This is a genomic window from Amycolatopsis sp. TNS106, assembly GCF_019330265.1.
GTDB classification, from domain to species: domain Bacteria; phylum Actinomycetota; class Actinomycetes; order Mycobacteriales; family Pseudonocardiaceae; genus Amycolatopsis; species Amycolatopsis lurida.
In genome coordinates this window covers 7,408,598-8,316,761 of record NZ_CP024972.1, presented here as the reverse complement: position 1 = coordinate 8,316,761, position 908,164 = coordinate 7,408,598, and the positions used below count along the sequence as shown (strand labels likewise).

863 protein-coding genes, 10 tRNA genes, 5 pseudogenes and 1 riboswitch (2 of these 879 cut by a window edge) are annotated in these 908,164 nt (G+C 68.8%); of the genes and pseudogenes, 389 read left to right on the top strand and 489 right to left on the bottom strand.

The window, feature by feature from the left end; genetic code table 11:
- Positions 1–7,922 carry the 3' portion of a toxin glutamine deamidase domain-containing protein gene (locus CVV72_RS38600; protein ID WP_219149447.1) on the top strand. It extends 1,927 nt beyond the left edge of the window, so 7,922 of the gene's 9,849 nt are visible here — the last part of the coding sequence; the start codon falls outside the window, past its left edge; it ends in the stop codon at positions 7,920–7,922.
- A complete protein-coding gene (locus CVV72_RS38595; protein ID WP_219149445.1) occupies positions 7,922–9,997 on the top strand; it encodes a YrhB domain-containing protein in 2,076 nt (691 codons plus the stop codon). The genes CVV72_RS38600 and CVV72_RS38595 overlap by 1 nt, the downstream gene beginning before the upstream one ends.
- Positions 9,998–10,347: 350 nt before the next feature.
- Here CVV72_RS38595 and CVV72_RS38590 read toward each other — a convergent pair whose 3' ends face one another.
- From CVV72_RS38590 to CVV72_RS38570, 5 genes are all read right to left on the bottom strand, one after another.
- A complete protein-coding gene (locus tag CVV72_RS38590) occupies positions 10,348–11,310 on the bottom strand; it encodes a DUF6177 family protein (RefSeq protein ID WP_219149443.1) in 963 nt (320 codons plus the stop codon).
- Positions 11,295–11,666 (bottom strand): hypothetical protein, encoded by a 372-nt coding sequence (locus tag CVV72_RS38585; protein ID WP_255632397.1) that lies wholly within the window; start codon positions 11,664–11,666, stop codon positions 11,295–11,297. The genes CVV72_RS38590 and CVV72_RS38585 overlap by 16 nt, the downstream gene beginning before the upstream one ends.
- Before the next feature lie 48 nt (positions 11,667–11,714).
- On the bottom strand, positions 11,715–12,377 hold the full coding sequence (locus CVV72_RS38580; protein WP_219149441.1) for a response regulator transcription factor: 663 nt from the start codon (positions 12,375–12,377) through the stop codon (positions 11,715–11,717).
- A 66-nt stretch (positions 12,378–12,443) separates the two neighbouring features.
- Positions 12,444–14,102, bottom strand: a complete 1,659-nt coding sequence (locus CVV72_RS38575; protein WP_219149440.1) for a right-handed parallel beta-helix repeat-containing protein — start codon at positions 14,100–14,102, stop codon at positions 12,444–12,446.
- Positions 14,102–14,755 (bottom strand): helix-turn-helix transcriptional regulator, encoded by a 654-nt coding sequence (locus CVV72_RS38570; RefSeq protein ID WP_219149438.1) that lies wholly within the window; start codon positions 14,753–14,755, stop codon positions 14,102–14,104. The genes CVV72_RS38575 and CVV72_RS38570 overlap by 1 nt, the downstream gene beginning before the upstream one ends.
- 180 nt (positions 14,756–14,935) lie before the next feature.
- Between CVV72_RS38570 and CVV72_RS38565 the strand changes: the two genes are divergently transcribed.
- Together CVV72_RS38565 and CVV72_RS38560 are read left to right on the top strand one after the other, a co-directional pair.
- Complete coding sequence (locus CVV72_RS38565; RefSeq protein ID WP_219149437.1) at positions 14,936–15,601, top strand: response regulator transcription factor; 666 nt, start codon at positions 14,936–14,938, stop codon at positions 15,599–15,601.
- Entirely contained in the window at positions 15,598–16,851 is a 1,254-nt protein-coding gene (locus CVV72_RS38560) for a sensor histidine kinase KdpD (RefSeq protein ID WP_219149435.1), read from the top strand. Before CVV72_RS38565 ends, CVV72_RS38560 begins: the two co-directional genes overlap by 4 nt.
- A gap of 375 nt (positions 16,852–17,226) precedes the next feature.
- Here CVV72_RS38560 and eccB read toward each other — a convergent pair whose 3' ends face one another.
- Together eccB and eccD are read right to left on the bottom strand one after the other, a co-directional pair.
- Positions 17,227–18,660, bottom strand: a complete 1,434-nt coding sequence (gene eccB / locus CVV72_RS38555; protein WP_219149433.1) for a type VII secretion protein EccB — start codon at positions 18,658–18,660, stop codon at positions 17,227–17,229.
- Positions 18,661–18,664: 4 nt separating this feature from the next.
- The gene (gene eccD, locus CVV72_RS38550) at positions 18,665–20,041 is read right to left on the bottom strand and encodes a type VII secretion integral membrane protein EccD (protein WP_219149431.1); all 1,377 of its coding nucleotides are present in this window, start codon (positions 20,039–20,041) and stop codon (positions 18,665–18,667) included.
- A gap of 102 nt (positions 20,042–20,143) precedes the next feature.
- On the opposite strand from eccD, the gene CVV72_RS38545 reads away from it, so the two are divergent.
- Complete coding sequence (locus tag CVV72_RS38545) at positions 20,144–21,544, top strand: protein kinase (protein WP_219149429.1); 1,401 nt, start codon at positions 20,144–20,146, stop codon at positions 21,542–21,544.
- Between the two features lie 214 nt (positions 21,545–21,758).
- Here the strand turns inward: CVV72_RS38545 and CVV72_RS38540 are convergent, their stop codons facing one another.
- The 4 genes from CVV72_RS38540 to CVV72_RS38525 are packed head-to-tail and all read right to left on the bottom strand — an operon-like array spanning position 21,759 to position 28,121.
- Positions 21,759–23,930 (bottom strand): transglutaminaseTgpA domain-containing protein, encoded by a 2,172-nt coding sequence (locus CVV72_RS38540; protein WP_219149427.1) that lies wholly within the window; start codon positions 23,928–23,930, stop codon positions 21,759–21,761.
- Entirely contained in the window at positions 23,927–25,054 is a 1,128-nt protein-coding gene (locus CVV72_RS38535) for a DUF58 domain-containing protein (RefSeq protein WP_219149425.1), read from the bottom strand. The genes CVV72_RS38540 and CVV72_RS38535 overlap by 4 nt, the downstream gene beginning before the upstream one ends.
- A 2-nt stretch (positions 25,055–25,056) precedes the next feature.
- A complete protein-coding gene (locus tag CVV72_RS38530; RefSeq protein WP_219149422.1) occupies positions 25,057–26,010 on the bottom strand; it encodes a MoxR family ATPase in 954 nt (317 codons plus the stop codon).
- Positions 26,007–28,121: a fibronectin type III domain-containing protein gene (locus tag CVV72_RS38525; protein ID WP_219149420.1), complete on the bottom strand. Its 2,115-nt coding sequence runs from the start codon at positions 28,119–28,121 to the stop codon at positions 26,007–26,009. Before CVV72_RS38525 ends, CVV72_RS38530 begins: the two co-directional genes overlap by 4 nt.
- Before the next feature lie 128 nt (positions 28,122–28,249).
- On the opposite strand from CVV72_RS38525, the gene CVV72_RS38520 reads away from it, so the two are divergent.
- The 3 genes from CVV72_RS38520 to CVV72_RS41825 all read left to right on the top strand — a co-directional run bounded on the left by CVV72_RS38520 (position 28,250) and on the right by CVV72_RS41825 (position 30,593).
- Positions 28,250–29,566 (top strand): type VII secretion protein EccE, encoded by a 1,317-nt coding sequence (locus CVV72_RS38520; RefSeq protein ID WP_219149418.1) that lies wholly within the window; start codon positions 28,250–28,252, stop codon positions 29,564–29,566.
- A 69-nt stretch (positions 29,567–29,635) separates the two neighbouring features.
- Positions 29,636–30,385, top strand: a complete 750-nt coding sequence (locus CVV72_RS38515; protein ID WP_219149416.1) for a nucleotidyltransferase domain-containing protein — start codon at positions 29,636–29,638, stop codon at positions 30,383–30,385.
- Between the two features lie 82 nt (positions 30,386–30,467).
- On the top strand, positions 30,468–30,593 hold the full coding sequence (locus CVV72_RS41825) for a hypothetical protein (RefSeq protein ID WP_005159680.1): 126 nt from the start codon (positions 30,468–30,470) through the stop codon (positions 30,591–30,593).
- Positions 30,594–30,782: 189 nt separating this feature from the next.
- On the opposite strand, the gene CVV72_RS38510 is transcribed toward CVV72_RS41825, so the two are convergent.
- Together CVV72_RS38510 and CVV72_RS38505 are read right to left on the bottom strand one after the other, a co-directional pair.
- Positions 30,783–30,971, bottom strand: coding sequence for a hypothetical protein (locus CVV72_RS38510; RefSeq protein WP_219149414.1), 189 nt, complete (start codon positions 30,969–30,971; stop codon positions 30,783–30,785).
- Positions 30,972–31,037: 66 nt separating this feature from the next.
- The gene (locus CVV72_RS38505; protein WP_219149412.1) at positions 31,038–31,652 is read right to left on the bottom strand and encodes an HSP18 transcriptional regulator; all 615 of its coding nucleotides are present in this window, start codon (positions 31,650–31,652) and stop codon (positions 31,038–31,040) included.
- A gap of 121 nt (positions 31,653–31,773) precedes the next feature.
- On the opposite strand from CVV72_RS38505, the gene CVV72_RS38500 reads away from it, so the two are divergent.
- The 3 genes from CVV72_RS38500 to CVV72_RS38490 all read left to right on the top strand — a co-directional run bounded on the left by CVV72_RS38500 (position 31,774) and on the right by CVV72_RS38490 (position 33,463).
- Positions 31,774–32,214, top strand: coding sequence for an Hsp20/alpha crystallin family protein (locus tag CVV72_RS38500; RefSeq protein ID WP_219149410.1), 441 nt, complete (start codon positions 31,774–31,776; stop codon positions 32,212–32,214).
- A gap of 77 nt (positions 32,215–32,291) precedes the next feature.
- The gene (locus tag CVV72_RS38495; protein WP_034323291.1) at positions 32,292–32,672 is read left to right on the top strand and encodes a DUF6292 family protein; all 381 of its coding nucleotides are present in this window, start codon (positions 32,292–32,294) and stop codon (positions 32,670–32,672) included.
- Between the two features lie 53 nt (positions 32,673–32,725).
- Positions 32,726–33,463 carry a decarboxylase gene (locus CVV72_RS38490; RefSeq protein WP_219149408.1) on the top strand — a complete coding sequence of 246 codons (738 nt, stop codon included), beginning with the start codon at positions 32,726–32,728 and terminating at the stop codon, positions 33,461–33,463.
- Here the strand turns inward: CVV72_RS38490 and CVV72_RS38485 are convergent.
- Positions 33,453–34,277: a SigB/SigF/SigG family RNA polymerase sigma factor gene (locus CVV72_RS38485; RefSeq protein ID WP_370641983.1), complete on the bottom strand. Its 825-nt coding sequence runs from the start codon at positions 34,275–34,277 to the stop codon at positions 33,453–33,455. The genes CVV72_RS38490 and CVV72_RS38485 overlap by 11 nt on opposite strands.
- Positions 34,278–34,468: 191 nt before the next feature.
- Here CVV72_RS38485 and CVV72_RS38480 point away from each other — a divergent pair, with 191 nt between their 5' ends.
- Together CVV72_RS38480 and CVV72_RS38475 are read left to right on the top strand one after the other, a co-directional pair.
- Positions 34,469–34,801, top strand: a complete 333-nt coding sequence (locus tag CVV72_RS38480) for a plasmid stabilization protein (RefSeq protein WP_219149406.1) — start codon at positions 34,469–34,471, stop codon at positions 34,799–34,801.
- Positions 34,802–34,811: 10 nt separating this feature from the next.
- Complete coding sequence (locus CVV72_RS38475) at positions 34,812–35,891, top strand: aminotransferase class I/II-fold pyridoxal phosphate-dependent enzyme (RefSeq protein WP_255632395.1); 1,080 nt, start codon at positions 34,812–34,814, stop codon at positions 35,889–35,891.
- 160 nt (positions 35,892–36,051) lie between these two features.
- On the opposite strand, the gene CVV72_RS38470 is transcribed toward CVV72_RS38475, so the two are convergent.
- Positions 36,052–36,396 (bottom strand): STAS domain-containing protein, encoded by a 345-nt coding sequence (locus tag CVV72_RS38470; RefSeq protein ID WP_219149404.1) that lies wholly within the window; start codon positions 36,394–36,396, stop codon positions 36,052–36,054.
- A gap of 57 nt (positions 36,397–36,453) precedes the next feature.
- Positions 36,454–37,005: a hemerythrin domain-containing protein gene (locus tag CVV72_RS38465; protein ID WP_219149402.1), complete on the bottom strand. Its 552-nt coding sequence runs from the start codon at positions 37,003–37,005 to the stop codon at positions 36,454–36,456.
- An 89-nt stretch (positions 37,006–37,094) separates the two neighbouring features.
- Between CVV72_RS38465 and CVV72_RS38460 the strand changes: the two genes are divergently transcribed.
- Positions 37,095–37,472, top strand: coding sequence for a VOC family protein (locus CVV72_RS38460; protein WP_219149400.1), 378 nt, complete (start codon positions 37,095–37,097; stop codon positions 37,470–37,472).
- An 84-nt stretch (positions 37,473–37,556) separates the two neighbouring features.
- Positions 37,557–38,339 carry a GAF and ANTAR domain-containing protein gene (locus CVV72_RS38455; RefSeq protein ID WP_219149398.1) on the top strand — a complete coding sequence of 261 codons (783 nt, stop codon included), beginning with the start codon at positions 37,557–37,559 and terminating at the stop codon, positions 38,337–38,339.
- A gap of 63 nt (positions 38,340–38,402) precedes the next feature.
- Here the strand turns inward: CVV72_RS38455 and katG are convergent, their stop codons facing one another.
- Together katG and CVV72_RS38445 are read right to left on the bottom strand one after the other, a co-directional pair.
- Positions 38,403–40,637 carry a catalase/peroxidase HPI gene (gene katG, locus CVV72_RS38450; protein WP_219149396.1) on the bottom strand — a complete coding sequence of 745 codons (2,235 nt, stop codon included), beginning with the start codon at positions 40,635–40,637 and terminating at the stop codon, positions 38,403–38,405.
- 24 nt (positions 40,638–40,661) lie between these two features.
- The gene (locus tag CVV72_RS38445) at positions 40,662–41,087 is read right to left on the bottom strand and encodes a Fur family transcriptional regulator (protein WP_219149395.1); all 426 of its coding nucleotides are present in this window, start codon (positions 41,085–41,087) and stop codon (positions 40,662–40,664) included.
- 127 nt (positions 41,088–41,214) lie between these two features.
- Between CVV72_RS38445 and CVV72_RS38440 the strand changes: the two genes are divergently transcribed.
- Positions 41,215–42,177: a hypothetical protein gene (locus CVV72_RS38440; RefSeq protein ID WP_219149393.1), complete on the top strand. Its 963-nt coding sequence runs from the start codon at positions 41,215–41,217 to the stop codon at positions 42,175–42,177.
- On the opposite strand, the gene CVV72_RS38435 is transcribed toward CVV72_RS38440, so the two are convergent.
- From CVV72_RS38435 to CVV72_RS38420, 4 genes are read right to left on the bottom strand one after another with little or no spacing between them, the layout of a single operon-like run.
- Positions 42,153–43,535, bottom strand: coding sequence for an MATE family efflux transporter (locus CVV72_RS38435; RefSeq protein WP_219149391.1), 1,383 nt, complete (start codon positions 43,533–43,535; stop codon positions 42,153–42,155). The genes CVV72_RS38440 and CVV72_RS38435 overlap by 25 nt on opposite strands.
- Positions 43,532–44,590 (bottom strand): PLP-dependent cysteine synthase family protein, encoded by a 1,059-nt coding sequence (locus CVV72_RS38430; RefSeq protein ID WP_219149388.1) that lies wholly within the window; start codon positions 44,588–44,590, stop codon positions 43,532–43,534. The genes CVV72_RS38435 and CVV72_RS38430 overlap by 4 nt, the downstream gene beginning before the upstream one ends.
- Positions 44,587–45,933, bottom strand: a complete 1,347-nt coding sequence (locus CVV72_RS38425; protein ID WP_219149386.1) for a Y4yA family PLP-dependent enzyme — start codon at positions 45,931–45,933, stop codon at positions 44,587–44,589. Before CVV72_RS38425 ends, CVV72_RS38430 begins: the two co-directional genes overlap by 4 nt.
- Positions 45,924–46,907: an ornithine cyclodeaminase gene (locus CVV72_RS38420; protein ID WP_219149384.1), complete on the bottom strand. Its 984-nt coding sequence runs from the start codon at positions 46,905–46,907 to the stop codon at positions 45,924–45,926. The genes CVV72_RS38425 and CVV72_RS38420 overlap by 10 nt, the downstream gene beginning before the upstream one ends.
- 101 nt (positions 46,908–47,008) lie before the next feature.
- On the opposite strand from CVV72_RS38420, the gene CVV72_RS38415 reads away from it, so the two are divergent.
- Complete coding sequence (locus CVV72_RS38415) at positions 47,009–48,301, top strand: amidase family protein (protein ID WP_255632394.1); 1,293 nt, start codon at positions 47,009–47,011, stop codon at positions 48,299–48,301.
- Between the two features lie 38 nt (positions 48,302–48,339).
- Here the strand turns inward: CVV72_RS38415 and CVV72_RS38410 are convergent, their stop codons facing one another.
- Positions 48,340–49,206 (bottom strand): LysR family transcriptional regulator, encoded by an 867-nt coding sequence (locus CVV72_RS38410; protein WP_219149381.1) that lies wholly within the window; start codon positions 49,204–49,206, stop codon positions 48,340–48,342.
- A 93-nt stretch (positions 49,207–49,299) separates the two neighbouring features.
- Here CVV72_RS38410 and CVV72_RS38405 point away from each other — a divergent pair, with 93 nt between their 5' ends.
- Positions 49,300–49,833, top strand: a complete 534-nt coding sequence (locus tag CVV72_RS38405; protein WP_219149374.1) for a cysteine dioxygenase family protein — start codon at positions 49,300–49,302, stop codon at positions 49,831–49,833.
- An 84-nt stretch (positions 49,834–49,917) separates the two neighbouring features.
- Here the strand turns inward: CVV72_RS38405 and CVV72_RS38400 are convergent, their stop codons facing one another.
- On the bottom strand, positions 49,918–50,343 hold the full coding sequence (locus CVV72_RS38400; RefSeq protein WP_219149359.1) for a GNAT family N-acetyltransferase: 426 nt from the start codon (positions 50,341–50,343) through the stop codon (positions 49,918–49,920).
- Between the two features lie 102 nt (positions 50,344–50,445).
- Here CVV72_RS38400 and CVV72_RS38395 point away from each other — a divergent pair, with 102 nt between their 5' ends.
- On the top strand, positions 50,446–51,129 hold the full coding sequence (locus CVV72_RS38395; RefSeq protein ID WP_219149357.1) for a TetR/AcrR family transcriptional regulator: 684 nt from the start codon (positions 50,446–50,448) through the stop codon (positions 51,127–51,129).
- Here CVV72_RS38395 and CVV72_RS38390 read toward each other — a convergent pair.
- The gene (locus CVV72_RS38390) at positions 51,075–52,031 is read right to left on the bottom strand and encodes an alpha/beta hydrolase (RefSeq protein ID WP_219149355.1); all 957 of its coding nucleotides are present in this window, start codon (positions 52,029–52,031) and stop codon (positions 51,075–51,077) included. The genes CVV72_RS38395 and CVV72_RS38390 overlap by 55 nt on opposite strands.
- 154 nt (positions 52,032–52,185) lie before the next feature.
- On the opposite strand from CVV72_RS38390, the gene CVV72_RS38385 reads away from it, so the two are divergent.
- Positions 52,186–53,349: a DUF418 domain-containing protein gene (locus CVV72_RS38385; protein WP_219149353.1), complete on the top strand. Its 1,164-nt coding sequence runs from the start codon at positions 52,186–52,188 to the stop codon at positions 53,347–53,349.
- Positions 53,350–53,517: 168 nt separating this feature from the next.
- Here CVV72_RS38385 and CVV72_RS38380 read toward each other — a convergent pair whose 3' ends face one another.
- A complete protein-coding gene (locus CVV72_RS38380; RefSeq protein WP_219149351.1) occupies positions 53,518–53,964 on the bottom strand; it encodes a DUF1772 domain-containing protein in 447 nt (148 codons plus the stop codon).
- Positions 53,965–54,367: 403 nt separating this feature from the next.
- Here CVV72_RS38380 and CVV72_RS38375 point away from each other — a divergent pair, with 403 nt between their 5' ends.
- Complete coding sequence (locus tag CVV72_RS38375; RefSeq protein ID WP_219149349.1) at positions 54,368–55,756, top strand: AAA family ATPase; 1,389 nt, start codon at positions 54,368–54,370, stop codon at positions 55,754–55,756.
- Positions 55,757–55,794: 38 nt separating this feature from the next.
- On the opposite strand, the gene CVV72_RS38370 is transcribed toward CVV72_RS38375, so the two are convergent.
- Positions 55,795–56,640, bottom strand: coding sequence for a GNAT family N-acetyltransferase (locus tag CVV72_RS38370; RefSeq protein ID WP_219149347.1), 846 nt, complete (start codon positions 56,638–56,640; stop codon positions 55,795–55,797).
- A gap of 103 nt (positions 56,641–56,743) precedes the next feature.
- Here CVV72_RS38370 and CVV72_RS38365 point away from each other — a divergent pair, with 103 nt between their 5' ends.
- From CVV72_RS38365 to CVV72_RS38350, 4 genes are all read left to right on the top strand, one after another.
- Entirely contained in the window at positions 56,744–58,081 is a 1,338-nt protein-coding gene (locus CVV72_RS38365; RefSeq protein ID WP_219149345.1) for an FAD-dependent oxidoreductase, read from the top strand.
- A 129-nt stretch (positions 58,082–58,210) separates the two neighbouring features.
- Positions 58,211–59,293 (top strand): NAD(P)/FAD-dependent oxidoreductase, encoded by a 1,083-nt coding sequence (locus CVV72_RS38360; protein WP_219149343.1) that lies wholly within the window; start codon positions 58,211–58,213, stop codon positions 59,291–59,293.
- Between the two features lie 42 nt (positions 59,294–59,335).
- Positions 59,336–59,515: a hypothetical protein gene (locus CVV72_RS38355; RefSeq protein ID WP_219149341.1), complete on the top strand. Its 180-nt coding sequence runs from the start codon at positions 59,336–59,338 to the stop codon at positions 59,513–59,515.
- A 57-nt stretch (positions 59,516–59,572) separates the two neighbouring features.
- On the top strand, positions 59,573–60,124 hold the full coding sequence (locus tag CVV72_RS38350) for a TetR family transcriptional regulator (RefSeq protein ID WP_219149339.1): 552 nt from the start codon (positions 59,573–59,575) through the stop codon (positions 60,122–60,124).
- Between the two features lie 26 nt (positions 60,125–60,150).
- Here the strand turns inward: CVV72_RS38350 and CVV72_RS38345 are convergent, their stop codons facing one another.
- The 3 genes from CVV72_RS38345 to CVV72_RS38335 all read right to left on the bottom strand — a co-directional run bounded on the left by CVV72_RS38345 (position 60,151) and on the right by CVV72_RS38335 (position 63,134).
- On the bottom strand, positions 60,151–60,426 hold the full coding sequence (locus CVV72_RS38345) for a hypothetical protein (protein ID WP_219149337.1): 276 nt from the start codon (positions 60,424–60,426) through the stop codon (positions 60,151–60,153).
- A 201-nt stretch (positions 60,427–60,627) separates the two neighbouring features.
- A complete protein-coding gene (locus CVV72_RS38340; RefSeq protein ID WP_219149335.1) occupies positions 60,628–62,088 on the bottom strand; it encodes an FAD-dependent monooxygenase in 1,461 nt (486 codons plus the stop codon).
- A 275-nt stretch (positions 62,089–62,363) separates the two neighbouring features.
- The gene (locus tag CVV72_RS38335; RefSeq protein WP_219149333.1) at positions 62,364–63,134 is read right to left on the bottom strand and encodes a TetR family transcriptional regulator; all 771 of its coding nucleotides are present in this window, start codon (positions 63,132–63,134) and stop codon (positions 62,364–62,366) included.
- Between the two features lie 69 nt (positions 63,135–63,203).
- On the opposite strand from CVV72_RS38335, the gene CVV72_RS38330 reads away from it, so the two are divergent.
- Positions 63,204–64,103, top strand: a complete 900-nt coding sequence (locus CVV72_RS38330) for an alpha/beta hydrolase (RefSeq protein ID WP_219149331.1) — start codon at positions 63,204–63,206, stop codon at positions 64,101–64,103.
- 56 nt (positions 64,104–64,159) lie between these two features.
- Positions 64,160–65,158: an alpha/beta fold hydrolase gene (locus CVV72_RS38325; RefSeq protein WP_219149329.1), complete on the top strand. Its 999-nt coding sequence runs from the start codon at positions 64,160–64,162 to the stop codon at positions 65,156–65,158.
- Positions 65,159–66,227: 1,069 nt separating this feature from the next.
- Here CVV72_RS38325 and CVV72_RS38320 read toward each other — a convergent pair.
- The 3 genes from CVV72_RS38320 to CVV72_RS38310 all read right to left on the bottom strand — a co-directional run bounded on the left by CVV72_RS38320 (position 66,228) and on the right by CVV72_RS38310 (position 67,289).
- A tRNA-Glu gene (locus CVV72_RS38320) sits at positions 66,228–66,300 on the bottom strand.
- A gap of 131 nt (positions 66,301–66,431) precedes the next feature.
- Positions 66,432–66,503, bottom strand: a tRNA-Gln gene (locus tag CVV72_RS38315).
- 51 nt (positions 66,504–66,554) lie between these two features.
- The gene (locus CVV72_RS38310; RefSeq protein WP_219149326.1) at positions 66,555–67,289 is read right to left on the bottom strand and encodes an HAD family hydrolase; all 735 of its coding nucleotides are present in this window, start codon (positions 67,287–67,289) and stop codon (positions 66,555–66,557) included.
- 541 nt (positions 67,290–67,830) lie between these two features.
- Between CVV72_RS38310 and CVV72_RS38305 the strand changes: the two genes are divergently transcribed.
- On the top strand, positions 67,831–69,069 hold the full coding sequence (locus CVV72_RS38305) for an FAD-dependent oxidoreductase (protein WP_219149324.1): 1,239 nt from the start codon (positions 67,831–67,833) through the stop codon (positions 69,067–69,069).
- A gap of 67 nt (positions 69,070–69,136) precedes the next feature.
- Here CVV72_RS38305 and CVV72_RS38300 read toward each other — a convergent pair whose 3' ends face one another.
- From CVV72_RS38300 to CVV72_RS38275, 6 genes are all read right to left on the bottom strand, one after another.
- Positions 69,137–69,907, bottom strand: coding sequence for a fumarylacetoacetate hydrolase family protein (locus CVV72_RS38300; protein WP_034315680.1), 771 nt, complete (start codon positions 69,905–69,907; stop codon positions 69,137–69,139).
- A gap of 19 nt (positions 69,908–69,926) precedes the next feature.
- Entirely contained in the window at positions 69,927–71,552 is a 1,626-nt protein-coding gene (cimA, locus tag CVV72_RS38295; RefSeq protein WP_219149322.1) for a citramalate synthase, read from the bottom strand.
- A gap of 360 nt (positions 71,553–71,912) precedes the next feature.
- Positions 71,913–72,956: a 3-isopropylmalate dehydrogenase gene (locus CVV72_RS38290; RefSeq protein WP_007031599.1), complete on the bottom strand. Its 1,044-nt coding sequence runs from the start codon at positions 72,954–72,956 to the stop codon at positions 71,913–71,915.
- Between the two features lie 235 nt (positions 72,957–73,191).
- Complete coding sequence (locus tag CVV72_RS38285; RefSeq protein ID WP_219149320.1) at positions 73,192–76,596, bottom strand: S8 family serine peptidase; 3,405 nt, start codon at positions 76,594–76,596, stop codon at positions 73,192–73,194.
- Positions 76,597–76,899: 303 nt separating this feature from the next.
- A complete protein-coding gene (gene serA / locus CVV72_RS38280; RefSeq protein ID WP_219149318.1) occupies positions 76,900–78,498 on the bottom strand; it encodes a phosphoglycerate dehydrogenase in 1,599 nt (532 codons plus the stop codon).
- 140 nt (positions 78,499–78,638) lie between these two features.
- Positions 78,639–79,205, bottom strand: a complete 567-nt coding sequence (locus CVV72_RS38275) for a TetR/AcrR family transcriptional regulator (RefSeq protein WP_219149316.1) — start codon at positions 79,203–79,205, stop codon at positions 78,639–78,641.
- A gap of 95 nt (positions 79,206–79,300) precedes the next feature.
- Here CVV72_RS38275 and CVV72_RS38270 point away from each other — a divergent pair, with 95 nt between their 5' ends.
- The 5 genes from CVV72_RS38270 (at position 79,301) to CVV72_RS38250 (ending at position 83,784) form a co-directional block, all read left to right on the top strand.
- Positions 79,301–80,209, top strand: coding sequence for a TIGR03620 family F420-dependent LLM class oxidoreductase (locus tag CVV72_RS38270; RefSeq protein WP_219149314.1), 909 nt, complete (start codon positions 79,301–79,303; stop codon positions 80,207–80,209).
- Positions 80,206–81,042 carry a TIGR03620 family F420-dependent LLM class oxidoreductase gene (locus CVV72_RS38265; RefSeq protein WP_219149312.1) on the top strand — a complete coding sequence of 279 codons (837 nt, stop codon included), beginning with the start codon at positions 80,206–80,208 and terminating at the stop codon, positions 81,040–81,042. Before CVV72_RS38270 ends, CVV72_RS38265 begins: the two co-directional genes overlap by 4 nt.
- Positions 81,026–81,982, top strand: coding sequence for an ankyrin repeat domain-containing protein (locus CVV72_RS38260; RefSeq protein ID WP_219149310.1), 957 nt, complete (start codon positions 81,026–81,028; stop codon positions 81,980–81,982). Before CVV72_RS38265 ends, CVV72_RS38260 begins: the two co-directional genes overlap by 17 nt.
- Before the next feature lie 268 nt (positions 81,983–82,250).
- Positions 82,251–83,192 (top strand): NADP-dependent oxidoreductase, encoded by a 942-nt coding sequence (locus CVV72_RS38255; RefSeq protein WP_219149308.1) that lies wholly within the window; start codon positions 82,251–82,253, stop codon positions 83,190–83,192.
- 259 nt (positions 83,193–83,451) lie between these two features.
- Complete coding sequence (locus tag CVV72_RS38250) at positions 83,452–83,784, top strand: hypothetical protein (protein WP_219149306.1); 333 nt, start codon at positions 83,452–83,454, stop codon at positions 83,782–83,784.
- 78 nt (positions 83,785–83,862) lie between these two features.
- On the opposite strand, the gene CVV72_RS38245 is transcribed toward CVV72_RS38250, so the two are convergent.
- Positions 83,863–84,843: a DUF5937 family protein gene (locus CVV72_RS38245; RefSeq protein ID WP_219149304.1), complete on the bottom strand. Its 981-nt coding sequence runs from the start codon at positions 84,841–84,843 to the stop codon at positions 83,863–83,865.
- Positions 84,844–84,990: 147 nt separating this feature from the next.
- Between CVV72_RS38245 and CVV72_RS38240 the strand changes: the two genes are divergently transcribed.
- Together CVV72_RS38240 and CVV72_RS38235 are read left to right on the top strand one after the other, a co-directional pair.
- Positions 84,991–85,428, top strand: coding sequence for a hypothetical protein (locus tag CVV72_RS38240; RefSeq protein ID WP_219149302.1), 438 nt, complete (start codon positions 84,991–84,993; stop codon positions 85,426–85,428).
- Positions 85,429–85,471: 43 nt separating this feature from the next.
- Positions 85,472–86,482, top strand: coding sequence for a hypothetical protein (locus CVV72_RS38235; RefSeq protein ID WP_219149300.1), 1,011 nt, complete (start codon positions 85,472–85,474; stop codon positions 86,480–86,482).
- A gap of 7 nt (positions 86,483–86,489) precedes the next feature.
- On the opposite strand, the gene CVV72_RS38230 is transcribed toward CVV72_RS38235, so the two are convergent.
- From CVV72_RS38230 to CVV72_RS38215, 4 genes are all read right to left on the bottom strand, one after another.
- Complete coding sequence (locus tag CVV72_RS38230; RefSeq protein ID WP_219149298.1) at positions 86,490–86,753, bottom strand: DUF397 domain-containing protein; 264 nt, start codon at positions 86,751–86,753, stop codon at positions 86,490–86,492.
- Between the two features lie 75 nt (positions 86,754–86,828).
- Entirely contained in the window at positions 86,829–87,842 is a 1,014-nt protein-coding gene (gene ilvC / locus CVV72_RS38225; RefSeq protein WP_016336537.1) for a ketol-acid reductoisomerase, read from the bottom strand.
- Between the two features lie 34 nt (positions 87,843–87,876).
- Positions 87,877–88,383: an acetolactate synthase small subunit gene (gene ilvN / locus CVV72_RS38220; protein ID WP_034315713.1), complete on the bottom strand. Its 507-nt coding sequence runs from the start codon at positions 88,381–88,383 to the stop codon at positions 87,877–87,879.
- Complete coding sequence (locus CVV72_RS38215) at positions 88,380–90,254, bottom strand: acetolactate synthase large subunit (RefSeq protein ID WP_125673470.1); 1,875 nt, start codon at positions 90,252–90,254, stop codon at positions 88,380–88,382. Before CVV72_RS38215 ends, ilvN begins: the two co-directional genes overlap by 4 nt.
- Before the next feature lie 321 nt (positions 90,255–90,575).
- Here CVV72_RS38215 and CVV72_RS38210 point away from each other — a divergent pair, with 321 nt between their 5' ends.
- A complete protein-coding gene (locus CVV72_RS38210; RefSeq protein WP_219149296.1) occupies positions 90,576–91,034 on the top strand; it encodes a PH domain-containing protein in 459 nt (152 codons plus the stop codon).
- 63 nt (positions 91,035–91,097) lie between these two features.
- Complete coding sequence (ilvD, locus tag CVV72_RS38205) at positions 91,098–92,942, top strand: dihydroxy-acid dehydratase (protein ID WP_219149294.1); 1,845 nt, start codon at positions 91,098–91,100, stop codon at positions 92,940–92,942.
- A gap of 63 nt (positions 92,943–93,005) precedes the next feature.
- On the opposite strand, the gene CVV72_RS38200 is transcribed toward ilvD, so the two are convergent.
- From CVV72_RS38200 to CVV72_RS38190, 3 genes are all read right to left on the bottom strand, one after another.
- On the bottom strand, positions 93,006–93,548 hold the full coding sequence (locus tag CVV72_RS38200) for a DoxX family protein (protein ID WP_219154393.1): 543 nt from the start codon (positions 93,546–93,548) through the stop codon (positions 93,006–93,008).
- A 77-nt stretch (positions 93,549–93,625) separates the two neighbouring features.
- Positions 93,626–94,450, bottom strand: coding sequence for a DUF72 domain-containing protein (locus tag CVV72_RS38195; RefSeq protein WP_219154391.1), 825 nt, complete (start codon positions 94,448–94,450; stop codon positions 93,626–93,628).
- Positions 94,451–94,482: 32 nt separating this feature from the next.
- On the bottom strand, positions 94,483–95,388 hold the full coding sequence (locus tag CVV72_RS38190; RefSeq protein WP_219149292.1) for a 2-hydroxyacid dehydrogenase: 906 nt from the start codon (positions 95,386–95,388) through the stop codon (positions 94,483–94,485).
- A 62-nt stretch (positions 95,389–95,450) separates the two neighbouring features.
- On the opposite strand from CVV72_RS38190, the gene CVV72_RS38185 reads away from it, so the two are divergent.
- A complete protein-coding gene (locus CVV72_RS38185; RefSeq protein ID WP_219149290.1) occupies positions 95,451–96,674 on the top strand; it encodes a sorbosone dehydrogenase family protein in 1,224 nt (407 codons plus the stop codon).
- A 6-nt stretch (positions 96,675–96,680) separates the two neighbouring features.
- Here the strand turns inward: CVV72_RS38185 and CVV72_RS38180 are convergent, their stop codons facing one another.
- From CVV72_RS38180 to gatC, 5 genes are all read right to left on the bottom strand, one after another.
- Positions 96,681–97,376, bottom strand: a complete 696-nt coding sequence (locus CVV72_RS38180; RefSeq protein ID WP_219149287.1) for a cupin — start codon at positions 97,374–97,376, stop codon at positions 96,681–96,683.
- A gap of 73 nt (positions 97,377–97,449) precedes the next feature.
- Positions 97,450–97,959 (bottom strand): hypothetical protein, encoded by a 510-nt coding sequence (locus tag CVV72_RS38175; RefSeq protein ID WP_219149285.1) that lies wholly within the window; start codon positions 97,957–97,959, stop codon positions 97,450–97,452.
- Complete coding sequence (gene gatB, locus CVV72_RS38170) at positions 97,952–99,457, bottom strand: Asp-tRNA(Asn)/Glu-tRNA(Gln) amidotransferase subunit GatB (protein WP_219149283.1); 1,506 nt, start codon at positions 99,455–99,457, stop codon at positions 97,952–97,954. Before gatB ends, CVV72_RS38175 begins: the two co-directional genes overlap by 8 nt.
- Entirely contained in the window at positions 99,454–101,028 is a 1,575-nt protein-coding gene (gene gatA, locus CVV72_RS38165) for an Asp-tRNA(Asn)/Glu-tRNA(Gln) amidotransferase subunit GatA (protein WP_255632393.1), read from the bottom strand. Before gatA ends, gatB begins: the two co-directional genes overlap by 4 nt.
- Before the next feature lie 11 nt (positions 101,029–101,039).
- Entirely contained in the window at positions 101,040–101,339 is a 300-nt protein-coding gene (gene gatC / locus CVV72_RS38160; RefSeq protein ID WP_005162012.1) for an Asp-tRNA(Asn)/Glu-tRNA(Gln) amidotransferase subunit GatC, read from the bottom strand.
- 244 nt (positions 101,340–101,583) lie between these two features.
- Between gatC and CVV72_RS38155 the strand changes: the two genes are divergently transcribed.
- Positions 101,584–102,237, top strand: coding sequence for an ACT domain-containing protein (locus tag CVV72_RS38155; RefSeq protein ID WP_219149281.1), 654 nt, complete (start codon positions 101,584–101,586; stop codon positions 102,235–102,237).
- 75 nt (positions 102,238–102,312) lie between these two features.
- Here the strand turns inward: CVV72_RS38155 and CVV72_RS38150 are convergent, their stop codons facing one another.
- Genes CVV72_RS38150 through CVV72_RS38135 form a run of 4 tightly spaced genes read right to left on the bottom strand, consistent with a single transcriptional unit; the run spans position 102,313 to position 106,710 of the window.
- Entirely contained in the window at positions 102,313–102,810 is a 498-nt protein-coding gene (locus CVV72_RS38150; RefSeq protein WP_219149279.1) for a GNAT family N-acetyltransferase, read from the bottom strand.
- The gene (gene ligA / locus CVV72_RS38145) at positions 102,803–104,935 is read right to left on the bottom strand and encodes an NAD-dependent DNA ligase LigA (RefSeq protein ID WP_219149277.1); all 2,133 of its coding nucleotides are present in this window, start codon (positions 104,933–104,935) and stop codon (positions 102,803–102,805) included. The genes CVV72_RS38150 and ligA overlap by 8 nt, the downstream gene beginning before the upstream one ends.
- Before the next feature lie 10 nt (positions 104,936–104,945).
- Positions 104,946–105,650, bottom strand: a complete 705-nt coding sequence (locus tag CVV72_RS38140) for a hypothetical protein (protein ID WP_219149276.1) — start codon at positions 105,648–105,650, stop codon at positions 104,946–104,948.
- Positions 105,651–105,672: 22 nt separating this feature from the next.
- Complete coding sequence (locus CVV72_RS38135) at positions 105,673–106,710, bottom strand: methionine synthase (protein WP_219149274.1); 1,038 nt, start codon at positions 106,708–106,710, stop codon at positions 105,673–105,675.
- A 120-nt stretch (positions 106,711–106,830) separates the two neighbouring features.
- On the opposite strand from CVV72_RS38135, the gene CVV72_RS38130 reads away from it, so the two are divergent.
- The 3 genes from CVV72_RS38130 to CVV72_RS38120 all read left to right on the top strand — a co-directional run bounded on the left by CVV72_RS38130 (position 106,831) and on the right by CVV72_RS38120 (position 109,213).
- The gene (locus tag CVV72_RS38130; protein WP_219149273.1) at positions 106,831–107,637 is read left to right on the top strand and encodes a phospholipid scramblase-related protein; all 807 of its coding nucleotides are present in this window, start codon (positions 106,831–106,833) and stop codon (positions 107,635–107,637) included.
- 98 nt (positions 107,638–107,735) lie between these two features.
- Positions 107,736–108,773, top strand: coding sequence for an MBL fold metallo-hydrolase (locus CVV72_RS38125; RefSeq protein WP_219149272.1), 1,038 nt, complete (start codon positions 107,736–107,738; stop codon positions 108,771–108,773).
- The gene (locus CVV72_RS38120) at positions 108,770–109,213 is read left to right on the top strand and encodes a GNAT family N-acetyltransferase (RefSeq protein WP_219149270.1); all 444 of its coding nucleotides are present in this window, start codon (positions 108,770–108,772) and stop codon (positions 109,211–109,213) included. Before CVV72_RS38125 ends, CVV72_RS38120 begins: the two co-directional genes overlap by 4 nt.
- A 169-nt stretch (positions 109,214–109,382) precedes the next feature.
- Here the strand turns inward: CVV72_RS38120 and mnmA are convergent, their stop codons facing one another.
- Genes mnmA through CVV72_RS38100 form a run of 4 tightly spaced genes read right to left on the bottom strand, consistent with a single transcriptional unit; the run spans position 109,383 to position 114,399 of the window.
- Positions 109,383–110,474 (bottom strand): tRNA 2-thiouridine(34) synthase MnmA, encoded by a 1,092-nt coding sequence (mnmA, locus tag CVV72_RS38115; protein ID WP_219149268.1) that lies wholly within the window; start codon positions 110,472–110,474, stop codon positions 109,383–109,385.
- A gap of 5 nt (positions 110,475–110,479) precedes the next feature.
- Positions 110,480–111,676 (bottom strand): cysteine desulfurase family protein, encoded by a 1,197-nt coding sequence (locus tag CVV72_RS38110; protein ID WP_219149266.1) that lies wholly within the window; start codon positions 111,674–111,676, stop codon positions 110,480–110,482.
- A gap of 50 nt (positions 111,677–111,726) precedes the next feature.
- The gene (locus tag CVV72_RS38105; protein WP_219149264.1) at positions 111,727–113,106 is read right to left on the bottom strand and encodes an MFS transporter; all 1,380 of its coding nucleotides are present in this window, start codon (positions 113,104–113,106) and stop codon (positions 111,727–111,729) included.
- Positions 113,107–113,145: 39 nt separating this feature from the next.
- Positions 113,146–114,399 carry a LuxR C-terminal-related transcriptional regulator gene (locus tag CVV72_RS38100; protein WP_219149263.1) on the bottom strand — a complete coding sequence of 418 codons (1,254 nt, stop codon included), beginning with the start codon at positions 114,397–114,399 and terminating at the stop codon, positions 113,146–113,148.
- Between the two features lie 134 nt (positions 114,400–114,533).
- Here CVV72_RS38100 and CVV72_RS38095 point away from each other — a divergent pair, with 134 nt between their 5' ends.
- Positions 114,534–115,424 carry an NADP-dependent oxidoreductase gene (locus CVV72_RS38095; RefSeq protein WP_219149261.1) on the top strand — a complete coding sequence of 297 codons (891 nt, stop codon included), beginning with the start codon at positions 114,534–114,536 and terminating at the stop codon, positions 115,422–115,424.
- Positions 115,425–115,543: 119 nt separating this feature from the next.
- On the opposite strand, the gene CVV72_RS38090 is transcribed toward CVV72_RS38095, so the two are convergent.
- From CVV72_RS38090 to CVV72_RS38075, 4 genes are all read right to left on the bottom strand, one after another.
- Positions 115,544–116,461, bottom strand: coding sequence for a 1-acyl-sn-glycerol-3-phosphate acyltransferase (locus tag CVV72_RS38090; RefSeq protein WP_219149259.1), 918 nt, complete (start codon positions 116,459–116,461; stop codon positions 115,544–115,546).
- Positions 116,458–117,240, bottom strand: a complete 783-nt coding sequence (locus CVV72_RS38085) for a GNAT family N-acetyltransferase (RefSeq protein WP_219149257.1) — start codon at positions 117,238–117,240, stop codon at positions 116,458–116,460. Before CVV72_RS38085 ends, CVV72_RS38090 begins: the two co-directional genes overlap by 4 nt.
- A 176-nt stretch (positions 117,241–117,416) precedes the next feature.
- Positions 117,417–118,376, bottom strand: coding sequence for an electron transfer flavoprotein subunit alpha/FixB family protein (locus CVV72_RS38080; RefSeq protein WP_016336565.1), 960 nt, complete (start codon positions 118,374–118,376; stop codon positions 117,417–117,419).
- A 26-nt stretch (positions 118,377–118,402) separates the two neighbouring features.
- Positions 118,403–119,188: an electron transfer flavoprotein subunit beta/FixA family protein gene (locus CVV72_RS38075; protein WP_016336566.1), complete on the bottom strand. Its 786-nt coding sequence runs from the start codon at positions 119,186–119,188 to the stop codon at positions 118,403–118,405.
- A 243-nt stretch (positions 119,189–119,431) separates the two neighbouring features.
- Here CVV72_RS38075 and CVV72_RS38070 point away from each other — a divergent pair, with 243 nt between their 5' ends.
- Positions 119,432–120,283: a DegV family protein gene (locus tag CVV72_RS38070; protein ID WP_219149255.1), complete on the top strand. Its 852-nt coding sequence runs from the start codon at positions 119,432–119,434 to the stop codon at positions 120,281–120,283.
- On the opposite strand, the gene CVV72_RS38065 is transcribed toward CVV72_RS38070, so the two are convergent.
- On the bottom strand, positions 120,264–120,686 hold the full coding sequence (locus CVV72_RS38065; protein ID WP_219149253.1) for a hypothetical protein: 423 nt from the start codon (positions 120,684–120,686) through the stop codon (positions 120,264–120,266). The genes CVV72_RS38070 and CVV72_RS38065 overlap by 20 nt on opposite strands.
- 128 nt (positions 120,687–120,814) lie before the next feature.
- Between CVV72_RS38065 and CVV72_RS38060 the strand changes: the two genes are divergently transcribed.
- From CVV72_RS38060 to CVV72_RS38040, 5 genes are all read left to right on the top strand, one after another.
- On the top strand, positions 120,815–121,588 hold the full coding sequence (locus CVV72_RS38060) for a class I SAM-dependent methyltransferase (RefSeq protein WP_219149251.1): 774 nt from the start codon (positions 120,815–120,817) through the stop codon (positions 121,586–121,588).
- Positions 121,585–123,096: a glycoside hydrolase family 57 protein gene (locus CVV72_RS38055; RefSeq protein ID WP_219149250.1), complete on the top strand. Its 1,512-nt coding sequence runs from the start codon at positions 121,585–121,587 to the stop codon at positions 123,094–123,096. Before CVV72_RS38060 ends, CVV72_RS38055 begins: the two co-directional genes overlap by 4 nt.
- Positions 123,097–123,110: 14 nt before the next feature.
- Positions 123,111–123,596 carry a glutathione peroxidase gene (locus CVV72_RS38050; RefSeq protein ID WP_219149248.1) on the top strand — a complete coding sequence of 162 codons (486 nt, stop codon included), beginning with the start codon at positions 123,111–123,113 and terminating at the stop codon, positions 123,594–123,596.
- A gap of 281 nt (positions 123,597–123,877) precedes the next feature.
- Positions 123,878–124,939: a S1 family peptidase gene (locus tag CVV72_RS38045; RefSeq protein WP_219149246.1), complete on the top strand. Its 1,062-nt coding sequence runs from the start codon at positions 123,878–123,880 to the stop codon at positions 124,937–124,939.
- Positions 124,939–125,166 carry a hypothetical protein gene (locus CVV72_RS38040; protein WP_219149245.1) on the top strand — a complete coding sequence of 76 codons (228 nt, stop codon included), beginning with the start codon at positions 124,939–124,941 and terminating at the stop codon, positions 125,164–125,166. Before CVV72_RS38045 ends, CVV72_RS38040 begins: the two co-directional genes overlap by 1 nt.
- On the opposite strand, the gene CVV72_RS38035 is transcribed toward CVV72_RS38040, so the two are convergent.
- Positions 125,154–126,920 (bottom strand): glycoside hydrolase family 2 protein, encoded by a 1,767-nt coding sequence (locus CVV72_RS38035; RefSeq protein WP_219149243.1) that lies wholly within the window; start codon positions 126,918–126,920, stop codon positions 125,154–125,156. The two genes, CVV72_RS38040 and CVV72_RS38035, sit on opposite strands and share 13 nt — an antisense overlap.
- Positions 126,921–127,028: 108 nt before the next feature.
- On the opposite strand from CVV72_RS38035, the gene CVV72_RS38030 reads away from it, so the two are divergent.
- The gene (locus CVV72_RS38030; RefSeq protein ID WP_219149241.1) at positions 127,029–128,282 is read left to right on the top strand and encodes a glycosyltransferase family 4 protein; all 1,254 of its coding nucleotides are present in this window, start codon (positions 127,029–127,031) and stop codon (positions 128,280–128,282) included.
- Between the two features lie 189 nt (positions 128,283–128,471).
- On the opposite strand, the gene CVV72_RS41820 is transcribed toward CVV72_RS38030, so the two are convergent.
- The 3 genes from CVV72_RS41820 to aceA form a co-directional block, all read right to left on the bottom strand.
- Positions 128,472–128,603 (bottom strand): hypothetical protein, encoded by a 132-nt coding sequence (locus CVV72_RS41820; RefSeq protein ID WP_255431986.1) that lies wholly within the window; start codon positions 128,601–128,603, stop codon positions 128,472–128,474.
- A gap of 452 nt (positions 128,604–129,055) precedes the next feature.
- On the bottom strand, positions 129,056–130,660 hold the full coding sequence (gene aceB, locus CVV72_RS38025) for a malate synthase A (RefSeq protein ID WP_219149239.1): 1,605 nt from the start codon (positions 130,658–130,660) through the stop codon (positions 129,056–129,058).
- 100 nt (positions 130,661–130,760) lie between these two features.
- Positions 130,761–132,047 carry an isocitrate lyase gene (gene aceA, locus CVV72_RS38020; protein ID WP_016336576.1) on the bottom strand — a complete coding sequence of 429 codons (1,287 nt, stop codon included), beginning with the start codon at positions 132,045–132,047 and terminating at the stop codon, positions 130,761–130,763.
- 228 nt (positions 132,048–132,275) lie between these two features.
- Here aceA and CVV72_RS38015 point away from each other — a divergent pair, with 228 nt between their 5' ends.
- Both CVV72_RS38015 and CVV72_RS38010 read left to right on the top strand, forming a co-directional pair.
- Positions 132,276–133,703 carry a short-chain fatty acyl-CoA regulator family protein gene (locus CVV72_RS38015; RefSeq protein WP_034315786.1) on the top strand — a complete coding sequence of 476 codons (1,428 nt, stop codon included), beginning with the start codon at positions 132,276–132,278 and terminating at the stop codon, positions 133,701–133,703.
- A 78-nt stretch (positions 133,704–133,781) separates the two neighbouring features.
- On the top strand, positions 133,782–134,606 hold the full coding sequence (locus tag CVV72_RS38010; protein WP_219149237.1) for an NAD(P)H-binding protein: 825 nt from the start codon (positions 133,782–133,784) through the stop codon (positions 134,604–134,606).
- Here the strand turns inward: CVV72_RS38010 and CVV72_RS38005 are convergent.
- A complete protein-coding gene (locus CVV72_RS38005; protein ID WP_219149235.1) occupies positions 134,603–135,799 on the bottom strand; it encodes a serpin family protein in 1,197 nt (398 codons plus the stop codon). The genes CVV72_RS38010 and CVV72_RS38005 overlap by 4 nt on opposite strands.
- A gap of 102 nt (positions 135,800–135,901) precedes the next feature.
- Between CVV72_RS38005 and ilvA the strand changes: the two genes are divergently transcribed.
- Positions 135,902–137,158, top strand: coding sequence for a threonine ammonia-lyase IlvA (gene ilvA, locus CVV72_RS38000; RefSeq protein WP_219149233.1), 1,257 nt, complete (start codon positions 135,902–135,904; stop codon positions 137,156–137,158).
- 55 nt (positions 137,159–137,213) lie between these two features.
- Complete coding sequence (locus CVV72_RS37995) at positions 137,214–137,780, top strand: NADAR family protein (RefSeq protein WP_198935777.1); 567 nt, start codon at positions 137,214–137,216, stop codon at positions 137,778–137,780.
- 102 nt (positions 137,781–137,882) lie between these two features.
- Here CVV72_RS37995 and CVV72_RS37990 read toward each other — a convergent pair whose 3' ends face one another.
- Positions 137,883–138,641 carry an acyltransferase gene (locus CVV72_RS37990; protein ID WP_007031648.1) on the bottom strand — a complete coding sequence of 253 codons (759 nt, stop codon included), beginning with the start codon at positions 138,639–138,641 and terminating at the stop codon, positions 137,883–137,885.
- 53 nt (positions 138,642–138,694) lie between these two features.
- Here CVV72_RS37990 and CVV72_RS37985 point away from each other — a divergent pair, with 53 nt between their 5' ends.
- Genes CVV72_RS37985 through CVV72_RS37975 form a run of 3 tightly spaced genes read left to right on the top strand, consistent with a single transcriptional unit; the run spans position 138,695 to position 141,331 of the window.
- Positions 138,695–139,654 carry a nucleoside hydrolase gene (locus tag CVV72_RS37985; protein WP_219149231.1) on the top strand — a complete coding sequence of 320 codons (960 nt, stop codon included), beginning with the start codon at positions 138,695–138,697 and terminating at the stop codon, positions 139,652–139,654.
- Positions 139,654–140,781 (top strand): NlpC/P60 family protein, encoded by a 1,128-nt coding sequence (locus tag CVV72_RS37980; protein ID WP_219149229.1) that lies wholly within the window; start codon positions 139,654–139,656, stop codon positions 140,779–140,781. The genes CVV72_RS37985 and CVV72_RS37980 overlap by 1 nt, the downstream gene beginning before the upstream one ends.
- A 19-nt stretch (positions 140,782–140,800) precedes the next feature.
- Positions 140,801–141,331: a hypothetical protein gene (locus CVV72_RS37975; protein ID WP_219149228.1), complete on the top strand. Its 531-nt coding sequence runs from the start codon at positions 140,801–140,803 to the stop codon at positions 141,329–141,331.
- Here CVV72_RS37975 and CVV72_RS37970 read toward each other — a convergent pair.
- The 4 genes from CVV72_RS37970 to CVV72_RS37955 all read right to left on the bottom strand — a co-directional run bounded on the left by CVV72_RS37970 (position 141,307) and on the right by CVV72_RS37955 (position 145,762).
- Positions 141,307–142,161, bottom strand: a complete 855-nt coding sequence (locus CVV72_RS37970) for an NAD(P)H-binding protein (RefSeq protein WP_219149226.1) — start codon at positions 142,159–142,161, stop codon at positions 141,307–141,309. The genes CVV72_RS37975 and CVV72_RS37970 overlap by 25 nt on opposite strands.
- Before the next feature lie 30 nt (positions 142,162–142,191).
- On the bottom strand, positions 142,192–143,358 hold the full coding sequence (locus CVV72_RS37965; protein ID WP_219149224.1) for an NAD(P)/FAD-dependent oxidoreductase: 1,167 nt from the start codon (positions 143,356–143,358) through the stop codon (positions 142,192–142,194).
- Between the two features lie 82 nt (positions 143,359–143,440).
- Positions 143,441–144,385: an RNA polymerase sigma-70 factor gene (locus CVV72_RS37960; protein ID WP_219149222.1), complete on the bottom strand. Its 945-nt coding sequence runs from the start codon at positions 144,383–144,385 to the stop codon at positions 143,441–143,443.
- Between the two features lie 27 nt (positions 144,386–144,412).
- Positions 144,413–145,762, bottom strand: a complete 1,350-nt coding sequence (locus CVV72_RS37955; RefSeq protein ID WP_219149220.1) for a carotenoid oxygenase family protein — start codon at positions 145,760–145,762, stop codon at positions 144,413–144,415.
- Positions 145,763–145,851: 89 nt separating this feature from the next.
- Between CVV72_RS37955 and CVV72_RS37950 the strand changes: the two genes are divergently transcribed.
- Complete coding sequence (locus CVV72_RS37950; RefSeq protein ID WP_219149218.1) at positions 145,852–146,376, top strand: TetR/AcrR family transcriptional regulator; 525 nt, start codon at positions 145,852–145,854, stop codon at positions 146,374–146,376.
- Between the two features lies 1 nt (position 146,377).
- On the opposite strand, the pseudogene CVV72_RS37945 reads toward CVV72_RS37950, so the two are convergent.
- The 3 genes and pseudogenes from CVV72_RS37945 to CVV72_RS37935 all read right to left on the bottom strand — a co-directional run.
- A pseudogene (locus CVV72_RS37945) lies at positions 146,378–146,668 on the bottom strand (FAD-dependent oxidoreductase); the annotation flags it as partial.
- 36 nt (positions 146,669–146,704) lie between these two features.
- Positions 146,705–147,970, bottom strand: coding sequence for a carboxylesterase family protein (locus CVV72_RS37940; RefSeq protein ID WP_219149216.1), 1,266 nt, complete (start codon positions 147,968–147,970; stop codon positions 146,705–146,707).
- A gap of 9 nt (positions 147,971–147,979) precedes the next feature.
- Entirely contained in the window at positions 147,980–148,885 is a 906-nt protein-coding gene (locus CVV72_RS37935; protein ID WP_219149214.1) for an MBL fold metallo-hydrolase, read from the bottom strand.
- 102 nt (positions 148,886–148,987) lie between these two features.
- On the opposite strand from CVV72_RS37935, the pseudogene CVV72_RS37930 reads away from it, so the two are divergent.
- Positions 148,988–149,758: pseudogene (locus CVV72_RS37930) on the top strand (helix-turn-helix domain-containing protein); the annotation flags it as partial.
- Between the two features lie 72 nt (positions 149,759–149,830).
- On the opposite strand, the gene CVV72_RS41815 reads toward CVV72_RS37930, so the two are convergent.
- Positions 149,831–150,202 carry a VOC family protein gene (locus CVV72_RS41815; protein ID WP_255632392.1) on the bottom strand — a complete coding sequence of 124 codons (372 nt, stop codon included), beginning with the start codon at positions 150,200–150,202 and terminating at the stop codon, positions 149,831–149,833.
- 53 nt (positions 150,203–150,255) lie between these two features.
- Between CVV72_RS41815 and CVV72_RS37925 the strand changes: the two genes are divergently transcribed.
- On the top strand, positions 150,256–150,705 hold the full coding sequence (locus tag CVV72_RS37925; protein ID WP_219149210.1) for a MarR family winged helix-turn-helix transcriptional regulator: 450 nt from the start codon (positions 150,256–150,258) through the stop codon (positions 150,703–150,705).
- Between the two features lies 1 nt (position 150,706).
- Here the strand turns inward: CVV72_RS37925 and CVV72_RS37920 are convergent, their stop codons facing one another.
- Positions 150,707–151,141 carry a hypothetical protein gene (locus CVV72_RS37920; protein ID WP_219149208.1) on the bottom strand — a complete coding sequence of 145 codons (435 nt, stop codon included), beginning with the start codon at positions 151,139–151,141 and terminating at the stop codon, positions 150,707–150,709.
- Between the two features lie 128 nt (positions 151,142–151,269).
- Here CVV72_RS37920 and CVV72_RS37915 point away from each other — a divergent pair, with 128 nt between their 5' ends.
- Genes CVV72_RS37915 through CVV72_RS37905 form a run of 3 tightly spaced genes read left to right on the top strand, consistent with a single transcriptional unit; the run spans position 151,270 to position 152,734 of the window.
- Positions 151,270–151,689 (top strand): nuclear transport factor 2 family protein, encoded by a 420-nt coding sequence (locus CVV72_RS37915; RefSeq protein WP_255632391.1) that lies wholly within the window; start codon positions 151,270–151,272, stop codon positions 151,687–151,689.
- 10 nt (positions 151,690–151,699) lie between these two features.
- Complete coding sequence (gene lexA, locus CVV72_RS37910) at positions 151,700–152,356, top strand: transcriptional repressor LexA (protein ID WP_219149206.1); 657 nt, start codon at positions 151,700–151,702, stop codon at positions 152,354–152,356.
- Positions 152,357–152,392: 36 nt separating this feature from the next.
- Positions 152,393–152,734 (top strand): VOC family protein, encoded by a 342-nt coding sequence (locus tag CVV72_RS37905; protein ID WP_219149204.1) that lies wholly within the window; start codon positions 152,393–152,395, stop codon positions 152,732–152,734.
- Positions 152,735–152,736: 2 nt separating this feature from the next.
- On the opposite strand, the gene CVV72_RS37900 is transcribed toward CVV72_RS37905, so the two are convergent.
- Complete coding sequence (locus CVV72_RS37900) at positions 152,737–153,045, bottom strand: DoxX family protein (protein ID WP_255632390.1); 309 nt, start codon at positions 153,043–153,045, stop codon at positions 152,737–152,739.
- 22 nt (positions 153,046–153,067) lie between these two features.
- Between CVV72_RS37900 and CVV72_RS37895 the strand changes: the two genes are divergently transcribed.
- From CVV72_RS37895 to CVV72_RS37880, 4 genes are read left to right on the top strand one after another with little or no spacing between them, the layout of a single operon-like run.
- A complete protein-coding gene (locus CVV72_RS37895) occupies positions 153,068–153,676 on the top strand; it encodes a TetR/AcrR family transcriptional regulator (protein ID WP_219149201.1) in 609 nt (202 codons plus the stop codon).
- Position 153,677: 1 nt separating this feature from the next.
- On the top strand, positions 153,678–154,334 hold the full coding sequence (locus CVV72_RS37890; protein WP_219149199.1) for an enoyl-CoA hydratase-related protein: 657 nt from the start codon (positions 153,678–153,680) through the stop codon (positions 154,332–154,334).
- A gap of 5 nt (positions 154,335–154,339) precedes the next feature.
- Positions 154,340–155,287: a sigma-70 family RNA polymerase sigma factor gene (locus CVV72_RS37885; protein ID WP_219149197.1), complete on the top strand. Its 948-nt coding sequence runs from the start codon at positions 154,340–154,342 to the stop codon at positions 155,285–155,287.
- A 2-nt stretch (positions 155,288–155,289) separates the two neighbouring features.
- Positions 155,290–156,084, top strand: coding sequence for an alpha/beta hydrolase (locus tag CVV72_RS37880; RefSeq protein ID WP_219149195.1), 795 nt, complete (start codon positions 155,290–155,292; stop codon positions 156,082–156,084).
- A gap of 5 nt (positions 156,085–156,089) precedes the next feature.
- On the opposite strand, the gene CVV72_RS37875 is transcribed toward CVV72_RS37880, so the two are convergent.
- On the bottom strand, positions 156,090–157,076 hold the full coding sequence (locus CVV72_RS37875; protein WP_219149193.1) for an acyl-CoA desaturase: 987 nt from the start codon (positions 157,074–157,076) through the stop codon (positions 156,090–156,092).
- A 460-nt stretch (positions 157,077–157,536) separates the two neighbouring features.
- On the bottom strand, positions 157,537–158,388 hold the full coding sequence (locus tag CVV72_RS37870; RefSeq protein ID WP_219149191.1) for a nitroreductase/quinone reductase family protein: 852 nt from the start codon (positions 158,386–158,388) through the stop codon (positions 157,537–157,539).
- A 425-nt stretch (positions 158,389–158,813) separates the two neighbouring features.
- Here CVV72_RS37870 and CVV72_RS37865 point away from each other — a divergent pair, with 425 nt between their 5' ends.
- A complete protein-coding gene (locus CVV72_RS37865) occupies positions 158,814–160,070 on the top strand; it encodes an HNH endonuclease signature motif containing protein (RefSeq protein ID WP_219149189.1) in 1,257 nt (418 codons plus the stop codon).
- A 363-nt stretch (positions 160,071–160,433) separates the two neighbouring features.
- Here the strand turns inward: CVV72_RS37865 and CVV72_RS37860 are convergent, their stop codons facing one another.
- Positions 160,434–160,904, bottom strand: coding sequence for a GNAT family N-acetyltransferase (locus tag CVV72_RS37860; RefSeq protein ID WP_219149186.1), 471 nt, complete (start codon positions 160,902–160,904; stop codon positions 160,434–160,436).
- A 433-nt stretch (positions 160,905–161,337) separates the two neighbouring features.
- Here CVV72_RS37860 and CVV72_RS37855 point away from each other — a divergent pair, with 433 nt between their 5' ends.
- Positions 161,338–161,883 carry a GNAT family N-acetyltransferase gene (locus tag CVV72_RS37855; RefSeq protein WP_219149184.1) on the top strand — a complete coding sequence of 182 codons (546 nt, stop codon included), beginning with the start codon at positions 161,338–161,340 and terminating at the stop codon, positions 161,881–161,883.
- Here the strand turns inward: CVV72_RS37855 and CVV72_RS37850 are convergent.
- Together CVV72_RS37850 and CVV72_RS37845 are read right to left on the bottom strand one after the other, a co-directional pair.
- Positions 161,854–162,279: a thioesterase family protein gene (locus CVV72_RS37850; RefSeq protein WP_219149182.1), complete on the bottom strand. Its 426-nt coding sequence runs from the start codon at positions 162,277–162,279 to the stop codon at positions 161,854–161,856. The two genes, CVV72_RS37855 and CVV72_RS37850, sit on opposite strands and share 30 nt — an antisense overlap.
- 28 nt (positions 162,280–162,307) lie before the next feature.
- Complete coding sequence (locus CVV72_RS37845; RefSeq protein WP_219149180.1) at positions 162,308–163,084, bottom strand: helix-turn-helix domain-containing protein; 777 nt, start codon at positions 163,082–163,084, stop codon at positions 162,308–162,310.
- 67 nt (positions 163,085–163,151) lie between these two features.
- Here CVV72_RS37845 and CVV72_RS37840 point away from each other — a divergent pair, with 67 nt between their 5' ends.
- Positions 163,152–163,871: a hypothetical protein gene (locus tag CVV72_RS37840; RefSeq protein WP_219149178.1), complete on the top strand. Its 720-nt coding sequence runs from the start codon at positions 163,152–163,154 to the stop codon at positions 163,869–163,871.
- A 3-nt stretch (positions 163,872–163,874) separates the two neighbouring features.
- On the opposite strand, the gene CVV72_RS37835 is transcribed toward CVV72_RS37840, so the two are convergent.
- Genes CVV72_RS37835 through CVV72_RS37810 form a run of 6 tightly spaced genes read right to left on the bottom strand, consistent with a single transcriptional unit; the run spans position 163,875 to position 168,850 of the window.
- The gene (locus tag CVV72_RS37835) at positions 163,875–164,249 is read right to left on the bottom strand and encodes a DUF427 domain-containing protein (RefSeq protein ID WP_219149176.1); all 375 of its coding nucleotides are present in this window, start codon (positions 164,247–164,249) and stop codon (positions 163,875–163,877) included.
- A gap of 38 nt (positions 164,250–164,287) precedes the next feature.
- The gene (locus tag CVV72_RS37830; RefSeq protein WP_219149174.1) at positions 164,288–165,052 is read right to left on the bottom strand and encodes an HAD family acid phosphatase; all 765 of its coding nucleotides are present in this window, start codon (positions 165,050–165,052) and stop codon (positions 164,288–164,290) included.
- Positions 165,053–165,063: 11 nt separating this feature from the next.
- A complete protein-coding gene (locus tag CVV72_RS37825) occupies positions 165,064–166,233 on the bottom strand; it encodes a class I SAM-dependent methyltransferase (RefSeq protein ID WP_219149172.1) in 1,170 nt (389 codons plus the stop codon).
- Position 166,234: 1 nt separating this feature from the next.
- On the bottom strand, positions 166,235–167,197 hold the full coding sequence (locus tag CVV72_RS37820; RefSeq protein WP_219149170.1) for a class I SAM-dependent methyltransferase: 963 nt from the start codon (positions 167,195–167,197) through the stop codon (positions 166,235–166,237).
- Positions 167,198–167,202: 5 nt separating this feature from the next.
- A complete protein-coding gene (locus CVV72_RS37815) occupies positions 167,203–167,982 on the bottom strand; it encodes an enoyl-CoA hydratase/isomerase family protein (RefSeq protein ID WP_005167845.1) in 780 nt (259 codons plus the stop codon).
- Positions 167,983–168,037: 55 nt separating this feature from the next.
- Positions 168,038–168,850: an ABC transporter ATP-binding protein gene (locus tag CVV72_RS37810; protein ID WP_219149168.1), complete on the bottom strand. Its 813-nt coding sequence runs from the start codon at positions 168,848–168,850 to the stop codon at positions 168,038–168,040.
- Positions 168,851–169,170: 320 nt separating this feature from the next.
- Between CVV72_RS37810 and CVV72_RS37805 the strand changes: the two genes are divergently transcribed.
- Both CVV72_RS37805 and CVV72_RS37800 read left to right on the top strand, forming a co-directional pair.
- Entirely contained in the window at positions 169,171–169,719 is a 549-nt protein-coding gene (locus CVV72_RS37805) for a cysteine dioxygenase family protein (RefSeq protein ID WP_219149166.1), read from the top strand.
- Entirely contained in the window at positions 169,716–170,111 is a 396-nt protein-coding gene (locus CVV72_RS37800) for a rhodanese-like domain-containing protein (protein ID WP_219149164.1), read from the top strand. The genes CVV72_RS37805 and CVV72_RS37800 overlap by 4 nt, the downstream gene beginning before the upstream one ends.
- On the opposite strand, the gene CVV72_RS37795 is transcribed toward CVV72_RS37800, so the two are convergent.
- The 4 genes from CVV72_RS37795 to CVV72_RS37780 all read right to left on the bottom strand — a co-directional run bounded on the left by CVV72_RS37795 (position 170,108) and on the right by CVV72_RS37780 (position 172,918).
- Positions 170,108–170,941: a hypothetical protein gene (locus CVV72_RS37795; RefSeq protein WP_219149162.1), complete on the bottom strand. Its 834-nt coding sequence runs from the start codon at positions 170,939–170,941 to the stop codon at positions 170,108–170,110. The genes CVV72_RS37800 and CVV72_RS37795 overlap by 4 nt on opposite strands.
- Before the next feature lie 74 nt (positions 170,942–171,015).
- Complete coding sequence (locus CVV72_RS37790) at positions 171,016–171,657, bottom strand: hypothetical protein (protein WP_219149160.1); 642 nt, start codon at positions 171,655–171,657, stop codon at positions 171,016–171,018.
- A 16-nt stretch (positions 171,658–171,673) separates the two neighbouring features.
- The gene (locus CVV72_RS37785; protein ID WP_219149158.1) at positions 171,674–172,039 is read right to left on the bottom strand and encodes a hypothetical protein; all 366 of its coding nucleotides are present in this window, start codon (positions 172,037–172,039) and stop codon (positions 171,674–171,676) included.
- Positions 172,040–172,060: 21 nt separating this feature from the next.
- Positions 172,061–172,918 carry a hypothetical protein gene (locus CVV72_RS37780; RefSeq protein ID WP_219154386.1) on the bottom strand — a complete coding sequence of 286 codons (858 nt, stop codon included), beginning with the start codon at positions 172,916–172,918 and terminating at the stop codon, positions 172,061–172,063.
- 319 nt (positions 172,919–173,237) lie between these two features.
- Between CVV72_RS37780 and CVV72_RS37775 the strand changes: the two genes are divergently transcribed.
- Positions 173,238–173,432: a hypothetical protein gene (locus tag CVV72_RS37775; protein WP_034315502.1), complete on the top strand. Its 195-nt coding sequence runs from the start codon at positions 173,238–173,240 to the stop codon at positions 173,430–173,432.
- A 1-nt stretch (position 173,433) separates the two neighbouring features.
- On the opposite strand, the gene glgP is transcribed toward CVV72_RS37775, so the two are convergent.
- A complete protein-coding gene (gene glgP, locus CVV72_RS37770; protein ID WP_219149156.1) occupies positions 173,434–175,974 on the bottom strand; it encodes an alpha-glucan family phosphorylase in 2,541 nt (846 codons plus the stop codon).
- Positions 175,975–176,118: 144 nt separating this feature from the next.
- Here glgP and CVV72_RS37765 point away from each other — a divergent pair, with 144 nt between their 5' ends.
- On the top strand, positions 176,119–177,582 hold the full coding sequence (locus CVV72_RS37765) for a neutral zinc metallopeptidase (protein ID WP_219149154.1): 1,464 nt from the start codon (positions 176,119–176,121) through the stop codon (positions 177,580–177,582).
- 367 nt (positions 177,583–177,949) lie between these two features.
- Here the strand turns inward: CVV72_RS37765 and CVV72_RS37760 are convergent, their stop codons facing one another.
- Entirely contained in the window at positions 177,950–178,921 is a 972-nt protein-coding gene (locus CVV72_RS37760; protein ID WP_219149152.1) for a tetratricopeptide repeat protein, read from the bottom strand.
- A 98-nt stretch (positions 178,922–179,019) separates the two neighbouring features.
- Between CVV72_RS37760 and CVV72_RS37755 the strand changes: the two genes are divergently transcribed.
- Positions 179,020–179,436: a hypothetical protein gene (locus CVV72_RS37755; RefSeq protein ID WP_219149150.1), complete on the top strand. Its 417-nt coding sequence runs from the start codon at positions 179,020–179,022 to the stop codon at positions 179,434–179,436.
- Position 179,437: 1 nt separating this feature from the next.
- Here the strand turns inward: CVV72_RS37755 and CVV72_RS37750 are convergent, their stop codons facing one another.
- Complete coding sequence (locus CVV72_RS37750) at positions 179,438–179,737, bottom strand: thiamine-binding protein (RefSeq protein ID WP_219149148.1); 300 nt, start codon at positions 179,735–179,737, stop codon at positions 179,438–179,440.
- A gap of 87 nt (positions 179,738–179,824) precedes the next feature.
- On the opposite strand from CVV72_RS37750, the gene CVV72_RS37745 reads away from it, so the two are divergent.
- Positions 179,825–180,325 carry a MarR family winged helix-turn-helix transcriptional regulator gene (locus CVV72_RS37745; RefSeq protein WP_034315493.1) on the top strand — a complete coding sequence of 167 codons (501 nt, stop codon included), beginning with the start codon at positions 179,825–179,827 and terminating at the stop codon, positions 180,323–180,325.
- Positions 180,326–180,389: 64 nt separating this feature from the next.
- Here the strand turns inward: CVV72_RS37745 and CVV72_RS37740 are convergent, their stop codons facing one another.
- From CVV72_RS37740 to CVV72_RS37725, 4 genes are all read right to left on the bottom strand, one after another.
- Positions 180,390–180,755 carry a DUF3817 domain-containing protein gene (locus CVV72_RS37740; protein ID WP_219149145.1) on the bottom strand — a complete coding sequence of 122 codons (366 nt, stop codon included), beginning with the start codon at positions 180,753–180,755 and terminating at the stop codon, positions 180,390–180,392.
- Between the two features lie 203 nt (positions 180,756–180,958).
- A complete protein-coding gene (locus CVV72_RS37735; protein WP_219149143.1) occupies positions 180,959–183,346 on the bottom strand; it encodes a GH92 family glycosyl hydrolase in 2,388 nt (795 codons plus the stop codon).
- 105 nt (positions 183,347–183,451) lie between these two features.
- Positions 183,452–184,738, bottom strand: a complete 1,287-nt coding sequence (locus CVV72_RS37730; protein ID WP_219149141.1) for an FAD-dependent oxidoreductase — start codon at positions 184,736–184,738, stop codon at positions 183,452–183,454.
- An 82-nt stretch (positions 184,739–184,820) separates the two neighbouring features.
- On the bottom strand, positions 184,821–185,426 hold the full coding sequence (locus CVV72_RS37725; RefSeq protein WP_219149139.1) for a TetR/AcrR family transcriptional regulator: 606 nt from the start codon (positions 185,424–185,426) through the stop codon (positions 184,821–184,823).
- Between the two features lie 194 nt (positions 185,427–185,620).
- Here CVV72_RS37725 and CVV72_RS37720 point away from each other — a divergent pair, with 194 nt between their 5' ends.
- Genes CVV72_RS37720 through CVV72_RS37700 form a run of 5 tightly spaced genes read left to right on the top strand, consistent with a single transcriptional unit; the run spans position 185,621 to position 190,496 of the window.
- The gene (locus tag CVV72_RS37720) at positions 185,621–186,607 is read left to right on the top strand and encodes a LacI family DNA-binding transcriptional regulator (protein WP_219149138.1); all 987 of its coding nucleotides are present in this window, start codon (positions 185,621–185,623) and stop codon (positions 186,605–186,607) included.
- Positions 186,604–187,659, top strand: coding sequence for a class I mannose-6-phosphate isomerase (locus tag CVV72_RS37715; RefSeq protein WP_219149136.1), 1,056 nt, complete (start codon positions 186,604–186,606; stop codon positions 187,657–187,659). Before CVV72_RS37720 ends, CVV72_RS37715 begins: the two co-directional genes overlap by 4 nt.
- Positions 187,656–188,420: an ATP-binding cassette domain-containing protein gene (locus CVV72_RS37710; RefSeq protein ID WP_219149134.1), complete on the top strand. Its 765-nt coding sequence runs from the start codon at positions 187,656–187,658 to the stop codon at positions 188,418–188,420. Before CVV72_RS37715 ends, CVV72_RS37710 begins: the two co-directional genes overlap by 4 nt.
- Positions 188,417–189,478: an ABC transporter permease gene (locus tag CVV72_RS37705; RefSeq protein ID WP_219149132.1), complete on the top strand. Its 1,062-nt coding sequence runs from the start codon at positions 188,417–188,419 to the stop codon at positions 189,476–189,478. Before CVV72_RS37710 ends, CVV72_RS37705 begins: the two co-directional genes overlap by 4 nt.
- Before the next feature lie 28 nt (positions 189,479–189,506).
- Positions 189,507–190,496: an ABC transporter substrate-binding protein gene (locus CVV72_RS37700; protein WP_219149130.1), complete on the top strand. Its 990-nt coding sequence runs from the start codon at positions 189,507–189,509 to the stop codon at positions 190,494–190,496.
- Positions 190,497–190,522: 26 nt separating this feature from the next.
- On the opposite strand, the gene CVV72_RS37695 is transcribed toward CVV72_RS37700, so the two are convergent.
- The gene (locus CVV72_RS37695) at positions 190,523–191,005 is read right to left on the bottom strand and encodes a hypothetical protein (protein ID WP_255632388.1); all 483 of its coding nucleotides are present in this window, start codon (positions 191,003–191,005) and stop codon (positions 190,523–190,525) included.
- A 71-nt stretch (positions 191,006–191,076) separates the two neighbouring features.
- Here CVV72_RS37695 and CVV72_RS37690 point away from each other — a divergent pair, with 71 nt between their 5' ends.
- From CVV72_RS37690 to CVV72_RS37665, 6 genes are all read left to right on the top strand, one after another.
- On the top strand, positions 191,077–192,123 hold the full coding sequence (locus CVV72_RS37690) for a sensor histidine kinase (RefSeq protein ID WP_219149128.1): 1,047 nt from the start codon (positions 191,077–191,079) through the stop codon (positions 192,121–192,123).
- Entirely contained in the window at positions 192,120–192,881 is a 762-nt protein-coding gene (locus tag CVV72_RS37685; protein WP_219149126.1) for a LytTR family DNA-binding domain-containing protein, read from the top strand. Before CVV72_RS37690 ends, CVV72_RS37685 begins: the two co-directional genes overlap by 4 nt.
- Complete coding sequence (locus CVV72_RS37680) at positions 192,878–193,225, top strand: hypothetical protein (protein ID WP_219149124.1); 348 nt, start codon at positions 192,878–192,880, stop codon at positions 193,223–193,225. The genes CVV72_RS37685 and CVV72_RS37680 overlap by 4 nt, the downstream gene beginning before the upstream one ends.
- Complete coding sequence (locus CVV72_RS37675) at positions 193,225–194,958, top strand: cation acetate symporter (RefSeq protein WP_219149122.1); 1,734 nt, start codon at positions 193,225–193,227, stop codon at positions 194,956–194,958. Before CVV72_RS37680 ends, CVV72_RS37675 begins: the two co-directional genes overlap by 1 nt.
- Positions 194,959–195,025: 67 nt before the next feature.
- The gene (locus tag CVV72_RS37670; protein WP_219149120.1) at positions 195,026–195,367 is read left to right on the top strand and encodes a DUF485 domain-containing protein; all 342 of its coding nucleotides are present in this window, start codon (positions 195,026–195,028) and stop codon (positions 195,365–195,367) included.
- Entirely contained in the window at positions 195,364–196,992 is a 1,629-nt protein-coding gene (locus CVV72_RS37665) for a cation acetate symporter (RefSeq protein WP_219149117.1), read from the top strand. The genes CVV72_RS37670 and CVV72_RS37665 overlap by 4 nt, the downstream gene beginning before the upstream one ends.
- A 62-nt stretch (positions 196,993–197,054) precedes the next feature.
- Here the strand turns inward: CVV72_RS37665 and CVV72_RS37660 are convergent, their stop codons facing one another.
- On the bottom strand, positions 197,055–197,798 hold the full coding sequence (locus CVV72_RS37660) for an isocitrate lyase/phosphoenolpyruvate mutase family protein (RefSeq protein WP_219149115.1): 744 nt from the start codon (positions 197,796–197,798) through the stop codon (positions 197,055–197,057).
- Entirely contained in the window at positions 197,795–198,259 is a 465-nt protein-coding gene (locus CVV72_RS37655) for a carboxymuconolactone decarboxylase family protein (RefSeq protein WP_016336647.1), read from the bottom strand. Before CVV72_RS37655 ends, CVV72_RS37660 begins: the two co-directional genes overlap by 4 nt.
- A gap of 46 nt (positions 198,260–198,305) precedes the next feature.
- Between CVV72_RS37655 and CVV72_RS37650 the strand changes: the two genes are divergently transcribed.
- Positions 198,306–199,685, top strand: a complete 1,380-nt coding sequence (locus CVV72_RS37650; RefSeq protein WP_219149113.1) for a PLP-dependent aminotransferase family protein — start codon at positions 198,306–198,308, stop codon at positions 199,683–199,685.
- A gap of 65 nt (positions 199,686–199,750) precedes the next feature.
- On the opposite strand, the gene CVV72_RS37645 is transcribed toward CVV72_RS37650, so the two are convergent.
- Positions 199,751–200,431 (bottom strand): peptidylprolyl isomerase, encoded by a 681-nt coding sequence (locus tag CVV72_RS37645; protein ID WP_125674298.1) that lies wholly within the window; start codon positions 200,429–200,431, stop codon positions 199,751–199,753.
- 146 nt (positions 200,432–200,577) lie between these two features.
- Between CVV72_RS37645 and CVV72_RS37640 the strand changes: the two genes are divergently transcribed.
- Positions 200,578–201,165, top strand: coding sequence for a hypothetical protein (locus CVV72_RS37640; RefSeq protein WP_034315451.1), 588 nt, complete (start codon positions 200,578–200,580; stop codon positions 201,163–201,165).
- Positions 201,166–201,169: 4 nt separating this feature from the next.
- Here the strand turns inward: CVV72_RS37640 and meaB are convergent, their stop codons facing one another.
- Both meaB and CVV72_RS37630 read right to left on the bottom strand, forming a co-directional pair.
- Complete coding sequence (gene meaB, locus CVV72_RS37635; protein ID WP_219149111.1) at positions 201,170–202,138, bottom strand: methylmalonyl Co-A mutase-associated GTPase MeaB; 969 nt, start codon at positions 202,136–202,138, stop codon at positions 201,170–201,172.
- Positions 202,139–202,143: 5 nt separating this feature from the next.
- Positions 202,144–203,325, bottom strand: a complete 1,182-nt coding sequence (locus CVV72_RS37630) for an acetyl-CoA C-acetyltransferase (protein ID WP_219149109.1) — start codon at positions 203,323–203,325, stop codon at positions 202,144–202,146.
- Between the two features lie 131 nt (positions 203,326–203,456).
- On the opposite strand from CVV72_RS37630, the gene mce reads away from it, so the two are divergent.
- Positions 203,457–203,906 (top strand): methylmalonyl-CoA epimerase, encoded by a 450-nt coding sequence (gene mce, locus CVV72_RS37625; RefSeq protein ID WP_034315441.1) that lies wholly within the window; start codon positions 203,457–203,459, stop codon positions 203,904–203,906.
- On the opposite strand, the gene CVV72_RS37620 is transcribed toward mce, so the two are convergent.
- Entirely contained in the window at positions 203,900–204,463 is a 564-nt protein-coding gene (locus tag CVV72_RS37620) for a TetR/AcrR family transcriptional regulator (RefSeq protein ID WP_126732824.1), read from the bottom strand. The genes mce and CVV72_RS37620 overlap by 7 nt on opposite strands.
- 16 nt (positions 204,464–204,479) lie before the next feature.
- Entirely contained in the window at positions 204,480–204,848 is a 369-nt protein-coding gene (locus tag CVV72_RS37615) for an SPW repeat protein (RefSeq protein ID WP_219149107.1), read from the bottom strand.
- A gap of 203 nt (positions 204,849–205,051) precedes the next feature.
- Between CVV72_RS37615 and ccrA the strand changes: the two genes are divergently transcribed.
- The 4 genes from ccrA (at position 205,052) to CVV72_RS37595 (ending at position 209,318) form a co-directional block, all read left to right on the top strand.
- Positions 205,052–206,392, top strand: coding sequence for a crotonyl-CoA carboxylase/reductase (ccrA, locus tag CVV72_RS37610; protein WP_219149105.1), 1,341 nt, complete (start codon positions 205,052–205,054; stop codon positions 206,390–206,392).
- 77 nt (positions 206,393–206,469) lie between these two features.
- Positions 206,470–207,606: a chromosome segregation protein gene (locus CVV72_RS37605; protein WP_241783754.1), complete on the top strand. Its 1,137-nt coding sequence runs from the start codon at positions 206,470–206,472 to the stop codon at positions 207,604–207,606.
- 105 nt (positions 207,607–207,711) lie between these two features.
- The gene (locus CVV72_RS37600) at positions 207,712–208,161 is read left to right on the top strand and encodes a universal stress protein (protein ID WP_034315427.1); all 450 of its coding nucleotides are present in this window, start codon (positions 207,712–207,714) and stop codon (positions 208,159–208,161) included.
- A complete protein-coding gene (locus CVV72_RS37595; protein WP_219149102.1) occupies positions 208,161–209,318 on the top strand; it encodes an adenylate/guanylate cyclase domain-containing protein in 1,158 nt (385 codons plus the stop codon). The genes CVV72_RS37600 and CVV72_RS37595 overlap by 1 nt, the downstream gene beginning before the upstream one ends.
- 142 nt (positions 209,319–209,460) lie before the next feature.
- On the opposite strand, the gene CVV72_RS37590 is transcribed toward CVV72_RS37595, so the two are convergent.
- The 3 genes from CVV72_RS37590 to CVV72_RS37580 are packed head-to-tail and all read right to left on the bottom strand — an operon-like array spanning position 209,461 to position 212,436.
- Positions 209,461–210,693 (bottom strand): aldehyde dehydrogenase family protein, encoded by a 1,233-nt coding sequence (locus CVV72_RS37590; RefSeq protein ID WP_219149100.1) that lies wholly within the window; start codon positions 210,691–210,693, stop codon positions 209,461–209,463.
- Positions 210,694–210,745: 52 nt separating this feature from the next.
- Positions 210,746–211,459, bottom strand: coding sequence for a M50 family metallopeptidase (locus CVV72_RS37585; RefSeq protein ID WP_126732820.1), 714 nt, complete (start codon positions 211,457–211,459; stop codon positions 210,746–210,748).
- Between the two features lie 35 nt (positions 211,460–211,494).
- Positions 211,495–212,436 (bottom strand): DNA-3-methyladenine glycosylase 2 family protein, encoded by a 942-nt coding sequence (locus CVV72_RS37580; protein ID WP_219149098.1) that lies wholly within the window; start codon positions 212,434–212,436, stop codon positions 211,495–211,497.
- 141 nt (positions 212,437–212,577) lie between these two features.
- Here CVV72_RS37580 and CVV72_RS37575 point away from each other — a divergent pair, with 141 nt between their 5' ends.
- The 3 genes from CVV72_RS37575 to CVV72_RS37565 all read left to right on the top strand — a co-directional run bounded on the left by CVV72_RS37575 (position 212,578) and on the right by CVV72_RS37565 (position 215,680).
- Positions 212,578–213,348, top strand: coding sequence for a class I SAM-dependent methyltransferase (locus CVV72_RS37575; protein WP_219149096.1), 771 nt, complete (start codon positions 212,578–212,580; stop codon positions 213,346–213,348).
- On the top strand, positions 213,345–214,673 hold the full coding sequence (locus CVV72_RS37570; protein ID WP_219149094.1) for a M20 family metallopeptidase: 1,329 nt from the start codon (positions 213,345–213,347) through the stop codon (positions 214,671–214,673). The genes CVV72_RS37575 and CVV72_RS37570 overlap by 4 nt, the downstream gene beginning before the upstream one ends.
- 65 nt (positions 214,674–214,738) lie before the next feature.
- Positions 214,739–215,680 carry a S1C family serine protease gene (locus tag CVV72_RS37565; protein ID WP_219149092.1) on the top strand — a complete coding sequence of 314 codons (942 nt, stop codon included), beginning with the start codon at positions 214,739–214,741 and terminating at the stop codon, positions 215,678–215,680.
- An 85-nt stretch (positions 215,681–215,765) separates the two neighbouring features.
- On the opposite strand, the gene CVV72_RS37560 is transcribed toward CVV72_RS37565, so the two are convergent.
- Positions 215,766–216,143: a DUF3224 domain-containing protein gene (locus CVV72_RS37560; protein WP_219149090.1), complete on the bottom strand. Its 378-nt coding sequence runs from the start codon at positions 216,141–216,143 to the stop codon at positions 215,766–215,768.
- A 46-nt stretch (positions 216,144–216,189) separates the two neighbouring features.
- Entirely contained in the window at positions 216,190–217,716 is a 1,527-nt protein-coding gene (locus CVV72_RS37555; protein WP_219149088.1) for a helicase HerA-like domain-containing protein, read from the bottom strand.
- A 112-nt stretch (positions 217,717–217,828) separates the two neighbouring features.
- On the opposite strand from CVV72_RS37555, the gene orn reads away from it, so the two are divergent.
- The 3 genes from orn (at position 217,829) to CVV72_RS37540 (ending at position 219,100) form a co-directional block, all read left to right on the top strand.
- On the top strand, positions 217,829–218,437 hold the full coding sequence (gene orn / locus CVV72_RS37550) for an oligoribonuclease (protein ID WP_219149086.1): 609 nt from the start codon (positions 217,829–217,831) through the stop codon (positions 218,435–218,437).
- Positions 218,438–218,514: 77 nt separating this feature from the next.
- A tRNA-His gene (locus tag CVV72_RS37545) sits at positions 218,515–218,590 on the top strand.
- 114 nt (positions 218,591–218,704) lie between these two features.
- A complete protein-coding gene (locus CVV72_RS37540) occupies positions 218,705–219,100 on the top strand; it encodes a hypothetical protein (RefSeq protein WP_219149084.1) in 396 nt (131 codons plus the stop codon).
- 51 nt (positions 219,101–219,151) lie between these two features.
- On the opposite strand, the gene CVV72_RS37535 is transcribed toward CVV72_RS37540, so the two are convergent.
- A complete protein-coding gene (locus tag CVV72_RS37535) occupies positions 219,152–220,372 on the bottom strand; it encodes an Ig-like domain-containing protein (RefSeq protein WP_219149082.1) in 1,221 nt (406 codons plus the stop codon).
- A gap of 194 nt (positions 220,373–220,566) precedes the next feature.
- On the opposite strand from CVV72_RS37535, the gene CVV72_RS37530 reads away from it, so the two are divergent.
- Positions 220,567–220,639: transfer RNA gene (locus CVV72_RS37530), tRNA-Lys, on the top strand.
- A gap of 1,513 nt (positions 220,640–222,152) precedes the next feature.
- Here the strand turns inward: CVV72_RS37530 and CVV72_RS37525 are convergent.
- From CVV72_RS37525 to CVV72_RS37505, 5 genes are all read right to left on the bottom strand, one after another.
- The gene (locus tag CVV72_RS37525; RefSeq protein WP_255632386.1) at positions 222,153–224,189 is read right to left on the bottom strand and encodes an FG-GAP-like repeat-containing protein; all 2,037 of its coding nucleotides are present in this window, start codon (positions 224,187–224,189) and stop codon (positions 222,153–222,155) included.
- Positions 224,170–224,643, bottom strand: a complete 474-nt coding sequence (locus tag CVV72_RS37520; protein WP_219149080.1) for a hypothetical protein — start codon at positions 224,641–224,643, stop codon at positions 224,170–224,172. The genes CVV72_RS37525 and CVV72_RS37520 overlap by 20 nt, the downstream gene beginning before the upstream one ends.
- A 29-nt stretch (positions 224,644–224,672) precedes the next feature.
- Positions 224,673–228,239 carry a chemotaxis protein gene (locus CVV72_RS37515; RefSeq protein WP_219149078.1) on the bottom strand — a complete coding sequence of 1,189 codons (3,567 nt, stop codon included), beginning with the start codon at positions 228,237–228,239 and terminating at the stop codon, positions 224,673–224,675.
- Between the two features lie 203 nt (positions 228,240–228,442).
- On the bottom strand, positions 228,443–228,922 hold the full coding sequence (locus CVV72_RS37510; RefSeq protein WP_219149075.1) for a hypothetical protein: 480 nt from the start codon (positions 228,920–228,922) through the stop codon (positions 228,443–228,445).
- Positions 228,923–229,499: 577 nt separating this feature from the next.
- The gene (locus tag CVV72_RS37505; protein ID WP_219149073.1) at positions 229,500–230,375 is read right to left on the bottom strand and encodes an MBL fold metallo-hydrolase; all 876 of its coding nucleotides are present in this window, start codon (positions 230,373–230,375) and stop codon (positions 229,500–229,502) included.
- Between the two features lie 90 nt (positions 230,376–230,465).
- On the opposite strand from CVV72_RS37505, the gene CVV72_RS37500 reads away from it, so the two are divergent.
- From CVV72_RS37500 to CVV72_RS37490, 3 genes are read left to right on the top strand one after another with little or no spacing between them, the layout of a single operon-like run.
- Positions 230,466–230,654 carry a hypothetical protein gene (locus CVV72_RS37500; protein ID WP_219149071.1) on the top strand — a complete coding sequence of 63 codons (189 nt, stop codon included), beginning with the start codon at positions 230,466–230,468 and terminating at the stop codon, positions 230,652–230,654.
- The gene (locus tag CVV72_RS37495; RefSeq protein ID WP_219149069.1) at positions 230,641–231,999 is read left to right on the top strand and encodes an amidase; all 1,359 of its coding nucleotides are present in this window, start codon (positions 230,641–230,643) and stop codon (positions 231,997–231,999) included. The genes CVV72_RS37500 and CVV72_RS37495 overlap by 14 nt, the downstream gene beginning before the upstream one ends.
- A gap of 10 nt (positions 232,000–232,009) precedes the next feature.
- Complete coding sequence (locus CVV72_RS37490; protein ID WP_034315374.1) at positions 232,010–232,573, top strand: TetR/AcrR family transcriptional regulator; 564 nt, start codon at positions 232,010–232,012, stop codon at positions 232,571–232,573.
- 10 nt (positions 232,574–232,583) lie between these two features.
- Here CVV72_RS37490 and CVV72_RS37485 read toward each other — a convergent pair whose 3' ends face one another.
- The 6 genes from CVV72_RS37485 to CVV72_RS37460 form a co-directional block, all read right to left on the bottom strand.
- On the bottom strand, positions 232,584–232,829 hold the full coding sequence (locus tag CVV72_RS37485; protein ID WP_219149067.1) for a hypothetical protein: 246 nt from the start codon (positions 232,827–232,829) through the stop codon (positions 232,584–232,586).
- 16 nt (positions 232,830–232,845) lie between these two features.
- On the bottom strand, positions 232,846–233,736 hold the full coding sequence (locus CVV72_RS37480; RefSeq protein WP_219149065.1) for a diiron oxygenase: 891 nt from the start codon (positions 233,734–233,736) through the stop codon (positions 232,846–232,848).
- Entirely contained in the window at positions 233,733–234,614 is an 882-nt protein-coding gene (locus CVV72_RS37475) for a crotonase/enoyl-CoA hydratase family protein (protein WP_219149064.1), read from the bottom strand. The genes CVV72_RS37480 and CVV72_RS37475 overlap by 4 nt, the downstream gene beginning before the upstream one ends.
- Positions 234,604–235,203 (bottom strand): TetR/AcrR family transcriptional regulator, encoded by a 600-nt coding sequence (locus CVV72_RS37470; RefSeq protein WP_219149062.1) that lies wholly within the window; start codon positions 235,201–235,203, stop codon positions 234,604–234,606. Before CVV72_RS37470 ends, CVV72_RS37475 begins: the two co-directional genes overlap by 11 nt.
- A 28-nt stretch (positions 235,204–235,231) precedes the next feature.
- Positions 235,232–236,137, bottom strand: a complete 906-nt coding sequence (locus CVV72_RS37465; protein ID WP_219149060.1) for an NAD(P)/FAD-dependent oxidoreductase — start codon at positions 236,135–236,137, stop codon at positions 235,232–235,234.
- 106 nt (positions 236,138–236,243) lie between these two features.
- Complete coding sequence (locus CVV72_RS37460; protein WP_219149058.1) at positions 236,244–239,819, bottom strand: CARDB domain-containing protein; 3,576 nt, start codon at positions 239,817–239,819, stop codon at positions 236,244–236,246.
- 260 nt (positions 239,820–240,079) lie between these two features.
- Here CVV72_RS37460 and CVV72_RS37455 point away from each other — a divergent pair, with 260 nt between their 5' ends.
- Together CVV72_RS37455 and CVV72_RS37450 are read left to right on the top strand one after the other, a co-directional pair.
- Positions 240,080–241,963, top strand: a complete 1,884-nt coding sequence (locus CVV72_RS37455) for a translation factor GTPase family protein (protein ID WP_219149056.1) — start codon at positions 240,080–240,082, stop codon at positions 241,961–241,963.
- Positions 241,964–242,022: 59 nt separating this feature from the next.
- Positions 242,023–242,766, top strand: a complete 744-nt coding sequence (locus CVV72_RS37450) for a GAF and ANTAR domain-containing protein (RefSeq protein ID WP_219149054.1) — start codon at positions 242,023–242,025, stop codon at positions 242,764–242,766.
- Here the strand turns inward: CVV72_RS37450 and CVV72_RS37445 are convergent.
- Both CVV72_RS37445 and CVV72_RS37440 read right to left on the bottom strand, forming a co-directional pair.
- Positions 242,763–243,902 carry a Gfo/Idh/MocA family protein gene (locus CVV72_RS37445; protein WP_219149052.1) on the bottom strand — a complete coding sequence of 380 codons (1,140 nt, stop codon included), beginning with the start codon at positions 243,900–243,902 and terminating at the stop codon, positions 242,763–242,765. The genes CVV72_RS37450 and CVV72_RS37445 overlap by 4 nt on opposite strands.
- A gap of 87 nt (positions 243,903–243,989) precedes the next feature.
- Entirely contained in the window at positions 243,990–244,361 is a 372-nt protein-coding gene (locus CVV72_RS37440; RefSeq protein WP_219149051.1) for a MerR family transcriptional regulator, read from the bottom strand.
- 64 nt (positions 244,362–244,425) lie between these two features.
- Between CVV72_RS37440 and CVV72_RS37435 the strand changes: the two genes are divergently transcribed.
- Positions 244,426–245,652: an MFS transporter gene (locus CVV72_RS37435; RefSeq protein ID WP_219149049.1), complete on the top strand. Its 1,227-nt coding sequence runs from the start codon at positions 244,426–244,428 to the stop codon at positions 245,650–245,652.
- Here CVV72_RS37435 and CVV72_RS37430 read toward each other — a convergent pair.
- Positions 245,573–246,469, bottom strand: a complete 897-nt coding sequence (locus CVV72_RS37430; RefSeq protein ID WP_219149048.1) for a LysR family transcriptional regulator — start codon at positions 246,467–246,469, stop codon at positions 245,573–245,575. The two genes, CVV72_RS37435 and CVV72_RS37430, sit on opposite strands and share 80 nt — an antisense overlap.
- An 87-nt stretch (positions 246,470–246,556) precedes the next feature.
- Between CVV72_RS37430 and CVV72_RS37425 the strand changes: the two genes are divergently transcribed.
- Complete coding sequence (locus CVV72_RS37425) at positions 246,557–247,894, top strand: aspartate aminotransferase family protein (protein ID WP_219149046.1); 1,338 nt, start codon at positions 246,557–246,559, stop codon at positions 247,892–247,894.
- 46 nt (positions 247,895–247,940) lie between these two features.
- On the opposite strand, the gene CVV72_RS37420 is transcribed toward CVV72_RS37425, so the two are convergent.
- Entirely contained in the window at positions 247,941–248,744 is an 804-nt protein-coding gene (locus CVV72_RS37420; RefSeq protein ID WP_219149044.1) for an alpha/beta fold hydrolase, read from the bottom strand.
- 14 nt (positions 248,745–248,758) lie between these two features.
- Complete coding sequence (locus tag CVV72_RS37415) at positions 248,759–249,613, bottom strand: bile acid:sodium symporter family protein (protein WP_255632385.1); 855 nt, start codon at positions 249,611–249,613, stop codon at positions 248,759–248,761.
- 182 nt (positions 249,614–249,795) lie between these two features.
- Here CVV72_RS37415 and CVV72_RS37410 point away from each other — a divergent pair, with 182 nt between their 5' ends.
- Positions 249,796–250,341 (top strand): DM13 domain-containing protein, encoded by a 546-nt coding sequence (locus tag CVV72_RS37410; protein WP_219149040.1) that lies wholly within the window; start codon positions 249,796–249,798, stop codon positions 250,339–250,341.
- On the opposite strand, the gene CVV72_RS37405 is transcribed toward CVV72_RS37410, so the two are convergent.
- Positions 250,338–250,967 carry a TetR/AcrR family transcriptional regulator gene (locus tag CVV72_RS37405; RefSeq protein ID WP_219149038.1) on the bottom strand — a complete coding sequence of 210 codons (630 nt, stop codon included), beginning with the start codon at positions 250,965–250,967 and terminating at the stop codon, positions 250,338–250,340. The genes CVV72_RS37410 and CVV72_RS37405 overlap by 4 nt on opposite strands.
- A gap of 60 nt (positions 250,968–251,027) precedes the next feature.
- Between CVV72_RS37405 and CVV72_RS37400 the strand changes: the two genes are divergently transcribed.
- The 3 genes from CVV72_RS37400 (at position 251,028) to CVV72_RS37390 (ending at position 254,734) form a co-directional block, all read left to right on the top strand.
- Positions 251,028–251,459 carry an RpiB/LacA/LacB family sugar-phosphate isomerase gene (locus CVV72_RS37400; RefSeq protein WP_219149036.1) on the top strand — a complete coding sequence of 144 codons (432 nt, stop codon included), beginning with the start codon at positions 251,028–251,030 and terminating at the stop codon, positions 251,457–251,459.
- 261 nt (positions 251,460–251,720) lie between these two features.
- On the top strand, positions 251,721–253,358 hold the full coding sequence (locus CVV72_RS37395) for a glycosyl hydrolase family 18 protein (protein WP_034315332.1): 1,638 nt from the start codon (positions 251,721–251,723) through the stop codon (positions 253,356–253,358).
- An 11-nt stretch (positions 253,359–253,369) separates the two neighbouring features.
- On the top strand, positions 253,370–254,734 hold the full coding sequence (locus CVV72_RS37390) for a cellulose binding domain-containing protein (protein WP_219149034.1): 1,365 nt from the start codon (positions 253,370–253,372) through the stop codon (positions 254,732–254,734).
- Between the two features lie 286 nt (positions 254,735–255,020).
- Here CVV72_RS37390 and CVV72_RS37385 read toward each other — a convergent pair whose 3' ends face one another.
- Positions 255,021–256,790 (bottom strand): chitinase, encoded by a 1,770-nt coding sequence (locus CVV72_RS37385; protein ID WP_219149032.1) that lies wholly within the window; start codon positions 256,788–256,790, stop codon positions 255,021–255,023.
- 243 nt (positions 256,791–257,033) lie between these two features.
- Here CVV72_RS37385 and CVV72_RS37380 point away from each other — a divergent pair, with 243 nt between their 5' ends.
- Complete coding sequence (locus tag CVV72_RS37380; protein WP_219149030.1) at positions 257,034–257,666, top strand: sigma-70 family RNA polymerase sigma factor; 633 nt, start codon at positions 257,034–257,036, stop codon at positions 257,664–257,666.
- Here CVV72_RS37380 and CVV72_RS37375 read toward each other — a convergent pair.
- The 5 genes from CVV72_RS37375 to CVV72_RS37355 form a co-directional block, all read right to left on the bottom strand.
- Entirely contained in the window at positions 257,663–258,310 is a 648-nt protein-coding gene (locus CVV72_RS37375) for a response regulator transcription factor (RefSeq protein WP_034315322.1), read from the bottom strand. The two genes, CVV72_RS37380 and CVV72_RS37375, sit on opposite strands and share 4 nt — an antisense overlap.
- Positions 258,307–259,854, bottom strand: a complete 1,548-nt coding sequence (locus tag CVV72_RS37370; RefSeq protein WP_219149028.1) for a GAF domain-containing sensor histidine kinase — start codon at positions 259,852–259,854, stop codon at positions 258,307–258,309. Before CVV72_RS37370 ends, CVV72_RS37375 begins: the two co-directional genes overlap by 4 nt.
- Before the next feature lie 30 nt (positions 259,855–259,884).
- Entirely contained in the window at positions 259,885–260,358 is a 474-nt protein-coding gene (locus CVV72_RS37365) for a pyridoxamine 5'-phosphate oxidase family protein (RefSeq protein WP_255632384.1), read from the bottom strand.
- Positions 260,359–260,464: 106 nt separating this feature from the next.
- Positions 260,465–260,896, bottom strand: coding sequence for a nitroreductase family deazaflavin-dependent oxidoreductase (locus CVV72_RS37360; protein WP_219149026.1), 432 nt, complete (start codon positions 260,894–260,896; stop codon positions 260,465–260,467).
- A 10-nt stretch (positions 260,897–260,906) separates the two neighbouring features.
- A complete protein-coding gene (locus tag CVV72_RS37355) occupies positions 260,907–261,689 on the bottom strand; it encodes a TetR/AcrR family transcriptional regulator (RefSeq protein ID WP_219149024.1) in 783 nt (260 codons plus the stop codon).
- Between the two features lie 78 nt (positions 261,690–261,767).
- On the opposite strand from CVV72_RS37355, the gene CVV72_RS37350 reads away from it, so the two are divergent.
- From CVV72_RS37350 to CVV72_RS37330, 5 genes are all read left to right on the top strand, one after another.
- Positions 261,768–264,029 carry an excinuclease ABC subunit UvrA gene (locus tag CVV72_RS37350; RefSeq protein WP_219149022.1) on the top strand — a complete coding sequence of 754 codons (2,262 nt, stop codon included), beginning with the start codon at positions 261,768–261,770 and terminating at the stop codon, positions 264,027–264,029.
- Between the two features lie 259 nt (positions 264,030–264,288).
- Positions 264,289–265,422, top strand: coding sequence for a metallophosphoesterase (locus CVV72_RS37345; protein ID WP_219149020.1), 1,134 nt, complete (start codon positions 264,289–264,291; stop codon positions 265,420–265,422).
- 124 nt (positions 265,423–265,546) lie between these two features.
- Positions 265,547–266,191 (top strand): DUF998 domain-containing protein, encoded by a 645-nt coding sequence (locus CVV72_RS37340; RefSeq protein ID WP_219149018.1) that lies wholly within the window; start codon positions 265,547–265,549, stop codon positions 266,189–266,191.
- Between the two features lie 23 nt (positions 266,192–266,214).
- Complete coding sequence (locus CVV72_RS37335; protein WP_219149016.1) at positions 266,215–267,012, top strand: alpha/beta fold hydrolase; 798 nt, start codon at positions 266,215–266,217, stop codon at positions 267,010–267,012.
- A 13-nt stretch (positions 267,013–267,025) separates the two neighbouring features.
- Positions 267,026–267,571, top strand: coding sequence for an O-acetyl-ADP-ribose deacetylase (locus CVV72_RS37330; RefSeq protein ID WP_219149014.1), 546 nt, complete (start codon positions 267,026–267,028; stop codon positions 267,569–267,571).
- Between the two features lie 27 nt (positions 267,572–267,598).
- Here CVV72_RS37330 and CVV72_RS37325 read toward each other — a convergent pair whose 3' ends face one another.
- Genes CVV72_RS37325 through CVV72_RS37315 form a run of 3 tightly spaced genes read right to left on the bottom strand, consistent with a single transcriptional unit; the run spans position 267,599 to position 271,470 of the window.
- Positions 267,599–268,582 carry a hypothetical protein gene (locus CVV72_RS37325; protein WP_219149011.1) on the bottom strand — a complete coding sequence of 328 codons (984 nt, stop codon included), beginning with the start codon at positions 268,580–268,582 and terminating at the stop codon, positions 267,599–267,601.
- A complete protein-coding gene (locus CVV72_RS37320; protein ID WP_126732749.1) occupies positions 268,579–269,823 on the bottom strand; it encodes an MFS transporter in 1,245 nt (414 codons plus the stop codon). The genes CVV72_RS37325 and CVV72_RS37320 overlap by 4 nt, the downstream gene beginning before the upstream one ends.
- Positions 269,824–269,883: 60 nt before the next feature.
- Positions 269,884–271,470 (bottom strand): discoidin domain-containing protein, encoded by a 1,587-nt coding sequence (locus tag CVV72_RS37315; protein WP_255632383.1) that lies wholly within the window; start codon positions 271,468–271,470, stop codon positions 269,884–269,886.
- Between the two features lie 148 nt (positions 271,471–271,618).
- On the opposite strand from CVV72_RS37315, the gene CVV72_RS37310 reads away from it, so the two are divergent.
- Complete coding sequence (locus tag CVV72_RS37310; protein WP_219149009.1) at positions 271,619–272,263, top strand: HAD-IA family hydrolase; 645 nt, start codon at positions 271,619–271,621, stop codon at positions 272,261–272,263.
- Here CVV72_RS37310 and CVV72_RS37305 read toward each other — a convergent pair.
- A complete protein-coding gene (locus CVV72_RS37305; RefSeq protein WP_219149007.1) occupies positions 272,253–272,720 on the bottom strand; it encodes an NUDIX domain-containing protein in 468 nt (155 codons plus the stop codon). The genes CVV72_RS37310 and CVV72_RS37305 overlap by 11 nt on opposite strands.
- Before the next feature lie 141 nt (positions 272,721–272,861).
- Between CVV72_RS37305 and CVV72_RS37300 the strand changes: the two genes are divergently transcribed.
- Positions 272,862–273,299 (top strand): DoxX family protein, encoded by a 438-nt coding sequence (locus CVV72_RS37300; RefSeq protein ID WP_219149005.1) that lies wholly within the window; start codon positions 272,862–272,864, stop codon positions 273,297–273,299.
- 198 nt (positions 273,300–273,497) lie between these two features.
- Complete coding sequence (locus CVV72_RS37295; protein WP_219149003.1) at positions 273,498–273,926, top strand: DoxX family protein; 429 nt, start codon at positions 273,498–273,500, stop codon at positions 273,924–273,926.
- Positions 273,927–274,065: 139 nt separating this feature from the next.
- On the opposite strand, the gene CVV72_RS37290 is transcribed toward CVV72_RS37295, so the two are convergent.
- From CVV72_RS37290 to CVV72_RS37260, 7 genes are all read right to left on the bottom strand, one after another.
- Positions 274,066–274,671: an ATP/GTP-binding protein gene (locus CVV72_RS37290; RefSeq protein ID WP_026466899.1), complete on the bottom strand. Its 606-nt coding sequence runs from the start codon at positions 274,669–274,671 to the stop codon at positions 274,066–274,068.
- Positions 274,652–275,023 (bottom strand): DUF742 domain-containing protein, encoded by a 372-nt coding sequence (locus CVV72_RS37285; protein WP_034315285.1) that lies wholly within the window; start codon positions 275,021–275,023, stop codon positions 274,652–274,654. The genes CVV72_RS37290 and CVV72_RS37285 overlap by 20 nt, the downstream gene beginning before the upstream one ends.
- Positions 275,020–275,430, bottom strand: coding sequence for a roadblock/LC7 domain-containing protein (locus tag CVV72_RS37280; protein WP_016336740.1), 411 nt, complete (start codon positions 275,428–275,430; stop codon positions 275,020–275,022). The genes CVV72_RS37285 and CVV72_RS37280 overlap by 4 nt, the downstream gene beginning before the upstream one ends.
- Positions 275,431–277,935 carry a nitrate- and nitrite sensing domain-containing protein gene (locus CVV72_RS37275; RefSeq protein WP_219149002.1) on the bottom strand — a complete coding sequence of 835 codons (2,505 nt, stop codon included), beginning with the start codon at positions 277,933–277,935 and terminating at the stop codon, positions 275,431–275,433.
- Between the two features lie 372 nt (positions 277,936–278,307).
- Positions 278,308–278,658 (bottom strand): hypothetical protein, encoded by a 351-nt coding sequence (locus CVV72_RS37270; RefSeq protein ID WP_219149000.1) that lies wholly within the window; start codon positions 278,656–278,658, stop codon positions 278,308–278,310.
- A gap of 253 nt (positions 278,659–278,911) precedes the next feature.
- Positions 278,912–280,090, bottom strand: coding sequence for a kynureninase (locus CVV72_RS37265; protein ID WP_219148998.1), 1,179 nt, complete (start codon positions 280,088–280,090; stop codon positions 278,912–278,914).
- Entirely contained in the window at positions 280,074–280,721 is a 648-nt protein-coding gene (locus tag CVV72_RS37260) for a transcriptional regulator (protein WP_219148996.1), read from the bottom strand. Before CVV72_RS37260 ends, CVV72_RS37265 begins: the two co-directional genes overlap by 17 nt.
- A 149-nt stretch (positions 280,722–280,870) precedes the next feature.
- On the opposite strand from CVV72_RS37260, the gene CVV72_RS37255 reads away from it, so the two are divergent.
- Together CVV72_RS37255 and CVV72_RS37250 are read left to right on the top strand one after the other, a co-directional pair.
- Complete coding sequence (locus CVV72_RS37255) at positions 280,871–282,736, top strand: long-chain fatty acid--CoA ligase (RefSeq protein ID WP_219148994.1); 1,866 nt, start codon at positions 280,871–280,873, stop codon at positions 282,734–282,736.
- Between the two features lie 164 nt (positions 282,737–282,900).
- Positions 282,901–283,557: a maleylpyruvate isomerase N-terminal domain-containing protein gene (locus tag CVV72_RS37250; RefSeq protein ID WP_219148992.1), complete on the top strand. Its 657-nt coding sequence runs from the start codon at positions 282,901–282,903 to the stop codon at positions 283,555–283,557.
- A gap of 146 nt (positions 283,558–283,703) precedes the next feature.
- Here CVV72_RS37250 and CVV72_RS37245 read toward each other — a convergent pair whose 3' ends face one another.
- Positions 283,704–284,597 carry an SDR family NAD(P)-dependent oxidoreductase gene (locus CVV72_RS37245; protein WP_219148989.1) on the bottom strand — a complete coding sequence of 298 codons (894 nt, stop codon included), beginning with the start codon at positions 284,595–284,597 and terminating at the stop codon, positions 283,704–283,706.
- A 372-nt stretch (positions 284,598–284,969) separates the two neighbouring features.
- Here CVV72_RS37245 and CVV72_RS37240 point away from each other — a divergent pair, with 372 nt between their 5' ends.
- The 5 genes from CVV72_RS37240 (at position 284,970) to CVV72_RS37220 (ending at position 292,842) form a co-directional block, all read left to right on the top strand.
- Positions 284,970–286,184 carry an MFS transporter gene (locus tag CVV72_RS37240; RefSeq protein WP_219148987.1) on the top strand — a complete coding sequence of 405 codons (1,215 nt, stop codon included), beginning with the start codon at positions 284,970–284,972 and terminating at the stop codon, positions 286,182–286,184.
- Positions 286,185–286,612: 428 nt separating this feature from the next.
- Positions 286,613–288,067 carry a GGDEF domain-containing protein gene (locus tag CVV72_RS37235; RefSeq protein ID WP_219148985.1) on the top strand — a complete coding sequence of 485 codons (1,455 nt, stop codon included), beginning with the start codon at positions 286,613–286,615 and terminating at the stop codon, positions 288,065–288,067.
- Between the two features lie 87 nt (positions 288,068–288,154).
- A complete protein-coding gene (locus CVV72_RS37230; RefSeq protein WP_219148983.1) occupies positions 288,155–290,332 on the top strand; it encodes a phospholipase A2 in 2,178 nt (725 codons plus the stop codon).
- A gap of 378 nt (positions 290,333–290,710) precedes the next feature.
- Positions 290,711–292,117 (top strand): LCP family protein, encoded by a 1,407-nt coding sequence (locus CVV72_RS37225; protein WP_219154376.1) that lies wholly within the window; start codon positions 290,711–290,713, stop codon positions 292,115–292,117.
- Positions 292,118–292,371: 254 nt separating this feature from the next.
- Positions 292,372–292,842, top strand: a complete 471-nt coding sequence (locus CVV72_RS37220) for a helix-turn-helix domain-containing protein (RefSeq protein WP_219148981.1) — start codon at positions 292,372–292,374, stop codon at positions 292,840–292,842.
- 71 nt (positions 292,843–292,913) lie between these two features.
- On the opposite strand, the pseudogene CVV72_RS37215 reads toward CVV72_RS37220, so the two are convergent.
- Positions 292,914–294,373 (bottom strand): annotated as a pseudogene (locus CVV72_RS37215) (flavin-containing monooxygenase).
- Positions 294,374–294,495: 122 nt separating this feature from the next.
- On the opposite strand from CVV72_RS37215, the gene CVV72_RS37210 reads away from it, so the two are divergent.
- Complete coding sequence (locus tag CVV72_RS37210) at positions 294,496–295,053, top strand: TetR/AcrR family transcriptional regulator (RefSeq protein WP_219154374.1); 558 nt, start codon at positions 294,496–294,498, stop codon at positions 295,051–295,053.
- Between the two features lie 246 nt (positions 295,054–295,299).
- Complete coding sequence (locus CVV72_RS37205; protein WP_219148979.1) at positions 295,300–295,710, top strand: hypothetical protein; 411 nt, start codon at positions 295,300–295,302, stop codon at positions 295,708–295,710.
- Positions 295,711–295,713: 3 nt separating this feature from the next.
- Here the strand turns inward: CVV72_RS37205 and CVV72_RS37200 are convergent, their stop codons facing one another.
- Positions 295,714–295,935 (bottom strand): DUF3618 domain-containing protein, encoded by a 222-nt coding sequence (locus CVV72_RS37200; RefSeq protein WP_219148977.1) that lies wholly within the window; start codon positions 295,933–295,935, stop codon positions 295,714–295,716.
- A 124-nt stretch (positions 295,936–296,059) separates the two neighbouring features.
- Here CVV72_RS37200 and CVV72_RS37195 point away from each other — a divergent pair.
- A tRNA-Leu gene (locus tag CVV72_RS37195) sits at positions 296,060–296,133 on the top strand.
- Positions 296,134–296,266: 133 nt separating this feature from the next.
- Here the strand turns inward: CVV72_RS37195 and CVV72_RS41810 are convergent.
- From CVV72_RS41810 to CVV72_RS37155, 8 genes are all read right to left on the bottom strand, one after another.
- Positions 296,267–296,389, bottom strand: coding sequence for a DUF397 domain-containing protein (locus CVV72_RS41810; RefSeq protein ID WP_255632818.1), 123 nt, complete (start codon positions 296,387–296,389; stop codon positions 296,267–296,269).
- A 376-nt stretch (positions 296,390–296,765) separates the two neighbouring features.
- Entirely contained in the window at positions 296,766–297,038 is a 273-nt protein-coding gene (locus tag CVV72_RS37185; protein ID WP_219148973.1) for a hypothetical protein, read from the bottom strand.
- Positions 297,031–297,231: a hypothetical protein gene (locus CVV72_RS37180; protein WP_219148971.1), complete on the bottom strand. Its 201-nt coding sequence runs from the start codon at positions 297,229–297,231 to the stop codon at positions 297,031–297,033. Before CVV72_RS37180 ends, CVV72_RS37185 begins: the two co-directional genes overlap by 8 nt.
- 667 nt (positions 297,232–297,898) lie before the next feature.
- A complete protein-coding gene (locus CVV72_RS37175) occupies positions 297,899–298,498 on the bottom strand; it encodes a dihydrofolate reductase family protein (RefSeq protein WP_219148968.1) in 600 nt (199 codons plus the stop codon).
- Between the two features lie 5 nt (positions 298,499–298,503).
- Positions 298,504–299,304 carry a metalloregulator ArsR/SmtB family transcription factor gene (locus tag CVV72_RS37170; protein ID WP_219148966.1) on the bottom strand — a complete coding sequence of 267 codons (801 nt, stop codon included), beginning with the start codon at positions 299,302–299,304 and terminating at the stop codon, positions 298,504–298,506.
- Between the two features lie 33 nt (positions 299,305–299,337).
- Positions 299,338–300,345 (bottom strand): methyltransferase, encoded by a 1,008-nt coding sequence (locus CVV72_RS37165; RefSeq protein ID WP_219148964.1) that lies wholly within the window; start codon positions 300,343–300,345, stop codon positions 299,338–299,340.
- A gap of 32 nt (positions 300,346–300,377) precedes the next feature.
- Positions 300,378–300,965 carry a short chain dehydrogenase gene (locus CVV72_RS37160; RefSeq protein WP_219148962.1) on the bottom strand — a complete coding sequence of 196 codons (588 nt, stop codon included), beginning with the start codon at positions 300,963–300,965 and terminating at the stop codon, positions 300,378–300,380.
- 14 nt (positions 300,966–300,979) lie between these two features.
- Complete coding sequence (locus CVV72_RS37155; RefSeq protein WP_219148960.1) at positions 300,980–301,753, bottom strand: aminotransferase class IV family protein; 774 nt, start codon at positions 301,751–301,753, stop codon at positions 300,980–300,982.
- Positions 301,754–301,807: 54 nt separating this feature from the next.
- Here CVV72_RS37155 and CVV72_RS37150 point away from each other — a divergent pair, with 54 nt between their 5' ends.
- Entirely contained in the window at positions 301,808–302,317 is a 510-nt protein-coding gene (locus CVV72_RS37150; RefSeq protein WP_219148958.1) for a DinB family protein, read from the top strand.
- Here CVV72_RS37150 and dnaE read toward each other — a convergent pair.
- Complete coding sequence (gene dnaE, locus CVV72_RS37145; RefSeq protein WP_370641982.1) at positions 302,289–305,768, bottom strand: DNA polymerase III subunit alpha; 3,480 nt, start codon at positions 305,766–305,768, stop codon at positions 302,289–302,291. The two genes, CVV72_RS37150 and dnaE, sit on opposite strands and share 29 nt — an antisense overlap.
- Before the next feature lie 163 nt (positions 305,769–305,931).
- Here dnaE and CVV72_RS37140 point away from each other — a divergent pair, with 163 nt between their 5' ends.
- A complete protein-coding gene (locus CVV72_RS37140) occupies positions 305,932–306,873 on the top strand; it encodes a LysR family transcriptional regulator (protein WP_219148955.1) in 942 nt (313 codons plus the stop codon).
- Positions 306,874–306,880: 7 nt separating this feature from the next.
- A complete protein-coding gene (locus CVV72_RS37135) occupies positions 306,881–307,042 on the top strand; it encodes a hypothetical protein (RefSeq protein ID WP_219148953.1) in 162 nt (53 codons plus the stop codon).
- A gap of 449 nt (positions 307,043–307,491) precedes the next feature.
- Here CVV72_RS37135 and CVV72_RS37130 read toward each other — a convergent pair whose 3' ends face one another.
- Positions 307,492–308,379, bottom strand: coding sequence for a glycoside hydrolase family 25 protein (locus CVV72_RS37130; RefSeq protein ID WP_255632382.1), 888 nt, complete (start codon positions 308,377–308,379; stop codon positions 307,492–307,494).
- A gap of 201 nt (positions 308,380–308,580) precedes the next feature.
- Between CVV72_RS37130 and CVV72_RS37125 the strand changes: the two genes are divergently transcribed.
- The 3 genes from CVV72_RS37125 (at position 308,581) to bcp (ending at position 310,015) form a co-directional block, all read left to right on the top strand.
- Positions 308,581–308,763 (top strand): hypothetical protein, encoded by a 183-nt coding sequence (locus tag CVV72_RS37125; protein ID WP_034308775.1) that lies wholly within the window; start codon positions 308,581–308,583, stop codon positions 308,761–308,763.
- Between the two features lie 202 nt (positions 308,764–308,965).
- A complete protein-coding gene (locus CVV72_RS37120; protein WP_219148950.1) occupies positions 308,966–309,511 on the top strand; it encodes a hypothetical protein in 546 nt (181 codons plus the stop codon).
- 27 nt (positions 309,512–309,538) lie between these two features.
- Positions 309,539–310,015 carry a thioredoxin-dependent thiol peroxidase gene (gene bcp, locus CVV72_RS37115; RefSeq protein WP_219148948.1) on the top strand — a complete coding sequence of 159 codons (477 nt, stop codon included), beginning with the start codon at positions 309,539–309,541 and terminating at the stop codon, positions 310,013–310,015.
- Between the two features lie 52 nt (positions 310,016–310,067).
- Here the strand turns inward: bcp and rdgB are convergent, their stop codons facing one another.
- The 5 genes from rdgB to CVV72_RS37090 are packed head-to-tail and all read right to left on the bottom strand — an operon-like array spanning position 310,068 to position 313,727.
- Positions 310,068–310,673 (bottom strand): RdgB/HAM1 family non-canonical purine NTP pyrophosphatase, encoded by a 606-nt coding sequence (gene rdgB, locus CVV72_RS37110; protein ID WP_219148946.1) that lies wholly within the window; start codon positions 310,671–310,673, stop codon positions 310,068–310,070.
- Entirely contained in the window at positions 310,670–311,446 is a 777-nt protein-coding gene (gene rph, locus CVV72_RS37105) for a ribonuclease PH (RefSeq protein WP_125673747.1), read from the bottom strand. Before rph ends, rdgB begins: the two co-directional genes overlap by 4 nt.
- A 23-nt stretch (positions 311,447–311,469) precedes the next feature.
- The gene (locus CVV72_RS37100) at positions 311,470–312,237 is read right to left on the bottom strand and encodes an MBL fold metallo-hydrolase (RefSeq protein WP_219148944.1); all 768 of its coding nucleotides are present in this window, start codon (positions 312,235–312,237) and stop codon (positions 311,470–311,472) included.
- Positions 312,238–312,267: 30 nt separating this feature from the next.
- Entirely contained in the window at positions 312,268–313,074 is an 807-nt protein-coding gene (gene murI / locus CVV72_RS37095) for a glutamate racemase (RefSeq protein ID WP_007028257.1), read from the bottom strand.
- Positions 313,071–313,727 (bottom strand): rhomboid family intramembrane serine protease, encoded by a 657-nt coding sequence (locus CVV72_RS37090; RefSeq protein ID WP_219154372.1) that lies wholly within the window; start codon positions 313,725–313,727, stop codon positions 313,071–313,073. Before CVV72_RS37090 ends, murI begins: the two co-directional genes overlap by 4 nt.
- Before the next feature lie 91 nt (positions 313,728–313,818).
- Here CVV72_RS37090 and CVV72_RS37085 point away from each other — a divergent pair, with 91 nt between their 5' ends.
- The gene (locus CVV72_RS37085) at positions 313,819–314,691 is read left to right on the top strand and encodes an arylamine N-acetyltransferase (protein WP_219148941.1); all 873 of its coding nucleotides are present in this window, start codon (positions 313,819–313,821) and stop codon (positions 314,689–314,691) included.
- On the opposite strand, the gene CVV72_RS37080 is transcribed toward CVV72_RS37085, so the two are convergent.
- The 7 genes from CVV72_RS37080 to clpS all read right to left on the bottom strand — a co-directional run bounded on the left by CVV72_RS37080 (position 314,652) and on the right by clpS (position 319,344).
- Entirely contained in the window at positions 314,652–315,365 is a 714-nt protein-coding gene (locus CVV72_RS37080; protein ID WP_219148939.1) for an aspartate/glutamate racemase family protein, read from the bottom strand. The two genes, CVV72_RS37085 and CVV72_RS37080, sit on opposite strands and share 40 nt — an antisense overlap.
- Before the next feature lie 300 nt (positions 315,366–315,665).
- Entirely contained in the window at positions 315,666–316,616 is a 951-nt protein-coding gene (locus CVV72_RS37075) for a PLP-dependent cysteine synthase family protein (RefSeq protein ID WP_219148937.1), read from the bottom strand.
- Positions 316,617–316,619: 3 nt separating this feature from the next.
- Positions 316,620–316,892 carry a MoaD/ThiS family protein gene (locus tag CVV72_RS37070; RefSeq protein WP_005165659.1) on the bottom strand — a complete coding sequence of 91 codons (273 nt, stop codon included), beginning with the start codon at positions 316,890–316,892 and terminating at the stop codon, positions 316,620–316,622.
- Positions 316,893–316,963: 71 nt separating this feature from the next.
- Positions 316,964–317,380 (bottom strand): Mov34/MPN/PAD-1 family protein, encoded by a 417-nt coding sequence (locus CVV72_RS37065; RefSeq protein ID WP_016336788.1) that lies wholly within the window; start codon positions 317,378–317,380, stop codon positions 316,964–316,966.
- 121 nt (positions 317,381–317,501) lie between these two features.
- Positions 317,502–318,494, bottom strand: coding sequence for a P1 family peptidase (locus CVV72_RS37060; protein WP_219148935.1), 993 nt, complete (start codon positions 318,492–318,494; stop codon positions 317,502–317,504).
- Complete coding sequence (locus CVV72_RS37055; RefSeq protein WP_034308812.1) at positions 318,491–319,048, bottom strand: DUF2017 domain-containing protein; 558 nt, start codon at positions 319,046–319,048, stop codon at positions 318,491–318,493. Before CVV72_RS37055 ends, CVV72_RS37060 begins: the two co-directional genes overlap by 4 nt.
- A complete protein-coding gene (gene clpS, locus CVV72_RS37050; RefSeq protein ID WP_005165655.1) occupies positions 319,045–319,344 on the bottom strand; it encodes an ATP-dependent Clp protease adapter ClpS in 300 nt (99 codons plus the stop codon). The genes CVV72_RS37055 and clpS overlap by 4 nt, the downstream gene beginning before the upstream one ends.
- A 74-nt stretch (positions 319,345–319,418) precedes the next feature.
- On the opposite strand from clpS, the gene CVV72_RS37045 reads away from it, so the two are divergent.
- From CVV72_RS37045 to CVV72_RS37035, 3 genes are read left to right on the top strand one after another with little or no spacing between them, the layout of a single operon-like run.
- Positions 319,419–320,723, top strand: coding sequence for a nicotinate phosphoribosyltransferase (locus CVV72_RS37045; protein ID WP_219148933.1), 1,305 nt, complete (start codon positions 319,419–319,421; stop codon positions 320,721–320,723).
- Positions 320,724–320,743: 20 nt separating this feature from the next.
- The gene (locus CVV72_RS37040) at positions 320,744–321,319 is read left to right on the top strand and encodes a nicotinamidase (protein WP_219148931.1); all 576 of its coding nucleotides are present in this window, start codon (positions 320,744–320,746) and stop codon (positions 321,317–321,319) included.
- On the top strand, positions 321,316–321,966 hold the full coding sequence (locus tag CVV72_RS37035; protein WP_219148929.1) for a bifunctional 4-hydroxy-2-oxoglutarate aldolase/2-dehydro-3-deoxy-phosphogluconate aldolase: 651 nt from the start codon (positions 321,316–321,318) through the stop codon (positions 321,964–321,966). Before CVV72_RS37040 ends, CVV72_RS37035 begins: the two co-directional genes overlap by 4 nt.
- Before the next feature lie 75 nt (positions 321,967–322,041).
- On the opposite strand, the gene CVV72_RS37030 is transcribed toward CVV72_RS37035, so the two are convergent.
- The gene (locus CVV72_RS37030) at positions 322,042–322,707 is read right to left on the bottom strand and encodes a hypothetical protein (RefSeq protein ID WP_219148927.1); all 666 of its coding nucleotides are present in this window, start codon (positions 322,705–322,707) and stop codon (positions 322,042–322,044) included.
- 153 nt (positions 322,708–322,860) lie between these two features.
- On the opposite strand from CVV72_RS37030, the gene CVV72_RS37025 reads away from it, so the two are divergent.
- From CVV72_RS37025 to CVV72_RS37015, 3 genes are all read left to right on the top strand, one after another.
- Positions 322,861–323,451: a biotin transporter BioY gene (locus CVV72_RS37025; protein WP_219148925.1), complete on the top strand. Its 591-nt coding sequence runs from the start codon at positions 322,861–322,863 to the stop codon at positions 323,449–323,451.
- Between the two features lie 125 nt (positions 323,452–323,576).
- Positions 323,577–325,643, top strand: coding sequence for an ATP-dependent DNA helicase (locus CVV72_RS37020; protein ID WP_219148923.1), 2,067 nt, complete (start codon positions 323,577–323,579; stop codon positions 325,641–325,643).
- A gap of 57 nt (positions 325,644–325,700) precedes the next feature.
- Positions 325,701–326,054 (top strand): hypothetical protein, encoded by a 354-nt coding sequence (locus CVV72_RS37015; RefSeq protein WP_007028272.1) that lies wholly within the window; start codon positions 325,701–325,703, stop codon positions 326,052–326,054.
- A 74-nt stretch (positions 326,055–326,128) separates the two neighbouring features.
- Here the strand turns inward: CVV72_RS37015 and CVV72_RS37010 are convergent, their stop codons facing one another.
- The 5 genes from CVV72_RS37010 to ctaD all read right to left on the bottom strand — a co-directional run bounded on the left by CVV72_RS37010 (position 326,129) and on the right by ctaD (position 332,229).
- The gene (locus CVV72_RS37010; protein ID WP_219148921.1) at positions 326,129–326,533 is read right to left on the bottom strand and encodes an OsmC family protein; all 405 of its coding nucleotides are present in this window, start codon (positions 326,531–326,533) and stop codon (positions 326,129–326,131) included.
- 79 nt (positions 326,534–326,612) lie between these two features.
- The gene (locus tag CVV72_RS37005) at positions 326,613–328,361 is read right to left on the bottom strand and encodes a serine/threonine-protein kinase (RefSeq protein ID WP_219148920.1); all 1,749 of its coding nucleotides are present in this window, start codon (positions 328,359–328,361) and stop codon (positions 326,613–326,615) included.
- A gap of 17 nt (positions 328,362–328,378) precedes the next feature.
- Positions 328,379–329,137 carry a peptidyl-tRNA hydrolase gene (locus tag CVV72_RS37000; RefSeq protein WP_219148918.1) on the bottom strand — a complete coding sequence of 253 codons (759 nt, stop codon included), beginning with the start codon at positions 329,135–329,137 and terminating at the stop codon, positions 328,379–328,381.
- Positions 329,134–330,363 carry a phosphoserine phosphatase SerB gene (gene serB / locus CVV72_RS36995; protein ID WP_219148915.1) on the bottom strand — a complete coding sequence of 410 codons (1,230 nt, stop codon included), beginning with the start codon at positions 330,361–330,363 and terminating at the stop codon, positions 329,134–329,136. Before serB ends, CVV72_RS37000 begins: the two co-directional genes overlap by 4 nt.
- Positions 330,364–330,450: 87 nt before the next feature.
- Entirely contained in the window at positions 330,451–332,229 is a 1,779-nt protein-coding gene (gene ctaD, locus CVV72_RS36990; protein WP_034308844.1) for a cytochrome c oxidase subunit I, read from the bottom strand.
- A 135-nt stretch (positions 332,230–332,364) separates the two neighbouring features.
- Here ctaD and CVV72_RS36985 point away from each other — a divergent pair, with 135 nt between their 5' ends.
- Positions 332,365–333,198 (top strand): aminoglycoside phosphotransferase family protein, encoded by an 834-nt coding sequence (locus CVV72_RS36985; RefSeq protein ID WP_219148913.1) that lies wholly within the window; start codon positions 332,365–332,367, stop codon positions 333,196–333,198.
- On the opposite strand, the gene CVV72_RS36980 is transcribed toward CVV72_RS36985, so the two are convergent.
- Both CVV72_RS36980 and CVV72_RS36975 read right to left on the bottom strand, forming a co-directional pair.
- Positions 333,195–334,403, bottom strand: a complete 1,209-nt coding sequence (locus CVV72_RS36980) for a glycosyltransferase (RefSeq protein ID WP_219148911.1) — start codon at positions 334,401–334,403, stop codon at positions 333,195–333,197. The two genes, CVV72_RS36985 and CVV72_RS36980, sit on opposite strands and share 4 nt — an antisense overlap.
- A gap of 108 nt (positions 334,404–334,511) precedes the next feature.
- Positions 334,512–335,249: an alpha/beta fold hydrolase gene (locus CVV72_RS36975; protein ID WP_219148909.1), complete on the bottom strand. Its 738-nt coding sequence runs from the start codon at positions 335,247–335,249 to the stop codon at positions 334,512–334,514.
- A 40-nt stretch (positions 335,250–335,289) separates the two neighbouring features.
- Here CVV72_RS36975 and CVV72_RS36970 point away from each other — a divergent pair, with 40 nt between their 5' ends.
- On the top strand, positions 335,290–335,790 hold the full coding sequence (locus CVV72_RS36970) for a GNAT family N-acetyltransferase (protein WP_370641852.1): 501 nt from the start codon (positions 335,290–335,292) through the stop codon (positions 335,788–335,790).
- A gap of 1 nt (position 335,791) precedes the next feature.
- Here CVV72_RS36970 and CVV72_RS36965 read toward each other — a convergent pair whose 3' ends face one another.
- Together CVV72_RS36965 and CVV72_RS36960 are read right to left on the bottom strand one after the other, a co-directional pair.
- Complete coding sequence (locus CVV72_RS36965) at positions 335,792–336,079, bottom strand: hypothetical protein (RefSeq protein ID WP_125785093.1); 288 nt, start codon at positions 336,077–336,079, stop codon at positions 335,792–335,794.
- Between the two features lie 452 nt (positions 336,080–336,531).
- Entirely contained in the window at positions 336,532–337,284 is a 753-nt protein-coding gene (locus CVV72_RS36960; RefSeq protein WP_219148905.1) for a helix-turn-helix domain-containing protein, read from the bottom strand.
- 51 nt (positions 337,285–337,335) lie between these two features.
- On the opposite strand from CVV72_RS36960, the gene CVV72_RS36955 reads away from it, so the two are divergent.
- A complete protein-coding gene (locus tag CVV72_RS36955) occupies positions 337,336–337,899 on the top strand; it encodes a class I SAM-dependent methyltransferase (protein ID WP_219154370.1) in 564 nt (187 codons plus the stop codon).
- A 6-nt stretch (positions 337,900–337,905) separates the two neighbouring features.
- Here the strand turns inward: CVV72_RS36955 and CVV72_RS36950 are convergent, their stop codons facing one another.
- Positions 337,906–339,030, bottom strand: coding sequence for an alkaline phosphatase family protein (locus CVV72_RS36950; RefSeq protein WP_219148903.1), 1,125 nt, complete (start codon positions 339,028–339,030; stop codon positions 337,906–337,908).
- 51 nt (positions 339,031–339,081) lie between these two features.
- On the opposite strand from CVV72_RS36950, the gene CVV72_RS36945 reads away from it, so the two are divergent.
- Together CVV72_RS36945 and CVV72_RS36940 are read left to right on the top strand one after the other, a co-directional pair.
- Positions 339,082–339,294 (top strand): FmdB family zinc ribbon protein, encoded by a 213-nt coding sequence (locus CVV72_RS36945; RefSeq protein ID WP_219148902.1) that lies wholly within the window; start codon positions 339,082–339,084, stop codon positions 339,292–339,294.
- Positions 339,295–339,392: 98 nt separating this feature from the next.
- The gene (locus CVV72_RS36940; RefSeq protein WP_219148900.1) at positions 339,393–340,313 is read left to right on the top strand and encodes a hypothetical protein; all 921 of its coding nucleotides are present in this window, start codon (positions 339,393–339,395) and stop codon (positions 340,311–340,313) included.
- Positions 340,314–340,347: 34 nt separating this feature from the next.
- On the opposite strand, the gene CVV72_RS36935 is transcribed toward CVV72_RS36940, so the two are convergent.
- Both CVV72_RS36935 and CVV72_RS36930 read right to left on the bottom strand, forming a co-directional pair.
- Entirely contained in the window at positions 340,348–340,731 is a 384-nt protein-coding gene (locus tag CVV72_RS36935; protein WP_126732685.1) for a DUF6401 family natural product biosynthesis protein, read from the bottom strand.
- A 60-nt stretch (positions 340,732–340,791) separates the two neighbouring features.
- Complete coding sequence (locus CVV72_RS36930) at positions 340,792–341,910, bottom strand: PLP-dependent aspartate aminotransferase family protein (protein ID WP_219148898.1); 1,119 nt, start codon at positions 341,908–341,910, stop codon at positions 340,792–340,794.
- 59 nt (positions 341,911–341,969) lie between these two features.
- On the opposite strand from CVV72_RS36930, the gene CVV72_RS36925 reads away from it, so the two are divergent.
- Complete coding sequence (locus CVV72_RS36925; RefSeq protein ID WP_219148896.1) at positions 341,970–342,443, top strand: Lrp/AsnC family transcriptional regulator; 474 nt, start codon at positions 341,970–341,972, stop codon at positions 342,441–342,443.
- Here CVV72_RS36925 and CVV72_RS36920 read toward each other — a convergent pair.
- The 9 genes from CVV72_RS36920 to CVV72_RS36880 all read right to left on the bottom strand — a co-directional run bounded on the left by CVV72_RS36920 (position 342,440) and on the right by CVV72_RS36880 (position 351,228).
- On the bottom strand, positions 342,440–343,291 hold the full coding sequence (locus CVV72_RS36920) for a hypothetical protein (protein ID WP_255632381.1): 852 nt from the start codon (positions 343,289–343,291) through the stop codon (positions 342,440–342,442). The genes CVV72_RS36925 and CVV72_RS36920 overlap by 4 nt on opposite strands.
- Before the next feature lie 10 nt (positions 343,292–343,301).
- Positions 343,302–343,667, bottom strand: a complete 366-nt coding sequence (locus CVV72_RS36915; RefSeq protein ID WP_219148895.1) for a hypothetical protein — start codon at positions 343,665–343,667, stop codon at positions 343,302–343,304.
- 10 nt (positions 343,668–343,677) lie between these two features.
- On the bottom strand, positions 343,678–345,462 hold the full coding sequence (locus tag CVV72_RS36910; RefSeq protein WP_219148893.1) for a 3-hydroxyacyl-CoA dehydrogenase family protein: 1,785 nt from the start codon (positions 345,460–345,462) through the stop codon (positions 343,678–343,680).
- 389 nt (positions 345,463–345,851) lie between these two features.
- Positions 345,852–346,526, bottom strand: coding sequence for a dihydroxyacetone kinase phosphoryl donor subunit DhaM (gene dhaM, locus CVV72_RS36905; RefSeq protein ID WP_219148891.1), 675 nt, complete (start codon positions 346,524–346,526; stop codon positions 345,852–345,854).
- Complete coding sequence (gene dhaL, locus CVV72_RS36900) at positions 346,523–347,146, bottom strand: dihydroxyacetone kinase subunit DhaL (protein WP_219148890.1); 624 nt, start codon at positions 347,144–347,146, stop codon at positions 346,523–346,525. The genes dhaM and dhaL overlap by 4 nt, the downstream gene beginning before the upstream one ends.
- Positions 347,146–348,147, bottom strand: coding sequence for a dihydroxyacetone kinase subunit DhaK (gene dhaK, locus CVV72_RS36895; RefSeq protein ID WP_192743204.1), 1,002 nt, complete (start codon positions 348,145–348,147; stop codon positions 347,146–347,148). Before dhaK ends, dhaL begins: the two co-directional genes overlap by 1 nt.
- 69 nt (positions 348,148–348,216) lie before the next feature.
- Complete coding sequence (locus CVV72_RS36890) at positions 348,217–349,218, bottom strand: DUF3558 domain-containing protein (protein ID WP_255632380.1); 1,002 nt, start codon at positions 349,216–349,218, stop codon at positions 348,217–348,219.
- Positions 349,219–349,265: 47 nt separating this feature from the next.
- Complete coding sequence (locus CVV72_RS36885; protein WP_034308885.1) at positions 349,266–349,520, bottom strand: hypothetical protein; 255 nt, start codon at positions 349,518–349,520, stop codon at positions 349,266–349,268.
- A 10-nt stretch (positions 349,521–349,530) separates the two neighbouring features.
- Entirely contained in the window at positions 349,531–351,228 is a 1,698-nt protein-coding gene (locus tag CVV72_RS36880) for a sodium:solute symporter family protein (RefSeq protein ID WP_126732870.1), read from the bottom strand.
- Positions 351,229–351,434: 206 nt separating this feature from the next.
- On the opposite strand from CVV72_RS36880, the gene CVV72_RS36875 reads away from it, so the two are divergent.
- The gene (locus CVV72_RS36875; protein ID WP_219148886.1) at positions 351,435–352,127 is read left to right on the top strand and encodes a hypothetical protein; all 693 of its coding nucleotides are present in this window, start codon (positions 351,435–351,437) and stop codon (positions 352,125–352,127) included.
- Positions 352,128–352,189: 62 nt separating this feature from the next.
- Here CVV72_RS36875 and CVV72_RS36870 read toward each other — a convergent pair whose 3' ends face one another.
- The 3 genes from CVV72_RS36870 to nucS all read right to left on the bottom strand — a co-directional run bounded on the left by CVV72_RS36870 (position 352,190) and on the right by nucS (position 354,951).
- Entirely contained in the window at positions 352,190–352,966 is a 777-nt protein-coding gene (locus CVV72_RS36870) for a hypothetical protein (protein ID WP_219148884.1), read from the bottom strand.
- Positions 352,967–353,010: 44 nt separating this feature from the next.
- Positions 353,011–353,973, bottom strand: coding sequence for a patatin-like phospholipase family protein (locus CVV72_RS36865; RefSeq protein WP_219148882.1), 963 nt, complete (start codon positions 353,971–353,973; stop codon positions 353,011–353,013).
- 318 nt (positions 353,974–354,291) lie between these two features.
- Positions 354,292–354,951 carry an endonuclease NucS gene (nucS, locus tag CVV72_RS36860; RefSeq protein WP_044852472.1) on the bottom strand — a complete coding sequence of 220 codons (660 nt, stop codon included), beginning with the start codon at positions 354,949–354,951 and terminating at the stop codon, positions 354,292–354,294.
- Positions 354,952–354,988: 37 nt separating this feature from the next.
- On the opposite strand from nucS, the gene CVV72_RS36855 reads away from it, so the two are divergent.
- A complete protein-coding gene (locus CVV72_RS36855) occupies positions 354,989–355,531 on the top strand; it encodes an NUDIX hydrolase (protein WP_219148880.1) in 543 nt (180 codons plus the stop codon).
- Positions 355,532–355,533: 2 nt separating this feature from the next.
- Here the strand turns inward: CVV72_RS36855 and CVV72_RS36850 are convergent, their stop codons facing one another.
- Both CVV72_RS36850 and CVV72_RS36845 read right to left on the bottom strand, forming a co-directional pair.
- Positions 355,534–356,307 carry an enoyl-CoA hydratase-related protein gene (locus tag CVV72_RS36850; protein ID WP_219148878.1) on the bottom strand — a complete coding sequence of 258 codons (774 nt, stop codon included), beginning with the start codon at positions 356,305–356,307 and terminating at the stop codon, positions 355,534–355,536.
- Positions 356,280–357,266, bottom strand: a complete 987-nt coding sequence (locus CVV72_RS36845) for a GlxA family transcriptional regulator (RefSeq protein WP_219148876.1) — start codon at positions 357,264–357,266, stop codon at positions 356,280–356,282. Before CVV72_RS36845 ends, CVV72_RS36850 begins: the two co-directional genes overlap by 28 nt.
- A 70-nt stretch (positions 357,267–357,336) precedes the next feature.
- On the opposite strand from CVV72_RS36845, the gene CVV72_RS36840 reads away from it, so the two are divergent.
- Positions 357,337–357,897 (top strand): cysteine hydrolase family protein, encoded by a 561-nt coding sequence (locus CVV72_RS36840; RefSeq protein ID WP_219148874.1) that lies wholly within the window; start codon positions 357,337–357,339, stop codon positions 357,895–357,897.
- A 196-nt stretch (positions 357,898–358,093) separates the two neighbouring features.
- Here the strand turns inward: CVV72_RS36840 and ehuA are convergent, their stop codons facing one another.
- The 7 genes from ehuA to CVV72_RS36805 all read right to left on the bottom strand — a co-directional run bounded on the left by ehuA (position 358,094) and on the right by CVV72_RS36805 (position 364,711).
- A complete protein-coding gene (gene ehuA / locus CVV72_RS36835) occupies positions 358,094–358,858 on the bottom strand; it encodes an ectoine/hydroxyectoine ABC transporter ATP-binding protein EhuA (protein ID WP_219154367.1) in 765 nt (254 codons plus the stop codon).
- Positions 358,859–358,865: 7 nt separating this feature from the next.
- Positions 358,866–359,522: an ectoine/hydroxyectoine ABC transporter permease subunit EhuD gene (gene ehuD / locus CVV72_RS36830; RefSeq protein ID WP_219148872.1), complete on the bottom strand. Its 657-nt coding sequence runs from the start codon at positions 359,520–359,522 to the stop codon at positions 358,866–358,868.
- A complete protein-coding gene (gene ehuC, locus CVV72_RS36825) occupies positions 359,522–360,217 on the bottom strand; it encodes an ectoine/hydroxyectoine ABC transporter permease subunit EhuC (RefSeq protein WP_219148870.1) in 696 nt (231 codons plus the stop codon). The genes ehuD and ehuC overlap by 1 nt, the downstream gene beginning before the upstream one ends.
- A 13-nt stretch (positions 360,218–360,230) precedes the next feature.
- Positions 360,231–361,124 carry an ectoine/hydroxyectoine ABC transporter substrate-binding protein EhuB gene (gene ehuB / locus CVV72_RS36820; protein ID WP_219148868.1) on the bottom strand — a complete coding sequence of 298 codons (894 nt, stop codon included), beginning with the start codon at positions 361,122–361,124 and terminating at the stop codon, positions 360,231–360,233.
- A 118-nt stretch (positions 361,125–361,242) separates the two neighbouring features.
- Positions 361,243–363,222 (bottom strand): protein meaA, encoded by a 1,980-nt coding sequence (locus CVV72_RS36815; protein ID WP_255632816.1) that lies wholly within the window; start codon positions 363,220–363,222, stop codon positions 361,243–361,245.
- Between the two features lie 187 nt (positions 363,223–363,409).
- Positions 363,410–364,036: a hypothetical protein gene (locus CVV72_RS36810; RefSeq protein WP_219148865.1), complete on the bottom strand. Its 627-nt coding sequence runs from the start codon at positions 364,034–364,036 to the stop codon at positions 363,410–363,412.
- A 120-nt stretch (positions 364,037–364,156) separates the two neighbouring features.
- Entirely contained in the window at positions 364,157–364,711 is a 555-nt protein-coding gene (locus CVV72_RS36805; RefSeq protein ID WP_219148863.1) for a hypothetical protein, read from the bottom strand.
- A gap of 154 nt (positions 364,712–364,865) precedes the next feature.
- On the opposite strand from CVV72_RS36805, the gene CVV72_RS36800 reads away from it, so the two are divergent.
- The 4 genes from CVV72_RS36800 (at position 364,866) to CVV72_RS36785 (ending at position 367,792) form a co-directional block, all read left to right on the top strand.
- Positions 364,866–365,492 carry a LysE family translocator gene (locus tag CVV72_RS36800; protein WP_219148862.1) on the top strand — a complete coding sequence of 209 codons (627 nt, stop codon included), beginning with the start codon at positions 364,866–364,868 and terminating at the stop codon, positions 365,490–365,492.
- Positions 365,489–366,109 (top strand): LysE family translocator, encoded by a 621-nt coding sequence (locus CVV72_RS36795; RefSeq protein ID WP_219148859.1) that lies wholly within the window; start codon positions 365,489–365,491, stop codon positions 366,107–366,109. Before CVV72_RS36800 ends, CVV72_RS36795 begins: the two co-directional genes overlap by 4 nt.
- Before the next feature lie 61 nt (positions 366,110–366,170).
- Positions 366,171–366,842 carry an LPXTG cell wall anchor domain-containing protein gene (locus CVV72_RS36790; protein WP_255632379.1) on the top strand — a complete coding sequence of 224 codons (672 nt, stop codon included), beginning with the start codon at positions 366,171–366,173 and terminating at the stop codon, positions 366,840–366,842.
- Between the two features lie 77 nt (positions 366,843–366,919).
- Complete coding sequence (locus CVV72_RS36785) at positions 366,920–367,792, top strand: trypsin-like serine protease (protein ID WP_219148857.1); 873 nt, start codon at positions 366,920–366,922, stop codon at positions 367,790–367,792.
- A gap of 63 nt (positions 367,793–367,855) precedes the next feature.
- Here CVV72_RS36785 and murA read toward each other — a convergent pair whose 3' ends face one another.
- Entirely contained in the window at positions 367,856–369,130 is a 1,275-nt protein-coding gene (gene murA, locus CVV72_RS36780) for a UDP-N-acetylglucosamine 1-carboxyvinyltransferase (RefSeq protein WP_192743220.1), read from the bottom strand.
- A 61-nt stretch (positions 369,131–369,191) separates the two neighbouring features.
- On the opposite strand from murA, the gene CVV72_RS36775 reads away from it, so the two are divergent.
- Complete coding sequence (locus CVV72_RS36775; RefSeq protein ID WP_219148855.1) at positions 369,192–369,764, top strand: cob(I)yrinic acid a,c-diamide adenosyltransferase; 573 nt, start codon at positions 369,192–369,194, stop codon at positions 369,762–369,764.
- Between the two features lie 75 nt (positions 369,765–369,839).
- Here the strand turns inward: CVV72_RS36775 and CVV72_RS36770 are convergent, their stop codons facing one another.
- The 18 genes from CVV72_RS36770 to CVV72_RS36685 form a co-directional block, all read right to left on the bottom strand.
- Positions 369,840–369,992: a hypothetical protein gene (locus CVV72_RS36770; RefSeq protein WP_233611475.1), complete on the bottom strand. Its 153-nt coding sequence runs from the start codon at positions 369,990–369,992 to the stop codon at positions 369,840–369,842.
- 82 nt (positions 369,993–370,074) lie between these two features.
- Positions 370,075–371,310, bottom strand: coding sequence for a 3-phosphoshikimate 1-carboxyvinyltransferase (gene aroA / locus CVV72_RS36765; RefSeq protein WP_219148853.1), 1,236 nt, complete (start codon positions 371,308–371,310; stop codon positions 370,075–370,077).
- Positions 371,311–371,406: 96 nt separating this feature from the next.
- On the bottom strand, positions 371,407–371,841 hold the full coding sequence (locus CVV72_RS36760; protein WP_034308936.1) for a DUF2550 domain-containing protein: 435 nt from the start codon (positions 371,839–371,841) through the stop codon (positions 371,407–371,409).
- Between the two features lie 25 nt (positions 371,842–371,866).
- Positions 371,867–372,232: a F0F1 ATP synthase subunit epsilon gene (locus CVV72_RS36755; RefSeq protein ID WP_034309272.1), complete on the bottom strand. Its 366-nt coding sequence runs from the start codon at positions 372,230–372,232 to the stop codon at positions 371,867–371,869.
- Between the two features lie 114 nt (positions 372,233–372,346).
- The gene (atpD, locus tag CVV72_RS36750) at positions 372,347–373,771 is read right to left on the bottom strand and encodes a F0F1 ATP synthase subunit beta (protein ID WP_007028325.1); all 1,425 of its coding nucleotides are present in this window, start codon (positions 373,769–373,771) and stop codon (positions 372,347–372,349) included.
- Positions 373,771–374,709 carry a F0F1 ATP synthase subunit gamma gene (locus CVV72_RS36745; protein WP_007028326.1) on the bottom strand — a complete coding sequence of 313 codons (939 nt, stop codon included), beginning with the start codon at positions 374,707–374,709 and terminating at the stop codon, positions 373,771–373,773. The genes atpD and CVV72_RS36745 overlap by 1 nt, the downstream gene beginning before the upstream one ends.
- Positions 374,710–374,720: 11 nt before the next feature.
- Complete coding sequence (gene atpA / locus CVV72_RS36740; RefSeq protein WP_219148852.1) at positions 374,721–376,358, bottom strand: F0F1 ATP synthase subunit alpha; 1,638 nt, start codon at positions 376,356–376,358, stop codon at positions 374,721–374,723.
- A gap of 53 nt (positions 376,359–376,411) precedes the next feature.
- Positions 376,412–377,233, bottom strand: coding sequence for a F0F1 ATP synthase subunit delta (locus CVV72_RS36735; protein ID WP_219148850.1), 822 nt, complete (start codon positions 377,231–377,233; stop codon positions 376,412–376,414).
- 6 nt (positions 377,234–377,239) lie between these two features.
- Entirely contained in the window at positions 377,240–377,806 is a 567-nt protein-coding gene (locus CVV72_RS36730) for a F0F1 ATP synthase subunit B (protein WP_219148848.1), read from the bottom strand.
- Positions 377,807–377,839: 33 nt separating this feature from the next.
- Entirely contained in the window at positions 377,840–378,094 is a 255-nt protein-coding gene (locus tag CVV72_RS36725) for an ATP F0F1 synthase subunit C (RefSeq protein ID WP_219148845.1), read from the bottom strand.
- A 59-nt stretch (positions 378,095–378,153) separates the two neighbouring features.
- On the bottom strand, positions 378,154–378,948 hold the full coding sequence (gene atpB / locus CVV72_RS36720; RefSeq protein WP_034308955.1) for a F0F1 ATP synthase subunit A: 795 nt from the start codon (positions 378,946–378,948) through the stop codon (positions 378,154–378,156).
- 379 nt (positions 378,949–379,327) lie between these two features.
- Positions 379,328–379,783 carry a hypothetical protein gene (locus tag CVV72_RS36715; protein ID WP_219148843.1) on the bottom strand — a complete coding sequence of 152 codons (456 nt, stop codon included), beginning with the start codon at positions 379,781–379,783 and terminating at the stop codon, positions 379,328–379,330.
- A 56-nt stretch (positions 379,784–379,839) separates the two neighbouring features.
- Positions 379,840–380,991, bottom strand: coding sequence for a glycosyltransferase family 4 protein (locus CVV72_RS36710; protein ID WP_219148842.1), 1,152 nt, complete (start codon positions 380,989–380,991; stop codon positions 379,840–379,842).
- A gap of 73 nt (positions 380,992–381,064) precedes the next feature.
- Positions 381,065–381,715, bottom strand: coding sequence for an L-threonylcarbamoyladenylate synthase (locus tag CVV72_RS36705; RefSeq protein WP_034308962.1), 651 nt, complete (start codon positions 381,713–381,715; stop codon positions 381,065–381,067).
- A gap of 214 nt (positions 381,716–381,929) precedes the next feature.
- Positions 381,930–383,915: a M6 family metalloprotease domain-containing protein gene (locus CVV72_RS36700; protein WP_219148840.1), complete on the bottom strand. Its 1,986-nt coding sequence runs from the start codon at positions 383,913–383,915 to the stop codon at positions 381,930–381,932.
- A 190-nt stretch (positions 383,916–384,105) separates the two neighbouring features.
- Positions 384,106–384,972, bottom strand: coding sequence for a peptide chain release factor N(5)-glutamine methyltransferase (gene prmC / locus CVV72_RS36695; RefSeq protein WP_034308966.1), 867 nt, complete (start codon positions 384,970–384,972; stop codon positions 384,106–384,108).
- Between the two features lie 84 nt (positions 384,973–385,056).
- Positions 385,057–385,605: an HD family hydrolase gene (locus CVV72_RS36690; protein ID WP_125673809.1), complete on the bottom strand. Its 549-nt coding sequence runs from the start codon at positions 385,603–385,605 to the stop codon at positions 385,057–385,059.
- Positions 385,606–385,612: 7 nt separating this feature from the next.
- Positions 385,613–385,960 carry a MerR family transcriptional regulator gene (locus CVV72_RS36685; RefSeq protein ID WP_219148838.1) on the bottom strand — a complete coding sequence of 116 codons (348 nt, stop codon included), beginning with the start codon at positions 385,958–385,960 and terminating at the stop codon, positions 385,613–385,615.
- A 59-nt stretch (positions 385,961–386,019) separates the two neighbouring features.
- Between CVV72_RS36685 and CVV72_RS36680 the strand changes: the two genes are divergently transcribed.
- The 3 genes from CVV72_RS36680 to CVV72_RS36670 all read left to right on the top strand — a co-directional run bounded on the left by CVV72_RS36680 (position 386,020) and on the right by CVV72_RS36670 (position 389,195).
- Complete coding sequence (locus CVV72_RS36680; protein WP_219148836.1) at positions 386,020–386,808, top strand: alpha/beta fold hydrolase; 789 nt, start codon at positions 386,020–386,022, stop codon at positions 386,806–386,808.
- A gap of 59 nt (positions 386,809–386,867) precedes the next feature.
- Entirely contained in the window at positions 386,868–388,301 is a 1,434-nt protein-coding gene (locus tag CVV72_RS36675; RefSeq protein ID WP_219148834.1) for a hypothetical protein, read from the top strand.
- A gap of 156 nt (positions 388,302–388,457) precedes the next feature.
- Positions 388,458–389,195, top strand: a complete 738-nt coding sequence (locus tag CVV72_RS36670; protein WP_219148832.1) for a hypothetical protein — start codon at positions 388,458–388,460, stop codon at positions 389,193–389,195.
- A 6-nt stretch (positions 389,196–389,201) separates the two neighbouring features.
- On the opposite strand, the gene prfA is transcribed toward CVV72_RS36670, so the two are convergent.
- Both prfA and rpmE read right to left on the bottom strand, forming a co-directional pair.
- Entirely contained in the window at positions 389,202–390,272 is a 1,071-nt protein-coding gene (gene prfA / locus CVV72_RS36665; protein ID WP_219148830.1) for a peptide chain release factor 1, read from the bottom strand.
- A gap of 82 nt (positions 390,273–390,354) precedes the next feature.
- Positions 390,355–390,582 carry a 50S ribosomal protein L31 gene (gene rpmE / locus CVV72_RS36660; RefSeq protein ID WP_007028345.1) on the bottom strand — a complete coding sequence of 76 codons (228 nt, stop codon included), beginning with the start codon at positions 390,580–390,582 and terminating at the stop codon, positions 390,355–390,357.
- Positions 390,583–390,804: 222 nt separating this feature from the next.
- Between rpmE and CVV72_RS36655 the strand changes: the two genes are divergently transcribed.
- Positions 390,805–391,350 carry a CHAP domain-containing protein gene (locus CVV72_RS36655; RefSeq protein WP_219148828.1) on the top strand — a complete coding sequence of 182 codons (546 nt, stop codon included), beginning with the start codon at positions 390,805–390,807 and terminating at the stop codon, positions 391,348–391,350.
- Positions 391,351–391,413: 63 nt separating this feature from the next.
- Here CVV72_RS36655 and CVV72_RS36650 read toward each other — a convergent pair whose 3' ends face one another.
- The 7 genes from CVV72_RS36650 to argS all read right to left on the bottom strand — a co-directional run bounded on the left by CVV72_RS36650 (position 391,414) and on the right by argS (position 400,771).
- Positions 391,414–391,947 carry an AAA family ATPase gene (locus CVV72_RS36650; RefSeq protein WP_219148826.1) on the bottom strand — a complete coding sequence of 178 codons (534 nt, stop codon included), beginning with the start codon at positions 391,945–391,947 and terminating at the stop codon, positions 391,414–391,416.
- 88 nt (positions 391,948–392,035) lie between these two features.
- Entirely contained in the window at positions 392,036–394,006 is a 1,971-nt protein-coding gene (rho, locus tag CVV72_RS36645; protein ID WP_219148824.1) for a transcription termination factor Rho, read from the bottom strand.
- A 419-nt stretch (positions 394,007–394,425) separates the two neighbouring features.
- Positions 394,426–395,307 carry a homoserine kinase gene (gene thrB, locus CVV72_RS36640; RefSeq protein ID WP_219148822.1) on the bottom strand — a complete coding sequence of 294 codons (882 nt, stop codon included), beginning with the start codon at positions 395,305–395,307 and terminating at the stop codon, positions 394,426–394,428.
- Entirely contained in the window at positions 395,304–396,365 is a 1,062-nt protein-coding gene (gene thrC / locus CVV72_RS36635; protein WP_219148820.1) for a threonine synthase, read from the bottom strand. Before thrC ends, thrB begins: the two co-directional genes overlap by 4 nt.
- A complete protein-coding gene (locus CVV72_RS36630; RefSeq protein WP_219148818.1) occupies positions 396,362–397,672 on the bottom strand; it encodes a homoserine dehydrogenase in 1,311 nt (436 codons plus the stop codon). Before CVV72_RS36630 ends, thrC begins: the two co-directional genes overlap by 4 nt.
- A gap of 3 nt (positions 397,673–397,675) precedes the next feature.
- Positions 397,676–399,109 (bottom strand): diaminopimelate decarboxylase, encoded by a 1,434-nt coding sequence (gene lysA / locus CVV72_RS36625; protein ID WP_034308987.1) that lies wholly within the window; start codon positions 399,107–399,109, stop codon positions 397,676–397,678.
- A gap of 6 nt (positions 399,110–399,115) precedes the next feature.
- Positions 399,116–400,771, bottom strand: a complete 1,656-nt coding sequence (gene argS / locus CVV72_RS36620; RefSeq protein WP_219148816.1) for an arginine--tRNA ligase — start codon at positions 400,769–400,771, stop codon at positions 399,116–399,118.
- A 203-nt stretch (positions 400,772–400,974) separates the two neighbouring features.
- On the opposite strand from argS, the gene CVV72_RS36615 reads away from it, so the two are divergent.
- Positions 400,975–401,766, top strand: coding sequence for a DUF3105 domain-containing protein (locus CVV72_RS36615; protein WP_219154365.1), 792 nt, complete (start codon positions 400,975–400,977; stop codon positions 401,764–401,766).
- A gap of 8 nt (positions 401,767–401,774) precedes the next feature.
- Positions 401,775–402,473: a DUF305 domain-containing protein gene (locus CVV72_RS36610; protein WP_219148814.1), complete on the top strand. Its 699-nt coding sequence runs from the start codon at positions 401,775–401,777 to the stop codon at positions 402,471–402,473.
- A gap of 258 nt (positions 402,474–402,731) precedes the next feature.
- Here the strand turns inward: CVV72_RS36610 and CVV72_RS36605 are convergent, their stop codons facing one another.
- Positions 402,732–403,649, bottom strand: a complete 918-nt coding sequence (locus tag CVV72_RS36605) for a cation diffusion facilitator family transporter (RefSeq protein ID WP_219148813.1) — start codon at positions 403,647–403,649, stop codon at positions 402,732–402,734.
- A 151-nt stretch (positions 403,650–403,800) separates the two neighbouring features.
- Positions 403,801–404,925: an epoxide hydrolase family protein gene (locus CVV72_RS36600; RefSeq protein ID WP_219148811.1), complete on the bottom strand. Its 1,125-nt coding sequence runs from the start codon at positions 404,923–404,925 to the stop codon at positions 403,801–403,803.
- Between the two features lie 197 nt (positions 404,926–405,122).
- On the opposite strand from CVV72_RS36600, the gene CVV72_RS36595 reads away from it, so the two are divergent.
- A tRNA-Arg gene (locus CVV72_RS36595) sits at positions 405,123–405,195 on the top strand.
- Positions 405,196–405,658: 463 nt separating this feature from the next.
- Here the strand turns inward: CVV72_RS36595 and CVV72_RS36590 are convergent.
- From CVV72_RS36590 to CVV72_RS36580, 3 genes are read right to left on the bottom strand one after another with little or no spacing between them, the layout of a single operon-like run.
- Entirely contained in the window at positions 405,659–406,954 is a 1,296-nt protein-coding gene (locus CVV72_RS36590; protein WP_219148809.1) for an FAD-binding oxidoreductase, read from the bottom strand.
- On the bottom strand, positions 406,944–407,798 hold the full coding sequence (locus tag CVV72_RS36585) for an alpha/beta hydrolase (RefSeq protein WP_219148808.1): 855 nt from the start codon (positions 407,796–407,798) through the stop codon (positions 406,944–406,946). Before CVV72_RS36585 ends, CVV72_RS36590 begins: the two co-directional genes overlap by 11 nt.
- Positions 407,795–409,021, bottom strand: coding sequence for an amidohydrolase family protein (locus tag CVV72_RS36580; protein ID WP_219148806.1), 1,227 nt, complete (start codon positions 409,019–409,021; stop codon positions 407,795–407,797). The genes CVV72_RS36585 and CVV72_RS36580 overlap by 4 nt, the downstream gene beginning before the upstream one ends.
- A gap of 93 nt (positions 409,022–409,114) precedes the next feature.
- Between CVV72_RS36580 and CVV72_RS36575 the strand changes: the two genes are divergently transcribed.
- From CVV72_RS36575 to CVV72_RS36505, 15 genes are all read left to right on the top strand, one after another.
- Complete coding sequence (locus tag CVV72_RS36575; RefSeq protein ID WP_219148804.1) at positions 409,115–409,711, top strand: TetR/AcrR family transcriptional regulator; 597 nt, start codon at positions 409,115–409,117, stop codon at positions 409,709–409,711.
- A 549-nt stretch (positions 409,712–410,260) separates the two neighbouring features.
- Entirely contained in the window at positions 410,261–411,247 is a 987-nt protein-coding gene (locus tag CVV72_RS36570; protein WP_255632378.1) for a ParB/RepB/Spo0J family partition protein, read from the top strand.
- A 332-nt stretch (positions 411,248–411,579) separates the two neighbouring features.
- Positions 411,580–411,843, top strand: a complete 264-nt coding sequence (locus CVV72_RS36565; protein WP_034309004.1) for an acyl carrier protein — start codon at positions 411,580–411,582, stop codon at positions 411,841–411,843.
- Between the two features lie 37 nt (positions 411,844–411,880).
- Positions 411,881–413,029, top strand: a complete 1,149-nt coding sequence (locus CVV72_RS36560; protein ID WP_219148800.1) for an LLM class flavin-dependent oxidoreductase — start codon at positions 411,881–411,883, stop codon at positions 413,027–413,029.
- Complete coding sequence (locus tag CVV72_RS36555; protein ID WP_219148798.1) at positions 413,026–414,237, top strand: cytochrome P450; 1,212 nt, start codon at positions 413,026–413,028, stop codon at positions 414,235–414,237. Before CVV72_RS36560 ends, CVV72_RS36555 begins: the two co-directional genes overlap by 4 nt.
- Positions 414,230–416,176: an amino acid adenylation domain-containing protein gene (locus CVV72_RS36550; protein ID WP_219148796.1), complete on the top strand. Its 1,947-nt coding sequence runs from the start codon at positions 414,230–414,232 to the stop codon at positions 416,174–416,176. The genes CVV72_RS36555 and CVV72_RS36550 overlap by 8 nt, the downstream gene beginning before the upstream one ends.
- An 11-nt stretch (positions 416,177–416,187) precedes the next feature.
- Positions 416,188–420,942 (top strand): non-ribosomal peptide synthetase, encoded by a 4,755-nt coding sequence (locus CVV72_RS36545; protein ID WP_219148794.1) that lies wholly within the window; start codon positions 416,188–416,190, stop codon positions 420,940–420,942.
- Complete coding sequence (locus CVV72_RS36540) at positions 420,939–421,913, top strand: thiamine pyrophosphate-dependent dehydrogenase E1 component subunit alpha (RefSeq protein ID WP_219148793.1); 975 nt, start codon at positions 420,939–420,941, stop codon at positions 421,911–421,913. The genes CVV72_RS36545 and CVV72_RS36540 overlap by 4 nt, the downstream gene beginning before the upstream one ends.
- Positions 421,910–422,893 (top strand): alpha-ketoacid dehydrogenase subunit beta, encoded by a 984-nt coding sequence (locus CVV72_RS36535; protein WP_219148790.1) that lies wholly within the window; start codon positions 421,910–421,912, stop codon positions 422,891–422,893. The genes CVV72_RS36540 and CVV72_RS36535 overlap by 4 nt, the downstream gene beginning before the upstream one ends.
- 9 nt (positions 422,894–422,902) lie before the next feature.
- Positions 422,903–423,481, top strand: coding sequence for a TIGR03086 family metal-binding protein (locus CVV72_RS36530; protein ID WP_219148788.1), 579 nt, complete (start codon positions 422,903–422,905; stop codon positions 423,479–423,481).
- A 243-nt stretch (positions 423,482–423,724) separates the two neighbouring features.
- Positions 423,725–424,360 (top strand): SRPBCC family protein, encoded by a 636-nt coding sequence (locus CVV72_RS36525; protein WP_219148786.1) that lies wholly within the window; start codon positions 423,725–423,727, stop codon positions 424,358–424,360.
- Positions 424,361–424,635: 275 nt separating this feature from the next.
- Complete coding sequence (locus tag CVV72_RS36520; RefSeq protein WP_219148784.1) at positions 424,636–425,211, top strand: YbaB/EbfC family nucleoid-associated protein; 576 nt, start codon at positions 424,636–424,638, stop codon at positions 425,209–425,211.
- Entirely contained in the window at positions 425,208–425,540 is a 333-nt protein-coding gene (locus tag CVV72_RS36515; protein ID WP_370641851.1) for a hypothetical protein, read from the top strand. The genes CVV72_RS36520 and CVV72_RS36515 overlap by 4 nt, the downstream gene beginning before the upstream one ends.
- Complete coding sequence (locus CVV72_RS36510; RefSeq protein WP_219148782.1) at positions 425,537–426,796, top strand: hypothetical protein; 1,260 nt, start codon at positions 425,537–425,539, stop codon at positions 426,794–426,796. Before CVV72_RS36515 ends, CVV72_RS36510 begins: the two co-directional genes overlap by 4 nt.
- A 60-nt stretch (positions 426,797–426,856) precedes the next feature.
- Positions 426,857–427,234, top strand: a complete 378-nt coding sequence (locus CVV72_RS36505; protein WP_034309296.1) for a RidA family protein — start codon at positions 426,857–426,859, stop codon at positions 427,232–427,234.
- Here CVV72_RS36505 and CVV72_RS36500 read toward each other — a convergent pair whose 3' ends face one another.
- The gene (locus tag CVV72_RS36500) at positions 427,235–427,939 is read right to left on the bottom strand and encodes an SDR family oxidoreductase (RefSeq protein ID WP_219148780.1); all 705 of its coding nucleotides are present in this window, start codon (positions 427,937–427,939) and stop codon (positions 427,235–427,237) included. It lies immediately after the preceding gene.
- Positions 427,940–428,020: 81 nt separating this feature from the next.
- Here CVV72_RS36500 and CVV72_RS36495 point away from each other — a divergent pair, with 81 nt between their 5' ends.
- Entirely contained in the window at positions 428,021–428,638 is a 618-nt protein-coding gene (locus CVV72_RS36495) for a TetR/AcrR family transcriptional regulator (RefSeq protein ID WP_219148777.1), read from the top strand.
- Between the two features lie 48 nt (positions 428,639–428,686).
- Positions 428,687–429,262, top strand: coding sequence for a hypothetical protein (locus CVV72_RS36490; protein WP_219148775.1), 576 nt, complete (start codon positions 428,687–428,689; stop codon positions 429,260–429,262).
- Positions 429,263–429,361: 99 nt separating this feature from the next.
- On the opposite strand, the gene CVV72_RS36485 is transcribed toward CVV72_RS36490, so the two are convergent.
- The 8 genes from CVV72_RS36485 to CVV72_RS36450 all read right to left on the bottom strand — a co-directional run bounded on the left by CVV72_RS36485 (position 429,362) and on the right by CVV72_RS36450 (position 437,390).
- Positions 429,362–430,267: an SDR family NAD(P)-dependent oxidoreductase gene (locus tag CVV72_RS36485; protein WP_219148773.1), complete on the bottom strand. Its 906-nt coding sequence runs from the start codon at positions 430,265–430,267 to the stop codon at positions 429,362–429,364.
- Between the two features lie 66 nt (positions 430,268–430,333).
- Entirely contained in the window at positions 430,334–431,524 is a 1,191-nt protein-coding gene (locus CVV72_RS36480) for an ATP-grasp domain-containing protein (RefSeq protein ID WP_219148771.1), read from the bottom strand.
- Positions 431,521–432,576 carry a cysteine synthase family protein gene (locus CVV72_RS36475; protein ID WP_219148769.1) on the bottom strand — a complete coding sequence of 352 codons (1,056 nt, stop codon included), beginning with the start codon at positions 432,574–432,576 and terminating at the stop codon, positions 431,521–431,523. Before CVV72_RS36475 ends, CVV72_RS36480 begins: the two co-directional genes overlap by 4 nt.
- Positions 432,573–433,556: an ABC transporter substrate-binding protein gene (locus CVV72_RS36470; RefSeq protein WP_219148767.1), complete on the bottom strand. Its 984-nt coding sequence runs from the start codon at positions 433,554–433,556 to the stop codon at positions 432,573–432,575. Before CVV72_RS36470 ends, CVV72_RS36475 begins: the two co-directional genes overlap by 4 nt.
- Entirely contained in the window at positions 433,553–434,341 is a 789-nt protein-coding gene (locus CVV72_RS36465) for an ABC transporter ATP-binding protein (protein ID WP_219148765.1), read from the bottom strand. The genes CVV72_RS36470 and CVV72_RS36465 overlap by 4 nt, the downstream gene beginning before the upstream one ends.
- On the bottom strand, positions 434,341–435,435 hold the full coding sequence (locus CVV72_RS36460) for an iron ABC transporter permease (RefSeq protein ID WP_219148763.1): 1,095 nt from the start codon (positions 435,433–435,435) through the stop codon (positions 434,341–434,343). The genes CVV72_RS36465 and CVV72_RS36460 overlap by 1 nt, the downstream gene beginning before the upstream one ends.
- Entirely contained in the window at positions 435,416–436,156 is a 741-nt protein-coding gene (locus CVV72_RS36455) for a bifunctional 2-polyprenyl-6-hydroxyphenol methylase/3-demethylubiquinol 3-O-methyltransferase UbiG (RefSeq protein ID WP_219148761.1), read from the bottom strand. The genes CVV72_RS36460 and CVV72_RS36455 overlap by 20 nt, the downstream gene beginning before the upstream one ends.
- Before the next feature lie 352 nt (positions 436,157–436,508).
- Positions 436,509–437,390: an RICIN domain-containing protein gene (locus CVV72_RS36450; protein WP_255632377.1), complete on the bottom strand. Its 882-nt coding sequence runs from the start codon at positions 437,388–437,390 to the stop codon at positions 436,509–436,511.
- Between the two features lie 679 nt (positions 437,391–438,069).
- Between CVV72_RS36450 and CVV72_RS36445 the strand changes: the two genes are divergently transcribed.
- The 8 genes from CVV72_RS36445 to CVV72_RS36410 all read left to right on the top strand — a co-directional run bounded on the left by CVV72_RS36445 (position 438,070) and on the right by CVV72_RS36410 (position 447,625).
- Positions 438,070–439,512, top strand: coding sequence for an FAD-dependent oxidoreductase (locus CVV72_RS36445; RefSeq protein ID WP_219148757.1), 1,443 nt, complete (start codon positions 438,070–438,072; stop codon positions 439,510–439,512).
- The gene (locus CVV72_RS36440; RefSeq protein ID WP_219148755.1) at positions 439,490–440,590 is read left to right on the top strand and encodes a Gfo/Idh/MocA family oxidoreductase; all 1,101 of its coding nucleotides are present in this window, start codon (positions 439,490–439,492) and stop codon (positions 440,588–440,590) included. Before CVV72_RS36445 ends, CVV72_RS36440 begins: the two co-directional genes overlap by 23 nt.
- Positions 440,587–441,777 (top strand): hypothetical protein, encoded by a 1,191-nt coding sequence (locus tag CVV72_RS36435; protein WP_219148753.1) that lies wholly within the window; start codon positions 440,587–440,589, stop codon positions 441,775–441,777. Before CVV72_RS36440 ends, CVV72_RS36435 begins: the two co-directional genes overlap by 4 nt.
- A gap of 110 nt (positions 441,778–441,887) precedes the next feature.
- Positions 441,888–443,234, top strand: coding sequence for a UDP-glucose/GDP-mannose dehydrogenase family protein (locus CVV72_RS36430; RefSeq protein WP_255632376.1), 1,347 nt, complete (start codon positions 441,888–441,890; stop codon positions 443,232–443,234).
- A 64-nt stretch (positions 443,235–443,298) separates the two neighbouring features.
- Entirely contained in the window at positions 443,299–444,888 is a 1,590-nt protein-coding gene (locus CVV72_RS36425; RefSeq protein ID WP_219148749.1) for a DHA2 family efflux MFS transporter permease subunit, read from the top strand.
- Positions 444,889–444,909: 21 nt separating this feature from the next.
- The gene (locus tag CVV72_RS36420) at positions 444,910–445,902 is read left to right on the top strand and encodes an isopenicillin N synthase family oxygenase (protein ID WP_219148747.1); all 993 of its coding nucleotides are present in this window, start codon (positions 444,910–444,912) and stop codon (positions 445,900–445,902) included.
- 106 nt (positions 445,903–446,008) lie between these two features.
- Positions 446,009–446,404, top strand: coding sequence for a YciI family protein (locus CVV72_RS36415; protein WP_255632815.1), 396 nt, complete (start codon positions 446,009–446,011; stop codon positions 446,402–446,404).
- The gene (locus CVV72_RS36410) at positions 446,405–447,625 is read left to right on the top strand and encodes an RNA polymerase sigma factor (protein ID WP_219148743.1); all 1,221 of its coding nucleotides are present in this window, start codon (positions 446,405–446,407) and stop codon (positions 447,623–447,625) included.
- 59 nt (positions 447,626–447,684) lie between these two features.
- On the opposite strand, the gene CVV72_RS36405 is transcribed toward CVV72_RS36410, so the two are convergent.
- Together CVV72_RS36405 and CVV72_RS36400 are read right to left on the bottom strand one after the other, a co-directional pair.
- A complete protein-coding gene (locus CVV72_RS36405) occupies positions 447,685–448,542 on the bottom strand; it encodes a DUF11 domain-containing protein (RefSeq protein WP_219148741.1) in 858 nt (285 codons plus the stop codon).
- A gap of 138 nt (positions 448,543–448,680) precedes the next feature.
- Positions 448,681–449,346 carry a hemerythrin domain-containing protein gene (locus CVV72_RS36400; protein ID WP_219154363.1) on the bottom strand — a complete coding sequence of 222 codons (666 nt, stop codon included), beginning with the start codon at positions 449,344–449,346 and terminating at the stop codon, positions 448,681–448,683.
- Between the two features lie 95 nt (positions 449,347–449,441).
- On the opposite strand from CVV72_RS36400, the gene CVV72_RS36395 reads away from it, so the two are divergent.
- On the top strand, positions 449,442–449,891 hold the full coding sequence (locus CVV72_RS36395) for a MarR family winged helix-turn-helix transcriptional regulator (RefSeq protein ID WP_219148739.1): 450 nt from the start codon (positions 449,442–449,444) through the stop codon (positions 449,889–449,891).
- Positions 449,892–449,899: 8 nt separating this feature from the next.
- Entirely contained in the window at positions 449,900–450,226 is a 327-nt protein-coding gene (locus tag CVV72_RS36390) for a YciI family protein (RefSeq protein ID WP_219148737.1), read from the top strand.
- Here the strand turns inward: CVV72_RS36390 and CVV72_RS36385 are convergent.
- Positions 450,223–451,047: a class I SAM-dependent methyltransferase gene (locus tag CVV72_RS36385; protein WP_255632375.1), complete on the bottom strand. Its 825-nt coding sequence runs from the start codon at positions 451,045–451,047 to the stop codon at positions 450,223–450,225. The two genes, CVV72_RS36390 and CVV72_RS36385, sit on opposite strands and share 4 nt — an antisense overlap.
- Positions 451,048–451,191: 144 nt before the next feature.
- Here CVV72_RS36385 and CVV72_RS36380 point away from each other — a divergent pair, with 144 nt between their 5' ends.
- Positions 451,192–451,845, top strand: a complete 654-nt coding sequence (locus tag CVV72_RS36380) for an NAD(P)-dependent oxidoreductase (RefSeq protein WP_219148735.1) — start codon at positions 451,192–451,194, stop codon at positions 451,843–451,845.
- Between the two features lie 105 nt (positions 451,846–451,950).
- On the opposite strand, the gene CVV72_RS36375 is transcribed toward CVV72_RS36380, so the two are convergent.
- Positions 451,951–452,871 (bottom strand): proteasome assembly chaperone family protein, encoded by a 921-nt coding sequence (locus tag CVV72_RS36375; RefSeq protein WP_219148733.1) that lies wholly within the window; start codon positions 452,869–452,871, stop codon positions 451,951–451,953.
- Between the two features lie 148 nt (positions 452,872–453,019).
- Between CVV72_RS36375 and CVV72_RS36370 the strand changes: the two genes are divergently transcribed.
- Both CVV72_RS36370 and CVV72_RS36365 read left to right on the top strand, forming a co-directional pair.
- Entirely contained in the window at positions 453,020–453,517 is a 498-nt protein-coding gene (locus CVV72_RS36370) for a PH domain-containing protein (RefSeq protein ID WP_219148731.1), read from the top strand.
- Entirely contained in the window at positions 453,514–455,037 is a 1,524-nt protein-coding gene (locus CVV72_RS36365) for a PH domain-containing protein (RefSeq protein WP_219148730.1), read from the top strand. The genes CVV72_RS36370 and CVV72_RS36365 overlap by 4 nt, the downstream gene beginning before the upstream one ends.
- Here the strand turns inward: CVV72_RS36365 and CVV72_RS36360 are convergent.
- On the bottom strand, positions 455,028–455,936 hold the full coding sequence (locus tag CVV72_RS36360; RefSeq protein ID WP_219148728.1) for an SDR family oxidoreductase: 909 nt from the start codon (positions 455,934–455,936) through the stop codon (positions 455,028–455,030). The two genes, CVV72_RS36365 and CVV72_RS36360, sit on opposite strands and share 10 nt — an antisense overlap.
- Before the next feature lie 111 nt (positions 455,937–456,047).
- Between CVV72_RS36360 and CVV72_RS36355 the strand changes: the two genes are divergently transcribed.
- The 4 genes from CVV72_RS36355 (at position 456,048) to CVV72_RS36340 (ending at position 458,138) form a co-directional block, all read left to right on the top strand.
- Positions 456,048–456,824: an IclR family transcriptional regulator gene (locus CVV72_RS36355; protein ID WP_219148726.1), complete on the top strand. Its 777-nt coding sequence runs from the start codon at positions 456,048–456,050 to the stop codon at positions 456,822–456,824.
- A 112-nt stretch (positions 456,825–456,936) separates the two neighbouring features.
- Complete coding sequence (locus CVV72_RS36350; RefSeq protein ID WP_219148724.1) at positions 456,937–457,431, top strand: GNAT family N-acetyltransferase; 495 nt, start codon at positions 456,937–456,939, stop codon at positions 457,429–457,431.
- A gap of 111 nt (positions 457,432–457,542) precedes the next feature.
- On the top strand, positions 457,543–457,737 hold the full coding sequence (locus CVV72_RS36345; protein ID WP_020631236.1) for a hypothetical protein: 195 nt from the start codon (positions 457,543–457,545) through the stop codon (positions 457,735–457,737).
- Positions 457,716–458,138 (top strand): VOC family protein, encoded by a 423-nt coding sequence (locus CVV72_RS36340; RefSeq protein WP_219148722.1) that lies wholly within the window; start codon positions 457,716–457,718, stop codon positions 458,136–458,138. Before CVV72_RS36345 ends, CVV72_RS36340 begins: the two co-directional genes overlap by 22 nt.
- Before the next feature lie 154 nt (positions 458,139–458,292).
- Here CVV72_RS36340 and CVV72_RS36335 read toward each other — a convergent pair whose 3' ends face one another.
- Together CVV72_RS36335 and CVV72_RS36330 are read right to left on the bottom strand one after the other, a co-directional pair.
- Positions 458,293–458,781: a pyridoxamine 5'-phosphate oxidase family protein gene (locus CVV72_RS36335; protein WP_219148720.1), complete on the bottom strand. Its 489-nt coding sequence runs from the start codon at positions 458,779–458,781 to the stop codon at positions 458,293–458,295.
- Positions 458,778–459,653, bottom strand: a complete 876-nt coding sequence (locus tag CVV72_RS36330; RefSeq protein ID WP_219148718.1) for an NAD(P)-dependent oxidoreductase — start codon at positions 459,651–459,653, stop codon at positions 458,778–458,780. The genes CVV72_RS36335 and CVV72_RS36330 overlap by 4 nt, the downstream gene beginning before the upstream one ends.
- A gap of 83 nt (positions 459,654–459,736) precedes the next feature.
- Here CVV72_RS36330 and CVV72_RS36325 point away from each other — a divergent pair, with 83 nt between their 5' ends.
- Positions 459,737–460,741 carry a GlxA family transcriptional regulator gene (locus CVV72_RS36325; RefSeq protein ID WP_219148716.1) on the top strand — a complete coding sequence of 335 codons (1,005 nt, stop codon included), beginning with the start codon at positions 459,737–459,739 and terminating at the stop codon, positions 460,739–460,741.
- Positions 460,742–460,747: 6 nt separating this feature from the next.
- Here CVV72_RS36325 and CVV72_RS36320 read toward each other — a convergent pair whose 3' ends face one another.
- From CVV72_RS36320 to CVV72_RS36280, 9 genes are all read right to left on the bottom strand, one after another.
- On the bottom strand, positions 460,748–462,019 hold the full coding sequence (locus CVV72_RS36320) for an aspartate aminotransferase family protein (protein WP_219148714.1): 1,272 nt from the start codon (positions 462,017–462,019) through the stop codon (positions 460,748–460,750).
- A 272-nt stretch (positions 462,020–462,291) separates the two neighbouring features.
- A complete protein-coding gene (locus CVV72_RS36315) occupies positions 462,292–462,987 on the bottom strand; it encodes a GntR family transcriptional regulator (protein ID WP_219148711.1) in 696 nt (231 codons plus the stop codon).
- Positions 462,988–462,991: 4 nt separating this feature from the next.
- On the bottom strand, positions 462,992–463,777 hold the full coding sequence (locus CVV72_RS36310; RefSeq protein WP_219148709.1) for an SDR family NAD(P)-dependent oxidoreductase: 786 nt from the start codon (positions 463,775–463,777) through the stop codon (positions 462,992–462,994).
- A 2-nt stretch (positions 463,778–463,779) separates the two neighbouring features.
- A complete protein-coding gene (locus CVV72_RS36305) occupies positions 463,780–465,489 on the bottom strand; it encodes a hydantoinase B/oxoprolinase family protein (protein ID WP_219148707.1) in 1,710 nt (569 codons plus the stop codon).
- Positions 465,486–467,546, bottom strand: a complete 2,061-nt coding sequence (locus CVV72_RS36300; protein ID WP_219148705.1) for a hydantoinase/oxoprolinase family protein — start codon at positions 467,544–467,546, stop codon at positions 465,486–465,488. Before CVV72_RS36300 ends, CVV72_RS36305 begins: the two co-directional genes overlap by 4 nt.
- Positions 467,543–469,174, bottom strand: coding sequence for a thiamine pyrophosphate-binding protein (locus CVV72_RS36295; protein WP_219148703.1), 1,632 nt, complete (start codon positions 469,172–469,174; stop codon positions 467,543–467,545). The genes CVV72_RS36300 and CVV72_RS36295 overlap by 4 nt, the downstream gene beginning before the upstream one ends.
- A gap of 109 nt (positions 469,175–469,283) precedes the next feature.
- Positions 469,284–469,907, bottom strand: coding sequence for a pyridoxamine 5'-phosphate oxidase family protein (locus tag CVV72_RS36290; protein WP_219148702.1), 624 nt, complete (start codon positions 469,905–469,907; stop codon positions 469,284–469,286).
- On the bottom strand, positions 469,900–471,057 hold the full coding sequence (locus CVV72_RS36285; protein WP_219148701.1) for an FAD-binding oxidoreductase: 1,158 nt from the start codon (positions 471,055–471,057) through the stop codon (positions 469,900–469,902). The genes CVV72_RS36290 and CVV72_RS36285 overlap by 8 nt, the downstream gene beginning before the upstream one ends.
- Positions 471,041–472,054, bottom strand: coding sequence for a glutathione S-transferase family protein (locus tag CVV72_RS36280; RefSeq protein WP_219148700.1), 1,014 nt, complete (start codon positions 472,052–472,054; stop codon positions 471,041–471,043). The genes CVV72_RS36285 and CVV72_RS36280 overlap by 17 nt, the downstream gene beginning before the upstream one ends.
- 95 nt (positions 472,055–472,149) lie before the next feature.
- On the opposite strand from CVV72_RS36280, the gene CVV72_RS36275 reads away from it, so the two are divergent.
- Positions 472,150–473,556 carry a wax ester/triacylglycerol synthase family O-acyltransferase gene (locus tag CVV72_RS36275; RefSeq protein WP_219148699.1) on the top strand — a complete coding sequence of 469 codons (1,407 nt, stop codon included), beginning with the start codon at positions 472,150–472,152 and terminating at the stop codon, positions 473,554–473,556.
- Positions 473,557–473,567: 11 nt separating this feature from the next.
- Here the strand turns inward: CVV72_RS36275 and CVV72_RS36270 are convergent, their stop codons facing one another.
- Complete coding sequence (locus CVV72_RS36270) at positions 473,568–474,551, bottom strand: sorbosone dehydrogenase family protein (RefSeq protein ID WP_219148698.1); 984 nt, start codon at positions 474,549–474,551, stop codon at positions 473,568–473,570.
- A gap of 294 nt (positions 474,552–474,845) precedes the next feature.
- Here CVV72_RS36270 and pqqA point away from each other — a divergent pair, with 294 nt between their 5' ends.
- From pqqA to pqqB, 5 genes are all read left to right on the top strand, one after another.
- A complete protein-coding gene (gene pqqA, locus CVV72_RS36265) occupies positions 474,846–474,953 on the top strand; it encodes a pyrroloquinoline quinone precursor peptide PqqA (protein ID WP_126735666.1) in 108 nt (35 codons plus the stop codon).
- Positions 474,954–475,036: 83 nt separating this feature from the next.
- A complete protein-coding gene (pqqC, locus tag CVV72_RS36260) occupies positions 475,037–475,720 on the top strand; it encodes a pyrroloquinoline-quinone synthase PqqC (RefSeq protein ID WP_219148697.1) in 684 nt (227 codons plus the stop codon).
- Entirely contained in the window at positions 475,720–475,992 is a 273-nt protein-coding gene (gene pqqD, locus CVV72_RS36255) for a pyrroloquinoline quinone biosynthesis peptide chaperone PqqD (protein WP_219148696.1), read from the top strand. Before pqqC ends, pqqD begins: the two co-directional genes overlap by 1 nt.
- Positions 475,983–477,065, top strand: coding sequence for a pyrroloquinoline quinone biosynthesis protein PqqE (gene pqqE, locus CVV72_RS36250; RefSeq protein ID WP_219148695.1), 1,083 nt, complete (start codon positions 475,983–475,985; stop codon positions 477,063–477,065). Before pqqD ends, pqqE begins: the two co-directional genes overlap by 10 nt.
- Positions 477,062–477,919 carry a pyrroloquinoline quinone biosynthesis protein PqqB gene (gene pqqB, locus CVV72_RS36245; RefSeq protein ID WP_219148694.1) on the top strand — a complete coding sequence of 286 codons (858 nt, stop codon included), beginning with the start codon at positions 477,062–477,064 and terminating at the stop codon, positions 477,917–477,919. The genes pqqE and pqqB overlap by 4 nt, the downstream gene beginning before the upstream one ends.
- On the opposite strand, the gene CVV72_RS36240 is transcribed toward pqqB, so the two are convergent.
- The gene (locus CVV72_RS36240; protein WP_255632374.1) at positions 477,916–478,854 is read right to left on the bottom strand and encodes an aldo/keto reductase; all 939 of its coding nucleotides are present in this window, start codon (positions 478,852–478,854) and stop codon (positions 477,916–477,918) included. The genes pqqB and CVV72_RS36240 overlap by 4 nt on opposite strands.
- A 143-nt stretch (positions 478,855–478,997) precedes the next feature.
- Here CVV72_RS36240 and CVV72_RS36235 point away from each other — a divergent pair, with 143 nt between their 5' ends.
- Together CVV72_RS36235 and CVV72_RS36230 are read left to right on the top strand one after the other, a co-directional pair.
- Positions 478,998–479,516 carry a transcriptional regulator gene (locus CVV72_RS36235; protein ID WP_219148692.1) on the top strand — a complete coding sequence of 173 codons (519 nt, stop codon included), beginning with the start codon at positions 478,998–479,000 and terminating at the stop codon, positions 479,514–479,516.
- Positions 479,513–480,733 carry an MFS transporter gene (locus CVV72_RS36230; protein WP_219148691.1) on the top strand — a complete coding sequence of 407 codons (1,221 nt, stop codon included), beginning with the start codon at positions 479,513–479,515 and terminating at the stop codon, positions 480,731–480,733. Before CVV72_RS36235 ends, CVV72_RS36230 begins: the two co-directional genes overlap by 4 nt.
- A 51-nt stretch (positions 480,734–480,784) precedes the next feature.
- Here the strand turns inward: CVV72_RS36230 and CVV72_RS36225 are convergent, their stop codons facing one another.
- Both CVV72_RS36225 and CVV72_RS36220 read right to left on the bottom strand, forming a co-directional pair.
- Positions 480,785–482,161: an amidase gene (locus CVV72_RS36225; RefSeq protein WP_219148690.1), complete on the bottom strand. Its 1,377-nt coding sequence runs from the start codon at positions 482,159–482,161 to the stop codon at positions 480,785–480,787.
- A gap of 8 nt (positions 482,162–482,169) precedes the next feature.
- Positions 482,170–483,159 carry a D-2-hydroxyacid dehydrogenase gene (locus CVV72_RS36220; RefSeq protein WP_219148689.1) on the bottom strand — a complete coding sequence of 330 codons (990 nt, stop codon included), beginning with the start codon at positions 483,157–483,159 and terminating at the stop codon, positions 482,170–482,172.
- Positions 483,160–483,257: 98 nt separating this feature from the next.
- Here CVV72_RS36220 and CVV72_RS36215 point away from each other — a divergent pair, with 98 nt between their 5' ends.
- The 3 genes from CVV72_RS36215 to CVV72_RS36205 are packed head-to-tail and all read left to right on the top strand — an operon-like array spanning position 483,258 to position 485,509.
- Positions 483,258–483,998: a maleate isomerase gene (locus tag CVV72_RS36215; protein WP_016336992.1), complete on the top strand. Its 741-nt coding sequence runs from the start codon at positions 483,258–483,260 to the stop codon at positions 483,996–483,998.
- Between the two features lie 44 nt (positions 483,999–484,042).
- Positions 484,043–484,813 (top strand): maleate cis-trans isomerase, encoded by a 771-nt coding sequence (locus CVV72_RS36210; protein ID WP_219148688.1) that lies wholly within the window; start codon positions 484,043–484,045, stop codon positions 484,811–484,813.
- A 3-nt stretch (positions 484,814–484,816) separates the two neighbouring features.
- Entirely contained in the window at positions 484,817–485,509 is a 693-nt protein-coding gene (locus CVV72_RS36205; protein WP_125673879.1) for a GntR family transcriptional regulator, read from the top strand.
- A 4-nt stretch (positions 485,510–485,513) separates the two neighbouring features.
- Here the strand turns inward: CVV72_RS36205 and CVV72_RS36200 are convergent, their stop codons facing one another.
- The 3 genes from CVV72_RS36200 to CVV72_RS36190 form a co-directional block, all read right to left on the bottom strand.
- Positions 485,514–485,990: a DUF4262 domain-containing protein gene (locus CVV72_RS36200; protein WP_219148686.1), complete on the bottom strand. Its 477-nt coding sequence runs from the start codon at positions 485,988–485,990 to the stop codon at positions 485,514–485,516.
- Between the two features lie 494 nt (positions 485,991–486,484).
- Positions 486,485–487,558 (bottom strand): tartrate dehydrogenase, encoded by a 1,074-nt coding sequence (locus tag CVV72_RS36195; protein ID WP_219148684.1) that lies wholly within the window; start codon positions 487,556–487,558, stop codon positions 486,485–486,487.
- Positions 487,555–489,018: an NAD-dependent succinate-semialdehyde dehydrogenase gene (locus CVV72_RS36190; protein ID WP_219148682.1), complete on the bottom strand. Its 1,464-nt coding sequence runs from the start codon at positions 489,016–489,018 to the stop codon at positions 487,555–487,557. The genes CVV72_RS36195 and CVV72_RS36190 overlap by 4 nt, the downstream gene beginning before the upstream one ends.
- Positions 489,019–489,106: 88 nt before the next feature.
- On the opposite strand from CVV72_RS36190, the gene CVV72_RS36185 reads away from it, so the two are divergent.
- Both CVV72_RS36185 and CVV72_RS36180 read left to right on the top strand, forming a co-directional pair.
- Entirely contained in the window at positions 489,107–490,357 is a 1,251-nt protein-coding gene (locus CVV72_RS36185; RefSeq protein ID WP_219148681.1) for an aspartate aminotransferase family protein, read from the top strand.
- Positions 490,357–490,854, top strand: coding sequence for a DUF3830 family protein (locus tag CVV72_RS36180; protein WP_038508763.1), 498 nt, complete (start codon positions 490,357–490,359; stop codon positions 490,852–490,854). The genes CVV72_RS36185 and CVV72_RS36180 overlap by 1 nt, the downstream gene beginning before the upstream one ends.
- 61 nt (positions 490,855–490,915) lie before the next feature.
- Here the strand turns inward: CVV72_RS36180 and CVV72_RS36175 are convergent, their stop codons facing one another.
- On the bottom strand, positions 490,916–491,902 hold the full coding sequence (locus CVV72_RS36175; RefSeq protein WP_219148680.1) for a hypothetical protein: 987 nt from the start codon (positions 491,900–491,902) through the stop codon (positions 490,916–490,918).
- A 173-nt stretch (positions 491,903–492,075) separates the two neighbouring features.
- On the opposite strand from CVV72_RS36175, the gene CVV72_RS36170 reads away from it, so the two are divergent.
- A complete protein-coding gene (locus tag CVV72_RS36170; protein ID WP_219154361.1) occupies positions 492,076–495,039 on the top strand; it encodes a BTAD domain-containing putative transcriptional regulator in 2,964 nt (987 codons plus the stop codon).
- Here CVV72_RS36170 and CVV72_RS36165 read toward each other — a convergent pair.
- A complete protein-coding gene (locus CVV72_RS36165) occupies positions 495,023–495,817 on the bottom strand; it encodes a Calx-beta domain-containing protein (RefSeq protein WP_219148679.1) in 795 nt (264 codons plus the stop codon). The genes CVV72_RS36170 and CVV72_RS36165 overlap by 17 nt on opposite strands.
- Positions 495,818–496,006: 189 nt before the next feature.
- Here CVV72_RS36165 and CVV72_RS36160 point away from each other — a divergent pair, with 189 nt between their 5' ends.
- Together CVV72_RS36160 and CVV72_RS36155 are read left to right on the top strand one after the other, a co-directional pair.
- Positions 496,007–497,389 carry an FAD-binding oxidoreductase gene (locus CVV72_RS36160; RefSeq protein WP_219148677.1) on the top strand — a complete coding sequence of 461 codons (1,383 nt, stop codon included), beginning with the start codon at positions 496,007–496,009 and terminating at the stop codon, positions 497,387–497,389.
- A 12-nt stretch (positions 497,390–497,401) separates the two neighbouring features.
- Positions 497,402–498,955 (top strand): acetolactate synthase large subunit, encoded by a 1,554-nt coding sequence (locus CVV72_RS36155; RefSeq protein ID WP_219148675.1) that lies wholly within the window; start codon positions 497,402–497,404, stop codon positions 498,953–498,955.
- A 44-nt stretch (positions 498,956–498,999) separates the two neighbouring features.
- Here CVV72_RS36155 and CVV72_RS36150 read toward each other — a convergent pair whose 3' ends face one another.
- From CVV72_RS36150 to CVV72_RS36130, 5 genes are all read right to left on the bottom strand, one after another.
- Complete coding sequence (locus CVV72_RS36150; protein WP_219148673.1) at positions 499,000–500,427, bottom strand: MFS transporter; 1,428 nt, start codon at positions 500,425–500,427, stop codon at positions 499,000–499,002.
- Positions 500,428–500,484: 57 nt separating this feature from the next.
- Positions 500,485–500,964 (bottom strand): DUF3761 domain-containing protein, encoded by a 480-nt coding sequence (locus CVV72_RS36145; protein ID WP_255632372.1) that lies wholly within the window; start codon positions 500,962–500,964, stop codon positions 500,485–500,487.
- A gap of 234 nt (positions 500,965–501,198) precedes the next feature.
- On the bottom strand, positions 501,199–501,951 hold the full coding sequence (locus CVV72_RS36140) for an SDR family NAD(P)-dependent oxidoreductase (protein ID WP_219148671.1): 753 nt from the start codon (positions 501,949–501,951) through the stop codon (positions 501,199–501,201).
- Positions 501,952–501,960: 9 nt separating this feature from the next.
- Positions 501,961–502,854, bottom strand: coding sequence for an SRPBCC family protein (locus CVV72_RS36135; RefSeq protein ID WP_219148668.1), 894 nt, complete (start codon positions 502,852–502,854; stop codon positions 501,961–501,963).
- Positions 502,841–503,398, bottom strand: coding sequence for a transcriptional regulator (locus CVV72_RS36130; protein ID WP_219148665.1), 558 nt, complete (start codon positions 503,396–503,398; stop codon positions 502,841–502,843). Before CVV72_RS36130 ends, CVV72_RS36135 begins: the two co-directional genes overlap by 14 nt.
- A 132-nt stretch (positions 503,399–503,530) precedes the next feature.
- Between CVV72_RS36130 and CVV72_RS36125 the strand changes: the two are divergent.
- Positions 503,531–504,033, top strand: a pseudogene (locus tag CVV72_RS36125) (MMPL family transporter); the annotation flags it as partial.
- Between the two features lie 68 nt (positions 504,034–504,101).
- On the opposite strand, the gene CVV72_RS36120 reads toward CVV72_RS36125, so the two are convergent.
- Both CVV72_RS36120 and CVV72_RS36115 read right to left on the bottom strand, forming a co-directional pair.
- Positions 504,102–506,273: a 3-hydroxyacyl-CoA dehydrogenase NAD-binding domain-containing protein gene (locus tag CVV72_RS36120; protein WP_219148662.1), complete on the bottom strand. Its 2,172-nt coding sequence runs from the start codon at positions 506,271–506,273 to the stop codon at positions 504,102–504,104.
- Between the two features lie 10 nt (positions 506,274–506,283).
- A complete protein-coding gene (locus CVV72_RS36115) occupies positions 506,284–507,495 on the bottom strand; it encodes an acetyl-CoA C-acetyltransferase (protein WP_219148660.1) in 1,212 nt (403 codons plus the stop codon).
- Positions 507,496–507,641: 146 nt separating this feature from the next.
- Between CVV72_RS36115 and CVV72_RS36110 the strand changes: the two genes are divergently transcribed.
- The 5 genes from CVV72_RS36110 (at position 507,642) to CVV72_RS36090 (ending at position 514,123) form a co-directional block, all read left to right on the top strand.
- Positions 507,642–508,826, top strand: coding sequence for a TetR/AcrR family transcriptional regulator (locus CVV72_RS36110; protein WP_219148658.1), 1,185 nt, complete (start codon positions 507,642–507,644; stop codon positions 508,824–508,826).
- Between the two features lie 52 nt (positions 508,827–508,878).
- On the top strand, positions 508,879–510,102 hold the full coding sequence (locus CVV72_RS36105) for a low temperature requirement protein A (RefSeq protein WP_219148656.1): 1,224 nt from the start codon (positions 508,879–508,881) through the stop codon (positions 510,100–510,102).
- Positions 510,103–510,212: 110 nt separating this feature from the next.
- Positions 510,213–511,517 carry an acyl-CoA dehydrogenase family protein gene (locus CVV72_RS36100; protein WP_219154359.1) on the top strand — a complete coding sequence of 435 codons (1,305 nt, stop codon included), beginning with the start codon at positions 510,213–510,215 and terminating at the stop codon, positions 511,515–511,517.
- Positions 511,518–511,535: 18 nt separating this feature from the next.
- Entirely contained in the window at positions 511,536–512,744 is a 1,209-nt protein-coding gene (locus tag CVV72_RS36095) for an acyl-CoA dehydrogenase family protein (RefSeq protein ID WP_125673900.1), read from the top strand.
- Between the two features lie 371 nt (positions 512,745–513,115).
- Positions 513,116–514,123 (top strand): MASE1 domain-containing protein, encoded by a 1,008-nt coding sequence (locus CVV72_RS36090; RefSeq protein ID WP_219148655.1) that lies wholly within the window; start codon positions 513,116–513,118, stop codon positions 514,121–514,123.
- On the opposite strand, the gene CVV72_RS36085 is transcribed toward CVV72_RS36090, so the two are convergent.
- From CVV72_RS36085 to CVV72_RS36050, 8 genes are all read right to left on the bottom strand, one after another.
- The gene (locus CVV72_RS36085; RefSeq protein WP_219148653.1) at positions 514,087–515,142 is read right to left on the bottom strand and encodes an alpha/beta fold hydrolase; all 1,056 of its coding nucleotides are present in this window, start codon (positions 515,140–515,142) and stop codon (positions 514,087–514,089) included. The genes CVV72_RS36090 and CVV72_RS36085 overlap by 37 nt on opposite strands.
- 117 nt (positions 515,143–515,259) lie before the next feature.
- Positions 515,260–516,123, bottom strand: coding sequence for an SDR family oxidoreductase (locus tag CVV72_RS36080; RefSeq protein ID WP_219148650.1), 864 nt, complete (start codon positions 516,121–516,123; stop codon positions 515,260–515,262).
- 86 nt (positions 516,124–516,209) lie between these two features.
- On the bottom strand, positions 516,210–516,716 hold the full coding sequence (locus CVV72_RS36075) for a GNAT family N-acetyltransferase (RefSeq protein WP_219148649.1): 507 nt from the start codon (positions 516,714–516,716) through the stop codon (positions 516,210–516,212).
- Entirely contained in the window at positions 516,713–516,943 is a 231-nt protein-coding gene (locus tag CVV72_RS36070) for a M24 family metallopeptidase (RefSeq protein ID WP_370641850.1), read from the bottom strand. Before CVV72_RS36070 ends, CVV72_RS36075 begins: the two co-directional genes overlap by 4 nt.
- A 74-nt stretch (positions 516,944–517,017) precedes the next feature.
- On the bottom strand, positions 517,018–518,172 hold the full coding sequence (locus CVV72_RS36065; protein WP_125673906.1) for an acyl-CoA dehydrogenase family protein: 1,155 nt from the start codon (positions 518,170–518,172) through the stop codon (positions 517,018–517,020).
- Positions 518,169–520,163 carry a biotin carboxylase N-terminal domain-containing protein gene (locus tag CVV72_RS36060; RefSeq protein ID WP_219148647.1) on the bottom strand — a complete coding sequence of 665 codons (1,995 nt, stop codon included), beginning with the start codon at positions 520,161–520,163 and terminating at the stop codon, positions 518,169–518,171. The genes CVV72_RS36065 and CVV72_RS36060 overlap by 4 nt, the downstream gene beginning before the upstream one ends.
- Positions 520,164–520,338: 175 nt before the next feature.
- Positions 520,339–521,952, bottom strand: a complete 1,614-nt coding sequence (locus CVV72_RS36055) for a carboxyl transferase domain-containing protein (protein WP_125799457.1) — start codon at positions 521,950–521,952, stop codon at positions 520,339–520,341.
- A 148-nt stretch (positions 521,953–522,100) separates the two neighbouring features.
- Positions 522,101–522,910 (bottom strand): SGNH/GDSL hydrolase family protein, encoded by an 810-nt coding sequence (locus CVV72_RS36050; RefSeq protein ID WP_219148646.1) that lies wholly within the window; start codon positions 522,908–522,910, stop codon positions 522,101–522,103.
- 151 nt (positions 522,911–523,061) lie between these two features.
- Here CVV72_RS36050 and CVV72_RS36045 point away from each other — a divergent pair, with 151 nt between their 5' ends.
- Together CVV72_RS36045 and CVV72_RS36040 are read left to right on the top strand one after the other, a co-directional pair.
- Positions 523,062–523,652, top strand: a complete 591-nt coding sequence (locus CVV72_RS36045; protein ID WP_034309221.1) for a TetR/AcrR family transcriptional regulator — start codon at positions 523,062–523,064, stop codon at positions 523,650–523,652.
- A 57-nt stretch (positions 523,653–523,709) separates the two neighbouring features.
- Positions 523,710–524,207, top strand: a complete 498-nt coding sequence (locus tag CVV72_RS36040; RefSeq protein WP_034309225.1) for a hypothetical protein — start codon at positions 523,710–523,712, stop codon at positions 524,205–524,207.
- 241 nt (positions 524,208–524,448) lie between these two features.
- Here the strand turns inward: CVV72_RS36040 and CVV72_RS36035 are convergent, their stop codons facing one another.
- From CVV72_RS36035 to CVV72_RS36025, 3 genes are all read right to left on the bottom strand, one after another.
- Positions 524,449–525,543 carry a homoserine O-acetyltransferase gene (locus tag CVV72_RS36035; protein WP_219148644.1) on the bottom strand — a complete coding sequence of 365 codons (1,095 nt, stop codon included), beginning with the start codon at positions 525,541–525,543 and terminating at the stop codon, positions 524,449–524,451.
- Complete coding sequence (locus CVV72_RS36030; RefSeq protein ID WP_219148642.1) at positions 525,540–526,841, bottom strand: bifunctional o-acetylhomoserine/o-acetylserine sulfhydrylase; 1,302 nt, start codon at positions 526,839–526,841, stop codon at positions 525,540–525,542. Before CVV72_RS36030 ends, CVV72_RS36035 begins: the two co-directional genes overlap by 4 nt.
- A gap of 78 nt (positions 526,842–526,919) precedes the next feature.
- Positions 526,920–527,318, bottom strand: a complete 399-nt coding sequence (locus tag CVV72_RS36025; protein ID WP_219148639.1) for a VOC family protein — start codon at positions 527,316–527,318, stop codon at positions 526,920–526,922.
- Positions 527,319–527,374: 56 nt separating this feature from the next.
- On the opposite strand from CVV72_RS36025, the gene CVV72_RS36020 reads away from it, so the two are divergent.
- From CVV72_RS36020 to CVV72_RS36010, 3 genes are read left to right on the top strand one after another with little or no spacing between them, the layout of a single operon-like run.
- Positions 527,375–527,725 (top strand): PadR family transcriptional regulator, encoded by a 351-nt coding sequence (locus tag CVV72_RS36020; RefSeq protein WP_219148637.1) that lies wholly within the window; start codon positions 527,375–527,377, stop codon positions 527,723–527,725.
- Positions 527,722–528,159 (top strand): VOC family protein, encoded by a 438-nt coding sequence (locus CVV72_RS36015; protein WP_219148635.1) that lies wholly within the window; start codon positions 527,722–527,724, stop codon positions 528,157–528,159. Before CVV72_RS36020 ends, CVV72_RS36015 begins: the two co-directional genes overlap by 4 nt.
- A 36-nt stretch (positions 528,160–528,195) precedes the next feature.
- Positions 528,196–529,749 (top strand): helix-turn-helix domain-containing protein, encoded by a 1,554-nt coding sequence (locus CVV72_RS36010; protein ID WP_219148633.1) that lies wholly within the window; start codon positions 528,196–528,198, stop codon positions 529,747–529,749.
- 121 nt (positions 529,750–529,870) lie between these two features.
- On the opposite strand, the gene CVV72_RS36005 is transcribed toward CVV72_RS36010, so the two are convergent.
- The 3 genes from CVV72_RS36005 to CVV72_RS35995 all read right to left on the bottom strand — a co-directional run bounded on the left by CVV72_RS36005 (position 529,871) and on the right by CVV72_RS35995 (position 531,551).
- Complete coding sequence (locus CVV72_RS36005) at positions 529,871–530,098, bottom strand: hypothetical protein (RefSeq protein ID WP_034309241.1); 228 nt, start codon at positions 530,096–530,098, stop codon at positions 529,871–529,873.
- Between the two features lie 92 nt (positions 530,099–530,190).
- Positions 530,191–530,610, bottom strand: a complete 420-nt coding sequence (locus CVV72_RS36000; RefSeq protein WP_219148631.1) for a pyridoxamine 5'-phosphate oxidase family protein — start codon at positions 530,608–530,610, stop codon at positions 530,191–530,193.
- A complete protein-coding gene (locus tag CVV72_RS35995) occupies positions 530,610–531,551 on the bottom strand; it encodes a zinc-binding dehydrogenase (protein ID WP_219148629.1) in 942 nt (313 codons plus the stop codon). The genes CVV72_RS36000 and CVV72_RS35995 overlap by 1 nt, the downstream gene beginning before the upstream one ends.
- Positions 531,552–531,717: 166 nt before the next feature.
- Here CVV72_RS35995 and ald point away from each other — a divergent pair, with 166 nt between their 5' ends.
- The 4 genes from ald to CVV72_RS35975 all read left to right on the top strand — a co-directional run bounded on the left by ald (position 531,718) and on the right by CVV72_RS35975 (position 539,321).
- Positions 531,718–532,833 (top strand): alanine dehydrogenase, encoded by a 1,116-nt coding sequence (ald, locus tag CVV72_RS35990; protein WP_219148626.1) that lies wholly within the window; start codon positions 531,718–531,720, stop codon positions 532,831–532,833.
- Between the two features lie 593 nt (positions 532,834–533,426).
- Positions 533,427–534,590 carry an ABC transporter ATP-binding protein gene (locus CVV72_RS35985; RefSeq protein WP_034309248.1) on the top strand — a complete coding sequence of 388 codons (1,164 nt, stop codon included), beginning with the start codon at positions 533,427–533,429 and terminating at the stop codon, positions 534,588–534,590.
- A complete protein-coding gene (locus CVV72_RS35980) occupies positions 534,590–535,474 on the top strand; it encodes an ABC transporter permease subunit (RefSeq protein WP_219148624.1) in 885 nt (294 codons plus the stop codon). The genes CVV72_RS35985 and CVV72_RS35980 overlap by 1 nt, the downstream gene beginning before the upstream one ends.
- A gap of 124 nt (positions 535,475–535,598) precedes the next feature.
- Entirely contained in the window at positions 535,599–539,321 is a 3,723-nt protein-coding gene (locus tag CVV72_RS35975) for an ABC transporter ATP-binding protein (protein WP_219148622.1), read from the top strand.
- Positions 539,322–539,564: 243 nt separating this feature from the next.
- Here the strand turns inward: CVV72_RS35975 and CVV72_RS35970 are convergent, their stop codons facing one another.
- A complete protein-coding gene (locus CVV72_RS35970) occupies positions 539,565–539,876 on the bottom strand; it encodes a hypothetical protein (RefSeq protein ID WP_219148621.1) in 312 nt (103 codons plus the stop codon).
- Between the two features lie 74 nt (positions 539,877–539,950).
- On the opposite strand from CVV72_RS35970, the gene CVV72_RS35965 reads away from it, so the two are divergent.
- Positions 539,951–540,520, top strand: a complete 570-nt coding sequence (locus tag CVV72_RS35965) for a DUF4291 domain-containing protein (RefSeq protein WP_219148619.1) — start codon at positions 539,951–539,953, stop codon at positions 540,518–540,520.
- Here CVV72_RS35965 and CVV72_RS35960 read toward each other — a convergent pair.
- Positions 540,517–540,783 carry a hypothetical protein gene (locus CVV72_RS35960; protein WP_219148617.1) on the bottom strand — a complete coding sequence of 89 codons (267 nt, stop codon included), beginning with the start codon at positions 540,781–540,783 and terminating at the stop codon, positions 540,517–540,519. The genes CVV72_RS35965 and CVV72_RS35960 overlap by 4 nt on opposite strands.
- A 361-nt stretch (positions 540,784–541,144) precedes the next feature.
- Here CVV72_RS35960 and CVV72_RS35955 point away from each other — a divergent pair, with 361 nt between their 5' ends.
- Both CVV72_RS35955 and CVV72_RS35950 read left to right on the top strand, forming a co-directional pair.
- The gene (locus tag CVV72_RS35955; RefSeq protein WP_219148615.1) at positions 541,145–544,867 is read left to right on the top strand and encodes a multifunctional oxoglutarate decarboxylase/oxoglutarate dehydrogenase thiamine pyrophosphate-binding subunit/dihydrolipoyllysine-residue succinyltransferase subunit; all 3,723 of its coding nucleotides are present in this window, start codon (positions 541,145–541,147) and stop codon (positions 544,865–544,867) included.
- 125 nt (positions 544,868–544,992) lie between these two features.
- Positions 544,993–545,781 carry an SMP-30/gluconolactonase/LRE family protein gene (locus CVV72_RS35950; protein ID WP_219148613.1) on the top strand — a complete coding sequence of 263 codons (789 nt, stop codon included), beginning with the start codon at positions 544,993–544,995 and terminating at the stop codon, positions 545,779–545,781.
- Here CVV72_RS35950 and CVV72_RS35945 read toward each other — a convergent pair.
- Both CVV72_RS35945 and CVV72_RS35940 read right to left on the bottom strand, forming a co-directional pair.
- On the bottom strand, positions 545,778–546,503 hold the full coding sequence (locus CVV72_RS35945; RefSeq protein ID WP_219148611.1) for a hypothetical protein: 726 nt from the start codon (positions 546,501–546,503) through the stop codon (positions 545,778–545,780). The genes CVV72_RS35950 and CVV72_RS35945 overlap by 4 nt on opposite strands.
- Positions 546,504–546,635: 132 nt before the next feature.
- Positions 546,636–548,201, bottom strand: a complete 1,566-nt coding sequence (locus CVV72_RS35940) for a S8 family peptidase (protein WP_219148609.1) — start codon at positions 548,199–548,201, stop codon at positions 546,636–546,638.
- 393 nt (positions 548,202–548,594) lie between these two features.
- Between CVV72_RS35940 and CVV72_RS35935 the strand changes: the two genes are divergently transcribed.
- Positions 548,595–549,110: a GNAT family N-acetyltransferase gene (locus tag CVV72_RS35935; RefSeq protein WP_219148607.1), complete on the top strand. Its 516-nt coding sequence runs from the start codon at positions 548,595–548,597 to the stop codon at positions 549,108–549,110.
- A 77-nt stretch (positions 549,111–549,187) separates the two neighbouring features.
- Here the strand turns inward: CVV72_RS35935 and CVV72_RS35930 are convergent, their stop codons facing one another.
- The 4 genes from CVV72_RS35930 to CVV72_RS35915 are packed head-to-tail and all read right to left on the bottom strand — an operon-like array spanning position 549,188 to position 552,541.
- Positions 549,188–550,075, bottom strand: coding sequence for an ABC transporter substrate-binding protein (locus tag CVV72_RS35930; protein WP_219154357.1), 888 nt, complete (start codon positions 550,073–550,075; stop codon positions 549,188–549,190).
- Between the two features lie 8 nt (positions 550,076–550,083).
- Positions 550,084–550,773 (bottom strand): ABC transporter permease, encoded by a 690-nt coding sequence (locus tag CVV72_RS35925; RefSeq protein WP_219148605.1) that lies wholly within the window; start codon positions 550,771–550,773, stop codon positions 550,084–550,086.
- Complete coding sequence (locus tag CVV72_RS35920; RefSeq protein ID WP_219148603.1) at positions 550,770–551,453, bottom strand: ABC transporter permease; 684 nt, start codon at positions 551,451–551,453, stop codon at positions 550,770–550,772. The genes CVV72_RS35925 and CVV72_RS35920 overlap by 4 nt, the downstream gene beginning before the upstream one ends.
- Positions 551,453–552,541 (bottom strand): ABC transporter ATP-binding protein, encoded by a 1,089-nt coding sequence (locus CVV72_RS35915; protein ID WP_219148601.1) that lies wholly within the window; start codon positions 552,539–552,541, stop codon positions 551,453–551,455. The genes CVV72_RS35920 and CVV72_RS35915 overlap by 1 nt, the downstream gene beginning before the upstream one ends.
- A gap of 91 nt (positions 552,542–552,632) precedes the next feature.
- Here CVV72_RS35915 and CVV72_RS35910 point away from each other — a divergent pair, with 91 nt between their 5' ends.
- On the top strand, positions 552,633–554,036 hold the full coding sequence (locus CVV72_RS35910; RefSeq protein WP_219148599.1) for a bis-aminopropyl spermidine synthase family protein: 1,404 nt from the start codon (positions 552,633–552,635) through the stop codon (positions 554,034–554,036).
- Between the two features lie 46 nt (positions 554,037–554,082).
- A complete protein-coding gene (locus CVV72_RS35905) occupies positions 554,083–554,817 on the top strand; it encodes a DUF4190 domain-containing protein (RefSeq protein WP_219148597.1) in 735 nt (244 codons plus the stop codon).
- A 97-nt stretch (positions 554,818–554,914) separates the two neighbouring features.
- Here the strand turns inward: CVV72_RS35905 and CVV72_RS35900 are convergent, their stop codons facing one another.
- Positions 554,915–556,090: an NADP-dependent malic enzyme gene (locus CVV72_RS35900; protein ID WP_219148595.1), complete on the bottom strand. Its 1,176-nt coding sequence runs from the start codon at positions 556,088–556,090 to the stop codon at positions 554,915–554,917.
- A gap of 377 nt (positions 556,091–556,467) precedes the next feature.
- On the opposite strand from CVV72_RS35900, the gene CVV72_RS35895 reads away from it, so the two are divergent.
- The gene (locus CVV72_RS35895; protein ID WP_219148592.1) at positions 556,468–557,073 is read left to right on the top strand and encodes a dTDP-4-dehydrorhamnose 3,5-epimerase family protein; all 606 of its coding nucleotides are present in this window, start codon (positions 556,468–556,470) and stop codon (positions 557,071–557,073) included.
- Position 557,074: 1 nt separating this feature from the next.
- Here CVV72_RS35895 and CVV72_RS35890 read toward each other — a convergent pair whose 3' ends face one another.
- A complete protein-coding gene (locus tag CVV72_RS35890; protein WP_219148589.1) occupies positions 557,075–558,682 on the bottom strand; it encodes a GMC oxidoreductase in 1,608 nt (535 codons plus the stop codon).
- A 168-nt stretch (positions 558,683–558,850) separates the two neighbouring features.
- Here CVV72_RS35890 and CVV72_RS35885 point away from each other — a divergent pair, with 168 nt between their 5' ends.
- Positions 558,851–559,528 carry a hypothetical protein gene (locus CVV72_RS35885; protein ID WP_219148587.1) on the top strand — a complete coding sequence of 226 codons (678 nt, stop codon included), beginning with the start codon at positions 558,851–558,853 and terminating at the stop codon, positions 559,526–559,528.
- A 312-nt stretch (positions 559,529–559,840) separates the two neighbouring features.
- Here the strand turns inward: CVV72_RS35885 and CVV72_RS35880 are convergent, their stop codons facing one another.
- The gene (locus CVV72_RS35880) at positions 559,841–560,311 is read right to left on the bottom strand and encodes a hotdog fold domain-containing protein (protein WP_219148585.1); all 471 of its coding nucleotides are present in this window, start codon (positions 560,309–560,311) and stop codon (positions 559,841–559,843) included.
- A 62-nt stretch (positions 560,312–560,373) separates the two neighbouring features.
- On the opposite strand from CVV72_RS35880, the gene CVV72_RS35875 reads away from it, so the two are divergent.
- On the top strand, positions 560,374–560,967 hold the full coding sequence (locus CVV72_RS35875; protein WP_219148583.1) for an acid phosphatase: 594 nt from the start codon (positions 560,374–560,376) through the stop codon (positions 560,965–560,967).
- 2 nt (positions 560,968–560,969) lie between these two features.
- Positions 560,970–561,452 carry a GNAT family N-acetyltransferase gene (locus CVV72_RS35870; RefSeq protein ID WP_034305165.1) on the top strand — a complete coding sequence of 161 codons (483 nt, stop codon included), beginning with the start codon at positions 560,970–560,972 and terminating at the stop codon, positions 561,450–561,452.
- An 84-nt stretch (positions 561,453–561,536) separates the two neighbouring features.
- Here the strand turns inward: CVV72_RS35870 and CVV72_RS35865 are convergent, their stop codons facing one another.
- The gene (locus CVV72_RS35865) at positions 561,537–562,040 is read right to left on the bottom strand and encodes a hypothetical protein (RefSeq protein ID WP_091598666.1); all 504 of its coding nucleotides are present in this window, start codon (positions 562,038–562,040) and stop codon (positions 561,537–561,539) included.
- Positions 562,041–562,322: 282 nt separating this feature from the next.
- Between CVV72_RS35865 and CVV72_RS35860 the strand changes: the two genes are divergently transcribed.
- Both CVV72_RS35860 and CVV72_RS35855 read left to right on the top strand, forming a co-directional pair.
- Positions 562,323–563,249 carry a diacylglycerol kinase family protein gene (locus tag CVV72_RS35860; protein WP_219148578.1) on the top strand — a complete coding sequence of 309 codons (927 nt, stop codon included), beginning with the start codon at positions 562,323–562,325 and terminating at the stop codon, positions 563,247–563,249.
- Between the two features lie 273 nt (positions 563,250–563,522).
- The gene (locus CVV72_RS35855; protein ID WP_007028999.1) at positions 563,523–563,777 is read left to right on the top strand and encodes a WhiB family transcriptional regulator; all 255 of its coding nucleotides are present in this window, start codon (positions 563,523–563,525) and stop codon (positions 563,775–563,777) included.
- A gap of 319 nt (positions 563,778–564,096) precedes the next feature.
- Here CVV72_RS35855 and CVV72_RS35850 read toward each other — a convergent pair whose 3' ends face one another.
- Positions 564,097–565,620: a sensor histidine kinase gene (locus tag CVV72_RS35850; RefSeq protein ID WP_034305170.1), complete on the bottom strand. Its 1,524-nt coding sequence runs from the start codon at positions 565,618–565,620 to the stop codon at positions 564,097–564,099.
- Positions 565,621–565,726: 106 nt separating this feature from the next.
- On the opposite strand from CVV72_RS35850, the gene CVV72_RS42045 reads away from it, so the two are divergent.
- A complete protein-coding gene (locus CVV72_RS42045) occupies positions 565,727–565,801 on the top strand; it encodes a 50S ribosomal protein bL37 (RefSeq protein WP_369299112.1) in 75 nt (24 codons plus the stop codon).
- A 69-nt stretch (positions 565,802–565,870) separates the two neighbouring features.
- Here the strand turns inward: CVV72_RS42045 and rsrA are convergent, their stop codons facing one another.
- Together rsrA and CVV72_RS35840 are read right to left on the bottom strand one after the other, a co-directional pair.
- Positions 565,871–566,194 (bottom strand): mycothiol system anti-sigma-R factor, encoded by a 324-nt coding sequence (rsrA, locus tag CVV72_RS35845; RefSeq protein ID WP_007028997.1) that lies wholly within the window; start codon positions 566,192–566,194, stop codon positions 565,871–565,873.
- The gene (locus tag CVV72_RS35840; RefSeq protein ID WP_126735738.1) at positions 566,191–566,829 is read right to left on the bottom strand and encodes a sigma-70 family RNA polymerase sigma factor; all 639 of its coding nucleotides are present in this window, start codon (positions 566,827–566,829) and stop codon (positions 566,191–566,193) included. The genes rsrA and CVV72_RS35840 overlap by 4 nt, the downstream gene beginning before the upstream one ends.
- 190 nt (positions 566,830–567,019) lie before the next feature.
- On the opposite strand from CVV72_RS35840, the gene ybaK reads away from it, so the two are divergent.
- Both ybaK and CVV72_RS35830 read left to right on the top strand, forming a co-directional pair.
- Positions 567,020–567,496, top strand: coding sequence for a Cys-tRNA(Pro) deacylase (gene ybaK, locus CVV72_RS35835; protein WP_034305175.1), 477 nt, complete (start codon positions 567,020–567,022; stop codon positions 567,494–567,496).
- A gap of 140 nt (positions 567,497–567,636) precedes the next feature.
- Positions 567,637–568,200, top strand: a complete 564-nt coding sequence (locus CVV72_RS35830; RefSeq protein ID WP_219148576.1) for a hypothetical protein — start codon at positions 567,637–567,639, stop codon at positions 568,198–568,200.
- Here the strand turns inward: CVV72_RS35830 and CVV72_RS35825 are convergent.
- Both CVV72_RS35825 and CVV72_RS35820 read right to left on the bottom strand, forming a co-directional pair.
- Positions 568,150–568,758 (bottom strand): alpha/beta family hydrolase, encoded by a 609-nt coding sequence (locus CVV72_RS35825; RefSeq protein ID WP_219148574.1) that lies wholly within the window; start codon positions 568,756–568,758, stop codon positions 568,150–568,152. The two genes, CVV72_RS35830 and CVV72_RS35825, sit on opposite strands and share 51 nt — an antisense overlap.
- Positions 568,755–569,513 (bottom strand): SOS response-associated peptidase, encoded by a 759-nt coding sequence (locus tag CVV72_RS35820; protein WP_219154355.1) that lies wholly within the window; start codon positions 569,511–569,513, stop codon positions 568,755–568,757. Before CVV72_RS35820 ends, CVV72_RS35825 begins: the two co-directional genes overlap by 4 nt.
- A 101-nt stretch (positions 569,514–569,614) precedes the next feature.
- Between CVV72_RS35820 and rsgA the strand changes: the two genes are divergently transcribed.
- The 5 genes from rsgA to CVV72_RS35795 all read left to right on the top strand — a co-directional run bounded on the left by rsgA (position 569,615) and on the right by CVV72_RS35795 (position 574,259).
- Positions 569,615–570,625 (top strand): ribosome small subunit-dependent GTPase A, encoded by a 1,011-nt coding sequence (gene rsgA, locus CVV72_RS35815; protein WP_219148573.1) that lies wholly within the window; start codon positions 569,615–569,617, stop codon positions 570,623–570,625.
- 59 nt (positions 570,626–570,684) lie between these two features.
- Complete coding sequence (locus CVV72_RS35810; protein ID WP_219148571.1) at positions 570,685–571,584, top strand: hypothetical protein; 900 nt, start codon at positions 570,685–570,687, stop codon at positions 571,582–571,584.
- Positions 571,585–571,766: 182 nt separating this feature from the next.
- Positions 571,767–572,447, top strand: coding sequence for a hypothetical protein (locus CVV72_RS35805; protein WP_219148569.1), 681 nt, complete (start codon positions 571,767–571,769; stop codon positions 572,445–572,447).
- Positions 572,448–572,518: 71 nt separating this feature from the next.
- Complete coding sequence (locus CVV72_RS35800; RefSeq protein WP_219148567.1) at positions 572,519–573,313, top strand: hypothetical protein; 795 nt, start codon at positions 572,519–572,521, stop codon at positions 573,311–573,313.
- Between the two features lie 61 nt (positions 573,314–573,374).
- Complete coding sequence (locus CVV72_RS35795; protein ID WP_219148564.1) at positions 573,375–574,259, top strand: NAD(P)-dependent oxidoreductase; 885 nt, start codon at positions 573,375–573,377, stop codon at positions 574,257–574,259.
- A gap of 75 nt (positions 574,260–574,334) precedes the next feature.
- Here the strand turns inward: CVV72_RS35795 and CVV72_RS35790 are convergent, their stop codons facing one another.
- Positions 574,335–574,826: a hypothetical protein gene (locus CVV72_RS35790; protein WP_219148562.1), complete on the bottom strand. Its 492-nt coding sequence runs from the start codon at positions 574,824–574,826 to the stop codon at positions 574,335–574,337.
- The gene (locus CVV72_RS35785; protein WP_219148561.1) at positions 574,823–576,229 is read right to left on the bottom strand and encodes a wax ester/triacylglycerol synthase family O-acyltransferase; all 1,407 of its coding nucleotides are present in this window, start codon (positions 576,227–576,229) and stop codon (positions 574,823–574,825) included. The genes CVV72_RS35790 and CVV72_RS35785 overlap by 4 nt, the downstream gene beginning before the upstream one ends.
- A 34-nt stretch (positions 576,230–576,263) precedes the next feature.
- Here CVV72_RS35785 and CVV72_RS35780 point away from each other — a divergent pair, with 34 nt between their 5' ends.
- Positions 576,264–577,043 (top strand): RNA methyltransferase, encoded by a 780-nt coding sequence (locus CVV72_RS35780; protein ID WP_219148558.1) that lies wholly within the window; start codon positions 576,264–576,266, stop codon positions 577,041–577,043.
- On the opposite strand, the gene CVV72_RS35775 is transcribed toward CVV72_RS35780, so the two are convergent.
- Positions 577,018–577,422 (bottom strand): HAD-IA family hydrolase, encoded by a 405-nt coding sequence (locus CVV72_RS35775; RefSeq protein ID WP_219148556.1) that lies wholly within the window; start codon positions 577,420–577,422, stop codon positions 577,018–577,020. The two genes, CVV72_RS35780 and CVV72_RS35775, sit on opposite strands and share 26 nt — an antisense overlap.
- Before the next feature lie 112 nt (positions 577,423–577,534).
- Between CVV72_RS35775 and CVV72_RS35770 the strand changes: the two genes are divergently transcribed.
- Positions 577,535–578,038, top strand: coding sequence for an Rv3235 family protein (locus CVV72_RS35770; RefSeq protein ID WP_219148554.1), 504 nt, complete (start codon positions 577,535–577,537; stop codon positions 578,036–578,038).
- A gap of 123 nt (positions 578,039–578,161) precedes the next feature.
- Here CVV72_RS35770 and secA read toward each other — a convergent pair whose 3' ends face one another.
- From secA to CVV72_RS35730, 8 genes are all read right to left on the bottom strand, one after another.
- Positions 578,162–580,993: a preprotein translocase subunit SecA gene (secA, locus tag CVV72_RS35765; protein ID WP_219148552.1), complete on the bottom strand. Its 2,832-nt coding sequence runs from the start codon at positions 580,991–580,993 to the stop codon at positions 578,162–578,164.
- Between the two features lie 222 nt (positions 580,994–581,215).
- On the bottom strand, positions 581,216–581,905 hold the full coding sequence (gene hpf, locus CVV72_RS35760; RefSeq protein WP_219148550.1) for a ribosome hibernation-promoting factor, HPF/YfiA family: 690 nt from the start codon (positions 581,903–581,905) through the stop codon (positions 581,216–581,218).
- Between the two features lie 552 nt (positions 581,906–582,457).
- Positions 582,458–583,096 (bottom strand): ComF family protein, encoded by a 639-nt coding sequence (locus tag CVV72_RS35755; RefSeq protein WP_219148547.1) that lies wholly within the window; start codon positions 583,094–583,096, stop codon positions 582,458–582,460.
- Between the two features lie 477 nt (positions 583,097–583,573).
- Positions 583,574–585,301 (bottom strand): LpqB family beta-propeller domain-containing protein, encoded by a 1,728-nt coding sequence (locus tag CVV72_RS35750; RefSeq protein WP_219148545.1) that lies wholly within the window; start codon positions 585,299–585,301, stop codon positions 583,574–583,576.
- A complete protein-coding gene (mtrB, locus tag CVV72_RS35745) occupies positions 585,298–587,013 on the bottom strand; it encodes an MtrAB system histidine kinase MtrB (protein WP_255632370.1) in 1,716 nt (571 codons plus the stop codon). Before mtrB ends, CVV72_RS35750 begins: the two co-directional genes overlap by 4 nt.
- A gap of 7 nt (positions 587,014–587,020) precedes the next feature.
- Positions 587,021–587,698, bottom strand: a complete 678-nt coding sequence (gene mtrA / locus CVV72_RS35740) for an MtrAB system response regulator MtrA (protein WP_005150760.1) — start codon at positions 587,696–587,698, stop codon at positions 587,021–587,023.
- A 199-nt stretch (positions 587,699–587,897) separates the two neighbouring features.
- Positions 587,898–589,034 (bottom strand): NAD(P)/FAD-dependent oxidoreductase, encoded by a 1,137-nt coding sequence (locus CVV72_RS35735; protein WP_219148543.1) that lies wholly within the window; start codon positions 589,032–589,034, stop codon positions 587,898–587,900.
- Complete coding sequence (locus CVV72_RS35730; protein ID WP_219148541.1) at positions 589,031–589,348, bottom strand: bifunctional 3-phenylpropionate/cinnamic acid dioxygenase ferredoxin subunit; 318 nt, start codon at positions 589,346–589,348, stop codon at positions 589,031–589,033. The genes CVV72_RS35735 and CVV72_RS35730 overlap by 4 nt, the downstream gene beginning before the upstream one ends.
- Before the next feature lie 153 nt (positions 589,349–589,501).
- On the opposite strand from CVV72_RS35730, the gene CVV72_RS35725 reads away from it, so the two are divergent.
- The 4 genes from CVV72_RS35725 to CVV72_RS35710 all read left to right on the top strand — a co-directional run bounded on the left by CVV72_RS35725 (position 589,502) and on the right by CVV72_RS35710 (position 595,149).
- A complete protein-coding gene (locus CVV72_RS35725) occupies positions 589,502–590,287 on the top strand; it encodes an IclR family transcriptional regulator (RefSeq protein WP_219148539.1) in 786 nt (261 codons plus the stop codon).
- Between the two features lie 172 nt (positions 590,288–590,459).
- Positions 590,460–592,898, top strand: a complete 2,439-nt coding sequence (locus CVV72_RS35720) for an FAD-dependent oxidoreductase (RefSeq protein ID WP_219148537.1) — start codon at positions 590,460–590,462, stop codon at positions 592,896–592,898.
- Entirely contained in the window at positions 592,895–594,040 is a 1,146-nt protein-coding gene (solA, locus tag CVV72_RS35715) for an N-methyl-L-tryptophan oxidase (protein ID WP_219148535.1), read from the top strand. Before CVV72_RS35720 ends, solA begins: the two co-directional genes overlap by 4 nt.
- Positions 594,037–595,149: an aromatic ring-hydroxylating dioxygenase subunit alpha gene (locus CVV72_RS35710; RefSeq protein ID WP_219148534.1), complete on the top strand. Its 1,113-nt coding sequence runs from the start codon at positions 594,037–594,039 to the stop codon at positions 595,147–595,149. Before solA ends, CVV72_RS35710 begins: the two co-directional genes overlap by 4 nt.
- 203 nt (positions 595,150–595,352) lie before the next feature.
- Here CVV72_RS35710 and CVV72_RS35705 read toward each other — a convergent pair whose 3' ends face one another.
- The 3 genes from CVV72_RS35705 to CVV72_RS35695 all read right to left on the bottom strand — a co-directional run bounded on the left by CVV72_RS35705 (position 595,353) and on the right by CVV72_RS35695 (position 597,516).
- Complete coding sequence (locus CVV72_RS35705) at positions 595,353–595,988, bottom strand: dTMP kinase (RefSeq protein WP_219154351.1); 636 nt, start codon at positions 595,986–595,988, stop codon at positions 595,353–595,355.
- A gap of 194 nt (positions 595,989–596,182) precedes the next feature.
- Positions 596,183–596,950 (bottom strand): hypothetical protein, encoded by a 768-nt coding sequence (locus CVV72_RS35700; protein WP_219148532.1) that lies wholly within the window; start codon positions 596,948–596,950, stop codon positions 596,183–596,185.
- Positions 596,947–597,516 (bottom strand): papain-like cysteine protease family protein, encoded by a 570-nt coding sequence (locus CVV72_RS35695; RefSeq protein WP_219154349.1) that lies wholly within the window; start codon positions 597,514–597,516, stop codon positions 596,947–596,949. Before CVV72_RS35695 ends, CVV72_RS35700 begins: the two co-directional genes overlap by 4 nt.
- Positions 597,517–597,871: 355 nt before the next feature.
- On the opposite strand from CVV72_RS35695, the gene CVV72_RS35690 reads away from it, so the two are divergent.
- On the top strand, positions 597,872–598,840 hold the full coding sequence (locus CVV72_RS35690) for a hypothetical protein (protein WP_034305898.1): 969 nt from the start codon (positions 597,872–597,874) through the stop codon (positions 598,838–598,840).
- Positions 598,841–598,964: 124 nt separating this feature from the next.
- On the opposite strand, the gene ahcY is transcribed toward CVV72_RS35690, so the two are convergent.
- Positions 598,965–600,437, bottom strand: coding sequence for an adenosylhomocysteinase (gene ahcY / locus CVV72_RS35685; RefSeq protein WP_219148530.1), 1,473 nt, complete (start codon positions 600,435–600,437; stop codon positions 598,965–598,967).
- Between the two features lie 92 nt (positions 600,438–600,529).
- Between ahcY and CVV72_RS35680 the strand changes: the two genes are divergently transcribed.
- On the top strand, positions 600,530–602,824 hold the full coding sequence (locus CVV72_RS35680) for a hypothetical protein (RefSeq protein WP_255632814.1): 2,295 nt from the start codon (positions 600,530–600,532) through the stop codon (positions 602,822–602,824).
- 68 nt (positions 602,825–602,892) lie between these two features.
- Here CVV72_RS35680 and CVV72_RS35675 read toward each other — a convergent pair whose 3' ends face one another.
- The 3 genes from CVV72_RS35675 to CVV72_RS35665 form a co-directional block, all read right to left on the bottom strand.
- The gene (locus CVV72_RS35675) at positions 602,893–603,597 is read right to left on the bottom strand and encodes an LPXTG cell wall anchor domain-containing protein (protein WP_219148528.1); all 705 of its coding nucleotides are present in this window, start codon (positions 603,595–603,597) and stop codon (positions 602,893–602,895) included.
- 257 nt (positions 603,598–603,854) lie between these two features.
- A complete protein-coding gene (locus CVV72_RS35670) occupies positions 603,855–605,375 on the bottom strand; it encodes an amino acid permease (protein ID WP_219148527.1) in 1,521 nt (506 codons plus the stop codon).
- A 410-nt stretch (positions 605,376–605,785) separates the two neighbouring features.
- A complete protein-coding gene (locus tag CVV72_RS35665) occupies positions 605,786–606,700 on the bottom strand; it encodes a cation diffusion facilitator family transporter (RefSeq protein ID WP_219148526.1) in 915 nt (304 codons plus the stop codon).
- Positions 606,701–606,843: 143 nt separating this feature from the next.
- On the opposite strand from CVV72_RS35665, the gene CVV72_RS35660 reads away from it, so the two are divergent.
- Positions 606,844–609,846, top strand: coding sequence for a BTAD domain-containing putative transcriptional regulator (locus CVV72_RS35660; protein WP_219148525.1), 3,003 nt, complete (start codon positions 606,844–606,846; stop codon positions 609,844–609,846).
- A gap of 57 nt (positions 609,847–609,903) precedes the next feature.
- Here CVV72_RS35660 and CVV72_RS35655 read toward each other — a convergent pair whose 3' ends face one another.
- The 6 genes from CVV72_RS35655 to CVV72_RS35630 all read right to left on the bottom strand — a co-directional run bounded on the left by CVV72_RS35655 (position 609,904) and on the right by CVV72_RS35630 (position 615,029).
- Entirely contained in the window at positions 609,904–610,413 is a 510-nt protein-coding gene (locus CVV72_RS35655) for a hypothetical protein (RefSeq protein ID WP_219148524.1), read from the bottom strand.
- Positions 610,414–610,609: 196 nt separating this feature from the next.
- Entirely contained in the window at positions 610,610–611,833 is a 1,224-nt protein-coding gene (gene manA / locus CVV72_RS35650) for a mannose-6-phosphate isomerase, class I (protein WP_219154345.1), read from the bottom strand.
- Positions 611,834–611,899: 66 nt separating this feature from the next.
- Complete coding sequence (locus tag CVV72_RS35645) at positions 611,900–612,991, bottom strand: hypothetical protein (protein ID WP_219148523.1); 1,092 nt, start codon at positions 612,989–612,991, stop codon at positions 611,900–611,902.
- Positions 612,975–613,196 (bottom strand): Trm112 family protein, encoded by a 222-nt coding sequence (locus CVV72_RS35640; protein WP_034305251.1) that lies wholly within the window; start codon positions 613,194–613,196, stop codon positions 612,975–612,977. The genes CVV72_RS35645 and CVV72_RS35640 overlap by 17 nt, the downstream gene beginning before the upstream one ends.
- Before the next feature lie 51 nt (positions 613,197–613,247).
- Entirely contained in the window at positions 613,248–614,603 is a 1,356-nt protein-coding gene (locus CVV72_RS35635) for a phosphomannomutase/phosphoglucomutase (RefSeq protein ID WP_219148522.1), read from the bottom strand.
- A 72-nt stretch (positions 614,604–614,675) separates the two neighbouring features.
- Complete coding sequence (locus CVV72_RS35630; protein WP_073848429.1) at positions 614,676–615,029, bottom strand: DUF3499 domain-containing protein; 354 nt, start codon at positions 615,027–615,029, stop codon at positions 614,676–614,678.
- Positions 615,030–615,145: 116 nt separating this feature from the next.
- On the opposite strand from CVV72_RS35630, the gene CVV72_RS35625 reads away from it, so the two are divergent.
- A complete protein-coding gene (locus tag CVV72_RS35625) occupies positions 615,146–615,577 on the top strand; it encodes a metallopeptidase family protein (protein WP_007028954.1) in 432 nt (143 codons plus the stop codon).
- A 381-nt stretch (positions 615,578–615,958) separates the two neighbouring features.
- Here CVV72_RS35625 and CVV72_RS35620 read toward each other — a convergent pair whose 3' ends face one another.
- Together CVV72_RS35620 and CVV72_RS35615 are read right to left on the bottom strand one after the other, a co-directional pair.
- Positions 615,959–619,231, bottom strand: coding sequence for a glycosyltransferase family 2 protein (locus CVV72_RS35620; protein ID WP_255632368.1), 3,273 nt, complete (start codon positions 619,229–619,231; stop codon positions 615,959–615,961).
- Between the two features lie 133 nt (positions 619,232–619,364).
- On the bottom strand, positions 619,365–619,748 hold the full coding sequence (locus CVV72_RS35615) for a WhiB family transcriptional regulator (protein ID WP_007028952.1): 384 nt from the start codon (positions 619,746–619,748) through the stop codon (positions 619,365–619,367).
- Positions 619,749–619,919: 171 nt separating this feature from the next.
- Here CVV72_RS35615 and CVV72_RS35610 point away from each other — a divergent pair, with 171 nt between their 5' ends.
- On the top strand, positions 619,920–620,681 hold the full coding sequence (locus tag CVV72_RS35610; protein WP_219154342.1) for a site-2 protease family protein: 762 nt from the start codon (positions 619,920–619,922) through the stop codon (positions 620,679–620,681).
- Here CVV72_RS35610 and CVV72_RS35605 read toward each other — a convergent pair.
- Genes CVV72_RS35605 through mshB form a run of 3 tightly spaced genes read right to left on the bottom strand, consistent with a single transcriptional unit; the run spans position 620,665 to position 622,710 of the window.
- Positions 620,665–621,471 (bottom strand): hypothetical protein, encoded by an 807-nt coding sequence (locus tag CVV72_RS35605; RefSeq protein WP_219148521.1) that lies wholly within the window; start codon positions 621,469–621,471, stop codon positions 620,665–620,667. The two genes, CVV72_RS35610 and CVV72_RS35605, sit on opposite strands and share 17 nt — an antisense overlap.
- Positions 621,464–621,871 (bottom strand): hypothetical protein, encoded by a 408-nt coding sequence (locus tag CVV72_RS35600; RefSeq protein WP_219148519.1) that lies wholly within the window; start codon positions 621,869–621,871, stop codon positions 621,464–621,466. Before CVV72_RS35600 ends, CVV72_RS35605 begins: the two co-directional genes overlap by 8 nt.
- Positions 621,868–622,710: an N-acetyl-1-D-myo-inositol-2-amino-2-deoxy-alpha-D-glucopyranoside deacetylase gene (gene mshB / locus CVV72_RS35595; RefSeq protein ID WP_219148517.1), complete on the bottom strand. Its 843-nt coding sequence runs from the start codon at positions 622,708–622,710 to the stop codon at positions 621,868–621,870. The genes CVV72_RS35600 and mshB overlap by 4 nt, the downstream gene beginning before the upstream one ends.
- Before the next feature lie 197 nt (positions 622,711–622,907).
- Between mshB and CVV72_RS35590 the strand changes: the two genes are divergently transcribed.
- Positions 622,908–624,686, top strand: a complete 1,779-nt coding sequence (locus CVV72_RS35590) for an ABC transporter ATP-binding protein (RefSeq protein ID WP_167373543.1) — start codon at positions 622,908–622,910, stop codon at positions 624,684–624,686.
- Between the two features lie 327 nt (positions 624,687–625,013).
- Here the strand turns inward: CVV72_RS35590 and CVV72_RS35585 are convergent, their stop codons facing one another.
- The 5 genes from CVV72_RS35585 to typA form a co-directional block, all read right to left on the bottom strand.
- The gene (locus CVV72_RS35585; RefSeq protein ID WP_091598657.1) at positions 625,014–625,946 is read right to left on the bottom strand and encodes an ABC transporter permease; all 933 of its coding nucleotides are present in this window, start codon (positions 625,944–625,946) and stop codon (positions 625,014–625,016) included.
- Entirely contained in the window at positions 625,939–626,955 is a 1,017-nt protein-coding gene (locus CVV72_RS35580; RefSeq protein WP_063277670.1) for an ABC transporter permease, read from the bottom strand. The genes CVV72_RS35585 and CVV72_RS35580 overlap by 8 nt, the downstream gene beginning before the upstream one ends.
- A 180-nt stretch (positions 626,956–627,135) precedes the next feature.
- On the bottom strand, positions 627,136–628,941 hold the full coding sequence (locus tag CVV72_RS35575) for an ABC transporter family substrate-binding protein (RefSeq protein WP_219148515.1): 1,806 nt from the start codon (positions 628,939–628,941) through the stop codon (positions 627,136–627,138).
- A gap of 287 nt (positions 628,942–629,228) precedes the next feature.
- Positions 629,229–630,938 (bottom strand): ABC transporter family substrate-binding protein, encoded by a 1,710-nt coding sequence (locus CVV72_RS35570; RefSeq protein WP_219154341.1) that lies wholly within the window; start codon positions 630,936–630,938, stop codon positions 629,229–629,231.
- Positions 630,939–631,856: 918 nt separating this feature from the next.
- Positions 631,857–633,779, bottom strand: coding sequence for a translational GTPase TypA (gene typA, locus CVV72_RS35565; RefSeq protein WP_034305906.1), 1,923 nt, complete (start codon positions 633,777–633,779; stop codon positions 631,857–631,859).
- Between the two features lie 195 nt (positions 633,780–633,974).
- Between typA and CVV72_RS35560 the strand changes: the two genes are divergently transcribed.
- Complete coding sequence (locus tag CVV72_RS35560) at positions 633,975–634,133, top strand: hypothetical protein (protein WP_007028942.1); 159 nt, start codon at positions 633,975–633,977, stop codon at positions 634,131–634,133.
- A 7-nt stretch (positions 634,134–634,140) separates the two neighbouring features.
- Here CVV72_RS35560 and CVV72_RS35555 read toward each other — a convergent pair whose 3' ends face one another.
- Entirely contained in the window at positions 634,141–634,440 is a 300-nt protein-coding gene (locus tag CVV72_RS35555) for a YciI family protein (protein WP_219148513.1), read from the bottom strand.
- A 278-nt stretch (positions 634,441–634,718) separates the two neighbouring features.
- On the opposite strand from CVV72_RS35555, the gene trpS reads away from it, so the two are divergent.
- The gene (gene trpS, locus CVV72_RS35550; protein ID WP_125673991.1) at positions 634,719–635,684 is read left to right on the top strand and encodes a tryptophan--tRNA ligase; all 966 of its coding nucleotides are present in this window, start codon (positions 634,719–634,721) and stop codon (positions 635,682–635,684) included.
- Between the two features lie 49 nt (positions 635,685–635,733).
- On the opposite strand, the gene CVV72_RS35545 is transcribed toward trpS, so the two are convergent.
- The 3 genes from CVV72_RS35545 to CVV72_RS35535 all read right to left on the bottom strand — a co-directional run bounded on the left by CVV72_RS35545 (position 635,734) and on the right by CVV72_RS35535 (position 638,360).
- Positions 635,734–636,123, bottom strand: coding sequence for a (deoxy)nucleoside triphosphate pyrophosphohydrolase (locus CVV72_RS35545; RefSeq protein WP_219148510.1), 390 nt, complete (start codon positions 636,121–636,123; stop codon positions 635,734–635,736).
- Between the two features lie 183 nt (positions 636,124–636,306).
- Positions 636,307–637,635 carry an ATP-binding protein gene (locus CVV72_RS35540; RefSeq protein WP_219148509.1) on the bottom strand — a complete coding sequence of 443 codons (1,329 nt, stop codon included), beginning with the start codon at positions 637,633–637,635 and terminating at the stop codon, positions 636,307–636,309.
- Positions 637,632–638,360 (bottom strand): response regulator transcription factor, encoded by a 729-nt coding sequence (locus tag CVV72_RS35535; RefSeq protein WP_126737467.1) that lies wholly within the window; start codon positions 638,358–638,360, stop codon positions 637,632–637,634. Before CVV72_RS35535 ends, CVV72_RS35540 begins: the two co-directional genes overlap by 4 nt.
- 144 nt (positions 638,361–638,504) lie before the next feature.
- Here CVV72_RS35535 and CVV72_RS35530 point away from each other — a divergent pair, with 144 nt between their 5' ends.
- From CVV72_RS35530 to CVV72_RS35520, 3 genes are read left to right on the top strand one after another with little or no spacing between them, the layout of a single operon-like run.
- On the top strand, positions 638,505–639,590 hold the full coding sequence (locus CVV72_RS35530; protein ID WP_219148507.1) for an outer membrane lipoprotein carrier protein LolA: 1,086 nt from the start codon (positions 638,505–638,507) through the stop codon (positions 639,588–639,590).
- Complete coding sequence (locus CVV72_RS35525) at positions 639,587–640,582, top strand: ABC transporter ATP-binding protein (protein WP_034305294.1); 996 nt, start codon at positions 639,587–639,589, stop codon at positions 640,580–640,582. The genes CVV72_RS35530 and CVV72_RS35525 overlap by 4 nt, the downstream gene beginning before the upstream one ends.
- On the top strand, positions 640,579–641,460 hold the full coding sequence (locus CVV72_RS35520; RefSeq protein WP_219148505.1) for an ABC transporter permease: 882 nt from the start codon (positions 640,579–640,581) through the stop codon (positions 641,458–641,460). Before CVV72_RS35525 ends, CVV72_RS35520 begins: the two co-directional genes overlap by 4 nt.
- A 100-nt stretch (positions 641,461–641,560) precedes the next feature.
- Here the strand turns inward: CVV72_RS35520 and CVV72_RS35515 are convergent, their stop codons facing one another.
- From CVV72_RS35515 to CVV72_RS35505, 3 genes are read right to left on the bottom strand one after another with little or no spacing between them, the layout of a single operon-like run.
- Positions 641,561–642,586, bottom strand: coding sequence for an ABC transporter ATP-binding protein (locus CVV72_RS35515; protein WP_219148503.1), 1,026 nt, complete (start codon positions 642,584–642,586; stop codon positions 641,561–641,563).
- Complete coding sequence (locus CVV72_RS35510; protein WP_370641845.1) at positions 642,586–644,244, bottom strand: ABC transporter permease; 1,659 nt, start codon at positions 644,242–644,244, stop codon at positions 642,586–642,588. The genes CVV72_RS35515 and CVV72_RS35510 overlap by 1 nt, the downstream gene beginning before the upstream one ends.
- Positions 644,220–645,272 (bottom strand): thiamine ABC transporter substrate binding subunit, encoded by a 1,053-nt coding sequence (locus tag CVV72_RS35505; RefSeq protein ID WP_219148502.1) that lies wholly within the window; start codon positions 645,270–645,272, stop codon positions 644,220–644,222. The genes CVV72_RS35510 and CVV72_RS35505 overlap by 25 nt, the downstream gene beginning before the upstream one ends.
- A gap of 75 nt (positions 645,273–645,347) precedes the next feature.
- Between CVV72_RS35505 and CVV72_RS35500 the strand changes: the two genes are divergently transcribed.
- The gene (locus tag CVV72_RS35500; RefSeq protein ID WP_219148500.1) at positions 645,348–645,638 is read left to right on the top strand and encodes a 4a-hydroxytetrahydrobiopterin dehydratase; all 291 of its coding nucleotides are present in this window, start codon (positions 645,348–645,350) and stop codon (positions 645,636–645,638) included.
- A 385-nt stretch (positions 645,639–646,023) separates the two neighbouring features.
- Here the strand turns inward: CVV72_RS35500 and CVV72_RS35495 are convergent, their stop codons facing one another.
- Positions 646,024–646,362 (bottom strand): helix-turn-helix domain-containing protein, encoded by a 339-nt coding sequence (locus CVV72_RS35495; RefSeq protein WP_063277672.1) that lies wholly within the window; start codon positions 646,360–646,362, stop codon positions 646,024–646,026.
- A 107-nt stretch (positions 646,363–646,469) separates the two neighbouring features.
- Here CVV72_RS35495 and CVV72_RS35490 point away from each other — a divergent pair, with 107 nt between their 5' ends.
- The 3 genes from CVV72_RS35490 to CVV72_RS35480 all read left to right on the top strand — a co-directional run bounded on the left by CVV72_RS35490 (position 646,470) and on the right by CVV72_RS35480 (position 648,578).
- Entirely contained in the window at positions 646,470–646,664 is a 195-nt protein-coding gene (locus tag CVV72_RS35490) for a hypothetical protein (RefSeq protein ID WP_219148498.1), read from the top strand.
- A gap of 85 nt (positions 646,665–646,749) precedes the next feature.
- Positions 646,750–647,124 (top strand): hypothetical protein, encoded by a 375-nt coding sequence (locus CVV72_RS35485; RefSeq protein WP_219148496.1) that lies wholly within the window; start codon positions 646,750–646,752, stop codon positions 647,122–647,124.
- A 92-nt stretch (positions 647,125–647,216) separates the two neighbouring features.
- The gene (locus CVV72_RS35480) at positions 647,217–648,578 is read left to right on the top strand and encodes a M20/M25/M40 family metallo-hydrolase (RefSeq protein ID WP_219148494.1); all 1,362 of its coding nucleotides are present in this window, start codon (positions 647,217–647,219) and stop codon (positions 648,576–648,578) included.
- A gap of 48 nt (positions 648,579–648,626) precedes the next feature.
- Here CVV72_RS35480 and CVV72_RS35475 read toward each other — a convergent pair whose 3' ends face one another.
- The 5 genes from CVV72_RS35475 to CVV72_RS35455 are packed head-to-tail and all read right to left on the bottom strand — an operon-like array spanning position 648,627 to position 652,427.
- Positions 648,627–649,688 (bottom strand): ankyrin repeat domain-containing protein, encoded by a 1,062-nt coding sequence (locus tag CVV72_RS35475; RefSeq protein ID WP_219148492.1) that lies wholly within the window; start codon positions 649,686–649,688, stop codon positions 648,627–648,629.
- A gap of 13 nt (positions 649,689–649,701) precedes the next feature.
- Entirely contained in the window at positions 649,702–650,598 is an 897-nt protein-coding gene (locus tag CVV72_RS35470; RefSeq protein WP_219148490.1) for a hypothetical protein, read from the bottom strand.
- The gene (locus CVV72_RS35465; protein WP_255632367.1) at positions 650,595–651,779 is read right to left on the bottom strand and encodes a DUF6357 family protein; all 1,185 of its coding nucleotides are present in this window, start codon (positions 651,777–651,779) and stop codon (positions 650,595–650,597) included. Before CVV72_RS35465 ends, CVV72_RS35470 begins: the two co-directional genes overlap by 4 nt.
- Positions 651,780–651,831: 52 nt before the next feature.
- On the bottom strand, positions 651,832–652,197 hold the full coding sequence (locus CVV72_RS35460; RefSeq protein WP_219148486.1) for a DUF6357 family protein: 366 nt from the start codon (positions 652,195–652,197) through the stop codon (positions 651,832–651,834).
- Positions 652,194–652,427 carry a hypothetical protein gene (locus CVV72_RS35455; protein ID WP_219148484.1) on the bottom strand — a complete coding sequence of 78 codons (234 nt, stop codon included), beginning with the start codon at positions 652,425–652,427 and terminating at the stop codon, positions 652,194–652,196. Before CVV72_RS35455 ends, CVV72_RS35460 begins: the two co-directional genes overlap by 4 nt.
- A gap of 42 nt (positions 652,428–652,469) precedes the next feature.
- Here CVV72_RS35455 and CVV72_RS35450 point away from each other — a divergent pair, with 42 nt between their 5' ends.
- Positions 652,470–652,838: a hypothetical protein gene (locus tag CVV72_RS35450; protein WP_219148482.1), complete on the top strand. Its 369-nt coding sequence runs from the start codon at positions 652,470–652,472 to the stop codon at positions 652,836–652,838.
- On the opposite strand, the gene CVV72_RS35445 is transcribed toward CVV72_RS35450, so the two are convergent.
- From CVV72_RS35445 to ychF, 3 genes are read right to left on the bottom strand one after another with little or no spacing between them, the layout of a single operon-like run.
- Positions 652,839–653,663 carry a nucleotidyl transferase AbiEii/AbiGii toxin family protein gene (locus CVV72_RS35445; protein WP_219148480.1) on the bottom strand — a complete coding sequence of 275 codons (825 nt, stop codon included), beginning with the start codon at positions 653,661–653,663 and terminating at the stop codon, positions 652,839–652,841.
- Entirely contained in the window at positions 653,660–654,202 is a 543-nt protein-coding gene (locus tag CVV72_RS35440) for a hypothetical protein (RefSeq protein WP_219148478.1), read from the bottom strand. Before CVV72_RS35440 ends, CVV72_RS35445 begins: the two co-directional genes overlap by 4 nt.
- Positions 654,203–654,254: 52 nt before the next feature.
- Entirely contained in the window at positions 654,255–655,337 is a 1,083-nt protein-coding gene (ychF, locus tag CVV72_RS35435; protein ID WP_219148475.1) for a redox-regulated ATPase YchF, read from the bottom strand.
- 105 nt (positions 655,338–655,442) lie between these two features.
- Here ychF and CVV72_RS35430 point away from each other — a divergent pair, with 105 nt between their 5' ends.
- Together CVV72_RS35430 and CVV72_RS35425 are read left to right on the top strand one after the other, a co-directional pair.
- Positions 655,443–656,900 carry a DNA-3-methyladenine glycosylase 2 family protein gene (locus tag CVV72_RS35430; RefSeq protein WP_219148473.1) on the top strand — a complete coding sequence of 486 codons (1,458 nt, stop codon included), beginning with the start codon at positions 655,443–655,445 and terminating at the stop codon, positions 656,898–656,900.
- A complete protein-coding gene (locus CVV72_RS35425; RefSeq protein WP_219148471.1) occupies positions 656,900–657,400 on the top strand; it encodes a methylated-DNA--[protein]-cysteine S-methyltransferase in 501 nt (166 codons plus the stop codon). The genes CVV72_RS35430 and CVV72_RS35425 overlap by 1 nt, the downstream gene beginning before the upstream one ends.
- 59 nt (positions 657,401–657,459) lie before the next feature.
- On the opposite strand, the gene CVV72_RS35420 is transcribed toward CVV72_RS35425, so the two are convergent.
- Positions 657,460–660,411, bottom strand: a complete 2,952-nt coding sequence (locus CVV72_RS35420; RefSeq protein ID WP_219148469.1) for an AAA family ATPase — start codon at positions 660,409–660,411, stop codon at positions 657,460–657,462.
- Positions 660,408–661,559 carry an exonuclease SbcCD subunit D gene (locus CVV72_RS35415; protein ID WP_219148467.1) on the bottom strand — a complete coding sequence of 384 codons (1,152 nt, stop codon included), beginning with the start codon at positions 661,557–661,559 and terminating at the stop codon, positions 660,408–660,410. The genes CVV72_RS35420 and CVV72_RS35415 overlap by 4 nt, the downstream gene beginning before the upstream one ends.
- Positions 661,560–661,738: 179 nt before the next feature.
- Between CVV72_RS35415 and rmuC the strand changes: the two genes are divergently transcribed.
- Positions 661,739–662,653, top strand: a complete 915-nt coding sequence (gene rmuC / locus CVV72_RS35410; RefSeq protein WP_219148465.1) for a DNA recombination protein RmuC — start codon at positions 661,739–661,741, stop codon at positions 662,651–662,653.
- A gap of 539 nt (positions 662,654–663,192) precedes the next feature.
- The gene (locus tag CVV72_RS35405; RefSeq protein WP_219148463.1) at positions 663,193–664,083 is read left to right on the top strand and encodes a DUF6542 domain-containing protein; all 891 of its coding nucleotides are present in this window, start codon (positions 663,193–663,195) and stop codon (positions 664,081–664,083) included.
- A 106-nt stretch (positions 664,084–664,189) separates the two neighbouring features.
- Here the strand turns inward: CVV72_RS35405 and CVV72_RS35400 are convergent, their stop codons facing one another.
- A complete protein-coding gene (locus CVV72_RS35400; protein WP_181776608.1) occupies positions 664,190–665,203 on the bottom strand; it encodes a 4-hydroxy-3-methylbut-2-enyl diphosphate reductase in 1,014 nt (337 codons plus the stop codon).
- Between the two features lie 152 nt (positions 665,204–665,355).
- On the opposite strand from CVV72_RS35400, the gene CVV72_RS35395 reads away from it, so the two are divergent.
- The 6 genes from CVV72_RS35395 to CVV72_RS35370 all read left to right on the top strand — a co-directional run bounded on the left by CVV72_RS35395 (position 665,356) and on the right by CVV72_RS35370 (position 669,870).
- Positions 665,356–666,018, top strand: coding sequence for a lipid droplet-associated protein (locus CVV72_RS35395; RefSeq protein ID WP_219148461.1), 663 nt, complete (start codon positions 665,356–665,358; stop codon positions 666,016–666,018).
- On the top strand, positions 666,015–667,280 hold the full coding sequence (gene xseA / locus CVV72_RS35390; protein WP_219148458.1) for an exodeoxyribonuclease VII large subunit: 1,266 nt from the start codon (positions 666,015–666,017) through the stop codon (positions 667,278–667,280). The genes CVV72_RS35395 and xseA overlap by 4 nt, the downstream gene beginning before the upstream one ends.
- A complete protein-coding gene (locus tag CVV72_RS35385; protein ID WP_219148456.1) occupies positions 667,277–667,717 on the top strand; it encodes a hypothetical protein in 441 nt (146 codons plus the stop codon). The genes xseA and CVV72_RS35385 overlap by 4 nt, the downstream gene beginning before the upstream one ends.
- Entirely contained in the window at positions 667,714–667,935 is a 222-nt protein-coding gene (locus CVV72_RS35380) for an exodeoxyribonuclease VII small subunit (RefSeq protein ID WP_125674025.1), read from the top strand. Before CVV72_RS35385 ends, CVV72_RS35380 begins: the two co-directional genes overlap by 4 nt.
- A gap of 84 nt (positions 667,936–668,019) precedes the next feature.
- Positions 668,020–669,090 (top strand): class II fructose-bisphosphatase, encoded by a 1,071-nt coding sequence (gene glpX / locus CVV72_RS35375; protein ID WP_034305363.1) that lies wholly within the window; start codon positions 668,020–668,022, stop codon positions 669,088–669,090.
- Positions 669,091–669,099: 9 nt separating this feature from the next.
- Complete coding sequence (locus tag CVV72_RS35370; RefSeq protein ID WP_219148454.1) at positions 669,100–669,870, top strand: trypsin-like serine protease; 771 nt, start codon at positions 669,100–669,102, stop codon at positions 669,868–669,870.
- A 60-nt stretch (positions 669,871–669,930) separates the two neighbouring features.
- Here the strand turns inward: CVV72_RS35370 and CVV72_RS35365 are convergent, their stop codons facing one another.
- Positions 669,931–670,920, bottom strand: coding sequence for an NAD(P)/FAD-dependent oxidoreductase (locus CVV72_RS35365; RefSeq protein ID WP_219148452.1), 990 nt, complete (start codon positions 670,918–670,920; stop codon positions 669,931–669,933).
- 113 nt (positions 670,921–671,033) lie between these two features.
- Here CVV72_RS35365 and CVV72_RS35360 point away from each other — a divergent pair, with 113 nt between their 5' ends.
- Positions 671,034–672,431 (top strand): class II fumarate hydratase, encoded by a 1,398-nt coding sequence (locus CVV72_RS35360; protein WP_034305372.1) that lies wholly within the window; start codon positions 671,034–671,036, stop codon positions 672,429–672,431.
- Here CVV72_RS35360 and CVV72_RS35355 read toward each other — a convergent pair.
- Entirely contained in the window at positions 672,428–673,009 is a 582-nt protein-coding gene (locus CVV72_RS35355) for a TetR/AcrR family transcriptional regulator (RefSeq protein WP_219148450.1), read from the bottom strand. The genes CVV72_RS35360 and CVV72_RS35355 overlap by 4 nt on opposite strands.
- Here CVV72_RS35355 and CVV72_RS42040 point away from each other — a divergent pair.
- Positions 673,008–673,508: an SRPBCC family protein gene (locus CVV72_RS42040; RefSeq protein WP_370641844.1), complete on the top strand. Its 501-nt coding sequence runs from the start codon at positions 673,008–673,010 to the stop codon at positions 673,506–673,508. The two genes, CVV72_RS35355 and CVV72_RS42040, sit on opposite strands and share 2 nt — an antisense overlap.
- 45 nt (positions 673,509–673,553) lie before the next feature.
- Here the strand turns inward: CVV72_RS42040 and CVV72_RS35350 are convergent.
- Positions 673,554–674,336, bottom strand: a pseudogene (locus CVV72_RS35350) (DMT family transporter); the annotation flags it as partial.
- A gap of 332 nt (positions 674,337–674,668) precedes the next feature.
- Here CVV72_RS35350 and CVV72_RS35345 point away from each other — a divergent pair.
- Positions 674,669–675,511 (top strand): helix-turn-helix transcriptional regulator, encoded by an 843-nt coding sequence (locus CVV72_RS35345; RefSeq protein ID WP_219148448.1) that lies wholly within the window; start codon positions 674,669–674,671, stop codon positions 675,509–675,511.
- 46 nt (positions 675,512–675,557) lie between these two features.
- The gene (locus CVV72_RS35340) at positions 675,558–677,075 is read left to right on the top strand and encodes an ATP-dependent DNA ligase (protein WP_219148446.1); all 1,518 of its coding nucleotides are present in this window, start codon (positions 675,558–675,560) and stop codon (positions 677,073–677,075) included.
- A gap of 56 nt (positions 677,076–677,131) precedes the next feature.
- Here CVV72_RS35340 and CVV72_RS35335 read toward each other — a convergent pair whose 3' ends face one another.
- The 3 genes from CVV72_RS35335 to CVV72_RS35325 form a co-directional block, all read right to left on the bottom strand.
- Positions 677,132–677,509: a hypothetical protein gene (locus CVV72_RS35335; protein WP_219148444.1), complete on the bottom strand. Its 378-nt coding sequence runs from the start codon at positions 677,507–677,509 to the stop codon at positions 677,132–677,134.
- A complete protein-coding gene (locus CVV72_RS35330) occupies positions 677,506–677,847 on the bottom strand; it encodes a hypothetical protein (protein WP_126737522.1) in 342 nt (113 codons plus the stop codon). The genes CVV72_RS35335 and CVV72_RS35330 overlap by 4 nt, the downstream gene beginning before the upstream one ends.
- Before the next feature lie 180 nt (positions 677,848–678,027).
- Entirely contained in the window at positions 678,028–678,843 is an 816-nt protein-coding gene (locus tag CVV72_RS35325) for an NBR1-Ig-like domain-containing protein (RefSeq protein WP_219148441.1), read from the bottom strand.
- Positions 678,844–678,960: 117 nt separating this feature from the next.
- Between CVV72_RS35325 and CVV72_RS35320 the strand changes: the two genes are divergently transcribed.
- Positions 678,961–679,662 carry a Pr6Pr family membrane protein gene (locus CVV72_RS35320; RefSeq protein WP_219148439.1) on the top strand — a complete coding sequence of 234 codons (702 nt, stop codon included), beginning with the start codon at positions 678,961–678,963 and terminating at the stop codon, positions 679,660–679,662.
- Here the strand turns inward: CVV72_RS35320 and CVV72_RS35315 are convergent.
- Complete coding sequence (locus CVV72_RS35315) at positions 679,606–680,835, bottom strand: NADH:flavin oxidoreductase/NADH oxidase family protein (RefSeq protein WP_219148437.1); 1,230 nt, start codon at positions 680,833–680,835, stop codon at positions 679,606–679,608. The genes CVV72_RS35320 and CVV72_RS35315 overlap by 57 nt on opposite strands.
- 74 nt (positions 680,836–680,909) lie before the next feature.
- Positions 680,910–681,284, bottom strand: coding sequence for a DUF4440 domain-containing protein (locus CVV72_RS35310; protein ID WP_255632365.1), 375 nt, complete (start codon positions 681,282–681,284; stop codon positions 680,910–680,912).
- Here CVV72_RS35310 and CVV72_RS35305 point away from each other — a divergent pair.
- Positions 681,276–681,704 carry a helix-turn-helix domain-containing protein gene (locus CVV72_RS35305; RefSeq protein WP_219148433.1) on the top strand — a complete coding sequence of 143 codons (429 nt, stop codon included), beginning with the start codon at positions 681,276–681,278 and terminating at the stop codon, positions 681,702–681,704. The two genes, CVV72_RS35310 and CVV72_RS35305, sit on opposite strands and share 9 nt — an antisense overlap.
- Here CVV72_RS35305 and CVV72_RS35300 read toward each other — a convergent pair.
- Positions 681,666–682,136, bottom strand: coding sequence for a DUF309 domain-containing protein (locus CVV72_RS35300; protein ID WP_219148431.1), 471 nt, complete (start codon positions 682,134–682,136; stop codon positions 681,666–681,668). The genes CVV72_RS35305 and CVV72_RS35300 overlap by 39 nt on opposite strands.
- A gap of 35 nt (positions 682,137–682,171) precedes the next feature.
- Here CVV72_RS35300 and CVV72_RS35295 point away from each other — a divergent pair, with 35 nt between their 5' ends.
- Positions 682,172–683,611 carry a GuaB1 family IMP dehydrogenase-related protein gene (locus CVV72_RS35295; RefSeq protein WP_219148429.1) on the top strand — a complete coding sequence of 480 codons (1,440 nt, stop codon included), beginning with the start codon at positions 682,172–682,174 and terminating at the stop codon, positions 683,609–683,611.
- A gap of 52 nt (positions 683,612–683,663) precedes the next feature.
- Here the strand turns inward: CVV72_RS35295 and CVV72_RS35290 are convergent, their stop codons facing one another.
- On the bottom strand, positions 683,664–684,950 hold the full coding sequence (locus CVV72_RS35290; RefSeq protein WP_219154337.1) for a PhoH family protein: 1,287 nt from the start codon (positions 684,948–684,950) through the stop codon (positions 683,664–683,666).
- 727 nt (positions 684,951–685,677) lie between these two features.
- On the opposite strand from CVV72_RS35290, the gene CVV72_RS35285 reads away from it, so the two are divergent.
- Complete coding sequence (locus CVV72_RS35285; protein ID WP_219148427.1) at positions 685,678–685,926, top strand: hypothetical protein; 249 nt, start codon at positions 685,678–685,680, stop codon at positions 685,924–685,926.
- Between the two features lie 60 nt (positions 685,927–685,986).
- Here CVV72_RS35285 and CVV72_RS35280 read toward each other — a convergent pair whose 3' ends face one another.
- Positions 685,987–686,763 carry an isoprenyl transferase gene (locus CVV72_RS35280; protein ID WP_061986121.1) on the bottom strand — a complete coding sequence of 259 codons (777 nt, stop codon included), beginning with the start codon at positions 686,761–686,763 and terminating at the stop codon, positions 685,987–685,989.
- 131 nt (positions 686,764–686,894) lie between these two features.
- On the opposite strand from CVV72_RS35280, the gene CVV72_RS35275 reads away from it, so the two are divergent.
- Positions 686,895–687,536: a hemolysin III family protein gene (locus CVV72_RS35275; protein ID WP_037342457.1), complete on the top strand. Its 642-nt coding sequence runs from the start codon at positions 686,895–686,897 to the stop codon at positions 687,534–687,536.
- Positions 687,537–687,747: 211 nt separating this feature from the next.
- Positions 687,748–688,197: a TIGR03618 family F420-dependent PPOX class oxidoreductase gene (locus tag CVV72_RS35270; protein ID WP_219148425.1), complete on the top strand. Its 450-nt coding sequence runs from the start codon at positions 687,748–687,750 to the stop codon at positions 688,195–688,197.
- Positions 688,198–688,202: 5 nt separating this feature from the next.
- On the opposite strand, the gene CVV72_RS35265 is transcribed toward CVV72_RS35270, so the two are convergent.
- The 3 genes from CVV72_RS35265 to CVV72_RS35255 form a co-directional block, all read right to left on the bottom strand.
- Positions 688,203–690,089, bottom strand: a complete 1,887-nt coding sequence (locus CVV72_RS35265; RefSeq protein WP_219148423.1) for an acyl-CoA dehydrogenase — start codon at positions 690,087–690,089, stop codon at positions 688,203–688,205.
- Positions 690,090–690,154: 65 nt separating this feature from the next.
- A complete protein-coding gene (locus tag CVV72_RS35260; RefSeq protein WP_219148421.1) occupies positions 690,155–691,510 on the bottom strand; it encodes a glycoside hydrolase family 28 protein in 1,356 nt (451 codons plus the stop codon).
- A 69-nt stretch (positions 691,511–691,579) separates the two neighbouring features.
- A complete protein-coding gene (locus CVV72_RS35255; RefSeq protein WP_219154336.1) occupies positions 691,580–692,140 on the bottom strand; it encodes a hypothetical protein in 561 nt (186 codons plus the stop codon).
- 179 nt (positions 692,141–692,319) lie between these two features.
- On the opposite strand from CVV72_RS35255, the gene CVV72_RS35250 reads away from it, so the two are divergent.
- Positions 692,320–692,862, top strand: a complete 543-nt coding sequence (locus tag CVV72_RS35250; RefSeq protein ID WP_219148418.1) for a hypothetical protein — start codon at positions 692,320–692,322, stop codon at positions 692,860–692,862.
- On the opposite strand, the gene CVV72_RS35245 is transcribed toward CVV72_RS35250, so the two are convergent.
- Positions 692,843–694,861: a thioredoxin domain-containing protein gene (locus tag CVV72_RS35245; RefSeq protein ID WP_219148416.1), complete on the bottom strand. Its 2,019-nt coding sequence runs from the start codon at positions 694,859–694,861 to the stop codon at positions 692,843–692,845. The genes CVV72_RS35250 and CVV72_RS35245 overlap by 20 nt on opposite strands.
- 63 nt (positions 694,862–694,924) lie before the next feature.
- On the opposite strand from CVV72_RS35245, the gene CVV72_RS35240 reads away from it, so the two are divergent.
- Both CVV72_RS35240 and CVV72_RS35235 read left to right on the top strand, forming a co-directional pair.
- Entirely contained in the window at positions 694,925–696,292 is a 1,368-nt protein-coding gene (locus CVV72_RS35240) for a 3' terminal RNA ribose 2'-O-methyltransferase Hen1 (protein ID WP_219148414.1), read from the top strand.
- Positions 696,289–698,781 carry a polynucleotide kinase-phosphatase gene (locus CVV72_RS35235; protein WP_219148412.1) on the top strand — a complete coding sequence of 831 codons (2,493 nt, stop codon included), beginning with the start codon at positions 696,289–696,291 and terminating at the stop codon, positions 698,779–698,781. The genes CVV72_RS35240 and CVV72_RS35235 overlap by 4 nt, the downstream gene beginning before the upstream one ends.
- A 58-nt stretch (positions 698,782–698,839) precedes the next feature.
- Here CVV72_RS35235 and CVV72_RS35230 read toward each other — a convergent pair whose 3' ends face one another.
- On the bottom strand, positions 698,840–699,163 hold the full coding sequence (locus CVV72_RS35230; RefSeq protein ID WP_219148410.1) for a hypothetical protein: 324 nt from the start codon (positions 699,161–699,163) through the stop codon (positions 698,840–698,842).
- On the bottom strand, positions 699,160–700,056 hold the full coding sequence (mca, locus tag CVV72_RS35225) for a mycothiol conjugate amidase Mca (protein WP_219148408.1): 897 nt from the start codon (positions 700,054–700,056) through the stop codon (positions 699,160–699,162). Before mca ends, CVV72_RS35230 begins: the two co-directional genes overlap by 4 nt.
- Before the next feature lie 145 nt (positions 700,057–700,201).
- Between mca and CVV72_RS35220 the strand changes: the two genes are divergently transcribed.
- The 3 genes from CVV72_RS35220 to CVV72_RS35210 all read left to right on the top strand — a co-directional run bounded on the left by CVV72_RS35220 (position 700,202) and on the right by CVV72_RS35210 (position 702,242).
- Positions 700,202–700,657 carry a DUF4307 domain-containing protein gene (locus CVV72_RS35220; RefSeq protein ID WP_219148407.1) on the top strand — a complete coding sequence of 152 codons (456 nt, stop codon included), beginning with the start codon at positions 700,202–700,204 and terminating at the stop codon, positions 700,655–700,657.
- A gap of 199 nt (positions 700,658–700,856) precedes the next feature.
- A complete protein-coding gene (gene greA / locus CVV72_RS35215) occupies positions 700,857–701,357 on the top strand; it encodes a transcription elongation factor GreA (protein WP_016337198.1) in 501 nt (166 codons plus the stop codon).
- Between the two features lie 81 nt (positions 701,358–701,438).
- The gene (locus tag CVV72_RS35210; RefSeq protein WP_219148405.1) at positions 701,439–702,242 is read left to right on the top strand and encodes an MBL fold metallo-hydrolase; all 804 of its coding nucleotides are present in this window, start codon (positions 701,439–701,441) and stop codon (positions 702,240–702,242) included.
- Between the two features lie 117 nt (positions 702,243–702,359).
- Here the strand turns inward: CVV72_RS35210 and CVV72_RS35205 are convergent, their stop codons facing one another.
- The gene (locus CVV72_RS35205) at positions 702,360–702,833 is read right to left on the bottom strand and encodes an Lrp/AsnC family transcriptional regulator (protein ID WP_034305441.1); all 474 of its coding nucleotides are present in this window, start codon (positions 702,831–702,833) and stop codon (positions 702,360–702,362) included.
- Positions 702,834–702,954: 121 nt separating this feature from the next.
- Between CVV72_RS35205 and hppD the strand changes: the two genes are divergently transcribed.
- The 7 genes from hppD (at position 702,955) to CVV72_RS35170 (ending at position 711,351) form a co-directional block, all read left to right on the top strand.
- The gene (gene hppD / locus CVV72_RS35200; RefSeq protein WP_219148403.1) at positions 702,955–704,154 is read left to right on the top strand and encodes a 4-hydroxyphenylpyruvate dioxygenase; all 1,200 of its coding nucleotides are present in this window, start codon (positions 702,955–702,957) and stop codon (positions 704,152–704,154) included.
- 200 nt (positions 704,155–704,354) lie between these two features.
- Positions 704,355–704,912, top strand: a complete 558-nt coding sequence (locus CVV72_RS35195) for a YbaB/EbfC family nucleoid-associated protein (protein WP_219148402.1) — start codon at positions 704,355–704,357, stop codon at positions 704,910–704,912.
- A 32-nt stretch (positions 704,913–704,944) separates the two neighbouring features.
- Positions 704,945–705,259, top strand: a complete 315-nt coding sequence (locus CVV72_RS35190) for a type VII secretion target (protein WP_219148401.1) — start codon at positions 704,945–704,947, stop codon at positions 705,257–705,259.
- Positions 705,259–709,206 (top strand): hypothetical protein, encoded by a 3,948-nt coding sequence (locus CVV72_RS35185; RefSeq protein ID WP_255632364.1) that lies wholly within the window; start codon positions 705,259–705,261, stop codon positions 709,204–709,206. Before CVV72_RS35190 ends, CVV72_RS35185 begins: the two co-directional genes overlap by 1 nt.
- 5 nt (positions 709,207–709,211) lie before the next feature.
- Positions 709,212–710,057 (top strand): immunity 49 family protein, encoded by an 846-nt coding sequence (locus CVV72_RS35180; RefSeq protein ID WP_219148400.1) that lies wholly within the window; start codon positions 709,212–709,214, stop codon positions 710,055–710,057.
- A 28-nt stretch (positions 710,058–710,085) separates the two neighbouring features.
- Positions 710,086–710,964, top strand: coding sequence for a ferredoxin (locus CVV72_RS35175; protein WP_219148399.1), 879 nt, complete (start codon positions 710,086–710,088; stop codon positions 710,962–710,964).
- A 108-nt stretch (positions 710,965–711,072) separates the two neighbouring features.
- On the top strand, positions 711,073–711,351 hold the full coding sequence (locus CVV72_RS35170; RefSeq protein WP_126736407.1) for a hypothetical protein: 279 nt from the start codon (positions 711,073–711,075) through the stop codon (positions 711,349–711,351).
- Positions 711,352–711,665: 314 nt separating this feature from the next.
- Here the strand turns inward: CVV72_RS35170 and CVV72_RS35165 are convergent, their stop codons facing one another.
- The 5 genes from CVV72_RS35165 to CVV72_RS35145 form a co-directional block, all read right to left on the bottom strand.
- Complete coding sequence (locus tag CVV72_RS35165) at positions 711,666–712,823, bottom strand: cystathionine gamma-synthase (RefSeq protein ID WP_219148398.1); 1,158 nt, start codon at positions 712,821–712,823, stop codon at positions 711,666–711,668.
- A gap of 51 nt (positions 712,824–712,874) precedes the next feature.
- A complete protein-coding gene (locus CVV72_RS35160; protein WP_219148397.1) occupies positions 712,875–713,474 on the bottom strand; it encodes a hypothetical protein in 600 nt (199 codons plus the stop codon).
- 43 nt (positions 713,475–713,517) lie between these two features.
- Entirely contained in the window at positions 713,518–714,078 is a 561-nt protein-coding gene (locus CVV72_RS35155; protein ID WP_219148395.1) for a hypothetical protein, read from the bottom strand.
- Positions 714,079–714,230: 152 nt separating this feature from the next.
- The gene (locus tag CVV72_RS35150; RefSeq protein ID WP_219148393.1) at positions 714,231–715,631 is read right to left on the bottom strand and encodes a hypothetical protein; all 1,401 of its coding nucleotides are present in this window, start codon (positions 715,629–715,631) and stop codon (positions 714,231–714,233) included.
- 233 nt (positions 715,632–715,864) lie between these two features.
- Positions 715,865–717,235, bottom strand: a complete 1,371-nt coding sequence (locus CVV72_RS35145) for a cystathionine beta-synthase (protein ID WP_219148392.1) — start codon at positions 717,233–717,235, stop codon at positions 715,865–715,867.
- Positions 717,236–717,413: 178 nt separating this feature from the next.
- Between CVV72_RS35145 and CVV72_RS35140 the strand changes: the two genes are divergently transcribed.
- Positions 717,414–718,634, top strand: coding sequence for an acetyl-CoA C-acetyltransferase (locus tag CVV72_RS35140; RefSeq protein WP_219148390.1), 1,221 nt, complete (start codon positions 717,414–717,416; stop codon positions 718,632–718,634).
- A gap of 98 nt (positions 718,635–718,732) precedes the next feature.
- Here the strand turns inward: CVV72_RS35140 and CVV72_RS35135 are convergent, their stop codons facing one another.
- From CVV72_RS35135 to CVV72_RS35120, 4 genes are all read right to left on the bottom strand, one after another.
- Complete coding sequence (locus CVV72_RS35135; RefSeq protein ID WP_219148389.1) at positions 718,733–720,265, bottom strand: DHA2 family efflux MFS transporter permease subunit; 1,533 nt, start codon at positions 720,263–720,265, stop codon at positions 718,733–718,735.
- Between the two features lie 217 nt (positions 720,266–720,482).
- Positions 720,483–721,751, bottom strand: coding sequence for a YeeE/YedE family protein (locus CVV72_RS35130; protein ID WP_219148388.1), 1,269 nt, complete (start codon positions 721,749–721,751; stop codon positions 720,483–720,485).
- A gap of 138 nt (positions 721,752–721,889) precedes the next feature.
- Complete coding sequence (locus CVV72_RS35125) at positions 721,890–722,423, bottom strand: hypothetical protein (protein WP_219148387.1); 534 nt, start codon at positions 722,421–722,423, stop codon at positions 721,890–721,892.
- A 72-nt stretch (positions 722,424–722,495) separates the two neighbouring features.
- Positions 722,496–723,332 (bottom strand): Bax inhibitor-1/YccA family protein, encoded by an 837-nt coding sequence (locus CVV72_RS35120; protein WP_016337219.1) that lies wholly within the window; start codon positions 723,330–723,332, stop codon positions 722,496–722,498.
- Between the two features lie 314 nt (positions 723,333–723,646).
- On the opposite strand from CVV72_RS35120, the gene CVV72_RS35115 reads away from it, so the two are divergent.
- The 4 genes from CVV72_RS35115 (at position 723,647) to CVV72_RS35100 (ending at position 729,151) form a co-directional block, all read left to right on the top strand.
- Positions 723,647–725,116, top strand: a complete 1,470-nt coding sequence (locus CVV72_RS35115; protein ID WP_219148386.1) for a SpaA isopeptide-forming pilin-related protein — start codon at positions 723,647–723,649, stop codon at positions 725,114–725,116.
- Positions 725,117–725,127: 11 nt separating this feature from the next.
- The gene (locus CVV72_RS35110) at positions 725,128–725,820 is read left to right on the top strand and encodes a class F sortase (protein ID WP_219148385.1); all 693 of its coding nucleotides are present in this window, start codon (positions 725,128–725,130) and stop codon (positions 725,818–725,820) included.
- A gap of 99 nt (positions 725,821–725,919) precedes the next feature.
- Positions 725,920–727,911, top strand: a complete 1,992-nt coding sequence (locus tag CVV72_RS35105; protein ID WP_219148384.1) for an SDR family oxidoreductase — start codon at positions 725,920–725,922, stop codon at positions 727,909–727,911.
- Between the two features lie 118 nt (positions 727,912–728,029).
- A complete protein-coding gene (locus CVV72_RS35100) occupies positions 728,030–729,151 on the top strand; it encodes a cell division protein DivIVA (RefSeq protein WP_219148382.1) in 1,122 nt (373 codons plus the stop codon).
- Between the two features lie 85 nt (positions 729,152–729,236).
- Here the strand turns inward: CVV72_RS35100 and CVV72_RS35095 are convergent, their stop codons facing one another.
- Positions 729,237–730,562: an amidase gene (locus tag CVV72_RS35095; RefSeq protein ID WP_219148381.1), complete on the bottom strand. Its 1,326-nt coding sequence runs from the start codon at positions 730,560–730,562 to the stop codon at positions 729,237–729,239.
- Between the two features lie 28 nt (positions 730,563–730,590).
- Complete coding sequence (locus tag CVV72_RS35090; protein ID WP_219148379.1) at positions 730,591–731,685, bottom strand: alkene reductase; 1,095 nt, start codon at positions 731,683–731,685, stop codon at positions 730,591–730,593.
- 66 nt (positions 731,686–731,751) lie between these two features.
- Between CVV72_RS35090 and CVV72_RS35085 the strand changes: the two genes are divergently transcribed.
- Complete coding sequence (locus tag CVV72_RS35085) at positions 731,752–732,165, top strand: MerR family transcriptional regulator (RefSeq protein ID WP_219148377.1); 414 nt, start codon at positions 731,752–731,754, stop codon at positions 732,163–732,165.
- A 6-nt stretch (positions 732,166–732,171) separates the two neighbouring features.
- On the opposite strand, the gene CVV72_RS35080 is transcribed toward CVV72_RS35085, so the two are convergent.
- The 3 genes from CVV72_RS35080 to CVV72_RS35070 are packed head-to-tail and all read right to left on the bottom strand — an operon-like array spanning position 732,172 to position 733,618.
- Positions 732,172–732,747 carry a TIGR03086 family metal-binding protein gene (locus tag CVV72_RS35080; RefSeq protein WP_219148375.1) on the bottom strand — a complete coding sequence of 192 codons (576 nt, stop codon included), beginning with the start codon at positions 732,745–732,747 and terminating at the stop codon, positions 732,172–732,174.
- On the bottom strand, positions 732,744–733,238 hold the full coding sequence (locus CVV72_RS35075) for an SRPBCC family protein (RefSeq protein ID WP_219148373.1): 495 nt from the start codon (positions 733,236–733,238) through the stop codon (positions 732,744–732,746). Before CVV72_RS35075 ends, CVV72_RS35080 begins: the two co-directional genes overlap by 4 nt.
- 29 nt (positions 733,239–733,267) lie before the next feature.
- Positions 733,268–733,618, bottom strand: coding sequence for a helix-turn-helix transcriptional regulator (locus CVV72_RS35070; protein ID WP_219148371.1), 351 nt, complete (start codon positions 733,616–733,618; stop codon positions 733,268–733,270).
- A gap of 266 nt (positions 733,619–733,884) precedes the next feature.
- Between CVV72_RS35070 and CVV72_RS35065 the strand changes: the two genes are divergently transcribed.
- The 4 genes from CVV72_RS35065 to CVV72_RS35050 all read left to right on the top strand — a co-directional run bounded on the left by CVV72_RS35065 (position 733,885) and on the right by CVV72_RS35050 (position 738,285).
- Positions 733,885–735,120, top strand: a complete 1,236-nt coding sequence (locus tag CVV72_RS35065) for a glycoside hydrolase family 3 N-terminal domain-containing protein (RefSeq protein ID WP_219148369.1) — start codon at positions 733,885–733,887, stop codon at positions 735,118–735,120.
- A 173-nt stretch (positions 735,121–735,293) separates the two neighbouring features.
- The gene (locus CVV72_RS35060; RefSeq protein ID WP_219148367.1) at positions 735,294–736,232 is read left to right on the top strand and encodes a PHB depolymerase family esterase; all 939 of its coding nucleotides are present in this window, start codon (positions 735,294–735,296) and stop codon (positions 736,230–736,232) included.
- Positions 736,233–736,339: 107 nt separating this feature from the next.
- Positions 736,340–737,044: a TetR/AcrR family transcriptional regulator gene (locus tag CVV72_RS35055; protein ID WP_219148365.1), complete on the top strand. Its 705-nt coding sequence runs from the start codon at positions 736,340–736,342 to the stop codon at positions 737,042–737,044.
- 35 nt (positions 737,045–737,079) lie between these two features.
- Positions 737,080–738,285 (top strand): cytochrome P450, encoded by a 1,206-nt coding sequence (locus CVV72_RS35050; protein WP_219148363.1) that lies wholly within the window; start codon positions 737,080–737,082, stop codon positions 738,283–738,285.
- On the opposite strand, the gene CVV72_RS35045 is transcribed toward CVV72_RS35050, so the two are convergent.
- Together CVV72_RS35045 and CVV72_RS35040 are read right to left on the bottom strand one after the other, a co-directional pair.
- A complete protein-coding gene (locus CVV72_RS35045; protein ID WP_219148361.1) occupies positions 738,282–738,923 on the bottom strand; it encodes a histidine phosphatase family protein in 642 nt (213 codons plus the stop codon). The genes CVV72_RS35050 and CVV72_RS35045 overlap by 4 nt on opposite strands.
- Before the next feature lie 97 nt (positions 738,924–739,020).
- The gene (locus tag CVV72_RS35040; protein WP_034305510.1) at positions 739,021–739,818 is read right to left on the bottom strand and encodes a TIGR03084 family metal-binding protein; all 798 of its coding nucleotides are present in this window, start codon (positions 739,816–739,818) and stop codon (positions 739,021–739,023) included.
- A gap of 129 nt (positions 739,819–739,947) precedes the next feature.
- On the opposite strand from CVV72_RS35040, the gene CVV72_RS35035 reads away from it, so the two are divergent.
- Positions 739,948–740,394 (top strand): MerR family DNA-binding protein, encoded by a 447-nt coding sequence (locus CVV72_RS35035; protein WP_219148359.1) that lies wholly within the window; start codon positions 739,948–739,950, stop codon positions 740,392–740,394.
- Between the two features lie 109 nt (positions 740,395–740,503).
- On the opposite strand, the gene CVV72_RS35030 is transcribed toward CVV72_RS35035, so the two are convergent.
- Together CVV72_RS35030 and CVV72_RS35025 are read right to left on the bottom strand one after the other, a co-directional pair.
- Entirely contained in the window at positions 740,504–741,631 is a 1,128-nt protein-coding gene (locus tag CVV72_RS35030) for an acyl-CoA dehydrogenase family protein (RefSeq protein WP_219148358.1), read from the bottom strand.
- Positions 741,632–741,708: 77 nt separating this feature from the next.
- Positions 741,709–742,260, bottom strand: a complete 552-nt coding sequence (locus tag CVV72_RS35025; protein WP_219154335.1) for a DUF4190 domain-containing protein — start codon at positions 742,258–742,260, stop codon at positions 741,709–741,711.
- A gap of 222 nt (positions 742,261–742,482) precedes the next feature.
- Between CVV72_RS35025 and CVV72_RS35020 the strand changes: the two genes are divergently transcribed.
- Positions 742,483–743,682, top strand: coding sequence for a sensor histidine kinase (locus CVV72_RS35020; protein ID WP_219148356.1), 1,200 nt, complete (start codon positions 742,483–742,485; stop codon positions 743,680–743,682).
- 30 nt (positions 743,683–743,712) lie between these two features.
- A complete protein-coding gene (locus CVV72_RS35015) occupies positions 743,713–744,360 on the top strand; it encodes a response regulator transcription factor (protein WP_219154334.1) in 648 nt (215 codons plus the stop codon).
- Between the two features lie 16 nt (positions 744,361–744,376).
- Here CVV72_RS35015 and CVV72_RS35010 read toward each other — a convergent pair whose 3' ends face one another.
- From CVV72_RS35010 to nfi, 8 genes are all read right to left on the bottom strand, one after another.
- A complete protein-coding gene (locus tag CVV72_RS35010; RefSeq protein WP_219148354.1) occupies positions 744,377–745,213 on the bottom strand; it encodes an alpha/beta fold hydrolase in 837 nt (278 codons plus the stop codon).
- 39 nt (positions 745,214–745,252) lie between these two features.
- On the bottom strand, positions 745,253–745,699 hold the full coding sequence (locus CVV72_RS35005; RefSeq protein WP_255632363.1) for a winged helix-turn-helix domain-containing protein: 447 nt from the start codon (positions 745,697–745,699) through the stop codon (positions 745,253–745,255).
- Positions 745,700–745,760: 61 nt separating this feature from the next.
- A complete protein-coding gene (locus CVV72_RS35000; protein WP_219148350.1) occupies positions 745,761–747,008 on the bottom strand; it encodes a sulfite oxidase in 1,248 nt (415 codons plus the stop codon).
- A gap of 60 nt (positions 747,009–747,068) precedes the next feature.
- Positions 747,069–747,145 (bottom strand) — tRNA-Leu (locus CVV72_RS34995).
- Between the two features lie 23 nt (positions 747,146–747,168).
- Complete coding sequence (locus CVV72_RS41805; protein WP_255632362.1) at positions 747,169–747,351, bottom strand: hypothetical protein; 183 nt, start codon at positions 747,349–747,351, stop codon at positions 747,169–747,171.
- 315 nt (positions 747,352–747,666) lie between these two features.
- A complete protein-coding gene (locus CVV72_RS34985; RefSeq protein WP_007028829.1) occupies positions 747,667–748,995 on the bottom strand; it encodes an NAD(P)/FAD-dependent oxidoreductase in 1,329 nt (442 codons plus the stop codon).
- 84 nt (positions 748,996–749,079) lie between these two features.
- A complete protein-coding gene (locus tag CVV72_RS34980; RefSeq protein ID WP_219148348.1) occupies positions 749,080–749,772 on the bottom strand; it encodes a uracil-DNA glycosylase in 693 nt (230 codons plus the stop codon).
- Positions 749,769–750,449, bottom strand: coding sequence for a deoxyribonuclease V (gene nfi / locus CVV72_RS34975; RefSeq protein WP_219148346.1), 681 nt, complete (start codon positions 750,447–750,449; stop codon positions 749,769–749,771). The genes CVV72_RS34980 and nfi overlap by 4 nt, the downstream gene beginning before the upstream one ends.
- Positions 750,450–750,477: 28 nt before the next feature.
- Between nfi and CVV72_RS34970 the strand changes: the two genes are divergently transcribed.
- Positions 750,478–751,974, top strand: a complete 1,497-nt coding sequence (locus tag CVV72_RS34970) for a S10 family peptidase (RefSeq protein WP_219148344.1) — start codon at positions 750,478–750,480, stop codon at positions 751,972–751,974.
- 62 nt (positions 751,975–752,036) lie between these two features.
- On the opposite strand, the gene CVV72_RS34965 is transcribed toward CVV72_RS34970, so the two are convergent.
- The 12 genes from CVV72_RS34965 to CVV72_RS34910 form a co-directional block, all read right to left on the bottom strand.
- Complete coding sequence (locus tag CVV72_RS34965; protein WP_255632361.1) at positions 752,037–753,758, bottom strand: S8 family serine peptidase; 1,722 nt, start codon at positions 753,756–753,758, stop codon at positions 752,037–752,039.
- Positions 753,759–753,834: 76 nt separating this feature from the next.
- On the bottom strand, positions 753,835–754,833 hold the full coding sequence (locus CVV72_RS34960) for an ABC transporter ATP-binding protein (protein WP_219148342.1): 999 nt from the start codon (positions 754,831–754,833) through the stop codon (positions 753,835–753,837).
- Positions 754,826–755,818, bottom strand: coding sequence for an ABC transporter ATP-binding protein (locus tag CVV72_RS34955; RefSeq protein WP_219148340.1), 993 nt, complete (start codon positions 755,816–755,818; stop codon positions 754,826–754,828). Before CVV72_RS34955 ends, CVV72_RS34960 begins: the two co-directional genes overlap by 8 nt.
- A 6-nt stretch (positions 755,819–755,824) precedes the next feature.
- A complete protein-coding gene (locus tag CVV72_RS34950; protein ID WP_192743503.1) occupies positions 755,825–756,778 on the bottom strand; it encodes an ABC transporter permease in 954 nt (317 codons plus the stop codon).
- Positions 756,771–757,697: an ABC transporter permease gene (locus tag CVV72_RS34945; protein ID WP_126736441.1), complete on the bottom strand. Its 927-nt coding sequence runs from the start codon at positions 757,695–757,697 to the stop codon at positions 756,771–756,773. Before CVV72_RS34945 ends, CVV72_RS34950 begins: the two co-directional genes overlap by 8 nt.
- A gap of 87 nt (positions 757,698–757,784) precedes the next feature.
- Positions 757,785–759,404, bottom strand: a complete 1,620-nt coding sequence (locus CVV72_RS34940) for an ABC transporter substrate-binding protein (RefSeq protein WP_219148339.1) — start codon at positions 759,402–759,404, stop codon at positions 757,785–757,787.
- 256 nt (positions 759,405–759,660) lie between these two features.
- Positions 759,661–760,614, bottom strand: coding sequence for a Ppx/GppA phosphatase family protein (locus CVV72_RS34935; protein ID WP_219148338.1), 954 nt, complete (start codon positions 760,612–760,614; stop codon positions 759,661–759,663).
- Positions 760,615–760,636: 22 nt separating this feature from the next.
- Positions 760,637–761,803 (bottom strand): lytic transglycosylase domain-containing protein, encoded by a 1,167-nt coding sequence (locus CVV72_RS34930; protein ID WP_219148336.1) that lies wholly within the window; start codon positions 761,801–761,803, stop codon positions 760,637–760,639.
- Positions 761,804–761,986: 183 nt separating this feature from the next.
- On the bottom strand, positions 761,987–762,502 hold the full coding sequence (locus CVV72_RS34925) for a DUF501 domain-containing protein (protein WP_370641842.1): 516 nt from the start codon (positions 762,500–762,502) through the stop codon (positions 761,987–761,989).
- An 18-nt stretch (positions 762,503–762,520) separates the two neighbouring features.
- A complete protein-coding gene (locus CVV72_RS34920) occupies positions 762,521–762,883 on the bottom strand; it encodes a septum formation initiator family protein (RefSeq protein WP_091598626.1) in 363 nt (120 codons plus the stop codon).
- A gap of 186 nt (positions 762,884–763,069) precedes the next feature.
- Complete coding sequence (eno, locus tag CVV72_RS34915; protein WP_038508280.1) at positions 763,070–764,356, bottom strand: phosphopyruvate hydratase; 1,287 nt, start codon at positions 764,354–764,356, stop codon at positions 763,070–763,072.
- 161 nt (positions 764,357–764,517) lie between these two features.
- A complete protein-coding gene (locus tag CVV72_RS34910; protein WP_219148334.1) occupies positions 764,518–765,006 on the bottom strand; it encodes a glyoxalase/bleomycin resistance/extradiol dioxygenase family protein in 489 nt (162 codons plus the stop codon).
- A gap of 71 nt (positions 765,007–765,077) precedes the next feature.
- Between CVV72_RS34910 and CVV72_RS34905 the strand changes: the two genes are divergently transcribed.
- Positions 765,078–765,491, top strand: coding sequence for a tetratricopeptide repeat protein (locus CVV72_RS34905; protein ID WP_034305947.1), 414 nt, complete (start codon positions 765,078–765,080; stop codon positions 765,489–765,491).
- A 31-nt stretch (positions 765,492–765,522) separates the two neighbouring features.
- On the opposite strand, the gene CVV72_RS34900 is transcribed toward CVV72_RS34905, so the two are convergent.
- Positions 765,523–766,092, bottom strand: a complete 570-nt coding sequence (locus CVV72_RS34900) for a helix-turn-helix domain-containing protein (protein ID WP_219148332.1) — start codon at positions 766,090–766,092, stop codon at positions 765,523–765,525.
- A gap of 55 nt (positions 766,093–766,147) precedes the next feature.
- Here CVV72_RS34900 and CVV72_RS34895 point away from each other — a divergent pair, with 55 nt between their 5' ends.
- Positions 766,148–767,068, top strand: coding sequence for an NAD(P)/FAD-dependent oxidoreductase (locus tag CVV72_RS34895; protein ID WP_219154331.1), 921 nt, complete (start codon positions 766,148–766,150; stop codon positions 767,066–767,068).
- Here the strand turns inward: CVV72_RS34895 and CVV72_RS34890 are convergent.
- Entirely contained in the window at positions 767,041–767,745 is a 705-nt protein-coding gene (locus CVV72_RS34890) for a murein transglycosylase (protein WP_219148330.1), read from the bottom strand. The two genes, CVV72_RS34895 and CVV72_RS34890, sit on opposite strands and share 28 nt — an antisense overlap.
- A 142-nt stretch (positions 767,746–767,887) precedes the next feature.
- Between CVV72_RS34890 and CVV72_RS34885 the strand changes: the two genes are divergently transcribed.
- Complete coding sequence (locus CVV72_RS34885; RefSeq protein ID WP_125674107.1) at positions 767,888–768,298, top strand: PPOX class F420-dependent oxidoreductase; 411 nt, start codon at positions 767,888–767,890, stop codon at positions 768,296–768,298.
- A 64-nt stretch (positions 768,299–768,362) separates the two neighbouring features.
- Here CVV72_RS34885 and CVV72_RS34880 read toward each other — a convergent pair whose 3' ends face one another.
- The 9 genes from CVV72_RS34880 to CVV72_RS34840 all read right to left on the bottom strand — a co-directional run bounded on the left by CVV72_RS34880 (position 768,363) and on the right by CVV72_RS34840 (position 779,179).
- Positions 768,363–768,935, bottom strand: a complete 573-nt coding sequence (locus tag CVV72_RS34880) for a hypothetical protein (RefSeq protein ID WP_255632359.1) — start codon at positions 768,933–768,935, stop codon at positions 768,363–768,365.
- Positions 768,932–770,302, bottom strand: a complete 1,371-nt coding sequence (locus CVV72_RS34875; RefSeq protein ID WP_219148328.1) for a hypothetical protein — start codon at positions 770,300–770,302, stop codon at positions 768,932–768,934. The genes CVV72_RS34880 and CVV72_RS34875 overlap by 4 nt, the downstream gene beginning before the upstream one ends.
- A complete protein-coding gene (locus CVV72_RS34870; protein WP_219154327.1) occupies positions 770,299–771,102 on the bottom strand; it encodes an ABC transporter ATP-binding protein in 804 nt (267 codons plus the stop codon). Before CVV72_RS34870 ends, CVV72_RS34875 begins: the two co-directional genes overlap by 4 nt.
- A gap of 17 nt (positions 771,103–771,119) precedes the next feature.
- Positions 771,120–771,935 carry a zf-HC2 domain-containing protein gene (locus CVV72_RS34865; RefSeq protein WP_219148326.1) on the bottom strand — a complete coding sequence of 272 codons (816 nt, stop codon included), beginning with the start codon at positions 771,933–771,935 and terminating at the stop codon, positions 771,120–771,122.
- Positions 771,932–772,474, bottom strand: coding sequence for an RNA polymerase sigma factor (locus CVV72_RS34860; RefSeq protein ID WP_125674390.1), 543 nt, complete (start codon positions 772,472–772,474; stop codon positions 771,932–771,934). Before CVV72_RS34860 ends, CVV72_RS34865 begins: the two co-directional genes overlap by 4 nt.
- A 152-nt stretch (positions 772,475–772,626) precedes the next feature.
- The gene (locus tag CVV72_RS34855; RefSeq protein ID WP_219148324.1) at positions 772,627–773,550 is read right to left on the bottom strand and encodes a MazG family protein; all 924 of its coding nucleotides are present in this window, start codon (positions 773,548–773,550) and stop codon (positions 772,627–772,629) included.
- The gene (locus tag CVV72_RS34850; protein WP_219148322.1) at positions 773,547–774,551 is read right to left on the bottom strand and encodes a hypothetical protein; all 1,005 of its coding nucleotides are present in this window, start codon (positions 774,549–774,551) and stop codon (positions 773,547–773,549) included. Before CVV72_RS34850 ends, CVV72_RS34855 begins: the two co-directional genes overlap by 4 nt.
- A gap of 102 nt (positions 774,552–774,653) precedes the next feature.
- Positions 774,654–778,208, bottom strand: coding sequence for a transcription-repair coupling factor (mfd, locus tag CVV72_RS34845; RefSeq protein ID WP_219154325.1), 3,555 nt, complete (start codon positions 778,206–778,208; stop codon positions 774,654–774,656).
- 56 nt (positions 778,209–778,264) lie between these two features.
- The gene (locus CVV72_RS34840) at positions 778,265–779,179 is read right to left on the bottom strand and encodes an LLM class flavin-dependent oxidoreductase (RefSeq protein ID WP_219148319.1); all 915 of its coding nucleotides are present in this window, start codon (positions 779,177–779,179) and stop codon (positions 778,265–778,267) included.
- 86 nt (positions 779,180–779,265) lie between these two features.
- Here CVV72_RS34840 and CVV72_RS34835 point away from each other — a divergent pair, with 86 nt between their 5' ends.
- Both CVV72_RS34835 and CVV72_RS34830 read left to right on the top strand, forming a co-directional pair.
- Complete coding sequence (locus CVV72_RS34835) at positions 779,266–780,048, top strand: helix-turn-helix transcriptional regulator (protein WP_219148317.1); 783 nt, start codon at positions 779,266–779,268, stop codon at positions 780,046–780,048.
- 21 nt (positions 780,049–780,069) lie between these two features.
- Positions 780,070–781,254, top strand: a complete 1,185-nt coding sequence (locus CVV72_RS34830; RefSeq protein WP_219148315.1) for a sorbosone dehydrogenase family protein — start codon at positions 780,070–780,072, stop codon at positions 781,252–781,254.
- Here the strand turns inward: CVV72_RS34830 and CVV72_RS34825 are convergent.
- Positions 781,251–781,976 (bottom strand): SDR family NAD(P)-dependent oxidoreductase, encoded by a 726-nt coding sequence (locus tag CVV72_RS34825; protein ID WP_219148313.1) that lies wholly within the window; start codon positions 781,974–781,976, stop codon positions 781,251–781,253. The two genes, CVV72_RS34830 and CVV72_RS34825, sit on opposite strands and share 4 nt — an antisense overlap.
- 32 nt (positions 781,977–782,008) lie before the next feature.
- On the opposite strand from CVV72_RS34825, the gene CVV72_RS34820 reads away from it, so the two are divergent.
- On the top strand, positions 782,009–782,530 hold the full coding sequence (locus CVV72_RS34820; RefSeq protein WP_219148310.1) for an isochorismatase family protein: 522 nt from the start codon (positions 782,009–782,011) through the stop codon (positions 782,528–782,530).
- Between the two features lie 3 nt (positions 782,531–782,533).
- Entirely contained in the window at positions 782,534–782,926 is a 393-nt protein-coding gene (locus CVV72_RS34815) for an NUDIX domain-containing protein (protein WP_219148308.1), read from the top strand.
- A 3-nt stretch (positions 782,927–782,929) separates the two neighbouring features.
- Here the strand turns inward: CVV72_RS34815 and CVV72_RS34810 are convergent, their stop codons facing one another.
- The 3 genes from CVV72_RS34810 to CVV72_RS34800 form a co-directional block, all read right to left on the bottom strand.
- Positions 782,930–783,481 (bottom strand): hypothetical protein, encoded by a 552-nt coding sequence (locus tag CVV72_RS34810; RefSeq protein ID WP_219148306.1) that lies wholly within the window; start codon positions 783,479–783,481, stop codon positions 782,930–782,932.
- 82 nt (positions 783,482–783,563) lie between these two features.
- On the bottom strand, positions 783,564–784,157 hold the full coding sequence (locus CVV72_RS34805) for a TetR/AcrR family transcriptional regulator (RefSeq protein WP_037318732.1): 594 nt from the start codon (positions 784,155–784,157) through the stop codon (positions 783,564–783,566).
- A gap of 98 nt (positions 784,158–784,255) precedes the next feature.
- Complete coding sequence (locus CVV72_RS34800) at positions 784,256–785,206, bottom strand: acyl-CoA desaturase (RefSeq protein ID WP_125674120.1); 951 nt, start codon at positions 785,204–785,206, stop codon at positions 784,256–784,258.
- A 173-nt stretch (positions 785,207–785,379) separates the two neighbouring features.
- Here CVV72_RS34800 and CVV72_RS34795 point away from each other — a divergent pair.
- The 5 genes from CVV72_RS34795 (at position 785,380) to CVV72_RS34775 (ending at position 790,756) form a co-directional block, all read left to right on the top strand.
- A tRNA-Gln gene (locus tag CVV72_RS34795) sits at positions 785,380–785,451 on the top strand.
- Positions 785,452–785,494: 43 nt separating this feature from the next.
- Positions 785,495–787,243, top strand: coding sequence for a diguanylate cyclase (locus CVV72_RS34790; RefSeq protein WP_125674121.1), 1,749 nt, complete (start codon positions 785,495–785,497; stop codon positions 787,241–787,243).
- A gap of 44 nt (positions 787,244–787,287) precedes the next feature.
- A complete protein-coding gene (glmU, locus tag CVV72_RS34785; RefSeq protein WP_219148304.1) occupies positions 787,288–788,775 on the top strand; it encodes a bifunctional UDP-N-acetylglucosamine diphosphorylase/glucosamine-1-phosphate N-acetyltransferase GlmU in 1,488 nt (495 codons plus the stop codon).
- Positions 788,772–789,752 (top strand): ribose-phosphate diphosphokinase, encoded by a 981-nt coding sequence (locus CVV72_RS34780; RefSeq protein ID WP_007028782.1) that lies wholly within the window; start codon positions 788,772–788,774, stop codon positions 789,750–789,752. The genes glmU and CVV72_RS34780 overlap by 4 nt, the downstream gene beginning before the upstream one ends.
- 128 nt (positions 789,753–789,880) lie before the next feature.
- Positions 789,881–790,756 (top strand): TIGR03621 family F420-dependent LLM class oxidoreductase, encoded by an 876-nt coding sequence (locus tag CVV72_RS34775; protein ID WP_219148302.1) that lies wholly within the window; start codon positions 789,881–789,883, stop codon positions 790,754–790,756.
- Here the strand turns inward: CVV72_RS34775 and CVV72_RS34770 are convergent.
- Complete coding sequence (locus tag CVV72_RS34770) at positions 790,750–791,367, bottom strand: NAD(P)-dependent oxidoreductase (protein WP_219148300.1); 618 nt, start codon at positions 791,365–791,367, stop codon at positions 790,750–790,752. The genes CVV72_RS34775 and CVV72_RS34770 overlap by 7 nt on opposite strands.
- A gap of 96 nt (positions 791,368–791,463) precedes the next feature.
- Positions 791,464–792,585, bottom strand: coding sequence for a hypothetical protein (locus tag CVV72_RS34765; RefSeq protein ID WP_219148298.1), 1,122 nt, complete (start codon positions 792,583–792,585; stop codon positions 791,464–791,466).
- A 340-nt stretch (positions 792,586–792,925) separates the two neighbouring features.
- Here CVV72_RS34765 and CVV72_RS34760 point away from each other — a divergent pair, with 340 nt between their 5' ends.
- From CVV72_RS34760 to CVV72_RS34745, 4 genes are all read left to right on the top strand, one after another.
- Positions 792,926–793,537 (top strand): 50S ribosomal protein L25/general stress protein Ctc, encoded by a 612-nt coding sequence (locus CVV72_RS34760; protein WP_219148296.1) that lies wholly within the window; start codon positions 792,926–792,928, stop codon positions 793,535–793,537.
- Positions 793,538–793,547: 10 nt separating this feature from the next.
- Positions 793,548–794,144, top strand: coding sequence for an aminoacyl-tRNA hydrolase (pth, locus tag CVV72_RS34755; RefSeq protein ID WP_219148294.1), 597 nt, complete (start codon positions 793,548–793,550; stop codon positions 794,142–794,144).
- A 158-nt stretch (positions 794,145–794,302) separates the two neighbouring features.
- Entirely contained in the window at positions 794,303–794,662 is a 360-nt protein-coding gene (locus CVV72_RS34750; RefSeq protein WP_219148292.1) for a DivIVA domain-containing protein, read from the top strand.
- On the top strand, positions 794,662–794,991 hold the full coding sequence (locus CVV72_RS34745) for a DivIVA domain-containing protein (protein WP_219148290.1): 330 nt from the start codon (positions 794,662–794,664) through the stop codon (positions 794,989–794,991). Before CVV72_RS34750 ends, CVV72_RS34745 begins: the two co-directional genes overlap by 1 nt.
- Positions 794,992–795,052: 61 nt before the next feature.
- Here the strand turns inward: CVV72_RS34745 and CVV72_RS34740 are convergent, their stop codons facing one another.
- The 5 genes from CVV72_RS34740 to rsmA all read right to left on the bottom strand — a co-directional run bounded on the left by CVV72_RS34740 (position 795,053) and on the right by rsmA (position 802,107).
- Entirely contained in the window at positions 795,053–796,744 is a 1,692-nt protein-coding gene (locus CVV72_RS34740; protein ID WP_219148288.1) for a fatty acyl-AMP ligase, read from the bottom strand.
- 51 nt (positions 796,745–796,795) lie between these two features.
- Positions 796,796–798,568, bottom strand: a complete 1,773-nt coding sequence (locus CVV72_RS34735) for an ABC-F family ATP-binding cassette domain-containing protein (protein ID WP_219148286.1) — start codon at positions 798,566–798,568, stop codon at positions 796,796–796,798.
- Positions 798,569–798,636: 68 nt separating this feature from the next.
- Complete coding sequence (locus CVV72_RS34730; protein ID WP_219148284.1) at positions 798,637–799,602, bottom strand: 4-(cytidine 5'-diphospho)-2-C-methyl-D-erythritol kinase; 966 nt, start codon at positions 799,600–799,602, stop codon at positions 798,637–798,639.
- Positions 799,603–799,723: 121 nt separating this feature from the next.
- Complete coding sequence (locus tag CVV72_RS34725; RefSeq protein WP_034305962.1) at positions 799,724–800,734, bottom strand: methionine ABC transporter ATP-binding protein; 1,011 nt, start codon at positions 800,732–800,734, stop codon at positions 799,724–799,726.
- 212 nt (positions 800,735–800,946) lie between these two features.
- Positions 800,947–801,037, bottom strand: a riboswitch (SAM riboswitch).
- 233 nt (positions 801,038–801,270) lie between these two features.
- Positions 801,271–802,107 (bottom strand): 16S rRNA (adenine(1518)-N(6)/adenine(1519)-N(6))-dimethyltransferase RsmA, encoded by an 837-nt coding sequence (gene rsmA / locus CVV72_RS34720; protein ID WP_219148283.1) that lies wholly within the window; start codon positions 802,105–802,107, stop codon positions 801,271–801,273.
- Between the two features lie 40 nt (positions 802,108–802,147).
- Between rsmA and CVV72_RS34715 the strand changes: the two genes are divergently transcribed.
- Both CVV72_RS34715 and CVV72_RS34710 read left to right on the top strand, forming a co-directional pair.
- Positions 802,148–802,732 (top strand): GNAT family N-acetyltransferase, encoded by a 585-nt coding sequence (locus tag CVV72_RS34715; protein ID WP_219148281.1) that lies wholly within the window; start codon positions 802,148–802,150, stop codon positions 802,730–802,732.
- The gene (locus tag CVV72_RS34710; RefSeq protein ID WP_219148279.1) at positions 802,693–803,883 is read left to right on the top strand and encodes a DUF222 domain-containing protein; all 1,191 of its coding nucleotides are present in this window, start codon (positions 802,693–802,695) and stop codon (positions 803,881–803,883) included. The genes CVV72_RS34715 and CVV72_RS34710 overlap by 40 nt, the downstream gene beginning before the upstream one ends.
- 56 nt (positions 803,884–803,939) lie before the next feature.
- On the opposite strand, the gene CVV72_RS34705 is transcribed toward CVV72_RS34710, so the two are convergent.
- The 3 genes from CVV72_RS34705 to metG form a co-directional block, all read right to left on the bottom strand.
- Entirely contained in the window at positions 803,940–805,319 is a 1,380-nt protein-coding gene (locus CVV72_RS34705; RefSeq protein WP_219154322.1) for a resuscitation-promoting factor, read from the bottom strand.
- Positions 805,320–805,732: 413 nt separating this feature from the next.
- The gene (locus tag CVV72_RS34700) at positions 805,733–806,569 is read right to left on the bottom strand and encodes a TatD family hydrolase (RefSeq protein ID WP_034305634.1); all 837 of its coding nucleotides are present in this window, start codon (positions 806,567–806,569) and stop codon (positions 805,733–805,735) included.
- A 7-nt stretch (positions 806,570–806,576) separates the two neighbouring features.
- On the bottom strand, positions 806,577–808,370 hold the full coding sequence (metG, locus tag CVV72_RS34695; protein WP_219148277.1) for a methionine--tRNA ligase: 1,794 nt from the start codon (positions 808,368–808,370) through the stop codon (positions 806,577–806,579).
- A 62-nt stretch (positions 808,371–808,432) separates the two neighbouring features.
- Between metG and CVV72_RS34690 the strand changes: the two genes are divergently transcribed.
- From CVV72_RS34690 to CVV72_RS34670, 5 genes are all read left to right on the top strand, one after another.
- The gene (locus CVV72_RS34690; protein WP_219148275.1) at positions 808,433–809,029 is read left to right on the top strand and encodes a PadR family transcriptional regulator; all 597 of its coding nucleotides are present in this window, start codon (positions 808,433–808,435) and stop codon (positions 809,027–809,029) included.
- Between the two features lie 88 nt (positions 809,030–809,117).
- Positions 809,118–810,128, top strand: coding sequence for an ATP-binding cassette domain-containing protein (locus CVV72_RS34685; protein ID WP_219148274.1), 1,011 nt, complete (start codon positions 809,118–809,120; stop codon positions 810,126–810,128).
- Complete coding sequence (locus CVV72_RS34680) at positions 810,118–810,882, top strand: ABC transporter permease (protein WP_126736485.1); 765 nt, start codon at positions 810,118–810,120, stop codon at positions 810,880–810,882. The genes CVV72_RS34685 and CVV72_RS34680 overlap by 11 nt, the downstream gene beginning before the upstream one ends.
- Positions 810,883–810,968: 86 nt before the next feature.
- The gene (locus CVV72_RS34675; protein ID WP_219148273.1) at positions 810,969–811,589 is read left to right on the top strand and encodes a glycoside hydrolase family 25 protein; all 621 of its coding nucleotides are present in this window, start codon (positions 810,969–810,971) and stop codon (positions 811,587–811,589) included.
- Positions 811,590–811,698: 109 nt separating this feature from the next.
- On the top strand, positions 811,699–812,976 hold the full coding sequence (locus CVV72_RS34670) for an aminodeoxychorismate synthase component I (protein WP_219148272.1): 1,278 nt from the start codon (positions 811,699–811,701) through the stop codon (positions 812,974–812,976).
- Position 812,977: 1 nt separating this feature from the next.
- Here CVV72_RS34670 and CVV72_RS34665 read toward each other — a convergent pair whose 3' ends face one another.
- Positions 812,978–813,937: a zinc-binding dehydrogenase gene (locus CVV72_RS34665; RefSeq protein WP_219148271.1), complete on the bottom strand. Its 960-nt coding sequence runs from the start codon at positions 813,935–813,937 to the stop codon at positions 812,978–812,980.
- A 179-nt stretch (positions 813,938–814,116) separates the two neighbouring features.
- Between CVV72_RS34665 and CVV72_RS34660 the strand changes: the two genes are divergently transcribed.
- Positions 814,117–814,593, top strand: coding sequence for a QsdR family transcriptional regulator (locus tag CVV72_RS34660; protein WP_255632812.1), 477 nt, complete (start codon positions 814,117–814,119; stop codon positions 814,591–814,593).
- Here the strand turns inward: CVV72_RS34660 and rsmI are convergent.
- Entirely contained in the window at positions 814,590–815,426 is an 837-nt protein-coding gene (gene rsmI, locus CVV72_RS34655; protein ID WP_219148270.1) for a 16S rRNA (cytidine(1402)-2'-O)-methyltransferase, read from the bottom strand. The genes CVV72_RS34660 and rsmI overlap by 4 nt on opposite strands.
- Before the next feature lie 68 nt (positions 815,427–815,494).
- Here rsmI and CVV72_RS34650 point away from each other — a divergent pair, with 68 nt between their 5' ends.
- From CVV72_RS34650 to CVV72_RS41800, 3 genes are all read left to right on the top strand, one after another.
- Positions 815,495–817,066 (top strand): dolichyl-phosphate-mannose--protein mannosyltransferase, encoded by a 1,572-nt coding sequence (locus tag CVV72_RS34650; RefSeq protein WP_219148269.1) that lies wholly within the window; start codon positions 815,495–815,497, stop codon positions 817,064–817,066.
- An 84-nt stretch (positions 817,067–817,150) separates the two neighbouring features.
- Entirely contained in the window at positions 817,151–818,194 is a 1,044-nt protein-coding gene (locus CVV72_RS34645) for a DUF3558 domain-containing protein (protein WP_219148267.1), read from the top strand.
- A 77-nt stretch (positions 818,195–818,271) separates the two neighbouring features.
- Complete coding sequence (locus tag CVV72_RS41800) at positions 818,272–818,841, top strand: hypothetical protein (RefSeq protein ID WP_255632358.1); 570 nt, start codon at positions 818,272–818,274, stop codon at positions 818,839–818,841.
- A gap of 80 nt (positions 818,842–818,921) precedes the next feature.
- On the opposite strand, the gene CVV72_RS34635 is transcribed toward CVV72_RS41800, so the two are convergent.
- The gene (locus CVV72_RS34635; protein ID WP_219148265.1) at positions 818,922–820,703 is read right to left on the bottom strand and encodes a serine/threonine-protein kinase; all 1,782 of its coding nucleotides are present in this window, start codon (positions 820,701–820,703) and stop codon (positions 818,922–818,924) included.
- A 185-nt stretch (positions 820,704–820,888) separates the two neighbouring features.
- Between CVV72_RS34635 and CVV72_RS34630 the strand changes: the two genes are divergently transcribed.
- Positions 820,889–822,760: a propionyl-CoA synthetase gene (locus tag CVV72_RS34630; protein WP_219148263.1), complete on the top strand. Its 1,872-nt coding sequence runs from the start codon at positions 820,889–820,891 to the stop codon at positions 822,758–822,760.
- 109 nt (positions 822,761–822,869) lie between these two features.
- Complete coding sequence (locus tag CVV72_RS34625) at positions 822,870–824,462, top strand: family 20 glycosylhydrolase (protein ID WP_219148261.1); 1,593 nt, start codon at positions 822,870–822,872, stop codon at positions 824,460–824,462.
- A 49-nt stretch (positions 824,463–824,511) separates the two neighbouring features.
- On the opposite strand, the gene CVV72_RS34620 is transcribed toward CVV72_RS34625, so the two are convergent.
- Complete coding sequence (locus tag CVV72_RS34620; protein ID WP_219148259.1) at positions 824,512–825,123, bottom strand: TetR/AcrR family transcriptional regulator; 612 nt, start codon at positions 825,121–825,123, stop codon at positions 824,512–824,514.
- The gene (locus CVV72_RS34615) at positions 825,113–825,808 is read right to left on the bottom strand and encodes an MOSC domain-containing protein (protein WP_219148257.1); all 696 of its coding nucleotides are present in this window, start codon (positions 825,806–825,808) and stop codon (positions 825,113–825,115) included. The genes CVV72_RS34620 and CVV72_RS34615 overlap by 11 nt, the downstream gene beginning before the upstream one ends.
- Positions 825,809–825,848: 40 nt before the next feature.
- Here CVV72_RS34615 and CVV72_RS34610 point away from each other — a divergent pair, with 40 nt between their 5' ends.
- Positions 825,849–826,421, top strand: coding sequence for a TIGR03086 family metal-binding protein (locus CVV72_RS34610; RefSeq protein ID WP_219148256.1), 573 nt, complete (start codon positions 825,849–825,851; stop codon positions 826,419–826,421).
- Here CVV72_RS34610 and CVV72_RS34605 read toward each other — a convergent pair.
- Positions 826,375–826,758 carry a DUF779 domain-containing protein gene (locus CVV72_RS34605; protein ID WP_219148253.1) on the bottom strand — a complete coding sequence of 128 codons (384 nt, stop codon included), beginning with the start codon at positions 826,756–826,758 and terminating at the stop codon, positions 826,375–826,377. The two genes, CVV72_RS34610 and CVV72_RS34605, sit on opposite strands and share 47 nt — an antisense overlap.
- Positions 826,758–828,281, bottom strand: coding sequence for an aldehyde dehydrogenase family protein (locus CVV72_RS34600; protein WP_219148251.1), 1,524 nt, complete (start codon positions 828,279–828,281; stop codon positions 826,758–826,760). Before CVV72_RS34600 ends, CVV72_RS34605 begins: the two co-directional genes overlap by 1 nt.
- Before the next feature lie 105 nt (positions 828,282–828,386).
- Here CVV72_RS34600 and CVV72_RS34595 point away from each other — a divergent pair, with 105 nt between their 5' ends.
- A complete protein-coding gene (locus CVV72_RS34595; RefSeq protein WP_219148249.1) occupies positions 828,387–829,877 on the top strand; it encodes a helix-turn-helix domain-containing protein in 1,491 nt (496 codons plus the stop codon).
- Here the strand turns inward: CVV72_RS34595 and CVV72_RS34590 are convergent.
- Positions 829,840–830,427: a DinB family protein gene (locus tag CVV72_RS34590; protein WP_219148247.1), complete on the bottom strand. Its 588-nt coding sequence runs from the start codon at positions 830,425–830,427 to the stop codon at positions 829,840–829,842. The genes CVV72_RS34595 and CVV72_RS34590 overlap by 38 nt on opposite strands.
- 95 nt (positions 830,428–830,522) lie before the next feature.
- Between CVV72_RS34590 and CVV72_RS34585 the strand changes: the two genes are divergently transcribed.
- Both CVV72_RS34585 and CVV72_RS34580 read left to right on the top strand, forming a co-directional pair.
- A complete protein-coding gene (locus CVV72_RS34585; protein ID WP_219154320.1) occupies positions 830,523–831,323 on the top strand; it encodes an SGNH/GDSL hydrolase family protein in 801 nt (266 codons plus the stop codon).
- A complete protein-coding gene (locus CVV72_RS34580; RefSeq protein WP_219148245.1) occupies positions 831,302–831,859 on the top strand; it encodes a TetR/AcrR family transcriptional regulator in 558 nt (185 codons plus the stop codon). The genes CVV72_RS34585 and CVV72_RS34580 overlap by 22 nt, the downstream gene beginning before the upstream one ends.
- Here the strand turns inward: CVV72_RS34580 and CVV72_RS34575 are convergent.
- Positions 831,847–833,280 carry an NAD(P)/FAD-dependent oxidoreductase gene (locus CVV72_RS34575; protein ID WP_219148243.1) on the bottom strand — a complete coding sequence of 478 codons (1,434 nt, stop codon included), beginning with the start codon at positions 833,278–833,280 and terminating at the stop codon, positions 831,847–831,849. The genes CVV72_RS34580 and CVV72_RS34575 overlap by 13 nt on opposite strands.
- Before the next feature lie 95 nt (positions 833,281–833,375).
- Between CVV72_RS34575 and CVV72_RS34570 the strand changes: the two genes are divergently transcribed.
- The gene (locus tag CVV72_RS34570) at positions 833,376–834,110 is read left to right on the top strand and encodes a DUF2786 domain-containing protein (RefSeq protein WP_219148241.1); all 735 of its coding nucleotides are present in this window, start codon (positions 833,376–833,378) and stop codon (positions 834,108–834,110) included.
- Here the strand turns inward: CVV72_RS34570 and CVV72_RS42035 are convergent.
- Positions 834,107–834,394, bottom strand: coding sequence for a CPCC family cysteine-rich protein (locus CVV72_RS42035; RefSeq protein WP_219148239.1), 288 nt, complete (start codon positions 834,392–834,394; stop codon positions 834,107–834,109). The genes CVV72_RS34570 and CVV72_RS42035 overlap by 4 nt on opposite strands.
- A 50-nt stretch (positions 834,395–834,444) precedes the next feature.
- Here CVV72_RS42035 and CVV72_RS34560 point away from each other — a divergent pair, with 50 nt between their 5' ends.
- Positions 834,445–835,197, top strand: coding sequence for a GNAT family N-acetyltransferase (locus CVV72_RS34560; protein WP_219148237.1), 753 nt, complete (start codon positions 834,445–834,447; stop codon positions 835,195–835,197).
- 41 nt (positions 835,198–835,238) lie between these two features.
- Positions 835,239–835,961, top strand: coding sequence for a bifunctional 2-polyprenyl-6-hydroxyphenol methylase/3-demethylubiquinol 3-O-methyltransferase UbiG (locus tag CVV72_RS34555; RefSeq protein ID WP_219148235.1), 723 nt, complete (start codon positions 835,239–835,241; stop codon positions 835,959–835,961).
- On the opposite strand, the gene CVV72_RS34550 is transcribed toward CVV72_RS34555, so the two are convergent.
- The gene (locus CVV72_RS34550) at positions 835,958–837,331 is read right to left on the bottom strand and encodes a UTP--glucose-1-phosphate uridylyltransferase (RefSeq protein WP_219148233.1); all 1,374 of its coding nucleotides are present in this window, start codon (positions 837,329–837,331) and stop codon (positions 835,958–835,960) included. The genes CVV72_RS34555 and CVV72_RS34550 overlap by 4 nt on opposite strands.
- Before the next feature lie 31 nt (positions 837,332–837,362).
- Complete coding sequence (locus CVV72_RS34545; protein WP_255632811.1) at positions 837,363–837,884, bottom strand: 5-formyltetrahydrofolate cyclo-ligase; 522 nt, start codon at positions 837,882–837,884, stop codon at positions 837,363–837,365.
- Between the two features lie 269 nt (positions 837,885–838,153).
- Between CVV72_RS34545 and glp the strand changes: the two genes are divergently transcribed.
- From glp to CVV72_RS34525, 4 genes are all read left to right on the top strand, one after another.
- Positions 838,154–839,425 (top strand): gephyrin-like molybdotransferase Glp, encoded by a 1,272-nt coding sequence (glp, locus tag CVV72_RS34540; protein ID WP_034305692.1) that lies wholly within the window; start codon positions 838,154–838,156, stop codon positions 839,423–839,425.
- A complete protein-coding gene (locus CVV72_RS34535; RefSeq protein WP_219148231.1) occupies positions 839,425–840,096 on the top strand; it encodes a GNAT family N-acetyltransferase in 672 nt (223 codons plus the stop codon). Before glp ends, CVV72_RS34535 begins: the two co-directional genes overlap by 1 nt.
- A 161-nt stretch (positions 840,097–840,257) precedes the next feature.
- Positions 840,258–841,076, top strand: a complete 819-nt coding sequence (gene glpR, locus CVV72_RS34530; protein WP_219148229.1) for a gephyrin-like molybdotransferase receptor GlpR — start codon at positions 840,258–840,260, stop codon at positions 841,074–841,076.
- Between the two features lie 71 nt (positions 841,077–841,147).
- Positions 841,148–841,220, top strand: a tRNA-Ala gene (locus tag CVV72_RS34525).
- Between the two features lie 65 nt (positions 841,221–841,285).
- Here the strand turns inward: CVV72_RS34525 and CVV72_RS34520 are convergent.
- A complete protein-coding gene (locus CVV72_RS34520; RefSeq protein WP_255632357.1) occupies positions 841,286–841,711 on the bottom strand; it encodes a tyrosine-type recombinase/integrase in 426 nt (141 codons plus the stop codon).
- Positions 841,712–841,987: 276 nt separating this feature from the next.
- On the opposite strand from CVV72_RS34520, the gene CVV72_RS34515 reads away from it, so the two are divergent.
- From CVV72_RS34515 to CVV72_RS34495, 5 genes are all read left to right on the top strand, one after another.
- Entirely contained in the window at positions 841,988–842,461 is a 474-nt protein-coding gene (locus tag CVV72_RS34515; RefSeq protein ID WP_219148227.1) for a hypothetical protein, read from the top strand.
- Positions 842,461–843,102, top strand: coding sequence for a DUF3558 domain-containing protein (locus tag CVV72_RS34510; RefSeq protein ID WP_370641841.1), 642 nt, complete (start codon positions 842,461–842,463; stop codon positions 843,100–843,102). Before CVV72_RS34515 ends, CVV72_RS34510 begins: the two co-directional genes overlap by 1 nt.
- 54 nt (positions 843,103–843,156) lie before the next feature.
- Positions 843,157–844,389 (top strand): hypothetical protein, encoded by a 1,233-nt coding sequence (locus CVV72_RS34505; RefSeq protein ID WP_219148224.1) that lies wholly within the window; start codon positions 843,157–843,159, stop codon positions 844,387–844,389.
- A gap of 89 nt (positions 844,390–844,478) precedes the next feature.
- Entirely contained in the window at positions 844,479–845,210 is a 732-nt protein-coding gene (locus CVV72_RS34500) for an ESX secretion-associated protein EspG (protein ID WP_255632810.1), read from the top strand.
- 232 nt (positions 845,211–845,442) lie between these two features.
- Entirely contained in the window at positions 845,443–846,438 is a 996-nt protein-coding gene (locus tag CVV72_RS34495; RefSeq protein ID WP_219148220.1) for a teichoic acid biosynthesis protein C, read from the top strand.
- 48 nt (positions 846,439–846,486) lie between these two features.
- Here CVV72_RS34495 and CVV72_RS34490 read toward each other — a convergent pair whose 3' ends face one another.
- Both CVV72_RS34490 and CVV72_RS34485 read right to left on the bottom strand, forming a co-directional pair.
- Positions 846,487–846,903: an SgcJ/EcaC family oxidoreductase gene (locus CVV72_RS34490; protein WP_034305703.1), complete on the bottom strand. Its 417-nt coding sequence runs from the start codon at positions 846,901–846,903 to the stop codon at positions 846,487–846,489.
- Between the two features lie 28 nt (positions 846,904–846,931).
- Complete coding sequence (locus CVV72_RS34485) at positions 846,932–848,113, bottom strand: acyl-CoA dehydrogenase family protein (RefSeq protein ID WP_091600006.1); 1,182 nt, start codon at positions 848,111–848,113, stop codon at positions 846,932–846,934.
- Between the two features lie 211 nt (positions 848,114–848,324).
- Between CVV72_RS34485 and aroF the strand changes: the two genes are divergently transcribed.
- Entirely contained in the window at positions 848,325–849,374 is a 1,050-nt protein-coding gene (aroF, locus tag CVV72_RS34480) for a 3-deoxy-7-phosphoheptulonate synthase (RefSeq protein ID WP_219154317.1), read from the top strand.
- A 1-nt stretch (position 849,375) separates the two neighbouring features.
- Here aroF and CVV72_RS34475 read toward each other — a convergent pair whose 3' ends face one another.
- From CVV72_RS34475 to CVV72_RS34460, 4 genes are read right to left on the bottom strand one after another with little or no spacing between them, the layout of a single operon-like run.
- Complete coding sequence (locus CVV72_RS34475) at positions 849,376–850,635, bottom strand: MFS transporter (protein WP_219148217.1); 1,260 nt, start codon at positions 850,633–850,635, stop codon at positions 849,376–849,378.
- On the bottom strand, positions 850,632–850,979 hold the full coding sequence (locus CVV72_RS34470; protein WP_219148216.1) for a VOC family protein: 348 nt from the start codon (positions 850,977–850,979) through the stop codon (positions 850,632–850,634). Before CVV72_RS34470 ends, CVV72_RS34475 begins: the two co-directional genes overlap by 4 nt.
- The gene (locus CVV72_RS34465) at positions 850,976–851,137 is read right to left on the bottom strand and encodes a CopG family transcriptional regulator (RefSeq protein WP_219148215.1); all 162 of its coding nucleotides are present in this window, start codon (positions 851,135–851,137) and stop codon (positions 850,976–850,978) included. Before CVV72_RS34465 ends, CVV72_RS34470 begins: the two co-directional genes overlap by 4 nt.
- 9 nt (positions 851,138–851,146) lie before the next feature.
- Positions 851,147–852,307: an MFS transporter gene (locus CVV72_RS34460; protein ID WP_219148214.1), complete on the bottom strand. Its 1,161-nt coding sequence runs from the start codon at positions 852,305–852,307 to the stop codon at positions 851,147–851,149.
- Between the two features lie 77 nt (positions 852,308–852,384).
- Here CVV72_RS34460 and CVV72_RS34455 point away from each other — a divergent pair, with 77 nt between their 5' ends.
- Positions 852,385–852,942, top strand: coding sequence for a helix-turn-helix domain-containing protein (locus CVV72_RS34455; protein WP_219148213.1), 558 nt, complete (start codon positions 852,385–852,387; stop codon positions 852,940–852,942).
- 2 nt (positions 852,943–852,944) lie between these two features.
- Here the strand turns inward: CVV72_RS34455 and CVV72_RS34450 are convergent, their stop codons facing one another.
- The 6 genes from CVV72_RS34450 to CVV72_RS34425 form a co-directional block, all read right to left on the bottom strand.
- A complete protein-coding gene (locus tag CVV72_RS34450) occupies positions 852,945–853,352 on the bottom strand; it encodes a VOC family protein (protein ID WP_219148212.1) in 408 nt (135 codons plus the stop codon).
- 10 nt (positions 853,353–853,362) lie between these two features.
- Positions 853,363–854,745, bottom strand: coding sequence for an aminotransferase class V-fold PLP-dependent enzyme (locus CVV72_RS34445; protein WP_219148211.1), 1,383 nt, complete (start codon positions 854,743–854,745; stop codon positions 853,363–853,365).
- On the bottom strand, positions 854,742–855,194 hold the full coding sequence (locus CVV72_RS34440; protein ID WP_219148210.1) for a DUF6463 family protein: 453 nt from the start codon (positions 855,192–855,194) through the stop codon (positions 854,742–854,744). The genes CVV72_RS34445 and CVV72_RS34440 overlap by 4 nt, the downstream gene beginning before the upstream one ends.
- Positions 855,195–855,274: 80 nt before the next feature.
- Positions 855,275–855,919, bottom strand: coding sequence for a response regulator transcription factor (locus CVV72_RS34435; RefSeq protein WP_219148208.1), 645 nt, complete (start codon positions 855,917–855,919; stop codon positions 855,275–855,277).
- Complete coding sequence (locus CVV72_RS34430) at positions 855,916–857,148, bottom strand: sensor histidine kinase (RefSeq protein ID WP_219148206.1); 1,233 nt, start codon at positions 857,146–857,148, stop codon at positions 855,916–855,918. The genes CVV72_RS34435 and CVV72_RS34430 overlap by 4 nt, the downstream gene beginning before the upstream one ends.
- Before the next feature lie 125 nt (positions 857,149–857,273).
- Positions 857,274–857,510: an ANTAR domain-containing protein gene (locus CVV72_RS34425; protein ID WP_255632356.1), complete on the bottom strand. Its 237-nt coding sequence runs from the start codon at positions 857,508–857,510 to the stop codon at positions 857,274–857,276.
- A 314-nt stretch (positions 857,511–857,824) separates the two neighbouring features.
- On the opposite strand from CVV72_RS34425, the gene CVV72_RS34420 reads away from it, so the two are divergent.
- The 3 genes from CVV72_RS34420 to mscL all read left to right on the top strand — a co-directional run bounded on the left by CVV72_RS34420 (position 857,825) and on the right by mscL (position 859,392).
- Complete coding sequence (locus tag CVV72_RS34420; protein ID WP_034305740.1) at positions 857,825–858,136, top strand: FmdB family zinc ribbon protein; 312 nt, start codon at positions 857,825–857,827, stop codon at positions 858,134–858,136.
- 116 nt (positions 858,137–858,252) lie between these two features.
- Positions 858,253–858,894 (top strand): SAF domain-containing protein, encoded by a 642-nt coding sequence (locus tag CVV72_RS34415; protein ID WP_219148202.1) that lies wholly within the window; start codon positions 858,253–858,255, stop codon positions 858,892–858,894.
- A 93-nt stretch (positions 858,895–858,987) separates the two neighbouring features.
- Positions 858,988–859,392: a large-conductance mechanosensitive channel protein MscL gene (mscL, locus tag CVV72_RS34410; RefSeq protein ID WP_219148200.1), complete on the top strand. Its 405-nt coding sequence runs from the start codon at positions 858,988–858,990 to the stop codon at positions 859,390–859,392.
- A 6-nt stretch (positions 859,393–859,398) separates the two neighbouring features.
- On the opposite strand, the gene CVV72_RS34405 is transcribed toward mscL, so the two are convergent.
- Complete coding sequence (locus CVV72_RS34405) at positions 859,399–859,572, bottom strand: hypothetical protein (protein WP_199745374.1); 174 nt, start codon at positions 859,570–859,572, stop codon at positions 859,399–859,401.
- A gap of 55 nt (positions 859,573–859,627) precedes the next feature.
- On the opposite strand from CVV72_RS34405, the gene CVV72_RS34400 reads away from it, so the two are divergent.
- Positions 859,628–859,912, top strand: coding sequence for a hypothetical protein (locus tag CVV72_RS34400; protein WP_219148198.1), 285 nt, complete (start codon positions 859,628–859,630; stop codon positions 859,910–859,912).
- Positions 859,913–859,932: 20 nt separating this feature from the next.
- Here CVV72_RS34400 and CVV72_RS34395 read toward each other — a convergent pair whose 3' ends face one another.
- Entirely contained in the window at positions 859,933–860,433 is a 501-nt protein-coding gene (locus CVV72_RS34395) for a molybdenum cofactor biosynthesis protein B (RefSeq protein ID WP_005155592.1), read from the bottom strand.
- 128 nt (positions 860,434–860,561) lie between these two features.
- Between CVV72_RS34395 and CVV72_RS34390 the strand changes: the two genes are divergently transcribed.
- Together CVV72_RS34390 and CVV72_RS34385 are read left to right on the top strand one after the other, a co-directional pair.
- Positions 860,562–861,623 (top strand): NAD-dependent epimerase/dehydratase family protein, encoded by a 1,062-nt coding sequence (locus CVV72_RS34390; RefSeq protein WP_219148196.1) that lies wholly within the window; start codon positions 860,562–860,564, stop codon positions 861,621–861,623.
- A gap of 71 nt (positions 861,624–861,694) precedes the next feature.
- Entirely contained in the window at positions 861,695–862,498 is an 804-nt protein-coding gene (locus tag CVV72_RS34385; RefSeq protein ID WP_219148193.1) for an MBL fold metallo-hydrolase, read from the top strand.
- Position 862,499: 1 nt separating this feature from the next.
- Here the strand turns inward: CVV72_RS34385 and CVV72_RS34380 are convergent, their stop codons facing one another.
- Genes CVV72_RS34380 through CVV72_RS34365 form a run of 4 tightly spaced genes read right to left on the bottom strand, consistent with a single transcriptional unit; the run spans position 862,500 to position 866,828 of the window.
- Positions 862,500–863,666: a serine hydrolase gene (locus tag CVV72_RS34380; RefSeq protein ID WP_219148189.1), complete on the bottom strand. Its 1,167-nt coding sequence runs from the start codon at positions 863,664–863,666 to the stop codon at positions 862,500–862,502.
- Between the two features lie 54 nt (positions 863,667–863,720).
- Entirely contained in the window at positions 863,721–864,770 is a 1,050-nt protein-coding gene (locus CVV72_RS34375) for a sensor histidine kinase KdpD (protein ID WP_219148187.1), read from the bottom strand.
- A complete protein-coding gene (locus tag CVV72_RS34370; protein ID WP_034305757.1) occupies positions 864,767–865,465 on the bottom strand; it encodes a response regulator transcription factor in 699 nt (232 codons plus the stop codon). The genes CVV72_RS34375 and CVV72_RS34370 overlap by 4 nt, the downstream gene beginning before the upstream one ends.
- A gap of 10 nt (positions 865,466–865,475) precedes the next feature.
- Positions 865,476–866,828 carry a hypothetical protein gene (locus tag CVV72_RS34365; protein ID WP_219148185.1) on the bottom strand — a complete coding sequence of 451 codons (1,353 nt, stop codon included), beginning with the start codon at positions 866,826–866,828 and terminating at the stop codon, positions 865,476–865,478.
- 131 nt (positions 866,829–866,959) lie between these two features.
- On the opposite strand from CVV72_RS34365, the gene CVV72_RS34360 reads away from it, so the two are divergent.
- The 5 genes from CVV72_RS34360 to CVV72_RS34340 are packed head-to-tail and all read left to right on the top strand — an operon-like array spanning position 866,960 to position 870,333.
- Positions 866,960–867,616, top strand: a complete 657-nt coding sequence (locus CVV72_RS34360) for a glycosyltransferase family 2 protein (RefSeq protein ID WP_219148183.1) — start codon at positions 866,960–866,962, stop codon at positions 867,614–867,616.
- A complete protein-coding gene (locus CVV72_RS34355) occupies positions 867,613–868,257 on the top strand; it encodes a DUF2064 domain-containing protein (protein WP_219148182.1) in 645 nt (214 codons plus the stop codon). The genes CVV72_RS34360 and CVV72_RS34355 overlap by 4 nt, the downstream gene beginning before the upstream one ends.
- Positions 868,254–868,862: a bifunctional 2-polyprenyl-6-hydroxyphenol methylase/3-demethylubiquinol 3-O-methyltransferase UbiG gene (locus tag CVV72_RS34350; RefSeq protein WP_219148179.1), complete on the top strand. Its 609-nt coding sequence runs from the start codon at positions 868,254–868,256 to the stop codon at positions 868,860–868,862. Before CVV72_RS34355 ends, CVV72_RS34350 begins: the two co-directional genes overlap by 4 nt.
- Entirely contained in the window at positions 868,859–869,926 is a 1,068-nt protein-coding gene (locus tag CVV72_RS34345; RefSeq protein ID WP_219148177.1) for a molybdopterin-dependent oxidoreductase, read from the top strand. Before CVV72_RS34350 ends, CVV72_RS34345 begins: the two co-directional genes overlap by 4 nt.
- On the top strand, positions 869,923–870,333 hold the full coding sequence (locus CVV72_RS34340; RefSeq protein ID WP_219148175.1) for a hypothetical protein: 411 nt from the start codon (positions 869,923–869,925) through the stop codon (positions 870,331–870,333). The genes CVV72_RS34345 and CVV72_RS34340 overlap by 4 nt, the downstream gene beginning before the upstream one ends.
- A gap of 123 nt (positions 870,334–870,456) precedes the next feature.
- Here the strand turns inward: CVV72_RS34340 and CVV72_RS34335 are convergent, their stop codons facing one another.
- Both CVV72_RS34335 and CVV72_RS34330 read right to left on the bottom strand, forming a co-directional pair.
- On the bottom strand, positions 870,457–871,875 hold the full coding sequence (locus CVV72_RS34335; protein WP_219148173.1) for a S1C family serine protease: 1,419 nt from the start codon (positions 871,873–871,875) through the stop codon (positions 870,457–870,459).
- An 85-nt stretch (positions 871,876–871,960) separates the two neighbouring features.
- Positions 871,961–872,761 (bottom strand): DeoR/GlpR family DNA-binding transcription regulator, encoded by an 801-nt coding sequence (locus CVV72_RS34330; protein ID WP_219148171.1) that lies wholly within the window; start codon positions 872,759–872,761, stop codon positions 871,961–871,963.
- Positions 872,762–872,854: 93 nt separating this feature from the next.
- Here CVV72_RS34330 and CVV72_RS34325 point away from each other — a divergent pair, with 93 nt between their 5' ends.
- On the top strand, positions 872,855–873,238 hold the full coding sequence (locus tag CVV72_RS34325; RefSeq protein WP_219148169.1) for a VOC family protein: 384 nt from the start codon (positions 872,855–872,857) through the stop codon (positions 873,236–873,238).
- Here the strand turns inward: CVV72_RS34325 and lspA are convergent.
- The 5 genes from lspA to CVV72_RS34300 form a co-directional block, all read right to left on the bottom strand.
- Positions 873,216–873,734, bottom strand: coding sequence for a signal peptidase II (gene lspA, locus CVV72_RS34320; protein WP_219148167.1), 519 nt, complete (start codon positions 873,732–873,734; stop codon positions 873,216–873,218). The two genes, CVV72_RS34325 and lspA, sit on opposite strands and share 23 nt — an antisense overlap.
- Before the next feature lie 22 nt (positions 873,735–873,756).
- Positions 873,757–875,181, bottom strand: coding sequence for a HAMP domain-containing sensor histidine kinase (locus CVV72_RS34315; RefSeq protein WP_219148165.1), 1,425 nt, complete (start codon positions 875,179–875,181; stop codon positions 873,757–873,759).
- On the bottom strand, positions 875,178–875,870 hold the full coding sequence (locus CVV72_RS34310) for a response regulator transcription factor (RefSeq protein ID WP_037340466.1): 693 nt from the start codon (positions 875,868–875,870) through the stop codon (positions 875,178–875,180). The genes CVV72_RS34315 and CVV72_RS34310 overlap by 4 nt, the downstream gene beginning before the upstream one ends.
- Before the next feature lie 85 nt (positions 875,871–875,955).
- Positions 875,956–876,570 carry a trimeric intracellular cation channel family protein gene (locus CVV72_RS34305; RefSeq protein WP_219148163.1) on the bottom strand — a complete coding sequence of 205 codons (615 nt, stop codon included), beginning with the start codon at positions 876,568–876,570 and terminating at the stop codon, positions 875,956–875,958.
- Complete coding sequence (locus CVV72_RS34300; protein ID WP_005155565.1) at positions 876,570–877,223, bottom strand: response regulator transcription factor; 654 nt, start codon at positions 877,221–877,223, stop codon at positions 876,570–876,572. Before CVV72_RS34300 ends, CVV72_RS34305 begins: the two co-directional genes overlap by 1 nt.
- Before the next feature lie 372 nt (positions 877,224–877,595).
- Between CVV72_RS34300 and CVV72_RS34295 the strand changes: the two genes are divergently transcribed.
- The 7 genes from CVV72_RS34295 (at position 877,596) to CVV72_RS34265 (ending at position 896,444) form a co-directional block, all read left to right on the top strand.
- A tRNA-Arg gene (locus CVV72_RS34295) sits at positions 877,596–877,668 on the top strand.
- Positions 877,669–877,976: 308 nt separating this feature from the next.
- On the top strand, positions 877,977–884,207 hold the full coding sequence (locus CVV72_RS34290; protein WP_219148161.1) for a protein kinase: 6,231 nt from the start codon (positions 877,977–877,979) through the stop codon (positions 884,205–884,207).
- 24 nt (positions 884,208–884,231) lie between these two features.
- Positions 884,232–887,123 carry a DEAD/DEAH box helicase gene (locus tag CVV72_RS34285; RefSeq protein WP_255632355.1) on the top strand — a complete coding sequence of 964 codons (2,892 nt, stop codon included), beginning with the start codon at positions 884,232–884,234 and terminating at the stop codon, positions 887,121–887,123.
- Positions 887,123–891,253 carry a DNA methyltransferase gene (locus tag CVV72_RS34280; protein WP_219148159.1) on the top strand — a complete coding sequence of 1,377 codons (4,131 nt, stop codon included), beginning with the start codon at positions 887,123–887,125 and terminating at the stop codon, positions 891,251–891,253. Before CVV72_RS34285 ends, CVV72_RS34280 begins: the two co-directional genes overlap by 1 nt.
- Positions 891,254–891,414: 161 nt before the next feature.
- A complete protein-coding gene (locus tag CVV72_RS34275) occupies positions 891,415–893,094 on the top strand; it encodes a DUF4357 domain-containing protein (protein WP_255632354.1) in 1,680 nt (559 codons plus the stop codon).
- On the top strand, positions 893,091–894,296 hold the full coding sequence (locus tag CVV72_RS34270; protein ID WP_219148155.1) for an McrC family protein: 1,206 nt from the start codon (positions 893,091–893,093) through the stop codon (positions 894,294–894,296). Before CVV72_RS34275 ends, CVV72_RS34270 begins: the two co-directional genes overlap by 4 nt.
- 3 nt (positions 894,297–894,299) lie before the next feature.
- On the top strand, positions 894,300–896,444 hold the full coding sequence (locus CVV72_RS34265; RefSeq protein ID WP_219148153.1) for a DEAD/DEAH box helicase: 2,145 nt from the start codon (positions 894,300–894,302) through the stop codon (positions 896,442–896,444).
- On the opposite strand, the gene CVV72_RS34260 is transcribed toward CVV72_RS34265, so the two are convergent.
- Positions 896,438–898,111: an N-6 DNA methylase gene (locus tag CVV72_RS34260; protein ID WP_219148151.1), complete on the bottom strand. Its 1,674-nt coding sequence runs from the start codon at positions 898,109–898,111 to the stop codon at positions 896,438–896,440. The genes CVV72_RS34265 and CVV72_RS34260 overlap by 7 nt on opposite strands.
- An 86-nt stretch (positions 898,112–898,197) precedes the next feature.
- Positions 898,198–901,020 carry a DEAD/DEAH box helicase gene (locus CVV72_RS34255; protein WP_219148150.1) on the bottom strand — a complete coding sequence of 941 codons (2,823 nt, stop codon included), beginning with the start codon at positions 901,018–901,020 and terminating at the stop codon, positions 898,198–898,200.
- 1,312 nt (positions 901,021–902,332) lie between these two features.
- Between CVV72_RS34255 and CVV72_RS34250 the strand changes: the two genes are divergently transcribed.
- The 3 genes in view from CVV72_RS34250 to CVV72_RS34240 are tightly spaced (each overlapping or abutting the next) and all read left to right on the top strand, a layout consistent with a single transcriptional unit that may run on beyond the window.
- Positions 902,333–903,877: a TIGR02677 family protein gene (locus CVV72_RS34250; RefSeq protein ID WP_219148149.1), complete on the top strand. Its 1,545-nt coding sequence runs from the start codon at positions 902,333–902,335 to the stop codon at positions 903,875–903,877.
- The gene (locus tag CVV72_RS34245; protein ID WP_219148148.1) at positions 903,874–905,067 is read left to right on the top strand and encodes a TIGR02678 family protein; all 1,194 of its coding nucleotides are present in this window, start codon (positions 903,874–903,876) and stop codon (positions 905,065–905,067) included. Before CVV72_RS34250 ends, CVV72_RS34245 begins: the two co-directional genes overlap by 4 nt.
- Positions 905,064–908,164 carry the 5' portion of a TIGR02680 family protein gene (locus CVV72_RS34240; RefSeq protein ID WP_219148147.1) on the top strand. 937 nt of this gene lie beyond the right edge of the window, so the window shows 3,101 of its 4,038 coding nt (coding positions 1–3,101); it begins with the start codon at positions 905,064–905,066; its stop codon lies off the right edge, out of view. The genes CVV72_RS34245 and CVV72_RS34240 overlap by 4 nt, the downstream gene beginning before the upstream one ends.

Below are 908,164 nucleotides of genomic sequence, written 5' to 3'. Positions count from 1 at the left end.
AAGTACTCCACAACCGCGGCGCGCACCCCGAAAGCGGCCCACCGACCGGCGGCGACAAAAGCCCGGACGGAAACCCGGGCCGCACCAAGGAACCAGGAAGGCACGAGCCACCCCGCGACACGACCACCCGGCCCGACACAGGAGTCCGCTCGAAAGAACTACCCCAGAACCGCGGGGCGCACCCGGAAAGCGAAACCGGCAGGCCGAACGGCAACGACAAGCATCCGGACCGGAACAAGGAACAAGGCAGACACGACACTCCGGGGCCGGACCGGCCCGAATCCACGTCGAATCCGACTCGGCGGATGTCACTCGACGAGTTCGCCAAGGAACGGTTTCCGGACGAGTACCGCAAAGCACACGAGGACGGCGGCGGACCATGGGACGAAGGTTCGCCGGGCACGGGAGCCGGAAACCCTGATCGTCCTTCGCCAGGGCCGCATCCGTCCGGCTCCGGAGGCGCGGTCCATGCCGAGCCCGCGCGGAGTGGCGTCCTGCTCGAAGCACGTCCGCAGGTCGCCGAGCCGGTCGTCGAAAAGGTCACGCGTCCGGACAGCGCTCCGGCCGCCGCCAAGGCCCGGGTCGAAGCTCCGGTCCGCGAAGCCGCGCGGCCCGAGCCGCGGACCGTCGAATCCATCCCGAACAAACCGGTCATCCTGCATCCGGACGGCACCCCGGAGCCCCTGCGCCCGATGACGGTGACTCCGGTGCCACGAGAGGAGATCCTGCCGGGCCACGGCACCGGACCGGGGAAACCGGTGGAGCCCTCGCGGATGAATCCGGGCTGGGCCGAGCCGCCACGGGTCGGCCGGGCGGAACCACCCCACGTCGGCTGGGACGAGCCACCCCGCTTCGGCGATCCCGCATCGCCGCGTGTCGGCTGGGAAGAGCCACCCAAGGTCGGCCGGCCTGCCGCCCCTTCCCCTGGCTCCCCCGCACCGACACCGCCGAAGCCCGGCCCGGCGCTGCCCACCCCTCTGCGGACTCCCGGCATCGAGCCGTCACCGGAACTCCCACCTGGCCCCGAAAAGGAGCCGGTCGCTCCCGCTAAACCCGAGATTCCGGAGCTGCCGAAGGAACCGGAGATCCGGGAACTGCCAACGGACCCCGAAGTCCGGGTGGCCATCGAGGGAACCGAGATCCGCGAGCTGCCGAAGGAACCCGAAATCCGCGCGCTGCCTCGCGATCCGGAGATCGCGGAGCTACCCAAGGACCCAGAGGTTCCGGCGGATCAACTCCGGGCCGCGAGGGACCGGCCCGCCCCCGCGTTCCGGCCCTGGGAGCACTGGTCCGATCCGGCGCGACAGGTTCCGTGGCCGCAGCCGGAGGGCGTCCAGGAGTACATCGACGGCGCCATCGAACGAAGCGCTCAGCGAGCGGAGGCCGCCGCGCTGGAGGAGTGGAACGCCGCCGCCGAATCCGCCGCGCGGGAGCATCCGCGGGAAGCACACCTCGACAATGTGGCGTTCGGGATCGGGACCGACAAGGAGCTGACCCCCGAGGACCGGGCGAAGGTCGCGGCGATGGACGACTACGCCCCCGAACTTCCCGAGCTTCGTGCCAAGCTGGATCAGCTTCAGCAAAGCGACCCGAAGCACCATCGCGATCTGGTCACCCTGCTGTCCGATCCCGAATACTCGCTCGACAAGAAACTCTGGCTCGCGACGACGTTCCTCATGCCCGGTGGTGTCGCCTCGCCGTCGAACCTTCCGGCTCGGGTCGAAGCCGCGGCGCCCGCGGCCCGGGGTCGGCTGGAGCAGGCCTTGGCGCAAGGCACGATCTCGACCGCCGAATTCCAGCGACGGATGGCGGCATGGGCGGACTTCGTCGTACGTGCAGGCGGCCTCCGCGAAACGATCGACGAGGCGAACCGGACCGACGACGTGCGACCGGTGCTCGAAAAACTGCGCGCGTTCAGCGAATCCCTGCGCGAATACGCCAGGGCGCACGCCGATTCGCCCGTCCCCGCGTGGCGCGACGCCATCCGGTTCGACCTGCTGGATCCCCATCGCCTGCGGACCCTCCAGCCCTCGGTCACCGAGGCTGGTCACTTCGACGTCGTGACCCAGGCGATCGTGGCGCACTGGTTCGAATCGATCTTCGGCGCGCCGGGACTGGATTACGCCACCAGGGCCGCCGCTCTCGCGGTGCCGTTGGACAGAGCGGCGCTGAACCAGCGCTACCCGGGTGTGGACATCGACGGGATCTTCGGGGCTCTGCTCGGGATCGACAGCAGGCGCGACGGCGTGTTCATGCCGGATTCCGGCACCGGGTTGATCCGCCCCTTGCTCGGGATGGCCGAATTCCTCACCACCATGATGCACGAGTTCGCGGTGCACGGACTGCAGGATCCGGCTTCCGTCGTCGCCGGGGCAGGAGCCGCGCGGCAGTGGGCCGAAGCCCTCTTCCAGGCGGCTCATGAATTCCAGGGCCGCAGCGGGGAGATCCTCGTGGCCGAGGCGATGCGCGCCGAGGCGGAGAAGTCGATCGTGCCTCCAGAGTTGCGCCGCGACGTTTCGGATCTGCCACGTTTGTCGCCCTTGGCAAGGGATTGGGATCAGCTGAGCCGCGTGATCCAGGTCGAGTTCGGCGGCCTCGCCCCGGCGTACAAAGCGGCGCTGTTCCAGCAGCTGATGGCGATCGGCGTGAGCCACGAACGTGACCTCGCCCGGATCCGCGATGCCGTGGCGGGCGGCCCGAAGATCGGCAACCCCGTCGTCGAAGCCTTCAAGGCCGATCCGCACGGGTTCACGACCAGGTATCCCCGGCCCGAACCACCGGACCCGCCCGAACCACCCCCGCCGCCCTCCCCGGATCCGTCCGGACCGGTGACGCTCGGCGGGTCACGGCGACCGGACCCGGATCTTCCGGCCCGGCTGCCCGAATCGGGTGCCAAGGCCGTCACGCCGACGTCCTCGCCCCTGCCGCCGCCGGGAATCCCTTTCACCGTGTGGCGAGAGCTGAGCGCCGCCGAACGCCTGGCGCTCGCGAGTGTCCACGCTCGCGGACTGAACGCCGCCGGCACCTTGGCCGCGGCCGTCGCCCAGGTGCGGGACAAGAAGAAGCCTCCCGCCGTGCGGAAACTTCCCCAGCTGCTCGGCAAGATGACCACGCAGCAGCGCGCTGATCTCGAAACACGGCTGACCGGTTTCGCGATCGAGGGAACGACCCCGGCGTTCCCCCGGCGCTACCTCGATCGGACCGGGGATCTCAGCGGCCCGGCCACGTTGACCCCCACCGATCACGAGAGTCTGGCGCACGTCGCCGCGCTCGACCGGGCGATCAGCCGTTCCTGGGCGAATCCTTGGCGGCAACGACGGTTGCGGGACGAGCTCAGCGGCCTCCTGGACGAGCTCGGCCTGAATCCGAACCATCCCGATTTCGCGCACCGGGCGGCCGCGCTGGAGAACCATCCGGCCGCACCGGTGGTGTGGCGGCATCTCGGTCCGCTCGACGATCCGTTCGGGATCGCGACCACCGCCGACCACCTCTTCGCCCAGTTCAGCGGCACGGTCGCCCCCGGCCTGGCCTCGAGCGGGGTGCTCGCCGCCATGGGCAGCGTGCCCGCCGCCGTCGCCGCCGGCCTGACCACCTTCCTCGCCGCCGTGGCCGCCGGACTTCTCGCCCGCGGTCACGAGAGCAGGGACGACGCGGCCCTCGCCGCGCTGAGGAAACATCTGGACGCGCAACGACAGTTCGAGGGCGTGTTCCGGCCCACCGACCGGCAACGCCTGCTGCTGCGACGCATGGGGCTGCCGGAAGGACACGGCCCGGATCTGGCGGCGGTCAAATCGCCGGAGGGATCCAGCTCATCCGGCACCCAGAAACTGCGGAACTTCTACTTGCGGTACGGCGTCCCACCCGCCACGGCGGTCAGCGTGAGCATGCTGCCGGTACTGGAGCTGGCGACGTCGACCCGGCTGGGCCTCGCCATCGGCGGCGGGGTGACGGCCATCGTGGCACCGCTTCTGCACTGGAAAAGGGCGCGCACCAAGGTGAACACCGAACTGCGGGCGGGCGAACGCAACGCCAGGAGGCTTCTGCCCGAGGCCTACCACGCCGAAGACAAAGCGGACCGCGACCTGGCACGCGCGGTGAGCGGCCGTCCGGTCCCCGACGCGCCGGACCCCGTCCCCGGACCGGCGTACGCGGACCCGAACCTGCCGATGCGCGCCACCTTGCCCGAAGGCCTCGACGGGCCGGTCCAGACCGTGAAGCAGGCGGTGCCGCCGTCGGAATCGAAGCCGCTCGACCCGGACGCGGCATTCAAGGTCACCTTCTACGAAGCCATGCTCGACTACGGCATCGGCAAGGCGTTGTTCGCGCTCCCGGCGGTCCCGTTGATCAACCGGGTGGACAAGATCGAGATGATCAACAAGGTCGCCAGGACGGCGGTCGACAAACGGGCCAAGTTCGAAGCGGAGCAAGCCAAACAACAGTCGCTGCTCGCCGCACAGCTGGCCGCGCTGGAAGCCGCCCGTACCGCGGCGGACGACGCCGTGGCACAGCGGCCGGGCCTGCTCCGCCGGCTGTTCGGCGGGACCGAATCGGCGGCTCAAGTTCCGGCGCGGCCGGTGGAGACCGTGCCTCCGCCCTCACCGATTCCCGCCGAAAGGCCGGGCTCGGTGACGAAGTCCGACTACAAGCACATCTGGCGCGGCCTCTATGTCCTCGGCGGCCTGGGCTCCGCCGCCACCGCGCTGGCACTCGGTCTCGACCTCTCCTACGCGGTGGCCGCGCTGACCGCGCTGGCCACCGGTGGCTGGGTGGGCCGGGACAAGTGGCGGCATCGGCAGGTCGAACTGGCCGCGAGGAACAAGAAGGCCGACGCCGACGCGGTGAAAGGGTTCGCCGAGTTCGAACGTGATGCCACCGCCCTCGCCGATTTCCTCACCGAACGGCTGTCCGATCCCCTCCTGTCGATCGCGGACGACGCGGCGCGGGCAGGTCGTACCGACGTGCTCGCCCTCCTGTCGGACGTCTGGGGAATGCTGACGCGAAACGTCGAGGTCGCCTCCCGGGCGACGCCTTTCGACGAACTCGGGCCGCTGCGGATCGAAGGTGACCGCTGGCACGACCAGTCGGTGCGGAACCAGGCGAAGGCCGCGCTCGACGAGATCCGCCGGTCGGTCCAAGCGGAAGGGGGCGAACTGGCCGTCCGCTCGGGTGATTGGTCGACGCTGGCGAAGCGACTGGGCCTGCTGGAAAGCGTCCGCGACCTCGCGGGCCGGGCAGTGACGCATCTCGACGCCGTCGGCGAGTACGGCGCCGGACCTGCCCAGACGACGATCGCCGCGCTGAACGACGCCATGCACGAATACCAGCTGAACGGACCGAGGCATCTCGAGCCGCCCGCGACCGTCCAGGCGGCCAGGGAGAGCTTGTCCAAAGTGGACAACGCCGCCGCGCGCTACCTGGACCGGAGTGCCCCGACCTGGCGTCGTCCCCGCACCTCGGACGTGCGGGCGGCGCTCGGCGCCGTGGACGAGGCCATCCGCCGGTACCGGGAGCCGTCCGCCCCCGGCGCACGCGCGACGGGTGACGAAGCCGCGGTGCACAAGGCCATCGACCGCTATGAGGCTCTCCGGGATCCGAAGCGGCATGAACCGTCCTCTCCCGCGATGCGGGCCGCGGTCACCGACCTGCGGAACGCGATCGCGCGTCACCAGGAGGCGACCGCGGCGGGCTGGCGCTGGCCGGATTCGGCCACCGACCAGGTCAGAGACGCACTCACCGGGCTGAAGCACGCGATCACCCGCTACCACCAGCTCAACGCCACCCGGCGGACGGGTGCCCAGGCCGGGAACATCACCTCGGCGCTCAACGAAATCGAGCGGGTCATCGACCGCTACCGGCGCGAAAGCGCACCGAAATGGCGTGAGCCCGCCGGTCAGGACGCGAAACTGGGGCAGGTGCTCGGCGAACTGCACTGGGCTCTCCACCATTACTGGCAGGTCAGCGCTCCCCGCGGACGAGGGTCCACCGGCTACGACAAGGCGTTGAAAGCGGCGGAAAAGGACCTGAAGAAGGCGATCTTCGCCGTCAAGAAGCTGAATGTCCCCGGCATGAAGGGAAAGCCTGCCGAGGCGGCCCCTCTGTCTCCGGGTCATGCGCTGAGCAACGGTCAAGACGTCCGGTACGCGCCGTCGGGGATGTCGGTCGGCCCCGCCGCGGAGACGCAGAAGGCGCATCTCCGGACGATGATGGCGAACCGGCCGGACCCCGACCGGCCGTATGTGGTGACCATGCACGACGACGGCGAGCTCCCCAGCCCCGAGGAGCTCGCGGCGGCGACACTGCGCAGCGAGTACTACACGCCGGGCCGCCCGGTGCGGCTGCATTCCTGCGGTTCGGCGGCGTGGGCACGGCGGTTCGCCGTCGCGCTGGGCGCCCCGGTCGTGGCCCCGGTGTCCGACCTGCACGTGCTGGGCCGCCGTACCGAACTGCCGGACGGCACCGTGCTGCGGTTCGGACAGGAGATCGTCGAGGGCTACGGCGTCGGCGACGGCTGGGCGGAATTCCCGCCGAGCGGGAAACGTCCGGTCATGCTCCACTCCGCCGGGGGCTCTCGCCCGATCACGCTCGACGAACTGAACAGCGCGAACCCCGTGGCGCTGGGACATCCCGACGACTTCGCGAAACTGTTCAGGAGCACATCGCTCAACGAGCTGAGCGCCCTGCACGCCGGGACCGCGCGCCTGCGCCCTGCCGACGTCAAGGCGTACTTGGAGAAGTTCCATCCGGAGCTCGGCAAGGTCAATCCCGGTTTCCACGACGAAGACGCCGTAGCGGCCGGTTACACGACGAACTGCACCCGGGCGGTGGTCTATCACGAGCGCCGCAGGCTCGGTGAAGACGTCACCGCACCGCCCCTCCGGCCGGAGGACGCCGCGCTGGGGAGCCTCGGGTACGTCTCCGACCGGCTCGGCGGCGAATGGGACCACGGTCACGGCACCGCTTACGACAGCGTCATCTCCGCGATGCTGGACCGGCCGGTCGGCGCGCGGGCCGTGATCGCCGTGGATTCGAGGACTTCCACGGGAGCGGAGAACAAACACGTCGCGCAGGTGAGCCGGGACAAGCACGGGATCGTGTTCCTCGACCCGCTGGACGGCGGACTGATGGAATTGCCGCCGCGGCCCACCAGGATCGCTTTGCTGCCCTACACCGATGCTGACGCTCCGCCCGGGAATCTCCACCTGCCGGAACCCGCGAGAAGTCGTGAACTGGGCGAGAAGATCGTCGCGACGTCTCCTCGGGGCGACGCCGTCTACCGTTCGCTGCCGGAATTCTCCGCCGACTTCGGCTACAACGGCCATCCCGCCTACGACCGATACCCGCCTTCGCCGGAATCCGGTCCGCAAGACGGTTCGGCGATGTTCCGCGATACGCCGCTCCACTCGCTGCCCGCGATGGACGCGGACACCGTGGACGGCCGCTGGAAGGAAGCCGTCGCCTTCATCCTCGAACACTTCCCCCAGCTGCCGGAAACCAATCCCGGCTATTACACGGACTGGGCCGATCGGCTCGGCTTCCACACGAACTGCACTCGGTCCGTGGTCTATTACCTGCGAAGGCTGCTCGGTGAGGACGTGACCGCACCGCCGGTTCCGGTGGAGCTCAAGGACGAGATCGCCACGTTGAGCTACGTGTCGGACAACCTCGGCGGGCAATGGACGGAAGTGGACGACGCCAGTTACGACGGGGTCATCTCGGCCATGCTGGCTCGCCCCGTCGGCTCGCTGGCGGCGGTGAACTTCTTTTATCAGAAGGGCAGGAAGACCGGATCGCATGTGGCACTGGTCGCCCACCATCCGAGCGGAGTCGTGTTCCTCGACCCGCTCACGGGCTGGCTGACGCTGCTGGAGGAATTCCCCTTGCAGATTCTGCTGCTCCATTTCCCCCGAGAACGAGGTGCGTAGTGCAGGCGCAGGAAGCGGCCGCGAAGGTCGAGGAATGGCTGCGGACCGGTACGTCCGCCGATCTGACGAGCGGCGAGTACGCGGTCCGGGTCGATCACGCGAACATCCTGCGTGTTCCCGAAGGCTGGTTCGTGCCCTACGACACGGCCCGCGCGCTGGACGGCGACAGGCTGGCTTCGCTGGTACCGAAACCGGCGCTGATCGTGCGTGAGGACGGGGAGTTGCGCCGTCCCGACACCGGCCGGGACGGGACCGGGCCGAGCAGCCCGGTGCCGGTGGTGGGCGAGGACGACTGGCGGGAGATCCTGGAACCCGAGTTCCGCCGGAGCGGTGTGGCCTATCTCGGCGTCGGGTCCAATGCCGTGATGGCGTGGCACAAATACGCTCCAGACGGCTCCGCGACCGGCGAGATCCGGGTCAACCCGGACTATCGGCCCGGCCCGGAACGGCTGGGGTACTCGCCCATGGACACCCCGACGGACCGGCTCCTCGGTCTCCTGGCGGCGGACCGGTACGACCGCCCGCGCTACCTCGCCGGGCTGCTGAGTTCGGAAGTCCTTCTCCCGCTCGACTTCCGGACCGAAAAGCCGCTTCGGCAGGACGAGCCGGACACGCTGCGGGTATTCGGTTCACGGCGCCGGTTGCCGCCCGGTACGGAGAAATGGCTGCGCACGGACGTCCTTTCGTTCGTCCGGGAGTTTCCCGGAGTCGGTTTGTCGATCAATCCCGGTTCGTTCCCGTCGGACACGGTCGGCGCGCGGGAACTGGCGGACACGGTGGCGCGCTGGCCGGAACTTCTCCCTTTCACCCGGGAGGTGGAGGTCTCACCGGAGTACTCGGAGTCCGTGCTGGTCGCGGCCGAGCGGATCAGGGCGGACTCTGGGGCTGCCGAACCGGCGGCCGGGCTGGCGGAAGCGGCGGCCAAGGCCAGGACCGCCGGGTACGAACTGTCGGAGCGGGAATGCGAACGGTTCGTCCTCGGCCGGGCCTGGGAACAGCGCAATGGCGTGTCACCGGCCGGGGTCGACTCCCCGCTGGACGACCTCTCCGGACAGCACTGGCCGGACGACCTCCACGCCAACGGGCTCGCCGCCGGCTACGACGCGGCGGGCCGGATCCGCCCGCACGTGGCGACCGGCGGCAAGTTCTTCCGCCAGGAGGCCGTCGGCGGCGAGTCCGCCTGGCATCGTGTCGCCGGCGCGTTCGCCGGGTTCGCCCTCGGCGAGTCGCTCGGCTCGGCGGCGGACACCGGGGCGCTCAGGATCGGCCCGCTCACGCGGCGGTTGCTGTTCTGCACGGAGGGCATGCTGCGAGCGCTGCCCGGTCCGTATCGTGGCGCGGTGCCGAGCGGGCTGATGACCGTCGGCGTACGAGCGAGGCGACGCCTGGAGGACGCTCAGGACAACGGCTGGCTCTGCCGCGTCCGGGAACTGCGCACGATCCCGCCGGACCTGCCGGGCCCCGCCGACGATGCCGGATTCCTCGTGCCGGGCATCGTGGCCGCGCTGTGCGGCGGCACGGCCCCGCGCGTCGCCCGCCTGCTGGTCTCCGGCGACGGAGCCGACGAAGTGACCGCGGAGGCCGCCGCGGCGGTGGCGACGCTGTTCGCCGGACTGTTCCAGCCCGAACCGGCGCCCCCGCACATCCTCGCGAAGCGACTGATCGACTCCGGCGCGACGACGGGGCCGGTGGCCGAAGCGCTGGCCACCGCGCTGCGCGCACGGGACGACGTCCGCGCCGATGACCATAAGCCGTTCGCCGGCGTTTCCGCCGTGGACGCGCTGGGCAGCTCGATGACCGCGGTGTTCCGGCACTTCTTCGATCCACAGTGGACACTGATGGCCGCGCTCGACCGCTCCGGCGGCAGCGCGATCACCGCCGCGATCGCCGGGGCCGTCGCCGGGTCGCGGGCAGGTATCTCAGGACTGCCGGAAAAGTGGCTCGACCGGCTCGAGGCACGCGACCTGGTCGAGACCGTTGCCGGAGACGCGTTCTGGCACTTCTCCGCGCAACCGCCGTCAGCCGACGAGCGCTACGCCGCGGAGTGGGCGATGCGTTACCCACGAGAGCTGTGACCGGCCCTCTCGGGTGTGTTCGCCTTTGCGCGGTTTCCGGGGGGGCGTGAGTGATAAAGAGGGTCATTGAGGGGTAAGTCGAACGTGCCGTGGCGCGGGGTCGGTGTCGCTCCTGCGTACGCGTTCTCCTGGTAGTGAGGGCCTCCTTTCCTGCTCTGACGGTGACCTCGGCGACCGGCCGTGAAGTACATGAAGGCCCCCTTCCTTGCGTCTAGCGCAAGGAAGGGGGCCTTCATGTACTTCGGCAAGGCGTAACTCGCGTGCTTGAGGACGTAAACTCGCGAGTGCGGTGTCGCGTCATCAAGCGGACATCAGGCTCCCTCAGGCCACTCGCGACCCCCTCATCGCGATCAGGGCGCGTCCGACACACCGAAGTGACGGAGCAGGTCGGCGAGCTGTTCGTACGGCGGCCGCCGACCGCCGTCCATCGTGCACCAGGCGGCGGACCCGAGGAGCGTGACCCGCGCGGCCGGGGCCCGCTCGGCGTGGCCTACCCCGCGAGCCGCGACTATCTCCTGTCCGACAAGGAGTCCGTAGGGCAGGGCGGGCCGGGTCGGGCGGCTCCCGCGAAAACCGCCCCGCCTGCCGGGATGCACCGCGGCCAGCATCAGCCGCGCGCTGCCGGAGACCTGCTCGGCCAACGCCGTGAGATCCTCCGGCCGCAGCTTCCCGGACTCGGGCCCGCTGAGCCTGGTCTCCTCGATCGTCCCTTCGTCCGTGGGCGACACGCGCAGCTGCCCGGTCACTTCACCGCCGACCACGACCAGCGGGGTGCGTCCGGGCGCGCGGTTCCGGCAGTACGCGGTGATCTCGTCGGCCGACCACGGCAAGGTGGCGGGTTCGGCGTCCCCCCAGCCGTCGGGCGCGCCACCGGTGAACGCCCGCAGGACGGCTTCGGCGGCGGAACCGAGCCGGTGCGGCTCGGCGGCCGGGTGCACGGTGGTGATCCGCACCTCGACGTCGCCGGAGGCGATCTCCGGCTCCACCGGGGCGGCGGCCCGTCCGCCCGGATCGCGGGCGAAACGCGTTCCGGTCCAGGTCATCGGAACGCCGCGAATCCCGTCGCGGTAACGGTCGGCGTCCTCTTGCACGACCCACTCGGCCGCGGCGTCCCGCAGCAACAACTCCATCGGGTAGGTGAGCCTGCTGTCCTCGGGCGTGAGCAGCTGGAGAACCCGCTTGCTCCGCGAGGCCGAACGCGCCGCGTCGATCAACCACGAGGAAGCGGGCACGACACCGCGGGACTGTTCGACGACCAGTGCCTCCGAGGTCGCCCAATCCGCGGCGGGATGCCCGGTCACCTGCTCGACCACGCCAACCCTCCGGTCCCGCCCACCAGCGCCTCGGTGAACGCCCTGGCGACGGCTTCCGCCTCCGGGTCCGCTTCGGGAGCACGGCTCTCCACCCACCACACCGGATGCGGGAGCTCGATCCCGACGTCGATGCCGAGCAACCGCCGCACCTCGCCCGGGACGCGCACGAGCCGGGCGTCCTCGATGCTCAGCAGCAGCCGCCCGCCGGGGTGACAGAGCTGGACCACCGGCCCACCCTCCACTGTGGACACGGTCAGCCCGCCGCTCAGCGGCAGGACCGACTCGACGGCGGTCACCGGATCCGGCCGGTCCGCGCACAGGCCGATGATGTCGAAGGTCACCTGCCGATCAGACACCGGACGAGCGTGCCGTGCGCGCCGCTGGCCGGAACCTGCCGGATCCGATCAGTGCGGCGCCATCCGGTACCCTGACCCCCGGACGGTATGGATCAACGGCGGATCCTTGAGCTTCCGCCGCAGCCGGGCGATCACGACGTCCAGCACGTTCGACGCCGGGTCCGCCATCTCGTCCCACGCGTACCGGATGAGTTCCCGTCGCGAGACCGGCCGCCCGGCCGCGGCCATCAGCCGCTCCATGACGAGATACTCCTTGCGGGTCACGGTGAGCAGCACGCCCGCACGGGAGATCTGGTGCCTGCCGGTGTCGAGTTCGACGTCGGCGCACCGCAGGATCACCGCCTGCCCGGACATGTCGCGGCGGCACAGGCTGCGCACCCGCGCGATCAGTTCCGGCATGGCGAACGGCTTCACGAGGTAGTCGCCTCCGCCGACCCGCAGGCCGTCGATGCGGTCGGCCACGCTGTCGCGCGCGGTGAGGAACAACACGGGCAACTGCCACCCGGCACCTCGCCTGCCGCGCACGTAGGCCAGCGCGTCACCCGATGGCAGCATCCGGTCGAACACCGCGCAGTCGTAGGCGTTCACCGTCAGCGCCTCGTCCGCGCCCGGCAGGTCGGGGGCGGTGTCCACCGCGAACCCGTCGCCGCGCAGGGCGAATTCCAGCGCCACCCGCAAGTTCTCGTCGTCCTCGGTCACCAGCACCCGCACACCGGCACCTTACTGGCTGTCGGTGAACCCGTGTCCGCGATCGACCTTCAGTACGGCGTCCGGGCGTCAGCGTGTGGTCGCGACCTCCACGTCGGCCACGTGCAACGCGCGCAGTTCCTCGACGGTCGGCATCCGGCCCAGCAGCCGTAACCGCTGCGCCTGCGCCTTGCGCGCCCCTTCGAACAGCTTGCGCGCGTCCCGCGCGTTGCCGAAGTTGACGTCGCCGGAAACGAGCCGGAAATACTCGGTCAGCACCGGGGCGGCGTCGGGATCGAGTGCGTAGTCTCCCGCCGACACCATGCGCCCGAAGATGGAGAGCAGTTCGCCGGGGCTGTAGTTCTCGAACTCGATGGTCTTGCCGAAGCGGGACGCGAGACCGGGGTTGGCGGCGAGGAAGTCGACCATCTCGCCGGTGTACCCGGCCACGATCACCGCCACCTCGTCGCGGTGCTCCTCCATCAGCGGCACCAGGGTGTCGATCGCCTCTTGGCCGAAGTCGCCACCGGAACCGGCGAGCCGCGACAGCGTGTACGCCTCGTCGATGAAGAGGACGCCACCCTTGGCCTTTTCGAACACGGTGGCGGTCTTCTCCGCGGTGTGCCCGATGTACTGCCCGACCAGATCCCGGCGCGAGACCTCGCAGAACTGTCCCCGCGGCAGGATTCCCAGCGCCTTCAGCAGTTTGCCGTAGATCCTGGCGACCGTGGTCTTCCCGGTGCCCGGCGCGCCGGCGAAGATCAGGTGATGCGCGGCCGCGCCGATCGGCAGCCCCGCCCGGCGGCGCCATTCGTTGACCTGCAGTTCGTCCACGAGCGCGCGCACCTCCTCCTTCACCCCCGGCAGGCCGATCATGGCGTCGAGTTCGCCGAGCATGTCGTCGAGTTCGAAGTCGCCGGAAGTACCGCGCCCCGCCGAATCCGCCGCCGCGGTGACGGTCGCGGTCGCGCTCTCCGCGATCGCGATCCCCGGTTCGGCGGTGTTCTCGACCCGGCAGGCGGTGACGGAACCCCCGCAGCCGGGGCCGAACGCGATCCCCGACCCGCCCACCTCGTTGACCGTGCACCGCTTCAGCACGGGAGCGCTGTGGTGCGCCACGGCGATGCCTTCGTGGCCGGCGTTCGAGATCGCGCAGCCCTCGATGACGGGCCGGGCGTACTGGTAGACGTAGAACCCGCGCAACCCGCAGCCGGTCACGGTGCAGTTGCGGACGACTGGATCGGCGCCGGACCCGATGGTGATCCCGTCACCGGCCACGTCTTCGACGGTCGTGTCCTCGATCCTTCCCGGCGCGCCGTCGACGGTGATCCCTTGCTCCGCGGACGAAATCACGCAGCCGGTCACGGCGAAGGCCACCGTCCCGCGGAGCATGACCGCGGGCCCGCGCCCGCCGGAGACGGTGCAGCGGTCCATGACCAGCTCGGTGTCGTCGGCCACGACCGCGGACGACGTGTCGGCCAGCAGTTCGATCCCCCGCAGGACGAGCGCTCCGCCGGTCGCGCGGAAGACCGGACGGTCGGCGCCACGGCCGTCGATGACCACGCTGGCCCCCTTCGCCGCGGCCAAGGTCACCCGGCGACCGGTCACTTCGACGGTCTCCGCGTATTCACCGCCGTCAATGGTGATGACAGCGCCGTCGGACGCCTCGAGCAGCGCGTCGCCGATGGTCGGGAAGGCACCGGGCCGTCGCGCGACGAGCATGGCGCGGCCGGGGGTCGAGGTGGTCATCAACCCGCCTTCGCCATCAGCCAGCCGCGGTCGACCGCCTTGGCCCCCGCCTGGAAGCGGCTGCGGGCGCCGAGCCGGTTCATGATGTCGGCGACCATCCGCCGCACCGTGCGCACCGAGATGCCGAGCCGCGCGGCGGCGGATTCGTCGGTCGTGCCGGAGAACAGCAGCGTCAGCAGCTCCTGCTCGCGGCCGGTCAGTATCGAAGCGTTTTCCGGCTCCGGGAGGTCCAGCGGGACGAGCGGCGCGGCGGCCTGCCAGATCCGCTCGAACAACCCGACCGTCGCGGTGACCACGCCGGGCAGCCGGAACACCGCGGAACCGGCCTGCCTGCCCTCCGCGGGAAGGACGACCGAGGTCCGGTCGATCACCAGCGCGTCCATCGGGACCTCGGCGTCGGTCCGCACCTCGGCCCCGGCCCGCGACAGCCGGTTGAGCGCGCCGGACATCCGCGCGGAGTCGGGGAAGAGCACCTTGTGGCGTACACCGGGACGCACGTTCGCGAGCGCGATCCGCTGGAACGCGGTGTCCGTTCCCGTGCTCATCACGAGCACCTCGCCGGTCGCTTCCGCGAGCAGCTCGCCGAGCCCCGCCCGGTCGCCGCCCTGGCCCGTTCCCGTGACCAGGCTGAGCTGGCCGGTCTGCACGGTCATCGCAGGTACCTCCCTCTTCCCCCGGCGCGGTGCCGCCGACGACGTCCTGTTCATGCCAGTTGCTCCCCGTCCGGGCCGCCGTGGACACCCGACGCGTTAGCGTTCAGGGGCAACACGGCCGGCACGGTGGGCCGGGGCAACTGCACGCGTCTACTTTCGCTGTCCGAACATGAGGTTTTGATGACACGGGTGATGGTCGTCGAAGACGACGAAAATCTGCGGCTCGCGCTGGTGACGCAGCTACGCTCGGCCGGTTTCGCCGTCGACGAAGCCGGCGACATCGCGACCACGGACCGGCTGCTGCGCGGAACGCATCACGACTGCGTGGTGTTCGACCGGATGCTGCCGGACGGCGACGCCATCGAATACGTCCACATGCGACGGCAGCTGGGCTGGCGGGCGCCGGTACTGTTCCTGACCGCCCGCGACGCGCTCGCCGACCGGGTGGCAGGTTTCGAGCACGGCGGCGACGACTACCTCGTTAAACCGTTCGTGATGGCCGAGCTGACCGAGCGGGTGACCAATCTGTGTCATCGCTCCGCGTTCGACCGGCCCTCGGTGCTGCAGCACGAAGACCTGGTGATGGACTGCGCGCGGCGTGAGGTGCGCCGGGCCGGGGTGCTGCTCACCTTGACCAACAAGGAGTACGCGGTGCTCGAATACCTGCTGACCAGGGCGGGCCTGCCGGTGCAGCGGGCGGATCTGATCGAGCACTGCTGGGACGCGCAGGCCGATCCGATGTCCAATGTGGTCGACGTGGTGGTGAAGCGGTTGCGCCGCAAGCTGAAGGAACCCGAACTGATCCACGCCGTCCGCGGCCTCGGCTACCGGCTGGGCGCCCGGTGAACACCCATTCCTCGGCCGATCGGCTGCGAAGGCTGCGCTGGACGCTGACGGCGTTGTTCACCGCGATGAACACCCTCGGGCTGGTGCTCTTCGCGTGGCTGCTCATCAACGAAGACGGTGACCAGGGCGAGGAACGGATCGACGCCGCGCTGACCCAGGTCACGTCGTCAGTCAGCAGGCTGGTCGAATTCGACGGCACCGTCGGCTTCGGTCTGGTCAACACCGACGTGCTGAACGACCGCTGCCCGCAGTTCGCGGTCCTGCCCGGCGGTGCGCCCGCGTTCGAGCCGCATCTTTCGCGGGCGACCTGCGTCCCGATGAGCATGCAGCTGTTGACCGCGCTCGCCACCGAAACGGTGAAGACCGGCAAGCTGTTGCAGGGCCACCAAAAGGCGACCAACGGCGACATGGTCAAGGTCCGCGCCGAACCCCTGCGCGACGGCGACGGCAAGACCTTCGCGGCCGTCGTCGCGGTGCAGTCCACGGAGACCGAAGACGCCGCGCACACCCAGTTCACGCTGCTGGTGATCGGCGGCACCGTGCTGCTGGTCGCGATACTGGGGTTCGCGGGCCACCTGCTGTCCGGCCGGTCGATCCGGCCCGCGGCCGCTGCCTTGCAACAGCAGGAGGTCCTGCTCGCCGAAACCGCGCACGACCTCCGCACCCCGGTCGCCGCCCTGCGCGCGCTCGCCGAAACCGCGATGGCCAATCCCGCGCAGTCGGCGGAACTCCTGCCGCGCACCGTCCGGCTCGCCGCGAGAATGGGCGGCATCATCGACGACCTGCTCGTCCGCGCCCGGCTCGCCGCGGGGGTGGAACAGCTGAGCATCCAGCCGATCTGGCTCGACCAGCTGGTGGTGGGCATCGTCGAGGACACGGCGACCGACGGCGCCGAAGTCACCGTCACCGCCGCGCCCACGAAGGTCGACGCCGATCCCGCGCTGCTGCAACGGGCCATCGGCAACCTTCTCGACAACGCCGTGCGCTACGGCCGCCAACCGGGAGCGAAGGCTTTCGTGCACCTGACCGTCGCCGGCGGCACCGTGACCGTCGCGGACCACGGCCCGGGTATCGACACCGCGCTGGCGGGCGAGGCGTTCGACCGGTTCGCCAGCACCGGCGGATCTTCCGGGCTCGGGCTCTCGATCGTGCGCTGGGTCGCGCAGGCGCACGGCGGCACACTCGCGGTGTACAACGCCGACGAGGGCGGCGCGATCTTCGAACTGCGGTTCCCGGTCAGTACTTCCTGACCGCACCGCGGTACGCGAGTTCCGTCTCCAATCACGCGAGTTCGCCTTCTCTTGAGGGGCCGGCCGCAGGAGCGGGACCCTGGCACCATCTCGACCGTCCATTCGGGACACCATCCGCGGTGAAGGCGCCCGATTTGGTCAGTCAGCGCAGTTTCGCGTGGGGGTCGTGAGTGGCAATGAGGGTTAGAACCCTCATTGCCACTCACGACCCCCCCACAGAAAACCGCACATCCTCGTCATTCAACCAGACTTGGCCGCCAAAAGTGCCCCTTGTGGACACTCAGGGCACGGCCGTCTCCCGTCGGCCAGCCCAGACTCGGTCACGCCACAATCGACTTACCCTCGCTGACACGCGAGTTCGCCCGTCTCGGCGCCTCAGCCGCCCAGCGTTTGCCTCCTGGCGGCGGCGGGATCGAGGCTCGGGCCTTCGGGCAGCCGCGCGACCAGGCCGGCGGGAAGCCGCACCGGACGCGCCGACGGGTAGCCGAGCATCTTCAGCACATCGGGTGAAGCCAGCGGATAGCGGCGCCCCATGTCGGTCACGACGGTCAGCGTCCCGGCGGGGGCCTGCGCCGAAGGCATCGCTTCGACGACGATCGCGCTGCCGGGCGGCACGTGGACGCGGTCCGCGAGCGGTGTCCCGGACGCGGTCCGGCGGGCGGTGGTCGACATCGGATCCGCGGCGGGCAGCGTGGGATCGACGGTCAGCGAAGGGGCCGTGGAACCGTCGCCGAAGGTGGCGCACACGGTGGTGTCCTGGTCGCGCAGGCGCGCGATGGCCGGTCGGGTGGCGGGTGCCGAGCCCGCTTCGGCCTGGACCGGTTCCAGTTGCCGGGACATGGTCGCCAGCGAAGGCGGCAGCGGCACGGTTTTCGGCTCCGTGCCGGGATAGGCGGCCATCATCTGGGCGCTCGCGCGCTGCACGTCGTACTGCAGTTCGGTGATGGGCCGCAGGGCGTCCCGTTCGGCGAGGTAGTGCTGCTGTCCGCCGCCGGAGGTCTGCACCATCAGCAGCATCCCGTTCCGGATGTCGGTCCGGCCCGGCACCGCGGTGGACACCTCGCCCGCCGCCGCCACCGGGAGCGGGCCGATCGGCGTGCCTTCCGGGAGTACGTCGAGCCACGCCCTGCCGACCCGTGCCCACGGCTCGGCGGTGAGCGCGAGGCCGGTGCCGACGGCGCCGTAGTCGTTGATCCGGTGCCGGTGCCCGCGCCATACGACGAACCGGTCGCCGGTCGACGTCGATTCCACCAGCAGCGCCTGGTCCCCCAGCGCCGCGCCGCCCGAAGGCGAAGCGCCCGCCAGCAGCACCGACTCCTCGATCCGGCTGCCCGCCAGGTCGCTCGCGGGCGCGGAGCACAGCGACCACGATCCGGTGAGCAGCTTTCCGGGGCCGGGCAAGCCGTCCGGTGCGTCGGCGATGCCGATGCGGGGCCCTCGCGGGACTCCGGCGAGCGAGTCGCGCGAAACCCGTTCCGTGGTGCCGTGTTCGCCGAGCAACAGCAGCGCGGACGCGTAGTTCGCGACGGGATGCAGCCGTTCGCCGAGGTAGACGTAGCGGGTCCCGCTCTCCTTCTCCACGATGACGGCGGCGTTCTTGCGCCAGGCGTTGTTGCCGCCGGGCACGATCATCCCGTAGACCCCGACGCAGGCCAGCGCGACGATCGCCAGCGCGACACCGGCGAAGGCGGCGCCGGACGGACGGCGGAACGGCGGCTGCTCCGGGTCGGTCTCCCTGGTCACGAGCGCGGAAATGGCGCGCTGCACCAGGAATTGATACGCCTGCAGTTGATCTCGTTTGGACGCCATGGGTTCAGCCCCCCAGTCCGCGCACGTAGCCGTACAGGCCGAGCACCGAACACGCCACCGGGACGACGGCGATCGTCACCAGGATCTCGAAGTACTCGGCGATCCTGCCGAGGTACGGGTTGGCGGGGCGGGTGCTCAGCACGACGCCGGAGGCGATCACGCCCGCGGCCACCGCCAAGGACAGCGGTCCGGCGAGGACGAGCAGCAGCGAGCGATCCGCCATGAGCGGCCCCGCCAGCAGGCATCCGGCACCGAAGATCCCGGTCACCAGTAGCGGCACCCGCTGCCGCAGGATCGGATACAACCGTGCCCGCACCAGAAACCCGGCCGCGAGCAGGGCGACGAGGACGACCGCGGCCTCGCTGTCGCTGCGGATCAGCTGCGACTGGCAGTACATGACGACGATGGCCGCGCCGCCCAGCATCCCGGTGAGCAACGCGTCCGCTCTGGCCACGGCGGCGTGCACGAGTTCGAGTGGTGGCTGGGGATCGTCTCGGACGAGGTCCGCGGTCGACCGCGGCAGCACCGGCATCGGCACCCGGCCGAGCCGCAGCGCCAGCGGAGCGAACGTGGTCGACAGCATGAGCACGCCGCCGCCGATCACCGCCGCCGACCGATAGCCTGCGAGATCGTCGAAGGTGGCCAGCCAGCCGCCGAGTACGCCGAGCAGCCCGACGGTGGCCGCCCCGGTGAACAGTTCCGGCGCGGCGACCACCCCGAGATGGCCGACGACGGCCGCGAGCAGCAGCGTCGCGCTTCCCAGCAGCAGATGACCGGCGGACAGCGCGCCGATCGGGTCGTCGCCCGCCAGCAGCAGGCCGCCGCCGGCGAAGGCGAACGGCAGTGCGACGGCGGCGACGACCGCCCCGGCCCCGGCGTCACGCAGTGCCCGCGCGAGCAGGACCCCCGCGGTCAGGAGCAGCGCGGAAACGGCGAGGGCCCACGCCGCCGGCGTCGTCCACGGCGGTCCCGCGCGCACCACCGCGACCAACCCGAACAGGGCGGCCGCGGCACCGGCGGCCAGCCCCGCCCGGCGCGTGTGCCGCGGCCCCCAGGCCCGGCCGCCGGATCCGGTGGCGATCGCGTCCACGAGGTCGTCGTACTCGAGCTCCGGCCATTCGGCGCGGCGCGGCGTCAGATGGAGGATCTCCCCGTCCCGGACCCGATGCGCGCCCAGCGTCCGGTCCGGATCGAAGGCGGATCCGTCGGCGCGGCGCAACTGCCAGCCGCCGACGGCGACCCCGTCGTCGGCCATCCCCTCGCCCGCCCGCGCGAGCAGGCCGGGGAGGATTTCGGCGACGGACGCGTGTTCCGGCAGCGCCATGTCGATGCGCCGGTGCGGAGTGGTGATGGTGACCCTGACCAGGCCGGCAGTCTGCATGGGAAAAGGGTCGGCCAGCGGCCCGCCCGCCGGGCACCCGCGGCAGGAACCTGCCGCCGGGAAAGTGCTCCGGATCCGGTCTTCTTGCGCGACAATGGGGTCATGAGCATCGAGACAGGAGTCGGCGGACCGAGGCTGCTCGCCCAGGGCCCCATCGCCACCGTCTACGCGGGCCGGGATCCCGCCACGGGCAACGACTTCGCGATCAAGATGTTCCCCGCCGCCTTCGACCGCGAGACCTCCGCGTGGCTGGACCGCGAGCGGAAGGCGCTGGCCGCCGTGCGCGCGACACGTTCGGTGCTGCAGATCGACGACGTCCTGACCGACGCGGGCGGCCGATCCGGTGTCCGCCGCGAACTGTGCCCTGGTTCCCTCGCCGGTCTGCTGGATTCCGGTGCCAGGCTGGGTGTTCCCGACGTGCTCACCCTCGGTGCCTCGATCGCGTCGGCGCTCGCCGCGGCACACGGCGCGGACGTCGTGCACGGTGGGGTGAGCCCGCACAACGTGCTGTACCGCGCCTCCGGCGAGTTCGTGCTCGCCGACTTCGGGGTCGCTCTGCGGCGGCGTTTCCCGCGCGACCCGATGTACGCGGTGGAGTACACCGCGCCGGAAACCCTGCGCGACGACACGCTTTCCCCCGCGTCCGACCTTTATGGACTCGGCGCGGTGCTCTACGCCGCGTTGACCGGCACACCGCCCTTTCCCCGGCACACCGGGCAACAGCCCGGCGAACGGATCCTCCAGGTCTTGCGGGAGCCCGTCGCGCCGATCCAGGATCCGGGCGTCCCGAGGGAGCTTTCCGCCACGGTCTTCCGGTTGCTGGCCAAGGAACCGGCCGACCGGCCGCAGGACGTCGCGTCGCTGGCTCGGTTGTTCACGAAGCTGCGGCAGCCCGGCGGCGAAGTCGTCACCGCGGAACCCGTCGACGGACCGGGCGAAGACGACGCCGAGGTCGAGTTCGACGACTTCGCCGTGGTCCAGCAGCCCGCCGCCCCGTCGCCGGTCCAGGTGGTGCAGGCGCCGCCCTCGGGCGGCCGGACCCTGATCCGCGAGTTCAGCGGCCCGCTCAAAACCGAGCGACGGCTTCCCTGGAAGCCCGTCGTGCTGGCGGGCGCCGGAGTGCTCGCCGCCGGGCTGGCCGTGGTGCCGCTGATCCTCGGCCCGGCGGAGGTCGGCGGGCAGGCCGTCCCGGTCGCGGCCGCGATCCCGCCGCCCGCACCGGTTTCCGCTCCGGCGCCGGACGTCAAACTGGCGCTCGCCCCGCCGCGCGACCAGAGCGATCACGTGCGGCTGACCTGGACCGCGGAAGGCGAACTGGACTTCGTCGTGATCATGGCGGGCGAGCGGCTCGAGACGAAACAGCTCGTCGCCCACCGCCAACGCAGCCTCGATGTCCCGGTCGACCCGGTGCGCCGGTACTGCTTCCAGCTCAGGGCGACCGACGGCCGCCACATCTACACCACCGAACCGGTCGCGATCCGCGGCGCCCGCTGCAACCCGTGAGGCGCGGGTCGACTCCCGGCCGCGTCGCGAAAGCCACTTTCGGGACGTCTGATGTCCCGAAAGTGGCTTTCGTGACATCTCTCGCGGGGCCGTGCGGGGCTCCGATCAGCACCATGAGCCATTCCGTGCCGGGGGTCGTGAGTGGTAAAGGGCGTTAGAACGACCATTACCACTCACGACCACCAGGCCCGGGTAACCACGAGGCCGCCGCCTTTCAGTCCTCTTTACGCCCCTTGACCGGCACCAGGGTTCGCGGCTCGAGTGCCGCCAGCACCCGAGCCGCGAACGGTCTGGCGGCCAGGCCCCGGCGCACCTCGCCGACTTCCTGCCACGCCTTCCGGACCGCCCCGTCGCCGACCGGGACGCCGGACCACAGCGTCACGTCCAGCACCTTGGCCAGCCTGGCGACGGGCTCGCGGATCCCCTCCCCGGCAAGCAATCCGGCGGATTCGGCGAGATCACGCGGCGTCATCCCGATCCGGAACGGCACGCCGTGCGCGCGCAGCCGGTCGCGGATCTCGTCCCAGGCGCCGAGCACCCCTTCCTCGCCGGTCCGACGACGGCGCCGTCGTGCGCGGACCGCCTTCGCCACCGGAACCCCCACGAGCCAGAGGAGTCCGAAAAGGACGATCGCGCCGGCGAGAGCGGGCCACCACCAGCTCACCCCCGCTTCCGCGCTCTGGTCTTCGGCGGAGTCCTGCTGCGTTCCCGGCGGGAGCTGAGGCGGCCGCAGTTGCTGTTCGGCGGGCAGCTGGGCCCTCGCCTTGGCGACCGCCTTGCCGGGGCCCGCCTGGCTCCGGCTCGATCCGGTCGCCGCGGCGGTGGGGTCGAGCGCGACCCAGCCCGCCCCGGTGACCGCGACTTCGGGCCAGGCCAGGACATCGCGGTTCCGGACGACGTGCATGTCGCCGTCCTTCTCCGCCGAACCACGGAACCCGACGACGAGCCGCGCCGGGATACCACTCATCCGCGCCAAGACCACGTACGCGGCGGCGAACTGCTCGCTCGTCCCTCGCTTGCTCTCCAGCAGGAAATGCCGAAGCTGCGGCCAGCCGTGCCCGGTCGGCAGTTCCTCCGTGCCCGTCGCGACCTGATAGTTCGTGCTGAGGAACCGTTCCAGCTGCAATGCGGACTGGAACGTCGGGCGCAGACCACGCACGGCGTCCTTCGCCAGCTGTTCGACGTCGGGCGGCACCGCGCCGAGTCCGCCGAGCCCGCCCGGTGCGCGCGCGTCGACTTCACCGGAAGCGAGATCGACCTCGGGTGAGGACCAGCTGAGCCGGTAGTCCCGTACCGAAGCGGCCGACGGCGATTCCAGCATCAGCGTGCCCGCGGCCTGGTCCACCAGCGGGGTCAGGCCGTCCACCGCGGTCAGATCCCGGTGGCTCGGCAGCCAGGGTCCCGAAAGCCCGCGCACCTTGAGTTCGGCGCTGCCGCCCGAACCACCGGGAGCGCCGTCCAGACCCACCCCGAGCCGATGGAGCCGGGAATCGGACAGCCAGTTCGCGCCGTCGAAACCGTTGAGCACGATCAGGCGCCACTGGTCGACCGGGGTGTCGCCGCGGTAGCGGAACACCTCCTCACCGGGCCGGATGAGCCGCTGGGCGATCTCGTCCAGCGGATTGCCGACCCTGCTTCGCGGGGGCGGCGCGGCCTGAGTGTCCTTGAGCGTCAGCGGATCGCGGCCGATGGGATCGAGCGCGGCGAACGCGACCGACCCGGCGACCAGGGCGACCACAGTGGACAGTGCGGGCCAGATCGCCGAACCCGTCACCCGCCAGGACCGCGGCACGCCGGGTGCCCGGCCCACGGACCGGACACGCCGCCCCGACCACAGCAGGAGCCCGGCGGGCAGCGCGAACCCGAGCGCCGCCGCCACCGCGACGAGTCCCGTCAAGGCCTGATACGCCTGCGCCAACCCGGCGACGGCCAGGCCGGGCACGAGCGCCACCAGCGGCATCTTCAAGCGCAGCAGCAGTTCCAGCCCGAGCACGACGGCGAGCAGGACCGACAGCGGGACGAACAGCAGCTGTTCGGGAACCGGCAGCGCGGGCCAGGTGGACTGCAACGTGAGCTGCCAGCCTTCCGTGAAGCCCCGCGCCAGCCCGCGCATCGAAGCGCCGGTCGGCAGCGCGGCGAGCGTGGTCGACGTCAACACCGTCTCGACCAGCCCGAGCAGACCGAGCACCGCGACGAGCAGCGGCCGGTAAGGAGTCAGCTTGGGGAACTTCGCGGTCAGTTCGACGCAGCCGTACGCCAGCAGGACGACCACGAGCACCGGCACGAGCAGTTCCGCCCAGCCGAACACGGGCGCGAACAGCAACCCGGCGACCCCCGTCGCGCCGAGCAGCCCGGCGACCGCGATTCGATCGAAGCGGGCGCTCATGCCTTACCCACCAAGGAGTTCCATTGCGCCGCGGCACCGGCGGCGTCGACCGCGACGATCACGCCGCCGGAGCCCGCCGACGGCCGGAGGTCACCGAGCCGGACCACGGTGTCGGGCCGCCAGCGGGCCGTGTGGCCCAGATCGGCGTCCGGACCGGTGATCACCACGAGCACCCCGCCGGGGCGTTCGGCGGCGGCGAGGACCGAGGGCAGCAAGGGCGCGCCGTCCGTCGCGTCCTGTGTGACGAGCGCGAGTTCGTCCAGCAGTGTCCTCGCCGCGCGCACGCCGCTGTCGGTCGGCGTGTCCGCGCCGGCCGAAGTGATCAGGCGGCAGTGCTGCCCCGCCGACGCCGACGCGTAGAACAGCGAAGCCGCCACCTCGACGGCCTCTTCGAAAACGGCGGGCGTCATCGACGCGGGCCGCGTGTCGAGCACGGTGGTGAACCGGGGCTGGGCGGGATCGGCGTACTCGCGGACCATGAGCCGCCCGGTCCTGGCCGTCGCCTTCCAGTGCAGATGCCGGACCTCGTCGCCGACGACGTACTCCCGTACCGCGCGCAGATCCGCCGAACCGCGCAGTGGCGGGTCGGTGATCGGGCCTTCGTGGTGGTGCCTCGGGTGCCCGGCCTGCGCCGCGCGTACCGCGTGCCGCCGCGGGTGCACCCACAACCACGCGGAGTCCCCGACGGTCCGATCGCCGCGAGCGAGGTCGAAGAGGTCGGGCCGGTGCACCACGAGCGGGCCGACGCGCAGTTTCCCGCGCGTCGTCGTCGGGAGCTCGTAGTGGTACGTCGCTTCGGCGCCGGGTGCGAGCGGGCGGACCCGCAGTCGGTGCGTTTCGTTCCCGATCCCGTCCCCCGCGGCGAAACCGCCGTGCCGCCGCGAACCGGTGTTGCGCACGACGAGCGAGGCCAGCGCGGGCTTCCCCCGTTCGACCCGGTCCGGCTGGACGGTCCGGCCGATCTCCACCCGCGGCCGGAACTTCGTGGTGACCAACGCGATCAGCACCGCGCCTGCCGCGATCCCCGCGAAGGCACGGAAAAACGTGTACCCGGCCAGTTCGCCGAGCACGTAGGACCCGGCGGCGAAGGCCAGCACGATGACGCCGCGGCGGGTGAGCCGCACGTCTACCTCCCCATCGCGGCCATGGGAGCGGCCGTCGCGCCCAGGAGTTCGTCGACGATGTCGGCGGTCCGCCGCTGGTTGAGTTCCGCCTCGGGGGTCAGCACGAGCCGGTGGTCGAGCACCGGATGCGCGACGTCCTTGACGTCGTCGGGGGTGACGAAGTCGCGGCCGAAGGTGGCCGCGAGCCCTTGCGCCGCCCGGATCAGCGCGATGCTGCCCCGCGGGCTCGCGCCGTAGCGGACGTCCGGATGCGACCGGCTCGACGCGGCCAGCCGGACCGCGTAGTTGACGATTTCCGGTGCCAGATGGGACTTCCGGACCTCGTCGATGACCGACTGGACGTCGGCGATGCTCAGCACCGGCTTGAGTTCGTCCGGCGTGACCCCGGCGCAGTCGCCCATCACCACGCGCATCTCGGATTCCAGATCCGGGTAGCCGACCGCAATACGCATGAGGAACCGGTCCAGCTGCGCCTCGGGCAGCCGGTAGGTGCCCTCCAGCTCGATCGGGTTCTGCGTGGCCACCACGAGGAACGGCCTCGGCACCGCCTGGCCGACCGAATCGACGGTGACCCGGCGTTCGGCCATCACCTCCAGCAGCGCGGCCTGCGTCTTCGGCGTACCCCGGTTGATCTCGTCCGCCAGCACCACGTTGGCGAAGATGCCGCCGGGGTGGAACTGGAAGCGTTCGGCGTTCTGGTGGTAGACCATCACGCCGGTGATGTCGCCGGGCAGCAGGTCGGGGGTGAACTGGATCCGGCTCCACCGGCCGCCGATGCTGGCGGCGACACAGCGCGCGATCGTCGTCTTCCCGACGCCGGGCACGTCCTCCATCAGCAGGTGCCCTTCGGCGAACAGCGCCGCCACGGTGAGCCGGACGACCTCCGGTTTGCCGCGCACCACCGATTGCACGTTCTCGGCGATCTGCTCGTAGGCGACCCTGGGTGTGAGCGTCACAGAAGTTCCTTTTCCTTTCGTCGGCGCAGGCCGACCAGTGCCATCGGGCCGAGCCAGAACAGCGCGCCACCGTTCACCGTGGGCACACCTCGCCAGCTGTCCGTGGCGGTACCCGCGGAGGTCTTGATGGTGGCGTCGATCGTGATCGCCCCCAGCCATGCGACCTCGGAGATGATCAGTGTCGTCGCCCCGGAACAAGGCACCGGCTTCGTCTTGGTGAAGAATTCCGCCGTGCAGGTCGCGGAAACGCCCTTCCCGTTGGCGTTCACGGAAACGAACAGCGTGTTGTCCTTGCCCCGGACCTGGGTGATCGTGATGGTCGGCGGCCCCGAGGCCACCGGCACGGTGACCTTCCTGCTGCCGGTGGCGCCGTTGACCGCCGCTCCCGAACCGAACTTCGTCACCGCGCGGACCGTGACGGTCGCGGTGCCGGTGACCCCGGTGAAGTCCGCGGACGTGCCCGAAACCGTGCGCTGGCCCTTGCCCGTCACGCTGACCAGGTAGTGCACCAGCATGCCGCCGCGCAGGTCGGGCTGGGTCCAGCTCACCGACACGTTGCCCGCCGCGGTGGCGTTCGCGGTGACGACCGGTGCCCCGGCGGGCCGGTTCGCGGGTCCCGGGACGACCGCCTTGGCGCTGGCGCCGGGGCCGATCCCCGCGGAGTTCTCCGCGACCACGGTGAGCACATACGGCGTTCCGTTGCGCAGCCCGGAAATCGTCGTCCCCCGTGCCGATCCCCCGACTCGCGTGGACCCGCCGGTCCAGGTCACCCGGTAGCCGGTGATCCGCGCGCCGTTCTCCGCGGCCGGGCTCCACGAGACCTTGATCGAGCCGTCCCCGGACGACGCGCTCACCTTCCTCGGCGCGCCGGGCGGAGTCGCCTTCGCCACCGGCGGAGGCGGCTTCTGGGTGTTCGGCGGAGCCTGTTGCCGTTGCGGCGGCTGCGGGGCCTGGTCGCCGGACGGTTCCGGTTCGGCCGACGGCGCGCCCGCCGTCTGGCTGTTGGCCGCCTTGTCGACGTCGACGTCGACCACCGTGCCGTCGTCGCCGTTGACGACCAGGACGTGCGAACCGTCGGAGCTGTCGACGTAGATCCGGTTGTCCTCGCCCTTGGCCAGCCTCGGCACCCTGCCCTGGCCCGGCACCTTGGTGGTGGACTTGAGCTTGCCGGCGGCGTCGTAGGTCAGCACCTCGCCGCGGGTCTCGTCGACCATGGCGACGACGTTCGACGAGGAGAGCGGGCCGTTGAACCGGCTGCCCTTGGAGAGCTCGACCGAAATCGGCTTCGCGGACGGGCGATCCTGGTCGAGGCCGCTGACGTCGATGAGGTGGAGCTGGTTGCGCTCCGGGTCGGCGATGGCCAGCCGGTCGCCGACGGCACTGTTGGCGACCTGTGCCGACGGCGAGAGCTTGATGCCGAGCGGAAGGCCGTCGCCGAGCCCATCCGGGCCGACGCGGTGGAGGCTGTCGCCGGTGGTGTCGAGCACGACCGGCCGGTCGCCCACGAGTGTGAGCCCGCCGCCGTGTCCTGGCGGGAGATGCGCGGGACAGGTCATGACGGCGGCGCCCTTGGGCAGTTCGCAGACCGAGCCGTTGTCGACGCGGTGCGTCCACACCGTTCCCTCGGCCGTGGCGACCGGCCGGGACAGTGGCCCCCCTGCGGGCACCGTCGCGGCCGGGTCCCCGAGGCGCACGATCTGGCCCGCGTTGCGGTAGACCAGGTACGGACCGCCCGCGATCTCCAGCACGAACGGGGTTTCCGGCGCGGGCGGCGGCACCGACTCCGCCACGCTCAAGGTCGCCTTGTCGAACTCCGTGATGCGGTTCCGCTCGACCACGTAACCGGAATCGTCCCCCTGCGCGACCTGGCTGCCGTTCGCCCCCGGCACGTCCGCGCGCGCGTCGACGCGGTTCGTCGAACCGTCGACGTGGAACGCGGACTGGGCGGCGTCGTTGTAGACCCAGTGGCCGACCTGGACGAACTCCAGCCGGTCCGGGGTCGCCGCCTGCCCGGTCACGGCGAGCCCGACCAGCGCCAGGCAGCCCGCGACCACCAGCGCCACGGCCATTCTCGTCCTGGCCATCGCGCTGAACCGCTTCTCGGTGTTCACGCGATCAAGCTAGAGAGCGACCATGAAATTTCGATGAAACAGCCTGTCTCGCCCGTGCGGGCGCCGTGTCATCGAAACCTCATGTTGGCCGGGCAGCCTGAGGCGACACGGTTTGAGGAGGCAGGACGATGACCGATCCCGGCGCGGCCAGGACGGGCGGGCGGTACCACGCGCCGCCCCCGCCGCTTCCCCGAGCCGCACCGGCCGCACCGCGGGCAGCGGCCGTATCCGATCCGCTCGCCTATGCCGCGCCCGCCGCGCGGGCCGCCGCACGCGAGGCCGCGCTGGCGGCGCTCACCGCCGCTCGTCAGGCGGAGCAGCGACCGCGAGGGTTCGCGGCGGTACCCGTCCCCGCTCCGGTGCCCGGTACGCCGCGGCCGAATCCACCGGCGCCCGTTCCGGTGCGGCGATCGGGGCGGTTCGGCGGGATCGGGGTGCCGCAGATCGTCTGCTGGCAACTCGTCCTCGTCGCGCTCGTCCTGGTGGCGGGGCGGCCGTGGCCGCTGGCGGCCGTGGTGGTCACCGCCGCCGTCGTGGTCCTCGCGCTGACCACCGTGCGGATCCGCGGACGCTGGCTCTACGCCTGGCTCGGTTCGGCGTCCGGCTATCTGACGCGGGACCGCGACCGGGATCTCCGGAACACCGGTGAGGCGGGCCGGGCGCTGCTGCGCCTGCTGTCGCCGGAAGCGACGGGAACGGCGGGCGAGATCGGCGACGAGACGGTGTTCATGGTCAGCCGCGCCGACGGGATCACCGCTGTGCTGCAACCGAAATCGGCCGCACGCGAGCAGCCGATGCCGTCGCCGCTGATGTTGCTTCCGCCTGCCCGCGAACAGACGTCGGACGTCGCCGCGCAGGTCATCCACCACGTCGGAGCCGACCGTTCACGGCCGCCGCGGGGCTGGGTCGCGTTGCAGGCGCTGCGCACCGTCGACGTGCACCGCGACACCGACGTGCGGCAGGCGCTCGGGAACACGGTCCGGCGGGTGCGACGGCAACTCCGTCGCGACGGACTGCCGGTGCGGGCGCTCGCCGAAAACGAGGTCCTCGGCGTACTCGCCTCGCTGGCGCACGTCACGGCCGGCCGGGCGCGCATCCGCGAGGACTGGCGGTTCTGGCACAGCGGGCCGATCTGCCAGGCGACCTTCCGCCTCGACGGCTGGGACACGCTTTCCCCGGTGCTCACGGCGGATCTCTCCCGACGGCTGCTCGCCGCCGCTCCCGGTTCCGCGGTGACACTCGCCGTGACCGCGCGCCGGAGCACCGCTGAGACCGAACCGCGCGTCAGCGCCTCGATCCGGATCGCCGCCGCCGGACCGCGGGCGGTGGAACACGCGGTGCGGGACCTGGAACTCGCCGCCCGCCGAGGTGGGCTCACCCTGGACCGGCTCGACGGCAGGCACGCCAAGGGAGTGGCCGCCACGCTGCCGCTCGGGGTCAGTTGAGCACGGTGATCACGCCGGTGTGCAAACCCGTCGCGTCCGCGCGGGCACGACCCTAAACTCGGCCGCGCGATGAACGACGACACTTTCCTCGCCCACGTGGCGGACACTCTGGCCGCACTCCCCGCCGTGCACGCCGTCACCCTCGGCGGATCACGCGCGCAGGACACCCACGGCCCCGGCAGCGACTGGGATTTCGCCGTCTACTACCGCGGCGCCTTCGACCCGGCGGACCTGCGCGCCGTCGGCTGGGACGGCGAGGTCTCGGAACTCGGTGCGTGGGGCGGCGGCGTGTTCAACGGCGGCGCCTGGCTCACGATCGACGGCAGACAGGTCGACGTCCACTACCGCGACCTCGGCTCCGTCGAACACCATCTCGCCGAAGCCCGCGAAGGCCGGTTCCACTGGGAGCCGTTGATGTTCCATCTCGCGGGCGTCCCGAGTTACCTGCCCGTCGCCGAACTCGCGGTCAACCGCGTACTGCGCGGCGAGCTGCCGCGGCCGGACTTTCCGGAAGCGCTGCGGGAAACGGCCCCGGCGATGTGGCGAGGCCGCGCCGGGCTGACTTTGCGTTACACCCGTGGAGCCTTCGTCCCGCGCGGGCAGGCCACGGAGGTCGCGGGCGCGCTGGCGACCGCCGCGATGGAGACGGCACACGCGGTCCTCGCGGCCCGCGGCGAGTGGGTCACCAACGAGAAACGGCTGCTGCGGCGCGCGGGATTGCGTGAAATCGACACGGTGCTCACGGGTTTGCGCGCGGACCCGGACGCCCTCGCCAAGGCGGTGGACGACGCGGAGGCGCTGCTTGGGACCGCCGACTGAACCCTGTGGCGCGCGTCACGGAATGACCGGCGATCTTCAGCGCTACAGAGAGATAAGACCCGTTCCGTACCAAGGGAGTGACATGTCCGCCACCGCCACGCCGGAAGAAACCACCCTGGCCGTCCCCGCTCTCGACGACTTCGACTTCCCGCTCACCGATGGTGCCGCCTGCCGCATCGACGACCCGGACTGCGAAGCCTGCCAGTAGGGCTTGCCGGTCGCGTAAGTCCGTGAAGGCCTCCTTGCCTACCTTCAGGGTAGGGAAGGAGGCCTTCACGACGTTCCTGGGCCGAGCCGGGCGGCGGAGCATGTCGCGAAAGCCACTTTCGGGACGTCTGATGTCCCGAAAGTGGCTTTCGCGACATGCCACCCGCGGCGACACCGCCCCACCGCGCCTTCAGTTCACGCGCCCGTCCACGGCCGCCACGATGAGTTCGGCGCACCGCTTGACCGGCAGGCCTCGTTCTCGCGCCATCGCCTCGAGGGCCGCATGGGCGGCCTGCCCGCGCAGGCCTTCCGCCGCAAGTACTTTCAGCGCCAGCTCGACGACGTCGGCGGCTGGCAGGGAATCGGGTCGGACCAGCATCGAAGACCTCCGGCTCGCTCGAGGGACGGCAGCGGGTACCCGTCCCGCGCCGTGTTCACACCCGCCTCATCGAGAAGAGTGGCGATCCCGCCGATCGTCGACGGCGTCCCGCCGGACCTGCTCGGTGTGCATGCCGATCTCGCCGAGCCGTTCGGCGAAACCGGTGTGCTCGCGAGGCAGGTGGGCACGCAGGTCGGCCAGCGGCGCCAGGAGGCCGGTGACGTCGTCCTCGCCGAGCACCGCGCTCAGCCTGTCGGCGCTTTCCCTGGCCTTGGCGTTCAACCCGTCCAGCGCGCCCGCCTGACCAGCCAGCTGCCGCAGGATCGCCGAGTTGCGCCGCGCCCACTCGGCCACCGCGCGATCACCCGCCCGCCGGTCTCGTTCCGCGTCGACCCGCGCCTCCCCGGTGCTCTCCCCGCCCGAGGACGGCCGCAGCCGCAGGAACCGCCGCTCCGCCGCCTGACGGCTCGCGACCCCCAGCGCGGGGGCGAGCGCCGTCCAGCTGGTGCCGCCCGCGCGAGCGGCCGCGATCAGCTCCGGCTCCCAGGCGGCCAGTTGCTCGCGGACCGCCTTCAACGCGACCAAGGCCGCCAGGACCCGCTCCGGTTCCGAGACACCGGATCGGGCCTCCGCCACGACGTCACGAACGCTGCGCACGGTCTGGGAGGGGTCTTCGTCCATGATTGTCATCCAATCGACTTGTCATCCAATCGACGACTCGGCGGTTGTCATCGTTCCGATGACATGGTAGAACAGTAGTGCGTGTTGACACCAGTGACAACGACCCAGGAGGTGGAACCCGATGTTGATGCGCACCGACCCGTTCCGCGAACTGGACAGGCTGACCCAGCAGATGTTCGGCGCCGCGAATCCGGGCACCTGGTCCAAGCCGGCCACCATGCCGATGGACGCCTACCGCGAGGGCGACGAGTTCGTCGTCTGCTTCGACCTTCCCGGCGTCTCCGCCGACGCGATCGAGCTGGACGTCGAACGCAACGTCCTGACCGTCAAGGCCGAGCGGCGGCCGTTCGCCGGGAAAGACGTCCAGATGCAGGTTTCCGAACGTCCGCTCGGCGTCTTCTCCCGCCAGCTGTTCCTCGGCGAGGCCCTCGACACCGACAACATCGCGGCCGGCTACGAAGCGGGCGTGCTGACCCTCCGCATCCCGATCGCCGAGAAGGCGAAGCCGCGGCGCATCGAGATCACGGGTTCCACGTCCGACCGCAAGGAGATCCAGGCCTGAGTGTCCCGTCCGGTGCGGGCCTCGGCGCCCGCACCGGACGAGGCCGGGGAAAGAAGGGAAGTCCTCGTTTGCTCACCATGCCTGTCCGCCACCCGCACACCCGCGACGCCGTGTGGGGGTATCTCGCCGAAGTCACCGAGGTCCTCGGCGTCGGCCTCGAATCCTGCACCGTCGACCACGACAGCCCGGTTTCGGCGTACGTCGCGCTCGACGAGCGGCTCCCCACCCATCCCGAGCGCGACGTCGCCCTGCTGTGGGACGAGATCCACGGCTGGGCCGTGGCGATCGAGACCCACTCCGGCGAAGATCTCATCGTCCTCCGCTACCTGGGCGGGAAGACCGCCACCCCGCGCCCCGCGCAGGTCGCGCGTTTCCTCCGGGCCGTCCGCGAGGACGACCACAGTGTCGGCCAGCTCACCCCGCCGGATTTCGGCGGCCTGTCCGCCGCGCACGCGTGACCGCCGCTCGCGTCGGGTACCTCCGAAGGGCTTCGACCCGGAAGGAGTGAGCCGTGCCCAAGATCGGCCTGCTGTACCCGACGCGGGACTGCGGTGAGGACGATTTCCTCGCCCTGGCGGGAAAATTGGATCCTGACCTCACCGTGGACTTCGCCTATGTCCCGTGGGGCGAAACCATCGGCCGGGTCGAAGACCTCGACGCGGCCGGAAAACACGAAGCCGTCCGTGAGCTCGGCGAGCCGGGCAGGCTCGTGGCCGCCGCGCGGTTCGGCACGGTACCGGACGTCGTCAGCTGGGCCTGTTCCAGTTGCAGCTTCACACGCGGCCTCGACGGCGCGCTCGAACAGTCCCGCGTGCTCGGCGAACACCTCGGTGTTCCCGCGCGCAGCACATCGCTCGCATACCTCACCGCGCTCGCCCACTTGGGCGCCAGGCGCGTGGCGCTCGCCTCGGTCTATCACCGCGACACGACCGCGACTTTCGCCGGCTTCCTCGCGGAAGCGGGGGTTTCCACCGTTCACTCGGTCTCCGCCGACGCGCCCTCGGACCGGGCGCTCGCGGCCTGGGACGGCCGTCGCATCACCGAACTCGCCGCGGCGGCCGATCACGAGGAGGCCGACGCGCTGTTGATCCCCGAAACGGCCCTGCACACGACGCCGTTGCTCGAAGACCTCGAAACCGCCCTCGGCAAACCCGTGCTGACGGCCACCGCGGTCACCCTCTGGGATTCCCTGCGCGCGCTGGGCGCCCCGCCGGTCCGGCCGGGTCTCGGCGAGTTGTTCAGCCGTTGAGCCTGCCGCGCAGATCCTGGAGGATCTTCGTGAGCAGGCGGGAAACGTGCATCTGGGAGATACCGACACGTTCGGCGATCTGGGACTGGGTCAGCCCGTCGAAGAACCGCATCGTGACGATCGCCCGCTCCCGCTCCGGGAGCCGTTGGAGCAGCGGGACGACGGTGTGCCGGTCCTCGATGTGCTCGAACCGGGAATCCTGCTCGCCCATCACGTCGGACAGCGGAAGGGAACCCTCGCCGTCGTTGACCGGCCGGTCGAGGGACGACGTCTGGTAGCTGTTCGCGGCGAGCAGGCCTTCGCGGACGGTTTCGACGTCCACGTCCAGGTGCGCGGCGAGTTCGGTGGGGGTCGGCGCGCGGCCGAGGGTCTGGGTGAGTTCCGTGGTCGCCCGGGAGAGCCGGGTGCGCAGTTCCTGCATCCCGCGCGGGACGTGGACCGCCCAGCCGGTGTCACGGAAGAAACGCCGCACCTCGCCCATCACCGTGGGCACCGCATACGCCAGGAAATCCCCGCCCTGTCCCGGATCGAACCGGTCCACGGCCTTCATCAGGCCGATCCGCGCGACCTGGATCAGGTCTTCCCTCGGCTGCCCCCGTCCGCTGAACCGGACGGCGATGTGCTCGGCGATCGGCAGCAGTTCGAGGATCAGGCGCTCCCGCAGGCGCTCCCGTTCCGGGTGACCGGCGGGCAGAACGGCCATCTCGTCGAACCAGGGGCGGCAATGGGAGTAGTCGTCCCTGCGCCGCGCTCGACGATCGCGAGGGGCCGGGACCGGCTCCTCGCGCAGGACGACGTGATCGATGTCTTCCATGAGCGACGTGGCGTTCACCAAAAGTCACCTTCGTCCTTTGTGGACCGACATGAATACGCTCCCCTCGTCACCGTTTTGATACCCGGCGAACGGCGCCGGTAAACATCGCCGCGGCCCTGCCTTGGACGGGTGATCTTTCGATTGACCGCCGGGACGGCCGGGTATCCGCAGGTCGAGACGAAGGAGGAGCCGTGCCTGAACAGAGCTGGAGCGACAAACGCGAACGTCAGTACGAGCACATCAAGTCCTCTCAGAAGAAACGCGGCGCGAGCAGCGGACGCGCCGAGGAGATCGCCGCACGCACGGTGAACAAGAACCGCGCCCAGTCCGGTGAAGCCAAGACCGCGAGCAAGAGTTCGACCAGGGACAAGTCGCCGCAGAAACGCGGCGGCGAACGGTCCGGCAACCGGAAGGGCCCCGGCGGGCCGACCAAGGACCAGCTCTACAACGAAGCGAAGAAGCGCAACATCAAGGGCCGGTCCAGCATGACCAAGAAGGAACTGCAGAACGCCCTCGGCCGCTGATCGGAGCAGGATGACCACTCGCGCGCACCGGTGCTGGAAGCCATCGAGGCCTACCGCCGCGCGGGCGGTCTGGCCTTCACCCCACCAGGACACAAGCAAGGCCGCGGCGCTGGCGGACGCGCCGGACGTCAAAGGCATGTTGCTGATCACCCCGACCGACTACGGCAGTTGCGCCGACATCCGCGGTGTCGCCCGAGCGTGCCATGCCGCGGACAAGGCGCTGATCGTGGACGAGGCGTGGGGTGCCCACTATCCGTTCCACGACGACCTGCCCACCTGGGCGATGGACGGCGAAGCCGACCTCTGCGTCACGAGCACGCACAAGATGGGCGGCGGGCTCGAACAGGCGTCGGTGTCCCACCTGCGAGGCGACCGGGTCTCCCCCGACGTGCTCAAGGCCAGGGAGGACCTGCTCGGCACCACGAGCACTTCCGCGCTGCTGTTCGCCTCCCTCGACGGCTGGCGCAGGCAGATGGTCGAACACGGCGAAGAACTGCTGGGCAACGCACTGGCGCTGGCCGCCCGCGTACGAGCGGAGATCGAAGACATCCCGGGGCTCCACGCGCTGGCCGCGGAATTCCACCCACTCGCCTTCGAACACGACCCCCTCAAGATCGTGGTCGATGTCTCCGGGCTCGGTATCACCGGCTACCAGGCGTCCGACCATCTCGCCGAACGCCATCTGCACACCGGGCTGGCCGATCACCGGCGGATCGCGGTGCAGATCACCCATGCCGACGACGAGGAGACGGTGTCCGCCCTCATGAGCGGCCTGCGCGGGCTGGTCGACCACGATTTCGAGCGGCGACCGGTGGTGGACCTGCCCTCCGCCGCCGAACTGACCCTGGAAATGCGAATGCTGCCCCGCGACGCGTTCTTCGCCGACGCCGAGCATGTGCCGCTGGACAAGGCCGAGGGACGCCTCAGCGCGGAGATGATCAGCCCCTACCCGCCCGGTATCCCGGCGATCGCTCCCGGTGAAGTGTTCACCGACGCGATCGTCGATTATCTCCACACCGGCGTGCGCTCGGGCATGTTCATCTACGACGCCGCCGATCCCGAGCTGGGCACGGTCCGCGTCGTCGCCTAGGCGGTGTCCTGTAAGTCTGTTCGATGGGCTTCGTGATCCAGGTGGTTCCTGGCGGTGCGGGCGGATCGGCCTCGTACCGGGTTGTACTCGGTCGCGTCCGCCCGTGCCGCCAGGGGCCGCCTGGGCGCGAAGACCGCGAACACGACTTGCAGGACACCGCCTAAGCGGTGTCCACCTTCAGTGTGGGCAGCAGCCCGGTGAGTTCAAGGGCCCGCAGCAGTACCTTGGACGGCACGAAACTCAGCTCGATCCCGGCTTCCTCACAGTGACGATTCAGCTGCACCAGCACGGAAAGCCCCGAGGAATCACAGAAGCCGACACCGGTCATGTCGATCATCGCGGCGCCGGGAGCGTCAGCCAGCAGTCTGAAGACTTCGGCCCGGAGTCGAGGACTGGTCGCAATATCGATGTCACCCGCCACTTCGACGGTGATCGCGTCTTCCGAGCGAGCCGTCTGAACCACGACGAGAGGAGCGGCCTGCCCGGCTTCGGTGTCGATCGCCATCCATCGAAGGTAGAAGCCTGTGGACGGGACCGCAACCGTCGCGACAGGACAGTCCGCTCAGGATGACTCGGCCACCTCGCGCGCGATCTCGTCCTTGGCCATCTTCGAAGCACCCGTCACGCCCGCGTTGCGCGCCTGGGTCAGCAGTTCTCGTCTGGTGGCCTCACCGGGGCGGTCGCCGAGATGCGAAGCCCGGCTGGTCACGAAGGCCTCCCCCAGTTCCCGTCGCCGCGTTTCGTCCAGTTCGCGCCGCATCTTCGGCAGTACGGTGGATTCCTCTTCCTTCACGTGGTGCGTGACCGCCTCGACGAGGTCGGAGAGCACCTTGTCGAACTCCTTCGACCCAGTTTCGGCGCCGTTCAGTTTCACGAGCAACTGCTCGGCTTCGGCGTGCTCCTGCTGACCGTGCGCGACGTCGTCGGCCTCGTCCGCCTCGCTCTTCGCCGCCGGGTACACCTCTGCCTCCTCGGCGCGGCTGTGCGCGGTGAGGAGCGCCGAGAGCACCGGGACGAGCAGCGGCCGTTTCTCCGGATGCCGCTCGAGTTCGCCGAACAGCCGCTCCACTTCGCGGTGGTCCTGCATGATCAAGTCCACGACATCGCCGGCCACGGCCGCCTCCTCGGTTCGGGATCAACTCGACGCCTGCGAGTACCCACTCACAGCGGATCCATGCACCGGAACCCGGCTATCCTCGCCGTATGGCCTGCCGTATCACCGAACTCATCCTCGACTGCGCCGACCCGGTCCGGATGGCGGCTTTCTGGTGCGAAGTGCTCGGCTACGTCGAAATCGGCAAGGACGGCGACGACATCGAGATCGGGCCGCCCGGCGTCGGCTTCGGCGGACCTCGGCCGACGTTGATCCTGAGCCGCAGCGACGATCCGAAACCGGGCAAGCTCCCGCTGCACATCGACGTGAATCCCACCGACCGCGATCAGGACGCGGAGCTGGAGCGGCTGCTCGCCGCCGGGGCGCGGCCCGCCGACGTCGGGCAGACGGGGGAAGAGTCGTGGCATGTGCTCGCCGATCCCGAGGGAAACGTGTTCTGCCTTCTCCGCGCCAGGGTCGACCCCTGAGCCACTGTCCACATCGGACTCCGGTTGACGGATGACGCCGGAGGGTATCCGGCGGGGACATCGAACACGAGTGGATGGTCAGTGATGGCGGACGAACGACTGTGGCAGCGCGACAAGGCCGGTTTCGGCTCCGGCGAGGACACGTCGACCGGCCCGCTGGCCGAGCAGTTCGTCGAACTCACGCGCCTGCTGCTGACCGCCTCGACACCGGCACAGGTACTGCAACAGATCGTCGCCGCCGCGTACCGGGTCGTCCCGGGCGCGGACCTGGTGTCGGTCACCCTGCGTGCCCCGGACGGGACCTTCCACACCCCCGTCTCGACCGGCGAAGTGGCGCTGGAACTCGACAAGGTCCAGTACCGGGCGGGCACCGGGCCGTGCGTCGACGCCGCCGACAGCGAAAGCCCCGGTTACATCCGCAGTGAGGACCTGAAGGCGGAGAAGAGGTGGCCGGACTTCTCCCGGGCCGCCGTCCGGCAGGGTTACACCGCGATCCTGTCCACCGTGCTGGTCCCCGACGCCGCCCCACCGAGGCTGCCCGGCGCGCTGAACATCTACAGCCGCCGCCCCGGAGCGCTCGATTCGCAGGCCCAGGACACCGCGTTGCTGCTGGCGACCCACGGCTCGCTCGCGCTGGCGACCACCGGCGCCGTGAGCCGGGCGGAGCTGGAAGCGAGCCATCTCCGGCGGGCGGTCGAATCGCGCGACGTCATCGGGCAGGCGAAGGGAATCCTCATGCAGCGACGCGGCCTGACCGCCGACGAGGCCTTCGACCTGCTGCGCCGCACCTCCCAGGACCTCAACGTCAAACTCGCCGAACTCGCCCGCACCCTGGCCACCCGGCACACGGAGATCGACACCCTCTGAAGCGCGTGAAGGCCCCCTTCCCTCGGCTGAGCCGAGGGAAGGGGGCCTTCACGCGCAATGGCCTCAGTCGAGGTCGAACCGGTCCAGCTCCATGACCTTGGTCCACGCCTTGGCGAAGTCGGCGGCGAACCGCTCGCGCCCGGCCTGGCCCGCGTAGACCTCGGAGAGCGCCCTCAGCTGCGAGTTCGAGCCGAAGACGAGATCGACCGCGGTGGCCGTCCACTTCACCGCGTCCGTGGTGACGTCGCGGATCTCGTACACGTTCTCCTCGGACTCCGACACCTTCCACTTCGTGCCCGGCGAGAGCAGGTTGGTGAAGAAGTCGTTGGTGAGCACGCCGGGCCGGTCGGTGAACACACCGTGCCGGGTGCCGCCGGTGTTGATCCCGAGCGAACGCAGGCCGCCGACGAGGACGGTCATCTCCGGGGCGGTCAGGTCGAGCATGTAAGCGCGCTCGACCAGCAGGACCTCCGGCTGCAGCTTCTCCTCGGGACGCAGGTAGTTGCGGAATCCGTCGGCACGCGGTTCGAGCAGGGCGAACGACTCGACGTCGGTGTCCTCCTGCGTGGCGTCGGTGCGGCCGGGGCGGAACGCCACGTTCACCTCGGTGCCGGCGTCACGCGCGGCCTTCTCGACGGCGGCGGTGCCCGCCAGCACGATCAGGTCGGCCAGCGAGATCTTGGCGCCACCGGCGTCGTTGAACTCGCGCTGGATGCCTTCCAGCTTCTCCAGGACCGTCCTGAGCTGCTCCGGCTGGTTGACCTCCCAGTCACGCTGGGGTTCCAGGCGGATCCGCGCGCCGTTGGCGCCACCGCGTTTGTCGGTGGACCGGAAGCTCGCCGCGGAGGCCCACGCCGTGCCGACCAGCTGGGCGATCGTGAGCCCGGAGTCGAGCACCTTCGTCTTGAGGGCGGCGATGTCGGCGTCCCCCACGAGTTCGTGGTCGACGTCCGGCACCGGGTCCTGCCACAGCTGCGGCTCGGGGACCCACGGCCCCAGGAAGCGGCTGACCGGGCCCATGTCGCGGTGCAGCAGCTTGTACCAGGCCTTGGCGAAGGCGAGGGCGAACTCGTCCGGGTTCTCCAGGAAGCGCCGCGAGATCTTCTCGTACGTCGGGTCGACGCGCAGCGCCAGATCCGTCGTGAGCATGGTCGGCTTGTGCTTCTTGGCCGGGTCGTGCGCGTCCGGGATGATCGCCTCGGCGTCCTTGGCGACGTACTGCTTCGCGCCGCCGGGGCTCGTGGTGAGCTCCCACTCGTAGCCGAAGAGGATCTCGAAGAACCGGTTGCTCCACTGCGTCGGCTTGTCGGTCCACGTCACTTCGAGACCGCTGGTGATCGTGTCGGCGCCCTTGCCGCTGCCGTGGGTGCTCAGCCAGCCGAGACCCTGGGTCTCGATCGGGGCGGCTTCGGGCTCCGGGCCCACGTGGTCGTCGGCGATACCCGCGCCGTGGGTCTTGCCGAAGGTGTGACCACCGGCGATGAGCGCGACGGTCTCCTCGTCGTTCATCGCCATCCTGGCGAAGGTCTCGCGGATGAAATGCGCCGCCGCGGCCGGGTCCGCGTTGCCGCGGGGGCCCTCGGGGTTGACGTAGATGAGGCCCATCTCGGTCGCGCCGACGTCGGGCACCATCTCGGAGTCACCGGCGTAGCGCTCGTCACCCAGCCAGGTGTCTTCCGGCCCCCAGAAGATCTCCTCGGGCTCCCAGGTGTCCACCCGGCCGAACCCGAAGCCGAACGTCTTGAACCCCATCGATTCCAGCGCGACGTTCCCGGCGAGGACGAGCAGGTCGGCCCACGAGATCTGCTGGCCGTACTTCTCCTTGACCGGCCACAGCAGCCGCCGCGCCTTGTCGAGGTTGGCGTTGTCGGGCCAGCTGTTGAGCGGAGCGAACCGCTGCGCGCCGTCGCCGGCCCCGCCGCGGCCGTCGTGGATGCGGTAGGTGCCCGCGGCGTGCCAGCTCATGCGGATCATCAGGCCGCCGTAGTGGCCGAAGTCGGCGGGCCACCAGTCCTGCGAGGTGGTGAGCACCTCGACGATGTCCCGTTTGAGGGCCTCGACGTCGAGTTCGGCGAATTCCTTGGCGTAGCTGAAGTTCTCACCGAGCGGATTGGCCTTGGGCGAGTGGGCGTGCAGCACCGACAGGTCGAGCTGGTTGGGCCACCAGTCCTTGTTGGTGCGCGGGCGGCCGCCCGTCTTCGGCGTCGGCGAATCGATCGCCGGGTTCTCGCTCTCGCTACCGTGCGCGGTCACGGAGTCGTGGGCCACGGGGCAGCCCTTCTCCGGGGTGTCACTCATTTCTTTCCTTCCGGGCAGGCGAATTCATCGCTGGACGGGGTCGGCCGCGCAGCCGGGGCACAGGCCCCAGTAGACGACCTCCGCCTCGTCGATCACGAACCCGTGATCGTCCGAGGCGGTGAGACAGGGGGCGGGACCGACGGCGCAGTCGACGTCCGCGATCGCACCGCAGGAACGGCAGACGACATGGTGATGGTTGTCGCCCACCCTGGTCTCGTAGCGGGCGAGCGCGCCGGCGGGCTGGATACGCCGGATCAGACCGGTTTCGGTGAGCGCTCGCAACACGTCGTAGACCGCCTGGTGGGAGACCGTGGGAAGGTCGGCCCGCACCAGCGCTATCACCGTTTCGGTGTCGACGTGCGGATGATCGCGCAGCGCCGCGAGCACGGCCAGCCGGGGCCGAGTCACGCGCAGCGAAACAGCTCGCAGCTGTGCCTCGAAGTCGGACATCACCAAGGACGATAAGAGCCTCTTTGGAACCGGTCAAATCAAGGCCCCTGAGGAGTGACAGCCGGTTTCGGACGGGGCCACGCCGGGTAGCCGGTGAACCGGGCCATGACTTGCGTGAGGTGAGTCCATGACAACGACCGGAAAAGGCGAACCGCCGGGTCGCATCGGCATCACCGACGTCGAATGCCTCGAAAACGCCGTCGACGTCCTGCGTGCACTGGACTACCGGCAGGGTGGTGCTTTTTCCCATGACGCCGTGCATGTCGTGAAATCGGTCAGCCTGCTGCTCAATTGGGGTACGGTCCCCGGCACACTCCGGCCACGGCTGCTGACCGTGCTCGCCGATCTGCACAATCTGCTCGGCTGGACGGAATTCGACATCGGCCGCCGGATTCCGGCGCGGATCCGGTTCGACCGCGCGCTCGGTCTCGCCGCGGAAGCCGGAAACGACGATCTCGTCGCCAACATCCGTTACCGCCTCGCCAGGCTGGCGCTGCACCACGACGACGTCGAGGACGGGCTGCGTCAGCTCCACCATGGCCAGGCCGCCGCCGACCGGTCCGGCTCCCGGCGGGCGCTGGCGATCCTGACGGTCAACGAGGCGTGGGCGCTGGCCAAGGCCGGTGACGAACGCGCCGCCCTCGGCTGCCTCGGGCGGGCGGAGTGCCAGTTCGAGAGCGCGGACACCTGGGCGCCCGCGCGTCCCTGGGAAGCCTTCTTCGGCACCACGGACATGGCCGCGATGCGAGGGACCGTCCTGACCGAGCTGGCCAGGACGGTCACCTCACGGCACTGCGACGCCGCGATCGCACGGCTGCGCGACGCCGTCGGCGGTTACGGCGCGGAAATGTCCCGCAGCCTGGCGCTCACCCTGATCATGCTCGCGCAGAACCACGCGCTCCAGGGCGATTTCGACGAAGCCGTCCGCACCGGCTCCGAAGCGGTGGACCTGGCTCGCGGCCTCGGTTCCACCCGTACCAAGGACCGGCTCGCGCCGCTGGCGGCGTTCCTGCGCGGACACGCGACCGACCCCGCCGCCCGCGATCTGCTCCACCGGATCGACCGTTACCGTGCCGAACCGGGCCCGTGAGCGGCGAACCGGCGTCCGAGCAGGACCGCGGTCGCCGCGAAGCCGAGGCAAAGACCGGTCCAGACACCCCAGCCGCCCCAGCCGAACACGTAGGCGCACAAGAACATCGCCGGCACGCCCACCGCCCAGTACCCGACGAGGGTGCAGCGGAGCCCGGAGACGGTGTCGCCGAGCCCGCGCAGCAGACCGACGAGGATGTTCTGCGTCCCCTTGCTGTACTGCTGCGCGATGGCGAACACCAGCAGGGCCGACGCCGTGCCGAGCACCATCGCGTCGGCCTCGTCGTGCAGGAACGGCCACAACAGCACCTCCGGCACCACCAGGTACGCCAGGCTCACCACCGCCATCAGCGACCAGGAAAGAGTGAGCGCCTGGCGGGCGATCACCGGCGCCCGCCCGCGATCGCCGTGGGCGACCGCGCGACTGACCACAATGGACGATCCCTGCGACAGGCCGATGTTGGCCTGGTAGACGATGTACGCGAGCTGGTTCGCGACGTTCGACGCGGCGAGCATCGCCGGGCCGAAGGCGCCCATCAGCATGGTCGCGATCGAGGTGATCGCGGCCTCCGACCCGTAGGTGAAACAGATCGGCGTCCCGTGCCGGACGATGCGCCGGACCACCACCGGATCCGCGCGCCAGAGCGCGAGCGACACCATGGGGCGCAACGAGGGATCCCGCCGGACGGCCGAGGCGAACACGGCGAGCGTGAAGAACTGGACCAGCGTCGTCGCCAGTCCGATCCCGGCGACGCCCAGCTCGGGCAGGCCCAACCAGCCGTAGATGAAGGCGGCGTTGAGGGCGGCGTTGACCGCGATCGACACCAGCGTCACGGCGAGGAGTGAACCCGGTCGCCGTAGTCCGACGGCGAACTGGCGCAGCACGTTCAGCCACACCATCGGGAACAGACCGCCGGCCAGCGCGAACATCATCGCCCTGGCGAGCACCACGACCTCCGGTTTCTGCCCGAGCAACGGCAAGGCGCCCGCCAGTCCACAAAGGACCGCCGCGCCGGCCGCCGCGGTCAGGGTCGCGACGAGCAGCGCGGACCGCAGGAGTGACCGGATCTCGTCGCGCGCCCGCTCGTCGAGATCCCCGGTGCCGGTCCGGAGTTCTCCCGCCCCGGCCGCCGTGGCCACGAGGTTTCCGACGCCGGTGACCATGCCGACGCACATGGTGCGGATCTGGTTGTAGAGCAGGATCGCCAGCCCGCCCGCCGCCACCGCGGTCACGCCGAGCAGCCCGAGCATGGCCAGGTCGACGCTGGTGAGCGCCACCTGGGCCAGCTGGATTCCCGCGATCGGCGCGGCCAGCGCGACGAGCTCGCGGTATCCGCGGGTCGCCACCGCCGTGCTCATACGCCCACCGCCACCGGCGCCGGACGCGCCGTCCGGTCGCGGGCGGCCGCCCGCACGGACGCGGCGTAGGTGGCGAACCAGCGCTCCATCCGGCGGTGGGCCGGTTCGTCGAGCACTCCCCTGGCACGCAGCCATTCGTCGTCGTAGACCGAGTCGAGGTACTTCTCCCCCGCGTCGTTGCACAGCACCACGACGACACTTCCGGCCGGATACGCGTAGAGCCGCCGGAGTGCGACGTGGATCGCGCCGCCGGTGGTCCCGCCGACCAGGACTCCCGTGCGCCGGGCGACGACGCGGGCCCCGGCGAAGGCGTCGCTGTCGGACACCCGATGGGCTTCGTCGATCACCGACCGGTCCACGTTGTCCCCGATCGGGAAACCGGCCGGGCTGCCCGCTCCGGTCTGGTGGTAGATCCCCGGCGCGCCACCGAAGATGATCGAGCCGACGGGTTCGACCGCGACCGCGCGGGTGCCCGCTCCCGCCGCGCGCAGGGAACGCGCCGTCCCGCACAGGGAGCCGCCGGTGCCGATCGCCGCGACGAGCACGTCGACGTCACCGAGCTGCCCGATGAGTTCCCGCGCCAGCCCGGCGTACCCGTTGCCGTTGCCGGGATGGTTGTGCTGATCCGGATGGTAGGCACCGGTTTCCGCGGCGATCCGGGCCGCGATCCGCCGCCGCTGGACCGAGCCGACCCCGCCGTCCGGCGGGTTTTCGACGAACACGAGTTCCGCGCCGAGCGCGCGCAGCATCCGGAGCTTCTCCTTGGCGGCGTGGTGGTCGACCACGGCCGTGAACCGGTAGCCGCGTTCCAGCGCCACCAGCGCGAGCCCGTTGCCGGTGTTGCCGGAGGTGGGTTCGACGATATGCCCGCCCGGCCGCAGCCGTCCTTCGAGTTCCGCCTCGTCGATCATCTGCCTGGCCATGCGGACCTTGCACGAGCCGGTCGGGTTGAGGTGGTCGAGTTTGAGCAGGAGACGCGTCCCGGTGCCGGTGCGCGCGAGCTCCAGCAGCGGCGTGTTCCCGATCAGCTCGGACGCGCGCCGGACGATCGTCATCGGATCTCCTGGATCGGGTGGTCGGTGTCGACATGCCAGCGGTCTCCGTCGACCACCACCTTCGGGGGAAGGGGAAGCTGATGGAAGCCGCTCTCGTTCTTGTCCATCTGGTAGCCGGCCGTGTTGGGGTACACGAGCAGATCGCCGGTCCTCGGCCGCGCGGGCAGTTCCACCGCGCGCCAGGTCAGCACGTCGTACTCCATGCAGCTCGAACCGGCGACGACGGTGCGCACCGGGGTGCCTTCCCGGGCTTCCCGGGGAACCAGGAGCGGGTCGGGCAGGAACTCGCTGCCCTTCCACTGTTCGGACAGGCTCATGGACAGGCCCGCGACCGTGGTGATCAGGTGGTCTCCGGCCGGTTTGCAGCCCAGTACGGGGAACACCGAAAACCCGGCGCCGTCGACGAGCGCCCGGCCCGGTTCGAGCAGCAGCTCGATCCCGGCCGCGCGCAAGCGCTCCGCGAGCGGTTTCCCGGCGATCTCGTGCCGCAGGATCGCGGTCACCATGGCCGCCCCGGCAGGCGCCTGGTGGTACGGATAGGTCTTCGACGGATTGCGGCCGGCGTGGAACCAGCCGTCGTGCCTGCCGGACTCGAACCGCGCCCAGTCACCGGAGTCCACATAGGACACGGCGATCCCGCCGCCGATACTGATCTTCGACGCGGGCTGCCCGAGTGCGCGGGCGTCCTGGCACAGATCGATCAGGTACGCGGCCAGCTCCGCGCGCGGCACGGGGTCGTAGCCGTCGAGATGGAACGAGAAACCGCGCAAGACGACCGGGCCGCCGCACTGGCGTACGGCCGTCTTCAAGGCGTCGGGAGCGAAACCGAACCGGCTCTCCGGCGCTGAAGGCGGCCTTACCCGCAGCAGCACCTGGGCCGTCTCCCCGAGTTCGGCGGCCATCCGCGCGACGCGTTCCAGTTCGTCGGCCGCGTCCACCGCGATGAGACAGCGGTGCCGCAGAGCGAGCCAGAGGAGGCCGTCCGGTTTGGCGGCGCCGGTGACCCCGATCGCCTCCCCGCGCAGGCCGTTGCCGAGGGCGTGCACCAGTTCGGGCACGCTCGCGACGTCGACGCCCGTGCCGGGCCGGGTGCACTCCCGCAGCCACGCCGCCGCCTTGTTGGCCTTCTTCCCGTAGTAGACGGTGCCCTCGACGCGCTCGGCCGCGAGCGCCGCGACCATTCCCCCGAGGTTCTCGGCGAAGGTGGCCGGATGGATCACGTGGAACGGCCCGCCACCGACCGCGCGGGCGATCTCCCACAGGGTTTCCGAGTAACGCAGGCGCGGCGCCCAAGGACGTTCGAGCGCGGGCAGTGGCGGGGAAAGGGTGTCGATCAGGTCCACAGGGCCACCTCCCGGCCGCGGCCCGCCGCGATGGCGCGGGCGGCCAGCGCGTGCGCCACCGGGATGTCGGTGATGATCATGCCGCTGCTGAAGGCGAACACCCGGTCTTCGCCGCCACGACGGCCGGGCGCGCGACCGGCGAGGATCTCCGGCAGTTCGGCGTCGATCCGGAACACCCCGTCCTGGCCGGCCATCCGCTGCCCGGTCACCTCGACCTGAGCGCCGCTGGTGGCCACGGTGTAGTCGGCCTCGGCGAGCGTGCCCTCCTGGACCCCCTTGCTGGCGACCGAGATCAGCAGCCCGCCCGGCGGCAGCCAGCCGAGGCGGATCTTCGGGTGGGCCGCGCGGCCCGACGCCGCGACCACGATGTCGGACTCGCGCGCCGCGGCCTCCACGTCGTCGACGAGTTCGACCTCGCGGTCCGGGAAGCGCTCCTTCACCGCGGCGACGCTGTCGCGCAGGCCGTCGGGATGCGTGCCGAACAACCGCAGCCGCTCCAGTTCCGGCAGCGCGGTGAGCAGGTACGGCAGCGTCCGGATCCCCTGCGCGCCGGTGCCGACCATGAGCGCGGATCGCGCGCCCGGCCGGGCGCAGGACCGCGCGATCAGCGCGGTGCTGGCGGGCGTGCGGGTGGCGCCGACGCGGTGGCAGTCCATGAGCGCGAACGGCAGCCCCGTGGTGTCGTCGTAGAGGGTGATCGTCGTGTAGTACTTCTCGGCCGACGTGCTGCCTTGGCGATAGCTCGTCTTGAACGCGGCCTGTTCGAGCGAGCCGTCGTAGCCGAGCATCGAGTACGCGACGGCGTCCCGCGCGGGATCCGGCATCGGCACCATCAGCTTCGCCGGGTTCCGCGAAGCTCCGGACGCGTAGGCCAGGTAACCGTCTTCGACCATGGTGATCGCCTCGCCCGGGGTGAGTTCGAGGTTGTGCAGATCCGAGCGCGTGAGAATGTGCAGCGAGGGACCGGAGCTCATGAACGATCGACCTTTCTCGTGGGAAGGTGGCGCGCCGCAGCTTAATGAAAATGATTGTCTTTTTCATCGACTGTGGGCCTTGTCACGCTAAGCTGGCGACCGTGGACGGACGTCGGAGCGCTTCGGAAAGCCGCTCGCGCGCGGAAGAAGCCAGGCACCTCAACGCGATCAGCCATCTCGCGGCGGACGACGGCGCACCGGGGGCGAATGGCCCGCTCGCCGGTATCCCGGTGGTGGTCAAGGACAACATCCACGTCGCGGGCATGCCGAGCACGGCGGGCACCCCGGCTCTCGCGCACCACGTCCCGCGTGAGCACGCGGAGGTGGTCCGTCGCCTGGTGGACGCGGGCGCCGTGGTCGTCGGCAAGGCGGCCATGCACGAACTCGCGTTCGGCATCACCTGCGACACGACCCCGCTGGGCCCGGTGCGCAACGCCTGCGACCCGTCCCGGTTCGCCGGGGGCAGCAGCGGCGGGACCGCGGTCGCCGTCGCGGCGGGCATCGTTCCAGCGGGCCTGGCCACCGACACCGGCGGTTCGGTGCGGGTTCCCGCCGCGCTCAACGGGGTTTGCGGTTTCCGGCCGACCTCGGGCCGCTATCCGTCCGGCGGCATGACCCCGTTGAGCACCACCCGGGACACGGCCGGGCCGATCGCCCGCACGGTCGCCGATCTCGCCCTTCTCGACGCGGTGCTCGCGGGAGAAGAGCCGGCACCCTTGATCGAGAACTCCGCCGTCCGGCTGGGTGTGCCGCACGGCTTCTTGACCGGCGATCTGGCCGAGGACGTCGAAGAACTATGGGACGCCGCGCTCGCCCGGTTGCGTTCGGCAGGCGTCGGCCTGGTGCCGATCGACGACACGCCCCTCGCCGAACTCGTCGCCGACCAGGGAATGCCGCTGGTGGTCCATGAAGCGGGCGTCGCGCTCCGGTCCTACCTCGCCGACTACGTGCCCGAGGTGTCGTTCGAGCGGCTCGTCGCCGAGGTCGCCGCGGCCGACGTCCGGGCGATCTTCGCCGAGGCGATCGTGCCGGGCGTCGCGCCCGCCGTCTACGAGGCGGCCCTCGCCGCCCGCTCGGCTTTGCGTGACGCCTACGCGAAGATCTTCGTCGACAGCGGGATCGACGCGCTCGCCTTCCCCACCACACCCGCGACGGCCAGGGATTTCTCGGCCGTCGAGAAGTTCGTCCATCGCGGGCGGGCGGTCCCGACCTTCTCGACCTTCATCCGCAACTGCCAGCCCGGCAGCATCGCGGGTTTCCCGGGACTGACCGTCCCGATGGGGCGCGACCGCGACGGCCTGCCCGCCGGGCTCGCCCTCGACGGCGCCGTCGGCGACGACCGGAACCTGCTGGCCGCCGGCGCTTTCGTCGAACGGATCCTCGAGCGTCCCTGACCGTCCACAAGAGACACCGGTTCCGGCACTCCGCCGCCTCAAGCCCGGATGCTGGCCCGGAGCGCGTCGATGAGCGCGACCGCGGCGGGCGGGTCGGGCGGGTCGCCGTAGGTGACGGCATAGATCTGACGGGGGTCTTCGGCCAGTTCGGTGGCGTGGATGCCGGGCATCCGGTGGGCGCGGAGGGCGAGCCGCGGCAGCGTTGTCACCCCCATCCGGGCCGCGACCAGCGCCTGCATGACGACGATGTCGTCGCTCACCATCGAGATCCGCGGAGCGAACCCGGCCCGTCCGCAGATCGTGACGAGTTCGTCCTGGCACCGGGCGCAGCCGCCGATCCAGGTCGACTCGCGGTGATCGGCGATGGTCTGCCCCGGTTCGCTGGTGAGCAGGTAGATCGGGTCCTCCAGCAGGTGCACCAGCCGGAGTCCCCGTTCCTCGCGCGGAGTGTCGGCGTACCGGAAGATCAGGGCGACGTCGATCCGGCCGTCCCGCAGCATGCGCAGGGCCTCGCCCGGATGTTCGTCGACCAGTCCCAGTTCGAGTCCGGGATGGTCGCGGGCCAGCGCGGCAGCCGCACCGGGAACGATGGTGCTCAAGATCGACTGGAACCCCGCCAGCCGAACCCGCCCGGCGCGCAAGCCCACCTGCGCGGCCAGCTCGGCCTCGGCGCCTTCGACCCGGCCGACGATCTCGGCCGCGCGGGTCGCGAGCAGTTTCCCCTCGGGCGTGAGCCGGATGCCGCGACCGATCCGCTGGACCAGCTTCGCCCCCGTCGCGGCCTCCAGCCTCGCGAGATGGTGGCTCACCGCCGGCTGCGTGTAATGCAGTTCCTTCGCCGCCGCGGTCATCGAACCGTGCCTGGCGACCGCCGCCAGCACCGAGAGCTGCACCAGGTTCAGCATGGAATAGAGAATACCTATGTGAATGGAAGAAAGTCGTCATTGGACGCCGGGGCGGACAACGGACCACGATGAGAAGCAACGAGAGGAGAACAAATGACCGTCGCCCCCGAAACCACTGCCAGACCCGGCCTCGCCGAGCTGATAAAACGTCTTCGCCAATGCACCGCGAGAACTTCGGAACCGCTGGCCATCGCACAGGCCGTGGCGGCCGTTCTCACCGAACTCCGGCCGACTCCGGCGCTGCTCACCGAGGCGGAACGAGCCGGTTCACCCGAGGGGTACACCCGCACCACCCTGCACACCGAGTCCGAGTTCTCGATCGTCGCGCTGGTCTGGCGGCCCGGCCAGCTCACCGAGATCCACGACCACCTGGTGTGGTGCACATTCCTTGTCCTCCAAGGAACCGAGACCGAGAACATCTTCGACATCGACGGTGACCGGCTGGTCCGGACGGCGCAGCGGCAACGCCCCGCCGGGTCGGTCAGCGGCGTCGCGCCGCCCGACGACATCCACCAGGTGCACAACGAGGGCGACACCATCGCCATCACCTTGCACGTCTACGGCGCCGACCTCGGCAAGGGGACCAGCGTGCGCCGAAATTACCGGATGCGCGCAGCTTCGCAGTAAAAGGCGTAAGCGTTTGGGTCCATTTCGCCTATTGCCTCATTTCCCGGCGGCATCGCGAAAGGGCATACCCCGGCGCGGACTTTGTCAGGAGTTCGCCGCCGATGCGCGCCGCATACCGATGGTCCCGGGAGCGGTCTCGACGAACCCGTGCCGCTGATAAAGCCGCCATCCGGGCGGATCGCCGAGAAGATTGACGTACGCGCCCGGAGCCGCGGCGTCGATCTCGGCGAGAAGGGCGTCGAGGACCGCGTCCCCGATACCGCGCCGCTGATGGGCGGGGAGAACGGCCATGTCGACGATGTGGAAGTACCAGCCGCCGTCGCTGATCACCCGGCCCATCCCGACGATCTCCCCGGTGGGCCGGTGGATCACCCTGACCGAGGCCCAAGCGCCGTCGACCCCACGTTCGGCCTGCTCCCGCGCCGGCTCGGTGAGCCCCGCCTCGCGACGCAACCTCAGGTAATCGTCGACCGACGGCGAGCCCGCTTCCAGGCGGTACGAGTCGTCCATGCTTGCTTGCCCCTTTCCCGGACCGGGCGCGCTGACGGCGTTGCACCCGGCGCGTGCGATCGTAAACTGTGCCACTGACGGCGACAGGAAGAAGTACCGGTGATGACAGGTCGACGGCGCTGGTCCAGCGACGACATCCTCGACGCGGCAGGAAAACTGCTGGAGGGCGGCGACGCGGAGGCGTTCAGCGTGCGCAAGCTCGCCGCGGTGCTCGGCACCGATTCTTCGAGTCTGTACCGGCATTTCCGGAACAAGACCGAACTGCTGCGCGCCATCGCCGACCGCGCACTCCTCACGGCCATGGAGGGCTACGAACCCGAGGGCGACTGGAAACAGTGCGTCACCGACATCGCGTTCCGGCTCCGCGAGGTCTTCGCCCGGCAGCCCCAGATCGCCACCGTCTGGGGGCGCTACGCCTCGGGCGGCGGCGGATCGCGTGCCGTCATGGAAGCGCTGCTCCAGGCTTTGCGCTCATCGGGCCTGCCCGATGAGCGCGTTCCCGCCCACTATCACCGGATCGCGGTGCTCGTGACCGCGCTGAACGCCGCGGACGGCGGTATCGGCACTCTCGCCGCGGAAGAGCGCGAACACGGCATGGAATCGTTCCGGGTCGCCGTTCTCGGCGCCGACCCGGAAAGCTTCCCCGCGTTGGCCCATTTCGCCCGCGAAATCCTCCCGCTCGGCGCCGACCGCCGGAACGCCTACGCGGACATCCTCGCCGCGCACCTCGATCAGCTCGAGGTCGAAGCGAGCGCCTCGCGCAGGAACTCGGAAATCTCCACCTGAGCGGCCTCGGCCTGCGGCTCCACCCCGGGCAGCGTGAGGAATCCGTGCCTCGCGCCCGGATATTCGGAAAGGCGCACTTCGGTCCCGGCTTCGCGCAGCCGTTCCGCGTAGCGACGGCCGTGATCGGCGAGCGCGTCGCGGGTGGGCACCACCACGAGCGCCGGCGGGAGCCCGCTCAGGTCGTCGAAGCGAACGGGCGACCACGCGCGGGCGTCGACGCCGGGCGGCGCAGAAAGCCGGCGGACGAGCTGGAGTTGAGGCAGCGCCCGGGTCGGGCTGTAGGCGTACTCGGCGATCGAGGGATAGTCGTCCATCGAGTCGGTCACGTCGACCGCCGGATTGACCAGCACCTGCGCCTTGAGCCGCGGCCCGCCTTCCCTGGCCCGGATGGCGGTCAGCGCGCTGATCAACCCTCCGAAGCTCTCGCCGACCACCGCCACCCGTTCCGGGTCTACACCCCATTCGCCGGCGTGACGCACCACGTGGACCAGTGTGTCCCAGCCGTCGTCGGCCGCGTCCGGAAGCGTGATGCCCGGCGAGACGAGGCGATGCTCGACCGAGACGACCACCGCGGGCAGCCGGGCGGCGAAGCGGCTGTTGGGCCAGTCGCATTGCACCGCGGTACCGACGAAGCAACCTCCGTGGACGTGGACCACGAGCGGCAGGGCGACGTCGCCGCCGACGGCCGGGCGATACACCCGGACCGGCAGATCGCGGCCGGGCAACGCGATCTCCCGCCAGTCGATCAGGGCGCCGGCGTCCGGTTCCCCGAGGAACGCCCGGGCCGCTTTGGCCGCCCGGGCCCGATTTTCCGCTTCACGGTAGGCGATCAGTTCTTCGGTCGTGATCGTCGAGAAGTCCGGCTCCCGCGGCCGTAGCTCGACGGCGATCTCGTCAGTCATCTCTTGCTCCCCTTGGTCGTGGCCTGCACCGCCATTATGCACGCGGTGCGTGCAACGGCAAGTGCATCACCGATCGGGCGTGCTACGAAGTGAGGGGGCGGGATCGTCCCAACGACGGAGGTAGCCGGCCGCGTGCGGTGACAGGCTCGACACCATGAGTAACCAGACGTCGGCAGTCGCTGCCCCGCGACACTCCCGTGGCGGCCGGATCTCCTCACTGGACCTGCTCCGAGGGGTGGCGATCCTCGGCACCTTCGGGACGAACGTGTTCCTGTTCGCGCATCCCGGCGGGCCCGCGGGTTTCCTCCAAGATTTCGTCGGTACCGCGACGACCTTCGCCGAACGGGCCGAAGTCGGCTTACGCGTGCTGAGCAACGGCAAATTCCTCGCGCTGCTGACGATCCTGTTCGGCGTGGGACTGGAGTTGCAGTACCAGTCCGCCCGCAGGCGCGGCGCCCCCTGGCCGGGCAGGTATCCACTCCGGGCGGGAATCCTTTTCCTGGAAGGCGTCGCGCACTTCCTGCTGGTGTTCGAAGGCGACGTGCTCATGGCCTACGGGCTCACGTCGCTGCTCGTCGCGTACCTGGTCGGCCGGAGCGATCGGATCGTGCGGAACGTCGTCGTCGTGGTGGGCGGCGCCTACGTGACGCTGGTGCTCGCCGCGACCGCGTTGCTCGTCGCCACCCCGGACGTCTCCGGAGAGCCGGCCCCGGTCGACCCCTCCACGACCGCGAGCTGGCCCGCGCAGGTATCCGTCCGGCTGCACGATTTCTTCTTGCTGCGAGCGGAGATCGTGCTGATCGTGCCCTCCGCCGTCGTCTTGTTTCTGCTCGGTTCCCGTCTCCGCAGGGCAGGCGTTTTCGACGACACGGATCAGGGAAGGCGGCTCCGCTCCCGCCTGCTCGTGCTCGGCTTCGCCGTGGGCCTGCCACTCAACGTGCTGACCGGATTCAGCGGCCCGGACTGGCTGCTCGTCGATCGGTACCTGGCGCCCCCGCTCGTCGCCGTGGGCCTGCTCGCCCTGGTCACCCACCTCACCCTCCGGATGCGCGACCGGCCCGGGATGGTCCGAAGTGGACTGATCGCGGTCGGCCGCACCGCGCTCTCCTGTTACGTGCTCCAGAATCTGCTGGCCGGCGCCCTGTGCTACGGCTGGGGCCTCGGCCTCGCCGAGCGTTTCGCGGATGCCCGCCCTTGGTGGATCGTCGGCCTCTGGGCCTTCGTCGGACTGGTGAACGTCGGCTTCGCCGCCCTGTGGCTCCGGCGCTTCGATCGCGGCCCGCTCGAACTGCTCATGCATCGCCTCTACACGCGATGACGCTCAGAGCGGTTCAAGCCCGCCATCGAGAGTGAGGACCTGGCCGGTGAGCCGGCTGGATGCCGGGTCGGCGAGACGCAGGAGCCAGGTGGCCACTTCGCCGGGTTCATCGCCGCAGCGGAGCAAGCCGCCGTCCGGTGATCGGCGAGCGCCCGCGATCCGCGAAGCTCAGCCGAGCGCGGTCACCAGCAGGGCGAAGGCGGCGATGATGACCGCCACCCGGGCGTAGTGGAAACGGTCCCAGCGGTTCGTCTGCTCCTTCCAGTCGGCGGGCCGGTTCTCGGCGGTCCACGTCTTGCCGCGGTTGTTGATCGGGACGAGCAGCAGGACCGACATGACCACGCTGACGATCAGCAGCGCACCGGCCGTGACGACGAGCCCGGCGGCGGGGTCCCGCCACCCGGCGATGGCCCAGACCGCGACGAGGACCAGCGAACCGATGTACCAGACCGGCATGACGGCGCCGAGCATCCGGCCCCCGTGGGCACGGCCACGCACCATGCTGTCCTCGGGGAGGGCGCCGAGGATCCGGTTGAGGACGAAAGAGACGGCGAACTCCACCCCCACCATCACGCCGACGACCACGGTCGTGACGATCTCAAGTGCGTTGAGCATGACTACCCCTCCAGAAAGCTAGCGTCGCTAGGTTGTCCTGCGACGCTAGCACTAGCGCCGCTAGATTGTCTAGCGTCGCTAGATTTCAGGCGGAGAAGCCCATGCGATGACCGGATAGGTCCACTACGCGGTCACCGGCACTGCGCGAGTTCGCCCCCCCCAGTGCACGGACAGAATATGCCAGGCTTGAAAAGAAAGTTCGGTGCGCCTAAACTTTGGCTTAGGCGCACCCACACCTGCGAGAGGCAGGCTGCATGGCTACGACCGAGTCCGTCCGGCTGAGACCGGCGGCGGGCTTGTGCCCGGGATCGTGCCTGCTCGCCAGCGCCGGTGCTCACCACGGGCATTCCGCGGCGCGAACGAGGAACCTCCGGCGGACGGCGACGGCGGACAGGGGATCCCGATGAACTGGAGCCAGCTCCTCGTGCCCGTGACCAGCGGCGTGGCCGTCGCTCTCATCGTGGCGACAGTCAGGTTCCTGTGGCGTCGCACCCGCCTGCCGACCGGGCTCTCCCAGCGGATGACCCGGCGGAACTACCTGGCGGAGATGCTGGTCATCTCCAAGAACGACAACGTCGAGCGGCTCGACGCACTGGTCCCGAATCTGCTCCCGGCGGAATGCTCTCCCGTGCTCGCCGAGATTCAGGAGGCGTGGTCGCAGATCAACGGCCGCCGCGGGGTACGGGTGATCACCCGTACCGAGCCGGCCGCCCTCACCGCCGGTGCCGAGTTGCTCGGGGCCGGGATCGAGGTCCGCGTGTCCCGCGCGCTGACCGCGGGACACCTGTCGTACCACGTGTTCTCCGGTTCGGAGCACCACACGGTGCTCAACCGGCGCAACGGCGGGAAGGATCGGCCCGAACGGCTGGACGAGATCTCGGCCGCCAAGGTGTTCCGCAGTCACTTCGACGAGATGTGGAGTGAATCCGAACCCCTCGAATCGTTCCTGGCCGGGGAACTCTTGGCCGGGGACCTCTCGGCGGGGGAAATCCCGGCCGGCAGCAAGACGGGCGATGGACTGTCCCGCCTCGCGGACCGGATCCGGGAGCAGCGCGCCGCGTACCAGCTGTCACCCAAGGCGCAAGACGCGGTCCTGCGGCACCTGGCGTTCCGCCACCGCGCGCCGGTCATCTTCGTCACCGGCCTGCCGGGTGCCGGCAAGTCACTGATCCGGCGAGCCATCGCCGAAGAGCTTCGGCGATGGCGGATGCAGGTCGACGAGCTGAACGACTACGTCTACGCATTCCAAGAATTCCTCCACGCCTTGATGCTCCTCGGCGACGGTCGCGGTGCGGGCTTCAGCGCCCAGCAGGGCGGCGCGTTCCAGGTGGAGCGCGAGGATGATCTCCGGCCGGCCCTGCACACGCTCGGCCATCGCGTGTGGGAAAACCGCCGGAGCAACCCGATCACGATCGTCGAATTCGCCAGGGCCGACACGACCGGAGCGCTCCAGGTGTTCGGCGACGAGGTCCTGGCGGCGTCGCAGATCGTCCACGTCCGCGCCTCCGACGCCGAGCGCGCGACCCGGCTGGCCAGGCGGGGCGAGCCACCGAAGATCTCGGTGGCGGGGCAGCTGATCACCCTCGAGGTGTCCGACGAGCACCGGCTGCCCAGCAACGCCGCGGACACCCTCTACAGCAGGGACGACTTCGCGCTGCTGAAGGCCCAGAAGAACGTCGCCGGCCGGCTGTTCCTCGTCGAGAACGAGTCCGAGGGAAAGGCGCATATCGACGAGCAGGTCGCGGCCTTCGTCGAAACCGTCGTGCGACCGTACCGCGCACTTGCGACGTAGCCAGGCCCCGAACACGGCGGCTCGGTGAACGAAGCCGCCTAGCCGACGGGACTGCGGCGTTCGAGGAAGACAGTGTCGTGCCAGGTGCCGTCGCGTTGGGCGATGCGTTCGCGGACGCCCACGGTGCGGTAGCCGGCGCTGTGGTGCAGCGCGATACCGGCGCGGTTGTCGGTGAAGATCGAGGTCTGCAGGGTCCAGAGCCCGGCGGCGTCGGCCTCGGTGACCTGTTTGAACAGCAGCGCTTTCCCGACGCCGCGGCCGCGATGGCTTTCGGCGACGTAGACCGATGTCTCGGCGACGCCTTGGTAGCACTCGCGCGCCGAGACCGGGGCGGCGGCGGTCCAGCCCGCGACCTCGCCGTCGATTTCGGCGACCCAGCGGTGACCGGTCAGCCAGTTCGCGTCGAGAGCTTTCCGAGTCGGGAATTCGGTGTCGAAGGTGGCGAGTCCGGTGGCGATGCCTTCGGCGTGGATCCGGCGCACCGCGTCCCAGTCGTCCTCGCGCAGGGCGCGGATGAGCACGTCGTCAGGCACGTTGTCCGGGCAACAGGGTCGCGGCGCGAGCAGTCCCATCACCGCGTCGGCCGCGTGCGGAAGACCGCTGCAGCAAGCCTGATTGATCGTCACGACCGTCGCGGTGCCCTCTTTGCGCAGATGAACGAAGCCGACCTCGGCCAGCTTCCGGACGTGATGCGAACACGTCGACTGGCTGGTCCCGAGGATTCCGGTGAGCGCACCCACGGTCAGGCCACGCGGCGCGGTCGCGACCGCGTGCAGCAGTTTCACCCGCATCGGCTCGGCCAGGCAGGCGAACCACCCGGCATAGGTCGCGGCTTCGCGCTCAGGCAGGAGACCGGCAAGGGGAACGGGCACGACCGTCGTCATGCCACCCAGTATCGACCAAAATCGATGGTTGCGTCAATCGACTCTCGTCGATACAGTCCCTCGCATCGCTTCAATCGAGATGGATCGATGAAAGGGCATGGGGATGAACGAGCTGCCTGTCGTGGTGATCGGGGCCGGACCGGTGGGCCTGGCGGCCGCCGCCGAGCTGGTGGAGCGGGGGTTCGAACCGCTGGTGCTGGAGCGCGGCGCGCAAGCGGGTTCGGACGTGGCGGCGTGGCACCACGTGCGCTTGTTCTCGCCGTGGTCCGAACTCGTCGCTCCCGCGGCCGGGCGGCTGCTGGAGACGACCGGCTGGACCCGGCCCGACAGCGAGGCGTATCCGACGGGCGCGGACTGGGCCGGCCGGTATCTGCGGCCGCTGGCGGCGGCGCTCGGCGACCGGGTCCGGTTCGGCGCCGAGGTGATCGGCGTCGCCCGCCGGGGACGGGACCGGGTCGTGGACAGCGGTCGCGACGACGAGCCGTTCACCGTGCACGTCCACGCCGCCGACGGGGCGGAGCAGCGGATCGCGGCGCGGGCCGTGATCGACGCGTCCGGCACGTGGTCGACGCCCAACCCGCTCGGCGGCGAAGGCCTTCCCGCCGTCGGTGAGCGTGCGTCGGCGGAGCGGATCGCTTACCGGGTACCGAATCTGGGCGACGAAGCGGTGCGGGCCCGGTACGCGGGCAAGCATGTGGTGGTCGCCGGCAGCGGACATTCCGCGCTGACCGCGCTGGTCGCCTTGTCCGGGCTCGCGAAGGACGGCACGCGGATCAGCTGGGTGCTGCGTCGCGGCGCGGTCGGCAACACCTTCGGCGGCGGTGAGGCCGATCAGCTGCCCGCGCGGGGCGCTCTCGGCCTGCGTGCCCGGGACGCGGTCGAATCCGGACTGATCACGGTGGTGACCGGGTTCCGCACCGAGGCGGTCGAACGCGACGCCGAGGGACGGCTGACCCTGATCTCCGCCGGCGGGCAGCGGATCGAGCAGGTCGACGAGGTCGTGACCCTGTCCGGTTTCCGGCCCGATCTCACCTGGCTGTCGGAGATCCGGCTCGACCTGGACCCGACCCTGCAGGCGCCGGTCGCGCTCGCGCCGCTGATCGATCCGAACGTCCACTCGTGCGGAACCGTGTATCCCCACGGCGCCAAGGAACTCGCGCATCCGGAGAAGGACTTCTACCTGGCCGGGATGAAGAGCTACGGCCGGGCACCGACGTTCCTGGCGATGACCGGCTACGAGCAGGTCCGCAGTATCGCCGCCCAGCTCGCCGGGGACCACGAGGCGGCCGCGCGGGTCGAACTGCGCATGGCCGAGACCGGCGTCTGCGGCGGCGCGGGCCTGTTCGACGAACCGGACGACGCACCGGCCGCCGGTGGCTGCTGCGCGACTCCGGAGCCGGAAGTCCTGACCCTGTCCGCGCCGTCGGCCGCGGTGCGCTGACCGCGACTCCCGCAGGGCACCGCCGTGACCGACCGCTGGGGCGCGGCCCACCATCACCGTCGCCCTCGTGCTCGGCGCGACCGCCGCTGTCCTCGCCCTCGCGGCAACACCTCGCTCCGGAAGGAACCCATGAACGACCACGACGTGATCATCGTCGGCGGCGGCCAGGCCGGTCTCGCCACCGCCCACGCCGCCCGGGCACAGGGGCTGACACCGGTGATCCTCGAAGCAGGCGCCGAACCGGTCGGGTCCTGGCCCCGTTACTACGACTCGCTGACCCTCTTCTCCCCCGCCCGCTACAGCAGCCTCCCCGGACTGCCCTTCCCCGGCGACCCCGAGCACTACCCGCACCGCGACGAGGTCGTCGGCTACCTCCGCCGCTACGCCGGCTGCCTCGACGCCGAAATCCGGACCGGACACCAGGTGGACACCGTCACCCACGACGACGGCGCCTTCACCGTGCACACGGCAGGAGAAACCGCGCTCACCGCACCGACCGTCATCGCCGCCTCCGGTGGCTTCTCCCGCCCCCACCGTCCCGCACTGCCCGGTCTGGACGGCTTCACCGGCCAGGTCGTACACAGCAGCGACTACCGGAACCCGGACCCCTTCACCGGGCAACGCGTCATCGTGGTCGGCGCGGGCAACTCCGCGGTCCAGATCGCCACCGAACTCGCGGGCCACGCCCACGTCACCCTCGCCACCCGGACACCGGTCAAATTCGCGCCACAGCGTCCTTTCGGGAAGGACGTGCACTTCTGGTCCGCCGCCGTCGGCTTCGACCACCTGCCGATCGGCCATCTCCTGAAGCACCCGCCGACCACCGCGGTGAACGATCCCGGCGGCTACCGCGCCGCCATCCGGAAAGGACAGCCAGATCACCGGCGCTTGTTCACCACTCTCGACGGCGACACCGTGGTCTGGCCGGACGGAACCCGCGAACGCGTCGACACCGTCCTGCTCGCCACCGGATTCCGGCCCGGTCTGTCCTATCTGGACACGCTCGGCGCGCTGGACCCTGCTGGGCGCCCGCTCCAGAGCCGCGGGGTGTCGACCAGCCACCCGGGGCTGGGTTTCGTCGGGCTGGAGTGGCAGCGCAGCTTCGCCTCCGCCACCCTCCGCGGCGTCGGCCGCGACGCCCGTTACGTCTTGAGGAAACTGACCGGAAACCGTGTCAGCACAGGCAAGCGCTGCTGCCAGCCGGTCGGCTGACTCGCTGCGGTCAAGGTGCGGTGTCAGTCGTGGCGCCACACCTTGGCCGCCGACAACGGCGCCACCACCATCCTCGGCTCGGGCGCCGAGGCCAACCGGATCCGCTGGACCGGTACCTACCAGCTCGCCTCCGGAAACTCCTTGGATACCGTCCCGGCAACGATGTTCCTGGCCCGGCAGGCCGGGCGTGAGCTCGGCGGACCGAGGCCGCGGCATCGATGACCAGGTGTGCAGTTGGCAACAGGTGTTGGCCAACTGTTGTGGGCATAAGGTGTGGCCATGCGACGCTCGTCCGAACAAACCAAGGCGGCGATTCTGCGGGCCGCGCGTGATCGCTTCAGCGCCGACGGATACGACCGCGCCACCGTCCGCGCGATCGCGGCCGCCGCCGATATCGACCCCTCCATGGTCATGCGCTACTTCGGCAGCAAGCGCGAGCTGTTCGCCAAAGCCGCGGACCTCGACCTGAAGCTGCCCGACCTCACCACGGTGCCACGCGACGAGGTCGGGCGCGCCCTGGCCGGGCACCTGATCGACCGCTGGGAGGGCGATGACGCGCTGCGGATCCTGCTGCGCACCGCCATGACCGACGAGGACGCGTCCGCCAAGATGCAGAAGATCTTCGCTGGTCAGCTGACGCCGCTGATCGCGCGGTTCACGGACGATCCGGTCGACGCCGCTACCCGCGCGGGACTTGCCGCCAGTCAGGCGCTCGGCCTCGCGCTATGCCGGTATGTGATCCGGCTGCCGCCTGTGGCCGCGCTCAGCCGCGAGGAGGTGGTGGAATGGGTCGGCCCGACCCTGCAGCGCTACCTCGCAGGCCCTCGCTGACCGGGAGGGCTCAGCAGGCGGCGGGATCAGTCGCGAGGGAGCAGGACGGTGGCGTGGTTGGATCCCGGCACCACGCCGCCGCGTTCGTGGGCGCCCCTGAGCGCCTCCGAGGTGGCGTGCACTCGCATGGCCTGCGCGTCCTCACACTCGAACAGGACAACCGCCTCGCCGGGGTCCTCGGCGTTCGTACTGACCAGGACGGTGCGCATCCCCGCGGCGCTCCTCAGGTCGGCGAGGCTGTCGAACGCCGCGCGCCAGGTGCCGTAGTCGGTGAACCGCTGTCGGACCAGGAGGTACTGCATTGCGTGCTCCTATCGTGCCGGGGATGGAATGCCGCCTGCCGGAGAAGGCGACAGGCGATGTGGATGGTGATCGGAAACGACGTCAACACTTGTCGTGGTCGACTACAGCTGGGCGCGCCTCAGCGCGTGGCGGACCAACGACTCCGGCCGCGGGACGGTTTCCACGGTCCGTGGTACTCACCGCGCCCGAGCCCTGACCCTTCAGGCTGATGTGGAGGTGGTTCCCGCCCAGGCGGTGAGGGCGGCTCGGACGCTCTCCTCGTCGGGGCGGTCGGTCGCCCAGGCGAAGTAGCCGTCGGGCCGGACGAGGGCCGTGGTGCGTCGGTCACCGGTCCAGTGCGCGTGGACGACGTGGCCGGGCAAGTCCGCGTCCGCACCGTCCGGTGTGATCAGCACGAACCTGCCGCCGCGCTGGAGCTCGTTCAGCCGTCCCTCTTGGAGGTCGACGTCGGGGGCGCGCCGTCCGGTCAGCTTGTGCGCGCCGCGCGGGGCCTTGTAGGCGATGCCGATCCCGGTGATCATGGACGCCGCCTTGTCGGCCAGCGGACGGAAGTTGCTGACGACCGTTCCAGCCGCGCGCCGCAACAGCCGGGCGATCCATCCGCGGAGCAGGGCGGCCCGCACCAGCGTCCCGCTCATCCGCAGCACCACCTTGCCGACCGCGTGCCGCTCGGCCTGATAGGTGTCCAGCAATCGGTCGTCGGCACCGTCACGCAGCACGGCCACCAGCTTCCAGCTCAGGTTGGCCGCGTCCTGGAGGCCGGTGTTCATGCCCATGGCGCCCGCCGGGGAATGCACGTGCGCGGCGTCACCGGCGAGGAACACCCGCCCGACCCGGTAGGCCGGGGCCTGCCGCTCGTCGCTGTGGAACCGCGACATCCACGGGATTTCGGTGATCCCGTAATCGGTCCCGAAGTTCATCTGGAGCAACTCCTTGACCTCGTCCACCTCCAGCGGCGCGTCGTCGGGAAGCTGGTGATGACGGTTCCAGCCGGTCACGCGATAGAGGCCGTCGCCCATCTCGGTGAGCAGTGCGAACCCGTCCTGGACGGCGTTCACGACGAAGGGCCGGTCCGGTGCCTTGTCGAGCCTGACGTCGGCCAGGATCAGCGAGCTGAGGATCGTGTCACCGGGGAAGGGCTGGCCGATCGCGGGCCGGATCGAGCTGTGCACCCCGTCGGCGCCGACGAGGTAGGACGCGCGGAACGTGCCGCCCGGCTGCCCGGTCCCGTCCTCGGTGCGGGCCGTCACGCCTTTCGCGTCCTGCTCCACCGCGACGACCTTGGTCTCGTACACGAAGGCGACTCCGGCCTCAAGGGCCCGGCGCTCCAGCACCTTCTCCACCTCGTACTGCGGAGTGAACAGGACGAACGGGTAGCGGGTCGGCAACCGCGAAGGGTTGAGCCGGGCCGCCTCGAACAGCGCCAGCCGGCTGATCGGGTGCCCGCTCGCCACGACCTCCTCGGCGATGCCGCGGGCATCGAACTGCTCCAGCACCCGGGCGTGCACGACCAGCGCCCGGGACAGGTTGCTGACCTGGTGCGGGCGGCGCTCGACGAGCACGACCGAAAGGCCCGCCTCGGCCAGATCCCCGGCCAGCAGAAGTCCGGTCGGTCCGGCCCCGACGACCAGGACATCGGCGGCGGTGACAGTGGGTGACATCGGAACCTCCCAGTGATTGCCAACACTTGTTGGCCAACGCTTGTTGGCATAGGTTAGGACATCCGGCTCGCCAACGTCAACAGGCGTTGGCCACCACCTGCCGGCTGTGGCACGACCGGTCCCGTCGGCCTCGGCCTGCCCGGTGCAGGCGGGTTCCTCCTCCTTCGACGAGTCGGCGCGCCGAACTGTGAAGCGCACGTTCACGCGCACCTCTACTCGAAATCCGAGGATCCGACAGCGCTTCCGACTTTTGATTTCAAAATCAAAAGTTCTCCTTAGTTTTTGAGACAGCGATAGACGGTGGCTCGCGAGACGTTGAGCCGGTCGGCTATCTCCGGCACCGGACGCCCTGCCGCGTACAGAGCGCGTGCCTGCTCAGCCTCTGGTCCGGTCAACGCGGCGGGCCGCCCTCCGCTTCGCCCTCGTGGCCGTCCGCGAGCGGGTGGACGGCTGGTCACCTCGGCGTGCCGGCCGGTGCGAGCAGACTCCTCCGCCGTTCCCTCCCGGGCCGGGTCGGAACGGGTGAGCAGGGCACGGGCGCCGTCGAGGATGAGGAGTTTGAGCCGTTCGGGGGGCACGTTCATGAAGAGCACGACCGGATCGCTGAGTCCCGCGACCACCTGCGCGGCGCGTACTCGCCCTTCCAGGCTGCGATCCGGTCCGCACACCAGGTCGTTGGCCAGGGCCATGGCCGCGCGGAACCGGTCCGCCACCGGCGCCTGGACCAGCAGCGTCATGTCCCTGACCAGCATCAGCAGCGTTTCCCGGTGATGCAGGTAGACGTCGATGTAGCCCTCGATGGCGCACCAGCGCACCGCTTCCGGGTCGCCGGCCGACTCGGCCTCGGCGAGTACGTTCTCCAGTTCGTCCAGCAGCGGCAGCGTGAGATGGCGGAGGAGTTCGTCCTTGGACGCGAAATGGTAGTAGAGCGCCGCCTTGGTGATGCCGACCTGATCCGCGATGGCCTGCATGGACGTGGCGCGGTAACCGCGGGCGGCGAACAGGGCGCGGGAGGCCGCCAGGATCCGCTGCGGGGTTGGGCTCATGTGACTCCTGCTTACCCGAGGTCAATTCGTGGCTAAGATACTTACCAACGGTAAGTCCCAAGGAGGGTCATGAGCAAGCGAATCAAGGTCGCTTTCGATTCCCGTGGCACGACCTGTGCGGGATACCTCTACCTGCCACCGGCACCGGACGGCCGGCTGCCTTGCGTCGTGCTGAGCCATGGGTTCAGCGGGACGATGGACCGGCTGTTCCCGCACGCCGAGCGGTTCGCCGCCGACGGCATGGCGGCCCTCGTGTTCGACTATCGCGGCTTCGGGGAGAGCGTCGGCGAGCCGCGCCAGCTCGCGGACATCGACGGTCAGCAGGACGACCTGCGGGCCGCCATCGGGTTCGCCCGCGCCGACGCCCACATCGACCCCGACGCCGTCATGCTGTGGGGCAACTCGCTCGGTGGTGCCCACGTCGTCTCGGTCGCCGCCGGCGACCCGGACATCGTCGCGGTGGTGGCACAGATCCCGTTCAACGGGTTCCCCAAGCGTGTCGAGGGACGTTCGACGTGGCAGACGCTACGACTGCTGGGGGCCATCGGCTGGGACGCGCTGCGCGGCAAGCTCGGCCTGCGGCCGTACTACATACCCATGGTGGGGCAGCCGGGCGAGCTCGCGGTCGCGGCCACGGCCGAAGCCGAGCAGCACATCCGGACACTCACCGGCGGAGGCGAGACCTCCCTGTGGCGCAACAGCGTCGCGCCACGGGCTCTGCTGGGCATGATGCGTTACCACCCCGACGAGGCCGCCGCCCGCCTGACCATGCCGCTGCTGGTCTGTGTCGCGGCCGACGACCACGAGACGCCCCTCGAGACGACCAGAACACTGGCGGAGCGCGCCTCGCGTGGAGAGCTGCGCAGCTACCCGGGCACACATTTCACCTTCTACACCGACTCGGCCACCCGGGAGCGTGCCCTCACCGACCAGATCGCTTTCCTGCGCCGCTGCTTGCGGCCGCAGTGAGCTAGCTCATCCGGCGCGCCTGTCACGCCGGGCGACGCCTACCCGTCCTGGTGTGCGTGAAGACATCGAAGGAGATCATCGCCGGGCCTGACGAGACGCCGCAGGCTTCGGCCGAGCCGCCTGCCCGCCTGCGGCGTTGGCCGCGTTGGCTGGCGGGCACGGTCGCGCTGCTGCTGGCGGCGGTCCTGCTCGTCGCGTACGTGTGGCAGCCGCCCGCCGTGGAGGGGTACCGCTCGCCGTACCTGGACCGCGTTCACTCCCAGTACGCGGACAGCCCCGTGGCGCGTTTCCACTACACGAAGACCGGACAGGGTGCGCCGGTGGTGCTGATCGCGGGTGGGGCCCAGTGGCGGTACTCCTACCGGGACACCATCCCCGCGCTGGCCGAGAACCACACGGTCTACGCCGTCGACCTGCCGAGCCAGGGCTACACCGAGGTGGCGGAGGACTTCTCGTACACGATCCCCGCCATGGCGGACACCATCGGCACGTTCATGGACGCGGTGGGCCTGAAGAAGGCCTCGCTGGTCGGGCATTCGTGGGGCGGCGCGTGGAGCCTGTCCTTTGTCGAGCGTCACCCCGAGCGTGTGGACAAGCTGGTGCTCATGGACTCGCCTGGCCTGAACAAGGAGCCGGCGTCGCAGACGGCCGCCTTCGAGCTGCCGGTGGTGGGCGAGGTCGCGGTGAAACTGATGCGCCGCCCGGATTTCGAGACAAGTCTGCGTTCCGCGTTCGCCCACCAGGACCGGGTGACCGCTGAGGTGATCGACGAGACCTGGGCCTGGCTGTCCAGGCCCGAACGACGAGCAGCCTTCGTCGAGCTCGCCCGCGGCCAGGACTACGCCCCTCTCGACCAGGGTCTGGGCCGGATATCCGCCAGCACGCTCATCGTCTGGGGGCAGGACGACCACTGGCTACCCGCGTCCTACGCCCGCGAGTACGGTGAGCGCATCCCCGGCGCGGAGGTGAAAGTGATCCCAGGCGCCGGACACAATGTGCACGAAGACGATCCAGCCCAGGTGAACCCGCTCCTCGTCAAGTTCCTCAGCCCCTGACCGGTCGTCAGCAGGCGCGTGGTGACCGAGGACGGATCCGCCCGATGGAACTGGAACACGATCTCCGGATCTTTCGCCGATGAACACGCGTCTATACCAGTATCTGGGGTCAGCGGAGAGGGATCGCCGCCAGACGTGCATCTTTCCCTGACAGCACGGGACTTTCCCACGCTAGCGCCCGGAAAGTCCCGTGTTGCAGCCGTAGTCGGTGATCCCGGAACCTGGGTCCTCGATCCGGCCCAGATTGCCTCCGACATACCGAAGGCGGGTTTCGGTTCCGTCCCGACAGCTGATTCGGCACAGCATCTGCTACGGCGGAAGGGCTTGCGCGCCGGACGGAGGGGTGACACCGCCATAGCAGCCGTCGCCGGGACGGCGGTAGTGCAACACATGCGATCGACCCGAGGCCGGGTCCTTGATCTTCCGCAACCGGGACGGCACGCCGTCGTAAATGTACTGAAGCGCCGCAGGCTTGCGCGAATCCGTTGTAGTGGACTGGCTTTCGAGCTTGCCGTCCGCGCGGAAGACGAAGACATCACCATTGTCGGTCAGCGTGACCCAGGAAGAACAATCCCGGCGTCGCCGACCCTCATGCCGATCTTCTCGACGCCATCGGACGCTTCTTCGGTCCTGACCGTACGTCCATTCCGGAAGCCAACCTGGCCACTGTGGACGACACTGCCGCACGAACACGGGCAAAGGAGCGAGAGCGACTGCAACGACAGCTCGTCGAGATCGAACGCAAGCAGGAATCCCTGCTCCGGCAAGCTCAAGACGGCGCACCCGACGATCCCAAGCCGAGGTGGCTCAGCTGGACGCACAAGGCATCGCCGTTCCCTACTTGCGCGTCAACTCGGCCAGGGCTTCGCAGGCCCTGCTTCAGACACTCTTCGAGGTGTCACAGCTCACTGTGCGATTGAACGGCCTCGGCGACGTCGTGACGATCGGGGGCAAACGGCCGGCGGATCAAGTGCCCGCGATAGCGGAAGCAGGAGAAAAGATCACAGACGATGTCTGGCTACTGAAACAGCAAAAAGCGCCGACCGAAATGATCGACGCTTTTGCGAAGTACCCCCGATGGGATTCGAACCCACGCTACCGGCGTGAGAGGCCGGCGTCCTAGGCCGCTAGACGACGGGGGCTAGGAACTTTCTCCTTCAGAAGGAGATTTTCAGTTGTTCACCTGCTGTGCTGCCGTGGAGAAACTTACCAGACCGGGTTTCCCGCCTTCGCAGGGGGGTCACTCTGTGTTTCACTCCGGAGAGTTCTCCAGCTGGGGTACCAGGACTCGAACCTAGACTAACTGGACCAGAACCAGTCGTGCTGCCAATTACACCATACCCCAGTGAGGTACCGTTCCGATCTTGACCGGCTCGGTGCCGCACGAGAAAGAATACTAGAGCACGCCGTTCCGCACCGTGAAAGCGGGGGTCTCCGTAGCGCGCTGGGCCGGGACGCCGAGCTTCGCGAACTCGGAAACGAGCAGCTCAGGCAGCTCGTCGAGGCCGGCGATGGTGTGCACACCCGCCGGGGCGCGCTCGGCGATGCCGTCCCGATCGAGCCAGACGGCGCCGAGGCCGGCGTCGCGCGCGCCGATGGCGTCGGTGTCGAGCTTGTCCCCGACGTGGACCGCCTGGGCGGGGTCGCAGCCGAGGCCGAGGCAGACCGAGTGGAACATCGCCGGGTCCGGTTTGGCTACTCCCAGTTCACCGGCGATGGCCACGTGATCAAAGAACCGGGAGAGCCCGAGGTCGGCGATCTTCTTGCGCTGATGCGCGCCGGAGGCGTTCGTGACGGCCGCGACGAGGACGCCTGCGGCTCTCAGCCATTCCAGACAGGGGACGACATCTTCGAACAATTGCCACGAACGGGTGAGAATTTCACGGCGGCGTCTTTCGAAGCCCTTGACCTGGTCTTCGTCGGCCAGAATGCCGATCTCGGCCAGGAAACATTCAGTACGCTTGTGATGCATGGACGCGTAATCGATTTCGCCCGCCACCACCAGCGCGACATGCTCTTCGGTGATGAGATCCCACAGCGGCCAAAGGTCGTTCTGGCCGGTGAGCGCGCGCAGACTGAGCCGGATCGCCGCCGTGCAGTCGATCAATGTGTCATCGATGTCGAGGCACACCAACCGTAACTCCGGCGGCTCCCACGGCGCTCCGTCCGGAGCGTCCGGCGTGGTTCGTGACGGGGTCCGGGGCACGAGAGCGAAATCCACCAAGTGAGGCTAGGGCACTCAGCGCGATCGCGACTCTGCCGATGAGGTGATTAAGGCTGGTCTGTTCCGGCGCGGGCACTCTACTCCCAGTTGGCGAGATGACGTGTTTTGGTTACCGGACAACGGCCGGCGCGGGCGGGTGGGTGAAATACCGGCGTCCGGCGCCTTGGCCGATTCGCGGCGCGCACACCCTGTGACGACAACGAAATCCTTACCCGGCTTCGAGTCGCGGACCGTCCACATGGGCATTTCCGCGGTCGCCGTCCTCCCGGGACTTTCCCATCCCTCTTCGCGTCCTTTTTGGACAGTCGTCGCCGACACCCGGACCGGTGAGGCCCGGGTCATGGCCCGAACGGCGTATCCGCCCGGATGGCGCTTGACGCGCCGGTCGGGCGGGTGCATGCTGAGCTTATTCAACAAGCGGTGAATAAGGTCTGACGGGGTGGGACGGATGAGCGAACGCACGAACTGCGTGGTCGTCGGCGGTGGCCCCGCGGGCATGGTCGCCGGATTGCTGATGGCCAGGGCCGGGATCGAGGTCACCGTGCTGGAAAAGCACAAGGACTTCCTGAGGGACTTCCGCGGCGACACCGTGCACCCGTCGACGTTGACGTTGCTCGACGAGCTGGGCCTCGGGGAGAAGTTCCTCAGCCTGCCGCACAGCGAGATCTCCTACGCCGGGTTCCCGGCCGAGGACGGCACGATGATGCGCCTGGCCGACCTGACCCGGCTGAAGGTCGCGCATCCGTACATCGCGATGGTCCCGCAGTGGGATTTCCTGGACCTGCTCGCCGACGCCGGCGCGAAGGAGTCCACGTTCACGCTGCGGCAGAGCACGGAGATGACCGGGCTAATCTTCGAACAGGGCAGGGTGAGCGGCGTCCGCTACCGGGACGCCGACGGGAAGACCGGCGAACTACGCGCCGACCTGGTGATCGCCGCCGACGGGCGCTGGTCGCCGGCCCGCCGTGAGGCCGGCCTGACGACGAAGGAGTACGCCATCCCGTTCGACGCGTGGTGGTTCCGGATCTCGCGGCGCGACGGCGAACGCGAGGGCATGCTGACCCCGAAGATGCGGGACCGCCGCTTCGCCGTGCCGCTGCCGCGCAAGGGCTACTTCCAGATCGCCTATCTCAGCCCCAAGGGCCAGGATCTGCGCGAAAACGGCATCGAGGCGTTCCGCGAGAACGTGGCGGCGATCCTTCCCGAACTGGCCGACCGGGTCGACGAGCTGAAGACGACCGACGACGTCAAGTTCCTCGACGTCAAGATGAACCTGTTGCGGAAGTGGCATGTCGACGGACTGCTGTGCATCGGTGACGCGGCGCACGCGATGTCGCCGGTCGGCGGGGTCGGCATCAACCTCGCGGTGCAGGACGCGGTCGCGGCCGCCACCCTGCTCGCCGAGCCGCTGCGGCGGGGCAGGCCGTCGATGGCGGACCTGGCGAAGGTCCGCAAGCGCCGTCTCGCGCCCACGATGCTGGTGCAGGGGCTGCAACGGATGTTGCACAAGAACGTCATGGGGCCGGTGATGGCGGGCAAACGCAACGGCCCGCCCGCGCCGATGGTGAAGCTGTTCAGCCGGTTCCCGGTGCTGTCCTACGTCCCGGCCCGGCTGCTGGGCCTGGGGCTGCGGCCCGAACACGCCCCGGCCTTCGCGCGGCGGGCGATGGAACCGGCCGGTAGCTGACGGTCCCGAACGCTATGAACGGGCCGTTCCTTGCAAATTTTGCAAGGAACGGTCCGTTCATAGCGCGCTAGATGTCCTGAACCGGGTTCGTCAGGGTGCCGATGCCTTCGATCGTGATCGAGACCGACTGGCCGTCCTCGATCGGGCCGACGCCTTCGGGCGTGCCGGTCAGGATGACGTCGCCGGGCAGCAGGGTCATCACGCCGGACACGAACTCGACCAGCTCGGGGATCTTGTGCACCAGGTCCGACGTCCGGCCGTCCTGCTTGAGGACACCGTCCACCTCGGACTTGAGCGCGAGGTCGGCCGCGTCGAGCGAGGTCTCGATCCACGGGCCGAGTGGGCAGAAGGTGTCGAACCCCTTCGCCCGGCCCCACTGGCCGTCGGACTTCTGCAGGTCACGCGCGCTGACGTCGTTCGCCACGGTGTAGCCGAGGATCGCGCTCGCCGCACGGGCGGCGGGCACGTTCTTGACCGGCTGGCCGATGACGATCGCCAGTTCACCCTCGAAGTCGACGCGGCCGACACCACGCGGACGGCGGATGGGCGCGTTCGGGCCGATCACCGTGGTCGACGGCTTGATGAACAGCATCGGGTCCTGCGGGACCTCGTTGCCGAACTCGGCCGCATGCTTGGCGTAGTTCCGGCCGACCGCGATCACCTTCGACGGCAGGATCGGCGCGAGCAGCCGGACGTCGGCGAGCGGCCAGCGTTTGCCGGTGAAGTTGGGGTTGCCGAAGGGGTGCTCGGCGATTTCCAGTACCTGGGCGTCGTCGCCGTCCCCTTCGATCGAAGCGAACGCGACACCACCGGGATGAGCAATTCGGGCTAGACGCACTCCCCCACTGTACGACTCCTCACGCCGGGCCTTCCCTGAGGGACTTGTGCACGAGCGCGTCGCACAACGCGAGCCAGCTCGCTTCGACGATGTTGCCGTGCACGCCGACGGTGGTCCATTCCCGTTCGCCGTCGCTGGTCTCGACCAGGACACGGGTGACGGCGTCGGTGCCCGGGTGGCCGGGGAGGATCCGCACCTTGTAGTCGGCCAGCTCCACACTGTCCAACCAGGACAGATGCGGGCTGAGCGCCTCGCGCAGGGCGGCGTCGAGCGCGTGCACGGGGCCGTTGCCCTCGGCGGTCGCGATGACCCGCTGACCGGCGACGTGCACCTTCACCGTCGCCTCGGACACGACCTCGCCGTCGGACCGGTGGTCCAGCACGACCCGATACGACTCGAGTTCGAACGGCGGTTCGTCGAGGACGTCGCTCTGCGGGCCGTCGACCTCCCGCCGCAGCAGCAGTTCGAGTGAAGCGTCCGCGGCCTCGAAGGACCAGCCTTCGGATTCGAGCCGTTTCACCTTCCGGACGGCGCTCGTCAGCGCCTCGGGCTGGCCGGCAAGGTCGACCCCGAGCTCACGTCCCTTGAGCTCCAGGCTGGCCCTGCCGGCCATCTCGGTGACCAGTACCCGCATGTCATTGCCGACCGAAGCTGGATCGATGTGGTTGTACAGCAACGGATCCACCTTGATCGCGCTCGCGTGCAGTCCCGCCTTGTGGGCGAAGGCCGACGCCCCTACGTAAGCCTGGTGGGTGTAGGGAGCGATGTTCGCGATTTCGGCAAGGGCATGGGAGACCCGGGTGAGCTCGGCGGCGCCTCCGGTCGGGAGCACCTCCATACCGAGCTTGGTCACCAGATTTCCCGTCACGGCGAACAGATCGGCGTTACCCGCCCGTTCGCCGTAACCGTTGGCGGTGCACTGGACGTGCGTCACGCCGGCCTGCACGGCGGCGACGGAATTCGCCACCGCGCAGGAAGTGTCGTCCTGGCAATGGATTCCGAGCCGGAATCCGGTCCTTTCCTTGACCTCGCGGACGGTTTCCGCGAGGCCGAGCGGCAACTGGCCGCCGTTGGTGTCGCACAGTACGGCGACGTCGGCGCCCGCGTTCACTCCCGCGTCGAGCACCCTCAGCGCGGTGTCCGGGGAGAACGCGTAGCCGTCGAAAAAGTGTTCCGCGTCAAGAAAGACGCGACGTCCTTCGCCGACGAGGAACGCGACGGTGTCCCGCACCATCTCGCACGCCTCGTCCACGTCGACCCGCAGTGCGCGTTCGATGTGGCGTAAGTCCGATTTGGCCACCAGGGTGACCACCGGTGCCTGGGAATCGAGCAGCGCCCGCACCTGCTGGTCCTGCTCGGCCTTGGCACCCGCCTTCCGCGTCGCGCCGAACGCGACGAGCGCGGCGTGGCGCAGTTTCAGTTCGCCCGAAGCCGCGCGGGCGAAGAATTCCGTGTCCTTGGGCAGCGCTCCCGGCCATCCGCCTTCGATGAACCCGACCCCGAGATCGTCGAGCAGCCTCGCCACCGCCAGCTTGTCCGTGACGGAGTAGGAGATCCCCTCACGCTGCGCGCCGTCGCGCAACGTCGTGTCGTAGAGGTGGAAGGCGTCGCCGAGCGGTGTGTCGGCGGGCTCCGTGCGAGTCACGGGGAACTCCTCATGGTGGTGGCAAACGCGTTCAGGCAACAAAAAAACCTCCCGCATGGGTGCGAGAGGTTGCGCGCCGGGGGCTCTTGTGGAGCTGTTATCCGGCGCGCTCGGCGATAATGATGGTGCAGGAGGTCACGGACGCATCATGGCACACGCCTCGGCGAGCGTCCACAAGCCGGGCGCGACTTCCCACTTACTGGGAGCCGCCGATCGATCCCCGAACCGGTCCGTGAAGGCCTCCTTGAGGGACTCTGGGTCCCTCAAGGAGGCCTTCACGGACTTCGAACCGAGACCGAACGCAGTGAAGGGGCCCTTCACCGCGTGAGATGCGGCGAAGGGCCCCTTCAGCCCAAGCTACTACTGAGTGACCGGGCGCACGTTCGACGACACCAGTGCCGCCAGCCGGTCGCCGATCGCGTGCGTCGCACCGGGCGACGCCTGGTCTCGGGTCGCGAGGTCGAAGGCCACCGAGGCCTCGATCCGCCGCGCCGCTTCCTTCTGCCCCAAGTGGTCCAGCAGCAGCGACACCGACAGCACCGCGGCGGTCGGGTCGGCGAGACCCTGGCCCGCGATGTCCGGCGCGCTGCCGTGCACCGGCTCGAACATGCTCGGGTTCCGCCGGGTGATGTCGAGGTTCCCGCTCGCCGCCAGCCCGATACCGCCGGTCACGGCCGCCGCCAGGTCGGTGATGATGTCGCCGAACAGGTTGTCCGTCACCACGACGTCGAAGCGGGACGGGTCGGTCACCAGGTGGATGGTCGCGGCGTCCACATGGGAGTACGCGACGGTCACCTCCGGGTGCTCCAGCGAGACCTCTTCGACGATCCGCGACCACAGCGAACCCGCGTACTCCAGCACGTTCGTCTTGTGCAGGAGCGTCAGGTGCTTGCGGGGCCGCGCCTCGGCCCGGTTGAACGCGTCGGTCACCACACGCCGGACGCCGAACGCCGTGTTGACGCTGACCTCCGTCGCGATCTCGTTCTCGGTGTCCTTGCGCAGCAGGCCACCGTTGCCCGCGTACGGGCCTTCGGTGCCTTCACGCACGACGACCATGTCGATCTCGCCCGCCTCGGCGAGCGGTCCGCGCACCCCCGGGTACAACCGGGCGGGACGCAGGTTCACGTGGTGGTCGAGCTCGAACCGGAGGCGCAGCAACAGCCCACGCTCCAGAATGCCGCTCGGCACCGTCGGGTCGCCCACCGCACCCAGCAGGATCGCGTCGTGCTGACGGAGTTCACCGAGTACCGACTCCGGGAGCAGCTCACCGGTGGAGTGCCACCGGGCGGCGCCGAGGTCGTAGTTCGTGATCTCCGCCGTCGGTACGACCTCACCGAGCACCTTGAGCGCCTCGGAGACCACTTCGGGCCCGATCCCGTCTCCTGGGATCACCGCGAGCCGCATCCACACACCTCCGTAGACCAGGCCACCGGCAGTCCGGATGGCCCATCCGCAAGAAAACGCCAGCAGCGGAAGGTTACCGGCCGTAGCCCGGTAGCCGTAGCCGCACCACCCTTATGCCGGAATCTCCCACAGAGCGAGACAGCCGAAAGAGTGAAACAAGAAGGGACGCCCTGGCGGAAAGCATGCCGCCAGGGCGTCCCTCACCTCATCGAACGCGGATTACCGCACTACCGCGTCAGCCCACACCGATCGGCTGACGTCCGGTGTGGCGTCCGCCGTTGCCCGGCCGGTCGACACCGGAGTTTCCGCCACCGGCGTTCGTCTGGATCTTCACCACGTTCGCCCGGTTGCCCGAGGCGTTGTGGTGCTCGATCGCCAGCAGGCCCAGCACGGTGTCCTGCGCGGCCGCGTTGCGGTTGACCACCAGCGCCGTGCCCGGCTTCGCGACGTAGCCCAGCGCGGAGTCGCCGCCGCCCTGGACGGTGTACGCGGGAGCCAAGGCGTCGAACGAAAGCGGCGTGCCGACGTAGTCGATCGTCGACGAGTCCGCACCCGGCGCCGCGTAGAACCCGGAGGTTCCGACGGTGTAGCTGATCTTGTGCGACGCGGCGTTCGGGTCGATGCCCAGCGCGGCGATGCTCACCGGCAGCACGACGGCGTTGGTGTCGTACACGTTCGTGTCGACGTCGCCGAGCTGGCCGTTGATCGGCTGGATGTCCACCTGCGGGAAGCCCGGCTTCAGCGCCACGGTGACCGCGACGAGGACGTCGGTGGACGTCACCTTGGTCACATAGGTCTCGAAGTCCGGCTGCCCGTCGCCCGTGGTGTCGATGTCCACGAACGGCGAGGTGTTGCTGCCCAGGTTGGCCAGGTCGCTCCAGGTGGTGAGACCGAAGGCCAGCAACGCGTTCTCCGGCTCACCCTGCGCCTTGGCCAGCGGAGCCGTCGACGCGGCGCCGATGTAGCGCAGGTCGGCGCCCTTGGCGGTCTGGTTCAGGGTGCAGTCGGTGGTGACGTCGCCGTCGCACTCGGGCAGCTGCGGGGATTCCGCCTGCAGTTCGAGCACGCTGATCAGCGAGCGGTACCGCTGCGCGCCGGTGCCCTGGTCCACGCCCTTGCCGGTCAGGTTCAGCACGGCCTGGTTCTGGCCGGCGCCGAAGTTGACGTTGCCCGGGGTGTTGATGGACGAAACGGGCTTCGGCGCGGAGTACACCGAAAGCCGCAGCGGAACGGTCGTGCCGCTCTTCGGGGTGAACGCGATCCGGCCGGAGGCGTCCGCCACGAACTGCCGGGCGAGGCCGACCTGCGTCGCCGCCATGGTCGGGTCCATGACCTTCCGGAGCGCCTTGGGGTCGGCGATCTTCAGGCTCACCTTCACCAGCGCGACACCGCGCGGGCTCAGCTTCACGGTCGGCTTGTCCACTGTGTACTCGACACCGGGGAGCGCGTTCACGGCTTCGTAGCCCACCGAGTACTCGACCGGCTTGATGCCCTTGTTGACCACCTTGACCGTCTTGGTCAGGGTGACCGGGCCGCCCGCTTCGACGACGCCGAAGTTGACCGAGACGAAGCCGGGGTTGTCGACGACGTAGGCCAGGACCTGGTTGTCCAGCGCGGCCTTCGCGTCGATCCGGCCGCTGCCGACGCGCTGCGGCCCGTAGGTGCGGCCCGACGCGTCACGGATGTCGTGGCCGGCGGTGTTGATGACCGAGGCCTTGACCTCTTCGACCGACCAGTCCGGGTGCGCCTGACGGATCAGGGCGGTGATCCCCGAGGTGTGCGGGGCCGCCATCGACGTCCCGGAGATGACCAGGCGACCGGCGCCGCTTCCGCTCAGCGCCGACGCGATCGAGTCACCGGGCGCCGCGACGTCCGGCTTGACGGCCGGACCGCGCCCGCCACGCGAGGTGAACGAGCTCGGGGTGTCCACAATGGACTGATCGGTGGTCGGCACGGACACGCGGCCCTTGCCGGTCATGCGGACCTGCAGCGTTCCCGCGGTCACCGCGGGACGGATCGAGGCGGTCGCGCTGCCGGTCAGCTGGAACGTCGGCAGGGCCGCGTTGCCCGCGATCCCGGCCGAGAAGTGCTCCAGCGTCGACGAGAACAGCGCGCCCTTGGCACCGGCGGCCTGCGCGTTGTTCGAACGGGCGCCCGAACCGCAGGCACGGGTCGCGTCGTTGTCGTCCCATTCGAGGAACACGATCTTGCCCGCGGCCTTGGCCTTGTCGGCTTCGGAGTACGGCTTGCAGCCGGCGGCGTTGTCGGCCGACAGCGTGACCACCGGCGCGGTGACGTCGAGCGTGTCGTAGGTCGCGTAGTTCTGGCTGAACTGGCCGGTCTTCGCGCCCTTCACGCCGTCGGGAGCGACGGCTTCGACGGCGTCGCGCAGGACGGACGCGTCACGGCTGCTGGCGACGGTCAGCGCCTCGGGCGTGTTGCCCGGCGCGCCGCCGACGTCGTTGAGGTCGCCGCCGTTGCCCGCGGAGAACACCGGGACGACGTTGTTCGCGGCGATCTTGCGCACGAACAGCGAGTCCGGGTCGTCCGGGGTGGCGAAGTCGCCGCCGAGGGAAAGGTTGACCACGTCGAGGTGGTCGGTGAAGTCGCCGTCACCGTCCGGGTCGAGCGACCAGTCGAGCGCCTGCGAGGTGACGTTGGTCGAGCCGTCGCAGCCGAAGACCTTGATCGCGTACAGCAGGGCCTTGGGCGCGGTGCCCGGGCCGATCTGCATCGCCTCGATCTTCTTCTTGTTCAGCTTCTTGTAGTCACCGGTGAAGGTCTTGCCCGCTTCGTCCACACCGAATCCGGCGACCGTGCCCGCGACGTGCGTGCCGTGGTGGCCGCAGGAGATCGGGTTGGGGTCCGGTTTCGGGGTGTTGAGGGCCGGGTCGTCGCTGCCCGAGTCGTAGGCGTCGCCGACCAGGTCGATACCGCCGACGACCTTGTCGGTCGGGAAGGCGGGGGTGGCCTGGTCGCGGTTGATCGCCTTGTACGCCTCGGCCGTGCCCGGACCGCCGAAGGTGGCGTGGGTGTAGTCGATGCCGTCGTCGATCACGCCGACGCGGATACCGTCGCCGTAGCGGCCGGTCTGCTGCCAGGAGGCGAGCGTGTTGGTCAGCTGGACCGCGCTGGAGTTGGTGCGGGTCTTCGGCACGACCTTCTTGACCGAAACGACGTCCGGCCGCTTCGCCAGCTCGCGGATCTTCGCCGCGTCGGCCGTGACGACCGCGCCGGCGACCGCGTTGGCGGTCTGCGTGACCAGCTGGGTGCCGGCGTCGGCGGCCTTGAGCTGCCCGACGACGGAGTTCACCGTCGCGGCGGCGTCGGCCTTGGCGTCTTTCGCGGCCTTCTTGGCCTTCTCCTTGCCGGCACCCTTGTTCTGCTCGGCGTTGAAGGCGTCGACGGCTGGCTGCTTGGCCAGCTCGACGAAGGCGGTGATCTTGCCTTGGGCGGCCTTGAGCTTCGGCTCGACCTTCCCCTGGAATCCGTTACGGTCGATCTTCGCCGGCGTGACGCCGTCCGCGAGAGGGACATCCTGCGCGGCAGCGGACGCCCCGGTCACGGACGTCACGAGCAACGCGGCGAAGACCGCGGCCGACGAGCGGATCGCCCATCGGGGTACGCGGGATCTGTTCATGAGTACGTGCCCTCACTCGAGGCCTGGACTCGGAACCTGCCTGCCGCTCGAACACACCCCCGACGGTGAGCCCCGGCGCCGCGCCGTGCCCTTGACGACGCGATGGTTCGGCCTCGCCGGAAGAACCTATCGGCCCATCCGCCCGACTTCAGTAGGCAATTTTCACCGTTATTGAATCTTGCTCGCGTTCGCGAACCCTGCACCTACAACGACCACAGTTAGTCGACCAATTGCGGGGATGCGCGTGAAGGCCCCCTTCCCTCGGCTGAGCCGAGGGAAGGGGGCCTTCACGCGCTTCGCAGGTCAGCCGAAGTTGACGGCGCGAATCGTGTGCGCGCCGACGGTGGCGCCGATCGGCTCCAGCAGATGCGAGTCGACGGAACGGTCCACGCGCAGCAGCATGACCGCGTCCGCGCCGTCGGTGGTCTGGCTGATCTGCGCGGCCTCGATGTTGAGGCCCGCCTCGCCGAGCAGCGTGCCGACGCGGCCCATGATGCCCGGGCGGTCCGGGTACTCGAGCAGCAGCACGTTGCCCTCGGCGCGCAGGTCGAAGTGGCGGCCGTTGACCTCGACCAGCTTCTCGACCTCGTCCTTTCCGGTGACCGAACCGGACACCGAAAGGGTCGAGCCGTCGGCGTGGACCGCGCGGACGGTGACCAGGCTGCGGAACTTGGGGCTTTCGGTCTCGGTGACCAGATCGACCTGGACGCCCAGCTCTTCGGCGACGCGCGGCGCGTTCACGAAGGTGACCTGGTCCTCGACGACGCCGGAGAACACGCCGCGCTCGGCCGCGAGCGGCAGGACGCTGACGTCCTCGGCGGCCAGCTCGCCCTTGACCACGACGGTGACCGAGGCCGGGGCCTTCGGGTTCAGCGCGGTCAGCACGGTGCCGAGCTTCTGGGTGAGCGAGAGGTACGGCCGGACGTGCTCGCCGACCGTGCCGCCGCCCGCGACGTTCACCGCGTCCGGCACGAAGTCGCCGCGCAGCGCGAGCAGCACGGACTTCGCGACGTCGGTGCCCGCGCGGTCCTGCGCCTCGGCGGTCGAGGCGCCCAGGTGCGGGGTGACGACGACGTTCGGCAGGCCGAACAGCGGGCTCTCGGTGGTGGGCTCGGTGACGAACACGTCGATACCGGCGCCGCCGACGTGGCCGGAGCTGACCGCGTCCGCCAGGGCCTGCTCGTCGATCAGGCCACCGCGTGCGGCGTTGACGATGATGACGCCCTGCTTGGTCTTCTTGAGCGCCTCGGCGCCGATCAGGCCCTTGGTCTCCGGGGTCTTCGGCAGGTGGATGGAGATCGCGTCGGCGCGCTCCAGCAGCTCGTCCAGCGTGACCAGCTCGATACCGAGCTGCGCGGCGCGGGCGGCCGAGACGTAGGGGTCGTACGCGATGAGCTTGGTGTCGAACGCGGCGAGCCGCTGCGCGAACAGCTGGCCGATCTTGCCGAGGCCGACCACACCGATGGTCTTGCCCTGGATTTCGACGCCGGAGTAGGCGCTGCGCTTCCACGCGCCACCCTGGAGGCTCTGGTCGGCGGCCGGGACCCGGCGGGCGACGGCGAGCAGCAGGGCGACGGCGTGTTCGGCGGCGGAGACGATGTTCGACGTCGGCGCGTTGACCACCAGGACACCGCGTTCGGTGGCGGCGGGGACCTCGACGTTGTCCAGCCCGACGCCGGCGCGGGCGACGACCTTGAGCGAGGTGGTGGCGCCGAGGACCTCGGCGTCGACCTTCGTCGCGGACCGCACGAGCAGCGCGTCCGCCGTCTTCACGGCCTCGAGCAGCGCGGGGCGGTCCGTGCCGTCCACATGCTGGACCTCGACCTCGTCGGAGAAGACGCTCAACACGGAGGGGGCGAGCTTCTCGGCGATGAGGACGACGGGCTTGTTCGGCTTGGTCACGATACGGCTCCCACTATCTGGTCTGTGCCTGCGACTCGGGGTGGATTGGCTTCTCGGCGGGGAAAAGTGCCTCGAAGCGGTTGACGGTCACGCCGTTGTGCCCGGTTGCGCCGCAGTTTAGCCCTGGTGACAGGGGATTGTTAACTCGCCCGTAATCCCGCGAAAACGAGGTCGAGGAGGCGTTCGAGGCCCTTGTCACCCGAAAGGTGTTCACTGGCCCAGGAAAGCGCGTGCAGCATCACCAGGATTTCGGGCACTGTGACGTCCGCCCGGAGCTCATTCGCGGCCTTCGCTCTGTCCACCAGGTGGGACACCTGGTCCCGCATGGCGTGACAGGACGCGTAGAGCGGCGAGGTCTCGTCGTTGAGGACGTCGACCATCAGTTCGGGCAGCCCGCGGTAGCGCGCCGACTGTTCACCCATCCCGGCGAGCCAGGCCTTCAGCGCGTTCAGCGGCTCCGGGGAGTCCAGGAGCTCACGCGCGGCCGCGGCCTGTGCGTCGAAGCCTTCGCGAAGCACCGTCTCGACAAGGGCCTCCCGCGTCGGGAAATGCCGATAGAGCGTTCCGATGCCGACACCGGCCCGGCGCGCGATCTCTTCCAGCGACGCCTCGACCCCGTGCGCGGCGAAGGCACGCCTCGCCTCTTCGAGGAGGCGCTCGTAGTTGCGCCGGGCGTCCGCCCGCAGCGGCTTCTTCTCGGTGTCCATCGCGCTCCCGAGCCTAGTCTCGACAAATCGGAGGCAGCCTCCGTATAGTCGGCGACGTAAGCGGAGGCAGCCTCATGTTAGCTGGGGAGACGAGAATGACGTTGATCGAAGAAACCCGGGAGCGGCTGGGCCCGGTGGGTGTCTGGCTGCCGGTCGGCATGTTCACGCCGACACCGGACGAGGAACGGCGAGCGGTACAGCGGCTCGAAGAGCTGGGTTATCGCACCGTGTGGGGCGGCGAAGGGCCGGGGAACCGGGAACTGTTCGCATACAGCGCCATCACGCTGGCCGCCACCGAACGGGTGGTCGTCGGCACCGGGATCACGAACATCTGGTCTCGGCCCGCGTACACCGCACACAGTGGCGGACGAACGCTCGCGCAGGCCTTCCCGGGCCGCTTCGTTCTCGGCGTCGGGATCGGGCACTCGCATCAAGCGGCGAAGGCGGGCTCGGACTACCGGCCGCTCGAACAGACCCGCGACTACCTCACGGCCATGTCCGCGGCGGCCGAGGAATTCCCTTCGCCGGTGCCGTTCCCGCTCGTCCTCGCCGCCGTCGGGCCGAAGATGCTCGAACTCGCGCGGGAACTGACGGACGGCGCGCACCCGTTCGCCCAGCCCTTCGAGCACACGCCGTACTCCCGCGAAATCCTCGGTGCGGACAAACTACTCATCCCCACCCATTCGGTCCTGCTCGGCGACCGCGAACAGGCGCGGAAGAGCGTGGCGCGGGATATCGGGCTGATGAAACAGTACGGCGTCCCGCACTACTTCAAGGGCTGGAAACGGCTCGGCTACACCGACGCCGACATCGACGACGTCAGCGATCGGCTCGTGGACGGCCTGACCGCGTGGGGCGACGAGGAGCGGATCGCCGGGCGGCTCAAGGAACTCGTCGACGCCGGCGCGGACACCGTGCTCGTCAACCCCGTCGGGGACGATCTCCGGTCCATGGTGGACCAGCTGGAACGGCTCGCCCCGGCGCTGACGGAGGTGACCCGATGAGTGTCGGGATCTGGACGTTTTCGTTCGACGGCAAGGAAATCGGCGAAGTCCGCGAGGCAGCGGCGGAGGTCGAGGAACTCGGCTTCGACACGCTGTGGTTCGGGGAGTACCTCGGACGGGAGGCGTTCACACAGGCAGGGCTACTGCTGGCGGCGACCTCCCGGCTGACCGTCGCCACCGGTATCGCGCGGTTCTCCCACCGGGAGCCCGTCGCCGCGGCCGCCGCCGAACGGACCCTCGCGGAGGCCTATCCGGGCAGGTTCGTCCTCGGGCTGGGCGGTCATCTGCCGGGCGCGAAACCACTGGAGGGCATGCGCGCCTATCTCGACGAAATGGACAAGACCGATCTGTCCACACCGGACTCCGCGCGGCGGCGAGTGCTGGCCGCCTTGGGGCCGAAGATGCTCGCCTTGGCCGCGGAACGCACCGACGGGGCGCATACGTACTTCGTCCCCGTCGAGCACACCGCGCTGGCGCGGGAGGCCCTGGGACCTTCGGCCTTCCTCGCCGTCGAGCAGGCCGTCGTCCTCGGATCGGACCGGGAGATCGCGCGGCGGCACGTGTCGACGTACCTGGGCCTGGCCGCCCACCATCGGGCGAATCTGCGGCGGTTCGGGTTCACCGAGGAGGACCACGGCTCCGACCATCTCGTGGACGCGCTGGTCGCCGTCGGCGAGGACGAGATCGACGCTCGGGTGCGGGCCCAGCTGGACGCGGGCGCGGATCACGTCTGCCTGCAGGTCCTGACCGGGGACGACCGGATCCCGCTGGCGGAATGGCGGGTTCTGTCGGGGGTCGGGGGTAGCGTGCGGGAGCGTGACGTCACCGGCTGAACTCGCCTTCGACAAGGCACGGGAACTGATCGACGCGCGAGACCTCGCCGGGCTCGCGCGCCTGATCGGTGACCTGCCCACCCTCGTCCACGCACACGGGAAGAACGGGAACGACCTGCTCGGCATGGCCGCCGCGACCTGCGACGAGCGGCTGTGCCGGATCCTCCTCGACCACGGCGCCGATCCGGCTTCCGCCAACGTCCACGGCTGGACGGCGTTGCACCAGGCCGGGTACGCCGGGCTGCCGCTGCTGGTCACGATGCTGCTCGACGCGGGCGCACCGGTCGACGTCCCGGCACGGGGCGACGGTGGGACACCCCTGGTGGTCGCGCTGTTCTGGGGTCACCGTGAGGCGGCGGAACTGCTGGCTTCGCGCAGCGTCTCCCCCGGCAACCTGCGCGTCGCCGCCGGGCTCGGCCGGGCGGACCTGCTCGACGAGTTGCTCGCGCCGGACGGCACACTCTCCCCCGCGGCGGGCGCGCATCGCGAATTCCACCGGCCGCACAGCGGCTTCCCGGACTGGCTGCCGAGCGACGACCCGGCCGAAGTCGTCGACGAAGCGCTTTCGTGGGCCGCCCGGAACGACCGGTGCGACGCCGTACGGACCCTGGTCGCGCGGGGCGCCGTCGTGGACGCCGACGTCTACCGGGGAACGGCGCTGACCTGGGCCGCCGCCCAGGGAAAGGCATCGGTGATCGGGACCTTGGCGGAACTGGGCGCATCGGTGAACCGCCAGGGCACCTTCGGTGGGCTTTCCCACGGGGAGGGCGTCACGGCGCTGCACCTGGCCGTGCAGGGAGGGCATGTCGAAGCGGTGCGGGCGCTCTTGGCGGTGGGGGCCGATCCTTCCCTTGAGGATTCGCTGTACGCGTCGTCGGCCTTGAGGTGGGCCGAGCATTTCGAGCAGACGGAGATCTTGGCGGTACTGCGGGGCGCCTGAGCTTTGCGCCGGACATGTGGGCACCCGCCCGCACGAGTGTCGCGAAAGCCACTTTCGGGACATCCAGGGGGATCCGCCGCCACCACCTGCCGCCGACGCGTTGCGAAAGCCACTTTCGCAACGTTGAAGGTTGCGAAAGTGGCTTTCGCAACCCCCGCGGCAACCGAGACCGTCGCCCCCAGCGGCACGAACGGCTGTCCCGATCCTGACGCCTCTTGGCCCGCCCGAACCTCGCCGGAAGTACGACGCTCGCCGAACAATGGACCCCATGCGAGCGATCAGCCAAAACCGCCTCGGCGGCCCCGAAGTCCTCGAACTCGTCGAGGTCGAAAAGCCCGTACCCGGTCCGACCCAGATCCTGGTCCGGGTGCACGCCGCCGGCGTCAACCCGGTCGACTGGAAGACCCGCGAGACCGGGGGCATCGGCCCGATGGGCGATCCGCCGTTCATCCTCGGCTGGGACGTCTCCGGCGTGGTCGAGGAGGTCGGCGCGGGCGCGTCCCTGTTCTCCCCCGGTGACGAGGTCTTCGGCATGCCGTCGTTCCCGTTCCAGGCCGGCGCGTACTCCGAGTACGTCGCCGCGCCGAGCCGTCACTTCGCGCGCAAACCGTCCACTTTGGACCACGTGCACGCGGCCGCGGTGCCGCTCGCGGGGCTCACCGTCTGGCAGAGCCTCGTCGACACGGCGAACATTCAACCGGGGCAACGGGTGCTGATCCACGCGGCGGCGGGTGGGGTCGGGCATCTCGCGGTGCAGATCGCCAAGGCGCGCGGCGCGTACGTGATCGGGACCGCCAGCGCGGCCAAGCACGAATTCCTTCGCGGCCTCGGCGCGGACGAGCTCATCGACTACCGCACGACGGACTTCGCCGAGGAGGTCCGCGACGTCGACGTCGTCCTCGACACGATCGGCCAGGAGTACGGACCGCGGTCGCTCAAGACGCTTCGCCGCGGCGGCAGGCTCGTCCAGCTCACCCGGACGAACGACGAGCGCGTGCCGGAACTGGCCGAGGCCGCCGGAGTCACCGCCGGGTTCACCCTCGCCGAACCGGATCGCACCGGACTGCTCGCGCTGGCCGGACTCGTCGGCAGCGGACGCCTCAAGCCGACGATCGACACGGTGCTCCCGCTGGCAGAGGCCGCGAAGGCGCAAGAACTCGTGGCCGCCGGGAAGACCACGGGAAAGGTCGTGCTGTCCGTCGCGGACTGACCAGGCGGAGTCCGCCGGGCAGGATGCCGCGAAACCCTCCGCAAGAACTTCGGCGGCGGACTGAACGCGCTCGGACAGGTCGGATGTCCTGATTCACGGGACAAGTGACCCGGGGATGGTTCCTCTGCGTGCACGCGAAGGGCTGATCAGCGCCATCCGGGTGATCGTGCCTGCCGGATGGCAACGACCTCGTCGGCGAGTGCGTGAACCCGACGGCGAGTTCGGATCCGCCGGATCTCGCCACCCTGAGGGAGGACTGATGACGAGCATCCGGTCGAAAGCGCGCGGAGGGTTCGCGGCGGCGGTGATGGCGATCGCCGCGGGCTCGCTGGTGTCGATGGCACCGGCCGTATCCGCGTCGACCCAGGCCATCCCGCCCGACTGCAAGGTGTGGCGGAGCACAGGCACGTGGGCGGTTTCGTCGAAATGCACCCAACGCGCACATCGAGCCGCGGCGGAATGCCGCACGTATACCCAACCCACCTACCGGTGGTATTTCGGCCCGTGGGCGAACAAGAACGAGGAATCGAAGGTGAACTGTCCCCAGGACACCACGAATCTGCGAGGAATGAGCGTGGACTACCCGGACTGATCTGGGGCCGAGGCCACGGGGCTCGTCCGAATGTCCACAGTCGACGGTCGTCGGCTGTGGACATCTCGGGCCGACAGGCTAATCGCGGGCTTCCAGCAGGCCTGCCGCCCGCGCGGTCCGCTGATACAGCACGTAGCGCCCGTCTCTCACCTTGGTGACGAGACGTGCGCGGTGCAGCGCGCCGAGGTGGTAGGAGACGGTGCCGGAGCTGTATCCCAGCCGGGCGGCGAGTTCCGCCGTGGACCGGGCGGTTTCGAGGTCCGCCAGTATGGCCGCTCGGGCGTTGCCGACCACTTGAGCGAGGTTTCCGGACCTGCGGTCCCGGCCGGTTCCGACCCGCTGGGCGGGGTAGTAGAGGACGAGCTGGCCGGGGGTGTCGACCTGGATGATGACGTCGGGCCAGTTGAGCACTCCGGGGGCGAGGACCAGGTCCCTGCCGACGCCGTCGACCTCGCCGTCCCACGTCTTCTCGATGGTGACCGCGTCGCCGGACCAGGCGATGTCGGGGTGGAGCGTTCCGAGCGTCCGGCCGATGCCGTGGGTGGCGATGCCCGTCGCGCGATGGGCGATGTCCTGATCAAGGATCGAGCGCAGGTCGGGCCAACCGTCGGCGAGGGTGTCCCGCCAGAACCGGGCGAGGCCGTTGGCGAGACGTCGCTGCATCCGTCCCGATTCGGCGACCCGGCGGGTCTCGGTGTCCAGTGGCCTGCTCCAGTGGGTCCGGGTGTAGTGGAAGACCTGGCTTTCGAGGTCGTCCTGCGCGGCCGCCTCGATCTGGGCGATCTGTTCGTCGAGCAGGTCGCGGCACTGCGTGTCCGTGCCCGGCTGCGGGGTGAGCAGATCTGGCGTGTAGGTGTCGCCGTCGCGCGGCAACAGGTCCGCGAGCAGGGCGACGTCCGGATGGGCGAGTGACGCGCGGGCGAGTGGTCCGGGGTCGCCGAACACCGGGTGCCGCCCCGAGGCGGCGGCGAGTTTCAGCCACGCCAGGGATTCCGCTGCGGGGGAAGGGGAAAACCGCGTCCTGGACACCGTGTCGGCGTCGACACGCAACGTGAGCACCACGTCGACGGTAGCAGTCTTCGCGACGGATTTGAACGGGCTCGAATCCTTTCCGGTGCGAGGCCCACGCGGGGTTGAGTGGTGTCGCCGAACAAAACGAACCTGGGAGTGATCGTCATGGCGAGATCGACGAAAGCGAAGAGCCGTATGAGGAAGGTCGGTGCCGCCGTCGCCGCGGTCGCGTCGGCGGGCGGGATGGTCTTCGCGGCGACACCCGCCACTGCCGCCGGCTACCCCACCAGCAAGTTCCGGATCGAGGTCGGCGCGAGCTACTACATCGGCACGGTCACCTGGTACAACCGGTCGGTCGGTGTCGACGGAGCGTTCAAGGCCTCCGGTTGCCGTCGGATCTACGCGGAAGCCAGGGCGGGCAGCACCTGGCTGGGCTGGCAGAGTTCCAGCACCTGGTGTGACAGATCCGGACCGGCACACCTGACCGTCAGCGCGGACGTCGACGGCGGGGCCAACAAGGTCTATGTCTGGATGACCACCGAGAACCCCGCCCAAGGCCTCGAATACTTCACCTGCTTCCGCACCACGAGCACTTGCGCCGGTCCTTCCGTGGGAACGCCGCCGGACAACTGACCGATCGGATCCACACCGAGAAGCACCGACAAGGAGGGTTCCTTTGAACATCCGTTCCTTGGCCACGACAGCGGTTTTCGCACTGATCGCCTGTCTGCTGGCCGCCACCCCCGCGCAAGCGGCGACATTCGTCACCTTCACCCCGCAAACGATCTCGGTGCCCAAGCAGGTCCGGCCCGTCGTGCACAGCGTCACTCCCGTAGGCACCATTTCGCTGGACATGACCGCCACGCAGACCGCATACGTGGTCTCGAAGATGCGGGTCAACGGCGCCACCATCCGCAGCCTCTTCGACAACGAAATCGTCTGCCAGGGCCCGGGCGGCTGGAGCAAGAACATGGTGATCGGGCAGAACGTCTACGACACGAACTCTGGCTCCCCGAACCAGGACGTGACGCTCTACACCCGCTTCCTCGTCCACCCCGGCGTCGAGGGCAAGGTCACCTGCACCGCGAACGTGCGGGGCAACTCGCTCAGCTCGACCAGTGACGCCACCTACCGCTTGGTCAGCGGGTACCTCACGTTCGCCGACACCTCGGTCATCAACGCCACCGACGGGCAACCGGTGCAGTCCAGCGTGAGCACGCCGATCCTTGATCTCCACACCAATTCCCCGAAGGTGTGGGAGCCCAAGCTCGACCACTTCACCCTCCCCTCGACCGTGCAGGGCCTCAACGTGGTGGGCGACGTCGAGCTGCAGGTCTGCCTACGGGGCATCACCTGTGACGAATACAAGTCCACGCAGGTGAAGTTCACGCTTTTCGTCAACCAGTGGAAGGCGGACGGCACACTCTGCAAGACCGACAGCAGCATCCAGGTCACGCATGAGGTGCCGTACTGGGTGCACCACAAGTACGTGCCACTCAACAAAGCGGACTTCGCCGTGAGCAAGGCGCCGGGCTGCGTCCCCCGGTTCAACGCCTACGTCAAGGCCGAGTGGCTGGGCGGCGAGGCCGCCGGCATCCAGGGAACGGCCACCGGACTCACCGATTCGGAAGGCTCGACCACCACGCACGACTCCGACATGAGCCACGCGTACGTCCTGCCCTACTGATCCGGGTTCAGGCGGGAAGGTCGAATTCGCCGTCCCGCACCCCTTTCACGAAGGCGTCCCATTCCGTCGGGGTGAACACGAGGATATGACCGTCGGGATCCGACGCCTGGCGCATCGCGGTATAGGTGAGGCCGTCGGTGTGCGGGACCAGCGCGTACTCGGCGCGGTCCGCGAGGTTCGCGCCTTCCGGTTCCGCCCGGATCCACACCGCGTCGCTCAGGTCCAGATCGGGCCTGACGTGGGCCTTGTCGTCCACCGGCTGCTCACTCATGGTGCCAACGCTATCGCTTTCCGATACGCAAAACGAAGGGGCCCTTCGCGCTGAAGGGCCCCTTCGTGGTGACAACTAGGCGGTCTCGGTGATCGGCCGGTCCACCCACGACATCAGGTCGCGCAGCTTCTTGCCGGTCTCCTCGATCGGGTGCTGGTTGCCCTGCTCCTCGAGCTTGGTGAAGTTCGGCCGTCCGGCCTCGTCCTCGGCGACCCATTCGCGGGCGAACGTGCCGTCCTGGATCTCGCCGAGGATCTTCTTCATCTCTTCCTTGACCGCCGGCGAGATGACGCGCGGGCCGCGGGTCAGGTCGCCGTACTCGGCGGTGTCGGAGATCGAGTAGCGCTGACGGGCGATGCCGCCCTCGTACATGAGGTCGACGATCAGCTTCAGCTCGTGCAGCACCTCGAAGTAGGCGATCTCCGGGGCGTAGCCGGCCTCGGTGAGCACCTCGAAACCGGTCTGCACCAGCGCGGAGGCGCCACCGCAGAGGACGGCCTGCTCGCCGAAGAGGTCAGTCTCGGTCTCCTCGGTGAAGGTCGTCTTGATGACACCGGCGCGGGCGCCACCGATGGCGGCCGCGTAGGAGAGCGCGAGCGCCTGCGCGTTGCCGGAGGCGTCCTGCTCGACCGCGATGAGCGCCGGGACGCCCTTGCCGTCGACGAACTGGCGGCGGACCAGGTGGCCCGGGCCCTTCGGCGCGACCATGGCGACGTCGACGTTCGACGGCGGCTTGATCAGGTCGTAGCGGATGTTGAAGCCGTGGCCGAAGAACAGCGCGTCGCCGTCCTTGAGGTTCGGCGCGATGTCCTGCTCGTAGATGAAGCGCTGCTTCGTGTCCGGCGCGAGGATCATGATCAGGTCGGCTTCGGCGCTCGCCTCGGCCGGGGTGAGCACGCGGAGACCCTGCTCCTCGGCCTTGGCCCGCGACTTCGAGCCCTCGGGCAGACCGATGCGGACATCGACGCCGGAGTCGCGCAGGCTCAGCGAGTGCGCGTGACCCTGGCTGCCGTAGCCGATCACGGCGACCTTGCGACCCTGGATGATCGAAAGGTCCGCGTCGTCGTCGTAAAAGATTTCCACTGCCATGAGGGGTACTACTTCCTTTCCTGACTTACAAAAGTTATCGAGCGGAGGTGGCGGTGATGGACCGGGCGCCCCGGCCGACCGCGACCATTCCGGACTGGACCAGTTCGCGGATGCCATAGGGCTCCAGCATCCGCAGCAGGGCACCGATCTTGTCCGACGTCCCGGTGGCTTCGACGGTGAGCGCCTCCGGCGACACGTCCACCACCTTCGCGCGGAAGAGCTGCACCGTTTCGAGGACCTGGCTGCGCACGGTGTTGTCGGCCCGGACCTTCACGAGCAGCAGTTCACGCTGCACGGCTGTGGACTTTTCCAATTCCACGATCTTGATGACGTTGACCAGCTTGTTGAGCTGTTTGGTCACCTGTTCGAGCGGTAGCTCCTCAACGGCGACCACGATCGTCATCCGGGACACCTCGGGATTCTCCGTGGGTCCGACGGCGAGGGATTCGATGTTGAAACCACGCCGGGAGAACAGTCCGGAAACCCGCGCGAGGACACCGGGCTTGTTCTCGACCAGAACGCTCAGGGTGTGCACGCTCATCGGGCGTCTCCTTCTGTGGCGGCGTTCAGCTCCGCCTCGGCGGCGACTTCGTCGTCGTCGAAGAGCGGGCGGATCCCGCGCACGGCCATGATTTCGTCGTTACCGGTGCCCGCGGCCACCATGGGCCACACCTGGGCATCCTTCCCCACCACGAAATCGATCACGACGGGGCGGTCGTTGATCTCCATGGCACGCCGGATGGTGGCGTCGACGTCTTCCTTGGTCTCGCAACGGAGCCCGGCGCAGCCGAGCGCCTCCGCCAGCAGGGTGAAGTCGGGGATGCGGTGCTTGTGGGTACCGAGATCGGTGTTGGAGTACCGCTCGGAGTAGAAGAGGTTCTGCCACTGGCGGACCATGCCGAGGTTGCCGTTGTTGATGACGGCGACCTTGATCGGCGCGCCTTCGATGGCGCAGGTGGCCAGTTCCTGGTTGGTCATCTGGAAACAGCCGTCACCGTCGATGGCCCAGACCTGCTTGTCCGGCACGCCGAACTTGGCACCCATCGCGGCGGGGACGGCGAAGCCCATCGTGCCGAGGCCGCCGGAGTTGATCCAGGTGCGCGGGTTCTCGTACTTCACGAACTGCGCGGCCCACATCTGGTGCTGGCCGACGCCCGCGGTGTAGACGGCGTCCGGGCCGACGAGCGAACCGATGCGCTCGATGACGTATTGCGGGGAAAGCGTCCCGTCGTCGGGCCACTCGTAACCGGCCGGGTAGTCGTCACGCCAAGCGCTCGCCTGGGTCCACCAGTCCTTCAGGTCCGGCTTCGCGGACTTGTCGGTCTCGGCGCGGACGGCCTCGATCAGCTCGGTGATGATCTCCGCGCAGTCGCCGACGATCGGCACGTCCGCCTTGCGGTTCTTGGAGATCTCGGCCGGATCGATGTCGGCGTGCACGATGGCGGCGTCCGGCGCGAACGAGGACAGCTGCCCGGTGACGCGGTCGTCGAAGCGGGCGCCGAGGGCGATCAGCAGATCCGCCCGCTGCATCGCGGCGACCGCGGCGACCGAACCGTGCATACCCGGCATGCCGAGGTGCTGCGGGTGCGAGTCGGGGAACGCGCCGCGCGCCATCAGCGTGGTGACGACGGGGATCCCGGTCAGCTCGGCCAGTTCCATCAGCTGGCGCGAGGCGTCGGCCTTGATCACGCCACCGCCGACGTAGAGGACCGGGCGACGCGACTTGCTGATCAGCCGGGCGGCCTCGCGGACCTGCTTGCCGTGCGGGCGCAGCGTCGGCCGGTAGCCGGGCAGCCGCAGCTCCGTCGGCCAGGAGAAGGAGGTCATCTCCTGCAGGACGTCCTTGGGGATGTCCACCAGGACCGGGCCGGGGCGGCCGGTCGAGGCGAGGTGGAAGGCCTCCGCGATGGTGCGCGGGATGTCGGCCGGGTCGGTGACCAGGAAGTTGTGCTTGGTGATCGGCATCGTGATGCCGCAGATGTCGGCTTCCTGGAAGGCGTCCGTGCCGATCAGCGCGCGGGACTGCTGTCCGGTGATGGCCACGACCGGGACCGAGTCCATGTTCGCGTCGGCCAGCGGGGTGACCAGGTTGGTCGCGCCGGGACCCGAGGTGGCCATGCACACGCCGACCTTGCCGGTCGCCTGCGCGTACCCGGTGGCGGCGTGGCCGGCGCCCTGTTCGTGGCGGACCAGGACGTGGCGGACCTTCGTCGAGTCGAGCAGCGGGTCGTACGCCGGGAGAATGGTGCCGCCCGGAATACCGAACACGACTTCCGCGCCCACCGACTCGAGCGAGCGGACGAGCGACTGCGCGCCCGTGACCCGCACCGGGGTCCCGGCGGGCGGCGCCGGCTTGGGTCGGGCACCGGAGGTACCGGAGTTCGCTTCAGCTCGCGAGGTGGCACTAGTCATCGCTGTTTGCCTCGTCTTGTCTAGTCACTCGTTCGGGTATTCATTGGCTGGTCGGGCAAGTGAAATTGTTCCAGGCAACAAAAAACCCCCGCCGACCGGAGTGGTCGCACGAGGGTCGCGCGTCGACGCAGCGGAGACTTCCCTAAGCGTCGACGCGCTTGGGAAGTACGAGGCCGGTCTGCGTTGTCACGAGAGTGAAGCTAGCCGGTCGCCGTCAAGAGTGTCAACTCTGCGGGACGGCGATTCCGCATGCTGGACACCATCGGTGCGTCGCGCGACCCGCGTTCGGGGCCTTCGAGGCGGCGGTGCACCATCTTTGACGTGGCAGAAGAAAAGCAGCAGGAACAGGCGAACGAGGCTCCCAAAGCCGTCTTCAAGATCCCGAACACGGCGTTGCTGGCGATCGCTTTCCTCGTCGTCTGTGTGACGCCTGTCGCGTTCGGCGATGTGCCTTATCTCCAGTGGCTCTACATCTTCCCGATCGCGCTCGCGGTGTTCGTCATCCGGACCCGCACGACGGCGACGGCCGAGGGACTGGAGGTCCGCACGATGTTCGGGCGGCGTGACCTGCCGTGGACCTCGCTCAAGGGCCTCGCCATCACCGACAAGGCGAAGGTGCAGGCGGTGCTGAAGGACGAGACCAAGGTCCCTCTTCCCGCCGTGCGCACCCGTCATCTGCCGGTGATTTCGCTGGTCAGCGCGGGCCGCATGGCCGATCCCTCCGGGCTGACCGACGACGTGGCCAAGGCTCCGGAAAAGAGCGGCGATTCCGGGGAGTAGGATTGGTAGGACCAGTTTGGCGCTCGTTCGCCCTGGTCCCCATCCCGAACCTTGGAGTCAGCCGTGCCTCAACTCCGTTCCCGGACCACCACCCACGGCCGCAACGCGGCGGGCGCCCGCTCGCTCTGGCGCGCCACCGGAATGACCGACAGCGACTTCGGCAAGCCGATCGTCGCCATCGCGAACTCCTACACCCAGTTCGTGCCGGGGCACGTGCACCTCAAGGATCTCGGCGAGATCGTGGCCGGCGCGGTGAAGGAGGCGGGCGGGGTCGCCCGCGAGTTCCACACGATCGCCGTCGACGACGGAATCGCCATGGGGCACAGCGGGATGCTCTACTCGCTGCCCTCGCGCGAGATCATCGCCGACTCCGTCGAGTACATGGTGAACGCGCACCAGGCCGACGCCCTCGTCTGCATCTCCAACTGCGACAAGATCACCCCGGGCATGCTGAACGCCGCCATGCGGCTGAACATCCCGGTGGTGTTCGTCTCCGGCGGGCCGATGGAGGCCGGGAAGGCCGTGGTCGTCGGCGGGGTCGCGCAGGCGCCGACCGACCTGATCACCGCCATCGCCGCGTCGGCCAGCAGCGAGGTCGACGAAGAAGGCCTGTCCATTGTGGAGCGTTCGGCCTGCCCGACCTGCGGCTCGTGCTCGGGCATGTTCACCGCGAACTCGATGAACTGCCTCACCGAGGCGCTCGGGCTCTCCCTGCCGGGCAACGGTTCCACCCTCGCCACGCACGCCGCCCGCAAGGCGCTCTTCGAGGACGCCGGGCGCACGGTCGTCGAACTGTGCAAGCGCTGGTACGAGCAGGACGACGAATCCGCGCTCCCGCGCTCGATCGCGACGAAGAAGGCGTTCGAAAACGCGATGGCCCTCGACATGGCGATGGGCGGTTCGACCAACACGGTGCTGCACATCCTCGCCGCCGCGCAGGAGGGCGAGGTCGACTTCACCATCGACGACATCGACGCCATCGGCCGCCGGGTGCCGTGCCTGTCGAAGGTCGCGCCGAACTCGGACTACCACATGGAGGACGTCCACCGCGCCGGCGGCATCCCGGCCATCCTCGGCGAGCTGTACCGCGGCGGCCTGCTGAACACCGACGTCCACTCCGTGCATTCGCCGGATCTCGAGTCGTGGCTGTCCACTTGGGACATCCGCGCGAAGGAACCGTCGGAGCGCGCGATCGAACTGTTCCACGCGGCGCCGGGCGGGGTCCGCACCACCGAGGCGTTCTCCACCGAGAACCGCTGGTCCTCTTTGGACACCGACGCCGCCGACGGCTGCATCCACGACGTCGAGCACGCCTACACCAAGGACGGCGGGCTCGCGATCCTGCGCGGCAACCTCGCCGAGAACGGCGCCGTCATCAAGTCGGCGGGCATCGACGAGGAACTGTGGCACTTCGAGGGCCCGGCCCGGGTCCTCGAAAGCCAGGAGGAGGCGGTTTCGGCCATCCTCAAGAAGGAGATCCAGCCCGGTGAGGTGCTGGTGATCCGCTACGAAGGCCCGGCAGGCGGCCCCGGTATGCAGGAGATGCTGCACCCGACGGCGTTCCTCAAGGGCTCGGGGCTCGGCAAGAAGTGCGCGCTGATCACCGACGGCCGGTTCTCCGGCGGCTCGTCGGGCATCTCGGTCGGGCACATCTCGCCCGAGGCCGCCGCGGGCGGGGCGATCGGCCTTGTCCAGAACGGCGACCGGATCCTGCTCGACGTCCACGAGCGCCGTCTCGAACTGCTCGTCGACGCGGACGTGCTGGCCGAGCGGCGGGCGAAGATGGAGGCGAGCGAGCGGCCGTGGCAGCCGGTCTCGCGGGACCGGAAGGTCACCGCCGCGCTGCGGGCCTACGCGCGGATGGCGACGTCGGCCGACACCGGCGCCGTCCGGGACCCGAACAAGTAACCGCAAAGCGCGTGAAGGCCCCCTTCCCTCGGCTGAGCCGAGGGAAGGGGGCCTTCACGAGTCTCACCGGCACAGGACGATCACCACGACCGAGGCCGCGGCCGACAGCAGCAGCCCGATCAGGCCGAACGAAAGCGGCCGCTTCCGCCAGGGCGTGTTGACGTCCAGCGCGATCCGCCCGGAGCCCGCGAGCAGCACGGTCAGCGAGGCCGCCGCGAGCAGGAGTTCGAACTCGAAACCCTGCCCCTGCTTCTGGAAGAACCCGCCGCTGAACTTCACGTAGACGATGTTCGCGCAGACCCCCAGTAGCGCCGCGGCACCGATCGGGGTGAACAGGCCCACCAGCACGAGTGCGCCGCCGACCACCTCGCTGATCCCGGTGATCCACGAAAGCAGCGTGGTCTGGCTGGTGTAGCCGAAGCCGCCGAGCACCTTGGCGAAGCCGCCGACCCCCGGCCCGCCGAAAGCGCCGAAGAGATGCTGGAGCCCGTGCGCGCCCATGGTCACGCCGAGCACCACTCGCAGGACGAGCAGACCGAGGTCGATCCCGCCCCTGGTCTCCACCGGGCTCGGGCCGTTGTCGGGTTCGGCCACGTCCGAGATCATGCTGGTCTGGTAGTCATCGCTCACGCGCGAAGGGTAGGCGAAAGCCGCCCGTCAGGCGACCGAACCGCCGGACCGGCTCAGAACAGCGTCGCGGGTTCGACCGGTTCGGGCTCGGGCAGCGGGACGAGATCGGGCACCAGGGAGCGCACGTCGTCGTGGAACCGGCGGGCGAGCGCCGGGGCGTCGTCGTTGTCGGGGGTGTGCACGAAGACCGTCGGTGACCGGCCGTCCCGCAGCCATCCAGCGACCACCTCGGTCCAGGGCTCCCATCCCCGCGCGGTCTCCTCGGCGGAATCCCGGCCGAGGTAGCGGACGATCGGCCGGTCGGTCAGCGCCCGCGTCCGCCGTGGCAGCCGGGGTTTCTTGACCCAGGCGTCCTGTTCGGCCTCGCTGACCGGCGGGCCGGCGAAGAAGACCGTGGTGTCGAACGGCACCCACTCGGCGTCCGCGTCGGCGAGGGTCCGCTCCAGCAGCGACGTGGCGTGGGTGTCGGTGTAGAACGCCGGATGACGCACCTCCACGGCACGCCGGAGCCCGGCGGGCAGGCGGCGCAGGAAGCGGCCGAGGGCGTCGGCGTCCGGCGGGCCGAACGAGCCGGGCAGCTGTGTCCACAGGACCGCCCGGTCGCCGAGCGGTTCGACCGCGTCCAGGAACGCCCGCATCTCGGTCTCGACACCGGCGAGCCGTCGCTCGTGCGTGACGGCCTTGGGCAGCTTGACCACGAACCGGAAGCCGGGACCGGTCTGCCGCGCCCACGCCGCGACGGTGTCCCGGGCGGGGGTCGCGTAGAAGGTGGTGTTGCCCTCGACCGCGTTGCACCAGCCGGCGTACGCCCGAAGGCGCTCCCCCGCGGGCAGCGACTTCGGGACGAACCGCCCGGCCCACGCCTTGTGCGTCCACATCGCGCAACCGACATGAAGATTCGCCACGATGCTCAGTATTCGCCGTGGACCAGGTTCTTCGGCAGCTCCCCACCCAGATAGTGGCTCAATTCCCGGACCACCACCGCGTAAGCGCGCTGCCGTCTCCCGCTCACCGAGCCCGCGACGTGCGGCGTCAGCAGCAGTCCCGGGCAATCCCACAGCGGATGTCCGTCGGGCAGCGGCTCCGGGTCGGTCACGTCGAGCGCGGCGCGCAGCCGTCCCGACGCGAGTTCCGCGACGAGCGCGTCGGTGACCACGACCGGGCCCCGCGAGACGTTCACGAGGATCGCGTCGTCCGGCATCGCGGCCAGGAACTCCGCGTCGACCATGCCGCGCGTGTGCGGCGTGAGCGGAACCATGAGCACCGTGACGTCGTGGTCGGGCAGCAGGGCGGGCAGTTCGTCCGCGCCGTGGACACCCTCGCGAGCGCTCGCGCCCACCATCGTGCAGCGCACGTCGAACGTCTCCAGCCGTCGGCGCAGATGCCTGCCGAGATCGCCCGCGCCGATGACGAGGACCCGCTTGCCCTGCAGGGTGTCGGTGGTCCGGCGTTCCCAGTGCTTCCGCCGCAGTCCTTCGGCGAAACCGTCGAGACCGCGGTAGATCGCCAGCAGTACCGCCACGACCCACTCGGCCGAGCTTCCGCCGTGCGCGCCGCGGCAGGTCGAGAGGAGGACGCCGTCCGGCATCTTGCCGACCCAGTCCTCGGCGCCCGCCGCCAGCAGCTGCACGAGTTTGATGTTCGGCACTTCGCGCCAGAGTTCCTCGCTGGGCCCGTCACCGGTCACGAGGACCTCGGCCTCGGCTGCTTCGGCAGGCACCGGCTCCCCGCGGCGGTACACCACCGGACGCACGCCCTCGATCTCCGAAAGCGCGGCCACTCCCTCTTCGTCGGGCACGAGAACGGTCACAGTCATGATCGCCACGGTATCGAGAGGCTCTTACCCGTGGCTCACGTACGCCCACCTAGGCTTGCCCTGTGCGTACCCGGTACCGGCGGAAATGGACCGCGCCGCTGGCCATGCTGGCCTGCGGCGCGCTGATGCTCTCCGGCTGCGCCGAATTCGACAACACCGCCGCCGGGCAGAAGTTCACCCCGGTCAACCCGCCGTCCCCCGAGGTCCCGCCGCAGGTCGGGCCCGGCGGTGCGGCGGGTGACCCCGGCCCCGGCCGGGGCAACGGGCCGAACCAGACGCCGACACCGGTCCCACCGCCGCAGGGCTGCAAGGACTTCGACAAGGCCGTCATCGCGACCTGTCTGGACACCGTCGCCGCCGTGGCCGCGATCCCCGGCGACGGCACCGCGCCCAGCGCGCTCGCGGGCGAACGCAAGAGCGGCCGGATCCTGCTCGCCGTGGCGGAGAAGGACCCGGCCGACTGGGCGACCGTCCCCGTGGACGGCTCCGGCGACGGCGGCCTCACCTCGCTGGCCCTCTCCCCCGGGTTCGCCGAAGACCAGCTCGTCTTCGCGTACATCACCACCCCGACCGACAACCGGGTCGTCCGGCTGGCGAAGGGCCAGGCACCGAAACCGGTGCTGACCGGCATCCCCAAGGGCGCCACCGGCAACCGCGGCGCGATCGGCACCGACGCCAAGGGCGCGCTCCTGGTCGCCACCGGCGACGCGGGCAACCCCGGGCTCGCGGCCGATCCGGCGTCACTGGCCGGCAAGGTGCTGCGCGTCGACACGTCGGGCAAACCGGCGGCGGGCAACCCCACCCCGGGTTCGGCGGTCTTCTCGACCGGCGTGCACTCCCCCGGCGGGATCTGCCGCGACCAGGCCGGTTCCCGCGTATGGCTGACCGACCGGCTGGCCGACAAGGACGTCCTGTACCGGCTTCGTGGCGGCCAGCCGCTGACCACCCCGGCCTGGAGCTGGACCGACAAGCCCGGCGTGGCGGGCTGCGCGGATTTCGTCGGCGCCACCGGCTATCTCACGATCACGACGTCGATCGCGGGCAACCTGCAGAACCTGCCGGTCACCCCGGACGGCGCGGTGACCGGCAAGCCGAACGTCTTCATGGACGGCAAGGTCGGCAAGCCGCCGAAGACCTTCGGCAGGCTGTCCGCGATGAGCATGGTCAATCCGCAGGTCGCGCTCGCCGGGACGGTCAACAAGGACGGCGGCACCCCGGTTTCGAGCGACGACCGCGTCGTCATCATCACGCCGTCGGCCAGCTCCGGCGGGGGCGGCAAGGACTGAGCGGGCTCAGGAGCCCATGCGGTATTCCGTCCGCCGCCCGCACATCCCGTAACCGTCCACTTCGGACGGACCGGTGACCCGGACCCCGGACCGTTCGAGGTGGCTCGCGTCGCCGTTCGCCAGCGCTTCCAGGTGTTCCCCGGTCAGCTCGGCGGCGGCCAGCGCACCGGCCCGCCAGCGGGGGATCCAGGTGTCGACCTTCGGCGCGACCAGCGCGACGGCCGCGCGGTGGAAGTCCCTCAAGGGGCCGGGGTCTCCCGCGACGAGCGCGTCCCGGATCGGGAGGTAGCCCTCGATCGCGAGATCACGACGACGGCGGGCCGCGTCGTCGTCCTCCGGCATCGCGGCGGCCTCCGCGTACGCGGCCGTGTCGGCGAGGATCGGCGGCGGGAACGTGAAGACGGCGTCGCCCGCTTCGGGCAATCCGCTGTTCTGCATGAGCACGGTGATCCGCAGGTCTTCGCGCTGCACCATCCGATGGACAGTGCCGGGCGCGAACCATGCGACGACACCGGGTTCGAGTTCGGTCTCCCGGTAGCCGCCGAGGTCGAGTGTCTGCACCGCGCCGCGCCCGCCGGTGACGACATAGGCCTCGGTGCAGGCGAGGTGCAGATGCGGGCTGCCGCCGCACACCCCGTCCTCGGCTTCCCATTCGTAGGCGCACAGATGGGACAGACCGATGCCTCCGGGCAGGGGGAACACTGGGCGACCTCCTCAAGAAAGCGCTTTCTCACTGTATCCCCGCGCATCCCGAGTACTAAACGCGAAGGAGAACTCAGGGGCGCCGGGTACGGGTCTCGGCGCGGAGCAGGCGGACGTCGAAGAACGCGACGACCGCGGAGACGACCGCGGCGAGCAGGCCGAGGTAGCGGCCGAGCCCGGTCTCGATCCCGATCCCGGCGGCGGAGAAGATCCCGCGCTGGTCGGCGTCGAACTGCCAGTCGAGGGTGGTCCAGCCGAGCACCATCAGCAGCAGCGCGCCGATGGCCGCCATAAGCCACAGATGCGGCAGGCCCGCGCGGCGGACGGCGTCGACGCGGCCGAACAGCACGACCGCCACTCCGGGCAGGAACAGGAGGAAGAGCGGCGCCCAGGCGAGGAAACCCGCGTGCCACGCGTCGCGCGTGACGTCGTCGGCGGGCAACGTCGTCAGCACGTCCTCGATTTCCGGGCGCGAGGCGGTCAGCGTCGTCCACGGCAGGAACAAGGCCACCAGCGCGAGCAGCCCGACCGCGAGGCCGAGCCACTCACGCCAGGTGACCTTCTTCAGAGCGAGATCAGGCACCGACTCGCTCGACGATCAGTTCGCGCACGCGCTTGGCGTCGGCCTGGCCCTTGGTGGCCTTCATGACCGCACCGACGATCGCCCCGGCCGCGGCCACCTTGCCGCCACGGATCTTCTCGGCGACGTCGGGCTGCGCGGCCAGCGCCTCGTCTACCGCCGCGATGAGCGCGGAGTCGTCGGAGACGACCTTCAGGCCACGCTTCTCGACGACCTCGGACGGCGAACCCTCGCCGGCGAGCACGCCCTGCACGACCTCCTTGGCCAGCTTGTTGGTCAGCTCGCCGGCGTTGACCAGCGCGATGACCTCGGCCAGCTGCGCCGGGCTGATCGCCAGCTCCGCCAGTTCGATCTCGCGGGAGTTGGCCTCCTGCGCCAGCGTGTTGACCCACCAGCTGCGGGCCTCGTCCGGCGTCGCGCCCGCCTCGACGGTGGCGGCGACCAGATCGACCGCGCCGACGTTGAGCAGGTCGCGCAGCGCCTCGTCGGTCAGGTTCCACTCGCGCTGGATGCGCTTGCGGCGTTCCGACGGCATCTCCGGGAGCGTCTTGCGCAGCTCCTCGACCCATTCGCGCGACGGCGCGATCGGGACCAGGTCGGGCTCCGGGAAGTACCGGTAGTCCTCGGCGGTCTCCTTGGTGCGGCCCGGCGACGTGGTGCCGTCGGCCTCCTGGAAGTGCCGCGTCTCCTGCTTGATCGTGCCGCCCTCGGCGAGGATCGCCGCCTGGCGGGTCATCTCGTAGCGCACGGCGCGCTCGACGCTGCGCAGCGAGTTGACGTTCTTGGTCTCGGTGCGCGTGCCGAATTCGGTCGCGTCCTTGGCCATCAGCGAGACGTTCGCGTCGCAGCGCAGGGAACCCTGGTCCATGCGGACGTCGGAGACGTCCAGCGCGCGCAGCAGATCCCGCAGGGCGCTCACGTACGCGCGGGCGACCTCGGGGGCGCGGCCGCCGGTGTGCTCGATCGTCTTGGTGACGATCTCGATCAGCGGCACGCCGGCGCGGTTGTAGTCGAGCAGCGAGTGCTCGGCGCCGTGAATCCGCCCGGTGGCGCCACCGACGTGCAGCGACTTGCCGGTGTCCTCCTCCATGTGCGCGCGCTCGATCTCGACGCGGACGACCTCGCCGTCGTCCAGCGTCACGTCGAGGTAGCCGTTGAAGGCGATCGGCTCGTCGTACTGCGAGGTCTGGAAGTTCTTCGGCATGTCCGGGTAGAAGTAGTTCTTCCGGGCGAACCGGCACCATTCGGCGATCTCGCAGTTGAGCGCGAGGCCGATGCGGATCGCGCCCTCGACCGCCTTGCCGTTCACGACCGGCAGCGAACCGGGCATCCCGAGACAGGTCGGGCACACCTTGGTGTTCGGCTCGCCGCCGAACTCGTTGGCGCAGCCGCAGAACATCTTGGTGTTCGTGTTCAGCTCGACGTGCACCTCGAGGCCCAGCACCGGGTCGAACCGCTCGACGACGTCGGCGTAGTCCATCAACTCAACCACGGCGGTCACTTCTTTCCTCCCAGCTCCGGAACCTCGTGCACCAGCGAGCCACCGTTGGCGGCGTCGCGTGCGACCTCGTACGCGGCGCCGACGCGGTACAGCCGGTCGTCGGCCATCGCGGGGGCCATGATCTGGAGGCCGACCGGCAGGCCGTCCTCGTGCGACAGTCCACTCGGGACACTCATCGCGGCGTTGCCGGCGAGGTTCGACGGGATGGTGCAGAGGTCCGCCAGGTACATCGCCATCGGATCGTCGACACGCTCGCCGATCTTGAACGCGGTGGTCGGCGTGGTCGGTGAGACCAGCACGTCCACCTTTTCGTAGGCGGCTTCGAAGTCGCGCGTGATGAGCGTGCGGACCTTCTGCGCCGAGCCGTAGTAGGCGTCGTAGTAGCCCGAGGACAGCGCGTACGTGCCGAGCATGATGCGGCGCTTGACCTCGGGGCCGAAGCCCTTCTCGCGGGTCAGCGACATGACCTCTTCTGCGCTGTGCTCGCCGTCGTCGGACACGCGCAGGCCGTAACGCATGGCGTCGAACCGGGCGAGGTTCGACGAGCACTCGCTCGGCGCGATCAGGTAGTACGCGGGCAGCGCGTAGGTGAAGTTCGGGCACGAGACCTCGACGACCTCGGCACCGAGCGCGCGCAGCTGCTCGACGGCGGCCTCGAAGGACCGCAACACGCCCGGCTGGTAGCCGTCGCCGGCGAACTCCTTCACCACGCCGACCCGGACGCCCTTGAGGTCACCGGTCAGGCCCTGGCGGGCCGCGGCGACCACCGGCGGGACCGGCGCGTCGATCGAGGTCGAGTCCATCGGGTCGTACCCGGCGATGACCTCGTGCAGCAGGGCGGCGTCGAGCACCGTCCGCGCGCAGGGACCGGCCTGGTCGAGCGACGACGAGAAGGCGACGAGACCGTAGCGGGAGACGCCGCCGTACGTCGGCTTCACGCCGACGGTGCCGGTGACCGCGCCGGGCTGGCGGATCGAGCCACCGGTGTCGGTGCCGATCGCGATCGCGGCCTCGAACGCCGCGATGGACGCCGAGGAGCCACCGCCGGAACCACCCGGGATGCGGGCGTGGTCCCACGGGTTGTGCGTCGGGCCGAACGCGGAGTTCTCCGTGGAGGAGCCCATCGCGAACTCGTCCATGTTGGTCTTGCCGAGCACCACGACACCGGCCTCGCGCAGCTTGCGCGTCACGGTGGCGTCGTACGGCGGGATCCAGTTCTCCAGGGTCTTCGAACCGACCGTGGTCGGGATGCCCTTGGTGGTCAGCACGTCCTTGAGCGCCAGCGGGACACCGGCGAGCGCCGACTTCGGCGCGTTGCCCTCGGCGACGTCGGCGTCCACCGCGCGGGCCGCGTCGAGCGCGCCCTCGGTGTCGACGTGCAGGAACGCGTGGATGTGGTCGTCGACCTCGGCGATCCGGTCCAGGTGGGCCTGCGTGACCTCGACGGCCGAGACCTCACGGGACTGGATCTTCTCCGCCAGCTCGGCGGCGGTCAGCTTGATGAGTGCCGTGGCATGCGGGACACCCGCACCCGGTCGGCGATCATCCGCCGCTTCGCGATTGTCGCGCATGTTCGCCTCCGTCACTGTTCTTCTCCCAGAATCCGCGGCACCCGGAAACGACCCTCTTCGCTGGCCGGCGCACCGGCCAGCGCCTGCTGCTGGGTCAGCCCCGGTCGGACCGTGTCCTCACGGAACACGTTGGTCAGCGGCACGGCGTGCGACGTGGGCGGGACATCCTCGCCTGCGACCTCGCTCACCTTGGCCACCGAGTCCAGGATCTGGTCGAGCTGCCCGGCGAAGACGTCCAGCTCCTCTTCGGTGACGGCAAGCCTGGCCAGCTTGGCGAGGTGTGCGACCTCGTCGCGGGAAATGTTGGGCACGCGGGTGACTCCCGGGGTGTGCTGTGCGGGTTCTGTCGGAAGCTGCAAGTCTATGGTGGCGGCGTCGGCGGACTCGACTGGGTTATGCCGCGGCCTGCGCTCCCATGTCGGGTAAGGAGTGCCTGGTTCGTTATCCCGCGCCCCGGACGTCGGTCCCCATTACCTCGTCCGGTCTGTCACAATCGGCGCCCGGCGTAGCGCGTTCCACGGCGAGGCTGGGACGCCTGAGGCGAGAGGGGCGCGTGTGTCGTTCCTGATCCGGGTCCAATTACCGGACACCCCGGGGACCCTCGGCGCGGTCGCCACCGCGCTCGGCACCGTCGGCGCCGACATCCTGAGCGTGGACGTGGTCGAACGCGGCGGCGGTATCGCCGTCGACGACCTCGTCGTCGAAATCCCGTCCGGCAGGCTGCCGGACGCGCTCATCACCGCCGCCGAAAGCGTCGACGGCGTCGAGGTCGACGCCGTCCGCCCGTACGCCGGGGTCCTGGACACCCACCGCGAACTCGAACTGGTCGAGGAGATCGCCGCGAAGCCCGCCGCGGGGCTGGAGATCCTCGCCGAAGGGGTACCGCGGATCATCCGGGCGGGCTGGGCGGTCGTCGTCGAACACGCCGAGACCGGCGCGATCCGGCTCGCGTCGTCCAACGCCGCACCCGAGACGCCGATCACCGACCTGCCGTGGCTGCCGCTGGAACGCGCCACCATCCTCGACGCCGAGGAGGCCTGGGTGCCGGAGACGTGGAAGGAACTGGGGACCGAACTCGCGGCGACGCCGCTGGGGAAACCTGGGAAGGCGCTGCTGGTCGCCCGGCCGGGCGGGCCGAACTTCCGGGCCGCCGAGGTGGCGCGGCTGGCGCATTTCGCGGGCATCGTCGCCGTCGTACTGGACAGCTGACTTCCGCGTTTCGTCCTCTGGATGCGGTAGTCGGCGTTACGAACTACCGCATCCAGAGGACTAAATGCGGGGGGGTCAGGTGAGTTCCAGGCCGTAGGCGATCAGGGTCACCCCGGGATGCGGCTCCCAGTCCCGCTCGGGCAGCCGCACGAAGCCGAGCCGCTCGTAGAGCCGGTGCGCCCGCTCCATCGTGACCAGGCTGCACAGCACCACCCTCGCCACGCCGAGTTCCCGTGCCCGCGCGATGACCGCTCTGGTCAGCGCCTCGCCGATGCCGCGTCCGGCCGCCGAGGGCCGCACGGCGAGCATGCGGAACTCCAGTTCGCCCTCGCGGGACAGCTCGGCGAACTCGGTCCCCGGCAGGGCGATGGTGACCGTGCCGGCCAGTGCGCCGTCCCCGTCCACCGCGACCAGGAGCTCGGCCAGCTCCGCCCGCCGGGCGGCGTCGAGCAGTTCGGTGGCGTAGCCGGCACCGTCGACAAGGGTCCGCTCCGCGGAGTACGCGGCCAGCGTGAGCTCCCCGACCTCGGTCAGCTCGCCGGGCCGGGCGGGCCGGATCTCCAGGTCACTCACCGGCGCCCTCCTCGGTCGGCAGCGCGAGCTCGGCCGCGGCCTCGGGGCCGCTCTCCAGCAGCACGCGGAACCCGTTCTCGTCGAGTACCGGCACTTTCAGCTGGACGGCCTTGTCGTACTTCGTGCCAGGAGCGTCGCCGACGACGACGAACGCGGTCTTCTTCGACACCGAACCGGCCGCCTTCCCGCCGCGGGCCATGATGAATTCCTTGGCCTCGTCGCGGGAGTAGTCGTTCAGCGAACCGGTGACGACGATCGACAGGCCTTCGAGGTTGCGCGGGATGGACTCGTCGCGCTCCTCCTCCATCCGCACACCCGCCGCGCGCCACTTCTCGACGATCTCGCGGTGCCAGTCGACCTCGAACCATTCCTTCGCCGCGCGCGCGATGGTCGGGCCGACGCCGTCGACACTGGAGAGCTCTTCCTCCGACGCGTTCTCGATCCGTTCCAGCGAGCCGAATTCCCGCGCGAGCGCCTGCGCCGCCGTCGGGCCGACGTGCCGGATCGACAGGCCGACGATGACCTTCCACAGTGGACGGTCTTTCACCGTTTCCAGGTTGTCCAGCAGCTTGCGCCCGTTGGCCGACAGCTCACCCGCCTTGGTGCGGAACAGCTCCACCTGGAGCAGTTTTTCCTCGTCCAGGTCGAAGATGTCGCCCTCGTCGTGCACGACACCGGCGTCCAGGATCGCGACCGCGGCCTCGTAACCGAGCACCTCGATGTCGAACGCGCCCCGCCCGCCGAGATGGAACAGCCGCTCACGCAACTGCGCCGGGCAGGACCGCGAATTCGGGCAACGGATGTCGATGTCGCCCTCCTTCTGATACGCCAGTTCGGTGTCACAGTTGGGGCAGCGCAACGGCATCACGAACTCGCGCTCCTCACCGGTACGCGCGTCGGCGACCGGGCCGAGCACCTCGGGGATGACGTCGCCCGCCTTGCGGATGACGACCTTGTCCCCGATCAGCACGCCCTTGCGTTTGACCTCTTCCTGGTTGTGCAGCGTCGCCATCGCCACCGTGGACCCGGCCACCTTCACCGGTTCCATCACCGCGAACGGGGTGACCCGCCCGGTGCGCCCGACGTTGACCTGGATGTCCAGCAGGGTGGTGATCGCCTCTTCCGGCGGGTACTTGTAGGCGATCGCCCAGCGCGGAGCCCGCGAGGTCGTGCCGAGACGGCGCTGCAGCGCGACCTCGTCGACCTTGATGACGACGCCGTCGATCTCGTGCTCGGCGTCGTGGCGGTGCTCGCCCCAGTATTCGATGTGGTCCAGCAGTTCCTTGCCCGAACCGAGCCCCTTGCTGTGCGGCGAGACCGGCAGGCCCCACGCGGCCAGGGCGTCGTACGCCTCGGACTGGCGCTTCGGTTCGAAGCCCTCGCGTTTGCCGAGACCGTGGCAGATCAGCCGCAGGTTGCGGGACTTCGTGATCTTGGGATCCTTCTGCCGCAGCGATCCGGCCGCGGTGTTGCGCGGGTTCGCGTACGGATCCTTGCCCGCCTCGACCATCTTGGCGTTCAGCGCCAGGAAGTCCTCGACGCGGAAGTACACCTCGCCGCGGACCTCGACCAGCGCGGGCACCGGGAACTCGTCCGTCCCCGTCAGCCGCTCGGGCACCTGCTCCAGCGTGCGGACGTTGAGCGTGACGTCCTCGCCGGTGCGGCCGTCGCCCCTGGTCAGCGCCCGGGTCAGCCGGCCGTTCTCGTACAGCAGGTTGATCGCGAGCCCGTCGATCTTCAGCTCGGCGAGGTACTTCGTCGCGCCGATCTCCTTCTGGACCCGCTCGACCCAGGCCTCGAACTCGCCGGTGTCGAAGACGTTGTCCAGGCTGAGCATGCGCTCCAGGTGGTCGTACGCGACGAACTCGGTGGAGAACGTGCCGCCGACGTTCTGCGTCGGCGACTCCGGCGTCACCAGCCCGGGGTGCTCGTCTTCGATGGCCTGGAGTTCGTTGAGCAGCTCGTCGAACTGGCCGTCGGACACGATCGGTGAATCCAGCACGTAGTACCGGAACTGGTGACCGCGGATCTCCTCCGCCAGTTCGCCATGCCTTTCACGGACGTCGGCCGGTACGTCCGTGACGTCCTGCGCGGGCTCGGGATTCTCGGGAAGTTCGCTGCTCACGGGGGTGACTCTAGTCGGGGGTACCGACATTTCCGGGCTCCGGTGAACCGAGTCCGCCGACCACCTCGCGCAGTTCCAGCAGGGTCAGCTGCCCGTCCTGGGCCTCGGTCACCAGCTCGACCTTGCCCAGCCGTTCGGCCGCGACCCGCTCACCCAGCGTGGCGTCCAGCGGCAGGAAGGTCATGGTCGTCCGGGTCTCCGGCGCGAGCTCGTCGATCAGCGGATGGAACACGGTCACGTCCACCCGACCGGCCGATTCGTCCACCTTCGCGGTCACCCGCACGTCGGCGAGCGCGATCCGGGTCTCGCCGAGATTGACGGTGACCTCACTCGGATCGGGCACCGGCGGCACCGAGTCGTGGTACTCCCAGATGGCGTCCTCCGGCGGCGCCGCGGCCTTCCACGCGTCGGTGTACGGGCGCAGTTCCGGATCCTCCTGGCCGGTCAGCACCAGCGAGTAGATCGCCCGGTGCCCACGATCGAGGGAAAAGTGCAGCCGGGGGTGCAGTGCCTCGACGATGGTGCAGAGGTCGTGTTCCACCCGATGCGGTTCACGATCGCCGAGCGCGGCGCTGACCTCGGGCAGGAGCGCGAACCATGCCTCCCAGAACTTCTCCGCCGCGGCGGCCGCGTCCTCGGGGACCGGCTGCTCCGGCCAGGCGGTGCGGGGGTCGGGAACGTCCTCGGTCTTACGGGAACGGCGGAACAAACGCATGACGGGCACGCTACCGCGCCGCTCACCAGCCTTCAGGCGGTTCGGTGAAAGCCTTGCCCGCCTCCCGGCTGAGCGTGAGCGCGCGGCGCATCCAGTCGGGGGTGGCACCGGCCAGACCGCACGCCGGGGTCGGCACGACCCGTTCGGCGAGGATCTCGCGGCGGAAGCCCAGCCGGTCGACGAGTTTGAACACGGGCGTGACCACGTCGCGCAGCTCCACCGGGACGCCAGGGTCGGTCGTGGGGACGAGTCCGAGCATCAGCGTCGTGCCGGAGTCCAGCGTCTCGCCGATCTCGTCGAGCTGCGCGGGCGAAGCGCCTTTCAGCAGGGTGAAATCGAAGGCGATCGCTTGCGCCCCCGCCGCGCGCAGCAGCGAGATCGGCGGCTTTTCGGCGCAACAGTGCACCGCGACCGGCTGACCGGTGATCCGCTCCGCCCCGGAGATCACCGTCGACAGCAGTTCGCGCGCCTCCGCCGCGGGCACGGCGGGAACGGTGCCGTAGCCGGACGCCGTCGGGAGATCGCCGGCGAGGACCTCGGGCAGCGACGGTTCGTCGAACTGGATCACCACCGGCGCGCCGATGCGCGATTTCAGTTCCGCGACGTGCTCGGCCAGCCCGTCGAGCAGCGACGCGGCGAAATCACGCAGCGCGCCCTTGTCGGTGAGGATCCGGTGCCCGCGCGGGAGCTCGACGTTCGCGGCGAGCGTCCACGGCCCGGCGACCTGGATCTTGAAGGCGGGCGGCGCGGCGCCCGCCTTTTCCCGCGCCTCCTGGACGGCGTCGAGGTCCCAGTTCATCAGGTCGACGGCGCGGCGGTGGTCGTGCCCGGGACGGGCGGCGACCCGGTAACCGCTCGGCACCACCTCGACCGCGAGGTCGACCAGCAGCGCCGCCGTCCGGCCGATCATGTCGGCGCCGACACCGCGGGCGGGAAGTTCGGGCATACAGGGGAATTCGGGCAGTTCACCGAACACGATCGAAGCGGCCTCGACCGGATCGGTACCGGGCAGGGAACCGATCGCGGTGGCCGCGCCGAGGGGCCAAGGTCGTTCGTTCACACCCGGATTCTCCCCTTGGTCCGACCTGGCGGGGCGGCGGGGCGGGGGAGGACACGGACATTCGACGCAATTGCCGTCGACGAGCCCGATTCCGCGCCCGGCGCATTACGCTGACCTGCCATGACGAGTTCCCCACAGCCCGCCGGCTGGTATCCCGACCGGCAGAACCCCCGGCTGTACCGGTGGTGGGACGGGCAGGCCTGGACCGCGAACACGCGGCCGTCGCACGACGCCGAGATGATCGAGCTGGACATCGAAGGCGCGCACGATCCGGGCAAGATCCGGGCGCAGGCGGCGAGGGGCACCCAAGGCCGCGGCGGCGGTGTCGTCGGCGGCGGGACGCTGTTCTCCGAGCCCGTGCTCGTGGTCAACCAGCGCGCGAAACTCATCGAGATGTCCAACGAGTTCGGGGTGTTCGACCAGCACGGCAACCGCCTCGGCGGCGTCGTCCAGGTCGGGCAGAGCACGGTGAAGAAGGCCATCCGGCTGCTCACGAACTACGACCAGTTCCTGACCCACCGCTTCGAGATCCGCGACGCGAACCACAGCACCGTGCTCAAGGTGACGCGGCCGGCGAAGGTGTTCAAATCGCGCTTCCTGGTGACGAAGGCCGACGACTCCCCGATCGGCGAGATCGTGCAGGAGAACGTCTTCGGCAAGATCCGGCTGGGATTCGTGGTCGACGGGCGGAAGGTCGGCGGGATCTTCGCGGAGAACTGGCGGGCGTGGAACTTCGCGATCAAGGACGAGGCGGACGTCGAGATCGCGCGGATCACGAAGACCTGGGGCGGTTTCGTGAAGGCCGCGTTCACCACCGCCGACAACTACGTCGTCGAGATCCACCGGCCGCTGCGGGACCCGCTGGCGTCGATGGTGGTCGCGTCGGCACTGACCATCGACACCGCGCTGAAACAGGACGACAAGTGATCGGGGTCTCACACTCCTGAAGTGGACACTCGGCTTCCGGCGGCACAAAGTGGGGGACTGGGGCGGCACACTGGAGTGCGTCCGGGACGGAGGTCACCATGGAGCCGTTGCCCGAAGACGGCGAGCGGGACTGGGCCGAGCCAGGCGTCTACACGGTCACGCCCGGCGTCCACCGGATCCCGCTCCCCTTGCCGCACGACGCGTTGCGCGCGGTCAACATCTACGTCGTCACCGACGGAACCCGCCTGGTCCTCGTGGACTCGGGCTGGGCGCTCGAATCGGCGCGCGAGCGGCTTTCGCGCGGGTTGAAGGCGCTCGGCGCCGACCTCGGTGACATCGACGAATTCCTGATCACCCACGTGCATCGCGATCACTACACGCTCGCCGTGGAGCTGCGCCGCGAGTTCGGCGGCAGGCTCGGGCTCGGGAAGCGGGAGGAGCCGTCGCTGGTCCGCTCCGGCGACCCGGACCGCTTCCCGATGGAGGCGCAGGTCAGCCTGCTCGAACGGTGCGGCGCGGGGCCGGTCGTCGAGGAACTCGCCAAGGCCTTCGGCGGTGTCCGGCACACCGAGGCGCATCTGTGGGAACAGCCCGACGAATGGCTCGTCCCCGGCAGACGCGAGATCGTGCCCGGCCGCGAGTTCGACATCGTGCATACACCCGGCCACACGGACGGGCACGTCGTCTTCGTCGACGACGAGGCCGGGCTGGTGTTCTCCGGCGACCACGTGCTGCCGCACATCACGCCGTCCATCGGCTTCCAGCCGGTGCCGACCGAACTGCCCCTGCACGACTACCTCGACTCCCTGCGCCTGGTCCGCGAGATGCCGGACCGGCGGATGCTCCCCGCGCACGGTCCGGTCACCGGCAGCGTCCACGCCCGCGTCGACGAACTGCTGGAGCACCACCGGGACCGGCTCGAAGTCATGGGCGCCGAGATCACCCCGGACGTCACGACCGCGTACGAGGTCGCGCTGCGGCTGGGCTGGACGCGGAGGCGGCGCAAGCTTCCCGACATGGACCCGTTCAACCAGATGCTCGCCGTCCTCGAGACCGGCTCGCATCTGGATCTGCTGGTGGCCCAAGGGAAACTCACCGCGACCGAGACCGACGGGGTGCGACACTACGCCTCATGATCATCCGTGAAGCCCGCCGGGAAGACGTCGCGGCGATCGTCGGGATGCTCGCCGACGACCAGATCGGCAGCACCCGTGATTCCGCCGACGACCTCAAGCCGTACCTCGAGGCCTTCGAACAGATCGACGCCGATCCGGCGCACCTGCTGATCGTCGCCGACGACGCCGGGGAGGCCGTCGGCACGCTCCAGTTGTCGATCATTCCCGGCCTGGCGAGGAAAGGCGCGCTGCGCGGGCAGATCGAGGCCGTCCGGGTGCGGGCGAGCCATCGCGGCTCCGGTCTCGGGGCTCGGCTGATGAGGTGGGCCATCGACGAATCACGGCGGCGGGGCTGCGCGCTCGTCCAGCTGACGTCGGACGTGAAACGCGAAGACGCGCACCGGTTCTACGAGCGCCTCGGTTTCGAGGCCACGCACACCGGCTTCAAGCTGAAGTTCTGACCTGTGCCGCGTTTAGTCCTCCGAATGCGGCAGGGCGGGTGGTCGCGGCGTTGGGCAGCCATCGACCGTGTCGCGAAAGCCACTTTCGGGACATCAGACGTCGCGAAAGTGGCTTTCGCGACACGCCTTCGAGACCCCTCACCGCATTTAGTCCTCTAAATGCGGGGTTCTAGCGAGTCCCGGAGATCTTCGCGCTGCCGAGCACCAGGTCGCCTTCGGCCGCATCGGTGCGGTACAGCACGACGACCTGCCCTGGCGCGACGCCGCGCAGCGGCTCGCGGAGCTGGATGGTCACCGAGTCACCCGAAACCTCCGCGACGGCCTCGACGATCCCGCCGTGCGCGCGCACCTGCACGACGCACTCGGTCGGGCCGTCCAGCGGCCGCTCGCTCGGCCAGATCGGACGGTCGGCCTCGATCACGTTCACGCCGAGGTCGCGCGCGGAACCGACCTTCACGGTGCCCGAAACCGGCTCCAGCGAGAGCACGTAGCGCGGCCGTCCGTCCGGCGCCGGCGCCTCGATGCCGAGGCCCTTGCGCTGGCCGACGGTGAAACCGTGCACGCCGGTGTGCTCACCGAGCACGGCGCCGGTCTCGGCGTCGACGAGCTGCCCGGGACGCTGGCCGAGCCGCTTCTCCAGGAAGCTCTTCGTGTCCCCGTCCGGGATGAAGCAGATGTCGTGGCTGTCCGGCTTCTTCGCCACCGACAGGCCGCGGCTCGCGGCCTCGGCACGCACGTCGGTCTTCCACGAGTCGCCGAGCGGGAACAGCGAATGCCGCAGCTGCTCCGGCGTCAGCGAGGCCAGCACGTAGGACTGGTCCTTGCCGGTGTCGACGCTGCGCCGCAGCTCCGGCACACCGTCCACAAGGGCCAGACGGGCGTAGTGCCCGGTGGCGACCGCGTCGAAGCCCAGCGCCATCGCCTTGTCCAGCAGCGCCTCGAACTTGATCTTCTCGTTGCAGGTGACGCACGGGTTCGGCGTCCGGCCCGCGGCGTACTCGCCGACGAAGGTCTCGATGACCTCTTCGGTGAACCGCTCGGCGAAGTCCCAGATGTAGAAGGGGATGCCGAGGATGTCCGCGGCGCGGCGCGCGTCACCGGAATCCTCGATCGTGCAGCAGCCACGGGAGCCGGTGCGCAGCGTGCCGGGCTTCGCCGACAGCGCCAGGTGCACGCCGACGACCTCGTGCCCGGCGTCCACGGCGCGCGCGGCGGCCACCGCCGAGTCCACTCCCCCGCTCATCGCGGCCAGTACGCGCATCTTCCTCACACCTCTTGCTTCTGCGTCTGCTTGCGCATTCCGGCGAGCCCCGCCTGCCTCGCCCTGTCGACGACGCCCGCGATCTCCCTCGAAACCGCTTCAACGTCTTCCGGTGCCGAGGTATGCCCGAACGAGAACCGCAGCGACCCGCGGGCGGCCGCGGGTTCGGCGCCCATGGCCAGCAGCACGTGGCTCGGCTGCGCGACACCCGCCGTGCACGCCGAACCGGTGGAACATTCGATGCCCTTGGCGTCCAGGAGCATCAACAGGCTGTCACCCGCGCAACCGGGGAAGGTGAAGTGGGCGTGCGTCGGCAGGCGCTCGCCCTCGCCGCCGTTGAGCACCACGTCCGGCACCTCGCGCCGGACGGCCTCGATCAGGTCGTCCCGCAGCTCGGCGACGCGTTTGGCGTACTCCTCGCGGCCTTCGACCGCGGCCTTGACCGCCGTCGCGAACGCGATCACCGCGGGGACGTCGAGCGTGCCCGAACGCACGGCACGCTCCTGGCCGCCGCCGTGCAGGACCGGCACGCACGCGGTGTCGCGGCCGAGCAGCAGCGCGCCGACACCGTACGGTCCGCCTAACTTGTGCGCGGTGAGGGTCAGCGCCGCGGCGCCGCTCTCGGCGAAGCCGACGGGCACCGCGCCGACGGCCTGGACGGCGTCGGTGTGCAGCGGGATCTCGTGTTCGGCGCAGACGGCGGCGAGCGCGGCGATCGGGTTGACCGTGCCGACCTCGTTGTTCGCCCACATCACGGTGACCAGCGCGACCGTCTCGGGGCTGTCTCCGATGGCGGTGCGCAGCGACTCGGGGGTGACCCGGCCCGCCTGGTCGACCTCGACCCAGACGATCTCGGCGCCCGCGTGCTGCTCCAGCCACTCGACGGACTCGAGGACGGCGTGATGCTCGACGGTGCTGCACAGCACCCTGGTCCGCTTCGGGTCCTCGCCGGTGCGGGCCCAGAAGATGCCCTTGACCGCGAGGTTGTCGCTCTCCGTGCCACCGGCGGTGAAGATCACCTCGGACGGCCGGGCGCCCAGCGCCTCGGCGATCACCTCGCGGGCTTCTTCGACCCGGCGGCGTGCCCGGCGCCCCGAGGAATGCAGCGCGGAGGCGTTGCCCACTGTGGACAGCGCCTCGGACATCGCCGCTACGGCTTCGGGCAACATCGGGGTGGTCGCCGCGTGGTCGAGATAGGTCATCGCGTCTTTCAGGGTAGCCCGTTCCGGGGCGTGACCAAGCCCACCCTTGGTCAGGGGGTGGCGGCGCTCATACCCGACGGCCACCGGCCGGTCAGCCGCACCCCGAGCAAGGCGATGCCGGTCAGCACCACCGAGAGCACCACGATCGCCACCGAAGGCTCCTTCGCCGACGCCAGCGAAGCGAGCAGAACGCCGCCCAAACCGATGGTCAGAGCCGATCCGACCCAGTCGCCGAGCTGCAGTGCCGAGGTGTTGAACCCGCGTTCGGCCTCGGGCGAGTAGCGGAGCAGCAGTACCGAGATCGCGGGCATCGCGATCCCCATCCCGGAGCCGCCGACGGCCGATGCCACGAACGCCATCCAGCCGGGGAACGAGGGCAGCGGGACGAAGACGAAGATCGCCAACCCGGCCGCGACCAGCGCGAACCCGGTCCGCAGCGACGCTTCACGCGACCAGTCCAGCATGCGGCCCTGCAACATCGACCCCGCCGACCAGCCCAGCGCGGTCACCGTCAGCGGCAGCCCGGCCAGCGCGGGGCTGTAGCCGTGGACCTCGGTCATCGTGAGCGGCAGATAGGCCTCCATCCCGGCGTACGCGCCCGCGATCAGCGCACGCGAGGCGATCACTGTCGGCAACCCCGGCCGCGACGTCAGCGTCCCGGCGGGCAGGAGTTTGCGGAGCGCGTACCCGAGGGCGACCAGGCCGGCGCCGCCGTAGGCCAGCGCCGCGAGAGACGGGTGCTGCGCCGCCCAGGTGAGCGCGGCGACGCCGAGGGCGGCGACCACCGCGGGCACGACCCCGGCGCGGACGGAGGACTCGCCGGGCACGTGGGCCGGCAGCTTGCGCGTGACGACGACCAGCAGCGCGAGCCCGATCCCGGTGAGCGGAATCAGCCCGAGGAACACCCAGCGCCAGCCGACGCTCACGGTCACCACGCCCGCGATCGAAGGCCCGATCACCGCGGGCAGCACCCACGCGGCGGCGTTGGCCGCGTAGATCACCGGACGTTCGCGGTCGCTGAACGTGAGCGCGATCAGCAGCGACACCGAGACCAGCAGAAGACCCGCACCGAAACCCTGCAAACCCCTGCCGAGCAGGAGCAGCGGCATGTCGTGCGCGAGCCCGGCGACCAGCAGCCCGGCGGCGAACAGCGCGGTACCGGCGAGCAGCGCGGGCGCCGGGCCCTTGCGGTCGCCGAGGCGTCCGGAAAGGACGGTCGCGACCACGCTGGCGACCAGGAACGTGGTGAACGGCCAGGCGTACAGCGCGAGGCCGTCGAGGTCGGCCACCATCGTCGGCATCGCGGTGGCGACGCCCATGCTCTCGAACGCGATGAGCGTGACCATGAGCAGCAGCCCGATGGTGGTCACGCGGTGCTCAGGTGTCCAGAGCACACCCTTCGGTTCGGTCTCGTCCCCAGTGATCGTCATACGTCGAGCCTGCAACCTCCAGCCCGCTGGAGGTCAAGCTCACGACACGGACTCCAGGCGCAGCTCACGCGCCAGCACGGCGGCCTCGCCGCGGGACGTGACTTCCAGCTTTCCCAAGATCTTCCGCACGTGGAACTTCACCGTGTGCTCGGTCAGCGCCAGCTCTTCGGCGATCTGCCGGTTGCGCTTCCCGCGCGCGATCCCGGCGAGGACTTCGAGTTCGCGCGGGTTCAGCCGGTCGAGCGGGCGCAGTTCCGGCGTTTCCTGGACGCCGAGCGGCAGGAGCGCGCTGATCGTGGCGCCCCAGCCGGGTACGGCGTCGACCTCCCAGCGGCCGCCGAGCGGGGTGATCCGCTCGGTGAGACCGGTGGCGGGCACGGCGCGGGCGACGTCCGGGCCGTCGTCGCGCACGGTGACCCGGAGATGCTGCCCGTCGATCCGCCAGGACGCCCTGACCCGGCCGGCGCCCCGCTCCAGCGCGGCGAGCACGAGACCGCGGGAGACCGTGCGCGCGGTGTGCGCGATGTCCTGCGGGAGCGGCCGTTCATCGTCCGGCCCGGCGAGGTCGACGGTCACGTCGTTGTGGCGCACCAAGGGAGCCAGCTGCGTGACAAGGGTGCCGAACGCCTCCGACGCGGGCTCCGCCGAGAGTTCCTGATCGCGGTCCGCGATCGAGCGCAACTCGACCAGCGCGGCCGCGGCGACGTCGGTCGCGGTCTGCCGGGCGGCGGCGTCACCGAGCTTGCGGGACCGCAGCACCGAGAGCAACGACGTCAGCGTGGTCGCGTGGGTCTGCCCCAGATCGGTGATCGCCCGCGCCCGCGCGGTCGCCGCCGCGATATTGCTCTCCAGGACGGCAGGCTCGGGATCGGTGGCGCGCTGGGCGGCGTTCACGCTGACGATGTCCCACAGCTTGGCGACGAACTCGAGCGCGCCGTCCGACGGCTCGTCCTCGGCGGGGACGAGCGCGATCATCGCGCCCTTGCCGATCACCGGGGCCGAAGTCAGTACGACGAGTTTCCGGCGCTTCCCGCCGAGTGTTTCTTCGGCCACCACCGCCCGGCCCGGTACGCCGAGCGCGCCGAGCCGCTGAAGTTCGGCGCTCGTGACCGCGCCGGTGATCTCCGGATCACCGTGGACCTTGATGGGCAGGCGGGAGCAGTCACCGGTCTCCATGGCGGCGGCGCGGTGCGGCAGCACGGCCGCGGCCGTCGCGGAAAAGCGCGGCAGGAGTTCGGGGCGCGGAGCGGCGAGCATGTACTCGACCTGGCTCAGCACGTGCAGCGGGTCCATGCGTCCACAGTAAGCGCGTCCGCGCGCGGGGACGCTGCTCTCCCGGCTAGTGAACACTGCTCGTCCGGCTGGTTCGGGCGGGGTCCCGGCGCCGGTTGACTGATCGCAGCGAAGAAATCCGAACAGGAGTGAACATGCGAGCGATCACCATCACCCAGTACGGCGAGCCGGACGTCCTGCGGTCCGCCGAGGTCCCGCTGCCGGAACCCGGCCCGGGCCAGGTGCGGGTCGCGGTCAAGGCCGCGGGCGTCAACCCGATCGACTGGAAGATCCGGTCCGGTGCCATGGCGGAGGTCCGTCCGGTCGACTTCCCGCACATCCTCGGCCTGGAACTGGCGGGCGTCGTGGACGCGGTGGGCGAGGGCGACGATTTCGCCGTCGGCGACGAGGTCTTCGGCTGGTCCGACACCGGCGCGTACGCGGAGTACGCGCTGGCGAGCAAGGTCATCCGCAAACCCGCCGGGCTTTCGTGGTCCGAGGCGGCCTCGCTGCCCATCGCCGGTGAGACGGCGTTGCGGGTGCTGGGCGAACTCGAGGTCAAGCCGGGCGAGACGCTGGTGCTCCACGGTGCGAGCGGCCAGGTCGGCCGGATCGCGACGCAGGCCGCCGTCGCGCTGGGCATCACGGTGATCGGGCTTGCCGGGGCTTCGTCGCTCGACGAGGTGAAGGCACTCGGCGCGGTGCCGGTCCAGTACGGAGACGGCTGGGTTTCGCGGGTCCGGTCGGTCGCGCCGGACGGCGTCGACGCGGTGTTCGACGCGGCGGGCTTCGGTGTCCTGGGAGAGTCCGTCGAACTGCTCGGATCCCCCGACCGGCTGGTCACGATCGCGGACCCGGCGGCGTACGCGCAGGGGCTGAAGTTCTCGGCAGGCGGGGAGGAAAGCGCGGCGGTGCTCGAAGATCTGGTCGCGCGTGGGTTGAAGCTGAAGCTGGGCTCCGGCTACGCGCTCGGCGACGCCGCCGAGGCGCACCGGGAAAGCGCGACCGGTCACGCGGGCGGGAAGATCACGCTCGTCGTCGAGTGAACTCCTGTGGCGCTTGTCAACCGGTGGCCGCTAGGAACGGCCTCGGCTGAGGTGGTCGTGAGTGGTAAGTGTCGTTAGAACGACACTTACCACTCACGACCCCCTCGACCCAAGCCGCGCTACTGAGAGACCGCCTCGGGAGCGGAGGGCACCGAAACCGCCGGAGCCGGAGCCACCACACGAGCGGGAGCCACGACCCGGCGCCGCCGCTGCACCGGGATCTGCACCCGGCCGAGCGCCGCCTGCACCGCGGATTCCGCCAGTGCGGCCAGCTCCCGCCGGTCCGAAGCGCGGCCCGGCGCGATCTCCGGGCACACGTGCACCTCCAGCACCAGACCGCGCAGCGCCGCGACCCGCCGCAGCGAGGCGATGAGCGACTCCGGACCGATGAACGCCGGCTGGGTCGTCTCCCGCCCGTCGGCGAGCCGGAAGCGCAACGCGAGCGGCCGCACCGGGACGCCACCGTCGATCGCGGCCTGGAAGGTCGCCGGGCGGAACCGTCCCGAGCCGAGACCGCACCAGGTGGTGCCTTCCGGCGTCACGCTCACGAGTGATCCGCCGCGCATCGCGTCGGCGAGCTCGTCCATCGTCGCGGGCAGGCTCCGCAGGTTCTCCCGGTCGAGGAAGATGCTGCCGCCACGGCGCACCAGCAGGCCGAGCACCGGCCAGGCGCCGACCTCCTTCTTGGCGAGCGCCCGCATCGGCTGGACGGCGTTGACCGCGATGATGTCCAGCCACGAGATGTGGTTGTTCACCACGAGCGCGCCACGGCCCGGCACGGCGCGGAAACGCTCGTCGCCGAGCACGCGCAGCTTCACCCCGAAGGATTTCAGGATCCCCACGAAAAGCAGGCGCACCAACCGTTCCCGGGGCATGCCGCGCAGCACGAGCACCAGCGGTGCCGACAGGAAAGCGCCGAAAATGACGCCGATCGCCGCGGTGAACCGCAGGACGCGCCGCGGGAACGCCACCGTCGGCGCCCCTTCGCTCAGGCAGCCGTCGCCGCACGGCGACTTCGGCATCCAGGCGTGAGTCATCCCTGCACTCCCAGGAAGAACTTGAGGTACCGCTCGTCGACGTTGTGCAGATCCAGCAGGACGAAGAAGTCCGCGACACCGAAATCCGCGTCGAGCGCGGGCGGGCCGTAGATTTTCGCACCCAGGCGGGTGTAGCCCTTGATGAGCGGCGGAAGGATCGCGCGGGCGGGCCTCTCGACACCCTCGGTCCGCCACGGGTTCAGCGGCGTCACCCGAAGGGATTCATCCGCGTAGTGCTTGGCGCGCAGGACGTCCCAGACGCCGGCCGCGTAAGCCCCGCCGTCGGTCAGCGGCACGGAGGCGCAGCCCGCGAGATACCGGTGCCCGGCCAGCAGCATGTAGCGCCCGATCCCCGCCCAGACGAGGCTCACCACGGCACCGCTGCGGTGGTCGGGATGCACGCACGAACGCCCCGTCTCGACCAGCGAAGGACGCAGCGAATCGAGCGCGGTGAGATCGAATTCGCTGTCGGAGTACAGCTTTCCCGCCAGCGCGGCCCGATCGGGCGGCAGCATCCGGTACGTGCCCACGATCTCGCCGGTGTTGTCGTCCCGCACCACGAGGTGGTCGCAGAACTCGTCGAAGTAGTCGACGTCGAGGCCGGATTCGAGCGAATTGAGTGTCGCCCCCATTTCCTCGGCGAACACCTGATACCGAAGACGTTGCGCGGCAACGACTTCTTCGTTCCCGTTCGCCACGAGAAGGGAGTAACGCGGCGCATCGGCCGGGAGTTCGACACCTGCCTGGTCAGTACTGACGAGGAGCTGTGACGTCGTCATGACCCAGGTCTACCCCTCAGGGGGTACCAACGACAATGCGCCCGATGGCCGAATAGTGCACGTTCAGTTAATTGCGGGTTCTCAGGGTTCTCTCAGGCTGGAAGATCACTTTCGGATCACAGAAAAGGGACCGCCCAGGAAAGAAATCCCGGACGGCCCCTCTGCGAACGAAGGACTCAGCCCTTGCGCTTCTGGACCTCTTCGGTCAGCTGCGGCGCGACGTTGAACAGGTCGCCCACCACACCGAAGTCGGCGATCTCGAAGATCGGCGCCTCGGCGTCCTTGTTGACCGCGATGATGGTCTTCGAGGTCTGCATACCCGCGCGGTGCTGGATCGCGCCGGAGATGCCGAGCGCGATGTACAGCTGCGGCGAGACCGTCTTACCGGTCTGGCCGACCTGGAACTGCGCCGGGTAGTAGCCCGAGTCGACGGCGGCGCGGGAAGCACCGACGGCGGCACCGAGCGAGTCGGCGAGCGCCTCGACGACGTCGAACTTGTCGGCCGAGCCGACACCGCGGCCACCGGAGACGACGACCGAGGCCTCGGTCAGCTCCGGCCGGTCGCCGCCGACGATCGGCTCGACACCGGTGATCCTGGCGGACTTCGCCGGGTCGCCCGCGGGGACCTCGACGGTCTCTTCGGCGGCGGCACCCTCGGCCGGGGCCGCCTCGACCGCGCCCGGGCGGACCGAGATGACCGGGACACCCTTGGTGGACTTGGACTTCACGGAGAACGCGCCACCGAAGATGGACTGGTCCACGGAGCCGTCGCCGTTCACGCCGACGGCGTCGTACAGCAGACCGGAGCCGAGGCGGACCGCGACACGGGCGGACACCTCCTTACCCTCGGCGCTGGCCGCGACGAGCACGGCGGCCGGGGAGGTCCGCTCCGCGAGCGCGGCGAGGACGTCCACCTTCGGGGTGACCAGGAAGCCGGTGGCATTGTCGCCCTCGGCGACGTACACCTTGGCGGCGCCGTGCGCGGCGAGGGCTTCCTTCGCCTTGGCGGCGGTGCCGGTCGGGCCGACGACGACCGCCGACGGCTCACCCAGTTCACGAGCGGCGGTCAGCAGCTCGAGCGTGACCTTCTTGACTTCACCGTCGACGTGGTCGACGAGGACGAGTACTTCAGCCATTTCCCTATTCCTCCTCGAAACCTGTCTCAGATGAGCTTCTGCGCGACCAGGTAGGCGGCCACCTTGCTGCCGCCGTCACCCTCGTCCTCGACGCGCTCACCGGCGGTGCGCGGCGGCTTCGGGGAGGCTTCGAGCACGGACGACCAGGCGTTGCCGAGGCCGACCTCGCCGGCGTCGACGCCCAGGTCCGCGACGGTCAGCGTCTCGACCGGCTTCTTCTTCGCGGCCATGATGCCCTTGAAGGAGGGGTAGCGCGGCTCGTTGATCTTCTCGCCGACGCTCACCACCGCGGGCAGGTTCGCCTCGAGGTGCGTGACGCCGTCCTCGGTGTAGCGGTCGGCCTTGATCGAGGTGCCGTCGACGGTCAGCTCGTTCACGTGGGTCAGCTGCGGCAGGCCGAGCAGCTCGGCGATGATCGCCGGCACGGCGCCACCGCGGCCGTCGGAGGCCTCGTTACCGGTGATGACCAGGTCGAAGCCTTCGACCTTGGAGATCGCGGCGGCCAGCACCTTGGCGGTGGCGATCGCGTCGGAGCCGTGAAGGGCCTCGTCGGAAACGTGGATGGCCTTGTCGGCGCCCATGGACAGCGCCTTGCGGATCGCGTCGGTCGCGCGGTCGGGACCCACCGAGACGACGGTGACCTCGCCCTCGCCCGCTTCCTTGATCTTCAGGGCTTCTTCGACGGCCTTCTCGTTGATCTCGTCGAGCACGGCGTCGGCGGATTCGCGGTCAAGAGTGTTGTCGGCACCGGAGAGCTTCCGCTCCGAGTAGGTGTCCGGTACCTGCTTGACCAGGACAACGATGTTCGTCATGGGTCTACTTCGACCTCCCGTTGGTGGCCGGCGTCGGCCACGGGGCAACAGCTCTACTGGCCGGTAGATTAGGGCCATTTCAGTGCCGCGGCCCGCCGAGGTGACCTCATTCACCTGGATGCACGTTTTAGTGGGACCATCGTCCAGGTAATTCACCCGGAAGTGAGTGTTACCGGCCGACTAACCCGAACGGCCGTATTCCGGGGTACTCGCGGCGGAGGTGAGGCGATAGCCTGCCCGACCATGCGTTCCATGCCCGGCCCCGTCGCCGTGATCACGGACTCGACCGCCTGCCTTCCCGCCCCGGTCGCCGAACGCTGGGGAATCGGCGTCGTTCAGGTCCAACTGCAGGTCGGAGAGCACTTCGACGAAGAGAACCGCTACGACCGCGAGGACATCATCGGCCATCTGCGGGCCGGAACCCCGGTGAAGACGGCGCCGCCCGAGGTCGCCGCGTTCTTCTGGGCGTTCCAGGACGCCGCGAGCAAGGGCGCCTCCGCGATCGTCAGCATCCACATCTCGGGCCGCATGTCGGAGACGGTGAACGCCGCCCGCGAAGCCGCCCAGCAGGTGAACGTCCCCGTCCACGTCCTCGACAGCGGGACCACCGGCATGAGCCTCGGCTTCGCGGCGACCTCGGCGGCCAAGGTCGCCGCCGCCGGCGGGCAGGCCACCCGGGTGATCGACGCCGCCGAACGCCGGTTCCGCGGCAGCCGGGAGATCCTCTACGTCGACACGTTGGAGTTCCTGCGCCGAGGCGGCCGGATCGGTGCCGCGCAGGCTTTCCTCGGCTCGGCGTTCTCGATCAAACCCCTGCTGACGGTGAAGAACGGCGAGGTCGCCCCGCTGACCCGCGTCCCGGGTCAGCGGCGGGCGCTCAACAAGCTCGTCGACCTCGCGGTGGAGTGCGCGGGCGATCAGGACGTGGAGGTCGCCATCACCCGGTTCGGCCCGGACGAACGCGATCTCGAGATCGGCGGGCGGCTGCGGGCGCGGCTGCCGCATATGGTCGACAGCACCCTGGTGGACGCAAGCATGATCCTCGGCGCCCACCTCGGCCCCGGCGCCATCGGCATCACGGTGTCGCCGGTGTAGCTCGCTTCGACGGAATCAGCGCCAGCACGATCGGGAGCACCGCGCCCAGCGCCGTCGTCGCGACGATCAGCACCTGGTCCACCGGCTCGAAATGCGAGACGTGGCCCAGGTGGTAGAGGAAGTGCGGCAGTCCGAAACAGAAGGTGGCGAGCGCCGCGAGCCTGGCCACGGCGGTCGTCCCGATCACGGCGGCGCCGATCAGGATCGCGGAAAGCGCCAGGTTGAGGCCGCCGAAGTCCTGGATCAGGTGTTCGTTGAAGGGGCCGTCCATCGCCACCCAGCCGGTGCGGAATCCCGGGAAGTCCCGGTAGAAGCCCTCCGGGCTGATCAGCGGCCACAGCCCGACGGGCAGTTCGATGAGACCGAAGACGACGAGCAGTACGCGGGTGAATGTCCTTTGCATACCTCCTGGACTGCGCAGCGCCGCGAAACGTGACACCCGCAATTCGTCATCTACTTGCGAGTGCCGAACAACGCAAGTAGATGACTAGTTGCGGGAGGGCCGAAGTGACCGGCCGGTAGGGTCGCGGCGTGACCACCCCAGCCACCAGGGCCGAAGCGCTGCACCTCACCGGTGAACGCACCGTGCCGGGCATCGCCGAGGAGAATTACTGGTTCCGGCGCCACGAGGCCGCGTATCAAAAGCTCCTGTCCCTGTGCGAAGGCAAGACCGTCCTGGAGGCCGGGTGCGGCGAGGGCTACGGCGCCGGGCTCATCGCCAAGGTCGCCGAGCGGGTGCTCGCGCTCGACTACGACGTCCCCACCACCGAGCACGTCGCCCGCCGCTACCCCGGCATCGGCGTGGCCAGGGCGAACCTGGTGTTCCTGCCGCTGCGCGACGCCTCGGTCGACGTCGTCGCCAACTTCCAGGTGATCGAGCACCTCTGGGACCAGGGCGCCTTTCTCACCGAGTGCCGCCGCGTGCTCTCCCCCGGCGGGCGGCTGATCGTCACCACGCCCAACCGGCTGACCTTCACCCCGGACAGCGACACCCCGCTCAACCCGTTCCACACCAGGGAACTCGCACCGTCCGAATTGGACGAACTGCTGCGCGAAGCGGGTTTCGAGGTCGAGACGCTGCACGGCCTCCACCACGGCGAGGGCGTCGCGAAGCTCGACGCCAAGTACGGCGGCTCGATCATCGACGCGCAGCTCGACGTCGTCATGGGACAGCTGCCCGGGCAGGCGACCTGGCCGGCGGAACTGCTCGCCGACGTCGAAGGCATCCAGGCCGCGGATTTCGCCATCCATGGTGAGGACCTCGACGCCAGCCTCGACCTCGTGGCCGTGGCGGTGCGGCGATGAGTGAATACGAGGGCACGTTCTGCCTCGTCGTGCACAGCCATCTGCCGTGGCTGCCGCACCACGGGTCCTGGCCGGTCGGCGAAGAATGGCTCTACCAGGCGTGGGCGCATTCCTATCTGCCGATGGTCGACCTCCTGCGCCGCTTCGCCGACGAGGGCCGCGAAGACGTCCTCACCCTCGGCATGACGCCGATCCTCGCCGCCCAGCTCGACGACCCGTACTGCATCGACGCCTTCCACGAGTGGCTCGGCCACTGGCAGCTGCGCTCCTGGCACGCGTCCACGCTCTGGCGCGGCGACCCGCTGCTGCGCGACCTCGCGGCGAGCGAGTACCGGACGGCGCTCAAGGCATCGGAAGAACTCGAAACGCGCTGGCGTCACGGTTTCTCGCCGATTCTGCGGTCCTTTGTGGACAACGGGACGATCGAACTGCTGGGTGGCCCGCTGGCACATCCGTTCCAGCCGCTGCTCGATCCGGGGGTCCGGGACTTCATGCTGCGCGGCGGGCTGGCCGACACCGCGCTGCGGATCGGACGGCGCCCCGAAGGCATTTGGGCACCCGAATGCGGTTACGCGCCCGGAATGGAAGCCGGCTACGCCGCCGCGGGTGTCCAGCGGTTCATGGTCGACGGACCCTCCCTGCACGGCGACACTTCGGCGGCGCGGACCGTCGGCGATTCCGACGTCGTCTGCTTCGGCCGCGACCTCGAAGTCACGTACCGCGTCTGGTCACCGAAGGCCGGCTACCCCGGCCACGCGGCTTATCGGGACTTCCACACCTGGGCGCACGAGGTCGGCCTCAAACCGTCGCGGGTGACCGGCAAGACCGTCGAGCCGCCGGACAAGGCGCCGTACGACCCGGCCATGGCGACGGCCACCCTCGGCGGCCACGTCCAGGACTTCGTCGACACCGTCGTCGCCCGCCTGCGCTCGCTCAAGGCCGAGCACGGCCGCGAATCGCTCGTCGTCGCCGCGTACGACACGGAACTGTTCGGGCACTGGTGGCACGAAGGCCCGGCCTGGCTCGAAGGTGTCCTGCGCGCCCTGCCCGAGGCAGGCGTCCGTGTCACCACGCTCAAGGGCGCGCTCGAAGCGGGCCACCTCGGCGGGAAGGTCGACCTCCCGGCGTCGTCGTGGGGCTCGGGCAAGGACTGGCGGGTCTGGGACGGCGAGCAGGTCGCCGACATGGTGCGGGACAACACCGCGCTGCAGCACCGGATGCTCGACCTGGTCACCGGGATGGACACGACGACCCGCGACGCCGTCCGCGATCAGGCCGTCGCCGAGGCGATGCTGGCGCTGTCGAGCGACTGGGCGTTCATGGTCACCAAGGATTCCGCCGCCGACTACGCGCGGCGGCGGGCGAAGGTGCACACCGAACGGTTCGACACGCTCGCCGGACTGCTCCGGGAGGGAGCGCTCGACCGCGCACGGGAGACCGCGGCCGCGTTCCGGCACGACGACGGGCCCTTCGGCCATGTCGACGCGCGTGACCTGCTGAGGAAATGACGAAAGGGGCAACCATGGGCATCCACGACATCCCGCTGAAGACGCTCGCGGGCGAGGACACGACGCTCGGCGCGCTCGAAGGCAAGACGCTGCTGGTGGTGAACGTGGCGTCGAAATGCGGGCTGACCCCGCAGTACACCGGACTGGAGAAGCTGCAGGAACGGTACGCGGACAAGGGTTTCTCCGTCGTCGGGTTCCCGTGCAACCAGTTCGCCGGACAAGAGCCGGGCACCGCCGAGGAGATCCAGACCTTCTGCTCGACGACGTACGGCGTTTCGTTCCCGCTGTTCGAAAAGCTGGACGTGAACGGCGAAACCCGGCACCCGCTCTACGCCGAACTGACCAAGGCCGCCGACGCGGACGGCGCCGCCGGTGACGTGCAGTGGAATTTCGAGAAGTTCCTCGTCGCCCCGTCCGGTGAAGTGGTGGGACGGTTCCGCCCGCGCACCGAACCCGAAGACGAAGTGATCACCAAGGCGATCGACGCCACGATCGGCTGATCCGCGCCTTTTCCGAGACGGGCGGGTTTCCGGAGCGATCCGGAAACCCGCCCGTTTCCTTTTCCGGCTATCCGGTGACCAAAGTCCCCGAATATCCCGGCCACTCGCGCGATGGCCGGTTGCTCGATCACAAACCTTTGCCACGCAAGGGAAATACTGACATTCCCAGGTGAAGCACCATACCCGATTGCACTATGGCGCCACCCGGGCGACAGGGGAACACTCTTTCGTCGGGAGTCCCGCACTTCGTCAAAGCCGACAACAAGAAAAGTGTGGCCGACATGATCGAAAACAATATGATCCCGGACGATTTCCTCTCCCTCGCGAGCGTGCAGGCGGCCGAGGAGGAGGCGTTGCTGAACCGACAGAACGTGGTGGGCGTCGCGCTCGGCACCAAATGGTCCGGCGGGAGGGACACCGGCGAGAAGGCGATCACCGTCCTGGTCGACACGAAGATGCCGCACGAGATGCTGCGCGACGACGATCTCGTCCCCGCGACGCTGGCGGGTGTGCCCACCGACGTCCAGGAGGTCGGGGTGCTCCAGGCGGGCCGCAGCGTCGCCGCGCCGAAGGTGAACGGCGCCGCCACGATGCTCGACGAGCCCTCGGCTCCGACCCTCGCCCGGCCCGACGAACTCGCCCGTGAGCAGGTCGGCCCGTTCACCCTGGCCAAGCGGTTCCGCCCGGCGTTCGGCGGGCTGAGCGTCGGCCACTTCAAGATCACCGCCGGCACCTACGGCACCGCGGTCTACGACACGACGGCGCTGCCCGGCAAACCGCCCAGGTACTACATCTTGAGCAACAACCACGTGCTGGCGAACTCCAACGCCGCCGCCATCGGCGACCCGATCCTGCAACCCGGCCCGTTCGACGGCGGCGTCGTCCCCACCGACGTCATCGCCAGGCTGAGCCGGTTCGTGCCGATCAAGTTCATCCAGCCGGGGCAGCCGGTGCCGTTGAACTTCGTCGACGCCGCGATCGCCGAAGGCCAGTTCCACGACCTCGACCGGCGGATCTTCTGGGTCGGCGAGCTCAAGGGCACCAACGTGGCCCCCGCGGTCGGCACGCTCGTGCAGAAGACCGGCCGGACCACGAACTGGACGACCGGGCGGATCACGAACATCAACGCCACCGTCGACGTGAACTACGGCGGCGGCAGGGTGGCCCGGTTCGCGCAGCAGCTGCTGACCACCGACATGTCGGCCGGTGGCGACTCGGGCAGCCTCGTGGCCGACCTGAGCGAGAACGCCGTCGGCCTGCTGTTCGCCGGTTCGCCGGTGGTCACCGTGATCAACCGGATCGCGCTGGTCGAAGCGTCGCTCGGGATCAAGGTGCACCCGTAGTGGCCGAAGACGTATCGGATGTCGACGCCGCCCTCGTGGCGGCGTCCCGGTGGCTCGACGACGTCCCCGGGGTGGTCGGCATCGGGCAGGGCGAGGCCGAGGGGGCACCCACGATCGACGTGTGGCTGAAGCCCGGTCACGACCCCGGGCAGCTGCCTTCTCAGCTGCTCGGGGTGCCCGTCCGGGTCCGGGACTCGGGCGGTCCGGTGGAGACTCAGCCGGACTGACCCGCCTCGATGACCGCGCGATTGCGGGCCGCGGCGGTCGCCGCGTCGGCCTTCACCACCCGCCGGTCGTAGGTGAGCAGGCCGTTGACCTCGTTCTCGACGTCGGTGGTCTGGGTGTAGATCGCGCCGGAAAGGCCGGTCCCGGCGATGATCTTCTCGAGGTGCTCGCTGACCTCGGCGTAGCGCTTCGTCAGCTGCGCCGAGGTCGGCGTCATCTCGTAGGCCTGTGGCTCTCCCGGCCAGCGGTGCCCGTCGACGACCAGGCCGAGGCCGCCGTACTCGCCGTCGACGATCACCCTGTGGTCCTTCACCGAGGGCTTGCCAGGCCCGACGTAGGTGTGGTCGTCGTAGACGTCGCCCGCGCCGGCGTCCGGCCGCGAGAAGCAGCAGTTCACCCCGCTGTTCGCGATGACGAGCCTGGTCGGATCGAGATCCCTCACCAGCTTCGCGATCCGCGCGGTGTCGAATTCGCCCCAGCCCTCGTTGAACGGCACCCAGCCGACGATCGAGGTCACGCCGCGCAACTGCCCGATCATCTCGATCAGTTCCGCTTCGAACCGCGCCTTCGCCTCCGGCACCGGATCGGGCGCCGTCCCGGGCGGGCCGTCGAAGGAGACGGTGAGCGACGGCATGTCCTGCCAGACGAGCAGGCCCAGCCGATCCGCCCAGTGATACCAGCGCTCCGGCTCGACCTTGACGTGTTTGCGGACGAAGTTGAAGCCGAGTTCCTTGGTCTTCTCCAGGTCGAACCGCAACGCCTCGTCGGCGGGGGCGGTGTGGATCCCGTCCGGCCAGTACCCCTGGTCGAGCGGGCCGTGGAGGAAGGTGATCCGGCCGTTGAGCGCGATCCGCGGCCTGCCCTGGGCGTCGGCGACCGTCCCGATCGTGCGGAGCCCGGTGTAGGACTCGACGACGTCGAGCGGGTTGCCGCTCTCGTCGAGCAAGCGGACCTGGAGGTCGTAGAGATACGGATCGCCGGGCGTCCAGAGGCGCGGCGAGGGGACGTCCGCGCGCAAGCGGCGTCCCACGTCCTCCGCGACGCGTGCCACTTCCGGGCCATCGGGCTCGCTCACGATCAGCTCCACGCGGGCGCCGCCTGTGACCTTGGGCACAACCGTCACTCCTTCGAGATCCGGCGTCACCTGGAGATCACGGACGTGCCCGGACGGCACCGGCTCCAGCCAGACGGTCTGCCAGACACCCGACGCGGCGGTGTAGAAGATCCCTTTCGGGTCGTTCCGCTGCTTGCCGACGGGGTGGGTCGAAGCGTCGGTGCGGTCCGTCGCGCGGACCGTCAGTTCCTGCGATCCCGACGGCCGCAGCACGTCGGTGATGTCCGCGCTGAAGGCCGTGTACCCGCCCTCGTGGACGGCCACCTCCTGGTTGTTGACCCACACCGTCGCGGTCTGGTCGACGGCGCCGAAGTGGAGCAGCACGCGCTGACCGTCCCAACCGGACGGGACCTCGAAAACCTTGCGGTACCAGAGGATTTCGTCCCGCCGTCCGATACCGGAGAGCGCCGACTCCGGCGGGAACGGCACCAGGATCCGCTCGCCGTACCCGTTCCGGCCGGGCGAGCCGCTGCCCGCGTACTCCCAGACGCCGTTGAGGTTCAGCCAGCGTTCGCGGACCAGCCGCGGACGCGGGTACTCCGGCAGCGCGTCGCCGGGTCCGACCTGCGCGGACCACGGCGTCGAGAGCACCGGTTCGACGGTTTCGAAGGCCGGTCCGGCCGCGTTCACCGAGGAGGTCATCAACCCGATGGTGGCAAAGATCGCCGCTCCTGTCGCCCTCGCCCGGGTTCACCGGCAGGGGTGATCGCCCGGTCCCGGTGACGACCGACTCACGAGTAACCTCCACCCATGCGCGTGCTGATGTTGTCGTGGGAGTACCCACCCGTGGTCGTCGGCGGACTCGCACGGCACGTCCACGCCCTGGCCCGGCACCTCGCCCGGCAGGGGCACGACGTGGTCGTCCTGTGCCGTCACACGGCGGGCACCGACGCCGAGACCCACCCGAGGACCGATCGCGTGGTCGAGGGCGTCCGGATCATCCGGGTCGCCGAAGACCCGATGCACGTGACCTTCGAACGGGACCTCGTCGCGTGGACGCTGGCCATGGGACACGCGATGGTCCGCGCCGCCACCGACCTGCTGCGCACCTGGCAGCCGGACGTGGTGCACGCGCACGACTGGCTGGTCACCCATCCCGCGATCGCGATCGCCGAGGCCGCGAGGGTGCCGCTGGTCGGCACGATCCACGCCACCGAGGCCGGACGGCATTCCGGCTGGCTCTCGCATCCGCTGAACCAGCAGGTTCACTCGGTCGAATGGTGGCTCGCGAACCGCTCGGACGCGCTGATCACCTGTTCGCAGGCCATGCGCCGCGAGGTGGCGCATCTGTTCGAGGTCGACGGCGACGCGGTCACCGTGATCCACAACGGCATCGAGGAACGCACCTGGCAGGTGCCCGCGGAGGAGGTCGCGCACGCGCGCGAGGTCTACAGCCCCTCCGGCGCGCCCTTGCTGCTCTACTTCGGACGGCTGGAATGGGAGAAGGGCGTGCAGGACCTGCTCGCCGCGCTCCCCCGGATCCGCCGCGCCAAACCGGGGACGCGGCTGGTCGTCGCCGGCAAGGGACGGCATCTGGAGGAACTGGTCGACCAGGCCCGCAAGCTGCGCGTCCGCCGCGCGGTGGACTTCGTCGGGCACCTGTCCGACCGCGAACTGCGCGCCGTCCTGGCCGCGGCCGACGCCGTCGTGCTGCCCAGCCGGTACGAACCGTTCGGGATCGTCGCGCTGGAGGCGGCCGCCGCGAAGGCGCCGCTGGTGGCTTCGACCGCGGGCGGGCTCGGCGAGGTCGTCGTCGACGGCGAGACCGGTCTGGCGTTCAGCCCCGGCGACGTCGAAGCCCTCGGGGACGCCGTCGAGGCGGTCCTGGACGACGAGGTCGCCGCCGCCCGCCGCGCGCTGACCGCGCAGTCGCGCCTGGCCGCGGACTTCGACTGGGGCCGGATCGCCGAAGCGACCGTCGCGGTCTACCGGCGGGCTCGCGTCGGGGAGCCGCTGGAACTGGGGCGGCCGAAGATCGCGACCGGGAACGCCTTCGAGCCCTGATCACTCGCGCTTTCGTGTCGCGAAAGCCACTTTCGCGACGTCTGATGTCCCGAAAGTGGCTTTCGCGACATGCGCACGCGGGCAGTGGGGCGGAGGGGGATCCGGGACGTCGGGGGACCCGGATCCCCCTCCACGAGCGTCGCGGGTCGCGAGGGGCGCGACCCCCGGAGCTGCTCTAGGTGACGAAGATCAGAAGTGGCAGGGCCGGACACAGTCCGGCTGCGCCGAGACCCCGGCCGAAGCGGACACCGCGGGGGCGGCGAGGGCGACGGCGAGGACGGCGAAGGTCGCGGCCAAGAGGGTCCTCAACTGCTTCTTCATGGTTGCTCCTCGGGGAAACGGGCGGAATTCCCACCCGGCGCCGAGCATCCGCGCGACCCGCCGCCGAAACAACGGGGGCTTCACTAGGTACCCCTACCTAATCGCGATCCGTGACCGATTCGTCCGGTCCCGTGAGCGTGACTCGCGTGCTTGAGGGCGTAACTCACGTGATGGGAACCGGATCATCGTGTTACGCCTTCAAGCACGCGAGTCACGGCTCCGATCACGCGAGTTACGGCATGACGAAGCCGCGGAGACCCCGTCCACGGTGGTGTGGTGAGGACGGGGTCTCCGCGGCGAGGCGCACGCCCGACAGCGCTACCGGAGGGGCGCGCGCGTGAAGCGGGTCCGGTGGCGGGGAGCCGCCGCCACCGGACCCGTTGGGCCACACCGTCCCAAACCGGTGTGGAACCCGGCCGCCCCGCGTCAGGTAGAGGCGGCCGGAGCCTGCGTCACCGCGCGGTCAGGTATCGCGCGTACGCGCCGGTGGTGAGGAAGCTCGGCAGCTTCTCGCCCAGCGCGGTCTCGGTGAAGATCTCGTAGGCGTCGCCGAGCCGGTTGCCCTCGCCCAGTTCGGCCCGCACCGACGCCAGCTCTTCGTCCAAATAGGACACGGTCAGCTCGCGGGTGAGCGCGGTGCCGTCTTCGAGCTTCGTGCCGTTGCGGATCCACTGCCACACCTGGCAGCGGGCGATCTCGGCGGTGGCGGCGTCCTCCATCAGGTTGTGGATCGCCGCCGCGCCCGTGCCGCGCAGCCAGGCGTCGATGTAGCGCAGCGCGACGTTGATGTTGGCGCGGACACCGGCTTCGGTGACCTCGCCGCCCGCGCTGGCGACGTCGAGCAGGTCCTCGGCGGTGACGACGACGTCCTCACGGAGCTTGCCGAGCTGGTTGGGCCAGCCACCGAGCACGCCGTCGAACACCTCGCGGCAGACCGGGACGAGGCCGGGGTGCGCGACCCACGAACCGTCGAAACCGTCATTCGCCTCGCGTTCCTTGTCCTGGCGGACCTTTTCGAGCGCGGTCGCGTTGATCTCCGGGTCCTTGCTCGGGATGAACGCCGCCATACCGCCGATGGCGTGCGCCCCGCGCTTGTGGCAGGTGCGCACCAGCAGTTCGGTGTAGGCCCGCATGAACGGGACGGTCATCGTCACCTGCGCGCGGTCCGGGAGCACGAAGTCCGCGCCGTGCGACGAGAAGTTCTTGATGACGCTGAAGATGTAGTCCCAGCGGCCGGCGTTCAGCCCGGAGACGTGTTCGCGCAGTTCGTAGAGGATCTCCTCCATTTCGAACGCGGCGGTGATCGTCTCGATCAGCACGGTGGCCCGGACGGAGCCGCGCGGGATGCCGAGTTCCCGTTGCGCCAGCAGGAAGACGTCGTTCCACAGCCGCGCTTCGAGGTGGTTCTCGAGCTTCGGCAGGTAGAAGTACGGGCCGCTGCCGCGGGCCAGCAGCTGGCGCGCGTTGTGGAAGAAGTAGAGACCGAAGTCGACCAGGCTCGCCGAGACCGGGCGGCCGTCGATGCGGATGTGCTTCTCCACCAGGTGCCAGCCGCGGGGGCGGGCGACGATCGTCGCGGGTTCGTCACCGATGGTGTAGCGCTTGCCCGCTTCGGTGGTGAAGTCGATGTTGCGGCGGATCGCGTCGAACAGGTTGATCTGGCCGTCGATGACGTTGTGCCAGGTCGGCGAGGTCGCGTCCTCGAAGTCGGCGAGCCAGACCTTCGCGCCGGAGTTCAGCGCGTTGACCGTCATCTTGCGGTCGGTCGGGCCGGTGATCTCGACGCGGCGGTCTTCGAGACCGGGCGCGGCCGGGGCGACCGACCAGCTGCTGTCGTCGCGGACGGCCCGCGTCTCGGGCAGGAAGCCCAGCGGCTCCTCACCGGACTGGAGCTTCTCGCGGCGCAGGCGCCGGGCGTCGAGCAGTTCGCGGCGACGGCCGGCGAAGGCGTTGTCGAGCTTGGCCACGAAGTCCAGTGCGGCCGGGGTGAGGATCTCGTCGAACCGGTCACCGGCGGGTCCGCAGACGTCGATCCGGTAGTTCAGCTTCTCAACCATGGTGTGCCTCCGCTGGGGCTTCGCGAGGGATGGAAGGGGAAGGGAGGTGGCGGTCTCCCGGGGGCCGGAAGACCACCACCCGTCACCTACTTGCGAGGGATCAGAACTGCTCGGCCTCGGTGGAGCCGGCGAGCGCGGTGGTCGAGCTCTCCGGGTTCAGCGCGGTCGCGACGTTGTCGAACCAGCCGGTGCCGACCTCGCGCTGGTGCTTCGTGGCGGTGTAACCGCGGTCCTCCGAAGCGAACTCGCGCTCCTGCAGGTCGACGTAGGCGGTCATGCCCTCGCGGGCGTAACCGTGCGCCAGGTCGAACATCGAGTAGTTCAGGGCGTGGAAGCCGGCCAGGGTGATGAACTGGAACTTGTAGCCCATGTGGCCGAGCTCGCGCTGGAACTTCGCGATCGTCGCGTCGTCCAGGTGCTTCTTCCAGTTGAACGACGGCGAGCAGTTGTAGGCCAGCATCTGGTCCGGGTACTTGGCCTTGATCGCCTCGGCGAACTGGCGGGCGACCTCGAGGTCCGGCTTGGAGGTCTCCATCCACAGCAGGTCGGCGTACTCGGCATAGGCGAGACCACGGTCGATGCAGGGGTCGATGCCGTTGGTGACGTTGTAGAAGCCCTCGGCGGTGCGCTCGCCGGTGACGTACTTGCGGTCACGCTCGTCGACGTCGCTGGTGATCAGCGTGGCGGCCTGCGCGTCGGTGCGGGCGACGATCAGGGACGGCACGTTCAGCACGTCCGCGGCGAGGCGGGCGGCGTTCAGCGTGCGCTCGTGCTGCTTGGTAGGGATCAGCACCTTGCCACCGAGGTGACCACACTTCTTCTCGGACGCGAGCTGGTCCTCCCAGTGCACACCCGCGGCACCGGCGGCGATCATGCCCTTCATCAGCTCGAAGGCGTTGAGCGGGCCACCGAAACCGGCCTCGGCGTCGGCGACGATCGGGGCGTACCAGTCGATGTCGGTGTTGCCCTCGGCCCAGTTGATCTGGTCCGCGCGGCCCAGCGCGTTGTTGATGCGGCGGACGACGGCGGGCACCGAGTTGGCCGGGTAGAGGCTCTGGTCCGGGTAGGTCTGGCCGGAGAGGTTGGCGTCGGCGGCGACCTGCCAGCCCGACAGGTAGATGGCCTTGAGGCCGGCGCGCACCTGCTGCACGGCCTGGTTACCGGTCAGGGCGCCCAGCGAGTGGACGTAGTCTTCGGTGTGCAGGAGGTCCCACAGCTTCTCGGCGCCGCGGCGAGCGAGCGTGTGCTCCTCGACCACGCTGCCGCGCAGCTTGACCACGTCAGCCGCGGAGTACGAACGCTTCACGCCCGCCCAGCGGGGGTCGGTCTCCCACTGCTTGGCCAGTTCGGCGGCCGCCTGCTCCAGCTGCTGCGCGTGCTGAGTCATCGGTTTCTCCCGGTGTTGCGAAGTTTGCGAGTGATCGCCTTTCCTGATCCGACCCTGACATGACAGGGGAAATCCGATCCAGGCCTCCAATTTGCCAATTTCTGCGAAGCTTCCGTAGCATCTTGCAAAGGTTGCGAATCGCAGATTCGCAAGCAGAGGCAAAATCCACGGGCTTGACCGTTCACTGAATCGTTCAGGCCCGGAAACCTTGCGGACAGAGAGGCCTCAGTGGACAAAACCTTCGCCGGAGCGAAGCTGCGGCATCTGCGCGAAAGCCGGTCGATGAGCCAGGCCGACCTCGCTCGTGTGCTGGAGATCTCACCCAGTTACCTCAATCAGATCGAGCACAACTCGCGTCCGCTGACCGTCCCGGTGCTCCTTCGCATCACGCAGGCGTTCGGTGTGGACACCGAGTTCTTCGCGAACAACGACACCGCCCGCCTCGTCGCGGACGTGAAGGAGGCGCTGCTCGACGAGGTCCTCGGCGTGGACGTCACGAACAGCGAGCTCAACGACCTCGCCACGAACCTGCCGACGATCGCCCAGGCCCTGGTCAAACTGCACCGCAGCTATCGCAACGCCGTGGAGAACACCGCCGCGCTGACCACGGAAAACGGGCTGGGCATGCACGGCAGCGCGGCGGGCTCGTTGCCGCACGAAGAGGTCCGCGACTTCTTCTACGAGCGAGAGAACTACGTCGCCGAGCTGGACGAACGCGCCGAACGGATGGCGCACGACATCCCCCTGCAGCGTGGCCAGGTGCTCGCGGCGCTGAAGGAGACCCTGATCCAGCGCTACGGCGTCGACGTCACGAACGAAGGCATCGACGAGACCAACGGCGAACAGCACCGGTACGAACCGGGGCCGCGAGTGCTGCGGCTGGCGCCGAGCCTGCGCGTCGGGCAGCAGGCGTTCCGGATGGCCTCGCAGATCGCACTGCTCGAATACGACGACCTGATCACCGAACTCGCCGACTCGTGGGCGTTCTCCGGGCCCGCCGCGCGTTCGCTGGCCCGCGTGGGGCTCGCGAACTACTTCGCGGGCGCGCTGATCCTCCCCTATGGACCGTTCCTGGCGAGCGCGGAACGCTTCCGCTACGACATCGAGCGGCTCTGCGACCACTTCGGCGTCGGCTTCGAGACGGTCTGCCACCGGCTCTCGACGTTGCAGCGCCCGAAGAACCGCGGCGTGCCGTTCTCGTTCGTGCGGGTCGACCGGGCAGGCAACATGTCGAAACGGCAGTCCGCGGCGGGTTTCCACTTCTCACGCGTCGGCGGCGCGTGTCCACTGTGGAACATCTACGAGGCGTTCGCCCAGCCGGGCAAGATCCTCACCCAGATCGCGACCCTGCCCGACGGCAAGAGCTACTTCTGGGTCGCGCGGACGGTGTCCCGCAACATCGGCGGCTACGGCAGCCCCGGCAAGACGTTCACCGTCGGCCTCGGCTGTGAACTGCGGCACGCGAAACGGCTCATCTACTCGACCGGGCTCGACCTCGACGATCGCGCCGCGGCCACCCCGATCGGCATGGGTTGCAAAGTCTGCGAACGCCCGGCCTGCTCGCAGCGCGCGTTCCCGACGATCGGCAAACAGCTGACCGTCGACGAGAACACCAGCACCTTCGTCCCGTACCCGGCGGTGCCCAAGTCACCTTGAGCCGTCCTGATCTCCCTGGCAGGGTGACCGTCGACGGCCGCGGCCTGTGACGGCGGCCACCGCACTGGGGAGAACAGAATGATCTTGGTGACCGGGGCAGGCGGCAACGTCGGCTCGGAACTGACCGCGATCCTGGCGCGTGGCGGGCACCCCGTCCGAGCGCTGGTCCGCACGCCGCGGCCGTTGCCGGACGGCGTCGAAGGAGTGACGGGAGATCTCAACGAGCCGGCGAGCCTGAAGCCCGCGTTGGCCGGTGTCCGGGCGGTCTTCCTGCTCGGCGGCTACGAGAACATGCCGGGCGCGCTCGCGGTGATGCGGGACGCGGGCGTCGAGCAGGTCACGCTGCTGTCGTCCCGTTCGGTCGTCGGCGGGCACGCGGACAACGCCGTCGCGGGGATGCACATGGCGGCCGAGGCGGCGGTGCGCGCTTCGAAGCTGGCGTGGACCTTCCTGCGCCCGAGCGGGTTCATGTCGAATTCGCTGCAATGGATCCCGCAGCTTCGCGCCGGGGATGTCGTCCGAGAGCCGTTCGCGAACGTCCCGGTGGCGACGATCGACCCGTACGACATCGCCGCCGTCGCCGCGGAATCACTGACCACGCCGGGACACGAAGGGCTCGCGTATGCCATCACCGGCCCGGGTTCGCTCCGGCCCGCCGACCGGCTGCGTGTCCTGAGTGAACTGCTCGGAAGGGAGCTACGGCTGGAACCGCTTTCGGACGCCGAGGCCCGCGTGACGATGAGCGCGGAGATGCCGGAGAAGTACGTTGACGCCTTCTTCCGCTTCTTCGCCGAGGGCGAGTTCGACGACTCGGTGGTCACGGGTGCCGTCCAGGACCTCACCGGCCGGGAGCCGCGGCCGTTCGCGACCTGGGCGCGGACGCATCTGGCCGCGTTCCGCTAGCTGGCGGCCGGGTCGCCGACCCGGCCGAGGAACAGCGGCGCCCCGGTGGCCGTGTCGGTGATGACGAAGAGGAACGGGCGGTCGGCGGTCACGATGCGCGGCACCTCGGCGGATACGGCGCGGGCGTCGACCCCCGTGGCCGCCGCGGCCTCGGTGCCCTCCTCGTCGACCTGGACGAAGGTCTTGTGCTGCACCGAAGCGATCCGTAGCCGGGCTTCGTCGGTGATACCGCTGAAGTCGGCCGCGGGTCCGAACGCCGCGGGCATGCCCGCCTCCTTGAGCGGCCCCGTCAGGTCCAGCGCGGACCTGACGGTGAACCGGGGCATGGCCAGTTCCACGGTGGCGGGCCGGATCTCGCCGAGCAGCGCGGCGATCCCCTTGCCGCGGAGGGCGTCGATCGCGGCGGGCACGATCACGGTGAACGCCAGCCGTCCGCCGCGGTAGGGCAGCGTGACCGCCTGGTACCCCGGCCCTTCGGCGTAACCCAGCTGGACCTCCGGGGCAGTGCGCATCATCGGGACGGTCACCGCCGGCCCGTCGGCCCGGGTGAACGGCGCGTCCGCCGTGCGGTCGCGGGGGAACTCCCGCGCCCACGGCACCTTCAGGTACAGCGCGTTGGCGAGGACCAGCCGGGTGTCGCCGGTGATCGACTTCTCCGGAAACAGGTCTTCGATCCTCCCCTCGGTCTGGTCCGCCACCGTCCGGTTGATCCGTTCGCGGGCGCCGCCGGGATCGGTGACGAAGTCCTCGTCCCCCGTCGCCGCACCGAACCGGTCACGCAACGCGTCCCGGTATCCGGACTTGATCCCGAGGCCCCGCTGGATCCAGGCCGTGTTCGACACCTTCAGGTCTTCGTGGCCGGTGACCGGCGGGGCGAGAGGTCCGTCTCCGGGAAGACGCAGCACCTTCCGGATCTGCGCGGCGGTGTCGCCCATCGCGCCCGCGCCGACCATCTGCAGCGCCGTGGAGACACTCGCCGGTGACAGCACCAGGTTCTTTTCGCTCGCCAACGCCGGCGCGGTGAGCAGGTCGAGCCCGAAGGCGTCGGCAGCGGTGACCGCCGCGGCCATCTCGGACGCCACCTGCCGGGTGACGGGCAGCGGCACTGGTGGTTCTTCGCGGACAGGTTCCGCTCCGCAGGCCGTGAGCAGCACGACGAGGCCGAGCGCGAGGGACCGAGTGAAGACCGTCATGACCGGGAGACGGTCTTCGGGTCCGGTTCGGTTGCACCGGGGCCGGGCGGAAAGCGGACGTCTCTCCGTCGTGGCCGGGGCCGGTCAGTACATTCAGCATTCGTGCAAGGGATCGAAACGGTGAGCGCCCGAACGGTCGAAGAGGCCGCCAAGCGATTGGCCGGGGTGGTGACCCGCACGCCGCTCGAACCGAACGAGCGGCTCTCGGCGCGGGTCGACGCCCGGGTCTGGCTCAAACGCGAAGACCTGCAGACCGTGCGCTCGTACAAGATCCGCGGCGCGTACAACTACATCGTCCAGCTCGACGCGGAGCACCGTGAGCGCGGCGTCGTCTGCGCGAGCGCGGGCAATCACGCGCAGGGCGTCGCGTACGCGTGCCGCCGGCTCGGCGCGAACGGCCGCGTCTACGTTCCCGGCACGACTCCCCGCCAGAAGCGCGAGCGGATCGCGACGCTGGGCGGCTCGCATATCGAAGTCATCGTCGTCGGGGAGACCTACGAAGACGCCTTCTCCGCCGCGAAGCACGACGCGGAGACGACCGGCGCGACGCTGGTCCCCGCGTTCGACGCGCCGGAAACGGTCGCCGGTCAGGGCACGGTCGCAATGGAGGTCGTCGCGCAGCTCGGGTTCATCCCGGACGTCATGGTGGTGCCGGTCGGCGGTGGCGGGCTGCTCGCGGGGATCGCCGCGTGGGCCGCGGAACGGGCGCCGGAGATGCGGATCGTCGGCGTCGAACCGGCGGGCGCGACCTGCATGGCGGCCGCGCTGGCGGCCGGTGAGCCGGTGCGGCTCGAAAGCGTCGACACCTTCGTGGACGGCGCGGCGGTCGCGCAGGCCGGAGCCGTGACGTATCCGCTGGTCCGCGACGGCGGGGTCGAGCTCACCGACGTCGCCGAGGGCGCGATCTGCACGGAAATGCTCGCGATGTACCAGTCCGACGGCGTGATCGCCGAACCCGCGGGCGCGCTCGCGACCGCCGCGCTGGGCACGACGGTGAAGATCGACCCCGGGCAGATCGTGGTGTGCGTCGTCTCCGGCGGCAACAACGACGTCAGCCGCTACGGCGAAGTGCTCGAACGGTCGCTGATCCACGAAGGACTGAAGCACTACTTCCTGGTGGGTTTCCCGCAGGAGCCCGGCGCGCTGCGGCGGTTCCTCGACGAGGTCCTCGGGCCGGACGACGACATCACGCGGTTCGAGTACGTGAAGCGCAACAGCCGCGAGACCGGCCCGGCGCTGATCGGCGTCGAACTCGCGCGGCCCGGTGACCTGGAAGGCCTGCTGCACCGGCTGGAGGCGAGCCCCCTGCAGGTGGAACGGGTGGAACCGGGGAGCCCGCTGTTCCATTTCCTGGTCTGACCGCCGCGGTGGGCCCCTGCGGAAGTCGTCGGTGGCCTGTGGTCCACTGGTCGCCATGGTGAGCAAGGTCGACGGAGTCCGGAGTCTCGATGCGTTGCGCGAGCTGGTCCACAGCGGCGCGGAGCCCGAGTACCAGCTCTTCTACGGCCACACCCCGCTCAAGAGCGGCCGGATCAACGCGGCCTGCCTGAGCCAGTGGTGGCTGGCGCCGTTCGTCGCGGGCGGCGAGCGGTACCCGACGGCCGAGCACTACATGATGGCGAGCAAGGCGGAACTGTTCGGCGATCACGAGGCCGCGGCCGCCATCCGTCAGGCGCCGGACCCCAAGACCGCCAAGATCCTCGGCCGCGAGGTCACCGGTTTCGACGCCGAGGTCTGGGAGCGGCACCGCTTCGACATCGTCATCGACGGCAACCTCGAGAAGTTCCGCCAGCACGCCGAAGAGCGCGAGTTCCTGCTGTCCACGGGCGACAAGGTGATCGTCGAGGCCTCCAGGATGGACCTGGTCTGGGGCAGCGGCCTCGCCCGCGAGGACAAGAACGCCACCCGCCCCGACTACTGGCGCGGGCAGAACCTCCTGGGCTTCGCGCTCATGGAGGTCCGGGAGCAGCTGCGGGGCTAGCTCCGCGTAACTCGCGTGATCAGGGACCGCACTCGCGTGATCAGAGGCGTAACTCACGAGTTACGCCTCTGATCACGCGAGTTACGTCTTCGATCACGTGAGTTACGAGTCGACGCCCAGGGTTTTCTGCAGTGCCTTGTTCGCCTTGCGTGCCATGTCGGCGACGGCTTCGCGGCGGGCGGCGTCGGCGGCGTAGTCGTCCTGCCGGTTCCGCACCACACGCGCGGGTGAACCGACGGCGATCGAGTAGTCCGGGATCTCGCCCCGCACCACGGCGTGCGCGCCGAGGACGCAGCCGCGGCCGACCCGGGTGCCCTTGAGCACGGAGACCTTGGTGCCGATCCAGGTGTCCGGCCCGATCCGCACCGGAGACTTCACGATGCCCTGGTCCTTGATCGGGACGGTGATGTCGGTGGTGACGTGGTCGAAGTCGCAGATGTACACCCAGTCCGCGACGAGCGTGGCCGCGCCGAGTTCGATGTCGAGGTAGCCGTTGAGGACGTTCTGCCGCCCGAACACCGCCTTGTCGCCGATGCGCAGGGAACCCTCGTGGCAGCGGATCGCGTTGCCGTCGCCGATGTGCACCCAGCGGCCGATCTCCAGCCGCCCGTAGCCGGGGCGGCAGTGGATCTCGACGTCCTTGCCGAGGAACACCATCCCCCGCAGGATGATGTGCGGGTTCGCGATCCGGAACTTCAGCAGCCGCCAGTAGCGGACGAGGTACCAAGGCGTGTACGCGCGGTTTCGGAGCACCCAGCGCAGCGAATCCTTGGTCAGGAACTTCGCCTGACGCGGATCACGACGGGCCTGGCCCCAAGCGCGGAGCCGCGACAGCGCGGGCGCACCCCACATGGACGTCATACCGGTGACCGTAACCTGTGTTCAGGCCGCCGACCGCAAAGGGGAGCACGCGCATGGGCACCAAGCTGATCATCGACACCGACCCGGGGGTCGACGACGCCTTCGCGCTGGCGCTGGCCGCGCAGTCCGAGGACGTCGACCTCCTCGGCGTGACCACGGTGTTCGGCAACGTCCCGCTGAGCCACACCACCTCCAACGCCCGCCGCCTGCTGGAACTCTTCGGCCGCGACGACGTCCCCGTCGCCGCCGGCGCCGCGCGGCCGATGGTGTACGACAACGCCAAGACCGCCGGGTACGTCCACGGCCAGGACGGCCTTTCCGGCCACGCCGGGACGCTGCCGGAGGCGAAGCGTCCGCTCGACGAACGCGGCGCCGTCCGGCTGCTGGTGGATCTGCTGGAAGCCGCCGACGAACCGGTGACCATCGCCCCGATCGGCCCGCTGACGAATATCGCGCTGCTGCTGGCGGCCCATCCGGACATCCGCGAGAAGATCGGCCGGATCGTCGTCATGGGCGGCGGGGTGACCAAGGGGAACTCCACCACGGCGGCCGAGTTCAACATCTGGAGCGACCCCGAGGCCGCGCGCCGGGTGCTGGTCGACGAGGACATCCCGACGGTGCTGGTCCCGCTGGACATCACGCACCAGTGTTCGGTCGACACGGACTGGCTCGGCAAACTCGCCGCGTCCGGACCGCTCGGTGCGGCGCTCGAAGCGCTGACCCCGACGTACGTGAAGCACTACACCCCGATCCTCGGCATGCCGGGAATGGTCATGCACGACGCGGTCGCGGTGGCCGAAGCGATCCAGCCGGGCATTCTCGACCTCGAGTCGTATCCCGTGGACGTCGAGTGCGGCTTCGGCCCCGCGCGCGGCGCGACACTGGTAGACCGGCGAAGGCTGCGAAGCACCGATCCGCAGGCCGTGCCGGGCCGCACCATCGACGTCGCGCTGACCACCGACATCGACGCCTTCCGCGAGTTCGTCCTCGGCCGGATCACCGGGGGCCGGTGATGGAACAGGAAACCTCGCGCCGCCGCAGACTTCCGGTGATCATCGCCGCCGTCGTCGTCGCGGGCGCCGCCCTGGTCGCCGCCATCACCTTCGCGCCGAAGGACGCGCCGAAGCCGGAGGCCGCCGCCGTCCAGTCCTCGGCTCAGCCCGCGCCGCCGTCGACGTCGTCCGCCCCGGCGGAAATGCCGAAGGAACAGCCGAAGGTCCCGCAGCAGATGGGGCAGGAGTTCGACGCCTGGGTGTCGAAGACCAGCGGCTGGCTCGACATCCCGCTGCGCGCGATGACCGGATACGCGAAGACCACCGTCACGCTGAGCAAGGAAACGCCGGGGTGCCGTCTTTCCTGGGTGACGCTGGCCGCGCTCGGGAAGATCGCCTCCGATCACGGGCGCGCCGCCGGTTCCGGCCTGAACGCCGACGGCGTGCTGACCAAGCCGCTCGGCGCGGTCGAGGTCCGCGACTTCTACAACAAGGTCGTCTCGTCGGCGAACGCCAGCGGCCCGCTGCAGCTGACGCCGTCGGTGTGGAACCAGTTCCAGGCCTCGGCCACCGGCGGGAAGCCGAACCCGCAGAGCATCGACGACGCCACGCTCACCGCCGGGCGGGCCCTGTGCGCGGGCGGCCGCGACCTCGGCCAGGGCCAGACGTGGTGGAACGCGGTGAGCACGCTGCAGCCCGCGCCGCTGCTGATGCACCGCACACTCGCGACGGTGAACGTCTACGGCACGGTCGGCCAGAGCCCGCAGCCGCCGAACGCGGCGGCCTTGAGCGCGGTCAACTTCGCCATCGACAAAATCGGGCTGCCCTACGTCTGGGGTGGCAACGGCACCGGTGGCGGCGACCCCGGTTTCGACTGCTCCGGCCTGACGACGGCCGCGTACGCGAGTGCCGGCGTCAAGCTCATGCGCACCGCCCACACGCAATACCACAGCGTGAACAAGGTGACCGATCCCCAGCTGGGCGACTTGATCTTCTACGGCGAGCCGAACACGAAGATCCACCACGTCGGGCTGTACATCGGGAACCAGCAGATGATCGACGCCCCGCAGACCGGGCAGGCGGTGCAGGTGCACACCTACCGGAAGCAGGGCGACGATTACGCCGGAGCGGGCCGCCCGACGGCCTGAACCGGCATAGGGTGACCGCGTGTATTCACCGATCCCGGTCCTGAACGAACTGAAGGACCTCTACGACTCGGCCCGCGACTACCTGGCCGACGGTTTCGAGCTGTCCGACTACGACGACAAAAGCAGCTTCCCGCAGGAGCTGGACGACCCCGCGTTCCTCTCGCGGCTGATTCCCTTCGCCCAGGCGAACGGGAGCGGCTCGACGTACGCGATCTGGCGAGCCGACGACGAGCCGGAGCTCGCCCGGTCGCCGATCGTGGTCTTCGGCGACGAGGGCGGCGAGCACGTCGTCGCCCGCGACTTCACGAATTTCCTGCGGTTGCTGGGTTTCGACGCCGAGATCACGGTCGGCCACGAGTCGGCGTACTTCTACCGCGAGGAAGACGACGACCACAGCGGATCGCACGACCGGTTCGTCGAGTGGCTCCGGGAGCGCGGCCTGACGCCGGCCGGGGATCCGGACGGCGTCGTGGCCGCCGCTCAGGAGGCTCACGGGGAGCGGTTCCGGGCGTGGATCACGCCGTTCTACGAAAAGATCGGCTGGGCCTGAAAAGCCGGAGCATTGTCCCGAGCCCAGTCGGCGAACGTGAGCGCCGGACGCCCGAGGAGTTCCTCCACCGTGGTGGTCGTCGGGCCGGGGCGCTCGCTGTAGTCGGCCAGGGAGCCGAGCAGCCGGGCGGGGACTTCCTCGGGGAGTCCCTGCGCGAGCATCCCCTGCCGTACCTGCTCGGGTGGAAGCTCCTGAAAGGACAGTGGCCTGCCGACGGCCGCGCCGATGAGCCGCACCTTTTCGTGCTGGTCCACCGATCCCGGACCGGTCAGCGTGTACACCGCCTCCGCCGGGACGCCGCCGAGCAGGGCGCGCGCGGCGACCTCGGCGATGTCGGTTTCGTGGATCGGAGACGTGGCGGCCCGGCCGTACGCGCCGCGCACCACGTCACCCGCCTTGATCTGCGGTGCCCAAGCCAGCGCGTTGGCGGCGAAATCCGCCAGGCGCAGCACCGTCCACTCCAGACCTGAGCGCTTGACGAGGTCTTCTGCGTGCTGGAACTGTGCGGCGAAACGCGCTTCCCCGGCCGGGTACTCCACGGTGGTGGCCGACAGGAGCACCACACGCCGAACACCTCGTCCGGCCGCGAGCTTCAGCAGTTCTTCGAGGCCGGGGCCGGTGGCGCGCGGGCTGATCTGGATCGCTTCGACACCTTCCAGCGCCGTCTCGATCCAGCCAGGGCGAAACAGGTCCCCGGCAACGACTTTCGCGGTGCCGGGGAGTCCGGCCCCGTCGCCGCGAGTGACCGCGGCGACGTCAGTCCCTCGACGCGACAGGACATTCATCACCTGACGTCCCACGACGCCGTTCGCTCCGGTGAGCAGGATCATGATCGTTTCCTTTGTTCGGCGGGCGGGTCGTCACACGGTGACGGGCGTTTCGGCCCGGACGGTCCGGCGGCGACGCACGGGAAGCATCAACGTCGGATGCGAGATGCTCCAGGCCGCGGCCTTGCAGATGATCTCCTTGAGGCGTGCGGCCGTCTTGCCGGTGAGCGCGGAGTCCTTGGCCCGGTCGTCCGGGGTCACCCACTGCACGACGGCGTCGCGGCGGCCGAGGCTGACGCACTGGCCGGTGTAACCGATCTTGTTCTCGGGCAGCGAGCCTCCGGTCAGGCGGACGACGATGGCATCGGCCGCGCGGTAGGCCGTGGGAACTCCCGAGGCGCAGGACATCCGCAGCGGCATGCCGTTCAAGCCCGTCGCGAACGCGGCGTCGCCGACGGCGTAGACGTCCGCGTGCGAGACCGACCTCATCGTGTCGTCCACGACGATCTGTCCCGTCGCGGACACTTCCAGCGTCGTGGCGGCGGCGATGGGGTGGACGGCGAAACCCGCCGTCCAGACGGTCACCTCGGCGGGAATTTCGCGGCCGGCCGCGGTCGTCGCGCCATCCGGCCCGACGCGCGTGATGTCGGTGTCCTCGTGCACGGTGATGCCGAGCCGGTCGAAGGTTCCGCGCAGGTGACGCTGGGCCTTCTCGCTCATCCAGTCGCCGAGGCCGCCGCGGATCGCGAAGGAGACTTCGAGATCCGGCCGGGCCTCCGCGATCTCAGTGACGCCTTCGATGCCGGTGAGCCCACCGCCGACGACGAGCACGGTCCCGCCCGCGGCCAGACCGGCGAGACGGTCGCGCAGCCGCAGCGCGGAGCCCTTGCCGTCGATGTGGTGAGCATGGTCCGCGACGCCGGGAACGCCGCAGTCGGCGGCCGCGCTGCCGAGCGCGTAGACGAGGGTGTCGTAGGCGATCTCGCCGTCGGAGAGGGCGACGGTCTTGCGTTCGGCGTCGACGGCGGTGACCCGCGCCGTCCGCACCCGCACGCCCGTGCCCGCGAAGACGTCGGCCAGCAGGCGGGGCTTCAGGTCCTGGCCGGTCGCGAGCTGGTGCATGCGGACCCGCTCGACGAATTCGGGATCGGCGTTGACGAGGGTGATCTCGGTGTCGGCGGGGTGCAGCCGCTTGGCGAGGCGCCCGGCGGCGTTGGCTCCGGCGTATCCCGCTCCGAGGACGACGATTCGGTGCTTCATGGTCTCGCTCCTGTCCGGTCGGTGTTCGCTTCCTGAACCGGACAGCGGCACGAAACCTGACAGCGGCGGACTGTGATCCGGGTCACCAGTCGACGGCGAGCGGCTCCCCGTGCGCGGACTCGGCCCACCGGCGCGTCGCGCGCTCGAGTTTGGCCGGGTTCACCTGGGCGTGGACCCCCGAGATGCCGTCGGCGGTCACGTCGAAGGAGACGACACCGGCGACCCGGTCCTCCACCATCAGCACCAGCGCGGGCGCACCGTTGGCGACGGTGGGGAACAGCACGGGCTTGCCGCCGATCAACGACCACTTCGCCGCGCTCGGCTTGAAGAGCCCGCGCAGGAACCTCGCCACCCGGAGCGCGCCGGTGACCGGCCGCGGCAGCGAGAAGAGCACACCGCCACCGTCGCCGATGCTGACCGCGTCGTCGGCCAGCAACCGCACCAGCGTGTCGGTCCGGCCGCTGAGCGCCGCGGCGAGGAACTCCTCGACGATCTTGCGGGCCGCGGCCTCGTCGACCTCCACCCGGCGGCGGTCGGCGGCCAGATGTCCCTTGGCCCGCCGGTAGATCTGCTGGCAGTTCGACTCGGTGACGTCGAGCACCTCGGCGATCTCGGCATGCGAGTACCCGAACGCCTCGCGCAGCACGTACACGACCCGCTCCTTGGCCGAGAGCCGCTCCATCAGCGTGAGCATCGCGATGGAGACCGACTCGCGCTGCTCGGCGGTCTCGGACGGCCCGAGCATCCGGTCCCCGGCGAAGACCGGCTCGGGAAGCCATTGGCCCACATAGGTTTCCCGCCGGGCCCGCGCCGAGGTGAGCCGGTTGAGGCAGAGATTGGTGAGCACCTTCGTCAGCCAGGCGTCGGGTGTCTCGACGGACCCGTGGTCGGCGGACTGCCAGCGCAGGAACGTGTCCTGCACCGCGTCCTCCGCGTCGCTCGCCGACCCCAGCAAGCGATACGCGATCGCTTCCAACCGGCCACGGGCCGCCTCGAACACCTGGACTTCGCGCGCACCCACCGGCATCGCTCCAGATTAACCGTCGCGACTGAGTCAGGCGGCGGGAATCCAGCTGCCGTGCAGTCCCAGCGGGACACGGGCGGGCAGATGGACCCGCGCCAGCGGCTCGCCGGTGAAGTCCTGCGCCGCGAGGATCACCAGATCCGCCGCACCCCGATCGCGGTCGTGGACGTAGACCAGGTTGTAGCCGTCGTCCTCCGCGGCCGCGCGGGCCGACGGGACGAACACGGTCTCCCCCGCGTTCGCGTCACGACCGAACTCGTGGGCCTCGGTGACCCCGGTCAGGAGATCGTGTTTGAGGAGGGCGCTGCTGAAGCCCTCGTCCGGCCGGTCCGGTTCGGTGACGCTCGGCGTGGCGTACAGCTCGGCCGCCGCCGAATAGCCGTAGCGGTAAGGCTTTCCGCCGAACCGGCCGTTCAGGCGCGGGAAGTCCTGCGGGCGGTCGTGCAGCAGCGCGCGCGTGGCCCGGCCGGACGGAAGGTCCGCGATCCAGCGTTCGAGCACCGGCTTCGAGGCGCCGACGTCGCCGAAGTCCACCGGACGTGGGTGCACGACCACGTCGACCACCACGTTTCCGTTGTCCTCGAAGGCGTTCAGGGTGTGGCCGACCATGGCGGGCGCGGTCTCGAACCACCGCACCGTCCCGCCCGCTCTCGGCAGCAGCCCCAGCCGTGACGGCAGTTCCCGGTTCCAGTGGAACGGCACGCCCGTCGCCAGACGTTCGGGCTCGAAGACCATCGGGGACTCGTAGAACACCACGTAGTGCTCGGTGAGCGCGAAGTCGTGCATGTACGGCAGCGTCGGCGCCTTGATGTCAGTGACGCTCCGGTTGCGCCCGTCGGGGCCGATCACGATGTGCTGCACGAAATCCGCGCCGTACCGGAAGGCCAGCGAATGCAGCTCGCCGGTCGCGTGGTCGTACTTGCTGTGCGCGTTGGCGGAGAAACCCTGTTCCGTCGCACCGAGGGCGGCCGGCCCGACGGTGTCGAGTTCGCCGGTCAGTTCGTACGGGGCCAGGCCTCCTTCGATGAGGGCGTACAGGCGGCCGCCGTGGCCCGCGACCTGGACGTTCGGTGCGAAGTCCAAGCGCTCGTCGGCGACCTGCCCGCGTCGCGGTTCCCCGAGCCGGTCGGCCACGGAGGCCGAACGGACCCAGCGGTTGCGGTACCACTCGGCGTGGCCGTCGCGCAGGCGCACGCCGTGGACCATGCCCTCCCCGAGGGTCCAGATATGCGCCGACGCGTCTTCCAGACCCAGCGGGTTCGGGCCGATGCGCAGGTAGCGACCGTCGAGGTCGTCCGGGATCTTCCCGCTGACAGGAAGGTCGAAGGCGGTGATCTCTTCGGTGACGGGGGCGAAGTTGCCGAGGACGTAGCGGTTCATCGTCGTTTCCTTTGCTGCGAGGCGTCTTGAACATTTGTATAATACATTTGTATAAGACGCTTGTCACAGCGCACCGCTAGGATCGCGGCATGGGACAACGAGAGGACCTCCTCGACGGAGCCAAGCGCTGCCTGGTCGAACGCGGCTACGCGCACACCACGGCGCGGGACATCACCGCCGCTTCCGGCGCGAACCTCGGCTCCATCGGGTACCACTTCGGCTCCAAAGAGGCCCTCATGAACGAGGCCATGATCGAGCTGTCCACCGAAGCGGTGGAGCGGCTGCGGAAACCGGAGGGCGCTTCACCCCTCGCCACCTGGCAGAACCTCGTCGACTCCTTCGCGGAGCAGCGCGACCTGTGGACCGCGGTCCTGGAGAGCGCGACGCAGGCCATCCGCTTCCCGGACCTCCGCGAACGGCTCGCCGATGCCCAGGACGAAGCCCGGAAGGTCCTCGGCGAACGGCTGTCTCCCACCGATGCCGACGCGGCGGGAGCCGTCCAGCTCGCCCTCATCGTCGGCGTGATGATGCAGCACCTCGTGGCCCCGGATCGGGCCCCCGGCGCGGAAAAGATCGTCCGCGGCCTGGAGGCCCTCGCCGGCGGCAAGGCCTGACTCAGGCCTTCCGTTCCTCGATCCCGAACAGGTTCAACAGCCGCTCGGGGATGTCGTCCCCGAAGATGCTTTCGAGCAGGAAGTCCTCCTCCATGGGCGTTTCACAGCGGACGAACATGGCCTGCTCGTAGTCGGCGAGTGCGGTCTCGACGTCGTCGGGACGCGCGGCGAGGGCTTTGGCGAGTTCGGCGCCGTCGAGCATCGCCAGGTTGGCGCCTTCCCCGTTCGCCGGCGCGAGATGCGCGGCGTCGCCCAGCAAGGTCACGCCGGGAACGCGTTCCCAGCGCAGCCCGCGCACACGACGCTGGCACCGAACTGGCAGGCGCTGTCAGCCGAAGAATTCGACGATACCCGCGGACCAGCCTGGGTCACCGGTCCTCGCGAAGGCCACCCAGGCGCCGTGCATCCCGGCCGCGAGACCTTCCGGGACGGGATCGGGTCCGAGCAGGCCCGCCTCCCCGTGCAGCCATGGCTCGTCCGCGACGTCGAAGACGAACGGCAACTCGACGGTGTGGGCGGCGCCGAGCCGTCCGTTCAACGCCGTCGAGCGATGGCCGAACGAGTACCGATGGGTGTGACCGTCCGAGATCCGCGCGTGCGCCGTTGCCAGCCGCTCGGTACCGGCGCCGAACAGTGTGTGCCCGAGATCTGTTCGGCCGTAAAGGTTTCCTTCCTCGGTGTTGGTGCCGATGAGCAGCGCGACGTCGCCGTCGAGAGAACCGTCGGCGGGCTGGACCGGCGACACGAGGCTGAACGGGCTCAGCCCGGCCAGCGGATCGTCGGCGGTTTCGGTCCGCAGATCGAGACCGGCCAGCGCGGGCAAGATCTCCACGAACCGCTCGTCCGGGAGCTCGCCGAACGCTCGCGCGGTGGGCTCGGTTCCCAGCACCGAAGCGGCCGCCGCCGTGACACGGGCGGCCTGCTCCGGGGTGAAGGCGCCGGTTCCGCTGCCGCTCTGGACGATCGCCCGGCGGAACCTTCCCTTGGCCTCCGGCGTCGCGAGCAGCGCGCCGATGAGCGTCGCCCCCGCGGATTGCCCGAAGACGGTGACATTGCCCGGATCGCCCCCGAACACCGCGACCGTGTCCCGCACCCAGCCGAGCGCGGCGAGCACGTCGAGCAGCCCCCGGTTGGGCGGAGCGCCCTCCAGGCCGAGGAATCCGGGGACGCCGAGGCGATAGTTCACCTTCACCAGGACGACGCCGTCGCGTGAGAACGCTCGTCCGTCGTACAGCGCGGCGCGGGCCGAACCGGTGACAAAGCCGCCGCCGTGCACGAACACCATGACCGGGCGGCGTCCGCCGTCCGCCGCGGGCGTCCGGACGTCGACGGTGAGGTACTCGTCGCCGCGCACCCAGCCGGGGCCGAAATACGGGGTCATGTCGAGCCCGCCGAAGTCGCGCACCGGCTGGGGAGCCGTCGGCCCGGGCCGCGTGCCGTCGCGGACGCCGGCCCAGCCCGGATGCGGCGACGGCGGAAGGAAGCGGCCAGGCCCGATCGGCGCCGCCGCGTACGGGACGGCCTGGTAGTGCTCACCGAAGGAGTCGCGGCGGCCACGCACGACGCCGGACGGGGTTTCTGCTTGTACGTACACGAAAACTCCTCAGGAGAGGGCGGAGAACCCGGCCCACCGCGCGATCGCGAACTTCGATCCCCTGCGCTCGACCCGCAGAGCGCCCTGGGCGCCGAAATGCGCGGGGAAGACGAGAGCGTTGTCGTCGGCGGCCTGGCCGAGCAGTTTGTGCCGGGTGGCGCGGGATCCGGCCGGGTCTTCGCAATAGGGCGAATTGGTGTCCGGCTCCACGATCTGCAGCGCGGTGTGCACGAGGTCGCCCACGAACAACGCCCGCTCCCCACCCGATTCCAGGGTGAGCACGGACGAGCCCGGGGTGTGGCCGGGCGCGAGGTCCAGCCGCAGATTCCGGTCGATGCGGTGCGTGCCGTCCCACAGGCGGGTCAGCCCCGCCTCGTGCACCGGCGCGACACTGTCCTCGAAGACGTTCTGATTTCCGCGCCCCAGTACGGAATCGTGTGCTTCGGCCGGATTCCAGAAGTCGAAGTCGGGCCGCGGCATCAGATACTCGGCGTTCGGGAAGGTCGGCACCCAGGTGCGGCCGTCGAGCCGCGTGTTCCAGCCGACGTGGTCGATGTGCAGATGGGTGTTGACCACGACGTCGACGTCCTCGGGCCGCACCCCGGCGGCCGCGAGGTTGTCGAGGTAGGCGGTGTCGAGGCGGTTCCACACCGCCGCGTAGGGCCGGTCCTTGTGGTTGCCGACCCCGGTGTCGACGAGGATCGTGCGTCCTTCGCTGCGGATCAGCCAGGACTGCAGCGCCGTGCGGCACTCGTTCGTCTCGGGGTTCCAGAAGTCGGGCGCCAGCCAGTCGCGGTGTTCGTCCCACGCGCCGCCGGGGCTTTCCGGCATGAACTCGGCCGGCGTCATGCCGAGCGAGCCGTAGAACTCCTTGACCCGGGTGACGGTGACGTCTCCGATGGTGATCTCGTCCATGCCACCGAGCCTGGAGGCCGGTGAGCGCCCGGGCCACGCCCCGCTTTTCCTCCCACTGGGAGGGTGTGGCAGGCAGTGGCCTCGCCACGGATACTCGGGTTCATGGACGGATCTGGCCCGCTCGGCGACTTTCTGCGGGCGCGACGAGCCCGGCTGCGCCCGGAAGACGTCGGTTTGCGTGACTTCGGAGCGCGCCGCCGGGTGGCCGGGCTGCGGCGGGAGGAACTGGCCCAGCTCGCGGGCGTCAGCGTCTCCTACTACGCGCGGCTGGAGCAGGGCATGTCGCGCGGCGCCTCGGCCGAGGTGCTCGACGCCATCGCCCGCGCGCTCCGGCTCGACGGCCACGAACGCGAACACCTCGAACGGCTCGCCACCGCCGCCCGCCGCGTCCCGCGGGCACGCCGTCCACGGCCCGAGAAGCTCCACGACGAGACACGGGATCTCCTGGGCACCGTCGACGCTCCGGCCCTGGTGCTCGGCCGCCGCTCGGACGTCCTGGCGTGGAACGCCCTCGGCCACGCCCTGCTGGGCGGGCATCTGGACTTCCACGCGCCGGACGACCCGGCGCGACGGCCGAACATGAGCCGGCTGCTGTTCCTGGACCCGCACTGCCGGGATCTGTACGCCGACTGGAAGCGGAAGATCCGCGCGGTGGTCGGCAACCTGCGGATCGCCGTCGGCAAGTATCCCGAAGACCCGCTGCTCGCTGAACTGATCGGCGAGCTGACGATGAAGAGCCCCGAGTTCGTCGCGCTCTGGAGCGACCATCGCGTGCGGCCCTGTGACGCCGAAAGCTACGAACTGCGGCATCCGGTCGTCGGTTCGGTCACGGTGACCCAGCAGACCCTGTCGATCGCCCGTTCACCGGATCAGCTGCTGATCGTGTGCACGACCCCCGCCGGCTCCTCCGACGCGCAGGCCCTCGCGCTGCTGCGGCAGGCGGGCTCAGGCCTTGTCGTGCACGGTGATCGCGTACCCGTCCGGGTCCGCGAAGGCGAACGTGCGGCCGAACGGCCCGTCGAACGGCTCCGTGAGGATGGTGACGCCGGCGCCGGAAAGCCGGTCGTGCAGCCCCTGCGCGTCGTCGGCGTGCAGCCACAACGCCACCCCTGATCCCGGCCGCGGGGAGATGGCGTCGAGATCCGTGCCCGGCACGGGTTCCCGCACCGCGAACGGGATCGTCTTCGTGCCGAACACCACCGCGTGCGGCGGTGCGACGGGCAGCCTGCTCAGCCCGAGGTGGGTTTCGTAGAACGCGGCGGCACGGTCGAGGTCGCGCACCTGCAGTGAGAAGAAATCGGGTCCGATCACGGTCATGTCGTCCTCCATGTCAGTTTGTTGACATAGCGAACGTATGTCATGATGCTGACATGAGTCAAGGCGAGCAGGTCGGGCCGCTGGACCAAGCGGTGGGGTACATGCTGAAACGAGCGGCGACGGCGCTCCGCACGGCGATGGACACCGCGTTGCGCCCCCTCGACCTGACCGTGCCGCAGTACTCCTGTCTCGAAGTGCTCTCGCAGCGGCCGGGGCTGTCCAACGCGGAACTGGCCAGGGCCGTGTTCGTCACCCGGCAGTCGATGAACCTGGTCCTGCGTGGCCTGCAGGACCGCGGGCTCATCACCCGCCCGACGACAGCGCCTCAGGGGCGGGCCCTGCCCAGCACGCTCACCCCCGCCGGACGCGAACGGCTTCGCGCCGCCAGCGGCGTCGTGCGCGCGGTCCAGGACCGGATGCTCACGCCGTTTTCGGAGGACCAGCGGGACCGGCTGCTGCACGACCTCGCCGCCTGCGCCGACGCGCTCGCCGCCGAGGAGTGACTCAGGACCTCTTGCTCACCAACGTCTCCGGCTTGAACGCGTACACGTCGGCGCCCTGGACCAGCACGTGCCATTCACCGCAGACCTTGTCGGTCCGACTCTCCTGCCCCTGCGGCCACCACGGGGCGGCGAGCGTGGCGGGCTGTGTCGCGGCCACCCCCGGCACGCAGAGGGCGGGCAGCGTCCCGCCGGTGAATTTCAGGAGCCGCTCCGAACCCGTGGTCCGGATGACCTCCGTGACCGACGTCGCCCCGTCCGGCACCCATTCCGGCACGCGGGCGTCCTCGTTCCGCTTGCCCTCCGCGCCGGTCGCGTAGCCGACCGTCTTGACGTGCCCGTTCGCCTTTTCGGTCAGCCCTTCCTTGAGACCGCATCCGGACAGGACGACCGTGGCCGTCGCGGCGGCGACAACCGCCGCGGTGATCTTCGTGTTCATACGATCGAGTCAACCTCGCGGAACCGGCCGCGGGATCGGACTTTCGGCTCGCCCTGGTCGCCATCCGGCCGATCTCCACGACGGATAACCGCCGGTGATCGGCGAAGCGGTGCACCACAGTGGTCGTCGTGACAACGACAACAGACGCCCTGTCCGTGCTCAAGGGCATGTACGCGGCGGAAGCCGAGTACCTCGCCGCGGGCGGTGCCACCTTCGTGCCGCTCGCCCCGTTCTTCTCCCCCGCCGTAGTGCTACGCCAGGCGGATTCCCTGCCCTACGGCGGAATCTGGCGCGGCCACGAGGGCATGGAGCGGTTCTTCGCCGCGATGAGCGACGCCTGGGACGTCTTCGACATGGTGGAGCAGAGCTTCCTGAGCGAGACCAGCCCGCTGGTCGTCCTGACCCACGTGCACGCCCGCGCCAGGGCCACCGGCCGCGAGCTGGATTTCCCGATCCTGCAGACGATCACCGTCGAGGACGGGCGCATCACCGAGGTGCGGCCGTTCTACTGGGACACCGCGGCGATCGCGGCGGCCTGTACGAACTAACATTCCGACGATGACCGCCTACCAAGATCCCGAGCTGTTCGAGGAAGCCGCTTCCCTGCCGGAGCGGCAACAGAAGATCCTGCTGACCATCCGCGAATGGGTGATGGAGTACGGATACTCGCCGAGCACGCGCGAGATCGGCGAAGCGGTCGGGCTGCGTTCGACGTCCTCGGTGTCGAAGCACCTCGCGGCCTTGGAGGAGAAGGGCTTCCTCCGCCGGAGCAGCTCGATCTCCCGCCCCATCGACGTCCGCGCCTTCCTGCACGGCACCGCGTCGAAGGCGTCCACAGAGGACTCCGTGTCGGTCCCCGTCGTCGGTGACATCGCCGCGGGAACGCCGATCTCGGCCGTCGAGCACGTCGACGACGTGATGACCCTGCCGCGTGAACTCACCGGGCGCGGCAACGTCTTCGGGCTGCGGGTGCGCGGTGACTCGATGATCGACGCGGCGATCTGCGACGGCGACATCGTCGTGGTCAAGCAGCAGCAGGAGGCGCATTCCGGCCAGATCGTCGCCGCGATGATCGACGAGGAGGCCACGGTCAAGGTGTACCGCCGCCGCGACGGCCACGTGTACCTCGAACCGCGCAACCCCGCCTACGACGTCATCGACGGAGACCGCGCGAGCGTGCTCGGCGTCGTGGTGTCGGTCCTGCGCAGCGTCTGAACCTTTTCTGTCGGTGCCCCGGAGTAGCTTCCGCCCATGTACGAAATCGACTTCGTCGAGTTCGCGACCGGTTCGATGGCGGACTCGACGCGATTCTTCGAGAAGGCCTTCGGGTGGACGGCGACGTCCTACGGCCCGGCGTATTCCGACGTCCAGAGCGGCGGTGTCGTCTCGTTCGGCTTCCATGAGGACGCCGCGCAGCGAATGGCCCCACCCCTGGTGACGATCCGCACCGACGACCTCGAACGGGCGAGGGGTTCCGTCGAGGCCGCGGGCGCGGTCGTCACGGTCGAGCCGTTCTCGTTCCCCGGCGGGCGCCGGTTCCACTTCCGCGAGCCCGGCGGCGCCGAACTCGCGGTGTGGTCGCCGGATTCCTGACTTCAAGCGGTGAAGCCCAGCACCAGGGAGGCGGCGACGGGCGCCAGATACATCAGCGGGAACGCGACGTGCGACGGCCAGTGCGCGCGGAGCACGGTGATCACGGCGCCGGTGAAGTAGAGCACCAGGCCGATCCCGGCCGCGACACCGAGCACGGGCACCCACAGGCCGGCGATCAGGCCGAGCGCGCCCGCCGCCTTGGCGACGCCGAGCGGCGTCCACCAGTCGCGGGGAACGCCGTAATCGGCCAGCGGCTGTACGACCCACTGGGCACGTTTTAGAGCGACCGCTCTCTTATTGTTTTGGAGCAAGCGCTCTGTTACCGTCGACCGCATGCCCCGCCCCCGCGTGCACGACCTGGACAGGCTGCTCGACGCGGCCGAGCGCCTCGTCGTCGAGACGGGCGCCCACGGCGTCACGGTCCGGTCCCTCGCGGCCGCGGCGGGCGTGTCCAACGGCACGATCTATCACGCCTTCGGCTCACTGGGCGCCTTGCTGGCCCGAGTCTGGCTCCGCGCGGCGGGCGAGTTCCTCGACCTCCAGACCGAGCTGGCGGATCAGGCGGAAGACCCGGTCGAGGCGGTCACGGCCGCGGCGGGCACACCGGCCGCGTTCGCCGACCGGAGACCGGAGGCGGCCCGCCTGCTCATCACCGTCAAGAAGGAGGACGTACTCGGTCCGCAGGTGCCCGAAGCCCTCGCCGCCGACCTCCTCGCCCTCGACAAACGCCTGATCGCGTTCCTGGTCCGGCTCGCCGGCCGGCTCTGGGACCGGCGGGACGCACAGGCCGTCGAGGTGCTGACGACCTGCGTGGTCGACTTGCCGACCGCCCTGTTCCGCCGCGCGTTCATCGCGGGCGAACCGATCTCCGAAGCCTCCCGCACCCGGCTCGCCGCCGCGGTCCGCGCCATACTCCTGCTCCCACCCCCACGAAAGGACTGACATGCCCACTCTGCGCCAAGACGCCCCGGTGTTCCTGCTGGACCTCGGAGACGACGAGAACCGCTTCTCGCCTTCCTGGCTGGAAACCGTCCATTCCCAGCTGGACACCGTCGTCGCCTATCCGGATCCGGCCGTGCTGGTCACCGTCGGCTCCGGGAAGTTCTACTCGAACGGCCTCGACCTCGAATGGCTCACCAGCAACCCCGCCCAGGCCGCGCAGTACGTCGCCGACGTCCACGAACTGCTGGCCCGCGTGCTCACCCTCGGCGTGCACACGGTCGCCGCGATCAACGGGCACGCGTTCGGCGCCGGAGCCATGCTGGCGATGGCGCACGACTTCCGGGTGATGCGCGCCGACCGCGGGTACTTCTGCTTCCCCGAAGCGGATATCAACATCCCGTTCACGCCGGGGATGGCGGCGCTGATCCAGGGCAAACTCACCCCCGCCGCCGCGATCGCGTCGATGACCACGGGCCGCCGGTTCGGCGGGACGGACGCGCGGGACCTGGGACTCGTCGACGCCGTGGCCGAGAAGCCCGCGCTGCTGGAGTACGCGACCGACCTCGTCCGCCCGCTGGCAGGCAAGGATCGCGGCACGCTGTCCGCGATCAAGACGACGATGTTCTCCCCCGCCGTCACCGCGCTGCGCGCCAAGTAGAAGTCGTGCGCACCGACGAGGCGGCGTTCGATCGCCTGGTCGAGCCGCTGCGCCGCGAGCTCCACGCCCACTGCTACCGCCTGCTCGGCTCGGCCCACGACGCCGACGACGCCCTGCAGGACGCGCTCCTGCGGGCATGGCGGGGGATGGACCGGTTCGAGGGCCGCGGCTCGATGCGCACTTGGCTCTACACCATCGTCACCCGCACCTGCCTGGACAACGCGACCGCTCGGGGCAGGCGGGCGTTGCCGATGGATCTGGGCCCGTCGAGTGAGCGAATCGTGTTCGAAGACGCCCCGGCGTCCGAGGTGGCGTGGCTCGGCCCCTACCCCGACGCGCCGGACGCCCGGTACGAACGGCGCGAGGCCATCGAGCTGGCCTTCGTCGCCGCGCTGCAGCACCTGCCGGGCAACCAGCGGGCCGCGCTGGTGCTTTTCGACGTCCTCGGCTTCTCCGCCGCCGAAATCGCGTCCATAATGGACACTTCGGCGGCTGCGGTGAACAGCGCGCTGCAACGGGCGCGGGCGATCGTGGCCGAGAAGGTCACGGCACCCGAGGCGCTGGGGAAGCTCGAAGACACCCGGACACGCGAGATCGCCGCGCACTTCGCCTCCGCGCTGGAGCGTGGCGACGCCGACGCGCTCGTGGCGTTGCTGACCAAGGACGTCACTTGGTCCATGCCCCCGCTCACGCGCTGGTACAGCGGCATCGAGGCCGTCACCGATTTCGCCGTCGCGGTCCCGCTCGGCCGGTGCCCGAGCTGGCGCACCGAGGTCCTCACGGCCAACGGGCAGCCCGCCGTCGCCTGTTACCTCGGCGAATCGGGCGACGCCGTCCATCGCGCCTGGTCCATCAACGTGCTTTCCCTGCGCGAAGACCGGATCCGCGACATCACCTCGTTTCTCGACGCGGATCTGTTCGCGCGGTTCGGCCTTCCCCCGGAAAAGGCCTGAGCATGCGCAAGAGGGTGTTGATCGCGCTGGCGGTGGCCGTCACCATCGTCGGCGTGGTCTTCGGTGGCGCGTTCGCCTTCCAACGCAAGCTGATCTACCTCCCCGAGGCGGGTCCGCTCGCGGACGCCGCCGACGTCCTGCCCGGCGGCAGGGACGTCACGCTCACCACCTCGGACGGGCTGAGCCTGGCGAGCTGGTACTTCCCGGTCGCCGGCGCGAAGGCGGCCGTGCTGGTCGCGCCGGGCAACGCCGGGAACCGGTCCTACCGCGTGCCGATGGCCCGCGCGCTGACCGCGCGCGGGCTCTCGGTGCTGCTCCTGGACTATCGCGGGTACGGAGGCAATCCCGGCGAGCCGTCCGAGGAAGGACTCGCGCTGGACGTCCGCGCCGCACACGACTTCCTGGTCCGCGAGGCCGGAGTGCCGCTGATCTACTTCGGCGAGAGCCTCGGCTCCTCGGTCGTCACCGAACTGGCCGTCGAGCGCTCGCCGTCCGCGCTCGTGTTGCGCTCGCCGTTCGTCGACCTCGCGTCGGTCGGGCAACGGCATTACCCGTTCCTGCCCATCCGCTGGCTCCTGCGGGACGAGTTCCCGACGAGGGACGACGTCGCGCGGGTGAAGGCACCGGTGACCGTCGTGTACGGCGCCGCGGACTCGATCGTCCCGGCCGAGCAGAGCCGCGCCGTGGCGCGGGCGGCCGGTGCCGAGACGATCGAGGTGCCCGGCGCCGATCACAACGATCCGGCGTTGTCCGACGGACCGGAGCTGATCGGCGCCATCGCGGGCTCGGTTCCTTGACGGGCTCAGCCCCGGCTTGCGCTCCGGCCCAGTGACAGGGCGTGGCCGGGGTTGAGCTTGCGGCCGAGACGTTCGGCCTTGGGCCAACGGACCTCCGTCGCCCAGCCCGCCTTCTCGAACAGCCAGATCAGCCGCGCCGAGATGTCGAGCTGGCCACGCCGGACGCCGTGCCGGGCGCCGGTGGGGTCGGCGTGGTGGGAGTTGTGCCAGGACTCACCCATCGAGGCGATGGCGAGCGGCCAGAAGTTCGCGGATTTGTCGCGGGCGGCGAACGGGCGGTCACCGATCATGTGACACAGCGAGTTCACCGACCAGGTGACGTGGTGCAGCAGCGCCACGCGGACCAGGCTGGCCCAGAAGAACGCGGTGACCGCGCCCCACCACGACATCGTGATCACTCCGCCGAGGACGGCGGGCGCGAGCAGCGTGACGACGGTGAGCAGCGGGAACAGGCGATCGATCCGGGCGATGTCGCGGTCGGCGAGCAGGTCGGGGGCGAACCGCTGCGCGTTGGTCTTCTCGCGATCGAACAGCCAGCCCATGTGGGCGTGCCAGAAGCCACGGGCCAGCGCGGCCGGGCTGGTGCCGAACCGCCACGGGGAGTGCGGGTCTCCCTCGCGGTCGGCGAAGGCGTGGTGGCGCCGATGGTCGGCGACCCAGCCGATGACCGGGCCCTGCATGGCCATGCTGCCGGCGACCGCGAGCGCGATCCGCAGGCCGCGGTTGGCCTTGAAGGCGCCGTGGGTGAAGTACCGGTGGAAACCGATGGTCACGCCGAGGCCGGTGAGGAAGTAGAACCCAGCGGCCAGGCCGAGGTCCACCCAGCCGAGGCCCCAGCCCCACGCGAAGGGGACGGAGGCGGCAAGCGCCAGCAGCGGCACCACCGCGAACAGCTTCACGAGAAAGTTTTCGGTGTTGGTCTGCTCCCCGGACAGCAGGGGCTGTGGCGCCTGCCGCTCTGCGCTGTCCGGGTGGTTTAGAACTGAAGTCATATCGTCGCTTCTTTGTCGATGGCCAGGACTAGTATCGGCTGTGTCAGCCGATGTCACGGCGCGACGCACGGAAGGCGACGCCCGCGACGAATTCTGCGCGAGCGTGCTTGGACAACACGACACCCAAAACGTTGGTCTACTCCGGTCAACGAACGGCGTCGGCCGAAGGTTCCGGGGCGGGATAAGAGGGTTCGCGAAAAAGATCCATGTATCGCTCACCTTGAGGGGTCGCGGGATCGTGCCGCTCGACCTGGGTGTCGAGCGGATGACTGAACAGCGCACTGTCGGTGCTGTGAGTTTTGACTGTGAAACCTTTCGAAGGGACCGCGGGTTCGCGGTCATCGGCGAGGCCGGGGGCGAATTCCACCCGCCTCGTGCCGGATCGGCGTCGCGCTGTGAAGGCGCCGCCATCCCCCACGATACACGCCCTGGGGCCGGAACCCCAGGGCGTCCGCATCGATCAGCCCGGCGCGGTCACGTTGAGCGCCGCCACGACCGTTCGCTCTTCGTGAGCGAAATGCGCATCGAGCGTCCCTGCGAGCGCATCGAACTCGTCACGCAAGCGGACGGGGTCACTCTCACCGTGGACGTACCCCTCGACGAGCTCCCGGATCCGCTTCTGCAGGTCCGCGACGACGACATGGTCCTCCCCGAGCTGGGTCAACACCGGCGCGAGTGCCGGGAACCGTTGCGCCAGCATGGGAAACGCTCCCATGTCCTCGCCGGTATGATGCTTGGTCAACGCCTCGCAGAACGAAACGCAGTGTGCCCGCAGGGATTTCTCCATGAAAAGCGTGTCCGCGCGCCCGGCCACGATGTCGTCCATCCCGGCGCGCAGCGTCTTGAGCTCCTCCCGTAGCCAGTCGTGGACCTCCACCAGGAAGTCCCCCAACCCTTGCACCCGGTCGTCGATCCGGTACAGGACCACGACCGGCAGCTCGCGCGTCGTTTTCGCCTGGTACTCGGCGAAACCCGGCTCCACGGCGACGATCTTCGCGAACAGCGCGGCACGCTCCGCCGCGGGCGGAACGGCCGCGAGAGCCGCGTAGGTTTCGGTCCCCGTCTCGATCGTGACCCGGTGGTCACGACGGATGTTGTGGTACCAGCCCGGATGCGCCGGCGCCCCCATGTTCGAAGCGACGACGACGGTCTTGCCGTCGATTTCGAGATACCCCAGCGGATTCGTCCGCCGCTCACCACTCCTGGCACCGATGGTGGTGAGCAGGATCAGCTGCCACCCCTCGAACATGCCGCCGAGCTTTCCCTTGCTCCGCCTGAATTCCTCGATCACCTGGTCGTTGAAGCCGGTCAATGCGTTCCTTTCCCGTCGATGTGTCGACAGGAGGGCGCGGAACCGTCACCGGAAGAGTGCACACGAGCCTGGACGCACCCGATTTTCGGGCGCATCGCATGGAGGCGTCATCCCACGACGCGGGGATGACCGAATATGAGAGACGGTGTGTGCCGATCTCCAGTGGCCGAGTAGCCGCTACCTCCATGCGTAGGCCCATACGGGGCTCGGAGACGACGCTAGCACGAGACCGGGCCGATGCGCACCCACCTTGTCTCCTGCGATTGCTTTTGGTTTACCGAAAGACACTTCGCAGCCTTACCCCTTCGCGCTCTTAAAGACGCTTCGCTGCTTTAAGACTCCCTTCGCAGCTGCTATTTTGGGCAATTTTCTCCGTTGGGCCGTTTGGGCTAGCGCACGTGTTCGATACGGAGTAACTTGAAGTCGTGGCCAGCGACGATGCACCCCAGGAGACGTCCACCGAGTGGTGGCGCGTCGATACCGCGACGCTGCATGCCCGTAAACAAGAACTCGAGATTGTGAAGCGCCGGGCGGATGCGGAACAGAACGCGATCCTCGCGGAAATCAATTCCCGCGGGATTCGTGGGTGCAGCGGTCATTCGACCTTGGCGGCACTGATCTTCGAGGACTTCCTCGTGACCGACAAGGAAGCCAGTGCACGCGCAGACCGGGTCCTGGCTTTGCATCCCGGCCCAGCCATCGGCGGAGACCCCGAGCCACCCCTGGCACCATTGACGGCTGAAGCCGCCGCGGAGGGCGCGATCGGCGGATCGCAGATCGACGCCATCATCAAGACTCTCGCCCGGATCCCATCCACGGTCCCCGAGGAGGAGGTGCGCACCGGAGAGAAAATCCTCGTCGACCTCGCCCGCCGCGCGGGGCCCCGGCAGATCGCCCGCGCCGGACGCCGCCTGCTGGACAAACTCGACCCCGACGGCAAAGAACCCCGCAACGACGACCCCAAAGACACCCGACCCGAACTACGGTTCGTCACCCACCGCGACGGCACCCTCGGCCTCAAAGCCAGACTCGACCTCGAAACCTACGCCCGCCTCAAATCCGACCTCGACCCCCTGGCCAAACCCCACAAAGCCATCGACGGCATCCGCGACTCCCGCACCCAAGACGAACGCTACGGAGACGCCTTCACCGACTACGTCCGCCTGAAAACCACCAGCCGCAACCTCCCCGGCCAAGCAGGCGAAGCCACCCACATCCTTGTCACCATGTCCTACGACGACCTCATCCGCGACATCGGCGAAGCACACCTGGATTTGGTAGGCCCGATCAGCGCCACCGACGCGAGGATCCTCGCGTGTGATGCCCGGGTGCGCCCCGGTGTTCTCGGCACCGCCGGTGAACCCCTCGACATCGGCCGCTCCAAACGCACCGTGTCCCTCGCCCAAAAATACGCACTCACCCTCCGCGACGGCGGCTGCGCATTCCCCGGCTGCGACATGCCCGTACCCCGCTGCACCGCCCACCACATCGTTTTCTGGCGACACCACGGCGAAACAAAGATCGACAACCTCGTCCTGCTCTGCACCAAACACCACCGGTTGATCCACCACAGCGAATGGAAAGTCCAAATAGCCCAAGACGGACTCCCCGAATTCACCCCACCCGCCTACCTCGACCCCACCGGCACACCGAGACGCAACACCATGCACCTCAGAACATAGGCCGACCCGATTGGACCCTTTGCCCCTGCGCGATAAGGCCCAACTGTCCACAAGAGACACGTTGGCGGGCCAAAGTACCCGATGACGGCACGTCACAGGGGGTCGTGACCCCAGGAAGCCTCAGGGGATCAATCGGGCATCTTGCCCACCTCTGATAGTCCAATATGGACAGATAGCGTACGCCCCCCGTCATCGACTCACGCCTCGATAGCCCACCGCCCAAGCCGAACGCCCCGATCTCCGCCACGTTGCGAAAGCCACCCGCACGCCCCATCAGAACCCGGCGTGAAGGGCCCCTGCCCCACGTCCGATACGGGGAGCAGTCCCTGCCCGATCCAAACCCTGGACACCAGCAGAGAGCCGCTAGTCCAACGTCAGCTCCCCCACAACCTGATCCCCGCTCATCTCCCCCGTCAACCGGAACCCGAGCTTGAGATAGAAGCGCTCGGGTCCGTCGTCGCCGGGGTGCCAGCAAGCGGTGAGGCGGTCGCCGCCCCGGCGGCGGATCTCGGCGGCCACGGCGTCGACCGCGAAACGGCCGTAGCCCCGGCCCTGTTCGCCTGCCGCGATGTTGAGCCGCCAGAGGCCCGAGCGGATGTCCGTGCCCGTGCCGTCACCGGCGAAGTCGATGTCCAGGAAGGCCATGAGGAACCCGACCAGCCGGTCATCGTCGAAGATGAGGCGAGGCCACGCGACGCCGGGGTGCACGTAGGCCTCGGCGAGGGACTTCACCACCGGCGCGACCAAATGGCTTTGCTCCGGTTGGACTTTCAATCCGATTGCGGCGTCGAAGTTGGCGGCGGTGACCTCGGCCAGCCGAAGCGTACTCGTCATACTCGCACCGTAAACCGGTGATCAACTCATTTCGTCCAGCGCCGCCCAGATCACGTGCCGCGCGTTCCCGCCAACGACTCGTGGGTTTTCAACGTAGAACAGCAACGCGATCGGCCGCGGTCCCAGGTCGCGTCGTCGACGCTCAGTGCCTGCCGGAAGCCTCCGTCGCATCGGCGGGCAAGAGGAACAGGTCGCAGGGCCGGACCGCCCGCGCCATGCAGCCGAAGTACGCGGCAGCCACTCCTGCACCAGCGTCACGCCCTTGCCCGGTGGCAGCCGTACGACCATGTCGTCGCCCACCCGGAACAGGGCGCTGACCCTACGACCGTCCGCCCCGCCCACCCGAGAAAACTGTGCCGCGAGCAGCCTCCGAATCAGGGTTCTCGTCGACCACGACGGACATCCCACCACCGCGCGGGCATCATCGAGAGCCATGCCGATCCTCCCCGGTCCCGAGCCGCTCACCCCGGAGCTCACCGTCCGTCCGGCCCGGCCGGGCGAGGAGGACGCCGTCCTCGACCTCCTCGCCGAGGCCGCCGCCTGGCTCGCCGGGCGCGGAATCCACCAATGGCCGCACCGCTTTCCCCGGGAGTCGGTGCGACGGCAGATCCAGGCGGGCGAGGCGTTGCTGGTCGTCGGGCGCGGCAAGCCCATCGCGACCTGCGTGGTGACCGAGGCGGATCCCGAGCTCTGGGGCGAGAACACCGAACCGGCCTACTATCTGGGCCGCCTCGCGGTGGCGCGGGAAGCGGCCGGTGCCGGGCTCGGGAGCAGGATCATCGATTGGGTCGGCGAGAAGGCCGCGGTTCATGACAAGGCCTTCGTCCGGGTGGCGACCACGAGGGACAACCCGGCCTTGCGCGGGTACTACGAGCGCAGGGGTTTCGAGCACGTGGCCGACCCGCCCGAGGCGAAATGGCCCACCAGCCTCTACGAAAAGCCGGCAGTCTCACGGCAAGCCGAGGATTTCCGGCCGTGAGGCGTATTTTCGCCAGTGCCGTCCCGGATCCGGGACGAGGCGGCGGCTTTCGAGATCCAGCAGCCCGGAAAGGCTTTCCACCTCGGCCACGACGGCGCCGTCCGGCGCCACGAATTCCTGGACGACCCGGGACACCTTGCCCGGCTCCCAGGTGAACCTGGTCAGGACGTCGATCCGCGCGCGGGCACGTAGTTCGCGGCGGAACCGGATCGTCGTTTCGAGGTTGACCGGGCCGAGATTCGCGGCTCTGAGGTCCAACGGGTCCACCCCTGCCGCCCACACGCACTCCCAGCGCGCGTGATCGGCGTACGCGAGATAAGCGGGGCCGCGTACGTGACCGTTGAGGTCGAGATCGTCGGTGCGGATGTCGATGGTGACACGGAAGGGTTCGGGCACCTCCCGATCCTCGCCTCGGCGGACCGCCTCAGTCTGGAACGTTTCGGCCAGTCCAGGAGCGCACGAGCGCGCCGGGCGAAGCGCCCGACAGCCGACGGCACTCGCGCCCGAGATGCGACTGATCCGCGTAGCCCACGTCGGCGGCGACGCCGGCGAGCGATGTCTTGTCCCGTGCCACGGCCTCGACGCGCTCGAGGAACCGGCGGAACCGCAGCACCCGCTGCAACTCCTTGGGACCGACACCGACGTCGTGCCGCACATGCCGCCGAAGACCGCGCTCACTCACCCCCAGCTCGGCGGCCACCCGGTCGGTACGAGCACTGGGCGCACGCAGCGCGCGAGCGGCCGCGAGAGACAGCCCGTCCACCTCGACGTCCTGGAGTCTTTCGGCGACCAGCGATTCCAGCACCGACTTCGCCTCACCAGGCACTCCGCATTCGGCCAGCCGGGCTTCCGCGCGGCGAGCCCCGACGGCCCACAGGTCGCGCAGCGGGGTCGCACCCGCCGGCAGCTCCGTCATCGGCAGGCCCAGCACCGCGCCGCCGACGCCGCAGCGCAGGCGCAGCCCGACGGTCCAGTCCGCCGACGGCAGTTCGTGCCGCAGCACCCCGCGCACGGTGCTGACGGCGGCGAGCACCGTCCCGTCCCAGACGAGGTCCACACAACCGTCCGGGAACACCCTCAGCGGACGACGGCGGCCCACCACGCCCGTCCATGCTCTCTCGACCACGCCTGCCATGGCCGCGTCCGGCGTGCTTTCGCGGTACACCGAACGACCCGCACGGCGACGCAGCGGAACACCCACGTCCGGCAGTATGCCCCCGCCCACCGACAAGATGCGCTTCACCTGATCTTGATGAAGACTTGCCGCCGTGCTGCGACCGGTGCTCGACCCGTCCTCCGCCGAGTGGATCTCCCCCAGGCTCGGCGGGGCGTTCGGCGCGGCGGGCCGAACGGTTCCGCGTGGCTACGCCGCCTACGCGCGCCTCTGCCATCCTGCCGAGCGCGACCGCGGCGGCTGGGCGAGCTGGAGCGAAGCCGCCGCCGAAACGGGACGGCGTGCCCATGGCGCCATGCAGTGGCACGCGCTGGTCGGCTCCCCGGATCCGGTGAATCTCACCGGTTCGCTCTGGCGCGGCTCTCCCCCAGGTCGCGGCACGCTCCCGTCGCACACTCTCACGGCGCTGCTGGCCGTTCTCGGCGACCACACGTCCGCATCGGACGCCTGGTTCGGCCTCTGGGACGGCTACGGCTGGGCCGACGAGGCGACGTTGTCCCGCGAGCACCTCGACGCGCCGCGCCTGCGCCACCCGGGCCGGGACTACCTGCTCTTCCGCGGACCGTTGACGTCCGCGACGGAACTCGGCTGGCGCCCCCGGCCGAACTGGTTCGAGGCGCGGTCGCCCAACCTGTTCTGGCCGGACGACCGCGCGTGGTGCGTGGCCACCGAAGTCGACTTCGATTCGACCCTCGTCGCCGGCGAGGAGGCCCTCGTCGACGCCCTGGTCAAGGCGCCGGGGCTGGAGGCGTGGCGGATCGAATCCGACACCTCGCTCGCGGCCGACGGGGACCGGATCAACCAGCTGCCGTGAAGGTCAGCGCTCTTCGATCGCGTCGACCTTCGTCGGGTAGAACGCCACGTGGTCCTTGATCTCGGCGACCGCGTCGTGCGGCGCCTCGTAGGTCCAGACGGCGTTCTCGGCGACGCCGTCGCCGGCGCGGATGCTGTAGTACGAGGCGTCGCCCTTGAACGGGCAGTAGGTCGAGTGGTCCGTCCGCTCCAGCAGGCCGAAGTCGACGTCGGCACGCGGGATGTAGTGCGCGGGCGGGTAGTTCGCCTCCCGGAGCGTGAGCGCGTTCGCGCTGTCCGCCACGACCTTCTCGCCGACCGTGACGACCACGCGCCCCTTGTTCGGCTCCACCGTGATCGGGTGGGCGGCGCTGGGCTTCAACACCTTCTTGTCAGACATACCGGGCACAGCGACGCCGGGCACGCGGATATTCCCCCTCAGGGCAGGTAGTACATCGGATTCGGCAATTTGACCGGGAACTCGGCGTAACCGCCTTCGAGGTCGCTGAACTGGTCGCCGAAGTTGGCGAGGATGGTCGCGCCGGTCGAGGCGATATGCTTCCTCGTGCCCGATTTGTACTGAACCGTGGTGCAGGCCAGCCCGCACGGCAGGTAGTCCGGCGCGGTGGTCTTCGGTTTGAAGAACGCCCCCGCGGGCGCCGGGTAGCCCTCGTTAGCTAGGTTCTTCAGCGACCGCGGGCCCTGGAATTCGTTGCGCCCGGTCAGGAAGTAGATCTTCACGCCGCGCTGCGCCGCCCAGTTCGCCAGTTCCAGCACCGGCTTGTTCGCGACGAACGTGCCCTGGTCGATCGCTTCCTGCTGTTTCACCGGGTCGAACCCGAAGTCGTTGTCCGCTTCCCAGCCGTAGGTGACCTCGGCGGTGTCGTCGACGTCGAACACGACGGCGGGGTTCTCGACGCCGCGGTCCAGCCGCCGCGTGAGGTAGCGCTTGGCATCGTCGACCTGGCGCCGGGTGTCGGAGACGAACCGGCTGCCGTCGGAGTACCGGTGCTTGCCGTCGACGCCGACGACATCGCCGTAGTAGGCCTTCACGTCGAGTTTGACCTGGCCGATGTTGGCGGGCTCGTGACCGTGCCGCCCGGTGGCGTCACCGGTGTTCGCGACGGCGGTGGCACCGCCCGCGAGAACGGCCCCGGCGGCCGCGGCGGCGGCCAGTTTCAGCAGACCGGTGAACCAGCTCATGGAAATGCTCCTCACGTCAGCTGTGCGCGGCAAAGGAACGCTACTCCAGAACGACCGATTCTGGTCAGTACCAAAGTAGCTTCTTCGCCACCGCGAGGTTTCAGCTTGCGCCGCAAGGCATCCGGGTCGATGTCGAGACCTCGGACGAGGATCTCCAAACGACCGATATCGTGTTTTTTCAGCAATACACGAAGATTCTTCTCGCTGTACGGTCCGTGCTCGAACACCCGGAACGCCCGGATTCCCGGCGGCGGAGTGTCCCCGGTCAGATAAGCGATGCGCTCGTCGAGCTGCCACAAGCCGTGCCGTGCCGCGTAATGCCGTACCAGCCCGGCCCGGACGACGGCGCCGTCGGGGTCGACGATCCACTCACCCGGCGCACGCGCGGGGATCTCGTCGGGATCGACGTCGGTGACCGTCCACTGTGTACCGTCCGAACGCAGCACCGTCGCCCGGCGTGACACCGTCGCGCCCACTCCGCGCCACAGGCAGGCCTCGCGGACCTGACCGTCCAAAGAGACCAGTTCGACCTCGTCCGCCCAGGGCGCGATGGAGAAATCGAGGCCCGGCGCGCATTTGACGGAAAGCTCGCGGCCCGCGTACGACTCGACCAGGCCGTCCAGCGGCGGGAGGAAATCGGCGGGCTTCCACGCCCGGCGCCCGGCGGAGTCACGGCGGGCGGGATCGGCGACGACGACCGAATCACGACTGACCGGCCGCAACGCGTCCGCCCTGAGCAGGCCCACCGGGACCCCGGCCTCGGCGGCGTTGTGGCGCGCCATCGCCAGCCGGACCTCGTCCAGATCAGACCCCAGCGCCCCGGAGGCGACGCGAGCGATCTCGATCAGGTCCGCGCCGATGGAACACGTCACGTCGTGGACGTCGCGACCGGCGAGCCTGGAAGCCCGGTGCCGGGCGACCAGCGTGGCGCTGGCCTGCTGGAGGGCGTCGCCGGTGAACAGCCACGAGCCCGCGGAGTCCAGTTTGGCCGACGACTTCCGCCGCAGCACCACCGTTTCCAGTACCGCGGCCGCGTGGTCCGGAGCGATCCGGCGTACGGCGGCGACGTCGGCGATCCGGGTCTTGTCGGTCAGCGGCAGGGACGAGCATTCGGCGAGCGCCGCGCTTCCCGCGCCGGAGCGCAGGAAGGCGACGTCGCCGAGGGTGAACTGGTACGGCAACCTACGATCGCTTGGTACCGGTGATCATCACGTTGTAGAACAGCTCGCGCGGCAGCACCTTGGCGAGCAGCTTCTTGTCCAAAGCGGACAGCCGCAGCCACAGCCGGTACGCGAACAGACGCCAGCGCAGGGTCAGCTTCTCCTGCGGCACGGCGGCTTCGAAGGTCCGGATCGGCCAGCCCGCGAGCGCCGCGGCGAACTCCTCGGTGACCGCGCGGACGTCCTGCGCGCCCGCGCCGCGGGCCATCGACTCGAGCTCGGACGGGTCGAAGGTGTGGATGTCAACCACGGCCTCCAGCGCGGCCGCGCGGGAGGACTCGTCGAGTTCCTCCTGCGGGCGGCGCCAGCCGTTCAGCACCGGGAGCTTGGTCAGGTTGGTGGTGAGGTACCACGTGAGCTGGCCGAGCTTGCGCGCGTAGAAGTCGCCGACCTTGGTGGGCTCGCCCGCGAAGACGAACCGCCCGCCCGGCTTCAGCACCCGCAGCACCTCGGCGAACGCCGCGCGGACGTCCGGGATGTGGTGCAGCACGGCGTGCCCGACGACGAGGTCGAAACTGTTGTCCTCGTACGGGATCCGCTCCGCGTCGGCGACCCGGCCGTCGACGTCCAGGCCGAGGTTCTCGGCGTTGCGCAGCGCGACCTGCACCATGCCCGGCGAGAGGTCGGTGACCGAACCCTTCTTGATCACGCCACCCTGCATGAGGTTCAGCAGGAAGAAACCGGTACCGCTGCCCAGTTCCATCGCGGTCGGGTACGGCTGGCCGTCTTCACCGGCGACGGCGTTGAACACGTCCGTCGCGTAGGAGATGCAGCGCTCGTCGTAGGAGATGGACCATTTCTCGTCGTAGGTCCCGGCTTCCCAGTCGTGGTAGAGCACGTTGGCGAGCTTGGGGTCGCCGAAGGCGGCCTTGACCTCTTCGGCGGTGGCGTGCGGATTCGGCGCCGGATCGTTCACCTGCGTCATCGCGCTTACTTCCCCTCGAAGGTGGCCTTGCCAGGGCCGTTTTCGATGAACGACTTCATGCCGTTGCGCTGGTCCTCGGTCGCCCAGAGCGCGGCGAAGAGGTGGGATTCGAGCTTGAGACCGCTCGCGAGGTCGGTGTCGAGACCGCCGTCGATCGCGGCCTTCGCGGCGCGCAGCGCCACAGCCGGGCCGTTCGCGAACTGCGAGGCCCACTTGTGCGCGGCGGCGTAGACGTCGTCCGGCGCCACGACCTCGTCGAGGATGCCGAGTGCGAGGGCCTCCTCGGCCTTCACGAAGCGGCCGGTGAACACGAGGTCCTTGGTCTTGCTCGGGCCGATGAGCCGCGCCAGGCGCTGCGTGCCGCCGGCACCGGGGATGACGCCGAGCTGGATCTCCGGCTGGCCGACCTTGACGTTGTCGCCGGCGATCCGGCGGTCGGCGGTCAGCGCGAGTTCGAGGCCGCCACCCAGCGCGTAGCCGGTGATGGCCGCGACGACCGGCTTCGGGATGTTCGCGATGGTGGCCAGCGACGCCGTCAGCGCCGCGCCGAACTTCGCGATCTCCGGGTAGGTGCGCTCGGCCATCTCCTTGATGTCCGCGCCGCCCGCGAAGGTCTTCTCGCCGCCGTAGAGGATCACGGCGCGCACGTCGTCGCGCTCGGAGGCCTCACGGGCCGCTTCGGCCAGCTCGGCCTGCACCTGGTTGTTCAGCGCGTTGACCGGCGGGCGGTCCAGCCGGATCGTGCCGACCCCGCCTTCGACCTCGAGACTTACGAACTCTCCCACGCCGTCCTCCTTAACCGTCCAAGACAGAGTGCAGGCTACCGGTCAGTACGACCCGTCAGCGGCGACGGGCGAAGAAGCGATCACCGGATCGTTCGAGCAGGAGGTCCTGATCGAACGTCTTGGACAGGTTGTCGCTGGTCACGACGTCGTCCACGAGTCCGGAGGCGACCGTGCGCCCGTCGCGCAGCAGCAGCGCGTGGGTGAACCCCGGCGGGATTTCTTCCACGTGATGGGTGACGAGCACCATGGCCGGGGCCTCGGGGTCGAGGGCCAGCTCCGAAAGGCGGGCGACGAGGTCTTCGCGGCCGCCGAGGTCGAGACCGGCGGCGGGCTCGTCGAGCAGCAGCATCTCCGGGTCGGTCATCAGCGAACGCGCGATCAGGGTCCGCTTGCGCTCGCCCTCCGACAGCGTGCCGAAGGTGCGGTCGGCCAGGTGCGCGATGCCGAGAGCGCCCAGGAGCTCCATGGCGCGGTCGGTGTCCAGGCTGTCGTATTCCTCACGCCAGCGGCCGACGACGGCGTAACCGGCGCTCACCACGACGTCGACGACGCGCTCCTCCCCCGGCACGCGCTGGGCGATCGCGGCCGAGGTGAACCCGATCCGCGGGCGCAGCTCGAAGATGTTGACCTTGCCGATCCGGTCGCCGAGCAGGTCGACCGTTCCCGTGGTCGGGTGGAGTTCGGCCGCGGCCAGCCGGAGCAGGGTGGTCTTGCCCGCGCCGTTCGGGCCGAGCACCACCCAGCGCTCGTCCAGTTCCACGGTCCAATCGAGGTCGGCGAGGAGGTCGTTGCCTGTTCGGCGGACCCCGACACCGGTCATCCTCACCACGAGGTCGTCAAGTTCGCTGGGCTGGATCGGCTCGCTCACGCGCCCATTGTGTCCGCACTCGCGCGCGTGTGTGCACCGGGCCGCCGGTCGGGGGAAAGCGGCTGGTCCAGGAAGTGGGACGGAGCGACCCTGGAGTGGCACCTGTGGCACCATCGGCGGCGTGATCAGGTCCGTGTCCGCCGCCTTCCCCGTCATCGGGGGCTCTTTCTGGCGCCGCCGGGCCATCGATCTGCTCCTCGTCGCCTCGTGCGGGTGTACCACCGCGCGACACGGCTGAGTTCCCTCTTCCGACGGCATCCCCGTGTCGCGCCGCGCCCGGCCCTGCTTCCGCGTCCGCGAATCTCACGAGGAGCCTCTCCGTGACCACGTCCATCACGCCCCGTCTGGACTTCGAGATCCACCCGCAGCTGACCGACCCGCTGCTCCCCGAACTGCTGCACCCCGACCGTCTGCTCTGGACGCCCCGCGAACTGGCCGAGTTGACCTCCACGGTCACCACCGAGCTGACCTCGGGCCTGCGCGGCCTGCTGCGCTTCGACCCTGACCACCGCTGGTGGGCGCGCCTCGCGCTGACCGACGGCGTCGAACTGTGGCTGCTGTCGTGGCTGCCCGGCCAGCGGACCAAACCGCACGACCACGGCGGTGCGTCCGGTTCGTTCACCGTGCTGCAGGGCGAGATCGGCGAGGAGTACCGCTACCCCGGCGGCCCGGTCCGGCGCCGCACCCACGTCGCGGGCGAGGGCATCGGCTTCGGCGCGGGACGCGCGCACCAGGTGACCGGCATCGGCACCGAGCCCGCCGCCAGCGTCCACGCCTACTCGCCGCCGCTGGTCGCGACCCGCGAATACGCCACGCTCGCCGACGTTCCCGCCGAGATCCCCTCGCTGGCCCCGATACTGGGCCGATGAGCGCTATCGACACGCTGCTGGCCTCCGCCAGGGCCGGACTGGACCGCGCCGAGCCCGAGCGGGCACTGCGGCTGCAACGGGACGGCGCCCTCATCGTGGACATCCGCCCGCACGTCAACCGGGCCGAAGAAGGCGAGATCCCCGGCTCGGTGGTCGTCGAGCGGATCCACCTCGAGTGGCGGCTGGCGCCGGACAGCGAATGGCGGCTGCCGCAGGTGAAACCGGATTCGACGGTGATCGTCGTGTGCAACGAGGGGTACTCGTCGAGCCTCGCCGCAGCCGACCTGCAGCGGCTCGGCCTGCCGGGTGCCACCGACCTCGAAGGCGGGTTCCGGGCCTGGCTTTCGGCGGGGCTCCCGGTCCGGGAAGGCGGTACACCCGCCGTTCCCTAGCGGCGGACCGCGAGCCGGGCGACCGACTCCGGGGAAAGCGGGAGCGCGGCGTGGATCCCGGTGCCCCGCGTCGGCCTGGGGTTGACCAGCACGCCTGTCGCCGCGGTACGGCGGGCGGCCGCGAGCACGACCTCGCGGCCGGTCCGGTGCCGGATCCGGCCCCAGCCCGCCCCGGTGACCGCGCGGTACTCGGCCAGCAACCGCTCGTCGGTGAAGACGCAGAGCCAGTCGCCGTGCGCGCCGAGCCGGGCCGGGACCGGGGCGCCCGCCTCGTCCGCCGGGCCGCATACCGTGCCGTCGAGGAACATGCGCATGACCGAGGGAACGGGGTCGCGGAGAGCACCGCCGGTCTGTTCCCGCTCAGGACGGACGTTCTCGGCGATCCACCGCGAAGCGAGCCTGAAGTCTTCGCCGGTGAGATCCTCCTGGAAACCGTCGAGGCTGTTCTTGACGCTTCCCAGGAAGTCGTAGAACCGGCGGGTGCAGGTCCGCTCGGAGACCGGCACCCGGCCGCGGCCGACCATGGTCCTGATCCGGCCGACCATGCCCGCCCCGCCGTGCACCTGGTCCACGCCGAGGTTGTAGGCGGTCCAGACGATCTCGGGCATGAGCGGGTCGGCGAACCGCTCGAGCACACGGTTCAGGCGCAGGAGAACGATCTCGCGCACCCGGCCGGGCTCGGCGTCTTCGGCGATCCCCCAGATGCCCCGCAGTTCCGGCCCCAGCGCGTGGTGCAGCCCGTCCTGCCGGATCCCGGCTCGGGCATGGACATGGTGCAGCCGGTCCTTGGCTCTGCGCGACGTTTTCGTTTCCTTAGCCGAAGCCACCATTCCTCCGCCATTCGGATCGGCCGGCAAAGTCTATTTCACCTGGCCGTTCCGCATTGTCCGGCGGAAATCGAAGATCAGGGGTTTTCTTTGTTCGCCACCGGCTTGACAAGCGGGGGTACCGACCAGAATCGCCACACGTCGTCGCTGAGCCCCTGCAGCCGCCGGTCGAATTCGGCCGGATCGGCGAGGAGAAGAGCCGGCGCCAGCCCAGTCTGCCCGTGTGCGGGGTCAGGAGGCGGTGAAATCGGCCTGACGGCACGTGAAGGCCGCGATTCCCGGACCACTCGCCGATCGACCTCACCGAGCACCGTCTTCAGCGCGGCCAGATCCCTGCCCACTTCGGTGAGCGTGGCGGCGGCACGGGCCGCCGCCTCGGCCCGCTGGGCGGCCAGCCTCCGGATGAGCGACGGATCCGCGGTGTCCCGCGCGGTCCTGGTCAGCTGTTCCAGGACGGCGACGAAATCGTCCAGCGCCCGCGCGGCGCGGGCATGCTCCTCCGCCACCATCCGGCACCGGGCGACCAGCTCCGTCCGGCGGCCCAGATACGCGTCGTGTCCAGGGCCGGACCAGCCATGAGGGTCGATCTGGCGCACCTCGACGGCCTGGTCCTCCAACGACCGGGAAACCGCTCGCAAGCGTTCCGCCTCGCTTCGGAGCACGCTGACCGACCCCGCCGTCCAGGGCGCACTCGGCCCGTCCGGGTCTTCCGGGTTCATCGTCCGTCCACTTCGCTCAGCCGAGAACGGCCTGGATGGTGCCGGCGTTCCCGGCGTCGAAGGCGACGGCCCGCCGGGTAAGGCTTTGGGCGGCTTCGAGCAGCGAGACCTTCTCGATCGCCTCTTCTTCGCCGTTCCGGTAATCGCGCGCGGCCTTGCCCAGCCGGTCACCGAGGCGCCGCACGTCCTCGGCGAGCACGGTGACACTGTGCGCGGAAGCCTCCTGGAAGCTCTCCAGCGCCGCCACGAGCACGGGATCCCCCGCTTCGCTCGCCGTGGCCTTGAACTTCAGCGCCGGTTGCCTGGTGATCATCTCGGTGATGTCGTGAAGCCGGTCGCCCGACCGGCTCAGCTCGTCGGGAACGGCCTCGAAATCGATCATGTCCGGTGTCCTCGTCTCGGGTCAGCATTCACGGGCCAGCCGGGCGATCTCCTCCGGTGGGAGGGGCAGCGTGGCGTCGGCTCCCGCTCCCAGCACCGGACTCGGATCGATCAGGACCCCGGTCGGGAAGATCCGGCCCGCCGCCATCCGTACGACGTCACGGCCCGTCCACCGGCCGATCCGGCTCCAGTCCGCGCCGGTGGACTCGCGATAGGCGGCCAGCAGGCGCTCCCCGGTGAAGACGCACAGCCACTCGCCCCGGGTATCGAGCTTCGCCGCGAGCGGTACCCCGGCAGCGTCCGCGGGTCCGTGGACAGGACCGTCGAGGAACATCTTCACCACCGGTTCCATCGGCGACCGCAGCCTCCGGATGGCGGTGGACAGCCCGCTCGCGACCGCGGCGGTTTCCGGGGGGCCGGGCCGGATGTTCCCGGCCAGCCAGCGCGAAGCCCGGGCGAGGTCCTCACCGGTGATCGCGCTCTGTTCCGCGCTCAAGCTCCTCACGACGGCAGGCAGGAAGATGTCGTTGAACCGGCGGGCGCAGGTGCGGACACTGCATTCGACGCCGCCCCGGCCGACCAGTCTTTCGAGCCGCCGGACGACACCGCTTTCCTCGCCGGGCGAAGCCGCGCCGAGGTTGTACGCGGTCCAGACGATCACGGGCATTTCGGGTTTCGGGAACTGGTCCAGCACCCGGTTCAACCGCAGGAGCACGATCTCCCGCACGCGTGACGCCTCGGCGTCTTCCGCGATACCCCAGCGTTCGAGCAACTCCGGGCCCATCACCGCGGCGAGCCCGTCCTGCCAGATGCCGTTGCGCTTGTGGATGCCGAGCACGCTGTCCTCGGGTTTTTTTCTTTTCCTCGCCGAAGTCACTATTCCTCCCCTGCGCGACCTCAAGGACGAAGAGCCTAGGCGATCACAATATGCCGCACGAATCACCCCCGGCCGCCCGATAAAACGTCTTCAGCCTGCACTTTTGCCAATTTTTGGCCACCATCGGACGCGCTTTCGCCTTTTGTTTGCCACCGACTTGACAACGACCGGGGATGACCGATCTGTGGCAAACGAAAACCGTACGTACGTCTCCTGACCACTTTCTGGCCAAGGCCCGGCAGGGGGCTGCGCGAAGACGATCACTCCGCTTAGCGTCGAAGCGACAGCCGCTGATCGAGCGGCCAGGAATCAGGAGTACGGAATGGAACTCGTCGTGATCGCCGGGCTGGCGATACTGCTCGGCGCCGGAGCGGGCTGGCTCGTTTCGGCACGCTGGCATCAGCGTCGGCAGGCGGAACTCGTCCACTTCGCCCAGGCATGGGAATACGCGCGGTACGCCGGATACGTCTCGGCGCACCGGTACCCGCAGGGGACCGGTGCGCCGTTCCTGAGGTGAATCAGGCGTGGACGACCCTGGCCAGTTCGGCCGGGGTGGCCAGCAGACGGTGTTTCGGCAGGACGCGGACGGTGTAACCGATGGAGCCGGGATGCGGCAGTTTCAACCGCGCCGCGAACGCGCCGATCCCGTCGCCCGACATCGGAACGGTGACGGGGTCGCTCAGTTCGTCCCCGTCACCCACCTTCCCGACGACGGCCTGGACGTCCACTTCGGACGGTTCGAGACCGGCGAGGTCGATCCGCGCCCGGATGGTCACCTCGGTGCCGGTGACCATCGGCGCGGAATCCTCGACGAGCAGTTCGGTGTCGAAGATCCGCACCCTCGGCCAGGAGACGTCCAATTTGGTCCGGTAGTCGGCCAGCGACAGCGCGCCGCGGTACCCGTCACCGGTGGCCTCCGCGACCATCCGCGAGGCGGGCAGATAACCCGACTCGACGTACTCCCGCACCATCCGCGCGGCCTGTACGCGCGGCCCGAGGGTCTCCAGCGTGTGCCAGACCATCGACATCCAGCCGCCGGGCACCCCGTCGGCGCCGCGGTCGTAGAACAGCGGCGCGATCTGGTGGCCCAGCAGGTCGTAGAGCGCCGCGGCCTCCAGCTCGTCGCGGCGCAGCGGGTCGGTGACGCCGTCCGCGGTGGGGATCGCCCAGCCGTTGCTGCCGTCGTAGCACTCGTCCCACCAGCCGTCGCGGATGGACAGGTTGAGGCCGCCGTTGAGCGCGGACTTCATCCCCGAGGTGCCGCACGCCTCCAGCTGCCGCACCGGCGTGTTCAGCCAGACGTCACAGCCGCGGTAGAGGTAGCGCGCCATGGACATGTCGTAGTCCGGCAGGAAGACGATGCGGCGCCGGACCTCGGGATCGTCGACGAACCGGACGATCTGCTGGATCAGCTGCTTGCCGCCCTCGTCGGCCGGATGCGACTTGCCCGCGACGACGAGCTGGATCGGGCGCCGCTCGTCCAGCAACAGCGCGCGCAGGCGCTCCGGGTCACGCAGCATCAGCGTGAGCCGCTTGTACGTCGGCACCCGGCGCGCGAAGCCGACGGTCAGCACGTCCGGGTCGAAGACCGTGTCGGTCCACCCCAGTTCGAGCGCGGACGCGCCGCGCTGCATCCACGCGGCCCGCACCCGGCGCCGCACCTCGGCGACCAGCTTCTCCCGCAGCTCCCGCCGCAGTGCCCACAGCTGCTCGTCGCTGACGCCGTCCCGCAGCGGCTTGCCCTGTGCGCCGTCGAGGCCCAGTTCCACGTGGTTGCGCCCGAGCAGCGCGCTCAGCTCGCGGGCCACCCAGGTCGGCCCGTGGACACCGTTGGTGACCGACGAAACGGGCACCTCGTCGAAGTCGAACCCGGGCCACAGCCGCGAGAACATCCGCCGCGACACGCGGCCGTGCAGCGCGGAGACGCCGTTCGCGCGCTGGGCGAGCCGCAGGCCCATATGCGCCATGTTGAACAGGCCGGGGTTGTCCTCCGCGCCGAGCGCGAGCACGCGGCGCGGGTCGACGTCCGGGACCAGCCTGCCGTCGGTGAAGTACCGCTGGACGAGGTCGACGGGGAACCGGTCGATCCCGGCGCTGACCGGGGTGTGCGTGGTGAACACGGTGCCGGCGCGGACGGCGGGCAGCGCCTCGTCGAACGCCAGCCCGTCGGCCTGGATGATCTCGCGGGCGCGTTCCAGCCCGAGGAATCCGGCATGGCCTTCGTTGGTGTGGAACACCTTCGGCTGCGGATGCCCGGTCAGCTCGCAGTAGCGCCGTACCGCGCGGAAGCCGCCGATCCCGGCCAGGATCTCCTGGCGGATGCGGTGGTCGGCGTCGCCGCCGTACAACCGATCGGTGACCGCGCGCAGGTCTTCGTCGTTGGCCTCGGTGTCGGTGTCCAGGAGCAGCAGCGGGATCCGGCCGACGCGGGCCTTCCAGATCTGCGCGTGCAACGTGCGCCCGGCGGGCATCGCGACGTCGACCAGCACCGGCTTGCCGCCGTCGGTCACGAGTTCCAGCGGGAAGGCGTTCGGATCGATCACCGGGTAGTGCTCGACCTGCCAGCCGTCGAGCGACAGTGCCTGCCGGAAGTACCCGGCGCGGTAGAGCAGCCCGACACCGACCATCGGCACGCCGAGGTCCGACGCCGCCTTGAGGTGGTCCCCGGCGAGCACGCCGAGGCCGCCGGAGTAGTTCGGCAGTGCCTCGGTGACCCCGAACTCCATCGAGAAGTACGCGACGGCGGGCGGGAGGTCCGCGTCGTCCTGCTTCTGATACCAGCGCGGCTCGGCGAGATAGCGCTCCAGATCGGCCACGGCCTCGCGCGCGTGGGCGAGGAAGGCGTCGTCGACGGCGAGTTCGTCGAGCCGGGCCGGGGGCAGGGCGGTGAGCATCCGCAGCGGGTCGCGGACGCGGTTGAACAGCTCCGCGTCCATCGACGCGAACAGGTCGCGCGTGGGCGGATGCCAGGTCCAGCGCAGATTCGTGGCGAGGTCACCGAGGCCGGAGAGCGACTCCGGCAGGCTCGCGCGGACGGTGAACCGGCGGACTGCTCTCATGAAGAGCGACCATATCGGCACGGCCCCCGCCCCGCTCAAGACCCACTTCGGGGATTACCTGCACGCGGCCCATAAGCGCTGGGTAGGGTCCCTGCTTGCCGGAGTACGCGGCCCGGTCGGGGCCCTGACGACAAGCGAGTGAACATGATCCAAGGGGGAGCGCGGGGCTATCGACGCCCGGCTCTGATCGCGGTCGCGACGGTGCTGGCCCTCGGGCTGAGCGCTTGCAGCGACAAGGGAAGCTCGACCGGTCAGCAAGGCAGCCAGCCGGGCGCCGGTGACATCGCCGGTCTGCCGGTCACGCATTTCGAGAGCGGGCTCAAGCCGAACGCGCCCAAGCCGGATCTGCAGGTCCGCAACGAGGACGGCTCCGAAGACGACCAGCTCGCCATCGCCGCGATCGCCGACGCGCAGGCCTACTGGACCGAGGTCATGCCGCGTGACTTCGGCCAGCCGTACGAGCCGCTGAAGTCGCTGCTGTCCTACAGCGCGAAGACCGACGACGAAGAGACCGAATGCGGCAGCGTCAAGAAGCTCGTCAACGCGTTCTACTGCCCGCCGGGTGACCTGGTGGCGTGGGACCGCGGCGTGCTGCTGCCCATGCTGCGCGAACGGTTCGGGAAGATGGCGGGCGCCGTCGTGCTCGCCCACGAACTCGGGCACGCCGTGCAGTACCGCCTCGGCGAAAAGGCCAGCATCAAGAAGAACACCCCGTCGATCGTCAAGGAGCAGCAGGCCGACTGCTTCGCCGGCGGCTACTTCCGCTGGGTCGCCGAAGACAAGAGCAAGTTCTACCGCGTCTCCACGTCCGAGGGCCTCAACCAGGTCATGGCGTCGCTGTTCCTGATCCGCGACCAGGCGGGCACCAGCGCGACCAAACAGGGCGCGCACGGCACGGCGTTCGACCGCACGTACGCGTTCCAGGTCGGGTTCGAGAAGGGCCCGAAGGAATGCGCGGCGATGAACGAGGAGAACATCAAGGCGCGGATCACCGAGCGCCCGTTCGACAAGGGTGACAAGGGCAAGGGCGACGAGAAGCTCGACGCCGAGATCATCGGGATCCTGAAGAAGAGCCTCGACGAGGCCTTCAAGGGCGCCGGCGTCCCCGGCCCGGAGATCACCGAGGACGGCAACGGCAGCTGCCCCGGCGGCCCCAGCACCCCGCCCGCGTCGTACTGCCCGTCGAACAACACCGTCAGCATCGACATGACCAAGCTGCGCGAACTCGCCCAGCCGGTCGACCAGCAGGCGGAATGGGAAAGCGGGCACAGCGAGGGCAAGGGCGACTTCGCCGCGTTCTCGGAAATCGCGTCCCGGTACGCGATGGGCATCCAGAAGGGTGTCGGCGCGTCGATCGACAACGCGAACGCGGGACTGCGCACCGCCTGTCTGGTCGGCGCGTGGGCGAAGGCCAGCACCGTGCCCGGCGCGACGCTGCGGCTCTCGGCCGGTGACCTCGACGAGGCCATCTCCGACCTGCTGAGCCCGGAGAGCCTCGTCTCGGCCGACGTCAACGGCAAGCGCGTGGACAACGGTTTCGAGCGGATCGAGGCACTGCGTAAGGGCTACCTGGAGAGCTCCGCGGTTTGCTCGACCCAGTACGGCTGATCGGTCCGGTCACCGCTCCCTGAAGTGCCATGAACGGGCCGTTCCTTGCGAATTTCGCAAGGAACGGCCCGTTCATGGCGTTCGGAGCCCGATCGCCGCGACGAATGCCCGCCATCTCGCGTGACTGGATGGACGACACGCGTGATCCGGCGGACGACGCATGTGTCTGGACGGACGGCACGTGTGATCCAGCGGACGACACGCGTGCGGCCGGGTTCCACCACGAGCCGTCCGTCCAGACACACGTGTCGTCCGTCTAGACACATGTGTCGTCCATCCAGGCACGCCGGCGAGGCACGCCCAAGTACGTGAAGGCCCCCTTCCCTCGGCTGAGCCGAGGGAAGGGGGCCTTCACGTAACTGAAACCTCAGTAGAGCGCGCTCGCCAGATCCCGCCGCGCCTTCATGACGCGCTCGTCCGCCGAGTCGAACAGGTCGAACAGCGCCACCAGGTGCTCCCGCGCCTTGTTGCGCTCGTCGCCCGCGGTCCGCCGCACGACGGCGATCAGCCGCGCGAAGCCCGCCTCGGGCTGCTGCCCCGCGACTTCGAGGTCCGCGGCGGCGAGCTGGGCGTCGAGGTCGGCCGGGTTCGCGTCGGCCTTCGCGATCGCGTCCGGGCCCGCGGCCTCGGCTCGGGCGGTGAACTTCACCTGCGCGAGCGCGGTCTTGGCCTCCTCGTTCGCGGGCTCGACGTCGAGGATGCGCTCGTAGGCCGCCTGCGCCGCGGCGAAGTCACCGCGTTCGAAGGCCTCTTCGGCCTCGGTGAACCGCGGGTCCTCCGGCACCTCGACACCGCCGCCGTTCTGCTCGGCGGCCTTGATGCCCGGCAGCCGGTCACGCAGCGCGTCGAGCAGCGAACCGAGCCATTTGCGGATCTCGGGTTCGGGCAGGGCACCCGAGAACGCGTCGACCGGCTGGCCGCCGCCGATGGCGATGACCGTCGGGATGGACTGCGCGCCGAAGAGCTGCGCGATACGCGGGTTGGCGTCGACGTCCACCTTCGCGAGCACCCAGGCACCGCCGGACTCGGCGGCGAGGCGCTCCAGCACCGGGCTGAGCTGTTTGCACGGGCCGCACCATTCGGCCCAAAGGTCGACGACCACCAGCTGCTGCAAGGAGCGCTCGACGACTTCGGCTTGGAAGGTCGCCTCGGTGACGTCGATCACGGCACCCGCCGTGGCCGGGCCGCCCGGCGCGGCGCCGTCCGCGGGCCGCGGCGGGGCAGGAGGCTGTTTCTGGGGCGCCTCGGCACGCGCCTTGAGCGCGGAAAGGTCGACCGCGCCGGAAAGCGCGGCGGAAAGGGCCGCCGTCTTCGATGCTGATCCGCGTGGGTGTGTCACGGTTCCATCCTGGCACGCATCCCCGAGCGTTTCACCGCATGCCCCCGGCTGCCCGCTTGGCAGGACGGTCACGTTTCCGGCAGGCTCGCCACGAGGGGGTGATCGACATTCCGACACGCAGGACGGCCACCGTGGCCGTCGCGATCGCCGGTGCCATCGTCTGGGTGAGCGTCATCACGGTGCTGATCGCCCATCAACCCGACCCCGGTGTCCCCAGTCCGGGGCAACTCCGGGAGGGCCTCACCGCCGCGCTCAACGAACACGACGCCGAGGCCCTCTCCGAACTCATCGACTATCCGCCCGCGGCGGCGGGCGACTTCGCGAAGTCCTATATCGACGCCCTGACCGAACGTGGCGCCCACGACGTCACGGTGAAGTTCGCCCCGGACGACCTCACGCCGACTTCGGCCACCGTCAGCGGCAAACTGGGCGACGGCGGTTCCTTCGGCTATCAGGTGACCATCGCGGTCAAGGACAAGCTGTGGCTGGTCTCGTTCACCCCGCCACTCCCCTGACTCATTCGCTCAGGTGCTTCTCGACGCGCTCCACCTTCGCGGTCAGCTGCCCTTCGTAACCCGGCCGGATGTCGGCCTTGAGCACCAGCCCGACCCGCGACGAGCCCTCGCCCGCCGCCTCGACGGCTCGTTTGACGACGTCCATCACTTGGTCCCAGCTGCCTTCCACATTGGTGAACATCGCGTTGGTGGAGTTGGGCAGGCCGGACTCGCGGACCACTTTCACCGCGCGGGCGACCGCCTCGCTGACTCCGCCGTCCTCCTCGGCCGCGGACGGGCTGACACTGAAGGCCACGATCATCTTCTGCTCCTCGTTCAGACGCTTTTCCCACGCATAACACCCGGTGGTGCGGCATGGCACGGGTACCCGCTGGTAACTTCGAGCGCCATGAGCCGTCCGTTGCCGTTCGACCCGATCGCCCGCGCGGCGCAGCTGTGGGAGGCCCGTATCGGGCCGTCCGAGACCATGGCCGCGGTGACCGGGATCATGCGCGTGCAACAGATCATCCAGTCCGCGGTGGACGGTGCGCTCAAACCGCACGGGCTCACCTTCGCCCGGTACGAGGCGCTGGTCCTGCTGACCTTCGCCCGCGCGTCCCATCTGCCGATGCGGGTGATGGGCGAGCGGCTGCAGCTGCACCCGACGAGCGTCACCAACATCGTCGACAGGCTGGAGAAGGACGGCCTGGTCAAACGCGTGCCGCATCCGACCGACCGCCGGACCACTTTGGTCGAGATCACCGACGAAGGCCGCGTACGCCGCGAAGAGGCCACGAAGGCGGTCACCGAAATCGACTTCGGGCTGACCGGGCTCACCGGCAAGCAGACCGAGCAGCTGACCGACCTGCTCACCAAGGTCCGCAAGGCCACCGGCGACTTCACCGAATAGCGCGTGAAGGCCCCCTTCCCTCGGCTGAGCCGAGGGAAGGGGGCCTTCACGTACTTGCCGAAGATCAGGCGGCGGCGGTTTCCGGGGTCTTGGCGAACAGGCCGACACCACCGTGCGACAGCCGCTGCGGGCCGTCCAGCTTGCCGTTGCGCAGCGCCCAGGACTCGAACAGCCAGGTGAACAGCGGCGGGATGCTGGAGAGCAGCGCGAGGATCAGGGTCTTCGGGCGCCAGCCGAGCGGCTTCGCCACGGACAGGGAGACCAGCACGTAGAGGACGAACACGACGCCGTGCACCATGCCGAGGACGGGAACGCCGCCCTCGGCGAGCCCAACGACGCGCTTGAGGAACATCCCGACCAGCAGCCCGGCCCACGAGAGGGCTTCGGCTACCGCGGCCACGCGGAATACTAGAGCGGCCTTGCTGGACACTTTCTCCTCCTGTGGGGTCTCACCACTATGTGTGTGCACATGACTACGTCCGACGAGCACTGTCCAAGGCGGACTCGCCAAGAACGTCAACAGCGCTGTCGGACGTGGTAATACCAGTGTGAGGCGTGACGGCCCTCACCGGAACACCGGGGGCCGTGATGCTGCTCACGACCCCCGGTGCGAACCGGTCTAAACCACTCGGATCACCCGGCGCAGGGCGATTTCGGCGCCCCTTCGGGACCGGTCGCCCAGGTCGCCTTCGCCGGGTCGTCGGTGAGCTTGAAGTCCAAAGTGGTCCCTCGCGTCAACTGTTCCAACCCGACATACGCCCGCTGCGAACCGGTTCCCAGTCCTTGGACGTACTGGAGCTTCGACCCGTCGGCGCCGTCGGCCTTGATCGTGATGTCACGACCGTTCTCCAGCCGCACCACGGACTTCTCGAACCGCGGCGCGTTGAGCACGAACTGCCCGGTGCCCGGCACCGCCGGATACAGGCCCAGCGCGCTGAAGACGTACCACGCGGACATGGTCCCGAGGTCGTCGTTGCCGGTGACACCGTTCGGCGCGTTGGTGAACAACGTGTGCGCGGCGCGCACCACGGCCGAGGTCTTCCACGGCTGCCCGGTCAGCGTGTACATCCAGGGCGAATGCAGGTCCGGCTCGTTGTTCGGGTTGTAGCGGAACTGGTTGTAGTAGTTGTACGGGCCGACGACCCATTCCTCGCGCACGGTCTTCGCCGGGTCCTTGACCAGATCCCCGTAGGCGAAGAAGTCGTCGAGCCGCTTGCCGACGTTCTCCTTGCCGCCCATCCGCTCGACGAGCCCGGGCACGTCCTGCTGGGTCAGCCACTGGTACTGCCACGACGTGCCTTCGTGGAACCCGTCCTGGCTCTGCGGGTCGAACGGCTTGCCCGCCGGGCTGAACCATTCGCCGCCTTCCAGCTTGGGACGGTAGAAACCGGTGAAGCCGCGATCGCTCACCGAGGAGTCCCACAGGGTGCGATAGCTGCGCCCCTTCTCCGCCAAGGCCTTCGCGTCGTCCTTCTTGCCGAGTCCGGCGGCCATGATGGACAGCGAGCAGTCCGCGAGCGCGTATTCCAGCGTGGCCGAAGCACCGTGGTTCGGGTCGGTGTCCTGACCCTTCTTCGGGAAGTCCTTGTCGTACTGGACGAACCCGTCCTTCTGGTAGCTCGCGTTACCCGAGCGGCCCTGGAACGGCGAAGACGCGGGCGGGATCTCGCGCGAGTTCTGCAGAAGTACCTGGTATGCCTTGAACTCCTGACCCGACAGCGCGCCGAATCGCCACAGGTCGACCAGGAAAGGCGTGACCGGATCACCGGTCATCGTGTTCGTCTCCTGGTTCGCGTACGCCCAGCGCGGCAACCAGCCACCCTGATCGTGGATGGCGAGCACGGATTTCGCGACGTCCTTCGCGCGAGCCGGCCGCAAGAGCGCGAGCAGTTGGTTCTGCGTGCGGTACGTGTCCCACAACGAGAAGAACTCGTAGTAGGTCCAGCCCAGCGCGCGGTGGATCTTGTCGTCGAACCCGCGGTAGCGGCCGTCGGCGTCGTTGCCGGTCAGCGGCTGGAGCAGCGCGTGGTAGAGCGAGGTGTAGAAGACCGTGCGGTCGTCCTTCGTCCCGCCCTTGATGTCCACTGAGGACAGTTCCTTGCGCCAGGCGCGCTGGGCCCCGTCGCGGACCGCGTCGAACGAGCGGCCCTTCTCGGACGCCAGGTTCAGCCGGGCGCCGAAAGCGTCCACATGGGAGATCGCGGTCGTCGCGGTGACCTGCCCGCCGCCGAAGGTCAGCCAAGCGCCACGAAGGCCCTCGCCACCGGCGGATTCCTTCGAGCCCGGACTGCCCCCGGTCGGAGACCAGGTGCCGAAGGACTTGAACGGCTTGTCGAACGTCGTGGTGAACCAGGTCTTGTACGGCTTCCCGCCACAGAACGCCTGCGACTCCACCATTCCTTCGACCGTCCGGTCGCCGACGACGCGGATCTGGCTCGCCGTCACCGGCTCCTTGTCATTGGCCTGGCCGACGTTGACGAAAACGTTTGCGTCGCCGGACTTCGCGAAGGTGTACCGCTCGACACCGGTCCGCGTGGTCGCGGTGGTCTCCGCGTCGACGCCGCCGTAACCGGTGAGCCGCACCTTGTAATAGCCGGGTTTGCCGACCTCGCCCTCGTGCGTGTACGGCGAGGCGTATTTCTTGTGGTCGAACGTCTCGGGTTTCGTCGTGTCGAACGCCGCGCCGGGCCCGACCGCGCCGGTGGTGGGCAGGGACGACACGAGGCCGCCCTGCTCCCAGCAGCCCGCGCCGGACAGGAAGAAATGCCCGAAGCCGCGGATCGCGGTGTCGTCGTAGCGGTAGCCGGCGTAATGCGAGGAGATCGGGCTGACCTGCGTCATCCCGAAAGGCGCCGAAGCGCCGGGGAAGGTGTTGCCGTCGTCCTTGGTACCGATGAAGGTGTTGACCGCGTCCACCGGGTCGCCACCGGGCGCCGCCGCCGCGACGGGCGTGACCAGCCCTGCGGGGACGACGAACGCGGTGAGCAACCCGGCGACGCGGATCGAGGTGCGTGCAGGCATGGGAAAGGCCGCCTCCTGACAACGTTGTCGCTGCCCGCTCACCTTCGACAAGAACAGACCATCTGGTCAAGAGGTCCGTCGAACCCTGTCCGATTCGGGACAAGCTCACCCGAGCGCCTCGGCCACTTCCCGACCCGCGCGTTCACCCGCTTCGATGGCGCCGTCGAGGTAGCCGGGGTGGTCACGGGCGGTTTCCGAGCCGGCCCAATGCACGTGCCCGGCCGGGACCGGCGAAAGCGGCGGGAAACCGTCGGTCGTGCCCGGGACGGGAAGCGCGGTGTAACCACCACCGACGTGCTCGTCGAGATGCCACGCCTTTTCGTGCCAACCGGCGGGTTCGAGCACGGCGGAGCCGAGCTGCGGGACCAGCGGCCGGAGCAGCGCGTCACGGCGCGCCGCGGTGTCCATCCCGTCGAGCCGCCGCGCCCGGGGGCCGCCGACCAGCACGCACAGATGCCCCGGCCCGCCGGGAGCGGTGGTGTCGAACACCGTGTGCCCGAGGCCGTCCAAGACGAGGAACTCACCCTGCGCGCGCTCCCGCCAGAACGGCCGCTCGAAGACCGCGATCGCCTTGTGCACCGTCCCCATGCAGGTGTTCTTCTCCAGTTCGGCACGCTGCCGCGGAAGCGCGGGCTCGTGCGCGATCCGGGCGGCGACCGGGGGCGGTACGGCGATGACGACCTTCGCCGCCCGCAGGCGATCCCTCCCGGTCCGCACGGTGACCCCGTCGTCGTCACGGACGATCGAGGTGACCGCCTCCCCCGTCCGCACTCGCGGTCCGAGCTCGGCGGCGAGACCGTCGACGAGCGTTCCCACGCCCTCGGCGAGCAGGGCCTCCTGCGCCCCGCCCGCCGTCGACAGCATGGTCCGCAATCCGCCCTGCGCGCGGATCATCCTGGTCATCGCCTCGACGGAAAGCCGATCGAGGTCGGCGGTCCACGACGCCGCGACCACCGCCTCCAGCAATCCGCGGGCCCGGCCCGGCACCGCGCGCAGCACCGATCCCAGCGTCGTGCGGTTCCATCGTTTCGGTGTTCCCGTCCTGCCCAGCACACCCGCCGCGGCCAGCAGGAGACCGGCGGGCAGCAGGGCGGGCGACCAGAGCGGCACCCGCCGTCCAGCCTCGATCAACACGGGAAACGTCCCGGTGTGCATGGGGAACTCGGTGGCACCGAATTCGGCCGCCAGCGCCCTGACCCGGTGATGGTCGGACCCGATCCACTGCCCGCCGAGGTCGAGCCGCGAACCCAGCGCGGTCGTCTCACTCAGGACCCGCCCTCCGACCCGGTCGGCGGCCTCCAGCACGACGACTTCGACGCCTCGCCGGTGCAGAGCCCGTGCCGCCACCAGCCCTGACAAACCCGCGCCGACGACCACGACAGTTGTGTCCATTCGCCACCCTCCGCAATTCAGTCAGTCGTATGACTTGACCATAGGGCAGCTCGCGGCGACCCGCAATGATGCTGGTCAGACGTCAGGCAGGCCGGATATCCGCCGAAGCGACGAGCATCCCGATCACGGTGTCGAGGTCGGCGCGTGCGCGCTCGTCGTCGGGCTCGCAGACGTACTGCGCGATGAGCCCATCGACGCCGGCGAGCATGACCCTGGCGAGCCGGTCGTAGGACAGGGCGCACCGCTCGCCCGCGTTGACGGCGGCCTCCCGGCACCAGTCGGTCAGCACCGTGACGTAGCGCCGGTACTGCCAGCTCGCCATGTCTTCCTGCCCGGGTTTGCGAAGCGCGTAGTGCAGCAGTTCGCCCTGCATCAGCTGCAGCTTGACGTGATCGGCGACCAGCTCCGACCAGAAACTCGTCAGGCCCTGGCGGATCGCGTGCGCCAGCCCCCGGTCGAGTTCGACCGTCCCGGTCAGTACGGTCGAGATCTCTTCGACCACGTCTTCGATCACGGCCCGCAGCAACGCTTCCTTGCTGGAGAAGACGTATTGCAGCGTGCCGAGCGGAACACCGGCCTCGGCGGCGACCGCCCGCAAGGTCGTCGCGGCGACGCCGTCGCGCTGCATCACTTCCCGCGCGGCGGCGACGAACTGCCTGCTGCGCACCGACGCTTCGACATACGGCATTCCGCACTCCCCTCGATCGGACAAGACCCTGCCACAGCCCCGGTCCGCGTAACGGTTCGACTTCGGAAGACGCTCTCCCGGCGAATCGGGCATTGACATCGCCGCGCCGCTGGCGTTCAATTCCGGCCACTATGACAACGTTGTCTTCCAGCGGACCGGACAACGGCCACCGCACTACCGGCCGACGGGCCACGATGAGTGACGTGGCCCGGCTCGCGGGCGTGAGCATCAAAACCGTCTCGCGAGTGGTGAACGACGAGCCCGCCGTCCATCCGGACACCGCGGAGCGCGTCATGGCGGCGATCGAGCAGCTCGGGTTCCGGCGCAACCTCGGCGCGCGGAACCTGCGGCGCGGCTCGACGACCGGGACGATCGGCCTGATCGTCGAGGACGTCGGAAACCCCTTCTACTCGGAGCTCAACCGGGCCGTCGAACGGATCGCGACCTCGTTCGGCCGCCAGGTGCTGACCGGTTCGTCGGAGGAGAACTCCGACCGCGAACGCGAACTGGTCCTGGAGTTCTGCTCCCGCCGCGTCGACGGCATCCTCGTCGTCCCGGCCGGGATGCAGCACGGCTACCTGGTCCCCGAGATGCGCGCGGGCACACCCGTGGTGTTCCTCGACCGGCCCGCCGGCGACATCGTGGCCGACACGGTGCTGGTCGACAACATCGGCGGCACCGTCGAAGCGGTCGCCCACCTCGCGAAACACGGCCACCGCCGGATCGCGTTCCTCGCCGACAGCCCGGACATCTTCACCGCGGGAGAACGCCTGCGCGGCTTCCGCGAAGGCTGTGTCCGCAACGGGATCCCCTTCGACGAGCAGCTCGTCGTGATGCGGACGCCGACCGCCGAGAGCGTCGGCGACGCCGTGAAGCGCCTGCTCACCGGGCCGAATCCGGCCACCGCCGTGATCGCGGGCAACAACCGGGTCGCCGTGCACCTGCTGCGCGCGCTGGCTCACGCGGAGCGGCGCCCCGCGATGATCAGCTTCGACGACTTCGAGCTGGCGGATCTGCTGGATCCGCCGGTCTCCGTGATCGCGCACGACGTGAGCGCACTGGGCCGGGCGGCCGCGGAACTGCTGTTCGCCCGGGTCCAGGGAGATCAATCCGCACCGAGAAAGGTAGTTCTGCCCGTGCATCTCGTAGCCCGCGGTTCCGGGGAGGTCGCCCCTTCATGAGCGGCCACCTCGAACCGATCCGCCTGCCGGCGAACCAGCCGCCGCAGTTCTACCGCGGCGGCGACGCCATCGCCGCGTTGCGGGGCGCTTCCGCCGAGTCCGACTACGGCCCGGAGGACTGGGTCGGCTCGGCCACCACGATGTTCGGCCAGGAGACCAACGGCCTGACCAAGCTGCCCAGCGGGGTCTGGCTGCGCGACGCCGTCCGCGAGAACCCGTCCGCCTGGCTCGGCGCCAAACACGTCGAGGCGCTCGGCGATTCGACCGGTCTGCTGGTGAAGCTGCTCGACGCGGGCCAACGCCTGCCGGTGCACTTCCACCCGTCGGACTCGTTCGCGAAGCGGCACTTCGACTCGCACTTCGGCAAGACCGAAGCGTGGATCGTCGTCGGCACCTACGGCGACGACCCCCGCGTGTACCCGGGCTTCAAGGAGACCGTCGACAAAGCGACGGTCAACGAATGGGCCCGCACCCAGGACGCGCCCGCCATGCTCGGGGCGCTGAACAGCGTCGCGGTCACTCCCGGCGACACGGTCTACATCCCGGCCGGCTTGCCGCACGCGATCGGCGAAGGCGTGTTCGTCGTCGAACTCCAGCAGCCGACCGACTTCTCGCTGACCCTGGAATGGCGGGACTTCCTGGCGAACCCGGAGAAGGCGCACCTCGGGATCGGCTTCGAGACCGCCATCGAAACCCTGGACACCTCGGGCTGGGACGAAGAACGGCTCGGCTCGATCGTCAAGCGCACCGCGGCCGACGACGCGTCCACTGTGGACCTTCTCGCCGACGGCAGTGACGCGTTCTTCCGCGCCGACCAGCTCCGTCCCGCCGTTTCCGGTAGGTCGACAACGTTGTCACTCGATCCGTCGTTCGCGGTGCTGGTCGTCATGGCCGGTTCGGGCACGCTCCGCACCGAACACGGCGGCGAGTACGCGCTGCGCAAGGGCGAGACGTACGTGGTCCCGCACGACGCCGGTCAGTCCACTGTGGAGGGCGAGGTCACCGTCATCCGCTGCCGTCCGCCCGCACCCGAGAAGAGGGAGCGATCGTGAGCGAACTCCTGCTCGACGCGCAGAACCTGGTCAAACGCTACGGCTCGGTGGAGGCGTTGCGCGGCGCGTCGTTCCAGGCGCGGGCCGGGGAGGTCACCGCCCTGATCGGCGACAACGGCGCCGGGAAGTCCACTTTGGTCAAATGCCTCTCCGGCGCTGAGCAGCCGACGTCGGGGAAGATCCTGCTCGACGGCTCCGAGGTGGTGCTCGACTCCCCCACCACGGCACGGCGCAGGGGGATCGAGACGGTGTACCAGGACCTCGCGGTCGCACCGGAACTCGACCCGGCCGCGAACCTGTTCCTGGGCAGGGAGATCCACCGCAAGGGGATCCTCGGCAAGCTCGGGATGCTGGACAAGAAGGAGATGAAACGCCAGGCCGTGGAGGAGTTCCAGCGGCTCGGCGTGACCCTGCAGAGCACCGACGTCCCGATCGGCTCGCTTTCGGGCGGACAGCGGCAAAGCGTCGCCGTCGCGCGATCGGTCGTGTGGGCGTCGAAGGTCGTGTTCATGGACGAGCCGACGGCCGCGCTCGGCGTCGTGCAGCGCGAACGCGTGCTCGACGTGATCAAGAAGGTGCGGGACAAGGGCATCGCCGTCGTGCTGATCAGCCACAACATGCCCGAGGTGCTGTCGGTGTCCGACCGCATCGAGGTGCTGCGGCTCGGCAAACGCGTCGCCCGGTTCACCGGTGCCGACACGAAACTGGAAGACCTGGTCGCCGCGATGACGGGCGCCCTCGTACAAGAGGAGGCGGCGTGACCGTGTCCACTCCGACGAAGAACGGCCCCGAGATCCAGACCTCCGTGGACGGTGGCTTCGGCAAGCGGCCGATCGGGCAGCGGCTGATCGGGGCGAACACGTTCTGGATCGCGCTGGTGCTGCTGGCGCTCATCATCGTATTCACCGCGATCGCGCCCGCCGAGTTCGCGACGCTGTTCACCTTCCAGACCCTGCTCATCGAGACGTCGGTGCTGCTGGTGCTCTCGGTCGGCATGACGTTCGTGATCATCACCTCCGGTATCGATCTCTCGGTCGGTTCGGTGCTGATCTTCGCGGGCATGGTGGCGGGCAAGACGATGGAGGCGCTGAGCCCGGACGGCGACGCGACCAAGGCCGGCTGGAGCATTATTCTCGTCGGTCTGCTTTCCGCGGTCGTCGCGGGCACGATCTGGGGGCTCGTCAACGGTTTCCTGATCGCGGTGGCGAACATCCCGCCGCTGATCGTCACGCTCGGCACGATGGGTGCCGCGCTCGGTGCGGCGTACCTGCTGAACAACGGGTCCGACGTGCGCAGCGTCCCGACCGAGCTCAACAAGACGCTCGGCTACGGGACGTCGTTCGGCGGCGTGCCGAACCTGGTGCTGGTGGCCGTGGTCATCACGCTGATCGGCGCGTGGCTGTTGCACACCACCAAATTCGGCCGCTACACCTACGCCGTCGGCTCCAACGCCGAGGGCGCGCGCCGGGCGGGCATCGGGGTGACCGCGCACCTGCTGAAGGTGTACACGCTCACCGGTTTTCTCGCCGGTGTCGCCGGTTTCCTCTCGCTGGCGTACTACGCGTCGACGACCATTTCGGCGCACACCACCGACAACCTCAACGCCATCGCCGCCACGGTGATGGGCGGCACGAGCCTCTTCGGTGGCGTCGGATCGGTACTGGGCACGGTGATCGGCGTGTTCATCCCGGCCGTGCTGAAGAAGGGCTTCAACATCACGCAGGTCCAGGACTTCTGGCAGATGATCGCGGTCGGCGCGGTGCTGATCGCCGCGGTCTGGTTCGACCAGCGGCGCCGTCGTCGCCGCAACTCTCGCTGATCCCTACGCACAAAGAGGTGCTATCCCCATGAAGAAGACCCTGCTCGCCGCCGGTGCCGCCGTTTCCGCGGCCCTCCTGCTCACCGCGTGCGGCGGTGGCACCGTCGGTGAGGCGCCGTCGGGCGACTCCGGCGCCAAGACCAACAACAAGAAGCTGTCGCTCATCCCGGGCGTGCAGGCCGAGCCGTTCTACATCTCGATGCAGTGCGGCGCCGAGGCCGAGGCCAAGAAGGCGGGCTACGAGCTCACCACGCAGGCGCCGCAGAAGTTCGACGCGGCCATGCAGACCCAGCTCGTCAACGCGCTGGGCTCCAACCCGCCCGCCGCGCTGCTCATCGCGCCGACCGACGCGCAGGCGATGCTCGCGCCGATCCAGCAGGTCAAGAACCGCGGCTCGAAGATCATCGAGGTCGACACCGCGCTGAAGGACACCAGCGTGGCCGAGTCGTCGATCTCATCGGACAACGCCGAGGGCGGCAAACTCGCCGCGAAGACGATGGCGGAGCTGACCGCGGGCAAGAGCGGCTCGGTGCTGGTGCTCGACACCATCGCGGGTACTTCGACCACGAACACCCGTGCGAAGGGCTTCGAGGACGAACTGAAGAACTACCCCAACCTGAAGTCGGCGGGCGTCCAGTTCACCCAGAACGAGCCCGACCAGGCGGCGTCCAAGGTGACCGCCGCGCTGGCGTCCACCCCGGACCTGATCGGCATCTTCGCGACCAACCTCAACACCGGTGAGGGCGCCGCGACCGGCCTGCGGAACGCGGGCAAGATCGGCGCGGTCAACCTGATCGGCTTCGACGCCTCGCCGTCGGAGATCGAGGGGCTGAAGAAGGGCGAGTACCAGGGCCTCATCGCGCAGGACCCGGCCGCCATCGGGCAGCAGGGCGTACAGCAGGCCATCGCGGCCCTGGAGGGCAAGCCGGTGACCCGGAACCTGACCGCTTCGCTGCACTCGATCACCAAGGCGAACATGGACGCGAACGCGCAGTACTTCTACAAGCAGAGCTGCTGACTCACTCGTGAGTGGTAGGGACGGTTCTAACCGTCCCTACCACTCACGACCCCAGCGGGCGCGAACCGCTCCAACGCTCCGTACAGCCGGGCGCCACCGCCCAGGTGCCCCAGCGCGTACGAGTACTCACCGTCCTCAAGCAGCGCCTCGGGCCCCGTGCCGGTCCAGTCGAGCCGGTAGTGCCACCAGTGCATCCACCGCCCCACCCGCCGTTTCTCCCGGTACACGCACAGCCGCGTCACCTCGGTCCACTGGACCTCGAACACGCCCGGCACCGCGAACCCCGCGGCGGAAATCACCAGCGAGCCGGCCGACTTCCGCAGAGCGAGCAGGATCAACCCCGCGAAGGCCACGCTGAGCAGGCTGAACACCACCCCGGAAACCGAGCGGGAGAACAACGCCAGAGCGACGGCCACCAGGCCGCCGGCGCCGAACACCACGAACCCCGCCCACGCGAGCCGGCGCATCACGACGTCCAGCCGGAGCACCACGGCATCCCCAGTGACCATGCCCGGAGCGTAACCGGCGAAACCACTCAGCGACGTTAGGATCTAGGCCCCGACGTCGCGGAGGAGGCCGGATGACCACCCGTCTGCCCTGGCGTCCCGCCGCGAGCGCGGATCCGGTGCCGGTGCTCGCCGCCGCCCAGCGGGTTTCCGACGATCTCATGGACGGCCTGGCCGGACCCCGCGCCCGCCAGGCCGCGAACGGCCTCCGGCGGCTGTTCGCGGTCCCCGGGCTCGGTCTCGCCGATCTGTCCGGCTCGCTCGTCTGGTCCGGTCGCCCGGCGGCGGACGACGTCGTCGCCTCCGCGCTCGACGAGGTCCTCCACTCCGAGACGCCGGTGTCCGAACCCGGGCTCCTGGCGCTACCGCTGCATGTCCACGACGAACTGGCCGGAGTGCTCCTGGTCGCCGACGGCAAGAACGCCCTCGCCCGCCAGGCCGCCGAGCTCGTCGTCCACGCGCTCGAACGCGGCAGGCTGGAGGCCTCCGCCGAGCAGGCCGCGGAGGCCGAACTGCGCGCGCTGCGGGCCGAGATCTCGCCCCATTTCGTCTACAACGCGCTCACCGTGATCTCCTCGCTGGTCCGCTCCGATCCGGACCGCGCCCGCGATCTGATGCTCGACTTCGCCGAGTACACCCGCTACAGCCTCGCCCGGCACGGCGAGTACACGATGGTCGCCGAGGAGTTCCGCGCCATCGAGACATATCTGGCGTTGCAACGCGCGGTGCTCGGCGAGCGGCTGCGGGTGCAGGTGCGCGTCGCGCCGGAGGTGCTGGCCGTCGCGGTGCCGTACCTCGTGCTGGAACCGCTGGTGGAGAACGCGATCCGGCACGGGATCGAGCCGCGCGCCGAGGCGGGGTTCATCCAGGTTCAGGGAATGGCGGAAGGGAACGACTGCGTGATCAGCGTCGAGGACGACGGTGTCGGCATGGACCCCGCACGCGCGGCGGCGATCCTGGCCGGGCACGGCGACGACGGCGGCGTCGGACTGGCCAATGTGGACAAACGGCTGCGCAGTGTCTACGGGCCGTGGTACGGCCTGACGGTCGAGACCGAGACCGGCGCGGGCACCAGGGTCGTGGTGCGCGTGCCCCGATTCCAGCCGGGGGTGCTGCCGTGACGAACGGGCTGCGGGTGCTGGCGGTCGACGACGTCCCGCCCGCCCTCGACGAGCTGTGCAGCCTGCTGCGCGAGGCGCCGGAAGTCGCCGAGGTGGTCGCCGCCGGTGACGCGGTCAACGCGCTCAAACTGTTGCAGGGCGGTCATTTCGACGCCGTCTTCCTCGACATCTCCATGCCCGGCCTCGACGGCCTCGAGCTCGCCTCGCTGCTGGCGCGGCTCAGCGAACCGCCGGTGATCGTGTTCGTCACCGCGCACGACGGGCACGCCGTGGCCGCGTACGGGATCGGCGCGGTCGACTACCTGCTCAAACCGGTCCGGGCGGAACGGCTGTCCGCCGCACTGTCCAAAGTGGTCCGGATGGCGGGTAACCAGCCCGACGAGCCGAAGCCCGCGCCGGACGCGATGTCCGCGCTGCCGGTGGAATCCGGCGGGCGCACCCGGTACGTCCGCCGCGACGACGTCCAATTCGTCGAGGCGCACGGCGACTACGTCCGGCTGCACACGAAATCCGGCGTCCACGTCACGCGGATGCCCATCTCCCGGCTCGAAGAGTATTGGGAGGGGACGGGATTCACCCGCGTGCACCGGGGTTTCCTGCTCGCCGTGGACGCCGTGCTCGAACTGCGCAGCGACACCACCGGCGGGCTGCTGGCGCATACGGAGGCGGGAGACGTGCCGGTGAGCCGCCGCCACGCGCGAGACCTGCGTGACCGGCTGCTCGCCGCCGCGCAGCGCGGCGAACTGGGCCGACCGTGAGCCGCGTCAAACGGGTGGCCGTCACCAGTCCGCAGACCCGGCTCGCGCATTCGCGGCGCCGTTCACGCGGACGGTGGCGGGTCCCCCGGCTGGCCGCGGGCGACGCCGAACGCGCGGACGCGCTCTACCGGGCGCAGCGCCGCCGCGGGATTCCCGCGCTGGCCGGGATGTTCGGGCTGGTGTTCGGGCTCCCGCTGGTGTTCGCGGTGTTCCCTGCGCTGGATTCGGTGCGGCTGCTGGGTATCCCGCTGTCCTGGCTGATGATCGCGATCCTCCCGTACCCGGCGATGGCGCTGCTGTCGTGGTGGCAGCTGCGCCGGGCGGAAAAGATCGAGGACGAGTAGTGGTCGCGGCGCTCTCGGTGGCCCCCGTCGTGCTGGTCACCCTGCTGATCGGGTTGCGCGGGGTCGCGGCCATGCGCACGACGTCGGATTTCCTCGTCGCCTCGCGCCGGATCTCGCCGCTGGTCAACTCCGCCGCGGTCTCGGGCGAATACCTGTCCGCGGCTTCGTTCCTCGGTGTCGCGGGGCTGGTGGTGAAGGACGGCATCGGCGCGCTCTGGTATCCGGTCGGGTTCACCGCCGGGTACATCGCGATGCTCGTGCTCGTGGCGGCGCCGATGCGGCGCTCCGGCGCGCTCACCGTCCCGGACTTCGCCGAGGCGCGGCTCGCCTCCCCCGCCCTGCGCCGGCTGGCCGCCGTCGTCGTCCTCGTGATCGGAACCCTTTACCTGGTCCCACAATTCCGCACCGCGGGGCTGGTGCTGACCGCCGTCGGCGGCACGCCGTACTGGGTCGGCGTGGTCATCGCGGGCACCGCCGTCAGCGCGACACTGGCGCTCGGCGGGATGCGCGCGGCGACCTACGTCCAGGCCTTCCAGTTCGTGCTGAAACTGCTGCTGTTCATCATTCCCGCGATCTGGCTGGTCTCCCAGGTCTCACCGGAGGAACGGTCGGCTTCGGTGCATCCGGTGGAATTCACCCACTTCGCCCGCGACACCCAGCTGTCCTTCGAGATCGACGTGACGCTGACCCTGCGCGAGCCGACCACCTTGCTCACCCCGGAGAAGCACGTCGTGCCGCCGGGCGAACTGGTGGCAAGGAGCGGGGAAACGCTGGAATTCGCCGAGGGCACACCGGTTCCCGCCGTCCGGGGTGGCGCGCCGCTGGGCGGGCCGGACTGGCAACGGCCGCTGCTCGACCTCGGCGATCAGGGCTATCCGCTGCTCGGCACGTGGGCGATCCTGATCGCCACCATGCTCGGCACCATGGGCCTGCCACACGTCCTGATGCGCTTCCACACGAGCCCGGACGGCCGCGCCGCCCGGCGCACCGCGGCGATCACGGTCGCCCTGCTCGGCGTCTTCTACCTGTTCCCAGGGGTTTACGGCGTCTTCGGCCGCGTGCTGGTGCCCGAGCTGTACGTCTCCGGCGCGACGGACACGGTCGTCGTCGCGCTGCCGGCGCAGATCGACGACGGCTGGGCGGGATCGCTGTTCACCGGATTGCTGACGGCGGGCGCGTTCGCCGCGTTCCTGGCGACGTCGCTCGGGTTGCTGCTGGTGATCTCCGGCGCGATCGCGCACGACTTGGCGCCCGGCGGCCTGCGGAGACTGCGCTGGTCGGTGCTCGGGGCGGCGGTGGTGATGGTCCTGCTCGCGCTGCCGTCGGCCAGATTGGACGCGGGTGTCCTGGTCACCTGGGGCTTCACCGTGGCCGCGTCCACGTTCTGCCCGTTGCTGGTACTCGGCATCTGGTGGAACCGGCTGACCGCCGCGGGCGCGATCAGCGGTGTCCTCGCCGGACTCGTCGCGTCTTCGGGCTCGATCCTCGTGGCCTTGTTCGTCCCGAGCCTGAGCGGCCTGCCCGCGATCCTCGTGTCACAGCCCGCGCCTTGGTCGGTTCCGCTGGCATTCGGAGTAATGATCGTGGTTTCCTGGCGGGGCAGGCCTCCCGCCTGGTCGACGGCCGCCATGCTGCGCCTGCATTTGGACGATCGCACAGCCGAAACCCCTTCGTCTTGGTCGGACCACCGTTCGTCGACCGTTCGTCGTCTCGGCAGACGTTTGAACCGCTGAAGGTTCCGGTCTCCTTGACCTCTCCTTAACGTGTCGCGGAACACATTCGCGGTGCGAGGAGAGCACGATGAGTACCGAAACGAACGCTCCCAGTCCACCGGAAACGGACTGGGACAAAGCCCATGACAGCGCGGAGTTCAAGGAACTGCGGGCTCGGTTGCGCCGGTTCGTCTTCCCCGTCTCGGCGCTGTTCCTTCTCTGGTACCTGCTCTACGTGCTGCTCGCCGACTACGCGCACGGCTTCATGAGCACGAAGCTGGTCGGGAACATCAACATCGGCCTCGTCTTCGGTCTGCTGCAGTTCGTTTCGACCTTCGTGATCACCGGGCTCTACGTCCGTTACGCGAACAAGAAACTCGACCCCCTCGCGGAGAAGATCCGCACGGACATCGAGAGTGAGGCCAAATGAACCTCGCCGCCGGAGTCGAGGGCAGCAGCCCCGTACTCAACATCACCATCTTCGGCCTGTTCGTGGTGGTCACGCTGTTCGTCGTGTTCCGGGCGAGCCGCAACACGAAGACGGCGTCGGACTACTACGCCGCCGGCCGCGCGTTCACCGGTCCGCAGAACGGCGTCGCCATCGCGGGTGACTACCTGTCCGCGGCGTCGTTCCTCGGGATCGCGGGCGCGATCGCCGTCTACGGTTACGACGGTTTCCTCTACTCCATCGGCTTCCTGGTGGCGTGGCTGGTGGCGTTGCTGCTGGTCGCGGAACTGCTGCGCAACACCGGCAAGTTCACCATGGGCGACGTGCTGGCGTTCCGGATGAAGCAGCGCCCGGTCCGCGCGGCGGCCGCGACGTCCACGCTCGCCGTCTCGTTCTTCTACCTGCTCGCGCAGATGGCGGGAGCCGGTGGCCTCGTCGCGTTGCTGCTCGGGATCGAGAGCAAGGCCGGGCAGGCCGCGATCATCGTGATCGTCGGCATCATCATGATCGCCTACGTGCTCATCGGCGGGATGAAGGGCACCACCTGGGTCCAGATCATCAAGGCGGCGCTGCTCATCGCCGGCGCGCTGGCGATGACGCTGTGGGTGCTGGGCATGTACGGCTTCAACCTTTCCGCGCTGCTGCAGGGCGCGGTGGACAGGGCGGGCAGTGCCGGTGAAGCGCTGCTGGGGCCGGGTAACCAGTACGGCAAGACCGGCACGACGAAGCTCGACTTCCTGTCGCTGGGCATCGCACTGGTGCTCGGTACCGCGGGACTGCCGCACGTCCTGATGCGCTTCTACACCGTGCCGACCGCGAAGGAAGCCCGTCGTTCCGTGGTCTGGGCGATCGCGCTGATCGGCGTCTTCTACCTGTTCACCCTGGTGCTCGGCTACGGCGCCGGCGCGCTGGTCGGCGCCGACAAGATCAAGGCCGCGCCGGGTGGCGTGAACTCGGCGGCCCCGCTGCTGGCCCTGGAACTCGGCGGGCCGGTCCTATTGGGCCTGATCGCGGCGATCGCCTTCGCGACGATCCTCGCGGTGGTCGCGGGACTGACGATCACGGCGTCGGCGTCGTTCGCGCACGACGTCTACGCCAGCGTGATCAAGAAGGGCAAGGCGTCCCCGGATTCGGAGGTGAAGGTCGCCAGGATCACCGCGCTGGTGATCGGCGCGGTCGCGATCCTCGGCGGCATCCTCGCCAACGGGCAGAACATCGCGTTCCTGGTGGCGCTCGCGTTCGCGGTGGCGGCGTCGGCGAACCTGCCGACGATCCTGTACTCGCTGTTCTGGAAGCGGTTCAACACCCAAGGCGCGCTGTGGAGCATCTACGGCGGTCTCGCGGTCTGCATCGTGCTGATCGTGTTCTCGCCGGCGGTCTCGGGGAAGCCCGTCGACCCGAAGACCGGGAAGAGCGCCTCGATGATCCAGGGCGTCGACTTCCACTGGTTCCCGCTGGACAACCCGGGCATCGTCTCGATCCCGGTCGCGTTCTTCCTCGGCTGGCTCGGCACCGTGCTGTCCAAGGAGCACAACCAGAAGAAGTACGCCGAGATGGAGGTCCGCTCGCTCACCGGTGCGGGCGCCGAAAAGGCGATCGCCCACTAGTCGCCGGGACGGTGCGGCCGGCATCCGACGCCCCCGGCCGCACCGTCCCGGTTCCATTCCCCTCAGTACGGCAGCTTTCCCGCCGTCAGCTCGGCCAGCTTCGCGCGGAGATCGGCGCGAAGCGACTTCCACAGCCCGGTGCCCAGCGAGATCCGCGCCACCCCCAGTGTGGTGAGCGCGGAGAGATCGGGGCCTCCGGGCATCGGAGCGGCGTTGACCGCTCCCGGCGCGAGCGCCTTCACGAACTCGCCGAGCACCTCCGGCGACTTCACCATGATCGGGTACACGCAGTCCGCTCCGGCCTCGAAGTACGCCTTGGCCCGCAAGATCGCGTCGTCCAGTACCGCTCGTTCGTCGGACGCGCCGAGGAAGACGTCGACGCGGGCGTTGATCACCAGAGCGTCCCCGGCGGCCTCGCGCAACTTCGCGACCCGTTCCGCCTGCGCCTCGAGTGGACGCACCCCGCCTGCGGCGTGATCGGTGTCCTCGTAGTTGCAGCCGACGGCACCCGCCTCGGCCAGCCTCGCCGCGAGCTCGCCCCCTTCGAGGCCGTATCCGCCTTCCACGTCGACGGTCACCGGAACCGAGACCGCCCGCGCGATCCTCGCGGCCGCCGCGAACATCTCGGCGGCGGGCGCGTCCTCCCCGTCGTCGTAGCCGAGGACCTTGGCCACGGCGAACGAACTCGTCGCCACGACGGGGAACCCGGCGGCCTCCACGAGACGCGCGCTGTCGGCGTCCCACGCGTTCGGCAGGAGCAGCGGGGTTCCCGCGACGTGCAGTTCCCGCAGCCGGGCCGCCGTCATTCGGCGCGCTCGGGCAGCGGCGCGTGGCTGGTCACGCACATCCGGTTCCAGCTGTTGATCGCGATGGCCTCCCAGACGATGGCGCGGTACTGCTCCTCGGTGAAGACGCGGGTGGCCTCTTCGTAGACGTCGTCCGGCACATCGTGCAGGGTCGCCACGTTCGTGATCGCCTCGGTGAGCGCGAGCGCGGCGCGCTCCTGCTCGGTGAACAGTTCGGTCTCGCGCCAGCCCTGCAGCACGAACAGCCGCCGCGGCGACTCGCCCATCTGCAGCGCGTCGTGGGAGTGCATGTCGAGGCAGAACGCGCAGTGGTTGATCTGCGACGACCGCATCTTCACCAGTTCGAGGATCTTCTGGTCGACCCCGGCGTTGGCGGCGGCCTTCTCGACTTCGGCCTGCAGTTTCGCCATGGCCTGGTAGATCTCGGGCACTCGCTTGCCCACATGGATTCGCTCGGTCATGCCGTCGAATCTAGCGGCGACTGGCCCACGAGTATGGTCCAGTCACATGGCAGATTCGTGGTCCAGTTCGGGAATAGACGTCCATCTGGACTGGCGTCCCGAAAGCGGCCGGAGCGGGCTCGCCGCCGCGATCCGCGCGGCCATCCGGGAGGGACGCTGGCAGGCGGGCGCCGCGGTGCCCTCGACCAGGGCGCTGGCGCAGGATCTCGGCGTGGCCAGGGGAACGGTCACCCGGGTTTACGCCGACCTCGCCGCCGAGGGATATCTGCGGACCACTCAGGGCGCGCCGACCCGCGTCGCGACGGCGGGCGCGCTGCCCGCGTCACCGCCGAGGCCGGTCCCCCGCGACCCGGCGCCGCGCTGGGACCTGCGCCCCGGCAGGCCGAACCTGTCGGCGTTCCCCCGCTCCGCCTGGCTCGCCGCGACCCGGCGGGCACTGCACCAGGCGCCGATGTCGGCGTTCGACTACACGGCCGAGTCCGGTGCGCCGGAACTGCGGGAGACGCTCGCCGCGTATCTGGCTCGCAGCCGCGGCGTGGTCGCCGACCCCGCCCGCATCCTGGTGTGTTCCGGGTTCTCGCACGCGATCGCGGTACTGGCGCGGGTGCTGCACGCGCGCGGCGCGGACGAGATCGCGTTCGAGAACCCGTCGCTGAACATCTACCGGAACATCGCCGCCGCCAACGGTCCCCGCGTGGTCGGCGTCCCCGTCGACGACCACGGGATCACGGTGTCCGCTTTGGACAGTCCGGCGGTCGTGGTCACCCCGGCGCATCAGTACCCGCTCGGCGTCACCCTCGCTCCGGGGCGACGGGCCGAACTCACCCGTTGGGCTGAGGAAACCGGCGCCGTCGTCATCGAGGACGACTACGACGGCGAGTTCCGGTTCGACCATCAGCAGGTCGGCGCGTTGCAGGCGCTGGCACCCGAACGGGTCGTGTACGTGGGCACGACGAGCAAGACACTCGCGCCGTCGCTGCGCCTGGGCTGGATGGTGCTGCCGCGGTTCCTGGTCGAACCGGTGCGTGCGGCCCTGGCCGAGAGCGGGGCGCGGCCCGCGCTGCTGGACCAGCTGGCGATGGCCGAACTGATCGAATCGGGCGCCTACGACCAGCACATCCGCCGCTGCCGCGTCGAATACCGTTCCAGGCGGGACAAGCTGCTCGCGGCCCTGCCGGATTCCGTGCTGCCGCAAGGGATCTCCGCCGGGCTGCACTTGGTGCTCCAGTTCCCCTGCGAGCTTCCCCGGGAGATGGAGGTGCTGGCCGCCTGCCGCCGTCGCGCGATCGGGCTCGAAGGGCTCAGCGGCCACTGGATCGGCGAGCCGCGACGCGAAGGGCTCATCATCGGGTACGGCGCCGCCGCGAAGCACGCTTTCGGCGGCTCCATCCAGGCCTTGCGCGAGGCCATCTTCGAGGTCACCTGACACCCCCGCAATTCGTCACCTACTTGCGACGATGGCGCAAGTAGGTGACGAATTGCGAGAGGGGGTCAGCAGAACCAGGGGCGGGCCCGGAGGATGTCGGTCTTCAGGACCGGCGCGCCGTCGACCGGGGCGGGGTTCTCCGGGGTCGGCTTGATGCCCCCGGCGGCGACGTCGTCGAGGGTTTCGAGACCTTCGTGGCCCACGGTGCCGAAGATCGTGTAGTTCGGGCGAAGCGCGGAGTCGCCGTACACGACGAAGAACTGGCTACCGTTCGTCGCCGGACCCGCGTTGGCCATCGCGAGCACGCCACGCGCGTACACCTTGCGCTCGCCGGTCGGGTCGGTCGGCGCGGGCGGCAGGCCCACGGGCAGTTCGTCCTTGTACTTGTAGCCGGGGCCGCCCTCGCCGGTACCGCTCGGGTCACCGCACTGCAGGACCTTCAAGGTCGGGTACGCGGTCAGCCGGTGACACGTCGTGCGGTCGTAGAAACGGTGCTTCGCGAGGTGCAGGAAGCTCTGCACTGTGCACGGCGCCTTCGCCCGATCGAGGGTCAGGTCGATCTTGCCCTGGTTGGTCTTCAGCTGCACCGGGACTTTGCCCCGGTCCGGCGTGTGCCGGGGGTCCGGCGGCAGCGGGACCGGCCGCGCGGCCGGCTCGTCCGGCGTCTGCGTGTACTGGCACGGCCCCTTCGTGACCTTCGGCGGTGCGCCCTCCGCCGACGCCGTCCCGGTGCCTGCCGCGAGCATCAGCCCTGCCCCCAGCACTGCCACAAAGACCTTCGTGATCCTCTGCACGGTTCCTGCCTCCCAGCCGTGGACGAAGAGCAGAGCATAGGGTGAATCCCCGGCGCTCACACAGGTCCGGAAGTAGGTCCGCGGTTAGGGTCGGAACCGTGGAGATCGCCGAACGACACCAATGGCAGCTGAACGCCCTGACCTTTCTGTACGCGTACACGCAGTACGTCCTCGTGCACGAGAGGGTCATGGCCGGGCTGCCGCCGGAGAAACCGGCCGAACTCGACAAACCGCGCATGCTCAGGCTCGCCAAGGTCGTCGACGACATGATCCTCGACTTCCGCAAGGAGGACGGGCTGACCGACCTCGAACGGCGCCGGGTCATCCGCCTCGCCAGGGAGATCAAGTCGCACGTCCGGGAGAAGTGGCCGCCTCGCGACGCGTCGCTCACCGAGTGGATCGCCTCGGCCGCGGCGCACTTCTACTGCGAGGAGCACATCAACAACGGCTACGTCCGGATGGGCCGCGTCTTCGACCCCGACATGGCCGACCGGTTCCTGGAGCGGGTGGAGTTCTGCCGGGGGCAGACGGTCACGATCACGAACTACGCCCACAAGGTGGCCGACGGCGAACAGCTCACCTACGGCGAGACGAATCAGCTCGAGGTCTGGAAAGAGGACGCGATCGCCCATCTGGACAATCTCGACAGCGATTTCGGCGACATCAAGATGTACGTCGAATTCTGAACCCTCACGAACCGCGAAGATCTCCGATGAGTTCTTCGGCCGCCGCGAACGGGTCGAGTTTCCGCGCGACCACGCGTTCGGCCAATTCGGTGAGCCGGTCCCCGGAGCGCAGGTCGACGATTTCCGCGCGCAACCGCTGCACGGCGATCGCCTCGACCTCGTCCCGGGCCCGCGCCGCACGGCGGCGGGGCAGTTCGTCGCGCCGGACCAGCCAGTCGTGGTGTTCGTCGAGCGCGCGGACGACGTCCTCGACACCCTCGCCGCGCGAGGCCACCGTTCGCACGATCGGCTGCCGCCAGCTCGGGCCGCGGATCTCCCGGCGCACCAAGGAGATCATCTGCTTGAGGTCGTGCACGGTCGCGTCCGCGCCCTCGCGGTCGGCCTTGTTGACCACGAACACGTCCGCGATCTCCAGCACGCCCGCCTTGGCCGCCTGGATCCCGTCACCCATCCCCGGCGCGAGCAGGACCACCGTGGTGTCGGCCAGTTTCACGACGTCCACTTCGGACTGACCGACGCCGACGGTCTCGATCAGCACGACGTCGAACCCGGCCGCGTCGAGCACCCGGACCGCCTGCGGCGTCGCCCACGACAGCCCGCCGAGATGACCGCGCGTGGCCATCGACCGGATGAAGACACCCGGATCGGTGGCGTGTTCGGTCATCCTGATCCGGTCGCCGAGCAGTGCGCCGCCGGAAAACGGCGACGACGGGTCGATCGCCAGCACGCCGACCCGCAGGCCCCGTGCCCGCAGGGCCGTGAGCAGCGCGGACGTCGATGTCGACTTACCGACACCGGGCGGCCCGGTCAGGCCGACGACCCGCGCGTTGCCGGTGTGCGGCGTCAGCTTCGCCGCGACCTCGGGCAGCCGCGGATGCGCGTCCTCGACCAGCGAAAGCAACCGGGCGATCGCGCGGGGGACGCCGTCCCGCGCGCGACCGACCAGTTCGTCGATGTCCAGCTGTACCGGCAAGGGCTTTACGGAACGCGGAGCAGCAGCGCGTCGCCCTGGCCGCCACCACCGCAGAGGGCGGCCGCGCCGAGCCCACCACCGCGACGGCGGAGTTCGTGGACCAGGTGCACGGCGAGCCGCGCGCCGGACGCGCCGATCGGGTGACCGAGCGCGATGGCGCCGCCGTCGACGTTGACCTTCTCCGGGTCGAGCCCGAGCTTGTCGGCCGAAACCAGGCCGACGGCGGCGAACGCCTCGTTGATCTCGACGAGGTCGAGCGCGTCCGCGGTCAGCTTCTCCTTGGCCAGCGCGGCCAGGATCGCGTTCGACGGCTGCTCGTGCAGGCTGGCGTCCGGGCCGGCGACCACGCCGTGCGCGCCGATCTCGGCGAGCGCGGTCAGGCCCAGTTCCTCGGCCTTGGCCTTGCTCGCGACGATGACCGCGGCCGCGCCGTCGGAGATCTGCGACGCCGAACCGGCGGTGATGGTGCCGTCGGAGGCGAAGGCGGGACGCAGCTTCGCGAGGCCTTCGGCGGTGGTGTCGGCGCGGACGCCCTCGTCCTTCGAGAAGACGACCGGGTCGCCCTTGCGCTGCGGGATCGACACCGGCGCGATCTCGGCGTCGAAGCGGCCCGCCGCGATGGCGGCGGCGGCACGCTGGTGCGACCGCGCGGAGAACTCGTCCTGCTGCTCACGGGTGATCCCGTAGCGGCTGTTGTACTTCTCCGTCGACGAACCCATGGCGACCTGGTCGAAGGCGCAGAACAGACCGTCGTACGCCATGTGGTCGACGAGCGTGGTGTCGCCGTACTTGAAACCCGCGCGGGACTTCGGCAGCAGGTGCGGCGACTGGGTCATCGACTCCTGGCCGCCGGCCACGATCAGGTCGAACTCCCCCGCGCGGATGAGCTGGTCGGCCAGCGCGATGGCGTCGAGGCCGGAGAGGCAGACCTTGTTGATGGTCAGCGCCGGGACGCTCATCGGGATACCGGCGGCGACCGCGGCCTGCCGGGCCGGGATCTGGCCCGCGCCCGCGGTGAGCACCTGGCCCATGATCGTGTACTGCACCGCGTCGGGCGAGACACCGGCCTGCTCCAACGCCGCCTTGATGGCGAATCCGCCGAGTTGCGCGCCCGAGAAATCCTTCAGGGAACCGAGCAATCGCCCGATCGGTGTACGGGCGGCACCCAGGATCACGGAACCGGACACGGCGTCCTCCAAGCATCGGCGCAAGGGCAAAGGGGGTCTTCGCGACCATACCCGGGTCGCGGGTCTCTTGATGGAGCCAGTGTGAGGCGGCGCACGCCGGTCCGCCCGCCCGCGCACCTATCCTGCTCTGCATGAACCAGGCGCTGAAACCGTTCGTGACGGCCATCGACCACGTCGGCATCGCGGTACCCGACCTCGACGCCGCGATCGCCTTCCACGCCGAGCATTTCGGCCTGGAGGTCGCGCACGAGGAGGTCAACGAGGAGCAGGGCGTCCGCGAGGCGATGCTGCGCGCGCCGGGTACCGCGGGGACCGAGACCGCGATCCAGCTCCTCGCTCCGCTGCGCGAGGATTCCGCGATCGGCAAGTTCCTCGCGAAGAGCGGCCCCGGGCTGCAGCAGCTGGCGTATCGAGTGTCCGATGTGGACGCGGCCGCCGCGGCGCTGCGTGCGCAGGGGCTGCGGCTGCTCTACGACGAGGCGAAGCGGGGGACGTCCGACAGCCGGGTGAACTTCGTGCACCCCAAGGACGCAGGCGGTGTGCTCGTCGAGTTGGTGGAGCCCGCGAAGGACGGTCACTGACCCCGCGTCAACGCGGAGGCGATGAAGAGGACCTCGCGATCGATCTCGGCGGGGTCCCCGTCCTCGCTGTGCCGAGCCGTCGCGTGACGGTGGCTGACCGCCCGCGCGAGTAGTCCCGACGCGGAATCGACGTCGGCTATCGCGACCTTGCCGCCCGTCGCGGCGACGATCACCGCCTTCACCTGCCGGACGAGTTGCTGGAAGCGTTCGGCCAGCGCGTCGCGGACCGCGCGGTGCGTGTCGGCCTCGCGCCACAACAGGTGTGACAGCGCCAAGGACCGGTTGAACCGCCTGTCGAGTTCGACGACGAGGCCGCGAAGACTGCCCGCGAGGTCGCCGGGGACGACCACGACGGCCGGTTCGATCCGGGCGTCGGGCAGTTCGGCGACCAGCGCGGCCAGCAGATCCGACTTACGCCGGAAGTAGTAGTGCACCAGGCCTTTCGGCACGCCCGCCCGCTCCGCGATCCGCGAAGTGGGCGTGGCGTCGAAACCGGATTCGGCGAAGAGCGCCTCCGCGGCTCGCAGGATGCGCTGTTTCGCCGAATCCTCTTTCACGCCGTTTCCTCCTGGGTCAGTGCTGTCCCGCCGTCCGGTGCGTCGCCTGGGCGATCGGCATCGCCGCCGCCCCGGCCACCACGGTCAGGACGCCACCGATCCAAGCGGTCCAGGACGCGCCCATGAAGCCGGCGTATCCCATCACCCAGGGCGAAATGAACAGCAGCGCGCCCAGGACGATCTGAATGCCTTCGCCGTAGACCATGCCAGGCATCGCAAGCGACGCGAGACCGTCGAGGGCGATCAGCGCGCCGAGGATGACGAGCGTCCACATGGCGGTGTTGTCCGTGGTCATCCAGAGGGGTGAAAGCGCGACCACGACACCGATGACCACCTCCGCCCAGTCATGGGGACGGGTCCAAGGGCGCGTCGTGGGTTCGTTCATGCGTGCTCACCTCCGAAAATCGGCTGAACCTGCAGGTCGGAGAGATCTCCACGTCCGATGGTCCGCTTGGTTGGCCGGCCGGTCAAGACCGGTCGATAACACTTCGGGATGTGGACGTGCTCCACGTCTCGTACAGTTGTGGACTTGGTTACCCGTGAGTAATTTGTGGCCCCAACGCCATGACCCCAATCGCGGAGGTTTCGATGTCGCAGCTCGGCGAGATCCAGCAGGCCATTCTGAACGATGACCTCGGCGCCGTGGCGTCGCTCGACGTGCCGGAGACCTATCGCGGGGTGACCGTGCACAAGGACGAGGCCGACATGTTCGAAGGCCTCGAAAGCCGGGACAAGGACCCGCGCAAGTCCCTGCACGTGGACGAGGTCCCGGTGCCGGAGCTCGGCCCGGGCGAGGCGCTGGTCGCGGTCATGGCGAGCGCGATCAACTACAACACCGTGTGGACCTCGATCTTCGAGCCGGTCTCGACGTTCAAGTTCCTGGAGCGCTACGGACGGCTTTCACCGCTGTCGAAGCGCCACGACCTGCCCTATCACGTCGTCGGCTCGGACCTGTCCGGCGTCGTGCTGCGCACCGGGCCCGGCGTGCACAACTGGAAGCCGGGCGACGAGGTCGTCGCGCACTGCCTCAACGTCGAACTCGAGGGCCCGGACGGGCACAACGACACGATGCTCGACACCGAGCAGCGGATCTGGGGTTTCGAGACGAACTTCGGCGGGCTCGCGGAGATCGCGCTGGTGAAGGCGAACCAGCTGATGCCGAAGCCGGGCCACCTCACCTGGGAGGAGGCCGCCTCCCCCGGCCTGGTGAACTCCACGGCCTACCGCCAGCTCGTCTCGCGCAACGGCGCCGACATGAAGCAGGGTGACGTCGTGCTGATCTGGGGCGCTTCGGGCGGCCTCGGCTCCTACGCGACGCAGTACGCGCTCAACGGCGGCGCGATCCCGGTGTGCGTGGTCTCCAGCCCCGAAAAGGCGGAGATCTGCCGGAAGCTCGGCGCGGAGCTGATCATCGACCGGAACGCGGAGGGCTACAAGTTCTGGAAGGACGAGCACAACCAGGACCCGAAGGAGTGGCAGCGGTTCGGCAAGAAGATCCGCGAGCTGACCGGCGGTGAAGACCCGGACATCGTCTTCGAGCACCCGGGGCGCGAAACCTTCGGCGCGTCCGTCTACGCCGCGCGCAAGGGCGGCACGATCGTCACGTGCGCGTCGACTTCCGGCTACATGCACCAGTACGACAACCGCTACCTGTGGATGAACCTGAAGCGGATCATCGGCAGCCACTTCGCGAACTACCGCGAATCGTGGGAAGCGAACCGGCTGATCGCGAAAGGTCTGATCCACCCGACGCTGTCGAAGACCTACTCGCTCGAGGAGACCGGGCAGGCCGCGCTGGACGTCCACCGCAACGCGCATCAGGGCAAGGTCGGCGTGCTCGCCCTTGCGCCGGAAGAAGGTCTGGGTGTCCGGGACCACGAGCTGCGCGAAAAGCACATCGACGGGATCAACGCCTTCCGGAACGTTTAGCGCGCCGGAACGTGCTTTCGCCGCGCGTTGCGTGGGTGCTCACCCTTCCGTGACTCCAGCTCGACTACGGTAGAAGGATGAGCCTTGGCGAGGAACGGGAGCTAGTGCCGCTGGGAGCCGGCTTCGACGTGGCGAAGCGCGGTTACAGCCGTGCGCAGGTCGACGAACATCTCGAACGGCTGGACGCCGATCTGAAGATGCTCACCGCCGATCGCGATGCCGCCATCGGGCAGGCGGGCGACCTGGCACGGCAGCTGGAGATCGCGCGCGGCGAGATCGCGGACCTGCGCGGGCAGGTCGACAGGCTCGCCCAGCCGCCGACGAGTGTCGAAGGCCTTTCCGAGCGCCTGCAGCGCATGTTGCGGCTCGCGCAGGACGAGGCCGCCGACACCAAGGCGCGCGCGGAAGCCGAAGCCGGGCACATCCGCGCGAAGGCGGAGACCGACGCGAGCGCCATGCGGGCCCGCTACGAGCAGCTGCTCAACGAGCTCGACCTCCGTCGCAAGGAGATGGAGGCCGAGCACCGCGGTGTGCTCGAAAAGGCGCGCGCCGAGGCGAAGGACATCACCGACAAGGCGAAGGCCGAGCGGGACAAGCTCGACGCCGAGTCGCAGCAGCGCCGCACGCAGGTCGAAGAGGACTTCGAGATCGCGATGGCGTCGCGGCGTACCGAGGCCATGCACGCGCTGGCCGAGCAGGAGGCCGCGAGCAAGGCCGAGGCCGCCCGCCGTGTCCGCGAAGCCACCGAGGACGCCGCCGCCATCCGCGCGAAGGTGCTCGAAGAGGAGACGGCGGCCAAGGCCGACATCGAGCGCCGTCAGCGCGAGTCCGTCGCCGACGCCAACAAGCGCAAGCAGGACTCGATCACCGAGGCCAACGCCCGGCTCGCCGAGGCGGCCGACGAGGCACGCCGCCGCGTCCGGCAGGCCACCGAAGAGTCCAACCGGCGGATCACGCAGGCCACCGAACGGGTCGAAGCGCTCCGCAAGGTGCGCTCCAGCCTGGCCGAGCAGGTCCGCACCGCGCGGAACGCGCTCGCCGAGGCGACCCACGTGCTCGGCGACGAACCGCATGTCCCGGCGGACCTGAAGGCGAAGCCGTCACCCGACTCGGAAGCCACCGTGCAGCTCCGGACGGCCGATGTGCCGAAGGCCACATCCGGCGCGAAGCCTTCACCGCGACCTGCGGCAGCGCAGAAACCGACTGGCGAGTAACCTTTTCACCCGACCGTGCTCACGGCGGCCTGCGAGGCCGCCGACTAGCGGTTATCGTCGCTGCTCGCGCGCAGGCGCGGGCTGTCAGATCGGTGGAGGTTGCGGATGGCTGCATATCGGACCGTGGTCGTGGGCACGGACGGATCGGATTCCTCGTTCGCCGCGGTGGACCGGGCGGCGGGTGTCGCCGGGGACTCCGGAGCGACCCTGGTCATCGTGTGCGCCTACTACCCCGCCAACAAGGGCGACGTGGAGAAGGCGCAGGACGTCCTCGGCGACGAGGCGTACCAGGTCGTCGGCTCGGCACCGGCCGAGGACACCCTCCTGTCCGCCCGTGACCGGGCGGCGAAGGCCGGCGCGAAGACGATCGAGACCGCCGCGGTCGTCGGCGACCCGGTCGACTCACTGCGCAAGGTCGTCTCCGAGCGCTCCGCGGACCTGCTGGTGGTCGGCAACCGCGGGCTGAACACGCTCGCCGGCCGCATCCTGGGCTCCGTGCCGTCCGAGGTCGCGCGGAAGTCCGGGGTGGACGTGCTCATCGTCCACACCACCTGATGCCCGAACCCGGCGAGATCTCGCCCGACGCGCTGCAACAGCGCCTCGAACGGATCCTGCTCGGTGGTAGGCGCAAGTACACCCGGCTCGAAGTCGCCGAGAAGGCAGGCGTTCCCGAAGAACGCTCTCGGCGCCTTTGGCGTGCGCTGGGCTTCGCGACGGTCGACGACGACGAGGTCGTCTTCACCGACGCCGACATCGAAGCGATCCGCACGGCCGATCAGCTGATGAACTCGGGGCTGATCGACCCGAGTATCGAGCTGGCCGTGACGCGCGCGCTGGGCCAGCACCTTTCGCGCCTCGCGGAATGGCAGGTCCACATGCTGTGGACGATGATCACCGAGAACAAGGAGATCGGCAGCAGCGAACGCCAGATCGGACGGCTCGTCGAGCGGCTGTTGCCCGAGCTGGAGAAGGTGCAGGAATTCGTCTGGCGCCGCCACCTGGCCGCCTACGCCGGCCGTGCGCTGGCCATGCCGGAGGAAGACCTCGAAGCGAGGACCGAAGTGGTCGGCTTCGTCGACATGGTCGGCTACACCCGGCTGACCAGGCAGGTCGACGAAGAAGAGCTGACCGACATCCTCGACCGGTTCGAATCCGTCGCCACCGAGGTGGTCGCGGATCACCACGGGCGGATCGTGAAGATGATCGGCGACGAGGTCCTGTTCGTGGCCGATTCCGCCGTCGACGGGGCCGAGATCGCCCTCGCCCTGTCCGAACGCGCCGATGCCGACGAGACCCTGCCTTCCGTGCGCGCCGGGCTGGCTTCGGGCCGGATCCTAAGCCGGTTCGGCGACGTTTACGGCTCGGTCGTGAACCTCGCCGCCCGCCTCACCTCGACCGCGCGGCCGGGCACCATCCTGGTGGACAGGGAACTCGCCGGCGAGCTTTCGGGCTTCCCGCAGTACGAGGTCCGCTCGCGGCGGCCGGTTTCGGTGCGGGGCTACAACCGGCTGCGGCCTTCGTCCCTGCGCCGGGCGCGGGATCGGCCTTCGGGCATGTTCGCCTCTTCTCAACAGCTCGCCGCGGAGATGCTGGGGCTGGCCACCCCCGCTCAGGACCCGACGCCCGCATCGGAAGACGTTCCGGACGAGGTCGAGGACGCCACCGCGGACTCGTTGCCGCCCCGGCCTCGATCGAAGCGTCGGCGGCGCTGACCCCCTGCCGGTGGCAGCAAGGGACCTTTGCTACCACCGCCGAGCGGTCGCGAGTGGCGATTCGGGTCAGAGCCGGCCTGCGGTCGGCGATTTCGCGTGACTGGAGGGACGACACGCGTGATCAGATGGACGACACGCGTGGTCAGGCGGGCAGCACGGCGTACTGCCGCACGTAGAGGTCGGTGTAGGTGACCGGACCACGCGGGCCGGGGACCTTGTCCAGGTTGATGCCGGTCTCGGGGACGGCGAGGAGCTTGAAGCCGTCGAGCAACCGGGTCGGGGCGTTCCAGAAGACGCCGGTGCCGGTGTACGCGTCGAAGAACGCGTCGGCCGCTTCGTTGCTTTCGGTCACGATGCCGGCGGCGAGGCCGGAGGTCCGTTCGTTGGCGATCTCCGCTGCTTCGGGCAGGCCGGAGACCTTCGCGACGGTGACGGTCGCTTCGCGGTCCGAGTCGAGCGCCCATTCGTAGCCGATGGCGTGCTCGTGCGGGGCGAGCGAAGGAGTGACGCCGCGTTCGGCCAGCGCGCCGGAGATGCCGGGCCAGACGCGGTCGTGGGCGTCCTCGTGGATCAGCAGCAGGTTCAGCCGGTTGCAGACGCCGAGCCGGTCGAGGCTGTTGAAGACCAGGTCGCGCACCTTGTCGGTGTCGGCCGCTTCGTCGACGTACAGCACGCCGCCGCCGTCGGCGTGGGCCAGCGTCCGGACTCCGTGGACGGCCGCCTCGGTGGCCAGCGCCCGGGTGCTGTCGCCGCTGCCGCGCAGGATGACCAGCGGCACGAGCGTGGGGAACCGGACGAGCGCGGAAGCCGCCTCACGCTCGGCACGCGGCACCAGCTGGATGACGTCCGGGTCGATACCCGCCTCGGCGAGCGCGGGGGCGATCACGGTTTCGCGCAGGCGCTGGGCCGAGCCGAGCGCGGCGGAACCCGTGCGGAGCACCCCACCGTTGCGCGACTTCACCAGCTGCGAGGCGACGTCCACCGTGACGTTCGGGCGCGCCTCGTAGTTCGCACCGATCACGCCGACCGGGCGACGGCGCTCGACCAGCCGCAGTCCGCCGTCCAAAGTGGACACATCGACGGACCGCTCCTGATGCGGCGCGCCCGCCAGGAGACGGAGCTGTTCGGCCATGCCGGTCAGCCGCTCGGGGGTGATGGTGAGCCTGTCGAGCAGGCCCGCGCTCATGCCGTCCTCGCGTGCCTTGGCGATGTCGGCCTCGTTCGCTTCGAGCACGACGCCGGCGTGCTCGACAAGCTTGTCCGCCATGGCGTTCAGCGCGGCGTCGATCGCCTCCGCGGTGGCGGCGGCCAGCGACGGCGCGGCCCGTTTCGCCGATCGAGCGCATTCCTCGACGGCCTTGGCGACCTCATCCATCTGCTGACTCCTTCCGCGCGGAACGAGCCATCAGTCTGCCGTACCGCCCCGGTCAGGCGACGGTCGGCTCCAGCAGCCACAACCCGCCCGCGAAGAGACAGCTCACCGTCAGCACGGCCATCACCAGCACCCACAGCACCGCGGGCATCCCGGTGAGCCTGCCGAGCTGATCGGCGTCGGAATCCCTGGCCGCTCCCCGGCGCCGCTTGATCTGGAGCTCGACCACCGGCCGGACACCGCCGAACAGCAGGAACCAGGTCAGCAGGTAGACGAAGATCGCCTGGAACCAGGAGGGCGCCACCAGCGCGACCAGCCCGAGCACCACCGAGCTGGCGACCACGGTGAACACGCCGTAGGTGTTGCGCACCATCACCAGCACACCCAGCAGCATCAACGCCATCGTGATCAGCACGACGGTGATCAGGTCCGACGAGAGCAGTCCCGCGAACACCAGCCCGAGCACGGCGGCCGCCGGGTACCCGGCCAGCGCGGTGAACGCCATCCCCGGGCCCTCCGGTTTGCCACGGGAGACCGTGACGCCGGAGGTGTCCGAGTGCAGCTTGATGCCCTGCAGCCGACGGCCGACCAGCACCGCCGCCAGCGCGTGGCCCGCCTCGTGGACGAGGGTGATCAGGTTGCGGGCGATCCGCCAAGGCCTGCCTGAGAGCACCACGAGCAGCGCGAGACCACCGGTGACCAGGGTGATCGTGCCGGGCGGGGTGGACTGGGCGATGTCGGAAACCGTTTCGGCGGGAGACGAGCTCACCTCACCAGCTCACCACAGGCCGGATATGTCCCGTGTCAGGCGGTCATCGAACCTCCGATCCCGCGCGTGCGAAACTCCCCGGCGTTCCGCAGGGCGAAAGCCACCCAGCTGCGGAACGGCCGCCACACCGCGGACAGCTCCTCCAACTCCTCTGGTGGCGCCAGCGGCAGGTCGTACGCGGCCCGCATGGCCTCCTGCAACCGGGGCTCGCCACTGGGGAAGACGTCCGGATGCCCGGCGCCCCGGATCAGGATCAGCTGTGCCGAGAACGGGCCGATGCCCGGCAAGCGCTGCAACCAGCGCAACGCGTCCGGCACCGGCATCGCACGCAGGTACGCGGCGTCGAGCAGACCGTCCTTGGCGGCGTTGGCCACCGCGCGCAACCGCTCGGCCTTCACCTCCGGCAGGCCGCGCCCGGCCTCCGGCCCCGCCAGTACGTCGGGCGCCGGGAACGATCTGAGGACCTTCCCTCCGACGTCCACCGGCCTGCCGAACTCCTCGGCGAGCCGTCGTTTCACCGTGGCCGCCTGGGACATCCCCGCCCGGTGGCTCAGGATCGCCCAGCAGGCCGCTTCATAGGGCGAATGGAACAGCACCGGCCGCAGACCGGGGTGCGCCTGCTGGAGGCGGCGCACCACGGGATCCGCCGTGCCGATCTTGGCGAAGCCGACGCCGTCGACGTCCACCGACAGGATCCGCCGGACCTGGGCGCCGACTTCGACGGCGAGCCTCTCCTCGGCGAAGACCTCCACCTCGATCGAACCGGGCGATCTCTGTCTGACGGCCGCGCCGACGTGCTCCCAGCCCGCTTCGGCGGGAAAGGCGAAGCGCAGGGTGCCGGGCTCGGCGGCGGCGTCCGCGCGGCACGCGGGCGGGAAAGCGGTCAGGAAGCGGATGGACTTGTCGAGGTCGAACGGGCCGCGCACCGGGATGCGGAGCGTGGTCGTTGCGGGGTGCTGCAGGATCGAGCCGGTCATTTCGGGCTCCTTCGGCTGGGGAACGGCGACTCCCTCCGACGTTAGAGACGGCCACCGACAGTTTCGGGTCGCGGCGGCGGGAATGTCGCGAACGGGCCGGTCATGGCAGATTCTCCGGTGAGGACCGTGAAGGGAGCAGCCATGCCGGACCATCGCGAACGTCTGAGGAGCCTGCTGCGGCCGGGCACCACGCCGACCGCCACCGGGAAGGATTTCCTTGACCTGCTGGGAGAAATCCCGCAGGCGGGGCCGCCGACCGGACTCGCGCAGCGGCTGATGCACACCTCCGCCGTGCCGATGATCTACGAGCGGTACTGGCGCCCGGCGCTGGGCAGGGTCGCGAAAGGACTGAACGGCCCGACGATGGCGGACGAGGTCCGCATCGCGATCGAGGCGCTCGGCCTGCGCCCCGGCCAGGTCGCGCTGGACGTCGCCTGCGGCACCGGCAGGTTCACCCGCGCCTTCGGCGAAGCGGTCGGGCCGGACGGCCTGTCCATCGGGCTCGACGGTTCGGTCACCATGCTGGAGAAGGCACTCGCCGCGCCCAATCCCCCTTCGGTGACCTATCTGCGCGCCGACGCCGTCGATCTGCCACTCGACGATTCCACTGTGGACGCCGTCTGCTGTTTCGCCGCGCTGCACATGTTCGCCGATCCGGACGCGGCGCTGGATTCGTTCGCCCGCGTGCTGAAACCCGGCGGCTCGCTGGTGCTGCTGACCAGCGCCCGGCACAGCGATCAGCCGATGCGGCTCGCGGACACCGTCCTCGGCAGGCTGAGCGGACAGCGGATGTTCGACCGCGGCGAGATCGCGGCGAAGCTGTACCGGCGCGGCTTCGACCACGTCGGCGAGCGGTACGCCGGCGTCACGCAGATCGTCACCGGCGAGCTAGGAGTTAACATCCGGAAATGATCCGCTCTGAGCACGCTTCGCCGATCCCTCCCGACGACGGCTACCTCCGCTCGCTGGTCGACGCGACCGCGGACGCCGTCGCCGCGGCCGAACCCCTCGGTTCACCCCATGACGGCGCGGACGCCGCCACGCGAGCCGCCGTCAGCGCCGAGATCCGCGCGCTGGAGGCGGAATTGGTGGGGCTGAGCCAAGACCTGCACGCTCATCCCGAAGAGGGTTTCGCCGAGCACCGCTCGGTCCGGGCGCTCGGCGACCTGCTCGAGCGGCACGGACACGAGGTGACGATCGGCGCGGGCGGACTCGACACCGCCTTGGTCACGACCACCCCTGGCAGCGGGCCGCATATCGCGGTCCTCTCCGAATACGACGCGCTTCCCGGCCTCGGCCACGGCTGCGGGCACAACGTCATCTGCACCGCGGGCGCGGGCGGCTTCCTCGGCGCGGCGGCGGTCGCCGGACGGCTGGGCGGCCGGGTCTCGCTGATCGGCACACCGGCGGAGGAAGGCGGTGGCGGCAAGGAGACCATGGCCCGCGCCGGCGTTTTCGACGACGTCGACGCCGTGGTCATGCTGCATCCGTTCAGCCACGACATCGCCATGCACCCGTTCCTCGGCAGGCGACAGCTGGAAATGGTGTTCCACGGTGTCGGCGCGCACGCCTCGGCTCAGCCGTTCATGGGCCGCAACGCGCTCGACGCCGCCGTCGCCGCGTATCAGGGTGTCGCGGCGCTTCGGCAGCATCTGCCCTCCAGCGACCGCGTCCACGGCGTCTTCACCGACGGTGGCGCGCGGCCGAACGTCGTCCCCGAACGTGCGGCACTCCTGTTCTATCTCCGCTCCGCGCAGCCGGACACGCTGCGCGACCTCGCCGAGCGGGTTTCGGCGATCGCGCGCGGTGCGGCGGAAATGACCGGCTGCGGAGTCGAACTGAACTGGGACGACCAGCCCGCGTATCTGCCGATCCGGTTCAACACCACCCTCGCCGGGCGCTGGTCGGTGCACCAGGTCGACGCCGGCCGCAAACCGCTGCCACCGGGGATCGTGCCCGAATTCCTCACCGGTTCGACGGATCTCGGCAACCTCTCCTACCGGATGCCCGCGATCCACCCGATGATCGCCATCGCCGGGCCGACGACCGCCTTGCACACCAAGGAGTTCGCGACCGCGGCCGGTTCGCCGGACGGCGATCGCGCGGTCGTCGACGGCGCGCTGGGGCTGGCGCTGACGGCCGTCGACTACCTGGCCGACGCGAAACTCCGCGCCGCGGTGCACGAGGAGTTCGAGGCGTCGGGCGGGGCCTTGGACGTCCCGGCGTTCTTCGACTGAGATTCTCAGGAAAGCCCTGGGGTTCTCCACAGGCGGCTCACAACTACGGGCGCGAATCTTGTTCCATGACCGAGAACGAGAGTCGGCCCGGCCCCGCCTCCACCGGTGGGCACCAGCCGCCGCATCAGCAGCAGTACCCCGGCTACACCCCTTGGCAGGCCGCGCCGAATCCGCTCGTCACCCCGCCGCCGCGCAAGAAGGGCGGGCGGGTCGCCGTCCTCGTCAGTGCGACGGCGCTCGCCGCCGCACTCGTCGGCGGGGTCGGTGGAGCGGCGATCGCGGGGCTCGGCTCCGCGTCTTCGGCGTCGGGCACGGGTTCGTCCGCGGTCGCCAACGGGCAACTGGTCGGGAACAACACTTCGGGTGACGTCAGCGCGGTCGCCGCGAAGGTGACGCCGAGTGTCGTCCAGGTGAACGTGACCACCGCCCAGGGTGAGGCGGTCGGCTCCGGCGTCATCCTGACGGCGGACGGACGCATCCTCACCAACGCCCACGTGGTCGCCGACGCCGAGGGCGACGTGACCGTCACGTTGTCGGACGGCAAGCAGTACAAAGCCAGCGTGGTCGGCGCCGACACGAAGGCCGACATCGCCGTGCTCCAGGCGAAGGACGCGAGCGGCCTGACGCCGGCTTCGCTCGGCGACTCCAGCAAGCTCGCCGTCGGCCAGCAGGTCGTCGCGATCGGCTCACCCGGCGGGCTGCAGAACACCGTGACCACCGGGATCGTGAGCGCACTGAACCGCAAGCTCGACGAGCTGAGCAGTGGTCAGGAGCGGCGCTCGCCCTACAGCAGGACCACGAACGAAGCCGGCCCGAGCTACACCGCGATCCAGACCGACGCCCCGATCAACCAGGGCAACTCGGGCGGGGCGCTGGTGGACGCGCAGGGGAACGTCATCGGCATCAACTCCGCGCTGTACAACCCGGCCTCGACCGGCAGCATCGGCATCGGTTTCGCGATCCCCATCAACGACGCGAAGAAGATCGTCGAGCAGATCGTCGGCTGATCCGGCCGTCTGGACCGCTGTCAGGGGGCGGCCCAGCAGGCACTGTCCGTGAGGGCCTCCTTTCATCAGAGGCCCTCACGGACTTTCAGAGTTCGTAGACGAGGGTGAAGGTGTGGTTGCCTTCGTCGTCCTTGACGATCTTCGCCGTTCCGGTGATACCCGCCAGTTCACCGTGACCGGAGCCCGGCAAGACGATCAGATGATGCCCGTTCTCCCCCGCCGAGTGATGCAGGACGAAGCCACCCTTGCGCCCGTCGACAGTGACGGCCAGCCGCTCGAAGGCGACGTACGCCGACGACGTCTCGTTCACCGCCGTCAGCATCTCCACGGCGCTGGTCCCCTCGACGTCACCGGTGAACGTCTTGGTCAGCCGCACCCGCGAGAACTCGGTGGCTTCGGGCTTCTCGGTGGCTTGTGGTTCCCAGCCGTCCACGGTGAACGACGCGGTCGCGGTATTGGTCATGCCGCCCACCTTGCCGGGCATACCTGACAGATCGCGTCAGGTTTTCTCATCGCCTGCGGTTCCCGAAGAGACCTCGGGTGATCTCCCGTCCCAGCGCGCTCGCCGCCGAGCGGAGGAACGACTTCACCGCCGGGTTCTTCATCGCCTGCTCGACCATGCCCGGCTCTTGCTTCTCGGGTTTCGGAGTGGGGGCCTCGGGCGGCGGCGCCTCGCCCGCAGGCGGCGCGGCCACCTTCGCGGCCAGCTTCTCGTAGGCGGACTCACGGTCGATCGTCTCGGCGTACTTCGCGTGCAAGTCCGAAGACGCCGTCGCCCCGGAGATCGCTTCGGCACCGATGGAGCCCATCTTCGAACGCGGCGCGCGAAGGCGGGTCCACGCGACCGGCGTGGGCGCGCCCCGCTCGGAAAGGACGGTGACGATCGCTTCGCCGATACCGAGCGACGTCAGCGCCGAGTCCAGTTCGTAGTGCTTCGTCTTCGGATACGTCTTCACCGTCTTCGTCAGCGCCGCCTGGTCCTCGGGCGTGAACGCCCGCAACGCGTGCTGTACCCGGGCTCCCAGCTGGCTCAGGACGTTGTTCGGGATGTCCGTCGGGAGCTGCGTGCAGAAGAACACGCCGACGCCCTTGGAACGGATCAGCTTGACGGTCTGCTCGATGCGTTCCAGGAACGCCTTCGAGGCGTCGTTGAACAGCAGGTGCGCCTCGTCGAAGAAGAACACCAGCTTCGGCTTGTCGAGGTCGCCCTCTTCGGGCAACTCCTCGAACAACTCCGCCAGCAGCCACATGAGGAACGTCGAGAACAGCGCGGGCTTCGACTGGAGGTTGTCCAGCTCCAGCAGGGTCACCATCGCCTTGCCGTCCGCCTCGCGCATCAGATCGTGGACGTCCAGCTCGGGCTCGCCGAAGAAGTCCTCGCCGCCCTGAGCCTCCAGATTGGACAGCGCGCGGAGGATCACCCCGGCCGTCGCGGCCGAGACGCCGCCGATGCCCTTGAGGTCCTCCTTGCCCTCGTCACTCGTCAGGTGCGTGATGACCGAGCGGAGGTCCTTCGTATCCAGGAGCGCCAACCCGCGCTGGTCGGCCCAGTGGAAGATCAGGCCGAGCGTCGACTCCTGGGTTTCGTTGAGCCCCAGCACCTTCGACAGCAGGATCGGGCCGAAACTGGTGATCGTCGCCCGGATCGGCGAACCCTTGCCGCCCGTGCCCAGCGACAGGAACTGCACGGGGAACGCGGCGGGCTCCCAGGAGTCGCCCAGCTCTTCCGCACGTTTGGCGATCTTGTCGTTGCTCTCGCCCTGCGCGGCGAGCCCGGACAGGTCGCCCTTCACGTCCGCCAGCACCACGGGCACTCCCGCGGCCGACAGTTGCTCAGCGATCAGCTGCAGGGTCTTGGTCTTGCCGGTACCGGTCGCGCCCGCGACCAGCCCGTGCCGGTTCAGCGTCGCCAGTGGCAGGCGGACCGCCGCACCGGCGTCGGTCTTGCCGTCGAGCACGACGGCGCCGAGCTCGACCGCCGCGCCTTCGCTCACGTACCCCTGCGCGATCTCCTGGGCTGGACCCTGTTCGGCCACTGTCGCTCCCCGATCTGTGACATGACTCACCTGAGGATGCACACGCTGCCAGCAACGCGCCGAACCCGCACGTCGCGCGTCACGAATCCCCGGGTCGGGTTAGGGTTTCGGGGTGAACGACCGCCTAGTCTGGATCGACTGCGAGATGACGGGGCTCGACCTCGGCAAGGACGCGTTGATCGAAATCGCCGCGCTGGTGACCGACGCCGAGCTCAACGTCCTCGGCGAAGGCGTCGACATCGTCATCCACGCCGACGACGAAGCCCTCGACGGCATGCCGGAGGTCGTCCGCGAAATGCACGCCCACTCCGGCCTCACCGAAGAGGTCCGGCGCTCGACCGTGACCATGGCAGAAGCCGAGCAGCGCGTGCTCGAATACGTCCGCGCGCACGTGCCCGAGGCCAACGTCGCCCCGCTCGCCGGCAACTCCATCGCCACCGACCGCGGCTTCATCACCCGCGACATGCCCCTTCTCGACGCGCACCTGCACTACCGCATGGTCGACGTCTCGTCGGTGAAGGAGCTCGTCCGGCGCTGGTACCCGCGGATCTACTACGCCAAGCCCGAGAAGGGCCTCGCGCACCGCGCGCTCGCCGACATCAAGGAATCCATCGGAGAGCTCGACTACTACCGTCGCGCCGCCTTCGTCCCGCAGCCCGGCCCGACCACCGAACAGGCCAAGGCCGCGGCCGCTGAAGTGCAGGAACGCCACCAACGGTAACCCGTTGCGAGCCCCCGAAACGGGCACGCTAATATAGTGCGGCCGAGGTGATGGGGAGCTCCCCGAGCCCGGCGATGGTGGGCGTAGCTCAGCTGGTAGAGCACCTGGTTGTGGTCCAGGAGGTCGCGGGTTCGAAACCCGTCGCTCACCCCATCGACCCCAGTTCGGCCGGTTCTTCCGGCAGGCTGGGGTTCAGCTTTATCCGGGTATCGGTAACGCGGCGTGGCGCTCGCGCGAGTTCAGGAAGTAACTCGCGCGGAGGTTGCCATGAGACGCTGGCCGGTCTTGGTGATCTCGGGACTCTTCGCGCTGATCTCCGCCTGCACGGCCCACCCACCGAACCCGACACCGGTGCCGGCGATGACGTCGACACCGGTCACGACCGTGACCGCGACGCCGTCCACTTCGGTACCGCCGCCGGTGACCGTGACGGTGAGCCCGCCGAAGTCTTCGGTCAAGAAGTCACCGTGGCGCTGCGAGCCCGGCTACCCGAGCTGCACCAAGGCCCAGTCCCAGAAGTACCTCGCCGAACTTGAGCACCAGAAGTGCCGTCGTGATCCGGACAAGACCTGGGACACCGGCACCCAGAAGTGCCGCTACAAGACCAGCGGCGAAGTGCAGTGGGAGTACCACTACGGCACCCCGCCGCCCGAAACGCCATGAGGGGTCCCGTCAGGACGAATTCGTCCTAACGGGACCCCTCATGGCCATAGGTCAGTTCCGGTCGCCGCCGGTCTTCCAGTCATCCCACGACATCTGCCACACCGACCACCCGTCGGTGGGCTCCAGCACCTGCGGGCCGGAGTTGGTCACCGTGATGATGTCGCCCTTCTTCGAAGTGTCCATCAGCCACTTCGCGTTCTCGGTCGACAGGTTGATGCAGCCGTGGCTCACGTTCCGCTTGCCCTGCGAACCGACCGACCACGGCGCCGAGTGGTAGAAGATGCCGCTGTTCGACATGCGCACCGCGTACTTCACGAACGTCCGGTAGCCGGCCTTGCTGTCCGTCGGGACGCCGTACGTGCTGGAGTCCATCGTGTACCCGGTGTGCTCGCTCATCACCGTGTAGGTCCCGGCCGGGGTGCTGCTCGACGGCTTGCCCATCGAGATCGGCATCTGCTTGACCTCTTGGTCGTTCACCACGACCTTCATCTGGTGCGTGCCACCGTCCGCGGTCGCGACCAGCTTGTCACCGACGACCACCTTGGCTGGCTTGTCCTCGCGGCCGAAGGTGTTGTTGCCGAGGTTCTTCCCGTAGATCGCCGCGTTGACCGAGATCTTCGTGCCGGGCTTGAAGTACTCCTTGGGCCGCCACATCACGGTCTTCTCGCCGAACCAGTGGAACGCGCCTTCGGCCTGCGGTTCGGTGACGATCTTCAGCGCCTTCTCGGTCGCGGCCTTGTCCGGCACGTTGCCGGTGAAGGTGAAGATCAACGGCAGGCCGACGCCGACCGTCTCGCCTTCGACCAGGTTGATCGAGACACCGATCTGGCGGCCCGGCTTGGCCGTCGAGAACGTCGAGGTCGCGGTGACCGGCTTGCCGTCGGTCCCGGTCGCGGCCGCGGTGACGGTGTAGGTCTTGCCGTAGCCGAGCGGTTCCGCCGACTCCCAGCCCGTACCGTCTTCCTTCGGCTTGCCCGCGACGACCTTGCCGTCGGTGCCGGTCAGTTTGACCTCGCCCACCTTGCCGTCGGCCACGGCCACCGTGACCGGCTCGCCGGGCGCCACGTTCGCCGCCCCCTGCGCCGGGGTCAGCGTCATCACGGCCGGCTTCGGCTCCGGCGCGGGCGCCGCACTCTGCTGCGAACCCCCAGGAGCACCACCCTGCGACGGCGATTCACCCGACGGTGTACTGCTGCACGCGGCCAGTGTGAACCCGGCCACCAATGCCACCACAGCCACCCGCGACCGCCCCGTCGCTCCCCAGACCCTCATGCACACCGCCCGTTTCGCGTGGTACCAACCCCAACGTCTGGCTATAGTCTGCCTGACCGGCCGCAACGCTCGCGGCCGGATGGCCGAATACGTCCCGGCCCGGCGTTAGGGGACCCCCCTGAAACGGGTCCCAGCCACCCTGTGTTAATGTTTTCCACGTCGCCGAGGGGACACCAAAGCGGCGGAACAAGCAGGCGCCATTAGCTCAATTGGCAGAGCAGCTGGCTCTTAACCAGCGGGTTCGGGGTTCGAGTCCCTGATGGCGCACACCCAAACCCCACGTTTTCGGTTTCGATGACGTGGGGTTTTGTGCTATTCGGACGCCTTTCTTCCACTTCCTTCGTGTCCATTGTGGTCTGATCCGCGCCCGAGACGAGCCCGAGCTGTCGGGCAGGGTTCCTGGAAATGAGTTTGACCGTGGCCTCGGCCGCTGCGAGTGCGATCTCCGGCAGAACCGTGGTGCAGGTGTCCATGGTCACGGTGATCGAGGAGTGCCGGAGCATGGCCTGAACGATCTTCATGGCGGCGAGGGCGAGCGTGGCGGCGCCGTGCCGAAGGTCGTACAGGCGGATAGGCGGGCAGCCCGGCTTGGCGGACGATCTCGCAGAACCGGTCGGTGACATCGGCCGGATGTAGAGGATTCCCGTCTGGCCGAGTAAGCAGCAGCCCGCTGACGCCCCAGGCACTGCCGAGCCGGGCCTTATCCGCGTCCTGACATGCGATGTGCTGCGCAGGACGAGGACGGTGTTCGTGTCGAGTGCGACGAGGCCTTCCGACGAGATGGTCTTCGGCTCCGGTGACGCCGCGTCCAGGTAGGTGTCTGCCCTGCGTTGTCCACACGCCCGCGGGCCAGGCCGTGGTCCGGCCGATCCCTGATGCGTGTGCGGTGGTCGTCAGATCGACAACAGCGGGCAGCGCCGCGACCTCGGCCAGGGTCGACGTCGTGAACCGCTCGGCATCCAGGTTCACGACTCCACCAAAGCACCGGCAAGCCGGCGCACTCCTCATGCCTGCGCCGAGCGGGCGGGGCAGCAGTCGACCAGGCGCCTCCGGGGTTCTTTCCCGCGCAAGCGCCGCGATGTGCTGTGCACCGTCGGCAGCACGGCTCGACGGCGACCACGGCAACGGATACGAAGGTCAGCTTGGTCCCTGCGCCGGGAGCAGCAGGCGAACGTCGCGGGAAGAAACACACTCCCGGGCATGAAGTCGTCATCTTGACGCGGACGACATACGTCACCGGCATGACGGCGCTCATGGCACGGCTGCAACCGGGATCCACAGCAGGTACGGAGCGTCGCCTTCAGCAACGTAAGCCCATCCGCCGTCCCGCAATGCCCGAAAGCTTCCTTCACACGCCGCGGTCGGGAAGAGCGTTCGTGGTGGGCCTATCCAGAACACCTGATACCGCACCGGGAGCACAAGTCGGTGTGGCAGTCGGAACCACCGTGTAGCACCGCGTCGCCAGGTGAGCAGCATTCCAGCCATGACGACGAGGCTGGGCAAAGCGAGGTACGGACGAAAGAGCGGTCCCAGCTCGGTATCGCAACTTGTCAGGAGCCACCACGTTCCCGCGAGGCACGAGCTGATCGGCCCAGCTCCGCACCTGGACACGGGTCCGACCGCGAGTTTCACCGGGTCTGTGAAGACGGACAACTATCCGAATTTCTGTCGCATGACAACACTGTCCATGCCGGAAAGATCTTGCCTCACTCGATCGTGCACGCGAAAAGGACCGGTGTCGAACAGGGCGATGACGCCCCGCCCGACACCGGTCGGTTACTCAGAATCCGAGAGCGAAAGCCCTTGGCGCGGTCACCTCTTCATTGAAGGCGAAATCGCCGTGCCAGAGAACGGAGGCGCCCACGAACTTCGCCCCATCGGACGCTCCGACATAAACGTCCGCTCTCGTGCCGCGTGTGTAAGTGACAATGTCGGCCTTGCCGTCACCGGTGAAGTCGCCGATCGCGGGCAACTCCGTCCCATAGGCGAAGTTGTCGTGCCACTTCACGGAATTTCCGACGAATCTCGTACCGTTCGAAATCGCCACATAGACATCGGCCGCCGTCCCACGGGTGAAGACCGCGATGTCGTCCTTGCCATCGCCGTCGAAATCACCCGACGCTGGGATCTCGTCACCGAAGGCGAAATCGCCGTGCCATTGCAGGGAGTCGCCGACGAACTTGCCGCCGTCCGAGAACGCCACGAAGACGTCGCCCGCCGTGCCACGGGTGAAGGTGGCGATGTCATCCTTGCCGTCTCCGTCGAAGTCACCGACCACGGGAACTTCGGCGCCGCCGGCGAACCGGCCGTGCCACTTCACCCCGTTGCCCACGAACTTCTTGCCGTCCGACAAGGCGACATAGACCGAAGCCGTCGTCCCGCGCGTGAAGACCGCGATGTCGTCCTTGCCGTCTCCGTCGAAGTCACCGACAGCGGGAATCTCCTCGCCGAACGCGAAATCGCCGTGCCACTGCTGCGAGTCACCGACGAACTTGCCACCGTCGGACAGCGCCACATACACGTCACCGAGCGTTCCGCGGGTGAAGGTCACGATGTCCGTTTTGCCGTCGCCGTCGAAGTCGCCGGCGAGCGGCACCTCGTTGTTCGTCGCGAACCTGTCATGCCATTTGACCGAATTGCCCACGAACTTGGCACCATCCGACACCGCCGCGAAGACGTCCGCCGTGCTGGTACGGGTGAAGACCGCGATGTCGTCCTTACCATCACCGGAAAAGTCACTCACAGTGGGGACCGGCGTCGTCGCCGAAACCGGGTCCGACACCAGATCCGGCCCATTGGCCAACGTCGTGACGACCCGGTAGTACAAAGTCTTCTTGGCGGGCAACGACTTATGGGTGAAGCTGGTTCCCGTCGTCGAACCGATGCGGCGAGCTTCAGCCACCGGAACCGAGGGCTCCTCCCCCGCGTAGACCCGGTACGTCAACTGTCCCTGCCCCAAAACCGGAGCCCACTTGACCGTGATCGCGTGATCGACCGCCTTGGCCGTCACGACGAACGTCTGCTGCCGGATCCACGGGGCCAAGTCGTCGGTCCGAGTTGCGTTGGTGCCCTGGCGGGTCTCGGTCACAGTGAGACAGCCGTGCTGCCAGGAAGCACCCACCACACCGGCCAGTTCGAACCTGCCCGCCACCTCACGGAAAACCGGACCGCCCGCGTCGCCCTTGCAAGCATCGGCGCCGTTGTCCCCGATGAGGGGAAGATCGTTCGCAGTCGGTGTGCCTACAGTGAACACCGCGGAGTGAAGCTTGTTCGGGACCCATTCGGTGCCGGTGCGCCCATAGCCCGCCAGACGCAGCTTCTCGCCCGCGGTCGCGGTCGCACCGCCCAGCGTCACCGGCGCGATGTCGGTGATGGCCGTGTCGATCCTGGCCAGCATCACGCCGCGACTCGGGTGGGAGACGAGGTTCGTCACCTTGGCGACCTTGCCGGTGGTACCGGAGAGGTCAGTCCTGCCCACGATGGCGGTCGCCGCCTTGGCGGGCACCCCGCCTTGCGGGTTATCGGGGAAGCAGGTCGCGGAGGTCACGATCCATTCCGATGCCACGAGAGCACCGCTGCACGCGCTCCCGTCGATCTCGATCTTCGCGGCGAACCCGTATGCCCCGTCCGCCGCCGCGGCACCGCCGGAAACGGCTTGTGCCGGCCCGGTGACGGCGCCTCCGAACGCTACCGCGGTCAAGGCCGCGAAGGCGAACGCTGTCGTTTTCTTCATGTATCCCCTCGATATCCTGCCTAGGCAGACCGCGATAAACCCATACAGCCGGCCAAGCAAGCAACTACTGAAAGTCCGAACCAAGATTGAGAAGCGTGCGATCCGCCGGCCAAAATCGCCCGTTCAGTTCTTCCATCTTGTCATAGAACTCGTTGCCGGCGAATCTGAGAGCGAACAGCAATTCTTCTTCTCCGGCCGCAGCCGCCACCCTTCCCAGACTTCCACCTTCACATGAAACCAGAATTTGCTTCCTGGCGAGCGGCTCGAGCGCAAAGTAAATGTTCTGTTCAGGAAGACCCATCCTGGCCGGACGCCCATTCCCATATTCGTTGACGATGCTCCCGACGCGTGACCACATCATCACAATGTTGTCGACCAAACGCTGGCCGAGTACCTCCACCCCATTGACCTCGAGCTTGATAGCCCCTGTCAATTCGGCACCTCGTCGCAGCTGAGGCAGGCTGTCGCAGCTGTCGACTTCAACAAAGCTCCCGCCTCGCTCATCGTCGATCCACAATATAGTACCGGCCGTCACCATGCCGAGTCCTCTCACCGCCAGCTTCCGCACTACTGCGGATAGAAGGTGCTGACCCTACCTCCATTCCAGTCCAGTTCCAACCTGTAGGATTTCCCATTGACGATGCCATCCAGACTCTTCTCCCCCCGAAGAATCTTGTCGCGATTCTGATTTAGGACCCTGGTGATCAAGTCCTCGATTTCGTCAACGGTGGTTCGACCAGAAAAGAAGTCCTGCTGCTGCGTCAGGGTGCCATTCCAGTATCGGGGATGATGACGTTCAAGGATGTGCGCCATCCTTTCCTTCGGCAGCAATATCATGCGCTCGCCGATCTGATAACTCCTGGATGCGAAGTCCCGAAGTATGTTCCTTGACAGATCAGCCCGGATTATCTTGTTGGTTAGTCCGCCAGCCGCCCTTAGCTTCAGCATCCTCTCAAGAAGCTTTTCGAAGGCTCGCGCAGAGTTTCCGGGCCCGCTTTCCAGCACCGGATACTTATGCACATTCCCGCTGACTGCGGCGAGTAACGCCTTCAAATCGGCTGAACAGGCGTTCGGCTTTTCCTCGCAGAAGCGCTTCATCAGCAGGGTTTCGTAGTCCCCGCGATTCGGATCGAAGAGGCCGTGGGGCGGGCCGTCCTGGTACTCGTAGCCACCGTCGAACCACCAGGCGTTCATTTCCCGGCCGATGGCTTCGCATTGGGTGAGCCCATAGCTTGCGAACGGCAGCTGCACACCGTTGACGAAGCATTCCCCATTGGTGAACAGCACCATGAGGCCGCTGTCGAACTGTGCTGTCCTGAGATCGGCGGGCCGCTGGTCCGGGGAGGTGCCTGTCCAGGTCCGGAGGAAGTGTTCGGCGGCGTCGCTCGCGGCGCGGCCGGCCTCCTCGGCGCTCTTACCGGCGGCCTTCGCCGCCCTACGAGCGTCCTCGGCGTAACCGGCCGCGCGGGAGGCAGCGCTTCGCGCCGACGCTGCCGAGCCTGCCGCCTTGGTCGCGTACTGAGCGGCTGCGGCGGCGTCCCGCTGTGCGGAGGCGACAGCCTGACGTGCCTGGCTGGCCGACTGGGCCGCCCGGTTGGCCGAGGTCTGCGCCTCAGCAGCGGAGGCTTTGGCCTGGTCCGCGTACTCCTTCGCCTTATCGGCGGAGGCTTTCGCCTGGTCCGCGTAGCCCTTCGCCTCGTTCGCCGCGTTGCGGGCGATCGCCGCCGTCTCCAGCGCACGTGCGGCGGATTCGTTGGCCGCCGCCGCGGACGCCGCGGCTTCGGCGACATACCGACGGACTGTCGCCACGTGCGACGCGATGTCCGAGTCCCGCCGCTCGGCCTGAAGCCGTCCGAACTGGACGAACTCCCGAAGCTCCAGGACGGGCCCGGCCAAGGCGATCTGCGCGGCCGCCTTCACCTCTGCGCCGCCGTTCTGCAGCGCCTGCGCGACCACTATCCGGTCGTCGTGCTCGGCGGCCTCGTACTGACCCGTCCGCAAGAACTCACGCCGCGCGTCGGCGTCACCGTCGAGCGCCGCCTGCGCGGCAGTCCGCACACCCGGCCCACCGGAGGCAAGCAACCGGCTGATCGCCAGCCGCTCATCGTTCTCCTTACCTTCATACGGCTGCTTTCGCAGAAACTCCCTGACCTGCTCGACAGTTCCGCTCAAAGCCGCCAACGCAGCCGTCTTGAGCGCCGGGATCTCGCTCTCGGCGAGATGCCCCACCCTCGCCCGGTCGTCCTGTTCCGCCGCGATCGCCAGACCAGCACGGACGAACTCGGTGACGGCGACCTCGTCCCCAGCGAGAACGCTCTTCGCCATCGACCGGCTGATCGGCCCCGTGTTGGTTTCGGTCAGCTGTCGCAGAGCGACCTTCCGGCCGTTCGCGACGACGGTTTCCCGGGGAGCGCCAGGTGCCGTGGCTTCGGCGATCAGGCGCTTGGATTCCTGGCTGAGACGCAACGACTCCTCAGTGTCCCAAGGAAGTCGTGCAGGAATCGCGTCCGTCGCGGCACGAAGTGCCTGAGCGAGTTCGACCGCTTCTTCGGTTTCAGTGGCCAACCGCTCGGCATCCGCCACGCGAGCCGACTCCTCTGTCAGCTTCGCTTTGGCCGCGGCCGCGGTCGCGCTTTCAGCAGCGACCTTCGCGGCTTGTGCGTGCGCTTCCGACCGAGCTGCCGCATGCTCCGCCTCACCGGCGTGCTGGGCGGCCGCGTTGGCAGCGTCGGCCGCGGCGTTCGCGTGTCCGGCGGACCTGGTCGCCGCTGCGCGGGCTTCATCCGCCGCCGTGGCCGCTTCCCTGGCGAAGGCCACGGCGGCGTTCCCCGCTCGCACCGCACGCGCCGCGGCCCGCTTCGCGTCGGCGGCCGCGCGTTTCGCACGGTCAGCCTCGGCACCGGCCACGTTGGCGTGTCTACCGGCCGCATCGGCAGCCGTGCCGGCCGCGTCGGCGTTCGACGCTGCGCTCAACGCCGCCTGCAGCGCGTTACCCGCCGCCCTGGCTGCGGCGCCGACCGCGGCGGCGGCATCGGCCGCGGCCGTGGCGCTCAACGCGACCGACTTGGCGGTGACAGCCGCTTCCCTTGCGTCGTTGGCCTTCCCCGCGTCAGTAGCCGCACCCGCGGCCGCGTTGTAGGCGCGAGTCGCGGCCTTACCGGCCAGCACCGCGGCCGCGGCAGCACGATTGGCCGCGTTGGCCGCCGCCCGGACCGCCTGACTCGCCGCGTTCGCCGCGCTGATCGCTTCCCGCGCCGACGCGGCCGCACGAGTGGCGGCGTCCGCGGCCCGTCCTGCCGCAGCCGAGGCAAGGTTGGCGTCGTCCTTCGCGGCGGCCGTCTCCGCGGCCGCCCGTTCCGCCGCCTGTTTCGCCAGGCCTGCAGCCTTGACGGCCTGGTCCGACGCCTGTGTCGCCAAGGCGGTTTCGGCCGCCGCACGGTCGCCCGCCTCCTTGGCTGCGGCGGCGAGACTGGCCACACTCGCCGTTTCGTCGTCCCGCTCCCGCGCGACGTACTGACCCGTGGACAGAAACTCACGCAGCTCTTCCGCACCGCCCGAGAGGGCGACCTGCGCGGCCTGCTTCACGGCAGGCCCACCCGTGGCCATCAGCTGCGCCACACGGACACGGTCATCGTGCTGCTGAGCGCCTTCCCAGCCGCTGTGCACGAACTCGGCGATGCCCTCGAACGGACCGTTCAACGCCTTTTGCGCAGCCTCTTTGACACCGGGACCGCCGGTGCTCAGGATCTGCGCGGCCCGAACACGGACATCCTGCTCCCACGGCTCACGCACACCGGTCTCGAGGAACTGCCGCATCTCCGCGGGCGTGCCGCTCAACGCCGCCTGCGCGGCCGTCTTGACCGCAGGACCCGCCGTCGCGAGGAGTTTGGCCATACTGAGACGGGTGTCATGATCACCGGCGTCGCGCAGACCGGACGCCAGGAAGTCCCGAACAACCTGATCGCTGCCGAGCAGGGCGGCTTCCGCCGCTTCCCGGACCGCGGAACCGCCGGTTTCCCAGGCGGCCACCACCTTCGATCTGTCCGATACCTCTTCCTGACCATCATCGGGGACAGGATCGGCGAAGGCCGGGACGGTGCTCACCAAACCCGCCATCAGGGCCAGGATGGCCACGAAGCACAAGAGTGCCGCGAGTCTCGACCTTCTCGGAGTTACGGATCTCGCTTCGAATTCCATGATCACGACAGCGCCCCCCACCGAGCACTCGGAATAAGATTCCGGGCTCAACAGTATCGCGCGCCGTCAACCGAAGGCGCACGATCACGAATACAGATTCATGGCAGATAAAGTGGCGAACAGACCTCGGGTAATACGAATCAGGAACCGGCGGAAACAAATTCCGCAAGCGACGAGTAGCCGTTTTCCGGATTTGCGCCTTCGCCGACCGATGTCCAGGAATTCCTGGGGATGTCCACAACCACTGGCGCATCCTTGATCTTCATCGTCGCTTTCAGCGCGTGATCGTCACCCTTGATCAAGTAGACCCTGGCGAGATCCATGCTGAGGTACCCTTTGGCACCGGTGATCTTGAAGCAGAACGGAACGTTCTTGGTCCGGCTCCACACTTCCACGAGGTTGGCGCCACCGCCGCATTCGGTGAACAGGATATGTCCGTCACCCTTCAACAGGCGAATACCGTGCTGCGCGAAGATCTGATCGGCACCCGGATAGTCGTAGTCCTCCACGACAGGTGGCGGATCGTCCGACGTGGCCGCCTCAGCGGTCGAAACAGAAAGGAATGTGAACGCGACAGCGGAAATAGTGCCCACGCCGAGCATGCGCGAGTAAAACGTCACAATGACGATCCTCCCCTAGACCCCAGTCGGCCTGCAGCCGCTTACTGAGGCCACAGGAATCCTATCCAAGCCTTATTCTGTTAGTCAACAACCGGAGAGCGATACGGCCGAACAGCCCACTCCCGCGGAAGCCGACTCGTGGCGCCGATCTCGATGTGGCCGAAATCGCCGGCCGTAACGCTGACGCACGCTTGTTCGATACCGATGAAGCATGCGATGTAAGGTCCTGCCGCACCTCATCCCCGCTCGCGGCCGACCTCTCGACCCAGCCATACCTCCTTGACCGCGTTCGCCGACAGTGGCGTCATCACGCCCTCTCCCGCACGGCCGAAAGCATCGTCGCGAACCGGCCAGTCTTACGAAATGCAAGAAGGTAAGCAGGTCTGACCACGTAAATCTCAGGCCGGTATTGCCGGCCGAATCGGTCGGACCCCGGCTCGATCATCAAGTTTCAGGCGACCTTCCGTTGAGAAGCAGGCCCAGCCCAGTCGGTGCCGCTACAAGGCCTAAGTCGCGCTTCCGGGTCCGAAAAATCCAAACCCGGTTCTCACGATCCCGAGAAACGCCGCGCCGCCGATCAGCTCGTCGCGGTCCAGGAGAGGGCGGTCTCCGCTGAGACCACCCGCCCGGCGGTCGGCGACGGGAAGTGGGTCCCGAGTACCAGGGTGCCGGTGTCGGCGAGCGAAGCGAGCAGTGAGCGTCGGGTGGCCTCGGCGAGGCCGGGATCGATGTCGACGCAGCTGCCGATGTCCGGGTGGGGGATCTGGACCGGGTGATGGACGCTGTCACCGGTGATCAAGGCGGTCTCGTCGCCACTGCCCAGCCGGACCGCGACGTGACCCGGCGTATGCCCGGGCGTCGGCACGAGCCGGACGCCGGGGGCGACTTCCACGCCGTCGGCAGGGACGTCGACCAGGTCCAGCAAGCCCGCGTCCTCGACGGGGTGCACGGAGTCCCGGAACATCTGCCGCCGGGGTTCGTCCATGTCGTACCCCGCCCAGAATTCCCGTTCCGTCCGGGAGGTCAGGTACCGGGCGTTGGGGAAGGTCGGCACCCACTCACCCGCCACCGCTCGCGTGTTCCAGCCCACGTGGTCGGCGTGCAGATGGGTCAGCACCACCAGATCGACGCTCTCCGGCGAGAACCCCGCGGCCGTGAGCTCGTCGAGATAGCCGGTGCGCAGGTCGTGCCAGGCGGGGTTGGCTCGCCGCTTTCCGTTCCCGATCCCGGTGTCCACCAGGATTTTCAGGCCGCCCGCCGAGATCGCGAAACTGTGGGTGGCCAGGCGCAGTGTCCCGGCGCCGTCGGCGAAATCGGGACGCAGCCACCCGTGCCCGGCGACGACCTCCGGCGTGGCGGCGGGTAGCAGCCAGGGGCCGGTCGACGGCGGCAGCACCACCTCGTCCACGCGTCGCACGGCGAAATCACCCACGGTCCAGGAAGACACGGTCATCCCCTCCTCCAGCTAAACGCAACATATTTGCTTTAGCCGAATCTAGGGCCTAGGGTCGCTTAAAGCAAATCCTTGGCTTTTGGAGTCGACATGTCCGATCTCGGCCCGACCGAAGCGGCGAGCTTGGCCGCCCGCGCTGGGCTCACCCTGCCCACCGAGCGCCACGCCGACGTGGCCGCCACCGCCGGCCACATCCACTCCGTCATCGGAGTCCTGCGCGAACTGGACTTCGGTGACACCGCGCCCTACCGAAGGGGAGACCACGATGCAGCCGTATGAGCTGACACTCGACGCCGCCGCGCAGGCGATCCGGAACCGGGAGCTGTCACCGGTCGACCTCGTCGATTCGGTGCTGGAGCGCATGGCGCGGGTCGACCCGCGCTTGGGCGCCTACGTCACCGTCACCGCGGACCGCGCGCGCGAGTCGGCACGCCGCGCCGAACGAGAGATCGCCGCCGGAGCCCGGCGCGGTCCTCTGCACGGGATCCCGGTGGCGCTGAAGGACCTCATCGACGTCGCGGGCCTGCCGACCACGGGCAGTTCGCGTGTGCGCGTCGGGCACCGCGCCACCGCCGACAGTGCGGTCGCGGCACGGCTGGAGGCGGCGGGCGCGGTGCTCGTCGGCAAGACCCACACCCACGAGTTCGCCTACGGCCTCGTCACCCCGCAGACCGTCAACGCCTGGGATCCCGGTCGTGTAGCGGGCGGGTCGAGCGGCGGATCGGCCGTCGCGGTGGCCTCGGGCACGGCGACGTTCGCGCTGGGAACCGACACGGGCGGCTCGATACGGACGCCCGCGGCGCTGAACGGCGTGGTCGGCCTCAAACCGCCGTACGACCTGGTACCGCGCGATGGCGTCGTCTCGCTGTCGTGGTCGCTGGATCACGTCGGCCCGCTCACCCGCACGGTGACCGACGCGGGGCTCGTGTTGTCCGCGCTGACCGGCCGCGAGCCGTACACAGTGGACAGTGAGATCCCCGGTCTGCGCGTCGGTGTTCCCCGCAACCACTACTTCGAACGCGTCGACGCCGAGGTGGAGTCCACCGTGCGCACGGCGATAGCGCGGCTGGAGTCCCTCGGCGCCCGGCTGGTCGAGGTCGAGATCCCGATGGCGCGCTACATCCAGGCGACGCAGTGGGGACTGATGGTCCCGGAGGCCACCGCCTACCACGAGCGGACGCTGCGCACGACGCCGGAACTGTACGGCCCCGACGTGCGGATCCTTCTCGAGGCGGGGGAACTCGTCTCCGCCGGGGATTACCTGCGTGCCCAGCGGGCGCAAACCCTGATGCGGCGGGAGTGGCTGCGCCTGATGAAGTCCGTCGACGTGATCGCCGCGCCGGCCGTGCCGGTGACCGCGGTACCTACCGGGCAGGAGAGCGTCGCGTGGCCGGACGGCACCACGGAAAGCGTGGCCGACGCCTACGTGCGTCTGTCCGCTCCCGCCAACATCACCGGACTGCCGTCGCTGACGGTGCCGGCGGGCCTGGATTCCGCCGGGCTGCCCATCGGCCTTCAGCTCATCGGCCGTCCGTACGCGGAGGACGCGCTGCTGCGCGCCGGGCGAGCCTACGAGCGGACGGCCGTGTTCGCGGAGATCCGAGCCGGCGCCCTGACGGCTTAAGCTGGACGTCATGAGCCGCAGGTCGATGGTGCGCCCCGGGGGCCGCAGCGCCAGGGTCCAGGAATCGGTGCACGCCGCCGTGCGTGATCTCGAGGCCGAGGCCGGGCGCGACGCGTTGTCCGTGCCGCAAATCGCCGCCAGGGCAGGGGTCACGCCCTCGACGATCTACCGCCGGTGGGGCGATCTCCGTGAGCTGTTGTCCGATGTCGCCGTGGCGCGGCTGAGGCCGGAGGCGCCACCGGAGGACCGGGGCGCGCTCGCCGCGGATCTGGAGGCGTGGGCCGAACAGTTCCTCGACGAGATGTCCTCGCCGCCGGGACGCGCCTACATCCGCGACGCCCTGCTCGGTGACCCGGACGGCACCAACGCCGGCCAGTGCTCGGCGTACGCGGCCGAGCAGATCGAGGTGATCCTCGCGCGGGCCGCCGAGCGGGGAGAACAGGCGCCGGACGTGGAGACGGTGCTCGACCGCACGGTGGCGCCGATGATGTACCGCATCCTGTTCCGGCCGGACGAACTCGGGCCCGCGTACGCGCGGCAGCTGGTGGCGACGCTGGTCGAAGGCGACCGCTGAGCGGACGACCTCAGCGCCGGGCGAGGACGCGCTTTCCCAGCCAGCCGGCGTAGACGGCCAGTCCCGCGAAGCCGGCCTTCCGCGTGGGGGCGGCCGCGATCGCCAGGCCGATGGCGAGTTCGGTGGCGCCGTTGCGGTAGGTCCAGGTGCGGACGTCGTCGGCGAAGGCCATCTTCGTCACGGGTTCGAAGGCCGCCGGCGCGGCGAAGTGGGCGAGGCCGGTCGCGGCGATACCGAGGCCGAGGAGCTTGGACATGGAGTGCCTTCCTTGTTCAGTCGAGGACGCCGGCGCGGCGCCAGAGCCGGCGGCTCGGGCCGCCGATGAGGCCGATCTCGGTGAAGTGTTCGACGGCCTTGGCGGCCCACGCCGCCTTGGTCCGGCGCCAGTGCGGGTTCGCGGCGGCGGCCTGGCGGGCTTCGCGGGGGTCGAGGCCCACAGAGGTGTATGCCTTGGGGTGCAACAACTCCGACGTCGCGACGTAGGCCATCCCGGCGATCGCCCAGCGGATCAGCTCGCGGCCGACGCGGCCGTGGCGCGCCCAGGCCCGGCTCAGTTCGTCTTTGGCGAAGCTGATGTGCCGTGCCTCTTCGATGACGTGGATACGCGAGATCATCCGGATCATCGGCTGCAGGCTGTCGTCGCGCATCATCTCGCGCTGCATGCCGTCGGCGAGTTCCTCGACGTAGATGGCGCCGGCGAACAGCAGTGCCGGACCGCAGATCGCGCCGAACACCTTGCCCGCGCGGTGCGCGGAGCGGCTCGGGCGCCGGACCACGCCGCCGCTCTTCGCGATCGAACGGGCGAACATGGTGCTGTGACGGCATTCGTCGGCGATCTCGGTGAGCGCGTACTGGGCGTTGTGCGTCGTCGGGTCGCTGTTGTAGACGTGGCGCACGAGGCCCTGCATGAGGATCAGCTCGAACCAGATTCCCGACGCCGCCGCGGCCGCCGCCTCTTGGCGGCTCAGCTCGGCGCGCTGCTCTTCGTCGAGACGTTCCCACAACTCCGTGCCGTACAAGGAACATCGCTCGGGCGCCTTGCCGTAGGCCCCGTCGACCAGCGGTGCCAGCCAGTCGACGTCGACGTCCGGGTCGTAGGAGAGCCGCGCGGAAGAGCGCTGCAGGCGTTCGGCGACGCGTTCGCTTTCGGTGTTCGCGGTCATGACGACCTCCTCGGGTCCTCGTGCTCGGGCAGCGGTCCGCCGCCGTCCGGGATGACCTGCCCGGAATCGCGGTAGGCCACTGCCTCGTGGAAACCATCACGTTCGGCGAACTCGCGGAACCAGCGGCCTTCGGGGGTGTGCCGGGTGATGCCGTCGAAGAGCGTCGCGAGGGTCTGGGTGCCGGACAGGCCCATGTTGTCGTAGGCCTGGTTGATCATCAGTTTCTGCATCACCAGCTGGTTCGTCGGCACGCCCGCCATGCGGTCGGCCAGTTCCTCGACGGCGGCTTCGAGCCGTTCGGGTTCCACCGCGTCGAGCGCGAGCCCCCAGTCCGCCGCGGTGGCGCCGTCGATGGTGTCGCCGGTGAGCAGCATCCGCTTCGCGCGCTGGGCGCCGACGCGGTAGACCCACATCGCGGTCGTCGGGCAGCCCCAAACCCGCGCGGGCGGGTAGCCGATCCGCGCGTCGGTCGCCATGATCAGCACGTCGCAGGACAGCGCGATGTCGCTGCCGCCGGCGATCGCGTGGCCCTGCACCTGGCAGATGGTGGGTTTCAGGGATCGCCACAGGCTGAAGAAGTCGTCGGTGTTGCGCTTCATCACCCGGTAGTCCTTGACCGGATCCCAGACCGGGCCCTGGTTCCAGCGTCCTTCGGCGTCGTCCTCGGCGAACTGCTTGAGGTCGTAGCCGGCGCAGAACGACCGGCCTTCGCCGCGCACCACGATCACCCGGACCGCGTCGTCCTCGTTCGCCAGCTCCACGGCCTGCCGGATCTCGCGTGGCATGACGTCGTTGATCGCGTTGAGCCGCTCGGGGTGGTTCAACGTCAGGTAGGCCTTCCGGTCTTCGACGCGGTAAGTGAGCGTCTCAAACGCCATCGGAACCTCCCAGCGCGCGAAGGGTGAACGTGACCAGGTGCGGGATCGTGTCCGGCCCGCCGTCCCCGGCCAAGGGACCGACCAGCATCTCCGCGCCAGCGCCGACCAGCGCGGCGGCAGTCGCTTCCGCGTCCTGCGGAGGCAGCAGTCCCCTTGTCACGCCGTCGGCGATGTTCCTGGCGATGACCTCGCGGAACGCGCGGCGGAACACCAGGCGCTCGGCCTCCACCACGGCGTCGACCGGTTCCGCCAGCAGCGCGTACGCCAGTCTCGGCGCCTTCAACGCCCGCCCGGCGAAGGTCTCGATCACGGCGACCACGCGTTCGCGGACGTCGCCTTGGGACGCGGCGGCCTCGACGGCGTCCACCTCCCGGGAGACCACCTCGCGGAAGACCTCGACGACCAGGTCGGCCTTGGAGGGGAACTGCCGGTACACGCTGCCTGTGCCGACGCCTGCCCGCGCGGCGACCGCGGCCATGGAGCAGCCCGCGTACCCGGTCTCGGCCAGCAGCGCGACGGCCGCGGCCAGGATCTCGCCTCGCTGCGAGTCCAGTCTTGCCTGCGTCTTCGGGGTCCGGCGGTACGGCATGGAAGGAGTGAAGCACGGATTCCGCTCTTCAGTCCAGCTCTTCCTGGAACAGTTCGTGATCCACCGCGGTGGCCGTCACGAAACCCATGGCGGCCGCGGTCACCACGAACGTCATGCCCGGCGGGCACGACTCCCGCCGCGCCAGGTCACCCGCGGCGAAGACACCCGGCACACCGGTGAATCCGGCGTCGTCGATCCTCACGGTTCTGTCGTCCTGGAGAACGCAGCCCAGCTTCCCGGCCAGCGGGTCGGCCTGCCGTGTCGTGGCGTGAAGGAACACCGCCGCACATTCCACCGGGTCGCCTTCGCGGAACGTGACCCGTTCGACTTCGTCCTCGGGCCCCTCCACACTTCGCACCGGCTCGCGGCGCACGTGGACCGCACGTTCGCCCAGCAATGCCTCATCGTCGGCGGACAACGGGAAACCGTTGGCGCACAGGGTGATGTCCTGGCTCCATCGGGTCAGCTGGGCGGCGAACATCGCGTCCTGCCGCCCCTCGGTGGCCAGGACGGCCAAGGGCCGGTCCCGGAATTCCCAGGCATGGCAGTACGGGCAGCCGAGCACGCTCTTCCCCCAGCGCTCGGCCAGCCCCGCGATCCCGGGCAGGTCCTCGATCACTCCGGTGGCCAGCACGATCCGGCGCGCCTTCACCGAACGCCCATCCTCGAACGAGACGACGAACTCGCCGCGATCGCCCTCGACGGACCGGACTCTGCCCTCGCGCAGACGGACCTCCGGGTACTCCGCCAGTTGCTCGCGACCGGTGGCCCGCAGCGCGTCCGGGTTCATCCCGTCACAGGCCAGGAGCCCGTGCACGCCCGCGGCCGTCGAATTACGGCCCGCGCCTCCGTCGACCACCAGCGCGCTGCGCCGGGACCGGCCGAGCACCAGCGCGGTGGTCAACCCGGCGGGTCCGGCACCGATGATCACCACGTCATATCCGGCATCGCACACGGCATGACCTCTCTTCGGGAATGGGGCAGCACCCGCATACCCGGGCCGCCCGCCGGGAAACCTGCTCCCGGCGGGCGCCACGCACTCAGTTGCGGTTGATCGTGAACGTGCTCGTGGTGTTCCGGATGTCCTCGGCGTTGTCGCTCAGGGTGAGCCCGGTGAACGTCGCCGAGCCGACGGCCGGGCCCTGACCCGGTTCCGGCAGCTCGTTGACCCAGATCCCGATCCCCGACTTGGCGTCGAACTCGTCACCGCTGCGGTGCGCGCCGGTGATCGACACGTTCGTCAGCACCGTGTCCTCGACCGGGTTCTCCGGACGGTTCCCGGTGTACTTGGTCTGGAACATGATGCCGCTGTACGTCGGGCTCTGGATGTCCACATCGGACACCCGGAGACCGCGGAACTCCTTGGAGGCGGAGAACATCCAGATCGCGGGGAACGTCTGCTGTCCCCAGAAATGGCCACCGGTGCGGACCAGTGACACATTCTGGACGGTCGTCGGCCGCGGGCCGAACCCGAGGAACGGGTAGCCGAAGTCGAGCGAGCTGATCGTGATCCCCGAGTACGTCAGTGTGTCCGCGATGTAGAGGTTGCGGAAGGTGTTGCTGTACCCGCCGTACACAGCCAGCCCGGCCGCGCGCCACGGAAGGAGCACGGTCAGGTTCTCGAACACGTTGTCGTACTGGTTGCCCGCGTTGAGGTCCGTGGCCGCGAACAGCGCGAAACTGTCGTCACCGGTGGACCGGGCCTCGTTGTTCGTGACACGGTTCCCCGTACTCCCGTTGGTGAAGTTGACCCCGTCGGCGAACGTGTCGCGGATCCGCGAGTTCTTCACCGTCGTGTTGTCCACATTGGTCGCCCAGAGCAGGCACATCTGGTGCTCCACCCAGATGTCGTCGATGGTCATGTTCGTGACGTTCGTGAAGTTGAAGACCTTGCCGGGGCCGTCGATCCGGGAGGTGTAGTTCCCGAACACGGCGAACCCGCCGAACGTCGAACCGCTCGCGCTCGCCTGCGCGTCGAACCCGATGTCGGTGTTCTCCTGCCCGCTCGGCGCGGTGAACCTCGTGAACCACGGCCCGGCGCCGAGCACCATGACCGGCTTGCCGTACACGGTGACCTTGCTCGTCATCGGATACTGCCCCGACGGCAGGAAGACACCGGTGAGGTTCGGGTCCTGGCGGACCTTGTCCAGCGCGGCCTGCACGTCCTGCTGGGTGAACCCGGCCGGGACGGCGTAGCGCGCCGGATCGGGGTTCGCGGCCGCGGTGGCCAGCTCGAAGTTCACGAAGTCGATCGCGTAGTTCAAGCCGTTGCCGGCGTCCTTCTGCAGCTTGATCTTGTGCCCGGCGGGCACGGTGGTGCCGAGCAGCATGCTGGCCTCGTCGTAGATGTGGCGAGCGGGCCCGGCTCCCGGAGAGTTCTGCGGAGAGGCTTCGGGACCGTAAAGCCACGCGTGGCGCGAAGTCAGATCGATGGCTTTCAGGAACGTGCCATCGACGTAGACGTTCAGCGTCGAGTTCTGCCCGCCGCCACCCGCGGCGTCCGGCATCGAGAACCGGGTCACCAAGGTGTTCGTGGCCGCGCGGGTGGTGAATTCGACCGACGAGCCGGTCGAGTTCAGCGTCACGGCCTTGCGGCCCGACGCCTCGCCCGCGAGATCGCCGATCTTCCGGTTCGGGCCGATCACGGACGCGCCGCCGGCGACCACGCCGTCTTCCGCCTCGTACAGGTCGTAGGGCATGTTCGCGCCGCGGCCGACGAACAGTGCTTGCGTGCCGGTGTTGTTGCCCTGTTTGGCGGGCAGCTCGTTGGCGTCGTTCTCGACGACGGTCTTGACCGTGTACCGGCCGTTCCCGGCCGTCCAGGTGCCGACGTTCACCGGCGGTGCGGTGGCACCGGCCGCGATCGCGCCGGTGTACGAGCCGGTGAGCGTCTTGACGACGGTGCCGTTCTGGTCGGTGATCGCCACCGTGACGCCGTGCGCGCCGCCGGCCGAAGCGACCGTTCCCTGGTTGCGCACCGTGGCGGTGAAGGTGACGGTGTCACCCGCCGTCGGGTTGTTCGGCGACCAGGCGGTGGCCGCGACGAGGTCGGAGCTGGCCACCGGGCTGACGACGAGGGCCGTCGCGCCGGTGTAGGAGTTGTTGCCCTCGTCCTGTTCGACGACGGCGTTGGCCTCGTCGACCTTCGCGGTGAGCTGGTGGCTTCCCGTCTCCCTGGTGCCGATATCCGCCGACACCGTCGCGGACGCTCCGGCCGCGAGCGCGCCGAGCGGCGCCGTGCCGACCTTCGCCGTGCCCAGGTAGAGGTTCACGTTCGTCGCACCCGAGGCCGCCGTTCCGGCGTTGCGGACGGTCGCCGACACGGTGATCGCGTCGGTCTCCACCGGCTTCTGCGGCGACCACGAAACACCCGAGACCGTCAGGTCCGGGTTCGGTGCGGGAACACCGAAGACCTGGAACTCCGCGGCCTGACCGCCGGGGGCACCGGAGTTGGCGGTGATCCGCAGGCGGACGTCGGCGGCGCGGCCACCGGCCGGGATCGTGACGGTGTTGCCGCTCGCCGGGCTGAAGGTGTACGTGTGCGCGGGCACCAGCGTGGTGAACGCGGCCGCGCCCTGGTCACGCCCTTCGACGGCGATCGTCTGCGTGCGCTGCGCCCACGCGGGATCCGGATTGAGCTTGACGACGATCCGGTCGAGATCGGCGTTCGAGCCGAGCGCGACGGTGAGCAGGTTCGGGTACGCCGCGCCCTCCCAATAAGTGGTCGTGGAGTCGTCGTTGGCGTTGGCCGCGACGTAGGAGTGCTGCACCGAAGACGCCGTGATCGGCTTGCCCAGGGCGAGATTCGTCCCTGCCCGGGTACCGGTCCTCGTCACCGTGCCGCTGCTAGGCGACTGGTTGCCCGCCGCGTCGCGGGCGCGCACGGAATAGGCGACCGTCGCGCTCTCGGGCTGGTCGTCGGTGTAGGTCAGGACGTCACCGGCGACGTTGACGACACTGCCGCGAAGCTGCCCGTTCGCGTACACGTCGTAGCCCGTGACTCCGGTGTTGTCGGTCGAAGCCGACCACGTGAGCCGGATCTTGCCGCTCGACGGCTCGGTGTAGGCGAGGTTCCCCGGCGCGGACGGCGCCTGCGTGTCCCCGCCCGCGGGACCGCGCACCTCGAACTCCGAGAGCTGGGCCGCCGGCCAGCCGGTGTTGGCGGTGACGTTCAGCCGCACGAACCGGGTGTTCCCGGTGACGTCGAGGGTGACCGTGTTGCCGGTCGCGGGGTCGAACCGGTGGCCCGCCGACGGCACGAGGTCGCTGAAACTCGTGCCGTTCGCGCTGCCCTGCACCGAGAAGGTCTGGGTGCGGGCTTCCCAGCCCGAGGGCAGTTTGAGCACGAGCCTGGCGATGTTCGTGGCCGCGCCGAGGTCGGCCTGGATCCACTGCGGGAACTGGTTGTTCGTGCTTTCCCAGTAGGTGGCCTGGTCGCCGTCGCCGACGTTCGAAACGGCGTAGCCGGCCAGCTGGCTGCTGGCTGTGTAGCTCGCGTCGGCGGCTTCGGCGGCGGCTGACGCCGGAGTGTCGTTCACCGCGACGGCGGGCGGGACGAGGAGGAGGGACAGGGCGGCGAACGCCACCGCGCACGCCAGTGGGCGCTTCGTTCTCATGACATTCCTCTGTTCCGGGAGGGGACTGAGCGGAATCTTCCTGACTCTTGTCATGTTCTTGCGCTGAAATGTCCAAGAATTACAGCCCACGGAGCGCCGCAAGTCAACGTCCGGCCGTAAATCGCGTGACCGCCCGGAAACACGCTGCTAACGTCCCGGCCCGACCAGGTGCTTTCCCGGAAAGAAGGAGAACGGCGTGCGCCGAGCTGTCGAGTCCCCGAGCCGTATGGACCTTTCGACAGCCCTGGAGCCGTTCATCCATGGAGTACCTGAACCTGGGCGTCCTCGCCCATGTCGACGCCGGTAAGACGAGCCTGACGGAGCGCCTGCTCCATCACACCGGCGCCATCGCCACCCTCGGCCGCGTCGACGCCGGGAACACCCGCACCGACACGCTGGAACTGGAACGCCGTCGCGGGATCACGATCCGCTCGGCCGTCGTGGCGTTCCGCGTCGGTGACCTGCGCGTCAACCTGATCGACACACCCGGCCACCCGGACTTCATCGCCGAGGTCGAACGTGCGCTGCGAGTGCTCGACGGTGTCGTTCTCGTCGTTTCCGCCGTCGAGGGAGTGCAGGCGCAGACCCGCGTGCTCATGCGCGCGCTCGCCCGCCTGCGGATCCCCGTGCTGATCTTCGTCAACAAGGTCGACAGGGCGGGCGCCCGGTACGACGGCCTCCTCACCGATCTCGCCGAGCGTCTCGGTGTCGCCTGCGCGCCCATGTCCGAAGTCGAGGGCATCGGCACGGCGAGCGCGAAGGTCCGGCCGTCCTCCCTGTCGACGGGGGCGGCCGAACGGCTGGCCGAGCACAACGATGCCTTTCTCACCGCGTATCTCGAAGACACCGTGACGGCCGAGGACTACCGCGCCGAAGTCGTCCGGCAGACCCGGCTCGGCCTCGTCTCCCCCGTCTTCTTCGGCTCCGCGCGCAGTGGCGCGGGCATCGCCGAACTGACCTCCGGTATCCGCGAATTCCTTGCCGGAGCGGTGAAACCGGTGCCGGACGACCGGTTGCGCGCCACCGTGTTCAAGATCGAACGCGGCCGCGCGCACGAGAAGATCGCCTACGTCCGCGTGTTCTCCGGCGAGATCGGCGCGCGGGACCACGTCCGATTCCATCGCCGAGGACTCACGAAGGAGGCGAAGGTCAGCGCGGTGCACGTCTTCGAACTCGGCGACGAGACCGTCGAGGGCCGCGCGCGGGCCGGCCGGATCGCCAAGGTCACCGGGCTCAAGGAGATCCAAATCGGCGACCTCATCGGCGTTCCCGACGGCGACGGCGCCACTACGCGGTTTCCGCCGCCCGCACTGGAAACCGTCGTCGGTCCCGCCCTGCCCGCCCAGACGCCCGCGGTGTTCGCGGCCTTGCGGGAACTGGCGGAACAGGATCCGCTGATCACCGTCCGGCAGGACGACGAGACCCGCCGGATCTCGGTACGGCTCTACGGCGAGGTGCAGAAGGAGATCATCGCGGAGACACTCGCCGCTCAGCACGGCCTCGACGTCACGTTCAGCCTCACCCGGCCGGTCTGCGTCGAACGGCCGACCGGCACCGGGCATTCGGTGTGGTTCATCACGGAGAAAAGGAATCCGTACTTCGCGACGCTCGGGCTTCGAGTCGGCCCCGGCGCACCCGGCTCCGGGCTGACCTTCGGCCTCGACGTCGAACTCGGCTCCCTCCCGCTCGCTTTCCACAAGGCCATCGAGGAGACCGTCGACGCGACGCTGCGGAGCGGCCCGTCCGGCCGGGAGGTGATCGACTGCGTGGTGACCGTCACCCACACCGGTTACTTCAGCCCGGTCAGCGCGGCGGGCGACTTTCGCCAGATCACCCCGTTCGTGCTGGCAGAGGCCCTCCTGGAGGCGCGAACCGAGGTGCTCGAACCGGTGAGCCGGATCGAGGTGGAACTGCCCGCCGACGCGGTGACCGCGACCCTCTCCCGGCTGGTCGAGGGCGGCGGCGCCGTCATCGGCTCGGTGGTACGGGGCGACCGCGCCGAGCTGACGAGTCTGCTGCCCACGGGCGAGGTCGCCCGGTTCGAACAGCGGTTGCCCGGGCTCACCCGCGGCGAAGGCCTGATGAGCACCGAACCGGCTGGCCACCGGCCACGGGTTAGCCCGAATCGGTCAATGCCCGGCTAGCCGGAACGAGTACGTTCTTGGTGGTCGGCGAAATCCGCCGTCCGAGGGAAAGGGCCACGATGGATCAGTTTCGCGACACCGCTTCGGCGTTGCGGGAGATCACCGAGTCGATGCGGCTCGACGAGCCCCGTGACGAACTGCTGGAACGGGTGGCGAAGAAGGTGGTCGGCCTGCTGCCGGGAGCGGACGCGGCCACGGTGACGCTGTACACCGACAACGAACCGAGCACCGTCGCCGCCACCGACGAGTCCCTGCTTCCCTTGGACAAGACGCAGTACAGCGCGGACGAAGGTCCCTGCCTCAAGGCCGCCGAGAGCGGGACGATCGTCCGGACCCGGCTGGACGCCGACGCGGCCGCGCGCTGGCCGGACTTCGCCGCCACCGCGGACCTGCTCGGCGTGCGGACCGCGCTGGCCTGCCCGTTGTTCGTCCCGGACGAGTCCCATTTCAGGCGGCGCGAAACCGAGCCGCTGTCCGGCGCGCTCAACGTCTGGAGCTACCAGGAGAACGCCTTCGACCCGGTCGAGGCGGCACTGGTCGCGATGTTCACCTCGGCGATCTCGGCGATCATCCTGACCGCGTCCCGCTGGGCCGCCGCCGAACGGCAGGCGGAGACCCTGGTCGCCGCGTTGGAGACCAGGGACGCCATCGCCACCGCGAAGGGAATCGTGATGGCACGTCTGGAGCTGAACGCCGAGGAGGCCTTTCGCTGGCTCACCGAGGCGTCGCAGCACACGAACCGCAAGATCCGGGAGATCTCGGTGCTGATCGCGGAAGACCCGGGAGCGGTTTTCGGCCGTTAGGCCAGCGAGACCCGGCGGTTCTCGCGCGAGGACTCCAGGCCTGCTTCCGCGAGCCGGATGCCGCGCACGCCCGCCATGAAGTCGTAGGGATGCGGCGCGTCCTCCACGACGTGGCGGACGAACTGCTCCCACTGGGCGCGGAAACCGTTGCCGAAGTCCTCGTTGTCCGGTACTTCCTGCCACTGCGAACGGTACGACCGCGTCTCGGCGAGGTCGGGGTTCCACACCGGCTTCGGCGTGGCCTCCCTCGGCTGGATGACGCATTTGTGCAGGCCCGCGACGGCGCTGCCCTTGGTGCCGTCGACCTGGAACTCGACCAGTTCGTCGCGGTGGACCCGCACGCACCAGGACGAGTTGAGCTGGGCGATGATCCCGCCTTCGAGCTCGAAGATCGCGTACGCGGAGTCGTCGGCCGTCGCGGTGTACCGCTCGCCCTTCTCGTCGACGCGCTCCGGGATGTGTGTGACGGCCTTCGCGGTCACCGCGTCGACGGCGCCGAAGAGGTTCTCCAGCACGTAGTTCCAGTGACAGAACATGTCGACGACGATGCCGCCGCCGTCTTCGGCGCGGTAGTTCCAGCTGGGTCGCTGCGCCGACTGCCAGTCGCCCTCGAACACCCAGTAGCCGAACTCGCCGCGCACGGACAGCACCTGGCCGAAGAAGCCGCTGTCCATCAGGCGCTTCAGCTTGAGCAGGCCGGGCAGGTACAGCTTGTCGTGGACGACGCCGTTCTTGACCCCGGCCGCCTCGGCGTGCCGTGCCAGGGCGAGCGCGCCTTCGACCGACTCGGCCACCGGCTTCTCGGTGTAGATGTGCTTGCCGGCGTCGATGGCACGGACGATCGACTTCTCGCGGACCGCGGTCAGCTGCGCGTCGAAGTACAGCGGGAGGTCGTCGTCGCCGAGCGCGGCGTCGAGGTCGGTGGTCCAGCGGGTCAGGCCGTGCCGGGTGGCGATCTCTTCGAGCTTGTCCGCGTTGCGCCCCACCAGGACCGGCTCCAGCTGGACCCGCGAACCGTCGGCCAGCTCGACCCCGCCGGCCTCCCTGATCGCCAGGACCGAGCGCACCAGGTGCTGCCGATAGCCCATCCGCCCGGTGACGCCGTTCATCACGACGCCGAGTTTCCGCGTGGTCATCCGTTCTCCTTTGAAAGCGCTTTCCTACCCACATCCTGAAAGCGCTTTCTCGTACTGTCAAGACCGTGCGAGGAAAGTCCTTCCGGCTCAGGACGCCGGGTCGTAGGCGCGGACGGCGTCGAGGTACTCGGTGATGGCGTCCCGGTTGCGGAGCAGGCATTCGGCCCGCCTGGTCATCCGGTCGCGCTCGGCCTCCAGCGTTTCGAGCATCTCCGGGGTCGCGTCCGGGAAATAGATCTGCCGGGGTTTGTCCAGGCACGGCAGGATCTGCTTGATGATCCTGGTCGGCAGCCCGGCGTCGAGCAGGCCGCGGACCTGGATGACCCGGTCGACCGACGACTCGGCGTAGTCGCGGTAGCCGTTGGGCAGCCGCTCCGAGACGATGAGACCCTGCTCCTCGTAGTACCGCAGCAGACGGCGCGACGTCCCCGTCCGCTCCGCCAGCTCCCCGATCCGCATGTGCGCCACCTCACCCCGGCCGACTTGACCTTCACATCTATGTGATGGTTCGAGCATACGGAGCATGACTGCGAAACTCCCACTCGGCGCCTTGCTCGCGCTGACCACGGCGGCGTTCGTCACCGTCCTCACCGAAGCCCTGCCCGCGGGGGTGCTGCCCGCGATGAGTGCCGGGCTCGGCGTCGGCGAAGCGGCGACCGGGCAACTGGTGACGGTGTACGCGATCGGCACCGCGCTCACCGCGATCCCCCTGTCCGCCGCGACCGCGGGCTGGCGCCGCAAACGCCTGCTCCTGACCGGAGTCGCCGGTTTCGCCGTCGCCAACACGGTCACGGCGCTGTCCACGAACTATCCCCTGACCCTCGGCGCGCGGTTCGTCGCCGGGATCGCGGCGGGCGTGGTCTGGGCACTGCTGGCCGGTTACGCCCGGCGGCTGGCGCCGGAACCGGTGCGGGGCAAGGCGATCGCCGTCGTGATGACCGGCATCCCGCTCGCGCTCTCGCTCGGCATCCCCGCCGGCACCTTCCTGGGTGGCCACTTCGGCTGGCAGGTGACGTTCTCGCTCATGTCGGTGCTCGCGCTCGCCCTGCTCGGCTGGATCACGCTGGCCGTGCCCGATTTCCCCGGGCAGGACAAGGGCGGCAGGCTCCCGGTGCGCAGGACCCTCGCCGTGCCCGGCGTGGCCGCGGTCCTGTTCGTGACGCTGACGTTCGTCCTGGCCCACAACATCCTCTACACCTACATCGCCACCTTCCTCGAACACGTGTCGATGGGCGGCTCGGTCGATCGGATCCTGCTGGTGTTCGGGCTGGCGTCGATGGTCAGCATCTGGTTCGTCGGGCTCTTCATCGACCGGCGGCTGCGTCCGCTGACCGTCGCGGGCACCCTTCTCGTCGCCGCCGGAGCGACGATTTTGGCGCTGCTCGGCGAAAATCCGGCGCTCGTCTACGTCGCCGTGACGCTGTGGGGGCTCGGCTGGGGCGGCGTTCCGACGCTGGTGCAGACCGCCGCCGCGCAGGCGGGCGACAAGGGCGGCGCGGCGGACATCGCGCAGGCCATGCTGGTCACCCTGTGGAACGCGGCGATGGCGGGCGGCGGGATCGCCGGTGGCGTCCTCCTCGACGGCTTCGGCGCGGAGTCGTTCCCCTGGAGCGTCCTGGTGCTGCTCGTGCCGACGCTGGCCGTGGTGCTGGTGGCGCGGCGGCACGGGTTCACAGCGGCAGTTCCGGATGACTCCGGATCGCCTCGAGAACCAGGTCGACAGCGGCGCGTGGCGCGGACCCGCGCCTGATCGCCGCGGTGATGGAGCGGTCGACCGGCGTCGCGAGCTCACGGGTGGCGACGCGGTAGCGCCGGTCGACGGCGAGGCCGGGCAGGAGCGCGATCGAAAGCCCGGCCTCGACGTGCTGCAGGGTCATCATGTAGTTGCTGAACCGGGCGATCACGCGCGGCTCGAAACCGGCTTCGCGGCAGAGCCGGGTAGCGAGGTTCGCCATGTACGACTGGGGGACGTCGAACGCCCAGGGCTCGCTCGCGTAGGCGGCGAGGTCGGCGGGGCCGCGACCGGCCGCCTGATGTCCGGGCGGGACGACGAGCACGATCGGATCGGTCGCGAGCGGCACTAGTTCGACGTCGGGCCCCAGCGGCTGCTCGACGAAGTCCGTGGTGGTGATGATGACGTCGGCGTCACCGACGCGGAGCGCGGGCATGCTGACGTGCGGTTCGAGTTCGAGCAGTTCGATCTGCAGGCGCGGATGCGAGCGGGCCAGCCGGTTCACCGCGGGAACGGCGATGGTGTGGATCGAACTCTGGAATGCCCCGAGGCGGACGAGCCCCGCCGGTCCCTCACCAAGACCGCGCAATTCGGCCTCGACGGTGTCCATGTGGTCGAGGATCTCCCTCGCGCGGCGGGCCAGCATCCGCCCGGCCGGGGTCAGCCGGACGCGGCGGCCGGTGCGCTCCAGCAGCCGCGTCCGCGTCTCGGCTTCGAGGACCGTGAGCTGCTGGGACACGCTCGACGCGCTCAGGTTGGCCGCTTTCGCGACCGCGCGGACGGTGCCGAGCGTGTCCAGCCTGCTCAGCAGGGCGAGCCTCCAGGGGTTGAGCATGGACACCATTGTTGTACGGATCAGCCGAACAGCACAGCCGGAATCGTGAGATGGACGTGTCGCTCGGAGGCGGCTTACCGTCGGGACATGGCTGCTCCGATCACCGACCTGTCCACCACCGACCGTTTCTGGGCCGACGCCGACCGGCACCTCGTGCGCTACGCCGGGGCCGGCGATTTCACCCGCGAGATCATCGACCACGCCGCCGGCAGCTACCTGTTCACCGAATCCGGGCGGCGGATCCTCGACTTCACCTCCGGGCAGATGAGCGCGATCCTCGGGCATTCCCATCCCGAGATCGTCGAGACCGTGCGGCGGCAGATCGGCTCGCTCGACCACCTGTTCAGCGGGATGCTGAGCCGCCCCGTCGTCGATCTCGCGCGACGGCTGGCCGAGACCTTGCCGTCACCGCTGGAAAAGGCGCTGCTGCTGACCACCGGTGCGGAGTCGAACGAGGCCGCGATCCGGATGGCGAAACTCGTCACCGGGAAACACGAGATCGTGTCGTTCGCCCGGTCGTGGCACGGGATGACGCAAGCGGCGGCGAACGCGACCTACAGCGCGGGCCGCAAGGGCTACGGGCCGACCGCGCCCGGCAACTTCGCCATTCCCGCGCCGAACGCCTATCGACCGGATTTCCTCACCCCGGAAGGGGAACTGGACTGGAAGCGGCAACTCGACTTCGGGTTCGAGATGATCGACGCCCAGTCCGTCGGCAGCCTCGCGGCGTGCATCGTCGAGCCGATTCTCAGCTCGGGCGGGATCATCGAGCCGCCGGTGGGCTATTTCGCCGCCCTCCAGGAGAAGTGCCGCGAACGCGGGATGCTGCTGATCCTCGACGAGGCACAGACGGGCTTGTGCCGTACGGGGAACTGGTACGCCTTCGAACGCGACGGCGTCGTCCCCGACATCCTCACGCTGTCCAAGACGCTGGGCGCCGGCCTCCCGCTCGCGGCGGTGATCACGAGCGCCGAGATCGAGCAGGAAGCGCACGACCGCGGCTACCTGTTCTTCACCACGCACGTCGCGGACCCGCTGGTGGCGGCCGTCGGGAACACGGTGCTCGACGTCCTCACCCGTGACCGGCTCGACGAACGCGCCACCGAACTGGGCGCCTTCCTCCGCCGGGGCCTCGACGACCTCGCCGCGCGTCATCCCGTCGTCGGCGACATCCGCGGACGGGGCCTGCTGGTCGGCGTGGAACTCGTCGTCGACCGGGCCACGAAACGCAGCTCCGACGAACTCGGCGCGCTGGTCACCCGGCGTTGCCTCGAACTGGGGCTCCACATGAACATCGTGCAGTTGCCGGGCATGGGCGGGGTCTTCCGGATCGCTCCCCCGCTGACCGCGACCGAGGACGAACTGTCGGAAGGGCTGGCGATGCTGGATCAGGCGATCGGGGACGCCAGCGCGCGCTGGTCCTGAGGACGGCCTCGTGAGTGGTAAGGACGGTTAGAACCGTCCTTACCACTCACGAGCCGCTGAACTCCCGAAGCAACCGAGCGACCTCGCCCGGCCGCTCCAAGAACGGCGAATGCCCGGCGCCCTCCACGATCTCCACGCGAGCCCCGACCGCCGAGTACCGCGCGAAAGTCTTGTCGCAGTCGTAAAAACGGTCCCGTCGCCCGAGAATCACCAGGCACGGCAACGCCAAATCCGCCAGCTGCTCGTCCAGCGGACGCGCGGCCAGCACTCTCGCCCGGTCCACGAGAACCACCCGGGCCATCGCCGGCGCGGTGACGGCGTGATCGGCCAAGTCCCGCAAGGGATCGTCGAACCAGCCTGTCCGGCGGAACCGGGAAGCGAACCGGACCCATCGGCGATGGGCGACCATCCGCACGAGCGCGCCGACCATCGGCAGCAACACCGCGCTGCCCGGCGGGAAGGACGCGTAGCTGTAGTCCGGCGCCTGTCCGATCAGCACCAGCGAACCGACTCGCGGGGAGATCGCGGCCAGCGCCACCGCGACGTCCGCGCCGAAGGAGTGACCGGCGACCAAGACGTCCTCGACGCCCAGTGAATCGAGGACGGCGGCCACCATCCGCGCCTGCGACGCCGCGTCGAAACCCGAAGAACCGCCGGTGCACCCGTGTCCCAGCAGATCCACCCGGATCACCCGATGCCGCGCGGCCAGGCCGACGGTGAGCCTGTCGAACCAGTGCACCGACCCGCAATACCCGTGCAGCAGTACCAACGGCGGCCCGGCACCGTCCTGCCGGACATGGACGGCGACGCCGTTCACGTCGAGGAACTCACCGATGGGGGCACGAGACACTCCCCCAAAGTAGCTCAGACCGGCGCGCTCTCCCGGCTGCGGGACAACAGGAACGCCGCGATCCCGGCGGGGAAGAACATGAGCACGCCGTAGATCCCGGCCGGCACGGCCATCGCCTTGTCACCGAGCACGGAGATCGCCACCGCGATCGCGAGGGTGGCATTGTGGACGCCGATCTCCATGGCGGACGCGATCGACTGCCCGCGGTCCACCCGGAACAGTCGCGGCACGTAGTACCCGATCGCGAGGCTGAGCACGGAAAGCGCCAGCGCCACCGGCCCGAGTGTCCAGATGTTGTCCACCAGCGTCCGGAATTCCTGCGCGATCGCGGCCGCGATCACCAGGACGAGCACGACGGCGGAGCCGATCTTGACCGGTTTGCGCATCCGCTCCGCCCAGTCGGTGAACCGGTGCCGCACCGCCATCCCGATCACGACCGGGATCAGCACGATCGCGAACACCTGCACGAATTTCGCGGGCTGGAGCCCGACAGAGGCACTGCCGTCGAGGAATCCGGTCATCGACAGGCCGACCACCAGCGGCAGGGTGAACACGGCCAGCACGGAGTTGATCGCCGTGAGGGTCACGTTGAGGGCGACGTCGCCGCCGGCGAGATGACTGAACAGGTTCGCCGAGGTCCCGCCGGGCGAGGCGACGAGCAGCATCATGCCGACCGCGAGCACACCTCCGAGACCGAACGCCAGGATCAGGCCGAGGCAGATCACGGGCAGCACGATCATCTGGCACACCAGTGCGATGACGGCGGCCTTCGGATACTTCAGCACCCGCGTGAAGTCGCCGACGGTCAGGGTCAGGCCCAGCCCGAACATGACGAGTGCCAGCGCTACCGGCAGGAGGATGGAAAACATCGCCGAACCCATCGAGGGGCCTCCGTCCGATATGCCCTTTTCAGATCGGCAATCGTGTCAAGCGGCGTGACCGGGGTCAAGGCACCGAAACCCAGCCGTGACCCCGCCCGATCGGCACTGTAAGAGTTCGGTAATCGCCCGAACCGGGCGATCCGGACGGTTCGTACGCTTGAATGTCCCCCATGAAACGCAAGCGGGTGCTCGTCGTGGTGGCGGTCGGACTGGTGGTGGCGGCCGCCGCGGGCCTCTATTGGTTCCAGCCGTGGAAGCTCTGGGTGAACGAAACGGTCCAGGAGGCCGCGCCCGTCGTCGTCCAGCCCTCGGCTCAACCGACGGCCCAGCCTTCGGGAAGTGCCACGCCCGCCCCGAAAGAGCCCTCGGTCGTGGCCACCGGCGCCTTGATCAGCCACGAGCACACGACCAGTGGTGACGTCCGGATCCTGCGCGCGGCCGACGGATCACTGGTGCTGCGCCTGGAGAACCTGGACACGAGCAACGGACCGGATCTGCGGGTCTGGCTCACCGACGCGCCGGTCATCCCCGGCAAGGGCGGCTGGTTCGTGTTCGACGACGGCGCGTACGTGAGCGCCGGGAAACTCAAGGGCAACAAGGGAAGCCAGAACTACACGCTGCCCGCCGGCACCGATCTGGCGCGCTATTCGAGCGTGACCATCTGGTGTGAACGGTTCAGTGTCTCCTTCGGCGCGGCCGCGCTGACCAAGGTTTAGGCGAGCCTGTCCACCGCGTACTCCATCTCCGCGCGGACGGCACGCAGATCGATGCCGCCGGGGTCGATGATCGCGGCCACGGCGATCCCCCGCAGTTGCCCGACCAGCGCCGCCGCGTACGCGTCGGGGTCGCGGACGCCGGTGATGGAGCCGTCCGCGATCCCGGCGGCGACGGTCTGCGCGATGGCGAACCGGTACCGGCGGTCGGCCTCGGTCATCGCCGACCGCACCGCCGGATCACCGACGGTCGCGTCCGTCCAGAGCACCACGAACGCCCGGTTCAGCGGCGGCATGTCGGTGAGCAGCTCGAAGAAGACGTCCAGCAGGGCCCGCAGCATGTCCATCGGGCTCGGGGCCAGCCCGCCGGTCCGGGTGGCGACGGCGGCGCCGAAGACGTCGGCGAACTTCTCCGCGGCGAACTCGACGAGCCGCTGGACCAGCGTCTCCTTCGAGCCGAACAACTGGTAGACGACGCCGCTGGGGTAACCGGTCCTGGCGCAGATCATGCCGATCTTGAGCCGGGCGAAGCCTGCCTCGCCGACGAGGCGGGCGGCGGTGTCGAGAATCCGTGTCCGTGCGATCTCCTGGTCACGCTGGACCTGGTGCTCCTCCGCAGACGGGTCCACGCCGCGATCCTCCCATGACTTCCGGTTCGCCACCGGTCGACGCGGCGTTACGATCCGGACATGAGGATCGCCTTCGCCGCCGACGACCGCAACGCCACGACGGACGCCGTCCAGGCGTATCTCGCCGAGGCGGGCCACGAGGTGGTCCGCCCGGCGACGTCGGACGTCTGGCCGGAACTCGGCGCGGCGGTGGGCAGGGCGGTCGCGGAAGGCGAAGCCGATTTCGGCGTGGTGATGTGCTGGACCGGGACGGGGACGGCCATCGCGGCCAACAAGGTCCCCGGCGTCCGCGCGGCGCTGGCCTGGGACACCTGGATCGCCGCCGGCGCGCGCAAATGGAACGACGCCAACGTGCTGGCGCTGAGCCTCAAACGGCTGGCCCCCGACGTGGCCGTCGAAATCACCGAGGTGTTCCTTTCCGGTGTCCTGCCCGACCCCGACGAATCCGCGAATATCGCCCGGCTCGGCGAAATGGACGAATTCCGTCGGTGACCGGCACCGAACCAGTGAACGGTTAACGCTGTCGAACGTATTAGGCCGTTCGCAGGAAAATCACCACTCTACGTAGTGATGCTTCCCATATTGGTCCAGACCACGTACCGTCTCCCGCAACAAAGCGTTCCGCATGGAGGTGGTCGATGAAGACGCATCCCCGCCTGCCCGGCTCCGGCCGCGGCAACGCGATGTCGCTGATTTCCCTTTGACGAAATCATCTCCAAGATCATTTCCCTGCACCGGGTTGTAAGGAGTGAAATGTCGAGAAAAAGATGGCATCTGGTCGGCCTGTTCACGGCCGTGGCGGCGCTGGCGGTCGGTCTGGTGACCGTGCCGGCGAACGCGGCCGGTGGCGTCGGAGCCACCCTGACCAAGGGGTCGGACTGGGGCTCCGGCTGGGAAGGCAAGTACACGATCACCAACAACTCGGGATCGAGCCTGACCAACTGGACCCTCGAGTTCGACCTCGCGGCGGGGCACTCGATCGCTTCGCTGTGGGACGGCAGCTACACCGTCTCCGGCCAGCACGTGACCGTCAAGAACACCTGGAACGGCAACCTTTCCAACGGTGGCTCCACCAGCTTCGGCTTCAACGTCAAGTACTCCGGCGCCTACACCGCGCCCGCCAACTGCAAGATCAACGGCGGCTCGTGCGACCCGGGCGGCGGTAACCCGACCACGACGCCGACCACGCCGACCACCACGACGTCCAATCCCCCGACGTCGACCAGCACGAGCAATCCGCCGACCACCACGACTTCGAACCCGAACCCGGGCGCGAAGAAGAACCTCGGCTACTTCGTGCAGTGGGGCGTCTACGGCCGCAACTATCACGTGAAGAACATTCACACTTCCGGTTCCGCGGCCAAGCTGACGCATATCAACTACGCGTTCGGCAACGTCACCAACGGTTCCTGCACCGCGAACGACGACACCTACGCCGACTACGACAAGTTCTACGACGCCGGGTCCAGTGTGGACGGTGTCGCGGACTCGTGGGACGCGGGCTCGCTGCGCGGTAACTTCAACCAGCTGCGCAAGCTGAAGAAGATGTACCCGGGCCTGAAGGTGCTGTGGTCGTTCGGCGGCTGGACCTGGTCCGGCGGCTTCGGCCAGGCGTCGAAGAACCCGGCCGCGTTCGCGGAATCCTGCTACAAGCTGATCAAGGACCCGCGGTGGGCCGACGTCTTCGACGGTATCGACATCGACTGGGAGTACCCGAACGCCTGTGGCCTGACCTGTGACACCAGCGGTCCCGCCGCGATCAAGAACGTCGCACAGGCGCTGCGCACCAAGTTCGGCTCCTCGTTCCTGGTCACCGCCGCGATCACCGCCGACGCCAGTAGCGGCGGCAAGATCGACGCCGCCGACTACGGCCCCGCGTCGGCGTACTTCGACTGGTACAACGTCATGACGTACGACTTCTTCGGCGCTTGGGCGGCGCAGGGTCCGACGGCACCGCACTCGCCGCTGACCTCGTACCCCGGCATCCCGCAGCAGGGCTTCACCTCCGACGACGCCATCCAGAAGCTCAAGGCCAAGGGCGTCCCGGCGAGCAAACTGTTGCTGGGTATCGGTTTCTACGGCCGAGGCTGGACCGGCGTCACCCAGGACGCCCCGGGCGGCACCGCGACCGGCGCGGCACCGGGCACCTACGAGGCGGGCATCGAGGACTACAAGATCCTCAAGAACAGCTGCCCGTCGACCGGCACCATCGCGGGCACCGCGTACGCGAAGTGCGGCAACAACTGGTGGAGCTACGACACTCCCGCGACCATCAACGGAAAGATGGGCTGGACCAAGAACCAGGGTCTCGGCGGCGCGTTCTTCTGGGAGCTCAGTGGTGACACCACCAACGGTGAACTCGTCACGGCCATGCGCAACGGCCTGAACTGAGAGGTTCGACAGTGGGCAAGCGGACTTGGATCCAGGCCGTCGGCCTGGCCGCCGCTGCCGCAACGGCCGGCGCGGTCCTCGTGATCGCGCCGGCCTCCGCGGCCGGCGGCGTCGGCGCCGCCTTCAGCAAGGGTTCCGATTGGGGCTCGGGCTGGGAAGGCAAGTACACGATCAGCAACAACTCCGGATCGAGCCTTCCCACCTGGACGGTCGAATTCGACCTCCCCGCGGGACACTCGATCGCTTCACTGTGGGACGGCAGCTACTCGGTCTCCGGGCAGCACGTGACGGTGAAGAACACCTGGAACGGCAACCTTTCCAACGGTGGCTCCACCAGTTTCGGGTTCAACGTCAAGTACTCCGGGGGCTACGTCGCCCCGGCGAACTGCAAGATCAACGGTGGTTCCTGCGATCCGGGCGGTGGCGGCCCGACCACGACGCCGACCACGCCCACCAGCACGACCACGACCTCCCCGACGACGACCACGAGCACCCCACCGCCCGGCGGCCGTGGCGCGCCGTATCTGTACATGGGCTGGGGCAGCCCGCCGAACCCGCAGACGGTGATGAACGCGACCGGGATCAAGTGGTTCACGATGGCGTTCATCCTTTCCTCCGGTGGGTGCAATCCCGCCTGGGACGGCAGCCGTCCGCTGCAGGGCGGCGTCGACGCGAACGCGATCGCGCAGATCAAGGCCGCGGGCGGGCAGATCGTGCCGTCCTTCGGCGGGTGGAGCGGCAACAAGCTCGGCCCGAACTGCTCGACGCCGGAAGCGCTCGCCGGGGCCTACCAGAAGGTGATCGACGCCTACGGCCTCAAGGCGATCGACATCGACATCGAGAACACCGACGAGTTCGAGAACGCGGTCGTGCAGGACCGCGTCCTGAACGCGCTGAAGATCGTGAAGGCGAACAACCCCGGTATCCAGACCATCCTGACCTTCGGCACGACGACCAGCGGCCCGAACTCCTGGGGCAACCGGCTCATCGACCAGTCGAAGGCACTGAGCGCCGGGATCGACGTCTACACGATCATGCCGTTCGACTTCGGTGGTGGCGCGGACATGTACGGCAACACCATCCGGGCGGCGAACGGCTTGCGGGACAAGCTGAAGTCGACCTTCGGGTGGAACGACGCCACAGCGTACGGCCACCTCGGCATCAGCGGCATGAACGGTCTTTCGGATCAGCGGGAACTGACGAGTCTCGACACCTGGACGCGGATCACCGACTGGTCCAAGACCAACAAGATCGCCAGGCTCGCGTTCTGGTCGGCCAACCGTGACCGCGGCTGCCCGAACGGCGGGGTCGCCGAGAACTGCAGTGGCATCGCGCAGAACGACTGGGACTTCACGCGGATCACCGCGGCCTTCTGACGTCCCCTTCGAACCGCGGGCCCGCACCGATGCTGCACGGTGCGGGCCCGCTCCTTTCTCTCGCAACCAGATGACTAATTGCGGGAGGTCGCGGCAAGTACGTGAAGGCCCCCTTCACTGCGTCTAGCGCAGAGAAGGGGGCCTTCACGTACTTGCGGAACGCCTCAGTGACCACAATGGTCACCGGAGTACTCAGCCCCGGTCCGTGAAGGCCTCCTTGAGGGACTCTGGGTCCCTCAAGGAGGCCTTCACGGAAAGTCGCCCGCTCGCGAAAAGCCGGGAGCGCTCAGGGCAGGGCGTTCAGGAACGGTTCGTGCGCGTTCTGGAACTCCCATCCGTAGTACCGGTCCCAGTTGATCGACCACGTCATCAGCCCGCGCAACGCGGGCGAAGCGCCGCCACGCAAGGAATACGACCCGCAGCCGGAGTTCTTCACCAGGCAGTTCAGCGCCGCATGCACGGCCGCCGGCGCGGTGTGCCCGTTACCCGCGCTCACCGCGGCGGGCAGGCCGAACGCGATCTGGTCCTCACGCAGCCCCGGGAACCGGAATCCGGTCGAGGACACCGTGAAGCCCGCCTTGATCATGTCGGTCATCGCGATGTGGAAGTCCGCGCCGCCCATGAAGTGGTACTGGTTGTCCAGCCCCATCACCGGCCCGGAGTTGTAGTCCTGGACGTGCAGCACGGTCAGCGCGTCCCGCATCGCGTGGATCACCGGCAGGTACGAGCCCGTCCGGTTGTCGGCGCCGCCGAGGCCGCCGTAATACTGATACCCGGTCTGCACGAAGAACGTCTCCGGCGCCATCGTCAGCACGAATCCCGCACCATAGCGGGCCTTCAACGTCTTCAGCGCCGAGATGAGGTTGACGATCACCGGCGTGGTCGGATTGCGGAAGTCGTTGTCACCGGAGTTGAGGTACAGCGAGTGCCCCTCGAAGTCGATGTCGAGCCCGTTCAGCCCGTACCGGTCGATGATCGCGGACACCGAACTCACGAAAGCGTCCCGAGCCGCGGTCGTGGTCAGCTGGACCTGTCCGTTCTGGCCACCGATGGAGATCAGGACCTTCTTGCCCTGAGCCTGCTTAGCGCGGATCGCGGCGATGAAGTCCGCGTCGCTTTCCACGGTCGGGCATTCCGCGACCGGGCAGCGCGTGAAGCGGATGTCACCGGAGGTCACCGAGGTCGGTTCACCGAAGGCGAGGTTGATGATGTCCCACGCCGCCGGGACGTCGGCCATCCGTGTGTAGCCGGAGCCGTTGGCGAAACTCGCGTGCAGGTAGCCGATCAGCGCGTGCTTCGGCAGGCCGGAGTCGACGCAGCCGGAAGTCGTGGCGCCCACCTCGGTGCTCTTCGGCGACTCGCCCGCGCTGTTGTAGGCGGCCACCGAATAGCTGTGCGACGAACAGGCCGTCAGCCCCGAGAGCGTCGCCGAAGTCCCGGTCACCGTCGCGACGACCTTGCCTGCCTCGTATACGCGATAGCCGGTCACCGCCCCCGCCGAGGCGCCCCACGAGAGCGCTATCGACGAGTTCGTCACCGTGCCCACGGCCGGATTCCCCGGTGCGGGCGGCGCGCCGGGGGTGCCACCGCCGGGCCCGTCGAGGCTGATGTCGTCCGCGTAGTAGGTGCCGGACCCGTACCAGCCGTGGACGTACACCTCCGCCGTCGTCTGCGTGGCCGACGTCGTGAACGAAAGTGACAGCTGCGTGTAGGAGGTCGCCGCGGTCCAGGTCGACGGCCCGCCGGTGACCCCGAGGTACACCGGGTTCCCGTTCACCCAGGCGGACACCGCGTAGGTCGTGTTCGGCTGGACGGATACCGTCTGTGCGCATTTCCCGATCGTCGAGCCGGGCGTGACCGAAACGGCGTAACCGCCCGAACGGACCGGTGTGGTCACGGTCGCGCCCGCCGCGCAGGACCAGCCGGACGTCGAACCCGCCTCGAAACCGGGATTGAGGAGCAGGTTGGCCGCGCTCGCGGTGCCGCCACCGGTGACCAGGCCGGTGAAGACAAGCACCAAAACGGCCAGAAATGACAAGGATCTGGAACGCCTCATCGCGATTCCTCCGTGGAAGGGCGGCCTGCCGCCGCGCTGGGCTAATTGTCTAGACCAATTCGGCGAAAGTCCATACCCCGGGGACACCAGGGCCGAAAGACCCGACTACTCCGGGCTGCTTTACCGGTGTGACGCGCGGGCGCGCTCCGTAACGTCGGAGGGGCCAAAGAGGGCTGGGGGCTTTCGGGAGGTGGGGACGATGGGAACGCACAGGGACGCGCCGAGAACGGCCGATCCGGCGTGATGACCGTGGCCGAAGCGGTGCGCCCGACCTACGTGCCCCGCCCGGGGGAGCCGGACGGCGAACTGATCCGCGCGGCGATCAGCGGTGACCGGCGGGCGATCGAGAGCCTGCTGACGCTCCTCCGGCCGATCGTGTTCCGCTACTGCGTGGGCAGGCTGGGCGGGACGGTCCGCGGCGTCTCCAACGCCGAGGACTGCGCGCAGGAGGTCCTGATGGCCGTCCTCGTCGCCTTGCCGCGCTACAGCTACCAGGACAACAGCTTCCTGCCGTACGTCTTCGGAATCGCTGCGCACAAGGTCGCCGACGTCCGCCGCAACCTCGCCCGCGACCCGTCCGCGCCGGTGCCCGATCCCGAGCCCGACCAGGACGGACCGTGGAACCCGACGTTCGAGGAGGTCGAGAGGGCCGATCGCCGCCGCCGGTTGTCGCGGCTGTTCGACGTCCTTTCGGCCAAACAGCGTGACGTGCTGGTGCTGCGCGTGATCCACGGGTACAGCGCCGAGGAGACCGCCGGGGCGCTGGGCATGGCGAGCGCGGGCGCGGTCCGCGTCACCCAGCACCGGGCTCTCAACGAACTGCGCCGGGTACTGCGCGAGAACCCCGATTTCGCCGGCGGGTTCGCGATCTTCTAGACGGTGGGCTTGCGGCGTTGCGTGGCGTAGACGGCGGCGGCGGTGCGGCGTTCGAAACCGAGCTTGTGCAGCAGGGACGACACGTAGTTCTTCACCGTCTTCTCCGCCAGGTACAGCTTTTCCGCGATCTGGCGGTTGGTCAGCCCGTCGGCGATGTGGTCGAGCACCCGCCGCTCCTGCGGGCTCAGCTGTTCGTACCGCGGGTCCGGGAGTTCGCTCTCCCCGCGCAGCCGGTTCATCACCGACGCCGTCAGCGTGCTGTCCAGGAGCGATCCGCCGGCGGCGACGGTGCGGACGGCCTTGACGAGCGCGCCGCCGGAGACCTGCTTGAGCATGTACCCGGCCGCGCCGGCCATGATCGCGCCGAACAACGCGTCGTCATCCGAATAGGACGTCAGCATCAGGCAGGCGGGCGGCGGGTCGACGGACGCCCTGATCTCCCGGCAGACGCTGACCCCCTCGCCGTCCGGCAGGCGGACGTCGAGCACCGCGACCTGCGGTTTGACCGCGGGGATCCGCACGTACGCCTCGGCGGCCGTGGACGCTTCGCCGACCACCGTGAGATCGTCTTCGGCTTCGAAGACCGTCTTCAGCCCGGTGCGGACGAGTTCGTGATCGTCCAGCAGGAACACCGAAATCGTCATCGCACACTCCCCTGTCGGGCCGGCAGCTCCACCGACCAGTCGAGCTTCGTCCCGCCTTCCGGCGCCGCTTCGACGGCGAACGTGCCGTTCCAGCGGGCCGCGCGTTCGGCCAGGTTCGCCACGCCGCTGCGGTGGCCGGGTTCGGCGGGCATGCCGACGCCGTCGTCCACCACCGAAAGTTTCAGCCACCGGCCGTCCCGGTCCACGGAGACGTCGACCGAGACCGCCGTCGCCTCGGCATGTCTGACCACATTGGACAGTGCTTCGCGCAGGGTCGCGATGAGATCCGAGCGGACCGTGTCCGGCACGGCCGAGTCGAGCGGCCCGTCGAAGCCGACCCGGGGCTCCGACGCGCAGCCCGCGTCCAGCGCGACACGCAGCAGCTCCGACCGGAGGCTGCCCTGCGCTTCCGCCGGTTCCTGCAGGGAGAAGATGCTGTTGCGGATCTCGCGGATGGTGCGGTCGATCTCGTGCGCGAAGCCGGTCACGCGGTCGGCGACGGCGGGTTCGCCCGCGAGCCTGCCGAGCCCCTCCAGGCCGAGCCCGATCGCGAACAGCCGCTGGATCACCAGGTCGTGCAGGTCCCGGGCGATCCGGTCACGGTCTTCGAAGACGGCGAGGCGCTGCCTGTCCTGCTGCGCGCGGGCGAACTCGACCGCGAGCGCGGCGTGCCCGGCGAAGGTCTCGGCGAGCTGGACGTCGTAGGCGGAGAACGGGGTCTTGTCGCGGAACTTCGCCACCAGGAGGACACCGAGTTTCTCCTCGCCGGCGATCAGCGGGACGGCGACGGTGGAGTCGAGGTCCTTGATCATCGCGGGCATCGTGACGCCGCGTCCGCCCTGGTGCTCGATCACCTTGTCGCCGTACTCCCGCACCACGACGGGTTTGCCGCTCGTGTACGCCAGTCCGGTCGCGGTGCCCTCGGTCGGCACGGTGACGCCGGCGATCCGGTCGGCGTCCGGCCCCGGCGGCTCGACGATCTCGAAGACCAGCATCCCGTCACCGCGCGGCCGGGCGACCGCACCCGCCGAACCGCCGGCGACGACGCGGGCACGCTCGGCGATCAGGCGCAGGGTCGCGGTCAGATCCTGGTCGGCCAGGAGCGCGCCGGTGACGTGGTAGGAGGCTTCGAGCCAGCGTTCGCGCCGCTGCACCTGCTCGAACAGCGCGGCGTTCTCGATCACCACACCGGCCGCCGCGGTGAGCGCGACGAGCAGGTCGTCCTCGGCTTCGGTGAACTCCGCACCGTCCGGTTTGCGGGCGAGGTACAGCATCCCGAAGATGCGGCCGCGCATCCGGATCGGCACGATCCGGGACTCGTCCTCGGACGGCGGCCGTTCCCAAGCGTCGCCGAAGCGGATGAATTCGCCGGAATCGAGCACGCTCAACGCCCCGTACGGTGCGCCGGTCAGCTCGCAGGCGGATTCGACCATCCGCCGCAGGACGTCGGAGAGGCTGAGATCGTGGGCGATCCCGGCCACCGCGTCCAGAATCCTGGGCGCTTTGGCGTCGCTCGCCGCACTCACCCGCCGCACTGGCGTCACCGTCCCGGAGTAACTCCCCGGGCAGTGGGGTCAGGAATGACAGACGCGCCCGGATCGCTCATCTGGTGCGTCGATCACGGACAGTGCTTCGTTACTGCAAGCGCCGAGGATCCTTCGTCCGGTCACCGATTCGATCGGGATGCGGAGGTACCGGGCGTCCGTTTGGCCAGTCCAGCAGCCCAGCGGCAGGGTTTCGAGCTCGGCGATCACGATCGGATCACGCACCTCGGCGGCACGGCCGACGACGGTGACGAACCAGCCCGTCCCGAGGTCCTTGGCGAACTCGTCGACGGCGAACGCCACCACACTGTCGAGTATCCCGGCGAACAACGCGCTTTGCGACGGCGTCCGGACCACGATCGCGCCGTGGTGGAGCGCGAACCGCGCGGGCTGGATCGCCGGCATGGCCCGCGAGGTGAACACCACCCGGCCCAGCCCGGCGCGCGCGAGCAGGGCCAGGCACTGCTCGCGCCCGAGCGTCTCGAGACCCAAGGAGTCGGACATCGGCATCCCCGCGTTCTCGTGGTGTGGTTCGTCGAGGTCCACGGTCCCCGGCTTGCCGACTCGCCGGTAGGGCCGATGTACCCGGCCCGTGCGGGGGATGCGAGGGCTACACCTTCGGGCTCAGCAGGACGACGGGGATCTCCCGTTCGGTCTTGGTCTGGTACTGCGCGTAGTTCTTGAAGTCCGCGGTGATCTTGGGCCACAGGCGGGCGCGCTGCTCGGCGTCGGCCACGCTCGCGACCATCGCTTTCGCGCTCTCACCCTTGAGGGTCACCTGGACGTCGGGGTTGTCGCGGAGATTGAGGAACCACGCCGGGTGCTGGTCGTCGCCACCACGCGAGGCGACGATGACGTACGCGTCGCCCTCGCGCAGCGGCGAAGTCAGCAGCACGGTGCGCGGCTGGCCGGATTTGCGGCCGATGGTGGTCAGTTCCAGGACGGTCATCCCGGCGACCTGCCAGCCGGCACGGCCGCCGCTGACCTTCTGGATGACGCGGTGGACGGCGTTCATGGTCTTCAAGGCGAAATCGGAGGGCATGCGGAGAAGACTACTCCGCTTTCGTCGCCACTTCGATTCCGTCCAGGAGAACGGCCAGCGAGAACTCGAAGGCCTCCCTCGCCTCCTGTTCCAGATAGGACACCGTCTCGTCCTCCATCCGGAACGCGTGCTCGCTCTCCATCCAGGTCAGCGTCGGGAAACGCTCGGCGAAGTCCGGCGAGACCTCCTTCAGATGCGCGGAGCGCGCGTGCCACCACTCGTCGTCGGGCTGCCCTGTCACCTTTTCGGCCAGCCGCGCCTCCGAAGCCGTCCTGGCGGGCTCGCGCACGCACGAGTACAGCGCGCTGACCAGCCGCCGCAGCGCCGTCGGCCGCAATCCGGTCCGGCGCAGGATCTTCACCAGCGCCTCCAGGACGACGTACTCGTTCGGCCCGAGCACCGGCCGCGCCTGCGAGACCTGAAGGACCCAGGGGTGCCGCAGGTAGAAGTCCCAGAGATCCTCGGCCCAGCGCGCGGCGTCGGCCCGCCAGCCGTCTCCGTCGTAAGTGGCCGGCAGCTCGGCGAGCGCCGTGTCGTACATGAGGTCGACGAGTTCGCTCTTGCTCGGGACATAGGTGTAGAGCGCCATGGCCGTGCGGCCGAGCCGGTCCCCGACCGCCCGCATCGAAAGGCCCGCCATGCCTTCGGCGTCCGCGATGGCGATGGCGGTTTCGACGATCAGCTCCACCGAAAGCCCCGGTTTGGGGCCGGGCCGCTCGGCGTCCGGCGACCCGGTCCGCCACAGCAGCGCCATCGACCGCCGAGGATCTCCCTGCGCCGCGTAGACGACCACTTGCCAACTCCTTACAGCATAAACTAACGTCTGCTACCCTCACTTTACAGGCTAAAGAGTTCCAACCAGGGGAGAGCCATGCCTTCGGCCGCCGACAGCCACGACATGATCCAGGTGCGCGGAGCCAGAGAGAACAACCTCGCCGACGTCTCGGTCGACATCCCCAAACGCCGTCTCACCGTCTTCACCGGTGTCTCGGGCTCGGGCAAGTCGTCCTTGGTGTTCGGCACCATCGCCGCGGAGTCGCAGCGGCTGATCAACGAGACCTACACCGCGTTCATCCAGTCCTTCATGGCCCCGGTCGGACGGCCGGACGTGGACGCGCTGCGGAACCTGAGCGCCGCGATCGTCGTCGACCAGGAGCGGATGGTGGCCAACTCGCGATCCACCGTCGGCACCGCGACCGACGCGCACACGATGCTGCGGATCGTCTTCAGCAGGCTGGGAACCCCGCACGTGGGCACGTCGGGTGCGTTCAGCTTCAACCTTCCCGAGGGGATGTGCCCCGAATGCGAGGGGCTGGGGAAGGTCTCCAGCATCGATGTCGACCAGCTCGTCGACAAAGAGCTTTCGCTGAACGAAGGGGCGATCACCGTCCCGAACTTCGCCCCCGGCGGCTGGTACTGGAAGGGGCTGGCGGAGTCCGGCTTCGTCGATCCCGCGGTCAAGCTGAAGGACTACACCCCCCAGCAGTGGGAAGACTTCATGCACAAACCCGCCACCAAGATGAAGCTCGGCGGGATCAACACCAACTACGAAGGCCTGCTAGTGAAGGTGCAGCGGTTGTTCCTGTCGAAGGACAAGGAAGCGACGCAGCCGCACATCCGGGCCTTCGTGGACCGGGCGATCACCTTCCGGCAGTGCCCGGCGTGCGAAGGCGCGCGGCTCAACCAGGCGGCGTTGTCCTCGAAGATCGAGGGGCTGAACATCGCCGACTGCTCGTCGATGCAGATCGACGAACTGGCCGATTTCCTCCGCAAGATCGACGATCCGTCGGTGGGGCCGCTGATGCAGACCCTGCGCGGCACCCTCGACTCGCTCGTGGAGATCGGCCTCGGCTATCTGAGCCTCGACCGTGAGTCCGGGACGCTTTCGGGCGGCGAGGCGCAGCGCGTGAAGATGGTGCGGCACCTGGGTTCCAGCCTCACCGACGTCACCTACGTGTTCGACGAGCCGACCGTCGGGCTGCACCCGCACGACATCCAGCGCATGAACGGTCTTCTGCTTCTCCTGAAGGACAAGGGGAACACGGTGCTCGTCGTCGAGCACAAACCGGAGACGATCGAGATCGCCGACCACGTCGTCGACCTCGGTCCCGGCGCCGGGCCGAACGGCGGGCAGATCTGTTACACCGGCGACGTCGCCGGACTGCGCGCGTCCGGCACGCTGACCGGACGGCACCTCGACCACCGGGCGCGGCTGCGCACCGACGTCCGCACGGCACGCGGGCAGATCGAGATCCGGAACGCGACCCGGCACAACCTGCGCGGGGTCGACGTGGACATCCCGCTCGGGGTGCTGACCGTGGTCACCGGTGTCGCCGGTTCGGGCAAGAGCTCGCTCATCCACGGCTCACTGTCCACAAGGGACGACGTGGTGGTGCTCGACCAGTCGGCCATCCGCGGCTCGCGGCGCAGCAACCCGGCGACCTACACCGGCCTGCTCGACCCGATCCGCACCGCGTTCGCCAAGGCCAACGGCGTCAAGGCGGCCCTGTTCAGCGCGAACTCCGAAGGCGCTTGCCCGAAATGCAAGGGCATCGGGCTGATCTACACCGACCTGGCGATGATGGCAGGCGTGGCGACGGTCTGCGAGGAGTGCGAAGGCAAGCGGTTCACCGCGGAAGTGCTGACGTACAAGCTGCGGGGCAAGGACATCAGCGAAGTCCTCGCGATGCCGGTCGCCGAGGCGCGCGAGTTCTTCCCCTCGGGGCAGGCGCGGACGATCCTGGACCGGCTTTCCGATGTCGGCCTCGGCTACCTCGGACTCGGGCAGCCGCTCACGACGCTGTCCGGCGGGGAACGGCAGCGGATCAAACTCGCCATCCGGATGGCGGAGAAGTCGGCGACGTACGTCCTCGACGAACCGACCACCGGGCTGCACCTCGCCGACGTCGATCAGTTGCTGGGCCTGCTGGACCGGCTCGTCGACGACGGGAACACGGTGGTCGTGATCGAACATCACCAGGCGGTGATGGCGCACGCGGACTGGATCGTGGATCTCGGACCGGGTGCCGGTTCGGACGGGGGTCAGGTGGTGTTCACGGGGACTCCGGCCGATCTGGTCGCCTCCGGTGACACGCTCACGGCACAGCACCTTCGCGCTTACGTGGGCCGGTAGCGCGCTGTCTTGAGTGATGAGCGCGATGGCGATCACGCGTGACTGGACGGACGGCACGCGGCAGAGCCACGGCCACGGTCGTGTCGTCCATCCAGTCACGCGTGTCGTCCACCTGATGACGCGTGTCGTCCCCCTGATCACGCCAGGGCGAGAAGCGTCGGCCGTGAAGCGACGCCGCGCGTACGCCCGGCTACGTACCTGAGACGCCCTCAGCGAAGACGGCGGTAGAGACCAATGGTCTGTTAGTCTGGCCGCCATCATGCCCCGCATCCTTATCCGCGTCGCCGCGCTGATCGCCGTTCTCGCCCTCCTGTTCGGAGTGCCGTGGTGGACGATCGTCGGTTCCCCCGAGTTCCCGGCCGCGCTCGAAGTCCTCGGCACGATCGTGTTCGCCGCCGCCGCGGTCGCCGTCCCCGTGTGCATGATCCTCGGCCACGGCCCGTGGCAGCGTGATCTCGCGGCGAAGATCGGCGACCTCTCCCTCGGGCTGATCTGGCTGCTGTTCTCCTTGTCGATACTCGGAAACGTGCTGCGTCTCGTCCTCGCCGTGTCCGGAGTGGACAGTGCGGCGGGAATCGTGTCCGGCGTCGTCCTGGTCGCCTTCGCGGTGCTGGCGGCGTACGGGATGTTCGAGGCCCGGCGCGTGCCGAGGCTCAAGGAACTCGATGTCGTGCTGCCCCGCCTCGGCGCGGGACTCGACGGCCTCCGCTTCGCGATCATCACCGACACCCATTTCGGCCCGCTGAACCGGGCGAAATGGTCGGAGAAGGTCGTCGAGGTGGTGAACGAACTCGACGCGGACGTCGTCGCCCATGCGGGTGACCTCGCCGACGGTTCCGTCGCGAAACGCCGGGAGCAGGTAGCGCCGCTCGGGAAGGTGCGGGCGAAACTCGGCAAGTTCTACATCACCGGCAACCACGAGTACTTCGGCGAAGCGCAGGCCTGGCTCGACCACATGCGCGACCTCGGCTGGGACACGCTGCACAACCGGCACGCGAAGGTCCGCCGAGGCGGGGACACGCTCGTCTTCGCCGGGATCGACGACCCGACCGGCACCGCCTCCGGCCTGCCCGGTCACGGCCCCGACCTTCCCGCCGCGCTCGACGGCGTCCCCGCGAGCACTCCGGTCGTCCTGCTCGCCCACCAGCCGAAGCAGGTCAAGCAGGCCATCGAGGCCGGTATCGATCTCCAGATCTCCGGGCACACCCACGGCGGCCAGATCTGGCCGTTCCACCTCCTGGTGCGGCTCGATCAGCCCGTACTGGCCGGTCTTTCGCGCCACGGCGAGCGCACTCAGCTCTACACGAGCCGCGGCACCGGTTTCTGGGGACCGCCGCTGCGCGTCTTCGCGCCCAGCGAAATCACCCTCCTGACCTTGCGAAACGGCAAGTAGTCACCCCGTTGCGACACCACGCGGTGTCCGCCAGGCATTACCGACAAATTTTTTTGTCTTGACAATCGAGGCTTTCGGAGCGAAGGTGGTCCCAACGCACCCAGCGCCCCGAAAGGCAGAACCGATGACCATCACCGCCAGCCGCATCCACGTCGCGCTCCCGGCCCGCGCCCTGCTCGCCTGTGGCGCCGTCTCGGGCCCGCTGTACTTCCTGACCACGCTCGTCCAGGCCGCCGTCCGCGACGGCTTCGACCTGACGAAGCACCCGGCGAGCATGCTGAGCAACGGCGACGCGGGCTGGATCCAGGTGACGAACTTCCTGGTCTCCGGGGTCCTGGTGATCGCCGGAGCGATCGGCCTGAGCCGGACGCTCGAACCGGGCAGAGGCAGCACGTGGGGGCCACGGCTGCTGGGGGTCTTCGGCGTCAGCATGCTCTTCGCCGCGGTCTTCAAGGCCGACCCCGGCAACGGCTTCCCCGCCGGCACCGGCCCGGGCACCATCAGCACCGCGGGCGTCCTGCACATGGCCGCCGGTTCGATCGGCTTCCTTTCGCTGATCGTCGCGACCTTCGTGTTCGCGAGCCGCTTCTCCCGCGAAGGACACCGCGGCTGGGCCGTCTACTCCCGCGCCACCGGCATCGCGTTCTTCGCCTCCTTCGCCGGGATCAGCTCCGGCAACGCGAACGCCCCCGTGATGCTCGCCTTCTGGGCCACCGTGATGCTGGCCTGGGGCTGGGTCACCGCCGTCATCCTCCGTTCCGCTCGCTAGACCACCCGAGGAGAATTCCCGCCATGAGCACCGTGACCTCGCAAGACGGCACCACCATCGCCTACACCCGCACCGGCTCCGGCCCCGCCGTCATCCTGGTCGACGGCGCGATGTGCCACCGCGAGTTCGGCCCGGCCACGCCGCTGGCCGCCGAACTGGCCCCGCACTTCACCGTCTACACCTACGACCGCCGCGGCCGCGGCGAGAGCGGCGACACCGCGCCGTTCTCCGTCGCCCGCGAAGTCGAGGACATCGCCGCGCTGATCAAGGAAGCGGGCGGAACCGCCCACGTCTACGGGATCTCGTCCGGCGCCGCGCTCGCCCTCGAAGCCGCGAAGGCCGGGCTCCCCATCACGAAACTGGCGGTCTACGAGTTCCCGCTGGTCGTCGACGACACCCGCCCGCCGGTCCCGGCCGACTACGCCGAGCGGCTGGAGAAAGCCATCGCCACCGGCAAGCCCGGCACCGCGATCAAGACCTTCATGCGGGAAGGCGTCCGCGTCCCGGCTCCGGTCGTGTTCACGATGCAGTTCATGCCTGCCTGGCCGAAGCTGAAGAAGGTCGCGCCGACGCTGCGTTACGACGCCGCCCTTTTCGACGGTCTGCACGACGGCACCCCGCTGCCCGAGGGGCACTGGGCGAGCGTTTCCGTGCCGACTCTGGTCATGGACGGCGGCAAGAGCCCCGCGTGGATCCGCAACGGTGTCGCCGCGCTGGCGAAGGCGGTGCCCGGCGCCGAGTACCGCACGATCGAGGGCCAGACGCATATGCTCAAGCCGAAGGCCGTTGCCCCGGTACTGATCGAGTACTTCACCGACTGACGGAGCGATCACGATGATCGAACTGGTCGAAGGCGACCTCACCGAACAGCAGGTCGACGTCGTGGTCAACGCCGCGAATTCGTCACTGCTCGGGGGCGGCGGGGTGGACGGCGCGATCCACCGCCGCGGCGGACCGGAGATCCTCGCCGAATGCCGCGCCCTGCGCGCGGGGCACTACGGCAAGGGACTGAAGACCGGAGAGGCGGTCGCCACCACGGCGGGCCGCCTCCCGGCGCGCTGGGTGGTGCACACCGTGGGGCCGGTGTGGTCCGACTCCGAAGACCGCTCGGCTTTGCTGGCCGCCTGCCACCGCAACTCACTGCACGTGGCCGCCGACCTCGGCGCGCGCACCGTGGCGTTCCCCGCGATCTCGACCGGGATCTACCGGTGGCCGGTCGAATCCGCGGCGGAGATCGCCCTCGAGACGGTGATGACCACACTCTCGGCCGGGTCGTGCTCGGTGGAGCTGGTGCGGTTCGTCCTGTTCGGGAAGGCCGCCTACGACGTGTTCCGCGAGCAAGCGGAAGCGATGGGTCTCGTGAGTGGTAAGGACGGTTAGAACCGTCCTCACCACTCACGAGACCCGCTACACACCCGCCGGCGAACTACCCTGCTCGACCACCACCCGGGCCACCCCGCTCCCGTCCGCCGGAACCGCCCAGATCGCCGAGTCCACGCCGTACGCCACGGTCCGGTCGTCGAGCCAGGTCGCCTGGTCGTCCACGCTGCGCGTCTCGGCCAGCATGGTCTCCTTCCCGGACGCCAGCTCGAGGACGGCGAGCCGCCACGGCGCCGAGGGATCGGCGGAAACCTTCTTCTTGAAGGCGATCCGCTTCCCGTCCGGTGAGAGCGACGGGCATTCGACGTTCTCCCGGATCATCCTCGCGACGAGTTTTTCGTAGTCCGCCTCGACCAGGTACGTCTTCCCCTTCGTCCCCACCGTCGCGTAGAAGCGCTTGCCGTCCGGGGTGAAGGTGATGCCCCAGTAGTTCACGTCGGACGAGTAGTACGGCTTGCCGTCGAGCAGGAGCCCCATCTCCTCGATGCTCTTCATCAGTTTCCCGGAGGTCAGGTCGAAGATCCCCGCCCTGGTCGAAAACCCGGTCTCCGCGTAGGAATCCCCGTTGACGAACAGCGTCCAGTAAGCGAGCTTCCCGTCCGGGGAGACCCGGCCGCGGCTGGGGGTGCCGGGCAGTTCGATCCGGCGGATCTCCGTGAGGTCCTTGTCCAGCACGATGACGTCGGTCATCGGCGGCAGCACCCCCGGCTGCGCGGCCAGGCACAGCGCGGTCCCCGCCGAGGCGGCGAACCGGTCGCAGCTGAGGCCGGACACCTTCCTCGGCTCGCCGGGCCGGTCGGCCGGGACGGTCGCGAGATGGCCGAAGTCCGGGCCTTCGGCGGTGTTGCGGAACAGCAGCTGTCCCTTGGCCTGCACCGAAATCGGTTGCCCGGACACGACGGCGACGGAGTTGACGTCCGGTCCGCGGTCCCGGGAGAGGACACCGTAGCCGACGGCCGCCGCGATCAGGACGACGACCGCCGCCACCACGCCGAGGATCCGCGCCTTCATGCGTAGGTCCGCAAAGGACGGAGCACGGCCGCCGCGACCACCACCACGGCCAGCGCGCCCGCGGCGACCAAGACCGCGGCGTGCAGATCCCAGGTGGTCCAGGCGAGTCCGAAAAGGACGGACGCGAGCATCCGCGTGGTCGCCTGCCCGGTCTGCACCAGCGCCAGCCCGCTCGCCCGCTGGTGCTCGGGCAGCAGCGGCCCGGCGGCGGCCATCAGCACACCGTCGGTGGCCGCGTAGAAGACACCGTGCAGCACGAGCGCCAGCACCGCGAGGATGCCGCCGTCCACCGGCCCGAGCAGCGCCAGCAGCGCGACGACCAGCGCGACGTGCCCGCCGAGGAACACCTTCCAGCGGCCGATCCGGTCCGAAAGCCTGCCGAACGGAACGGCGAGCAGCAGGTACACGCCGGCGGTTCCCAGCGGCAGCAACGGAAAGAAGACCGCGCCGAGTTCCCAGCGGCGCTGCAGCACGAGGTAGAGGAACGAGTCGCTGAGGGTGACCAGGCCCAGCAGCGCCGCCCAGACGCAGATCCGGCGGAACGACGCCTGCCGGATCAGGCCGGCGGTCTCGCGCAAGGAGACCTTGGGGCGTTCGGCCCGCGGTTTGGGCTGGTGGTCCTTGACCAGCACCACCAGGATGATCACGCCGATCGCGGCGATGCAGAAGCTCGTGAAGAACACCGAGTCGTAGCTGCCGAGGCTGAGCCACAGCACGGCCATCGCGACCAGCGGGCCGAGGAACGCGCCGAAGGTGTCCATCGCGCGGTGCACACCGAACGCGCGGCCGAGGTGTTCCGGCTCGCTGCTCAAGGTGATCAGCGCGTCCCGCGGCGCGGTCCGGACGCCTTTGCCGGTGCGGTCGGCGGCGAGGACCGCGCCGATCGCGACGGTGGACGAACCCGCCATCATCAGGCCGATCTTGCCCAGCGCGGAGAGGCCGTAACCGAAGCAGGCGACCGCCTTGAGCCGCTGCCACCGGTCCGCGAGATGCCCGCCGACGAGCCGGACGACGGCGGTGACACCGGAGTAGAGGCCGTCGAGCACGCCGAACTGCAGGGGGCTGAGGCCGAGACCGAGGACGAGGTAGAGCGGCAGTACCGCGGTCACCATCTCCGACGAGATGTCGGTGACCAGGCTGACCAGGCCGAGCGCGACGACGTTCCCGGTGACGGCCCGTTTCACGCCGCTCTTCGGGACATCCGCCGCGGCGTCCGCTCCTCTACTGGTGGCTATGTACACAGGAGACCTCCAGCGCCGTGAGGAGGTGCCGGATCGCGACCCGGCACCTCCTCACGGGGATCAGTGGCAGGTGTAGGTGGGAGAGGAGTCGATGGTCTTGCCGTCCAGACCGATCAGCTGGGTCGAGAAGGCGTTGTCCGACATGTTCAGCTTGAGCACGCCGTAGGTCGAGATCGCCTTCGCCGTGGCCGGGTGCTCGGTCTTGACCGGGTACAGGCTCGCCCCGCCACCGCCGCCGATGATCTGCACCGGACCCGCGGGGTCCTTGGCGCCGGCGGCGTTCTGCGGATGGAACCGCTCGTAGTGGTGGTCGTGCCCGTTGAGCACCAGGTCGACCTTGTTCTGGACCAGGGTCTCCCAGAGGGTGGCCATCTTGCTGTTGTCGCCGTGGTCACCCGAGGTGTAGCGCGGGTGGTGGTAGTACGCGGCGACACAGGGCTTGGTGTTGTTCTTCAGGTCCTGCTTGATCCAATTCAGCTGCTCGTCGCTGATCGCGTTCGCGGCCAGGCCGGGCGAGAACTCCGTGCTGTCGATGGCGACGAAGTGCCAGTTGCCCATTTCCCAGCTGTAGTAGGTCTTTCCGTTCGGCGTCGCGATCTTGCCGAAGTACTGCTTGTAGGCACCGAGCGGGGTGTGGTCGTAGGTCTCGTGGTTGCCGGGGACCGGGTGCATGATGTTCTTGTACTTGCCCCAGGTCTTGTCGAAGTACTTCGTGAAGTCCTCGATATGGGCGTCGTCGTACTGGTTGTCGCCCATGGTGATGACCGCGGCCGGATTCATCTGGCCGACCAGCGCGGCCGTCTTCGGGTGGATGCACGAAGACGACGAAGCGGTGCACTGTTCGGCGATGTCACCGGAGGCGGCGAGGACGAACGACGAACCGCCCGCCTGGGTGGTCGCCTGGATCTGGTTGCTGGCCGCCGAGGTGTTGCCGGCGGCGTCCTTCGCGCGGACGGTGTACGTGTACGCGGTCGACGCGCTCAGCCCGCTGTCGGTGTACGACGCGGTCTCGGTCGTGCCGACGACCTGCCCGTTCCGCAGCACCTCGTAGCCGCTGACGCCGACGTTGTCCGTCGAGCCGGTCCACGTCAAGTCCACAGTGGACGCGGTGACCGAACCCGCCTTGAGGTTCGTCGGCGCGGTGGGCGCCTGCGTGTCGCCGGAGGAGTCCGACGTCCCGTAAACCTGCATCTCCCAAAGGGAGTAGCCGTAGCCGGTGGCGCGTTTCGTGCCGACGAGGCGCAGGTACCGGCCGCGCGCGGCCAGTCCGGTGAGGTCGTCGGTCCCGCCGTTGCCGTTGGTGACGGACTTGATCGGGGTCCACGCCGAGCCGTCGTTGGAGACTTCCAGCCGGTACGCGGTGGCGTACGCGGCTTCCCAGTTCAGCTTGACCCGGTTGATGGCCGAGGGGCCGCCGAGGTCGATGCGGATGAACTGCGGGTCGACGCCTTCCGTGCTCGCCCAGCGGGTGGTGCTCTTGCCGTCGACGGCGAGCGGACCGCCGTAGGAGGAGGACTCCACCGAGGAGACCAGGACGGCTTTACCTTGGGACAGAAGGACATCAGCGGCTTGGGCGTTACCGCTGAGCAGCGTCGGCAACAGAATGGCGGCCGCGCCTAGTGGCAGTAGTCGGGTTCGGGCCTTCACATCGATCTCCCCGGGAATCCGTGGCGGCGGGTTGAGAGGGACGGGTGCGCGGCGTTCACTTCGAGTACACATGTTCGTTTGGTAAGTTTCCTAACGAATGCGTACGGTAATCCGTGCCACTCAGTGAGTCAAGACGTAGACTCGTCCCATGACCGGCGCATTGATCTTCGATTTCGACGGGACGCTGGTCGACACCGAGGCGGCCGTCCTCGTGGCTTGGCAGGAGACCTTCCGCGCCCGCGGCGGCGAGCTCCCCCTCGACGTCTGGCACACCGTGATCGGCACGCAGAACACCGCCGTCGCGATGTTCGAACTGCTGGAGAAGAACGACGAGAACCTGGACCGGGTCGCGGTCCGCACCGGCGTCCGTGCCAGGGTCATCGAGCTGCTGGAATCGGTGGGGCCGCGTCCCGGCGTCCAGGAGTACCTCGAAGACGCGAAGGAGCACGGCCTGCGGCTGGCCATCGCGTCCAGTTCGACCGGCGACTGGGTCACCACGCACCTGAACCGGCTGGGCCTCGCGGACGCCTTCGAGGCCGTCCTCACCGGCGACCTCCACGAGGCGAAGCCGAGCCCCGACCTCTATCTGGCCGCGCTCGCCGCGCTGGACCTGCCCGCGAGCGAGGCGATCGCGTTCGAGGACTCGCCGCACGGCGTCACCGCGGCCAAGGCCGCCGGGCTGGAGTGCGTCGCCGTGCCGAACGAGATCACCGCGGTGCTGAACTTCGACCACGCCGATCTCGTCCTCGGCTCACTGGCCGACAAACCACTCGGCGAGTTACTCAACCGTTGAGCAGTTCGCCCAGCCGGACGAGGAACGGGCGCTGCCCCTTGAGCAACTTCTCCTCCGCTTCGGCCAGCGTGAACCAGCCGACCCTGTCGACCTCCGGGAACTCCTGCGTCCGGCCCGACCGCGGCGGCCATTCCATCTCGAAGGTGCCGGGCACGACCTGAGCCGGGTCGAGGTCGCCCTCCACCGCCCAGACCGTCACGACCTTGCCGCCGGACTGCTTCACCACGCCGAGCGGGAGGTACTCCCCCTCCGGCGCCGGCAACCCCAGTTCCTCCTCGAACTCGCGCCGCGCCGCGGCCTCCGGCGTCTCGTCCGGCTCGTACTCGCCCTTGGGCACCGACCAGCCGCCCGCGTCCTTCTTCGCCCAGAACGGCCCGCCCATATGCCCGAGCAGCACCTCGGTCACCTCGCCCGGCCTGCGGAAGAGCAGGATCCCGGCACTCGTCTTACCCGCCATGCCGTCCAGTCTGGCCTTGCTCCGATCGGGTGATGTGACCGGCCCGCGAAAAAAGTTTCCGCCCGGATGTCGATTCGCGCCGCGCCCGTCCGACGCGTTGTCAGAAGCCGCCCGACAGACTCTCCCGGAAGGACCGGAACCATGACGCAGACCACCGCCCCCGCCCAGACCACCGCCACCACCCCGCGTGCCGCCAAGGCCCAGGGCGCGATCCAGTCCGCCGTCCGGATCGTCGTCTCGTTCCTCTTCCTCTGCCACGGTTTGCAGGGATTCGGATTCTTCGGTGGCGTCGACGGCGCGGGCGGCTCGGTCGAACTCGGCTCCTGGCCCGGCTGGTACGGCAGCGTGATCGAACTCGTCGGCGCCGCGTTCGTGCTGGTCGGCCTGTTCACCCGCCCGGTCGCGGTGCTCCTTTCCGGCGTGATGGCGTACGCCTACTTCACCGTGCACGCCCCGGAAGGCCTGCTGCCGCTGCAGAACATGGGCGAACTGTCGACCCTCTACTGCTGGATCTTCCTGCTGATCGCCGCGATCGGCCCGGGCACCTACGCCCTCGACACCCTGCGCCGCCGCCGCTGACCGAAACGCGATTAAGGCCCCTTTCCTGGAACCATTCCAGGAAAGGGGCCTTTCGAGCGCGAACCTGTCGATTCGCTGTCAATAAATTCGGGCATACCATGGAATTACCCCCCGAAAGAAAGTTCCCTGCCGATGGGGGTATCCGGCATCCTCTATCGCATCAATGGTTTAGACCACCTTGAGCCGGAAGGATGCGTCATGACCCAGACAGCCGCCGCCACGACCACCGAGGTCGGCCCGACCGCTCCGAAGTGGCAGGGACTGGCCCTCTCCGTCGTCCGCGTAGTGGTCTCGTTCCTGTTCCTCTGCCACGGTCTGCAGAAGATGGGACTCTTCGACAAGCCCGCCGTGGCGTTCGGCACCTGGCCCGGCTGGTACGCCGGGGTGATCGAAACGGTCGGCTCGCTGCTGATCCTCGTCGGCCTGTTCACCCGCCCGGTCGCGGTGCTGCTCTCGGGAACGATGGCGTACGCGTACTTCGTCGTACACCAGCCCGACGCGCTGCTACCCCTGCAGAACAAGGGCGAGATGGCCGCCCTGTACTCCTGGATCTTCCTGCTGTTCGCGGTGGTGGGCCCGGGCACCTACGCCCTGGACACCCTGCTCCGCCGCCGCCGCAAGTCCTGAAGCTGCCGGCGCCCCGTCGGCAAAGTCCGTGAAGGCCTCCTTGAGGGACTCTGGGTCCCTCAAGGAGGCCTTCACGGACTCGGCCCCGCACCCAACCGCAGCACGAGGCCTGAGCTTCCACCGATGCTATGAAGGTCGGTCAGCGGCCCTGTGGCAACCCGGCGGCCAGGTCGGACAACGCCAGCACGTGCTCCATCAGCACGGTCAGCACCTGCTTCGTCGACTCGCGTTCCCGCGCGTCGCACAGCAGCAGCGGGACGTCCATGCCGACGTCGAGCGCCTGCCGGACCTCCTCGGTGCCGTAGCGGTAGGCGTTGTCGAAGCAGTTGACGGCGACGACGAACGGCAGGCCGCGGCGCTCGAAGAAGTCCACGGCCGCGAAGCAGCTGTCGAGCCGCCGGGTGTCGGCCAGCACGACGGCGCCCAGGGCGCCTTCGGCCAGCTCGTCCCACATGAACCAGAACCGGTCCTGTCCGGGAGTGCCGAACAGGTACAGGATCAGCTCGGGGTTGATGGTGATGCGGCCGAAGTCGAGGGCCACCGTGGTGGTCGTCTTCTTCTCGACACCGGTGAGGTCGTCGACGCCCTCGGACGCCGCGGTGATGACCTCCTCGGTGCGCAGCGGGGGAACCTCGCTGACCGAACCGACCATCGTGGTCTTACCGACCCCGAACCCGCCGGCGATGAGGACCTTGACCGCGTTCGCGGTCAAGGATCGCCGGGGCTCAGAGTTTCCGGATGCCATCAAGAACCGCCTGGAGTACGTGTTTGTTGGGGGTGTCGGTGACCGGGGTCGCGGTGCGGAACAGCACGAGGTTCTGCTCGATGAGGTCGCTCAGCAGTACCTTCACCACCGGCAGCGGCAGGTCTATGCGCGCGGCTACCTCCGCGACGGAAGTCGGTCTCTGGCACAGGTTGAGGATCCGCCCGTACTCCGGCTCGAAGCCTGCCACTTCCTGCGAGGAGCGCATGGCGACCACCAGGGTGATCAGATCGAGGCCGATCGTGTCCGAGCGGGTGCGCCCGCCCGTGACGGCGTACGACCGGACCAGCGGCCCGGCCTCCTCCTCGAACCACGACTCGTGCCGCCCGCTCATGGCGACGTGGGAGTCGCGGCGCGGGGCGCCGAGGTGAGCACCGCGCCGACCCGTTTGACCATCAGGTTCATCTCGTAGGCCACGAGGCCCATGTCCGCGTCCTCCTTCGCCAGCAGCGCGAGGCACGCACCGCGGCCCGCCGCGGTGACGAACAGGAAGGCGTGGTCCATCTCGACCATGGTCTGGCGGACGTTGCCGCCGCCGAAGTGCCGTCCCGTGCCCCGCGCGAGGCTCTGGAACGCCGACGCGACCGCGGACAGGTGCTCGCCGTCCTGCTCCGACAGGTTCCCGGACCGTCCGATGAGCAGGCCGTCGGAGGACAGGACTACCGCCCTGTCGGCACCGGCGACACGCTTGACCAGGTCATCCAGCAACCAGTCGAGTTCACTGACTCCCGCGTTGGCCATCTAGTCACGATCTCCGTACATGTCGAGGTCGGTGTAGTCGTCGGTCGGTTCGGTGTCCCGCGCGCGGCGCGTGCCCTGCTGGAACGCGGCGAGCCGGTTCCTCGCCAGCTCGGGGGTGTCCTCGCGGACCTCCTCGCGCTGGGCGGCGGGCCGGTCCTCCATCAGCTGGGGGACCAGGTTCGCCTGGCGGCGGCGCTGCGGCAGCGGTGGCCTGCCGGGCGCCTCGGGGCCGGGCCGCCGGGTCTGCGGCGGACGGCCGTCCTGCGGCCGGGTGTCGGCGGGCGGCCAAGCAGGCGGCTGCGCCGGCTGCGGACGTCCCTCGGCACGCACGGGCTCGGGGCGGATCGGTTCGGGGCGCGGAGTCTCCGGCCGAGGCACTCGCGGCGGGCGCGGGGGCAGCGGCGGCAACGCGCCACCGGGCTGCTCCGGGGCCTGCTGCTGAGGCTGCGGCTGGGGTGCGACCGGCATCGGCACGGGCAGTTCGGGCCGCTCCGTAGGGATCTCGGTGCGGTGGCGGGCACGACGGCCCGGAAGCAGCGGCGCGGCTTCCGGCACCTCGGTGCTCTCGGGGTCCACCTCGTCCTCCGGCTGATCAGACGGGACCGGCGCGAGCAGGTCGGTGCGGACGAGCACGATGGCCCTGGTGCCGCCGTACGCGGATTCGCGCAGGTGCACGGAGATCCCGTGCCGCGCGGCGAGGCGCGCGACCACGAACAGGCCCAGCCGTGGCTCGGCTGACAGGGCCATGATGCCGAAGTCCGGCGGATCGGCCAACATCGCGTTCAGCTCGGCGGCCTGCTCGGGTTCGATGCCGAGGCCCTGGTCCTCGACCTCGATCACGACACCCTTGCCGACCACGTTGCCCCGCAGCTCGACGCGCGATTGCGGCGGCGAGAAGGAGGTCGCGTTGTCGATCAGCTCGGCGAGCAGGTGCACGAGGTCGCCGACGACCGGGCCCTGCACCGCCATCGCGGGCATCTTCGCCGTCTTCACCCTGGCGAAGTCCTCGGTCTCGGCCGAGGCGCCGCGGGTCAGCTCGGCCAGCGTCACCGGCTTGCGCCACTGACGGCCGGGCTGCCCGCCACCGAGGATGATCAGGTTCTCCGCGTTGCGGCGGGCGCGGGTGGAGAGGTGGTCCAGCTGGAAGAGTGTGTCCAGCTGCTCCGGGTCCTCCTGCTTGCGCTCGGCCTGGTCGAGCACCTTGAGCTGACGGTGCACGATGACCTGGCTGCGGTGCGCGATGTTGAGGAACACCGTCTTGGTGCCCTCACGGGTCCTCGCCTCTTCGACGGCGGCCGCGATGGCGGTCTGCTGCGCCTTGTTGAAGGCCTCGGCGACCTGGCCGATCTCGTCGTCGCCGTGGTCGAGGAAGTGACCCTTGTCGTCGAGGTCGACGGGTTCACCCGCCCGCACGCGGTCCACCAGTTCGGGCAGCCGGATCTCGGCGACGTCGAGGGTGTCCTCGCGCAGCCGTGCCAGCCTTCCGATGAGCCGGTTGGACAGTCGCAGGGCGACCACGAACACGCCGATCGCCACCAGCAGCGCGATGGCCGCGGCGATGGCCGACGTGATCAGCGTCCGGTCGGCGTCGTCGACCGCCTGCGTCGTGGCCGTACCACTCTGCTCGACGAAGCCGCGCATCATCGCGTCGCTGACGCCGCGCGCGGCCTGAAGCCACGTCTGCTCGGGGATGGGGAGCGTGGCCTTGCTGTTCTGCAGGAAGGTGTTCTCGACCGTCGTGACGGCCTTCCACGGATCGCTCGCGACGAGCTGGTCGAACTTCGCCTTGACGTCCGGGATCATCCGCGAGACCGACGACTCCAGCTGCGAGCGATAGGAACCGACCTCGGTCACGTAGGCGCGGTAGGTCTCGTCGGTGAAGCCGCCGCCCGCGACGGCCGCGGCGGCGAGCGCGTTCGCGCGCTGCATCTGGTCGATGGCGGTGAACAGCGGGACCGCGGTGATCCGCTGGTAAGCGTTCTCGGCGTTCGGCGCGTCCTGCGCCAGCCCGGTGAGACCTTCGACGAACTGGTCGAGGATCTGGTTGTAGTAGGTGAAGGCGTCCAGCAGCGGGAGCTGGCCGGAGTCGGCCGACTGCCGGATCTGCGGCGCCTTCTGGAGAAGCCCGTTCAGCGTCGCGATGTTGCGCTGCACGCTGTCCGGCGAGTCGCCGACGAACTTCTGCAGATGCGCGGCGACTCCCTGTGCGGCGGCGTCGGTCTTGGCGCGCTGCTCGACGAGCGTCGCGTGCTGCGCCCGGTCGCCGGCGAGCTCGCGCAGGGTCAGGCGCCGCTCTTCCTGCACCTGGACGAAGAAGGGGAGAGCAGGCGCTTCCGAGTCACGGATTCGCTGCGCGTAGTCACGGCCGTTGACCGCGTCGAAGATCAGGTACCCGCCGATCGCCAGACCGACCAGCATCAGCGCGATGCTCGGAATGAGCGCGATCGTCAGAACGCGCGAACGAATCGAAGAGCCGCGGCCTCGTCGAAGGGAAATCTGCTTCACCGTGGTCCGTTTTCCTTCCGGCAGTTTTTGGTGTCGGGTCGCCGGGGATTCCTACCCGCGGGATCCGATAGCCGGATCAACACAGCGTGGTCCGCTCCGCCCGCGAAGACGCTAGGAGACCCAAACGGGTGAGTCAAGCCCAGACGCGAAGGGTAGTCGCGTATGGCCGTGACCTGCTGACAAGAGGCAGCCGGACCAGGAAAGTCCACCACGTGGGACGGGGTGCCCGGCCAAGTGACTCACCAGTAGATCACCTGGCGGTTTACCGCAGGCAGCGGCTTGATCGTCACTCTACGGATTCGATCAAGTCACACCTCACGGCCTCCGCGACCCGGCCGGAAAACCGGCGAAAACTACTCGCCGTGACGTCGCTCACGCTTTCGGATCAGAGCTCCACATACCGTTCGGTTTGCGAACGACATCACCGCGGAGCAACGCCGTCGTAACGCCCTTCGCGCCACGAAATCGATAATTTCCGCCGCCCATTGCCGGCGATTCGGCGAAACGATCTTCGTCGGGCCTGCCGAGCTCGTCGTCGAGGAGCGCCTCGACTCTCCCGGAGGCGTCACGAAGGAGGCGGGTGCCCGCCCAGCACAAGGTGACCACCCCGCAGATCAGGATCACGACGAGAGCGGTCTCGACCGGATACCGGGCACCGAATTCGTTGAGCAGAAATCCGGAGGCGGCACCGGAAACGGCGATGGCGACATAGGTGAACGACATGATCCCCTCCCTCTCCCGGCGCCGCGTCCCGCGCCTCGCCGGTAAGACGAGCGACGCGGGTTTTCCTTACGCCACAGGGGAAGGACCTACGTCACACACGCGGCGAGCGAAGGTCGAGATTAACAGCGGATTCGCGGAAGATCGCGCGTTCTCCCCCACTGGGGCGAGGCGATCACCTCTTTGCCACACATTCTCGAATGAGTTTCACCCTTCTCACCACGCCCAGTGTGCCGAAGTGAGCACACTTCGAAAATCATCGAAATTCCCGCAGTGTCGCCACGGCGCGAAGCACCTCACCGTAGGTGGTGTAGAGCGGCGCCAGCCCGAAACGCAGCACGTTGGGCGGGCGGAAGTCGCCGATCACGCCGCGATCGATCAAGGCCGCCATCGTCTTGGCCGCGTCGTCGTCGACGACGGAGATCTGGTGGCCGCGGTCCTCACCGCGCGGGGTACGGATCGTCGCGCCGTCCAGGAGCTCGTCCGCGCACCGGAAGAAGAAGTCGCCGAGCGCGAGGCCCTTCTTCCTGAGCACTCCGCGGTCCACGCCGTCCCAGACGTCGAGGGCCGCGTCCAGCGCCAGCAGCGAAAGGATGTCGGGTGTGCCCGCGCGGCCTCGCGCGATGCCCGCGTCCGCCTCGTACGCGCCCCGCATCGCGAACGGGTCGCGGTCGCCGGCCCAGCCCGCCAGCGGCTGGTCGAACCTGTCCAGCCACTTCGTTGCCACGTAGAGGAAAGCGGGCGAGCCGGGGCCGCCGTTGAGGAATTTGTAGGTGCAGCCGACGGCGAGGTCCACGCCCGCCGCGTCGAGTTCGACGGGCAGCGCGCCGACGCTGTGGCAGAGGTCCCAGAGCGCCAGCGCCCCGGCGCGGTGCAGTGCCGCGGTCAGCCCGGCCATGTCGTGGGCGCGCCCGGTGATGTAGTCGACGTGGTTGATCAGCGCGACGGCCGTCCGCTCGCTCACCTGGGCGGGCATGTCCTCGGCGACGACCCGGCGCACCGTGCGCCCGGTCAGCCGGGCGACCTCGTCGGCGATGTAGCCGTCGGTCGGGAAGGTGTCCGCGTCGACGAGGATTTCGTCACGACCGGGGTTGAGGCGGGTCGCGGCGACCAGCGCCTTGAACAGGTTCACGCTGGTCGAATCGGCCACGACGAGCTGCCCCGGCGCGGCTCCCACCAGCGGCGCGATCCGTTCGCCGACCCGGACCGGAGCCTCCCACCAGCCCTCCGACCAGGACCGGATGAGCCGCCCGCCCCACTGCTCGCGGACGACCGCGGCGACGCGTTCGGCCACGTGCTTCGGCGGGGCGCCGAGGGAGTTGCCGTCGAAATAGGCGACGCTCGCGTCGAGGTCGAATTCGTTTCGCTTGTGCGCCAAGGGATCGGTCGCGTCCAGCGCCGCGGCCTCGGCTACGAGATCAGTCACGATGGTCATCGTCGGCGAGTGTGTTCCAGAAGTCCAGCTCGTACGCCTGGAACAACCGCGCGTGGGTCCGGGCGTCCTTTTCGGACAGATCGCCGGCGTCGAGCGCGGCCTGTACGGCCTGGACGGCCAGCGCCTCGAGCTCCGGCGACGGCGTGCCGAAGAAGTCGAAGAAGGCACATGCCTCGTCGTCGAAGCCGTATCGCTCGCGCATCGCGGTGGCGATCGCGGCGCAGTACCGGCCGAAGGCGGCGAAGTTGGCGACGATCGCCACGATGACGTCCGCCGGTTCGCCGTTGAGCGCGAGCCAGGCGACGAACGCCGGGTACGCCTGGCATCCCGCGCGGGGCTCGAAGCCGGGCCGCTCTTCGGCGAGCGCCGCCAGCTTGCCGAGCGCCAGCCCTTCACCCGAAGCCAAGGCCGCGAAGAACTCCCGCGCCCGCCCCTCCCGCGAACGCGACGCGAGATGGAGGAAACTGCGCCAGTCGCTGCGGACGATCCGGTACTCCTCCGCGGCGATCGCGGCGAAGACCTCGCGCGGCGCCTCGCCCGCCTCGACCAACGGGACGAGCCTGTTCTCGTCGTCGCGGGGCGCCAGTTCCGCCTGGACCGCGTCGATCAACTCGCGTGCCGGACCGGTCATCGTCGAGGCTCCTCCTTGTTCGGGACTGACGCGGTGAAAACGGAAAAGGTGGACATTTCGCGACTCACGACCGTGGCCGCGATTCTCTATCCAGCACTGCCGACAGCCCTTACAGTGTGCCTGATCAGGCAGCATCGAGGAGGCCAGCGTTGACCACCCAGCCGACCGTCGCCGAGCAGATCGAAGGCCAGACCATCCCCGCCCTGCTTCACCGCAACGCCCAGGAGTTCGGTGACCTGCCGGCGGTCACGTCACTCGACATCGAGGGCAAGCCGACCCTGAACTGGGCCGAATTCCGCACCGCCATCGCGGAGGTTTCCCGAGGACTCGCCGGCCTCGGGCTCGGCGTCCGCGACCGGATGCTGATCATGGCGCCGAGCAGCCCGGACCACCTGATCGCCGATCTCGCCGCGGCCCATCTCGGCGCGATCCCCTGCACCGCGTACGCGACGCTCAGCCCGGAGCAGATCGGGTTCGTCGCCCGGCACAGCGCCGCCGGCATCGTCGTCCTCGCCGGTGCCGACGAACTCGGCCGCTGGTCGCAGGTCCTCGACGACCTGCCCGCGCTGCGGCACGTCGTCCTGCTCGACGCGTCCGTGATCCCGCCGGACGACAAGCGGTTCCTGTCGTTCGCCGAGCTGCGCGCGGCGGGCGCGGAGGCACACGCCGCCGACCCGCAGGCGTTCGAAACCGCGTGGTCCACGATCACTCCGGACGACCCGCTGTCGATGATCTACACCTCCGGCACCACCGGCGACCCCAAGGGTGTCGTGCTCTCGCACCGCAACGCGATCTACCAGGCGGTCGCCGTGCAGAGGCTGCACGAGTCCCCGATGCACGCCACGAACATCGCGTACCTGCCGCTCGCGCATATCGCCGAACGCGAACTGTCGATCTACATGCCGATCGTGTGGGCCGGGCACGTGCACACCGTCGCCGACCCGACCGGCGTCGTCGGCGCGCTCGGCCAGGTGCACCCGAAGAGTTTCTTCGGCGTACCGCGGGTGTGGGAAAAGATGGCGGCAGGCCTCAAGAACCTGCTCGGCTCGCTGCCGGAAGAGAAGCGCGACGGCCTGATCGCCGCGAACGAACTCCTGCAGCAGGGCTACAAACTGCGCAGTGACGGCAAGGAGGTGCCGCCGGAACTCGCCGAGAAGATCGCGCGGACCGACGCGGCCGCGCTCGCGCCGGTGCGGGCGATGCTGGGCCTCGACCAGATCGAGGTCGCCTCCAGCGGTGCCGCCGCGCTGCCGGTGGAGGTCCTGTACTTCATCGCCGGGCTCGGCGTCGAGATCCAGGAGGTCTGGGGACTGTCCGAGACCACCGGCGCGGTCACCTCGAACTCACCGTCGGCGTTCAAGGCCGGTTCGGTCGGCCGCCCGCTGGAGGGCATCGAGGTGAAGGTCGCCGAGGACGGCGAACTCCTCGTCCGCGGCGCGATCGTGTTCCTCGGCTACCTGCAGGCGGACGGCACGATCGAACCGGACGTCGACGCCGACGGCTGGCTCGCCACCGGCGACATCGGGACGATCGACGAACGCGGCTTCGTCACGATCACCGACCGCAAGAAGGAACTGATCATCACTTCGAGCGGCAAGAACATCGCCCCGACGAAGATCGAAGGTCTCCTCAAGGAACACCCGCTGATCGGGCAGGCCGTCGCGATCGGCGAGAAACGGCCGTACGTCACGGCGCTGATCGTCGTCGACGACGAGATCGCGCCGGGCTGGGCGACCGCGAACGGCATCCAGCTCGCGGAAGGCGAATCGCTCGCCGACAACGCGGAGATCCGCGCGGAGATCGACAAGGCCGTCGAGGCGGCGAACGCGCGGCTGGCCAGGATCGAGCAGATCAAGCGGTACCACGTGATCCCCAAGGCGTGGACGCCGGAAAGCGGCGAGGTCACCCCGACCTTGAAGCTGAAGCGGCGGGTCATCAACGACCGCTACGCGCCGACGATCACGGATCTGTACGCGGCCTCCGCTCCGGAACCCGCCCCCGCCGCCGGTTCCTGAGCCGTAACACTCGTGATTGGAGGCGTAACTCGCGTGTCTGGAGGCGTAACTCGCGAGTTACGCCTCCAAGCACGTGAGTTACGGCTTCAAGCACGCGAATCACGTCTTCGAGCACGGGACGAAAGGAGTCGCGATCGGCAAGCGACCGCTGCTAACTTGCCGCCGTGGATCTCTTCTCCCGCTCGTGGGCGGCGCTCCTCGCCGCTGTCGCCGAAACCCCCGACGAAGACTTCGCCAAGCCGTCCGGCTGCGCCGGCTGGCTGGTACGGGACCTGGTGTGTCACCTGGTGATCGACGCCCAGGACGTCCTGATCACCCTCGCCACTCCCGCCGAGACGGAACCCACGCGTGACGCGGTCACCTATTGGGAGCTCGCCGACAAGCCGCCCACCGGCGAGGACGACCTCGACGCGCTGATCGTGCGCCTCGCCGCCGCCTACCAGGAGCCGCGGCTCCTCAAGTTCCACCTCGACGACGTCGGTTCCGCCGCGGGCCGGGCCGCCGGCCTCGCCGACCTGGCGACGCGGGTCGCCACCCGCGACATCGTCCTGACCGCGGGCGACTTCCTCTCCGCGTACGTCCTGGAGTGGACGCTGCACCACCTCGATCTGGTCGCGTATCTCCCGCACCTCGACGGCCCCGCCGCCGACAGCCTCGCCCGGACGCGGCAGATCCTGGAGCAGCGCACCGGCGAAACGTTTCCGGCGTCGTTCTCCGACACGGACGCGCTGCTGGTCGGCACCGGCCGCCGTCAGCCGACGGACGCCGAGAAGGCCGCACTCGGCGACCTGGCCGCGAAGCTGCCGTTCGTGATCGGCTAATCCGGACGACACTCGTGATCGGACGGACGACTCGCGTGCTTGAACGGACGACACGCGTGACTGGACGGACGACACGGCCGTGTCGTCCGTCTGATCACGCGAGTCGTCCAGCTGATCACGCGTGTTGGCCCTCGCGACCCGCGTGATCAGGCGGTCCGCGTCGACTCGGTCCATTTGCGCAGCCGGGGCGGGACACGCTTTTCGAGGCCGTAGTTCTCCAGGTGCGCACTGAAGACCTCGTCGAAGGCGCGCTGCACGGTCTCGGTGTCCCACACCGGCCGCTCGAGGATGGGCTGCTTGAGGAACGGCTGCCCCATTACGTGCAGCTGCGGTCCGTTGCAGCGGATCATCTGCCCGGTGATGCCGTCGGATCCGGAGCCGAGCAGGAAGAGCACGACCGGCGCGATCCGCGACGGCGTCCGGTCCGGCGGGCAGGCCCGCAGCGACCGCTCGGATTTCCACACCATCCGGGTGTGCGCGAGCGGGCAGACCGCGTTCACCCGGATCCCGCTCTCCTCCAGGTCGAGCGCCCACGAGTAGGTCAGCGAAGCGACGGCGCCCTTGCTGGCGGCGTACACGCCGAGCTTGCGCTGCCCGAGCGACGCACCCGACGAGATGTTCACGATCGAGCCCGGCTTGCCTCGCGCCACCATCGCCTTGATCGCGGCGAGCCCGGTGTACATGACGCCGAGGACGTTCACTTCGATCAGTTCGCGGGCCTGTTCGACGTCGTCCTCCCACGGCAGCGCCTCGTAGTTCAGGCCCGCGTTGTTGACCAGGCCATCGATCGCGCCGAATTCGGCGAGGCACAGGTCGACGATCTCCTGTGCCTGCTCCGGATCCGCGACGCTGTGCCCGCTGGCGACCGCCCTCCCGCCGAACCGGCGGATGTTCTCCGTCGTCCGTTCGGCCAGTTCGGCGTCGATGTCGTTGACCACGACGGCCCCGCCCGCCCTCGCGACGTGCACCGCGAACGCCTCGCCGAGGCCCCGTCCCGCCCCGGTCACGACGACGGCCTTGTCGTCGAGCAAACCGTTCATCGCCTTCACCCCTTTGACCCAAGCCGGCCTCCACCTCCAGACCGGTCTCTACTCAGTGTTGGCCCATTCGGCCCAACCGGAGCGCGGGCGGCGGCGAACGGCGGCCCGGCTGCGCCGAGCGAGGGCGGGGCGATCGGCGCGCAGATACCCGCGGGCGAGTCAGGCCGATGTCACCCACCGGTCAGACGGCGTAGCCCGATCAGCTCAACAGGCGAAGGATTCCTCCGTCTTCTGTTCGTCTCCCTGTAGCCGGAGGCATACTGAACGTTGTCCGGCGGGACGACAACTGTGACTCCCTCGTCGACCGCGTAACACGGCAGGCAAGAATGCGAGGGACGGAAGTTCACCCGATCGGGGGGAGGTGGTCACGCAGTGAAGACGAACGCGGCGCCGCGGATGACCGCCGCCCTGGCGAACCGCGAGTTCCGCGCACTGTGGCTCGCCGAGGTGCAGTCCCTCATCGGGGACCAGCTCACCATCGTCGCGCTGGCGATCCTCGTCTACGACCGGACAGGCTCCGCGCTGCTCTCCGCGGTGGTCTACTCCCTGACCTTCCTGCCCGCGCTGGCCGGCGGCCTCGGCCTCTCCCAGCTGGCCGACCGGTACCCGAGGCGCACCGTCCTCGTCGTCTCGTCCCTGATCCAAGGCGTGCTGATCGCGATCATGGCGATCCCCGGCACCCCGCTCGCCCTGTTGTGCGGGCTCGTGGTGCTGGCACGGCTCGTGAACGCTCCCGGCAACGCGGCGCAGAACGCGCTGACCCGTGAGGTGTTCACCGACGACGACCTCTATCTCAAGAGCCAGGACATCAGGGGGATCTCGACGAACACCGCCATGCTGCTCGGCCTGGCGGGCGGCGGACTGCTGGTGTCGCAGGTCGGGGCGAGCTGGGCTCTGGCACTGGACGCCGCGACGTTCCTGCTGAGCGCGGCCGTGGTCCGCTTCTCGGTCTCCCGGCGGGCGGCGGCGTCGGACGGCAGCGGCAGCTGGTTCGGCGCGGTGAAGCAGGTTTTCGGCAACCGTCACCTGCGGGTGCTGGTCTGGTTCTCGTGGCTGGTGGGCCTGGCCGTCGTCCCCGAGGGGCTCGCCGCGCCGCTCGCCGCGGAGATGGGCGTGGGAAAACAGGCCGTCGGCTGGCTGCTGGCCGCCGATCCGCTGGGCTTCGTCATCGGAGCGTTCCTGCTGTCCCGGTTCGTCTCGGCGGAACAACGACGGAAGCTGCTCGGCGTGCTGGCGGCACTCCCGATGGTCGCCCTGATCGCCTTCGCGCTCCAACCCGGGCTCATCCCGGCGTTGCTCCTGCTGGCGGCGGCGGGTGCCGCGGGGGCGTACCTGATCACGGTGAGCGCCACGTTCATCACGTGGGTCCCGAACGAACTCAGGGGCGGTGCGGGTGGGGTGTACCGCACGGGGTTGCGGGTGGCTCAGGGAGTAGGGGCGGGACTCGGCGGACTCGCCGCCGATCGGCTCGGGGCGGCGACCTCGGCCATCGCGCTGGCCGGCGTGGTCGGCCTGCTGCTGGCCGTCCTGGTCGCACTCAGCTGGGGACACATCAACGGATCCAGCCCGGAACCGCTGCTGTCATGAGGAATCCACACTGGACGACCCCTGGGGCGGCGCGGCCACCCGGCGGGTTCGTACTCGGAAATCTCGACATGACACTGCTTCGGCACCTCAGTGAAAAGAAACGGCTTCGGATCAGAAGTCACGGCTCGACACGGTCACACACCTCCCGGCCACCTCGTTGCTGCGAACTAATACCTTGCCCGGGCTCAGAAGTCACGACTGGACACTATCCGTCACCCCTTCCGCTTCACGTCTCGAAAAACATTCAGTCGCCAAGATCAGAAATCACGGGACACGATTGCCACCTCCGGTCCGTGTTCGCGGGCACCCTTGCCTGTGTCGGACAACCGATGCGATGGGATGATACCGGCCGTGGAATACGAACGGTGTATCAGTCGGTACCGGTGAGATTACTCAGCCGTGCCGTCCGCGCGGAAAAGAGGTAGCAATTGCCAGCCGAGACCGGTGACCGCCGCCAGCACGGTGACGGCACCGGCGACCTTGACGACGCGACGGCGGCACCCGCCGCCCAGAGCGGGGTACCGGTGACCGAACGCGGGCAGGCGAGCCCGGAAGGTGACCAGACCGCGCCCCCGGAACGCCATCCCTACGATCCCAGGGCGTGGGCACTGTGGCAGCGGCCGAAGCGATTCATCGCGTTCCTTTTCGCGATGGAGGCCGTCGGAATCGCGATCATGGTCGTCGCGACGATGAATTCCGCGAATCCGGGAAGAACGGACTGGGTCCGTTTCGCCATTCTCGCGGTCGGCGCAACGGCACATATTCAGCTCACCCAGCGGCAAGAGGAAAGACGGCGCGATCGAAGCCATACCGTCCTCATCGACCTGACCGCGGTATGGACATTTCCCGCCGCGGTGATCCTGCCGCTTTCGCTCACGCTTTCCATCATCGCGATCGTCCGGATCCAGCATTGGTTCATCGCCCGCCGTCCCGCGCACAACTTCGTGTTCTCGTCGGTCACCCACGGCGTTTCGGTGACCCTCGCGTCGCTCACCTTCGCCGCGTTCGGGCCGCATGAATGGGGGCGGATCTCCGGCTGGGACACCCTCGGCGAGTTCGGCGTCCTGATCGTCACCGGAATGGTCTTCGAAGCGGTGCAGATCGCCTACATCGGCGGCATCCTCGCGCTCGGCTCGCCGAAGCGGCCGTCGATCTCCACCGTGCTCGGCAGTACGGCGGACAACCTGCTGGAGGCCATCACGATCGGCCTCGGCGCGGTCACCGCGGTGCTGCTGTTGATCATGCCACCGATGGTGATCGTGATGGCCGTGGTGACGGTGGTGTTCAATCGCCTCGCCGAGATCGACCAACTGCAAAACGACGCGCGGACGGACCCGAAAACCGGTGTTCTCAACATGCGCGGATGGTCGGAGTCGGCCGATCGGGCGCTCGGCAGGACTGCCCGATCGGACGACAACCTGGCTCTTCTGATGATTGATCTCGATCACTTCAAGTGGATTAACGACACATATGGACATCCGGCGGGCGACGACGTGCTCCGCGATGTGGCGCGGAAATTGGACGAGGTCACCCGGCCCGCCGACGTCATCGGCCGGTTCGGCGGCGAGGAATTCCTCGTACTGCTGCCGGATATCGACGAAACGGCGGCCAAACTCGCCGCCGAGCGAGTGCGCAGTGCTATCGCCGAACTGCATATAGTGACTACCGACAAAAGGGGCAGCCGGGTGACCATCTCGGGCCGCACCACCTCGATCGGCGCGGCGTTGTTCCCCCGTCACGGTGAATCCCTGGAGGAACTCCTGCACGCCTCCGACGCCGCCGTCTACGTGGCCAAGGAGAACGGCCGGAACCAGGTGCGCTTCGCCCAGGACGTGGACCGGCCCCCTCCCCCGCCCGCCGCCGACTCGCATCCAGCGGACTGAACGCGTCACACCATCAGGGGACCCCCAAGGAAAGCCCGGGGGTTATCCGGATGTCGGCCTTGATCGGCGGATGGCACCCTGGACGCCATGCCAGCGACAGCCGAAGCCGCCGCTCGTCCTGCCCGGATCCGGCGGCCGTGGTCGACTTCGGGCTGGTTGCTGCTGGTCACGGTGCTGGTGTTCGGCTTCGGGCTGATCGCGTCACGGCCGGCCTCGCCGCCGGACCAGGGACCACCGACGGGTGACATCCTCGCCGCACAGAACGCGGTCGACGCGCTGGTGCGGCCGGGCCCGGTGGAGAACGCGATCGCCGCGCTGCCCGCCGACTTCACCGCGGTCAGCGGCATCACCCCCGGGGTGATGACGGCACGGGACGGCACCGTGCGCGCCGTCCACACCGACGGCGGCTGCTCGGCCCCCTGGGGCGACGACAACACCAAGTGGGACTACGCGGTCCCCTGCAGGGCGCACGACCTGGGCTACGACATCCTCCGCTACGCCGAGCGCAAGGGGCACCCGCTCGGCCAGGAGGCCAGGGCCTCGCTCGACGACCGGCTCTCGGCCGACATGCACAACGCCTGCGTCCTCAACCCGATGGACTCGCGCGGCACCTGCGACGTCGTCGCCTCCCTCTATACCGCCGGTCTCGTGCTCAACTCCTGGCATCAGCGCTGGGGTCCGCCGGTCGGCGATCCGCTCGGCCCGATGATCGTCGGCGTGCTGGTGATCGGTGCGCTGCTGGTGTTCCGGCTGCGCGGCTGGGTCCGCAACCGCCGGACCACCGTCACGCTCCCCCGCGAGCCGCGGCCCGTCGTCCCGGTCGGCCGGTGGGCGTTGCTCGGGGTCGCGGGTGTCGTCCTCATGCTGCTCGGTGAATCCGCCGTCGCGCTCGCGCACTGGGCAGGCGCGCCGGAGCGGTCGTTGTGGCCGCTCACCTGGCTCGCCCAGCTCTGCCCGCTCATCTTCTTCGCGGTCGGCCGGATCAACGAGGCGGGCTGGCGGTCGATCCGCGCGACCGGCGGCCGCTATCCGCAGTACCTCGCCGACCGCGCGAGCCCGTTGCTGCGCCCGGCGCTGATCTTCGCCGTCGTCGCGCTGGTCGTCCCCCTCGCGCTGGAGGTGCTGGGGATCCCGACGGGCACGAACGCCACCGTCATGCGGATCGCGCTGCATCCACTCTGGCTGCTCGGCGTCTTCCTGCTGACCGTCGTGCTCGCGCCGGCGCTGCTGGCGTTGTACCGGCGGACGCGGACCGCCTCCGTCGCCGGGCTCCTGGCGCTGACCTTGGCGAGCGAGGCCGCCGCGCAGTGGTCCGGTTCGGCCGTCCCGCGCTACGCGGAGACGTTGTTCCTCGCCCTGTTCGTCCAGCAACTGGCGTTCGCCCACGCCGACGGCGTCCGCCTGCCGCGCGGCGCCCTCGTGGCGACGGCGTTCACCGGCGCCGCCGGGCTGGGGCTCGCGGTGGCCGTCCGCGGCGAAGGCCCGATGCTGCTCGGCGGCCCCGGTGCCCCGGCGGCCCTGTCCGGCCCGCCCTGGGGCGTGCTCCTGCTCGGCCTGGTCCAGCTCGCGCTCCTCGGCCTGCTCTCGCAGCCGCTGGCCCGGTTCGGCGACCGTCCCGCGGTCGCCGCCACCGCCCGTCTGGTCCTGCGCGCCCCGATGAGCCTGTACCTCGGCTTCCTGTCCGCGATGCTGCTGCTCGTGGCGGTCGTCTATCTGCCGGGACCGTTCGTGGACGGGCTCAGCTGGCTGGCACGCCCGCGGGTCCTGCTCGCGATGGCCCTGCTGGCCGTGCCCGCCGTGCTCGTCTTCTGGTGGTTCGAGCGGCACTGGAACACTCAACTGCGTGGACCGCAACAGCGGGCGGTCGACGAGCCGGGCCTGCGGGCCATGGTCTTCTGCCGCGCGGCGGCGACGGTCGGCATGGCGTACGCGATGCTCGGCGTGTTCGGGTTCGCCCTGACCCGCTTCGGCGGAGCGTCCGCCGACGCCGACCTCCTCGGGATCCGGTTCGGCCCGGTTCAGAGCCTGGTCAATCTGTTGCTCGGGGTGTACCTCCTGCACACCGTGCGGAACGGCACCAGCCGGATGACCGGGACCTGGCTCGTGTGCGCGGTCGCGTGCGCGCCGCCCCTGATGACCGCTCTCGAAGGCGAGCGGGTGAGCGCCGCGTCCGTCGCGCTGCCGGTCGCGACGATCGTCGTCGCGATGCTCGCGGCGGCCGCGACGCTGGTCCCGGCCCGCGCCGCCCGGCGTGTCCTGCCCTGATCCGTACGGCGCTGACCAGGCGTTCTCCGTACCATTGGGAGGAAACCGGTGGTGCATGCCACATCTTCGGGGGGATGTGTAATCCTGCGACAACCCGCAACAGGCACCATGCGTCCCTTGAAGAGACCGTCGCACCGGTAACGACCAGAAGGAGCAGACCGCGTGGAGTACCCGCCTCGGAATGGGCATGGGGATCGACGTCCCGCCCGGCCTAGGCAGGACGCGCCCGGACGCGTTCCTTCCCGACCGGCCCCGCCCCGTGGAGCCCGCCCGGCACCCGCCCGCCAGGCCGCGGGCATGCCACCCCGGCGCCCGGCCCCGAGACGACGGTCGTTCCGCGGCCCCAAGATCGCCCTCGGCCTGGTCTCGCTGCTGGTGATGGGCCTGACCGGGTACGCGTGGGCCGCGATGGACGGCCTGACCTTCGCGAACGTCGGCATCGGCGCGGACGAAGGCGAGAAGCCCGCCGACGGCGCCCGCGACATCCTGCTCGTCGGCCTCGACAGCCGCACGGACGCGCAGGGCAACCCGCTGTCGAAGGAGGTCCTGGCCCAGCTGCGTGCCGGACAGGCCGACGGCGAACTGAACACCGACTCGCTGATCTTCGTGCACATCCCGAACGACGGCTCCAAGGCCGTCGCGATCTCGCTGCCGCGCGACTCCTACGTCGACATCCCCGGCGGCTACGGGAAGCACAAGATCAACTCGGCCTACGCCCGCGCGATGCTCGACGAGCGCAAGAAGCAGCAGGAGAACGGCGTCTCCGACCCGAAGGAACTCGACCAGAAGGCCAACGAGGCCGGGGCGAAGACCCTGATCAAGACGGTCGAGCAGCTGACCGGGTCGACCATCGACAACTACGCCGCCATCAACCTGCTGGGCTTCAGCGAGATCACGCAGGCCATCGGCGGGGTCGACGTCTGCCTCAACGACGACGTCAACGACCAGTTCTCCGGTGCGAAGTTCACCAAGGGCCCGCACACCATCTCCGGGGTCGAGGCGCTCGGCTTCGTCCGGCAGCGGCACGGGCTGCCGCGCGGCGACCTCGACCGGGTCGTCCGGCAGCAGGTGTTCATGGCCGGGATGGCGCGGAAGGTGCTGTCGGCGGGCACGCTCGCGAACCCGGGCAAGCTCAACGACCTGATCACGGCGATCAAGAAGTCGGTCGTGCTCAACCAGAACTGGGACGTCTTCGGCTTCGCGCAGCAGATGAAGAGCCTGACCGGCGGCCAGCTCGAGTTCCGGACGATCCCGATCGTCAACATCGAGTACAAGACCCCGAACGACGGCGTCGCCATCCAGGTCGACCCGAAGCAGGTGAAGAACTTCGTCCAGGGGCTCGCGGGCCCGCAGCCGGGCGAGCAGCAGCAGGCGCCGCCCGCCGAGTCGCCCAACAAGGCGACCACGGTCGACGTCCGCAACTCGACGCCCCGGGACGGGCTGGCCTCGTCGGTGCTGAAGCAGCTCGTCGACAAGGGCTTCACCGCGGGTGACACGGCCACCGCGAGCGCGCGCAAGAAGACGGTCGTCTGGGTCGCCAAGGGCGAGAAGGCGAAGGGCCAGGCGGTCGCCGAGGCACTCGGCGGCAACCCGACCGTCCAGGAGGACAAGAGCGTCGAGGCCGGGCACGTGATGGTCTTCCTCGGGTCGGACTTCAAGGCGCCGAGCGGCGCCGAAGGCTCCGGCTCCTCGCAGAACGCCGCCGGTTCGTCGGCCGCCGCGCCCCCGCCAGAGCAGTCCGACGAGAAGCCGATCACCGCCGAAGGCGTGCCCTGCGTCAACTGACGCTCAGGTGCCGCACCAAGTGCGGCGAAAGCCACTTTCAGGACATCTGATGTCCTGAAAGTGGCTTTCGCGACGCCGTCGAGCACCCCTCCTTCACCCATTCGGCCCAACGAGTCAAAAACGTCAGGAAAACCACCCCCGAAACCGCGTAAGAGCGGCGGCCCTGCCGACTTTCATACACGTGAGCGCGCTCGTCCCCGGTTTTGTCACACGGAGCGGGCGGTGGAGAAGGTTGGCAAGGCAGGGGATGGGGAGTGCTGATCGACGCTGAGAGCTATCAGCGGATACTCGGAGACGAGCTCCGCAAGCTCCGCCGTAAACGTGGCTGGACACGCAAGGAACTGAACCAGCATCTGCAGAGCGAGATCTCGCTCCAGACGCTGGCGACCTACGAGCTGGGCACCCGGCACTGTTCCGTGGTGCGGCTGGTCGAACTGTGCGTCGCGATGGACGAGCTGCCACAGGATCTGCTGGCCAAGGTGCATCGCCGGGTGTTCGTGGACGAACCGGGCCGGGTCCGGGTCGACCTGCGCCAGGTGATCAAGGACGAGCAGGAGGAACTGCTCCCCCTGCGGCGGTGGGCGGACGACCGGCTCAAACGATCGAGCGACAACGGCTCCGCCGAAGTCCATCTCGATCTCGCGGCGCTGGAACGGATGGCCGAGCTCTGCGGCATCCCCACCGTCGATCTCATCGGAAGGCTTCGCCGGCTCAACCCCTCATGAGCGCGGCATTCCCCGGTCCGTGAAGGCCATGCCCCCCATCTTGGCTTTCACGGACCTCCCCTCTTTTCGGCTCAGCCGAGCAGTTCGTAGTCCTCGCGGCGCACCTTGCGGGTGTCGAGCCAGTACCGCCAGGTGAAACCCGGCCAGATCGTGCGGTTGACGCCCTTCGCGTCGAGGTACCAGCTCTTGCAACCGCCCTGGGTCCAGATGCCCTTGGCGAGTTTGCGCTGGATCTCGCCGTTGAAGCGCTCCTGCGCCTCCGGCCGCGGGTCGAGCGCCTTGCCGCGGGCGAGCCGCAGCGCCTGCGCGACGTAGGAGATCTGCGCTTCGATCATGAACACCACGGAGTTGTGCCCCAGTCCGGTGTTCGGGCCGAGCAGGAAGAACAGGTTCGGGAAGCCGGACACGGTGATGCCCTGGTAAGTCCGCATTCCCTCGGTCGCCCACTCCTTGCCGAGGTTGCGCCCGTCCCGGCCGATGATCTCCAGATCGTCGAAGGCGTCGGTGACATGGAATCCGGTGCCGTAGATGATCGCGTCGACCTCGTGCTCGACACCGGCGCCGTCGACGACGCTGTGCTCGCGGACCTCTTTGACGCCGTCGGTGACGACGTCGACGTTGTCCCGCGCGAGCGCCGGGTAGTAGTCGTTGGAGACCAGGACCCGCTTGCAGCCCATGGTGTAGTCCGGCGTCAGCTTCCGGCGCAGTTCCGGATCCTTGACCCCCTTGTGGATGTTGCGCTTCGCGATGCGCTGGCCGATCTTCATCACCCACGGCTGCCCGTTGAAACCGATCGCGCGGGCTTCGAGACCCCAGTAGAGGACGTCGCGGAAGGCACGCTGCAGCAGCGGCACCGAGCTGAACGTCTTCCGGAGCGCTTCCGGAATCTCGCGGTCCGGCTTGGGCATGATCCACGGCGGCGTCCGCTGGAAGAGCGTCAGCTCGGCGACGTCCTTCGCGATCCGCGGCACGAACTGAATCGCACTCGCCCCGGTGCCGACCACCGCGACGCGCTTGCCGGTGAGGTCGTAGTCGTGGTCCCACCGCGCCGAGTGGAACGCGCGGCCCTTGAAGCGCTCGATGCCGGGCAGCTTCGGGATCTGCGGCAGATGCAGCGCACCGACCCCGGCGACCAGCGCGGGCGCGACGAACTCGTCGCCTGACCTCGACGCGACGTGCCAGCGATTCTCGTCCGCGTCCCAGCGGGCGCCGGTCATCTCCTGGCCGAAGCGGATGAAGCGGTGCAGGTCGTACTTCGCGGCGACGTCGCGCATGTACTGCCAGATCTCCGGCTGCGGCGAGTACGCGCGGGACCAGCCGGGGTTCTGCTCGAACGAGAAGGAGTACATATGCGAGGGAATGTCGCAGGCGCAGCCGGGGTAGGTGTTGTCCCGCCACGTGCCGCCCACGTCGCCGGCCTTCTCCAGGATGACGAAGTCCTCGCGGCCCTCTTTGCGCAGCTGAATGGCCATGCCCAGCCGGAGAAACCGGTTCCGACGATGACGACACCGGTCTCGGTGCGGTTGCCCATGACCCCGACCTCCCGTTCGTTTTACCTGTTACCGGGAGTTCACCTTACTCGAAGTAGGTTACCTTCGGTAGAGTGTTGTGGTGACGACGGCGAAGCGCAAACGCATGCCACGAGCGGAGCGAATGCGGCAGATGATCGAGATCGCCGAGGAGGTCTTCGCCGAACGCGGCTACAGCGCGGCCTCAATGGACGACATCGCGGAACGCGTCGGGGTCTCCAAGCCGATGCTCTACGAGTACTTCAACTCGAAAGAGGGACTGCTGCTGGCCTGCATCCAGCAGTCGCGGGCGGCGCTGCGCGAGGTCACCGAACGGGCGACCGTCGGCGCGACGTCCGCCGAGGACGCGCTGCGGCGCGGACTGCTCGCCTTCTTCGTCTTCATCCGCGAACGACGGCAGGCCTGGTCACTGCTCCGCCACGAGATGGCGCTGATCGGGACCGGCGCCGCCGACGAGATCGAGCAGACCCGGCGCCAGCAGACCGACCTGATCGCCGCACTGATGGGTGACTACTTCGACGCCGGGGACGACCTCCGCGCCGAGGCGTCCGCGGAGTTCGTCGTCGGCGCGTGCGAGCGGCTCGCGATCTGGTGCGAACGACACGAGGACGTCAGCCCCGAAACGGCGACCGGATACGCCATGGACGTCCTCTGGTCAGGCCTGTCCGCGCGGGCCCACTGAAACGACTGTGAAGATGCTCGTGCATTAGGCCATTCGGTCGTCACTCAGAGCACATTGCCGCCAGTGTCTTGTGACACAGAGTTGTCCTACTGTATCGATGACACTGTAGAAAGTCTGATGGACAGTCGCGGCCTCCGTCAGGAGGGGGCGCCACCACCCGAAAGTGGCGTCATGACGGCGGTGTGACCGAGTCCATCAAGAGTGTCGATCGAGTGACGCTTGCTCGCGAGGAGAGGGGTGAGGCGGATGACCGAACCGATCACCGCGTCGTACGTCCAGGAGGACGACGACTGGAAGATCACGGTCAGCGGCTCCGGCAAGGAACTGACCGGTCGCGCGCCGGGCATCATCGCGGCACGGGACCGGGCCGACCAGCTGGTCGAGAAACTGTCCCCGCCGGAACATTCGACGGTGGTGCACCTGCTCAACGGCAGTGCCCTCGAGTTCACCGCCGCCTACATGACGGCAAGGCTCACGCTTCCGGAGATCGAACCGCTCGAGGTTCCACCGCCGTCGAACGGCAAAGCCAAGGAGAAGACCGGCGGCAAGCCCCCGGTACCCCAGGGCAAGGAACTCCCGAAGGCCGTCGACGAGGCGAAGTCCAAGGAGAAGCCCGAGCCCGCCAAGACACCCGCCAAGGCGGCTCAGACCTCCTGAGACCTACTTCAGGAGTTTGCGGATCAGCAGCACGCCGATCAGCACCGCCCCGCCGATGAGCGGGTACTTCACCTTGGGCTCGTCCAGCTTCGCGCGCAGGCCGGCCTTCGCGGAATCCACCAGCTTCGCGGGGTTCGCCTTCGTGCCCAGCTGGTCGAGCGTGGCGACCAGCGCGTTCCTGGCCTGCTCGATCTCACGCTCGATGGTCTCGGGATCGCGAGCCACGTGTCCTCCTCGCCGCGACGGACTTGCTGGAAGCCCACGTTAGAGGACGCCGCCCCTCACCGTGGCACCGGCCACGCCGAGAAACGCGGATCGTGTCGCACGCTACGATTTCGGGGCAGCACTGGGGCCCGTAGCCCAATTGGCAGAGGCACACGGTTTAGGTCCGTGCCAGTGAGAGTTCGAGTCTCTCCGGGCCCACCCACTACGCCTGACCTGCGGCGGCGCGTTCACTCTGGAGTCGCTCCGCAGGCCGCGTGCCACAGATGTGCCACATCCGGACGCGAAGAAGCCCCCGGCAGCGATCGGCTCTGCCGGGGGCTTCGTCTCGGGATCACGACCTCGACTTCAGCGACTCGATCAAGGCCGACCACGTGCCGCACCGCATCCTCAACTCGCCGCCGTCAGGATCTTTCGAGTGGCGGACACCGACCGTTGGGTTTGTCAGGTCGTCCATGTCCACTTCGACGCAATCGCCCTGAGTTGCCGAGTATGTCGACTTTCGCCACCCTGACTGGCGGTCGCCCGGTACGGTCATCTCATCTCCATATCCCCTATCACCCTGGCGATAACCTCGACCGTTGCCTTCGGGCTCATCGCCCTGCCGCGCACCATCTGCGCGGCAGCCTGGAACACCTCGACGCGTCGCGAGGCTCGTACAGGGCGCACTGCTATCGACGGTGACTCGCGGAAGATTCAGACGATGAACGGTCCGGTCAAGCCGTGATGCATCCGGCCACCGTTCACGTAACAGCCCGGCGTAGCAATCAACGCGACGTACCGATCTAGTCCGTCGTATTAGATACCGCGACCGCGCCGAAGCTGAGCAAGTACTACTTCTTCACCACGACGAACGTCCATCGGTGCGAGTGCGACACGGTATCCGTGTTGTGTACGCGGCCGACGAACCGAAGTACTCCGTCATTGCCCGGCGTGATAGTGGCGGTTTGGAGCCTCACCGTGTTGTCCAGCGAGGTCACGCCCCAGCTCACCAGGTCCCACCCGGGGTCGGAGTAGAACTCATACTCGTCCAACTCCCCCGCAGGGACGGTACGCGCTCCGGAATTCACTCCCTGGAACTCCAGGATGCTGCGGATTTCAGGCATGGGTCGCACTCCTGCCCAGTCGGTGGTGATTGTCCCAGCCGGACAGTTCAACGATGGCAGCCGGGACGCCAGTGTCCGCGTCGAGCGAATGCTCGTAGATCTCGGTCGAACTCTTGCCAGTGCTGACGCCGGGATGATCTTGGCAGTCCGCATGCATGCCCCGGGACGGACGCAGCTGTTCGGGCTCGGCCATCGAGGTTCCTCTCAAGATCCTGGCTAGGCGTTGGTGGGATTGACGAGATCCACCATCTTCCCGACCGCGATGTCGACGCTGTCGAGAGTGAGTCGCCGCCAACACCGGTCGCCGTTACGGAGCCGCTGAATACCTTCGCGCGCTACAGGACTCAGCGACGAAACACCCTGCGTTTCCGACCGCAGTACCGGTAACGGACCGCCATCCGGGCTGGGAGGTGGCAGAACAGAGATCGCCGGGCCGTCGCAACCCCGATTGCAGGACGATGACCTACCGGACGAACTCGCGACTCCTACGAATCGATCCGGCGCGAGTGCACCAACGGCAAGACCGATTCGACCACTCATCTCCGATCTGCCGAATGGGACTGCAACCTCATAGCGCGGAGCAAGCGGTAACCTGGCGGAGCGAAATAAGCGGCTGATCGCGATAGCCGAGTTCCGGAACCAGCGGATCAAGGCCCTCATCCGCGTCGATGACGTCCATGAGACTGCTACCTGGCGATTATCGCGGGAGGAATCCCCACCCCTGAAGTCTTCGTCCTGCACCTCGACGGCGTTCCTGCCGCCACAAAGAACGATTGGCAATTCGAGCCGTCCGAACTGGCCGCACTGGAACCGTCCCCCCTCGGCGAGGTCGTCTGGTCGACACTGTTCCCGTCCGAAGATCAGCGCACCCGGTCGTAGACCAGCGCCATCTCCCCCAGCTCCCCGGTCTCCTGATAAGCCGGCACCCACTTCGACGCGGGCAGGCCGTCGACGAAGAGCCGTTGCCCGCCGCCGGTGATCTCGGGGCAGATCATCAGGTACAGGCGGTCGATCAGGTCGTCCGCGAGCAGTGCCTTGATGACGCTGGCGCTGCTGTTGACCAGGATGTCGCCCGCACCATTCGCCTTCAGGTCGGCGATGACGTCGGCGGCGGGAGCGTTCACGACACGGGCACGGTCCCAGGGCGCTTCGGTCAGTGTCGTGGAGAATACGACTTTTTCGGCGTCCACCAGCCATTTCGCGTAGGCGCGGTCGCGCGGGTCCGCGTTCTCGTCGGCGGCGACGGTGGGCCAGAAGCCCAGGAATCCTTCGGCGTTCAGTCTGCCGAGCACGGCGGTGGTCGCCGCCTCGTGGATGCGGGCGAGGTGGGCGCGGGCGACCTCGGTGGTGGCGTACGAGACGATCGCGCCCATGTCACCGGGGCCGCCGGGGCCGCTGTAGTGGCCGTCGAGGGTGAGGCTGATGTTCGCGGTGACGCGGCGGCCGGTCAGGTTCGTCATGTCGTTCAGTCCTTTTCCTGAGTGAGCTGAGCTGCGAGGTTGTCGAGCACCTGGCCCCAGCCGGTTTCGATACCGGCGATGAAGGGGACCGCGTCGACGGTCGTTTCGGTGATGCGCAGGTCGAGCCGGAGCCGGGTCCCGCCCGGCGCCTCGGCGAACTTCAGGTCGTAGTGACCGGTGAAGAAGGTGTCCCCCTGGGCGTCGAGCACCGAGAGGTCGAACTCGAGGTGTTCGGGTTCGGTCGCGGCGCGGACCTCGCCCGCGGAGCGGTAGCGCCCTTCCGCGTCGCGGTAGTCGAGTACGGCCCGGCCCCCGGCCCGCGGCTCGATGACGCAGTCGGTGACGGTCATCGAAGGCGGCGCCCACCAGGAAGCGAGCAGGGCGGGGTCGGTCCAGTGCCGCCAGACGGCGTCCGGCGACGCGGCGAGCAGACGGTCGAACGAGAACGCCCGCCCGTCCGCCCACCGGTCCTGCTTCGCGGAGGCGATGTCAGCGCCGATCGCGGCCTGGTAGCGCGTGAGGACGTCACGCTCGCCCTCGTTCGCCTCGATGGTCGCGATCAGCGCCCGCAGCCGCCCTTCGAAGTCCTTCAGAGGGCCCGCTTCGACCGCATAGACCCGACGCTGCCCCAGCGGGAAGACCGTCACGAGGCCTGCTCGGGAGAGGGTCTGCAGGTGCTTGGTGGTCTGCGGCTGCCGCAGGCCGGTCAGCTCGGCGAGTTCACCGACGGACCGGGGCCGCTCGGCGAGAAGCTCGACGATGCGCCGCCTCGCTCCGTCTCCCAGTGCTGCTGCGATCTGCTCCATGCCGAGAAGTATTCACTCATCAGAATATTCTTGTCAAGGAATATCTTGACGATGGAACTCAAGCAGGCTTCGTTCCTCGGTGAGCGTGGTGACGGCGTCGAAGACCAGTCCATGTGCGGCGGCGAGGTCGCGAAGTTCGTCGAGGCGGCGCTCGCGGCCCCCATAGAGCACGAGCATGACCAGGTCCCATTCGGTCTGGGCGCCGATCCCGCCGACCGCCTCGATGACGAGGACCCGGCCACTGGACCCGGCCGCCTCGGCACAGCGCGCCAGGATGCGATGGGCGTGCTCGTCGTCCCAGTCGTGCAGGATGTCGGAGAGCAGATAGGCGTCCGCGCCGGCCGGAAGCGGTTCGAAGAAGCTGCCCGCGGTGACCTCGACACGGTCTTCGAGGCCCTGCGCGCGCAGTTCCTGCTCCGCGGCCGCCGCGGTCGGCGCGAGGTCGACGAGATGGCCGCGCATCGAAGGGTTGGCCTTCAGGATCGCGGCGAGCAGGCTGCCGTGGCCCCCGCCGACGTCGACGAGCGAGCCGAACCTGGACCAGTCGAACCCGGAGACGAACCTCGGCACCTGCGTCAGGAACCGCTGGGTCATCTGCCGGTCGAACGTCTCCCGAAGGTGGGGCTGCTCGGCGAGATCGGTCCAGAAGTCCTTGCCGTAACGGCGGATGTAGCCCGCCTCGCCGGTGGCGATGCTGTGCGCGAGTTCGATGAACGCCAGCTCGCCCCGCCCGCCGGCGGCGTTCATGTCGAGGAGCCCGGCGAGCCCGTTTCCGGCGTCGGCGCGCAGTTTCGCGCCGTACTCGGTGGTGCGGTAGCCGTCCGGAGCCGCCTCGACGACACCGAGGGTGGCGAGATGTCCGAGCAGCAGGCCGAGGGCCAGCGAGGATTGGCCGAGCTCCGCCGCCAGATCGTCGACGGCCGCGCCTTGCCCGGACAACCTCTCCGGCAGTCCCAAGGTCACCGCGACCCGCAGCGCCATCGGTGTCGCCAGCCCGGCCAGCCGGAGGAATTCCTGTCTGTCCTTGTCATGAGTGGTCACGGCTGTCCACTGTGGCAGCGTGGTCAAGCGACTTACGGCACCAGCGTGCGCCCGGTGAGGTCCGCGTTCTCCACGGCCTCGACGTAGCTCCGCGCGACCTCGGCCGCCGGGGTGCCACCTTCCGGTTCGCCGAGTGCGGCGAGGGTTTCGCTCACCCAGCCGGGGCTGACGGCGTTGACCCGGATACCGCGCGGCAGTTCACGCGAAGCCGCGGCGACGAACGCTTCGAGACCGGCGTTGGTCAGGACGCCGAAAGCACTGCCACGCAACGTTTCCGGGATCCGGCCCGCGGTCAGCGTGACCGAGCCGCCGTCCGGCAGATACGGGATCGCGCGCCGCAGCAGGAACACCTGCCCGAGCAGCTTCCCTTGCAGCCCTTGGGTGAACTCTTCGTCGGTGCCGTCGTCGACCGGCACCAGCGAGCCGCTCCCCGCACAGCACACGACGTGCTCGATCCCCGGCTCGGCGGCGAAGAGCGCGTCGAACGTGGCGGGCTGTTCGACGTCCACCTTGACCGCACCGGAGCGGGACGCGGCGAGCACGGTGTGCCCGCGCGCGGTGAACGCTTCGGTGACCGCGGTCCCGATCGTCCCGGTGGCACCGACCACGAGGATCTTCATCGGCGTTGTTCCTTTCAAGGTCGCGTGAGTGGTTCGGTTTCGTAAGCCTGGTGCAGCGCCGCGACGAACGACGGCGCGTCAGGCAGCGCCGCCGGGCCGATCCGGCGCACCGCGATCCCGGCCGTCCACGAGTTCATGACCACCGCCCCCGCGAGCCCCGGCAGGTCGGCGAGCGTGACCTCCTGGACCCGTTGCGGCACACCGATCCCCTCCAGACGCCGCTGGACGATACCCATCGTCGTCCCCCGCAGCAGTCCGGCGTCGGGCCACACCACCGTATCGCCGTCCCAGAAGGCGAGGTTCCAGATCGTCGCCTCGCTCAGCCTGCCCCGGCGGTCGACGAACGCCGCGTCGTCGAACCCTTCGCCGATGGCCTGCCGCCGGTAGTACGTTTTCGCCATCTCGCCGGTGTGCTTGAAGGCGGGGAGGGCGCGCTCGTGTTCCACGGCCGTCAGTGCCAGCGGCCCCGCCGGACCGGACGACGGCGGCCGGGTGCGCACCAGGACTTCGAGGTCACCCGGCAGGTGGATCGTCACGGTCAGGGACGCGTCCGCCGGACCGGATCTCAGCGCCTCGCGCACATACGAACGGATCCGGTCGTCGGGCAGGGCGTCGCCGAACAGCTCCAGCGAGGCGGCCCGGAGCCGGCCCAGATGCAGGTCGAGACCGCGCACCTGGCCGTCCCGCACCTGCATGGCCGTGAAATGCGCGAAACCGGCGAAGGCGAGCGGCGCCAGCTGTTCGGCGGTCGCCGTCCGGCCGTTCAGCTGCGCGACATGAGGACTCATGCCCGCACCGTAATCCGGTTGCGGGCGCCGTGTCCCGGCGGAAGGATCCCGCGGGTGCCCGCATCGCGTACCGAGCTGTCGCGCTGGCAGTTCGATCTGACCTGGTCGTTGTTCGATTACCACCTCGCCGATCTCGAACAGGCGGACTTCCGCTGGGAGCCCTCGGCCCTGTGCTGGACGATCCGGCCGGACGGCACCCCGGACTGGGCCGACACCGAACCCGACCCGATCCCGGCCCCCACGATCGCCTGGCTCACCTGGCATATCGGCTGGTGGTGGAGTGTCGCGCTGGATCACGCGAACGGACGGGCTCCGCGCGAGCGCGAGGAAATCACCTGGCCCGGCGAGGAATCCACCATCGAGTGGCTACGCGGTCTTCGCGAGGAATGGCTGGCGGTGCTGGACCGGTTGACCGACGCCGACCTGGACGCGCCGTGTGCCTATCCGTGGGGCGAGGACGCCCGTCTGACCTTCGCCCACACAGTCGCCTGGGTGAACTCCGAGCTGATGAAGAACGTGTCGGAGATCGGACAGCTCAGGGTTTTGCGGCGCGGCTCGGTGTGATGCCGGGGATGGATTTCAGCTCGCCGAGGAGCATCGAACTGACGGCGACCGGATAGTCGTCGAGCGCGTACACCGTCTCGGCCAGTTTCACCCGGACCGGTGTTCGTCCTTGGTGTGCCAGCAGAGTCCGCTTCAGTTCGAGGACCGCGTCCTCGGTCAGCCGCTCGGCGGTCGCGTGCAGGGTCAACGGCGGCTCCCCGTCGTCCGCCGTCGAAAGATCGAGCGGAACGAGCCCGCCGCCGACCACGGACATCTTGTCCTCCCGCCAGTTCACCCGGCCGCTGACGCGGACGGCGTTGTCCTCGGCGAGATCCGCCGCGAACAGCGCATACGCCTTGGGAAAGAACAGCACCTCGAGCGCGGCGTCCAGATCTTCGATCGTGCAGATCGCCCACGGCTCGCCCTTCTTGTTCACCCGCCGCTCCAGTGACGTGACGATCCCGGCGACGACCAGTTCACCCTCGCGCGGCGGGTTGTCGAGGATCGCCGCGATCGGCCGCGGCGCGTGCGCCCGCAGGAGGTGTTCCGCCCCGTCGAGCGGATGCGCGGATACGTACAGGCCGAGCATCTCCCGTTCGTGGGCGAGCAATTCCTTGCGGGGCCACTCTTCGTCGCCGAACCTGAGATGCGCGAGCGGTGAGGTGCCCTCCTCGCTCTGCTCGCCCGGGCCGAAGAGGTCGAACTGGCCCATCGCCTGTTTGCGTTTCAGCGGCACCACGGCGTCCACCGCGTCCTCGTGCGCCCGCAGGATCGACAGCCGCGTATGCCCGAGCGAGTCGAAAGCACCCGCTTTGGCCAGGGACTCGATGACGCGTTTGTTGCAGGCCACCAGTTCCGACTTGTCGAGGAAGTCGGTGAACGACGCGTACTTCCCCTTCTCACGACGGGTCTTGATGATCGAGTCGACGACGTTCGCACCGACGTTGCGCACCGCGCCCAGCCCGAACCGGATCGCGTCGCCCACGGCGGAGAAACGGAGCTCCGATTCGTTGACGTCCGGCGGCAGCACCTCGATCCCCAGCCGACGGCATTCCGCGAGGTAGACCGCCGACTTGTCCTTGTTGTCCCCCACCGAAGTCAGCAGGCCGGCCATGTACTCGGCCGGGTAGTTCGCCTTCAGATACGCCGTCCAGTAGCCGACCAGTCCGTAGCCGGCGGCGTGGGACTTGTTGAACGCGTAGCCGGCGAACGGCAGGATCGCGTCCCAGAGGGCCTGCACGGCCTCAGGCGAGAAGCCGTTGGCGAGCATGCCGTCGCGGAAACCCTCGAACTCCTTTTCCAGTACCTCTTTCTTCTTCTTTCCCATCGCCTTGCGCAGCACGTCGGCGCGCCCCATGGAATAGCCCGCGACGTCCCGCGCGATCCGCATGATCTGTTCCTGGTACACGATCAGGCCGTGCGTCTCGGCCAGGATCTCGCGCAGCGGATCGGCCAGCTCGGGATGGATCGACTCGATCGGCTGCCTGCCGTTCTTGCGGTCCGCGTAGTTGTTGTGCGTGTTCATCGCGATCGGACCCGGCCGGTACAACGCGTTCACCGCGATGATGTCGCCGAATCCGGTCGGCCTCAGCCTGCGCAGCAGATCCCGCATCGCACCGCCGTCCAGCTGGAAGACGCCGAGACTGTCACCGCGGGCGAGCAGCTCGTAGGTCGCCGGATCCTCGACGCCGAGCGTGTCGAGATCGATCTCCTCGCCGCGATTGGCCTTGATGTTGTCGAGCGCGTCACCGATGACGGTGAGGTTCCGCAAGCCGAGGAAGTCCATCTTCAGCAGGCCGATGGCCTCGCACGACGGGTAGTCCCAGCCGGTGATGACCGCGCCGTCGTCCCGCCGCCACAACGGGATCGCGTCGAGCAGCGGTTCACTCGACATGATGACCGCGCAGGCGTGCACCCCCGCGTTGCGGATCAGGCCTTCGAGACCGCGCGCGGTCTCGAAGATCTTGGCCGCCTCGCCGTCGCCTTCCAGCAAGTCACGGACCTCCGCCGCTTCGGCGTACCGCTCGTGGTCCCGCTCGACGATCCCGGCGAGCGGGATGTCCTTCGCCGCGACCGGCGGCGGGAGCGCTTTGGAGATCCGGTCCGCGATCGCGTACCCGCTCTGTCCATAGTGGACGCGCGCGGCATCCTTGATCGCCGCCTTCGTCTTGATGGTGCCGAAGGTGATCACCTGGGCGACGTGCTCGGCGCCGTACTTGTCGGTGGCGTACCGGATCATCTCCCCGCGGCGGCGGTCGTCGAAGTCCATGTCGATGTCCGGCATGGAGACCCGCTCCGGATTGAGGAACCGTTCGAAGAGCAGCCCGAGGTCGATCGGGTCCAGATTGGTGATGCCGAGCGCGTACGCCACGAGCGAGCCCGCCGCCGAGCCGCGGCCTGGTCCGACCCGGATGCCGACGCGACGGGCGTGGTTCATCAGGTCGGCGGTGATCAGGAAGTACGCCGGGAAGCCCTTCTCGGCGATCACCTCGATCTCGAAGTCGGCGCGGGCGAGGTACGCCTCGGGGACGCCGTCCGGCAGACGGCGGCGAAGCCCGGCCGCGACCTCCTCGCGCAACCAGGACTCCTCGTCGTGTCCGTCGGGGACTTCGAAGACCGGCATGCGATCGACATGCCGGTAGACGTCGTCGTAGGGCTCGATCCGTTCGGCGATGAGCAGCGTGGAATCGGCCGCTCCCGGGACTTCCGTGTCCCAGTACTCCCGCATCTCCTCCGCGGCTTTGAGGTAGTAGCCGTCGCCGTCGAACTTGAACCGGCCGGGATCGTCGAGGGTCTTGCCGGACTGGACGCACAGCAACGCCGAATGCGCGGCGGCCTGATCCCGCGTGACGTAATGCGAATCGTTGGTGGCCAAGGGTTTCAGCCCGAGCCTGCGCCCGATGTCCAGCAACCCGTCCCGTACGGACCGTTCGATCGGGAGCCCGTGGTCCATCAGTTCGAGGAAGAAGCCGTCCGCGCCGAAGATGTCGCGGTAGTCCGACGCCGCCTGGAGCGCCTCGCCGGGCTGGCCGAGCCGAAGTCTGGTCTGCACCTCGCCCGACGGGCATCCGGTGGTGGCGATGACGCCTTCGTGGTGCCGGGCGAGGAGTTCCCGGTCCATCCGGGGTTTGCGGTAGTAGCCCTCCAGGCTGGCCAGCGAGGACAGCTTGAACAGGTTCCGCAACCCGGTCGCGTTCTCCGCCAGCAGGGTCATATGCGTGTAGGCGCCGCCACCGGAGACGTCGCCGCCGTCGCCTCGACGTCCCCAGAGCACCGGTTTCTTGTGGAAACGGGACTCCGGCGCGAGGTAGGCCTCGATGCCGATCACCGGTTTGAGCCCGGCCCGGACGGACTGCCGGTAGAACTCGTCCGCGCCGTACATGTTCCCGTGGTCGGTCATGCCCACCGCGGGCATGCCGAGCCGCTCGGCCTCCGCGAACAGGGCCGCGATCTTGGCGGCGCCGTCGAGCATCGAGTACTCGGTATGAACGTGCAGGTGCACGAAGGAGTCCACCGGTCACTCCCCACGGTTGTACGATTCCGGTCCGAAGTGGCGATTGGACCGTTGGTGTGCCGGTGTTGTCCAACAAGCGACACGCGGCCGTCGACAACCAAAAGTTGTAGGTGGAGGCACAGTGGAGCTGGACCTTGGCGCGGTGCGCGCGTTCGTCGCGGTGGCCGACGACCGGTACTTCAGCGAGGCGGCGATCCGGCTGGAGGTCAGCCAGCAGGCGATCTCCAAGCGCGTCGCGAAACTCGAGTCGGATCTCGGGGTGCGGCTGCTGTCGCGGACGCGCGGCGGCGCCGAGCCGACCGAAGACGGTGAGGAGTTCCTGAAGCACGCCCGTGCCCTGATCAGCCTGGCGGACCAGGCCGTCGAACGGCTGCACGGCAGGCGGCGGGCGCTGCGCGTCGACGTCCTCGGCACGCGGCTGGCGACCATGGAGGTCATCCGGGCCTTCCACGCCGAGCACGACGACGAACTGGAGCTCGTCACGCCCGGGCTGGGCGCGGTACGCCGGTCCCTGCTGCCCGAGTCCGTCGATGCCGCCTTCGCCAGGCTCAGCACCGTGCCGGATCCCGCGATCGGCCGCACCCCCGCCTATCTGGAGCCGGCGAACCTGCTGGTCGGACGGCGGCATCCGCTCGCACGGCGGCGCCGGGTCGCGATGAGGGAACTCGACGGCCTGACGGCGTGGATGCCCTACAACGCGCGGGCCAGCGAATGGGCGGAGTTCTGGCAGGAACTGTGCCCGGAGTTCGGCATCCTGGTCGACACCGACGGCCCGAACTTCGGGCTCGAACACCACATCGAGGTGATCGGGGCGTCGAAGGACAGGCTGGGTTTCGTCGGCGCGAAGATGCACGTGCCCTGGCATCCGGACGTCGTCCAGATCCCGCTCGTGGAGCCGACGCCGGTGTACCCGTTCTCCCTGCTGTGGCGGCACGAGAACCGGCACCCCACGCTGCGGCTGCTTATCGAGCACGTCCGCGCCGCCTACCGGCCCTTCGATCCGGAGCGGCAGTGGCTTCCGGTGTCGGACCGGGAGGCCATGGGCGCGGTCGCCGGTCCGTGAAGGCCTGGTGGCCGAGGAAAAGACGCTTCGCAGCAGCTATCGCGGCCCCCGACATCCCCGCTTCATAGCTCTCTACTGGGCCGGGCGGATCGGCTTGGCGGAGATCAACACGGGATTCGACCGGATGCGGCGGGGCGCCGCGATCCGGCAGGTCGTCGCCTTCGCTTGATCAAGGTTCGGGAGCGATGTGCCTTCGCATCTCCTTGGCGACTCGCGCCGGGAGAGCGAGCACAACGCCTTCGAGAATTTCCCTCGCCTGCCATGGATCACCGCAACACTCCCAGACACCGCAGCCCACACTGTCGACCCGGAGCCGCCAGTACGGGTTCGCGATGAACTCCCGCCAGAGACGGAGGGCGGTCCGTGTCGCACCGGGCCCGAGATAACTCCGCGAACGTTCGAGCCGGGTGAGTTCGGCGGCGAGCGCGGGCGAAAAGCCCTCATCGGCTTCAGCCGGGTGTCGAAGTCGCAGCTCTCGCCGGACTTGCGCCGGCGCTCTACGCGGCATGGTCCTTTCGGAGGTTCGTCATCCGACCATCCTGCCACGAACCGGATGTCCGTGAAGGCCTCCTTGCCTACCCTGAGGGTAGTGAAGGAGGCCTTCACGGACATCCGGGCTCAGCCGACGATGTCGATCTCGAAGTCCACGGCCGAGCTGTACTCGAAGTCCGCCCACACCGCGCCGGGCAGCCGGTAGCGCCGGTGCGAAACCGTCTTGGAGACGAATCCGTGCTGATCCATCGGGTTGTAGCCGATGCCGACTTTGTCGCTCCCCCAGGCGTAGATATTCCCCTGGTAGACAGGCGAGTCGGTGATGCCGTCGCCGTCGATACGCGGCCGCACGATGATCGCGGCCGTCTCGCTGCCCGAAAGCAGCAGCCGCACCGACGTGGTGTCCATGCTGGCCGGAATGGTCCTGCGTTCCATGAGTTCTGTCGTCGCCTTCCGTTTCGGGGCGGCGCCGCCGCCGGTCAAGTGGGCGTTCGTGTAGGACTCGTTGAGGTCGACACTGCTCGCGCGGATACCGGGGACCCGGCCGGCGTCCGAGTACTGATGCACGTCGTAATGGCCCGCCGCGGCATCGGGTCTGGCGCCGTAGCGCGCGATCCAGATGACGAGGTCCCGTACGCCGAACCGGTCGGGACGCAGCATCTTGGCGAGTGAGTTGTTCAGGTAGATCCCAGGCCGGAACCCATGTCCCGCCACGCGGTTGCAGAACCTGATCGAGAAGTCCCGCTTGCGCGCGTCGGGGATGTTCGGCGCCCCCGAACCCGGCGGGTTGTCCTCGAGGTCGAGCATCGGGACGCAGCCGGTCGCCCCGAGCCGCCGGACCTCCGCGATGAACACGTCGGCCTGCGCCTCGGGCGAGGGGCTCGCCTGAGCGTAGTGATAGCCGCCCACCGGGATTCCCACGGACCTCGCGCCCGCCACCAGCGCGTCGCCGGTGTTGCGCCCGCCGTTCGGCAGTCCACCGCCGTCCGTGAGCTTGACGAAGACGAAGGTCACGCCGTGATCCTTGACGGCCTGCCAATTGGTAACGGTTTGGAAGCGACTGTAGATATCTATTCCCAGCGCCATCATTACAGCCTGGCGGGTGAACCAGTTGGGCAAAAGGGCCTAGTGGGCGATAGCAAGTGCGCCCGATTCGCCCTTTTGGGCGGCCCCTCCACGGCTGACGCGGTACGTCCATACCCGTACTGTGACGACATGGCGTCTCGAAGCCCCATTCGCTGGCTGACCCGTTGGGCCGACTGGTTCGAGGAGCGTGGCGTCTACGTCCCGGGCGAGGAAAGCCGGGCGGTCGATCCGATGCGCGATTTCGGCTGGTTGATCGTGGCCTGGGTGTCCGGTCTGGCGATCTTCATCCTGTTCTTCGCCTTCGCCGTCTGACGCCCTCGGCGATGTGCCACCGAGGTGACGACTGTCACTAGTCGTGTCCTTCCGATCACGGATCGGCCACGGCTGTACACCAGGTGCGCCTCAACCCGGCCTCGCCGCTCCTCTCGGCTGCGGAAGACCGTCAGTCTGGACTCTTCGGCACTAATACCTACCTCGAACGGCCCACCCGCACCGCCGACTGGAGTAACCCCACATGGCGCCCCCGCGCACCCCGAAGCTCTTGATCGCCGCCTGCTCGTTGCTGCTGGCGACCGCGTGCGGGGTTCCGGCACCGGAAAAAGGGGCCGCCGTGCTCGGCGCGGACGCTCCGGCGCAGGGCTTAGCCGCGACGCACGCGGAAGGCGACCTCGCCTTCGGTGCCCCGCACCGGTTCGCGACCGGGGTCACGATCTCCGTGTCCGCGCCGAAAGCCTTCCGCCCCAGCGCGTCGGCGTACCCGCAGAGCCCGCGCGCGGTGGCTTTCGGCATCGAAGTGACGAACGCGGGCGAGGGCACCTACCGGCTCTCCGGCCTGTCCGTGACGGGCGAGGTCGACGGAGAGACCTCCGCCGTCAAACAGGTCGTCGACCCGGTCCAGGGCTACAACGGCATCGCGGACGCGGGCAAGGACGTGGCTCCCGGCCGGTCGGTCCAGCTGAATCTCGCCTTCGCCGTGCCGGACAGGCCGGTGAGGCTGCGCCTGCAGGTGCGGCCCAGTCCCTCGGAGCCTGTCGCCGCTAAGTACTGCGGAAAGGTCTGACGCCACCGATTCGCTACCGTGTGCGTCATGACCGAGCAGCGACTTTCCCCCGGCGACAAAGCGCCCGACTTCACCCTCCCCGACAGCGAGGGCAACGACGTCAAGCTCAGCGACTTCCGCGGCAAATCGGTCGTCGTGTACTTCTACCCGAGTGCCGGCACGCCGGGCTGCACGAAGCAGGCTTGTGACTTCCGGGACAGCCTCGCGCAGCTCAACGACGCCGGCTACCAGGTGCTCGGCATCTCGCCCGACAAGCCCGCGAAGCTCGCGAAGTTCGTCGAGGCGGAAGGGCTGACCTTCCCGCTGCTGTCCGACACGGAGAAGACCGTTCTCAAGGCGTACAGCGCCTTCGGCGAGAAGAAGAACTACGGCAAGGTCTACGAAGGCGTGATCCGCTCGACGTTCGTCGTCGACCCCGAGGGCAAGATCGCCGTGGCGCAGTACAACGTGCGCGCCACGGGGCACGTCGCGAAGCTGCTGCGGGATCTCGACCTGGCGTCCTGACGAAAGCCACTTTCCCACCTCAACGGTGCGAAAGTGGCTTCACGCCACGCCCTCAGCCCGCCAGCTTGCGCAGCTCTCCCACCAACGCCCGCAAGGCCTTCCCCCGGTGCGAAGCTTCGTCCTTTTCGGACGGCTCCAGCTCCGCGGAAGTCCGCGTCCCGCCCTCGGGCACGAAGATCGGGTCGTAGCCGAAACCGTTGGTGCCACGGCGTTCCCGGATCAGCGAGCCGCGCCATTCGCCGCGCACCACGGTTTCGTCACCGCCGGGCACGACCAACGCGGCCGCGCAGACGAAAGCGGCGCCCATGCGCTCGTCGGGTGTGTCGGACAGCTGCGCGAGCACGAGATCCAGGTTCGCCTCGTCGTCGCCGTGCTTGCCCGACCAGCGTGCCGAAAGCACGCCCGGCATGCCGTTGAGCGCGTCGACGGCGATGCCCGAATCGTCGGCGATGGCCGGGAGGCCGGTCGCGGCGGCCGCGTCCTGAGCCTTGGCGAGCGCGTTGCCTTCGAAGTCCGGAGCGGTTTCGGGCGCTTCGGGGAACTCGGGGACGTCGGCGAGGCCGATGACCTCGACGCCCTCGATCCCTTCGGCGACCAGGATGCGCCGAAGCTCGCCGAGCTTCTTCGCGTTGCGGGTGGCGAGGAGCAGCTTGGTCACTTCGCGCCTTTCTTCTTGTCCGGACGCGGCTCGGGCAGTTCACCGGGGTACGGCAACGCGAGCGCCTCGGTCTGCAACCGCGTCAGTTCCTCGCAGCCCGCGAGCGCCACGTCCAGCATGGTGTCCAAAGTGGACCGCGCGAAGGTGGCGCCCTCGCCGGTGCCCTGCACCTCGATCAGGGTGCCCGTGTCGGTGGCGACGACGTTCATGTCGACCTCCGCGCGCGAGTCCTCCTCGTAGGGCAGGTCGAGGCGCACCCGGCCGTCGACGACGCCGACGCTCACCGCGGCCACCGAAGACGAAAGCGGCTGCGGGTCAGCGAGGCGGCCCGCCGCGCCGAGCCAGGTGACGGCGTCGGCGAGCGCGACATAACCGCCGGTCACCGCGGCCGTGCGGGTGCCACCGTCGGCCTGGATGACGTCGCAGTCGATGACGATCGTGTTCTCCCCCAGCGCCGCCAGGTCGATGCAGGCGCGCAGGGACCGGCCGATCAGCCGGGAGATCTCGTGGGTGCGGCCGCCGACGCGGCCCTTGATGGATTCGCGGTCGCTGCGGGTGTTGGTCGCCGACGGCAGCATCGCGTACTCGGCGGTGACCCAGCCGAGGCCGGAACCGGCCCGCCAGCGGGGGACGCCTTCGGTGACGCTCGCCGCGCACAGCACCCGGGTGTCGCCGAATTCGATCAACACCGAGCCCGCGGGCCACCGCTGGAAGCCGCGGGTGATCTTGATGTCGCGAAGCTGGTCGTCGTTCCTGCCGTCTTTTCTCGCCACGGCCGTCACTCTAGAACCCCGGGTCAGAGGTCGTAGACGGCGCCCTGCTCGACCAGCTCGGCCGCGGGGAACGCGACGGCCGCCTCGGCGAGGACCGCGTCGCGGTCGGTCCAGGGCGCGACGTGGGTGAGCAGCAGCCGCCCGACCCCGGCCTTGCGCCCCAGCTCCCCCGCTTCCTTACCGGACAGGTGGACGCCGGCGGGCCGGTCGGGCGAGTCGGTCCAGGACGCTTCGGACAGCAGGACGTCGACGCCGCCCGCGAGATCGGTCAGGGTGTCGCAGACGCCGGTGTCCCCGGTGTAGGCGAGGGTCTTGCCGCCGTGCGTGAATCGCAGGCCGAACGCCGGGGTCGGATGGTCGACCGGGACCGCGGTGACCTCGAACGGCCCGATCTTCATGGGCTCGCACCGCAGCGTTTCGAAGGCGAAGACGTCCGTGAGATCGGTGGTCGCCCGCTCGTCCTCGTTCGCCGCGTACGCGTAGGTGAGCCGCTCCCGCACGTCCGACGGCCCGTACACCGGCAGCCGCCGCGGCCTCGCCGGGTACGGCAGCGCGGGGTGGTAGCGCCGCAGCACGGTGAGCGCGCTGACGTCGGCGCAGTGATCGGGGTGCAGGTGCGAAAGGATCAGCGCGTCCAGGTCGAACGGGTCGCGCAGCGCCTGAAGCCTGGCGAGTGTCCCGTTGCCGAGCTCGAGCCCCAGGACGAATCCGTCCGCCTCGATCAGGTAGCCGGACGCGGCGGCGTTGGGCCCGGGGATGCTGCCGGAGCAGCCGAGGATCGTGAGACGCACTGTGACACCTTAAGCACGGAATCGGCGATTTTAGGCGCTGGTGGGAGCCAGCACACCCGGAGCGAAGCCCATGAACCGCTGAGCGAGTCTGGTGAACGGCTCGGCGGATCCGGTGGCGACGAACTCGTGCCGCGGCGGGGTGTCGCGCTCGGCGAGGAGGTCGGCCTCGGTGAGGACGCGCACGAGGTCACGCGCGGTCTCCTCGGCGCTGGACACCAGCGTCACGTCCTGGCCCATGACGATCTGCAGCACCCCGGACAGCAACGGATAGTGCGTGCAGCCCATGACCAGCGTGTCGACCTGCGCGTCCAGCAGTGGTTCGAGATAGCCCTGTGCGAGCCCGAGTACCTGGCGCCCGGTGGTGATCCCGCGTTCGACGAAGTCCACGAACCGCGGGCACGCGACACTGGTGATCTCGACGTCCTGCGCAGCGTTGAAGGCGTCGTCGTAGGCGCGCGACCGCACGGTGCCCTCGGTGCCGATCACGCCGATGCGGCCGGAGCGCGTCGCGGACACGGCCCGGCGCGCGGCCGGGAGGACGACCTCGATCACGGGGACGTCGTAGCGCTCCCTCGCGTCGCGAAGGCAGGCGGCGGAAGCGGTGTTGCAGGCGATGACCAGCGCCTTCACCCCGCCTTCGACGATGTCGTCCAGCGCTTCCAGCGCGTACTGCCGCGCGGTGGCGATGGGAAGCGGACCGTATGGGTTGCGGGCGGTGTCGCCGACGTAGCGCAGTTGCTCACCGGGCAGCTGTTCCAGGATCGCCCTGGCGACGGTGAGCCCGCCCACTCCGGAATCGAAGACGCCGATGGGGGCGTCGGCGCTCGGCTTGGTCACCCGGCGAGGCTACCGGGACCGGTCGCTTTCCTGGCTTGGGACCTGTCCATCCGCGCCATCAACCAGGCCGCGAAGACGCCGGACAGCGCGCCGAACAGGTGGCCCTGCCAGGAGACGTTGGGATCACCCGGAAGCAGTCCCCAGAGCATTCCGCTCCAGATGCCCAGCAACACCACGGCCACCAGGATCTGCCCGACCGCACGGTTGAAAATGCCGCGGACCAGCAGGAACGCGAGCCAGCCGAAGGCGACGCCGGACGCTCCGACGGTCACCGTGCCCCCCGGCGCGATCAACCAGACACCGATCCCCGACAGAACCCAGATGATCGCGGTGACCAGCACCCACCGGCCGATACCCGCGGACATCGCGAGGAAGGCGAACACCAGCACCGGGACGGTGTTGGAGAACAAATGCCCCCAGCCCGCGTGCAGCAGCGGCGCCCAGAGCACGCCGTCGAGGTCGGAGAGCTCGCGGGCGACGATGCCGCCGCTCTGATCGAGATCGGCGGGCAGGACGACGTCGACCAGCTCGACCAGGTAGAGCAGCGCGGTGAAGGCCAGTGCGACGATCGCGGCGGCCCTCGGGTTCGGCGGCAGGACGCGTTTGGCCGGATCGCCACCGGGCTCGCTCGCCGGGACCGGCTGGGAAGGCAAAGTGGTCACCTCCACAGGCTACGGCGGCGAACGGCGAGATCGCCTCCGTGAGAACCCTGAATTGTCGGTGGGTGCCGCTACGGTCGCTCACATGGGGTTCCCTTCTTCCGAGCACGTCGACGTGCCCGCCTACCTCGCGCGGCTCGGCCTCGACCACGAGCCGCCGAGCCTCGACGCGCTCTTCCGGCTGCACAAGGCTCATGTGGAGCGGGTGCCGTACGAGGATTTCGAAGTCCAGCTCGGTCGCGTGACCTCGCTGGACCCGGCGGTGTCGTTCGGCCGGATCGCCGCCGGCCGCGGCGGCTACTGCTATCACCTCAACGGCGCGTTCTCGGCCCTGCTGCGGGCACTCGGTTATCAGGTCACCCGGCATCCGAGCGGGGCACAGATGCCGGGCGCACCGTCCGGGATCCACCTCAACCACCTGGCGCTGACGGTGACCGGGCTGCCGGAGGAGCCCGAGACCGGATGGCTGGTCGACGTCGGGCTCGGGGACGGCATCCACGAGCCGATCCCGCTGCGTGAGGGCGAGTACAAGCAGGGGCCGCTGGTGTTCCGCATGCGGCCCTCGGAGGTCACGCCGGGCGGCTGGCGGTTCGACCACGATCCGCAGGGCAGTTTCGTCGGGATGGACTTCGCGCCGGAGGCGGCCGTGATGGCCGACTTCGCGGAAAAGCACATCGAGCTGTCGACGGCCGAGGACTCCGGCTTCGTCCGCACGCTGGTGGTGCAGCGGCGCGACGCGGAGGGAGTGGATTCGCTGCGCGCGCTGACCTTGAGCGGTCTGCCGGGCGGCAAGACCGTGCTGGAATCACCGGCCGAGTGGTGGACGGCGATCGAGGACGTCTTCGGCGTGGCTCGCGGCGGTTTCACCGACGAGGAACAGGACCGGCTGTGGCGGCAGGCCGTCGCCCAGCACGAACGTCACGCTGTGGGAGGAAGGGAGGCCTTGCCCAGCGCGTAGTCCACGGCCGCTTCGGCGTGCAGCCTGGTGGTGGGAAAGGTGGGCACTCGGCTGTCTTCGGGGCCGACGAGCAGTTCGATCTCGGTGCAGCCGTAGATCACGCCTTCCGCGCCCGCCTCGACGAGTCGCGCGATGACCTCGCGATACCGCTCACGGGAGTCCTCCGTGACGACACCGTGGACGAGCTCGTCGTAGATGACCCGATGCACCGTCTCGCGATCCTTCTCGTCCGGCACGAGCACGTCGAGACCGTGGGCGGCGAGACGTTCGCGGTAGAACGGCTGGGCCATGGTGAAACCGGTGCCCAGGAGCCCGACCCTGGTGATTTCGCGGGCCTTGATCGCGGCCGCCGTGGTGTCGGCGAGATGCAGGAGCGGCACGCCCAGGCCGTCGGTGAGCTGGTCGGCGACCTTGTGCATCGTGTTGGTGCACAGGACGACGAAGTCCGCTCCGGCGGCTTCGAGAGCGAGGGCGGCGCGGTTCAATTCCCGTCCGGCGTCGTCCCAGCGCCCTTCCGCCTGCATCGCTTCGATTTCGGCGAAGTCCACGGAGTACAGCACGGTGCGCGCCGAGTGATACCCGCCGCGCAGCTCGCGGACGCGTTCGTTGACCAGCCGGTAGTACTCGGCCGACGATTCCCAGCTCATCCCGCCCAGCAACCCGATGACCTTCATACGCGCCATCGTGCCAGCGCCGCTGGGCCTCCTGGACGTGGCCGTTCGGTCGAAGGTCCGTGAAGGCCTCCTTGCCTACCCTCAAGGTAGGGAAGGAGGCCTTCACGGACAACGCGATCGCCATCCGAAGCCCCGGCAACACCACCTGTCCCAGCAGTGGCGCGCGAAGGCCCCGCCCCTGCTCAGCCGAGGAAACTCGACCCTCACGCGATCACCAAGTCCGTGAAGGCCTCCTTGAGGGACTCTGGGTCCCTCAAGGAGGCCTTCACGGACCAGGCCAAGCACCGCGCGAGTGGCTGGTCAGGCCCAGAGCTGCCCGTCGAGCCTTTCGGCCGCTTCGTCGAGCGAGCCGGAGTACGCGCCCGTCGAGAGGTACTTCCATCCCGCGTCCGCGACCACGAAGGCCACATCGGCGGGCTTCCCCGTGGCGGCGGCCTTCTCGGCGACAGCCAGCGCAGCGTGCAGCACGGCGCCCGTCGAGATCCCCGCGAAGATTCCTTCGTGCTCCAGCAGTTCGCGCGTCCGGCGAAGCGCGTCGTAAGCGCCGACGGAGTACCGGCCGTTGAGCACGCTCGCGTCGTAGAGCTCCGGGACGAAGCCCTCGTCGAGGTTCCGCAGGCCGTACACCAGCTCGCCGTAGCGTGGTTCGGCCGCGATGATCTGCACGTCCGGCTTCGCCTCGTGCAGGTAGCGCCCGACACCGACCAGGGTGCCGGTGGTGCCGAGGCCGCCGACGAAATGCGTCAGGGTCGGCAGGTCCTTGAGCAGTTCGGGCCCGGTGCCGCGGTAGTGCGCTTCGGCGTTGGCCGGGTTGCCGTACTGGTAGAGCATCACCCAGTCCGGGTTGGCCTCGGCCAGTTCCTTCGCCCGCCGCACGGCCTCGTTGGACCCGCCGGCGGCCGGGGAGAAGACGATCCGCGCGCCGTACGCCTGCAGAAGCTGCTTGCGTTCGGTCGAGGTGTTCTCCGGCATCACGCACACCAGGCCGTAACCCTTGAGCTTCGCGGCCATCGCGAGCGCGATCCCGGTGTTGCCCGACGTCGGCTCCAGGATCGTGGAGCCGCGCCGGAGCGTGCCTTCGCGCTCGGCGGCCTCGATCATCGCCAGCGCGGGGCGATCCTTGATCGAACCGGTCGGGTTGCGATCCTCCAGCTTCGCCCACAACCGCACGTCATGGGTGGGCGAAAGCCGGGGAAGGCCGACCAGCGGCGTGCCGCCGAGCGCGTCGAGCAGCGACTCGAAGCGAGCCATCGATCAGCCACCGGCCACGGCGGGCAGGATGGTCAGGGTGTCGCCGTCCTTGACCTCGGCCTCGAGACCACCGGAGAAACGGACGTCCTCGTCGTTGACGTAGACGTTGACGAAGCGGTGCAGCTTCTCTTCCTTGACCAGGCGGGCCTTGAGGCCGCCGTGGCGGGACTCGATGTCGTCGATCACCTCGAGCACGGTCTTGCCGGTCGCCTCGACGGACTTCTCGCCGCCGGTGTGCGTACGCAGGATGGTCGGGATGGACACGGTCACGGCCATGGTTTTCTACCTCCGGTGGGTTCTCTGCTACGCAGACGTTCTGGTCGGGCCGGGTTATTCCCGGGCCCGGTTCAGCCGATGATCTCGACGGGCTCCTCGGTGATCTCCCCGTCCACGATCCGGTACGACCGGAACTGGTGCGAATCGGGGTCCTTGGTGGAAACGAGCACGTAGTGCGCGTCGGGTTCCGAGGCGTACGAGACATCGGTGCGGGACGGGTAGGCGTCGGTCGCGGTGTGCGAGTGGTAGATGACCACCGGGACCTCGTCGTTGGCGTCCATCTCGCGGTAGAGCTTGAGCAGATCGCCCGAGTCGAATTCGTAGAACGTCGGCGAGCGCGCCGCGTTCAGCATGGGGATGTATCGCTCGGGGCTGTCCGATCCCTCGGGACCGGCGATCACCCCGCACGCCTCGTCGGGATGGTCACGACGGGCATGGGCGACGATCTCGTCGACGAGTTCACGGCGGATCCGGAGCACGTCGCCCATCTTAGGTGCTGGACGGGGCCGGTCCACACTCTGAGATCGCCGCCACTCGGCACCCGCGATTCGGCATCTGCTTGCGGTAGTTGCACGCGCAAGGAGCGCAAGCAGGTGGCGAATCGCGTGGTCAGGAGAAGGCTTCAGGCCAGACGTCGCGGTAGGCGCGCATGCCTCCCGCCGAAGTGGCCGAGAGCACTCCGTGCACCATCGCCCGCCCGAAGACCCTCGCGGCCGCCGAGCACAGCGTGTCCAGCACCATCGCGCGCCGAGCCGCCGCGACGGGGCCCGCGCCACCGGGGAGTTCCCGGTCGCCGGTCGCCAGCGCGAACACCGTGTCGCCGTCGAACATCGTGTGCGCGGGCCGCACCGCCCTGGCGAGACCGTCCTGCGCGGCCACCGCGAGCCGCCGCGCCTCCGCCTTCGACAGCGCCGCGTCGACCGCGACCACGCCGATGGTCGTGTTGAGCCCCGCGGCCTTCGCCTCGACGTCGCCCGGCCGATCGGGCCAGCGGACGCCGAACTCACCGTCGACCTCGTGATCCGCCGCGTACGCGCGGCCCGTCGAGATGTCCACGGCCTCGCCGGCGGCGTTCACGGCGGCGACGACGCCGACGGTGAACTCCCCGACCTTCTCCGAGGCCGTCCCGATCCCGCCTTTGAGTGATCCCGCCTTCGCCCCGGCTCCCGCACCGACGGTCCCGAGCGCGACCGGACCCCCGACAGCCGCTTCGCAGGCCGCGTAACCGAAGGATGCGTCCGGACGGTTTCCCCACTCGCTGCGCGGCAGGTCGAACAGCACCGCGGCGGGCACGATCGGCACCACCTCGTGCGGTTCGGTCCCCACCGGGATGCCCAGATTCCGCTCGGCGAGCCAGCGCATGACGCCGTCCGCGGCGGCCAGGCCGTACGCGCTCCCACCGGACAGGCAGATCGCGTTGACGTGCTGGACCAGGTTCTCCGGCTCCAGCAGATTGGTCTCGCGCGTTCCGGGCGCGCCACCGCGCTGGTCGACGGCCCCGACCGCGCCGCCGGGGACCAGCACGACCGTCGTCCCGGTCGACCAGCCGTCGCCGACCCGCTCGTGGTGCCCGACCAGCACCCCCGGGACGTCGGTGATCATGACGTCAGCGACTGGATGAGGGTTTCCTGCACCCAGGTGAGCCAGTGGTAGACGCCGAGATGCGGCGCACGGGGATCGTCTTCGGGCAGTTCGTCGGGCATGTCCTCGGTGACGTCGAGCGCGGTGCCCAGCGCGAGCCGGACGTCGTTGAGCGCGCCCAGCCACGCGTCGGCCTGCTCGAAGGTCAGCCGCACGTTCCCGCCGTCACGCGGGAGGGTGTCCAGCACGATCTTGGCGACGCCGACCTTCTTGTCCAGCAGCTCGGGCTCGTGGATCGACCGCATCGCGGCGGCGGAGTCGATGTCCTCGCGGGTCGGGTTGTCCGGGTCCAGCTTGTGGAAGTCCGGCAGGAGCCGGGACAGGACCGGGTCGTCCGGCGATTCGGTCGGGCCCATCCGGATCCCGGTCAGCTCCGCCAACTCGTCCTGGGGCGCCTCTTCGGCGCGCGCGGTGAGCATGTCCTCGAGCTGGCTGACCAGGCCGCGCAGCACCGCGGCCTCCTGCTGCTCGAACCCCGCGACGATGGTGTCGCCCTTGCGGCGCCATCCGTTCATGAAGGCTGCTCCATGGTGGCCCAGAGGCCGGCCGCGTGGAGCTTCGCGACGTCGGTCTCCACCTTCTCCTTGGAACCGGACGACACGATCGCCTTGCCCTTCTGGTGCACGTCGAGCATCAGCTTCGTCGCGTGGTCCCGGCTGTAACCGAACAGCTTCTGGAACACGTACGTCACGTACGACATGAGGTTCACCGGATCGTTCCAGACGACCGTCCGCCAGGGTTTGTCCTCAGAGACGACCTCTACTCCCTGTGGATCAACCTGCGTCTGCTCGGATGCGACAGGCGTGGACATGCACTCCATGGTGTCACGGGCCCGTTCCGGTATGGGCTGGCAGGTCCGGCCATGTGGGTGAATAGGCTGGTGCCATGGGTTTCCCCGAGGCGGCCACTGGCGCCAGCACCGCGCTGCTCACCGACCACTACGAGTTGACCATGCTGGCCAGCGCCCTGTCCGACGGGACGGCGGACCGGCCGTGCGTCTTCGAGGTCTTCGCACGTCGCCTGCCCGACGGCCGCCGCTACGGCGTCGTCGCGGGCACGGGCCGGGTCCTCGACGCGATCGCCGACTTTCGGTTCACCGACGCCGAGCTGGGCCAGCTGGAAGCGACGGCCGTCGTCGACGACGCCACCCTTTCGTGGCTCGCGGACTACTCCTTCTCGGGGAACATCGACGGATACCCCGAGGGCGAGCTCTACTTCCCCGGCTCCCCGATCCTGACCGTCACCGGCTCCTTCGGCGAGGCCGTCGTGCTGGAGACGCTGATCCTCTCGATCCTCAACCACGACAGCGCGATCGCGTCCGCCGCGGCGCGGATGTCCGGTGCCGCGCACGGCAGGCCGATCATCGAAATGGGCGGCCGCCGCACGCACGAGTACGCCGCCGTCTCCGCCGCGCGGGCCGCGTATCTCGCGGGCTTCGCCACGACCTCCAACCTCGAAGCCGGCCGCCGCTACGGCATCCCGACGCGGGGCACCGTCGCGCACGCGTTCATGTTGCTGCACGACAGCGAGGAACAGGCGTTCCGCGCGCAGGTGGACAAGATGGGCACCGACACCACGCTCCTGGTGGACACCTACGACATCACCAAGGGCATCGAAACGGCCGTCCGGGTGGCCGGGACCGAACTCGGCGCGATCCGCATCGACTCCGGCGACGTGGGCCCGCTGGCGCGCAAGGCCCGCGAGCAGCTGGACGCCCTCGGCGCCAAGGACACCCGCATCGTGGTGTCGGGCGACCTCGACGAGCACGCCATCGCGGCGTTGCGGGCGGAACCCGTCGACGCGTACGGCGTCGGGACCTCGGTCGTCACCGGTTCCGGCGCGCCGACCGCCGGGATGGTCTACAAGCTCGTCGAGGTCGACGGCAGGCCGGTCGCCAAGCGCAGCGCGCACAAGGAATCGCGCGGCGGCAGGAAATCCGCGCTGCGGCGGCACCGCGAGACCGGCACCGCCGTCGAAGAGGTGATCTGGACGGCCGGCTCCGAGGTCCCGGAACAGGGACCGAACGACCACGAATTGCAGATTCCGCTGGTCCGGGACGGCCGGACGGTGGATGATTTGCCCACGCTGGACGACGCGCGCCAGCGGCTTCGGCGGGCGCTGGTGAGCCTTCCGTGGGAAGGCCTCAAGCTCTCGCACGGGGAGCCCGCCATCCCGACCGTATTCGTCTAAAGAGAACTCAGGAGCAACACATGGGGACCGCCTTGATCGTGGTCGATGTGCAGAACGACTTCTGCGAAGGCGGGTCGCTCGGCCTGCCCGGTGGCGCCGCCGCCGCCGAAGCGATCTCCAAGCAGGCCGCGGAAGGCGGCTACGCGCACGTCGTCGCCACCCGCGACTACCACATCGACCCGGGCGACCACTTCAGCGAGACGCCGGACTTCAAGGACAGCTGGCCGCGTCACTGCGTCGCGGGCACCTCCGGCGCGTCGTTCCACCCCGCGCTCGACGTGGTCCCGATCCGCGAGGTCTTCTCCAAAGGCGAGTACACCGCCGCGTACTCCGGTTTCGAAGGCAACGCGCGCGACGGCAAGACGCTCGACGCGTGGCTGAAGGAGCACGACGTCACCGAGGTCGACGTCGTCGGCATCGCGACCGACTTCTGCGTCCGCGCGACGGCGCTCGACGCGGCGAAGGCGGGCTTCAAGGTCCGGGTACTGCTGGACCTCACGGTCGGCGGCTCGCAGCCGACCGTCGACGCCGCGCTCAAGGACTTCGACGAGGCGGGCGTGACCTACACCGGGAAGGCGCCGGTCCCGGCCACATGATCCAGCACGACCTCCAGGACACCCTGATCGAAAACCGGCTCGTCGCGATCCTGCGGGCCGCGGACGCGAGCCGGTTCGCCGACGCCGCCACGGTGCTGCACGCGGCGGGCGTGCGGGTGCTCGAAGCGGCGTTGACCACGCCGGGCGCCACGGACGCCATCTCGACCATCCGCAAGAAGCTCGGCGACGACGCGCATGTCGGCGCCGGAACCGTGCGTGAGGTGTCCGACGTCGACATCGCGGCGGACGCGGGCGCGACGTTCCTGGTCACCCCGACGGTGAACCCGCTGGTCATGGAGCGCTCGCACGAACGCGGGCTGCCGGTGATCTGCGGCGCGCTGACGCCGACCGAGATCGACCAGGCGTGGCGGCTCGGCGCGGCGGCGGTGAAGGTCTTCCCGATCGCCGCGGTCGGCGGGATCGCCTACCTGCGGGCGATCCGGGCGCCGATGCCGGACATCCCACTCGTCCCGACCGGCGGCGTCCACCTGGCCGACGTCGCGAAGTACCTCGAGTCGGGCTCGATCGCCGTCGCGGCCGCCACGCCGCTTCTCGGTGACGCGCTCGCCGGTGGTTCGCTGGCAGACCTCGCGACCCGGGCGAGCGAGTTCGTCGCCGCGGCCGCGAAGTACGTCTCGCGCACCTGATCCCCTCCGCCCCTCCCGCAATTCGTCATCTACTTGCGCTCGTGCCATCCGCAAGTAGATGACGAATTGCGGAGGTCAGGGCTTCTTCTTGCCGTACGGGTCGCAGCGCGCGGTCCCGAGGTAGATGTCGCCCTTCGCCGGTCCGCCGCCCTGAGGGAACAGCTTGATGTGCAGCATGTGCGTCACGAGGCTCCCGTCGGGCGGCGTCGGCGTGACGGTCTCGTTGACCGTGAGCGACGCCAGCGCCGTCCCGCCCTTGCCGCCCGCGATGGTCAGCCGGTAGTTCTGCGGGATGTTCTCCGGCAGCGTGAACCCGGTGACGTCACCGAACTCGATGTAGCCGAGGCTGCCGTCCTCGGTGGTGCTGCACTTCGCCATGAACGTGCGGATCTTGATCACCGGACCGCCGAACCGCTTGAGCAGGGTGGTCTCGAACCGCCGCCCCGCCGCCTCGCCGATGGCCACCTCGCCGTTCCGGCCGCAGCGCGACTCACCCCCGCCGAAGCGGGCGAAGTCGCCGACGGCCCCGCCCTGGGTCTTCGCGTTCAGGGGACCATCGACGTCGCACGGCGCGAGCTCGCCCGTGACCACGTGTTCGTCGCCGATCTCCACGTCGAGCGAACCGACCGACGCCGCCGCCGTCGCGGGCGCGGGCCCGGCCGACGCGGCCGCCGGACCTCCCGCCACCAGCGCCCCGGTCAGCATCGTCACCGACAACAGCCTCGAAACGGGTTTCCTCATGCCCGGCAGCCTCCACCAACCGCCTGACCCGTGCAGGGTCATGCCACCCGGTCGAGTGGACGCGCGATGACCGTGAGGTGCCCGACATTCGGTCCTCGTCCGGTCGTCTGGCGTTAACCTCGGTTCACATTCGTGTACTCATAGGAGGTCTGAGTGTCTTCGCTGTCTGTGGCCGGCGCCCGTCCGGTCCTCGCCGACCTCGTTCCCGGCGCGCTGGTCCGCGACGCGGTCCTGGTCGCCGGTGGTGCCGCCCTGACCGGTGCGGCCGCGCAGATCCTGATCCCGGTGCCCGGCTCCCCGGTGCCGATGACCGGCCAGACGTTCGCCGCCCTGCTGGTCGGCGCGGCGCTCGGCTGGAAGCGCGGCGCGCTGTCGATGGCGCTGTACCTCGCCGTCGGCGCGGCCGGCTTCGGCTGGTTCCAGAACGGTTCTTCCGGCCTGTTCGGCGCCAGCGCCGGCTACATCGTCGGCTTCGTGTTCGCCGGCGCACTGGTCGGCGCGCTCGCCGGCCGGGGCGGCGACCGCACGCCGCTGCGCATGGCGGGGACGATGGTGCTGGGCAACCTCGCCATCTACTCGGTCGGTGTGCCTTGGCTGATGGCGTCGACCGGCTTCGGCCTGTCGACCGCGCTCGAGAAGGGTGTCGTGCCGTTCCTGATCGGGGACGCGCTGAAGATCGCCGTCGCGGCGGCACTGCTTCCGGGCACCTGGGCGCTGGTCTCGCGCTTCCGCAAGGAGTCGTGACCGGCCCTTTCACCGCCCCACGAGCTGCCATGAACGGTCCGTTCCTTGCGAATTCTGCGAGGAACGGACCGTTCATCGCACGGGGCGGACGATCTTGACGGTGCCCCCGGCTATCGTCTTGTCCCGTGCCTTCCCGTGCTGATTTCCCCGGTGTCCTCGAACTCCTGACCCACGCGGTCGAGTCCGTGGGCGGTGCCGAGCGCGAGGGCCAGGTCAAGATGGCGGACGCCGTCGGCCGCGCCATCCGCACCGGTGAGCACCTGGCCGTCCAGGCGGGCACGGGCACCGGGAAGTCGCTGGCCTATCTCGTTCCCGCGATCCGGCACGCGGTCGAGAAGGAGGCCACGGTCGTGGTCTCCACGGCCACCATCGCGCTGCAACGCCAGCTCGTCGACAGGGATCTCCCCCGGCTGGCGAAGGCACTGAAGAAGCCCCTCGGCCGCGAACCCACCTTCGCGATCCTCAAGGGCCGTCGTAACTACCTTTGCCTCCACCGGCTCGATTCCGGCGCCCCGGACGAGCCGGAAGACCAGCAGCTGTTCGACCCGTTCGCCGTGTCGAGGCTCGGCAAGGAGGTCACGCGGCTGCGGGAATGGTCGTCCGACACCGAAACCGGTGACCGCGACGAACTGGTCCCCGGCGTCTCGGACCAGGCGTGGCGCCAGGTATCGGTCACGGCCAAGGAATGCCTTGGCGCCTCACGGTGCCCCATCGGCACGGACTGTTTCGCCGAACGGTCCCGCGCCGAGGCGGGCAAGGCCGACGTCGTGGTCACCAACCACGCGCTGCTGGCGATCGACGCGCTGCAGGGCTACCAGGTGCTCCCCGAGCACGACCTCGTGATCATCGACGAGGCGCACGACCTCGTGGACCGCGTGACGTCGGTGGCGACCGGCGAGCTGACCAGCGGCATGGTCTCCGCCGCCGCCCGGCGCTGCGGGAAACTGGTCGACGACGACGTGGCCGACCAGTTGCTGGAGGCGAGCGACGGGCTGGCCCTGATCCTCGACGACCTGCCGTCGGGCCGGATGGACTCGCTGCCGCAGCCCCTCACCGGTGCGATCCCCGCGGTCCGGGACGCCGCGCATCGCTGCCTCACCGCGCTCGGCAAGGACCGCAAGGAGGACGTCGACGAGGCCACGGCCCGCAAGCTGGCGCGGTCGCTGCTCGAAGAGGTCCACGACACCGCGGTCCGGCTACTCGAAGCCTTCGACGACGACAAGGCCCATCAGCGCGACGTCGTCTGGCTGACCGGGGACCGCTTCTCCACGAACCCACGCCCGCCCGCGTTGAAGGTCGCCCCGCTGGGTGTCGCGGGTCTGCTGCGGGAGCGAGTCTTCAACCAGCACACGACCGTCCTCACGTCGGCGACGCTGACCTTGGGCGGCACGTTCGACACCATGGCCAGGCAGTGGGGTCTCCCGCCCGGCGGCGCGAGGGTGGAGAAGGCACCTGGCGCGGCGACGGACAAGGCGGTCCCGGCCGACAGTGACGGCAGTAACGACAGCGACGGCCCGAAGTGGACCGGCCTCGACGTCGGTTCCCCCTTCGACCACAAACGCAACGGCATCCTCTACCTGGCCAAGCATCTGCCGCCGCCGGGACGGGACGGGTTGCAGCCCTCGACCATGGACGAGCTGGCCGAGCTGATCGAGGCCGCGGGCGGGCGCACGCTCGGCCTGTTCTCCTCGATGCGCGCGGCGAAGCAGGCCACCGAGGAGATGCGGGAGCGGCTCGACCTGCCGATCCTCTGCCAGGGTGACGACGCCACCGGCCTGCTGGTGCAGAAGTTCTCCGAGGACGCGCGCACCTGCCTGTTCGGCACCCTGTCGTTGTGGCAGGGCGTCGACGTGCCCGGCCCGTCGCTCCAGCTCGTGGTGGTCGACAGGATCCCGTTCCCCCGTCCGGACGACCCGGTCTCCTCGGCCCGGCAACGCGCGGTGGAAGCCAGGGGCGGCAACGGTTTCCTCACCGTCGCGGCCACGCATGCCGCGCTGCTGCTCGCACAGGGCACGGGACGGCTGCACCGTTCGGTCACCGATCGCGGCGTCGTCGCGATCCTGGACTCGCGGCTGGCCACCGCCCGCTACGGCGGATTCCTGCGCGCCTCGCTGCCGCCGTTCTGGCCGACCATGGATCCGAAGGTCGCCCGCGACGCGCTGCGCCGCCTCGACGCCGCCGCCCCGGCCTGAGTGGCCTGGAACACGGCCGAGTACCGTTAACGGAACGCCGAAGACAGGGAGAACCGGTTGTCCCACGAGTCGCCCAACGCACAATCCCGGACCGTCAGCGTCGATGACACCGGAGTGCGGCGCCAGCTCGCGGACGGAAGCGAGGAAGCCGTCACGTGGTCCGAGTTGTCCGCGGTGGTGGTCAGAGTGATCCCTGAAGGCCCGTGGAAGGAAGACGTCTTCTTCATGCTCGCCGGCGCCGACGGGAAGGGCACCGCGATCCCCAGCGGCGACCCGGCCGCCGACGCGCTGATCGAGCGGTTGCAGACGCTGCCCGGCTTCGACAACGAGAAGTTCATCGAGGCCATGACCACCGACGCCGACGAGGCGTACGTGGTCTGGAGCGCCGAAGGCCACGCCGCCAAACACTGAGCCCAAGTGCAATGAAGGGGCCTTTCATAGCAAATTTTGCTATGAAAGGCCCCTTCATTGCACTTGAGGGAGGGCTACTCGACCGGGAAGCTCTCCGTGACCGGGATGCCCTTCTTCAACGTCCGGCTCACCGTGCACAGCCGCTCGATCGCCCGGTCCACCGCCCCCGCGAGCGCCTCACGCTCCGAAGCGGGCAGAGAAGACACGTCGACGTCGAAAGCCACGTGGACGGCATCGAGCTCCGAAGCGTCTTCGCGCCGGTCCGCGGTCACGCCGACGCGGAACTTCGAGTCCTCCCCGATCCGGCGCGTGATGAGGTTCTCGGCGGTGACGGCCGAGCAGCCCGCCGCCGCGATCTGGAGCAGTTCGGCGGGTGAGAAGGCGCCCTCGGCGCCCTTGCGGCCGATCACGACCTCGGCACCGCGTTCGTTGCGGCCGATGAAGCGGTGCTCACCGTCGCGCTGGACTTCCAAAGACACGGTTTTCCCTTTCGGTGTCCGTAGGCGGGCGGTTCACGTGTGTGTCACCGTCCGGGCAAAGCACGGCCGCGCCTCCCTTTCAGAGTGGCGGCAGCCTGGGGGCGATCTCGCCGGCCAGCCGTTCCGCGGCCGGGCACATCTCCTGCGGCTGCTTGACCTTGTCCGCGACGTAGATCTCCACCGTCTCGATCATGGCACGCCCGTTGCCACCGAAGGTCCGGTGCGGGATCTCGGCCTGACAAGCCTTCCACTCGGCCGAGACCTCGACGAAGGCTTCCCGCGATCCGAGAGCGACTCGTCTGCCGTCGTCCTCGAACGGTGCCCGCTCCCGTTCGAACCGGATCGTCACCTGGGTCTCGCGATGGTTCCAGTAGCACTCCCAGTTGCCGAACACCGGATCCGGGGTGACCGGGCCGCCGACGATCGCCCGCGGCAGCTCCCCGCCCAGCGCGCAGGCGTCGAGGCTCCCGAGCGAACCGGCGGGAAACGGAGCGGGACGACGTTCGACCGGCTCCCGGTTCAGCACGCTCACCGCGTGCGTGGCCACCGGATCGACGTAATCGCACAGATGCGCGTGCCAGTTCCGGATATGCCGGGCGTGCACCCACACCTGGTTGCCGTCCGGCAGCGGGATACCCCGTGCGCACTTGTCTTCGGAGTCGCTCGGGATCTCACGCACGATCAGTTGCCCTGGCAGCGGCTTGTCCAGCAACGGTGACGTCGGCGTCGTCAGTTCGAGCCGGATGTCGACGACGTCCTCGTTGTCGGGGCTCAGGCGCAGGAGGACGCCGCAAGCGTTGAAGTTGCCGGTGGCGTTGTCCAGTTCGGGGGTCCCGAGATGGTTCAGCACGGACGGGTCCACGAGCGCGCAAGGATCCGCCGTCCGCCGGTCCCCGACCACTTCGGACGGCGGGCCCGCCGCGATCGACGCGGGTTCTCTCGTGGCGTAGAGCAGGCCCCCGGTCAGCATCAGGACCGCCGCGGCGGCCGCGATCGCGATGGCGCGTTTGGTCACCCGGAAGCGTCGTCTCCGCGCCGGAACGACGACGTCCGCGAGCTCGGACAGCAGTTCGGCGGCGCGGACGGCGTCCGGCCGCCCGGCGGGTCTGCGCCGCAGCAGTTCCATCAGTACGGGCGCCAGCGGTCCCGCCCGGCGGATCGGTTCCAGCGTGTACGCCGTCGCGCGCCGGAGCTGGACGAACGGCCCGACGCTCGCGTCTCCCCACACCGAGGTGCCTTCGACGGCGGCGAACAGTGTCGCGCCCAGTGAGAACACGTCCGCCGCGGCACCCGCCTGCCGTCCTTCGGCCATCTCCGGCGCGACGTAGCCGGGAGTCCCGACGTCGAGGCCGCCGCCGGTCCGGGTCACCTCCGCCCACTGCGCGATGCCGAGGTCGGTGAGTTTGGCCGTACCGTCGTCGGCCACCAGGACGTTTCCCGGTTTGAGGTCGCGGTGGACCATGCCCTTCTCGTGCATCGCCGCGAGCGCCGCGGCGAGCTGGACACCGATCTTGGCCACCTTGCCGGGCGGCAGCGGCCCGTCGGCGTCGATGACGTCGGCGAGGCTGCGCGAGGGCAGGTATTCCATGACGAGCCAGCGGTCGTCACCGTCGATCACGGCGTCGAAAACGGTCACCACGTTCGGGTGGTGCAGGCCCGCGCCGATCCGCGCCTCGCGCCGGATCTGGCCGCTGTCCCCGGCCTGCGAGCGTTTGAGGGCGACGACGCGGCCGAGGTCCAGATCGGTGGCACGCCAGACCACGCCCATGCCCCCGGCGCCGATCCGCTCCTCCAAGCGATAGCGCCCGGCGATCAGCCGGTCACCCATGCGGGGAGTATAGGAGGCTAAGCCCTTTGGGCTATGACCGTGACTGTTCCGGGATCGACTTCGGTGAACCCGGCGTCCCGGACCGCGACGACGCCGTCACGGCGCCACGAACCTTCGGGATCTTCGACCGGGCAAAGCGCCTTCCAGGTCGCGACCGGCGGGGTCCGCACCGAACACCGGAACCCGGTCTCGGCCCAGGCCGCCCGTTCGGCCTCGTCCAGCAGCGAAGCGAGGATCATCGTCGCGTGCCCGACCTGGGCCGCCCCCTTGCCGACGGTCATCGAAACCTCGGGGTTCAGGAGCAGCCGCGGGAGACCGTCCGGCACGGGCCCCGGCTCGTCGGCCGGGAGTTCGCTCCCGGAGATCTGCAGCCGCGAGACCTCCTTCGGCGTCTCGACGACACGGCAGGGAAGCAAGGCTCTCGCTTCGGCACCGTCGACCTCGACCGTGATTCCCGGCAGATCCTGGACCGCCCGCCAATGCGCCCCGCGCGCCCGCCGGGCGACCTTGCGAATCCGGCCGTCGACCCACGCCTTGAGCGGCTCGTGCCATTCGCCCTCGGGCTCGGCGCGTTCGTCGAGGCAGACGGCGACCGCGGCCGCCGCGGCGGCCTCCAGCAACGCGGTCCGCGACGGCGGTTCGGCGCGTTCCATCCGGAGGATCACCGGCATGGCGCGGACCTCGGCAGGATCCTCGTCCGAGGTGAGCACCGTGTCTTCGGCGGGCAGTCCCAGCCAGTACGCGTAGCGCGCGGCCAGCGGCTCCAGCACGCTCATGGCCGGGAAAGCTCGAGACCGTCGGCCGCGTCGGCCGCCTCGATCTCGCCCCTGGTGACCCCGAGCAGGAACAGCACGGCGTCGAGGTACGGGTGGGAAAGCGCGGTGTCGGCGACCTCGCGCAGCGCGGGCTTCGCGTTGAAGGCGACACCCATTCCGGCGACCGACAGCATGTCGATGTCGTTCGCCCCGTCGCCGACGGCGACACACTGCTCCAGCGAGATCTCGTACTCTTCGGCGAACCGGCGCAGCGCCGTCGCCTTGCCCGCGCGGTCGACGATGTCCCCGACCACCCGGCCGGTGAGCTTGCCGTCGACGACTTCGAGCTCGTTCGCGGCGGCGAAGTCGAGGCCGAGATCGTCCACAAGGGACTGGATGATCTTGGTGAAACCACCCGAAACGACCCCGCAGCGGAAGCCCATCCGCTTCAGCGTGCGGATCGTCGTGCGCGCGCCCGGGGTGAGCTCGATGGACGCGGCGACCTCGTCCAGCACGGTCTCCGGAAGCCCTTCCAGCAGCGCGACCCGGCGCTCCAGCGACTCACCGAAGTTCAGCTCGCCGCGCATCGCGGCCTCGGTGATCTCGCGGACCTGCGGTTCGACGCCGGCGTGCGCACCGAGCATCTCGATGACCTCGCCCTGGATGAGCGTGGAGTCGACGTCGAAGACGACCAGTCGCTTGGCACGGCGGGCCAGCCCGGCCCGCTCGACCGAGATGTCGATCCCGGCCTCGACGGCGGCGTCCGCCAGCGCGGTGCGCAGCGCGGCGTCGGCCTCCGGGGTGTCCTGGGCGAGCGAGGTGTACAGCTCCAGCCCGGTGACCGGATAGTCGGCGACACTGCGGATCGAGTCGATGTTGACGTCCAGCGCGGCGAGGCGGCGCGCGACGTCGGAGAACGCCCGCGCGGTCACCGGACGGCCGAGCATCAGCAGGACATGCGTCGAGTCCTTCTGGCCGATGGCGAACGGGTCGGCGCCGATGGCCGAGCCGATCTTCACGTCGACCTGCATCCCCACCGACGCCATCGCCTGCTCGACGTACTCCTGCAGGCCCTCGGGGTCGCGGTACACGCCGGCGAGCACGCCGAGCACCAGCTGGCCGCGGATGACGACCTGCTCGACGTCGAGGACGTCGACGTCGTGGCGCGACAGCACGGCGAACAGCACCGAGGACACACCCGGCTTGTCGGGACCGGTGGTGGTGATGAGAACTGGTGTCTGCGTCACGGGGTCAGTCTCCCTCAGCCGAGCAAGAAAACGGCGCGTGCCTTGCCCCTGTGTGAGGCAAGGCACGCGCCGATTCCGCTTATCGGGTCACTTCTCGCTGGAGTTGTCCTTGGAGTGATCACCCGGCATGGCCGCCTCGGTGAGCACCTGGGACGGCGCCCGGTGGGTGTTGACCTTCTGCTTCCCGAAGAAGCCGATCTCACCCTCCTTGTGGATGCGCTCCACCATGTGCGGGTAATGCAGCTCGAACGCCGGCCGCTCGGACCGGATCCGCGGCAGCTCGGTGAAGTTGTGCCGCGGCGGCGGGCAGGACGTCGCCCATTCGAGCGAGTTGCCGTAGCCCCACGGGTCGTCCACCGTGACGATCTCGCCGTACCGGTAGCTCTTGAAGACGTTCCAGATGAACGGCAGCGTCGAGGCACCGAGGATGTACGCGCCGATCGTGGAGATCGTGTTCAGCGTGGTGAACCCGTCGGACTGCAGGTAGTCCGCGTACCGGCGCGGCATGCCTTCGGCACCGAGCCAGTGCTGCACCAGGAACGTGGCGTGGAAGCCGATGAACGTGGTCCAGAAGTGCCACTTGCCGAGCTTCTCGTCCATCATGCGGCCGGTGATCTTCGGGAACCAGAAGTAGATCCCGGCGAACGTGGCGAACACGATCGTGCCGTAGAGCACGTAGTGGAAGTGCGCGACGACGAAGTAGCTGTCGGACACGTGGAAGTCGATCGCCGGCGCGGCCAGCATGATGCCGGTCAGACCGCCGAAGAGGAACGTGACGATGAAGCCCATCGAGAAGATCATCGGCGTCTCGAAGGACAGCTGGCCCTTCCACATCGTGCCGATCCAGTTGAAGAACTTCACGCCGGTCGGGACCGCGATCAGGAAGGTCATGAAGGAGAAGAACGGCAGCAGCACGGCGCCGGTCGCGTACATGTGGTGTGCCCACACGGCCACCGACAGCGCGGCGATCGCCAGCGTCGCCCAGACCAGGCCCTTGTACCCGAAGATCGGCTTGCGGCTGAAGACCGGGAAGATCTCCGACACGATCCCGAAGAACGGTAGCGCGACGATGTAGACCTCTGGATGGCCGAAGAACCAGAACAGGTGCTGCCAGAGGATCACGCCGCCGTTCGCGGGGTCGAACACGTGCGCCCCGAGATGCCGGTCCGCCAGCAGGCCCATCAGGGCCGCGGTCAGGATCGGGAACGCCAGCAGGATCAGGATGCTGGTGACCAGGATGTTCCAGGTGAAGATCGGCATCCGGTACATCGTCATACCGGGGGCGCGCAGGCAGACCACCGTGGTGATCATGTTGACGCCACCGAGGATGGTGCCGAGACCGGAGACGACCAGACCGGAGATCCACAGGTCGGCGCCGACGCCGGGCGAGTGGATGGCGTCCGACAGCGGGGTGTAGGCGAACCAGCCGAAGTCGGCGGCGCCACCCGGGGTCAGGAAGCCGGACATCACGATCAGGCCGCCGAAGAGGTACAGCCAGTACGAGAACGCGTTCAGCCGCGGGAAGGCGACGTCGGGCGAACCGATCTGCAGCGGCAGGATGAAGTTCGCGAAACCGAAGAGGATCGGCGTCGCGTACAGCAGCAGCATGATCGTGCCGTGCATGGTGAACAGCTGGTTGTACTGCTCCTGCGAAAGGAACTGCTGCCCGGGACGCGCCAGCTCGGAGCGGATCAGCATCGCCATCGCGCCGCCCACCATGAAGAAGGCGAACGACGTGACCAGGTACATGATGCCGATTTGCTTGTGGTCCGTCGTGCGGAACAACCGCAGCAGGTACGAACCCTTAACCGACTCGCGCGCGGGATACGGGCGCGTGGCGATCGGCTTGGGGGCTACGGCCGTCACTCCTGCCTCCAACACTCAAACCTTGTGGTGGTCAATTTGCGGTCGCCGGGCGGGTTCGGGACCCACTCCGGCGGCTAGTGGGGATCGTAGCCCTCACTACCGACAGTCGCGCGCACCGGCTGGCAAGATCGCGTCGTGACCGACGAACACACCCGGGCGGGAGTGGCCGCGGCGGTCGCCGTCGGTGCCCGGTACGGACTGCCGACCGGCGCCCCCGAAGTCCTCCATTTCAAGTCGAACGTGCTGGTGAGACTGGGTCCGGTGGTCGCGCGGGTGCCCGGCACGACGCGCTTCGTGCGGGCCTCGCCCGAAGAGTGGCTCAGGCGCGACGTCGAGCTGTCGAAGTACCTCACGGAACGTGGTGTGCTCGTCGTCTCACCCACGACGGATCCCCCGGCAGGACCGCATTTCGCCGGCGGCCTCCCGGTCACTCTCTGGCACTACACGCCGCACGAGCCGGGGCACACGTTGCCGCCGCACGAGGTCGCGCTTTCGCTCGCCCGGGTGCACGCCGCGCTCGCGGACTACCCCGGTGAACTGCCCGAACTCGGGCCCGTCCGTGAACTCCGGACGTTGCTCGACCGGCACGGTGCGCTCATGGGCGGGGCCGCACCCCGGTTGTACGACGAACTCGAACGGGTGGCGGCCGCGCTGCCGGACGCCGAGCCGCGTCCGCTGCACGGTGACGCCCATCGGGGGAACGTCGTCGCGACGGCGGCCGGGCCGTGCTGGCTCGACTTCGAGGACACCTGGCGCGGGCCGCTCGGCTGGGACCTCGGCGTGCTCTTCGCGGAGGCCGGGCACGAGACTTTGGCCGCGTACCCGGCCGATGTGACACCCGCGTCACTGGAGCCGTTCATCGCGTTGCGGCGGTTGTTCGAAGTCCCTTGGCGCTTCGTGATCGCGCAGCGGTTCCCGGAGCGGCTCCCTGAGGCCGAAGCCGCCCTGGAGCGCTACTTCCTCCGTTAGACGGCGTCCAGCAGGAGTTTCGCCGCCACGTCGACGCCGTCCGTCCGCACCTCACCGCCGACCTGGCGCGCCCGCGAGGCGACGTCAGGACGCAGTACCTCGCCCAGAGCGAGCGTCAGCGCTTCGGCGGAGGGCTCCCCGGCGATCGACGTTCCCACCCCGAGTTCTCTGACGCGCTGCGCGAAGTACGGCTGATCGAACAGCTGCGGGACGAGAACTTGCGGCACCCCGGCCCGCGTCGCCGCCGTCGTCGTGCCGGCGCCGCCGTGGTGCACGACCGCGGCGACCCGCGGGAAGAGCGCCTGCTGATTGACGTCCCCGATGGCGAGGCAGTCGGGTTCGTCGTCGATCGGCGCCAGCTCGGTCCAGCCGCGGAACACGATCGCCCGCCGCCCGTGCGCCCGCGCCGACTCGATCATCGCCTTCGCGATTTCCTCCGGGGCGCGGATGCTCCCGAATCCGAAGTAGACCGGGGGCTCCCCGTCGTCGAGGAAGGCCTCCAGCTCCGGGGACAACGTGCTGTGGTCCGGCAGGAGCCAGGCGCCGGTCTGGTGGACGTCCAAGGCGGACGGTCCCCGCCACGGCGCCAGCACCGGATCGGCGGCGAGCCACGGGCTCTCGGTGAAGATATGCCCGCGGACGTCGTCGACCCGCGGGAGACCGAGCTTTTCCCGCTGCGCGTTCAGCACGCCGCCCCATTGCCCGTTCCATCGTTCCGCGTCGTCCGCCCACAGCGCCGGGATGGTGGCATCGGGATTCTTCGGCGCCCACCCCGGGAAAACGGGCGGACGATGGTGCAGTGAAGGCAGCGTCATCGGGCAATAGGCGGTGAAGAAATACGGAATCCCTTTTCGCTCGGCCACCGAATGGGCGGCGATGTTCAAGGCCATTCCCGCGACGACGGCGTCGCAGTCGTCGGCCACTTCCGGCATCGTCTCGAACTGGCCGGCGACCATGTCCTCGGCCATCTTCCGGCGCCCCTCGGGCGTGGCCATCGCCTTGGTCATGGCGGAATCCGGCTTCGCGGTCGGCCGGAGTTCCGGCCCCAGCGAAACGAAAGGGATTCCGAATCCTTCGGCCCAGCCACGGAAATCAGGCGGCGCGCAAAGCCGGACCTCCTGGCCGAGTTCCCGCAATCGCACCGCCAAGGCCACCAGCGGCTGCACCTCACCCCTCGTCCCGATAGTGGACAGGAGTACACGCATGGGAATCCCCCTTCGGCAAAACGTGAAGGCACGAATTGTGGACCGGGAATGGGGGCTTGCCGCAAGCCCCGGGGTCCGCTATACCTTGGAAGGGGCGAGGGAAACGTTTTACGCGGGGTACCAGCCCAAGATCGCTTCGACGACTCCGGCCGGATCCTCCAGCGGCGTCAGATGCCCGGCCTCCGGCAGCACGACCAGCGTGGCGTCCGGCAGCGTTTCCACCAGGGTGTTCGCCTCGGCCAGTGGAGTCAGGCCGTCCTCTTCGCCGACCACGACCAACGCCGGCACGTCCGCCGAACGCAGCGTTTCGAGCGAATCGGGCCGCGCCGCCATCGCGCGTGCCGCCCACGCCACGCCGGACGGCGGTTGCGTTGTGATCAGTTCACGAAGCCGTTCGGCCACTTCAGGACGGGCCTTTTCGGCGAGTAATCCGGGCGTGACGGCTTCGGGCATCCAGGCGGTGCCTTCCGCTTCCACCCTGGCCGCGACCTCGTGCCGGGCCTGCGCGGCCTCGGGGGTGTCGGCCGTCGCCTTCGTGTCGATGAACACCAGGCCGCCCACCCGCTCCGGTGCCAGGCGCAGCACCGCCATCGTCAGGTAGCCGCCCATCGAGCAGCCACCGAGGACGACCTTGTCGAGGCCGAGCCGGTCGAGCAGCGCCACGACGTCGCGGGCGGCGTCGTCCAGATCCGGCTCCCGGTCGGTTTCCGGCAGCGGGCTGCGGCCGAGGCCGCGCTGGTCGGGCGTGATCAGCCGCAGGCGTTCCGAGAGCGGCGCGCGGACCGCGTCCCACATGCGGGCGTCGACGGGGAAGGCGTGCAGCAGTACCAGCGGGAGATCCTTCATGGCGATGATTCTGTCGCACCCTGGGGCTATCGTCAGATCCGTGCTGACAGAGATCAAGACGGAGAGGCTGCTGCTGCGGAGGCTGCGCGAGGCGGACCGCGAAAACATCGTCGCGCTGCAGGCCGATCCGGAGACGAACAAGTTCAACGGCGTGCCGCATACCGTCGAGGGCGCGCGGGAGCTGTACGACGCCTGGATGAAGCAATGGGACGAGCACGGATTCGGCTATCTCGCGGTGTCCGCTTTGGACGATCCCGAGGTGATCGTCGGGTTCGGCGGCGTCCGGTATCACGAATGGAACGGCGAGCGCGTGCTGAACCTCGCGTACCGCTTCTGGCCGTTCGCCTGGGGCAAGGGCTACGCGACGGAGATGGCGGCCGCCGTCGTCGAATGGGCCGAACGGGAGATCCCCGACGTCCCGGTGATCGCCAACATCATGGTGGCCAACGAACCGTCGATCCGGGTCGCCGAGCGGCTCGGTTTCAAGATCCACACGGAGGAGGAGTTCGAAGGAGCGCCCTCGCTGCACATGCGGCGCTGAGTCACCAGCGTCCGGGACGGCGCCGGGATCGCGCGCTCCAGCACGCCTTGTGCCAATGGCGGCGATCGGCGACCCCACCGGTGTCGTCGGCGGGCCAGGCGACCACATGCGGGGTCCCCTGCCGGATCTCGTGATCGCAACCGGGGCAGCGGTAGTCCTTGGTGGCCTGCGCGCCGGGCACGGTGCGCACCAGCCAGTCGCCGTCGGCGGCGGATTCGGAGCGCGCCCAGCCGGTCGACGCGCCGAGGTCGGGGCGTCCACCGCGTTCGGGCCGGTTACGTCGTGGCACACCCGAAACGGTATACGGCCGGAGGCCGTGTGATCCCGCTCGCTCGGTGTTCGGTCCGCCTGCCGACCACGAGAGTTACGCCTCCGATCACGCGAGTTACGCCTCCAGACACGCGAGTTCCGCCTGCGATCACGCGTGATCCGTTGGCCGGCACGTGTGATCCGCTGGCCATCATGCGTGATCCGGCGGCCAACACACGACCGGAGGGGCGGCACGCGGTGGAACCGGGCCGCGGACACGTGTCGTCCGCCGGATCACGCGTGTCGTCCGTCCAATCACGCGTGTCGTCCATCCGATCACACGTGATCGCAGGCGGAACTCCCGTGATCAGGGGCGTAACTCCCGTGGTTAGAGGCGTAACTCGCGTGGTTAGAGGCGTAACTCGCGTGGTTAGAGGCGTAACTCGCGTGATCGGAGGCGTAACTCGCGTGGTTGAAGGCGTAACTCGCGGGCTAGCCGCCGAAGTAGGCGCCCGGCGTCACACCGACCGCGCGGCGGAAGGCGGCGACGAACGCGCTCGGCGAGGAGTAACCGATCCGGCGGGAGACCGCGGTCAGCGGCATGCCTTCGGCCAGCAGTGGCAAGGAAGCGCGCAGCCGCGCCTGCACCCGCCACGCGCCGAATGTCGTGCGGCACTCCATCAAGAACAGGCGGGCGAGGGTGCGCTCGCTCGCGCCCGCTTCGTACGCGAAGTCGGCGAGACCACGGCGGTCCGCCGGGTCGGCGATCACCGCTCGCGCGACGGTCAGCGCACGTCCGTCCGACGGCATCGGCACGGTGATCGGCACGACGGCCACCGGTTCGAGCAGGTCGAAGGCGACGGCCTCGGCCCGGCGGCGCGCGTCGTCGCCGAGGTCGGCGGCGCCGAGGTGCTCCAGCAGTTCCCGCAGCAGCGGGCGGACGGCGACGAGCGTCGGTCCGGGCCAGTCCACCGGGCATCGGTCCCGGGCGGCGTAGATCCCCCGCAGCACGGTTTGCGCGGTGGCGCCGGTCCGGTGGACGACACCGGCCGGGATCCAGAGCGCCCGCGTCGGCGGCAGCACCCAATACCGGTCTCCGACGTTCACGCTCAGGATCCCCCGGGCCGCCCAGGCGAGCTGGTGGCCGTCGTGCTCGTGCCACGGGAGCCAGGTGCCCGCGGCCAGATCCATCTCGCCGAGCACCATCGCCGTCGACATCGGCGGCAGGAGTCCGATTTGCGACATCACTTGGCAGCCTATCGCCTACCGGTCACGGCTAGCTTCGGATTCATGCCGATGAACCTGGTGCACCGCAAACTCTGCAGTTCCGCGCTGTGGGCGAAGGCCGTCGCCCACGAGATGCCGGGCAACGTCTCCGGCTTCGACCTCGGCGACTCCGTACTGGAGATCGGCCCTGGCTTCGGCGCGACCACGCGCGCGCTCGTCGGGCTCGTCCCGCGGCTCACGGCGATCGAGATCGACGAAGCGTCGGCGGACCTCCTGAAACGGGAGTTCGACGGCCGGGCGCGGATCGTCCAGGGGGACGGAGCGGCCCTGCCCTTCGAGGACGGCGAGTTCTCGGCGGTCGTCTGTTTCACGATGCTGCACCACGTGCCGACGACGGCGTTGCAGGACTCGATCTTCGCCGAGGCGTTCCGCGTGCTCCGCCCCGGCGGCGTCCTGCGCGCGATCGACAGCCTGGAGAGTCTGCCGTTCCGGCTGCTCCACATCGGCGACACGATGAACGCCCTCGACCCGGTTTCGCTCTGGCCCCGGCTCACCGACGCCGGCTTCACCGACGTCAAGGTCGACCACGTGCCCAAGCGCTCCGTGAAGTTCTCGGCCAGGAAGCCCGCCTGACGCCCACTAGCCGCGCGCGATGACCAGCGGGACGAGTTGTTCGGCCGGGGTCAGCGAGCCGTGCTGGCCGACCAACGAGGACTCGACGGCTTCCGCCAGTTCCCGCACGAGGCCGAACTGTCCCTTCGCGGCCACGACCACGTCGCCGATGCGCGGGCGGACCCGGTCGGAGACCGGCCCGAACCAGCCCGCCTCGATGGCTTCGTCGCGCGGGAGGGTCCATGCCCGGTCGCCGATGACCTCGCGCCAGGCGGCCAGGACGTCGGCCTCCGCGCCTTCTTCGCTGTAGACGTGCCGCGCCCGGACCTCGCCCCCGATCGCCCGGACGCCGCCGAGCAGCGCGGGAGTGTCGTCGATGTCGAGCGCGCCCTCGACGGTCACCATGCCGTGGTCGGCCACGACCGCGAGGAGCGAGCCGGGGGCCAAACCGTCCACAATGGACTCCACCAGCCGGTCGACCTGACGCAGTTGCATCCGCCACGGCGCCGAACCGGGTCCGTAGATGTGGCCCAGCATGTCGAGTTCGCTGTGGTAGCCCCAGCAGAACGCGGGCCGTGTGCCGAGACAGTGCAGGACGCAGGCGGCGAGATCGCCGAGCGCGTGGACACCCACGTAGCGCGCACCGGACTGCGTCGCGCGGGTGAGCGCGGTGTCGGCGAACTTCGCCGAAGACACCACACTCGTCGTGATCCCGGCGGCCGTCGCGCGTTCGAACGTCGTCGGCAGCGGCTGCACTTCGCGCGGCGGCAGCGCGCCGCGGAGATCGCCGCCGTCCACATGGCTGCTCCAGCGCAACGCGTTCAGTACGCCGGTGCCCGGCACCTCGAAGCTGTAGCCGACGAGGCCGTGCTCGCCGGACGCCAGACCGGTGCCGATCGCGCCGAGACCGGCCGCCGTCGTCGCCGGGAAACCGACCCGCAGCGGCGACTTCGCCAGTTGGGTGAGCACAGGCGCGTCGGCGGCGTACTCGGCCAGCAGTTCCCAGCCGAGACCGTCGATGAGCAGGACGCAGGCACTGGACGCCTCCGCCAGGCTCAGCGAGTTGGCGAACCCGTCGGCGCCGAGGGCGGACAGCACGGACGGGACGACTTGGCCGAGATGCGGCACGTGCGCCGCGACAGGCAGTTCCACCAGGCCAGCTTGCCATCCCGGCGCGCGAAAGGAGATGGGACAATGCCGGACATGCCGACTTACGCCTACCGCTGCCGCGAATGTGCCGGAACCTTCGAACTGCTGCGGCCGATGAGCGAGTCCGGTGCGCCGGCGCCGTGCCCGGAGGGCCACCAGGACACCGTCAAACTGCTGACGACCGTCGCGCTGACCGGGTCGTCCTCCGGCCCCGTCCCCGTTCCCGCTGGTGGAGGCGGATGCTGCGGAGGCGGCTGCTGCAGTTGACCCACCCGTTCGGGTGGCGCAACGTGTGATCGCCCGAATGGCGGGTACCCCCTTCCCACCAGTCTGGAAGCTCCAGTGGTGGGAAGGGAGAAAGTCCAGTGACCACATCAGCACTGGCGGCCGTCGACTTCGGTCAAGGCGTGTCGAGCGCCTGGAGTTCGGTCGCCACCTTCGTCCCGAAACTGCTCGCGTTCCTGGTCATCCTGTTCATCGGCTGGCTGATCGCCAAGGCGCTCTCGAAGGCCGTGAGCATGGTGCTCGAGAAGGTCGGGTTCAACCGCCTCCTCGAACGCGGGGGCTTCAAACAGATGCTCGCGCGCAGCCAGTTCGACGCGTCGAACATCATCAGCAAGATCGTCTACTACGCGATCCTGCTGATCGCCCTGCAGTTCGCGTTCGGCGTGTTCGGCCCGAACCCGGTGAGCGCGCTGCTCAACGACATCGTCGCCTGGCTGCCGCGTGCCATCGTCGCGATCGTCATCGTGGTGATCGCCGGCGCGGTCGCCAAGGCGGTCAAGGACCTGGTCGCCAACGCCCTCGGTGGTGTCTCCTACGGCAAGGTGCTCGCCACCATCGCCTCGGTGTTCATCTGGGGCCTCGGCGCGATCGCCGCGCTGAACCAGATCGGCGTCGCCACCGCGGTCACGCTGCCGGTGCTGATCACGGTGCTCGCCACGGTCGGCGGCATCGCCGTCGTCGGTGTCGGCGGTGGTCTCATCAAGCCGATGCAGCAGCGCTGGGAGACCTGGCTCGGCCGGGCCGAGGCGGAGATCCCCGCCGCGAAGGCGCAGGCCGAGGCCTACCAGCGCGGACGTGAGGACGCCGGACGCTCGGGCGGGGTACCCGCCGAGCAGACGACGGTCCACCAGCCGGTGTCCGCCGGGCACCACGCCGCGAACCCGAACACGCCGACGCAGCACCAGCAGTTCCCGCCCAGCCAGGGCCAGGTGCCTCCGCACCAGGATCCCGGCCAGCGGCCCCCCGGTGGAAACATGCCCCCTCCGCCGGAGTACCGCTGACCTTCCACGGGAGCGGGTGGGGCGTCCGGCCGCCCTACCCGTTCCCGGTCGGCTGGGTCCGCCGGTCGTCCATCGAGGCGGCCAGCGAACACACGCCGACGAGCCGCGCGGTCATCCAGTCGCTGGTGGTCCAGGCGGACAGATCGGCCGGGATGCGGAACGTCCATCCCTTGGTCTTCGCCTCGTCGAGCAGCCCGCGCGTGTAGCCGGCGAGAAGAACGACCCCGGCGACCGCCGCCGAACCTTCGACCCCCGCCGCGAGGATGTCCCGCACCGCGGCGGAGTGCTGATCGAAGACGGCCGACAGCCCGGGCACGGCCGCCGCGGCGGCCAGCCCGGCGACACCGATCTGCTGGTGCAGCCGGGAAAGCGTGCTACGAGCCGAAGATTCCACCCAGGACGAGACCAGATCTTTCACCCGACCAGGTTAGCCAGGCGGGACGATTTGTCGACATCCCGGTGATGACGATCGCAGAATTCAGCAAGCCTTGAGGGCCTGATCCAGGTCGTGCCACAGGTCCTCGACGTCCTCCAGCCCCACCGACATGCGGATGAGCCGGTCGGTGACCCCCGCACCGCGCCGGTCGTCCTCGGCGACGATCCGGTGGCTGATGGAGGCGGGATGCTGGATGAGCGAGTCCACGCTGCCGAGGCTGACGGCAGGAGTGATCAGCCGGACCGCGCCGATGAGCGCGTGCGGATCGCCCTCGACCTCGAACGCGATCAGCGGACCACCGACGGCCGGGTAGTGCACAGCGCTCACGTTCGCATGACCGCGAAGCCGCTCGACGAGTTCGGCCGCCGTCGCGGACGCGGCGTTGACGCGCAGCGGAAGAGTCGAAAGGCCGCGAAGCAGCATGTACCCGGCGAGCGGGTGCAGCACGCCGCCGGTGGCGAAGCGGATCTGCCGCAGCATCCCCGCGTCTTCGGCACCGCAAGCGACGATGCCACCCATGACGTCGCCATGACCGCCGAGGAACTTGGTCGCGCTGTGCAGGACGAACCGGGCGCCGTGCCGCCCCGGACGCTGGAGCACGGGGGTCGCGAAGGTGTTGTCGACCAGCACCGGGACGTCGCCCGCGGCGCGCACGATCTCGGCGATGTCGACCTCCCGCAGGGTCGGGTTCGCGGGCGTTTCGAGCAGCACGAGCCCGGTGTCGGACCGCAGCGCCGACGCGACGCCTTCCGGATCGGCCCAGGTCACCTCGGTGCCGAGCAGACCGGACGTGAGCATGTGATCGGTGCAGCCGTAGACCGGCCGGACGGCGACGACATGCCGTTTGCCCTGCGCGACGGCGGCGAGCAGCGAAGCCGACACCGCGGCCATGCCGGTGGCGAACGCGACGGCGTCGTCGAATCCTTCGAGTTCGGCCAGTGCCTTCTCGAACCGTTCGACGGTCGGGTTGCTCAGCCGCCCGTAGACCGGGAGCCCGGACAGCGAGCCCGAGGCGGCGAATTCGTCGATGCGGCCCGCCTCCTCGACGCTGTCCCGCGACGGATAGGTCGTGGACAGGTCGAGCGGAGCGGCGTGGACGCCGAGGTCCGTGAGATCGTCACGGCCGGCGTGGACGGCTCGGGTGCGCAGCGTTGCGGTCATACCCCAGATGGTGCGATTTTCTCCGGATCGATCGCAATATCCTCGGATATCATTCGCCGATGTCGGATTACGTCGAACTGAGCACGGTTGATCTTCGTATTCTGCGGCTTTTGCAGAACGACGCCCGGATCTCGAACAAGGATCTCGCGGCCGAGGTCGGCGTCGCGCCCTCGACCTGTCTCGACCGCGTCAACCGGCTGCGCGAGCTCGGGGTGATCACCGGCCAGCGTGCCGAGGTGGACGCCGCCAAACTCGGCCGCCCGCTCGAAGCGCTCCTGTTCGTCCAGGTCCGCCCGCACCGGCGGGCGCTGGTCGACTCGTTCGTCGAGCATCTGCTCGCCCTGCCCGAGGTCCGTGCCGTCTACCACCTGACCGGCCCCGACGACTTCCTCGCGCATGTCGCCACCGCGTCGGCGACCGAGCTTCAACGCCTGGTCCTCGACGAACTGACCGCCCGTGACGAGGTCGCCCGGGTGCACACGAACCTCGTCTTCCAGCACTGGAGCGGGGGACCTTTGCTACCGCCCGCCTAGTCGATCCGGATCTTGAAGGGATGCGTGACGTCGGCAGGGCACGTGAAGACGTTCAGCACCCCCTGGCGGCGAAAGGACCAGCCCGCCGCCTCCCCTTCGGCGACTTCGCAGCCGCAGCCGACCTCATGCTCCTCCGAGGCCAACGCGATCGTCTGACGCAGTTCGGCGCCGCACTCCCGGCAGCCCAGCTCGTGCCGCTCGGTCGCGTCCCAGGCGGTCCAGCCGCCGATCTTCGAGTACTGGTCCAGCTCCGGCCACCCCTCCGGATCGTCGCCCGAGCCCTCGGGGATGCCGAGCGCGGCGCGGGTCTCCGCCGGGAAGTCGCAGAGCCGGGGCAGCTCGTCGATCGAGCAGGGTTCGAAAACGCAGGGATCCGGCAGGTAGGCGGCCTCGGCGCCAGCAGGAGCGGGCGGCGGGGCCGTGATGTCCGTGCTGTCCGTGATGTCCCGCACCTCGCCCGAATCACGCCACACCAGCCGGACCGCGGGCCCCTGGTGATGCGGGCTGTCGTGCTCCATCGGGCAGAACAGGATCTGCAGGACGTCGGTGCCCTCGGGGAAGGGCAGCTCCGGGAAGTCGTCGCGGAAGAACTGTGCCGCGGCGACCATCGCCGGAACGGGCTGGTCGAGCGGATGCCCGCCCGTCCACGCGTCGTCGGACGCGTCCGGGTCGGGCGGCCAGGTCACCGGGCACTCCGGCCACGGCTCGTCCGACGGCCAGAGCAGCGGACCGCCGAAGTGGCTTTCGTCCGGACCGGGCACTCCCGGCGCGGGATGCAGCCGGATGGCCGTCCGGACCAGATCGTTCAGGCCGGGGATGGGCATTCCGTCGTAGGTGAGCTGACGCACTCCCGGGAGCTTAGAGGTCCGGCAGCGGATCTTCAGGTTTCGCACCGTCCCGCATGATCTCCGCGTCGGCGGCGTGGACGACCGAGATGTATTCGTCGTCGATCTCGTAGTCGATGCCGTTGAACTTGAACCACGGGACGGTCGACGTGTCGACCGGGCCGAGCCGCTGGTTCCGCAGTGTCGTCGAGACCACCCGTTTCGGGGTCTTCCGGCTCAGGTACCCGGTGGTGAGGATCGTGATCGTCTTACGGGTCACCGCGAAGAACACGCTGGGATTGGTACTGCCCAGGATGTCGGCCGGGAACACGTAGTGGATTTCGTCGTCCGGATCGAGGAGTTCCTTGATCCGCTTCCTGACCCCTGAGGAAACCGGCATGCCGCCCAAGTTACCGGGCCGAGTAGTCCTTGAACCCCTTTCCGGTCTTCCGGCCGAGCCGTCCGGCGGTCACGAGGTGTTCCAGCAGCGGCGCGGGCGCGAAGCCTTCTTCGCGGAACTCGTTGAACAGGGTCCGCTGGATCGCCAGTGAGACGTCCAGCCCGACGACGTCGAGCAGCTCGAACGGGCCCATCGGCAGCCCGCAGCCCACCTTCATCGCGGTGTCGATGTCGTCGGCCTCCGCGTAGTGCGCTTCGAGCATCTTCACCGCGTCGTTCAGGTACGGGAACAACAGCGCGTTGACGATGAAGCCGGCCCGGTCGCCGCAGTGCACGGGATGCTTGCCCACGGCCGCGCAGACGGCGTCGACGGTCGCGATCACGTCGGGCGCGGTGGCGATGGTCGAGACGACCTCGACGAGTTTCATCACCGGCGCCGGGTTGAAGAAGTGCACGCCGACCACGTCCGAAGGCCGCGAGGTGGCGGCCGCGCATTCGATCACCGGCAGGGACGACGTCGTCGTCGCCAGGACCGCGCCCGGCTTCACGACGTCGTCGAGCGCGGCGAAGACCGCCTGCTTGACGGCCAGGTCTTCGGCCACCGCCTCGACGACGAGGTCGACGTCGGCCAGTTCCTCGAACTCCACCGCGGGCGAGATCCGGCCGAGCACCGCGGCGGCGTCCTCCTCGGACAGCTTGCCCTTGACGACGGCCTTGTCCAGCGACTTCTTCACCCGTGCGACCGACGCCGCGGCCTTCTCCGCGCTCCGCGCCCGCAGGATGACCTCGTAACCGCGTTTCGCGAACACCTCGACGATGCCCGTCGCCATGGTTCCGGTCCCGACGACGCCGACCTTGCGCACCTCACGAGGCGCCACGGTGTCCGATTTGGACACTGTGGACTTCGTGACCGCGTCGGTCACCGTCGGCGAATCGGGCTCGTCGTAGGTGTAGAAACCCCGGCCCGTCTTCCGGCCGAGCAGGCCGGCGGTGATCATCTGCTTCAGCAGCGGCGCCGGCGCGTGCAGCCGGTTACGCGATTGGTGGTACATCGTGTCGAGGATCTCGTACGCGGTGTCCAGCCCGATGAGGTCGAGCAAAGCCAAGGGCCCCATGGGATATCCGCAGCCGAACCGCATCGCCGCGTCGAGATCCTCGCGCGTGGCGTAACGCTGCTCGTACATCCGCACGGCGTGGTTGAGGTACCCGAAGAGCAGGGCGTTGGCGATGAACCCGGCGCGGTCGCCGATCACCACCGGGGTCTTGCCGAGGCGTTCGGCGAACGCGACGACGTCGGTGACCACGTCGGGTTCGGTGACGACGGTGCGGACGATCTCGACCAGTTTGAGGATCGGCGCCGGGTTGAAGAAGTGCATCCCGACGACCTTGCCTGGCCGCGCGGTGTGCACGCCGATCTCGGTGATCGACAGCGAGGAGGTGTTCGAGACGAAGATCGTGTCCGGGCCGGTGATCTTGTCCAGCTGGGCGAAAACGTCGGATTTCGCTTCCAGGTTCTCCGGGATCGCCTCGATCACCAGGTCCACATCGGACAGTTCGGCCAGCGACGTGGTGTACCGGATCCGGTCCAGCAGCGCGCTCCGGCCGTCGGCGTCGAGTTTGCCGCCGGCCACCGCCCGTTCGGTCGAATGCTCCAGATGACCCCGGCCGCGGTGGACGCCGTCGTCGTCGATCTCCACCGCGACGACGGACACGCCGCTCCGCGCGAGCACCTCGGCGATCCCGGCACCCATGGTGCCGAGACCGATGACTCCCACACTCGAGATTTCCCGCGCCACAACCGGCCTCCGGAGGTTACTCGCTGGTAGTTTCTCCGATCGTGCCATGCCGGGCCGTGGAAAGCAGCGGCTGTCACCCTCCGAATCGAGTAAGTGTCACTCGCGGACGAAGCCGGAAGGACGCTTTTCCTCCGGCGCCGATGGCCGGATCAAGGGACCTTTGCTACCACCCGCCAGCGAAACCCTCAAGTCCATGAAGGCCTCCTTGAGGGACTCTGGGTCCCTCAAGGAGGCCTTCACAGACTTGAGAATATGGATAGTCGTCACAAATCGGTCAATTGGGCGCAAGGCGTGTCCTCTGTGGACGATCAGCGAGCACATGGCGCGTGAAGGCCTCCTTCCCTCGGCTGAGCCGGGGGAAGGAGGCCTTCACGCGCTAAGAACCCAGCTCACTCGCCGAAGTTCTGGTCCACGAGCTCTTTGATCTTGGTGAGGGCTTCCTCGGCCTGCGCGCCCTTCGCGCGGACCTCGATCCGGTCGCCCTGACGGGCACCGAGCGCCATCAGCGCGAGCACGCTGTTGGCGTCCGCGGTCTCGTCGCCGAGCCGCACGGTGACCTGCGCGTCCAGCCCCGCGATGCTCCGGACCAGGACCGCGGCGGGCCGAGCGTGCAACCCGACGTCGTTCCGCAGTGTGAGCTCGACACTGCTCTCGCCGTCCTGCGCGCCTTCGTCGAACGTCAGGTCCGGTGGCGCGCCCGCCGCCGCCGCGGCTTCGGCGACGGCCTTGCGGTTCGCCCCGCCCTGTGCCGCGACGGCGGCGGCGATCGCGCCTTCGACCAGCGGCGCGTCCACGACGACCGCGGCCGACGGGTCGGCGAGCGATTCGACGGCCAGTTCCGCGGTCATCTGCGCGCTGCCGAGGTCGTACAGCAGGACGACGCCCGCGCCCGAATCGGCTCGCTGCGTCGCGGCGACGACCTCGTCGTAATCCGTCCCGATCCCGCCGTCGGCGAGGCCGCCCGCCGCCGCGATGGTGACGTCCGGCGCCATCTGCGCGGCGAGTTCCGCGAGCCCTTCGGCGAGTTTGGCGCTGTGGGAGACGAGCACGATTCCGACGCTCACTTGGCGGCCTCCGCGAACGCGCGCAGCAGCAGAGCCGTCGAACGGGCACCGGGGTCCATATGCCCCTTGGCCCGCTCGCCGAGGTACGAGGCCCGGCCCTTGCGCGGTACGAGCTCCACAGTGGACTCGGCGCCCTTGTCCGCGGCGTCCGCCGCGGCGGTCAGGATCTCCGCGATGCCGGAGCCGGAGGCCTCCTCGGCCGCGGAGACGGCGGGGATCAGGGCGTCGACCATGGTCGCGTCTCCCCCGACGGCCTTGCCTCGCGCCTGCACTCCTTCGAGTGCCGCGCGCAGGGCCTCGACGAGCAGCGGACCGTCCACTTCGGCCGCGTCGCCCAGCTTGACCGACGCGCGCAGGAAAGCCGTGCCGTACAACGGGCCCGCCGCGCCACCGACCTTCGAGATCAGCGTCGTGGCGGCGAGCTTCGCGACCGCGGCGGGGGTTTCGGGCGTAGCGGTGTCCAAAGCGGACACGATGGCGGCGAAGCCGCGGTCCATGTTCTCGCCGTGGTCGGCGTCGCCGATCGCGCGGTCGAGGTCGACCAGTTCGGCTCGATGCTCGGCGATCACGGCGGCCGCCGCCCGCAAGGCGGCGGCGATCGTCTCGGCGGTGCAGGCCATCAGACTCCCCACCTCAGGGCCGGGGTGTTCACCGGCGCGTCCCACAACTCGGTCAGCTCGTCGTCCAGTTTCAGCAACGTCAGGCTCATCCCCTGCATCTCGAGGCTGGTGATGTACGGCCCCACCAGCCGCCGTTCGACCACGATCCCACGCTCGGCCAGCAGCCGCTCGGCGATCCCGTGTGCCAGGTACAGCTCGACCAGCGGGGTCCCGCCCATCGAGTTCGTGAACAGCAGGACCTTGTCGCCCTCGGCGAAGGGCAGGTCCGTGACCACCGCGTCCACCATGCGCGCGACGAGTTCGTCGGCCGTCACCACCGCGGTCCGCTCGATACCGGGTTCACCGTGGATGCCGATGCCGAACTCGATCTCGTCGTCGGCGAGGTCGAAGCTCGGCTCGCCCGCGTGGGGCACGGTCGGCGCGGTGAGCGCGACGCCGATCGACCGCACCTGGCCGATCACCTTGCGCGCCAAGGCCTCCACCGCGTCGAGCGTGTCGCCCCGTTCGGCGGCGGCACCGGTGACCTTCTCCAGCAGTACCGTGCCGCCGACCCCGCGACGGCCGGCCGTGTAGGTGGAGTCCTTGACCGCGACGTCGTCGTCGATCACCACACTGCGCACGTCCAGCCCTTCGGCGGCGGCGAGTTCCGCGGCGGTCTCGAAGTTGAGCACGTCGCCGGTGTAGTTCTTCACGATCAGCAACGCGCCCGCGTCCCCGGTGGTGGCCTTGACCGCGGCCTCCACGGCGTCCGGCGTCGGGGAGGTGAACACCGCGCCGGGGACGGCGGCCGCGAGCATGCCCTGCCCGACGAAGCCGCCGTGCAGCGGTTCGTGCCCGGAGCCGCCGCCGGAGATCACCGCGACCTTGCCCGCCACGGGCGCGTCCACCCGCACCACGAGCGCCGGGTCGTCCTCCACGCGCAGGACGTCCGCGTGCGCCGCGGCGAGCCCGCGCAGGGATTCGGCGACCACCGTCTTCGGGTCGTTGATGATCTTCTTCAAGGGTGGCCTCCGGCACGTCGGCGGGTGGGGTGTCCCCTTCCTACCTCGCGCGGCCGGATGCCGCCAGCGTCAGGGCTTCGGGAGCTTGGAGATCACCGATTCGGCGATCTTCGACGCCTTACCGCACGACGCCGCTTCGTCCTTCTTCTCGTCGTAGTTCTTGTAGATCACGCTGGCGATCTCGACCTCGTCGTCGGCCCACGGCTTGTGCTGCCACTCGATCTTGCACTCGGCGTCGCTGCCGCTGCCGATCTTCTGGTAAGCGGTGACGCCGCCGATGTCGACCTTCTTGTTCCCGTCGCGTTCCGCCGGCGGAAGGCCGCGGCGGAAGTTGATCGAGATCCTCGGGTTGGAGCCCGGCGTCCAATCGCAGGAGTGGAAGGTGGTCAGCGTGCTCGCGCCATGCGGCACCACCTCGCTGAGGACGGCGTTGTCGGCGGCGGTGCACGGGTCGACCGCGGTGAGCGTGCCCGCGACGGCCGGGTATTTCGCCGGTGACGCGTGCAGGCTCTTCACGGCCTTCGCGGCCACCGCACGGCCTGTCGCGCACGCGTCGCCGCCGTCGTAGGTGACCGAGAAGCTGATCCCGCGCTCAGGCTTGCGCAGGGTCATGATGCCGACGTCGCAGCTCTTCCCGTCCTTGTCCTTCCGCTCGATCTGCGGCAATCCCTCGACCGCCGAAACGGTGACGCCGTTGGCCGACGAGTAGACCGACGCGCCGATTTCGACCCTGACCGTGAGTGCCTTGCCGCCGGCGTCCACGGCCTTCGCCCGGCAGGTGCCGAACGAGCTGAGATTCGCCGTCGGGTCCTCCGGCGTGCCGAGGCCGCCCATGACCTCCTTGCTCACCAGCCCGCACGGGTCGATCGTGCGCAGCACCGCCGGGGTGACCGCGGGATCGTTGATGTCCCCGTCGGGCACCGAGCCGGAACCGGAGCCGGGTTCGGCGGCGACGGTGGTCCGGGCGAAGTTGGACTTGCCGAGGTTCTGACCGCAGGCCGACACCGCGCCGAGCGCGGCCACCAGGGCCAGCACGGACGCGATCCGGCGACGTCGAGCGTTGAACAGCACGAAGTGCACGGTAGCCGGAGCTCCTCGCCGGTGTCCGGACAACCCGGCTATTCGCCCTCGGTGCTCGGTGGCACCACGATGGGGCGCAGCTTCGCCCACAGCACGAACAGCGCCGCGAACACCAGCATGCCGATGCCCGCCCACAGGTTGATCCTGACACCGGCGGCCTTGGCCAGCTCCTCCTCGGTGGTGAACCACAGGCCCATGATCGTGAGCACCAGCCCGTAGCCGCCGATGAGCAGCGCGATGATCAGCCGGATGTCGAAGACGCCGGCCTTCTTGGGAGCTTGCGACGCAGCCATCTCCGGCCTCCTAGAAGATGATGTTGAGCACGATGGTCAGGATCAGCACGATGCCCGCGAGCAGTCCCGGCTTGCGGTACCAGCCCGCGTCGTCGCCGGTCTCGTCGTGCTTCAGCGACTCCTTCGGGGTGAGGGAGTAGACCAGGCCGACCAGCTGGGCCTCCGGCTTCGGCGCGGTGGCGAGCGAGACCCCGACGCTGACCGCGATGTCGACGACGAACGCGGTACCGGCGGCCACGAAGCTGATGCCCTGCCCGGTGAGCCCGAGGACCCCGGCCTGCGACAGCAGCCACACGGTGATCGCTGACGCGGTACCGGACACCAGGCCGACCCAGCCCGCCGTCGGCGTCATCCGCTTCCAGAACATACCGAGGATGAAGGTGGCGAACAGCGGTGCGTTGAAGAAGGAGAACAGGTCCTGCAGATAGGTCAGGATGTTCCCGGAGTTCGACGCGATGAACGCGGTCCCGATCGCGAGCACGGTGCCGATGGCGGTGACCAGGCGGCCGAGCCGCAGGTAGTAGCCGTCCGACTCGTTCTTCTTCACGTACGACTGCCAGATGTCGTAGGTGAAGACGGTGTTGAACGAGCTCAGGTTCGCGGCCATGCCCGCCATGAACGAGGCGAGCAGACCGGCGAGGGCGACGCCGAGCATGCCGTTGGGCAGCAGGTCGCGCATCAGCAGCAGGATCGCGTTGTTCGCGGTCACGCCGCTGGGCGCGTCACCGCCCTCGAGCAGGATCTGCTTGTCCTGGACGTACTCGGACACGGTGACCGCGGCGATCATGCCGGGGATGATCACGATGAACGGGACCAGCATCTTCGGGAAGGCGCCGATGATCGGCGTCCGCCGCGCGGCCGACATGCTCTTCGACGCCATCGCGCGCTGGACCTCGACGAAGTTCGTGGTCCAGTACCCGAAGGACAGCACGAAACCGAGACCGAAGACGAGACCGAGGACCGACAGGAAGCTGTTGCCGAAACCGGTGAGGTTGTCACCCGGCCACGAGTGCAGCTGCGCTTCACCGCCGGGGCTCGCGGTGACCTTGTCGACCAGGCCCTGCCAGCCGCCGACCTTCACCAGGCCGACGATGGTCAGCGGCAGCAGCGCCGCGACGATCACGAAGAACTGCAGGACCTCGTTGTAGATCGCGGCGGAGAGACCGCCGAGCGCGGTGTAGGAGAGCACGACCGCGGCCGCGACGATGATCGACACCCACAGCGGCCAGCCGAGCAGGAGGTTCACGACGCTGGCGAGCAGGAACAGGTTCGCGCCCGCGATGAGGATCTGCGCGCTCGCGAAGCTGATGCCGTTGACCAGGTGGGCGGGTTTGCCGAACCGGCGGAGCATGAACTCCGGGACACTGCGGACCTTCGAGCCGTAGTAGAACGGCATCATCACGATGCCGAGGAACAGCATCGCCGGGATCGCGCCGATCCAGAAGTAGTGGACGGTCGGCAGACCGTAGAGCACGCCGTTGGCCGACATGCCCATGATCTCGACCGCGCCGAGGTTCGCCGAGATGAAGGCGAGACCGGTGACCCAGGCGGGCAGCGAGCGGCCGGAGAGGAAGAAGTCGAGGCTGCTCGAGACCGACCTTCGCGCCATGTACCCGATGCCGAGCACCAGCGCGAAATAGAAGGCGAGCAGGACGTAGTCGATCGGACTTGCGTCGAGCCGCAGGTTCGCATCGGCCAGCACGTGCAACCGACTCACCTCCATAGTGAAAATGTCCACGAGAAACGCCTGGATCACGTCAATCGCGGACCATACTGCATGGATTCAGGAGTGGCAGTGCGGGTGGCCGGCGACCGCCCTGACGTGTCTGTTTCGGGACAATTCTTGACAATTCCTGTCCGCTCACCGGCAGAACTGCCGTCCCGGCGGCGCGGTGAGTCCGGTTGGCTGCCTCGATGGACTGGACCCTCGTCGAGCGCGCGTCCTGGATCGCGGGCATCGTCAGCGCTCTGCTGGCGGTCCTCGCGGCCTGGATGGCATACCGGGCCACCAAGGGGACGACCCGCGATCTCGCGCTGCTCATCTCCGCGGCCACGGACAAGCCCGAGGTACTGGAGCGCGTGGAAGCCGCCGCACGGGAGCGGGTCGAGACCATCAGGCGGCGGGTGCGCGCCGTACTGGCCACGACCACTTCAGCGGCGGGTTTTCTCGCCGCCGCCGGCCTGATCGCGTTGCTGCTGGCGTCCATGCCGGATCACGTGCGGACCAAGGTCGCGGGTGGCGACACACCCCGGACGGTGCAGGAGTGCTCGAAAGCGGGCGAAGCGACGTTATGCGCCCCGATGCACATCTACGAACTGGCTCCCGGCGAAAAGGCCGAGACCCGGTTCGAGGGTGTCCACCGGCCTTCGAAACGAGGTACCGGCATGCTGACCGTCGAACTGCCCGATTGCGAGGCGGAGGTGCGATGGCACGTGTCGGTCGGCGGCGCGGTGGCCGCCCAGGCCATCTCCCGCGACAGCTTGGTGCGCGTCGAGTTCCCCGTGGCGAGCGAGCAGGGATACACGTTCACGGCGGAACGTCCCGCCGGCTCGGGCTGCCCCGAAACCGAAGTGCGAGTGCGGACCGGGATCACCTTCGAGGATTAGGACGCGGCCGGAAAAGGGCCGCTCCGTCGCCGGAACGGCCCTTTCCCGTGACCGGTGGGGGTTTACCGGTCCGTGGGCAGGCCCACTTCGCCGTCCTCCTCGATCAACCGGGCGAGGACGTCGTCCGGCATGTACGTGCGGTGCGGGTAACCCGCGCCCCACGAGTTGAGGAACGGCACGGCGCCGAGTTCGTCGGCACGCGGGTTGCCGAGGACCTCGTGCACCTCGTCGACCGACTTCGCCCAGCGATAGGCGTGGAGGCCGTTCTTGACGTCGGGCGTGTAGGCGGCCCGCTTGACGTGGTCGTCGTCCGTGTAGGTCTCGGACCACGGGACGTGGCCCAGTTCGAGCAGGACCTCGGCCGCCGCGCGGACGGACGTGCCGTTGTTGTCGCCGGGGTTGGTCTCGCCCCATTCGTCACGCAGTTTCGACTGGTCCCACAGCCACCGTGCGGCATACAGGTCGCCGTTGAACATCGTCATGCAGCGCGACCAGCCGAAACCGACGCAGGCGCCTTCCTTGCCCTGGTCGTAGAAGGCGTACTGGGTGTCGCCGTCGGTCGATTCACCGGGTTCGAGGCAGACGCAGTGCCCGCCGCGGATCCTGGTGAGCGATTTCGCGCCGCCCTTCGCGACGAAGAACTCGCCGGACTTCTCGTCCTTCTCCGGCACGTCGAATTCCTTGTACCAGTTGACGCCGATGACGACCGGCGACCGGGTGGGCCGGTCCTCGGTGGCCAGCGCGGTCAACGGATAGCGCTCGACGTGGCGCCAATCGTCCGGGACGAACCGGCCGAGGCGGCCGTCCGCCGGGTCACTGCCGATCGGGCGATAACGCATGGGATCCTCCTATCCCTCATCCCACCGGAACACCGCCGGCGAGTTCACTGCTGCACGATCTTTTCCAGAAACCGCCGCGCGGCCTCCCGCCCGCTTTCGAAGAGGCGTTTCTTCTCCTCTTCGCCGAGCCCGAAGTCGACGGCGGAAATCCCGGTCGTGTCGACGTACACCGTCCGCCGGTTCACACCTTCCTCGTGCAACCGGTAACGATTCCAGTCCGACAGCAGGGTTTCGAGCGAACCGATGGCGATCCGCAACGCGCTCTTCACCGGTTTGTCCTTGCCGCCCGCGGGTTCCCCGGACAGCTTCACGCCCCAGGTCGGCCACCGCGGCTTCTTCGCGTCGGTCCGGTCGAAGACGGTGATCGGGAAGTTCGACAGCAGGCCGCCGTCGACCCACGTGACGGTCCCCTCGGGGTGGACGTCGAACTGCACCGGCCGGAAGTAGAGCGGGATCGACATCGACGCGCGGACGGCGTCGACGATCTTCTCCGCACCGGGATCGCGGCCGTACTGGGAATAATCCCAAGGCAACCGGACGAGTACGCGGCGAGTCAGGTCGCTGACGTGGACGACGAGGGAATACCGTTGATACGGAAGCAAAGTCCCTTCGGGATCGTCAACGGTGAGATCGGCGAAGGTGCGCACGCCGATCTCTTCCAGCAAGGGCGTGAGCCACTCGGTGAGATAGTCACCGGAGTGCATCCCGTCGTGCAGCAGCAGATCGACGCCGTCCCCGATGGGCCCGGCGACCTTGTCGAGCAGGGACCGGTCCTGGAAACGGCGGCAGTCCAAGTCGTTCATCACCGCTTCCAGCCCGCCGAGATCCTTCCCCGCCTTCTGATACGCGGCGACGAGCGCCGCGACGATCGCGCCCGCGCTCGTCCCGGCGATCCGGGGAAACGAATAGCCCGCTTCGTGCAACTCCAGCACCGCGCCGAGCAGCCCGATGCCTTTGACACCGCCGCCTTCCAGCACGAGATCGACGTTCTTCCGAGAATCGGCCATGGCACATCACCCCTGCACCCGCGACCGCCGAAGGTCGGCGGTACCCCTCGCGGAAATCGAGTGTGACACAGCGCGAGACCGGCCAATCCGGCGTTCACCCGAATGGCACAGAAATAGCTGGTTCTTGTGCGAAAGAACGCGAGTTCGTTAATTTCCCGCCGCCCTTTCGGGCATTCTGTGGCGCGAGAAAGAATGCAGATACGAATCCGAGGACTCGATTCGATATCGGCTGTTCAACTGCCGAAGCCGACGCAAGTAGTCCCCTGGATGCGGTGGTTGCACGCGCAACTACCGCATCCAGGGGACTACTTGCGAAACTCAGAACAGGCGGAACTCGTCCGATTCGATGCCGCGCAACGCGTCGTAGTCCAGCGTGAGGCACCGGATCCCCCGGTCCTCGGCCAGCACCCGCGCCTGCGGCTTGATGATCTGCGCGGCGAAGACACCCTGCACCGGCGCCAGCAGCGGGTCCCGGTTGAGCAGTTCGAGGTACCGCGTCAGCTGCTCGACGCCGTCGATCTCGCCGCGTCGTTTGATCTCGACGGCAACACTGGCACCGTCGGCGTCGCGGGCCATGATGTCGACCGGCCCGATCGCGGTCGGGAATTCCCGCCGCACCAGGGTGTAGCCCTCACCGAGGGTCTTGATGTGCTCGGCGAGCAGTTCCTGCAGGTGCGCCTCGACGCCGTCCTTCTGCAGTCCCGGTTCCGCGCCGAGTTCCTGGGCGTGGTCGTGGAAGATCTCGTCGATCGTGATGACGAGCTTCTCCCCCTGCTTGTTCTCGACGATCCACAGCTTGCCGTCCTCGATCAGCCAGCACGGCGGGCTCATCCAGTTCAGCGGCTTGTAGGCGCGGTCGTCCGAGTGCACGGACACCGAGCCGTCGGCCTTCACGAGCAGCAGCCGGGTGGCCATCGGCAGATGGGCGGTCAGACGGCCGGCGTAGTCGACCTGGCAGCGAGCGATCACAAGGCGCACCCCGCGAGGGTAGGACAAGCACGGCGATACTGTGCGCATGGACCCCGTTCAGCGTGTCAGCTCCCGCGAGGTGTACCGGAACGACTGGATGGCCTTGCGCGAGGACGCCGTCCGGCGGCTCGATGGTTCCGAGGGGATCTACGCCGTCGTCGACAAACCGGCCTGCGCCGTGGTGATCCCGTTCGACGGCGCCAGGTTTCACCTGGTCGAGCAGTTCCGCTATCCGGTCGGGATGCGGCGCTGGGAGTTCCCCATGGGCACCGCGCCCGAACTGGCCGACGTCCCGCCACTCGAACTCGCCGCCCGCGAATTGCGGGAGGAGACCGGGCTGATCGCGGGCTCGATGGCCGATCTGGGCAGGACCGACGTCGCGCCCGGGTTTTCGAGTCAGCGCGGGCACGTGTTCCTCGCCACCGATCTCACCCAGGGTGAAGCCCAGCGCGAGATCGAGGAGCAGGACATGCGGACGGCGTGGTTCGAGCGCGGCGAGTTCGAAAAGATGATCGCTTCGGGCGACATCACCGACGCTCAGACGCTGGCCGCCTACACGCTTCTGCTCATGCGCGAGCGCGTTCTCTGAACTCAGTCGGGCCACACCGGGGAACGCTTCTCCAGGAAGGCCGCCATCCCCTCACGTGCACCGGGCAGCCGCGAAGCCGAAGCCATCACTTCCAGTGCCAGCGCGTAGGCGTCGGCCTCGGGCCGGTCCAGCTGCGCGTAGAGGGTCTGCTTGCCCATCGCCTTGCTGGCCCGGCTCCCTCGCGTCGCCCGTCCGAGCAGCGAAGCGACGGCCTCGTCCAGCGATTCGTCCGGCACGACGCGGTTCACCAGGCCCCAGTCCAGGGCGGTCGCGGCGTCGACGACGTCGCCGGTGAGCGCCAGTTCCATCAGGCGTTTCCGCCCGATCGCGCGCGCCACCGGTACCGCGGGCGTGTGGCAGAACCAGCCGCCCTTGCCACCGGGAAGGGCGAAGCCGGCGGACTCCGCGGCGACGGCGAGGTCGCACGAGGCCACCAGCTGGCAGCCCGCCGCGGTCGCCAGCCCGTGCACCCGCGCGATGACGACCTGCGGGACCGACTGCATCGTGCCCATCAGGTCTGTGCACAGCCGCAGCAGCTCGCGGACGCCCATCAGGTCGCGTGCGGCGACGTCGCCGAAGTCGTGTCCCGCCGAGAAAACCGGCCCGGCGCCGGCCAGGACGACCCCGGTGGCGTCGGTCTCCCCGGCCTCGCGGAACGCCGCGAGCAACTCGGCGAGGTGGTCCGCCGACAGTGAGTTGCGCCGCGCGGCGCGGTTCATGGTGATCGTGACGGTGTCACCGTCCCGCTTCACGAGGATGTGCTCGTACTCGGCCATGCTTCGACGGTAACCGACCGGAACGTCCGGCGATACGAATCAGGGCCGACACCGACGTCGGCCCGGAGCCGTCGTCGCAGGTTGGCGGCGGTGCCGAGGCCGGATCGCTGTGCGACCCGCTCGACCGGGAGTTCGGTGGTCTCCAGCAGCCGCCGCGCGAGCCGCACCCGCTGGGCGCGGAGCCACCGGCCCGGTGTCACGCCGGTGGCCGCCGCGAACTCGCGGTGGAAGGTCCGCTCGCTCAGCCCGGCGTGCCCGACGAGGTCGTCGACGCCGATGTCGTCGGCGATCCGCTCCAGCGCCCAGTCCATTGTGGACGAGACACTCGGCCGCGACGGCTTGGGCGGCAACGGGTTGTCGACGTACTGCCGCTGGCCGCCCTCCCGTGCGGGCGGCATCACCAGCCGCCGGGCGAGGGCGGCGGCGATCTCGGCGCCGTGATCGCGGCGGACCAGATGCAGGCAGAGATCCAGCCCGCCGACCACCCCGGCCGAGGTCAGGATGTCACCCTCGTCGGTGAACAGGACATCTCGCTGGACGACCGCGTCGCGAGCGGCGGCTTCGAGGTCGTCCAGCAGCCGCCAGTGCGTGGTGACGGACCGGCCGTCGAGTAGCCCCGCCGCGGCGAGGGTGAAGGCCCCGGAGCACAGCGACGCCACGGTGATCCCCGCCCGGTGTGCCTTGCGCAGCACGGCGACGGCGGCCGCGGGCACCTCGGCGTGCGGATCCACCCGGCCGGGCACGAGGACGAGATCGCAGCCCGCCAGCCCGCTCAGCCCGTGAGTGGCCTCGATCCGGCCGAACGGATGGACGGCGACCGAGCCGCGGCCGGCCGCGCAGAGCCGGACCTCGAAGGGGCCGATGCCGCTGTCGGTCCGGTCGACACCCCAGACCTCACCGATCACGCCCAGGTCGAAGGACCGGCTGCCCGGCAGGAGGAGTACACCCACGGTTCGCATGGCAGAAAAGTACCGCATCGCGCTTCTTCTGCCACTCCCCTTCGAGAACGATGCGCGTGAAACTCGAATCATGACCACTGAGAACAAGGCCCTGCTCGTGATCGACGCCCAGCGCGGCTTCGACCGACCCGTCTGGGGTCCGCGCAACAACCCCGGCGCGGAGGCCAACATCAAGGCGCTCGTCGACGCCTACCAGGAGCGCGGGCTGCCGATCGTGCTGGTGCACCACGACTCCGTGAAACCCGGCTCGTCGCTGCGACCGGGGCAGGAGGGCAACCACTTCAAGCCCGAACTCGACGGCGTGCGCGCGGATCTGGTGTTCGGCAAGAAGGTCAACTCGGCCTTCCACGGCGACATCGATCTCGACGGATGGCTGAAGACCCGCGGCATCACGTCGTTCGTGCTCGCCGGCATCCAGACGAACTTCTGCTGCGAGACCACCGCGCGCGTCGGCGGGAACCTCGGCTACGACGTGACTTTCGCGCTCGACGCCACTTTCACCTTCGACCTCGCCGGGCCGGACGGCAGCGTCCTGACCGCCGACGAACTGGCCAAGGCGACCGCGACGAACCTGCACGGCGGCGGATTCGCCACGGTCACCTCGACGAAGGAGATCCTGGCGAGCCTTTGAGGCGCGGTGGCCTCGCCAGCCGACGTTGCGAAAGCCACTTTCGCGACATCTGACGTCCCGAAAGTGGCTTTCGCGACGTGCTCCGCCGAGGCTTCCGGACCCACTTCGGCCGGGCTGGTCGTGAGTGGTAAGTGTCGTTCTAACGACACTTACCACTCACGACCACCTGGACCGCCGCCCTCCCGCAGCTGCTCCGCTAGGCCCGGTCGATGACCGCCTTGAGGAACCGCCGCGTCCGGTCGTGCTCCGGGTCGTTGAACAGCTTGTCCGGCGTGGCGTCCTCCAGCACCTGCCCCTGGTCGAACATCATCACCCGATCCGAGACATCGCGCGCGAACTGCATTTCGTGCGTGACACAGAGGATCGTGATGTCGGTGGACGTCGCGATCTCACGCAGCACGCGCAGGACGTCGGCGACCAGTTCCGGGTCGAGCGCGGAGGTCACCTCGTCCAGCAGCAGCACGTCCGGCCGCATCGCGAGCGCACGGGCGATCGCGACGCGCTGCTGCTGGCCGCCGGAAAGCCGTGTGGGATGCGCGTCCTTCTTGTCCGTGAGCCCCACCATTTCCAGCAGTTCGACGGCCCGCGCCTCGGCCTCGTCCTTGGCGACGCCGAGCGAACGGATCGGCGCCTCGGTGATGTTGCGCAGCACGTTCATGTTGGGGAAGAGGTTGAACTGCTGGAACACCATGCCGATCCGTTTGCGCGACTCCCGCAGGTGCTTCTCGTCCGCGGGCACCAGTTTCTCGCCGCGCTTCATATGACTCAGGTAGTCGCCGCAGACCTCGATGGTCCCGCCGTCGACCTTCTCCAGTGTCATCAGCAGCCGCAGGATCGTCGTCTTCCCGGACCCGCTCGGCCCGATCAGCGAGACGAACTCCCCCGGCGCGACGGTGAAATCGAGGTCCCGCAGCACGACGTGGTCCCCGTAGGACTTGACCACCTGCGAGAACCGGATCATCGGGGAATCAACTGTGGGCGGCACGTCGCTCCAACCTTCTCACCAGAATCGAAGCCGGCAGGCTCACCAGCAGGAACAGCACCCCGGCCAAGGTGTACGGCTCGACGACGCGGAACGTGTCGGCACCGACCTCCTTCGCCCTCGCCAGGACGTCGACGACGCCGATCGCCAGCAGCAACGGGGTTTCCTTGAACATCGAGATCGTGTAGTTGCCGAGCGCGGGCAGCACCCGCGGCACCGCTTGCGGCAGGACGACCGCGGTCCACACCCGTGACCTCGGGAGGTTCAGCGCGGTCGCGGCCTCCCACTGTCCTTTCGGGACGGCCTCGATCCCGGCGCGGTAGACCTCGGCCGCGTACGTCGCGTAATGCACGCCGAGCGCGATGACGCCGGTGGCGAACGGGGACAGGGTCATCCCGCCGACCGGCTGGATCACGTAGTAGAGAACGAACACCTGGATCAGCAGCGGCGTGCTGCGGACGAACTCGATGAACAGCCGGACCGCCTGGGACAGCACGGGAATCCCGCTGCGGTGGACCAACGCGAACACCAGGCCGAGCACGTACGCGACCGCCGAGGCGAGCAGGGTGATCTCGACGGTGACGAGAAGCCCTTCCAGCAGCAGGGGAATCGAGTCGAAGGCCGATTTCCAGCTCCAGTCCATCACACACCTCCCGCGGTGGCCGTCATCTTGGCCGGGGCCCGGCCGAGGCGCCGCGCGGCGTGCCGTTCCAGCAGCCGCATCCCGCTCGTGATCAGCAGCGCGAGCAGGAGGTAGAGCACGAGTTCGGTGCCGTAGATCCAGCCGATCTCGGCACTGAACACCGGCCGCAGCAGTTCACCTTGGCGAGCCATCTCCGGGACACCGATGAACGACAGCAGCGCGGTGCTCTTCAGCAACTGGATGAAGAGATTGTTGAAGGGTGGCAGCATTTCCGCGAACGCCTGCGGCAGGATCACCCGCCGCATCCGCTGGACCGGGCTCAGGTTGAGCGCGACGGCGCCCTCGAACTGCGCACGCGGCACCGAGTTCACCGCGCCGCGGACGATCTCCGCACCGTAGGCCCCGTGATTGAGGCCCAGCACCAGGATTCCGGCGAACATCGGCACCAGCTGGAGGCCGACGAGCACCGGAAGCACGAAATAGAGCCAGAACAGCTGGACGACTTCCGAGGTGCCGCGGAAGATCTCGACGTAGACCCGGGAAATACCCCGCACCGCCCGGGACGGGGACCTCAGCGCCAGCCCGGCGGCCAGCGAGAGCACCACGGTGAGCGCGATCCCGCCGAGCGCCGCGGTGACGGTCGCGGTCAGTCCACTGAGGACGGACGTGATGATATGCGATACCGACGACGACATGGGTTCCGCCTCGTCACACCGCGCAGAGTTTCTCGGTGGTCACGTCGGCCTTCGGCAGGTTGTCCGCCGAGAATCCGAACGGTGTCACGATCCTCGTCCATTCACCGCTGTCGTGCAGCTTCTTGAGTTCGGCGTTGAACGCCTCGCGCAGCGGGTTGTCGTCCTTGCGGAAGACGAAGGCACCGGCGGACACGACCGGTTTGCCGTCCTTGATCGGATCGAAGCCGGGCGTGACTTCGGCTGCCGCACCGGGGCTCTTCGCCAGAACGTCCTTGAGCGAGATGTCGGTGAGCGCGGCGCAGTAGACCCGGCCGTCGGTGACCGCGCGGAGCATGTTGTCCTGCGAATCGAGGGTGACGATCTGGTCCTCGGCGACACCGGAGTCGGTGGCGTACCCCTTTTCCACGGCCGCCGAGAGCACGGCGACCTTGACCTTCTTGGCCGCGATGTCCTCGAACTTCAGTACTTGCTGCGGATTTCCCTTCGGTACCAGCAGAGCGGTCAGCGCCGAGTAGTCGGGGATCGAGAAGGCCGCCGCGTCGCAGCGCTCCTTCTTGATGTTCATGCCCGCCGCGACGACGTCGTACTTCCTGGCGTTGAGCGCGGGGATCAACTGGTCGAAGGAGACCGCTTCGGCGTCCACGTTGTCGATGCCCATGGCCTTGAAGACGGCGCGGGCGACCTCGGGCGCCTCACCGGTGACCCGGCCGCTCTGGTCCGTGAAACCGTACGGTGCTTCGTTCGCGATACCGATCTTGATCTTCTTCGCGTCCTTGGCCGCCTGCAACGCGTCCCCGGAAGTCGTCGTCGTGCACGCGGACAACAGCACCGGACCGCCGATCGTCACCGCGCCCAGAACCGCGGACCGCCGGAAGAACTCCCGCCTCGACCACTCGCCGTGCACCATCGCGGCACCTCTTTTCGATTAATCGGTTTTAATCGAAACGTAGGTGGGTACCTTGGCGCGGGCAGTGCGAGCGGGTGACGAACCACCCGCCGTTACGGGACCGAGATTTACGGTGACTTTAGGTGCTCAGACCGTGGCGCTCCCGCACCAATCCGACAATTCCGTCCATGATGTCGGTGAGTTCGTAGTCCTTCGGCGTGAACACCTTCGCGATCCCCCGCTCCAGCAGGAGCTTCTCGTCGTCGGGCGGGATGATACCGCCGACGATGACCGGGATGTCGCCCGCGCCCGCGGCCCGCAAGCCGTCCACCACCTGCGGCACGACCTCGAGATGCGAACCCGAGAGCACCGAAAGCCCGACGACGTGCACGCCCTCCTGGACGGCGGCCGCGACGATCTGCTCCGGGGTGAGCCGGATGCCCTGGTACACCACCTCGAAACCGACGTCGCGCGCCCGCACGGCCACCTGCTCGGCACCGTTCGAGTGGCCGTCGAGGCCGGGTTTGCCGACCAGGATCCGCAGCCGCTCACCGATTTCGATGTTCGTCGCCTTGATCCGCTCGCGGACCCGGCGGATCTCCTCGTTGCCCTCACCCGCGGCCGCCGACGCGGAAACCCCGGTGGGAGCGCGGTATTCGCCGAACACCTCGCGCAGCGCGCCCGACCATTCGCCGGTGGTGACCCCGGCGCGGGCACAGTCGATCGTGGCCTCGAACAGGTTCTCCGACGTCTTCGCGATGGTCTTCAGGTTCTCCAGCGCCGACTCGGCGGCCGCGTTGTCGCGCCGCGTCCGCCATTCCTCGATCGCGGTGACGGCCTGCTTTTCGACGGCGGGGTCGATCGTTTCGATCGCCTTGGCCCCTTCGGCCTGCAACGGCGAAGGCTCGGTGGTCTCGAACTTGTTGACCCCGACCAGGATCCGCTCACCGTTCTCCATACCGCGCCGGTACTCCGCGAGCGAGGCGACGAGCTGGGACTTCATGTAGCCGCTCTCGACGGCCGCGACGGCGCCGCCGAGATCCTGGACGCGCGCGATCTCCTCGCGCGCGCCGGCCATGATCTCGTCGACCTTGGCCTGGATGACGTGCGAGCCGTCGAAGATGTCCTCGTACTCCAGCAAGTCGGTCTCGAACGCGAGCACCTGCTGCATCCGCAGCGCCCACTGCTGGTCCCACGGCCGGGGCAGGCCGAGCGCCTCGTTCCACGCGGGCAGCTGGATCGCGCGGGCCCTGGCACCACGGGAAAGCGAGACCGCGAGCATCTCCAGCACGATGCGCTGGACGTTGTTCTCCGGCTGTGCCTCGGTCAGGCCCAGCGAGTTGACCTGCACGCCGTAGCGCAGCCGTCGTGCCTTGGGATCCGTTACGCCGTAACGGTCCCGGGTGATCTCGTCCCACAGCGCGGTGAACGCGCGCATCTTCGACATCTCTTCGACGAACCGCACCCCGGCGTTGACGAAGAACGAGATCCGCGCGACCACCTTGGCCATGTCGGCCTGTTCGACCTGCCCGGAATCGCGGACCGCGTCGAGGACGGCGATGGCGGTGCACAACGCGTACGCGACCTCTTGCGTCGGCGTCGCGCCGGCTTCCTGCAGGTGATAGCTGCAGATGTTGATCGGGTTCCACTTCGGCACGTGGTGCACGGTCCACGCGATCATGTCGGTGATCAGGCGGAGACTCGGGCCCGGCGGGAAGATGTAGGTGCCGCGCGAGAGGTATTCCTTGATGATGTCGTTCTGCGTGGTGCCGGTGAGCTTGGCCAGCACCTCGTCCACGTCACGGCCCTCGGCTTCGGCCTGCTCACGCGCCACGGAGACGTAGAGCGCCAGCAGCCACATGGCGGGCGCGTTGATCGTCATCGACGTGTTGGCCTCGGCGAGCGGGATGCCGTCGAAGAGGCGCCGCATGTCGCCGATATGCGAGACCGGGACACCGACCTTGCCGACCTCGCCCTTGGACAACTGGTGATCCGGGTCGTAGCCCGTCTGCGTCGGCAGGTCGAAGGCGACCGAAAGACCGGTCTGCCCCTTCGCGAGGTTACGGCGGTACAGCTCGTTGGACGCGGCCGCGGACGAGTGGCCCGCGTAGGTCCGCATCACCCAGGGGCGGTCCCGTTCACGGTCCGTGGGATAGGGCACGGTGCACCTCCGGCGCTGGACGACCGCCTGAGTGTACCGGCCGGTAACATCTGCCGCGCAGTTGAATCGAACACAGTCGGGTCATTCTTTCCTGCTGGAAGATGCCCAGGCCCCGGGCGGACGACACGGGACCCGGGCACCGGGATCAGACGACCTCGAGTCCGATGCGGAACCCGTCCGGGTCGAAGGCGTTGGCGTCCAGTGCGAAGTCACTCTGCCCACCGCCCTGGCTCGCCCAGCGGGTGAAGGCGGGCACGCCCTCGGGCTCGCCGCGGTCGACAGCCAGGATCGACAGGCGCAGGTCGTTGATCTGGACCCCGGCGGGCAGCGGGCGCGTCTCCAGGAACAGCCGATACTGGTCCGGGTCGAAGGAGTTGCTGTCGGTGATCAGATCGGTCGTGCCGCCCCCCTGGCTCGCCCACGGTGTGTAGGCGACGGGACCGAGTTCCCTGCCGCCGTCGCGAGCCTGCCCGCCGATCCGGAAGTCGACCTGGTTCAGCAGACCACCGCCGAACGCGGGGTTGAGATCGATCCTGGCGCCGTCGGGGTCGAAGTTGTTGCTGTCCCCGGCCCACTGGGAAACACTGCTGCCGAAATTGGCGAACCCGGTGAACTGCTCGACCCCGAATCCGCCGCGGCCGCCGTTGTCGGCCAGCTGGATGCCGACCCGGAAGTTGGGGGGCGTCGCCGCCTCCGCCGTCGCGGGTGCGATGACGAGCGAAAGGCCTCCGGCGACCAGAAGCGCGAAGGTTCTCCCTAAGAGTTTACGCATTTCTCTCTCCTGTCGGAATCCGCGTTTTCCGGACCGGCGGGGCATCCGGTTCCGGACCGGCGAGGAGAGATTCGCCTGCGGGACCACCGGGAAATGTTGTGGAAGTGTTGTGGCCGTCGACTACGGATTTCGGCGGTGCCGCGCCTCTTCGACGGCTTTCGCCAGCTTCTCGCGCACCTTGCCGACTTCGCTGACCCCCACGAGGATGACCGGGGCCTTCCGGTCCTTGCCCTGCCCGGCGCCGTAGTTCGCCGACGCCCACGCCAGCACCCCGAGCCTGCCGAACGTGATCGTCCCGGTCTTGCCGGGCCCAGGGGTGACGACGGGATCCGCCAGTTCGGCCAGCGCCACGGACTCCTCCTTGCGGCGGAACAGCGAACTGGTCTCGATGACGCGGCCGTCCGTCACCGCGTACGTGGTCGAGGCGAGCCTGAGATAGCGGATCAGCGGCCTGCCGGCGAGATGGACCACGCCCGCGGCGGTGAGCACGATCCACGCGACCGTGTGGAACGCCGTGTCGTGGTTGCCGGCGAAGAAGAGCGTGACACCGCCGAGCCAGAGCAGGCCGACGGGGACGTTGAAGTAGTCGCCGGGATTGAAGAGGGGCCTGCGCACCGGCTGCCCGGCCCAGATGACCCGTTCGCCTGGAAGGAGGTCGATCTGCCCCTCGTGCATGCCACGCCACACTACCCGTCCGCGAGGCGGGCGACAGTGTCCGATCGTCGGTGCGGTGCCGGGCCGAACGGACCTGTCCGCCTTCGGCCGCGCCCGGGACTGTGACCGAAATCCGCGAGACTCGGCCCGCACCCGGCGTCTAGCGTGGGTAAGCGTGACATGGAGTTCGTACAGCAGCTATCTGGTCATCGTCGTCCTGATCGTCCTCGCGCCGGGGCCGGACACGATGGTGATGCTCAAGAACTCGCTCTCCGGCGGCACCCGCGGCGGTTTCCTCGCCACGGCCGGGATCTTCGTGGCCAACGCCGTCCAGGGCACCGCCGCCGCGCTCGGCCTCGGCGTCGTCATCGCGCAATCGCAGCCGGTGTTCGTGACGCTCAAATGGGTCGGTGCCGCGTACCTGGTCTTCCTCGGTTTCCAGGCGTTGCGAGGCGCGTGGCGAGGTGACTATTCCGGTGTCGCGGCGGTGAAGCAGCAGCGGTCGAGCGGGTTCCGCCGCTTCCGCGAGGGCTTCCTTTCCAACATCACCAACCCGAAGGTGCTCGTGCTGTACCTCTCGGTGCTGCCCCAGTTCCTCGATCCCGTGACGACGTCGGCGTGGCACGCGCTGCTGCTCGCCTACACCGTCGCGGTGCTGGGCGCGGTCTGGCTGCTGACGCTGCTGTTCTTCGTGCACCGCGTGCGGGCCTGGCTGGAACGCCGCAAGGTCCGGCGCGCGCTCGACGGCGTCACCGGGACCGCGCTGGTCGGTTTCGGCGCCGCTCTGGTGCTCGAATCATGACCTGGGGTGTCTACGGCGGTTTCGCGCTGATGATGCTGGCGCTGGCGCTCGTCCCGGGACCGGACAACATGGTGGTGCTGAAGAACGCGCTGTCCGGCGGTGTCCGCGGTGGCGGCTGGGCCTGTTTCGGCATCGGCGTCGCGAATCTCGCGCAGGCGACCGCGGCGGCGCTCGGCCTCGGCGCGGTCATCATGAACTCGCGGCCGGTGTTCGAGGCCGTGAAATGGGCGGGCGCGGCCTACCTCTGCTACCTCGGCGTCCGGGCCCTGATCGGCGCCTTCCGCGGCGACTACGGCCTGCTCGCCGAGACCGCCGCCGCCCGGAGCGGATTCCGCCGCTGGCGGGAGGGTTTCCTCTCCAACTTCACCAATCCGAAGGTCCTCGTCCTGTACCTGTCGGTGCTGCCGCAGTTCCTGACCCCTGGCGTCACCGGCACCGGTGACGCCCTGCTGCTGGCCTACACGATCGCGGCGGCGGGCACCGTCGCCCAGCTTCTGCTGTTGTTCTTCGTGCACCGCGTGCGGGCCTGGCTGGAACGCCGCAAGGTCCGGCGCGCGCTCGACGGCGTCACCGGCACCGCACTGATCGGTTTCGGCGCCGCTCTCGTGTTCGAGTAACCCCTTCGGTCGTTCACGCGATACTCCAGTTGTCGCAATGGCGCGACCTTAGGAGGCTTCGATGAACAAGAAGACCTACGGCGTTCTCGCCGGAGCCGCCTTCTCCCTGCTCCTCCTCGGCGCGGGACCCGCCGACGCCGGCGAACGCGGCAACGGTGGCGCTCCTCCCGGACACGCCAAGGACACCACCAAACCGCAACCGCCGTCCAAAGCGGACTTCTCCGGGCACGGTGCCAACAAGCACGGCCCCTACGACTCCACACGGGACGGTTCGCCGTCCGCCAACGGCAACGGCGGCGGTGTGGCCGCCGGCAAACCCTGCGCCGGTTGCGTCGGCAAGGCCGACAACAAGAACCCGCCCGGACAGCTGCCCGGCGGCTCAGACGCCAACGCGGGCTACGAATGCGACCGCAACCACGGCGTCGGGCGCGGCAATCCCGCGCACACCGCCTGCGTGCCGGACCGGACACCGCCCGCCACGAAGCCGCCGGTCGAGCCTCCCCCGCCCGGGGGATCGCACGGCGAGGTCGTACGCCCCGCGGTCGTGCCGGTGGCGGCGGCCCCCGCCGCGGCCGTCGCGCCTCGCACCGGCACCGCGGTCGGCGCGGTGGCGAGCCCCTCTTCGCTGGCCAAGACCGGTTTCGATCTCGAACCCGTGCTGCTGACCGGGCTGGGGTCGCTGGCCGCGGGTGCCGCGCTGTACGCGGGGACCCGGCGGCGCAGGGACGCGTGACTACTTTCGGCGGATGACTTTCGGGCGCCCACCACGTTGAATCCCGTCTCCAGAAGCACGAGACGAGGAGGCCGTTCGTGAGATTCACCCCCGCCGCCACCGTCGCGGCGATGGCCGCCGCCCTGCTGCTGGGCGGTGCCACCGCCGCGCCCGCGATCAACTCCTACAACGCCACGCCCGCACCGGAGCGCACCGAAGTCGGTGCCCTCGTCGCGACCTGGGACAACGACGGCGACCCCGCCACGCCCGACCGGGTCGACTGGGTGTGCTCCGGCACGATGGTCGACGCCGACACCTTCCTCACCGCCGCGCACTGCACCAGCGATTGGCCCGCCAACGTGCGGTTCTTCGTCTCACTCGACCATGACGTGCAAGCGGGCCTCGACGCGGCGGCGAAGAAGTACCCCGGCGACCCGGCGGCGATCGCCAAGGCCGTCGCCGTGGAAGGGGTCGCGCACAACGAGCCCGGATACCCCGGAAACTCGGCCGACTCGCACGACATCGCCGTCGTCCAGGTGCCCGCGAAACAGATCGCCGCGCGCTGGACCTTCACTCCCGCCACGTTGCCGGGCGCCGGCCAGCTCGACGCGCTCGGGCCGCAGTCGCTGAACTCGACGCCGTTCGTGGTCGCCGGCTACGGCACGCAGGAAGCCGTGAACGGGCCGGGCGGGCACACGCATCCGGGCGGCGGGGTCCGGATGAAGGCGCCGGTCACCTTCAACGCGCTGAACGACACGTGGGTGCGGCTGGCGATGACGGCACCCCAGGGCAACGGCGGCGCCTGCTACGGCGACTCCGGCGGACCGAACTTCGCCACCATCGGCGGCAAGCGTGTCCTGGTGTCGACGACCATCACCGGCGACGGGCCCTGCTACGCCACCAACGTCACCTACCGGCTGGACTCGCCGACGTCGCGTGACTTCCTCGCGCCGTTCGTCGCCCTGCCCTGAGCACGCGTGAAGGCCCCCTTCACTCGGCTGAGCCGAGTGAAGGGGGCCTTCACGCGCGTTCGATCAGGCCCGGTCGGGTTCGCCGGCCACGCGCTCGATCCGGGCACCGAGCCGGTTCAGGTTCTCCACGAAGTGCGGGTAACCGCGGTCGATGTGGAAGACGTCCCAGACCTCGGTGACGCCGTCCGCGCAGAGACCGGCCAGCACCAGCCCGGCGCCGGCCCGGATGTCGGCGGCCCACACCGGGGCGCTCGAGAGCTTCTCCACGCCACGCACGACGGCGTGGTGGCCATCGGTGCGCGCGTCGCCGGAAAGCCGCATCATCTCTTCGATGAACCGGAACCGGGCCTCGTAGATGTTCTCCGTGATCATCGACGTGCCTTCGGAAACCGCCGACAGCGCCACCGCGAACGGCTGCAGGTCGGTCGCGAAACCGGGGTACGGCAGCGTCACCCAGTCGACGGCCTTCGGGCGCTCGTTCTGGACGATGCGGAACCCTTCGCCGTCGAACGTCTCGACCTCGGCGCCCGCCAGGCGGAGCTTGTCGAGGACCAGGTCGAGGTAGTGCGGGTTGACGCCGCGGACGGTCAGGTCGCCCCTGGTCATCGCGGCGGCGAACGCCCAGGTCGCGCCGACGATCCGGTCGCCGATCACGCGGTGCTCGGTGGGGTGCAGCTTCTCGACGCCCTCGACGGTGAGGGTCGAGGTGCCCGCGCCTTCGACCTTCGCGCCCATCTCGGTCAGCATCGTGCAGATGTCGACGATCTCGGGCTCGCGCGCGGCGTTGTCGATGACCGTGGTGCCCTCGGCGAGCACGGCGGCCATCAGGATGTTCTCGGTCGCGCCGACGCTCGGGAAGTCCAGCCAGATCTGCGCGCCGCGCAGCCCGTCGGCCTTCGCCACGACACAGCCGTGCTCGATGGTGCTGGTGGCACCCAGCTTGCGCAGGCCGTTCTGGTGCATGTCCAGCGGACGGGAACCGATGGCGTCGCCGCCCGGCAGCGCGACGACGGCCTGCTTGAGCCGTCCGACCAGCGGACCCAGCACGCACACCGACGCGCGCAGCTTGCCCATCGCGGCCGAATCGGCGCGGTGCGACAGCTCGGCCGGAGTGGTGATCTTGGCGGTGTCGCCGTCGATGACGACGTCGCAACCGACACTGCGCAGGACGTCGCCCATCAGCGGGACGTCCAGGATCTGGGGGCAGTTCGTGATGGTCGTCGTACCCTCGGCCAGCAGGGCCGCGGCCATCAGTTTCAGGACGCTGTTCTTGGCCCCGACCACGTCGACCTCGCCGACCAGCCGTGCTCCGCCGTGCACGTCGAAGTGCTCGCTCATGGGCGCCAATCATGCCCTCTCGCCCGGATTTGCCTTACGCCGGGCCGGTAGAGTCGGCTTCATGGTCGTTCGCATCAACCGCGTGTACACGAAGGTCGGCGACAACGGCACCACGGCGCTCGGCGACGGCTCCCGCGTGCCGAAGACCTCGCCACGGCTGGGTGCGTACGCCGACGTCGACGAAGCCAACTCCGTCATCGGGCTCGCGCTCGCGATGGGCGGTCTCTCCGAGGAAATCGCGCAGGTGCTGCGTGCGGTCCAGAACGATCTCTTCGACGTCGGCGCGGATCTGTGCGCGCCCATCGTGGAGAACCCGCCGTACGAACCGCTGCGCATCACCGAGCGGTACATCGAGCGGCTCGAAGGCTGGTGCGACGAGTTCAACGAGCGGGTGCCGAAGCTGACGTCGTTCATCCTGCCGGGTGGTACCCCGGGTGCGGCGTTCCTGCATCAGGCCCGCACGGTCGCGCGGCGGGCGGAGCGTTCCGGCTGGGCGCTTTTCGAGGCCGAGCAGGCCGCGACGAACCAGCTGGCGATCAAGTACCTGAACCGGCTCTCGGACCTGCTGTTCATCCTGTCGCGGCTGGCGAATCCGGACGGCGACATCCTGTGGCAGCCCGGCGGCGCCTCCTGACAACGCGATTCGGCACCTGGTGGCGGTCTTCGCAACGACCGCGACCAGGTGCCGAATCGCGTGATGAGTAGGAGTTCAGCCCTGTTCCCGTGCTGCCCAATAGCGCTCGAGGTCGACTTCGGGCGTGCCGTCCTTGCCCGGGTCGATCGCCTTCATCGTGATCGTGTCCTCCAGGGACACGGACTCGGGAAGGTGGCTCCAGCGGTTCGCGTCCTCGCTCTGAGTCATAGGCCGAGAATAGACGTGGATCACGTCGGGAACCCGGTAGAAATGCCGCTTCGTGATGATCCCATGTTTTCCTCTGACGTATTCAGAGTCCCCAGGAGGCCCGAAGCGCGGCGAGGGCGTCGTGGAAGCCGGGGAAGGTCTTCTTCACGCAACCCGGGTCGTCCAGCGTGATCCCCGGCGTCCGCAGCCCCGTGACGCTGAACGCCATCGCGATCCGGTGGTCCCGGCGGCACTTCACCAGCGTCCCCGTCGGCACCCCCGGCTGGATCTCGATCCAGTCCCGCCCCGTCTCGACCGGAACACCCATCGCGCGCAGGTTCTCCTCGCACGCCGCGAGCCGGTCGCATTCCTTGATCCGCGTGTTGTAGACGGCCTCGATCCGCACCGGCCCGTCCGCGAACGGCGCGATGGCCGCGAGCGTCGGCACGGTGTCGGAGATGTCGCGCATGTTCACGGTGACGCCGCGCAGCCCGCCCGTCCCGGTCACGGTCACGGCGTCCGGGCCCACCTGGACGTCCGCGCCCATCTGCCGCAGGACCTCGACGAAGGCCAGATCTCCTTGCAGGGCACCGTCACCCAAGCCCGGCACGGTCACCGAGTTGCCGGTCAGCGCGGCGGCCGCGAAGAAGTAACTGGACGTCGAAGCGTCGGGCTCGATCTCGTAGCGGCAAGCCCGGTACGGCGTGGGCGGCACGACGAACGTGTCGCCGTCCCGGACGACCTCGACGCCGAAGCGCCGCATCATCGCGATGGTGATCTCGACGTAGGGCACCGAAACGAGGTCGGTCACGGTGATCCGCAGCCCCTCGGCGGTCAGCGGCCCGACCAGCAACAACGCGGTCAGGAACTGTGACGACAGCCCAGCGTCCAGCGTCAGCTCCCCGCCCTTGATGCCGTCGCCCCGCACGACCAGCGGATGGTGTCCCGGCGCGCCTTCGAAGGTGAGGTCGACGCCCAGCTCCAGCAACGCGTCGGTCAGCGGGCCCAGCGGGCGGGCGCGCATCTGCTCGGAGGCGTCGAAGCGGAAGGTGCCGTGCCCGGCGGCGGCCAGCGCGGGCAGGAAACGCGCGGTGGTGGCGCCGTCGCGGCAGAAGACGTCGGCGCTGTCGACGGCGGGGCCCTCGGGCCTGCCTTCGATGGTCCACTCGCCGTCAGTGCGGGAGACCTGGTAGCCGAGCTTGAGGAGGCCTTCGGCGAAGCCCTCGGAGTCATCCGAACGCAGTGGCCTGCCCAGCACGGTCGTCCCGTGGGCGGCGGCCGCGAGGAACAGGCCTCGGGCGGTGATCGACTTCGAACCGGGGATGTCGACGATGGTCACGGCGTGAGCATACGGCGTGCGCGAACGGCGAACTCGCGTGCTTGGACGCGCGACTCGCGTGCTTGAGGGCGTAACTCGCGTGCTTGAGGGCGTAACTCAGGAAGCGCGCGGGAGGCGGCGCCCGGGTGGGGCCGATTCGAGCCAGGAAAGAAAGCCGGTGAGGGCACCGGGACCCATCGCGATCTCGATCGCCTCCTGGGTGGCGGACTCACACCGCAGGACGATCGCGCCTTCGGGGACGGCGTACGCCTCCGTGCCGGAGGGATCGCGCCGGTCCGCGATCTCCATACTCGCCCGCTGGAAGACCCGGTCCGGGCCGGTCCGCAGGCTCCACACCCGGAACCAGACGAACTCGTCGCCCTCGTAGCGGCCCAGCCCCAGATGCCAGCTGGACCGCGCCTCGTCCGGACGCCACCGCAGGGCGACACTCACGCCACCACCGCGGCGCATCCGGACCCACCGCAACGAATACCAGGCCACGACGACGGCCAGGATGGTCAGGGCCCCGAGAACACCCACGGCGATTTCCACGGCCCGGCCCCTGTCCTTCGCCCGATCAGACTGACTGACCGGCCGCGCGAAGCTGGGCGGTCGCCCTAGCCCGCTCTTGCTCGTCTTCGCCGGTCAGCGCCTTCTTGGCCGCGTCGACGTCGATCTCGTGCGAAAGCTCCGCGCTCTCCGCGAGGATGCTCACGCCGGTCGCGGTGACCGACAGGAACCCGCCGTGCACCGCGGCGGTCACGGTCTCGCCGTCCGTGGTCGTCACCTTCACGACGCCACCCTCGACGAGCTGGCCGAGGACCGGCTCGTGACCGGCCATGATGCCGATCTCGCCCTCGGTGGTCTGCGCCACCACGAACGTGGCGGTGCCGGACCACAGACGGCGCTCGACGGCTACCAGCTCGACAGAAATCTCAGCCACGTAGCTTCCCTTCACCTCAGGTGCTGGCACCGAGTGTAATAGTCAATGATCCCGGTATGCGAACGACGGGACCAGCGTCCACAGTAGACACTGATCCCGCCGCTCATCGGAACATCACTTCTTGGTGATTTCCTTGTACTTCTTCTCGAGGTCTTCGAGGCCACCGATACCCAGGAACGCCTGCTCCGGGTAGTGGTCGAAGTCGCCCTTGGTGATGCGGTCGAACGACTCGATGGTCTCCGACAGCGGCACGGTCGAGCCCGGGATCTGCGTGAACGCCTCGGCGACCAGCATGTTCTGCGACAGGAACCGCTCGATGCGGCGCGCGCGCTGAACGGTCAGCTTGTCCTCTTCCGAGAGCTCGTCCATACCGAGGATCGCGATGATGTCCTGCAGCTCCTTGTACTTCTGCAGGATCCGGATGACCTCGGAGGCCACGCGGTAGTGGTCCTCACCGACGATGGCCGGGTCGAGAATGGTCGACGTCGACGCCAGCGGGTCCACCGCCGGGAAGATGCCCTTCTGGAACACCGACCGCGAAAGCTCGGTGGTGGCGTCCAGGTGGGCGAACGTCGTCGCCGGGGCCGGGTCGGTGTAGTCGTCCGCGGGGACGTAGATCGCCTGCATCGAGGTGATCGAACGACCACGGGTCGAGGTGATCCGCTCCTGGAGCTGACCCATCTCGTCCGCCAGCGTCGGCTGGTAACCCACGGCCGAAGGCATGCGGCCCAGCAGGGTCGAAACCTCGGAACCGGCCTGGGTGAACCGGAAGATGTTGTCGATGAAGAGCAGCACGTCCTGGTTCTGCACATCGCGGAAGTACTCCGCCATGGTCAGCGCGGACAGCGCGACCCGCATACGGGTGCCCGGCGGCTCGTCCATCTGGCCGAAGACGAGGGCGGTGTCGTTGATGACGCCGTCCTCGGACATCTCCAGGAAGAGGTCGTTGCCCTCACGGGTGCGCTCGCCGACACCGGCGAACACCGAGGTACCACCGAAGTTCCGGGCGACACGGGTGATCATCTCCTTGATGAGCACCGTCTTGCCGACGCCGGCACCGCCGAACAGGCCGATCTTGCCACCCTGCACGTACGGGGTCAGCAGGTCGACGACCTTGAGGCCGGTCTCCAGCATCTCCGTCTTGCCTTCGAGCTGGTCGAAGGACGGCGGGTTGCGGTGGATGCCCCAGCGCTCGAGGTCGTCGCCGTAGCCGGGCTCGTCGAGGCACTCGCCGAGCGCGTTGTAGACGTGGCCCTTGACCTTGTCGCCGACCGGCACGGTGATGGGGCCGCCGGTGTCGGTGACCTCGGCGCCACGGACGAGGCCGTCCTGCGGCTGGAGCGAAATGGTGCGGACGAGGTTGTCACCGAGGTGGCTGGCGACCTCGAGCGTCACCGTCTTGCGGAGCTGCTCGAACTCGATCTCGACCTTGAGCGCGTTGAACTGGTCGGGGACGGAACCGCGCGGGAATTCGACGTCGACGACCGGGCCGGTCACCGAGACGATGCGCCCCTTGGCACGGGCTTCAGTACTGGTCATCAGTCATCACTTCCTGCTGCGGTGAGAGCGTTCGCCCCACCGACGATTTCGGAGATCTCCTGGGTGATCTGCGCCTGGCGGGCCTGGTTCGCCTCCCGCGTCAGCGTGTTCACCAGTTCGTTCGCGTTGTCCGACGCCGCCTTCATCGCGGTGCGGCGCGCCGCGAGTTCGGACGCGGCCGACTCGAGCATCGCCGCGAAGATCCGCGTGTTGATGTACTTCGGCAGCAACGCGGCGAGCAGCTTTTCGGCGCTGGGCTCGAACTCGTAGCTCGGGAGCAGGCTTTCCGGCTTCTCCTCTTCGCCCTCGGTGTACTCGACCTCGAGCGGCGCGACGCGCTTGGCGGTCGGACGCTGGGTGAGCATCGAGACGAACTCGGTGTAGACGACGTGGATCTCGTCGACACCCAGGATGCCGTCGGCGTTGCCCGCCTCGTCGTCGGCGCCGTTCAGGAACGACTCGACGATCAGCTCACCGGCCTCGGCGGCGTTGACGTAACCGGGCTGGTCGGAGAAGCCCGTCCAGCTTTCGGTCACCTCACGGCCGCGGAACCGGTAGTAGCTCAGGCCCTTGTTGCCGGTCACGTACAGCACCGGCTCCTTGCCCTGCTCACGCAGCAGCGTGAGGAGCTCCTCGGTCGCCTTCAGCACGTTGGAGTTGTACCCACCGCACTGGCCCTTGTCGCTGGTGATCACGAGGACCGCCGCGCGCTTCGGGTTGGGGCGCTCGACCAACAGCGGGTGGTCGAGGTTGGCCGAGGCGCCGGCCAGGGCCGAGAGCACGTTCGTGATCTCGTCCGAGTAGGGCCGGGACGCCGCGACCTTCGCCCGCGCCTTGGTGATGCGCGCGGTGGCGATGAGCTCCATCGCCTTGGTGATCTTGCCGATGGACTTGGTCGCCTTGATACGCGACCGGAGTTCTCGGAGTTGTGCGGCCATGAGCTATCAGCTCACTTCTTCGGGGCGGGCTTGTTGACCTTGACGGTCTCCTGCCCGACCTTCTCGGCGTCCATCGCGTCGGAGACCTCGACGAGGCTCTTGCCCTCGGCGGTGGTGAACTCCTTCTTGAACTCGTTCACCGCGTCGACCAGCCCGGAAGCGGTCTCGTCGGAGAACTTGCCCGACTCGCGGATGTCCTTGAGGAGCTCGCCGTGCTTGCGGCGCGCGGAGTCGATGAACTCGTGGTTGAAGCGGCGCACGTCCTCGGTCGGGACCGAGTCGTAGTGCCCGTTGGTGCCCAGGTACACCGTGACGACCTGCTCCTCGACCGGGATCGGCGAGTACTGCGGCTGCTTGAGCACCTCGTACAGACGGGCACCACGCTCGAGCTGCGCCTTCGACGCGTCGTCGAGGTCCGAGGCGAAGGCCGCGAAGGCCTCCAGCTCGCGGTACTGCGACAGGTCGATACGGAGCGAACCCGAAACCGACTTCATCGCCTTGACCTGCGCGGCACCACCCACGCGGGAGACCGAGATACCCACGTCGATGGCCGGGCGCTGACCGGCGTTGAACAGGTCCGACTGGAAGAAGCACTGACCGTCGGTGATCGAGATGACGTTGGTCGGGATGTAGGCCGACACGTCGTTCGCCTTGGTCTCGATGATCGGGAGACCGGTCAGCGAGCCCGCGCCCAGCTCGTCCGAGAGCTTCGCGCAACGCTCGAGGAGACGGGAGTGCAAGTAGAAGACGTCGCCGGGGAAGGCTTCACGGCCCGGCGGGCGACGCAGCAGCAGCGAGATCGCGCGGTAGGCGTCGGCCTGCTTGGTCAGGTCGTCGAACACGATGAGGACGTGCTTACCCTCGTACATCCAGTGCTGGCCGATGGCCGAGCCGGTGTACGGCGCGATCCACTTGAAGCCGGCGGAGTCCGACGCGGGGGCCGCGACGATGGTGGTGTACTCCATCGCGCCGGCGTCCTCGAGGGACTTCTTGACCGCGGCGATCGTGGAGCCCTTCTGGCCGACCGCGACGTAGATGCAGCGAACCTGCTTCTTCGGGTCGCCGGAGTCCCAGTTGGCCTTCTGGTTGATGATCGTGTCCACCGCGACGGCCGTCTTACCGGTCTTGCGGTCACCGATGATCAGCTGACGCTGGCCACGGCCGATCGGGGTCATCGCGTCGATGGCGGTGATACCGGTCTGCAGCGGCTCCGACACCGGCTGGCGCTCGACCACCGAAGCGGCCTTGACCTCCAGCGGGCGGCGGTCGGTGGTCTCGATCTCGCCGAGGCCGTCGATCGGGGCGCCCAGCGGGTTCACGACCCGGCCGAGGTAGCCCTCGCCGACCGGAACCGAGAGGACCTGACCGGTCCGCTTGACTTCCTGGCCTTCGACGACGGTCTCGAAGTCACCGAGGATCGCGGCACCGATGGAGCGCGCGTCCAGGTTCAGCGCCACCCCGAGGACCCCGCCGGGGAACTCGAGCAGCTCGTTGGCCATCGCCGAGGGAAGGCCCTCGACGTGGGCGATGCCGTCACCGGCGTCGATGACGACGCCAACTTCTTCCCGGCTCACGTCCGGGGCGTAACTCGAGACGTAGTTCTCGATCGCGCTACGGATCTCATCCGAGGAGATCGTCAGCTCCGCCATTTCAATCCCGCTCTCGCTTCGTTCGTGCCAGTGTGCAAAGTCGTTGTTGTGGGTCAGCCAGCCAACCGGCGACGCAGGGCGTCGATGCGCCCCGCGGTACTGCCGTCGATGACCTCGTCGCCGACGCGGACCACGAGTCCGCCGCCCAGTGACGGGTCGACCTCGACGTGCAGCGCGAGCTGCCGCCCGTACAGGGCGTTGAGCTTCTCGCTCAGCCGAGCGTGCTGCTCGTCGGACAGCGCGCTGGCGCTGGTCACCTGGGCGACCGAGCGCTGACGGCGTTCCGCGGCCAGCTGGACCAGCCGCTCGAGGGCGTTGGCGACCCCGCGGCCCTTGGCGCGCAGGACGACCTGCTCGACGAGGGTCTTGGTGACCACGTCCACCTTGTCGGCGAACAGGGTGCGGACGAGGGTCCGCTTCGCCTCGGCGGGAGCGGTCAGGTCGGACAAGGCCTGTTCGAGCTCCGGTGCACCCGCAACGATACGAGTGACCCGGAACAGCTGGTCTTCGACAGCGTCGATGTTCCCGGACTTCTCCGCACTGGTGAGCAGCGCCGAGCGGCCGAGGGCCTCGAGCCCGTCGGTCAGTTCGCGCGGGCTCGACCAGCGGCTGCCAGCCACGGAGTCGAGCACCTGCAGGGCCGGCTCGGAAACCTTGCCCGCGAGGATCCCGCGAGCGAGGCCGATCCGGGCTTCGGGCGTGGCGGAACCGTCGGCGACGGCCCGGCGCAGGCCGATCTCCCGGTCCAGCAGGGCGACGACCGAAAGCAACTCGTCGCCGACCGTCGCCGGGTCGGTACCCGCGGCGGCCAGAACCTCGCCGAGACGCTTCTCGGCGAGGTCGAGCGCTTCACGGCTCGCAGCATGCAGCGTCATTCTGGTCTACTTCCCCGCTCCGAGACCGGCACCGTTGGTACCTGCGGTCTCCAATTCGGCCAGGAACCGGTCCACGGTGCCGTGACGGCGCGCGTCGTCCGCGAGCGACTCGCCGACGATGCGGCTGGCCAGCTCGACGGAGTTACGGCCGAGTTCGGCGCGCAGTTCGGCGATGATCTGCGCCTTCTGGGCCTGCAGCTGAGCCTGACCCTGGGCGACGATGCGCTGGGACTCGGACTCCGCCTCGGCCCGCAGCTCCGCCTTGATCTGCTCGGCTTCGAGCCGGGCGTCGTCGCGGATCTTCGCGGCCTCGGAACGGGCTTCGGCCAGCTGCGCCTTGTACTGCGCAAGGTTTTCTTCGGCTTCGGCCTGAGCCTTCTCGGCCCGCTCGATGCCACCCTCGATCAGCTTGGTCCGCTCTTCGTAGGTCGCTTCGAAACGCGGAACGACGTACTTCTTCAGAACGAACAGCAGCAGAAGGAAGGCGATGAACCCGAGGATGAGCTCGGGAACGTGCGGCACGATCGGGTTGGGCACCTCTTCGGCGGCCAACACCAATTCGGTCTTCAGCACAACGTCTCCTTAAGCGATGAGCGGAACTCAGCCCTAGGCGGAGGCGAGGAAGTAGATGACGATACCGATCAGCGCGAGCACCTCGGTGAGCACGAAGGTGGAGAAGGCGATGCTCTGCAGCTTGCCCTGGGCCTCCGGCTGACGGGCGGTGCCGTTGATGACGGCCGCGAAGATCAGACCCACACCGATACCGGGGCCGATCGCGCCGAGGCCGTAACCGATGGCCGCGAGACCCTTGTTGAGGTTGACAGCCTCGGCAGCCTGCTGCGCAAGAACGATGTTGCTCACGTGCGTTTCCCTTCAAACTCGGTCCGCGCGACTCACGCGGATCGGGGGCTTTGGTGTTCTCAGTGCTCCGACGCCAGCGCGGCGCCGATGTACCCTGCGGACAGCAGTGCGAAAATGAATGCCTGCAGGACCTGGATGAATGCTTCCAGGAAGGTCATCGCGATGGCGAAGAGGAATGCCACCGGTGACGCGACCTTCACGAGTCCTTCGCCCTCGGTCAGCAGGAAGCTCCCGCCGAGCGTGAAGACCATGATGATCAGGTGCCCGGCGAACATCGCCGCGAAAACTCGGATGGCCAGCGTGGCCGGCGCGATGAAGAACTTCTGCGCGAACTCGATGGTGGAGTACAGCGGCAGAACGAATCCGGGAATACCCGCCGGCGCCAGTTCCTTCTTCAGGTAACCCTTGAAACCGTGGCGCTTGAACCCGACGTAGTGGTACACCGGGTAAACGACAAGGAACGCGAGGGCGACCGGGAAGCCGATCCGTGCCATCGTCGGGAACTGGAAGAACGGGATGATCCCGAACAGGTTGTTCACCAGCACAAAGCTGAACAGCCCCAGGATCAGCGGAATGAACGGCTTGAAGTCGGCCGATCCGATCTGCTCACGCGCGATGTTGTTGCGGCCGAAGTTGTAGATGCTTTCGGCGATGAACTGTCCCTTGCCGGGGACGACCTTGAGGCGGCGCGACGTCACCATGAAGTAGGTGACGATGATGATCAGGGAGATGACCACCAGCAGCATCGGCTTGGTGAAAGCAAACCAGCCGGAACCGAACAACGGCGGCAGGTTGAAGTCTTTGACACCAGGCGGCGCGAACTCCGCACCCTCGGCTAGTACCAGCGCGCCCACTGGGCTCCTTCCGGTTCTCCCGGCCGGCGTTCACTCCGCCGGGGGAATCGTCACGATCTGGACTTAACGTACCCGACACGTATCGGGCCGTCGGAGGCGGCCACCCCACGATGTGCTGAACACGGCTTCACGTTCCGCACACGAGGATTCTCGATGCAGTGCTCCCGGGAGACAGACGCCTACCAGCGGGTAAGAGGGGACGATTCAACGCCGTCGCCACACTGCTGTTCGGGGTTCGTCATCAGGAGCCGGCGACCGAGGCCGCCGCCCATACGCGGACCATATCAGGGGGTACCGCCGGGCCGTACAGGCGTACTACATTGCCCCCGATCGGCCGAGGACCTAGGTCCCGCCCCAGGTCAGGACCTCGGTCCCGGGATCAGCGGGAAGCGGGGATGATCGTCGGGATCTTGGTCTTGCGGAAGGCCGCGAACTCCACCGCGGCGGCCACGAGGATCGCGACGATCATGGTGACGCCCAAGGCCATCGGGTGGATCGAGCTCACCCCGCGGAGCAGGGTCAGCGCCCCGAACAAGAGGACGATCTTGAGCACGTAACCACCGAGAGCGATCACCATCACGAACATCGGGTCCATGCCCGCGCTGAAGCGCATCAGGCCCAGCGTCGCGAGAGCGGACACGAGGGCGAGCACGCCACCGAGGACCGAGCCGAACAGGCCCGGCAGTCCATTGAGGATGGTGAAGACCACGATGCACACCAGCACCGCGGGCGGAACCAGCTTCAGGGAAGCCTTCGTCATCGCGTTGGCCGCCTGCAGGACCACCTTGGCGTGAGGGTTCTCCTCCGCCTCGACGGTCTTCTCGGTCTCGCTCACAGAAAACTCCCTGGTCGTCTCAGCCCGCCAGTGTAGGCCCGCGCCGCTCGCGGCGTTCAAACGGTCCGGTTCCGCGATCGCAGCCTGGGCACGATCGACACCAAGGTCGCCAGCAGGAAGCCGAAACCGACGATCCAGAAGACCGCCGCGCTGTCGAACAGCGTGACCGAAACGGCGCCGAACGCGAGCAGGCCGGCCCACAAGTAGATGAGCAGCACCGCGCGACGCTGGGAGTGGCCGATCTCCAGCAGGCGGTGGTGCAGGTGCATCTTGTCCGCGGCGAACGGGCTCTCCCCGCGACGGGTGCGGCGGATGACCGCCATGATCAGGTCGAGCATCGGCACGAACAGCACCGCGGCGACCACGACGAGCGGCGAGAGCAGCGCGAGCGCGTCCTTGCCGCTGAACTGCGGGTACGGCACGCGGCCCGACGCGGACGTCGTCGCGCCCGCCAGCATGAGACCGATCATCATCGAACCCGAGTCGCCCATGAAGATCTTCGCGGGCTGGAAGTTGTACGGCAGGAAGCCGAGACAGGCCCCGGCGAGCGTGGCGGCGATGAGGGCGGGCGGGTACGCGCCGACGTCGCCACCCGAGGAGTCGAGCAGGCCGAGGGAGAAGGAGCACGTCGCCGCGGCGGCGATGAAGCCGAGGCCGCCGGCGAGCCCGTCCAGGCCGTCGACGAAGTTCATCGCGTTGACCATGACGACCACCAGCACGACGGTCAGCAGCGCGCCCTGGTTCTTGTCCAGCACCAGCACCTGGCCGAACGACTCGCCACCACCGCCCCACGGCACCCAGAACGACACCCACTGCACACCGAAGATCACCAGGATCCCGGCGCACATGACCTGGCCCGCCAGTTTCGTCCAGGCGTCCAGCTCGAACCGGTCGTCGAGGGCGCCGATCAGGGAGATCACGCCCGCGGCGAGCAGGACGCCCAGCGAATCGAAGGAGAAGTCGAAACCGCGGCTCAGCGCGGGCAGCTGGTGCGCGAGCCCCATCGCGGCGGCGACGCCGAGGAAGATCCCGATCCCGCCCATCCGCGGGATCGGGGTGACGTGGACGTCGCGGGCCCGCGGGTTGGCGATCGCGCCGATCCGGATCGCGACCCGGCGCACGACGCCGGTGAGCAGGAAGGTCACGGCCGCCGCGGTGAGGGCGACGAGGATGTACTCCCGGATCGGGAGGCCTTGCGTAGGAGGCATGATGCGTTACGCCGCCGAGGTCCAAGTCACTCGAACACGCTACCGCGCTGGGGGGATGCGCCCGGACACGGTCCTAGGCGAGTGACTCCGCGGGCACGCCCAGTACTTCCGCGACCGCGGCCCGGCTGACCGCGCCCTCCCGCAGGATGACCGGGTCGTCGCCGGTGAGATCGACCATCGTGGACGGGACGGGCTCCCCGGTGGAGCCGCCGTCGAGGTACACCGCGACGCTGTCGCCGAGCTGATCGACGGCCTCCTGCGCGGTGGAGGCGGGCGGCTGCCCGGAGACGTTGGCGCTCGAGACGGCCATCGGGCCGACGTCGCGCAGCAGTTCCAGCGCGACCGGGTGCAGCGGCATCCGCAGCATCACCGTTCCGCGTGACTGCCCCAGATCCCACTGCAGGCTCGGCGCGTGCGGGAGGACGATGGAGAGGTCGCCGGGCCAGAAGGCCTCCATGAGCGCCCGGGCCTGCGGCGGCGTGCCGAGCACGAGTCCATCCACAGTGGACCAGGAGCCGACCAGCACGCCGACCGGCATGTCCGGGCCGCGGTTCTTGGCCCGGAGGAGGGACTGGACGGCGCCGCCGTCGAAGGCGTCCGCGCCGATGCCGTAGACCGTGTCCGTCGGGAGGACGACGAGACGGCTGGAACGCACGGCGCTCGCCGCCGCGGCGAGGCCGTCGGCCCGGGATTCGTGCTTGCTGCAGTCGTACACCGCGCTCATGGCTCTTGAGCCTAGCGCTGCCCGATCTCTCGTGACTGACCGGACGACACGCGTGATCCGGCGAAGCCGCCGCTCGTGCTCGCCCTGAAGTACGTGAAGGCCCCCTTCATTGCGTCTAGCGCAGTGAAGGGGGCCTTCACGTACTACCGCGTAGTCCGCGGTCAGCAGCGGCCAAATCCGGCAGCTGTCCACCCGGCCCGCGCCATAGCTCCTGTCAGAAGGCGAAAGCCGTGCAGAACGACGTCGCCGTCTTCGCCGGATCCGCGATCGACGTCGCGGTCAGCTTGATATGCGCGACGTGGTCACCTCCCGCGGCCCGTTTGGCGTGCGCCGTCGCCGAAGACCGCCCGCCGAACGGAACGGTGGACAGCTCGTTCGGCAGCCGCACCTCCCAGCCCTTGGCGTTGGTGGACGCGCTCAGGCGGTAGGTGTCGGTGTTGAACGGCGCCGCCGCGCCCTTCGCGTCACCGGTGTTGAGCACCGGGAACGAGCAGCTCGCGAGCCCCTGCTTGGCGAACGCCGGGGCCGACGGCCACAGCGAAACACCCCTGGCCCGCGAACCCGCGCCGTCGAGCGAAGCCACCGTGACGACGTAGGACAGCACACCCTTGCGGTCGCGCTCGACGTCCGAGACGAGGAACTTCAGCCTGTTCGCCTCGTCGGTGTACTCGTACTTGCTCGCGGAACCGGTGCCCGCCTTGAACGCCGCGTCGTTGAGCTGGCGGTAGTCGCCGATCGTGATCGGCACCGCGGTGCCGTCCGGTTTCTTGTAGTCGGTCATGCCGATGTCGGCCGGATTCGCGTCGACGATCCATTCGAACGGCGCGTTGTCCTGGTTCTTCGTCTTCGCGATGATGACCCCGGAATCGGGCGCGAAGGAATCGCTGCCCATCCGGTCGACGACCTCGACGGTGTAATTGTGGTATCCGCCGCCGTCGCAGAACGGATCCTTCGACCGGTCGCATTTCGGCGAAAGGTCCCCACCGGTCAGCGCGATGTTGATCCCACTGTAGGCGCCCTGTCCCGGAAGGACCGAGCGCGCCGTGATCCTCGCCGAAACCGGTCCGGTCTCGGCGAGCTGCTTCCGGTCGAGCTTCAGCACGTCTTCGGGGTCGATGATGTCGAGCTTCATCTTGGTGCGCAGCATGTGGTGCGAACCCATCGAGCCACCCTGCGTCGCCGGGATCTGCCAGCGCGTGTGCGGTCCGCCGGGACCGTTGAAGCTGCCGCGCGACATCATCTCCCACGGCCCGGTGTAGGTCCTGGACGGCGGCGTGCCGAAGGGGTTGTTGTAATTGTCGCCGATACCGAGAATATGGCTCAATTCGTGCGCGTAGACCGCCTGGCCCGAGCTCTCGGCCTGGGTCGAGGAACCGGTGACCGCGTTCGGCCAGATACTCGCCGCCGATTTCCACGACGTCCACGGGACGTACCGGGTGGACGCGGCGTTCGGCATTCCCGCGACACCGGGGCCGAATTCGTCGGGCACGTTCCCCGGCTCGCCGAACTTCATCACGCCGAATTCCTGCCAGGTCGCGCTCTCGTCCTGACCGGCGGAGAGATAGAAGACGAAGTCGAACTGCTTGGACACGTCACCGACGTCCGCCTGCCAGGCGGCCCCCGCGTCCGCGCGGAGGTCACGCTTGCAGTTGGCGCCCGGCGGACAGGCGTCGGGCTGGAACTCCATGCCGTATTCGAAGGACTTGCCGGGCAGGCGGTACGGCCCGAACGCGGTCAGGTCGACGCCCATCCTGCCGCCGGAGTCCTCCATCCAGTACTCGTTGATGGTGTGGCCCTGGTTCAGCGCCTGCGGTTTGTTGAGGAAGTCCTGGTAGAACTTCGCGACGTTCGCGCGGGGGATGTCGCTGGCAGCGGGCCCGGGGTTGCCGAACACGGTCGAATGCGCCGGTTGCGTGACCGCGAACTCCTGATCCGGGTAGTCCGCGAGCACCACGGCGCCCTTGAACGTCCGCTTCGTCGGCTTCAGCGAAGGATCGGCCCAGTTGGTGCCGGGCGGCTTGCGGTAGTCGTCCCACGTCATGTGGTCCTGGTTCTCCCAGGTCGACCCGTCGATCGGGGCGGGCCAGCCTTTCACCGGCGCCGCGGCGGACGCGGGTTGGGCGACCAGACCCGGCAACAGCGCGGCGGTGGCGAGGACGGCGAGTGTTCTGAGTGGGGCTCGTCGGAGAGACGATCGCATCGGGGTACACCTCCCAGTCGGACCGCCGATGAGGCGGCCGTGATCGACGTTAGGAGGTGGGCTTTGCCGTGGGCACCGCCGGAAGTCGTGAGTCTCGCTAACTATCGGCCCAACGCCCCTTCCGCGTTTCGTCATCCGGATGCGGTAGTTGCGCGTGCAAGTACCGCATCCGGATGACTAAACGCAAGGTTCAGGAGACCCGCAAGGCTGTGACGAAGCGCGGCCGTCCGGCGAGATCGAGGTGCCCCTGGACGTCGGTGAGCACCCGTCGCGCCCGCACGAGCGCCGGGACGGCGGAGCCGTGCGTGTCGTCGTGCTCGATCGCCATCCCGCCGGTCGGCCGCAGCAGGCGCGCGGCCGCCGCGATCGCGTGCCGGATCACCGCCAGCCCGCTCTCTTCCGCGAACACCGCCCGGGGCGGGTCGTGCTCCGCGACCTCCGTCGGCACAGGGGTGCCTTCGGGGACGTACGGCGGGTTGCACAGGACCAGGTCGACGAGCCCGTCGAGTTCGGCGAACATCGTGCTGTCCGCGACGTCGCCGGAGTACAGGCGGATGGGCGTGTCTCCCGCGTCGGCGTGGACGTCCGCGTTGTGCCGGGCCCACGCGAGCGCCTGCGCGTCGATGTCGACCGCGTAGACGACGGCGTCCGGCCGAGCGTGCTGCACGGCCAGCGCCAGCGCACCCGATCCCGTGCACAGGTCGACCACCACCGGGTACTCGCGCCCGTGCAGCAGTTTGAGGCCCCATTCCAGGAGCAGTTCGGTCTCCGGCCGGGGGACGAACACCCCGGCGCCGACGTTGACCGTGATGTCGCCGAGCGCGGCCCAACCGGTGAGGTACTGCAACGGGATCCGTTTGGCCCGCTGGTTCACCAGCTGGCCGATCGCGTCGATGACGGGCGGGTCCACCAGCGGCACCATCGGCAGGCGGCCGCGTTCGACGCCGAGGACATGGGAGGCGATCAGTTCCGCGTCCGAACGCGGTGACGCCACACCGGCCTCGGTGAGGATGCGGGTCGCTTCCATGATGGCGAGGCGCAACGGCTGCCGGTTCACTGGTGTTCCTTCACAGAGTCAAGCCTGACACACGAGGCACGCGTGCCGGGGTCGATACACGCGGGCCCAGGGTATCGATTCCTTTCACCTCACCCGCCACGAGAGCGACGACAACGTCAGTGCGGCTTCGGCCACACGCCGCGCCAGGTCGGTCTGAAGGCTCTTCGTCGCCGAAGCGATCCACTCGTCCACGTTCCGTACACCGACATCGCGGTATTCGACGGCCTGAAGCAACATCTCCAGCTTGTCCGCGTCGCGCGCGTAGAGCGCCTCCGGGCTCTCGGCGGACTCGTACTCGTCGACGGCGTCGCGCACCGAGTCACGCGCCGCACCGGGAAGCGACGACGTCTGCGCCGCGGTGATCGCCCGCGGATCCGGCTTCTCGACGAAACCTTTGATCGTGTGCGGAAGGTCGCCGGTCCGCGTCTCCTGCGTGTCGTGCCAGAGCGCGAGGTACGCCGCCTTCGCCGGGTCGGCACCGCCCTCGGCCGCGAGCAGACCGGCCAGCTGCGCGACCCTGACGGTGTGCTCGGCGACCGATTCGGGATCGCGGACGCCCGCCTGCCACCACCCGGCCCGCCGGATCCGCTTGAGCACACCCAGTTCGAACCCGAATCTGGCCAAGGCTTCCACAGTTCTCCTACGCGTCGACGGTGAGATATCCGGCCAGTGTCCCGCGCCGCCGCCGGAGGGTGTCGATGCGGTCGTCCATTTCGGCCAGTTCGCGCCGGATCTCCCCGACGACCGTGGGACACAGGTCGAGTTCCGGCAGTTCGCCGTTCGCGCACGGCAGCACCTTCGCGATGACCTGCGTGCTCAGCCCGGCCGCGAGGAGCGCGCGGATCTGCCGCACGGTGGTGACCGCGTCTTCGTCGAAGCTGCGGTAGCAATTGGAGTCGCGCCGAGAGACCAGCAACCCCTGCTGCTCGTAGTAGCGCAGCAGCCGCTGGCTCACGCCGGTCCGCCGGGACAGCTCGCCGATCAGCATGTGACCCCCGTCATCCGAGTTTGACCTTCACATCGATGTCAGTACCTAACGTCGCCGGCATGACGAATCATTTCGCGCACGTCGTCCGCGGTGCCGGTCCCGGCCTGCTGCTCGCCCACGGAGGTGGCGGCAGCGTCGAGGGCAACTTCGGGAGCATCCTCGACGACCTCGCCCGCACCCACACCGTCGTCGGCCCCGACTACCCCGGCTCCGGGGCCACGCCGCGCAGCACCGAGCCGCTGGACCTCGACGCCGTCGCGGACGAACTGGTCTCCATCGCCGTCGACGCCGGCCTCGAACGGTTCGCGATCCTCGGCTACTCGCTCGGCACCGCGGTCGCCGTCCGCGCCGCGACCCGCCACCCCGATCGGATCACCGGGCTCATCCTGACCTCCGGGTTCGCGAAACCGGGCAACCGGCTCCTGCTGGCCGTCGACATCTGGCGCGAACTGCTGGGCGGCGACCGGAAGCTGCTGGCGAAGTTCCTCACCTTCGCCGCCACCGGCGAAAAGCACCTGAACGCGCTGTCGCCTTCGGAACTCGAAGCCGCCATCGAAGGCCTCGCCGAATTCATCCCGGAGGGCAGCCCCGAACACGTCGGCCTCGTCGCGAACGTCGACACCCGCGCCGAACTGGCCGGGATCTCGGTCCCCACCCTCGTCATCGCCACGACACTCGACGGCCTCGTTCCGCCCGCCCACTCCCGCGCACTCGCGGCCGGGATCCCCGGCGCCGAACTGGTCGAGATCGAGGCCGGGCACGGCATCGGCACCGAAGCCCGCGACGAATGGCTCGACGTGATCCAGAAGTTCCTCACCGGGAGCCGGCATGGGCTCCACCAGGCATAGTCCTCGCGCACGAAGGGTGCCGAGTCGCTCACCGTGACGGATATTCTATGGTGGCCTGGATGAGGTATCGGGACATCAGGCTGCCTTTCGGCGTGTTTTCCGCCGCGCTGGGCGTGCTGCTCGCCCGTTTCCTTGTTCCGCGCCCGATCGGCATGGCGGACAACGGCGACGGCTGGCGCATCCTGTGCCGGCTCGGCGCCCGCGAGCTCGACCGGCCGACGGAGAACTTCGTCCGCTTCTCCTACGGCCCCGCCCCGGCCTGCGAGAGCGAGTACATCTCCAGCCAGAGCTGGATCGACAGGATCGCCGGCGAGATCGGGCAGTCCCTCGGTTCGTCGGCGATCCTGAACCTGGTGGTGCTGGGCGTACTGGGCTGTCTGCTGGTCGCGGGCGGGATCGCCGCGATCGTGACGAGCCTGCGCCTTTCGGTCCGGAACAGCGTCATCGCCACGATCGCGCTGCTCCTGGTCGTAGCGGACTCGGCCTTCTTCGGTTACTTCGCCTCGGTGCTGAGCGAGAGTGCCGCCTTCGCCGGGATGATCCTGCTCGCCGGCGGGCTCCTGCTCATGCACCGCACCGGGCCGTGGCGCTACGCCGGCGCCGCGGTCACCGTCCTCGGCGCGATGATCGGGATCAACGCGAAATCGCAGACGCTGCTGCTGATCCCGGTGTTCGCGCTCGCGCTGCTGTTCGTCCGGCCGCCGGGCAGCCGCGGCCTGGCCGGTTGGGCCCTGCCGCTGGCCGTGCTCGCCGTCGTCGGCACGGGCACCGCACTGGTACAGGAGGCGGGTGACTCGGCGAACGCGGAGTACCGCGAGGCCAACATGTACCACGTCGTGTTCAACGGGATCGTGGACGGGAAACACGACACCACCGGCGACCTCGCCGCGCTGGGTCTCCCGCCGGAGTTCGCGAAGTACGTCGGCACGGATTGGTGGAGCGACAACGCGGCCTGGCGCGACCCGGCCTATCCCCGGTACCGCGACAAGATCAGCCGCCGCAACGTCGCCCAGTACTACCTCGAACACCCCGGGCGTGTGGCCGAGATCCTGCACCGATCCGCTCAGGAGACGCTGACCGCGCGGGTGCCGAACCTCGGAAGCTTCGGCGAGCACGCCGGACAGCCGCCGCTCGCCAAGGAGTACCGGGTCCCCGTCCTGTCCGGGATCACCGGCGGGATCGCGCCACTGGGACTGTTCGCCCTGCTGCCACTCTGGCTGCTCATCGGCTGGGCGGGGCTCCGTGCCTTCCGTAACCGCACCGGCCGTCGCGACGTGGGCCTCGTGGTGCTCATGTTCCTGCTGTTCGCGATGGGACAGTTCCTGGCCTCGGGTCTCGCGGAAGGCATCGAGAATGTCAAACACCAGCAGCTGACGCTCTTCCCGACCTTGCTCGCCGCCGCCTTGGCCGCGCTCTCGTTTCTTCCGCGGCGCCTTGACGAGCCACCGACAGCCGGGAAACGGGAGCCCGTCGCGACGACCGTCTCCGGCTGACGCTCCCTTGCCTTTCCGGGCAGAAGCGGCGCCGGCACAAGAACGGGGCCGACGCGCTTATCGGCAAGGCCGAAATGGAAGCGGTGGACGCGCTCGGCGTTCGACCCGCGTAGGCTGTGCGAACGCAGAACTCGCCGAAGGGCTCACGCGCTGGTCATGGATCTCCGGGAAACGACCGTCGTCACGCGGATATCCGCGAATATCGAGACCGAGGACTTCGCCGCGGCCGCCGCATTGGGCGACCGTCTCATCGGCGAGTTCGACGCCACCGAGCTGGAGATCTGCCGGGCGGATCCCGAAGGCGGCTGGACGGGGTACCTGGTCTCAGTCGGCTATCGCACACCACCGGCCGACAGCGAAGAGCCCGATGAAACCCTGCATCGAGCCGCGGTACCCGCGCTTTTCCACTTCGGCCTGAATGCGGAATTCTTCGAAATCCACGGCACGCCGGAGACCGGCCAATACGGAAGCTACGACGCCTACGACATCCAAGCCGACGGATACACGCTCTATTCCTTGATGGCGTCCGTCGGCGGCACCGATCCCCGTGAGCCGGCGTATGTCACCAGGCACGATTTCACCCCGCGCGCGGAAACCGATGTCATTTCACGGGTGCATCTCTATGTCCCCACCGGCGACCTGCGCATGGCCGTGGACCTCTGCGGCCGTCCCGCGACCGACCTTTCGGCGTCACTGATCCGGATCAGCACGGACGCGGGCCCTTGCGAAGCCGTGCTGCTGTCGGCGTTTCCCGCTCTGACAGGGGAAAGCGGCGACGAGGCGCTCCACCGGGTCAAGACCGAGGTGACCGACAGGCTCTCGCGGGTGAACATGTCCGTCCGGGCGGTCCATACCGCACTGGAGGACGACCCGTTCTACACCGAACCCGGCTAGTTCGTCTCAGCCCGCGTGGGCGGCCAGCCGCTCTTCGCGGTCCGCGGTGATGAGCGCGTCCAGCACGCCGTCGAGGTCGCCGTCGAGGACCTGGTCCAGGTTGTACGCCTTGTAGTTCACCCGGTGGTCGGCGATGCGGTTCTCGGCGAAGTTGTAGGTGCGGACCCGCTCGGAGCGGTCGACGGTGCGGACCTGCGAGCGGCGGGCGTCCGACGCCTTCGCGGCGGCCTCCTCCTCGGCGATCGCCTGGAGGCGGGCCTGCAGCACCTGCAGGGCGCGGGCACGGTTCTGGATCTGCGACTTCTCGTTCTGGCACGAGACGACCACGCCGGTCGGGAGGTGGGTGATCCGCACCGCCGAGTCGGTCGTGTTCACGCTCTGGCCGCCGGGGCCGGACGAGCGGTAGACGTCGATCCGCAGGTCGTTCGGGTCGATCTCGACCTCGACGTCCTCGGGTTCGGGGTAGATGAGCACGCCGGACGCGGAGGTGTGGATGCGGCCCTGCGATTCGGTGGCGGGCACGCGCTGCACGCGGTGCACCCCGCCCTCGAACTTCAGCCGGGCCCAGACGCCGTCGGCGTCGGCGGAACGGCTCTTGATGGACACGGTGACGTCCTTGAAGCCACCGAGGTCCGAGTCGACCGAGTCGAGCACCTCGGCCTTCCAGCCGTGGCGCTCGGCGTAGCGCAGGTACATGCGCAGGAGGTCGCCGGCGAACAGCGCCGATTCCTCCCCGCCTTCACCCGATTTGATCTCCATGACCACGTCGGAGCCGTCGTACGGGTCGCGCGGCAGGAGCAGTTCGGTGAGCTTGGCCTCGAGCACGGGGATCTTGGCGGAGATCTCCTCGGCCTCGGCCGCGAAGGCCGAGTCTTCCGCCACCAATTCCTTCGCCGTCTCGAGGTCTTCACGGGCGGTGTCGAGCTCGCGGACCGTCTTGACGACGGGGCTCAGCTCCGCGTATCGGCGGCCGAGCTTGCGGGCGCGCGCCTGGTCGGCGTGCACGGACGGGTCGGCCAGCTGCTGTTCCAGCTGGGCGTGCTCTTCGAGCAGACCCTTCAGCGAACTCGAATCCACCACTCCACCTCTCAACGACCCGGACAAAAAACCATGAAAAACGGCGCCTACCCGGACATGCGGGTAGGCGCCGTCGTTCAAGCTACTTGGCGTCTTCGGCCTTCTTGCGCTTGCCGTAGCGAGCCTCGAAGCGCGCGACGCGGCCGCCGGTGTCCATGAGCTTCTGCTTGCCGGTGTAGAACGGGTGGCAGTTCGAGCAGATCTCGACGTGGAGGTTGCCGGAGGTCTTGGTGCTGCGCGTGGTGAATTCGTTGCCACAGTCACAGTTCACGTGCGTGACGACGTACTCGGGGTGAATACCGCTTTTCATGGTGTCCTCTCTCGTTGGCCCCGGGTCCCCGTGCGGGGTGAACCGGTGCCGGACTTCAGCGGATGATTTTGCCAGATGTGCTGGCAGTGGCGTCAACGCACCCCACCCCCGGCGTATTCCACCACGGTGAGTCATCGACCATCGACGCCCGGTTGTACGAAATTTGTACTTGATCACGGGAACGTCTTGTTGTTGGTGATTCCTCAACAGGAGGTACTGATCATGCGCACCATCCTCGCCAAGGTGGCGAAGCCGGCCTCCGTCGCCGCGCTGACCATCGCGGCCCTCGCCGTGGCTCCGGTCGCGGGAGCCGCTCCGGCCGCCCTCGGACCGGCCGCCACCATCACCGCCGCCGACATCAACCCGGCCGCGGGGACGTTCACCACCCTGCCCGACGGCGACCTGGCCATCCAGGGCGCCGGCGACGGCACGCCCGCCGGCGCCGTCCAGTGGTTCAAGAACCGCCTGGGCTCCACCGCGTACCAGGGCCTCTGCGAGAAGGCCGTCGAGAACGCCTACGGGACCACCGGCGTCTGGGCCTCGGCCAACGCGCACTGGAACGGCGCGAGCCCGAAGCACACGACCGGGACGCCGCCGAAGGGCTCCTTCGTGTACTGGAACATCAGCCAGTGGGGCCACGTCGGCATCGCCGACGGCTCCGGCGGGATCTACGCCTCCAGCATCGGCGGCAAGATCGGCCACGCGTCGAGCGTGCACTACTTCAACAACTACCGCGGCTGGACTCCTGCGGCGGTTCCGCACCGCTGAGCCCCCGGGTCAGGTGGTCCGTGAAGGCCTCCTTGAGGGACTCTGGGTCCCTCAAGGAGGCCTTCACGGACCTTCGATCGACGCAAGCCAGCGCTTCGTCGCGCGCGGCGAGGTCAGCCGCACCACCGGCACCGCGGGATCCGCGACCCAGCCGCGGATCGTTCGCCGTTTGCGCGCGAACGAGCGGAAGTGCCACACGATGATCGAGTCGCCGGAGAGCATGCCCCGCAGCGTCTCGACGTTGCCGTTGCAGATCCGGCGACGGGTGACGCAGCGCACCACGGTCCGGCGCACCAAACGGCTCAGTGAAACCCAGCGTGGATAGTCCAGCGCGACGATCAGTTCGGCGCGAGGCAACGCGATGTCTCGCCATTTGGCGAACATCCCGTCGATGATCCAGTACTCCCCCGCGACCAGCGCGCTGATCCGGCGTCGCTGTTCGTCGTCGGGAACCGGCACCCAACCCGGCTGCCAGGCGAGATCGTCGTCGACCGAATGGCACGGCAGCCCAGTCCGCTCGGCGAGCTTTCGCGCCAGCGTCGACTTACCCGAACCGGTGACCCCGTACACGACAATGCGCCCAGGCACCGAACCCACGACTTCCTCCCCCGCAGTACGTGAAGGCCCCCTTCACTGCGCCTAGCGCAATGAAGGGGGCCTTCACGTACTTACCGACCGATAAGGATCAGTCGTCGTCGTTCGAGCCGAGGGCCGTCTTCGAGACCTGCATGAGGAACTCGATGTTGGTCTTCGTCTTGCGCAGTCGCGAGATCAGCAGGTCGATGGCCTGCTGCGAGTCCAGCGCGTGCAGCACCCGGTGCAGCTTGTGGGTGACCGCGAGCTCGTCCGGCGAAAGCAGCAGGTCTTCCTTGCGGGTACCAGACGGGTTGATGTCCACCGCGGGGAACACACGCCGCTCGGCGATCTTCCGGTCGAGCTTGAGGTCCGCGTTCGCGGTGCCCTTGAACTCTTCGAAGATGACCGTGTCACCGGTGGACCCGGTTTCGACCATCGTGGTGGCGAAGATCGTCAGCGAACCGCCGTTCTCGATGTTGCGCGCCGCGCCGAGGAACCGCTTCGGCGGGAACAGCGCCGTCGAGTCGACACCACCGGAGAGGATCCGGCCGGACGCCGGGGCCGCCAGGTTGTAGGCACGGCCCAGACGGGTGATCGAGTCGAGCAGGACGACGACGTCGTGGCCCATCTCGACCAGGCGCTTCGCCCGCTCGATGGCCAGCTCCGCGACCGAGGTGTGGTCGGACGGCGGGCGGTCGAAGGTCGAGGCGATGACCTCACCCTTCACCGACCGCTGCATGTCGGTGACCTCTTCCGGACGCTCGTCCACGAGCACGACCATCAGGTGGCACTCGGGGTTGTTCGTCGAGATCGCGTTCGCGATGTCCTGCATGATCGTCGTCTTGCCCGCCTTCGGCGGCGACACGATCAGGGCACGCTGCCCCTTGCCGACCGGCATCACCAGGTCGATGACGCGGGTGGTGAGCTTGTGCGGCTCGGTTTCGAGGCGCAGGCGCTCGTTCGGGTACAGCGGAGTCAGCTTGGTGAACTCGGGACGACGCTTGGACTCGTCCGGCTCCAGGCCGTTGATCGAGTCGACGCGCACCAGCGGGTTGAACTTCTGCCGCTGCTGCTCGCCGTCACGCGGCTGGCGCACGACACCGGTGATGGCGTCACCGCGGCGCAGGCCGTACTTGCGGACCAGCGAAAGCGAGACGTACACGTCGTTCGGCCCGGCGAGGTAGCCCGAGGTACGCACGAACGCGTAGTTGTCGAGCACGTCCAGGATGCCCGCGACGGGCAGCAGGACGTCGTCCTCGCGGATCTCGGTGTCGGGCGAACCGCCCTGTTCGCGGCCACCGCCGGAACCGCGGCGGCGACGGTCGCGGAAGCGACGGCCGCGACGGCCGCCTTCCTCGTCGTCGTCGCCCTGCGGGCCCTGGCCCTGGCGCTGGCTGTTGTCCTGGCCACCACCCTGCTGGTTGCGCTGGCGGTTGTCCTGGCCACGGCCGTCGCGGTTGCCCTGACGGTTGCCGCCCTGCTCACCGCGGTCGCCGCGCTCGTTGCGGTCACCCCGGTCACCGCGCTCGCCACGCTCACGCTGCTGGCCGCCCTGCTCGGGCGAACCCGCGGCACGGTTGGAGCCGCGGCGACGACGGTTGCGGCCGCCCTCTTCCTGCTGCGGCTGGCCGTCCTGCTGGGTGTTCTCCTGCTGCGCGGGCCGCTCGGCGGCGGGCGCGGAGCCGTTCTCCGAGACCTTTTCGGTCTTCTCGGCCTTCTCGGCGCGAGGAGCCTCGGCCGGAGCGGCTTCGGCCTTCGGGGCTTCCTGCTTCGGGGCCTCCGTCTTGGGCGCTTCGGCCTTGGGGGCCTTGCGCGGTGCATCGATCCCCTCGAGCGGAAGCGTTTCGCTCGCCGCGGCGGGGGTCTTGCGCTTGGTCTTGCCCTGGCGCTCGCGGATGGCCGCGATCAGATCGCCCTTGCGCATACCCGTGGTCTCGCCGATGCCAAGGTCCCCAGCGATCGAGCGCAGTTCGGCGACGGTCTTGCCGGTCAATCCGCCGACCGTGCGCTTGGGAGCGACGGCGCCGTTCGACTCGGCGGCGCCACCTTCGACGTCGCTCAAAAGATCGGTGTTGCTCACAAATGTCCTTCCTGACCGATCCACGCCTCCAGGTGGATCAGCGGACCGCCGCTCGCGTCCGATTGCGAAACGGCGTAATTGGCCCCCGATACGGGCGATCAGCTCCTCGGCCGTGTTGAACACAGCTAGAAGGCCTCCAGCACAGGGATTTGCGTCCTCCAAACGGAGGAAGCGGAATTCGGCACCGCCGGAACCGGGAACCCGCCTGCGTCCATCCGCTACTCCCCGCTTGCCAGGCGGTCTGCGGAACTGGCGGATCAACGAAGGATGCGGGCCAAGGATGACACTGGTCACCTGGACCGGCACCGGGTGCGGAAACGCACGGTGATCGAACGCCCCCGAGGGTAGACCGCGCCACGGCCCGGTGCAACAACCACCCCCCGCGTGGCGGGATGGGGCTCCGGCATGTGACCGAGGCTTTACTGAGCCGCAACCTGAACGCCGCCCGGATCGATCGGCAGCTCGGTGACGTCGAAAGACGTAACGTCGACGCCCGCCGGGAGTATTCCCCCGGTGGTCAGCGCGAGCACGGTCGGACCGGCTCCGGAGATGGCCGCGGCCACCCCTTCGGCCCTCAGCGCGCGCACCAGCTCGCTGCTCGCCGGGTACGCGGGCGCCCGGTAGTGCTGATGGAGCCGATCTTCGGTCGCGGAGAGCAACAGGTCCGGGCGCGAGGTGAGCGCGTGGACCGCGAGCGCCGCGCGGCCGGCCGTGAAGGCCGCGTCGGCGTGCGGGACCTGGGCGGGGAGCAGTCCGCGTGTGGCGTCGGTCGAGGACCGCAGCGCCGGGACGGCGACCACGGGCCGGATGTCGTGGTGGGGCTGGAGCCGTTCGGCGCGGAACCGCTCGCCCTCGGTCCAGGCCACCACGAAGCCGCCCAGCAGGCTCGCCGCGGCGTTGTCGGCGTGTCCCTCGAACCCGGCGGCCAGCTGCAGCGCGTCGTCGTCCAGGGCCTTCTCAGTCAGCGCGTACGCCGCCGCCACCCCGGTCACGACCGCGGCCGCGGACGAGCCGAGGCCGCGGGCGTGCGGGATGGCGTTGAAGCAGCGCAGGTGCAGGCCCGGCGGGCGGAGGCCGAGGTGTTCGCAACCACGCCGGAAAGCGCGGACGACCAGGTGCGACTCGTCGGTCGGGACGTCCTCCACCCCGCCCGCGCCGACGTCGATCACCTCGATCTCGAGGCCGGCGTCGGTGATCCGGAGCTCGACCCGGTCGTACAACGCCAGCGCGAGGCCGAGGGTGTCGAATCCCGGGCCGAGGTTCGCCGACGACGCCGGGACCTTGACCTCGATCAGCGTCATCGCAGGTCCAGCGCGGCGGCGACGGCGGTCGGGTCGACGGCGAGCGGCTCGACCTCGACGTTGCCCTCCAGCGCCGTGGCCGGGTCCTTCAGCCCGTGTCCGGTGACGGTGCACACGACGGTCGAGCCCTTCGGCAGGCGCCCGTCGGCGGCCGTGGTGAGCAGGCCCGCGACGCTGGTCGCCGAAGCGGGCTCGACGAACACACCTTCCTTGCGGGCGAGCAGCCGGTACGCCTCGAGGATCTTCTCGTCGGTGATCGCTTCGAACAGCCCCGCGGACGCGTTCTTGGCCTTCATCGCGCCGTCCCAGGACGCGGGGCTGCCGATGCGGATCGCGGTCGCGATGGTGTCGGGATCGGCCACCGGCTCGCCGTGCACGAGAGGCGCGGCGCCTGCCGCCTGGAAGCCGAACATCCGCGGGGTGTTCTTCACCACACCGTCGCCCGCGTACTCGGAATACCCGGCCCAGTAGGCGGTGATGTTGCCCGCGTTGCCGACCGGCAGGCAGTGGATGTCCGGCGCTTGGCCGAGGACGTCGCAGATCTCGAACGCGGCCGACTTCTGGCCGGCGATGCGCACCGGGTTGACCGAGTTGACCAAGGTCACCGGGTAGTCGATCGCGGTCTTCTGCGCGAGTTCGAGGCAATCGTCGAAGTTGCCGTCCACCTGGAGGATGCGCGCGCCGTGCTGCACCGCCTGGGCGAGTTTGCCCATCGCGATCTTGCCCTGGGGCACCAGCACCGCGCAGGTGAGCCCGGCACGGGCCGCGTAGGCGGCGGCCGACGCCGACGTGTTGCCGGTGGACGCGCAGATGACCGCCTTGAGCCCGCTGGCGAGCGCGTGCGTGATGGCCACGGTCATCCCGCGGTCCTTGAACGACCCGGTCGGGTTCACGCCTTCGACCTTGAGGTGGACCTCGCAGCCGGTCAGTTCCGAGAGGTGCGGGGCGGGCAGCAGCGGGGTGTTGCCCTCGCCGAGGGTGATCACCTTCGCGCCGGACGGGACCGGGATCCGGTCGGGATAAGCCTGGATGATCCCGGGCCACGGTTGGGGAATCACTGGTCTTCGCCTTCCACACGCATCACACTGACGACCTGGTTCACCACATCGAGCTGGGCAATGTCGTCCACAGTGGACCGCAATGCCGCGTCCGGCGCCAGGTGGGTGACCACGACCAGGCTGGCCGTGTCGTTCGCGTCGCGCTGCCGCACGGCGGCGATGCTGACACCGTGCCCGGCGAACGCCTGGGCCACCTGGGCGAGGACGCCCGCTCGATCGGCCACGTCGAGACTGACGTGGTACCGCGTCGGCGTCTGGCCCATCGGCCTGACCGGGAGCGCGGCGTGCGCGGATTCGCGCGGGCCACGGCCGCCGACGACCCGGTTTCGAGCCACCGCGACGAGGTCGCCGAGCACGGCACTCGCGGTCGGCGCGCCACCGGCGCCCTGACCGTAGAACATGAGCTCACCGGCGGCGTCGGCCTCGACGTAGACGGCGTTGTACGCGCCGCCGACCCCGGCGAGCTGGTGGTTGCGCGGGATCATCACCGGATGCACGCGCGCCGAAACGGATTCGGTGCCGTCGTCGGCGGTGACGCGTTCGCAGATGGCGAGCAGTTTCACCGTGCGGCCGAGGACGTTCGCCGCGGCGAGGTCCGACGCGGTGACGTCGGCGATGCCCTCGCGGTGCACGTCGGACGCGGTCACCCGGGTGTGGAACGCGAGCGAGGCGAGGATCGCGGCCTTGGACGCCGCGTCGTAACCGTCGACGTCGGCCGTCGGGTCGGCCTCCGCGTAACCGAGCCTGCTGGCCTCTTCCAGCGTTTCCGCGTAACCGGCGCCGGTGGAGTCCATCGCGGACAGGATGTAGTTGGTGGTGCCGTTGACGATCCCCATCACGCGGGTGATGCGGTCACCGGCCAGCGATTCGCGCAGCGGGCGCAGCAACGGGATCGCCCCGGCCACGGCCGCCTCGAAGTACAGGTCCACGCCCGCCGCGTCGGCGGCCTCGAACAGCTCCGCGGAATGCTCGGCCAGCAGTGCTTTGTTCGCCGTGACAACGGATTTCCCGGCTTTGAGCGCGTCGAGCAGCCACTGCCGCACCGGCTCGATGCCCCCGACCAGCTCGACGACGACGTCGACGTCCGGGGAGGTCACGAGCTTCGTCACGTCGGAGGTCACCAGTTCCGGTGGCAGCTCGGGGTGCTTGTCGGGGCGCCGCACCGCGATGCCCGCGAGCTCCACCCTGGCGCCCGCCCTGGCCGCGAGTTCCCCGGCCTGCTCGGTGAGCAGCCGGACGACCTCGCCGCCGACCGTCCCGCAGCCCAGCAGGGCGACCCTGATCACGCGTTCGTCCACAGTAGACACTTGCTAGACCTCCAGGCGCAGCATGTCGTCCGTCGTCTCCCGCCGCAGCAGCACGCGGGCGCTGCCGTTGCGCACGGCCACCACCGCGGGCCGCGGCTGCCGGTTGTACCCGCTGGCCATCGAGTAGCAGTACGCCCCGGTGGCCGCCACGGCGAGCAGGTCGCCGGGAGCAAGGGTGTCCGGGAGCCAGCAGTCACGGACGACGATGTCGCCGGACTCACAGTGTTTTCCCACGACCCGGGACAGCGCGGCGGCGGCCTGGCCGTCCCCGTCGTCGTCCGCGGACCGGGATACGAGACGGCAGTCGTACACGGCGTCGTAGAGCGCGGTGCGGATGTTGTCGCTCATGCCGCCGTCGACGCTGACATAGCGGCGGGCGGCCTTGTCGCCGAGCGAGACGTCCTTGATGGTGCCGACCTCGTACAGCGTGATCGTGCCGGGACCGGCGATGGCGCGACCCGGCTCGCCGGCGATCTTCGGCACCGGAAGGCCCGCGTATTCGCATTCCTTGCGGACGATCTCGCGGATCTGCGTGATCATCTGCGCGGGCGGGGGCGGGTTGTCCTTGTCGGTGTAGGCGATACCGAAACCACCGCCGAGGTCGACGATCGACAGCTGGTCGAGCAGATCGGTGCCGTGTTCCTTGGCGAGTTCGGCCAGCAGGCCGACCACGCGGCGGGCGGCGACCTCGAAACCGTCGGCGTCGAAGATCTGCGAACCGATGTGGCTGTGCAGGCCGATCAGCTTGAGGGACGGCGCGTTGAGCACGCGGCGCACGGCCTCGGCCGCGTCACCGGAAGCCAGCGAGAAACCGAACTTCTGGTCCTCGTGCGCGGTCGCGATGAACTCGTGGGTGTGCGCCTCGACGCCGACCGTCACCCGGATGAGGACGTTCTGCACGACGTCGTGCCGGGCGGCGACGTCGGCCAGCCGCGCGATCTCGTAGTAGGAGTCGACCACGACCGTGCCGACGCCCGCTTCGACGGCGGCTTCCAGTTCGGGCAGCGACTTGTTGTTGCCGTGGAAGGTGATCCGCTCCGCCGGGAAGTTCGCGCGCTGCGCGACGGCGAGCTCGCCGCCACTGCAGACGTCCAGGCTCAGCCCCTGCTCGGCCACCCAGCGGGCGATCTCGATGGACAGGAACGCCTTGGACGCGTAGTGCACGAGCGCCGGGTCGTCGAACGCCTCGGCGTAGTCGGCGCAGCGGGACTTGAAGTCGGCCTCGTCGACGACGAACAGCGGCGTGCCGTAGGTCTCGGCGAGTTCGCGGACGTCGACACCGGCGATGCGGACGACGCCGTCACCGCCGCGGAAAGTGTTGCGGGGCCAGACTTTCGGGTACAGCCTGTCGAGTTCTTCCGGACTCGACGGCGGGAAACCGGAGGCGTCGGCGTGGGGGTAGACGTCGGCGTGGCGGGGGCCCGCGGGGTGAGCCATTCTGGGTTACATCCGTTCCGGAGCAGAGACACCGAGCACGTTGAGGCCGTTCGCCAGCACCTGGCGGGCGGCCTGGCACAGCGCGAGCCGGGCGAACGTGAGGGGGGTGGCCTCCTCGTCGCCCTGGGGAAGAACACGGCCCACGGTGTAGAACTTGTGGTACGCGCCGGCGAGTTCTTCGAGGTACCGGGCGACGCGGTGCGGTTCACGCAGCTGTGCGGCCCGGCGGAGGACGGTCGGGAATTCGCCGATCGTGCGGATCAGATCGCCCTCGGCGGGCAGCGTAAGCAGGCCGAAGTCCACTTCGCCATCGGTTTTCAGGCCGAGGTCGGAAGCGTTGCGCTGCAACGAGGCCAGCCGCGCGTGGGCGTACTGGACGTAGTAGACCGGGTTGTCGTTGGAATGCTTGCGCAGCAGGTCGAGGTCGATGTCCAAAGTGGAATCGACGGAGTAGCGGATCAGCTCGTAGCGGGCCGCGTCGACGCCGACGGTGCCGACCAGGTCCTCCATGGTGATCACGGTGCCCGCGCGCTTGCTCATCCGGACCGGCTTGCCCTCGGAGACCAGGTTGACCATCTGGCCGATCAGGACCTCGACGACGACCGGGTCGTCACCGAAGGCGGCCGCGGCGGCCTTCAGGCGGGCGATGTAGCCGTGGTGGTCCGCGCCGAGCATGTAGATGCAGAGATCGAAGCCGCGTTTGCGCTTGTCCTGGAAGTAGGCGAGGTCGCCGGCGATGTAGGCCGGGTTGCCGTCCTTCTTGATGACGACGCGGTCCTTGTCGTCGCCGTGCTCCTTGGACTTGAGCCACCAGGCGCCGTCCTCGAAGTACAGGTTCCCGGAATCCTTCAGCTGCTGGACCGAGGACTCCACGGCGCCGGACTCGTGCAGCGAGTTCTCGTGGAAGTAGACGTCGAAATCGGTGCCGAAATCGTGCAGGCTCTGCTTGATCTCGGTGAACATCAGCTCGATGCCGACCCGGCGGAAGGTCTCGGCCCGCTCGTCGTCGGGCAGCGAGAGCGCGCTCGGCTCCTGGCGGATGACCTCGGCGGCGATGTCGTTGATGTAGCCGCCCGCGTAACCGTCCTCGGGGGCGGGCTCGCCCTTGGCGGCGGCTATCAGGGACCGGACGAAGCGGTCGATCTGCGCGCCGTGGTCGTTGAAGTAGTACTCGCGGGTGACGAGGCCGCCCTGCGCGGACAGCACGCGGCCCAGCGCGTCACCGACCGCGGCCCAGCGGGTGCCGCCGAGGTGGATCGGGCCGGTCGGGTTCGCCGAGACGAACTCCAGGTTGATCTTGACACCGGCCAGCGCGTCACCGAGGCCGTACTTCTCCCCCGCGTCGAGCACCTGCTGGACGATCTGGCCCTGCGCGTCGGCGGCGAGCCGCAGGTTGAGGAAGCCCGGCCCGGCGACCTCGGCGGAATCGATGCCGTCGGTCGCGGCGAGGGCCTCGGCCAGCGCGTCGGCGAAGTCGCGGGGCTTCATCCCCGCCTTCTTGGCCACCTGCAGCGCCAGGTTGGTCGCGTAATCGCCGTGCTCGGGGTTGCGGGGACGTTCGATCGTCACCTTCTCCGGCAGCACGGAATCGTCGAGGCCGCGCGCGGTGAGAACCTGCACGGCGGAGTTACGGACCAGGTCGGCGAGAGCTGCGGGAGTCACTCGCGGAATTCTAGGTGTGACCTGGTCCGGGCTTCGCAGCGACCGCCGGAAGGTGTGAGCCAAGCCGGTGATCTTCCGGCTGTTCACGGTGATCAGACGCGCGGTCTCTACACTGGCCCGCGCAGGGACCACCCCCTTTGGAGAACGCAGGAGCCATGGCTAACGGGACAACCAGAAAAAAGGGCGCGTCGTCGAAGAACGCCATGAAGGCCGCCCGTAGTTCCGTCGTGTCCAAGAAGGGCACGCCCTGGGGCACGATCATCGCCGTCGTGGCGATCGTCGTCCTGGCTGCCTCGGTGGTCACCTACTACATGGTCGCTTCGGCGCCCAAGCGCGAGCAGAAGACCCGCGAAGAGGCCGCGGCCGCCTTCGCGCCCTCGCAGCAGGACCCGGACCCGTCCAAGCGGATCGCAGGCGTGACCACGGCGACCTACGAGGGATCCGTGCACGTCACCGCCGCCGAGCGCGTCGCCTACGACAAGACCCCGCCCTTCGGTGGCCCGCACGACCAGTCCTGGGCCGCGTGCAACGGCGTCGTCTACGAAAAGGCCGTCCGCAACGAGAACATGGTGCACGGTCTCGAGCACGGCGCGGTCTGGATCGCCTACAACCCGGCCCAGATCTCCGGCGAGGCGCTCGACCTGCTGAAGGTGCGCGTCGAAGGCAAGCCGTACACGGTGATGTCGCCGTACCCGAACCTGGACAAGCCGATCTCCTTGCAGTCCTGGGGCCACCAGCTGAAGCTGGACTCCGCCTCCGACGAGCGGATCGACCAGTTCATCGCCGCGCTGCGCACCAACCCGTTCGGCGCGTACCCCGAGCGTGACGCCACCTGCGACGCGCAGATCGAACCGGGCGACTTCGACCCGACCCCGCCGGGGCCGGACGCGAAGCCGATGGACTACAAGGGCACCGCGGGCACGCAGCAGGACCAGCCCGGCGCCGGCCAGCCGTCCGCGCCCGCCACCCAGCCCTCGGCGCCCGCGAGCAAGTAGTGAGCCAAGTGGACCCCGATCCCCAGACCGTCGACGGCACCTCGCGATCGGCCAAGAGCCGATGGCTGGTGATCGGGGCCGCCCTGGTCGTCATGCTGATCCTCGGCTTCGGCCTCGGCGCGCTGACGACCAGGCTGATCGACTCCGAACCGGAGCGGACGACGCCGGGCGCCGGCTCGGTCGAGGTCGGCTTCGCACAGGACATGTCGGTGCACCACCTCCAGGCCGTCACCATGGCGGGCTGGGCGCGGGACCACACGACCGACCAGGCGATCAAGACCCTGGCGTTCGACATCGAGCGCACGCAGACCGGCCAGGTCGGCCGGATGAAGGGCTGGCTGGGCCTGTGGGGCCAGCCCGAGCAGACGACCGGCGCCTACATGACGTGGATGACCGAGCCGTCCGGCCACGGCGGGCACGGCGGCGACATGAAGCCGTCGAACGGCGCGCCGATGCCGGGGATGGCGACTTCGGCCGAACTGGCCAAGCTGCGGTCGCTGACCGGCAAGGAGATGGACGTCTTCTTCCTCCAGCTGATGCTGCGGCACCACGTTGGCGGAACCGAGATGGCGCAGTACGGCCACGATCACACGTCGATCGCGGACGTGAAGTCGCTGACGCAGAGCATGCTGGTCTCGCAGGGCGCCGAGATCACCCTGATGAAGGGGCTCCTCCAGGAACGCGGCGCGGCGCCCCTTCCCGCCTGACACGCATTTCGTCTTCTGGTTGCGGTAGTTCGTCTTGCCAACTACCGCAACCAGAGGACGAATTGCGTAGGGCATCAGGCGCCCGGCCGAGGCGGGGTGTGTGGAAATAGGGACGTTGAGTGTCTCTATTCCCACACACCGCATACGCAGCGTGAGCGGTTTCGGCGGCGAGGAACTCCTACTGACGCATTTCGTCCTCTGGTTGCGGTAGTTCGCTTTGCCAACTACCGCAACCAGAGGACGAATTGCGTCAGGGGGTCACCAGGAGAGTTCCCGGCAGCGTTGAGCGCATTGGGGCACTTCTATCTGCAGGGTCGCGTGCTCGATCGAGTAGCGGTTCGCCAGGAGGTTCTGCGCCTCGGTCAGCACCTCGGCCTGCTCCACGGTCGGCGCGATGGTGAGGTGCGCCGACGCGACCTCCATACCCGACGTCAGCGTCCAGACGTGCAGGTCGTGGACGTCCTCGACACCCTTCAGCCCGCTGAGCTCGGCCTGGATCCCGGCGACGTCGACGCCCTTCGGCGCGTGCTGGAACAGGATCCGCAGCGCGCGGCGGGCGAGGGCGTAGGTACGCGGCAGGACGAACAGGCCGATCGCGACACCGATGATCGGGTCGGCGTAGCGCCAGCCGGTCAGCAGCGTGATCGCGCCGCTCAGCAGCACGCCGACGGAGCCGATCAGGTCGGCGAGGACTTCGAGGTACGCGCCGCGGACGTTGATGCTCTCCTCCGCGCCCTTGCGCAGGATCAGGAACGAGACGATGTTCGCGACGAGACCGGCGGCCGCGGCCAGCAGGACGGGCAGGCCGGGTACCGCGGGCGGGTCGCTGATCCGGCCGATGGCCTCGACCAGGACGTAGCCCGCGACGCCGAACAGCAGGATGGCGTTGGCCAGGGCAGCGAGCACTTCGGCGCGGTAGAACCCGAAGGTCCTGGTCAGCGTCGGGCCGCTGCGCCGGGCGAGCAGGATGGCCGCCAGCGCCATGCCGACGCCGAGGACGTCGGTGAACATGTGCGCGGCGTCGGAGATCAGCGCGAGCGAGCCGGTGGCGAACCCGACTACGAACTCCATGACCATGAAGCCGGCGCCGATGACCAGCGCGATCGTCAAGCTCTTGAGGTAGCGGCCTGACGCGCTCGACGGCGAGGCCGTTCCATGCCCGTGCCCGTGACCCATTGCTCCGCCTCTCGTGAAGTCGACAGGCCGAATATATTGTCACATGCGCATATGTGCAATACAGGTGAGCCTAAGTTCACCATGGCTTAAGCCACACACGGAAGCCATCCCCCAGGAGGGCCTTCCCGAAACCTGGACCCGCCACGCACCGCTACCGAAGCGACCGGAAGAACCCCCGCAACTGACCGACGAAGGCCTCGGGCTGCTCGAAGGCGGCGAAGTGTCCGCCGGCGGGCAGCACCTCGTACCAGCGAAGATCGGTGTAGCGCAGCTCCGCCCAGCGCCTTGACGGCCGGATGATCTCCCGCGGGAAGATCGAAATACCCGAAGGAACTTCAACCGCCGAGACGTCCTGCTTCGTGTTCTCCCAGTAGATCCGCGCCGACGAGGTCGCCGTCGCGGTGAACCAGTAGACGGAGATCGCGTCGAGCATCTGACGCCAGGACAGCGCGGTCTCCGGTGAGCCGTCGTTGTCGGTCCACTCCCGGAACTTCTCGGCGATCCACGCCGCCTGCGCCGCGGGCGAGTCGGCGAGCCCGTAACCGAGCGTCTGCGGCCGCGTGGCCTGTTGCCGCGAGTATGCGGACCCGACCTCGCGGAATCGCGCGAGATCACTGATCGCCGCCCTCTCCTCGGCCGTCGGTTCACCCAGTGCGGTCTCGTCGTACGGAACCGCCGCCATGGTGACGTGGACGCCGATCAGCCGCTCCGGCACGAGCTTGGCGAGCATGTTCGTCACCCCCGCTCCCCAGTCGCCACCCTGCGCGACGTAGCGCTCATAGCCGAGCCGCCCCATCAACTCGCCCCAGGCCCGCGCGATGCGCTCGACGTTCCACCCCGTCGACGACGGCTTGTCACTCCAGCCGAACCCCGGCAGCGAGGGCGCCACGACATGGAACGCGTCCGCCGGATCGCCACCGTGCGCGGCGGGATCGGTCAGCGGGCCGAGCACGTCGAGGAACTCGACGACCGATCCCGGCCAGCCGTGCGTGAGCACGAGCGGCGTCGCGTCCGGCTCCGGCGAGCGAACGTGCAGGAAGTGGATCCCGAGACTGTCCACAGTGGTCTTGAACCCCGGGAAAGTGTTGACGCGGTCGGCCAAACCGAAGTCGTAGTCCTCCGCCCAGTACCGGCACAGCTCCCGCGCGAACTCCAGCGGAACCCCCTGCTCCCAGCCGTCCACGGTGGCAGGCTCGGGCCAGCGCGTGGCGCGCAGCCGGGCACGCAGGTCGGCGATGGCGGATTCGGGGATCCGCACCTCGAACGGTTCGATCATCAGGCCTCCCCCGGTTCGTCGGCGACACCGACGCTACGCCTACCCGGCCCGCCTGGCCGACGGCAGACACGAGACCCGAAATACCTGGTCAGAGCCACATAAGACACCCAGCCCGGGCACCACGACGGCTAACGGCCACCACTCGGGAGCACCTGCGGAGACATGCGCTAAGCTTTCAACGTCGCTCAGGCGGCAACGCCCTCGTAGCTCAGGGGATAGAGCACTGCCCTCCGGAGGCAGGTGTCGCAGGTTCGAATCCTGCCGAGGGCACACTTCCGATCAGGCTAACCACCGTTCACCAGTCCAAACTGGACGGTTTTCGGCATGGCTTCTGTGATAGTGAGTCGCGGTGACGACCATTCCCGCCGGACCGACCGCTCTCGTTGATGCGGTGGCGACTGCTGACACACAGGTCCGTCAACTCCGCACCGACGTCACCCTGACCGAACTACTCGCCAGTCAGCTGGCCCCTTTTGCACGCCGGTGGCAGTACCCGGCACCCATATCAGTGCATGGTCACCAAGCACGTGCAGCCGTTGCTCGGACACCTGCGGCTCTCCACGATCACGTCGGTACTGCAGGCGTGGTCAGAGCCTCGCGGTGTTGTCGATCCAGGTTTGCAGAGCATCGGCTTGGTCGCGTTGGCCGAGTTCTCGTCGAACTTCGAAGAGCCGGCGTGCCGCCTGCCGTTCGCTTGGCTACCTCCGGGTGATGCTCTCGTCCGAGTTCCGGCTCAGCCGAGCACCGTGCCCGAGTTCGCGGTGTTTCGGTTGCGCTTACGGGAGAACGCACCCAGGTCGATCTCCAGGCCGGTGCGCGGGGCCCGGAACCGGACGGGCGACGCGTCGTGGTCGGCGCCGTTCTCCACCTGGTCGATCAGCTCCGTCATCAGCTGCCCCACGACCGGCGCGTTCTTGAACTGGTTGCCGCTCGTTCCGATCGCGAGATAGAAGCCCTCGAGGTCGGTGCGGTCGTAGATCGGAGTCCAATCGTCGGCGACGTCGTAGACGCCCACCACGCCGCGCGCCCGGTTGGGCACCGCCAGGTCGGGCAGTCGCCGCGCGGCCCGCGTCACCTGGGCCTCGAAGACCGCGGCCGTCGGGTGGATTTCCACGGCGTCCGGGTCGTCGGTCCACTGCAGCGGATCACACTCCGGTTCCGTTCCACCGACGAGCAGTCCCCCGGCTTCACCGCGGAAGTAGGTGCCCAGATCCATGTCCGCCACCACGGGCCCTCCGTAGCCCTCCGGGACCGGCACGTGCGCTACTTCCTGCCTCATCGGTCGCACACCGACCGTGAAATCGGAACCCACGCCTGCCAAGCGATTCATCGCACCCGACCACGGACCGGCCGCGTTGACCACGACGGCACAGGGAATCCGGGTGCCGTCCGACAGCCGCACCGACGTCACACGCCCGCCTGCCTTCTCCACTGCAGTCACCGCGCCGCGGAAGCGGAACTCCGCCCCGCGTGCCGAGGCCGCGGCGGCGAGGTTCACGGCGGCGAGGCCCGGGTCCGAGACGTAACCGGCGTCCGGGGTGTACACCCCACCGAGCGAGTGTTTCGCGTCTTCCCAGAATTCCTCGTCGTCGAGCCGCTTCGGCGGCCAATAGCGGCCGGTGTCGATACCTGGGACGCGCTCGGCCAACGTCGCGCTGTCCCATTCCTCGTAGGGAACACCGATCGTGTCGAACAGCGGAAGCCACGACGTACGCGGAGCCGCCTCGACGTCCAGCATGACCAGCCCGCTCTTGCGGAACATCGCGAGGTCGCCGACGTCGTACCCGAGGTGGCCGGCCCAGTCGAGCCAGCCGAAATGCGCCTCCCACGCCGTCGCCACCCCGGCGGTGGTGGAGAAGTTGAACCGGACGATCGCACTCGATGCCGCGGTCGATCCTTGTCCGGGCCCTGCGGCCCGATCGAGCACGATCACCTGGTGCCCCGCCCGGGCAAGCTCAAGGGCGATCGACGAACCGATCACCCCTGCCCCGATCACGACCACGTCGGCGCTCGGGCGCTTACCGGGCACGGCAGGTCCTGAGGTAGCTGAGGAACGAAGCCTGCAGCCCGGTCACGTGCGTTTCGCGCAGGACCGCACTGGTGACGGCTTCGCCGCGTGCGGTGAGGCGGTGCAGGACGGTGGCCGTGTTCTTCGTGAGGCTTTGGTAGATGGGCAGTTCGCCGAGCAGCTCTTGCTCGTTGAGGGTCACGTGCAGCTTGGCGGCAGGGTGCCGGTCACCCATTTCTCGGAGCTGGGTGAAGATCTGGCTGTCTTCACTGGCGACGCCGGGGCTGCCCGCTCCGATGCTCTCGAAGAGTGTGTTGCCGGTGAGCCAGGTGTAGAGGCTGAACAGGCCGCCGTAGGAGTAGCCGAAAAGACCGTGACCGCTCGTGGCGGTGTCGTAGTCACGTTCGATCCTCGGGTGCAGTTCCGTGGTGAGGAAGCTCAGGAACGCGTCGGCGTGAGTGTCGCGTAGTTCGGCGAGGTAGGCGTCGGATTCTTCGCGGGTCCTCGCACCCGCTTGAACTCCCATCTCCACGGCGTCGATGAGTTCCTTGGCGATGGGCTCGCCGGGCGGCACGAGGTCCCTGTTGCGCAGCCGGTCCCAGTGCTGTGCTTCCTCGCCCGCGTAGCCGACGCTGACCTGGATGTAGGGCTGGATCCGCTGCATGGGGTCCGCCTGGGTGACGATGAGCGGAGCGGTCTGGCCCACGGCGAAGTTGCCGTCGAGCACGTACACGGCAGGCGTTCGCGTCGTGGCGGGGTCGTGACCCGGTGGTGTGGTGACCCAGACGCCGTAGTCGTGCCCACCGCTGGAGCGCATCTCGAAGTAGTCGGTGTCGGCGAGGCAGCCCTGCCACATGGTGGTCATCGAAGGTCCTTCACGATTCGGCCGGCCTTGAGAACGAGGACGGCATTGGCGGGATCAGCGAACAGCCCGGGGTCTTCGACCGGGTTGCCGTTCCACAAAACGAGGTCTGCCTGCGCGCCGGGAGCGATGACCCCGACTTGTCCAGGCAGGCCGAGAATCTCGGCGTTGGTCTTGGTGGCCGCCACGAGGGCTTCCATCGGCGTCTCGAGTTCTGCACGCAACCTGAGTTCTTCGCCTCGGCGGTGCTGTGCCGGGCCGATGAGGTCGGAACCCAGCCCGACCCGTACTCCGGCCTCCTTGGCGACGGCGAGCGCCTCGGTCATCCGCTCGCGGACACCCAGCACACGATCGCGGGTCGATGCGTCGAGGCCGGCGCCGGCGGTGTCGTGCAGGAGTTGCTCGACGACGGCGAACGTGGGCACGAGGGCGACGTCGCGAGTGGCCATCAGGGTGGCCGTGGACTCGTCGAGGTCGGTGCCGTGTTCGACACAGCGCGCCCCGGCCTCGACCGCGTTCCGGATGCCGTCGTTGTTGTGGGCGTGAACCGTCACATAGGTGCCCCGCGCCGCGGCTTCCTGGACGGCGACGGCGATCTCCTCGACGGTGAACTGGGTGTCGGTCAGCCGGTCGTGCGCCCCGACCACTCCGCCGGTCACGCAGAGCTTCAGGAAGGAGGCTCCGCGACGAAAGGCTTCGCGCACGTTGGCTCGCAGCTCATCCGCGTTGCCCGACATCATCGACAGGGCGCACAGCCCCGGAACGTGATGGCTGCTCCACAGCTCGGTGGGTTCCCACTCGGCTCCGTAGTAGCCGTGCCCGCCGATCTGGCACTGAACAGGTCCGCAGGACAGGACGCGTGGCCCTCTGACCTTGCCCTTGGCGATCGTGGTGACGAGACCGCCGTCGATCCCGCCGGTGTCCCGGACGGTGGTGAAACCGGCATCGAGCGCCGCGCCGGCCGTGGCGAAGATGTCCGCCGCGAGCTCAGCGGCACTGATCTGAAACGAGAACTGCGGCTGGATCGGGCTCGACAAGCCCAGGTGAACGTGGGCGTCGATGAGGCCGGGCGTCATCGTCAGGCCTCCGGCCTCGATGCGCTCACCGCGTGCGCCGGAGGCACAGACCTGGGTGATATGCCCGTCTTCAACGGTGACATCGACGTCGACCGGCTCGCGACCCGTTCCGTCGACGACCGTCGCGCCGACTACCTGAACACGTCCCACGAGTCGTTCCCTCCATCGTTGCGAGCCGGCTGCGACCATGTGCCGAGCAGCACGCCACATCAGCCGGTCTTTTCCAATGGATAAACTGCGGGAGTGATCTTGTCAAGCGCGGAACGCAGGGGCGACGCACGCGAGCGCCTCCTGGCTCGGCTTCTCGACGCCTTCGGAGAGGCGCTTCCCGCGCCGGAGGTGTCGCTCCGTGAGATCGCCGCCCGGGCCGAGACCAGTCACGCCCTCCTGCGATACCACTTCGGGTCACTCCCAGGTGTGTTGGCGGCCATGCTCACGGCACAGCGATCCCGGGACAACGAGGCGCTTTTCGAGGCCGCCCGGCACGGCACCTTCGACGACCTCATCGTGGCGATCTGGCAGACCTACACCCGGCCGGAGCAGCTGTCGCGTGTCCGCGGCTTCTTTCACGTGGCAGGACTCGCCGCGTACAACCCACAGGACTTTCGTGAGTTCATCGACTCCCTCGACGACCTGACCAAGATGCTGGCCTCGCTCGCGGAACGCGAAGGGCTCGAGGCCAAGGAAGCGCTGACCATGGCCACCGTCACCATCGCCGCGATTCGCGGCCTGCTCCTTCAAGAGGTCCTGACGCCGGCGGTCCACTCGGAGGACGCGGTCGCCTTGATCCTGCGCATGAGCAAGAACCGATCCGTTCCACGGACACGCCCCGGGCGTTGAACAGGTGGCCGCCTTTCGCCACAACCCTCTCGACGCCTACCTCCCGGACAATGTCGGCGGGCCAACGCACCACAGGACACACCTGTTCGGTTAGCCCGATCGCTCCCTCGCGCGGTGTTGATCCGCGCGCGTCGACACGCGAAACGCGATCTCCGTCAAAGCGGCAAAGATCATCCCATTCTTCGAAATCGGGTTTCGCGAAAGAACCGCGGCGCGTTCCGCCATTTGGCGTCAGGAATTCCCTGGAAGTATTTCACCGACCGGTTTACGAGCTTCCTTCCGTCCGACGGGCCCCAGACCAGGTTGCGTGCCTCCCGGGCTCCCGTCAAGCGGCTCGGTTCCGTTCGGTGGCGCGACGACGGAGGGTAGCCGGGAAACTCGACGGCACCACACAAAAGTCACCATGGCCCGCGCGCGCCGGTCGAACACCCAGGCGACGCACGATCGCGACTCGCGGACCTTGACAACCACTCGAACCAGCTCGAATATTGAAAAGGTTTGATATTCACCAAGTGTTCTGGGGGCTGGAAGATGTTAAACTGGCATAAGGTGAAAGCTGCCGATGGCACGCAGATCCCCGCGGCCAGAAGGGAAGACGAGTGGGTCGCGGTCGGCTCCGACCCGCCGCTCGGCGAGGTCGTCGAGGTCCCGCTCGACGCGTTGTCCGTGCAAGACTCCCCACGGGCGGCGGGCGTGGATCCCGCGTACGCCCGGGTGCTCGCGGAGACGGATGCCCCGCTTCCGCCGATTCTCGTCCACCGCTCCACGATGCGGGTGATCGACGGAACGCATCGGCTCCAGGCGGCGAAGCTGAAGAACGCCACCGCGATCAACGTCCAGTTCTTCGACGGGGACGAGCAGGCGGCCTTCATCCTCGCGGTGAAGACGAACATCGCGCACGGCCTGCCGCTTTCCCTCGCCGACCGCAAGGCCGCCGCCTGCCGGATCCTCGGCACCCGGCCCCACTGGTCCGACCGGGCGATCGCGGCGGTCACCGGCCTTTCGCACAAGACGGTCGGCAAGTTGCGCCGGCGTTCGAGTGGGGAAGTTCCCCAGTCGAACGCCCACGTCGGCCGCGACGGCCGCGTCCGCGCGCTCGATCCGGCGCAGGGCCGCCGTCGCGCCCACGAGCTGCTCACGAGCAATCCCTCCGCTTCGATCCGCGAAATCGCGCGTGGCGCGGGTGTTTCCCTCGCGACCGCGCACGACGTACGTCATCGGCACCTCCAGGGCGAGAAGAGCCCGGCAAGCCCCACCGCCAGGCCGCGTACCCGCCCGGCCGAGGGCGGTGATCAGGCGGGAACGGACCCCCAGGCGGCCGTGGAACGGCTCCGCTCGGACCCCACCATCCGGTACACCGAGTCCGGCCGCACCCTGGTGCGATTGCTGGACGGGCATCTGAACGACCGGGACGAATGGGATCAGGTCGCCAGGAACATTCCCGAACACCGGCTGGAATTGATCTCCGAACTCGCCAAGGCCCGGGCGGAGGACTGGCGGCAGTTCGCGGAACTGCTGCAGAAGCGCAAGCGCTGATCTGACGACGAAGGGGGCTTTCCGCGCGCACGATGCGCGGAAAGCCCCCTTCGTGTCGTTCCATGGTGATCTTTCCTCACGTAACGGCGCGATAATCGACGAAGACCTGCGCCCCGGACTGTTGCGGATCGCGGACGATTCGGGCGACAATAGGTGTCGAATCGCCAGTCCGGACGGAAATCCGGACGCACTGGGAGGCGCGGCGGCGAGCACACTGGGGTGATTTCCGCCGTCGTGATCATCGAATTCACCGCCGCTTTCACATGCGGCGAAATCACCATTCAGCACTCATCCATCCGCGCGCTTGTGCGCGGATTCAGCAAAGGGGACACATGAACGCGGAAGACGCGCGGGCGGAATTGCGTCAGCAGATTTTCTCCCTGCTGACCGAGGTCGCGGGCGGTGTTCTGGAGAACCAGACCATCGAAGCGGACACGGAGTTCCCCGAGACGGGTATGAGCTCCATCGAGTACCTGGCGCTCATCGAGAAGATCGAGACGAAGCTCGACGTGTTCATCGACCTCGAAGAGAACGAGGATCTGACCACTGTGGACAAGTTCTGCGACTACCTGCTCGAACAGGTGCCGTCGGCCTGACGCAGCACGATCGCCCACCTCCGGACAAAGGATCGAAATGAACGCAAAGGCATTCGGCTGCTTCCTGCCTCCCTTCCACGACCCTTCGGTCAGCCCGCACGCGTCGCTGAAGCGCGACATCGAACTGTGCGGCCTCGTCGACGACCTGGGTTTCGACGAGATCTGGCTCGGCGAGCACCATTCCAGCGGATGGAGCACGCTCAGTTCGCCCGAAATGCTGATGGCGGCGCTGGCCCGTGAGACGCGCCGGATCCGGTTCGCCACGGGAGTGATCCCGCTGCCCTATCACCACCCTTTGCATGTCGCGGAACGGATCACACTGCTCGATCACCTCACCGCGGGCCGGGCGATCCTGGGCGTCGGCACGGGAACCTACGTCCACGACATGGAAATGATCGGGGTGGACCCGGCTTCGGTCCGCGACCATTTCCGCGCGGCGCTGGGGACGGTGCAGGCACTCCTCAACGGCGAGACGGTCAACACCACGACACCGTGGTTCACCGTGAAGAAAGCGGTGCTCCAGCTCCAGCCGCTGAGGGGGCCCGGCACCATCGAGACCGTCGTCGCGTCCTCGCTGAGCCCGGCCGGAATCGAGCTCCTCACCGACACGTCGACGACCCCGACCGTCCACGTGGCACCGCCGTGGGGCGCCATCAGGCCCGGAATGGACCCCGACCCGGTCGGCGCGCTGATCGAGCGCATCGACGCCTACCGGAACAAATCCGCGGGAGGAACCCGGATCCGCTGCAACGTCTTCGTCCACATCGCGGATTCCCCCGCCGCGGGCGTCGAGGAACTGCTGGAAGGCTTTTCCGCGCTGCGCCGCGGTCTGTACCGGGGCACGCTGGGCATGCCCATCCCGGATTCGCCGGTCGCGCACCGCAAGACGCTGCAGAACCTCGTCGACACGGGCGGGTTCATCGTCGGCGACGCCGCGACCTGCGCCGCCAGGATCAGGGAGCTGGTGAACCGGATCGGCGACCCGGTTTCGCTGAACTTCTTCGTACCCAGGTGGGTTTCGCACCGAGCGACCCTCGACCAGCTGACCGCGCTCGCGCACGAGGTCGTGCCCGCCCTCGTCGGCGGCTACGACGGCACCACCGAATCGCTCCGGCTCACTTCGGAAGAGGCCGCGCGCCAGTTGAAATCCCGGACCGAACTGGTCGGCAACGGAGGTGACAAATGAGCTCGGCACCGGTGAAACTGGACTTCAGTTCCGACGAATTCCTCGCCGACCCCTGGCCCATCTACAAGGAGCTCCGGCGGTCGGATCCGGTGCACTGGTCGGCGGCGTTCAACGCCTTCCTGGTCACCAGGTTCGAAGACGTCCAGGCCCTGCTGGCCGACCGCGAGGTCGGCAGCGGCTTCCCGATGCGCAGCAGCCGCCGTCTGTTCGGCCGGACGTTGCTGGACACCGACGGGCCCCGCCATCGCGATCTGCGGAAGCTGTTCATGCCGCTGTTCGCCGGCGCGTCGGTGAAGCGGCTGCGCACCGAGATCCTCGTCCCCGCGGTGGACCAGGTCCTCGACTCGATCGAGGCCGAAATGGGCACCGGGAACGAGGTCGACGTCGAGTTCATGGAGCGGGTCGCGGTCGGGGTGCCCTACGCGATGGTCACCCGGTTGTTCGGGTTGCCGCCGGAGGACGCGGCCTGGCTGCGTCCCCGGGTGCTGCCGCTGGCCGGTGCGATCGAGTTCCCGGCGACCTCGCTGGATTCGGCGCTCGCGGCCAAGGCGGAGCTGATCGACTACTTGAAGGGCAAACTCGCCGAACGCCGCGAGGGCGGCCGGATGCCGTTCCTCGATCTCGTCTTCCCGCCGGGCGATCCGCTCGACGAATCCATGCTGGGCACGGCGACGCTGTTCCTGCTCGCGGGCACCGAGACGAGCGTCGCGACCATCGGCAAGATCATGTACGCCGTGCTGGCGCACGATGTCGACCTGTCGACACTGGCGGACCAGGAGTACCGCACCCAGGTGGTGCGCGAGACGCTGCGGTGGGAACCGCCGAGTCACACCATCCTCCGGTACGCGACCAGGGACCTGAACCTGCACGGGGTGGACGTCCCGCGCCGGTCCGCGCTCCTGCTGTCGCTGGGCAGCGCCAGCCGTGACGAGAACGCGTTCGAGGACCCGGACTCCTGGCGTCCCGAGCGGACCGACCAGCGCCTGCTGGCGTTCTCGTCCGGCCCGCACACCTGTCTGGGCATCCAGCTGGCGCTGGCGGAGTTCGACACGCTGTTCGAGCGGTTGTCGCACCGGTTCGGTGGTGTCCGGCTCAGCGGTTCGCTCGACGGCGTCCGGCCGGGATTCTGGCGGCTGCGGGAACGCGGCCACATCTTCCGGCGGCCCGACCACCTCCATGTCCGGCTGGAGCGCAACCGCGATGCCTGACGCGCTCACCGTTCCCTACGATCTGACGACCGAGCTCGCGGCCGAACCCTCCGAGTACCAACGCGCGAAGGTGGTGCTCGCCGCGTTCGCGGTGACCCTGTGCCGGTGGACGGCGGCGACCGAGGCCGCGATCTCGGTCTCCGGGCGGGTGATCCGGATCCAGGTCGACGACAAGGCCCGGGTCGAGGACTTCCTGGGTTCGGTCCACCCGGTCGGCGTCGCCGAGGACGGGCCGGTGGATCTCGTGCTCGCCTCCCTGCACCCGGATCTGCGGTCCGGGGAGGCCCGCTTCGTCACCGAGGTACCCGACGCCGAGCACGGTTTCCTCGCCGACGTCGCCGCCGCGGTGGGTGAACTGGCCTTCCTCGACGGTTCGCTGGAGGACGTGCGCTGCATCGCGCCGGAACGCCGCCGGATCGTCGGCTCACTGGCCGGCGCCGACCTTCCTCCGGCGGACATCGAAACCCTTTTCCTGGAGCAGGTGCGGCTTCACCCGGAACAGGTCGCGGTCCGTGACGCGCAGGCCGAGCTGACCTACGGACGGCTCGCGCGAGCGGCCGATCGGTACGCCGGCGTCCTGCGGCGCGCCGGGGTCCGGCCCGGTGACACGGTGCTCGTCGCGACCAAGAGGTCGGCGGGCGAGATCGTGGCGCTGCTCGCGATCGTCCGTGCCGGAGCCGCGTACGCGGGGTTCGACGACGACGCGCCGGAAGCCCGGTTGGCGCGGATCATCGGCAAGCTGGCGCCCACGGCCGCGGTGGTCGACGCCGCCACGGCCGGCCATCCCGTCCTCCATGGGCTCACCCGGGTCGATTCCTGGGTCCCCGGCGAGGAAATCGACGCGGATCCCGAGCCCGTACCCGCCCACGACGATCCACAAAGGACCGCCTACGTCGCGTTCACCTCGGGATCCACCGGTGAACCGAAGGGGGTCGTCGTCCCGCATCGCGCGGTCACGCGGCTCGCGCGGACGACGGAGCTCCAGCCGCGCCCGGGTGACCGGGTCCTGCGGATGGCGCCGCTGGCCTTCGACGCGTCGACGTACGAGATCTGGGTGACCTTGCTCAACGGCGCGACGCTGGAGGCCTTTCCCGGACGGCTTCCGACCGTCAGGGCGCTCGAGAAGTTCTTCGCCGAGCGGAAGGTCTCCGTCGCCTGGCTGACCGCCAGCCTCTTCCGGCTGGTCGCGAACTCCCGGCCGCAGGCGCTCGCCGGACTCCGCCGGCTGCTGAGCGGAGGCGAGGTCGTACCGCACGACGCGGCGGCACGGGTGCTCGAGACCTACCCCGGCCTGGTGCTCACGAACGGCTACGGGCCCACCGAGAACACCACGTTCACGACCACGCACACCGTACGCGCCGGCGCGGAGATCGACGGCCCCCTGCCCATCGGCAGGCCGATCGCCGGCACGAAGGTCTTCGTGCTCGACCGTAACGCCCGGCTCGTCCCGCCCGGCGGCGTCGGCGAGCTGTACGCGGCCGGATCGGGACTCGCCGACGGGTACCTGGACGACGAGACCGAGACGAAGCGGCGCTTCGGCCACTTCTCCCCCGACGTGGACGAACGCCTGTACCGCACGGGCGATCTGGTCCGGCTCGCCCCGGACGGGAACGTGGTTTTCCTCGGCCGCGCGGACAAGCAGGTCAAACTCGACGGGCATCGCATCGAAACCGAGGAGATCGGCACCATCCTCGCCGGTCATCCCGGTATCCGCGACGCCGTGATCGTCGTTTCCCGGCGGGAGGACCACAGCCCTCAGCTCGTGGCGGCCATCGTCGTGAACCCCGGCCAGGACACCGAACCCCGCACCTTGCGCGCGTATCTGTCGCGGCAGCTCCCGAGCTACGCGTTACCCGCCCTCTGGGTGGTGGTCGACGAGATCCCGCTGACCCGCAACGGGAAAGTCGACGAACAGGCCCTGATCGCGAACGCCCGATGAAGGAGAAATCGATGAGGTTGTCGCTCGGGCAGGAGCGGCTGTGGCTGGTGCAGCAACTCGACCGGACCAGTGCCGCGTACAACATCCCGATCGTCTTCCGGTTCCACGACGGTGTCGACCTCGACGCGCTCGACCGGGCGCTCGGCGCGCTCGTCGAACGGCATCCGGTGCTGCGCTGGCGGTTCGTCGTGGACGAGTCCGGGACGCCCGCCGCCGTGCCGACGCCGGGTTTCCGCATCCCGGTCGCCCGGCGCACCGCGGCCGACGACGACTGGCGGAAGCACACGGCCGACCTGGTCAGCGAGCCGTTCGACCTCGCGGCGGCGCCGCCCATCCGCGCGATGGTCGTCGAATGCGCCGACGGGTCGGCGGTGCTGTGCGTGGTGAACCACCACATCATCACCGACGGGCGGTCCATCCAGATCGTGACCGAGGACGTCGTCAAGCTGTACCGCTCGGAGACCCTCGCGCCGCTGGAGGTGACTTACGAGGAGTACGTCGCGGCGCAGCGCGCGGCCGCCGGTTCGGTGGCGGAGCACATCGACTACTGGCGGCGCGAGCTCGACGGCTTCGAGCCGCTGCGGCTGCCGACGGACCGGCCGCGATCGGGCAACCCCGGCTTCGCGGGCGACCACGTCGATTTCGCGCTCTCCGCCGAACTCACGAAGGCCTTCGGTTCCTTCGCCCTGCGAAACCGATGCGCGCTGTCCAGCGCCGTGGCCGCGGTGTTCCAGGCATTGCTGTCCCTCCATTCCGGACAGGAGGACATCACGATCGGCACGGTACTGGCCGGCCGTGACGACCGCCGGTTCGCCGACGTCCTCGGCTTCTTCGTGAACACCGTGGTGCTGCGCGCCCGCATCACGCCGTCGATGTCCTTCCGCGAGCTGCTGAAGGTGACGCGCACCAAGATGGTCGACGCCTACGCCCATCAGCAGGCGCCGTTCGACCAGGTGGTCGCGGAGGTCCGGCCGGAACGGGACGCCGGGCGCAACGCGATCTTCGACGTCGTGGTCGTGCACAACGGCGAGATCCCCGCCGACGGCGAAGGCGAGATCACCAGCGTGCCCTGGGCCGGGGTGGCGACCCGGTTCGACCTGGAACTGGTCACCCATGTGCAGGACGGCAAGTTGCACGGTTCCCTGGTGTTCCGCACCGGCCTTTTCGACCGCTCCACCGCCACCCGGCTCGTCGGCAGGCTCGTCCGGCTGGTCGAACACATGCTGGAACACCCCGACGAGCCGCTTTTCGAGGCACTGCGCGGGCAGCTCGAATACTGGCGCAAACACCTCGACGGCCTGCCCGCGGCGCTGGAGCTGCCGACGGATCGCGCTCGCCCGGCGGTGGCGTCCTATCGCGCCGGCTCGCTCCCCTTCGACGTGGACCCCCGGGTCCGTGAAGCGGGGAGCCGTCACGACGCCACCCTTTTCATGACGCTGCTGGCGGCCTTCGACGTCGTGCTGTCCCGCTACGCGCGCACCACCGATGTCACGGTCGGTGTTCCGGTGCCCGAGGCGAAGATGCTGGTGCTGCGCACCGATCTTTCCGGTGATCCCACCTTCGCGGAGCTGCTCGGCCGCGTACGGGAGACCACGCTCGGCGCGTACGCGAACCAGGACGTCCCGTTCGAGCGTCTCGTCGAGGAAGTGGCGCCGCGGCGGGACTTCAGCCGCACCCCGCTCGCACAGGCCGTGCTCCGGGTGGTGGACGAGCCGCTGTCGGCCGTCGCACCGGTCGGCACCCGCTCGGAACCGTTCGATCTCGAATGCCTCGTGTCGGACCGGGAGGGGGTGCTGGAAGCGCGGATCGACTACAACGCCGAAGTGTTCGACCAGGTGACGATCGAACGTTTCGTCCGGCACTTCCGGCGGCTGCTCGAGTCCGCCGAGCCGGAGCGGCCGCTATCCGCTTGGCCGATGATGAGCGATTCCGAACGTCGCCTGCTGACGGAGGAATGGAACGACACGGCCGCGGAGCTGCCCTCCCCGGCGACAGTGCCCGCCGTGTTCGCCGCGCGGGTGCTCGACCGTCCACAAGCGACAGCGCTGGTCTGCGGCGACGACTCCGTGACCTATGCGGAGCTCGACGTCCGGTCCAACCGGCTCGCGCACCGGTTGCGGGCACTGGGCGCCGGGCCGGGAACGGTCGTCGGTGTCTGCCTTCCGCGCTCCCTCGGCCTGATCACCGCGTTGCTCGCGATCCTCAAGACCGGCGCCGCGTATCTGCCCATCGACCCCGGATATCCCGAGGAGCGCCAACGGCTCCTGCTCGCCGACGGCCAGGCGCGGCTGGTGATCACGACCGATCTGATCGCCGACCCCACCCTCGAACAGGAACGATCGACCGCGCTCGACATCGAGGTGGGGCCGCATGACCTGGCCTATGTCATCTACACCTCCGGCTCGACCGGCCGCCCCAAAGGCGTCGAGATCGAGCACCGGTCGATCATCCGGCTGGTCACCGGACTGCCGGACGGCGTCCTCGGCCCGGACGAGGTGGTGCTGCACGCGTCGGCGATCTCCTTCGACGCGGCCACCTTCGAGATCTGGGGCGCCCTGCTCACCGGAGCGACGTGTGTCCTCTCCACCGAACGCGTGCTCACCGCCCGGCCGCTCGCGGACGCGATCACCCGGCACCGGATCAGCACGGCGTGGCTGACGTCATCGTTGTTCAACCACATCGTCGACGAGGACACCGCGGCGCTGACCGGGCTCCGCACTCTGCTCGTCGGCGGCGAAGCCCTGTCCGTCACCCATGTCCGCCGCGCCGTCGCCGCGCTGCCCGGCACGAAGTTCTTCAACGGGTACGGCCCCACCGAGTGCACGACGTTCACCACGTGTCACCCGATCCCCGCCCCTGTTCCCGAAGGCGTCAAGGGAATCCCCATCGGCCGTCCGCTCGGGAACACGCGGGTGTACGTCCTCGACGAACGCGGCGGGCTCACGCCGACCGGGGTACCGGGCGAACTCCACGTGGCCGGGCCCGGTGTCGCACGGGGCTACCGGGGACAGCCGGAACTCACCGCGGAACAGTTCGTTCCCCACCACGAGCCGACCGGTGAGCGGCTCTACCGGACCGGGGACATCGTGCGGTACGACGCCGACGGCGATCTGGAGTATCTCGGTCGCGTCGACGACCAGGTCAAGATCCGCGGCTTCCGCGTCGAACCCCGCGAGATCGAAGCCGCGCTGCTGGCCCGGCCGGAGATCACCCAGGCCGCCGTCGTAGCCCGTGAAGACGGCTCGGGTCAGAAGCGGCTCGTCGCCTATCTGAAGGGCGCTGTCGACGACACGGCTCTGCGTGCCGGGTTGCGCCGCGAACTGCCCGAGTACCTGGTGCCCGCGGCGTTCGTGTCGCTTCCCGAACTCCCGTTGACCCTCAACGGAAAGCTGGACGTCCGGGCGCTCCCGGAACCCGAGGACGACACCCGGGAGGACGAGGTCGCCCCGCCGCGCAACCCGACCGAGGAGAAGCTGGCGGCGATCTGGGCACAGGTCCTCGGCCGGGAAACCGTCGGCAGGGACGAAAGCTTCTTCGACGTCGGCGGGCACTCACTGAAGGCCGCGCAGCTCGCCGTCCGGATCGGCGAAACCCTGCGGATCGACCTGCCACTGCGGACGCTGTTCGAGCGGCCCACGATCGCGAAGCTGGCCGAAGAGATCAACGGCGACCGGCGGACCTCCGTGCGTTCGTTCGATCCGCGGGCCTTGGTGCGCGGAGTCCTCCCGGAATCGTTGCCACCGCGGGGATCCGATGCCGTCTCGGAGGTCCTGCTCACCGGCGCCACCGGATTCGTCGGCGCGTACCTGGTCCGCGAGTTGCTGACGCGCGAGAACCTGCGGGTGCACTGCCTCGTCCGTGCCGCCGACGAGCGGGCGGGATGGCTGCGGCTGCGCGAAAATCTGGACCGCTACGGCCTGCGGGACGACGTCGACGAGAAGCGGATCAGCGTCGTCCCCGGCGATCTCGCGGCACCAGGACTCGGCCTCGCCGACGCGGTGTTCGCGCGGCTCGCGGGCGAAATCGGCCTGATCTGCCACAACGGCGCCTGGGTCGACGCGCTCTCCAGCTACGAACAACTCGAAGGCGCCAACGTGGGCGGGACCCGCGAGCTGATCCGGCTGGCCGCCACCACCCGGCTCAAGCGGCTGCAGTTCGTGTCGACCATTTCCGCCGGCGAGGAGAACGGCTCCCGCAGCGGATACGCGGAGACCAAGGCGCACGCGGAACAGCTGATCATCACCGCGTCCGAGCACGGGATACCGGCCGAGATCTGCCGTCTGCCCCGGATCGTCGGGGATTCGAAGACCGGGCAAGGGAACACGCGGGACATCATGCTGCGGGTGCTGCGGAACATCCTCGATCTCGGCGCCGCCCCCGGCACCGAGATCGAGGAACCGTGGATCGCGGTGGACGAGACGGCGGGCGCGCTCGCCCGGCTCGGCCTGGACCGGCGGCCGGACGGTGGCCGGTTCGTGCTGGCGGGCGAACGGCCGATGCGCCTCACGTACCTGGTCGAACTCCTGCGGGCCTCCGGTACCGAGATCGGCACCCTGCCCGTGGCCGACTGGCTCTCGGCTCTCGAAGCCCGTTCCCCCGAGGAACACGCCATCCTGAAGCCGCTCTTCGGCTCCACTTCGTCGAGCGGCCGCCCGAGCAGCGAATTCGAGCCCGTCGTGGTGCCGAGCCCCGACGACGGCGCGCTGCTCCGTTACGTCGACCGAATGCTCGTCCGAACCTCCACAGAAGGGCTGTCACGCCAATGACCCGTGAGCACCGGATGGCCCTGTACCGGTCCATGAAACTGATCCGGGAGTTCGAAGAACGCTGCCTGGCGATGGCCATCGCCGGGGAGATCGACGGCGGGATCCACCCGTACATCGGGCAGGAGGCCGTCGCCGTGGGCATCTGCGCGAACCTGACCGAGCGCGACGGCATCACCAGCACCCACCGGGGACACGGTCACGTACTGGCGAAGGGCGCGGAACCGCGCCGCCTGCTCGCCGAACTCCTCGGCACCCTCGAAGGGTTCAACAAGGGCCGCGGCGGATCGATGCACGCGGCGGACATGAAGCTGGGCATCCTGGGCGCCAACGGAATCGTCGGCGCGGGCGGCGCGATCGCCTCCGGCGCCGCGTGGGCGGCCAAGGCCCGGGGTGACTCGGAGGTCGTCGTCAGCTTCTTCGGCGACGGCGCGATGAGCCAGGGTGTCCTGCTGGAGGCCTTCAACCTGGCCGCGATCTGGTCGCTGCCGGTGTTGTTCGTCTGCGAGAACAACCAGTACGCGACGAGCCTCAAACTCGAAGCGGGGCTGGCGGGAGGCGCGACCCGGCGCGCCGAAGGCTTCGGGCTGGTTTCGCGCAGTGTCGACGGCATGGACGTCGAAGCGGTGGAGAGCGCCGCGGCGGAACTGCTCGAAGGGGTTCGCGCGGGGCGGGGCCCGGCGTTCCTGGAATGCCGGACGTACCGGTTCTTCGGGCACCATTCCGTGCTCGAACTCCTCGGTGTCGAGTTCCGCGACCCCGACGAGGTCGCTCTTTGGCGCACGAAGGATCCGATCCCGCTGCTGGGCGATCAGCTCGGCGAGGACGTCGTCGCCGGGATCGACGCGGCTGTCAAGGAAACCATCGACGAGGCGGTCGAGTTCGCGAAGAACGCCCCGTCGCCCGATCCGAAGGACGCACTCATGTATCTGTACGCGGGAGCCACCGCCGTCCGGCCGGGGGTGATCCTGTGAGCGGGCTGCCTTCGCCGGAGAACTTCGGCTACATGCACGCGATGAATCGCGCCCTGCACGACGAGATGGCCGCCGACGAGGACGTCTTCCTGCTCGGGGAGGACGTCGGTGTCGGGGCGAGCGGAGTCACTTCGGGGCTGCTGCCCCGGTTCGGCCCGGAACGCGTGCTGGACACCCCGTTGTCCGAACAGGCTTTCACCAGTTTCGGGACCGGCGCGGCGATGGCGGGCAAGAAACCGGTGATCGAATTCCAGATCTCCTCGCTGATCTATCTGGTCTTCGAGCAGATCGTGAACCAGGCCCACAAGTTCTCCCTGATGACCGGCGGGCAGGTCCGGATCCCGGTCACGTATCTCGTGTCCGGATCGGGGTCGCGCTTCGGCTGGGCGGGCCAGCATTCGGACAACCCGTACAGCCTGCTCGCGCACGCGGGGATCAAGACCGTCGTCCCGGGTCTGGCCGCCGACGCGTACGGGCTGCTGCGGGCCGCGATCCAGGACCCGGATCCGGTGGCCGTGTTCGCTCCTTCTCCGCTGCTGGGCGCGACGGACGTCTCGTACGCGGGCGAAGAGGACATCGTGCCGCTGGGGCAGGCGAACGTCGTCCGGGAAGGCGGCGACCTGACGGTCGTGGCGGTGGGCCAGCACGTCGGCACGGCGATCGAGGTCGCCGAGAACCTCGCGGACCGGGTCGACATCGAGATCGTCGACCCGCGCACGGTCTACCCCTTCGATTGGGAGTGCCTGCGCAAATCGGTCGACAAGACCGGGCGGCTGATCGTGATCGACGACTCGAACCGCATGTGCGGGCTGGGCGCGGAGATCGTCGCGACGGCGGCCGAGGAATTCGACCTGGTGGCACCGCCGAGGCGGGTCTGCCGTCCGGACGGCACCGTCATCCCGTACGCCCTCGCGCTCGACAAGGCCCTGGTGCCCGGCGCGGCGGAACTGACGGCCGCCGTCAACGCGGCGCTGCGTTAGGAGGAACCCATGGAAACCTTGGATCGCCACCGGCGGGCACAAGACGCCTTCGACGCCGTGCTCGCCACCGTGCCGCCCGACCGATGGGACGCGCCGTCGGCGTGCGAACACTGGTCGGTGCGCGACGTGACCGGGCACGTCATCTGGGGACTGGAGGTGCTTCGCCATCACGCGTCGGGCCGGGAATTCACGGTGGAGAACGGGCCCGCGGGATCGGAGAAGCCCGGCGAGCTGGCCGGCGAAGACCCGCCGGCCGCATGGCGCGCGGCCCGGCAAGCGGCCGATGCCGTCGTCACCGGCGAACTGCTCGGCCGTCCCGCTCCCGCGTGGTACGTCGCCAACCGCCCGGACGCGACGGTCACGGACTACCTGGCGCTGCTGACGTTCGACACCCTGGTGCACACCTGGGACATCGGTTCCGCGCTCGGGATGGACGTGCGGATGGATCCGGACCTCGTCACCCCGTCGTTCTCCCTCGCCCGGCTGATCATCAGCCGCACGCCGGGCACCTTCGGGCCACGGGTGAAACCGCCCGCGGACGCCGACCCGCAGGCGCGGTTCCTGGCCTTCCTCGGCCGCTCGGCCTGAGGCCGCGGTTTCGCGCGTGAAGGCCCCCTTCCCTCGGCTGAGTCGAGGGAAGGGGGCCTTCACGCGCTTCAGCCGGTGGACGCTGTGTGCCCAGGTGCCGGGGGGCGCGAACCCGGCCCTTGAGGTCTTTGCAGACAGTGGCGAACTCCAGCTCGAGCGGGGCTCCCTCTTGACGCTCGCGGCACACTCGCTATAGGCTCTAACTATCGCGATAATCGCTAACCGAGTGAAGGAGAAAGAGACATGTTCCGCACCGCACGCCGCCGGATCGGCACCCGCGCCGCCCTGCTCACGGTCCCGCTGGCCCTCGCCGGCGTCCTCGGCGCCACGGCGCCCGCCCAGGCGACTCCGGCCCACCACAAGCCGGCTTCGCTCACCTGCCAAGGCAAAGGCATCGATCGGGCCGCCAAGGTGCACTACCGGACGGAGATCTTCGTCAAGGCACCGCTGCGCACCATCTGGAACCTGCAGACCGACGTGGAGGCCTGGCCGTCCTGGCAGAACCCCGCCATCCCCGTCACCATGAAACGCCTGGATCCCGGTCCGCTGCGCAAGCATTCCCGCTTCCAGTGGACCATTCCCGTCCCGCCGGGCCTGCCCTATCCGCCCGGCGACGTGACCATCGTTTCCACCGTCCGGCAACTCCAGCCCGGCAAGTGCCTTCGCTGGACCGGCCCCCTCGACGGTCCCGGCGGTATGCACATCGACGGCGTCCACGTGTGGAACTTCGTCAAGGTGCCCGGCGGCGTCATCGTCCGCACCGAGGAGAGCCACACCGGCCCGCAGGTCGACAAGGACGTCCCCGGCTCCACCGCGATGCTGGGGCAGGGCCTCGAAATCTGGCTGAAGGACCTGAAGAAGGCCGCCGAAAACCGGTAGTGCGGCAGACGGCGTCTCGATCGGCGGCCCGCACGATCATCGTCCTTCCCCGATCCACCACTCCCGGAGACCTTTCGGGCAGTCCTCGATCACCGGGGTTGTCCCGGTACGTGCCCGCTGGTAACGATACGGGCGAATCAGCCGGTGACCCACCGGTCCACTGCGGGGCCGGAACGGCCGGTCTACCCTCCGTGCTGGGAAGCCGGGGTGTACGCCTCGTCGACCTCTCGCATTCTCTCCGATCGTGCTCCATCCCGACCAGGCCAAGGCGACGCATGCAACCCAATTTCGACGCAGGTGAGGACTTCGCGCTCCTTTTGGAGCGAGAAGCCAAGAAACTCGAGGAAAAAGCCCAAGCCCTGACGGCCGCGTTCACCGCCTCGGCGTCCACGGTGACCTCTCCTGACGGCTCGGTGACGGTGACGGTCGAGGCCAACGGCTCGCTGAGCGCCATCGAGTTCGGCAACCGGGCCACCTCGCTGGGACCGGCGCGGCTCTCTTCTCTGGTCATGCAGACGGTGCGCACGGCCCAGCGCAGGACCGTCGAGAAGGTCACCGAGTCCTACACCGAGATCAACGGCGAAGACGAGGCCGCCCAGCTGGTCCGCACCTTCCTGCCGAAGGTGGAGGACGAGGAGACCACGCCGGACAATCCGGAACAGGACAAGTGGGCGCCGGAGGCGCACAACGAGCCGCCGCGTCCTCAGGCGGGATACCGGCCGCCGCCACCTCCGCACGCCGGTCCTCCGATGCCGCCGCAGCCGGGCCGTCCCGTGCGGCCGCCGAATCCCCCGGCGCCGCGCCCCCGGCGGCCCGCCACCCCCGACGACGACGAAATGAGCCCCTGGTGACCGGATTCGGTGTCGACACGGAAACCATGAACGAGTTCGCCGGTCACCTCGGCAGACTCGAGGACGCCCTGCGAAAGAGCGCCGACATGGTGGGCAGTTGCGTAGCGGACCCCGGCATCTTCGGCATTTTCGGCGGCCAGATCTACGGCGCCGGCGCGAGCATGCACTGCGGGAAGGCGCGGGACCACCTCAACAAGTACTCGGAGAACGTGCAGGAGTTCTCGGACAGGGTGCGCGAGGCGTCGAAGCAGTACAAAGCCAACGAGCAGGAGACCGAGAGGCTGATCACCGAAGCCGGCAAGGGGATCGACGAGGTGAAGGTCAAGTGAGCGACGAGTACCACCGCAACGATTTCGGGAACAACACCGGCACGAAGGCCAGTGACTTCAAGGACGAGAAGAACGACTTCCTCGCGGGCAGCGGCGACACCACGGGCGCGGGCTTCTTCGATTCCGCGTTCTCGCTGAAGAAGGCCGTCGACGAAGGGGACAGCCTCAGCATCGGACTGGCCTCGGCGGGGATGGCGATCGAGATCCTCGGCATGGTCGCCGATCCGATCGGCTCGCTGCTCACCGCCGGGATCGGCTGGCTGATCGAGCACATCGTCATCTTCCGCTGGCCGTTGGACTTCCTGCTGGGCGACCCGAAGGGCATCGAGGCGGCCAAGACGGCGATCTACAAAGAGGCCGCCGAAGTGCGGGAGTGGTCAAAGGACCACGACGCCGCCACCAAGAAGTTCATGGAGAAGTGGACGGGCGAGTCCGCGGACACCTTCCGGGCCGACATGGAGGGCGTCGCCGCCCAGATCGACGCGCTCGCCGGATACATCGAGTTCGCGGGCAAGCAGATGGGGATCGCCGGTGCCGTCATCGGCGCGGTCCGCGGCATCGTCCGCGACATCATCGCCATGACGCTGGCAGGCATCCTCAAGGCGGCGATCGTGGCGGTGGCACTGGCGCCGGTCACCTTCGGCGGTTCGATCATCGCGGCGATCACCTCCATCATGACCACGGTCGGGGTGGCGATCGCCAAGATCGCCAAGCAGATCGCCGACGTCGCCAAGAAGCTCGCCGAGATGCTCAAGATCCTGGCGAAGACCCGCGGCGCGGCCGACGACGTCGTCAAGCTGACGCTCGGTGGCGGCAAGATCAAGCTGCCCAAGCCGAAACCCGCCGGCGGTACCCCGATGCCCGGCGGCAAGAAGCCGATCGAGGGCCCGCCGCCGAAGCCGGGCGACAGCACTCCGGACGCGACGCCCGACGCTCCGAAGCCCAAACCGGAGAAGCTCAGCGACATACCCCCGAGGGTGGTGCGCGAGAAGCTGGCGAAGGAACTGGAGGGGCATCCCGACGCCAAGAAGATCTTGGAACGGTACGACTACTGGAACAGCTTCCCGATCGGCGACCTGAAAACGAGGTTCCCCAAGGCGGCGGACGCGCTCGACAAGCTCGAAAAGGGGCTCAAGGTCCTCAGCGACCCGACCTACGGCGCGTCGGGCATGGCGGGGAAGACCATCGTCGAGCTGACGAAGGCCATCCCGCCCGCCGCGAAAGAGACACCTCCGGAGGACAAGGAAGAGCAGTAAGTGACAGGCGGCCCTGTACCGGTGTTCCGGGGCGGGGCCGCCTGTGCTTTCGTTCGGGTCATGACTGAACGGGTGAACATCTCCTCCGGCGGCGACTACGAGCCGGTGTTCGGCTACAGCCGGGCGGTACGCGTCGGCGAGCACATCCACGTTTCCGGGACCACGGCGCGCGAACCCGCCCGTTCGGGCGACGCCTACGAGCAGGCCTCGGCCGTGCTTTCGCTCATCGAGACCGCGTTGCGCGAGGCCGGGTCCAGCCTGTCCGCGGTGGTGCGCACGGTCACCTACGTGACCGACATCAAGGACGCCGATCTGGTGGCGCGGGCGCACCGCGAAGCCTTCGCCGACGTGCTGCCCGCGGCCACCATGGTCGAGGTCTCGGCGTTGCTCGACCCGAAGATGAAGGTCGAGATCGAGGCCTACGCCGTCGAGAAGTAGTCATCTCCCGAAGGACCCGACCAGCGCCTCCGGTGTTTCGCGGGTCGCATAGAGCTTCCAGAAGGCGTCGGCGAAGACGTCCGGGTGGATCACCTCGGGCTCGAAGTCCATGGGGCTCGCGGTGAGCGCCCGATGGGGCACGCTGCCCTCGATCAGCGCGCCGACGTTGACGGCCCCGGCGTAGATCCCCTTCTCCGCGAGCACGGCGTTCAGGTTGTGGAAGTAATTCCGCAGCGCGGCCTGCGCCATGCCGACGTTGCCGAGGAAGGGCGCCGGGTACAGGCCGGATTGCCCCGCGGTGAACAGGATCGCGCCGTCGCCGCGATCGATCATGGGCGGCAGGACGGCGCGCACGAGTGCCACCGCGGACACCAGGAAACGGTCGAGGACGAGCCGGAGGTTCTCCGGATCCACGTCGAGCACCGGCACGATGCCCTCGCCCATGGTCCCGCCGCCGGGATTGAACGCGACCGCGTCGATCCGCCCGATCGCGGCGACGGCGGACGCGATCTGCGCCGGCTCGTAGACGTCGGCGACGAAGCCGTTCGCTTCGATGCCGTCGCGGTCGAGTGCGGCGACGAGCGCGTCGAGGTTCCCGGTGGTGCGCGCGACGAGGGCGATCCGGAAGCCCTCGCGGCCGAAGCGGCGCGCGAGCGAAAGTCCCAGCACCGGTCCGGCGCCGAAGATCGCGAGTGTCTTGGTCATCTGTCCTCCAGGTTAAGTTGAGGTCCTCCTCAACTTATACCCATAACTTGAGGACGCCTTCAACTTGACTACGATGACGTCATGACCAAACCCCTGCGGAAGGACGCCCAGCGCAATCGCGACCTGCTGGTCGAGGCCGCCAGGGGGCTCTACGCGGAGCGCGGCCTCGACGTCGCGCTCGAAGAGATCGCCAAGACCGCGGGCGTCAGCATCGGCACGCTGTACAACCACTTCCCCCAGCGCGCGGATCTCGTGAACGCCGTGTTCGCCGACCGGACCGAGACCGTCGCGAAACTGGCCGAACACGCGCTTTCGCTCGACGACGCCTGGATCGGCTTGACCTCCTTCGTCGAACGGGTCTGCGAACTGCAGGCCGCCGACCGCGGCTACAACGAACTCGCCGCGAAGCGTCCGCCGCAGACCGAAGACCTCGAACGCGGCTACGAACTCATGACCCGGATCGTCGACCGCGCCAAGGAGAGCGGCGCTCTGCGCCCGGATTTCACGCTCGAGGACATGGCCTTCGTGACCTGGGGGATCGCACGCACCGTGGAGGCGACCGCGGCCGTCCGGCCGGAGGCGTGGCGCCGCCATCTCGCGCTGCTGTTCGACGGGATGCGGGCGCCCGCCGCGCATCCGTTGCCGGAGCCCCCGCTGGCGCCCGGGGAACTGGCCCGGATCATGGGCGGCTGCGACTGAGGGCAACCTTCGGCCCCTCCGGCGCGTATCCACCCCGGAGGGGATTCCATGAAGACGAAACTTCTGCTCATCGCTCTGACACTGTTCGCGACGACGGCCTGTTCCGGGGAGCCGCCAGCGGCCCCCGCGACGGTCACCGTCACTCCGTCGTCCTCGGTGCCGAAACCACCCGCCGGACCGGACACCAAGACCGTCGCCTGGCTCGACGGGCTGTGCGGCGCGGTGTACGGCTTCATGAAGGCTTCCAGCGATTACGCGACCAAGCAGCGATCGGGAACCGAGGTGACCCGCGGCGCGCTGAAGGAGGAACTCGGGATCCGCGCGGGATTCGCGGGCAAGGCCGCCGACGACCTGGCCGCGCTGCCGCCGTCGCCGATTCCCGGCGGCGACACGGTGCGGAAGTCCCTTGTGGACCAGTACACCGCCGCTAGGGACGCGGCGACCGCGGGCAAGCAGCGGTTGGAGAAGTCCGGGAACGAACCCGCCATGGACGCGGCCATCAAGGCGATGGACGCCACGCAGAAGCCGATCACGCAGACTCCCGATCTCCTGCCCGCGCTCAAAATCGACACGCAGGAGCTGATGGCCGCCGCGGCCGAGGCCAAGAAGTGCAAGCCCGCTTGAGGCCGCGCCTGGTTCGGTCCGTGAAGGCCTCCTTGAGGGACCCAGGGTCCCTCAAGGAGGCCTTCACGGACTCGATCATCGCCAAGGTCGGACCGGCGCTCAGGCGGGCGGAGTGAAGCCGGGCGGCATGACCATCGGCCGCCCGGTGTTCAAACCGCCGTCGACGAGAACGGAAGTCCCCGTGAGATAAGCGAAATCCGGTGACGTCAGCGCGAGGACGGCCGATGCGATCTCCGCGGCTTCCCCCATCCTCGGCAGGCCATGGACGTTCAACGGCCCCCAAGCCGCCTTGAAGCGCGCCCACAGGTCGTCCGGGATCCCCGGCGGCCGCACCAGCTTGGTGTCGATCGTTCCCGGGTCGATCGAGAACACCCGGATCCCCTTCGCGCCGTAGTCCAGCGCGGCCGCGCGCACGAGACCTTGCACGGCGCGTTTGCTCGAGGTGTAGGCGGCGTGCCCCGGCCTGGTCTGGTCGGCCTGCGCCGACGCGGTGCAGACGATCACCCCGCCGCCCGACTTCAGCAGATGCGGCACCTCGTACTTGATCGAGAGGAACACGCCGCGCGCGTTGGTCCGCTGCACGTCCTCCCACTCGTCGAGGGAGATCTCGTGCAGCGGCTTGCCGAGGTGGATCCCGGCGTTGTTGAACGCGATGTCGAGCCTGCCGTACCGCCGGACGACCGCGTCCACAAAGGACTGCACCTGTTCGGGAACCCGGACGTCCGCGCGGAGATAGGTCGCTTCCCCGCCCGCACGACGGATCTCCCGCTCGACCTCACGCCCGAGTTCTTCCCGCCTGCCACAGAAGCCGACCTTCGCGCCGGCCGCGGCGAAGGCGATGGCCGTCGCACGGCCGATTCCCGACGTCGCACCCGTGACGATCACGACCTTGTCCGCGAACCGCCGCCGGTCTTCCGCCGCCGTGGCCGTGTTCGCCGCCAGCATCGTGACACCGGCCGCCATCGCGCCCCCGAGCACCGCGCGCCTGCCCACCGTTCCGTCCACAGTCCCTCCAGATGGATAGTCTCACTTCCCAAAACAGAAAGTAGAGTTATCCGTCTGAGAGGACTCTCAAGAATCGATCTCCGGCGTGATCCCACCCGCCGCGGCCAGCGCGCGATGCAGCGCCAGCTCCGCGGTCGGCCCTTCGGCGAGGACGATCCCGGTGCACGACCGCTGATCCGCGAGGTGCCGGATCTCGTCGCCGGGGCTCGCCGTCGGATACCACTCCGGCGAACCGGGCAGGCCGCGCAGCCTGTCGAGCCCCGACCAGCCCTTCAGCACGCCTTCCGCGGCCGGGTACGCCAGGACGAACCCGATGCCCGGTCCCCCGCCGACCTCCTGGGTGAGCAAGGCGGGTTCCTCGCCCAGCGCCATGGCGATCATCGCGGAATAGACATTGGTGCCCAACGACCGGCACAACGCCTCGCCGAGCATCGCCCCACCGATCCGGATGTTGATCTCGACGACCTCCGGGCCGTCGGCGGTGAGCACGAATTCGGTGTGCGCGAAGCCCTGCTCGTGTCCGGCGGCCTTGAGCACCCGGCCGATCCAGTCGGCCAGCCCGGCGTACTCGGCCTCCGGGAAGGCCACCGGGAACGCGGCGGCTTCCTCACGCCGCACCGGCTCGGGCGACAGCTGACGGGAGAGGATCCCGAGCAGCCGGGTCCTTCCTTGCCAGGTGACGGTTTCCGCGCTGTAGAGCGGGCCGGCGAAATACGGTTCGGCGATCAGATGCCCCTTGAGCGGCGTGGTCTTCGCCTCCAGCCTGGCTCGTTCGAGTTCGGCGTGATCGCGGACGAGCCACACGCCCCGCGACGACGTTCCCGAAGAATCCTTGACCACCAAAGGAAACCCGAGTTCTTCGGCGACCATGACCGGCACCGGCCTGCCGCGCGTGAGACCGTGTTCGTACAACCGGTCGCGCACCGCGCCCTTGTCCCGCAGCACCCGCACGGCGGCCGCGTCCGGCCCGGGCAGGCCGAGCCGGGCGGTGAGTTCCGCGCCGGGCAACGCCCACGTGTCGGTCGAGTTGATGATCCCGGCGAGGCCCGGGATGGCGCGCAACGCGGTTTCACAGGCCGCGATGTCGTGGGTGTCGATGTCGACGACCTCGACGCGGTCCGGCCCGAGCGTGCCGAGTTCGTAGCGGTAGATGTCGCGATTCCCGGTGAACAGCACCAGCTTCCGCCCGGCCTCCGCGGCCGCGTCGGCGAGCCTGCCCAGACCGAAAGTGAGTGCTTCCAGCAGAACGACGGTCATGACACCCGTTCCTTCCGGTACAGCGGCTGGGCGGGAATCCCGAATCGGCGGCGGCTCCAGTCCATCGCCGCCCACGGCAGGGCGAGTTCGTCCAGCGAAGCGATCTCGCGCGGCGCGAGGCCCGCCGGGTCGACGGCCTCCCGATGCCGGGCGAAAACCCTTGCCGTGTACCGGTGTCCCGTATCCGCGCCGATCACGACGTGGGTCCGATCCGGATTCCGCGCCGCCTCCCAGCCCGCGACGAGATACGCCGCACCGGTGGAAAGCCCGGCGAACACGGCGTGTTCCCGCATCAGGCCGATGGTGGCGGCCATCGCGTGCACGAAGTCCAGCCAGTGGATCCGGTCGTAGAGTTCGTGATCCACGTTGCCGAACGGGATGGCGGAACCGATCCCCGCGATGATCGCGTCCGGATCGGTGAACCGTTCGCTGCCGAAGGTGACACTGCCGAACGGCTGCACCCCGGTGAGGCGGACGTCCGGATCGCGTTCGCGCAACGACCGCGCGATCCCGCCGGTCGACGCGCCCGTGCCCACACTGCCGACGATGGTGAGCGGCCCGGACGGCAGCGCGCGGGCCACGAGATCCGCGACCTCGGCGTAACCCAGGTAGTGCACGGGATCGTGGTACTGGCGCATCCAATGCATGTCCGGATGGCGTTCCAGCAGTTCGTGCACGCGTGCGACGCGGCGCCGCTGGTCGAGGCGGAGATCGTCCGACGGCGGCATCTGGTCCACCGTCGCGCCCAGGATCTCCAGCTGCGACCGCATGGTGAGGTCGACGGTGGTGGACGCGACGATATGGCAGCGCAGCCCGTGACGATGACAGGCCATCGCCAGCGCGAGCGCGTAGATCCCGCTGGAGCTGTCGATCAGCGTTTGTCCTTTTCGGATGGTTCCGTCGGCGAGCAGCGACCGCACCGCGCCGAGCGCCGCGTAGACCTTCAGTGTCTCGAAACGGATCAGCACGACGTTCGGTTCGAGCCGGATCAACGACGGCGTCTTGATCGCGTCGGTGACGTGGTCGTGGACCAGCGCGGACATCGCGGTCACCGGCCGATCGAGCGCAGATACGCGGCCAGCGATTCGGCGCCCGCCGCGTTGCGCGGGCCGCTCACGAGATCTCCGTACGAGATGACGTGGAACCGGTTGTCCCGCACGGCGGGGGTGTTCTTCAGTTGCGGCGCGGATTTGATGAACGCGATCTTCTCCTGCGCGGGCTGATCGGCGTAGTCCACCACGACGATCACCTCGGGCTCGGTCTTGACCACGGCCTCCCAGCCGACGCTCCCCCAGCCGTCCGGGAGATCACGGAAGACGTTCGTCCCGCCCGCGGCGTCGATGATGTCGTTGGGGGCGGCGTGTTTTCCGGACGTGAACGGCTGGTCGGTGCCGGAGTCGTAGACGAACACCTTGGCGGGCGGTGTCTTCGGCGCTCCGGCGCGGACCTTGTCGAAGCGCCCCTTGAGTTCCGTGATCAGCTCGTCGGCCCGTTGGCGGACGCCGAAGATGTCGCCGAGATTGCGCAGGTCGGTGTAGAGCGCCTCCAGAGGTGTCACCTCCGACTTCGCCGTCGGATACTCCCAGCAGGTTTCGGTGTGCAGATAGCTCCGGATGCCGACCTGCTCCAGCAGTTTCGGGGTGATCCCGCGTTCCTCGCTGAACCCGGAGTTCCAGCCCGCGATCACCCAGTCCGCCTTGGCGTTGACCAGGATTTCGCGGGTGACCCGCGAGGTGCCGAGCCGCTCGACCTCGGCGTAGTCGTCCTTCCACGGTGAACCGGCGATCGACGGGTCGCCGAGCGAATTCATCACGTAACCGCGCATCCGGCCGGCGAGCCCGAGCGCGAACATCTTCTCGGCACCCGAAACGTCGTAGGCGACGGGACGTTGCGGTGCCGGGAAGGCGACCTGCGCGCCGCAATTGGTCACCGTGGCCTGTGCCGGCGCGGTCGGTCCGGCCTCGACCTGGGCACCACAGGCGCTGAGGAGCAGTGCCGCGGCGAAGAGCGCGGTCACCCTGGACGGCTTCATCGTGTGATCCCCTCGGTTTCATCGGCGGGAAGGTCGTAGAGCAGCTGGAGCGCCCCGGTCACGGGGTGGGTCACCTGGGTGACCTCGACGCCGAAGACGGCGCGGACCGTCGCGGGGGTGAGCACTTCGGCCGGGGTCCCGCAGGCGGCGAGCGATCCGCCGCGCAGCAACGCGATCCGGTGACAGACGGCCGCGGCGAGGTTGAGGTCGTGCAGCGCGACGAGCACGGTGAGCCCGCAGTCGCGCAGGAATTTCAGCAGTTCGACCTGGTGGCGGACGTCGAGGTGGTTGGTCGGCTCGTCGAGGACCAGCACCTCCGGTTCCTGCACCAGCGCCCTCGCCACCAGGACCCGTTGCCGTTCACCGCCCGAAAGCGTCAGCACACTGCGCTGAGCGAGATGGGTGATGTCCATCCGCCGCAACGCTTCCCGGCACAGCGCGCGTTCGCGGGCCGACAGCCGGAGATTGCCGCGCTGATGCGGCGACCGCCCGAGCGCGACGACCTCCTCGACGGTGAAGTCCAGATCGGCCCGGCTGTCCTGGGTGAGCGCGGCGATCCGGCGGGCGGTGTCGCGCAGGCCCTGTTCGGCGAGGTCGGCCCCGTCGAGCAGGACCGCGCCGCCGGACGGCGACAGCGCCCGGTAGACACAGCGCAACGCCGTCGACTTGCCGCTGCCGTTGGGACCGAGAAGGCCGACGACCTCGCCCGCGCCGACGTCCAAGCACAGCTCACGGATCAGCGTCGTCCCGGCCACCTCGACGGAAAGTTCGCGCAGCGACAGCATCAGCGGCCCCCGAACGCGTAGCCGCGGCGCCGCATCACGACGAGGAACACCGGAACGCCGATCAGCGCGGTGATCACGCCGAGCGGCAGTTCCTCGGGCGCGACGAGCGTGCGGGCGAGCAGGTCGACCCACACCAGGAAGACCGCGCCCACCAACGGCGCGAGCGCCAGCACCCGGCGGTGTCCCGAACCGGCCATCATCCGCACCACATGCGGCAGGACCAGCCCGACGAACCCGATCGAGCCGCTGACCGCCACCAGCAGACCGGTGACGACCGCGGTGAGCAGGAAGAGCCAGCGGCGCAACGCGGCCGCGTCGGTACCGAGGCTCATCGCGGTCTCGTCGCCCATGGACAGGACGTCGAGCGCGGTGCCGTAACGGAGCAGGACCACGACCGCGACGGCCACCCCGAGCGCGGCCAGCGGCAAGGACGCCCATGTCGCCGCGCCGAGGCTGCCGAGCAGCCAGAACAGCACGGTCTGTGCGGCCTGGCCGTTCGGCGACAGGTAGACAAGCACGCTCATCAAGGCCTGGAAGGCATACGTGAGCGCGACCCCGGTGAGCACGAGACGCAACGGCGTCAGGCCGAATTTGCTGCGGGCGGCCAGATAGACGATCGCCGTCGCGCCGAGCGCGCCGAGGAAGGCGGCCGTCGACAGCGCCAGCACGCCGAGCCCGGCGAACAGGCCGAACACCACGACGGCGGCGGCACCGACCGAGGCGCCCGACGAGATCCCGAGCACGAACGGATCCGCGAGGGCGTTGCGGACCAGGGCCTGTACCGCGACGCCGACCACCGCGAGCCCCGCTCCGACCACCGCCGCCAGCAGCACCCTCGGCGTGCGGACCTGCCAGACGATCGAGTACCCGGTGACCTCGTCGCCGGTGATGGTACCGCCGGTGATCGCCTTTCCCAGGTAGCGCAGGACATCCGTGAGCGCGACGTTCGACGGGCCGAGCGCGATGCCCGCGATCAGCGAGATCAGGAGTGCGGCCGACAGCAGGAGCACCGGGCCGGTGAGCCGGAGCGGGCGCGTGGTGTCGTCCTCCGGCTCCGCGAACAGGCGGAGCGGTTCAGCCGGCACGTTCACCACGCACGATCAGGCGGCGCGCGTGGTTGTCGTACGGCGAGCCGTCGAAGTCACCGAAGCACTCGACGCCGGTGAAGCCCGCGGTCTCGAACAACGCCTTCAGTTCCGCGGCGCTGTACAAGAAGGACAGGATCGACGCCTGCTTCACCTCGCCGTCGCGGACCAGGGTCCACTCGGTCCTGAGCCGCGTCCAGTCTTCGAGAATGGTGTCGCGCATGAACACCGTCCCGCCGTCGACGTCGACCGCCTTCGGGCGACCGACCCAGCCGGCCAGCACCTCCTTGCCGAGTACGTCGATCAGCAGCCTGCCTCCGGGCGCGAGACTGGCGTAGGCGTTCCGGAGCACTGTGAGGTTGTCGCCGGGCTCGGTGAAGTAGCCGAACGACGTGTACATGTTGATGATCAGGTCGTACGCGGCCGGTTCGGTGTATTCGAGCATGTCGGCCTGGATCAGCTTAGCGGCGACTCCCGCGTTCTCACACGCTTCGCGCGCGCGTTCGAGCATCGCCGGGCTGAGGTCGACGCCGGTGACGTCGGCGCCCTTCTTCGCCAGCGGCACCACATGGATCGCCGGGCCGCAGGCCAGGTCGAGCACCTTCGCGCCGTCGGTGATTTCGAGCAGCGGTGACGTGGCCGTCAGGCGTTCGGCCTCATCGGCCCGGCTGGGCGGGAACATCACGTCCGCGAAGCCGACCCACAGGTCGTCGTCCTCGTACCAGTGCATCTCTCTCCGCTCGCCGGGCCGCATGATTCAGCCCCACAAGTCGTCGAAAGGTCGTCTTCGGTTCCCGGCACCGCCACCTTTCTCGTGGAGTGATCACGGGACACGGTGCGGTAGGTGCCGATTCGGTTCGTCTCGAGTGCCCGCAGCGGCGCCCGCCCATGGCCGTGTCGTCCGTCCAGTCACGCGTGTCGTCCGCCTGATCACGCGTGTCGTCCGCCGGATCACGAGACCCGGCCCACTCGGTATCGCCTCTCCTTTACCGCCGGGGCCTGCCGAGTGGGTGCTGAGCTTGGGCCGGGTGTCGCGAAAGCCACTTTCTTTCGCGACACCACCTCCAGAAACCCCAGGCCACTCACGGCGGCGGGATCAGATCGATGAGGAAAGTCTGGTCAGGCGCTCCGGAACACCGTTCCCGGACCACCTCAGTACCCGCGACGGTGTCCAGGTCGCGCAGGCCGAGACACTGGCTGGTGCCGACAGGCCGGATGAGGAACCGTCCCGGCTCCGCCGGATCCGCCGAGGCGATGGTGAACAACTGGTCCGTACCATCGTCGTCGCAGTCGTCGCGGGACTCGATCAGGTCGTGCCCCAGCCCTTCGTTCACGACCGTGAGGCAGCCGACCCCGGTCTCCGGATGGTGCCATTGGAACTGCACGGCGTTCTCTTCCCCGACGGGGTCGATGAACAGGCGCGGCGCCGCGTCACCCCCGCAGATCTGCTGGGCGACGATGGCACCGGAATAGAGCCGCGTCCGGTCCCGCCCCTCGGCGAGACAGAACTCGGGCGACCGGGCCGGCCGGATCTGCGCCCAGCTGCCCACTTCCCGCACGTCCAGTCCCGGCACCACGGCCGCGGTTTCCTTGGCCTTCGAGGACGCGCCGAACGACCTCGTCAGATATCCCAGCGTCCCGACGAGGACGAGGCTCACGATCGCGGCGACGATCATCGGCGCGCGCCAGTGCCGACGGGGTCGTGGTTCCGGCTCGGGCTCCGGTGACGGGACGGCTTCCCCCTTCGTCTCGTCGGGAGGCCGCGGTGGTGCCCCCATCGCGATCCGGGTCCGGGCGTCGAGCCACCGCCGTACCTCTTCGTCGTTCAGTCCGCACGCGCGCGTGAACGTCTCGACGAACGATTCGCGGGGCAGTGTGGTCCGGCCGAGAGTGGTCGCGACCGTACTCGCCGGAAGGGTTCCCCCGAGTTCTTTGGCCCTTCCGGCCAACTGCCGATAAGTCAATCCGGACCACGTTCTCAATACACGCAGTGCTGCTGTGAACTCAGCCGGTGAAGCCGTCGAGTCCGGCGGGTGAACCGTCGCCGGCGACTCCCCGTCGTCGCCCCCCTCATCAACGATCATCGCTCTAGATTGACTGAGGCGATCGAAGCCGCGATACCGCCATTCAGCGGCGCCGGAAACCGCTGTTCGGACCACTCGAACGATTTCGAACAAGGCCGAACTGGCCGAAGGTTGCCCCTGCGCTGGTCAGGAAGTCAGGCTGGCTCCAGTCGGCCTGAACACCGACCGAACCTGGGGAGGCCCGGGAAAGCCGGGCCGAAGAAAAATGAGCGAAACCAGAGGCATCCGCACGATCATCGTCAAGGGCGCCGGTGAACCCGGCGGAAACTCCTGGTTCAGCTCGGAAGGCGTCCGCTGAAATCTCTGTGCTGTTGAACGCCGGATGACGCCGGCATCGCCCGTATGGGGCTGGCGATGCGCTGATTCCGAAGAAAGACCCTCGTGCGCCGCACATCTGAGCACACGCGAGGAGTGAACGCTGCGATTCCCGCAGTGAATCGACGGTTCGGCGCCCGTTCGCGGGCATAACCCTTCGCCACGCCCTCCGGCGGTACGTCGCGGTCTCGTTCGAACCCGGTCGTCCTGAATTGGCGAACATCGGATTTGTGGAGCGTTGTTGATGGAAAACGGTCGAAATACCGTCGCCGAGAGGCAGGTTGTCGTCGTCGGCGCCGGTAATGCGGGTCTCTGCGCGGGGATAGCCGCGCTACAGGCGGGCGCGAAGGCGGTCAGCGTCCTCGAAGCCGCACCGAAACAATTACGCGGCGGGAACAGTTCCTTGACCAGGACGATGCGTTTCTCCTGGCAGGGAAGCCCATTCATCGCTTCCCTGTTACGGGAGGCGGACAATGAGCGCGTCGGCGAGATCCTGGCGGGCCGGTCCGGGTACACCGACGAGCAGTACCTCCGCGATTGGCTGGCGGTGTCCGGCGATCAGGTGGACGTCGCCCTCATCGAATCGATCATCCGCCGTTCGACGGACACGATCACCTGGATGCGCGACTTCGGCCAGCGCTGGGCGCCGAGACCGACCCCGCTGCCCGGTGACGTGCCGATCGTCCTCGACGGGGGCGGCCAGAGCCTGCAGGACCGGAACTTCGCCCGGTTCGAACAGCTCGGTGGAACGGTCTTCTACGGCAGCGCGGTCACCGGTTTCGAAAAGACCGCCGGCGACCGCTATCTGCTCCACGGCTCCGGCCCCGCGTTCCCGATGGTCGCCGACGCGCTGGTGCTGGCATCGGCGGGCTTCGAGGCGAACACCCGGCTCCGTGAACGCCACCTCGGCGAGGAGTGGCGGGACGTGAAGCTGCGCGGCGTTCCGTTCAACGAAGGCGCCCCGCTGACGGCGGCCATCGACATCGGCGCCGACACCGCGGGCAACTGGGAGAAGTGCCACACCACGCCGCAGGGCGTCAACCTGCCCGACCACATGCTGCCGGGGCAGATGCACAAATCCCATGGCCTCGCCCGCTACGCCTTCCCGCTGGGCGTCGTGGTCAACCGCGAAGGGCGCCGGTTCTTCGACGAATCCGGCGGCTACAGCAACCTCACCTACGTCACGCTGGGCCAGAAGATCCAGGAACAGCCGGGGAAGATCGCCTTCCAGATCTTCGACGACAAGGTCGTCTCGGCGGGTTCGCTCCCGAAGGGCTACGTCGGCGACCCGGCGTCCGTGTCCGTCTCCTCGCTCGAAGAAGGTGCCCGGCGGCTCGGTATCGACGCGGCGAACCTGACCGCCGAAGTCCAGCGGCTGCACGCCGGCCAGGCGGAGAAACGTCTCGACACGCCTCCGTTCCTGTTCGTCCCGGTGGTCTGCGGACTGACCTTCACCTACGGCGGGTTGTCCGTGACCCCGGACGCGGAGGTACGCGGCGGTGGCGAACCGATCAGTGGTCTTTACGCGGCAGGCGTGATCGTCGGCGGTCTTTACGACCAGGGCTATCCGGGCGGCACCGGCCTGATGGCGGGCGCCGTGCTGGGCCGGGCGGCGGGCACGTCCGCCGCCCGGCACTCCATCCGGTCGCGAGAAGGGGAAGCCCGTGTCGGCACTGTCGCAGGCTGAGAAGACGATCGTGATCGTCGGGCTCGGCAAGATCGGTTCGCTGTACGCCGCGTGTTACGGCCAGGCGGGGCACCGGATCCGCACGGTGGACATCGGCGACGGCGCCGACTGGGAGCGGGTGGCGCAGGTGCCGGACCCCTCGGCGGTCGACGCCTGGGTGGTCGCCACCCCGACGGCGACCCATCTCGCGGTCGTCGACGAGATCTTGCGACGGCAGCCCGATGCCCGTGTCCTGCTGGAGAAACCGGCCTGCTACCCGGAGGATCTCGCCGGTCTCGGCCACACGGTCCGTCGCCACCCCCGTGCCCGGATCATCGTCAACGACGTGTATTCACACAGCGAAGCCGTACAGCGCTTCGCGGCCGCGGTGCGGGAACTCGCCGCCTTCGATCCGATCAGGAAGATCACCGTCGAATTCACCAAGAACCGGGAATTCGACGTCGCGAACGGCAGGTTCGTCGACACCCAGTACGGCGAGGCCGGTTACGAGGGCTTCCACATGCTGAGCATCCTGCGCGCGATCCTCCCTTCCGCGGCGTACCGGAGGTATCTGCGCACGGTTCCGTCGTCGGTGACGGCGGAGATGCGGGTGCGGACCACCGCGCCCGGCATCCCGGAGGTCGAGCTCTACACGTCGTCGACCGGGGCCATCGCCTTCCCCGAGCTGGCCGGATTCGCTTTCCCGGAAAGGGTTTCGGAGGACTTCATCGCCCCGTCGGCGATCCCGTACGGGTCCGAGTTCCGGTACCGCTTCGCGGACGTCGAACTCTTCTCCGGGAAGCACGTCACCCTGGTCTTCGAACCGTTCTTCGGCGCGGACCCCGACCACAAGAACGTCCACACCGTCCACATCCGGGACGCCGCCGCTCCGGCGCGCCATTTCCGCGTCGCCGTCAACCATTTCAAGGAGGCACTTCTGACCCAGCTCGACCTTTTGCAGCACCTCGACGAGGGCACCACGGTGGTCCGCCCCGCCGAGCACCGGTTCCTCGCCGCGCTGGGCTCGGCGATGTTCACCGGAATCTTCCCGCAGACAACGGAAAACGAGAAGTTCGCACGAATTGGGAGCGAAGCATGACGCGAAGCATCGAGGATCTTTCGGCACTGTTGCGGCCGGCCAAGGACATGCTGCCCGAGGTCTCGGACCGCGACGTGGCGCTGGCCGAGGTCACCGGCCAGATCAAGAACGACGACGCCGCCCGGGCGCTGTTCTCGAAGGCGTGCCGGTTCGAGGCACCCTTCACCGCGAGCTGGATCCACGGCCCCGGTGACGAATCCCCTTACCTGTCACTGGAACTGGCCGCGTCGTCGCTGGACGACGACCGGTATCGCGCCCTGCTCGCCGACGTCGTGCTGTCGACGTCGACCTCGATCCCTTACGACTACCGGGCTCTGGCCGCGGAACGGCTCGTCCAGGCCGGGACGGGCGAGTACGCCGGTGCCCTCCAGGAGGTCGTCGACTCCTACGAACCGCTGCCCGCCCGGGGACTGCAGGCGAAGATCGCCGTCCCCACCGACGGTATCGACCACCTCTTCGACATCCCCGAAACGGTGACCGGCAGGCTCAACCTCCTGATCGCGGCCAGCCGGGCGAAAACGCTGGAGAGCAGGCACATGCTCGCCGTGCGGATCCTCGCGAACGGTGTCCTGCCGTCGGAATCGATCGGTGAGCCGGAGCGGCTGATCCTCGAAGACGTCGGGACGAGCATGGTGGCGGCGTCGGACTACCTCGTACCGTGGGACCAGGAATTCCCCGGTGAGCACGGTTCCGGCCTCACGCTCGCGGAACTGGTGCGCATCACCCTGATGTGCGGGGAATTCTCGCTTCCGGACACCACCGTGCGGCCGATCCTGGTCGACTTCTACCGCTCGGTGCTGCGCACCTGCGGCCGGTCGATCATCGGCCTGTCGGCGGGGGTGTTCCATGTGGAGCACGGCACGCTCGCCACGCCTTCGTACTACTACCAGGGCCGCGACGCGATCCTCGGCAAGGGCTGCGTGATCGACTGCGTCGGCGGGGCGGTGCTGCAGGCGGGTTCGTTCCTCGGCGGCGGCTACATGCCGATCCTGATCCACACCCACAAGCACATCCGCAAGGGCGGCCAGGCCGCCGCCTCGGAGCGGAAGCAGATCCTTCCCTGCGTCTTCGCGGCGGAGGCGGGCGCCCGCTATCCGATGGACGCCATCGGCCTGTTCGAAACGGTGGACTACCTCGGCAGGGAGACCCCGTACGAGGGGATCAGGGCCATCCCCCACGCCAAGTGACTCACGACTCGTCCTGCTGAAAATCCGTATCTCGCGATGGCGCCGGGCCGTGCGGCTCCGTGCTTCCCGGCGCCATCGAAAACTGGAGGGTAAGGGAAATGGGTGCAACTATGGGGGCAGAGGTCGCCGTCATCGGCGCGGGCTACGTCGGGCTGACCACGGCCGCGTGCCTCTCGTCCTTGGGACACCGCGTCGTCTGCGCGGACGTCGACCAGGAGAAGGTCGACGCGCTGCGGCGTGGTGAGGCGACCATCAGGGAACCGGGGATCTGCGAACTCGTGGTGGACGGGCTGGCGTCCGGGCATCTGCGGTTCGTCCTCGGCGCGAGCGCGGCGGCGGCCGGGGCGGAGATCGTGATCCTCTGCGTGCCGACCCCGATGGGCGCGAGCGGCGCGGCCGATCTGTCCACATTGGAATCCGTGGTGGCCGAGGTGCGGGATCTGCTGCCGCCCGGGTGCGTCGTGGTGAACAAGTCGACGGTCCCCGTCGGCACGGCGGCCCGCGTCGCGGACCTGATCGATCGCCCCGACGTGGCGGTCGTGTCCAATCCCGAGTTCCTGCGTGAAGGATTCGCGGTCTACGACTTCCTGAACCCCGACCGGATCGTGGTCGGTTCGGCCGACCGCGACCCGGTCCCCGCCCGCCGGGTCGCCGAGCTGTACGAGAAGCTCGACACCTCCGTGCTGGTGACCGATTCCGCGAGCGCGGAGATGATCAAGTACGCCTCCAACTGCTACCTCGCGACGCGGTTGTCCTTTGTGAACACCGTCGCCGAACTGTGCGAATACCTCGACGCGAGTATCGACGACGTGACGACCGGAATGGGTTACGACGAGCGGATCGGCAAGTCGTTCCTGCGACCGGGCCCGGGCTGGGGCGGTTCCTGCCTGCCGAAGGACACTTTCGCGCTGCTGCGCACCGCGGAATCGGCAGGCAGCGATTTCGCCCTGCTGCGAGCGGCGATCGAGACCAACGTGAAGCAGCAGGAGCTCGTGGTCGACAAGGTGCGCAAGGCCGTCGGCGGCGACCTCGCCGGCGTCCGGATCGGCCTGCTCGGCCTGACGTTCAAGGCCGGGACGGACGATCTGCGGGACTCCCCGTCGCTGACGATCGCGGCGCTGCTGGCCGCCGAGGGCGCGGAACTGACCGGGTACGACCCCAGCGTCCACGCACCGGTGCCGGGCGTGACGGACGACGTCCGGATCGCCGGGACCGCCTATCACGCGGCGAGCGGGGCGGCGGCGGTCGTGCTGCTGACCGAGTGGCCGGAGTTCCGCGCCCTCGACTGGGGACGGATCGCCGACCGGCTCCACGGCCGGTCCGTCATCGACACCCGGAACCTGCTCGATCCGCACACCGTGGCGAGGACCGGACTCTCCTACCAGGGCATCGGTCGTCCGGACAGCGTCTGGGCGCCCGTGGCGAACGTCGCCGAAATGGTCACGCAGGCAGGATGACCCCGGGGTGGACGGCGGGCGGCCCGCTCGTCGTCCACCTTCCGGCGCCGGATGAGGAGGACGGATGCCGAAGCGGACCCGGCCCTGGCCCGCGCTTTTCGCACTGTGCCTGGGTTTCTTCATGGTCATGCTCGACATCAGCATCGTGAACATCGCGGTGCCGTCGATGGTGCGCGAACTCGGCACCGAGCTGACCGCGGTGATCTGGGTGACCAGCGTGTACCTGCTCGCCTACGCCGTCCCGATCCTGCCTGCCGGCAGGCTGGGCGACCGGTTCGGGCCGAAACGCGTCTTCGTCGCCGGGCTGGTGGTGTTCACCGCGGCGTCGCTCTGGTGCGGGCTCGCCGGTGACGTCGAGACGCTGATCGCCGCCCGCGCGGTGCAGGGTTTCGGTGCCGCGCTGATGACTCCGCAGACCACGGCCTTCATCACGCATCTGTTCCCACCGGACGAACGCGGCCCGGCGATGGGCGCCTGGGGCAGCGTCGCGGGCCTCGCCATGATCGCCGGCCCGGTGCTGGGCGGGGTGCTCGTCGACCGGCTCGGCTGGGAATGGATCTTCTTCGCGAACGTCCCGGTCGGGCTGATCGCGCTGGCGCTGACCGTCGTCCTCGTCCCCGACTGGCGACCGGGGAATTCGCACCGTTTCGACGTTCCCGGCATCCTGCTCTTCGGCGCGGGTCTCGTCTGCGTCGTCTTCGGTATCCAAAATGGACAGAACTACGGCTGGGGCACGGCCTTCGAGGTCATCGGGGCGGGAGTACTGCTGCTCGGTGGTTTCGTCCTGTGGCAACGGGCCAACCGCCGCGAACCGCTGCTGCCGTTACGGATCTTCCGCCACCGCGACTTCTCGTTCGGTACCGCGTCCGCGGTGACGGTCGGTTTCACGATGACCAGCATGCTCCTGCTGTTCGTCATCTACGTCCAGTCGGTCCTCGGCCTGTCCCCTGCCGACGCCGGGCTGCTCATCGCGCCTCTCGCCTTGGTGTCCGGCGGCGTCGCGCCGTTCGCGGGCAGGCTTTCGGACCGGGTGAATCCCAAGTACCTGCTGGCGTTCGGGATGCTCTCCTTGAGCGGCGGCCTGTGCCTCGTCTCGCTGGTGATCATCCCGGCGAGTTCGCCGCAGGCCCTGCTCCCCGGGCTGCTGCTCTGCGGTCTCGGGGTCGGGTTCACCTTCTCCCCGATGAACAACGTGACCCTCAACTCCGTCGAGCGTTCGCTGGTCGGCAGCGCGTCGGGCATCTTCAACACCGCGCGCCAGGTCGGCGGAGTGCTCGGCGGCGCGGCCGTCAGTGTCCTGGTGCAGGCGCGGGCCGGGGCCTCGATGACGACGCTGGCGAGCGAAGCGGCGGCGGCGTTGCCCGCCGAGTTCCGGCAGCGGTTCGTCGACGGTTTCACCGGGGAGGCGGGGGCGGAGGCCGCCGCCTCCGAGTTCGGCGGCGCTCCCGAAGTCCCCGCGGATCTGCCGTCCGAGATCGCGGCCCAGGCACGGGAACTGGCCGCGCAGGTCACCGGTGCCGCGCTCACGGACGCGGTCAAGGCCGCGTTCCTGCTGCCCGTCGGCGCGCTGATCCTCGGCCTCGTGTGCTCGGTGAACCTGCGTGGGCCGATCGGTCGGCGCGGATCGCCCGATCGGATGTCCGCGGCCCGGTGATCACCTGGCTACCGTCGCTGTATGACTCTCGTACCGACGGTCGACCTGAGCACCTGGCACGACGGCGACCGCACGCGGCTCGCGCACGCTGTCGACGAAGCCTTGAGTCGCGTCGGGTTCCTGCAGGTCGTCGGGCACGGCATCCCGCGGGCGACGATCGACGACATGTGCGAAGCGACCGCTGCCTTCTTCGCGCTCCCTGTCGAGGAGAAGCTCCGATCCGCACCGGCCGACCGCGCTTCGGACCGTGGGTACGCGGCCGAAGGAACCGAAGGGCTGGCGTACAGCCTCGGCGAGACGACGCCGCCCGACCTGTCGGAATCGTTCGTCATCGGCGCGGAACACATCGACGGCGAGGACCCCTATGGCTTCTTCGCCCCCAACATCTGGCCCGAGCTGCCGGAGAACCTGCGTCCCGCGCTCACCGCGTACGCCGACGAAGCCCACCGGGTCGCCCGGGTGCTGCTGGAGATCTTCGAGAAGGCGCTCGGGCTGCCCGACGGCTACCTCGGCGCGTACACCCGGCATCCGACCCGCACCTTGCGGGTGAATCACTTCGAGCGCCGTGCCGGAGCGCCCGAGCCCCTGCCGGGCCAGATGCGGCTCGGCGCCCACACCGACTACGGCATCGTCACCGTCCTCTACGCCGATCCCGTCCCCGGGCTGCAGATCCACGGTCCCGACGGCGCGTGGCACGACGTCGTCCCCGCTGAGGACGCGCTGGTGGTGAACCTCGGCGACCTCACCGCGCAGTGGACCAACGACCGCTGGCGCTCCACCCTGCACCGGGTCGTGCCGCCGTCCGGGCCGGGACCGTCACGGCGGCGAAGCGTGGCGTTCTTCTTCGACGGCGACCACGACGCGCGGTTCGAATGCCTTCCGACCTGTCATTCCGCCGGGAACCCGCCGAAGTATCCGCCGGTCATGGGCGGCGAGCACCTCTACGCCAAGATCACCGGCGGGCGGACCCTGGAACCGGCCGACGCGATGAACACCGCGGCGGACCGCGGTTGAGGGAGAATTCCCCGGCGGACCATGTCCGGTCCGGTCCGGCGGCTCCGACGTCCCCGGCAGAAGGCACCGGAGCGGTGCCCGCCGAGAGGAGAGAACCGTGAAGTACATGATCATGATGTTCGGGTCGCAGAAGGACCTCGTCGACATCGCCGGCGCCTGGAGCGCCGACGAGGTCAAGGCCCTGCACGAGTTCATGGGCAAGTGGAACAACGACCTGGTCGAATCGGGCGAGTTCGTCGACGCGCAGGGCCTCTCCCAGCCGGCGCACGCCCGCCGCGTCTCCCTGCGCGACGGCTCCCTTGTGGTGACGGACGGACCGTACGCCGAGACGCAGGAGGTCCTGGTCGGATACACGACCGTCGACTGCGCGAGCTACGACCGCGCGACCGAGATCGCGGCCCAGCTGGCGGCCACCCCGCATCCGGAAGGCAGCGACCTCGGCCGCGACTGGTACGTCGACATCCGGCCGTGCGCCGACAACTTCGAAGAACTGGAGCTCTAGGTGCCGGACAGCGGCGTCGAAGACCTGCTGCGCGAGCTGTCGCCGCAGGTCCTCGGCGCCGTCGTCCGCCGCTACGGTCACTTCGACCTGGCGGAGGACGCGACGCAGGAGGCGCTGCTCGCGGCCGCGACGCAGTGGCCCGGCGAAGGGCGGCCGGAAAATCCGCGCGCGTGGCTCATCACCGTCGCCTCGCGGCGGCTGACCGACCTACTCCGCGCCGAGCAGGCGCGGCGCCGTCGCGAGGACAACGTCGTCCAGCGGACCTTGCCGGAAGAACACCTCGCCCCCGCCGCGGACCGGCGTACCGCCGACTCCGACGACACACTCGTCCTGCTCTTCCTGTGCTGCCACCCGTCCCTGTCGCCGTCGTCGCAGATCGCGCTGACCCTGCGGGCGGTCGGCGGCCTCACCACGGCGGAGATAGCCCGCGCGTTCCTGGTCCCCGAAGCGACGATGACCCGGCGGATCAGCCGCGCGAAGGCCGGGATCAAGGCCAGCGGTGTCCCGTTCGGCATGCCGCCCGAAGCAGGGCGGCTCGACGCGGTGCTGCACGTGCTGTACCTGATCTTCACCGAGGGATACGCGAGCACGTCCGGCCCCGATCTGGTGCGGAGCGACCTGTCCACCGAAGCCATCCGGCTGACCAGGATCGTCCACCGGCTGCGGCCGGACGACAGCGAGGTCACCGGGTTGCTCGCGCTGATGCTGCTCACCGACGCGCGCCGTCCGGCGAGGACGGGGCCGGACGGCGCGCCGATCCCGATGTCCGAACAGGACCGGGGCCGGTGGAACACCGAGTACGTCACCGAGGGCATCGCGCTGCTGTCCGAAGCGCTGCCGCACGGGCCGACCGGGCAGTACCAGATCCAGGCGGCCATCGCCGCGCTGCACGACGAGGCGCCGAGCGCCGAGAAGACGGACTGGCCGCAGATCGAAGCGCTGTACGAACTTCTGCTGAGGCTCTCCGACAATCCGGTGGTGGCGCTGAACCACGCCGTCGCCGTCGGGATGGCCCGAGGCCCGGGAGAGGGCTTGGCCGCGTTGGAAAAGCTGGGCGACCGGATCTCCGGCGACCACCGGTTCCACGCCGCCCGCGCGCATCTGCTGGAGATGGCCGGCGACACCGCCGCGGCGGTCGAGTCCTATGTGGACGCAGCGAGACGCGCCACGGGCCTGCCGCACCAGCGCTATCTCCACGCCCGCGCGGAACGCCTGCGCTGACGCGATTCGTCACCTGCTCGCGGCGTCGTTCAGCGCAAGCAGGTGACGAATCGCGTGGGTCAGCAGCTGACCAGGAGCCCGGTGATCGCCGTGCAGGTCGACGAAGCGGTGTCGTTGGCCGGGTTCGGATCGGCGACGGAACTCTGCGTGATCTTCGCGGTCGTCTTGACCGGTCCGACGGTCAGCAGCCCGGTCGCCACCGAGAACTTGGCCGTGGCACTGGCTCCGGACGCGAGCGACGGGAAGTCGCAGTTGACGACCTTCGTGCCGCTCGGATTCGAGCAGGCCGAGGAGCCGGTGAAGCGCAACCCGTTACCGAGGGTCGACGCCACCCGGATCCCGGACGCCGCGGCCGGACCCGCGTTCGTGACCTTGACCGTGTAGTCGATCGACGACGTCAGGATCCCGCGCGGGGACGCGGTCAGCGTGACCCCGAGATCGGCGGCGCTCGGGGCGCCGGTGACGGTCAGCACGGGACCGCCGAGGATCTCGAAGCTGTAGTTGTCACCGACGAACTGGTGCTCCAGGGTGACGTTGCCCAGCGGGGCGTCGTCCTTGACCCGGAAGGTGAACACCACGGTCTTGCTCTGACCGGGGGTCACGGTGCCGACTCCGCCCCGGATGCTGCCGCCGAGCATGTCGCAGGCGAAAGCGCCGGGGCAGGACACCAGGTCGACGATGCCCGGCAGCGGGGATTCCTTGCCGTAGAGCGTCGCTTTGCCGCCTTCGATCGTCGACGTCGCGTCGGCGTTGTAGACGGTCTGCGTGACGGTGAATGTCTGTCCACGTTGGACAGTTGTCGGCGAGACCTCCACCGCGCTGGTCGGCGGCGCGGCGAGGGCGGAGGCGGGCACCACGAGCATCATCGTGGCCACGGCGGCCGCCAAGGACAGAAGTGAGGCTCTTCGAAGCTTCATTGGTTCTCACTGTTCCGGTCGGGGGCGTCGCGCCGATCGGTGCGGACAACGATCAGTCGCCCGGGAACGGAGGTTCGTTACCGGTGCTCCACCGGCGAGCCCGCCGCTCTCACCCACTCGGAGCAACCCGTTCGCCAACTAGCGAGCACCTTCCCCGCGGAGCGCGGGAAGCAGATTCGCCTCCTCGTAGGCGAAATGCTCTTCGAGTCCGTTCACCACGCGCTCGAATTCCTCGCGTAGCGCGGCGCGTTCGATCGTCCCCTCGTCCTGCAGCAGCCGATCGAGATCGTGCAGCGCGCGGGACACGGTCTCGTGCTCACGGCGCAGCCGCTTCAGCGCAGGCGCGAGCCCGGGATGGGCCTTCTCGATCGCGGTGAACGCGCCGTCCTCCCGGAGGTGATGCATGCGCAGGTCGTTGCAGAACGTCACGCAATGGCCGAGTAGTTCGCGCCGCAGCCGTGGCCGGTTCGCGGCCGGCGCGCCGTCGAGTTCGGCCCGCGCGGCCGCCAGTGTCTTGCGGAGCTCCTCGTGGTGGACGAGCAGCTGATCGGCGATCGCCCGGCCGCGGGCGGCGTCGACCTCCAAGAGATGCAACGTGAAGCCCGGCTCCCCGCCTTCGAACGGCACGGCACGCGCGGCGTGCGGTACGCCATCGATCTCGAGAGTCGCTTGTGGACTGACCAGAAGGTCGCGATACCAAGGTGAATCAAGGTCGGGCGCGAACGCCAGGTACCGGCTTCCGGCCGGGCGACAGTCGACACGAGTGGTGCGGGGACGCCCCGTTTCGGCGTCCGCGGTGGTCATCAGCACCGGCACTCCCCAGGTAACATCATCAGGAAAGCTATTTTGCTTTGCAAGCAAAGCTTCTTTGCTTGCAAAGGTATCCAGGAGGGTGTCCGGTGTCAACCGAGGAGACGGAGGTCGACGACGCCGTGCGGGCTTTGCTGCTGCTCATGCCGCGGATGGTCGGCCGCGCGAAGCGGATCAAGGTCCCCGACGAACTCCAATCGTTGTCGCTGGCTCCGCGTCACCTGTCGCTGTTGTCGTATCTGCTCTTCGACGGGCCCATGACGGTGAACGAACTGGCCGAACGGCTGGAGGTCGCTCCGACCACGGTGAGCCTGATGGTCGGCGAACTGACCAGGAAGGACGTGCTCGACCGGCGCGAGGACGAGACGGACCGGCGGCGGCGGATCGTCGCCATCGCCGAGGGGATACGGCCCGCGATCGACGGCTGGCTCGCACAGGGCGCCCGCGCCTGGCAGAAGGCACTCACGCCGTTGACCCCGGCAGAACGGCGCATGTTCATCGATACCCTGCGCGCGTACGAAGACGGACTGACCGACTAGGAGGAGCGGTGCGTTACCTGCTCATGCTCTGCGGGACCGACGGCGATCCGGCGGTGAACACCGACATCACCGAACCCTGCCGCGCCTGGGGCGAAGAGATGACGCGGCGCGGCCTGCGCGTCGACGGAATGGGCCTGCACCCGCCGTCGTCGGCGACGACCGTCCGCGTCCGCGACGGCGAGGCGCTGCTCACGGACGGTCCGTTCGCCGAGACGAAGGAACAGATCGGCGGCATCAACATCCTCGAATGCGACAGCCGCGAACAAGCCGTCGAGGCGGCGAAGACCCACCCGTGGGCCGCGATCGGCACGATCGAGGTTCGCGAACTGCTTTAGGTGATCCGGACGGTGACCTGGTTGTCGGCGTAGGTGTAGGCCACGTATTCGAATGCGACGCCGGTGCGTTCGACGTACTCCAGCCACGCCTGGTGCTCGTGCCGCTGCCAGCCGGGGTAATTGAAGAACTCGTCGAAATGCACGATGCTGCCGGATCGCAGACGCGGTCCCACCAGATCGAGCACGGTTTTCGCGGAGCTGTACAGATCGCCGTCCACGTGAAGGAAATCGACGACGCCTTCGTGCCGGTCGAGAAAACCGGGAAGCGTGTCCGCGAAAAGACCGACGACGAGTTCGGCGCCGGGGACGTCGGGCAGGTCGTCGCGCGCGAACGAACCGGCGGGCATCCCGTTGAGCCAGTTCTCCGGCAGGCCTTGGAACCAGTCGAATCCGTAGGTCTCGACACCGCCCCGGGCCTTGGCGATCGCCCGCAGCGTGTTCCCGCTCGCGACCCCGAATTCGAGGGCCATACCACCTGACGGGGCAAGGGAGAGCGCGTACGCGAGAGTCTCTTGTGGACGCGCGAAATGTTTGGTCCCGGTCAGATGCTCACGGGCGAACCGATTGCTGTCCCTGGCCGCGTCCTGGTCGCCGGCGTAGATGATGTCGCGACGGCTCCGGATTTCGAACTCGATGATCCGATCGAAACAGCGATCCCCCTGCCGGACGATCTCCGCGCGCAGTTCCGCGGCGACCCGGTCCAGTTCCTCGGTATAAGGATCATGGAATCGGCGGGCGAGCCGGTGCAGGCCCCGGCCGAGCGTGCCGCGAGCCGACCGGCCCAGGGTTTTCAGGGCTGAATGGGGTACCAGGTGACGCATCCCGGGACGATACACCAGCACCATTCGGGTGAACGGGTCCAGAAGGCCGCGGAGCCGGTTTCGTTGCGGTAACCGAGGGGTCCGCTCCTAGCATCGCGATCACCGCCGGTACTCGGGTACCGGCACGGAAAAATGGGGAGCACGATGAGCAGGATCGTCATCTTCGGGGCGGGCGGACGCGGCGGGCGCCGTGCCGTCGCCGAAGCAGTGCGCCGCGGGCACCAGGTCACCGCCGCCGTGCGGGATCCCGGCAGGCACAAGGATCTCGCCGGGGCCGACGTCACCTTGATCGCCGCCGACGTCACCGTCGCGGACGACGTCGCGAAGGCCGCCGCCGGGCACGACGCCGCGATCAGTTCCATCTACCGCGCGGATCTCCCGTCACGCGAGTACTATCCGGCCGCCGCGCACGCGCTGATCGACGGCCTCGGCCGGGCCGGTGTCGCGAGACTGGTCGTCGTCGGCGTCGGGTCGGCACTGGAGATCGCGCCGGGCGTCGCCTTCCACGACCAGCCGGGCTGGCCGCCCGAACACCGCGAGTTCTCGCTCGGGCACACGGCGGAGCTGGAGGTCTTCCGTGCGTCCGGAGACGGGCTCGACTGGGTGGTCGTCGCGCCGCCGCCGGTGATGCTCGACGAGCGCGCCGAGCGCACGGGCGAGTACCGCAGCGGGGACCACCGGGTGCTGCCGCGCGCGGCGGACGCGGGGCCGTTCTCCTACGCGGACCTCGCGGTCGCGCTGGTCGACGAGATCGAGCGGCCGAAGCATTCACGGGTGCTGGTCGCGATCGACCACTAAGGCCGCCGCGGGCTGCCAGCGGTCACACAAGTACGTGAAGGCCCCCTTCATTGCGCTAGGCGCAGTGAAGGGGGCCTTCACGTACTTGTGGCCGATGTCGGGCTTCTAGCGCTCCGGCGCGTCGCCGCCGTTCTGCTCGGCCAGGAACCGCTCGAACTCGTTGCCCAGTTCCTCGGCCGTCGGCATGTGCTCGACCGACTCCGCGAGCAGGCTTTCCTTGCCGGAAGCCTCCATGAACGTGTCGTACTGCTGCTCCAGCGCGCGCACGACCTCGGCGACCTTCTCCGATCCGGCGACCTGGCGGGCGATCTCCGCCTCGGCCTCGTGCGACGCCTTCCGCAGTTCCCCGTCCGGCAGGTTCAGCCCGGTCGCCGCGGCGACGGCGCCGAGCAGGTTCAGCGCGGCGCTCGGGTACGTCGATTCCTCCAGGTAATGCGGCACGTGCGCCGCGAACCCCGACGCGTCGTGTCCCCACTCGCCGAACCGGAACTCCAGCAGCCCGGCGATACTGCCCGGCACCTGCATCCGGTTGGGCAGCGGACGGTGTTCGCCGACGAGTTCGTTCCGCGTCGCGTGCGCGGTCACGCCGAGCGGGCGCGTATGCGGCGCGCCCATCGGGATGCCGTGGAAACCGGTGGTGAGCCGGACGTCCCAGCGTTCGACCAGCCCGCGCACCGCCGCGCAGAACCGCTCCCAGTCGTGGTCCGGTTCCGGCCCGGTGAGCAGCAGGAACGGCACGCCGTCGGCGTCGTGCAGCAGGCGGACGACCAGTTCGGGGGCGTCGTAGGCGTCCCAGTGGTCGATCGAGTAGGTCATCGCCGGGCGCCGCGACCGGTAGTCGATGAGGCGGTCCACGTCGAACCGCGCGATCACCCGGTGTTCGGAGGAGTTCAGGAGCTGCTCGACGACGAGCCTGCCCGCCGAACCCGCGTCCATGAAGCCGTCGAAGTAGTGCAGGAGCACGGCCCCGCCGAGGCCAGGGACGTCCGAGTCCACCTCGTACAGGTCTTCCGGGTCCAGCGCCACCAGATCCTCCAGGTTTCGTGGGTACGACCGTCCACAGGATGCCAACGCCCCGATAGGGGGTATCCATTCCGCCGACGGTGGCTTGGATCCTATCGGTCCGTGACAGTCGTCGTGGGCGGTCCACTCCGGGGTGGTGCAGGGTGGAGGGGTGACAGAAGAGACGCTCGGCCTGCGCCCGCCCGCCAATCGGGTGAGCAGGCGCGCCATCGGATACTGGACGGTGTGGGCCGCGGTCGGCTGGGTGATCCTCATCGCCGCGCAAGCGGTGTTCGTCCTCACGAGCGACGACGCGCCGACGTGGCTCACGGTGACCTTGACGATCTCCTGCGTGATCGCGCCGCTGCATCTGCTGGTCATGCCGCAGTGGCGCTACCGGATCCACCGCTGGGAGGTCACCGGCGAGGCCGTGTACACCCAGGAAGGCTGGCTCAGCCAGGACTGGCGGATCGCGCCGATCTCGCGGATCCAGACCGTCGACATCGAACGCGACCCGGTCGAGCAGTTGTTCCGGCTGGCGAAGATCACCGTGACGACGGCGTCCGCCGCGGGCCCGGTCAAGATCGCCGGTCTCGACCACGCCGAAGCGCTGAAGCTGGCCGCGGAACTCACGAAGACCACGCAGGCCACTCCCGGTGACGCGACATGAGCACCGAGGCACCACCGGACGCCGCCGTCGGTCAGTGGCGCCGGCTCGATCGACGGATGCTGCTGATCCGGCCGGTGCTCGACGTCGTCAAATCGCTCCCGGTGCTGATCGGGACGGTGATCCTCGGCCGGGGCAACGGCTGGGAGTGGTTCGGGCTCGGCGTCACCGCGCTGACCGTGCTCGTCGGTGTCTCGCATGTGCTCACCTCCCGGTACCGCATCGCGGACGGACAGGTGGAATGGACCACGGGCCTGTTGCTGCGCAAACATCGCGCGATCCCGCTGGACCGGGTGCGCACGGTCGACGTCACCTCGGAACCCAAGCACCGTTTGTTCTCCCTCAGCGCCGTGCGCATCGGCACCGGACGGCATTCACCCGCCCAGGGCGCGAACGGCGACCAGCTGGTGCTCGACGCCGTCAGCCGGGCCGAGGCCCACCGCTTGCGCACGGTTCTCTTGCACCGCAAGGAGATTTCCACCGAGGCCGAGACGGCGCCACCGCCGGAGCAGGTCGTGGCGGTCGTCGACCGCAAGTGGGTGCGGTACGCGCCGTTCACACTGTCCGGGCTCGCCGTGGTGGGCGCGATCTTCGCCGCGGTCTGGCATTTCGCGCACCAGCTGGACATCGCCCCGGAGAACGTCGGCCCGCTGCGGGATCTCCTGGACGATCTGGCGAACACGGCGGTGTGGCTGATCGTGGTCGTCGCGGCGGTCGCCCTGCTCGTGGTCGTCTCCCTGCTTTCCGTCGGCGGCTACGTGCTGTCGTTCTGGAACTTCAAGCTCACCCGGGAGACGGAGGGCACCCTGCACGTCCGGCGCGGGCTGATCACCACGCGTTCGGTGTCCATCGAAGAGGAACGGCTTCGCGGCGTCGAAGTGAAGGAGCCGCTACCGCTGCGGATGGCGGGCGGGGCGCGGCTCACCGCGATCGTCGGCGGGCTGCGCGAGGGCAAGGGCGGGGACAAGGGCGGCGGGCTCCTGCTGCCGCCCGCGCCCGTCGGCCGCGTCCACGAGGTCGCGGCCGAAGTGCTGCGCGAGAACTTCGACCCGGCCACCGTCCCGCTGAACCGGCATCCCCGGCGGGCACTGACCAGGCGGCTGACCCGCGCGGTGGGCGGCGTGCTGATCCTGGCCGCCGCCCTGTTCGGCCTGGCGTGGATCGAGTTCCTGCCGTCGTGGCTGTGGCAGGTCGCGCTCGGTCTTGTCCCGCTCGCCGCGCTGGTGGGCTGGGACCGCTACCGCAACCTCGGCCACGCGATCGTCGGGCGGTACCTGGTCAGCCGGTCGGGTTCGCTGGCGCGGGCGACGGTGGCGATCCGGCGCGAGGGCCTCACCGGTGTCGTCGTCAGCCGCTCGTTCTTCCAGCGCCGCGCCGGATTGATCACCGTGACGGCCCCGATCGCGGCGGGCAAGGGCGGCTATCAGGTGGTCGACGTCGGCGAATCGGCCGGGCTGGCGATGGCGGAGCAGGCGGCGCCCGGTCTGCTCACGCCCTTCCTTCGCCGGGAGGTTCAGCGGTAGCCGGTGACGTCCGCCGGCAGGCCGGGGTCCTGGACCTCGACGAGATAGCGCCAGCAATCGGGACGGCTGCCGTCGAGGTCGGTGAATCCGTATTCCTTCGCCAATTCGCCGCTGGACACCGATTTCCCGTTCCAGCGGGCGACTTCCGCGTCACCGGCCAGCGCGGCGACCGCCCTTCCGACGAACGCCGGGCTTTCAGAAATGGCGAAATGCGGCTGCACCTTCGTCGCGTCGCGCCAATTCTCTTCGGTCACCCGATAAGCGTCGAGCATCGCTTCGGACCGCAACCAGCCCGGCGTGACGGACACCGCGGTACCGCCATGCGGTTCCAATTCGTGCCCGAGGGCGAACGCCATCCGGTTCACCGCGGTCTTGGCCAGATCATAGAAGAACGAGACCCGGTAGTTCTCGGAGTTGTACTCGGCGGTGCCGTCGTTGACCTCGACGACCAGCGCGCCGGGTCTCCTGATCATGAGCGGGAGCGCGAAATGGCTGGTGATCGCATGGGTGTCGACGGCGAGCCGCAACGTCCGCAGCCCGACGTCCAAAGTGGACTCCCAGACCGTCTTCTCCCACTCGATGGGCGCGCCGTAGATGTCGTTGACCAGCACGTCCAACGCCCCCTGTTCGGCGTCGATCCGCTCGACCAGTTCGCGGACCTGGTCCGCCTCCAAATGGTCCACACCGATCGCGATCCCGCGCCCGCCGGCTTCGTCGACGAGCGCCGCCGTCTCCTCGATCGTCTCCGGGCGATTCATTTCCGACCGCCGGGAACCGGTACTGCGGCCGGTCACGTAAACGGTCGCGCCGGCGGCACCCAGCTGGACCGCTATTCCCCGCCCGGCCCCGCGGGTCGCCCCGGCGACCAATGCGATCTTGCCCGCCAATGGCTTTTCCATGGGCCGAACCTAGCAAGAAGTCCGCTTGTTCATGGACCAAAGACCCTGGTCCGCAATTCACACAATGTGCTAGTTTCTTGACTCTTCGTGATTCTCCGGCGAGAGGTCGAGATGACGCCTGCCGCACGATCCCTGGACACCGCCCCACCGAAACGGACCCCCGGGGCCAGCAGCTCGCGCAAAGTACTGCAACTGCTGCTCTCCTTTTCCGAACGCCGCTGGGACGCGAGCGTCGCCGAACTCGCGGCGAGGATCGGCACCCCGGTGGCCACGACCTATCGCTATGTCGCGCTGCTGAAGGAACTCCAGCTCCTGGAGGAGGGCAGGACGGGGCGCTACCACGTGACGAGCCAGGTGATGCCGCTCGCACGGGCCGCGCAACTGGCCAACGATCTCGCCAGGCTGGCCCGTCCGGCGATGGAGGAGGCGGCCCGCGACCTCGGTGAGACGGTGCTGCTGTTCCAGCATTTCGGCGATTCCGCGGTCTGCGCGGACCGCGTCGAATGCGAACGCGCGATGCGTTTCACCTTCCAGCCGGGGCATTCCGTCCCGCTCGGCACCGGCGCGTCGGGCAAGATGCTGCTCGCCATGCTGCCGGAGGGCGAACGCGAACGGCGCCTTTCGTCGATCGTCCAGCGCCGCGGCCCGAGCGTGCGGGAAGAGGTCAAACGCGCCGGCGCGAACCGGTTCGCGGTCAGCTGGGGCGAACTGGACGACGGCGTCTGGTCGTGTTCCGTCCCGATCCCGAACACCGGGCACCGGCCCGCGGTGCTGACCCTGGCCGCCCCCGCGACCCGGATCGGCGACGACGCGAAACGGGCGGCCATCGTCGCGCTCCAGTCCTACGCGAGCAGGATCCACCGCGCCGTTTCGTCGTTCGCCCTCTGAACCCCGGCCCCCGCGCGTGTCGTCCATCTGATCACGCGAGCCGTCCATCCAGTCACGGGAACCGGCCGTAATTCGCGCACTCCCCGCGCCGCGGCGGGGTAGAACTCGATCCGTGATCCGACTCGCCACTCCCGAAGACCTTCCCGTGCTCCAGGACATCGAACGGGCCGCGGGCGAACCGTTCCGCGCGCTCGGCATGGCCGCGATCGCCGACGACGACCCGCCGTCGATCGCGGACCTCACCGCGTTCCAGCGCGAGGGCCGGGCCTGGGTGTGGGACGCGGGCGACGGGCCGGTGGCGTACCTGCTCGCCGAGGTCGTCGACGGTCACGGCCACATCGAGCAGGTGTCCGTCCGTCCGGATCACGCGCGCCGTGGCCTCGGGCGGCGGCTGATCGAGCACGCCGCGGAGTGGGCTTCACGCGAAGGACTCGCCGGACTGACGCTGACGACGTACGCCGAGGTGCCGTGGAACGCGCCGTACTACGCCCGGCTCGGCTTCGCGACGCTCGACGAGGCGAGCCTCACAACGGGCCTGCGAGCCATCCGAGACCACGAAATCGCCCGCGGCCTGGACGCGTGGCCACGGGTGACCATGCGTCGATGACCCGCCCGGGGGGTTGGGTTGGCGACCGGCGTCGAACATGTGTTCTACTGTCGGCGCCGGCCCCGGAGGGGGAAGCTCCGCGGGCCGGCACCGGACTTCAGGGAGGCACGGATGGCGGTCAAGATCACCCATCTCACCAACGGGCAGCAAGTGCGCTTCGCCAACGCGGACGGCGCCCGGCGCTACGCCGAGATCATCGGCGGCGGGGTCGACAAATGGCGGTTCACCGTGGTCAGCGGGCATGACCGCCCGGAATTGTCGGGGCGGGTCGTTAATGTGCCGGTATGGCGTATGACTTCCAGGTGACCGTCGACTCCGCTCATCCGCACGACCTCGCGGGCTGGTGGGCGGAGATGCTCGGATGGCGGGTCGAGGAGAGCAACGAGGAGTTCATCCGCGAGATGATCGCCAAGGGGTACGCCTCCGAGGAAGCGACGACCACGCACAACGGTGTCCTGGTGTGGAAGGACGGTGCGGCGATCGTCCACCCGGAGACCGGGCAGCGGTTCCTCTTCCAGCTGGTACCCGAGGGAAAGACGGTCAAGAACCGGCTGCACCTCGACATCCGTGTGGGGGCGGGCAAGATCGAGGCCGAGCTCGAGCGGCTGACCGCGCGCGGTGCGACGTTCCTGCACCGCGGCAAGCAAGGGCCCGCGGAGTGGATCACCATCGCGGACCCGGAGGGCAACGAACTCTGCCTCACCTGAGGCGGGCCTGCGAGGGCCCGCCACTGGGGGTGTCATGAAGGGACCTGGTCCCGTCGGCTGTGCCCTTCATGACCGAGCGCGCGGCCCTCGTGCGCGTCAAGGCCTCGTGAGTGGTAAAGACGGTTAGAACCGTCTTTACCACTCACGAGGCCCGTCACTTTCGGTGCTCCGGGTTCCGCCAGATCCGGCTGCGCAGGTCGGCGCCGCGGATCACCTGGATCCGCCACGGCGTCAGGCGCAGCACATGCAGCCGCGGATCCGACGGGGCCTGCCAGAAATTGCCGAGAGGGTAGCCGGCGCCGCGCGGGCTGGTCTTGCGATACAGGTCCCACACATGCTCCTTGACCGAGGGCTCGTTGTCCCAGACGGCCACCGCGTCGACCGCCACCGAGTTGTTCCCCGGTGTCCAGTAAGAGAATGTGGTGTGCGGGTTGCCCTCGAGATGGGCCGCCTTCACCGGTGTCCGAAAGGTCGCCAGCCAGCCGAGCGGAAGACCGTCGACCTTCTCCCACACCGGGATGAGCACCCGGGTGCGCGGGCGGTTCTCGGCATCGACGGTCACCATCGTGGCGTAGTTGATGGCTCCGACGTAGCTGTCGAACTCGGCTTCCAGCTCACCGAAGTCCCGGGTCGTCGTGCTCATGCGGCACTCCGGAAGGATTCGACGGCGCGCGAGAGGCTGGCCGCGCCGTGTCCGGCCTCGATCTGCCGGTCGATCAGGTCCTTGATCGGGAGCAGGGTGTCCGCCGGAACGGCCAGCTCCCGGCTGGCCCGGATGATCGTGCTCAGCCCCGCCTGGTTCATGGCCAGGCTGGACTCGCCACCGGCGTATCCGCCGCGGTCGATCTCCTCGGCGAAGGTGGTCAACGCCGGGAACGAGTCCGCCAGCCAGGAAAGCAGCATCGGCGTCAGCTCGGTGGCGCGCACCCCGGCCGCCGACGCCATCGCCGTGGCGTGCAGGAAACCGCCGATCATGCCGTACATCCCGGCCAGGATGGCGACGTCGTAGCCCGACGCGAGACCGGCGTCGGCGCCGAGGAAAGTGCCTCTACCCAACAGATCCAGCTTCGCCTCCCAACGCCGGTGAACAGCCTGGTCACCGCTGTAGCTGATCGACGATCCGGCGGTGCCGATCGTCTGCGGCACCGCGTAGACGGCTCCGTGCAGGTACTGCGCGCCGCGTTCGGCCGCCCAGGTGGCCAGTTCCCGTGCGTCCTCCGGCCCGCCGGAAGTGACGTTGACCAGCGCGCGCCCGGCGACGGCATCGCCCGCCGTCGTCAGGACCTGCCGGGTGACGCCGGCATCGAGCAGCGCGACGAGCACGAGGTCGCTCGCCGCGATCGCCTCCGCGGCAGTCGTCGCCGTCGTCGCGCCGGCCGCGACGAGCGCGTCCGCCTTGGCGGCGTCGCGGTTCCATACGGTCGTGGAAATCCCTTGGCGCAAGAAGGTTTCAGCCAGCGCATGGCCCAGGTTGCCGAGGCCGATCACGGCCACTCGCTCAGGTGTCGTACTCATGTGACCAGCCTCGTGGCGGTCACTTCCCGCTGCCAGTGACACTGATGACCGGAAGCACCAAATTCGTGCCATAGGCTGTGGGCATGAGCGCTGGTTCGGTCGCCCTGGTCGTCCCCGAGGAGATCGGGATCGCCTTCTGGGATCTGTACGAGGTGAGCATCCCCGCCACCGTCTTCGGGATGCCCCAGCCCGATCTCGCCGATCCCTGGTACGACCTGCGGCTGTGCGGGACCGGTGACCGCGCCTCGGAAGCGACTCCCGGGTTCGCGCTGCGCACCCCGTACCGGCTCGACGACATCGTCGGCGCCGGGACGGTCATCGTGTCGTCGGTACCGGACGAGGTCCTCAGCGAGGGTGCGCCGGTCTCGCCCGAGCTGATCAGCGCGTTACGGCGCGCCCACGACGCGGGCGCGCGGATGGTCTCCCTGTGCTCCGGCGCCTTCGCGCTCGCCGAGGCCGGGCTGCTCGACGGCCGCCGGGCGACCTCGCACTGGATGCACACCGCACAGCTGGCCGAGCGGTTCCCTGAGATCGAGGTCGACGACTCCGTGCTCTACGTGGACGACGGTGACGTGCTCACCAGCGCCGGGATGACCGCCGGCCTCGACCTGTGCCTGCATCTGGTCCGGCGCGACCTCGGGGCGCATGTGGCCAACCAGCTGGCCCGCCGGATGGTCGTGCCCGCGCACCGGCCGGGCGGACAGGCCCAGTTCATCGATCTTTCCGTTCCCGCCACCGACGATCAGGGGCTGGCGCCGGTACTCGACTGGGCGAGGGCACATCTCGACCGGCCGTTGACGATCGAAGACCTCGCCCGGCGCGCCATGATGAGCCGCCGGACCTTCTACCGGCGCCTCCAGCAGGCGACCGGCACGACACCGCTCCAGTGGCTGCTGACCCAGCGGCTTTCCCGGGCACAGAGCCTGCTGGAATCGACCGCCCTCCCGGTGGAGAGGGTCGCGGAGCTCAGCGGTCTCGGCACCGCGAACAACCTGCGCCACCACTTCCTCAAACAGGTCGGTGTCTCACCGGGCGCCTACCGGAACGCCTTTCCACGGCAGCCGCAGGTGACCGCCGCCGCGGGATGACGGCGGCTAGGGGAGCTTGTCCAGCGCACGCGGCAAAGCCGTCGCGAGCAGCTCGAGCTCGGTTTCACCGGCGATCAACGGCGGTGACACCGCGATCCCCTTGGCCAGGTTCCGTACGAGGACGCCCTCGTCCCGCGCCAGCCGCTGCAGCCGGTTCGCCGCGCCGGGGTTCGCCTCGACGACTTCGGCCTTCAGCTCGACCGCGCCGAGGAAGCCCAGCCCGGCCCGGACCTCCGCCACCAACGGATGCGAAGCGAGCCCGGAAAGCGCGTCCGCCAGCGGCTTCTCCAGTTCCCGCCCGCGCGGGATGAGCCCGTCGCGCTCGTAGATGTCCAGCGTCGCGTTCCCCGCGGCGCACGCGACCGGATGCCCGGCGTAGGTCGCGCCGTGCCGCAGCACCGGCGCACCCGGCGCGCCGGTGAAGAACGGCTCGGCCACCCTCGGCGCGACGATCAGCGCGCCGAGCGGGATCGTACCGCCGGTGATGCCTTTCGCGGTCGTGATCATGTCCGGTTTCACGGCCCACCGATCGATCCCGAACCAGGTACCCAGCCGCCCGAACGCGGCGATCACACAGTCCGCGACGAACAGCACGTGGTGCTCGCGGCAGATCTCGGCGACCCGCTCGATGTATCCGTCCAGGGGAAGCAGCACGCCGCCCGCGCCGATCACCGGTTCGCAGAAGAACGCCGCGACCCGCTCCGGGCCGACCCGCAGGATCTCCGCTTCGAGCGCTTCGGCACTGTCGTAGGGCACGTGCGAGATGTCGCCCGGCAGCGGCCCGAAACCCGCCGCGTTGGCCGCGATACCGCCGACGGCCGTGCCGAAACCGTGGGTGCCGTGGTAGCCCTGCACCCGGCCGATGACGTGCACCTTCTCCGGGCGCCCGGTGTGCGCGAAATACGAACGGGCGATCTTGACCGCGGTGTCGACGACGTCACCGCCGCCCGAACCGAAGAACACCTTCGAACCCGGTTCGGGGGCCAGCGCGGAGACCCGCTCGGCGAGCTTCAGCGCGGGCTCGTTGGCGTTGTAGCCGAACAGGTTGTACGAATCGAGCGTCCGCAACTGGTCCGCGACGGCCTGCGCGATCTCCTCGCGCCCGTGCCCGAAGTTCGCGTACCAGAGCGATGCCGTCGCGTCGAAGTACCGCCTGCCCTCGTCGTCCCAGACGTAGGAACCCTCGCCGCTGGTGATGACGAGCCGGTCGCCGTCGACCGCTCCCATGTCCGCGAAGGGGTGCCACAGCGGATTGCGCGCGGACGCCGACGAAACCATGATCTTCCTCCTCGTGCTCGTGCCCCCATCCTCACCCGGATCCGGCCGGAACGCGAACACTCCATCGTGCACAGTTCGCGCTTCGGATCTGTCCGGTCTGTCGGCCCCGTCGCCGTTCGTGTCGCGAAAGCCACTTTCGGGACATCACACGTCTCGAAAGTGGCTTTCGCGACACGCGCCCGGACCACCTGGGCAGACCGCTGACGTTGCGAAAGCCACTTTCGCAACCTTCAACGTTGCGAAAGTGGCTTTCGCATCACGCCCGAAGCGCCTCACGACTCCCGACGGTCGTAAGCCGCCAGAAGCTGCTTCTCCGCATCCCGCAGGTACTTCTCCAGCGCCGTCTCAGCGGGCCCGAACCGCTCTCGCTCCAGATCCCGCAGGATCCGCTCGTGCCGTTCCAAGAACGGCTCGAAGAACGCGCGGGTGTTCTCCGCCAGCACGAAGAAGAGCCGCGTCTCCGCCAGCACCTGGCGCATCGTCGTGCTGACCCGCTCGCTCCCCGCCAGGTCGCCCACCGCCTGGTGGAACGCGATGCTCGCGGTCCCGACGGCTTGCCAGTCGCCTTCGTCGGCCGCGGCACGGCCGTCCCGCACCGCGTCCGAGATCGCCGAAAGGTCCACAGTGGAGAGTTCGGCCGCGCGGCGCAGCGCACCGCATTCGGTGACCCGCCTCATCACGTAGAGATCCGAGATGTCCTGCGCCGTCAGCTCCCGCACGAACACGCCGCGGTTGAGTTCGTGCACCGCGAGCCGTTCGTGCGCCAGAAGTTGGAAGGACTCGCGCAGGGTGTTGCGCGAGACGCCCAGCGCGGCGCTGATCGACGGTTCCGAAAGCCTCGACCCCGGCGGGAAGACGCCTTCGGTGATGCGCTGGCGCAGGATCTCGGCGACCCGTTCCGCCGTTCCGCTCCGTTCGAGCAAGGGTCTGTCGCTGGCCAGTGTCTCCTCTGCGGCAGATGTGGACATGGCGCTACCTGACACCGAGTTCGAAGTCGAGACTGTACCGGTTGCCCGGCATGGCGCCGGCCGCCTTGGCGCCGTCGATCGGGAGGGCGACCCCGTTGACGAACCGGGATTCGTCACTGGCCAGGAAGACCACCGCTTTCGCGACCTCCCACGCCTCGCCGACCCGCGCCGCCGGTGTGCTCGCGGTCAGCTGGTGTTGCTTGGCTTCGAAGTCATCCGGAGAGGCGAGTGTGCCGCGCAGCATGTCCGTGTCGATCGCGCCCGGGTTGACCGTGTTCGCCCGGATGCCCTGATGCGCGTGCGCGACGGCGATCGACTTCGTCAGGCCGACCAGCGCGTGCTTGGTGGCGTTGTACACCGGGTCGCCGGGGCGGCCCATCACCCCGCCGTTGGACGACGTCGTGACGATGCTGCCCGCCTTGTTCGCGATCATGTGCGGCAGCACCGCCCGCGTACCGAGGAAGGCCGCGCGCACATTCAGCGCGAAGATGTTGTCGAACTCCGCAAGCGTGGTGTCCACCAGCGGTTTCCCGAGGTGGATGCCGACGTTGTTGAACAGCACGTCGATCCGGCCGGTCTCGGCGGCCACACCGCGCACGAACGCGTCGACCTGTCCTTCGTCGGTGGCGTCCACAAGGGAGTGACGGGCACCTTCGACGGCTTCCGCGGGTTCACGGATGTCACTGGAGAACACGGTCGCGCCCTCGGCGACGAACTCCTTCACGGTGGCGAGGCCGATACCCCTCGCGCCGCCGAAGACCACCGCGACCTTGCCGGCCAGCCGACCCATGCTCATCTCTTCCCTCTCGACGAAACCGCTGTGTAGTCCTCCGGAAGGCGCACCAGCGCCCCGGGTTCTCCGTGATAGGTGACTTCGACGCCGTACAGTTCGCGCGCCGCTTCCACCGAGACGTAGCCGTCGACGACGTCGGCGAGCACGGCGTCCGGATCGCGCTCATGGGGGTCGCCGTAACCTCCGCCGCCCGGGAGGATCACGTTCACCACGTCGTCCGGCCGCAGGTTCACCCGGCTCTTCGGCGGCAAGGGACCGCGGGCCGACTCGAACCGGCCGACCGCGCCGTCGTGTCCCGAGTCCACACCGGACGCCGGTCGGTGTACCCGGTCGACGTTCCCGTTGACACTCCACGAGATCTCGCCGCGAGCGGCCATGGTGGTGCGCTGGCCGAGGCCGCCGCGCCACCGCCCGGCGCCGCCGGAATCCGTGCGCAGCACACGTTCACGCTGGATCACCGGCGCCATGGTCTCGATGACCTCGGTCGGCGTGGACCGCAGGCCGCTCGGGAACCCGGTGGTGTTCAGTCCGTCCTTTGTGGACCTCGCGCCGATCCCGCCGGTCTGGAAGACGTTGAGCATGAATTCCCGGCCCTCGGCGTCGGTGCCGCGCCAGATCGTCATCCACAACGCGTCCGCGCTGTGCGCCAAGGCGTTGCCGGGCAGGGCTTCGTGCAGGGCGGTGATCAGCAGTGAAGGCAGGAAGTGCCCGATCAGGTGCCGCGACGCGACCGGCGCGGGCGGCCTGCAGTTGAGCACCGAGCCTTCCGGCGCGGTGACGTGCACCGGCCTGAACGAACCCGCGTTGTGCGGCACCTCCGGCGAAATGGCGGCCTTGACCGCGAACGACGCGTACGCCCTGGTGTAGTTCAGGACGACGTTGATCCCGCGGCGGCTCTGCGGCGACGAACCGGCGAAATCGAGGTGGATGTCCTCGCCTTCGATGGTCACGGCGACCTTGAGGACGACCTCTTCGTCGTCGAATCCGTCGGTCACCAGCTCGCTGGTGTATCGGCCGTCCGGCAGTTTCGCCAGCGCGTCGCGCAGCGCCCGCTCGGAGCGGTTCATGATCTCCGCGGCGACGTCGTCGAGCGAATCGAGGCCGAACTCCTCCAGCAGCCGCACCAGGCCGGCGGCTCCGACCTCGTTCCCGGTGACCTGCGCGTACAGGTCTCCGATGGTCTCCTCCGGGGTCCGGACGTTCGCGCGGATCAGCAGTTCGAGGTCCGCGTTGACCTCGCCCGCGCGGAGGAACTTCATGATCGGCAGGCGCAGGCCCTCCTCGAAGACCTCACTGGCCTCGGCGGAGACCAGGCGCCCGCCGATGTCCGGGGCGTGGCAGCAGGAGGCGAACCACGCGACCAGCCGTCCCCGCAGGAACACCGGCGTCGCGACGGTGATGTCGTTGATCTGCCCGGCCGTCTGCCAGGGGTCGTTGGTGAGCAGGACGTCGCCGGGTTCCAGCGCCTCCGGCGGGTACGCGGCGACGAAATGGTGCATCCCGGTGGCCATCGCGTTGATGTGGCCGGGCGTCCCGCCGACGGACTGGCCGATCATCTCACCGCGGGAGTCGAACACCGCGCAGGCGAGGTCGAGCGATTCCCGCACCACGGACGAGAACGCCGTGTTGACGAGCGCGTTCTGCTGTTCGGCCAGGATGGAGTGCAGCCGGTTTCCCAGCACCCCCACCAGGATCGGGTCGACGCTCATACCGTCACCACCAGGCCGGCGTCTTCGCGGACGACACAGCGCGCCCCCGGTGGAACGACCACAGTGGACTCCCGCTCCTCCACGATGGCCGGACCCTCGACGCGATCACCCGGCTTGAGCCGGTACCTGTCGAACACCGCCGTGTCGGCAAAGCCACCTTCGGCGGGGAAGTACGCGGGACGGCTCCCTTTGCGCGCGTCGCCCTCGGCCTCGGTGCCCGCGAGTTTCAGCGTGACCTCGGGCGCCGGGCCGCTGGAGACGACACGCCAGTTCAGCACCTCGATCGCGACATCCGGCCCGGTCCGCCGATACAGCGTCCGATAGGTCTCGGTGAACGCGTCGATCAGCGAACCCGGCCAGTCCCCGCCCTCGACCGGCACCCGGATCTCGTAGCCCTGCCCGGCGTACCGCATCTCGGCGATCCGGCGGTGCGTCACCGCCGCACCGTCCACGCCGGACTTCTCCAGCAGTTCCGCGCCCTCGGCCTCCATCTCTCCGAACAGGGCGCCGACCTGGTCCTGGGAAAGGTCGAGCACCGCGGAGCGCGCCGAACGCACGAAGTCGAAAGCCAGTGGCGCGGTGAGGAATCCCGCCGCGCTGAGCACCCCGGCGGCCGGCGGCGCGACCACCTCGGGCGCGCCGAGCGCCCGCGCCACCCCGACGCCGTGCACCGGACCGGCGCCGCCGAAAGTGAACATCGGCAGCTTCGCCGGATCTTTGCCCCGCTCGACGGCGTGGACCCGGGCGGCGTTGGCCATGTCCTCGTTGACACTGGTGTGGATGCCCCAAGCGGCCTCTTCGACGCTGACGCCGAGCGGCCCGGCGATCTTCGAGCGGATCGCCTCGCGCGCGCCGTCGAGATCCAGAGTCATTCCGCCCCCGAGGAAATACCCCGGATCCAGATAGCCGAGCACGAGGTCGGCGTCCGTCACGGTCGGCTCGGTGCCACCTCGGCCGTAACAGACCGGGCCGGGCTCGGACCCCGCCGAATCCGGACCGACGGTGAGCAGCCCGAGCGCGTCGATCCGCGCGATCGAACCGCCGCCGACGCCGATCTCGATCATGTCCGTGACCGGTACCTTGACCGGCAGCCCGGATCCCGGCAGCAGCCGGTACTTCCGGTCCACTTCGAACTCGTGCGTCACCAGCGGCGCGCCATCGGAGATCAGGCACAATTTCGCCGTCGTGCCGCCCATGTCGAAGGCCAGCAGATCGTCGATCCCCGCCGCGGACCCGATCGCGGACGCGGCCAGCGCCCCGCCGGCCGGCCCGGATTCGAGGATGCGGATCGGGTAGCGCGCGGCGGTGTCGACGGTCGCGATCCCGCCGTTGGACAGCATGATGTGCGGTGACGGCCGCACCCCGGCCTCGTGCAGGCGTCTTTCCAGGTCACGCAGGTAACGTTCGGTGAGGTCCTGGACGTAGACGCAGCCGACCGTGGTCGACATGCGTTCGAACTCGCGGATCTCGGGGACGACCTCGCTGGAGAGCGCGACCCGCAACCGGGGCGCGACCTCCCGCAGCACCTCGGCCGCCCGCCTTTCGTGCGCGGGATTCGTGAAGGCGTGCAGGAAACAGATCGCCACCGCGTCGATCCCCCGGGCGTCGAGCTCCCGGCCGAGCCGCGCGACGTACTCCTCGTCCAGTCCTGTGTGGACGGTACCGTCGGCGAGGATCCGTTCAGGGACGTCGAACCGCAGGTGCCGTGGCACCAGTGGCGCCGGCAATTCGATGAGCAGATCGTACAGTTCGTACCGGTGCTCGCGCCGCATCTCCAGCACGTCGCGGAAACCGGCCGTCGCCAGCAGGGCGGTGCGTGCTCCCTTGCGTTCGATCAGCGCGTTCGTGACCAGTGTCGTACCGTGCACGAACTGCTCGACGTCGCCCACGTCCAGCCCGGCGTCCGCGAGTGTCCTCTGGAGGCCTTCTTCGACCGCCCGGGCGGGTTCGTCGTGCGTGGTCAGCACCTTGCCGACCGCCACGATACCGGTCTCGTCGAGTACGCAGAGATCGGTGAACGTGCCGCCGATGTCCACGCCGACCCGGAGCCCGGTCACGGGGATTCCTTGCGGTACCAGCGCGGCGAGGTGTTGAGCGGCGGAGCCATCTTCGCGCGCACGACCAGCACGTTGGGCTCGTCGGACTCGACGAATTCGCCGAGCAGCCGCCGGAACGCGCGCCCGAATCCGGAAACACGGTCCGCGTGTACGCCGAAAGCCCTCGCCAGGCCGACGAAATCAGGACTGTCCCAGTCCACCCCCCGGCGTGGCAGCCCCGCGCGATCCTGGTCGTAGCGGAGCATCCCGTAGCCGCCGTCGTCGACGAGGATCACCGTGACCGGCAGCTGTTCCTGCGCGAGCGTGTGCAGATCGCCGCAGCCGAACAGGAAACCGCCGTCACCGCTGACGCAGATCGCGCGGCCGACGCCCGCGGCGCTCGCGCCGAGCGCGGCGGGGAAACCGTAGCCGAGGGTGCCCCAGCCCATCGGGTACGCGAGCTTGCGGGGCGCGCGGACGCGATGGAACCCGCCGATCCAGTACCCGGCCACGCACATGTCCGCGACCACGACCGCGTCCTGCGGCAGCACCTCGTCCAAAGTGGACAGCAGATCCGCCGCCTGCGGTTCCTCCTCCTTGATCCGCCGCCGGACCCGGGCGGAGACCTTGGCGAGCCTGCCGACGAGTGCCGCGATACCCGCCCGTTCCTCGACTTTCAGCGCCTCGACGAGCACCCGGGCGTCGCCGACCAGGGTGATGTCCGGCGGGTAGTTCTTGGCCGCGTCGTCCGGGTCGACGTTGATCGCGATGAGCTTCTTCGGCTGCGGCATCAGCCAGTTCTGGGTCATCAGCCCGTCGAAGTCGGTGCCGATCGCGAGGACGACGTCGGCCTCGTCCCACAGCGCGCCGACCTCGGGCGCGTGCACCGGATTCGGGGCGAGACAGGGATGATCGACCGGCAGGAGCCCGCGAGCGCCGAACGTGGTGAGCACCGGCGCGGCCAGCCGTTCGGCGAGCTTCCCGATCGCCTCACCCGCCTCGGCGCGCAGCGCGCCACCGCCCGCCCAGATCAGCGGCCGGTCGGCGGTGGCCAGGAGCGCCTCGGCCTCGGTGAGGTCCGGGATCTCGGACGGCCGGGCGTGCGACCGCGGCGGGCGGCGCGCGGGTGTCCGCTCCGACAGGAAGTCGGCGGGGATGCCGAGGTACACCGGCCCGCTCTGCGGCTGGAGCGCGAGCCGGGCCGCGCGGTGGAGGGTGGCGGCGACCTGGTCGGCGCTCGTGACGGTGAAGCCTGCCTTGGTGACCGGCGCGAACATCGCCTGCTGGTCCGACGTCTCGTGCAGCACGCCGCGGACCACGCCCGGCCGCCGCAGCGTGGACGGGATGTCGGTGGCGATGATCAGCACCGGCGCCGCCGACGCCATGGCCTCGCCGACGGCGGCGAGCGTGTTCGCCGCTCCGGGCCCCGTGGTCACCAGCGCGACGCCGAGCTTCCCCGTCGCGCGGGCGTACCCGTCGGCGGCGTACCCCGCCGTCTGCTCGTGCCGGACCCCGACGAGCCGGATGTCCGTATCGGCCAGCGCCTCCCATAACGGCAGGTTGTGCACCCCGGGGAGACCGAAGACGACTTCGGTCCCCAGAGCGGTCAGCGCGTCGGCGAGATGCTGGGCTCCGGTGGGTGCAGGCACCCCGCCGATAGTGCCAGATCGTTCAACGATCCAGCAACCAATCACTGCGCGTGAAGGCCCCCTTCCCTCGGCTGAGCCGAGGGAAGGGGGCCTTCACGCGCAACTGGCTTCAGTACAGACCGGCCGAGTAGGCGGCAGGGGCGTAGTAAGCCTCCAGGTCGGCCATGCTGTCGTCCGGCCGTTCGAAGGTCTTCGCGATCGCCGCCCGCGACGGCAGCGCGCCGGGCGCCCAGCTCTCCGGCGACCACAGCTTCGACCGCATGAACGCCTTCTGGCAGTGGTGGAAGATCTCGTCGATGTCGACGACCAGCGCGAGCTTCGGCCGGTTGCCCTTCACGACCATGTCGTCGAAGAACGGTGCCTCCCGCACGAGCCGCGCGCGGCCGTTGATCCGCAGCGTGTCGCCGCGGCCGGGGATCAGGTAGATCAGCCCGACGTGCGGATTCGACAGCACGTTGCGGAACCCGTCGGCGCGCCGGTTGCCGGGGCGCTCCGGGATGGCGATCCGCGTGTCGTCCAGTACCAGGGTGAACCCGGCCGGGTCGCCCTTCGGCGAGACGTCGCAGGTGCCGTCGGCCGCCGACGTCGCGATCAGCACGAACGGTGACTCCGCGAGCCACTGGCGGTCCATCTCGTGCAGCTTCGGGCGCGCCTTGTTCGCGGTCCGTTCCAGCGGCGGCGGCAGGATCTCGCGCAGCTCGGCTTCGGTGGTGACTTCGACGAACTCAGACAATGTTGTGCTCCCTCGTCACGGCCCGGTCGCCGGCGAACCGGCGGACGTCGAGCCCGCTGATGTCGATGGCCGGGACCCGCCCCAGGTAGAGGTCCCGCACGAGCTCCCCCACCGCCGGGCCCATCTGGAACCCGTGCCCGGAAAAGCCGGTGGCGTAGAAGAACCGCGACAGGTGGACGCTTTCCCCCACGATCTGGTTGCGGTCGGGGGTGACCTCGTACAGCCCGGCCCAGCCGCCGCGGATCCCCGCGTCGAGCACCGCGGGCACCCGGCGCGCGGCGATCTCGGCGAGTTTCGGCAGCCACTCGCCCGGCTGATAGCGGGTGTCGAAGCCGGGGTCGCCGTCACCGTCGCAGAAGGACATCGCCAGGCCGAGACCCTCGCGATGGAAGTAGAAGGCGGACGGCATCTCGATGGTCAGCGGCACGGATCCGGGCAGCTCCGCGACCGGGCCGGTGAACACGACCTGCCGCCGGTACGGCCGCACCGGAAGGTCGACACCGGCGAGTTCCCCGATCCGGCCCGACCACGCGCCCGCCGCGCAGACCACCGCTTCCGTCCGCACGAAACCGGCACCGGTCCGGACGCCGGTGATCTCGTCGCCGTCGCGTTCGATCCCGACCACCTCGACACCGGTCCTGAGCACCGCACCTTGCCCGCGGGCCGCCCGCGCGTAACCCTGGACGGCGGAGTCCGGGGTCGCCTTGGCGTCGTCCGGCGACCACAGCGCCGCGACGACGCCCTCGGTGTCGATCAGCGGGGAGAGCCGCCGCGCTTCGGCGGGCTCGACGAGACGGCTGCGAACGCCGTACGAGTTCTGCAGTTCTGCGCAGCGTTCGAATTCGGGCAGGTCCGCGGGGTCGGTGACCAGGTACAGGTAGCCGTCGCGGCGGAAGTCGATCTCCGTCCCGTACGTCTCGGCGAAGGAGGCGTACTCGGCCAGCCCGCGCAGCCCGATCTCGATGTTGACCCGGGTGGTGAACGAGGACCGGATCCCGCCCGCCGCCTTCGCCGTCGAGCCCGCGCCCAGGATGTCGCGTTCGAGCAGCAGGACCGAGACCCCGGCGGCGGCCAGCCGGTATGCGCAGCTGACCCCGATGATGCCGCCGCCGATCACGACGACGTCGGCGCGTTCAGGAAGTGGCTCCATGCGGGTCCCCGATCCGTTCGTCCTCGGGCGGCGGTCCCGGCGGCGTGCCGTCGCCGAACGGGCGCCCGCCCAGCTGCTCCCGGTGGTGCGGCGTCGTCCAGCCGGACAGGTCCGGTCCCAAAGGGACGATCCGCGTCGGGTTCACCTGCTCGTGCACCGCGTGGTAGTGCCGCTTGATGTGGTCGAAGTCGACGGTGTCACCGAAGCCCGGCGTTTGGAAGAGGTCGCGGGCGTAGGCCCACAGCACCGGCATTTCGGTCAGTTTGTTCCGGTTGCACTTGAAGTGCCCGTGGTAGACGGCGTCGAAGCGGACGAGCGTGGTGAACAACCGGATGTCCGCTTCGGTGATCGTGTCACCGACGAGGTAGCGCTGCTTTTCCAGCCGCTCGGAAAGCACGTCCAGCATGGCGAAGAGCCGGGTGTAAGCGTCCTCGTACGCGGCCTGTCTGGTCGCGAACCCGGCTTGGTAGACGGCGGCGTTGACATCCGCGTGGACGCCCACGTTGACGTCGTCGATCTCGCCGCGAAGTCGCTCTGGGTAGAGGTCGGGCGCGCCAGGCCGGTGGAGGCTGGTCCATTCGGTGGACAGATCTAGGGTGATCCGCGGATAGTCGTTACTCACCAGCCGTTTGCTCGGAATGTCCACAATGGCCGGAACGCTGATCCCGCCCATGTAGTGCGGATCGGCCGCGTGATAGGCCTCGGCCAGGTACTTGATGCCGAGCACCGGATCCCGGTCATCGGGATCGAGGGTGAACCGCCAGCTCTTCTCGTCCTGGATCGGGTCGGCCACGGCCACGCTCAGCGCGGACTCGAGGCCGAGCAGCCGCCGGACGACCAGGGCGCGGCCGGCCCAGGGACAGGCCCGGCTGACCACCAGCCGGTATCTCCCCGCCTCCACCGGCCAGCCGTCGCGGCCGTCGGCGGTGACACGCGCGTCGAAATGGTTGGCGGACCGACGGAACTCACCCGTCTGCGGATCGGTCGGGATCGTCATGTGAGCCACCCTAAAGCGTGAGAAGGTGGTTTCGGTGTGCGTAGACTCTGGCACCCGGCGTGCTCGCACGCCGCCGCGCGGAAGGTGGTCCGACGATGCCGTTCATGCCCGTGACCGATTCGATGTTCCTTCTCGTGGAAACGCGCGAACATCCGATGCACGTCGGCGGACTGCAGCTGTTCAAGAAACCCGAGGGCGCGGGCCCCGACTATCTGCGTGACATCCGCAAGAGCATGCTCGAGTCCGACAACATGCGCTCGGTGTTCCGGCGCCGTCCCGCCCGGCCGGTCAACACCGCGGGGCACGTCGCGTGGGCGACCGACAACGATCTCGAACTCGACTACCACTTCCGGCATTCGGCGCTGCCCCAGCCCGGCCGGATCCGCGAGCTGCTGGAGCTGACCGGCCGCTGGCACAGCACCCTGCTCGACCGGCACCGTCCGCTGTGGGAGATCCACCTGGTCGAGGGCCTGCAGGACGGCCGGTTCGCGATCTACAGCAAGATCCACCACGCGCTGATGGACGGCGTCTCGGCACTGCGGCACCTTCAGGGCACGCTGTCGGACGACCCGTTCGACCTCGACTGCCCGCCGCCGTGGGGGCGCCGCGCCAAACCGGACGGCGCCCGCAACGGCAAGGCGTCGCCCTCGGTGTTCAGCACCTTCGGCAAGACGGTGAACCAGCTCGCCGGCATCGCGCCCGCCGCGATGAAGGTGGCACGGGAGGCGTTCCAGGAGCACACGCTCACGCTGCCGTCACAGGCGCCGAAGACGATGTTCAACGTTCCGATCGGCGGGGCCCGCCGGTTCGCCGCGCAGTCGTGGTCGCTGGACCGCGTGCGCAGGGTGGCGACCGCCGCCGGGGTGTCGCGCAACGACGTCGTCCTCGCGATGTGCTCGGGCGCGCTGCGGGACTACCTGATGGAACAGAACGCGCTCCCCGACGCGCCCCTGACCGCGATGGTCCCGGTTTCCTTGCGGCGCAAGGACAGTGGGGACGCGTCGGGGAACAACATCGGCGCGCTGCTGTGCAACCTCGCCACCCATCTGACCGATCCGGCCGCCCGGCTGGCCACGATCAACGCGTCCATGCGGAACGGCAAGAAGCTCTTCTCGGAGCTGACCCCGCTGCAGACGCTGCTGCTGTCGGGCATCAACGTCGCCCAGCTCGGCGTGTCCCCGATCCCGGGTTTCGTGAACAACACGAAACCGCCGTTCAACCTGGTGATCTCCAACGTGCCGGGGCCGCGCAAGCAGATGTACTGGAACGGCGCGGCGCTCGACGGCATCTACCCGGCGTCGGTACTGCTGGACGGGCAGGCGCTGAACATCACGCTGACCAGCAACGGGGACAACCTGGACTTCGGCATCACCGGCTGCCGCCGGAGCGTGCCGCATCTGCAGCGCATCCTGACCCACCTGGACACCGCGCTCGCCGAACTCGAACACGCGGTCTCCCCGCCCCGCGTCCAGTCCTCTGGACGGCTGTATCCAGAGGACTGAACGCGCCGGGGTCAGCTGCCGTCGGAGACGTAGATGGCGCCAGGGGTGATCGTGTACAGCTGGCCGTCCGGGCCGGCGGTCGCGTCGCGAGTGCGGCCGAGGTTGGTCCAGAGCTTGCCGCCGTTGCCGTTCAGGTCGAGCTTGTACGTGCCGCCCTTCAGCGAAGCCATGTACAGCGAGCCCTTGTAGGCCGCGAGCCCGCTCGGCGTCGCCGAGGACGTCGGCCAGGACTTGACCGGGTTGGTCATCCCGGCCGTGTTGCACGGGCCCTCGCAGGTCGGCCAGCCGTAGTTCTTGCCGGGCTCGATCTTGTTCAGCTCGTCGAGCCGGTTGGCGCCGATGTCGGAAACGTACAGCTGGCCGTTCGCCCAGGTCAGGCCCTGGACGTTGCGGTGGCCGTAGGAGTAGACGCGGCTGTTGAACGGGTTGCCGGGCGCGGCCGCGCCGTCGGTGGTGACCCGCAGGACCTTGCCGCCGAGCGAGTTCTTGTTCTGCGCGTTGGCGCCGTTCTGGCCGTCGCCGGTACCCGCGTAGAGGTAGCCGTCCGGGCCGAACCTGATCCGCCCGCCGTGGTGGTACTGCGAACCGCGCGGGATGCCGGTGACGATCGGCGTCGGTGCCTGGCCCAGCTTCAGCTTGGCGATGCGGTTGTCGGAACTGGTCGTGTAGTAGATGAAGACCGTCTCGTCGGTGGCGTAATTCGGCGAGACGGCGATGCCGAGCAGACCGGCCTCCGCGGTGACGCTCACCCCGGGGACGGTCTGGACCGTGGTGACCTTGCCCGCCTTGTCGATCTTGCTGATCGTCCTGGCGTCCTTCTGCGTGAAGACACCGGTGCCGTCGGGCAGGAAATCGATCGACCAGGCTTGGTTGAGGCCGCTCGCGAGCTGTCTGATCGCCTGGATCGACGGCGCTTCGGCGGCCGCCGGGACGGCCGCGATCGACACGGCCGTCGCCGCGGCGAACGTGACGGCGAGAGTACGACGTAAGGACATGGGACGCCTCCTTCAGCTACACCCCTGGAGCTCGGATGGCGGCGGTAGGCGGGTGGTCGGGGTGCACCCGTCGAGTTGGATAGAAACACACAACGGAACGAAACGGACACCACTGGACGGGCTATCGGACCCACCGGCCGTTAACCGTTGTGTGCGCCGAGCGTGACGGCCCGCCCCGGTCGATCGGCCATAGGTAGGAAACTTTACAAAATACCGCCGGAAGTCGGTCCTTACGTCTGGTCAGAATCGGCGACGCGCTTCTAGGGTGACGGTGGCTCGGCCCTGTTCGATCCCATGTGGACGTTAGGAGCGGAAATGATCGAGGAATGGACCACCCCCGACTTCGTCGAGTACGAGACCCCCATGGAGGTCACCGCCTACGCGGCCCGCATGGAGGACTGAATCCGCATCCGGTGGTGGGGGCCGTCCCCCACCACCGCCGCCGTCCCGATCAGCGAACACCCGGAGGCTGCACGGTGTCCCTCATGTCGTCGTCGGAGTTCATCGCGGCGTTGCGCGGGCTTTCGGACCGCTATTGGGGCACCCACCCGTTCCACGTGCGGATGCACGAAGGCGACCTGTCCGCGCGCGAGCTGAAGATCTGGGCCGCGAATCGCTGGTACTACCAGTGCGTTCTCCCGCAGAAGGACGCGGCGATCATCAGCAACTGCCCGTTGCCGGAGATCCGCCGGGAATGGCTCGACCGCATCGTCTACCACGACGGGACGAAGGCCGGAGACGGCGGAATCGAGCGATGGCTCCGGTTGTGCGCCGCGGTCGGGCTCGACCGCGAAGAGGTTCTCGATCAGCGGCACGTCGCCCCCGGCGTCCGGTTCGCCGTCGACGCCTACGTGAATTTCGCCCGCACGAAACCCTGGCTCGAAGCGGTCGCCTCGGGGCTGACCGAAATGTTCGCCGGCCATCTCATGCAGCGGCGAGTCGCCGACATGCTGGCGAACTATTCGTGGATCGCGCCGGAGGATCTGGCCTATTTCACGAATCGCATCGACAAGGTGTCCGGTGAGGGCAAGGGGACGCTCGACATCGTCGTGCGGCACGCCGTCACCCGCGAGCAGCAGGAGAAGGCGATCGCCGCGCTGTCGTTCAAGACCGACGTGCTCTGGTCGATGCTCGACGCCATCGAGCGCGCCGCGGCCAAGGAGCAGTGATGACCGTCCTCGAACCGGGCTCGGTGCCGCGGCTGCGGCGCGGAGTCCGGCTGAGTTACGACCAGACCAGGGAAACGCACGTCCTCCTGTTCCCCGAGGGTGTGCTCGTCCCGAATCCGACCGCCGCGGCCGTGCTTTCCCTCTGCGACGGCGTCGTGGACGTGGCGGGAATCGCTTCGGCGTTGCGCGAACGCTACACCGGTGTGCGCGAGGAAGAGATCCTGGACGTCCTGTCCCGGCTGGGAGAACGGCGGATCGTCGAATGGACCTGAAAACCGCGGCGCCGCCACTGGGCATGCTGGCCGAGCTGACCCATCGCTGCCCGCTGCATTGCCCGTATTGCTCGAATCCGGTCGAGCTGATCGCCCGTGACGGCGAACTGTCCACAGAGGAATGGCGGTCCGTGCTCACCCAGGCGCGGGAACTCGGCGTGCTCCAGGTGCACATGTCCGGCGGCGAACCGCTCGCCAGGCCGGATCTGCCCATCCTGGTCGAACACGCCACGAAACTGGGGTGCTACGTCAATCTGGTGACGTCCGGGCTCGGACTGACGGAGTCCAGATTGGACGATCTCGTCGAGCGCGGCATCGCGCATATCCAGCTGTCCGTCCAGGGCGCGACCGCCGAACGCGCGGACCGGCTCGCCGGAGCGCGGGCACACGACCATAAGCTGGTCGCCGCCGCACTGATCAAGAAGGCCGGACTGCCGCTTTCGGTGAACGTCGTCCTGCACCGGCAGAACCACGATCAGCTCGCCGGGATCATCGACCTGGCCGAGGAAATGGGCGCGGACCGGCTCGAACTGGCCAACACGCAGTACTACGGCTGGGCCCTGCGCAACCGTGACGCCCTGATGCCGACCCGGCGCCAGCTCGACGAGGCCGAGCCGATCGTGCGCGCGGCCACCGAACGCCTTCGTGGCCGCATGGAGATCATCTACGTCGTCGCCGACTACTACGAGAAGTACCCGAAACCGTGCATGTACGGCTGGGGCGCGCGGCAACTGACCGTGGCGCCGGACGGGAACGTGCTGCCGTGTCCCGCCTCGGCGGCGATCGAGACGCTGGCATTCGACAACGTGCGGGACAAGCCGCTGGCGTGGATCTGGTACGAATCCGGTTCCTTCAACGCCTACCGCGGCGAGGACTGGATGCCGGACACCTGCGGCACCTGCGAACGGCGCGCGATCGACTTCGGCGGCTGCCGCTGCCAGGCGTTCCAGCTCACCGGTGACGCGTCGGCGACGGATCCGGTGTGCTCACGTTCCCCGCATCGAAAGGTCGTCGACCTCATCCTCGCCACACAGGCGAAAACGGACGAACTCGTGATGCGGACGGCACGATGAGGGTGATCCTGCTCGGCACCGCGGCGGGCGGCGGTTTCCCGCAGTGGAACTGCGCCTGCGCCCTGTGCGTGTCGGACGCGCCGCCGCGGACACAGGACTGCGTGGCGGTGAGCGCGGACGGCGAGGGCTGGTACCTGCTCAACGTGTCACCGGACATCCGCGCGCAGATCCTCGCCACCCCACCGCTGCGCGCCGGGCCGGGGCCGAGGGAGATCCCGCTGCGCGGAGTGCTGCTGACCGACGCCGAACTCGACCATTCACTCGGCCTGCTTCTTCTGCGGGAAGCGGGCGGCCTGCCCGTGTGGGCACCGGACGCCGTGCTCGGCGCCTTGTCCGAGCAGTTCCCCGCGCGGTCGATCATCGACGGATACGGCGGCTGGGACTGGCTGCCGTCGTCGAAGGTCGCCATCGACGGGCTGCGGGTGAGCGTGCTTCCCGTGAGCGACAAGCGGCCGAAGTACGCCCGTTCGTCCACTGAGGACGGTCCATGGGTGGTGGCGTACCGGATCGAAGACGTCCGGACCGGCGGCGTTTTCGTTTACGCGCCTTGTTTGAAGAGCTGGCCGGACGGATTCGACGACTTCACCCGCGATGCCGGACTGGTACTGCTGGACGGGACCTTCCACGCGCCGGATGAGATGTCGGACGCCGCCGCGGCCGAAGCCGGCGCTCAGCTGGCTATGGGTCATCTTCCGATCACCGGCAGCCTGGCGAAGCTCCGGCCCGGCCCTCGGTGGGCGTACACCCACCTGAACAACACGAACCCGGTGCTCGATCCCGCGTCGCCCGAACACGCCGCCGTACTGAACGGCGGCGCCTCGCTTCCCTTGGACGGTACCGAATTCAAGCTTTAGGCGACACCTTCGGGGCTCGCGCCCGACACGAGAACGGCGTCGGCGGTGAGCCGATCGATCTCCGCGAGATCGTCCGTGGTCAGGTCGATGCCGGCGGCGGCGAGACTGGCCTCGATGTTGGCCGCCTTCCGCGCGCCCACGATCGCGACGTGCACACCCGGCTGGGCGAGCGTCCACGCGATCGCCAGTTGACTGACGGAGATTCCCTTGCCCGCCGCGAATTCCTTGAGCCGGTCGACGACGGCGAGATTGTGCCGGAAGGTCTCGCCGGTGAACGCCGACGATCGTGACCGCCAGTCGCTCTTCTCGAACGTCGTCTCCGGCGTGAAGGATCCGGTCAGCAGTCCGCTGCCCAGCGGGCTGTACACGAGCACGCCGATGTCGTTCTCGCGCGCGTACGGGAGAGGGTCGGTTTCGATGTCGCGGCGGAGCAGGTGATACGGCGGCTGCAGGGTTTCCACGGGCCGGATCCTGTCGAAGGCGGCCAGCCCCGCGGCGTCGTAGTTCGAGACACCGACGTGCCGGATCTTCCCCGCGTCGACGAACTCCTGAAGGATCCCCGCCGTCTCCTCGGCCGGAGTGCTGGGGTCAGGCCAGTGGATCTGGTAGAGGTCGATGTGGTCGACGCCGAGAAAGCGGAGGCTGTCCTCGATGCCCTGGGCCAGCCACTCGCGCCGCGAGTCGCGCGGCCGTTCGGAACGCGGCTTGATGCCGCCCTTCGTGGCGATGACGAGGCTGTCGCGGTCGCGCTTGAGTCCTTCACGCAGCGCCTTCCCCAGCATCGCTTCGGACTTCCCGAACCCGTAGGCCTGTGCGGTGTCGAAGAAGTTCACGCCGAGTTCGCGGGCGTGATGGATCGCCGCGATCGCCGCGTCCTCGTCGAACGAACCCCAGTCCCCGCCGAGTTGCCAAGTGCCGAAAGCGATCCTCGACACCTCGAGGCCGCTCCTGCCCAATGTCGTCGTACGCATCCCTCCAGCAGAGCACAGACATCGGATCACCGCACCGGATCTCCCGGCCAATGAAACCCCCAAATAACTGTTTGACGGTTGGCGTCCCGGCAGCCGATACTCGGCTCATGTCCGAGTCCCCCGGCCTCGACGGGTTGCGTGTCCTCGCCCATCCCGTACGGCTGCGCATTCTGTCGCTTTTGACCGGTGTCGCGATGAGCGCGGCCGAAGCCGCGCGCGAACTCGGTGAGACACAAGCGAATGTCAGCTATCACCTGCGACGGTTGCACGAAGCCGGCCTGCTGGACGTCGCCGAGGAGGTCCGGATCCGGGGCGGCCTGGCGAAACGCTACCGGCACGATCCGGAGTCCGGATCGCGGTTCACGTCGGCGAATCCGCGGGAAGAACAGCTTCTCATCGCGACGATGGCCGAAGAACTCAAGCGCCGCAGCGAATTCCGCGTTCCCGGCAAGCCGGGGTCGACGAGCGACGCGGAGATGTGGGTCGACCGCGAGACCTGGAAGAAGGCGCTCGAACACGCTCGCGAACTGAGCGACCTCCTGCACTCCGCCGCGAAACCGCCCCGCACCCGGGGCACGATCCCGGTCAGCGCGACGGTCTCGCTGTTCGAAATGAGGCGACGGTGACGTCCCTGCGCGAACCACTGCGCCATCACAACTTCCGCTGGCTGATCGGCGGCCGCACGTTCGGGGAGTTCGGCAACGCCGTCGCCCCGCTCGCGCTCGCGTTCGCGGTGATCGACCTGACCGGTTCGGCCGTCGACATCGGCATCGTCGTCGGCGCGCGATCCGTGGCGAGCGTGGTCCTGCTGCTGTTCGGCGGGGTGCTGGCGGACCGGCTACCGCGGTCGGTGATCCTGCAAGGCACCGAAATCGCCGCCACGGTGACCCAGGCGGTCATCGCGGCGAGTGTCCTTTGCGGATTCGCGTCGATCCCGCTGCTGGTCGGCCTGAGCGTGGTCAACGGCGCGGTGGCCGCGATCTCCGCCCCCGCGTCGGCGTCGCTCACCCCGCTGACGGTGCCCGCCACCCTCCTCGCGCAGGCCAACGCGCTGGCGAGGCTGTTGTCGAACTCCGGCCGGATCGCCGGCGCCGGGCTCGGCGGCATCCTGGTCACCGCGGTCGGCCCCGGCTGGGCGCTCGGCGGGAACGCGCTGCTGTTCCTCGGCTCCGCCCTGTCCTACCGGTGCATCCGCCTCAGCCGCCGGGAACGGATCCCCGGCAGCCGCCCGCTGGCGGAACTCGTCGAAGGCTGGCACGAGTTCCGGTCGCGCACGTGGGTGTGGGTCGTGGTCGTGCAGTTCATGGTGGTGAACGCCGTCATCGCGGGCGGGATCGCGGTGCTCGGCCCCGTCGTCGCCGACAGCACTTTCGGACGCTCCGGCTGGGGATTCGCCCTCGCCGCGCAGACGATCGGCTCGCTCGTCGGCGGGATCCTCGTGGCCCGATGGCAGCCGCGCCGCGCACTGTTCGTCGGCGTCGCGGTGATCCTCTTCGAAGCGCCGCCGCTGATCCTCCTCGGCCAGGCTCCCTTGCTGCCGCTGCTGCTGGCGGCCATGTTCGTCTCCGGGCTGGCGATCGAGCAGTTCGTGGTCGCGTGGGACGTCTCGCTGCAGGAGAACGTGCCCGAGGACAAACTCGCGCGCGTCTACTCCTACGACATGCTCGGTTCCTTCATCGCCCTGCCGCTCGGACAGATGGCGGCCGGACCCGCCGCGCAGCACTTCGGGGTCAGCACGACACTGCTCGCGTGCGCCGCGCTGGTCGTAGCGGCCACCGCTCTCGCGCTGTGCAGCGGCCAAGTGCGCGGGCTCGTCCGGAAGTCCCACGCCGCGCAGCCCTGATCCCCCGCCCCCGAAAGTGGTAGCAAAGGTCCCTTGCTCCCTTTCCGCAGGTCACGGCCAGGGACGAACCTCCTCGAGGAGCTTCGCGACCGCGAGGACCAGATCGTCGGAGTGCCGCGGGCCGACGATCTGCAAGCCGACCGGGAGACCGCGTGAGGTGCGGCCCGCCGGAACACTGATGGCGGGCTGCTGGGTCATGTTGAACGGATAGGTGAACGGCGTCCAGTCCGGCCAGCCGCTCAGCCCGCTGCCCGGCGGCACCTCGTGCCCTGCCTCGAAGGCGGGAATGGGGAGAGTCGGCGTGATCAGCACGTCGTAGCGCGTGTGGAACTCGCCCATCAGGATGCCCAGCGCGGCCCGCTCGGCGTTGGCGCCGAGGTAGTCGCTCGCCGAGAAGGTCTTGCCGAGTTCCCACACCTTCCGCAGCCCGGGATCGACCTTCGTCTCCGAACCGGCGGGGAAGGTGTCCAGCCACTTGGCCGCCCCCGTCGACCACAGGATGTCGAAGGCCGCTTTCGGGTCGGTGAAACCGGGATCGGTCTCTTCGATGTGCAGGCCCGCGTCGCCCAGCGACCGGACCGCCGACTTGACGATCTCCGCCACCTCCGGGTCGACGTCGACGTAGCCGAGCGTCGGCGAGTAGGCGGCGATCAGCCCGCGCACGTCCCGGCGGACGGCCTCGCGATAGGTCGAGACCGGTGGCGCGAGCGCGGCCGGGTCACGGTGGTCCGGCAGGGCGAGGACGTCGAGGAGCAGCGCCGTGTCGTCGACCGAACGCGCCATCGGGCCGGCGTGCGAGAGCGGGCCGAACGGACTCGCCGGGAACAGCGGGATCCGGCCGTGCGTCGGTTTGAGCCCGACGATTCCGCAGAACGAAGCCGGGATCCGGATTGAGCCGCCGCCATCGGTGCCGACGGAGAGTTCGCCCATCCCCGCCGCGACGGCCGCGGCGCTGCCCCCGCTGGACCCTCCCGCCGTCGTCGACGGGTCGATCGGGTTGCGGGTGATCCCGGTCAGGGTGTTGTCGGTGACGCCCTTCCACGCCAGTTCCGGCGTCGTGGTCTTTCCCAGCAGCACCAAGCCGTTCTCACGCAGCCGCGCGGTGACCGGGCTGTCGACGTCCCACGGCTGGTCTGGGTCGATGCACCGCGAACCACGCAGCGTCGGCCAGCCCTGGGTCAGGAACATGTCCTTGATCGAGGCCGGGACGCCGTCGAGCCAGCCGATCGGATTGCCGTCGCGCCAGCGGATCTCGGACGCTTTCGCCTGTTCGAGCGCGCCGTCGGCGTCGACCAGGCAGAAAGCGTTGGTCTCGCCGTCGCGTTCTTCGATGGCCCGCAAGGCGTTCTGAGTGGCCTCGACCGGCGACAGCTCTCCGGTGGCGTACGCGGCGACGAGCTCGCTCGCGGTCAACTTGGTGTCGTTCAATCCGGCCCCTAACCTTGGCGAAGCGTCTCCGACGGCACGTACCCGAGCTGCTTGTCCACGACGTTGCGCAGTGGCTCCCCCGCGCGCCAGCGACGGAAGTTGTCCGCGAACACCTCTACCAGAGTATTACGCCAGCCGACGAAGTCACCCGACATATGCGGCGAGATCAGCACGTTCTCCATAGTCCACAAAGGACTATCGGAGGGGAGCGGCTCGGTGTCGAAGACGTCGAGCGCCGCGCCGCCGAGCGGCCCGTCCCGCAGTGCGCCGATCAGATCCGAGGTGACGACCAGCTCGCCTCGGCCGACGTTGACGAACCGCGCGCCGGGCTTCATCGCGGCGAAGGTCTCGGCGTCGAACATGCCCTTCGTCTGCTCGGTCAGTGGCGCGACCGCGACGACGTAGTCCGCCCCGGGAAGATGACGGGCGAGGTCCGAGGACGCGTACACGTCTCCGAAGTCGGGGTCGCCCTCACGAGGACGGCGCCCGACGCCAGCCACGGACATCCCGGCCGCCCGCAGCATCCGCGCGATCGACCGGCCGATCGGCCCGGTGCCGACCACGAGGACCCGGCGGCCGGAGATCCGTTCACTCTCCCGGTGCTTCCACTGCTTCTGTCGCTGCAGGTCCCACGAACGGACGAAATCCTTGGCGAACGCGAGGACGACTCCGAGGACGTACTCGGCTATCGCCCCGTCGAACACCCCGCGGGAGTTGGTGAGCACGACGTCGCTCTCCTGCAGCCCCGGGAACAGGACGGGGTCGACCCCCGCGCTGGCGATGTGCAGCCAGCGCAGTTTGTCGGCCGCGTGCCAGGCGCCCGGGACGGCGGTCGAAAGGAAGTCGTAGACGAAGAACGCGTCGGCTCCGGATAACGCGTCGGCCAACCCGGCCTCGCCGGTGTAACGAACCACCGCTCGGTCTTCGATAGCGCGCATGTCCGGTGGGCGCGTGTCTCCGCAGAGCACCGCCAGCACAGGGGTCTCCGAGGCGATCACGTTGACACCGTAAAAGTGGCTCGTATGATTGTCAACAATCCGAGGAACGACCCCCGGAGCACCGGACTGTGACAGCAGACGTTTCCGGAGGCTGAGACTTGGATTTCGACTTACTGGAGTTCGAAGGCCCGTTGGCGCAGCGCGGTATCGGCGTGATCGCCCCCTTCGACCTGGCCCTGGAACGCGAGCTGTGGCGCTGGGTGCCCATGGAGGTTTCCCTCCATCTGGCGCGGACGCCGTACGAGCCCGTGCCCGTCAGCATGGAGATGGCCCAGCTCGTCAGCGACAGCAGGCATCTCGCCGCCGCCACGCGGGACGTGCTCCACGTCGAGCCCGAAGTCGTCGCCTATCTGTGCACCTCCGGCAGTTTCGTCAACGGTGTGGACTACGAACGCTCACTGACCAAGGCGATCTGCGACGCGGGCGCGACGGACGCCGTCACCACGTCCGGCGCGCTGGCGGAGGTCCTGCACCAGCTCGACCTCCACCGGGTCTCGGTGCTGACGCCCTACGACGGCGACCTGACCGGGAAGCTGCACGACTTCCTGGCCGAACTCGGCGTCCGCACCGTCTCCAGCGACCATCTCGGCCTGGGCGGCGGCATCTGGAAGGTCAGTTACCGGACCATCGCCGAGCGCATCCTCGCCGCCGACCACGCCGACGCCGAAGCCATCTTCGTCAGCTGCACCAACCTCCCCACCTACGATCTGATCGAGCCACTCGAAAGCGCGCTCGGCAAACCGGTCCTCACCGCGAATCAGCTCACCATGTGGGCCTGCCTCCGGCGGATGAACCTGCCGATCGTCGGGCCCGGCAAGTGGCTCCGGGAGGTCGACTGACCTCTTCGCCTACGATTGTCGACAATCTGCCCTCCGGAGGTTCCGTGCCCATCACGCCGTTCGCCTCGCCCGAGCCGCCGTCCGAGACGACCACCATCGGGTTCATCTACCCCGATCACGCGGCCGAAGACGACTACCCGCTCGCGGAACAGCTCCTCGGCGGGGACATGGCCGGGATCAAGCTGCCGGTCGAGCACATCTACGGAACCGATCTGCACGCCGTGCCGGAGCTCTTGGACCTCGGTAGCGAAAGCCGGCTCGCCGACGGCGCCGCGCTCCTGGCCAAACACGAACCCGACGCGGTGGTGTGGGCGTGCACCAGCGGCAGCTTCGTCTACGGCTGGGAAGGCGCCCGTGACCAGGCCGACCGGCTGGCCGCCGTCGCCGGTGTCCCGGCGTCGAGTACGTCCTTCGCCTTCGTCAACGCCGCACGGGCGCTCGGTGTCCGGCGGGTCGCGGTCGCCGCCAGTTACCCGGACGACGTCGCCCGGCTGTTCGTCGAGTTCCTCGGCGCGGGCGGAGTCGAAGTGGTCGCGATGGGCAGCGCGGACATCGACACCGCCGCCGAGGTCGGCGAACTCAGTCCGGAAGCCGTCGTCGAGCTCGCGATGAGCCGGGACCACCCCGCCGCCGACGCGCTGCTCGTCCCCGACACCGCCATGCGGACGCTCAGCGAGATCAACACACTCGAAACCAGGCTCGGCAAGCCGGTGCTGACCGCCAACCAGGTCACCGTCTGGGAAGGTTTGCGGCTCACCGGGAAGTCGCCGCTCGTCCGCACACTGGGCGCGCTGTTCGGGAGAAGGAGCAACTGAGCCATGTCCTTGCCGGATATCGAGCCGGTCAGCCGGGAGTCGACCGCCGGGATCATCGCACGGCAGTTGCGGGACGCGATCATGACCGGCGCCCTCCCTCCCGGCACCCAGCTCGGTGAAACGGATCTCGCCTCCCGGTTCCAGGTTTCGCGGGGTCCGCTGCGCGAGGCGATGCAGCACCTCGTTTCCGAAGGACTCCTGCGCAGCGAGCGCCACCGCGGCCTGTTCGTGATCGACCTCGAGCCCGGCGACGTCTACGACATCTACTCGGCGCGTTCGGCCATCGAGCGCGCCGCAATGCTGCGGGCACTGCGCGGGGACAGGGAACGGGTCGCCACCGAACTCGAAGAGGCCGTGCGCGCCATGGCCACCGCCGCGGACGACGACGACCCCACGGCGCTCTCCTGGGCGGACCTCCGTTTCCACGAAGCGTTGATCGCCGCTTCGGGCAGCAAGCGGCTCGTGCGCATGGCCAGGACCTTGCTGATCGAGACGCGGATGTGCCTCACCGCACTGCAGGCGACCTACCAGCAGGTCGAGGAACGGGTCACCGAACACACCAGGATCATCGAAGCCCTGCGGGCCGGCGACGAAGAGACCGCACTGTCGCTGCTGGAAGCCCATATGGAAGACGCCGTCCAGCGGCTGGCCCCGGGAACCAGCCTGCGGGAAGGCGAAGCTCCCGCGGTGCCTTAGGGATTCAGCCACGGCCCCGCACCCCCAGCACCGGCTGGCCGCCCGTCCCGCCGCGGAACTCCCTGTCCCACGGCCAATTGCCGCGCTCGTCCTCGTAGACCAGTTGCAGCGCGCGGAATTCGTCGCCGTACAGGAGAACGGCGGTGAGCAGGTGCGCCGGCGGCGAACTGAGCGGGACGACCTCGAACGACGGCCATCCGACCGCGGCGGGCAGCACCTCACCCGCCTCCGGCGGTCCGGACCGCACCACCTGCTGGGCGAAATAATTCAGCAGTTGCCCGGATCTTCGCTCTCTCAGGCCGGTGACGACGAGCTCCGGCAGCCCGGCATCGGTGAGCCCGACCGTGTACGCGAAACCGGGTTGGACACTTCCGCGCTCGACCGTCTGCACCATCCAGCCGTACTTCCGGATCAGCGGACGGACCTCCTCGACGAGGTAGTCGTCGCGGGTCTTCCCGGGGTTGTCGCAATGCCAGCACATCGGTGCTCCTCCAGTCGTCGAATCCGATGACCGGCACTGTGCACCGGGGCACCGACAAAAACTCACGGCCCGAGGTGGCGTGCAGGCGGCGAACGGGCTTTAATGCCCGCTTTCGCGCCGAGATTCTCCTTTCAGGGCAACATTTTCACCTTGTTTGAGAAAATTCACCGAGAGCATGATCGCGCGCTGAACCACCTGGGCCCTCGCGGAAAGCCGAGTTCACGGGCCGGCGGCCCCGATGCCACATCTGGAGCGCGACTCGACAGTCAGCCAGGTTCCCAATGTCGCATTCGAGACGCTGAGTGTCCCTAATGCGACATTGGGAACACGAACCGTGGATGCTCTACTCGTAACACCACTACAGCCTTAACTCCCTTGAGTGCGCGAAGGCTCCTTCTCTGCGCTTAACGCAAAGAAGGAGCCTTCGTGCACTCAAAAGTCATGAATGTACCGTTCATGACATCCGGGACTTGACACGCCGCTATGCGGATGGGTCAAGATAGAGCGGCGACCACCGCGGACCCGAGTTCGGCGGTGGTGGACTTCCCGCCGAGATCGGGGGTTTGCACGGCCCCCTCCTCGAGAACCTTTTCCACCGCCGCGCGTACATCCTGTGCCGCAACGGTTTCCCCGAGATGGTCGAGCAGCATCGCTCCCGCCAGAATCTGCGCCACCGGATTCGCGATGCCCTGACCGGCGATGTCGGGAGCGCTGCCGTGCACCGCCTCGAACATGGAAGGGAGCTCACCGGTCGGATTGATGTTGCCCGAAGGCGCCATCCCGAGCCCGCCCGTCACGGCCGCCGCCAGGTCGCTCAGGATGTCGCCGAACAGATTGGAAGCCACCACGACATCGAGCCGGTCGGGCGCCTGCACCATCCGGGCGGCGAGCGCGTCGACATGGCACTGCTCGGCGTGTACGTCCGGGTATTCCGCGGAGATTTCGGCGAAGATCTCGTCCCAGAAAGGCATGGAGTGGATGAGGCCGTTGGACTTGGTCGCCGAACAGACCCGCCCCGTGCGCGTCTTCGCCAGTTCGAAGGCGTAGCGGATGATCCGCTCCACCCCGACCCGCGTGAACACGGATTCCTGTAAGACGAACTCGTTCCCCAGCCCCCGATTGTGCCTGCCGCCGATCTCCGAGTACTCGCCCTCGGAGTTCTCCCGGACGATCACCATCTCCAGTTCTTCGGCGCCGCGGCCCGCCAGAGCCGACGTCGTCCCCGGCAGCAGCCGGACCGGCCGGAGGTTGACGTACTGACTGAACGCGCGCCGGACCGGAATGAGGAGACCCCACAACGACACATGGTCCGGGACACCGGGAAAGCCGACGGCGCCGAGAAAGATCCCGTCGAAGGCCGAAAGCTGCTCGATCCCGTCCGCAGGCATCATCGAGCCGGTTTTGGTGTACCGCTCACAACTCCAGTCGAACTCCGTCCAGGACAAGGAGAAGTCATGTGATGCCGCCGCGCGGTCGAGGACCTTGCGGGCCTCGACCGTCACGTCCACGCCGATTCCGTCGCCGGGAATGCTCGCGATCCGATAGGAGGTCCCTGCTCGAGAAATCACAGAGCCACCGCGATGTACTTGGTCTCGAGGAACTCGTCGATGCCGACGCTGCCGCCCTCGCGGCCGAGCCCCGACTGCTTGATCCCGCCGAACGGCGCGGCAGGATTCGAGACCAGTCCCTGGTTGAGGCCGATCATGCCGGCTTCCAGCCGTTCCGAAACCCGCAGTGCCCGCTTGAGATCGGAGGTGTACACATAGGACACGAGGCCGAATTCGGTGTCGTTCGCCGCCGCGATGGCCTCGTCCTCGCCGTCGAACGGAGTGATCGGGGCGACCGGCCCGAAGATCTCCTCCGAAGCGAGCCTGGCGTCCTTGGGAACGTCGGTGAGCACCGTGGCCTGATAGAAGTTACCCGGGCCGTCCACTGTGGATCCACCGGTGAGAACGCGCGCTCCTCGCTCGGTGGCGTCGGCGACCAGGCCGCTGACCTTCTCGACGGCGGCTTCGTCGATGAGGGGGCCGACGACGACACCCTCCTCGGTGCCACGTCCCATCGGCAGGGCCTCCATGCGCTCGGTGAGGCGCCGGGAGAACTCGTCGACGATGCCTCGCTGGACGTAGAAGCGGTTCGCGGCCGTGCAGGCCTCGCCGATGTTGCGCATCTTCGCGGTCATCGCGCCTTCGATCGCCGCGTCGAGATCGGCGTCTTCGAAGACGAGGAAGGGGGCGTTGCCGCCGAGTTCCATCGAAGTGCGGAGCACCTTGTCCGCGCACTGTTCCAGCAGCTTCCGTCCGACGCCGGTCGAGCCGGTGAAGGACAGCTTCCGGGCGCGGCCGTCGCGGATCAACGGTTCCATCACGCCGCCGGAGTCCGACGTCGTGAGCACGTTCAGCACACCTTCCGGCAGTCCCGCCTCGGCGAGGATCGCCGCGAGGGCCAACATCGAAAGGGGGGTCTGCGCAGCGGGTTTGATGACCATCGTGCAACCTGCCGCGACGGCGGGCCCGATCTTGCGGGTACCCATCGCCATGGGGAAGTTCCACGGCGTGATCAGCAGGCACGGCCCGACGGGCTGCTTCGTCACGAGGAATCGGCCCGAACCGTTGGGGGCGACGGCGTAACCACCGTCGATCCGGACGGCTTCCTCCGCGAACCAGCGGAAGAACTCGGCCGCGTAGGTGATCTCGCCCTTCGACTCCGCGAGCGGTTTGCCCATCTCGAGGGTCATCAACAGTGCGAGTTCGTCGGCGCGCTTGATCAGCAGCTCGTAGGCTCGGCGCAGGATCTCACCGCGTTCGCGCGGGGCGACGTTCGCCCAGTCGGCCTGTGCCGCGACGGCCGCGTCGAGTGCGCTGACGCCGTCCGCCGGTGACGCGTCGGCCACCTCGCACAGGGCTTCGCCTGTCGAGGGGTCGAGAACGGGGAAGGTCTTCCCGTCCGTGGCGGGCACCCACTTGCCGCCGATGAACAGTTCCTTGCCGACCGACGTGACGACGCCGGCCTCACTGATCGAGCTCATCCCAACGCTCCTCCATGTTGTCCCGACCGCCATGCTATGGATATTGTCAACAATCGACAACAGCTCAGCCGACCTAGGAGCGCAGCCCATGGCCCAGCTATCACCGCTGCTCAAGCAGGCAACGCCGGTCGTGGTCGACCACGGTGAGGGGGTTTACCTCTACGACACCGATGGCAAACGTCACCTGGATTTCACCGCCGGTATCGGCGTGACCAGCACCGGCCACTGTCACCCGCACGTGGTGAGCGCGGCGCGGGAGCAGATCGGCAAACTCGTCCATGGGCAGTACACGACGGTCATGCACAAGCCGATGCTGGAGCTGACCGAGAAGCTGGGCGGCGTCCTCCCGGAAGGCCTGGATTCGCTCTTCTACGCGAACTCGGGCAGTGAAGCGGTCGAGGCGGCGCTGCGGTTGTCGCGGCAGGCCACGAAACGGCCCAACGTCATCGTCTTCCAGGGCGGGTTCCACGGCCGGACCGTCGCGGCGGCGACGATGACGACGTCGGGCACCCGGTTCAGCGCCGGGATCTCGCCGCTCATGTCCGGTGTGCACGTCGCGCCCTTCCCCTACGCGTTCCACTACGGCTGGGACGAGGAGACGGCGACGAAGTTCGCGCTGCGCGAGCTCGACTACCTCTTCGCGACGGTCTGCGCGCCGAACGAAACGGCCGCGTTCTTCATCGAGCCGGTACTCGGCGAGGGCGGGTACGTCCCGGCGAACACCGAGTTCCTGGCCGGCCTGCGGGAACGCGCCGACAAGCACGGGATCCTGCTGGTGATGGACGAGATCCAGACCGGCTTCGGCCGGACCGGCCGATTCTGGGGACACGAGCACTTCGGGGTACGCCCGGACATCGTGCTCATCGCGAAGGGGCTCGCGAGCGGGTTCCCGATCTCGGGTATCGCCGCGTCGGAGGAGCTGATGGCGAAGGCGCTCCCGGGTTCCCAGGGCGGGACCTACGGCGGCAACGCGGTGGCCTGCGCGGCGGCGATCGCCACGCTCGAGGTGATCCAGCAGGAGGGTCTGGTCGAGAACGCCGCCGATCGAGGACGCCAGCTCCTGGAAGGCGTACGGGTGATCGCGGACAAATCACCGTCGATCGGTGACGTCCGCGGGCTGGGGTTGCTGGTCGGTTCCGAGTTCACCACGCCGGACGGCGAGCCGGACACCGCGAAGGCCCAGGCGGCCCAGAAAGCCGCTTCCTCCAACGGTTTGCTGCTGCTGACTTGCGGGGCGTACATGAACGTCGTCCGCATGGTGCCACCGCTGATCGTCGACTCCGCGCAGGTCGACGAGGCGCTGCGCATCTGGGGTGACGTGGTGGCGGGGGTCGAGTGATGGCCCGCTACATCACGATCACGCTCGACAAGCGTGGAGTGTCCTGCCGGGCCCGGCTGCTCGACGCCGAAGCCCCGCGGACCTGCCGCGCGGTCTGGGACGCGTTGCCGCAGAGCGGGTCGGCGTACCACGCGAAGTACGCACGCAACGAGGTCTACACGCTCGTGCCGCCCTTCGCCGAACCGAAGCCGGGCCGCGAAAACCCCACGGTGACCCCGATTCCGGGCGATGTCGTGTACTTCGGGTTCGAGGCTTGGGAGATCGGCAACCCGGCGTACGGCTACGACGAGGACAGCGAGGCGCACAGCGACCAGGGGGCGACGGACCTCGCGATCTTCTACGGCCGCAACAACCTGTTGATCAACGGCGACGCGGGCTGGGTGCCCGGCAACGTGTTCGCGACGATCGAAGAAGGACTCGCCGAAATGGCGGAGGCCGCCCAGGATCTCTGGCTGCGAGGTGTCGAGGGCGAGACGCTTTCGTTCGCACGCGCGTGAAAACCCGTGGGCGGTGCGGGTTCGCACCCTCACCGCCCACGGGCCGGCACCCCACCCTGGCTTACTGCCGCGCTTCGGTGAGCCGGTATTCGACGCCGCCGACCTCTTCACCGCGCTGGTCGACCTGTGTCACGTGGACGGTGTACTGCCCACCGGCCGCCTCGGCACCGGCGGTGAAGCTCAGCTTGGCGCCCACCTGTTCGCCCGACTTGAAGGTCAGGCCGCCGATCCGGGCTCGCTGGGGGTTCACGATGGCCAACTCGGTCTCACCGACCCGTTCGACGCCCTCCCCCTTCGCGCCCGCCGCCCGCCAACGCGCGGCCAGGTCGGGGCCGAGGTCGATGGTGATCCGTCCCGGGCCGGTGAACGGCCTGCCCGGCTGAGTGAAGACGATGTCGCCGACCGCCGTGGGCTCACGGCCGTCCCAGCCGAACACGATCGGCCGGAACTCCGGGATCTTGATCTTGAAGGGTACGGCGTTCACGTTGTGCCAGCCGATGTTGTTGTTGTTCCGCGCGTTCGCCGACGTGCTCAGGCCCTCGGTCGGCAGATCGGTCGGCGAAAGCCACCGTGCCAGCAGGCAGAAGTGCGAGCCGATCGGGACCTTCCACGGGATGACGACCCGTTTGGTGCCGTAGGGCACGTCCACGTTGGTGGCCGAACCGATGTAGGTCCATTGACTCGACCATTGGGCCACGGTGCCTTGCTTCGTGTAGTAGACCTGCAGCGTCCCCTTCTCGAGCGCGTCCCCGTACGGGCCGGGGTTGTTCAGCGTGACGTGGATGTAGGCGGTGCTCCCCTGGACGATCGGGTCGTCGGTGGCGCAGAGGATCGTCGCCGAGAAACAGACCCGGATGTCGGGACTGGAGTAGAGCGAACCGGCCGAGGGTTCGAACCCGACATCCGACGTGTTGTCCCGGATGAAGACGTCGCTCCGGGCCTCCGGCGCGGCCTGCACCGCGGGTGCGACACCCGCGAACAGCGTCGCGGCGGCCAAGACGGCCGAGGCGAGCAGTGTTCGGCGGCGCCGCGGATTCCTGCTGATCATGTTCCCCTCCTTGGGCGAAACATTCGACCCGTTGACCGTCCGCCGGACCGGTTGTGGCGGGGTTGCGGAGATCGTGTGCCCTAATTGGCCGATTTCGGTGGGTCTTCGCCCGGATACGCTCACCGGGGTCACATGCCGGAGGGAGCAGGGTGCCCGGGCCAGGGGAACTACGGGTGCTGGGCCCGGTCGAAGCGATCGGCCCCACCGGGCGGGCGGAGTTGCACGGTGCCCGCCAGCGAGCCGTGCTCGGCGTTCTCGCCCTGCACGCGGGCTCGGTCGTCCCGATCCCCCGGCTGGTCGACGTGCTCTGGGGTGAGAATCCGCCGCGCACCGCGGTGAAGACCCTGCACAGTCATGTCGCCCGGATCCGGCAGGCACTGGAGGACTGTGGGTTCCCGCCGGTCCTGCTGACGCGCAAGCCGGGATACGTCCTGACGGTCGCTCCGTCCTCTGTCGACGCTCTTCGCTTCGAAGAAGAACTTCGCGCGGCCAAGCGGAGTAGTCCCACTCAGGCGGTGGCGGCATTGCGTGAGGCATTGCGGCTCTGGCACGGCGAAGCGTTCGCGGACGCCGAACTCGACGGCTGGGGTCCGCGCGAGGTCGAACGGCTCCAGGAACTACGGCTGTCCGCCTGGGAAGAACTCTGGGACGCCGAGCTGAAGCTGGGCGAACACGAGGAGGTCCTCAGGGAACTTCCGCGGCTCCGTGCCGGGCAGCCCTATCGCGAACGGCTCGCCGCCCTGCACATGCTCGCCCTGCATCGCTGCGGGAGGCATGCCGAGGCATTGGAGACCTTCCAGGCCGTACGCCGAGGGCTGGCCGACGAGTTCGGTGCCGATCCCGGCCCGGAACTGGTCGAACTGCACACGTCGATCCTGCGCCGGGCGCCCGAACTCGACGCGCCCGCACGGGGCACGGCGCCCGCGCAACTCCCCGCCCGCGTCGGGCACTTCACCGGACGGCAGCAGGAGCTGGCTTCGCTCGACAGTCTCCTCGACGAAGCCGAACCGCCGGTCGTGGTCATCTCCGGTGCCGCGGGGATGGGGAAGTCCGCGCTGGCCGTGCAATGGGCGCATAGCATCGCGGACCGCTTCCCCGACGGCCAGCTCTTCCTCGACCTCGCCGGGCACGATCCGGATGAGGCGATCTCGCCGGGCGACGCCCTCGCGCATCTGTCGCGCGGCCTCGGCCTCCCCGACGACCGGCTGCCCGACGCGACGGCCGAACGCGCGGCACTCTACCGCTCATTGCTGCACGGGAAGCGTTGCGTGATCGTCGCCGACAACGCGGGCGGCGTCGACCAGATCCTTCCGCTCGTCCCCGGCACGGCGAAGGCGATGTTGATCGTCACCAGCAGGCAGACCCTCGCCGCGCTCGGCATCAGGCACGCCGTCCGCGTGTTCGCCCTCGACGCGCTGGCCGACCCGGAATCGATGACGCTGCTCACCCGGGTGCTGGGCGCCGACCGGGTCGCGCGCGAAACCGCTCAGGCCGCCCGCCTGGCCAGGCTGTGCGACGGGATGCCGCTGGCCCTGCGGATCGCCGCCGCACGATTGACGAGTGAGCCGGGCCGTCCGATCGTGGACCTCACCGAGGAACTCACCGGTGTCGGCCGGCTGGAAACCCTTGCGGTACAAGGAGATTCTCGAACGGTCAAAACCGTCCTCGCGAGCGCCTACCTGCCACTGGACCAGGCCTCGGCCCGGCTGTTCCGGCTGTCCGGCCTGATCCCGGGGACTTCGTTCAGTTCGTCACTCGGCAGCGCGTTGTGCGGGGTGCCCGCCGAAGCCGGCCGGGTCGTGGCCGCCGAGCTTTCCGCGGCACACCTGATCACCCCGGCCGGCCCGGACCGCTACCGGCTCCACGATCTGATCCGCGAATTCGCCGTCGCTTGCGCCCACGCCGACGAAACGACGCCGGGCCGTGCCGAGGCCGCGGACCGGCTGATCGACTGGTACCTGCACGTCGCCGCCGAAGCGAACCGGATCATCGACCCGAACCGCGATCTGGTCTCCCCGGCGTTGCGCTGGACGCGCCCCGAACGGCCGTTCCCGGCGGAAAGGCGTGCGGCGCTGGCGTTCCTGAGCGCGGAGCGCGCGAATCTGCTTCCCGTGGTGCGATTCGCGCGCGAACACGGCCGCAACACCGCCGCCTGGCAGCTCACCTACCTGCTCACCAGTTTCTACGACACCATGGGCGGCTGGAACGAGCGGATCGGGCTCTGTCGCGAAGGGGCCGCGGCGGCCGTCGAACTCGACGATCCTTTGGCCGAGGCGGAAATGCTGCGTGCGCTGGGCGCGGCCTACTTCATGACCCGGCGGCTGACGGACGCGCTCGAAACCAACGCCCGCGCGTTGAAGGCCGCCCGCGCGGCAGGCGACCTCGAAGGTGAAGGGCACATCTACAACAACACCGCGAACGCCTACGCCGCACTGCGCCGCTTCGACGAGGCGATCACCGCATACCGGCTGGCGGTGGAGCGGTGCACCTCGGCGGGCAACCGGCTCGGACGGGCCTTGTCCCAACGCAACCTCGGCCACGCCTACATCCGCCGCGGGCAGCCGATGGACGGACTCAGCCCGTTGACGGCCGCGCTGGAGACGTTCCGCGAACTGGGCAACGCCCGGCTGGAAGCGGCCACCCTGGACACGCTCGGCGAGGCCTACGAGGAACTCGGCGATCACGACGTCGCGCTCGGCCATCTCCGCGAGGCGCTGGCCGCGTCCAGGGCGATCGGAGACCGGTGGCAGGAGTGGGAGTCGCTGCTGCACGCCGGCCAGGTCCACCTCGCCCGCCGGGATTTCCCGGCCGCGCGAGCCGATTTCGACCAGGCGCTGCTGATCAGCCGGGACGTCGGGAACCGGCACAGCGAGGCGGCCGCGCTCGACCGGCTCGGCCGTGCCCACCTGGGGCTCGGCGATCTGGCCGCGGCGCGGGAGAACCTCGAGCGCGGCGTCGCGGTCCGGGCGAGTGTGCCGGATCCGTACGAGGAGGCGCATCTGCACCGTGACCTCGGCGACCTGGAAGCGCGGTGCGGCGACACGGCCGCCGCGGCCACCCACTGGGCTCGGGCGATCGAGCTGTACCGGCGGGCGAACGCGACGGCCGACGCCGACCTCGTCACCCGGCGGGGCTGATCACCACGGTCGAGGTCGCGTACACGAGCTTGCCCTGTGACGGCTCGAAGAACTCGACCCGCGCCTTCCCCGTTTGCCCCGGCACGATCGTGAATTCGGCGTATGCCCTGGTCTCACCGCGCTGGAAGGTGACGACACCGTCCTTCACCGGCTCGTGGGCGAAGCCTTCGGTGCGGTAGCGGATCTTGAGCGGTCCCGCGAGCCACGGCCGGGAAAGCACGAGCGGCACCTTGCAGGTGGTGGTGCCCAGCGCGAAGTTGGGCGGGATCGACCAGCAGATCTCGCCTTCCTGGGTGGTGGCCAGCGGCGCGGTCTTGACCTTGTCGTCGTCGGCCACCCAGGCCACGCCGACGCTGTGCCCGATCCGCACGCCTCTCTCGCCGTACAGGTGCAGGGAGAACATCTCGTCGTTCTCCACGAAGGAATCGGCGCGGACCTTGACCGCGACCGTCTGCGCGTCCGCCCTCCCGGACCAGGTCAGCGTGCCCGCACGCGGCAGGTAGTCGACGCTCTCCCTCGCGATGAACGCCGGATCGACCGGCGAGCCGTTGCCTTCGATCGTCCGGTATTCGACCGAGCCCTGCGGCGCGCAGCCGCCGTCGGTGAGCGAAACGGTGAAGACAAGGGTGGTGTACCCGGCGCTCGTTCCCTCGGCCTGACTGACTCCGCTGACGTTCGCCACGGGCGCGGTGCAGCCAGCTTGCCCGCCTTCGGCCACCGGTACCGCGAGCCCGAACGCGACCGCCAGCGCCGCCCCCAGCGCCGCGATCCGTCTCATCCTGGTTCCCATCGAGCGTCCACCCCTTCCGGCGGGCCGCCGCGACCCGCTGCGACATGGGTAACCGAGCGAGGTTGTCACGAGGTTGTGGCCACCGGAGAGCAAACATGAAAATGATTCATGGCCATCCGCGCCCAGGACGTACTACGCTTCGGTAACCAGGCAATGAAGCGTGAGGAAGGGCAGTCGATGGGCGATGTTGCGGCACGGTTCGCCGAGATCGTCGGGGACTCGAATTTGCTTTCAGGCGAGGCGATCCCCGAGGACTACGCGCACGACGAGGCTTTGACCATCACGGCGCGGCGGCCTGCCCACCTGGCGAAACCGGGAAGCGCCGAGGAGGTCGCGGAGCTGCTCAAGGCCGCGAGCGAACACGGTGTGCCGGTCACCGCGAGAGGATCGGGCACCGGGCTTTCGGGCGGAGCCACCCCACGCGAAGACGGTCTGGTGATCTCTTTCGAACGAATGAACGCGGTACTGGAGATCGACACGGAGAACCATGTCGCCGTCGTCCAGCCGGGTGTCACGTTGTCCGATTTGGACGAAAAGACCGCGGTGGCCGGACTCGGCTACACCGTCTACCCCGGCGAGCTGAGCGCGAGCGTCGGCGGCAACGTCGGCACGAACGCGGGCGGGATGCGCGCGGTCAAGTACGGCGTCACGCGGCACAACGTCGTGGGCCTGCAGGCCGTCCTGCCGACCGGCGAGATCATCCGGACCGGCGGGAAGACCTCGAAGGTGTCGACCGGGTACGACCTGACCCAGCTGATCATCGGCTCCGAAGGCACCCTCGCGATCGCGACCGAGGTCATCGTGAAGCTGTACCCGCGCTTACCGCACGGCGCCACGGTGTTCGCCCCGTTCGAGACCTTCGACGAGGTGATGACCGTCGTCCCGAAGATCGTCGCCAGCGGTCTCGCGCCGCACATCCTCGAGTACATCGACAACCTCACGCTCGCGGCGATCAGCTACAACGAGAAGCTCAGCCTCGGTGTCCCGGACGCCATCCGCGACAAGGCGCAGGCGTATCTGGTGGTGGCGCTGGAAAACCGCGACAACGACCGGCTGCACGCCGACGTGGAGGAACTCGGCGGACTGCTGGGCGATGTCGGCGCGATGGACGTGTACGTGCTGGAGGGCCCGTCGGCGCGCAAGCTGATCGAGGCCCGCGAGAAGGCGTTCTGGACGGCAAAGGCGGCCGGCGCCGACGACGTCATCGACGTGGTGGTCCCGCGGTCCGCCATGCCCGAGTTCCTGCGCAAGGCCAGGGAAATGGCGTTGTCGCGCGAGGCGGGCGCGCTCGGCTGCGGGCACGCCGGCGACGGCAACGTCCACCTGGCCATCTTCTGCAAGGACCCGGAGAAGCGGAAGCAGCTGCTGACCGACATTTTCGCGCTCGGCATGGAACTCGGCGGCGCGATCTCCGGCGAGCATGGTCTCGGACAGGCCAAATCCGGCTATTTCCTCGATCTGGAGGACCCGGCGAAGATCGCGCTGATGCGCCGGATCAAGGAGAGCTTCGACCCGGCCGGGATCCTCAACCCCGGCGTTCTTTTCGCTGAGAGGGCTTGAAAAGTGAGTGAGATGAACGGCGCCCAGTCCCTGATCCGCACGCTCGTCGACAGCGGCGTCGACGTGTGCTTCTCGAACCCGGGTACCTCGGAGATGCACTTCGTGGCCGCGCTCGACACCGTGCCCGAGATGCGGGGTGTGCTCGGCCTGTTCGAAGGCGTCGTCACCGGCGCCGCGGACGGATACGCCCGCATCGCCGACAAGCCGGCCGCCACACTGCTGCACCTCGGCCCCGGCCTCGGCAACGGGCTGGCGAACCTGCACAACGCGCGCCGCGCGCACACCCCGATCGTCAACGTGATCGGCGATCACGCGACCTACCACAAGCAGTACGACGCCCCGCTCGAATCGGACATCGAGGCCGTCGCCGGTTCGCTCGAAGGCTGGGTCCGCCGCTCCGAGCACACGAAGGACGTCGGTGCCGACGCCGCCGCGGCGGTCGCGGCCTCCCAGGACGCCCCCGGCCAGGTGGCGACACTCATCCTCCCCGCCGACGCGTCCTGGGGTGAGGGCGGGGAGACCTGCGCGCCCATCCCCCCGCGGATCCCGCAGGTCGTCGACGCGACGACGGTGAAGAACATCGCCGAGGTGCTGTCCAGCGGCGAACCGGTCGCGCTGCTCGTCGGCGGCGGCGGCTGCCGTGAGGCCGGCCTGCGCGCGACCAGCCGGATCGCGGCCGCGACCGGAGTGAAGGCGTTCGTCGAGACCTTCCCCGCCCGGCTCGAACGCGGCGAAGGCCTGCCGACGATCGAGCGGCTGGGCTACCTCGCCGAGCAGGTCGCCTACCAGCTCGACGGGGTCAAGCACGTGATCGTCGCCGGTACGAAGGCACCCGTGTCGTTCTTCGCCTACCCCGGCAAGGCGAGCAACCTGGTTCCCGAAGGCGCGCAGGTCCATGTGCTGGCCGAAGTCGCGCAGGACGTGCCGCGAGCGCTGAACGACGTCGCCGACCTGGTCGCCGCCGAGACCGAGCCGGTGCTGCAGGAGGCTTCCCGGCCCGCGCTGCCGTCCGGACCGCTGACCCCGCAGAACTGGGTCGAGGTGATCGGGGCGCTGCTGCCGGAGCGCGCGATCATCGCGGACGAGGCGAACACCTCCGGTCTGCTGCTGCCCGCGGCGACCGCGGGGGCGCCCCGGCACGACGTGCTGACCCTGACCGGTGGCGCGATCGGCTACGGCATGCCCGTCGCGACCGGGGCGGCCGTCGCCGCGCCGGACCGGCCGGTGATCAACCTGCAGTCCGACGGCAGCGCGCTGTACACGATTTCGGCGCTGTGGACGCAGGCGCGGGAAAACCTCGACGTCACCACCGTCCTGCTGAACAACCGCGCGTACGCGATCCTGCGGCTGGAGCTGCAGCGGGTCGGCGCGGACGCCAACGGCCCCAAGGCGAACGAACTGCTCGACCTCTCCCGGCCCGACATGGACTTCGTCAAGATCGCCGAAGGCATGGGCGTCCCGGCGACCCGGGCGACGACGGCGGAGGAGCTGGCCGAGCAGTTCCAGCGCGCGCTCGCCGAACCGGGCCCGCACCTGATCGACGCGATCGTTCCGACGCTGTTCTGAGCGAAGTGCCCTGCGTGCGATGAGTCTTCACCGCACGCAGGGCGCTAGCGGACGGAGGCGACCAGAGACCGGGGCTGGCGTTGCTTCGGGACGAAAACGGTCAAGACGAGCCCCAGGAGCGCCGCGCCGGCGGCGACCACGAAGCTCAGCCGGAAGCCCGTCGCGGACGGGACGGAAACCCCGCCGACGGTGATCGCCAGCGACGCGAGCATGGTCGCCATCACAGCGCTGGACGTCGACGTGCCGACGGAGCGCATCAGCGAGTTCAATCCGTTCGCGGACGCCGTTTCGGTGACCGGGACCGAGCCCATGATCAGCGCCGGCATGGCCGCGTAAGCGATGCCCACACCGCCGCCGATGATGACGGACGCCGTGATCAGCTCGAAGGCGTTGTCCATCAACACGGTCGCGAAGGCGTATCCGGCCGCGATGGTGGTGGCGCCGACCATCAAGGTCGTACGTGGTCCGTAACGTTCGATGAGCCGGGCCGAAACCGGCGACAGCAGGAACATGACCAGGCCGTTCGGCGCGAGGCAGAGCCCGGCCTGCACCATGGTCAGGCCGAGACCGTAGCCGGTCGACGCGGGCGCCTGAAGCAACTGCGGGAACGACAACGCCATCGAGTACAGCGCGAACCCGATCATGATCGACGCCAGGTTGGTGAACAGCACCGGCCGCCGCGCGGAGACCCGCAGGTCCACCAGCGGATCACGCCGCCGCAGCTGGTAGGCGCCCCATACCAGCAGGATCACCACCGCGCTCCCCGCGAAGACGAGGGTGCGGCCGCTGCCCCAGCCCCATTCGCCGCCCTTGACGATCGGCAACAGCAGGCAGACCAGTCCGGCCGTCAGCCCCAGCGCGCCGAGGTAGTCGAACGGCGCCGGCGTCTTCACCGGCGACTCCGGCACCACGAACAGGATCAGCAGGCCGCAGACGAGCCCGAGCCCCGCCGACGCCCAGAACAGGACGTGCCAGTCGGCGTTCTGCGCGACCAGCGCCGACACCGGGAGCCCGATGGCGCCGCCGACGCCGAGCGTCGAACTCATCACCGAGATCGCGGCGCCGACCCGCTCCGGCGGGAGTTCGTCCCGCATGATGCTGATGCCCAGCGGGATCGCGCCCATCGCGCAGCCTTGCAATCCTCGTCCGAGGACCATCAGCGCGAGCGAACTGGTCAGCGCGGACACCACCGAACCCGCGACCAGGAACCCCAGGCTGATCAGCAGCAACCGGCGTTTGCCGTAGAGGTCGCCGAGCCTGCCGCTCACCGGCATCACCACGGCCCCGGCGATCAGGGTCGCCGTCACCACCCACGACGCGTCCGACGGAGTCGCGTTGAGCAGCCGGGGAAACGCGGGGATGAGCGGAACCACGAGCGTCTGCATGAACGAGGCCACCAGACCGCAGGTGGCGAGCACGACGACGAAGATCCGGGGCGAAGGTGCCCGTCCGACCGGTTTCACCCTGCGCATCCCATGATCCGACCTTACACAGCACCACCCTTCTCAGTGAACGGTTCACCGACGGGATCACAGCCAGGTGCGCACCCCACCATGGCCGGAACAGGTACCGCGGCGATTCTGGCTGTAGCTATAGGAACCGTCCTTGCACAGGGCGGTCGCTCCGTCGGCCGCGCCGGGTCCGGCCGCCGGCCGATGGACACAGACACCGTCGGTGTTGCGGTAGTAGTCGCTTCCGCACTCCGCCGAGTTCGGCGCCTTCGCCGCCTGCGTGGTCTTCGGAGGTGTTCTCGTCGGTTTGGGCTCGACCTGCTTCGGCACCTCGAACGCGGCCGTGGTCGTCGGCACGAACTGCTGAGGCGTCGGCGGTGTCCGGCTGCTGGTCGGCGTCGACGTTGTGGTCCCAGCCGTCGGCGTAGCCGGCGCTGTCGACACCGGGCCGCTCTGCGGCGTGACCCGCCCGGCGGGCACGGTCTCCGCACCGCAGCCTCCGGCGACCAGAAGGCCGATTGCCAGCGCCATGCCCAGCTTCGTCGTTCTCGTCGGCATACGACCTCCCCAGCACCTGGTAGTGCCGCGTAGTCGGGAGATCGTCCGCCGGTGTTACCGCCAGGCGCTGTCTAGGCCGTGTCCTGTAAGTCTGTTCGATGGGCTTCGTGATCCAGGTGGTTCCTGGCGGTGCGAGCGGATCGGCCTCGTACCGGGTCGTACTCGGCCGCATCCGCCCGTGCCGTCAGGGACCACTGGGCGTGAAGACCGCGAACATGACTTACAGGACACGGCCTAGTCGACCATCGAGCCGCAACTGATGTTCAACGCCGTCGCCGTCATGCTGCGTGCATGGTCCGACGCGGCGAAGGCGGCCACCTTGGCGACGTCTTCGAGCGATGCCGTCCGCTTGAGCATCGTCGCGTCGACCATGTCACGAATGGCGTCGTCGAGACCGGCACCTTCCGGAATCGTCTCGGGGATGCCGCCGGTGCGCAGGGTCACGACCCGGATGCCCTGCGGCCCGAGTTCGCAAGCCAGCCCGCGCCGCAACGCCTCCATCGCGCTGAACGCGACCTGCAGCCCGCCGAGGTGGTATCCCGGGAGCGGATCACCGTCGCCACCGAACATCAAGATCACCCCGGAGCCCTGTCCGACCATGTGCCGGGCTGCGGCTCGCGCGGTGAGGAAGTTCGTCCGCACCGCTGTCCGGACCGGGCTTTCGAGGTCCTCCAGCGACATCTCGGTCAACGGAATGCCCTGGACGTCGTTGTGCGTGATCACGTTCATCGAGATGTCGACGCTACCTGCCGAGGAAGCCACCGATGCGGCATGCTCGTCGATGGCGGCTTCGTCGAGAGCGTCGAATTCAGCTGTTTCGGCCTTCCCGCCCGCTGCCCGGATTTCGTCGGCCAGCGCGTCGAGTTTCTTCAAGGTGCGGCCGGTGAGGTGGACGGTCGCGCCCTCCCTGGCGAACCCGCGGGACACCGCGCTCCCGATCCCGCCCGCGGCCCCGTAGATGATCGCGTTCCTTCCTTCGAGCAACATCGATTCCTCCTATTTGCCATCCAAGGTGAGAAGCCCTTCGGGTGTTCCCTCCAGGTGGACGTCGACCCACAACGGGCGCCACGCGCCCAGCTCGTGAAATCTGCGCAGTTCCGCCAAACCGCTGAGCCAGCCCATCCACATGCCGTACGGCGGCCTCTCGTCCGAGAATCCACTTTGGACGAAAGTCAGTTTCGTACCGCCATCGGAATCATCGAGTTCCCAAGAGGCGACGACGCCGTCCTGGTACGCGAGCGACATCTTGGAACCGGGCACCAGGTCGACGATCTTCGCCGGATCCGGATCCGTTTCCAGCGACCCCATCGCCCAGCGGCCACCGACATGGTTCTCCGCCTCGATCCGGGCACCGAACCAGCGCGTGAACACCTCTGGGTCGGCGATCGAGGAGTAGACCTCCCCACGGGGCGCGCCGATCCGCACTTCTTCGCTCATCAGCGGGGAGGTGAGGTCACAGCGCGCGGTGAGCGGCCGTCCTTCGACGTGATCGACGAGGTTCGCGACCGAAAGCGCCCAGAACGTGTGCATCATGCCGAGTGACGAATCCGGGTCGGCGAGCATCGCGGCATAGTCCGGCAGACCGCTTTGGCTGAACGCCAAGGACGTCTCGCCCCCGTCTTCCGCCAGCACGATCTCGACGACGGTCTCCGTACCGCCGAGGGACCAGGCGAACCGCAGGACGTTGTCCTCGGCCAGCAACAGCCTTTGGCGCGGACGATCGCCTTCCGGCGTGTAACGGCCCCAGAACTCGTACCGGGACGGCAGTTCGACTTCCGCGTATTCGGAAAGCCACTCGCGCAGCGCCCCGGGGTCGGTCAGCGCTTGCCAGACTTCGTCGATCGGCGCGCGCAGCCGCACCTGGAACCTCGTCGGTTCAGTCACGGGCATCTCCCTTCGGGTAGCAGGCCATGGCGAGCTTGAAGGCGTCGCCTTCCGCTCCGCCGTAGCGGGTGAACAGATCCTGCAAAGTCGTCTTCAGTTCGTCGAGGAACTCCTGACGCCGCTCCGGCTCCACCCGGATCTCGCCGGAGACACCGATCGACGGCAGTTCCGGCGCGGCCCTGTCGAGCGCGGCGACGTCCGCCTGGACCTCTTCCATGAGGTCCACCAAGTAGCCCAGGCTCAGCTCGTCCCGCGCCGCCCGCGGGCCGAGCCGCCCCACCAGCCCCGGCGACAACCAGTACGAACGGGCGGTCGCCTGGTACACACCCTCACTGACGGCGCGCACCTTCCGCTCCGACACCTGCTTCACGAGACCGGCTTCCACCAGTCGCTTCACGTGGTAATAGACCCGCTGCGGCGTCTGATCCAGCACCGCCGCCACCTCGGTGCAGGACCGCGGCTCCGCCAGCTGCCGCAGAACGTCCACCCGCTGCGGTTTCAGCAACGCCTCCGCCTGCTCCAAGCGCTCCAGGTACTCCACGTCTCTCACGGCACCACACCCTCGATCACAAAAATCAGTTTGAACGTAAAAATCTCTTTTGTCAATCGAGCCGGATCGCGCTACTCTCGTCGTGTGGCGTTCCTTCGGCGGTACCCGGCGGAGATCGCGGTCACCGCGGCGGTGGTCGTCGGGCTGTCGGCGTCGCCGCTGATGGGTCGTGTTCCGCTCGATCCTGATCCCGCTCAAGGCGGCCTTGCTGAACCTGCTGAGCATCGGCGCCGCGCTCGGCGTGGTGACGACGGTGTTCGGCGACGGTCTGTCCGGAACGCAGCCGGGACCGATCGAAGCTTTCGTGCCGGTACTGATCTTCGCGATCGTGTTCGGGCTTCCATGGACTACGAGGTGTTCCTGGTGTCCCGGATGCACGAGGATTGGCGGCGCACCGACGGGTGATCACGGCGGCGGCGGTGATCATGATCCTCGTGTTCGGCGCGTTCCTGCTCAATCCCGACCGCATGCCGGCGCAGTTCGGTCTCGGGCCGGCGGTCGTGGTGGACGCGTTCGTGATCCGTTGTCTCGTGGTGCCCGCGGTGATGCGGTCGCTCGGCGAACGCGCCTGACGGCTGCCGCGATGGCTGGACCGGCGATTGCCGCACGTGACACTGGAGCCATCGTCCCGCTAGGCCCCGGACGACATGAAAGGCCCCTTCATTGCAGAATTCGCAATGAAGGGGCCTTTCATGTCACGCGCTTATTCGTAGATCTCGCCCTTCGCGGCCTTCGCGACCAGCGACTCCGGCGGGGTGAAGTGGTCGCCGTAGCGCTCCGCCAGCTCACGAGCCCGGTCGACGAAGCCCTGCAGGCCACCCTCGTACTGGTTGATGTACTGGATGACACCACCGGTCCACGCCGGGAAACCGATACCGAAGATCGAACCGATGTTGGCGTCGGCGACGGTGGTGAGCACGCCCTCGTCGAAGCACTTCACGGTCTCGAGCGCCTCGGCGAACAGCATGCGCTCCTTGAGGTCCTCGAAGGGAACCTCGGCGCTGCCCGACTTGAACGCGTCGCGCAGGCCCGGCCAGAGACCGGCCCGCTTGCCGTCTTCGTCGTAGTCGTAGAAACCCGAACCGGTGGAACGGCCCTTGCGGTCGAATTCCTCCACCATCCGGTCGATGACGCCCTCGGACGCGTGCGCGTTCCAGGTGCCGCCGGCGGCCTCGATCGCTTCGCGGGTCTCCTTGCGGATCTTGCGCGGCAGCGTCAGGGTCAGCTCGTCCATCAGCTGCAGCGGCGGGGCCGGGTACCCGGCCTGGGCACCGGCCTGCTCGATCGACGCCGGCTCGACACCCTCGCCCAGCGCGGCGACGGCCTCGTTGAGGAACGTGCCGATGACGCGCGAGGTGAAGAAGCCGCGGCTGTCGTTGACGACGATCGGGGTCTTCTTGATCTGCAGCGTGTAGTCGAAGACCTTCGCCAGCGTGGCGGGCGAGGTCTTCTCACCGCAGATGATCTCGACCAGCGGCATCTTGTCCACCGGCGAGAAGAAGTGGATCCCGATGAAGTCCTCGCTCCGCTGGACACCCTCGGCGAGCGCGGTGATCGGCAGGGTCGAGGTGTTGGAGCCGAGCACGGCGTCGGGGTTGACGACGCCCTCGATCTCCTGGAACACCTTGTGCTTCAGCTCGACGCTCTCGAAGACGGCCTCGATCACGAAGTCGACGCCGGCGAAGTCTTCCGCCTTGTCGGTCGGCTTGATCTTGGCGAGCAGCGCGTCGGACTTCTCCTGCGTGGTCTTGCCGCGAGAGAGGGCCTTCTCCTCCAGCTTGACCGCGTAGCCCTTGCCCTTTTCGGCGCCTTCGAGCGTGACGTCCTTAAGTACGACGTCGATGCCGGCCTTCGCCGAGACGTACGCGATCGCGGCGCCCATCATGCCCGCGCCGACGACGCCGACCTTCTTGGCGGTGTACTTCTCGAAGCCTTCCGGCCGCGAACCGCCGGAGTTGATGCTCTGCAGGTCGAAGAAGAACGCCTTCGTCATGTTCTTCGAGACCTGGCCGGTGGCGAGGTGCACGAAGTAGCGGGTCTCGACGGTGATCGCGGTGTCGAAGTCGACCTGCGAACCCTCGATGGCCGCGGCCAGGATCGCCCGCGGGGCCGGCATGTTCGCGCCCTTGATCTGCTTGCGCAGGTTCGCCGGGAACGCGGGCAGGTTCGCCGCGAAGCTCGGGTTCGACGGGGTGCCGCCCGGGATCTTGTAGCCCTTGACGTCCCACGGCTGCACGCCGCCCTCGGGGTTGGCCTTGATCCACGCCTTCGCGGCCGGGACCAGCTCTTCGACGGTGCCGACCAGCTCGTGCACGAGGCCGAGTTCCTTGGCCTTGGCCGGGCGGTGGCGCTGGCCCTGCAGCAGCACGTTCAGCAGCGCGCTCTGGATGCCCAGCAGGCGCACGGTGCGGACGATGCCACCACCGCCGGGAAGCAGGCCGAGGGTGACCTCGGGAAGGCCGATCTGGCTGCCCTTGACGTCGGCGGCGATGCGGTGGTGCGTCGCGAGCGCGAGTTCGAGGCCGCCGCCGAGCGCGGCGCCGTTGATGGCGGCCACAACCGGCTTGCCCAGCTGCTCGAGCCGTCGCATCTGGCCCTTCATCTGGGCGCTGCTCTGGGTGATCTCGGCGGCGTGCTCCGGCTTGGCCTGGATCAGGTCGTTGAGGTCGCCACCGGCGAAGAAGGTCTTCTTGGCCGAGGTGAGGACGACACCGGTGATGCTGTCCTTCTCCGCCTCCAGGCGGTCCACGACCACGCCGAGCGACTCGCGGAAGTCGGCGTTCATCGTGTTGGCGGACTGCTTCGGGTCGTCCAGGGTGAGCACGACGATGCCGTCGGCGTCCTGCTCCCAGCGGATGGTCTTCGCTTCAGTCATTGTCTCTTCCTCAGACCCGCTCGATGATGGTCGCGACGCCCATGCCGCCGCCGATGCACAGGGTGACCAGGGCACGGCGCGCCTGGCGACGCTCCAGCTCGTCGACGACGGTGCCGACCAGCATCGCGCCGGTGGCGCCCAGCGGGTGCCCCATCGCGATCGCGCCGCCGTTGACGTTGACCTTCTCCTCGTCGAGGTGCAGGTCCTTGATCCACTTGAGGACGACCGAGGCGAAGGCCTCGTTCAGCTCCCACAGGTCGATGTCGTCCGGGGTGAGACCGGCGATCTTGAGGACCTTCTCGGTGGCCGGCGTCGGGCCGGTGAGCATGATCGTGGGCTCGGAGCCGACGGTCGCGGTCGCCACGATGCGGGCGCGCGGGGTCAGGCCGAAGTCCTTGCCGATCTGCTCGTTGCCGACCAGCACCACCGCGGCACCGTCGACGATGCCGGACGAGTTGCCGCCGGTGTGAACGTGGTTGATCTTCTCGACCGAGTGGTACTTCTGGAGCGCGACGGCGTCGAAGCCGCCCAGCTCACCGATGCCGGCGAAGGCGGGCTTGAGCTTGCCGAGCCCCTCGACGGTGCTGCCGGGGCGACGGTGCTCGTCGTGGTCGAGGATCGTGACGCCGTTGAGGTCCTTCACCGGGACGACGGACTTCGCGAAGTAGCCGCCGGACCAGGCCGCTTCGGCCCTTTCCTGCGAGCGCACGGCCCACGCGTCGACGTCCTCGCGGGAGAAGCCCTCGATGGTCGCGATCAGGTCGGCACCGGTGCCCTGCGGGACGATGTAGTTGTCGTACGCGGTGGCCGGGTCCATGAACAGCGCGCCGCCGTCGGAGCCCATCGGCACGCGCGACATCGACTCGACACCGCCGGCGATGATCAGCTGGTCCCAGCCGGAGCGCACCTTCTGCGCGGCGGTGTTGGTGGCTTCGAGGCCGGAGGCGCAGAAGCGATTCAGCTGGACGCCGGCGACCGATTCGGGAAGACCCGCGTTCAGCGCGGCGGTGCGCGCGATCACGGCGCCCTGCTCACCGACCGGGGACACCACGCCGAGGACGATGTCGTCGATCACGGCGGGGTCGAGGTTCGGGTGCCGGACCTTCAGTTCCTCGATGAGGCCGACCACGAGATCGACCGGCTTGGTGCCGTGGAGGGCACCGCCTTTGTTCTTGCCGCGAGGCGTACGGATCGCCTCGTAGATGTAGGCCTCGCTACTCACAGAAAAACTCCTCCGCGTACGGCGCTGTATCAGGGGTGAAACGTACCGGCCGGTAGCCATGCTAATGCCGATTAACATAAACCGCGATAACCCCATGGTGTCAATGGGTTGCGATGCACGCAACCGGCGCTATCGTGGGTTCACCTATGGATCACCCGACCGAGCGTTCAGCCCGACCGCGCGACCGCAAGGCCCAGCTGGCCGGCCTCGCCGCGGAGCTGTTTCGCGCCCGCGGGTTCCACGGCGTCGGCATCAACGACATCGCCGCCGCGGCGGGGATCACCGGGCCCGCGCTGTACCGGCATTTCTCGGACAAGCAGGCGGTGCTGTCCTACGTCGTGCTGTCCGGCATCGACGACATGGAGGCCGCCACCACCGAGACCCTCGCCGACGTCGACCTTCCCGTTCCCGCCCAGGTCAACGCCCTGTTGGGCACCCTGGCCGCGCAGGCCGTGGAGCGGCGTGAGGTCGCCGCGCTGTGGCGCTGGGAGGGCAGGCATCTGCCCCGGGAGGAACGGCGGGAGATCCGACGGCGGTCCGGCGCGGTGCTCGAAGCGTGGTCGAAGGCGTTGCTCGCGCTGCGGCCCGAACTGACCACCGACGACGCCGAGCTGCTGTGCTGGGCGGGGCTGAGCGTGTTCGGCAGCGTCTCCGTGCACCACACGTCCGTGGCGAAGAAACGGTTCGCGCAGATCCTGGTACAGCTGGCGGAGTCGGTGCTGCATGTCACACTGCCCGAGCCCTCGGAGCCGGCGGAAGAGACACCGTCGATGGCGCTCGGCGAGCCGTCCCGCCGCGAGCAGATCCTCGCCGCCGCGACCGAGCTGTTCGGGCAACGCGGCTTCCGTTCGGTGAGCATGGAGGAGATCGGCGCGGCCGCCGGGATCGCCGGGCCCAGCGTGTACCGGCACTTCCCCAGCAAGGCCGCGCTGATGGTGGCGATCGGGCATCGAGCGGCCGACCGGCTGGCGCTCGCCGCGGAACGCGCGTTGCGGACCGGCGACGAACGTGACGCGTTGCGCAGGCTGGCGGCGTCCTATGTGCACACCTTGCTGCACACGCCCGAACTGCTGGTGTCGTTCTCCGGCAGCCCCATGGAACTGCCCGAACGCGACAAGGCGGACCTGATCCGGGTCCAGCGGGACTATGTCGCGCGCTGGATCGCACTGGTGTCGGAAGTCCGCCCGGAACTGAGCCTGCGCGAAGTGAAGATCACCGTGCACGCGGCGCTGACCATCGCGAACGACCTCGCACGCACCCGGCGCGTCAACGGCCGCCCGAACTTCGAGGCCGAGCTGACGACGTTGATGCACGCCGTCCTCGGGGTCTGAAAGTCCGCTTTGGGCAAACTCGCGTGTCCCGCAAAGGAGTGCAGGGCACGATATGCGCGTGCCCACGAAACGCGGCCTGCATCTGGTGACCCGGGAAGAAGACCACAAGGTCACCACGCTGGAGCTCTTCTTCGACCTGGTCTTCGTCTACGCCATCACCCAGACCACGCAGCTGATGGCCGATCACCTCACCCCGCTCGGCATCGGGCAGGGCGTCGCGATGATCGCCGTGCTGTGGTGGTGCTGGTGCGCCTACGCCTGGCTGGCCAACACCCTGCACGTCGACCGCGGCATCGCCCAGCTGGCGATGTTCGCCGCGATGGGGACGATGTTCCTGGTCTCGCTGACCATCCCGGAGGCGTTCACCGACCTGCCCGGCGGCCTGTACGCGCCGCTGATGTTCGTCGGCTGCTACTTCCTCGTCCGGTTGCTGCATCTGACCGCGTACTTCGGCGCCGCGCGGACCGACCCCGAGCTGCGCAAGACCGTCCTGAAGATGTTCGTCGGCCTGCTGCCGAGCGTCGCGCTGCTGACCGTCGCGGCGTTCTTCTCCGGCTGGGTTCAGCTCGGCATCTGGGCCGTCGCGATGCTGGCCGACTACGTCAACGTCTTCCGGACCCGTTCCTCGGATTGGCGGCTGCACCAGCCCGGCCACTTCGCCGAGCGGTTCGGGCTGATCGTGATCATCGCGCTCGGCGAGTCGATCGTGGCGATCGGCATCGGGATCAGTTCGTACCCGATGTCCTGGCCGATCACGCTGGCCGCCGTCTTCGGGCTCACGCTCGCTTCCGCGATGTGGTGGATGTACTTCGCCGTCGTCGCGCACGTGTCCGAGCACAACCTGAAGCGCGCGGAGGGCGTGGAGCGGGTGCGGATCGGGACGGACACCTACACCTTCCTGCACCTCCCGATCATCGCCGGGATCGTGCTCGTGGCGCTGGGGCTGAAGAAGTCGCTGCTGTACGTGTCCGACACCGAACACCACAGCCTCGCCGACGGCCTGCACGGGACCCCGATCTGGGCTCTCACCGGCGGGCTCGCGCTCTATTTGATCGCGTTGAGCGGGCTGCGGCGCCGGAACCTGGGGTCGTGGAACGTGCGGCGGCTGGTGCTCGCGGTGGTCCTGCTGGCCTCGACTCCACTGCTGGAACTGGTGCCGGCGATCGTGCTCGTCGGCATCGTCGCGCTGGCGGCGGTGGGCCTCGTGGTCGTCGAGAGGCGCAAGATCGTGAGTAATCCTGGCCTGCCCGGCCTCCCGGATCACTCACCGGCGTGACGTTCGCCTCCCCCATGGTGGCGCATCAGCCCAAGGCGAGTTAACCTACTCACGAGTAGGTAAGCGAGGCAGGGAGACTCACCGTGGGTGCGCCTAGGAAACGAGACGCGATGGGCCTTGGCCTGTCCGCGCTCACCCGGCTGGCCGGGAGCAAGGTCATTGAACGGGCCGGACTTCGGAAGCCCGTGCAGAACCTGGTCAGTGCCGGGACGCGCAACGGCTTCCGGGTCGCGGGCGCGGCGGGACGGACGTTCAAATCCGCCCAGAAGCTCGGCAAGCCCGCGCGGCTCGCGCCTGCCGAGGACACCGGGCTGTTCGACCTCACCCCGAGTGAGGACCAGCAGCTCATCGTCGAGACCGTGACGGAGTTCGCGGCCGAACAGCTGCGGCCCGCAGCGGCCGACGCCGACGCGAAGCTTCAGGCGCCCGAGGGCCTGTTGAGCCGTGCCGCCGAACTCGGCATCACGCTCGTCGGCATCCCGGAGGAGTTGGGCGGGGTCGGCACCGAACGGTCGGTCGTCACGAACGCGCTGGTCGCCGAGGCCCTCGCGCACGGCGACCTGGGTCTCGCGGTCGCGGTGCTCGCGCCGTCCGCGGTCAGCACCGCGCTGGTGTCCTACGGCGACGAGCAGCAGCAGGCGGACTACCTGCCCGCGTTCGTCGGCGAGAACGTCCCGGCCGCGGCGCTCGCGCTGCAGGAGCGCACCGCGTTGTTCGACCCGTTCAAGCCCGCGACCAAGGCCCGCCGCACGCCGAAGGGCTACCAGCTCGACGGCGTGAAGTCGCTGGTCCCGAGGGCCGCCGACGCCGAGCTGTTCATCGTGTCGGCCGATCTCGAAGGGCCGGCAGGCACCAGTCCGGCGCTGTTCCTCGTCGAGTCGTCGAACTCCGGTGTCACCATCGAGTCCGAACCGGCGATGGGCCTGCGCGGTGCGGCGACCGGAAAGCTGCACCTGGAGAAGGTCGCCCTTCCGGCCGGGGCGCTGCTCGGCGGCGGCAAGGCCGAAGTCTTCACCGAGGTCGTCCGGCTCTCGCGCCTCGGCTGGGCCGCGCTGGCCGCCGGTACCGCGAAGGCCGTCCTCGACTACGTGGTGCCGTATGTCAACGAGCGCAAGGCGTTCGGCGAACCGGTGAGCCACCGGCAGGCCGTCGCGTTCTCGGTGGCCGACATCGCCATCGAGCTCGAAGGACTGCGACTGGTCACGCTCCGCGCCGCTTCCCGCGCCGAGCAGGGCAAGCCGTACGCCCGCGAGGTCGCGCTGGCCCGGAAACTGGCCACCGACAAGGGAATGCAGATCGGCAGTGCCGGGGTCCAGCTGCTCGGCGGGCACGGGTTCGTCAAGGAACACCCCGTCGAACGCTGGTACCGAGACCTCCGCGCGATCGGCGTGATGGAAGGCGCCGTCCTTCTCTAGGACTTTCGAAAGGCAATCATGATCAACCTTGAGGTTCCGAAGAAGGCCGGCACCCTGATCAACCAGGCGTACCAGGCCGCGGCCGAGGTGTTCCGGCCGATCTCGCGCAAGTACGACCGCGCCGAGCACACCTATCCGGCCGAGCTCGACATGTTCGCCGCGTTGCTGGACGGGCTGAACTCGTCCGGCGAGGGCGGCGCCGGCGCGGCGGGCGTCCGCCGGTCCGAAAAGAACGAGAAACCGGGCAACCGCAACGGTTCCAACCTCAACATCGTGCTCGGCACGATCGAGATGTGCTGGGGCGACGTCGGTCTGCTGCTGTCCATGCCGCGCCAGGGGCTCGGCAACGCCGCCATCGGCTCGGTCGCCACGGACGAACAGCTCAAGAAGTTCTCCGGGCTGTGGGCCGCGATGGCGATCACCGAGCCGGACTGCGGCTCGGACTCCGCCGCGATCACCGCGACCGCGCGGCTCGACGGCGACGAGTACGTGATCAACGGCGAGAAGATCTTCGTGACCGCCGGCGAGCGCGCCGACGCCGTCGTAGTCTGGGCCACTCTGGACAAGACGAAGGGCCGCGCGGCGATCAAGTCGTTCGTCGTCGAGAAGGGCACGCCCGGCTTCGAGGTGGTGCGCGTCGAGCACAAGCTCGGCATCCGCGCCTCCGACACCGCCGTGCTGCGGTTCGAGAACGTGCGCGTGCCCAAGGAGAACCTCCTCGGCACGCCGGAGATCGACACCGCCAAGGGTTTCGCCGGGGTCATGCAGACCTTCGACAACACCCGCCCGCTCGTCGCCGCCATGGCCATCGGTGTCGCCCGCGCGGCGCTGGAGGAGACCCGGAAGATCCTCACCGACGCCGGCGTGGTCATCGACTACGACAAGCCCGTCCACAGCCAGCACGCCGCCGCCGCGACGTTCCTGCAGCTGGAGGCGGACTACGAATCGGCGTACCTGCTGACGATGGAATCGGCGTGGATGGCCGACAACCGCAAGCCGAACTCGCTGCAGGCCTCGATGGCCAAGGCGAAGGCGGGCCGGTCGGTCGTCGAGATCACGCTGAAATGCGTCGAGCTGGCCGGGACCTTGGGCTACACCGAGGAATCGCTGCTGGAGAAGTGGAGCCGGGACGCGAAGATCCTGGACATCTTCGAAGGCACGCAACAGATCCAGCAGCTGATCGTGGCGCGCCGGATCCTGGGCAAGACGAGCGCCGAGCTCAAGTAAGGGCAAGGCTCGCATGACCGGGTGCCGACTGCGCCCGGGGTTGCGAAAGCCACTTTCGCAACGTTGAAGGTTGCGAAAGTGGCTTTCGCAACGGCGGCCGTGGCCGGGCGCGGTAACGCCGTGGCGATCATGCCGCGAAAGCCACTTTCGGGACATCAGACGTCGCGAAAGTGGCTTTCGCGACACACCGACACAAGCTGTGAGCCTGAGACCGGCAGCACCCGGAAGCCAGTAGGTAGCCAAGACACCCTTGGTCAGAACCGTCCTTGCTACCCACGAGCCCGTTTATTTCCACCATTTCGACAACACCTTCGTGGTGACCGAGCGAAGGTACTCTCGTACTTCCTTTGCCCGCGAAGGCAGGAGTCGCGATGAGACCGCTTCCCCCTGCCGCACGCTGGTGTCTCATCGTCCTCGGTGTCACAGTCTGCTACTTCGTGGCGGGTCAGATCGGCATTCAGTGGGCGATCGTGCGGGAACAGATCTCGCCGCTGTGGCCCGCCGCCGGTGTCGCGCTGGCGGTGCCGATGCTCCTGGGGCCGCGGTTCTGGCCGGGGATCTTCCTCGGCGCCCTCCTGACGAACATCGCCCTCGGCCCTTCCCTCGGCACGGTCCTGGTGATCTCCGCGGGCAACACGATCGGCCCGATGCTGGCGTACGCGGTGATGCGGCGGCTGGGTTTCCGCAACCAGCTCGACCGGCTTCCCGACGCCGTCCTGCTGGTGGTGGCCGGGGCGATCGGGGGCACGGCCGTCAGCGCGGCTCTGGGCACCGGCGTGCTGATCCTCGATGGCGCGCTGGGCCCCGGGGACTTCTGGGCGACCGCATTGGTGTGGTGGACCGGCGACGCGATGGGCGTCCTGACGATCACGCCGCTGCTGCTCCTGGCGCCGAGGTTCCGCCTGCCCAAGCAGGTTTCGCTCATTCGCTGGGGCGAGGCGGCGGCTCTCGCGCTCTTCGCCGTCGGCACGGCGATCCTCGCGTCCACGACGACGTCGAAGCTGTTCCTGGTCTTCCCTGTGCTCGTCTGGGCGGCGCTGCGCTTCCGGCAGGCCGGGGCGCTGCTGTGTTCCTTGTGCGTCTGCACCTTCACCATCTTCGCCGCGATCCGAGGGCTCGGTCCCTACGGCTCCTACGAGCTGACGACCAGGATGCTGCACGTCCAGGCCTATGACGCCACTGTCGGGCTCACCGCGCTGGCGTTGTCCACGATCGTCCTGCAACGCGATCGCGCGACCGCCGAGATCGCCGACGCCTGGCGTCAGATCACCGAAATGGTGGACCTGATCTCGGCACGCCAGTCCTTGCGCAGCGCCATGACCCAGCGCGAGGACGCCGAGACTCAGGCGGCCTGTTCGTCGAGGAAACGGTCGAGGTAACGCCAGGTGGTCCCCCGGGCCTTCCGGCCGGTGAGGACGCCGAGGTGCCCTCCGGGCGCGGTCTCGAAGGTCACCGAAGGCGAGTTGTCCAGCAGCTCGGTGAGCCGTTCGACAGCCGCGCGAGGGGCGATCGTGTCGTTCTGCCCGGCGATGACCAGCGTCGGCACCTTGATCCCGGACAGCGCGATGATGCGGCCGTTGAGATCGACCGTGCCCTCGGCGAGGTCGTTGGCTCGGAAGAACCGGTGGTAGATCTGGCCGAACGTCCGCCCGGGGTAGGCGATCATGTTGTCCATGAAGTGGTCGACGGCCTCGATCTGCGCCAGGTAGTCCCGGTCGTCGAGATTCTTCAGGATCGCAAGTGGTTTGGTGATCTCCTTGCTGATCCCGGTCGCCCGGAAGACGCGGCTGACCAAATAGGACGGTGCGCCGCCGAGTGCCCGGTAGAACGGGGTCAGCAGGTGGCCGCCGGTGAGGTCCACCAGCGGGCGGAACGGGGCGATCAGCGGGATCGCGGTGAAGTCGAACGGTGACGCGATGGTCGCGATCGACTCGATCGGCAGATCGGGCTGGTCGGCGGTGGTCAGCAACGAGAAGATCCCGCCGAGGCACCACGCGACGACGTGCACGCCCTGGCCGCCGGAATCCTCGCTGACCTTGCGGATCGCGCGCGGGAGCACCTCCTCGATCCAGTGCTCGATGCCGAGCCGCCGATCGGAGAAGGCGACGTTCCCGTAGTCGACCAGGTACGTGTTGCGCCCGCCGTCGACCAGATGCTCGGCAAGGCTGCACCCGCGGCGCAGGTCGAAGCACAGGGCCGGCGCGGCCAGCGGCGGCACGAGCAGCACCGGCGGGCCCGACGCGGGAGCCTTGCCGTTCGTCAGCCGGTACAGCGACCGGTTCGGGCCCTGGTCGATCAGGACACGCGGCACCGGGCGAAGATCGGCGACACCACCGTGCAGCACCTTCCCGACGACGTTCGACGCGGCGGCGGCGAGCCGTGCCGGGGGTGTGGCCATGGTGTGCCTCCTGGATAATCAACGCGGTAAGACGTAATCTTGCCGCCTGGGAGCGCACGACTCAACACCCCGGCCGCCACAGGCCGTCCATTTCGGACAGTGGCTAGGCCGTACGAGTTAAGAATCGGTGCCCTTTTCCGCCGCCGGAGCACTCCTCGCGGCCCGCGATTCGTACTCCGCGCGAGCACTGGAATGCGTTGCGGAGGACAGAATCTTGTCGCCGCCGAGCGCGCGGAGCAGACCTTCGCCGAGGCGGCGCGGAAGCAGCCGTGTGATCCTGCCCATGGCGTCCAGCGACGCGGGCACGAAGACGTCGAACTTGGGACGGCGCAACGCATCGACAATGGCCTGCGCCACATCTTCCGGCTGCACCGATTTGAAGAACTTCGCCTCGCCGAGGCCGCTGGCCAGTTCCGTGCGCACCACCGCGGGCATCACGCAGGACACCAGCACGCCCGTCCCGTGCAATTCCAGATGCACCGATTCCGACAGGCCGACGACGGCGTGTTTCGTGGCGCAGTAGGTGGCGGCACCGGGGAATCCGGCCTTTCCCGCCATCGAGGCGATGTTGACGATGTGGCCCGTGCCACGCGGGCGCATCCGCTTCACCGCTTCCCTGGTGCCGTGGATCACCGCGTGCAGGTTGATCTCGAGCAGCCTGCGGGTCGCCGCGTCGTCCTCTTCGTCAAGCGGCGCGAGCGGCATGATGCCCGCGTTGTTGATCAGCACGTCGATCGGGCCGACGCGCCGCTCGACCTCGTCGAGGAACTCGGTGAAGCCGCGCGTGTCGGTGACATCGAGCGGCAGGGCCTCCGCGCCCAGCTCAGCGGCGGTCTTCTCGGCGAGCACCTGGTCCAGGTCGCCGATCACCACCTTGGCGCCGAGCCGGGACAGCGCCGTCGCGGTACTGGCCCCGATGCCCTGCGCCGCTCCGGTGATCACGACGACCTTGCCTGCCAGGGAACGTTCACGTTTGGCCATGCTGGGCTCCTCTGCGACCGCACTGTCCGGGGCACTGTTGGCGATGTGTCAACTATGGTGCACCGGAAGCCGCCAGGGCGCCAGTCCTATGGTCGCTGCTCGAACACCTGCCCGATCCAGCCCTTGACGTCGAAGCGCTCCGTCGGCTTGAAGCCCTGGCTCTCGTAATAGCGCTGCAGGTCGCCGTCGCCGCCCGCCCAGCAATCGACGCGCACCAGGCCGATGCCGCGTTCCCGTGCCTCGGCCAGCGCGAACTCGATGAGCTGGGAGCCGACTCGGTGACCGGTGAACCGGCGCGAGGTCAGCAGCAAGCCGATGTAGATCTCCGGCTCGCCGACCGGCGAGACATGCGGGAAACGGTCACCGAGGATGATCGCCCCGGCCGCCCGGCCGTCGATCTCGGCGATGTACAGCCCGGGTCCGTCGGCCATCCCACGGACCCGCTCGACGCGTTTCGGGATCGTGGACCACGGCTCGCTCCCCCACTGTCCCTCGCTGCCACGCGAGGCGAGCCACGCGACGACCTCGTCGAACATGTCCAGCAAGGTCTGAAAGTCCCCAGAACCACCCTGGCGGATGATGAAATCGCTCATTCTTCCGTTCTACAACATCGTGAGGACACGCGGACCTTCTGTCGTGATGGCGACGGTGTGCTCGACGTGCGCAGCGTCCAGCCGTCGTCCTCGATCCGATAGCCGTCGCGGCCGTCGGCGATGAACTTCGGCTCGATCGCCAACACCAGACCCGGTTTGAGCCGCATGCCGCGCCACGGCTTGCCCTCGTTCGGCAGATGCGGGCCCACGCCGAACGCGTGTGTCAAGTCGTAACTCGCGTGATCAGAGCCGGTACGGCTTCAATCACGCGAGTTACGCCTCCAGTCACGCGAAACACGTGTCAGGCGACGCCGAGGTGCCGCGCGATCAGCATCCGCTGCACCTCCGAGGTCCCCTCCCCGATCTCCAGGATCTTCGCGTCGCGATAGAACCGGCTCACCGGGAACTCGTTCATGAAGCCGTACCCGCCGAAGATCTGCGTCGCGTCGCGCGAGTTGTCCATGGCGGCGTTCGACGCGACGAGCTTCGCGATCGACGCCTCCTTCTTGAACGGCTCGCCGCGCAGCATCTTCGACGCCGCCGCGTAGTACGCCAGCCGCGCGGTGTGCGTGCGCACCTCCATGTCGGCGATCTTGAACTGGATCGCCTGGTACTCACCGATCTTGTGCCCGAACGCCTCGCGTTCCTTGACGTACCGCAGGCATTCGTCGACGCATCCCTGCGCGAGCCCGACGCTCAGCGCGGCGATCGCGACCCGACCTTCGTCCAAAATGGACAGGAACTGGGCGTAACCGCGGCCGCGTTCGCCGACCAGGTTCTCCGCCGGGACACGGACGTCGTCGAATGAGAGCTCGTGGGTGTCCGAGCAGTTCCAGCCGACCTTGGAGTACTTCGGCGCGACGGCGAAGCCCGGGGTGCCGGACGGGACGATAATCGCCGAGATCTCTTTGCGCCCGTTCTCCTTCACGTCGGTGACGGCGGTGACCGTGACCAGTTTCGTGATGTCGGTGCCGGAGTTGGTGATGAACGACTTGCTGCCGTTGATCACCCAGGTGTCGCCGTCGAGTTTCGCGCGCGTACGGGTGGCGCCGGCGTCCGAGCCGCCGCCGGGTTCAGTGAGCCCGAAGGCGCCGAGCGCGGTGCCGGCGCACAGCTCCGGAAGCCACTTCTGCTTCTGCTCCTCGGTGCCGAACCGGTAGATCGGCATGGCTCCGAGGGAAACACCTGCCTCGACGGTGATCGCGACCGAGGAATCGACGCGCGCCAGTTCCTCCAGCGTCAGGCAGAGCGCGAAGTAGTCGCCGCCCATGCCGCCGTATTCCTCGGGGAAGGGCAGACCGAACAGGCCCATCTCGGCCATCTTCGCGACGATCTCGTACGGGAATTCCTCCCGCTCGTAGAGGTCGCCGATGACCGGGGCGACCTCGGACCGCGCGAATTCCTCGACCGTCTTGCGCAGCGCCTCGTACTCGTCATCCAGCCGAAAGTCGATCATTGCTCATCCTTTTGGGGTGTCACGACGGCTACCGTCTCGTCCAGCGCGACCTGTTGGCCCGCCCGGACGGGGAGTTCGCTGACCACGCCGTCGATCGGCGCGGTGATCGTGTGCTCCATCTTCATCGCCTCGACGACCACGAGCGGTGTCCCGGCACTCACCACGTCACCGGCGGCGGCCTTGACGACCAGCACGGTTCCGGGCATCGGGCTGGTGACCGGTCCGGCGCCGCCCGCGGCACCGGCGGCCGAGCGCAGCCTCTCGCGCTCGCCGATCGCGAAGCTGTGGCCGTCACGCGCGAGCCACACCGTCCTCCCGCTCCCGGCCGCGTGCCGGTAGCGGTGGAAACCGGTGGGATGCCGGACCTCCAGCAGATCACCCTCGCGCCGCGCGGAAACCCGGACCGGCTCGGCGCCGTTGCCGTCGACGACACTGACGAGCGCGTTCGCCGGAGTGCCCTGCACCCGTACGACGACTTCGGAACTTCCCGACTTCAGCGCGAAGTCGATCCCGCCCGAGCCGCCGAGCCGCCAGCCGTCCGGAACGTCCCACGGATCGATGACGGATCCCTGTGGTTGCAGGGAAAGCAGCCGGTCGAGCGCCGCCGCCACGAAGAACTCCGGCGGCACCGCCTCGGAGACCAAAGTGGACAGTCGCCGGTCGACGAGACCGGTGTCGAGCTTGCCGTCGCGGACGTCGCCGTCGGCGAGGAGACCGCGCAGGAAGGCGACGTTCGTGCCGACGCCGAGCAGCGCGGTGTCCGCGAGCGCCAGGTCGAGCCGGTGCAACGCGGCCGCGCGGTCCGGGCCCCAGGCGATGACCTTGGCCAGCATCGGGTCGTAGTTCGAGCCGATGACCGCGCCCTCGCTCATCCACGAGTCGACGCGCACGCCCTCGCCGGACGGCTCGTGGACCGCGAGCACGGTGCCACCCGTCGGGATGAAACCGCGAGCGGGATCTTCGGCGTAGACGCGGGCTTCGACGGCGTGACCGTCCAACCGGACGTCGTCCTGTGCCACGGTGAGCACGTCCCCCGCGGCGATCTTGACCTGCCACTCGACGAGATCCAGCCCGGTGACCAGTTCGGTCACCGGATGCTCGACCTGGAGCCGGGTGTTCATCTCCATGAAGAAGAACTCGTCGGGCGCGGTGGCCGACACGATGAACTCGACCGTCCCCGCGCCGACGTAACCCACCGAGCGCGCGGCCTCGACCGCGGACGCGCCCATCTTCGCGCGCGTCGCTTCGTCGAGGAGCACGGACGGCGCCTCTTCGATGATCTTCTGGTGCCGCCGCTGGAGACTGCACTCACGCTCGCCGAGGTGGATCACGTTGCCGTGGGTGTCGGCGAGCACCTGGATCTCGATATGGCGCGGCGTGGTGACGAACCGCTCCATGAGCAGCGTGTCGTCACCGAACGAGCCCTTGGCCTCCCGCCGCGCGGACTCGACCGCGGCGTCCAATTCGGACAGTTCGGTGACCAGCCGCATACCCTTTCCGCCACCACCGGCGGACGGCTTGAGCAGCAGCGGGAACCCGACCTTCTCCGCGGCGGCGGCGAAACCGCCTTCGGGAATGTCCACATCGGACGCGCCCGGCACCACCGGGACACCGGCCTTGGACACCGTCGCCTTGGCGCGGATCTTGTCGCCCATGGCGTCGATGGCCTCGACCGGCGGGCCGATGAAGACCAGACCGGCGTCGGCGCAGGCACGCGCGAATTCCGCGTTCTCCGCGAGGAAGCCGTAACCGGGGTGGACCGCCTGCGCGCCCGTGTCGACCGCCGCCTGGACGATCGCCGGAATGGACAGGTAGCTCTTCGCCGCTTCGGCCGGGCCGATGCGGACGGCGGTGTGCGCCTCCCGGACGTGCCGGGCGTCGGCGTCCGCGTCGCTGTACACCGCGACCGAACGGATGCCGAGTCCCCGCAGCGAGCGGATCACGCGGACCGCGATCTCGCCGCGGTTGGCGACCAGAACCGTGTCGAACATGCTCACATCCTGTGTTTTCCGGCGGCGCGCGATCGCGAACGCGTAGCCAGGCCGCTCGTTGTTGAGTCGAACTCGAGTCGTGTGCCCAGGGCGACCCGCCTCCACGTTCGCGAGTCCTCCGGACGGCATACGCGCAGGCTTCGGCCTGGTCGAGCGATCCTCTGCATCGTCGCGCTCACATCCTGAAGACGCCGTAGTTGACATCGGAAAGTGGCGCGTTGGCCGTCGCGGAAAGCGCGAGGCCGAGCACCGTGCGGGTGTCCGCCGGATCGATCACTCCGTCGTCCCACAGCCGCGCCGTCGAGTAGTACGGGCTGCCCTGCGCCTCGTACTGGTCGCGAATCGGATCCTTGAAGGCTTCTTCGTCCTCTGTGGACCATTCGCCGCCGCGAGCTTCGATGGCGTCGCGGCGGACCGTCGAAAGCACCGACGCCGCCTGCTCGCCACCCATCACCGAGATCCGCGCGTTCGGCCACATCCACAGGAACCGCGGCGAGTACGCGCGGCCGCACATCGAGTAGTTGCCCGCGCCGAACGAGCCGCCGATGACGACGGTCAGCTTCGGCACGCGCGCGCAGGCCACCGCGGTGACCATCTTCGCGCCGTGTTTGGCGATGCCGCCCGCCTCGTAGGCCTTGCCGACCATGAAACCGGTGATGTTCTGGAGGAACAGCAGCGGAATCGAGCGTTTGTCGCACAGTTCGATGAAGTGCGCGCCCTTCATCGCGGACTCGGCGAACAGCACGCCGTTGTTCGCGATGATGCCGACCGGATGGCCGTGGATCCGGGCGAACCCGGTGACCAGCGTCGAGCCGTACTCCTTCTTGAACTCGCCGAACCGGCTGCCGTCGACGATCCGGGCGATGACCTCGCGGACGTCGTAGGGCACGCGCGGGTCGGTCGGGACGACGCCGTACAACTCGTTCGGGTCGGCGGCCGGTGCCTCCGTCGGGAGGACGTCCCAGGGACGCGGCGTCCGCGGGCCCAAAGTCGACACGATCGAGCGAACGATGCGCAACGCGTCGGCGTCGTCCTCGGCGAGATGGTCGGTGACGCCGGACTGACGTGAATGGACATCGCCGCCGCCGAGCTCTTCCGCCGTGACGACCTCGCCCGTCGCGGCCTTCACCAGCGGCGGGCCGCCGAGGAAGATGGTGCCCTGGTTCCGCACGATGACCGCTTCGTCGCTCATCGCCGGGACGTACGCGCCGCCCGCCGTGCACGAACCGAGCACCGCGGCGATCTGCGGGATACCGCGCGCGGACATCGTGGCCTGGTTGTAGAAGATCCGGCCGAAGTGCTCACGATCCGGGAAGACCTCGTCCTGCCTCGGCAGGAACGCGCCACCGGAGTCCACCAGGTAGACGCACGGCAGGTTGTTGTGCAGCGCGACCTCTTGCGCGCGCAGGTGCTTCTTGACCGTCATCGGGTAGTAGGTGCCGCCCTTGACCGTCGCGTCGTTGGCGACGATCACGCATTCGCGGCCGGAGACCCGCCCGATCCCGGTGATGATCCCGGCCGAGGGGGCCTCGTCGTCGTACAGTCCGGTGGCGGCCAGCGGGGACAGCTCCAGGAACGGCGAACCCGGGTCGAGGAGGGTGTCGACCCGGTCGCGTGGCAGGAGTTTGCCTCGCTCGACGTGGCGGGTGCGGGATTTCTCCGGGCCCCCGAGCCGGGCGGCGGCGAGCCGCTTGCGCAGGTCTTCGACCAGTTCGGCGTGGGAGGTGACGCTGCGGGCGTACTCGTCGCTGCCCGGATCGGCCGAAGTGCTCAGTACGGGTGTGTCCATGGCTCCTCGTCGCCAAGTTAGCCGTCGTTAACTTGCCCTCGTAGGTTAACGCCCACTAACCCGCTCTGTCCACCGCGCCCCCGAAAGCGCGTGAAGGCCCCCTTCCCTCGGCTGAGCCGAGGGAAGGGGGCCTTCACGCGCGAAATGGTCAGCCGATCGCGGAGACCAGCGGGGCGTAGTAGCCGCCCCGCTGACCGGCGACCGTCGGGTGGTACGAGTTCACGATCGGCCAGGTGAGGCTGTGCAGGTAGTCACTGGCCGACGAGCAGATGTTGTGCCCGGTGAAGGCACCCCGCACGTCGACGAACTTCGCGCCGTGCGCGGAGGCACGGGCCGAGAGCACCGACGCCAGCGTGTCGGAGCCCGAGTTGATCGCGGTGCGCTTGGTGTCGCTCAGCCCGACCGAGCACGAACCCGGCACGGTGTAGAAGCGCGGATAACCGAGGACGACCAGCTTCGCGCTGGGCGCCTTCGACTTGATCTTGCTGTAGACGTTGTCCAGCAACCCCGGAAGCGTGTTGTTCACGTAGGTCTTCGCGGTGTTGACCCGGTTGACGCAGGTCTGGTCGCTGCCGGTGGTGCAGGTGGTCATGACGTCGGCGAACCCGGCGTCGTTGCCGCCGACCGAGACCGTCACCAGCGTGGCGCTGGAGGTGACGTTCGCGATCTGGTTGAGCACGTCGCCGGTGCGCGCCCCCGAGCACGCGACGAACTTGAAGGTGGTCCCGGCGTGGGCGTTGGCCCACAGCTGGGGATAGGCGTTGGCACTGCGCATGCAGTCGCCCGAGTTCCCGTAGCTGCCGGCACCGACGCCGGACGAGTACGAGTCGCCGAGCGCCACGTAGTCGGTCGCCGCCTGGGCGGTGCCCGCGAGACCGAAGGTGGCAAGGACAGCGACCCCCAGGGCCGCACCTAAACGAGTGAAGGAAAGAGCTTTGATCCGAGCAGGGACGGCCATGGTCACTCCTTCGTGACAAGTTAACGAGACACAGCATTACCAGGTGGTAGCCACACGCAAAAGGGTCATTTCCCCAGGTAACCCGCTTGGCCCAGGCTGGAAGTACGGCCGCGTGTTAGCGCTCGCTAACACGCGGCCTTAATATGGCCAGATGCCGGCGAACCCCACCCCACTCGTGAACGGCGAGAAGGCGAACAGGCGTGAACAGATCATGGCCGCCGCCGCCGAACTCTTCGCCCACCACGGTTTCCACGGCGTCGGCATCGACGACATCGGCGCGGCCGTCGGCATCTCCGGCCCGGCGTTGTACCGGCATTTCCGCAGCAAGGACGCCATCCTCGGCGAGATGCTGAACTCGATCAGCCGCTATCTGCTCGACGGCGGGACGGCGAGGGCGAGTCAGCGGGACGAGCCGGGCGAGGTTCTCGAAGCACTGGTGAATTTTCACGTCGACTTCGCGCTCGCGCATCCCGCGTTGATCACCGTCCAGGAACGCAACCTCGCCAATCTCACCGACAGTGACCGCAAGCAGGTCCGCGCCCTGCAGCGCCAGTACGTCGAGGTCTGGGTGCGCGCGATCAGCGACGCCGTCCCGGGGATCGGCGAACGGCAGGCGCGATCGGCGGCGCACGCGGTCTTCGGGTTGATCAACTCGACGCCGTACAACCGCCATCTCGGTGACAGCGAACTGGCCGAAATGCTCTGCCGCCTCGCGCTGGGTGCACTGCACGCCGCCAAGTGACCACGTCCGGGTTTCGGCCTATCCCCACTTTTCCGTCCTCTGGTGTTTGATAGGCACGTGGAGCCGGACAGGAGCGAGTACGAGCGGAGGCTCGTCGAAAAGGCGCAGCGCGCGCTCGTGGCGATCAGCCTCGGGGAGGACGCCGAGGCGCTCGACGAGCTCACGCCGACCGCCGTCGAGCCCCAAGCCCGCTCCGAAGAGACCAAAGAGCTCGTGATGATGCTCTTCGGTGAGTGCAGCGCCATGGTGTCCACCCTCGGTGACGGCGGCAGCGCGCCGGTCAAGGTCCAGGTGTTCGACGAAGACGGTGAAGAGGTCTCGATCGACCAGGCGGACCCTCCCGTGCGGACGGCCGTGCGCACATTGCTGGCCGAGGTGCACGGCAACAGCGAGGCCGCGCAGGAACAGGTCGAGATCGCGCTCGCGAACGCCGCGCCGGACGAGGTCGACAGCCTGGTGCTGCAGGCGCTGCGCTGGACGATCCGGCTGTCGGCGGAATGCCTGGACCGGGACCTGCCCGTGGCGCCCTGGATCTCGGACGCGGTGGCGGACTAGCGGGCGGCCCTGCCGGGGGTGTCGCGAAAGCCACTTTCGCGACGTCTGATGTCCCGAAAGTGGCTTTCGCGACACGCTTGCCGACGGCTTGGGGCGATGGGGTGCCGAGCTTGAGCGGCTCGGGAGCGGCCAGGTTGCCAATGTCGCATTCGAGACGCTCAGTGTCCCCGATGCGACATTGGGGACACTGAGCACAGGAAGGCAACGCCACCGCTGCACCGCGGGCAGCAGCAACCCCGGGCTACCCCAGCAGCAGCTTCACCAGCCGCGCGATCTGCTCGGTCTCGATCAGGAACGAGTCGTGCCCGTACGGTGAGCCGATGACGGCGAACTCCGCCCCGTCGATCCCGTCCGCGATGGCCTGCGACTGGTACAGCGGGTACAGCCGGTCACTGTCCACCCCGGCCGCGACCGTGCGCGCGGTGATCCGGCCGAGCGCGTTCGCGACCCCGCCCCGCCCGCGGCCGACGTCGTGCGTGTTCATCGATTCGGTGAGCACCACGTAGCTGCCGGCGTCGAACCGGCGGGACAGCTTCCCGGCGTGATGGTCCAAATAGGACTCGACGGCGAACCGCCCGCCCCGCAGGGGATCTTCACCGTCTTGGTGACGACGCCCGAAGCGTTGCGCCAGTTCGGCTTCGCTGCGATAGGTCGCGTGCGCGATACGGCGCGCGATGCCGAGTCCGGCGTCCGGGCCACCGCCGGGGACGTCGTAGTAGTCTCCGCCGTGCCAGCCCGGATCGGCGCGGATGGCGTGCAGTTGAGGCGCGGCCCAGGCGATCTGGTCGGCCGACGCCTGCGCCGTCGACGCGAGCACGAGCAGTGCCGCGACCCGGTCCGGTTCGCTCACCGCCCATTCCAGCGCGCGCATCCCGCCCATGGACCCGCCGACCACCGCCGCCCACCGGCCGATGCCCAGCGCGTCGGCGAGGACGACTTCGGCACCCACCTGGTCCCGGACGGTCACGGCGGGAAACCTGCTGCCCCAAGCTTTTCCGTCCGGATGCCGCGAAGAAGGGCCGGTCGATCCCTGGCAGCCGCCGAGTACGTTCGGGACCACCACGAAGAACGCGTCGGTGTCGATCGCCTTGCCCGGCCCGATCAGGCCGTCCCACCAGCCGGGGCTGACGTGACCTTCCTCCGCGGGACCGACGGCGTGGCTGTCGCCGGTCAGCGCGTGCTCGACGAGGATCGCGTTGGAGGCACTGGGATCCAGCTTCCCCCAGGTCTCGTACGCGAGCGTGAACGGCAGCGTCCCACCGGTTTCGAGCGCCTGGACGCCGCCCACGAAGCGGCGGCGTCCAGGCGGCTCTCCCTCTCGCCACGCACCGGTCACAGAGCGGCCTTGGCCGCCCGGAATCCGGCCTCGAGATCGGCCTTGAGGTCCTCGATCCCTTCCAGCCCGACGGCGAGCCGCACGAGACCCGGCGTGACACCGCTGGAAACCTGCTCCTCCGGCGTGAGCTGGCTGTGCGTCGTCGAGGCCGGGTGCACGATCAGGCTGCGCACGTCACCGATGTTGACCAGCTGGCTGTGCAGTTCCGTACCGTCCACAAAGGCCCGCCCGGCTTCGACCCCGCCGCGCAGGTCGAACGACAGCACCGCGCCGGCCCCCTTCGGCAGATACTTCTTCGCGGCCTCGTGGTACGGGCTCGACGGCAGCCCGGCGTAGTACACCTTCTCGACCTCATCACGCTGTTCGAGCCACTCGGCCAGCGCCTGCGCGTTGGACACGTGCCGCTCCAGACGCAGCGAAAGCGTCTCGATCCCTTGCAGGATCAAGAAACTGTTCAACGGCGCGATGGCGGCGCCGGTGTCGCGCAGGATCTGGACGCGGGCCTTGGCGGCGAACGCGCCCGGGCCGAGGGCCTCCCAGTACTTGAGGCCGTGGTAACTCGGGTCGGCCTCGGTGAAGCCGGGGAACCGCGCCGGATCCTTACCGAAGTCGAAGGTGCCACCGTCGACCAGCACCCCGGCGACCGTGGTGCCGTGCCCGCCGAGGTACTTGGTCGCCGAATGGACGACGATGTCGGCGCCGTGCTCGATCGGGCGCACGAGGTACGGCGTCGGCACGGTGTTGTCCACGACCAGCGGGACACCGGACTCGTGCGCGGCGTCGGCGACCGCGCGGATGTCGAGCACGTTGCTGCCCGGGTTGGCCAGCGTCTCGGCGAAGAACAGCTTGGTGTTGGGCCGGACGGCCGCCTTCCACTGCTCGATGTCGTCCTGGTCCTCGACGAACGAGACCTCGATGCCCAGCTTCGGCAGCGTGTAGTGGAAGAGGTTGTAGGTGCCGCCGTACAGCGACGGACTGGAGACGAAGTGGTCGCCCGCGTTCGCGAGATTGAGGATGGCCGCCGTCGTCGCCGCGCTCCCGGAGGCGAACGCCAGCGCCGCGACGCCGCCTTCGAGCGCGGCGAGCCGCTGTTCCAGCACGTCCTGCGTGGGATTGTTGATCCGCGTGTAGATGTTGCCGGGCTCGGCGAGGCTGAAGAGGTCGGCGCCGTGCTGGCTGTCGCGGAACACGTACGAGGTGGTCTGGTAGATCGGGGTCGCCCGCGCGCCGGTGGCCGTGTCCGGCGCCGCACCCGCGTGGATCTGCTTGGTCTCGAACGACCATCCGTCCGCGCTCATCGCGATTCTCCTAGCGGTTCAAGGGGTTCGGCTGTTGCCACCGAAGCTAGCTCCGCCGAACGGAGCACCCAACCGCTCTCAGGAGGTGGGATTCTTTTCCTGAAGGGCGAACCTGTTGCCCTCCGAATCGGTGAACATCGCCCACCAGCCCCACGGTTGCTTCTCCGGCCGGGCGGGGAAGTCGACACCCTTCGCCGAAAGCTCCTCGTACGTCTTTTGGATGTCGTCGGCGTAGAAGAAGAAGTTGGCCGTCGGGAGTTCGTCACGCACTTCGAAGCGCTTGAGGTCCTCCGGCGCGGTACTCAGAACGAGTGACGTCGCACCATCCGCCGAAGTGACCTCGACCCACCGGTTCCCTTCGTCGTCATACGGCACGTCGGTGGTGATCCCGAACCCGACGACCTCGGACCAGAACCGCTTCGCCCGGTCCTGGTCCCGCACCCCGACGACGATCTTGTGCACGCCCTGAATCGCCATACCGGCTCCTTTGTATCCATAATGGATATAACGAGATCGGAGTGTATGCTTCCCCGATGGCCGACGGCAACCCGCAACTCACCCCCGCGGCGTTCCAGACCCTGCTGGCGCTCGCGAGAGGCCGCGCGCACGGCTACGCGATCATGGGTTTCGTCGACGAGGTGAGCGGCGGTACCGCCCAGCTCGGCCCCGGCACGCTGTACCGGACGCTCGCCCGGCTCGTCGCCGACGGCCTGGTCGAAGAGGCCCCGGACGCGAGCGAGGACCAGCCGCACGACTCGCGCCGCCGCTACTACCGGCTGACCCGCGCAGGCCGGGACGTCGCCGCCCGCGAGGCGGAGTTCCTGGGCAGGCTCGTCGCCGTGGCCGGACAGGCCGGGCTGTTGAAGCGGGCGGAGTCGGCGTGAGCCGGGCGCTCGGCTTGACGCCGCATCTGTTCGTCAAGGACGTCGACGTCTCGCTTTCCTTCTACGCCAAGGCGTTCGGCGCCGCGGAGCTGTTCCGCAACGTGTTGCCGAACGGTGTCGTGCTGTTCGTGGAACTCGCCGTCGGCGACGCGCGGCTCCTGGTGAGCCAGGAGATCCCGCAGCTGGATGCCCTCGCGCCGTCGACCCTCGGCGGCACGCCGATGCTCCTGACCTTGGAGACCGACGACCCCGACGACCTCGTACGGCGCGCGGTGTTCGCGGGCGCGCGCGTGGAGGCGCCGGTGGAGGAGATGTTCTTCGGCGAGCGCTACGGCCGGATCGTCGACCCCGATGGACACCGATGGGCGTTGACGACCAAACGGGAGCGGTTCACGCCGGAAGACATCGACGCGAGGACCCCACGCGAGGTCTGACGTGTGCGGTGCTCCCACCTGCTGGACAATCGCCCCATGGTTTCCGTGCGCAGTGTCGTCGACCGGGTGGGGCCGACGCTGTTGCACGCCCTCCAGGTCCCCGAAGAGTCCCCGGCCGTCGGCGACGTCGTCATCGCCGAACCCGGCAACACCCTCGCCGCGGGGGATCTCGTCCTCGGTGTCGCGATCACCGAAACGCCGGACGCCGCGGAACTCGTCCGGCTCAGCGCGGCCAAAGGTGCCGCCGCCGTCCTGCTGAAACCGCCGCTCGCGGCGAAACCCTCGGTGAAACGGGCGGCGAAATCGGCGGACATCGCGTTGATCGAGGTGCGCTCGGCGACTTCCTGGGCGCAGCTCGTCTGGCTGCTCAGAACGGTCCTCGACGCGCTGGCCGACGAGTCGGACGCGCTGGAGGACGGCGGCGGCCCCGGTTCCGGCGACCTGTTCCGGCTCGCGGACGCCGTCGCCTCGGTGGTCGACGCGCCCGTGACCATCGAGGACACCAACTCGCGGGTGCTCGCCTACTCGGCCCGGCAGGACCTGACCGACTCGGCGCGCGTGTCCACGATCATGGGCCGCCGCATCCCCGACGACGTGCTCGCGCGGTTCCGGTCACGAGGGGTGTTCCGCGAGCTTTCCCGCGGGCGGCAGACGATCTTCGTGCCCGCGCAGCGCGACGGCACGCTGCCCCGGCTCATCGTGCCGATCCGGATGGGCGGCGAACTGCTGGGCTCCATGTGGGCGGTCGTCGCGGGCCCGGTCTCCGACGAACGCGCGGCGGCGTTCGCCGACGCGGCACCCGTCGTCGCGCTGCACCTGCTGCGCCGCCGCGCGCACACCGATTCGCAACGCCGGGTCTCGGCCGAACTCCTGCGTGCCGTGCTGGAGGGGAAGGCCAGCCCCCGCAAGGCGATCGCGGAACTCGATCTCTCCGAGGAGCCGCACCGCGTCGTGGTCGTCGAAGTCGCCGGCGGCGACGGCCGTGACGACGAGGGCCTGCGGCTCGCCCTCCTGGAACGGATCTCACAAGGCGTCGGCAGGCGGCCGGTGGCCACCGAACTCGGGGGCGTGCTCTACGCGGTCGTCCCGGACGGTGACGGCTGGACCGAACTCCGGGCCGCGCTCGAAGCCCTGCCGTCGACGAGGAAGGGCGGGACACCGCGGGCGGCCGCCGGGTCGGCCTGCGAAATCGGCGAACTCGCGACGTCACGGCTACAGGCCGACGAGGCGCTTGGCCTGCTTCGCGCGAAGCTCGTACCTGGTCGCGTCGTGGTCTTCGACGAGGCCTGGACCGCTCTTTCGCTGCACCGCGGGGCGACGGCGGCCAGTACCGCGAAGGTCGCGGAGCTCGGCCCGCTCGGCTTGCTGCGCGCGCACGACGAAGCCCACGAGAGCGGCTACGTCGACACGCTCTATCAATGGTTGCGGCATCCCGGAGACCCCCGCGCGGCCGCGAAGGAACTCCGGATCCATCCCAACACCCTGCGGTACCGGATGCGGCGGCTGCTCGATCTCGTCCCGCTGGATCTCGACGATCCCGATGTCCGGCTGGCGCTGATCACTCAACTCGTTTCCCTGCGCTGGAGTTGATTCCACTACAAACTGCTCGAAAACGAACACTTTGTAGTTCGACAAAACCGTGCCCAGACGTCAGGAAAGGGTCTTTCAGGACGAAGAACGTCTTGAAAGACCCTTTCCTGACATCGACGGTTCAGTGCGCGCTGGCGCGATAACCGTCCTCAATGGTCTGCCGCACCGCGGCGAGCAGATCGGCACCGGGGTAAAGCGGCAAAAGAACACCGGGGCCGCCGTCGACCCGCAGCGCGGCTTCGTAGCCGTTTCCGGGGGTTTCGACCAGGCCCACGATGACATCTGCCGGATTGCCTTCGGTGTCGACGGTGCGGACGCGCCGCTCCCGTCGCCAGTCCTGATTTGTCATGCGGAACAGAATGGCAGCTTACCGGCCAGTAAGATCAACATCTTGACTCGATCGTGCTGCATTTACCGTTTCGCAGGTTGCACGGCCGTCCGTCATACCCGATACCCGAGGTCTTCGGCGACGAATCGCTTCGGCACCATCCGGACCCACACGGTCCCTTCCACCTCGGGATCATCGTGCAGGTAAGAACGAAAACGCGGATCCCATTTGCGTTCGTCCCGGCCGAGATACCGGCTCAGCAGCCTCCGCCCACGGGGAACGTCGAACGGCAGCACCTCCGCTTCACCGCGCGCGAGCACCTGCCGGACCAGGCCGGTGCCGACGTCGCACACGTCGACGGTCACCGCGATCGACGGCGACTCGCGGACGAGACCGGCCAGCCGCGCCCATGGTCCGGTGAGGATCCAGAAGGCCTGTTTCTCCCAGAGGTACCAGGTCGGGCGCACGGTCGGGCCCGCCGCGGCGACCCTGGCCGTGAGCGGACCGGCGAGGAATTCGTCGACGTCGAACATCAGATCTCGAGCACCGTCTTGCCGATCGCGCCGCGCGACTGCATGACCGCGTGCGCGTCGGCTGCCCGTTCGAGCGGGAACCGTTGGCCGATCACGGGTTCCAGCCGTCCGGCGGCGGCTTCGGCGAGCGCCGACTCGGTGAACGCCCGCATCTCCGCCGGTCCGCCGAGGCCCCGGATCACGGTGACCCCGCGCGCGGCGGCGTCCTCTTCGGACACCTCAGTCCACGAGCCGCTCGACAGCCCGTAGATCAGCATCCGGCCGCCCGGTTTCAGCAACCCGAACGACGCCTGGCCGATCTCTCCGCCGACCCCGTCGAACACGACGTCGACCTCCCCCGCCTTGGCCGTCCAGTCCGGTTCGCGGTAGTCGACCGCCAGGTCCGCGCCGTGCTCCCGGACGTGCTCGGTCTTCGCCGCGCCACCCGCCGCGCCGACGACCTCGGCACCGGCGGCCTTGGCGAGCTGGACGATCAGCCCGCCGACGCCGCCCGCCGCGGCCTCCACCAGCACGCGCTCGCCGGGCCGGATCCGCGCGGCGGTCACCAGCGCGGTCGCCGTGCGGCCGTCGGCGAGGATCGCCACCGCGGCGTCGAGGGCCAGGCCGTCCGGCACCCCGAAGACACCGTCGGCGGCGACCGCGACCCGTTCCGCGTACGCCCCGGAACCGCCGGTCGAGGTCACGACGCGTTTGCCGACCAGGCCGAGGTCGACCCCCGCCCCGACCGCGCTGATCACGCCGCCGACGCCGTTGCCGGGGATCATCGGCGGCTCGGCGCGGAACGGCCCGCCTCCGCCGGCACGGAACTGCGTCTCGACGAAGGTGATGTTGGCGAACGCCACCTCGATCAGGACCTGCCCCTCGGCGGGGACCGGATCCGGGGCATCGCCCGCGACGAGCACTTCGGGCCCGCCGAACTCTTTCAACCACACGGCTCTCATGTGACCCAAGGTGCAAGCTCCACTTGACTGGAGGTCAAGCGATTGTGCCCGGGAAACCATGATCGGTTCCCAACACTGTCCTGGGCAAACGATGACACCGCCGTCCGGGTGGCTCACCGTGAGTGGCAGCACCCTTGTTCGCAGACCCGCCGCCAGGAGGCCTTCCGTGCGTATCGCCGTCCCCCGTGAGATCAAGAAGCACGAATACCGGGTGGCGCTCACCCCGGCGGGCGTGCACGAACTGACCGGGCGCGGCCACGACGTCTTCGTCGAGACCGGCGCCGGCCTCGGCTCCTCCATCACCGACGAGGAGTACGTCGCCGCGGGCGCGAAGATCCTCGCGACGGCGGACGAGACCTGGTCCGAGGGCGAACTCGTGCTCAAGGTCAAGGAGCCGATCGCCGAGGAGTACCCGCGGCTGCGTGCCGACCAGGTGCTGTTCACCTATCTGCACATCGCCGCGGACCGTCCGCTGACCGACGCGCTGCTGGCCGCGGGCACCACCGCGATCGCCTACGAGACCGTGCAGACCCCGAACCGCGCGCTGCCGCTGCTCGCGCCGATGTCCGAGGTCGCGGGACGGCTGGCGCCGCAGGTGGGCGCGTTCTCGCTGATGAAGCCGAGTGGCGGCCGCGGGGTGCTGCCCGGCGGCATCCCCGGCGTGCACCCGGCTCGCGTGGTCGTCATCGGCGGCGGTGTCGCCGGCCTCAACGCGGCGCGGGTCGCGCTCGGCCTCGGCTCGGACGTCGAGATCCTCGACACCAACGTCGACCGGCTCCGCCAGATCGACAACGACTTCGGTGGCCGCATCCGCACGGTGACCTCCAACGCGTTGTCGGTGGAGCAGTCCGTGCTGGAGGCCGACATGGTCATCGGCGCGGTGCTCGTGCCCGGCGCGAAGGCGCCGAAGCTGGTCTCGAACGAACTCGTTTCGCGGATGCGCCCGGGCAGCGTGCTGGTGGACATCGCGATCGACCAGGGCGGATGCTTCGCCGACTCGCGGCCGACCACGCACGACGAGCCGACCTACAAGGTCCACGAGTCGGTGTTCTACTGCGTCGCGAACATGCCGGGCGCGGTGCCCCGGACGTCGACCTACGGGCTCACCAACGTGACGCTGCCGTACGCCGTCCAGCTGGCGGAGCACGGCTGGCAGAAGGCGCTGCAGGCCGACGCTTCGCTGGCGAAGGGCCTCAACACGCACGCGGGCGCCCTGACCAACGCGCCGGTCGCGGCCGCGCACGGCCTGGCCGCCACCGACCTGGCCGACGTCCTGGCCTGACCCCCGAGCCACACTCCCACGCGAGGGACCTATGCCACCCCGGTGCGCAAAGGTCCCTCGCTCCTTTTATGACAGCTTGACCAACTCTGGTACCGATGGTCACCAGGCCAGGGCGCTCTGCGCCCTAGGCCACCACCCCGCCAACCGGCGCCGACCGCGCCGCGGGGGTCCGGGGGGCTCGGCCCCCCGGGTGATACGACGAAGCCCCACCTTCGGGAAGACGCGCCAGCGTCGACCGAAGTGGGGCAAAGGGGCTGAGGGCGGCCCGCTCAACCAGCCTGGGGGTCACTGGGAGCGGGCCGCCTCCTACATCGTAGGTAATAAGTCGCCGTCGCGCTGCATGGGGTCGCCATGTCTTCCGAATTATTTGTTCACGGGTCACCTTGATGGTCGGTGAATTTCCATGCTCGACAGCGCATATCCGGTAGTCAGCGGCCATTCGGCGCAGTGACGGGTGCGCTGGAGGGCGGGCTCGTCACTCTGTCGAACGTGACGAAGGTCGCTTTCGGCGGATTGACCCCTTCCTCGGGTGCGGACTCACCCGGTGAGGCAGGATGTCGCGTGATCGGCCTTCGTCAACAAAAGGGGACGGTATGCACGACGGCAGTGGCCGCATCGCGGTGCAGAACCTGAGCAAGCAGTTCGGTGCGGTCAACGCGGTCCAGAATCTCAGCTTCACGGTGGAGCCAGGTTCGGTGACCGGCTTCCTGGGGCCCAACGGGGCCGGGAAGACCACGACGCTCCGGATGCTGCTCGGGCTGGTGACGCCCACGAACGGCACGGCGACCATCAACGGGCGCCCGCACGACCAGCTGGGGAATCCGGCGCGGGTCGTCGGTTCGGTGCTGGAGAACGAGGGTTTCCATCCTGGGCGCACGGCGCGGAATCACCTGCGCGTGTACTCGGCGGCGATCGGGATGCCGGATCAGCGGGTGGACGAGGTTCTGGGGCTGGTCGGCCTTTCGTCGGCGGCGGACCGCAAGGCGGGCGGGTTCTCGCTCGGTATGCGGCAGCGGCTGGCGCTGGCGACGGCGTTGCTGGGGAACCCGCAGGTGCTGGTGCTGGACGAGCCGACGAACGGTCTCGACCCCGAGGGCATCCTGTGGCTGCGGAACTTCCTGCGCGCGTACGCGCGTGAGGGGCGCACGGTGCTGGTCTCGAGCCACCTGCTGAACGAGGTGGAGCAGACGATCGACCAGGTCGTGATCATCAGCCAGGGCATGACGCGCTACAACGGCTCGCTGGACCAGTTGCGCAAGAGCAACCAGTCCCGGGTGCTGGTGCAGTCCGCCGACGCGAACGGCCTCGTCGCCGCGTTGCAGGAGGCGGGCATCACGCAGGTCTCGCCGATGCCGGACGGCCGGGTCGCGGTGTCGGGCGCGACGGTGCAGCAGATCGGTGACATCTCGGCCAAGGCGAGCATCGCGGTCTACGGCATGCAGGAGGAGACGGCGGATCTGGAGCGGATGTTCTTCCAGCTGACGCAGGGTCAGTACGCCGCGCCGCCGCCCGGGTTCCAGCAGGGCCCGCCGCCGGGCTACCAGGGTCCGCCTCCGGGTTATCAGGGCCCGCCGCCCGGATACCAGGGGCCGCCGCCCGGCTACGCGCCGCAGAACACACCGCCGCCCGGTTTCGCGCCGCCGCAGCAGTTCCAGCAGCAGGGTCAGCCGCCGCAGCAACCGCAGTACCAGCAGGCGCCGCCTCAGCAGCAGGCGCAGCAGCAGGGCCAGAACGAGGGCTGGGGAGGCCAGGGCTGATGGGCAACCTGATCAAGGCGGAGTTCCGCAAGACGCTCACGCTCAAGGCGTGGTGGGCGCTGATGATCCCCGCGGTGGTCTTCGCTTTCGCGTTCGCCCTGTTCTGGGGCATGGTCACCAACGATTTCAGCGACTTCCTCGGCCGCTCCGACACCCGTGAGCTGACCGAGGCGCTCGGTATCTCGACCGGTGAGCTGCCCGTGGGCCTGCTCGCCCTCGGGCACGGCATCAACATCGGCACGATGATCCCGATCATCTTCGGCGTCTTCGCCCTCGCCGGCGAGTACACGAAGAAGACGATCACCACGACGTTCCTCACCGCCCCGAACCGGGTTTCGGCCTTGAGCGCGAAGATGATCACCTACATCGCCTGGGGCGCGATCTACGGCGTGATCATCGTGGCCGCGGCGAGTCTCGGCACCGTGATCACGGTCGACAGCCAGCGTCTGCCGACGGCGGGCCAGTGGCTGGGCGTGCTCGGCGCCGGTGTCCTCGCCACGATCCTGGCGACCCTGTTCGGCATCGGGGTCGGCGCGGTCTGGCGCAGCGTGGTCGGCAGCATCATCACGCTGACCATCTGGATGCTGGTGGTCGAGAACGTGCTGGTGTTCGTCATGTTCGGCGCCGCCGACATCACCTGGCTGGGCGGCGTCCTGCCGAACGGCACGGTCAACGGCATCGTGGGCGCCATCGGTGCCGAGGCGTTCGGCGCCGCCGGCGTGAAGGTGCCCGGCCTGCAGGACGAGACGGCTTGGGCGCTCCAGTACGCGGCCGGTGCGCCCGGCGCGTTCTCGTGGTGGGCCTCGGCGCTGATCTTCTTCGGCTGGACGATGATCTTCTTCCTGGCCGGCTGGGCCGTGAACCAGAAGAAGGACATCACGTAAGTCACACTCACACGGTGACATGAAAGGCCCCTTCATTGCGAAATCTGCAATGAAGGGGCCTTTCATGTCATTCGGCCCTGCGCGAACCGGCCAGGTTGTCGGTGCGGACGCATAGGCTTGCGGGGTGACTACTGCTCCACCTCGTCCGCGTCAAGCCAGTCCGGCTCGTGAGACCGCCCCCGCGCCCACCGGAGGCTGGATCCGCCGCCTGGCCGCTTCGTGCTGGAAACATCCTTGGCTGGTCGTCCTCTCGCTGGGCGCGGCCATCATCGGCGTGGGGTTGCAGGCCGCCGGTCCGCTGCTGATCCGCGAGGCGCTGGACGACGCCGTCGCGGGCGACACCTCCCGGCTCGGCCTGCTCGCCACGGTGATGGCGGTGCTGCAGGTGCTGACGTTCGGCAACGCCTTCGCCCGCCGGTACGTCGGCGGGCGGCTGGCCCTCGACGTCCAGCACGACCTGCGCCGTCAGGTGTTCAACGCGGTCTCGCGGCTCGACGGCGGCAAGCAGGACGCGCTGCGCACCGGGCAGGTCGCCTCGCGCGCGATCTCGGATCTGCAGCTGGTCACGTCGGTCCTGATGCAGGTGCCGCTTTCGGCGGGTTCGGTGATCTTCGCGCTGCTGTCGCTCGGCGCGATGCTGTGGATGTCGCCGACGCTGACCCTGATCGCGATGGTGGTCGCCCCGGCGATCGCGATCATCATGGCGGTGAGCCGGAAACGGCTCTTCCCCGCGACCTGGGCGGCCCAGCAGCGCGCGGCCGACGTCGCACAGCAGGTCGAGGAGACCGTCACCGGCGTACGCGTCGTGAAGGGTTTCGGCCAGGAAGCGCGCGAAGTCGCGAAGATGGAGAAGACCGCGAAGAAGCTCTTCGCGGAACGCATGCGCGCGGCCCGGCTTTCCTCCTTGCCGACGGCCACGACGGCCGCGCTCCCCGCGGCAGGTCAGGTCGCGGTGCTGGCGGTCGGCGGCATCCTCGCGCTGAAGGGCGAGGTCAGTCTCGGCACCTTCCTCGCCTTCGCGACCTATCTGTCCATCCTGATCGGCCCGGCACGGATGATCTCCAGTCTCGTCGTGCAGGCCCAGCTGACCAGGGCGGGCGCGGAACGGGTCAACGAACTGATCGACGCGCAGCCGGACGTCGTCGACAGCCCGGACGCGCGGCCACTGCCCGAAGGCCCGCTCGGCGTCCGGTTGGAAGACGTCTCCTTCGGCTACACGCGGTCGGATCCCGTGCTCGACGGGCTCACCCTGGAGGCCCGGCCGGGTGAGACGCTCGCGCTGGTCGGCACCGCCGGCTCCGGCAAGTCGACGATCTCCTTGCTGCTCCCCCGGTTCTACGACGTGCACAGCGGCTCGGTCCAGGTCGGCGACCTCGACGTCCGCGACGTCCGGCAGCGAGACCTGCGCAGCGTCATCGGCGTCGTCTTCGAGGAGGCGTTCCTCTTCTCCTCGTCGGTGCGAGACAACATCGCCTACGGCAGGCCGGACGCGAGCGACGAGGAGATCCGCGCGGCCGCGCGGGCGGCGGAGGCGGACGAGTTCATCCAGCGCCTCCCCGAGGGTTACGACACGCTCGTCGGCGAGCGCGGCCTCACGCTGTCGGGTGGCCAGCGGCAGCGGCTGGGCCTCGCCAGGGCGCTGATGACCGATCCGCGCGTGCTGGTCCTCGACGACGCGACCTCCGCCATCGACACGGTCACCGAGGCCGCGATCCACGACACGCTGCGTTCGGTCACCGCGAGCCGGACGACGCTGCTGATCGCGCACCGCCGCTCCACCCTCGCCCTCGCCGACCGGATCGCCGTGCTCGACAAGGGCCGCGTCGTCGACGTCGGCACCGAGGAGGAGCTGCTCGCACGCTGCCCGTTGTTCCGCGAACTCGTCGCGGGCCCGGGCGACGACGTCGAAGAACCGCACCGGTGCGAAGGCCTGGACTGCGGCCCTGCGGGAATCACCCCGGCCTTGTGGCCGGAGCAGGACAAGGCCGACGAACTGGCGGGCGAGCGCAAGGGCTCCGGCGGCGAATGGGACGTCGACCTGCCGCCGAGCGGGGAACTCCTCGAAGGCGTCCGGAAACTGCCACCCGCCACGGACGTCCCGCGCCTGCCGGGCACCGATGTCACCGCGCCCGAACCGAAATTCCGCCTTGGCCGCCTGCTGAAACCGGTGCGCGGCCCGCTGGCCGTGGTGATCGGGCTGGTGGCGGCGGACGCGCTGGCCACCATCGCGATGCCCGCGCTGTACCAGTACGGCATCGACAGCGGGGTGCGCGCGGGAGCGGAGGCGGTGATCTGGCTCGCCGCCGGCATCGGCGCTTTGGTGATCCTCACGGACTGGCTGGTGGTCTACCTCCAGACCAGGATGACCGCGCGGGTCGGTGAGACGGTGCTGTATTCGCTGCGCGTCCGCAGTTACGCCCATCTGCAACGGCTCGGGCTCGACTTCTACGAACGCGAACTGTCCGGGAAGATCATGACCCGGATGACGACCGACGTCGACGCGCTCTCGACGTTCCTGCAGACCGGTGTCGCGCAGGCCGTGGTGAGCGCGCTGACACTGGTCGGGATCGCGGCGGCGCTGATGATCACCGACATCGGGCTGGCGGCGTACGCGCTCGCGGTGCTGCCGATCCTCGTCGTGGCGACGGTGATCTTCCGGCGGGCGTCGTCCAAGGCGTACACCGAGGCCCGGGAACGGGTCAGCGTCGTCAACGCGGACATGCAGGAGAACGTGAACGGGCTGCGCGTCGCGCAGGCGTACACCCGAGAGGAGCGGACGGCGGAGAAGTTCGCTTCCCGCAGCGACGAGTACCGGCGTTCGCGGCTGCGCGCCCAACGCTACGTCGCGACGTACTTCCCTTTCGCGGCAATGCTTTCCGGGTTGGCCGAGGTCGTCGTGCTGATCGTCGGCGCGAACCGGGTCGCGGCGGGCACGCTGTCGGCCGGTGTGCTGGTGGCGTTCCTGTTGTACCTCGGCCAGTTCTTCTCGCCGATCCAGCAACTGTCCTCGGTGTTCGACGGCTATCAGCAGGCGCGGGTCGGCCTGACGCGCATCGGCGACCTCCTGCGTACGCCGACTTCCGTTCCGCAGGCGGAGAACCCGGTGCCGGTCCCCGAACGGTTACGCGGCGAGGTCTCCTTCAAGGACGTAGATTTCGCCTACACCGCAACGGATGATCCCGCGCTCAAGCAGCTGAACCTGGAGGTCGCGCCCGGGGAGACCGTCGCCTTGGTCGGTGCGACGGGCGCCGGGAAGTCGACGGCGGTGAAACTGGTCGCGCGTTTCTACGACGCGACAGGCGGTGTGGTCCGGATCGACGGCACCGACATCCGCGAGTACGACCTGGGTGCCCTGCGCACGAGGATGGGCGTGGTGCCGCAGGAAGCGCATCTGTTCTCGGGGACCGTCGCGGACAATGTCCGCTACGGCAGGCCTTCCGCGACGGACGCGGAGGTCGAGGAAGCGGTGCGGTCCGTCGGCGCGCTCGACGGGGTCGCCGCGCTCCCTGCCGGTTTCCACCAGCCCGTCGGTGAACGCGGACGGTCCCTTTCGGCCGGGCAACGGCAACTCGTCGCCCTCGCCCGCGCCGAACTCGTGGACCCGGACGTCCTCCTGCTCGACGAGGCGACAGCGGCCCTCGACCCGTCCACCGAAGCCGCCGTCCTGCGCGCGACGGAACAACTCGCGCGCCGCCGCACGACCTTCGTGGTCGCGCACCGCCTCGCCACCGCCGCCAAGGCGGACCGGATCGTGGTGCTGGACCACGGCCGGATCATCGAACAGGGCACGCACGCGGACCTGGTCGCGGCGGACGGTCATTACGCGCGCCTGTGGTCCCTGGGCTGACAAGCCTCGTGAGTGGCAAGCCGGTCGTGTCGTCCGTCCAGTCACGCGTGTCGTCTGCCGGATCACGCGTGTCGTCCGTTCGGTCACGCAAACGCGACTCCGGCGGAAGGCGTTGCGAAAGCCACTTTCGCAACCTTCAACGTTGCGAAAGTGACTTTCGCAACCCGCCTTCCCGCAGAACCGCACCGAATCAGGCCGCAACGACGTCGTGAGCGGCGATTCGGATCCAGCCAGGAAGACCGCTCACGCGGCGGAGAGATCCAGCTGGAATTGCGCCCCAGGAACCGAAGGCTCCCATCCTCGCGCCAGCGCCAGCCTGATCGCCCGTTCGACATCCGAAGGCAGCACGGCCTTCGACGGCACCCCCATGTAGTTCAATGGATGCGCGTGATCCGTCTGGACCACCAGCACCGCACCCCGCGCGTCCTCCTGTTCCACCCCGTACGAAAGGAAATATCCACCGTCCTGTGCGTAGGTGGGCTTCCGCCGGACGATCCACCGATATGCGGTCTCGTCGACCACGATCCGTCGCGAACCTTTGCGCAGCAATGCCATGAAGCCAGCATGAACCGGCGGGCAAGGGAATTTCGGTCGTGGGCGCCCACTGCACCTGTCATGCTGAACGGCAAATGAAAGAAGAGATCCCGGCGCGGCAGATCCGCGCCGTGTACACCGAAACCACGATCCGCGTCTATCAGGCGTACTCGCCGGCCATCGCCGACGCCGCGCTGAAGGCGGCCACCTTCGTGCCGCCCTTCAAACGCGAACGCATGACCTGGATCAAGCCGTCCTTCCTCTGGATGGCGTACCGCTGCGGCTGGGCCGCGAAACCCGGCCAAGAGCGCGTACTCGCCCTCGACATCACTCGCGAGGGTTTCGCCTGGGCGCTCGACCACGCCGCGCTCAGCCACTACGACCCCGACGTCCACCCCGACCTGAAGACGTGGCAGGACGAGGTCAAGGCCAGCCCGGTCCGCATCCAGTGGGATCCGGAACGCAGTATCCGGCTCGGCGCCCTGAAGCACCGTTCGCTCCAGATGGGCTTGAGCGGCGAAGCCGTTGATCGCTATGTCGACAAATGGATCACGTCGGTCACCGACGTCACCGAGGTCATGCGCGAGATCGGCGCCCTGGTCGCGGCGAACCGTATCGAAGACGCCGAAGCGCTGCTACCCGCGGAGCGTCCGTACCCCGGCTAAGGCCGCCACTTGAGGCCGCTCATCCCGGCGACCTCGAGGTCCCGAGGCGAAGCCCAGCGGACGGTCCCCGGCCGGACATGCACCCCGGCCGTCACCGTCCAGTCCGGCTCGTCGGGCTCGACGTGCTCCATCTCCTTGAAGTCGGCGAGCGTCGGCCAGACGGCCGAGCACGAGTCGCACATCAGCACGACCTTGCCGGACTCGGTGACCAGCGGGCGCACACGCCCCTCGTCCCAGAACGACGGGCACTCGTCGAGCCACATCGGCTGCCACCACCTCGCGGGTGATCGGCGGCCGGCACGACACCGGCCGCATCCTCCACCCAGCGAAGCCCCCTGACGTGAACTCCAGGCTGTCCGGGCACGACGTCCCAGCCAACCTTTACCGACGAGACAGTGACCTGACCTGCACGGACAGTGAAAACGGCAGCAAAGGTCCCCCGCTCCCCCGCAGGAAGCGGACGGCGCATATTTTCGGTCTCTTGATCGAGACAGTGACCCATCACCTAGTGCGCCACGCCTCACACAGGCCAGTTCCATCACACGGCCGCGACCGAGGGGGTTAGCCTGGTAGGCGCATCAGCGGTGTTCAAGATCTCGAGACGGATAGAGGCGAGTCCAAGCCGTGTCCAGCAGCAGCCCTGCGTCACAATTCGGCCCCAACGAGTGGGTCGTCGAGGAAATGTACGACCAGTTCCTTGCCGACCCCAGCTCAGTCGATGCCGCCTGGCACGACTTCTTCGCGGACTTCAAGCCAACGCAGGACGCGCAGGCGAAGGCTGACGACGCACGTCAGACCACCGCGGAGGGCAGCCCGGACATGAACGGCCAGGCCGCCACGCCGACGCCGCAGACGGTCCGCAACGCCGAGTCCGCCGCGAAGCAGACCGCCCCGGCCAAGGCTGCGCCGAAGACGGCCCCGAAGACCGAGGCGAAGGCCGCGGCCCCCAAGGCCGCCCCCAAGGCGCCCTCCGCGCAGGCCCCCGCCGAGAAGGACGCCGAGCCGGAGTCGAAGCAGCTCCGCGGCGCCGCGGCGGCGATCGCGAAGAACATGGACGCCTCGCTGTCCGTGCCGACGGCCACGAGTGTGCGCGCCGTCCCGGCGAAGCTGATGGCCGACAACCGCATCGTCATCAACAACCACCTCAAGCGCACGCGCGGCGGCAAGATCTCCTTCACGCACCTCATCGGGTACGCGATGGTCCGTGCGCTGAAGAACTTCCCGAACATGAACCGGCACTACCAGCTGATCGACGGGAAGCCGTTCGCGGTCACGCCGGAGCACGTGAACTTCGGTCTCGCGATCGACATGAAGGGCAAGGAAGGCTCCCGCACGCTCGTCGTGGCCTCCATCAAGGCCACCGAGAACATGACCTTCATGCAGTTCTGGCAGGCCTACGAGGAGATCGTCAAGAAGGCCCGCAACGGCAAGCTGACCGCCGACGACTTCGCCGGCACGACGATCTCGCTGACCAACCCCGGCGGCATCGGCACGAACCACTCGGTGCCGCGGCTGCAGGCGGGCCAGGGCGCGATCATCGGCGTCGGCGCCATGCAGTACCCGGCGCACTTCGAGGGCACCAGCGAGAAGGCCCTGGTCGACCTCGGCGTCTCGAAGATCATGACGCTGACCTCGACCTACGACCACCGCATCATCCAGGGCGCGGAGTCGGGCGAGTTCCTCAAGCGCATCCACGAGTTGCTGCTCGGCGAGGACGGCTTCTACGACGACGTCTTCACCAGCCTGCGCCTGCCCTACGAGCCGATCCGCTGGGTCGCCGACATCCCGGACGGCCCGGTCGACAAGACCGCGCGCGTGATCGAGCTGATCGACGCCTTCCGCATGCGCGGTCACCTGATGGCCGACACCGACCCGCTGAACTACCGGCAGCGCAGCCACGCCGACCTCGACGTCCTCTCCCACGGCCTGACCCTGTGGGACCTGGACCGCGAGTTCCCGGTCGGCGGTTTCGCCGGCCAGGAGCGGATGAAGCTGCGCGACATCCTCGGTGTGCTGCGCAACTCGTACTGCCGCACCGTCGGCATCGAGTACACGCACATCCTCGACCCCGAGGAGCGCCGCTGGATCCAGGACCGCGTCGAGATCCCGCACGAGAAGCCGGACCCCGCCGTCCAGAAGTACGTGCTCTCGAAGCTCAACGCCGCCGAGGCGTTCGAGACCTTCCTGCAGACCAAGTACGTCGGCCAGAAGCGGTTCTCCCTCGAAGGCGGCGAGACGGCGATCCCGCTGCTCGACACGCTGCTGGACAAGGCCGCCGAGCACGAACTCGACGAGGTCGTCATCGGCATGCCGCACCGCGGCCGCCTGAACGTGCTCGCGAACATCGTCGGCAAGCCGATCGCGCAGATCTTCCAGGAGTTCGAGGGCAACCTCGACCCGGGCCAGGCGCACGGTTCCGGTGACGTGAAGTACCACCTCGGTGCCGAGGGCAAGTACTTCCGCATGTTCGGCGACGGCGAGACCAAGGTGTCGCTGACCGCGAACCCGTCGCACCTGGAGACCGTCGACCCGGTCCTCGAGGGCATCGTCCGCGCGAAGCAGGACATCCTCGACAAGGGCGACAGTGACACAGGGGGCTTCTCCGTATTGCCTGTCCTGATGCACGGCGACGCGGCCTTCGCGGGCCAGGGTGTCGTGGCCGAGACCCTGAACCTGGCGCTGCTGCGCGGCTACCGCACCGGCGGCACCGTGCACGTCATCGTCAACAACCAGGTCGGCTTCACCACCGCGCCCGAGAACTCGCGTTCGAGCCAGTACGCCACCGACGTCGCGAAGATGATCGGCTCGCCGATCTTCCACGTGAACGGCGACGACCCCGAGGCCGCGCACTGGGTGGCCAAGCTGGCCGTCGACTACCGCCAGGCGTTCCACAAGGACGTCGTGATCGACCTGATCTGCTACCGCCGCCGCGGCCACAACGAGGGCGACGACCCCTCGATGACGCAGCCGGCGATGTACGACATCATCGACACGAAGCGTTCGGTCCGGAAGACCTACACCGAATCGCTGATCGGCCGCGGCGACATCTCCGTCGAAGAGGCCGAGGCCGCGTTGCGCGACTTCTCCAGCCAGCTGGAGCACGTGTTCAACGAGGTCCGCGAGCTGGAGAAGCACCCGGCGAAGGCCAGCCCCTCCGTCGAGGAGGAGCAGCAGGTCCCGGCGAAGGTGCCCACTGCGACCACCACCGAGGTCATCGAGCACATCGGCGACGCGTTCCTCAACGTGCCCGAAGGCTTCACCCCGCACCCGCGGGTCAAGCCGGTCATGGAGCGCCGCCACAAGATGTCCCGCGAAGGCGGCATCGACTGGGCGTTCGGTGAGCTGCTCGCCTTCGGTTCGCTGGCCATGGAGGGCCGCCTCGTCCGGCTGTCCGGCCAGGACTCCCGCCGCGGCACCTTCACCCAGCGCCACTCGGTGCTGATCGACCGCAAGACCGGCCAGGAGTACTCGCCGCTGCAGAACCTGGCCGACGGCCAGGGCCGCGTGATGATCTACGACTCGGCGCTGTCCGAGTACGCGGCGGTCGGCTTCGAGTACGGCTACTCCGTGGCCAACTCCGAAGCGCTGGTCATGTGGGAAGCGCAGTTCGGCGACTTCGTCAACGGCGCGCAGACCGTCATCGACGAGTACATCTCCTCCGGCGAGGCCAAGTGGGGCCAGCTCTCCGACGTCGTGCTGCTGCTGCCGCACGGCCACGAAGGCCAGGGCCCGGACCACACCTCCGGCCGCATCGAGCGCTTCCTCTCGCTGTGCGCCGAGGGCTCGATGACCGTCTCGGTGCCGTCCACGCCGGCGAACTACTTCCACCTGCTCCGCCGTCACGCCCTCGACGGAGTCAACCGGCCGCTGGTGGTCTTCACCCCCAAGTCGATGCTGCGCAACAAGGCGGCGACTTCGGCGGTCGAGGACTTCACCGGCCAGTCGAAGTTCATGTCGGTCATCGACGACGCCGACGTCGACCCGTCGAAGGTGCGCAAGGTCCTGCTGACCTCCGGCAAGCTGTACTGGGAGCTGGTGGCCGAGCGCACCAAGCGCGAGGCGAACGACATCGCGATCGTGCGGGTCGAGCAGTACTACCCGCTGCCGAAGAAGAAGCTGCTGGCGGCGCTCGAGCGCTACAACGGCGCTCCCGCGGTCTGGGTCCAGGAGGAGCCGGAGAACCAGGGTGCGTGGCCGTTCTTCGGCCTGAACCTGCCGCGGAAGCTCCCGGAGGTGTTCTCCAGCCTGGACGTCGTGTCGCGTCGTCCGATGGCGGCGCCGTCGGCCGGTTCGTCCAAGGTGCACGAGGTCGAGCAGAAGGCGCTGATCGCGCGGGCCTTCGACTGATCGCCTAGAAGTCCGTGAAGGCCTCCTTCCCTACTCTCGAGGTAGGGAAGGAGGCCTTCATTGCGTTGAGTGTCGAAACCGGCGGGGTCCGTTCGTGTAGTGGGCAAACGAACGAAGGAGACACCATGAAGACCCTGCTCGACGGCCTCAAGCTCCCCGAATCCGCCCGCTGGCACGACGGCCGTCTCTGGCTGGCGAACTGGGGTGGCGGTCAGATCCTCGCCGTCACGCCCGGCGGCGAGAGCGAACTGATCGCGAACGTGCCGACCGCGATGCCGCTCACCTTCGACTGGCTCCCGGACGGCCGCCTGCTCATCGTCGACGGCCCGAACGCCCGCCTGCTCAACGCGGATCTGAGCACCTACGCGGAGCTGAGCCCGGTCGCCTCCCTCTGGAACGAAGTCGTGGTCGACGGCCGCGGCAACGCCTTCGTCAACGGGATGAACGACTTCCAGGCGCCGGGCGTCATCGCCGTCGTCACCCCGGACGGCGAGGTGCGCCAGGTCGCCGACGGCATCCTGTTCGGCAACGGCATGGCCGTCACGCCCGACGGCGGAACGCTGATCGTCGCCGAGTCGTACGGCTGCAGGCTCACCGCGTTCGACATCGCCGACGACGGCTCGCTGTCCGGCAGGCGGGTGTGGGCCGACCTCGGCGGCGACCACCCGGACGGCATCTGCCTCGATGCCGACGGCGCGGTCTGGTACGCGGACGTAGCGGCCAAGCACTGCGTCCGCGTCCGCGAAGGAGGCGAAGTGCTTCAGAAGGTCGAGTCCGACCGAGGCTGCTTCTCCTGCACGCTCGGCGGCGAGGACGGGCGTTCGCTCTACGTCCTCGCCGCGGAGTGGCACGGCTGGGAGAACCCGTTCGGCGACGGGCCGACCGGGCAGGTCCAGGTCACCGAAATCGGCTAGCCGATCGCCTCGGAGGTCGCCTTGGCCATCTTCAAGGCGTTCTCCTTGCACACCGTCTGGTTGACCGTGCCGGACGGGTCGGGGCCGGTCACGATGATCTCGCCCTCGACGTTGCCCTGGTAGAACTTGATCTGGCACTGGCTCGACGAGCTGAGCTTGGTGTGCACGGCCTTGGTCGCCTTCGCCATGCTGGGGATGAGGACGCCACCATCGGTCACGGCGTTCTCGACCCCGGCCTTGGCCCACTCTTCCCCGGCACCCGAACCCGGTTCCTTCGACTTCGACAGGTACATCGAGACGGTCGCCGAAGGCGCGTTGGGCTCACGCCAGCTGCAGGACGAACGGGTGTAGGTGATCTGGTCGTTCGACGTGCTCGCCGGTTCTTCACCCTTCGGGGTTTCGAGCGGCGGCAGGTTCCGCACCTTGGTCCCGATCTTTTCGCAGGCGGGCATGGAGGTGTACTTGTCCGGCGGCCCGGTCTTCTTGGACGACGTCGGCGCCGCGGTCGACGACGAACCGGAGTCGGACAGCAGCAGGAAGGCCGCGACCCCGCCACCGCCGAGCAGCACCACCGCGCCGATGACGAGGCCGACGATGAGCCCGGTGTTCGACTTCTTGGGCGGTGGGCCGTATCCGGGCGGCGGATATCCCGGATACCCCTGATATCCCTGCGGCGGGTACGGCTGCTGAGGTCCCTGCTGATAGGGCGGTCCGGGCTGCATGCGGAGAGGGTAAAGCCTCGCGAAGGTCCTTAGTGGACGAACGCCGCAACTGGGCGCCGAATCACTCTCGGGAGACGGGAAGGCCCCCTTCCCAGCAGGAGGAAGGGGGCCTTCACGTACTCCAGGTGTGGATCAGACGGTCAGCGACCAGCTGTTGAGCGAGCCGGTGTCGACCCGGTAGACGTCCTGGACCTTCAGCTTCCAGGCACCGTTGGCGGCCTCGGACGAGACGTTGGCGGTGTAGGTGGTGTTGATGTTGTCGGACGAGTCGTTGCTCGAACCCTTCAGGCGGTACGAGCTGCCGTCCGGCGCGACCAGGTCGATGACGAGGTCACCGACGTAGGTGTGGGTGATGTTCACCGCGACCTTGGTGGTGGCCGAGGCGTTGCGGGCGCAGTTCGCGACGGTGATCGTGCTGGTCACCGCGGCACCGGCGTCGGGGATGGCGACGACGCCGCTGTTGGTCTGCGTGCCGCAGGGGGTCGGCTCGGGGTCGGGGCCACCGCCGGCACCGGTGTAGAGCAGCACGTTCGGCGAACCGGTGCCCGGGTTGGTCACCTTGTCCTTGGTGCCGTTGGCGACCAGCGCGTCACGGACCTGCTTCGGCGTGGCCGACGGGTTGGCGGAGGCGTAGAGAGCCGCCGCGCCCACGACGTGCGGGGTCGCCATCGAGGTACCGCTGATGGTGTTGGTGCCGTTGTTCAGCCACGTCGACGTGATGCCGCTGCCCGGCGCGAAGATGTCGAGGCAGGTGCCGATGTTGGAGAAGCTGGACCGCGCGTCCGTGTTCGTCGTCGAGCCGACGGTGATCGCTTCCGGCGTACGGGCGGGCGAGACGTTGCAGGCGTTGGCGCCCGTGTCGTTACCGGCCGCGACACCGTAGGTGATGCCTGCCGCGATCGACCGCTGGACGGCCTGGTCGAGGGTCGTCGAAGCGCCGCCACCGAGGCTCATGTTCGCGACGGCGGGCTTGACGGCGTTCGCGGTCACCCAGTCGACACCGGCGATGACGCCGGCGGTCGTCCCGGAACCGGAGCAGTTCAGCACGCGGACGGCGACGAGCTTGACGCCCTTGGCCAGACCGTGCGCGGTACCGCCGATGGTGCCGGCGACGTGGGTGCCGTGCCCCTGGCAGTCCGTGGCGTCGTTGTCGTTGTCGACGGTGTCGCGACCGTGGGTCGCGCGGCCGCCGAAGTCGGGGTGCGTGGTGAGGATGCCGGTGTCGACGACGTACGCGGTGACGTTCGACGCCGTGGTGCTGTAGCTGTACTTCTGGTTGAGCGGAAGGCTCTGCTGGTCGACCCGGTCCAGGCCCCACGACGGCGGGTTCAGCTGGTCCGCCGAGATCGAGACGGTCTGGTTCTGCTCCACGTAGGCGACGGCGGGGTCGGCGGCGACGCGCTTCGCCTGCTTTTCGGTCAGCGCGCCGGAGAAACCACGGACCGAAGACGCGAACGTCTTCTCGACCGTGCCGCCGTGGCGCTGGGTCACGCTCTTCGCGGTGGCTTCGACCGACGAGCCGTCCTTCAGCACGACGATGTAGCTGTCCTTGATCGCCTTGTCGCTACCCGCGTTGACGATCGAACCCTCGGCCGCCGACGCGACGGTGGTGCCGCCCAGCGCCGTCAGCACGGCGACGGCCGCGGCCACACCGAAGGCGGGCAGTCGTCTCTTCAAGGTTCCCAGGGAATTGTTCAAGATATTCCTCCCAGGCAGGGTCGACCCACGGACATGACGAAGCCCGCCGGATCGTTGGGGTGACTCAGAGGTGAAGCGCGTTCCACTTAGGAGCGCAGGCTGAGACTAAGTGGCGATTTCACCCCAAGGAAGACCTTGCATTACGGACATCCCGGTAGTAATGGACGTCGCGTCGGCGCAGTTCGGGCACCGTTCAGCCCCCGCCTTTAGTCGCGTTTTACCGCCGTACGGCCCACGAAGAATTGGGGATCCGCACATCTGGTGGTCGTTTTCCGTCCCCCTGGCCGTTTCAGCGCCGTGGAAGTACACACGGATGGCCGCCTACTAAAGTCGCGACCTCGCGGCGCGGAAATCGATTTCCATCCTACCTTCGGATGGAGCACACTCGGGCGCATGCTGCTCCGACAGGAAACCCCGGCCGACCGCGAGGCGATCCACGCCGTCCACCTGGCCGCGTTCGAAAAGCTCAGTGTCCCGGTGGTCGAGGCGAAACTCGTCGACGAACTGCGTGAGGACGGCGACCTGATCGGCGCACTGTCCATCGTGGCCGAACGCGAAGGGAAGGTCGTCGGGCACGTGTGCTGCAGCCCGGCCGTACTCGGCTCGGACGAGAAGTCCGCGGTCGGCCTCGGCCCGCTCGGTGTCCTGCCCCAGTACCACGCCTCCGGCGTCGGCTCCGCGCTCGTGCACGCCGTGCTCGGCGCGGCGGACGCGCTCGGTTACGGCGCAGTGGTCCTGCTGGGCGACCCGAACTACTACTCCCGCTTCGGTTTCGTGCTCGCCGCACAGCACGGGATCACGCCGCCGGTCGCGGAATGGGCGCCGCACTTCCAGGTCCGCACCCTTCGCGCGTACACGCCCGGCCTCCAGGGCGAGTTCCGCTACTCGCCCGCCTTCGACCGCCTGTAACCCCATCGCAATTCGTCACCTGCTTGCGATACTTCGTCATTCGAAGTATCGCAAGCAGGTGCCGAATTGCGTGGGGATCAGGCGGGCGCGAGGAGGTTGTGCCGTCGCAGGAACTCCTCGGCGACGTCGAGCGGGTTGCGCTTCTCCTCGCTGAACTGGACGTTCAACTCGGTCAGCTCGTCGGTCGTGAGCACCGCCGAAACCCGGTTCAACGCGTCGGCTTCCTTCGGCGACAACGTCCCCTTCGCGACGAGCGGCACGATGTTCTGCGCGGGGAACATGTTCTTGTCGTCCACCAGCGGGACGAACCCGTTCGCGGCGATCGACGACGACGTGCTGAACAGATCGGCGACCTGGATGTCGCCCGACTTCAGCGCGGCGACCGTGACCGGGCCACCCGTGTCGGTCGTGCGGATCTCGGCGAACTCGCAGCCGTAGAGCGACTTGATCTTGTCCTTCCAGCGGCTGCTCCACTGGCCGGGACCGCCGAACACGAATTCGCCGCACCGCTTGCCGAGATCGGAGAAGGTCCGGATCCCGGAATCGGCGAGTTCCTTGCGCACCACCAGCAGGTCCTTGTCCTCCGCGGGCGCCTGTTCGAGGACCTCGAACCCGGGCGGCAGCTTCTGTTCCAACTGCGCGTAGACGTCCTGCGGGGTGGTCGCCTGCGTGTCCTTGTCGAAGTAGCGCAACAGGTTGCCGCTGTAGTCCGGCACCACCGAAAGCGATTTGTCCTGGAGCGCCTTGACGACGACCTCGCGACTGCCGACGGGCGGGCGCACGGTCACGTTCTCGGCCCCCGCGTTGCGCAGGGCGCCCGCGTAGATCTGGGCCAGCAGAAGGCTTTCCCCGACGTCGGACGCGCCGATGATGATGTCGCCGGTCGCGCCGCCCTCGGCGCCTCCGGCGAGCGGATTGCCGCAGCCCGCCGCCAGCAGGGCGATCCCGGCGAACAGGGCCGCCATCCTCCGCCTCATACCTTCGCCTTCTTCCCGCTCGCGGCCTGTGCCAGCCGAACTCCCTTGGGCACCAGCACTCGCTGGACACCCGCCAGCGCGAGATCCAGCACCACGGCGAGCAACGTCGTCAGCAGTGCGCCCGCGACCACCTGCGGATAGTCCAAAATGGCCAGTCCGTCGAGCAGGAACCGGCCCAGCCCGCCGAGCCCGACGTAGGCGGCCACGGCGGCCGTCGCCACCAGCTGCAGCACCGAGTTCCGCACCCCGCCGAGCACCAGTGGCAGCGAGATGGGTACCTCGACCTTCCACAACCGTTGCCAGCCGGTCATTCCGATGCCCTGCGCCGCGTCGACCACGCCGTGGTCGGTCGCCTGGAGGCCCGCGTACGTCCCGGCGAGGATCGGCGGGATGGCGAGCACCACGAGCCCGATGATCGTCGAAAGCTCGCTTTCGGTGAAGAGCAGGAACAGGAAGGTCACCAAGCCCAGCGTCGGCAACGCGCGGATCGCGTTGCCACCGCTCACCAGCAGCACCGCGCCGCGACCCGTATGCCCGACGTAGAGGCCGAGCGGGATCGCGATGAGCAGCGCGAAGACCAGTGCCAGCGCCGTGTAGCCGAGATGCTGCAGCAGCCGGGCCGGGACGCCGTCCACGCCCTGCCAGTGGGCCGGGTCGCCGAACCAGTTCAGGACGTCGCCGATCATTTCGCCCCCGCCGTGGTCGCCACCCGGTCCCAGGGTGTGAGGAGATCGCGCAGCTGGACCAGCACGAGGTCCACGATCAGCGCGAGCAGCAGGGTCGCGACGATCCCGACGACGATCGGCGAGAAGTACTCGCGCTGGAAGCCGTCGGTGAACAGCACGCCGAGCCCGCCGGTGCCGATCAGCGCGCCGACGCTGACCAGGCTGATGTTGCTGACCGAGGCCACCCGGACGCCCGCCGCGAGCACCGGTACCGCGAGCGGCAGCTCGACGGCGAGAAAACGGCGCGCGGGTTTGTAGCCGATCGCCGTGGCCGCGGCGACGACGTGCGGCGGGACGGCGTCGAGCGCGTCCAGCACCGGGCGCACGAGCAGGGCGGCGGTGTAGACGGTGAGCGCGACGATGACGTTGACGCTGTCGAGGATCTTCGAACCGATGATGCCCGGGATCACCACGAACAGGGCGAGCGACGGGATCGTGTACAGCAGGTTCGACACCACCAGCAGCACGGACCGCGCCGCGGCGAACCGGTGGCCGAGCCAGCCCGCCAGCACCGCGATCACCAGGCCCAGCGCCAGCGGGACCAGCGAAAGATAGATGTGATCGAGCAGGTCGCCGAAGAACTGCGACCTGTTGTTGGCGCTGCCCAGGTAGCGGCCGAGCTCCGCGAAGAAGGCTCCCATCAGGAACTCAGCGACGGCGCTTCGATCACCTCGAGGACTTGCCGGGCTCTGACCACGCCGAGGACCTTCTGATCGGCGTCGACCACGACGCCGAGGCTCGCAGGCGACGAAAGCGCCGCGTCGAGCGCGCCCCGGATCGGCGAACCCTGGACGTACAGGGATCCGCCCGCGACGAGATCGGTCTCCGCGAGCACACCGTCCACAGTGGACCCAGGGCGCAGCCAGCCGCGCGGCTGCCCTTCGGCGTTGACCGCGACCTGCCAGTCGTCGGACGGCCCGGGGGCGGGCTTGCCGACCTCGACCCGCTTGACCTCTTCGACGACGATCCCGTCCGCCGAAAGGAAGGAAAGCCCGCGGTAGCCGCGATCCTTGCCCACGAAGGACGCGACGAAGTCGTCGACGGGATGACGCAACACGTCCGAGGGCGTGCCGTACTGCGCGAGCACCCCGCCGACGCGGAGCACCGCGATCTTGTCGCCGAGCCGCACGGCCTCGTCGATGTCGTGCGTGACGAACACGATCGTCTTCCCCAGCTGTGACTGGAGGCGCAGCAATTCGTCCTGCAGTTCCTCGCGGACGATCGGGTCGACGGCGGAGAACGGCTCGTCCATCAGCAGCACCGGCGAATCCGCCGCGAGCGCCCTGGCGACGCCGACGCGCTGCTGCTGGCCGCCGGAAAGCTGGGCGGGGTACCGCTTGCCGAGTTCCGCGGGCAGGCCGACGGTTTCGAGCAGCTCGGCCGCGCGTTTACGCGCCTTGCCCTTGTCCCAGCCGGACAGCAGCGGCACGGTGGCGACGTTGTCCAAGACCGTCCTGTGTGGAAAGAGGCCGGCGTGCTGGATGACGTAACCGATGCCGCGGCGCAGCAACGCCGGATCGCCGTCGCTGACGTCCTTGCCGTCGAGCAGCACCGTGCCCGAAGTCGGCTCCACCATCCGGTTGATCATCCGCAGCGACGTGGTCTTGCCGCAGCCGGACGGCCCGACGAAGACGGTGATGGTGCCGTCCTCCACGGTGAGGTTCAGGTCGTCGACCGCGACCGTCCCGTCCGGATACCGCTTGGTCACGCCACGGAACTCGATAGTCACGTGTCTCTCCCCATGTCTGGTCGAAAAACCGTAGCCCAGATCCTGCCTGTTGGCACGGTGTCCCAGGGGGCGGGTCACTAGGCTGCTGCCTGTGAGTTCCTCCGTCGATGACGTCCTCGCGGCGCACGGTGTCCACGTGCGACCGCTCCATCAGGTGATTTCCCTGCTCCGGACGGATTGGCGTGACCTCGGCGAACTGGTCCGGATCAGCACCGCGCCACGCCGGAGTGTCGAAGACGTCCTGAACGCGCTCGGCGACGACCTCGAGCGGACCGAGTCCCGCTTCCGGCTGACCCCCGCCGCGCGCGAGAAGTACGCGCGCTTCGAGGCCCGGGACCGGAAATCCGACCCCGACCTGCTGAAGGTCATCACCAGCTACGTCGAAAACGTGCCCGCGCCCCTGGCCGCGCTCGACCACGTACAGGCGACGCCCGAGACGGTGCTGAACCGGGCTCTCTGGCTCGACGAGCGGTACGACCTCGGTACGGCGAAGCTGCTGTTCCTCGGCGACCACGACCTCACTTCGCTGGCCGTGCGCGCGTTGCGGCCCGACGCGGACCTCACCGTCGTCGACCTCGACGATCGTGTGCTCGCCTACATCGACGAACTCAGCGAGCGGTCCATCCGCACCCTGCACACGGATCTGCGCGTCGGCCTTCCCCCCTCGGTGACCGGGCGGATGGATCTCGTGTTCAGTGATCCGCCTTACACCCCCGAAGGAATGGGCTTGTTCGCGGCGCGCGGGGTCCAGGCGCTCAGCGAACCCTCGGACGGGCGGCTGCTGCTCGCCTACGGCTACAGCCCCCGGCATCCCGCGCTGGGCGCGCAGGTGCAGCGGGCGCTCGCGACGCTCGGGCTGACCTTCGAAGCGATCCTGCCGGACTTCAACCGGTACTTCGGCGCGCAGGCGATCGGGAGCGCGGCCGACCTCTACGTCTGCCAGCCGACCGCGAAATCGAAGAAGAACCGCGGCGGCAAGGGGAAGGCCGCGATCTACACGCACGGGCCGCAGTCGGTGGAATCCGCCGGCGCGGCCAAGCCGTCACTGCTGGACAAGCTGCACGAGATCGCCACCGAAGGCGGGCTGGCGCTCGAGTCGCGCCCGGTCGACTGGTCCGGCTCCGGCCCGGAGGGCGACGCGGTCGCGATGGACCTTTCGGCCGACCCCGGGCCGTGGCTCCTGCGGACCCTGCTGGGCACCAACGCGCGACGGCTGGCGCTGCTGGTCCCGAATTCACATCCCGATCTGACGAACGCCGAGGCGCAGGCCGCGCTGAACCGGCTGATCGGCGCGAAGTACAAGCTGCGGCTGCTGCGGAGCACCCCGGACAACCGGCACGCCATCGTCGTCGCGGACGCCGTCGACCACCAGGAAGAACTGCTGACCCGGGCGCACGCGCGGCTCGCGAACGTCTCACTGGACGTACCGCCGGACCTGACGGACGCGCGGCTGATCGACCTGCCCCGGCACCGGCTGGCCGAATTGCTCGCCTGAGCCGCGTTTCATCGGAAATTCATGGGCACTGCCTAGTTTCGGTCCCATGAACGAACACCCCAGCCTGCCGATGGCGGGTGTCGCGCCCGCCCCGCCGTACGGCCCTCCACCGCGGCACCACAAGACCAGCGGCCTGGCGATCGCCGCGCTCGTGCTCGGCCTCGCCGGGTGCTTCCCACTGGCCGTGCTGCCCGCGATCATCCTGGGCATCGTCGCGATCACCCAGACCGGTCAAGGGAAACGGCCGGGGCGCGGGCTGGCGATCGGCGGCCTCGTGGCCGCCGGGGTCTGGACCGTCGGGTGGGTCGCCCTGCTCGGGAACACCATGGGGAACTCCGACCGCTACATCGCGAGCCCGCCGGGCGCGACTTGCGCGGCCCCGCCGTCCGGGCACGCCAACGCCTGCACCTTGAAGCCGGGTGATTGCTTCCGGCAGTCCGCGGTCACGGGGACTTTCACCAGCGTCGAACTCACCTTGTGCGGAGACACGCACGACACCCAGGCGATCGGGACCTTCATCGCGGCGGACGGCCCCTGGCCGGGCGGCGGAGAACTGAAGGCGGAAGCCTCGGCCCACTGTCAGCGGATCATGGCCAAGAACGTGGACCGTCCGCGACTCGACGCGGCCGGTGTCCGCGCCGACCTGAGCTACCTGAAGCCTGAGCGCGAAGCCTGGGAAAACGGTGTGCGCACGGTCTTCTGCACGATTCACACGCCCGGCGCGGAGCTGATCGGTTCCGTGCTCGTCACCGGTGCCGATCTTGCCGTCCCCACCGGCTGACCGTGCGCAACCCCCGAACGCTATGAAAGGCCCCTTCATTGCAAATTTTGCAATGAAGGGGCCTTTCATAGCACTTGAGCGAGCGTGAAAGGAACTGTCACACCACGCCGTCGGCCTCGGCGGCCTTCGCGACCGCGGCGGCCACCTCGGGCGCGACGCGCGGGTCCAGCGGGCTCGGGACGATCCGATCCGGGCCGAGGTCGTCCTGCGCGACGGCGAAGATCGCTTCGGCCGCGGCCAGCTTCATGTTCTCCGTGATCGCCCGCGCGCCGGAGTCCAGCGCGCCGCGGAAGACACCGGGGAACGCCAGCACGTTGTTGATCTGGTTCGGGAAGTCGCTGCGCCCGGTCGCCACGATCTTGGCGTACCGCGACGCCGCGACCGGGTGAACCTCCGGGTCGGGGTTCGACAGCGCGAACACGATCGCGTCGTCGGCCATCCCGGCCAGCAGGGTCTCGTCGATGGTCGCCCCGGACAGGCCGAGGAAGACGTCGGCGCCCTTCAGCGCCTCGCCGAGGCCGCCGCGCAGGCCCGCCGTGTTCGTGGTCTCGGCGAGCTTCTGCTTGATCGGGTTGAGGCCCTCGCGGCCGGAGTGGATGATGCCGCGCGAGTCGAGCACGGTGACGTCGGCGACGCCGGCGTTCTGCAGGATCCTGGCGCAGGCCACCCCCGCCGCGCCCGCACCCGAGACGACCACGCGCTGGCCGGAGATGTCCTTGCCGAGGACCTGGTTCGCCCCGCGCAGCGCGGCCAGCGTGACGATCGCCGTGCCGTGCTGGTCGTCGTGCATGACCGGGCAGTCGAGGACCTCCTTGAGGCGGTCCTCCAGTTCGAAGCAGCGCGGCGCCGAGATGTCCTCCAGGTTCACCGCGCCGAACGACGGGCGCAGCCGGACCAGGGTCTCGATGATCTCGTCGACGTCGGTGGTGTCGAGCACCAGCGGGATCGAGTCGAGCCCGCCGAAGGTCTTGAAGAGGACCGACTTGCCCTCCATGACCGGCAGCGAGGCGCTCGCGCCGATGTCACCGAGGCCGAGCACCGCCGTACCGTCACTGACCACCACGACCAGCCTGTCCGCCCACGTGTACCGCTTCGCCTTGGCCGCGTCCTCGGCGATCGCACGGCTCACCTTCGCCACCCCAGGCGTGTACGCGACCGAGAGGTCACGGGGCGAGGAGATCGGGCGCGTCGCGGCCACGGAGAGCTTGCCGCCCTCGTGGCCCTCGAAGATCTCGGTGTCCGTCACTGGCGTGGTCATCGTGGTTCCCGTCATTGCTTCCGCCGTGGCTAAGGACGGCGAAGTCTCGATTCGAGCGAAGGTCATGGGATTCTCCTGGGACTGCGAGCGGGGGAACTGGCCGGTGAGCAGGCCAAAACTGGGCATGGCCCGGCCACCTGGGGTAACTCGTCCTCCGACACGGCAGCCCAGCGCGGTAGCGCCGGCCTGTCGGCGAAGCGTCCAATCGGCCATCGGTGCCGTGGGTATGGCGACGGCCGCGGACGCAGCGGTCAGATCATTGTGACAGGCATGCGGACCAGTGTGCCCCTCTGGTGCGGTTGATGTCACAAACGGGCGCGGGTTTCCGCAGCTCAAGAGACCTTTCGCAAGACGTCCGTCCGGTTTGGGAAGGGCTCGTTAGCATTGAGACCATGCATGCAAGGCGCCTCAGCATCTCCGGCTGTTTCGAGTTCACCCCGCGGGTTTTCCCCGATCACCGCGGCCTGTTCGTGGCGCCGTACCAGGAAGAAGCGTTCGTCGAAGCGGTCGGGCACCGGCTTCGTCTCGGGCAGACCAACACCAGCGTCTCGCGGCGCGGATCCATCCGTGGCGTGCACTTCGCCGACACCCCGCCAGGCCAGGCGAAGTACGTCTACTGCCCGAGCGGTTCGATGCTGGACGTCATCGTGGACCTCCGGGTCGGCTCGCCGACCTTCGGTGAATGGACGTCCGTGGTGCTCGACAGTTCCGAGTACAAAGCGGTCTACATCGCCGAAGGTCTCGGTCACGCCTTCATGGCGCTCGAAGACGAAACCATCATGTCCTACCTCTGCTCCGAGCCGTACAACCCGGCGGGAGAGCACGGCGTCAACCCGATGGACGCCGATCTCGCGCTGCCATGGCCGCAGGACATCGAACCCGTGGTGTCCGAAAAGGACACCACGGCGCCCTACCTGAAAGAGGCCTTGGAGCAGGGACTGCTGCCGCAGTACGCCGACTGCGTGGCCCACTACGAGAAGCTGCGGGCCGCGCACTGACCTAGCGCGCCACGTCCTCGCTCAGCACCCGTTCCACGTTCCGTTCCACCAGCGCGGTGATCGTCACGAAGGGGTTCACGCCGGTACTGCCCGGGATCAGCGAGCCGTCGGTGACGTAGAGATTCCGATAGCCCTTCACCCGGCCGTACAGGTCGGTGGCCTCACCCAGCACCAGTCCACCCAGCGGGTGATAGGTGAACCGGTTCTCGAACGACCGTGTATCCCCGAACAGGTCACTGCGGTAGATCGTGCGATTCGCCCGGTTGACCTTGTCGAACAACGACTTCGCCGCGTCGATCGACGGCTTCCCCTGTGCGGCGTTCCAGCGCAGCCGCACGGAGTCGGTGGCGGCGTCATAGGTGAAGTGGCCGCGCTCGGGATTCTTCGTGATCGCCAGGTAGAGACTCAGCCAGGTCTCGACTCCGGCGGGTACCGGCGCGACCTCGGCGAAGACCGGGTTCACCGGGTCGTCCCACGCGTCGATGCCAAGCGCGGGCATCCCCGACTGCACCGATCCGCCGAGATCCCAGGCGTGGTTGGCGCGGCCCAGCATCACGTTGCCGTTGGTGCCCCAGCCGCGGCCGACCTCGTCGTTCAGCCCGGGCAGCGTCCCGGTTTCCCGTGCCCGCACGAGCAGTTCCGTCGAACCGAGGCTGCCGGCGCCGAGGAACAGGTACTTCGCGCTGAGCTGCTTCCTCGCGACGACCGCGCCGTCCTCGGCGGTTTCGTGCACGGTGAGGACGTACGTGCCGTCGGTCTGCCGGGTGATCCCGCGGACCTGGTGCAGCGTCTTGATGGTCACGTTCCCGGTGCCCAGCGCGGCCGCGAGGTAGGTCTTGTCGAGGGATCGTTTGCCGTGGTTGTTGCCGTAAATGACCTCGGACGCGAGGGCCGACTTCGGCACCGTGCCCGCTTCTTCCCGCTTCATGTACTCGAAGTCGTAGACGCTGGGCACGAACACCGTCTTGAGTCCCGCCCGCGTCGCGGCCTTCCGGGAAACCCTCGCGTAGCGGTAGGACCGGCAGGTTTCGAACCAGTGCGGGTCGATGTGGTTCACGCCGAGGGCGCGGTTGGCCAGGGGGAAGTACTTGCCGTACATCTCGTCCGCGTCCACGCCGGGCAGGATCTCCTCGAAGTACGACCGTTTCGGCGTCACGGCCATCGCGCCGTTGACCAGCGAACCACCCCCGACGCCCCGTCCGACGTAGACGGACATGTCGCCGTGGTCCACCCGGTCGAGCACGCCGGGGTACCGCTCGATGTCCCGGTTCGCCAGGTCCATCCAGAGGAACGACGCGAGCGGGGCCTGCGTGCGGTCCTTGAACCAGGCGGCCCGCCGGTCCGGCCGGAGCATGTCGCAGAAGACCTTGCCGTCGGGGCCGGGGTCGGCCCAGAGTTTGCCCATTTCGAGCATGACCGTGGGAATCCCGGCTTCGCCGAGACGGAGCGCGGTCACCGCGGCGCCGTAGCCCGTGCCGACGACCACGGCCGTCGAGAAGCCCGGAGACGATTCCCCGGCCTGCGCGGTGGAAATCGTGGTGAGCCCGAGAGCGGCGGCGGAGTTGAGCGCGGTGAACCCGAGGAACCCGCGGCGCGACAGTGGGGACATGGGCCGATGATCGCCCGCTGTCCGAGGCCCCTTCAAGGGCGAATCCGAAGCGGATTCGCGTCAGCTGGGTAAACACCGTTTATTTTCACTCGAACGTGGCGATCCCAGGGGTCCCTTGGGTGGCTTCCCCGATGTGATCGCAACCCGGACAGACCACCCTTTCGGGTCATGAGACGCCTTCTCGCCGTGACCGCGGCCGCATTGTCCGCAGCCGCCCTCATCGCCTTCCCCGGCCACGCCTCCGCGGCACCGTCGCCGCTGCCCGACTTCGACTTCTCCGCCTGCCCCGCCCCGCCCGCCAACGCCGATCCTGGCACCTGGCGATGCGAAGCCTTTGTCTCCCACGGAGTCCTCACCATCGGCGCCCGTGAGATCCCGCTCGGGGAGATCCGGCTGACGTTCTCCGAAGGCAAAGTGGCCGGGAAGTACGCGCAGGTGTTCGGCGAACTACGGCACGCCCCCGCCCGGATCCACGGGACTTTCGGCGCGAGCCTGCAGCTGAAGTACGGCGGCTACTCGGACTTCCAGTCGAACGACGAACGCCGCGGCGAATTGGATCTCTACGCGGCCCTGCGGCATCCCTTGCTGCCCAAGGAATGCGCGGTCGGCACCCTCGCCGAGCCGTTGCACTCGGTGGTCAAGGACGATCCCGCGGTGCCCTTCGAGGTGATCTCCCAGAATCCGACGACGGTGAAGTTCGGCGTCGTCGACTCGCAGCTCGCCCTGCCGCGCACGACCGGCTGCGGACCACTGACGCGAGTGGCCGACGATTTGCTCGGCCTGCCGTCCCCGAGCGGGCGCAATACCTTCAAGCAGGTGACCTACGTCCAGTTCAGGCCCCTCTGACCACCCGCAATCAGTCATCTGGTTGCGCTAGTTGCACGCGCAAGGACCGCATCCAGATGACTAATTGCGCGAGAGAACCGGGCCGACACGCGTCTCGGGTGTCCACCGCCGGCGCACGAATGGACGACACACGTGATCAGACGGACGACACACGTGACTGGATGGACGACTCCCGCGCGGCCGAGGCCCGCCGCGTGTCGTCCGCCTGATCACGCGAGTCGTCCGTCCAAACACACGTGTCGTCCGTCTGGACACGTGTGTCGTCCGTTCAGGCACGCGAAGGGCATCCCAGAGGACGGGGCGCGAAGATGCCTACTTCTTCTTGGTCACCCAGATGGTGATGGTCGCGGTCACGACGGGTTTTCCCTTCGTGTCCGTGATCGTCACCGGCACGGGGAGCTCGAAACCCTCGTCGCCGAATTCCGGCAACTCCGGCAGTTCGGCGACCGCGCGCAGGCTTGTCTCCGCCTTCGCCACGTACTCGACCGTCATCCCCTTGGGCAGCCAGCGGTGCGTCGTCGGGACGGTCGCCTCGGCGAGCATGCCCATGGCGATCTCGGCGAGGTTGCATGCCGCGATCGCGTGAAAAGTCTTGATGTGGTTGTAAACACCCCACCACTTCGGGGAGGTCACCTCACACCGGCCGGGGCCCAGTTCGCGCACCGACGGGAGCACCGTCCGGAAGTACGGCACACGCAGGCACATCGCCGCCGAGAACAGCTGTTTGCCGACCGGCTTGCCCGCCAGCCGGTTCCACATCGCGTAGGTCGGATTCTGCGCCATCACGGTCTCCTCATCATGTTACTCACCAGTAGCATAACCGGACCGCAGGCTATATTCGCAACGTGGCACATCGGCTCTTCCTCCTCCGGCACGGCCAGACCGAGTGGTCCGTCAACGGACGGCACACCGGACGCACCGACATCCCGCTCACGACCGCCGGCGAGGGACAGGCCCGCGCGGCGGGCGGCACCCTGCGCGCGGTGCTCGGCGGCAATCCGGCGCTCGTCCTCTCCAGCCCCCGCACCCGCGCGCTGCGGACGGCCGAACTGGCCGGGCTGCGCGTCGACGAGGTCACCGAAGAGCTGGCCGAATGGGACTACGGCGACTACGAGGGCATCACCACGCCGGTGATCCGCGAGACCGTTCCCGGATGGACTGTCTGGTCTCATCCGATCCCCGGCGGCGAAAGCGCGGAGGATGTCAACGCCCGCGCGGACAAGCTGATCGAACGCGTCCGCGAACCGCTCGGCGAAGGTGATGTGATCCTCGTCGGGCACGGGCATTTCAGCCGCGTCCTGGTCGCGCGCTGGATCGGCCTCCCGTCGACCGCGGGCGTCCATTTCGGACTCGACCCGGCCGGCGTCGCGGTACTCGGCGACGAACGCGGCGAGCCGCAGATCGAACACCTCAACCTGCTCCCCACCACAGAGGACTGACCGTGCCCGACGATCGCATCCGGCGGATCCGCGAAGAAGACGTGGACGCCGTCGTCCAGCTCGTCTACGACCTCGCCGAGTTCGAACGCGCCCCGGACGAATGCCACCTCACGCCCGAGCAGCTGCGCGTCGCGCTGTTCGGCGAAGCGCCGGGGCTGTTCGGGCACGTCGCCGAGGTCGACGGCGAGATCGTCGGCTATGCGCTCTGGTTCCTCAACTTCTCCACCTGGCGAGGCGTGCACGGGATCTACCTGGAGGACCTCTACGTCCGCCCCGAGCAGCGCGGCTCCGGCCTCGGCAAGGCGCTCCTGGCCACTCTCGCGGCCGTCTGCGTCGAGCGCGGCTACGCCCGCCTCGAATGGTCGGTGCTCAACTGGAACCCGGCACAGGGGTTCTACAAGTCCCTCGGCGCCGTGCCGATGGACGAGTGGACCGTCGACCGCCTCACCGACGAGCCACTGAAGGCACTCGCCGCCCAGGTCTAGGCGTAACTCGCGTGATCAGAGACGTAACTCGCGTGATTGAAGGCGTAACTCGCGAGTTACGCCTTCAATCACGCGAGTGCGTAGTTACGAGTCCCGTTCCTCGCGCTCACGACGCGCGGCGCGACCCGCGGCGCCGTCACGCTCGGCGGCTTCTTCCTCGCTCTCGCCTTCCTGCATCCCCAGCGCCCACGCGCGCGAGGGGCGGCGGAACAGCAGCACGATGACGGCGACACCGATCAGCGCGAGCGGCACCCCCCACACCGGCTGCCCGGACGGGCCCGCGCCGTACCAGCCGACGCCGACCAGGATCAGCGCGACGACCACGCCGGGCGACCTCGCCCAGGTCTTCCCCATCATCAGGCCGGCCGCGCAGGCCAGCGTTCCGGCGGCGAGGACGAGGTAATAGGCGACCTCGGCCAGCAGGTTCTCCGGTCCGGCCTGGCCGTTGACCAGGAGCAGGATCGCGAACACGATCAGGGCGAGGCCCGGCAGCGCGGTGACGGCTCCGGCGAGGCGGACTTCACGGGGCGCGGGCGAGAGCTTGTCGGCGATGGACACGGCGAAACAGCCTTCCAGGCTTCCGGACACGGTGCTCCACCAGGGCGGGTCACCGTACGTGAGCACTTTCGATCGTATGCCACCCGGTCGGCCGGTTTCCCCTCGCCGCCGCAGGGGAAGAATTGGCGGTGTCGTCGATGAGCGGGCGGTCGGCCCGGGTGCACTTGTCACGACGCGCTGTCACCAGCCGACAGTGAGGAGGGACGCCCGTCACAGGGCCATACGGTGCTGCCTCGAGGACGCTCCGCACGGCTGAGCTTCGCGTCACGTGAAGCTCACACCTTCGGGCCGGAGTCACTTACCCTGCGGTATGTGCGTGCCATCCTCGTCGTGAACCCCCAGGCCACCTCGACCACCGCCGGTGGCCGTGACGTGCTGGCGCACGCACTGGCCAGCCAGGTCAAACTCGACGTGGTGGAGACCGACTACCGCGGCCACGCGATGGCCGTGGCGCGGTCCGCCGCCCGCGACGGGATCGACCTGGTGGTCGCCCACGGCGGCGACGGCACGGTCAACGAAGTGGTCAACGGTCTGCTCGCGGACGCCGACGGCGATCCGGCGAAGGTCGGGGGCGCCCCCATGCTCGGTGTCGTGCCGGGCGGCTCGGCGAACGTCTTCGCCCGGGCGCTGGGCATCGCGCACGATCCCGTGGAAGCGACCCATCAGCTTCTGAACGCCATCGAGAACGACCGGAGCCGCAAAGTCGGCCTCGGGATCGCCGACGGCCACTGGTTCACCTTCAACGCCGGCCTGGGCTGGGACGCCGACGTCGTCGGCCGCGTCGCCAAACGCCGGGGCAAGCAGACCACCGCCGGGCTCTACCTGAGGGCCGCGGTGGCGTCGCATCTGCGGCCTCCGCTCGGCCGCCCGCCGCTCACGGTCAGGATCCCGGGTGAAGAGCCCACCGAAGTGCTGACCGCTTTCGTGTCGAACACCGATCCGTGGAGCTACCTGGGCAACCGTCCCGTCCACCTGAACCCGGGCAGCTCGTTCGACACCGGATTGGGCCTTTTCGCGTTGAACGGTCTGGGATTGCCCACCGTGTTCAAGCATGTACGGCAGGCATTGCTCACGAAGAGCGACCAACGCGGGCGACGTCTCCTTCGTCACGATGACCTGCCGATGATCCGCATAGACGCTGCTGAACCGGTAAACTTCCAGGTGGACGGCGACCTCGTCGGCCAGCGGAAGAGGGTGGAGTTCTTCAGCGTCCCGGGAGCACTGACGGTAATCGTCTGACGACCGGACCGCTGATCGCCTGCGGCAAAGTACGAACTGCCGCTCATCGACGCAGAACCTCCGCTCACCGCATCGGCCTTCCCTTCGGAAGGCTGTTTCGGAACGAAACCGCAGGTCAGAAGCGTCGCTCGGCCGGGTGAGCTGACTCACCGATCTTCAGAAAACCCTTGTCGAAACGGGTGCTTCGTGAAAGCATTCACAAGCACCCAAAAAAACGACCGCCATGACGACTATGGCGCGGAGTACCGCGCCGTTATGAAGGAGCTCAGAAACATGGACTGGCGCCACGACGCGGCCTGCCGAGACGAGGACCCCGAGCTGTTCTTCCCCGTGGGAACCAGCGGTCCTGCTCTGTCGCAGGTAGCGCAGGCGAAGGCCGTGTGCCACCGCTGCACCGTCGCTTCCGACTGCTTGGCCTGGGCATTGGCCAGCGGGCAGGACGCAGGCGTTTGGGGCGGGATGAGCGAGGACGAGCGACGGGCCCTGAAGCGCCGTCGTACGCACATCGGCACGCGTACCTCCGCCTGAGTTTTTCGGACTCAGCACGCTTCATCGCATTACTCACAACTGAGCAAGACCCCAAGCTTCGGGAAACTCCCGCGGCGCAGTGGCTGTATGGCCATGCGTTGCGAGGTGACACGTACCCGACTTGAGCTTAACAAGCGAGGCCGACACGCCCTCACGGGGGTATGGCTTCAGCGGACTTTTTCCAAGTCCTCCCGCGGAACCGTTACAGGGCCGGCGCCATCTTCTCTTCGGGCGCCGGCCCTAAAACGTGTCCGGATGAGACTGTCCCTTGTGGACGATCACAAGGGACAGTCTCATCCGGACCCCGGGACACCGGAATTCACAGCCGCCGGGACAGCGGGATCCGCAGCGCCGCTTCGGTTCCCAGCCGTCGCCCGGCGGTCTCCTCGGATTCCCCGCGCAGCCCCCGGATCGACAGCGATCCGCGCAGCTCCGACTCCACCAGTGTCCGCACGATCTGGAGCCCGAGGCCGTCACTGCGTTCCAGCGAGAAACCCGACGGAAGCCCGCGCCCGTTGTCGCGGATGACGACGTCGAGCCAGCGGGCCGAGCGCTCCACCACGAGCTCGACCTTGCCCGGCCGTCCGTCGGGGAACGCGTGCTCGATGGCGTTCTGGACGAGTTCGGCCAGCACCATCACCAACGGCGTCGCGATCTCGGCGACGACGACGCCGAACGAGCCGGTACGCGAAAGCCCGACCTGCGATTCCGCCGTCGCGACCTCGCCGACCATCGGGAGGACGTTGTCGAGCAGCTTGTCGAGATCGACCCGCTCGTCCACCGAGATGGACAGCGCCTCGTGCACCATCGCGATCGACGAGACCCGGCGCACGGACTCGCCGAGCGCGAGCCGCGCCTCCTCGCTGGAGGTCCGGCGCGACTGGAGCCGCAACAGCGCGGCGACGGTCTGCAGGTTGTTCTTCACGCGATGGTGGATCTCGCGGATGGTCGCGTCCTTCGAAAGGAGAGCGCGGTCACGGCGCTTCACCTCGGTGACGTCGCGCACCAGCACCAGCGCGCCCGCGGCCTGCCCGGCGGGACGCAGCGGCAGCGCACGGAACAGCACGACGGCACCGCGCCGGGAATCCGCCTCCGTCCGGCTGCTGGGTTTGCCGTCGAGCGCCTCGATGATCCGGTGCGACACCTCGGTCGCGTCGAACGGGTCGCGGATGAGCGACCGGGTCAGCGGCGCGAGGCGCTGACCGACGAGATCGGACTCGTGCCCCATCCGGTGGTAGGCCGACAACCCGTTCGGGCTGGCGAAGACCACCGTGCCGGTCGGGTCGAGGCGGATCAGGCCGTCGCCGACCCGCGGGCTCGTATGCGTGTCAGTCTGGTTCCCCGGGCTGGGGAACGTGCCGTCGACGATCATCTGGCACAGGTCGCCCGCACTGCCGAGGTACGCGATCTCGAGCGGGCTGGGCACCCGCGAGGCCGCCAGGTTGGTCTCGCGGCTGAGGACGGCGATCACCGTGCCCGCGAACACCACCGGGATGGCCTCGCGGCGCATCGGCAGGTCGCGGTACCAGTGCGGATCCTCTTCACGGCAGATCCGCACCTCACGGCTCGCCTTGGCCAGCTGCGGATGCTCGTCGACGGTGAACCGGGAGCCGACGACGTCCTCCGGATGGGCCGTCGGCGCCGTCGTCGGGCGTGCGTGGGCGACGCAGACGTAGTCGCCGCCGTCCGGCTGCAGCTCCTCCGAGACGGCGACCCAGAGCAGGAAGTCGGCGAAGGACAGGTCGGCCAGCAGCTGCCATTCGGCGACCACGGTCTGGAGATGGTCCGCGGCTTCACCGGACAGGCCGGTGTTCTCCGCGAGCAGATCGGAAAGGGTGGACACGTCCCCATCCAAGCAGGGTGAGGGCCGCATGACACACTGGAGAGGTTGACCCTGGCCCAGCGGTGTCGTGTCACCCCGCGAGGGCCACTCGGACGAGGAGTGAAACATGTCGAAGCGCGCCCGCAAGCGTCGCGACCGTAAGAAGAACGGCGCGAACCACGGCAAGAAGCCCAACTCCTGATCATTCGATCAGACGGCGAAGGCCCCCGCACCGATCCGGTACGGGGGCCTTCGTGTGTCCTGAGCCGTCTTATTCGAAGGTCTGCTCGATCTTGACCTCGGTGCGTTCGATGGTGATCGCGCCCTTGGTCTGCACGGTCTGGCGGATCGAGGCCCGCAGCCGGGACTTGAGGTCGTCCGGCGCGTGGTCACCGCCGCACTTACGAGCGAGGAGCTGCTTGATGTGCTCGTCGATGCCGTATTCCTCGAGGCACGGCGGGCAGTCCTCGATGTGCTTGCGCAGGGCGGCGTCGCGCTCGGCGCTGCACTCCTTGTCCAGGAGCAGGTAGATGTCGGCGAGGGCTTCCTCGCACCTGACCTTGTCGTCCGCGCCGGCGCAGTAGTCCTCGGTCATCGCCCCGCCACCTCCTGCTGTTTGCCCGACCGGATGAAGCCCCGCTCGCGGGCGACATCGGCGAGCAGGTCACGGAGCTGGGCGCGGCCGCGGTGCAGCCGGGACATCACGGTGCCGATGGGCGTGTCCATGATCTCGGCGATCTCCTTGTACGCGAAACCTTCGACATCGGCGAGGTAGACCGCGAGGCGGAACTCCTCGGGCAGCTTCTGCAGCGCTTCCTTGACGTCGGCGTCGGGCAGGTTGTCCATCGCCTCGACCTCGGCCGAGCGCAGCCCGCTGGAGGTGTGACTCTCCGCCTTGGCGATCTGCCAGTCGGTGATCTCCTCGGTGGGCTGCTGCACCGGCTGGCGCTGACGCTTGCGATAGCCGTTGATGTAGGTGTTCGTGAGGATGCGGTACATCCACGCCTTGAGGTTGGTGCCCGCCTTGAAAGACGCGAAGGCCGCGTACGCCTTCAGGTACGTCTCCTGGACGAGGTCCTCGGCGTCGGCGGGATTCCGGGTCATCCGCATGGCGGCCGAGTACAGCTGGTCGAGCAGGGGCATCGCGTCCCGCTCGAAGCGCTCGGCCCGCGCGGCCGCCTCTTCGGCGTCCGTGCCCGTGTCCGGCGCGGGATTCTGCGTGCTCGGCAAACCGTTCCCTTCCCGATCGGCGTCGATGCGCTTGTGCGCATGAGACGTCGTCGAGTTTACGCGCGGGCGGATCACCTGGCCGCCCGGCGTGCGCGGGATCAGGATTCGGGGAGCTTCGAGTGTGGTGGACACGTGTCTTCCAACAGTGCGGCCCGGCCGGGCATTCCCGGCGCGCTCGTAGACTCCGCCCATGGCAGGCAAGGGAACTCCGGCGACGGCGCTGCTGGCGAAGCAGAAAGTGGCGCACGTGTTGCACGCCTACGACCACGACCCGCGGGCGGAGTCGTACGGCCTCGAAGCCGTCGAAGCGCTGGGGCTCGACCCCGCGCGCGTGTTCAAGACACTGGTCGCCGAGGTCGACGGGAAACTGACCGTCGGTGTGGTCCCGGTCACCGGGCAGCTGGACCTGAAGGCGCTGGCGGCCGCCGTGGGCGGGAAGAAGGCGAAGATGGCGGATCCCGCCGCCGCCCAGCGTGCGACGGGTTACGTACTCGGCGGGATCTCGCCGCTCGGGCACCGGAGCAGGCTGCCGGTGGTGATCGATTCGTCGGCGGAGAAGTTCGAGACCGTGCACTGCTCGGCCGGGCGGCGCGGGCTGGAGGTCGAACTCGCGCCCGGCGACCTGGCGCGGCTCACCGGTGCCGTGGTCGCGCCGATCGCGGGCTGACCTTCCCGCATTTCGTCCTCTAGATGCGGGCAGGGGTTCACCCTCGCGAGGGAGCGGAGTCGGTCCGCAGCGGGAAGATCACACGGCCGCGCTCGGGAATCGTCGTCGGCAAGCGAACGACGACTCCTGGGAGCGACGAAATGACCGAGACCGTGCCCGGCGTACCGAGATGGGCGAACCTCGCCGCCCACGCGACGCTACTGGTGACCTTGCCCTCCGGGCTGTGGCGGATCGCGATGGGTCTCGGCCTCCCGGTCGGGTTCACCGCGCAGGGGCTGGACGAGTTCGGCATCCCCGGCTGGGGCACGGCCTACGTCTTCGGGCTGAGCCTGCTCTCCGAAGCGCTCGCGTTCCTCACCCTCGGGCTGGTCCGGCCGTGGGGCGAGGTGTGGCCGCGCTGGATCCCGGGGCTGCGCGGCCGCCGGATCCCGCCGTTCGCGGCGATCCTCCCGGCCGCCGCGGGCGCGATCGCCCTGACCGCGTTGAGCGTCCAGGGACTGTTCGGCTGGGCGGAGGCCGGGTCTTCGATGGCCGCGGGAAGCTGGGAGGACTCGCCGGTCTACGGCGTCGTCATGGCGGCCTGTTACGCGCCGCTCCTGCTCTGGGGTCCGTTGCTGGCCGCCGTCACGGTGCACTACGCCCGGCGGCGGCTCTCAGGTGAGCGGCCGCAGCACACGCTCCAGCCACTCGGCGGCCGCGCGTGACACGCCTTCGAGGTCTGCGCTGAGGTTGTGGTCGCCCTTGAGCACCACGATCTCGTGATGCGGCCCCGCCTTGGGCAGGCCGAACGGGTCCCGGTCACCCTGCACCACCAGGGTCGGGACCTCGACGGCGTCCAGCTCACCTTGCCGGGATTTCTCCGGCTTCCCCGGCGGATGCTCGGGGAAGGCCAGGCAGAGCACCGCCACCGCCTGCCCCGCCGCGGCGGTCCGGCAGGCGACGCGGGCCCCGGACGACCGGCCGCCGAACACGAGCGGAAGGTCGTCGAAGCGCGCGGAGATCTCGTCGGCCACGGTGAGCCAGGCGGTGTCGAGCTGGGTGGCGGGAGCGGGCGCCCGGCGGCCCGCCACCCGGTACGGCTGCTCGACGAGCGCGACGTGGACACCCGCCGCCTGCGCCGCGCGGGTGACCGCGACCAGGTCCTTCGCGCCGATCCCCCCGCCCGCGCCGTGGCCGAGCATCAGCACCGCGATGCCTTCCTCGGCACAGTGCAACTCGGCCCGCGCGGGGCCGTAGGCGGTGTCGATCTCCAGCTTCGTCATGAGTTCGGCAATTCGAAGAGCGGGCTTTCGGCGGCGGGTTCGACACGGTCCACCAGCTCCGGGCCGTTGTTGCGGACGTTGTTGACCAGGCTGGACACCGGCCGCAGCTCGATCGTGTCGACCAGGTCCGCCGGAGGCGGGACGAGCAGATCGGTGACGTCGGCGAGATCCGGGTCGAGCCAGGTGTCCCACTTTTCGCGCGGCATCAGCAGCGGCATGCGGTGGTGGATGTCGGTGAGCCTGCCGACCGAGTCGGTGGTGATCACGGAGAAGGTGATCAGCGGGTCGGCTTCCTTGTCGTCCTTCGGCCGCCAGGTCTCCCAGATCCCGGCGAACGCGAGCGACTCGTCACCCGGTCCGGTCATGAAGAAGGGCTGCTTCTCCTTGCCGTCCCGCCGCCACTCGTACCAGCCGTCGGCGGGGACGAGGCAACGCCGCGCGGAAACCGCCTTCTTGAACGAGGGCTTCTCCTTGGCGGTCTCGGCACGCGTGTTGATCATCTTCGAGCCGACACCGGGGTCCTTCGCCCAGAACGGCACCAGCCCCCAGCGCATCATCCGCAGCGACCGCACGGCGGGCTCGTCTTCGAGCACCGCGCCGTCGGCGTCCCGCGGATGCCGCTGCACGATGGTGGGGACGACCTTGGTCGGCGCCACGTTGTGATCGGTCCGGACCCGGCCCTCGGTCAGGTCCACCGCGGCGAACTCGTCGATCAGCGCCGCCGGGTCCTTGGTCGCGGCATAACGCCCGCACATGCGAAAACCTCCCTGATCGACAGCCATCGTTACACGCTACCGATGCGTTGGCGAGCAGCATGGGATCATAGTTCCGCGGTGTGCGAAGAGCAGGAGGCGGTTTGGCTGGCAAGGACTGGCGCAGGCTGGACGAATCCGACGTGCGGATCCGGCCCGGCAAGGGCACCAGGCCGCGCAGCAAACGCCGCCCCGAGCACGCGGACGCCTCCACGGCGATGGTCATCGGTAAGGACCGCGGGCGCTGGACCTGCGCGATCGACTCGGATCCGGAGCGGGTCGTCACCGCGATGCGGGCCCGCGAGATGGGCCGGGTCTCGGTCGTCGTCGGCGACACCGTCGGCATCGTCGGCGACGTGAGCGGCAAGCCCGACACCCTCGCCCGCATCATCCGGGTGGACGAACGCGCCAGCGTGCTGCGCCGGACCGCGGACGACACCGACCCCTTCGAACGGGTGGTCGTCGCCAACGCCGAGCAGTTGCTGATCGTCACCGCGCTGGCCGATCCCCCGCCGCGCACCGGATTCATCGACCGCTGTCTCGTCGCCTGTTACGCCGGCGGTCTCGAGCCGGTCCTGTGCCTGACGAAGGCCGACCTCGCCAGCCCGGACGAACTCCTCGCCGGCTACGCGGGCCTCGACATCCCGGCCGTGGTCACCCGGCACGACGAACATCCGGAAGAACTGGCCGGTCGGCTCAAGGACCGGGTCACCGCGCTGGTCGGGCATTCGGGCGTCGGGAAGTCCACTTTGGTCAATCGGCTGGTGCCCGACGCCGGGCTGGCGACCGGCGTGGTCAGCGCGGTCGGCAAGGGCAGGCATACGTCCGTCGCGGCGGTGGCACTCTCCTTGCCCGGCGGTGGCTGGGTGGTCGACACTCCGGGCATCCGCTCCTTCGGGCTCGCCCACGTGACCGCCGACGACATCGTCCTGGCGTTCGAGGAGTTCGCCGAGGCGGCCGAAGAGTGTCCCTCCGGCTGCGGGCACCTCGGGCCGCCATCGGACCCGGACTGCGCACTCGACGACGTGGTCACCGAGGGTCACGCCAGTGCGGAGCGCTTGACCTCCTTACGGCGTCTTTTGGGCTCCCGAGCTGGGCATGACGACGATCGGTAACTAAATTCGGCTTCGCGCGATAACCCTTTCGGATTAGATCAACTTTCTGAGGGGTCCTCTTGAAGCGCGTAACCACACTCGCCGCCATCACCACGGCCGCCGTCCTGGCGCTGTCCGCCTGCGGTGGCGAGAAGCAGCCCGGCGCGGCTGCCCCCGCTCCTGCTCCTTCCGAGCAGAAGAGCCTGCTTTCGGCGCCTCTCGGCGACCCGATCCAGCTCGCGGCCCTGACCCGCGAGAGCACCAAGAAGGCCAAGTCGTCGAAGGTGACGATGGAGAGCGTCGCCGGCACCGAGAAGCAAACGGCGACCGGACAGGGCGTGTACGACGGCGAGAACACCAAGTTCTCGATGTCCATGGACAGCGAAGGCAAGAAGCTGGACGTGGTGTTCGTCGACAGCGCGCTGTACTTCAAGCTCGACGCGGCCGACAAGGCCGAGATGAAGACCGACAAGTCGTACGTGAAGATCTCGGCCGACGGCCAGGACCCCATCTCGCAGCTGCTCGGCAAGATGATGTCGAAGGCCATCAAGGACAGTGACCCTTCGCGGACCCTCGAGCAGGTCTCGAAGGCGGGCAAGATCACGAAGTCGGACCAGGTCGAGCTGAACGGTGAGCTGACCAACCACTACGTCATCGAGATCGAGGTCGAGAAGGCCATCGCCCTCGTCGTCGGTGACATCGGCATCCCCCTGCCCGCCGACGTGCTGAAGCAGCTCGACGCGAAGCTCAAGGGCAAGAACGTCACCATCCCCACCGAACTGTGGCTCAACGCCGACCAGCTCCCGCTGCAGGTCGTCTCGGACCAGACCGCGTTCGTGAAAGCCATGGGCGCCCCCGGTGACGGCGTCGCCAAGACCACGGTCAAGTACACCGACTGGGGTAGCCCGGTGAACATCACCGCCCCGCCCGCCGACCAGGTAGGCGACCTGGCGGAGATCATGAAGAAGGCCGGTCGCTAGGAACGGCGACTCCGCCGCCCGCCGCCGAGGCGGGTGGCTAGCCTCCCGCAAGTACGTGAAGGCCCCCTTCATTGCGCCTGACGCAATGAAGGGGGCCTTCACGTACCCAGACAATCGGACGGTGGAAATTCACGCGACAGGCGCTACGGTAGTGGTACAGACCATTCACCCGAGGGAGTCCCATGCGTGCCACCGGATTCGCCGTCGTCTGTACCGCTCTCCTGCTGCTGGGCGGCTGTTCCGGCGAAGAGAAACCGGCGGCACCGCCCGTGAACGACGCGGCGCAACTCGCCTCCGCCGCCGCCGCGGGCACGCAGAAGGCACGCTCGTCCAAGATCGCGCTCGAGACCACCGCGGAGGACGGCCGCAAGGTCGTGGTCACCAGTTCCGGGCTCTACGAGGGCCCGAACAGCAAGTTCTCCATGGTCGCCGACGTCGCGGGGGAGAAACGGGACCTGATCTTCGCCGACGGCGTCCTCTACTACCACCTGTCGGACACTCAGGTCCAGGAGTTCAAGACCGACAAGGAATGGGTCAAGATCACCTCCGACGGCAAGGATTCGCTCTCCGCGGCCAACGGCGCGTTGCTGACGAAGGTCGTCGAGACGATGGATCCGACGCGGACGATCGACCGGATCTCGAAGTCGGGCAAGGTCACCAAGTCCGAACAGACCGAGGTGGAAGGCACGGCCGCCACTCGGTACGACCTCGACCTCGGCGGCGCCCCGGCCGAACTGTGGCTGGACGGCGAGCAGCGCCCGGTGCGGGTCACCATCGGCGAGACCACGGTCAAGTACGACAGCTGGGCTTCGGACGTGGTGATCATCGCGCCGCCGCCCGAAGCGGTCGGCGACAGCCGCTGAGCCGTCCCCCGATCGGGGTGCGGGCCACGGCTGTGTTTCGCTTGGGCGCCCGCCTTGGAAAGCAGGTCCTCATGCGAAGAACGGCTCTGTCCACCGTCGTGCTCGTACTCGGCGCACTGCTCGGCGCGTGCGACGGCGGAGCCGTGTCGTTCGCCGACGCCCGCGCGCTCGCCGACGGAGCCACGTCCGCCATGGACGGCAAGGCCGCGAAGTTCGTCACCGAGGTCACCGCGGGCACGATGCGGTCGAAGAGCCAGGGACAGGCGAAGGTCGCGGGAACGGGCACCGCGCTGGCCATGACCACGGACTTCCTCGGCGAGCCCCTCGAACTCCGCCTCGTAGACAAGATCGTCTTCGCCAAGGTCCCGGAAGCCGCCCGCGAGGACGTCCCCGGCGGAAAGCCCTGGGTGAAGGTCTCCCCCGACGGCGCGGACCCTTTTTCGCAGGTGGCCGGCGGCAGCATCGATCAGCTGGCGAAGCAGAACGACCCCGGCCGCTCGTTCGACCAGGTGCGGAAGGCGGGCACGCTCGTCGAATCCGGGCACACCGAACTCGACGGGGTGCCTGCCGAGCGCTACCGGCTGGACGTCGACATGGCCGCGCTGGGCGGTGATCTGCCCGCCGGACTGTCGGCCGAGGCCGTCGGGGAACTGCAGGGGAAACTCGGGAAGATCCCCATGGAGATCTGGCTCGACGACGCGCACCGGCCGCTTCGGATCGTGCTCGACCTCGCGCCGGTTCTCGCCGCTTCGGGTGTTCAGGACAGCGCGATGGCCCGGATCGTCACGAGCTACAGCGAGTGGGGCACGCAGGCCGACATCCAGGCACCGCCACCGGAGGAGATCGGGGAAATCCCGGCGGGCTGACCCGTCACGTTCCCCGCACGCGTCCCGTCCTTCTCGTGAGGGCAGGACAGGAGGAGCGAACATGCGGGTGATGGTGATCGGGGCGACCGGGGTTCTGGGGCGTCCGCTGGTGCGGCGTCTGCTGGCCGAAGGACACGAGGTGAGCGGGCTGGCCCGCGGGGTGGACCGGGTCGCGGCGGTGCGCGCGACGGGCGCGAAACCGGTGCAGGGTTCCTTGTTCGACGTCGATTCCCTGGCAGGCGCGCTGAACGGGCACGACGCGGTGCTGAACGTCGCGACCCGTATCCCGGACGCCCGCCACGCGATGACGCTCTCCGGCTGGGCCGAGAACGACCGCGTGCGGATCACCGGCAGCCGGAACCTCGCCGACGCCGCGCGACGGGTCGACGAACTGGAAATCGTGGTGCAGGAAGGAATCTCGTTCGTCTACGCCGACGGCGGCGACCAGGAACTGGACGAGGACGCGCCTCTCGCGCTGCGCGGCAACATCGCGTCTTCGACGGTGGCGCACGCGAACATCGCGGAACTGGCGGACGAAGGGCGCACCGCGATCCGGCTGCGGATCGGGCTCCTGGTCGCCGACGATCCGATGACCACGACGATGCTCGCGGCCGCGCGGCGCGGTTCGCCGCTGATCTTCGGCCGCCGGACCGACTGGACCGCGGCGATCCACCCGGACGACGCGGCGGCGGGCGCGATCGCGGCGCTGCGGGCACCGAGCGGCGTCTACAACCTGGCCGCCGACCCGGTGCGGAAGCAGGAACTCGGCGAGGCGATGGCCGCCGCGGCCGGTGTCCGCCGTCCGCGCGCGCTGCCGAAGTGGCTGGCGAACCGGCTGGGCCTGATGTCGGTGCTGGCGCGTTCGCAGCGCGTCGTCTCGGCCCGGCTCACCGAGGCGACCGGCTGGCGCCCCGAACGTCCGGTGCCCGGTCCGTCCTGGTTCTGACCCCGCGATTCGGCACCTACTTGCGATGGTCGCGCCAGGCAAGGATCGCAACCCGGTGCCGAATTGCGAGGAGGCTTAGAGGAGTTCCAGCAGGAACGGCAGCTCTTGGGGCGCGTACCAGGCGAGTTCGTGGTCTTCGGCGTCGCCGAGGGTGAACTCCGCGTCCGGGTCGCCGAGGTCGGCCTGGTCGATCACCGCGGCGGCGGCCTGCACGGACTCGGCCGCTTCGGCCGCGTCGACGTGGATCGCGGCGACGTCGGCGATTTTCACCGGCCCGGACAGCCGGACGACGGCGGCGTCGAGATCCGCGCGCAGCGTGACCTCCTCGACGTCCGCCGAGATCACCACGCGCCGTGGCTCGGGCTTCTCTTCGGCCGCGATCAGCCGGAGCGACGCCCTCGCGGCGTCGAGCAGCGCGGCGTACTCGAGCTCTTCGTCGGATCCGCTGGCGTAGGACTCCCGCAGCGCCGGGGTCAGCGCGAATCCCGTGCCACTCCGCGCCCGGAACTCGCCGGTGGTTTCGAGCTCACGGAGCATCGCGATCGTCGCCGGTAGATAGACCCTCACCAGTGCGCACCCTTCAGCTCTTCCAACGATTCCTCGATCATCCCGGCGAGCAGGTCCACATCGGACACGGCCTTGCGGTCGCCGTTCAGTCCGAAGTAGACACCCCCGTGATACGAGGTGACCCCGATCGCCAGCGCCTGATTGCGCACCAGCGGCATGACCGGGAACATCTCCACCATCTTCGCCTGTCCCGCGTAGAGCGGCACCTGCGGGCCCGGTGAGTTCGTGATCAGCACGTTGAAGATGCGTCCCGACATCGACCCGGCCGCCCGCGCGCCCAGCGAATGCAGCGTCGCCGGGGCGAACCCGCCGACCGTCAGCAGCCCGCGCGCGGCGACCGATCGGCCCGAGTCGAGGTGGTCCGCCATCGCGTGGCCGATGTGCTGCAACCGCAGCACCGCGTTCGGCTCCCCGACCGGGAGATCGACCAGATAGGCGTCGACCTGGTTCCCGACCAGGGCGGGCGTCGAGTATTCGGCCGTCTCGGCGTCGCGGACGGCCATCGGCACCAGCGCGCGCACGGTGGTCGTCGCGGTCAGGTTCGAGCCGCGGGAGAGCAGCCATTCCCGCAGCGCGCCGGTGATCGCCGCGAGCACGACGTCGTTGACCGTGCCGCCGTGCGCGGCGCGGACTTCGCGGAAATCCTCCAGCCGGGTACGGACCACGGCGAACATGCGGCCGCCGGAGGTGCGGACGTTGAGCGGCCCGGACGGCGCCGGGCTCACCATGGTCTTCAGCGCCGACGCGACGTCACCGACCGTTTCGGTGACCTTGCCCGCCATCGCGGTGGCGTCGTGGGCGATGGAGCGGACGTTCTCCACCAGCTCCGTCGGCCGCTGCACGGTCTCCGCGACCGCGTCGAGGATCAGCTGCGTACGGCTCGGTTCCCGGCGGGGATGCCAAGTGTCGTCGAACGGTTCCGGCTCCTGCGGAGTGGCGTCGAGGATCAGCTGACCGATCTCGATGGTGCCTATCCCGTCCACGACGGACTGATGCGTCTTGGTCACCAGCGCGACCCGGTCACCCGCGAGCCCCTCGACGAAATACGCCTCCCAGAGCGGCCTCCCCGGGTCGAGCCGTCGCGACATCAGCCGCGCCACGAGGTCGAACAGCTGGCCGTCGGAACCCGGCTGCGGCAGCGCGGACCGGCGGACGTGGTAGTTCAGATCGAAATCGACGTCGTCGACCCATACCGGCCGGGTGAGATGCCCCGGCACCTCCAGCACTCGCTGCCGGTACCGCGGGAGGAACGCGAGACGCTGCCCGATCAGGTCCAGCAGCTGCTCGTGGGTGAAGCCGTCGCGCGGTCGCTCGAAGATCGCCACGCCGCCGACGTGCATCGGGGTCGAGTGGTCTTCCACGTACAGGAACGAGGCGTCCAGCGCGGAGAGGCGGTCGGGCATGGGCCGATCCTTACACAGTGGGACACTCGCCGGTGTGGGTGATGAGTCGGCGATCTCGCCGAAGGACCGGTTCCTGACGGTGTACGGGCGCAAACCGGTGCTCGAGGCCTTGGACGACGCGACGCTCGAGGTGGACAAGGTGATCCTCGCCGACACCGTGCGAGGGCCGAACGCCGCCGAGATCGAGCGAGCCGCCAAGGCCGCCGGGGTGCCGGTGCGGCGCGCGAGCGCGCATCGCGTCAAAGTGCTGGCGGGCAACGGCAAACAGGACCAGGGCGTGCTGGCCGACGTCGTCGCCCCGCGGATGCGATCCCTGCACGCGGCCCTGTCCGACGGCAGGCCGCCGTCGCGGGTGCTGCTGCTCGACGGCATCACCACCCCGGCCAACGTCGGGATGATCCTCCGCACGGCGACCGCGGCCGGGCTGGAAGGGGTCGTGGTGCCGCGGCGCGGGGTCGCCGCCCTCGACCCGATGGTGGTCAAGGCTTCGGCCGGGGTCGCGTTCCGCGCGCCGGTGCTGCGCTGCGGCAGCGCGCGCGAGGCGGCCGAAATGCTCACCGAAGCCGGCTACGGGATCTTCGCGCTGGGCGCTTCCGCCCGGAGCTCGGTGTTCGACGTCGAGCTGCCGCAGCGCGCGGCCTTCGTGCTGGGCGGGGAGACGAACGGCGTCGGCGCCGAGGTCGGCGAACTGGTGACGGAATGGGTGTCGATCCCGATGCCGGGCGAGGTCGAGTCGCTGAACGTCTCGGCCGCCGCCGCGGTGCTGTCCTTCGAGCTGGTGCGGCGCGCTAAGGCTTCGGGAACAAGGCGCTGAGCTCGGTCAGCGTCTCCTCGACCGACGTGTGGTGCACCCCCGCCATCCCGGCCGCCACCGCCGCGCGGACGTTGTGCGCGGCGTCGTCGACGAACACGCACCGGTCGGCGGGCAGGTCGAGCAGCCCCGCGGTGAGCAGGTAGACCTCACGTTCGGGTTTGGCCACGCCGACCTCCCCGGAGAAGACGAGCGCGTCGAAGAACGGGTCGAGTGACCGTTTGGCCTCGTCCGACGCGCCGGGAGCGTTCGAGAGCAAGGCCGTCTTGATGCCGCGCTCCCTGGCCGCCAGCAGGAAGGCGTACAGCGCGTCCGCGCCGGCGTCCGTGAGCACCCCGACGTAGTCGATGACCAGCCCTTTCAGCACCGGCTCACCGTACACAAGCGATCACCGCCCGGTTCATCCTCTCGGGCGGTCCTTGTCGCGGCCCCGCCCGCCAACCGCCCCTTAGTTGCTGGGCGCGGCCGAGGGGGCCGCGGAGGGGGACTGTCAGATGAAGTCGTACGTACTGAGACGGCTTGAACCGTGTGAACCGCCTTACCGGGCCGACGGCAGGCCGGACAACCTGGTGCACCGGGCCGCGGCGCCGGACAACCAGCTCGTGCTGGATCTGCCGCTGTTCGGCGAAGCCGTCGTGGAGGAACCACGGCCACGACCGGACACCCCCGACGGCAGGCAGGTCGGCAGGCTGCTGACCACCATCCTCGAAGCCTGCGACGGGCGCCGGCCCGCGGTTCAGGTGCGGCCCATCCTCGACCCCGCGCTCCACAGCGCGCTTCTCGCCCCCGGCCGCCGCCGTCCCTCGGGCGGCTACCGGCCGAAGTCGGTCCACCTGGGGCATCCGGCGGACGGCGTCGTCGAAGCCTGCGCGACCGTCGAGCAGAACGGACGCTGCCTCGCGCTGGCCGCCCGCTTCGAGCGGACGCCGTCGGGCTGGGTGTGCACCCGCTTCCACCTGCTGAAGCCGCCACGCCGGGTCTCCGCGCTCGCGGCCTGACGCGCGTGAAGGCCCCCTTCCCTCGTCCATCCATGCCCCCGCCGCCGCCCTCAACGGACGCGCTGGCGCGCGGCAGAGCTGGATCCAACCGAGGGAAGGGGGCCTTCACGCGCTTTGGGGCCTTTAGCGGCGCGGGCCCTTCTTGCCCTTCTTCTGCGAGGCGCGCTGCGCGGCACGACGCTCGCGGCGGGTCCCGCCCTGGTCACCACCGGCGCTGCCGGCACTGTCCGAATGCGACTCGACGCCACCGTCCTCGGACGGGCCCGACATGGTCAGCCCGGACTGCGAACCGCCGCCGAGTCCCTTGCCCCGCAAGGCGGACGGCACGGATTCGGTGTCGGTCGCCGGCGCCTGCGGAGGCGTCGGACGGGCGTGCCTGCCGTCGCCGTTGGCTGCCTGGCCGTTCCCGGCGCCGACACCGGCGGGCAGCGCGGACGCCGACTCCGGAGCCGGGGTGGTGGGCTCGGCCTGCTCGACCTGGAGGTTGAACAGGAAGCCGACGGCCTCCTCCTTCAGCGACTCCAGCATCGCGCGGAACATGTCGTAGCCCTCGCGCTGGTACTCGATGACCGGGTCGCGCTGAGCCAGGGCCCGCATGCCGATGCCCTCCTTGAGATAGTCCATCTCGTAGAGGTGCTCACGCCACTTGCGGTCGAGCACGGTGAGCATCACCTGGCGCTCCAGGCTGCGCATCGCGCCTTCGCCGACCTTCGCGTCGATCTCGGCTTCGCGCTCGTCGTACGCGCGGTGAGCGTCTTCGAGCAGGGCCTCACGCAGCTTGTCGGCGTCGAGGTCGTCGTCCTCGGTGAGCTCTTCCCAGGTGACCTTGACCGGGTACAGCTGCTTCAGCGCCGTCCACAGCTTCTCGTGGTCCCAGTCCTCGGCGTAGCCCGTGGCGGTCTCTTCGGTGACGTACGCGTTGATGACGTCGACCAGCATGTGCTCGATCTGCTCGCGCAGATCCTCGCCTTCGAGGACGCGCAGGCGCTCGGCGTAGATCACCTTGCGCTGCTCGTTCATGACCTCGTCGTACTTGAGGACGTTCTTGCGGATCTCCATGTTCTGCTGCTCGACCTGCGTCTGAGCGCTCTTGATCGCCTTGGAGACCATCTTGTGCTCGATCGGCACGTCGTCCGGCAGCCGCATGGTGGTCATGACCCGCTCGACCATCGTCGCGTTGAAGCGGCGCATGAGCTCGTCACCGAGCGACAGGTAGAACCGGGACTCGCCGGGGTCGCCCTGACGGCCGGAACGACCGCGGAGCTGGTTGTCGATGCGGCGCGACTCGTGCCGCTCGGTGCCGAGCACGTACAGCCCGCCCGCCTCGCGGACCTCCTCGGCCTCGGCCTTCGTGTCGGCCTGGACCTCTTCGAGCACCTTCGGCCAGGCGGCCTCGTACTCCTCGGAGTGCTCCACCGGGTCGAGGCCGCGGTCGCGCAGCACCTCGTCGGCGATGATGTCCGGGTTGCCGCCGAGCACGATGTCGGTACCGCGGCCCGCCATGTTGGTGGCGACCGTGACCGCGCCCTTGCGCCCGGCGCGGGCGACGATCAGCGCCTCCCGGTCGTGGTGCTTCGCGTTGAGGACCTCGTGCGGGACGCCCAGTTTGAGCAGCAGCTTCGACAGGTGCTCGGACTTTTCGACACTCGTGGTGCCGACCAGCACCGGCTGGCCCTTCTCGTGCCGCTCGGCGATGTCCTCGGCGACGGCCTCGAACTTGGCCTGCTCGGTCTTGTAGATCAGGTCGGCCTGGTCGGCGCGGACCATCGGCTTGTTGGTCGGGATCGGCACCACACCCAGCTTGTAGGTCTGGTGGAACTCGGCCGCCTCGGTCTCGGCGGTACCGGTCATCCCCGCCAGCTTGTCGTAGAGCCGGAAGTAGTTCTGCAGCGTGATCGTGGCGAGCGTCTGGTTCTCGGCCTTGATCTCGACGCCTTCCTTGGCCTCGATCGCCTGGTGCATGCCCTCGTTGTAGCGGCGGCCGTGCAGGATGCGGCCGGTGAACTCGTCGACGATGAGGACTTCGCCGTCACGGACGATGTAGTCCTTGTCGCGCTTGTAGAGCTCCTTGACCTTCAGCGCGTTGTTCAGGTAGCCGACGAGCGGCGTGTTCGCGGCCTCGTAGAGGTTGTCGATGCCGAGCTGGTCCTCGACGAACGCGACACCCTTCTCGGTGACACCGACGGTGCGCTTGCGGATGTCCACCTCGTAGTGGACGTCCGGCTTCATCAGCGGGGTCATCCGCGCGAACTCGATGTACCAGCGCGAGGACTGGTCGGCCGGGCCGGAGATGATCAGCGGCGTCCTGGCCTCGTCGATGAGGATCGAGTCCACCTCGTCGACGATCGCGAAGTTGTGGCCGCGCTGCACGCAGTCTTCGAGGCTCCACGCCATGTTGTCGCGGAGGTAGTCGAAGCCGAACTCGTTGTTCGTGCCGTGCGTGATGTCGGCGGCGTACTGCTGGCGGCGGACCTCGGGCGTCTGGTCTGCCAGGATGACCCCGACCTCGAGGCCGAGGAAGCGGTGGATGCGGCCCATCCACTCGGCGTCACGTTTGGCGAGGTAGTCGTTCACCGTGATGACGTGCACGCCCTTGCCCGAAACGGCGTTCAGGTATGCGGGGAGGACCTGGGTCAGGGTCTTGCCCTCACCGGTCTTCATCTCGGAGACCTGGCCGAGGTGCAGCGCGGCGCCGCCCATCAGCTGGACGTCGTAGGGCCGCTGACCGAGCACGCGCCAGGCCGCCTCCCTCGCCACCGCGAAGGCCTCCGGCAGGAGGTCGTCGAGGGACTCGCCGTCCGCGTGCCGTTTACGGAACTCGTCGGTCTTGGCCCGCAGTGCGGAGTCCGAAAGGTCCTTGACGTCGTCTTCGAGGGTGTTGATGTGATCGGCGATGTGTCGCAGCCGCTTCACCATTTTGCCCTCGCCCGCGCGGAGCAGGCGGTTCAGCACCATCCGGTCGACCTCACTAGCTGATTGTGATCGCACCCGAGCCGGTCCCGGGCAATCTCGTACGCGGCGATGCCTGGTAACGCACCACCGTCCGCCCCCCATCGTAGGGAACACCTCGGTGTTCGCGCACGCACCGTCGGTCGGTACCTGATGAGTCCCGGCCGATCCGGACATGACGGCGGCCCGCACGGGACGCGTGCGGGCCGCCGCTGGACGTGGGGCCGGCTAACTCAGCCGGATGACGCCGTAGTCGAAGCCTCGCCTCCGATAGACGACGCTCGGGCACCCGGCGTCGGAGTCGTTGAACAGGTAGAAGTCGTGACCGACCAGTTCCATCTCGTAGAGAGCCTGGTCGACCGTCATGGGCTCCGCGTCGTGCTTCTTCTCGCGGACGACGCGACCGGGCTGGTGTTCGGTCACCCCGTCATCCCAGCGCTGCTGCTGGGGCATCTCGAAGTCACCGCTCTCGACAGCGAAACCGTTGGCCATGGGTTCGGCCTCCGGCGCTTCGAGCACAGCGGTACCCGCCAGATGTCGGGTGTCGGTGATCATTCCGCCGGCGGCCGCCATCGAAGTCGCCTCGGCGACGGATTCCGGGCGGCTGCGGCCGTAGTGCACGCGCCGGCGGTCGTGTGTCTTCCGCAACCTGTTTTCGAGCTTGTTCAGTGCGGAATCCAGCGCTGCGTAGAAGTCGCCGGCACACGCTTCGGCGCGTACGGCGGGGCCGCGGCCCTTACCGGTGATTTCGACGCGCTGGCAGTTCTTCGACTGCCGGCGATTGGGCTCGTGGAAGAGCTCCACGTCGTAACGGATGACCTTCTTGTCGTAGCGCTCTAGCCGGGCCAGCTTTTCGCTGACGAGTGCCCGATAGTGGTCGGGCACCTCCACGTTGCGGCCCTTAACGACGATGTCCATACACGACCTCCCTCGCTGAAATGTCTGCGAGCTGTAGATGTGTTCACTAGGGCGCCGGTAATGCGGGGACGAAGCCCGGATCGCGGGCGATGAGGGAACTCGGCATACGGCCACGACGTCTCGTGTCGGATGTCCGAGCGCGGACTCAGCGCGGCTCCGGCGCCAGGGACATGGGCTGGTCACCTCCCTGCCTGCCGGGATTGCTGATAGCGCTGCACGTTAGCTGCATCACGCCGCGAGCAACAGCCCCCGAGCCGGGGGATATCAGGACGTGAGACCTCGTCACCGCACGCGACGAAGACCGTGCGGCCAGCGCGACAATCCGGCCTGTCGGGCGTCGCCCCCGTGATTTGTTTTCACGCGGACGGCGCAAGCCTTCGGACAGGAAAAAGCGGAGGGTGCCTAGATCACCGGCCCCGAGGGAATCCGCCGCCACCCCGGTGGAGTGGCGGGCCGTCGGAGTGTTCCCCTCAAGCTCCCTCATATCCCGTCAACGCCCTTGTACCCATTCCCGTTCCCGATCATTCATCACTCTTGTAGGTGACGGCCCGATCACCCGGCGGCGGCCAGCGCCACCACCGCCGAAACGTGAATTCCGCTTATGTCCAAAAACCGCGTACAAGCGGCGGCGGTCGCTCCGGTTGTGACGACGTCGTCAAGAAGCACGACCTTCTCCCGGCAGGCTCCCGGGGCCAGGCGTAGGCGTCCGTCCAGATTCGACGCCCGCTCGGCGCGAGTGAGCCCCACGGCGTCGCGAACCCCGGCTCCGAGCCGGAGGATCGGTGCCACGGTCGCAGACTTTCCCTTTCCTGCCAGCACTTTCACGCATTCGTCGGCGATGCGCCGGACGTGCGGACCGCCGCGCACACGCGAGGCGTGCCGTCGCGAAGGGACCGGTACGAGACACGGCTCAGGCTCCGGATCGGGCAGCTGGGAGAGCGCTTCGGCGACCACCCGCCCGAAGGAGGGGGCGAGGTCGCGGCGGCCGCGTTCCTTGTAGGCGAGGATCAGGCGGCGGGCCTCATCCGCGTAGGGCGCCAGGGCGTACACGGGCACGAGACCGGCCGTCGGACCGCGGGTGATTTCGCCGAGCGAACCCCAAACGGTCTGGCAAGTGGCGCAACAGGGCGCGCCCGGCGCTCCGCAGGACGCGCAGCGGGCGGGGATGAGGAGATCGAGGAGTTTGGACATGGGGCGAGTGTCGGCCGGGGCTCCGACAGTTCCGGCGCCCGTTGTGTCGTGAGAGGTCCGGTTTGGACCGTTTTCGTCCTAAGGGGACCGGTCATGACCGCAGTTTTGGAGAAGGCCTCGGGGGCTTCGCTCCCTTCGCAACGCTTCGCTTCCCTTCGCACGCCTGGGCGGAAGTCCGTGAAGGCCCCCTTGCCTACCCTCAAGGTAGTGAAGGAGTCCTTCACGGACTTCCGCGGCCACACCGGGATCGCTAGCGTCGCTAGGAAAGCTAGCGTTACTAAAGGTCCCTTGCTCCCCACTGGAGGGGCTGCTGGGGCTCCTGTGGCACCGGCGCGCGTTGCGAAAGCCACAGTTCGCAACGGTGAAGGTTGCACTGTGGCTTTCGCAACGCGCCTGCCGGCCGACGGACCACAAAGCGACCACCCACCCGCCAAGTGAAGGCCCCCTTTTCGCAGGGAAGGGCCTCCATGTGGCCGCTCAGCCCGGGTAGAACGGGTCCGCATCGGTGACGGTGTGCGCCTGCGGCCGCCAGACTTCGCCCAGCTCGGAGGCGACCCAGAGCCCGCCCGCGTCCGCGACCAGGTTCTGCCTGCTCGGCGCCGCGGTGACGCCGTGCACGGGCGGGGTCAGGTTCGAGCCGCTGAAGGGGTCCATCCGCTGCCCGTCCAGCGGCACCTTGACCACCGGCAGCGAGGTCGACGACGTCGCGGCGATGAGGTGGTCCTGGGTCGCCCAGTCGACGTCGACGACGTCCTTGAGATCGCGTTCCTGCAATTTCCGCGGTGCCCGCAGGGCCACCGAATCCGCCGTCCGCACGATCGAGGCGACCACCAGCTGCCCGTTGACCACCGCGGCCAGCCGTGAACCGTCGCGCGAAAGGCGCAGTTCGGTGATCTGGCCGAGGCCGGTGAGCATGGTCGCGTCGACGCCGGCCTTCACCCAGCGGCCGTCGGCGGCCAGGGTGACCCTGGCGACGGTGTTGTGGTCGACGACCGTCCAGACCTCGCCGGAGACCCCGCCGCCACGGGCGACCGGCCGCCACGTGGGACGGCTCAGGCTTCCGCCGAACAGGTCCACCGAAGCGAGGTCGTGCCCGAGGTCGCCGACCCGGAGCCACTGCCTGCCCTCGCGTTCTTCGACCACCGCGAGCCGTTTCCCGTCGACGGACTGCGCGGCGCTGACGACTTTATAACCGCCGTTGCCCGCGGGCCCGCCGACCGGCTGCCCGTCGCCGAGCGACCGGACCCGGCCGTTCACGGTCATCAGGCCCAGCAGTTCCGAGTTGGGCGCGATGTCCACGTTGTAGTTCGGCAGCTCGCTGGAGCGCCAGTACTCCCGGTCCGGCACCAGCGCGGTGCCGTCCGCCAGCAACCGGATCCGGCTCAGCGTCACCGTCTGCAGCGAGAGGACGATCTGCGCGGCGATCAGGTTCCGGTCCGCGAGGCTGGCCCCGCCGACACCGGTCAGGTTGATGTCCAGTGTGCCGTCGTCCGTGCTGCGGACGTTGCTTTCGGTGGTGACCTGGTCGCCGAGCAGATCCTTGACCGCGCCCTTCAGCCCTTCGGACGGTCCCTGCAGCACCAGGTCCATCACCCGGCCGGGCAATCCGGCCTGCGGTTTCGCCGCGACGTAGCGGAGGTCGGGGACGAAGGCGCCGGAGTCGGGCGAGTAGAAGCTGATCGGCACCCGGAAGTAGTTGAGCGCGAAATCCTCGTCGGTGACGGCGAGTTCCTGCGGCGGGTCCACGATCCGCCACTGGCCGTTCGGCTGCTTCCGCAGTTTGAACTGCTGCGAGTACTCGGCCTTCACCGGGATGAACGCGCTGTCGGGGCTCAGGTTGCCCAGTTTGAACCCGCGGACGTTCACCACCTGCTCGTCCGGGTTCCCGGACGACGACGCGGTGTCGTAGACGGTGCCGAAGGTGTCGTCGATGATCGTCAGCCCCTGCGAGGGCTTCCAGTTGCGCCGGGCCTCCTCGTCGAGGTACACCCGCGCGTTGGCGTTCGCCGTGCCCGGTGTCGCGGAGTTGCGGATGAACTGACGGGTGACGGTCAGCGGGTCGATCCCGGCCGCCGGCTCGGCGACGTCGGCGGGTACCTGCCCGGGTTTGTCCCCGGAGACGACGGCGGGCTGGGATTCGAGCGGGATGTTCGCGCAGCCCGCGAGCAGCAGCAGCACCGCGAGCAGGGGCAGCAGCCGTTTCACCGGCCGACCTCCTCTGGCTCGGCGAGGATCGCGTCGGGGGCGGGCCGGACTTCGAGCAGCCCGGACGACCCGTGCGGGTCCGTCGGAGTGTGATCGGACGGGGGCAGGACCAGCGGGCTCTCCCCCATCGGCGTGTCCTGCCGCCGCGGCAGCACGAGCCGGAAACAGGCGCCGTGGCCGGTCTCGCCCCACGCGTCGAGCACGCCGCCGTGCAGGCGGGCGTCCTCCTGGCTGATCGCGAGGCCGAGCCCGGTGCCGCCGGTCCGGCGGTTACGGGACGGGTCGGCGCGCCAGAACCGGTTGAACACCAGTTCCGCCTCGCCCGGTCGCAGCCCGACACCGTGGTCCCGCACGGTGATGGCGACCGCGGTCTCGTTGACCGCGAGGGTCAGCACCACCGGGTTCCCCTCGCTGTGGTCCACCGCGTTGGCCAGCAGGTTGCGCAGGATCCGCTCGACGCGGCGCGCGTCGACCTCGGCATACGCCTCCTCCTCCGGGAGGACCAGTTCGACCGAACTGCCCGCGTTGCCCGCGATCACGCGGACCTGTTCGACGGCCCTGGTCGCGATCGGCCGGACGTCGATCAGCTCGGCGGAGAGTTCCTCGACGCCCGCGTCGAGCCTGCTGATCTCCAGCAGGTCGCCGAGCAGCGCCTCGAACCGGTCGAGCTCGTCGACGAGCAGTTCGGTGGAGCGCGCGAGCCCGGCCGGGAACTGTTCGCGCGACGCGTGCAGCACGTCGGCGGCCATCCGGACGGTGGTCAGCGGGGTCCGCAGCTCGTGCGAGACGTCGGAGGTGAACCGGCGCTGCAGGCCGCCGAACTCCTCCAGCTGGCGGATCTGCCGCTGGATGCTCGCGGCCATCTCGTTGTAGGACACGGCGAGTTTGGCCAGATCGTCCTCGCCGAGCACGGCGAGGCGCTGGTCGAGTGCCCCGCCCGCGAACTGTTCGGCCGCCGCGGCGGCCTGCCGGACCGGCCGGACCACCTGTCTGGTGACGAGGTTCGTGATCCCGGCCAGCAGGAGCAGCAGGACGAGCCCGCCGACGAGCAGCGTGTTCTGCACGGTCGAGACGGTGTTCTGCTCGCTGGTGAGCGGGTACAGCAGGTAGAGCTGGAGCGGGTTGATCATCGTGCTCACCGGCGCGCCGACGATCAGATACGTCGTCTTGCCGCCGTCGGCATCGGTGACCGTGTGGATCAGGAAGCTGACCTGCTCGGTCTCCACGAACTGGCGCAGCCGCTCCGGCACCTTGTCGTAGGGGCCCGCGAACGCCGGCTTGTTCGACTGGTCACGGCCACCCGCGGCCAGCACTGGCTCGAAGGTGCCCGCGGCCGATCCGGCGCTGTCCTGCGAAGTCGTCGTGCTGGAGATCTTCTTGAGCGCGTTCTTCATCCGCGCGGTCAGCGCTTCGGGGCTTTCGGTGCCGACGCCCACCAGTTCACCGGCCGCGGTCTCGACGATCGCCTTCGTCTGCGCGATCGCCGCGTTCTGCTTGGTCTCCAGCAGCCGTTCGGTGATCTGGTTCTGCAGCACCATGCCGAGCACGAACACCACGGCCGACGACAGCGCCAGCGTGGACACCGTGACCCGGAACTGCAGCGAATGCCGCCACAGTTCGTTGAACGAGACGACCTTGCGGCGCACGAAAACCACGATGCGCCGGAAGTGGCGCATCGTGGTCTGGGCGAGCTTTCGCAAGCGTCCGTTCATGGGGTGATCACGGCGGGCCGGCCTTATACCCGACACCGCGAACGGTCAACACCACCTCGGGGTGTTCCGGGTCCTTCTCCACCTTCGAACGCAGCCGCTGGACGTGCACGTTCACCAGCCGGGTGTCGGCGGCGTGGCGATATCCCCACACCTGCTCGAGGAGCACCTCGCGGGTGAACACCTGACGCGGCTTGCGGGCGAGCGCGACCAGCAGGTCGAACTCGAGCGGGGTCAGCGGAATGGCCTTGCCCTCGCGCGTCACCTCGTGGCCGGGGACGTCGATGGCGAGGTCGCCGATCGTCAGCGACTCGGCGGGCTCGGCCTCGGTGCGGCGCATCCTGGCGCGGACGCGGGCCACGAGCTCCTTCGGTTTGAAGGGCTTGACCACGTAGTCGTCGGCCCCCGACTCGAGCCCGAGGACGATGTCCACGGTGTCGCTCTTGGCGGTGAGCATCACGATCGGCACGCCGGACTCGGCCCGGATCGCCTTGCAGACGTCGATGCCGTTCATCCCGGGCAGCATGAGGTCGAGGAGGACCAGGTCCGGTTTCAGCTCACGAAGCGCGGGCAGCGCCCGTGAGCCGTCGGCCACGACGGCTGTGTCGAACCCCTCCCCACGCAGCACGATGGTGAGCATCTCCGCGAGAGCAGGGTCGTCGTCGACGACCAGAACACGTGCCTTCATAAACCTATGTTCGCACTAGTTTCCCCGCGCGAGCGCGCGACCCGGCGATGTGACCACCAGAAAGATCATCGAATCGGGCAAATTGCTCCATCCGAGTAGGGTCTTCTGGCCCTGGAGCATGGCGGCGGAGCTGGGGATGTACCCGGAAAAGTGACCGACGCGTGATGGACGGCAGGCAGCGTCCCGCCGATGCCGGACGCTAGAGGGCGCGCCGGAGCCTGGTGAACGGCCGCGAGGAGTCGATCGCGAACACACCGGCCAGGACGTCGCCGCGGTGATAGGTCGCGACGAACCGCTTCGAAGCGACGTCGCCTTCGGCGATCCGCACGTCTTCCGTGGCCACTCCGGCGAATTGGAGCCGCCGTCCGTACTGATCGGACCAAAAGTAACCGTGCCGGGCGAAATGCGTGACGGTCGAGCCGGCGAGCAGGTTCGCGACCCCGACGCCCGGCTGTTCCGCGGCCGCCGTCCAGTGCTCGGCGCGGACCCGCCTGCCGCGCACAGGGCAGCGGTACCGCGCGACGTCACCCACCGCGATCACTCGGGGATTCGCTGTGACACAGCCGGAATCGACCAGCACCCCGTCGTCGACGGCGAGCCCGGACCCGGCCAGCCATTCGGTGGCGGGCCGCGACCCCACTCCGGCGACGACGAGATCGGCGGGGAGCTCGCGGCCATCGGCGAGCCGGACGCCGGTGACGCGGCCGTCGCCGTCGAACCCGGCGACGGGGACGCCCGTGATCAGCCGGACGTCGTTCTCGGCGTGCAGTTCCCCGCACACCGCGCCCATCCGAGCGCCGAGGACGGCGGCGAGCGGCACCGGCATCGCCTCGACCACGGTCACCGCGTGCCCGAGCAGACGGCACGCGGACGCGACCTCCGCGCCGATGAATCCCGCTCCGATGACGACGACCGAAGAAGGGCCCGCTGCGAGAGCGGCTTTCAGCCCGACTGCGTCCTCGAGGGTCCGCAAGGTGTGGACGCCGGAAAGATTCCTTGCCGCACCGAGGTTTCTGGCCACCGCACCGGTCGCGATGACGTAGCCGTCGGCGGTGATCGTGCTGCCGTCGCCGAGCGTCACGCCTTCGCGGCCGAGCTTCTCGGCGCGGACACCGAGACGCCATTCGGCGGCCAGCGCGTCGAAATCGTCCTGCCCGGCGAGCGCGAGGTCGCCGGCGGAAACCTTGCCCAGCAAGAAATCCTTCGACAGCGGCGGCCGGTCGTACGGCGGTTCGGCGCCGATCATCACCAGCCGCCCGTCGAAACCACGCCCGCGCAACTCCTGTGCCGCGCGAAGCCCGGCCAGCGAGGTGCCGACGACGGCGACCGATCTCAAGCCACTTCCCGGCGCGCCTCGGTGTCCACGTAGATCACGCCGTCCGCGATCACGACCGGGTACGTGCGCACGGCGTTCTTGGCCGGCAGGCAGTCCGGGGCGCCGGTCCGCAGATCGAAGCGCGCGGCGTGCAGCGGGCATTCGACATAGCAGCCCTCGATCCAGCCGTCCGCGAGCGACGCGTCCTGATGGCTGCAGGTGTCGTCGAGGGCGTAATAGGCGCCCTCGGCATGGAAGACCGAGACGGGAACGGGGCCCGGCAAGCGGAGGGATTCGCCTTCGGGCAGTTCGGAGACGGAGCAGGCACGGATCATCGGGGCCTCCGGGGAAAGGACCGACGGTTTGATGATGTTGCGTATTACGAGACGGGACGTGCTCTGCGCAACAATCACCCCGGAGGGGCCGATACGTCAAGGGATTCGCCCACTCAGCCGAGCGGATGCGGGCGAAACGGCTACTGTTGCGTCATGCGGAACCAGGACGCGGGGAACGCAACGCCCAGTCAGGTGCAGTCCGTCGACCGTGCGATCAGCGTGCTGGAACTGCTGGCGCGCAACGGGGAAACCGGTATCACCGAGATCGCGGGCGAACTCGGCGTGCACAAGTCGACGGCGTCGCGCCTGCTGAGCGTCCTGGAGAACCGCGGCCTCGTCGAGCAGCTCGGCGACCGCGGGAAGTACGCGATCGGCTTCGGCGTCGTCCGGCTCGCCGGCGCGGCCACCGGCCGGATGGACCTGGCGAAACTCGGCAGGCAGACCTGCCAGGGCCTGGCGGAGACGCTCGGCGAGACGGTCAACATCGCGATCGCCGACGACGGCGTCGCGATCAACGTCAGCCAGGCCCGCGGCTCGGCCGCGATCTCCACGCAGAACTGGACCGGGCAGCGCACTCCCCTGCACGCGACGTCCAGCGGAAAGGTGCTGCTCGCGTACCTGGGCGACGCGGAGCGCAAACGTTTGCTCCGGCGGAAGCTCGAACGGTTCACGCCGCGGACCACGGTCGATCCCGACGAGCTGGCCGCCGAGCTGGAGCGGGTCGCCGAGGACGGGTACGCGGCCTGCTTCGAGGAGCTGGAGCTGGGGATGCACGCGGTCGCGGTGCCGGTGCGCGGCCCCGGCGGCGACGTCGTCGCGGCGATGAGCGCTTCGGGCCCGTCGTACCGGCTTTCGAAACAGCGCGTACGGCAGATCGTCCGGCCGCTGACCGAGGCGTCGGCGGATCTTTCGGCACAGCTGGGGTATTTCGCGGAGTGACGTGACCCCGCAAGCAGGTGACTGGTTGCGGGGCTCTTGACAGCGCGCCCGCACGTGCCGCACTTTGTTGCTGAAGACGGAACAACGTGCCTCATCCGCAACAGCGCCTGTCACCCCGATGCCCTTGTGTCCTTTGTGGACTCTCCAGGGCAGGCAGGAGGTACCCCTCACCATGCCCCCAGGACCCCGCGTCGTCGTGATCGGCGCCGGCATCGTCGGCTGCGCGCTCGCCGACGAGCTCACCGAACGTGGCTGGACCGACCTCACCGTGCTGGACCAGGGCGACCTGTTCACCACCGGCGGATCGAGTTCGCACGCACCCGGTCTGGTCTTCCAGACCAACTCCTGCCGCACGATGACCGGGTTCGCCGCGTACACCGTCGCGAAGTACGGCGCGCTCGACCTCGACGGGAACCCGTGTTTCCGGCCCGTCGGCGGGCTGGAGGTGGCCACGACGCCGGAGCGGCTCGACGATCTCAAGCGGCGGCACGGCTGGGCCACCGCGTCCGGCGTCGAAAGCAGGCTCGTCGAACCGGCCGAATGCGCCGCGCTGCATCCGCTGCTCGATCCGGCCAAGGTGCTCGGCGGATTCCACATCCCCTCCGACGGCCTGGCCGAACCCCTGCGCGCCGCCGAGGCGCAGGCACGCCGCGCGATCGCGCGCGGTGCGAAGTTCCTCTCGCACCAGAAGGTGATCGGGGTCGAGCGGTCGGGCGGCCGGGTCACCGGCGTCACCACCGAGACCGGGAGCTTCCGCGCGGACATCGTGCTCTCGTGCGCCGGGATGTGGGGGCCGTTGCTCGGCGAGCTGGTGGACCTCGCGATCCCGCTCGTGCCGATGGCGCACCAGTACGCGCGCACCAGCCCGCTGCCGTCTCTCGCCGGAGTGACCGAGGAGGCCACGCGGCCGATCCTGCGGCACCAGGACGCCGACCTCTACTTCCGCGAGCACGTCGACCGGATCGGCATCGGCGCGTACGGGCACCGTCCGATGCCCCTGCCTCCCCACGAGATCGGCGCCGGCGAGGGGATGCCGTCGGAGCTCGCGTTCACCCCCGCGGATTTCGAGCCGTCCTGGGCCGCCGCCGTCGGCCTGCTGCCGTCGCTGGGCGAGACCAAGGTCGAGGAGGGCATCAACGGCCTGTTCTCCTTCACCCCGGACGGCATGCCCTTGCTGGGCGAACATCCGGACCTCGACGGGTTCTGGGTCGCCGAAGCCGTGTGGATCACGCATTCGGCCGGCGTCGCCAGGGCCATGGCGCGGTGGCTCGTCGACGGCCAGCCCGGCGTGGATCTGCACGGCTGCGACCTCGCCCGGTTCGAGCGGGTGCAGCTCGCCCCGGACTACGTCATGGCGCGCAGCTGCCGGAGCTTCACCGAGGTCTACGACATCGTCCATCCCTTGCAGCCCATGGAAGAACCGCGGCCACTGCGGATGAGCCCCTTTCATGAAAGGCAGCAGGAACTCGGCGCGTTCTTCCTCGAAGCGAGCGGCTGGGAACGTCCGCACTGGTACGAGGCGAACGCGGACCTCCCGGAGGTCGATCTCGTCCCGGCGCGCAACGACTGGGCCGCGCGGTACTGGTCGCCTATCGGCGGCGCCGAAGCGCTGGTCGCTCGGCAACGGGTCGCGATGTTCGACATGACGTCGCTGAAGCGGGTGGAGGTCACCGGGCCCGGGGCGTTGCCGTTCCTGCAGACGATGACCACCAACCAGCTCGACAAGAAGCCCGGTTCGGTCACCTACACGCTGTTGCTCGACGAGGACGGCGGCGTGCGCAGCGACTTGACCGTCGCCCGGCTCGGCGCCGAAAGGTTCCAGGTCGGCGTCAACAGCGCGATCGACATCGACTGGCTGCGGCGGCATCTCCCCGGCGACGGCGCCGCGCAGATCCACGAAACCACACCGGGAACCTGCTGTATCGGACTCTGGGGCCCGCTCGCCAGGGCGGTGCTCCAGCCACTGTCCACAACGGACTTTTCGCACAGGGCGATGGGCTATTTCAAGACGAAACAGGCGTACGTCGGCCTGGTGCCGGTGACCGCGATGCGACTGTCCTATGTGGGCGAACTCGGCTGGGAGCTGTACACGAGCGCCGACCTCGGCCGCCGATTGTGGGACACGCTCTGGGAAGCCGGGCAGGCGCACGGGATCATCGCCGCCGGCCGGGAGGCCTTCTCCAGCATGCGGCTGGAGAAGGGATACCGGCTGTGGGGAACGGACGTCACCGCCGAACACGATCCGTACGAGGCCGGGCTCGGTTTCGCCGTGCGGATGGACAAGGGTTACTTCATCGGGCGGGACGCGCTGGCCGGCCGCTCGGCGGAGACGGTGACCAGGAAGCTGACCTGTCTCACCGTCGACGATCCGTACTCTGTCGTACTCGGCAAGGAGCCGGTGTTCGCCGACGGCCGTCCCGCCGGTTACGTCACGAGCGCCGCGTACGGCTACACCGTCGGCAAGAACATCGCGTACGCCTGGCTTCCGGTGGAGTTCACCCAGCCTGGCAGGCCGCTGGAGATCGAATACTTCGGCGAGCGGATCCCCGCCGTCGTCGCGCGTGAACCGCTGTTCGACCCCGGAATGCACCGGATCAGGAGCGCCGCATGAGCCATTACGACGTCATCGTCATCGGCCTCGGCGGGATGGGCAGCGCCGCGGCGTACCGGCTCGCCCGGCGAGGGCAGCGCGTGCTGGGCATCGACCGCTTCGCGCCCGTGCACAACCTCGGGTCCAGCCACGGCGGCTCGCGGATCACCCGGCAGGCGTACTTCGAGGATCCCGCCTACGTCCCGCTCCTGCTGCGGGCGCACGAACTCTGGGACGGGATCGAACGCGACTCCGGCCGGAAGATCTTCACCCGGTGCGGCGGGATCATGCTCGGCGGCCCCGAGTCCCGGACCGTGTCGGGAAGCCTGGCCAGCGCCCGGAAATGGGATCTGCCGCACGAGCTGCTGGACGCGGCGGAGATCCGGCGCCGGTTCCCGACGATGAACCCGGACGAGCACGAGATCGCCCTGTACGAGGAGAACGCCGGGTTCGTGGTGCCGGAAAGCAGCGTGGCCGCGCATCTCCAGCTCGCCGCGCGAGCCGGGGCGGAGCTGCACCACGAAGAGAAGGTCCTTTCGTGGCGGGAGACGGCAGGTGGTGTCCGGGTGGGGACGTCGCAGAACTTCTACACGGCGGACCAGCTCGTGGTCTGTCCCGGCGCCTGGGCACCGGACCTGCTTACCGAACTCGGGATCGACTTCACCATCGAACGGCAGGTCCAGTACTGGTTCGCGCCATCGGGCGGAGCGGAGCCGTTCCGCGCCGGGCGGCATCCGATCTACGTCTGGGAGGGCGAGAACGGCCGCCAGTTCTACGGTTTCCCCTCGCACGACGATGCCGGGACCGTGAAGGTCGCGTTCTTCCGCGGCGGTGAGACGTGCACGCCGGAGACCATCGACCGGACGGTGCACCCCGAGGAGGTCGACGAGATTTCGAGTTTCATCGGACGGAAGATGCCGTCGCTGCCCGGCGCTTTCCTGCGCGGGGCGACCTGCATGTACACGAACACACCCGACGAGCACTTCGTCATCTCCCGCCATCCCGCGCACGAACGCGTGGTGGTCGCCTGCGGGTTCTCCGGGCACGGCTTCAAGTTCGTCCCGGTGGTCGGTGAGATCGTCGCCGACCTGGTCGTGGACGGCACGACCGGGCATCCGGTCGCCCTGTTCGATCCCGCCCGGTTCGCCGGAGTCGCGAGATGACGAGTCTCATTCCCACGCTGAGCGGCGGCTACTACACCGATCCCGCGATCTTCGCGGCCGAGCAGGAAAAGATCTTCGAGCGCCAGTGGTTCTGCGCGGTCCGGGCGGCGGATCTGCCCTCGGCGGGCGACTTCCGGACCGTCCGGATCGGACGGGAGAGCGTGCTCGTCAGCCGCGGCCGGGACGGCGGTTTGCGGGCGTTCCTCAACGTCTGCCGCCATCGCGGGGCCCGGCTGTGCACCGAGGAATCGGGCACGGTGAAACGCGCGTTCCAGTGCCCGTACCACGCGTGGACCTACGGGCTCGACGGCAAGCTGATCGCGGCGCCGAACCTGGCGAACCTGCCCGACTTCGACCGAGCCGAGTACGGGCTGCACACCGTGCGGCTGCGGGAATGGCTGGGTTACGCGTGGGTCTGTCTCGCCGCGGACCCGCCGTCGTTCGAGGCCGGCGTCGAAGGCGCGGTGCGGGAACGGCTGGGCGATCTGGAGTCGATCGAGCGCTACGGTCTCGACCGGCTGTCGGTCGGGCGCCGGATCACCTACGACGTCAAGGCGAACTGGAAACTGATCGTCGAGAACTTCATGGAGTGCTACCACTGCGCGACCATCCATCCGGAGCTGACCGAGGTGCTGCCGGAATTCGCCGACGGGTACGCGGCGCAGTACTACGTCGGGCACGGCGCTGAATTCGGTGAGACCGTGGACGGCTTCACCATCGACGGCACGACCGGCTTCGACCGGCTCGACGGGGTCGCGAACGAACAGGACAGGCGGTACTACGCGATCACCATCCGGCCGCAGGTGTTCGTGAACCTGGTGCCGGACCACGTGATCTTCCACCGGATGTACCCGCTCGCGCCGGACCGGACGGTCGTCGAATGCGACTGGCTCTATTCCGGGGAGGTCGTGGCGTCGGGACGGGACGTGTCACGCTCGGTGGAGCTGTTCCATCGCGTCAACGAGCAGGATTTCGACGCCTGCGAACGCTGCCAGCCCGCGATGGCGTCCCGCGCCTACCGCGGCGGCGGGGTGCTGATGCCGTCCGAACATCACATCGGCGAGTTCCACTCGTGGCTGCTCACGCATTTGGAGGACGAAACGCGGTAGTCGCGCGCAAGGACCGCATCCAGAGGACTAATTGCGGAGGAGGGCAGTGGTGTGGACCCGGACGTACCGCCGGCCTGTTCTCGCGAGATGTCCACAAAGGACACGTCCCACCGAGCAGGCGCCCGCTTTATGCCGGAAGGCCCTATTTGACGTGGGCCTTTGTGGGCAGTTCAGGTCGTGATCAGCCCCGCAGGTCGGTCTGCTCACTGAACGCGGAGGAGGGAGGTGGCGAGAGCCGGGGTGTCCACACCGGCGACGCCGTCGAGAACGTGCCAGGGCGCGAGCCAGCCCGACGCGGCGAGCTCGTCGTAGACCACCGAGCACCGCTTCTGGAGCGCGTCGTCGGTCTCGAAGGAATCCCGCGCGCGGTCGGCGTCGCTCTCCGCGCGACGCTGCGCGCGATCGGCGGCGACGTCGGCGGTGACCCGCAACAGCAGATGCGCGACAGGCACCGGCAGACCGAACCGGTCGATCTCCAGTTCCTTGAGCCAGCGCACGAACTCGCCATCCGCGCCCTGGTGGAGCCGGGCCGCGCCGTACGCGGCGTTCGACGCGACGTACCGGTCGAGCAGCACGACGTCGTGGTCGCCGAGCCGGGCGCGGATCTCGCCGGCCGCGCCCCGCCGGTCGAGCGCGTAGAGCATCGCCATGCCGTAGACGGAGTCCGCGAGGTCGCCGTGGCCGCGGTGCAGCGCTTCCTTCACGAGGTCGGCGTGCACGCTTTCGCCGTATCGCGGGAACGCGATGGACGTGACGCTCGCCCCGGCCGCGTTCAGCGCGCCGGTCAGCGCGTCGGCGAGGGTGCGCTTGCCCGCGCCGTCCAGACCTTCGATCACCACGAGTCGTCCCACGCGCCAAGAATATGGCGAGCACCGCGAAGCGGTTCCGTTGAGGGTGGTGGCGGGGGCATGGATGGAATGGCGAGCACCGCGAAGCGGTTCCGTTGAGGGTGGTGGCGGGGGCATGGACGGATACGGGGCGGTGGTCGACCGGCGGGCCAGACGGGTCAGCTCACGCCCGGCCCACCGGTCCGCTAGGGGACGCGCCTCTTCGAGTGCAGGAAGAAGCCGGCGACACCGATGAGGAGCAAGCCGCCGAAGATCAGCAGCGGCACGAAACCGGTGTCCTGCGCGTCGGGCGCGGGGCCACCGTCGCCGCGAGGCATCACTTGGGCGTTGTAGCCGCCGGCCTTGCCCTCCTGGGCGTACGGCGAGTTCGCGAGCATGGCGCCGTACCGGCCGGAGACGGTCTTCTGGTACTCCGCGAGGGTGTGCGAAGCGCCGGTCGCGTAGCCGCTGGCACCCGAGTCGAGCAGCGTCACCCGGCCGTCGCGCAGCGCGTACCAGGCGTCGACCTGGGGTTCGTGGAGCAGCGTCGCGCCGGCGGGCAGCCTCTTGGCCAGTGCGAGTTCCCGGTCACCCGACGCGATGTTGCCGACCCGCCAGACGCCGTCGTCGCCGCGGACCGACCAGACGGTCGCGGTCCGCCCGTCGGACGCCGCCACCGGCACCGCGACGTAGGCGAGCCGCCCGGCGACCGCGCCGTCACCGGCGACGAAATCCCTCGAAAGCTCGTAAACGGGGAAGGACGCGTCGACGACACTCACCGACGGCGTCCGACTCGAACCACCCGTCTGTGTGAAGAAGCGGCCGATTTCGGCACGCAGAGTGGGGTCGTCGGCAGCCGCCTTCGCGGCCGCGAGATCTTCACCGGACAGGTGATCCGCGCGCGCTCCGGGGGCCGAGACCAGCAGCGCGACCGCGACCAGCCCGGCGAGCCCGAGGAACCGCCGCGCGCTCATCGCCGGATCCCGGTGAGCGTGTGGGTCCAGGTGAAGGACTTGTTGGCCGAGTAGAAGTCGTAGGTCGACCAGTTGTAGCGGTTGCCGGTGGGCAGTGGATCCCCCCACGAGATCCACTTCCGGCCGGCGTCGTGGCCGTAGAGGACGTGCATGTGGCCGCCGCCCGCGGCCCAGCCGACCCGGGTCTGGACCGGCCTGCCGTCACCGGTCTGCGCCTGGACGGCGGCGTAGGGAATGCGGCCCTTGAGGTAGTTCCCCGGGGCGGAGAAGCCGAGCTTGCCGAAGGCGCGCCGGACGTCGCCCAGCGTTCCCGGCTTGTCGGCGCACTCCCGGCGGCGCTCGTCGTGGGCGATCCGGCAGAATTCGTTCTGAGTGACGGTCACGCCGTGGTGTGCCGCGATGGTGTTGCCGGAAGCCACCCAGCACCACTGGGACTTCTCCTGCGCCTGCATGGCGATGGGGTGCTGGCGGGCAGCCGGCGAGGGCAGCGCGCTCGCCGGGGTCTGGATCGCCAGCCACGCCACGAGACTCGCGGCGCCGGCGGCGCAAAACCTCCTCGAGAACACAGGCACGACGGGCCTCCTGGTCACCATGGCGAACCAATGTGGTCACAACGGTGAACAGCAGGCTCACACAGAGCAAGATGGGCACTCGGCGGAACGGACCGTTCCGGGGCGTTTCCACACCCCGGAACGGCCACTCTTCCGGGGTCAACCACCCCGAACGGGGGACGTAGTGTTCACAGTGCGCTGCTAACGTGAACGTTCCGCGGTGTTCACGCTCAGCGCACACACTGGTCTGGTGAAGGGACGAGCGGTGACACGAGACGGTGCCGATACGTTCTCGGCGGGAAAGCTCGCCTCGACGCGCGCTGACGCGTCCTCGGCGGGAAAGCATGCCTCGAACGACGACACCCCGGCGATCATCGACGGCACGCGCCGTCAGCCGCTCGAAGCCTTGCCCAAGGAACTCGTCGAGGCCCTCCGGAGCGGCGAATTCCACCACGCGCTCCGGCAGGCGATCGCCTATCGCGGCCTGTCCCTCGCCCGGCTCCGCGCCCACCTGGGGCTCCGCGGTGTCCAAATCGGACAGTCGACGTTGAGCTACTGGCAGCGCGGGTTGCGGCAGCCGGAGGTGCCCAAGGCGCTGCCCGCGGTGCGTGCGCTGGAATCGGTGCTGCAACTGCCCGCGGACGCGCTGGTCGTGCTGATCGGACCGCGGACGGCGCGGGCGCGCGGGCACCAGATGGCCGCGTCGTTCCACGACATCCGGTCCGGCGACATGGGCTCGATCGTCGACCAGCTGCTGGCCGAACTGGGCGCGTACCCGTCGTCCAACCGCTACAACGCCGACCTCGAGATGCTCTCGGTGCACGACACGATCACCTTCGACGCCGCGCACCGGCAGGTCGGCCTCCAGACGCGGCTCGTGTGCCGGGCCCGGCGGCACGGCCCGGACCGCTACGTCACCGTCTACAACGGCGACCCCGGCTGCAACATCGGCGACGTCGAGCTGATCACCGCCGAGGGCTGCCGCGTCGGCCGGATCCGGCGCAACGCCGCGGCCGAGACGATGGCCACCGAGCTGCTCTTCGACCGGAAGCTCGCCGAGGGCGAGATCCACGTGTTCTGCTTCGAGGTCCGCGACGACTCCGGCACCGCGTCACCCGGCTACTTCCGGATGCTGCGGGACCAGTGCTCGAGCTACCTGGTGCAGCTGAAGTTCGCGCTCGGCGCGCTGCCCGCCCGCTGCACCCGGCAGTTCCGGACGCGCGACGACGCCGTGCCCGTCGAGTCCGAGGAGCTGCCCCTCGACATGGGCGGCGTGACCAGTGGTTTCTTCAGCGACGCCGGGCCGGGGCTGGCCGGCATCGAGGTCGAGTGGCGCTAGCGCGTGCAATGAAAGGCCCCTTCATTGCAGCCGTCCGTTCCTCCAGGCCCCGAAATCCGTGAAGGCCTCCTTGAGGGACCCAGGGTCCCTCAAGGAGGCCTTCACGGCCCGTTCACAGCGGCCGTCAGTACCGGTAGTGGTCGGTCTTGAACGGACCTTCGACGTCCACGTCGATGTACTCGGCCTGCTCCTTGGTCAGCTTCGTGAGCTCACCGCCGAGCGCGTCGAGGTGGATCTTCGCGACCTTCTCGTCGAGCTTCTTCGGGAGGCGGAAGACCTCCTTGTCGTACTCCTCGTGCTTGGTGAACAGCTCGATCTGCGCGATCACCTGGTTGGAGAAGCTGTTCGACATCACGAACGACGGGTGCCCGGTCGCGTTGCCCAGGTTCAGCAGGCGGCCCTCGGACAGCACGATGATGCTCTTGCCGTCGGGGAACACCCACTCGTCGACCTGAGGCTTGATGGTGATGCGCCGAATGCCCGGGTAGCGCTGGAGGCCCGCCATGTCGAGCTCGTTGTCGAAGTGGCCGATGTTGCCCAGGATCGCCTGGTGCTTCATCTTCGCCATGTGCTCGACGAGCACGACGTCCTTGTTGCCGGTCGTCGTGATGATGATGTCGGCCTCGCCGAGGACGTTCTCCAGCTTCTTGACCTGGTAGCCGTCCATCGCCGCCTGCAGCGCGCAGATCGGGTCGATCTCGGTGACGATCACCCGCGCGCCCTGGCCGCGCAGCGATTCCGCGGCGCCCTTGCCGACGTCGCCGTACCCGCAGACGACCGCGACCTTGCCGCCGATGAGGACGTCGGTGCCGCGGTTGATGCCGTCGATCAGGGAGTGCCGGATGCCGTAGCGGTTGTCGAACTTCGACTTGGTCACCGCGTCGTTCACGTTGATCGCCGGGAACAGCAGCTCACCGGCCGCGGCGAGCTGATAGAGCCGCAGCACGCCGGTGGTGGTCTCCTCGGTGACCCCGCGGATGCCTTCGCCGATCTTGGTCCACTTGCCGGTGTCGGCCGCGACCGAGGCGCTCAGCAGCTGCAGGAACACGCGGAACTCGTCCGAGGTGTTCTCGTCCGGGGCGGGGACGACCCCGGCCTTCTCGAACTCGGTTCCCTTGTGCACCAGCATGGTGGCGTCGCCGCCGTCGTCGAGGATCATGTTCGGGCCCTCACCGTCCCAGGTGAGCATCCGCTCGGTGCACCACCAGTACTCCTCCAGCGACTCGCCCTTCCAGGCGAACACCGGGACACCCTTGGGCTCCTCGGGGGTGCCGTGCGGGCCGACGACGACCGCCGCGGCGGCGTGGTCCTGGGTGGAGAAGATGTTGCAGGAGGCCCAGCGCACCTCCGCTCCCAGCGCGACGAGGGTTTCGATCAGGACCGCGGTCTGTACGGTCATGTGCAGCGAGCCCGAAACCCGGGCTCCCCGCAGGGGATAGACCTCGGCGTACTCGCGGCGCAGCGCCATCAGGCCCGGCATCTCGTGCTCGGCGAGGCGGATCTCCTTGCGGCCGAACTCGGCGGCCTCGAGATCGGCGACGGCGAACTCGATGCCGTTGCGGGTGTCGTGCCGCTTGGCAACGCTTTCGGGGGTCATATGCGCGCTTCCTCCAAGGTTGGATGACATCGGAACAGTACCGTTGTCGGCTCAAAGCCCACTGGAACGGTTTGGAGGCCTTCACCGTGGTCATGCCGGGTCCCGATACCCGCGTCGTCGAAATACGCGTACCCGGGCTAGTGGGCACGAGCGGTGAAAGCCTGCTGGATTCGACGTCGGTGGTCGACGTCGCGGGCGACGGGATCGGCAGGCTGATCCGGCCGTCGGACCGGCTGCGCCGTCCCGCTCCCGGTCCGGTGCTGCCCGCGCTCGGCCGCTCGATCCCGCGCATCCTCGAAGGCTACCTCTGGAGCGGGATGACCTCCGGGGGCGCCGCGAAGGCGACCTGGGCGCTGCTGTTCCCCTTCTCGCTGGCGAACGTCGCGCATTGGATGCTGCCGCCGGTCCCGGAGGGCAAACGGTCCGCGGCTCTGCTCGGCACGGTGTGCCGAGGTCTGCTGCGGGTGGCCTCGCTGTTGCTGACGATGTTGCTGATCAGCCAGCTCGCCGTGGTCTCGCTCGACCTTTTCGCCGCGCAGTGCCTCGCACCGGGTTCGACCTGTCTCGAAGGCGCGCCGTCGTTCCTGCGGGACTTCGCGCCGCTGCGGACGGCGATCGGGGTGCTGCCGCTGCTGGCGCTGATCTTCGTGCTCGACCGGATCCCGTCGTCGGACTGGCGATCGCGGAACAGGCTGCACCGCGTCCCCAGTTCGAGCCCGCTGCAACCGCAGGACCTGCCGCGGACGCCCGGCCTGCGCACTCTCCACACCGTCGCCGCCTTGACCTGTGTCGCGCTTCCCTTGCTCGGCGGGCCGTTCCGGCTGCCCTCCGCGACGTTCGACCTGATCGTCTGGATCTGCGCGCTGGCGCTCGTCCTCGCCACGCTGGCGGCCTCGACGGTCGGTTTCTCGGCCGGGCCGGTGATCCGCGGCGGGCTGATCGGGGTGGCGGTCGTCCTGGTCGGGATCGCCGTCGTGCGCCGGACGCCGCTGCCCGCGGGGCTCCCTGGCGGCGGGCTCGGCGGAGCGGACGGGACGGTCGAGGCGCTGGGAGCGGCGATGGTCGCGGTGACCGTGCTGTTCGCGCTGATCCTCGTCCCGGCGGCCCTGCTCGGACGGCCGACGTGGAAGCATCTGCCGCACCGGCTGCGGCCCTGGCTCGGCGGATGGGCGGCGGCGCCGGTCGTCGCGCTGGCCGGTCTGCTCGGCGGCGGCTTCGGCGCGGGGCTCGCGGTCGCGCTACGGCAGCTGGTCGGCGCGAACGAACTCCGGCTGCCCGACACCTACTCACTCGTGACCGTGCTGTGGGGTGCCGGTCTCGCGCTCGCCGTCGTGCTCGGTGTGCTGGGCTTCGCGGTCGCCGTCCCGCTGCGACGGCTGCGGCGCGGCATTCCGAAGATCGTCGCGCTGATGGAGATCGACGAGGCGCAGGAAGAGGAAGCCGCGAGCGCCTGGGCCCGCGCGTCGTGGGAACGCAAGCATCTGCACCATCTCGCGCTCACGGTCGCGTTGGCGATGGCGGCGGGCGGCGGGGCGCTCCTGGTGCTGCGCTTCGGTTTCGGCCCGCTGCCCGGCTGGTTCAAGCCCCTCTCCGCGATCGGCGTGTTCGCGCTCGGCGCGATGGCGGCGGGGCTGCTGCGCGTCGTGTTCGCCGCCGCGACGACCCCCAAACGCAGCCGTCACCTCGGCGCGCTGGCGGATCTCGTGTGCTTCTGGCCGCGTGCCGCCCATCCGACCGTCCCGCCGAGTTACGCGCTCAAGGTCGTCCCGGAACTCGCGGACCGGGTCAAGGAACATCTGGCCGATCCGGGCACCAGGGTCGTGCTCTCCGGCTACAACCTCGGCAGCCTGCTGACCGTGCTCGCCGCGGCCCGCGTGATCGCCGATCTCCCGCCGGAAGACCGCGACCGGGTCGGGCTGCTGACCGCGGGATCGCCGCTGCAATGGGGTTACCAGCGCGCCTTCCCCGCGATGCTGCCGCAGGCGCAGCTGGCCGGACTGTACGAAGGCCTCGACGGCCGCTGGCGCGCGCTGTGCCGCGGCACGGACATCTTCGGCGGCGGCGTCACGACGTGGCGGCATCGCGTGGTGGCCGGGAAACTGCTGGGCGACGGCTACCTGCCCGGCGGTGGGACCGGGCCGCTGGCCGCCGAGGCCGACGATCAGGGCGTCCTGGTGCTCGGCGGCGACCACTGGCTGCCGGATCCGATGCGCGGTCCGACCGGGCGGCATCGCTGGGCGCCCGGGGTCCTCAAGCACACGGATTACGTCGTTGACGCCGAATGGGACAACGCCGTCGCGATGGCCGCAGGTCTCGGCAGGCCCCGCCCGAAGAACCCTTGGGGCGAGCAGGGGTCGCTGTTCGGGGACTTCCCGCAGATGCGCTGAAGCGCGTGAAGGCCCCCTTCCCTCGGCTGAGCCGAGGGAAGGGGGCCTTCACGCGCGTTCAGCTAGCTTCAGTTGGCCTTGCCGCGACGCACGCGCAGCAGGACCAGGACGCCGGCACCGGCCAGGACCAGCAGGCCACCGGCCCACAGCAGCCAGGCGTTGTCGAAACCGGTGTCCGCGAGGCCGCCGCCGTTACCGCCGTTGCCGCCCACGTTCGGGGCGGGGGCGGTGGTGCTGGGGGCTTCCGACGTCTGGGACGGCTTGTCCGTGGTGGTCGGCGCGGTCGTCGGCGGCTTGACCGTCGAGGTCTTCGTCGGCTCGCTCGGCTTCGTCGGCTCGCTCGGCTTGGTCTTCTTCTCACCGCAGGCGAACCAGTGGCTGATGTCGGCCTGCTTGCCGCCGCCGTTCAGCGGCGAACGCAGCTTCTCCCACGGCGGGGTCTCGGCGAGGCCGCGCTTGCCGGGCTCGTAGATGTTGTAGCCGTCGCCGCCCTTGACCACGATCGCGGTGACGGTGACGCCTTCACCGACCGCGGTGATGTTGAGGTACTTGTCCTTCTCCGTGCCACCGGTGAAGGTCAGGTCCTTCGTCGAGATCTCGGTGCCCGGCAGCTTGGCCTTCTCACAGGTGCTGACGTTCTTCGGCGTCGGGATGGCGCGGGGGTCGTCGGTGTGGCACGCCAGCGCGGTGCCCGCGGTGCCCAGCAGGGCGGCGGTGGCGAGGGCGACGACGGTGACGGCGGAACGGACACGCCGTCTGGGCTTGATCTGCATTCGGAGCTCTCCTGTACCGATCGGGGGACAAACGAGCGAAGCGAGGCGCCACCTCCGAGGGAACGCGGTCAACTCGCCGTACATCTGCAGGAGTCGCGTTAACCCATCAGGGGGAGGCAAGGTCCCGGACGGTATCGCACACGGATTTTACGGTGACACCGGGACCCCCCGGTGTTATCGCTCCGAGACCGGACGGGCCGGGCGCGAAAACGGCCCACCATCCACAAAGGAATGGTGGGCCGTCGAAACGAGAATGATCAGTCCGAAACGGACGTCGGCACCTCGCCCTTGTCCTGCTTGCCGAGCAGTGATCGGCGACGGCTGTAGGCGAAGTAGATGACGACGCCCAGCGCCATCCACGCCAGGAAGCGCAGCCACGTGAGCACGGTCAGGTTCAGCATCAGCCACAGGCAGGCGACGATCGCCAGGATCGGGATCACCGGGACCCACGGCACCCGGAAGGCGCGGGGCAGATCGGGCCGGGTCTTGCGCAGCACCAGCACGCCCGCCGAGACCAGGACGAAGGCGAACAGCGTGCCGACGTTGACCATTTCCTCGAGCTTGTCGGCCGGGAAGAAGGTCGCGGCGACCGCGACCAGCCCGCCGACGACGATGGTCGCGCGCTTCGGGGTCCCGTTCGAGCCGGTCTTCGCCAGGCCGCGCGGCATCAGGCCGTCACGCGACATCGCGAAGATGATCCGGATCTGGCCGAGCATCAGCACCATGACGACGGTCGTCAGACCGGCGAGCGCACCGACGGAGATGATGTTGGCCGCCCAGTCGACGCCGTTGGCCGCGAACGCGGACGCGAGCGTCTTCTTGCCGCCGTCACCCGCCGTGGTGGAGAGTTCCTTGTAGTTCACCATGCCGACGACCACGAGCGACACGGCGACGTACAGCACCGTGACGATGGCGAGCGAGCCGAAGATGCCGCGGGGCACGGCCTTCTGCGGGTTGCGGGTCTCTTCGGCGGTGGTCGCGACGATGTCGAACCCGATGAACGCGAAGAACACCAGCGACGCGGCGGCCAGCAGGCCGAAGACGCCGAACGCGCTGCTGCCGCCACCGGCGATCAGCGAGAACAGCGACTGGTCGACACCGGTCGACACCGACTCCGCGGCGGGCTGGGCGTCCGGGATGAACGGCGTGTAGTTCGACCCCTTGATGTAGAAGATGCCCAGCACGATCACGAACAGCACCACCGCGACCTTGATCCCGGTGATCACCATGGAGAACCGCGAAGACAGCTTCGTGCCGACGGCGAGCAGCGTCGCGAGCACCAGCACCACGAGCAAGGCGCCCCAGTCGACCGGGATCGGGCCGAGCTCGAACGTCGTCTTCGTGCCCTTGCCGAAGATGTAGGAGAGCACGGTCTCGAGGTAGGCGGACCAGCCCTTCGACACCGCGGCCGCGCCGACCGCGAGCTCCAGGATGAGGTCCCAGCCGATGATCCACGCCATGAATTCACCGAACGTGGCGTAAGAGAACGTGTACGCGCTCCCGGCCACCGGGACGGTCGACGCGAATTCCGCGTAACAGAGGGCGGCCAGCGCGCACGCGATGGCCGCGAACACGAACGCGAGCGAGACCGACGGACCCGCGAAGTCACCGGCCGTCCGCGCGGTGAGGGTGAAGATACCGGCACCGATGACGACGGCGACACCGAAGACGGTCAGGTCCCACGCGCTCAGGTTCCGCCTGAGCTTGGTCCCCGGCTCGTCGGTGTCCGCGATGGATTGCTCGATGGATTTCGTACGCCACAGACCGTTTCCGGGCACCCTTGACCTCCTACACCTGACTGCGGTTCAAGGGACCCTATCGCCCGGTCGTGACGGCAGCGCGGTGGGAGAGCAACGAAGTACCCGGAGGTCGTGACGGTGATCGCCGGAGCACGGAGAGTTGCTCCGAATGGCGGTAGCCGCGCTGCCCCTTCAAGGACACCCGGCACGTTTCCCGACCGTCCACTGGGGACATTTCCGGCGACTGGTGCCCTATGTCGCGAAGGTGCGGCAAGGTGCCGCGGACGGGCCACGTGCGAGGAGACCTTCCGGCGCCGCATCCCAAGCGTCCACATAGGACAGGCCCGGTGACCGAATGTCCGTTTTGTGCCGGTCTGCGCCGCATCTGCCGGCCGGTCCATAACGACGTCCCGAAGGCTGCCCGGCCTCGCCGGCGTGACGAGACCGGCTCAGGCCAGCGCGCGGTCCAGGTCCGGCTCCAGGTAGATCAGCTTCGCCGTCGGCACCTTCGCCCGCACACGCGCTTCGGCGTCGTCGATGGCCTGCGCGATGTCCGCGGTCTCCAGCCCCGGCACCAGCGCGAGCTTCGCGGCCACCAGCATCTCGTCCGGGCCGATGTACAGCGTCCGGATGTGGATGACCCGCTCGACCTTGCCCGCGGCGAGCTCGTCGACGATCACGTCGAGATCGGACTCGGAGGCGCCTTCGCCGATCAGCAGGCTCTTCATCTCGATGATCAGGATGATCGCGATGACGCCGAGCAGCACACCGATGGTGAGCGTGCCGATGCCGTCCCACACCGGATCGCCCGTGATCACCGAAAGCCCGACTCCCGCGAGCGCGAAGATCAGACCGAGCAGCGCGCCGGCGTCCTCCAGCAGGACCACCGGCAGTTCCGGCGTCTTGGCCTGGCGGATGAAGGCCCACCAGCCCGCGTCGCCCTTGATCTTCTTCGACTCCTGGATCGCGGTGTAGAAGGAGTAGCACTCCAGCCCGATCGCGACCACGAGGATGCCGACCGCCACCAGCGGCGTCTTCAGGGCCTCCGGCTCGCTGATCTTGTGAACGCCCTCCCACAGCGCGAAGACCGAGCCGAGAGTGAAGAGCATCAGCGCGACGATGAACGAGTAGAAGTACCGGTCCCGCCCGAAGCCGAACGGGTGGGTACGGGTCGCCTTGCGCTGTGAGGTCTTCTGCCCGAGCAGCAGGAGGCCCTGGTTCGAGGTGTCCGCGAGCGAGTGCACGGACTCGGCGAGCATCGAAGACGACCCCGTGATGAGGTAGCCGGTGAATTTCGCGGCCGCGATTCCGGCGTTCGCCACGAGCGCGGCGATGATCGCCTTGGTTCCGCCACCTGCAGACACGTGCAACTCCCCAATGGTGTCCCGATATGCCGGGTTCGAAGGCTAGCAGTGCAGATGAACCCGTACACGGCGGGCGGGACAGGTCACAGAATTGTCGGGCCTCCTCGCTAGTCTCGCCCCTCTCATGGACTGGGGAGGTGCCCGTGCCGCGATTCGGCGTGCTCGGACCGCTGACGATCGAGAGCCCGCCCGGGCGGCGCACCACGCCGCGCGGCGATCACCAGCGCGCCCTGCTGGCCGTCCTGCTGCTGAACGCGAACACGTCCGTCCCGGTCGACGCCCTGGTCGAGACCCTCTGGCCGGACACCCCGCCGAAGTCGTACTCCTCGAATCTGCACACGTACGTCTCCCGCCTGCGGGCCCGGTTCGAGGGGCTGGAGATCGTGCGTGATCCGCACGGTTACCGGCTGGTCGTCGCGCCGGCCGATCTCGATCTGCTGTCCTTCCGTGAAGCCGCCGCGGCGGGGAAGGCGGCGGCGCGGGCGGGCGATCCGGCGGCTCGTGTTTCGGCGCACTACCGCCGGGCGCTGGCGGAATGGCGCGGGCCGGTCCTTTCCGGACTGCACGTCCCCCGGCTCGACGCGGACATCGCCCGGCTCGAGTCGGAGCGGCTCGCCGCCTTCGAAGACTGTGTCGACGCCGAACTGTCCGACGGCAGGCACGGCGAGCTCGCCGGTGAACTGCAGGCGATGATCACCGAACATCCGCTGCGCGAGCGGCTCGCCGCGCAGCTGATGATCGCGCTGCACCGCGCCGGACGGCAGGCCGATTCCCTGGCCGTCCACCGCGACCTGCGCGCCACCCTCGTCGAGGAGCTAGGGGTGGAGCCCGGCGCGGAGGTCCGCCGGGTGCACGCCGCCGTGCTGCGCGGCGAGGATCCGGTGCCCTCGGCCAAGACCGCGCCGGTCTTCCCGATCTGCCAGCTGCCGCCGGACATCGCGGATCTCGCCGGCCGCGAGAGCGAGATCGCGAAGCTCTCCGCGCTGCTCGGCGAAAGCAAGGGTGTCCCGGTCGCGGTGATCACCGGCGAACCGGGGGCGGGCAAGTCCACGCTCGCGGTCACCACCGCGCACAGGCTCCGCCGTTCCTTTCCGGACGGCCAGCTGTTCGTCCCGCTGGCAGGCGCCTCTGCCCCGCGCGAACTCGCCGACGTCCTCGGCGACCTGTTGCGCGCGCTCGGGGTCACCGGTCCGGCCATCCCGGACGACGTCGAGGCCAGGGCGGCGGTCTATCGCGGCCGCCTCGCCGACCGGCGGGTCCTCGTGGTGCTCGACGACGCCGCGAGCCCCGAGCAGGTTCGCGCGCTGCTGCCGGGAACGCCGGGCAGCGCGGTGCTGATCACCAGCAGGCAGCGGCTTTCCGGGCTCGCGGGAGCGGACCGCCTCCCTCTCGCACCGCTGACCGGCGCCGAGGCGATGGCCCTGCTGGCGCGGCTGGCCGGGCCGGGCCGGGTCGGCGCCGAACGCGCGGACGCGGAACGGATCGCCAAGGCCTGCGGCAATCTCCCGCTGGCGTTGCGGATCGCCGGCAGCAGGCTCGCGATGCGGCCCGGCTTGCCGCTCGGGAAGCTCGCCGGGAAACTGGAGGACGAGGTCTCGCGCCTCGACGAACTCCAGGTCAGCGATCTCCAGGTCCGCGGCAGTATCGCGTTGAGCTACCAGGCGCTGAGCCCGGCGGCGCGGCGCGCTTTCCGGCTGATCGGCCGCTGTCGCACCCTCGACCTGCCCGCTTGGGCGGTGTCGACGCTGATCGATGACGACGGCGCCGACGAGGCCATCGACGAACTCGTCGAAGCCAGCCTGCTCGAAGCCACCGGTCTCGATCCGACGGGCGAGCAGCGGTTCCGTGTCCACGATCTCGTGCGCGTGTTCGCCACGGAACTCGGCCGGGCGCTGGAGACCCACGCCGAGCGGGTGGCGACGGTCGCGAAGGTGTCGGACGCGGCGCTGTGCCTGGCCGACACGGCGGCCCGCCGCCTGCCGAGGACGGTGCCGATGCCGTTGTCGGATCACGACGTGCCCGCGCAGCCGTTGGCCGGCGAACTGGTCGAGCGGCTGCTGCGCGACCCCGGCACCTGGTTCTCCGTGGAACGGGCCAACCTGGTCACCGCCGTCTCGTCGCTGTGCGCCGTCGGCTGGCGGCGGAAGGCTTTGCGGATACTGGAAAGGCTGAGCGCGTACCTGTACCTGCACAGTCACCACACCGACATGCGGACGGCGTACGAGACCTTGCGCGACGCCGCCCGCGAGGCGGGCGACCGGCATATCGTGGTCATCGCCGAGGCGAACCTGACGGTACTGCTGCACGTTCGCGGCGAGTACGAGCTCGCCGCCGAGGGCTACCGCGAGTGTTCGAAGGAATTGGCGGAGCTGGGCGACATTTCCGCGCAGGCGTGGGTCGAGACGAACCTGGCGCGTTGCCTCGTCGGGCTCGGCAGGGCGGGCGAATCCCTGCACGCCGCCACCCAGGCCCGCGAACTGTCCACTGTGGATGAAAGTGGCGCGTACGCGCGGCAGGCGGAGTCCGCGGCGTTGCACCGCCTCGGCAAGATCGCCGAGGCGCTGGAGATCGACAGGCGCAGCCTCGCACACGCGCGCGAACGCGGTGACGAACGGCAGCTCGGTGTTGCCCTGCAAGGACTTTCGTGGTCGCTGATGCTCGACGGCCGCCTGGATGAGGCCTTGGAGACGATCGAGGAATCGGTCCGGGTGCTGCGCCGGACGACGGCGAAATCGGCGCTCGCGAAGTCGTTGCGCACCCAGGGCGCCATCCTCGCGGGCGCCGGACGGCGAGACGGCGCGGTGAAGGCCTACGAGCACGCGCGACGGCTGGCCGGCGCGCTCGAAGAACGACCACGAGAGCTTTCCTGCACGCGCGCGATCGCCGCGAGCTGGATCGGCGACGGGCACGCCGATCGCGCGATTCCCGTGCTGCGCCAATGCCTTGACGAATTCCGCGCCATGGGCGGGAAACCCGCGACGGCCCTCACCCTGCACGTGTTGCGCAGGGCGTACGAGGCCGCCGGGGAAACGAAGGCGGCCGAGGCGGCGGGCGAAGAGGCGAAGCGATTGGAAGTCCCCCACGACGCCAACGCTTCGACCCTCGTCCGGTTGCTGTTGTCGCTCACCGAACCCGCCCCGGCCTGACCGGATGGTGCCCGACCCCTCAGACGGGCACCACCCGGAAGTCATCATCAGTCCGGATCACACCGCGGCGAGCCGTGGTTCTCGCCGTCCGGCGGAGAACCAGGCCAGCACGATCACCAGCACGCCGTTGGCCGCGGCGTCCCACACCGGCGGCGTAACGGGCCCGAGCCGCGCGACCGCGAACACGTTGATCAGCCCGGCGACGGTCAGCATCACGCGGACGGGCTGGGTGCCCGTCACCACCAGCGCGGCCGTGAGCAGCACCTGCGCGCCGAGCGAGACGAGCACGACCAGCGGAAGGCTCAACCTGCTCTCCGCCTCGGCGGCGAGTCCGTGCAGGCCGGAGCCCACGGCCTTGACGGACTCGATCGTTTCGCCGGCCAGCCCCGCCAGCGCCTGCGCGGAGCCGACCAGGTCCTGGCCGCTCGGCAGCGGGAGCACCAGGTCGACGACCGGCACGAGCACGGTCACCACGGCGGCTCCGAGCACGGCGAGCAGGGCACCGGGGCGCGCGGAGACCGGCACCCGGAAAGCGCGTCCGCTCGCCGTGTCGGGATGGGAAGTCACTACTGCTGCTCCTTGGCTATCGACATCCGGGACGAGCCGACGCCAAGCGCCGGGTCACCCCTTCGGGTGATAGTTGCGGAACCCGCCACACGGAACGCACACACTTCGGCCCAGCGCACACGCGATTCGGCACCTGGTTGCGGTACTTGCGCGTGCAAGTACCGCAACCAGGTGCCGAATCGCGCGGTTGGACGGGTCAGCAGGTGCCGGCGGTGGCGCGGAACACCTGGGTGCGCTCTCCGGACAGCGGGCGCACCCGAACCGCCGGATCGGCGGCCGGGAGCCACACCGACTGGCCGCGGCGGAGTTCCACCTGCTCGCCGTCGTCGGCCGTCACCAGCAGGGCACCGGCCGTGCACAGCAGGATCTGCGGGCCGACGTCGTGGACGGCGACCTCGCCGCCGTCCCCGGCCTCCCATTCGATCCGCGACAGCTCGAACTCGGGCGCGTCGGTGCGGTACACCGACATGCGCTCCTCGCGTTCTCCGCTCTGCACCGGCATCTCGCCGCACGCGAAGTCGACGACGCGCAGCAGCTCGGGTACATCGACGTGCTTCGGGGTCAGCCCGCAGCGCAGGATGTTGTCCGAGTTCGCCAGGATCTCGACGGCGGTGCCGTGCAGGTACAGGTGCAGGTTCCCGGCGGGCAGGTAGATCGCCTCGCCCGCGCTGAGGGTGAGCCGGTTGAGCAGCAGCGCCGCGAGCACGCCCGCGTCTCGGGGATGCGACTCGCCGAGTTCCAGGATGGTGCGGCATTCGAGGTCGAATTCGCCGCGTTCCTGAACGTGCTTCACACACGAATCGAGGACCTCGGGCAGCAGTTCGTCGAGTGCCGCCTGCGGCAGGGTGATCCAGGTGGTGAACAGCGCGCGCAGCCCGGCCGGATCCGGCTGGGCTTCCAGCAGCACCGCGTACTTCGCCAGCCCGGGCGTCTCGATCGCCTTCAGCAGCGAGATCGTGCGTTCCGGGTCGCGGAAGCCGGCCAGCGCGTGGAACTCCGTCAGCGCGCAGACGAGTTCCGGCTTCGCCGTCGGATCCGGGTAGTTGCGGTTCGAAGCGTCACGGGGGATCCCCGCCGACTCCTCGCGCGCGTAGCCCTCCGCCGCCTGCTCGGCCGACGGGTGCGCCTGCATCGAAAGCGGCTCTTCGGCGGCGAGGATCTTCAGCAGGAACGGCAGCCTGCCGCCCCAGCGGCCGGCGCAGGTCGTGCCGAGCTGGCCGACCGGATCGGCTTCGACGAGCTCCAGCAGGCTCCGCTCGGTACCGTCCGGGCCGATGACGTGGGACGGGTCGCCAGGGTGGGCACCCATCCACAGTTCCGCCTCCGGATGCGGCGCCGGCACCGGGCGCCCCAGCAGCTCGGGGATCGTCGTTCTCGACCCCCACGCGTAGGGCCGCACGGCATTGCGCAGCAGCTCCACTGTCACCTCAACTCCTCGCCGGGCACGGGTGGTGCCGGCCCTCATTGCTTACGTCGCGCTCGGGACTCACGCCGTTGCGGGCGTGTACCTCCCGGCGCCGCCGATGCTGCCGACGGCCAGCCCCAGATAGACCGCGGCCAGTTCGAACCGGAGCGCGAGAACGGCCGCACGCACGATCTCGTCCGTTTCGATCTCTTCGGCCGGGGCGATCACGTCGCCGCCGGGCAGCAGATCTTCCGCCTGATAGCGGGCCGCGTCGGCGGCCGGCCCCGTGCGGACAGAGAGGAGCAACACTTTCGGCGTCGCGCCGGCCCCCTCCTCCGGGTCCGCGAAGATATCGCGATCCACGCCCCCGGACAACGCCGCCCGCCGCAAAGCGGGCCTGGCCAGCGCCTGGCGATAGTCCTCCACGTCGCAGACGAGGGCGGCGTGCGCGGCGAACGCGTGGGCCGCGTGCTCGCCGACGGCGACCGCGACCGGGTCCAGCCCCCACAGCAGCGGCTGGCGCTCGGCCAGCTTCAGCGCCATCGCCTTGGCCGGGTTCGCGAACGAATCCCTGGCCAGGTAGTCCTTCTCGGCCTCCGCGTCGAGGTGGTCCGCGAGCTGCTCCAGGTCGGCCACCAGCAGGCCGAGCGCGTTCGCGGTGAGCAGCGCGGCGGCGAGCCCGCGCGGGAACGCCATCTCCGGCGGGACCGGGAGCCGCGGCGCGAGCAGCAGCCCCTTGCCCGCGACGGAGGCGGCGACCGGGCCTTCGTCGGGAGCGGACAACACGACTCTCGCCCCGAACCGGGCGGCGCGTTCCAGGGAGGCGGCCAGTTCGCGGTCGCCTGCGTCGTCGGTGTGCGCGAAGACCACGTCGAGCGCGCCGATCCAGCTCGGCACCACCTCGGCGACGACCACCGGCACCGGGCACGACGGGGTCAGGAGCGCGGCGACCAGCCGGGTCAGCGTCCGGCTGACCCCCGGCCGGTCGATCAGCACGAGCGAGCGCGGGCGCCCGACGTCCAGGCGATCGCTCAGCTCGAGTTCGGCCGCGGCTTCGGCGGTCGCCCGGACCTGGGCGCCCGCCATCGCGGCGGCACGGAGAAGCCCCGCGGTGTCGGCCTCGGCCAGCCTCGCGGGATCGTCGAGCAGGGAATCGTCAGGGACCGTCGGCATGAGCGCCATCCGGGGTCGTCGGCTCGGTGGCTTCGTCCAGCAACAATACCGGGATTCCATCACGGACCGGATACACGCGACCGCATTCCGTGCAGGTCAGTGCGTCGGCTTCCGGGTCGGCCGGCGTCCCCGGCCGCAGCGGCGCGTGATCAGGGGACGGGCAGGCCAGGATCTCCAGCAACTGTGCGTCGAACGTGACGGCCATGGTTACTCCTACCTGTGGGACGTCTCTATGTGTGTTTTCACGACACATTCGTTACCCACGGACGATCGCCAATACGTCTTCGGTCAGCGCCCGGACGGCCTCGGCGTCGGCGGCCTCGACGTTCAGGCGGAGCAGCGGCTCGGTGTTGGACGGACGCAGGTTGAACCAGCCGCCGCCCGGGAGCTGCACGGTGAGCCCGTCCAGTTCGTCGATTTCGACGCCGTCGCGGGCGCCGAACGCGTCCTTGACCGCCATCATGCGCGCGACCTGGTCGTCGACGGTGGAGTTGATCTCGCCGGAGGCCGAGTAGCGCGAGTACTCCGCCGTCAGCTCGGACAGCGGGCCCGACTGCTCGCCGAGGGCGGCGAGCACGTGCAGCGCGGCCAGCATGCCGGTGTCGGCACGCCAGAAGTCGCGGAAGTAGTAGTGGGCGGAGTGCTCTCCGCCGAAGATCGCGCCGGTCTTGGCCATTTCGGCCTTGATGAACGAGTGGCCGACCCGGGTGCGCACCGGCTTGCCGCCGTGTTCGGCGACGATCTCCGGGACACCCTTCGACGTGATCAGGTTGTGGATGATGGTGCCGCCCGGCTCCTTCTCCAGCTCCCGGATCGCGACCAGGGCGGTGATGGCGCTCGGCGAGACCGGCTCGCCGCGCTCGTCGACGACGAAGCAGCGGTCCGCGTCGCCGTCGAAGGCGAGGCCCGCGTCGGCGCCTTCCTCGCGCACCTTCGCCTGGAGGTCGACGATGTTCTTCGGGTCGAGCGGGTTGGCCTCGTGGTTCGGGAAGTTGCCGTCGAGCTCGAAGTACATCGGGACGACCTCGATGGGCAGGCCCGCGAAAACCGTCGGAACGGTGTAGCCGCCCATGCCGTTGCCGGCGTCGACGACGACCTTCAGCGGACGGCTGCCCGACAGGTCGACGAGCTTGCGCAGGTACGCCGCGTAGTCCGCGAGGACGTCCTTCTCGGTCACCGAGCCGCGCTGGCCCGCGAAGGCGGGCACACCCTGCTCGACGGTGTCGCGGATCTCCGCGAGACCGGAGTCCTGGCCGACGGGGGCGGCGCCCGAGCGGCACAGCTTGATGCCGTTGTACTTCGCCGGGTTGTGGCTGGCGGTGAACATGGCGCCCGGCAGGTTGAGCGACCCGGACGCGAAGTACAGCTGGTCGGTGCTGGCGAGGCCGATCGACACGACGTCGAGGCCCTGCGAGGTCACGCCGTCGGCGAACGCGGCGGACAGCTCGGGCGAGGAGTCGCGCATGTCGTGGCCGATCACCACGGAGTCGGACTCCGGCTTGATCAACAGGGCGAACGCCGATCCGAGGTCGCGGACGAGTGCCGCGTCCAGCTGCTCACCGACCACGCCGCGAATGTCGTAGGCCTTCACGATGCCCGAAAGGTCTGGCACGCCTGCTCCCCGCCAATAGTCTCGTTACAACGCCCTCTGGCGCGCTCGAAAGCCTACCGGCGAGCCTTCGCGTCAGGCGCGGCCGGGCAGGACGCGCAGGTGGCCGCGCCTGCCCGAGGGTCCCTCGGGTTCGGGCTCGGGCGCGGGCTTGTCGGACCGGCCCGCCTCGCGCACGGCCTCGGCCAGCGCGGTCAGCTCGTCGGCGGACGGGTCCGGGGCGGCGAAGGCCCCTTCGTGCCGGACGACTTCCCAGCCCTTGGGCACGGTCAGCCGGAGGGCGTGCGCCTCGCAGAGGTCATAGGAGTGCGGCTCGCTCGCCGTGGCCAAGGGGCCCACGACGGCCGTCGAATCGCTGTAGGCATACGTGAGCGTGGCGACAGCGGGTTCGAGACAACCCGTTCGCGAACACTTTCGTACGCTCCGCACGATCGAGAACGATAGCGCGTCGGGAGCCGGGCGTACCGGCGACACGCGCTTTGAATCGCCGAGCGCGTACCCTTCGGTTCGTGGCGACGGCTCGTGATTCCCGACAGCGACGGCGGATGCGACGGGACCGGCACGGCCGGGGCCTGCGCGGAGCGCTGTATCCGTCGACCCTTCCCGCCGCCGCTAGCAGGGCGGAAAGGTTCGACGCGCTGGTTTTGGACGCGCTCGAACCGATCGAAGCGCGGTGGCGGCACGAGCTGACGAAGCTCGACGTCGCCGTCGACGACGTCCCCGAAGTTCGCTCGGATGGCGCACCGACCGGAGTCGACGGCGTGTTGCACGACGGCGCCGTCCCGCTCTCGCGGCTCGTGCCCGCCGGCGTCGACCGCGCCGGCCTTCCGACGCGGGCCCGCATCGTCCTCTACCGGCGCCCCCTCGAAGCGCGCGCGAAGGACCCCGGCGAACTCGCGGAACTCGTGCACGACGTCCTCGTCGAACAGGTCGCGGGCTACCTCGGCGTCGAACCCGACGTCATCGAAGGCGAATAACCCTCACCTCCGCACCCCGGCCCCCGCCCTTCCCCGGGGGGCGTCCCCAGCCCAGTGTATCGCGGAGCAGCGCCAGGACCTGCGGAAACGCGCCCCGGACCCCGAGTTGTCCACAAGGGGAAGGGGCTGTGGACAACCCGGGACCGCGGGGTCTTCGGCAAGGTTCCCAATGTCGCATTTGAGACGCTGAGCGACCCTAATGCGACATTGGCAACCCCGAGGCCTCCCAGTCGAAGGCTGGATGTCCCCAATGTGGCATTGGGGACGTTGAGTGTCCCCAATGCCACATTCGGGACACGAGCCGAAGCCCAGCCGACCGCCGCAATCCCCTTTGAGACGCTCAACGTCTCAAAGGGGGCCTTCAGGACAGCCGAGAGAAGCTCAAGAACGCCTCCGCGTAGGCACAGCGGTCAGCAGCGTGAACAGCACCGCCGCCACCTGCGCCAGCAGCAGCAGGTTCCGCGTGGTCCCCTGGTGCTCGACCACGACCTCCGAAGGCGTGGGCGGCACCGAGACCGCGACCTGGTGACCCCAAGCCCGCACGATCGGCACGGCTTTGCCGTCCACACTCGCCTGCCAGCCCGCCTCGAACTCCGCGGCCAGCACGAGCAGCCGCCCGGTCGGCCCTTCCGAGACGCGCACCCGCACGTCCGGCAGCCCGGCCTGCACCGGCGCCACCCCGGGCGACGCGCCGGGCGCGCCCTTCCCGGTCACGGCAGCCTGCGCCAGTTCCGGCGAGATCAACGCCACCTGTCCGCCGGCGGGCAGCAAACGCAGCACCGGACGCCCGTCCGAAGTCGGTGCCGCCGGAGCGACCAGGTCCCGCGCGAGTTCGGCGAAAGCACCACCGTCGGCGCCGCTCGGCAGGACGACATACGAGACTCCCGAGGCCAAAGCCGCCGCGAAGGCCTGTTTGACGGCGTCCGGCGAGCCTTGCAGAAGGTCCCGGCGCCACGAGGCGAGCCGATCGGCACTGCCCGGCGTCGGCGCGAACTCGTCGTCGCCGAAACTCGGCAACCGCCCACCGGTCTGCCGGGCACCATCCTGAACAGAACCGAGCACCAGCACCGAGCGGCCACTCGAAGCCAGCTCCGCGGAAATCTCCGGAGCCAGTGAAGGACGCTCACCCGCCCGCAACGGCCCTTCCCGTCCGGCGACCACCGCACCGGTCGCCAACGCCAGCAGCACGAGCACCCCGGCCACGGCCGTGACCTTCGCCAGCCACGGCGCGGGGTCGACCCCGGACCCGCCTCGCTGCCAGGTCGCCAGCACCGTCCACAGCAACCCCGCGCTGATCACCAGCAGCGGCACCCCGGCGTACCCGGTCGCGTGCGCGCCGCCCGACATCGGCGTCACCGCCACGAACCGCACCGCCACGAGCCCGAGTACACCCAGCACGACGACCGCGACACCGCCGGCCGCGCCCTTCGACGGCCGGACCACCAGCGCGACGATCGCGGCCGCGACCAGCGCCACCCCGATCGGCCACGCGCCGGGCCCGCCGGGGCCCAGTCCGGCGAGGTCGGCCCCGGACGCGGCCGTGGCGCCGCCGCCGAGCCCGTGCAACAGCAGTTCCGGATGCCGCAGCAGCACACTCGGCCACGGCAGCAGCAACGCCAGCGGCAGGAACACCACGATGCCGACCGACGCGATCCGCCGCGCCAGCCCGGTCGGCGACGGCAGGACCACGAAGCCGATCAGCAGCCCGACCAGCGCCAGCGCGTGCGCCAGCGGTGAGAAGGCGCCGATCAGCGCCAGGCCGATCGCGCTCAGCGCGGAAACGTGCAGCCAGCGCGAGTCCGCGCGGACCAGCAGCCCGGCGATGCCCGCGATCACCAGGGGCAGCAGCAGGTGCACGACGACGACGTCGACACGTCCCTGCGCGACCGAAGCAGTGGCCGCGGGGAGCACGCCATACGCCGCCGCGACCACGGCCCGGACCCAGCGACGCACGCGAAGGTGCCGCGTGGCGGCGTACGCGCTCAGAGCGGCGAGCGGGATGTCACCGATCAGCAGGATCGCGACCAGTGCCGCGGGCCCGCCGATCGGGGTGAAGATCGCGCCGAGCGTGCCCAGCACCGGCAACGTCGCGGGCGCGGGGCTCGCCGTCCCGCCCGCGATCGCGTGCCACGGCGCGAGATACGACGACCAGATCTCGCCGAGCCCGCCGACCGGCAGCAGCTTCCCGCCGAACAGGTCCAGCCCGAGCCGCGAACCGTTGATCACGAACGCGAGTGCCGTCAGCACCACGAGCATGAGCACCGGCGGGGCGAACACGGTCGCGCCCAGTACGCGTTTCCGGTCCACCTCGACGAACACGAGCTCGGGTTCCGGCCGCCGCCCGCCGTCCCGCGGCACCGGTGACGGTTTCGGCCCAGCCGCCGCGGGTTTCTCGGGAACCGCGACCGCGACGACCCCGCTGGGCCGCCTCAGACCTGTCCCCCGCGAGCCGACACCGCGCATCGCCCCCGCCGGCAGCGCGCCGGGACCGACCGGACGCTCCTGTCCGGCCTTCACCGCCTCCGGCGGGATCCAGGCCCCTTCCTGGTCGACGCTCTCCGGCACCGTCCCGAGGGCGAAATCCCGTTCGACGCCACGGCGGACCAGACCGACGACACCGGCGCGCACCGCGTTGCGCACCCGCGTCGCCCGGCCGGTGAAGAGTCCGCGGACAGGGCCCGGCCTGCCGGTCTTCCGGCGTTCGGCGCGGGCCACGCGCAGCCCGCCGCGGCCGCGCAGCAGGTACCAGGCGGCCGCGAGTTCCGCGCCCGCCTCCCCGGTGCGCCGCAGCACCAGGAACGCGAGCGCCCGCAGCACCGCGAACACCGGGATTCGAAAAAGGCCGAACCAAAAGGACAGTGGGGAGCAGTTGACGAGGAACACCCGCAGCCCGTGCGCGCGGTTCGCCGTCGCGAGGGGAAGCCCGAGGGCGTCCGGTTCGCGCTGTCCGGTGCTGAGCGCGCGAGCGTGCCGGAGCCGGGCCGCCGGTACCGAAAGCACCCGGCCGCCCGCGGCGTTGGCGCGCCAGCCGAAGTCGAGATCCTCGCGCAGCAAGGAAAAGCGGGGGTCGTAGCCGCCGAGGTCGTGCCAGACTTCTCGTCGCACCAGCGATCCCGCGCTCGGCACGGCGAGCACGGCGGTGTCGTTCTCGTCCGGTGAGACCTGCTGCCGGTGGCCGATGGCGTCGGTCGACAACCCGGCTTCGACGATGAGCCTCGGGTCGCTCCAGTCGACCGCGAGCGGGCCGAGCACCGTCGCCTCGGGCTCGTTTTCGGCCGCTGCCAACAGGTTTTCGAGACAGTCGGGTTCCGGCGCGCAGTCGTCGTGCAGGAGCCAGAGCCAGCCACCGGGATCACCCCAGCGTTCGACGGCGTGCTCGACGGCCTCGCCGACGGCGGCACCGAAGCCGACCTCACGGGAAAGTGTGAGAATTCCGTCCAAGACCGGCGCTTCGCCGACGGACGCCGCGTCGGCGAGGATCTTCGCCGTCCCGTCGGTGGAGCCGGTGTCGACCGCGAGGATGTGCCGCGGCCGGACTCCGCTGCGCCGCAGCGCGGAAAGTGCCAGTGGCAACCAGTTCTCACCGTTGTGACAGACCACAATGGCCAGTACGGGGACCGTGCGCAACACAGGTGACGCGGCAGTGCGGGACAACGGGCACTCCAGATGTGGCGGCGAAGTCGAGTGCCGCCACCCTACGACGCGACCCTGTCACCCGTTGGTGGCCCCACGATGTGGAAGCGGGCGTAAGCGATCTCCGGCGCGCACAGGCCACCGGAGATCGCCGTCACACAGCTCGCTTTTTCAGTTTCCTACGCTCACGTTCGGAGAGCCCGCCCCAAATACCGAACCGCTCGTCATGCGCGAGGGCGTATTCGAGGCACTCGTCCTTGACCTCGCAACCGAGGCAGATCCGCTTGGCTTCACGGGTGGAGCCGCCCTTCTCGGGGAAGAACGCCTCCGGGTCCGTCTGCGCGCAGAGGGCCCGTTCCTGCCAGTCCTGCTCTTCCGCGGAGGCATCGTCGAAAAGCTCGGTGAGATCGCCCAGTTGCTGCTCCGGGACCTCACCCCAACCCACGACTTGCCCCCATTCCCTTCCATCTGCTTCCAACCGCACGTCCGCCTCCTCGCTGTCCACGCACTCCCCAGGCTGGCGGTGTTGAAACACCATCCGCCGCCCCCTTCCAGCGACGAATGACATCACTGTGATTACACCCGTGTAGTGCGGTCAGGTCAAGCGGAGTAGCGAGTTCGGGGGATACCCGCGCCTCATCGCGCAAGGGGACACGCCGAGAACTTCACATCGGGCATACGGAAGACTGGAGGGGTGCAGAGATCAGCAGTGCGGCCAAGCCCGATCTTCCTCGGCATCCTCGCGGTCACCGTCCTGGGCGGTGTGCTGGCGGCTTTCGGTGATGCGACCACGATTTCCAGCCAGCAGTACGACCCGCTGATCATCGCCGGCGTGGTCCTGCTCGTCGCCGGCGGCTGGGTGGCGTCGCTGACGCTCCACGAATTCGGCCACGCGGTCGTCGCGTTCCGCGGCGGCGACCACAGCGTCGCCCACAAGGGTTATCTGTCCATGGACGTCCGGAAGTACACGGATCCCGCACTGTCCATCATCCTGCCGTTGGTATTCCTCATCATCGGCGGCATCCCGCTGCCGGGTGGCGCGGTCTGGATCGAACACGGACGCCTTCGGTCACGCGGGGTCCAGTCGTGGGTTTCGCTCGCCGGGCCGCTGAGCAACCTCGCCGTCGGTGTCCTGCTGACCCTCGTCGTCGCGCTGGTTCCGATGGCGTCCGGTCTCGTGATCGGGCTTTCGTTCCTGGCGCTGCTTCAGATCGTCACGTTCATCCTGAACATCCTGCCGATCCCCGGCCTCGACGGCTGGGGCGCGATCGAGCCGTACCTGTCGCCCGGCGCGCGGGAGTTCGGCGCGAAGGCCCGGCCTTGGGCACCGATCGTGCTCTTCGCCGTGCTGTTCCTCGTGGACGGTGCGAGCCGCTTGCTGTGGCAAGGGTCCTTCGCGATCTTCGACGCCGTCGGCGGATTCAAGCTGGCCGCCATGTACGGCCAGGACGCGTTCATGTTCTGGAAGTGAGCTCGCCCTCGGGGTGCTCGGTGAACCATTCGTGCGCCCGCTTCCAGACGCGTTTGAGGCCGGACCGCTCGCCGAGGTAGTCGCCCGCCATACCGACGACCGGCAGCTTCCCGAGCGCACGGTGGAAAAGACGGCCGCGAGGCCGCTTTTCCAGTTCGTCGACGATGCCGAGCAGGCCCCGGCCGAGGCGCCACAGCGTGCCGGCGGCCGCCTTGAAGGTGACCTTGCCGTGCTTCTTCTTGGCGTCGTCGATCTCTTCGGTGAGCTTCGCCGCTTCGTCGTCTTCGGCAGCCTTGTCGTGTTCGGCGTGTTTGCCCGCCGCGATCACCGGGTCGATGTCGCGTTCGAAGAGCACCCAAGCGATCAGCCGGACCCGTGCGCCGACGTCGGTCACGCCGTACTCCCCCGCGATCGCGCACAACAGCACCCCCTGCGACGCCGAGCCGAGCGCGTCCTGCACGGGCAACCGGTCGGCGAGCGCGCCGCCGAGACCGGGGATCGCGGTGATCAGCGCGGTGACCCGGCCGACCCGGTTCACCCACCAATGGGTCCGCTGGTAGTTCGACATCTCCGCCCAGGCCGCGGTGCCGGGCACCTTGACCGACGTGATCCCGTCGAGCAGTTTGTCCTTCAGTTTGGGCTCGACGCCGTCGAGATCCTCGTGACGGCGTCCCCTGGCCTGGAGGCCGAACGGATCCGCGTCACGCAGCGCGTCGACCATCGGCCCGCACGCGCGGACGAACGGTCGCAGCACCGCCACGACCTGACGGTCCGAAATCGCTTCACCCATCGCTAGCTCCCTTCGCCGCCCTGCCGAGACCGCCACCCAGCGCCAAGGCCCCCGGCAGCGCCCCGCCGCCGATCAGCAGCAAGGCCCGCCAGTCCTGTATCAGCACCAGATCACCACCGGGGCCGGTCACGCCCATCACGAGTACGACTAGTACCCAGACGAGCAGCGGAATCACCGAAAAGGAGGGCCGCACCACTTTCGCGGTCGTCCGCACCAGCAGCGGGGTGGTGATCACCGCGAGCACCACGGTCACCGGCATGGGCGCGTCACCGAGCTTCGGCAGCACGATCCCGTCGAGCCGGAGCGGCAGGAAGAACAGTTCGAGCAAGCCGAGCAGGAACGCGTCGAAGGTCAGCAAGGCCAGCAGCAGACGCTGCCGCGAGGTGAGCGGCGGGTTCACCTCGCGAGGCCCCCGAACAGATCGGCCGCGGCACCTTCGGCCGGTCCGTGCGCGAGCACGAAGTACTCGTGCGGGGTGATCGGCTGCGCGATGTCGTTGCTCAGCGCGAAGTGATCCGCGAGATGCGGCGGAGCGGGCACGCTGACCTGGGTCTCGTGCGCCCGCAGCGCGGCCGCCTTCGCCGGGATGTGCGCCCCGACGTCGACGACGGTCGTGATGGTCTCGTCCGGCGTCACCGGCAGCTCGCCGTCTTCGGGGACCCGGAACGGAGAGCGTCCGCGCAGCGCGGCGAGGCCCGCCGCGACGGCGTCGCGGGAGGAAACCGTGTGGAAGACCCGCTCGACCGACGCGGCCTTCGGCGCCGCGGCCATCGTGACCTCGTGCGCGCGGATGTGGTCGGGGTGCCCGTAACCCCCGAAGGCGTCATAGGTGACGACGACCTGGGGCCGGACCTCGTCGAGGATCTCGGCGAGCTGAGCCGCCTGTTCGCCGAGGTCGCCGCCGGAGAACGCCCGCGGATGGGCCGCGGACGGCGTCCCGGCCATGCCCGAGTCACGCCAGCGCCCGATGCCGCCGAGATACCGGTGCCGCGTGACGCCCAGCGCCGCGCAGGCCGATGCCAGCTCGCCCGCGCGATAGCCGCCGAGCTGGTCCGAAGCCCACGAACCGAGACCGTCGAGGGAGGGCGGGATGATCTCGCCTTCCTCACCGAGCGTGCACGTGACGACGGTCACTTCGGCGCCTTCGGCGGCGTAACGCGCGATGGTGCCACCGGTGGTGATGCTCTCGTCGTCCGGATGGGCGTGCACGAGCAGCAATTTGGGCAGATCGGAGATCACGGCTTGAAGACTAATTCGAACACGGCGCGCTTTCCTTTATAGGGTGTCGGGAACGGAAGCCGGAGAGGACCGACCTTAGTCGGGCGACTCTCGGTTATCCTCGCGCACGTCCGAGGCACTCTTTACCGCCGAGGACGCGTTGACACCGTCACGGGCACTGCGCCGTGACCATATGTACCCCCACGAAGGGCATCTTGGTGAGCACTGAAGCAGCATCGTCGGACCTCGGCGGCGTGTCGGGTTCGGTTCTGTCCATCTCCGACCTGAGCGTCTCGTTCCCGACCGACGAGGGCGTGGTCAACGCCGTCAAGGGCATCGGATTCGACGTCAAACCGGGTGAGATCGTCGCGGTGGTCGGTGAGTCCGGTTCCGGCAAGTCGGTGACCTCGATGTCGGTGCTCGGGCTGCTCCCGAAGACGAGCCGGATCGCGGGCGAGCTCCGCCTCGGGGACCGCAACCTGGCCGATCTCAAGGAGAAGGACCTCCAGAAGATCCGCGGCAACCAGGTCGCGATGATCTTCCAGGAGCCGATGACCGCGCTCAACCCGGTCTACACCGTCGGCTGGCAGCTGCGCGAGGCGCTCCGTTCGCACCAGGACATCTCGAAGGAAGCCGCCGACAAGCGCGCCATCGAGCTGCTGGAGATGGTCGGCATCCCGAACCCGCCGCTGCGCTTCAAGCAGTACCCGCACCAGCTCTCCGGTGGTCTGCGGCAGCGCGTCGTCATCGCGATGGCGATCTCGTGCGACCCGAAGGTCATCATCGCCGACGAGCCGACCACGGCGCTCGACGTCACCGTGCAGGCGGAGATCCTCGGCCTGCTGCGCAAGCTGCGCGACACGCTCAACACCGCGATCGTGCTGATCACGCACGACATGGGGGTCGTCGCGGACCTCGCCGACCGCGTGGTCGTGATGTACCAGGGCAACATCGTCGAAGAGGCGCCGGTGCGCGACCTGTTCGCGTCGCCGTCGCAGGAGTACACCCGCAAGCTGCTCGCCGCGGTCCCCGTGCTGGGCCAGCGTCCGGAAGGCCGCCGCCTGCTCGAGGAGGGCATCTCCGCCGACAGCGACGAGGCCACCAAGATCGCCGAAGAGATCCGGCTCGAGGACTCCGAGCTCGCCGCGGTGATCGAGGAGAACGCGCCCGCGCTCGAGATCAAGAACCTCGTGCTGGAGTACCCCGGCCGTCGCGGCCAGGCGAAGAACCGCGCGGTGGACGACGTCTCGCTGAGCATCGCCAAGGGCGAGATCGTCGGCCTGGTCGGCGAGTCCGGTTCCGGCAAGTCGACCGTCGGCCGCTGCGCGATCCGCCTGCTGACCCCGACCTCGGGCACCGTGTCGATCGCGGGCAAGGACATCACGAACATGTCGAACAAGGACCTGCGCCCGCTGCGCCGGTACTTCTCGATCGTGTTCCAGGACCCGGCGTCCACACTGGACCCGAAGATGACCATCGGCGAATCGATCGCCGAGCCGATGGTGTTGCACAAGTTCCTGCAGGGCAAGGCCCTGAACGAGCGCGTGGCGTCCCTTTTGGACAAGGTCGAGCTCGGCGGCCACTACCGCAACCGCTACCCGCACGAGCTGTCCGGCGGCCAGCGTCAGCGCGTCGCCATCGCGCGGGCGCTGTCGCTCGACCCGGCGCTGCTGATCGCGGACGAGCCGACCTCGGCGCTGGACGTGTCGGTGCAGGCGCGGGTGCTGGACCTGTTCCTGGACCTGCAGCGCTCGCTGCAGTTCGCCTGCCTGTTCATCAGCCACGACCTCGCCGTCGTCGACCTGCTGGCCGACCGCGTCGCGGTGATGCAGCACGGCAAGCTGGTCGAGGTCGGCACGCGTGACCAGGTGCTGCACTCGCCGCGCGAGGACTACACCCGTCGTCTGCTGTCGGCCGCCCCGGTCGCAGACCCGGTGCTGCAGGCCGAGCGGCGTGCGGCCTGGGAAGCGGGCAAGCTGGCCCCGGTGGCCGACTGACCCTCAGAGGTACACGAAGGCCCCCTTCGCGGCGCTGGACGCGGTGAAGGGGGCCTTTGTGCATCTGGACGCCACTCGCGTGTCCAGAGGCGTAACTCGCGTGCTTGAAGGCGCCATTCGCGTGCTTGGAGGCGTAACTCGCGTGTCTGGAGACGAATGTGCGAGTTACGCCTCCAAGCACGCGAGTTGCGGCTCTGATCACGCGAGTTGCGGCTCCCGGCCCGTGAACTCGCCAGAGAGGCCTGGCAGCAGTGCCCTGAAGCGCGTGAAGGCCCCCTTCCCTCGGCTGAGCCGAGGGAAGGGGGCCTTCATGCGCTGAAGAGGGCCTTACGCCTTCTGGCGGCGCTGCCGCGGGTCGAAAGCGTCCCGCAGGCCGTCACCGATGAAGTTGATCGTCAGCGAGATCAGCACCAGCACGACGAACGGGCCGAAGAACAGCGCCGGCCGCGCCTGGAGCTGCGCGTAGTTCTCGAGGATGACGCGGCCGAGCGAAGTGTCCGGCAGCTGCACCCCGAGCCCGATGAACGACAGTGCCGCCTCGATCAGCACGGCCTGCGCGATCGCGAGGGTCGCGTTGACCGTGATGAGGCCGACCATGTTCGGCACCAGGTGCTTGAACACGATGTGGAACGTCCCGGCGCCGGACGCGCGGGCGGCGTCCACGAACTCGCGCTGGGACAGCGACATCGACTCGGCCCTGGCGATACGGGCGATCGGCATCCAGCCGAAGGCCGCCAGCACCATCGCGACGATGTACCAGGTACCGCCGCCGAACACCTTGGCCAGGATGGCCGCGGCCGCGATCTGCGGGACGATCAGGAACAGGTCCGTCACGCGGGAGATCGCCGAGTCGGTGAAGCCGCGAAGGTACCCCGCCATGGCACCGAAAACGGTTCCGATGGTGGTGGCGACGAGCGACACGATGAGCGCGATCAGCAGCGAGTACTGGGTGCCGCGCAGGATCTGCGACACCATCTCCTTGCCGACCTGCGTCGTGCCCAGCGGATACTCCGCGCTGGGCTTGGCGAAGGACGGGAAGGAACTGTCCTCGTAGCTGTACGGCCAGAAGATCGGCATGATCAGCACGGTCAGCACGAGCAGCAGCAGGACCGCCGTGCAGATCATCGCCAGCTTGTGCCGCAGGAACTTGCGCAGGACCAGCTTGCCCTGGCTCTGCGGCTCGGGCAGCGCCTCCGCCGGGAGCGCGCCGTCGGCGGGCTTGGAACCTTCCGCCGCGATAAGGGAGTTCAAGTCAGCCAACGCGAATCCTCGGGTCCAGGATGCCGTACATCAGGTCGGCGATCAGGTTGGCGACGATGATGCTGCTGGCGATGAGCACCAGCCACCCCATCATCACCTGCGTGTCGCTCTTGGTCACGGCTTCGACGAGCAGCTTGCCCATGCCATTCCAGTTGAACACCGTCTCGGTGATGATCGCGCCCGAGAGCACGGCACCGAAGTTGACGGAGAACAGCGTGGTCACCGGGATGAGCGCGTTCCGGAAGGCGTGGCGGAAGATGACCCGGCCGTTGGCGAGTCCCTTGGCGCGCGCGGTCCGCACGTAGTCCGCGTTCAGCGTCTCCAGCATCGAAGCGCGCTGGAACCGGCTGTAGGCGGCGAAGCTGATCGCCATGATGGACAACGTCGGCAGCAGATACGCGCCGATGTAACTGGCGAGGAAACCGCCTGGACCGTCGAAATTCAGCGATTCCGGGCTCGTGGTGCGGATCCACGGGTTACCGAGCACATCGGACAGTCCCAGGTCCCGGACCCAGCCGTTGAACTCGATCGCGTAGCGCTTGAGCACGATGGCGACACAGAAGATCGGCATCGAGAACAGCAGGAAGGCCAGCGTGGTGGCGATGTAGTCGATGATCGAGTACTGCTTGACCGCCGCGACCACACCGACGAGGACGCCGAGCACGAGCGCGAGGATCTCGGCGCCGACGACGAGCTTCAAGGTGACCTCGAACGCGGCCATGACCTTCGGGAACACCGGGGCCTGCGCGTTGCCCTGTGCGATGGAAACGCCCCAGTCGCCGGTGACGAAGTTGCCGAGCCAAGTGAAGTACCGGGGCACGATGCTCTGGTCCAGCCCGAGCTGCGAGGCCATCTGCGCGATGGCTTCCTTGCTCATGGCCGGGTTGCTCTTCATCTCGGCGAGCGGGTCACCGGTGCCGGCGACCATGACGAAACACAGGAAAGTCCCGACCAGCAGGACGGGAATCGATATCGCCAGACGGCGAAGAATGTAGATCACCAGGTTCAACGAACTGCTCCTCATCCGGGCCTGGCCGCCGAAGTGCTGGACCGCTGCCCGGTTGTCCACCGTAGTGGCGGTAACCCTACGGTCAACAGCTACTTCCGGCGGGTACGGGGCCCGGCTTTTGGCCGGGCCCCGTACCACCAGGATCGCGTAAGCGAGTGGTGAAAAAGCGGGGCGGAAGCCCTACTTCTTCTGCTCCCACTCACCGACGTTCCACAGGACACCGTTGTACGACTGCATGTAAGTGCGGTCGATGCCCTTGAACGCCCACATGGACGGGGTCTGGAACAGCGGCAGCGTCGCGTACTCGTCCGCGATCGCCTGGTCGGCCTTCTGGTAGTTCTCCAGCTGCACGGCCTCGTCGGTGGCCTTCACGGCCGCCTCGAAGGACGAGTCGATCGTCGGGTTCGACAGGCCCTGGTAGTTCTGGCTGCTGTCGTCGACCCGGGTGATGTAGATCGACTTCTGCTCGGCCTTGAACGGAGCGGCGGACCAGCCGAAGAGCGCGGCGTCGTAGTCGCTGGCCGCGAGACGGCCACCCTTCAGGAAGTTGGCGTCCTGGTCGTCCGTGATCTCGATACCGGCGGCCTTGGCCTGCGAGATGATGATCTCGACGGTCTGCTGACGGCGGGTGTTCTGGTTGTGCGAGATCTTGAACGACGCGCGCTGGCCGTTCTTGGCGAAGATGCCGTCGCCACCCTTGACCCAGCCGGCGTCGGTCAGCGTCTTGGCCGCGGCCTCGGCGCCCAGACCGGCCTTGCTGCTGTACAGGTCCTTGAAGCCCTGCTCGCCCGGCATGAACACGATGCTGTTCAGCGGGGTCGCGTCGGCCTGGACCTCCTTCAGCAGCTTGTCGGTGATCTCCTGGCGGTTGACGACCTCGAAGAACGCCTTGCGCAGGTCCTTGTCCTTGAACATGCGCTTGTAGTTGAGGTCGATGTGCTCGAAGGTCAGCTGCGAGGCCGAACCGTAGGTGATGCCCTGGGCGGCGAGGCCCTTCATGGTGTTCGCCGCGGTGGCGTCCGGCTGGGTCGAAGCGGCGATGTCGATCTCACCGTTCTGCAGCGCGGTCGCCATGGCCTTGGTGTCCTCCATCGCCTTCACGACGATCTTGGAGGGGCCACCCTTGCCACCGATCCAGTTCGGGTTCTTCTCGAGCGTGACGGCCTTCTGGTTGGCGTCGAACGCGGTGATCTTGTACGGACCCGAGGCCGGCATGACGTCGGCCTTGAAGCCCTTGAACCCGTTGGTCCAGAAGTCACCGGCCTTCGCCAGCTGGGCCGCGTCGCTGGTCGGGGTCAGCTTGGTGATGTCGGCGACGCCCGAGTTCTTCTCGACGATGTGCGCGGGCATGATCGCGGTCGAGTTGAACAGACCCTTGTAGTCCAGGTACGGCTCGGTGTACTTGGTCTCGAAGGTCAGGTCGTCCTTACAGGTCGCCTGGTCGATCAGCTGGTAGCCGGTCGTCGAAGCGGCGAGGAAGGCCTGCTTGCCGTCGGAGGTCTTCGCCTTGCCGGAGTGCGCCAGCCACGACAGGTACATGTCGTCGCAGTCGAACGCCTCGTTGTCCGACCACTTGACGTTCGGCTTGATCTTGTAGACGACGGTCTGCGGCGCCTTGGAGGTGACCTCCCAGGAGTCGAACACGTCGTTGTTCAGCAGCACCTTGTTGTTGCCGTCGAGCACGTCGGCGCCCGCGAGCACGGCGGTCAGGATGTAGGTGTTGTACGACGTGTTGGTGTCGGGCGTGTCGTTGTTGTAGCCCGAGTACCCGTCGTCGATACCCACGGTGACGGTGCCTTCGTACCCCGGGGTGTCCGCGAGCTTGAAGTTTTCGCCGTTCTGCGCCTTGCCGGTCGCCATGCTCTTGATGTCGGTCGACGACCCGTTCGGGTCGGTACTGCCGCTGTCGCCACCGCTGCATGCGCTCAGCACAAGCGCGGAGGCCGCGACCAGCGACCAGGCGGAGACTGCCTTGGACTTCCTCATGAAGTGTGCCCTCCTAGCACTGGGTTCCTGAGATCGGAACAGGACCCCACACCGCTCCGGTGAGATGGCCCGGAGCCTATGACACGCCAAGCAACACTCATTTGGCGCACTGCGGGTGCACGCTAGAAAGGAAATGCACGAACAGTCACCAGTTACGGGGCGATCGTGACCAAAGGGTAACTTGCGGCTGACATCAAGAAATACAGCGGTTACCTTGAGGAATCGGTCCACCACTCGAACGTGCCGGGAAAGGTCACCCTCCAGGGTCCGACTCGGCCGCGAAACGGCTACTTCGGACCCCGTGTCCAGTTCACCGCGGACCCGAAAGGGCCCACCATAGGAGGACCTGCGGTTACTCCGGAAATACCAGAGCCGATGGCGAGGGTATCGGCCAGCTGGAACAACGGAATGGCAACATTCCGACGCCACAATTCCGGTTCCAGGGCCGAAAGCGTGTCGGCCACCGGGGTGGCGCCGGTCAGCGCGGCGTCGATCGGGGCCTGCAGGGCCGGATCGCAGAAGCCCAGCGGGTTCCCCGGGACGACGGCCTTGGTCTTGTCGGTGAGCTGATCGGGGCGGCAGCCGAAGGTGGACGCCAGTACCGAAGCGACGTCCGCACCGCCGGTGACCTGGCCGATCACCGCGATGTCGATGCCGACGTTGCCCGCGCCCTCCGGGGTCGTCTGCTGGATCCCGTTGAGCACCGGCATGGCCAGCATCGTCGAGAAAAGCTCTCGCGGCTGCGGGGCGATCGCGTTGACCTCGATCCCCGCGGCCACCAGTTGCGCCGTCAGCTCCTTGGCGATCGTCGCGTACGGCTCCTGTTTGGCGGGCGAGGCCACGACCAGCGAAAGGTTCTTCCCGTTCTTCCGCCAGGTGCCCGCTTCCTTGGTGTATCCGGCGGATTTGAGCAGTTCCTCGCCCTTGGCGGGATCCGCCGCCGACGGCGGCCCCGGGGCCGGGATCGTCGGCTGGAAACCGGGCGCCGACGGGACGCGGACCTGCGCGTCGGCGCGGAGCTTGTCGGACGGGCCGCCGTCGGTCGCCTCGGTGATCAGCTTGCCGCGGTCGATCAGCGCGGTGACCCCTTCGCGCACATTGGGATCCGACAGCGTCGAGCTCACCGGCCGCAGGAGGATCTGCGCGACCGTGGGCCGCGCGACCGTGTGCAGTTGGACGGCGGAGCCGAGTTCGCCGAGCCGTTTGAGGCCGGTGCCGTCGGTCCTGGTCATCGCGAACTGGTCGTTGCCGCTGCGCAGGGCGGCCAGTGTGCCGTCCTGGTCGGCCGCACGGAGCACGATCCGGTCGAGGGCGGAGGGTTTCTCCCAATAGCGCTCGTTGCGCTCCAGGGTGATCTCTCCGCGCGCGGTGTCGAGGCCCTTGATCGAGTACGGGCCGCCGACCGCGGGGAACGTCGTCGCCAGCGCGCCCTGCCACCCGTTCGGGGCGTCCTTGAGCAGATGCGCGGGCAGGAGGTTGCCGAAGAGCGTCTGCCAGCCCGGATACGGCTTCGCGAAGGTGACCTCGACCCGCTTGCCGCCTTCACGCGATTGGATGTCCGAGATCAGCCGGTAGCCGGCGGCGCCGATGACGCCCGGCTGGTCGCGCATCGCCTCGCGGAGATAGGCGAAATCCTCGGCGGCGATCGGCGCACTGTCGGACCACGAGGCGTCCGGGCGGATCGTGTACGCGACCGTGAACGGCTGCTGCGAGACGACCTCGGCGGACTTCATCAGGTTCTTGTCCAGCTCGAAGCTGCCGTCGTCCTTCGGGCGGAACACCGACGGGAGCAGCAGCTGCGAAAGCGCCGACGTGACCTGGGAAGCGTCGGCGAGGTTGTGCGGGTTGTAGCCGCCGAGGACGTCGTCGACCCCCACGACCACCTGCGAAGGCGTCTTCGTGGTCGACGTGCTCACCGGGGAGGCCGACGAGCTGACCACGGGCGGGGGCGGGGTGTTGCTGCAGGCGGCGAGGAGCACGGCCGCGCACGCCAGCATGGACGCCGCTGTGGTCGGTGACCGCACGCCTTGATCCTCCCGGTTCGTCCCTCGCCTGGTCGCCATAGAGCTATCACGCGCGCCATGGCCTCGGCAGCGAGATTCCCATATCGGCCCGGTCGTCGCCCGACCGGATGCCGTCCTCCTCCGGTGGACGTCCGGGAGGCCACCGGGGTTCCTGCCGGGCCGAGGCTTTTCGGAGGCGCCGGGGCACGCTCGCTCCACAATCGGTTCCGCAAACCCGGAACATTCCGGAACGGCCGCCGGAATGTTCGCCACCGCACGATTGATGACCGAAACGATCGCGACCGCGAGTCCTATCCGGACGCATTTAGGGACTTTTGTTTCGCGCCCGTCCGGATCCGCGTTCTCGGCCCGGCACGCGCGACCGCTCCGGCGTCCTTCCGTCCGGGGTGTTCCGGTGTTGTGAACACCGTCCGAAAAGGAGTCCGGCTTTCCTTCGAAATTGTCGGGAAAGGACCTTTCTTTAACGAAGAACGCCCGGCCGAATACGGTGCGTGACCAAACGGGGACGCGGAAACGTCGAAGGGCGCCTACTCACGGTGAGTGAGCAGACGCCCTTCGACGTTGGGAGGGCACGTGTGATCCGACGGACGACACAGGTGATCGAGTGGACGACACACGTGTCCAGCCGGACGCCTCCGAGTGCCGTCCGTCGGATCACGCGTGTCGTCCGTCCCATCACACGTGTCGTCCACCCAGTCACGCGACCGATCGGTACAGGGGTCGTGAGTGGCGATTCGGGCTGGAACCAACCGTGTCCTATGCACCTACTGGTCCGGAGTCCGTGAAGGCCTCCTTGAGGGACTCTGGGTCCCTCAAGGAGGCCTTCACGGACTTGGGCACAGCGTCGGGGTAGAACCCGAAACGTCAGTCACGACCCACCTCGGCCTCTGCTCAGCCGCGGTTCTTGTTGCGGTTGCGCTCCTTGGCGCGCTGGTTGACGTCCAGCGTGACCTTGCGGATCCGGACGACGTCGGGGGCGACCTCGACGCACTCGTCGACGGAGCAGAACTCCAGCGCCTCCTCCAGGCCCATCTTGCGCGGACGGGCCAGCGTCTCCATCACGTCGGCGGAGGACTGACGCATGTTGGTCAGCTTCTTCTCCTTGGTGATGTTGATGTCGAGGTCCTCTGCACGCGGGTTCTCGCCCACGACCATGCCCTCGTACACCTCGGCGCCCGGCTCCACGAAGAAGGTGCCGCGGTCGGCCAGCTGGATCATCGCGTACGCGGTGATCGGGCCGGACCGGTCGGCGACCAGCGAACCGGAGTGACGGGTGCGGATCTCGCCCGCCCACGGGAAGTACCCCTCGAACACGTGGTTCGCGATACCGGTGCCGCGGGTCTCGGTGAGGAAGTCGGTGCGGAAGCCGATCAGGCCGCGCGCTGGGAGGACGTAGTCGAGCTTGATGCGGCCGGTGCCGTGCCCGCCCATGTGCTCCATGCGGCCCTTGCGAGCGGCCAGCAGCTGCGTGATGCCGCCGAGGTGCTCCTCCGGGGAGTCGATCGACAGCCGCTCGAACGGCTCGTGCAGCTTGCCGTCGATCATCTTGGTGACCACCTGCGGCTTGCCGACGGTCAGCTCGAAGCCCTCGCGGCGCATCTGCTCGACCAGGATGGCCAGCGCCAGCTCGCCACGGCCCTGGACCTCCCAGGTGTCGGGGCGCTCGGTCGGCAGGACGCGGATCGAGACGTTACCGATCAGCTCCTGGTCCAGGCGCGCCTTCACCAGGCGGGCGGTGACCTTGTCGCCGCCGCTGCGGCCGGCCAGCGGCGAGGTGTTGACACCGATGGTCATCGAGATGGCGGGCTCGTCGACGGCGATCCGGGGCAGCGCCTCCGGGTTCTCGACGTCGGCGAGGGTGTCGCCGATGGTGATCTCCGGGATACCGGCGATGGCGACGAGTTCGCCCGCGCTCGCCTCGGTCGCCGGGACGCGGGTGAGCGCCTCGGTGACCAGCAGTTCGGAGATGCGGACGTTCTGGATGGTGCCGTCCTCGCGCATCCACGCCACCGTCTGGCCCTTGCGCAGGCTGCCGGAGTGGATGCGGATCAGCGCGATCCGGCCGAGGAAGTTGGAGGCGTCGAGGTTGGTGACCAGCGCGCGCAGCGGGCCTTCGCGGTCGGCGAAGGGCGGCGGCACGTGGCGCATCAGGGTCTCGAACAGCGGGTCGAGGTTCTCGCTCTCGGGCACCGCGCCGTCGGCGGGCTGCTCGAGGCTCGCCTTGCCCGCACGCGCGGAGGCGAAGACGACCGGCAGGTCGAGGATCGCGTCGAGGTCGGCGTCCTCGATGTCACCGGCCAGGTCGAGCAGGAGGTCGTGGGTCTCTTCGACGACCTCGGAGATCCGGGCGTCGGGACGGTCGGTCTTGTTGACGACCAGGATCACCGGCAGGCCGGCTTCGAGGGTCTTGCGCAGCACGAACCGGGTCTGCGGGAGCGGGCCCTCGCTGGCGTCGACCAGCAGCACCACCCCGTCGACCATGGACAGGCCGCGCTCGACCTCGCCGCCGAAGTCGGCGTGACCGGGGGTGTCGATGACGTTGATCGTCACCATGCCCTCGTCGGTCTTGCGGCGGATGGAGGTGTTCTTCGCGAGAATGGTGATGCCCTTTTCCCGCTCGAGCTCCCCGGAGTCCATCACGCGATCGACGAGTTCGGCGCGTTCCTCGAAGGCGCCGGACTGCCGGAGCATCGCGTCGACGAGGGTCGTCTTGCCGTGGTCGACGTGTGCGACGATGGCGACGTTGCGCAGGTCGGGCCGGGTCTTGCCGGACGAGCGGCCGGCATCGACTGCGGTGGCGCTGGCTGCGGGCACGCGAAGGCTCCAAAGGGTTTCAAGTTCGGGTGTGGTGCCCACGCTCGCGCGTTCGAGACACGCCTGGCCGACTTTGGCCATACGCGGACCACACCAGGATACCGGTAGCCCGACTGTGAGCAGCCCCACGCCCCCAGATCGGTTAGGCTCACCTAACGTGTAGAGGTCGCCGACACGGTCGGACAAGGAGCGCGAGTGGGCAAGAAACTACCTGACGACCCGCACAAGCTCGTGCGCAAATGGATGAAGTCCGGCAAGGTCAAGAAGAAATGCTGCCGGTCGAAGTCGAGATGCGGAAAATGCCCCGTCCTCGCCCTGAAAAAGGCGAAGACGAAGATCGCGAAAGCCGCTTAGAAGATCGTCAATGCACCACCGCCTCGTTGATCGCCCGCAGTTCCGGCGCGGTACGGGTCGGCGAGAACTCGATCACCTCGTAGGCCGCCATGTGCTTGATCGAGAAGGGGTCGGTCGCGAGGATCGCGTCCAGCTTTCCCCTGGCCATGGGCTTGGTGATGATCACTCCGCCGATACGCGGGTTGCGCCTGCCGGAGGCGAGGAAATTACCCTGCTCGTACTGTTTGGTCAGCCAGTCGGCATGATCCGGGAGCACGTAGTCGATTTCTTCGATGGGCGCGGTGTAGGTCAGCAGGACGACGAACATGTGTCGAAGGTAGACCCGCATCGCCAATATGACGGGTGTACTGCCCCGGCCGATATGAAGTGTTGACGATTCATGCCCGTAATGAGTGATCCGCGCCCGCCTTTCCGGTTGCGGTAGGCTCACCGGCATGCGCGCGCAGAACGCCCAGTGGTGGCCGCCCTCCGGCGGCCCCGAAGTCCTGCGCTGAACCAGACGAGCGCACCTCCAGGCCGCCCCACCGGGCGGCCTTTTTCGTGCCCGGACCCTGGGGCGGCCCGAATCCGGAAGGAAGAAGGCAGATGATCAGGTTGTCCGGGATCACCCCGTCCGGCCACGTCCACGTCGGGAACCACCTGGGGGCCATTCGGCGCTGGGCGGACGAGGGCGGGCCGGACGACCTGTACTTCGTCTCCGACCTGCACGCCATGACGAACGCGCACAATCCGGCGAAGCTGCGTTCGATGGCGTCGGAGCAGCTGGCCGTGCTGATCGCGGCCGGGATCGAGCCGGACCGCGTGTTCGTGCAATCCGACATCGCCCGCGAGCTGGGCGCCCTCAACTGGGTACTGGAGTGCACCTGCAACTACGGCGAGGCCGCCAGGATGATCCAGTTCAAGGAGAAGTCGAAGGGCAGGGCCGGGGTCCGGCTGTCCCTGCTGACCTATCCGGTGCTGATGGCGGCGGACATCCTGCTGCAGGGCGCGGACGAGGTCCCGGTCGGCGAGGATCAGCGGCAGCACGTCGAGCTGGCGCGAACGCTGGCGAAGCGGTTCAACTCCACCTACGGCGACGTGTTCACCATGCCGAAGGCGGTGCTGCCGCCCGCCGGCGCGCGGGTCATGGACCTCGCCGAGCCGACGCGGAAGATGTCCAAGTCGACGAAGGAAGAGGCCGGGGTGGTCTTCGTCCTCGACGAGCCCGACCAGGTCCGGCGGAAGGTCAAGCGCGCGAAGACCGACGGCGGGTCGAAACCGGCCTACGCGCCGGAAACCCGGCCGGGGATGGCGAACCTGCTCGACATCCTCGCGGCGTGTGTCAGGGAGAAGCCCGAGGACCTCGCCGACCGGTTCGACTCCTACGGCCAGGTCAAGGAGGCCGTCGCCGAGGCGCTGATCGAGGAGCTGCGGCCGGTCCGGGACCGCGCGCTGGCGCTGCTGGCCGACCCCGGCGAGCTGGAGCGGGTGCGCAAGGCGGGTGCCGTCCGGGCGGCGGAACGGGGTGAGCACCGGCTCCAGTCCGCGCTGCGGCTCATCGGCGCCGGCTGAAGTTCCGTGAAGGCCTCCTTCCCCACTTTCAGGGTAGGGAAGGAGGCCTTCACGGACTTGCGAGCAGGGTGTGCAGGGCGGGCAGGAGGACGCGGTCGGCGGGCAGCCAGTCGAGGTCGTCGAGGTCGCGCGCGGAGATCCAGCGGACGTCCTTGTGCTCCACGGCTCGCGGCTCGTCCCCCGCACTGACCAGGGAGGCGGCGTAGATCCGCAGCACCTTCCCCTTCGGCAGCGGCACGTCGTCGCCGACCCGGCCCGCGACCGTCACCGCGACGTCCAGCTCCTCCAGGCATTCCCGCGCCAAGGCGGCTTCGTCGCTTTCGCCGTCCTCGACGCGCCCGCCCGGCAGTTCCCATTGACCGGCGTGGTCGGCGGGCCAAGCCCGCTGCTGCGCCAGCAGCTGTCCGTTCCGCACGATGGCGGCGCCCACGATCACCACGCGCTCACCCTACGACCGCGCTCGCCGCTCGCGAACGGCGGTTTCGCGTGATCAGACGGACGACACGCGTGATCAGACGGACGACACTGCCGAGGGAGGGTGTGTCGTCCATCCAGTCACGCGAGTCGGCCTTCTGATCACGCGTGTCGTCCATCCAGTCACGCGTGAGGCGGACCGAATCACCTACCGAGGCCGCGCCGCCTGCCAGACGACCTGGAAACGCGCCCCGCCATCGGGGGACTCACCGACGCGGACGCGACCCCCTCGGCGCCGGACGGCCTCGGCGACCATCGCCAGCCCCAGCCCGGTGCCGCCGGACGATCGGGCCCGCGAATCGGACACGCGGTAGAACCGGTCGAACACCCGCTCCCGGTGCTCCGGCTCGATACCCGGACCGTCGTCGTCGACCACCACCCGCACGGTGGACCGCGCCGCGAGCACCGACACCACGATCTGCCCCCGCGCGTACCGGCAGGCGTTGCGCAGCAGATTGCTCAGCACCAGTTCGACCTCGGCGTGCGTGGCCAGCGCCCACGCGCTCCCGACCGTGCCGCTCACTCGGATCTCCGGCGCGCCGGCGGGCATCCGCGCGACCGCGGCCCGTACCTCGCTCACCAGCTCGACGGGTTCCGCGGGCGGGACCTCCCCCGCGTCCGACCTCGCCAGCGCCAGCAGCCCGTCGAGCAGGGCGGAGAGCCGTTCCGCCTCCTCCAGGATGTCGGCGAGCGTCTCCTGTGAGAGGTCGGGATCGGGATTGGCGACCGCGACCTCGGCCTGCACGCGGATCGACGCGACCGGCGACCGGAGTTCGTGCGCGGCGTCCCCGGTGAACCGGCGAAGCCGTTCGGCACCTTCCTCCTGTCGCGCCAGCAACGCGTTGAACTCCTCGGCCAGCGCGCGGAGTTCGTCGTGCGAATCCGGCAGCGGCAGCCGTGCGCCCGGCGGGAGCGCCCGCACCGACCCGCGCATCCGCGCCACCGGCCGCAACGCGAACCGCACCAGCAGCCACGTCGCGATCCCGGCGCCCACCGCGCCGACGGACGCGACCACGAACAGCCACAGCCCGCCGGAGTGCACGGCGGTCGCGAAGCCGACCAGGCCCGCACCCGCCACGACGAGCCGTTGCTGTCCGTCGGGGGCGGTGACGACGGTGCCCGCCCAGCGCCAGCTGTGCTCGCCGCCGGTCGTGACCGGTTCGCCCGCCTTCAGCGCGCGGACGTCCGCGGGGCCGAGGTTCGCGGGCGGGAGGCCGTCCACCGGGACGCCGCCGGTGTCGAGGACGCGGACGGTCACCGCCGATCCCGACGGCGTCCGCCCAGCGGCGACGTCGGCCTTCGCGGTGTTCAGCCGGCCACTCAGCTCGTCGTCGACCGAGCCGATGAGCAGCGGCTGGAGATTGTCCCCCGCGACCGCCGCCAGCCCGAGCAGGAAGCCGAGCGTGACCGTGGCCGTGAGCAGGGTGATCCGGACCTGGAGCGAACGGCGGCGCCACCAAGACGGCGAGCCGATCACCCCTGTCCCGCCGGGGCGATCACTTCGTCGAGCTGCGGGTCCGAAGCCAGGTAACCGTGTCCGCGCACGGTCCGGACCAAGGCACCCGCGCCGACCGCGTCGAGTTTGCGCCGCACATAACCGACGTAGACCTCGACGACGTTCCGGGTCGCGGCCTGCTCGTCACCCCAGACGGCGCGCAGCAGCTCGTCCTTGGTGACGACCGTTCCCGCCCGGCCCGCCAGCACCTCCAGCAGCGCGAACTCGCGAGGGCTGAACGCCACTTCGACGCCGTCGTAGCGGACTTGCCGCAGGCTCCGGTCGACTTCGAGCGCGCCGATGCGCAGCGGCCCGCGGATCGCGTCCGGCGAGGCCCGCCGGAGCACCGCGCGCACCTGCGCGACCAGGACGACGAACGAGAACGGTTTGACGAGGTAGCCGTCGGCGCCGAGGTCGAGACCGTCCGCCTGGTCGACCTCGCCGTCCTTCGCGGAGATCATCAGCACCGGCGTGGTGACACCGAGCGCGCGCAGGCGTTCGAGCACGCGGTAGCCGGAAAGCCCGGGAAGCATGATGTCGAGCAGGACGACGTCGAAGGAGCCCGTCTGCGCGAGCCGCAGGCCGCTGGGCCCGTCGGCCGCCGTGACCACGTCCATGTCCTCGGCGCGCAGCCCCCGCTGCAACGCCTTGCGCACGCCGGGCTCGTCGTCGACCACCAGTACTCGAGGTTTCACGTCCCTCATCATTCACGCTTCGACCAGCTCACGCGCGACCTCTCAGCGCCATCTCAGCTCCGGCGGCGGAGTCTGAGTGGTGTCTCAGCGTTTCCGGGGAAGCGTTGTCGCCAAGACCCGAGCACACTGGGGTTCGGGGAAACAGGGAGAGACAGCATGGATCCGAAGAGGAAGGCCATCACCGCGGCGGTGGTGGGGACGGCTCTCGGCGTCGGCGGGCTCGTCGTCGTCGCGATGCCGGCCACCGCGGGCGACGCGCCCGTCTTGCCGCAGGTCAGCGCCGAAGAGCTGGTGCAGTCGACGCTCAACGCGAAGCCGTCGGCGTTCGACGGGAAGGTCAAGGTCAGCAACGACCTCGGCCTGCCGCAGGTCGGCGGCGCCATGCCCGGCGTCTCGGCGCTCGACGTCGACTCGGCGCAGGTGTCGACCGACGGCGCGGGCAAGAGCAAGATCTCGCTCACCGAGGGCTCCAGCCAGCAGACCATCGTCCGGAACGGCCAGACCGTCTGGGAGTACAACTCCAAGGACAACTCGGCCACCAAGATCACCGTTCCGGCCGAGCTGGCCAAGGAGCACCAGGACAAGGCCGAGGCCGTCGACCCGGCCACGGTCGCCTCCGAACTGCTCGGCAAGGTGCGCGAGAGCAGCACGATCGCCGTCGACGGGACGGCCTCGGTGGCGAACCGGGCCGCATACGAACTGGTGCTGACCCCGAAGCCGAGCGAGCGGACCCTCCTGCGCGAGATCCGCGTCGCGATCGACGAGCAGACCAGGATGCCGCTGCGGGTCACGGTGCTGGCCAACGGCACGTCCGCCCCGGCGTTCGAGGCTTCGTTCAGCGAGATCAACTTCGCGGACCAGCCCGCTTCGAACTTCGAGTTCACCCCGCCCAAGGGCGCGAAGGTGACCGAGAAGACCGCCGAGGTCGACCCGAAGAACCGTGAGCTCGCCGAGCAGGCGAAGTCCGAGATCAAGGTCGTCGGCGACGGCTGGGACACCGCGATCACCGGCAAGATCCCGGCCGACGCGCTGGCGAAGGCCGGCGAGGCCAAGGACGAGCAGGGCCGCCAGGTCGACCCGAAGGCGTTGCTTTCGCGGTTCGCCAAGCCGGTCAGCGGTGCCTGGGGCAGCGGCTGGCTGGTGACCACCAAGGTCGGCAGCGGCGTGCTGACCGACGACGGCCGCTACGCCGCCGGCGCGGTGCCGGAGCAGGTCCTCTTCGAGGCCTTGGCCGCGAAGTGACCACCACGTTCGAAGCCGGAGCGGACGCTTCCCAGGAGGCGTCCGCTCCGGCGGTACCCATGGCGGCCCGGACCAGGGGCCTGCGCAAGGTCTACGGCCGCACGGTGGCCGTGGACCACGTCGATCTCGACGTTCCCGAAGGCGCCGTGCTGGGGATGCTCGGCCCCAACGGTTCGGGCAAGACGACGACCATCCGGATGCTGCTCGGTCTCGTGCGGCCGACCGAGGGAGAGGTCGAACTCTTCGGCAAACGGATGCCCGACGAGGCGGCGCACGCGTTGCCCGACGTCGGCGCGCTGGTCGAGGGGCCGGGTTTCCACCCTTTTCTCTCCGGGCGGGAGAACCTGCTGCGCGTGGCCGCGGCCGAACCGCGGCTGGCCTCGGCGGGAATCCCCGGAGCGGTCGACGCGGCTCTTGAGCGCGTCGGCCTGACCGGCGCCGCCACCCGGCGTTACAAGGGCTATTCGCTGGGGATGAAGCAGCGGATGGGCCTGGCGAGCGCGCTGCTCGTGCCCAGGCGGATGGTCGTGCTCGACGAGCCGACGAACGGCCTCGATCCGGCGGGCACCAGGGAGATCCGCCGGATCATCGGTGAACTGCACGCCGACGGCGTCACCGTGCTGGTGTCGTCGCATCTGCTGGCGGAGGTCGAGGCGACCTGTACGCACGTCGCGGTGCTCCAGTCCGGGAACGTGATCGCCCAGGGCGAGCTCTCGGAACTGCTGGAGTCGGGGAACGCGGCGCTGCTGGTGCGGACGCCGGACGCCGAACTCGCGGTGGAGACGCTGCGGGAGAACAGGATCGGCAGCAGGCTCACCCCGGACGGCGTCCGCGTCGACCTGACCGCCGCCGAAGCCCCCGACGTGCTGCGCCATCTGGTGACGGCCGGGGTGGCCGTGCACGAGGCGGCGAGGGCGCGGACCGGACTCGAAGACCTGTTCGCCCGGCTGACCCAGCCGGAGTCCACTGTAGACGGTGAGGGGGAGTCGTGACCCACGCTCTGGCCGCGGCACCCGCGGCACGGACCGGGCAGGACAGTGTCGGCCTGCTCCGGTTGTACCGCGCCGAACTGCGCTGGATCTTCCGGCGGCCCCGCACGCTCGCCGTACTGGGCCTGCTCGCGTTGATCCCGGTGATCATCGGGGTCGCGCTGACGCTCGTCGACCCGGCGGAGACGAGCGGCGGCGGTGGCGACGACGGGGACGGCGCACTGCTCGCGTCCGCGGTCAGCAACGGGTTCATCCTGCCGGTCGCGGCACTGACCATGACGCTGGGGCTGCTGCTCCCGCTCGCTTCGGCGATGGCCGGGGCGGACGCGATCGCCGGCGAGGCGGCCCACGGGACGCTGCGCGGCTGGCTGATCGCACCGGTCGGCCGGGGCAGGCTGCTCGCGATCAAGGCGTTCGGCGTCGCGACGGTTTCGACGATCGCCGTACTGGCCATGACGTTCACCGGTTTCGTCACCGGACTGGTCATCAGCGGCACCGACTCGATGTTCACCCTCACCGGCTCGACGCTGAGCGTCTGGGACGCGCTGGGCCGCATCCTGCTCGTGGCCGCGTGGGTGGTCCTGCAGCTGTGGGCGGTCGGCGCGGTCGCGCTGGCGATCTCGGCGTTCACCGAACATCCGATGCTGGTCGTCGCCTCGGTGCTGGCCGGGACGATCGTGTTCACCATCCTCGGCTTCCTGGACGCGGTCTCGTGGCTGCATCCGTTCCTGCTCAACGAGAACTGGACCCAGGCGCCCGCCTCGGTGCTGATGGACCCGGTGGACACCGCGATGCTCGGCGAAGGCGCGCTACGCGCCGCCTGCTACATCGCCATCGGGCTCTCGATCGCCTACGCGCGCCTGACCACGCGGGACGGCTGACCTCACGCACGCAATTCGGCACCTGGTTGCGATAGTTCGCGCTGCGAACCACCGCAACCAGGTGCCGAATTGCGTTGTTCGGGTGGGCGAAGCATCGCAATCAGGTGCCGAATTGCGGGAGCCGGGCGACGCCGTCCGGGTCAAGGGCGAGCCGCACGGTGTCACCGGGGCGCAGATCGGCGGTGACCGGCGCGACCGCGTCCACAGTGGACAGATCGCCGCCGGGGGCGACCACGAGCCGCACGTGCTCCCGCCGGTGCACCACGGCGACGACCTCGCCCTCGGCACCTTCCGGGGCGACCCGCAGACCGTGCGGCCTCAGGCCCAGGCGCACCGCGCCGTCCTCGACGTCGGGCAATGTGACGTCGCCGAGCACGGTCCGCACCGTCCCGCCCGACGCCTCGCCGTCGATGAAGGTGGTCACGCCGAGGAAACGCGCCACGTCCTCGTCCACCGGCTGCCGCCAGACGCGGCGCACCGCACCCTCCTGCCGGATCTCGCCGTCGTCGAGCACGGCGACCCGGTCGGCGAGCGTGAACGCCTCCTCCTGATCGTGCGTGACCAGCAGCGCGGTGATCTTGCTGCGCCGCAACAGGGCCGCGAGGTCGATCGCCAGTTGTTCCCGCAGCCCGGCGTCCAGACCGGACAGCGGCTCGTCGAGCAGCAGCAACCGCGGTTCCGGCGCCAGCGCGCGGGCCAGCGCCACCCGCTGCGCCTGCCCGCCGGACAGCTCGGTCACCCTCCGCCGCTCGTAACCGGCCAGCCCGACGAGATCGAGCAGCGCCCGGATCCGTCCGGCGTGTTCGGCGCGAGGCACGTCGTGCATCCGCAGCCCGAACGCGATGTTGGCGGCGACGTCCTTGTGCGGGAACAGCTGCCCGTCCTGGAACACCAGCCCGAACCCCCGCCGGTGCACCGGGACACCGGAGAGGTCCTCGCCGTCCCACCGCACGGTGCCCGACGTCAGCGGCTCCAGACCGGTGATCGCCCGCAGCAGCGTCGACTTGCCCGAACCGGACGGGCCCAGCAGCGCCAGCACCTCGCCGTCGGCGATGTCCAGCCCGGCGTCCTTCACCGCCGCGAAGGATCCATAGTGGACGGTCAGATCCCGTACCGACAGCGACACTAGAACTCCCCTACCGAATTCTGCCCGCGGACCGCGCCGAACCGGTCGATCAGCACCACCGCCACCACGGTCACGATCATGAGCAGCGCGCAGGCCGCGTAGGCCATCTGGTTGTTCAGCTCCCCCGGCCGCGAGATCAGCGTCGCCACGGCGACCGGCAGCGTCGGCGCGTCCGGCCTGGCCAGGAAGCTCGTCGCGCCGAATTCGCCGAGCGCGACCACGTAACCGAACCCGGCCGCCGCGACCAGCGAACGCGCCGTCAGCGGGAGATCGATCTCGCGCCACACCCGGCCAGGGCTCGCGCCGAGGGTCGACGCGGCCTGCCGCAGCCGGACGTCGACCGACCGCAGCACCGGCAGCACCATCCGCACGATCAGCGGGATGATCACCAGCGCCTGCGCGAGCGGCACCAGCAGCGGCGACGTCCGCAGGTCACCCGGCAGCGCGTCGAGCGTGACGAGATAGCCGAAACCGACGGTCACCGCGGACACGCCCAGCGGCAGCATCAGCGCGGCGTCCATCGTCTCGCCCATTCCCTTGGCCAGCCTGCCCGGCGTGCGGCGCAACGCCACCAGCACCACCGAGGCCAGCACCCCGACGATCATCGCCAGCATCGTCGCGTCGAACGCCGTCCGCAGCGACATCGACGCCGCGTCCCAGCCGGAGACCTGGAGAGCGCCGCGGGAGCCGTGCCCGGCGAGGGCTTCGTACCCGGCGAGGCTCCAACCGTCCGAATCAGACCCAGTGGACACGGACTCGACCAGCAACGCCACGATCGGCGTCATCAGGAGCGCGACCACCGCGAACCCGGCGGAGACCGCCCACCACTCGCCGCCCCTCGGCCGCCGCGCGGTCTCGCTCCGCGAGCGCAGCCGCACCGCGTTCTCCCGGCGCCGCCTCGCCAGCGCGCCGACCACGAGAGCGGCGACGACGGCGGCGAACTGCACCAGCGACAACGCGGCCGCGCCGGAGAGGTCGAGCAGCTCGACCGTGCGCAGGTAGATCTCGGTCTCCAGGGTGCGGTACTTCGCCTCGCCGAGGATGAGCACCACCCCGAAGCTGGTGGCGCAGAACAGGAACACCACGGCGGCCGAGGAGGCGATGGCCGGCCCGAGCGCGGGCAGCGTCACCGAGCGGAAGGCACGCCACGGCGACGCGCCGAGTGCCCGCGCCGCGTCCACGGTGCGCGGGTCGAGATGGCTCCACAGCCCGGAGACCGTGCGCGCGACGACGGCGACGTTGAAGAAGGCGTTGGCCAGCACCAGCGGCAGCAATCCGCCGTCGGGCCAGAGCGCGCGGAACGCCAGGCCGACCACCACGGTCGGCAGCACGAACGGCACCAGCACGAGCGTGCGGACCAGTGCGACGCCCGGCAGTTTCACCCGCGCGAGCAGGAACGCGACCGGCAGGCCCGCCAGCACCGCCACGATCGTCGAGACCCCGGCACTGGCGACGGTGAACCCGGCGAGTTTCCAGGTCAGCGGGTCACCGATGGCCGTGCCGACCCCGCCGGAGCCGAATCCGCGCGCGACGATCGCCGCGACCGGCCAGGCGAAGAACACCACGAGGAAACCGAGCGGCAGCACGGCGAGTGCGGCCAGCCCGGCTCCGCGGAAGGTCGGCTTGGGCGCGCTCAGCCTTCGAGAAGTGTGCGCCACTGCGCGATCCACTGCTCGCGCCCGGCCTGGATCTTGGCCGGTTCGAGCGTCTTCGGCTGCTGCGGCTGCGGCGCGGCCTGCGCCCAGCCCTGCGGGAGCTCGACGCCCTGACGGGCCGGGTACACGTACATGTTGCTCGCCACCGTCACCTGGAACTGCTGGGACAGCAGGAAGTCCACGACCTTGCGGGCCTTCTCGACCTGCTTGCCGCCCTTCAGCACCCCCGCGTACTCGACCTGGCGGTAGCAGGTGTCCAGCAGCGCCTTCGTACGCGGCTTGCCGTCGTCACCGATCTCGGCGGCGGGCGAAGAGGCGTAGGAGACGACGATCGGGCGCGGGCCCTTGCCCGAGGAACCGGAGAACTCCTTGGAATAGGCCTCTTCCCAGCCGCTGACCACCTTGAGACCGTTGGCCTTCAGCTGGGTCCAATACCCCTGCCAGCCCTGCTCGCCGAACTGGGCGACGGTGCCGAGCAGGAACGCCAGGCCGGGCGACGACGTCGCGGGGCTCTCGGCGACCATCAGGTCCTTGTACTTGGCGTCGGCCAGGTCCGCGAACGACTTCGGCTCCGGGATCCCCTTGTCCGCGAAGTACCGGGTGTCGATGTTGACGCAGACGTCGCCGAGGTCGACCGCGGAGAGCCGGTGCTCGGGGTCGACGGAGTAGCGCTGCGGGCCGCGATCGGCCTCCGGGCTGGTGTACTGCTCGAAAACGCCCTCGGTGAGCGCGCGCGAGGCGAACGTCGAGTCGATGCCGTACGCGACGTCCCCGATCGGGTTCGCCTTGGTCAGCACCAGTTTGTTGGTCAGCGCGCCCGCGTCCCCCTGCTTGAGCACGGAGATCTTGATCCCGGACTGCCGCTCGAACGCGTCGAGGACCTCCTGGGGGGCGAGCCACGAGTCGTGTGTCACGAGCGTGACCGTCGCCGGCGCCTGCGGGTCGTTCCCCGTGTTCCCGGAGAGCGAGCAGCCCGCGACGAGGGCGGCCACCGTGCCAGCCGCAACGACCGTGCGGAGGGCGCGTTTCATCTAGCCTCCTGCGTTCTTCAAGGGGGGACCCGGGGCGAACGTGCAGCGTAGCCGACGGCGTACCACCATGGAGTCATGGCGGAAATCTTGAACGACCAGCAGGCCGACGAAGCCGTGACCAAGCTCTCCGGGTGGACCCGTGACGGCGTGACGATCGAGCGGACGGCGAAGCTGCCGAGCTTCCCCAAGGCCATCGAAGCGGTGGACAAGGTGGCCGAACTGGCGGAGGCGGCCGACCACCATCCCGACATCGACATCCGCTGGCGGACGGTGACGTTCCGGCTCAGCACGCACTCCGCCGGAGGGCTGACGAAGAAGGATTTCTCGCTCGCGTCGCAGATCGACGGGGTACTCGACGGCATGTGACGTCCGCGACGATCGCGCCACGACCCGGCTTCTCGGACGTCTTCCCAGTAGGGACACAACGAGAAAGGACGAGTGATGACGCAAGCGATCGTGGTGGGGTTCTCGGCGTTCGGCGCGATGGTGGCGGCCGCTTCCGGAGTGCTCTGGTACACGGCGCGCGATCGGCATCACCAGCACGATCAGTGATGTTGATCACATCGGCGTCCGGCACGTAACGCGAAGCCTGATCAACGCGCTGTTCCCGGCGGACCTGTCGCTTCTCTCCCCCGGGGAACCGCCGTGAACAACGCCTCCATCACCGCCGCCCAGCGCGCCTGGGTGACCACGTTCGCCGCCGCCATCACGCTGCTGACGATCGTCGTGCTCGGCCTGCTCGGCTAGTCCTTCAGCCCGAGTAGGCCTCGCGGGCGGCGACCAGCTCCGGAAGGTGCTTCGCCGCCCATTCACGGCATGCCTCCATCGGCTCGAACAACGTCCGGCCGAGCGAGGTGAGCTCGTACTCCACCCGCGGCGGCGTCTCGTCGTACGCCGTCCGCGTGATCATTCCGTCGCGCTCCAGAGCCCTCAGGGTCTCCGTGAGGACCTTCGGCGTGACTCCCCGCAAGGGCACCCGCAGTTCGGAGAACCGGCGCGGCCCTTCTTCCAGGCACAGCACGACCAGACCCGCCCATTTGTCGCCGATCCGGAACGGGGTCAGGTTCGACGGGCAGCCGGGCGCGAACATGTCGGGACTCAACGGCTTCACCCGTCCGAAGTTACCCGTCGAGTACACACGGGTGGGGAATCGCTTCTTCGCGGACTTCTCCTCCGAACAGGCGACGACCCGCTCAAGTGGCCCGGGATCGTGGAGCCCCAGGGTCGGCCGCTCTCGACGAGCATCCGGAAGACCCGTTGCCGGGCTGGACGGTTTCCGTGATCCGGGAAGGCCTGACCTCGTGCGCGGACGAGTCGTACCGGCTCGCGACCACCGCGAAGGACTGGCCGCTCAGCCCGTTCCTCGGCAAGCCGCTACGCAGGTCCGCGTAGGCCCGATTGCCGCTTCCGGGCCGACGCCCCGAGCGACCGCACGGAGGACTCTTCAATGGTCTTGAAATCCAGCGAGGAGTTCATCATGGACCGTTCCACCGCGGCCGTCGCCAACGCCTTCTTCCTCTTCGTCGGCGTCGCGGGCCTGCTCATCCAGATCGCTTCGGGTGTCCCCGGTTTCCCGGACGTCCCACCCGGCCCGTTCATCCTCGGCGTGACCGGGATCCTCGTGCTGACCCTGGCCGCCAGGTACCGGTGGATCCTCTTCCTCGGCATCGCCGCGCCGGTGTTCATCCTCGTCGGCGCGCTGCTCGAAGGGTCGTTCTGGGGACGGCTCGCCGACATCGGCGACTTCGGGCCTTTCGTCGGGACCGTGCTGCTCATCGGCGGGGTGATCGCCGCGGCGGTCACCGGTGTCGTCGCCGTCTCCCGCGCCTACCGCCGGGTGGCCGTGCGCTGAACCGGAAAAAGGGGACGATCGGAGGTTGCCTTGGCGGCTTCGTGACTCTTAGCTACTCGAACGAGTTTTCTTCGAGAAGTGAGGGGTGTTCCATGGCAGGTCTGCGCAGACGTGAGGTGCTCGCGGGCGCGGTGGCACTGGCGGGCGCGGCGACGATCGGGCTGAACCCCGGCACCGCCGCCGCCGCGACGCAGCAACGTCCGGGCGCGCAGTTCCCGCCGTCACTGGAATTCGGCGACTACCCGGTGGTCGCGCGAGTGCGGTCGCGGCGGGCACTGGAGCACCTGCGGGTGCTCAGCGACAAGATCGGCCCCCGGATCGCCGGCACCGAAGGCGAACTGCGAGCCAGGGACTACATCGCGAAGGTGCTTCGGGACCTGCGCTACCAGGTCACGCTGCAGCCGTTCCCGATCGCCGACAAGTTCCTCGGCGGCCTGTCGATCGGACGCGACAGCTGGCAGACCGGCTCGTCGCCGCAAGGCTTGCAGGACGTCACCCGCGAGGCGGTCGTCGTCGACGCTGGTGACGGCAGCACGCTGCCCGACGATCTGACCGGCAAGATCGTGCTGATCGCCGCCGTGACCAACAAGGCCGACGCGTACCTGACGGCCGCGCAGCGCGGAGCGGACGCCGTGCTGCTCGGCCGGATCGGCGCCGACCCGGCACGCAAGCTGTCGGCGTTCTCGCCGACGCTCGCCACCTCGGTCACCATTCCGGTGCTCGGCCTGGCCCAGGTGCAGGTCGAGCGCCTGCGCGAACGGCTCGCCAAGGGTTCGGTCACGGTGAAGGCGACGGCCACCCACCACAAGAACCTGACGTCGTACAACGTCATCGCCGAGCGGCCCGCCACGTTCCCCGGCAAGGACGACGGCGTGGTCATGGTGACCGCGCACTACGACAGCGTCCCCGGCTCCCCCGGCGCCAACGACGACGGCAGCGGCACCGTGCTCTGCCTCGAACTGGCACGCGTCCTGCGCCACCTGCCGACGAACAAGACGCTGCGGTTCGCGCTGTGGGGCTCGGAGGAGTACGGGCTGATCGGTTCGCGGCACTACGTCAAGAACCTGTCCGACCCGGAAGCGAAGCGGATCGCGGGCTGTTTCCAGAACGACATGGTCGCCACCAGCTGGGACCCGGCGGTCACCTACTGGCTGCTTTCGGTCGACGGCGCCGACAACGCCACGACCGCGGCCGTCAACGCCGCCGCCAAGCGGCTCGGCTACGACCCTCAGGTCAAGGGCCCGGTGGCGCGCGGTTCGAGCGACCACGTGCCGTTCTTCGAACGCGGGATCGCTTCAGGCAACTTCAGCTGGCGTGGCGAAACCGGTCCGGCGCTGCTGGAGCCGACGTACCACACGCCGGAAGACACCATCAAGGACAACGTTTCCCTTGAGCGGCTTCAGGTTTCGCTGGAGCTGATCGGTTCGGCGGCGTACAGCCTGCTGCGGAAGTGAGCCTCGCCGGGTGGCCCCGATGCACCTATCGGGGCCACCCGGCCGTCCTCAACGTGTGTAGTCCACCGCGCCCAAGGCGATCGGGGCCGGATTCCTCGCGACCCAGGCGACGGCGAGTTCGCTCAAGCGATCGAGCTGTTCGTCCCCGCCGCGACCCGACCTGACCTGCTTGGCGATCTCCTTGGCCTCGTGGAGTTCTTCCCGGCCGAGAGGCTCACCCCGCGTCAGGAACAGCGGGAACGCGTCGGCCATCGCACGATAATCGCGGTCCCAGTTCGCCCCGCCGTTCCGGAACATCTCGCCGGAGATCCGACCGGTGACGCGGATGACCTCGCATTGCACGGTCTCGCCCGCACCGCTCGACGGCACCAACAGCTCCCAGAGTGCTTTGTGCCGCTCCTGCCAGGATCCTTCGGGCACGACGATCGGCGAAACCCCGTCGTGCTTCGACCGCCGGGCGACGGGCTCGACCTCGAAGATCCGGTACAGCTCGCTGAGCGCGGCGTCGGTCCCTTCGAGGCGGTCGCGGTTGAAGGTCTCGCGGTGGAACTCGAAACCACTACCGATCCGCTCGACCTTCCGGCGCATTTCGGGCGTGATGCCCGCTCCGCGTTCGAGCAGCAGTTTCGCGATTTCGGCGGACTCGCGGAGGTAGGCGTTTTCCGTACTGATCAGGCATCGCATCAACAACGTGTTTCCGCGCCTGTCGACGACCTCGGTCGAGGCCCCGTGCTCGATCAGCACTCGCACCGCATCGATCCTCAGTCTGCCCACAGCGGACTGAAGCGGCGTTTGCCCGGAGGTGTCGGCGGCATCGATGTCCGCGCCGAGCGAGATCAGCAAGGGAATCTGCTTCGGAGCACCGCGGGAAGCCCGCGCGTGAAGCGGTGTCTTGCCGTAGCCGTCCGGGGTGTCGACGGCGAGCCCCTGCCCGGTCAGCCAGACGATGAGCTCGTCCGGGCACGCCGGGAAGCCGATGGCGGTGCCCTTGGCATAGCCGCCCCGCGCGTCGATCTCGCATCTGCCGAAGACGGCTTTGAGTTCCTCCACCGAGGCCGAGGTCAGCATCTCCTCGAAGTCCTTGGGAAGGGTCTTCCGTTTCCGTGCCATCTCGCTCGTCCCCTCAGCCGAAATTCGGGCGTAGCTGTTCGCGCATTTCCCGGAAGTTCCCCGGCTTCACGGCCCAGCGGTCCTCGTCGGTGTGCTCGAAGGTCACCTCGTACTTCCCGGCCGTCCGGTCGAACTGCACGAGGATCTTCACCGGCAACCTTTCGCCAGGCCGGTAGTGGCCGCCCAGGTACGCGTCCACCGCGGCTTCGATACTCGACCACTTGCAGGCCACGGGCGTGACACCTTCGGGCGAGTACGCGTACCCATGCGCACTGCGAAACCCTTCGCCGAACTCCAGGATCATCGCCAGCGATTCCCAGCCGTGCACCGATTCCGGCAGGTCCGCGGCTTCGACCAGCGATCCGATGAGATCGACGGTGGCGTCGTCCGGCATCGCTCTCCCCTTCGCTCGCTGGAGGTCGAGGAACTTCCGCATGACTTCGGAGACCTCCGGTTCCTCGTCCGCCGGCGAGATGTCGGCGTCGTCGATGGTGAACCGCCGCAACAGTTCGAGCGCTGCGTCGCTGACGAGCAGGTCGACGACGGTTTCGAGCACGAAGTCCTCACCGCCCTCCTCCGTGCCGGTGGGGATGAGCCGCTTCCAGTCACGGGGAAGGTCGAGGTGGCTGTAGAACATGTCGAACTGTTCTTCGGTGGTCACCACCACCTCGCCGAGCTCGTAGCCGGTGAGCGGCGATTCCCTCAGCGCGTCGGCGAGCCTGCCGGTGACGATCCAGTACCCGCTCGTCGTGACGATGTCGTCGCCGAGCCAGCCCGCGAACTCGTAGTGCAGCGGGCCGACGAGTGGTTCGGCCCCGCGCCGTGGGTCGTAGTCGATACCGGGACCGAGGCCTCCAGCGACCTCGGGTTCGAAACGGTGGTACACGGAACGACCTCCCGAAGTGCTCATGCCCAGTTTCCGAGCTCGGCGTCGATACGCGGATCCGTGCGGACCCACACCTCACCGTCGGCGGCTCCCGGCGGGGCGTCCACGCGTTCGAGGCCGAGCGTCCGGATGGAGCTCAGAAGCTCGTCCCGGTCCTCACCCGCGTCCTCGACGGAGTAGCCGTCGAACAGGACGTAGTGCACGTCCCAGCGATCGTTGTACCCGGAGTCGGCCCAGATCTTGCAGAAGCGATCCACCGTCTCCTGGTCGAACGGCGCGGGCAGCTCCCGTTCACCCGCGGCGGCGAAACCTCTCGCGATGTCCTCGGCACTCCACCACGCGACGGCTTCGGCGACCGCGGCCGGGGTGAACTCGTCCGGCGCGAGGAAGCCCTCCAGAAGCCAGCCTGCTCCGGTGTCCTCGACGCCCAGCCGCGCCTCCTGCACATACAACACCAGCCCGTCCGCCATGGCGCAGGGCCCGGAGAAGGTGAAGACGCCGGTCGCGGCCACGAGGGTGCCACCGTCGGGATGCGAGACTTCGAGCGTCGTGTCCGCTTCGGTCACCAGCGCGAGAAGGTCTGCCGGCACGCCGTCGTAGAGCGCTGCCTGCGCCTGCGGGTCTTCGTAGAAGTTCAGCGGGCTGGTGTGGTCGAACGTCACCACGAGACCGCGGCCCTCGGCGGTGAACCAGGCGTTGACGGTGTCGCCTCCGCCGTTGCCGAAACCGAAATGCGTGACCCCGCCGGCCGTCGACGGCTCGCGCCCGTCGATGCGGGTCAGGACCTCCAGCCGACGGCGCAGCTCGCGGGGGTGGGTCCGCCGGAGCAGCGACTCGTCGAACACGAAGCGGAGCCGTGCCCGGTCGAGGGCGGCGACGTCCGGCCACCACGGCCCGCCGCGGTCGAGCGCGGTCGAACCGCCGCGGACGAAGTTGGCCACCTGGCTCCGGTAGTCGCCACCGTTGGTGACGAGGCGGTACTCGACCCGCGAGTTCTCCGCTCCCTTGACCCGGCAGATGGTGGCGGCGTCGAACATGAGCAGCAGCGCTTCTTCGTTCTCCTCGTCCTCGATGCAGAACGTCGCGTTGTCTTCGGCGCGGTGCCGTCCGACGAACTCCCGGAACGCGTCGGGCGCGGACCGCGGATCGCCCGGGGCCCACTTCTCCTCGTTGTCCTTGTCGTCGCTGAAGGTCAGTGATCTCATCGTCATCCTTGCTTTCCGGCCTTCTCGGCGGCTTCGGAGCAGATCAAGAAGCTCACCGAGCGCACCGCGTCGAAGAGCTGCCCGCGTTCGAGCAGCCCGACGTCCGCACCTTGAACGACGAGCCGTCGTCCGGCTCCCCGAGAAGGATCGGGTCCAGCAGCGCGACCGCCGCGGACTCGTCGAGCGGACCCCGGATCCCGGCCGCCTCGCACAGCGGCAGGATCGCGCTCCACAGCAGCAAATGCCGGGTCAGGTCGTCGCGGATCACCGCCAGGTGGGCCTCCGAGACGGGGAAGCCGAACGTGCGAGGGTCGTGGTTGGCGTCGGCTCCGGCGCCGAGTTCGATCCTGAGCCCGCCGTCCGCGCGGACCACTCGCGGCATCCAGGGGTTCTCGCGGCTGAAGAGGACCTCGCTCATGACGCCCAGCCGCGGGACAAGACCTCCAGCCGGCCGCGGCTGCCGATGATCGGCCGAGAGCAGGGCGGATCCGGATCACGCTGCCGCTCGCCGTCCACGAGCACCGCCAGGCCGGTCATGACCTGCCCTGCGGCGACCTCCACGTCGCGCTGGGCATCGCACCAGTGGGATTCCGCGAAGTCCGTGCGCGCCAGGGCACGGGCGAGCGGTGAGAGGGCGGGGCTCGTCATGCGGTTCATCCTCGGTCCGTGGCGGCGTGCTCGAATGGCCGCATGAAGATGACGAAACGCGGCCCCCTCCGGTTCCTCGTGATCGCCCGCACGGCACCCGGGCGTCACCCGCACCCCATGGAGGTGGCCGTGCACCCGGCCGGCACCGCTTCCCGCGTCTCGATCTCGGTGGGCCCGCATCCGGTGAACGCGGGTGGGCAGGTCGCGCTCTCCCAGGTGCTCGACGAGTCCCGGACCCGGCTCGATCCGCTCTGGGAGAAGGACTTCGACGCCGCCGAGCTGCACTGGGCGGTTCCGTACCTCGTCCGCCTCCAAGCCGGGGAGGACGTGGCGGACGAGATCGTGGCGGCGTACAGGGCGCGGCACGGCGAGGCGCCCGTGACGATGTTCCAGGAACGCTACGGCGTGTGATCAGACGGCGGCGATACGCCGCACGAAGTCGTTGACCCAGATGACCGCCTCTTCGACCGACGACAGCACATCCAGACCTTCCGCCGCCTCGGCGTAGAGCGTGTCCCACCGTTCACCCACGACGATGGACGGCGGCCATGCCTGCTGCCGCCGATAGTCGAAGAGCCGTACGCACGTCTCGGCGATCTGGTCGAGGTCGAGACTCTCACGTCGTTCGAGAAGCTGAAGGTCGGCGAGATCGCGCGCACGCTCGTTGCCCTCGCTGGAAACGGCGTGCAGCTTCTGGGCTATCTGGTGGTCTGCGCGCATCACCGGCACCGGCTTAGGCGTTTCGAGGCCGACTTCGGTGAAGAGATCGGCCAAGTCCTCGGCGAGGTGGAACTCCGGCTCGTCGGCGTCGCCGATCTCGTTGTGGCCGAGCTCGAACTTCACCGTGCACCACGCTCTGCCCCGATAATCGAGCTTCACCTCGAAGGGCTGCATGACGTATGCCGTCGGAACGGCCGGAGGACGGGGCGCGGCCTTCTCGATCAATCTGCCGGTGAAGCCGGCCCACCCGCTCACCAGGGACTCCTCGAAGTCGCCGCGAAACCGGCCGAGCGGCTGGACTCGCGCGGCGTCGAGATCCTGAGTGAACCTCGTCTCGCGCCCGTAGCGCAACGCCATCGCGCTACCGCCTTTGATCGCTCCTTCGGGCAGCAGCTGGCCGACGACCACCAGCGCCATACTGATCCGGCGACGGCGGGCCAATCCGTCTTCACCTTCGAGGTTGCGGATGCGCTGCTCCAAAGAGCGCACACTCGTCGGCACGCCGGAATACCTCACGAGCGGATTTCCTTCCTCAGCCCCCGCCACTCGGCGGTCGTCAGCAACCCTTCCACTCGCGCTTGCTCGGCGGCGGCCAGAAGACGTCCGACCTCGATACGTCCACGACACTCGAGGAGCGCCTCGGCGACGGTTTGGGACTCGAGCCCCTCGTAGTACGTCGTCCGCACATCGCCTCTCACCTGGGTCAGCTCGACAAAGGCCGGCAGCTTCGGACGCGCGCGCCGACGAACGGCCACCCGGATCCGCCGGGGGTTCACGTCGGCGAGCCCGAACAGTGCCAATACCGACTCGCCATGGAGGTACGCGCCGTCGCCGACACGGAGGAGCGCCTCGGCGAATTGGTCGTATCTCGTGGGAGGAACGTCCGGCACGCGATACAGCCCATAAGCGACGTTCTCCAAGCCACCCCGGGCGGCCAGCTTCGGGAGCTCAACGGCGGGAACGCCTGCCTCGACCGCGGCTTTCGTAGTCACATACCCGTAGTTGTCGAACGCTACCTCGCGAACGACGTCCCGGTACCTGACCTCGGCAGCCATGTCACAACTCTACCGAAAACGGTATTGTTGCGACAAGCGTCCCGGTCCATCGTCAGACGTTGAACCGGAACTCCACCACGTCGCCGTCCGCCATGACGTAGTCCTTGCCCTCCATGCGCACCTTGCCCGCGGACCGGGCGGCGGCCATGGAGCCGTGCTCCATCAAGTCGGCGAAGGACACGACCTCGGCCTTGATGAAGCCACGCTCGAAGTCGGTGTGGATGACACCCGCGGCCTGCGGGGCGGTCGCGCCCTGCGGGATCGTCCAGGCACGCGATTCCTTGGGACCCGCGGTCAGGTACGTCTGGAGGCCGAGGGTGTGGAAACCGGCGCGCGCGAGCGAGTAGAGGCCCGGCTCGTGCTGGCCGACGGACTCCAGCAGCTCGCGCACGGATTCCTCGTCGTCCAGTTCGAGCAGTTCGGCTTCGACCTTGGCGTCGAGGAACACCGCGTCGGCCGGGGCGACCAGTTTGGCCAGCTCCTCGCGGCGCGAGTCGTCGGTGAGGATGCCTTCGTCGGCGTTGAAGACGTAGAGGAACGGCTTCGTGGTGAGCAGGCTCAGCTCGCGCAGCGCCTCGAAGTCGACCTCCTTCTGCGCCTGGAACAGCGTCCGGCCGGCGTCGAGGATCTCCTTGGCCTTGACCGCGTTGTCGAGCGCGGGCTTGTTCTCCTTCTTGGTCCGTGCTTCCTTCTCCAGCCGCGGCAGGGCCTTCTCCAGGGTCTGCAGGTCGGCGAGGATCAGCTCGGTGTTGATCGTCTCGATGTCGCTGCCCGGGTCGACCCGGTCGTCGACGTGGATCACGTCCGGGTCGTCGAAAACACGGACGACCTGGCAGATCGCGTTGGCCTCGCGGATGTTCGCGAGGAACTTGTTGCCGAGGCCGGCGCCCTCGGAGGCACCCTTCACGATGCCCGCGATGTCCACGAAGGACACGACGGCGGGCACGGTCCGCTCGGAGGTGAAGACCTCGGCGAGCTGGTCCAGCCGCGGGTCCGGCAGCGGGACGACACCGACGTTGGGCTCGATCGTCGCGAACGGGTAGTTCGCGGCGAGCACGTCGTTGCGGGTCAGCGCGTTGAACAGGGTGGACTTGCCGACGTTGGGCAGGCCGACGATGCCGAGGGTGAGACTCACGGGCCAGAAGTCTACGTGCCGCCCACCGCCCCATCCGCCGAGGCCTTGATCGCCGTGTCGGATTTCCGCCAGCCACGCTTCCGACCTGGTGGCACGATCGACGTCATGACCGAGCAGACCCTGGCCGAACGGGCCGTCTGGCGCGACACCGAACGGTGTTACCGCGCCGTCGCCGCCCGCGATTCCCGGTTCGACGGCCAGTTCATCATGGCCGTCGCCACCACCGGGATCTACTGCCGCCCGTCCTGCCCCGCGTCGACGCCGAAGCAGCAGAACGTCCGCTTCTACCCGACGTCGGCGGCCGCGCAGGCCAACGGCTTCCGCGCCTGCCGCCGCTGCCTGCCCGACGCGGTGCCCGGCTCTCCCGACTGGGACATCCGGGCCGACCTCGCCGCACGGGCGATGCGGCTCATCTCGGACGGAACCGTCGAACGCGACGGCGTCCCGGGGCTCGCGCGGCGGCTCGGCTATTCCGAACGGCAGCTCGGCCGCGTCCTCACCGCGGAACTCGGCGCCGGACCGCTGGCGCTGGCGAGGGCCCACCGGGCGCACTCGGCGCGCCTGCTGATCGAGATGTCCGGGCTCCCGCTGACCGACGTCGCGTTCGCGGCGGGCTTCTCCAGCGTCCGCCAGTTCAACGAGACGATCCGAGAGGTCTTCGCGACGACACCTTCGCAGCTTCGCGCCGCGAGCCTGCGCCGTCGTAAGGCCGAGGAGTTGCCGACCGGCACCCGCCTGAGCCTGCGCCTGCCGTTCCGCAAGCCGTTCGACGCGGACGGGGTGCTGGACTTCCTGGCCGATCAGGCCGTCGCCGGCGTCGAGCACGTGACGCGCGACGAGTCCGGGGTGACCGGGTACGGGCGCACGCTGCGGCTCGCGCACGGCCCCGGCGTCGTGTGGCTGACGGCGAAGGACGACCACGTCCGCTGTGACCTGCGGCTCACCGACCTGCGCGACCTGAGCAGCGCGGTGGCCAGGGTGCGGCGGCTGCTCGACCTCGACGCCGACCCGGAGGCGGTCGCGCGGGTCCTCGGGGCCGACCCCGCCCTCGCGCCGCTGGTCGAGGCGATCCCCGGCATCCGGGTGCCCGGCGCAGTCGACGGCGACGAGCTCGTGCTGCGCGCGCTGCTGTCCCCCGCCGAGGCGGCTTCGCTCGCCGACGAACTCGGCGAACGCCTGCCCCGCTGCGACGAGTCACTGGACGGGCTGACCACGCTGTTCCCGACGGCGGCCCAAGTCGCCGAACACGGCCCGGAACGAGTGGCCGCGGTGGCCCGCGCGCTGGCGGGCGGGGTGGCGGTCCACGTCGGCCGCGATCCCGTGGAGCTGCGGGCGGAACTGCTGGCTGTCCCGGGCATCGGGCCGGGGACCGCGGACTACGTCCTGATGCGCGTACTGGGCGCGCCGGACGTCCTGCTGACCGGTGATCCGGCGCTGCGCCGGGGCGCGGCCGCGCTGGGCATCACGGACGACGAACCGACACTGGCCGAACGCGGACGGGCCTGGCAGCCCTGGTCCTCGTACGCCGCCATGTACCTGTGGCGAGCCGAAAAGGGAGAATGATGAGCATCGCGTATTGGTCCACAATGGACACCGAGATCGGCCCGTTCACCGCGGTGGTGGCGGGCGACGGGGCCGTCCTCGCCTCGGGCTGGACCGCTGACGTCGGCGAACTGACGCCGTTGATCTCGCCTTCACTGGCCCCCGGCGAAGTGAAGCAGCGACGGGACCTGGGCCCGGTGAGCACCGCGATCCGCCGCTACCACGACGGCGACCTGGACGCGGTCGCCGATGTCGAGGTGCGGCAGCGGTCCGGCGCTTTCCGGGAGCACGCTTGGGAAATCCTGCGGAAGGTGCCCGCGGGCGAGCCGGTCAGCTACGCGGAGTACGCGGCGCTGGCGGGGAATCCGGCGGCGGTGCGGGCGGCCGCGTCGGCGTGCGCGAAGAACGCCGCGGCGTTGTTCGTACCGTGCCACCGCGTGGTGCGGACCGGCGGCGGCGTGGGGAACTTCCGGTGGGGTGTCCCGGCGAAGCAGTGGCTGCTGACGCACGAAGCCGCCTGACCCGCCTCGTGAGTGGTAAGGACGGTTCTAACCGTCCTTACCACTCACGAGGGAACCGGTCAGGCGGCGTGGATCTCCACCGAGGAGCCCGTACGCGACTTCCGGATCCGCAGCCGCGTCGGGATCCGCTGCCGCAGCTCCTCGACGTGCGAGACCAGCCCGACCACACGACCGCCGGCGCGAAGCTCGTCGAGGATGTTCATGACGATGTCGAGCGTCTCGGCGTCCAGCGTGCCGAAGCCCTCGTCGATGAACAGCGTGTCCAGCAGCGCTCCACCGGTTTCGGCGGCGACGACGTCAGCTAGGCCCAGCGCCAACGAGAGTGACGCGAGGAAGGACTCGCCGCCCGAAAGCGTCTTCGCGGGCCGGATGGTGCCGGAGTAGTCGTCGAGCACGTCGAGGCCGAGCCCGCCGCGGGTGCCCCGCGCCCCGGCCGCGTCGGAATGCACGAAGGAATAGCGGCCCTGGCTCATCGTCCGCAGGCGAGCCGTCGCCGCGACCGCGACCTCCTCCAGCCTCGCGGCGAGGACGTACGAGCGCAGCGACATCTTCCGCGCGTTCTGCCCGCGTCCGTTGACCACCTCGGCCAACGCCTTCAGTTCGAGATAACCCTCTTCGACCGGCGCCAGTTCCGCCATCAAGGACGTCATCCGCTCGGCCAGCCCGGTCAGGTCCGTGTGCCGTGTCTTCGCCGTCCGCAGTGCCGCGAAAGCCTGCTCGGCCTCGGCTCGCGTCTCCTGCGCCGCGTCCGCCGAAGCGGCGACGTCGATCTCGTCCTCCGGCGAGATGCCGAACAACTCGGGCTGCGCGAGTTCCTCGCGGGCGGCCCGTTCCATCACCTTCGCGTCGGCGAGGCTGGCTTCCAGTTTCGTGATCTGCTCGTCCGGCCGCGCCGCGGCGCGCATCTCGTCGAGGTTCGCGAAACCCTTGGCTCGCAAGGCTTCCTTGACCAGTTTCGCTTGCTCGTCACGGCGTTCGCGGGCACCCCCGACGGCCAGCCGCGCTTCGGCCAACGCGTCGAGGCGGGTCGCGAAGCCGAGCAGATGACGCCGACGGGCGGCGACGTCGGCGAACTCGCCGCGCGCGGCCTCCAACCGGCGTTCGCGCTCGGCCAGCCGCTCGGTCAGCCCGCGCACCTCGGTCGCGACCTCGACCGCGCGGCGTTCGGCCGCCCCGTGCTGCTCGGTCAGCAGCTCGATCTTCCGTTCCAGTTCGAGGATCCGCGTCTCGAGAGCGGGCTTCCGGCGAGCCGCCTCCGACAGCGTGGCGACCAGGTCGCGCGCTTCGGCGAGCCTGGCCCGCAATGTCTCGGCGGTGTGCTCTCCCAACCGCTCGACCAGGATGGTCAGGCGGTTTTCCGCCTCCTGCAACGCGGCTGTCGTCTTCTCACGCCGCGCGTGCGCCTGCTGCTCCGCGGCTTCGGCGCGGCGTTCGTCCGCCGGATCGACCAAACCGCCGGTGTGCGTCGCCGGCGACGGGTGTTCCGCCGACCCGCAGACCGGGCAGTCCTCGCCCGCGTGGAGACCGGCGGCGAGTTCGGCCGCCATTCCTTCGAGACGCCGTTCCCGCAGATCCAGCCGGTGCTGGCGGGCTTGCTGATGGCCGTCAACGGCTTCGCTGACCGCAGCGCGTGCCCGCTCGACGGCCTGCCCTGTCTTGGGTACCTCTTCGGCGTCGCGAGCCAGCGCGGTCAGCTCGTCGACACGAGCGCGGGCGCCGTCGAGCTTCGCTTCGGCTTCGGCGGCCGCGGCCGCTTCGGCTCGCAACGACGCGACCTTCTCCGGCGCCGCGCCCAGCTCGGCGGCGAAGTCCTCAGCCTGCTTCTTCGCCTTATCGGCGGCGGCGTTCAGCTGCTCGCGGCGGACCAGATCCCGTTGCTGCTGCTCGCTTTCCGCCACGAGTTCGGCGAGTGCCCCCGCCTCTTCCCGCAGCTCGCCGGCGCGAGCGCGAAGCTCGACGGCCGGACTCTCCGCCGCGTCCGGCACTTCCTGAGCCCGGAGCGCTTCGGTGGCCTCGGCCTCGGCGAGCTGATCCAGTCTGCGGTCAAGGAGATCCGCCTCCGCGACGACAGCCGCCGCGCGATGAGCCGCCTCGACCTCTTCCGCCCACTCCGCGCGCTGGTCCGCCTGCTCGGCGATCACCGACAGCCGCGTGTACGCCGTGCGCACCCGGCGGATCCGTTCGGCGGTGGCCCGGTTCTCCTGCCAGGCCACTTCAGCCTTCTTGGCCGCTGCGCGGGCCTTCGTGTCGCGCTCCTGTGCTTCGGCGACGCGCCGTGCCGACTCGGCGAGCACCTCGCCGACCCACTCCGACTGCCCTTCCTCGGGCGCTTCCTGCCCCGCGACCTGCGCGAACCGCGCGACCCACTCCCGCAGTGTCTGCTGCCGCGCCTGCAACTCGCGGCCGCGTTCGGCCCGCAGATTCGCGAACCAGTTCTCGACGTCGGAGAAACGCTCGGTGCCGAAAAGCCGCTCCAGCAGTTCCTCGCGCTCGGCCGTGTTCGCGCGCAGGAAGCGCGCGAATTCGCCCTGCGGCAGCAACACCACCTGGAAGAACTGCTCGTGCGTCATGCCGATGAGCCGCTCGACCGTGCGCGCGACCTCGTCGATCCGCGTGATGCCCTCGGCGACGTGTCCGGCGGGTACGGTGCCGACCCAGCTCAGCACCGCCTTCGCCTGCTGGAGGGTCATCCCTTCGCCACGGCGCTTCGGACGCTGGTACTCGGGGTTGCGCGCGATCCGCATCCGCTGGCCCTGCACGGTCAGTTCCAGGACGACCTCGGTGACCTGGTCGGGCTCGGCGAGATCGCAGCGCAGCCGTTTGACCTCGCCCCGCGCGCCGGGGACGGTGCCGAACAACGCGAACGCGATCGCGTCGAGCAGTGTCGTCTTCCCCGCGCCGGTGTCACCGTGCAGCAGGAACAGCCCGTCGGCGCCGAGCACGTCGAAGTCCACCACCTCACGGCCCGCGTACGGGCCGAAAGCGGCGACCTCCAACCGGTGCAACCTCATACTTCGCGCTCCCTGCCCGCCGCGCCCAGCGCCGCCAGCACCAACCGTTCCTCGCTTTCCGACGGCGCGGACCCGCGGCAGTCCTCTAGGAAACTCCGGGTGATCTCGACGTCGGATCGCCCGCGGACGGCTTCGGCGTACTTCAGCGCGGCGCCGTCGTGCCCGCCCTCCGGCTGCCAGTCCATGTGCACGGCGTACGGAAACCGCTCGCGCAGCTTGCGCATCGCGTCGATCGGGCGGACCCGGTCGGTGACCGTGCAGGAGAGGAAGTGTTCGGTGAGGCCGTCGTGCTCCGGGTCCGACAGGAGATCCGCCAGTTCTCCGCGCAGCATCGCGAGGTGCCGCGGCACCGGCAGTTCGTGCCGCCGGACCTCGGCGAGCCCGTCGGCGCCGAGCTCGACCAGCCAGACCGATTTCCGTTGGCGCGTCTCGGAAAACGAGTACGCCAGCGGGCTGCCCGAATAGCGCAGGTGCTCGGCGAGGGTCTGCGGGCCGTGCAGGTGGCCGAGCGCGACGTAGTCGACACCGTCGAACACCGAACCCGGCACCTGCTCGACGCCACCGACCGCGATGGTCCGCTCGGATTCGGTCGGCTCGCCGCCGGTGACGAAGGCGTGCGCGAGCACCACCGACCGCGTTCCGGCCGGTCGCCCGGCGAGATCCGCCCGGACCCGCCGCATCGCCTCGGTGAGGACGCCGGTGTGGCCTCGGGCCTCGGGCACGCCGAGGGCGTGCCGCGCGGGCTCCGGTTCGAGGTACGGGATCCCGTAGAGAGCGACCTCGCCGTGCTCGTCGGACAGCAGCACCGGCTCGGCGAGCCCGTCGATCGTGGCGCGCAGGTGCAGCCCGCCCGCCGCGGCGAACTCGGCGAACGCGCCCAGCCGCGGTGCGGAGTCGTGGTTGCCCGGCGTCATCACCAGTTCCGCGCCTGCCTGACGGATCCGGCCCAGCGCGGTCGTGGCCACGCGGACGGCCTCCGCCGAGGGCACCGCGCGGTCGTAGATGTCCCCGGACACGAGCACGACGTCGACCGACTCGGCGGCCACGAGATCGGCGAGGTGGCCGAGCACGGTTTCCTGCTCGGCGAGCAGATCGGCGCCGTGGAAGGTACGGCCGATATGCCAGTCGGACGTGTGCAGGAGCTTCACGCAGCCCAAGGTAGGGCCGCGCACCGGCCGGAGAGGGGAGGCGCGCCCTTGACGGCACTGCGCTTTCCGACACGCCGGGGACGGCGCAGGTCAGATACGGAGCGCGACCGCGCCGTTCCGGTTTTGTCGGTGGGTTCCGCCATGATGTCCTCCGACTCGGATCCGGAGGGGAGGTACCGGTGGCGACGGTGATCACCACCGCGGCCGTCGTGCTCGCGTTGCTGCTGCTCGCGGCCGTCGCGCTGTTGTGGCGGCTGTACAACGACGGCATGCGGAGGGCGGACGCGGCGGCGAAACAGGTCGCGGCCGAGCGGGCGAAAGCCGATCAGCAGCAGCTCGCGCTGCGCCGGTACGAGGTCGCGTTCGCCTCGATCAGCGGCCGGGGCGAGCTGGGCGAGCAAGTGCTCCTGGAGACCGCACGCGCGCTCGGGCTCCGCGAGGAGCTGCACTTCACGCTGCAGACGGACTTGGCGGGCGGCGGCGCCGCGAAACCGGACATGGTGCTGCGGGTCGGCGGCGGCCGGACCGTTCCGGTGGACGCGAAGGCGAGCATGGCCTGCTGGGCCGAGGCCGTCGAGACCGACGACCCCGAAGAACGGCTGGACGCGCTGCGCGTCCACGTCCGGCAGCTCCGGTCGCGGGCCGCCGAGCTGGCGGGCAAGGGCTACCAGCGCTGGGCCGACGCGATCTACGGGACGATCATGTTCGTCCCGTCCGACGCGGCCGTGGTCGCCGCGCTGGACACCGACCCGGAGCTGCTGCGCTGGATGCTGGATCGGCGGGTCTTCCTCTGCGGGCCGACGGGGTTCGCCGTACTGGCCTCCGCCGCGTTGTTCGCCGCGACCGAACGGGCGCTGGTCGAGGACGTCGAGCAGGTCCGGGCGGGCGCCGCGGCCGCGCACCGGGCCGCGGGCAACGCGGTCGACGCGCTGAACCTGTCGAGCACCCACCTGCAGCGTTTCATCTCGGCCCGGCGACGCGAGCTGGAAGCGCTCGAGAGCTTCCGGAGCACGGTCGCGCCGCTGACCGACGCCGCGGGCAGCCCCGCGCCGGTCCCCCTGATCAGGAAGGCGGACGAACTCCCGGCCTCGTGAGTGGTCAGGACGGTGCTGCGCTGGCGGGTGCCCATGGCAAGACGTGTCGCTAGGAGCGTCAGGGCAGGTCAGCGACCGTGCGACGCCCACTGTGTGGATTTTGGTGCGTTGGACGACCAGAAATCCACACAGTCCCGCCGTGAGTGGTCTGAGAGGGGTGTGTGGGAATAGGGACGTGCAACGTCCCTATTCCCACACACCCCTCACCCGCGGTGACACTCAAGCGTCCACCAAGCACGTCGAGTAGCCAGCCGGGGAAAGGCCCAGTCCCGCAGCGGCCCGGCCTCGTGAGTGGTTAGGACGGTTAGAACCGTCCTAACCACTCACGAGGCCGGATGCGAACCGCACCTCTACTACCTGCGGCTTCCGGAATCGGAGGCTCCATTTCGCCGGGCCCGGCAACCTTGCCCGTCCCTCACTCGTAGTACTTCCGGTAAGCACCCGACAGTCCGTCCGGGTGGTCCGGAATGACCACTACCAGGCGATAGACACACCGCCTGTTGGCGGTATGCCCGCAGCTTGGATATACGGTGGGGCCTGTGACCGCGATTCGCGATCGCCAGAGCGATCCTGATGCCGACGACGTCCCCGTTGCCTGGGACGAGCGTCCGCTCGTCGGCGCCAGGCGAGGGCTGCCCTGGTGGGCGGCCGTCCTGGTGGGCTTCGGGCTCGCCATCCTTGGCGCCTTCGTCGACATGATGATGCAGAAGGACCTGGGCCTGCTGTTCAAGGCGTGCTACGCGCTCGGCGCGGTGGCCGCCGTGGTGGCCGTCCAGCGCCGCGGGCTGTTCGGCCCGATGGTGCAGCCGCCGCTGGTCCTCGCCGTGACCGTCCCGGGGGTCATCCTCCTGACCTCGGACGGCAGCAAGGGCACGGACCTGCTGTCGAGAGCCTTCGACGTCGGCACGCCGCTGATCAACGGCTTCCCGACGATGGCCATCACCACCGGTGTCACCTTGGCGATCGGCATGTTCCGGATCTACCGCGAGCGCGACCCCGACGCTCCGGTGAAGGTGAAGCCGGGTACCAAACCGGAACGTCGTGACGAGGGCAAACCCGCCGCACGGCCCGCCGCGGCCGCCGCTCCGGGCCGTGGCCGTCCCGCGTCCCGGACCGGCCAGACCCCGCCTCCGCCTTCCCGCCGCGGTGCTCCGCGAGACGGCGCGCCGCGTGACGGTGCGCCGCCCCGCCGCCGCCCGGTCGACGACGAGCGCCGCCCCCGCCGCGACGCCGAACCCGGCGCCCGCAAACCGCCTCCCCCGGGACGTCAGCCCCGGCGGCCGCGTCCGCCGGAAGACGGCGAACCGCGCCGTCGCGACCCCCGTGGCGAAAGCGCCCCCGGTGCCCCGCGCCGCCGTCCGCCGCGCGCGGACGACCCACGCCGTGGCGGGCAGCCGCCGCGCCGCCGCCCGTGGGACGACGAGCGGTGAAGCAAGGGACCTTTGCTACCACTTGAGCCGCTGACCAGCGCTTGAGCCGATCAAAAGAAGGGGCCGCCCGAGGAACTCCTCGGACGGCCCTTTCGCGTAGCGGGCGTCAGGCCTTGCCGGCCTTGCGCAGCTCGTGCGGCAGCGCGAACGCGATCTTCTCGTTGGCCGTGGTGACCTCGTCGACGTTGCCCCAGCCACGCTCGGCCAGCCACGCCAGCAGGTCCATGACCAGCACCTCCGGCACCGAAGCGCCGCTGGTGACGCCGACGGTCTCGACGCCTTCGAGCCACGCTTCGTCGACTTCGTGCGCGAAGTCGACCAGGTGCGACGCGCGCGCCCCCGCCTTCAGCGCGACCTCGACCAGCCGCTTCGAGTTGGATGAGTTAGTCGAGCCGACCACCAGGACCAGGTCGCATTCGGCGGCCATGGCCTTGACCGCGACCTGGCGGTTCGTGGTGGCGTAGCAGATGTCGTCGCTGGGCGGGTCGGCCAAGCCGGGAAACTTGTCCCGCAGCTGATCGACGCGCTCCATGGTCTCGTCCACCGAAAGGGTGGTCTGCGACAGCCAGATGACCTTCGACGGATCGCGGACCTCGACCTTGTCGACGTCTTCGGCGGTGTCGACGAGCTGCACCTTGTCGGGCGCCTCGCCGGCCGTGCCTTCGACCTCTTCGTGGCCTTCGTGACCGATCAGCAGGATGTCGTAGTCGTCCTTCGCGAACCGGTTGACTTCCTTGTGCACCTTCGTCACGAGCGGACAGGTCGCGTCGATGGTCCGCAGGTTGCGCTCGGCGGCCTCGGCGTGCACCGCGGGCGAGACGCCGTGCGCGGAGAACACCACCAATTCGCCCTCGGGCACCTCGGAGGTTTCGTCGACGAAGATCACGCCACGTTCGCGCAGGGTCTCCACGACGTGCCGGTTGTGCACGATCTCCTTGCGCACGTACACCGGTGCGCCGTAGAGCTCGAGCGCCTTTTCGACGGCGATGACCGCGCGGTCGACACCCGCGCAGTAGCCGCGTGGCTTGGCGAGCAGGACACGTTTGCCACCTGCCGGCACACCGGACTCGGTGATCGTCGGACTGCCGGCGGGCGTGATTCCGGGACTCGCAGAACTCATGACCCCCAGGGTACGGGCTACCCCGGGGGCTCCTCGCACTCACGTTCAGGTGACCAGGGAACCCCTCGAAAGGATGTGCGTGGAGTCACGTCCGGTGAGCCGACCCACCCGTTCGGTTGGGCAGGATGGACCAAATACGGCAGGCTAGACACATGAAGCCTCTCCCGCTCCCCCTCCGGGTCGCCGCGGGCCTCGCCGTCACCACCGCCGAGCGGGTTCGCGAACTTCCCCAGCAGCTCACCGGGCTCCCCGTCACGGTGGTCAGCCAGGTGCTCCAGTTCTCCATGCGTTTGCAGCAGCACGTCACCGAACTCGCGATCAAGGGCGACGACGCGCTGTCGGGCCTTCGCCCGGTCGAGGACACGCCGAGCTGGGCCACCTTCGACGAGGATCTCCCGCCGGACGTCGGCGAACGCCGCTACGAACGCGACTCGTGCGTCGTCCCGCTGAGGGAAGACGCCGAGGTGCCCGAACCGCGCGCCGAGACGAACGGGCACCTGCACGACCTCGAAGCCCTCACCGAGGACCCGTGGGCCGAGGAGGAGCGCGCGCTCGCCGAGGACCACGCCGACGGCGAGTTCGACAGTTCCGCGGCACTCGTCGATGCGAAGCCAGCCGGGCTGGACGACTACGACACGCTCACCCTGCCGCAGCTGCGCGCCCGCCTGCGCCGGTTCGACCTCGCGCAGCTGGAAGAGCTGCTGGCCTACGAACGCGCGAACGCCGACAGGCCGTCGTTCGTCGGCATGCTCGCGCGCCGCATCGGGAACGTGAAGAAGGCCGACGGCGACGGCGACAGCGCGGAAGGCCAGTGAGCGCCGAACCCACCTCCGTGGCGGCGGGTCCGTCCACCACCGCCGAAAACCCGTGGCCGGTCCGCACGGTCGCCCGCAAGGTCGGCGAGTGGATCAACCGGCTCGGCGCGGTCTGGGTCGAAGGTCAGGTCACGCAGATCTCGGCCCGGCAGGGCACCAACACCGCGTTCCTGACGCTGCGTGACCCGTCGGCGGACGTCTCGATGTCGGTGACCTGCCCGATGGGCTTGCTGCGCACGATCGAACCTCCGTTGCGCGAGGGCGCGAGCGTCGTGGTGCACGCGAAGCCGACGTTCTTCATGAACCGCGGTTCGCTGAGCCTGCGCGCCAACGAGATCCGGGCGGTCGGCATCGGCGAACTGCTCGCCCGGATCGAGCGACTGCGGCGGCTGCTGGCCGCCGAGGGCCTGTTCGCGCCGGAGCGCAAACGCAAGATCCCTTTCCTGCCCAAGGGAATCGGGCTGATCACCGGCCGCGCGTCCGCCGCCGAACGCGACGTGCTGGTGAACGCGCAGTCCCGCTGGCCGCATGTCGCGTTCAAGGTGATCAACACCGCCGTGCAGGGTTCGCTGGCCGTCCCCCAGATCCTCCAGGCACTGTCCAAATTGGACCGTGACCCGGACGTCGACGTCATCGTGATCGCGCGCGGCGGCGGCAGCGTGGAAGACCTGCTGCCGTTCTCCGACGAAGCGCTGTGCCGCGCCGTGTCCGCGGCCGGGACACCGGTGGTCAGCGCCATCGGGCACGAGCCGGACACCCCGCTGCTCGACCACGTCGCCGATCTCCGCTGTTCGACGCCGACCGACGCCAGCAAGCGGATCGTGCCCGACGTGCGCGAGGAGACCCAGCGCGTCCACCAGATGCGTGATCGCGGCCGCCGCGCGCTGCACGGCTGGGTGGACACCCAGGTCAGGCTGCTGAACCAGATGCGCAGCCGTCCCGTGCTCGCCGATCCGCTCGGCCCGATCCAGCGGCGCTCGGACGACGTCGGGATCCACCGCGAGCGCGGGCGGCGGGCGATGCTCACCCTGCTCGCGAAGGACCAGGCGGAGATCGCCAGCGCCCGCGCGCGGCTGACCGCGCTCGGCCCGGCGGCGACCCTCGAACGCGGCTACGCCGTGGTGCAGTACACCGACGCGGAAGGCAACCTCCAGGTACTCCGGTCCGTCTCCGAAGTCGCGGACGGCGCGAAACTGCGCGTCCGCGTGGTCGACGGCGCGCTCGGCGCCGTCGTGTCGGGTACGCCGGAGGAGGAGCGTTGACGGCGAGTTTCCTGCCTTTGACCATCGACGCCGCGAGACGTGCCGACGCGCCCGAGGTGCTGCGGAACGCGTTGCTGACCGACCGCGCGGCCGGCGAGTGCTGGACGGTGCTGCTCGCGGGATGCCAGGCCGAGGCACTCTTTTCCGCCGAGGGCTCATCGGCACCGGTTTCGACGAAGCGGAGTCTCGACGCCCAGCTGCGCAAACTCTCCGAAGCGACGGCCGAGCACGTCGGCACCCGATGGTGGTTCGCGGACGGCACCGTGCACCGCAAACGGGTGGCACGGGCCCAGGAGAACCTCGTCACGGCGATCGCGGAGGGTGACGGTCAAGAGTTCGCTCTCGCCTTCGTGGGTTACGACAACGCCATGGCCGGCGCGGTAGTGTGCGCGGGTATCGGCAAGCACCGACGTCCGGTAGAAGGAAGCACAGCGTGAGCGAGACCGCCGAACTCGGCTACGAACAGGCCCGCGACAGGCTCGTCGAGGTCGTCCGCGAGCTCGAAGCGGGCGGGCTGTCCCTGGAACAGTCGCTCGCCCTGTGGGAGAAGGGCGAGCAGCTGGCGAAGGTCTGCGAACACCACCTCGAAGGCGCGCGGGAGCGGATCGAGGCGGCGCTGTCTTCCGTCGAGGACGAGACCGGCAACGGTCAGTGACGTTCACCATGCTCCTGCGCCACCGAACCGCCGTGGGTATCTGAGAGACTGGGACCCCGCCGAGTTCCTGACCCGGGAGGCCTCATGCCCACCCCCACCTCGTCCGCCAGCTCTTCTCGACGCCCTGAAGCGCCCGACCGCAACCTCGCGATGGAACTGGTCCGAGTGACCGAAGCCGCCGCGATGGCCGCGGGCCGCTGGGTGGGGCGCGGGGACAAGATCGGCGGGGACGGTGCCGCCGTGGACGCGATGCGCCAGCTGGTCTCGACCGTGTCGATGCGCGGTGTCGTCGTCATCGGCGAGGGTGAGAAGGACGAAGCCCCGATGCTGTTCAACGGGGAAGAGGTCGGCAACGGCGACGGGCCGGACTGCGACGTCGCGGTCGACCCGGTCGACGGGACGACCCTGATGGCCAAGGGCATGCCGAACGCGCTCGCCGTGCTCGCGGTCGCCGAACGCGGCGCGATGTTCGACCCGTCCGCGGTGTTCTACATGGAGAAGCTCGCCGTCGGCCCGGACGCCGCGGGCAAGGTCGACCTGGCCGCCCCGATCGCGGAGAACATCCGCCGGGTCGCGAAGGCCAAGAACTCCAGCGTCTCCGACGTCACCGTGTGCATCCTCGACCGGCCGCGGCACGAAAAGCTGATCAAGGAGGTCCGCGAGGCGGGCGCCCGGATCCGCTTCATCTCCGACGGCGACGTCGCGGGCGCGATCGCCGCGGCCCGGCCGAGCACCGGTGTCGACATGCTGCTCGGTATCGGCGGCACCCCCGAAGGCATCATCGCGGCCTGCGCGATGAAGTGCCTCGGCGGCGAACTGCAGGGCCGCCTGTGGCCGAAGGACGACGCGGAGCGCGAGAAGGCGCTGGCCGCGGGCCACGACCTCGACCGCGTGCTCGGCAACGACGACCTCGTCCGCGGTGACAACGTGTTCTTCTGCGCCACCGGCGTCACCGACGGCGACCTGCTGCGCGGCGTGCACTACCGCGCGGGCGGCGCGACGACCCAGTCGATCGTGATGCGCTCGAAGTCCGGCACGGTCCGGATGATCGACGGCTACCACCGGCTGACCAAGCTCCGCTCGTACTCGTCCGTCAACTTCGACGGCCACCTCGACGATTCGCTGGAAGACGACGTAGTCCCCCCGCTCCCCTAAGGAGAATCCGTGCTGAAGCGCGTGCTCGTGGTCCTGCTCGCGGCGATGGTCCTCACGCCGGCCGGGCAGGCCACGGGCGCGGGCGACCTCGTCGGCGGCAGAGAGGCCGACGAGCCGTATCCGTTCATCGCGTCCCTGCATTCGGCCTCCGGCAAGGCTTTCTGCGCCGGGACGCTGATCGCGGCGGACTGGCTGGTGACGGCCGGGCACTGTGTCGAGGGCAAGAACCCGGCGAACCTGAGCGCGCGGATCGGCAGCACCGACAACACCCAGGGCGGCGAAACCGCGAAGCTCGCCGAGGTCGTCGTGAACCCGTCCTACAACCCCGAGCCCGAGCACGCGGGCGGTGATCTCGCCCTGGTGCGGCTGGCCGCCCCGGTGAAGGCCGCGCCGATCACGATCGGGGCCGTCGTGGCGCCCGGGACGCCGACGCGGCTGCTCGGCTGGGGCCAGACGTGCCCGACTTCGGGCTGTGGCAAGGGACCGGCGAAGCTGCAGCAGCTGGACACGAAGATCGTCGAAGGCGTGCGCTGCACCGCGAAGTTCGACGGCGCCGTCGAGTTGTGCACCGACAATCCCGGCGGGAACACGGGCTCGTGCTACGGCGACTCCGGCGGGCCGGAGATCGCCAAGGTCGACGAGAAATGGGTGCTGCTGGGCGTGATCAGCCGTCCGGGCAACGCGGATCCGGTATGCGCGACGTCGCCGTCGATCGCTACTTCGGTGGTGGCGTACGCGCAGTGGATCGCGGAGAAGATCACGCCGCCTACGCCCGCCTGAAGTGCAATGAAGGGGCCTTTCATAGCAAATCTTGCGATGAAAGGCCCTTCATGGCACGCGCTACTCCGCGTTACTGGAGTGCCCCGGGAACAGATGCGCGTCCGGGTCCAGCATGACCGCGATGTTGTTCACCGCCGTCGCCGCTTCCCCGAATCCGGTCGCGATCAGCTTCACCTTCCCCGGATACGCCGCGACGTCGCCCGCCGCGTACACCCGCTCCCGAGGGGTCGCCATGGTCGAGTCGACGGCGATGGCGCGGTGGTCGATCTGGAGTCCCCAGCTTTCGATCGGCCCGAGATCGGCGGTGAAGCCGAGCGCGGCGACGACCGTGTCGGCGCGCAGGATCTCGGGTTCGGAGCCCTTGACCTGGACCTCGACCTCCGCCAGCGCGCCGTCGCGGTCGAGGAACCGGGTGACTTCGGCGTCGGTGACGATCCGCACGCCGAGTTCCCGGGCCTGCCGCACGATCGACTCGGCCGCGCGGAACTTCGCGCGCCGGTGCACGAGGGTGACGCTCGCGGCGACCGGATGCAGCGCGAGCACCCAGTCGAACGCCGAGTCCCCGCCGCCGACGACGACCACGTGCTGCCCTTCGTGCACCTTCAACGAAGGCACGAAATGGACCATGCCGCGGCCGAGCCAGCCGTCACCGGCGGGCAGCGGCCGCGGGGTGAACTCGCCGATCCCGGCGGTGATCAGCACGGCGCCGGCGCGCAGGGTCTGCCCGCCGTCGAGCGTGATGGTGACGCCGCCGTCGACGCTTTCGAGTTTCTCGGCCTTGCGCCCGAGCAGATACGCGGGTTTGAACGGCGCGGCCTGATCGAGCAGGCCCCGCACCAGATCGCGGCCACGGACCTCGGCGAACCCGCCGACGTCGTAGATCATTTTCTCGGGATACATCGCGGTGACCTGCCCGCCCGCCTCCGGCAGTGAATCCACGACGGCCATCGAAAGGCCGCGGAATCCCGCGTAGTAGGCGGCGAACAGACCCGTCGGACCTGCCCCGATGATGACGAGGTCGTACGACGTTTCCCCAGCGGACTCGCTCATTCGGCACTCTCCCGGCCGGTGGTGGGCGGCGTGATCGAGAACACATTCGATCCTAGCCCTCGCGTGCCGAAAGACACGGAGCGCGCTACGGGGCGCTGCGCGAGACTTGGGGTATGGCTGAACAGGAATACCGGATCGAACACGACACCATGGGCGAGGTGCGCGTCCCCGTCGACGCCCTCTACCGCGCGCAGACGCAGCGCGCCGTCGAGAACTTCCCGATCTCCGGCCGGGGCCTGGAACGCGCCCAGATCCGCGCGCTCGGCCTGCTGAAGGCCGCCGCGGCACGGGTCAACGCGCGGCTCGGCGTGCTGGACGCCGAGGTCGCCGAGGCCATCGCGAAGGCCGCGGACGAGGTCGCCGAGGGCAAGCACGACGCGCACTTCCCGATCGACGTGTTCCAGACGGGTTCCGGGACCTCGTCGAACATGAACGCCAACGAGGTCATCGCCACGCTCGCGTCGAAGGCCCTTGGCCGCGACGTGCACCCGAACGACCACGTCAACGCCTCGCAGTCCTCGAACGACACCTTCCCGACGACGATCCACGTCGCCGCGACGGAGGCCGTCCTGTCCGACGTGATCCCGGCGCTGGAGTACCTGGCCGCCGCGATCGAGACACGTGCGGGCGAATGGGCGGACATCGTGAAGTCCGGCCGCACGCATCTGATGGACGCCGTGCCGATCACCTTCGGCCAGGAGGCGGGCGCGTGGGCGTCGCAGGTCCGGTTCGGGGTCGAGCGGCTCAAGTCGGGGCTGCCGCGGCTCGGTGAGCTGCCGATCGGCGGGACCGCGGTCGGGTCCGGGCTGAACGCGCCCGAGGGCTTCGGCGCGGCGGTCTCGCAAGAACTGGCTTCGGTGACCGGTCTTCCGCTGACCGAGGCGCGTGACCACTTCGAGGCGCAGGCGACGCAGGACAGCGTCGTCGAGACGTCCGGGCATCTGCGCACGGTCGCGGTGTCGCTGAACAAGATCGCGAACGACCTGCGCTGGCTGGGTTCGGGCCCGCGCACCGGGCTCGCCGAGCTGGCGCTGCCGGATCTCCAGCCGGGTTCGTCGATCATGCCGGGCAAGGTGAACCCGGTGATCCCGGAGGCGACCCTGCAGGTGGTCGCCCAGGTGATCGGCAACGACGCGGCGGTGGCCTTCGCGGGCGCGGCGGGCAACTTCCAGCTCAACGTGAACCTGCCGGTGATCGCGCGCAACGTGCTCGAATCGGCGCGGCTGCTCGCGGCCGTCTCCCGGCTGCTGGCGGACAAGGTGTTCGCGGGCGTGACGGTGAACGCGGACCGCGCGCGCGAGTACGCCGAGGGCTCGCCGTCGATCGTGACGCCACTCAACAAGTACATCGGCTACGAAGAGGCCGCCGCCATCGCGAAGCAGGCGCTCAAGGAGCTGAAGACGATCCGCGAGGTCGTGATCGAACGCGGCCACGTCGCGAACGGCAAGCTCACCGAAGCCCAGCTGGACGAGGCCCTCGACGTACTCCGCATGGCGCGCGGAGGCCGCTAAGCGCCGAGAGCGACCACAGCCGCGTGGAGCGGTGAGGCGAGCGAAGCCGCCAGCCCACCCGAAGGCGGCGTCTCGGTGAACAGGTGCAGCCACGTCAGCACCGGGCCGAGCAGGATCGCGTGCACGAAAGCCGGATCGGGCCGTCGCGAGAGTTCCCCTCTCGTGACGGCCCGATCCAGCATCTGGACCAGATATCCGCGTTCACGGCCGAGGAACACCTCCCCGAACCGCGTTTCGAGCGCCGGATCCGCCCGGACGTCGGCGAGCAGCGAAGGCAGCGCCTGCCGGAGTTCCACGCTGTCCAAAGAGGACTGGATCACTTCGAGGACAGCGCCCACGTCCCCCCGCAGCGAGCCGGTGTCCGACGGCGGTTCGAGCTCGACGGGATGGACCACCGCGGCGAACACGAGTTCCGCCTTGGACCGCCACCGCCGGTACACCGCCGCCTTGCCGACGCCCGCCCGCGCCGCGACCGCGTCGATCGTGCAGCGCTGGTAACCGGTTTCGGTCAGCAGCGCCCGCACGGCCTCGCGAACCGCGTCGTCGATTCCTTCTTCCCTCGGCCTGCCTCTCGCCATGCCCACATTTTACGAGACTGACAGTTCCGTATATCGTCCGGGTATGACCTGGACCAGGACGTCCCGCGAAATACTCCCCTTCTCCCCGGCCGCCCTCTGGGCGCCGCTGGCCGACTTCACCCGGTGGCCCGACTGGGATCCCGACCTCGACAGGGTCGAATTGCACGGGCCCGCCGCGGTGGGCACGACCGGTTTCCTCGTACCGAACGGATTCCGCGGCCGCGTGCACTCACGGGTCGCCGAGCCCTTCACGATCACGTCCCTGATTCAGCACGGCGAGATCGCCGTCCGGCAGCCGATTCCTTTCGGCGCCCTGGAAATCACCCTGCGTCTGACCGAGGTCGGCGGCGGGACGGAATTCGTCCAGGAGGTCACCATGGGCGGGCCGCTGCGCTCGGTCATGGTCACGATCATCGGCGGCGACGTCGTCGAGCACTTCGACGTCAAATGCGCCAGGCTCGCCGAGCTCGCGGCGGCGCAGGCCGATCACGACGCCTGAGGACACCAGCGCGACTCCGATCACTTGGGAGACACGGAAATCCTGCATACCCAACAGGAGGGAGACGGCGAGACCGGAGACCGGCATCAGCCCGACCAGCACGCCGGCCCGATCCGCGCCCAGCGCCGAAACCGCCGAGTACCAAAGAAGAAACGCGATCGCGGTGACCACGACCGTCAGGTAGCCGAGCGCGATCAGTTCACGTCCGTCCGGCCACGCCCAGGCGCCGGACGGGTCGGCGATCGTCCCGACGACAGCGCCGCCCGCCCCCGCGGCGAAACACCCCCAGGTCGCGGTCGCCAACGGCCCGATCCTCTCGAGCACGCCGACGGCGAGCAGCGTGAAGAGCGCTTCGCACACCATGGCCAACGCCGCGAGCACCAGCCCTTGCCAGCGCGCAGCGCCGCCACCGGACAGCACGGCGATGCCGAGTCCGGCGAGCACCGCGCCGGTCACCGGCGCCCACGAAGGCCGCTTCCCCTTGGCCAGCGGGCCCGCCAGCGCGAGCACGAGCGGCGTGCCACCGAGGAACGCGGCGACCAGGCCCGGCTCGGCATAGCGCTGCGCGAACAGCAGGCAGGCCTGGAACCCGATCATCCCGGTCGCCGCGAGGGCGAGCAGCGACGGCACGTCGCGGGCGCCCGGCAACGGCAACGGGCGCCCGCTCAGCCGCGCCCACGCCAGCAGGAGAAGTCCCGCCAGCGCGTACCGCAGCGCCTGCCCGGTGATCACCGGATACCCGTCGAGCATCCCCGTCACCGGCACGGACGCGCCGACGATCAGCACCCCCAGTACGCCGATCGTCACGCCTCTTCGTTCGTTGTCCATGCCTTCACGATGACGGCTTTATGGTCCATACCGAAGAGCCAAATCGGGCTTTCTGGACAGGACCATAAGTTGGCCAGTGCGGTGCTCGGGTGAGATGTCCCCAATGTGGCATTGGGGACACTGAGCGTCTCCAATGCCACATTGGGGACAGGCGATCGGCCCAACAGCACGCCGCTCGCGCCCACCCGCTCGGCCTCCGCAGCCGTGTCGCGAAAGCCACTTTCGGGACATCAGATGTCCCGAGAGTGGCTTTCGCGACACCACCACGTCCGGCCGGCCTGGGTCTGTCAGGACCAGGCACACACCCCGTGCGGTCCGGAATACTCGACGGCATGACCGAGACGGCCGAACTGGGCGACTTCCTCAAGGCACGCAGGGCCGCGCTGGACCCGGCGGACCTCGGCCTGCCGACCGGGTTCAACCAGCGGCGGGTCGCCGGGCTCCGGCGCGAGGAGCTGGCGCAGCTGGCCGGGATCAGCGTCGACTACTACACACGCCTGGAGCAGGGCCGCGCGCGCAACGTGTCCGATTCCGTCCTCGAATCGCTGAGCCGGGCGTTGCGCCTGCACCGCGACGAGGAGACTTACCTGCGCAACCTCGCCGCCCCGAAGGGCAGGCGCGTCGCGCGGCCGCGGGCACAGCGGATCCGGCCGGAACTGCAGCTGATGCTGAACGCGATCCAGTCCCCTGCGTTCGTCTTCGGCCGCTATCTGGACGTATTGGCCTGGAATTCGCTCGGAGCCGCGCTTTCCTTCGACTTCGCCGCCTGCCGTCCCGGCGAGCGCAACATCCCGAAGATGTTCTTCCTCGACGAGAGCGCCCGCGAGCTGCATCCCGAGTGGGAGACCGTGGCGAAGGAGATCGTCGCGAACCTGCGGTCCGAGAGCGGGAAGTATCCGGACGACCCGTACCTCGCCCAGCTGGTCGGCGAACTCTCCCTCGGCAGCGAGGAGTTCCGCAAGCTGTGGGCGAAGCACACCGTGCGCGAGAAGGCGCACGCGTGGAAGGTGATGATCAACCCGGTGGTGGGTGAACTCCGGCTGCGCTACGAGACGCTGCGGTTGCCCGCCGATCCGGACCAGGCCCTGGTGATCTACACCGCCGAGCCCGGCTCCGACAGCGAACGCGCGCTCCGCCTGCTCGCCAGCTGGGTCGCCGATCCCGCGCACGCCTGAACCCGCTCGGCGCGAAACTGTCGGTGCCGGGGTCCATGATGGACCCATGTTGCTCACCGAGGTGGTGACCGCGTCGGCCGAACTGGCCGCCACGAGGTCCAGGAAGGCGAAGATCGCCACCCTGGCCGCGGTCCTGCGCGCCGCGGGCGAGCTGGAACTGCCCGCGGTCATCGCGTTCCTCACCGGGCAGCCGACGCAGGGCCGCATCGGCGCCGGGTGGCGGACACTGGCCGAGCTGAAGACTGCCCCGGCCGCCGAGCCGTCGTTGACCGTGGCCGAGGTCGACACGGCACTCGGCACGGTGGGGGCGGCGTCGGGTTCGGGTTCGGTGAAGCTGCGCGCGGAGACGTTGCGGGCGTTGTTCGGCAAGATGACCAAGGAGGAGCAGGACTTCCTGATCCGGCTGCTCACCGGCGAGCTCCGGCAGGGCGCGCTCGAAGGGATCATGGTGGACGCCATCGCGGCGGCGTCCGGGATCCCGGCCGAAGACGTCCGGCGGGCGTTCATGCTGTCCGGACAGCTCCCGGTGACGGGCCTGGCCGCGATGACCGGCGGTCAGGAGCGGCTGGCGGAGTTCAAACTGGCCCTGGGCAGGCCGATCCGGCCGATGCTGGCGTCCCCGGCGGAATCGCTGGACGAGGCGATCACCGAGCACGCCGAGTCGCTCGTCGAGTACAAAATGGACGGTGCGCGGATCCAGGTCCACCGCGAAGGCGACGAGGTGCACGTCTACACGCGGACGCTGCGGGAGATCACCGGCAGTGTCGGCGAGCTGGTGGATCTGGTGCGCTCCCTGCCCTGCACGTCGGTGGTGCTCGACGGCGAGACCCTGGCGCTGACCGACGAGGGCAGGCCGAGGCCGTTCCAGGAGACGATGAGCCGGTTCGGCAGCACCCGCGATGAGCAGGTCAAGGCGTTGTTGCTGCGGCCGTACTTCTTCGACTGCCTGCACCTCGACGGCGTCGACCTGCTGGACGCGCCGCTGTCCGAACGGAACGCCGCCCTGCGACAGGTCGCGGGCGAGCACGTCATCCCGGGCGAGATCGCGCCCGCCTCGGCCGAGGCGGTGCTGGAAGCGGCGATGGCCGCCGGGCACGAAGGCGTGATGGTCAAGGACCTCGCGTCGCCGTACGCGGCCGGCCGCCGAGGGCGCGCGTGGCTCAAGGTGAAACCGGTGCACACGATCGACCTGGTCGTGCTCGCGGCGGAATGGGGGCACGGCAGGCGCACCGGCACGCTGTCGAATCTGCATCTCGGCGCCCGCGATCCCGACGGAGGGCCGCCGATCATGGTCGGCAAGACGTTCAAGGGCATGACCGACGAGCTGCTGGCCTGGCAGACGAAGACGTTCCAGGAGATCGAGACCCACCGCACGGACTGGGTGGTGCACGTGCGGCCGGAGCTCGTCGTCGAAATCGAACTCGACGGGGCTCAGGTGAGCACGCGCTATCCCGGCGGGCTGGCGCTGCGCTTCGCGCGCGTCGTGCGATACCGGCCGGACAAGGAGGCCGCCGACGCCGACACCATCGACACCGTCCGCGGCCTCCTCAAACCCGGCGATTAGTCACCTGCTTGCGATCTCTCGCGTGCGCGACGACCGCAAGCAGGTGACGAAACGCGTCAGTAACAGCGATCCGAAGAGATCTTGTACGTGTAGTTGTCCGACAGGTTGGAGGTCACCTCGAACCGGATCTTGTGGTAGACCGGCGGCTCCCCGAGCACGCCGTGCTTGACCGTGCGCTCCTTGCCCGGCGCGATCGCCCCGCTCCAGAGACCCTTGTCGAAGACGTCGTCGATGATCTGGACGAGCATTCCCCGGTAGTCGTGGTTGTGCACGGTGATGTCGATGCTCTGCCCCGCGCTCACCTCGACGACCTTCGTCTTCCCGCCCATCAGCGGCCCGCCCTCGCAGACCTTCGACGCCGCCGAAGCGGACGGTGCCATCAGCAGGGTGCCGGCCAGCGCGACCGGGACGACGGCGAACAGCTTCTTCTTCATCGGTTCCCCACAACGGTCTTGACGACATTGGACTGGACGGCCAGATCGAGGCCGATCTTCATGTTTCCCCCGCAATAGGCCTTCTGGCCGTTCTTGAAGTGCACCGTCAGATCCCCGGCGCATTCGAACACCTTGACGTCCCAAGTCCGCGTGCCCGGCTTGAGGCAGATCGCGTCCTTCCCGGCCCGGCGCATCCAGCCGTGGTAGCCGGATTCGCAGGTAATGATCGGATCACTGCCCGAAACGGGCGCCGGAGCCGCTTGCGCGGCGGTGGCCGGCAGGAGCGCCACGGTGAGCGCGGCCCCGGCCAGTGCGGCGACCTTGACGTACGGACGCATGGATTCCCTTTCCGCAAATAAAGTGAGAGTGTTTCGGAAAATCCCCATCCGGAATTCCCGGACGCCGATGACGTTAAGGGCCGCCGAAGCGACACCGGAAGCGATTCACGGCCGCGAAATGGCCATGGCCGAGAAATCACTGTCCACGCAGGTCAGCGCTTTGGCCATCGGCACGGGTGGTCAAATGACGCGGACCGAGAAGAACACCGCGCGGACGTTCGGCAGCAGGATGTGCCCTTGTTCGTCGGCCATCTTCCAGTACACCTGGCAATGCCCGGGCGCATCGGGCGCACGCACCTCGACGGAGACGCGCACCCGCTCACCGGGCGCGGTCTGCGGAACGGGCACGCGTTCGGGGGTGCCGCATTCGCCGGGGTTCCCGAACGAACCGGCGCGGACCAGATAGCGGCCGACCCATCCGACCGTTCCCGCGTTGCGGAACTCCCAGGTCTTCACGAAGGTCGAGCCCGCCGCGACCTCGCTGCCGTCGGGCACGGTGACGTCGGCGACGAACTCCGACGCGTCGCCGACCGGGGCGGCGGGCTCGGCACCGAACGGCGCGGCGAAGACGAACACCAGCGCCGCGACGAGGACGACCGCCACGGCTCCGGCGAGCAGGAACGCCGTCCGGCGCGAACGCTCCGGAGCGGGTTCGGGCACGGCACCGGCGGCCAGCGCGTCCCGGGCGCGTTCCCAGGCACCGCGCCATTCGTGCCGGACCTCGTCCTCGTCACCGCCGAGCACCCCGGCGGCCAGCACGCGAACGAACTCCCAGACCGTCTCCCAGCTGGGCAGCCGCTCTCCGCGGGCGGCGGCCGAAAGCGCGGACTTCGACGCGAGCGCGCCGTACTCGTCGCGCATGCGGTCGTAGGAAGGGTCACCGGCGGCCCGTTTCAGCTCCCAAAGCCGCCGCGCGAACTCGGCGACGGGTCCACTGTCCTCCGCCGGACCCCGCGCGACCCGGCCGCGGCGTCCGGGCCTCCGCTCGACGTCCATCGCTTCCCACGATATGACCCGATGGCCGGGAAGCCCCGGCGGCGTCCCGCCCCCGATCGAGTGGCGGCATGCGGTGGTGACGGGACGTCCCCACCCGATCACCCATAAAGTAGGCGAATGCAGGCTTCCAAGATCGCGCGTGCCTGGTTCGGCGCGACGGCGCTGGTGGTGATCGCCGGTCTCGCCGCCCAGATCCCGGTCTCCGCGGGCACCACCGGCGGCACCTTCCACACTCCGGCCGGCCGGGTGGCCAACCTGCTGGCCTTCTTCACCATCGACTCGAACATCCTGGTCGGCGTCGGCAGCCTGTTGCTCGCGCTCGGTGTCGCGGGCCGCTCGACGCTGTTCGGCGTGCTGCGGCTCACCGGTCTCGTCGGCATCACGGTGACCGGGGTCGTCTTCCAAGTCGCGCTCGCCGATCTCTACGAGCTGCACGGCTGGGCCGTTTTCGCCGACACGATGCTGCACAAGGTGTCGCCGTTGATGTGCGTCGCGGGCTGGCTGCTGTTCGGGCCGCGCGGCCAGCTGTCGTGGCGGGTCCTGTGGTGGTCGCTGCTGTACCCGCTGGTCTGGCTCGCGGTCACGCTGGTGCGCGGCGCGATCATCGGGTTCTACCCGTATCCGTTCGTCGATCCGGGCATCAACAGCTACGGCGGTGTCGCGTTCAACTGCGTGCTGATCGGCGTGCTGTTCATCGGCCTCGCGGCGGCCGCGGTCGGTTTCGACCGCACGTTCAGCCGCAAGGAAGAACTTGACTACTACCTAGCCCCGGACCCGCCGGAAAGCGTTGAGCGGATCCGCGACGCCGGCACGTACTAGCGTCCGCACCGCGCCGAGCCGCCGGTCCACCGGCTTCCCGGCGGCCACCCGGTGCATCTGCTGGGTGTGCCACTGGATCTCGAGCAGGCTGTCGGCCAGCCGGATGCCGGTCTTCGGTGCCGTGCGCTGGGCGCGGACGTCCTCGCCGTCGAGCAGGCGTCCGGGTAGTGCCGGGTCGACGATCAGCGGCCTGCCGAGACCGATGACGTCCAGCGCGCCGGAGCGTAGCGCCTCCGCCATGCCTTGCGCGCTGGTGAAGCCGCCGGTGACCATCAGCGCGACGTCGGAGACCTGCCGCGCTTTCGCGGCGTAGTCGAGGAAGTAGGCCTCGCGGCTGAGAGTGCTCGCCTTGGCGGAACCCATCATGGCGGCCTTCTCGTAGGTGCCGCCGGAGACTTCCAGCAGGTCGATACCCGCTTCGCCCAGTTCGCGGACGACTTCGAGCGACTCTTCTTCGCTGAAGCCGCCGCGCTGGAAGTCCGCGCTGTTGAGCTTGACCGCGATCGGCACCGTGTCACCGACCTCGGCGCGCACGCGGGCGACCACTTCCAGCAGGAACCGGCGCCGCCGGAGCGCGTCACCGCCCCAGCCGTCGGTGCGCCGGTTGGTCAGCGGCGACAGGAACTGAGAAACGAGATAGCCGTGCGCCCCGTGGATCTGGACCCCGGCGAACCCGGCGTCGACGACGGTCCGCGCGGCCACGCCGAACCGGTCGATGATCGCTTCGATCTCGTCGACGGTGAGCGCCCGCGGCGTCGCGAACACCGAGCGGATGCCGCGGTCGCCGAACGGCACCGCCGACGGCGCGACCGGCTGCCGGGACAGGAAACGCGGGCTCTGCCTGCCGGGATGGTTGAGCTGGACCCACAACCGGCTCTCGGTCCCGTCCGCCGACCGCGCCCACGGCTTGAACTCGGTCGCGTCCGGCTCCCGGGGCACCGCGACGTTGCGCGGTTCGCCCAGCGCGGTCGGATCGACCATGACGTTCCCGGTGATCAGTGTCCCGGCGCCGCCTCGTGACCACGTCCGGTACAGCTCGGCCAGTTCGGCGGTCGGCCGGTTGCGGCGATCGCCGAGCTGTTCGCTGAGCGCGGCCTTGGCCAGCCGGTTCGGCAGGATCGCGCCGCACCGCAGTTTCAGCGGTTCGGCCAGCAGTTCCTTGGGCTCGCTCATCCGCGCTTCCTCCCACCGCTACCTACTGGGCAGTATCCCTACTCGAAGTAACATACTCGCGGTATGTCGAGTACTCAAGGTGCGCCGAGTCCGAAGGGGTTGTCGATCACGGAGCGCCAGAGCCCGTCCTCGCCACGTCGGGCGACGTCGGTGGCCGTCGCGGCGAGGTGACCCTCGATGACCCAGTCGACGATCAGCAAGACCAGGTCACCGGACACGTGCACCTGGCGCGGAGTGACCTTGATGGGCTGCCCGAGCGCGAGGATCCCGCCGTTCGCGGCCCGGCGTTCCGCACCGCTGACCCGCACGCCGTCCCGGCGGACGAACACGGCGTCCGGCTCGTAAACCGTGTCGAGGATTTCGGCGGATCCGGTGTTGAAGGCGGCTTGGAAGACGAAGGGATGTTCGGCGGGGTCGGCGGTCAACGGCACACTGGGGGAATGCGTCATGCGGACAGCGAAACCGACCGCGAAGCAGGTCACCAAACGGAAACCTTCGACGGCGAACTCGTGCCGGACGCGCGCGGCCGCACCCGCCGCCCGGAGCCGGATTGCCCGGTCGAGGTCGCGCTCGCCGCGATCTCGGGCCGCTGGACGACGCTGGTCCTTCGGGAGCTGATGGTCGGGTCCCGGTCCTTCAGCGATCTGCGCGCAGCATTACCCACCCTGTCAGCGAAGGTGCTGACAGAACGCCTCGGCGACCTGACCGCGCGACGCCTGGCCGTCCGCGAGGAACTGCCGGGCTTCCCGAGCCGGACCAGCTATCGGCTCACCCCGGCCGGTCTGGAACTACGGCCGCTGCTGATCGAGCTGTACCGCTCGGGTTCGGCGCTACTGACCGAGCAGGCGCGGCGGGACCGGCTCCACTAGCGCGCGCACCTTCACCTCTTCGGCCATCGTCCGCGCCCAAGCCTGCAAACCCGGGATGTCGATTCCGTGCGGCCGGGCCTCGCGGAAGGGCTCGATGTTCTCGGCGCCGCGCTCCAGCAGCGAGGCCGCTCCGTTCCCGTTCCCCCTGGCCACGTGGGTCAGGCCCACCGCGAGCTGCGCGAGACCGCGCCACAGCTCCCGCTCCGGCCCGTCGGTGGATTTCCACGCGTCCTCGAATACCTCGTGCGCGTGAAACGGGCGGCCCGCGTCGAGCAGGCGCTGCGCCTCGGAAACGGTGTCCTCCGGGCTCCGTTCGATGCCCTCGGGCTGGCGTTCGACACCGTCGGCGCCATACGGGAGCGGCCTGCCGAGGCCGTCCCGCGGGCGCGCGTTGCGGGCTCGTCCGGCTTCGTCACGGTCCCGGTCGGTCATGCCGCCATTGTCCCACGCGGGTATCCTGGGGACTCGTGCGCTTTCTCGACGGGCATCGGCCCGCTCACGACCTGACCTACGACGACGTGTTCCTCCTGCCGAACCGGTCGGACGTGGAGTCCCGCTTCGACGTCGACCTGTCCACCGTGGACGGCACCGGCGCGACGATCCCGATCGTGGTGGCCAACATGACCGCCGTCGCGGGCCGCCGGATGGCCGAGACGGTCGCCCGGCGCGGTGGACTCGTCGTCCTGCCCCAGGATGTCGACGTGGCCGCGGTCGCCGACATCGTCAGCTGGGTCAAGAGCCGTCACACCGTGTGGGACACCCCGCTCGTGCTGACCGGCGGAGACGCGGTGGCCGACGCGCTGAACCTGGTCGGCAAACGCGCCCACGGCGCCGTCGTCGTGGTGGACGAGGACGGCAAGCCCGTCGGCGTCGTCGACGAAGCGGCTTGCGCCGGCGTAGACCGCTTCGCGCGCCTCGCCGACGTCGCGGAGCCCGCGGTCGTCACGGTCCCGCTGAACACGCCGCCGCGTGAGGTGTTCGAGCGCCTGCACGACCACGGAGGCCGTCTCGCGCTCGGCATCGACGAAAACGGCAGGCTCGCGGGAGTCCTGACCGAGATCGCGGCGCTGCGCGCGGAGATCTACACCCCGGCCGTCGACGACGGCGGCAACCTGCGCGTCGCCGCCGCGATCGGCGTGAACGGCGACGTCGCGGCGAAGGCCGAGGCCGTCCTCGCGGCGGGCGTCGACGTGCTGGTCGTCGACACCGCGCACGGCCACCAGGAGAAGATGATCTCCGCGCTGAAGGCCGTCCGGTCGGTGAATCCGCGAGTGCCGGTCGTCGCCGGGAACGTGGTCACGGCCGAGGGCACGCGCGACCTGATCCACGCGGGCGCGGACGTCGTCAAGGTCGGCGTCGGCCCCGGCGCCATGTGCACGACCCGGATGATGACCGGTGTCGGGCGCCCGCAGTTCTCCGCCGTCGCCGAATGCGCCGCGGCGGCGCGCGAACTGGGCAAACACGTCTGGGCGGACGGCGGCGTGCGGCATCCGCGCGACGTCGCGCTGGCGCTCGCCGCGGGCGCGTCGGCGGCCATGGTCGGCTCGTGGTTCGCGGGCACCCACGAATCCCCCGGCGACCTGCGCTACGACGAGCAGGGCAAGCCGTACAAGGAGTCGTTCGGCATGGCGTCGAAGCGCGCCGTCGGCGCCCGCACGCGCACGGACAACGTTTTCGAGCGCGCCAAGAAGGGCCTGTTCGAAGAGGGCATCTCGGCGTCGCGGATGGCGCTGGACCCGGCTCGCCCCGGTGTCGAAGACCTGCTCGACTCCATCGGCTCCGGTGTCCGCTCCGCCTGCACGTACGCGGGCGCGCGCACGTTGGAGGAGTTCCACGAGCGCGCGCTGCTCGGGATCCAGTCCGCCGCCGGCTTCGCGGAAGGACGTCCCCTGCCCTCGGGCTGGTGAACCCCGAAGGAGTCCACTTGGGACTGTCCCAAGTGGACTCCTTCGATTCCGGTTATCCGTGGTCCTCCAGCATCTCGGTGACGAGCGCCGCGATCGGTGAACGCTCGGACCGGGTCAGCGTGACGTGCGCGAACAGCGGGTGACCCTTGAGTTTCTCGATCACCGCGGAAACGCCGTCGTGCCGCCCGACCCGCAGGTTGTCGCGCTGCGCGACGTCATGCGTGAGCACCACCCGCGAAGCCGTGCCGAGCCGCGAAAGCACGGTCAGGAGCACGTTGCGCTCCAAGGACTGCGCCTCGTCGACGATGACGAACGTGTCGTGCAGCGACCGGCCGCGGATATGGGTCAGCGGGAGCACCTCGAGCATGCCGCGGTCGAAGACCTCGTCGAGGACGTCCTGGCTGACCAGCCCGCCGAGCGTGTCGAACACCGCCTGCGCCCACGGCTGCATCTTCTCGCTCTCGGAACCGGGCAGGTAACCCAGATCCTGGCCGCCGACCGCGTACACCGGCCGGAACACGACGACCTTGCGGTGCTGGCGGCGTTCCATCACCGACTCCAGGCCCGCGCAGAGCGCCAGCGCCGACTTGCCCGTGCCGGCACGTCCGCCCAGGGAGACGATGCCGACGTCGGAGTCCAGCAGGAGATCCAGCGCGATCCGCTGCTCGGCCGACCGCCCGTGCAGGCCGAACGCCTCCTTGTCACCCCGCACGAGGCGGATCCGCTTGTCCGCGGTGACCCGCCCCAGCGCGCTCGAACTGCCCGCGAGCAGCCTGAGCCCGGTGTGACAGGGCAGCTCACCCACCTCGGGCATCCCGAATTCGGCGGGATCCACGGATGACCCGCCGAACAGCGCGTCGACCAGGGTCTGCGGGACGTCCACATCCGCCATTCCCGTCCAGCCCGAGGGCGTCACCTCCTGCGCGCGGTACTCGTCGGCTTCGAGGCCGACGGCGCCCGCCTTGACGCGCAAGGGGATGTCCTTCGTCACCAGCGTGACCGACGCGCGTTCCGCCGCCAGGTTGAGCGCACAGGCGAGGATGCGGTGGTCGTTGGAGTCGGTGCGGAAGCCGACCGGGAGCACCGTGGGGTCGGAGTGGTTCAACTCCACCTGCAGGGTGCCGCCGTGCTCACCGATCGGGATCGGCGCGTCGAGCCTGCCGTGCTGACGACGCAGGTCGTCGAGCATGCGAAGCGCTTCGCGCGCGAACCACCCCAGTTCGGGATGGTGACGTTTCGCCTCCAGTTCACTGATGACGACCAGCGGGAGCACGACCGCGTGTTCGGCGAAACGGGTCACCGACCAGGGGTCAGAGAGCAGGACCGACGTGTCGAGCACGTAAGTGGACCGCTGGGATTCGGGCGAGATCGAGGCTTTCTCCGGGCCAGAGGCACCGGTCGAAGAACGGCCAGAGGCCTTGCGGGGTGAACGCTGCGCAGTCACGACGGCATCTCCCTCGTGGGCGTGGCACCACGCCCGCACTCGCTGGGCCGGGCACTTCCCTGGCCGACCGTTCCTTCCGACGTGGTCCACGTCAGTCGGCACGGCCACGAGGGCCGGGTGCCGGCCCCCTCGTGCATCCACTGGGCGGCTGCGCCGCCCTGTCGACAACCGCCACGACCAGGGCCTCCCGTGAGAGTCCGCATGGGACGCGAACCCTCACTTCCGGAAGGTACCTGCGTCCGCCCGATCGCGCAGGCAGCCAGCACGGTGATTCGCCAAACCGTCATCTCACTGTCGGTCGCGTGACATCAACGCCTGGTCACCGTCACGATGTGTAGTGATGATCTCCATTCAGGGACGCCCGTCGACGTGACCCGGATGGATTAACGCGACGGAGGGCGTTCACCTGATGGGACGGAAGGTTCTACCACGCATCGTGGCTGGACGCATTTTGTGCCCGAGACAGAGAACCGGACCGAGTGAAACGCACCTTTTTCGCCTCACACAATGGGCTTACGAGACGGTCACAGGTCCTGAATAGCGAGTAATTTTCTCACTAGCGGGACACCCCCACCGGAATCGGTGCCCCCGATCCCTGAATATCTCTACCAAGGAGTGCGAAGTGCTGAAGAAGGCTGGTTTCGTTTCTGCCGTCGCCGCGGGCATCATGATGGTCGGCGGGACCGCGTTCGCCGCCACGGGTGACACCTCGGGTACCCCGGACCCCACGTTCGGCGACGCCTACAACACGTTCATCGAGGGCGGCGGCGCGCTGGGCTACGGTGCGGCTTCCCTGGTCGCCGGCGCCTACACCGGTGTCGCCACCACCCCGGCTCTGATCCTCCACTCGCTGGAGCACCACCACCACTGATCTTCAGTGACGACGTCGAAGGCCCCGGAGTGCACGCCGGGGCCTTCGTCATGTCACCGGTCAGGAACCGAAGCGCCGGTGCCGCCACGCGTAATCACGCATGGCGCGCAGGAAATCGACCCGGCGGAAAGCGGGCCAATAAGCTTCGGTGAACCAGAATTCCGAATGCGCCGATTGCCAGAGCAGAAATCCGGAAAGCCGCTGCTCACCCGAGGTGCGGATAATCAGATCCGGATCCGGCTGACCCGAGGTGTACATGTGTTCGGATATGTGGTCGACGTCCAATATCTTCGCGAGCTCGCGAATCGAAGTGCCCTCGTCGGCGTGCTGGAGCAGGAGTTTGCGGACCGCGTCGGCGATCTCCTGACGCCCTCCGTAACCGACCGCGACGTTGACCTCCATCCCGGTGCGCCCCTCAGTGCGCTCCGCGGCCGCGCTGAGGGCCTTCGCGACCTCCGGGGGCAGCAGGTCGAGTGCGCCCACGATGCGAAGCCGCCAAGGCGTGTGCGGCGCGGCGAGTTCGTCGGTGACGTCGGTGATGATCTTCAGCAACGGGCTCAGTTCCTCGGCCGCGCGGCCGAGGTTGTCCGTCGAGAGCAGCCACATGGTGACGACCTCGACGTCGGCCTCGTTGCACCAGCTCAGGAAGTCGGCGATCTTCTTGGCGCCCGCCCGGTGCCCGTCGGCGACGTCGGTGAAGCCCGCTTCGCGCGCCCAGCGGCGGTTCCCGTCCAGCATGATGGCGATGTGGCGCGGATGGCGCCCCTTGGCCTGCTGGATCAGGCGCCTGCCGTAGGCGCTGTACACGACGTCTGACAAGAAGGACCGAAGACTCACGCCAGTGGAGACTAGTCACCTCGCGAGCCTCAGTGGGACGCGCCACGGACACTGGCGAAAAACCTACGGTGCCGTAACCTGGGTGAGTGAGCGTAGTGACCGAACCCCAGCCGTCCGGCCCCACGCCCGTAGTGGACACGCGTCCTCGGTTGCGTGGGCACATCCACTTCTGGTCCTTCTTCGGCGCTGTCGCCGGAGCCGCGACCCTCATCAGCCTCGCGGCGTCCACAGTGTCGGGTATCGCCGCTTTGTCCACTTCGGTCTACGGCCTGACCGTCCTCGGCGTCTTCGGCGTCAGCGCGCTGTACCACCGTCGCTTGTGGAGCCCACGAGCATACGAATGGATGAAGCGCGCCGACCATTCGATGATCTTCCTGTTCATCGCCGGCACTTACACGCCGTTCACCCTTCTGGCCATGTCCCAGCCGACCGGGTACATCGTGCTCGCGATCGTGTGGGGCGGCGCGATCGGCGGCGTCACCCTGAAGATGCTGTGGCCGAACGCGCCACGCTGGCTCGGCGTGCCGATCTACATCGCGCTGGGCTGGGTCGCCGTCTTCGTCCTGCCCGAACTGGCCACGCACGCCGGCGTCGCGGCGCTCGTCCTGCTCTGCGTCGGCGGGCTGTTCTACACACTGGGCGCGGTGTTCTACGCGGTGAAGTGGCCGAACCACTTCCCGGACACCTTCGGGTACCATGAGTACTTCCACGCCTGCACGGTTCTCGCGGCGGTTTCGCACTACATCGCGATCTGGCTGGCCATGTACGCGTAACTCGCGTGATCGAGCACGTAACTCGCGTGATCGGACACGTAACTCACGTGTGGCGCGCCTGATCACGCGAGTTACGTCTCCGAACACGAGTGTCACGCCTCTCATCACACGAGTGCGGCATCGACGTGACCAGGACGGACACACGAGTGTTCCCTCTGGCACAAGAAAGTGCCTTCTTCCGGCGCCTCGGCCGGGGAGCCATGATCACCCCATGGCCAAGAACGCACCGCCCCGCCGCCTCGACGACGCGGCCCTCAGCGACTTCCTCTCCGAGCACGCCTTCGGCGCCCTCGCGACCCTCAAGCGCGACGGCCGCCCGCATCTCTCCACCGTCGTCTACACGTGGGATCCCGAGAGCCGCGAGATCCGGGTGAGCACGACCGAAGACCGCTTGAAGGTCAAGCAGCTCCGCAACAACCCCACCGCCTCCCTCTACGTCTCCAGCGCCGACCACTGGAAGTTCGCCGTCGTGGAAGGGAAAGCGGAACTCTCCGAAGTCACGCGGACACCCGGCGACGCGGCAGGCCTCGCCTATCTGGCGGCGCAGCGGCAAAAGCCCGACGACGAGGCCGAGTTCCTCGAGACCATCGCGGCCGAGCGAAGGCTCTACATCACCCTCAAAGCCGACAAACTCTATGGAACGGCTCTCGACATCGGTTGACGCGGTCAGTCCCGCAGCATCGGAGCCGCCAGGTACCGCTCGGGGATGGCGAAGGCGTCGACGAGAGTGCGCGCGTGCGGCCGCAGGTCGGCGCACAGCGCGTTCACCGCGGCGGTGACGGCCTTCGAACGCCCGGAGGTCAGGCGCCCGTGTTCGAGGAACCAGCCCCGGTCGGCCTCGATGTTCGCGAGCGCGTAGAGATCGCAGACCCGCTCCAGCAGCTCACGGGCGTCAGCGTCGGCGCAGCGCTCGATGGCGTCGACGAACGCTTCCAGCACCACCCGGTCGACGTGCGCGCGCCCGGCACGCAGCACGTGGTCCTGGGCGTCGTTAAAGACACCGAAGGGGTCCGAGCCCGCCTTACGCAGGCGCTGCGCGACGCCGCCGAGTACGTGCTCTTCACGGTCTTCGAACAGCTTCAGGTGCCATTCACGCGAATAGAGGACGTCACCATCGTCGGCTTCGGTGAGCCGCTCGACGACCTTGCGCGCGGAAGTCCGTTCGATCACGGCCTCGACGAGCTGCTCCGCCACGAACCGCGCGGTCGCGAGCGGGCTGAGGTCCTCGAAATGATCCTTGTAGCTGGTCAGCAACCCCTTCGCGACCAGTTGCAGCAACACGGTGTTGTCACCCTCGAAGGTGGTGAAGACGTCCGTGTCCGCTTTCAGCCCGGCGAGCAGGTTCTCCGAGAGATAGCCGGAGCCGCCGCACGCCTCGCGGGCGGCCTGGATGGTCGCGGTCGCGTGCCAGGTCGAGACGGCCTTGACGCCGGCGGCGCGCGATTCCAGCTCTCGCTGCTCTTCCTCCGGCGCGTTCTGGGCGAGGTCGTTCAGCTTCGAGACGAGTGCTTCCTGCGCGAAGTGCAGTGCGTACGACGTCGCCAGCGCGGGCAGCAGTTTCCGCTGGTGGGCGCGGTAGTCGAGGATCACGACCTCCTCGCCGTCCGGCCGCGCGAACTGGCGCCGCTGCTCGCCGTAGCGGATGGCCAGCGCGAGCGCGCGCTTCGTCGCGCTGCCGGCGCTGCCCGCGACACTGACCCGGCCGCGGATGAGCGTTCCGAGCATCGTGAAGAACCGGCGGCCGTCGCTTTCGATCGGGCTGCTGTACGTGCCGTCCTCGGCGACGTCACCGAACCGGTTGAGCAGCGCCTCGCGCGGAACCCTCACCTGGGTGAAGGTGAGCCGCCCGTTGTCGACGCCGTTGAGACCCGCCTTGCGGCCGCAGTCCTCGATCTCGACACCGGTCGCGTTCTCGCCGCGGATCGGCACCAGGAACGCGTGCACGCCGCGTGACTCACCGCCGGTGATCAGCTGCGCGAACACCACCGCGAGTTCGCCGTCGCGGGCGGCGTTGCCGATGTACTCCTTCGTCGCGCCCCGGTCCGGCGTGTGCACGACGAATTCGCGCGTCGCCGGGTCGTAGGTCGCGGTGGTGCGCAGGTGCTGGACGTCCGAGCCGTGGCCGTGCTCGGTCATCGCGAAACAGCCCAGCAGCTCCAGGTCCATGATCTTCCGCAGGTGGCGCTCGTGGTGGCGTTCGGTGCCGAGCAGCTGCACCGCGCCGCCGAACAGGCCCCATTGGACGCCGGCCTTCACCATCAGCGAGAGGTCGCCGAAGCCCAGCATCTCGAACGACGTCAACGCGCCGCCGACGTCGCCGCCACCGCCGTACGCCGGGTCGAAGCCGAGCCCCGGCCGGTCGGTGCGGGCGAGCAGCCGCAGCCATTCGAGCACCTGGGCGCGATGGGTTTCGGTGTCGACGTCGACCGGGTCTTCGAAGTCCTCCGCCGCCATCTGGGCACGCACCGCGCGGCGGAGCCCGGCCCACCGTCCATCGAGGACGGTGGTCAGCGCGTCCGGGTCGATCTTCGCGGGAAGTCCTGGTGTGTCCACGATTCCTCCGATGCGGTGCGGTCTGCGCTCAGCCTGCCGCACCGCATCGGGGGGCGCAGCACGAATCAGACCGGTCGCCCGTTGATCGTCGTGTTCTCGAAGCGCAGGTCATCGACGTGTTCCAGGACGTTTTCCGTGTTCGCGACGCCGTCGAAGCGGCACTCGCTCACCCGCAGCCCCCGAACGTGTGAGTTCGGCAACCCACGGACGTTGAACGCCGCTTGCCCGCATCTCGTGCTCGTCGAGTGGCTGATGGTGAACGGCCCGAACCGGGGGACGTACGCGCCGGTCTGTCCGTTGTAGTCCGGCAGGACGTACGCGACCGAGCGGACGAACGTGCCGGAGACACCGTGGAGGTTGACGTTCTCGGTGAACCCGCCGCGCAAGGTGTTCGACTTGACGTACAGCCCGTATTTCGTCTCGCCGGTGACGGTGAGGTCGTACGCGTAGACGTCGCGGATGCCGCCGGTCTGCTCGCTGCCGCAGGTGATCGCGCCCCAGTTCCCGTCCATCACGCACTTCGCGACGACGATGTTCCGGCACGGCACGCCGACCCTGCGCCCGTCGTCGTCCCGGCCGGCTTTGAGCGCGACGTTGTCGTCGTGCGCCCCGAGGTGGGAGTTCACGATCACCACATGGTCGCACGACTCCGGATCGCAGGCGTCGGTGTTGGAGCGCGCGGTGCTCGCGTCCGTGCGGACACCGTCGATCGTGACGTTCCGGCAGAGCGTGGGATGCAGCTGCCAGAACATCGGGTTCTTCAGCGTGATCCCCTGGATGAGCACGGTGTCGCACGAGTACGGCTCGACGAACGTGGACCGCATGGTGTGCCCGGAGCCGGGGACGATCCGCTTCTCCGGCGGGATCCCTTCGGCCACCAGCGCTTCCAGGTACTCACGGTCCTTGCCCTTGTTCCAGGACGCCGTGCCCGCCGCGTCGAGCGTGCCCTTCCCGGTCACCGCGATGTTGGATTCCCGGTACGCGTAGATCATCGGCGACCGGTTCACGCATTCGATGCCCTCGTAACGGGTGAGCACGTTCGGGAACTTCGAGGCGTCGGAACCGAACGCGAGCACCGCGCCCGCCGAAAGATGCAGGTCCACGTTGCTCTTGAGGTACACGGCGCCGGTGACGAAGGTCCCTTTCGGCACGACGACGTGTCCGCCGCCGCGCGCGTTGGCCGCGTCGATCGCCTTCTTGATCGCGACGGTGTTGTCGGTTTCACCGTCACCCTTGGCGCCGAAATCGAGGATCGAGAACCTTCGGTCCGGGAAGACCGGGCGTTTCGTCCGCGCGACGATGTCGTTGGCCGCCGGCCACGGGAGGACCGGGGCCGCCGAGGCGGTGGGCGCGAGCAGCGGGCTCGCGGCCACCACGAGACCGCCCTTGATGAGCCAACGCCGGGAGAATCTGCCGTCCATGACGCCTTCTTTCGCAAGAGGACTTCGGTGAAGACGGCGGAATCCCGACTTTAAGGGCGAACCCCGGCCTCAGGAAAGGTCCGGTCCCTGTGAGCGGAGATCGTCCACCTTGGTCATCGCCTCCCGGAGCTCGGCGAGCCAGGCGTCCGCGTGTTCCCCGACCAGCCGGACCGCCCAGGCGAGTGCCTCCGACCGCGACCGCGCGACGCCGGCGTCGACGAGGGTGTCGAGGACCAGGCGTTCCGGCTGCCGCAGCCTGGTCATGACCGGCGCCGAATGCGTGGTGAACAGGTGCCTCGTGCCGCCGAGGCTCGCGCCCCAGGCGATCTTGCGCTGATACCGGTGCTCGGCCTGGCGCGCGATCTCGATGCGCTCGTCGCGGGTCTCCTCACGGAACCGGCTGATCCGGCCGTCTTCGGCCGCCGCACGGGCGGCGTCGTCGGCGTACTCACCGGCGAGCGGCTGGAGTTCGCCGACGATCACGATCTCTTCGCGGTCCACCGTGACCTCGGGATCTCCGGTGAACCAGCCCTCCGGAAGCCGTCCGCCGAACCACGCGGCCGCGTCGTCCGCCGACGGGATGTCCGCCTGCTGCCAGCCGCCCCGGCCCTTCCAGCCTCCACGTCCCATCTGCCTCGCCGTCCTGAAGTAGGTGTGCATGCTCGCCTCCGCGATTACATGATTACAACGCTACCGAAGCTACGCGCGTTTCACACAAGAGTCAGGCTTGTTCTCCCCCAGCGAACCCCAGGGCAACCGAAAGACCAGCGCACGCGTACTCCAGCAGGACAGATGGGGAAGGAACGGAAATGTTCAAGAAAGCCATGATCGGCGCGCTTCTGCTCGGCGCCACCCAGCTCACCCTGGTCGCCCCGGCGACGGCGGCCACCGAAGTCTTCTGGGGTATCTGGCCGGTGGAGGTCGAGCCCGGCGGAGACCTGGCTATCGAGACGAAGAGCGCTCAGGGCGGTTGCACGCCGGCGACTCCGGCCACCTCGGCCGGTTTCGCCGCGCCGATCGACTGGAAGGCCGCGGGAATGTGGGGTGGGCACCGTGGCTACGGCAAAGCGGTGACGACACCTGGCAAGTACACGGCGAACTTCACCTGCAACGACGGCAGGAAGGGGGAGACGCTCACCTTCACCGTGATCGGCACGCCGCCGGGCAGTACCACCCCCAAGCCGACGACCAGCACCAAACCGGCCACGCCGACGAAGAGCAAGCCCGCTCCGGCCACTCCGACGAAGGCCAAGCCCGCTCCGGCCAAGCCGAAGCCGCAGGTCGCGGTGAAGCCGGTCGGCGCACCGCAGACCGGCGGCGGCGGCTTCGCCCCTATGGCGTGGGACTGGTGAGCTGAGAACGCAGGTCCTCCGCGGTGGTGACGGGCCGCTCGCAAACGTACCCACGGCACACGTACGCGGCGGCGGCACCGTCGACCAGCGGCCGATCGGCCAGCAGCGGCAGTCCTTCGGCGTCCGGGGCACCGCTCACGACGACGGCGCCGTCCGGCGACGAAGCGAGGGCGGTGGCCAGCAGATCCGCGCGAGACGCCGCATCCGGCCCGACGACGGCCACCTGAACCGGGCCGGCGGCGGCTGCTTCGGCGACGGTGAGCCAGTGCCCGGCGAACCGCGGCGCGTGGGCGGCGAGCCGTCCCGCGCGCGCCATGGCCTGCTCCGCGGCCTCGCGGTAGCGGCCCACCCGGTCGTGCCCAGCCAGCACGGACGCGGTCAGCAAGGCGTTCGCCAGCGCCGAAGCCCCTGACGGGCTCGCGTTGTCGGTCGGGTCGGAGGGCCGCTGCACCAGGACTTCCGCGTCGTCGGCCGTGTCGTAGTAGGCCCCCGTCGCTTCCGGGATGCCGAAGTGGGCCAAGGCGAGGTCCAGCAAGGCGAGCGCGTCGGTGAGCCAGCGCGGCTCGCCGGTCGCCTGGTGGAGTTCGAGCAGGCCCTCGGCGAGGCACGCGTAGTCCTCCAGCACCCCGGCCGTCGTGCCGACGACGCCGCCGCGTGAAGTCCGGCGGAGCCGTCCGTCCACGAAATGAGCGCCCATCAGGAAAGCCGCCGCACGGGCCGCCGCACCGATCCACTGTGGACGGTTCAATCGCGCACCGGCCTTGGCGAGCGCGCCGATCGCGAGCCCGTTCCACGCGGCGATGACCTTGTCGTCACGGGCGGGCTGCGGACGCTCGTTTCGCGCCGTCAGCAGGGCACGACGAACCCGCTCGTAGCGCAGTTCGTCCTCGGGATGCGGCTCCCGCAGCCGCAGGGTCGAAGCACCGTGCTCGAAGTTCCCCCGTTGCGTCACCTGGAACAGCTCGGCCGCCCAGGCGCCGTCCTCCTCGCCGAGCACTTCGGCCAGTTGCGCGGGCGTCCAGACGTAGGTCAGCCCCTCGACGCCGTCGGTGTCCGCGTCGAGCGACGCGGCGAAACCGCCTTCGGGCGTGCCAAGGTCGCGGAGCAGGAACTCCGCGGTCTCCTCGACCGTCCGCCGCGCGTACTCGTACCCGGTCACGCCGTGGAAGTGCGCGTAGAACCTCAGCAGCAGACCGTTGTCGTACAACATCTTCTCGAAATGCGGCACTTCCCAGCCGGCGTCGACCGAGTAGCGCGCGAAGCCACCCGCGAGCTGGTCGTTCAGCCCGCCCAGCGCCATGGCCTCGGCCGTGTGCTCGACCATGTCGAGGCCGCAGCCGGTGCGCTCGTGGTGACGCAGCAGGAAGTTCAACGCCATCGTCGGCGGGAACTTCGGCGCTCCCCCGAATCCGCCGTTCCCGGTGTCGTACTCCTTGCGCAGCGTGGCGACCGCGGAATCCAGCGCGGCACCGTCCACAACGGACTCCGGCAGCGGCCCGCTCTTCTCGGTGAGGTGGGCGATGATCTGCCGGGCACCGGAACGCAATTCGTCCGGGCGTTCACCCCAGGCTTCGGCGACCGCGACGAGCAACTGCGAGAAGGACGGCATCCCCGGCCGCGGCGACGGCGGATAGTAAGTGCCGCAATGGAACGGCTCGCCCTCCGGCGTCAGGAAACACGTCATCGGCCAGCCGCCCTGGCCGGTCATCGCCTGGGTCGCCGCCATGTACACCGAGTCGATGTCCGGACGCTCCTCGCGATCCACCTTGATGTTGAGGAAGTGCGCGTTCATCAGTGTGGCGGTGGCCTCGTCCTCGAAGGACTCGTGCGCCATGACGTGACACCAGTGACAGGCCGCGTAGCCGACCGAAAGCAGGATCGGCACGTTCCGCCGTTTCGCCTCGGCCAGCGCTTCCTCACCCCATGGCCACCAGTCCACCGGGTTGTCGGCGTGCTGCAGCAGGTACGGACTGGTCGCGGCCTTCAGGCGGTTCGACATGTCACCAGGGTCGCACGGGGAAAAGCGGGGGCGCAGAACGGCCGTCTGCGCGACACTCATCCGGTGCTCCTGACCATGACGACCACCCGGAACCCGGCCACCGACCTCGGCTTTCTCCTGCACAAGCATCCGGAGAAGGCGCAATCCTTCACGCTCTCGGCCGGGAACGCGCACGTCTTCTATCCCGAGGCGTCCGACGAGCGCTGCACCGTCGCGCTGCTGGCCGAGATCGACCCGGTCGAGCTGGTGCGCGGCGGTGGGACGTCGTTGACCCAGTACGTCAACGACCGGCCGTACGCGGGCGGCTCGTATCTGGCGGTGGCGCTGCGGGCGGTCTTCACGACGGCGCTGGCGGGCCGATGCGCGAACCGGCCGGAGCTGGTCGACGAGCGGTTCCCGCTGGAGATCCGCGTCCCGTCGCTGACCGCGCGCGGCGGCGCGGAGGTCGTCCACAAGCTGTTCGAGCCCCTCGGCTGGCACGTCGAAGCGAAGGCCATCCCACTCGATCCCGAATTCCCGCAGTGGGGCGATTCGCGCTACGTCGATCTCCGGCTGACCGGGACCCAGCGGGTTGTCGACGCGTTGCGGCATCTATACGTCCTGCTGCCCGCCCTCGACGGCGACAAGCACTACTGGATCGGCCAGGACGAAGCCGACAAGTTGCTGCGAGTCGGTGAAGGCTGGCTCGCGGAGCACCCGGAACGGGACCTGATCACCAACCGGTATCTCGAACGACGCCGCCCGATCGTCTCGTACGCGCTCGCCCGGCTGGCGGAAACGGACGATGTGCCCGCCGAGGCCGAAGCCCGGGTCACCGAGCTGCCGGACCGGCCCGAACCGCTGGCCGTCCAGCGTCAGGGCAGTGTGCTCGCGGCGCTCCGGGCGGCGGGTGCGCGGCGCGTCCTCGACCTCGGTTGCGGCGGTGGCGCACTGCTGCGTGTGCTCCAGAAGGAGCCGTCGTTCACCGAGATCGTCGGTGTCGACGTGTCCGCGAGCGCGCTCGACATCGCCGAAAAGCGACTGAAGGACAAGACACGGATCACCCTGAAGCAGTCCGCGCTGACTTATGCGGATCCGTCGCTGGCCGGATACGACGCAGCCGTGCTGATGGAGGTGATCGAGCACGTCGACGAGGAGCGCCTGCCCGCGCTGGAGCACGCAGTGTTCGGAGTCGCCGCGCCGCGGACCGTGCTCGTCACGACACCGAACGCCGAGTACAACCGGCACTTCGAATTCCTCGGAGAAGGCCGGTTCCGGCACGCGGACCACCGTTTCGAGTGGACCCGCGAGCAATTCCGCTCGTGGGCCGAGGGCGTCGCGGCACGACAGGGTTACGACGTCCGCCACCTGCCGGTGGGACAGGAGTCCCAGGAATCAGGACCGCCGACCCAGATGGCGGTCTTCACGTCTCGAAAGGAGGCCGTGGCATGAAACTGACCATTCCCGACATGTCCCTCGTCGTGCTCGTCGGGGCCTCCGGCTCCGGCAAGTCGACCTTCGCGCGGACGCATTTCGCGCCGACCCAAGTACTGTCCAGCGACTACTTCCGCGGCCTGGTGGCCGACGACGAGAACGACCAGAGCGCTTCGGCCGCCGCTTTCGACGTGCTTCATTACGTCGCGGCGAAGCGACTCGAAGCGGGCCGGGTCACGGTGATCGACGCGACGAACGTCCAGCGCGCGTCACGGGCGAGCCTGCTGAAGCTGGCGAAGGAGTACGACGTCCTGCCGACGGCGATCGTGCTGGATCTGCCCGTGAAGGTCTGCCAGGAACGCAACGAGGCCAGGCCGGACCGCGATTTCGGCGAGCACGTCGTCCGGCGTCAGCGCGGTGAACTGCACCGTTCGCTGAAGTCGTTGGAGCGCGAGGGTTTCCGTCGCGTGCACCTGTTGCGGAGCGAGGCCGAGGTCGCCGAAGCGGAGATCGTCGTCGAGCCGCTGCGCAACGACCGGCGCGACCTGACCGGACCGTTCGACGTGATCGGTGACGTCCACGGCTGCCGAGAGGAACTGGACGAACTGCTCGCCGAACTGGGTTACGTCGACGGCGTGCACCCGGAGGGCCGGACCGCGGTGTTCGTCGGCGACCTCGTTGACCGCGGCCCCGACACACCCGGCGTACTGCGCCGCGTGTTGGCGATGGCCGAGGCGGGCAGCGCGCTGGTCGTCTGCGGGAACCACGAGCAGAAACTGGTCCGCGCGCTGAACGGGCGCAACGTCAAGACGACACACGGCCTCGCGGAGTCGCTGGAACAGCTTTCCGCGCAGGACGAGGACTTCCGCGCCAAGGCGCACGCCTTCTGCGAAGGGCTCATCGCGCACTACGTCCTGGATGGCGGCAAGCTCGTCGTCGCGCACGCCGGCCTGCCCGAGAAGTTCCACGGGCGCGCGTCCGGCCGGGTGCGCAGCACCGCGCTGTACGGCGACACCACCGGCGAGACCGACGAATACGGTTTGCCGGTGCGGCTGCCGTGGGCACGCGACTACCGCGGCAAGGCGATGGTCCTCTATGGACACACGCCGACCCTGGAACCGGAGTGGATCAACGGGACCATGTGCCTCGACACGGGCTGCGTCTTCGGCGGCAAGCTGACCGCTTTGCGTTACCCGGAGCGGGAAGTCGTGTCGGTGAAGGCGAAGAAGGTCTGGTACGAGCCGTCACGTCCGCTCGAACCGTCGCGGCCGCTGGGCGGACGCGAGCCCGCGGTGCTGGAGCTCGGCGACGTCACCGGCAAGCGGATCGTCGAGACCCGGCACCACGGCCGGGTCGGCGTCTCCGCCGAACAGTCGGCGGCGGCACTCGAGGTGATGAGCCGCTTCGCCGTCGACCCGCGCTGGCTGCCGTACCTGCCGCCGACCATGGCGCCGTGTTCGACGTCCGACGCGGACGGCTACCTCGAACATCCCGAGGAGGCTTTCGCCGAGTTCCGCGCGGCGGGTGTCGACCACGTCCTGTGCGAAGAGAAGCACATGGGCTCGCGTGCCGTCGTGCTCGTGTGCCGCGACGACGACGTGGCTCCCGCACGGTTCGGGATCCAGGGGCCGGGCGCGGTGTACACCCGCACCGGGCGACCGTTCTTCACCCCGGAGCAGAACGCGCGGCTGCTCGCCGGCGTGCGGGAAGCGGCGGCGGAGCTGTTCGACGAGCTGGACACCGGCTGGCTGCTGCTCGACACGGAGTTGCTGCCGTGGAGCGCGAAAGCGGGGTCGCTGATCTCGGGTCAGTACGCGGCCGTCGGCGCGGCGGCCCAAGCCGTGCTGCCCGCCGCCGTCGCCGCACTGGACGCGGCCGCCGCTCGCGGGGTCGACGTGTCGGAGCTCTTGTCTCGCACCCGGACTCGTGAGTCCACTGTGGACGCGTATCGGCAGGCGTACCGTCGTTACTGCTGGCCGACAAACGGCCTCGACGGCGTCCGGCTGGCGCCGTTCCAGATCCTGGCGTCGGAGGGACACACGCACCACGACCGGCCGCACGAATGGCACCTTTCGCTGCTGGACCGGCTCACCGGCGATCTCTTCACCCGCACACGGACACTGGCCGTCGACACCACCGACCCGGCGTCGGTGGCGCGCGGCATCGACTGGTGGCTGGACCTGACCGGCGCGGGCGGCGAGGGCATGGTCGTCAAACCGGCGGCGAACCTGACGCGGGGCGCGCGTGGGCTGGTGCAGCCGGGAGTGAAGGTGCGCGGGCGGGAGTACCTGCGGATCATCTACGGGCCCGACTACACGCTGCCGGAGAACCTCTCGCGCCTTCGCAAGCGGGGTCTCAACCGGAAGCGGGCGCTGGCGCTGCGCGAGTACGCGCTGGGGCTGGAGGCGCTGGAGCGGCTGGGGCGCGGGGAAGCGCTGTGGCGGGTGCACGAGTGCGTGTTCGCCGTGCTGGCGCTGGAGTCGGATCCGGTCGACCCGCGCCTCTGACGCGCTTCGGCTCGTGAGTGGTAAGGACGGTTCTAATCGTCCTTACCACTCACGAGCGTCAGTCGGACTTGGCGCTCGGTTTCTCCGTCTTCGCGACCGGCTCCTCGGCATCCGCCTTCTCTTCGGCGGCCTCCGGGACCTCCGCGGAAGCGGCGGCGGGCTCGTCGAAGCTCTCCGGCAGCCGCTTCAGGTGCTTGGTCATCGACCGCACCAGCAGCGCGACGGCGATCAGGAACAGGATCAGGATCAGGAAACCCACCGGCGACGACTTGCCGAAGTCCTCACCTTGGCCGCCGTTGTCGCCGTTTCCGGGCTGCTGCGCCAGGAACTGCGACGACACCGTCACCGGAACGACGGCGAACGCCGGCACCACGAAACTCATCGGCCCTCCTTCAAGCCGGCGAACAGATCGTCCTCCGGCAGGGTGCTGTCCACCAGTGAGCGGACCAGCTCGTACTCCTCGGTCGGCCAGACCTCGCGCTGCAGGTCGCGCGGGACGGCGAACCAGCGGCTGTTCGGGTCGATCTGGGTGGCGTGCGCCTTGAGTGCCTCGTCACGCTGCTCGAAGTAGTCGCCGCATTCGACGCGGGTGGTCACCCGCTCCATGACGTCGGCCTTCTCCGGGTCCCACGACTTGAGCCACTCCTCGTACGGCGACTCCAGGCCGCGCGCGAGCAGGGCCTCGTGGAACACCGTCATCCTGGCGCGCGAGAACCCGTGCACGTAGTACAGCTTCATCGGCTGCCACGGCTCGCCCGCGTCCGGGTAGCGCTCCTTCTCGCCGGCGGCGTCGAAGGCCGCGACCGAGATCTCGTGCGTGCGGATGTGGTCGGGGTGCGGGTAACCGCCGTTCTCGTCGTAGGTGACGATCACGTGCGGGCGGAACTCGCGGATGACCTTCACCAGCGCCCCGGTGGACTCTTCGAGCGGGATGACCGCGAACGAGCCCTCCGGGACCGGGGGCAGCGGGTCGCCCTCGGGCAGGCCCGAGTCGATGAACCCCAGCCAGGTGTGGCTCACGCCGAGGATCTTGGCCGCGCGGGCCATCTCCTCCCGGCGGATCTCGGTCATGTTGGCCACTACCTCGGGACGGTCCATGGCCGGGTTCAGCACACTGCCCGCTTCGCCGCCGGTACAGGTCACGACCATGACCTCGTGCCCTTCGGCGGCGTACCTGGCCATGGTGGCGGCACCCTTGCTCGACTCGTCGTCGGGGTGCGCGTGCACCGCCATCAGGCGGAGGCGTGACTTCGGCGGTTCATTGGCTGCCACCATGCTCCGAACGTCCCCTTCTCGTTCCCTATTCCCCTGCGACCCTGCCTGACGGCCCGCCCGGCCGGGCGCGGATACTCGAGGGGAACCACTCGCATACGACCCCATTGTCCCTGCGAGCACGACGAGACCTACCGGGAGGCCCGGGTTGAGCACGGGACAGGACGCTCCCAGCGCGGAAAGCACCCGGACGGACGTGCCCGAGGACCGCTACGGCAAGACCCGAGCCGCGAAGCCCGCCCGCTGGCGGCGCCTGGTGTTCGGGGTGGTCGCGCTGCTGGTCAGCGGCGGAATCGCCTATGTCGCGTACACGAACTTCGGCAGCGCGCCCATCGAGGGCGAACGCGTCTTGTTCGAGGAGAAACCAGGCGACGCGATGGAGATCACCATCAACGTGACCAGGGACGACGTGAACCGTCCAGGTGTGTGCGTCGTCCGGGTCCGCGACAAGGCGGGCGCCGAGAGCGGCCGCAAAGAGGTCCTGATTCAGCCTGGTTCGAAGAACAGCAGGGTGACAACCACCATCAAGAGCATCGGAAGGCCGGTCACGGCTGATATCTTCGGGTGCTCATACGATGTACCACGGTACCTGTCAAGGCCATAGCGGCCAACGGGGTGAAACGGGCGCCCAACGCCGAGGCGCGACCGAATTCCACCGGCGGCGATGCCTCGCGCCGTGTTACTCTGATCTACCGGCACGGCCCAAGACGGGCCGTGTTTTTCCTTTATCTCAGCCAGGCCGGCGCGCCATGCCGGCCCGGTGGCCGGCTTGTACACCCAAGCCTGGCAGGCCCTACTAGGAGATGGTGACCGTGAGCGACACAAAGGTGACCTGGCTGACCCAGGATGCCTACGACAGGCTCAAGCAGGAACTCGACCACTACATCGAGCTCCGCCCGGTCATCGCTGCGAAGATCAACGACAGCCGGGAAGAGGGCGACCTCAAGGAGAACGGCGGTTACCACGCCGCCCGCGAAGAGCAGGGCCAGCACGAGGCCCGCATCCGCCACCTCCAGGAGCTCCTCCGCTCGGCCAAGGTGGGCGAGCCGCCCGCCAACGACGGCAGCGCGGGACCGGGCAAGGTCCTCACCGTGCGTTACGACGGTGACGACGAAGACGAGAACTTCCTCTTGGCGACCCGTGAAGAGGGCACCGAGGGCGACCTGGACGTCTACTCGCCGGAGTCCCCGCTCGGCAAGGCGCTGCTCGGCGCCAAAGAGGGCGAGACCCGCGAGTACGAACTGCCCAACGGCAGCATCCAGAAGGTGACGCTCGTCAAGGCCGTGCCGTACACCGGCAAGTGAGCACTCCGCGCGCCCGGCCCGATATGGCCGGGCGCGCATACGAGCCGTTAGCGTGACCTCCGGAGAATTCTGGAGGGAATCATGAGCGAGCTGCCGATCTGCGTCGCCTGTGGCATGCAGTACGCGGAACCCAGGTCCGACTGCCCGATCTGCGAGGACGAACGTCAGTACATCCCGCAGGCCGGGCAACGGTGGACCGACCTGAACACCGTCCGCGCGAGCGGGACGTACACGGCTCGCGTCGAGGAGCAGGGACCCGGCCTCATCGGGGTCGGATCCACTCCCAACTTCGCCATCGGCGAGCGGGCCCTGCTGGTCAAGGCCGGATCCGGCAACTTCCTGTGGGATTGCGCGGGCTACATCGACGACGACCTGGTCGCGAAGGTCCGCGATCTCGGCGGGCTCACCGGCATCGCGATCAGCCACCCGCACTACTACACCACCATGGTCGAGTGGGCTCACGCCTTCGACGTGCCCGTCTACCTGCACGAGGGCGATCAGCAGTGGATCGGCAGGCCGGATCCGGCGATCAAGCTGTGGAGCGGCGCGACCCTCGACGTCGCCCCCGACCTGCGGCTGATCAACCTCGGCGTGCATTTCGCCGGCGGGACCGTGCTGCACTGGCCGGACGGCGAGAACGGCCGCGGCGCGGTGCTCTCGGGCGACATCCTGCAGGTCATCCCCGACCGCCGGTTCGTCGGCATGATGTACAGCTACCCGAACCTGATCCCGGAACGTCCCGAGGTCGTCCGCCGCGCCGCCGAGATGCTCGAACCGTACGAGTTCGAGGCGATCTACGGCGCCTGGTGGGACGCGATCATCCGCACCGACGGGCACGAGGCGGTCCAGCGGTCGGCGAAGCGGTACCTGAGCCAGGTCGGCTAGCTTCGCGCCAGCCGGGGGCGCTCACGGTCGGCTCCGTCGGTGTCGCGAAAGCCACTTTCGGGACATCTGACGTCGCGAAAGTGGCTTCCGCGACGTCAGCCGCCCGCGCCCCGGCCGCTAGCTTCGCGCCAGCCGTTCCAGCAGCGGCCGTACGCGCGGCGGAACCGGCGTCGACAACGCGATCGACGTCGACGTCCGCCGCACGTACGGCGCGCCGACCACCTCGTCGACCACACGCTGCAGGTCGTCGTTGTTGCGCGCCACCATCCGCACGAAAAGGTCACCCTGGCCGGTCGTCGCGTAGACCTCGCACACCTCGTCGATCGCGGACAGCGCCTCCGCGACCTCGGCACGGCGGCCCTGCGCGATCTCCAGGACGGCGAACGCGGTGAGGCCGTACCCCATCGCCGCGAGGTCGAGCTCGGGCGGGAACCCGCCGAGGATGCCGCGTTCGGTCAGCCGGTCCAGCCGGGCCTGCACGGTGCCCCGCGCGACACCGAGGCGGCGGGCGCATTCGAGCACGCCGAGCCGGGGCGAGTCGGTGAGCAACAACAGCAGCCGCGCGTCCAGCGCGTCGAGGGCTTCCGACATCGGCCTACCTCCTACACAGGTTGTCCACTTTGACTGCGTCACCCGGTCTCCGACTGGTCATAGTGCGCAGTGAAATCTTTGACCGTTGCGCATTTTGTCACGCGCTCGGATGCTTCTGGGCATGACGCACACAGTGGAACCCCAGGGTGCTCTTGACGACGTGAGCTACGACCAGCTGCGTCAGCTCGTCGGCCTCGTCGATCACGATTCTTCGACCGACCCCTTCCCGGTGAAGTCGATGGACGCGGTGGTGTTCATCGCGGGCAACGCCACGCAGACCGCGTGGTTCTACCAGGTCGCTTTCGGCATGCGGCTCGTCGCGTACTCCGGCCCCGAGACCGGGAACTTCGAGCGCAAGTCGTTCGTGCTGAAGTCGGGCTCGGCCCGCTTCGTGATCACCGGCGGCGTCAAGCCCGACTCCCCGCTGCTCGACCACCACCGCCGCCACGGTGACGGCGTCATCGACCTCGCGCTCGAGGTCGCCGACGTCGACCGGTGCATCGAACACGCCCGCTCGCAGGGCGCCACCGTCCTCGAGGAGCCGCACGACGTCTCCGACGAGCACGGCACCGTGCGCATCGCCGCGATCGCGACCTACGGCGAGACCCGCCACACGCTGATCGACCGGTCGAGGTACACCGGCGTCTACCTGCCCGGTTACGAGCCGCGCGAAAGCAGCGTCGTCCGCCCGGAAGGCGCGCCGAAGCGGCTGTTCCAGGCCGTCGACCACTGCGTCGGCAACGTCGAACTCGGCAAGATGGACTACTGGGTCGACTGGTACCACCGCGTCATGGGCTTCGTGAACATGGCGGAGTTCGTCGGCGACGACATCGCGACCGAGTACTCGGCGCTGATGAGCAAGGTGGTCTCCAACGGCAACCACCGCGTCAAGTTCCCGCTCAACGAGCCGGCGATCGCGAAGAAGAAGTCGCAGATCGACGAGTACCTCGAGTTCTACGGCGGCGCGGGCTGCCAGCACATCGCGCTGGCCACCAACGACATCGTCGCGACGGTGACCGCGATGCGCGCCGCGGGCGTCGAGTTCCTCGACACCCCGGACTCCTACTACGACGACCCCGAGCTGCGCGCGCGGATCGGCGAGGTCCGGGTGCCGATCGAGATGCTCAAGGAGCACCGCATCCTGGTCGACCGCGACGAGGACGGCTATCTGCTGCAGATCTTCACCAAGCCGATCGGCGACCGCCCGACGGTGTTCTACGAGCTCATCGAGCGGCACGGTTCGCTCGGCTTCGGCAAGGGCAACTTCAAGGCCCTGTTCGAGGCCATCGAGCGTGAGCAGGAGCGCCGCGGCAACCTCTGACCCCGGCAGTTCGCAAGGCGTGAAAGGGCTCTTCATCGCACTTCGTGTGGTGAGGGGCCCTTTCGCTGTGTGACGGGGCCGACTTTGTCGGCGCGGGGTGGTACACCGGACGGGAATTAAACTTCGAGCACTCCGGAACCGAAGGCTTCTTCGGACCGTCAGTGTGAAGACGTCAGCATGCAGCTTTTGGAAGGGTCCCGATGCCGGACAACGTCGACGCCAGCGAACGAATGGTGGACAACTGGACGAAGCAGATCCAGGAGACCGCCGCGCGCTATCAGGCGATGGCCGCCCGCATGCAGGGCCAGACCGTGACCGAGCGGTCGAAGGACAACACCATCGAGGTCACGATCGACTCGAAGGGCCTGCTCACGAACCTGGTCATCTCCGAAGCCGCGAGCGGCAAACGGATGGCGGAGGTCTCTTCGCAGGTCATGCGCCTCGTCCAGCTGGCGCAGTCCCGGATCCCGGAGCTGCTGCAGGCGGCGATGGCCGAGACGGTCGGAACCACCGACGAGACGGCGAACCGGGTCATCGCCGAGGCGCAGAGCACCTTCCCGGAAGCCCCGCCGGAGGAGAATCCCGCACCGCCGCAACCCGAGCGGCATCACCGCTTCGGCCCGGAAGAGGAAGAGCCCCCGCCGCCGCCCGCGCAGGCGAACTCGCCCCAGAACCCACCTCAGCCGAAGCCGATCCCGCGCCGCCGCCGCCCGCAGGACGACGATGACGACGAGTTCGGCGGCAGCATCCTTTCGTAGACGTCCATCCGGCCTGGTAGAGGGGAGAAACCATGGCAGGCAAGGGTTATGAGCTCGGCGCCGACCTCGACGCGCACGCCAAGCAGATCGACGGCATCGCCGACGGCCTGCGCACGGCGGTCGACGCCGCGCAGCAGGTGAGCATGCCGACCGACGCGTACGGCATCATCTGCCAGCCGTTCCGGATGATGCTCGACCCGGTCGAGGAGTTCGGCATCAACGCGCTGAACAAGGCCGTCGAGGCCGCGACGGCGGTGGCGAACAACGTGCGGTCCGCGTCGAACGCCTACCAGACGCAGGACGAGAACTTCGCCGCCGAATTCAAGAACGTGCAGGTACCCGACTGATGCCCGAGGGAAACCCGCTCGTCGCGAAGGCGCCGACCGACGGCGACGGCCCCGGACCGCTGACGGCAGGGAACAGCGAGTACGGCTACGCGGCGGGCATCGGCGTCGCCGAGTCGGCCATGGACGCCTTCAACGGCATCTCGAACGGTGACTGGATCGGTGGCGGGCTCGGTGTGCTGAGCCTCGCCGGCGAAATGGCCAGCGCCGCCATCGACCCGTTCGGCTACCTGATGTCGTCGGTGGCGTCGTTCCTGATGGAACACATGCAGCCACTGAAGGACATGCTGGACGCGGTCGCCGGCGATCCGCCGGTCATCCAGTCGTACTCCGAAACCTGGGGCAACGTCGCCAAGAAACTGGAAGACACCCAGGTCGAATTCTCGAACGCGGTCAAGAACGGCACGTCCGGCTGGACGGGCGACGCGGCCGACCAGTACCGCAAGCAGGCCGCGGAACAGGCCGAAGCGATCAGTGGCGCGGCGACGGTCGCGGGCGGGATCAGCACCGTCGTGATGATCTTCGGCGAGATCGTCGCGTTCGTCCGCGAGTTCATCCGCCAGCTGATCGCGGACGCGGTCGGCAAGCTCATCGCGTGGGTCATGGAGACGGTGTTCTCCCTGGGCTTCGGCACCCCCGTGGTGGTCGCGCAGGCCGTCACCGCCATCGCCAAGTGGGCCGCGAAGATCGCCGACAAGCTCAAGGAACTCTGCGACGCGATGCGGCGGGTCTCGCCGTTGCTGGGCAAACTGGTCGACGTCTTCGAGAAGATCATCAAGATCTTCGGCAAGATCGCGGGCAAGGTCACCGGCCTCGACGTGATCAACACCAAGAACATCAAGCCGGGCGGGTTCGTCCAGCGCGGCGGCAGCGGCGGCGGATCCGGTGGGACCGGCGGCGGCTCGGGCTCCGGCGACGGCCCGGACGGCGACGGCTCAGGTTCCGGCAGCGGCGACGGTTCCGGCGGCGACAACTCCGGGGGCAACTCGGGCGATACCGACAGCGGCCCGAACGACGGATCCGGCGGCAACTCCGGCGACACCGACAGCGGTCCTAACGACGGCTCCGGCGGAGACACCAGCGGTTCGGGCTCGAACGGCGGATCCAGCGGAGACACCCCGTCGAACACCACCCGTGGTGGAGACGGTAGCGGCTCGCCCACCCGCTCCGACAGCGGATCCCCCAACCGTACCGGCGACGGACAGTCCACTTCGGACGGAAACCCCGCCGGTGGCGCGGGTTCCCCCAGCACTGCCCGTTCCGATACGTCGACGCCGCACACCCGGTCCGACGGTGGCGCTCCGGGAGATTCCGCCACCCCGAACCGCACGTCCGATGGCGGCTCGCCCAGCCCGAACCGTGCGGACACCGGCGGATCGCCCGCCACGCACACGCGGGCGGACAGCGGCGGCTCACCCAGCCACACCCCCGACGCCAACTCCCCCGCTCCGCACACACGAGCGGACAGCGGCGGCTCACCCAGCCACACTCCCGACAGTGGTTCCCCTGCACCACACACACGTACCGACTCCGGCGGCTCACCCAGCCACGCCGGCGACGGCGGCGGCTCACCCCGGACACACGGCGGTGACGGCGGCGGCTCACCCACCCCCCGGTCCGACCCGTCGCCCGGCCACCACGGTGGCAACGACGGCGGCAGCCCCACCCGGCCGACCGACAGCGGAACGACGACCAGCGGCACCGCGCCCACGGCACCGCGCCTCGGCGACGCCGGCCCGTCACACCTGCCTTCGCAGCGCGGCGGTCCCGGTGGCGACGCTTCGCACGGTGTCCCGCCGCAGGGCCAGCCGATCGCCGGAGGCATGCCACCACAAGGCGCTCCGAGTGGCACGCCCGGCGGCGCCCCGGGTTCGCCCGGCGGCAGGCCGCAGGGCGGCGGCTGGACGGGAACGCCCGGTTCTCCGCGCACCCCGGACACGAACGCCCCCCGCACACCCGACACCCACACCGGCCCCAGCCGCGGTCCCGGCCAGACCGGTCCCGGCGGACGGCCGAACCAGCCGCAGCCGGTCGCCCGTGGCAACGACTTCGGTCCCGGCACCCAGCCGCACACCGGCTCACCGGGCACGCACGGCCCCGGCAACCGGCCCGGCGGCACGGGTCCCGGCAACACCGGTCCGGGCGGCCGCGGCCCCGGTGGGCACTCCGGGCCGCCGCATTCGCCGGACGGCCACGGACCGCGCCAGGACCCGAACGGTCACCCCGACGGCACACCGCACGACCGCGGGCCCGACGGCGAGCCGGATCGTCCGCTGACGCCGGACGAGGTCAACCAACGGCATTCCGAGAGCACTCCTGCGGGCAGCTCGTACCACCGCGGCGACTCGGACATGGGCGACCTGCCGCACCGGGTCCAGGCGGATCCGGACGGCCGCTACACCGTCGACGTGCACGTCACGCCGGACGGGCACGCCCGGATCGGCAACCGCACCTACACCCCGGAAGAGTTCGCGGACATCCTGCGGCGCAACGGGGATTACGACGGCCGCCCGATCCGCCTCATCGGCTGCGACGCCGGCTCGAACGACTTCGCGCGCCGTCTGTCGCGGGAACTCGACACCGAAGTGATGGCGCCGAGCAAGCCTGCGTGGACCGACTCGAACGGCCGCGTCTTCTCTTCCGACTACGAGATCGGCCCCGACGGGCGCCCCCGGCCCAAGATCCCGCCGAACGGCGAATGGGACGTCCACAGCCCCGACGGCACCGCCCGCCGGGCGAGTGACGACGGCTTCACCCCGGACACGTCACACGCGGACAAGCAGGACGTCGACGCCGACAGCGCCCGCAGCCGCGGCGACGGCGACGACGAGGGCCCACCGGGCTGGCAGGACAAGCCGGACGAGAACGGCCGGACTCCTCGGCAGAAGATCGCCGACGAGAAGTACATCAAGGCGAACTACTACGAATATCCCGGCAAGGACGGTCCCGAGCTGCGGATCAACCCGCGCCGCAGTGTCAACAACTCCGACTACGACGCGAACCCGCCTCAGGTCGACTTGGTCAACGGCCAGCCGAGGTTCAAGAGCGAACGTCCGCCCGCCGAATTCCAGGGCTTCGACAAGGACCGTTCGGACAACTTCCCGCCGAAGCGGGAGAACCAGCCGGACTCGGGTTCGGATGGTCAAGACGGGGATTCGCGGCGTCCGTCCCAGCAGGACGACACCTCTTCGGACACCTCCGGCCGGCGCACACCGGGCGAAGACGTCGACACGCGGAACTGGCGTGAACGCGACTACGACCGGATCGACGAGAAGATCGAGGAAAGGCGCCTCAAGCAGGACGACTTCGACAAGACGACCGAAGGTACCGACGAATGGTCGAAAGCCTTCGGCGCCAAGAACCACGCTTCGGAGGTACTGGGCGAAGAGGCTTCGAACCATGCCATCCGCGACCGCCTGCACCGTGACTTCAGCGCGTCCTTTCCCGGCGAACAGTTCGACGTTCGGCCCCATCCGGACGCTCCGGAAGGAAGTCAGCGCTACCAGATCGTCGATTCGAAAGGTGAGGTCCGCGCCGACATCACCCCGCGGCACCCGACCGACGGCAGCAAGCCGGGTGCGGGCAATTTCGACCACATCTGGGAGGTCAAGTACGCCGGCGTCAAGGACCCCCACTACGTCGTCCACGAGGCGAAGGGGCCGGGCGGCAAGCCCAGCACGCGGTACCTCAAGGCCGAGGACCGGGTTGTCCGGCAAGGGCATCCGGACTACTACGACGACCTCGTCGCCAAGACCAGGAAAAGCGATCCGGTCCTCGCCGAAGCACTGGAGCGGGCGAAACTGGAGAAGCGGCTCGACTACATCGAGATCAGGGCGCAGGTCGACGAGTCGGTCACCCCACATGTGAACCTCGGATACGATTTCAAACCGTACGGCGGGTTCGGCTACAAGTCGCCGCTGCCCAAGCCGCCGACGCCGAACGAGGGATGAGACTCATGACTACCGTGCCGAGGCACTCGGTGGACCGGGACGCGGTCCAGAAGCTCCTCGACGTCCTCGCTCCGCAAATCAGCTTCTACATCGACTATGTCGAGCAGGACCCTGCCGCCCTGAAGAACGTCCTGGGCCGGGCGCTGGCGCTCACCCAGTACGAGTCCGTTCTGGACCCGGCGGCCGCGGAAGCGCAGACCTGGGAGGATCTCCGGACAGCGGCTCAAGCCGCGACGGCGATCTTCACCGCGGCGGCCGTCGGCGAAGGCGAGATCGAGGCCGTGGTCGCGAAACCCGCGCGGTTCAAGGCCACCGGCCCGGTGTCCTACGCGAACGCGGGCGCGTGGCTGTCCGCCGTCTGGCTCGCGATCGTCAGCCGGGAAGACGACCTCGTCCGGCAGCTGTGCGCGATCCCGGATGAGGTACTGCGGGCCTCGGGCGTCGAGCACGACGCATACGTCTATCCCTGGGTACAGACCATCCGGAACTTCCTGACGAACCAGGAAATCACGCCAGGGCTCTTCGACACCGTGATGGACGGCACCGACCCTGACGCCGGGGGAAGCACACCGCCGCGCGTCATGGCACAGCTCGTCTATCCGCCGGTCGAAATGTTCTACTACCTGCTCCGCCGTGATTCGGAGAAATTCACCGTCTCCTTGGTACGTGCGCTGGAACAACATCGGAAGTACTGGACGAGTGACGCGGACCTCACCGACGAACCCGACGGGTTCATCGCGTTCGCCCCGCTCGCCATCGCGGTGCTGGCCAAGTCCGTCGGGATGTCCGTGGAAGTGGAGTCGGACTACCTGCCGTCGAACTTCCTGCAGGGCACCCGTCCGGCCGCATGACACCGGCGCGGATGCAGAGGGAGGGCTCATGAGCCAGCCACCACGGCCGTTGAACCAGCAGCAACAGCAGCTCGTCTGGCAGATCGGCCATGCCCTCGCCACACCGCTGCCGCCCGGCTGGCAGCAGATGCGCGTCGAATACCGGGCGGCGGGCAGACATGTCGAGATCGACCTGCTCGTCACCGGTCCGGACGGTCTGCCGCGACCGGCACAGCCGAGTCCGGAAGCCGCGCAGTTGCTGGGGAACCTGCGGGCGGGGATGTACCAGCCCGGCCGCGGGACCTGGCTGAGCGCGATCCTGGTCTACGGTTCGGCGACGGTGCTCAGTACGGACTTCCTCGCGGATGTGGAGCCTCCGTGGCGGCAGGCGCCGCCGCCGATCGGCTTCCAGGACGAACTGCGATTCTTCCCGCGCGCCGAGGAGAGCATCCCGCCGTGGCTGCGGCAGCGCGCCGGGCTCGACGTCGTGCCGTCGGCCGAGCCTTCGGTGGCCGAGCCTGCAGTGGCGACTCCGCTCGCCGAGACCCCGGAGGCACTGAAGTCGCCCCGGGTCTACGACGGTCTCGACGAGTCCGGACGCCCGGTGGTGAACCGTGAGCCGCTTTCCCCGGCCGAGCGGGACCGCGTGCTGGCGTATCTCGACGCCGCCCCGGTCGTGCTGGCGTCACGGAGCTACGACGCCGACGCCTTCGATCCCGACAGGGAACCACTGGTGCCGTTGAACTTCCGCACGGACGGCCGGTGGTACTGGCCGGGTGCGGTCGCCTACTACCTGCGCGAGCACGACGTGGCGCCCGACCCCGAACTGCTCGGCCACATCAGGGCGTTGCGGTTCACCCTGCCCGACGTCGGAGAGCCCGAACGCGAACTCGCGGTCGCCGCGATCACCGGCCAACCGTCCACTTAGGACGCGGTGATTCGCGGCCGGATGATGCCACCTGACGGATACGTCACGTGACAAGGTCACGGTCCGGGTACTCTTGACGGCAGCGACGAAGGCGAACAGGGAGCGCACATGGCACGGGGGAACATCGGCAGGGTCCGGGCGACCCGTTCCGCCGGGATGCTCCCGGTCGTGCTGGCACTCACCTCGGCCGCGCTGCTGACCGGCGCCGCCGTCTACACGGTCGACCGCGCCGGTTGCGTGGATCCGGGCCAGTACATCCGGCACGACAACCACATCGAACTCGTCGGCGGCTGCGTCGACGGCTCCGAGCTGCCCGCCGTGCCGAAGGGTACTTCGCACGAAGCGGACGCGAAGAGCGGCGTCACGCCCAGCAACTACCGCCCATAACCGGGCGCTTCCTCCCACCACACCGCGCTGACCAGCGCGAATAGAGCAAGGGACCTTTGCTCCCACTTACTTAGCTCGGCTAAGCGAGTGGGCGCAAAGGTCCCTTGCTCCCACACGCGCAGCCGCCCTCGGGTCACCGTGTGGGGTTTCGGACATCCGACGTCCCAAAACCCGCACGCTCGGTCAGTCTCGCTACCCGACGTGAGGGGTGTGTGGAAATAGGGACACTCAACGTCTCTATTCCCACACACCCTCCTGCCCTTCGGGAGAGCGGTAGCAAAGGTCCCTTGCTCACTCCCTGGGCTCGGCGGCGGTCAGCCCAGGGCCTTGGCCAGATCGTCGACCAGGTCACTGCCGTCCTCGATGCCGACGGACAGGCGCAGCAGGTTGTCCGGCACCTCCAGGGTGGATCCGGCGGTGCTCGCGTGGGTCATCCTGCCCGGGTGCTCGATGAGCGATTCGATCCCGCCCAGCGACTCGGCGAGGATGAACAGCTTCGTCTTCGACGCGACGTCGAGCGCGGCCTGCTCGCCGTCGACGTGGGTGAACGAGATCATCCCGCCGAAGCGCCGCATCTGCTTCGAGGCGACCTCATGGCCGGGGTGTTCCGGCAGGCCCGGGTAGTAGACACGCCCGACCTTCGGGTGCTTCAGCAGCATCCGGGCGATCAGTTCGGCGTTGTCGCTGTGCCGCTCCATCCGCAGCGCGAGCGTCTTGATCCCGCGCAGGGTCAGCCACGCGTCGAACGGTCCGGGCACCGCGCCCGCCGCGTTGCGCAGGTAGAACAGCTGCTCGCGCAGTTCGTCCTCGTTCGTCAGGATCGCGCCGCCGACGACGTCGGAGTGCCCGCCGAGGTACTTGGTCGTCGAGTGCAGGACGACGTCGGCACCCAGCGAAAGCGGATTCTGCAGGTACGGGGTGGCGAAGGTGTTGTCGACGACCAGGCGGGCGCCGGCGCCGTGCGCGACCTCGGCCAGCGCGGCGATGTCGGCGATCCCCAGCATGGGGTTCGTCGGCGACTCGCACCAGATCAGCTTCGTCTCCGGCCGGATCGCCGCGCGGACCTCGTCGATGTTCCCCAGGTCGGCGACCGTGTGCTCGACGCCCCACAGGCTGAGCACCTTGTCGATCAGGCGGAACGTGCCGCCGTACGCGTCGTTGCCGAGCACGAGGTGGTCTCCGGGCCGCAGGGTCGCCCGCAGCAGGACGTCGCTGGCCGCCATCCCCGACGCGTAAGCCAGACCGTGCCGCGCGCCTTCGAGCGCCGCCAGCGCGACCTCCAGCGCGGTGCGCGTGGGGTTCGCGGTACGGGAGTACTCGTAGTCGCCTTCGCGCGTGCCGCCGACGCCGTCCTGCGCGTAAGTCGAGGTCTGGTAGATCGGCACGATGACCGCGCCGGTCCGGGGATCAGGGGTCTGCCCGGCGTGGATCGCGCGCGTCTCGAAGCCCAGCAGAGAGTAATCGTCGGCCATACCGTCAAGGGTACGACCACCCCTGCGCGATCCCATCGTCTGGGATCGAACTCACCACTGCCCGGGCGGCTGTCCCTGCTGCTGGGCACCGGGAGCCGGCGGGTACCCGGGCTGCGGCGGCGGGTACCCGAAGTTCGGCGGCTGCACGGCGCCTGCCTGCGGCTTGGCCGCCAGCCAGCGCGCCGTCGGCGGCACCAGCGCCAGCACGAGGGTCGCGATCGCCGGGATCAGGACCAGGAAGAGGAGCCAGCCGAAGCCGAAGTGCAGGATCACCCCGCCGTACGAGAAGTGGAAATGCGCGTCGAACGCCCGGAGCAGGAAGGTCAGCGCCACGAACCCGATCGCGGACGCGGCTCCGATCACGGTGAGCACTCGTCCGGCCCGCTTGCGCAGGAGCAGCATGATCCCGCCGCCCAAGAGCAAGGCCGTGCTGACGAGGTCCAGCGCCGCCCCGACCACCAGGAACGAAATGACGTAGTGGGACAGCTCGATGACGTGGGACACGACTCCGGCGAGGAACCAGAGCCCGCCGAGGATCGCGAGGATCCCGGCGATGATCGCGGTCGCGCCGCTCGGCTGCCGCACCGTTCCCGGCGGCGGATAGGCACCCGGTGCCGGGTATCCCTGCGGCGGGTATTGCTGGTAGGTCATGTCTCCCCCTGTCGAATCCCTTGCCCGAGACGTACGCCGGAGCTCACCATCCGCCCTGCTGGGGGAACTGGTTCCGCGGCCGGTACGGCTGCACCGGCGCGGGCCGCCAGCGCAGATACCGGAAAGTCGGCGGGAGGACCGCCAGCAGCAGCGCGAGCAGTCCGAACACGACCATGGCCAGGCGGAGGACGCCGTCGAAGGTCGCGAAGCGGAGCAGGATGTCGAGGTGGATCCGGTACGGCACGCGGAAGGCGATCGGTTCCAGCACGACGGCCACGATGGCGAGCAGCGAACCGAGGATCAGCAGGATGGCGCCGATCAACGAGCGGAAGAACGTCGTCAACGCGCCCATCAGCAGGAACAACGCGGCGAGCAGGTACAGCACCAGCTCGACGAGCGCGAAGCCCGGCAGGTTCGAGAGGCTGAACCCCGACGGGAGCTCGATGAAGTAGCGGATCGGGATGAAGCCCGACGCGAAGGCACCGACGAGGCCGAGCACCGCGGCGATGATCGCCGTCGCCGCGGAAGGCCGGGCCTGTGGTGCGGGATACCCGAAGGCCGGCGGTCCGGGCTGCTGGGCAGGGGATCCGTACGGACCGGTCACGTCGCTCCCGTCGGCCGGGTGTGGGTTGACGGCGCTCACCCTAGCCCGCGGGACCTGGCCGCGGCAGGCGAATCAGGATACCCCGGCGAAAACGAAAACACCCCCGGCGAAGGCCGGGGGTGTTCCGAACGAAACCGTTCAGCGGTGGTGAATCACCACTGCTGCGGGGGCTGACCGGGCTGCTGACCCGGCTGGCCGAAACCGCCGCTGGGCGGACCCTGCTGGCCGGGCTGCTGCCCGAAACCGCCGGGCTGCTGCGGAGGCTGACCGAAGCCACCCTGCTGCTGACCCGGCTGGGCGAAACCGCCGCTGGGCGGACCCTGGTGCCCGGGCTGCTGCCCGAAACCGCCGGGCTGCCCCTGCTGCTGCGGGAAACCACCCGAAGACGGCTGACCGGGCTGACCGAAGCCACCCTGCGGCTGACCGTACGGACCGGGCTGGCCCGGCTGGCCGAAGCCACCCTGCGGCGGGCCACCGAAACCGCCGGGCTGGCCGCCCTGCGGGGCACCCAGCACCGAACCGCCGCCACCGAGACCCACGAACTGCGCGGTCGCCGGGATCAGGCCCAGCACACCGACGATCAGGATCACGATGCCGAGGAGCAGGTGCAGGAGGCCACCGCCGATACCGGCGCCTTCCCTGGCGGACGGCGGCAGCTTGTCCAGGAAGTCCGACGACGGGGTCGAACCGCTGAGCAGGAGGACGCCGAACAGCACCAGCAGCGCACCACCGGCGGCGACGATGATCGGCGCGATCTTCTTCACCGTGCCGGGGAGCTTGCCCGCGAGAGCGAGCCCCACGCCGCCGGCGATCGAGACGAGCGATCCGACCAGAAGCATGATCACGTAGAACCAGGTCGCCCCCGGACCGACCACACCGGCCTCGTCCAGGAACTTTTCGATCTGCTCTTGGTTCGGAGCGCCGTCGAAGACCTTCGAATAGTCGCTGGCGTCACCGAAGTAGACGAACGACACGATCAAGGCGATCAGGCCGAGCAACGCCACGACACCGCCGGCGATGAACCCGAACATCGGGTTCCCGCCGCCACCGCCCGCGGCGGCGGGGCTGTAGCCCTGCGGCGGTCCGCCGAAACCGGGCTGCTGGCCGAAGCCGCCCTGCGGAGGTCCGCCGAAGCCCTGCTGCGGCTGGCCGAAGCCCTGCTGCTGCTGGCCCTGCGAGGGGTCGAAGCCGCCCTGCTGGGGCTGGCCGAAGCCCTGCTGCTGACCGAAACCGCCGCCCTGGGCGCCGTAGGCACCGGCGGACGGGTTGTCGGCCGCGCTCGGCGGCGGGGCGTACGGGATGGCGGGCGGCTGCGAACCCGGCGGCACGAGCTGGGTGGACTCGGCGGTGGGGCTTTCCCCGCCGCCGCTCACCGGCTGCACGACCTGGGTCGCGTTCGCGTCACCGGAACCCGGCTGGACCGGCTGCACGACCTGCGTGGGCTCCGGCGTGTCGCCGAACCCGCCTCCCTGGGACTGCTGCTCATAGGAGGGCTGCTGCCCGTACTGCGGCTGCCCGTAGTCGGGCTGAGCGGGCTGGCCGGGCTGCACCACCTGGGTCGGTTCCGGGGAACCGAACGGGTTGTCTTGCTGCGGCTGAGGGCCACTCGGGGGTCCCTGCGGTGGCTGGGCGCCACCCCAAGGCTGATTCGGTGGCTGCGGAGCACTCATTTGGGTCTTGAACCCCCTTGACGAGGACATAAAAGTTCAACTCACCGGACACGCTATCGGATAGCGGGTCGGGCCGCTCGTAACGCCCCGGCCCGACCAGCCGATGAAATGCCTCTTTACCGTCCCGCGAGAAACGCGAGCAGGTCGTGCCGGGTGACGACCCCCGCCGGCTTGCCGTCGACCAGCACCAGCGCGCCGTCCGCGCCCGAGAGCGCGTTCATCGCCACACTCACCTGTTCACCGGCGCCGATGGTCGGCAGCGGCGGCGACATGTGCTGCTCGAGCCGGTCGGCCAGCTGGGCCTTGCCGGTGAAGAGCGCCTCCAGGAGATCGCGTTCGTTGACGGCGCCGACGACTTCGGCCGCCATGACCGGCGGTTCCGCGCTGACCACGGGCATCTGGCTGACGCCGAACTCGGAAAGGATCGCCACCGCTTCGGCGACGGTCTCGTTCGGGTGGCTGTGCACCAGGCTGGGGAGGGAGCCGCTCTTCTTCGTCAGGACGTCGCCGACGGTCCTGCCGCTGGAGTCCGGCGGGAGGAAGCCGTAGGAGGACATCCAGCTGTCGTTGAACACCTTGGTGAGGTAGCCGCGGCCACCGTCGGGCAGGAGCACGACGACGACGTCGTCCGGGCCGAGGCCCTCGGCGAGCTTGAGCGCCGCGGCGACGGCCATGCCGCACGAACCGCCGACGAGCAGCCCCTCTTCGAGCGCGAGGCGGCGGGTGATGTCGAACGAGTCCGCGTCCGAGACCGCGATGATCCGGTCGGCGATGTTCCGATCGTAGGTGTCCGGCCAGAAGTCCTCGCCGACGCCTTCGACCAGGTACGGCCGCCCGGAACCGCCGGAGTACACCGAGCCTTCGGGGTCCGCGCCGATGACCTGGACGCGGCCGTCGCTGACCTCCTTGAGGTACTTGCCGGTGCCCGAGATCGTGCCGCCCGTGCCGACGCCCGCGACGAAGTGCGTGATCTTGCCTTCGGTCTGGCGCCAGAGCTCCGGGCCGGTCGAGTGGTAGTGGCTGGCGGGGTTCTCCGGGTTGGCGTACTGGTTCGGTTTCCAGGCGCCCTCGATCTCACGCACGAGGCGGTCGGAGACGTTGTAGTAGGAGTCGGGGTGCTCCGGCGCCACCGCGGTCGGGCAGACCACGACGCGGGCGCCGTAGGCCTTGAGCACGTTGCGCTTGTCCTCGCTGACCTTGTCCGGGCAGACGAACACGCACTTGTACCCCTTGCGCTGCGCCACCATGGCCAGCCCGACGCCGGTGTTGCCGGACGTCGGCTCGACGATGGTGCCGCCGGGCTTCAGCTCGCCGGAACGCTCCGCGGCTTCGATCATCCGCAGCGCGATGCGGTCCTTGACGCTGCCGCCGGGGTTGACGTACTCGACCTTGGCCAGGATGAGCGGCTGGAGCCCCTCGGCCAGTGCGTTCAGCTTGACCAGAGGGGTGTTGCCCACGAGGTCCACGATGTGCTCGACGTATTCCACTCCCCCAGCCTAAACGCCGCAGGTCGCGATGTGCCCACCCAACTCCGGAGGATGGTGTGTCACCGGAGAAGAGTGGCGTGGATCGCGTTCGCCTTTGACCCGCACCTCCCTCCGGTGGAGGATGCGAGGTGAGCAATCGCTTAGCGCGTCTGGATCGAAAACAAGGGAGTGTCGTTCCATGCCCGAAGCCGTCATCGTCTCCACCGCCCGATCCCCGATCGGCCGCGCCGGCAAGGGATCGCTGGTGAGCATCCGCCCGGACGACCTCACCGTGCAGATGGTCCGCGCCGCGCTCGACAAGGTCCCCGAACTCGACCCGACGCAGATCGAAGACCTCATGCTGGGCTGTGGTCTCCCAGGCGGCGAGCAGGGCTTCAACATGGGTCGCGCCGTCGCCGTCGAACTCGGCTACGACCACCTGCCCGGCTGCACGATCACCCGGTACTGCTCGTCCAGCCTCCAGACCACCCGCATGGCGCTGCACGCGATCAAGGCGGGCGAAGGCGACGTGTTCATCTCCGCCGGTGTCGAGACCGTGTCCCGCTTCGCCAACGGAAGCTCCGACTCCTGGCCGAACACGCACAACCCGCTGTTCGCCGACGCCGAGGCCCGCACCGCCCAGGTCGCGGCCGAGGGCGCCGACAGTTGGACCGACCCGCGCGAAAACGGGGCCCTGCCCGACGTCTACATCGCGATGGGCCAGACCGCCGAGAACTTGGCGCGACTGAAGAACGTGTCGCGCGAGGAGATGGACGAGTTCGGCGTCCGCTCGCAGAACCTCGCCGAGAAGGCCATCGCGGACGGCTTCTGGGCCAAGGACATCACTCCGGTCACCCTGCCGGACGGCACCGTGGTCTCGAAGGACGACGGCCCGCGCGCCGGCGTCACCCTCGAAGGCGTCTCCGGCCTCAAGCCGGTCTTCCGCCCCGACGGCCGGATCACCGCGGGCAACTGCTGCCCGCTCAACGACGGCGCCGCCGCGGTGATCATCATGTCCGACACCAAGGCTCGCGAACTGGGGCTGACGCCGCTCGCCCGCGTCGTCTCCACCGGCGTTTCCGGGCTGTCGCCGGAGATCATGGGTTACGGCCCGGTCGAAGCGTCGAAGCAGGCCCTGGCGCGCGCCGGGATGTCGATCGGCGACATCGACCTGGTCGAGATCAACGAGGCGTTCGCCGCCCAGGTCATCCCGTCCTACAAGGACCTCGGAATCGACCTCGACAAGCTGAACGTCAACGGCGGCGCGATCGCCGTCGGCCACCCGTTCGGCATGACCGGCGCGCGGATCACCTCGACGCTGATCAACTCGCTTCAGCACCACGACAAGCAGTTCGGCCTCGAGACCATGTGCGTCGGCGGCGGCCAGGGCATGGCGATGGTTCTGGAGCGCCTCTCCTGATCCTCTGACCTGCGGAAAGAGAGCAAGGGACCTTTGCTACCGCTTACTTAGCCAGGCTAAGCGAGTGATGACAAAGGTCCCTTGCTCACTTCCGGCGCCTAGTGGGTCATGATCGGCGGGGCCGCGGTGACCTTGCCGTCCGCGCCCTCCGGCAGCGCGGGCTTGGTCTTCGGCAGGAACGCCGCCGGGATCAAGCACAGCGCGAGCAGGATCATCGACCACAGGAACGTCGTCGAGAACGCCTCCGCGGTCAGCCCCGAAGCCGCTTCGCGCGTCGCCGGGTTCATCACCGCGGCCGTCGCGGCCAACTGTCCCTGCGCGGTCGGCACACCGAACTTTCCGGCGAGCAGCGCCGCCAGGATGATCGACAGCACCGCCGAACCGATCGCTCCGGCCGTCTGCTGCAGGATGTTCGTCGCGGTCGACGCCTTCGCCATGTCCTCCGATTTGAGCGTCTGCAACGCGGCCGAGGTGATCGGCATCATCGTCGCGCCCATGCCGAGCCCCATCACGAACAGCGCCGAAAGCAGCAGCCAGTACGGCGTCGCCGCGGTGATCTGGGTGAAGGCGATCAGGCCGGCGAGCATCAGCACGAGACCGGGCAGCACGATCTTCCGCGCGCCGATCTTGTCGGCGAACCGGCCCGCGATCGGCATGGTCAGCATCGCGCCGACACCCTGCGGGGCGAGCAGCAGGCCGGCGTTCATCGCCGATTCGCCGCGCGCCAGCACGAAATACGTCGGCAGGAGCAGCATCGCGCCGAAGAACGCGACGCAGAAGAACGTCATCGTCACCATGGCGACGGAGAACGACGGGTTCTTGAACAGTTTCAGATCGAGCAGCGGGTTGGTCACCCGGTTCGCCCTGACCACGAACGCCACCAGCAACGCGACCCCCGCCAACGCGGGCAGCCAGACGTCCACCGCGCCGACACCGCCTGCCGCCGGGATGTTCGAAACACCGAAGATCAGCGCCGCCAGCCCGGGCGAGACCATCAGCATGCCGAGGAAGTCGAACCGCTCGCTGGGCTCCGGCCGGTCCTTCGGCAGCAGGCGCCACGCCATGGCCATGGTGATCAGGCCGATCGGCACGTTGATGTAGAAGATCCAGCGCCAGCTCACCGCGTCGACCAGCCAGCCGCCGAGGATCGGGCCGCCGATCGGGCCGAGCAGCATCGGCACCCCGAGCACGCCCATCACGCGCCCGATCCGGTGCGGTCCGGCGGCCCTGGTCAGGATCGTCATGCCGGCGGGCATCAGCATGCCGCCGCCGAAGCCCTGCAGGACCCGGAAGACGATCAGCGACTCGACGTCCCAGGCCATGCCCGCGAGCATCGAGCCGATCAGGAACAGCCCGATCGCGGTCATGTAGAGGCGTTTGGTGCCGAACCGGTCCGAAGCCCAGCCGGTGATCGGGATGACCGTCGCCAGGGCGAGCATGTAGCCGGTCGCGATCCACTGGATGGTGTCGAACGAGGTCTGGAACTCGATGGTCAGTTTCTGGAGCGCGACGTTGACGACCGTCGTGTCGAGGATCGCCATGATCGCGCCGAGGATGACGACGCCGGCGATCTTCAGCACACCCGCGTCGAGTTTGTCGCCGCCCGGTGCGGCCGGGCTTTGCGTTGACATGAAAAATCCGTCCCTGATGCTCAGTGTCCCCCGGGACGCGACAACCCCCGTGGTCGCGACTACGGAATCGACGCCCGGCCTCGCGCCGGGCCTCCCCAAACGAGCTTGTGCATTAATGCGCAAGCTCAGTACGTAGCCGAGGGTAGCCGAACACAGGTTTTACCTGCCAACTTTTTCCCCGTAGGCGGACCTAATGGGCAGGCCTGTGTACGGAGTGTCAGCAGACGCTGTCCGTCGGCGTCGGGTTGCCGAGCCCGAACAGCGGTCGCAGCTTGAGCCCGATCCAGGTGCCGCCGAGCGCGAACACCCCCCACAGCCAGCCGTGCAGGCTGCCGACCGAGATGCCGCCGAGGTAGGCGCCGATGTTGCAGCCGCCCGCCATCCGCGCGCCGACACCCATCAGGATCCCGCCGAGCACCGCGGCGACGGCGGTCCGCCACGGGATCGAGCTGTGGATCTTCCACGCGCCCGCCGCCGCGGCCGCGACCCCCGCGCCGATCATGATGCCGATGTCGGTGAGGCTGTTCTTGTCCTTCCAGATCGGTCCCGCCAGCGACGCCGCGTTCGCCTTGATCCGCCAGAACTCCCAGGTTTCGGGGTGCAGGCCGAACACCTGCAGGATCTTGGCGCCCCACAGGCTGAACGCGCTCGTCACACCCCAGATCCCACCGGAGACCAGGAAGACCGCGCCCGCCAGCACTCCGAGCACGACGGCGCCGACGAGGATCGGCCACGAGCCGCGGTAGATCCGGGCGAAACCGCGCGCGGTCGGCACGACGTCGACCGGCGGCGGGTTGCGGCGCTTCTGCACGAACCGGGTCCCCAGCACGATCGCGGCGAGGACGGCGATGGTGATCGCCCACGAACCGAACCAGCCGACATGGTCGGCGAGCAGGATTCCCTTGAACTCGGGCCAGCCCGACAGCAGCGGATACGCCCACGTGTAGAGGACCGAACCGGTGATGAAGCCGCCGAGGGTCAGCACGATCGTCGACTGCCCGGAGCCGACCGCGAACAGCGTCCCCGAAGCGCACGCGCCACCCAGCTGCATGCCGATCGCGAAGATCGTCGCGCCGACGAACAACGCGAGCCCCAGCCCGCCCGCGGTCGGATTCGGCGTGCTGCCGAAGAGCCCGGATCCGGTGCCCACGATCAGCGCGATCAACGTCGCGGCCGTTCCGAGCAGCAGCGTGTGCGCCCGAAGCCCTTGACCGTTCCCGACCGCGATCAGCTGGCGCCAGGCCGAAGTGAACCCGAAGCGGGAGTGGAAGAGCGCGACGCCGAGCAGCAGGCCGAGGATGAGCAGGACACCGAACTTCGCCCCGTGCGCGGCCCAGACGTACCAGGTCAGTCCGACCGCGAGGGCGCCCGCGACCGCCAGCGGCACCACCTTGACCGGCTCTTCCGGTTGCGGGACCGGGGCGGCGCAGGAGGTCGGGAAGTCGAGGAGTTTCTTCTCACCGGCTTGGGTTTCGGTCGTCGCCACCAGGACTCCAGGTCGATCGGCGGGGTGGGGGACGAGCAACGTTAGGACCGGTGACCGCCCGGACGCAGCCCGTCCCACACTGTGCGACGAACGGCGGCGCGCGCACGGCCGGATGGCGGCGGTAGCAAAGGTCCCTTGCTACCTGGTGCTCTTCACACAGACCGTCGACGGCGGTGTCGAGTAGCTCTTGAGGTGGGTCGCGTCCGTGTCGTCGCAGGTCGCGACGCTGTCGACCACCTTCAGGACCTCCGCGTCCCGCGCGGGATCCGAGCAGGGGACCTTCTGATACGCCACGCTGTCGGCCAGGAAGTTCTCGAGACAGTCGCCTTGCTCGGCGTTGATCATCATGCAGAGCTTGTACGAGGCGAAGGTCTTGTCGACGGTGAGCTGGTCGTACTCACCCGTGGGGCAGGCGCCGCCCGCGTCGGTCTTCGCGCCGGCCTTCGCGTTGGCCTCGGCCGAGCCGCAGTCCGCCTTGACCGGATCGTCGCCGACGTCACCGAAAGTGGTGACCGCGTAGCAGTCCCCCACCCGGACGTCGTCGGTGTTCGAGAGGTAGCCGACGATCCACGACGACGCGCTCAGCACCACGATCGCGACCGGTACCAGGAGGCCGACCCAGAACCACTTGGAACGCTTCGGCCTGGCGGGTTCGGCACTGTGCTCGGTCATGGGGTCAGCGTATTCGCGGCAACGGAAAAGGGCGCCCCGATCGCTCGGAGCGCCCTTTCGCGAAAGCCCGGGTCAGTCGTTTTGGAAGTACGACAGCAGCCGCAGGATCTCGAGGTACAGCCAGACCAGGGTGGTCATGAGGCCGAAGGCGGCGAACCACGCCCACTTCGACGGCATGCCTTCGCGGATCATCCGGTCGGCCTGGTCGAAGTCGAGCAGGAAGCTGAACGCCGCGACACCGATCACCACGAGGCTGAAGATGATCGCGATCGGCCCGCCGTCACGCAGCGGGTTGAAGCCGAAGAAGCTGGTGATGAGGTTGACCAGCATCAGGATCGCGACACCGACGACGGCGCCGATGATCCACTTGGTCAGCTTCGGCGTGACCTTGACCGCGCCGGTCTTGTAGACGACCAGCATCGCGACGAAGACACCCGCCGTGCCGATGATCGCCTGCAGCGCGATACCGGGGTACAGCGCTTCGAAAAGACCGCTGATCGCACCGAGGAAGACACCCTCGGCGGCCGAGTACGCCAGCGTGAGCGGGCCGCTCGGCTTCTGCTTGAAGATGATCACGAGCGAGATCACGAGGCCGACGATCATGCCGCCGACGAGCGCGCCGATCACGCCGCCGCTGATACCGGTGATCCGGCCCGCGGCGTCCACGGGCAGCTGGCTGATCGCCCAGATCGCGGTGAGCACACCGGTCACCAGCGCGGTGCCGAGGCTCAGCGCCGTCTTGATGACGACGTCGTCGACGGTCATCGGACGGTCGCCGGCGCCGGCGGAGGTCTGCGGGGGGCCGTAGCCGGGCACGCCGCCCTGGGGTTGGTTGAAGCCTACGTTGGGTCCGTACTGCGCCGCGCCACGCGGCAGGTTCCGGAACGCCGGGTTGCTACTGGATCGCACCTGATCCTCCTGGATCTACTGGCACCTGCATCGGGTTCAACGACCGCGGGGGCCGCCCGGTTCCCGTCGAAGTAAAGACGACTTTACTCACAATCGACGCGACGCCCATCCCCCACACCGTATGCGGCGGAGATCACCGACCGTTCACCGATACCCCACCTGATGCCGTATTGCCAAAACCGCTGATCACCCGCCACTCTCCACGTTGCGTGTTCGGATTATCACCGAAGGCGTGTCGGGGAACCTATCGATCGTGTGGCCTGCGCCGACGTAAATGCGCCGGGGCAGAGCACGGCCAAAGGAGTCAACACACCATGGGGTGGACCACACGCCCGAGCGTGCGTTCGCGCGCCTTGACCAGCCTGATCGCGACGTGCCTGCTCGGCGCCTTGTCCGCCACCGTCGCGGCGACACCGGCCTCAGCCGTCGAGAACGAAGGCGTCGGCTACAAGATCACGCCCGGCCAGACGGTCGACAGCAAGCCAAGAGACCGCGACTGGCTCGGTTCCTACGTCGTCAACGGCAAGCACGTGTTCTGTGTCAGCTTCCAGCTGAAGGCGCCGGGCTCGGCGGAGAAGTACAAGCCCGGCGACGAACTCCTCGACAAGTGGGGACAGAAACTGCCGGAGGACGTCGCGGCCAACATCTCCTATCTGCTCCTGCGCTACGGCGGTACGCAGGACAACGCCGAGGCGGCGGCGCTCGCGCACCTGCTGCACTCGTGGACGTCGAAGCCTCGTTCCGACGCCGACCTCAAGCCGGACCTCGAGCCGGAGAAGATCGGCTACGACATCGAGGGCGCCATCGGCAAGCTGAAGACGCAGCACGCCGATGCCGCCACAGCTCTCGAGAAGATGACCAAGGACGCCGAAGCGAACCGCGGCCCGTGGACCACCGCGATCACGCCGCCGAAGGAAGACCAGCACATCGGCACCGCGGGCGAGTGGACGATCAGCGTCAAGAACGCCAAGGGCAAGGGCATCTCCGGGGTGCCCGTGCGTCTCACGCCATCGAACGCGACCGTCGACAGCGGTGAGAGCACCAAGCCCGCGTCGACCTCGAACGCCAAGGCCGAAAAGGCCACCACGGTGAAGACCGGCGAGGACGGCACCGTCACGGTCAAGGTCACGCCGACCGGTGACCAGCCGAAGCTGTCCAGTTCGCTGTCGGCCCCGGCGGACCGGCCGTACGTGCAGTTCCCCGTCACGACCGGGGTGCAGAACGTCGTCTCGACCGGCGGCGAGAAGGAACTGAAGGCCCAGGGTGTCGCGGTCGTTTCGAAGCCGGGCAAGGTCCAGGTGACGAAGGTCGACGCGAAGACCGACAAGGGCGTGGCGGGCGCCGTGCTGCGGATCACCGCGAAGGACAAGACGACAGCCGCGGTCGGGCACGACGGCAAACCCCTCAACGGTGCCGACGGCAAACCCGCCGTCGTCACCACCGAAGGCGAGAACGGCACCGTCACCGTGGAGAACCTGCGGACCCCGCAGGAGATCTGCGTGGTCGAGGTCAGCGCTCCGCCGGGCTACACCAACGCCTTCGATCCGAAGAATCCGCCGTCCGCCTGCGGTGAGGTCAAGCCGGGTGAGACGCTGACGCTCAAGGTCGCCAACACGCCCAACGAGGTACCGCGCACCATCCCCGCCGGCGACCGGCCGGTGGCGATGATGCAGGGCACCGTAGAGAACTCGGCGTCGACCGCCGGCATCCTCGGTGTCGGCGCGCTCGCGCTCCTCGGTTCGCTGATGGTGGGCGTGGCCGCGCGGCGGTCTTCGCGACGCTAAGAGGTTCTGGAATGTCAGTACGACGCGGGTTCGCGCTGGGAGCCGTCACGGTCCTGTGCGCGGACCTCGTCGCGGCCCTGCTCATCTGGCCGCCGACGACAGTGGTGACGGGGACGGCCCAGGCCGTCTCCGTCTCGGTCGCGGGCGGCGCGCCCGCCGCTCCCGCACAACAGGAGGTCCCGCCTCCGCCCGACGTCGTCCCCACGACGCCGACGGCCGCCCCACCGCCGCCGTCGTCGTCGAAGGCGCCCGAAGCGCCGAAACCGCAGGGCCCGGGGACGATCCGGCTGCCCGCGGGCGGTGCGGCGAAACTCGTGCGCAAGGAACTCGGGCCGGGCGCGGAACTTCCGGTGCCCGAGAACCTCGGCGAGGTGACCTGGTGGGGCGCCGAGCTGAGCGCCGCCACCGGCGCGAGCGTGTTCGCCGGGCACGTGAATTGGAAGGGCGCGACGGGTCCGTTCGCGGAGCTGTGGACCGAGCGGATCGGCGGCACCGTCACCGTGGTCGACAAGGCCGGGAAGTCCTGGCAGTACAAGGTCTCCCAGCTGATCACGCTGAAGAAGAACGAACTGCCACAGCGCGCGGACGAGCTGTTCGGCCAGTCCGGTCCACATCGGGTAGTCCTGGTCACCTGTGGCGGCCGGTGGGTCGGCGGGGAGACCGGATACGCCGAGAACCGGGTCGTCATCGCCGACCCCGTCTAGTTACCCGTGAGTAACTTCACCGGCGCCGTGGTGGTCCCAGCCGTGCCGATGCAGCAGAATGCCGGGTGACGCGGGCGAGCACGGTGAAGGGTGAGGCGAATGGCGACTTTTCTGGTGACCGGGGCGACCGGACTGATCGGGCGCCAGTTCACCCGGCTGCTGCTCACCAGGGACGACGTCGACAAGGTCGCGCTCGTCGTCCGGGCGTCCTCACGGGACAAACTCGCGAAACTCGTGAACGCCTGGCCCCATCCGGAACGCGTCACCCTCGTCACCGGTGACCTCGGCGAGCCACTGCTCGGAGTCGGGCAAGAGGACCGAGAGAAACTTCGCGGCGTCGATCACGTCGTCCACCTCGCCGCCCTGTACGACCTCACCGCCGACGACGAAGCCAGCATCAAGGCCAACGTCGAAGGCACCGCTCAGGTGATCGCGCTCGCCGCCGACCTGAACGCGGGCTGCCTGCACCACGTGTCCTCGGTCGCCGTCGCCGGTGACCACGAGGGCATGTTCACCGAGGAGATGTTCGACGTCGGCCAACGGCTCCTCACGCCGTACCACCGCACGAAGTTCGAGGCGGAGCGCCTCGTGCGCGAACAGCAGGACGTGCCGTGGCGGGTGTACCGGCCCGCGGTCGTCGTCGGGAACTCCGAGACCGGCGAAATGGACAAGATCGACGGCCCGTACTACCTGTTCCCCGCGATCAGCAGGCTCGCCGGGCTGCCCGACGTGCCGATCGTCGGCCCAGACCTCGGCGACACCAACGTCGTCCCGGTCGACTACGTCGCCGAATCGCTGAACGCCCTGGTCACCACGAAGGGGCTCGACGGGCGCGCCTTCCACCTGGTCAACCCGGAACCGCAACCGGTCGTCTCGGTCTACAACGCCTTCGCAAAGGCGGCGGGCGCGCCGACGATCTCCGTGCAGCTCAACGACCGCCTGTCCAAAGGCATCGTCAACCTGGTGAAACTGAGCGAGCACATCCCCGGCTTCACGATCGCGCGCGACGCCGTGCTGGAGCGGCTCGGGATCCCGCCGGTGCTGCTGGAGACCATGGCGTTCCCGTCGGTGTTCTCGTCGGCGTCGACCCGCAAGGCACTCATCGGTTCGGGTGTCGAGGTGCCCCGGATCGAGGACTACGCGCCCACCCTGTGGCGCTACTGGCGGGAGCACCTGGACCCGTTCCGCGCCCGCAAGCACGGCCCCCGCGGCGAATTGGACGGCCGCCGCGTGATCATCACCGGCGCGTCCTCGGGCATCGGCCGCGCGACCGCGATCAAGGTCGCGGCCGCGGGCGGGGTGCCGCTGCTCGTGGCGCGGCGGCAGCACGAACTCGAAGAAGTGCGGGACGAGATCATCGCCGCGGGCGGCACGGCGTCGGTGTACCCGGCCGATCTGACCGACGAGGAATCGGTGCACAAGGCCGTCGACGCGATGCTCGCCGAGCACGGCCGGATCGACATGCTCGTGAACAACGCCGGCCGGTCGATCCGGCGGTCGATCAAACTGTCCTACGACCGGTTCCACGACTACGAACGCGCGATGGCGATCAATTACTTCGGCGCGGTGCGCCTGATCCTCGCGGTGCTGCCGCATATGTCCGAGCGGAAGTTCGGGCATATCGTCAATGTGTCCTCGATCGGTGTGCAGGGAATCGCGCCGCGCTTTTCGGCGTACGCGGCGTCGAAGGCCGCTTTGGACTATTTCTCCCGGATCGCCGCCACCGAGACCCACGGCGACGGAATCACCTTCACGACCATCCACATGCCACTCGTGCGCACGCCGATGATCCGGCCGACGAAGATCTATGACGCGTTTCCGACCAAATCCCCGGACCAGGCCGCGGACATGGTGATGAAGGCGCTGAGGGAACGCCCGAAGCACATCGGCACGCCCGCCGGGCAGGCGATCGGGCTCGCGTACACGCTCACGCCGGGACTCACGGATGCCGTGGCCTACCAAGGATTCCGGGTGTTCCCGGATTCCGCGGCGGCGGGCGGCGAAGGCGGGCTCAAGATCGGGAAGGGCGAGCAGCATCTGTCCCGTGCGGCGATGGCGCTCGCCCGGCTCAGCCGCGGCTTCCATTGGTGACACTGCGCACACGGGTGGCGGCCGTTCAGGTGAGGGATCGCAGCTGAGAGCCGACACACGTCGGTGAATCACGAAGCCTGACAACGGCGACACCGGGTACGCAGGTACCGTCGTGGCCATGGTTCCCGAGCGAGACAACGGCCTGTTGCCCCTGCGGCGCGAGTACACCCAGGCCTGGCACGGCTTCGACCGGAACGAAGTGCGCCAGTATCTGGATCATCTCGAAGCCCAGCTGCATCGCGTGATCACCGACCGCGACGCCGCGATCGCGCAGGCGACGTCGGCCACGCGCGAACTCGAAACCGTCCGCCACGAGGTGGCGAAGCTGAACGCCAGGATCGAGGAGCTGAAGAAACCGCCGGAGCGGCTCGAAGACCTCGACGAGCGGATGCAGCGCACCGTCACGCTCGCGCAGGCCCGTGCGGAAGAGATCACGAAGCGTGCCGAGGTCGCCGCCGAGAAGCACTGGGCGTCGTCGAGCGAGGCTTCGAAGAAGCTCCGCGAGCGCTACACGCGGCTCGTCGCCGAGTTGGACAAGCAGGCGGACGCGCTGCACTCGGAGCACGAATCGGCGCTCGCCGAGACGCGGGCCGAGGTCCAGCGGCTGACCGTCGAAGCCGCCCAGCGCCGGGAACTGCTGGACAACGAGGCCGAGCGCAAGCGCCGGAAGATCGAGCGCGAATTCGATCAGACGATCGCGGCTCAGCGAGCCACGCACGAGAAGCACATCGCCGACCAGCAGACGGCCAGCAAGAACCAGGCCGAGCGCCGGATCGCCGAGGCCACCGCGGAGGCCAAGCGCCGCATCGACGAGGCCACGGCCGAGGCCAAGCGCCGGCTCGACGAGGCCACGACGACCGCCGCCCAGCGCACGACCGCCGCCCAGCGGAAGGTCGAGCGGCTGGCGGAGATCCGCGAGCAGGCCCGCAAGAGCCTCATGCAGGCCGACGAAGTCCTGAAGGGCAGCGAGGCGATGCTCGCGGCGCTGCCCGAGGAGTCGGTGATCCCGCACGCTTCGAAGCTCGTCGGTGGCGACAGCAAGGCCGAGGAGAAGAAGCCGGCGGGTAAGCCCGCCGAGCCGCCCGCCTCGAAGGCCGCCGCCCCGGCCACCGCCAAACCTTCTCCCGCCAAGCCCGCTCCTTCGGCGCCTGCCGCCGCTGCGCCGAAGAACGGACAGAGCGAGCAGAACGGCCCGAAGACGAACGGGCAGAAGCCGTCACCCGCCAAAACCGGCTCCTGACCAGCGCAAAGTAGCAAGGGACCTTTGCTATCGCTCTCTTTCGGAGAGTGGTAGCAAAGGTCCCTTGCTCTCTTTCGGGAAGCTGTCAGGAGGCGGTGGTGCGCGGCCAGGGATTGGCCGCTTCGAGCTGGGCGGCGAGGCCCAGGAGGAGCGCTTCCCCGCCGGGCGCGGCGACGAGCTGGACGCAGGCCGGAATGCCCGAAGGGTGCACCCCCACCGGCACGGACATCGCCGGATAGCCCGCGAGATTCCACAGGCCCGCGAAACCCGCCACCCGCACGGACGGCAACACGTTGGCGATCCACCGGCTTTCGTGCCAGGTGCGGGCCTTGAGCGGGAGCGTCGCGATCATGGGCGTGACCAGGACATCGTGGTCGGTGAAGAACTCCTCGGCCCGCTCCAGCCAGCGCTCCCGTGTGCTCTCCCGGACACGGTGGGCCGTCAGCCGCCCGAGCCGGACGTGTATGCGCGTCCGAGGCTGGAGCGCGGCGAGATCGAACTCGGCCGCTTGTTCCGCCGGGCCCGCGACCCAGCGCGCCAAGAGGCCACCGATCGCTCCGGCGCTGTACCTGGGCGTGCCGGGCGCCACGGTATGCCCGGCTGCGCGGAACAGCTCTCCGGCTCGTGCGACGGCCCGGCTGAACGCACGCGGCAACGGCGCCCTCGTCAACGGAACCTGAGTCGACAGGGCGATGCGGGACCGCTCCGGGTCGGCGAGGTCGGCCAGCCCGGGCTGTTCGGCGAGGACCGACATCAGCACGGCGGCGTCGGCCACGGTGGTCGTCATCGGCCCGTGCGTGGACAAGCCGAACCAGCCGTTCTCTCCCGGTACACGGACCACGTCCTTACCCGGTTTGAGACCGACGATCCCGCACATCGCGGACGGCAGCCGGATCGACCCCAGCCCGTCCGTGCCGTGCGCGATGGGCACCATCCCGGCCGCGACGGCCGCGGCACTCCCACCCGACGAACCGCCGGCGGCATAAGACGGATTGCGCGGGTTACGCGCTGTCCCGTCCGGATCGTCACTCGACGGCCAGATGCACAACTCCGGCACCCGGGTCAGCCCCACGATCACCGCTCCGGCCGCGCGTAACCGCCGAGCTATCTCACCGTCCTCTGTGGACAGCGTCGACGAGCCCGCACGCGACCCCCACGAGGCGAACTCCCCCTCGATTGGCGCGACGTCCTTGACCGCGATCGGCACCCCGGCCAAGGGCAGGTCCGCCAGGTCCGCGCGCTCGGCGACGGCGGCGGCCTCGGCGAGCGCCTCCTCCGCCCTCACCCGGCGGAACGCGCCGACCACCCCGTCCGCCGCCGCGATCCGGGCCAGCGCCTCTCGCGTCACCTGGACCGGATCGAGTTCCTTGGCACGCACAGCCGCCGCGATTTCCACTGCCGTCTTGACCATCCCCGCACTGTAGAGCCGGTGGCGAAGATCAGCTGCGCGCCGAACAGGCGAACTTCGCCGAGTCCGGTTCGAACGCCGGAAAGTCGGTATAGCCATCGAGCCTGGCGCCGTAGTAGACGGCGTGGTCCGCCCGAGCCAGCGGGGCGTGGAGAGCGAAACGGGCGGGCAGATCCGGGTTCGCGATGAACAACCTGCCGAAAGCGACCACGTCGGCCAGCCCGGACTCGATCAAGGACTCACCCTCGTCCCGGGTGGTCGGCTCCGCGGATCTCAGATTCGCGATGAGCGTCCCTGGCCACAAGGGCCGCAGGTGCGACAGCATCTCCACATCAGGAGTGTCGATGACGTGCAGGTACGCGAGCTCGTACCGACGTAATTCCGCGACCAGTCGTGAATACACCTCCTTCCCATCGTCTTCCACGATGTCGTTCTCCGGGTTACCCGGCGAGATCCGCAGGGCGACCTTGTCCGCACCGACCTGGTGGGCCACGGCCGCCACCACCTCGAGCGGGAAGCGAAGCCGGGCGGCCACCGAACCGCCGTAGCGGTCCTCTCTGCGGTTGGTGTTGCCTGCGAGGAACTCCTGGATGAGGTAGCCGTTGGCACCGTGGAGCTCCACGCCGTCGAATCCCGCCTCGATGGCCCGCCGGGCCGCCCCGGCGAAGTCCTGGACCACCTCGCCGATCTCCTCTTCGCCAAGCGCACGGGGTTCGACCGTGTCCGTCCAGCCTTCGGCCGAGAAGATCCGCCCGGCCTGCCGGACCGCCGACGGCGCCACCGGCGTCCGGCCCATCACACCGGGGTGAGAGACCCGGCCCGCGTGCCAGAGCTGTGCGAAGATGCGGCCGCCTTCCTCGTGCACGGCCGCCGTCACCGCACGCCATGCCTCGGCCTGTTCCTCGGTCGCGAGCCCTGGAATGCCCGGACCGCTCTTGCCTGTTCGGTTCACCCAGACGCCTTCACTCACGATCAAACCGGCGCTCGCGCGTTGCGCGTAGTACTCGGCCGTCAGCGGATGCGGCACGCCGGTGACATCGTCCGCGCGCCCCCGGGTCATCGGGGCCATCGCCACCCGGTTCGGCAGCTGGATCGCGGTACCGCGGAATGCTTCGAGCAACCTCATGACGCGAAGCTAAACCCTGACACCGACGTCACGGTCAACCTCGGTTTCCGCGGCTACTGTGAACTCATGCGGATCGGCGAACTGGCGAAGCGAACCGGGGTGAGTGTCCGCTCGTTGCGGTACTACGAAACGGAAGGACTGCTGAGTCCTGCTCGATGCGGCAACGGCTACCGGACCTTCGCCGAAGACGACATCGCCAGGGTCCTGCAGATCCAGCTCTTCTATTCGGCCGGGTTGTGCAGTGGCAAGATCGCGGAACTCCTTCCCTGTGTTTCCGGGGACCACACGCATTTGGTGCCCTCGCCGGAGCTGACCGGCGAACTGGAGATCGCCAAGACTCGGATCCAGAACCAGATCTCTTTGCTCACCACCTCTCTGTCGGTTCTGGAACGTGTCCTGGCCGCGGCCAAGGGAACCGATACCGCCGAAGTACCGGTTCCTCCCCGGCCCGTCCGGCGACACCGCGGGATCCATGTCTGATCCTTGTCAGGCGTTCGGATCTCGGCCCATCAGCCCGAGCAGCCTGTCCTGCAGGGGCGCGTCTTCGGGCACCTTCACTTCGGGACCGAAGACGACGACGCCGGGCCCGAACGCTCCGGGAATCCTCATCTCATCGGGGATCGCCTGCGCCGCCGGCCACATCCGGGCGACCTCCTCCGGATCGATCGTGTCGTCCTGCCCGGTGGCCCGGGCCAGATCCCAGCCGTGGATCACCATGTCGGCACTGACGACCTGGTCGATGTGCTGTTCCGCGGTCATCTTCCCCGTGGGTGTTTCGTGTTCCGTGGCCGCTAGCACGGGATCGGCGAGGATGGCTTCCACATCGGCCCGAGCGGCACGGAAGGCGCCCAGCGGGTCTTCCAGAAGCGACGGCGCCGGCCCGGGATCTCGCCCGACGGGACGCAGCATCGCGCCGTGCATGTCGACGATGTGCCCGACGACATCCCTGGCGTTCCACTCTTCGCACGGGGATCTGCTCTCCCACTGGCCGGTTCGGACGGCGGAGACCTTGCTCTCGAAGGCGTCGGCCCGGGCGCGATAACGGTCCGCGATGGCGGTCATCGTGTTCCCGCCTCCGCCGGAGCGGCCATGAACTCGGCCAGCTTGTCGAAGCCCTCGCCGACGCCCCGCTCCATTCCGGATTCGAGCACGGCGTCCCGGATCCGCTTCGAGCCGTACCGCACCACCTGGGTCAAAGTGGTGACCCCTTCGCGCTCGACCAGCGTCAAAGTCGCCAAGGCCTGACCTTCCGACGCATCACAGTCCTCGTTCGTCTCGAGGGAAACGAGCCTCTCCGGACGGTCGATCTCCCGGTAGACGCCCTGCAGCACCATCTCCTTCCCGTCGCCGCGGCGCAGTCGGTAGCGCCATCCGCCGCCGACTCGCAGGTCGATCTCGCATTCGACGACCTCCCAGTCGCGCGGGCCGAACCAGCGGCGCACCAGTTCCGGTTTGGTCCACGCGTCGAACACCAACGCCCTCGGCGCGTCGAAGGACCTCGTCATGACGATCTCGAGATCGCCGGATTTCGTCACGCTGAGAGTGCGTCCCATCGTGCTGTTCCTTTCCGCTCGTGCGGTGGTCACCCGGTCTCTTCGCGGCGCTCCGGGTGCTTCATTTCTTCGTCCAGGACGAGGTCCAGCTGCGAGAAGGTCTCGTCCCAGTGGCGGCGGTAGCCGCCGAGCCATTCGTTCGCGTTCTTCAGTGGTTGGGCCACCAGCCGGCACGGGCGACGCTGGGCATCACGCCCCCTTGCCACCAGCCCCGCCCGCTCCAGCACCTTCAGATGCTTGGAGATGGCGGGCTGACTCATCGCGAAGGGTTCGGCCAGCTCCGTCACCGTGGCCTCGCCGTGCGCGAGCCGCGCGAGGATCGCACGGCGGGTGGGGTCGGCGAGTGCCGCGAAGGTGACATCGAGCAGATCCTGTGCCACGGTCGCCCGCTTTCTGTTTCCGAAGTTCTCACGGGTTCGAGTTCTCACGCCCGGCTCTCCTAGGTGCTTGCCGGGAAGGCTGGATAACCCTGCGGTTCCATAACCATGTGGTAATCTACGGCGGAGCAGATCGAGTTGTCAAGCACGAACACCGCTTTGACCAGAGAGAACACGGATCGGAAGGAGGCGAGGCCGAAGGCCCGCCACGCACCAAAGGGCACGCGAGCGCGTACGAACGGGCAACTGGGGTTACCGTCGACAGCGGCATGGACGACGAACGAAACGAGCCGATGAACTCCGGGCGACCGAAGACGACGAAGCGGTGGGCGGCCGTCATCCTGGGCACCGCCGCCGTCCTGGCCACCAGCGTGCAGTGCGGGACCGCGAACGACGAGGCCGGGTCCGCACAACCGGCGGGATCCATACCTCCACCTCACAGCAGCGCCGCTTCAAGCCGGCCCAGCTCCAGCACGCCCTCGCCGTCACCGAGGGCGGAGCAGGCGCCGAGTCCAGGCTGCGAAGCCGTCATCGCCGGGATGAGCCCCCGGCAGCGGCTGGCCCAGCTGGTGGTGGTCGGCGTGAACGCCGGTGATCCGCAGGCGACGGTGAAGCTGGTGCGCGACCAGCAGGTCGGCGGGATCTTCCTTGGCGGCAACGAAACGGCCTTGCTGCAGAACCGCGCACTGGACGAGGTCCAGCGCGCCGCGAAAATCCCGGTGTCGGTCGCGATCGACGAGGAAGGCGGTCGCGTCCAGCGGATCGACGCCCTCGACGGCGATATGCCGAGCGCCAGGAAGATGGCCACGACGCTGACGCCGGCGCAGGTGCGGGCGAAGGCGGCCGAGCGAGGACGGCAGATGCGAGCCCGCGGTGTCACCGTCGACTATGCGCCCGACGCCGACATCACCGACCAGCCGGACCGCGACATCGTCGGCGACCGATCGTTCGGCGCGAACCCGGAGGTCGCTCGCAAGTACGTCCTGGCGTTCGCTCAGGGCCTGCGGGACGCCGGGGTGCAGCCGGTACTGAAGCACTTCCCCGGGCACGGGCACGCCACCGGGGATTCCCACAAGGGACTGGTGCGAACGCCGCCGCTGGCCTCGCTGCGAAAGGTCGACCTGGTGCCGTACCGCGACATCGGCGACTACGGCGAGATCGGCGTCATGGTCGGGCACCTGGACGTACCCGATCTGACCGGCGGCACTCCGTCGACCCTGTCGGCACCGGCGTACCGGCTGCTGAGGAAGGACTACGCGTTCGACGGCCCGGTGATCACGGACGACCTCGGGGCGATGAAGGCGATCACGGCGCAGTACCCGCTCCCGGCGGCCGTGCTCAAAGCCCTGCAGGCGGGGGCGGATCAGGCGTTGTGGTCCTCCGGCGGGAACGTCGGGACGGTGCTGACCACCCTGGAGCAAGCGCTCGCGTCCGGCGATCTGCCGGCCGCCCGGGTCACCGAGGCCTTGACCCGGGTCCTCACGGCGAAACGCGCCTGCGGCTGACCGACCGGGACGACTGACCCGCCGCAGCACGGCGGGTCAACGCCGAGCCCGATCGCCAGGCCCGGCAGAGTGCCGTGACAAGCGGTCCGAAAACTCAATGAACACAATGCTGACCAGGCCCGCGGCAGGAGTGACCCTGATCACCGCCCTGCCGCCCGATCAAGGAGGATCGCGTGCCTGGTCCCACGAAGTTCCTGCGCAGTCTCGCGCTGACGGCCACCGTCGCTGCCGGATTGAGCCTGTTCGCCGCTCCGATGGCCTCCGCCGTGCCGTCGGCGATCGATCATCCTGTGCGGACGACCGGCTGCCAGCGTCCGTCTCCGGTGCCCGCCGGTACGACGACCCTGCGGACGCTGACGTCCGGCGGGCTGGTCCGCGAGTACACGGTGCACGTGCCTGCCCAGTACCGGCCGTCACGGCCGTACCCGCTGGTGTTGTCTTTCCACGGCCACAAACGAACGTCGGAATATCAGGAGGAACTGTCCGGAATTTCCGCCTATGACGCGATTTCCGTCTATCCGCAAGGACTTCCGGGCACGGACGGCGAATCGGCATGGACCGGCGCGCCGTACTCGGCGGCCGCCGACGACGTGCTCTTCACCAGCGACCTGCTGAACACGCTCCAGCGTGAACTGTGCGTCGACTCCCACCGGATCTACGCGACGGGCAAGTCGAACGGTGGCGGGTTCGTCGGCGTCCTCGCCTGCCGGATGCCGGGCCGGATCGCGGCGTTCGCTCCCGTCGCCGGCGCGTTTTACCCGCAAGGCGGCGATTGCCATCCGTCGCGTCCCGCCCCGATTCTCGATTTCCACGGCACGGCCGACGGGACGATCCCCTACACCGGGAATCCCGCCAAGGGCCTGCCGGCGCTGCCGGACTGGCTCGCCGCGTGGGCGGACCGGAACGGCTGCTTCCCGCGCCCGATCCGGTATTCGCCGAAAACCGACGTCACCGTTCAGCGCTGGCTCGGTTGCTCACTGCAGCACTACCGGGTCGAAGGCGCCGGGCACGTCTGGCCGAGCACCACGCCGAACAACGACTCCGCCACGCCGACCGTCATCGACGCGACCCCGGTCATCTGGAAGTTCCTGCTCGCCCACCGTCTGCGTTAAGAACTCGTCGATTTCCTTGCCGGACCGGTACGCCCGGCGCTACTGTCGACGTGACCGGATGACCAGATTAGCAAATCTGGTCACGAAGTCAGAGACTGGGAGCGCACGTGGCAGAACGTCCGGACCGCACCGCCGGCCGCGCCGATCGCATCCTCGACGCGGCCGGCGTGCTGCTGACGCGGCTGGGTTATCGCAAGGTGACCATCGAGGACATCGCGAGTCAGGCGGGCATCGGGAAGGGCACGATCTACCTGCACTGGCCGACCAAGGAAACCCTCTTCCACGCGCTGCTCCTGCGTGAATCCCTCCGGGCCGCCGAAAATCTCCTTGCCCGGCTGGACGAAGATCCGGCGGAAGTCGTCCCGCACCGGCTCCATCGGGCGGTTTTCCTCCACACCCAGCAGAGCCCGTTGCTCGGCGCGCTCATCACCGGCAACACCGAACTGCTGGGCAGGTTGAAGAAACATCCTTTGCAGGACCAGGACGCGGTCGTGACCGAGCGGTACCTGAAGACGATGACGGACCGGGGCCTGCTGCGCGACGACATCCCGAACCTGCTGTTTTCCCTGCGCGCCTCGACGCTGGGGTTCTACCTGATGGACAGCTTCATCGCCGACGGCGCCGGCCTCGAATCCGAGGAGAAGGCCGACGCTCTCGCGCACATCATCCGGACGGCGTTCGAGCCGCCGGAGCCGCCGTCCCCGGCGAACGTGGCCGCCACCGCGGCCGAAGTGACCCAGGCGTTCCAGGACCTGATCTCGTCCTATCGCGCCTGGATCTACCGGAAGGACGGCCCCGAGGAGCCCGCTTGACCCGGGCTCTCCACCACTGAAGAAGGGGGCAAGCCATGACCACGATCGCCGAAAACTGGGGCGTCCACGAAAGCCAGTTTTGGCTTCGAGGCGAATTCCCGGCCGAGCCGGTCCGTTTCGACACCGAGACAGGCATGTGGAACGTCTACGGCCACGCCGAGGCGTTGAAGACCCTGAGTGATCCCAAAGTGTTCTCCTCCGACACCACCCGGCTGATCCCCAAGGAGCTCTCGCCGGACAAGGACCTGTTCGTCGAGGGCAACCTGCTCGTGATGGACCCGCCGGATCACAAAAAACTGCGCACGCTGGTGAGCCACGCCTTCACCCCGAAGGTCGTCGCGGATCTCGAACCGCGGATCGCCGCGCTGACGAACGAACTCCTCGACGCCGTCGACGGGGCGGACTCGATGGAACTGGTGACCCATCTGGCCTACCCGCTGCCGGTGATCGTCATCGCCGAACTGCTCGGCATCCCGGCGAGCGATCGCGACCTGTTCAAGGAATGGGTCGACACGTTGCTGCGGAACAGCCAGCAGCGGTCACTGATCAAGCAGACCGATGAGGACAAGAAGGCCGCCGAGGAAACAGCCGCGCAGGTGAAGAACCTGGTGAACTACCTCGCCGAGCATGTCGACGACCGGCGGCGGAACCCGCGCGAGGACCTGCTGACCAAACTCGTCGAAGCCGAGGTCGACGGCGCGAAACTGACGCAGAACGAAGTCGTCAACTTCGCGAACGTCCTGCTGCTGGCCGGGCACATCACCACCACGATGCTGCTCGGGAACACGGTGCTGTGCCTGGATTCCCATCCGGACGAGTACCGACGCGTCCGCGAGGACCGGGCATTGCTGCCAGGCGCCATCGAAGAATCGCTGCGTTTCCTCAGCCCGTTCGCACTCGTCGCCCGTGCCACGACGACCGAGGTCGAACTGGGTGGCCAGACGATCCCGCCGGACAGCATGCTCGGTATCTGGGTCGCGGCGGCGAACCGGGATCCGCGGACGTTCACGGATCCGGGCACTTTCGATCCGGCCAGGGCGCACAACCCGCACCTCGCCTTCGGCCGCGGGATCCATTTCTGCATCGGCGCCCCGCTCGCCAGGCTGGAAGGCAAGATCGCGCTCAACATCCTGCTGGACCGCTTCCCGGAGCTGCGCACCGATCCGGCCGCTCCGCCGTCGTTCATCCCGAGCCCGAACATGACCGGGGTGAACAAGCTCCAGCTGTTGCTGAAGCCCTAGCGGTCCGCGTACCGGGAGGCGAGCGGGACCACCACTCGCGGAACCCGCTTCCCGGGTGTGTACCGCAGTTCGGTGATGTTGCCGTTCGGCACGAGATAGGTGTCGGCGAACGTGCGGAATCCGCGCATGGCCTCGCTGTCCGGCGTGGTGATCCCGGTCAGCAGTGACCACATGACGGCGCGGATGAAGAGCCCGTGCGTGAAGACCGCGATCGGCCCGGGTTCGCGTTCACCCAGCCGCGCCAGGAAATCCTGGGTCCGGGTGAAGAGCGCCGCGAAGGATTCCGCGCCGTTCACCGCGTGATGCGGATCGGCACGGGACCAGTAGGCCTCCGTGTACGGCTTACGGGTCTCGGTGGTGGTGACCTGTCCATGGAGTTCGCCGAGAAAGGTGAACTCCTGGACAGGCCACTCCTCACGCTCCGCGCCGGGGAACCGCTCGATCGTCGGCTCGGCGGTCTGCCGCGCCCGCAGGAACGGCGACGTCACGATCAACCGTGGCGGTTCGGCCAGCGAATCCGCGATTTCGAGGGCTTGGCGTCTGCCGAGTCCGGTCAGCGCCGAAGTCCCCGGCTCCCCGCCGGGAAGCCCAGCGTTGGACTCGCTTTCCCCATGCCTGATCAGCCACACTCGCGTCACGATCGCCTCCTAGACCCCCTGTGCGTCGACGATCGCACCGACCGGAGTTGATCGCGACTTCCAGGATGCCCTATCCACCGCGGAAGCGGCGGGATGCTCAACGACCGAATTGTCCCGGAGAGCGCCCCTCGCCCGCGGGGCCGCGGTACGCCTGTGCGATGTCCAGCCACTGGTCGGCCAGCGCACCCTCGGCACGGACGTCGAGATCGTCGCGGTGACGGCGCCGCGTGACCAGGAGACAGAAGTCCTCGGCGCTCCCGGTGATCCGCTCGGGCGAGTCCTCGGGGCCGAACGTCCACAACTGCCCGGACGGCGCGGTGATCTCGAAACGGAACTCCTGCTCCGGCGGGGTCAGGCCGCGCGCCTCGTAGCCGAAGTCCCGCACCCGGACGGCGAAGCCGACGAGGTACGCGAGCCGGTCCGTCCGCTCCGGCCGCACACCCAGCGCGTCCGCGACGTCCTGACCGTGCGCGAACAGTTCCATCATCCCGGCGCAGGCGAGGATGGCCGGCGGCAGCGGGTTGACCAGCCATGGGACGACCTGGTCCGCCGGCACCGCGGCGAGCGCCTTGATACCGGCGTCGCGTTCGGCACGCCAGCGGCTCAGCAGGACCTCGTTGGGGTCACCGAGGTAGTCGTCGAGGGCCGCGTTGACGGCGGCGTCGAACCCGCGCGCCATCGACGACTTCGCGAGTTCGGCGAAGGCGCGCGGCTCGGCCGCGGACAACCCGGCGATCTTGAAGATGAACGCGAGATGCGCGATCTGGTGTTTGACCGACCAGCCCGTCGCGGGCGTGGGCAGCTCCCATCCCGCGTCGTCGAGGCCGGCCACCAGGGCGTCGACCTGTTCACCTTCCGTGGTGAGGTCCCTGATCACGTTCCGGAAGTCAGTCACCGTGCCGTCCTCTCGCCGTTTCCACCCTCTCGAATGATGCGGAAGCGTCGGCCCGTCGTCTTCTCTTCGTGAGCCCCGTCGGAATCCGGACTTGATTCTGGAGCCGGGTCCAAGTTCTACGCTCGCATCATGCGAACCGAAGCGACGAAGGCGCTGACGGCGTTGACCATGTCCGAAGTGACCTCCCGCGCCGGAGTGCGGCCGGACACCGTGCGCTACTACGAGCGCATCGGCCTGCTGCCCACGCCCGCGCGGACGACCGGGGCTCACCGGCGCTACGACGAGGGCGTCATCGAGAGGCTGCGGTTCATCCGCGGCACCCAGCGGCTCGGCCTGACGCTGACGGAGATCGGTGACCTGCTGAGCGTGCGCGACACCGGCGTGTGCCCGTGCGAACCCGCCGAAACCATGCTGGAGCGCCATCTCGCCGAGATCGAAACGGAGATGGCCCGGCTCGGCGAGCTGCACGCCGAACTCACTTCCATGCTGTCCGGGATGTCCGGTGAGAACTGCGCCGATCCGGTTCCCGGTGCCTGGTGCCCGCCCGGCTGCGACCCCGAGGGAGGAGGTGGATGACCATGCGGAACGACGACTGGTGCGATTGCGACTGCAGCGGCAGCGGCTGCTGCTGACCCGCTTCGGCGGGACCGGCCGGGCTTGACGTCACCCGGCCGGCCATCCGAGGTCACTCCTGCGGCAGGAGCACCGTCTTCCCGATCCGGTCTTTGCAGACTTCGGCCGAATAGGCCATCAGGCCACCCGCCTGCGCGTCCCGGAACAGCCGCTGGATCGGCGACGTGCGCAGGAAGCCCGAACCGCCGCCCGCTTTCAGTGCCAGCTGGGCGGCTTCGCGGGCGATGTCGTTCGCGAGCACCTTCGCCGTCATGGTCGCGGGCAGGAACTCCGGCGAATTCCGATCCGCCAGCCACGCCATGTTCCGCGAGTACACGCGTGCGGCTTCGAGTCGAGCGTGGACATCCGCGGCTTCGAACTGGAGCCATTGCATTTCGGCGAGCGGCTGCCCGGTCGCGGGGATCACACGGCTTCGGGCGTGCGAGACCAGCGCTTCCTCCGCCGCGTCGGCGATCCCCAGCGACAGGAACGCGAGGCCCGCCGCGATGTGGTTCGGGCGCCGCTCGGCCGAGGGCGGGCACCTGCGGTCTTCCCGCAGGAGGGTCCCTTCGAAGGAGACGAGCTGGCTTCGGCTGGCGCGCAGTCCCATCGTGTCCCAGATGGGCACGAAGGTCATCGTGTCGTCCGGCGAGACGCCGAAGAAGGTGGGCACGCCGCCGACGAGCGCGTTGACCAGGAAATGGTCGGCGGCCTCACAGCCGGAAACGAACCGCTTGGCACCGGTGAGCCGGTATCCGCCGTCGGCGGGCTCGGCGCTCTGTTGCGGCATCAGGAACATGTTGCCGCCGCTCGGTTCGGAAAGCGCGTTGGCGAACCGCTTTCCGCCGATGAGTTCTCGGGCGTAGAAACGGCCGACGTCGGGAGCGGACAACTGCGCCAGCCCGACCGCGGCACCGATGTGCATCACCCAGACGCATGCGGTGGAGGAACAGGCGGCGCTGAGAATACGGACGACCTCGCCGTAGCTCCGATAACTGAGGTCCTCGCCGCCGAGCTCCGCGGGCAACGTCGCCCTGTCGAGTCCCGTCGCGTGCAAAGCGCGGAGGTTGGCGATGGGCAGCTCGGCCGTTTCGTCGAACTCGGCGGCACTCGCGGCGAAATCCCTCGCCAGTTCGGTGACGGTTTCGATCCAGTGACGTTCGTGGGCGGGCGGGTCGAACGGAGAGGCGGGCTCGGTCATGACCGCATCATGCCGGAATCGCGAAGGCCTCCTCGCCACCCCGAGAATGGCGAAGGAGGCCTTTCACGGTCCGGCCGTCAGACTCCGGTGCAGGCGGCCATCGCGAATTCGCCCGAAGCGGTCTTGGTCGAAACGACCGCGCCGTCGACGGTGATCTTGCAGGTGACGGATCCGCCGGTCTCGCCCGTGGTCACCGTGAGCGTCCCGCCCTTGTAGACGCCCTTGTTCTCGACTTCCTTGTTCCACGGCAGCGCCGGAACGGTTTCGGTGGCGGGGTTGAGGACCTCGCCGTAGATGACTTCGACGTTCGTGGCGTCACCGGTGACTTCGTAGGAAACCTTCGCGGTGCGGTTGAGTTCGTTGTTGACCTCGTTGACCGCCGCGTTGAACACGAAGATCCACACCACGCACACCACGAGCCCGAGTGCGGACAGGGCGATACCGGTGATGGAGAGCCCCTTGTTGGAGGCCTTCCCGTTCTTGACGCGGATCAGCCCGATGATCGAGAAGATCAGGCCGAGGATCACCAGCGGCCACGCGATGACGCCGACGAACGGGATCGGGGAGAAGACCAGCCCCACCAGGCCGAGGACGAAGCCCGTGACGCCGATGCCGTTGCGGGGCGGCATCGGGCTGGCGGGGGCTTGCGGGGCCGGCGTGTAGGGGGTTTGCTGGGTCACGGGGTTTTCCTTTCCAACGGGATGAACGAGGCGGCATACAACCAGTGATCGCGAGGCGGCCGCGTCGTCCTCGGCGCGTGAACCCGTTACGACGAAAGTCGTAATTCGCGCGCTTTGAAAGATCGGTTCCGCTGATATGGGTGACCTGGTCTGCTTGCGTACGCTCAGCGCATGGCAAGGCGTGTGCTCGGTGTGGTGCTCACCGTGGTGGCGGTCGCGGCGTGCGTGATCAGCAGCATTTTCGTCTTCAGCGCCCAGGGCTATCTTCCGGCGACGAAAGAGTTCGACCCGACGTGGTGGTCCACGCTCGGCTTCTTCACCGGGATCGCGGCGGCGGTCATGCTCTGCTGGCGGCACAAATGGCCGGAACTCGTCCTCGGCATCGCCTTGGTTCCGCCGCTTTGCTTCCGATCCGACGCGCTGGCCGCCTTGGTCGCCCTCGCCGCGTTGGCCGCGCGCCGCCGCGACCGTCTCCTGTGGACCGGGTCGGTGCTGGTCTACATCGCGACGGCGTGGGCTTTGTTCGGCGACGCGAACCGCCATCCCGATGTGACCGTCGCCGGGCAGATCGTCGGCAAGCAGTTGTCCGCGGTCCAGCTGCTGGGGGCGCTGACGGTCGCCGTCGTGATGACGGCCGTACCGCTCACCGTCGGGGTCGTCCGCGGGATGCAGGACACGATCGCGATCCGTGAGGCCAAGGAAGAGGAACTCCGCGCCGAAATGACCCGTCGGGCGGAACGCACCAGGATCGCGCGGGAGATGCACGACGTCCTCGGGCACCGGCTTTCCCTGTTGTCACTGCAGGCCGGAGCGCTGGAGGTCAGCAAGGGGCCCGCGACGACGGAAGCGGCGAAGACCGTCCGCACGACGGCCCGCCAATCGCTCGAAGATCTACGGCAGGTCATCGGAGTCCTGCGCGATGGCCAGGGTTTTGGTGAGAACGGTGACAACGGCTCCCATCCGGAGCCGCCGCAGCCGACGCTGGCGGACATTCCCGAACTGGTCGCCAACGCGCGACGGGCCGGTTTGGGGGTCAACGTGACGATCCTGCTCGACGACGCGGGCGGTGCGCCGGCCCTGCTCGGCACGACCGCGTACCGGATCGTCCAGGAGTCGATGACCAACATCCTGAAGCACGCCCCCGGCGCGACCGCCGAAGTTTCGGTCCGCGGCGGCCCTGGGAACGGGCTCACGGTCGAGGTCGTCAATCCGCTGCCCGCCACGGCCGCCGCGAGCAAGCCACCGGGCGCCGGCGCGGGGCTGACCGGGATCGGCGAACGTGTCACGCTGATCGGCGGGAACGTCAGTGCCGGCCCCACCGAAGAGCGCACATTCGCCGTCCGGGCTTGGCTGCCGTGGGGACACCACTAACCTGTCCGGGTGAACCAGCGCCCACTGCGAGTGCTGCTCGTCGACGACGACCCGCTCGTACGAACCGGTTTGTCGATGATCCTGTCCAGCACGGGCGACATCCAGGTCGTCGCGGAGGCGGGCGACGGGGACGAAGCCGTGCCGAAGGTGACCATGCACGCGCCTGACGTCGTGCTGATGGACATCCGGATGCGGCGGATGAACGGTCTCACCGCGACCGCCGCCGTCACGGCGCTGCCCAATCCGCCGAAGGTCCTCGTGCTGACCACGTACGACCTCGACGAGTACGTCTTCGAGGCGCTCGGCGCGGGTGCCAGCGGTTTCCTGCTGAAAGAGGGTTCGCCGCAGGAGATCATCGACGCGGTGCGGGTGGTCGCGGCGGGCGAGGCGATGCTTTCACCGCGAACGACGCGGAAACTCATCGGGCATTTCGTCGCGACCAGGACGAGCCCTCGCCGTCATCGGGCGCGAGCCGGGCTGAGCACCCTGACCGAACGCGAACGCGAGATCGTCACCGCCGTCGCTCAGGGCGGCACCAACGCCGAAATCGGCGCGGCACTGCATCTGAGCGAAGCGACGGTGAAGACCCACATCACCCGGATCTTCGCGAAACTGGACGCGGCCAACCGGGTCCAGCTGACGATCTTCGCCTACGAAGCCGGGCTTGTCGCTCCCTGACGGTCCCTTTGACGAACTACGCGAGCCCGGCGAGGACGGCGGCGGCCTCCTGCGGGTGGATGAGGAACCGGACGTGGCTGCTCGCGAGCGACCGCACGTCGGTCGGGTTGTCCGGGGTGAGCGCGTCCGCCTCCTTGATGAACCGGTCCTGCAGCGCGAGCGGCATCGACCGGTCCTCGGTGAGCCGGATGTAGGTGCGCGGGATCCGGCCCCAGGTGGCGGCGTCGGCGAGTTCGGTTCCGGCGTCGAGGCTCTCGTCCGGCTCGAGAGTGTTGAGGTACGCGAAGAACTCCTGCTCGGTGCCGTCTTCGAGCATCGCGGTCTTCAACGCGGCCAGCAGCGTGGGATCGGCCGTGCGCCAGTTCATGCGGAGCGCGCCGAGTTCGGCGGGATTCGCGACGACGACCCCGCCGACGTCGTTGAGCGCGCTGCTCGCGTACTCGGGTCCCTGCATGTACTCGCCCACCGTCACGTCGACGCAGCACCACGCCGAGATGTAGACGATCCGGTCGATCAGTTCGGGGACCGCGTTCGCGACGCCGGTGAGCGCGAGCCCGCCGCGGCTGTGCCCGACCAGGATGACCGGTCCGTGCTCGGCGACCTTGCGCACGACGGCCACCACCTGCTCGACGGCCTCGGCCAGCGTGGCCCCCGCCTGGTTCGACGGCGCCGTGGCCAGCGCTTCGAGATCCTGGGGCGCCTGGTAGGCGGCGTGGAAACCGGCGGCGAAGCCGTGGCCGGGGAGGTCGACGGCCAGCGTGCGGTGGCCGAGCAGAGCGAGTTCGCGTTGCAGCGGGCCCCAGGTGAACGAGGCGCTGCTCGAACCGTGTACGAGAACGTAGGTCGAAGTCACGGTTCGTATCCTGGCATCCCGGCTTTGCCCGGGCGGCGCTCAGTCCGCGATGAGCACCTGGCCGGCCCCGTCGAACCGGTAACCGACCCCGCGCACCGTCGTGATCGGGGTCAGCACGGGTTCGAGTTTCCCTCGGATCTTGCGGACGTGGACGTCCACGGTCCGCCCGTTACCGCCGGACAGCCCCCACACCTGCGCCATCAAGGTGAGGCGGTCGTATACGCGGTCCGGGTTCCGGCTCAGGAACAGCAGGAGGTCGAACTCCAGTCTTGTGAACTCCAGTACCTCGCCCTGTAGCAGCACTCGTCGCGAGTCGGGTTCGATGCGCAGCGGTGGCGCGGATCGTCGCCGTCGCCCGGCGAGTTCGACGACCTGGCCGGAACCCGCTGGGACGGTCCGCGCGGTGAGTGTCACCCCGACAGTGTCCTCAAAGGACTCGACCAGGCGCGCGGCGAGCGCGGCGGCGTGGTCCGGGTCGGTGTTCACCCGTAACTCCAGAGTCAATTCGACGGGCTGATCCCCTCTCACGGCGACCGGCTGCGTCATCTCACACCACCCGGACCGGATGCCGGACAACGGCGTCGAACAGGTAGCCCTGGGAGTTGTACGGAGTGACGTCCGGCTGGGTGACACCGGTGATGTCCGTGGCCCGCGCGCGCAAGGTGTGGGCACCGGGAACGCCGGAGCGCCAAGGGATCTCCCAGCGTTGCCAGCCTCGATCGGCCGCCGCGCCCACGAGCTTCGCCTGCCGCCAACCGGCACCGGTGTCGATTTCGACGCGCCGGATCCGGCCGTTTCCCGACCACGATCGGCCGCGCAGCACCTGCCTGCCACCTGCCGCGAATTCGGCGTTCCAGGGCAGTTCGAACGCGCTCTTGACCACCTGCCGGGTGACGACCGTGCCGTCGGCCGGATAGCCCGGCCCGAGCAGCCGGTAGTACTGCGTGTTCCACGGCGACACCAGTGGCGTGTCCGAGACTTCGATGCGCCCCAGCCATTTGATCGACGAGATCCCGACCCAGGACGGCACGACGAGCCGCACGGGATGGCCGTGGTCCGGCGGGAGCGGACGCCCGTTCATCTCGTACGCCAGCAAAACGTCCTGCAGGGCCTTCGCGATCGGCAGCGGACGGCGCACCTTCCCCAGGTTGACCCCGCCGGTGACGTAGTCGGCGTCCAGTCCCTCCGGCAGGACGTCCACCGCGTGCCGGGTCAAGCCCGCCTTGGCCAGCACGGTGGAAAGCCGGACACCGCGCCAGCGCGCGACCCCGACCGCGCCGAGCTTCCATGCCGTGCCGGAGACCACCTGCCCTTGCTGGCTGCTGAAGAAACTCCGTCCGTTGCCCGCGCATTCGATGGCGGAAGTGATTGTCTCCGCGGGCAATTCGAGCAGGTCTCGATAGCTGAACTCGACCGGTCCTCCACGCAGCCCGGTCCCGAACAGCTTCAACCGCCAGGTGCCGGCGTCGATCGACGGTGTGGCGGTGTGGTTTCGCACGAAGAACCGTTCGACCGGTGTCAGATAGCCCTGCCCGCTCAGTGCCTCCCAACGCGTCTCGGCGTTGGTGCCGTAGACCTCGAAGATCTCCGGTGGTAAGGGCTTCACGATCGGCGGGGCCGCCGACGCCGTTCCGGCCGGAAGCGTGCCGAACGCGGTCAGCGCGAGTGACCCACCGGCTGCCAGCCGAAGCAGGCCGCGCCTGGAAAGCCCGTCACCCCGCGCCTCCCCCGCGCGCCACTGGGCGAGCCGAGCGCGGTCGTAGGTGGCTTCGTCGGTCAGGCCGGTTCCGGTCATGCGGGTCATTGTCGGCAGCGGCGGACCGCGCGGACCAGGACGTCCACAGAGCGGAACGTGTGGTGCCCCGGACGGGGTTCGAACCCGCACTGGGTCGATTTTAAGTCGACTGCCTCTGCCAGTTGGGCTACCGGGGCACCGACAGCCTAAGCGATGCCCCTCAGTTCGCCGCTTCAGTACGCCGATATTCGAGCCAACGGAGACCGAGCTCGTTCCAAACGGCCTGATACTCCTCGAACTTCTCGTTGACCAGCCGGGGATCGATCCGGTCCGGCGAGTTCGACGCGAGGTAGAAGCTGAGCTCGTCACGCAGCCGGTAGAGCCGGAACTGGACCTCTTCCATCAGGACCCACACCTGTCCAGCCGTTGAGGTTCTGCAAGCCGAGGATGATCGTGGACGCCGCGGAGAGCGCGAGCAGGAGAACCCTGATGGAGACCGCACGCCAGCGGAAACGCCTCTTCCGGGAGCGGGCGTGCGCGTTGTCGCGTTCGATCCGGTCCAAAACGTGCTTCGCCAGTTCGGCCGGAGTCAAGCCGGTGGCGAGCGGAACGGCGGGTACGGACTTCCGGAATGCCTGCACCGGCACACCTTAAACGCCGTGAAGACCTCCTTCCCTACGTTCACGGTGGGGAAGGAGGCCTTCACGGACTTACGGACTCAGGACTTCGACAGCCGGTCGAATTCCTCGCGCGGGTTGTTGATCTGGCCGAGCGAGATGACCTCGCGCCGGAACAGGCCACCGAGCATCCAGTCGAACAGGATGCGGATCTTGCGGTTCCACGTCGGCATCGCCTTGAGGTGGTACGCGCGGTGGAAGAGCCAGGCCGGGAAGCCCTTGATCTTCAGGTTCAGCGCGTCGGCGACACCCTTGTGCAGGCCGAGGCTGGCCACCGCACCCAGGTTCTTGTGGTAGTAGTCCTTCGGCTTGCCGCCGCGGATCACCTTGATGATGTTCTTCGCCAGCAGACGCGCCTGGCGAACGGCGTGCTGCGCGTTCGGCGGGCAGGTCGCGGTCGGGTCCTGCTCGGTGCGCGAGAGGTCCGGCACGGCGGCGTTGTCACCGGCGGTCCAGACGTCGGGGTGGCCGACGACCTGCATCGCGGCGGTGGCCTCGACGCGGCCGCGCTTGTCGAGCGGCAGATCCGAGCTGGCGAGCACCGGGTTCGCCTTCACCCCGGCGGTCCAGATGATCGTGTCGGTGTCGAACTCGGTGCCGTCCGAGAGCACGACGTGGCCGTTCTCGAACGACTTCGCCGCTGTCGACAAATAGACTTCGATGCCGCGCTTTTCGAGCTGCTCGACGGTGTAGACCCCGAGCGTCTCGCGGACCTCGGGGAGGATCCGCCCGGCCGCCTCGACGAGCACCCAGCGGATGTCCTCGACCTTGAGGTTCGGGTAATAGTTCTCCACCGCGAACCGGGTCATGTCCTCGAGTTCGGCGAGCGCCTCGATACCGGCGAACCCGCCGCCGACGACGGTGAACGTCAGCAGGCGCTTGCGCTGCTCGGGATCGAGCGTGCTGGCGGCCTCGTCCAGCTTGGTCATGACGTGGTTGCGCAGGTAGATGGCCTCACCGATGGTCTTGAAGGCGATGCCTTCTTCGACCAGGCCCGGGATCGGCAGGATGCGCGCCACGGCGCCGAGAGCGACCACGAGGACGTCGTAGTTCAGCTGCTCGACGTGCCCGTCGGCGGCCTCGACCGTCACGGCCTTGCGCTCGTGCTCGATCTTCGTCACGCGCGCGGTGAGCACGTGGCAGCGCTTGAGCACGCGCCTCAGCGGCACGACCACGTGCCGCGGTTCGATCGCACCGGCCGCCGCCTCGGGCAGGAAGGGGGCATAGGTCATGTGCGGCTGCGGGTCAACGACCGTCACGGACGCTTCGTTGGCCCGGAGCATCTTCTGGAGCCCGTACGCCGTGTAGAGCCCGACGTACCCACCACCAAGGACGAGGATCCGTGTCGGTTCCGACTTAACACCAGCCATATTTCTATAGTCGCACCCATCTGCTGAGATCGCTCGGAGACCCCATCCGGCTGTGACCAGCGTCGCCACGCTTTCCGCAACGATTCAGTTCAGGCCGGCCGCCGAGGTCGCGGAGGCCAGGACGTCGCACACCATGTCAAGGGTCAGGCGGCCGGTCTGGACATTGCGCTGCGACACGTGATAACAGCCGAAAAGGCGCAGGTCGCCGAGTTCCAGTTCGGTTCCGTGGCCGAACTTCGGGCGTGGCGCGGGCACCGGCCAGCCGGCCTCCGCGAGCACCGGCAGCAGCGCCTGCCAGCCGAAGGCGCCGAGCACCACGACGGCCTTCAGCGTCGGTTTCAACAACGCGAGCTCCGCCGCGAGCCACGATCGGCAGGTTTCCCGTTCCTCAGGTGTGGGCTTGTTGGCGGGTGGCGCGCATCTCACCGGAGAGACCATCCGGGTCCCTCGGAGTTCGAGACCGTCACCTATATGGGTCGACGTCGGCTGTGACGCGACTCCGACCCGGTGAAGCGCCTTGAAGAGAACGTCACCGGACGGGTCGCCGGTGAACAGACGGCCGGTCCGGTTCGCGCCATGGGCGGAAGGGGCGAGGCCGACGATCGCCAGCGACGCGTCCGGCGGGCCGAAGCCGGGCACCGGCCGGGCCCAGTAGGTCTCACCGGCGAAGGCCGCGCGTTTGACCACGGCGATCTCCTCGCGCCACGCGACCAGCCTCGGGCAGGCGCGGCAGCCGACGACCTCGGCGTCGAGTTCGGCGAGCGAGCGGAACCTCATAACGCCTCTTTCAGCGCGTCCCGGGCCAGCCGGTCGGCTTGCCGGGTGGTCTCCGGCTGACGGAACGCGGGGCACAGCCGCAGCACCTGACGGCACGCGTTGTCCAGCGAGATCTTGTGGCCGACGGAGACATAGAGGGGCTTCACGCCGTCTTGGGTGCGCAGGACCGCGCCGACGACCTCGCCGTCGTCCAGTAGGGGTGCCCGCGAACCGCGTTCGAGGCCCGGCTCGGCGTGCTCGCCGACGAACCGGGTCTTGCCGACGCCGACGGAAGGCAGCCCGGTGACGACACCGACGTGGCACGCGAGCCCGAACCGGCGTGGGTGCGCCAGGCCGTGGCCGTCGCAGATCAGCAGATCCGGGACGTGGTCGAGCGCGCGGAGGGCGTCGAGCAGCGGGGGCAGCTCCCGGAACGCGAAAAGGCCCGGTTCGTACGGGAACGAGATCCGGGAAACGACGGTTCGCTTTTCCACGACGCGGAATCCGCCGGTTTCGAGGGTGACCGCGGCGGCCGCGATGAGACCGCTGTCCTCGTCGTAGGCGACGTCCAGCCCGGTGACCGTGACGATCTCTTGTGGACAGCGATCTTCGAGTTCGACCAGGCCACGCAGGGTTTCCTGGATCCCGATCGCCTCCTGGGGCGTGCCCGGGCGATCATGCGCCGTGACGATGTCCACTCCTACAGACTGCCAGTAAGTTGGGAGCATGCCGGACACCAATCCCGATTCGAAGGTCACCGACGAGAAGGACACCCCGTCGGTGGAAACCAAGGTCGAGCCGACCGACGACCTGGTCACCACGAAGCACACGCTGACGCTCAAGCGCAAGAAGCTCGCCTACACCGCCCAGACCGGGCGCATCGTGCTGCGGAAGGAGGTCATCACCGACGGCAAGTCCGAGGGCTACAAGGCCAAGGCCGAGGTGTTCCTGACCTCCTACACGCTCGACGACGCGGAGCCCGGCTCCCGCCCGGTCACGTTCGCGTTCAACGGCGGGCCCGGCTCGGCGAGCGTCTGGCTGCACATGGGCCTGCTCGGCCCGCGCCGGGTGCTTTCGGGCGATGTCGACGACCCGGTCGCGCCGCCCTACGGGCTGACCGACAACCAGGAAACCCTGCTGGCGCACAGCGACCTGGTGTTCATCGACCCGGTGTCGACCGGCTACTCACGCGCCGTGGACGGCGAGGCGGCCAAGGAATACCACGGGTACACCGCCGACATCGAGTCCATCGGCGAGGTCATCCGGCTGTGGGTCTCGCGTAAAGAGCGCTGGCTCTCGCCGAAGTTCCTCGCGGGCGAGTCGTACGGCACGCTCCGCGCCGCCGGGCTGGCGTCGCATCTCCAAGAGCGCCACGGCATGTACCTCAACGGGCTGTTGCTGATCTCGTCCGTATTGGACATGGGGACGCTGCGGTTCACCGAGGGCAACGATCTGCCGTACTCGCTTTACGTGCCGACGTACGCGGCGATCGCGCACTACCACGGCCTCCACGGCGACCGGCCGCTCGACGACGTCCTCGCTGACGCCGAGGACTTCGCGGCCAAGGAACTCCCCTGGGCTCTCGCTCGCGGCGCCCGACTGTCCACACAGGACCGCGCCGAGGCCGTGGCGACGCTCGCTTCTCTCACCGGTTTGAGCGAGTCCTATGTGGACCGGGTCAACCTGCGGATCGAACACGTGCGGTACTTCACCGAGCTGTTGCGGGACAAGGGCCTCGTCGTCGGCCGGATGGACGGCCGGTTCACCACCTGGGAGCCCGACGGCGGCCGCGAGCACATGAGCGACGACCCGTCGATCTCGCGGATCATCGGCGCCTACACCGGCGGGCTCAACCACTACGTGCGGGCAGAACTCGGCTACGAGAACGACCTGCCGTACGAGGTCCTGTCGACGGACGTCTTCAAGGCCTGGTCGTACTCCGACTTCGAGGGCCGCTCGGTGTCCTCTGTGGACTCGCTCGCGTCGGCCATGCGGGCGAACCCGCACCTTCAGGTACACGTCGCCTTCGGCCACTACGATGGCGCGACGCCGTACTTCGCTTCGGAGCACGTGCTGGCGCGCTTGCAGATTCCCGAGGAGCTGCGGGAGAACATCGACACGGCGTACTACCCGGCCGGGCACATGATGTACGTGCACGAGGCGTCGCGAGTGCAGCAGGCGAAGGACTTGGCGAAGTTCATCAAGAACGCTTCGGGGAAGTAGCCGGATACTCGTGAGTGGTAAGGACGGTTAGAACCGTCCTTACCACTCACGAGAGGCGAAGATCAGCCTCGCAGGTACTGAGAACCCCGCGTGACGGCCGACCAGGCGTCCACGGCACCGTGACCGTAGAAGCCGTTGAACGAGGCGTCACCGGTGCAGGTCGCGGTGAACGACGCGTCCCGGCCCTCCTTCAGGTAGTCGACGGTCCGCGGCACCGGGCAGGCGATGTCCGAAGCCGTGCCTTCGAGCACTCGCTGCACCGCGTCCGGGTTCATCCCGAAGTCGCGCGAACCCTTGCCGTACTGCGAAACGATGAGTGCCGCGACACCGCTCGCGTGCGGCGACGCCATCGACGTCCCCTGCAGCCACTGGTAGTAGCCGACTCGGCCGTCGGCGGCGGTCGCCTTCTTGATGCCGGCGGTGACACCGTCGGGAGTGAGGTTCCCGTCCGCGTCGATCATGCCTTCCGCGACACCGACGTTGCGCGGGTACGTCGAGAGGATCAGGTTTTCGTTCGTGCGGTACCACGGGGTGCCGAAGTAGTCACGGAAGTATCCGCCGGGCGCGGACACCGAGATCTGCTCGACGCCGTAGTTCGAGTAGTCCGCCTTAGCCTGCGAAGGACCGAAGGACGAGACACCGATGGTGTGCGGGCCCTCGATGGGCATCGAGAGGCAGCTCGCGTTGTCGATCTGCCGCGGGTGCGTGCTGTTCGACGGGTAACCCGGGCTCGACGCGTCCGGCTGCGGGGTGGCGAGATCGCTGTGCTGGTTGCCCAGCGAGACGACCTGGGTGACGCCCTTGCGATGCGCGTAGTTCAGCGCGCGGGTCGTCGCCTCGATGATGGTGCGCTGCTCGGCCTGCTGCGCGGGCGTGTCCGCGGGGTTCGCGGTGCAGTTGTACAGCCAGGGGTCGGTGAAGAAGCTCATGTTCACGACGTCCACACCGGCGTCACCGGCGTAGGTGATCGCGTCCACGGTCGCCTGCAGGAAGAAGAAGCCCGAGTCCTGCCCGGCGCGCAGGTTCACCAGCGTCACGTTCGGCGCGACGCCCGAGACCCCGAAACCGTTCGCGGCGGCGCCGATGGTGCCGGCGACGTGCGTGCCGTGCCCGTTGTCGTCGTGGTCCACCGGGTCGACACAGCTGCGGAATTCACAAGGTCCGTCGACGACGGCGCCGTTGACGTCGGAGACGATGTCCTTCGTGAAGTTCCGCGACGCCGCGCGGTCGAAGTTCGGCGCGATGTCCGGGTGGCTCCCGTCGACGCCGGTGTCGATGACGCCGACCTTCACCCGCTTGTCACCCGGCTGCTTGGTGCGCGAAAGGTCCGACCGGACCGACTTGAGTCCCCACAGCTGGTCGTCGAGCGGGTCCATGCCGACGGCGTTCGCCTGCACCGGCTTCTCGGCCGAGGCGGCGCCGCGGCCCTCCTTTTCGACGACGCCCGGCTTGACCTTCGCCTTGCCCTGCTTCGGCGCGGTGCCGATCGCCTTCGCTTTGGCGGCACCGAAGACCGACCGGTCCGCGGAGACCCGCTCGGCGAAACCGTTGGCGGGCGCGGTCGCGGTGATCAGGCCGACCGCGGCGTTGCTCGCCACGACGGTGCCCCCGGCGGCGCGGACCGCCCTTTCCACCGAAGCGGCACTTTGGCCCTCACGGGCCAGAACAGAGAATTCGGTCGCGGCGCCGGAAAGCGCCGGTTGCGCTGATGCCACCGGAGCAGCGACGATCGCGCCGAACAGCGGTACCGCGAGCGCGATCACGAGAGATCTGGGCTTTTTCACTTCCTGCCTCCTGAAGAAAACTGTTCGTGCAAACTACGTGAGCGATCCCCACGTATCAACGAAGTCCCTACGAAAGTCAGGGGACGACGGTTTTCTCCTCCGCGAAATGACAGGCGGACAAATGCCCGCCGGACCGGGTGATCAATTCGGGTTCCTGATCGGCGCAAATGTCCTGCGCCTTCCAGCACCGGGTGCGGAACCGGCAGCCGGACGGCGGATCCAGCGGGCTCGGCACGTCGCCTTCCAGCCGGATCACCTGCCGCTGCCCGCGCAATGCCGGATCCGCGACCGGCACCGCGGACAGCAGCGCCTGCGTGTAAGGATGCGACGGACGTTCGTAGATCTCTTCTTCGGTCCCCATTTCCACGATCTTGCCGAGGTACATCACCGCCACGCGCGTGGAAAGGTGACGGACAACCGACAGATCGTGTGCGATGAACACATAGGAAAGGCCGAATTCGTTCTGCAGATCACCGAGCAGATTCATCACCTGCGCCTGGATCGAAACGTCCAGCGCGGAAACCGGTTCGTCACAGATGATGACCTTCGGCCGCAACGCCAGCGCCCGCGCGATGCCGATGCGCTGGCGCTGTCCGCCGGAGAACTGGTGCGGATAGCGGTTGATGTGCTCCGGATTCAGCCCGACGACGTCGAGCAGCTCCCGCACCTTCGCCGCCCGCGATCCCTTCGGCGCCACCTCGGTGTGGATTTCGAAGGGTTCGCCGATGATGTCGCCGACCGTCATCCTCGGGTTCAGCGAGGTGTACGGATCCTGCAGCACGATCTGGATCTCGCGCCGGAGCCTCCTCAGTTCGGCTCCCCGCAACGCGAAGATGTCGCGGCCTTCGAAGGTCGCGAGCCCGCCCGTGGGTTCTTCCAGCCGCATCAGCACCTGGGCCAGTGTGGATTTGCCGCACCCGGATTCCCCCACCACACCGAGTGTTTCGCCCGGCATGAGATCGAAGGAGACGCCGTCGACGGCCTTCACGTGCCCGATGGTGCGTTTGAAGAGGATCCCGGCACGCACCGGGAAGTACTTCACCAGGTTTTCCACGCGCAGAATGGGTTCAGACACGGTCGCTCACCACCTCGTCGGCGAAGTGGCAGGCGCTGACCCGGCCGAAACCGAGGTTGTGCAGGGCGGGCCGTTCGGTTTCGCACCGGCTTCGCGCTCGCGGGCAGCGCGGATGGAACGGGCAGCCGGACGGGATGTTCAGCAGGCTCGGCGGCAGGCCCTTGATGGTCTCCAGCGTCTGTCCTTTGAGGTCGAGCCGCGGCAGCGAGGCCATCAGCGCCTCGGTGTAGGGATGCCCCGGCGAACGGAACAGCTCGGCGACGTCGGCCTGTTCGACGATCCGGCCCGCGTACATCACGGCGATCCGGTCGGCGACCTCGGCGACCACCGCCAGGTCGTGGGTGATCAGGATCAGGCCCATCCGCCGTTCGGCCTGGATCTCCGCCAGCAGGTCCATGATCTGCGCCTGCACCGTGACGTCGAGCGCCGTCGTCGGCTCGTCCGCGATCAGCAGATCCGGATCGAGCGCGAGCGACATGGCGATCATCGCGCGCTGCCGCATCCCGCCCGAGAACTGGTGCGGGTACTCGCGCACCCGGCGGGCGGCGGCGGGGATGCGCACGATGTCGAGCAGTTCGATCGCCCGTTTCCGCGCGTCCTTTTTGGACATGCCGAGCCGGACCCGCAACTGTTCCTCGATCTGGAATCCCACGGTGAAAACGGGATTCAGCGCCGACAGCGCGTCCTGGAAGATCATCGCGATCTCCCCGCCCCGGACCTCACGCCGCCGCTCTTCGGTGGCCGTGAGCAGATCCTCGCCGCGATACCGGACCGCGCCGCCGGTGACGACGGCGGGCGGACTGTCGAGGATCCCCATCACCGTCTGCGCGGTCACACTCTTGCCGGAGCCCGATTCTCCCAGCACGGCAAGGGTTTCCCCGGCATGCACGGAGTAGTCGACGCCGTTGAGCACGGTCGCGACGCCGTCGGACGTGCGGAATTCGACATGGAGGTCTTCCACCTCCAGCAGCAGTTCGTCGGTCACGGACGATCACCGGGCCTTCGGGTCGAGCGCGTCGCGGATACCGTCACCGAGCATGACGAACGCGAGCACGGTGATGGTCACGAACCCCGCGGGGAACAACAACATGTGCGGATTCACCCGGAAGTAGTCCCGCGCGTCGCTGATCATCACACCCCACGAAACGACCGGTGGCCGCACGCCGACGCCGAGATAGGCCAGCGTCGCTTCCGCGCCGATGAACGCGCCGAGCGCGATGGTCCCGTAGACCAGCACCGGCGCGACCGTGTTCGGCAGCAGATGCCGGAACACGATGCGCGGCGTGCTCGCCCCGAGCCCGCGCGCGGCCTTGACATAGTCGAGCTGTTTGGCCACCAGGGTCGCCGACCGCATGATGCGCATCGCCACCGGCCAGCTCAGCGCGGCGATCGACACGACCACCTGCACGATGATCGTGACGACCCCCGGATTCGAGCCGGGCGCGTTGAACGTGGTCAGGATGACGATCGCGCCGAGGACGAACGGCAGCGCCGCGAAGATGTCGCCCACCCGTGAGAACAGGCTGTCGACGAGACGGCCGTAGTACCCGGCGATGATCCCCACCACCGAGCCGATCAGAATCGTCAGCACCGTCGCGAAGACACCGACCAGCAGCGACGCCCGCGCGCCGTGGATGGTCCGCGCGTAGACGTCGTAACCCTGGTTGTCGTAACCGAACCAGGCGTCCGCGGACGGTCCTTCGTTGGCGTGGAGCAGATCGCTGAACCCGGCTGGCCGGGAACTGAACAGGTCGGGCGCGATCGCGATGAGCACGACGAGTGTGATGATGACGGCGGAGATGATGAACGACGGCCGCTTGCGCAACATCCGCCAGGCGTCGCCGCCGAGGCTGCGCGGTTTGTGCGCCTCCGCGGAATCGTCGGCGACACCGGCGCCCGCGACGTCCACAGAGGACACACCGCCGGCCACATTGGGGTCAGTCATAACGGATCCTCGGGTCGAGAACGGCGTAGAGCAGGTCGACGATGAGACTCACCAGCAGGTAGACCACCACCAGCAGGACGACGACGCCGGTGACGGTGGCGCCCTCCCGGTTCTGGATACCGCGGAAGATGAGCCCGCCGATGCCGTTGATGTTGAACACGCCTTCGGTGACGATGGCCCCGCCCATGAGCGCGCCGATGTCGGTGCCGATGAAGGTCAGCACCGGGATCACCGAGTTCCGGAGCAGGTGCACGCCGACGACGCGGCTGCGTGGCTGCCCCTTGGCGACGGCCGTGCGGACGTAGTCGGCGTGCCGGTTCTCCGCGATGCTCGTTCTGGTCAGCCGGGCTATGTAGGCCATGGAAAGACTGCCGAGCGCGATCCCTGGCACGATCAGCTCGCCGATCGTGGCGTCCTCGGACACGCTCGCGTCGATGATGCCCAGTTCCGAACCGAGGACGATCTGCAGCACGATCGCGGTGACGAACACCGGGATCGAGATCAGGAACGTGGTGGACATCAGCACGAGGTTGTCGAGGAAACCCTTGCCGCGCAGGCCGGTCAGGATTCCCGCGGACAGGCCGATGATCGCTTCGATGGCCACCGCGATGAGGGCGAGCCGGACCGTCACCGGATAGGCGTTCCCGATCAGTTCGCCGACCGAGACGCCGTTGAAGGTCTCGCCCCAGTCGCCGGTGAACAGGTTGCCGAGGTATTTGAAGTACTGGACGAAGATCGAATCGTCGAGGTTGAACTTCGCGGTCATCATCTCGATGTAGGCGGGCGGGCAGGCGACCTGGCCGCATTTGCCGGCGAACGGGTCACCGGGCACCGCCCACACGAGGGCGTAGATGAGGAACGTCGTGCCGAAGAAGACCGGGATGAGTTGGAGTAGGCGTCGGAGGATGTATTGGGGCATGGGCGTGCCGTCCTGGGGATCGCGTGGTGGGAGCCGTGGGTCCGGCCGGCCGGGAGCGGTGCGCTCCCGGCCGGCACGACCACGCGATTACTTCGCCGCGACCTCGATGGACGAGTAGTCCGCGAGACGCCCGAAGTCGAGCTTCGCGACCTTGAGCCGGTTCGACTTGCCGCCGACACCCTTCTCTTCCCACACGGGGATCTGCGGCAGATCCTTCGCGATCAGGTCCTCGGCCTGCTGGTACAGCTTGATCGCGGCCGCCTTGTCGGCGGTCTGGTCCGCCTGGGTCAGCAGCGCGTCGACGGCCGGGTTGTTGTACGTGGAGTCGTTCGACGAACCGGTGCTCTTGTAGCGCGGGTTCAGGTAGTTCTCGATCGACGGGTAGTCGGCGGACCAGTCGGAGCGGCCCATGCCGGTCAGCTGGCGGTTGTTGACGATGCTGCGCCACTGCCCGAAGTCGGTCGCCGGCACGAAGTCGCATTCGACGCCGAGTGCGTTCTTGATGCTGTTGCACGCCGCGACCAGCGGCTCCTTGCGGCCACCGTCGGCGTTCGAAGCGATGGTCAGCTTGCCGGTGAAACCGGACTTCGCGAAGAACTCCTTGGCCTTCACCGGATCGAACTTGCAGAACTCGCCGCAGACACCGGGCCGGTAGCCCTCGATACCGCGCGACACGTAGCCGTCGGCGGGCGCGTAGGTGTCGTTCATGACGGTCTTGACGATCTGCTCGCGGTCGATGGCCAGCGAGATCGCCTTGCGCAGGTCGAGGTTGTTGTAACCCGGGACGTAGTACGGGAGGGCGAGCGCGCTGATGCCGAGCAGCTTCCCTTCGACCAGACGCTCACCGAGGTCGGTCTTGTACTTGCCGCCGGCCTTCGCCGCGGGCGGGAGCGCCTCCATGAAGTCGAGGCGGTTGCTCAGCAGATCCTGGTACGCGGTCTCCTGGCTGGTGTAGATGCGGACTTCCAGGTCCTTGAACTTGACCTTGTCCTCGCCCTGGTATTCGTCGAATCGGGTGAGCTTCATGTTCTGGTTCGGCGTGCGCGAAACAAACTTCAGCGGCCCGTTCCCGATCGGGGCCTTGGCGAACGCCTCAGGGTCGGCGAAGAACTTGTCCGGCAGCGGCGCGAAGGCGAGGTAACCGATCTTGGTGGAGAACACGGAGAACGGTCCCTTGAGCGTGACCTGGAACTCGTAGTCGTTCACGACCTTGAGCCCGGACATCTCCTTGACGGCGGGCTCCTTGGCGCTGATCTCGTCGTAGCCCTGGATCTGCTCGAAGAACGACGCGTTCTGCATGCCGTTCTTGCCGTTCGCGCTGTAGTTCCAGGCGTCGACGAAGTTCTTGGCCTTGACCTCGGTCCCGTCGTGGAACTTCCAGCCCTTTTTGATCTTGATGTCGAAGACCTTCGAATCGGTCGTGGTGATCGATTCGGCCATCAGGTTGTACGGCTCGGCGGTGTCGGATTTGTAGCCGATCAGCGCCGAGAAGACCGGCTTGAGGGCCTTGGACCCACCGAGCTCATTGGTGTTGGCGGGAATCAGCGAGTTCTCCGGCTCGGTGCCGTAGACCGAAACCGACGCGTTGGCGTCTACGGCGCCGGATCCCTTGTTCTCGGTGGATCCACCACCTCCACAGGCCGTCAGCAGCAGGGCCGCCGTGGCCACCACCGCCGTCGCTCCCCAGAACCCGCGTGAAGCCCGCATGTCCACTCCAACTCTCGTCGTCGGATTGCGCGGCGAGCGCTGGTCGCGCCCTACCGCCCATAAGGTGAGACGACGCTATGGGACAGGTGAAGCCGATCACAGTGCGTTGGTGTTGCAAATGTGTGACGGTCTCCCGGACCACCCGGTTAGAGCACAACGTTGGTAGGAACCACGCTGCGCCGAACGGCTCAATCCGGACTGGAGGTCACCGCTTGATCACCTAAAGAAATGGCTTCCTGTAAGAGAAATTTGACTGTCAAGCCAACGACAGCGCGATCCCGTCGAGGATGTCGTGCTCGGAGATCACCAGTTCGCCGGGACCACCGCGCGTGGCGAACTGCTCCGCCAGCACCTGCACGATCACCGAGCCGCCACCGATCACGTCGACCCGGCCGGGATGGATCACCGGGTTCGCGGCACGGGTCGCGTGGTCGGCCGTGAGGAGCGACTGCGCGACGCGGTCGATGTCGGCGTGGGAGAGCTTCGAGAGATGGGTGCGCTCGGAGTCGTACTCCGACAGGCCCTGTGCCACGGCGGTCAGGGTCGTGACCGTCCCGGCGACCCCGATCCACGTCTTGGCGGTGGACACGTCCACGACGTCGAAGGCCTCGGTGAGGACCTTGGCGGCCAGCTCACGAGCTTCGGCGATCTCGGCGGCGGTCGGCGGGTCGGATTTCAGGGCGCGTTCGGTGATGCGCACGCAGCCGATGTCGACCGACTTGGCCGCGAGGACTTCGGCCTGACGGCCGTCCCAGGTACCGACCACGAGCTCGGTCGAGCCGCCGCCGACGTCGACCACCACGAAGGGGCCGTCGTCGGGATCCTGCTCGCCGACGGCGCCGGTGAAGGACAGGCGTGCCTCTTCGTCCCCGCTGATGACTTCGGCCTCGGTGCCGAGGACCTCGCGCGTCATCGCGAAGAACTCGTCGCGGTTGCTGGCGTCGCGGGTCGCGGACGTCGCGACCATGCGGACCTTTTCGACGCCCTTGCGGCGCGCGGCGATCGTGTAGTCGGCCAGCGCCTTGCGGGTGCGCTCGAGCGCCTCGGGGGCCAGCTTGCCGGTGGCGTCCACGCCCTGGCCGAGGCGGACGATCCGCATCTCGCGGTGCAGGTCGCGCAGGTCGACCGTTCCGTCGTGGCGGGGCGTCAGCTCGGCGACGAGCAGGCGGATGGAGTTGGTCCCACAGTCGATCGCGGCAACACGAGGCATGCCCCGAGCTTAGACAATGCGATCAAGGCGTCTTGGGCCCGCTGGAGTCCGACGACGTCACCGTCGTGGTCGTTGTGGTCGTCGTCGGCGAGCTGCAAGTCGTCGGCGGCGGAGTCGAAGTCGTGGTCGTCGGGCTGGTGCTGGTGTTCGTGTTCGGCACCGTCTCCGTCTCGGTGACCGTCGGGCACGGCGGCAGCTTCGGGGTTGTCGACGTTTTGGACGACGACGAACCCGAATTGGCCGGCGGCAGCGAACTCGACGGCGGCGGCGTCACCGAACCGGGCGGCGTCGACGGCACCGGAGGCGGCGGCACCGACGCGGGCGGCGGAGCGGCGCCGGCGTTCGGGGCCCCGATGGGCACCTTGCTGTCCGGCGTCGGCAGCACACCCGTGCGATACGCCTCGGCCCAGATCAGCACGGTGTTCACATAGGTGTCCGAGTTGTTGTAACGGAACACGGCCGCGCGCAACTGGTCGGGCTTGGACAGATCGAGCCCGCCGGAGCACAGGTACCGGCCGGTGCCCAGCGCCGCGTCGAAGATGTTGTTCGGGTTCGACTCGCCGTCGCCGTTGCCGTCGGAGGCGTAGCCCTTCCACGTGGACGGGATGAACTGCGTCGGGCCGACCGCGCGGTCCCACACCGTGTCGCCGTCGAATTTGCCGCCGTCGGTGTCCGGGATGGCGGCGAACGGCCCCGCGCCGTTGAGCTGCGGGCCGAGGATCGGTTCGAGCGTGTTGCCCTTCGCGTCGACGTAACCGCCGCGCGCGTGGTTGGACTCGATGCGGCCGATACTCGCGATCAAAGCCCAGTCGATGTGGCAACCGGGCTGTTCGGCGATGAGGATGTCGGCGGCGTTGCGGTACGCGGCGAGCGCGGTGACCGGGATGCCGAGCGGTCCTTCGGGGAGTTCGTCCGCGGGGAGCGGAAGCGGGGTGGGGGCGTTCGGCAGGCTGCCGTCGACACCGATCTGCTGCACGAGCGGGTTCTTCGGGTCGTAGCCGCCGACCAGGGCGACGTTGTCGGTATGGACCGTGCTCGCCGTCGCCGCCCAGCTGCCGGCACCGACGACCGCGGCACCGGCAGGCACGACGGCGAGGACCCCTCCGGCCACCGCGGCCATCGTGCGGTGCCGGAGACAGAGTCTCCGCACATGACCGGTCACCGCGCCTGGCACGTGCCTCACGCGCATACCTCAGAACCCTCCCGGCGGATCACGACTCGGCGATCCGGTACTTGCCCACCCCGTCAACCCTCGGCTGTGCCCAGCCTGCCGCATACGGTGACCGGTTTCACCCCATTGAGAAGGACCAGTTGGCCGACATCGGGTGAATTAACCCACCTGGAGGAACTATCTGTACACCTCGGGCGGGTGTTACCCCTGACAGTCGCCGGACGGCCAGCCGTTCGCCTTGAGCAGCTCGAGCGTTTCGTCGCCGAACGGGTTCACCCCGGGGCCGACGGCCAGCGTGTGCGCCAGGTGGACGTGCAGGCATTTGACGCGGCCGGGCATCCCGCCCGCGCTGACCTCGTGGCCGAGCGAATCGATGGCGTCGCGTTCGGCGAGGTAGCTCTCGTGGGTCCGCTGGTAGGCGGCCGCCAGCTCGGGGTCCTCCGCGAGCCGGTCGGTCATCTCCTTCATCAGCCCGGACGCCTCGAGCGTGCCGACCATCGACGTCAGCTTCGGGCAGGTCAAGTAGTAAAGGGTGGGGAACGGCGTGCCGTCGTCGAGGCGGGGGCTGGTCTGCACGACCGACGGGTGGCCGCTCGGGCAGCGCGCGGCGACGGCGCGCAGCGCACGGGGGGCCCGGCCGAGCTGTTCCGCGATGATCTCGCGGTCGGCGTCGGTCACCGGCTCAAAAGAAGACTTTTCCGTGCTGTTCACACCCATAAGGCTAAAGGGCGCACTTCAGCCGCCCGCGACCTGATCCCACAGCTTCTCGTACCAGGAGCCCGCGGGCACCGGCTGCTGACCTTGCGGCTGCCCTTGCTCGGGCGCCTTGTCTTCGGGAAGCTGCACGATGTACGGCGTCTCGCCGGGCTTCACGAAACCGAACCGCTTACGCGCCTCCGCCTCGATCTGCGCCGGGTCGCTCAGCTCGGCCTTGCGGCCTTCCAGCTGGGTGACGCTCCGCTGCAGTTCGGACTGCAACTGCTGCTGCTCGGTCACCTCGGACTTCTGGCTGAGGTACGTGCGCAGCGGGACGGCGATGGTGAACGCGAGCGCGCACACCACGATCGCCACCACCGCGGCCCGGCGGGTGGTGGACATGCCGAGCACCTTCGCGGCACCCGAAGCCCGTTTCGCCGCCAGGCTGCGGCGCAGCCGGGTTCGGGCGCGGACCTCCGTCGTCGTCGTGCGACGGGCGCGCTCCGGCCGGCGGCCCCTCCCGGAGCCACCGCCGTCTGCGCGCCCGCTACGACGGGTCCGCGCCCTCCCCCGGTCCGCCATCGTTCGTTATCCCTCGGCGCTGAACCGCGGGAACGCGAGGTCGCCGGCGTAGCGCGCCGCGTCGGCGAGGGTCTCCTCGATGCGGAGCAGCTGGTTGTACTTGGCGATCCGCTCACCGCGCGCCGGGGCGCCGGTCTTGATCTGGCCGACACCGGTCGCGACGGCGAGGTCGGCGATGAAGGTGTCCTCGGTCTCGCCGGACCGGTGGCTCATCATCGACTTGTAGCCGTACGAGGTGGCCAGCGAGATCGCGTCGAGGGTCTCCGACAGGGTGCCGATCTGGTTGACCTTCACCAGCAGCGCGTTGGCGGCGCGGCGGGTGATGCCCTCTTCGAGGCGGTCCGGGTTGGTGACGAACAGGTCGTCGCCGACCAGCTGGACCTTCTCGCCGATCTCGGTGGTCAGCTGGACCCAGCCGTCCCAGTCGTCCTCGCTCAGCGGGTCCTCGATGGACACGAGCGGGTAGTCGCGGACGAGCTCGCCGTAGTAGGCCGACATCTGCTCGGCGCTCTTCTTCGCGCCTTCGAAGGTGTACGCGCCGTCGGAGAAGAACTCCGTCGCGGCGACGTCGAGCGCGAGCGCGACGTCACGGCCAGGGGCGTACCCGGCCTTCTCGATCGCCTGAAGGATCAGGTCGAGCGCTTCGCGGTTGTTCTTCAGGCTGGGTGCGAAGCCGCCTTCGTCACCGAGACCGGTGGCCAGGCCGCGGCCCTTCAAGACCGACTTCAGCGAGTGGTAGACCTCGGTGCCCCAGCGCAGGGCCTCGCGGAACGACTCGGCGCCGATCGGCGCGATCATGAATTCCTGGATGTCGACATCGGTGTCGGCGTGCGCGCCACCGTTGAGGATGTTCAGCATCGGCACCGGCAGCACGTGCGCGTTCGGCCCGCCGAGGTAGCGGAACAGCTCCAGCTCGGCCGACTCCGCGGCGGCCTTCGCGACGGCGAGCGAAACACCGAGGATGGCGTTCGCGCCGAGGCGGGACTTCGCCGGCGTGCCGTCGAGGTCGACCAGCTTCTGGTCGACGATGCGCTGGTCCACGGCGTCGGTACCGACCAGGTCCGGGCCGATCTCGTCCAGGACGGCCGCGACCGCGCGCTCGACACCCTTGCCGTTGTACCGGCCGGTGTCGCCGTCACGCAGCTCGACGGCTTCGTGTTCGCCGGTGGACGCACCCGAGGGGACCGCGGCCCGCGCCAGCGTGCCGTCGTCGAGAGCCACCTCCACTTCGACCGTCGGGTTGCCTCGCGAGTCCAGAATCTCGCGAGCGCCTACCTGCTCGATGAGCGCCACGCCATGCTCCTCATGTGGGTTGTGCCTGCGGTGACCGCGCCCAGCCTAGCCGTCACCGCAGTTCACCCGTTGGAGGCACGCGCCACATCAGCCGTCGACCGGACCTTTCCGGCCTTCCTCCCCACCGCCACCCTCGACCGAGGAGCCGCGCTCCGCAGTACCTACTCGGTGGCTGGTTCGTCCGCCCGGACTTCCTTCCAGCCCGACGGAAGCTCGACGGTGTCGGAGAACTGCTGCCAGAAAGTCCAGCTGTTGCCGCCGATGTCGGAGACGGTGAACACGCGGGCGCCGTAGGGCTGGTCCTGGGGCGCGTCGAGGTCCGCGTCGTCGCCGAGCGCGGCGCGGACGCGCTCGTACTGCGCGTCGACGTCGGGGACGTACACGATGTTCAGCTGCCCGATTGGGCCGTCGACGCCTTTCGCCTGCCAGTACTCGGGCCCGACCCCGGCCAGCTGGATCTTGGCCGGACCCGCGCACAGAGTGGCCTGGAACACCTCTCCGGAGGCGTCGGCGAAGCGCACTTCCTCGGTGAACCCGAACACTCTGACCAGCCACGCGACCGCCTCGGTGGCATCGACGTAGTAGAGGTACGGCGCGAGCCCGAGGTAGCCGGGCTCGTTTTCGGGCCTATCCGCTTCGGCACTGCTCATGGCAGGACAGTCCACCATGACCGTTTCAGCAGTCGAGATCGACCCTGCCCAGGCGTATCGTGGAGCGGACCATGATGGATGCCGAACCCGCCCCAGAACCCGGTGAGGACTCGTCCGGCGAGTCTCGGTTCCGTGCCTTCCGACGGGCGGAAGCCCTGGTCGAAAGCCGCAGGCCACTCGACGCCCTCAAGGCCCTCGAGCCCTTGCTGGAGGACGAAACCGACAAACCGAGTGTTCAGTTGCTGGCAGGCCGCGCGTACTTCCACTCCGCACAGTTGCGGCGGGCCGAACGCGCCTTCACCCGGGTGCTGGAGCTGGACCCCACGGATCATTACGCGCGGTTCGTGCTCGGGCGGACCCTCCAACGCCTCGGCAGGCTGACCGAGGCGCTCGCGCAGATGCGGATAGCGTCGGCGATGCACCCGATCCCGGAGTATCTGGAAGCGATCAGCGAGGTCAGCGCGCGGATCGCGTTGCGCGACTGACCCCGGCGGCGGGAGCAAGGGACCTTTGCTCTCACTTCGACCGGGCCCGCAGGTGAGCCCGCTCGCCCTGCTTGCCGAACAGCACCAGCAGTTCCACCGGCCCCGGGCCCGCGCTGCCGAACCAATGCGGCACCCGCGTGTCGAACTCCGCGGCCTCGCCGGGCCCCATCGTGAAGTCGCGGTCGCCGAGCAGCGCGCGCAGCCGCCCGCTGAGCACGTACATCCACTCGTAGCCCTCGTGCGTGCGCTGTACGGGCTCGATGTCCTCGACCGGGATCAACAGTTTGAACGCCTGCGGCTGGCCGGGCTGCGCGGTCAGCGCCCATGCGGTGAACCTGCCGAATTTCTGCGGTTTCATCCGGACCCGCGGGTCGGCGGGTTCGGGTTCGCCGACCAGTTCGTCGAGCGGCACCTGATGCGCCGCCGACAACGTGAGCAACAGCTCCAGCGTGGCCTTCCGGCTGCCCGATTCGAGCCGCGAGAGCGTACTGGCGGAGATTCCCGTCGCCTCCGAGAGCGCGGAGAGGGTGGTGCCGCGTTCCTTGCGGAGCTGCTTGAGCTTCGGGCCGACTTCGGCGAGCCGCCGTTCGATGTCCTCCATGGCTCCCAGTTTGCCAAATCGGCAATGAACTTTGCCAACTTTGCCGGAAATCCGGATGCTCGGCGCCATGAATAACGAATACGACGTGGTGATCATCGGTGGTGGCGTCGCGGGTCTCAGCGCGGCTTTGGTTCTGGGCGGGGCACGGCGCGAGGTCGTCGTGATCGACGGCGGCACCCCGCGCAACGCGCCCGCCGCGCACTCCCACGGTTTCCTGACCAGGGACGGCATTCCCCCCAAAGAACTCCTGGAAATAGGCCGTGACGAGGTTCGCGCGTACGGCGTTGAGATCGTCGAGGACGTCGTCCACCGGCTGCGGCACGACAAGGCGGTGGAACTGGCGAGCGGCCGGGTCATCCGCGGTCGCCGGATCGTGGTGACCACCGGACTCGCCGACGAATTGCCGGACATCCCCGGCGTCGCGGAGCGCTTCGGCGCCGACGTCCTGCACTGTCCGTACTGCCACGGCTGGGAGGTGCGCGATCAGCGTTTCGGGGTGCTCGCCACCTCGGAGAAATCGGTCCACCAGGCGCTGATCGTCTGGCAGTGGAGCAAGGACCTGACCTTCTTCACCCATACGCAGCAGCTCTCGGCCGAAGACCGGGCAAAGCTGACCGGGCTGGGCATCCGGATCGTCGACGGGAAGGTGTCCGAGCTCGCCGTCGAAGACGACCGGCTGACCGGCGTCCGGCTCGTCGACGGGGAATTCGTCGAACGCGATGTCGTGTTCGTCGGCCCGAAGTTCGTCCCGCACGACCGGCTTCTCGCCCAGATCGGCTGCGCGCGCACCGAAAGCGGCTCGATCGCGGTGGACGCGCAGGGCCGCACGAACGTGGACGGTGTCTGGGCGGCGGGGAACGTCGTCGATCCGATGGCGCAGCTGGTCGTCGCCGCGGGCGACGCCTACCGGATGGCGGCGGCGCTCAACTTCGATCTGGTGCTCGAGGATCAGGGCGCGACGCTGGCGTCCGCGTAGGTGTCGGCCGCGCTGAAGACTTCCTGGACGTAGGGCACCGACGGGTTGAACACATGCATCGACTTCCACCAGCCGTCCGGGGTGGCGACGTCGTCACCGGCGGCGCACAGGTAGCGGGCGGTGGCGAAGGCGGCGTCGTCGAGGTCCTTCGGATCCGGGTGCTTTCCGTCGCTCCTGGCCCGGGCGGAGTGCTTGGCCCAGACGTCGGCCGGGAGCGTGATCGGGCCGGGCCTGCCCTGCGCCGTTTCGACGTGGGAGATCCCGGCGAGGGTCGCCCACGAGAGGTGGCAACCCGGCTTCTGCCGCCGGAGCCACATCTCGGCCCGGCCGTAGGCGGACAGGTCGGCGAAGGAGAGCCGCGTCTTCGCCGCCACCCGTTTCGCCCAGGTCTCGAGTTCGGCCGCGTCGGAGACGGTGGGCCGGTCGGGCGGCGCGGCGAGCCCCGCACGCGGCGTCGCCACCCCCGGCTGGGGCTTCTGGTCGGGAACCGCGAGCGCGGGCTGGGGCTGAGCCGGCGGAGGGGGCTCCTCGCCTCCCGGCCGGTTCACCCCGACGGTCATGATCAGCACCACGCCCGTGAGCACGAGCCCGCCCGCGAAAGCGAGCCTGGGCACGTACGGCGGCAGAGGGCGGGCAGCATGCTCCGGGGCTTCGGTGCTCTGGGCGGTTTCGGCCACCCGGTCAGGTTACTTCGCCACACTTCCGGGCGATGCCCCAATCGGCTTACGAACCCGACCGACGGGAGAACCGATCGGTGACCGGCGCGCGGCGGCATTGGCTATTGACCTCCAGTTAAGTGGAGGTCGCAGACTGATTCCCATGTTCAGTGAAGCGGAACTCGACTACCTCGCCACCCAAGGTCTCGGGCGGCTCGCGACGGCGCAGCCGGACGGCACGCTGCAGGTCAGCCCCGTCGGCTACGCCTACAACACCGAGACCAGGACGATCGACATCACCGGCTACGAACTGGCGAAGAGCAAGAAGTTCCGGAACGTGGCCGCCAACGGACAGGCCGCGTTCGTGGTGGACGACATGCCCTCGCAGGATCCGCCGAGGATCCGCTGCCTCGAGATCCGCGGCCGGGCCGAGGCGCTGACCGGCGCCCGCACCCCCGACGGCCATCTCGACGGCGCGGTGATCCGGATCCACCCGTCGCGGATCATCAGCCTCGGTGTCGACGACCCGGACCACGACCCGCTCGATCTCGTTCCGCACAACCGAAACGTCTGACCGGGGAAGAGAAAGGGGACGTTCCCGGCGAATTCCGCCGGGAACGTCCCTTACTTCGGCGGAGTCAGCGGCGGTTACCGAAGACCGCGTAGGCCCCGAAGCCCGCCACGCCGAGCGCCACGGCGGTCCACGTGGCCGCGGCGACGCCCGTGGGCTGGAAAATCCAGGTGATCACCAGGTGCGCGGTGTCCGTGCCCGACGTGGTGGCCCAGACCACGAACGAGACGACGAACACGAACAGCGGCAGCGTCCATCCGAAGGCCCCGCCGAAGAGCACCGCGGCGATCCCGGCGAGACCGAGCAGTCCAGTCGCGTTCCGCGTGATGATCTCCAGCGGTACCTGCTCCGGCTCCCACAGCCGAGGCAGGAGCACTGCGCCCGCACCGAGTGCGCCGATCAGCAGGAGATGCAGGCCGCGACGGGGAATCCACCGGATCGCGGCGGTCCGGTCGAGATCGGCGTCCTGTCCGCTCAGGCCGGTGGCCAGCACCGCGACCGCCGCCGTGAGCGCCAGGGAAACCGCTCTCCCCGACCAGGAGTCCCGCGCCAGGAACCAGATCACGGCCACGGTCACCACCAGCGCCGCGAACGACGCTGGCAGGCTGCGCGACCGCGCGTACAGCACCGCCCACCTCATCGGTCACCGCCGAGCAGGATGTCGAGCTGGTTGCCCTGGCAGGTCAGTCCCGCCTGCCGCACCGCGATGATCCGCTCTCGCTGTACATCGGGCGGAAGGGCGCGAAACATCTCCTGTTTCCGAAGGACATCGTTCTTCACCTCGTCTCTCCAATGACCCGACAGCATCTTCCACTCGCCGAGGAACCAGCTGGAGGTGATCGATCGCGCGGTGAGTTCGTCCATGAAGAACTTGTCGACACCTTGAAGGGAGTAGCAGGTCGGCGTCCCGGCGCCGGCGACCAACGCCCGCCGCACGTCGTCCGGCACCAGGAGCGAACGGACCGACCAATCCAGCAGATCCACGTAGACGGTGTCGGCGGCCCGCGGCGGCACCTCGTCGTAGTCCAGCCGCCGGTCCTGGACCGCGACCTTGACCGGCGCGTCCGGCAGTGTCCCCAGCAGCCGGAGTGCTTCCTTGCCGGGCCCGGCGAGACGGGGCAGTTCCGGCTCGAACATGCGGGGGACGCAGACCGGGCCGTCGCAGACCATCTCCGTCGCGTTCGGGTCGGAGACCTCGGCTTCGGCCGTGCTGCCGGGCAGGACGGGCAAGGCGATCGCGGCCGCCACCAGCGCGGGAACGACGGCGAGCCCCTTCGCCCGTTTGGTGCGGCCCGCCAGCAGGAGGAATCCGGTCGCGGCCAGCCCGGCGAGCCAGACTCCCTGCCCGAGATCCATCCGGCCGGCGGTGGTGCTGAACGGGTCCCGGACGACGTCCATCGCGGGAGAAAGCAAGGAGGCCCGGAACGGCACGATTCCGGCCAGCGCGCTGCCCTCCGACCCGGCGAACTGGAACAGGAGCACGGCCACGAAAGCGGCGACGGCCACCGCGGGCGCGGTCAGCGGATGCGGCAGCAGGCGGCCGATCCCGAGCCCGATCCAGGCGCCCGCGAGCATTCCGAGCACACCGACGACGACGATCGGCAGCCAGCCGAAGGTGAAGAACCCGCCGTTGAAAGCGGCTTGAACGGCGCCGACGGCGAAAATCAACAGGTAGCCCAGCACCAGCAGGCCGCCCAGCGCACCGGCGAGCTTCGCGGCCCGCTGCCAGCCGGGACGCGGCATGGTGGTCATGAGCTCGGCCGTGCCGGACCTGCTGTCGCGCATACCTTGGATGACACCGGCGCCGACCGCGATCGGCCACAGGAACACCAGCAGGAACCGGCTCCACTCCGCGGCGTGCGTCCAGTGTTCGTCCCAGGCGAGCGGTGCCTTCGACCACGGACCGCTGAACGAATACAGGAATCCGAACGCGACGACGAGAATGGCGAGCGTCGCCCACGGGGCGATGGAACGGCGGAGTTCGGTCCGCAGAATCCGCGTGTTCACCAGTTCCCCTTTCCCGGCTCGTGCCCGAGCAGCGCCGAGTAACCGCGCTCGATCGGGCTGTCGCCGACGTGCTCTTCGCTCCCCGCCGCGGCCAGTTCGTCCGGCGTCCCCTGGAAGACGAGTTTCCCGTCTTCGAACAGGACGACGTCGGTGCAGGCCGTCGCGACGTCCTCGACGAGATGCGTCGAGACGACGACACAGGCGTCGCGGCCGATCTCCTGAAGCAGATCGCGGAACCGCACGCGCTGAGCGGGATCGAGCCCGGCGGTCGGCTCGTCCAGCAGGAGGATGTCCGGATCGTTCACGATCGCCTGCGCGATCCCGACCCGCCGCACCATGCCGCCGGAGAGGGTCTTCATCTTGTCGTCGGCGCGATCGGCGAGACCGACCCGTTCGATCGAACGCTGCACCGCGCCGGGAATGTCCTCTTTGGACATCTCCTTGAGCCACGCGATGTACTCGACGAACTCGCGGACGGTGAATCGCTTGTAGAAACCGAAGTTCTGCGGCAGATAGCCGATACGGCGGCGCAGGCTGCGCTGATCGGTGAATCCCCCGACGGATTCACCGAGCAGCGCCAGCCCTCCCTCCGCCGGCCGGAGCACCGTCGCCAGTGCCCGGATCAGCGTGGTCTTCCCGGCCCCGTTCGGGCCGAGCAGACCGTGCACCCCCGTGCCGAGTTCCAGGTCGAGCCCGTTCACGGCGAACTTGCGTTTGCCGACCCGGACCTTCAGTCCTTCCGCCTTGATCTGCCACGCGTAGGTCGTCGGTGCGACCTCCGCGACCCCGACAGCACGCATCATGTTCTCCCCTTCGTTCATCGTTCGGATCCGGCGAGCAGGCCGAAGACGCTCCGCCGGAGCACCACCACGACCGCGGTCAGCGCGAAGATCGCGCCCCACACCGGGAGCAGCCGGGGTTCGAGCGCGGTGGCGCGCCCTTGCGAAGCCACCGCGGGCGCCAGGATCACCGCCATCCAGACCCCGGTGAGGACGTAGGCCGCCCGCACCACCCCGATCACGCCGCCGAGCGCGAGCGTCCCGGTGGTGAAGGCGAGGCTCGGCAGGAGGCCGAGCCCGAATCCGCCGCCGCCGAGCCAGCTCGAAAGGCCTTGTATCGGCAACACGACGGCCAGGACCGCCGTCGTCCGGCGCAGCAGCAGGTAGAGCCCGGCCCTCGGCGTGGAGGTGACGAGTTCGTACGCGGGATCGAGCCCCTTCGCCCACGACACCGCGACGCCGAGCACCGGCAGCACCGGTGAGAAGAGCTGGACGAACGAGTAGCCCCTGGACCCGGTGAACCCGAGCGAGTCCAGCAGGAAGCCCAGTGACGGGATCAGGACGATCATCACCAGCCACGGCAGCATCACCGGCGTCACCCAGGTGTGCAGCCGTCCGGCCCACCGGCTCCGCATCGGGCCCGGCCCCGCTTCGGCGAGCTTCGGCCCCAGCCCGGCCCAGACGTCGTCCACCAGCGCCGACACCGCCGGAAGGCTGAGCGCGGACAGCCTCCCCCGGCATTCCGCGCATGATTCGAGGTGGGCTTCGACCGCCCAGACCTCGTCACCGGCCGGCCCGGCGTCCCCGCGGACGTAACCGGCGAGGAGCTGTTCGGACACGTGTTCCTTGTTCACGACAGCGCCTCCCGCATCGCGATCCGAGCCCGCCTGGCGCGGGTTTTGACGGTTCCTTCCGGCAGGCCGAGCAGGACCGCGGTCTCACGGACGGTCAGCCCGTCGAGCACCATCGCCTGCAGGACCTGACGGAGTTCGGGAGCGAGGCGTCGCAGCGCGTCGCCGACGTGGTCGCCGACCGCACCGGCCAGCGCCTCCTCCTCGGCGGCGGGCGCGACGGTGGTTTCCGCGACCGGCAACGGCTGCGCGTGCCGCGCCCGGCGGCGGAAGGCGTCGACCAGCCGCCGCGCGGCGATCGTCCACAGCCAGCCCACGGCGCTCCCGCCGACGGCCGAACCGGCGAACGCGCCGGCCGCGCGCCAGACCGCGAGGTAGGTCTCCTGCATCACCTCGGCGACGATCTGGTCATCGGCGCAGCGACGGCGCAGGCGTACGGCCAGCCACGGCGACGTGCGGCGGTAGAGCTCCTCGAACGCCGCGCGGTCACCTCTGGCCGTGCGGCGGACGAGCTGCTCTTCGTCCGGTTCCGTTCCCTTCACATCCGGCAAGACGCCGAGATCACCGAAACGGTTCTCACTCGATTGTGTCCTGTGTCACAGCGCCTCGGCCGCCGGCGACCCTGTCGCGGAGTGGCTTTCGCGGCACGCCCGGCCGCACAGCTAAGCACCGGCCCACCGCAAACGCCGCACCTTCAGGAACTCGGCCAGAACTTGCGCCAGCCGTCGGCCTCGAGCGTCGTCGGCTCCAGACCGGCGTCGCGTGCGGCCTGCTCGGCGGCCCGGATGTCGCCGGCGAACCGCTTCGCGACGGCGCGGAGCTCGCCTTCGGGATCGATCCCCGCGCGGCGCGCGGTCGCGGAGACCCGGAACAGCTGGGCGGCCGCTTCGGACCCGCCGGGGAACAGGTCGAGCGGGATCCCGGCCCGTCCGCTGCGCTGGCCGAGCTTCCCGGCGAGCGCCACGGCGGGCTGACCGAGCGCAACACCGTCCACAATGGACTGGCGGCTCTTCTCGGCCTGTTTCAGTTCTTCCCATTTGAGGTTCTGGTCGCTGACGGTCTCGACCCGGGGAGCGTCAGTGAAAATATGCGGATGACGTCCGACGAGTTTCGCGACCAGTCCCGAAGCGACCTCGTCGATCCCGAACGGATCGTCCGCGTCCTCGACCGCGACGCGCGCGTGGAACAGCACCTGGAGCAGGACGTCGCCGAGTTCCTCGCGCAGGGCGACACGGTCGCGCTCCTCGATCGCGTCGAGCAGCTCGTAGGTCTCCTCGACCAGGTACTGACGCAGCGACTCGTGTGTCTGGACGGCGTCCCACGGGCAGCCACCCGGCGAGCGGAGGCGGTCCATCACTTCAACCGCCTCGACCAGCGGCGGAACGGGCGCTTCGATCACGCGCGCGCCCGACCTGATCAGCGCCGCGGCCTTCGGTTCCCTTCGCGAACCGGCGATGAGCACAAGGTCGCGCGCCTGCGTGTCACCGAGCGCGGGCACCCCGACGACCTCGGGATCGACATCGGAAGCCGCGTACACGGCAACGCCGGCCCGCAAGACCGGGAGCGCCGCGGCGGGCAGTGTCGCCCCGCGGGCGATCACGACGACGGCAGCGGTCACGGGTTTTGCGGGGCGGCACCGTGCACAGGCAGCACGATGCCCTTCTTCGAAGCTTCGTTGGGCGCGAGGTCCATCTCGACAACATCCCACACGCCGTAGCGCGGGTTCACCTTGAGGTCGACCTGGCCGAGGTCCGGCTGGAGGAGCCGGACACCGATCTTGGCCAGCTGCTGGGCGGTGGGCTGCGCGGCCTGATCCGACGCGACGGGCTTGTCCGCGGTCCGCTCACGCATCACGACGACGACCCAAAGCGGCTGCTGCGGTGTCGGCTTGAAGGCGGCGACGGTGTTGGGCTGGAGACCGAACAGGACGGTGGCCGCGGTCGCGGGCGACTGCATGGCGGGCAGCTTCTGACCGGTGCCCGCCTGGGTGTCGGAGGTCTGCTGGTCCTGCGCGATCAGTTCGGCGGCCGCGTTCGGCGAGGCGGCGAAGCGGCGGGCCTTCTCGATCGCCTGCTCGCGCAGCTTGTCCGAATCGGCGCCGGTGGCGTCGGTCGAGGAGACCGAGCTGAAGTCGAACGTGACGCTGAGCTTGTCCAGGTACTTCATCGCGAGCTGGGTCTGCAGCGCCGCGTCGATCAGTGCCTCGCGGTGGTCCCGCACCCGCGCCACGAGCTGCTCGACGCTGAGCTCGGGATCGTCCTGCGGATTGGCCTCCATCGGCTTCGCCAGCGGATCGTTCCGCAACGCGTTCACCACGAGGGACTCGTCGACCCCGATGCCTTCCCGCTGAGCGGCGCGTTTGGTGAGGTCGTGCAGGATCTCCTGCCGGACGATCTCGCGGCCGACGAGGTCGAGCTTGTGCTCCTTGGCGAGCTGCTGTCCGTACGGGTGCTCACGAACGGCCTTGTCGATCAGCTGCTGCACGCGATCCACCGAAACGGTCCTGCCATCGACGATCACCGCCGCACCGACCTGCCCGGGTCCGGCGTTGCATCCGGCGAGAAGGAGAGAACCGGCAAGAACCCCGACCAGCGCGCGACGGCGCCCCATGATCCGCATCACAGGGCCTACCCTCTCATACCGGCCCCGGCGAGAGAACCAGGTCGTAAGTCGCGATTCGGGCTCGGCTCCTGAGCCGTGACACGCGTGTCCAGAGCCGGATCACGCGACGGGCGCCGGCGACTTCATCAGATTCGTCAGCAGCTTCGCGCACCAGTCCAGCAGTTCCTCGTCTCGCAGCGCCGGGGCGCCCATCCGCCCGCCCGCCGGGCCCTCCGTCGGCTTCGGCACGGAAACCGTGTTCGTGACCGCCTTGTAGAGAGCCTTGGGGTACAAGCGCTTCAGCCGCACCATCTGCGAATCCGCCAGCGGCAGCGGCGCGAACCGGATCGACGTGCCCTGGGCGGAGACCTCGGTGACCCCGGCCGCGCGGCAGGTGTGCCGGAACGCGGCGACCGCGAGCAGCCTCCGCACCGGGGCGGGCGGCTGGCCGTAGCGGTCGACCAGTTCCTCGCGGACGGCGTCGAGCCCGGCCTGGTCGGGCGCGGCCGCGATCTTGCGGTACGCCTCCAGCCGCAGCCGCTCGCCCGGCACGTAGTCGTGCGGGATATGCGCGTCCACCGGAAGATCCACGCGGACCTCGGCGAGTTCCTCCTCTTCGGCGGTCTCCGCACCCGCGTGACGGCGGAACGCGTCGACCGCTTCGCCGACGAGCCGCACGTACAGATCGAACCCGACGCCCGCGATATGCCCGGACTGCTCCGCGCCGAGGATGTTGCCCGCGCCGCGGATCTCGAGGTCCTTCATCGCGACGGCCATACCCGCGCCCAGTTCGGTGTTCTGCGCGATGGTCGCCAGCCGGTCGTGCGCCGTCTCGGTGAGCGGGGCCTCCGGCGGGTACAGGAAGTACGCGTACCCGCGCTCACGCCCGCGCCCGACCCGGCCGCGCAACTGGTGCAGTTGCGCGAGGCCGAGCAGGTCGCCGCGTTCCACCAGCAGCGTGTTGGCGTTCGAGATGTCCAGCCCGGTCTCGACGATCGTGGTGCAGACGAGCACGTCGTACTCGTTCTCCCAGAAACCCTGGATGATCTTCTCGAGTTTTTCCTCGTTCATCTGCCCGTGCGCGGTGACGACACGCGCCTCGGGCACCAGCTCGCGAATACGCTTCGCGGCCTTCTCAATCGAGGAAACCCTGTTGTGCACGTAGAAAACCTGGCCGTCGCGCAGCAGTTCGCGCCGGATCGCGGCGCCGACCTGTTTGTCGTCGTACGCGCCGACGTAGGTCAGGATCGGGTGCCTGTCCTCGGGCGGGGTCAGGATCGTGGACATCTCGCGGATCCCGGCGAGCGACATCTCCAGCGTCCGCGGGATCGGCGTCGCCGACATGGTCAGCACGTCGACGTGCGTCCGCAGCGCCTTGATGTGCTCCTTGTGTTCGACACCGAAACGCTGCTCCTCGTCGACGATCACCAGGCCGAGGTCCTTATACCGGACCCCGGTCTGCAGCAGGCGGTGCGTGCCGATCACGATGTCGACGTCACCCGAGGACAGCTGTTCGAGAATCGCGTCGGACTCGGCCTTGTTCGTGAACCGCGAGAGGCCCCTGATCTTCACCGGGAACGAACTCATCCGTTCGGTGAAGGTGTTCAGGTGCTGCTGCGCGAGCAGCGTCGTGGGCACCAGCACCGCGACCTGCTTGCCGTCCTGCACCGCCTTGAACGCCGCGCGCACCGCGATCTCGGTCTTGCCGTAGCCGACGTCGCCGCAGATGACGCGATCCATCGGGACGCCGCGTTCCATATCCGCCTTGACCTCGTCGATCGCGGCGAGCTGGTCGTTGGTCTCGGTGAACGGGAAGGCGTCCTCGAGTTCGCCCTGCCACGGGGTGTCCTGCCCGAACGCGTGCCCCGGCGCGGACTGCCGCGCGGCGTAGAGCTGTACGAGTTCGGCGGCGATCTCCTTGACCGCCTTCTTCGCCTTGGCCTTGGTGTTCTTCCAATCCGACCCGCCGAGCTTGTTCAGCGTCGGCAGCTCGCCGCCGACGTAGCGGGAGACCTCGTCGAGCTGGTCGGTCGGGACGAACAGCCGGTCCCCCGGATGCCCGCGTTTGGAGGAGGCGTACTCCAGCAGCAGGTACTCGCGGGTCGCGCCGGCCACGGTGCGCTGCACCATCTCGACGAACCGGCCGATGCCGTGCTGGTCGTGCACGACGTAATCGCCCGTCTTGAGGGCGAGCGGATCGACGGCGTTGCGGCGCCGCGACGGCATTTTGGTGCTGAAGTCCTTTGTGGACGCCCCCGCCCCCGAGCCCCGGCCGGTGAGGTCCGATTCGGACAGCACCACGAGGGCTCGCTCCGGCGACACGAAACCGTCCGAAAGACCGCCGCACGTCACCGTCACGACGCCTGGTGTCAGCGGACCGGTGATGCCTTCGGCGAGCGACGCGGGCACTTCCCCGGCCGACAGCTGCTCGACGGCACGGGCCGCGGTGCCGTGCCCGGCGACGACGAGCACGGCCGTCCCGCCCGCGGCCGTGTGCGCGCGCAGGTCCGTCGTCGCGCGCTCGACCTCGCCGCGGTAGTTCGGCGCGGCCTCGATCGACACGCGGTAGACGTCGGGATCGTCGCTGGCCAGCTGCGTGAGCGTCCACCAAGGGCGCTTCGTCTCCTGAGCGTGCTTCGCGATCCCCGCGAGGTCCCGGTACGCGGAAGCGCCGAGGTCGATCGGAGCCTGACCGCCCGCGGCGGCCGTGGTCCAGGACGCTTCGAGGAACTCCTGCCCGGTGCGGACCAGGTCGGCCGCGCGGGCGCGGATCTTCTCCGGATCGGCGAGCAGCACGTGCGTGCCCTGGGGCATCGCGTCGGTCAGCAGGTCCAGCTCGCCCTCGCACAGGACGGGGATGAGCGCCTCCATGCCCTCGACGGGCACCCCGCCGGAGAGCTTGGTGAGCATCTCGGTGAGCTGGGCGTCCGCCTCGTACGTCGTCGCCAGCTCCGCGGCCTTCGCGCGCACCGACTCGGTGAGCAGCAGCTCACGGCACGGCGGCGCGCTGACGTGCCGGATCTCCCCCGGCAGCGACCGCTGGTCCGACACGGCGAACGCGCGGATCTCGCTGACCTCGTCGCCCCAGAACTCGACCCGCACCGGATGCTGCGCCGTCGGCCCGAACAGGTCGAGGATGCCGCCGCGCACGGCGAACTCGCCGCGCTTCTCGACCATGTCCACCCGCGTGTACGCCAGCTCGACCAGCCGCTCCAGCAGACCTTCGAAACTCTGCTCCTCGCCGACCACCAGGTCGATCGGCGCGAGCGAACCGAGCCCGGGCGCCATCGGCTGGATGAGGCTGCGGACGGTCGCGACGACCACACGCAGGTCGTCGGCGCCCGTCTTGAGCCGGTGGAGCACCTCCAGCCGCCGGCCGACGGTGTCCGCCCGGGGCGACAGCCGCTCGTGCGGCAGCGTCTCCCACGACGGGAAGTCTGCCACGGCCTCTTCACCGAGGAACGACTTCAGCGAAGCGGTCAATTCGTCGGCCTCGCGGCCGGTGGCCGTCACCGCGAGCACGGGGCGGCCGGCGCCCTCGTCCGCGGCGAGGGCGCCCACGACCAGCTGGCGGGTGGCGATCGCGCCCTGGAGTTCGAGCACCGGGGCACCGGCCCGCTCGACGACCCCGCGCAGGGCCGGATCGGGAAGGATGGCATGAAGGAGTCCGGACAATGGAGCGTTTGTCACCGTCCCAGCCTACGTGGGGGCACCGACAGTCCGCCGCGCGATTACCGGGGCAGGGCGTCGGCGACCTTCGGAAGCTGTTCGTCGAACTCGGCCGGTTCCTGGGTCGCGATCCTGATCAGCACGTGTTCGGCACCCGCGTCCCGGTATTCGCGCACCCTGTCGGCGACCTGCGCCGGGCTGCCCGCGATGTACACCTGGATCTTCTCGACGAAGTCCAGCGGAACGCCGTAATTCCGCCGCGCGTAGTCCTCCAGCCGCTCGCGGGCCCGGACCGGGTCCTCCTCGATGAGCACTGTCGCGAACAGCGCGGGCGTCACGGAGCGCACGGCTGTTTCGCGGATCTTCGCGAGCCCGCCGGCGTAGTCCGCGACGTCGGGCGGGTACGGCAGCCAGCCGTCGTAAAGCCGTCCCGCTCGCTCCAGCGCGCCCGGGGTGAACGCGGCCAGCCACACCGGCGGACCACCCGGACGGTGCGGTTCCGGGTACTCCGGAAGCGTGTCGTAGTGCAGCACGTCGCCGTGGAACGGACCGCTGTTCCCGCTCCAGACGTGCCGCCACAGCGCGACGATGTCGTCGAGCCGGGCGCGGCGGCGTTCCCACGGAACGCGGGTGAAGGCGAACTCGGGTTCGCTGCGGCCGGCGAACCCCGCCCCGACGCCGAGCGTGATCCGGCCCTGGCTGAGCAGGTCGAGAGAAAGGATCGTGTTCGCGGAAAGCAGCGGATCCCGCAACGCCGGAAGCAGCGCGGCGGTGCCCAGGGTGACCCGCTCGGTTCTGGCGGCGAACGCGCCGAGCAACGTCAGCGGATCGATGGGCGCCCGCGCGAAGGTGTCGCCGACCCAGACCGAATCGAAACCGAGGCGTTCGGCTTCGACCGCGATGGCGACCATTTCCGGCGCGGTGCGCCCGGCGTCGAGGGTGGAGCGATAGGTGGGGATGACAAGACCGGATTTCATGCCGGAAGCCTCTCCGCGGCGGGGAATCGTCTCAATTCCTTCGAGGGAATGGCGGCACCGGCGACGGCTCGGCCAAGATAACGGCCATGGTTTCCGGATTCGGCCCCGCGTTGAAGGGCTGGCGCGAGCGGCGGCGGCTGTCCCAGCTGGAACTGGCGCTCCGGGCCGGGACCACCCAACGGCATGTGAGTTTCCTCGAAGGCGGCCGGTCGATCCCCGGCCGCGGCCTGGTGCTGCGCGTCGCCGAATCGCTCGAACTCCCGCTCCGGGAACGCAACGGCCTGCTGCTCGCCGCCGGGTACGCCCCCGGTTTCCCCGAAACGAAACTCGACGATCCCGGGTTGAAGCCGGTCCTCGACGGGATGCGGCGGCTGCTCGACGGGCACCGGCCGTACCCGGCCATCGTCGTCGACCGCTACGGCGTGCTCGTCGCCCGCAACGACGCGCTCGACCTGCTCTTCGAGGACGTCGCGCCCGAACTGCTGGAGGAACCGGTCAACACCCTGCGGCTCGCGCTGCATCCGAAGGGGATGGCGCCGCGGGTGCTGAACCTCGCGGACTGGGCGCGGCACATCCTGGAACGGCTGACGCAGGAGATCGCGCACGCGCCCGACGAGCGGCTCGCCGCGTTGCTGGCCGAACTCGAAGGTTACGTTCCGGAGCCCGGGCCGCCCGGCCCGGACCATCTCGGGTTCGCCGTGCCGATGCGCCTGTCCACTTCGGCGGGTGAGCTGCGGCTGATCACGGCCATCACGACGTTCGCGACCGCCGCCGACGTCACGGTGTCGGAATTGAAACTGGAGACTTTCCTTCCCGCCGACGCCGAGACGGCCGCGATCCTGACCGGTTCGTCCCTAGTGGGCGGTTGAGCCCGGTGGCATGCTGATGTCATGCGCACTACCGCCGTCGTCGCGTTCGCTTCCCTGTCCTTGCTGGTCACGGCCTGCTCCGGGGCTTCGAGCGAGATGGTGCAGAGCGCGCCACCGGTCACTTCGAAGCCCGCCGTTTCGGCGCTGAAGGTCGAGCAGGTGACGGCCGGGCTCGAACACGGCTGGGACGTCGGTTTCCTGCCGGACGGGAAGATCCTCGTCACCCAGCGTCCCGGGAAGCTGGCCTTGGTCGACGGCGGCACGAAACGCGACGTCGCCGCCGACTTCTCCGATGTCCACGTACGCGGCGAAGGCGGCTTGATGGGGATGGTGATCAGCAAGGACTTCGCGACGTCGCGCGAGTTCATCACCTGCCAGACCCACAAGGAGGGCGACACCGCCGTCGACATCCGTCTGGTCACCTGGCGGCTCTCGGACGACGGCGCGAGCGCCACGAAGGTCAAGGACCTCCTGACCGGGCTGCCGGTGAACCCCAGCGGCAGGCACTCCGGCTGCCGTCCCGCGTTCGGCGCGGACGGCGCCCTGCTCGTCGGCACCGGCGACACCGCCCGCCCGCAGCATCCGCAGGACCGGACGAGCCTCGGCGGCAAGGTGCTCCGTATCGACGCGAAGTCCGGCGACGCGTTGCCGGACAACCCGTTCATCAAATCCGCGAACCCGGACGAACAGCGCGTGTTCACCTACGGGCACCGCAACGTCCAGGGCGTCACGGTCCGTCCCGGCACCGGGCAGGTGTTCACCGCCGAGCACGGGCCGACCATCGACGACGAGGTCAACCTGGAGACCGCGGGCGCGAACTACGGCTGGGACCCGTCGAAGGGCGGCACCGAGACCAGCTACGACGAAAGCGTCCCGATGACCGACAAGCAGCGCTTCCCGGACGCCGTCGGTCCTTTGTGGACGACCGGCGAGATCACCGAGGCGATCTGCGGCGCGGAGTTCCTCACCGGATCGCGGTGGGGAGCGCTCGAAGGTTCGCTGGCCGTGACCGCGCTGAAAGGCCAGAAACTCCTGCTGTTCCGCCTCGACGACGCGGGCAAGGTCACCGAAGTGACACTGCCGCCCGAATTCGACGACAAGTTCGGCAGGCTTCGCGCCGTCCGGAGCGCGCCCGACGGCGCGCTCTACATCACGACGTCGGAAGGCCAGGACGACAAACTGCTGAAAGTCACCCCCGGCGCCTAACGGCCGAGATACGCACCGCCGTTGACGTGGATGACCTGGCCGGTGACGTGCCGAGCCTCCGGGCTCGCCAGGAACGCCACCACTTCGGCGACGTCCGCGGGCTCGCCGGCGCGTTGGGTCAGGGTGTTGCCGATCAGCCACGCCCGGCGCTCGTCGGAGAGCTTGCCCCGGAAGAACTCGGTGTCCCCGACGAGTCCGGGCGCGACGATGTTCGCGGTGATCCCCCGTGGCCCGAATTCCCTTGCCACGTCGACGTTCCACGCCTCCAGCGCCGCCTTGGCCGCACCGTAGGAACCCGCTCCCGTCCGCGCGGCGATGGAGCCGATCGTGACGATCCGCGCGCCGTCGGCGAACCTTTCCCGCAAGGCCCGGGTGACCAGCACGGCGCTGAACACGTTCGCGTCGAGGTTCGCCCGCCAGTTCGCCGCGAAGGATTTCAGATCTCCGGCAGGCCCGTTCCGGAAATCGGTGTTCCCGCCCGCGTTGTTGACCAGGACGTCGACGCGCTCCGGCAGTTCGGCCAGTGCCCGTTCCACCGCGTCCGGATCGGCCGCGTCGAACGGGACCGGGTTCGCGCCGAGCAGCGTGGCGGCTTCGGTGAGGACCTGTTCGCGGCGGCCGGTGATCGTCACCCGGTCACCCCGCGCGGCGAACGCCGCCGCGACCGCGTAACCGATACCCGTTCCACCACCGGTGACGATGACTTCCCTGTTCTGCCCCATGACCTCCAGCATAGGGACACTAGGCTTCCCCCATGACGAAGATCGACCCGGCGACGACGGCGCTCGTCCTGATCGACCTCCAGACGCGGATCGTCGCGCTCGAGACAGTCCCGATCGAAGGCACCGAAGTCGTGTCGAACGCCGTGCTGTTGCGAGAGGCTTTCAGCGCGGCCGGCTCACCGATCGTCCACGTGCGCGCGCACCGGCCGGGCGTCGACGAGCAGCCGCCCGGCAGTGAACTGGTCACCGAGCTGACGCCTCGCGAAGGCGAGCATCTGATCACCAAGCACACGATCGGTGCGTTCTACCGCACCGGACTCGACGAACTCCTGCGCGGACTCGGCGTGAAGACACTGGTACTCGCCGGGATCGCCACGGAATACGGCGTCGAATCGACGCTGCGGGCCGCGATCGACCACGCCTACGAGACCATCGCCGTTTCGGACGCGATGGCGGGTATCGCCGCGATCTCCCACGAATCGGCGGTCACGAAGGTGTTCCCGCGGCTGGGCGAAGTGCTCACCACCGCCGAGACCGCCGCGGCGCTGGGCTGACCCATGATCGACAAGATCGCTTGGCTGCACCTGCGCGACGGCCGGATCCTGAGCACCCGGTCGCGCGGCAAATCCGTGTTCTACCTGCCCGGCGGCAAACGTGAACCCGGCGAAACCGACACGGAGACACTGATCCGCGAAGTCCGCGAGGAACTGACCGTCGAGATCATTCCGGCGAGTATCGAGCCCGCCGGAGTCTTCGAGGCGCAGGCCGATGGCCATGCGACGGGACTCCTGGTCCGGATGACCTGCTACACGGCCGAATTCGGCGGGACACTCACGGCCAGCAGCGAGATCGACGAGGTCGTGTGGCTCGGCTACGCGGACAGGGCCCGGGTATCCGCGGTGGACAAGATCATCTTCGACCACCTGCGGGAGACCGGCCTCCTGCGCTGACGCCTACTTCAGTTCGTCGAGGCACAGCACCCGTTCGCGCGGGATCAGCCCACCCGCACCCGACGCCCACGTGAGCTTGATGTCCGTCGCCGAAACGGAGGCGCACGCCGTGGTCCCGATGGAGACATCGGCTTCCCTTTCGATGGCGAGCACCTTGAAGTGCGCTCCCGCGCAGTCCACCGTCTCGAGCTTCTTCGCCGCGAAGGCATCCCCGGGGAGGCAGTCCCCGACAGCCGGCAATCGCGCGCCCGGATTCTTGAGGTTCTCCAGACAGAGCAGGATGCCGTCGGGAGCCGCCTGCCTGCCCTGCTTCCCGACGACCTTGAAGTTCGCTTCCGGCGTCCCGCACTCGGCGTTTCTGATACTTTCCGCGTTGTCCACGTTGCCCTTGAGACAGGCGCCGACCTCGGTACGCCACGCCGTCAACGGATTCTCGACGAAGAACCCCAGCAGGGCGATGCCGGCGATGACACCCAGGACGATGACCGGTTTCAGCCACGGTCTCTTCTTCCGCGGAGCCGTCGGTTCCACGGCGTATGCGGGATGGTTCTCCACGGTGCTTCCCCCAGCTGGATGATCTCTTTGGGGAAGCCAGCGCTCAGTGTCCGGGAAACGTCACTGACGCACGACGAAGAACTCAGTACAGCCGCAGCTTCGGCTTGTGCTCCAAATTGGACAAACCGTTCCAGGCGAGGTTGACCAGATGCGCGGCGACCTCGTCGCGTTTCGGCTTCCTGGCGTCGAGCCACCACTGCCCGGTGAGCGCGACCATCCCGACGAGCGCCTGCGCGTACAGCGCGGCCAGCTTCTCGTCGTAACCCCGCGCGGCGAACTGCTGCGCGAGGATGTGCTCGACCTGGCTGGCGATGTCGTTCAGCACCGTCGAGAACGTGCCCGTCGAACTCGCGACCGGTGAATCCCGCACCAGGATGCGGAAGCCGTCGTGCGAGTCCTCGACGTAGGAGAGCAGCGCGATCGCGGCCTGCTCCAGCATCACTCTCGGGTGTCCACCGTGGAGAGTCGAGACCATCCGGTCGAGCAGCAGTTGCGTCTCGCGGTCGACGACGACGGCGTAGATGCCTTCCTTGCCGCCGAAATGCTCGTACACCACCGGCTTGGAGACATTCGCGCGGTGCGCGATCTCCTCGATGGACGTGCCTTCGAAACCCTTCTCCGCGAACAGGGCCCTGGCGACGTTGAGCAGTTGCTGCCTGCGCTCGGTCCCCGTCATCCGCACCCGGGCCACCGGGGCGACAGGACGCGCCCCGGTGACCGCTTCACGTTTGGTCCGCCTTCTCCCCGCCATCGCAGAAGACTAACGCGACCTCGCTATTTGCTTTCAGTGGCGATGCGCGCGAGGCGCTGCGGGGTCGGCCAGCGCACGTCGTAGGCCCAGCCGAACTTCTCGAAGATCCAGATGAGCCGCGCGGAAATGTCGATCTGGCCGCGCTGCACGCCGTGCCGCGCCGAAGTCGGGTCGGCGTGGTGCAGGTTGTGCCACGACTCGCCGAAGGAGAAGATCGCCAGCGGCCAGAAGTTGGCCGACTTGTCGCGGGCCGCGAACGGGCGCTCGCCGATCATGTGGCAGACCGAGTTGACCGACCAGGTGACGTGGTGCAGCACGCAGACGCGCACCAGGCCGGCCCAGAAGAACGCGGTGACCGCGCCCCAGAACGACCAGGTGATCAGTCCACCGAGGATCGCGGGCAGCACCAGGGTGAGCAGGCTCCACAGCCAGAACAGGTCGTCGACCTTCTTGATGGCCGGATCCTTCACCAGGTCCGGAGCGAATCGCTCCGCGTTGGTCTGGTCCCGATCGAACAGCCAGCCCATGTGCGCGTGCCAGAAACCCTTGGCGATGGCGACCGGTGTCGTGCCGAACAGCCACGGCGAATGCGGGTCGCCGTCGCGGTCGGAGAAGGCGTGGTGGCGCCGGTGATCGGCGACCCAGGTGATCACGGGGCCCTGGACGGCCATGCTGCCGGCGATCGCCATGGCGACGCGCAGCCACGGCTTGGCCTTGAACGAGCCGTGCGTGAAGTAGCGGTGGTACGAGACGGTGATGCCGAGCCCGCTGATCGCGTAGAAGACCACGAACAGGCCGACGTCGACCCAGGTCAGTCCCCAGCCCCAGGCGAACGGGACGGCCGCGAGCAAAGCGGCGAGCGGGAAGATGACCCCGAGGTAGACCGAGAGCTGGACGCCGCTCGATCGATGTCCTTCGATTACCGGCTTGGGGCCCTTCGCGGGCTTCTGGGAACGGTCCAGGGTAGCCGTCATGCAGTCACTTCTTTTCTATGCGCAACCCCGAGGGTTTCCCTAAGGGTGACCTTACCTACGATGCCGTAAGTTACGGTACAGGAGGTTTGGTCCCCTGTGGAGTGCCCGCGAAGGTGAGACAACCCCCGGGCGCACGTGGAGGTCTCCGGCATGGCTATCCTGACCAGGATCGATCCGCCGTAGTGTAATCGGCAGCACTTCAGATTTTGGTTCTGACAGTTCAGGTTCGAATCCTGGCGGCGGAGCAGACGAACAGATGACCAGCGGCGTTTTCAACGGTGGGGGTGTGTGCGGCTGACCGAGGACGCGACGACCAGTGGCAGGCGGCCGGCGCTTGCGGAGATGTCCGACGCCTGGCTCCACGGTCGCGCGCGCGAACTCGGGGCGGCCATCCAGCGTGTCAGCTACGCCGAACAGCTGGACATCGTCACCAGCCTCGACGAACTCCTCGACGAGACACAGCGCCGCGGGGAACCGTTGCTGGTCGCCCAGCTGCTGCGCTATTCGGCGATGGCCAGGCTGGTCACCCGCGGCCTCGCCGCCGAAGCGGAGCCCCGGCTCGACGAGATGCTCGCGCACACCAGGCGACACGGTCTCGCGCTGATGCGGGCCGACGCGCACGCCATGCGCGGCCGACGGCTGGTGATCGCCAAACAGGAGGACGCCGCCCTCACCGAGATCGCCAGGGCGCTGGCCATCCTCGACGACTCCGCGGTCCCGGACCGCCAGGTCGGCAGGCGCAACTGGGACCGGATGCTGTCCACGACCCTGGTCGACTGCTGGCTGGTGCTGAATCAGCTCGGCGTCTACGAGGCGGCCGAGGAGGCCATCGCCCGCGCCGCGCAGGCGATCCGCGACAGCGCGAGCCCGCACGAGATCGCGCTCCAGCTGATCAACCGGGTCAAGATGCTGCTGGGCTGGGGCCTGCGGCTCGAACGCATCGAGCGCTACGACGAGGGGGCGGACAAGTTCCGCACCGCCGCGTCGATGGCCCAGGCCGCCGAAGGCCCGTTCACCGAGTCGCTCTTCCCGCGCAAGGCCGGCGTGCCCGCGATCGACCAGGTCGGCGTGCTGGCCGCGGCCGCCGCGCTCGCGTCGCCCGATTCGTCGCATATCGAACGCCTCAACTCGCTGCTGCATCCGGAACTGGTGTTCCCGCACGAACGCGAGATCATCGCCATCGCGCTGGCCCGCTGCCTGGACAACGACGGCCGCCGCGAGGACGCCCTGCAAGTGCTCAAAGAGGTCCGCGAGGACAACGAAGACGGCTCGCTGCCGTCGATGCGGTTGAACCTCGCCCGCGAACTCGCCAGGCTCGACACCACCCCGGACTACGCGTCCGGCGCGAGCCAGTCGCTGATCGACTACGCGACCATCCTGGAAACGGAGATGTGGTCGCTGCGGGAATCGCAGATCGCCACGCTCAACGCGCGCCGGGAGCACGAACGCCTGTCCGCCGAACACGGCGCGATCACCCAGCAGGCCCTCCAGGACCCGCTCACCGGGCTGCCGAACCGGCGCGCGCTCGACGAAAAGCTGCGTTCGCTGGCGTCCTCCGCCGACGCCCAGCCGCTCGCGGTCGCGCTGGTCGACCTCGACGGATTCAAGGACGTCAACGACAAGCAGTCGCACGCCGAAGGCGACAACGTGCTCCGTGTCATCGCGAGCACGCTGCGCGACGCCCTGCGCGGCGACGACGTGGTCGCCCGATACGGCGGAGACGAGTTCATCGTGCTCCTACCTGGGGCTCCGGCCTCCGCGGCGAAGCAGGCGCTGGGTCGTTCTGTGAATGCCGTCGCATCTCTGCCGCACCATCTTTCGCACGGTGTCACCCTCTCCGTCGGCCTCGTCTCGCTCCGCCCGCAGGAACGGGCCGAGCAGGTCCTCGCGCGCGCCGACGCGGCCATGTACCAGGCGAAACGCGGCGGCGGGAACCAGGTTTCGTCGGTGAACTCGATGGCCATCGACCCGGCGACCGGATGGCCCGGTGAGGATGCTCCGACCGACCCCGCGTGGGACTCCGAGCAGCCCACGTAGGATCAATGCCCGACAACCACCGTTGGTGAAATGTTGGGAGAGCCGTGACCGGCCCGCTGAGCACGTTGATCCTCGCCGCGGGTGAGGGCACCCGCATGCGTTCGTCCACCCCGAAGGTGCTGCACCCGATCGCCGGCCGGCCGTTGGTCGAGCACGCGGTGCGGGCCGCCGCGGGACTGAACCCGGAGCACCTGGTCGTGGTCGTCGGCCACGGTCGCGACTCGGTCGGCGCCCGGCTGGAAAAGGTCGGCGAGGCACTCGGCCGTAAGGTCGTCACGGCCGTCCAGGAAGAGCAGAAGGGCACCGGGCACGCCGTCTCGTGCGCGCTCTCCGCGCTGCCCGGCGGGCTGACCGGCACCGTCGTCGTCAGCTACGGCGACGTCCCGCTGCTCGACACCGAAACGCTCGCTTCCCTGGTCGCCGAGCACACCTCCACCGGTAACGCGGTCACCGTGCTGACCGCGGTCGTCGAGAACCCGACCGGTTACGGCCGGATCGTCCGCGACGAAAACGGCGTCGTCACCTCGATCGTCGAGCAGAAGGACGCCACCCCCGAACAGCACGAAATCGCCGAAATCAACTCCGGCGTCTACGCCTTCGACGCTTCGGTCCTCGTCGACGGGCTCTCCCGGCTTTCGACGGACAACGCGCAGGGCGAGCTCTACCTCACCGACGTCCTCGGCATCGCCCGCGGCGACGGCAAGGGCGTCGGCGCACTGGTCATCGACGACCCGTGGGTGACCGAAGGGGTCAACGACCGCGTTCAGCTCTCCGTCCTCGGCGCCGAACTGAACCGCCGGATCGTCCGCGGCTGGCAGCGAGCGGGCGTCACCGTCGTCGACCCCGCGAGCACCTGGATCGACGCGGGCGTGACCTTGTCGCGCGACGTCGTCATCGAGCCCGGCGTGCAGCTGAAGGGTTCGACGTCGATCGGCGAAGGCGCGCAGATCGGCCCGGACAGCACCTTGGAGAACGTCACCGTCGGCGCGGGCGCGTCGGTGGTGCGGACGCACGGTTCGGATTCGGAACTGGGCGACGGGGTGAAGGTCGGCCCGTTCACCTACCTGCGTCCCGGCTCCAAACTGGGGACCAAGGGCAAGCTCGGCGCGTTCGTCGAGACGAAGAACGCCGACATCGGCGCCGGCACGAAGGTCCCGCACCTGACCTATGTCGGCGACGCGACCATCGGCGAGAACAGCAACATCGGCTGCTCCAGCGTCTTCGTCAACTACGACGGCGTGAACAAGCACCACACCACGATCGGCTCCCATGTGCGGCTCGGCGCGGACAACACGTTCGTCGCCCCGGTGACCATCGGCGATGGCGCCTACAGTGGGGCAGGCACCGTGATCAGGCAAGACGTGCCTCCGGGCGCGCTCGCCGTGTCCACCGGGCCGCAGCGCAACATCGAAGACTGGGTGTCCCGGCGCAGGCCGGGCACACCTGCGGCGGAAGCAGCTTCCGCCGCGAAGCAGGACACCACCGCCGTGTCCGATTCAAACAAGGGAAACGACGGGGAGTCGCCAGCATGAGCTCGAAGTCCGGAACACCGAAGAAGAACCTGATGCTCTTCTCCGGGCGCGCCCACCCGGAACTCGCGGAAGAGGTCGCCAAGCACCTCAACGTGTCGGTCGTTCCGCAGACCGCGCACAACTTCGCCAACGGGGAGATCTTCGTCCGGTTCAACGAATCGGTGCGCGGGACCGACGCTTTCGTGATCCAGAGCCACCCCGCTCCCATCAACGAATGGGTGATGGAGCAGCTGATCATGGTGGACGCCCTCAAGCGGGCGAGCGCCAAGCGGATCACCGTGATCATGCCGTTCTACCCGTACGCGCGGCAGGACAAGAAGCACAAGGGCCGCGAGCCGATCTCCGCGCGCCTGATCGCGGACCTGTTCAAGACCGCGGGTGCCGACCGGATCATGACGGTCGACCTCCACACCGCGCAGATCCAGGGCTTCTTCGACGGCCCGGTCGACCACCTGCTCGCGCAGAACGTGCTGGCCGCGCACATCAACAAGACCTATCGGGACGAGAACATCACCGTCGTCTCGCCGGACTCGGGCCGTGTGCGGCTCGCCGAGAAGTGGGCGGCGCAGCTGGGTGACCGGCCGATCGCCTTCATCCACAAGACCCGCGATCCCGACAAGCCGAACCAGGCCGTCGCCAACCGCGTCGTCGGCAAGGTCCGCGGTCAGCTGTGCGTGCTGATCGACGACATGATCGACACCGGCGGCACAATCGTGAAGGCCACCGAGGCCCTGCTCGACGAAGGCGCGTCCGACGTCGTCATCGCCTCGACCCACGGCATCCTGTCCGACCCCGCCACCGAGCGGCTGTCGAACTGCAAGGCGCGCGAGGTCATCGTCACCAACACGCTGCCGATCCCGGAGGAGAAGCGGTTCCCGGGGCTGACCGTGCTGTCCATCGCGCCGCTGCTGGCGCAGGCGATCCAGCAGGTCTTCGAGGACGGGTCGGTCACGTCCCTCTTCGACGGCAACGCCTGATCCAGCGGAAGCAAGGGACCTTTGCTCTCACTCTCCGGAAGAGAGTGAGAGCAAAGGTCCCTTGCTTCGTTTTCGGCTCATCGCGAAACGACGCGCGCCCTGCCGGCCGGTGTGGCTAGGTTCCGTTCATGGGGAAATTCAAATTCGGCGTGAACCTGTGGGGCGCCGAGAACCGTGAAGACTGGGTCGCGAAGTGCCGTCGCGTCGAGGCCCTCGGATTCGACGTCATCTCCGTGCCCGATCATCTCGGACCGGGGCGGAACGCGCCTTTCCCGGCGCTGACCATGGCCGCCGCGGTGACCCAACGGCCCCGCGTCGGCACTCTTGTTTCCAATATGGCCTTCTACAACGCCGCGCTCTTCGCACGCGACGTCGTCACGACGGTGAAGATGACCGGCGACCGGCTGGATCTCGGGCTCGGTTCCGGCCACATGAAATCGGAATTCGACGACGCCGGCCTGCCGTGGACCCCGGCCAAGGAACGTATCGAGTACCTCGCCAAGAGCCTTGACCATCTGCGCGGACACTTCGCCGACGAAGGAATCACGCCCCCGCCGCTGCTCCTCGCGGGCAACAGCGACGGCGTGCTGTCCCTCGCCGCCCGCGAAGCCGACATCGCCGGCTTCGCGGGTCTTCGTCAAACGCCGGGGAAACCGCCGGGCACGTTCCGGCTCGACGATGCCGAGCGCATGGACGAACGGGTCGCCTTCTTCCGAGCGCAGGCGAACGGCCGCGATCCCGAACTGAACATGCTGGTCCAGCGGGTCGTCGTCGCGGACGACCGGCGCGCGGCCGCCGCGGCCTGGCGTGAAGAAGTCGAAGACCAGGACGGCCTCGACGTCGACGCCCTGCTCGAAACGCCCCAATTGCTTTTCGGCACCGTCGCCGAAATCGTCCGGCAGCTCCAGGAACGTCGCGAACGGTACGGCTTCTCCTACATCACGGTGTTCGAACCGATGCTGGAAACGTTCGCGCCGGTCGTGAAGGAACTGTCCGGTCAGTAAGCGACGCAGAAACGCTGGCGGCGGTGTTCCGGCTTGTCGATCTCGTCGACGAACGCGATCGCGTAGTCGGCACCGCCGATCTTCGAACCGCCGTTCTCGTCGGTCAGGAGCACGTCACCGCCGAGCCGGAACTCACCGGTCCGCTCACCCTCGGCCCACGCGCCGAACTCCGCGGCCGGGCTGACGTAGAACCAGTCGACGTCCTCGGGAAGCTTCCGGAACGCTTCCAGCACCTCGGCGTGCGCGCCCGCTTCACCCTTGTACTCGTCCGGAAACTCGGGGGTGTCGATCAGTCGCGGTCCGCCTTCGGCCACGTGCAGGCTGCCCGCTCCGCCAACCACGCCGATCCGTGCGCCGTTGTCCTTCGCGACCTGCGCGATCGAGGGCACCGCGTCGAGCAAGCCGCTCTGCCCGTGAACCGCGATGACCAGGACATCGGCGCCCTTGGCGACATCGGCCAGGAAGGCCTCGTCGTAGAGCGAGCCGGCCCTGGTCCCCTCGCCTTCGGCGGTCCTGGACACCACCAGGACTTCGTGACCGCGGCCGCGCGCCTCCGCGGCGATCTTCCCGCCCGCGTACCCGGTTCCTCCGAACACAATCAATTTCGCCATCGCGTTTCTCCCTTTTCATCGGCGACAACGCCGATGCTAAGAACGCGAGTTCGGCTACTTCAACGTATGCAACGCACCCCGAGGTGAGCGTGCAGGTCAGCCGCCCAGCGTGGCGAACTCGGACTTGAGCTTTTCGCGAACGCCGTTGACGTCGACCGGAGCCCGGACCTCACCTTTGGCCGACGGCTTCGCCTGCACCTGATAGCTGGCGTTCCGATTCGGCAGTTTGAACTTGACCTCGCAGGACATGCTCGTCGTGGTGTCCGGCGCCGCGTCGGCGTCCGCCGTGCAGCTCTGCGCACCAAGGGACTGCGCGGTGAAGTCGACCGTCAGCTTCAGGTGCACGGGCGTCCCGTTCACGCCCCCGATGACGGAATTGGCGACGTCGATGGTCGCCCGGCAGGTCCCGACGAAGTCCGTGCAGTCCAGCTTGTCGTTGACGACGCTGACCCTGACCTGGGTCAGCGCGTCGAACGGCTGTCCGATCCCGCCGATCGCGCCGTCCAGATCGGTCTGGAGTTTCTTCAGCGCTTCCCCGGTGAGCGGCTCGACCCGCATCTCGGCGCCGAGCGTCTTGCCACCCGCAGCGGCGACGAGGGAAGGCGCGAAACTGACGACACGGTGCGGCGCCGCCGTCGTCACCCGCAGTGTTCCGAGCCCGCTCCCGACGTCGTAGACCTCGGTCCCGTCAGGCAACTTCGAACGGACCGGATCGGTCAACGGGTTCATCCCGGACACCGCGGTCCTCAGTGTCGACGCGGCCTTCCGCGGGCTGAGCACGTCGACGGCGTTCACCGGCAGGTCCGAGCTGTCCGTACGGACCCAGTTGGTGCCGTACTGGTCGCTGTCTCCGAGCCCGTGCGCCTTCCAGTACTCCGGCGTCGCCGAGAGGTACAGCTGCTTGTCGGCGGAGATGACCTGGATGGTCTGGCCGTCGACCGGCAGCGCGCCGTGCGCGCTCCCGTTCCGGGTGATCCGGAACTGGAGTTCCGCGGGCTGACCCGACGCGTCCTTGATCGTCGTCTTGTAGACAACGGCCGGAGCCTGTTCCAGCGCCTTCAACGCGCCCTCGACAGCGCCGCGCTGCTCCGCGCGCCGATCCACCCGCTGCTGTTCGGCGGGCGAGATCCCGGCCGCCCCGTCGATCGCGACGTCACAACCGGCCACGAGGCAGCACAAGGCGGCGATCGCGCCGATCTTCGACCGTCGTGCCGGCATCCCGTCCCCTTAGTCTCGCGTGCGAGCAGATCACACCTTAGAAAAGGGGTCGCGCACCACCGCATCCGCGGGTTCGCGAAGCAGCTGTCACCGACTTGTCACCTGTACGAGGCACCCGGCGGGACCACCACACGACCGGTTGGTCTACACTTTCCCGGTCTCGGCGAGGCGGGTTCCGTGAGCACCTGGTGCCCGACGTGATCGACGCGGCGGCTTGAGTGGCCACACGCGGTCGAGCACGCCTGTGGAATTCGCCGCCGAACACCAGAACCGCCCCGAACCATCCCCACCTCAGCATGATTTCGCTGAACATGTTGGTGAATTGAAGGAGTGCTACACCGTGTCCGAGGTACGCCTGTCCGTCGAGCCCCGCACCGAATTCGGCAAGGGTGCCGCGCGCCGCACGCGTCGCGCCGGCAAGATCCCCGCGGTGCTGTACGGGCACGGCTCGGAACCGCGCCACTACGCCCTGCCCGCCATCGAGTTCGCCCGCGTCGTGCGTGAGAACGGCAGCAACGCCGTCATCACCCTCGACCTCGAGGGCAAGAGCGAGCTGGCGCTGACGAAGACCATCGTCGTCCACCCGCTGAAGAACTACATCGAGCACGTCGACCTGCTGGTCGTCATCCGCGGCGAGAAGGTCACCGTCGACATCCCCGTCGTCGTCACCGGCACCCCCGGCCCCGGCACCCTGGTCACCACCGACCTCGACGCCATCCAGATCGAGGTCGAGGCGCTGCACATCCCCGAGCAGGTCGAGGTCTCGGTCGAGGGCGTCGTCGCCGGCACCCAGATCAACGCCTCGGACGTCGTGCTGCCGAAGGGCGCCACGCTGGTCACCGACCCCGACGCCCTGGTCGTCGCCGTGAACGAGGCGCCGTCCGAGTCCGCGCTCGAGGGTGAAGAAGGCGCTTCCGAGGCGGCCGAGACCTCCGCCGAGGACGCCGAATAAAGTCACTGGTGTGACCGAAGCAGTACTTCCCGAGGCCGGCGAGCAGATCCTGCTCGCCGGCCTCGGCAATCCCGGCCCCCAATACGCGGGCAACAGGCACAACGTCGGCTTCATGGTGGTCGACGAGCTCGCCCACCGTGTCGGCGGCAAGTTCAAGGCCCACAAGAGCGGCGCCGAAATCCTCGAAGGTCGGCTCGCGGGCCGGCGGGTGGTCCTGGCCAAGCCGCGTTCGTACATGAATCTCTCCGGCGGCCCCGTCGTGGGCGCGGCCCGGTTCTACAAGATCCCTCCGGCCGGTGTCGTGGTCATCCACGACGAGTTGGACGTCGACTTCGGTGCGCTCAAGATGAAACTGGGCGGCGGTGACAACGGGCACAACGGTCTCCGCTCGATCACCAAATCACTGGGCACCAAGGACTACTACCGTGTCCGTTTCGGCGTCGGCCGCCCGCCGGGACGGCAGGATCCGGCGGATTTCGTGCTGAAAGACTTCTCGACGGTCGAACGCAAAGAGCTCGCTTTCGAGATCGATCGTTGCGCCGACGCCGTTGAAGCGCTTATCAGCACTGGTCTCGCCGCAGCCCAGAACACCTTCCACGCTGGGTGAACCCGCTCACATGGCAGTGCGTTACGTCCCGTCACTCGAAGGCGTTTCACCACGCCCCTGATCGAGTCGTGGAATAGGGCGAGCTCTTCCGGGGAACTCTCAAACCCGTTAGGACGGAATGCGGAGATCGCATTCCCCACCGAACCGGAGAGAGTTTCATGTCGTTTACGGCCGAAGACATCACCGGCGCCACTTTCCCGAACGCCCCGATCGGGCGGCGCGGATACGCCAAACACGAGGTCGACGCGTTCCTGGAACGGATCGCCGACACGATCTCGGACCGGGACGACCTGACGGCCGCCGAGGTCCATCACGTCATGTTCTCGCGTCCGTTGATCGGTAAACGCGGCTACGACGAACGCGAAGTCGACGACTTCCTCGACAAGGTCGAAACCCAGCTCGCCCACCGGACCGGCCAGCACGCGCTCAGCGTGCCCGGCGCCCGCGAAGAGGACGAAGCGACCGCCGAACGCGCCGTCCCGGACCGCGGTCCTGTCGAATTCTTGCGGGAGCGCTAGTGCCCGTCACCGCCTTCGAGGTCAGAACCCGGCAGTTCGACCGGGCGCCGATCGGCGCCCGTGGCTATCACGAACCCGCGGTCGACGCCTTCCTCGAACGAGTCGCGGCGACCCTCGACGGTGACGACGACCTCTCGGTTTCGGACGTCCACAACGTGGCGTTCGCCAAAGCCCCGCTTTCGAAACGAGGCTATGACCCGGCAGCCGTCGACGCGTTCCTGCGAGACGTCGAGGGCACACTGGCCGGCCTGTCCCAGTCCGCCGGCTACTACATAGCGCCTGCCTTGGAACACACCCATACCCGCAAGCCACCTTGGCGACGCCGCTGACCACCGGGAGGTGCAGCGACAGGGCCGGGTCCGCGATATGCGCGGACCCGGCCCCGTCGTATCAGCTAGTCGCCGCGTTCTTGGCGATCTTGTCCGCGAACTGGACCGCGGTCGCGGCCCGCTTCACCTTGCCCGAGGGCGTCTTGGGCAGGCTCCCCGCCGGGAGCACCACGACCGCGAAGGGCCGCATGTCGACGGCACCGCGTACCTTGGCCGCGACCTCCTTCGCCAGCGCCTTCTCCGTTTCCGGATCCCCGGCGAGTTTCGATTCGACCACGACGGCGAACCGTTCCCGGCGGCTGCCGGCGTCGAGCCGCACGGCCACGGCGTTCCCCGCCCGGACTCCCTCGACCGAGGTCGCCGCGCGTTCGATATCGGTCGGGTACAGGTTCCGGCCGCCCATGATGATGACGTCCTTGCGACGGCCGCAGATCACGATCATGCCGTCGACCAGGTAACCGAGGTCGCCGGTGAGCAGCCAGCCGTCCTCGTCCTGCGTCGCGAGCGGACCGTCCATGGTCAGGTACCCCGGTGTCACGGCCTCGCCGCGCAGGCGGATCTCTCCGACCTCGCGTTCTCCGAGCACGGTTCCCTTGTCGTCGACGATCTCGGCCTCGAGCCCGTCGAGCGGCGGCCCGAGCACCGCGAACGACCGGACTTCGTCGGTCCCCCGACGCGGGTCACCCTCGGGAACCGGCACCGCGCGGTTGTCCGCCTCGAGCGCGTCGGCCTCGACGACGTCGAGCGTCAAGCCGGTGAACAACGGCGCGAACGAAACCGCGAGAGTCGCCTCCGCCATGCCGTACGCCGGGAACACGCACTCGGCGGGCATCTTGAAGCGCGCCCCCGCCTCGACGAACGTCTTCACGGCCGTTTCGTCGATCGGCTCGGCACCGTTCAGCGCGATCCGGAGCTTCGAGAGGTCGTAGGCGTCGTCGTCCTCGACCCGGGCCATCCGCCTGCCCACGATCGCGTACGCGAAGTTCGGCGCGGCGGTGGTCGTGCCGTTGTACTTGCTGATCAGCTGCGGCCAGATCAACGGTCCGGACAGGAACTCCAGCGGCGTGATCTTGACGAGTTCGACGCCGAACGTCATCGGCACCGTCAGGAAGCCGACCATCCCCATGTCGTGGAAAGTGGGCAGCCACGAGACCATCACGTCGACGTCGAAATCGAACTCGGCCCGGTCGACCATCGCCTTGACGTTCGAATACAGGTTCCCGTAGGTGATCCGAACAGCCTTCGGGTCGGCCGTCGACCCGCTGGTCAGTTGCAGGAGCGCCGTATCCGCTTCGGCAGTCGGCACGGGCTCCGCCAGCGGTTCGGCCTCGAGCAGCTCGGTGATGACCTGGAAGGCGATGCCGTGCTCCGTGAGTACCGGCGCCAGCTGGTCGAACGGCTCACCGAGCAGAACCAGGCCGGACCCGATCATCCGCAGCACGCGAACGGTGTCCTCGGCCCATTCGGCGAGGTCGGTGCGCTGCGTCGGCTGGTGCAGCATCGTCACGCTGCCGCCGGCGAGCCAGACCGCCTGAACCGTCGGCGCGATCAGTGACGGTGCCGCCGCCAGTACCGCGACCGCTTTGCCGGGCTCCAGCCCGGCCGTCACCAGACCCCCGGCGACCCGCTTGGCCTGCTCGTGAATCTCGGCCCACGTACGCCGAACCGGCTCCTTGGGCTCCCCGGTGACCATTCCTCGCTGCTGACCTCGCCCCGCCGCGGTGGCGACGAGCGTGTCCACGAACCGACTCATGCGCGTCACACTACTGTCCGCGCTGAACCGCCCGCTCGCCGTCGAGTGAACTCATTCGATCGCTTCGGAGGTCTCGAGCCACTGGGCCTCGACCTCCTCCTTCTCCGTTTCGACGGCTTTCAATTCGGTGTTCAGCTCGATGAGTTTCGTCGGATCGGTCGCCGCGGCGAGCAGCGCCGCGTGCAGCTTCTCTTCCTTCGTGTGCAGCTGGTCGAGCTTGCGCTCGAGGCGGGACAGTTCCTTCTGAGCCGCCCGCTGTTCCGCTGCGCTCTTCTTGGGCGCGGAGGCCTGCGCGCCGCCCGTCTTCCGGTCGCCGCCGGTCTTCTCAAGGCTCTTGGCTCGCCGATCGAGGTATTCCTCGATCCCGCCCGGCAGGTGGGTCACTTGCCCGTCCCCGAACAAGGCCACGATCGTGTCGCAGACGCGTTCCACCAGGTATCGGTCGTGCGAAACGACGACGAGGCTGCCCGGCCAGGAATCCAGTAGATCTTCGAGCTGCTGCAAGGTGTCGATATCGAGATCGTTCGTCGGTTCGTCGAGCAGCAGCACGTTGGGTTCGGCCATGAGGAGCCGGCACAGCTGCAGGCGGCGCCGTTCACCACCGGACAGGTCCTCGACCGGCGTCCACTGCCTCGCGGCGGGGAATCCCAGCTTTTCTGCCAGCTGCGAAGCGGTGAGCTCCTGCTTTCCGAACACGACCCGGCCGGAGACCTCTTCGATCGCCTGCAGCACGCGCAGATCACCAGGTAGGTCGTCGAGCTCCTGCCGCAGGTGCGCGAGGCTGACCGTTTTGCCCTGGATACGTCGACCCGTCTCAGGCTCCCTGTCACCGCCGAGCAGCTTGAGGAGCGTCGTCTTACCGGACCCGTTGACGCCGACGAGGCCGATCCGATCGCCGGGTCCGATCCGCCAGGTGACGTGATCGAGCAGGGTGCGGTCGCCGACGGTCAACGTGGCGTCCTCGATCTCCAGCACGGTCTTCCCCAGCCGACGGCGGGCGAACGCCTGCAACTCGACCGAATCACGCGGCTCCGGCACGTCGGAGATCAGTGCCTCCGCCGCCTCGACGCGGTAGCGGGGCTTCGAGGTCCTCGCCTGCGGGCCGCGGCGCAGCCACGCGAGCTCTTTCCGCGCCAGATTCTGCCGCTTTTCCTCCGCCGTCGCCGCCAGCCTCGCCCGCTCGGCCCGCGCGAAGATCCAGTCCGCGTAACCGCCTTCGTACTGCTCGACACGACCGTTGGCGACCTCCCAGGTCACACTCGCGACCGTGTCGAGGAACCACCGGTCGTGCGTGACGACCACGACCGCGATCTTGCGGTTGAGCAGGTGATCCGCGAGCCAGCGCACACCTTCGACATCGAGATGGTTGGTCGGCTCGTCGAGGACCACGAGGTCCAGTTCACCGGTGAGCGCGGCCGCCAGCGCCACCCGGCGGCGTTCGCCGCCGGACAGGTTCGCCGTTTCCTTGTCGATGCCGAGAGCCGTGATGCCCAGACCATCCATAATGGACCGGACACGCGCGTCAGCGGCCCACTCGTGCTCCGCGCCGTAGCGCTCCAGCACGACATCTCCGACTGTGCTGCCTACGGGAAGTTCGGTCCGCTGGGTGACCACGGCCATCCGCAAGCCCCGGACTTGGCTGACGCGTCCCGTATCGGGCTCGCTGATCCCCGCGAGGACCTCCAGCAACGTCGTCTTCCCGCCTCCGTTGAGACCGACGACACCGATACGCTGCCCCTCCGCCACACCGAGCGAAACACCGTCGAGCAGCGGGCGCACCCCGAAGGACTTGCTCACCGACTCCAGGTTGACCAAGTTGGCCATGCCTCAGCCGATCCTTTCCAAAAAGCTCGCACCACAAACGAATTAGTCGGTGTCCAATTCGGACACCCTCATGCGTGCACCCGAGGCGGCGACGGCCGCGGCGCGTCGTCCCCGCCGACCAGCCGGGCTCCGGGGACGGGCCCGTGCGCGACGCGCACCGTGCGACAGACACCGGCGCCGGACAACTCCGCGGCGACCTCGACGGCCGACTGGGCATCCGCACACAGGAAGGCACAGGTCGGCCCGGATCCGGACACGGTGCCGGCGAGCGCACCCGCGTTGACTCCCGCCCGCAACGTGCGGCGCAGCCCCGGACGCAACGAGACAGCGGCCGCCTGCAGATCATTGCCGAGAAGCAGCGCCAGTTGCCGCGGGTCGCCGGATGCCAGCGCCTCCACCACCGGCGTGTGCGAGCCGATCCGCGGTGGGCTGCCTTCTTCACGCAGCTTGTCCAGCTCGCCGAACACCCGCGGAGTCGAAAGCCCACGCTGGTCGAAGGCCAGGACCCAATGGAAGGTGTGCCTCGACAGGACAGGCACCAACTGTTCACCTCGGCCGGTGCCCAGCGCCGTCCCGCCGTAGAGCGCGAAAGGAACATCGCTCCCGAGCTTCGCGGCGATACCCGCCAGTTCGTCCCGGGAGATGTCGAGCTTCCACAGCGACGCGAGCCCCACCAGGGTCGCGGCCGCGTCGGCACTGCCGCCGGCCATCCCGCCCGCGACCGGGATGCCTTTGCGCAACACGACTCTGATCTTGGACTCGCCGTCCGCCTTGCCGACGTGGGCTGCCAACGCCTGCGCTGCCTTCCAGGCCAGGTTGTTGGCTCCTGTCGGTACAGAACCTTCCCCTTCACCGTAGACCTCGACGCCGGGGTCCTCGGTGACCGCGACGGTCACCTCGTCGGTCAGGGAAAGCGCCTGGAACACGGTCACCAGCTCGTGGTAGCCGTCCGGGCGTACATCTCCGACCGACAGGTGCAGGTTGACCTTGGCGGGGACCCTGACGGTCACTGGGGGCGGTACGACGGCGAGCACGCGTCAAGCCTACGTGGCCGCTCCACTTACGCTGTCATCAGGAGAAAAGAGAACGAACGGGTCAGACGCGAACGGGCCGCCCCGGACGCGATTCGTCCTGGGCGGCCCGTTCGCGGAGAAATCAGGCGGCGACACCCTGCGGGCCGCGGACCGGGTGGGTCACGTGGCCGCCACGTTCGGCGATCCAGGCGAGCGCGGCGTCCGCGCGCTCACCGCGCACCCCGAGGCGGAACCGGCCGACGGGCGTGTCGCCGATTCGGGTCAGACCGCCCCCGATGGTGGCGAGCTCGACGTCGAAGCGACCGGCGGCCTCCGGCAGCAGCGCACCGACCGAGGCGAAGCCGACGAGCACGACGTCCACCGCGCGGTCGTACTTCGAGGCCTGTGCCCGCCCGGTTTCGATGGCGGGAAGCAGCGCCTGCGCGGTCCGGCTGTTCGGGTCGGAGACCAGGTCGAGCACGGTTCCGCGTTCGATGATCGCGCCGGCCTCCAGAACGGCGACGTCGTCGCAGACACGGCGGACCACGCCGGCGTCGGGTGTGGTGAGCAGCACGGTGACGCCGAGTTCGGCGCGCGCCCGGTCGAGCACGGTCAGGACCGCGCCGGACTCCTCGGGCTGCACGCCGGCGGTCGGGTCGTCGGCCAAGAGCACGGACGGCCCGGCGGCCAGTGCCTTGGCGATGGCCACCCGGCGCAGCTGCCCCTCGGACAGGTCACCCGGCCGCTGCCCGGCACGGGGAGTGAGCCCGACCAGGTCGAGCAGGTTGCCGACCCGGTTGCGGCGCTGCGGCCCGTCGAGGCCGAGCTGTTCGAGCGGCGAAGCGATGTTGCCTGCGATGGTGCGTTCGGCGAGCAATTCCGGCTTGGTGCTCACGACGCCGACCTGGCGCCGGATTTCACGGAGACGGCGGCCGTCAAGGGTTCCGGTGTTGAGTCCATCGAGGCGGACGACACCGCGGTCGGGACGCTCCTGAAGACCGATGCACCGGGCGAGCGTCGATTTGCCGGAGCCCGCCGGACCGACGACTCCGAACAGCGAGCCTGCTTGGATGTCCACGCTCACATCGCGCAGTGCGACGACGGGATTTCCGTTGAGGGGGAAGGATTTGGACAGGTTTTCGACAGTGATCACGAAAGGCTCCATGCACATGGGGCGCTGCTTCTTGCGAGCGCGCCAACCGTCACCGAGTAACCGTCCGGGAAACGGACGGATTCAGAGATAAGGGAATGAACTCAGGCAGTAACGGTGGAGCGTCGACACGCACTTACCGTGCGGCGACCTTCATCGACGACACGTCGCCTGGTCAGCAGGAGCGGGTGGGTGACCCTGTTCATTAGGCACAGCCTCCATCGGTCCTGGCTGTAGCACCTGCCCTGTGGAGGGTGGTTGCTGCGACTTCGGCGAGCCAGGTCTCTCAGTCGCTCGGGATGGCTCACTGAGTAAAACCGATCCCACTGGATGAAAGCAAGCGCGTAGGCGCAGATCACACGTCTGGTCGCGTCCATCATACAGGATGAGCGGTCCATATTATGAGATGCGCTGGCGGCTAAGATCAACGGCAGGCGCACTGCCTGCTAAGACGAGTCGGTCCAGGGGGTGGATCACGCAGTCACACTGCCTTGACCTGGCGCCGTTCGCGCGGCTCCGGTCACACCTGCGACAGGTGGTCAGCCGGCGGCCGCGGCGATCCGGGCGAACTGGTGAACGTCCAGCTGCTCCCCGCGGGTTTTGGGGTCGATCCCCGCCTTTTCGAGCAATTCGCCCGCGCGTTCGGCGGAACCGGCCCACGACGCCAACGCGGCGCGCAAGGTCTTTCGCCTTTGCGAGAAGGCGGCGTCGACCACCGCGAACAGCCGCTCCCGATCCACGGACGACACCACGTCGCCCCGTTCGAACGCGACCAAGGCGGAGTCGACGTTCGGAACCGGCCAGAACACCGCCCTGGGCACCGCGGCGACCTTGCGCGTCTTCCCGTACCAGGCGAGCTTGACGCTGGGCACGCCGTATGTCCGGCTTCCCGGCCCCGCCGCCATTCTGTCGGCGACCTCGGTCTGGACCATTACGAGGCCGCTGGTCAGCGACGGCAATTCGGCCAGCAAGTGGAGCACGACGGGAACGGCGACGTTGTACGGCAGGTTCGCGACGAGCGCCGTCGGCCGTGCCGGCAGGTCGTCCGCGGTGATCCGCAACGCGTCCGCCCCGACGACCGTCAGCCTTTCGGCCCCACCTCGTTCGGCCACGGTGCTGGGCAGCCGCCCCGCCAGAACAGGATCGATTTCGACCGCGACGACCTCGGCGCCAGTCGCGAGCAGTCCGAGTGTCAGCGAGCCGAGGCCCGGCCCGACCTCCAGGACGACGTCGCCTTCACCGATCCCCGAGAGGTCGACGATGCGGCGCACCGTATTGGGATCGTGCACGAAGTTCTGGCCGAGCTTCTTGGTCGGACGTACGTCCAGCTCGGCCGCCAGCGCCCTGATTTCCGCAGGACCGAGCAGTTCAGTCACCCGACGATCGTAACCAGGTCCGGTAAGCCACGATTGGCCGGTGGACGACGTCGTACTCGATGGAGACAAAGTCCGGCTGCGCGATTGGCACCCGTCCGACCTCGGGCCGCTCCGCGACCTACTCGACCCCGGGCGGCCTTGGCACAAAACGAACGGCCCCTACTTCGGCACGCCGAGCACGGCCGCCGCCGAATCCACAGCGCGCGAACTCACCACGACCAAGACCGCGAGACCCGATCCGCGCACCAGTCTCGCCGTGTGCGACCTGAGCAACGGACGACTGATCGGCCGGGTCGGCTGGTATTGGGAAAGCAGGCAGACCGACTGGCGGCGGATGGGCCTGGCCATCTACGACGAGCGGTATTGGGGCGGCGGGTTCGGCACCGAGGCCTTGCGCATGTGGACGACCTACTTGTTCTCCCGCACCGACGCACTCCGTCTGGACTTCGCCACGTTCTCGGGTAACCCGGGAATGATCGCCGTCGGACGACGGCTCGGATTCGTCGAAGAAGGCCGGTTCCGGCGCGCCCGGCGCTGGTCCGGCGGCGTCCACGACGCCGTCGTCTACGGGGTGCTCCGCGAGGAATGGGACCGGACGCATCAGCAGGGCCAGGGACCGGCCTGATCCGCCCCCACCATCCGGATGGCTTTTCCGAAGCGACACGCATCCCACTCAAGGGTGATCGGCGCAGGTCCGCACAGCCGGAGCGTAATGATCATCCACCCGATCGATACCGTGCATTCGTTCGAATCTGCCTCGACAATCGAGGGATGACCAGCACAAACATTCCCAAGGCCTTCCCGCTCAATCTGCCGGAAGGTGACGCCGAACTGCTTCTCGACGAGTTGCAGACGCGGCTACGCGAAGGGCGACGTCTTGTCGCCGAAGTCGGCCAGATCCTGGCCGAGATCGAGTCACGTGGTGTCCGTGATCTCTACGGGCACAACTCGATCGCCGTCTTCTACGAGCATGTGGCCCGGGTACCTCGGGCGGAGGCTCAGAGAGTGACCGGAAGAGCGCTGGCGCTCAATTCGAGACGGGCGCGCGACGGCACGTCGATCGACCCCGTCGCGCCCCTCACCGGTACCGCGGCCGCCACCGGCGCGCTGGCCGAAGCCAGTATCGATCGGATCGTCACGGTCATGAAGAGGTTGCCCGAGCACGTCACCGCGAGCGCACGCCTCGAGGCCGAGAAGGGCTTGGTCGAACTCGCCTGCGTCGCGAGACCGCGTGACGTCACGGTGGCGGGCACAGACCTGCTCGCACAACTGGACCCGGATGGAAACCCCAAAGACGATCCCGCTCCGCAACGGCGGCGGAGCGAGTTCTGGTTGCGCCAGAAACGAACCGGCCGCTGGGACATGCGCGGCGACCTCGATGCCGAGACTGGCACCCGCCTGAACGCGCTCCTCGTACCGCGGGCCTATCCGGCTCCCGACGGAGGAGCCGACGACCGTTCGCCGGCCGAGAGACGCGGGGACGCGTTCTCGGAGATCGTCGAGTTCGCGGAAACCGGCCCGGACATCCCCGTGCCCAGGAAGAGCTCGGAGCAGGTCGCCGAACAGCCTGAGGCAGCCGAGCCTGCTGAGGAGCCCTCAAACCGCTCCAAGCCCGCCCAGGCGCCGCCTCAGGGCCGCCAAGGCCCATCCCGTAGCGGTGGTGTTCGAGACCCGTCCAGGAACGTGGCCCACATCCGGCCTGCGCGCTGGTGGGCGAGACTCTCGAGACCGAGAGCCGGGAACCCGGCTCAGCCTCCGAAGCCCCTAACGGCCTGAAGGCCACCTTGCGGGCGAACCCACAGGGTGACCTTCAGGAAGGAGGATGATCTGCGTCAGGCTTTCTTGCCGCAGTGCGGCCAAGCGCTGTAACCACCACGGTCCTCGCGCACCTTCTCGGCGACAGCGATCTGCTGGGCCTTGCTGGCCTGGTGCGGGTACGCGGCGTACTCGTCGCCGCCGTAAGCGTCCCAGGTGCTCTTGTTGAACTGCAGGCCACCGTAGTAGCCGTTGCCGGTGTTGGCGGACCAGTTACCGGTCGACTCGCACTGCGCGATGCGGTCCCACGCGCCGGCGTCCCCGATGACCGGGTCGGCGGGCTTCTTGGTACCGACCTTGACGATCTTGGGCTTGGCCTCGGTGATGACCTCTTCCGAGACCTTCTCGCGGCCGACCTCTTTGCCGTTGCGCTTGGTGACCTTGTAGGTGACGGTCTTCTGGCCGGGAGTGCCCGGGTCCTCGACCTTGGTCTTGCCCTTTTCGAGGTTCGGGTCGTCGACCTTCTGCTCGGGCGGGGCGATTTCCTCGTCCTGCTTGACCATGGTGACGCCGGTCCGGCTGATGTGGACCTCGGCGCCGTCGACCAGTTTGACGTCGAGACCACCGACGGCCTCGTCGTCCGGGCCGAGGGTCATCCGGAGCTCACCGAGGAATTCCTTGGTGGTGACCGAGTTGGTCTGCACCTTGCGCGGTTCGTTCGCGCCGTCGTAGACCGTGACGTTCTTGAGGGTCTTGACCTCGACGGTGGCGCCCTCGAGCGGAAGCTCACCGTTCTGCGGGAGCGAGGTCCAGGTGCCGGCCTTGGCGAGGTCGGCACGGCCGAGCTGGTTCAGCGCGTCACCGAGGTTGGTCGCGCGGACCCAGGACTCCTGCTGCGGTGCGCCGTCGACGATCAGGTTCAGCTTGCGGCCGCGCTCCAGCTTGATGACGCCGCCGTCGCCCACCTCGGCCTGCGGCGAGGGCGAGAGAGAGTCGTGCGCACCGACCGAGAGACCGGCGTCTTCGAGGACCTCACCGACGGTGTCGCCGAAGCTGTGGACGGTCTGCTGCTTGCCGTCGACGTCGAGCGTGACGCTCTTGTTCATCGCCATCGCGGCCGCGCCGCCACCACCGAGGGTGAGCAGCACCGCCATGACGGTTCCCTTGAGGAAACGCTTCTTCCAGACGCGGGTCGAGTTCGCGATGACCTCGTCCTTGGTCGCGGCCTTCATCGGCGCGCCCGCGGTGCGGTCCTCGGCCAACTCGTCCGGGATGACGATCGGCGGGAGCATGGTGGTCTCGGCGCTGATGAGGCGGATCAGCTCGTCGACGTCGACGTCGATCTCGGCCATCAGGGTGTCGGCGTCGGGGCCGAGCGCGGCCAGGACGTCCTGGTGCGTGATGCGCGGATCGTCGGAGTAGTCGAGCTCGCCGTACTGAGTGTCGCGGTCGAGCACGGCAACCGAACCGGCGGAAGCGAAGGTGTTCGTCTCTGCGCCGAGGCGCGAGCCATCCTGCCTACTGCTACCAGTCACTGGGTCGTTCCCTTTCCCAAGACGTCGAGGAGCTCGACAACCACTCCACTACGTCCTTCGTCTCGATGCGCACTTCGGCACACCTCTAGAAGTCCGACACCCGCAGCCAGCGCCATCGTCACGGTTCCAGGCCGTACCTCTCCTGGTTCCGCTTCCCCGACGTGCACTGACGTGACTGTGGGCGTAACAGCCGGAAACCGCATGAGCGGGTACCGACCGGCACGATCACGGGACAGTAACGAACCTCGCCGGGTTGCGCAAACACCGCCCGGAGTGTCGTGACGTTGGTCACTCATCAGAGTGGACCACTGCTGATCACTAATGTCGCAATCCGTTCAACCGGTGGTGACTGTCGGCAAACCGAAGACCCGCTCAGCGGTCGTTCGCACCGATTCGGCCACCTCGTGTACCGCCTCGCCCCTGAGCGAAGCGAGGTGTCGGACCGTGTAGGCGGCGCAGTAGGGCTCGTTCGGGCGCCCACGGAACGGATGCGGGGTCAGGAACGGAGCGTCCGTCTCGACGAGGTACTGGTCCGCCGGAACGATCCGTGCCGCCTCGTGGAGCCCGCGGGCGTTGCGGAAGCTGACCGTGCCGGCGAACGAAAGCACGTATCCCGCGTCGACGCACCGGCGCGCTATGTGCTCGTCACCGGAGAAGCAGTGGAAGACGACCTGTTCGGGCGCTCCCTCTTCCTCGAGGATTCGGAGGACGTCGTCGTGGGCGTCCCGATCGTGGATCATCAGCGGTTTGCCGATCCGCTTGGCGAGATCGATATGCCATCGGAAAGCGTCCTGCTGAGCGTCGTGGGGCGAGTAGTCCCAGTAGTAGTCGAGGCCGGTCTCGCCGACCGCGACCACTCTGGACTCTCTGGCGAGACTCTCCACTTCGGATTTCTCGGGCTCGCCGAAATCCTTGGTGCGCGTGGGATGGATCGCGACGGCGGCCCAGACCCGCGGGTCCCAAGTGGACGCTTGCGCGGCCCAGCGAGCGGACGCGAGATCGTCCGCGACGGTGATCACCCGCGAAACGCCGGCGCGTTCGGCGCGGTCGACCATGGCTGACACATCAGCCGCGGTGACCGCGCCGCACGCGTCGAGGTGGGTATGCGCGTCCACCACCGATACCGGCAACCTGTCCGGGATCGGTGGCAGTTCCTTCTTCTCCGCACCCATCAGCTGATCACTTCGAGATCGGCGCCCATTCGGGGCCGGTCTCGCCGAGTTCGGGGTCCAGCTTGGCGAACAACGGGGTCGGCTTCTCCAGCGGCTTGCCGACCTCGATCGGCACGGACTTCCAGCGCGCCTGCTCGGTCTTGTAGTCCCCGGTGATGATGGGGTTGATCCGGCCGGGGATGTCGAGGTCCTCGACTTCCTGCAGTTCGGGCTGGGCCGCCCAGACACCGGTGCCGCCGAGCGCCTCGTGCACCTTCTGCGCCGAGTGGGGCAGGAAGGGGGTCAGCAACGTGTTGGCGTCCGAGACGACCTGCAGAGCGGTGTGCAGAACGCTGTCACGCCGGGCGGGGTCGTCCTTCAGCTTCCAGGGCTCCTGGTCCGACAGGTACCGGTTCGCGGCGGTGACGACGCGCATTGCCTCGCTCGCCGCGGCCTTGAACCGGGACCGCTGCAAGTGGGCGCCGGCGGTGTCGAACGCCTTGCGGGAGAGCTCCTTGAGCTCCTCATCGGCGGCCGTGGGAGCGTCGGGACGCGGAATCGCGCCGACGTTCTTGTGGGCCATGGAGATGGACCTGTTGACGAGGTTGCCCCACTCGTTCGCCAGTTCGAAGTTGGTCCGGCGGACGAACTCGTCCCAGGTGAAGTCGGTGTCCTGGGTCTCGGGGCCCGCGACCGAGATGAAGTACCGCAGCGTGTCCGGGCCGAAGTCGCGAAGGAAGTCGTGGACGTAGATGACCGTGCCGCGCGAGGTCGAGAACTTCGAGCCGCTCATGGTGAGGAACTCGCTGGAAACGATCTCGTCGGGCAGGTGCAGCTTGCCGTACTTGCCTGACACGCCGCCTCGATCACCCTCGCCGTTGTGGCCGAAGAGCAGAGCGGGCCAGATCTGGGCATGGAAGGTGATGTTGTCCTTGCCCATGAAGTAGTAGGAGCGGGCGTCCGGGTTGTTCCACCACTCCTGCCAGGCGTCCGGGTTACCGGACCGGCGCGCCCACTCGACGCTAGCCGAGAAGTAGCCGATGACCGCGTCGAACCAGACGTAGAAGCGCTTGAGCGGCTGGTCGCGCCAGCCGTCCAGCGGGATCTTCACGCCCCAGTCGAGATCGCGGGTGATCGGCCGCGGCCGCATGTCGTCGATCAGGTTCTTCGTGAAGTTGAGAACGTTCGGACGCCAGTCGGTCTTGCTGGACAGCCATTTGCCCAGCGTTTCGACGAACGCCGTCAGATCGAGGAAGTAGTGCTCGGTCTCGACGAACTTCGGCGTTTCACCGTTGATCCGGGACTTGGGGTTGATCAGTTCGGCGGCGTCGAGCTGGTTGCCGCAGTTGTCGCACTGGTCGCCGCGGGCACCGTCGTAGCCGCAGATCGGGCAGGTGCCTTCGATGTACCGGTCGGGCAAGGTGCGGCCGGTCGAAGGGCTGATCGCGCCCCGGGTCGTCTTGGGGACGACATAGCCGTTGCGGTGCAGCGCGAGGAAGATCTGCTGCGTGACCTCGGCGTGGTTGCCCGTGGTGGTGCGGGTGAACAGGTCGTAGGTGAGGCCCAGGCCCTGCAGGTCCTGGCCGATCTGACGGGTGTACTTGTCGGCCGTCTGCTGGGAGGTCATGCCTTCTTTATCGGCCTGGACGGTGATCGGGGTGCCGTGTTCGTCGGTACCGGACACCATGAGCACCCGGTTGCCGGCCATTCGCTGGTAGCGGGAGAAGACGTCGGACGGGACGCCGAATCCGGACACGTGGCCGATGTGGCGGGGGCCGTTGGCGTAGGGCCAGGCCACCGCAGTCAACACTGGGGTGCTCATGCTTGTTTAGCCTACGGACGTCGTCCAAGGCATTGTTGTCCGGGAGAGGATCGGAGGCCTCGGTGTCCGCCACGCGTCTGCTGGTGCTGGGTGTCGTGCGCATGTACGGGAAGGCACACGGCTACCAGGTCCGGCGCGAGCTTCTTTCGTGGGCGGCGGACAAGTGGGGCAATGTCCAGCCGGGTTCGATCTATCACGCACTGAAGAAGATGACCACCGAGGGCCTCCTGGAACAGGTCGAGGACGCCGAGCCGGGCAGCGGGCCCGATCGTGTCGCCTACAGGCTGACCGAAGACGGCGAGACCGAGTTCCTCGTACAGCTAGGGAGGGCGTTGTCGAGCGACGACGCGACCGGGTACTCGCTGTCGGCGGCGGTCACTTTCATGCCGACCCTTCCGCGCGCGCAGGTACTGGCTCTGCTGAAGCAGCAGTTGGCGAACATGGAAGCGCACGCCCAGTCGACTCATTACGCCCGCGAACACGCCGTCGACCTGGGGAAACCGCCACACGTGAGCGAGCTGTACCGCCTGTGGAGCGCGCACGCGGAAGCGAACGTGACCTGGATGCGGGACCTGATCGGCCGTCTGGAAGCCGGCGAGTACGTGATGGCGGGCGAAGGCGGAGACGACGAAGCCGTGTTCGGCGCACCGCCCGAGTAATCAAATTTGACTATGGAACGACTTCTAGGGCACAGTGCGTCCTGCCGCTAGTCAAACTTGACTAGATGGGCGCCCGAAAGGAGTAGACATGATCAAGGCACGCGGCCTTGAGCGGCGTTTCCGCCGCAAGGGCCGCAATGGGGGCGAGGTCCACGCCGTCAAAGGCGTCGATCTCGACGTGTCGGCCGGGGAACTGGTCGGCTTCCTCGGACCGAACGGCGCGGGGAAGACCACGACCCTGCGCATGCTGACGACGCTGCTCAAGCCCACCGCCGGCGAGGCGACGGTCGGCGGCTGCGATCTGCTCGCCGACCCGCTGGGGGTGCGTCGGCGAATCGGTTATGTCGCCCAGGGCGGCGGCACCGCGCCGGCGAGCAAGGTCATCGAGGAGATCGAGTTCCAGGGCAGGCTGTACCGGATGGGCAAGGCGGACGCGCTCGCACGCGGGGCCGTCCTCGCCGAGCAACTGGACCTGGCCGGGCTCGACCAGCGGATGACCGCGACCTTGTCGGGCGGGCAGCGCCGCCGGCTCGACATCGCGCTCGGGCTGATCCACTCACCCGGTCTCGTCTTCCTCGACGAACCCTCGACCGGGCTCGACCCGCAGAGCCGGGCGAACCTCTGGGACCACATCCGGCGGCTGCGCGACGAGCAGGGCGTCACGGTCTTCCTGACCACGCACTACCTCGACGAGGCCGACGCGCTCTCGGACCGGCTGATCGTCATCGACGACGGGAAGATCGTCGCCGAGGGCACACCGGACTCGTTGAAGGCGCGGGTTTCCGGCGACAGCGTCGTCATCGGGGTCTCACCGGAGTCGGCGGCCGAGACCGCGGAGGTCGCGGGCCGTCTCGAAGGGGCGCACGAGCTGACCGTCACCGACGGCACCGTGCGGTTCCGCGTCCCGCGAGGCGACACCGCGATGCCCGAACTGCTTCGGGCGCTGGACGCGCGTGGCATCGCGATGGCGTCCATGCAGGTGCACCGGCCGACGCTGGACGACGTCTTCCTGACGCTGACGGGCAGGAGCCTGCGCGACGCCGAAGAAGGCGCATCAGCCGACCCCGCAGCCGAGAAGGAGGCCACGCATGTTGCATGACACCTGGTTGATCTTCCGCCGCGACATGCTCGCGGCGTTGCGCAACCCGACGTGGCTGGCCATCGGCGTGATGCAGCCGCTGCTCTACTTGTTCTTCTTCGGGCCGCTTCTGGTGAAGTCGCTCAACGCGCAAGGCCTGTCCGATGTGGACGGCTGGATGATCTTCACCCCGGCGATCATCGCGCAGCTCGCGCTGTTCGGCAGCTCTTTCGTCGGGTTCGGGCTCCTCGCGGAGTACCGCATGGGCGTGGTCGAGCGGATGCGGGTCACACCGGTGAGCCGGGTGGCGCTGTTGCTGGGCAAGGTGCTCGCCAACGCGCTGCAGACGATCGTCCAGGCCCTGCTCATCATCGCGCTGGCGTATCTGGTCTTCGACCTGAACGCGCCGTTCGGTGGTGTCGTGCTCTGCCTGGCGATCGTCTTCCTTTTGGCGATCACGTTGGCGTCGTGCTCGTACGCGCTGGCGTTGACCCTCAAGAGCGAAGACTCCTTCCCGGCTCTGCTCAACGCGGTTCTCATGCCCCTGCTGCTGCTTTCCGGAATCCTGATCCCGATCACCGCGGGCTCGGCACCGGAGTGGCTGTACACGATTTCCCGTATCAATCCGTTCCGGCACGTGGTGGATGTCGAGCGGAACAGTTTCCGCGGTGACTTCTCGATGGACGCCTTGTTCACCGGGAGTGTCGTGGTGCTGGTCATGGCCGTTCTGGCCATCTGGTGGGGCTCGCGGACGTTCCAACGCGAAAACGCCTGAGACACGCTGAACCGAAAGGTCACCTTGCGGCCGCTCCGCGGACGTAGGGTGACCTTTCGATCGTTCTGGGGCGAAATTCGAGGCAGGTGAGTTCGATCGATCCGGAAGGTGAGCACGGCGTCACCCTGTCCCACCGCGAGACGGTGACGGACTGGGCGGCGGTGCGTGGTGCCGACATCCGGTTCGCTTCGGTCACCGTCACCGAAAACACCAACTGGCGGGACGTCGCGGCGGAACGCAATCTGACCGGCGCGCAGCACGCGGGTATCCACACCGGCGCACGGCATTACGCCCGTCCCGGCGCCGTCCACGACCAGGCCGACCATTTCGTGCGGACGGCGAGCGCGCTCGGCGCCTTCGCGCCCGGTTCTCTCGCGCCCGCGCTGGAGGTGGAGGCACCGAGCGTCGACGACCGGTTCATCAAGGCGTGGATCAAGCACGTCCGGAACGCGGCGCGTGTCGAACGCGTGCTGGTGTACGCGGGGCTCGACTGCTGGACGAACCGCTTGCACCCGGACAAGTGGGCGGACAGCGAAGTGGTCTTGTGGCTGGTCAGGCACAACGAAATCCCGGGACGGCCGGGATGGTTCCACTCGCGATTGGGCCTGCATCAGCACGGTTTCGGTACCGGGTTGCCCGGGGTGGACGGGCCGATCGCGCAGGACGCCGTGGTCTACCCGTTCAAACTCACGGATGTGCTTCTGTAGTGCCCACTGCGTGACGGCGGGTGTGCACGATGTCACCGCATGGTCGCGGATCTCACTTTCCGACCGGCGCGGGTTGCGTTTCCGGCCGCCCGGACGGTGACAATGTCGCGTGCGGTTGATGTGCCGGAGGCTGCGGACGGACGTCGGGCCCGAACGGGCGCTGGCGGTCCTCGGTGTACGCGCCGAAAAGCTCGGGCTCGCACCGCCCGCCGCGCTGTGCGGAGAGTGGTTCTCGTCGCGCGCGGTCATCGCGCTCAACGCTTCCCTGGCTCCTGTCCGGGACGTGGCGGAAGCGTTCGCGATCCCCACTCGGCTGCCCGAGGTTCGAGATGCGGTACCCGGCGCGGTCGGGGGCGGCTGGTTCGGTTACCTGGGTTACGACCTGACCGATCCTTCTGGCCGATCCGGGGCGCTTCCTCCGGCCGCGTGGGGCTGGGTCGATCGGGTTCTCCGGCTGGACGCCGACGGCTCGTGGTGGTTCGAAGCCTTGGTTCACGAGGGGACCCCGGATCCGGTTGGCGAAGTGGCCGCGGTGGAATCCGCGCTCGCCGAGGTTCCCGAAGCGACGACTTGGAGTTCCGGTCCGTTGTCGCGCCCGCTTCCGTCGGAGCACTACGACGCGGTCAAAGCCTGTGTGCACGCCATCGAGGCCGGCGAGCTGTTCCAGGCGAACATCTGCGCTCGCTTCGGCGGAAAGTTCGCCGGCGACCCGATCGCGTTGTTCGCCGAGGGCGCGCGTCGCCTTGGAGCACGCCGGGCGGCGTTCCTCAGCGGCGGCTGGGGCTCGGTCGTGTCGTTCTCCCCCGAGCTTTTCCTTGCCAGACATGGGCGGCAGGTCCGGTCGACCCCGATCAAGGGCACGCTGCCGCGGCGGAACGCCGCTGACGCGCATCTCGCGCAGCGACTGCGGGAATCCACCAAAGACGTCGCCGAGAACGTGATGATCACCGATCTCGTCCGCAACGATCTCGGGCGGGTATGCGCCACCGGCACCGTACGGGTGCCCGAACTTCTCGCGGTCCGGCCCGCGCCGGGCGTCTGGCATCTTGAGTCCACTGTGGAGGGATCGCTCGCCGACGGGATCGACGACGCGGCACTGCTGGCGGCCACCTTCCCGCCAGGCTCGGTCACGGGCGCGCCGAAGATCCGCGCGCTGGATCTGATCGCCGAGCTGGAGCCGGCCGCGCGCGGCGTCTACACCGGCGCGATCGGGCTCGCATCGCCGATCGCCGGGCTTGAATTGAACGTCGCGATCAGAACCTTCGAAATCCACGAAGGCACGATCGCGCTGGGAGTCGGCGGTGGGATCACCGCCGACTCCGACAGCGAAGCGGAATGGCAGGAATGCCTGCACAAGTCCGCTCCGCTGGAGCGCCTGCTCGGCTGACCTACTTGGTGGGGTCCAGCAGCAACTTGCCCATCGTGCCGCGCGAGCGCAGGGCCTCGTGCGCGGCGCGCGCGTCGGACAGCGCGTACTCGCCGCCGGCGATGGCGCGGACGCGGCCGGCGAGTGCCAGCTCGAAAAGCTCGTCGAGCGCACGCCCGAAGACGTTTCCGGGGAGCTTGAAGGCGTGCGGCAACCACATCCCGGCGACGGTGGTGCTGTGCCCGAGAAGGTTGCGGGCTTCGATCGGCTTCGGGTTCTCGCGGCTGGCCATCCCGTAGAACGCGAGGCGGCCGAACGGCGCGAGGGCCGCGATGCTCTGGTCCGTGACCGTGCCGCCGGTCATGTCGAGCACGATGTCGACGCGCTTGCCGCCGTTCGCCTCGCGAAGGGCGTCCGTCATGTTCTCGGCGCGCGAATCGATGGCGACGTCGGCGCCGAGTTCGAGGGCGAGGGCACGCTTCTCGTCGCTGCTGGCGGTCGCGATGACCCGGCCCGCTCCCCAGGCCTTCGCAAGTTGTACCGCGATGGAGCCGACTCCTCCCGCGGCCGCGTGCACGACGACGGATTCGCCGGGTTCGAGGTGGGCGCTCTTGCGCAGCAGGAGTGAGGCGGTGGTGCCCTGGACGATGAAGGACAGCGCGGTCAAATCGTCGACACCGTCCGGGACGCCGAAACTGGTGACCTCGTCGGCCACCGCTCGCTCGGCGTAGCCGCCGCCACCGTTGAGCAGCGCGACGACACGCTTGCCGTCCGCGGTGCGGCCGACGATCTCGCCGCCGGGGACGAGCGGGAGCTTGCTCGGCGCGAGGTACGAGTTCTCGGCTTGGTGCGTATCGGCGTAGTTGATGCCGATCCGGTCGACCTCGACCAGCTGCTGACCTGGGCCCGGGACGGGATCGGGAAGATCGACGAGGTTGAGCACCTCGGGTCCGCCGAACTCGGTCACCTGTACTGCGCGCATCCGCATCCTCCTCGTCGAGAGGTAAGACATTCTCGCATATGTCTCATCGATGAGACATGTCGTGATATGTTTCACTCATCGAAACCGCACTCGAACGCCAGCTGACCTCGCCGCGCCCGGACGCCCTGCGCGCGTTCACGATCGCGCGCGCCCGGTTTCTGGAAGGGCGCCGGGTGGACATGGGCGAACTCGCCGGTGAGCTGGGGATCAGCCGGGCCACCCTGCACCGGTGGGTCGGCGGCCGGGACCAGCTGCTCGGCGAGATCCTGTGGTCGATGACCGTCGAGGTCTTCGAAGCGCGGGCTTCCGGCAAACTCGGCCGCGGCGCGGAAGGGATCGCCGACCTCGTCGGCACCTTCGTCCGGACCGTGAACGGCTCGAAACCGTTCCGGCAGTTCCTGCGCACCGAGCCCGAGCGGGCGCTGCGGATCCTGACGACGAAGGCCAGCGTGGTGCAGAGTCGCGCGATCGCGAAAATGCGCGAGTTCCTCGACGAGGAGGTCATGGCGGGCCGGCTCACCCCGCCGCTGCCGGTCGAGGACCTCGCCTACCTGCTCGTGCGGATCGGCGAGTCCTTCATCTATACGGACGTCATCACCGGCGCGGAGCCCGATGCAGGGAAGGCGCACGCGGCCGCGACGGCCTTGCTCTCCTAGCTCTTACGGGACGCGAGCACTGCGTCGTAGAGCTCCTTCTTCGACACACCGGTCGCTTCGGCGACTTCGGCGGCGGCGGACTTGAGGCGTTCACCGGCCGCGACCCGCGACGAGACTTCCGAGACGAGGTCCTCGACGCTCACCGAACGCGGCGGCGCACCCGACAGAACGACGGTGATCTCGCCCCTGACCCCGTCGGCGGCCCAGGCCGCCAACTCCGGCAGAGTGCCCCGTTTGACCTCTTCGTAGGTTTTGGTCAGTTCGCGGCAGACGGCGGCACGACGGTCGGACCCCAGGACTTCGGCGGCGTCGGCGAGCGTGCTCGCGAGACGGTGCGGAGATTCGAAGAACACGGCCGTACGGGGCTCGTCCTTCAGCGAACCGAGCCATTTCGCGCGTTCGCCGGGCTTGCGCGGAGCGAACCCTTCGAAACAGAAACGGTCGCAAGGCAGGCCGGACAGCGCCAAGGCCGTGGTCACCGCCGACGGGCCGGGCAGGCAGGTCACCGGCACGTCCGCCTCGACACAGGCCGCCACCAGGCGGAATCCGGGATCCGAAACACTCGGCATGCCGGCGTCGGTCACCAGGACGACCGTTTCGCCCGACTGGAGCGATTCGAGCAGTTTCGGCAGACGAGCCGTCTCGACGTCCTCGTAGAAGCTGACGACGCGCCCGACCGGCGAAACGTCGAGTGCCGCGGTGAGGGAGCGCAGGCGCCGGGTGTCTTCGGCGGCGATCACGTCGGCCGTCGCGAGGGCTTCGGACAGGCGCGGCGAAGCGTCACGGACGTCTCCGAGCGGGGTGGCTGCCAGCACGAGGCGTCCTTCGGTCATTCCCGAAGGTTAACCGGTTCGCAGATCCGGACACCGAGTTCACTCTTCCGCCCGTAGGATCATGCCCCGTGACCGCACTGCTGACCCGGGACAACGAGAGCGTGCGGCCGGATCCGGTCGACGCGCTCAGGCCACCGAGTGACCGGGAGGCCACCCTCCTCGGCCGCGGCATGCCGACCGATCGCCTGCGCGGCTGGGTCGTCACGCTGGTGCTGACGCTCATCGGCGGCATCGTCCGGATCCAGAACCTGGGAACGCCCACGGACAAGGGCACGCCCGTCTTCGACGAGAAGCACTACGTCCCTCAGGCGTGGCAGATGCTGCGCAACGGCGGTTACGAGGACAACTACGGCTACGAGCTGATCGTCCACCCGCCGCTGGCGAAGCATCTCATCGCGATCGGCGAATGGCTGTTCGGCTACAACGCGTGGGGCTGGCGGATCATGCCAGCGCTGGCGGGCACGCTGATCGTGTTCCTCACGATCCGGATCGCGCGGCGCCTCACCCGCTCGACCCTGCTCGGCGCGGTCGCGGGAATCCTGGTGATCAGCGACGGCGTCCTGCACCTGCAGTCCCGGATGGGGATGCTCGACATCTTCATCGCGCTGTTCGTCCTCGCCGCGTTCGCCTGCGTGCTGTGCGACCGGGACCAGGTGCGGCAGCGGCTCGCCGTGGCCGTCCGCGAAGGCTGGATCGACGAGTCCCGGTTCGGGCCGAAGCTGGGTTTCCGGTGGTGGCGGTTCGCCGGCGGCCTGATGATCGGGCTGACCTTCGGCGTCAAGTGGTCGGCGCTCTACTACATCGCCGCGTTCGGTCTGCTCACCGTTTTCTTCGACGTCGCCGCGCGGCGGGCCGCCGGGGTGCAGCGGCCTTGGGTCGGCACGTTGCGCCGCGACGTGCTGCCCGCGCTGTGGGCGATCGTCGTCATCCCGATCCTGGTGTACCTCGCCTGCTACTGGGCCTGGTTCGCGAGCGAGACCGCGACCGACCGCAACTACGTGGCGATCAAGGACATCGATCCCGGTTTCTGGGCCTGGATGCCGCCCGCGTTGCGGTCGCTCGGCAACTACACGATGAACGTCCTCGATTTCCACGCGAACCTGGTGACGCCCAAGGACAAGCCGCATCCGTGGGAGTCGAAGCCGTGGACCTGGCCGATGGGCCTGCGGCCGATGCTCTACGCGTACGCGGGCGGTACCGACGCCACCGGCTGCGGCGAGTCGACCTGCGTGCGGGCGACGATGCTGATCGGCACGCCCGCCATGTGGTGGCTGGCCCTGCCGATGCTCGGCTGGAGCGTGTGGCGGTCGGTCTTCCGCGCGGACTGGCGCTACGCAGCCGTGCTCGTCGGTTACCTCGCCGGGTTCCTGCCGTGGTTCACCAACCTCGACCGCCAGATGTACTACTTCTACGCGACGCCGCTGGCGCCGTTCCTGGTACTCGGGTTGACGCTGGTCCTCGGGCAGATCCTCGGCAGCGCGAAACGCGGTTTCGAACGACGGGGCACCGGCATGCTCGTCGTCGCGCTCTACGTGGGTCTCGTCGTGGCCAATTTCGCCTGGTTGTGGCCGATTCTCAACGGCAACGCGATCACCAACGATCACTGGAACGCGGAGTTGTGGCTTCCGTCCTGGAAGTGACCTCGCCCGGTTGAGCGAAGATCCAGCGAGACGCCCGGAAGCGACTTAGACTCCCGTCCGAATTGAGGATTTCTGGGGGTCGTCATGTCTCGTTGGCCGGTTTTCGTGGCCGTTGCCCTGCTGCTCACCGGGTGTTCCAGCGCCATCGACGGAAAGGCTTTCCGCGAAGGCTCGGCACCGGGTGCGAGCGATACGAAGTTTCCGCGCTACACCCCGCCCGCCGACGGGTCGGGTTTCAGTGATCAGGTGCTCGACCAGCCGCTGGCCCTGCCTGTGGAACAGGGCGAGGAAGGCTGCGATTGGCTGGAGTCGATCAAACCCGATCTGCAACCGCTCGGCCTGGTCAGTACCAAGGGCACGCTCAGCGGTTGCCAGTTCGTGTTCCCGAACAACAAGGGCGCGCAGGTGCACGCCTACAGTCCGTACAGCTGGATCACCCAGGACTCCCCGGTGATGGAGCCGGTGGAGATCGCCGGGATCAAGGGCCGGACCTACGCTTTCGATCCGGAACCCGCGACGTTCTGTTCGGTCAACATGGACGTCCGCGCCTACGCCTCGATCGCCGTCGACGCCTACGACGTCGACAATGACGAAGGCGGCACTCGCGCGGAACACTGCGAGTTGGCGAAGAAGGTCGCCGAAGTGGTGCTGAAGAAGTTCGTCCCGCTCGCAGGCGGCACACCGGCGCCTAGCACCGTTCAGGAGCCTCCGGCCGAAGCGTTGAAGAACGCGGACGTCTGCGAAGTCGTCAAGTTCACTCACGCGAATTACGCCGGAGTCAACGCGGGCCGCGAAGGCGCCCAGAAGGGCGAAGGGCCGCTGGGACCGACCTGCACCCACGAAGTCCCGTACGCGAAGGCCGTAGGCATGTACACGAACGGCACAGGCGGCCTCGAAGCCGTGCCGCCGAAAGCGGGCGCGGAAGTCCGGAACGGGCAGTTCGGCACCTTGAAGGCCAGGTTCGAGCAGACCGCGGAGGCCTGCGCCCTGAGTGTCCAGCTGAGCAACGGCCAGGTCGTACAGGTCGACTTCGTGGGCAAGAAGAAGGAAGCGATGCCGCGGACCTGTGTCTCCGCTCAGCTCATCTTGTCCGTGTCGATGCTGGCCTTGATCACCGGGGACTCCTGATTTTGCGGTTTCGGATGTGACACTTACGTCCGAGTTGTTACTCTTCCCTGGTCAACAGTAGTACGACAGGGGGCATCATGACGATCCGACCGCTCGGAGCGGCCTGCGCGGCCGCGGCGTTGTTCTTGATCGCGGGATGTGAGGAGCAGACGCCGGGCGCCGCGTCGCCGCAGACTTCGGCCGTTCCGAGCACTTCCGAAGCACCGAACAGCAGCTCGAGCGCGCCTACGTCGACTACACCTGCCAGCGCTACCGCACCTTCGGCGACCGCCGCGACAGTCAGCAAGCCCGCCACCGGCGGGGCTGTGGCGCATACGCCGGACGGCGCCGCCGCCGTGATGGAGGAGTTCCATCACGCGCTGGGCGCCAAAGACCTGGATACCGTGTGCCGGATTTCGGCGCCCGCCTACGACGGCGGGATGAAGGAGTGCCGCAGCCTCACGCCGATGCTGTTCGAGATGTTCACGCCCGCGGATCTGAAGAACCTGAAAGCCACCCGGGTCGACCGCGCGAAGGTGAAGAGCAAGGGGCCCGACCAGGTGACCATCCCGCCCAACGCGATCGCGCCGAAGGCAACGATCATGGACGGGGATCCCAAGATCTTCACCATGGGCTGGCGGGGCGGGACCTGGGTCATCATCGACTGAGAGAGAGCAAGGGACCTTTGCTCGCGTTCGTTAGTACGCTAACTAACGCGAGCAAAGGTCCCTTGCTCTCTCTCCGCAGGTCAGCGCGGGTGACGCTGGGGCTGGGCCTGCTTCTGCGGCTGCTGGTGGGGCTGCGGTTGCGACTGCGGGGGGCGGCGCGGCACGATCTGCGTCACCGGGCCGTCCGGCGACTTGCCCGCGCGCGCGAGCCAGCCTTCGACGTCACGGCGCACGGCGGTGAGCGTCGGACGGCGGCGGGGCTCCTGGTCGAGCGACGCGATGAGGATGCGCGCGTGCGCGCTGCGGTTCGGCAGCTTCGACACCGGTTCGGCGCGGGCGGCGGCCATCAGCGCGGCCATCGGGGTCTCCCGGGTGCCGCGCGGAGGCTGGCCCGAGAGCGCGTAGCTGACCGTCGCGGCGAGCTGCCAAGCGTCCGAAGCCGGGCTGGCCGGAGAGCCCATCGCCTGCTCGGGAGCGACGAAGTCCGGCGTGCCGATCATCATCCCGGTCGCGGTCATCTTCGAGTCGCCCTGGCTGCGGGCGATGCCAAAGTCGATGAGGTGGGCGAGCCCGTTGCGGTCGAGGATGATGTTCGACGGCTTGAGGTCCCGGTGCAGCACACCCTTCTCGTGCGCCGCGGCGAGCGCGCCGGCCATGGTCGACCAGAGCCGTCCGGCGGCGATGTCGTCGAGCGGACCCTGCGAGTCGACGATCTCGGCCAGCGAGCGCCCTTCGAGGTACTCCATGACCAGCGCGAGCCCGTCGGGTTCCTCGACCAGGTCGTACACCTTCACGCAGTTGGGGTGGTTCACCACGGCCAGTGCCCTGGCCTCGCGCTGCATGCGCTCTTCGGTGTCCCGGTCCGGCGCGTGCGCGATCTTCAGCGCGACCGTGCGGTTGAGCTGGGTGTCGACCGCTTCCCACACGGTGCCGAAGCCACCGTGACCGAGCCGGCGGACGCGCTTGTAGCGGCTGCCGCCGGAGTTGCGGGAACCCGGGGGCGGCGGGATCGGGCCCGGGACCGCGGCCAGCGCGGGCGGTTCGGGCGCCTGTGCCAGCGCGGTCGCCGGATACTGCTTGGCGGGCGGGGGCGGTAGTTGCGGCTGCGGTTTCGGGGCGGGCGGCTCCGGGCGGTACGGCTCGATCTTCTGCCTGGGCTGCGGGTCGGGCCGGTTGATCACCGACCACGGCGGCGGGCCGACGAGCGCGACCGGGATCAGGCCCAGCACGCTGAACGGCAGGAACCCGAGCCAGAAGTGCACGGCCGTGTTCGCGCCCATGCCGACACTCGCCAGCACCATCAGCACGAACGGGATCCAGAAGAACCGCGAGGGCCACTTGGGGCCGCGACGGAACGCGGTGCGCGCCTGCAGCATCACGAACAGCAGCGACAGCGCCGGCAGCCCGACCAGGAGGATCAGGTAGAAGATGTAACTGAGCTGCATCCCGTTCGGGTAGAACAGGACCTCGTACACGTTCTGGCCTCGGCCGAGGTACTCGCTCTGCTTCCCGATCAGCGGGCTGTAGTCGGCGTTGAAGGTCGCCAGGTCACTGCTGGAGAAGCCGGACTTACCGCCCGATTTGGACGCGGCCTCCTGGTACGTCTGCGAAACCCCGGTGGCCAGCAGCCACGGCAGCAGGAAGACGGCGACGACGCCGATCCCGCCGAAGATGGACAGGGTCACCACGTCGTAGCGGTTGCCGGTGCCTTTGCGGATGATCGCGACGACCATCGCTCCCAGTGCGGGCAGCAGCGCGACCAGCGCTCCCGCGGTGCTCGTCGCCCACACCCAGTCCCCAGGCCAGATCCCTGGTCCGAACAGGCTGTGCGCGAACGAAAGCAGCGCGCTCGCTAGTCCCATGGACCCTGCTCCCCTCGCTCGTCGAGGCCGTTTCCGGCGGTTTTTCCCTTGGTCCAGCTTAGGACGCTCCATGCCCGCACAGGGTTGCCGGGTTGTCGCGGGCGTCTCCCCGCCGTTACCACCGGGCATCGGCCCGTCCGGAAGTCCATGATGGGGTCCGGTACCCGAACGCGAAGGAGCATTCGATGCACGCCGAGTCGTACCAGCGGAGCCTCGATGACCCTGAGGGTTTCTGGCTCGAAGCCGCGCAGGCGATCGACTGGACCCGTCGGCCGACGCGGGCCCTAGACGCGTCGAAGGCGCCTTTCTACCGCTGGTTCCCGGACGGGGAGCTGAACACCGCGTTCAACGCGCTCGACCGGCACGTGCGGGACGGCCGCGGTGAGCGGACCGCGCTGATCTGGGATTCTCCCGTCACCGATTCGGTACGCCGGTTCACCTACGCGGAACTACTGGACGAAGTCGCTCGGTTCGCGGGCGCCCTCGCGTCTCTCGGCGTCGGGAAGGGCGACCGCGTCATCGTGTACATGCCGATGGTCCCCGAGGCCGCGGTCGCGATGCTGGCGTGCGCCCGGCTCGGCGCGGTGCACTCGGTGGTGTTCGGCGGCTTCGCGCCCAAGGAGCTCGCGGCGCGGATCGAGGACGCGAAACCCAAGGTCATCGTGGCCGCGTCGTGCGGGATCGAACCGACGCGGATCGTCGAATACAAGCCGATCATCGACGAAGCGCTCACGGGCACCGTCCATCAACCGGACAAAGTCGTGGTGTTGCAGCGGGAGCGCGCCCGCGCCGAACTGGGCGAACGCGACGCCGACTGGACTGAACTCGTCGCGAAGGCCTCCCCCGCCGATCCGGTGCCGGTCGCGGCCACCGATCCGCTGTACATCCTGTACACCTCCGGCACGACGGGGAAGCCGAAAGGCGTCGTGCGCGACACCGGCGGGCACGCGGTCGCACTGGCCTGGTCGATGGGCGCGATCTACGACATCCAGCCCGGTGACGTCTGGTGGACGGCGTCCGACGTCGGCTGGGTCGTCGGCCATTCCTACATCGTGTACGCGCCGCTCCTCATCGGGGCAACGTCGATCATGTACGAAGGCAAACCCGTAAATACCCCGGACGCGGGCGCGTTCTGGCGGGTCATCGCCGATCACGGGGTGAAGGCGTTGTTCACCGCGCCGACGGCGTTGCGGGCGATCAAGAAGGTCGATCCGGACGCGGCCGAAATCGAAAAATACCAGCTCGGCGGGTTCAAGACGTTGTTCATGGCCGGGGAACGGCTCGATCCGGAGACATACCACTGGGCGCACGGGAAACTCGGGGTGCCGGTGATCGATCACTGGTGGCAGACCGAGACCGGGTGGCCGATCGCGGCGAATCCGCGCGGGCTGGAACCGATGCCGGTCAAACCCGGTTCCGCGACGAAACCGGTGCCGGGCTGGGACGTACGGATCCTGGACCAGGCGGGCGACCCGCTCCCCGCCGGGCGGGAGGGCGCCATCGCCATCAAGCTGCCGCTCCCGCCGGGTTCGCTGCCGACGTTGTGGCAGGACGACGAGCGGTATCGCGAGGCATACCTTTCGCGGTACGAAGGGCACTACCTGACGGGTGACTCCGGATACGTCGACGAAGACGGCTATCTGTTCGTCATGGGCCGCACCGACGACGTCATCAACGTCGCCGGCCACCGGCTTTCGACCGGTTCGATGGAAGCCGTGCTGGCGTCGCACCCCGCCGTCGCCGAATGCGCGGTGATCGGGGTCCGGGACCAGCTGAAGGGGCAGCTTCCGCGCGGCTTCGTGGTGCTGAAATCGGGCACCGACGTCGACGCGGAAACGCTCAAGGCCGAGTTGGTCGCACTGGTACGCCGCGACATCGGCCCGGTCGCCGCGTTCCGCGACGTGTCCATTGTGGACGCGTTGCCGAAGACGCGGTCCGGGAAGATCCTGCGCAAGACCATGCGCGGGATCGCCGACGGCCGCGACGAGCAGGTGCCTTCGACGATCGAAGACGCGAGTGTTCTCGATGCCCTGAAAGCGGTTCTGCGCGGCGAGTGACCGGTGATCGGTACGGCGTACTGGTCCGATCGGGTGTTGTCGTGTTTGCCCTATTGGTCTATACCTTCTCAAGGAAGAGAGTCTCCAGTTATCCGACCGGAGGTGCTCCATGAGTAAACGCCTGTCCAGAACCGTGCTCGGCTTGGCGGTCCTGAGTCTCGTGACGCTCGGCCTGCCCGCGACGGCGAACGCGGATTCCGCGGCCGGGTGGCACGCGAAGGCCGAACGGACCGTCACCGACGTCGTCCCGGCGCCGGTCGACGCGAAACCCGATCCCCGCTCCGACTTCCGGCTCGGTCCCGCGACCGTCATCCGCACCGACCGCGAAGGCAGGCAGGTCGCCGAGTACCTGGCAGGCCTGCTCCGGCCCGCCACCGGCTACCGGCTGCCCGTCGTCAGCGGTCACCGTGGCGGCGGCCCCGCCATCTCGCTCGAGACCGGCCACGCGAGCGGCCGCGTGGGCACCGAGGGCTACCAGCTCAAGGTGTCGCGCTCCGGCGTGACCTTGAAGGCGAACACCGACAAGGGCCTGTTCCTCGGCGTGCAGACCCTGCGCCAACTGCTCCCGTCCGCGATCGAGGCGAAGACCGTCCAGAAGCGATCGTGGGTGGTTTCGGGCGGCACGGTGCTCGACTATCCGCGCTTCGGGTACCGCGGCGCGATGCTCGACGTCGCCCGGCATTTCTTCACGCCGGCGCAGGTCAAGCTCTACATCGACCAGATCGCGCAGTACAAGATCAACACGCTCCACCTGCACCTGACCGACGACCAGGGTTGGCGGATCGAGATCAAGAGCTGGCCGAAACTGGCGACCGTGGGCGGCCAGACGGCCGTCGGCGGCGCTCCCGGCGGCTACTACACGCAGGAGCAGTACAAGGACCTGGTGCGCTACGCGGCTTCGCGGCACATCACGATCGTTCCCGAAATCGACATGCCGGGGCACACCAACGCGGCGCAGTATTCCTACGCCGAACTGAACTGCGACGGCAAGCCGATACCGCCGCGCACCGACATCGAGGTCGGCTACAGCTCGCTGTGCATCGGCAAGGACATCACCTACAAGTTCGTCGACGACGTCATCCGCGAACTGTCGGCGATCACCCCCGGGAAGTACATCAACATCGGCGGCGACGAGGCCCACTCGACCACGCCGGAGGACTACCAGACCTTCGCCACGAAGGTGCATCCGATCGTCGCCAAGTACGGCAAGACGATCACCGGCTGGCACGACATCGCCAAGACGAATCCGCCGCTTTCGGCCGTCCCGCAGTTCTGGGGCACGACCGGGACGGACGCCCACGTCGCCGCGGCGGCGGCGCGGGGCAACAAGATCCTGATGTCGCCCGCGAACAAGGCGTACCTCGACATGAAGTACCACCCGCAGACGCCGCTCGGGCTGAGCTGGGCCGGGCTGATCGAGGTCAAGACCGGTTACGACTGGGATCCGGCCACGTATCTGCAGGGCGTGTCGGAGAAGAACGTCATCGGCGTCGAGGCTCCGCTGTGGTCGGAAACGCTGATCACCAGTGACCACATCGAATTCATGGCGTTCCCGAGGCTTCCCGGGTACGCCGAGATCGGCTGGTCGCCGAAGGACTCCCGGACCTGGGACGCCTACCGGCTCCGGCTGGCGAAGCAGAGCCCGCGCTGGGTTCAGCAGGGCATCGACTTCTATCGGTCCACGCAGGTCGACTGGAAGTAGCGCGCTATGAACGGGCCGTTCCTTGCGAAATTTGCCAGGAACGGCCCGTTCATAGCACCGCCGCGGCGTCGAGACGGGCGGTGATGGCGGCCCGGGCCAGCGCGTAGGGCTCCGTGCCCCCGAACATCACCGAATCGGCGTTCGCGGCCCGTCCGAGCGCGTTCAGCTCGAAGGCCAGCTGGTTCACGTCGACCGACTCACGCAGATGCCCGGCTTTCCGCGCTTCGACCGCGGTGGACCGGATGAACTGGGCGAAAGCACGGCTCGCGTTCGCGACCGCGTCGTGGACCCGGCCGGTCCGCGCGTCGAACTCGGCGCCGGTGTTGAAGAAGAAACAGCCGCCCGGGAACACCCGGCGTTCCGAGTAGTCGAGCCAGTTCACGCACAGCGCGCGCAACCGCGCGATCCCCTGCTCGACGCGCAGTGTCGGCTCGACGACGTTCTCCGCGAAGATCGCACTCGCCGTCTCGACCGCCGCGAGCTGCAGTTCCTCCTTGGAACCGAACAACGCGAACACGCCGGATTTGCTCAGTTCCAGTTCGGTGGCGAGCCTGCCGAGGGACAACCCGTCGAGCCCTTCGACGGACGCGATGTCGACGGCGCGCCGAAGCACGATCCGCCTCGTCGCGTCGCCTCGGGCAACCCGGCCGTCAACCGGCATTCCGTTCCTCTCGCCGCCGCTTCGCCGATTCCAGGCCGTCACGGTACTGCCGGGAAAGCGCCGGTGCCGCGAGCACCCGGTCCAGCAGCGACCAGTACGCGTCGCGACGGTCGTCATCCAGCCGGCCGACGTTGGTGAACGAGGCGACGTAGACCTCGGCGATCGTCGGATTCACCGGATCGCGTTCTTCGAGCGTCATGCGCCCCGAAGTGGGGACTTCGCCGGTCCGGAGTACCCGCAGGTACCAGCCGCTGCGCCCGGAATCGATCATGGCCGGGATGACGTCCTTGCGCCCGGTCTTCATCGCGAGCTTGAAACACGGCGTGCGCGGCTGCGAGACCTGGACAAGCGCGTCTCCCCAGGCCCAGACGTCGCCGACGCGCACTTCGTACTCATCGGCGCCCGTCACCGACGCGTTTTCCCCGAAGTCGCCCGCGACCACCGGGAAGCCCTGCTCGGCCCAGGCCGCGTAGTGCGTTGCCGGGTAGACGTAAACCGCTTTGTCGACCCCGCCGTGGACCGTGCGGTCCGCCTGGTCGTCACCGGCCAGATTGATCTGGTCCAGCTTCAGGGACGGCGCTTCCACCCGCGACTTCGCGATGGCGCTGTACACGGGGACGTCGCGCTTCATCCCCAGCACCGACGGACGCCCGACGAAGACCTCGTTCACTTCGAGAGTGCTCACACCCTAGAATATAGCACGATCGTTCGTATACATTGCTGCCATGGATCTCATCACGCTCACGACAAGGGCGCATCGCGCCGCCGGAGTCACGATCGCCGGAATCCGCACGGACGACTGGGACCGCCCGACCCCCTGCGCCGAGTGGACCGTCCGCGACATCGTGAAACACCTGATCGAGGGGCACGATTCCCGCACCGCGCAGGCGACCGGTCACCCGATGAAGGCCCGGTCGTGGGCCGACGACGACCTCGCCAGGTCCTACGAAGAGAGTTCCGCCGAGTTCCTCGCGGCCTTCGACGGCGAAGCGCTGGAGAAGACCTTCGACTTCGGGAGCTTCGGCGCACTCCCGGGAAAGAACGCGCTGGCCGTGCTGTTCGTCGACACGCTCACCCACCATTGGGACCTCGACACCGCGCTCGGCCGTGAACACCGTTGGGACGACGAGCTCGCCGAGGCCGCGTTGAAAGTGGCGAGCCGCTACCCCGACGTGATGCCGGTACGCGGGCCCGGCGGTGCCTTCGACCACGCTGTCGAGGCACCGCCGGGCGTCGGACCGGGCGACCGGCTCATCGCGTTGCTGGGCCGTTCAGCTCAGCCGATTCCTCATCGCTGAACAACCGGGAGCGGACCAGGAAGCGGACCCCTTCGGGCGCCTCCAAGGAGAATCCGCTCCCCCGGCCCGGAACGACGTCGATCGTCAAATGCGTGTGCCTCCAGTACTCGAACTGAGGGCCCGACATCCACACCGGAACGTCGTCGATGCCCTCGACGCTCAGGTCACCGAGGTGGACGTCGGACGCCCCGGTGCGAAATTCGCCTGCCGGGTAGCACATCGGGGCGCTCCCGTCGCAGCATCCGCCGGACTGGTGGAACATCACCGGCCCGTGGAGCGACACCAGCCGCCGCAGCAGCTCCGCGGCGGCCGGTGTCAGGCCGACCCGCTCGGCCATCAGAAGAACCCGAGCGCACTGTCCGAATAGGACACCAGCATGTTCTTGGTCTGCTGGTAGTGGTCCAGCATCATCTTGTGGTTCTCGCGCCCGATCCCCGACGCCTTGTAGCCGCCGAAGGCCGCGTGCGCCGGGTAGGCGTGGTAGTTGTTGACCCAAACCCGGCCCGCCTGGATGTCGCGGCCGGCCCGGTAGGCGGTGTTGCCGTCGCGCGACCAGACACCGGCGCCGAGGCCGTACAGCGTGTCGTTGGCGATCTTCAGCGCGTCGGCGTAGTCGTCGAACTTCGCCACCGAGACGACCGGCCCGAAGATCTCCTCCTGGAAGATCCGCATCTTGTTGTCGCCCTCGAAGACCGTCGGCTGCACGTAGTAGCCGCCGGAGAGTTCGCCGCCGAGGTCGCTGCGCTCGCCACCGGTGAGGATCTTCGCGCCTTCCTTCTGCCCGATGTCGATGTAGGAAAGGATCTTCTCCAGCTGGTCGTTGGAGGCCTGCGCGCCGATCTGTGTCTCCGTGTCGAGCGGGTGGCCCTGCTTGATCTTCTTGACCCGCTCGACGGCGTCGCCGAGGAACCGGTCGTAGATACCGGACTGGATCAGCGCCCGTGACGGACAGGTGCAGACCTCGCCCTGGTTCAGCGCGAACAGCGCGAACCCTTCCTGCGCCTTGTCGTAGAACGCGTCGTTGGCCGCGGCGACGTCGTCGAAGAAGATGTTCGGGCTCTTGCCGCCGAGTTCGACGGTGACCGGGATGATGTTCTCGCTGGCGTACTGCAGGATCAGCCGTCCGGTGGTGGTCTCGCCGGTGAAGGCGACCTTCCGTACGCGGTTGCTCGACGCGAGTGGCTTGCCCGCCTCGACACCGAAACCGTTGACGATGTTCAGCACGCCCGGCGGGATCAGATCGCCGATGAGCGACATCAGCAGGTGGATCGACGCCGGGGTCTGCTCGGCGGGTTTGAGCACGATCGCGTTGCCCGCGGCGAGCGCGGGCGCGAGCTTCCAGACCGCCATCAGCAGCGGGAAGTTCCACGGGATGATCTGGCCGACGACGCCGAGCGGCTCGTGGAAGTGGTAGGCGACGGTGTTGTCGTCGATCTGGGAGATGCCGCCCTCCTGGGCGCGCAGGGCGCCGGCGAAGTAGCGGAAGTGGTCGATCGCGAGGGGGACGTCGGCGGCGAGGGTCTCGCGGACCGGTTTGCCGTTCTCCCACGATTCGGCGACGGCGATCGCCTCGAGGTGCTGTTCCATCCGGTCGGCGATCCGGAGCAGCACGTTCGCGCGTTCGTCCACCGACGTCCGGCCCCAGGCCGCGGCCGCGCCTTCGGCCGCGTCGAGCGCGCGGTCGATGTCGGCGGCGGTGCCGCGGGCGACCTCGGTGAACACCTGTCCGGTCACCGGGGTGGGGTTCTCGAAGTACTGACCGCTCGCGGGCGGTACGTACTCGCCTCCGATGTAGTGGTCGTAGCGCGATTCGTAGCTGACGACGCTGCCTTCGGTGTTCGGTGCCGCGTACTTGGCCATCTTTCCTGCCTCATCGCTAGGGGTGACGGATGACGGCGAAGCTAGGGCGGGTGAGGTTGCACGCACGTTGCACCGAAGTGAGCACGGTCACCTATTCTCGGAAACGTGGCGGAGCTGCCCGGAGGTGAAGCGTCGCCGCGTGACCCTCAGGCGTACGCGCGGCTGCTGAAGGACGTCCACGACGCCGTCCTCTCCGGTGTTCCCGCGCCGCGTTCCCCCAGGTCGATCGTGTCGGCTTCGTGGAATCGCTCGCTCGCCGCGCGCGTCGACCCGGACAAGGGCGTCGCGCCGCTGGTCTACGACTCCGGTGAGGTGAGCGGTCTCCGGGAGGAGCATCCGCTGGCCCCGGTACTGCCGATCCTGAGGCAGACGCTGGTGAGCATCGCCGACGACGCCGAGCACATGATGATCGTGACCGATGCCGCCGGGCACATCCTGTGGCGTGAGGGCGCGGCGGGCGTGCTGCGGCGCGCGGACGGCGTGATGCTCGCCGAAGGCACCCGGTGGAGTGAAGACGTCATCGGGACGAACGCGATGGGCACCACGCTCGCCACCGGGGAACCGGTGCAGATCTATTCGGCCGAACACCTGGTGCGCACCTATCACGGCTGGACCTGCGCGGCCGCGCCCGTGCGCGATCCGGAGTCCGGCGCGCTGCTCGGGTCGATCGACGTCAGCGGCCCGTTGCGCACCGTCCATCCCGCGATGCTCGCGCTGGTCACGGCGGCCGCACAGCTCGCCGAAGGCCAGTTGCGGGCCCGGCTCGCGATGCGCGACGAGCGGCTGCGAGCCGCGAACATGACTCACCTGGAAGCGTTGCGCGGCGCGCCGGGTGCCCTGCTTTCCGCGAAGGGACGTGTGCTGGCGGCCGAAGCCTGTGGCGATCTTCCCTCCACTGTGGACATCCGGCCGGGCGGCGGCGCGGTCACCCTGCCCGACGGACGGCTCGGCACGGTGGAGCCGTTGAGCGAGGGCTACCTGCTGCGCCTGCGGAACCGGGTCCCGTCGAGGCGTCCGCGGCTCGCGCTGGAGTTCCTCACCGACGGACCTCCATCGACCACAGTGGACGGTCGCGAGGTGCCGTTCACCTTGCGGCACGCGGAGATCCTCACGTTGCTCGCGCTGCATCCTGGCGGCCTTTCGGCGGAGCGGCTGGCCCTGCTGCTCTACGGCGAGAGCGGCAACCCGGTGACCGTGCGCGCGGAGATCCACCGGCTGCGGACGCAGCTCGGATCCGACATCGTGCAGACGCGGCCGTACCGGCTTTCCGCCGAGGTCGACGCCGATTTTCTGCGGGTCCGCGCGGCCCTCAAACGGGGCGACGTCGCCGGGGCCGCGAACGCCTTCCGCGGTCCGCTACTGCCCGAATCGGAGTCGCCCGCCGTGCGCGAGGAGCGCGAATCGGTCACCGCGTCGGTCCGGCGGGTCGTGCTCGGCAGCGGGGACGCCGCGGCGCTGTGGTCGTACTGGGAGACCCCGAGCGGAGCCGACGATCTGGAGATCGTCGACGCGTTGTGCCGGGTCCTCCCCGCGGGCGATCCGCGACGCGCCGTCGCCTTCACCCATCGTGCCCGCGTTCTGTCCGGGCGTACTTGACGGCTGCTTGCTCGATCCGGTCGCGCCTGGTCTCCCAGAAGGCCTCGTCACGCTCCCCGCCGGCCGCCTCGGTCGAGCCGTCCAGTTGCTCGCGCAGGATGTCGGCGTGCCCGGCGTGGCGGCCGGTCTCGGTGAGCATGTGGACCAGGACGGCGAACAACGTCACCCCCGGTCGCGGCCACCAAGGCACGTGACCAGGCGAATCGAGGGGCAGAGCCGCGATCGTCGCGTCGGAGTGCGCCCACGCGCGCCGGTAGCGGCCGACGACCTCGTCGCGGGTCTCATGCTCGGTGACCCACAGGTCGGTGCCACGCTGCCCGAGGTCGTCCCACCGAGGCAGGGGTTCGGGGAAGGGGCGGTCGAAGACCTCGCCGAAGTACCGGGCTTCCCAGAGCGCGAGGTGCTTGACCAAGCCGAGAAGGTTGGTGCCGGTCCGGGTCAGTGGACGGCGGATCTCGTACTCACCGAGCCCTTCGATCTTCTGGAGCAGCACCTCGCGGAGCTCTCGCAGATCGCCGTGCAAGTACTCCTTCGCGACGTCGTCGATCATGACCCCAGCCTGCCAGACCCGGGCTGAGTAGACAGCGTCTACATCAGTTTGATAGACAGTGTCTACAAGGTGAACTCGTGGTTACGGAGATCTGGATGGGCTACCAACGTTTCGTCGCGCTCGGCGACAGCTGCGCCGAAGGGCTGGCCGATCCGCATCCGTCGGGCGGCTTCTACCGTGGCTGGGCCGACTTCGTCGCGGCACGTCTCGCCGAGGAAGAGCCCGGTTTCCGTTACGCCAACCTCGCGGTCCGCGGCCGCAGGCTCGACCAGATCCACACCGAACAGACCCCGGCGGCGAGCAGGCTCCAGCCGGACCTGATCGCCTTGTTCGGCGGCGGAAACGACGTGATGAGCCGCGGCTGGGACGCGCGCACGGTCGCCCGCCGCGTCGACACGGCCGTCCGCGCCTGCACCGAGATCGCGCCGCGCGTCGTCACCTTCACCCTCAGCGACATCTCCCACCGCATGCCGATGGGCCACCGCATGCGCCCGCGCCTCACCGCGCTGAACGACGCCGTCCGCGAGGCGTCCGTCAGCTACGGCGCGACCCTCGTCGACCTCTGGCCGGACGACGCCGCGCACGATTCCCGCTACTTCGGCCCGGATCGGCTGCACCTGTCCGAGGAGGGCCATCGACGCCTGGCCGGGCACGTCCTCGGCAGGCTCGGCGTCTCCCACGACCCGGCCTGGCTCGCCCCGCTGCCCGGCTCGGCGGGACGCCCCGGTGTGCGCGCGGATCTGCGGTGGCTGACGCGAGAGGTCCTCCCGGTGGCGGTCAGCCGGTTCCGCAACCGGCTCATCGGGCGTCAGCCGGGCGACGGTTTCCTGCCGAAGCGCCCCGATCTCCTTCCCGTCCACGAGGAGACCCGGTCGTGGGCGCCCGAACCCGCCTGATCGACACCGCGGCGAACCTCCTGGCCGAAGAGGGCGTCGGCGCCGTGACGCTGCGCGGGATCGCCAAGGCCGCGGGCGTTTCGCACGGCGCGCCGTTGCGGCATTTCCCCGGCCGTGCGGCCCTGCTTTCGGCGGTCGCCACTCGCGGCTACACCGAACTGCTCGATCGCGGCACCGGCCTCCCGTCCGGTACCCCGCGCGAACGGCTCATCGCGGCCTGCCACGGCTATCTCGATTTCGCACTGGCCAATCCGGCGATGTTCGAGCTGATGTTCCGCCGCGATCTCATCGACGCGGACGATCCCGAGCTCACCCGGGTCAGCAGCGCGGTGTTCGACCTCTTCGCCGCGATGGTCGCCGAACTGCAGGACGGCGGCTGGCATCCCACGACCGATCCGCGGCTGCTCGCCTCCTCGCTGTGGGCGTCGCTGCACGGTCTCGCCCAGCTGTGGCTGTGGGGCGGGCTGGCCGGTGCGAGCTTCGCGCCGTCACCGGAAAGGGCGCTGGCCGTCACCCTCGACGCCTATCTGGGCTGAACCGGGAAGTCCTCGCCCAAGACGGATTTCGCGGCATGCCAGCCACCCATGCCGTGCACGCCCGGCCCCGGCGCCGTCGCCGCGGAACACAGGAAGACCCCGTCGAGCGGGGTCCGATGCGGATTCCACCGGGCGACCGGCCGTCCGAGCACCTGCCGCAGATCCACCGCGCCGGCGGCGACGTCACCGCCGGGATAGTTCGCGTTGTACGCCTCGAGTTCCGGCGCGGTGAGACAACGGCTCGCCAGGATCGTGTCGGAGAATCCGGGCGCGAAGCGTTCGATCCTCCGCCGGATCAGCTCCGTCGCGTCTCGCGGATCCCCTTGTGGCACATGGCAATACGCCCACACCGGCCGTTTGCCCGGCAGCCCGCGGGACGGGTCGAGCGCCATCGGATCGGACACGAGCACGAACCGGTCGTCCGCGTCCTCCCCGCGCGCGATGGCGTTTTCGGCGGCGTGGACCTCGTCCCGCGTGCCTCCGAGATGGACGGTGCCCGCCTTGCCGACCTCCGGCACCGCCCACGGAACCGGTTCGGAAACGAGGAAATCGACCTTCGCCACGCCGGGTCCGTAGCGGTAGGACTCCAGCGCCTTCCGATATCGCGGCGGCAGCAGTTCGCCGGCGATTTCGAGGAAACCGCGCGGGGCGACGTCGAGGATCACCGTGCGCGACTTCGCGAGTTGCCGCAGATCGGTGATCCGGCTGCCGGTGTGGATCCGCCCGCCCTGCGCCCGGACGTCGGCGGCGAGCGCCTCGGTGATGGTCTGGCTGCCGCCGCGGGCGATCGGCCAGCCGGTCGAGTGAGCCAGGTGGCCGAGCAGAAGTGTCGCGCCCGCCGCGGCGAGCGAGGGCTGGCGGCCCATGACGTGCGCGGAGACTCCGGCGAGGAGGGCGGGCGCTTCCGGGCCGGTGAACAGGCGGCGCTCCAGACCGGCGGCGAGCATCGCGATCCTGGCCGGGAGAAGGGCGGCGGCCCGAGGATCGCGGGGAGGATGGCGAAGGTCTCCGAGGAGGAGCTCGGCCAGCTCGCGGCTGTGTTCGGCCAGCGGCCCCAGCAGACGACGCCATCGGGGGCCGTCGGTGCCGAGGGCGTCACAGGTCCGGTCGAGATCTTCGTAGGCGAGCCCGGCGCGGCCACCGTCCAAAGGATGCGCGTACGCGATCTCCGGCCGCAGGAGATCGACGCCGTGCGCGGCGAGGTCGAACCAACGGAAGAACGGGGACGCCGCGGCCAGCGGATGCCCGGTGGCGCAAATATCGTGACGGACCTCGTCTTCGAACAGCGAAGCCGTGCGCGTCCCGCCGCCGATCTCCTCCGCCGCCTCGTGCACTTCGACCGTCAGCCCCGCTCTGACCAGCAGGACCGCCGCCGCGAGCCCGTTCGGACCGGAACCGACCACCGACACGTCGACCGCCATAGTGCCCCCTTGCCGGGATCGGCGACAGCTCACCCGAATATTGTCGGACCTCTCTCCTAGATTGATCCGCTCCAACCCAATCAGGAAGGAGGGTCATGCCCGACCATGACACGCTGCTCGCGCGCGTCCGGAAACTCCTCGCGAAGGCGGAGGACCCGGCGGTCACCGAGGCCGAAGCCGAGTCGTACAACACCAAGGCCGCCGAACTGATCGCCCGGTACGGCATCGATCAGGCGCTGCTGGCCGCCTCCGGGGCGACCGCGGACGAGATCACCCAGATCATGATCCCGCTCGACAACCCGTACAGCCGGGACAAGGCGGGGCTGCTCACGAACATCGCGCATCCGCTGCGCTGCCGGGCCCTGCTGCACCGGCTCGGCCAGTCGGTCACCGCGGTGACGGTGTTCGGGTTCCGCTCCGATCTGGAACGTACGGAGCTGCTGTACACGAGCCTGCTGCTGCAGGCGACCACCCAGCTGACCCGGGTCCGCCCGGAGAACCGGGTGTTCGCGGGCGAATCGCTGGCGGCGTACCGGCGCACCTGGCTGCACGGGTTCTCCGGCGCGGTCTACGAACGGCTCCGCAACAGCGAGGACACCGCCGCCCGGACCCATCCGGCCGCCGCCGGACATCGGTCGGCCGAACTCGTGATCCAGGACCGGACGGCGATGGTCAAGCAGGCGTACGACGAGCAATACGGAGATCTGCGCTCGGCGCCGCCGAGGCGGTTGTCCGGCAGCGGCTACCTCGACGGGCACTCCGCCGGCGAGCGCGCCAACCTCAACACCACCGGTATCACCGGACGGCGCCGCGCGCTGCCCGTGCGCTAGCCGGCGCTCCCGCCGGGAGGGATCCCGTCCGGTTCCGGCGGCCGGACATGGTGAACATGCGCCTCTTCGCAGGCACCGTGAAGTTCGAAGTTCAGCCGAGCCACCGTGAGTGACAGGCGCCCGTTGGGGCCGCCTCGGACGACGTCCGCGTCGTGTTCATCCTGCCCGTCGTCCTCCCAGAAGCAGACAGGGCAGATCTCGTACGCGCCACGCTCGCCCACCGTGAGACAGCCACAGCAAGGACAGGCGTGCGCCCCGTCGCCTGACCCGTGCTCCGCTCGCATACCTGAAATCCATCTCGTGAGAATCGCGTGTCCTCGGGTCTACTGAGGACATGATCGTGATCGAAGACCTCGCCACCAGTCCCGACTTGCGCGAGCCCGCGCTCGCCCTCGGCGGTGTCGGCGGCGAATTCCTCCAGCACGGCCTGGCTGGCCTGCTGGCGAAATCATCCCACCTGGCGGCCCGCTGGCCGGAATACTTCCTCGTGCTGCTGGAAGACGGCGTACCGGTGGCGAGAACCGCCGCCGTCCCGGTCGGCTTCCCGACGGCCGAACGCCCGGAGCTGCCGGACCACGGCTGGGACGCAGCCCTGATCTGGGCTGCGGAAGATCTGATGAGCACCCGTGAGACGAAGACACTGGTCGCACTCGAAGTACTGGTCGCGCCAGGCCGCCGCGGCGGCGGCCTGGCCGCGAAAGCGCTGCAGGCACTGAAAAAGCGCGCCTGGGAAACCGGAATGCGCAACCTCGTCGTGCCGGTCCGCCCGGCCGGGAAGGAGAACGAGCCAGAACTGTCCTTTGAGGACTACATCGCCCGCCGTCGCGCGGACGGGCTGCCGGAGGATCCGTGGCTGCGCACGCATGAACGGCTCGGCGCCCGCTTCGTGAAGGTGGCGCCGTTCGCCATGACGGTCACGGGCACCTTCGCCCAGTGGAAGGCGTGGACCGGCGTCGAACTCCGGGACGGCCTCACGGCCGTGCCGGGCGGGATCGCGCCGGTGCTCGCCTCCTCGGCGCTGGACGTCGGCGTCTACGTCGAACCGAACGTCTGGTTCGAGCACCTGATGAGTCCGGCGCGACCGTAAATCCGTGGCCCTCGGACGCGTCCCGGAACTATCGTCGCCGAATGCCTGACGCGCTCTTCGCCCACGCCCGGCTCGCACCGATCTACGACGCCTTCGACGGCGCTCGCGACGATCTGGAGCACTACCTCGGCATCATCGGCGAACTCGGGGCGAAGAGAGTGCTCGACGTCGGCTGCGGCACCGGCTGCCTGGCCGTTCTCCTCGCCGAACGCGGGATGGAGGTCGTAGGGGTCGATCCCGCGGAGGCGTCACTCGAGGTCGCCAAGGCCAAAGACCCGGAAGGGAAGATCACCTGGATCCATGGCGACGCGAAAGCGGCGGGTGACGCCGGCGCCGATCTCGCGGTGATGACCGGGAACGTGGCCCAGGTCTTCCTGACCGACGTCGAATGGCGCCGGACGCTCGAAGGCATCCGCACCGCGCTGGTGCCGGGCGGTCACCTGGTCTTCGAGATCCGGCGCCCCGGTCGCCGCGTGTGGGAGGAGTGGGCCGCCGACACCGCGCACGACGTCATCGACGTCCCCGGCGTCGGCGAGGTCGAGCAGTGGCGCGAGGTCACCGAGGTGAACCTCCCGTTCGTGTCGTTCCGGTACAGCTACCGGTTCTCCGACGGCGAGGTCGTCACCTCGGACTCGACGCTGTGGTTCCGCGAACGCGAAGAACTGGAAACCTTGCTGGCCGAGCACGGTTTTCGCGTCCTGGACGTCCGGGACGCCCCGGATCGTCCAGGACGCGAATACGTGTTCATCGCCCAGCGACGCTAGAGGACTTCGCCGTCCGGAACGGTTTTCGGCCCGGTGATCTTCACGTCTCCGCGGACGACGACGTTCTTCCCGAAGGTGACGTCACCGTCCACCGAGAGGCTCGTGCACTCCTTCAGCGAAGGCGCGGAAGGGATACGCGCGTCGAAGTCCGGCAGGAGCTTGTAGAACTCCTTGCTCAGCGAGACGACCGGCGGGGTGGTGGTGAACTCCGGGATCATCTCCCCGCTCTCGTCGAGCACGTACGCGTCGGACCGGACGACGAGCAGGTCGTCGGTGGTCTTGACCGGCGCGAACCGGGTCCGCGGGATTTCGATGGCCCGCGCGCCCTCGACGGAGCCGATCGCCGCGCCCATCGCCGTTTCGAGCTGGATGACCGGTGTGCTGGCCGCGTCGGCCGGATCGACGGTCTTCCGGTTCACGATCAGCGGCAGCTGCGGCGCCGCCGGGTCGGCGTCCTGGAGCGCCTTCAGCCGTTCGAGGTCGACCCAGATGTTGTTGGTGTTGTAGAACCGCCACTTGCCGACGTCGCCGAACGAGTCGTCGCCGTCGGGGACCTGCGCGGATTCCCGCAGGACGATCCGGCCGGCGCGCCGCGCGAGGTGCCCGCCCTTGCGGTCGGCCGCGGTGCCGAGCACCGTCTCCATCGCGAACGGGATGTTCTCCTTCGCCAGCCACGCGGCGATCCGCGCGTCCGGCAGCGCGCCGAGGTTGTCGGCGTTGGACACGAAGCACCAGCGGATGCCCTCCGCCAGCAGCGTTTCGAGCATCCCGCTCACCGCGAGCGCGACGTAGATGTCGCCGTGCCCGGGAGGGCACCATTCGAGTTCCGGGTTCGCCGGCCAGTCGACGGGCCGCCCGTCGGCGGTGATCTTCGGCTCGCGGCCCTGCAAGAAGTCGGCCGGGATGACGGCGTCGGCGAGATCGGGATACTTCTTCAGCAACTCCAGCGAAGGTTCACGGGTGCCCGCCGAATTCATCAGGATCAGCGGGAGCCGTGCGTTGTACTTCTCGCGGGTCGAGAGCACCTGCATGGCGATGACGTCGAGGAACGTCTTGCCCGCCTTGATCTCCAGCAGCGACTTCGGCCCGGTGAGCCCCATGCTCGTGCCCAGCCCGCCGTTGAGCTTCAGCACGGCCGTGCGGTCCAGCACCCGGCGGGCTTCTTCGGCGTCCGGCTCGGGCAGGTCGACGAGCCTGCTGATGTCCTCGAGCGGTTCGAGCTCGTTTCCCGGCAATTGGCCGGCGCCGGGTTCGGACAGCTGCTCGAGACGCCGTCGCAGGGCCGCCAGCTCCATGGCGTGGGCCCCCGCGGAACGCATTTTCGACAGCGTTTCGGCGAATTGATCGGACAGGTGCGCGTCAGAGCTCATTGTGCCCTTTCTGAACCACTGCGTCGGGATATCAGTCTATTACCGGTCTCGGCGCCAGGCCGTGCTGCGGGGTCAGTACCCCGGTCATCCGGACGTCATGCGGTTCCGCGGGCAATTCACGCACGAGTTCGGCGTCCCGCACGACGGCGATCAGCGCGGCGTCCGGCGCGGCGAAGGAGAGCGACCGGTCGTAGTACCCGGCGCCCCGGCCGAGCCGGACCCCTTCGTCGTCGACGGCGAGCGCGGGGATCAGCACCAGATCGGCCGTCCCCAGCGTGTCGGGACCGAGGCGGCGCCCGGTCGGTTCGAGCAGCCCCCGCAGCCTGCCGGGCCCGAGACTCGACGGCCCCTCGAACACGGCCCACTCCAGCGGCCCCGGCGTGTCGGGGACGATCGGCAACAGCACGCGTTTCCCCTGGTGGACAAGTTGATCAAGCAACGCCGTCGAACCCGGCTCGGTACCGAAGGGGACGTAGGCGCACACGACCTCCCCCGGCAACCTGGCGGCCGCGGCGGCGAGCGCCACCGCCTCCCGCATCCGCACTTCCGACACCTGCGAACGTCGTTCGGCGGTTATCCGGTAACGCCACTCCGCTTTGCTCAGGTGTTCATTGCCAGGCTCGACCACGCGGTCAGGTTAGGCTTCACGCCTATGACAGGCGCAGCGACCACCCCGGCGGCACGGACCACGAGGAGCTTGCCCGATCGGGCGATTTCCGCGGCTTCGGACCGCATCACTCCTGGTAACGGTGGTGAACTTCAGTTCACCGACGGGCCCACATCGCGTGCCTGGTCGAACGAACGGATCGAGATCCCCCAGTCATGACGGAGCCCATCGCCGAAGCGGCCGAGACCGAAGACGCGGGACAGTTCCGTTCCGTCGAGGATCAGATCGCGCTGACCCTGGACGCCGCGGTGCGCCCGCGCCCGGTCCGGGTCGCCATCTCCGAGGCCCAAGGCCTCCTGTGCGCCGAAGAGGTCGTCGCCGAACACGCGTTGCCCGGTTTCGACCAGGCCGCCGTCGACGGCTACGCGGTACGAAGCGTCGACGTCCGCGCCGCGGGACAGGAGCCGGTGCAGTTGCCGGTGGTCGGCGAGATCGCCGCCGGTTCACGCCAGCCGCGCCGGTTGCAGCCGGGCCAGGCCGTGCGGGTCGACACCGGCGCGCCGCTGCCCACGCTCGCCGACGCCGTCGTCCCGACCGCCTACACCGACGGCCACCAGGCCAAGGTCACCGTGCACAAGTCGGTACCGTCGGCGGGTTACGTCCGCCGGACCGGCGAGGACGTGCAGATCGGTGACGTCGCCGTACGCAAGGGCGACACCATCGGCTCGGCCCAGGTCGGCCTGCTCGCCGCGGTCGGCAGGGCGAAGGTGCTGGTCTACCCGCGGCCCCGGGTTTCGATCGTGTCCGTCGGGGACGAACTGGTCGACATCGACCGCACCCCGTCGGTCGGGCAGGTCTACGACGTCAACTCCTACGCGCTGTCCGCGGCCGCGCGGGACGCGGGCGCCGAGGTGAGCCGCGTCGGCATCGTCCCCGGCGACCCGAAACGGCTGCGGGAGGTCGTCGAAGGCCGCCTGCTGATGTCGGAGATCGTCGTCGTCGCGGGCGGCGCCGGCGGAAGCGCGGGCGACGAGGTGCACGCGGCGCTGTCCGACCTCGGCCACATCGACATGACCCGCGTCGCCATGCACCCGGGTTCCGTGCAGGGCTTCGGCAGGCTCGGCCCCGATTCGGTGCCGACGTTCCTCATCCCCGGCAACCCGATGAGCGCGCTGGTCGTGTTCGAGGTCCTGGTGCGCCCGCTGATCCGCGCCGCGCGCGGCACCCGCAACCCGCACCGCCGCATCGTCGGCGCGCGGCTGCTCTCCCCGATCACCTCGACCAAGGGCCGCAAGGGTTTCCTGCGCGGCCAGCTGCTGCGTGACGAGGGCAACGGTGAATACCTGGTGCAGCCGCTCGGCACGTCCGGTGCGCATCTGCTCGCGTCACTGGCCGAGGCGAACTGCCTGATCAACATCGACGAAGACCTCACCGAGGTCGCCGCGGGCGAGCAGGTCAAGGTGACCTTCCTCGCCCAGCGGGCGTAATGGGCGCACCGATTTCCGGCGTCGCGTATCCGATCGAGAGCAGGCATCCGGGGTGGCCTGCGAAGCTGGGCCCGCTCCGGGTGCCCGCCGGGATCCTCGCCGTCCGGCCGGTCCGGCTGCGGGACGCCGGCGACTGGAGCCGCGTCCGGCTGCGGGATCGCGAACACCTCGAAATGTGGGAGCCGACCGGCGTCGGACCGTGGCCGGATCGCAACGCGTATTGGTCGTGGCCGTCCCAATGGCTGGCCTTGCGCGGCCTCGCCAGGCGCGGGCAATGCCTCCCGTTCACCATCACGGTGGATGGACGCTTCGCCGGACAGATCACTGTGGGTAACATCATCCGGGCGTCGCTCCGATCCGCCTGGATCGGCTACTGGGTGTCGTCGGACATCGTCCGCGGCGGTGTCGCGACCGGCGCCGTCGCCCTCGTCACTGACCATGTCTTCGACTTCGGCGGACTGCACCGGCTGGAGGCGACCGTCCGCCCCGAAAACACTCCCAGCCTGCGGGTTCTCGCCAAAGCGGGCTATCGCCAAGAGGGACTTTTCGAGCGCTATCTCGATGTCGCGGGCGCCTGGCGGGACCATTTCTGTTACGCCGTCACCAAGGAGGAGACCGGTGACGGACTGGTCTCACGGCTCGTCGCGAAGGGCCTCGCGGAGCGCGTTTGACCCCGTCACCGGGCCGTTCCGGTGACCGCGTTACCACAAGCTGTGAGATTCACCTAATTTGGTGATGCATTTTCCGTGATCGAAACCGGCGAGTCTGCGCGGCGTGTGTGACTGTTGTGGCTAGCGTGACTACAGCAGTGGATCGGGGGAGGTGACGGGAGATGCCCAGTTCGGTGATCATCGTCGCGCTCGCAGCGGCATGGCTCGTCGTTCTCGTGCCCATGGTCGCCCGCAAGCGCCAGCAGGTCGCACGGACGACGGACTCGGCCTTGGCGGCGCGAGTCGTGCGGAGCGGGAGCACACGCCACGAGGGACCGGAGGAGTTCGCGATGGCGGAAAACACGGAACCATCGGTAGAAGACGACCTGGCCGAACTCGAGGCGGAGCTCGACGCCGACCTCGAAGACGAGGCACCGGAGGCCGAGCCGCTTCCCCAGCCCTCGCGCACGGCCCGGCCCGAAAGAGAACGCCAAGCCACCGGCTACCGGCCCGGCCGGGGCGGATTCGACCCGGAGGCGGCGGACATCGCCGCGCGCGCCAAATACGCGTTCCGGCAGCGGATCGTCATCGCCCTCCTGGTGCTGGTGGTCACCACCGCGGCCGTCGCCGGCTTCCTGACCCCGACGGTCTGGTGGGCCAACGGTGTCGTCGACGCCGTCCTCATCGGCTACCTCGTGTACCTGCGCCGCCAGGTCCGCATCGAGAACGAGATCCGGCAGCGCCGCCTCGCCCGCTTCAACAGCACCCGCGCCCCGCGCCGCCCGGCGGTCGGCGACGACGAAACCCACGAGTCCCGTGAGTCGCCCGAGGACATCGAGGTCGTCGCCACCGAACGCCCGGCCGTCGTGGAACGCAAGCCGTCCCCGATGTCCCGCCTCCGGCGCCAAGCCGTCGTCGTCGACCTCGACGACGAGGATCCGGCCTTCCACGAGCTCGATGAGCCCGGGACCAGGCCTTTCCGCCGGGCCTCCGGAGAGTGACCCCCCTCGTTCGAGGCTCCATGAGCCACTGCTAAGCTCATGGAGCCTCAAATGAGGGGCAAGCTTCACCAGGGGCTGTAGCGCAGTTGGTAGCGCGTCTCGTTCGCATCGAGAAGGTCAGGGGTTCGATTCCCCTCAGCTCCACAACAGGTCAAAGGTCCTTCCCAGGGAATCGGGAAGGACCTTTTTGCTACCTGTACAGCAGCAGGTCATTGCAGGCTGTCTCCGAGTTTCTTGAGCGCCGCTCGCGTCTGGTCCGACGAAATCTCGGTGTAGATCTCCATCGTCACCGCGAACTGAGCGTGCCGGAGAATCCGCATCGCGTCCCGAGGGTGCACGTCGAGATCCGCGAGCAACGACCCGCAGGAGCGGCGACCGTCGTGCACGGTGATGTACCGGACTCCCGCCCTCCTGCCTCGCGTCGCCCACGACCGGAGGAAGTTACGCGGCTCGACCGGCGTGCCGTGCTCGGTCGTGAACACGAGACCGCTGTCCAGCCAGGCGTCGGTCTTCTCCTGGTCCTGGCCTCGACGCTCCAGTGAAAACGCGGCCGACTCCGTGATGATCGGAGCAGCCTGCCAGCCATCGAACCGCGACTGGACCTCAAGCCCCCAGAAGTGGCAAAGCTGCCTCATGGGTGGCATTGGGCCACTGGAAACCCGACCGCCGGTGGCAAGATTCTCTCCGCCGTTCGCCCGTCTCGGTGAGCGACACGAACCGCCGTGCCAACCTCTGCCTCGGCTGCCGCACGCCGCGTTACCGCTGGTGGGGCTACCTACCAGTAGCCGGACGACCACTCTTGTAACAGCGCACGCTCGGTGAGCGATCCGCTACTCTGATCGGCGCGACTGAATGGGCCGCACCGATCAGCACCGCAACGCACCACGGCGAGGGGTTCGAGGGGTGGACGCGTGACCGAAACAGGCAGATCACCATGGCTGAGTGACCTAGCGTTCTACATCACCGATGATCCAGTGACTGAGAACGTCAACAGGGCGAAAGCCGCCGAGGCCGCCATGAATGACCAAGTACAGCAAGGCGCACACGGCCCTGGGTTCCGACTCGACCGCGACCACGCCACGAGAATGGTCGAAAAAGCCATGCAGGTAAAGCTCGCCCTGGAAAATGATCAGCGAATAACACAAACGTTGGAGCGCATGCAGTCCGCTGCTCAGGATCCGGTAAGCATGCGATTCACGAAAGCAGCCACCTGGAACGGTGGACAGCCGGGGGCATTTGCCTATGGGGCGGGACATGTTCGCCTTGAGATGCTTTATATTGAAGAACTGATCGAGCGGCTAAATACGGCACTGGGGCGGACGACGCAGAACGACCAGGAGGCCGGAAAAGCTGTTGATGACGGCGTCAAAAAGGGGAAATTCTAATGCGGCGGCACGATCTCGTAATGGCCTTCGCAACGGCAGCGGCCCTCGCTGTCGCAGGCTGCTCGGGCGGTGGGGCCACTCCCACCAGCTCGACTCCTCCACCTTTAACGGTCCCCGGCACTACATCAGCAGGAGAAGCGTTGCCGTATGCGGGCGCACCGAAAGTGCCGAACCCGTTCCCGGAGTCGATATTTGCGGGCGACCCGTGCGCGGACAGTCTCAACGCCGAACAGATCGACATGGTGCTTGGTGCGCCGGTTCAAACCAAACGTGCCGATGCTGATTCGATCGGTCCGGGGTGCGATTGGGCGAACACGGTAACCGGCGGCCATGCCATCATGGCATACGCCATCAAGCTACCCGGCGGCTTAAGTGCAATCTACGAAAACGTGAAGCCCAAGGCCGAAGTATGGAAGCCAATTGCCTCTCTGCAAGGATTTCCTGCCGTCGCCTATGTATCTCCATCGGGTGGTTCACCTGACAAATTCTGCCAGATCAGTATCGGAGCGACCGATAACACCACCATTGAAATATCAGCATTCCTGAGTATCGAGTCGAAAGGCAAGAAAGATCCGTGCGACGCGGCTAAAGCAGTTGCGGATTCGGTCTTGACGAGTCTTCGCGCTAAGGCGGGTGTGTAGCTCGTGTCGTGGCTGTCTGATCGCATAGAGGGTGTCGGGAGAGCCTTGTCCGGCTTGGGTAAGTCCATGGGCGGCACGTTGGGGGGTGTCGTGGAGTGGACCGGAAAAGTGTTAGCCGGGGACGTCGGTGCCCAGCCTGTGCCGGTGCCCACGTTCGTAGCTCAGGTACACGCGGGTAACTCCCGTCCGTGGCACGAGGCCGCGGGGCAGGCGGAGCAGGCAGCGAAAGGTCAGGGTGACCACGCAGGCACCCTTCGAGAGATCATCGGCGACTTAGAGTCCTCGTGGGCTGGGACGGGTGCGGATGCCGCGCGGGAACGTATCCACAAGCTGTACACAGTCGCCGATTCCGCAGACCGGTCGATGGCACGTAACCAGCAGGTTGTGTTAACGGCCGCCTCGGGTTACGAGCACACTAAAGCCACTCTCAAGCCGATGCCTCCACGCCCGGACAAGAGTTTCGGTGACGTGATCTCGCCGTGGGACACCGACACCGAAAAGGCGATCAATGACTACAACGACAAAGCGAAGTTCAATCTCACAACCTATAAACGCTACGAAAGCCAGCTCCAGCAGACCCAAGGCGATTTACAAGGCGATTACGGGCAGCTTGGTTTCTACGACGGCGCGGATATCGCCCTAGCGCCCCCACCCAAGAAGGGCGTGACCCCGCCACCAGGGCACCCCTCGCCCTCTCCGGGTGCTGAGGGTCGCAGCGACGGTGACAGCGGCGGCTATGTCGGTAGTTCGGGGTTCACCCCGTCTCCCGCACCCGGCCACACCCCCGGACAGGTCACCCCCGGCACCGGAGCCCACGTCGGAGCCGGTAGCGGTGTGGGAGCTGATCACACCGCTATCTCGGGTTACAACCCTGCCTCGCGCGATGGGCTATCTACCCCGACCATCCCCGCACCGTCGAACGGCCCGAGCGGCAGCGCGCGAGGCGAGACCGGTTTAGGTGTTGGTGGCGGTGTCGTGCCCGGCGCGCCCGGTTCCGTGGGTGGTCCTGGTGGACGCGCGAGCGGTGGCGTGCCAGGTGCGGGTCGCGGCAGCGGCGCGGGCGTCCTCGGCGGCCCGAGCGCGGGCGAGACCGGTCGGGCGGGTTCCCGGTTGACCGGGGCGGGTGCCCCGGGTGCGCCGGGCGCGATGGCCCCCGGCGCACGCGGCGCCAAAGCCGAGGACACCGAGCACGCCCGTAAGTACGGGCTGGACGAAGCACCGATCACCGTCGGCGATATCGACCCCGAGACCGGATATCCGGTCGTGCCGCCCACCATCGGCACCTAACCACCTTCCCTTGACACGGCAAGGAAAACACACGCGCTATGGCTCTCATTGACGCGCCGCTGGTACTGCCCAAACTCGCACTCTTGACCGTGTGGCAGTGGTACGCGAACGACCTTGGAGACCCGCACCCGGTCTTAGGAACCAACACCGGGTACTACATGCCAGACGGGGCTACGGCGCGGATCGAAGCGGGCACCTGGGAACTACTCGGTCAGCAGCGGTTGGCGCGCGGTCAGCGGGTGAACCCGCTCCTCGTCGACACGTTGCGCGTGTTGGGTTCAGCTGATCGGGAGTTCTACGGGTGGACCGCCTACCCCGCAGCGAGCAAGCGGGAAGGGGGCGGGTTCTTCACCGGGGCCCGTGACCGCGACGCGGTGCGGGTGTTGGTCGATGACGACGCGGTGCTCCTGCAACCGCTGCCGGATCACCGCTATCTCGCAGCTGGTCTGGTCGAGGTGCTGCCCCCGGTCGAGTCAGCAGAAGTGCGGGATCTTGCCGTGCCTCGCACACCACCCGCGCGGCCGGTGACGGTCGCGGCCGGCCGTAGCCCGCTCGCCCACCCAGAGCCCGAAGCGGGCGACCCAGACCGGGATCTGATCATCGATCTCATGCACGCCCCACGCGATGCAATTCACCAGATTTACGCGGCGGTCACGGGCGCGCGTGGACGGTCGCGGAGCGTTCCTATCACCGCCGTAGACCTGACCGACCACGGGCGCGTAATCACTTACACCAACACCGACGACGGCACCGAGTACATCCACCTCGCCGGAGGTAGCGGGCTGGTGCGACTCCTAGAGAACACCGCCCATACCCTGTAAAGCGAACCGGGGTGCATCCATCCGGCTGCGCCCTCAGCCAACGCCTGCGCTAGCTTTTGAAGCTGTTTTAGCAGCTCGGCGCGGTTCTCCTCAGCTACCCAGCCGGTCGAAAAGACCCTTCCCAAGAAAATCGCCAAGGGCCTTTTCACTATCCACGCGGCCTGGTTGTACGAATCTTGTACGCGCGTGAACAACCTTCGATCGGACCGAAACCCGACGAAGGCGAGCGCTCATGTCCGAGCAGGTGCCCCCGGATCTCCCCCGATCCCCGTTCTCCCGACGTTCCCTGCTGCGCGCCGGCGGTGGTCTCGCCGCGACGACGGCTCTGCTCGGCACGGGCGCGGTGTTCGCCGGGCCGGCCTCGGCTGCGGTGCCGGCGTCCAAGCGGTTCGACCTCACCAAGCCGTCCTACGACGAGTTCCGCAGCAAGATCCTGCACGAGTCGCACCACGTGATGCAGGGCTTCACCTTCGACAACCAGAACGTGCGCATCTTCATCGTGAACGCCCGCAACGGCGGGACCGGGGACGACCTGTGTATCACGCAGGTCAACTTCTCCGGCGAGATCCAAGGCTCGATGCATCTCAACAACGCCGGGCACGGGGTGTCGATCGGCGTCGAACCGGTGGGCACCGATTCCTACATCTGGATGGAATGCGACTCGGACGGGCCGACCGGCACCGGTCGCGGGACGGCGCTGGCGAGGTTCAAGTTCGTCAACGGTGGCACGCCGTCGGTCAAGAAGTTCCTCACCGGCAGCAAAACGATCACCTGCGCCACCGACCCGATCAACAAGCGGATCGCGGTGCGCCGCAACGAAGGCGGGAAGATGTTCTACAGCGTCTACCCGCTCGCCTCCGCCGCCGCGGGCAACTTCAGCTCACCACTGGCGCATTTCGCTCAGCCCGCATTGTCCACCGTGCCGGTGACCTTCCAGGGGTACGCCATCTACGGCCAGTATCTGTACACATTGGACGGTGAAGGACACGCCGATCCCGCCGACATCAACTCCTACGTCACGTGCATCGACATGAACACCGGCACGGTGAAGAGCCGCGCGCTGACCAAGGCGGGACAGTCGCTGGTGTTCCGCGAGCCGGAAGGGCTCGGGATCTACCGCAGCCTGGCCGGGGAGACCCGGTTGTACATGGGTTTCGGGTCGCGCAGCAGCATGGAGAACATCAATCGCTACGCGAACCTCTTCTACAAGAACGTCCTCATCGACTGAGACATCGAAGAGGCCTGTCCCCGGGGAAGGACAGGCCTCTTCGGACGGTCACTTGTCGCGCGGGGTGTTCTGGTACGCGGCGAGACGCCACTCGCCGTTCTGGCGAGCGACGGTCCACGAAGCGCGGATCGCGTTGTGGTCGGCGACCTCGGACTCGCCCTTGTACAGCACGCCGCCCTGGGTCAGCAGCACCGCCGAGTCCGCGGAGAGGAAGCGAAGGCTGACGGGCTTCCCGGTCACCTGCGTGCCCTTGTAGTTGGTGGCGTAGGCGTCCTTGAGGAACGCCCGGATCTCTTCGCGCCCGTTGGCGAAGCTGCCGGCGAGGATCATCGTGCCGTCCTCGGTGAAGACGTCGGCGAACGCGTCCGCGTCGTGGTAGGCCCACGCGGCGATGACCTTCTGGGTGAGGGCCGCGATGGCCGCCTTGTCCGCGTCAGTGACCTTGGCGGTTTCGGTGGTCGTCATGACTTTCCTTCCTGGAGGTCTCGGGGCGTCAGATGTAGAGGGTGTTCGGCTCGAGCCCGCACAGCACGCGCCCGTACAGCTCGTTGTTGGTGTCGGGGTGCATGAGCGCGTGCAGGTTGACCGCCTGGATGTCGCGGACGATGCGCTGGATCGGGACGTCGGAGAAGATCGACGACCCGCCGCTGGCGTTGGCGAAGATGTCGATGGCCTCCTTGCTCAGCTTCACCGTCGCGCCCATGTCGGCGCGCGCCTGGACGCGCTCTTCGAGCTTCCACGGCGTGCCGTCGGCCGCCTTCCCGTCGACGAGCGAGGTCAGCCGGGTGGCGTGGAATTCGGCCTCGTCCAGCTTCAGCGTCGCGTCGGCGACCTGGTGGTGCGTCAACGGCGCTTCGCGCTGGCTTTCGTAGGCGGTGTAAGTGATCTTGCGGTTAGGCAGGCGCTTGAGGAACAGCTCCTTCGCGGCCCGGCCGAGACCGAGGACGCTGCCGACCGACGACGCCGCGGCGACCGGGAGCAGGGGCGCGCGGAAGATCTCCAGCCCGGCGTTGGCCGTGGAGGAGTACTGCCCCTGCAGGACCGCCGGCAGGCTGATGATCCGCTCGCTCGGGATGAACAGGTCCTTGGCGACCGTGCTGACGCTGCCGGTGCCGCGCAGGCCGCTGGTCGTCCAGTCGTCGACGATCAGCAGATCCGTCATGGGGACGACGCCCATGACCGGGTACGGCTCCGCGCCTTCCTCGACGAGGACCGCGATGACGACCTGCCAGTGGGCGTGCCGCGCGCCGCTGATGAAGCCCCACTTGCCGTTGACGACGATGCCGCCCTCGGCGGGCCCGGCGATCGCCGTCGGGCTGAGCGTCCCGCACACCCGGATGTCGGGCCGGGAGAAGACCTCGTCCTGGACCGCGTCCGGGAAGAGACCGGTCATCCAGCTGGTGATCCAGCTGACCGCGGTCGTCCAGGCCGGGGACGCGTCGGCGCGGCCCAGTTCCGCGGCGACCTCGACGAGTGTGCGGGTGTCGGCCTCGTAGCCGCCGTACCGCTGGGGAACCCGCAGCCGGAAGAGACCGGCCTCGGTGATCGCCTCGATCGACTCGTCGTGCAGCCGCCGGTTCTCCTCCGTCCAGGCCGCGTGCTTCCGCAGCGTCGGAACCAGATCGGTGGCCCGCTGGACGAGCTGTTCGCGAGTCGGGTTCTCGGTGTTCGACACCATTTCCTCCTAGCCGTGGAACCGGGTGAGCTGGTAGCGGGAGGACACCGGTCCTCGCGTGAACCTGTTCCGACGATCCCAGCCGGACGACGGCGTGACGTCTCTCCGATTGCGGCAGGTTTGAGGACGTGGGGTGCCCGGCGGCACGGAGACCATGAGTCGGGCCGGGAGGACTTCAGGCTCGCCCGCCGACCCAGAGGAGATCGTGGATATGGTCATCGTGATGACGCCGGACGCCACCGACGAAGAGGTGTGGGCGATCGTCGACCAGGTGGAATCCGTCGGTGGAAGCGCCTTCGTCAGCCGTGGGGTGAGCAGGACGATCATCGGGCTGATCGGCGATGTCGACCTGTTCGAAACCCTGAATCTCAGCGGACGCCCCGGCGTCGCACGGGTGACGCGGATTTCCGCGAAGTACAAACTGGTCAGCCGCGAACACCGGCCGGAAGGCCGTTCGACGGTCGTGGTCGGCGGGGTGTCGATCGGGCCGGACACCACGACCCTGGTCGCCGGGCCGTGCGCGGTGGAGACACCGGAGCAGACCCTCGAAGCCGCGCTGATGGCCAAGAAAGCGGGCGCCACTCTCCTCCGCGGCGGTGCCTTCAAGCCCAGGACGTCGCCGTACGCCTTCCAGGGGCTCGGGGAACTCGGCCTCCGGATCCTGGCCGATGTCCGGGCCGAGACCGGGCTCCCGGTGGTCACCGAGGTGGTCGCGCCGCACGACGTCGACATGGTCGCCGAGTACGCCGACATGCTGCAGATCGGCACCCGGAACATGCAGAACTTCGGGCTGCTGCAGGCGGCGGGCCGGGCCGGGAAACCGGTGCTGCTCAAACGCGGGATGAACTCCACCATCGAGGAATGGCTGATGGCGGCCGAATACATCGCGCAGCGCGGCTGTCTCGACATCGTGTTGTGCGAGCGCGGGATCCGGACCTTCGAGACCTCGACGCGCAACACGCTCGACGTGTCGGCGGTGCCGGTCGTCCAGCATCTTTCGCATCTGCCGGTGATGATCGACCCGTCGCATTCCGGCGGCCGCCGCGATCTCGTGCTGCCGCTGAGCCGGGCCGCGATCGCGGTCGGCGCCGACGGCGTGCTCGTGGACGTGCACCCGCATCCGGAAGAGGCGCTCTGCGATGGACCGCAGGCGCTGGTGACCGAGGATCTTCAGGAGCTGTCACAGGCACTGGACGCGCTGGGCACGCTGATGGGCAGGCGGTCGATGGTCGAGCCGTGGCGCCATCTTCGGGCGAGCTGATTCACTCCCGGCGTGCCGCGGCGTAGGCGGCGGCCGCCAGTGAGACCGCGAAAAGCGCGTACGAGGCGAACAAACCGGTGCCGGAGGAGCTCAAACCGCCACCGACGGCCCGGCCGAGCAGCTGCCCGACGCATTCCGCGGTGATGACGGCGGTCGCCAGTTCCGCGGCGGTGAAACCACTCGAACCCGCGGTGGTGGCTCTGATGTACAGGCCGGGATAGGCGAGTCCGACGCCGATTCCGGCGACGGTCCAGGCGGCGAGAGCCGTGGCGAACGAACCGCCGAAGGTCAGGACGGCGGTGCCGAGCGCGGTCAGGCTCAAGCCCACGACGGGCAAGCGGGCCGAGGTGAACTTGGCGGCCACCAGGCTCGTCACCGCCCAGCCGAGCGGGGCGGCGCTCAGGACGATCGCCGCCTGCCCGAGGCTCACCTCGAACCCGCTTGTCAGGAGCACGGTGATGAGACTGTCCGCGCCGAAATAACCGATGGCGAACAGCACCATCGCGCCGAGCGCGGCGGGGGTTCCCGGCCGGAGCCGCGCGGTGCCCGGCGGCAGGATCGCGATCGTCCCGGCGACGGTGATCGCCGCCCCGGCGAGCGCGAGCGGCCAGGAACCCCCGCTGAACACGACGAGCGCCGCTCCCAGCGGTACCGTCAGTGTCTTCGCGATCGGCCGCTGTCCGTCCTCTGTGGACGGTTCGCCGCGGGCGGCGCGCACGACCAGCAAGCGTCCGAAAAGGACGAACGGCACGGGCAGCAACAGGGTCCACCGCCAGCCGACGAGATGTTCCAGGCCGAGGGTCGCGGCCGGGCCGACCAGCGCGGGCACGATCCACATCGCCGAGGACGCCGCGACCACGCGGATCCGCAGCCGGTCGTCGAGATGCCGGATCGCCGAGCTGATGCCGAAAATCGCCAAGAGACCGCTCGCGAGCCCGGCGGAGAACTGGCCGAGGGCGAACGTCCACGCCGTCCGTGCCGTCGCGGCCAGGAGCAGCCCGCCGAGGTACGCGGCCATCCCGGCGGCGAGCGTGCCGCGCGGCCCCAGCCTGCCGAGAACGCGGCTCGCCAAGGGAAGCGCGACGAACAACCCCAGTGTCGAGCCGGCGATCAGGAGCCCGAGATCGCTCCTCGCGTCGAGATCGACGGCGACGATCGGCAGCAGGCTGGAAGCGACGAAACCGGTGACGGCCGCCGCGAACTCGAGCGCGACGATGCCCACCGCGAGGAACAGCGGACCCGCACGCCGGGTCTCGGTCACGTGTAGAGGTCGCGGTCGTACCGATTGAGCTGCACCCACACCCCGTCCGGGTCCCGGACGCGCAACGAGTGACCGAAACCTTCATCGATCGGCGGTCCCGGCTCGAACCCGGCCGCTCGCAGGCGTTCCGCGACGTCCTCCAACGGTTCTTCGACCTCGAAGGCCAGTTCACAGCGGCCCACGTCGTCGCCGGAGGACCGATGGAGGGCCAGCATCCCGCCCGCGGCGGGCATCTCGACCCAGCCGCCGGGGCGAGACACCGGCCCGACGCGGAGGCCTAGCGTCTCGTAGAACCGCGTCATCGCCTCGACGTCCGCGCTGTAGCGGATCGGCATGACCTTCATCGCTCACGTTCCTCACTGGTCCGCAGCAGGTACTCCTCCAGCACCCGTTCGACGAACGACGAGAGCGACTCGTCGGCGTCGACGGACGCGTGCTTCACCCGCTTGATGAGGTCGTTCGGCAGATAGACGTTGAATTGCCGCTTGGCGACCTGGGACATGCTCGCATGCTAGCAAGTGAGCATGCGATCACGCGAGCGATCGAAGAGGACCAGCGGGATCGTGGCCAGCGCCAGCGCCGCGCCGATCCACGGGATCGCGGTCAGCGAGGCCCCCAGATTCAGCGCCCCGGCGGCGAAGGCCGGGGTGAGGCTGATGCCCAGCTGGAACGCCGAAACCGTGGTCGCGCCGGCGAGGGTCGGGGCGGAAGCGGCGATCGTGAAGACCCGCCCGTAGAGCGCCGGATTGAGCACGAAGGCCGCGACACCCAGCAGGAACACCGTCGGCACGACCACCCAGGCGGAAGTCGCGAAAAGCGCGAGCAGCACCGAAAAGACCGCGATACCGGCGCCACCGCCCAGCAGCGCGTGGTGCGGCCGGCGATCCGAGATCCGGCCTCCGAGCGACAGTCCGGCGAAGGCGCCGATCCCGAACAGCGCGAGGACCGCGGGGATCCAGACCGCGGGCAGGACGTCCGCGAGCATCGCCGCCAGGTAGTTGAAGGACACCATGTACGCGGCCGTGCTGAGGATGGTGACCGCGTAGACGCCCCAGAGGCGCGGCGTCCGCATGGTGCGCAGTTCACCGGAAAGGCTCGGGGCGGCGGACGTGGTGGCAGGCAGGCCGACGGCACAGGCGACCACACCCAGGACGGTGAGCGCGACGACGCCCCAAAAGCCGCCGGTCCAGTCGGTGAGGTTGCTCAGCAGGGTGCCCGCCGGTCCCCCGGCCACCATGGCGACGCTGAGCCCGGCGACGACGACACCCGAGGCACGGGCGTTGCGGTCGGGCGTCACCAGGCTGATCGCGGTCACGGCGGCGACGGCGAAGAAACCGGCGTAGGCGAGACCGGCGACGAACCTGGTGATCAGGAGGATCCAGTAGTCGTCGGCGAGGAGGCCGACCGCGATGGCCGCGGCGAAGACGGCCTGCGTGGTCAGCAAGGCCGTCCGCCGCGGCCACTTCAGGCTCAGCACGGCGAACGGCGGGCCGCCGAGGACGACCCCGAGGGCGAACGCGGTGATGAGCGCGCCCGCGGACGACAGGGAGACGCCGAGATCGGCGGCGGCCGCGGGCAGGACGCCTGCCATCAGGAACTCGGCGCTCCCCATCGCGAACAGGCTGAAAGCCAGGAGGTAGACCCCGGCGGGAAGGCGTTTCGTCTCGATCATGCCGCCAGCATCGGAAGCTTCTGGCTGTTTCGGCAAAGAACTTTGCCGGAATCGGGACGAGATGCTGTGCTGGCGACATGGAGAGCCAACCCACCGTCACCGCGGCGATCGAACAGATCGCGCCCCGGCTGCGCCGCGCCCGCGAGAAGAAGGGCACCACGCTGGTGGAACTCAGCCGCGCCACCGGCATCTCCACCAGCACCCTGTCCCGTCTCGAATCCGGGCAGCGCAAACCGAGCCTCGAACTGCTGCTGCCGGTGATCGCCGCGCTGGGCCTGCGCGTCGACGAGATCGTCTCCTCACCGAGAGTGCTCGAAGCACCCGCGGACGGCCGGGTTCTCATCCCGCTCACCCGGCACGAGGACGGGCCCCGCGCCTACAAGATGACGATTCCGGCGAGTGACGCCGAACCCCACCCGCGAACGCACGGCGGACGCGAGTGGCTCTACGTGCTGCGGGGCAGGCTCCGGCTCGTGCTCGGCGACCAGGACGTCGTGCTCGGCGCGGGTGAGGCCGCCGAGTTCGACTGCCGGACGCCGCACTGGTTCGGCGCCACCGGCCGCGGGCGGGTCGAGGTGCTCAGCCTGTTCGGCGAACAGGGTGAGCGGGTCCACGTCCGCGCCCGCACCCGGTAGCTTCAGACCCGCTGCTGGATACGGATGAGGTTCCCCGACGGGTCGCGGACGGCGCCGTCACGCAGGCCGTACGGCTGGTCGGTCGGCTCCTGGATGACCTCGGCGCCCGACTCCTGCAGGTGCTTGAAGAGACCGTCGAGATCGTCGGAGGAGAACAGGATACTCGCGTAAGTGCCCTTGGCCATCATCTCGCCGATGACGCGGCGTTCGTCCTCGGTGATACCCGGGTCGACGGCGGGCGGGTGCAGCACGATCGACACCGGCTGCCCCGGCGGGCCGACGGTGATCCAGCGCATGCCGTCGTAGCCGACGTCGTTGCGCACCTCGAAGCCGAGGGTGTCGCGGTAGAAGGCCAGTGCGGCTTCGGGGTCGGTCTGCGGGAGGAAGCTCCCGTGAATGGCGATGTCCATGACGGTCACGCTAGGTGAGCCCGGTTCCCGACGCTTCTCGATTCCTGATCGCTCTCCGGATGGCTTCGACACTGCGGTCGACGTCCGCTTCGGTCGTGCTCCAGTTGGACACGGAGACGCGCATCAGGCGCATGCCGTGCCAGGTGGTCGCGCCCATCCAGCACTCGCCGGAACGCTGAAGGGCCTCGACGACCCGGTCCGTGTCGGCGCCGAAGCTGACGAGCACCTGGTTCAGCACCACGTCGTTCACGACGGAGACGCCTTCGCACGCGTCGAGTTTCTCGGCGAACCTCCTGGCCAGCGCACAGCACCGTTCGATCATCTCGGCGATCCCCGAGCGGCCGAGTTCGCTGAGCGCCGCCCACGTCGCGAACCCTCGCGCCCGGCGGGAGGATTCCGGCACGAAGTCGCTCGGCGCCCGCACCCCGCCCTCTCCCTGGCCGGTCAGGTACGCGGCGGTGAGCGCCATCGCGGCCCGGTGCGACTCGGGATGGGCACAGAAGGCGTAACCGCAGTCGTAGGGGACGTTGAGCCACTTGTGCCCGTCGACCGCCCAGGAGTCGGCCTTCACCAGCCCCGTGGTCAGCCGTCGGAGTGAGGGGGCGGCGGCCGCCCAGAGCCCGAACGCGCCGTCGACGTGCACCCACGCTCCATGACGGTGGGCGATCTCCGTCGCCGCGGCGAAGTCGTCGAACGCGCCGGTGTTCACGTTCCCGGCCTGGAGGCAAACGATTGCGGGCCCGTCGAGCTTCCGCTCGAGATCGGCGATGTCGACGGCTCCTTGGCCGTCCGCGCGCACCGGCCTGACCGCGTCCGTGCCCAGGCCGAGCAAGCGGAGCGATCGGTCGATCGTCGCGTGCCGCTCCTCGCTGGCGACGACCGGCAGCGGCGGCGCCCCGTGCAACCCGCGGCGCTCGACGTCCCACCCGGCCCGCGCCAGGACGTGATGCCGGGCGGCGGCGAGGCCGACCGTGTTCGCGCCCTGCCCGCCGGTCACGAAACCGAACGAGGCGCCGGACGGCAGGCCGAGGACGTCCTTGAGCCATTCGCCCGCCACCTCTTCGACGATCGCGGCGGCCGGTGAGGTGATCTTGTTGAACGCGGGCTGGTCCCAGCCGGTCGCCAGCATGTCGGCCGCCGTCGCGGCGTCCAGCGCGCCACCGGTGACGAAACCGAAGTACCTCGGCCCGGTGTTCGCCACCAGCGCCGGCTCGACGGCGTCGGCCAGCCGCCGGATCACGTCGGCGGGCGCGGCGGGTTTCTCGGGCAGGTCGCCGAGCTTCTCCCGGACGCCCGTCGTGTCGTCGGGAAAGACGGGGACGTCGGCGACGCTTTCGCGGTACCGGGTGACCCGGGCGGCGACATCGGCCAGGAGATCCCCCAACTCGGTCATGCGTTCATGATTCCACGACCGCGCCGGGCTCCTGCCAGAAAAAGCGAGCCGACGAGCAACAGGGCGATCGTTCCGGCGTCGAAACCGCCCAACAGCCCGAGCAGGACCGCCCACACGACGACGCCCGAGCCCAGCCAGGCCGGCACGCGTTCGCCGCGCCGCGTGTGCCGGAGCACGAGCCCGCCGAGCAGAAGCAGCGGCACGCCGAAACTGCCAGGGCTGAGCCAGAACGCCTCGGCCGTGGGGAGCCGGTCGGGCGTGGGGTCCAGCGTGACCGTGTTGAAGAATCCTTCGTCGAAGATCCGCGCCCAGACATCCTGGCGCATGAAGCCGGCGACGACGGTGTGGAAGAGGCCGCCGCCCAGCGCGAGGATCCCGCCCCAGGTGGCCGGGTCGCGCCAGCGGACGCGGGTGGTGGTCGCTTCGTTGGGCTTATCGATTGTCTGCATGCGCATCAGGCTGCTCGCCGACGCGGCGGGATTCCTCGGCCTGAGGTCGTCGGCCCCTCCACCGAAATGATGAGATCGGCTCAGCTCGGACGCACGAGTCCGTTCTCGTACGCGAAGATCACCGCCTGCACCCGGTCACGGACCTCGAGCTTGGCGAGCAGATGACCGACGTGCGTTTTCACCGTGGCCTCGGAGAGGAAGAGCCGCTGCGCGGTCTCGGCGTTGGAGTATCCCTGCGCGATCTCCAGCAGCACATCGCGTTCGCGCGCGGTGAGCCGCTTCAGCAACGGAGAAGTCTCGCGTGCGACCGCGAGCTGATCCAGCATGCGGCGGGTCGTGGAGCGCGCGATCACGGCATCGCCGGCATGGACGGCGCGGATGGCGTGCAGCACTTCGGCGGCCGACGCGTCCTTGAGCAGAAAACCGCTCGCTCCGGCGCGCAGACCGGCGATGGCGTACTCGTCGAGGTCGAACGTCGTCAGCAGGATCACCTTGGGCGCGTTCTCGCGGGCGGCGACCACTCCGGTGGCCTCGACCCCGTCCATCCGCGGCATCTGGACGTCCATCAGCACGACGTCGACCCGTGTCTCGGCGAGCTTCGCGACCGCCTCCACGCCGTCGGCGGCCTGGACGACGATCCGGATGTCGTCGGTCGCGTCGACGACCATGGCCAAGCCGGTCCGGACCAGTTCCTGGTCGTCGACCAGCGCGACGTCGATCGTCATCTCGAAGCTCCCTGTTCGCCGACGCGGAACTCCGCGCGCACCCTGAAACCGCCGTCGGCCGGACCGGCCTCGAACGTACCGCCCGCGGCACGCACGCGGTCCCGGACGCCACTCAGGCCGGCGCCCGTGCCGGGGAGCGACGGCCGATCACCGGCACCGGCGCCGTCGTCCTCGACGACGAACACCGACACCCGCGGAGTGTGCGTGATCGTGACGGAGACGCCCGTTCGGGGGCCCGCGTGCTTGACGCTGTTGGTCAAGCCCTCCTGGACGAGCCGGTACGCCGCCATGGCGGCGCTCGCCGTCAGCGCGTCGGGCCGCCCTTGCTCGGTCAGCCGGACATCGACGCCCGTCGCGCGGACCCGGTCCACCAAGGCCGGGATCCCGGCGAGCGAGGGCCGCGGCTCGGTCTCGCGCAACACCCGCAGCGTGTCCCGCATGTCGGCCAGCGCCTCGCGGGCGGTCCCGGCGATGACGGAAAGCGCCTGCGCCGCGCGGTCCGGTGCCTTGGAAGCGATGGCGGAGCCGCCTTCGGCCTGACGCACGATGACCGCCAGCGAATGGGCGACGATGTCGTGCATGTCGCGGGCGATGCGCTGACGTTCGCCGGCCGCGGCACGCTCGGCGGCTTCCACGGCCTCGTCGGCGAGGCGCCTCTGCCGGTCGAACCGGAACTGGCCCACGGCCCAGGTGCCCGCCACCGCCGCGACCAGCGCGAGAACGGCCAGCAACAGCGTGAGCCACCCCGCGGGGAGTGCGCCGTAGGCCGTCGCCGTCCGAGCGGTGCACAGCAACGCTCCGAGCACGCTGATCCCGAGGGCGAGCAGGCTCTCGCGCCGCGGACGGCGCGCGGCGACGGCGTACAGGAGCACCAGGTAGGCCGCCGACGTCGGGAGGAAGAACAGCGGGATCTCCATGCGGTCGCCATCGCTCGCCAGCCCCAGTGGCGCGGGCCGGACCACCGTGTTCGGCAACGCGACGATCACCGCCATCGCGAGTCCGGCGGCGGCGAACGCGGGCAAGGTGGCGATCCGCCGCACCGCGACGCCGGCGAGCACCGCGCATCCGCAAAGACCGGCCACCCACAGCACCCAGGCCGGGGAGTCGGCCACCAGGAGGATGTCGAGCGAAGGCGGCCCCAGCAGTGCCGCGACGGCCAGGGCGAAAAGGACGTCCAAGACTAGCGGGTGTGTGCGCGTCCACCGGTCCACGCGGTCGGTCCACGTCACGACCACGATCGTAGACATCGCAGCGGTCTTACGACGGGATAGCTGCCCGGCTACTGGTTGAACCGAAACAGCTGCTTGGGAGTCATCTACCCGAGCCAGGGACCAGTGGACCGCAACCTGGCGAGCTACACACTGCCCTCGGGCAGTCCACCAAAGAACGGCTTGACCTCTTCGAGAACGCGGTCGTACACGCGCGGATCAAGCCCGGACGCACCGTTGCCGCTACCCGCGGCTACCACCACCGCCGCTACGTCGTGCAGCTTCACGTTCGTGTGTTGAGAGATGTCCACGAGCGCTTCGAAGGCTTCATCGGGCCCCCACGTACGCAACACCATGAACATGCCCTTGGCTTGTTCGATCACGGGCAGTGAGTACATGGCTTCTCTCAGTTGCCCGAGTTCCGCCGCCCCTTCGGACTCGTCATGCGACCTCATGTGGTCATCTCAGCGCAGCCGGCCCCGCGATGCCACATCCCACGCCAGCGAAGATCGACTCTCGATCGGTCGACCACAGCACATTCCTGGCCGCGCCCGACGGGGAACAGGTACGGAACAGAGGGCGTGACCAGGTCCTCATGTGACGTTGGGAAACCTTGTTTGACCTGCGCCGGAATGCCCCGGTACCGTGTTGTGTTAGCACTCTTGTCGGCTGAGTGCCAATGCACGAAGGAGCAGCAGTGCCCACCTACCAATACGCCTGCAAGGAATGCGACCACGCTTTCGAGGCCGTGCAGTCGTTCTCCGACGCGAGCTTGACCGTGTGCCCGCAGTGCTCGGGCCCGCTTCGCAAGGTCTTCAGCTCGGTCGGCGTGGTCTTCAAGGGCAGCGGTTTCTACCGCAACGATTCGCGCGACTCGAAGGCCAACACGACCTCGGCCCCGGCCAAGACCGAGACCAAGTCGGAGTCGAAGACCGAGTCCAAGTCGGAGACCAAGAGCGCCGCATCCTCCTCCACGGGTACGACGAAAACGGCCGCCGCCGCTTCCTGACGTCCCGAGTTGTCCACAGGTCCCCGGTTATCCACAGCCGGGGGTTTTCGTTCTTTCCAGGGCAGCGCGCCCGCCCCTAACGTCGAGATCATCACCGATCGACGAGGGGGAATCCCGTGCTCCATCAGCTGCCCGTCCCGCGAAGACTCCAGGGCAGGCCCGCCCGGCTGCTCCGCCGCTGGCTCGCCCTGTCCCTGCTGCTCAGCGGCCTGATCGCGCTGTTCCTGCCCGCGTCCGCCCGCGGCACGCCCGGCACCGCGACCGTCGTCTCCGCCCGCGACCTCCCGGCAGGCTCAGTGCTCCGCGCCGAGGACATCAGCCTCGTCGACCTCCCGGACGACCTCCGTCCCCAGGGCGCCACCGGCCTGTCGTCCTCGGTGGAGGGACGGATGCTCGTCGGTGCGGCGCGGGCGCGTGAACCGCTGACGGACGTCCGCCTGCTGGACGCGGGCATCCCCGGATCGGGTGATCCCGAGAGTTCAACTGTCCCGGTGAGGCTCGCCGACGCCGGTGTCGCGGAGCTGCTCAGGCCGGGGCGGCGGGTCGACGTCGTCGCGGCCGCCGAAGCGGGGCAAGAGGCGTCTGTGCTGGCCAGCGCGGCCGTCGTGGCGGCGGTGGGCGATCAGGGCACCCGTGATCCGAAGGCCTCCGGTGCCGGGAGCAAGGGACCTTTGGTGCTGCTTTCCCTGCCGTCCGCGATCGCGACACGGGTCGCGGCCACCTCGCTGGAACGGTCCATAACGGTTACCCTCCGCTAGCTCGCGCCTGCCCTGTGGCGGCGGGCGCCTGCGTCCCCCCGGTACGGAAAAGGGACGGTCGGCGAACCGTCCCAGGTGATAGAGGAGAGCGTCTTGATCAAGGGCTTCAAGGACTTCCTGATGCGCGGGAACGTCGTCGACCTCGCGGTCGCGGTGGTCATCGGCGCCGCGTTCACAGCGATCGTCACGGCCTTCACGAACGGCCTGGTCAAACCGCTGATCAACACCATCGGCGGATCGGACGCCGCCAAGGGCCTGGGGTTCAACATCCTGGCCGAGAACGACGCCACGTTCCTCGACTTCGGCGGCGTGATCAACGCGGCGATCAACTTCGTGCTGGTCGCGGCCGTCGTCTACTTCGTGATCGTGCTCCCGGTCAAGCACGTCCAGGAGCGGCGCAAGCGCGGTGAAGAGGCGGGCCCCGCGGAGCCGACCGACGTCGAACTGCTCACCGAGATCCGTGACCTGCTGCGCGCGCAGCAGAACCGCGCGAGCTGATCCGGATCACCGGTCGTGGTGAGGCGGCCGGTTCTCCAGGAACCACGAGTCGGAGTCCGGGGAACGCTGCCCCGGCTCTCGCTCGTCGGAGGTCGTGTCCGGCAGGACGTCGCCGAAGATCTCGTCGACCCGCCGTTTCTCCGCGGCGGAGGGGCGCTTGTCTTCGTCTTCACCTGGCATGACGTCCATTTTCGCACCGGTCGCGGGGGCCGCCCGCCGGTGGGACCATCAGCGCATGAGCATCGTCGACAAAGCGAAGGGGCTGGCCGCGCAGGCCATCCACAAAGCGGAAGAGGTCGCGGGCGAGGTCCGCGAGAAGGCCGGGCCGCTGGCCGAGAAGGCGGGCGACGTCGCGGCCAAGGGTGTCTCGGCGGCGTCGGCCGGCGCGAACAAGGTCACCGGCGGCCGGTTCGAGGACAAGATCGGCCAGGTCACCGAAAAGGTGGAAGGGGTGCTGCACCAGGACAAGAAGGGCGAGCCCGGGACCGAACCCGGACCCGCCCCGAAGAACCAGGCCTGAAGGCCAGGCCCTCTGAAAACTTAAGCCTCTTCGAGCCCGGACAGCTCGTCGATCACGTACGGCACCAGCGACGAGAGCGTCGCCATGCCGTCGCGGACCGCCGCGCGGGAACCCGCGAGGTTGACCACCAGCGTGCTGCCGGAGACGCCGACGAGACCGCGGGAGATGCCCGCGTCCACCGCGCCGGCGGCGAGCCCGGACGCGCGCAGCGCTTCACCGATGCCCGGGATCGGGCGGTCGAGCACACCGGCCGTCGCGTCGGGGGTGCGGTCGCGCGGGGAGACCCCGGTACCGCCGACGGTGATCACCAGGTCGGCACCGCCGATCACCGCGGTGTTGAGCGCGTTGCGGATCGCGGCCGTCTCGGCCTCGACCACGACGACGCCGTCGACGATGAATCCGGCCTCTTCGAGCAGCTCCGTGACCAGCGGTCCCGTGTTGTCCTCGTGTTCGCCGTGGGCGACCCGATCGTCCACGATGACCACCAGTGCGCGGCCCAGCCGTTGTGCGCTCCGTTCCATAGGCACACCGTATCCGGTTTCGGGCGATCTTCGCTCCCGCGGTGCCGAGGGCCACGACTTGTGACGATTCCCTGACGTGAGCCCGCGATCCGGGGCCGCCGCCGAAGATCGGCCCTAGCGTCGGGAGGGTGCGAACACTGGTAACCGGCGGGGCCGGGTTCATCGGCTCCCACATCGCCGATCTGCTGTCCGACCGAGGCGACGAGGTGGTGGTCCTCGACAACCTCCTGAGCACCGCGCACGGTTCGTCGCGACCACCCGGGTACACCGGCCGCCACCGGTTCCTGCGTGGTGACGTCACCGACACGGAGCTGGTCGCCGAGCTGCTGGACGGCGTCGACGCGGTCTGTCATCAGGCGGCCGTCGTCGGGCACGGCGTCGATCCGTCCGACGCGCCCTCGTACGCGTTGAACAACGACTACGGGACCGCGGTCCTGCTCGCCGCGATGCACCGGGCCGGAGTCCGGAAGCTGGTGCTCGCCTCGTCGATGGTCGTCTACGGCGAAGGCCGCTACGAATGTCCCATCCACGGGATCGTGCCGCCGTCGCCGCGCAAACAGTCCGATGTGGACGCCGGCTGCTTCGAGCCCGTGTGCGCGGCCTGCGGCGCCGAACTCGACTGGCGGCTGGTTCCCGAGGACGCGCCGCTGCGGCCGCGAAGCACCTACGCGGCCACGAAGCTCGCGCAGGAACATCTGGCGGCGGCGTGGGCCCGGCAAACCGGCGGAACGGTCTGGGCTTTGCGCTACCACAACGTCTACGGGCCGCGGATGCCGCAGAACACCCCGTACGCGGGCGTCGCGTCGCTGTTCCGGTCCTCGCTCTTGCGCGGTGAGGCGCCGACCGTGCTGGAGGACGGGAAACAGCAGCGCGACTTCGTGCACGTCCACGACGTGGCGAGGGCGAACGTCCTGGCGCTGCGCACTGACGGGCCCCAAGGTGACCTGACCCCGCTGAACATCTGTTCCGGGCAACCCCACTCCGTCGGCGAACTCGCCGAGGAACTCGCGAAGGCCTGCGGCGGACCGGCTCCGAAGATCGCCGGGGGTGCCCGGCCGGCGGACGTCCGGCACGTCGTCGCCGACCCGGCCCGCGCCCGGCAGCTGCTCGGCTTCACCGCGCGAACCGGGTTCGCCGATGGCATCGCCGGATTCGCCACCGCTGAGCTGCGGGAACCGGTCGGTTCCTGAAACCGGGAACAGACCGGGCCTCCGCCGAGTTGTCGTTCCCGGCAACGGAATCGACTTTTTTGGGGGTTTTGGTGGGCATCACCGTCGGAGACATCGAGATCGAAGCGATCGGGGACGGTCTGATCAGGCTGCCGCTCGCGTTCTTCCCGGGTCTCGACCCCGACGCCCACCCGGACATCTTCGACGAGGACGGCACCGTGCACGTCCCCACCGGCGCGTACCTGATCCGCGGCAACGGCCGCACCATCCTCGTCGACACCGGCCTCGGCCCGCGCGAATTCGCCTTCCCGCCGGGGATGACGCCCGCCAAGGGCGACCCCACCCCGCCGATGGGGGCGGGCGGCGACCTCGCCGCCGCGCTGGACAAGGCGGGCTGCCCGGTCGACGAGATCGACACCGTCTTCCTCACTCACCTGCACAACGACCACATCGGCTGGATCGCCCCCGAAGGCGACCTGACCTTTCCCAGTGCTCAGGTCGTCTTCGGCCAACTCGACTGGGACGCCCTGATCGCGCCCGCCGGGACGGGCGAATGGAGCCGTGTCGGCATGGAGACCGCCCGCGGCGCGGGGCTGACCGAGGCGATCAGCGGCGACATCGTCGAGATCGCGCCGGGGATCGTGGCGCGGCACGCCCCGGGCCACACGCCCGGCCACTACGTCCTCGACATCACCGCGGACGACGAGCGCCTGCTGCTGCTCGGCGACGTCCTGCACACACCCGCGCAGCTGACGGACACGCGAGTGGGCTTCCTCGGCGACGTCGACCCGGAACTCGCGCTCCGCACCCGGCAGCGGTTCCTCGCGGAAGCGGAAGAGACCGGCGCGATCATCGCGCCGGCCCACTTCCCGGACATGGGGTTCCTGCGGCTCTGACCTACTTGCCGCAGAGCACCTTGTCGGTGAGCAGCTGATCCGCCTTGAAGTAGGCCTGCCCCAGATCGGCCGCGGAGTCCCCGTAGGTCATGGACAACTCGTAGGTCCTGCTGCCATCCGGGGTACTGGCCATCAGCGTCCCGTAACCGTGGAATCCGCCCATGCCCTTCAGGACGGTGCCACAACTCGCTTCCTGGACGTACAGGCCAAGTCCGTAGCCACCCTTCGGATGCGGCTTGCGCATCTCGGCGAGCAGCGGGGCGGGCAGGAGCTTTCCGCCCAGCAGCGCGGAGAAGAACGTGTGGAGGTCCTTGGTGGTCGAGATCAGTTCACCGGCGCTGGACGCCCATGACGGGTTCTGGTTCGTGATGTCGACCGTCTTCCACTGCCCGGGCTTCTCCTCGTAGCGGTAGTAGCCGTGCGCGTGCGGCCCGGGGATACCCGGCCACGTGCCCGGTACGACGGTGTCCCGCAGTCCGAGCGGCCGCAGGATCCGCCGCTGGAGCTCGTCACCGTAAGGGCGGCCTGCGACCTTCTCGATCACCAGTCCGGCCAGGACGTAGTTGATGTTCGTGTAGGTCCAGTCCGTTCCCGGTTCGAACAGCGGCGGCTTGGACAGCCCGAACCGCACCAGCTCCTCCGGCCGGTACGTGTGGTAGCGATTGTCCAGGAATTCCTTACCCATCAAGGGGATTCCCGGCACCACGGTGCCGTCCGGCCGGATCGCGCCGGTGTAGTCCACCAGACCGCTGGTGTGCTGCAACAGCATCCGCACGGTGATCCGCCGGTCGAGACCGAACTCGGGCAGGTAACCGGCCACCGGCGCGTCCAGGCCGACCTTGCCCTCCCCCACCAGCTGCAGGACGACGGTGGACACGAAGGTCTTGGTGTTGCTGCCGATCCGGAACCGCCCGTTCGTCGGCGGCTTGGCGGCCGAGCCCAGCTCGCGCACCCCCGCGCTGCCGGTCCAGTCACCCCGCGCGTCGTGCACCCGCAGCTGCGCCCCGGCGAAACCGGAGCCGGCGATCTCCTCGACCATCGCCCGCAGATCGGGGCGGTGCCGTCCGCTGTCCGCGGCGGCCACGCCGGGCATGATCCCGGCCAGCAGCGCGGCCGCCACCGCGGTGATCCCCACCCGCCGGAAGAATGTGCTCGCTGAAGTCGTCATGGCGGCAACGATCGCGGCCCGCGCTGACACCGCGGTGACACGCCGCTGACACGGTCAGGGCAGGGCGAGCGGAAGCCGGACCTCGAAGCGGCAGCCGGGACCGTCGTTCCGGACGCCGATGCGACCGCGATGGGCTTCGACGAGGCCTTTCGCGATCGCCAGCCCGAGCCCGCCACCGCTCGCCAGCCCGCCGCGCTCGGGGGTGCGCGCCGTCGTCCCGCGGAACGCGACGTCGAAGACCCGCCCGATCTCGTCGTCGGGGATCCCGCCGCAGCCGTCGGAGACCGCGAGCAGCGCCTCGCCACCGTCGATGCCGATCTGGACCGCGACCGTCCCGTCCGGCGGCGTGTGCCGCACGGCGTTGGACACCAGGTTGCGCACGATCCGTGCCAGTTCCGGGTCGCTGCCGGAGACGACCGGCCACACTTCGGCGTATTCGATCATCCGCACGCGTTTTTGCTCGGCGAGCGGCGCTTGCGCGGCGACGGCGTCGCTCACGACATCGCGCAGCGGCACGGCGGCCATGGTCAGCTGGAGCGCGCCCGCGGTGATCCGCGAGAGCTCGAACAGATCGCCGACCATGCCGGACAGCCGCGTGGTCTCGCCGCTGATCCGCCGCGCGTAGCCGGTGACCTCGATCGGGTCGGCGACGACGCCGTCCGCGACGGCCTCGGCCATCGCCTGGATGCCGGCCAGCGGGCTTCGCAGGTCGTGGCTGATCCACGCGACCAGTTCGCGCCGCGACGCCTCGGCCGCGCGCTCCCGTTCCCGCGCCTCCCGTTCCCACACGCTGCGGCGCGCGATCGCGCGGCCGAGCACGAGCGCCGTCGGCACGATCACCAGCGCGACCAGCACACAGACCAGGGTCATCGTGGTCAGCGCGGGGGTGAACATGAACCCGCTGATCCCGAGCACGGCGATCAGCGTCGCGAGCACCGGGATCAGCACGAGGATCGTCATCGTGCTGGCCAGCGAACCGCGCCGGAGCAGGTACAGCGCCAAACCGCCGAACAGCATCACCGGCAACGCGAACATCAGCGCGAACGGCAGGATATGCCAGGCGTGCGCCAGCATTTCGCCGAACGACTCACCGGAGCCGATCATCGCCGCACCGGGTCGTACCGGTAGCCCACGCCCCACACGGTGGCGACGCGGACGGGTTTCGCCGGGTTCTTCTCGATCTTCTCCCGCAACCGTCTCACGTGGACGGTCACGGTGGACTGGTCGCCGAAGTCCCAGCCCCAGACCTTCTCCAGCAGGTCGGCCCGGGAGAACGCCACACCGGGATGGGTGAGGAAGAACGCGAGCAGATCGAATTCCCGGCTGGTCAGGGGAAGTTCCACGCCACCGAGGGCCGCCTGCCGCGCGGACATCTGCAACGCGAGATCGCCGTCGGTGATCACGCGCGCCGCCGGTTCGGGCCGCGGCATCCGTGCCCGCCGCAGGACCGACGCCACGCGCAACGCGAGTTCCTTGGGGCTGAACGGTTTCGTGACGTAGTCGTCGGCGCCGAGCTGGAGCCCGGCGATCCGGTTCTCCTCCTCGCCGAGCGCGGTCAGCATCACGACCGGCACCTGGCTCACCTGCCGCAGGCGGCGGCACACCTCGAGCCCGTTGAGCCCCGGCATCATGACGTCGAGGACCACGAGATCCGGCCCGGTCGCCGAGAACAGCCGGAGCCCCTCGGTGCCGTCACCGGCGACGTCGACTTCGAAGCCCGCGACCTCCAGGTATCGCCGGACGACGTCCCGCACGGTCTCGTCGTCGTCGACGACGAGCACCCGCCCTTGCTCTGTCATGAAGCCCACCTCACCAGCTCGTCAGCACCAGATGGTTCACCACCAGCGCCGTGGCCGCCGACGCGGCGAGCCACCACCGCCGCCCCTTCGACGGCAGCAGCGCCACCGCGGGCAGCAGCCACACCTCGAACGGTAGCCAGATGCGTTCGACCTCCGCCTTCGACAGGCCGGACAGGTCGGCGAAGGCGATCGTCAGCACCGCGGCGAGGACGATCAGCGTGACCGGCTCGCGGAACGACCGTTTCGGCTCGGTGAGGAACTCCGCACCGGCCCGCCGCGTCCCGGCGATCACGGCCGGGCCGAGCGCGATCAGCACCGCCGCGATATCCGCCCACACCCAGTAGGAGTACGGGCGCAGGGTCGCGATGCCCTGGTAGTAGCGCTCGACCACCAGGTGATAGCCGTCGAGCCACCAGAACCCGGCCAGCGCGAACGCCGCGACGACCACGGCCACCCCCGCCGTGGCCCACAGGAGGATCCGCCACTCGCGGGTCAGCACGACGACGGCGAGCACGATCACGCCGAGCAGCACGAGACCGTAGGAGAGGAAGAGCCCGAACCCGAGCAGCAGGCCTCCGGGGAGCGCGAGGATCCGCCGTCGTCCGGCGAGCGCCAGCAGCGCTATCCCGGTCGCCGTGACACCCGCGAAGAGGCCGTCGGCGGAGACGCCGATCCAGATCGCGCCCGGGGTCAGGACCGCGAACGGCAGGACCGTCCTCGCGGCGTCCTGCCTGCCCAGCGCGGACAGCGTCACCGGCACCGCGACCACCGTGAGACAGCCGATCAGCACGACGACCGTCGAGGCCCACGCGCCGCCTTGCAGCCCGAGCCGGTCGAGCCAGACGAAGACCAGCGTCGCTCCCGGTGGATGCCCGGAAACGTGCGTCGTCCACGAATCAGGCTGGAAATCCAGGATGCGAGAGGAGAACTCGTCCAGCATCTTCGGGATGTCGGTGATCCCCGGCACCTCGTGCAGGTACTCGTGCTCCGTGGTGAGCCTGCCGGTGAACCCGCGCGTCCACCCGTCGATCATCGCCAGCGAGAACGTCCATGCCAGCGCGGTCACGTAGCCGAGCGCGAGCAGCGGACGCCAGCTCAGCCGGGCGGCGAGCGAGGGACCTTTGGTGACGACCAGGAGCGCGAGCACGACCGCGGCCACCGAACCCGGACCCACATGCGGCAGCCACAACCCGAACAGCGGCGGCGCGAAGGCGTAGATCACCACGCCGGAACCGGGCCGGTTGTGGTGGAGGCCGACCGCGATCGCGGCGGCGACCACGAGCATCGCGAGCCCCACGGCGATCAGATCGGCCCGGCGGCCGGTGCGGGAAGGGGCGGTGACAGTGGACATCACCGGCACCATAACCGCGTTTCCGCTGCCCCGCGGCCTGACGGCGCGGTCCGTCAGAACTCGGTAAGAACTTCCCTGACGTCAGAATTCGGTAAGCAGCGCAAGGGTTTTCGTCCGTCCACCCCGGACTTAACGTGCGTTGCGTGAACGATGACCAGGTTGACGTCGTGCTCCCCTGTCTCGACGAGGCCGGTGCCCTTCCCGGGGTGCTGGCGGCCCTGCCCGAGGGGTATCGGGCGATCGTGGTCGACAACGGCTCCAGGGACGGTTCCGCCGAGATCGCGGCCGGGCTCGGGGCGAAGGTCGTCCACGAACCCCGGCGCGGCTATGGCGCCGCGGTGCACACGGGGCTGGAGGCGGCCACGGCGGAGATCGTCTGTTTCGCCGACGCCGACGGTTCCCTCGACCTCGCCGAACTGCCGATGCTGGTCGGCGGCCTCGCCGACGCCGAGCTGACGGTCGGGCGGCGGGTGCCGACCGGTCCCGGCGTCTGGCCGTGGCACGCGAGAGCCGGCAACGCAGTGATCTCGTCGCTCTTGCGGTACAAGGGATTGCCGGTCCGTGACATCGCGCCGCTGCGAGCCGCTCGACGACATGCGCTCCTCGATCTCGGCGTCACCGATCGCGCCTTCGGCTACCCGCTCGAACTGCTGCTCAAGGCGGGGCGCGCGGGCTGGCGGGTCACCGAGTTCGACGTGTCCTACGGCGAACGCGCCAAGGGCACGAAGTCGAAGGTCTCCGGCTCGCTGCGGGGGACCCTGCGGGCGGCCCGGGATTTCGGGCGGGTGCTGAGCCGATGACCTTCTGCCTGTTGATCGTCGCCAAGGCGCCCGTGCCCGGTTTCGCGAAGACGCGGCTGTGCCCGCCCGCGACACCGGAGCAGGCCGCCGAGATCGCGGCCGCCTCCCTGCTCGACACCCTCGAAGCCGCCCTCATGACGCCGAAGGCACGTGTGGTCGTCGCCATGACCGGCGAACTCGGCGAGGCCGTCCGCGGCACGGAAATCGCTTCAGCGCTCCGAAAAACGGAGGTGATCCCCCAACGCGGGGAAGCGTTCGACACGCGGCTCGTCAACGCCCACGCCGACGCACCCCGTCCGGGGGAATCGGTGCTGCAGATCGGCATGGACACCCCGCAAGTCACCCCGGCGCTCCTGGCCGACGCCGCCGACCGGCCCGAAGACTCCGTCCTCGGGCTGGCCGAGGACGGCGGCTGGTGGGCACTGGGGCTCAAGGATCCGTTGCACGCCAAGGTTCTCGCCGGAGTGCCGATGTCGCGGGACGACACCGGAAGGCAGACCCTGCGCGCTCTGACCGACATCGGACTACGCCCCGGAATCCTGCCCACACTGTCCGATGTGGACATTCTCCCGGACGCGCACCGGGTCGCCGCGGCGGCTCCGCACGGCCGGTTCGCCCGAGCGGTGGCCGAAGTCCGGTGACCGCCTTCGACCGCGGCCTGCTCGGCCATCGCTGCTGGCTGGAACTGGCGACCGGCGAACGCGTCGACCTGCCGGTCGACCGCTGGACCGCCATCCCCTGCGAAGGCGACGACGTCCTCCTCGCCGCTTGTGACGGCCCGACCCTCGACGTCGGCTGCGGGCCCGGCAGGCTCACCGCCGCGCTGACCGAACGCGGCGTCGCTTCGCTGGGCGTCGACATCTCGGCCACCGCCGTGCGGCTCACCCAAGCCCGTGGCGCCGCCGCGCTCCACCGGGACGTGTTCGACCGGCTCCCCGGCGAAGGGCGCTGGCGGCATGCCCTGCTCGCCGACGGGAACATCGGCATCGGCGGCGATCCACACCGTCTCCTCACCCGGATGGCGGAACTGCTCACCGACGGCGGGACGGTGCTCGTCGAACTCGACCCGCCGGGCCGCGGACTCCGCCAGGACCGGGTCCGGCTGCGTCCCGACAACGGCGCCTGGTTCACCTGGGCGTGGGTCGGCGTCGAGGCGATCGCGGACCTCGCCGCCCGCACCGCCTTCCGCGTCGCGTGGTCCACCAGCCACGGCCACCGCTGGTTCGCCTGCCTGGAGAAAGCATGAACACCCCTTCGGAGCGGGTGACGTCGCGGATCGGGCTCGCGCTCGCCGTGACGTTCACACTGTGCTTCGTCACCGGACTGCTCAGTCATCTCATCCAGCATCCGCCGTCGTGGTTCGGCTGGCCGAGCCGCCCGGTCTGGCTGTACCGGGTCACGCAGGGCACGCACGTGATCGCCGGTATCGCGTCGATCCCCTTGCTGCTGGCCAAACTCTGGAGCGTCTACCCGAAACTGTTCGAGCGGCCGGTGATCCGTTCGCTGCCGCACGCGCTCGAACGCCTGTCGATCCTCGTCCTCTCCGCGGCCGCCTTCTTCGAACTCGCCACCGGCCTGTTCAACGTCGCGCAGAACTATCCGTGGACGTTCTACTTCCCGCAGCTGCACTACGCGGTCGCGTGGGTGGCGATCGGCTCGATCCTGGTGCACGTCGCGGTGAAACTCCCCATCGTCCGCCGTTCGCTCACTAGGAAGCCGGAACCCTCACGGCGCGCCTTCCTCCGCACGACCTGGCTGGCCGCGGGAGTCGGCGTCGTGGCGACGGCCGGGGCCACGGTTCCTTTGCTGCGCGGCGTTTCCGGCCTTTCGTGGCGCAGCGACAAGGGGCCGCAAGGCCTGCCGGTGAACCGGACCGCCGCGGCGGCGGGCGTCCTGGACGCGGTGAACGACCCCGGCTGGCGGCTTTCCGTGGTGACCGCGAACGGCACGAAGACCTATTCGCTGGAAGAACTCCGTGCCCTCCCGCGAACTTCGGCCGAGCTGCCGATCGCATGCGTCGAAGGATGGAGCGAATCCGCTCGCTGGAGCGGCGTCTCCCTGCCGGAGTTGTTGCGGCACGCCGGAAGCACCCCGGGCACACCGGTCCGCGTGTTCTCGCTGGAGAAGGCCGGGCTCTACGGGATCAGCGATCTCCCCGGCGAGCACACCGCGGACGACCTCACCCTGCTGGCGCTGGAACTCAACGGTGAAGTGCTCGACGCCGACCACGGCTTCCCGTGCCGGATCATCGCCCCGAACCGGCCGGGTGTCCTGCAGACGAAATGGGTCACCCGCTTGGAGACGCTGTGAAGACGTTGAGGCTGCTGCTGTTCCTGCCCGGCCTCGCCGCGCTCGCGTGGGGCGCGGTGCTGTTCTCCGAGTACGCCTTCCCGCTGCGACCGGACGTCTTCGGGACCCTCGGGTGGCTCGTCGGCGGCCCGCTGGCGCACGACCTGCTGATCGCACCGCTGGCCGGCGCCGTGGGATTCGCGCTGAGCAGGTTCCTCCCGGAACGCTGGAAGACGCCGGTCAAGACGGGCGCGGTGCTCACCGGTGTGTTGACGCTGCTCGCGTTCCCGTTGCTGTGGCGGCCTTTCGGCGGCGCCCGGAATCCGGGCCTGCACGACGCCGACACCGGCACCGGCCTGCTCGTGAGCCTGGCGGTCGTCTGGCTGGGGGTGCTCGTGGCCGTGCTGGTCCGGCGGACAGCGAAATGAAAGGGGCCACGCGCGACCGGGATTGGCAGCCGGTCGCGCGTGGCCTCTTGGGGTCCGGCCCGCTGGGGGTTCGAGCCGGAGCTGGTCTCGGCCGCGCACTGCGGCCGAGCGTCTCTGGAAGGGCTAGTTCGGGGTGACGGGCTGCCCGCCGAGGGTCACCTCGATGACCTTGTCCCCGCTGAGCGTGAACTTCACCTTGTCGTTCGGCGCCCGGGTGCGGATCTCGGCGACGAGCGCGTCCGCGTTGGGGATCGAGCGGTCGTCCAGCTTCGTCACGACGTCACCGGATTTGAGGCCCGCCTTCTCCGCGGGGCTGCCCGGCGAGATCTCGCCGAGCTGCGCTCCACCGGTCGGCGCCGTCTGCACTCGCGCGCCGATAAAGGTCTGCGTCGCCTGGCCGGTGTTGATGATGTCGTCGGCCGTGCGGCGCGCCTGGTCGATCGGGATCGCGAAGCCGATGCCGACGTTGCCGCCGCTCTCGCCGCCCTGACCCTGCGCGGACTTCGGGCTGTAGATCGCCGAGTTGATGCCGATGACCTGGCCCGCCATGTTCGCGAGCGGGCCGCCGGAGTTGCCGGGGTTGATCGCCGCGTCGGTCTGCACCGCCGACATCACCGTGGTCTGGTCGCCGTTGCCGCCGGCGCTCACCGGCCGGTTCAGCGCGCTGACGATGCCCGAGGTGACCGTGCCCGTCAGTTCGAACGGCGAACCGATGGCGACCACCGGCTGCCCGACGCGCAGGTCGTCGGAGCGACCGAGTTCCACCGGGGTCAGGCCGCTGACGCCGCTGACCTTCACCACGGCGATATCCGTCGTCGGGTCACGGCCGACGACGGTCGCCGTGCCCTTCTTGCCGTCCTGGAACACCGCCTGAATCTGCCCGCCACCGGCGGCGACCTCGACGACGTGGTTGTTGGTCAGCACGTAGCCGTCGGTGCTGAGCACGAAGCCGGAGCCCTCACCCGCGCCCGATCGCCCGGACACCTGGAGCTCCACGACGCTCGGCGACAGCTTCTGCGCCACCGCCTCGACGGAACCGGCGGGCAGATTGCCCGTCTGCTGGGCCGGCTTCGGCGCGTCGAGCGCGTTCACGGAAGAGCCGCCGGACGCGTCGCCGGTCAGGTAGCCGACCGTGCCGCCCGCGACACCGCCGACGACCAGCGCGATCGCCGCGACACCGGCGAGCAGCTTGCCCGACGTGGACTTCTGCGCCTGCCGCTGCTGCGGGACCGCGTACATCGACGGCCCCGGCTGGGTGAACGGTGTCTGCTGGCCGGGGATCTGGTGTCCCTGGGTGTACTGGCCCTGGGTGTGGTGCTCCGGGGCGGGCGCCTGCTGAGTCTGCGTCTGCGACTGGGGAGCCCACGGGTTGTAGGCCTGCTGCGCTCCGGTGTGCGGAGTGGCATGGCCGCCGAGGCCGGTCGCGTCAGGCTGCTGCGGCGTGGGCTGGGCCGCCCAGCTCGCGCTCTGCTCCGCGTCCGGCTGAGCGCCGGCGGGCCGCGCCTTCTCGGCGTCCTGGCCGCTGGGGTCGTTCTCGGTCATGTCTTCACCTTGCGGGATGGTCCTGAGAAGTTCCTGAGCCAAAGCTGTGCATCGCACATGAGTATGGCGTTCCCGGCCGTCGACTTCACGCTTCTTCGGCTTCTGCCGACTCAGCCGTTTCGGCGATCATCAGCTCACCCGCCTGCTCGGTGAGCGTTTCTCTTGCCTTGTCGGGCAAACCGTCGTCCGAAACGACGACATCGGCCTCATCGAGCCCGGCGATCGTGGAGATGCCGACGATTCCCCATTTGGTGTGATCGGCCAGCACGACCAGCTTGCGGCCCGCTTCGACCAGCGCGCGGTCGGTCTCGGATTCGGTCAGGTTCGGGGTGGTGAACCCGGGCCCCTCGGCCATCCCATGCACGCCGAGGAAGACGAGGTCCAGGTGCAGCGACCGCAGGCTCTGCACGGCGACCGGCCCGACCAGCGCGTCCGACGGGGTGCGGACGCCGCCGGTGAGGACCACCGTGCGATCCGGCTGGTTCACGCCGCGCAGCACGTCGGCGACCTGGATGGAGTTCGTGACGATCGTCAGGCCAGGAACCTCGTCGAGTGCCCTTGCCAGCGTCCACGTGGTGGTGCCCGCGGAGACACCGATCGCGGTGCCCGGCCGGACCAGCCCGGCGGCGAGGGCGGCGATGGCCTCCTTCTGCGCGCGCTGGCGCACGGATTTGGCCTCGAACCCGGGCTCGTCGGTGCTCTTGCCGACGACGGAGGTGGCGCCGCCGTAGACCTTCTCGACCAGTCCGCGACCGGCGAGCACGTCGAGGTCGCGGCGCACCGTCATATCGGAGACGCCGAGCCTCGCGACGAGATCGCTGACCCGGACCGCGCCCGTCCGGCGCGCCTCCTCGAGGATCACCGCCTGCCGTTGCCGCGCGAGCACGAAGCCTCCGATGACTACACTGGATCAACTACACAAAATCCTACACGATCAAACATGGCGCGACGAGCTCATCAGCCTGCCACCATGAGGGTCATGGCCAGGCTTCGCGACGTCGTCTTCGACTGCCGTCATCCGGCTTCGCTCGCCCGTTTCTGGGCTTCCGTGCTCGACGGCTACGAAGTCGCACCCTACGACCAAGAAGAGCTTGATCGCCTTCGTTCGCTGGGATTTTCGGGCCCCGAGGACGATCCTTCGGTCCTGGTCGAAGCGACGTCGGGACCGCGGCTCTTCTTCAATCTGGTCCCGGAATCCAAGGTCGTCAAGAACCGGGTGCACCTGGACCTGACGGGAGACAGCGTCGAACGCCTCGTTTCCTTGGGTGCGCGCGTAGTGGCGCGTCCCGAGGACGGGCTCGTCGTGCTCGCGGATCCGGAAGGGAACGAGTTCTGCCTCGTTACTCCTCCACGGTCTCCTTGACGCCCTCGATCGGGACCCCGCGGAAACTCAGCACGAAAAGCGACACGGCGCCGAAGAACAGCGCGATGTCGGCGACGTTCCCGACGAACCAGCCGTTGTAGTCGATGAAGTCGACGACGTGGCCGCGCGCGAAGCCGGGCTCGCGGAACAAACGGTCGCCCAGATGCGTCGTCGCGCCACCGAGCAGCAGCCCGAGCGAGATCGCCCAGCCCGCCGAACGGACCTTCCGGGAGATCCACAGCAGCGCGACCACCGCGACAGCCGCCAGGATCGCGAAGATCCAGGTGGAGCCGGCACCCAGCGAGAACGCCGCGCCCGGGTTGTAGAGCAGCCGGAACCGGATGAAGTCGCCGATCACCGGGATCGGCGCACGATCGGTGAGGGCGTCGACGGCCCACCATTTGGTCAGCTGGTCGGCGGCCAGCAGCACCGCGGCCACCAGCAGTGTCCACAGCAGACGGCGGGGCGGCGGCTCAGACTCGTTCTCGGTGCTCATCACCCGTCAGAGTAATCACCTGTCAGGCGGGCGCTCCCGGGAGCCGCAAGGTCATCAGCGCGCCACCGGTGGACGCGCGGCCCGCGTAGACGTCGCCGCCGTGCCGCTGCGCCGCGTGCTGGACGATGGCGAGCCCGAGCCCGGAACCGGGCAGCGTCCGCGCCTCCGACGAGCGGTAGAAGCGGTCGAACACCTTCGGCAGGTCCTCGTCGGCGATCCCCGGCCCGGAATCTTCGACTTCGAGCACGGCGGTGCCGTCGCCGATCGGGTACAGCCGGACCCCGACCGTCGATCCTTCCGGCGAGAACTTCACCGCGTTGTCCAGCAGGTTCAGCACCGCGCGTTCCAGCGCGCTCGTGTCGCCGGTCAGCACCCACGGCTGGAGCGAGACGTCGAACTCGATCTCGCCCGCGCGGCGGCGTGCCCTGTCCAGCGCGCGCTCGACGACGTCGACCATCTCGACCCGCTCGTGCTCGATCCGCGGCTCGTCCTGGCGCGCCAGTTCGACGAGGTCGCCGATCAGCTGGGTCAGCTCGTCGAGCTGGCCGCGGATGTCGGCCTCGATGTCGCTGCGGTCCTCGTCGGACAGCGTCCGCGCGCCCGGCCTGCTCGCGGACAGGAGCAGCTCCAGGTTGGTGCGGAGCGACGTCAGCGGGGTGCGGAGTTCGTGGCCCGCGTCGGCGACGAGTTGCCGTTGCCGTTCCTGCGATTCGGCGACCGTGCCCAGCATCGTGTTGAAGCTCTGGGTGAGGCGGGCGAGTTCGTCGTCACCGCTGACCGGGATCGGCCGCAGGTCGCCCGTCGTGGCAACGCGTTCCGCCGCCGACGTGAGTCTGTCGACCGGCCGCAGGCCCGCTCTCGCCACAGCCGTTCCGGCGGCCGCGGCGACCAGGATCCCGGCACCGCCGATCAGGAACAGGACCACGGAAAGCTCGTTCAGGGTGCGCTTCGTCGGCCCGAGCGACTGGGCGAGCACCATCGCCTGGCCGTCCCCCTGCGGGAGGGCGACGACGCGGCTGTCGGTCTTCGGGTCGGTGCGCAGGGAGAACGCCTTGTCGCCGGTGGCGACCGCGATCTCGTCCGGACCGTACGGCGGGCGGCTGCCGGACTGCGGGAAGGTCAGCCGGATCTTTTCGCCGACCGTCAGCTGGCCGATCTGCAGGTCCGCGCTGGCCAGGAAGGCGCCGGGCACCTGCTGCAACTCGGTCTGCACCTGCGGGGAGTCGACCGCGGCCTGCGCGCGGGCGAGCAGGTTGTCGTCCACCTGCTGGTAGAGGTTGTCCTTCACGACGAGATAAGCGCCGAGGGACACCAGCGCCACCGCGCCCGCCACCGAAGCGGCCGCGAGCAGCGTCACCCGGCCGCGGAGCGAGAAGCGCCGCGTGCTCCAGCGGTCGCCGCGCGGATCCTTTCCGGACACGTCGACGACCGGGACCGGCTCCGTCACGGCGGGGTTTCCCTCAGCACGTAGCCCACTCCCCGCACCGTGTGGATCAGCCTCGGTTCGTTCCCAGCCTCGGTCTTTCGGCGCAAATAACCGACGTAGACCTCCAGCGCGTTGCCCGACGTCGGGAAGTCGTATCCCCACACTTCCTCCAGGATCCGGCTGCGGGTCAGAACGTGCTTCGGGTAGGAGAGGAACAGCTCCAGCAAGGCGAATTCGGTCCTGGTGAGACTGATCTCCCGCCCCGCCCGGCGCACCTCGCGCGTCCCCGGGTCCAAGGTGAGGTCCGCGAACGAGAGGACCTCGGCGTTCTGTCCGGCCTGCGGATCCGGGATCGCCCGGCGCAGAAGCGCGCGAAGGCGCGCGAGAAGCTCTTCGAGCGCGAAGGGCTTCGGCAAGTAGTCGTCGGCGCCGGCGTCGAGACCGGACACCCGGTCGGAGACGGTGTCCCGGGCGGTGAGGACGAGGATCGGCAGGTCGTCTCCGGTGCTTCGCAGCCGCCGGGCGACCTCGAGACCGTCGAGCCGCGGCATCATCACGTCGAGGACCATCGCGTCGGGTCTGTTGGCGATGATCGCTTCCAAGGCCTGCGCGCCGTCCCCGGCCAGCTCCACCTGGTAGCCGTTGAACTCAAGGGATCGCCTGAGTGATTCACGGACGGCCCTGTCGTCGTCCACTACGAGGATGCGCATGGCGACAGTCTTACGCAGAGTGCTGAGACTCGCCTAAGAACACACACAGAACCAACAAAGGAAATCCGACGATCCGGAAGACGTTTCAGCCGGTCTCGGGCCCTTTTGCAACGGGTGCGTTCCATCTCCGCCACAAAGCGAGCATCCGGACCCCTACCACCGCGGCGGCTGCTACCACCGTCACCGCCCCCGGCGGCAGTCGCAGAGCGTGACCGATCACGACGAGCACGGCCCCCGCGAGCGCCGCGACCGCGTAGATCTCCTTCCGCAGCACGAGCGGGATTTCCCGCAGCAGAAGGTCACGCACAGCGCCGCCGCCGATACCCGTCGTCATGCCGATCAGGCACGCCGCGTAGGGAGTGGCGCCCGCGTTCAACGCGATGGTGGTCCCCGCCGTCGCGAACACCCCGAGCCCGAGCGCGTCGGCGAGCAGCACGGCGCGCCGCAGCTTCGCGATCTGCGGATGGAAGACGAACACGACCAGCGCCGTCCCGCCGCACACCGCGAGATACGGCCAGGTCCGCAGCGTCGTGGGCGGCGTGATCCCGAGCAGGACGTCACGGATGACCCCGCCGCCGAGCGCGGTCGTCAACCCGACGACGACCACCCCGAAGACGTCCAACCTGGACCGCACCGCCGCGAGCGCCCCCGAAGCCGCGAACGCGATCAAGCCGAGGAACTCGAGCGCGGTGAGGATCATTACTGGTCGAGCAGGCCACCGCGGTAGGCCAGCAGCGCGGCCTGCACCCGGTTCGCCGCGCCGATCTTGGACAGGACGGCCGAGACGTAGCCCTTGACCGTGGCCTCGGACAGGTGAAGGCGTCCGCCGATCTCCGCGTTGGACAGCCCCTGCCCGATCAGCCCGACGACCTCACGCTCCCGTTCGGACAGCGACGCGAGCAGCTTGCGCGCCGGCTGCGCGGCCCGCTGCTCGTCCCGGTGCGACTGAACCATGCGCGCCGCGACTCCCGGGTCCAGCACCGCGCCACCCCTGGCGAGGTCCCGCACCGCCCTCAGCAGCGCGGCCGGGTCGATGTCCTTGAGGAGGAAGCCGTTGGCCCCGAGCCTGAGCGCGAGACTGACGTAGTCGTCGATGTCGAACGTGGTCAACATGGCCACGGTCGGCGGATCCGGCAGCGCGAGGATGGCCCGCAGCGCGCGAATGCCGTCGTCCGGCGCCCGCATCTTGATGTCGAGCAACGCGACGTCGGGGTGGTACCGCCGGGCGACCTCGACCGCTGATCTCCCGTCGCTCGCCTCGCCCACGATCTCGATATCGGCAGCGCCCGACATCATGGCACGCAGGCCCGAACGGACCAGTTCCTCGTCGTCGGCGAACATGAGCTTGATCAACGAAGCCCTCCGGCAGCCGGGGGAGCGGCGTCTCGCGTCCCGTTAACGAAGATTACCTACTGTTGTTCAGGGTTTCGAAACCAGACACGTACGAGTGACCCGCGCGGGTCATCTGTGTCGATCTAGCGCTCGATTCAGACCCTGTTTTGCTGGGCTTGAGTGTCGCTGCTGCGGGGCGGATCCGCAGGTCGAGTGTCACTAGGCGGCCAGTGTCGCGGTCCGGCCGCATGCCCGCTCGCGGGCTCTTGGGCAACCGCCGTTCGGGGGTTTCGCGGTGTTCACCGGGCCGGCCGCTTGGTCCGCCCGGGTGTGACTTGCGACCTCGCGCCCGGGCGGCTCCGGTCACCCGGTAGGCTGCGCCTGGCAGTACATGCCCTCGTAGCTCAGGGGATAGAGCACCGCTCTCCTAAAGCGGGTGTCGCAGGTTCGAATCCTGCCGGGGGCACTCTTCTGCAAATACAGAAGACCTATTAATGCCAATCGAAACATCACAGCCAGCACCGGCAATTCCGGCCCACCGGGGCGGTCCTGGACAAGGTCTGGGCGCACCCCACCCACAGCTCGCTCATCTCGCTCGCGCCTAGCGACGCCTTCATCCTGGCCCAGTTGCCCGACACGGCGACCTTTGTCTGTTGACGCCGCCAACAGACTAAGTAATTCCCAAGCTTGCCATCTCGTGTACCCTGTTGCGCTAAGCGCGCTTCTAACGACATACAGCGCGTGGAACTTGTCGATCATCGCGGGAGGGCGACGGTGACAGTGAATCCGGAAGTAGTGGCCGGTCGATTCAAGCTGCTGAGCCCAGTCGGCAGGGGCAACATGGGCGAAGTGCATCGCGCCGAAGACTTGGCGGCCACTGAGGCTCACGGGACCGGCATCGTCGCGGTGAAGCTCATTCTGCGTAACCGTGCCGGAATCATCCTCGACTCTCCACATGCCGACAAGACGACCGAACGATTCGCTCGCGAAGTTCGGATCATGCGCCAGCTCGACCACCCGAACCTGCCCCACACCATCGATGGCGGCGTGGACGACTCCGGGCTGCCGTACCTGGCGATGGAATTCCTCGACGGACGTTCGCTCCGCGACCTTATTTCGGAGCGCCCCCAGCTGCCGGTATCCTGGGCCGCGGCCATTGGCGCGCAGATTGCGAGTGGCTTGTCGGCAGCACACGTGCAAGGTGTCGTGCATCGAGATCTCAAGCCGTCCAATGTGATGGTGCTCCACGGTGGCGCCGTCAAGGTTCTCGACTTCGGTATGGGTCGGATCATCGACGACACCGAGAGCGACAAGGTCACCAGTACCGGCGTCACCGTCGGGACCGCCCGGTACATGGCACCTGAGCAGTTCGAGGATTCGGCTGTTGGGCAGGCAGCCGACCTATACGCACTCGGGTGTGTACTGTTCGAGCTCCTGACCGGAGTGCCGCCATTTCACAGCGGGTCCGCGCATGAACTCGGCCAGAAGCACATCACCGAGCAAGCACCTTCGGTACGGCTCATGCGTTCTGACATACCCAACGAGCTGTCTCTTCTGGTCGAACGACTGTTGGCAAAGGACCCTGCGGACCGTCCCGACGACGCAGTCGCCGTCCGCGAAACACTGCTGTCGTTGGTCAAGAACACCGAATCCGTGCCGGGGTGGGATGACTCGAATCCGGCACAATGGCTCACCGAGGCTCGAAGGACGCAGGCAGTCGGCCCGCCGAGCACGTCCGTGGCCCAGCGATCGACATCCGGGATGGATGTTTTCGGTGTGCATCGGAAGCTCATCGACGACTACCGCGCCTTCACCGAAGGCGGCACGATCATCCGCGACAAGCGGATCGAAGAGTTCGTCGAAAAAGACTTGGATGCAAAATCGCAGTGGCCTGATCCTTGGGTTTCGCTGAACCCGTTCTTCGCATCGGGCGGCACCCTTCTCGAGCTGACAGCCGAAGGAGTCCTGCATCAGGAGTGCGCGCGTATCTTCCAGGCAGGCAAAACCGAAGGTGGAACGGTCTGCGACGGCAGGCCGCTCACGCTCCACCGCCACCAGCGTGAGGCGATCGACGTCGCACAGTCCGGCTCTTCCTACGTCCTCACGACAGGCACGGGGTCCGGCAAGTCTCTTTCGTACATCGTGCCGATCGTCGACAAGGTCCTGAAGGACCGGCAGGCCGAAGGCTCTCGCGCCCGTAAGCGTGTGCGAGCGATCATCGTCTATCCGATGAACGCCCTGGCAAACAGCCAGCTCAAAGAGCTCGACAAGTATCTGCTCGACGGCTACGGCAAGGGCCGTGAGCCGGTGACCTATGCCCGTTATACCGGTCAAGAAAGCGATGAGCGTCGTAAGGAAATCCGCGACAGCCATCCGGACATCCTGCTCACCAACTACGTCATGCTCGAGCTCATGCTCACCAGACCTGACGACCGTCGATCACTGATCAAGATGGCGAAGGGTCTCGAATTCCTGGTCTTCGACGAGTTGCACACCTACCGTGGTCGTCAAGGGGCAGACGTCGCCCTGCTCATCCGCAGGGTTCGCGAAGCTTGCCAAGCCGAAAAAGTGCAATGCGTGGGTACATCCGCCACGATGTCGAGCGAGAACACCTTCGACGACCAAAGGAAGGTCGTCGCCGACGTCGCGACCACGCTGTTCGGCACCGAGGTGAACCCGGACAATGTCATCGGCGAGACCCTCGTACGCGCTACGGACGACTCGCCACTGACAATCCCGGCAGAACGGCTTCGAGCGCTCGACGCCCCGACTGCTTACGCGGACCTCGTGAACGATCCTCTCGCACGCTGGATCGAGACCCGCTTCGGCCTTGCCACGGAAGGCTCGGGTCACCTGGTTCGGCAGAAGCCTGCCAAAATCGAGGAGGCTGCGGCAGAACTCGCCAAGGAGAGCGGAGAGCCCGAGGCGACTTGTGTCGAGGCGATCCGGCGCACTCTCAAGGCGGGTTCGGAGGCTCGGCACCCGGTCACCGAACGTCCGCTGTTCGCATTCAGGCTGCACCAGTTCCTGTCCAAAGGCGACACGGTCTATGTGACGCTGGAAGACAAGCAGACTCGCCATCTGACCCGTGATTACCAGCTCGTCCAACCGGGATCGAACGGCAAGATCCTTCTGCCACTCGCGTTCTGCCGTGAATGCGGGCAGGAGTACCTGACAGTCTGGCGGCAAGAGCGAGACGGCAGCTTCCGCTACGAGCCGCGGCGGGACACCAACGCGACCGGCGGCCGCGCCGGGGACGGCTACCTGTACGTCGACCACGACCGTCCTTGGCCGAGCAGCTCCAAGGAAGCCATCGCCGACCGACGACTTCCCGAATCCTGGCTCGACATCGACGACCAGGGGGAGGAAGTCGTCGCCGACTCCTACCAGAAACGCCTGCCGATCGCCGTCAAGGTGGACTCATACGGCATCGAAGGTCAGGGCGAATTGGATGCGGCGTTCATCCCAGCACCTTTCCTGTTCTGCCTCCATTGCAACGTGAGCTACGAACAGACAAGAGGGAAGGACTTCGCGAAACTTGCGACCCTGGACCAGGAGGGACGTTCGTCCGCGACGTCGCTCGTGTCCACATCCATTGTCCGCTCACTCAAGGACGCTCCTGCCGGTGCCCTCGACAAGAAGGCACGCAAGCTGCTCACCTTCGTCGACAACCGCCAGGACGCGTCGCTTCAAGCAGGGCACTTCAACGACTTCGTTCAGATCACGCAGTTACGCGCGGCTCTGTATCGCGCGGTGGTTGACGCAGGCGGAGACGGTATCCGGCACGAGGAAATCGCGTCACGTGTCTCGGCGGCTTTGGGTTTGGAACTTGCAGACTATGCGGGCAACGCGGATCTCGCTCCCGCGCTGAAGCGCAACGCCGCCAAGACGCTCCAGGATGTCATCGCGTTCCGGCTCTACGTAGATCTGCAACGCGGTTGGCGGATCACCATGCCCAACCTGGAGCAAACCGGCCTGCTGGAGATGGACTACGAGGACCTGGACTGGCTCGCCACCGAACACGACCGTTGGGCGACCACACACCCAAGTATGCGTGACGCCGATCCCGGTCGACGCGCGGAGATCATGCGAGTCCTCCTTGACCACCTTCGCCGAGGTCTCGCTATCGACGTACAGCACTTCCGTGAAGACTTCGACACCCTTCAGCGGGCCAGCGAAGAACGCCTCGTCGACCCATGGGTGTTGTCCCTGAGTGATCGGCCACAGGTCGGTACCGCTTACCCCCGTGGCTCCAGGCCAGGCATGGACCGCGCCGGTCTGTTCGTGTCGGGCCGGGGCAAGTTCGGGAAATACCTCCGCCGGGTTCATTTCAAGGAGCTGTCCACCGACGAAGCACAGCAGGTGATCGCGGATCTTCTCAAAGTGCTCAGCGATGCCGGCCTGGTGGCGGAGATCGACATGACGCCGCAGCGCTCTGGCCGGTTTCGCCGTACTACGGGTTCGACCATTACTGGCTACCGCGTCTCCGCCCGAAGCCTGATTTGGAAAGCCGGCACTGGCGAGACAGGTACGCACGACCCGTTGACGCGCACGTATGGAAGCGGCGACGGCCCACGCGTCAATACCTTCTTCCGCGATCTCTACCGTGGCGCGGCCGGCGCGCTCGGCGGCCTGGCGGCGAGGGAGCACACTGCTCAGGTCGACCCTCTAGAGCGGGAACGTCGCGAAGACGCCTTCCGCAAGGGGGAACTCAAGCTGCTGTACTGCTCCCCCACGATGGAGTTGGGTGTCGATATCGCTGAACTGAACGCGGTAATGATGCGCAATGTCCCTCCAACACCCGCGAACTACGCACAGCGCAGCGGCCGGGCGGGCCGGTCTGGACAACCAGCCCTGGTCACCACCTATTGTGCTACCGGCAATAGTCATGACCAGTACTACTTCCGACGCTCGGATCGGATGGTCGCCGGGATCATCAACCGGCCGCGCCTGGACCTGACGAACGAGGATCTGGTGCGCTCACACGTCCAAGCCATCTGGCTGGCAGAGTCCGACCTCAAGTTGGGCCGTGCCATCCCCGAGATCATCGACATCAGCTACAACGAAGACGCCCGGCTGCCGAATCCGGCGCTCCCCCTCCATGAGGACGTCGACCTCAAGCGGCACGACGCGGATGCGCAGCACCGCGCCGTCACGGCCGCTCGCCAGGTGTTCGGCGGGCTGCTGCCCGAATTCGCGAAAACGGCGTGGTGGCACGACCAGTGGCTCGAAGAAACGGCTCGCGCGGCCGGCGAACGATTCGACAAAGGCTTCGACCGGTGGCGCAAGCTGTTCAAAGCCGCGCTGGTGGATCAGGCCGAGCAGAACCGTCGGGTGCTGGACCACACACTTTCCGAACGCGACCGCAGAATCGCCGTCGGGCGCCGGAAAGAAGCCGAGACACAGCTCAATCTGCTCAAGAACGAGAGCGCTGACAGCAACTCGGTACTGTCGGACTTCAACCCCTACCGCTATCTCGCCAGCGAAGGCTTCCTGCCGGGCTATTCGTTTCCTCGCTTGCCTCTCGCCGCCTACATCCCTACCTCCGGCCGCCGCTTCGGCGACGGCGACTACCTCCAGCGCCCGCGTTTTCTCGCCATCCGCGAATTCGGCCCTGGCGCGCTGATTTACCACGAAGGCGCCCGCTATCAGGTCACCCGGATCCAGCTGACGCCCGATGAAACCGGGGACGTGGTCACCTCGACCGCGAGGCGATGTGCGGCCTGTGGCTATCACCACGACGAACAGGTCAACGCCGACAAGTGTCAGATGTGCGCCGAGCCCTTGCGCGAGCGGACAGTGGGATTGCTCAAGCTGAGCACCGTTTACACCAAGCGGCGGGAGCGGATTTCCTCCGACGAGGAGGAACGCCGTCGCGCCGGCTTCCGGCTGGTGACGTCGTACCGGTTCCACGACCACGGCGCCCGGCCCGGCCGTCGGGACGCCCTCATCACCGACGACGACGGTAAGATCGCCACGGTGGCCTACGGTGATTCAGCAACTGTGCGCATCACCAACGTCGGCCGCCTACGCGCCAAAGTCGACGAGCCGGACGGCTTCTGGCTGGACCCGGCTGACGGTCGATGGATGAACGAGCGCGATGCCGCCGACGCGTCAGGCGACTCCAGTGAGATGCCGGTCATCGATGCCGACGGCAACGAGTCACGCCGCAAGAAACGCGTGATCCCCTACGTCGAAGATCGCCGCAACATCTTGGTCTTCAAGCTCACCGACCCGTTGGAAGAACCGGTGGCGCTCTCGCTCATGTACGCCTTGGAGCGGGGAATCGAAGCGGCTTTCGAGCTGGAGGACTCCGAACTGACCAGCGAGCTGCTGCCACCCGACGACGGCCCGCGAGACCGGATCCTGTTCACCGAAGCCGCTGAGGGTGGCGCCGGCGTACTACGCCTGATGCAGTCGGATCCGAACGCGCTGAGGCGTGCAGCGGCCATGGCTCTCGAAATCTGCCACTTCGGTGCCGACGGCACGGACCTGGGGGGCCCGCACCCCAACCGGCTTTGTGCACAGGGCTGCTACGAATGCCTTCTGACTTATGGCAACCAGGGCAACCACGGTGCGATCGACCGGCACTCCGTTCGGGAGCTACTCTTGCGCTTCGCCAGTGCCCAAGCTCTGACCACGGGCCAGGGGGAATCGCGTTCGGAACAATTGACGCGCCTCGGGCATCAGGCGGAAACCCAACTGGAGGTTCGGCTCATCCAGTGGTTGAAGGAGCGCGGTCTACGGCTTCCCGATGAAGCCCAGACCTTTGTGCCCGAGGCTCTGGCCCGGCCTGACTACGTTTACCGGTTGGAAGGCGTGAACGTCGCGGTCTTCGTCGACGGCCCGGTACACGAGTATCCGACAGTGGCGCAACGCGATTTCGACGCGGAGGAGCGCTTGTTCGACAAGGGCTGGGACGTGGTGCGGTTCCCGCACGACGCTGACTGGTCGGCCATCGCGAAACAGTTCGAGCGTTACTTCGGGCCCGGCGTGGGCGTCTGACAAGCGAAAGAGACCATTTACCTGATGACCACCTTCACCGCTGGCTCGCTGGTTTCCGCACGCGGACGCGATTGGGTCGTACTGCCGGAAAGTGCCGACGACATGCTCGTCCTGCGCCCGCTGGGCGGCGCGGACGACGACGTCGCGGCGGTCTTCCCCGCCTTCGAGGATGTACGGAGCGCCGAGTTCCAGCCCCCATCCGCGGACGATCTCGGCGATGCACTCGCCGCCGGTCTTCTCCGCTCCGCTTTGCGCATCGGCTTCCGTTCCGGCGCGGGACCCTTCCGTTCCCTGGCGGGGATCGCCGTCGAGCCACGGGCCTACCAGCTCGTCCCGCTGATGATGGCCTTGCGACAGCGTGTCGTGCGCTTGCTGATCTCGGACGACGTCGGGATCGGCAAGACGGTCGAGGCCGGCCTCATCGCCAGTGAACTCCTCGCGCAGGGAAGCGCGAAAGGCCTGGCAGTACTGTGTTCACCCGCCCTGGCCGAGCAGTGGCAAGACGAGCTGCGCACCAAGTTCGGCATCGACGCCGAGCTGGTGTTGGCTTCCACCGTATCCAGGCTGGAACGCGGGCTCGACCTGGGCCAATCGCTGTTTGATAGGCATCCGCATGTGGTGGTCTCCACGGACTTCATCAAGTCGACCCGACACCGGGATGACTTCGTCAAACACTGCCCGGACCTCGTCATCGTCGATGAGGCACACACGTGTGTCACCGCCGATGACAGCACGTCCAAACAAAATCAGCTGCGCTACGAACTGCTGCAGAAGGTCGCGGCCGATACTGAGCGACACTTGCTTTTGGTGACCGCGACCCCGCACAGCGGCAAAGAAAGCGCCTTCCGCGCACTCCTCGGTCTGGTCAAGCCGGAGCTCGCCGAGGCCCATCTGGAGACTGATGCGGGCCGCCGGTTGCTAGCGGCACACTTCGTACAGCGCAAGCGTGCCGACGTACGCCAATTCCTCACGACGAACGACGGCTTAGCCGACGACAACCTGCGTGAGGACACCGCGTTTCCATCGGACCGCTTCTTCAAAGACGAGACCTACAAGCTCACTCCGGCTTATCGCGCCTTGCTCGATGACGCGATCGCTTACGCGAGTGAGCGTGTGACAGCTGCCGGCGACCAGGGCAAACGTGAGGTGCGGATCGCCTGGTGGTCGGCGATCGCACTGCTGCGCTCTCTGGTGTCTTCGCCACGGGCCGCCACGCAGACCTTGCGAACCCGGTCCGCCGCAGCGTCCGCCGCGAGCGCCGAGGAAGCCGACCGGCTCGGTGCTCCGTTGACCCGGGACGCCGCGGACAGCGACGCACTGGAAGGTCTCGACGTCGCGCCCGGCGCCGAAACCGAGGAAGCCGGCGCACGGCTCGCCGAACTCGCCGAACGGGCATTGCTGTTGGAAGGCACGGACGAGGACCGCAAGCTGGCGACCTTGGTCAAGCAACTCAAAGCACTCCTCGCGGACGGCTATCACCCGATCGTCTTCTGCCGCTACATCCCGACAGCCGAGTACGTCGCCGAGCATCTGGAAGGCAAGCTCGGCCGCAAGACCGTCGTGCGCGCAGTGACGGGGACGCTGTCCCCTCAACAGCGGCTGCAGCGCATCGAGGATCTGGCCGAGGAGGCCGGGGACGACGCTGCGGCCCGTCGCGTACTGGTGGCAACCGACTGCCTGTCTGAGGGTGTGAACCTTCAGCACTACTTCGACGCCGTGGTCCACTACGACCTGGCGTGGAATCCCACCAGGCACGACCAGCGAGAGGGCCGCGTCGACCGCTACGGTCAGAAGCGGGACACCGTCAAGGTCATCACCCTCTACGGCAGCGACAACGGCATCGACGGCAAGGTCCTCGAAGTCCTCATCAAGAAGCACCGACAGATCCGGAAGGACCTGGGTATTTCGGTCTCCGTGCCCGACGCCGCCTCGTCCGGCGTCACGGACGCGATCGTCGAATGGTTGTTGATGCGCAACGATCGGCCGGAGCAGGCGAGCCTGTTCGAGATGGAGACGATCAACGATAGGGCCGAACAGCTGGACGCGGACTGGAAGTCCGCCGCCGAACGGGAAACGACCTCACGCTCTCGGTTCGCTCAGCGAGCCATCCGCCCGGACGAAGTCGCCAAGGAAGTCACCGCCATCCGGGAGACGCTGGGACGCGCCGACGAGGTCCGGGACTTCACCCGGCAGTCACTGGCCGCACTGGATGCTGTCCTGCGGAACGAAGGCAGTGACTTCACCGCGGACGTAAGCGGTGCACCTGTCGGCCTCCGGGACGCTCTCGCTCCAGTCGTCGGCGGTGAAGCGATCGAACGAGGCCGTCCGATTCCGTTTCGTGCGACTGCGGCTGTGGCGCGCGGAGAAGCGGCCTTAGTTCGTACTGACCCGGTAGTCGGCTCGATCGCGGGCTTCGTCCTCAATGCAGCTTTGGACGATAAGGCGGGTGGGCCTCGGCCGGCCCGGCGGTGTGGTGTGATCCGCACGAAGGGCGTCGGCACCCGCACGACTCTGTTGCTGGTGCGGTATCGCTTCCACCTCACTCTTCCGTCCAGGGTGGGCGAACGACAGCTGGTCGCTGAGGACGCCCGCTTGGTCGCCTTCCAGGGAGCGCCTGCCAACGCGACCTGGCTGTCTGGCGAGGAAGCCATCCGCCTGCTGGACCTGACCGCCGACGAGAACACCGACCGGGACTTCGGCGCCCGGACCATGGCCCGAGTACTTGACGCCCTGCCCGCCACTAAGCCACATCTTGAGGCCTACGGAGACGAACTCGCGGCCGAGCTACTCGCGTCGCATCGCCGGGTTCGCCTCGCGTCCGCAGAGATCGTCCGTGGTGTGAACGTCACCGCCCAGAAGCCAGCCGACATTCTCGGCGCCTACGTCTACCTGCCGGTCGCTGGAGGAGTCGCCTGATGTCCGCTGTCACTCGTAACCAGGTCTTTTCCGCGGTCCACACCATCGGCGGCCTGCTGCCGGCCGACATGCTGGTGCGCATTTCCGAAGGCAAGGACGTCAAGGGCAGCCGACCGGCCGACTACCACGTTGTCGGCGCGCGTTCCGTACGCGACGAAGCCGAGCGACACTGGGACTACCTCAAGTCGGTCTGGACTGAACTGCGGGAGCAGCTTCCGGTCGCTCCGGACGCCGACGCACCGGCCGACCCCACCGGCTTGGCCGTCACCCAATGGCTCATGCCGCTCTTCAACGAGTTCGGCTTCGGCGCGCTGACCGCGCTCGGCGCCTCGGGTATCACATCCGACGACGGCACCAAGACGTTCCCGGTCAGCCACCGCTGGAACCACGTGCCCGTTCACTTGACGGCATGGAGTACGTCCCTCGATAAGCGGCCAGGTGGCGCCGGCACCGTGCCGCCCCAATCGCTGGTTCAGGAGCTCCTGAACCGTGCGGACGCTCACCTGTGGGGTGTCGTCACCAATGGCCGTCAGCTCCGGCTGCTCCGCGACTCCAGCGCTCTCGCCACCGCTTCGTACGTCGAGTTCGACCTGGAAGCCATCTTCGACGGCGAGCTGTTCAGCGAGTTCGTCCTGCTGTACCGGCTGCTGCACGTTTCCCGTTTCGATACAGCAGAAGGCGCGGCACCCTCGACCTGCTGGCTCGAGAAGTGGCGACTCGACGCGATCACCTCCGGCACGCGAGCCCTGGACCATCTCCGCGACGGTGTGGAGCAGGCGATCACGACGCTCGGTACGGGTTTTCTCAAGCACCCGGCCAACTCCAAGCTGCGGGAGAACGTCGACGTCACCGCGCTCCACAACGCGTTACTTCGGCTCGTCTACCGCCTGCTGTTCGTCTTCGTCGCCGAAGACCGGGAAGCACTGCACGATCCGAAGGCCGGTGTGCAAGCTCGTAAGCGCTATGCCGCCTATTTCTCGACGGCACGGCTGCGGAACCACGCACGACGTCGTCGCGGTAGTGCACACGACGATCTCTATCAAGGGCTGCGGATCGTTCTCGACGCGCTCGGTGATGAGAACGGCCGGCCCGAACTGGGCCTGCCCGGCCTCGGCGGCATCTTCGACGACACAGACGTTGATGCTCCGTTGCAGGGGCTATCGCTGTCGAATGAGTACTTGCTGACCGCGGTCCGGCACCTGTCCCGGGTACGGGACGACGCCCGCTGGCGTCCCGTCGACTACCGCAACATGGGCGCGGAGGAACTGGGTTCCATCTACGAGTCGTTGCTGGAGTCCGTCCCCAAGCACAGCGCCGTCGACGGCACCTTCGAGCTGATCAACCGCCTCGGCAACGATCGTAAGAAGACGGGGTCGTATTACACGCCGAGCTCCTTGATCGAAACACTGCTCGACTCCACTCTCGACCCGGTTATCGACGACGCGCAGAAACGAGGTGAACAGCGCGCGTCCACTGACGGTGTGCCTGATCCTGCTGAACACATCGTCGCGGAACTGCTGTCGCTCACGGTCTGCGATCCAGCTTGTGGTTCGGGCCACTTCCTGGTTGCCGCGGCCCGTCGCATCGCCAAACGCGTGGCCGCGGTACGGGAGAACAACCCGGAGCCTACCCTCGATGCAGTCCGGCATGCGCTGCACGAGGTCATCGCGCGATGCGTCTATGGCGTCGACCTCAACCCCATGGCCGTCGAACTCGCGAAGGTCGCCCTGTGGCTGGAAGCACTGGAACCGGGCACGCCTCTCAGCTTCCTCGACGCTCACATCAAGCACGGCAACGGACTGATCGGAGCAACGCCCGCCCTTTTGCGAGGAGGTATTCCCAGCACGGCGTTTAAGAGCGTAGAGGGAGACGACGACACCTACGCGAGGCTCCTGAGCAGGATGAACGACAAGGAACAGGCCGGTCAGCTATCCCTCGACCTGCCTGTCGAGGTGAAGGTGGCCAACGCCGCTTTCGCTTCCGGCCTTCAGCGCATCACGAGCGCGCCATCCAGCAACCTCGCGGAGGTTCGTCAGCAAGCCGTGGACTATCGAGACTGGGAAGCCTCTGGCGCATACCAGCATGCGCGGCATATCGCCGACGCATGGTGCGCGGCATTCATGTGGTACAAGACCAGGGATGCCCCCACACCGGTCACCCAGAACGTGTTCCGCGCCCTCCAGGATCCAGCCGCATCCGCTGCTTCTCAAGCCACCCACGAGGAGATCGTCCGACTACGCGATCAATACCACTTCTTCCACTGGCATCTGGCGTTCCCGGACGTCTTCGCTGTCCCCGAGGACGGCACGGGAGTGGATCCCGCCACCGGTTGGGCGGGCGGCTTCTCGTGTGTACTCGGAAATCCGCCGTGGGACAAGGTCGACTTCGAGGACAAGAAATACTTCAGCGTAGTTGAACCGTCGATTGCCGCGATCTCCGGCACCGCTCGACGCACCCGCATTCGTGAATGGGAACTGGAAAACCCCGCCGCAGCCACGATCTACCGCGCTGAACGACGCAAGCAGAAGTCCACTTTCTTGTTCACAGGAAGCTCCGGAGCGTTCCCACTGTGCAGCAAGGGATTATCCCTAAAGGGAGTCACCATGTTGCAGACTGACCATCTCTTTACCGAGCGGTTTACCTCGATTTCCTCAGCCAAAGGCCGAATCGGTTGCATCATACCGACGGCAATTGCAACAGGCGCGGGCGCCCAGTACCTATTCGGAGACCTAACACGGCGCGGCGCCATCTCCCACCTCTATGACTTCGAGAACCGCAAACCACTCTTCATAGGGGTGCACGCGAGTTACAAATTCTGCCTACTGTCTCTCACGGGTTGCAACATTCATGAGCAAGTCTCGAAATTTTCCTTCTTTCTCGCAGACACTGCGGACCTGGATGACCCCGAACGCATCTTTGCACTTGCCCCCCAAGAGATTTCGTTAATTAGCCCCAACACCGGGGGCCTGCCAATTTTCCGAAGTCGCCGCGACGCGGCGATCACACTGTCAATTTACAGTCAAGTCCCAATTTTACATGATGACGCTCCCGACGCGGTAAATCCGTGGAAAATGAAAATCAAGGCTACTCTATTTCATACAACAGACGACTCCGATCTCTATAGAACACAAGAACAACTGAATGCAGAGAACTGGAAATTGATTGGCAACGTATATACTCGCGGAAACGAGCGTATGCTGCCAGTGTACGACGGTAAGATGTCTCACCACTTTGACCACCGATGGAACTCATACTACGGTACTGGAAATTCGGAACGGCGCCACCTAACGTCAGCCGAGAAGCAAGACCCATCAATAGCAGCCGCCCCGCGATACTGGATCCAAGACGACGGACTTGTGACAACCAAAAGGCGAAACAAGGTAGTCAAGGTTGCGGGCGTTAAACTACGGCTCGACGAGCTTAAATGGAACAGGGACTGGCTTTGCGGATGGCGCGACGTATGCCGAGCCACCGATGCCAGGACCGCCATTCCCGCATTTATCCCACGAAGCGCCGCCGTAGAGAAGTTTCCGTTAATGCTACCAGCTGTATCACCAACCCTCACCGCGGCACTCATTTCCATTCAGAGTTCACTAGTGTTTGATTACGTCAGCCGACAGAAGATCGGCAATATCAGCATGGGAAACTATGTGTGGAAGCAGCTTCCTGTGCCTACCCCTAAGATGCTGGAACCACACCTCTCGTTCATCACAGCACGTGTCATCGAACTCGTCTACACCGCCTATGACATGGCAGGTCTCGCGCGCGACCTCGACGATATCGGCGAACCATTCCAGTGGAATGAAGAACGCCGGGCGCAAATCCGAGCGGAATTGGACGCGTACTTCTTCCACCTATACGGGATCGACCGAACCGACACCGATTACATCCTGGAGACCTTCCAGTCTGATTCAGGCGGCGGCCTCAAGAACAACGAGATCGCCAAGTACGGCACCTACCGCACCAAGGACCTGATCCTCGCCGAGTACGACCGCATGGCAGCTGCCGGAGTCAGCCTCACCACGCCACTGATCGACGGCGAGAGCTACACCTCCACTCTCAATCCGCCTCCTGGCCACGGCCCCCGCCACCCGGCAGCGACCGACACGGCGTCCGGTGAGGAAGCCTGATGGCCGACCAATACCCCGAGTTCCAGCTCCGCCTACCTCGCGGCGGCCCGATCGCACGCGGGCGTCTGCTCGCGGAGAAAGGCACCAACGGCAGCCAGAAGTTCGTCGTTGGCAGAGGTTCTCCCGTTCGGCCGAACGTCATGCCGTCGTTCCCGGTCCACATGAACTCGTCCGACGCGCTTCGAAAGCGACTCATCGCTGATGGCAAGATCATCGATTCGAGCACATGGACGAACCACCTCGAGACGACCGAGGACATCACCTGCAATTCCCCCTCCGCCGCCGCAGAGATCTTGCTCGGCCGGGCCGCCAACGGCTGGCTTGAATGGAAGACAGCCGACGGCTATCCGCTCGGCGATTACATCAAGTCCCCATCGCATGGCCCTGCTCGGACATGGTTGGTCCGCGGATCCAACGTGTCCGGCTTCGACCTCGTCCAACGGCTGTGGCTGCCTGAAGGACGGGTGAGCGTCGCAGCCGGCCGCCTGCGCGACGGCCTCGAACAAGGCACGACCAAGGACGAGCTCCGGACCATCGTCGACGAGGACTACGAGTCCACCCTCACCTACAGCCAGCGACTTCGGCTCGTCGAGGAAGTACACGCGTTCCTCTCGAAGATGAAACCGGGCGACACGGTCTGCACGATCTCCAACGGACTGCTGTACGTCGGCGAGATCACCGGCGAGGCAGAGCAGATCGCATCGGACGGAGCGCGGTCTAACCTCCGACGCCCTGCGGAGTGGCAAAGCGTTGGCTATCCCTACGACAAACTCCCAGAGGAACTTCAGCAGAAGCTGTCCATCCAGCACGACCTTGTCGACCTCACATCAGTCGGTGCGCTCGTCACCGGGCTCGGCCGCAGTGACCAGGAGCTGTCAGAAGAAGCCGAGGAGTCCGAGGGGGATTCCAGCGCGGAGCTGGCCGCGCTGGTGGCTCGCCGAGAGTTGGAGTTGCCCGAACCGACCAAGGAACTCGCGGATGAGCTGCTCGTCCACGACGTCGAGTGGCTTCGGGAAGTCCGGGATCTGCTCTGGGACGATCGGCAGCTCATCTTCTACGGACCGCCGGGAACCGGCAAGACATACCTGGCGCTCAAGTTGGCCGAGTACTTCGGTGGCGGCCCCGAGCAAGTCAAGCTCGTGCAGTTCCATCCCTCCTACGCCTACGAGGACTTCTTCGAAGGCTTCCGCCCCCAGGAGGATCCGAAAACTCGCGAGGTCGCCTTCCGGATCACCGACGGGCCGCTACGCGAACTCGCCGACCTTGCTTCCCGCGAGGGCAACCGACACGTACCTCACTTTCTCGTGATCGACGAGATCAACCGGGCCAACCTCGCGAAGGTGTTCGGCGAGCTGTACTTCCTGCTGGAGTACCGCAACAAGTCGGTACGGCTCACATACTCGGGCAACGATTTCGCGCTGCCGTCGAACCTGTTCCTCATCGGCACCATGAACACGGCCGACCGCTCCATCGCACTCGTCGACGCCGCGATGCGCCGCCGCTTCTCTTTCGTCGAGCTTTCCCCTGGGACGGAGCCGACCAGTGGGTTGCTGCGCCGCTGGCTCGACCGGGAAGGCCGGAACACCGAACCCGCAGACCTGCTCGAAGCCGTGAACGCCCGCATCACCGACCCGGACTTCCAGGTCGGCCCTTCCTACCTGATGAAGAAGGGCGTCTACCGCGACGGCGGGTTGGAACGCACCTGGCGGACGAAAATTCTCCCCCTCCTCGAAGAACATCACTACGGCGAGGGCGTGAACGTCGAGCAGCGGTACGGTTTGCGCGCACTCCGGGCTTCCCTCGCACCCTTGCCCCAAGCGGAAGAGCCCACTCCACCGTGACCGTCCTCCGGCTTGCTGAGCACGGCGCCACGGTGTCGGTACCACTCGATGACCTCGCCGGTCGCGCGCTCGCCGCTTCTCGGGTTGTCGAAGCAACACCGGACCCGTTCGCTGCCGGGCAATGGCGTGTGCGAGCCAAAGGTACGGTCGGAGTGGCCACAATCCACGTGCCCGACGGTGGCACGGTCACACTCCGGATCGCGCCGAAGATTCCCGTTGCCAGGCTTCTGTTCCTCATCGGATTCAGCAGGAGCGCGAAGGGATGGCGCACCGATGATGTGCAGGTAAAGGAAGACAGCGACCTGCTTCCGGTGCTCGCACGGCTATTCACCGCACAGGCCGGCGAAGCGTTGCGTCAAGGACTGCTCAAGGGTTACCGGCACACCGAGGAGACCGCTCTCGTGATGCGTGGTCGGGTTCTCATGTCGGAGCAGGTTCGCCGACATCACGGCCGACTCGTCCCACTGGAGATCGGACACGACGAATTCACCAGTGACATCGCCGAAAACCGCTTGATTCGCGCCGCATGCGAACGGCTGCTCAGTCTATCTGACGAGATTCCCGACGCCGTTCGCGGACGACTGCTGCGACTACGCGCCCGTTTGGCTGACATCACGCCAATCCGACGCGGCGACAACCTGCCACCGTGGCGACCGAGTCGACTCAACGCGCGTTACCACCGGGCATTGCGGTTGGCCGACATCGTTCTACGCGGAGCTTCGGTCGAGCACGACCCGGGGGACGTGACGGTGAACGGTTTCCTTTTCGACATGGCACGGGTCTTCGAAGACTTCGTCACAACAGCGCTGCGTGACGCGCTGGCCACGAGCCACGGCTACTGTGTATTGCAGGCCAGACACCACCTTGACGAGCGCAACGCCATTCGCGTGATCCCTGATTTCGTCCGCTATGCCGAAGATGGAACCCCGATCGCTGTCGCTGACGCGAAGTACAAAGCCGAGAAACCCGATGGGTTCCCCGATGCCGACCTCTACCAGATGCTGGCATACTGCACTGCCTTGAATCTCTCGAACGGCCACCTCATCTATGCAAAAGGCAGTGCCGCGCACGGTTCTCACCACGTCAAACACGCGGGAATCACCATCCATCAACACACGATCGAACTCGACCTGCCACCGACAGAACTGCGTCGTGAGATCGAAGGCCTGGCCCGTCACCTCGATCCGGAGATAGGATCCTGAACCATGCCGCACCTCGCGTTCGCCAACAGTTTCTGGCAGACCTATGACGTGCTGGAAAGGCAGGTCAAGGCCGGCGTGCGCAAGGCGATGGAAAAGTTCCAGCTGCTGACCGTCGCGGAGCTGTATGCTGACAAGGGCCTACACCTGGAATCGGTGGACAAGTCACGGGATCCACGGATGCGCACCATCCGGATCACCGACTTCTGGCGTGGTGTCGTCCTCGCCCCTGACGATGGAAGCGACATCTTCCTGCTGCTGAACGTGGTACCTCACGACGACGCTTACACGTGGGCGGCCAAGCGCGTATACACCGTCAATACCGCCACGCGAGCCCTCGAGGTACGGAACGTCGTGGCCATCGAGGAGCTGACCCCTCCGCTGGAACAGGCAGCAGCTGCAGCGCGAAGCCTGTTGTTCGCCAAGCATTCTGACACCGTGCTGCGCGACCTCGGTATCGACGACCAGGTATTACGCGCTGCACGGGCGATCACGGACAAGCCGCAGCTTGAGGCATTTGGCGGTCTGCTGCCCGAGGACCAGTTCGAGGTCTTGCAATTTCTCGCCGAGGGCTTCACGCCGGAGGAGGTCTACCGGGACGTTGTTGGCGAACGCCGTCCCACTGATGTCGTCGACGACACGAACGACAGTTTGGCAAGGGCAATCGTCAACACGGCCGGCCGTATCACGCTCGTCACGAGTCCGGATGAGCTCGCCGACATCCTCGACAAGCCTTTCGCTGCATGGCGTGTGTTTCTGCACCCGTCCCAGCGCCGCGTCGCCTACAGGGTCTCCTTCAACGGACCAGCGCAGGTTACGGGCGGGCCGGGTACCGGTAAGACAGTGGTCGCTCTGCACCGCGTCAAACATCTGTTGTCCCGTTCTCCGGACAGCCAAGTCCTGCTCACCACCTTCACCAACGCGCTGGCCCGAACTCTGCGCGAGAACCTGGCCCTCCTTCTTGCCGACGACGAGCTGCTTGCCCGAGTACAGGTCACCACAGTCGATGCCTTCGCGAATCGTGTTGTCCGGGATACCACCGGAGTGGCGCCCTCCCCCATCACAGACACCGAAGAGCGGCAGGTCTGGCGACGAATCGTCCGTCAGCTCGAACTTCCGTGGTCCGAACAGTTCCTGATGCAGGAATTCCGCCACGTCGTGCTCGCCCAGCACGTCACCACCGAGGCGGAGTACCTGCTCGTCGAGCGGCGCGGCCGCGGTTCGGCGCTGCGTCCGGCACAACGAAAGCAGCTTTGGCGTGCCGTGGAGATGTTCCTCGCGGAACTGCGCGCTGCACGTAAGACCACTCATCTCGAGGTCTGTGTCCACGCAGCCGAAATACTCGACGGCCCCGATCGGCACCGCTTCGATCACGTGGTCGTCGACGAGGCACAGGACCTTCATCCGGCGCAATGGCGAGTACTGCGCGCCGCGGTGCCGACCGGCCCGGATGACCTTTTCATCACCGGTGATCCGCACCAGCGCATCTACGATTCGCGCGTCTCCCTCCGGGCGCTCGGCATCTCGGTAGCCGGCCGTAGCAGCCGGTTGCGCATCAACTATCGCAGCACAGCTGAGATCCTGGCCTGGTCGACCGGCGTGATGGCCGGGACGCCCGTCGAAGAACTCAGCGGCGACGGTGACGATCACCTGGCTGGCTACCGGTCACTACTGCACGGCAAACGGCCGAGCCTTGCCGGTCATCCCTCCGAGCAGTCCGAGGTCATGGGGCTGACGCAGCGCGTCCAAGAATGGATCGAACAGGGCGTGCTCCCCAGCGAGATCGCCGTCTGCACCCGCTTCAACCTGATGCTGGACAAGGTGCATGACGGACTCAACGCAGCGGGGATACCCGCCGTTCGGGTCCGGAATCAGCCGGACGCCGGAGTAGTCGGTGTGCGGCTGGCCACCATGCATGCCATGAAAGGACTCGAGTTCCGCTGTGTGGCAGTGACCGGGGTGACCTCAAAGGCCGTTCCGTTCGCGAAGGAGATCACGCCGCTGGAGGTTGATCGTCATCAACACGAGAGCGATTTGCTCAAAGAGCGCTGCCTGCTCTTCGTGGCATGCACCCGAGCTCGCGAAGCACTGGCAGTCTCCTGGAGTGGGGCAGCCAGCCCGTTCCTGCCGACTACGAACAGTCGCTACTGAGCCCTGGCGCTGTCGCCCGTCAGGCGTGGTTGCTGGGGCGTCTCCGGTTCGGGAAGGAGGGTGCCATGGGTCAGGCCATCGCGCGCCAGCGAAGCGGCCCGCTCACCCAGTTTCGCGAGATCGGCCAGACGCCGTTCAAAGTCGTCGAGCGCACGGAAGGCATCACCATAGGTCCGTTGATCATCGATGCTCATCTGGGGGACGCGTGCACCACGGACATCGGCCCGGAAACTACCGCTGCCACTGGTCGCACGCTTGGCATTCGCCATACTGCGCAGGAACCCGTTCAAGTAGCCGGTGTCGAGCTGATCAGTGACGGCCACCGCCGCACCGTCGGAAACCTCTACGAGACCGGCTCTGATCAAGTCGGCCATCCTGACCGTCGCACCGTCGATCGTCCCTGGTCCCGACGTCAGCGACGGCAACAAGCCCCGCAGCTCCCGGAGTCGACGGCCCAGTAGATCGCAGGTGGAGAGGTAGTCGGCCAGGTGATCCATCCGTGACGCAAGGACATGACGGCCAGGAGTCAAGTCGACTTCCTCGTCGAGCAGGTCCACCAGCGGCACATCCACGACCTGGTCCGGCTCCGGCTCGAAGGGACCCTCGGGAGCATTGACTGACAGGTCCACCATACGCACGGACGGCGTGGCCGGGCCCGAGGCGGCCGGCCGTGCCAGCACCCACAGGTGAACCGGCTGCGAATGTGACACCGCCACCCCCGACGGCAACGCGACGACCTGGGCTATTACGCCGCGGCGGACCAGCTCCGCCCGGATCCGGCGCCCTGCCTTCCGGTAAGCGACGGAAGCCGGCATCGCCACCACCGCCTGACCACCGGGCGCGACGTGCGCGTAGCAATGCTGCAACCAGGCCAGCTCGCTTTCGGCACGAGTAGGCACGCCGAATTCCCATCGAGGGTCGAGAAGCAACTCCTCACGCCCCCAATCGGCCACAGTGACCGGCGGGTCACACACTACGAGCGTCGCACGGAGGTCAGGCCATTGATCGTTCCGGAGCGAGTCACCGACTTTGATCGTGACAGAAGCGTTCCCGCCGATCGCCGCGCGCAAGGACGTGAACCGCGCGGCCGCCGGGTCCAGCTCTTGAGCCACCAGCGTCGTTCCCTGACTGCTCCCAAGTGCGAGCAGCAGGGACCCGACCCCACAAGCCGGATCGAAGACAGTTCCGCCGACCTGGCCGGCGAAATGGCGGATCGCCTGAATGAGACGATCCGACGACCCGTGGTCCGTGGCGGCCCGCCCGGACGAGCCAAGAAGCCTCTCTGTGAGTGCGGCAACCACCTCGGCCGATGAGCGTTCTTCCACGAAGTCGAGGACCAACGACCGAAGCCCCGGCTCCAACACTTTGGACTCACCGGTGAGCAGCAGGTCACAGATGTCGGCGAGGCCCGAAAGCACGTCCTCGTCGTACTCGCTGCGCAGAGCCTGCCAAACCAGGACCTCAAGGGAAACGTCATCGCTCTTGCCGTGGCGGCTGAGCCACGCATCCACCTCAGGCCGCGCATACAGGACTCGGCCGCCGGTCCCACTTGACGGCTGGGGGAAGTCCGGATAGCGCTTACGCCAATTCGAGACAGCAGCTCGCGTCACCTTTGCCAGTTGCGCGATCTCCGCGGCCGTGACCAGCGATGAAGACTCCAGAGCCATGCGACAGACTGTACACGCCGCAGGCCTCCGACCAACCTTCAAGCCGTTAGCGTCGTCAACAGGCTTCTACCTTAGGAGCGGCCCAGTCAGGGCAGGATTCCGTTGTACGCGGCTGCCCAACCGTGACAGTGGTAGTCCCCACGCGGGCTGAAGACGGCCACGCCCTGCGAGTCCCCAGCATTCGCAGCAGGGAAGGCGAGGCAGCCTTCGTCCTCGGATAGCCGATATTCGTCACCAGCCCAGATCACGACGCCGGACCCTGTCGGCATTTCGACGACTACGTGGGCATCACCGTCGGGGCGCACGTCGGCGCCGGTGCATCGATCGCGGAGCAGGCCGACATAGCCGGTGCGATCCAAGCGGCAAAGCCGAGGGGTTCCGCCGATCGGCCAATCGGGATTGCTCACGCCGGACCTACGCGCCGCGTCGTACAGCTGCGGCACCAGACGATCCGCGTGTTCTCGGGTCGCCATCTGTTCACATATCCAGAGCAGGCGTCCCGCGCCTCGCGGCGGAGCCGATGCTCGCCACCGGATCCGGCGGCCGAGGTCGGCCGCGGTGACGGCGATCCATGGGTGGACCGTGCCGAGGCGTCCTTGCTCTGCCAGCCACGCGAAGTACCGCGGCGCCTCGGTCAAGATCGGGTAGAGGATCGAAGCCGGGATCCCGCCGACGCTCCGCCGCACTCGGGTGAACATCTCCGGGGAGTTGGCGACGAGCAGGAAAGCGACTTGCGCGAGGTCACCGGGATCACACCCTGATGACGGGCCCTGCTGCCCATCGACACGATCAGGATGGCCTCCGGCATCCCGTAACCGAGCGACGTGTGGGCGCAGTTCATCGGCGACCGGTGCTTCAGCGAACTGCGGCACCAGAGAGCCGACGGCGCGCGCCAAGAATCTTTCCGCATCGTCTGGGTTGTCCGGAACATTCTGTTCGGCGAGCCAGCTGGCGATGTCGGTTCCGGTCTGCACTCCGACCATGAGCCTCGTGGTGAGTGTTCCCAGTTCTGTGACGGCGAGGGTGACCGTGTCGTCGTCTTGTGGAACTTCGGTCAGGAAACCTCTCTCACAGAGGAGGTCGAGTGCGGCATGGACCGGCGCGACATCGCGTGTGCCCTGGTGGTCGGCCAAGGTTCGAAGCCACCATTGCTCAGCGTCGGCCACGCTGTGGATGCGGCCCTGGGCAGCCTCGGCAAGCAGATGGTCCGGCAGCGTGCCCGCGATCTGTGAGCGCACCGTGTAGCCATCGACGAGGCGCTGCTGCCAGGCGGAGCGATCTTCTTCGGCGACTACGAGGTACGCCCAGCCTTCGCTCTCCCCAGCACCGACGCGGCCGGCTCGGCCGAACATCTGCTGCACGGTCGCGACGCCGATGGTCGCCGTGCCGAGCTGGGTGTCCCGGACGACGACCGCGCGTGCGGGCAGATTCACGCCGGCGGCGACAGTGGTCGTCGCAACAAGCACGTCGAGTTCGCGCGCGCGGAAACCTCGTTCCGCTGCCGACTTGTACTCCCATTCCTTGTAGTGGATCCCAACCCGCGCAGAAGTACACACCCGCTCGAGACGGTCCAGATCGTCGGCGTGAACGCCACGGGTGTCGGCACCACGTGCGGCAGCGATGGCGAGCGCGGTGGCTCGAACGTTACGTTTGCTGCCGCAGAACACCAGTACGCTTCCGTTATCGCGACTGATGAGCTCGGTGATCGCGACGGCCTTTTCGGTACGCGCAGTCTGTTCCATGGCGCGATTGCCTGCACCGCGTATGACAGGCAGCTGCCAGGTGAGCCTGCTCGGCCGCCACGATGTCGCGACGAGACGAGCGCCCAACCACGTGGCGATGTCGGCGGCGTTCGCGACGGTGGCCGAGAGACCGACGATCCGGACGCCTGAATCACCTCCACGGACCCGTGCGAGCAGCGCTTCGAGCAGCGGACCCCGCACCGGGTCCCCGAGCAGGTGGATTTCGTCGACGACGAGGCAGGCGACCTCCGCCAGTGCCTCCCTCATCGACGCGGTGCGGCACACCGACTCGAACTTCTCGGTCGTGGCGACCCAGAGGTGGGCTTCACGGATCTTCTTCAGATCTGTGACCTGCTCGCCGGAAAGTCGCTCCACCTTCAGGCCGAGTTCCTTCCACGACGCGAGCTCTCGTTCGAGTTCATCTGTGAGTGAGCGCTGGGGAACCAGCCATGCCGCCTTACTTCCCTGATCGACCAGCGCTTTGATCACCGCGAGCATGCCGATCACCGTCTTGCCCGCACCGGTCGGGGCGGTCACGATCACATTGCCCTTCGAATCGGCGATCACCGGCGCCGCCTCGGCTTGTGCCGGATTGAAGGTCGGAAATGGCAAGTACCGCACCCACTCGCCAGGAACCAGCGCACCGGCTTCAATCGGCGTCCACTCCGTCAAGTGGGGGTTCGCATGCGCGTGCCACATGAGTTCGAAAGCGTCACGGGCAGCGCGTCCATCCGTGCCGGCCTGCCCGGGTACCACCTGCAACGGGCCGAATTCCCCGCCGGGGCCGACCGTTGAGATCACCTCGTCTTCCAACCAATAACGCACCTGCCGCCAAGCGATTCCTGCTTCGTCGAGCTTCGCTCGCAATGGCTCGAAGTCGGGCGAAGCAGGCATCAACACCTTTACATCCGCAGTAGGTGGCTGCCGGGAAATCCTGGCTTGGGGGTTGGTCGTCTTGACCCAGTGCAGGAGACGGTGCTCGACAACAACAGGTTCGAAGCCGCCATTTCCGGATGCGATGACCCGAGCGTCTCGATTGGCGAAAATGGCACGCACATAGCCGTCGACCTCGTCGGCGCGGATGGAGCGGATACGCAGCTCACCGGGCTCTGCGTCACAGTCCAGATCGAAATCTGCTGCGGGATCCAGCAGCTCCTCTGGAGCCATCAGCTGCGCGTAAGTACGAAGCCCCAGGTCACGAAGCCGATAGGCCGCTGAACAAATCGGGCAGACGACCGCGACCAAGTATCCGGCCCTCTTTCCGGGCTTCCGGTTGGGCCCGTCATATGATCTCCGAAACGTATGTAGCGGTTCAGCGCATTCTGGGCACCGTCGCGGGCTTTCCTCTGCATACGCCCAGCCGGAAGTGTCGAACCACTGTGCAGTCGTACCGATACGAACACCCCAGCGCTGATGTACGACCTCGCCGAGAGTGGTGCGGTCATCGCTTTGCCGAGGGGGCGCGGCGGGTGGTTTGATCAGCTGGCCATACCTTTTCAAGCCCAGTCTGGCAAGGTCTCGGATGACCCGACAGGTGGGACAGATAATCGCGATGTACCGGTACTCCTTGCCCGCACTCTGGTACGGCTTACGCATCGTGTGCAACTGCCCGTCACACGTCGGACAAGGGAAAGAGACCGGCTGCTCGTAGGTCCAGCCGTCCTCACCGAACCGCCCTCCAGCAGGCTCGAGACTGATTCCCCAAAGAGCTTCCGCGATGTCGGTGATCGCGGAACTCGCAGATTGCTGTCCGGTCATCGGCGTCCTCCCCTACGCTTGACAACGACACAGGGTACCGACAAACCTCGGGCCTGAGGACTTCGCTCAAAAGAGTGGCCGAGCCAGCCTCCCGGAACACCCCATTTCAGCACCGAAGACTCCTATCTGGGCGCAGAGCCGGGGCAACGGTTCCGCATCCGGGAGACTGCGGTACGCGGTGGTGAGGCCAAGCGGGAAAAAGATGTCGGCGAGCCCGACCTCCGCTGTGCCGAAGTTCGACGCAACAGAGGACGCCGAACTCTCACAGCCGACCTCCCACACCGTGACCGGATGGCCGAGCACAGTGGCTTCGTCGTGCGGCGTAAATTCTTCGTCCAGAACGCCGCTGAAAGCGCATGAGGTCATCGGGCTCGGCCGCGCCCAGCTGTTACTGCTCAGACGAGCGGACCGGGGTATGGACGTTTCAGCTCGAAGTCTGCTCGCGGCTGACGACTCGTGCAGTAATTGGCGGAGTTCAGCGCGTTCATGAACCAGCTTGCCGAGCACGAGCTACCCGCGGCGATGACGACATTGCTGGATGGCGTCACTCGGCGAATCAGAGTCTACCGATCTGGGGCCGCGCGAGTGATCGAATTCGGCGATCCGGAAGCTCGGCTACGTCCTGCCGTCTTGAGCTCGCTGAGCAGGATGCAAAAGCGTGCTGACCAGGTGCCCGGAGGGGCGCAACCGGAACTGTCGGTGCCCTCCCCATAATGGGATCGTGGCCGCCGACCAGGAACCTCAACCGTTCGCGCACCTGAGTGCGCCGAACGCGGCGCTCTATCGCGACGTCCTGTTGACGTTCGCGCGGGCGAGGGACCGGTTCATCGTGCACATGCGCCCCGAGGACGTCGCGACGGACCTGGGCAGGCCTGGCGACATCGAGCAGATCGCGGACGCGCTGGACAAGCTGGTCGACTGGGGCAACTTGCGGGCCGACCCCGACACGAGCCGGGTGACCAGCGTCGCCGACTTCCATCGCGCTCGCTATCTCTACCAGCTCACCTCGGCGGGTCAGGCCGCCGAAGAGGCACTCGCGGTTTATGACCAGGCGCTGGGCCGCCGCGGGTCGTTGCAATCGGTGGCACTGGAGGACATCGCCGCCCAGCTGCGGGCGCTCGTGGAGCTGGCCGGCGCGCGGGAGCTCGATCCGGCGAAGGTGCATCTGCTGCTGCTCGCGCTCGCCGAACGGTTCACCGGCTTGGCGGACAACGCGCAGGCGTTCATGGCGTCGCTGCGCCGTGTCATCGATTTCGCCGATGGAGACGTGGAGGCGTTCGTCGCGTACAAGCAACGGTTGATCGACTACGTCAACCGGTTCATCGCGGATCTCGCGAACCGGGGCGCGGAGATCGCCACCTTGCTCGGCCGGATCGAGGAAACCGGCGTGGAACAACTGCTCATGGTGGCCGCGAAACGCGAGGCGGCGGATGTCGCGCCGGACGATCATGAGAACGCGGCCGCCATCGGGAATTGCCATGACACTTGGCGAAATCGCTGGCGGGGGCTGCACGACTGGTTCGTCTCGGCCGATTCTCGCCATCAGTCGCAGGCTCGGCTGCTCCGTGGCGCCGCTGTCACGGCGATCACCCAGCTCATCGACACGGTGGCCGCGCTAAACGAACGTCGCTCCGGACGTTCCGATCGGTCGGCTGATTTCCGGACCTTGGCACGGTGGTTCGCCGAGGCCCCGGACGATGGCGCGGCGCACCGCCTGTGGCGGACGGCGTTCGGGCTGGGTTCCGCGAGGCATCTCACCGCCGACCACGAAACCGTTGCCGCGTGGGAAGAAGCGCAGCCCGCGCCGGGGACACCCTGGCGGGAGGCGCCCGGCGTGCACATCAGCCCGCAATTGCGCAAAACGGGATCCTACGAGCGACGCGGCCAGCCCAACCGGGTCACGGACCGGACGGAACAGCGACGGATTCTCGCCGAGCAGGCGGCTTTCGAATCCGAGCAGGTCACCGAGGCGCGAGAGCGGTTGGTGACGCCGGGGCCGATCCGGCTGTCGACGCTCGGCGAACTCGATACTCGGGCGTTCCGGCTCTTCCTCGGCCTTCTCGGCGACGCGCTCTCGGCCCGCGCCCCCGGTGACCACGAAGTCCGCACCACCACCAGCGACGGCACGATGGAGATCCGGCTCACCGTCGTGCGTGGCGGCGGAACGGTGCGAATCGACACCGAGGACGGTGTGCTGAGCGGACCGGAGCACCTGATCGAGATCATCGACCTTGTCGGACGCGGCCGAGTGGAAGCGATCGCGTGACCGCGCCCGTCGACGAAAGCGTCGCCCAGAAACGGAAAGCCCTGCGGGCACTGCTCGCCAAACCGTTGTTGACAGCGGGCGCGGACGACGAAGTCCTGCGCTTGGTCAGGCGTCACGCGGCGGAGCTGCGTGACTGGCTTTCCCTCGAGACGGGATGGCGGCTGACGGTCGGCGCCGAGTCCGCCCGGCTGTTCAAAACCGCGCCGACGTTGACCGACCGGACACATCCGGCGCGGGACGGGAAAGGCAAACCGCCGTTCGGCCGTCGCAGGTACGTCCTGCTCTGTTTGGCGCTGGCCGTCTTGGAACGCGCCGACGCGCAGATCACCCTCGGCCGCCTCGCCGAAGGTGTGCTCGCCGCCGCGGGTGACCCCGAGCTGGTCGACGCGGGTGTGTCGTTCACGATGAGCAGGCGTGACGAACGTTCGGATCTCGTCGCGGCGGTCAGGCTGCTGCTCGCCTGGGGTGTCCTCGAACGTGTCGCCGGCGAGGAAGACGCCTACCTGAGCGACAACGGGGACGTCCTGTACGACGTACAGCGCCGAGTGCTGGCCGCGCTCTTGACCAGTGGCCGGGGCCCTTCGACGATCAACGCCGCCGATTTCGAAAGCAGGCTCGAAGAGCTTGCCTACGAACCCATCGCCGACACCGACGATCTGCGCAACCGAGCCTTACGCCACCGGCTCACTCGCCGCCTGCTCGACGATCCGGTGGTCTATTACGACGAGCTGCCCGATGACGAACGCGCGTACCTGACCGGCCAGCGGCACGCGATCACGCACCGGATCGAGGAAGCCACGGGACTGGTCGCCGAAGTCCGCGCGGAGGGCGTCGCCATGGTCGACCCAGACGACGAACTGACCGACGTGCGCATGCCGGAGCAGCGCACCGATGGTCACGTCACCTTGCTCGTCGCCGAGTATCTCGCGACACGCAACGGGCCGGTGCCGATCGAGCGAGTGCTGGCATATGTCCGGAAAATCGCCCGTGAGCACGCTACGTACTGGCGCCGCGGAGTCACCGAAGAAGGCGCTGACGAGGAACTCCTCGCCATCGCGTTGCACAAGCTGCGTGCGCTGCGGCTCGTCGAAGATTCCGAAGGGGATCCGCCGATGGTGCGCGCGCTGCCCGCGATCGGCCGTTATCGGCTCGACGCGCCCACCATTCGGGAGAGGAGGACCGGAAAATGACTTTGCCCGTTCCGGGCAGGGCCCGCTGGCAACCACTTCGCGCCGGCCTGGTCGACCTGTTCTACTACGATCTCGAAGAGTTCCATTTTCACGACGGCCGCTTGCTGCTGCGCGGCAACAACGGAACCGGCAAGTCCAAGGTGCTCGCGCTCACCCTTCCGTTCCTGCTCGACGGCGAATTGTCGGCGCACCGGGTGGAGCCGGACGGCGACCGCAACAAACGCATGGAATGGAACCTGCTGCTCGGCGGGAAACATCCGCACAACGAACGCCTCGGCTACACCTGGCTGGAATTCGGCCGTGTCCTTCCCGACGGGAGCGCCGAGTACCGCACGATCGGCTGCGGCCTCAAGGCCGTCGCCGGACGCGGTATCGCCAGGCACTGGTTCTTCGTCACCGACCAGCGCGTCGGCCGGGACCTCTCCCTGGTGAGCCCGACCAGGGTGGCGTTGACCAGGGAGAAACTCAAGGACGCGGTCGACGGGCACGGCCTGGTGTACGACACCGCGTCGGAATACCGGCGGGCGGTGGACGAGGCACTGTTCGGGCTGGGGACACACCGCTACGAAGCCTTGGTCAATCTCCTGATCCAGCTACGGCAACCGCAGCTGTCGAAGAAACCGGACGAGAAATTGCTGTCCAGAGCGCTCACCGAGGCGCTCCCGCCGCTCGACCCAGCCTTGGTGGCCACGGTCGCGGAGGCATTCCGTGGACTGGACGAGGAACGGGAGACGTTACGCGCCCTCGCCGAGGCCAAGGCGGCGGCGGAACAGTTCCTCACCCATTACCGACGGTATTCCCGGATCGCGGCCAAACGCCGGGCGGCACCGGTCCGCCACACCCACAGCAGATATGAACAGCTCGGCCGTGAGCTGGGTGAAGCCGAGGCCGCTTACGAAAAGGCGACGCTGGCACTCGAAGGAATACAACGGTCGCTCGCCGAGCTGGCGACCGCGAAAATCCGGCTGGAGGCACGCCGCACCGCGTTGCAGAGCAGTCCCGAAATGCGGGACGCCGAAAACCTGAAAAAGGTGGGGGAAGAGGCCGAGAAGCTCTCGAAATTCGCCGTCGAGCGGGAACGCGACCTGACGTCGGCCGTCGAGAATCTGCGGCGCCGTGAAGAGCAAGCCGAGACTGCACGGCGAACGACGGAAGCCGACTCGGAGATTTTGGCGCGGGCCAAGGACATCGCGCGCGAGGCCGCCGAGGCCGCGTATGTGGCAGAGGGACATGCCGCTGTCGTCGCCGACGAAGACGAGCGAGCCGGGCAGGCCCTCATCGAACGGCAGACCAAGGCTGTCGAGCAGCTTCACCGGCTGCTCGACGCCGCGACGCAAGCCGAGGCCGCGTTGCGTTCCGCACGCGAAAACGTGGACCGGATCACCGCCGAGCAACAGGGCGCCGCCGAGCGGATCAGGGCGGCCGAGGAGAGTGTCGTCGGACATGGTGCGGCGCTCGTCGCCTCCTACCGCTCATATCTGGCCGCGACCGAGCAATTCGCCCTGTCCGATATGGACGGCCTGCTCGACTCGCTGGACTCGTGGACCGAAACACTGTCCGGCGCCAACCCCGCCGCGTCGGCCGTGGAAGAAGCCGTGCTGCGGGCGACCTCTGAACTCGGTCGCCGACAAGCCACCCTCGACGCCGAGCGAGCGGCGGCGGGAAGCGAGCGGCAAGCGATCGCCGCCGAGATCGCCCGGCTCGAAGCGGGCGGTCACGACGCTCCGCCAAGGCCGTACACCCGTGACGAAGAGGCACGTGCGACGCGCCCCGGCGCTCCACTGTGGAAGGTCGTGGACTTCGTCCCCGGTGTCGGCGCGGAGCACCGAGCCGGACTCGAAGCGGCTTTGGAGGCCGCTGGAATCCTCGACGCTTGGGTGACCCCGGACGGTGAACTGCACAGCACGCTGACCGGCGACGTGGTCGTCAAACCGGGCGACGCCGCACCGGCGGGCGGCCTCACCGCTGTGCTCGCGCCGGCGGTGGACCGGGCCGATCCACAAGCCGCGGCCCTGGATGACGACGTGGTCGCATCCGTCTTGCGCGCGATCGGTCTAGGTCCCGGCGCGGGCACTTGGGTCGCGGTGGACGGCAGGTTCGCCGTCGGCGTGTTGAGCGGGGCGTGGCACAAGGACACCGCCGGTTACCTGGGCGAGGGCGCGCGCGAAGCCGCGCGCAGGGAGCGCGTCCGTCGGCTGCGGGACGAAAGTGCCCAACTGGACCGGCGCCTCGCCGAGTTGGCGGACGCCGCCGAAAGCCTGGCGGCCCAGCGTTCCGCCCTCACCGCGGAACACCGGGCTCAGCCGAAGGACAACGATCTCCGCGACGCTCATGTCGTGCTCGCCGGTGAGCACGCGGCAAAACGCCGGATCGACGCCCGCCTCGGCGAAGCGGTCACCGTTTCCGGCGAGTGCGCTGGCACAGCCGAGCAGACTCGCGGAAAGGTGCTCGAGTTCGCCGGAGATGTAGGTCTGCCAACGGATCCCGACGAACTGACCCTGGTCCGCAAGGCGGTTGGTGACTACCGGGTCGCCCTGGCCGGGCTTTGGCCCGCGGCGCGGGCGCTGGCTCGGGCACGGGCCGGATCCGCCAAGGCCGAAGACGAACTGCGAGCCGCGGCCGAGCACCACGTGGAAGCGCAGGAGTCGGCCACGGAAGCCCGCGCCGATGCCGAAGTCGTGGCGGAACGGTACCGGGTACTGGTCGAGACCGCGGGCGCGGGAGTCGATGAGCTCTATCGAAAGCTCGCCGTGGTCGGTATGGAGCTGGACGAGCGCGACGCTCGCGAGAAGCAAGTACGAGAGTCAGAACAGGTTGCGCGCGAAGAGCGGGGTAACGCCAATGGGCGGCGCGAGACGCTTCGCGGTTCGATCTCGATCGCCGTGGCCGAACGTGACCAGGCCATCAATGAGCTGCGGGCCTTCGCGACTACGCGACTGTTGACGACGGCCGTTCCCGAAGTGGAATTCCCCGATCCCGGCAAGCAGTGGGCACCGAACCCGGCTGTCGCCCTCGCACGGGCCATCAACGCTTCGCTGGACGGCGTGGACGACGCGGACCGCCCTTGGGAGCTGGTGCAGCAGCGCGTATCCGCCGA

Coding starts and splice junctions, on each gene's coding strand:
- CVV72_RS35625 (WP_007028954.1), top strand. CDS start 615,146: ATGCGACGGGACCGGCACGGCCGGGGCCTGCGCGGAGCGCTGTATCCG.
- CVV72_RS35485 (WP_219148496.1), top strand. CDS start 646,750: ATGGACCGTTCCACCGCGGCCGTCGCCAACGCCTTCTTCCTCTTCGTC.
- CVV72_RS41815 (WP_255632392.1), bottom strand. CDS start 150,202: ATGACCGTGATCGGACCCGATTTCTTCTCACTGCAGGTGCGCGACCTC.
- CVV72_RS34910 (WP_219148334.1), bottom strand. CDS start 765,006: ATGAGCAGTGCCGAAGCGGATAGGCCCGAAAACGAGCCCGGCTACCTC.
- CVV72_RS36955 (WP_219154370.1), top strand. CDS start 337,336: ATGAACCTGGTGCACCGCAAACTCTGCAGTTCCGCGCTGTGGGCGAAG.
- CVV72_RS35310 (WP_255632365.1), bottom strand. CDS start 681,284: ATGACGCATTCCCCCAGTGTGCCGTTGACCGCCGACCCCGCCGAACAT.
- CVV72_RS36545 (WP_219148794.1), top strand. CDS start 416,188: ATGAGGTTGTCGCTCGGGCAGGAGCGGCTGTGGCTGGTGCAGCAACTC.
- CVV72_RS36105 (WP_219148656.1), top strand. CDS start 508,879: ATGCGCGTGCCCACGAAACGCGGCCTGCATCTGGTGACCCGGGAAGAA.
- CVV72_RS34820 (WP_219148310.1), top strand. CDS start 782,009: ATGACGAAGATCGACCCGGCGACGACGGCGCTCGTCCTGATCGACCTC.
- CVV72_RS37660 (WP_219149115.1), bottom strand. CDS start 197,798: ATGACGGCGGCCCGGCTGCGGGAACTGCACGTCGCGGGAACCCCGCTG.
- CVV72_RS35980 (WP_219148624.1), top strand. CDS start 534,590: ATGGGCAACCTGATCAAGGCGGAGTTCCGCAAGACGCTCACGCTCAAG.
- rsmI (WP_219148270.1), bottom strand. CDS start 815,426: ATGACCGAAGGACGCCTCGTGCTGGCAGCCACCCCGCTCGGAGACGTC.
- CVV72_RS34905 (WP_034305947.1), top strand. CDS start 765,078: ATGATGGATGCCGAACCCGCCCCAGAACCCGGTGAGGACTCGTCCGGC.
- CVV72_RS36480 (WP_219148771.1), bottom strand. CDS start 431,524: ATGACCGTCGTTCTGCTGGAAGCACTCACTTTCGGTCTGGGCAGGCTC.
- CVV72_RS38095 (WP_219149261.1), top strand. CDS start 114,534: ATGCGAGCGATCACCATCACCCAGTACGGCGAGCCGGACGTCCTGCGG.
- CVV72_RS37455 (WP_219149056.1), top strand. CDS start 240,080: ATGGAGTACCTGAACCTGGGCGTCCTCGCCCATGTCGACGCCGGTAAG.
- CVV72_RS38405 (WP_219149374.1), top strand. CDS start 49,300: ATGACCGTCGCCCCCGAAACCACTGCCAGACCCGGCCTCGCCGAGCTG.
- mtrA (WP_005150760.1), bottom strand. CDS start 587,698: ATGAAGGCACGTGTTCTGGTCGTCGACGACGACCCTGCTCTCGCGGAG.
- CVV72_RS37280 (WP_016336740.1), bottom strand. CDS start 275,430: ATGGCCAACGCGGGAGTCAGTGAACTCGACTGGTTGCTGGATGACCTG.
- CVV72_RS34310 (WP_037340466.1), bottom strand. CDS start 875,870: ATGCGCATCCTCGTAGTGGACGACGACAGGGCCGTCCGTGAATCACTC.
- CVV72_RS34325 (WP_219148169.1), top strand. CDS start 872,855: ATGGCCAGGCTTCGCGACGTCGTCTTCGACTGCCGTCATCCGGCTTCG.
- CVV72_RS34685 (WP_219148274.1), top strand. CDS start 809,118: ATGATCAAGGCACGCGGCCTTGAGCGGCGTTTCCGCCGCAAGGGCCGC.
- CVV72_RS37880 (WP_219149195.1), top strand. CDS start 155,290: ATGCGCAAGAGGGTGTTGATCGCGCTGGCGGTGGCCGTCACCATCGTC.
- CVV72_RS35165 (WP_219148398.1), bottom strand. CDS start 712,823: ATGGCCGACGATTACTCTCTGCTGGGCTTCGAGACGCGCGCGATCCAC.
- CVV72_RS36065 (WP_125673906.1), bottom strand. CDS start 518,172: ATGATCGACTTTCGGCTGGATGACGAGTACGAGGCGCTGCGCAAGACG.
- CVV72_RS36875 (WP_219148886.1), top strand. CDS start 351,435: ATGGACTGGACCCTCGTCGAGCGCGCGTCCTGGATCGCGGGCATCGTC.
- CVV72_RS35645 (WP_219148523.1), bottom strand. CDS start 612,991: ATGCCGACGGTCCCTGACGATTCCCTGCTCGACGATCCCGCGAGGCTG.
- CVV72_RS38190 (WP_219149292.1), bottom strand. CDS start 95,388: ATGACTGTGACCGTTCTCGTGCCCGACGAAGAGGGAGTGGCCGCGCTT.
- CVV72_RS35730 (WP_219148541.1), bottom strand. CDS start 589,348: ATGATCCGTGCCTGCTCCGTCTCCGAACTGCCCGAAGGCGAATCCCTC.
- CVV72_RS36100 (WP_219154359.1), top strand. CDS start 510,213: ATGGGCCTTGGCCTGTCCGCGCTCACCCGGCTGGCCGGGAGCAAGGTC.
- CVV72_RS42035 (WP_219148239.1), bottom strand. CDS start 834,394: ATGCGAGCGGAGCACGGGTCAGGCGACGGGGCGCACGCCTGTCCTTGC.
- ehuB (WP_219148868.1), bottom strand. CDS start 361,124: ATGGTGCACGGCGAGTGGTCGAGGCGGGAGTTCTTCCGGCGGTCCGCG.
- CVV72_RS36315 (WP_219148711.1), bottom strand. CDS start 462,987: ATGTCCACATCTGCCGCAGAGGAGACACTGGCCAGCGACAGACCCTTG.
- CVV72_RS34305 (WP_219148163.1), bottom strand. CDS start 876,570: ATGATCCTCACCGCGCTCGAGTTCCTCGGCTTGATCGCGTTCGCGGCT.
- CVV72_RS36380 (WP_219148735.1), top strand. CDS start 451,192: ATGAGCAGGATCGTCATCTTCGGGGCGGGCGGACGCGGCGGGCGCCGT.
- CVV72_RS35720 (WP_219148537.1), top strand. CDS start 590,460: ATGCCCCCAGGACCCCGCGTCGTCGTGATCGGCGCCGGCATCGTCGGC.
- CVV72_RS41805 (WP_255632362.1), bottom strand. CDS start 747,351: ATGGAAGAGGTCCAGTTCCGGCTCTACCGGCTGCGTGACGAGCTCAGC.
- CVV72_RS37000 (WP_219148918.1), bottom strand. CDS start 329,137: ATGAGCGTGCTGGAGCCGCTGGCCGCGCGCTACGCGTACTGGCTGGGA.
- CVV72_RS41800 (WP_255632358.1), top strand. CDS start 818,272: ATGACGATCCGACCGCTCGGAGCGGCCTGCGCGGCCGCGGCGTTGTTC.
- pqqE (WP_219148695.1), top strand. CDS start 475,983: ATGGACCTGAAAACCGCGGCGCCGCCACTGGGCATGCTGGCCGAGCTG.
- ilvC (WP_016336537.1), bottom strand. CDS start 87,842: ATGGCAGTGGAAATCTTTTACGACGACGACGCGGACCTTTCGATCATC.
- CVV72_RS36135 (WP_219148668.1), bottom strand. CDS start 502,854: ATGCCCGTGACTGAACCGACGAGGTTCCAGGTGCGGCTGCGCGCGCCG.
- CVV72_RS36915 (WP_219148895.1), bottom strand. CDS start 343,667: ATGCCGGTTTCCTCAGGGGTCAGGAAGCGGATCAAGGAACTCCTCGAT.
- CVV72_RS36525 (WP_219148786.1), top strand. CDS start 423,725: ATGTTCCGCACCGCACGCCGCCGGATCGGCACCCGCGCCGCCCTGCTC.
- CVV72_RS35935 (WP_219148607.1), top strand. CDS start 548,595: ATGCTGCTCCGACAGGAAACCCCGGCCGACCGCGAGGCGATCCACGCC.
- CVV72_RS36325 (WP_219148716.1), top strand. CDS start 459,737: ATGAGCGCTGGTTCGGTCGCCCTGGTCGTCCCCGAGGAGATCGGGATC.
- CVV72_RS38430 (WP_219149388.1), bottom strand. CDS start 44,590: ATGACGATCGTCCGGCGCGCGTCCGAGCTGATCGGGAACACGCCGCTG.
- CVV72_RS36530 (WP_219148788.1), top strand. CDS start 422,903: ATGGAAACCTTGGATCGCCACCGGCGGGCACAAGACGCCTTCGACGCC.
- CVV72_RS37055 (WP_034308812.1), bottom strand. CDS start 319,048: ATGAACGGATGGCGCCGCAAGGGCGACACCATCGTCGCGGGGTTCGAG.
- CVV72_RS36435 (WP_219148753.1), top strand. CDS start 440,587: ATGACGCGAAGCATCGAGGATCTTTCGGCACTGTTGCGGCCGGCCAAG.
- CVV72_RS36055 (WP_125799457.1), bottom strand. CDS start 521,952: ATGGACACACCCGTACTGAGCACTTCGGCCGATCCGGGCAGCGACGAG.
- CVV72_RS37580 (WP_219149098.1), bottom strand. CDS start 212,436: ATGACCGGCTCGATCCTGCAGCACCCCGCAACGACCACGCTCCGCATC.
- CVV72_RS37925 (WP_219149210.1), top strand. CDS start 150,256: ATGAGTCAAGGCGAGCAGGTCGGGCCGCTGGACCAAGCGGTGGGGTAC.
- CVV72_RS36185 (WP_219148681.1), top strand. CDS start 489,107: ATGGCCCAGCTATCACCGCTGCTCAAGCAGGCAACGCCGGTCGTGGTC.
- CVV72_RS35230 (WP_219148410.1), bottom strand. CDS start 699,163: ATGAGTTTCGTGGTGCCGGCGTTCGCCGTCGTTCCGGTGACGGTGTCG.
- CVV72_RS35475 (WP_219148492.1), bottom strand. CDS start 649,688: ATGGCACGGAAACGGAAGACCCTTCCCAAGGACTTCGAGGAGATGCTG.
- CVV72_RS36345 (WP_020631236.1), top strand. CDS start 457,543: ATGGCGGTCAAGATCACCCATCTCACCAACGGGCAGCAAGTGCGCTTC.
- CVV72_RS35100 (WP_219148382.1), top strand. CDS start 728,030: ATGGTTCCCGAGCGAGACAACGGCCTGTTGCCCCTGCGGCGCGAGTAC.
- CVV72_RS34555 (WP_219148235.1), top strand. CDS start 835,239: ATGCCTGACGCGCTCTTCGCCCACGCCCGGCTCGCACCGATCTACGAC.
- CVV72_RS37560 (WP_219149090.1), bottom strand. CDS start 216,143: ATGACCAATACCGCGACCGCGTCGTTCACCGTGGACGGCTGGGAACCA.
- CVV72_RS38540 (WP_219149427.1), bottom strand. CDS start 23,930: ATGAGCGCCCGCTTCGATCGAATCGCGGTCGCCGGGCTGCTCGGCGCG.
- CVV72_RS34835 (WP_219148317.1), top strand. CDS start 779,266: ATGGTTTCCGGATTCGGCCCCGCGTTGAAGGGCTGGCGCGAGCGGCGG.
- CVV72_RS37170 (WP_219148966.1), bottom strand. CDS start 299,304: ATGGAGCAGATCGCAGCAGCACTGGGAGACGGAGCGAGGCGGCGCATC.
- CVV72_RS34375 (WP_219148187.1), bottom strand. CDS start 864,770: ATGATCGGCTCCGGTGAGTCGTTCGGCGAAATGCTGGCGCACGCCTGG.
- CVV72_RS38445 (WP_219149395.1), bottom strand. CDS start 41,087: ATGTCCGACTTCGAGGCACAGCTGCGAGCTGTTTCGCTGCGCGTGACT.
- CVV72_RS37070 (WP_005165659.1), bottom strand. CDS start 316,892: ATGGCCGTGACCGTGTCCATCCCGACCATCCTGCGTACGCACACCGGC.
- CVV72_RS38120 (WP_219149270.1), top strand. CDS start 108,770: ATGATCATCCGTGAAGCCCGCCGGGAAGACGTCGCGGCGATCGTCGGG.
- CVV72_RS37570 (WP_219149094.1), top strand. CDS start 213,345: ATGATCCGCTCTGAGCACGCTTCGCCGATCCCTCCCGACGACGGCTAC.
- CVV72_RS38265 (WP_219149312.1), top strand. CDS start 80,206: ATGAGTGTCGGGATCTGGACGTTTTCGTTCGACGGCAAGGAAATCGGC.
- CVV72_RS41820 (WP_255431986.1), bottom strand. CDS start 128,603: ATGAAGAAGCAGTTGAGGACCCTCTTGGCCGCGACCTTCGCCGTCCTC.
- CVV72_RS37485 (WP_219149067.1), bottom strand. CDS start 232,829: ATGTCCAAGCTCCTCGGCCTCGGTATCGCCGCGACCGGCCTCGCCCAC.
- CVV72_RS34625 (WP_219148261.1), top strand. CDS start 822,870: ATGAGTAAACGCCTGTCCAGAACCGTGCTCGGCTTGGCGGTCCTGAGT.
- CVV72_RS36145 (WP_255632372.1), bottom strand. CDS start 500,964: ATGCCGACGAGAACGACGAAGCTGGGCATGGCGCTGGCAATCGGCCTT.
- CVV72_RS35535 (WP_126737467.1), bottom strand. CDS start 638,360: ATGATGAGGGACGTGAAACCTCGAGTACTGGTGGTCGACGACGAGCCC.
- CVV72_RS35885 (WP_219148587.1), top strand. CDS start 558,851: ATGAGACGCCTTCTCGCCGTGACCGCGGCCGCATTGTCCGCAGCCGCC.
- CVV72_RS35605 (WP_219148521.1), bottom strand. CDS start 621,471: ATGGGTGAAGCGATTTCGGACCGTCAGGTCGTGGCGGTGCTGCGACCG.
- CVV72_RS37425 (WP_219149046.1), top strand. CDS start 246,557: ATGGCTGCTCCGATCACCGACCTGTCCACCACCGACCGTTTCTGGGCC.
- CVV72_RS34830 (WP_219148315.1), top strand. CDS start 780,070: ATGCGCACTACCGCCGTCGTCGCGTTCGCTTCCCTGTCCTTGCTGGTC.
- CVV72_RS36445 (WP_219148757.1), top strand. CDS start 438,070: ATGGAAAACGGTCGAAATACCGTCGCCGAGAGGCAGGTTGTCGTCGTC.
- CVV72_RS37380 (WP_219149030.1), top strand. CDS start 257,034: ATGACCGTGGCCGAAGCGGTGCGCCCGACCTACGTGCCCCGCCCGGGG.
- CVV72_RS35945 (WP_219148611.1), bottom strand. CDS start 546,503: ATGCAGCCCGGACCGCCCTATCAGCAGGGACCTCAGCAGCCGTACCCG.
- CVV72_RS37065 (WP_016336788.1), bottom strand. CDS start 317,380: ATGGGCGACGTGCTCCGGATCCGCCGTGAACTCGTCGACGAGATCGTC.
- CVV72_RS34460 (WP_219148214.1), bottom strand. CDS start 852,307: ATGATCGAGACGAAACGCCTTCCCGCCGGGGTCTACCTCCTGGCTTTC.
- CVV72_RS35495 (WP_063277672.1), bottom strand. CDS start 646,362: ATGTTCGCGCCCGGCTGCCCGTCGAACCTGACCCCGTTCCGGATCGGC.
- greA (WP_016337198.1), top strand. CDS start 700,857: ATGGTGACCGTGAGCGACACAAAGGTGACCTGGCTGACCCAGGATGCC.
- CVV72_RS38255 (WP_219149308.1), top strand. CDS start 82,251: ATGCGAGCGATCAGCCAAAACCGCCTCGGCGGCCCCGAAGTCCTCGAA.
- CVV72_RS37400 (WP_219149036.1), top strand. CDS start 251,028: ATGAGGATCGCCTTCGCCGCCGACGACCGCAACGCCACGACGGACGCC.
- CVV72_RS35115 (WP_219148386.1), top strand. CDS start 723,647: ATGGGGTGGACCACACGCCCGAGCGTGCGTTCGCGCGCCTTGACCAGC.
- ilvN (WP_034315713.1), bottom strand. CDS start 88,383: ATGAGCGTGCACACCCTGAGCGTTCTGGTCGAGAACAAGCCCGGTGTC.
- CVV72_RS38340 (WP_219149335.1), bottom strand. CDS start 62,088: ATGTCACCCACTGTCACCGCCGCCGATGTCCTGGTCGTCGGGGCCGGA.
- CVV72_RS38505 (WP_219149412.1), bottom strand. CDS start 31,652: ATGGACGAAGACCCCTCCCAGACCGTGCGCAGCGTTCGTGACGTCGTG.
- CVV72_RS34735 (WP_219148286.1), bottom strand. CDS start 798,568: ATGGCCAACTTGGTCAACCTGGAGTCGGTGAGCAAGTCCTTCGGGGTG.
- CVV72_RS37595 (WP_219149102.1), top strand. CDS start 208,161: ATGCCCGAACCCGGCGAGATCTCGCCCGACGCGCTGCAACAGCGCCTC.
- CVV72_RS37080 (WP_219148939.1), bottom strand. CDS start 315,365: ATGAAGGTCATCGGGTTGCTGGGCGGGATGAGCTGGGAATCGTCGGCC.
- CVV72_RS38390 (WP_219149355.1), bottom strand. CDS start 52,031: ATGACTGACGAGATCGCCGTCGAGCTACGGCCGCGGGAGCCGGACTTC.
- CVV72_RS36160 (WP_219148677.1), top strand. CDS start 496,007: ATGGGCGATGTTGCGGCACGGTTCGCCGAGATCGTCGGGGACTCGAAT.
- CVV72_RS37335 (WP_219149016.1), top strand. CDS start 266,215: ATGAGCACCGTGACCTCGCAAGACGGCACCACCATCGCCTACACCCGC.
- CVV72_RS35470 (WP_219148490.1), bottom strand. CDS start 650,598: ATGAGCACTTCGGGAGGTCGTTCCGTGTACCACCGTTTCGAACCCGAG.
- CVV72_RS36815 (WP_255632816.1), bottom strand. CDS start 363,222: ATGCGGACCTACGCGGGCCACTCGTCCGCGGCCGCGTCCAACGAGCTG.
- CVV72_RS35085 (WP_219148377.1), top strand. CDS start 731,752: ATGCGGATCGGCGAACTGGCGAAGCGAACCGGGGTGAGTGTCCGCTCG.
- trpS (WP_125673991.1), top strand. CDS start 634,719: ATGATCAGGTTGTCCGGGATCACCCCGTCCGGCCACGTCCACGTCGGG.
- CVV72_RS37505 (WP_219149073.1), bottom strand. CDS start 230,375: ATGACCGTGTCTTCCTGGACCGTGGGTGATTTCGCCGTGCGACGCGTG.
- CVV72_RS35530 (WP_219148507.1), top strand. CDS start 638,505: ATGGATCCGAAGAGGAAGGCCATCACCGCGGCGGTGGTGGGGACGGCT.
- ybaK (WP_034305175.1), top strand. CDS start 567,020: ATGGCAGGCAAGGGAACTCCGGCGACGGCGCTGCTGGCGAAGCAGAAA.
- CVV72_RS38195 (WP_219154391.1), bottom strand. CDS start 94,450: ATGTGGACGCACAAGGCGTGGGCCGGGCGGTTCGTCCCGAAGTCGCTG.
- CVV72_RS34645 (WP_219148267.1), top strand. CDS start 817,151: ATGTCTCGTTGGCCGGTTTTCGTGGCCGTTGCCCTGCTGCTCACCGGG.
- CVV72_RS34620 (WP_219148259.1), bottom strand. CDS start 825,123: ATGCCGGTTGACGGCCGGGTTGCCCGAGGCGACGCGACGAGGCGGATC.
- CVV72_RS35985 (WP_034309248.1), top strand. CDS start 533,427: ATGCACGACGGCAGTGGCCGCATCGCGGTGCAGAACCTGAGCAAGCAG.
- CVV72_RS34805 (WP_037318732.1), bottom strand. CDS start 784,157: ATGACGGGGACCGAGCGCAGGCAGCAACTGCTCAACGTCGCCAGGGCC.
- CVV72_RS37005 (WP_219148920.1), bottom strand. CDS start 328,361: ATGGGTGACCGGCTGATCGCCGGGCGCTATCGCTTGGAGGAGCGGATC.
- CVV72_RS34985 (WP_007028829.1), bottom strand. CDS start 748,995: ATGGCTGGTGTTAAGTCGGAACCGACACGGATCCTCGTCCTTGGTGGT.
- CVV72_RS36150 (WP_219148673.1), bottom strand. CDS start 500,427: ATGCGCAGGGTGAAACCGGTCGGACGGGCACCTTCGCCCCGGATCTTC.
- CVV72_RS36340 (WP_219148722.1), top strand. CDS start 457,716: ATGGCGTATGACTTCCAGGTGACCGTCGACTCCGCTCATCCGCACGAC.
- CVV72_RS37285 (WP_034315285.1), bottom strand. CDS start 275,023: ATGAGCGGGCGGCACGAGTCGTGGTTCGAGGAGGAGGCCGGGCCGCTG.
- CVV72_RS36540 (WP_219148793.1), top strand. CDS start 420,939: ATGACCCGTGAGCACCGGATGGCCCTGTACCGGTCCATGAAACTGATC.
- CVV72_RS34765 (WP_219148298.1), bottom strand. CDS start 792,585: ATGCCGGCACGACGGTCGAAGATCGGCGCGATCGCCGCCTTGTGCTGC.
- CVV72_RS36050 (WP_219148646.1), bottom strand. CDS start 522,910: ATGGCCGTCCCTGCTCGGATCAAAGCTCTTTCCTTCACTCGTTTAGGT.
- CVV72_RS37345 (WP_219149020.1), top strand. CDS start 264,289: ATGCCCCGCATCCTTATCCGCGTCGCCGCGCTGATCGCCGTTCTCGCC.
- CVV72_RS37365 (WP_255632384.1), bottom strand. CDS start 260,358: ATGTCCGACTCCTTGGGTCTCGAGACGCTCGGGCGCGAGCAGTGCCTG.
- CVV72_RS37350 (WP_219149022.1), top strand. CDS start 261,768: ATGCCTTCGGCCGCCGACAGCCACGACATGATCCAGGTGCGCGGAGCC.
- CVV72_RS37970 (WP_219149226.1), bottom strand. CDS start 142,161: ATGATCCTGCTCACCGGAGCGAACGGCGTCGTGGGACGTCAGGTGATG.
- CVV72_RS35000 (WP_219148350.1), bottom strand. CDS start 747,008: ATGACCGGAACCGGCCTGACCGACGAAGCCACCTACGACCGCGCTCGG.
- atpA (WP_219148852.1), bottom strand. CDS start 376,358: ATGGCGGAGCTGACGATCTCCTCGGATGAGATCCGTAGCGCGATCGAG.
- CVV72_RS37230 (WP_219148983.1), top strand. CDS start 288,155: ATGCCAGCGACAGCCGAAGCCGCCGCTCGTCCTGCCCGGATCCGGCGG.
- CVV72_RS37450 (WP_219149054.1), top strand. CDS start 242,023: ATGGATCAGTTTCGCGACACCGCTTCGGCGTTGCGGGAGATCACCGAG.
- CVV72_RS35105 (WP_219148384.1), top strand. CDS start 725,920: ATGGCGACTTTTCTGGTGACCGGGGCGACCGGACTGATCGGGCGCCAG.
- CVV72_RS34275 (WP_255632354.1), top strand. CDS start 891,415: ATGAACTCGTCCGACGCGCTTCGAAAGCGACTCATCGCTGATGGCAAG.
- hppD (WP_219148403.1), top strand. CDS start 702,955: ATGACGCACACAGTGGAACCCCAGGGTGCTCTTGACGACGTGAGCTAC.
- rsrA (WP_007028997.1), bottom strand. CDS start 566,194: ATGACCGAGGACTACTGCGCCGGCGCGGACGACAAGGTCAGGTGCGAG.
- ahcY (WP_219148530.1), bottom strand. CDS start 600,437: ATGACCCCCGAAAGCGTTGCCAAGCGGCACGACACCCGCAACGGCATC.
- CVV72_RS35755 (WP_219148547.1), bottom strand. CDS start 583,096: ATGTCCAAACTCCTCGATCTCCTCATCCCCGCCCGCTGCGCGTCCTGC.
- CVV72_RS37615 (WP_219149107.1), bottom strand. CDS start 204,848: ATGAACGAACCCACGACGCGCCCTTGGACCCGTCCCCATGACTGGGCG.
- CVV72_RS35615 (WP_007028952.1), bottom strand. CDS start 619,748: ATGGTGTTTCAACACCGCCAGCCTGGGGAGTGCGTGGACAGCGAGGAG.
- CVV72_RS34780 (WP_007028782.1), top strand. CDS start 788,772: ATGAGCTCGAAGTCCGGAACACCGAAGAAGAACCTGATGCTCTTCTCC.
- CVV72_RS34285 (WP_255632355.1), top strand. CDS start 884,232: ATGACCACCTTCACCGCTGGCTCGCTGGTTTCCGCACGCGGACGCGAT.
- CVV72_RS37565 (WP_219149092.1), top strand. CDS start 214,739: ATGACCGAGAACGAGAGTCGGCCCGGCCCCGCCTCCACCGGTGGGCAC.
- CVV72_RS34775 (WP_219148302.1), top strand. CDS start 789,881: ATGGGGAAATTCAAATTCGGCGTGAACCTGTGGGGCGCCGAGAACCGT.
- pqqA (WP_126735666.1), top strand. CDS start 474,846: ATGTGGACGTTAGGAGCGGAAATGATCGAGGAATGGACCACCCCCGAC.
- CVV72_RS37540 (WP_219149084.1), top strand. CDS start 218,705: ATGAGACGCTGGCCGGTCTTGGTGATCTCGGGACTCTTCGCGCTGATC.
- CVV72_RS37720 (WP_219149138.1), top strand. CDS start 185,621: ATGAGTGACGTGGCCCGGCTCGCGGGCGTGAGCATCAAAACCGTCTCG.
- CVV72_RS36140 (WP_219148671.1), bottom strand. CDS start 501,951: ATGTTGCTCGAAGGAAGGAACGCGATCATCTACGGGGCCGCGGGCGGG.
- CVV72_RS34660 (WP_255632812.1), top strand. CDS start 814,117: ATGGGCGAACTCGCCGGTGAGCTGGGGATCAGCCGGGCCACCCTGCAC.
- CVV72_RS38565 (WP_219149437.1), top strand. CDS start 14,936: ATGACACGGGTGATGGTCGTCGAAGACGACGAAAATCTGCGGCTCGCG.
- CVV72_RS37895 (WP_219149201.1), top strand. CDS start 153,068: ATGCCCCGCCCCCGCGTGCACGACCTGGACAGGCTGCTCGACGCGGCC.
- CVV72_RS35805 (WP_219148569.1), top strand. CDS start 571,767: ATGCGTGCCACCGGATTCGCCGTCGTCTGTACCGCTCTCCTGCTGCTG.
- CVV72_RS34395 (WP_005155592.1), bottom strand. CDS start 860,433: ATGGAACGGAGCGCACAACGGCTGGGCCGCGCACTGGTGGTCATCGTG.
- CVV72_RS35895 (WP_219148592.1), top strand. CDS start 556,468: ATGCATGCAAGGCGCCTCAGCATCTCCGGCTGTTTCGAGTTCACCCCG.
- CVV72_RS34355 (WP_219148182.1), top strand. CDS start 867,613: ATGACCTTCTGCCTGTTGATCGTCGCCAAGGCGCCCGTGCCCGGTTTC.
- CVV72_RS37820 (WP_219149170.1), bottom strand. CDS start 167,197: ATGACGCAGGTGAACGATCCGGCGCCGAATCCGCACGCCACCGCCGAA.
- CVV72_RS36095 (WP_125673900.1), top strand. CDS start 511,536: ATGATCAACCTTGAGGTTCCGAAGAAGGCCGGCACCCTGATCAACCAG.
- CVV72_RS35440 (WP_219148478.1), bottom strand. CDS start 654,202: ATGGCTGCCGAGGTCAGGTACCGGGACGTCGTTCGCGAGGTAGCGTTC.
- CVV72_RS38350 (WP_219149339.1), top strand. CDS start 59,573: ATGCGACGCTCGTCCGAACAAACCAAGGCGGCGATTCTGCGGGCCGCG.
- CVV72_RS35430 (WP_219148473.1), top strand. CDS start 655,443: ATGACCGAGCAGACCCTGGCCGAACGGGCCGTCTGGCGCGACACCGAA.
- CVV72_RS34365 (WP_219148185.1), bottom strand. CDS start 866,828: ATGGTGCCGGTGATGTCCACTGTCACCGCCCCTTCCCGCACCGGCCGC.
- CVV72_RS35025 (WP_219154335.1), bottom strand. CDS start 742,260: ATGCCGCCCCGCAACGGCATCGGCGTCACGGGCTTCGTCCTCGGCCTG.
- CVV72_RS35675 (WP_219148528.1), bottom strand. CDS start 603,597: ATGCAGATCAAGCCCAGACGGCGTGTCCGTTCCGCCGTCACCGTCGTC.
- CVV72_RS36850 (WP_219148878.1), bottom strand. CDS start 356,307: ATGGCCGAGTACGAGCACATCCTCGTGAAGCGGGACGGTGACACCGTC.
- CVV72_RS34510 (WP_370641841.1), top strand. CDS start 842,461: ATGCGGCGGCACGATCTCGTAATGGCCTTCGCAACGGCAGCGGCCCTC.
- CVV72_RS38065 (WP_219149253.1), bottom strand. CDS start 120,686: ATGCAAAGGACATTCACCCGCGTACTGCTCGTCGTCTTCGGTCTCATC.
- CVV72_RS36400 (WP_219154363.1), bottom strand. CDS start 449,346: ATGACCACCGCGGACGCCGAAACGGGGCGTCCCCGCACCACTCGTGTC.
- CVV72_RS34665 (WP_219148271.1), bottom strand. CDS start 813,937: ATGCGCGCAGTACAGGTGACCGAGTTCGGCGGACCCGAGGTGCTCAAC.
- CVV72_RS35680 (WP_255632814.1), top strand. CDS start 600,530: ATGCCGGGTCCCGATACCCGCGTCGTCGAAATACGCGTACCCGGGCTA.
- CVV72_RS34940 (WP_219148339.1), bottom strand. CDS start 759,404: ATGCGGGCTTCACGCGGGTTCTGGGGAGCGACGGCGGTGGTGGCCACG.
- CVV72_RS34880 (WP_255632359.1), bottom strand. CDS start 768,935: ATGAGGTGGGCGGTGCTGTACGCGCGGTCGCGCAGCCTGCCAGCGTCG.
- CVV72_RS35020 (WP_219148356.1), top strand. CDS start 742,483: ATGGCAAGGCGTGTGCTCGGTGTGGTGCTCACCGTGGTGGCGGTCGCG.
- CVV72_RS36960 (WP_219148905.1), bottom strand. CDS start 337,284: ATGTCGCAAATCGGACTCCTGCCGCCGATGTCGACGGCGATGGTGCTC.
- CVV72_RS34970 (WP_219148344.1), top strand. CDS start 750,478: ATGCCGGACACCAATCCCGATTCGAAGGTCACCGACGAGAAGGACACC.
- CVV72_RS37965 (WP_219149224.1), bottom strand. CDS start 143,358: ATGAAGCACCGAATCGTCGTCCTCGGAGCGGGATACGCCGGAGCCAAC.
- CVV72_RS36705 (WP_034308962.1), bottom strand. CDS start 381,715: ATGAGCGCGGTGTACGACTGCAGCAAGCACGAATCCCGGGCCGACGGC.
- CVV72_RS37360 (WP_219149026.1), bottom strand. CDS start 260,896: ATGCCCTCCGATTTCGCCTTGAAGACCATGAACGCCGTCCACCGCGTC.
- CVV72_RS38440 (WP_219149393.1), top strand. CDS start 41,215: ATGACAACGACCGGAAAAGGCGAACCGCCGGGTCGCATCGGCATCACC.
- CVV72_RS37950 (WP_219149218.1), top strand. CDS start 145,852: ATGGGACAACGAGAGGACCTCCTCGACGGAGCCAAGCGCTGCCTGGTC.
- CVV72_RS35355 (WP_219148450.1), bottom strand. CDS start 673,009: ATGGCGAGAGGCAGGCCGAGGGAAGAAGGAATCGACGACGCGGTTCGC.
- CVV72_RS34815 (WP_219148308.1), top strand. CDS start 782,534: ATGATCGACAAGATCGCTTGGCTGCACCTGCGCGACGGCCGGATCCTG.
- CVV72_RS36520 (WP_219148784.1), top strand. CDS start 424,636: ATGCAACCCAATTTCGACGCAGGTGAGGACTTCGCGCTCCTTTTGGAG.
- CVV72_RS34800 (WP_125674120.1), bottom strand. CDS start 785,206: ATGACGGCTACCCTGGACCGTTCCCAGAAGCCCGCGAAGGGCCCCAAG.
- CVV72_RS36805 (WP_219148863.1), bottom strand. CDS start 364,711: ATGCACGAGGGGCAGATCGACCTCCTTCCAGGCGAACGGGTCATCTGG.
- CVV72_RS37575 (WP_219149096.1), top strand. CDS start 212,578: ATGCCGGACCATCGCGAACGTCTGAGGAGCCTGCTGCGGCCGGGCACC.
- CVV72_RS38375 (WP_219149349.1), top strand. CDS start 54,368: ATGAACTGGAGCCAGCTCCTCGTGCCCGTGACCAGCGGCGTGGCCGTC.
- CVV72_RS35035 (WP_219148359.1), top strand. CDS start 739,948: ATGCGAACCGAAGCGACGAAGGCGCTGACGGCGTTGACCATGTCCGAA.
- CVV72_RS37475 (WP_219149064.1), bottom strand. CDS start 234,614: ATGGCGTTTGAGACGCTCACTTACCGCGTCGAAGACCGGAAGGCCTAC.
- CVV72_RS34495 (WP_219148220.1), top strand. CDS start 845,443: ATGTCCGAGCAGGTGCCCCCGGATCTCCCCCGATCCCCGTTCTCCCGA.
- CVV72_RS34400 (WP_219148198.1), top strand. CDS start 859,628: ATGAGCATCGTCGACAAAGCGAAGGGGCTGGCCGCGCAGGCCATCCAC.
- CVV72_RS37670 (WP_219149120.1), top strand. CDS start 195,026: ATGAGTACCGAAACGAACGCTCCCAGTCCACCGGAAACGGACTGGGAC.
- CVV72_RS35345 (WP_219148448.1), top strand. CDS start 674,669: ATGACCGAGACGGCCGAACTGGGCGACTTCCTCAAGGCACGCAGGGCC.
- CVV72_RS35135 (WP_219148389.1), bottom strand. CDS start 720,265: ATGTCAACGCAAAGCCCGGCCGCACCGGGCGGCGACAAACTCGACGCG.
- CVV72_RS37500 (WP_219149071.1), top strand. CDS start 230,466: ATGTCCGATCTCGGCCCGACCGAAGCGGCGAGCTTGGCCGCCCGCGCT.
- eccD (WP_219149431.1), bottom strand. CDS start 20,041: ATGCAGACTGCCGGCCTGGTCAGGGTCACCATCACCACTCCGCACCGG.
- CVV72_RS37305 (WP_219149007.1), bottom strand. CDS start 272,720: ATGGCGGGTAAGACGAGTGCCGGGATCCTGCTCTTCCGCAGGCCGGGC.
- CVV72_RS36655 (WP_219148828.1), top strand. CDS start 390,805: ATGCGCACCATCCTCGCCAAGGTGGCGAAGCCGGCCTCCGTCGCCGCG.
- CVV72_RS34600 (WP_219148251.1), bottom strand. CDS start 828,281: ATGGCCAAGTACGCGGCACCGAACACCGAAGGCAGCGTCGTCAGCTAC.
- CVV72_RS37085 (WP_219148941.1), top strand. CDS start 313,819: ATGGGGTTCCCTTCTTCCGAGCACGTCGACGTGCCCGCCTACCTCGCG.
- CVV72_RS35855 (WP_007028999.1), top strand. CDS start 563,523: ATGGACTGGCGCCACGACGCGGCCTGCCGAGACGAGGACCCCGAGCTG.
- CVV72_RS35365 (WP_219148452.1), bottom strand. CDS start 670,920: ATGAGCGAGTCCGCTGGGGAAACGTCGTACGACCTCGTCATCATCGGG.
- CVV72_RS38045 (WP_219149246.1), top strand. CDS start 123,878: ATGATCGAAAACAATATGATCCCGGACGATTTCCTCTCCCTCGCGAGC.
- CVV72_RS37745 (WP_034315493.1), top strand. CDS start 179,825: ATGAGCCGTCCGTTGCCGTTCGACCCGATCGCCCGCGCGGCGCAGCTG.
- CVV72_RS37765 (WP_219149154.1), top strand. CDS start 176,119: ATGATCCAAGGGGGAGCGCGGGGCTATCGACGCCCGGCTCTGATCGCG.
- thrB (WP_219148822.1), bottom strand. CDS start 395,307: ATGACGCTGATCGAGGTCAAGGTCCCGGCGTCGTCGGCGAACCTCGGC.
- CVV72_RS36980 (WP_219148911.1), bottom strand. CDS start 334,403: ATGCGTGTACTCCTGTCCACTATCGGGACGAGGGGTGAGGTGCAGCCG.
- CVV72_RS35330 (WP_126737522.1), bottom strand. CDS start 677,847: ATGCGTCCGTACGTCAAGGTCGCCGCACTGGCCGGGGCCGCGCTCACC.
- CVV72_RS38365 (WP_219149345.1), top strand. CDS start 56,744: ATGAACGAGCTGCCTGTCGTGGTGATCGGGGCCGGACCGGTGGGCCTG.
- CVV72_RS36275 (WP_219148699.1), top strand. CDS start 472,150: ATGCCGTTCATGCCCGTGACCGATTCGATGTTCCTTCTCGTGGAAACG.
- CVV72_RS36005 (WP_034309241.1), bottom strand. CDS start 530,098: ATGACAAATCAGGACTGGCGACGGGAGCGGCGCGTCCGCACCGTCGAC.
- CVV72_RS37735 (WP_219149143.1), bottom strand. CDS start 183,346: ATGCCTGCACGCACCTCGATCCGCGTCGCCGGGTTGCTCACCGCGTTC.
- CVV72_RS37340 (WP_219149018.1), top strand. CDS start 265,547: ATGACCATCACCGCCAGCCGCATCCACGTCGCGCTCCCGGCCCGCGCC.
- mtrB (WP_255632370.1), bottom strand. CDS start 587,013: ATGAACGGACGCTTGCGAAAGCTCGCCCAGACCACGATGCGCCACTTC.
- CVV72_RS37830 (WP_219149174.1), bottom strand. CDS start 165,052: ATGAGCTGGTTCACCGGTCTGCTGAAACTGGCCGCCGCCGCGGCCGCC.
- CVV72_RS34490 (WP_034305703.1), bottom strand. CDS start 846,903: ATGACGACCACCGAAACCGCCAAGGTCACTGACGCGGACAAGGCGGCC.
- CVV72_RS38335 (WP_219149333.1), bottom strand. CDS start 63,134: ATGAGCCCAACCCCGCAGCGGATCCTGGCGGCCTCCCGCGCCCTGTTC.
- CVV72_RS37985 (WP_219149231.1), top strand. CDS start 138,695: ATGGGCACCAAGCTGATCATCGACACCGACCCGGGGGTCGACGACGCC.
- CVV72_RS35930 (WP_219154357.1), bottom strand. CDS start 550,075: ATGGCGGCCCTGTTCGCCGGGATCGCCCTGCTGGCGGCGGGCTGCGGC.
- CVV72_RS35425 (WP_219148471.1), top strand. CDS start 656,900: ATGAGCATCGCGTATTGGTCCACAATGGACACCGAGATCGGCCCGTTC.
- CVV72_RS38470 (WP_219149404.1), bottom strand. CDS start 36,396: ATGGCGATCGACACCGAAGCCGGGCAGGCCGCTCCTCTCGTCGTGGTT.
- rpmE (WP_007028345.1), bottom strand. CDS start 390,582: ATGAAAAGCGGTATTCACCCCGAGTACGTCGTCACGCACGTGAACTGT.
- CVV72_RS42040 (WP_370641844.1), top strand. CDS start 673,008: ATGCCCACATTTTACGAGACTGACAGTTCCGTATATCGTCCGGGTATG.
- CVV72_RS34605 (WP_219148253.1), bottom strand. CDS start 826,758: ATGGCCGAGCGGGTCGGCCTGACACCGGCCGCCGCGGAGCTGCTGCGG.
- pqqC (WP_219148697.1), top strand. CDS start 475,037: ATGTCGTCGTCGGAGTTCATCGCGGCGTTGCGCGGGCTTTCGGACCGC.
- CVV72_RS37960 (WP_219149222.1), bottom strand. CDS start 144,385: ATGCCGGTGGGTGCGCGCGAAGTCCAGGTGTTCGAGGCGGCCCGTGGC.
- mce (WP_034315441.1), top strand. CDS start 203,457: ATGAACCAGGCGCTGAAACCGTTCGTGACGGCCATCGACCACGTCGGC.
- CVV72_RS35075 (WP_219148373.1), bottom strand. CDS start 733,238: ATGGGACGCACTCTCAGCGTGACGAAATCCGGCGATCTCGAGATCGTC.
- CVV72_RS36030 (WP_219148642.1), bottom strand. CDS start 526,841: ATGAGCGCGGACGGATGGTCGTTCGAGACCAAGCAGATCCACGCGGGT.
- CVV72_RS37155 (WP_219148960.1), bottom strand. CDS start 301,753: ATGAGTCCTCATGTCGCGCAGCTGAACGGCCGGACGGCGACCGCCGAA.
- CVV72_RS34750 (WP_219148292.1), top strand. CDS start 794,303: ATGTCGTTTACGGCCGAAGACATCACCGGCGCCACTTTCCCGAACGCC.
- CVV72_RS38105 (WP_219149264.1), bottom strand. CDS start 113,106: ATGACGATCACTGGGGACGAGACCGAACCGAAGGGTGTGCTCTGGACA.
- CVV72_RS36165 (WP_219148679.1), bottom strand. CDS start 495,817: ATGAGACGGATCGCGGCGCTGGGGGCGGCGCTGGCGGTCGCGTTCGGG.
- CVV72_RS36415 (WP_255632815.1), top strand. CDS start 446,009: ATGATCATGATGTTCGGGTCGCAGAAGGACCTCGTCGACATCGCCGGC.
- glp (WP_034305692.1), top strand. CDS start 838,154: ATGACGGAGCCCATCGCCGAAGCGGCCGAGACCGAAGACGCGGGACAG.
- CVV72_RS36385 (WP_255632375.1), bottom strand. CDS start 451,047: ATGCGTCACCTGGTACCCCATTCAGCCCTGAAAACCCTGGGCCGGTCG.
- CVV72_RS38345 (WP_219149337.1), bottom strand. CDS start 60,426: ATGCAGTACCTCCTGGTCCGACAGCGGTTCACCGACTACGGCACCTGG.
- CVV72_RS37935 (WP_219149214.1), bottom strand. CDS start 148,885: ATGGACGAGATCACCATCGGAGACGTCACCGTCACCCGGGTCAAGGAG.
- CVV72_RS37435 (WP_219149049.1), top strand. CDS start 244,426: ATGACTGCGAAACTCCCACTCGGCGCCTTGCTCGCGCTGACCACGGCG.
- CVV72_RS37205 (WP_219148979.1), top strand. CDS start 295,300: ATGACCGAACCGATCACCGCGTCGTACGTCCAGGAGGACGACGACTGG.
- CVV72_RS37040 (WP_219148931.1), top strand. CDS start 320,744: ATGGGGACCGCCTTGATCGTGGTCGATGTGCAGAACGACTTCTGCGAA.
- CVV72_RS34630 (WP_219148263.1), top strand. CDS start 820,889: ATGCACGCCGAGTCGTACCAGCGGAGCCTCGATGACCCTGAGGGTTTC.
- CVV72_RS35180 (WP_219148400.1), top strand. CDS start 709,212: ATGACTACCGTGCCGAGGCACTCGGTGGACCGGGACGCGGTCCAGAAG.
- CVV72_RS36330 (WP_219148718.1), bottom strand. CDS start 459,653: ATGAGTACGACACCTGAGCGAGTGGCCGTGATCGGCCTCGGCAACCTG.
- CVV72_RS34520 (WP_255632357.1), bottom strand. CDS start 841,711: ATGAGGCAGCTTTGCCACTTCTGGGGGCTTGAGGTCCAGTCGCGGTTC.
- CVV72_RS37075 (WP_219148937.1), bottom strand. CDS start 316,616: ATGGCTCGCTTCGAGTCGCTGCTCGACGCGCTCGGCGGCACGCCGCTG.
- CVV72_RS34710 (WP_219148279.1), top strand. CDS start 802,693: ATGGGACCGGACGCATCAGCAGGGCCAGGGACCGGCCTGATCCGCCCC.
- CVV72_RS38460 (WP_219149400.1), top strand. CDS start 37,095: ATGGCCTGCCGTATCACCGAACTCATCCTCGACTGCGCCGACCCGGTC.
- CVV72_RS35960 (WP_219148617.1), bottom strand. CDS start 540,783: ATGTGGCTCGACGAGTGCCCGTCGTTCTGGGACGAGGGGCGTGTGCGC.
- CVV72_RS38055 (WP_219149250.1), top strand. CDS start 121,585: ATGAGTGAATACGAGGGCACGTTCTGCCTCGTCGTGCACAGCCATCTG.
- CVV72_RS35505 (WP_219148502.1), bottom strand. CDS start 645,272: ATGAAACGCGCCCTCCGCACGGTCGTTGCGGCTGGCACGGTGGCCGCC.
- CVV72_RS34380 (WP_219148189.1), bottom strand. CDS start 863,666: ATGACGACTTCAGCGAGCACATTCTTCCGGCGGGTGGGGATCACCGCG.
- CVV72_RS37715 (WP_219149136.1), top strand. CDS start 186,604: ATGAGCGGCCACCTCGAACCGATCCGCCTGCCGGCGAACCAGCCGCCG.
- CVV72_RS34455 (WP_219148213.1), top strand. CDS start 852,385: ATGGAGAGCCAACCCACCGTCACCGCGGCGATCGAACAGATCGCGCCC.
- CVV72_RS37890 (WP_219149199.1), top strand. CDS start 153,678: ATGCCCACTCTGCGCCAAGACGCCCCGGTGTTCCTGCTGGACCTCGGA.
- CVV72_RS36405 (WP_219148741.1), bottom strand. CDS start 448,542: ATGAAGCTTCGAAGAGCCTCACTTCTGTCCTTGGCGGCCGCCGTGGCC.
- CVV72_RS38100 (WP_219149263.1), bottom strand. CDS start 114,399: ATGGACCCGCTGCACGTGCTGAGCCAGGTCGAGTACATGCTCGCCGCT.
- CVV72_RS37295 (WP_219149003.1), top strand. CDS start 273,498: ATGACCCAGACAGCCGCCGCCACGACCACCGAGGTCGGCCCGACCGCT.
- CVV72_RS37210 (WP_219154374.1), top strand. CDS start 294,496: ATGCGGCAGATGATCGAGATCGCCGAGGAGGTCTTCGCCGAACGCGGC.
- CVV72_RS35785 (WP_219148561.1), bottom strand. CDS start 576,229: ATGCCCGACCGCCTCTCCGCGCTGGACGCCTCGTTCCTGTACGTGGAA.
- CVV72_RS37175 (WP_219148968.1), bottom strand. CDS start 298,498: ATGACGAACCTGACCGGCCGCCGCGTCACCGCGAACATCAGCCTCACC.
- CVV72_RS37395 (WP_034315332.1), top strand. CDS start 251,721: ATGTCGAGAAAAAGATGGCATCTGGTCGGCCTGTTCACGGCCGTGGCG.
- CVV72_RS35920 (WP_219148603.1), bottom strand. CDS start 551,453: ATGGGAGCCTTCTTCGCGGAGCTCGGCCGCTACCTGGGCAGCGCCAAC.
- CVV72_RS37430 (WP_219149048.1), bottom strand. CDS start 246,469: ATGCTCAACCCCTGGAGGCTCGCCCTGCTGAGCAGGCTGGACACGCTC.
- CVV72_RS35420 (WP_219148469.1), bottom strand. CDS start 660,411: ATGAGGTTGCACCGGTTGGAGGTCGCCGCTTTCGGCCCGTACGCGGGC.
- glpX (WP_034305363.1), top strand. CDS start 668,020: ATGCCCACCCCCACCTCGTCCGCCAGCTCTTCTCGACGCCCTGAAGCG.
- CVV72_RS35300 (WP_219148431.1), bottom strand. CDS start 682,136: ATGACCGACCGGGACCGTGACGAAGCCGGACGAGCCCGCAACGCGCGC.
- CVV72_RS38140 (WP_219149276.1), bottom strand. CDS start 105,650: ATGCGTTTGTTCCGCCGTTCCCGTAAGACCGAGGACGTTCCCGACCCC.
- CVV72_RS34255 (WP_219148150.1), bottom strand. CDS start 901,020: ATGGCTCCAGAGGAGCTGCTGGATCCCGCAGCAGATTTCGATCTGGAC.
- CVV72_RS36085 (WP_219148653.1), bottom strand. CDS start 515,142: ATGGCCACACCCCCGGCACGGCTCGCCGCCGCCGCGTCGAACGTCGTC.
- CVV72_RS36565 (WP_034309004.1), top strand. CDS start 411,580: ATGAACGCGGAAGACGCGCGGGCGGAATTGCGTCAGCAGATTTTCTCC.
- CVV72_RS36675 (WP_219148834.1), top strand. CDS start 386,868: ATGAGGTATCGGGACATCAGGCTGCCTTTCGGCGTGTTTTCCGCCGCG.
- CVV72_RS38080 (WP_016336565.1), bottom strand. CDS start 118,376: ATGGCTGAAGTACTCGTCCTCGTCGACCACGTCGACGGTGAAGTCAAG.
- CVV72_RS38485 (WP_370641983.1), bottom strand. CDS start 34,277: ATGGAAGACATCGATCACGTCGTCCTGCGCGAGGAGCCGGTCCCGGCC.
- CVV72_RS38360 (WP_219149343.1), top strand. CDS start 58,211: ATGAACGACCACGACGTGATCATCGTCGGCGGCGGCCAGGCCGGTCTC.
- CVV72_RS37185 (WP_219148973.1), bottom strand. CDS start 297,038: ATGCCTGAAATCCGCAGCATCCTGGAGTTCCAGGGAGTGAATTCCGGA.
- clpS (WP_005165655.1), bottom strand. CDS start 319,344: ATGTCCACGCCTGTCGCATCCGAGCAGACGCAGGTTGATCCACAGGGA.
- CVV72_RS38010 (WP_219149237.1), top strand. CDS start 133,782: ATGATCTTGGTGACCGGGGCAGGCGGCAACGTCGGCTCGGAACTGACC.
- CVV72_RS37700 (WP_219149130.1), top strand. CDS start 189,507: ATGAAGAAGACCCTGCTCGCCGCCGGTGCCGCCGTTTCCGCGGCCCTC.
- CVV72_RS36745 (WP_007028326.1), bottom strand. CDS start 374,709: ATGGCCGCACAACTCCGAGAACTCCGGTCGCGTATCAAGGCGACCAAG.
- CVV72_RS36505 (WP_034309296.1), top strand. CDS start 426,857: ATGACTGAACGGGTGAACATCTCCTCCGGCGGCGACTACGAGCCGGTG.
- CVV72_RS37990 (WP_007031648.1), bottom strand. CDS start 138,641: ATGACGTCCATGTGGGGTGCGCCCGCGCTGTCGCGGCTCCGCGCTTGG.
- CVV72_RS35305 (WP_219148433.1), top strand. CDS start 681,276: ATGCGTCATGCGGACAGCGAAACCGACCGCGAAGCAGGTCACCAAACG.
- CVV72_RS36270 (WP_219148698.1), bottom strand. CDS start 474,551: ATGTCCTTACGTCGTACTCTCGCCGTCACGTTCGCCGCGGCGACGGCC.
- CVV72_RS37325 (WP_219149011.1), bottom strand. CDS start 268,582: ATGAAGGCGCGGATCCTCGGCGTGGTGGCGGCGGTCGTCGTCCTGATC.
- CVV72_RS35175 (WP_219148399.1), top strand. CDS start 710,086: ATGAGCCAGCCACCACGGCCGTTGAACCAGCAGCAACAGCAGCTCGTC.
- CVV72_RS35315 (WP_219148437.1), bottom strand. CDS start 680,835: ATGAGCGAGCCCAAGGAACTGCTGGCCGAACCGCTGAAACTGCGGTGC.
- CVV72_RS34435 (WP_219148208.1), bottom strand. CDS start 855,919: ATGACGATCGACGTCGCGCTGGTCGACGACCAGGAACTGGTCCGGACC.
- CVV72_RS37795 (WP_219149162.1), bottom strand. CDS start 170,941: ATGGTGGCTTCGGCTAAGGAAACGAAAACGTCGCGCAGAGCCAAGGAC.
- CVV72_RS36770 (WP_233611475.1), bottom strand. CDS start 369,992: ATGACTCAGAGCGAGGACGCGAACCGCTGGAGCCACCTTCCCGAGTCC.
- CVV72_RS35970 (WP_219148621.1), bottom strand. CDS start 539,876: ATGGCATTGCTGCGCAAAGGTTCGCGACGGATCGTGGTCGACGAGACC.
- CVV72_RS35160 (WP_219148397.1), bottom strand. CDS start 713,474: ATGACCTACCAGCAATACCCGCCGCAGGGATACCCGGCACCGGGTGCC.
- CVV72_RS34900 (WP_219148332.1), bottom strand. CDS start 766,092: ATGGAGGACATCGAACGGCGGCTCGCCGAAGTCGGCCCGAAGCTCAAG.
- CVV72_RS37600 (WP_034315427.1), top strand. CDS start 207,712: ATGGCTGCATATCGGACCGTGGTCGTGGGCACGGACGGATCGGATTCC.
- CVV72_RS36360 (WP_219148728.1), bottom strand. CDS start 455,936: ATGGAAAAGCCATTGGCGGGCAAGATCGCATTGGTCGCCGGGGCGACC.
- CVV72_RS35500 (WP_219148500.1), top strand. CDS start 645,348: ATGGCGGAAATCTTGAACGACCAGCAGGCCGACGAAGCCGTGACCAAG.
- CVV72_RS35800 (WP_219148567.1), top strand. CDS start 572,519: ATGCGAAGAACGGCTCTGTCCACCGTCGTGCTCGTACTCGGCGCACTG.
- CVV72_RS36495 (WP_219148777.1), top strand. CDS start 428,021: ATGACCAAACCCCTGCGGAAGGACGCCCAGCGCAATCGCGACCTGCTG.
- CVV72_RS35700 (WP_219148532.1), bottom strand. CDS start 596,950: ATGAGCGCGCGGCGGTTCCTCGGGCTCGCCGGGCTGGTCGCGGTCGCG.
- CVV72_RS35270 (WP_219148425.1), top strand. CDS start 687,748: ATGGCCAAGAACGCACCGCCCCGCCGCCTCGACGACGCGGCCCTCAGC.
- CVV72_RS35245 (WP_219148416.1), bottom strand. CDS start 694,861: ATGTCGAACCGCCTGAAGGCCGCGACCAGTCCGTACCTGCTGCAGCAC.
- CVV72_RS37520 (WP_219149080.1), bottom strand. CDS start 224,643: ATGGTGACGGCCGGTACTATATTGTGGATCGACGATGAGCGAGGCGGG.
- dnaE (WP_370641982.1), bottom strand. CDS start 305,768: ATGCTCGACGGCGCCGCCAAGATCGCGGCCCTGTTCGCGGAGGCCGAG.
- CVV72_RS34465 (WP_219148215.1), bottom strand. CDS start 851,137: ATGTCCCAGGTCGCCAAGCGGCAATTCAACGTCTATCTGCCGAACGAC.
- CVV72_RS34825 (WP_219148313.1), bottom strand. CDS start 781,976: ATGGGGCAGAACAGGGAAGTCATCGTCACCGGTGGTGGAACGGGTATC.
- CVV72_RS36465 (WP_219148765.1), bottom strand. CDS start 434,341: ATGCTGTCGCTGCGCGAACTTTCCGTCGAGGTGGCCGGGACGACGCTG.
- CVV72_RS38035 (WP_219149243.1), bottom strand. CDS start 126,920: ATGACCTCCTCGGTGAACGCGGCCGGACCGGCCTTCGAAACCGTCGAA.
- CVV72_RS38030 (WP_219149241.1), top strand. CDS start 127,029: ATGCGCGTGCTGATGTTGTCGTGGGAGTACCCACCCGTGGTCGTCGGC.
- CVV72_RS35825 (WP_219148574.1), bottom strand. CDS start 568,758: ATGACGAAGCTGGAGATCGACACCGCCTACGGCCCCGCGCGGGCCGAG.
- glpR (WP_219148229.1), top strand. CDS start 840,258: ATGCCCAGTTCGGTGATCATCGTCGCGCTCGCAGCGGCATGGCTCGTC.
- CVV72_RS34920 (WP_091598626.1), bottom strand. CDS start 762,883: ATGTCCACCACCCGCCGGGCCGCGGTGGTGGCGATCGTGGTGTGCGCG.
- CVV72_RS34885 (WP_125674107.1), top strand. CDS start 767,888: ATGTTCAGTGAAGCGGAACTCGACTACCTCGCCACCCAAGGTCTCGGG.
- CVV72_RS37440 (WP_219149051.1), bottom strand. CDS start 244,361: ATGCGGATCGGGGAGCTGGCGGAGCGGACGGGGACGTCGCGCCGTCTG.
- CVV72_RS36180 (WP_038508763.1), top strand. CDS start 490,357: ATGGCCCGCTACATCACGATCACGCTCGACAAGCGTGGAGTGTCCTGC.
- CVV72_RS37480 (WP_219149065.1), bottom strand. CDS start 233,736: ATGACCGCGAACACCGAAAGCGAACGCGTCGCCGAACGCCTGCAGCGC.
- CVV72_RS35260 (WP_219148421.1), bottom strand. CDS start 691,510: ATGGACGGCAGATTCTCCCGGCGTTGGCTCATCAAGGGCGGTCTCGTG.
- CVV72_RS35250 (WP_219148418.1), top strand. CDS start 692,320: ATGTTCAAGAAAGCCATGATCGGCGCGCTTCTGCTCGGCGCCACCCAG.
- CVV72_RS35195 (WP_219148402.1), top strand. CDS start 704,355: ATGCCGGACAACGTCGACGCCAGCGAACGAATGGTGGACAACTGGACG.
- CVV72_RS36365 (WP_219148730.1), top strand. CDS start 453,514: ATGAGCACCGAGGCACCACCGGACGCCGCCGTCGGTCAGTGGCGCCGG.
- CVV72_RS37645 (WP_125674298.1), bottom strand. CDS start 200,431: ATGCTCGCGGCAGGCACCGGGACGGCGTCGGCGGAGGGCGCACCGCCG.
- CVV72_RS36710 (WP_219148842.1), bottom strand. CDS start 380,991: ATGCCTCCTACGCAAGGCCTCCCGATCCGGGAGTACATCCTCGTCGCC.
- CVV72_RS36560 (WP_219148800.1), top strand. CDS start 411,881: ATGAACGCAAAGGCATTCGGCTGCTTCCTGCCTCCCTTCCACGACCCT.
- CVV72_RS38495 (WP_034323291.1), top strand. CDS start 32,292: ATGCCTGTCCGCCACCCGCACACCCGCGACGCCGTGTGGGGGTATCTC.
- CVV72_RS36020 (WP_219148637.1), top strand. CDS start 527,375: ATGGCCGACGGCAACCCGCAACTCACCCCCGCGGCGTTCCAGACCCTG.
- CVV72_RS34550 (WP_219148233.1), bottom strand. CDS start 837,331: ATGAGCTCTGACGCGCACCTGTCCGATCAATTCGCCGAAACGCTGTCG.
- CVV72_RS38290 (WP_007031599.1), bottom strand. CDS start 72,956: ATGCGGCTCGCGGTGATCCCAGGAGACGGGATCGGGCCCGAAGTGGTC.
- CVV72_RS34700 (WP_034305634.1), bottom strand. CDS start 806,569: ATGGGTGCGGAGAAGAAGGAACTGCCACCGATCCCGGACAGGTTGCCG.
- CVV72_RS36585 (WP_219148808.1), bottom strand. CDS start 407,798: ATGACCACCATGTGGCAGGGCTGCCTCGCCGACACCGACTACTTCGAG.
- CVV72_RS34445 (WP_219148211.1), bottom strand. CDS start 854,745: ATGACCGAGTTGGGGGATCTCCTGGCCGATGTCGCCGCCCGGGTCACC.
- CVV72_RS37835 (WP_219149176.1), bottom strand. CDS start 164,249: ATGTCTGACAAGAAGGTGTTGAAGCCCAGCGCCGCCCACCCGATCACG.
- CVV72_RS34470 (WP_219148216.1), bottom strand. CDS start 850,979: ATGAAGGTCATGCCGATCCGCTACAGCGCGGACGTCGAGGCGATGACG.
- CVV72_RS37180 (WP_219148971.1), bottom strand. CDS start 297,231: ATGGCCGAGCCCGAACAGCTGCGTCCGTCCCGGGGCATGCATGCGGAC.
- CVV72_RS36430 (WP_255632376.1), top strand. CDS start 441,888: ATGGGGGCAGAGGTCGCCGTCATCGGCGCGGGCTACGTCGGGCTGACC.
- CVV72_RS37775 (WP_034315502.1), top strand. CDS start 173,238: ATGGAACTCGTCGTGATCGCCGGGCTGGCGATACTGCTCGGCGCCGGA.
- CVV72_RS35320 (WP_219148439.1), top strand. CDS start 678,961: ATGCAGGCTTCCAAGATCGCGCGTGCCTGGTTCGGCGCGACGGCGCTG.
- CVV72_RS36550 (WP_219148796.1), top strand. CDS start 414,230: ATGCCTGACGCGCTCACCGTTCCCTACGATCTGACGACCGAGCTCGCG.
- CVV72_RS35950 (WP_219148613.1), top strand. CDS start 544,993: ATGAAGACCCTGCTCGACGGCCTCAAGCTCCCCGAATCCGCCCGCTGG.
- CVV72_RS34370 (WP_034305757.1), bottom strand. CDS start 865,465: ATGACAGAGCAAGGGCGGGTGCTCGTCGTCGACGACGACGAGACCGTG.
- CVV72_RS35725 (WP_219148539.1), top strand. CDS start 589,502: ATGCGGAACCAGGACGCGGGGAACGCAACGCCCAGTCAGGTGCAGTCC.
- CVV72_RS34265 (WP_219148153.1), top strand. CDS start 894,300: ATGCCGCACCTCGCGTTCGCCAACAGTTTCTGGCAGACCTATGACGTG.
- CVV72_RS35170 (WP_126736407.1), top strand. CDS start 711,073: ATGGCACGGGGGAACATCGGCAGGGTCCGGGCGACCCGTTCCGCCGGG.
- CVV72_RS35575 (WP_219148515.1), bottom strand. CDS start 628,941: ATGAGGAAGTCCAAGGCAGTCTCCGCCTGGTCGCTGGTCGCGGCCTCC.
- CVV72_RS38380 (WP_219149351.1), bottom strand. CDS start 53,964: ATGCTCAACGCACTTGAGATCGTCACGACCGTGGTCGTCGGCGTGATG.
- CVV72_RS37790 (WP_219149160.1), bottom strand. CDS start 171,657: ATGAACCCGGAAGACCCGGACGGGCCGAGTGCGCCCTGGACGGCGGGG.
- CVV72_RS36110 (WP_219148658.1), top strand. CDS start 507,642: ATGGATCACCCGACCGAGCGTTCAGCCCGACCGCGCGACCGCAAGGCC.
- CVV72_RS36455 (WP_219148761.1), bottom strand. CDS start 436,156: ATGCACTGGTACGAGGACGACGACCTGTGGGTCGGCTTCGCGGACGTG.
- CVV72_RS37160 (WP_219148962.1), bottom strand. CDS start 300,965: ATGAAGATCCTCGTGGTCGGTGCCACCGGGACGATCGGGACCGCGGTC.
- CVV72_RS37995 (WP_198935777.1), top strand. CDS start 137,214: ATGGTGAGCAAGGTCGACGGAGTCCGGAGTCTCGATGCGTTGCGCGAG.
- CVV72_RS38230 (WP_219149298.1), bottom strand. CDS start 86,753: ATGAGTGAGCAGCCGGTGGACGACAAGGCCCACGTCAGGCCCGATCTG.
- CVV72_RS34740 (WP_219148288.1), bottom strand. CDS start 796,744: ATGAGTCGGTTCGTGGACACGCTCGTCGCCACCGCGGCGGGGCGAGGT.
- CVV72_RS35235 (WP_219148412.1), top strand. CDS start 696,289: ATGAAACTGACCATTCCCGACATGTCCCTCGTCGTGCTCGTCGGGGCC.
- CVV72_RS36355 (WP_219148726.1), top strand. CDS start 456,048: ATGACGCCTGCCGCACGATCCCTGGACACCGCCCCACCGAAACGGACC.
- CVV72_RS36885 (WP_034308885.1), bottom strand. CDS start 349,520: ATGGCTGCGTCGCAAGCTCCCAAGAAGGCCGGCGTCTTCGACATCCGG.
- CVV72_RS34680 (WP_126736485.1), top strand. CDS start 810,118: ATGTTGCATGACACCTGGTTGATCTTCCGCCGCGACATGCTCGCGGCG.
- CVV72_RS36080 (WP_219148650.1), bottom strand. CDS start 516,123: ATGGCCAAACGTGAACGTTCCCTGGCAGGCAAGGTCGTCGTGATCACC.
- CVV72_RS35110 (WP_219148385.1), top strand. CDS start 725,128: ATGTCAGTACGACGCGGGTTCGCGCTGGGAGCCGTCACGGTCCTGTGC.
- CVV72_RS36190 (WP_219148682.1), bottom strand. CDS start 489,018: ATGAGCTCGATCAGTGAGGCCGGCGTCGTCACGTCGGTCGGCAAGGAA.
- CVV72_RS37695 (WP_255632388.1), bottom strand. CDS start 191,005: ATGGTCACTGGGGATGCCGTGGTGCTCCGGCTGGACGTCGTGATGCGC.
- CVV72_RS38285 (WP_219149320.1), bottom strand. CDS start 76,596: ATGAACAGATCCCGCGTACCCCGATGGGCGATCCGCTCGTCGGCCGCG.
- CVV72_RS36605 (WP_219148813.1), bottom strand. CDS start 403,649: ATGGGTCACGGGCACGGGCATGGAACGGCCTCGCCGTCGAGCGCGTCA.
- dhaL (WP_219148890.1), bottom strand. CDS start 347,146: ATGGCCTGCACCGCCGAGACGATCGCCGCCGCCTTGCGGGCGGCGGCC.
- CVV72_RS34590 (WP_219148247.1), bottom strand. CDS start 830,427: ATGATCGACGACGTCGCGAAGGAGTACTTGCACGGCGATCTGCGAGAG.
- CVV72_RS38410 (WP_219149381.1), bottom strand. CDS start 49,206: ATGCTGAACCTGGTGCAGCTCTCGGTGCTGGCGGCGGTCGCCAGGCAC.
- aceB (WP_219149239.1), bottom strand. CDS start 130,660: ATGGTTGAGAAGCTGAACTACCGGATCGACGTCTGCGGACCCGCCGGT.
- CVV72_RS37225 (WP_219154376.1), top strand. CDS start 290,711: ATGGGCCTGACCGGGTACGCGTGGGCCGCGATGGACGGCCTGACCTTC.
- CVV72_RS34870 (WP_219154327.1), bottom strand. CDS start 771,102: ATGCGTGCTGTCGGGGTCGCGGAGGTCGCACCGACGACCTACGCGTGG.
- CVV72_RS38435 (WP_219149391.1), bottom strand. CDS start 43,535: ATGAGCACGGCGGTGGCGACCCGCGGATACCGCGAGCTCGTCGCGCTG.
- katG (WP_219149396.1), bottom strand. CDS start 40,637: ATGAGTGACACCCCGGAGAAGGGCTGCCCCGTGGCCCACGACTCCGTG.
- CVV72_RS37260 (WP_219148996.1), bottom strand. CDS start 280,721: ATGACCGGTCCGGCACGCGAGTTGATCGACGCGGTCCAGGCGGAACTG.
- CVV72_RS35820 (WP_219154355.1), bottom strand. CDS start 569,513: ATGTGCGGGCGTTATGCCGCGACCAAGGACCCGGCGGCGCTGATCGAC.
- CVV72_RS38575 (WP_219149440.1), bottom strand. CDS start 14,102: ATGACCACCTCGACCCCCGGCCGCGCCATGCTCGTCGCGCGACGGCCC.
- CVV72_RS38420 (WP_219149384.1), bottom strand. CDS start 46,907: ATGAGCTCCGGTCCCTCGCTGCACATTCTCACGCGCTCGGATCTGCAC.
- CVV72_RS34945 (WP_126736441.1), bottom strand. CDS start 757,697: ATGCCCCAATACATCCTCCGACGCCTACTCCAACTCATCCCGGTCTTC.
- CVV72_RS38330 (WP_219149331.1), top strand. CDS start 63,204: ATGAGCAAGCGAATCAAGGTCGCTTTCGATTCCCGTGGCACGACCTGT.
- CVV72_RS34895 (WP_219154331.1), top strand. CDS start 766,148: ATGCTCGGCGCCATGAATAACGAATACGACGTGGTGATCATCGGTGGT.
- CVV72_RS37300 (WP_219149005.1), top strand. CDS start 272,862: ATGACGCAGACCACCGCCCCCGCCCAGACCACCGCCACCACCCCGCGT.
- CVV72_RS34925 (WP_370641842.1), bottom strand. CDS start 762,502: ATGGGTGTGAACAGCACGGAAAAGTCTTCTTTTGAGCCGGTGACCGAC.
- gatA (WP_255632393.1), bottom strand. CDS start 101,028: ATGCGCGACAATCGCGAAGCGGCGGATGATCGCCGACCGGGTGCGGGT.
- CVV72_RS35210 (WP_219148405.1), top strand. CDS start 701,439: ATGAGCGAGCTGCCGATCTGCGTCGCCTGTGGCATGCAGTACGCGGAA.
- CVV72_RS35905 (WP_219148597.1), top strand. CDS start 554,083: ATGAACGAACACCCCAGCCTGCCGATGGCGGGTGTCGCGCCCGCCCCG.
- CVV72_RS37920 (WP_219149208.1), bottom strand. CDS start 151,141: ATGAACACGAAGATCACCGCGGCGGTTGTCGCCGCCGCGACGGCCACG.
- CVV72_RS36155 (WP_219148675.1), top strand. CDS start 497,402: ATGAACGGCGCCCAGTCCCTGATCCGCACGCTCGTCGACAGCGGCGTC.
- mca (WP_219148408.1), bottom strand. CDS start 700,056: ATGGTGGCAGCCAATGAACCGCCGAAGTCACGCCTCCGCCTGATGGCG.
- solA (WP_219148535.1), top strand. CDS start 592,895: ATGAGCCATTACGACGTCATCGTCATCGGCCTCGGCGGGATGGGCAGC.
- CVV72_RS36075 (WP_219148649.1), bottom strand. CDS start 516,716: ATGAGCGATTTCATCATCCGCCAGGGTGGTTCTGGGGACTTTCAGACC.
- CVV72_RS35205 (WP_034305441.1), bottom strand. CDS start 702,833: ATGTCGGAAGCCCTCGACGCGCTGGACGCGCGGCTGCTGTTGTTGCTC.
- CVV72_RS37590 (WP_219149100.1), bottom strand. CDS start 210,693: ATGGATGAGGTCGCCAAGGCCGTCGAGGAATGCGCTCGATCGGCGAAA.
- CVV72_RS35890 (WP_219148589.1), bottom strand. CDS start 558,682: ATGTCCCCACTGTCGCGCCGCGGGTTCCTCGGGTTCACCGCGCTCAAC.
- murA (WP_192743220.1), bottom strand. CDS start 369,130: ATGAGCGAGCACTTCGACGTGCACGGCGGAGCACGGCTGGTCGGCGAG.
- CVV72_RS36305 (WP_219148707.1), bottom strand. CDS start 465,489: ATGAGCGTCGACCCGATCCTGGTGGGGGTGCTGGGAAACCGGCTGCAC.
- CVV72_RS36555 (WP_219148798.1), top strand. CDS start 413,026: ATGAGCTCGGCACCGGTGAAACTGGACTTCAGTTCCGACGAATTCCTC.
- CVV72_RS38110 (WP_219149266.1), bottom strand. CDS start 111,676: ATGACCTATCTCGACCACGCGGCGACCACCCCGATGTTGCCCGAAGCC.
- CVV72_RS35325 (WP_219148441.1), bottom strand. CDS start 678,843: ATGGACGTCGAGCGGAGGCCCGGACGCCGCGGCCGGGTCGCGCGGGGT.
- CVV72_RS35710 (WP_219148534.1), top strand. CDS start 594,037: ATGACGAGTCTCATTCCCACGCTGAGCGGCGGCTACTACACCGATCCC.
- CVV72_RS37310 (WP_219149009.1), top strand. CDS start 271,619: ATGACCGGCGCATTGATCTTCGATTTCGACGGGACGCTGGTCGACACC.
- ehuD (WP_219148872.1), bottom strand. CDS start 359,522: ATGGACTGGAGCTGGAAATCGGCCTTCGACTCGATTCCCCTGCTGCTG.
- CVV72_RS36840 (WP_219148874.1), top strand. CDS start 357,337: ATGACCACTGAGAACAAGGCCCTGCTCGTGATCGACGCCCAGCGCGGC.
- CVV72_RS36205 (WP_125673879.1), top strand. CDS start 484,817: ATGTCCTTGCCGGATATCGAGCCGGTCAGCCGGGAGTCGACCGCCGGG.
- CVV72_RS37120 (WP_219148950.1), top strand. CDS start 308,966: ATGGCGCCCCCGCGCACCCCGAAGCTCTTGATCGCCGCCTGCTCGTTG.
- CVV72_RS35185 (WP_255632364.1), top strand. CDS start 705,259: ATGCCCGAGGGAAACCCGCTCGTCGCGAAGGCGCCGACCGACGGCGAC.
- CVV72_RS35360 (WP_034305372.1), top strand. CDS start 671,034: ATGGCTGAACAGGAATACCGGATCGAACACGACACCATGGGCGAGGTG.
- CVV72_RS36685 (WP_219148838.1), bottom strand. CDS start 385,960: ATGCTGATCGGCGAGCTGTCCCGGCGGACCGGCGTGAGCCAGCGGCTG.
- CVV72_RS38275 (WP_219149316.1), bottom strand. CDS start 79,205: ATGGACACCGAGAAGAAGCCGCTGCGGGCGGACGCCCGGCGCAACTAC.
- CVV72_RS37535 (WP_219149082.1), bottom strand. CDS start 220,372: ATGAGGGTCTGGGGAGCGACGGGGCGGTCGCGGGTGGCTGTGGTGGCA.
- CVV72_RS38070 (WP_219149255.1), top strand. CDS start 119,432: ATGCGTTCCATGCCCGGCCCCGTCGCCGTGATCACGGACTCGACCGCC.
- glgP (WP_219149156.1), bottom strand. CDS start 175,974: ATGAGAGCAGTCCGCCGGTTCACCGTCCGCGCGAGCCTGCCGGAGTCG.
- CVV72_RS36175 (WP_219148680.1), bottom strand. CDS start 491,902: ATGATCAGCAGGAATCCGCGGCGCCGCCGAACACTGCTCGCCTCGGCC.
- CVV72_RS35080 (WP_219148375.1), bottom strand. CDS start 732,747: ATGACCGCCATCGCGGACCGTTATCGCGCCCGGGCCGACGCCTTCGAG.
- CVV72_RS36490 (WP_219148775.1), top strand. CDS start 428,687: ATGAAGACGAAACTTCTGCTCATCGCTCTGACACTGTTCGCGACGACG.
- CVV72_RS38500 (WP_219149410.1), top strand. CDS start 31,774: ATGTTGATGCGCACCGACCCGTTCCGCGAACTGGACAGGCTGACCCAG.
- CVV72_RS37060 (WP_219148935.1), bottom strand. CDS start 318,494: ATGATCACCGACGTCCCGGGGGTGCTGGTCGGGCACCACGAGCGGGTC.
- CVV72_RS38200 (WP_219154393.1), bottom strand. CDS start 93,548: ATGATCTCGGACGTGGCCGAACCCGACAACGGCCCGAGCCCGGTGGAG.
- CVV72_RS38130 (WP_219149273.1), top strand. CDS start 106,831: ATGACGAGTTCCCCACAGCCCGCCGGCTGGTATCCCGACCGGCAGAAC.
- CVV72_RS34850 (WP_219148322.1), bottom strand. CDS start 774,551: ATGCGGATCATGGGGCGCCGTCGCGCGCTGGTCGGGGTTCTTGCCGGT.
- CVV72_RS35795 (WP_219148564.1), top strand. CDS start 573,375: ATGCGGGTGATGGTGATCGGGGCGACCGGGGTTCTGGGGCGTCCGCTG.
- CVV72_RS37460 (WP_219149058.1), bottom strand. CDS start 239,819: ATGAGAACGAAGCGCCCACTGGCGTGCGCGGTGGCGTTCGCCGCCCTG.
- CVV72_RS37125 (WP_034308775.1), top strand. CDS start 308,581: ATGGCGTCTCGAAGCCCCATTCGCTGGCTGACCCGTTGGGCCGACTGG.
- CVV72_RS36600 (WP_219148811.1), bottom strand. CDS start 404,925: ATGATCGAACCGTTCGAGGTGCGGATCCCCGAATCCGCCATCGCCGAC.
- ehuC (WP_219148870.1), bottom strand. CDS start 360,217: ATGTCGTCGTCGGTATCGCATATCATCACGTCCGTCCTCAGTGGACTG.
- aceA (WP_016336576.1), bottom strand. CDS start 132,047: ATGACTCAGCACGCGCAGCAGCTGGAGCAGGCGGCCGCCGAACTGGCC.
- CVV72_RS35965 (WP_219148619.1), top strand. CDS start 539,951: ATGAAAGAAGAGATCCCGGCGCGGCAGATCCGCGCCGTGTACACCGAA.
- CVV72_RS36810 (WP_219148865.1), bottom strand. CDS start 364,036: ATGCGTAAACTCTTAGGGAGAACCTTCGCGCTTCTGGTCGCCGGAGGC.
- CVV72_RS37905 (WP_219149204.1), top strand. CDS start 152,393: ATGTACGAAATCGACTTCGTCGAGTTCGCGACCGGTTCGATGGCGGAC.
- CVV72_RS34345 (WP_219148177.1), top strand. CDS start 868,859: ATGAACACCCCTTCGGAGCGGGTGACGTCGCGGATCGGGCTCGCGCTC.
- CVV72_RS34575 (WP_219148243.1), bottom strand. CDS start 833,280: ATGGCGGTCGACGTGTCGGTGGTCGGTTCCGGTCCGAACGGGCTCGCG.
- CVV72_RS36425 (WP_219148749.1), top strand. CDS start 443,299: ATGCCGAAGCGGACCCGGCCCTGGCCCGCGCTTTTCGCACTGTGCCTG.
- CVV72_RS35995 (WP_219148629.1), bottom strand. CDS start 531,551: ATGAGAGCCGTGTGGTTGAAAGAGTTCGGCGGGCCCGAAGTGCTCGTC.
- CVV72_RS38455 (WP_219149398.1), top strand. CDS start 37,557: ATGGCGGACGAACGACTGTGGCAGCGCGACAAGGCCGGTTTCGGCTCC.
- CVV72_RS36670 (WP_219148832.1), top strand. CDS start 388,458: ATGGATCTCCGGGAAACGACCGTCGTCACGCGGATATCCGCGAATATC.
- CVV72_RS41825 (WP_005159680.1), top strand. CDS start 30,468: ATGTCCGCCACCGCCACGCCGGAAGAAACCACCCTGGCCGTCCCCGCT.
- CVV72_RS38005 (WP_219149235.1), bottom strand. CDS start 135,799: ATGACGGTCTTCACTCGGTCCCTCGCGCTCGGCCTCGTCGTGCTGCTC.
- CVV72_RS34585 (WP_219154320.1), top strand. CDS start 830,523: ATGGGCTACCAACGTTTCGTCGCGCTCGGCGACAGCTGCGCCGAAGGG.
- lspA (WP_219148167.1), bottom strand. CDS start 873,734: ATGAGCACCGAGAACGAGTCTGAGCCGCCGCCCCGCCGTCTGCTGTGG.
- CVV72_RS41810 (WP_255632818.1), bottom strand. CDS start 296,389: ATGGACGACCTGACAAACCCAACGGTCGGTGTCCGCCACTCGAAAGAT.
- CVV72_RS36790 (WP_255632379.1), top strand. CDS start 366,171: ATGAACAAGAAGACCTACGGCGTTCTCGCCGGAGCCGCCTTCTCCCTG.
- CVV72_RS37855 (WP_219149184.1), top strand. CDS start 161,338: ATGCCGATCCTCCCCGGTCCCGAGCCGCTCACCCCGGAGCTCACCGTC.
- ehuA (WP_219154367.1), bottom strand. CDS start 358,858: ATGATCCGGTTCTCGCAGGTGGTCAAGTCCTACGGGGACCACGTCGTG.
- CVV72_RS34335 (WP_219148173.1), bottom strand. CDS start 871,875: ATGACCGAGAACGACCCCAGCGGCCAGGACGCCGAGAAGGCGCGGCCC.
- CVV72_RS36930 (WP_219148898.1), bottom strand. CDS start 341,910: ATGACCGCAACGCTGCGCACCCGAGCCGTCCACGCCGGCCGTGACGAT.
- CVV72_RS34560 (WP_219148237.1), top strand. CDS start 834,445: ATGATCGTGATCGAAGACCTCGCCACCAGTCCCGACTTGCGCGAGCCC.
- mnmA (WP_219149268.1), bottom strand. CDS start 110,474: ATGCGCGTACTGGCCGCGATGAGCGGGGGAGTGGACTCGGCGGTGGCC.
- CVV72_RS37730 (WP_219149141.1), bottom strand. CDS start 184,738: ATGGACACAACTGTCGTGGTCGTCGGCGCGGGTTTGTCAGGGCTGGTG.
- CVV72_RS36975 (WP_219148909.1), bottom strand. CDS start 335,249: ATGAAGGATCTCCCGCTGGTACTGCTGCACGCCTTCCCCGTCGACGCC.
- CVV72_RS38515 (WP_219149416.1), top strand. CDS start 29,636: ATGAACGACGACACTTTCCTCGCCCACGTGGCGGACACTCTGGCCGCA.
- CVV72_RS35480 (WP_219148494.1), top strand. CDS start 647,217: ATGGCAGGTCTGCGCAGACGTGAGGTGCTCGCGGGCGCGGTGGCACTG.
- CVV72_RS35340 (WP_219148446.1), top strand. CDS start 675,558: ATGTTGCTCACCGAGGTGGTGACCGCGTCGGCCGAACTGGCCGCCACG.
- CVV72_RS35460 (WP_219148486.1), bottom strand. CDS start 652,197: ATGAGCGAGGTCCTCTTCAGCCGCGAGAACCCCTGGATGCCGCGAGTG.
- CVV72_RS37955 (WP_219149220.1), bottom strand. CDS start 145,762: ATGAACCGCTACGTCCTCGGCAACTTCGCCCCCGTCACCGAAGAGATC.
- CVV72_RS37470 (WP_219149062.1), bottom strand. CDS start 235,203: ATGCCGTACCGCCGGACCCCGAAGACGCAGGCAAGACTGGACTCGCAG.
- CVV72_RS36795 (WP_219148859.1), top strand. CDS start 365,489: ATGACCTGGGGTGTCTACGGCGGTTTCGCGCTGATGATGCTGGCGCTG.
- CVV72_RS37655 (WP_016336647.1), bottom strand. CDS start 198,259: ATGACCGAGCGAATCCATGTGGGCAAGCGAGTGCCCGAGATCTACCAG.
- CVV72_RS35095 (WP_219148381.1), bottom strand. CDS start 730,562: ATGGTCAAGACGGCAGTGGAAATCGCGGCGGCTGTGCGTGCCAAGGAA.
- CVV72_RS34980 (WP_219148348.1), bottom strand. CDS start 749,772: ATGAGGTTCCGCTCGCTCGCCGAACTCGACGCCGAGGTCGTCGGCTGC.
- bcp (WP_219148948.1), top strand. CDS start 309,539: ATGACCGAGCAGCGACTTTCCCCCGGCGACAAAGCGCCCGACTTCACC.
- CVV72_RS38090 (WP_219149259.1), bottom strand. CDS start 116,461: ATGACTCACGCCTGGATGCCGAAGTCGCCGTGCGGCGACGGCTGCCTG.
- CVV72_RS37605 (WP_241783754.1), top strand. CDS start 206,470: ATGAGCCTTGGCGAGGAACGGGAGCTAGTGCCGCTGGGAGCCGGCTTC.
- CVV72_RS35400 (WP_181776608.1), bottom strand. CDS start 665,203: ATGAGTTCTGCGAGTCCCGGAATCACGCCCGCCGGCAGTCCGACGATC.
- CVV72_RS37245 (WP_219148989.1), bottom strand. CDS start 284,597: ATGAACGGTTTGCTCGACGACAAGGCCGTCGTCGTGACCGGGGCGGGA.
- CVV72_RS34260 (WP_219148151.1), bottom strand. CDS start 898,111: ATGGCTCTGGAGTCTTCATCGCTGGTCACGGCCGCGGAGATCGCGCAA.
- CVV72_RS36865 (WP_219148882.1), bottom strand. CDS start 353,973: ATGGCCGATTCTCGGAAGAACGTCGATCTCGTGCTGGAAGGCGGCGGT.
- CVV72_RS35140 (WP_219148390.1), top strand. CDS start 717,414: ATGCCCGAAGCCGTCATCGTCTCCACCGCCCGATCCCCGATCGGCCGC.
- CVV72_RS38570 (WP_219149438.1), bottom strand. CDS start 14,755: ATGACCGTGCAGACCGGCCAGCTCAGCCTGGTCACGGGAACGGGCCAG.
- aroF (WP_219154317.1), top strand. CDS start 848,325: ATGGTCATCGTGATGACGCCGGACGCCACCGACGAAGAGGTGTGGGCG.
- CVV72_RS35770 (WP_219148554.1), top strand. CDS start 577,535: ATGAAGTCGTACGTACTGAGACGGCTTGAACCGTGTGAACCGCCTTAC.
- CVV72_RS37415 (WP_255632385.1), bottom strand. CDS start 249,613: ATGTTTTCCATCCTCCTGCCGGTAGCGCTGGCACTCGTCATGTTCGGG.
- CVV72_RS35880 (WP_219148585.1), bottom strand. CDS start 560,311: ATGGCGCAGAATCCGACCTACGCGATGTGGAACCGGCTGGCGGGCAAG.
- CVV72_RS37045 (WP_219148933.1), top strand. CDS start 319,419: ATGGGTTTCCCCGAGGCGGCCACTGGCGCCAGCACCGCGCTGCTCACC.
- CVV72_RS35555 (WP_219148513.1), bottom strand. CDS start 634,440: ATGTTCGTCGTCCTGCTGACCTACACCGCGCCCATCGAAGAAATCGAC.
- CVV72_RS36285 (WP_219148701.1), bottom strand. CDS start 471,057: ATGGAGCCACTTCCTGAACGCGCCGACGTCGTCGTGATCGGCGGCGGC.
- CVV72_RS36945 (WP_219148902.1), top strand. CDS start 339,082: ATGCCGACTTACGCCTACCGCTGCCGCGAATGTGCCGGAACCTTCGAA.
- CVV72_RS37030 (WP_219148927.1), bottom strand. CDS start 322,707: ATGAGGAAACCCGTTTCGAGGCTGTTGTCGGTGACGATGCTGACCGGG.
- CVV72_RS36775 (WP_219148855.1), top strand. CDS start 369,192: ATGGTCGTTCGCATCAACCGCGTGTACACGAAGGTCGGCGACAACGGC.
- CVV72_RS38395 (WP_219149357.1), top strand. CDS start 50,446: ATGACAGGTCGACGGCGCTGGTCCAGCGACGACATCCTCGACGCGGCA.
- CVV72_RS35640 (WP_034305251.1), bottom strand. CDS start 613,196: ATGGCCGTCACGTTCGACGCACAGTTGCTGGAGATCCTGGCCTGCCCG.
- CVV72_RS36280 (WP_219148700.1), bottom strand. CDS start 472,054: ATGACGATCCCGACCGATCCGCAGACGGGTGAGTTCCGTCGGTCCGCC.
- CVV72_RS35455 (WP_219148484.1), bottom strand. CDS start 652,427: ATGACGAGCCCCGCCCTCTCACCGCTCGCCCGTGCCCTGGCGCGCACG.
- CVV72_RS35050 (WP_219148363.1), top strand. CDS start 737,080: ATGACCACGATCGCCGAAAACTGGGGCGTCCACGAAAGCCAGTTTTGG.
- CVV72_RS37375 (WP_034315322.1), bottom strand. CDS start 258,310: ATGACGATTTCGGTGTTCCTGCTGGACGATCACGAACTCGTCCGCACC.
- CVV72_RS34770 (WP_219148300.1), bottom strand. CDS start 791,367: ATGGCGAAATTGATTGTGTTCGGAGGAACCGGGTACGCGGGCGGGAAG.
- CVV72_RS35830 (WP_219148576.1), top strand. CDS start 567,637: ATGACCGAGACCGTGCCCGGCGTACCGAGATGGGCGAACCTCGCCGCC.
- CVV72_RS36120 (WP_219148662.1), bottom strand. CDS start 506,273: ATGACTGAAGCGAAGACCATCCGCTGGGAGCAGGACGCCGACGGCATC.
- lysA (WP_034308987.1), bottom strand. CDS start 399,109: ATGGCTCACCCCGCGGGCCCCCGCCACGCCGACGTCTACCCCCACGCC.
- CVV72_RS37410 (WP_219149040.1), top strand. CDS start 249,796: ATGAAACGCAAGCGGGTGCTCGTCGTGGTGGCGGTCGGACTGGTGGTG.
- eccB (WP_219149433.1), bottom strand. CDS start 18,660: ATGGCGTCCAAACGAGATCAACTGCAGGCGTATCAATTCCTGGTGCAG.
- ccrA (WP_219149105.1), top strand. CDS start 205,052: ATGTCGCAGCTCGGCGAGATCCAGCAGGCCATTCTGAACGATGACCTC.
- CVV72_RS37980 (WP_219149229.1), top strand. CDS start 139,654: ATGGAACAGGAAACCTCGCGCCGCCGCAGACTTCCGGTGATCATCGCC.
- CVV72_RS37875 (WP_219149193.1), bottom strand. CDS start 157,076: ATGACTTCAGTTCTAAACCACCCGGACAGCGCAGAGCGGCAGGCGCCA.
- CVV72_RS34405 (WP_199745374.1), bottom strand. CDS start 859,572: ATGCCAGGTGAAGACGAAGACAAGCGCCCCTCCGCCGCGGAGAAACGG.
- CVV72_RS36870 (WP_219148884.1), bottom strand. CDS start 352,966: ATGCGTTATCGCCCGATCGGCAGTGACCCGGCGGACGGCCGCCTCGGC.
- CVV72_RS37445 (WP_219149052.1), bottom strand. CDS start 243,902: ATGACCACGCGGAAACTCGGCGTCGTGATGAACGGCGTCACCGGGCGG.
- CVV72_RS34450 (WP_219148212.1), bottom strand. CDS start 853,352: ATGGACATCGCCATTCACGGGAGCTTCCTCCCGCAGACCGACCCCGAA.
- CVV72_RS38400 (WP_219149359.1), bottom strand. CDS start 50,343: ATGGACGACTCGTACCGCCTGGAAGCGGGCTCGCCGTCGGTCGACGAT.
- CVV72_RS36010 (WP_219148633.1), top strand. CDS start 528,196: ATGGTTTCCGTGCGCAGTGTCGTCGACCGGGTGGGGCCGACGCTGTTG.
- CVV72_RS38510 (WP_219149414.1), bottom strand. CDS start 30,971: ATGCTGGTCCGACCCGATTCCCTGCCAGCCGCCGACGTCGTCGAGCTG.
- metG (WP_219148277.1), bottom strand. CDS start 808,370: ATGAGCACCCCAGTGTTGACTGCGGTGGCCTGGCCCTACGCCAACGGC.
- CVV72_RS38250 (WP_219149306.1), top strand. CDS start 83,452: ATGACGAGCATCCGGTCGAAAGCGCGCGGAGGGTTCGCGGCGGCGGTG.
- CVV72_RS36735 (WP_219148850.1), bottom strand. CDS start 377,233: ATGACGCTGCATGCTGCGAGCCGTGAAGCGCTCGACCTCGCCGAGAAG.
- CVV72_RS37265 (WP_219148998.1), bottom strand. CDS start 280,090: ATGACCATCGTGACTGATCTCGTAGCCGAGGCCGCGGCGCTGGACGCG.
- CVV72_RS36420 (WP_219148747.1), top strand. CDS start 444,910: ATGACTCTCGTACCGACGGTCGACCTGAGCACCTGGCACGACGGCGAC.
- CVV72_RS37650 (WP_219149113.1), top strand. CDS start 198,306: ATGGCAGATTCGTGGTCCAGTTCGGGAATAGACGTCCATCTGGACTGG.
- CVV72_RS36060 (WP_219148647.1), bottom strand. CDS start 520,163: ATGTTCGACACGGTTCTGGTCGCCAACCGCGGCGAGATCGCGGTCCGC.
- CVV72_RS34570 (WP_219148241.1), top strand. CDS start 833,376: ATGCCCGACCATGACACGCTGCTCGCGCGCGTCCGGAAACTCCTCGCG.
- CVV72_RS36045 (WP_034309221.1), top strand. CDS start 523,062: ATGCCGGCGAACCCCACCCCACTCGTGAACGGCGAGAAGGCGAACAGG.
- CVV72_RS35395 (WP_219148461.1), top strand. CDS start 665,356: ATGAAGCCTCTCCCGCTCCCCCTCCGGGTCGCCGCGGGCCTCGCCGTC.
- CVV72_RS37785 (WP_219149158.1), bottom strand. CDS start 172,039: ATGATCGATTTCGAGGCCGTTCCCGACGAGCTGAGCCGGTCGGGCGAC.
- CVV72_RS38385 (WP_219149353.1), top strand. CDS start 52,186: ATGAGTAACCAGACGTCGGCAGTCGCTGCCCCGCGACACTCCCGTGGC.
- CVV72_RS37490 (WP_034315374.1), top strand. CDS start 232,010: ATGAGCCGCAGGTCGATGGTGCGCCCCGGGGGCCGCAGCGCCAGGGTC.
- CVV72_RS38050 (WP_219149248.1), top strand. CDS start 123,111: ATGGGCATCCACGACATCCCGCTGAAGACGCTCGCGGGCGAGGACACG.
- CVV72_RS36855 (WP_219148880.1), top strand. CDS start 354,989: ATGGACCCCGTTCAGCGTGTCAGCTCCCGCGAGGTGTACCGGAACGAC.
- lexA (WP_219149206.1), top strand. CDS start 151,700: ATGACCGCCTACCAAGATCCCGAGCTGTTCGAGGAAGCCGCTTCCCTG.
- CVV72_RS34280 (WP_219148159.1), top strand. CDS start 887,123: ATGTCCGCTGTCACTCGTAACCAGGTCTTTTCCGCGGTCCACACCATC.
- CVV72_RS35570 (WP_219154341.1), bottom strand. CDS start 630,938: ATGCTGGCGTGCGCGGCCGTGCTCCTCGCCGCCTGCAGCAACACCCCG.
- CVV72_RS37725 (WP_219149139.1), bottom strand. CDS start 185,426: ATGCCGTATGTCGAAGCGTCGGTGCGCAGCAGGCAGTTCGTCGCCGCC.
- CVV72_RS35465 (WP_255632367.1), bottom strand. CDS start 651,779: ATGAGATCACTGACCTTCAGCGACGACAAGGACAACGAGGAGAAGTGG.
- CVV72_RS36680 (WP_219148836.1), top strand. CDS start 386,020: ATGACGAATCATTTCGCGCACGTCGTCCGCGGTGCCGGTCCCGGCCTG.
- CVV72_RS36090 (WP_219148655.1), top strand. CDS start 513,116: ATGAGACCGCTTCCCCCTGCCGCACGCTGGTGTCTCATCGTCCTCGGT.
- CVV72_RS36310 (WP_219148709.1), bottom strand. CDS start 463,777: ATGGGTCGGCTGGCCGGCAAGGTCGCGGTGGTCTTCGGCGGCGCGAGG.
- CVV72_RS37035 (WP_219148929.1), top strand. CDS start 321,316: ATGATCCAGCACGACCTCCAGGACACCCTGATCGAAAACCGGCTCGTC.
- CVV72_RS38270 (WP_219149314.1), top strand. CDS start 79,301: ATGACGTTGATCGAAGAAACCCGGGAGCGGCTGGGCCCGGTGGGTGTC.
- atpD (WP_007028325.1), bottom strand. CDS start 373,771: ATGACCAGTACTGAAGCCCGTGCCAAGGGGCGCATCGTCTCGGTGACC.
- CVV72_RS35065 (WP_219148369.1), top strand. CDS start 733,885: ATGGACGACGAACGAAACGAGCCGATGAACTCCGGGCGACCGAAGACG.
- CVV72_RS38125 (WP_219149272.1), top strand. CDS start 107,736: ATGGAGCCGTTGCCCGAAGACGGCGAGCGGGACTGGGCCGAGCCAGGC.
- CVV72_RS34935 (WP_219148338.1), bottom strand. CDS start 760,614: ATGCCTCGTGTTGCCGCGATCGACTGTGGGACCAACTCCATCCGCCTG.
- CVV72_RS37290 (WP_026466899.1), bottom strand. CDS start 274,671: ATGGCATCCGGAAACTCTGAGCCCCGGCGATCCTTGACCGCGAACGCG.
- CVV72_RS35255 (WP_219154336.1), bottom strand. CDS start 692,140: ATGGGACGTGGAGGCTGGAAGGGCCGGGGCGGCTGGCAGCAGGCGGAC.
- CVV72_RS36925 (WP_219148896.1), top strand. CDS start 341,970: ATGTCGGATTACGTCGAACTGAGCACGGTTGATCTTCGTATTCTGCGG.
- CVV72_RS37270 (WP_219149000.1), bottom strand. CDS start 278,658: ATGTCGTTCACCTATGTCGCCATCGCCGTTTCCGGTGCCGCCTCCGGA.
- CVV72_RS37385 (WP_219149032.1), bottom strand. CDS start 256,790: ATGAGGCGTTCCAGATCCTTGTCATTTCTGGCCGTTTTGGTGCTTGTC.
- CVV72_RS35090 (WP_219148379.1), bottom strand. CDS start 731,685: ATGAGGTTGCTCGAAGCATTCCGCGGTACCGCGATCCAGCTGCCGAAC.
- hpf (WP_219148550.1), bottom strand. CDS start 581,905: ATGGACATCGTCGTTAAGGGCCGCAACGTGGAGGTGCCCGACCACTAT.
- CVV72_RS36335 (WP_219148720.1), bottom strand. CDS start 458,781: ATGAGCACGACGACCCGGGACTTCGGTGAGCTGGAAGCCGAGTTCGAC.
- pqqB (WP_219148694.1), top strand. CDS start 477,062: ATGAGGGTGATCCTGCTCGGCACCGCGGCGGGCGGCGGTTTCCCGCAG.
- CVV72_RS34610 (WP_219148256.1), top strand. CDS start 825,849: ATGGATCTCATCACGCTCACGACAAGGGCGCATCGCGCCGCCGGAGTC.
- CVV72_RS36615 (WP_219154365.1), top strand. CDS start 400,975: ATGAAGGCCGCCCGTAGTTCCGTCGTGTCCAAGAAGGGCACGCCCTGG.
- CVV72_RS34440 (WP_219148210.1), bottom strand. CDS start 855,194: ATGCAGACAATCGATAAGCCCAACGAAGCGACCACCACCCGCGTCCGC.
- CVV72_RS36500 (WP_219148780.1), bottom strand. CDS start 427,939: ATGACCAAGACACTCGCGATCTTCGGCGCCGGACCGGTGCTGGGACTT.
- CVV72_RS36320 (WP_219148714.1), bottom strand. CDS start 462,019: ATGGTTTCGTCGGCGTCCGCGCGCAATCCGCTGTGGCACCCCTTCGCG.
- CVV72_RS36845 (WP_219148876.1), bottom strand. CDS start 357,266: ATGCGAACCGTGGGTGTACTCCTCCTGCCGGGCAGCCGGTCCTTCGAC.
- CVV72_RS35125 (WP_219148387.1), bottom strand. CDS start 722,423: ATGACCGAGCACAGTGCCGAACCCGCCAGGCCGAAGCGTTCCAAGTGG.
- CVV72_RS38520 (WP_219149418.1), top strand. CDS start 28,250: ATGACCGATCCCGGCGCGGCCAGGACGGGCGGGCGGTACCACGCGCCG.
- CVV72_RS38075 (WP_016336566.1), bottom strand. CDS start 119,188: ATGACGAACATCGTTGTCCTGGTCAAGCAGGTACCGGACACCTACTCG.
- CVV72_RS36235 (WP_219148692.1), top strand. CDS start 478,998: ATGTCCGAGTCCCCCGGCCTCGACGGGTTGCGTGTCCTCGCCCATCCC.
- CVV72_RS38545 (WP_219149429.1), top strand. CDS start 20,144: ATGAGCATCGAGACAGGAGTCGGCGGACCGAGGCTGCTCGCCCAGGGC.
- CVV72_RS38475 (WP_255632395.1), top strand. CDS start 34,812: ATGACCACTCGCGCGCACCGGTGCTGGAAGCCATCGAGGCCTACCGCC.
- CVV72_RS34840 (WP_219148319.1), bottom strand. CDS start 779,179: ATGAAATCCGGTCTTGTCATCCCCACCTATCGCTCCACCCTCGACGCC.
- CVV72_RS36200 (WP_219148686.1), bottom strand. CDS start 485,990: ATGTGCTGGCATTGCGACAACCCCGGGAAGACCCGCGACGACTACCTC.
- CVV72_RS36000 (WP_219148631.1), bottom strand. CDS start 530,610: ATGTTCGACGTCGACGAATTCCTCGCCGGTCCGCTCACGGCCAGGGTC.
- CVV72_RS35900 (WP_219148595.1), bottom strand. CDS start 556,090: ATGACGGGAACCACGATGACCACGCCAGTGACGGACACCGAGATCTTC.
- CVV72_RS38085 (WP_219149257.1), bottom strand. CDS start 117,240: ATGACGACGTCACAGCTCCTCGTCAGTACTGACCAGGCAGGTGTCGAA.
- CVV72_RS34950 (WP_192743503.1), bottom strand. CDS start 756,778: ATGACTGACCCCAATGTGGCCGGCGGTGTGTCCTCTGTGGACGTCGCG.
- CVV72_RS36470 (WP_219148767.1), bottom strand. CDS start 433,556: ATGAAGCCGTCCAGGGTGACCGCGCTCTTCGCCGCGGCACTGCTCCTC.
- CVV72_RS37800 (WP_219149164.1), top strand. CDS start 169,716: ATGAGCGCTATCGACACGCTGCTGGCCTCCGCCAGGGCCGGACTGGAC.
- CVV72_RS36025 (WP_219148639.1), bottom strand. CDS start 527,318: ATGGCGATTCAGGGCGTGCACAAGATCGTCGTCGGGGTGCGGGACCAG.
- secA (WP_219148552.1), bottom strand. CDS start 580,993: ATGGTGCTGAACCGCCTGCTCCGCGCGGGCGAGGGCAAAATGGTGAAG.
- CVV72_RS34930 (WP_219148336.1), bottom strand. CDS start 761,803: ATGCGCGTGAGGCACGTGCCAGGCGCGGTGACCGGTCATGTGCGGAGA.
- CVV72_RS37330 (WP_219149014.1), top strand. CDS start 267,026: ATGATCGAACTGGTCGAAGGCGACCTCACCGAACAGCAGGTCGACGTC.
- CVV72_RS38240 (WP_219149302.1), top strand. CDS start 84,991: ATGAGGAAGGTCGGTGCCGCCGTCGCCGCGGTCGCGTCGGCGGGCGGG.
- CVV72_RS37690 (WP_219149128.1), top strand. CDS start 191,077: ATGACCACCCGTCTGCCCTGGCGTCCCGCCGCGAGCGCGGATCCGGTG.
- pqqD (WP_219148696.1), top strand. CDS start 475,720: ATGACCGTCCTCGAACCGGGCTCGGTGCCGCGGCTGCGGCGCGGAGTC.
- CVV72_RS35030 (WP_219148358.1), bottom strand. CDS start 741,631: ATGACCGAGCCCGCCTCTCCGTTCGACCCGCCCGCCCACGAACGTCAC.
- CVV72_RS37860 (WP_219149186.1), bottom strand. CDS start 160,904: ATGACGAGTACGCTTCGGCTGGCCGAGGTCACCGCCGCCAACTTCGAC.
- CVV72_RS38370 (WP_219149347.1), bottom strand. CDS start 56,640: ATGACGACGGTCGTGCCCGTTCCCCTTGCCGGTCTCCTGCCTGAGCGC.
- CVV72_RS35190 (WP_219148401.1), top strand. CDS start 704,945: ATGGCAGGCAAGGGTTATGAGCTCGGCGCCGACCTCGACGCGCACGCC.
- CVV72_RS35450 (WP_219148482.1), top strand. CDS start 652,470: ATGAAGATGACGAAACGCGGCCCCCTCCGGTTCCTCGTGATCGCCCGC.
- CVV72_RS38215 (WP_125673470.1), bottom strand. CDS start 90,254: ATGACTAGTGCCACCTCGCGAGCTGAAGCGAACTCCGGTACCTCCGGT.
- CVV72_RS37750 (WP_219149148.1), bottom strand. CDS start 179,737: ATGATCGTGGCCTTCAGTGTCAGCCCGTCCGCGGCCGAGGAGGACGGC.
- CVV72_RS35925 (WP_219148605.1), bottom strand. CDS start 550,773: ATGATCGGCGACGTCCTGAACTGGTTCGGCGACCCGGCCCACTGGCAG.
- CVV72_RS37495 (WP_219149069.1), top strand. CDS start 230,641: ATGCAGCCGTATGAGCTGACACTCGACGCCGCCGCGCAGGCGATCCGG.
- CVV72_RS38305 (WP_219149324.1), top strand. CDS start 67,831: ATGAGCGAACGCACGAACTGCGTGGTCGTCGGCGGTGGCCCCGCGGGC.
- CVV72_RS36700 (WP_219148840.1), bottom strand. CDS start 383,915: ATGCGATCGTCTCTCCGACGAGCCCCACTCAGAACACTCGCCGTCCTC.
- CVV72_RS35335 (WP_219148444.1), bottom strand. CDS start 677,509: ATGAAGAAGAAGCTGTTCGCCGTCGTCCCGGTCGCGCTGGCCGGCACC.
- CVV72_RS37665 (WP_219149117.1), top strand. CDS start 195,364: ATGAACCTCGCCGCCGGAGTCGAGGGCAGCAGCCCCGTACTCAACATC.
- CVV72_RS34535 (WP_219148231.1), top strand. CDS start 839,425: ATGGGCGCACCGATTTCCGGCGTCGCGTATCCGATCGAGAGCAGGCAT.
- CVV72_RS34635 (WP_219148265.1), bottom strand. CDS start 820,703: ATGGGACTAGCGAGCGCGCTGCTTTCGTTCGCGCACAGCCTGTTCGGA.